Consider the following 922,746-nt stretch of genomic DNA (forward strand, 5'->3'; position numbering starts at 1 on the left):
ATTTATCACATTCGGGTTGCGCCGCTACAATTTCTATTTGGATGACGGCCCATCATAGTCGATCGCCTCGGCCGCCTTGCCCGAGAGGATGAAGCCGATCGGCCGCTCACTCTCTTCCTGCAGATGACCGATCAGGCTGGCGGTGCGCGCGAGCAGCGAAATCCCCTTGAGCGCGGCGAGCGGGAAGCCCGCATCGAGCATCACCGCCGGGATCGCACCATTGACGTTGATCGGCAGCGAGCGGCCGAGCACTGCCGGAATCGCCGCCTCGATCTCGCGGAGCTTCGCGATATGGGCACCCTCCATGCCCTGTTCCGCGGCGAGCGCGAGGAGCAGGTTGGCGCGCGGATCGCCACCCGAATGCTGGGGGTGACCAAAACCGGGGATCGGCTTGCGCTCCGCGCGCAGCGCGCGAACCCCCTCCTCCGCCGCCGTACCGTTCGCGACCAGTTCGGACAGGAGACGCCCCGCCACCTCGGCCGAACCCAGCACGACCGAACCACAGCCGAGCAAGCCCGCGGCGACCGCGCCATGGAATGCCTCAGGTGCGGCGGCATAGGTCATCCGCGCCGCGACCACGCTCGGTACCAGGCCATGCTCGGCGATCGCCACCAGCACGGCATTGGCGAGGAAGAGCTGCCTGTCGTCGGGCTCGACCCCGGTGACGAGCAGCCAGAAATAACGGGTGAAGTCGACCTTGCCGATCAGATCCCGACACAGATCGCGGCCGCGCACGGTGATCGTCTCGGCATCCGAGGTCGCAATCGCGGTGAACGGATTATCCTGCTTGCCGATACGCATCCTCGTCCTCCTCTGGTTCAGCATGGCCTAAGCCGCCACGCCACCCCTTCGCAAGACGAGCCCCGCCCGCTATCCCTGCGCCCAACGACAAACCGGAGAGGCAAGGAATGGCGAAGGTGCTGGAGGATGTGCGGGTGCTCGAGATGGGCACGTTCATCACCGGCCCGGCGGCCGGCATGCTGCTCGCCGACATGGGTGCCGATGTCGTCAAGATCGAGCATCCCGATGGCGATCCGTTCCGCGCGTTCCGCGGCGAACTCTATAGCCCGCATTTCCAGACCTATAATCGCAACAAGAAGAGCATCCGGCTCAACACCAAGCTGCCGGAAGATCTGGCGGCGTTCGATGCGCTGATCGCCGACGCCGACATCTTCATCCAGAATTTCCGCCCCGGCGTGGCCGACCGGCTTGGCGTCGACGCCAAGCGCCTGCGCGCGCTCAACCCGCGCCTGATCTACGTCTCGATCTCGGGCTTCGGCCCCGATGGGCCGGGCCGGGACCGCCCCGCCTTCGATACGGTCGCGCAGGCAGCGAGCGGTTTCCTGCGGCTCTTGGTCAATCCCGAACATCCCCGCGTCGTCGGCCCGGCCATCGCCGATGCGATGACGGGCTTCTACGCCGCTTATGGTGCGCTCGGTGCGCTCCATGAGCGCCACCGCAGCGGCAAGGGCCGGCTGGTCGAGGTGTCGATGCTGGAGGCGATGATGCACTTCAACCTCGACGATTTCACCCATTACCTCTCGGATGATCAGGTGATGGGGCCGTATAGCCGCCCGCACGTCTCCCAATCCTATGTCTTCCAATGTTCGGACGGCGGCTGGATCGCGCTGCATATGTCCTCCCCGGTCAAATTCTGGGAGAATCTGGCCGAGGCGGTCGGCCTGCCCGATATGCTGAGCCGGCCGCAATTCGCCGATCGCACCGCACGCATCGCCAATTACGATGCAGTCGTGGCGCTGCTGGCGCCGATCTTCGCGACCAAAAGCCGCGAGGAATGGCGCGAGCGATTGCTGGCGCTGGAGGTGCCGCATTCGCCGGTCCTGTCGTCGCAAGAGGCGCTGCAATCGGATCAGGCGCAGCATCTGCAGATGGAGGTCACCGCGCCGCACCCCAAGGGCGGCGAATGGCGCAGCGTGCGCTTCCCGGTGTCGTTCGACGGCGAACGCGCGCTCGACGTGACGGCGCCGCCGATCCTGGGCCAGGACGATGCCGAGATCCTCGGCCGCACCCATGGCTGACGCCCTCGTCGTCGGCGGCGGGCCGGTCGGATTCGTCACCGCGCTCGGGCTGGCGCGCGCGGGGCTCGAAGTCGAGCTGATCGAAGCCGAGCGCGATATCGGCGATTCGCCGCGCGCGGCGGTCTATCACTGGTCGGTGCTCGACGGGCTCGAACGGCTGGGCCTGCTCGACGATGGTCGCGAAGCGGGGCTGATCAAGCAGGATTATTGCTATCTCGTGCGATCGACCGGCGAGCGGATCCGCTACGATCTCTCGGTACTGGAGGGGCGCACGCGCCACCCGTACAACATTCATCTCGGCCAGCATCGCCTTGCCGAGATTGCGGCAAAGCATCTGGCTGCATACCCCAATGCGCGCGTCCGCTTCGGTACGCGGCTGGAACGGATCGAACAGGACGACACGGGCGTCACCGCTTATGTCGAAGGCGCCGACGAGCCGATCCGCGCGCGCTGGCTGGTCGGTGCGGATGGGGGCGGCAGCACCGTACGCAAGGCGGTGGGCCTGTCGTTCGATGGGATCACCTGGCCCGAACGCTTTATCGCCACCAATGTGTGGTTCGATTTCGAGGCGGCCGGCTATCCGCTGACGACGATGGTGATCGACGATCGCTTCGGCGCGGTGATCGTCAAGCTCGACGATACCGGCCTGTGGCGGTGCACCTTCATGGAGGATGCCAGCCTGCCCGAAGCGAACTATGCGAACCGCATCCCGGCGGCCTACCGCGAACTCCTGCCGTATGACGGCCCCTACCGGATCGACCGCGCCGCACCTTACCGGATGCACCAGCGCGCGGCGCCCAGCTTCCGCGCACGCCGGGTGGTGCTGGCGGGCGATGCCGCGCACGTGACCAATCCGACCGGCGGCCTTGGGCTGACCTCCGGGCTGTTCGATGCTTTCGCGCTGTATCCGTCGCTCGCCGCCGTCGCGAAAGGCGAAGCCGACGAAAGCCTGCTCGATGATTATGCGCGGAGCCGCCGCGATGTCTTCGTCGAGCGCACATCGCCGCAGGCGGTGCGCAACAAGGACCTGATCTTCCACGCCAATCGCACCCCCGATGCGCTCGAGGCGGCGCTCGGCGGGCTGCGGTTGATGGCGAGCGATCCCGCCGTCCGGCTCGAACGCTTGATGTTCACCAAGAGCCTCGAGACCCGATCGCCCGCCGAGAAGGAGCCCGCATGACCCGATCCTACCGCCCGCACGATCTCCATGCCGCCGGCACGGCGCCGCTGGTGCTCGCCGCGCAGGGCTTCTTCTGGGTCGGCGCCGAGCGGGTCGAGCTGTCTTCGGGGCCGACGCTGCGCGGCCAGACCTATGTCGAATATTGGATCCCGCAGGATCTGAAGCATCCCCTGCCGATCGTGATGATCCATGGCGGCGGCGGACAGGGCACCGACATGCTCGGCACCGCCGACGGGCGCGAAGGCTGGGCCAAATGGTTCGTGCGCGCAGGTTATGCGGTCTACGTGATCGACCGCCCCGGCCATGGCCGCGCGCCCTACCATCCCGACCTGCTCGGCCCGATGAACCCGGCAGGCGGCGCGACCTTTCTCGAAGAGATGTTCTGCAAGCCCGAGGAGCATCCCGAACGCTACCCCCAGGCGAAGCTGCACGACAAATGGCCGGGCCCGGGCAAGACCGGCGATCCGTATTTCGACCATTTCCTGTGCGGCACCGGCCCCGCCCCCGCCAACATGGCGCAGACCCATATCGACGCGCAGCGCGGCGGCGCGGCGTTGCTCGATGCGATCGGGCCGGCGATCCTGCTGTCGCATTCGGCCGGCGGACCGCCGGGCTGGCTGATCGCCGATGCGCGGCCCGATCTGGTGAAGGGCCTTATCGCGGTTGAACCGCTCGGCCCGCCGGCGCAGGCGCTGTCGGGGCCGTTGGCGTGGGGGATTACGGCGGCGCCTTTGACCTATGATCCGCCGGTCAGCGATCCGGCCGATCTGACCTTCGAGAAGCGGAAGGCGCCGCATCCCGATCTGGTCGACTGCTTCGTCCAGACCGAGCCGGCGCGACGCCTGCCGAACCTTGCACGCATGCCGATCGTGGTGGTGACGGCGGAAGCGTCATGGATGGCGGCCGACAATCACGGCATGGTCGATTATCTGGTGCAGGCCGGTGCCGAGGCCGAGCATCTGCGGCTCGAGGATCATGGGGTGCACGGCAATGGCCATGCGATGATGCTGGAGACGAATAGCGACGATGTGGTGGCGGTGATCGAGGGATGGATTGCGGCGAAGGGCTTGGGGTGACCGAAAAGCCCTCTCCCATTTTGGGAGAGGGTTGGGAGAGGGCCCGTCCGTCAGTACGAAATCTCGCGCTTTTACCGCTACTTCAGCCCCTCTCCCGAAATGGGAGAGGGAGTTCTTAGGCCAATTGCGAATGACGTTCGCTCAGCTCCAGCCCTGCCGCAATCGTCGGATCCACACCGGCCCAGCGTGACCCTTCCCGCAGCGTATCCCCGATCACCCGGAACGGGAAAAACATCATCAGCTTCGCCAGCTCGGGGTTGTCGATCATCGGCTTGACCCCCTCCATATCCTTGCGGCGCTGAAGGGGATCGCGTTCCTCCATCATCACCTTGTTGCGGATCGCACCGGGGTTGACGATGTCGAGGAAGATGCGGCGCCGCTCGTCCGACCAGCGATCGAGAATGGCCGCATCCTCGTCGCCCTTCAGCACCGCACCGAGCAGATCGGCCAGCACCACGCCGGTCCACATGCCCGACGTCAGGCCGAGCCCGCCGCACGGATTGGTCGTGTGCCCGGCATCGCCCGCGAGCAGGATGCGCCCCTTGCGCAGCGTCTCCGAGCAACGCTGGTGAAGCGCATAAGGCGATGACGAGGCGATCTCATATTTCATCCCTTTGGGGATGAAGCCGCGATAACGGCTGGGCAGGCGATCGCGATAGGTTTCGGGTTCGAGCCAGGCATCCTCCGAATAGGTCAGCCGCCACAGCCCCTCGGCATCGAGCTGCGCGACGACGCCGCCGCTGACCGGATCGCAGATGAAGTTGGCCTGCTGGTAACCGAGGCTCGCCATGTCGCAATAGACGTTGGTGGCGATGAAGTGATTGTCCCAGGTGAAGCCATCCCACGCGATCCCGGCCAGCCGGCGCACCGCGCTGCGCGCGCCATCGGCGCCGATCACCCAGCGCGCATCGATCTGCTGTACGCCCTCAGCCGTCTCGATCGTCGCGCGGACGAGTCCGCCATCGTCGTGCAGCCCCGTCAGGCGATGTCCGAACAACACCGGCATATCGCGCTGGCGCAGCCGATCGATCACGATGTCGCACAGGATGTGCTGCCCGACATGGAGCTGATAATCGTAGGTGATGCCCTTCATGCATTCCATCGAGATCAGGGCATGGAAATCATATTCGGGCACATGATGGCCGAACAGGCTGACATGGATGCCGCGTGCATCCACCTCGTCCAATATCCCCAATTCACGGAACACGATCAGGCTGGTCGCGAAATAGGAGGCGGCGCGCGGGGAATCGTTGGGCGCCGCATTGCCCTCGATCACCATCACCTTCGCACCGGCTTGCGCCAGTGTCAGCGCGGTCAGCAGCCCGACCGGGCCGGCACCGACAATAAGGACGTCACAATCCGCCAACACCCTCTCCCACTTATTCTTCGGCTTTTTATCGAACCGACTTGACGTCGAGACTAACGGGCTGGTCGCGCGAGGGCAATTGGCGGCAGCGCCTCAATCCTTGGCCGGCATCGTCAGCAGCCGATCGGCGGTTTCGCGGCGAAGATTTTCGAAGGTCAGCCGTGCTTCGCTGATCTCTTCATCCTGCCAGAACGAATCCTCGATCAGGCGATGGCGATCCTTCACCTCTTCGAGGAATTCGCGGTGGGTGAGGATGTGGAAGCGGTTTTCCTTGATGCACTGGACGACGCGGCGGCCAAGCTCGATCGGCTCCATCGCCGCTTGCAGCGCGACCCATAATTTGCGGGTGAAATCGTCGGGTGCCTCGTCGAGATTGTCGGGGATGTCGAGCAGGGCCGATCTGGTCGCGCCGGGATAGAGGCACGACACGCCGATCCCCTCAGGCGCGAGCTGCATGCGCAGCGATTCGGTGAGCCCGCGCACCGCATATTTGCCGGTCATATAAGCGCCCATGTCGGGCAGCGGCACCATGCCCGCCATCGACGAGGTGTTGACGACATGCCCACCCTCGCCATGCGCCTTGATCAGCGGCACGATGATCTTGGTGCCGTTGACCACGCCGCCAAGGTTGATCGAGAGCGCGCGATCCCATTCCTCGAAATCGGGATCGTCGAGATTGCCGCCACCGGCGACGCCGGCATTGTTGCACAGCACGTGGATGCGCCCGAACACGGATATCGCCTCGTCCGCTGCCGCGCGCAGCTGCGCGCGATCGGAGACGTCGACCTGCAGGAAATGGACCGCATTAGACCCCGCCAGCGCCTCGGCGGCGGCGGCAAGGTGCGCCGGATTATAATCCGCGATCACAACCTTCATGCCCTCCTCGAGGAAGGCACGCACCATGCCGAAACCGATTCCGCTCGCCCCACCGGTGACGAACGCGACTTTGCCCGCGAGATTGCGCATCCTCGATCCTTCCGCTGCGGCGGTCCGATCGAGGACCGCTCTTATGACTTTGCGTTCAAGACCGCATCGATATCGCTTGCCGAATGGCGCTCGGCAAGCTGAACATCGCCGAACGAGCGATTGACGATCCGCCCGCGCTGCACGCCCGGTCGCGCCTCGAGCAGGTCCATCCAGCGCTTCACATGTTTGTATTCGTGGACCGACAGGAATTCCTGCGCATTGTACGCGCTCGACATGATCGCGCCGTACCAGGTGTAGATCGCGATATCGGCGATCGTGTACTCGTCCCCGATCACATATTCGCGGTTCGCCAGATTGGTGTCGAGCACATGGAGCTGGCGCTTGGTCTCCATCGCATAGCGGTTGATCGGATATTCCATCTTGAACGGCGCGTAGGCGTAGAAATGACCGAAGCCGCCGCCGACGAACGGGGCCGAGCCCATCTGCCACATCAGCCAGTTCATCGTCTCGGCACGCTTGTAATGCTCGGTCGGATAGAAAGCGCCGAACTTTTCGCCGAGATAGACCAGCATCGATCCGCTTTCGAACAGGCGCGTCGGCGGATTGGTACTATGATCCATCATCGCCGGAATCTTCGAGTTGGGATTGATCGCGACGAAGCCGCTGCCGAACTGATCGCCCTTGCCGATATTGATCAGCCACGCGTCATATTCGGCGTCCGCATAGCCGGCCGCCAGCAGCTCCTCGAGCATGATGGTGACCTTCTGGCCGTTGGGCGTGCCGAGCGAATAGAGCTGAAACGGGTGCTGGCCGACCGGCAACTCCTTCTCGTGCGTCGCGCCCGAGACCGGCCGGTTAATGTTGGCGAACTGGCCGCCATTCTCCTTGTCCCATGCCCAAACCTTGGCGGGGATATAGCCTGCCGGCTGGTTGTTCGCGCCATCCTCTGCGTCGGCCATCACATCAGTCCTTCTCGTTCGGCATTTGAGCGATCGTCGAGGCGCCGCCTGATCGGCGGGATGCCTTGGCGCGGGGCGGCGTCAACGGCTTCCAGCGGCGCATCTCCCACCGTGATAACGTAAAGCCCCTCCCGGAAATCGGCCGTCAATGTTTCGGCTGCGCATGTTGGGTCGCCCGGGGCAAAGTCAACGGTACGATCGTCGCGCCGTTCAACGGTTTCGACCGAAAAACCACACTTCTTTGACGAGCGTCATGATTGCGCAAATTGCAATTGCAAGCCAGCCGCTTTTACGTTCGTTTCCCCTTCAGCAAGAGCGATGAGGCGGAGCGGGGCGACAGTCCCCGCCAGGCACGCCATCGGATCGGGCAAAAAGGGGATCCCTCGGGCATGCCGCTTGCAGCGGCGTTGGACAGCGGTGCGGCGCAATTACGCGCCGCGACGGACGGGGGCTGCCGGTTTGATTTCATGCGGTATTCTGCTTGATCGAGACGGCGCGACACTGGGTCGCGCGCGCCGGGCTGCAGCCTGAGCGTGGCCGATGCAGGATATCCATCGTGATCGACATGATCATCCGTCCGGCGCAGCGCGCCGAAATCCCCGCGATCGAGACGCTGATCGAGGCCTCGGCCCGCATCCTCAGCCGCGGCCATTATGACGAAAGCGAGATCGAGGCGGCGGTAGCGCACGTCTTCGGCGTCGATTCGGATCTGGTGGACGACGGTACCTATTTCGTCGCCGAGCGGCCGGGCGGCGCGATGATCGGCTGCGGCGGCTGGAGCCGGCGGCAGACCCTGTTCGGCGGCGATCAGGCCGGGCATCGCGACAGCAGCCTGCTCGATCCTGCCACCGATGCCGCGCGTATTCGCGCTTTCTTCACCGCACCCGGCTATGAGCGCCAGGGCGTCGCCAGCAGGCTGCTTGCGGCATGCGAGGACGCGGCAGCCGAGGCCGGCTTCCTGCGCACCGCCCTGATGGCCACCCTGCCGGGCCTGCCCTTCTACGCCGCCCATGGATATCGCGCCGACGAAGCGATCGAGCATCCCTGCGGCGACACGATGGTGTCCTTCGTCCCCATGGAGAAGGTCTTGTTGCAGAAATGATACATTTACCCATTATGAATAACGTTTCCTCGTACCGGAGCATGTAGGCACTTGCGTGGCGGCGTGACTGCCATAGCATCAGTAACGTCGCACTGATTCGATCGGATCTAGTGCGAAACGGGGCTTATTACCGGGGGTAGCATTGCATTTTTCGCGCGGATTATTTGTCCGAGTGGTGATTTATGCTTATTTTTGACCGTAGCGAAAGATAGCAAAAACGGAGAGGAAACCTGAAGCGCTTAAGAGCACTTGGGGGAGTCCTTAATGACACGTTTGAATATGGTTTCACGCGGCGCGCTGACGGTGGCGTTACTGGGTTCCGCATCGGCCTTGTGGGCGGCCGATCCGGCCCCGACACCGGCGGCTGCCGATCCAGCCGAAGCAGGCAGCGAGATCATCGTCACCGGCACGCGCGTTTCGGGATTCAAGGCGTCGGACAGCGCCGCCCCGATCCAGGTGCTCGGCAATGACGCGCTGAAGCGCGTCGGCCAGACCGATCTGGTCCAGGCATTGGCGCAGAATATCCCGTCGATCCAGGCGCAGGCATTCGGCAACGACCAGACCGCCTTCCACCCCTCGATCAAGCTGCGCGGCCTCAACCCCAACCACACTCTGATCATGATCGACGGCAAGCGCCGCCACGGCACCGCCAACGTCGTCGTCACCAACGCGATCTGGACCGGCGGTGCGGCGCCCGACATCGGCCTCATCCCCGAAGACGCGATCGATCATGTCGAAGTGCTGCAGGACGGCGCCGCCGCCCAATACGGCACCGATGCCATTGCCGGCGTCGTCAACTTCATCCTCAAGAAGGCCGATCATGGCGGCACGGTCAACGCCACCGTCGGCCAATATATCGACGGCGACGGCCTGACCTACGACATCATGGGCAATATCGGCCTCGCGCCGATCGAGGACATGTACCTCAACCTCACCGCCGAGCGAAAATTCCACGATTACAGCTTTCGCGGCGATGTCGATCCGCGCGTGGTCGATACCGGCCAGTCGGGTTCTGCCAACACCGGCAATAATGGCGGCCGCACGATCCTCGCGCGCTATCCCGGCGTGAAGACGATCGCGCACTATCCGTACGTCAACCAAATCTTCGGCGACGGCAAGATGACGCTGACGAACGGCATGTACAATTGGGGTTATAACGGCTTCAGCGGGCTCGAACTCTATTCGTTCGGCACCTACTCGCGCCGTATCGGCAGCACCTGGCAGAATTATCGTCTGCCCAACGTCGTCTACGGCAAGTCGGCGGCGGCGAGCGTCAACACCAACACCCCGACCGGCGACATTCCCTTCCCCAACGGCTTCACGCCACGCGAAGTGCTGCGCGAGACCGATTATGCCGCCACCGGCGGCGCCAAATACACGACCGGCGACTTCACGCTCGATGGCAGCCTGAGCTACGGCAAGGATCTCGATGCGGTCTATGTCGAGGATTCGGCCAACGCTGCATTGTATTACGACTCCTCGAGCTACGACCCGGTGACCGGGGCCTCGAAGGCGGGCTATTCGCCGAGCAACGTGCTCGACGGTACGTTCGTCAACACCCAGCTCGTCGCCAATCTGGATGCGACCTACAAGGTCAATCTGGGTCTGTACGAGCCGCTCAACATCGCGGCCGGCGTCGAGCACCGTCACGAAACCTATGAGCTGCGCGCCGGCGATCCGGCGTCCTATTATGTCGGCACGGGCTTCCTCGGCGGCGGTATCCAGTCCTTCTTCGGCTATGCGCCGGCCAATGCCAGCAAGAATTATCGCAACAACCTGTCCGAATATATCGATCTGTCGTTGAAGCCGATCGAGGGCTGGCTGATCGATGGCGCCGTCCGTCACGAACATTATAGCGATTTCGGCAATACCACGGTCTTCAAGCTGACCAGCCGTTACGACATCTCGCCGGCGATCGCGGTTCGCGGCACGGTCTCGACCGGTTTCCGCGCCCCCACCCTGGCAGAAGGTTTCTATTCGGGCATCAACGTAAGCGTCGCATCCTTGTCCGGCATCTTCGCGCCCAACTCGGCGGGCGCCAAGGCGCTCGGCCTCAGCGGCCTGAAGCCGGAAAAGTCCACCACCTTCAGCGGCGGCCTCGTCCTTCATCCAATCGATCGCATGACCGTGACGATCGACGCCTACCAGCTGAAGCTGCGCGACCGGATCGTGCAGTCGTCGGGCTTCACCGGCTATTCGAACAGCTGCAAATATCTGCCCAACGGATACACTGCCGGTATGGACGTTCAGGCGGCCTATGCCGCTTATAAGGGCAGCTGCGCCGGCGTGATCTCGCCTGCGGTGCTGACAGCGCTCGCCAATAACAGCGTGCCGATCGCATCGGTGGTGCAGACGATCAACGGCGGCGCATCCGGCTCGCTCTCGATCAACAGCTTCGTCAACGGCGTCGACTCGCGTACTCGCGGCATCGACTTCCTCGCCACCTACTGGACCCCGATCGGCAAGCTCGGCCGGATCGACTGGTCGCTGGCGGCGAACTACAACAAGACGGTTCTCACCAAGATCGGCGGACCACCGTCCAACATCAATCCGGCGCAGGGCGTGGTCGACAAATATGCCGCCTCGAACCTGACCGACACCACGCCGAAGATCCGTGCCACGCTGAGCGCGCTCTGGAGCATCGGCATATTCGAGGTGACCGCGCGCGAGTCCTTCTACGGCAAGAGCGGCTTCCTGACGACCTTCCCGGTGACCGCAACCGATTACTATATCAATGTCGGATCGGCCTTCATCACCGATCTCGAGGTTGCGGCCAAGATCGGCAAGGGCCTGCGCCTCTCGGCCGGCGCCAACAACCTCTTCAACAAATATCCGAACAAGTATCCGGCCGATTTCCGCACGGCGCAGTACAATAGCAGCTCGACGGCCTACATCACCAAATACCCTGTCACTTCGCCTTACGGCGTGATGGGCGGTTATTATTATGGCCGCGTGGGCCTGAAGTTCTAAACGACGCGACACACTTTCATACCGGGGAGGGGATGCCCGGCATCGGAAATCCGATGGCGGGCATTCCCCTTCCCGGCGTTGAAACGGGCTGGCGATCCGGCCCGAACCACAGCATGATCCCGACGACGCGGTGATATCAGGCCGCCGTCCGTAATTCTGGAGGAGCCCCAATGCGCAAGACCCTCGCCATCCTGTCGATCGCGGCCGCTGCCGCCCTTGCCATGCCGTCGCAGGCCGCCGAGATCACCCGGATCAAGGGGCCTGCCGGTGCGGTCATCCTCCAAGGCGCGCTGGTGCCCGCCAGTGCGGAGGTCTTCTACCTTTCCGGCCAGCTCGCCAGCCCGGTCGACCCGGCCAAGCCGACCGAGTGGGGCGATACCAAGACGCAGACGGTCAGCATCCTCACCAAGATCAAGGCCATCCTCGAGGCCAAAGGCTACAAGATGTCCGACATCTTCAAAATGACGATCTTCGCGGGCGGCGATCCCAAGCTCGGCGGCAAGATGGATTTCCCGAGCATCAACGAAGGCTTCAAGATGTTCTTCGGCACCGCCGAGAACCCCAACACCGTCGCACGCTCGACCGTTCAGGTCGCGGCACTGGCCAGCCCTTCCGCGTTGCTGGAAATCGAGGTCATCGCGGCCAAATAAGGTGGCAAAACGGACAGCCGGCGACGGGATCGATCGTCGCCGGCTTATCCTCGCCGGGGCCGCCGCCGGGCTGACCGGCACGGCGACGGCACCCGCCACATCGGGCCCAAAATCGGGCGGCGTCACGTCCGATCTGGTCGCGCAATGCGATCTTTTCGCCGGGCTCGAGTTTACCGGGCCGGAGCGCGAGCAGATGCTCGCCACCGTCGACGAGCAGCTCGATCGGCTGCGGATGCTGCGCGCCGTTCATTTCGAGAACGACCTCGGCCCCGCCGAAGTGTTCGATCCGCGCCTGCCCGGCTGGAAGCCGCGGCCTTTACCTCCGCCCGCCAAAGCGCCCACTGCTCCGTCCTTGCCGTCGAGCGGCGAGGATATCGCCTTCGCCCCGGCCTGGGCGCAGGCCGCGTGGATCGCGGCGGGCAAGCTCACCTCGCGGGCTTTGACCGATCTCTATCTCGATCGGATCGCCAAGCGCGCCGACCGGCTGCACTGCATCATCACCCTGCTGGCTGACTCCGCGCGCGCCGAAGCCGATGCGCGCGACAGGGAAGCCAAGGCCGGCAAATTGCGCGGGCCGCTCCACGGCCTTCCCTACGGGCTCAAGGACCTGTTCGATACCAAGGACGTGCGCACCACCTGGGGCGGCGAACCATGGCGCGATCGTATCGCCACCCGCGACGCGGCCGTGGTCGAACGGCTGCGCGCCGCCGGCGCAGTGCTGCTCGCCAAGACGAGCTGCGGCGCGATCGCTTATGGCGACATCTGGTTCGGCGGCCGCACGCGCAATCCGTGGAATATCGAGGAAGGATCGTCGGGCTCATCGGCCGGCAGCGCCGCGGCGGTGGCCGACGGACTCTGCTCGTTCGCGATCGGCACCGAGACGATGGGTTCGATCGTCTCGCCCTCGACCCGCTGCGGCACGGTCGGCCTTCGCCCGACCTTCGGCCGCGTATCGCGCACCGGGGCGATGGCCCTGTGCTGGTCGCTCGACAAGGTCGGCGCGATCGCCCGCTCGACGCGCGACACCGGGCTGGTGGTGCGCGCGATCCACGGCGCCGACGGCGTCGATCCCGGCGCGATCGACATGCCGTTCGCGCCGGCCGCGCGGATCGATCCCCAACATATCCGGCTCGGCTACCGGCCCGAATGGTTCGAGGGCGGCCCGCCGACCAACCGCGCCGCGCTCGATGCCGCGCGCGCCGCCGGCTTCCACATGGTCGAGATCACCCTGCCCGCGACCAAGCCGAGCCTGCTCGGGGCGATCGTCCAGGTCGAATCCGCCGCCGCCTTCGAAGACCTAACCCTCTCGGGCGCCGACGACACGCTGGCGTGGCAGGACGATGCCGCCTGGCCCAATGGCTGGCGCGCGACCCGGTTCGAACCGGCGATCGGCTATGTCCAGGCGCAGCGGCTGCGCCGCCGCCTGATGAACGAGTTCGCCCTGACGATGGCGGGCGTCGACGCGATCCTGCACCCCAACGATGCCGGCGGCCTGCTCGGCATCGGCAATCATTGCGGCTATCCGACCCTCGTCCTTCCTACCGGCCTCGTCCCGCAACCGTCTCGGGTTCGATCGGGCGCCTATGTCGACGTCGCCAAGCTTCCGGCTGGCACGACGACGCATCGCGTCCCCTTCGCAATCTCGGTCACCGGTCACTTATTCGACGAACCGCGCCTTCTCGCCATAGGCGAAACATTGGAGCGACATTTGCCCCTGCCCGGCCGCCCTCCGGCCTGACCCCTGCGACACTTGCCGCCCGATCTGCGCCGGTGCCGCAGGCGATCGGTTCAGCGCATTGAGCCTCCAAGACTTTGAAATGTCATCAAGCGCCGCTTTAGTTAAGACGGCGGTAAGGAATCCTGCTCGCCCCAACCGGAGTGCTCATGAAAATCCTCTCTGCCTTTTTCTCGACCCTGCTGCTCGCGTCCGCCGTGCCGGTGGATGCCGCGATCCTTCGTTATACGATCAGCGGGAACGGCACGCAGGTCAGCTTCGATCTGTCCGATCACCCCCCGCTCTTTGCGGCTTATTCCGATCCCGATTCCTTCGCGACGTTGAGCATCGTCAACGAGAACGGCCATGATGCCGGCCTGACCTTCTATGACGATATCGCGGGCGGCGGCCTGAGCTTTGTCGAATTGTGGAGCGTCGGGAATAGCTTCCACGCCAATGCGGCGATCGATCTCGCCGGGTCGGTGCTGTTCAGCGGCAGCCTGACCGCGCCCGTTTTGTACGCCTTCGGCCCAACCCAGTTTAGCGATTACGACGATCCGACCATCGGCTACACGGTTTCGGCGGTCACGCTGGCCGTTCCGGAACCGGCGAGTTGGGCACTGATGATCGGCGGGTTCGCGCTGACGGGGGTCGCCCTGCGCCGACGCAGGGCGGCAGTCGCAGCTATCTGAAAATGGCCAGAAGCGGAGGCTGGCACAAACGCAGCGGCGGCGTGCAGCCACCGCATTGGCCAGTGTCAGCCCTCGCCGGTCAACCGCTCCAGATAGGCGCACATCATATCCGCCAGCGCGTCGGCATAAGCTTCGATCTCGATGGCCGTGCGGGGGGTAGCCGAGAAGCTGCTGCCAACCGCGCTCAAGGTCGTTTTCATGAGATCGCCAGCGAGCGCGCGCTGCGCCGGACTGGTGCGCGGCGCGCTCTCCAGAAGGAAAGCCTCGACGATCCGGGTGCTTTCGGCGTGCGCCTCGGCGGCTTCGGGCGCGTCTCGGTAGAAAGGTGCCGCATCGTCCAGCGCCGTCCGGATCGTCGCTTCCTCGCACTCCGAGCGGATGAAGGCATGGATGAGCGCGCGCAGTCGCGCGACGGGCGGTGTGCCGCTTTCCTCGAGGATCGAGCGAAGCAGTGCCGAGGTACGTCGCCACTCGTCGCTTTGCAGCCGGAACAGGATCGCCGCCTTGTTGGGAAAATATTGGTAGAGCGACCCCACGCTGACTCCCGCCCGCTCGGCGACCCGCGCCGTGGTGAAACGCTGCGCCCCTTCGGCCTCCAGAACCTGAACGGCCGCTTCGAGCACGGCCGTGACGAGCTCCCCGGAACGCGCCTGCTGAGGCATCTTTCGTGAGGAAATTCCAATATTTCGCGGCATGATCGGCTGCGCTCTCGCCAATGCGAATAGGCGAACCTGACGAATTAGTCGTATTTCTCCCGCGAGGCAAACAAACCCGGAGAAACCTATGACCACGCTTACAGAAGCCCCCGTCGCACCGTTGCTCGATCGCCTGTTCTCGCAGGCAGACGCGGCAAAACCGATGGCCGATCCGGCGTTCGCGGCGATCACGCCCGAGGAGCGACTTCGGCTGATGCGCAGCAAGGCCGACTATCGCCACTTCTACGCGCAGTTGAAGGATTATGCGCTGCCGGTATCGCGCGATGCGGGCCGACTTCTCTATATGCTCGCCCGCACCAGCCGGGCCCGCACGATCGTCGAGTTCGGCACGTCGTTCGGGCTGTCGACGCTGCACCTGGCGGCGGCATTACGCGACAATGGCGGCGGGAAAGTGATCACGAGCGAGTTCGAGCCTTCGAAGATCGCCCGGGCGCGAGCGAATCTGGCGGAAGCCGGCCTCGCCGACCTGGTCGAGATCCGGGAGGGCGATGCGTTGGAGACGCTCGCATCGGACCTGCCCGAGCGGATCGACCTGCTGCTGCTCGACGGCGCCAAATCGCTGTATCGCGACATCCTCGGCCTCGTCGAAGGGCGCCTGCGGGCCGGCGCGGCGATCGTCGCCGACAACGCGGATCATTGCCCCGACTATCTGGAATATGTCGGCAACCCGGCGAACGGCTATCTTTCGATGCCGTTCACCGACGAGGTGGAATTGACCGTGCGGCTGGACGGCGCCGGCGAGCGGTGAACATGCTCAAATATCGAACCCTCACGCATGCCCGCTCGTCGAGGCCAAAAGCCGCACATCGATCCCCGCCGCCTTGAACGATTGCGGCCATCGCTTGCACACTTCGGTCTCGAACAGCAGTTCGTCGCGCGCCGCCACCGTGAACCAGCCGTGGCGGCGCATCTCCTCGTCGAGTTGGCCCTCGCCCCAGCCGGCATAGCCGAGCGCGATCAGCCAGCGATCCGGCCCCGCACCCGCCGCGATCGCGCGCAACACGTCCAACGTGGTCGTCAGCGCCAGATCGTCCGAGACGCCGACCGTATCCTCGCCCTTCCAGTCGGGCGAGTGGAGCACGAAACCGCGCTGCGGATCGACCGGCCCACCCTGGTGGATCGGCGCATCGGGCGCGGCGCCGGGCGTGATCTCGAGCTGGTGGAGCAAGGCGTGCAGGCCGACGCCGGGGATCACCCGATCGATCCCCACCCCCATCGCGCCGTCGGGCTCGTGGACGCACAGTGCGATCACCGCATGCTCGAAACGCGGATCGCCGATACCGGGCAGCGCCAGCAGCAGCTGGCCGGCAAGCGAATGAAAGCGGCCGTCCGACATGGCCGCCACTATAAAGGGCGCGCATCCGAGGTCCAGCGCGCGACGCATCCGGCGCGGCTATGTTACGCTTCCGGTCTGCCGGATCGGCTGTTAGGGGCTTGGGCATAGACCCCGCCTTTAGGAGGATGCCATGACGATCCAGGTCGGCGACAAACTGCCCAGCGTGAGCCTCACCAAGATGACCAACCACGGTCCGGAGAAGGTCGACCTTGCCGGCTATGTGGCCGGGCGGCGGATCGCGCTCTTCTCGGTGCCGGGCGCCTTCACGCCGACCTGCTCGGCCAAGCATCTGCCGGGCTTCGTCGAGAAGGCGGCCGAGCTCAAGGCCAAGGGCATCCAGGAGATTATCGGCACCGCGGTAAACGACGTGTTCGTGCTCAGCGCCTGGGCCAAGGCGGGCGGCGCCGAGGAGGCGGTGACGATGCTGGCCGACGGCAATGGCGAGTTCGTCAAGGCGATCGGGCTGACGCTCGACGGCAGCGCCTTCGGCCTCGGCACGCGCGGCCAGCGTTTCGCGATGGTGGTCAATGACGGCGTGGTCGAGAAATTGTTCGTCGAGGCGCCGGGCGAGTTCAAGGTGAGCTCGGCCGATTACATGCTCGGGCAGATCTGAGCCCTTATGCCCAGCGCCGCCAGCCTGGCCTATGTCGATGCTCTCGATGCGATCTATCGCGACTCGGTGTCGACGTTGCGCGGCGCCTTGTCGCGCTACATCGCCCACGGGGAGCAACCCGATCTCGCCGCCCGCGAGGCCGGGGCGTTCTGCTATCCCGAGCTGCGGCTGCGCTATGATGGGATCAAGACCAGTTCGGTCCAGGGGCGCGCATTCGGGCGGCTGCATACGGCGGGCGATTATGCGATCAGCGTCACCCAGCCCGAACTGTTCCGCGATTATATCGCCGAACAGCTCGATTATCTGATCGAGGATTATGGCGCGGCGATCAGCGTCGGCCGCAGCGCGCAGGAAATTCCCTATCCTTACGTGCTGGATGCCGAGATCGATCTGACCGGTGCGGCCGCGATCGAACTGGCGCGGATCTTCCCGTCGACCGAATTGCAGCATATCGGCGACGAGATCGCGGACGGCACCGCCGATTTCGGCCCGGGCGAACCGCGGCCTTTGGCCCTGTTCGAAGCGGCGCGGGTGGATTTCAGCCTCGCCCGGCTGCGCCATTATACCGGCACCCCGCCGGCCCATATCCAGAAGTATATCCTCTTCACCAATTATCATCGCTACGTCGACGAGTTCGTGCGCTGGGGCGTTTCCGAGCTTAATGCCGGCAAGGGCTACACGATGCTGTCGGGCGCGGGTGGACTCGAGATCCGGCCGGGCGATCCCGATCCGGATTCGGCCATCGCCGACAGCGCGTGGCGGCGGCACCAGATGCCGGCCTACCATCTGGTCGCGCCCAATGGAGCCGGGATTACCTTGGTCAATATCGGCGTCGGCCCGTCCAATGCCAAGACGATCACCGATCATCTGGCGGTGATGCGGCCCGAAGCGTGGGTGATGATCGGCCATTGCGGCGGGCTGCGGCCGAGCCAGCGCATCGGCGATTATGTGCTGGCGCACGCCTATCTGCGCGACGACCATGTTCTCGACGACGTATTGCCGCCCGAAATTCCCGTACCTGCGATCGCCGAGGTGCAACTGGCGCTGAGCCGCGCGGCCGAGCGCATTTCGGGCGAGACCAGCGATCAGCTCAAATCGCGCATGCGCACCGGCACCGTCGTCACCAGCGACGATCGCAATTGGGAGCTGCGTTACTCGCATTCGGCCTTGCGCTTCAGCCAGAGCCGCGCGGTCGCGATCGACATGGAATCGGCGACCCTGGCGGCCCAGGGCTTCCGCTTCCGCGTGCCCTACGGGACGTTGCTATGCGTATCGGACAAGCCGATCCATGGCGAGATCAAGCTGCCCGGCCAGGCCAACCGCTTCTACGAGCGCGCCATCGCCGAGCATCTGCGGATCGGGATCGCGGCAATGGACGAACTCAAGCTGGCGGGGGATCAACTCCACAGCCGCAAGATGCGGGCGTTCAACGAGCCGCCGTTCAGATAAGTGGCGCTGAGCCCTTTCCCGCTTCTCGCGGGAGAGGCTTCCACTCCCTACGACGCCACCACCACGCGATCGCGGCCTGTCTCCTTTGCCCGATACAAGGCCTCGTCGGCGCGCCGCACCACATCGGCAAGCTCGCCATCGCTATCGCGCAATTCCGCCACACCGAAGCTCGCCGTCACCTGCAACGGGGTGGCCAGATCGACCACCATCTCCGCCACTGCCGCGCGCAGCACCTCGGCCGCACACTCTGCCGCCTCGAGATCGACATCGGCCATGACCAACGCGAACTCCTCGCCGCCGATCCGCGCGAAGATGTCGCGCCGGCCGATCCCTTCCGCGATCGTGCCGCAGAGCTGGCACAACACCCGATCGCCCGCCGGATGCCCGAAGCGGTCGTTGACCTGCTTGAAGCGATCGACGTTGATCACCACCACCGCGACCGACCTTCCGTGACGCCGCGCGCTCGCGATCAGTGCGCGTGCGGCCTCCTCGAACCCGCGACGGTTGAGCAGGCCGGTCAGCATATCGGTCGCGGCGAGCCGACGCGCCTGATCCGCAAGATCGGCGGCGAGCAGGATGATCGTGAACAGCCCAATCCCGGTTACGATCCCCGGCATGAGCAGGATGGTGAGCATGCCGAGCCGGGTAAGATCGAACAGGGGCCGATCGAAGATCAGAGCGATCATACCGCTCAGGAAGGCGAGGTTGACCAGCGACAGGATCAGCAGGCCGATCTGCGCGGCACGCGCCGCCACCCGCTCCCCCTTACGGCGCCCCCCTTGAGAGCGCGCGCCGCGAACCAGAACATCGCCGCGTTGAGCAGGCCGAACGGCATCGCACGGATCGATGCCGGCGCCCCGATCGCGCCGAGCCCGATCACCAGCACCGCATTGACCAAAGCTGCGGCGACCAGCCCCGAGACATGGCCATGGATTCCGGCGCGTTGACGGAACCCGATCGTGTTGAGCATGGCCGCGATGCCCGCGATCGCCAGCATCGATCCGCCGATCGCGCCATCGTTCGGCCGCTCGATACGGCAGATCAGATCGACACCCCACATCACCGCCGAAAGCCCGAACGCCGCCGCCCAGGTGAAGGCATGCTTCGGCCGACCGAATTCGTGCCACGCCACCGTCAGCACCAACGCCACCGTCGCGCTGATCAGGATCAGCGCGATCGAGATGACCAGACTTGCCGCCACCGTCATGGCGCCGCAGGCGATGCGAGGGTCGATCGATCGCGCCCCTCGCGCTTCGAGCGGTAAAGAGCTTCGTCCGCCCGCTCGATCAGGCTGTCGAGTGCCTCGCCCGGCAGATGTTGCGCAATCCCGAAACTGGCGCGGACTTCCAGATCGGGCAGGTTGGGAATCGTCAGCGACGCCAGATCGGCGCGCATCGCCTCGATCCGCGCGAACGCCTGTGCCCCGTCGCTCCCCGGCAGCAGCACCGCGAATTCCTCACCGCCGAAGCGCCCGACGACCTCGTCGCGTTCGAGACTGCTGGCGAGGTAGCGGGCGAACCCTGCGAGCGCCTCATCGCCGGCGGCATGGCCGTGGCGATCATTGACCCCTTTGAAGCCGTCGAGATCGGACAGGGCGATCGACATCGGCCGCGGCCGCCGGCGACGATCCATCGCGACACGCGCGGCCTGTTTGAAACCCTGGCGATTGAGCACCCCGGTCAAGGGATCGGTGTTGATCAATCGTTGCTGCTCGGCCGAAAAATCGAACGCGATCAGGAGCAGGGTCGACATGCCCAGCGCTGCGCAGATCGGCTGCAGGGTCACAGCGAACAGGATCGCATAGGCGCCACGCGGGGGGACCAGCCCGGTCTGCTCGAGAATCGTGAGTGCCGCACCGCCAAGCTCGATCCCGGCCAGCAGCACGAGGATCAGCATCACCGTGAATTCGGTGAGCGATATGCGCCGGTCGCGCGGCGCGACCAAGGCGACCGTCCAGCAGATCAGCAACCCCGCCAGCAGCGGGATCAGGGTCGCCCGCATCGGCACGTTCGGCACAAAATAGGCGATCAGCTGGACCGGGATCGCGATCGCGGCCGCCGCGGGTACCACCCAGCGCATGCTCTTCGCGCGCGCGCGCATGCGGACGCCCTCCGCAAGCAGCAGGATCGGCACCACGCCGAGTGGGCTCACGCCCAGCCCGTCGCTGGGGAACTCGGCCGCCCCGGTGCCGAAGAGTCCGATGATCGCCCAGCGGATCGCGGTCGCAGCAAAGGCCGCCGACCAGATCAGCGCATGCGGCACGCGACTCAGGCTGCGATGGACGATGAAAAGCGCGATAGCCGCCATCGACGCAATCAGGCACGGGCCTGCTGCGATTATCGTTGAAATGGTTAACATGCCCCCGCGTCGACTGTCCCCCAAAACAGTGTCGGTCATCCAGCAAAGCGCGGATTGGGGGCGCGGTCAAGGTGGCTAGGTTAAGCTATCTTGTGATCAGACCACGAGAAAGTCTGCGATGGCCTTACCGAGATCGGGCTTGAGCACCGCGCTCATATGGTTACCGGGCACTTCGACCAGCGTTCCGTTCATTAACGAATTGGCAAGGGCTGCGGCGGAGCCGTTGTCGTGATCATCGACGCCCGACAATACCAACGTCGGCGTCGCGATGCCGGCGATTTCGGCTGCGCTCGACGAGACGAAACTGTCGAGCAAGGGCAGCATCGCCTGCGGATCGCCACCGGTGGTCTTGAGGAACGCGGCAGCCATCCACTCGGGCGAACCCTGCGGGTGATTTCCTATGCCTGTCAGTATTTTGCGAAAGTGATCGCTGCGCTGCCCGGTCGCCAGCAAGCCCTCGAGCCCCATCCCGGACAATATGGCACGACGCGGGCTGGCACCACGCACAAGCATCCGCGCAACCGTCCGCGCGCCAAGCGAATAGCCACCGAGATCATAATCGGAGAGACCGAGATGCTGCAGCAAGGCTTCCCCGTCGGCGGCCAGAATATCGGGCGGATAAGCGGCCGGATCGTGCGGCGCCGCGCTGTCGCCATGCCCGCGCAGATCGGGCATGATCACGCGGAAGCCGGCCTCGGCGATCCGCAAAGCATGTCCATAACGGATCCAGTTCGTCCAGCCATTCGAGAAGAGGCCATGGAGCAGGACCACGGGCCGCCCCTCGCCCATCTCGCGATAGGCCATGGTCAATCCGTCGGCGCCGGCGAAATGGCGGACGGGCAGGTCAGTCGGGGAGCTTGCCAAGGGTTTTCATCCAGCGATCGGCCACGGGGGCATGTTCATCGAGGCGCTTGCCGGGCAGGTGCGAGGTGTCGCTCCACTCCGGCAACATCGTCTCGATCGAGAAATGGGAGGTCGGGCGGAAATAGCCCGGATCGTCGAACGAACCCACCGTCAGATCCATGTTGGTCGCGTCGAGAAACTGGAAGCCGAGCGGGGTGCCGCAGGTCGAGCAGAAGGGCCGCTTGGCGATCGGCGAGGACTGGAAATAATCGGGCGGATCGCCGGTCCAGGTGACATCCGCCTGCGCGACATTGGTGAAAGCGATCGAGACGCCGCCGGTGGCGTGGCGGCAGTAATTGCAATGGCACAGATAGGCCTCGTCGCTGGCGATCCGCGCTTCGTAGCGGATGCGCCGGCACTGGCAGCCGCCGGTCATCATCTGGGTCATGGCATCGCTCATTCCATCAAAACGTCATCCCAGCGCAGGCTGGGATCTCTGGAGGATAGGAGCGCGCTCAAAACGCACGAGACCCCAGCCTGCGCCGGTGTGACGATAGGGGGAAGGCTTAGCCTTGTGTAGGTGCTCTTATAACGCGAGATACAGGAACTGGCTGAACGGGTTAGCCGCATAGTCGCCGAATGGGGAGCCGTTCACGAAACCGTGTGCACGATACAGGGCAAGCGCCGGCTCGAAGGCCGGGCCGCGGCCAGTCTCCAGATTCAAAGTGACGATGCCCTCGCCGCGCGCCTGGTCGATGATGCGGGCGAGCAATGTCCTCGCGACGCCCTTGCGCAGATGATCGGGATGGGTGCGCATCGATTTGATTTCGGCCTGCCGGTCGCCCAACCGCTTGAGCGCGCCGATCCCGGCGATGCTGTCGCCATCCCACGCCGACCAGACCGTGATCCCGGGCGCCTGCAGCCCGGAAACATCGAGCGCGAAGACGCTTTCCGGGGGCGAACTGGCGTGCATGCCGGCAAGGTGGATCGCCAGCAAGGCACGCGTCCGCGCGCCCGAAAGATCGTCTTCACGTATCTCGATCATCCGGCCCACCCCGTTCGCAAACCAGCTTGTGCAACCGGCACCATCCCTGTGCGGTGGGAACGATGCAACGGCAAAAGGCGGGCGGGGAGAGGATGGCGCTCGATCCCCCGGCGGAACGAGGATGGGCCGCGGCCGTTGGCCGGTAATGATCAAAACCATCGCCGTTGCAGCCCGCGATCGCGAACGGCTCGCCGAGGTCACCGGCGTGGCGGCGCGTTACGGGCTGGATGTCCTGCTCGCCCGGCTCGGTCTCGCCAATGGGAGCGAGGACGGCGCGCCGATCGATCTGCCGCGTCGCACGCGTGAGGCGATCGAGGCGCTGGGACCAACCTACGTCAAGCTCGGCCAGATCCTTTCGACCCGACGCGATCTGCTGCCCGACGAATGGATCGCCGAACTGGCGCACCTCCACAACAGGGCCGCCACCTTGCCGTTCGAGGCGTTGCGCGCGCAGGTCGAACAAGCGCTCGGCGAGCCGCCTGAAAGCGTCTTCGCCCGCTTCGATCCCGAACCGCTTGCCGCCGCATCGATCGCGCAAGTCCATCGCGCGACCACGCATGACGGCCGCGAGATCGTCCTCAAGATCCGCCGCCCCGGCATCCGCCGCCAGATGGAGGCCGATCTCCGCCTGATCAGCCACCTCGCCGAAATGGTCGAGGCGAGCAGCCGCGAGGCCCGACGCTTCCAGCCCAAGGCGCTCGTCCGGCAGCTGGCGCAGGAGCTGATCGACGAGCTCGACTTCATGGTCGAGGGCCGCAACGCCGATCGCCTGCGCGCCGATCTGGCGGGCGACGATCGCGTCGTCATCCCCGAAATCCACTGGCAGTGGACGTCCGAAGCGTTGCTGGCGATGGATTATGTCGAGGGCATCGCTCCGCGCAATGCCCAGACGCTGCGCGATGCCGGGATCGATCCGGCGGCGATCGCCGCGCTCGGCGCCGATCTCGTGCTCGACATGGTGCTCATCAACGGCCGCTTCCATGGCGACCCGCACCCCGGCAATCTGCTCTGCCTGCCCGGCAATCGGCTGGCCCTGCTCGATCTCGGGCTGACCGGCCACGTCAGCCCGCGCCGGCAGCAGGAATTCCTGCGCTTCATCCTGGCACTGCGGTCGGGCGATCCAAGCGCGCTCGCTGATACGCTGGCAGGGTGGAACCAGGGCGAGGACGTGCCTTACGACCGCATCCTCACCGCGTCCGAACGACTGGTCGCGCGCCACAGCGGCGGCCCGCTCGTGCTGAGCACGCTCACCGCCGATCTGTTCCCGCTGCTGCGCCGGGAGAGACTGGTGCTGCCGCCCGATCTGGTGCTGATCTTCAAGGCGATGATCACGATGGACGGCGTCCTGAGCGGCATCGAACCGGGCTTCGACCTGTCGTCGGCGCTCGACCGCGCCCGCGCGAAGTTGCTGGCGTCGCGGCTGATGCCCGCGCGCGGCGCCGAGCGTGCCGAAGCCATGCTGCTGGAAGTGGCGCGCCTCTATGACGACGCCCCGCGCCTGCTGCGCGCGCTGACAAGGCGCCTGGAGGCTGACCCTCCGGCGGCGCGCGAAGCGATTGCGCCCGCTATCGTCACCGCCGGCAAATGGATCGCGGGGGCGATCGTCCTGGCGGCGATAGTGCTCGGCGCGATACTGGCGATCCCCGGATAGTTCCTCCCGGAACGACAGGGTAATCGCGTCTGCTTTCTTCGTCATGCTGAACTTGCTTCAGCATCCACCAAGCCTCCGCACGGACAGTGCGGCACGCCCGGTGGACCCTGAAACGAGTTCAGGGTGACGGCCGCTTCGGGCTATGGGATCGCAAAATCCAACCCACAAAGTTCAAATGGAGCCCTGCCAGAATGGGAGGACTTATCAATCCGCCTTCTGCAGATGCCGCCGCCCCAGCAATTCCGCGATCTGCACCGCGTTCAGCGCCGCGCCCTTACGCAGATTGTCGCTGACGCACCACAGGCTGAGCCCGCTATCCACGGTCGGATCCTCGCGCACGCGGCTGATGAAGGTCGCGAATTCGCCGACGCATTCGATCGGGGTGATGTAGCCGCCATCCTCATGCTTATCGACGAGCATGATGCCCGGCGCCTCGCGCAGGATCGATTTCGCCTTGGCGGCCGAAATCTCATCGACGAACTCGATGTTGATCGCCTCGGAATGGCCGACGAACACCGGCACCCGCACGCAGGTGGCGCTCACCTTGATCTTGGGATCGAGGATCTTCTTGGTCTCGACCACCATCTTCCATTCCTCCTTGGTCGATCCGTCGTCGAGGAAGCTGTCGATATGGGGGATGACGTTGAAGGCGATCTGCTTGGTGAACTTCTTCGGCTCGGCGGGATCGCCGACGAAGATGTTGCGGCTCTGCTCGAACAATTCGTCCATGCCCGCCTTGCCGGCGCCCGAGACCGACTGATAGGTCGCGACCACGACCCGCTTGATCGTCGCGGCATCATGGAGCGGCTTCAGCGCAACCACCATCTGCGCGGTCGAGCAGTTCGGGTTGGCGATGATGTTGCGCTTGCGATAGCCGTTGATCGCCTCGGGGTTCACCTCGGGCACGATCAGCGGCACGTCGGGATCCATGCGATAGAGCGACGAATTGTCGATCACGACGCAGCCGGCGGCGGCGGCGATCGGAGCGTATTTCTTCGTCGCGTCCGATCCGATCGCGAACAGGGCGATGTCCCAGCCGGTCCAGTCGAAATGCTCGATATTCTTGACGGTGAGCTTCTTGCCGGTTTCGCCGAAATCGATCACGTCGCCGGCCGAACGCGACGACGCCAGAGCGGCGACCTCATCATAGGGAAATTCGCGCTCCGCCAGGATGTTCAGCATTTCGCGCCCGACATTGCCGGTCGCGCCTGCAACGACCACCCGATAACCCATTTCATATACTCCGGTTTGACGCGCCGCGATTTAGGCATAATGCGCGCCCTGTCCAGCCGCGCGGGAGAATGAATGGCCGATCTGGAAGCTGCGACCACCGAAGTGCCGGCCGGCGCGGGCGTGCCCCTACCGCGGCGCTACTGGGCGATCGCGGCGCTGTCGCTCGGCACGGTCCTGACCGTGATCGATGGCGCCATCGCCACGGTCGCGCTCCCCACCATCGCCAGCGATCTCAAGGTCGACGGATCGTCGGCAGTGCTGGTGGTGACGGTCTACCAGCTCGTGCTGGTGATGACCTTGCTGCCCTGTTCGGCGCTGGGGGATCTGATCGGGCTGAAGCGGGTCTATCAGGCCGGACAATTGCTGTTCACGATCGCGACCGCTCTATGTTTCTTCGCGCACAGCCTGCCCTTCCTCCTGGTCGTGCGTGCGCTGCAGGCGCTGGGGGGCGCGGCGGCGCTGTCGGTGATGCAGGCGATGATGCGCAGCATCTACCCCGCCAACCATCTCGGCCGCGGGCTCGCGCTGAACGGCGTGATCGTCTCGATCTCGGCCGCGCTGGCTCCCACGGCCGGCGGACTTATCCTTAGTGCCGCATCCTGGCCCTGGGTGTTCGCGGCAGCGGCGCCGTTCGGCATATTGTCGCTCCTGCTGGGCCGCTTCGCGATGCCCGACGTTCCGGCGCGCGGCGGCAGTTACGATCTGGCGGGCGCGGTGCTCAACATGGCGACCTTCGGCCTTACCTTCGCCGGGCTGGAAGCGTTGGTGCATGGCGGTTCGCCGGTCGTGGCGTCGGCGATCGTCGTGATCGGAATCGTGTTCGGCATCCTGCTGGTGCGCCATGCGCTCAAGGAGGCCAAGCCGATCCTGCCGGTCGATCTGCTCGCCCGGCCGGTGATCGCGCTGTCGACCGGCGGCGCCTTCTTCTGCTTCATCGCCAGCATGCTGCCGAGCCTGTCGCTGCCCTTCCGCCTGCAGCATGTCTACGGCTTCACCCCCCGCGAGATCGGCGCGATCATCGCGCCATGGCCGTTGACCCTGATGGTCGTGTCGCCGATCGCGGGCATCCTCAGCGATCGCTATCCGGCGGGCCTGCTCGGCGCGATCGGCATGGGAATCGCCGCCGTGGGGATGGTGTTCCTGGGCTTCCTGCCCGCGCATCTGACCTATCCCGCGATCCTGTGGCGGATGGTGATGTGCGGCACCGGCTTCGCCTTGTTCTTCGCCCCGAACATGCGGCTGGTGGTGGGTTCGGCACCGCGCGATCGCGCCGCGTCGGCGGGCGGGCTGATCTCGACCACGCGATTGACCGGGCAGACTCTGGGCGCAACCCTGGTGGCGGCGATGCTGGCGCTGGGAATGGAGGCGACGGCCATCCCGTGTCTGATCGGCGCCGGCATGCTGGTCGTTGCCGGCCTGTGCAGCGCGGCGCGCCTCCGCCCCGAGATACGCAATCCTGCCGGGGATGAAACGTCCGCGAGCCACGTCGGCGCCTGATTAATTCCTATCAATTCGGTATAAATTTATTTGACGAAACGAACAGCATGGTTGCAGCGGGTCCGTTCGCGCGCCTAGGAGCATCCGACCATGGCGCAATCTCCCTTCGCCTTTCGCGACTATCGCTTTCTGTGGGCGACGCGCTTCGGATCGAACATCGCGCAGAATTCGATGGTCGTCGTCATCGGGTGGCAGGTCTACGACATCGCTCGCCGGACGATGGCGCCCAAGGAAGCCGCCTTCCAGCTCGGCATGATCGGCATCGCGCAATTCCTGCCGCTCGCCTTGCTCACCCTAATCACCGGCTGGACCGCCGACCGAGTCGACCGCCGCTGGATCGGGCGGATCGTGCTGTTCGTCGAGGCGGGCTGCGCCGGGACGCTGGCGCTTTTGGCTTGGCACGGCACGACCACCTTACCTGCCATCTACGTCATCGCGGCACTGCTCGGAATGTGCCGCGCCTTCGCCCAGCCGGCGATCAGCGCGCTCGCCCCCAATCTGGTGCCGGCCGAGGTCCTGCCCGGCGCGATCGCGGCCAGTTCGATCGCGTGGCAGATCGGCTCGATCGGCGGCCCGGCACTGGGCGGCTATCTCTATGCCGGCGCGCACTGGCTGCCCTACACCGTCTCGGCCAGCCTGTTCCTGATGTCCGCGCTCTGCATGATGTTCATCCGGCCGGTGCCGCGCACCGTGCTCGATCGCGCACAGAATCCTTGGCGGCAGATGATCGACGGGCTGCATTATGTTCGCCGCAACCGGCTGGTGCTCGGCGCGATCAGCCTCGATCTGTTCGCGGTCCTGCTCGGCGGCGCGACCGCGATGCTGCCGATCTTCGCACGCGATATCCTGATGATCGGATCGGAAGGGCTTGGCCATCTCCGCGCCGCCCCGGCCGTGGGTGCGGCGCTCACCGCGATCATCCTTTCGTTCCGACCCCTCAAGCATAATGTCGGGGTGAAGATGCTGATCGCGGTCGGTATCTTCGGCGCTGCCACGGTCGTGTTCGGCTTTTCGCGCTGGCTGCCCTTGTCGCTCTTCTGCCTCGCTCTACTGGGCGCGGGCGACATGCTCTCGGTCTATGTCCGCCAGTCGCTGATCCAGATCTACACACCCAACGAGATGCGCGGCCGGGTCGGGGCGGTTGCGACTTTGTTCGTGTCGGGTTCGAACGAACTCGGCGAGGCGGAATCGGGGCTGATCGCCTCCTTGATCGGCCCGGTGCCGGCGGTGGTGCTCGGCGGAATTGGCGCAATCGGCGTAACAATATTGTGGGCGGTGATCTTCCCGGAGCTGCCGCGCGCGCGTACTTTCGATCCACCGAAGACGCTGGAAGATGTTCCAGGCGAGGAGATGGCGGTATGAAGGCGAATACGGTTCTCGAGACGATCGGCGGCACCCCCCACATCCGCATCCAGCGGCTGTTCGGCGACGCCGAGGTGTGGATCAAGTCGGAGCGATCCAACCCCGGCGGTTCGATCAAGGACCGCATCGCGCTGGCGATGATCGAGGCGGCCGAGAAATCGGGCGATCTCCAGCCCGGCGGCACGATCGTCGAGCCGACCAGCGGCAATACCGGCGTCGGCCTCGCGATGGTGGCGGCGGTGAAGGGCTACAAGCTCGTGCTGGTGATGCCCGAGAGCATGAGCCTCGAGCGGCGCCGGCTGATGCTGGCCTATGGCGCGAGCTTCGATCTTACCCCGCGCGAAAAGGGCATGAAGGGCGCGATCGAGCGCGGGCTCGAGATCGTCAATTCGACTCCCGGCGCCTGGATGCCGCAGCAATTCGAGAATCCGGCCAATATCGAGGTCCACCAGCGCACCACCGCGCAGGAGATCCTCGCCGATTTCGGCGATACGCCGCTCGATATCCTCATCACCGGCGTCGGCACCGGCGGGCACATCACCGGCACCGCCAATGTGCTGAAGAAGGCCTGGCCCAAGCTGCAGGTGTTCGCGGTCGAGCCGACCCTCTCGCCGGTCATCTCGGGCGGCCAGCCCGGGCCGCATCCGATCCAGGGCATCGGCGCGGGCTTCATCCCGGCCAACCTCCATACCGGCATCCTCGACGGTGTGATCCAGGTCGATCCGGGCGATGCGAAGGAATATGCGCGGCGCTCGGCGCGTGAGGAGGGACTGCTGGTGGGTATATCCTCGGGCGCGACGCTCGCGGCGATCGCACAGAAGCTGAAGGATGCGCCCGGCGCGAAGATCCTCGGGTTCAATTACGATACCGGCGAGCGCTATCTGTCCGTACCGGACTTTTTGCCGGAGTAATTCCCACCGTCGCCCCTGCGCAGCAGGGGCCCATCTCTCTATCCTCCAGGCCACCTTTCGTGGCGAGAGACATGGGCCCCTGCCTGCGCAGGGGCGACGGGTTCAGGTATTCACCGACAGCACCAGCTTCGGATCGGGAATATCATCCGCCTCGTGCCCCGCAATCGGCAGCACCGCGGTGCCGATCGCGAAGAATTCGATCACGTGGCTCGACCAATTGTGGCTGCCTTCGTGCAGGTCCGCGCCGACGACGCCTTCGGCACCCGCCTTGGTCGCCTCCAGCTGCATCCGCTCCATCGCGATCTCGCGCGCCTCGTACAGAGCGAGGCTGAAGTTGGAGAGCTCCACATTCTGGCCGATCGACCCGAGCGTCGAAAGCGGCCCGCGCCGCGCGACGTGATAGACGCAGCTTCCCATCACCATTTCGAGCGGGCGGTAGCCGGCCGACAGCAGGGTCCAGAAATCCTGCCCCGACAGGGCCGAAGTGAAGGGCTGACCGTTCGGCCCCTTGAAGCCCTCATGCCCCTTGGCGTGGACGATGCCGGTGCCGATCGCGACGAATTCCAGCACCTTGCTGTCCCATTCGAGCCGCTTCACCGTCAGCCGCACGCCGACGATGCCGTCCGCGCCCATATTGGCGGCTTCCAGGCGCATGCGCTCCATCGCCAGCGCGCGCGCCTCGTACATAGCGAGGCTCAGTTGCTCGAGCTCGACGTTCGATCCCCATCCGGCGAACTGGAAGCCGAGATGATAGATGCACGAGCCGACGCATAGCCCGACCGGCTCGAACCCCGCCTTGCGCACCAGCAGGAACTCGTTGACCGAGAAATCGGAAGTGAAGATGCCGCCCGGATGGCCCTGACTGCGCAGCCCCTTCAGCCGCTCCAGCGCGTGCTGCGTGATCATTTCGGCCATCAGATCGGCCCCTCCCCTTCACCTTCGGTTGGATAGACGCCGTGGCGGCTGCCGCCGCCATCGACGAACGGCGACAGGCCGTCGCGCATGTCGATCACCTGCTCGATCCCGTGCGGCACGTCCGCATTGCGCAGCGTATCGACGACGGTGCCGATCACGATATGCCGGCCGAGATAGGCCGGCGGCTGCTTGTCGCGTTCCTGGCGGATGATCTGGCCGAAATGGGTGTGCGCGAGCACGCCATTGCCCATCGTCGCGGCATGGCGGCGCAGATCGGCATGCGCATCGCGACGGATGCTCTCCCAGAACTGGCTGAGCTCGGTCATCGGCTGGTTGCCGGCGAAGACGCTGCTCTGCCATTGGGTGACTTGGCTGCCGCCGCGCCACTGATTGCCATAGCCGCCCCAGCCGCCACCGCCGAGCCATTCGAAGCGCGCGCCGATCGCGATGCCGGTCGGCACGATCCCCATTTCGAGCAGGCGCACGAATTCGAGCGCGGGGACGGTCGCGACCACCGGATCGGGGCTCGGCGGCAGGCCGTCGACCCGGATGGCGGTGCCGAGCAAAGTGAAATCCATGCTCGATCCGATGCGGTGGCGGATCGTACGCATGCGGACATCCACGATTGCGTTGGCGCCGGCGGCGAACGCCTCGCGCCGGATACGGATCAGCGCATTGGCCCAGCCCTCGGCATGGCCCTCGGTCCAACTGCGGCCGAACTGATACCAGCAGGTGCCGGTGACGGTCGCGACCGGGCGGACGCCGTGGCTGCGGGCGGTGAGCAATTCGGCCGGGGTCATGGTCGCGACCCATGGCACGCGCCCGGCGCGGGCATCGGCCAGTCGCTCCAGCACAGGATCGGGCAAGCTGTCGCGGGCGAGCGCCTCGCCCCAAGATCGCTCGCGCTCCTCGACCTCCGCGCTGGAGGTGAATGCGGCCTTCCTGCCGAACCAGCCCATCTCTCACCCCGACTCCGCGGATGGGGATAGCTAGGCCCGTCAGTGGAGCGTTACGAGCACAATTTCCGGTGGAACCCCGATGCGCATCGGTAGAACGCTGGTGCCGAGCCCGGCCGAAACGATCAGGTCATGGCCGTTTTCCACGACGTGCCCGTGGACATAGCGTTTGCCATAGACGGATGCGGTCAGGATCGGCCCGATCAACGGTGGAGCGATCTGCCCGCCGTGCGTGTGCCCGGCGAGCGTCAGCCCTACCCGGCTATCGACCCGGGGAAAGATATCGGGCGTGTGCGACAGCAGGATCGTCGGCCGGGCCGGATCGATCGCATAGAGCGCACGACGCAGATCCGGACGCCCGACATTCCAGTCGTCAATGCCGGCGATCATGACCGGGCCCACGCGCGTATGGTGGTTGTTCAGGAGGCGAACATGGGCGCGATCGAGCGCGGCCTTGATTTCACCGAACTGGAAAAGATGGTCGTGATTGCCCAGCACCGCGTAGACGCCCAGCCGCGCCTTCAGGCCCGCGAATGGGGCCACCGCCTGATCAGGCGGCAAGGGTTCGGTCCCGAGCACGCCGTCACCGGCATAATCCCCCGTCAGCACCACGATATCCGGCCGGAGCGCGTTGACCCTCCGCACCAGCGCCTGCAGCCGGCTCGCAGGCATGAAGCGCGTATTGGCGTGGCTATCGCTGAGCTGGACGATCCGCAGCGGCGGCACCCCCGCCGGCCAGTTGGGTAGGCGGATATCGTAGGATGCCAGCACCGGCGCCCGCACGGCACCCCATATCCCCGCACCGATCGCGAGGACGACGACGAGCAGGATCGTGAGCGAAACGCCGAGCCAGCGCGGAATCAGAAATCCCCGAGCATCTCGTGGAGCACGCCCAGACAATCCGCGCCCAGCCGAGCCGATCGCTCGGCCGACCAGCCGAACGCCGGATCGGGCAGATCGTCATTGTCCTTGAACGGCATTTCGAGCGTCATCGAGACCGCGCCGAAACGGTTGGCGAGCTGGTTGGTCGACATCGACAGATTGGCCTGCCCCGCGCTCGCCACCGCATAGCCGTGTTTCGCCTGGAAATCCGGCGAGCGCCGCGCGAGCGTGTCGCGGAACTGCGCGTAGAGCCTGCCCTGGCGTTCGGTCCATTTCGGGATGCCTTCGAAGCCGGCCAGGAAGACGTAGGGGATCGCCTCGTCGCCATGGACGTCCATCGCGAAATCGACCCCGGTCTCGTCCATGCGGTTGCGCACCGCCAGCACTTCCGGGCTGCGCTCGGGCGTCGGCTCGTGCCATTCGCGGTTGAGGTTCACGCCCGCTGCGTTGGTACGCAGGTGCCCGCGCTTCGATCCATCAGGGTTCATGTTCGGCACGACATGAAAGGTCGCCTCGCGCCGTAGCACGCGCGCAACCGGATCGTGCGGATCGGTCAGACGCTCGAGCGCGCCTTCCATCCACCATTCGGCCATCGATTCGCCAGGATGCTGGCGAGCGTATAGCCACACGGACAGCTTGCCTTCGCCGATCGTCAGACAATCCAGTTCCTGCCCGTCGAGCGTCCGCCCGAGCGAGCGATAGGTCACGCCCGGTCGCCCGGCGATGCGGGCGACCAGATTATGATGGCGCTCCATCGAATAAGGCGCGAAATAGGCGAACCAGAGATTGTCGCTCTCGCACGCATCGCGGATCGTCAGCACGCCCTCGGCATAATCGGTCTCCACTCGATGCCATGCCACACGATCCGCCGAACAGCGCGCTTTGTAGTTGGGCCAGCCCATCGGGTAGGCAGAGCTGCCGGCATTGACGATGCGCAACGTCACCGTGCGCCCCTTCGCGCCGGTCAGGCGGAAGTGGAACCATTGGTAGAAATCGGACTGGTGATCCTTGACGATCTCGAGATCGAAAGTGTCGCCATCCTGCGCGAGGACACGGATATTGCCGCTATCGAAGGCGGCCGAGATGTGGGCGGTCATTTCACCGTGATAGAGCGGCCGGACTCCCCGGGAAAGCCCTGGAACAACGCGCCGGCGAGCCGGGAGACCGCATCGGCGGGCTGCGATCCGGGTGCGCCGAAGCGCTGCGTCGTCTCGGCGCGGCCTTCCCATATCGTGCTACCGTCGGAACGGCGCTTGATCTGGACGATCAGGCGGGTCGCGACATTCTGGCTGGGCCGGCCGGCCACCGGCACGCTCACCCCACCGCCGAATCCGCCACGATAGCCGTAGCTGCCGCCCCCGATCCCGATCGAGAAAGCCGAACGCGGCGGCCCGTCGAAGAAGGCACGCTCGACCTGCACCACCGCCACCTGTTCGGACTTGGCGAGCCCGGGCGCTTCGGTGAAGCCGAGCTTCGCGAGCTGCGCGCCGACGATGCTGGCATAGGTCTGGAATTCGGGGCTGCCATGATCGGCCGGGTTCAGCGGTTCGACCGTGAGGCTGCCCGGCGCGATCGCCTGATCGAGGTGGAAGCGCGTGACCCGCGTCTCCGGCCCGGTGCTGCATCCCGCGAGCATCAGGCTGCCAATGGTCATGGCGAACAGGGTCTTGCGCATTTATAGTCCTCCCGGATGCGGGTTACGCCGATCGCAACGCCTCAGCAACGACTTGGCTGCATCGCGGGTGGTGTCTGTCGCAAACACGGCGTCACGCTGAACTCGTTTCAGGGTCCATCGTGCGCGCCGCACTGGCCAGAAGGATGCTTGGTGGATGCTGAATCGCGTTCAGCATGACGAAGAAGAGATGAGCGGTTCCCTAAAACCCGCTCCCAACCTTGACTCGGCCCGAGCCTTCGCATAGGCGAGCCCCCTCTTTCGACAACCCAATTCAAGCAGGCGTTTCCGGCCATGAAGATCCGCAATTCTTTGAAGTCGCTCAAGGACCGTCATCGCGACAATCGCGTGATCCGTCGCCGTGGCCGCACTTACGTCATCAACAAGACCAATCGTCGCTTCAAGGCCCGTCAGGGCTGAAGCTACGCCGGCGGGGCCTCGGCCCCGTTCGGGTCATTTCGAACGGCCGTGCATTGCGCGGCCGTTTTCGTTTGCGCGCCCGCCATTGGCCAAGCATGATTTCCCCTTCCCGACGGAAGGATTGAAATGCGCGCATTCGCCCTCGCCACCTTGTTGCTTGCCGGCACCGCGCATGCGGCGCCGCTGACTCCGTCGCAGACCGCCGCGATCGACGAGGCCGCCACCAGGGCGCTCGCCACGACCGGCGTGCCCGCTGCCTCGATCGCGGTCGTGCGCGATGGCGCGGTCGTCTATACGCATGCCTATGGCCAGCAGCGCGAGGGCCAGCCCGCGACGACCGAGGGCAAATACAAGATCGCCTCGATCTCCAAGCAATTCACGGCCGCCGCGATCCTGCTGCTTGCGGAGGACGGCAAGCTATCGCTCGACGATCCCGTCTCGAAATATCTGCCCGATCTCACCCGTGCGGGCGATGTGAAGGTGCGGCAGTTGCTGAGCCATACGTCGGGCTATCGCGATTTCTGGCCGCAGGATTTCGCCTTCGTCGATATGCAGACGCCCGCGACGCCGGCCCATATCCTCGACAAATGGGCGAAGTTGCCGCTCGATTTCGAGCCCGGATCGCGCTGGCAATATTCGAACACCGGTTATGTCGCCGCGGGCCTGATCGTCGAGAAAGTCTCGGGCCAGCCGCTGATGGCGTTCCTGAAGGCGCGCGTGTTCGATAGGCTGGGCATGCGCGCGGTCGACCAGGATACCGGCATGACCGCCGCCGACCCGCTCGGCTACCAGCGATTCGCGCTCGGCCCGGTGCGGGTCGAGCCGCAGCCGGGCGCGGGCTGGCTCTTCGCGGCGGGCGGCCTCGCCATGACCGCGTCCGATCTCGCGCGCTGGGACATTTCGGTGATCGACCAGAGCGTGATGCGGCCCACGTCCTACGCCGAACAGCAGCGCAGCGTGCTCCTGACCAACGGCACGAGCAGCAATTACGGTCTCGGCGTCGATGTGCAGAATGTTAAGGGTCATCGCCGTATCAGCCATGGCGGCGAGGCGGCGGGCTATCTCTCCGAGAATCGCATCTATCCGGACGAGAAGGCTGCGATCATCGTGCTCGACAATGCCGATTTCGGGAATGCGCAAACCGCCATTGCGGATGCGATCGAGAAGATCCTGTTCGCCGACAGCGGCGATACATCGCGTGCCTTGTCAGTCTATCGATCGTTGCGGGACGGGCGTATCGATCGCAGCGCGTTTACCGAGAACGGCAATTTCTACCTGACCGCACGCGCCGTGGCCGATTACCGGACCAGCCTGATGCCCCTGGGCGAACCAAAGAGCATCACGCGCGACAGCAGCGCGCTGCGCGGCGGGCTGACGGCGGAGAAATATACGCTCGATTTCGGCACCAGGAAGCTGACGATCGTGCTGCGGGCACAGCCCGGGCCGAACGGACGGATCGAACAGTTTTCGGTCTATCCGGCGAGCTGAATCCCGTCGCCCCTGCGCAGGCAGGGGCCCATGGCTCTCACGAGAAAACATCGCTCGTTGATCGAGAAATAGGCCCCTGCCTGTGCAGGGGCGACGGTGAATTTTACCCCTGATACCCCTCCAGCTCCTTGCCCGTCAGCCGCTGCACATGGAGCATGTTGGTCGAGCCTGGCTTGCCGAACGGAACGCCGGCCATGATCACGATGCGGTCGCTCGCGCGGGCGAGGTGGTGGCGCAGGACCATGCGCTTGGCCTTGGCGACCATTTCCTCGAAATTGGACACGTCGCGCGTGCGCACCGCGTGCACGCCCCACAGCAGGCCCAGCCGCCTGGCCGTCTCCAGCTTGGGCGTCAGCACCAGCAGGGGGACCGAAGGGCGATCGCGCGCGATGCGGCGCGCCGACGAGCCCGACAACGTGAAGCAGATGATCGCGGTGGCGCCGATCGTCCGGGCAATTTCCTTGGCCGCCTGGCTGAGCGCGTCGGCAGTGGTCGAATCGGGCAAGGTCTCGGTGAAATGGAGCCGCGCCGCGTAGCCGGGGTCCGCCTCCACCGCGACCGCGATATGGTCCATCATCGCCACCAATTCCTCGGGCCAGGCACCCGCCGCACTCTCGGCCGAAAGCATCACGGCATCGGCGCCGTCGTAGATCGCGGTTGCAACGTCGGAGACTTCGGCGCGGGTCGGCGTCGGCGAGACGATCATCGACTCGAGCATCTGGGTCGCGACGACGACCGGGCGGCCCATGCGGCGCGCGGTGGCGACCACATATTTCTGGACGATCGGCACGCGCTGCGGCGGCAGCTCGACGCCCAGATCGCCGCGCGCGACCATCACGCCATCGGCAAGCTCGAGAATCTCCTCGAGCCGCTCGACCGCCGCAGGCTTCTCGATCTTGGCGAGGATAGCCGCCTTGCCGCCGACCAGACGGCGCGCCTCGGCGACATCCTCGGGCCGCTGGACGAACGAGAGCGCGATCCAGTCGGCGCCCTGCTCCAGCGCGAACGACAGATCGGCGCGATCCTTCTCGGTCAAAGCCGCCATCGGCACGACCACGTCGGGGACGTTGAGTCCCTTGTTGTTGGACAGCACGCCGCCGACCTCGACCCGCGTCTCGACCTTGTCGGGCGCGACCGACAGCACGCGCAGCACCATCTTGCCGTCATCGAGCAGCAGCCGCGCGCCTACCTCCAGCGCGGCGAAAATCTCCTTGTGGGGCAATTCGACCCGGGTTGCGTCGCCAGGCTCCTTCGATCGATCGAGCGTGAAAGGCTGGCCGGTCTCCAGCATCACCTTGCCCTCGGCGAAGCGGCCGACGCGCAGCTTCGGGCCTTGCAGATCGAACAGGATCGTCGTGACGCGCCCAAGCTCCTTCTCCAGCGCGCGGATCGCCTGGACGAGGGGAATCTTGTCGGCGTGCGCGCCGTGGCTCATGTTGATGCGGAACGCGTCCGCACCCGCCAGGAACAATTTGCGGATCATCTCGGGCGAGCCCGATGCCGGGCCCAGTGTCGCGAGAACGCGCACCTTGCGGCTGCGTGGTCCAATCTGGGTCGACACTGATACCTCTTTCTACTGGAGGGGCGAGGCCCCCTAGCCGCTTGCCGCAGGTCAAGTCGAGCCGGGAGTTAGGCCCGGATCGGTCGTAGCGGCCCGTGCCCCCAGTGAACGCTGGGATCTCAGGAGGTTAGCAACGCTTCCGCTATTTGAAGACCGTCACCCCTGCGGAGGCAAGGGCGACGGTGAATGGCTTGGGAAACGCGCTTATTTCAGCCGCATGTCCAGATAATCGTCCACCGACTTCATCAGCTCCGGCATCTCGTTCTCGAAGAAATGGTTCGCGCCGGGGATGGTATCGTGGTGGATCGTGATGTGGCGCTGGGTGCGCAGCTTGTCGACCAGCTTCTGGGTCGCGGCGGGCGTCGCCACCTCGTCATTCTCGCCCTGGATGATGATGCCCGATGACGGGCACGGCGCCAGGAAGGTGAAGTCGTAGAGGTTGGCGGGCGGGGCGATCGAGATGAAACCCTTGATCTCGGGCCGGCGCATCAGCAACTGCATGCCGATCCACGCGCCGAACGAGAAGCCGGCGATCCAGGTGGTCTGCGCCTCGGGATGGATCGACTGAACCCAGTCGAGCGCCGAGGCGGCATCGGACAATTCGCCGATACCGTTATCGAACACGCCCTGGCTCTTGCCGACGCCGCGGAAGTTGAACCGCAGGGTGGCGAAGCCGCGCCGCACGAAGGTCTTGTAGAGCTCTTGCACGATGCGGTTGTTCATCGTGCCACCCGCCTGCGGGTGCGGATGAAGGATCATCGCGACAGGTGCGCGGGGACGGGGGCCGGGCTGAAAACGGCCTTCGAGGCGCCCCTCGGGGCCGGGAAAAATGACGTCTGGCATCGTGCTCGCTTGCAAATCGGGAGGCGCTTGGGACAGCGCGTGGCCCGCGCCTATATAGAAAGGGCCTGCCCCGGCGCAATCATGGAGACTCACCGCCTTGCAGGAACGCCTTTATCTGGATCATGCGGCCACCACGCCGATACTGCCGGCGGCACGCGACGCGATGATCGAGGGTTTCGCGCGCTGGGCCAATCCGTCATCGCCGCATGCCGAGGGGCGCGCGGCGAAAGCGGAACTGGAGCGCGCGCGCACCCGGATCAAAGCGGCTTTGGGGTGGGATCATCATGTGATCTTCACCGGGGGCGCCAGCGAGGCCGCGGCGCTCGCGCTCGGTCGAGCCAAAACCGCGCGGCGTTTCGTCTCGGCGGTGGAACATGACGTGGTGCGGCGCGAGGCCGGCGACGCCATCGTCCTGCCGGTCGACGCGGGCGGGATCGTCGATCCGGCAGCGATCGGCGAAGGCGCGCTGGTGGCGATCCAGTCGGTCAACAGCGAAACCGGCGTGATCCAGCCGGCCTCGCTGGCCGGGCTGATCCACGATCGGGGCGCGTTATGGCTTGCCGATTGCGCGCAATCGGCGGCGAAGATGCCCCTGCCCGACGCCGATCTCATCATCCTGTCGGCACATAAACTGGGCGGGCCGCCCGGCGTCGGCGCGCTGCTGGTGCGCGATCTCGCAATGCTGAAGCCGACCGGCGGGCAGGAGCAGGGCTATCGCGGCGGCACCGAGAATCTGCCCGCCGTCCTGGGCTTCGCCGCCGCGCTGGAGGCACGCGGCGCGCGCGACCATCTGCCGATGCTCAGGGCGATGCTGGACGAAGGTGCGCGCGGCATGGGCGGCCTGGTGGTGGCGGAGCCCAGCCCTCGCCTGCCTGAAATCGGCTCCTACCGCCTGCCCGGCGTTCCGGCGGCGGGGCAGTTGATCGAGCTCGATCTGGCGGGGATATCGGTATCGGCGGGAAGCGCCTGCTCATCGGGCAGCCTCAAGCCGAGCCCGGTGCTGATGGCGATGGGCTGGAACGACACCGAAGCGCGCGAGGTGATCCGGGTCAGCCTCGCGCCCGAGACGAGCAGGGACGATATCACCCGCTTCCTCGAAGCCTGGGCACGGCTCAAGGCGCGGCGGGCGGCGGCATGATCTATCTCGACTATCAGGCGACCACCCGCATCGCGCCCGAGGCGCGCGACGCGATGCAGCCATGGCTCGACGCGAAATATGGCAATCCGCATTCGCCGCATCGCATGGGGCGCGAGGCGGCGGCGGCGATCGCGGTGGCGCGCAGGCAGATCGTCGATCTGCTGATCGAAGGGCGCCCCGAAGCCGGGCAGCTCTATTTCACCAGCGGCGCGACCGAGGCGGCCAACTGGGCGATCAAGGGCACGTTTTCGCGGCTCACCCCCACGCGCAATCGCATCGTCACCGTCGCGACCGAACATGCCTGCGTGCTCGATAGCGTGCGCGCGCTCGAACGGTTCGGGGCGGATGTGGTGGTGCTGCCGGTCGGGGCCAACGGGCTGGTCGATCTCGATCGGGCGCACGCGGCGATCGACGAGCGCACGGCGCTGGTGGCGGCGATGCTGGTCAATAACGAGATCGGCACGATCGGCCCCATCGCGGCGCTCGGCGCGATCGCGCGCGCGGCCGGGGCGATGATGTTCTGCGATGCAGTCCAGGGCCTCGGCCGGGTGACCGTGCCTGTCGAGGCGTGCGACCTGATCGCGCTCACCGCGCACAAGATCCATGGTCCCAAGGGCATCGGGGCTCTGTGGATCCGCCACGGCTGCGAGCCCGAGCCTTTGCTTCACGGCGGTGGACAGGAGGGCGGGGTCAGGTCGGGCACCTTGAGCCCGGCGCTGTGCGTCGGATTCGGCACCGCCGCGACGATCGCGCAGGCTCGGCTCGCCGCGGACGCGACTTATGTTGATCGGTTGAATCGGCGATTTCGCGACGCGCTTGGCCCCGAATGGCGCGTCAACGGCAGTTTGGAACAACGTTATGCCGGCAATCTCAATCTGCGGCGCGAGGGGCTGGACGTGGGGCGGCTGATGTCGGAATTGCGTGACATCGCCTTTTCCGCCGGGTCGGCGTGCGCCAGTGGATCGGGACGGCCGAGTCACGTGCTGAAGGCGATCGGTCTGAGCGATACCGAAGCGCGATCGAGCATTCGGCTGGGCTTCGGCCGCTATACGACCGAAGCCGAGATCGACGAAGCGGCTGAACTGATCAACGCCGCCGTCGCGCGGCAATTGGAGTGGGCATGAGCGTGAAGGTCCGGTTCGTTTCGGCCGATGGCAACGAAGTCCGCGAGGTCGAGGCCAAGGCCGGCGATCGCCTGCTCGAGGTGGCGCAGGCCGATGGCCAGCCGCTGGAAGGCACATGCGAGGGGCAGATGGCCTGCTCGACCTGCCATGTCATCGTGGCGGCGGAGGATTTCGACCGACTGCCGCGTGCCAGCGTAGAAGAGGACGATCTGCTCGATCTGGCGACGCATGTGACGCGGACCAGCCGCTTGGCGTGTCAGATCCTGCTGACGGAGGATCTGGGGACGCTGACCGTGCGGATCCCGCCCGAAGCGCGGAACATGCAGGGGCGGTAATTCAGGCAGCCGCTTTCTTTTCCTTCGGCTTCTCTTCGCCACCACCGGCCGCCTCCAGCAGCAACCGTTCGAGCGTACGCAGCCGGCTCTGCGTCTCGATCTTGTCGCCGATCAGATCGGTCACGTAGAAGACGTCGACCGCGCGCTCGCCATAGGTGGCGATATGCGCCGAATGGATCGTCACCTTCGCTTGGAACAGCGCATAGGCCAGCGCGTGGAGCAAGGCCGGGCGATCGCCGGCATTGACCTCGACCACGGTGTAGCGGTTCGATGCGCGGTTATCGATCAGCACGTTGGGCGCGACATCGAAGGCATGCGCACGCGTGCGGGGCGGCGGCTTGGCGGCCAGCTTGGTGGCGAGCTGGTTGCGCGCGGACAGCGCATCCTCGATCCCCTGCGACAGGCGGCGCAACCGCATCGGATCGTCGAACGACTGGCCGAACGGATCCTGCACCAGCAGATTGTCGACCGCCATGCCGTCGCGCGTCGTGTGGATGCGTGCGTCGATGATGCTGCCACCGGCGAGGTGGATCGCACCCGCGATGCGGTAGAACAGGCCGGGATGGTCGCCGGCATAGATGGTGACGAGGGTCGCGCCGCGCTGCGGATCGGCCTGCGAGACGATCGAGAGCGGCTTGTGGCCGGCATCCGCCGCCGCGATCAGGCGGGCATTGCGTTCGAGGATATCAACCCCTTCCGCGACCCAGTAAGCGTCGGGGAACCGCCTGGCATATTCCTCGAAGCGTTCGGCATCCCAGCCCAGTTCCTCCGCCAGATCGGCCTTCTTGGCGGCGATGCGCTCGTTGCGGCCGCGCTGCTTGTGGCCCAGCCGGATCACCTCTTCGGCGGCATCGTAGAGATCGCCGAGCAACTGGCGCTTCCAGCCGTTCCACACGCCCGGGCCGACCGCGCGGATATCGACGATCGTCAGCACCAGCAGCATCCGCAGCCGCTCGGGGCTCTGCACGATCTCGGCGAAATCCAGCACGGTCTTGAAATCGGCAAGGTCGCGCTTGAACGCGGTGGCCGACATCAGCAGGTGATATTTGACCAGCCACGCCACCGTCTCGGTTTCGGCCGCCGTCAGGCCGAGCCGGGGGCCGAGCTTCAGCGCGACCTCGGCACCCAGGATGCTGTGATCGCCGCCACGCCCCTTGGCGATGTCGTGGAGCAACACCGCCACGTAGAGCGCACGCCGCAAGACAATCTGGCGGGTGAGGCGCACGGCAAGCGGATGATCGTCGTTGAGCTCGCCTTTCTCGATTCGTGCGAGCAGCCCGATGGCGTGGAGCGTATGCTCGTCCACCGTGTAATGATGGTACATGTCGAACTGCATCTGCGCGACGACACGGCCGAAATCGGGAATGAAGCGGCCGAAGATGCCCGCCTCGTTCATCCAGCGCAGCACCCGCTCCGGATCGCGCGGCGAGGACAGGATTTCGAGGAACGAGGCATTGGCTTGCCTGTCTTCGCGCACCTTGCCGTCGATCAGGCGGGCATCGCGCGATGCGGCGCGCATCGTGAGCGGATGGATTTCCAGCTCGAAGCGATCGGCGAGCGAGAACAGGCCGATCAGGCGCACCGGATCCTCGGCGAAGAAGGTGTCGTAGGGGATGCACAATCGCCCGCGATCGAGCTTGAAGCCATCGAGCTTGCGCGGGCGGCGGGTAAGATGGGGCAGGCCGAAACGCCGGCCGCGCGTGGCGAAAGCCTCGTCGAGGTGGGCGAGGAACACGCCGGTCAGGTCGCCCACTTCCTTCGCCGTCAGAAAGTAATGCCGCATGAAGCGCTCGACCGCGGTGCGTCCCGGGCGCTCGGCATAGCGCATCCGCACCGCAATCTCCGACTGGACGTCGAACGTCAGCCGATCCTCGGCGCGTCGCGTGAGGATATGGAGATGGCAACGCACCGCCCACAGGAAATTCTCGGCGCGGCGGAAACGGCGCAGCTCCTGCGCGGTCAGCAACCCCTTGTCGACCAGTTCGCCGACATGGCGGACCTTGTACGCATATTTGCCGATCCAGAAGAGCGTGTGGAGATCGCGCAGCCCCCCTTCCCTTCCTTGAGATTGGGTTCGACGACGTAGCGGCTGTCGCCCATCCGCTCGTGGCGGGCGTTACGCTCGGCCAGCTTCTCGGCGACGAACGCGCGCGCGGTGCCTGCCATCACACTGGCATCGAAGCGGCGCGCGGCATCGTCGTAAAGCGCCTGATCGCCCCACACATAGCGCGCCTCGAGCAAAGCGGTGCGGATCGTGAGATCGCTCTTCGCCATCCGCACCATATCGTCGAGCGAACGGCTCGAATGGCCGACCTTGAGGCCGAGGTCCCACAGCGAATAGAGCATCGATTCGATGACCTGCTCGCACCAGCCGGTCTGCTTCCACGGTGTCATGAAGGCGATGTCGACGTCCGAATGGAGCGCCATCTCGCCGCGTCCGTAGCCCCCGACGGCGATCAGGGTGATCCTTTCGCCCGCCGACGGATTGTTGTTCGGATAGAGGCGCTGGATCGTGAAATCATACACCGCCCGCACGATCTGATCGGTCAGGAAAGCGTAGGACGCGGCCGTCTCGATCCCATGGCTCGGGTTGGCGGCGAGGCGCCGGGCGATCTCATCGCGCCCTTTGTCGAGCGCTGCGCGGAGGATCGGAGTCGCCGCCCCCCGCAGAGTGGCGGGATCGCGCCCTTCCAGCGCCGCAAGCGCATCGGCAACGTCGCGTCGATCGACGATGGCGCGGCGGCTGGTCAGTGTTTCGAAACGCGTCGCCATGGACCGGCAGATAGGCGGAGACGACCGTAACGGAAAGGGCCGTGCGCATCTGCGCAGGCGCCGGCTGGTTTCGGCGCAAAGATCCCGCAGATCGGGCGATCGGAGGCCGTATAAACCATTCCGGATCGGTTTCGCCCATCGGTCACCGTAGTTTTCCGCAGGCGCGCGTGCCGCGACCCGATGATACCGACCCTTATCCCGTGTTTGGGGGAAAGGTGCGTGTGTCTTTGGCTGTGGAACCGATCTATCTGGTGATCCGCGACGCGGCGCTGCGCAGCACGCTCAGCGCGCGCCTCGGGCTTGCCGGGCATTCGATCGTCGCCCTCCAAGATTTGGACACGCTCATCGCCAGCCGCCCCGCTTCGAACGGGCTGTTCGTGATCGAAGGCGTGCTGCTGCCGACCGATCGTAGGGATTGGATCGACGTGCTCGATCCGGTGGCTCCGTCGGAGCGCTGCATCGTCCTCGCGACCGGCGAAGGCGGCCGGCAGGGGCCCTTCATGCAGATCGACCGGCGTGGCGCCCTGACCGCCATCCAGGATGCAATCGCCCGGATGGAAGCCACTCAACCCGACGGATAGAGCCCGGCGGCAAAGGCGACCCGCAGCGCCTCGGACAGGCTGCGCACTTCCAGCTTCTCCATCAGATGCGCACGGTAGATCTCGACCGTACGCGGGCTGATATCGAGGTGATGCGCGATTACCTTGTTGGCTTGGCCGTCGATCAGCCCCTTGAGCACATCGGTCTCACGACCCGAAAGGCGGGCGAGCTTGGCCCTGGCAGACTCGACTCGGGCGGCGTCGGCGCTGTCGGTCTCCAGCCGGGAAAAGGCGCCCTCCACCATCTGCAGCAACGCCAGATGTTCGTAGGGCTTTTCGACGAAATCGAGCGCGCCCGCTTTCATCGCGTCGACCGCAAGCGTGATATTACCCTGTCCGGTCAGCACGATCGAGGCAAATTGCCGAGAATCGGGCAAGGCACGCAGTACGTCGATGCCTGACGAGCCCGGCATATGAACGTCCAGCAAGAGCACGCCGCGATCCAGTTCCTTTACCTCCGCGAGGAAGGCGTCGCCCGAGCGGAAAGTGCGAACCAGCAGATTTGGCCGGGTCGCGAGCAGGCTTTGCAGGGAAGCCCGCACCGCATCGTCATCATCGACGATATAGATATTACGCATCCAGCTCCTCCCAATCCCGATCCTGCTCATCCATGCGCGGCACGGTGAAAAGGAAGCGCGCGCCGCCGCCTTCCACGTTCTCCGCGCGAAGCTCTCCACCATGCGCCTCGACGATCCGCTTGCAAATCGAAAGGCCCAACCCAAGCCCGCCGACGCCCTTGGTCGAGACGAAAGCGGTATAAAGGCGATCGATCACCGCTTGCGGCAGGCCCGGACCGGTATCGGTAATGCTGACCTCGATCTCGTCCAGTTCGGACAGACGCGTGGCGATGACGATTTCGCGCTGGTCGCGTGGCACCTGGCGCAACACTTCGATCGCGTTGCGCAGCAGATTGACCAGCACCTGCTGGATCTGGACGCGATCGGCCAGCATCTCGCTCGCTGCCGCGTCGAGATCGTAGCGCAGCCGAATATCGAACTGCCCAGATCCGACGAGCACGAGCGCCACCGCATCGTGGATCGCGGCCTCGACCGGTTCGATCCGCATCTCGACATCCCGCTTGGCGACGAATTCGCGCGAGCGGCGGATGATGTCGCCCGCCCGGATGACCTGCGAATTGGCCATCTGGAGCAATTCGGCGATACGGCTGGCGTCGGCGGTATCCTGCAAGATCAGCTCGGCCGCGCCGAGGAAATTGGCGGTCGCCGCAAGCGGCTGGTTCAGCTCGTGGGCGAGGCCGGCGGCCAGTTCGCCCATCGCGGTGGTGCGGCCGACATGGGCGAATTCGGCACTGAGATCGGCGAGGCGTTCCTCCGCCGCGAGCCGTTCCGAAATGTCCCGGATGAAGGCGGTGAAGAGTCGCTCCTGCCCGGTCCACGCCTCGCCGACGCTGAGCTCGATCGGGAATTCGTGGCCGTCGGCATGCCGCCCAGCCATCGGCGGCGGGACGCCGGGCGCGGCCGCCCGGCCGGTTGCGAAGAAGCTGCTGAGGAAGTCGTCGGTCGGCACGACATCGATGGGCGACAGGCGTGAGAGATTGTTGCCGCTGATGTCGTGCGCGGCATAGCCGAACAGACGTTCGGCGGCCGTGCTGAAGCTCAGCACGGTACCTGCCGCGTCCACCACGATCATGGCTGTCGGCACCGCCTCGAGGATGGAGCGCAACTGGGCTTCTCGCGCATAAAGCTCGGCCTCGCGCCGATTGCGCTCGGTCACGTCCTTGAGCACGCCGACGACGCGTGCCGCCGTGCGATGTTCGTCATAGATGATGTGCGCCGAGCCCTCGATCATGCGCAGCATGCCGTTGGGCGAGACCAGCCGGTATTTGAACTCGAAGCGCTCCTGGCGGCGTGCGGTCGCCTCGGCAAAGGATTTGAGCACCACCGCGCGATCCTCGGACAGGATGTTGCTGCGCCATTTTTCGATCGTGTCGATCGATCCAGTCTCCATCCCGAAGCGCTGCTCGGTGCCGGCCGACCAGGTCATCCGACCCGTGAGATAATCCGCCTCGAACACCGCGACTTCCTGCGCGTTCGCCGCGAGCGAAAGCCGCGCCTCGCCCTCGACCAGGGCGGCCTCGGCGGCCTTGCGCCCGCTGATGTCGAGCATCGACAGCACCAGCGGCGAATCGCGCCGCCGTCCGTCGAGCCGGTGGACCCGCTCGATCACTTCGATCCCGGTGCCGTCGCGGCGATATTCGCGCAACTCCTGGCCGCGCGCACGATCACCCGCCGATCGGCCGACCGCACCCGAAATGTCGCAGCTCGAACGCAGCAACGCATATTTGCCGCGGCCGACCGCTTCGTTGGCGCTCCAGCCATACATGCGCTCGCACCCCGCCGACCAGTGCATGATCGACCCATTGCTGTCGACGAGCGCGATCGCGACGGTATCGAGCGCGCGGGTGATGGCGAGCCGGGCCGCATGCTCGCGCGCCGCGTTCAGCATCGACAACCTCGACGCACCCGCCAGCGACGTGGCGATGATCAACGCCGAAAGCAGACCCGCGGGCAACGCCCCGATCCGGCCCTCCTGCACCCCGTAGAGCGACACCGGAATCGTTGCGACCGGGATAAGCAGCATGACGAACAGCATGATGCGGTCGATCGGCCGGGGATCGGGCACGCCGAACCCGTCCGACATGCTCTGGTTCACCATGCGCTGCCAGTCAGCCTTACCTTGCATGGCAGCCCTGATCTGCATCGCTCCCCTCGCCTTATGTCCTTGGTGGAATGGCACGAAAAGCCGCGCTGTCCGATCGATTTCGAAGCGGATAGCGCAAATTCCTTAAGCGAGATTGCACGGCCCGCCCGGGCGTGGGAGAGGCAGGCCCTCAGGGCAAGCGAGAGGGTTGGATGGCGGGCTGGACGATCGCGGCAAGGGCGCTGGCCATCCTTGCGCTGACGGGCTCTGCAGCCCCGGCGCTGGCGATGCAGCCCGCGTCCTGGGCCCAGGACCGCAGCGACATCAAGGCCAGCAAGGCCGTGCTGTTCGGCACGCTGCCCAACGGGATGCGCTACGCCGTCATGCGCGGCACCGTCCCGCCGGGCCGGGTCTCGCTGCGGTTGCGGATCGACGCCGGATCGATCGACGAAAGCGAGAATCAGCGCGGCCTCGCCCATTTTCTCGAACATATGGCCTTTCGCGGATCGAAACATGTCGAAAGCGGGGAGGCGTTGCGCATCCTCGAGCGGCTCGGGCTCGCGGTCGGCGCGGACGCGAATGCCTCCACCGATTTCACCCAGACCGTCTACAAATTCGACATTCCGTCGGCCGACAGCGCCAAGCTCGACACCGCTTTGATGCTGATGCGCGAGACGGCGAGCGAGCTGACCCTCACCGATTCCGCGTTCGAGGCGGAACGCCCGGTGGTTTTGTCCGAGGAGCGCGGCGGGGCAGGCCCCAATCGTGATCGCGCGCAAGCCGATCTCGATCTGCTGTTCCATGGCCAGCGCGCGGCCACGCGCCTGCCGATCGGAACGGTGGAGCTGCTGAGCAAGACCGGCCCCGAACCGCTGCGGAAATTCTACCGCGATTATTACCGACCCGAACGCGCCACCCTGATCGCGGTTGGCGATTTCGATCCGAAGGAGATCGAGACGAAGATCAAGGCGCGCTTCGCCGACTGGAAGAATACGGCGCCAGCCGGCGCCGATCCCGATTACGGCAAGCCGATCCAGAAAGGGCCGACCGTGCGGATCGTCACGGCGCCAGGCCTGTCCTCGCAGCTCAGCCTCGCCTGGACGCGCCCTTATGACGATTCACCACGCGACAAGGCGCGGTTGCGGCAGCGCGGTGCCGCGGCGCTGGCGATGAATATCCTCAGCCGCCGGCTCTACGCGCTCGCCTCCAGCGACAATTCGCCCTTTGCGTCGGCCGCCGCCGGCATCTCGAACCAGCTTCATTCGGCGCAGGTCACGACGATCGGCGCGCTGATCAAACCCGATCAATGGCAGCGCGCGCTGCAGGCGCTGGTCGTCGCCGAGCGCCAGATCACCGCTCCCTCGGGGGTCAGCCAGGCCGATCTCGATACCGCGATCGCCGCGAACCGCGCCAATCTGCAGACCCGCGCCGCCAGCGCCGCTTCACGGCCCAGCAACCAGCTTGCCGACGGACTGGTCGCATCGGTCAACGAGGATGACGTCTTCACCGCCGATACCGACGATCTCGTCCTGTTCGAGGAGATCATCAAGACGATCACGCCCGAGGATGTCGCCGCCGCGGCACGCGCCGCCTTTTCGGGCGACGGGCCGCTGATCATGCTCTCGGGCCCCGCCGCGACCGCGACCGAGGCCGACGTGAAGAAAGCGCTCGCCGAGGCGGAGACCGTCTCGACCTCGGCGATCCAGGTGACCGCAAAATCCTGGCCCTTCACCAATTTCGGCACCCCAGGGAAAATCGTCGATCGCAAATATGTCGGCGATCTCGATTTCACCGCGCTGCGCTTCGCCAACGGCGTCCGACTCAACGTCAAGCATACCGATCTGGTCAAGGATCAGGTGGTAATCAGCCTGCGCTTCGGCACCGGACGTGCGACGATGCCGAAGGACAAGGCCTCGATCGACTGGACGATCGGCACCTGGACCGCGGGCGGGCTCAAGGGGATCAGCCTGGCCGAGATGCAGCAGATCTTCGCCGGGAAGGTCCATGGCGAGAGTGCCACGACCGGCGACGACGCGTTCCTGGTGGCCGCGGCGACCCGGCCCGAGGATGCCGAGCTCGAACTGCAATTGCTCGCCGCCTACATGACCGCACCCGCATGGCGCGGCGACGCGTTCGATCGCGCGCGGACCGTATTGGCCGGCGTGATCCCGCAACTCGACACCTCGCCGGGCGGCGTTCTGCGCCGCGAACTCGGCCTGCTGCTCCATTCGGGCGATCGCCGCTGGCAGGCGCCGACCACCGCCGATGTTGCCGCAACCCATGTCGAGGATGCGCGCGCGCTGATCGATCCGCAGCTTGCCACCGGCGCGCTCGAAGTGACGATCGTCGGCGATATTACCAGCGAGCGCGCGACCGCTCTGGTGGCTTCGACGTTCGGCGCGCTGCCGCTGCGCCGGACCTACGCGCGGATTTCCGATCCGGTAGCCTTCCCGCGCCCGTCGCCCGATCCGGTGACTCTGCGCCATGGCGGCCGTCCCGATCAGGGGCTCGCGTTCGTGGCGTGGCCGATCCCCGATCTCTATTCGGACCCTCAACGCGCCCGCATTCTGGATCTGCTCGCGGCCGTCGTCAGCCAGCGCCTGTTCGATCAGGTGCGCGTGGCGCAGGGGGCGAGCTACAGCACCAAGGCGAACTCTGACCCGTCGGCGATCCATCCCGGCTATGGCTATTTCGCGGCTTATGCGGAGACCCCGCCCGACAAGGTGCAAAGCTTCTACGACACGCTCGACGGGATCATCGCCGATCTCAAGGCGAAGGAGGTGAGCGCCGACGAGTTCGCCCGCGCCCGCACCCCGATCCTCGAGCAGCTTGCCAGCGCCAAGCGCACCAACGCCTACTGGGCCGCGCGTCTCAGCGGATCCCAGGCCGAACCGCGTCAGCTCGAAGTGGCGCGGACGGGCGAGAACGGGATGAAGGCGGTTACCCCGGCGGATATCCGCAAGGCGGCGCAGGACTATCTGGACCCGGCGCATATCTGGCGCCTGCGCGTCCTGCCCAGAGCCCTGCCCGTAGCTCCGGCTCAGCCGAAATGACGACATACAGGGAGAGGATGGCATGACGATCGCGATATTGTGGCCGACCTTCGTGCTGGTCGCCCTGATCTACGGCGTCTGGTTCTTCATGTTCGTCAAACGCCTCGGCCATATCCGCCGCAATCCGCCGAGCGCGAACGACTTCGCCGATGGCGAATCCGCGATGCGTTACTTCCGCCCGGTCGAGATGCCGGCCAACAACCTGCGCAACCTGTTCGAGATGCCGGTGCTCTATTTCGCGCTGGTGCCTTTGCTGATGCTGACCCGCCATGCCGGCTACGTCGAGCTCACGCTCGCGTGGATCTATGTGGTGCTGCGCATCGTCCATAGCCTGATCCATGTCGGGCCGAACCAGGTGATGCCGCGCTTCATGGTCTATCTCGCCTCGTGCATCGTGCTGTCGGCGATGTGGATCGGCTTTGCGATCGATATGGCGAGCGTACCGGCAGTCTGACAGGACAAACCCGCTTGCGCTCGTCTCCCGATCGGGTGAGACGAGCGCGTCCAACCGAGGAGAGGGCGATGATCGGTTATACGCTTGTCGGCACCAACGATCTGGAGCGTGCCAAGACCTTTTACGATGCGTTGTTCAAGCCGATCGGCGCCACGCGGATGATGGATTTCGGGAAATCGGTGGTGTGGGGTGTCGGCCAGGACAAGCCCGGTTTCGGCGTCACCCTGCCCTATGACCAACAGGAAGCGACCCCCGGCAACGGCACGATGATCGGCCTGGTGCAGGACAGGCGCGCGAACGTCGATGCGCTGTACGCCGCAGCGATGGCGCAAGGCGGCATGGACGAGGGCGCGCCGGGGCTGCGCGGCGACGAAGGGCCTCATGCTTTCTACGCGGCCTATTTCCGCGATCTGGATGGCAACAAGCTCTGCGCCTACGCGGTCGGACCGGCCGACGCCTGATGGCATTCGATCTCGACCTTTATCTGGAGCGCATCCGCCTCGCTGAAAGACCGCAGGCGGATGCGGCCGGGCTGGTGGCGCTCCAGCGCGCGCACCGCCTGGCGATCCCGTTCGAGAATCTCGACGTGATCCTGGGGCGCGGTATCCAAGTCGATAGCGACAGCGTGTTCGCCAAGCTCGTGACCGCGCGGCGCGGCGGCTATTGCTTCGAGCATAACCGGCTGTTCCTCGATGCGCTCGACGCCCTCGGTTTCACCGCGCGGCCATTGCTGGCGCGGGTATGGCTGGGTGCAGAGCATGTGCCGCCGCTGACTCACGCGATCAGCCTGGTCACGATCGACGGACAGGACTGGATCGCCGACGCCGGCTTTGGCGGCAGTTATGTTCCGCCGATGCCGCTTGCCGACGGCGAGGTAGCGCTTGGCCCCGACGGCGCACGCTTCACGCTGAATCGCGATCCCCTCTACGGCTGGATGCTCGATCGGCATGGCGATCCCGCGGCGACCGATGGCCGGACCAGCTCTGCCGATCCGGAATTGTTCGCCGGCGCGCAGTACAGCTTCGGGCTCGAGGCGGTATATCCATCGGATTTCGCGCTCGGCAATCACTGGACCTCGACGGCATCGGGGACGCGTTTCACGACGCTGCGCCTGGTCAGCATCGTGCTCCCGACCGGCTTTGCCAGCCTCAACGACCGCGCCTATCGCCGCCGCAACGGCGACAATGACACCAGTGCCGAAATCACCGATCCGCGCGTCTATCGCATGCGCCTGAGCATGATGTTCGGGATCGATCTGACCGCGGACGAGGTGGCGCAGCTGGGGTTGTTCGGGGGGTGACCGCAGGCAGCCGCCCCCTCCCCCTGCGCTCGATCATCGGCGGCTCCGCCGGCAATCTCGTCGAATGGTTCGACTGGTACGTCTACTCGGCCTTCTCGCTCTATTTCGCCAAGGCCTTCTTCCCGCACAGCGACCAGACGGCGCAATTCCTCGCGACGAGCGGGATCTTCTGGGTCGGCTTCCTGATGCGCCCGATCGGCGGCTGGCTGCTCGGGCGGATCGGCGATCGCCGCGGGCGGCGGACCGCGCTGACATGGTCGGTAGCGATGATGGGTGGTGGCTCGCTCATGCTCGCGCTGACGCCCGGCTATGCCGAGATCGGGATTGCCGCGCCGATGCTGCTGATGGCGGCGCGCATCATCCAGGGATTGAGCCTCGGCGGCGAATATGGTGCGGCGGCAACCTATCTCAGCGAAATGTCGCCGCCGACACAGCGCGGTCTCTGGTCGAGCTTCCAATATGTGACGCTCTACGGCGGCCAATTGCTGGCGCTGCTGATGCTGATCGCCATGCAGACGGCGGGGCTCGGCGAGGCGGCGCTCGGCGCATGGGGCTGGCGCGTGGCGTTCGTTGCCGGTGCCGTGCTCGCGCTGACCGTGTTCTGGATTCGGCGGGGGATCGAGGAGACGCCCGAATTCGTCGCCGAGGGCACGCCCGGCAAGAAGCGGGGCGGGGTGGCGGAACTCTGGCGCAACCATCGCAAGCCGGTACTGATCGCCTTCGCGCTCGCGATGGGCAGCAATGTCGCCTTCTACACCTTCACCACCTACATGCAGAAATATCTCGTGGTGACATCCGGCTTCTCCAAGCCGACCGCGAGCCTGATCTGCGGCATCGCCATCCTGATTGCCTTGCTGATCCAGCCGGCGCTCGGCGCCTTGTCGGATCGGGTCGGACGCAAGCCCCTGCAATATGCGTTCGGGATCGGCGGAGTTGTCGGTACGGTGCCGCTGATGACCGCGATCGGCCATACGCATGATCCCATGACCGCGTTTCTGCTGATTCTGACGGCAATCGCGATCCTGAGCTGCGCGACGTCGACCAGCGCCGCGCTCAAGGCCGAGCTGTTCCCGGTTCATGTCCGCGCCTTGGGCGTCGGGCTGCCTTATGCACTGAGCCAGTCCCTGTTCGGCGGGTCGGCCGAGACGCTTGCGCTGTCGCTCAAGCAGGCCGGGCATGAAAGCCTGTATTTCTGGTATGTTAGCGCCATGATCGGAATCGCGTTGATCGCAACGCTGGCCATCCGTGAGACTGCCCCACGCAAGGACCGCGTCCGAAACGGATATGAACCGGCCGTTTCGGCCAGACGTTAACACTCCCGGACGGAAACAGGCTTATCCTGCATCCCGAGTCGGGTGGATCATATGCTTCTCGAGTTACAGAATCTGGTCCTCGAACTGATGGCGACCGGAGTTCCTCTGGCGCAGACGACGCGCACCCTGTGTGGGGAAGTGGAGCGGCTTGTCCCAGACGCTTTCTGTTCGGTCCTGACGATCGACAGCGAGGGCCGATTGCATACGATCGCAGCGCCGAGCCTGCCCGCCGATTTCTGCAGCGCGATAGAAGGTACGCCGATCGGCCCCGATACCGGCTCGTGCGGCACTGCGGCGTGGCGGGGTGAGCCCGTCGCGGTGCTCGATATCGCCACCGATCCCCTCTGGGCCGACTACCGGCATCTGGCGGCGCCGCACGGCATCCGCGCCTGCTGGTCGAGCCCGATCTGGGATCAACATGGCAAGGTCGTGGGCACATTCGCCTTCTATTATCGTCACCATCGCGGACCGACCGAGCTCGAGCGGAATATCGTGGCCGCCAGCGTCCACCTCTGTTCGCTCGCGATCGAACGCGACGATCAACTCAACGAGGCGCACCGCCTGATCTACACCGACGCGTTGACGGGCCTGGGCAATCGCGCCTGCTTCAACGATGTCGCGGCGCGCTACGATCCGCCTGATTCGGGCAGATGGGGCCTGCTGCTGATCGATGTCGACGGTCTCAAGGTGGTCAACGACACGTTCGGGCACCGTGCGGGCGATCGCCTGATCCGTATCGTCGCCGATCGGATCAGCGATGTCGCCGCCGGCATGCCGGTTTTCCGATTGGGCGGCGACGAGATCGCGGTGATGCTAAGCAGTGACGACCGCGCGCAGGCAGAGCAGACCGCGGTCGCGATTCTGCGCGCGCTGGAGGCGCCCGCGGAATGCGACGGACATATGCTCGCGCCGACCGCAACGATCGGCATAGCGGTGCGTGGCAGCCCGCACGAAAGCTCTGAGACCGTGCGCCAGAATGCCGACATGGCGCTCTACCATGCCAAGGAAACGCAGCGCGGCGGCTTCGTCCATCACGTCGACGGGCTGGGCACCGCGATCACGCGGCGGATGACCGCGATCCTCGACATGCGCGCGGCGCTCGACGAGGATAGGATCGTCCCATTCTACCAGCCGATGGTCGAACTGGTCAGCCAACGCGTCGTCGGGCTGGAGGCGCTTTATCGGATCCGGCGTTCCGACGGCAGCTTGGGGAGCGCCGGCGATTTCCAGGCCGCGACCGCCGATGCGCATGTCGCCAAGGCGCTGACCCGGCGCATGCTGGAACGCATCGCCGCCGATGCCCGCCGCTGGGCAGAACGCGGCGTCGATTTCCGGCTGATCAGCATCAATCTGCCACCCGCCGATTTCCATTCGGGCGGGATCGCCGATCGCGTCGCGCAAGCGTTCGACGCCGTCGGCGTGCCGCTCACCTCCGTCATGATCGAGGTGACCGAGTTGGTCTATCTCAGCCGGCGTGACGACATGGTGTCGCGCGAGATCGCGGCGCTACGCGATTATGGCATACGAATCGCGCTTGATGATTTCGGCACGGGCTATGCCTCGCTCAGCCATTTGCTGACCGTACCGATCGACGTGATCAAGATCGACCGGAGCTTCGTGGAGCAGCTCGATCATGATCGGGGCAGCGCCGCGATTATCAACGGCGTCGCGCGCATCGCCGAAAAACTGGGGCTCGACGTGGTTGCCGAGGGAGTCGAGACTGAGGAGCAATGCAAGATATTGCTCTCGCTCGGTTGCCATGTCGGCCAAGGCTTCCATCTCGCCGCGCCGATGGATCAGGCCGCAACGAAGTCATTCCTGACGGAACGGGCCGGCGCGCAAATGCCGATCGGGCCGCATCTGCGGGAAGAGAGATCGGTTTGGCCGATCAGATCCGTGATCTGAGTGCTACCGGTGAGGCTATAGCGCAACCGACGAGCTGACCGCGCGCGTCATAGTCCGCCGCGCGGCGTGGACGCGTGCGAGATCAGTAGAGCCGCGCGCTCGCAAGGCGCGCGCCCTCGGTCAGCGCCCCCAGCTTCGCCCATGCGATCTGCGGGTGACAGCGCAGGCCAAGCCCGCAATCGGTCGATGCGATCACATTCTCGCGGCCGACGAGGCGAGCGAACCGCTCGATCCGCTGCGCCACCAATTCGGGATGCTCGATCACCGTCGTCGCGTGGCTGACGACGCCGGGGGCCAGCAACCGGCCCTCGGGCAGCTTCACTTCTTCCCATATGCGATACTCATGCTCGTGCCGGGCATTGGCGGCCTCGAACAGATAGGCGCCCGCCTTGATCGCCAGCATCACCTCGACGATGTCGGCAAGCGGGATGTCGCGCGAATGCGGGCCGTGCCAGCTGCCCCAGCAGAGATGGTAGCGGATCTGCTCGACGGCCACGTTGCGCAGCGCATGGTTCAGCGCCTCGACCCTGAGCATGCAATATCGGCGATAGGCAGCGAGACCCATGCCGACGCCGATCCGATCCCACAATGCCGCCATCCACGCATCGTCGACCTGGACGAGGAAACCGGCCTGCGCGATCGCCTCGTATTCGATCCGCAAGGCCTCGGCGAGCGCGAACACGAACTCTTCCTCGCTCTTGTAGAACAGGTTGCGCCGGCCGACCTCGACGCTGGTCGGTGCGGTCGAGGTGAGGAAGGCATCGCCGACCGGGTGGTCGCCGAGCGCCTCGCGCAGCAAGGCGATCTCCCGCTCCAGCGCCGCGAGGCCGACATATTCGATCGGCCCGGTGCAGGCCCAGTCGCGCACGCCGCGCCGTTGCTCGGGCGCGGCGCGGGTCTGTTCGAACAGGGTCCCGCCTTCCATCGCGGCCTGGTAGAAATCGCCGAACGCCTGCCAGTCGGTGCTGGACGTCAGCAAGGTGGCGCTGTTGCCCTGCGCATCGGGTTCGAAACCCGACAGGCGGCTGTTGATGAAAGTGACCCAGTTACCGCCCTTGGTGAGTTCGCCCTCGTTGACGATATCGACACCGAGCTCGCGCTGGCGCGCCACCACCTCACCGACCGCGGCGCGCACCGTCTCCGGCTCCGCCTCGCCCTGCCACACCGCATGCGGCCCGGGCAGCGCGCCGACATGGGACGTGAGAATATGATCGCTGCTGCGCTTCATCGGTTCATCCTCTCTTTGTCGTTGCCCTCGGCGTGCCACGAGTTTTGGCAGGATGCCACACCATAAGATTCTCCCCGAAACGAGGAGGATTTGGTACGCCTGATAAGATCATGCGCCTCATCCTATACTTCTTTGCATCCCTCGCCGCCTTCCCCGCCCAAGCCGCCGACCCCATCCCCGCGTCGGTGCGCGTGACATTCGACCGCCGCGGCGTCACCTCCGCCGCCGCAGTCGGTCTTGCCGATCGCGCAGGCGGCCGCGCGGTGACCGCGGACTCCCCTGCCCGGATTGCATCGATCTCCAAGCTCGTCACCGCGATCGGCGTGATGCGGCTGGTCGAGGCAGGTCGGCTCGACCTCGATGCCGACGTTTCGGAGCTGCTCGGCTTCCCCGTCCGCAACCCAGCCTTCCCCGACACGCCGATCACATTACGGCTGCTGATGTCGCACCGTTCCTCGCTGACCGACGGCGCCGACTATGTGCTTCCGCTGGACGCCACGCTCCAGGCGACCCTTGCCGATCCGCGCGCGTGGGACAGCCAGCATGCGCCGGGCACGTGGTTCCAATATACCAACCTCAATTTCCCGATGGTCGCGGCAGTGATGGAGAGAGCGACCGGCGAACGGTTCGACCAGCTCATGCAGCGGCTGGTGTTTCAGCCGCTCAAACTCGACGCCTGCTTCAACTGGTCGGGCTGTTCGGACGCCGCGATCGCCAAAGCGGTGGTGCTTTATCGTTCGGACGGGCAGGTGGCGCGCGACGATCTCCACGGCGTCCGCCCGGCCTGCATAGCGACGCCAGCGCGCGACGGGAGCTGCGACCTTTCGATCTGGCGCGCAGGGGTCAATGGCGCGATCTTCTCACCGCAGGGGGGCGTGCGCATCTCGATGCGCGATCTCGCCACGATCGGGCGGCTGCTGCTCGATAAGGGTAAGATCGACGGCCAGCGGCTGCTGAGCGCCCGATCGATCCGCACCCTGCGGCGGATCGAATGGGCCAATGACGGCAAGAATGGCGAGAGCGATCGCGGCTTCTACTGCGCCTATGGCCTCGCAATGCAATTGCTGAGCGTGGGCACGCCCGGCTGCAACGGTAATCCATTCAACGACGGCCGCGCGCGCTTCGGCCATGCCGGCGACGCTTACGGCCTCAAATCAGGTCTGTGGATCGATCCGGCTCGCCATGAGGGCGTGGCCTATTTCACCACCGCGGTCGCGCCCGATGCGCCACGCGGCGTGACCGGCTATCCGGTCCCGGAGGAGGACATGGCGCAGGGCCGGCTTCCAAACGCCGCCAGCCCCGCGCCCTGATCCTACTTCAGCGACATCAGATAATCGGCGATCGCGGCCTGCTTCGCCGGATCCTTCTCGCCGGCATAGGTCATCTTGTTGCCGGGAATCTTCGCCTGCGGATTGGCGATGTACGAGATGATCTCGGCCTTCGACCACTTGATCTTCGCGGCCTTCATCGCCGGCGAATAGGTATAGCCCGCAAGCGTGCCCGAAACGCGGCCGCCGACGCCCCAGAGGTTCGGGCCGATCGCGGGCGCAGCGCCGGCCTCGACCTTGTGGCACACGCCGCACATCGCGAACGCCGCGGGCTTGGGCAACGGATCCGCGCCGGCCGCAGTGGCTCCAAGCGACAGCATGGCAATAACGACCGGCAGCTTCATCAACCCTGTTCCCTCTTCGTGACGCGAATACATGCAATTCCCCTGCCCCATTCAAGCTGAACGGATGGCGAACCACGGACTGACACTCGTCCTAGAAGAGCGAAAGCGCGGAAGAAAAGGGAAAACCCGCCGGGATCCCACCGGCGGGCATGGAAATCGGATCACGCCGTGGCGGCGCGGCGACGGTCGTACATCTTCTTGGCGGCATAAGCGCCGCCGAGCGCTAGACCGATCGGGCCCAGCCGCCGGGCGAGCGAGAAGCCAGCGGCGCCCAGAACGGCACCCTTCAGCCCGCTCTCCTGACGCCTCTTCTCGACTTCGGCCCCGATCAAGGCGCTCAATATCTTGCCGACCATATGATCCTCCATGTGCGTTCAACCATGGAAAGAGCGTCGGCGGCGGGCGTTGGTTCCGCGACCGATCGGACAGCAATCACTGTCCGTCGGCGTGCGCCGCGTGCACGAGATCAAAGTCTTCGACCGGAATCCAGCCGTTCACGTAGTTCGCATAATAGAGGCCGAACAGAACCAAAGCGACGACCGTCGTCCATTTGGCGGTACGGCCGAAGCTGAAGCTGGGCGGCGCGCTTTCGGCCTGCCCCCTGATGGGGCCCGAATTCCCGTCGCGTGACTGGAGACGGAAGGGCAGCACGAGAAAGAAGCTCAGCGCCCAGAAGAGCATGAAGATCGCACTGATCGAGGTGGGCTTCATATTCGGGTCCAGCTGGGCGGTTGTCGTGATCGCCTGTCTTACAAACGAATGATCGACACATCGACGATTGGCTTCTTGCCGGTCCAGTTCGTCGCCGCGCGGCGCACGGCGAGCCGGATCGCCTCGCGCAGCCCGGCTTCGTCCTTGCGATTGCCCTTGACCGCATCGGCGGCCGCATCGCGCGCTTCGTCGATGAAATCGTCGCGATCCTCCTCCACCGGAATGCCCTGCAGCATGATGGCGGCCTCGCCGCGCTGACGATTATTGTTGTCGAGCGCGACGGTCACTGAAATGATGCCGTAATTGGAAATGCGGCGACGCTCGTTCATCGTCGATCCGTCGGCGGGCAGGATCACGTCGCCATCGAGGATCAGGCGGCCGGCGCGCTCGTTGCCGATCTTGCGCGGCTCGCCCGGGGCAAGCCGGATCAGATCGCCATTCCCCTGGACGATACCCTTGGGCACGCCCAGCGACCGCGCGAAACGCTCCTGCTCGGCCATGTGGCGCATCTCGCCATGGACCGGCAGGATGATCTCGGGCCGGATCCACTTGTACATCAGCTCGAGTTCGGGCCGGCCGGGGTGACCCGAGACGTGAACATGTGCCTGCCGGTCGGTGACCATGATCACCCCCTTGGTGGCGAGCATGTTCTGGATGCGGCCGATCGCGACTTCGTTGCCGGGGATCTGCTTCGACGAGAAGACGACCGTATCGCCTTCCGAAAGCTTGATCTGGTGGCTGTCGAACGCGATGCGCGACAGTGCGGCACGGGCCTCGCCCTGGCCGCCGGTAGCGATGATCATTACCTCGTTGCGCGGCAGCTTCATCGCCGTCTCGAAATCGACGACCGGTGGGAAATCCAACAGGTAGCCGGCGCTTTTGGCGACGCGGATGATGCGATCGAGCGAGCGGCCGGCGACGCAGAGCTGGCGCCCGCAATCCGTGGCGACCTCGCCCAACGTCTGCAGCCGGGCGGCGTTCGAGGCGAAGGTCGTGACGAGCACGCGCCCCTTCACGTCCTTGATGACGCCATCCAGTCCTTCGCGCACCGCGGCTTCGGAACCCGAGGCCTTCTCATTGAAGACGTTGGTGCTGTCGCCGACGAGCGCGAGGATGCCCATGTCGCCGATCGCCTCCAGTTCGGCCGCGGTCGAAGCGTTGCCGACCACGGGCTCGTCGTCCAGCTTCCAGTCGCCGGTATGGAAGATGCGCCCGTACGGCGTCTCGATCAGCAGCGCATTGCCCTCGGGGATCGAGTGGGCAAGCGGCACATAGGTGAAGCCGAACGGGCCGAGCTGGAAGCTGCTGTCGCGTTCGATCTCGATCAGTTCGACCTGATCGGTGATGCCCTCTTCCTCGAGCTTGCCGCGGATCAGGCCAGCCGTGAAAGGGGTGGCGTAAAGCGGCACGCCGAGATCGGCGGCGAGATAGGGAATGGCGCCGATATGATCCTCATGGCCGTGCGTGAGGACGATGCCGAGCAGATCCTCACGATTGCGCTCGATGAAGTCGAGATCGGGCAGGATGAGATCGATGCCGGGATAGGTCGGGTCGGCGAAGGTGAGGCCGAGATCGACCATCACCCATTTGCCCTGCGTTCCATAGAGATTGACGTTCATGCCAATCTCCCCCGAACCGCCGAGGGCGAGGAAAAGAAGTTCGTCAGCAGGCGTTGTCACTAAAATTCCGATATTTGGGGGGCGGATATGCCGCCCTATGATTTTGGGCCGCGGCGAGGCCTGCGGCAGTCTCTGCCCATGTAGAGGTTGCGCGCGCTGTCGCAAGGCTTTCCGGTGGCGATTCGACGCTCCGGACGCCTGTCAGCCGTCATCTTCATCCTTCGGCTTGGTGGGCCGCGGGCAGCGGGTGGTGCGGGTCTGGCGCACGGCTTTGGTGGTCGCGAACTCGGCTGGGGTCAGCAGGCCGGTCTTCTCCTTGTCGGCGTCGTTGAAGCGCTCGATCGCCTTGGCGGCATATTCATCGAAGCTCAGCTTACCGTCGCCATCCTTGTCGAGCTTGGCGAAGTTGCGGCGGCGCGCGGCGAGGAATTCGTCGCGGCTGACCTTGCCGTCCTTGTCATGATCGATGCGCGAAAGGCGGCGCTGCTCGCGGGTCTTCTCGCTCGCCATCGGCGGTTCGGGCATGGCATCGTCGCCCGCCGCCGCCCCTGCGATAGCCTGCGGCGCATTGGGCAAGCCATGGCCCGCGATAGCCGTCGTCCGCCACCAAAGCACCCCGCCGGCCATCAGCACGACGCCAGCCGCCAGACCCACCAGATACCGCCACATGGCTTCCTCCCCGCGCCGTTCGACGCCCCACGCTATCGCCCGGTCAGGCGCAATGCCAGCATCCGCATGATCCGGCGCGGGCTGCCCTGCACACGCCGCGCATCGCTGGCGACGTCGCCGCGCGCGAGCGTGACCAGCATCGCGAGCGGGCGGGCGGCGCGGGGCCAGCGATGGCGCGGAAGCGCGTCCAGGATCGCGCGCCCACGCCGGCGGGCGGATGTCCGGACTTCGGGCGCGCTGTGGCGGTGCGCGAGATCGGCGAGTGCCCAGGCTTCGCCGGCGCCGGGCAGGCGGTCATCCTTGGTGCCCAGGATCGCCGCTGCTGCGATGAACAGCCAGCGGCCACGTTCGCGCCCGTGCCGCGCGACCTTGGGTTCTTCCGCGAGCAACGCGGCCCAGCCGTCCTCGATTGCGCCCAAAGTCGCACCGAGCACGCCATGCGGCAGGATATGGGTGGCGATGTCGCGCAGCAGCGGTTCGGCCGGCGCAGGTTCCTTGTCCAGCTTCTCGAGCGCCTCACGCCACCAGGCGAGGCGCATCAGGCCGATCATCGGTTCGGTGGTGGTCGCGACGATCGTGCCCATGCGTTCATCGAGCGCAAACAGGGCAGCGAGGGCCGGGCGAGCGGATGCGGGCGCGTACGCGATCGCAAGCGTGCGTTCCGGATCGGCAAGGTCCACTAAAATCCTCCCGGAGCGAAGAGGGGGACCATTTCGCAGATATGATGGAGGGGGCCCTCCACCATCGAGTCGCTTGCCGGGGGCCCCCTCCACCGCTGTTCGAGCGGTCCCCCTCCCCGTTCCGGGGAGGATCTTTGGCGCTTATCGGTAGCACACCTTCTTCGCCGCTTCGACGACCTGGTCGGCAGTAATGAGCGCCGCTTTCTCCAGGTTGGCGGCATAAGGCAGCGGCACGTCGACGTTGGTGACGCGCAGCACCGGCGCATCGAGATCGTCGAAGCCCTCTTCCATCACGAACGCGGCGATTTCCGAGGCGATCGAGCAGGTCGGCCAGCCTTCCTCGACCACGACGATACGGTTGGTCTTCTTGAGGCTCTCGAGCACCGTGCGCTTGTCGAGCGGACGGATCGTGCGCAGATCGACGACCTCCGCGTCGATGCCCTCTTCGGCCAGCAGCTTGGCGGCTTCGAGCGCGACGCCAACGCCGATCGTGTAACTGACGAGCGTCACGTCCTTGCCCGGCTTGACGACGCGCGCCTTGCCGATCGGCAGGACATAATCGTCGAGCTTCGGCACGTCGAACGACTGGCCGTAGAGCAGTTCGTTCTCGAGGAAGACGACCGGATCGTTCGACCGGATCGCCGCCTTGAGCAGACCCTTCGCGTCGGCCGCCGAATAAGGCGCGATCACGATCAGGCCGGGAACCGCCGCATACCAGGGCGCATAATTCTGCGAGTGCTGCGCGCCGACACGGGCCGCCGCACCATTGGGGCCGCGGAACACGATCGGGCAGCGCATCTGGCCGCCCGACATGTAATTGGTCTTGGCGGCCGAATTGATGATGTGGTCGATCGCCTGCATCGCGAAGTTGAAGGTCATGAACTCGACGATCGGGCGCAGGCCCGCCATCGCGGCGCCCGTACCGATGCCGGCAAAGCCATATTCGGTGATCGGCGTATCGATCACGCGTGCCGGGCCGAACTCGTCGAGCAGCCCCTGCGTGACCTTGTAGGCGCCCTGATATTCGGCGACTTCCTCACCCATCACGAAGACGAGTTCGTTGGCACGCATTTCCTCGGCCATCGCATCGCGCAGCGCATCGCGCACCGTCATGCGCACGACCTCGGTGCCTTCGGGCACCTCCGGATCGTCCCGCGTATCCGCGACATCGGCCACCAGCGCACGCGCGGCGGTCGGCATCTTCGGCTGGGCTGCACCGCCCTCGCCGCCGACTTCCGTCTTCTGGTCGGCAGGCTTTTCGACCGGTGCTTCGGCCTTGGCCGCGGCCGGCGCGGCGGCGGACGCATCCTCGCCTTCCTCGGCGATGAGCGCGATCACTTCGCCCACCTTCACGCCGTCGGTGCCTTCGGCGATGAGGATCTTCGCAATGGTCCCTTCGTCGACCGCCTCGAATTCCATCGTCGCCTTGTCGGTCTCGATCTCGGCGAGGACATCACCCGATTTGACGGTGTCGCCTTCCTTCACCAGCCATTTGGAAAGCGTGCCCTCTTCCATCGTCGGCGAGAGCGCGGGCATCTTGAGTTCAATGGGCATCGGTCTGGGCGCTCAATAGCTGTCGACGAGAACGTCGGTGTAAAGTTCGGACGCTTCGGGCTCCGGGCTCTCTTCGGCGAACGCGGCAGCGTCGGCGACGATCTTGCGGATATCCTTGTCGAGCGCCTTGAGCTGGTCCTCGCCGATCCCCTTTTCCGCCAGGATCTTGGCGAGGTGATCGATCGGATCGCTCTTGTCGCGCACCGCCTGCACTTCCTCGCGCGAGCGGTACTTGGCCGGATCGGACATCGAGTGGCCCCGATAGCGATAGGTCTTGAGCTCGAGCAGGACCGGGCCCTTGCCCGCCTGCACCCACTCCAGCGCGGTTTCGGCCGCACCGCGCACCGCAAGCACGTCCATGCCGTCGACCTGGATGCCGGGGATGCGGAAGCTTTCGCCGCGCTTGTAGAGCTGGTCTTCCGCGCTCGCGCGGTTGACGCTCGTGCCCATCGCGTATTGGTTGTTCTCGATCACGAAGATGACGGGCAGCTTCCACAGCTCCGCCATATTGAAGCTTTCGTAGACCTGGCCCTGGTTCGCGGCACCGTCACCGAAGTAGACCAGCGCGACGCCGCCATCCTTGGCATACTTATGCTTGAACGCGAGGCCGGCGCCGATCGACACCTGCGCGCCGACGATGCCGTGGCCGCCGTAAAAGCCATGCTCGACCGAGAACATGTGCATCGAGCCGCCCTTGCCCTTGGAAATGCCGGCGGCACGGCCGGTCAGTTCGGCCATGATGACGTTCGGATCGATGCCGTAGGCGAGCATGTGGCCATGGTCGCGATACCCGGTGACGACCGAATCGCGGCCCACGGTGAGCGCGGACTGGAGCCCGACGGCAACCGCTTCCTGGCCGATATAGAGGTGGCAGAAACCGCCGATCAGGCCGAGGCCGTACAGCTGGCCGGCGCGCTCTTCGAAGCGGCGGATCAACAGCATCTGACGGTAGAATTCGAGCAATTCCTCCTTGCTCGCGTCATAGAGCTTGGGCTCGGGCGGGCGCTCCCGGTTGGGGGCAGCGGGGGGTGCGCTCGCCTCTTCCTTGGGTTTCGCGGTACGTGGTGCTCTGGCCAAGGCGGCGATGCTCCTTTCGAGGCTGTCGGCGCCCCTATAGGCGCGGGAAAGCCGCTCCCGCAACGCCCACTTCCAGCAAGACACTCCTGCCACCGTCAGTTGGTGCCGGAACGCCTCACCCGCGCAAACTCAATTGGTTGGGACGATGACCTCGTCGGGACGCACCTGGCCGGTGTGGCGGCGCACCAGCTCATCGGCCAGATCGGGATCGACATGGCCCGGATCGAGCAGGGCGACACGGTGCGCAAGCTGATCGCGCTTGGCCTTGAGCTCGGCCAGCGAATCCATGTGCGCCGCGCGCTGGTGGCGATAGCCGGCAAGGCTCATCAGCCCGTTCGCGCCGAAGATCGCCGACCCCGCAAAATAGGCGATCACGAATAGCGCGATGGCAGGACCCATCGCCGAACGGATCAGGGTAAGGGACGAGCGACGCGACATAATGCGTCAAGAATCACGTTTGCCCAAAGGGTTCAAGCAAAAAGCCGCCGAACCGTGCGAAACCTGAGTCGGATAGACGGCGCCGCGCCGGCCGAGCCGTTCAGCCCCAGATACGACGGACCTCGCCCCCTCGCGGGGCTCCCGGCCGACCGCCTGCCTTCGTCTGGGTCGAAGGACGCGGCCGTGCGTCGAGCAGTCCTTCCAGCAGATCCTGCCCGTCACGCCAATCGGCGAGCCCCGAGGCCGCATTGATATGCCCCTCGCCCTCCAGCAGGACGAATTCGGCGCCCCAGCGCGCGGCCAGCTCCTCGGTGCGATCGGCCTCGCAATAGGGATCGTCGGTGCTGGCCACCACGATCGCCGGGAAGGGTAGAATGGCCTGCGGTGCCGGTGCAAATCGCCGGATGACGGGCAAGGCATCGTCGCGATCGACGTCCGGCGGCGCCACCAGCATCGCGCCGACGACGTTGCCGGGGACCGAATCCCCGAGGAGTCGCGTCCACCACAGCACCGCATGACAACCGAGGCTGTGCGCCACCACCACCACCGGCCCCTGCGCCGCGCGCACCGCCTGATCGATTCGACTGATCCAGACATTGCGCACAGGATCGTCCCACATACCCAACTGGACGCGCAGGCAATCGTGGCGCTGCTGCTCCCAGATCGTCTGCCAATGGCCCGAGCCCGAATTGCCGAGCCCCGGCACGATCAGGCACAGAGGCGAAAGGGAAAGCTCTCCGTCGGTCATTGGCTTCCTCCATTACAGTGCGTGGAGTCTATATCCTATCGATCAAGTGGGGAATAAGCTTTGACTTGGGCAGCGCCTAGCCTGGCTTGGAAAGCCCACGGCTTATCACAACGCGTAAACGAATGCCGTAGCCCCGGCGCAGGCAGGGACCCATCGCTCCAATAAACCAGGCTAGCGCGCGGTGGGCGCCATGGGGCCCTGCCTGCGCCGGGGCGACGACATCCAGGCTCTCAGGCCGGCGGGTTTTCCCGATAATGCGGGACGTCATCGTCCGCCAACGCGACCCACGGCTGCTTGCTCGACAACCAGATATGCGATTCGGGCTTGAACAAGCCGAGATCGTCGAGGCTGCCCATCGTCAGTCCCATCACGTTCGCAGCCGCCCGTTCCGAGAATAATGTCGTCCCGCATCGCATGCAGAAGCCGCGCCGTAGCGCTGGCGAGCTGTGATACCAGCCGACCGGCCCCGAATATGTCACCCGATCGAGCGGGACCGCGACGCGCGCATAAAACGGCGCGCCGGTCGCCTTCTGGCAGCGATGGCAGTGGCAGGCACGGACATTGATGGGCTCGGCGTCGGTCTCATACCGGCATTCGCCGTACAGACAGCCGCCCTGGATTGCGATCATTGCCTTACCCCCGCTCCCGACCCCGCAGTGGGTTGGACTGGCCTCAGTTCAATCGAACACCCGTCCCGCATAGCGGCCGATCGCGCCCAGCTCTTCCTCGATGCGGATGAGCTGGTTGTACTTGGCCAACCGGTCCGAACGCGCCAGGCTGCCCGTCTTGATCTGCCCGCAATTGGTGGCGACCGCGAGATCGGCGATGGTCGAATCCTCGGTCTCGCCCGAACGATGCGACATGACCGCCGTGTAGCCAGCGCGCTGCGCCATCGTCACGGCGGCGAGCGTTTCGGTCAGCGTGCCGATCTGGTTGACCTTCACCAGCAGCGAATTGGCGAGACCGGCGTCGATCCCCTGCGCCAGGATCTTCGGGTTGGTCACGAACAGGTCGTCGCCGACCAGCTGGACCTTGCCGCCGAGTTGATCGGTCAGGATCTTCCAGCCGTCCCAATCGTCCTCGGCCATGCCGTCCTCGATCGAGACGATCGGATATTTGGCGCAAAGCTCGGCCAGATAATCGGACATCTCGGCCGAGGAGAGCTTCCGCCCCTCGCCCGCCAGATCATAGACGCCGCCCTTGTAGAATTCGCTCGCCGCGCAATCGAGCGCGATCGCGACATCGTCGCCGGGCGTATAGCCGGCGGCCTCGATCGACGACATGATGAAGTCGAGCGCGGCCGCCGGGCTCGCAAGATTCGGCGCGAAGCCGCCCTCGTCGCCGACCGCGGTCGCCAGACCCTTGTCGTGCAGCTTCTTCTTGAGCGTGTGGAAGATCTCCGATCCGCAGCGCACCGCCTCGATCAGGCTCTCGGCGCCGACCGGCATGATCATGAATTCCTGGAAATCGATCGGATTGTCGGCATGCGCGCCGCCATTGATGATGTTCATCATCGGGGTGGGCAGCACATGCGCCGAAACCCCGCCGACATAGCGATAGAGCGGCAGGCCGCGCGATTCCGCCGCCGCCTTCGCGACCGCGAGGCTGACGCCGAGGATGCCATTGGCGCCGAGCCGGCTCTTGGTCTCCGTGCCATCGAGTTCGATCATGACCGCATCGATCTCGGACTGGTCTTCGGCCTCGAGCCCCTCGACCGCCTCGGCAATCTCGCCATTGACGGCATCGACCGCATCGTCGACGCCCTTGCCGAGCCAGCGGCTCTTGTCGCCGTCGCGCTTCTCGACCGCCTCGCGCGCGCCGGTCGACGCGCCCGAAGGTACGGCGGCGCGGCCGAAGCTGCCATCCTCGAGCGTCACGTCGACTTCGACCGTCGGGTTGCCCCGGCTATCGATCACGGTGCGGGCGTGGATATCGACGATCGCGGTCATGCAGGTTCCTTGTCGCTGGGATGCCACTGGCAGGCGGTAAAAGCTAATCGGGGCTCTATCGGCGCGGCCACGGATAGGCAATAATTCCGCAGCCGATATGGAACGTGTCGGCGTGCAGGGATGTTGATTGAGTGAACCGCAAATCGGAGATCGTTCATGCTACCCGATGACCAGCTTCCCGAAGGCACCGATCATATCGTCCAAGGTGCCGGCGTCTCGAGCGACGATGAGGAGCCCGGTCAGGCCCTTTCGAGCACCGAGACCAAGGATGCGCCCGCCGACGATGGCGCCAACGCCTTCTTCGGCCGCTTCGACGAACTGAAAGGTCAGGCGACCGACAGGGCACGTTCCTTTGCCGTTGCCGGCAAGGATCGCGCCACCGCCGCGCTCGACGATCTCGTCAGGATGATCGAGGATGCGGCCGGCGAGGTGGATGGCAAGCTGGGATCGCAATATGGCGATTATGCCCGGCGCGCCGCCGAAGGGATCGGCAGTTTCTCCGAGACCTTCAAGGACAAGGACGTCGACCAGATTTTCGACGAAGCGCGCGAACTGGTGAAGAAATCGCCGGCTGTCGCGATCGGCGTCGCCGCCGCGATCGGCTTCGTCGTCGCGCGGATCGCGCGATCGGGTCTGCCCGAAAAGACTGCGGCCAATGACGCCGATGCGCCGGCTGCCTGATCTTGAACGACGCCAAATTGGACAATGGGGGCGACCAGGAAGATCTTTCGCTGCGCGACCTGATCGCGCGGCTGATCGACAGCGCGAAGGCCTATTTGCGGGCCGAGGTGGCGCTGGTGAAGAAGACGGTCGAGGTTCGCCTCGATCAGGCCAAGCCCGCGGCAGTGTTCGCGATCGGCGCGGTCATGATCGTGCAGGCGGCTTTGGTGGTGCTGCTGGCGGCGCTCGGCATGGGATTGGCGACCTGGCTCGGCACCGCGGGTGGGCTCGCGGTGGCGGGGCTGGTTGGCTTGCTGGTCTCGGGCTTGCTGGTGTGGCTGGCGATCAGCCGGTTCACGGGATCGAAGGACACGGCCGGAGAATGAGTGACGAAAGGGATTTGGCGCAGGCCAGAGCCGACGCGGCCAGCGCCCGCGAGCGGCTGCTTGGCGCAGCGCAGGCAGTACAGGCGCGGCTCAAGCCCGCCTCGCTGGCCAGCGACGCATGGGAAACCGTGCGCGACAAGGGTGAAGTGGTCGCCGAAGGCGCGGCGCGCGCGGTGGCGAAGCGTCCGGCGGTCGCATCGGCGGCGGTGCTGGGTATCGTCGCCCTGCTGGCGCGCAAGCCGATCGCGCGGCTGTTCGGCCGCTTACGCAAAGATCCGAAAGATTGAAGGAGACTTCCGATGAGCAAGACCGATGGTCCACAGGAAATTGAGCAGGCCGGATTGAGCGACCGGGTGACCGCAGCCTATTCGGCAGCGCGCGACAAAGCGGGCGACGCCGCCGAGACGGTGGTATCCAATCCGCTCGCCGCTCTGCTCGGCGGGCTCGCGATCGGCGCGATCGCCGGTGCGTTGCTGCCGCGCCTCGCCAAGGAAAAAGAGCTGCTCGCTCCGCTCGGCGAGCGGATCAGCGAAGCGGCGCGCGCCGCGATCGAGGCCGGCAAGACGGCCGGCAAGGACGCGCTCGTCGAGAGCAACCTGTCCACCGATGCGCTCAAGGCGCAGGTCAACAAGCTGGTCGAGCAGGCGCTCGATGCCGCCAGCGCCGCCAGCACGGCAGCCGCCCAGGCCGCACGCGAGGCGGCCACGCGTTAAGCTGGACGACGTCACAGCGGAGACTGGGATCTCGGGAGGCTATCTCGTCTCTCCCGAAATCCACCCGTTGGAGCCTAATCGGCTCGACGGAGTTCAAAGCGCGTTCAGACGTGCCGCCGCATAGGCGAAGCAGCACGTCGTCCGACGAAGAAGGAAAGAGCATGAAGATGGTTCGTGGCGCCCTTGCGGCGCTGGCATTGGGCAGTGGAGCAATCCTCCTGCCCGCAATTACCGCACCCGCGCAGGCGACGGTCGATACTTCGGATCCCCAGAAGTTCGTCTCGACGCTGACCACCGACGGCTTTGCGGCGATGAAGACCGGCAGCCGCGAATCGGCCAAGGCCAAGTTCCGCGCCTTGCTGTCGCAGAATGTCGCCGTCGATATGATCGGCGATCGCCTGATCCGCCGCTGGGTTCCGACCATCAGCCCGGCTCAGCACGACACCTACAAGGCGACCTTGCCGACCTATATCGTCGGCACCTATGCCGACCGATTGTTCGAATATTCGGACGCGACCGTAAAGGTCGTTCGCACCACGCCGACCGCCGGCGGTGGCGCGGATGTCACCACCGAGGTCGTCAAGCCCGGCCGTCAGCCGATTCCGGCGGTCTGGTCGGTCGTTCAGGTGGGCGGCGTCTGGAAGGTGCTCAACCTGCGGGTCGCCGGCATCAACATTGCGATGGCACAGGCCGCGGACTTCGACTCGGTTATCCAGCGCCAGGGCTTCGACGCGCTGATCAAGCTGATGAAGGCACGCGGGTAAGACGCGAACGCCGGCCGTCAGCGAAAAGTTGAGGGCCGGCGGCACGCACGTCTGTTGCATTGCAGCGCAGGTCGCGGCAGGAAGGCCCGCATGAGTCTGCTGCACCTAGTTTTCGGCGGTCGGGTCAAGGACCCCCGCAACCTCGAGTTCGACGACCTGTCGAAACTCGACATCATTGGCTTCTTCCCGGACTATGCCAGCGCCGAACGCGCCTGGCGCGGTGCGGCGCAGCGCACGGTCGACGATGCCGAGATGCGCTATGTGATCGTGCATCTGCACAAGCTGCTCGAGCCGAAGTAATCCCAGATCCCTTCCGGCTTCGCCGCGAGGGAGGCCGCCACAGGATGTGGAGGGCGGCGGTGGCAGATCGCCGTCTTCGCTGGCGGCAACGGGCACGCCTTATACCGCCCCCGTCGAGAAATGCCGGGGAGGAATCTTCCTTCAGGCTTTTCTGTAGCGCCACCGCAGCAGCGGTCGTGCCAGCAGCAGTCCGGCGATGAACCCGCCGATATGCGCCGCCGCCGCGATCGCGATCCCCTGCGTCGCCGAGGCGAACCCCAATAGCAGCTGTACTGCGACCCACGCCGCCGCCAGCCACAAGATGTGCAGCCACCGTGCCGCTGCCGGGCTGAACCGCGACGGCTTCCGCTGACCATACAGGATGGAATAGGCCCCCACGAAGGCAGAGATCGCGCCGCTCGCGCCGATCACGGGCATCGTCGAATGCGGCCCGGCAATATATTGCGCCGCCGACGCGGCATAAGCGCCGATTACGAACAGCACGATCACGCCCGGCGCGCCGAGCGCGACCTCGTCCTCGCGCCCGCAATAGCCCAGCATCAGCAGGTTGAAGCCGAGATGCAACGCATTGGCATGAAGCAGAGCGCTGCTCAGCGGGGTCAGCCAGACCGGAAGGCCACCGACCACGATCAGGCCCGAAAAGCGCGCGGGGATGAAGCCGCCGATCACGGTCGCCACGTCGGTCTTACCGAGTGCCGCAATCAGCAGGAAGCTCGCCGCGATCACCGCGCCGAGCGTCATCGTCATGCGGGGCGGGGCTGTCTTCATCGCCCCATCATCGGCTGGAGCGCCCCGCGCAGCCCATCGTCAGATGAACTCGATGCGGGAGACCACATAATAACGGTCGCCCGACGGCACCGTCACTTCGACTTCTTCGTCAGCCTTGCGGCCGATCAGCGCGCGGCCGAGCGGCGAGGAATAGCTGATCTTGCCCGATTTGGCGTCCGCCTCGGTCTGGCCGACGATCTGGTACGTCACCGGCTTGTCGTCCTCGTCGATCAGGTGGACGGTCGCGCCGAACACCACCTTGTCGCCTGACAGGGTCGACGGATCGATCACGAGCGCGCGGGAAAGGCGATCCTCGATGTCGGCGATCATCGCCTCGACCTGGCCCTGCCGTTCCTTGGCGGCGTGATATTCCGCATTTTCCGAGAGGTCGCCGTGAGCCCGCGCTTCCTCGATAGCATCGATGATCTGCGGACGCTCCTGTTTGAGACGCGCGAGCTCGACGGTGAGCATATTATAGCCCTCCGCAAGCATCGGCAGCTTCTCTTCGGTCGCCATCACTCAAGCCCCTTCGTGAAAATCACCCCTTACGCCGCCTGACTGGCGGCGCCCGCATCTTCGCTGATGTCTGGGGTCGTCAGTCAGTTATGATAGGATTGGAGCGAGCGTACTTCAAGCGTTCGTCCTTTGAGCGCCGTAATCGCCTGGACGGCGGCCAAACCCGCCGCGGCCGTCGTGAAATAGGGAATGCGGCTGAGCATCGTGGATGCGCGGATCGACTTCGAATCCTGGAGCGATTGCCAGCCTTCGGTGGTGTTGAACACCAACTGGACGCCACCATCCTTCAGCCGATCGACGATGTGCGGGCGGCCCTGCGCCACCTTGTTGACGCGCTCCACATCGATCCCGTTCGCCTGGAGGAAGGCGGCGGTGCCGTCGGTCGCCACGATCGTGAAGCCGAGCTCGATCAGGCCACGCACGGCCGGCAGAATCACCGGCTTGTCGGTCTCCTTGACCGATACGAAGGCGGTCCCGCCCTGCGGCAGGACGTTCGACGCGCCGAGCTGGGCCTTGGCGAAGGCGGTGGCGAAATCGCGATCGATTCCCATCACTTCGCCGGTCGATTTCATCTCGGGCGACAAGACCGGATCGACGCCGGGGAAGCGCGCCCACGGGAAGACCGCTTCCTTGACCGCGACATGATCGATCGCGAGATCGATCGTCGGCAGGTCCTTCAATTTCTCCCCTGCCATCACGCGCGCGGCAATCTTGGCGATCGGTGCCCCGATCGCCTTGGCGACGAATGGCACGGTGCGGCTGGCGCGCGGATTGACCTCGATCAGGTAAACTTCGCCATCCTTGACCGCATATTGGACGTTCATCAGGCCGCGCACACCCAGCGCACGCGCGAGTGCATCGGTCTGGCGCTCGATTTCATGTACGATCGCAGGCGACAGGCTGTAGGGCGGGAGCGAGCAGGCGCTGTCGCCCGAATGGACCCCGGCCTCCTCGATATGCTGCATCACGCCGGCAATGACGACATCGTCGCCGTCACAGATCGCATCGACGTCAACCTCGATCGCGTCGCGCAGATAGCGATCGATCAGCACGGGCGAATCACCCGACACCTGCACTGCGGTCTGGATGTAATTGTCGAGCTGCGCCGGCGTATCGACTACCTCCATCGCGCGCCCACCAAGCACGTAGGACGGGCGGGTCAGGACAGGATAGCCGATTCGCTCCGCGACCGCGATCGCCTCGTCGCGGCTGCGGGCAATACCGTTGGCGGGTTGCTTGAGGCCGAGGCTGGAGACGAGCGCCGCAAAACGCTCGCGATCCTCGGCGAGGTCGATCGCGTCGGGCGAGGTGCCGAGGATCGGGATCCCGGCATTTTCCAGTTCCTGCGCCAGCTTGAGCGGGGTCTGGCCGCCGAACTGGACGATCACGCCGACGAGCGTGCCGTTCTGCTGCTCGACATGGAGGATCTCGAGCACATCCTCGGCGGTCAGCGGCTCGAAATAGAGGCGATCGGACGTGTCGTAGTCGGTGCTCACCGTCTCCGGATTGCAATTGACCATGATCGTCTCGAACCCGGCATCGGACAGCGCGAAGCAGGCGTGGCAGCAGCAATAATCGAATTCGATCCCCTGCCCGATCCGGTTGGGGCCGCCGCCGAGGATGACGATCTTCTTGCGATCGGAGGGCTGCGCCTCATTCTCGGGCTCACCGAAGATCGGGGCCTCGTAGGTCGAGTACATATAGGGCGTTTTCGCCTCGAACTCGGCCGCGCAGGTGTCGATCCGCTTGAAGACCGGCCGCACACCGAGCTTGTGGCGCAGCGCGCGAACCTGCGCTTCGTTGACGGCGCCGGTCATCGCCGTGATGGCATCATGCACCACGCCAGATCCCTTGGCCTGCGCCTGCTCCATACCGGCGAGGTTGGCCGAATTGAGCGCGAGCCAGGCGAGGCGCTTGTCCGAAAAGCCCATTGCCTTGAGCTTGCGCAGCCCCGCGGCATCGCGCGGCAGCCCTTCGCGGCAAACCTCTTCCTCGGCACGGACGATCTCGGCCAGCCGCTCGATGAACCAGGGATCGTATTTGGCGATCCGATGGACCTCGTCCACCGTAAAACCCTCGCGCAGCGCCTGTGCGGCGATCAGCAGCCGATCGGGAGTCGGCTCGGAGAGCGCGGCCTCGATTTCCTGGCGCGGCTTGCCCTTGAGGCGATCGACGATGTTGAGCCCGGCCAGCCCGGTCTCCAGCCCGCGCAACGCCTTCTGCAGGCTCTCGTGGAAGTTGCGGCCGATCGCCATCACCTCCCCGACCGACTTCATCGCGGTGGTGAGGTGATCGGAGGCACCCTTGAACTTCTCGAACGCAAAGCGCGGGATCTTGGTGACGACATAGTCGATCGTCGGCTCGAAGCTCGCCGGGGTCGCGCCGGTGATGTCGTTGTCGATCTCGTCGAGCGTATAGCCGACCGCGAGCTTGGCGGCGACCTTGGCGATCGGGAAGCCGGTCGCCTTCGACGCCAGCGCCGACGAGCGCGACACGCGCGGGTTCATCTCGATCACGACCAGCCGGCCGTCCTTCGGATTGACCGCGAACTGGACGTTGGAGCCGCCGGTCTCGACCCCGATCTCGCGCAGCACCGCGATGCTCGCGTTGCGCATGATCTGATATTCCTTGTCGGTCAGCGTCAGCGCGGGCGCGACGGTGATCGAGTCGCCGGTGTGGATGCCCATCGGATCGACATTCTCGATCGAGCAGATGATGATGCAATTGTCGTTGCGATCGCGCACGACCTCCATCTCATACTCTTTCCAGCCGAGGACCGATTCCTCGACCAGCACCTCGGTGGTCGGCGACAGATCGAGCCCGGAGGTGACGATCTCGATGAATTCCTGGCGGTTATAGGCGATCCCGCCGCCCTGCCCGCCCATCGTGAAGCTCGGCCGGATGATCGACGGCAGCTGGACGAACTCCAGCGCCTCCAGCGCCTCCTCGACCGTATGGGCGATGCGGCTGCGCGGGCTTTCGAGCCCGATCTTGTCCATCGCATCGCGGAACTTCAGCCGGTCCTCGGCCTTGTCGATCGCCTCGGCATCGGCGCCGATCATCTGGCAGCCATATTTTTCGAGCGTGCCGTCGTGCCACAGCGCGAGCGCGGTGTTGAGCGCGGTCTGCCCACCCATCGTCGGCAGCACCGCATCGGGGCGCTCCTTCTCGATGATCTTGGCCACGATTTCGGGCGTGATCGGCTCGATATAGGTGGCGTCGGCCATGTCGGGGTCGGTCATGATCGTCGCCGGGTTCGAATTGACCAGGACGATGCGATAGCCTTCCTCGCGCAGCGCCTTGCACGCCTGCGTCCCCGAATAATCGAACTCGCACGCCTGGCCGATGACGATCGGGCCCGCGCCGATGATGAGGATGGAGGAGATGTCGGTGCGCTTGGGCATTATTGCGCCTTCAAAGCTGGATAGGTGACAAAGGTGTTGAGCGAGCATCGCTCCGGACGCACGGCCGGCGTCCTCTTCATGCTTCCGCCTTCAACCGGCTGACGAACTGCTCGAACAAATAATGGCTGTCCTGCGGACCCGGGCTCGCCTCGGGGTGGTATTGCACCGAAAAAGCCGGCTTGTCGGTCAGACGCAGCCCGGCGAGCGAGCCGTCGAACAGCGAGATATGGGTCGCCTCGGCATTGGCCGGCAGCGTCGCGGTATCGACCGCGAAGCCATGGTTCATGCTGGTGATCTCGACCCGACCGTCATCGGTGCGCTTGACCGGATGGTTGGCGCCACGATGGCCCTGGTGCATCTTGAAGGTCTTCGCGCCGACCGCGAGGCCGAGCAACTGGTGGCCCAGGCAGATGCCGAAGATCGGCTTGCCGATCTCCAGCAGCTTCTGGATCACCGGCACGGCATAGCTGCCGGTCGCGGCCGGATCGCCCGGGCCGTTGGAGAGGAACACGCCGTCGGGGGCATGCGCCATCACCTCGTCGAAGGTCGCGGTTGCGGGCACCACCGTCACGTGCGCGCCGGCGGCGACCAGATTGCGCAGGATATTGCGCTTGAGGCCATAATCGATCGCGACGACGTGCGGGCCGTCGGGATTGGCCGAATGGGTCGCGTAGCCCTCGCCCAGCGTCCACAGCCCATCGTCCCATTTGTAGCTCTGGGTCGACGAAACTTCCTTGGCGAGGTCCATGCCCTCGAGCCCCGGCCATTCGCGCGCCTGCGCCTTCAGCGCCTCGAGATCGAACTCGCCCTTGGCATTGTGCGCGATCACGCCGTTGGGCGCGCCGCCGATGCGAATCGCCCGGGTCAGCGCGCGGGTATCGACGCCAGCCAGCCCGATGCGGCCATTGTTCCGCAGCCAGGTATCGAACGTCTGGGTCGAGCGGAAATTGCTCGGGTCGGTGACGTCCTCGCGCACGATGCAGCCGAGCGCGTGCGGGTTGATCCCCTCCACGTCCTCGGGGTTCGCGCCGACATTGCCGATATGCGGAAAGGTGAAGTTGATGATCTGCCCGGCATAAGAGGGATCGGTCATCACCTCCTGGTATCCGGTCATCGCGGTGTTGAAGCACACCTCGCCGACGGCAGCGCCTTCGGCACCGAAACCGCGGCCCCAGATCACGGTACCGTCACCCAGGACGAGCACAGCTGTCGCTGAATCTGGCGCGCGTGTGGGCTTGGCGTCGGCCATGGTTGGCGGGCACTCCTCTAGGTGGGGCTGGCGATGTCGCTAAGCGCCGTCCGCTAGACGCCACGGAGGGGTCGGTCAACTCTACCAAATTTGCGCGAACCGCACTATGGTGATCGTTTCCCGAAAGCCCGAGACCCCATGATACGAGACGAAATTAAAGCGGCGCAGATCGCCGCGATGAAGGCTCGCGACACCGTAACCGTCGCCGCCACCCGCCTGATCCAGGCCGCGATCAAGAATCGCGACATCGAATTGCGCACCTCCTCCGCCACCCCGGACGACGATCTGGTGGTGACCGAAGTGCTGCAGAAGATGATCAAGCAGCGCCGCGAATCGATTGAACTCTACAATAAAGGCGGCCGCCCCGAGCTGGCCGAGGCCGAAGCTGCCGAGGTGGCGGTGATCGAACGCTTCCTGCCGCAGCAGATGAGCGATAGCGACGCGACCTTGGCAATCGACGCGATCGCGAGCGAACTCGGCGCGACCAGCGTCAAGGATATGGGCCGCGTGATGGCGGCGGTGAAGGAACGCCATGCCGGCCAGCTCGACATGAGCAAGGCCAGTGCGCTGGTGAAGGCACGGTTGAGCTAGAATCTCCCCCTCCCGCTTGCGGGAGGGGTCGGTCGTGATAGTCTATTCCGTTCGTCCCGAGCGAAGTCGAGGGACGCTACGCTGGGAGCGGGAATGGCGTTTTGGGCTTATATCCTGCGCTGCGTCGATGGTCACTTCTATACGGGGCACACCGACAATCTCGAGTTGCGCGTCGCGCAGCACCAGTATGGCGGTTTTTGCGATTTCACGTCCAGGCGGCGGCCGGTTACGCTTGTTTGGAGCGAGACATTTCCGTCGCGGATCGAAGCGTTGGAGGCCGAGCGGCGTATCAAGCCTTGGTCTCGCGCCAAGAAACAGGCGTTGATCGATGGCGATTGGAAGCGTCTATCACATTTCGCCAAACCCCCATCGGAACGTCCCTCGACTTCGCTCGGGAAGAACGGCTCTTTTGATGACAAGGCCCCGTTCGTGTCGAGCGAAGTCGAGACACGTTACCCCACCCCATGAGCCTCTCCCCCAATTCCTCGACGAACTGCGCGCGCGGACCACTTTGTCCACGCTGATCGGCCGTTCGGTGAAGCTCCAGAAAGCGGGGCGGGAATATCGTGCCTGCTGCCCGTTCCACAACGAGAAGAGCCCGAGTTTCTACGTCAATGACGAGAAGGGTTTCTACCATTGCTTCGGCTGCTCGGCGCATGGCGACGCGATCAGCTTCCTGACCGATGCGCAGGGCATGGCGTTCATGGATGCCGTCAAGGAACTGGTGGCGGCGGCAGGGATGGAGATGCCCGCGCCCGATCCGCGATCGGCCGAGCGCGACCAGCGCAGCGTCGGGCTGATCGCTGCGACCGAAGCCGCGCAGAAATGGTTCGTCGAGCAGTTGCAGGGTATCGCCGGCGCCGAGGCACGCGCTTACCTCGCGCGGCGCGGCATACCCGACGAACTGGCGCGCGCATTCGGGATCGGCTTCGCCCCCGATGCGCGCGGCAAGCTCAAGAGCGCGCTGTCTTCCTTCGGCAACGATATGCTGATCGAGGCCGGCCTTCTCATCCAGGTCGAGGACAAGGAACCGTACGACCGCTTCCGCGGGCGGCTGATGATCCCGATCCGCGATCCGCGCGGCCGGACGATCGCGTTCGGCGGCCGCATCCTCGATTCAGGCGAGCCCAAATATCTGAACTCGCCCGACACCCCGCTCTTCGACAAGGGGCGCACGCTCTACAATCTCGATCGCGCCGGCGCGGCCAGCCGCAAGAGCGACCGGCTGATCGTGGTCGAAGGCTATATGGACGTGATCGCCCTCGCCAAAGCCGGGATTGGCGAGGCGGTGGCGCCCCTTGGTACCGCGCTCACCGAGCACCAGATCGAGCGGCTGTGGCGGCTCGTGCCGGTGCCGATCCTGTGTTTCGACGGCGACAGCGCCGGGGTGAAGGCGGCGGTGCGGGGCGCCTTGCGCGCTTTGCCGATGGTGGGGCCCGATCGTTCGCTCAGCTTCGTCACCTTGCCCGGCGGACAGGATCCGGACGACCTCGTGAAAAGCGGCGGCCGCCCGGCGGTCGAGTCGGCCTTCGCGCAGCCGGTGCCGCTGGTCGATCTGATCTGGCGCCACGAAACCGAAGCCGCGCCGCTCGACACGCCCGAGGCGCGCGCCTCGCTACGCAAGCGGCTGGGCGATCACGCCCGTACGATCGCCGACGGCCCGACGCGTGAACAATATTCGCTGGAATTCCGCCGCCGCTTCGACGCGCTGTTCGCCGCCCAGCCCGCCCAATCCCCGCGCCATGGCGAGCGCCGGCCGTGGCGTCCGGGCTTCGGCAAGCCCCCGCCCCGCCCCATTTCCGACAATGCTCGCGCCATCGGCAAAGGCGGAATCGATCGCACCATGGCGCGCGCCGTCGTCAGTGGCCTGTTGCTCCATCCGCAGCTGGTGGCGATCCACGCCGAAACCCTGCAAGACCTTGCCTTGGGCGATCCCTTGCTCGAACGCGTCCGCGACGTGCTGGTCGATGCCGCCTTTCAGGGCCAGCCGCTTGAAAGCGGGGGAGGTCCCTCCATATTGGCCGGGGCGGGACTTGGCAGCGCGGCGGACGCGTTGTGCAAGACGAACGGTCTTGCCTTTTCGTTCTTGCGCAGCGATGCGGACCCTTCGCGTGTTGCGCGTGATTTAGGGGAAGCCATCGAAGTGCTGGTGACGCGGCCTTTGATAGAACAGGCGCTGGCCGAGGCAACCGCCCGGTTCGGCGAAACGAATGATGAAGCGCTGTTCGTAGAACAGCAACGGCTGACACGCGAAAAACAGGACGTGGAACGCCGTTTGATGGATTTGATGCAGCCGGATGCCGGCTAAACAGTTGACGGGATCAAGAGGTAGCATGGCGAAGAGCACCACGGTGGCGGTTGCAAGCGGCGGGAACGGCGACGGCGAGGGCGGCGATTCGCCGCTCATCGATCTCAACGAAGCGTCGCTCAAGAAGCTGATCGCACGCGCCAAGAAGCGTGGCTACATCACGATCGACGAACTGAACGAAGCGATGCCGCAGGACCAGATGTCCACGGATCAGATCGAGGACGTCATGTCCTCTCTGAACGAGATGGGCGTCAACATCGTCGAGAACGAAGAAGCGAGCGAGGACGGCGAGCCTGCCCAGCAGCAGGAGGACGATCAGCCCGACGAGATCGACGGCGGCGATGAAGCCGTTCCGACCTTCACCCAGGTCGCGAAGAAGGAAACCGTCGATCGCACCGACGATCCGGTGCGCATGTATCTGCGCGAGATGGGCGCGGTCGAATTGCTCAGCCGCGAGGGCGAGATCGCCATCGCCAAGCGGATCGAGGCCGGCCGCGATACGATGATCCTGGGGCTGTGCGAAAGCCCGATCACCTTCAACGCCATCATCGACTGGTCGAACGCGCTCAACGAAGGCACGATGCAGCTGCGCGAGATCCTCGATCTCGAGGCGATGGTCTCGAAGGGACCGACGGCCGAGCAGGTCGCGGGTGCCGAAGACGATTCGGGCGAGATCAGCGAAACCTCTGCCGGGCCGTCCTTCAAGGAAGAGGAAGAACCCGAGGAGGCCCCCGCCGCCGACGAGGACGAGGATTCGATGGTCGAGCGGCGCACCCCGCGCCCGAGCGACGACGAGGAAGAGGACAACACCCTCAGCCTCGCCCAGATGGAAGAGCAGCTCAAGCCGCAGGCGCTCGAGAAGTTCGCCGCCATCACCGATCTCTACAAGACGTTCGCACAGCTCCAGGCGCGGCGCGTGATCGCACGCGGCATGGGTGACGATTTCCCCAAAGCCGACGAGACCCGCTATCAGGATCTGCGCGAACAGCTCACCGCCGAGGTGGAGAGCGTCAAGTTCCACGCCGCCAAGATCGAGCATCTCGTCGACCAGCTTTATTCGTACAACCGGCGGCTGACCGCGCTGGGTGGCCAGATGCTGCGTCTGGCCGAGCGTCACCGCGTGCCGCGCAAGGACTTCCTCGACCGCTATGTCGGGCAGGAAACGACTGAGGGCTGGCTTGGCAGCGTCGCCAAGCTCGATCGCAAGTGGGCGGCGTTCGCGGCCGAAGAGGCCGAGCCGGTCGAGCGCATCCGCGCCGAAATCGGTGAGATCGCGACGGCGACGGGCATATCGCTGAGCGAATTCCGCCGCATCGTGAACATGGTGCAGAAGGGCGAGCGCGAGGCGCGCATCGCCAAGAAGGAGATGGTGGAAGCGAACCTCCGCCTCGTCATCTCGATCGCCAAGAAATATACCAACCGCGGCCTGCAGTTCCTGGATCTGATCCAGGAGGGCAATATCGGCCTGATGAAGGCGGTCGATAAGTTCGAATATCGCCGCGGCTACAAGTTCAGCACCTACGCCACCTGGTGGATCCGGCAGGCGATCACGCGCTCGATCGCCGATCAGGCGCGCACGATCCGCATCCCGGTCCACATGATCGAGACGATCAACAAGCTGGTCCGCACGAGCCGCCAGTTCCTCCATGAGACCGGCCGCGAGCCGACCCCGGAAGAGCTGGCCGAGCGCCTTTCGATGCCGCTCGAGAAGGTTCGCAAGGTGATGAAGATCGCCAAGGAGCCCATCTCTCTCGAAACGCCGATCGGCGACGAGGAAGACAGCCATCTCGGCGATTTCATCGAGGACAAGAATGCGATCATCCCGGTGGATGCCGCGATCCAGGCCAACCTCAAGGAAACGGTCACCCGCGTTCTCGCCAGCCTCACCCCGCGCGAGGAGCGTGTGCTGCGCATGCGCTTCGGCATCGGCATGAACACCGATCATACGCTGGAAGAGGTCGGCCAGCAGTTCAGCGTGACGCGCGAGCGTATCCGGCAGATCGAAGCCAAGGCACTGCGCAAGCTCAAGCATCCGAGCCGCAGCCGCAAGATGCGCAGCTTCCTGGATCAGTAGGTCCGTCTGGACGCCACGAAGGCCCTCTCTCTTGAAGAGAGGGTGGCTGAGGGTGTCCGAGCCTTGCGGTGGTAAGATCTGACCGTGCCCTCGCCCCTCACCCCGACCCTCTCCCGAATGGGAGAGGGGAGCTTGGGTCGTTCCATTCAGCCGCGCGAAGCATAAGTTAAAAATAGCGTTAATTGTGCGCTAACCTGATCTTTACGTCCGGCCTTTATCTCCCGGTGGCAGGGGGAAGAAGGTAGGCGGGGCATGTGCTTCGCGGCCGGGAGCCTGACATGCCACTCGCTGTTGTTGAAAATACCGAAGACATGGGCGATCTGCTCATGGGGCTCGCAGCGACCGAGGGGAGCGCAAGTCATCCCTACACCCATTCGTTCGAACTGAACGCCGATCCGCTGGCGACGCGTAACCTGGCCGATGTCCTGCACCTCCTGTCGATGCTCCACGGTGCCCAGCCCGGGCTGATCGAGGCGTCGGCGATGCGCAATGTTGCGCCACAAGCGGACCAATGGTTCAAACGCGCAGTCAGGGGTTTTGCGGTCGAGCGCTCTTATATGGCCCAGTTGATCGTCGCCGCCGGCCCCACGCCCAGTACGCCGGGCGAGGCCGAGACCGGAGCCGCCGTCCTCGGTCAGCGCCACGCGCTCGACACGATCGCTGCATCGGACCAATTCGGCTGCGCGCTTGGCGCCGTCGCCGCCATGCTGTTCGACTGGCAATCGATTCGCTCGGTATTCGATACCGCTGCGGCGCGTATCGGGATCGACGTCCCCGCGTGCGAACTTCCCGAGGATGACGAGACCGCGTCGGTCCTCAACCGCCTGCCGATGCATCCCCGCCTCGATCGCGCCCTGGCGTTCGGCGCGCGCCAGTTGCTCGTCCAGCATCGCGGGCTTTGGGATTTGCTCGAGGCCCGTGCCAAGGCGCGGATGGGGTAACGCTTGAATTCCTTTCCGGAAGGGGAGGATTTTGCTGCACCGCACTAGGAATAAAGCGCCCTCTCGTGATAGGCGCGCTCCATGCTCAATCTGAATGGCATCACCGTGCGCCTTGGCGGGCGCACGATCCTTGACGGCGCAAGCGCGACGCTGCCGCCCAAATCGCGCGTCGGCCTGATCGGACGCAACGGGGCGGGCAAATCGACCCTGATGAAGGTGATGATCGGCCAGCTCGATCCCGACGACGGCAGCATGGAAATGCCGCGCGGCACCCGGATCGGGTATATCGCGCAGGAAGCGCCGAGCGGCACGACTACGCCGATCGAGGCGGTGCTCGCCGGCGATACCGAGCGTGCCGCATTGCTGGAGGAGGCCGAGACCTGCCACGATCCCGACCGTGTCGGCGAGATCCACGAGCGGCTGGGCGCGATCGACGCCTATACGGCACCTGCCCGCGCGGCGCGCATCCTGGTCGGCCTCGGCTTCGACGAGGAGATGCAGCAGCGTCCGCTCGACAGCTATTCGGGCGGCTGGAAGATGCGTGTCGCGCTCGCGTCCCTGCTCTTCTCCGAGCCCGATCTGCTGCTGCTCGACGAGCCATCGAACCACCTCGATCTCGAAGCGACATTGTGGCTGGAAAGCTTCCTCAAAAGCTACCCGGCGATGATGGTGGTGATCAGCCACGAGCGCGATCTGCTCAACAATGTGGTCGACAACATCCTGCATCTCGAGCGCGGCAAGGTCACGCTCTACTCGGGCGGTTATGATTCGTTCGAGCGCCAGCGCGCCGAACGCGCCGCCCAACTCGCCGCCGCGCGCGCCAATCAGGATGCCCAGCGCGCCAAGCTGCAGGATTATGTCGCGCGCAATTCGGCGCGCGCCTCGACCGCCAAGCAGGCGCAGTCGCGCGCCAAGATGCTCGCCAAGATGCAGCCGATCGCGGCGATGGCCGAGGATCCGACGCTGTCATTCGGCTTCCCCAATCCCGAGGAATTGCGGCCGCCGTTGATCACACTCGATCTCGCCTCGGTCGGCTATGCCGACAAGCCGATCCTGCAGCGGTTGAACCTGCGCATCGATCCAGACGATCGCATCGCGTTGCTCGGCCGCAACGGCAACGGCAAGACCACACTCGCCCGCCTGCTCGCGGCGCAACTGGCGCCGATGGACGGCGCGATGAATGCCAGCGGCAAGATGAAGGTCGGCTATTTCACCCAATATCAGGTGGAGGAGCTCGACGGTTCGGACACGGCATTGGCGCACATGACCCGGATCATGCCGGGCAAGACTCCGGCGGCGGTACGGGCTCAGCTCGGCCGCTTCGGTTTCTCGGGCGACAAGGCGGTGACCGAGGTGCGCAAGCTTTCGGGCGGCGAACGTGCGCGCCTGGCACTCGCGCTGATCACGCGCGAAGCCCCGCACCTGCTGATCCTCGACGAGCCGACGAACCACCTCGATGTCGATGCGCGTGAGGCGTTGGTCCAGGCACTCAACGAATATTCGGGCGCGGTCGTACTGGTCAGCCACGACCGTCACATGCTCGAACTGACTGCCGACCGGCTGGTGCTGGTCGACGGCGGCACGGCGCGCGAATTCGATGGCAGCATCGAGGATTATACCGCCTTCATCCTCTCCAAGGAGGGCTCGGGCCGCGCCGCCAAGGCCAACAAGAAGGAAGACCGCAAGGCCGCCGCGGCAGCACGCGAAAAGGCCCAGGCACTGCGCAAGGCGCTCAAGGGAATGGAAGCCGATGTCGTCCGCCTGACTGCCGAGCGGTCGAAGCTCGATCTGGCGATGTTCGATCCGTCGTCGGCCGATCCCTCGCTGACCAAGCTCAGCATGGGCGCGCTGATGAAGAAGCGCGCCGATGTGGCGGCGAGTCTCGAGGAGGCCGAGGCGCGCTGGCTGGAGGCTTCGGAAGCGCTGGACGGGGTCGAGGCTTAAGCTTCTCACCGTCCATCCCGAGCGAAATCGAGGAATTCGCAATTCCGAGCGCAGTCGCGGTGCGTCTTGTTCAAACGCCACCTTCAAACAATGGCATCCCGGCTTCGCTCCGGACGAACGGGTGTGAGCTAGGGCTGCGTTCCCTTCCGCCGATACTCTCCCGGCGGCACTCCTTCGATCCGCGCGAACCAGCGCGAGAAATAAGCCGGATCCGCAAAGCCCAGCGCATAGGCAATCGCACTGACCGGCGCGGTACCGTGGGTCAGCAGCCGCCGCGCTTCGATCATCGTGCGATCCTGCAACATGCGGATCGGCGCCTGGCCCGAAGCAGAAGCACAGGCCGTGCGTAACCGAGACACAGACACACCGAGCGCAAGCGCATGCTGCGCGACCGACCAGCCCTCACCCAATCGGGCCTCGATCTGCCTGCGGAAACGCGCCACCAGAGCGGCTTCGCGCCCGGGCACCGCACTTCGGCCCGCCTCCCCTGCCCCCAGCGCGCGGGCCGCCTCGACCAGCACCAAGCTCAGCAAAGCCTCGCCCGCCAGCAGACCGAGCGCGCCACCGGCGGTCAACTCCGTGCCCAACCGCGCCAGTTGCCGATCGATCGCCAGGGCAGCCTTCCCGATCGACGCCGCCCGCGCCGATGCGAGTTGCTCCGCGACGTCAGGATGCGCAAGCCGGTCGGCAAAGCTCAGGATGTGCCCGCGCGTGGCAGGGTCGAAGCGGTAACCGTGAACCAGTCCGGCGGGAGCGATGAGCAGGCTTGCCGGGCCGAAGCGCCATTGCTCGGCCTCGGCCTGCATCACACCGCCGCCATCGGCGATCAGCAGCAATTGGTGTAGATCGCGGTGCGCGTGGCTGCGGATCGTCCAATCGCGTGGCGCGCTGCGGCTGGCGATTGTCTCGACATGGATGAAGCGCGGATCCGCCGGGCGCACCGGTTCGTCATAGAGCGTATAGCGCGGGATCGGCTTCGCCTCGGCGGGCAGGCGGTGCGACGCGGCCATCCCGCCTCGTGCCACGCCCCAAGCGAAAAGTCCAAGGGACTGCGCGCTATCGCCAGTGATCGATCCGCCCGATCCGGTACATTTCCGGGCACGGGAGAGCGAAAATGCGCACACAGATCGGGATCATCGGGGCGGGGCCGGCTGGACTGCTGCTGTCACAATTATTGTGGAAGGCCGGAATCGATTGCGTGATCCTCGAGCAGCGCAGCCGCGATTATGTCGAGGCGCGGATCCGCGCCGGCGTGCTCGAACAAACCACGGTCGATCTGCTGCATGAGGTGGGCGTCAACCGGCGCCTGGATGCGGAGGGGCTGATCCATGACGGCTTCGCGCTCTCACCCGATGGCGATCCGTTCCGCATCGATCTGAAGGGCCTCACCGGCAAATCGGTCACCGTTTACGGCCAGACCGAAGTGACGCGCGATCTGATCGCCGCCGCGATCGAGCGCGGCGTGCCGATCCATTTCGAGGCCGAAGGCGTCGCGATCCACGATATCGAGGGTAACCCTGCCCTTACATGGAGCAAGGATGGCATCGCACATCGCCTCGATTGCGACTTCATCGCCGGCTGCGACGGCTATCACGGCCCGGCACGCCAGGCGATGCCGGCCGATGTGCTCAAGACGTTCGAGCGGGTCTATCCGTTCGGCTGGCTCGGTGTGCTCGCCGATGTACCGCCGTGCGATCACGAGCTCATCTATGCCAGCCACGGCCATGGTTTTGCGCTGGCGTCGATGCGCTCGCCGACCCGCAGCCGTTATTATATCCAGGTCGCCGAGGGCGAAAAGCTGGCGGACTGGTCCGACGAGCGCTTCTGGGACGAACTGAGCCTGCGGCTCGGCCCCGATGCCGGCGCGCGGGTGACCCGCGGCCCTTCGATCGAGAAATCGATCGCGCCGCTGCGTTCGTTCGTGGCCGAACCGATGCGCCATGGCCGCCTGTTCCTGGCGGGGGACGCTGCGCATATCGTGCCGCCGACCGGTGCCAAGGGACTCAACCTCGCCGCCTCCGACGTCTTCTATCTCGCCGAGGCGATGGTCGATCATTATGCCGGTTCGTCGGCGGGGATCGATCGTTATTCCGAGCGCGCACTGGCGCGCGTTTGGAAGGCGGTGCGCTTCTCGTGGTGGCTCACCACGCTGATGCATCGTTTCCCGGATACCGACGATTTCGCGCGGCGCATCCAGCTGACCGAGCTCGATTATGTCCGCGGCTCGCACAACGCACAGGCATCGATCGCCGAAAATTATGTGGGGCTGCCGCTGTAAACTTCTTCCGGATCGGCTGCCGCGCCGAACACGAGGCGTGCCCAGATCGCCTCCACGTATCATTCTCGATCGGCGCAGTCGGGCCGATTTGTTGCGTTCATCGTCGGAGCCGCTGCGCCCCAACCTGCTCCTCGCGGGCGGCTCGCCGGGATCGATCGCGAGCGCCGATGCCCCATGCGCGGGCCTGAATTAGATTAGCTTGCTAACCATGACAGGAATTGGTAGGGCGGCGATCATGGACGTCAAACCACTCGCGGCCTTCGGGGCCGAAATCACCGGCCTCGATCTCACCCGGCCGAGCCCCGCGCTCGCAGAGACCTGCTTCCGGCTGTTCGACACATATGGCGTGTGTGTCTTCCGCGACACCGGGCTCGACGATGCCGCCCATGTCGCCTTCAGCTACCAGTTCGGCCAGCTCGAACATGCCCCGCTGATCCACACGCGCGCCCATCGTCTGTCGCTGCCGGAACTGTTCGATGCCGGCAATCTCAACGCAGACGGCACGATCCGCAGCGACGAGCGCAGCCGCCTGTTCAGCAAGGGCAACCAGCTGTGGCATACCGACAGCTCGTTCCGGCCCGAGCGCTCATCCTATTCGATGCTGCTCGCCCACATCACCCCGCCCGAGGGTGGCGATACCGAGTTTGCGGACATGCGCGCGGCGTATCGCGCGCTGCCCGACGATATGAAGGCGCGGATCGAGGGGCTCGAGGCCGAGCATACGATCTGGCATTCGCGCAAGCTCGCCGGCTACCCGGACGCCAGTGAGCGCGAGACGACGATGATCCCCGGCGCCCGCCAGCCGCTCGTGCTGGTCCACCCCCGCACCGGCGAGAAGGCGCTCTATCTGGCCCGCCACATCGCGCGCATCATCGGCCTGCCCAAGGACGAGAGCGATGCGCTGATCGACGAGCTCATCGCCTTCGCGACGCAGCCGCAATTCGTCTATGTCCACCAGTGGCGCGTGGGCGACCTGCTGGTGTGGGACAATCTCTGCACGATGCATCGCGCGACGCCGTTCAATGATCTGGGTTATCCACGGGACATGCGGCGCACGACGGTGCGGGATCGGCCATTGGAGATCCCCGCCTAACACGCGGTTGGTTTGTGGTCGGGCCGGAGAAGCCTACTTCTCCCCGTCCCCAACCCCCTTGTCAAACCGCGCCAGCAGCCGCTCGGCAAAGCGATTGAAGTGGATGATGTCCTCCTCGTCGAACTCGTCGAGCAGCACCGCGCGCAGATCATTCGCAACCTGACTGGCCGCCTCCAGCGTGTTCTCGCCTTCGGGGGTCAAGCGGATCAGCTTGGCGCGGCGATCGAATGGATCGGGCAGGCGCTCGACCAGCTTTTCGGCCTCGAGCATGTCGAGCATGCGGGTCAAAGTCGGTTTCTCGATCCCCATGCGATTGGCGATCTCGACCTGCGCACTCAGCCAAGGGGCGCGATCGATCGTCGACAGTGCCTCCATCCGCGCCGCGCTCGTCCCGATCACGCGCAATTTTTCATCGAGCATCGATCGCCAGCGGCGCGCCGCCAACACGATCTGAACGGTGAGACGAAATTTGGGGTCGCGCAGCCGCGCTTCGATATTGTCGGTGCGCGGCGTATGAGCCTGACGACGTTCAGGTGCGCGTTCGGACTGCTTGGGTTTCACCAAAATCGATCTCTCCCCCATTTACAAAGCCCCCGTCCAAGCGACGGCCTCCCCTGTTTTGACGATCTGTCTAACCGAAAAGCCGACGTCTCACCATATTGCCCGAATTATGGTTCACACCGCGCTGCGACCATCGCGGCCCCGCTGTGGCTGAAATGGTGCGAGGTCGTATGCCGTGTCAGGATGGAGAGCGCTTTGGCCGCCCAGCCGCCCTTTCCGTTATGCTGCGCGATGCGACCCCGCGTTCCCATGGAGGATCGGGTCAGGCTTTGCTCACCACGGGCACGAACAGATAGCCTTCGTTGCGCACGGTGCGGATCAATTCGCCGCCATTCTGGCCATCGGCCAATTTACGCCGCAGGCGGCTGATCTGGACATCGATTGCGCGATCATAATGTTCGCTATCCTCGCCGCGCGCGAAATCGAGCAATTGATCGCGGGTGAGCACGCGGCGCGGACGTTCGACCAAGGCGCGCAACAGGCGGAATTCGCCGTCGGTGATGCTGATCACGCGGTCCTGAGGATCGTACAGCATGCGTGCATCGATATCGATCCGCCAGCCGGCGAAGCGGAGGCCGCGGCCATGCTCGCCATCGTTGGCGGCCACGAACGAAACCGGCGACATTTCCTCTTTCTGCCGGCGGCGCAACACTGTGCGGATACGCGCGAGCAGTTCGCGTGGATTGCACGGCTTGGCCAGATAATCCTCTGCCCCCATTTCGAGCCCGACGATGCGATCGACATCGGTCCCGACCGCAGAGAGCATGATCACCGGCGGGCTGTCGTCGCGCTGCAAAGAGCGCAGCGCCGAGAGGCCATCCTCCTTCGGCATCATCACATCGAGCACGATCAGATCGTAGCGCGCTTTGGCCAGCTTCTCGCGCATCTCGATCGGATTGCCGGCCGAATTGGTCTGAAAACCGTGCTTGTCGAGGAAGGACGCGATGAGGCGGCGAATGCCTGCATCGTCATCGACGATCAGGATGCGCGTTGCGTGGTCCATGATGGGCATGATGGCGTTCATTGCCGCCAATTGCCAGTGCCGCATTCCGCCTATGTTTCAGCTTCTTTGCAGAAACGCGTCGCCGCGCGCGATGCGCTGTTACATTTACGCGACCGCCTGGACATTCGGCGGCAACGGCATGCGCCGATTTTGGCGACATGATCGCGTCGATCGTCCGAAACGGGCGAAATGGGAAAATGACATGGGGAGCTTCGATCGGCCGCATCGCGCTGCCCGGCGGCATGCGTCCATCTGTCACGGCAGCGCGCGATGTGGCATAAGCTGCGCTCGATGACCCTGCCCTCCCGTCCCGCATGGCGCGGTCCGCCGCTTGCGCTGCAGATGACCGTCCTGCTGATGGGCGGGCTGGTGATCGCGCAGCTCGTCACCCTGTTTCTGACCCTCGTATTTCCGCCGGCGCCGGCGGCGCAATACGGGCTGGACGATATCGCCACCGCGCTGGCCGATCGGCGCGGCGACGAGCATCAAGGCCTGCGTCGGCTGGTCCAGGCCGGCCCGCCCGATGTCTCCGGGCCCGGTTGGCTCGTGTCCGAGAAATCGCGGCGCGAATTGGCGCGGCTGATGAATGTCGATCCAAGCCGCGTCAGCCTGGCCTTCTACACGCCGCTGCCGTTCGCCGGCACCACCGCCGCACGCAGCTATGCCATGGCGAATGACGGGCCGATGGCCACGCTCTCCAGCCTGCCCGGCCCGATGCATCCGGCGGCATATCTGACGCTTGCCCAATATACGCAGGGGCCGGGCGCACCGCAGATGGGGAACAGCCGCGAAGCCCTGCCGCCGCGCGACGCCTTTCCGCCAGGCATGTTCCCGGGCGGGGGGACCGGGGGATCGGGCCGGCCGGAACCCGGATCGCGCGCGGCGCCGATCGTGCCGCTCGATCGCATGCGTGGCGCGCTGCCCTTGATCAGCGTCGATCCGCGTTTCGCCGACCGGCCGCGCGGGATCTATATTCCGGGTGATGGTGGCGCGGCCGTGCCGCCCCTGCTGCGCGGCGAGGGCGCCGGATCGGTACCCGCAGGCGGCAAGACGACTAGCCTGCCCACCACCGGAACGGTCACCGCGCCAGGCGCGACCGGATCGACGCCGGCCAACCCGATCTATCCGCCGGGTGGTTTTGCACGCCAGCTACCGCGCTCATTCCTGCCCAACTCATCGGTCCTGATGCCATCGGTGTCGGCAGCGCCGACCACGCCGGGCCACGTCATCCCGCCCTTGCTGATGCCCGAGACGCAACAGCAGCCGGCGCCGGCGCCGCGCGCTGTGCCGGCCGAGCCCGTCCAGCCCCCCGTCCGTGCTCCGATCGCGACGCCCGTGCCCGACGCTCAGATCGGGGGGCGATCGTGCAGCCGCCGCTCAAGCTGACGCCGGGACCTTTGCCCGAGACGATCACGCCGCCGTCCGGCCCCCCGATCGCGATCAGCGCGCCATCGCGCGGCCTGTTCGGCCTTGCCCCCGCGCCGTTCGTAGAGGGCGATTTCGTCGCCGCGCTGCAGATGCCCGATGGCCGCTGGTCGGTGGTGCAGCCCGCGCCCGAGCCGTTCCCCAATAGCTGGCAGCAGCGCGTGCTGATGTGGTTCGCGATCAGCCTGGCGCTGGTGGCCCCGGTCGGCTGGCTGTTCGCGCGCCGGCTGGTCAAGCCGCTCGACCGCTTCGCCCGCGCCGCGGAGCAATTGGGCCGCGATCCCTCGGTCGCGATCGGTCCGCTCGATGGCCCCGCCGAGATCGGCCGCGCCGCGCACGCCTTCAACCTGATGCAGGGCCGGCTGCGTGCATTCGTCGACGATCGCACGGCGATGGTCGGCGCGATCAGCCACGACCTGCGCACTCCGCTGACCCGCATGCGTTTCCGAATCGAGGACGTGCCCGACGATGTGCGCGAGGGCCTGCTTGAAGAGGTCGACGAGATGGAGGCGATGATCGCGCAGGTCATCGACTATATCCGCGACGCCTCCACTCCCGGCGTGCGCGAGCGGCTCGATCTGGCGACGTTGGTCGAGGAAGCGGTCGAGGATGCACGCCTCGTCGGCGGCACGGTCGAGTTCGAGCATTCGGATCCGGTGCCGGTCGAGATCGACGTCCTCGGCGTGCGCCGCGTGCTCGACAATCTGCTCGAAAATGCGATCAAATATGGCGACCGCGCGCGGATCCGCCTGCGCACCGAAGCCGGCAGTGCGATCGCGGAGATCTACGATGAAGGCCCGGGCCTGCCCGAGGACGAGATGGAACGCGCGTTCGAGCCTTTCTATCGAAGCGAGGCGGCGCGATCGTCGGAGAAAGCGGGGAGCGGGCTGGGGCTGGCGGTATGCCGTTCGATCGCGCGCGCGCATGGCGGCGACGTGCAGCTCAAGCGATCGGGCGAAGGCTTCCTCGCGGAGATGCGCATGCCCTTGGCTTACGACGCGGAAAGACCTTTGGCTGCGTAGATCCTTTCCGTGCCGGGGAGGATTTACGAGGCGCATCTCGCGCCATAATCGGTTGTCATGCAGCTAGGCCAAGCCATCGACGAAACCGGCACCCTCACCCGCGACGGTGGCGCATTCTGGCTCCGGCGCGACGCCGGCGGACGTTTCCGGCTCGATCTGCGCCGTACGCCAGTCGACGAGGTCGAGAAGCGCGTGCGGGTGATCGGGATCTATGCGGGCGACGATGCGGTCGATGTCGATGGCGTCGCCTTGATCTGATGCCGTCGATCCTGTTCGTCTGCCTCGGCAATATCTGCCGCTCGCCCTTGGCCGAAGCCGCGCTGCGGGCGGAGGCGGCGCGGGGCGCGCTGGACATCGAGATCAATTCGGCCGGCACGGGCAGCTGGCACGTCGGCAATCCCCCCGACCGGCGCGCCCAGGCCGTCGCGCATAACCATGGCATCGACATTACGGGCTATCGCGCGCGGCAGGTTATACCGGCCGACTTTCGCCGCTTCACCCACATCTACGCGCTCGATCCCGACAATCTCGCGGGCCTCCGCCGCATCGCGCCGGCCGATGCGACGGCCGAGGTGCGATTGCTGATGGACATGGTGCCGGGCCGCGAGGGGACGGGCGTCACGGATCCTTATTATGGCAACGAGGCGGGGTTCGAGCTGACCTGGGCCGATGTGAGCGCGGCGGCGCAGGCGATCATGGCCTCGCTCGAACGCTGACGCCCTCGGATCGACGCCGGTCGGCAACCTCACTGCGGCGAAGGGCCGGCGGACCTGAAACAAGTTCGTCATGACGTGTGTTCTCAACGAACGATGGCGCATCCACCCCATCTCTTGCTACGATAGCCACCTGTTCGCTTGGGTAATGTATCGCTTTGACCGCCTCCGCTGACGAACCGCCGCGCTGGCGACGGCACCGCCGGACGGTCGGCCGGGCGACTGCGATCTTCCTCCTGCTGCTTCTGCTGGCGCTCTGGCTCGGGCGGCAGCGGATCGCGACGCATCTGGTCAACGAGCATCTCGCCAAGGCAGGCGTGCCGGCCGCCTACCGCATCACGAAGCTCACCCCTTTCAGCCAGCGGATCGAGGATTTGCGGCTGGGCGATCCGGCCCATCCCGATCTGGTCGCGCGGCGGGTCGATCTGGGCTGGCGCTATGGCCTGAATGGCCCGGTGCTGGCGTCGGTCGAGGCCGACGGGATTCGGCTGGTGGGGCGGATCCGGAATGGCCGGCTCTCGCTCGGCACGATCGACCGGCTACTGCCGCAATCCTCGTCGGGCGGGCCAAGCCTGCCCGATCTGAATGCGACGCTCAGCGACACCCATATCGCGCTGGCGACCCCCGCCGGCGCAATCGGCGCGTGGCTGACCGGAGCGGGCAACCTCGCGCGCAATTATCGGGGGCAGGCGATCATCGATGCCCCCTCGCTCGCTTCCGGCGGCTGCGCGATCGATCATGCCGCCGCCAAACTCGCGATCCGGATCGTCGATCGATCGCCGCATTTGCTCGGCCCCGTGACGATCGGCGGCGCGCATTGCCTGCCCCAGGCGCTCACGATCGGCGCCGGCACGCTCACGACCGACGTGGCGCTCACCCCCGAACTGGATGGCGCGGATGGCCGGGTCACGCTGGCGGGCTTTGCCGGCCGCGCCGGATCGATCCGCTTCGGCGCGGCCGCCGGGACGATCAGCCTCGCCGGCAAGGCGAAGGATGCCCACGGCCGGGCCAACCTCACGCTCGCCGGGCTGCAGACGTCGCTGGCACATGCCGACAGCTTTTCGATCGCAGGCGGCTGGCGCCTGACGGCGGCCGAGCGCCATTTCGACGGCGCCATCGGGATGCGCCGCCTCGTCGCGCGCCGCGACATCGTCGATTCGATCGGCAGCGGCGCGCGGGCGGTGGCGGGCACCCCGATCGGGCCGATCGCGGCGCGGATCGGCGCTTCGATCGCCAGGATCCTGACGCGGGCCGACGCCGAGGCGCAGTTGGCATATATGGGCAGCGGCGCGCGCCAATCGGTGCGAATCGATCAGGCCACCCTCACGGCGGGCCGCGATCAGGTAAGCTTTACCGGCAGCGGATCGCGCGAAGCGCGGGGCTGGACGTTCGACGGCCGTGCGGCCGGCAGCGCGCTTCCCGCTTTGGCGGTGCGCGGGGACCTGTCCGGCGGCAGCGTTACCGCACTGGTCCGGATCGAGCCTTATTCCGTCGGGTCTGCGCGGCTCGCGCTGGCGCCGGTCGAGATCACGGCCGGCAAAGGCACCACCCGTTTCGCAACCACCGCCACGATCAGCGGCCCGATCGGATCGGGATCGGTCGAGGGGCTGACGCTGCCGATCGCCGCCACATACGCGCGGTCGGGCGAACTGCGCGTCGGCGAGGGCTGCATCCCGATCGGCTTCGCCCGCGTAAGGGTGGCGGCGCTCACGCTCGATCCCGGTACCGTCCGGGTCTGCGGCCAGCCGCTCCTCGTCCGCCGCGCCGACGGCAGCATCGCCATCGCCGCCATCGCGCGCGACGTCACACTCGACGGCCGTACCGGCACCGCGCCGCTTACGCTCCACGCCGCGAGGCTGGGCCTGAGCGGCACCAGCCGCTTCACCGCGGAGCAGCTCGATATCGCCTTGGGCGCGGCCGATGACGATCCCACCCGCCTCGCCGTCGCGAAGCTCGACGGCCAGATCGGCGCGAACGGCCCCTCAGGCACCTTCGCCGATGCCGCCGGATCGATCCGTCATGTCCCGCTGGCGCTCTCCGGCGCGACCGGCACGTGGCGGCTGGAGCAAGGTGCGCTTCGCCTCGAAGGCGCGCTCGGCGTCGCCGATCGCGGCCCGAACGTGCGCTTCAACCCGCTCACCTCGGGCGACGTGAAGCTGGCCTTGGTCGATGGCCGCATCGATGCGAGCGCCAGCCTGCGCAGCCCGCGCTACGACAAGCCGGTCGCGAACATCACCCTCACCCACGATCTCGCCACCGGCAGCGGCGGTGCACGGATCGATGTGCCCGCGCTCACCTTCGCCAGAAACAGGTTCCAGCCCGAGATGCTGACTCCGCTGACCCTGGGCGTCATCGCCAACACGGTCGGCACGATCAGCGGCCGGGGGCGGATCGACTGGACCGCCGACGCCATCACCAGCAGCGGCGATTTCCACACCGACCGGACCGATCTCGCCGCCGCCTTCGGCCCGGTCAGCGGGATCGAGGGCGATATCCATTTCACCGATCTGCTCGGGATGGTCACCGCGCCGCATCAGGCGGTGCGCATCGCCGAGATCAACCCCGGCGTGAGTGTCGCCAACGGGGTCGCGCATTACCAGATGCTCGGGCCCGAGCAGGTAAAAGTGGAGGACGCCGTCTGGCCATTCGCGGGCGGCACCCTCTCGCTCGATCCGACCACGCTCGATTTCAGCGAGACCGGGCAGCGGCGACTGACCTTCCAGGTCGCGCAGCTCGACGCCGGCATCTTCATCCAGCAGCTCGATTTTCCGAACATCTCGGCCACCGGCACGTTCGACGGCAAATTGCCGATGATCTTCGATGCGACCGGCGGGCGGATCGAGGGCGGGTTGCTGCAATCGCGCGGCGGCGGCCAGCTCGCTTATATCGGCGAGCTTTCGAATGCGGAGCTTGGCACGATGGGCAAGATGGCGTTCGATGCGCTGAAGGCGATCCATTATTCGACGCTTGGCATCAGCCTCGACGGGAAGCTCGACGGCGAGATCGTCAGCCGGGTGCGCTTCCAGGGGGTGCGCGATGCGACGCCGAGCGCGTCGATCGCCGCGCGGCTGATCCGCAACCTGCCCTTCCGCTTCAATATCGAGATCCGCGCCCCCTTCCGCGGGCTGGTCGGATCGGCGCAGGCCTATATGAACCCCGAAACGCTGCTGCGCGACGCGATCAAGCCCGCCGAGGCCCAGGGCAATGGGCAGCCGCCTGCCATTCAGCCTGCCGACAGCGGACCCGTGCGATGAAAGGATGTCGCTTGACGATGAGTGGTTGTGATGCAAGCCCGTGGTCGATGATCTATCACATGCTCCCCTGCTTCCCGCTTTTGGTGCTGGGAGGGTGCGTGACGTTGAAGACCCCGGACAAGCCGATCGAGATCAATCTCAACATCACCGTCAAGCAGGAGGTCGTCGTCAGCCTGAAGAAGGATGCCGAGGACTTCATCACCAACAATCCGGATCTGTTTCCGAAATGATTGGTCCCCGGAACGCCAGGACAAAGACAATGATCAGGATGCCCCGCCTCGTCTCTTCCGCCGCCGCCGGCTTCGCGCTCATGCTCGCGGCCGTGCCCGCCGTCGCGCAGATGGATGCGCAGGTGGAGGCGGCGCTGAGCTCCGGCGCGATCGGCGAGCAGGCCGACGGCTATCTCGGTTTCGTCCGCGCGCCCGCGCCCGATCTGAAGGCCAAGGTCGACGCGATCAACATCAAGCGCCGCGAGGGCTACACCCAGGTCGCGCAGACCAAGAACGTCCCGATCGAGGCGTTCGCGGCATCGATCGGCTGCCATTCGCTGAGCGTGCTGCGCCCCGGCCGCGCCTACAGCGTGGCACGCGGCGTATGGGCGGTGAAGACCGACGCGCCGATCAAGCTCCCGCCCCAGTGCGGTAGCTGAGCCGCGAAATCCTCCCCGACAGATCTCGGGGAGGGCCTATGCCCGCCGGAACACCAGCGACAGGTTGTTAGCCGGCATCGCCACCACCTCCTCCAGCGCGAGTCCATGGGCCTCCGCCACGCTCGCCACGTCCGCCACATCGCGGATTCCCCACGCCGGATCGCGCCGCTTCAGATCCGCGTCGAAGGCCGCATTGCTCGGCGCGAACGGCACCCCGGATTGCCGATAGGGCCCGTAGAGATAGACCACCCCACCCGCCGGCAATATCCGCCCGGCCTGCGCCATCAGCCCCACGGTCGCCGCCCATGGGCTGATATGGACCATGTTGATGGCAAGGATCGCATCGGCCCGGTCCACCGGCCACGGCGCAGCCGCGGCGTCGAGATCGATCGGCGCACGCACGTTCGGCGCCCCGTCGCTCGCGATCCACGCCGCGATCGACGTACGCGCCTCGATCGAAGGATCGGACGGCTGCCACACGAGATCCGGTAGCGCCCGCGCGAAGTGTAGAACATGCTCCCCGCTCCCGCTCGCAATCTCGAGCACGAGCCCGCTCGGCGGGAGAACGCGGCGCAGCACCGCGAGGATCGGATCGCGGTTGCGGAGCGCCGAGGGCGAGGAGCGGCGTTGGTCGATGGCATCGGTCATCCCGCCCCCTTAGCCCAGCCGCGTCGCCAAAGCCCGCTCGCGGTGCCGGCGAGGGAGAAGACGGCCTCGTTATTAACCATACCTACGGACACAAAGCCGTCCACGGCCGTTGCCACTCCATGAATTCGGCAACGAAATGCGCAATTTAAGGTTAAAATCTGCAATCGCGGCGGGGCTGACACTCACCTCTGCCTGCGCCGGCCGGCCATGCCGCCCGCATGCCGCGCCCACGGTTTCGCCTGCCGCATCTGCCGAAGACGACGCCGCGCTCAAGGCGTGGGAAGCGCGCATGGTCCGCCCCTGCAAACGCGTCGCCCAACGGATGGTGTGCTGAAGGCCGCCCTTATTCGAACGTGCGCCGCTTGACCTTGTTGGGCAGGTCCTTCCCCTTCGTCCGGCGCGAAGGCAGCTGGACGGGATTCTTCTTCTTCCACTCGGCCCAGGTCATCGGGCCATCGGGCGTCTGGATGATCGTGTCGTCGGGGGAGTCGCTCATGCCGCCATCCTATCGGCAAAGGCGGGGCGCGTGAACCATGCGATGGCGCGTCGAGAGCGCGTCGCTTCCGAGCAGCATGCGATGCGGCTTAACTATATCTAGGTTGGTTAATAGATAAACGCCTTCCAATAGCTCGCAATATTAACCAATATAGATGATTAATACACCCCAGAAACAGACGATTGATAGTTAACGCCTGTTGCGGATGGGTTCGACTTTGGTATTCGCCGCTTCGCGACTGACGGGACGTCGCTCGAACAGGGGTTAATAACATGCAGATCAAGCGGCTGGCTCTTATCGGCGCATCGTTTCTGACCCTGGTTGCATCGGCAGCGCACGCCGGGACGGTCTATACGAATGGCGCGACCGACGGGACGGCTTCGGGCTGGACGATCAGCAGCGGCTATGCCGTGACGAATGCCTTCACCCTGAGCGCGGCCGCCACCATCACCGGCTTCAGCTTCGGCGGCTGGACCTACCCGGGCGACGCGATCGCGACGGTGGATTGGGGCATTTCCTCGGCGGCGGATTATGCCATCAGCGGCACGGCGAACGTGACCGAGGGTGTGGGCGGCCAGAACGGATATGGCTATTCGGTCCACGATTACAGCGCGTCGATCGCGCCGCTTTCGCTGTCGGCCGGCACCTATTATTTCGCGCTGCAGAACGCCACCACGACCGCCGGCAACAATGCCTATTGGGACATCAACAACGGCCCGTCGATCGCGTATGAGAATATGCTCGGCAACACCGCCAATTACCTCTTCCCGGGTACGAATTCCGCCGCCTTCACCCTGCAATCGGGCGGCGCCGTGCCCGAGCCGGCGAGCTGGGCGATGATGATCGGCGGCTTCGGCATGGTCGGCGCGACCCTGCGCCGCCGCCAGCGCACCACGGTTCGCTTCGCCTGAGGCCGATCGCGTTCGATCAGGGCGCAGGCGGCCGTCGCGCCCGCGCTAGCGGCCGCCCGCGCCATACCGATCGAACAGGGATTGCAGCTCCTCCCGGCTGCGTGGCGTTTGCAGCGCGAGCAGGAGGAGAATGCGCGCCTTCGCGGGCGGAAGTTCGCGCCCCGCGATCGTGCCCAGCGCCGCGTCGCTCATATCGCCCATCGACGGCGGGTTGAACCAGACGTCGCCCATGCCCTGCCGCCCGGTGCGGACGACGGGGATGCCGCGCGCCGTCAGCGCCTTCACCGCCTGCCGCGCGCCGGCCGAGAAGGACCCGGCCCCCACCCCCGCGATCACCAGCGCCTCCGCGCCGTTCGCCGCCGCGCGGACGTCGTCTCCCTGGAAACCGGCATAGGCATAGGCGATCGCGACACGCGGCCATGCCGGGCCGACGACGGGAAAGGCGGCGTCGTGCGGCGTCGCATCGGCGAAGAATCGCGGGCGACCGGTCAGGACATCGCCGATCGGCCCCCGGCTCGGCGCCGCGAACGCATTCACGCGCCGGACATCGACCTTGGTCACCATTTCCGGATCGAAGATCGTGTCGTTCATCACCACCATCGTGCCGCGGTCGCACGCCTCGTCCGCGCTGGCGACGCGGAGCGCATCGAGCAGGTTTTCGGGCCCGTCGGCGGACGTGGCCGTCCCCGGCCGCATCGATCCCACGACGACGACCGGCTTGGCCGAGGGCAGGACCAGGCTCAGGAAATAAGCGGTTTCCTCAAGCGTGTCGGTGCCGTGCGTGATCACGATGCCGGCAACCTCGGGGTCTGCCAGCGCAACGCGGATGCGGCCGAGCAAGGTCAGCCAGATCGACTGGTCGACATCCTCGCTGCCGACATTGGCGACCTGTTCCGCGCTGACCTTCGCGACCGCGTCCAGCCCCGGCACCGCGCGCAGGATCGCCCCGATCGGCACCACCCCGGCGCGATAGCTGACGCTCGATCCCTCGCCCGCGCCGGCGATCGTCCCGCCGGTGGCCAGGAGCCGGACGGTCTTGAGCGCCGCGTCGGCCCGGGTCCGCGCGCCGCCACTCGGGGCCAGGCGCCTCAGAAGAGTGAACAAGGTGGCCGGTTTGCGCATATTGCCCTCGAATCGAGCGGACGACCGTAACGCCAAAACGTCCAATCTTCGCATGGGATCGATCGCGGGAAATTGGCTGGCATCACTCGTCCGGGCAACGATCCACGATCGGGGAACGCGACCTATGGCATGCGCCGTCACGACCGCCACGTTGGCGCATCACCAGAAGCCGAACAGGCCCGGTGCGAGCGCGTTCCACCCTTCGCTGCGCGCGATGAACGGTTCGGCCGCATGCAGCGGGATCAGGATCAGCGCCGCGCCGATCGTGACGGGGTGGATCCGCCCGATGGTCCGCCGGTCATGCAGCGCGAGCGCGAACAGCAGCGCATCGGCCACCAGATTGGGGCTCATATCGACCCACGGAAAGGGCAGCGGCAGCCGCAGCATCCAGCGCGAGAAAGCCGGGCCGAACAGGTTGAGCGCGGCGACGAACATCAACCGGCGATGCCATTCGATCCGCCGCGTCGCCTCGTAGATGCCCCAGCCCATGGCGATGCCGAACACCACGATGTCGACCAGATTGTAGAGCGAAGTCTCGAACGGCCGATCGAAGCCCGCCGCCTGCCGCTCCGCCGCCGCACTCACCGCCTGCCACAGCCCGAGCGGCAGCATCGCGCCGGCCAGCGCCACCCCGGCCATCCCGAGCTCGCGATGCAGCCGCACGTTACCAGTGCGCACCAGCCGCGTCTGGACGACATAAAGCGCGATCCAGCCGAAGAAAGCGAGGCCGTGGAGGTGGCGGAGCAGGGTGAAGTGCTTGCTGCCAGTCGCGAGCGGAATGAAATAGGTCAGCGGAAAACTCAGCACCACCAGCCCGGCGATCAGGATCGCGCTAACGGCGAAGAAACGGCTGCCGCGCACGGCTGGGCGTTGATGTTTCACGATTGTTCCCCGCTTTTATCCGGCATGCCCCCGCCGGTCGGCGACAGCCTGAAGCATGTATCGGCGTCCGGCAATTTCGATCGTTACGCCAGCCAAATGTGATACGAACAAGCCCCCGATAAATCCGCGCCGAAGACGCGCAACGCAGGTCGGGAGAGGAGTGGGGTGGCCATGAAGAGATTGCTATCGCTGGGATTGCTGCTGTCGGCCTGCATGGCCTCTGCCCAGCAGGCACCGCAATATGGCGTCAAGCCGCCGCCGCTCGCCGCCACGCCCTATATCTTCGACACGGCCGAGCAGCACGGCATCAAGGTGTCGGTGCTCGTGAAAGGCTTCAAGCGCCCGTTCGGCATGGCGTTCCTGCCCGATGGCGATCTGCTGATCGCCGAGCGCGGCGGCGATCTGCGGATCGTGCGCAGGGCGACCTCGGCTCAGCCGATGCTCGATCCCGAACCGGTGCCCGGCATGCCCAAGACGGGTCGCGCCGGCCTGCACGACATCGCGCTCCATCCGGATTTCACGCATAATCACTGGCTCTATTTCACCTATCTCGAGGATGCCCCGGACGGGCCGCTGCTGGACGGGACGACCCACCGCTCCGCGCTCACGCTCAAGCGCGGCAAGTTCGAGGGCGGCCGCCTGACCAATGTGGAGACGCTCATCACCGCCGGATCCTCCTGGCCCACCGCCTCGCGCGTCCGGTTCGGCAAGGATGGCAAGGTATGGGTGACGTCCGGCGGGCCGTTCGACAATCAGTCGCAGGAGCTCGGCTCGCTCTATGGCAAGGTGCTGCGGCTCAACGACGACGGGTCGATCCCGCGCGACAATCCCTTCGTCGGCAAGAAGGGCGCCAATCCCGCCGTCTACAGCTATGGCCATCGCGACCAGCATGCCCTCGCCATCCATCCCGTCACCGGCCAGGTCTTCAGCGCCGAACATGGCCCCAATGGCGGCGACGAGCTGAACCTCATCAAGCCCGGCGCCAATTATGGCTGGCCGCACTACAGCTATGGTCGCAATTATGACGGCACCGAGATCAGCGCCGCGCCGCTCGCCCCGGGGATCGAGAAGCCGGTGGTGGTCTGGCTCCCCTCGATCGCGCCCGGGAGCATCCTGTTCTACGAAGGCGACGCATTCCCGGCGTGGAAAGGCAACCTCTTCGTCGCCAGCGCGCGGCGCGGGGAGATCAACGGCACCGGCGGGCTGGAGCGCGTGGTGTTCAACGATGCGTTCGGCGAGTTGCGGCGCGAGTCACTCCTGACCCAGCTCGGCAAGCGCGTGCGGGATGTGGTGCAGGGGCCGGATGGGAATATCTATATCGTGACCGATGGGGACGAGTTTGCGCTCATGCGGATCGAGCCTTCGGGGAGGTGAGCGCGGGCTCGTTGCACAATCTTCGGCCCGGTTCGCTCCAGCTGACGTTAGCGTGAAACCGCCGTCGGGCAACCGCTGCGCGTGATTGTCCAATCTCAGCGCCCTATCGCCGTAGGCTTTCTTGACTTACACTAGGCTGCCCTGCAGACAGCTAAAACGATCGGTACGAGGAAAAAAATGAGCCGCTACAGGCCCGGAGCGGGGCTTCACGCCATTGAGCAAGCTGTAGTTGGAATCCGTCTGTTCGGTAGCGCGGACGATGCGACTTTTAATTCGGCTGTCGCTAAAGCCGCTGAACTGGCAAGCGAATATCGGCTACCTGGGCGTGTACAGCTTGATCCGATGGCTCTTATGTTCGGTAAGCAGGTTATCTCCTTTGGCTACGCTATGAATGCGCCCTTGCAACCAGGGGTGATGTTCCAACGCGTAGCTCCAGACGGCAGCATGGCGGAGGAACTGACGATCGAGAGAAACGCTGTGACCTATAGGACGCAGAGTTACAGACGCTGGGCAGACGTGGCTGCACTCATTAACGGGATATTATGCCCAGTGGGAGAACTGCTCGCTAAAGGCGCCAGCGAGTCAGTATCTGTTGTCGAGCTTAGATGTATCGATCGATTTGTTTCTGAAGTGGGAGACACGCCGCCTCTAAGCGAACTCGTATCGCTCAACTCTCCTTACATTTCGCGTAACATAGTTGAAAAAACCGAGCTTTTACATATCCATTCAGGTTGGTTTCAAGATGTCTCCGCAGACGGAACCGCTCGTACCCTTACGAATCTAAACGTGGATGTGACTCAAAACGAATTCGGCCAGCGATCAGCTGCAATATTACAGGTTATATCGAGACAAGGCGCCGAACCCGCGGCAATAATTGAGAGTGGAGCTGATTTTAGCGCTTCCATTGCTAATATGTTTGAAATAATGCATGGTGGAGATAAAATCCTACTTCGCGGACTGTTAACGCCGGAAATTCAGGATCAGATAAATCTATTTCCGAGAGAGGAAATCGAACAATGATGGCTGAGGTGACCGAGAGGGCGGCCTATGTAATGGTAAGCTCGACTGCGCCGAACAGTTGGTTAGCCAGTTTGCCGGGTTTTAACTCGACGGTAGATCACCTAAAGCGCATGGCCCAGCTGCGTATCGCGTCTGCTTCTCCCACATATTCTATGGTAGGCATTCTAGCAAGTCCGACAAGCGCAGACTTGGGGAACCATCTTCTATCCATGTTTGAGAGTGTTAGCGAACCTGAGGCAATTCAGGAGCGCGCTGTTTGGTTGAAATTAGCAGAATCAGGCTTGGCACCACTCTCTACCCAAAAGATCGGTGTGTTAATTGATGAACTATCGGCTTGTTTTTACGAGGGCCGATTTAACGACGTTGATAAAGCATTAGATGGAGCCGAACCTCAGTTCATGAGCGTTGATGCTGTGGTTACGATATCCAGAATTACATATACGGCACGAACAAAACTTTCAAAGTGGACTTCATTTATTGAGCGAGCCAAGGAGGAAATGTCAAAGCGCGGAGAGTACGCTGTGATGGCGGGTATCGACTAATTGCTGGAGCCCACTGATACGGCTTCGTTGGAGAGCATGCTCAATATCTCGTTCGCGATTCGGGAAATAGCCCCGGGGCAGAGACATTGCGGTATCTTGTACCGACCGACGGGTGAAAACGTTCGCATGCTGCATCTACGTTGGCATTGCGATCTTGAGGACATAGCGTGTCCTGACAATTACCAATGGACGCGCGCCAGCCTTCCGACTCCGCTAGCCAAATTTATCGCAGCACTATGCACGAAGATCGCTCATGCGCAGCCTCCTATACCATACGGACTAAACGCAAAGGGCATTTCATTCGACGTCTTGACTGGCGAGATCAAAGCAACACCTCCGGCCGGCAAAGGCCTAACGTGTGCTACTTTCATTCTTGAGATACTGAAGACTTATGGTATCCAACTTTTAGCCGAAGATGAATGGCCCCCAAACGCCAATCGCGAGTGGCAAGACAGTATTCTCTTAGCGTTACGCAATCACTCCAGTGCGACGCGCGAACACTTAGAGGGCATCGAGAATGATATCGGCTGCCGGCGCTTTTCTCCCGAGGATGTAGTGGGGGCAAGCACTGCCTTAGAATGGCCCGTCGGCTACGCTCGGGCTACGTCACTAGCTTCTGAAGTGATAGCAGAACTGGCTCGCGCGTAACTTATCACGCTGAATTTAGGGAAGAGCTTATAGCGACGAACTGCATTTTTCTCAGATTGTCGCTATAACTCTTGATCTGGTGGCCCCGGAGGGACTCGAACCCCCGACCTCTCGTTTAGGAAACGCTTGCTCTATCCGGCTGAGCTACGGAGCCACTAACCAGCCTTTATCCGGAGCGAGGCAGCTGGCGCAAGCAGGCATCACCCCGACCGTATCAACCCCACCGCCGCATCCCGCTCAAACACATACAAACACGTCCGCGCCGCCTGCCCGCGCGCCGCCTCCAGCCCACCATCGCGATCGATCAACAGCCGCGCATCCTGCCCCGCCGTATCGATCAGCGCGCTCGCCTGCTCGGGGCTTGCCAGCCTGAACGCCGCCTCCCCCGATTGGCGCGTGCCCAGCAATTCGCCGCTGCCGCGCAGCCGCAGATCCTCCTCTGCGATCCGGAAGCCGTCATTGGTCTCACGCAACAAGGCCAGCCGCGCGCGCGCGGTTTCGCTCAGCATGCCGCCGCGCAGCAGCACGCAGGTCGATTTGCCCTCGCCGCGCCCCACGCGCCCGCGCAACTGGTGCAATTGCGCAAGGCCGAAGCGATCGGCGTGGTCGACGATCATCAGGGTCGCGTTGGGCACGTCGACGCCGACCTCGATCACCGTCGTCGCGACCAGCAGGCCGATCTCGCCCCGCTGGAAAGCGGCCATGACCGCATCCTTCTCCGGCCCCTTCATCCGCCCGTGGACCAGCCCCACCCGATCCGCCCCGAAGCGCGCGCGCAGCGCCGCCGCGCGGTCCTCGGCGGCGTTGAGATCGGAGACCTCGCTCTCCTCCACCAACGGGCACACCCAATAGGCCTGCCCGCCGGTGGCGAGATGGCGGCCGAGGCCGTCGACCAGCTCGATCAGCCGATCCTCGGAGATGACGCGGGTTTCGATCGGCTGGCGGCCGGGGGGCATTTCGTCGAGCCGGCTCACGTCCATCTCGCCATAATGGCTCAAGGTGAGCGTGCGCGGGATCGGGGTGGCGGTCATGGCGAGGAGGTGCGGGGGCGCGGCCGCCTTCTGCGTCAGCAGCATGCGCTGGGCGACGCCGAAGCGATGCTGTTCGTCGACCACCGCCAGCCCGAGCCTCTTATAGGTCACCGCATCCTGGAAGATGGCGTGCGTGCCGACGAGGATATCGATCGATCCGTCGGCCAGCCCCATCAGGGTCGCTTCCCTGCCCCGCCCCTTGTCGCGCCCGGTGAGGATGGCGAGGTTGACGCCGGTGCCCGCGATCAGGCGCGAGAGGCTCTCATAATGCTGGCGGGCGAGGATCTCGGTCGGCGCGAGCAAGGCGCCCTGCGCGCCGGCCTCGACCGCGACCAGTAGGGCCATCAGCGCGACGAGGGTCTTGCCCGCGCCGACATCGCCCTGGAGCAGGCGCAGCATCGGCGCGGCCTGCGCCATGTCGCCCTCGATCTCGGCGATGGAGCGCGATTGCGCGCCGGTCGGGCGGTAGGGCAGATGGAGTTTGTCGCGCAGGCGCCCGTCGCCGACGAGCGGCTGCCCCCGCCGCCGGCGCGACGAGGCGCGGACGAGCGCGAAGGCGAGCTGGTTGGCGAACAATTCGTCATAGGCGAGCCGCTCGCGCGCCTTGGCGTCGGCGGGGTCGGCGTGGACGCGGAGCAGCGCCTCGCGCCAGCCGGGCCATTGCTGGCGCGCGAGCAGGCTCGGCTCGATCCATTCGGGCAGATCGGGGACGCGTTCGAGTGCTTGCGCGATCAGCGCCTGGAGGCGTTTGAGGGTGAGGCCTTCGGAGAGCGGATAGACCGCCTCGCGCGGGGGCAGAGCCAGCCCCTCCTCGGGCGTCATCACATCGGGGTGAACGATCTGGAGCCACTGGTCGTATTGCTCGAGCTTGCCCGAGATGGCGCGCGGTTCGCCGAGCGGGAGGAGTTTCTTCGCGTACCCCGAATTGGTGCCGAAGAAGACCAAAGCGATCGAATTGCCCGCCTGATCGAGCGCCACCACGCGTGAGGGCGCGCGCGGCGACCGGCCGATGCGATATTCGGTGGGGGTGACGGTGACGGTGACGATCGCGCCGACATCAGCGGCGTCTAGCGCGGCCACGGCCTTGCGATCGATCCAGCCGGTGGGAAGGTGGAAGACGAGATCGATCGCGCGCTTGAGGTTCAGCTTGGCGAGCGGTTTCGCGAGCGTGGGGCCGACGCCTTTCAGGGCCTCCACTTCGGCGAACAGCGGGTTGAGGATATCGGGGCGCATGGCCGGCATGAGGTGTCGCAATGGGGGGCGGATCGCAAGGGGTGGGTTGCCGCGGATAGGCTCCCACGCTCGCCTCCCACCGCGTCACCCTGAACTTGTTTCAGGGTCCACCAAGCGTGCCGCACTGTCCGTGCCTGTGGCCCGGTGGATGCTGAAACAAGTTCAGCATGACGATTACATTGAGAATATCCGCCCGTATCCCTAGATGACCCTCTCACCCATCCCTTCACCGGCGCCGCAAATGCGGCGGCCGGCTATCGCCATTGGAGCCCCATGGACCGCGAGACCCGCCTCAAGCGCCTGCGTTTCCGCGCATGGCATCGCGGCACCAAGGAGGCCGATCTGATGGTCGGGGGCTATTTCGATGCGTGCGGGGCCGACTGGAGCGAGGCCGAGATCGACTGGTTCGAGGCGTTTCTGGAAGAACAGGATGTCGACATCATGGCCTGGGCGATGGGGGTCGTGGCGGTGCCCGCGCGGTGGCAGGGGCCGATGATCGAGCGGCTCAAGGTGCTGGATTATGTGAAGATCGAACGCTGATCCGTCGCCCCTGCGGAGGCAGGGGCCCATGTCTCTCCCGACGGGCGATGTGGCAGCGATGAGAGAGATAGGCCCCTGCCTCCGCAGGGGCGACGATGATTGGGTGTATGGCTGACCTTCAACGCATTCTGAAAGCGAGCGAGTCGCTCACGCTTGCCGGCGCACCCGCGGGCTTCCTGCCGTGGCTGCTCGCCGATCTCGCGCGCGCCGCCAAGGGCCGCGCCGTGTTCATCGCGCCCGACGAGGCCGCGATGCGCGCGCTGGCCGATACCGCGCGCTATTTCGCGCCCGAGCTCGAGATCGTCAGCTTTCCGGCCTGGGATTGCCTGCCCTACGATCGCGCCTCGCCCTCGCTGCGGTCGACCTCCGAGCGCCTCGCCGCGCTCCACACCCTGCAGGGCAAGAAAGCCAAGCCGCAGCTCGTCGTCACCACGCTCAACGCCGCGACCCAGCGCACGCTCACGCCGTTCCGGCTGCGCCAGCTTTCGGCGACATTGGCGCCGGGCGAGCGGATCGATCGCGATGCGCTGGCCGAACTGCTCCAGGCCAACGGCTATGTCCGCGCCGACACCGTGCACGAAGCGGGCGAATATGCGGTGCGCGGCGGATTGCTCGATCTGTTTCCCGCGGGCGAGCCGCTCGCGCTCCGGCTCGATTTCTTCGGCGACGAGATCGAGAGCGTGCGCCAGTTCGATCCAGCCGACCAGCGCACCACCGCGCGGCTCGACGGCTTCACCCTGCTGCCCGCGTCCGAGGCGTTGCTCGACAGCGAGGGGATCAAGCGTTTCCGCACGCGCTATCGCGAGAAGTTCGGCGCGACCGCGACCGGCGATCCGCTCTACCAGGCCCTGTCCGAAGGACGGCGGCTGGCCGGCATGGAGCATTGGCTGCCGCTGATCGAGGACAAGCTCTCCACTTTGTTCGATCATCTGGCGCCGGACGATCTGATCATCCGCGATGCCGGCGTCGACGGCGCGGCCGATGCGCGCTTCGATGCGATCGCCGACTATTTCGAGAACCGGAAGCGCGCGCAATCGAGCGATCCCGGCAGCTACCGCCCGCTCGCCCCCGACGCGCTCTATTTGACGCGCAAGGAGTGGAACGAGGCGGTCGCGGACCGGCCGATCCACGTCACCACCCCGTTCCACGAGCATGAGAGCGATCGCGTCATCGACTTCGGGGTCGAGGGGCCCCGCGATTTCGCGCCGGAGCGCGCGCAGAACGCCAATGTCTATGATGCGGTGGTGGCGCATGTCCGCTCGTTCGGGCTTTCGCGGCGCAAGGTGGTGCTGGCGAGCTACACGGTGGGTTCGCGCGAGCGGCTGAAGGGCTTGCTCGCCGATCACGGGCTCGACGGCGCGATGCTGGCCGATGACTGGCAGGATGCTCTGGGATCGGCCTTCCGCCCGGGCACGGTCGCGCTGGCGGTGCTGCCGCTCGATCACGGCTTCACCACGCCCGACGTGGTGTTGCTGACCGAGCAGGACATGCTCGGCGACCGGCTGATCCGGCGGCAGAAGCGCCGCAAATCGGCCGATGCCTTCCTGGCCGAACTGGCCTCGCTGTCCCCGGGCGATCTGGTCGTCCATGCCGATCATGGCATCGGCCGCTATGACGGGCTGACCCAGATCCCGGTGAGCAAGGTGCCGCACGATTGCGTCGCCCTGAGCTATGCCGGCGGCGACAAGCTCTACGTTCCGGTCGAGAATCTCGAAGTCCTCTCGCGCTACGGCAATGAGGAGGGCGCGAGCCTCGATCGGCTTGGCGGCGTTGCGTGGCAGCAGCGCAAGGCGCGGATGAAGGAGCGCATCCGCGAGATTGCGGGTGAGCTGATCGCGACCGCCGCGCTGCGCGCTTTGCGCCAGGCCGATGCGGCGCATACCGACAGCGCCTACAATGCCTTCGTCGATCGCTTTCCCTATGAAGAGACCGACGATCAGGATCGCGCGATCGGCGATACGCTCGACGATCTGGCGGCGGGCAAGCCGATGGACCGGCTGGTGGTGGGCGATGTCGGCTTCGGCAAGACCGAGGTGGCGCTGCGCGCGGCGTTCGTCGCGGCGATGGCGGGGATGCAGGTGGCGGTGGTGTGCCCGACAACCCTGCTCGCGCGCCAGCATTACACCAATTTCGTCGAGCGGATGCGCGGTTTCCCGATCGAGGTCGCCCGCCTGTCCCGATTGGTTCCCGCGGGCGAAGCGAAGAAGACCAAGGAGGGATTGGCGGCCGGCACGGTCGATATCGTCGTCGGCACGCATGCGGTGCTCGCCAAGGGGATCGAGTTCAAGCGGCTCGGCCTGGTGGTGGTCGACGAGGAACAGCGCTTCGGCGTCACCCACAAGGAACGGCTGAAACAGCTCAAGGCCGACGTCCATATGCTGACGCTGACCGCGACGCCAATCCCGCGCACCTTGCAGATGGCGATGTCGGGCCTGCGCGAATTGTCGGTGATCCAGACCCCGCCGGTCGATCGGCTGGCGGTGCGGACCTATGTGGCGCCGTGGGATCCGGTGGTGATCCGTGAGGCGCTGCTGCGCGAACATTATCGCGGCGGGCAGACCTTCTTCGTCGTGCCGCGGCTCAAGGACCTGCCCGATATCGAGGAATATCTGCGCAAGGAGGTTCCCGAGATCAAATATGTCGTGGCGCACGGCCAGATGAGCGCGACCGAGGTCGAGGAGCGCATGAGCGCCTTCTACGACAAGAAGTTCGATGTTTTGCTCTCGACGACGATCGTCGAGAGCGGGCTCGACATTCCCTCGGCCAACACGTTGATCGTCCACCGCGCCGATCGCTTCGGGCTGGCGCAGCTGTACCAGCTGCGCGGGCGCGTCGGGCGTGCCAAGACGCGCGCTTATGCCTATCTGACGACCGCGCCCAACCGCGTCGTCACCGAGACGGCGGAGAAGCGCCTCCACATCCTGTCCAACCTCGATACGCTCGGCGCAGGCTTCCAGCTCGCCAGCCACGATCTCGACATTCGCGGCGCGGGCAATCTGCTCGGCGACGAGCAGTCGGGGCACATCAAGGAGGTCGGCTTCGAACTCTACCAGTCGATGCTGGAGGATGCGATCCTCGACGCCAAGGCGGGCGGGCTGGTCGAGGAGCGCCGATCGCGGGACTTCTCGCCGCAGATCAGCGTCGATGCGCCGATCATGATTCCCGAGGAATATGTGCTCGATCTCGACCTGCGCATGGGGCTGTATCGCCGCATGAACGAGCTGGAGGACAAGCCGCAGATCGAGGCGTTCGCGGCCGAGCTGATCGACCGCTTCGGCCCATTGCCCGAGGCGACGCAGAATCTGCTGACGATCATCGAGATCAAGTTGAACGCCAAGAAGGCCTGCGTGTCGAAGGTGGACGTCGGACCCAAGGGCGCGTTGGTGACCTTCTTCGGCGATCAATTCCCCGACATTCCGGGGCTGCTCGCCTATGTCGAGCGGCTGAAGGGCACCGCCAAGTTGCGGCCCGACAGCAAGCTGGTGATCCAGCGCAACTGGCCCGATGCCGCGCAGCAGTTGAACGGCGCGTTGCAATTGTCGAAGGGGCTGGCGAAGATCCTCGTATAATGATCCGCGCCGCCGCTTTCGCTTTGTCCCTGTTCGCCGGAGTCGCCATGGCCGCGCCGATGACCTGGTCCGATCTCACCTCGCGGCCGCAGCCGAAGGCGAGTGCCGTGATCGCCTATGGGGCGGATCCGCTCCAGCATGTCGATCTGTGGCTTCCCAAGGGCGCGGGGCCGTTCCCGGTGGTGCTGATGGTGCATGGCGGCTGCTGGCAAACCGATGTCGCCAAGGCGGACCTGATGAACTGGATCGCCGACGACCTGATGAAGCGCGGCATCGCGGTGTGGAACATCGAATATCGCGGGATCGATCGGCCGGGCGGCGGCTATCCGGGGACGTTCCTCGATGCGGCGGCGGCAAGCGACAAGCTGCGTGCGGCGGCTGGGACGTATAAGCTCGATCTGAAGCGCGTGGTGGGCGTGGGCCATTCGGCCGGCGGGCATCTGGTGCTGTGGCTGGCGGCGCGAAAGGGCATCGCGGCCGGAAGCCCGCTCCATGCCCCCGATCCCCTCGCGCTGAAGGCAGCGATCAGCCTGGGCGGCCTGCCCGATCTGGAGGCGGCCAGCGTCGCCCCCGGCGATACGTGCGGGCCGGAAGCGGTGCCCGGGCTGGTCGGCAAGCCGAGTGCGGCGCATCCGGATGTCTATGCGGACACCTCGCCCGCCCGCCTGCCTGCGCCCGGCATTCCGGTAACCCTGGTCAACGCCACGCTCGACCGCATCGCCCCGCCTGCTTTTGCAGAGGCCTATGCGGCGCGGATGAAGGATGAGCCGAAGCGCGTGGTGGTGCCCGACGAAGGCCATGCCGAACTGATCGCACCCGAGACCAAAGCCTGGGCGGCAACGGTCAAAGCGATCGAGGCAGCGCTGCGCTAAGATCCTCCCCTGGCACGAGGAGGGTCTTTCAGGCCTTCCGCCGCATCACCAGGAACAGCAGCGCGCTTCCCACCAGCACGCCCACCAGCGCCCCGATCTCGACCCATTGCGCGATCGCCACCAGCACGACCATGCTGGCAATCCCGACCAAAGCCGCCACCGGCAGCGCCGGCAACGCCAGCGGCTTGCCGAGGATCGCGACCTGTCGCCGCCGCAGCACCACCGCGGCCGCGCACACCGACGCATACAGCGGCGCGATCGCGAGCGTCGAGAGCACCGCCAGCGCTTCATACGTCCCCGACAAGGCCAGCCCCGCCGCCAGCCCGGCATGGAGCAGGATCGCCACATGCGGCGTCTTCCAGCTCGGATGCAGCCGGCCGAGCGGCGCCGGCAGCAAGCGATCGCGCGCGAACGCGAACAGCACGCGCGGCGCGCCGAGCAGATCGCTGCCGAGCCAGAACAGCATCGAGAGGAACGCCCCCACCAGCAACGGCGCGCGCAGCCGCGGATCGAGCGTGCCGAGCGCATCCGCCAGCGGTGCCTTCGAGCCGATCAGCCCCGCGCCGAGCAACGCATCCGCCACCACCTGGATCGCGACATAAAGCAGCCCGATCGACCCCATCGCCAGCAGCAAGGCGCGCGGCACGTTGCGCGATGGGTTTTTCACCTCGCCCGACGCCGCCAGCGCGGTCTCCATTCCAGACAGTGCGAACATCGCGAGGATCGCCGCGCGGCCGATCCCCGCGGTCGGCGCGGTGCTGACCGGCGTGGCGGCATGCGTGCCCGTCGCCAGCGCAATACCGCCGACGATCAGGAAGAAGGCCAAGGGCAACAGCTTCACCAACGTCGCGAAGCTGATGAAGCGCGCGGCGATATCGACCCCGCGCAAATTGATCCACGCCATCGCGCCGAGGATCGCGATGATCACCAGCCCGTGCGGGATGACGCCCGCCAGCGCCGGCACGATCACGCCGGCGGTATCGGCCACCGCCGCCGCAATCCCGCCACAGGCGAGCACGCTCGACAGCCACACCAGCATGCCGGCGACGAAGCCGGGCATCGGCCCGAACGCCGCCTCGACATAGGCATAAGGCCCGCCGCTGGTCGGCACGCGGCTGCCCGCCTCGGCGAAGCAGAGCACGATCGCGCCCATCGCCACCAGGCAGGCGAGGTAGGCGTAGGGCGCTGCCGTGCCCGCCGCGGCCGCCATCGCTGCCGGATTGCGGTAGACGCCCGATCCGACCACCTCGTTGGTGATCGCCGCAGCGAAGCCGATCACGCCGATCGCGCGCACCAGGCCATGGTCGCGTCCGGCCTGTTCGCGTGCGATCTCAGCCGTTTCTACCATGCCTCTTCCCCTAAAAAGCGAACGCGTAGCTTGCCTGAGGCCGGCCGGGGCCGCAACAGGCGGACCCATGACGACGCTCGACGAGGTCCGCGGCTGGGATGCGGCCGATCCGCTCGGCGCTTTCCGCGCGCGCTTCCGCCTGCCCGAAGGGGTGATCTATCTCGACGGCAACTCGCTCGGCGCCCTACCCCACGCCACCGCCGCGCGCATGCGCGACGCGATCGAGCGCGAATGGGGCGACGCGCTGGTGCGCAGCTGGAACGACGCCGGCTGGGTCGAGGCCCCCGCGCGGGTCGGCGCCAAGATCGCGCGGCTGATCGGCGCCGAGGCGGACGAGGTGATCGTGGCCAATTCGACGACGGTCGATCTGTTCAAGCTCGCGATTGCCGCCGCCGGCCTGCGCGACGGCGCGATCGTGGCCGAGCGCGATAATTTTCCGACCGATAGCTATGTGGGATCTGCCGCCGCGGCGCTGATCGGCCGCGCATTCCGCGCGGTACCGGCAGGCGAATCGGCCCGAGCGCTGACCGCCGACGTGGCGGTCGCGATCCTGACGCACGTCGATTATCGCACCGCCGTGCGCCACGACATGGCCGCCCTCAACGGCGCCGCGCGCGCCAGCGACACCAAAATCGTCTGGGATCTGAGCCACAGCGTGGGCGCGGTCCCGCTCGATCTCCACCGCGACGGCGTCGAACTGGCGGTCGGCTGCGGCTACAAATATCTGAATGGCGGTCCGGGCGCGCCGGCATTTCTCTATGTCGCCCGCCACCTCCAGTCCCGGATCGCCTCGCCGATCGCGGGCTGGTGGAGCCATGCCGCCCCGTTCGATTTCGCCGCCGACTATCGCGCCGCTCCCGGCATCGCCCGCTTCGCCGCCGGCACCCCGCCGATGCTGGGGCTGCTCGCGCTGGAAAGCGGAGTCGATCTGATGCTGGAGGCCGATCCGCACATGCTGTGGGCGAAATCGATCCGCCTCTACGATCTGTTTGCCGAACGCCTCGCGCAGCGCTGCCCGGACCTCGCCATCGTCTCACCCGCCGATGCAGGCAGACGCGGCAGCCACATCTCGATCGCGCACCCGAATGCGCTCGCCATCGTCCGCGCGCTCACCGCACGCGGCGTGATCGGCGATTTCCGCACGCCCGATATCGCCCGCTTCGGGCTCACCCCGCTCTACCTGTCCTTCACCGACATCTGGAATGCGGTGGAAACCCTGGCGGACGTCATGGATCGTGCCGAATGGCGGGATCCGCGTTTTTCGCAGGGCGGCGTTGTCACCTGAGGTACGTTGCGTAGTTGCCCGCCGGCCTTTGCCATGGCAGGAGGCTGGCCAACGGAGGGAATGCGTGGAAACAGTGTATGATTGGGTGACGGTCGCGATCTTCGCGGGCCTCATCGTGCTGTTTCTGCAGCGCTCCTCGGCCGAAGGCGAGCCGCAGGATTCGATCTGGCAATATCTCGCCGCGTCGGTCGGCTGCGCGGTCGCCAATTATCTCGGCAATAATGCGGTCAAGAACGGCGCCATCCCGGGCGCCGGGGTCGACTACCTCAACCATGGCCTCGCCATCCTCGTGCTGATCGGCACGGGGGTCTATGTGTGGATCGTGCTCAAGCCGTTCGACCGTAAGGGTTGAATTCCGCTCTCCCCGAAAGGGAGGGATTGAGGGTGGGTTCGCGCGCCTGCGCACCTCCAAGATTCTTCCACCATCGCCAAACAGAAAAGCCGGGGGCATCGAGCCCCCGGCTTTTCTTTACCAACGCCTTGTCCCCTCCCTCGAAAGGGAGGGGAAACGAGAGGCTTACAGCTGCCCGTGGCAGTGCTTGTACTTGCGGCCCGATCCGCACGGACAAGGCGAATTGCGGCTGATCTTGCCTTCCCACTCGGCCGGGTCCTCACCCAGCTCGTCGGGCATCGCGGGCTGCACAATCTGCAAGGGTGGCAGGCGCGTGGTCACCAGCCCCAGGCTCGCCGCGTCGAAATCGTTGGTGTCGTCGCTGCCACTCAACGGATCGAAATGCGTCGTCGTGAAGATCGACGGCATCTGCGGCAGTTCGGGCGGCGGTGCGAAATTGAAGCGGATGTTGGCGAGCGTACGCGTCACATCCTCACGGATCGCCGAGAGCATGCGCTCGAACAAGGCGAATGCCTCGGTCTTATATTCGTTGATCGGGGTCTTCTGCGCGTAAGCGCGCAGGTGGATTACCTGACGCAGCGCATCGAGCGTCGAGAGATGCTCCTTCCAGTGATGGTCGAGCGTCTGCAGCAGCACGCTCTTCTCGATCCCCTTCCAACTATCGATCCCGATCTCTTCGGCGCGTTCCTTGATGGTCGCTTCGGCGGCTTCGGCGATGCGCGTCGCGAGGATTTCGGGCTCGAGCATTTCCTCCTTCATCCACTCGTCGAGCGGCGGCTCGATCGCGAGCACGTCGAGCGCGGCTGCCTTCAGCCCCTCGATATTCCATTGCTCGGGATAGGAGCCCGGCGGGCAGGCATCGCCGACGATCGTCGTCACCGTCTCGGCGCGCATATCGGCGACGACATCGTCGACCGCCTCGGCATCCATGATGTCGGCGCGCTGCTCGTACACCACCTTGCGCTGGTCGTTCATGACGTCGTCATATTCGACGACCTGCTTGCGGATGTCGTAGTTGCGCGCCTCCACCTTCTTCTGCGCGGTCTCGATCGCCTTGCTGATCCAGGGGCTGACGATCGCCTCGCCGTCGGCAAGGTTCTTGTTCATCATCTTGGCGAACATCGTCTGCGGGCCGAAGATGCGTAGCAGATCGTCGTCGAGGCTCAGATAGAAGCGCGATAGGCCCGGATCGCCCTGACGGCCCGAACGGCCGCGCAGCTGATTGTCGATACGGCGGCTCTCATGGCGTTCGGTACCGAGCACGAACAGCCCGCCGGCGGCGAGAACCCGCTCCTTCTCGGCCACGATCTCGGCGCGGACGCCGGCCGCGACCGCATCATATTCGGGCGTGCCGGCGACGAGATCGGGATGCTCGTCGAGCATGCGCATCTCGAGGTTGCCGCCGAGCTGGATGTCGGTGCCGCGGCCGGCCATGTTTGTGGCGATCGTGACCGCGCCCATGCGGCCGGCCTGCGCCACGATATGTGATTCCTGCTCGTGCAGGCGCGCGTTCAGCACCGCGTGCGGGACATTTTCCGCCTTGAGATATTCGGACAGCAATTCCGATTTCTCGATCGAGACGGTGCCGACCAGCACCGGCTGACCCGTCTTCTGCTTGTCGCGGATCGCCGCGGCAATCGCCGCGAACTTGTCCCCGATATTCTTGTAGAATTCGTCATCCTCGTCGATCCGCTGCACCGGCACGTTGGTCGGGATCGAGACGACGTTCATCTTGTAGATCTGGTAGAATTCGGGCGCCTCGGTCGCAGCCGTGCCGGTCATGCCGCCGATCTTGGGATACATGCGGAAATAATTCTGGAAGGTGATCGAGGCGAGCGTCTGGTTCTCGGGCTCGATATTGACGCCCTCCTTGGCCTCGACCGCCTGGTGCAGCCCGTCCGACCAGCGGCGCCCGTCCATCATGCGGCCGGTAAACTCATCGATGATGATGACCTTGCCGTCCTTGACGATGTAATCGGTGTCGCGGCGGAAGACGACATTGGCCTTGAGCGCCTGGTTGAGGTGGTGGACCACCTGGGTATTCTCGAAATCGTAGAGATTGTCGCCCTGAAGCAGCCCCGCTGCCTCCAGCGCGCGCTCGATCGCCTCGGTGCCGTCCTCGGTCAGGATGACCGAGCGCTGCTTCTCGTCATGCTCGTAATGCGACTTGTCGACCTGCTTCACGACCGCGTCGACGAGCTTGTACAGCTCGGACTTGTCCTCGGTCGGGCCCGAGATGATGAGCGGGGTGCGGGCTTCGTCGATCAGCACCGAATCGACTTCGTCGACGACGGCGTAGGCGAACGGCCGCTGCACCATCTGGTGGCGCTCATACTTCATGTTGTCGCGCAGATAATCGAAGCCGAATTCGTTGTTGGTGCCGTAAGTGATGTCGGACCAATAGGCTTCGCGCCGCTCATCGTCGGACAGGTTGGGCACGATCACGCCCACGGTCAGGCCGAGGAAGCGATAGACCTGGCCCATCCATTCGGCGTCGCGCCGGGCGAGGTAATCGTTGACGGTGACGACGTGGACGCCGAGCCCGGGAAGCGCGTTGAGATAGACCGCGAGCGTCGCGACCAAGGTCTTGCCTTCGCCGGTGCGCATCTCGGCGATCTCGCCGCGATGGAGCGTGATGCCGCCGATCATCTGCACATCGTAGTGGCGCTGGCCGAGCACGCGCTTGGCCGCCTCGCGCACCGTGGCGAATGCCTCGGGCAGCAGTTGATCGAGCGTCTCGCCGCCGGCGTAGCGCTCACGGAACCTGACCGTCTGCGCCGCCAGATCCTCGTCGGACAACGCCGAAACGGTGGGCTCGAACGACGCTATCTTGTTGACGATCGGCTGCATCGACTTGACGTAGCGATCGTTGGACGATCCGAAGATGGCCTTGGCAATGCCGGCGAACATATGGACTTCCCTGTTTTGAATGCGTTGCGCGCGACTGCACGGCCGCACGCTCTATGGACGATGATATGGAGGGCGGCCCAATCGGACCGGCCCGGAAACGAATGGCACAGCGCCTTACTGGCGCCGGCGTTCCCCGAAAAAGCGACCGGGCCGATAAACGACCATCGGCGCAGGCGCCCGCCACGCAAGCTGGGGCGCGAAAGCCGCCTGCATCGCCCGCACCGGCGCGAGGGCGACGCTGGCGATCCCGCCGGGCTTGGCCGCGCTGACGCTGACGCTCGCCTCGACCGGCTGGGCCGACGCGGCCGCCCCTCCGACCACGCCGGTAAGCGCGGTCAACAAGGCTGACAGGAGGAGAAGCAGACGCATCGCTGCGTCATGTAGGTGATGGTTTCGCCTACGTCCATGATTCAGAGCACGACGGCGTGGTCGAGGCTGGTCTCGCTCGAACCGCCCCGCTAAACGCGCCGCATGAAGATATCCCCGCTCGCCACGCCGTTCCCACAAATGCCGCCGATCGCGGGGGTACGCGTCGCCGTCGCCCGCGCGCACTACAAGACGTGGGACCGCTGCGACCTCACCTTCGCCGCGTTCGAACCGGGCACGGTGGTCGCGGGCGTCACGACGAAAAGCAAATGCCCTTCGCCCGAGGTCGAATGGTGCCGCAACGCGCTCCCGCTCGGGCAGGCGCGCGCGCTGGTGGTGAATGCCGGCAACTCCAACGCCTTCACCGGCAATCGCGGCCGCGCGGCGGTCGAAGCGATCGCGGCGCGGGTCGCGGGCGCGCTGCAATGCCAGCCTTCGGACGTGTTCGTCGCCTCGACCGGGGTGATCGGCGTGCCTTTGCCGATCGACAAGGCCGAGGCCGGCATCGACGCGGTGCTGCAGGCCGATGCGGCCGACTGGCGGCAGGCGACCGACGCGATCGGCACCACCGATACGTTCGCCAAAGGTGCATCGACCACGGCGACGATCGATGGTCGCACCATCACTTTGGTCGGCATCATCAAGGGTTCGGGCATGATCGCGCCCGATATGGCGACGATGCTCGGCTTCCTCTTCACCGATGCCGCAATCGAGCCGGCCCTGCTCCAGCAGATGATGGACCGCGCCAACGCCAGGACCTTCTCGTGCATCACGGTCGACGGCGACACCTCGACTTCGGACACAGTGCTCGCCTTCGCCACCGGCAAGGCGGGCAACGCACCGCTCGCGACGATCGAGGATGAGGGCGCCGAGGCGTTCGAGACCGCGCTGACCGATCTGTGCCGCCAGCTCGCGCAGCTCGTCGTGCGCGATGGCGAGGGCGCCACCAAGTTCGTCGCGATCACGGTTGAGGGGGCCGAAAGCGACAGATCGGCGCACCGCATCGCCATGTCGATCGCCAATTCGCCGCTGGTGAAGACCGCGATCGCGGGCGAGGACGCGAATTGGGGTCGAATCGTCATGGCGGTGGGCAAGGCGGGCGAGCCCGCCGAGCGCGACAAGCTTGCGATCAGCTTCGGCGCCACCCAGGTCGCGCGCGACGGGCTGGCGGTCGAGGGCTATGACGAGGCGCCGGTCGCGGCCCACCTCAAGGGGCAGGATATCGAAATCGGGGTCGATCTCGGCCTCGGCGAGGGCCGCGCGACCGTGTGGACCTGCGATCTCACCCACGGCTACATCTCGATCAACGCGGATTATCGCAGCTGATGGGCGAGGGCTGGACGGGCGGCTGCGCCTGCGGCGCGGTGCGCTACCGCCTCGCCTCCGCACCTTTCGATGCGGGCTGGTGCCATTGCCGGACGTGCCAGCGCAATTCGGGCAGCCCGGCGATGGCGTTCGCAAGCGTCCCGGTGACCGATTTCGCTTTCACCACCGGCGCGGAGACGGTCGGGCGCTTCGCCTCCAGCGAGACCGGGCACCGGTTCTTCTGCACGCGCTGCGGAACACCGCTGCTGATGCGGGATAATGAGGGTGCCGCGACGCTCGATTTCTCGCTCGCCACGCTCGACGAACCGGATCGCGCCGTGCCCGGGTTCCACATCTATTATGCCAGCCGCATCGCGTGGGCGCCCGCAGCGGACGCCATGCCCCGTCACGACCGCGGCCGTTCGGAAGGAACGACATCATGACACCGCACCCGCTCAACGACGCCGTCACCGCACTGATGCGCGACGTAGCGGCGCGCATCGTGATGCCACGCTTTCGCCAGCTCGCCCCATCCGAAATCATCGAGAAGGCGCCCGACGATCTCGTCACCATCGCCGATCGCGAGAGCGAGATTGCGTTGGGCGAAGGCCTGACCACACTCCTGCGGAACTCGCGCGTCGTCGGCGAGGAAGCCTGCGCCGCCGATCCGGCCATCATCGACACGATCGGCGCGGGCGCCGTATGGATCGTGGATCCGATCGACGGCACGCACAATTTCGCAAGCGGCCACCCCCCCTTCGCGATCATGATCGCGCTGGCCGAGGACGGCGAGACCCAGGCGTCGTGGATCCTCGATCCCGTGACCGATCAACTCTGCCACGCCAACAAGGGTGGCGGCGCATCGATCGATGGCGAACGGGTCATCGCGCGCGGCAGCGGTGGGGCGCTGCCGGTGGCGGGCCTGTCCTTCACCTATCTGCCCAAGGATATAGCCGCCGACATGCAGGCGCGTGCAGACGGCAAGCTGGAATGCGCGCCGATCCCACGCTGCGCCGGGGAGCAATATCCGCGCATCGTGCTGGGGGTGAACGACATATCGATGTTCTGGCGGACCTATGCCTGGGATCATGCCCCGGGCGCCCTGTTCGTCACCGAAGCGGGCGGCCGCGTCGCGCGCTTCGACGGCACGCCTTATGCGCCGACCCAGACCGGGACCGGGATGATCGCGGCGGCGACGCCCGAACTATGGGACCAGGCCGCCAGGATCTTGGTGGGATAAGCTGAACGCCCTCTCCCCTTGGGAGAGGGAGTCCGGCGTCGCCGCCACCAGGGCGGCCGTATAAGGATCGCGCGGTCGTTCCAGCACATCGCCGGCCGCGCCTTCTTCCACCACGCGGCCGCCCCGCATCACCAGCACGCGATCAGCAAAGCCGCGCACCAGCCGCAGATCGTGGCTGATGAAGAGGTAAGCGATTCCCAGATCCGCTTGCAGCCTGAGCAGCAACGCGACGATCTCCGCGCGCACCCCCATGTCGAGCGCGGTCAGCGCTTCGTCGAGGACCATGATCGCAGGCTTGAGGATCAGCGCGCGGGCGATGGCAATCCGCTGACGCTGGCCGCCGGAGAATTGCGAGGGCAGCCGATCGGCCGCGTCGGCGGGCAGGCCGACCTGCGCCAGAACCTCGGCGACCAGCGCTTCGCGCTCCGCCTGAGAGGGCCGATCGTCGCGGAGATGGAGCGGCTCGCTGACGATCCGGCGTACCGTCTGGCGCGGATCGAAGCTGGCAGCGGGATCCTGGAACACCGCCTGGATCTGGCGCCGCATCGCCCGCAACTGCGGGCCGCGCGCACCGAGCCATGGCTGCCCCGCGATGGTCACTATTCCCGCATCGGCGCGGTCGAGCCCGAGCACGAGTTGCGCCAGTGTCGATTTGCCCGATCCGGACTCGCCGATCACGCCCAGCGTCTCACCCCGCCGCAATGTCAGGTTTACCCCCGCCACGCCAATGCTGGCAGCACGGCGGAAACGGCCGGCACCGTAGAGGCGGGAGACCTGGCTTACCTGCAAGATCGGTTCGCCCTGCGGAGATGCCCGCGCGATCGATGCGGCCCGCAACGGATCGGTCATCGCGCGCAGCGCCGGCGATTGCGGCGCGCCCAGCAGCAAGCGCGCATCGCCTTGCTCGGCCACCGTACCACCATCTAACACCACCAGCCGGTCCGCAATGTCCGCAACGAGAGCCAGATCATGGCTCACCAATAGCAGCCCGACCTCGCGCTCGCGCACCAGCCCACCCAGCAGATCGACAATCCCCGCCTGTGCGATCGGATCGAGCGAAGCGGTCGGCTCGTCGGCAATCAGCAGTTCGGGCGCGGCGGCGATCGCAATGGCGATCGCGACCCGCTGGCGCTGACCGCCCGAGAGGCTGTGCGGGTAGCGTGACGGCGCCAGTTCGAGCCCAACCCGCGCGAGCAGCGCCACGACCTCGGCGGCGATCGCCGCTTTCGACAGATCGGTGTGGCGCGCCAGCACCTCGCCGATCTGGCGCCCGATCGACATAGCCGGGTTGAGCGCGGTCGCCGGCTCCTGGAACACCATCCCGATCCGCCGACCGCGCACATCGCGCAGAGCGGGTTCGTCGAGCACCGTCCCATCCAGCCGGATCGTGCCGCCGATGGCGGCCATATCGGGCAACAGGCCCGGAATGGCGTGAGCAAGCGTCGATTTGCCCGAACCGGAAGCGCCGACCAGGGCCACGACCTCGCCGCGCTCGACCGTCAGCGAGACGCCTTCGAGCGCGTGGATCGCGCCATAGCGCACCGCCAGATCATCGATCGCAAGCAGGCTCATGACCGTTCGATCCCCAGCCGTCCACGCAGCGCTTCGCCGGTCAGGTTGATGCCGAGCACGGTCAGCAGGATGGCGAGCCCCGGCAGCAGGACAAGGCGCGGGGCCACCCCGATCAAGGTCTGCCCGTCGGCGAGCATCCGTCCCCAGCTGGCATAAGGCGGCTGCGCACCCAGCCCGAGGAAGGACAGGCCGGCCTCGGCGATCAGCCCGAGCGAGAGCTGCACCGCCGCCTGCACCAGCAACGGCCCAGCGACATTGGGCAATACGTGCTCGATCGAGATACGCGCCGCCCCCTTCCCTGCCAGCCGCGCGGCGAGGATGAAATCGCGTGCCCAGATCGATCGTGCGGCGGCGCGGGTCAGGCGGGTGAAGACGGGTACGTTGAACAGGCCGATCGCGATGGCCGCATGGGTCGCGCCCGGCCCCGCGACCGCCACGATCAGCAACGCCAGCACCAACGCCGGAAAGGCGAACACGATATCGGCCAGGCGCGCGATCGTCTCGTCGATCCAGCCCGGTCGAGCCGCCGCGAGCAGGCCGAGCGGCACCCCGCCCGCCAGCCCGATCCCCACCGCGAGCAACGCCACGCCGAGCGAGGGCCGAGCGCCTGCCATCAGCATCGAGACGAGATCGCGGCCATATTGATCGGTGCCGAGCGGATGCGCCGCCGAACCGGGCGCGAGCCGGTGCGCGATATCGAGCGCACCGACATCGTAAGGCGTCCAGACGAAGGACAGCAGCGCCATCGCACTGATGAGGATCACGATGGCCGGGCCGACAATCCGCGTCATCACCGTCGCACCACCCGCGGATCGGTCAACATCTGCGCGACGTCGATCAGGAAGCTCGTCGCGACCGTCGCCAGCACGAGCAGCATCGCCACCGCCTGCACCGTGATCAGATCGCGCCCGCCGATCGCCTGCAGCACCAGCCGCCCGAGCCCGGGCAGATAGAAGACATTCTCGACGATCACCCCGCCCGCCAGCAGGAACGGGAATTGCAGGCCGATGATGGTCAGGATCGGGGCGGCGGCATTGGGCAGCACATGCCGCCACAGGATCGCGTTCGGCCCGATCCCCTTGGCGCGCGCGGTGCGGACATAATCGCGCGCCAGTTCCTCGCCGAGGCTGCCGCGCGCGACCCGCGCGATCACCGCCGCCTGCGGCAGAGCCAGCGCGACCGTCGGCAGTGTCAGCGCGGCGAGCGCTGGACCGATCCCGCCATCCCAACCAGGGAAGCCGCCTGCGCCGACCCAACGCAACCGTACCGCGAACAGGAGGAGAAGCAGCATCGCGAGCCAGAAGCCGGGCATCGCAAGCCCAAGCTGCGCGAGCGCCCCGACCAGCCGGTCGGCCCACCCGCCCGGCCGCCGGGCGGCAAGCAAGGCCGCCGGCAGGCCGGTCGCGACCGACAGCAGCATCGCGAGCCCCGCCAGTGGCAGCGACACCGCCAGCCGCGACGCCAGCAGATCGCTCACCGGAATGCGATAGGTGTAGCTCGATCCGAACGATCCGTGCGCCAGCCCGCCGATCCAGGCGGCATAGCGGTGCACGGCCGAGCCATCGAGCCCGAGTTCGGCACGCAGGCTCGCCACCGCACGCGGGCTCGCTTCCAGCCCCATCATGAACTGCGCGGGATCCCCCGGCGCGATCTGCAACACGAAGAACACGAACAGGCTCGCCCCCACCAGGGTCAGCGCAAGGACGCCGAGCCGCCGTACGAGCCAGCGCAACCCGGTCGCCCGCCCGATCGCCGCGAGCGCGATCAGACCGATTGCGGCAGCCGCCCAGCCCCATCCAGCACCCCGGCCACGCTCGTTTTCACCACCGGCATCGTCGCCGGCGAAGCGCGTGGTGGTAAAGTCGATCGCCTGCAGCGGCGTGTTGACCCACATATGAGTCAACCGCGCATCGGCGACGCTCAGATGCGGGAACTGGAACAGGAAGGCGTTGACCGCATCCTGCGCGATCCGTCGCTGGATATCGCCGAGCAATATGTGGCGCTCGCCAGCATCGGTCGACGCCTGCAGCTTCGCCAGCAACGCACGGATCGCGCTGCCGTCATAGCCGAAATAATAATTCGGACGGCCATAGATGGCATAATCGGCCGGCTCGGCATGGTTGACGATCGTCATGTCGAAATCGTGCCGCGCGAACACCGCGTCGAGCCATTGCGGCCATTCGACCGGAACGATCGCCGCCCTGATCCCGACCGCGCGGAGCTGCGCCGCAACGATCTCGCCCGATCGCCGCGCATAAGCGGGCGGTGGCAGCTTGAGGGTGATAGCGAAGCCGTGCGGATAGCCCGCCTCGGCCAGCAACGCTTTCGCGCGCGCGGGATCGTGCGGATAGAGCCCGGTGAGATCGACATAGTCGGGATTTTGCGGCGGAAAATGGCTGCCGATCGGCCGTCCATAGCCGAACATAGCGCCATCGATGATCGCCTGCCGGTCGATGGCCAGCGCGATCGCGCGCCGCACGCGCAGATCGTGGAGCGGCCCCGTCCGGTTGTTGAGCGCGAGGATGACCTCGCCCTCGGTCGGCGCGGTGGTGACGCGCAGCGTCGGATCGGCGCGGAACTGCGCCAATTGCTCGGGCGCGGGATAATCGGGGAAGAGATCGATCTCGTGCGTCTTCATCGCCGCAAAGGCGGCGGCGGGATCGGAGACGAAGCGGAATTCGACGTGCTTAAGGGCGGGTTCGGCGCCCCAATAATGATCGTTGCGAACCAGGATCAGCCGATCGCCGCGCCGCCAGCTTTCATAACGAAACGGGCCGGTGCCGATCGGGCCGGTTGCGAGCGCGTTGACCGATCCCGGCGCGACCATCGCGCAATCGCCCCATGCCAGCAGGGTCGCGAAACCGGCATCGGCCAGCTTGAGACGGATGCGGACGGTGAGCGGATCGACCCGATCGACGCCCGCGATATTGCCGAGCGCCTGCGCCTGCGCGTTGGTCGAATCGGGCCGGATCGCGCGCATGAGACTGAAGGCGACGATGGAGGCGTCGAACGGCGTACCGTCGCTGAAGCGCACGTTGGGACGGAGGTGGAAGACGTAGCTGCGCGCGTCGGGCGCCATCGTCCAGCTTGTCGCCAGCAGCGGCACCGGTTGGCCGGTGGCGTCGAGCGTGGTGAGGGTCTCGAAGATGGTGCGATAGGTGACCTCGTCGACGGCGGCCGCCGCGCCCGAGGTGGGATCGAGGGTCGGGGGTTCGAGCTGGAGCGCGACGACGATGCGGTCGCGGGCGAGGGCGGGAGCGGCGAGACAAAAGATCGCACAGAGGAAGAGACGCAACAGCGCCCCGACCACCCCTCCGTCATGCTGAACTTGTTTCAGCATCCACCCTTTATCCGCACTGTCCGCGCGTGGCGCATGGTGGATGCTGAAACGAGTTCAGCATGACGAGTTGGCCCATTTGCTCGCCTCGTCCCTAGAACCGATACCGGGCCTGCACGCCGTAGCTTGCCGGGCGGCCCGGCGCGGCGATGTCGATCCCGCCGATGAAGAAGTTGCGCGTCAGATCGTAATGCTGGTTGAAGATGTTGCGACCATAGACGCCAAGGCTCCAGCGCCCGTCGGCCGCGCCATAGCTCAGCGATCCGTTGACCAGCCAGTAGGAATGGACCTTGAAGGTCGGCCCGAGCAGCACGGGATCGAGCGTATCGCGATAGGAATAATCGGTCGCGATCGTCACGTTGCGCGCCGCCCCTGCCGGTAGGGTGAGGGTCGCCGAGCCATTGTAGCTCCAATGCGGGAAGCCCTCGTCCTGGCCGTGCCGATCGGTGTAGACCGCGTGGCCGGCCGCAACGCTGGCGTCGATGTCGAGCCCCTGATAGCGATCGAATACGCCCTTCTTCCACGCCACGCCCTGCGTGATCTCGAGCACGCGGATCGGGCGCCAGGTAAGTTCGGCCTCGGCGCCATAGATATGCGCCTTGGGGGCGTTGACGATCTTGCCGATCGGGCCATCGAACAGCACGAAGCCGCCGGGTGCGACGACGGTCGTGTAGATCGCCGACTGCACCTGCTGATTGCGATAATCATAATAGAAGCCGGCGGCATTCAGCCGCACGCGATTGTCGGCGAACTGGCTCTTGAAACCGGCCTCGTAGGCCCACAGGCTTTCGGGCTTGAACGCGGTGAGCTGGTCGGGCGTCACCGTATTGTAGGCGGTGAACCCGCCCGATTTGATGCCGCGGCTGGCACTCGCATAGACGAGCGTGCCCGGCGTCAGCTGATATTGCGCCTCGGCCTTGCCCGAGACCTTGGTATAGCTGGTCGAACGCCCGACCTTGTCCCCCCAGCCCGAACAAGGGCACGGTGGTGGTGCTGAAATCGAGCAGATCGCGCTTCTCATGCTCGACGCGCAAGCCGCCGGTCAGCGTCAATTGGCCGATCTTGTAATCCGCCTGCCCGAAGCCCGCGATCGTCTGCGCATGCTGGCGATAGGTGGTGAGCGCGATATAGCCGGGCAGATCGGTGATGAACGCCTCGTGCAGGCGCTCGTCCGAATAATAAGCCCCGGTCACCCAGCGCAGCGGGCCGGTGCCGGTCGATGCCAGCCGCACTTCCTGCGAGAAGACCCTGGCATTGCTGTCATAATAGGCGCCCGCCAACGCCTGCGAAGTCGCGTCCCAATCCTCATATTCGCGGCGGTGGTAGCGCTCGTAGGCGGTCAGGCTGGTGAGCTTGGCGCCGCCCAGATCGAGATCGATCCGCCCGCTGGCGCCATCGCTGACGACATCGCGGAACGGCTTTTGCGAGGTGCCGACGCCGGTTGCCGCCTGAAAGCTTGGCGAGCCGCCCCAGCCGGTCGCGAAGCGATCGGTATCGGCGGGCATCGTACCCAAGGGCTGGAACAGGTAGAGCGCGCTGCCGTCCGACGTATCGCGCCCGTGCTGCGCCTGGACCAGCACGTCGAGCGGGCCGGAAGTGTAGGCGATCTGCCCGCGCACCGCCCAGCGATCGGCGTCGCCAATCCCCTGCCCCGTGTCGCGATTGTGCTGGAAGCCCCCACCCTGCTCGGTCGCTGCCGAGACGCGCACCGCAAAGCCGCCGCCGATCGGGCCCGATACGAACGCCTCGCCGCGAAACAGCCCGAACCGCCCGTAATCGGCATCGACGCCGGCCGAGAGATGGTCGGTTGGCCGCGCGGTGACGATATTGATCGCGCCGCCGGTGGTATTGCGCCCGTAGAGCGTCCCCTGCGGCCCACGCAGCACCTCGACCCGATCAAGATCGAACAGCAGCCCCTGCGTCTGGATCGGCAGCGGCTTGGCAATATCGTCGACCGTGATCCCAACCGGCGAGGCATTGTTCGACGCGTAATCGTCGAAGCCGACCCCACGCAGACGGAATTGCGGCTGGCCGCTGCCGAAGGCGGGAACCGCCTCCAGCCCCGGGGTCTGATATTGAAGCTGGTTGACCCCGGTCACGCCGCGCTGCGCCAGCGTGTCGCCGCCCAGCACCGACAGGGCCACGCCGATCGATTGCGCCGGCGCGATCCGCCGCTCGGCGGTCACGACGATATCGGGCAGCGCATCGTCGGCAGTGGTCGCCGCCTGCGCATGGACCGGCGCAGCCAGCCCGAAAGTCAGAGATGCCAGCGAGCAGGCGGCGACGAGCAGCGATCTATTTTGCATGATGCAAAATAAATGCGCCTGTAACGGCTATGCTGCAAGCGCTAAATTCGCATATTGCAAATTAGCGAACGCAAGGTTGCGCTGCAACTCGCATGGTGGAAAGGCATGGCGCGTGACGCGAAGCAATCCCAAAAGGCCGATCGACCGGGGCGCCCCCGCGGCGATCGTCGCCGCAAAGTTCGGCGGCCTCACCCGCTTTTCCGCCGCGATCGGCAAGCCGCCCTCGACCGTCCATCGCTGGCTGGTGAAGGGATTCATCGACGGCACGCATTATGCGGAGATCATGGCCGCCGCGCGGGTGCCGGGCAATCTGGTCGCCGGTGCGCGGCTGGTTCCGCTCGACTTCATCGATACGCGCCGCCCCGACGATCGCGCTGCGCCGGCCGTACCCCGCACGGGCCGCCGTCGGGCGGCGGATCAGATGCCGATCGTCGGATGGAGCCACACCCATTTCACCCGTCCCGACTGGGCCCGGCTGCGATCGGCGGTGCCGCTGACGCTCGACGAGGGCGACTTGCTCAAATTGCGCGGCACCAACGAGCCGACCTCGCTCAAGGAGGTCGAGGACATCTATTTGCCGCTCACCCGGCTGATCAACCTCCACGTCAATGCCGCCCAGGGGCTGGCGCGGGTCACTGACGACTTCCTTGGCCGTCCGCCGGCCAAACGCCCCTATGTGGTGGCGATCGCGGGATCGGTCGCGGTGGGCAAGAGCACGACCGCACGCCTGCTGCGGGCCCTCTTGTCGCGCTGGCCGGATACGCCGCGGGTCGATCTGGTGACCACCGACGGCTTTCTCTACCCCAACGCCACGCTCGAGGAGCGCGGGCTGATGGAGCGCAAGGGCTTCCCCGAAAGCTACGATGTACGCCGCATGATCCAGTTCCTCGCCGACGTGCGATCGTCGGGACAGGCCGAAGCACCTGTTTACTCGCACCACGTCTATGACGTGATCCCGGGCGAGGTCCAGCGGATCGACGCGCCCGACATCTTGATCTTCGAGGGCCTCAACGTCCTCCAGATCGGTGCCGGCCCGGACGGCTTCCGCGCGCCGTTCACCGCCTCCGATTTCTTCGACCTCTCCATCTATATCGACGCCGAATCCGCCGACGCCGCACGCTGGTTCGAAGAGCGCTTCATGGTGCTGCGCGCCACCGCCTTCCAGGACCCGACCGCGTTCTTCCACCGGCTGGCGGTGCTGCCCGAGGATGAGGCGAAGGCGATTGCGCGGCGCATCTGGCGCGACGTCAACGAACGCAATCTGGTCGAGAATATCCTGCCGACCCGGCCGCGCGCGGACGTGATCATCCGCAAGAGTGCGAACCATTCGGTCGATAGTCTGTGGCTGCGGAAGCTATAATCCGTCATTCCCGCGAAGGCGGGAATTCATATTCTCGAAGGTTCAGAGTTTATGGATTCCCGCCTCCGCGGGAATGATGTTTTATTTGAATGAAGCCTCGTAAACCTCAGGCTTGAACCCGACGATCGTTCGATCGCCCAGATCCGCCACCGGGCGCTTGATCATCGACGGCTGCGCCAGCATCAGATCGATCGCCTTGCCCGCATCGAGATCGCTCCGCTCGCTCTCGGACAGCTTGCGAAAGGTCGTGCCGGCGCGGTTCAGCACCGTCTCCCAGCCATGCTCGCCGACCCAGCGCTCGAGCGAGGCACGGTCGATCCCGGCTTTCTTGTAATCGCGGAAATCATACGCGACCTCATGGCCATCGAGCCATGTACGCGCCTTCTTCACCGTGTCGCAGTTCGGGATTCCATACAAAGTCAGGCGCACCGCTCACTCCACGAAAAGCAAGGCCGGCGTTTCGACCAGCCGCTTCATCGCCTGCACAAAGCTCGCCGCATCATGCCCGTCAATCACGCGATGATCGCAGGAGATGGAGAGGTTCATCATCTTCGCGACGACGATCGCGCCGTCCTTCACCACCGGCCGCTCGACGACCTTGTTCGGCCCGAGGATCGCCACTTCGGGCCGGTTGATCACCGGCGTCGCGGCGATCCCGCCGAGCGGGCCGAGCGACGACAGGGTGAGGGTCGATCCCGATAGCTCCTCGCTCTTCGCCTTGCCGCTGCGCGCAGCCTCGGCGAGGCGTTTCACCTCGGCCGCAAGCTGCCAGACGTTGCGCGATTGCGCGTCGCGGATCACCGGCACCATCAGCCCGGCGTCGGTCTGCGTCGCGATGCCAAGATGGACCGCGCCGAAGCGGGTAACGACATTCGCCTCGTCGTCGTAGCGCGCATTGAGCATCGGGAAAGCGGGCAGCGCCTTGCACGCGGCGACGATCAGGAAGGGGAGGATCGTCAGCCGGTCCTTGGCGCCGCGCGTCTCATTGAGATCGGCGCGCAGGGCTTCCAGCTTGGTGACCTCGAATTCCTCGACATAGGCGAAGTGCGGAATATGTCGCTTCGACGCCGCCATATTCTCGGCGATGCGGCGGCGCAGGCCGACCACCTTGATCTGCTCGTCGGGCCGCGCAGTGGCGGAGGGGCGATAGCCACGATTGTAGATGATGAAGGCATCGAGATCGGCGTGCCGGATGCGATCGCCTTCGGTTTTGACCTGCGCGAGATCGATCCCGAGTTCTTTGGCGCGTTCACGCACCGCGGGTGAGGCGAGTATCCTCTTCTTATCCCCGTTCGTCCCGAGCGACGTCGAGGGACCGCCGGCATCGCGCGAAGTCGATATGGGATTGTTTGAAGGTGGCGTTTCAACAAGGCGTGCCTCGGCTGCGCTCGGCGCTGCGGGTGCCTCGACTTCACTCGGCACGAACGGTTCCTCGGGCAACGCTACGCCTGCCGCCTCGTTCGGCGCGACCTCCACCAGCGGCTCGGCCGCCGCCTCGCCTTCGGCTTCGAACACCGCCAGCACCGATCCGATCGCGATCTGGTCGCCGACCTCGCCCGCCACCGCGACGATCCGGCCCGCCACCGGTGCGGTCATCTCGACCGTCGCCTTGTCGGTCATCATGTCGCACAAGGGATCGTCTTCGGCGACGATATCGCCGACCTTGACGTGCCACGCCACGATCTCGGCCTCGGCAATGCCTTCGCCGATGTCGGGCAGCTTGAATTCGGTGCGTGCCATCAGCCCTCCAGCAGCTTGTCGAGCGCGCGCTTGAGCCGCACAGGCCCGGGAAAATAGGCCCATTCCAGGCTGTGCGGGTAAGGCGTGTCCCAACCCGTCACCCGCGCCACCGGCGCCTCGAGCGAATAGAAGCAGCGTTCCTGTACCAGTGCCGACAGTTCGGCGCCGAAGCCCGAGGTACGGGTCGCCTCGTGCACGACCAGACAGCGCCCGGTCTTGCGCACCGACGCTTCGATCGCGGCGATATCGAGCGGCACGAGCGTGCGCAGGTCGATGATCTCGGCGTCGATCCCGGTCTCCGCGGCGACGCCGACCGCGACATGGACCATCGTGCCGTAGCACAGGATCGTCACCGCCTCGCCCTCGCGCACGATCGCCGCTTCGCCCAGCGGCACGCGATAATAGCCTTCGGGCACCGCGCTCGCGGGATGCTTCGACCATGGCGTGACCGGTTTGTCGTAATGGCCGTCGAACGGGCCGTTGTAGATGCGCTTGGGTTCGAAGAAGATCGTCGGATCATTGTCCTCGATCGCCGCGATCAGCAGCCCCTTGGCGTCATAGGGGGTGGACGGGATCACCGTCTTCAGCCCCGAGACATGGGTGAAGATGCCCTCGGGGCTCTGGCTGTGCGTCTGTCCGCCGAAGATGCCGCCGCCAAAGGGCGAACGCACCGTCAGCGGCGCAATATATTCGCCCGCCGACCGATAACGCAGTCGCGCCGCCTCGCTCACCAGCTGATCGAAGGCGGGGTAGATGTAATCGGCGAACTGGATCTCGGGCACCGGGCGCAGCCCGTAGGCGCACATGCCGACCGCGACGCCGATGATGCCGAGCTCGGAGATCGGCGTGTCGAACACGCGGGTCTTGCCATATTTGCCCTGCAAGCCCTCGGTTGCCTTGAACACGCCGCCGAAGAAGCCGACATCCTCGCCCATCACGACGATCGCCGCGTCGCGCGCCATCATCACGTCGAGCGCGGAATTGATCGCCTGGATCATGTTCATCGGCCGGGTGGTTGGGGCCTCGGTCATACGCCCATGCCGTCATTCCCGCGCAGGGGTACCCCACAAAGTAGTACTTTGTGGGGACCCCGAAGGCGGGAATTCATATGCTCGAGGGTTCGGAGGTTATGGATCCCCGCCTTCGCGGGGATGACTGCATTAGCAGGGTAACTCACAGCCCCACATCCTTCGCTTCGTCCTGCATCTGCCGGCTCTGCTCGCGCAGATGCCAGGGCATCTCCTCAAACACATCCTCGAACATGGTCGAGAAAGGATGCTGCTTGAGCCCGTCGGAGAGCACGCCGATGCTCTCGGCTTCCCGTTGCGCGGCGCGGACCTCCTCGGCAACTTCGCGGTCCATCGCCGCCTGGCGCGCCTCATCCCATGCGCCGATGACGATCAGATGCTGTTTCAGCCGCGCGATCGGATCGCCGAGCGGCCATTTGGCATTCTCTTCGGCCGACCGGTATTTGGTCGGATCGTCCGAGGTCGAATGGCCCTCGGCACGGTAGGTGAAGAACTCGATCAGGCTCGGCCCGGCATTGGCGCGCGCACGCTCGGCCGCCCATTCGGTCGCGGCATAGACCGCCAGCGCATCGTTGCCGTCGACCCGCAAGCCGGCGATGCCATAGCCGATCGCACGCGCGGCGAAGGTCGTCGCCTCGGCACCGGCGAAGCCCGAAAAGGAGGAGATCGCCCACTGATTGTTGATCACGTTGAGGATCACCGGCGCGCGATAGACGCTGGCGAAGGTGGCGGCCGAGTGGAAATCGCCCTCGGCGGTCGATCCCTCGCCGCACCAGCCCGAAGCGATGCGGCTATCGCCCTTGGCCGCGCTCGCCATCGCGAATCCTACCGCCTGGGGCAGCTGCGTCGCGAGATTGCCCGAGATCGAGAAGAAGGCGGCCTCGCGCGACGAATACATGATCGGCATCTGCCGGCCCTTCAGCCGGTCGGCCCGGTTCGAATAGACCTGGCACATCATGTCGACGAGGCTCCAGCCGCGCGCGATCAATATGCCCTGCTGGCGGTAGGACGGGAACACCATGTCGTCGCGATCGAGCGCATAGGCCGCGCCGATGCTGCACGCCTCCTCGCCGGTGCACTTCATATAGAAGCTGGTCTTGCCCTGGCGCTGCGCGCGGTAGAGGCGATCGTCGAAGGCGCGGGTCAGCGCCATGTGACGCAGCATCCCGACGAGTCGCTCAGGCTCGATCCGGGGATCCCATGGGCCCACCGCATTGCCCGCATCGTCCAGCACGCGGATAAGGCTGTAAGCGAGATCGCGTATTCCCGATGGCTTGGCCGCAATGTCGGGCCGGGGAACCGCGCCCGCCTCGCCGCGATCGAAATCTGCATAGTCGACCGCATCGCCCGGCCGGAATTTGGGCTCGGGTATGTGGAGCTTGAGCGGCGGCAGGTTGCGCCCGCGCGGTGCGTCGGCCATCTCTCCCATCCTCTCGAAACGCGTCTAAGCGCGGCGTTGTTGCCTGGATTATTTTATTTCACAATCGCGCAAGAAAGCAAGCATCCTTATGGTGAAGCGGCCAAGCTGGACGCGTCGCCGATCGCCCTGACCAAGCCATTAAGACGCAACCGGATTTCCCGAACGGCGAGTATGCAGGCGCTGTCGGTCAACGGGCATCGCATGTTCGTTCCGACGGAAAAACAATACCGCCCGTCGCAGCGCCCGAAACCATTTCACACCCCGCGAATTGCTCCATATCGGATGTAACGGTTGCGGGGCGTATGAATCGGTATCTTCAGGTTGAGGCTGACCGCGCACGGCGGCTGGCGGAAACGTGCTATGGCAGTAAACTTGCGCGCGAGTTGAATGGTTATGCGGCGGAATTGGAACGGATGATCGCGCGGGAACAGCGCGAGGAAGAGTATCGGCATCGGGTGAATGTGTAAGCCTGGCCTGCCCTTTCTGAAGAGATGGGCGGGACGGATCAGGCAGCCAACGGCAATCTGAGCAAAGCTTCGAGCCCGCCATCGGGCCGATTGCGGAGAGTCAACCGCCCGCCATGATCCTCCGCCACCGAGCGGGCGATGGTCAGGCCAAGCCCGATCCCACCAGTCTCGCGATTGCGCGAAGGGTCGCCGCGCCAGAAAGGCTGGAACACACGCTCCAGCGTATCGACCGGTAGCCCAGGACCGCGATCGGCGACGCTCAGCCGCGCCTCGCCTTCGGCCCGGGTTAACGAGACCTCGACCGCGCCGGCGTAAGCGACGCCGTTGTCGATCAAATTCTGGATCAGCCGCTCGAGCGCGAGCGGATCGCCATGGACCCGCGCCGGCTCACTCGCGCGCAGGCTCACCGGCCGTTCCAGATCACCCTCCTGCTCGACGATCGCCGAGACCAGACCCGCCAGATTGATCGTCGCCCGCTCGCCGGGCGTGGCTGCGTTGCGGGTGAACGCCATCGTGGCGGAGATCATCGCCTGCATCTGCTTGACGTCGGCCAGCACCTTGTCGCGCACCGGATCGGGCGCCGCCTCGACCCGGAAGGCGATGCGCGCGAGCGGTGTGCGCAGATCGTGCGCGATCGCGCCGATCATCGCGGTGCGCTCGCTGAGATAATCGGCGAGCCGCTGCTGCATGCGGTTGAGCGCGCGCGCGGCAACCCGCAATTCGGTCGCCCCCTCTTCCTTGACCGCAGGCGCGTTGGGATCGGTGCCGAGCCGGTCGGCGGCGTCGGCGAAGCGGCGAATCTGGCGGCTGATGGCGCGCGCGAACGTCCAGGCGAGCGGGATCAGGGCCACGGCACCGGCGGCGAACCAGATCAGGATGCGCCGCTGCCATTCGGAAATGAAGGGCGCGGGCGGCGTTTCGGCAACGCGCCAGCCTATCGCGGTTTGATAAGCGGCGACGAGCCGGCCGAAGAAGATCGGTTCGCGCCTGCGGATCGGCACGCCGTGCAAGTGGCCGCGGCGCGAGAATAGATGCGGCTGCGCGTCGGGCTGATAATAGAGCCGGACCGCGTCGTCGGCCACACCCAGCCGTGCCGCCAGCGCGTGGGTGAAGACCGGCTCGCTCACCAATTTGGGTGGTGCCGCCGGCGGTGCGGGGCTCAACCGCACGCTCAGTGCCTGTTCGCGTTCCTCGCGCTCGGCCCGATCCAGCGGCGTGCCGGACAGCGATGCCGCGACATCGGACAAGCGGTTGAAGTCGGGCCGCGGCTGCGGCAGCACGAACAGCATGCCGACGCCGACCGCCTGCGCGATCATCAGCCCGAACAGCAACAGCCCCAGCGTCTGCCAGTAGACCGACCATTGCCCGGGCCGCACGCGCACGATCAGCCCTCGACCTTGAGCGTGAACATATAGCCTTCGTTACGCACGGTGCGGATCGGATCGTCGGGCGAGAGCTTCTTGCGCAATCGGCTGATCGTCACGTCGATCGCGCGATCGAACACGTCGCTGCCGAGCCCGCGCGCATGTTCGATCAGCTGATCGCGCGTCAGCACACGCTGCGGCCGATCGAGGAAGGCCGAAAGGGTACGGAATTCGGCGTCGGTAAGCGCCACCGAGACCCCGGTACGGGTGAGCTGGCGCTGGACGATATCGAGCGCCCAGCTGCCGAAGCGGCGGACCTTGCCCATCGGCCCAGCCTCGCTCCCACCTGCGCGCCGCCGCAACACGGCGCGGATCCGCGCCAGAAGTTCGCGCGGATTGCATGGCTTGGCGAGATAGTCGTCGGCGCCGACCTCGAGCCCGATGATGCGATCGGTGTCCTCGCCCATCGCGGAGAGCATGATGATCGCGGGGCCATTGGGCCCGCGCAGCCGGCGCAGGATCGACAGGCCGTCCTCGCCGGGCATCATCTGATCGAGCACGATCAGATCGAAGCGGCCCTGCTGGAGCAATTTGTCCATTGCCTCGCCATTGGAGGCGGCCTCCACCGAAAAGCCGCTCGCGCTCAGGAATTCGGCGATCAGCGTGCGCAGTTCGGCATCGTCGTCGACCACCAGCAGGCGCGGCGTCGTATCGTTCATTGCGAGCGTCCTCTTTGCTGATTTTCGTTTTCGCGCCGCTGGTCCTGTCGCGCGACCTTGCGCGGCACGCATGGTCCTTCCAGCGACATCTGCGCCGGGGTTTTGGGAAGATCGGCCAGTTTGAGCATGCCACGTCCGGCGGTGAGCGTATCGTAGCGGCGGCTGGCCGCGGCGGCGAACTCGGCCGCACTCACCAGACGATCGATGTCGGCGTCGGTCGCCGAGACCGGCTCCGGAATGTTGAGCCAGGTGAAGCGCCCTGCCCCCATCGGCCCGCCATAATCGCTGTCGTCATTCCTGCTGACGCGTTGCGGCACGACACCCAGCAGATCCGGCAAGGCATCTTCATGCGGCCGCTGGCCCTTCTCCCGCTCGCTCCCGAGAGGGGGCAGCCGCCGGCCGCGATACAAAGCGATTTCAGGCGCCACGTTGGATTCATAGGCGGCAATCTCTTCGGGCGTGAGGCGGCCGTCATGATCGGTGTCGAGCATGCGGAAGAAGCGCTGCGCATCGGCAAGGAATTCGGTGCGATCGATCGCACCGTCATGGTTGGTATCGGCCGCCGCCGCCCAGATCGCAGAGGGATAAGGCTGGCCTGCCGCCGCGCGGAACGGCTCACCCATCGGCGACACGAAGGTCTGCGGCGTACCCGGCAGGGCACAATAAGGGGCGTTGGGGGAAGCTTGGGCGACTTGGCCGCCATGAGCCCCCCCAAATCGGCAGAGGCAGCGCGATCAGCAGAAGAATGGTGGCGCGATGACGCCGCTTTATTTTCATTATGGCGGGCCTAGCATGCTGGGGTGACGACGGATTGCAATGCTGTAACAGCCCCGTGCGCCGGGATGCCAGTATGATATAGAGCGGCAATATTGGGGGCGGCGCCTGAAAATCCTCCGCCGGACGGGCGATTTCTGGTTAGAAAGCGCTCTCCAGCCTGCGGAATAGCGCCCTGGCCGGGCTCGCCATCGCGATCGGCGCTTCGATGCCATCGGCCAGGCGCCCGACCCGTTCGTACAAATCGATTCCGGTCAGGATCAGCTTACGCGCCGGTGACGGCAATCCGCCCAGGACCTCGGGCGCGCTGGGCGAGGCTTCGGTGAGGCGTCGCTCGGCCGCGCCGACCTGGGCTGCAGCCAATTCGCCATTATCGATCGCGCGCCGCGTCGCCAGCCACGCGATGACGTGCATCAACCGCGTCGTCGCTTTCAGCGATTCGCACGCAAATTGCACGCGCCCGTAAGGCGAGAGCTGATCGCGATCGGCGCACCCGTCGCGATCGAAATAGGCGCGCATTTCGTCGGCCAGCAGCAGAGCCTCGGTATATAGCGAATCCGCGAGTCTCGCGGCCATGCTCCCGCTACCGTTCATCCCAATGCTCCTGCCCCCCAAGGCTGCGTCATGCCACAGCGCAGGTTACGCCGAAATGGAGAAAGAAGGTTTACGAAAAGGGTCCGGATCGGCCATTGAAACGGCGCGCACATTTCCTAGCTATAGGACGGCCCCCGTCGCCAATCGGGGCGGGGCCATCGGCCCGGCGGCGAGAGCTGCGGGCCAATCAACGTCAATCGCTTGAGCGAGGATTGGAAACTATGCGTACCTTCGATTTCGCGCCTTTGCTGCGCACCTCCATCGGCTTCGAAAACCTCAACCGCCTGGTCGATTTCGCGACCCGCGGCGAGGGCGATGCCTATCCCCCTTACAATATCGAGAAGGTCGGCGAAGACGCCTACCGCATTTCGATGGCGACCGCCGGCTTCAGCCGTTCCGAGCTCGAGATTACCGCCCAGGACAATGTCCTGATCGTCACCGGCCGGGCCCAGGAAGGCACCGAAGCCGACAAGCGCGAATTCCTGCATCGCGGCATCGCCAAGCGCGCGTTCGAACGCCGCTTCCAGCTCGCCGACACGATCAAGGTGACCGGCGCTGCCTACAATGACGGCCTGCTCGACATCCAGCTCGTCCGCGAAGTGCCGGAGCACAAGAAGCCCCGCAACATCGCGATCGGCAGCGCGGTCGAACCGCAAACAATCGAAGCCGTGAACGACCGCCAGGCGGCGTAACGGCAATTACCCTCTCTCCCGCTTGCGGGAGAGGGCAGGGAGGAGGGGCCAAAGCAGCGGTAAGGACGCGACGCTTCGTCCTGACGCACGGCCCCTCCCCAACCCCTCCCAAGGACAGGACTTTTATCGACCCTCGTACCGGCTGACCTCCAGCCCTTGTCCCACCGGCAACAACACGCTCGTCATCCCCGGCATCGCCCGCACCGCACGGCCATATCGCGCGACCTCTTCGCCGCCCGGGAACAGCATATTGTCGGCTACGATGATCGCGCCCGGATTGAGCTTCGGATAGAAGGCCTCGAGGCAGGGCGTGTAGAGATCCTTCCAAAGATCGAGCAGGATGAAATCGATCCCTGCCGGCAGCCGTTCGATCAGCGTGAGTGCATCCCCCACCTGGAAATCGACATAGTCGGCGAGGCCCGCCTGCCCGGCCATCCCCTTCGCGTGCACCGATTTGTAGTCCTGCAACTCCAGCGTGATCAGCCGGCCACCGGCGGCGCGCGCCGCCTCGGCCAGCCAGATGCCGGAATATCCGTAGGAAGTGCCGATCTCGAGGATCGTCGGCGCTGCGAGGCTTCTGGCGAGGATGTTGATGAAACGCCCCGCGTCTTCCCCGACAGGCAGAAGCATGCGATCGCGCCAGTCGGCATCCTCGGGGCCGAGCCCGCCTTCCGCGCGCATCTGGGCATGATAGGTGTCGAGAACCGCCTGAACCTTGGCGTCCATCCTTGTCCTCCATCCCGCTTCCGCGCGGTCGATCTCGATCAGGCGATGATGTCGGGGATCAGCATGTCTTCGAGCGCGGCTATCTCGTCCTTCAGCTTGAGCTTGCGCTTCTTGAGTCGCGCGACCTGGAGCTGATCGCTGGCGGTGGCGAAGATCATCGCATCGATCGCCGCATCGAGATCGCGATGCTCCTGCCGCAGCAGCCCAACCTGCCGGATGATTTCGGCCTCATCCATCATTCAATCCCACCACTCGCGTGACGGCGCCCTAAGGCCTTGGCGCGCACCGCTCAAGCCCATCGGCGATTACGCTGAAATGGTACTGAATTGCGAGGTAACGATCAAAACCCCGGCGACAAAGCCTGCGGCTCATGATTTACTCGATGGTCCTGACAAAGGAAGAGGAGTGAGTCGATGACCAATTCCCATTCTACGGCTTTGATGGCCAAGCATGCGCGGATTGACGCTCAAATCACCAACGAGCGGAGCCGGCCATCCCCCGATGAAATGTTGGTCGCGATGCTCAAGAAACAAAAGCTCAGAATCAAGGAAGCGCTCGCAAACCTTCGCTAGCGCACAAAATTACCGGTTTATCGGGCATCGGCCGAGCGCCGAATGCTGCAACGCAACGTGAAACCCCTCCTCGTATGGGGAGGGGTTGGGATCGGGCTTAAGCCTTATCCGTTGCGTTGCGGGACGCATAACCAACGTCCCCATCGTCACCTCAGCGAAAGCCGGGCTGTTGCGAGAGACGAGGGAGTATTCAGATCCTCCTGAGATCCCAGCCTTCGCTGGGATGACGGTACGGGCGAACGTCAGTTCCGCAGTTTCCAGCCCCGCAGGATCAGCACGTAGCACAAGGCCCCCAGCGCGCCGTTGATCGCCAGCAGCAGGATCGCCCCCACCGTGATGTTCGAATCCGCGATCCCGAGGAAGCCGTAGCGGAAGCCCGAAATGACGTGGAAGATCGGGTTCATGTGGCTCAGCGTGCGAAACACGCCGTGGAGATTGTCGACCGAATAGAAGGTTCCCGACAGCAAGGAGGCCGGCTGGATGATGAAATTGGTCACCGCGGCATTGTGATCGAACTTCTCGGCCCAGATCGACGCCAATACGCCGATGAACGATAGCAAGGCCGCGCCATTGAGCCCGAACCAGAGCACCGCCCATGGATGCTGCGGAATATGGGTGATGCCGGGCCACAGCAGCATCGCAACCCAGATCGCGCCGCCGACCATGATCGCCCGCGTCATCGCTGCGCCGACCAGCCCGGCGAGCAATTCGGCAGCCGAGAGCGGCGGCATCAGATAATCCACGATCGTGCCCTGGATCTTGCCGACCAGCAGGGAAAAACTGGCATTGGCGAACGCGCTCTGCATCATGCCGGTCGAGACGATCAGGCCGGGCGCCACGAAATTAGCGAAGGACGTTCCCATCACTTCGCGCCCGCCACGGCCCAGAGCGACGGTGAAAATCACCAGATATAGCAGTGTTGTGATCGCCGGGGCCCAGATCGTTTGCAGATGCACCTTGAAGAACCGCCGCACCTCCTTGATATAGAGGGCACGCAGCCCCCCCAGTTGACCATCGGGATCACCGGTACGCCGGGGGCGGGACGCGTGTTTTTTAGCGGGGCCTCGATCATGCCTGCCGGGTAGTCGCCGGGCACGCGCACGACAAGCCTCGAAGACGCAGGGAATGGCCGAATGGCGTGGACGGACGAACGGATCGATCAGCTCAGGCAGATGTGGCAGAATGGCATGACCGCCAGCCAGATCGCCGAGCAACTGGGTGGCGTCAGCCGCAATGCCGTGATCGGCAAAGCGCACCGCCTGGGCCTACAGTCGCGTCCGTCGCCGGTGAGCCAGCGCGAGGCTGCGCCAGCTTCCGCGCCCGAGCCGACTGCAGTACCTGTTGCGGTTGCGGCCGAGCCCGCCGCACCAGCGCCCCAGGCGCCCGCGCCTGCACCGGCCCCCGCACCGGTGTCTGCCTCCCCGTTCGAAGCCGACGAAGCCGATTCGGACGACGAGCCCGTCGTCGAGGCGGCCCCTGCGGCGCCCGCACCGATCGTGCGCTCGATCGGGCCTGGCGGTTTCGCCCGCCAGAACCCGCATGAGCAGCAGGCCCCGATCCCCCCGGCGCCGCCGCGCCGTCTGGTGCCGGCCAAGCCTTCGGCCGAGATTGCCGGCAAGACCAGCCTGCTCGATCTGAACGATCGCATCTGCAAATGGCCGATCGGCCACCCGGGCGAGCCCGATTTCCACTTCTGCGGCGATCAGGTGAATCCCGGTTTCCCCTATTGTCTGAGCCACTGCTCACTGGCCTATCAGGCGCAGCTGCCGCGCCGTGACCGCCGCCCGCCGCCGCCGCTGCCTTATGGCGGCCCGCGGGTGCGCTGACCGAGACCCGTCATGCTGAACTTGGTTTGGCATGACGGTCGAATGACCGGCCCATAAATCTTTCGATCCGCCGCAAATCGGGGCGGATCATGCAGGGGGTGTCAGGCGTTCTCATAGCATGCGCCTTCCCCTGCTTACACTGTCCCTGCTTCTCGCCGCTCCGGCCGGCGCTACCGCCACCGATCTCCGCTCGGTTGCCGGCATGCAGTTCCACAATCGCGTGCTGCTCGTCTTCGCACCGTCGCTGAAGGATCCACGACTGGCGACGCAAAGTGCCGTGATGGCGAAGGCCGCGCTGGAGGCATCCAACCGCGATCTCGTCTTCGTTCAGGTTGCCGAAGGCCGCGTGCTCGGCGCGCATGACAAGGCCGACAGCCTGCAACGGCGCTATCATATCACCGCCCCCATCTATCGCGCCTTCCTGATCGGCAAGGACGGCAAGGTCGCGAGCGAGGCCAATGGCCCGGTCGATGCGACCACGCTCATGCGCAAGATCGACGCAATGCCGATGCGGCAGGAAGAACTCCGTCGCGCGCATGCCGGGCAGCGCAAGACCGATCGATAGTTCCGCACCCGCTGCGATGACGGTTTCCGTCCCGCCTTTGTTCCGTTAAGGTCGCGGCCAATGGCCGACGATCTCTTCGCTTCCCCTACGCCCAACACCCCGCAAAATTATGATGCCTCGTCGATCGAGGTGCTCGAGGAACTCGAGCCCGTCCGGCGCCGCCCGGGCATGTATATCGGCGGCATCGACGAGCGCGCGCTCCACCACCTCGCCGCCGAGGTCCTCGACAATGCGATGGACGAGGCGGTCGCAGGGCATGCGACCCGGATCGAGGTGACGCTGGCCGCCGGCAATCGGATCACAATCGTCGACAATGGCCGCGGCATGCCGGTCGATCCGCACCCGAAATTCCCGAAGAAATCGGCGCTGGAGGTGATCCTCACCATGCTCCATTCGGGCGGCAAGTTCAGCGGCAAGAATTACAATACGAGCGGCGGCCTCCACGGCGTCGGTATCAGCGTCGTCAACGCGCTCTCGTCCGATACGGTGATCGAGGTGGCGCGCGATCGCACGCTGTACCGCCAGACCTTCGCGCGGGGCCTGCCGACCTCGAAACTCGAAACGGTCGGCGCCGCCCCTAACCGGCGCGGCACGAGCGTCGCCTTCACCCCCGATACCGAGATTTTCGGCGAGGCGATGCGCTTCAAGCCCGCACGGCTTTACCGACTCGCGCGCTCGAAGGCCTACCTCTATGCGGGGGTCGAGATACGCTGGCGCTGCGATCCGTCGCTGATCGGCGACGACACGCCCGCCGAGGCGGTGTTCCAATTCCCCGGCGGCCTCGCCGATCACCTGCGCGAGCAATTGGGCGAACGCGCCTGTGCCACCGCCACGCCCTTCATCGGGCGGCAGGATTTCCCCGATGGGCAAGGCTCGGTCGAATGGGCAGTCGCCTGGCCACTCTATTCGGATGGATCGTACAGTTATTATTGCAACACCATTCCGACGCCCGACGGCGGCACGCACGAGCATGGCCTGCGCGCTGCCTTGATCAAGGGGCTGCGTGGCTTCGCCGAGTTGGTGAACAACAAGAAAGCCAAGGATCTCGCGCCCGAGGATGTCGTCGTCGATGTCGAACTGATGCTGTCGGTCTTCATCCGCGATCCGCAATTCCAGAGCCAGACCAAGGACCGTCTCACCAGCCCCGAAGCGGCGCGAATGGTGGAAAGCGCGGTGCGCGACCATTTCGATCATTTCCTGTCGGACAATATGGATCGCGGCCGCGCATTGCTGGGCTTCGTGCTCGATCGGATGGACGATCGGCTGAAGCGCAAGGCCGAGCGCGACGTGAAGCGCAAGACCGCGACCAGTGCGCGCAAGCTGCGCCTGCCCGGGAAGCTTACCGATTGCGCCAACGATGATCCCACCGGCACCGAATTGTTCATCGTCGAGGGCGACAGCGCCGGCGGATCGGCCAAGCAGGCGCGCGACCGCAAGACCCAGGCGATCCTGCCGATCCGCGGCAAGATATTGAACGTCGCCTCGGCGAGCGCCGACAAGATCCGCGCGAACAGCGAGATCGCCGATCTGACCCTGGCAATGGGTTGCGGCATCCGCGACAAATGCGATCCGTCGGCGCTGCGCTACGAGCGCATCGTCATCATGACCGACGCCGATGTCGACGGCGCGCATATCGCGACCCTGCTGATGACCTTCTTCTTTCAGGAGATGGCGGCGATCGTGAAGGACAGCCGGGTCTACCTCGCCCAGCCGCCGCTCTATCGCCTGACATCGGGGACCAAGAGCCTCTATGCGCGCGACAACGAGGATCGCGAACGGATCGAGGCGAAGGAATTCAAGGGCAAGAAGGTCGAGGTCGCGCGCTTCAAGGGTCTCGGTGAGATGAACCCGCAACAATTACGCGAAACCACCATGGATCCGAAATCCCGCACGCTGGTGCGCATCACCCTGCCGCAGGAATATGAGGAGCGGCAGGGGACGAAGGATCTGGTCGAACGGCTGATGGGCAAGAATCCCGAGCACCGTTTTGCCTTCATCCAGGCCAATGCCAGTGCGGTCGAGGAAGGCGCGATCGATATTTAGCCTCTCCGTCATGCTGAACTTGTTTCAGCATCCTCCAGGCAACTTGCACGGACAGTGCGGCACGTACGGTGGATGCTGAAACAAGTTCAGCATGACTGGAAAACAAAGGTGGTCCTCATCCTGATTGCGTAGCGCCCGTTGCTGCCGCAAGGCTTCTCCAACAGGGGAGGCAACGATCACCAAAACCCAAACTCTCGACCAGCGCACCTCCGCCGTGACCGAGGGCAGCCTGTGGCGATCGGTCGCGACGATCGCGGTGCCGGTGGTGCTGACCAACCTGCTCCAGGCGACCTACCAGTTCGTCAACGGTTACTTCCTCGGCCATGCCGGACGCGATGCGCTGGCGGCGGTGTCGGCGTCGGCGCCGATGTTCGGGGTGCTGCTGGCGCTCGGATTGGGCCTCGCGACCGCGGGATCGGTGTTCATCGCCCAATATGCCGGCGCGCGGCGGACCGAGATGGTCGATCATGTCGCGGCCCAGACGTTGCTTTCGGTCGGCGCGGTCGGGCTGGGCTTCATGGCGATCGGGCTGATCGGCAACGGCGCGCTGATCCGGCTGATCGGACTCGAGCCCGAAATCGGCCGGCTGACCCATGCCTATCTCTCGGTATCCTATCTCGGCATGGTGCCGATGTTCGGCTTCATGACTGCACAGGCGATGCTCCAATCGCTGGGCGACGCGCGCTACCCGTTGCGGGTGATGGTCGCGAGCGTTGTGCTCAACGCCGTGCTCGATCCGATCCTGATCTTCGGCTGGGGACCGATCCCCGCGCTCGGCGTGGTCGGCGCGGCGATCTCGACCGTTACCGCGCAGGTGATGACGTGCGTGCTTGGGCTAGCGCGCCTTGCCGGGGGCAGATCGGGCGTCAGCCTGCGCCTCCACCATTTTCGCCCCGATTTCCCCCATATCCGTCGCGCGATCGGCATCGGCATCCCCGCCTCGATCGAGCAGGCGACGCGCACCTTCGGCAGCCTCGTCCTGATGAGCCTCGCCGCACGCTTCGGTACCAACGCCCTCGCCATCTATGGGCTCGGCACGAGGATCATGATCTTCTTCTTCGTGCCGATGCTGGGCCTGTCGGTCGCGACCGCCGCGGTGGTCGGGCAGAATATCGGCGCGGGGCAGATGGCTCGCGCCGAAGCGGCGGCACGCGGCACGGCGCTGGCCGCATTCCTGATGCTGACTGCGATCGGGCTGCTGCTGGTGCCGGCGGCGCCTTATCTGATCGCGTTCATGGCGCCCGGGCAACCGACGATCCTCGTGGGCACGGTCCACTTCCTGCACATCTTCGGCCCCTCGCTTGGCATCATGGCGCTGCCGCAGGTGCTCAACGGCGCGTTCCGCGGTGCCGGGAGCACGCGGCAGGCGATGGGAATTTCGCTGGTGATGCAATGGCTGATGCAGATGCCGTGCGCGTTGGTGCTGGCCTTATGGACGCCGCTCGGGCTCGACGGCGTGATGTGGAGCTTCCCGATCGCCAATGTGCTGGCGAGCCTGCTCGCGATCGGCTGGCTGATCTGGGGGCCGTGGCGGCGGACTTTGATCGACCCGGCCGAGGTGCGCGATGCCGTCACCGCGCTCAGGACCGAGGTCGAGGAAGAGATTTTGCCGGGTTGAGTGCCGTTCAGGCCTCGTATCTTACCCCACCAAGGCCGCGACCAGCGCCTTGACCTTCTTCTGGCGCCATTGCGGCACAGGCGCGATCAGCCAATAGGCTTTTTCGCCCTCCTTCGCGGCCAGCGCCTTGACCCGGCCGGCGGCGATATCGGCCTCGGCTAGCAGGGCGGGTACGGTCGCCTGCCCCAGCCCGGCCGCTGCCGCATCGATCGCGAGCCCGGCATCGGCCACGGTGATCACCGGATCATTGTCGGTCTGCGGGCAGCCAGGCCAGCCGATCGCGCGATCGGGTGCGGCATCGATGCCGACCGTGACATAGCCCGTCCCGCCGACCATCACGCCCTCATGCTCGCCCTTGTCGGCGGACAGACAGATGGCGAGATCGAGATTGGCCTGGGTGAAATCGATCGCATCGTCGGCGGCGATGAGATGGAAGCCGAGTTCGTCGTCGGTCCGGCCATAGGCCGCCAGCCGTGCCGCGAGCCAGCGCGCGGTGAGATCGCGCGGGGCGGCGATGGTCAGCCGCTTCGACGATTGCTGCGATTGCATCGCGCGCACCGCTTCCTCGAATTCGAGGAAACCACGCCGCAAGGCGTCGAGCCCGGCCGCACCCTCGGGCGTCAACTCCAGTCCCTTGGCGGTGCGGCGGAACAGGACGACGCCCAGCACATCCTCGAGCGTGCGGATCTGCTGGCCGACCGCCGCCGGGGTCACCGCCAGTTCGTCCGCCGCGCGGGTGAAGGAGAGATAGCGCGCCGCCGCATCCAGCACGCGCAGGCCGTTCAGGGGAAGATGCGTCCGCTTCATTGGGTCACCGCCGGGCCTGCCAGCGGAAAACGCGGGATCGTGACGTCGAACATCCGTCCATCCGCATCGATCATCTGATAGCTGCCCTCCATCGATCCCGTCGGCGTGTCCAACGGACAACCGGAGACATAATCGTAGGAACTGCCCGGCTCGATCAGGGGCTGGACGCCGACGACGCCTTCGCCCGCCACGCGATGGCGCGCGCCGCGTCCGTCGGTGATCAGCCAGCGCCGGGTGAGCAATTGCACTTCCTGCTCGCCGGCATTCTCGATCCGGATATGATAAGCCCAGAACCAGCGGCCGCGGGCGGGTTCCGACTGATCGGCGAGGAAGCTCACCGCCACGCGTACCACGACGTCGTTCGTCTCCGCGCTGTACGGAAAGAAGAGGCCGAGGGTCGAGGTGGTCACAGTCCGACCGCCACCAGCGCCTGATCGAGATCCTCGATCACGTCCTGCGGATCCTCGAGCCCGACATTCAGCCGCAGCATCCCCTCGCCCACGCCCATCGCCGCGCGGGTCTCGGCCGAGAGGCCCGCATGGGTCGTGGAGGCAGGGTGGGTCATCAGCGAGCGTGAGTCGCCGATATTGTTGGAAATGTCGATCAGTTCGAGCGCGTCGAGCAAGCCGTGCGCCTGCGTTCGTCCGCCGTCGACATTGATCGCCAGGATCGTACCGCCCGCATCCATCTGGCGCATCGCCAGATTATGCTGCGGGTGGCTGGCGAGCCCCGGATAGAGCGTGGCGACGCGGCGATCGAGGAAGCTGGCCACCTTGAGCGCATTCTCGCTCTGGCGGCGGATGCGCAGATCGAGCGTCTCGAGCCCCTTCAACACCACCCAGGCATTGAACGGCGACAAGGTCGGCCCGGTATTGCGGGTAAAGCTCAGCAGGGTCTTCTCGATGAACTCCTCCTTGCCGACCACGGCACCGGCGAGCACACGGCCCTGCCCGTCCATCATCTTTGTGGCCGAGTAAGCGACGATATCGGCACCGAAATCCATCGGTCGCTGCAGGAGCGGGGTGGCAAAGGCGTTATCGACCACGCTCAGCAATCCGGCCTCCTTCGCGATGCCGCACACCGCCTCCAGATCGACGATATCGAGCGTCGGGTTGGCGGGCGTCTCGAAGAAGAAGAGCTTCGTATTCGGGCGGATCGCATCCTTCCACTGATCGGTATCACTGCCGTCGACGATGGTCGTTTCGATCCCGAATCGGGGAAGCAACGTATCGGTCAGCCAGCGGCACGACCCGAATGCCGCGCGGCCCGCCACCATGTGATCGCCCTGGCTGAGCTGGCAGAGCAGGACCGCGGTCATCGCCGCCATGCCGGTCGCCATCGTCCGGCAGGATTCCGCGCCCTCCATCAGGGCGATGCGCTTTTCCAGCATCTCGACCGTGGGGTTCTGCAGCCGGCTATAGGTCATGCCCTGCTGCTCGCCCGCGAAGCGCGCGGCGGCGTCGGACGCCTTGTCGTAGCTGTAGCCCGAGGTGAGGAAGAGCGCCTCGCTCGTCTCGCCCCATTCGGAGCGCGCGGTGCCGCCGCGCACGGCCTGCGTGGCGGGCCGCCACTTCGAGGTGATCGATCTGTCCTGTCCGGTGGTGCGCTTCATAATGGCCAAGCCTTTGCCCGGCGGTTGACGGGCGCGCAAGCGCGGCGGAGAGTCCCCGCGACAGGAGAGACGCCATGACCGCGATTCAGGATATCCCGCTCAAGACCATTTCAGGCGCCGACGACAGCCTTGCCCACCATGAAGGCAAGGTGCTGCTGGTGGTAAACGTCGCGTCGAAATGCGGGCTCACCCCGCAATATGACGGACTCGAGGCGCTCTATCGCACCTATCGCGGCAAGGGGTTTGAGGTGCTGGGCTTCCCCGCCAACGATTTCGGCGCGCAGGAGCCGGGTACGAACGAAGAGATCGCCAGTTTCTGCCGCACCAATTTCTCGGTCGATTTCCCGATGTTCGCCAAGATCAGCGTCAAGGAACCCGACCAGCATCCGCTCTACGCCGAACTGGTCAAGACCGAGCCGGCCGGGCCGATCGCGTGGAATTTCGAGAAATTCCTGATCGGGCGCGATGGCGCGGTGATCGGCCGGTTCGGGCCGCGGACGACGCCGGACGATCCGGCCTTGGTAGGGGCGATCGAGGAAGCGCTGGGCTAGAATCCTCCCCGGCACGGGGAGGGGGACCGCGACGCGCAGCGGCGTGGTGGAGGGGGCCCACCTCCACGCAAGCGCCAGTGAGGAGGTGGGCCCCCTCCACCATGCTACGCATGGTCCCCCTCCCCGTACCGGGGAGGATTTTCACGTTACAACGCCGTCAGCACCGCGGCGCCCATCTGGCTGGTCGTCACCGTCCCGCCCAGATCGGCCGAGCGTGCGCCGCTTGCCAGCGCCTTCGCCACTGCCGCCTCGATCCGGTCGGCCTCGGCCGCCATACCCAGCGAATACCGCAGCATCATCGCCGCCGAGAGGATCGTCGCAAGCGGATTGGCCTTGCCCTGCCCGGCAATGTCGGGGGCGGAGCCGTGGATTGGCTCGTACAGACCCTTCTGGTTGGCATCGAGCGAGGCCGAGGGCAGCATGCCGATCGAGCCGACGCACATACTTGCCTGATCGGACAGGATATCGCCGAACAGATTGCCCGTGACGATCACGTCGAACTGGCCCGGATCGCGCACCAGCTGCATCGCGGCATTGTCGACATACATGTGGCTGAGCGCGACATCGGGATAATCCGCCGACACCTCGATCACCACGTCGCGCCACAGCTGCGAGGTTTCGAGCACATTGGCCTTGTCGACCGAGCAGAGCTTTCGGCCGCGCGCGCGCGCGGTTTCGAAGCCGACGCGGGCGATGCGGGCCACCTCGTCCTCGTTATAGGACATGATGTCATAGCCTTCGCGGCGGCCGTCGGCGGTGGTGCGCATGCCCTTCTCGCCGAAATAGACGTCGCCATTGAGCTCGCGGATGATGACCAGATCGATCCGCGCCGCCACTTCGGGGCGCAACGCCGAGGCATCGGCCAGCTCGGGGAAGAGCTTGGCGGGGCGCAGGTTGGCGAACAAAGTCAGCTCCTTGCGCAGGCCGAGGATCGCCTGCTCGGGCCGGAACCGACGCTCGAGCTTGTCGCAATCCGGATCGCCCACCGCGCCGAACAGGATCGCATCGGCGCGCTTCGCCAGATCGAGCGTCTCGGGCGGCAGCGGATGCCCCTTGGCCTTGTACGCCGCGCCACCGACCAGCGCTTCCTCGAACGTCAGCCGATCGCCGCAGACCGCCTCGAGCACGGCGCGCGCCTGGGTGATGACTTCGGGACCGATCCCGTCTCCGGGCAAAAGGGCAATGAGCATGTTACTTCCTAAATCCTCCCCGGCGCGGGGAGGGGGACCATTTCGTAGAAATGGTGGAGGGAGCCCGCGACGAACGCTGCGCCCGGCCGAGTGCCCCCTCCACCACGCTTCGCGCGGTTCCCCTCCCCGTTCCGGGGAGGATTTTCAAGCCGAGACTCGCTTGAGCCGGTCGACCAGCCGCTCGCGGGCGGCGAGCACGTCCATCGCACGGCCATGAAGAAGATCGCGTTCGAGGAAGAAACCGGTCAGCTTCAGCCCGTCGAGCAATTCAGGCCACTCCCCTGCCCCGCCCTCGATTAGGAAGGCCGGCAAAGGCAGCAGCCGATCGCGATAGACCTCGCCCGCAGCCCGGCTGACCGCGGCACTGCTCTTGGGGCTGACATAAGCCAGATCGGTCAGCGCCCCGGTCGCCACGCAACCGGACAGATCGAGCCCGAATCCCAATTCGCTGAGCATCAGCAACTCATAACGCACCAATGCCGCCGCCCAATCGCGCGCTGCCGGTGCCGCGACGACTGCCGCGAGCACCCCATCCAGCGCCTGGTACAACGGCGGATAAGGCTGTCCCTCCGGCAGGGTCGCCGCGGCCAGTGCGGTCGCCCAGTCGATCGCGGCGGCCGGCAGGGGCTCGCCCAGCATCCCCGCCCGGCTTTCGACCAGTTCCACTGTCAGGGCCGGCAATTGCTCTTCGGTGCGCGCGCGATAATCGGCGCGGATCAGGTTCCCGGGGACCAGCACCGGCTTCAGGCGGCGCGATCGGCCGCCGCGCACATAGCCCGCGACCAGCCCATCGGCAGGGGTCAGGGCGCGTACGATTGCGCCATGCTCGCCATGCGGTCGCACCGCGCAGACGATCGCCTGGGCCTCGATATGCATAAGGGATGCGTTCTCTCTGCCGTCGTTCCCGCGGAGGCGGGAAGCCATATTCTCAAAGGACCAGAGGCCATGGATTCCCGTTTTCGCGGGAATGACGGGGAATAGCACGTTTTGGGAGAACGGATCAGAATCGACGTATGCGGAAGCCAAGCCACGCGAAACACGTGACGTCCCCGTCACATGAACCCTTCTAGCCAGCGAGCATGACAGATGCAGTAAACGACGTGGTTAAAATGCTCGTAACCCGTTCCAATCAACGCGGACGCTGCACCTTTCACCCCGACGGATTGAAGTGATCGAAGATCGCGCGCGCCATCGTCGCCGAGACGCCGGGGGCTTTCATCAGGTCCTCCAGCCCCGCGCCGCGCACCGCCTTGGCCGTGCCGAAATGCATCAGCAACGCCTTCTTCCGCGCCGGACCGACGCCAGGGACGTCGTCGAGCGGGCTGGTGGTCATGCTCGCGGCACGCTTGGTGCGGTGCGCGCCGATCGCAAAACGGTGCGCCTCGTCGCGCAACCGCTGGAGGTAGAACAGAACGGGCGAGTTCATCGGCAACATCGATTCGCGCCCGTCGGGCATGTGGAAATGCTCGCGGCCAGCGTTGCGATCGGGGCCCTTCGAGATCCCGACGATGGGGACATCGTGGACGCCCATCTCCTCCATCGTCTTGAATACCGCCGACACCTGCCCCTTGCCCCCGTCGATCAGCAGCAGATCGGGCCACTCGCCCGACTTGCGATCGGGATCCTCGCGCTCCAGCCGGGCGAAGCGGCGCTCGAGCACCTCGCGCATCATCGCGAAATCGTCGCCGGGGGCGGTTTCGGGACGCTTGATGTTGAATTTGCGATACTGGCCCTTGCGGAAGCCCTCGGGCCCGGCGACGACCATCGCGCCGACCATGTTGGTGCCCATGATGTGGCTGTTGTCGTAAATCTCGATGCGGTTGGGCACCGCCTCCAGCTCGAACAGATCGGCGACCTCGCGCAGCAGCTTCGACTGGGTCGCGCCTTCGGCCAGCCGGCGATCGAGCGCCTCCTCGGCGTTCCGGGTCGCCTGGGCCAGCAGCCGCTTCTGCTCGCCACGCTGCGGCACCTTGAGCACCACCTTGCGCTCGGCTTTCTCGGCCAAGGCCTCGGCGACGAGTTCGGCCTCGGGCAGGATCCGATCGGTCAGGATCAGGCGCGGCGGCGGGACCTCGTCGTAGAATTGCATCATGAAGGCGAGCAGCACCTCGTCCTCGGGCACGTCGGCGGTGTGGGTCGGGAAGAAGGCACGGTGGCCCCAATTCTGCCCGCCCCGGATGAAGAAGGCCTGGATCCCGATCTGGCCCGATTTGCAGGCGAGCGCGAACACGTCCGCGTCGTCGACACCCTCGGCGTTGATCGCCTGGGTGCCCTGGATGAAGGTGAGCGCCTTGAGCCGATCGCGCAGCAAGGCTGCCTGCTCGAAGTCCATCGCCTCGGCCGCGGCGGCCATCTGCGCACCGAGGCGCTTCTGGACCTGCGTGGATTTGCCGGCGAGGAACGCCTTCGCGTCGTCGACCAGCTCGGCATAATCCTCCTTGCCGATCCGATCGACGCACGGTGCCGAACAGCGCTTGATCTGGTAGAGCAGGCACGGCCGCGAGCGGTTCGAGAAGAAGCTGTCGGTGCAGGAGCGGAGCAGGAAGAGCTTTTGTAGCGAGGTAAGCGTCGTGCGCACCGCGCCTGCGCCCGCGAACGGCCCGAAATATTGCCCCTTCGCGCGCCGCGCGCCGCGATGGAGCTGTGCGCGCGGGAAGTCATGATCCTCGCGGAGCAGGATGAACGGGAAGCTTTTGTCGTCACGCAACAGTACGTTGTAGGCGGGCCGGAAACGCTTGATCAGCTGGGCTTCGAGCAACAGCGCCTCGGCCTCGGTATTGGTGGTGACCACCGTCATGCCGCGCGTCTGCGCAACCATGCGCGAGAGGCGGCGCGGCAGGCGCGAGACCTGGGTGTAATTGGACACCCGGTTCTTGAGCGAGCGCGCTTTGCCCACATACAGCACGTCGCCGCGCACATCGAGCATGCGATAGACACCGGGCCGCGCCGGCAAGGTCTTCAGCACGTTGCGGATCGCCGCGATTCCCGCCTCCAGATCGGGCGCGGCGCCTTCCCCGCGCACCGCATAGGTGGATTTCTCTTCGGAGAAACGATCTGGGCTGTCGGGACGATCACTCACTCGAGCGATTTAGGAGCGCCGGGGGCAGTACGCCAGATGGTCGTTTCAGCCCAGATTTGTAGTGTGCGGTCGGGCCATTCCGGGATAAACGGCTGGCATGAGCGAAGCACCCGAACTGCCCGATCTCGAAACGGTCGAGGTTCATGACAAACGCCTCAACCGCGTCGTCGCGACGACGGTGGTGATCCTCAGCGTCTCGATGGCGCTGGTGAACATCAAGGACGGCAATATCGTCCAGAATATGCAGCAGGCGCAGGCCATGCAGGTCGATACCTGGAACCAATATCAGGCGACGCGGCTCAAGCTCCATATGGAGGAAATTGCAGCTGCCAATGGCGGGCCAGCGGCGGCCAGGGCGGAGGGTCAGATCGCCAAATACACCAAGGAATTGGTGGAGCTGAAGGCCAAGGCTCAGCAGGCGCAGGCCGATTACGACCACAACAATTATCGCGACGACCAGTTCGACCTGTCGGACGGCCTCGCCTCGATCGCGCTGGCGACCACCGCGATCGCGGCATTGGTCGAGCTGTGGGGGCTGCTGTTCTTCGGCTGGGCAGCGGGTGCGCTGTCGATCCTGTTCGCGGTCGCGGGCTTCGCGCAGTTGCCGATCCATCCCGACGCGATCGTCGGGTTTCTGACATAAAAAAATTCTCCCTGAGCGGCGCTCGGGAGGGGACCGCCAGCCGCTGGCTGGGGGTGGCGGGGCAGCGGTGCACCGCCATCTGCGATGGCGGCCCCTTTCCATTTCCACGAAATGGTTCGTCCCCTGCAAAAGCAGGGGAGGATCCAGATCAGTTCAGCCGCAGGCCGGCGATGGTCTTGTCCACCAACGCCTTGTCGCTCTCGGCGCCATGCTTTTCCGCGATCAGCGTCGCAGCGGCAGCGGCGGCTGCACCTGCGGCCTTGGCGCGCACCTCGGCAATCGCGGCACGCTCGGCGGCGGCGATCTTGTCTTCGGCCATGCGCTGGCGGCGCTCGATCAACGTCTCCGTATCCGCCTTGGCCTTGGCCAGGATCGCCTGCGCCTCGACTTGCGCATGCTCGACGATCGCCTTGGCTTCGCCTTCCGCGGCAGCAGCCTTCGCCTGATATTCGGCCTTGAGCGCCTCGGCCTCCGCACGCAGCTTGGTCGCCTCGTCCAGCTGGGCGCGGATCGATGCGATCTTCTTGTCGAGCGAACTGCCGATGGCCTTGAAGCCACCCTTCCAGATCAGGAGGGCAATGACGACGATCATCGACAGCGCGACGAAGCCGCCGGGGTTCAACCCGAATGCGGTCGCTTCGGAATGTTCGATCATGCCGGGTTCGGCGAGGGTCGTGGCGTTGAGATGGGGTGCGGCGGACATGACTATCTTATCTCCGCTCAGATACGTGCCATGGCGTCGGCGACCGCAGCGGCGGCCTGACCGCGATCGACCGACAGGCCGGCGACCCGATCGACGATCTCCTGCGTGGCATCGATCGCGACCGCCTCGATCTCGGCGACCGCGGCGACCCGGGCCGAGGCCAGAGCCGCTTCCGCATGCGCGACATGCTGGGCGATTTCGACATCGGCCGCCTTGACGCGCGCCTCGCTCGCCGCCGTGGCCTGCGCCTTGGCGGCGGCAGCCGCCGCGGCTGCATCGTTGCGGCTCTTGGCCAGCCCGGATTGGTAGGCCTCGTCAGCCTGATCCGCCGCCGCGCGCGCAGCCTTGGCCGCAGCGAGATCGCCCGCAATCTTCGCGTCACGATCGTCGACCGTGCGCTGGATCTTGGGCAGCATCGCCTTGCCGATGCCGAAATAGAGCAGCGCGAACACCACGACCAGCCAGAACAGCTGAGAGGCGTAGATGGAGGCAATCTGATCTATCTGGGGCATCGGATTCCGGCGCGAAATTGAGGACGTGGAAGGTTCCGAAGAACCCTTACTTGACCACGAACAGGATCAGGATCGCGATGACGAATGCGATCAGGCCCAGAAGCTCGGCGGCGGCGAAGCCGATGAACAGGCGGCCCTGCTGGCCGTCGGCAGCGCCCGGGTTGCGCAGAGCGCCCTGGAGGAACGAGCCGAACACGTTGCCCACGCCGAGCGCGGCCATGCCAACGCCGATGGCAGCGAGGCCGGCACCGATCATCTTGGCGGAAGTGACGTCCATGAGTGTTTTCCCTTCGTTGAAGTCGTTGAACTTAGTGAAGATTGATCGCGTCGTTGAGATACAGCGACGTCAGCAGCGCGAACACATAGGCCTGGATCGCCGACACGAGCAGCTCGAGTGCCGAGACCCCGACGATCATGACGAAGCTCAGCGCCGACACGGTCCAGCCGAGCGGGCCGCCATGGATGCCCTGCACCACGAAGCTTGCGAACACGTCGAGCAGGATGTGGCCGGCGGTCATCGCGACGAACAGTCGCAGCCCGAGGCTGAACGGACGCACCAGGAAGCTCATGAACTCGATCGGCGCGACGAGGATGGCGATATACCACGGCGTCCCGTGCGGCACGAACAGCGAGAAGAAATGCAGCCCGTGGCGGGCGAAGCCGACCACCAGCACGATGCCGAAGCTGAAGAAGGCCAGGATCGCGGTGAGCGAGATGTGGCTGGTGATCGTGAAAGGATGCCAGCCAGGCACGATGCCGAGCGGAACCAGGCCGATCAGATTGGCGAACAGGATGAACATGAAGAGCGAGAAGACATAGGGCGTGAACTTGCGTCCTTCCGGCCCGATGTTGGTCTGCATCATGTTGGTGACGAAGCCGGTCATGCCTTCGACCGCGGCCTGCCAGCGACCGGGAACGAGCGCACGCTTCATCCCGCCATACATGAACACGCCCAGCACGATCAGCGTGATGAACATGAACAAAGCCGAATTGGTGAAGCTGATATCGTAGCCACCAATCACCAGCGGCCGGCCGAGCAAAGGCTCGACCAGGAACTGGTGCATGGGATCGATACCGGACCCTTCAGCCGCCACTCTTCTTCACCCCTGCTTATGCGGCAAGCGCCCGGATCACTCCGGACGCTCGCTCGAAATCCGATAAATGTTTCTGATGGCGACGGCGAACCCAAGGAACAGCAGCACCAACAGAAGCCAGGGCGTCGTGCCAAACCAGCGGTCCAAAAGCCAGCCGATCAGCGCGCCGCCAGCGGGACCCGCAACGAGCTCGGTCAGAACACGGCTGCCTTGCTTATAACCCTTGTCGGGCTTGCGCTGCACCGTTCCCGTCCGTGCCGCCTCGACGCCCGCCGCAGCCTTAAGCCGCGCATCCAGCGAAGAAAGCCGGATGTCCCCAGAGGGATTTTGGTCGTCGATCGGATCCTGCCCGGGTTCGTTCGCCGCCACGCCATCTCTCCTGTCGACCTTGTACCGGTCCACCGACGGCAGCGCCGGCGGGTGATCCCGTCAGGCGCGGACCCTTTAGGAAGGGGGGCCGCCCGAGTCAACCAAAGCGACATCTGCCATATGTCGGTGGTGAAACATTTGGCGCCCGCCCGGCGCCTGCGGTAGCCATTCATCATGAGCGACGCCGATCCCGCGACCGATGCCAGTGGCCACCGCGCCCGCCTGCGCAAGCGATTGATCGAAGGCGGCAGCGACGCTTTGCTCGATCACGAACTGATCGAATATCTCTTGGCGCTCGTCACGCCCCGGCAGGACACCAAGCCGCGCGCACGAGCCCTGCTGGCCGAATTCGGCAGCCTCGGCGCGGTGCTGACGGCGGACGCCGAATCGCTCACGCGCGCCGGCCTGTCCGAAACCGCGATCGCCGCGCTCAAGATCGCACAAGCGTCCGCGTTGCGCCTGTTGAAAAGCGAGGTTGCCGAACGTCCGGTGCTGGGCAGCTGGCCGGCGCTGATCGACTATCTCCACGCGACGATGGCGCACCGCCTGACCGAAAGCGCGCGCGTGCTGCATCTCAACACGCGCAACATGCTGATTCGCGACGAATTGGTATCGGAAGGCTCGATCGATCAAGCGGCCATCTATGTACGTGAGGTGGCGCGGCGTGCGCTCGAACTGGGATCGGCGGCGATCATCCTCGCCCACAACCACCCGAGCGGCGATCCTTCGCCGAGCCGCCAGGATATCGATCTCACGCGGACTATCGTGGCGGCATTGAAGCCATTGGGAATTCAGGTGCACGATCATGTGATCATCGGTGCGCGCGGGAATATAAGCTTAAGGAGCGAGGGGCTGATCTGAACTGTCCCCGCGCCGGGAGGATCTTTATTTGCCTCCTCCTCCAACGCTGCTACCCGCGCCTCGCATACCCACTTACCGAAAGCACGCCGATGATCCCCCGCTATTCGCGCCCCGAAATGGTTGCGCTCTGGGCGCCCGAAGCCCGCTTCCGCATCTGGTTCGAAATCGAGGCGCACGCCACCGAGGCGCTCGGCGAACTCGGCGTGGTCCCGAAATCCGCGGCCAAGGCGTTATGGGACTGGTGGGCGACCAACCCGGTGATCGACGTCGCCGCGATCGACGCGATCGAGGCGGTGACCAAGCATGACGTGATCGCCTTCCTTACCTGGGTGGCGGAAAATGTCGGCGACGAAGCGCGCTTCATGCACCAGGGCATGACATCGTCCGACGTGCTCGACACCTGCCTGGCCGTCCAATTGGCGCGCGCAAGCGATCTGCTGCTGGCCGATATCGACAAGTTGCTCGACGTGCTCAAGCGCCGCGCGTTCGAGCATAAGCTCACCCCGACGATCGGCCGCAGCCATGGCATCCATGCCGAGCCGGTGACGTTCGGGCTCAAGCTGGCCGAGGCCTATGCCGAGTTCAGCCGCAACAAGGCGCGGCTGCTGGCGGCGCGCGCCGACATCGCCACCTGCGCAATTTCGGGCGCGGTCGGCACCTTCGCGAATATCGATCCGCGGGTGGAGGAATATGTAGCGGGGAAGCTCGACCTCGCGGTCGAGCCGGTCTCGACCCAGGTGATTCCGCGCGATCGCCATGCGATATTCTTCGCCACTTTGGGCGTGATCGCCTCGTCGATCGAGCGGCTGGCGGTCGAGGTGCGCCACCTGCAGCGCACCGAAGTGCTGGAAGCGGAGGAATATTTCTCGCCCGGCCAGAAGGGCTCGTCGGCGATGCCGCACAAGCGCAATCCGGTGCTGACCGAGAATCTGACCGGTCTCGCCCGCATGGTGCGCGGCTATGTCACCCCGGCGCTGGAGAATGTCGCCCTGTGGCATGAGCGCGACATCAGTCACTCGTCGGTCGAACGCTACATCGGCCCCGACGCCACCATCACGCTGGATTTCGCACTCGCGCGGCTGACCGGAGTGATGGACAAACTGCTCGTCTATCCGGCGCGGATGCAGAAGAATCTCGATCGCATGGGCGGGCTGGTCCACTCGCAGCGCGTGCTTCTCGCGCTGACGCAGGCTGGGGTCAGCCGTGAGGATTCGTATCGGCTGGTCCAGCGCAACGCGATGAAGGTGTGGGAATCCGACGGCGAACTATCGCTGCTGGAGCTGCTCAAGGCCGATCCCGAGGTGCCCTTGTCCGATGCGGAACTCGAGGAGAAGTTCGACCTCGGATATCATTTCAAGCAGGTCGATACGATCTTCGAGCGGGTGTTCGGCGAGAGCTGAGAGCCCTCTCCCTCTGGGTGTGCGGTCGTTTCGGTGATCATTCGGGATGATCGTTCGACCGCACAGGCTGGGTGAGGGTGACAGGTCCAGTGGACTGGGCGTTCCGGCTCCGTGCCCTTGCCCCTCCCACCGCTTCCCTCTGCAGGAGAGGGAGTTAGTCCGGCTTATGCGCCGCTAATTCGTTCCCCGCAGGATCGCGGAAGTGGAAGCGCCGGCCGCCGGGGAAGCCGAAGATCGGTTTCGTGATCGCGCCACCCGCCTGCTCGACTGCCGCCAGCGCCGCCTCCAGATCGGGCACGTTGATCACCGGCAGCGGCGCCGCGCTCTTTTCAGGTCGATCGGCCTGCAATCCGATGTCGACGTCGCCCGTCAGCGTGCAGGCATAAGTCGGGCCGAAGGCGGTCATGTCCCAGCCGAACACACCTTCATAGAAGGCCTTGGCCGCATCGATATCGTCAACCGGCAGTTCGATGAAATCGGGGCGGCCCTTGCCGGCCATCAGTGATAGCGCCGCAACAGGCCGGCGAGCTTGCCCTGGATGCGCACCTGGTTCGGCTTGTAGCGCTGCGGATCGTAGGCACGGTTGGCCGGATCAAGGCGAATCATATTGCCTTCGTGGCGGAAATATTTGAGCGTCGCCTCGCTATCGTCGATCAGCGCCACCACGATATCGCCGTCGCGCGCGGTATCGGCCTTGCGGATCAGCGCGTAATCGCCGTCGAGAATGCCCGCCTCGACCATCGAATCGCCGGCGACCTCGAGCGCATAATGTTCGCCCGAGCCGAGCAGAGCTGCGGGCACCGAGAGCATGTTCTGCCCTTCCATCGCCTCGATCGGCATGCCGGCTGCGATGCGACCGTGCAGGGGCACCTCGATCACGTCGTTGGCGGCGATCGGCATCGGCTTCGGTGGCGCCTTGGCCAGGGTCGGCGCCACGGCCTTGACCGGCGGCTTCACCGCCGACTTGATCGCCTCGGGCAGGCGCAGGATCTCCAGCGCGCGAGCGCGGTTGGGCAGGCGGCGGATGAAGTTGCGTTCCTCCAGCGCCGAGATCAGCCGGTGGACGCCCGATTTAGACTTGAGATCGAGCGCTTCCTTCATCTCCTCGAACGAGGGCGACACGCCGGTTTCGGCGAGGCGATCGTTGATGAAAGTCAGCAGCTCATGTTGCTTGCGCGTCAGCATGGCGTTTCCCGCGTTTAGGAACGAATGCGGAACGTGTAGGAAACACTTTGAGAGGTGTCAAGCGATCCTCAGGATATCCACAATTTCACCCACAGGGGCCGCCGGCGCCTCGCCAGCGCGCACGATCAGAGCATCGGCGCGCGCCAGCATCGCGAGCGCCGCGCTGTCTTGCCCCGAGAGCGGCAGGATGCCCTCGGGCGTGATCAGCCCGCGCAGAAAATCGGTGCGCTCGGTCACCTTGGGGAGCGGGCCGGCGAGCGGCATTCGCTCGCCCTTTGGGAAAGGCGCAGTGTCGCCGACGAGGCGGCGCACCAGCGGGAGCAGAAACAGAAAGGCGGTGACGAAGGCCGAAACCGGATTGCCCGGCAGCCCGAGCACGATCGCATCCTGCAGCCGGCCAGCCATCAGCGGCTTGCCCGGCCGCATCCTGACCCGCCAGAAATCCATGTCGGCGCCCGCCGCCTTGAGCGCCGGGCGGACGAGATCGTGATCGCCGACCGAGGCACCGCCCGTGGTGACGATGATGTCCGCATCGCGCGCCGCGGCAGCAAATCCCTCGGTAAGCTCATCGAGCCGATCGGGCAGGATGCCGCCATCGCGCACCTCGGCCGGCAGGCCCGCCAGCATCGCGGCGAGCATCGGGCCATTCGAGGCGGGCAACGCCAAGCCACTGCCTGGCTGACCCGGCCTGATCAATTCGTCGCCGGTCGAAATGATGGTGATGCGGGGGCGCCGCGGAACCGGCACCGTGCCGTGCCCGCCCATGGCGGCGAGGGCGATCCGGGCGGGCGTAAGACGCTCACCCGCCGCGACAAGTATATCGCCCTGCGCGAAATCGGACCCGTGCGCGCGGACGTGATAGCCCTTCAAGGCAGGCCCTTCCCCGGACAGGCGGAGTACCTCGCCATCGCGCGTCGCCTCTTCCTGGACGAGAACCGTATCGGCGCCTGCGGGCAACGGCGCGCCAGTGAAGATCCGCGCCGCCTCGCCCGGCGCCAGCGCGTAATCGAGCCCGGCCCCCGCCCTGCTCTCGCCCACCACACGCCATGGCCCGGGCAATTCGGCGAAACGGATCGCATAGCCATCCATCGCCGACAGATCGGCAGCGGGCTGAGCACGGCCGGCGACGATATCCTCTGCCGCATGCCGCCCGATCGCTTCCACAAACGGAGCACGCTCGATCGGCAGGTCCCGCGCAAGCGCGAGCAGGCGCGCCTGCGCTTCCGCAACGGGGAGCAGGCTCATGGTGCGCGCCAGTCGCCCGAGCGGCCGCCCGACTTCGCGATGAGCCTGATCTCGCCGATCCGCATCGCCTTATCGATGGCTTTGGCCATGTCGTAGAGCGTCAGCAGCGCGACGGAGACCGCGGTCAACGCCTCCATCTCGATCCCGGTCTGGCCGCTGGTGGTGATCGTGGCAGTGCAATCGATCCCAGCCTCACCCAGCACCAGATCGACGCTCGCCGCGGCGATCGGCAAGGGGTGGCACAGCGGGATCAGCTCGGCGGTGCGCTTGGCCGCCATGATCCCGGCGACGCGCGCCACCGCCAGCGCATCGCCCTTGGCGAGCGTTCCGGCCCGGATCGCCGCCAGCGCATCGGCCGACATGGCGATATGGCCCGCCGCAGTGGCGGTACGCTTGGTCACCGCCTTGGCCGAAACGTCGACCATATGCGCCGCACCCGCCTCGTCGAGATGGGTGAGCTTGCTCATGCCGGTTCGAGCAGCGCGCGCGTGGCGGCGGTGACATCCGCCTGCCGCATCAGGCTCTCGCCCACGAGGAAAGCACGCACGCCATGCGCCGCCATCGCTTCGACATCGGCATGCGAGCCGATGCCGCTTTCGGCGACGAACAGACAATCGGCCGGCGCCCGCGCGACCAATTCGTAGGTGCGCGCGAAATCGACGGTGAAATCGCGCAGATCGCGATTGTTCGCCCCGATCAGGCGCGACTTGAGCCGCAGCGCGCGCTCCAGTTCGGCGGCGTCATGCACCTCGACCAGCACGTCCATGCTACGCTCGAGCGCCGCAGCCTCGATCTCTGCCATGACGCTGTCTTCCAGCGCCGCGACGATGATCAGGATCGCATCCGCCCCGAGCGCGCGCGCTTCCGCGACCTGCCACGGATCGACCATGAAATCCTTGCGCAGGCAGGGCAAAGCGCAGGCAGCGCGGGCAGCAACAAGGTAATCGTCGGAGCCCTGGAAGAAGGGCACGTCGGTAAGGACCGACAGGCAGGCGGCGCCACCGGCTTCGTAAGCGCGGGCATGGGCGGGCGGATCGAAATCGGCGCGGATCAGGCCCTTGGAGGGCGAGGCTTTCTTGATCTCGGCGATCAGCGCGTAGCCATCGCGGGATTTCGCTTCGAGCGCCGCGCGGAAGCCGCGTGGCGCCGTTTGCTTGGACGCAGCGGCGTCGAGATCGGCCACACTGCGCTGCACCTTGCCGGCGGCGACATGCTCGCGCTTGGCGGCTAGGATTTCGGTCAAGCGATTGCTCATGCCGCCCTCATAAAGCGCGTTTCCCGTGCGTCGAGGGATTCCCGTTTGTCCCGAGCGAAGTCGAGGGACGCTACGCAACGTATCTCGACTTCGCTCGATACGAACGGTGGCTAAAAGGCAATCCAGCAGTCGAGAAGCGCCTTGGCCAGCCCCTTGTCGATCGTTTCGGCGGCCTCTTCCGCACCTTCGCGCAGGGTCTCGGCCTCCCCGGCCACGACCAGCGCCGCACCGGCGTTGAGCAGCACCGCATCGCGATACGCACCCCGTTCGCCCTGCAGGAGCGCCCGCAGCGCCGCCGCATTATACGCCGCATCCCCGCCCCGGATCGCATCCAAGCCATGCCGTGTCAGCCCGGCATCCTCGGGCACGATCGTTCCCTGCAACCCGCACAGGCCCACCGCCATCGCGCGGCTCGGCCCGGCGATCGAAAGCTCGTCGAGGCTTTCCTCACCCGAGACGACCAACGCCGCCTCGATCCCGAGCAGCTCAAGCGCCTCGCTCACCGTCGGCAGAAAATCGACCCGCGCGACACCGACCAGTTGCCGCGACACCCGCGCCGGATTGGCGAGCGGGCCGATCAGGTTGAAGATCGTCCGCCGTCCGATCGCGCGCCGAATGGGCGCAAGCCGGCCGAGCACGGGATGGTGCTTCTGCGCGAACAGGAATGCGATGCCGAGATCGGCAAGGCTCTCCTCCGCGCGCGCCGAGGCACGATCGAGATCGAGCCCGAGCGCCTCGAGCGTATCCGCCGCCCCCGCCTTGGAGGAGGCCGCGCGATTGCCATGCTTGGCGACCGGCACGCCCGCAGCGGCGACCACGATCGCAACCGCAGTCGAGATGTTGAGGCTGTGCGCGCCGTCGCCGCCGGTGCCGCACACATCGATCGCGCCCGCCGGCGCGCGGACCTCGATCATCCGCGATCGCAACACGCGGGCCGCCGCGGCGATCTCGACGCTGGTTTCGTCGCGGATCGCCATCGTCGTCAGGAAGTTCGCGATCTCCTCGTCACCGACCCTGCCGTCGAGAATGTCGTCGAACGCCGTCTCCGCCGTCTCGAGATCGAGCGGGGTCGAGGCGTCGGGCAGCAAAGCGAGCGTGGTCATGCCCGTTCGGGGACGGGGATGCCGGCCAGCGCCATGAAGTTGGCGAGCAGATCATGGCCATGCTCGGTGGCAATACTCTCGGGATGGAATTGCACGCCATGGATCGGCAGGGTCGCATGGCGGAAGCCCATCACGGTGCCGTCGTCGGTCTTCGCATTGACGATCAGCGTATCGGGTGCGCCCTCCACCACCAGCGAATGGTAGCGCGTGGCGGTGAACGGGCTCGGAATGTTGGCGAATACGCCGGTGCCGTCGTGAATCACCGGCGAGGTCTTGCCGTGCATCAGCGCATGCGCGCGCACGACGCTGCCGCCGAAATGCTGGCCGATCGCCTGGTGGCCGAGGCAGACGCCGAGCAGGGGCCGTTTCTGGTCGGCGCACGCCTCGACCAGTTCGAGGCTGATCCCCGCTTCGTTGGGCGTGCAGGGCCCCGGCGAGATCAGGAAGGCCTGCGCGCCCGAGGACATCGCCTGGCCGACGCCGATCGCGTCGTTGCGCACAACCTCCACCTCGGTCCCCAATTCCTGGAGATAGTGGACGAGGTTCCAGGTGAAGCTGTCGTAATTGTCGATGACGAGGATCATGGGGCTGCTTTATCGCCTGTACGCGTCGGGCGGAAGATGCAGCTGCGGCGCCCCGATGGACGCAAGAAACGAAAAAGCCGCCGCCCCGGTCCGGAACGGCGGCTCTTGAGCGTCTGATCGCTTACTGCTGCTGGTCGGCGCGGCTCGCGCCGGCACCGTCGAGGTTCTGGGAGATGAAGTCCCAGTTGACGATATTGGCCAGCACCGTCTCGGCGAACTTCGGCCGGGCGTTGCGGTAATCGATGTAATAGGCATGCTCCCACACGTCGAGCGTGAAGAGCGGGGTCGCGCCATGCGCCACCGGCGTGTCGGCGTCGTGGAACGACGTGACCTTGAGCGCGTCGCCTTCCAGCACCAGCCAGGCCCAGCCGCTCGCGAAGTGATTGACCGCTTCGGTCGCGATCGCCTTCAGCAAAGCCTCCTGGCCGCCGAAGCCCTCGATCAGGCCGGCGAGCTTCTCGGACGGCTTGGTCGAGCCGGCAGGTGCCAGGCAGTTCCAGAAGAAGGTGTGGTTCCAGATCTGGGCGCTGTTGTTGAACAGGCCCTTGTCGCCGGTGGTCTTGGCCTTGTCGATCACCTGAAGGAGCGAAAGACCGGCGAGGCCCTTCTCGTCGATCCAGCCATTGGTCTTGTCGACATAGGCTTTGTGGTGCTTGCCATGGTGATATTCGAAGGTCTCGGCCGACATGTACGGGTCGAGTGCAGTCGGGGCGAAAGGCAGGGGGGAAGTTCGAAGGCCATTGGGGCTACTCCTCCGTCATTAACCAGCATGATTGGTCGGGAGCCCCTAACGCCCCAAATCGAGAAGCGTCACGCGAAAACGACTATTGCGAAACGTTCGCGATTTAGGAGGAGAGTTCCTCCCCGGACCGGGGAGGAAGACCGCGACGCGAAGCGGCGTGGTGGAGGGCCCCCATCTCGACCAAAGCACTTGATTGAAGGAGGGACCCCTCCACCATTTCTGCGAAATGGTCCTCTTCCCCGTTCCGGGGAGGATCTTAAAGCGCAGCCGTCGCTTCGATGATCGGCACGAACAGGGCCGCAGTCAGGCTCGCACCTCCGACGAGCGCGCCGTCCACATCCGCTACCGCCATCAGTTCGACGGCATTGTCGGGCTTGACCGAGCCGCCATAGAGGATGCGCACCCCCTGCCCCTCCTCGCCGAGCAGATCGATCAGCTTCGCTCGGATCAGAGCATGCATCTCGGCGACGTCGCCGGCGGACGGCGTGCGGCCGGTGCCGATCGCCCAGACCGGTTCATAGGCAACCACGAGGGTCGCGGCGGTGCCGGCAGGCGGCACCGAACCCTCGAGCTGGCCCGCGACGACAATGCCGGCCCTGCCTTCGTCGCGCTCGGCCTCGGTCTCGCCGACGCATACGATAGGCGTAAGGCCGGCGGCGATCGCCGCTTCGGCCTTGGCGCGAATCTCGGCGTCGGTCTCGTTATTGTCGCAGCGGCGCTCGCTGTGACCGACGATCACATAGGACGCGCCGACATCCTTGAGCATCGCCGCGGCGACGCAGCCCGTATGCGCCCCCTTGATGCCGGTGTGGCAATCCTGCCCGCCGATCGCGATCCCGTTGGCCTTGATCGCGGCCTCGGCCACCAGGGTGAACGGCGGACAGATCAGGACGTCCAGAGAAGGCGCTGCGGCGGCCGCCGACGCGATCGGCGCAAGCTCCGCCAGAGCCGCCCGCGTCCCGTTCATCTTCCAATTGCCCGCCACCAGCTTCCGCAACGCCATGCTCGTCCCTCCGAAGAAAATCGCCGGCCGGGTAGCAAGACCAGCCTGAATCGCCAAGCGGTGGCGGCGCTTGATGCGCGACAGTCCCGCCACTAATGCAACGTTCCTCTTTATCGATCAGGCTGTTTCAATGCTCGCCTTCTTCCGTCGTGTTCTGTCTTCCTGGGTGGCCGTGGCGCTGCTTGGCGTCATCATGATCGCCTTCATCGTCACCGGCGTCGGTACGCCCGGCGGCGGACTCGTGGGCGGCATGCAGGAGGATGCGATCGCGACGATCGACGGCAAGCCGATCACCACCGCCGAAGTCTCGTCGCGCGTGCAGGGTGCGCTCAACGAGCAGCGCCAGCAAAATCCGACGATTACGATGCCCGCCTTCATCGCCGCCATCGGCGGAGTCACCCCGTTCGTCGATCAGTTCATCGGTACGCGCGTGCTCTCCGCCTGGGCCGAGCGCCATGGCATCGTCGCAAGCGAGCGGTTGATCGGGGCCGATATCGCCGCGATCCCGGCGTTTGCAGGCCCGACCGGCCAGTTCGATCAGAATCGCATGAACGCTGTGCTGAGCCAGCAGCATATGAGCTTCGCCGCGCTCCATTCGGGCATCGCCGACGATATCGTCCGTCGGCTGCTGCTTACCCCGATCAGCACCGGCACGAGCGCACCCGCCGGTCTGGTCGCGCCTTATGCGACGCTCCTGATCGCACGGCGCGAAGGCGCGGCGGGCCTCGTGCCCGCGCGGACCGAGGGCCTGCCGCAGCCGACGGATCCAGAGATCGCGGCCTTCTACAAGGCCAATGTTGCCCGCTACTCGCTGCCGGAGCGCCGGATCGTCCGCTACGCGAATATCGGCCCGGAAACGGTGACGATCGCACCGCCGACCGACGCCGAGATCGCCGCCGCCTACAAGGCCGACGCCGCAAAATATGCGGCGAGCGAGACACGCGCAGTGTCGCAGGTGGTGTTGCCCGACGAGGCCAAGGCCAAGGCGTTCGCCGCCAAGGTCGGCGGCGGCATGCCGTTCGACAAGGCAGCGACCGAAGCCGGTTTCGCGCCGGCCGACATCTCGCTCGGCAATCTGACCAAGGCTGCGTTGACCACAGCCAGCTCGGCCGATGTCGCCAACGCGGCTTTCGCGCTCAAGGCAGGCGGCACGACCAGCCCGATCAAGACCGGGCTCGGCTGGGCGATCGTCCATGTCGAGGCGATCAAGAGCAACCCGGGCCGCTCGCTCGATCAGGTAAAGGCCGAGATCGCCACCGCGCTGACCAAGAAGAAGACCGACGAGGCGGTCGCCAAGCTGATCGGCACGATCGACGATGCGCTCAACGACCGGGCGAGCTTCGACGATATCGTGAAGAAGAACAAGCTCACCGCGATCACGACTCCACCGGTGATCGGCGACGGCACCGCACCGACCGATCCCAATTTCAAGCCGGACGCCACCTTGACCGCCTTGATGAAGGTAGCCGCGCAAATGGCGCCGGAGGATCAGCCCACGGTCGAGACGGTCGGCCCCGACCAGCATTCGGCCCTGGTGTCGGTGCCCAACATCGTCCCTGCCGCCCCGCTCCCGCTCGCGCAGGTCAAGCCGCAGATCGTCCAGGCGATGCTGGCGCAGCGCGCGGCCGATCAGGCGCGCAAGACCGCGCAGGCGATTCTCGCCAAGGTGAAGTCCGGACAGACGCTCGCTGCCGCCTTCGCCGCCGCGGGCCTGCCCGCCCCGCAGACGGTCGCCGCCACGCAGGTCGATGTATCGCGCCTCGGCCAGAACGTGCCGCCGGTGCTGCGCGTCGTCTTCCGTCTCCAGCCGGGCGGCACCGATATCGCACCGGGGCCGGGCGGGGGCTGGTTCGTCGCGCATCTCGACGAGATCGAGCCGGGTGATCCGAAGCTGCTGCCGCAGGTCGTGACCGCGACCCGCAGCGAGCTCTCGCAGAGCCTGGGCGAGGAATATGCGCGCCAATTCTCGAACGCCGCGCGTGCCGAGGTGAAGGTGAAGCGCAACGACGCTGCGCAGACCAAGCTCGAGCAGCAATTGCGCGGCAACGCGCCCGATAGCGGCCAGTGAGCGAGGCAGCAGGCGCGGCCGATGCCGCCGCGATCGCCAGCCTTGCCGCCGGCCGTCCGGCGCTGGTCTGGCGCCGCCAACTCGCCGATACGGAAACGCCGGTCGCAGCGGCGCTCAAGCTGATCGAGCCCGGGCGGGGCGATTTCCTGCTCGAATCGGTCGAGGATGGCGCGACGCGCGGCCGCTACAGCCTGCTCGGGCTGGCGCCCGATCTCGTCTTCCGCGCCGATGGTACCAAGGCCGAAATCAACCGTAACTGGCTGCACGATCGCGATGCCTTCGTCGCGTCGGACCACGATACGCTGGCGGCCCTGCGCGCGCTGGTGGCTGAATGCCGCGCCGAGGTGCCCGAAGGCTTGCCCCCGGCGCTCGCCTGTCTCGTGGGGTATTTTGCCTACGAGACGGTCGGGCTGGTCGAGAAATTGCCGCGCCCCGCACCCAATCCGCTCGGGCTCGACGACATGCTGTTCGTGCGGCCGACCGTGATCGTGGTGTTCGATCGACTGGCGGACGTGATGTTCCTGGTATCGCCGGCGTGGCCATCGAAGGTGGCGCCGGAGCAGGCGGTGGCGCGCGCGGTCGAACGGATCGAGGCGACCGCCGCACGACTGGCGGGGCCGTTGCCGGCAAATGCCCGCATAACCGAAGAGCTCGCCCTGCCCGCACCCTCGCCGCAGCTCGCGCCCGGCCGCTATGCCGAAATGGTGCTGCGCGCGAAGGAGTATATCGCCGCGGGCGACATCTTTCAGGTCGTGCTGGCGCAGCGTTTCACCTGCCCCTTCCCGCTCCCCCCGTTCGATCTCTATCGGGCGCTGCGGCGGATCAATCCCTCGCCCTTCCTGTACCATCTCGATCTGCCCGGGTTCGCGCTGACCGGTTCGAGCCCGGAGATTCTGGTGCGAGTGCGCGACGGCGAAGTCACGATCCGCCCGATCGCGGGTACCCGCCCGCGCGGCAAGACTGCGGCCGAGGATGCCGAGAACCGCGATTCGCTGCTCGCCGATCCCAAGGAGCGCGCCGAGCATCTGATGCTGCTCGATCTCGGCCGCAACGATGTCGGCCGCGTCGCCACCGGCGGCACGGTCAAGGTGACCGACAGCTACACAGTCGAGAAATACAGCCATGTGATGCACATCGTCTCAAACGTGGTCGGCCGGCTGGACGACTCGAAGGATGCGCTCGACGCCTTGTTCGCGGGCTTCCCGGCGGGCACCGTCTCGGGCGCGCCCAAAGTGCGCGCGTGCGAGATCATCGCCGAACTCGAACCCGAAACGCGCGGCGCCTATGCCGGCGGGGTCGGCTATTTCTCGCCCGACGGATCGATGGATTCGTGCATCGTGCTGCGCACTGCGGTGATCAAGGACGGGATGATGCACGTCCAGGCGGGTGCGGGCATCGTGGCGGACAGCGAGCCGGCCTACGAGCAGCGCGAGTGCGAGGCGAAGTCCGGCGCGCTCTTCGCGGCGGCGCGCGAAGCGGTAGCGCGAGCGGGCGAGGCCGGGTTCGGCCAATAGATCCGTTTCCCGTCGGGAGAGGGCTAAAAAGGGCTATGACAAATTGTCCCACCCCCCTTTAATTGCAGGAATTGCAACCGGAGCCCCTACCCTTCCGGCGGCCTAATCCCTATTTGCAACGCAGCGAAACGCGGAGCGGGTATCATGGAACAGATCGGACTCGGACAGGCAGTCGGTCGTGGCCTCAAGCGTCACTGCCCGCAATGCGATGCGCCGACCCTGTTCTCGGGCTACCTGAAGGTGAGCCCGATCTGCGGCAATTGCGGCGCGGACAATGGCCAGTATCGCGTCGACGACATCGCCTCCTATGTCACCGTGCTGCTGGTCGGCCACGTGATCGTGGCACCTTTGCTCGCCATTCCGGCCTTCTGGTACATGCCGCTGTGGGCATCGATGACGACGATCATGATGCTGGTGGGGCTCGCTACGCTGGCAGCTCTGCCTTTCATCAAGGGCGGCGTGATCGGCGCGTTGAAGACCGCGGCCAAGAAGAAAGCGGCCTGATCACTCCTCCGGGGGGATCTGTTCTTCCTTGAGGCCATCGGTCGCAAGGCCGTGCTTGATCAGCATCGGAATATTCGCCGCGGCGAACAGGATCGTCGCGGGCAGCGAACCCCATAATTTGTAGCTGAGCCAGAAGCTGGTCGAGCTGTTGCGCCAGACCAGTTCATTGGCAATCGCCATACCTGCGAAGAAGAGGGCCCAGTTGCGTGTCAGCAGCCGCCAGCCCTCGGCGTTAAGCCCCGGATAGGCCTGCCCCAGGACGGCCTGCAGCGTCGGCTTGCCGGTGAGCAAACCATAAGTGAGGATCAGGGTCAGCGTGACGTAGTAGATGGTCGGCTTGACCTTGATGATCCATTCCTGATGCAGGACGATGGTCAGCCCGCCGAGCACCAGCACCATCAACGCCGAAAAGCACTGGATCGCCGAGACCTTGCCGTAGCGCATCCACGACACGCCCATCGCCACGATCGTCGCGACCATGAACAGGCCGGTCGACAGGAAGATGTTGTGATGGCTGAACGAATAAGCCGCGAAATAGACGGCGAGCGGCCCGAGATCGAGCGCCAGGCGCATGCCCATACCGTCGGCCGAAGCGGGGGCGTTGCTCATCTGGTCTTCTCCGGTGCCAGCCGTTCGATGCCGGCGATGGCGCGCGCCACCTCCTTCGGATCGAACGGCCGCAAATCCTCGATGGTTTCGCCCACCCCGATCGCATGGATCGGGAGGCCGTATTTCTCCGCCGCTGCCACCAGCACGCCACCGCGCGCGGTGCCGTCGAGCTTGGTCATCACCAACCCGGTGACGCCGGCCTCCTTGCCGAACACCTCGATCTGCTGAAGCCCGTTCTGCCCGGTGGTCGCATCGAGCACGAGCACGACATCGTGCGGCGCCGCCGGATTGAGCCGGCCGAGCACGCGCCGGATCTTGGACAGTTCGTCCATCAGCCCGGCCTTGTTCTGGAGGCGTCCGGCGGTGTCGACGATCAGCACGTCGATACCCTCGGCGGTGCCGCGCTTGACGCCCTCGAACACGAGGCCGGCCGCATCGGCACCCTCGTTGCCCGAAATGACCGGCACCCCGATCCGATCGGCCCACACCTTGAGCTGGCCGATCGCGGCGGCGCGGAACGTATCGCCCGCCACCAGCATCACCGAATAATCCTGCTCGGTCAGCAGATGGGCGAGCTTGGCGATGGTGGTGGTCTTGCCCGATCCGTTGACCCCGATGACGAGGATCACCTGCGGGCGCGGGAAGGCCTCGATCTCGAGCGGCTTGGCGACGGGGGTGAGAATCTGCGCAATCTCCTCGGCCACGATCTCGCGCAGCCGGGCTTCGGTGAGGCCGAGCGCGAACCGCTCGCCGGTCAGCCGTTCGCGCACCCTGCCGGCGGTAGCGGGGCCGAGATCGGAGGCGATCAAGGCCTCCTCGATCTGATCGAGCGTGTCCGCATCGAGCGCGGCCTTGCCGAACAGCCCCGACAAATTCTCGCCGAGCTTGTCCGAGGTACGGCGGAAGCCGCCGAGCAGGCGATCGTGCCAGGCGGTGCTCATGCCGGCATCCCGACCAGAGCGTCGCCCTCCACGGCGGTCATGCGGACCGGCAGAATCGCGTTCTTCACCACGCCTGGCCCCTCGCCGAGGACGACCCGCGCGAAATTCTCGGCATGTCCGCTCACCCCGTCCAACTCCACCAACACGCTCGCCACCTTGCCCACCTGCTCCTTCAGCCATGCGGCCTTCGCCGCTGCCCCCGCTTCGCGCAGCCTGGCCGCGCGCTCCTTGATCACCGAACGCGCGACCTGCGGCATCCGCGCCGCGGGCGTGCCGGGGCGTGGCGAATAGGGGAAGATATGCGCGAAGACGATCGCGCATTCGCCGATCAGGCGCAGCGTGTTCGCGAACGCCGCCTCATCCTCGGTCGGGAAGCCGGCGATCAGATCGGCGCCGACCGCCAGATCCGGGCGCAGCGCCTTCAGCCGCGCGGCCAGATCGACCGCCTGCCCGCGCGAATGGCGGCGCTTCATCCGCTTGAGGATGAGGTCGTCGCCAGCCTGCAGCGACAGGTGAAGGTGGGGCATCAGCCGGGGCTCGTGCGCGATCAGATCGGCGAGGCGATCGTCGACCTCGCACGGATCGAGCGACGACAGGCGCAGGCGCTCGAGTGCGGGAACGTGGTGCAGGATGCGCTCGACCAGGGCACCCAACGTCGGTGCGCCGGGGAGATCGGCGCCGTAGGCGGTCAGATCGACCCCGGTGAGGACGACTTCCTTGGCGCCGGCATCCATGGCCGCGCGGATCTCGTCGATCACACCGCCGGCGGGGAGCGAGCGGCTTGGGCCGCGGCCGAACGGGATGATGCAGAAGGTGCAGCGGTGGTCGCAGCCGTTTTGGACGGGGAGGAATGCGCGAGCATGCATCCCGCCCTTGATCGTCACCCCAGCGAGGGTCCCAGCAAAGTCGTACTTTGCTGGGTGCCCGAAGGCTGGGGTCTCGTGCGTCTGGAGGGCGCTCATAGCCTCCTGAGATCCCAGCATGCGCTGGGATGACGATTGGGAGGTGTAGCGGCTCGCATCCAGCTTGGCGGTGTTGGGCACCACCTCGGCCATCCCCAGAAAGGTCTCCGGCTCGATCTCCGCCGCGCACCCGGTCACCACGATCCGCGCGTCGGGCCGCTCGCGCCGTGCGCGCCGCACCGCCTTGCGCGCGGTCGCCACCGCTTCGGCCGTCACGGCGCAGCTGTTGACGACGATCAGATCGTCCTGCCCCGCCAGCATCGCCCGGATCGCTTCGCTCTCGGCGATGTTGAGCCGGCAGCCGAGCGTGATCAGCTCGGGTCCGCTCAAAGCTCCGCCTCGCCGGAGAAGACGTGGGTGGCGGGTCCGCTCATCCGGATCGTACCGCCGGGCACCCATTCGATCACGAGATCGCCGCCGGGCAAGGATACCGTCACCGGGCTCGCCGCGCGGCCCGACCGGATCGCCGCGACTGCGGTCGCGCAGGCGCCGGTGCCGCAGGCGCGGGTCAGTCCGACGCCGCGCTCCCACACGCGCAAGGTGACCCGGCCGTCGTGCACGCTCGCGACATTGACGTTGACCCGTTCGGGAAAGAGCGGATCGCGCTCGATGATCGGCCCCAGCCGCTCCATATCGACCGCATAGGGATCGTCGACGAAGAAGATGACGTGCGGGTTGCCGACATTCACCGCGGCAGGATCGGCCAGTTCCTCCCACGCCACCGGCAACCGCGCGGTATCCATCGCATAAGCGAGCGGAATCTGGTCCCAGCCGAAGCGCGGCTTGTCGAGATCGACCGTCGCGCTGGCATCGTTGGCGGCGAGGCGGAGTACGCCGCCCAACGTCTCGATCTTGGACACGCCGCCCAGCAGCAAGGCCACGCAGCGCGAGGCATTGCCGCACGCCTCCACCTCGCTGCCGTCGGCATTCCAAATCCGCATGCGTGCGTCGGCGCTGCTCGACGGCTCGATCAGGATGAGCTGATCGCAGCCGATCCCCTCGCGCCGATCGGCGATGGCGCGCGCGCGCGCGGCATCGATCGCGAAGGGGGCGCCCCGCGCGTCGATCACCACGAAATCGTTGCCGAGCCCGTGCATCTTGTGAAAACGAAACGACATGGCGCGCGATCTAGGGATTGAAGGTGCCCAAGTCCATGACGAGGGCCAAAAGCGCCGACCAAAGCCGGGTTCCATTCCCCATCTCGGCGGTTGTGGCCTTATGACCAGACCTGTAGCGAGGCCGGCTTCCGCACCGGGCCGATCGATGTCCACCTCGATATACGGAAGGGCTGATCCATGATCGATCGACGCCATAGGCTCGCCTTCAACCTGACAGAGGCCTGATCCGCCTTGGGCAAGCTTGGAAAGGGCCACCTGCTCGGGGCATTGCTCGGCTTCGTCGCGAGCGCCTGTTCGCCGCTGACGCTGTTCGACGCGGTCGTCCCCAAGGACGATGGCGGCCAGATGATCCTCCGCGACGCGGCGTTCGGCCCCGATCCGCGCCAGCGCATCGACCTCTATGCGCCGCGCGGGGATAAAGCCGGGCACCTGCCGGTGATCGTCTTCATCTATGGCGGATCGTGGAGTTCGGGCACCAAGGACGGCTATGCCTTCGTCGGCCGGGCACTTGCGGCGCAGGGCTTCCTTGTCGCGATCCCCGATTACCGGCTGGTGCCGCAGATCCGCTACCCTGCCTTCCTCGAGGACAATGCCGCCGCGGTCCGCTGGGTGCGGATCCACGCCGCCGCGCATGGCGGCGATCCCGATCGGCTGATCCTGGCCGGCCATTCGGCGGGCGCCTACGACGCCGCGATGCTGGCGCTCGATCCGCGCTGGCTCGGGCCGGACCGCAAGGCCGTGCGCGGCCTGATCGGGCTGGCGGGGCCGTACGACTTCCTGCCCTTCGACGGCGCTGTGGTGGAGGCGGCGTTCGCCGGCGTGCGCGATCCGGCCTCCACCCAGCCGGTTAATTTCGTCTCCGCCGACGCCCCGCCCGCTTTCCTCGCGACCGGCGACAAGGACACGACCGTCCGCCCCCGCAACAGCGACGCGCTCGCCGCCCGCCTCGAGCACCAGGGCGTCGCGGTGACGCGCATGCGCTATCCGGATGTCGGCCATGTCGGGCTGGTTACGGCGCTCGCCAGGCCGCTCCGGGGCCGCGCGGCGGTACTCGACGACGCGGTCACCTTCGCCCGCAAGGTCTCTCGATAGGCCAATCGCGGACGCGGCCGAGCGCCGCGCCGTGCCCCCAAACCCTGTCCCAAACGATGTTCGCGGGGCGTCTTCGGCCCGCCGTTTTCCCTGTTACCGCACCAATAACAGGGAAATAACAGGGAAAATCGCAATTTTTCCGGCCGAGCGGGCCGCAACGGGCGCTGCATGCCGTTGGCGCGACGGGGAAATTCGGGTGACTTCCCTGTCGCGCGGAACAGGGAGTTCAATTTGCGAAAAATCGTCCAAACAGGGAAGTCCATCAGGCTGAACAGGGAGAGATCAGGGCGATACAGCGCACCTTGCGTGCGAGAAGATTGAGGCGTATTGAAAACACGGGCTAAAGTTGTGTCTTTTGACATGGTCAGCATTACTGCACGATACCATATCTCGACCCAATGCTTCGCGGCATCTCTGCCATACCTTCGCAACACTAACCTGCCTGATCGCGACCCTGAGGTTGAGCCTTGGCCCTGCCAGCCATGGTTTCCGGGAAGCAGCCGCCGTCATATCATGCCGATGCCCGCACGATCAGTTCGGGGTTGAGGATCACCGATCCGGCGGCCGTTCCATCGATGCGTTTGAGCAGGCAATCGACGAGTTGCAGCGCACCGGCGGGAATATCCTGCCGGATCGTGGTGAGCTGCGGGACCATCCCGCGCGCCAGCGGCAAATCGTCGTAACCGATCACGCGGATCTGATCGGGAACGCTGATCCCGCGACTGGTGAGGACGTGGATCGCCGAAATCGCGACCATGTCGGAGGCCGCGATGATACCGTCGGGCAGTCGATCGGCCTCGTCCAGGAATTGCGCGATTTCGCCGCCGCTGAGCTCGACCGCGAGATGCGTTGGCGTCTCGGCGAGTTCGACTGCGCCGTCCGTCTCCGCAACCGCGGCGCGCGCGCCTTCAAGCCGCTGGCGGATCTCGATCGCCTGCGCATTGCCGAAGAAAGCGAGGCGGCGGCATCCGGCTGTGATCAGATGCGACGCCGCGAGATTGCCACCGCGGAAATTGTCGGTTCCGATCGAACAGTGGATCTGGCCCTGGCTGAAGCCTCCCCAAACCACCATCGGCTTGTAATGCCGCGCCGCTCGGTCGAGCACCGCCGATTGATCCGATTGCCCGATGATTATCAACCCCTCGGCACGGTCCGATGCGATGATCTTCTCGAGCCAGTCGGGGCCATCGGGAATGACGCGCGACAGGATCAGATCGTAGCCGCGTTCGGTCAGTGCATCGGCGAGGCAGCCGATCATCGTCATGAAGAACGGATCGGAAATGTGCTGAGAGCGATCGTGGCCGAGCGGGATCACCACGCCGATCGCGCCGCGCTTTCGCGTGCGCAGGTTGCGCGCGACCGCACTCGGCCGGAAATCATGATCCTGCGCCAGCTTGCGAATACGTTCCGCCGTGTCGGCATTGACCACGTCCTTGCCGGCGAGCGCGCGCGAGACGGTCCCCGCCGACACGCCGGCCAGCGTCGCCAGATCGTAGATCGTCTTTACTTTTCGCGTCTGCAAAGTCTCTCCCGCCCGCACCGCGAACATGCGGCCCCGCTCAGGTGCCGATGATAACGATGTGGGGCGCGGGCGTCGATCCAATGTGCGATGGGACCGTTCCGGTCAGCCCGCCGCGGCATAATCGGCCGCGTTGCGTTTGCGGAGCCGGGCGGCGATCGGGTCGGCCAGCCAATTATACCCGCACAGCGCGGCGAGCAGCGTCGCGAACACCGTGCCGAGTATCATCGTGTAGACCGGATCGCCAAGATGATCGCTCAGAGCCCCCATCGCGAGCGGGGCCAGCACCGCGCTGACGCAGGTGAAGAACAGCAGGACACCCGCGATCGCGCCATGCTGCGCTTTGTCGAAGCAGCTGATCCCGGTCGAGTTGATTGTCGGATACAGCACCGACATGAACAGGCCGGTCGCCGGAATCGAGAACAGCGCAACCGAGCGCCCGAACACGACCGCCGCCCAGAAGCACAGTGCGATCGCGGCGCTGCACACGATCAGCACGGTCTGCCAGCGCAGCCGCGCGAGCAGCCAGGCGCCGAGAAAGCGGCCGAAGGCGCGCAGCACGAAGAAAACCGCAACGACGTAAGCCGCGAGCCATGCGCCTGGGCCGTCATAGCCCGAGAGATAGGTCGGCGCCCACACGTAGACCGCCGCCTCGGCGCCAACATACAGCATCAGCGCGATACCGAAGGCGAGCGCGTAGGGATCGCCCAGCAGCCGCAGCGCACCCTTACGATCGGCCGCCACCGGCGCCTGATGGTGCGTCACGGGAAAGCGCGCGACGAGACAGCCCGCGATCAGAACGAGGCAAAGCATCGCGGCGATCGTGTAGATCCATTTCCAGCTCGCCCCGCTCTGCAGCAGATGCGCCACCAGCGCGGGGCCGATGATCGCGCCGACCCCGAAGAAGCCTTCGATCAGGTTCATCGTCGCGGCATGTTCACGCGTCGAACGCGAAATATCGCCGATCAGCGCAAGAGCGCCTGCCTTGAAGATGCCGATGCCGAGGCCGGCAACGAACAACAGGATGATGAACACCAGGAAATCGTGCCCGAGCGCGAACAGGCCCGATGCGACGCAGAAGAGCGCCAGCCCGATGATGATCGATCCCTTGTGGCCGATGCGGTCGGCCAGCGAGCCCAGCGCGATCGCGGCAAGACCGATTCCCGACATCGACGCATATTGGAACGCACCACCCGCCGTCATCCCGAGGTGAAATTCCTCGATCACACGCGGGATGATCGTGCCGACCGAATCGGTCGTCATCGCGAAGGTGGCGAACATCAGCAGGATCAGCACCTTGATCAGGCGCGCTCCGCCTGCCGGCGGCTCTTTCATTCGCGCTGTCACGATGCTGCTCCTTCGATGGATGGCGCGCTTTGCCACCGCGGCAGCCTCGCTATTGCGCCGACCTAGTAGGCACGCCACGCGGCTGCAATCGTTTGTAGCCGCGGTTGTGCGCGCCTATTCGGGGCGATGTGCGGATCGCGGCACGTGAATCACGGGATGAGATGATGGACGAACAAACCGGTTCGATCGGACGGCGCCACCTGCTGGCCGGCGCGACGGCGTTGCTGCCGCTCGCGGCTGCGCCAGCGCGCGCGTTGACGCCGGTTCCCGCAGCATGGCGCGCGGCGGAGACGCTGCCGCTCTGGCCGAACGACCCGCCGGGGCATGGCTTTGCTCCCCGCGCGCTCCCGGCTGACTGGTCCGACGCGTTCGTGCGCAACGTCGCCCGGCCGGCGCTGCACGTCTTCCGGCCGGCGCGGCCGAACGGGCGCGCGCTGCTCGTGATCCCCGGCGGCAGCTATGTGTTCGTGTCGATCGGCAACGAAGGTGCCGATGTCGCGCGGGAGATGACCGAGCGCGGCTACACCGTCTTCGTTTTGACCTATCGTCTGCCGGGCGAAGGCTGGGCCGATCGCGCCGACGTGCCACTGCAGGATGCGCAGCGCGCGATGCGGATAATCCGCCAGCGCGCAGCGCACTATGCGTGCGATCCGGCCAAGCTGTTCGTGATCGGCTTCTCGGCGGGCGGGCATCTCGCCGCCACCCTCGTCACCGGCTTTGCCGATCCGGCCTATCGCCCGGTCGACGCCGCCGATGCGCTCGACGCACGGCCGCGCGCGGCGGCGCTGATCTATCCGGTGATCGCGATGACCGCACCGATCGGGCATGCCGATTCGACCGCTGCCCTGCTCGGGGCGGATCCGTCGGTCGCGGCGATCGCTCGGCGATCGCCGGCCGAACATGTCGGGGCAGCGACACCGCCGCTGTTCCTGGTGCATGCGCTCGACGACCCCGCGGTGTCGCCGCAGAACACGATACTCATGCTCGAAGCGATGCGCGGCGCGCACCGCCCGGTCGAATGCCATTTATTCCAGCAGGGCGGCCACGGCTTCGGTCTCGGCGCGGCCGGAACGCCGGCACGGCAATGGCCCGCGCTGTTGGACGCCTGGCTCGACGGGGTACCGTGAGCCTGATTGCGGCCGATTGCTTTGATTGCACAATCGATTGTAATGCCGGCAAGGCGCCTTTGCGCCGGATAAGCGAAGGAGAGGGCGATGGATTTCAACAGGCGTACGTTCGGCGTCGCGGCCGGCGCACTCGCACTGGCGCCGCTGTTGGCGCGCGATCTGGCGGCCGTGGCGGCAGCGCCCGCGGTGTCGGCGGACTCGCTGGCGCGGATCGATCCCGAGCTGCGCGCGATCGCGCGGCAGATGCTCGCCGCGCCCGGCCCCTCGCCGCTGACGCTGGCCAACTTGCCTGCGCTGCGCGCCGGCGGGGCGGCCTACGCACCGCCGCGGCTGCCCGACGTGCCGGTGCAGGAACGCCATATCGCAGGCGGCCGCGGGATGCCCGAGGTGACGGTCTATGTCGTCAACGCCGATCCCGCGCGGCGACGCCCCGGCATCCTCCACATGCACGGCGGCGGATTCATCGCTGGCGCCGCGAAGTGGGAGATCGGCTATCTCCAGGATCTTGCGCGCACGCTCGATTGCATGATCGTGACCGTCGAATATCGCCTCGCACCCGAGGCGAGCTATCGCGGATCGATCGAGGACAATTACACCGGACTGCGCTGGATGCACGCGCAGGCGGCCGAGCTCGGGCTCGATCCTGCGCGCATCGCCGTGATGGGTGAAAGCGCCGGCGGCGGCCATGCCGCACTCCTTGCGCTCGCCGCGCGCGATCGCGGCGAGGTGCCGCTGGTGCTGCAGGTGCTCGTCTACCCGATGCTCGACGATCGCACCGGCAGTTCCAGGACGCCGCCGCCGTTCATCGGCGCGGTCGGCTGGAGCGCACAATCCAACCAGTTCGGCTGGCGCGCCTTCCTCGGCCAGGCGCCGGGCGGCGCAAGCGCGCCGAAGGGCGCGGTTCCGGCGCGGGTAGAGGATCTGCGCGGCCTGCCGCCGGCGTTCATCGGCGTCGGTGGGGTCGATCTCTTCGTTGACGAGGACATCGCCTATGCCGGCCGGCTGATCCAGGCAGGCGTCGCGACCGAACTGCTCGTCGTCCCCGGCGCCTTCCACGGCTTCGATCGTATCGCCGAGAAGACCAGCGTTGCCAGCCGCTTCACACGCGCAAAGATCGACGCGATCCGCCGCGCATTCGCGCCGGTGGCAGCATGAGCGGCATCGCCAAGACGGCGCTCACGCGGCTCAGCCTGCTGATCGCTGGCCTGTGTCTCGCTGCGGTGCCGGCGCACGCCGCTGTCGATGGCCCGATCAAGGCGGGTGCAGCCAAGATCGACGTGACGCCCGGTCGGGCGAGCCTGCCCGAGGGCACCGACGGCGTTCACGATCCGGTGTTCGTCCGTGCGATCGTGGTCGACAACGGCGCGACCCGCGCCGCTTTGGTGTCGGTCGACACGATCGGGATTCCGACCGATGTGTGGGCGCGCGTCAGCCGAAGGATCGAGCAGCAGCTCGGTATTCCGGCGCGCAACCTGATGCTCGGCGCGACCCATACGCACAGTGCGTTCCTGCGCGGGGCACCGTTCGAGGACGGCGTGGTCCGCGCCGTTGCCGACGCGACGAAGCGGCTGCAACCGGCGACGATCGCCTATGGTACCGGCGTGTCGTACATCAACGTCAACCGCAACATGATCGATCCGGCAACGCACCGCTGGACCGAAGGGCCCAACTACGACGGGCCGTCGGACAAAACGGTTGCGGTTGTCCGCTTCAGCGACACCGCGGGCAAGCCAATCGCAGTCTACTACAATTATGCGGTTCACGCGGTGCTGTCGGGACAACTCGATCAGGTCAGCGCCGATATTCCCGGGGCAACGTCCGGTTATATCGAGGACTCGCTTGGCCCCGATACGGTCGCGGTGTGGTCAGAGGGCGCCGCAGGCGACCAGAATCCCATCTATTTCCAGCAGACCTACGATCTGCGCGAGTGGCGAATCCGCGACTACGCCAAGCGCGGGATCGACATCAGCAACACCATGTTGCCCGGCGGCAAGGGGCTGAACAAGCAGGATCCTGCGGTCGTAAGACTGATGAACCAGCAACGCCAGATGGTGGTCTCGATGGGGCAGATGCTCGGCGAGGAGGTGCTCCACGTGGTACGCACGACGCCCGATCGTCCGTTCGCCCGCGCTTCCATCGAGGGCGCGCAATCGACGATCACCTGCCCCGGTCGCACCCGCATCGACAGCGGCCGCGCGGGATCGCCGGGGCACTATGAGGATGCCGGCCCGGTCCCGATTCGACTCAGCATGGTCGCACTCGGCGACATCGTGATCGGCGGTGTCGATGCCGAATTGTTCACCACGATCGGGCAGCGCCTCAAGCAGGAGTCGCCGTTCAAGCGGACGATCCTCGCTACCCTCGCGAACGGAACGGCGCCGTCGGGCTACATCCCGAATGATGCCGCCTTCGGCTACGAAACGTTCGAGGTTCTCTCGTCGCAACTCAAGCCGGGCTGCGCGGAAACCGCGATCGTCGACGGGCTGGTCGCGCTCGCCGGGCGCCCGACCGAAACCCGGTAACGGTCAGACGGCGAGCCGCGCGGTCTCACCGTCGAGCCGGAGCGTGAGGAAGGGCGCAAAGGTGCCGCCGAACCTCTTTGGGGTGCATGCGGCGGCGTCAACACCCCATTGATCGACGAAGCTCGTCACCGACAGATCGGGCAGTACGAGCCAGCTATACGCCTGCGCGGGCGCCTCGGGCGGGTTGGCGAAAACGAGGCCGCTGCCGTTGAGCGGACGCCATCCGTCGAGCAGATCGTGCGAGACCATGCCGTAGAGCCCCGTCGGCCCGATCGGCCCCTGCGGGTCGAAGACATGCGCCTGGGTCGACCAGAACAGGTAATATAGTCGATCGTGATAGATCATGTGCGGCCGCTCGAGTTCGTTGTTGAGCAGATCCGCGCTGACGATCGGGGGCAGGATGCGCCATCCCGACGCCGCTGCGGGATCGATCTGCGCGGCGCCTACGACACCGTTGAAGGCCGAGGACGAGCCGGCGAGCGAGCCGGCGAACAGCAGATAGGCCATCCCACTCGCGGGATCGTGGAAATAGGCCGGATCCCGGAACGCCTTGATCGTGCCGATCGCGCCACCGCCGGCGGTATCCATGTAGAATGCCGGATCGCGCTCGACGATTTCCATGAGATCGCACCAGTCGGTGCAGGAAGGTCCGCCGGGGGTATCGCGCATGGTGCAGCGCGCCGCGAACAGCCGTTGCTCGAATGTCACCACCGGTTCGCCGCGCCGTCCGGCCGCCGTGAAATAGAGCGTCACCGTGCCGTCGTCATCGGCGACCGCCGAGCCCGACCATTCGCGGCTTCCCGGGGAAAAGCCGTCTGGCATCGCCGGGCCGATATGGCGCCATCCGCCGTCGTCGCGGTGGATCAAGTGAATGCGGGCCAGCGCGTGACGTTCGTCGGGATCAGGCGCGCGCGGCGCGCCCAGCGCCATCCACAGCGTCCCCCCATGCACGAGCCGCCGCGGCATGCCTGCCCGATCCTGCACGGGCCACGCGTCCCAGAAGGCCAGTCCATCGGCGTCCCGCACCGGCTCGGGGCGATCGATCAGCGGCGCGACGGCAATCGCCTGCGAGTCAATTCGGGCCAGCGCCTGGTGGCGCCACTGCGAAGCGTGCATGATCAAGGGTGGTCCAAGGTACAAGAAATTCGCCAGGCGACAGGCGCGCGGTCGGGAAGGCTTTTGACATGATGCACCGCTCGACCGCCCCTCTATGGCAGGCATGGATCGGCGCCCGGCGCGCTCGATTACAGCCCGATAGGCCAAATAAACAATCGATTGCAACGGTTGGAAGCGCGCGATAGTCTCTGCATGAGACAATTAGAAGGCGTGGGTGGAGGACGGCGCTCCGCGTTGCCGCCCCACGCCATGACGCGGAGAGGACTTGCCATGAGAAAGCACATGCTTTGCAGGGCATCTCAAGGCGCGCGGGCTGCCGTCGGCGCTCGTCACGCGCCGCGTGCATCGTGGGACGCCGTAGGGTTATGGCATCGATCCGGTGAACAAGACCGATATCAGCGGCATGCCCGCAATACCCAATTTTATGGAGCGCCCGCGACTATGGCGTGCGCGCGATCGTGAGGTTCTGAGGATGCGAACATGTCGCCGTTTGATGCTCCTGGCCGGTGCCGCGGCGCTGAGCCTCGCCGTGCCGGCGGCCGCGCAGGCGGCGGTCGGTGCAGCCGGATGCGCCGCGCTGGCGCAGCCCGGTGCAAGCCTGCCCGATCCCGGCGGGCGCATTGCCGGCGCGGTCTGGCATGGCGCCGGCCCCGTCGCGATGGCTTCGCCCCCGCCCGGGACGCCGCCGGCACCGCCGCTTGCGCTGCCCGCCCATTGCGAGGTGACCGGCGTGCTCCATGAGCGCATCGGGATCGACGGCCAGCATTACGCGATCCGCTTTCACCTGCGGATGCCGACCGAATGGAACGGCAAGTTCTTCATGCAAGGCGGCGGCGGCACCAATGGCGAGCTCGGCGATGCGATCGGCCGGCTGAGCGGCGGCGCGGCGCCCGCGCTGGTGCAGGGCTATGCCGTGATGTCGCAGGATTCGGGGCATGACAATGCGGTCAACAGCGTCGCCGCGCGCGGCGGGGCGTCTTCGTTCGGATTCGATCCGCAGGCGCGCGCCGATTATGGTGGGGCGTCGCTGCGGCCGTCGGTCGAGGCGGCCAAGGCGACGGTCAAGGCGTTCTACGGCAAGAGGCCGGGCACCAGCTATTTCGTCGGCTGCTCGAAGGGCGGGCAGGAAGGGATGATGCTGGCCCAGCGTTATCCCGATCTGTTCGACGGTATCGTCGCGGCGGCACCCGGCTTTGCACTGCCGCGCGCGGCGATCGAGGAAGCGTGGGACACGCAGGCGTTCGCGCAGGTCGTCACCGCATCGGGCCAACCGGTCACGCTTTCCACGCTTGGCCAAAGCCTGTCGGCCGCGGATTCGGCCCTGGTCGGCAAGGCGATCCTCGCCGCGTGCGACAAGGACGATGGCGCGGTCGACGGCATGGTCGGGGATTTCACACGCTGCACGTCGGCCAAGGTGCTGCCGGAACTGGCGCGAATCACCTGCGGGGGCGTCAAGCAGGACGGTTGCCTGTCGGCTGCGCAGGTTGCGGCGCTGCAAAAAGTGCAAGCCGGCGCGCGCAACCGCCGCGGCGAGCCGCTCTACGCCAGTTACTATTGGGACGCCGGCTGGGCCGATCCGGGCTGGCGTATCTGGAAGGTCGGCAACGCGCCGGTGCCGTCCATCAACGTGCTGATGGGATCGCCGTCGCTCGGCGCGGTGTTCACCACACCGCCGACGGCGATCGACGACGATCCCCAGGCGAAGCTGGCTTATCAGATCGGCTTCGATTTCGATCGCGACGCGGCGAAGATCTATGCGACCGATGCCCGCTTCGCTCGCTCCGCATGGCAGGATATCGCTGCGCGCTCGGACGATCTCGCCGCGTTCAATCGGCGTGGCGGCAAGCTGATCGTGCCGCACGGCGTCTCTGATCCGGTCTTCTCGCTGGCAGATACGGTCGCCTGGTACGGCGATGTCGACAAGCGCAATGGTGGCCGTGCCGCCAGTTTCGTCCGGCTGTTCCCGGTGCCGGGGATGGCGCATTGCCAGGGCGGACCCGCCACCGACGGGTTCGATTCCTTCGCCGCGCTGGTCAACTGGGTCGAGCGAGCGCGGGCGCCCGATCAGATGGTCGGCACTGCGGGCCCGATGTCGCCCTGGCCCGGCCGCACCCGTCCGCTCTGCGCCTATCCGAAGGTGGCGCGCTACAAGGGCGCGGGCAGCCTCGAGGATGCGGACAGCTTCGTCTGCTCCTGATCGTGAACGATCAGCGCGCTGCGCGCTGGGCGAGCAGCAACGCGCCGCGTAGCCCGGCATCGTCGCCCAGCCGCGGTGCGCGGATGATATCGGCGATCGCGGCCGCATCGATCAGGTAGCCGGCGCTGAATGCGGTGGCGGCGGCGCGCACCCCGGCCAGCAGCCCGGGCGCGTGCATCACGCCGCCGCCGAACACGATCCGCGCGGGAGAAAGTACCGCCATCAGCGTGCCGGCGAGGTGGCCGAGATACCAGGCGACGATGGCATGCGCCGGGTGATCGGTGGGTAGCTCCGACAGCGATCGGCCCCAGCGCGCGTGAATTGCCGGCCCGCTCGCCAGCCCTTCGAGGCACGCGCCGTGGAACGGACAGCAGCCGGGAAAGGCGGTGTCGTCGGGATGGCGCGGTGGAAAGATATGCCCCATTTCGGCGTGGCGCAGACCCGGAATCGTCGCGCCGTTCGACGCGAAGCCCCCGCCGATTCCGGTGCCGACGGTGATGTAGACGACGCCTTTCGCGCGTATGTCGTCGAGCTCGGCCTCGGCGAGCGCGGCGGCGTTGACGTCGGTCTCGAACCCGGCCGGAACCCCGAACGCAGCCTCGATCGGGCGGGCGAGCGGCGTGCCGCTCCAACCGGGCTTGGGCGTGTCGAGGATCGAGCCCCAGCGCGGCGACGACGGATCGAGTTCGACCGGACCGAAGCTGGCGATCCCGAAGCCGCGATACCCGGCCGGTGCCGCTTCGGTGCGCCCGAACCAGGCGAGCACGGCTGCCAGGGTCGCCTCGGGCGTCGTGGTTGGGATCCGCGCGCGTTCGAGCAGCGCCCCGCGACCGTCCGCGATCGCGCAGACGAATTTCGTCCCACCCGCCTCGATGCAGCCGTAGCGCGCTTCGTCTGTCATCCGGCCTCTCGTTGGTTGCGATATCCGGCGGCTCCAGGGTAGCGCTGCCAGCAATCGATTGCTTGATCGCCCCGTTTTAAGCGGCGCCAGCCGCGACGACAAGGATCGGAATCGTCACGCGGGCAGCGCGACGATTTAGCAACACTCCCGATCAAACCGTGTAAATCGAGGCTTAAGAGGCCCATCCGCTATCGCAAATGGACTTGACCCCGCCCGATCCGTGACAGAGTGACGATTGCAATCGATTGTATAAAACGGCGAGAGAGGACTGAGGGATGCGGCTGGAAATTGCGATGGCACGGTCTCGCGGCGCGCACTTCGCGCTCGATGCCACGGGCATCCGACTGAAGCTCCAGCACCCCTGAGGCGCCCAATAGCTGCACTCTGAAATCAGCAGGCCATACGCGTGAGCCGAACGCCGCGCAGGGCTGCCAATCCACGACAGGAGATCACGATGATGACATTCAAGGCGGCGATTGCGCGCATGTTGGGCGGAACGGCCCTCGCGTTGGCGGGTAGCCCGGCGCTGGCGCAGCAGGCGCCGCAGGATGGTGCCGCCAACACACCCGTCGCGGCGGCACAGCCGGGATCGGCCGCCGGCGTGGGTGGGACGAACCAGCCGACCGAGCCTTCGGAGATCATCGTCACCGCACAAAAGAGCAGCGAGCGGCTGAGCAAGTCGCCCGTCGCGGTCAGCGTCGTCGGCCAGGCCGCGCTCGATCGCCAGAACATCACCGCGGTCGCCAACATCATCACGACCGTTCCCAATCTGCAGCTCAGCCAGAACGGCTTCGCGATCCGCGGCATCGGCAGCAACAACAGCTATAGCGGCTATTCGACCGTCGCGACGCAGATCGACGGCATTTACGAGCCGTCGTCGCAGGTGCTGGCGCTCGGCCTGTTCGATACCAGCTCGATCGAAGTGCTGCGCGGCCCGCAGGGCACGGTCTATGGCCGCAACGCCACCGCCGGCGTGGTCAACATCAATACCGCCGATCCGCGCAACGAATTCGGCGTCAGCGGCGATGTGCAATATGCCAATTTCAACGAACTGCAGACGCGCGCGGCGGTCGATCTGCCCGTCGGCGGCGGGCTTGCATTGCGTGCATCCTTCTTCCGCGATGTCGATCGCGGCATCAATGCGCGCTATGCGGCCGACGAGCGCTTCGGCAAGACCGACCGCCTCGGCGCGCGCATCAACGGCAAGTGGAGCCTCACCGACAGCCTGACATGGCGCTTCTCGCTCAATTACGGCCAGAATCGCGGCACGACGCCGCTGATCTTCCTGAGTTCGTATAACGTCTATCCCAACGCCAATCTCACGACGGGCACGTTCGGCCCCGCCACCGTCATCAAGACCGATCAGATCAATCCCGGCATGGATCTGGTCACCGACAACAAGATGGACCTGAAATATTATGCCGCGCGCTCGCGGCTGGTGTGGAACGTCGCCGAAGGGCTGACCGCGACCTATCTGACCGGTTATTCGCGGATCAAGGACAACGGCATCGACGCGGCGACCGGCGTCTATTCGTCGCAGAGCATCGGCACCAAGACCGAAAGCTATTCGAACGAGCTCGACATCAATTTCGATCGCGGCCCGTTCGCACTGGTCGCCGGCGCTTACGCCTATCGCGACAAGGCCTCTTCAGGCGCGACTTTGATCCACGCCGGCAACACCGCGCCGTACCCCTTCAACCAGGTCTTCAATGCGGTCGGGGCGCTGGTGGCGGGCACCGGCAACCAGATCTCGACGATCAACGGCGTCGACGTCGTTACCACGCCGATCGACAATGGCAGCCGCTCGCGCGCGTTGTTCGGCCAGGGCACCTACCGCGTCACCGATACGCTGCGCCTGCGCGCCGGCGTGCGCGCGACGTGGGATACGGTGTTCGCGCGCCAATATTCGAATGTCTGCCTCGGCGGCACGGTAACGCTCGCCAACATCAGCACCAAGTCCTGCCCGACCTTCCAGCTCGCGCTGACTGACGATTCCCAGCGTCCCGGCAAGAAGTTCAGCAAGGTCAACTGGAAGGTGGGCGCGGACTATGATCTGACGCCCGAAACGATGCTCTATGGCACGATCAGCACCGGCTATCGCAGCGGCGGGCTGCAATCGAGCAGCAATCCCGAGCCGTTCACGAGCTACAAGCCCGAGACCGTCACCAATTACGAGGCGGGCGTCCGCAGCAGCCTGATGCACGGCGTGCTTTTCCTGTCGGGCACCGTGTTCAACATGAACTACAAGGATCTGCAGGTTTCGAGCATCATTCCGGTGCCCAACCAGGGACCGGTCGCGGTGACCACCAACGCGGCCAAGGCGCGGTTGCGCGGTGTCGAGCTGGAAGCGTCGTTCCGGCCGACCTCGGCCGATCGCATCACCGGCTTCGTGTCGTTCCTCGACGCCAAGCTGAGGTCGTTCCCGAACGCGCAGGACAACCTGCACACGCCCGACACCTTCTACAACATCTATGCACCGTCGTTCGGCTACGCCACCTTCGGCGCGGCGACCGCGGATTTCTCGGGCAACCGCACGCCGAATTCGCCCAAGTGGAGCGCGCGGGCCGGCTACGCGCACATCTTCACGCTCGCGCGCGGCACGATCACCCCGAGCGTCGATTTCTACGTGCAGTCCAAGACCTACGCCGACGCCGCCAATTATGCGCAGAGCCTGATCGGCAGCTACACCAAGACCGACCTCAACCTGCGCTACGACGACGCCGCGAACCGTTATTATCTCGATCTGTTCGTGAACAATGTCGAGAATGATCGGGTTGCCGACAATGTGGTGACGGTGTGGAGCAGCACGACCACCTCGTATCGCCGCCCGCGCACTTATGGTGTACGCGCGGGGTTCAACTTCCATTGATCTGACGGAGTCGGGATGGCCGGATCGGATGCGGCGCTGCTGAGCCGGCGGATGCTCGGGCGTGACGCGCTCGCGCTCGCCGGCGCTGCATTCGTCACGCGGGCGCTTCCGGCGGCGGTCGCGCCGCCGGTCGATCCGCTCGCGTTCGTCGACCCCGAGCTGCGGCCGACGGCGCGCGTGATCCTTGCGATGATGAACACCCCGCCGCGCGGCGCGACGCTACTGTCCGTCATGCGTGGGCTCGGCGGTCCCCCTCCCGCCCCGCTCGCCGATGTGCCCTGGGTCGAGAAGCGCGTGCCGGGGCTTGCGGGCGCGCCGGACGTGGTCGTCTACCTGATCAACGCGCGCGATGGCGCGACGCGCCCAGCGATTCTCCATACCCATGGCGGGGGATTCATCTCGGGCTCGGCCAAGGCCGAGATCCGTGCCAAGCAGGAACTCGCGCGGTCGCTCGACTGCGTCGTGGTGACGGTCGAGTATCGCCTTGCGCCCGAGACCCGCTACACCGGATCGGTCGCCGACAATTATGCCGCGCTGCACTGGGTTCACGCCAACGCGCCGGCGTTGCGGGTCGATCGATCGCGGATTGCCGTCATGGGCGAGAGCGCGGGCGGCGGCCATGCTGCGCTGCTGGCCCAGATGGCACGTGACCGCGGCGAAATCCCGCTCGCCTTGCAAGTTCTGATCTATCCGATGCTCGACGACCGCACGGGGATTGATCGGCCGGTTCCCCCGCAAATCGGCCGCATCGGCTGGGACCAGCGCGCAAACACCCTTGGCTGGGCATCGTTCCTCGGCGTGCCTCCGGGACGTCACGGGGTGCCACCAGCGGGCGTGCCGGCTCGCACGCCGCGACTCGCCGGGCTCGCGCCGGCTTTCATCGGAGTTGGATCGGTCGACCTCTTCGTCGAGGAGGATATTGCCTATGCACGACGCCTGACCGATCAGGGCGTCCCGACCGAGCTGGTGGTCGCGCCTGGCGCGTTCCACGGCTTCGATGGCGCGGCACCAGAAACCCAGATCGCCAGGCGGTTCACAGCGGCGAAGATCGCTGCCTTACGGCGAACGTTCGACCGCTAGCCGCGCGGTCCGGAAATCCGCCGGCCGATGGTGACGCGGCTATACCGCATGAACGATGATCGAAGTGCCGCGCGCGGCCCGTGCCACGTCCTCGGGAATCAGCGCGTCGATGTGGCGCCACGGGAACGGGTCGAGAGCATCCGCCCGCCGGAGGCGGCATGACATGTCCAACGTCACCGACGAGAGACAGCCCGCACCGGTCCCGTCAGCGTGAAGCCGCCGGCAGCGTCGGCAAGCGGGATCCGGACTCAAGCAACTACGTAGACGCGAGCTTGAATTGTTCGCGCAGCACGTTTTTCTGCACTTTGCCCATGGCATTCCTGGGCAAGCTTTCAACGAAGATTATACGCTTGGGAACCTTGAAGCGGGCAAGCCTCGTCGCGAGGGTGCGAAGTATTTGCTCGGCGTCGAGCGTGGCGTCGCGGTCGCGAACGACGGCGGCGGTGACCGCTTCGCCGAAATCGTCGTGCGGCACCCCGAACACCGCCAACTCCGCGACACCATCCAGCGCGTCCAGCTCCGTCTCGACCTCCTTGGGATAGACGTTGAGCCCACCCGTGATCACCAGGTCCTTGCCGCGCCCCACGATCTCCAGATAGCCGTCGTCGCTGAGCTGCCCCAGATCGCCGGTCGTGAAGAAGCCGTCGGGGTGGAGTTCCGCAGCCGTCTTCTCGGGCATGCGCCAATAGCCGGAGAAGACGTTGGGGCCGCGGACCTCGATCATGCCGATCTCGCCGACCGGAAGCGCAGTCCTGGAGGTCGCGTCGACGACGCGGACCGTCACGCCCGGTAGCGCCGGGCCAACCGTGCCGGGACGCCGCTCGCCATCATAGGGGTTGGACGTGATCATGTTGGTCTCGGTCATGCCGTAGCGTTCGAGAATTCGGTGTTCGGTGCGCTCCTCCCAGGCGCGATGCGTGTCGGCGAGCAGCGGCGCCGATCCGGACACGAACAGCCTGACACCGGCGGTGGCTTCCCGATCGAGGCGGGGATTCGCCAATAAGCGCGTGTAGAAGGTCGGCACCCCCATCATCACCGTCGCGGTCTCAAGCCCGCGCAGCACGGCTTCGGGCTCGAACCTGGGCAACATCCGGATCGTGGCGCCGGCGAGCAGGCTGACGTTGGTCGCAACGAAGAGACCGTGCGTGTGATAGATCGGCAGCGCGTGAAGAAGCTCGTCCGCGGCATCGAACCGCCATTCGCGGACCAGTGTCGCGGCGTTCGACGCGAGGTTGGCGTGGGTGAGCATCGCCCCCTTCGACCGTCCGGTCGTGCCTGACGTGTACAGGATGGCGGCGACGTCCGATCCGCTTCGCGGAACGTCGGCAAACAGCGGATCGATCCGATCCAGCCCATCGAGCAGGCTCCCCTCGCCCCTGCCACCGAGGGTGTCGATCGCGGCGCCGACCGAGGCGGCAAGATCGGTTGCGGCTGCCCTGTTGGCGGGATCAACGACAAGCAATCGTGGTTCGGCGTCACCAAGGAAGTAAGCGAGCTCGGCCGCGGTGTAATCGATATTGAGCGGCAGATAGATCGCGCCCGTCCGCAGGCAGGCGAGATAGAGGATGAGCGCCTCGACGCTCTTCTCGACCTGGACGGCGACACGGTCGCCGGGGCGCACGCCCCGCTCCACCAGCCGGTTTGCCATGCGTCCGCTGGCCGCAAACAGGTCGCCATACGTGAGGGCGCCGTCCCAACCGTTGATGATCGCGGTCGCACCGGCATCCTTCCCGGCGATGAGAATGGCGAAGAGGTTGTCGCTCATTTTTTCTCCATAAGCGCGAGCAGGCGCCGGGCAGAGCGCGATGCCGCATCGGAACGCGCGAGGCGGCGCAGGCGGCTGCTGGCGGCGATCCTGTTGTCTTCGGCGAAGGCCCGGCAATTCGCCTCGACATGGGCCGGATCGTACAGATAGTTGACCATCATGCCGAACGATTGCCTCAGCCCCTTCGGCGAGGTGTCGCCGAGCCAGTCGAGCTGCTCGATACGCGCGCCGTTTCCGAGGTGGAAGCGCGCGACCGGATCCGCAGCCCGCCCCTGCACCATCGTTAGATAACGAGCCGCGGCGCGCATCAGCAGCGGCCGGATCTCGGTCTGGGCGGCGGCATGCGCGTGCCAGCCCGGCGCGCCGAGCCGTTCGACAAGGCTGGCATCGGCGGAATGTGCGCGCGCTTCCTCGCGCAGCCATTTCGCGAAGCCGGGCATCGGAGACAGCGTTACGGCGTTGCGAAGCATCGGCAGCTCGCTGCGGAGCAATTCCATCACCTGCTTGATCAGCGGCCCGCCAAACGGGATGCCTCGCAAGCCATCCTGGCAATTGGAGATCGAATAGAAGACGGCGGTGTTGGCCGTCGCCGGATCGATGACGGGCCGGTCGGGCCGGAGGATGTCGGCGATGCTGACCGGGATCGAGGTGGTGAGAGCGACCTCGACGAAGATCAGCGGATCGCTGCGCATCGCGGGGTGGAAAAAGGCATAGCAGCGCCGGTCCGCCGGTGCGAGGCGCGCGCGCAGCGCATCCCAGCTTTCGATCGGATGCACGGCTTCATAGTGGATCAGCCGGCCGAGGATCTCACCCGAACTGCTCCAGTCCAGGTGATGCAGCTCCAGGAAGCCCCCGTTGAACCAGGAGGCGAACAGATGGACGAAATCGGCGTCCAACGCGGCCAGGCTGGGCTCGTCCCGGCCCAGGCGCAGCAGGGTGGAGCGCATCGCCAGCAACATGGCGGTGCCATTGGGTATTTCGTTCAGGCGGCGGAGGATTTGCTGGCGGCGGGGTTCGGACGCCGCGTGCAGCTCGGCTAACGACCGGGGATCGGGATCGAGGCGAAACGCATCGATCGCGGCGCGCAGCCGCCGTGGATCGGCGTCGTAGCGATTGGACAGCATGGCGAGGAAGTCGCGCTTCTCATCGTCATCGGCGGCGCTGAAGCGGGCATGTATCTCCGCCGCCGTGCGCGATTTCTCGCCGACCGAGACGGGCGCCAGCAATCGCTCGCACGATTGGTCCAAAGGCTCTTCCGGGCGAGCAAGCGCCGCGGCGGTCAGCGCCGCCCAGCAGCCGGACAGTTCCGACGTCCACTTCGCCAACATCGCCAAGCTCCCTTTGCCGCGCCCGAGGGTTCAGGCCGCGTTCCTGCCCGCCTCCGCCAATCCCCGTTCCGCCAGCCATCGCTCGGCTTCGAGCGCGGCCATGCAGCCCATCGCTGCCGAAGTGACAGCCTGACGGAATATCTTGTCGCGGACGTCGCCCGCCGCGAACACGCCGGGCACCGATGTCGCGGTGGAATCGGGCGCGGTGACGGCATAACCCTCGTCGTCGAGCGCGATCTGCCCGCGGAACAGCTCCGTTGCCGGATGATGCCCGATCGCGACGAACAATCCGTCGACCGGCACGCGGTTGATCGCACCGCTGGGAAGGTGGCGGATATCGATCGCGCCGACGACGCGCCCGCCGGCATCGCCAACCACCTCCGTTACCTCGCTGGCCCAGATCATCTCGATACGAGGGTTCGCGAACAGGCGGGCCTGGTTGGTGCGGTCGGCGCGCAGCGCAGCGCGGCGGTGGATCAGATACACTTTGGTGGCGAAGTTCGTGAGGAACAGTGCCTCTTCCACGGCGCTGTTGCCGCCGCCGACCACCGCCACCGTACGCCCCCGAAAGAAGAAGCCGTCGCAGGTCGCACAGGCAGAAACGCCCGAGCCGCGATAGCGCTGTTCGCTGTCGAGCCCCAGCCAGCGCGCCTGCGCGCCGGTCGCGATCACCAGCGTGTCGGCGCGATACGGGGCACCGCTCTCGCCTACCGCCACGAACGGGTGCTGCGACAGGTCGACCGATGCGATCATGTCGGTGACGACGTCGACACCGATATGTCGCGCCTGCGCCTCCATTCGCTCCATCAGCGCAGGCCCCAGCACGGTCACGTCGCCGGGCCAATTCTCCACATCGGTCGTAATCGTGAGCTGGCCGCCCGGCTGGAGGCCCTGGACAAGCACCGGATCGAGCGCGGCACGTGCGGCATAGATGCCGGCAGTATAGCCGGCCGGGCCCGATCCGATGATCAGAAGGCGCGTATGGCGCGTCGCCCCCGTCATGCCGCGGCGCCCGTGCGAAGGTAGCGGATCGCGGCATGGGCCGCAGCCGCGCCGTCGCCGGCGACGCTCGCGAGCAGGGCGGTGGCGCCGCTGCGCACGTCGCCTGCAACGAACAGGCCGGGGCTGGCGGTCTGGAAATCGGCGTCGGCGATGATCGCGCCCCTCGCATCGGTCTCTGCCAGGTCCAATGCGAGGTCGTTGTTGGGGTCGAGCCCAACATAGACGAACAGCCCGTCAGCCCGTTCGCCGCTGCGGCCGCCCGGTCCCGCGAGCGCGACGCGCTCGACCTGCCCCTCGCCCTCGACCGCCACGATCTCGGTCCGCCCGAGGATGCGGACGTTCGGCAGTGCCGTTACCCGCGCGATGGCGGCTTCCTGCGCGGCCGGTTTCTCCCGGTTGTGGACGAGCACGACCGCGGCGGCATGCTGCGCCAGGATCTCGGTCTCGTCGAACGCAGAATCTCCACCGCCGGCAACGATCACGGTCTTGCCGCGAAAGAAGGGACCATCGCACGACGCACAGTGCGAGACACCGCGCCCCTTCAGCGCCTGCTCGCCCGGGACATCCAGGGCACGACGCCGCGATCCCACGGCGAGGATCACCACACGGGCGCGCACGTCCTCGCCCGCGCAGCCAAGCAAGAAATCCTCTCCATCGCGCGCGATCCGCTCGACCGAATTGAACAGAAACTCCGCGCCCGCTTCCTCGGCCTGCTGGAGCAGAAGCGGACCGAGTTCATGGCCGCCAATGCCGTCGGGGAAGCCGGGGAAGTTGCGGATGCGTTCGACGGTCGCGACCTGGCCCCCGGGAGCGAGATGCTCGATCACCAGCACGTCGATGCCCCATGGTGCGGCTGCTGCGGCTGCGCTGAGCCCCGCAACGCCCGCGCCGACGATCGCAAGATCCACGGATCGCATCGATCAGCGCCAGTCGTCGATGCGCACCGAGGTGCGGTAGCCCGCCCCCATGATCTGCCAATAGCCGTTGGTTTCCCCGCCGACGACGACGACGTTGATCGTCTCGCGACGGAACATCGGTATCCACTCGTCGGGCGCGGCTTTGGCATAGGTGGCGAGCGGTTCGACGCCCAGCGTGGCGTTGGGGTAGATATAGTTCTGGACGAGCTGCAGATCCCAATAGCGCTCGGCCGGCATCCGCGCGCTGTCGTGCAGGAAGTCGATCAGCTTGTCCTTGGTGTCGAAGCCGCCACGATCGATGAACTGCCGTGCCGTGATCGGATCGAGCAGCAGGGTCGGCGGCCCGACCACATCGGTGCCGCGCAGCAGATCGGCGACATGCTCGCGCCAATGCCGCGCGCGCAGACCCAGGCTGAACGTGGTCGATCGGCAGCCATAGAAGATGCTGACGACGCTATCGTCGGCGTCGAAGCCCTTCTGAACATGGAGCGGCTCCCACGGGCTCCGCTCCTCGTTCTCGGCGAAGGTTACGCTGCTATAGGCATAGGCGTTGCCGAGCGAGCCCATGAAGGTCTCTCCCGGCACCGATCCGCCCTGCAGGTTCTGCGAGAGCAGACCGTAGGCGCGTCCGATCGTCGCATTGGCATGATTGTAGGGGCCCATCGCGCCGATGCCGGAATTCATACCGATCTCGTGGCGGATCGGACCGTTGACGACCACCATCGCCGCCCCGGAGCTCGATGTGCTGCCGCGCGCGGTGTTGCCCGACGCGGCCAGCGCCAGGATGACCGGGAAATATTCGGGCCTGGCACCGGCCATGACGGCGTTGACCGCCACCTTCTCGACCGTGAATTCCCACAGGCCGCGATTGGGCGTCGGCTGCAACCGACCGACGACCTCGTCGGGCCGGCGGCTGGTGCCGGCCAGCATCGCCGCCACGCGCTCTTCGGTCGGCAGCACGATCGGCAGCTTGTCGGTCCAGTTGTTGTGCAGGAACAGCTCGTGAAGCGCGTCTTCCGTGTCCGGCTCCACCAGACGCGGCGTGGTGCGGGGCAGCGGCGCAGACGATACCGGCTCGGGCAGGCCCTTGGTCAGCCCATCGATGATCTCTCCCATCACCGGCAAACCGGTCAGGGGATCGGGCCCATCGACATAAGCGCGCAGCTGATCGGCGGTGCGGCCCATCACGGGCTGCGGCACGAACACCGTCGCGGCGGCCGGGAGGCCCGCCATCCGCGTCACCGATCGCACGACCCGATCGAACTTGTCGGTGTGGATCGCGACCGTCGGGATGCCATATTTGGTTTCCAGCGTGACGGCGTGGGCCGAGACTGCCGGCGCGCAGGTGCTGCAATGCCCTACGCCCAGGATCGCCGCGTCGCCGTTGGCGCGGATCTCCTCCCACAGCTCCGGATCATCGCGCCCGTAATAGCCATTGAGCGACACGAGCTTCGCCGTCACCGACGGCATCTTCTCCTCGAACCAGGCGACGATCTGCTTGAGCAGCTCGGCCGAGTCGTCGAACCGGCTATCGACCAGATAGACGGTCTTGCCATCCAGACTCTCCAGACGGGGCGCGAGCTGCTTGGCGCTGACTTTCGGGGGATACCCCACGGGGTTGAGAACGCTCAGCTTGGCGGCGTCGCGGGGCGACTGCAAAGACACGGCGAGGTTCATTTGCTTCCTTTCAGCATGGCGATACGGCGTGCCAGCATTTGCGACATCAATACGTCTGTAATTAGATGATTTCAAGATAGATCATTTTGTAACTCTTGCCGTGGCGTGCGGGAGGCCTAGTAAGGTTCGCGAAGGAGTAGTTGATGACAGGCACGCCGGGCGCAGAAGAGACCGCTACCGAGGAGCATCCCCGCCGCTGGCTGAAGGCTGGCCTCATGGCGGATCGCCTCTCGTTCCGCGTCCGAAGCGTGATGGCCCTGCTCGGCGCGCGCGTGACCGAGGCATTCGCACCATATGGCCTGCGACCGGGCTCGTTCACCTCGATGGCGCTGATCTCCGCCAACCCCGGCTCTTCGCAAATCGAGCTTGCCCGCCTCGGCGGACTCGACAAGTCCTCGATCGTGCTCATCATCGATGACCTGGTCCAGCGGGGCTACGCGGTCCGCGCGAAATCGACTGAGGATCGTCGGCGCAGTTCGTTGTTCCTCACCCGCGCCGGCGAAGAGGTGATGGCGCAGATGTACACCGCCGCCATGGCGACCGAGACGTCGATCCGTGCGGAACTGGGCCCCGACGACATGCAGCAATTGTTCGGACTGCTCGATCGCGTCTACGCCATCCTCGAACGCGAAGACCCTCCGATCGACTGATCGGCCGTTCGAAGGACCTCGCAGGACCATCTGGGCACTCTTCAATAGCGTGCACGGATGCCGACCTGGAAACTCCGGCCGATCGTGTCGAAGAGCGTGGGATTGGTACCGGTGTTGCCCGGGGAAGGCGGCGGATCGCGATCGAAAAGATTGTTGATCGCCCCGTAGAATTCGACCTCGGCACGCGTTCCGGGCCGGACCAAATAGCGCAAGCCTAGATTGGTGTAGAAACGCGCGGCGATGCGGTTGCTGGCAATGCTGGTCGCCAGCGTATTGCTATAGCCAGGATCCTCCGGCCCGATCAGCGTCGAGTCATATTTTCCGCGCGGAATGTAGCGATTTTCCACTGTCGCCGAGAATTTGCCGAGTTGCAGCGTCGTCGTCGCGGTCAGGTTCCACTTGGGAACGCCGAGTGCGCCGAGATATTGCTGTCCGGTCTGGCCAGCCCGATCGACCGGGCCCACGGCATCCACCGTGATCAGGTCCTTCACGTAAGAGCCGAGCAGGTTGAAGTCGAGGCTTTTGCCGGCGCCGAGCGGCAGGCGGTAATCAAGCTCGGCATCCACACCGCGCGTGATGAGCCGATTGAGATTGAGCTGCAGCGCGCGAACCTCGGAGATGATGCCGTCGCTGCCCCGGGTGATCAGCGCGCAGAGGTCGGTCGCACCCGCGAAGCAGCGATCGACGATCTGCTGTGCGGCCAGTGCCGCGACAGCGCCCTTGATCGAAATGTCGTACCAGTCGACCGACAGCCGGAGCGGCCGCAGCCAGCCAGGGCCGCCCGGCGTGAGAACCACGCCGCCAGTCCAGGTCGTCGCGACCTCCGGGACCAGATTCGGATTGCCGCCGGTCCGCACCCGCACCGTCGCGTTGACGTTGGTCGTGCGATCGGTAACCCCGCCCGGGGTCGCGCCGCCGGGATTGTAGAGTTCCTGCGCGGTGGGCGCCCGGATATCGCGCGAGCGCGTTCCGCGGAAGCGAACGCCCGTAACCGGTTCGTAGACCAGACCGAGCTTCCATGTCGTCACTTGGCCGCTGGTGCTGTAGTCGGTGTGGCGTACCGCTCCATTGAGATCGAGCAGCTTGGCAAAGGACCAGTCGCGCGCGAGCGGCAAGGATGCCTCGCCGAATATCTCCTTGGTGGTGATCTTCCCGTGATACCGGCCGCCATTGTTATACTGCCAGCCGACCGCCTGTCCGATCGCGTCGGCATCAGCCCGGGTGATGTCCTGGCGGAATTCGAGCCCGGTCGCGACCGAGAGCGGCCCGGCCCACAGCTCGGCAAGGTTGCCGGTCACGCTGACCGCACCGACATGCTGGGTCAGATGCTGCTCGATCCGCGGGGTGCCGAACGCATAATTGCGCGCCGCCTCGCTGAACTGGCCGATGCCGAACAGGTTGAGCGGCTGGCAACCGTTGGTGGGATTGGTCAGGGTCGATCGGCAGATCGGTCCATTCGGCCCTTGCACGACGTCGATCGCAAGATTGAAGTTGGCGATGTTCTTTACATTGCGAACAAGGATCCGGTTATCGCTGCGGCCATATTGATAATAGGCGTCCCATTTCCAGCTGCCGCCCAATGAGCCGCTGAGGCCCGTGGCGATGCGGAACGACTGCGCCTTGCCGTCGGCGTTGGTCGGTTTAAGATCGCGCCCGTCGAGCGTGAAGTCGCCATATCGGCCGAAGGTGAAAGAGGTCGTTCCCGCCGGGATCTGCGCACGCAACGCCTGCGGGATGTAGGGATTGTCGGTGCGGATCGTGAGCGCGCGCTCGAAGAAGGCGGCGCCGCGATTCTGTGCCTTGCTCTGGCCGTACGATGCCGTGACGAACGCCTTGATGTCGTCGGTCAGGTCATAATCGAGATTGGAAAACAGGCTGTAGCGCTGGATCGGAATGCGTAGATAGGGAACCGCCAGCCGCCAGTTACTGCCATAGGTGCCACCCCCGACCATGAACTGGATGTCGGGGAAGGTGCCGTACTGAAAGCGCTGGCTGCCCAGCGATCCGTCGGGGTTGAACTGGAGGCCGCGCAGCGCTCCCGGCCCGTTGACGATGCCTGCAGCCGTCAGCGTCGCTGCGCGGACGTTGGGTGAAATGAAATTGGCGGCCTGGCCGTTGGTGCGGAAATCGGGGTTCTGCACCAGCCCATATTCCCTGGCGCACCAGTCGCGCGTGTAACAGCCCCCGACGGCTTTCTCGTTCGAATATTCGCCGCCGGCAACCAGATGGCCGCGCCCGCCGGCAAATTCGAAGCCGCCGGCAAGCGACACGAGCAGGCTCGATCCATCGCCCTGTTCGGTGATGCCGCGCTGGATCTGCGCCTTGATGCCCTTCAGTTCGCGGTCGAGCAGGATGTTGACCACGCCGGAGACGGCATCCGAACCGTAGGCAGCCGACGCGCCGCCGGTCACGATCTCGGTCCGCTTCACCAGGAGGGCGGGAATGAGGTTGGAATCGACCGCACCCAGGATCGAACTCGGCACGAAGCGCCGCCCCTCGACCAGCACGAGCGTGCGATTGGCACCCAGCCCGCGCAGATCGAGATAGCGCGCGCCAAGATTGCCGCCCGATCCGGTTGCCGCCAGTGCCGTCACCGGAGACGTCGTGTTCCGGAATGCAGGAAGTTTGACCAGCACATCGCCGAGGTTGGTGTTGGCTAGCGCGGTGATCCTTTGCTCTCCAACGACCGTAACGGGCGTCGGCGCGCTGAACCCGGTATTGGCGAGGCGACTGCCCGTCACCACGATCTCCGCCGCATCGGCCGCCGCGTCCGCAACTGGTGGCGATACCGCCGTCTGCTCGACGGTCGCCGCGCTAGGCGCGGAGGCGCGCGCGGCGGGCGCGGTCTGGGCCGGCGCCGCCTGCGCCAGCAGCGCCAACGCGATTGCCGAGGCGGGAGTTGCAGCGCGCAGGGCGCGCACGTCGCGCGTAGTATTCCTCTGTCGAGTCATGATCTCTCCCCTTCGTTCTGTTTGTCTTCGGAGGGATTTGACCGAGAGATCTCGAAGGCCAGGTCCCGTGCGGCGCGCAATCGCGCGCCGCGCCTTCAGGTGGTCGTCTGCTCGTCGAGCTGCCGGACAGCGGCGGCGTAGGGTTTCATCGCGAGCCAAGTGAGCAGGATGCCGATCGGACCGACCACGGCCGCGAACAGCGCCATGGCATAACGAAGCATGGCTTCGTCGTGGAATAGCTGATCGGTGATCAGCGCGATCGCGGTGGGGCCAAAGCCGCCGCCGATTACGCTGATACTGAACAGATAGATCGCGCTGACCTGGCCGCGCATCTCATTCGGCGTGATGATCTGGATGGCGGAATTCTGCCCGGGCGCGCTCATGCCGACCGCCGTCAGGGCGAGCAGACCCAGCGCGAAAGCGAGCCAAGGGTTGGGCATCAGCGGCATGGCGACCGCGAACGGCACCGCCAGGATGTGCGACACGAGGCAGACGCGCAGCATGGCATCGTCGCGCATCTCGCGCATGAAGCGCTCGGCCAACATTGCGCCGAGGAAGAGACCCAGCGGCGTCGAAATGAGCATCATCGCGCCCAGGAGCGGTCCGGCAATCTCCGGCCCCCAGCCATAGGTCCGCTCGAAGAAAGCGGGTCGCCACACGACCATGCCGAACAATTCGATCGAGGCAATGGCGATCCCGAGCAGCAGGGGCACATAGATCCGCCAGCGCGTGCCCACGAAGAGCGCCACCTCGCGGATCGGCGCCTGGCCCTGCACCCGGCGGCCGCGGCGCGCCGGCTCGCGTATCGTCAGCATCATGATCAACGCAAGCAGCAGGCCCGGCACGCCGCAAAGCAGGAAAACGACGTGCCAGCTCTTGATGATGACACCGTTGGCAAGCACGATCGGGGGCATGCCTGCGAGCAAGGCGATCAGCGCACCGCCGATGATGAGCGCACCGCCCTGCCCCGCATTGATACCGAGCTGGTAGATGGCGAAGGCACGCGGCAAACGCTCGCGCGGCACCAGATCCGAAATCATCGACATCGAACAGGGGCCCTTGACCAACTCACCGGCCCCCACGAGCCCGCGTGTTGCGAATAGCTGCCAGAAGGTCTGGGCGAGGCCGCACAGCGCCGTCGCGAAACTCCAGACTGCCAAGGCGGACGTCAGGATCAGCTTGCGGTTCCGGCCATCGGACACGCGCGACATCGGCAACCCGCAGATCATGTAGAAGAATGAGAAAGCAAAGCCGACGAGCAGGCTGACCTGGGTGTCGCTGAGCACCATGTCGCGCTTGATCGGCTGCACCAGCAGATTGATGATGCCGCGATCGATATTGGACATCATCGATACGAGCGCGATGATGATGATCGTGTACCAGGCCCGCAGCGGCGACGGCCATCCGCCCGCGTCCGCCCGCCCATCGGCCTCGTCCGGGGTGCTTTCACCTCGAGCGGTCTCGCCAGCCAGCAGCACGGCTGCCATCACACTCTCCCAATTTCGATCTATTTTAAGATCGTCTATAATTAGACCGAATATGAGCGAGCTGACTCCTTTTGCAACTGATTTTTTGCGCCCGTCCGGGATCTGCTGCGTAAGCGGCTGATAAGGCAGCCGCACTGCCCGCTGAAGGCGGTCTGGATCGTCGCGCGCCCGGCCACCGCATTCTCGTCGGGCGTGAGATAGCCGAGCCGAACCGAGGCATCGGGCGCGAACAGGGTGCCGATGCGTCGCGAGGCGCGCGCTTATTCGGAGCGTTTCGCCGCGCCGATCGCCGGCAGGCCTGGAAGCCTGATCAGATCCTCGATCGCAAGGTTTTGATTGGCGAGCAGGGCCTCGAGCATCGGCTTGAGCTGGCCTAAGGATTCATCCACCGCCTCGCGGACCGTATCGACCATGACCTGGGTGCCGCGCTCGATCTCGACGTTGAGCAGGTCACCCTCCTTCTTGGCGTCAAGCGTCGTCATGCGCCGCGTTTCGGGGATCAACCACACCTCGATCCAGCCCTCGGCGCGGTTCACCTCGGACACGGTCAGGCTGCAGCCGTTGATCGCGATATAGCCCTTGGGAAAGATGTAGCGGCGGAACGCCTCGGGAATGGCGATGCGGATCAATTTGTTGGCATCGGTCGCGGTGATGCTCGCGATCCGCGCGGCAAAATCGATATGCCCGGACAAAGGATGCCCGCCGATCTCGGCGCCCTCCTTGGCCGCGCGTTCGATATTGACCTCGCCGCGCGTGGGGATCCCGCCGAGCGTGGTCACGCGCAGGCTTTGCAGGATCACGTCGAAGCGCGCGCGCACCGGCGAGAGGATCTCGGTCACGGTCAGGCAGACGCCGTCGACCGCGACGCTGGCACCGATCGCCAGTTCCTCGGCGAAACCTTCCGGGAACAGCAATTGCAGCGTGCGCAGCTCGCCCTGATCGGCGATCTCCTCGATCGTGGCGGTGCCCTGAACGATTCCCGTGAACATTTCGATCTTTCCAAGCTGGGCGCACGTGCGCCAGCGCCCCTCTAGGTCGTTGTCCGCGCTTTCGCCAAGCGGTTCAGGCAACCGCGCGGCTGAATTGCGGGCCGGCAATCTCCCCCTCGCCATGCTCTTCCAGCAACGCGAGCAGGCGGCGGCGCATGATCAGGCCTGGGCGATCGGACGGCATGTGCATCTCGATCTTGCGGGCGATGTCGACCGTCGCATCGGGATCGGTCGATTCCAGCACGTCGCGATCCTCCTCGATCACCTCGGCATCCCAGTCGATCAGCTCCTGGGTGGTGCAATCCTCCTCGGTGTCGTTGCGGTAGAGCAATTGCGTCACCTGGATCGATCCGTCGTCGATCGGGGTCGCGCAATTGAAGATGATGTGGCGCAGCCCGCCCGGATATTCGATGTCGAGCCGGCGGCTGAACGGCATGTACCAGGCGTTGCGCAGAAGGCGCGTCGTCCAGGGCTCGCTCGATCCGGTGATGCGCGCCGCACGCGGCGGGTTCGCGATCTTGACGAGCGTGATCGCCTCGAACCCCTCGTCGGTTTCGTTGATCTCGAACTTTTCGGGGCGCGGCTGATCCTGGATGCCGAAGGTGTTGCGGTGGACGAAGGAGAAATGCGCCGCGTCGAACGAATTCTCCATCAGCCGCAGCGCGCCGCAATTCCACTTTTCGTAGAATTGGAAGATGCGGCGATAGCCGGGATCGAAATCCTCGGCGATGTGCGGGATATCGGCCAGCGGCTCATCGAGCGCTACCCAGACATAGCCATAACGTTCGGCGGCATGGAAGGCACGCGCCCGCGCATTGGGAAGCTGCTGCCCTTCCGCGAATTGCGGGATCGCGACCAGCTTGCCGCTGCCGTCATATTCCCAGCCATGATAGCCGCAGACGATGTTGCCGTTCCTGCACCAGCCCTTGGAGAGGCGTGCGGTGCGGTGGCAGCAGCGATCCTCCAGTGCGCGCGGCTGCCCCTCGCCATCGAGGAACAGGACGATCTTCTCCCCCAGCAAGGTGAAGGGCTTGGGCCCATCGGCCAGATCGGCGATCGGCATGATCGAATACCAGAAGCGGCGTAGCACCGGCTGCTTCGTCACGAGCATAAAAGGACCCCTACGAACGGATTGTCATGTGAAAGGTAAAAGGCGGCGGCCGCCGCTCAGCCCTGCATCGCGTTGGCGAGCATGGCGGAAACCTGGCGGCAATAATCGGCGTAGACGGCGGACTGGCGGAATTCGGGCGTGCGTGCGTGGCCCGCATCGACATCCATGACGTCGACGATCCGGCCCGGGCGCGGCGCCATCACCGCGATCCGGGTCGACAGGAACACGCTTTCGTAGACGCTGTGCGTCACGAACATCACCGTGCTGCGCGTGCGCTGCCATATCTCCAGCAGGTCGTTCGAGAGGCGGTTGCGCGTGATCTCGTCCAGTGCCGCAAACGGCTCGTCCATCAGCAGCAATTTGGGTTCGGTGACGAGCGCGCGCGCGATCGAGACGCGCATCTTCATGCCGCCCGACAATTGGCGCGGATAGGATTCGGCGAAGCCGTCGAGCCCGACCAGATCGAGCGCGGCGCGCACCTTGTCGGTGGTGTCGCGCTTGGTCAGCCCCTTGAGCTTGAGCGGCAGGCGCACATTCTCGAACACCGTCGCCCAGGGCATCAGGTGCGGATCCTGGAAGACGAACCCGATCTCGCGATCGGGCTCGCCGCGTGCGTCATGCTGCGCGATCGGCCAGTCGATCGTCCCGCCATTGTGCCCGCCGAGCCCGGCGATGATGCGCAAGGCGGTCGACTTGCCGCAGCCCGAGGGGCCGAGCAGGCTGACAAATTCGTTCTGCCCTACCTCCATGCTGAACTGGCGCAGCGCGATCGTGCCGGTCTCGTAGACCTTGTCGACGCCCGACAGGCTAACCAGCGGCTTCGTCTTCTTCATGGCGACCTCGGCAGGGCGATCGAGCGGGGGCAGATCGACGAAGGATCGGAAATCAGCGGGCTCCATCGTCAATTCTCCTGCCGCACGGCGCTTTCGTGCCAGGCGCCGAGGAGGAAATGCTGGATGAGCGCCACCGCGCCGTTCATCAGCAGGCCGAACACTGCCAGCACGATCAGGGCGGCGAACATCTGCGGGATATCGAGCATCGTGCCGCTCGACACGATCGTCCAGGCGAGCCCGGTCGCCGATCCCGATCCGGCGACGAATTCCGCCACTACCGCGCCGATCACCGACAGCCCGGCCGACACGCGCAGGCCCGCCAATATGTAAGGCAAGGCCGACGGCAACTCGAGATAGAGGAAGCGCTTGGTGCGCGACGCGCGATAGAGCGAGAACAGGTTGCGCAGGCCGTGGTCGGTCGATTTCATCCCCACCATCGTGTTCGACAGCACCGGGAAGAAGGCGACGATCCATGCCAGGATCATCAAGGCAAGCCAGGCATGATCGAGCCCGACCCAGATCACCACCAAAGGCGCGATCGCGACCATCGGCGTCACCTGCAGCGCGATCGCATAAGGCCACAGCATGCGCTCGACCCGCGCATTCTGGGTCAGCAAAACCCCCAGCAGCACGCCGCTGAGCGTGGCCAGCGCGAATGCCGCGAGCGTGATCGTGGCAGTAAAGGCCAGCGCGTACATGAGTTCGCCGAAACGCGCGACGAGCTGACCGATGATCAGCGAGGGCGGCGGGAGGATGAACTTGGATACATGAAGCAGCCGCACCGTCGCTTCCCACACGCCCAGCACGACCAGCCCGCCCGCGGCCGAGGCGAGGCCGTCGAACAGGCGCGCCTGCAACCGGGTGCGCGCCTTGCTCTCGCGCCGCGCGAGCCGCTCGTCCGAACCGATGCTGAGGCTTGCCGGCACGGTCATCGTCCGTTCTCCTGGTAAGCGAGCGTATAGCCCTGACGGTAATCGAGATCGGTCGGAAACAGTTTCGCCTCGACGCCGACATCGAACACGCTCTTCCAGCGGGCGTCGGTCATCGCGCCCAGCCCATGTGCCGCTGTGTCGGCATTTTCGACCAGCTTGCGCTCCTTCATGATGCGGTACGAATAGGCCATCAGATCGGGCGTATTCTCGGGCGCGGCGCGGGCGACGGCGGCAAAGCCAACCTTGGGATCCTTCAGATAATCCGCCCAGCCGCGGCGCGAGGCGTCGACCAGACAGCGCACCTGCGCGGGATGGCGATCGATCAGGCTCTGCGGCGCGGTCAGCACCCCGCCATATTGATCGTAGCCGAGATCGCTGAGCAGGAAGGAACGCACCTTGATGCCGGCTTCATGCTGCAGGACGTAGCCGCCGTTGGTGATGGCGTTCTGCATCACCGCCTGGCGGTCGGCGATGAAGGGCGCATGCTGGCCGGTGTAGGAGCGCAGTTGCGCATCGCTCAGGCCGTAGCGGCTCTTCAGGAACTGCCACCAGGTGTTGCGCGAGCTGTTGCTGATATAGACGGCGCTGTCGCGCATGCCCGCAACCGAGGTGATGCCGCTTTCCGCATGCGCATCGATGCCGAGCGGGCTATGCTGCAATCCGGCGAAAATCGCGCGCGATTTGAAACCGGCCTGGTTCATACGCAGCACGCCGTCGCTGGTGGCGATGATCGCGACGTCGACCGCGCCGGTCGGCAGCAATTGATCCGATGCGATGCCGTTGCCGCCCTGGCGGATCACCAGATTGACGCCGCAATCGCGGTAATAGCCCTTCTCGAGCGCCTCGTAGAAGCCGCCGGCCTCGGCCTGCGCACGCCAGCTCAATTGCAGCACGAGCTGGTCGGCCTTGCGGGTCGATGCGCCGCCGAAGCGCCACATGGCCAGCAGCACGCCGGCGAGCGCCATCGCCAGCACGACCAGAAAGGCTTCCTTGATGCGCAGCGTCAGTCTCCCTGTGCGCCCGTCCGTGCCCGCCATGTTACGGTCGAGCCACCTTCCGTCACCCCGTCCAGGAAGGCGGGCATCCGTCCCGCCTACCGGAGCGGCGATGCCCGCATGTGGATCGCCGTCCACTTGCTGCGCCCAAGACAATCACAGCCGGAGAGATCGGGAAAGCACCGAATGCGTTGCGGTGCGGTGCCTTTTTCGCATCGGTCACGCCGCGTACGCCGCACCGCGCTCTTGCAACCTGCTGACGGACACGACGGTCTGAGCGCCGACGGCTGGTGGATCAAAAAGGCATCACTGCGGGATAAAATCGGCGCTTCGGCGGCACCGCAGCCTATGCTTATCTCCCTCCAGCCCAACGCAAGCTCCCGCCATAGCGGTGAGTGCATTCAGTCAAAAAGACGGATGCTCCTCAATAATTGCGATAGCGAAAGAGAGGAAGAACATAGGGAAAGGGAACCCTCCGACATGCAACGTCGAGTTATGAACCATGTTCTTCTAGCGTCCTGTTCTTTCATGATGCTTGCAGCCGCGCCTGCTTTTGCCAAGGCCGATCCGACTCCCGCCGACGCACCTGCCGCCGCAGCCGATGCCACCGACGGCGGCCAGCTGGGCGAGATCACCGTCGTCGGCGAAAAGCGCGAGACGAAGCTGCAAAACGCACCGCTCGCCATCACCGCCATCGGCAGCGATGTGCTCCAGTCGCACAACATGAAGGAGCTCAACGATCTCAACGGCTATGTGCCCGGCCTGACGATCGCCAAGGAGGAGGGCGGGTTCCGCATCGTCTCGATCCGCGGCGTCGGCTACGAAACGCACCAGAATCCCAATTCGGCGCCCGGCGTCGCCTTCCACATCAACGGCGTCTACATCGCCCACCCGATGTCGCTCGCGCAGGATCTGCTCGACGTCGACCATGTGGAGGTGCTGCGTGGCCCCCAGGGCACCGTCTTCGGCCAGACGTCGACCGGTGGCGCGATCAACGTCATCACCAGGAAGCCGGTCATCGGCGACGACAGCGCATCGCTGACCGCCAGCTACGGCAATTACAATTACGTCAAGGCCGGCGCGACCGTGAACCTTGGCATCAACGACGTCCTTGCGGTGCGCGGCAGCGTCGAATATCTGCGCCATGACGGCTACGCCAAAGCGACCGCCGTTCCCAACATCGCCAAATATGCGCTGGACGACGCCAACGACATCGGCGCGCGCGCAGCCGTGCTGTTCAAGCCGACCGACCATTTCAGCGCGATCCTCTCCGCGCAGGTCTTCAGCGCCAACCATAATGCGGAAGAGCGCAAGAACATCAACGATCCCAATCCCGATCCGCGCGTCGTGACGCAGGATTATCCGGGCATCTTCGATATCAAGACCCGCATGGCGGACCTGCAGCTGTCGCAGGACATCGGCGATTTCGCGGTGCTGAAGTCGATCACCGCCCATCAATATCTCCATAAGAACCAGACCATCGACAATGACGGCCTCGCCAGTCCGACCTATTATTTCAATAATGTCCGCTGGATCGACCAGAGCAAGACCTGGACGCAGGAAGTGTCACTCGGATCGCAGCTGGGTGCGCCGGTCGAATGGACCACGGGCATGTTCTACATGTACCAGCGCGGGCTGAAGGACATCGTCGAGACGGCGTCGACTGGCACTGTCTCCAACGGCCAGTATAGCAACGTCGCCTTCGCCCAATACGGGCCGTTCCAGCATCGATCGATCGCGGGCTACGGCCAGGTGACGGCGAATTTGACCGAGGCGCTGAGCGCGATCGGCGGCATCCGCTACAGCTGGGACAAGATCTGGGCGCAGCCGATCACCAACTTCAACACGGCGGGCCAGGTCTCGCGCAGCGTCACCAGCGATGCCTGGACCGGCAAGGCCAGCCTCCAGTATAAATTGACGCCCGACAACATGGTCTATGTGCTGGGCTCGCGCGGCTACAAGCCGTCGGCGATCAACTTCAACACTGCGCCTGTCTTCGTACCGGGCTATGCCAAGCCGGAAACCGTCTGGTCGGCGGAGTTCGGCACCAAGAATGACTTTTTCAACAAGACGCTGCGCCTCAATGCATCGGCTTATTATTACTGGTATCACAATTTCCAGTATACCGAGGAGGATCCGCGGCCGTTCAACAGTGGCACGAGCAACATCCCCAACGTCCGCATCTACGGCGTCGAGTTCGAATCGTCGCTGCTGCCCGCCAAGGGGCTGCGCTTCGACGCGACCCTGTCGCTGGAGCATGGCCGCATGAAGGGTGATTATTTCGCGCTCGACGGGGCCAGCGCGATCGTGCTGCGCCAGCAGGCGTCGGTCGCGCTCGGCCTGCCGCAGCCCTACCAGTCGGGTTACCAATTCAACCCCGCGGTCATCGCCTATGTCGCGGCGCATACCGCCAACACCAACGGCAACAAGGTGCCCAAGCTGCCGTCGGTGCAGGGCAATTTCGCCGGCCAGTATGAGTTCGACCGCGGCCCCGGCAAATGGACCCTGCGCGCCGAACTGGTCTATCGCGGATCGTTCAACGCGCGCGTGTTCAACACGACCGCGCTCGATCGGGTGCCGGGCTACACCACCTACAATCTGTTCGTGACCTTCAAGCCCGAGGATTCGCGCTACAGCTTCAGCATCTCCGGCCTGAACGTGACCAACAAGGCGGGCATCAACTCGGTCTACACCGACTCCTACGGCGCCGGCACGACCACGCGGCAATATATCAACCCGCGTCAGGTGTTCGGCACGGTCAAGGTCGACTTCTGATCATGCTTACGACCCGTCAGCCCGTCCTCAGGAAATTCTGGTACGCAACCCTGCGGCTGGACGACCTGAAGGCCGGACCCAAGCCCTTCACGCTGATGGGCACCGAGATCGTCCTGTTCCTGGACGAGAATGAAGCACCGGTCGCATTGCGCGACCGGTGCTGCCACCGCACCGCCAAGCTCTCGATCGGCTGGTGCGAGCAGGGCCGCATCGTCTGCGGCTATCATGGCTGGACCTTCGACGGCACCGGCGCGCTGGTGCGCATTCCGCAATATCCCGACGACAAGCCGCTACCGCAGGTCGGCGTCGACGCCTTCCACTGCCAGGCGCGCTACGGCTATGCCTGGGTCTGCCTCGACGAACCGATCGCCGGCATTCCGGCCATAACCGAAGACGATGATCCAGGCTTCCGCCGGATCATGCAGATCCACGAAACCTGGCGAACATCGCCGATGCGGCTGATGGAGAACAGCTTCGACGCCGCCCATCCCGCCTTCGTCCATCGCAACACGTTCGGGCGGATCGAGGCACCGCGCCCGACCCGCGTGTCGCTGACCGAGACCGACGACGGCTTCTGGACCGAGGGCAAGACCGAGTTCAACAATCCCGCCAACGGCCACAGGGTCACCGGATCAACCGAGCCGACCGTGGTCCGCGATACGCGCACGACCTGGTATCTGCCCTTCTGCCGCAAGCTCGACATCAGCTATGACGGCCGCATCCGCCACATCATCTTCAACTGCGCGACCCCGGTCGACGACGAGCATATCGTCGTGGCGCAGATCCTGTTCCGCAACGACAGCGAGGCCGATTGTCCCGCCGAGGAACTGATCGCGTGGGACAGCGCGATCGTCGCCGAGGACAAGCTGGTGCTGGAGGCGACCGAATACGACGCGCCGCTCGACGCCAGCGACGGCGAGGAAGCGTCGATGATCTCCGACCGGCCCGGGCTGGTGATGCGCAAGCAGATGCTGGCGCTGCTGCGCGCGCATGGCGAGACCGAGGTTCGCCGCGAGGGCGAGCGGCCCTACGTCTTTCGCAAGGGCGCGCGGCCGATCGCATCGGCCGAACTGGCCGCCGAAGAGGCCGGCATCGGCTGAAGACGTTTTGACGTACAAGGATATCGAAGGAAATCTCGATGGAAGTCAGTGAGATCAAGGGCGGCTTCGGCTCGGAGGTCACCGGCATCGACGTCGCCACCGCGACCGATGCGGAATTGGCCGAACTCGCCGCACTCTACCGCAAGGGCAGCGTGATGGTGGTGCGCGGGCAGACGCTCGAACCCGATCAGCTCGTGCGCTTCGGCAAGGCCTTGGGCGCGCTCGAGGATCACACCCGCGAGCAATTCACCCTGCCCGGCTATCCCACCATCTACATCCTCTCGAACAAGGAAGTGGACGGCAAGCGCATCGGCGTCCACCGCGACGGAATGGGCTGGCACACTGACGGCTCCTATCTGCGCAAGCCGCTCGACACGACGGTGCTCTACGCGCTCGAAACCCCGCCCGAGGGTGCCGATACGTTGCTGGCGGACATGCACGCCGCCTACGAGGCGCTCGATCCCGCACTTCGCGACGAGGTCAGCCCCTATCAGGTGCTGCACAGCTTCGTGCACCTGATCGGCCAGCTCGATCCGGAGGCGCGCTCGGTCGTCACCGCCGAGCAGCGCGAGCGCGCGCCCGACGTAATCCATCCGCTCGTGCTGACGCGCGACGGCGGCAAGAAGAGCTTCTATCTCAGCAACGGCTCGACCAAGGCGATCCTCGGCATGCCCGAGGAGGAAGGTCGCGCGCTGGTGCGCGAGCTGATCAAGCACGCGACCGACGAGGCGCATGTCTATCGCCACAAATGGCAGCCGGGCGATCTGCTGGTGTGGAACAACCGATACACGATGCACCGCGCCACGCCTTATGACGATCAGCGCTACGAGCGGCTCGTCTACCGGCTGTGGATCCGCGGCGAGGAGGAACTGGCGGCATGATGCACCAGTGGCGCGATCTCGCCTGGCCCGATTTCACGACGATCGATTTCGACAAGGCGGTCGCGCTGATGCCGGTCGCTGCGATCGAGCAGCACGGGCCGCATCTGCCCGTCTCGGTCGATTCGGATATCAATGCCGGCGTGGTCGCCGCCGCGGCCGAATTCCTGCCCTCGGGCGTCGAGGTCTATGTCCTGCCGCAGCTTCCGATCGGCAAGAGCAACGAGCATTCGGCCTTTCCGGGCACGCTTTCGATCGGCGCCGAGACGCTGATGAAGATGTGGACCGATGTGGGCGAGAGCGTTGTCCGCGCCGGCTTCCGCAAGCTCGTCATCCTCAACTCGCATGGCGGCCAGCCGCAGATCGTCGAGATCGTCGCGCGTGAATTGCGTGTCCGCCATGGCGTGATGGCGGTTTCGGCCGCGACCTATGCGCTGCGCGCGGGCGACGATTTCGGCGCACATGAGGCACGCCACGGTATCCATGGTGGCGCGGTCGAGACGTCGATGATGATGCATCTGCGCCCGGGCATCGTCCGCGAGCAGGAATTGCGCAACTATCCGGCGCTCAGCGAGACGATCGATACGGATTACAGCCTGCTGCGGCTCGAAGGCGGCATCGGCATCGGCTGGATGACGCAGGACGTGAACCCGATGGGGGCGATCGGCGATGCCTCGCGCGCCGATCGGGAAATCGGGGCCGATATCGTGCGCGGATCGGGTCAGGGGCTCGCGACCTTGTTGGCGGAGGTCAGCCGCTATCCGCTCGGCAACATCCGCGATCGCGCCTGAGCGGGAAAGGAAACCGTCCAATGGAAGCCATGGTCGCGCGATCGGTGGACCAGGTCGAGGTGCGGCGCATCTCGCCCCGCGACACCAATTATTTCGCCTTGCTGTTCGATCCAGCGGGCGACGCGATCGAGCCGGTCTGCGTGGTCGAGATCTTCACGCAAGGGGGCGCCACCCCGCCCAACACGCACAGCCATGCCCATGAATTCTTCTACGTGCTGGCGGGCGAAGGCATCGCGCATTGCGGCGGCGTCTCGCGCCCCATCCGCAAGGGCGATGCGCTGATGCTGCGCCCGGGCACCGAGCATGTGATCGAGAATGTCGGCACGGGCAAACTCTACACGCTCACCTTCATGCAGCCGAACGAGGGCTTCGCCGAGCTGATCCGCGCGGGCGAACGGCTCGAACTGGACGATGAGGATCGTGCCGTCCTGCTCGCGGTGGAGGGCGTGCAATGATGGTCCCGCTCGGCCCCAACCCAGCCAATAGCTGGCGCGTCGACGAACGCCGCGCCGATCTGGTCCGCCCGGCTCAGGCCGCGCGGCCGCTGGCGCTTGCCGCGGCGCCACAGGACGTGACCTTCGATATCGGTCGCAGCGCGATCGTCGTGATCGATATGCAGAACGATTTCTGCCACTCCGACGGCTGGCTCGCCTCGATCGGGGTCGACATCGCGCCGGCGCGCGCGCCCATCGAACCGCTCGCCGCCTTGCTGCCACGGCTGCGCGCCGCCGGGGTCCCGGTCATCTGGGCCAATTGGGGCAACCGCCCCGATCGTGCCAATCTGAGCCCGTCGCTGCTGCACGTCTACAAACCCACCGGCACCGGCACCGGCCTCGGCGATCCTTTGCCCGACGGCAGCGCGGTGCTGGAGGCCGGGAGCTGGTCGGCCGGAATCGTCGACGGGCTCGCGGCCGAAGCGGGCGACATCCACGTCGCCAAATATCGCATGTCGGGCTTTTGGGACACGCCGCTCGACAGCATCCTGCGCAATCTGCGCGTCGACACGTTGCTGTTCGCCGGGGTCAACCTCGATCAATGCGTCGCCTGCACGCTCCAGGACGCCAATTTCCTGGGCTATGATTGCGTGCTGCTCGACGATTGCTGCGCGACCACCTCACCCGGTTTCTGTACCGAGGCAACACTGTACAACGTCAAGCAATGCTTCGGATTCGTCGCCTCGGGCGCGGCGCTGGCGGCGGCGCTGGGCTGAGAGGACACGATGGCGCGTTACCAGACCGATATGGCCGATCTGCCGCGGCTCGACGGCGCGGTCGTTCATATCCTCAGCAGCCGGATCCACTGGGACGCTGCGGTGCGCAACCTGACCGAAGCCTGCGCAGCTGCACTCGAGCGGCTTGGCGCGAAAACCGTTACCCACATCCTGCCTGGCAGCCTCGAATTGCCGCTCGCCGCGCAGGTCGTGGCCGATCGCTACCATCCAGATGCGATCGTCTGCCTGGGCGTGCTGGTGAAGGGCGAGACTTTCCATTTCGAGATGGTCTACGAGGAGGTCGGTCGGGGCTTGGGCGAAGTATCGCGCCGCTTCGGCATACCGATCCTGTCGGAAGTGCTGCCGGTCCTCCGGCTGGAGGATGCCGTCGCGCGGAGTGCGCCCGACGGCTTCAACAAAGGGCTCGAGGCGGCGTCCGCCGCGGCGCAGATGATCGGCTGGCTCAGAGGTTTGCCGGCTTAGGGCGTCGCGCGCAGAACATGTCCCGTTCGTCCCAGACGACGTCGAGGGACGTTCCGGGAGCCAACATGGCTCAACCTCGCTCGACACGCACGTACCGTTCGCGCCAGTTTTAGCGCGCCAAGCCCCCAAGAGGCCTCAGCCCAGCAAACCCTTGAGCGCGCCGCGCGTGATTTCGGCAAGCTTGCTGACCGCGGGCGGCAGCATACCACTCTTGCGATAGACCAGGCTCAAGGGCTGATCGCGGATCACCTCGTCGTGGATCGGCACGTGGACAAGCTCGCCGCGCAGCCATTCCTCGGCGATGTCGACGCGGGTCATGAATGTGATCCCTTCCTGCCGACGGGCGAGGCTCTTCATCAGCCCGACCGAGTTGGACAAGATCTGCGGGTGGAAGGGCAGATTGCCCTCGTCGAACGCCTCGCGGATGATCGCGTGGATCGTCATCGAATCGTCGCCGACGATCAATGGATAGGCCGCGCAATCGCTCAGCCGCACCGCGGCGCGCTGGGCGAGCGGGTGCTCCGTCGCCACGATAGCGCCCAATCGGGTGGGAAAGGTGGCCAGCGCTGAAATGCCCGGCGGCACGCCCAGATTGTAGCCGAGCCCGAGATCGTAATCGCCGGCACTAAGGCCCGCGATCAGTTGCGGGCCGTTGACCGCGCGGATGTGGACGCGCACGCGCGGATGATTGCTGCGGAACTCGGCGACGACCTGCGGCATCAGGTTGATCACCAGATTCTCGAACGCGGCGATCGTCACCGATCCGCCGTGCAGCCCGCGCAGGCCGGCTATCTGCTCGCGAACACGGGCATGTTCCTTGAGCGTCGTGCGGATGTGGCGCAGCAGCAACTCGCCCGCCGCGGTCGGCCGGACGCTGCGCGGCAGCCGCTCGAAGATCTTCGTCCCGATCGTCTCCTCATAAGCGATGATCTGACGGTTGATCGCGGTCGAGGAGATGTTGAGGTGCTGCGCGGCCTTGCGGATGCTGCCGCTGCGAGCGACCTCATCGATGTAGCGAAGCAGGCGGGCATGAAGCATGTATCAGCGGTCTTGTAAGGCAAGCGCGATACGTCGCGCTTTCATAGGGCGTGCCACGGGAGCGATTGCGGACAGATGAACCGGATGCGGGCCCCGATCAATCCGGTAATGTCGCTGAATGCTCTCACGGCCGATCGTAACCCTAAGGGGGACCAGCATGGCACCGAGCAGGGCCTGCCGCTTGAGGTTGGGAGTAAGCACGACGCAGCAGCGCATCGTCGCCCGACCAGCCAATGCCCTGGATGCCGAGCGGGAGCAGCTTAACGGCTGCGAGGCCCCACAATCCGCCGATCCGCCCGGCCTACCGCCCTCCAGCTCCCGACAGCGTTCCTCGGTCGTTTTTTTCGGCTCGTGTAGCGCCTGCCGGTAGGCTAGAGCGTCAGCCCTTAACCTGCTCCCATTTTTTAGAAGCCGAGAGAATATGCAGATCATCGTTCGCGATAACAACGTCGACCAAGCGCTGCGCGCGTTGAAGAAGAAGCTGCAGCGCGAGGGCGTCTACCGTGAAATGAAGCTGCGGCGCCACTACGAGAAACCCTCCGAGAAGCGCGCACGCGAGCATGCTGCCGCTGTCAGCCGTGCCCGGAAGGCCGATCGCAAGCGAGCAGAGCGGGATCGCTGACACTTCGGCGACCCACACGCGCATAGCTGCGAAGCGGGCCCTCAAGCGGCCCTTGGTTCCTGATTGCGTTCCGCGCTGTTTCAGCTTGGTTCCAACCAACGCTACCTAGGGTAGCGCAAACTGACCGGAATTCAGCGGATATGCGCGAGACCGACAACGCCACCCTCCCCTGGGGCTCAGCCTTCGCGCACGCGAGGGAGCCATCCTTCTTCACGCCTCCAGGGTCAGCATGTGCTTTGGCGGTGAGGCGCAGTACGCGCTGATATCCCGACATCGGACCTCAATCGTAGATCCGGCCTTGAGCATGCCCCTGGGAAAGGCCTTTATAGCATGATGCGGTAGGGGTTGGCGGTTGATTGGGTACGAGAAACGATTCTGGATCCTGGCGGCCGGTCTTGCGGCCGTGGCCGGCTATGTCGATGCGGTAGGCTTCAGCCAGCTCGGCGGTTTTTTCGTATCGTTCATGAGCGGCAACTCAACCCGGCTCGCCGTCGGAACGGTGACCGATCTGGCGGCGGCCAGGACCGCCGGCGGCCTGGTGGGGGCGTTCGTGATCGGCGTGATTGCCGGAAGCTTCGCCGCTGCGGCAGCCGGACGGCACCGCAAGCCCGTCATCCTTCTCCTCGTATCGCTTCTGCTGGCAGGCGCCGCACTGACGGACATGATCGTCGGCCGCTCCGCAGCGTTGTTCCTGGCGGCTGCGATGGGTGCGGAGAACGCGGTCTTCCAGCGCGATGGCGAGGTGAGCATCGGCGTGACCTATATGACCGGAACGCTCGTCAAGTTCGGCCAGCGCCTGGCGGCTGCGTTCATGGGCGGTCCGCGATGGAGCTGGGCGCCTTACCTGGCGCTATGGTGCTCGCTGACGCTCGGCGCGGTCATCGGAACCATCGTCTACGTGCGGTTCGGACTGGCTGCGATCTGGGCGCCGGCGGGCGTCACAGGCTTGCTCGCGGCCTATGCCGCGGTGATCGGACCGTCAGCGCACGCGCGGTGAGATTGGATTGTCCGCAATTGCCGTCCCGGTCTCCCGCATCACGTCGCCCCGCCAGATCGGCCCTCGGGCACCTGCATCGCGGCGATCAGGCGATTTTGGGAAAGCCCGACGACGCCGCGTCGCGTTCGAGCCGTAGGACGATTTCGTATTCGGCCTCCGTCAGGATCGCGAAGCCTTTGAGGCCCAGTACCCGACATGCCTCGGCCATCGCAGGATCGGCAACCGCGCGGTCGAGCGCCTTACGAAGCGTTGCAAGCTCGGCATCGCTCGCCGTGGCGCGCGTGATCAGCGGAAGACCGGGGTCTTGGGCGTTTCGCAGAGGATGCGCAGGGACTGCAGCCTCTCGGGCGCGTGGTGCGCGATATTGCCCCAGGTCACGCAGTCGATCGCGGCGACATCCGCGACGCCGGTCGTGACAGCAGTGAGGCTGGCGACATGGCCGCCCGTCTCGATCACGTCCGCGAAGAAATGTCCGCCCCGCGCATGCGGAGCCACGGTCGCGCGCAGCAGATTGTAGCCGGAATTGCTGCCGCGATCGTTGATGGCGGCGCGACGACCGAAAAGATCGGCGATCGATATGGCCGGTTCGTCCGCGCGTACGATGACGAAGCTCCCGCCCCACGCACCGTTGCAGCCGGGATGATCGTAGCAGGGCGTCGCAACCAGCCTTACCCTGCCCCGCAGCCGGGTGGCGAACGGATAGCCGCAGGTCTGGGCCAAGAGCAGGTTCGGGGCGAGCCACGCCGCATCATGGGCGATCGTCTCGTCGAGCGCGTCGGGAATGCCGGCGAGCCCGGCAGCGCGCAGGCTATCGCGCACATGGCTCCATAGCTGGCGGGTCGCGGCGCGGACGACCGGCGGATCGTTGTACATGGCGAGGCTCGCCAGCCGATCGGGCAGCTCAGGCGACACGCAGCGACCTGACATATTCCGCCGCCTCATGGGCATGGATATGGGTGTGGCGGATCAGGCCCTCGAAATGCGTGCGCATGGTGCGGATCGTCTCGACGCTGTTGAGCACCAGATACATCTGGCCGGCGAACACCGCGACACGGGTCGATCCGAAGATCGTGTAGGGAATCGAGAAACGCTCGCGCCCGTCGAACAGGAACAGGCGGAACGAGGGATAGAGCTCCTCGATCAAGGTCGCCATGTGATCGAGCTGCGCCGCGCGCACCTTCTTGGACAGCCCGTTCCAGATGCCCGAGCCTTCGGCGAACTGGAGCAGCGTCTGATAGGGCATGCACGATTCCATGTCGGTCCCCGGCGCGCGATTGTAATCGAGCCGGAAGACCGCCTCCTCCTCCTGCGCCTCGGCGCTCTGGTGGGCGGCGGACGTCTCGTACGCGATCACCTGCGAGGTGCGCAGCAGATCGGGGATGCGGGCCGGCACGTAGCGGATCTTGGTGCCCGCCGCCTCGGCATGCCAGCGCATGAGCAAGGTCGCGCCATCGTCCTCGGCGGTCTCGATCGCGCGGCTCGGCAGCATCGCGCCGGTGGTGCCTTCGTCCTCCGATATCCCGAGCAGCCAATCGAGCGTCACGGCATGGCGTTCGGCGATGTGGAGCAGAGTCTCGACGCGCGGCAGTCGCGCCGTCTTCGACGACAGCAGCAGCGACAGCGCCGAGCGATCGATTCCGATCGAATCCGCAAAGGCCGACTGGCTGCTGCGCGACCGCTCGAACAGCAACCCGAGCCGTTGGCTGAAGATATCGGCGAGATCGCGTTTATCCAAAGTCCACCTTTCGTGATAATAATCACCGATTGACTATAACGTCGTACATTGTCAACGAAATGTCTCCATTGCCGCGTTGATGCGGCGATCGATCGATGAGACCTTCCGGTCATGCACCAATCCCGCACTGCCGCGGCGCCCGCGGCCCAACTGGTCCGAACCTACGAAGCGATCGAGTGGCCGACCCTGGCGCTGATCGGCGCGTGCTATGCGGTCTGGCTCGGCGCTGGCCTGCTCTATGTGCACGCCCCGCTCGTCTCGATCCTGCTCCTGGCGCTGACGATCGTGCTGCACTCGTCACTGCAGCACGAGGCGATCCATCGCCATCCGACGGGCAGCGCCGGCCTCAACGAGGCGCTGGTCTGGCTACCGTTGGGGCTACTCGTGCCCTACCGGCGCTATCGCCAGCAGCATCTGCAGCATCATAACGACAGCCGGCTGACCGATCCCTACGACGATCCGGAAAGCTATTATCGCGCGCGCGCCGATTGGCAGCGTTTGCCGCGCGCGTGGCGAGCGGTGCTGACGTGGAACAACATGCTGCTGGTCCGCATGCTGATCGGCCCCGCGCTGACCACTATCGTCTTTCTCAAGACCGAGGCGAAGGCGCTGCTGCGGCCCGCCGACCACCATCGCGCGCGGCAGGTTCGGATGGCGTGGACGCTGCATGCGATCGGGCTGGTCGCGGTCGCGCTGATCGTGCGCTTCGGCTTCGCGATGCCGATCGGTGCCTATCTGCTTTCGGCCTATGCCGGGCTGTCGCTGCTCGCGCTCCGCTCCTTCTGCGAACATCGATGGGCCGAACAGCCCGAGGCGCGGACGGTGATCGTCGAGCGTTCGTTACTCGGCCCGCTGTTCCTCAACAACAATCTGCATCTGGTTCATCACACCCATCCGGGAATGCCGTGGTACGATCTGCCGGCCGCCTATCACGCGCGCCGCAGCGAATGGCGGGCGATCAACGATAATTATGTGTTCCGAGGTTATGGCGAGGTGCTGCGCAACTTCGGGTTACGCGCCAAGGAGCCGGTGCCGCATCCGGTGCGGGTGGATCGGTAAAGCGCTTCCCCGCACGGGAGGCGCTTGGGGTCACTCCCCCGAAAGCGGCTCGTCGATCCGCTGATGGTGGAAATGGCGGATGATCCAATCGCGCAGCAGCACGATCGCGGGATCCGCGAGATCCTCGACATTGGTCTTGAGATAGTATCCGAAACCGTCGGCCGAGGCGCGGTCATAGGGCATGACCAATCGCCCGGCCGCGATCTCCTGCGCAAAGATGTCGATATCGGCGAGGACCACCCCGGTCGCGACCTGCGCATAACGCACCGCCGTGATCGAGGTGTCGAAGGCCATGCCGCGCGACGTATCGAGATCGAGCCGCTGCTGATCGGCATAGGCCGTCCACAACAGCCCGCGCGGCTCGCCCTCCAGCCGGACATGCAGCAGATCATTCTCGCGCAGGAATTGTTCGAGCGATCGGCCCTCGGCGGCGGCCGCCGTCGCCGGCGAGCATAAAGGGGCGACGCGCACCAGCCGCAGCAGATCGGCGACCTTCTCGTCGACCTTCGGCCGATCGAACACGATCGCCATGTCGACGTCGGTGCGCGGCTCGCCGGTAGCGTTGGAGGTGACGACGTCGATCCGGATATCGGGATGCTCGCGGTGGAAATCGCGCAGCAGCGGCATGGCGCTCTGGTAGAGCAGGGTCGGCGGAATGTGCAGGCGCAGCGGGCGGCTTTCGATGCCGTCCTCGCGGATGCCGTTGAGTGCATATTCCATGCGATCGAGCGATTTGCTGACCACCGGGAGCAAGGTCTTTCCCGCCGTGGTGAGCTTGAGCCCGGCCGGATCGCGCTCGAACAAGGGTTTGCCGATCAGACCCTCGAGACTGCCGATATGCCGGCTCACCGCGCTCTGCGTCACGGTGAGCGCCTGCGCGCCCCCGGTGAAGCTCATGTGTCGGCCCACCGCGTCGAACGCACGCAGCGCGTTGAGGGGCAACCAGCGGCGATTGATCGGGCGATCGGACGAGATTTTCAGGCCTCCAGCACTTGGCCGTTCCTGCCGCTAGCGGGAAAGCCGGTCAACGCTTTCCAGGCCCTCACGCGTCGCCGATGGCACGCTTCTGGTCTTCGACGATCGTCCGGATCGCAAGGTAGTAGTGCAGGGCCGCCCAAAAGCCGGTCGGCGCCAGGATCAGCAGCGCGCTTCGCAGCGATGCCGCATCGGGGCCGCCGGGCCCGGCGAACCAGTCGCTGAGCAGTCCGACGCCCTGCGGCGCCACGATCAGGTTGAAGACGTTGGCGACGAGCAGGCCGACGACGCTGAACATCGCGCGCATTTTCGGCGGCGCGAGATTCTGTGTCAGCGCCCATTGCGGGCCGAGGATCAGATAGACCGCCGGGATGAACAGCCATAGCGAGATGGTGGCGGTCGAGAGCGAATGGGTCCAGTAGGCGATGATCGACGGGATCGTCGCCACGGCATTGACCACCGCGAGCAACACCAGAATCCGGCGCGGATCGACGAAATAGGGCTTGGCCAGCAGCCAGGCGGTGAAGAGCGAGATGCCGACGCCGGCGACGAGATAGATCTGCCCGACCATATCGCCCGCCTGCGCCACGTTGAGGTGGTATGTACGCTGAAGGAAGGTCGGCGTGAACCACATCAGCCCCCAGCCCCACAAAGTGGTGACGCCGTTGGCCATGAAGACGTGGATCACGGCGCGCTGGCCGCGGATGAAGCGCAATGTCTCCATCACCGTCGGCGTATCCTCCGACGCCGGCTTGTCGAGGCAGCCGCGTTTGGGTTCGCGGATCGTCAGCAGCACGATCAAGGCGAGGATCACGCCCGGAACGCCGAGCACGAGGAAGGCCCCGCGCCAGCCATAAGCATGCGCTGCGGCCCCCGCGACGCTGGCACCGAGCCAAGCGCCGAGCGGCGCGCCGAGGCAGAAGATCGTCAATGCCATCGGCCGCCGCGCGGCGGGGAAGTAATCGCAGACCAACGAGGTGCAGGCGGGCGATCCGCCGGCCTCGCCGATGCCCACGCCGATCCGCGCCAGCAAAAGCTGCGTATAGTTGCGCGCCAGCCCGCAGAAGGTCGTCATCGCCGACCAGACCGCGATCGAGACCATCAAAACGTTGCGGCGACTGTAGCGATCGGTGAGCCATGCGAGCGGGAAACCCATGCCGACATAGAAGAGCGCGAGCGACACGCCGGTCAGGAAGGCGATGCCGGCATCGCTCAGATGCAGTTCGAGCCGGATCTCCTCCAGCACGGTCGACATCACATACCGATCGGCGATGTTAATCGTGTAGGCCAGCATCATGATGAAGAGGACGTACCAGCGCAGGCCGGCCGAAGCGCTGATCTCGCTGGTCGGTGCAGACCCTGCGGTCCCGACGATCATCCCCGCCATCCGTCACCCCGCCCGATCGCGCCGGCCAAGCCCTGCGCCGATGACCGGAGCTTAGGTGAAGTATTTATGAAATCTACTGCCCCGATCCATTTTCCCGATAGCATTCCCGGCGTGTAAATTGGCGGATTTCCGCCGATTGCACGCGGTGGCTGAGGCCGGCCCGACATTTGGAGAATATGCTATGGGGTCATGACGAAATGCGATTGGCTGCCGCCCCCGGCTTCCTTCACCCAATAGCCGGTCACACAAAGCTTTTGGACATCCGATGATCGATCTCGAGCGGATAGGCGCCCTCGTGGCGGAGCGGCGGGAGGGGCATTGCCTCCCCCAGGGGCTGTATAACGATCCCGAAGCGTTCGAATTCGACATGAAGGCGATCTATGGCCGCAGCTGGCTCCTGATCGGCTTCGACTGCGAGCTGCCGAAGCCCGGCAGCTATATTTCGGAGATGGTGGGCAACTGGCCGATCCTGATCGTGCGCGGCCGCGACGGCGAGATCCGCGCTTTCCACAACAGCTGCCGCCATCGCGGATCGATCCTGTGCCAGCCCGGCACGGGCACCGCGCCCAAATTGGTCTGCCCCTATCATCGCTGGACCTACAATCTCGACGGGTCGCTGTTCACCGCGATGCGGATGGACGCAGACTTCGACAAGTCGGAGCATGGCCTGAAGCAGCTCCACCTCCGCATCGTCTCGCACGCGATCTTCGTCTGCTTCGCCGACGAGCCGCCGCCGTTCGACGACTTCGCCGAGAAGCTCGAAATCTATCTCGGGCCGCAGCGGATGGAGCATGCCAAGCTCGCGCATCACAGCGTCATTTCCGAACTGGCCAACTGGAAGCTGGTGATGGAGAATGGCCGCGAATGCTATCATTGCGCCTCGGGCCATCCCGAGCTTGCCCGCACCTTTCCCGTCGGCGTGAAGAAGCATTTCGACGCGGATGGCGACGAGCGGCTGCTCGCCTTCGCCGACACGATGGCGCAGCACGATCTGACCGCCGACGCGATCGAGGGGAGCTGGTGGCAGCTCGCCCGCTTCGCGCTCAACAAGGATGTCGTCACGCTCTCGATGACCGGCCAGCATGTCGTCAGGAAGCTGATGCTGGATCTCAACGACGGCTATGTCGGCTCGATGCGGCTTGCGGTCGATCCGCATTGCTTCATGCACGCCACCGCCGACCATGTCTTCATCTTCAGCGCGATGCCGATCTCGCCGACCGAGACGCATGTCTTCGGCAAATGGTATGTCCACAAGGATGCGATCGAAGGCGAAGACTATGAGGTCGATGCGCTGATCGATCTGTGGACGCGCACCAATCTGCAGGACAAGGAATTGGCCGAGAACAACCAGAAGGGCGTCAACAGCCCAGGCTTCATTCCCGGCCCTTATTCGGCCGAGGCGGAGAGCCTCGCACTGCGCTTCACCGATTGGTATTGCGCCACCGCGAAAGCGTATCTCGCCGATGTCGGTTAAATCGCCCGGCGATTTCCGGCCCGAGACCTTGGCCGTGGCCTATGGCTACGATCCGGCGCAGGCGCTCGGCGCGGTCAAGCCGCCGGTCTATCTGAGCTCGACCTTCATCTATCCCTCGGCGCAGCACGCCAAGGACGTGCATTGCGCTTATTTCGACAATGAAGGCCCGCTCGTCGGCGAAAGCAACCACATCTACGCGCGGCTCGGCCATCCCGGGCTCGATATCCTCGAGAGCCGGCTGGCGGCGATCGACGGCGCCGAAGCAGCGGCTGCCTTCGCCAGCGGCATGGCGGCGCATTCCTCGATCGCGCTCGCGTTCGTGCGGCCCGGCGACAGCGTGGTGCACGGCCGCCCGATCTATGGCGGCGTCGACATGCTCTACGGCACGGTGATGTCCGAGTTCGGCGCGGCGGTCGAAACCTATACCGACGGCACCGATCCCGCCAACGTCCGCGCCGCGGCCGCGGCAGCGATGGCCAAGGGATCGCTCGCGCTGATCGTCGCAGAGACGCCGGCCAACCCGACCGCCGCCTTGGTCGATCTCGATCTGATGGTGGCGATCGCCGACGAGGTGGCGGCGCAGCAGGGCCGCCGGCCGCTCGTCGTGGTCGACAATACGTTGCTCGGGCCGTTCGCGCAGCGGCCGATCGAGCATGGGGTCGATCTGTGCCTGACCTCACTCACCAAATATTGCGCGGGGCATAGCGATCTGCTCGCCGGCGGAATCAGCGGGCGTCTCGATCTGATCGCGCGGCTGCGGATGCTGCGCACGACGTGGGGCAATCATTGCGATCCCTTTACCGCATGGCTGGTCGTACGCTCGCTCGAATCCGCGAGCGTCCGCATCGAGCGCGCTATGAGCAATGCCCGGATCGTCGCCGAATTCCTCCGCGATCATCCCAAGGTCGCAGGTGTCACCTATCTCGGCTTCCTCGAACAGGGGACGCCCGCCCGCGCGGTCTATGATCGCCAGTGCAAGGGGGCAGGATCGACCTTCTCCTTCCACCTCCATGGCGGAGAGGCGGAATTGTTTCGCATGCTCGATCGGCTCAGGCTGGCCAAGCTCGCGGTCAGCCTCGGCGGATCGGAGACGTTGATCTGCCATTCGGCGACCACCACCCATTACGCCGTCCCGCGCGATCTTCGGATTGCGGGCGGCATCACCGACGGGACGATGCGCCTGTCGATCGGGCTCGAACATCCCGACGATCTGGTCGCGGATCTGGCCCAGGCACTCGAGGCAGTCTGACGATGGGCGATTCCCAAATCACCGATTCCCACGCGCTCAACGGCAAATTGCCTGCCCCCGCGGCGTGCTACGATGTCGTCGTCATCGGCGCGGGGCCGAGCGGGATCGAGACGGCGGTCGTGGCCGCGGGCGAGGGCAAATCGGTCCTGCTGGTCGACGAGAATCCGGTCGCGGGTGCCGCGATGGGCAATGACGTGCCGCTCTTCTTCGGCGGCCGCATGACCACCGCGACCTTGAATGCCGATCGCATGGTCGAGACGGTTTTCACGAGCGAGCCCGGGCTGGAGGCCGCGATGGAGGCGGGCGTCGAGCTTCTGCTCGGCACCTGCGCATGGGGCGTCTACCGCAACGGCCCCGCCTTCGGCACGCTGCCGAGCCAGGTCGTCGGGCTGGCCGATGCGACCCGCTCATGGCTGGTCGGGTTCGACCGGCTGGTGCTGGCGACCGGCGCGCGCGATCTCGCGATCGGTTTCCCGGGCTGGAACCAGCCGGGCGTGATGGGCGCGGCGGCGCTGACGATGCTGCTCTCGCGCTACGAGGCCTTCGCCGGCAAGCGCGTGCTGTTCGTCGGATCGCACGATCTCGCGCTGGAGACCGCCTTGCTTGCGCGCGAAAAGGGCGTCGCGGTCGCCGGGCTGGTCGAGGTGCGCGACGCGCCGCAGGGCCGTGCCGATCTGGTCGAGGCGGTGCGCGCCGCGCAGATCGCGATCCACACCGATGATGTCGTCGCGCGTGCCGAGGGCGGCATCGACGGCGTCGAGCGCGCGATCCTGCGCTCTGGTGCCGAAATCGAATGCGATACGATCTGTCTTGGCATCGGCCTCGTCCCCGCGATCGAACTGGTCGATGCGATGGGCGCGAAGCGGACGCTCGATCCGGTGCGCGGCGGCTATGTGCCCGCGCCCGATGACGGGATCGACTTTGTCGGTGACTGCGCCGGCCTGCCCGATACCGGCTTCGATCATGTCGCCTATCGGATGGAATGGGCGCGTGCGCTCGGCGCGGTCAGCGCGCCTGAGACGATCGTCTGCCAGTGCGAGGAGGTGACCCGCGGCGATCTGATCGGGGTGCAGCCGCCCAATTACCTGACGCGATCGCCGACGATGGAGGCGCGCTCGCTCGCGACTTTGCTCGACGACGGCCCGGCCAATCAGGACCAGATCAAGCGTCTGACCCGCGCGGGCATGGGCGTCTGCCAAGGCCGGCGCTGCCGCGATCAGGTGGCGATGATGCTCGCGATCGAGGCGGACCAGCCGTTCGGCACGATCCCGCTCGCCACGCATCGCGCGCCGGTGCGGCCGCTGCCGCTCCAGATCCTCGCCGACTGGAGCGAGAGCGAGGAAATGCGTTCCGGCTGGGACGTGTGGTTCGGCATCCCGACCGCATGGATCCCCTATCGCGATATCGGCACCGAAGCCGAAATTACCCATCAGCAGGCAAGGGTGTGGTCCGCATGAAGGTCGTGATCGTCGGCGGCGGGGTAACCGGGCTGAGTTCCGCCTGGTGGCTGGCGCGATCGGGCGTCGCGGTGACCGTGCTCGACAAGTTCATCGTCGGCTGGGAAGCGTCGGGCCGCAATGGCGGCGGCGCATCGCATTATGCGAGCCCGTTGTTCGACGAAGAGCAGCGCATGTGGCCGCAGATGGACGAGTTGCTCGGCTACCCGACCGAGTTCCAGTCCGAACGGATCATCATCGCGGTCAACGAACGCCAACTCGCGGCCTATCACTATCTCGCGAAGATGGTGATCGGCATGGGCTATAATGTCGATGTGTTCGACGCGGCCGAAGCGCGCGCGCGCGTGCCGCTGGCGGGCGACAATTGTGTCGGCGGCATCCAGTATCGCTTCGGCGGCCACGCCAATCCGCAGCGCACGGTGCAGGCCTATGCCTGGGCGGTGCAGGATCTGGGCGGGCGGATCGTCCAGCACAGCCCGGTGACCGGGTTCGAGACGCAGGGCGGCAAGGTCGTCGCGGTCGAAAGCGCGACCGGGCGCTACGAATGCGATGCGGTGGTGGTCGCGGCGGGCCCGCAGACTGGCATCCTGATGGCCAAGCTCGGGATCAACGTGCCGGTCGCGGCGGCGCGCGCCGAGATGATCGTGACCGAGCCGGCGCCCAAACTGCCGCTCGGCGGGGTCGACGGCAACGGCCTCTATGGCCGCCAGACCTTGCGCGGCAATCTCGCTTATGGCGGCGGCCCGCATGAGTGGATCGAGATCGGCGAGGCCAGCCCCGTCCGCCCGACCTCGCCGCTCACCCGCAACCTCGCGCGGCGTGTGGCCGAGCTGCTGCCGGGTGCGGCGCACCTCAACGTGATCCGCAGCTGGGCGGGCGTGATCGAGAATACGCCCGACGGCCGCCCGATCATCGATCGGATGACCGATCCCGAGAATGTCGTGGTGTGCAGCATGTCGAGCGTCGGCTTCGGCCTGTCGCCGGCATCGGGCCATGCCGTGCGCGATCTGGTGATCGAAGGCCATTGCACCTTCACCAATATCGACAAGATCGGCCTGTCGCGCTTCGACGATCTCGAACCCGACTGGATCGCGCAAAGAGGCTGGCAGCCGCTGGCATGAACCGTTACTCGGCGTTCGGCCTGATCCGCGGCGCGTTCGACGGGCAGAAGCATTGGCAGCCCGCCTGGCGCGATCCCGAGCCGCGCGCATCCTATGACATCATCGTCATCGGTGGTGGCGGACATGGGCTCGCCACCGCTTATTATCTCGCCAAGGTGCATGGCCTGCGCAACATCGCGGTGCTGGAGAAGAGCTGGATCGGCGGCGGCAATGTCGGCCGCAACACCACGCTCGTGCGCTCCAATTACCGGCTCAAACCGCTCCACGATTTCTTCGAATTTGGGCTCAAGCTGTGGGAGCATCTGAGCGACGAGCTCAACTACAATGTCATGTTCTCGCCGCGCGGATCCCTGATCCTCGGCCATTCGGACGCCGACATGGCGATCCTCGCGCAGCGCGGCGACGCGATGGCGTGCGACGGGATCGATGCCGAACTGCTCTCGCGCGACAAGGTCGCGAAGCTTGAGCCTTTGCTCGACATGTCGCGCAGCGCGCGCTTCCCGATCGATGGCGCGCTCATGCAATGGCGCGGCGGCACGGCGCGCCACGACGCGGTCGCCTGGGGCTATGCGCGCGCCGCCGATGCGCTGGGCGTCGACATCATCCAGAAATGCGAGGTGACCGGGTTCGTTCGTGACGGCGATGCGGTCGTCGGGGTTGAGACGACGCGGGGGCGGATCGATGCGGGACGGATCGGCATTTGTGTCGCGGGGCATAGCGGGCATGTCGCCGGCATGGCCGGGCTGCGGCTGCCGATCGAATCGCAGACCCTGCAGGCGCTGGTGACCGAAGGCGTGAAGCCGATGATCAACGGCGTGATCCAGTCCAACTCGCTCCATTGCTATATCAGCCAATCGGACAAAGGCGGGATTGTCATGGGCGGCGATCCCGACAATTGGCCGAGCTATGCCCGCCGCGGCCAGCCGACGATCATCGAGGGCGCGATCGCCAATGCCATCGCTCTGGTACCGGCGCTGTCGCGGCTGCGGATGTTGCGGACATGGTCGGGCGTGACCGACATGAGCTTCGACGGATCACCGATCATCGGCACGACGCCCTTGCCCAACCTCTTCCTCAATGCCGGCTGGTGCTATGGCGGCTTCAAGGCCACGCCGGCATCGGGCTGGACCTACGCCCACACGCTCGCGACCGGGAAACCGCATCCGCTCAACGCGCCGTTCACGCTCGATCGCTTCGAGCGGGGTGCGACGATCGACGAACCCGGCGTCGGCCCGCTGCCGAACCACCGCTGATATGTATCTGATCCCCTGCCCCCACTGCGGCCCGCGCGCGCAAGCCGAGTTCACCTATGAGCGCACGACCGACTCCGTCGTCGATCCGGCCGCACCGGCGGACGAGGCGATGCGCGCTTTGTTCACGCGCGCCAATCCGATGGGGGTCGATGACGAGATCTGGCGTCATACGTTCGGCTGCCGCGCGTGGATGATCCTGACGCGCCATCGCGTGACGCACGCGATCGAGGCGGTGCGGCCGATCGGCCCGGAGGCACTGCCATGACCGGCCCCACACGCATCGCCGGCGGCGACGAGACCGTTTCCTTCATCTTCGACGGCAAGACTTACAAGGCGCGGCCGGGCGATACGCTCGCCGCCGCTTTGCTCGCCAACGGGATCGGGCTGGTCGGGCGCAGCTTCAAATATCACCGCCCGCGCGGGATCATGGCAGCGGGCGTCGAGGAACCCAATGCGCTGGTCACGATCGGCACCGGCGGCCGCGCCGAGCCCAATACGCGCGCGACCGATCTGTTCGTCTATGACGGTCTTGTCGCCTCCAGCCAGAATTGCTGGCCGAGCCTCGCCTTCGATGCCGGGGCGATCTTCGGGCTCGGCTCGAAGGCGATGCCGGCCGGTTTCTACTACAAGACCTTCTTGGGTCCGGCGAAGCGCTGGCTGAAATATGAAGCCTTGATCCGCCGCGCGGCGGGCCTCGGCGATGCGCCGACCGAACGCGATCCCGACAGCTTCGCCCAGCGTGCCGCTTTCTGCGATGTGCTGGTGGTCGGCGCCGGTCCGGCGGGACTCGCGGCGGCGCTGGAGGCGGCCGAGCGCGGCGAACGGGTGATGCTGGTCGAACAGGACGCGATCCCCGGCGGCTCACTGCTCCGCGACGGCGGCGCGGAATTGATCGATGCGACGGTGGCTGCGATCCGTGCGAAGGGCGGTCGCATCCTTACCCGCACCACGGCGGCGGGCTATTGGGATCACAATTTCATCACCCTCGTCGAGCGGCTGTCCGAGCCCGGCGCGCTGCCGCCGCACGGTGTCGCGCAACGCCTCTGGCATGTCCGCGCGGGCAAGGTCGTGCTGGCGACGGGGATGATCGAGCGGCCGATCCCGTTCGCGAACAATGATCGCCCCGGCGTGATGCTGTCGCAGGCGGTGCGGACCTATATCCGTCGCTACGGCGTGCTACCCGGCCGCCGCGTCGTGATCGCCACCAACAATGACGACGCCTACCGGACCGCCGATGCACTGGCCGAGGCGGGGGCCGAGGTGGTCGCGATCCTCGATGCGCGCGCCACCGGCCCGGCATCGCCCTTCCCCACGCATTATGACGCCCGGCCCGAGACGGTCACCGGTGGGCGCCACAGCCTGAAGCAAGTCACCGCGCGGATCGGCGATGCCACAAAAAGCTGGGACGCCGATCTGCTCGCCGTGTCGGGCGGGTTCGTTCCGGTGGTCCATCTTCATATGCAGGCGGGCGGCAAGCTCGGCTGGGACGAGGCGGCGCAGGCCTTCATCCCCGGTGCGATCGCGCAGGATTGCGTCACGATCGGCGATGCCGCGCAGCCGCCCGCGGCGATGCCGTTTGCGCCCGCCGGGCCGGCCAAGAAGAGCTTCGTCGATTTCCAGAACGACGTGACCTTGGCCGATGTCGATCTCGCCTGGCAGGAGGGCTATCGCTCGGTCGAGCATCTCAAGCGCTACACGACGCTCGGCATGGCGACCGACCAGGGCAAGACCAGCAACATGGCCGCGCTCACCCGGCTGGCCGAGAAGCAGCATGTCGCGGTGCCCGAGGCCGGGCTGACCACGTTCCGGCCGCCTTATACGCCGGTGACGATGGGCGCGCTTGCCGGCGTCGCCGGGCGCGACGCGGGCGCGCATGTCCGCCGCCTGCCGCTCCACGACGAGCATGCCCGGCGCAACCCGATCTGGCAGCCGAGCGGCTATTGGTTCCGCCCGCGCACGTACCCGATCGGCGGCGAGACGTCCGCTGCGGCCGCCCTGCGCGAAGCCCGCACTGTGCGGCGCGCTGTCGGCCTCACCGATGTCTCGACCCTCGCCAAGTTCGAGGTGACGGGCCCCGACGCGGCGGCGTTGCTGGAGATCGTCTGTGCCACCCCGGTCGCAAAGCTGGCGAACGGGCGCGGGCGCTACACCTTCATGCTGCGCGAAGACGGCATGGTGTGCGACGACGGCACCGTCTGGCGCATCGCCGACAACCGCTTTCTGCTGACCAGCTCGACCGGCGGCGCCGACCGGATGGCGACGCAGATCTCGTACGTCCGCAACGTGCTGCGCCCCGGCCTGCGCGTCTCGGCAGTCAACGCGCAGGAGCATCACGCGGCCTTCGCGCTCGCCGGGCCGCGCGCCAGGGCAGTGTTGCAGGCGCTGATCGTTGCGGAGCCGCCGCGCCACATGGCGGCGGAGCGCGCGACCTTGGCCGGCCTGTCCGTGCTGGTGCTCGGCGCCAGCTATAGCGGCGAACGCGCGTTCGAAGTCTATGTCGAGGCGAGCCACGCTTTGCCCGTCTGGACCGCGCTCAAAGCCGGGATCGATAGCGAAGGCGGCTGCCTCTACGGGCTCGATGCGATGGACCTGCTGCGGATCGAAAAGGGCCACGTGCTCGTCGGTGGCGAGATCGACGGCCGAATGACCCCGCACGATCTCGGCCTCGACGCCATGCTCAACAAAGCGGGCGGTTTTATCGGTGCCGCCGGCCTCCAGCGGCCCGCGCTCGCCGAGAGCGGTCGGCTGCAACTGGTCGGCCTCGAAGCGCTCAACGGGGCGATCCCCGAAGGCGCGATGCTGATCCCGGCCCTGCACCGGCCGCCCCAAGGGCACATCACCGGCTCCGGTCGGCGCGTGCTGGGCGAAGGCGCGATCGCGCTCGGCCTCCTCGCGGACGGACGCGCCCGCATCGACGAGATCCTGCTGGCCTCATCACCGACCCGCGGCATCACGACCAGCGTGCGGGTGACGTCGCCCCATTTCTACGATCCGGCGGGGGCACTCTACCGTGACTGAGCCGACGATCTCGATCCTGCCGCCGACGCCGCTTCACGTGCTGGAGATTTGGAGCAACGCGCGTGATGTCGCCGCACGGTTCGATATCGTCCTGCCGCCGATGGGACGATCGACGTCGCACGAGGGCCTCATCCTGATCCGCTTCGAACCGACGGTCTGGTTGGTCGAGGGCGATCCCGCGCCGCTCGCCTCCCTCATCGGCGACGACGGCGCGCTGACCGCAATCGGCGGCGGCATCGCCCGCGTGCGCATCGCCGGCCCCGGCTGGCGCACGTTGCTGATGGAAGGCGGCCTGTTCGACGCCGAATCCCCGACCTTCGCCCCCGGCTGCGCCGCGGCGACGATCATCGATCATGTCGCGGTGCGGCTGTGGGTCGAAAGCGAGGATGCGTGCCTGGCCTATGTGCCGGCGAGCTATGCGGCCGGGCTGGTCCACTTCTGGGGGCAGGCTCTGCCTTCGCTGGCGGTGTAAATTCCCCCGTCATGCTGAACTCGTTTCAGCATCCACCGTGCGTGCCGCACTGTCCGTAAGGATGCCTGGTGGATGCTGAAACGAGTTCAGCATGACGGTATTTTCGGGGCGGCGGATCGCGAGATTCACTCCACCGCAATCGCCTTGTTCAACCCATGCCCATGCGGCCCGGACTCGCGCGCCCAAAGCGCCGCCGTCGCCGCAAAACTCACCGTCGCCAGCACCCCGAACATCCACAGCATCGGCGTGTACCCCGCCGGATGCGCCGGCCCGGCCTGATAGACATCGTTCAGCCACCCCGCCGCCAGATTGCAGACGGCCAGCCCTAAACTCTGCAGCACGTTGATGATGCCATAGGCCGTCCCCAGCCGCTTCGGCGCGACCAGCATCGCGGTGGCCGGCCAGATCACGGCCGGAACGACCGAGAAAGCCAGTCCCATCATCGCCGTCGAGATCCACAGGCTCCAGTGGGTCGCGCCCAACGTGAGGAAAGTCAGCGGCATCAGCCCGGCGCCGATCGTCAGCAGCATCGCGCGACGCCCGAAGCGATCGGCGATCATGCCGAAGATCGGGGTCGCGAAGATAGCGGTGAAGAACACCCAACTGTTGACCAGCCCGGCCGCCGCGAGGGTCAACCCCTTGGCGTCCTGGAAATAGACGATCGCGAACGTGCTGCGGAACGGGAAGAAGACCGAGGCGAACAGCACGTTCAGGATCAAAATGTACCAAAAGGAGCGATCGAACCCGCCGAACGCGAACATGCCCGACCAGCTATGCGTGCCGCCCGCCACCGGAGGCCCGCGCCGCACGTCGAGCGCCCAATACGCCAGCGCGCCGATCAGGCTGATGCCGGTCAGCCCGGCCGCCAACGCGAGCGGCGGCTGCCACCCGCCCGCATAGACGCCCGGCGCCCAATTGGGCGAGATGTCGGCCATGTAGGAGCCGACCCGCGCAAGGCTGAACAGCAAGGACATCGCCAAGGCCGCGCGCGCCGCATGAAACCAGATCGCGATGCCCGCCAGCAGGGCGATCAGCAACGTCTCCTGCCCGATCCCGAACAACAATCGGCCGAACACCATCAGTCCGAACGGCTCGCCGATCGCGGTCAGCACCGCGCCGACGAAGCAGAAGCCGGCAAACAGCACCGCCGCGCGCGAGGCGCCGAAGCGATCGATCAGCAGGCCTCCGACAAGCGACAGCGGGATATTGGGCAGGCCTATCATCGCATTGAGCAGCCCGATCTGCGACTGGCTGAGCCCGCGCTGGGTGCGCAGCATATCCGCCACCGGCGCGAGCGCGTCGAAGGCGTAATAATTGCCCGAAATGGCGATGGCGGCGAGCGCCAGCACCAGCCATTTCAGCCGCCCGTCCCGATGCGCGCTGTCCCCCACGGCGCCCATCCTAGTCGATCCGCGCGCCCTGTCGCCGCAATTCGGCCTGAACCCGCCCGATATCGAGCCGGTCGAACGGCTGCCCGCTCTTCACCGAAACCGCCGCGGCCGTTCCCGCCCCCTGCCCCGCGACCGCGCAGCACATCATGTTGCGTACTGCCGCATGGCTGATCCGGTCGCCCCCGATCGCGCGGCCTGCCACCAGCAGATTCTCGACCTTGCGCGGAAGCAGCGAACGATAGGGCACATGGAAATAGCGACCGGTGGTCGGCAGGATCAGGATGCCGTAGCCGTCGATGAATTCCGGAAAGATGCCGATACTGTCGTCGAACCGCGCCTGCTCGCGCACGTCGGTCTCGGTGAGGTTATAGACCGCGTCGATCTTGCGCGTGTCGCGCACCCCCAGCGTCATGCCGAAATTGCGCAATTTGGCGTCCTCGCAGCCGGGCATGAAGCGCTTGAGCGCCGCGACCGCCATCACCGCCTGCCAGCGCCCCTCCATCTCGCCGCGCGTCAGATCGTCGGGATCGGTGCCATCGATCCCCGCGATCGCGACGAGGTTGAGATAGGTGAGATCGCCCTGATCGGTGACCGTCCCCCATGTGCCCGCGATGGTCGAGAGGGTGGGCGGCAGCAGCCCTTCTTCGAGCGCCTTCTTGAACGGCTTGCGCAGGAAGGGCGAGAACATCGCATCCTCCTTGCCGTCGGTCTCGATATCCCATTCGCCATTGCCACCCCAATCGGCGTAAGTCTGCGGATCGGCCTTCACCTGTTCGATGAAGCGCGTCTTGTTGACCCCGCTCATCGAGAACATCACCGACGCCGCCATCATCTGCTCGCGCGGGGCCTTGTGGACCGGGGCGCCACAACGCGTGGCGATGTCAGCATCGCCGGTCGCGTCGATCACGCGGCGGGCGAGGATCGCCTCGCGCCCCGCCTTGCTCTCGACGATGATGCCCTTGATCGTATCGCCCTCCATGATCGGGGCGACGAACTGGCGATGGAGCATCGGGTGGATGCCCGCCTCCTGCACCAGCACGTCGGCGACATATTTGAACATCTCGGCATCGAGCGCGTGGCTGATCGACTGTGGCTCAGGCATGGCCGCGCCCATCGCGATCGCGCGCTGCTCGAATTCGGGGCCGATGCCTTCGCTGTCGATCGTGGTCGGATGGCGATACCAGGCGAGCCCCTCGACCCCGACCTGCGTCATATTCCCACCGAAGCAGCCATAGCGTTCGAGCAGGGTCGTCTCCACGCCTGCGCGCGCCGAGGCCAGCGCTGCCGCCAGCCCGCCCGGTCCGCTGCCGACGACCAGAACGTCGGTCTGGTGCACCACATCGATCTGGCGGCTGGGTTCGGTGATCTGCATCGGCGGCCTTCGTATCGGTTGAAGCGACCGTAGCTACGCCGGCTATGCGACACAAAAGCGTAAGCCGCATTCTAATGGTCGCCATCAGCAGGGCTGGTCTTAAAGGGCGATCTCCCACGATTTCCGAGGAAGCCGCCGGTGCCCCGATCCGCCCAGCCGAACATCCTGATCCTGATGGCGGACCAGATGGCGCCGCGTGCGCTGCCGGCCTACGGCCACGAACTCGTCCATGCGCCCAATATCGCCAGACTGGCGGCCGAAGGCGTCGTGTTCGACAGCGCTTATTGCAACAGCCCGCTCTGTGCGCCCTCGCGTTTCTCCTTCCTCTCCGGGCTGCTGCCGTCGCGGATCGGCGCTTACGACAATGCCTGCGAATTCCCCGCCGATCAGCCGACGATCGCGCACGACCTGCGCTATCGCGGCTATCGCACGATCCTGGCGGGCAAGATGCATTTCGTCGGACCCGATCAGCTCCACGGCTTCGAGGAGCGGCTGACCACCGATATCTACCCCGCCGATTTCGGCTGGACCCCCGACTGGAGCAACTTCGCCGATCGGCCGAGCTGGTATCATTCGATGGATTCGGTGCTGACCGCGGGCACCTGCGTGCGCACCAACCAGCTCGATTATGACGAGGAGGTCACCTTCGTCACGCGGCGCAAATTGTTCGAGATCGCGCGCGGGCGCGACGAGCGGCCCTTCTTCATGGTGATGTCGCTCACCCACCCGCACGATCCGTTCGCGATTCCCGAGCGCTACTGGAATCTCTACGAGGGCGCCGACATCGCCCTGCCGCGCATCCGCATCGCCAAGGAAGATCAGGATCCGCACTCGCTGCGGCTGCGTCATGTCTGCGGCAACGATCTGGACGACGTCACCGACGATCAGGTGCGCGCCGCACGGCGGGCTTATTATGGCGCGATCAGTTTCGTCGACGAGCAGATCGGCACCGTGCTCGATGCGCTCGAGCAGAGCGGCATGGCCGACGATACGATCATCCTGCTGATAGGCGATCATGGCGAGATGCTCGGCGAGCGCGACCTCTGGTACAAGATGAACTTCTTCGAAGGCGGCGCGCGCATCCCAATGATCGTCCACGCGCCGCAGCGCTTCGCACCGCATCGCGTGGCGGCGAGCGTGTCCCTGGTCGATCTGCTGCCGACCTTGGCTGAGCTGGCGGGCGGTGACATGCCAGCGGCGATCGTACCGCGCACCGACGGCACCAGCTTGCTGCCGCACCTGCTGGGCGAGGCCGGCAAGGACGAGGTGATCGGCGAATATCTTGGCGAAAGCGCAATCGCGCCCGTCGTGATGATCCGGCGGGGGCGTTTCAAGTTCATCCATTCACCGGCGGATCCGGATCAGTTGTTCGATCTTGAGGCCGATCCGGATGAGCTGGCCAACCTGGCCGGGCGGCCGGCTTTTGCCGACACGGTCGCCGCTTTCCGGGCAGAGGTGGGCGAACGCTGGGACCTCGAGTTGGTCGAAGCGCAGGTGCTGGCGAGCCAGCAGCGCCGCCGGCTGATCGCTGCGGCTTCAGCCAAGGGCGTGGCCAAATCGTGGGACTATCAGCCGTTCCGCGACGCTGCACAGGATTATGTGCGCGGGCATATGGATCTGGAGGAACTGGAAGCCTCGGCCCGCTTCCCGAGGGTGCGGGGGGAGTAGGCCTTAAAAATCCTCCCCGGAACGGGGAGGATTTTAGGCCGCAGCCCCAGCCGGGCTCAGCGCCTTCAACACATCCTGGCCGCCGCATACGCCGACCACCTGATCGCCATCGGTCAGCAACACCGGATGCTTCGACGCCGCGAGGATGCGGATCAACGTCTTCACCGAAATGCTCGCCGGGCACGCCACCACCCCGTCGGGAAAATCCGCATGGCCATCGGGATCCTCGATCCGGATCGCGCCGTGCGGCGTCCCTCCCAATTGCAGGCTATCCACCCGCGCATCGGGCGCGACGCAATAATAAGCGCTGTCGTCGAGCAGCAACCGACCATTCGCGCTGGTCTCGAACGTCGCGGTGTGGCGCATCACCGTCTCGCCGGTCATCACGTTGAGCGGGTTCATGTGGCGCACGAATTCGGCGACATAGGGCGTCGCGGGGCGCAGCACGATATCCTCGGCGGTGCCGCTCTGGATGATGCGGCCGCCTTCCAGCAACGTGACGCGATCACCGAGCTTGAGCGCCTCGTCGAGATCGTGGCTGACGAACAGGATCGTCTTCTGCACCTTCGCCTGCAGATCGAGCAGTTCGTCCTGCAGCTTCGAACGGATCAGCGGATCGAGCGCCGAGAAGGGCTCGTCCATCAGCAGGATGTCGGCGTCGGTGGCGAAAGCGCGGGCGAGGCCGACGCGCTGCTGCATGCCGCCCGAAAGCTCGCCGGCATAGCGATCGGCCCAGCTGTCGAGCCCGACCAAGGCCAGCCGCTCGTCGACCACCCGCCTGATCTCTGTGCGATCGGTGCCACGCAGTTCGAGCCCGAAGGCGACATTCTCGCGCACCGTGCGCCAGGGCAGCAGCCCGAATTGCTGGAACACCATCGCCACGCGGTGGCGGCGGATATGGCGCAGAACCGCATCGGTGCAGCCAGCAATATCCTTCGACCCCAGCCCGTCGCGCACCAGGACATGGCCGCGCGTCACCTTGTTGAGTCCGTTGGCGGCGCGCAGCAAGGTCGACTTGCCCGAACCCGACAGGCCCATCAGCACCGAGATCGTGCCCTGCTCCACCTCCAGATTGGCGCCGGTGACGCCCAGTACCACGCCGGTCTTGCTCGCGATCGTGGCGCGATCGGCGCCTGCGTCGAGCAGCACCTGCGCGGCGGCCAGATCGATAGTCCGCTTGCGCCCGGTGGTCGAGCAGAACAGGATGTCGACATCCCGGAATTCGAGCGCGATCGTCATGACCTGGCTTTCTTCGTGCTGCGCGTCATCCGATCCAAAATGATCGCGACCAGGACGATCGCGAACCCGGCCTCGAACCCCATGCCGACCTGCACGGTGTTGAGCGCGCGCACCACCGGCACGCCGAGCCCGCCCGCCCCGACCAAAGCCGCGATCACCACCATCGACAGGCTGAGCATGATGCACTGGGTGATCCCGGCAACGATCGACGGCGCGGCCGCGGGCAGCTCGACCTTGGTGAGCAATTGCCACGGCGTCGCCCCGAACGATTGGCCCGCCTCGATCAGCGGCTTGGGCACCGACAGGATGCCGAGCTGCGTCAATCGGATCGGCGCGGGCAACGCGAAGATGATGGTCGAGATCAGCCCGGGCACCACGCCCAGCCCGAACAAGACCAGAGTCGGGATCAGATAGACGAAGGTCGGCAGGGTCTGCATCAGGTCCAGCCCCGGCTGGATGAACTGGAAGGCCTGCGGCCGATGCCCCGCCCAGATGCCCACCGGCACACCGATCAGCGTCGATACGAACGCGGCGAACAACACGAGCGACAAAGTCTCCATCGTCGCTGCCCAATAGCCCTGGTTGATGATGAAGAGCTGGGCGAGCAGGACGAAGATCGCGAGCGGGATCGATCGGCGCAGATACCAGGCGAGCCCCGCGACCAGCACCACGAACAGCAAGGGCGGGATCGCCGATAGCACCCACGTCAGCCCGTTGATCGACGAGCCCAGCACCAGGGTCACGAAATCGAACAGGCCGTGATGCGCCTTGATGCCGTTGACGAGGCTGTTCATCCACGCACCCACGGGGATCTTGTGCTCGGTCAGGAAGCCGCTGCCCGCCGCTGGCTTCAGCGATTTCAGCACCGCCGCCTCGCCCGGCTTGCCATCGACCGTCTCGACGCCCGCCAGCCAGGCATGGAGCTTCCCGGGATGCGCGCGCAGCCATTTGGTCGCCGCGAGCGCGGGATCGCCGGTGGCGAGCACGCTCTCCATCAGCGCATTCTCGTCCGGCACCTCGAACACGAGATTGTGCAGCAGCCGCGCGATGTTGGGGCATTGCTGGAGATAGCCGGCGCGCACGTTGGTCGAGACGGTTGCGCTGCCATAATTGGGCCCGAACACGGTATCGCCGCCGGTGAGATAGCGCATTTGGAAACGATCGTTCATCGGATGCGGCTGCCAGCCGAGGAACACGATCGGCTGCTTGTCGCGCACCGCGCGCTCGACTTCGGCGAGCATCCCCTGCTCGCTGCTCTCGATCAGCTTGAAGTCGCCGAGCCCGAACGTGTTCTGCTTGATCATGCCGAGGACGAGGCGGTTGCCGTCATTGCCCGATTCGATGCCGTAGATCTTGTGGCCGAGCGGCCCGGCGAACTTCTGAATCGAGCTGAAATCGGTGAGGCCCTGATCGTAGAGATATTTGGGCACCGCGAGCGTGTAGCGCGCGCCGGTGAGGTTCGCGCGGACCACCTCGACCGAATGATCGTCGGTGAACGGTTTGCGATCGGCCGTCTGCTGCGGCATCCAGTTGCCGAGGAAGACATCGACATCCTTGCTGCGCATGCCGTTGAAGGTGACCGGCACCGACAGGACGGTGATTTTCGGCGTGTAGCCGAGCCCGGCAACAAGCCGCCCGGCAAGCCCGGTGGTGGCGGTCACGTCGGCCCAGCCGACATCCGAGAATTGCACGATCCGGCACGATGGCGGATCAACGGCAAAAGCGGCCGTGGCGACCAGGGACACCCATAGCAGTGCGATCCATCGCGCTACAAAATCCCTCGCGCTTCGACCACCCACTCGATCACGCCCCCATGCTCTATGTCATGGAATTGAATGCAAGCTCAATCACTATGCAAGGGCCAAATCGCGCGATCCGGGCCGAATCCGCTTTCAAAAGGCATAAGCTTGACTTATTCCATTGAACGAGCGTTCAGGAGACCAAGCTTGCGGCCGCCGACTGCTATATCATCAGCCAACGACGGGCGGGCCCGCCAGCTCGTCGAGGTGACGATCGACAGCCTCGCCGAAATGGGGTTCGTCGGCACGACGCTCGCACAGGTCGCCGGGCGCGCCGACGTGTCGCCCGGGCTGGTCGCGCATTATTTCGGCGACAAGGACGGGCTGCTCGAGGCCGCCTTCCGCTCGCTCGCGATGCGGGTTGGCATCAACCTGCTGGTGCGCCTCGCGGAGACCGAGGATGCGCGCGGGCGGCTGCAGGCGGTGATCGACGCCAATCTCGGCCCGCAGGAATTCGACCATCGCACCGCGAAGGTGTGGCTCGCTTTCTGGGGGCAGGTGCTGCAGGCGCCGCGGCTGCGGCGGATCCAACAGGTCTACCAGCGCCGCATGCTCTCCAATTTGCGCCACGCGCTGCGTCGGCTCGTGCCGGCGAGCGAAGTGGTGCCGCTGGCGGCGATGATCGCGGCGATGATTGACGGCGTGTGGCTGCGCGGCGCGCTGTCGGGCTGGATCGAGACCGATGGCGAGACAGCGCGGGCGATGCTCACCTCGTTCGTCGACAGGCATATCGCGAGCCTGCCCCAATCGGCGGCGACGCCCCCCGCCCGCCCGACGACGATCGATCCGGTCAATCCGGCGACGGGCGCGGTGATCGCCTCGCTTCCCGTCACCACTATGGGCGAACTGGAGGCGATGATCGCGCGCGCCAAGGCGGCGCAGAAGCAATGGGCAGCCTTGATGCCGGTCGAGCGCGGACGGGTGCTGCGGCGGACAGCCGACCTGCTGCGCGAGCGCAATGCCGAACTCGCGCGGCTCGAGACGCAGAATACCGGCAAGCCGATCCAGGAGACCGAGGCGGTCGACGTCCTCTCCGGCGCCGACTGCCTCGAATATTATGCCGGCGTCGCCGCCACCATTGCCGGCCAGCATCTCGATCTCGGCGCGGGCGCGTTCGGTTACACGCGGCGCGAACCGCTCGGCATCGTCGCCGGCATCGGCGCGTGGAATTATCCGCTCCAGATCGCCTGCTGGAAGGCGGCGCCCGCGCTCGCCTGCGGCAATGCGATGCTGTTCAAGCCGGCCGAGCAGACTCCGCTGACCGCCGCCGCGCTGGAAGGCATCTTCCGCGAGGCGGGGCTGCCCGACGGCGTGTTCCAGGTCGTGCAGGGCTATGGCGATCTCGGCCGCGCGATGATCGAGCATCGCGACATCGCCAAGGTGTCGCTGACCGGATCGGTGCCGACCGGCCGCGCGGTAATGGCGACCGCCGCGAAGGGACTTAAGACCGTCACCCTCGAGCTCGGCGGCAAATCGCCGCTGATCGTGTTCGGCGATGCCGATATCGACAATGCGGTTGCGGGCGCGATGCTCGCCAACTTCTATTCCACCGGACAGGTCTGCTCGAACGGCACGCGCGTGTTCGTCCAGCGCCCGATCCTTGATCTGTTCCTCGAAAAGCTGGTCGCGCGCACCGCCAGACTGCGCATCGGCGATCCGCTCGATCCCGCGACGCAAATCGGGCCGCTCGTCTCGGCGAGCCAGCTCGATCTCGTCCTCGGCCATATCGCCCGTGCCAAGCGCGAGGGGGTACGACTGGTGACCGGCGGCCGCCGGCTGGCCGAAGGCGCGCTCGCCAGCGGTTTCTATGTCGAGCCGACAATCTTCGTCAGCGGCGACGACAGCAACGCGATCGTGCGCGACGAGGTGTTCGGCCCGGTCATGACGATCCTCCCCTTCGACGACGAGGACGAGGTGATCGCGCGCGCCAACGAGACCGAATTCGGGCTCGCGGCGGGCGTGTTCACGCAGGATATCACCCGCGCGCATCGCGTGATCGCGCGGCTCGATGCCGGTACCTGCTGGATCAACCAGTATAATGTCACCCCGGTCGAGATGCCGTTCGGCGGGGTCAAATCGTCGGGCATCGGGCGCGAGAATGGGCTCGCCGCGATCGAACATTATACCCGTATCAAGAGCGTCTACGTGGCGATGGCGCCGATCGACTGCCCCTACTGACAGAGGCGCGCATGGCTGAGGATTACGACTATATCATCGTCGGCGCCGGATCGGCCGGCTGCGTGCTCGCCGATCGGCTGAGCGCGGACGGCAAGGCCCGCGTGCTGGTGCTCGAATATGGCGGATCGGATCGATCGGTCGTGATCCAGATGCCGAGCGCGCTCTCGATCCCGATGAACCGCGATCGCTATAACTGGCGCTACGAGACCGAGCCCGAGCCGCATCTCGGCGGGCGGCGGATGCACACGCCGCGCGGCAAGGTGCTCGGCGGCTCCTCGTCGATCAACGGCATGGTCTATGTGCGCGGCAATCCGATGGATTTCGAACGCTGGCAGGCGGAAGGTGCCACCGGCTGGTCCTATGCCGACGTGCTGCCCTACTTCCGCCGCGCCGAGACGCGCGAGGAAGGCGGGGATTCGTATCGCGGTGGCGAGGGCAAGCTCCACACCAAGTACGGCCCGCTCCGCAATCCGCTCCACGCCGCCTTCCTGAAGGCGGCCCAGCAGGCCGGCTATCCGCTGACCGACGATATCAATGGCGGTCAGCAGGAAGGCTTCGGCCGGATGGACATGACCGTCCACAAGGGCCGCCGCTGGAGCGCGGCCAACGCCTACCTCAAGCCGGCGATGGCGCGGCCGAACCTGCGCGTCGTCACCCACGCGCTCGCCAGCCGCATCCTGCTGGAGGGCAAGCGCGCGGTGGGCGTCGCCTACACGCGCGGCGGCACCGAGCATCGCGCGATGGCGCGGCGCGAGGTGATCGTCTCGGGTGGACCGATCAACTCGCCGCAATTGCTCAAGCTGTCGGGCATCGGCCCGGCGGCGGAATTGCGCGCGCTAGGCATCCCGGTGGTGCACGATCTGCCCGGCGTCGGCGAAAATCTGCAGGACCATCTCGAATTCTATTTCCAGATGGAATGCCTCCAGCCGGTCACGCTCTATTCGGTGATGAACCTGTTTTCGAAGGGGCTGATCGGCGCGCGCTGGCTGCTGACGAAGGACGGGCTGGGTGCGACCAACCATTTCGAAAGCTGCGGCTTCATCCGCAGCCGGCCGGGCATCGCCTATCCCGACATCCAGTTCCACTTCCTGCCGTTGGCGGTGGCCTATGACGGCAGCACGATGGCCGAGGGGCACGGTTTCCAGGCGCATGTCGGCCCGATGCGATCGAAGAGCCGCGGCCATGTGCGGCTCAAGAGCGCCGATCCGGCCGAGAAGCCGATCATCCGCTTCAACTATATGAGCCACCCCGACGATTGGGTGGAAATGCGCGCCTGCGTCCGCCTGACGCGCGAGATCTTCCGCCAGCAGGCGCTGGTGCCGTTTGCGGGCCGAGAACTCCAGCCCGGCGAGGACGTAGTGACCGACGAGGCGATCGACGCGTTCGTGCGCGATCATGTCGAGAGCGCCTATCACCCGTCCTGCACCTGCAAGATCGGCCCCGGCGGCGATCCGATGGCGGTGGTCGATGCGGAGTTGCGGGTGCACGGAATCGCCAATCTGCGCGTGGTCGATTCATCGGTGATGCCGTCGGTGACGACCGGCAACCTCAACGCGCCGACGATCATGATCGGCGAGAAAGCGGCGGATCATATCCTGGGCAAGGGCATGCTGGCGGCGTCGAACGCGCCTTATCATCGCGCCGGGGGGTGGGAGACGGCGCAGCGTTAAGACAGTTGCGTCAGGTAGCTTAACTCGCGGTCTTGTCATTCTCGCGGAGGTCGGAATCGATGATCTCCGATTCTCTGATGACATGGATTCCAAACATCTGCGCTAAATATTGTAAGAATAGAATGGGACAGAAAAATTCTGTCTTATGATGTTTTCATAACACAATCAGCTAGAGCGGGATGACGTTTGAATGAATCGGGGGATTCACACGGGTCTGATTTTCTGATTCAAGCTTCGTGCTGGGTTGGAGGCCAGCGACGATGAAACCCTATTCGATGGATTTGCGGGATCGCGCGATTGCGCGGGTGCTGGCGGGGGAGACGGTTCGATCGGTGGCGGAGGCGCTGAGTGTCAGCGCCGCGACAGTGGTGCGCTGGGCGCAGCGATATCGCGGATCGGGCAGCGTGGCTCCGGGCAAGGTGGGCGGCCACAAGATCGGCATATTGTCGGGCGGCAACCGCGACTGGTTGCTGGAGCGGGCAAAGACAGACTTCACCCTGCGCGGGCTGGTGGCCGAACTCGCCGAACGCGACGTCACGGTAGACTATGTGCAGGTCTGGCGTTTCGTCCATGCCGAGGGCCTGAGCTTTAAAAAAAAGCGTGCTCCCCGCCGAGCAGCTACGACCCGCAGTGGCACGGCGGCGCGAGCAGTGGAAGAAGTTCCAGAGCCGGCCTGATCCAGCGCGCCTCGTCTTCATCGACGAGACCTGGGCCAAGACCAACATGGCGCCTCTGCGTGGGTGGGCGCCGGTCGGCAAACGGCTCCATGCCAAGGTGCCTTACGGCCACTGGAAAACGATGACCGTCATCGCCGCCCTGCGCTCCGACCGGATCGATGCGCCGTTCGTGTTCGATCAGCCGATCAACGCCGCCAGCTTCACCGCGTGGGTCGAAACCCAGCTCTGCCCAACGCTGCGCGCAGGCGACATCGTCATCATGGACAACCTCTCCAGCCACAAGACACCCGCCGTCAGGGCCGCCATCCGCGCCAGAGGCGCTCGCCTTCTCTTCCTGCCGCCCTACAGCCCAGACCTCAATCCGATCGAGCAGGTCTTCGCCAAGCTCAAACACCTGCTCCGAAAGGCCGCAGAGCGAACGCACGACGCAACATGGCAGCGCGTCGGAGCGCTGCTGGATCGGTTCCCACCCGATGAATGCAGCAATTACCTGCGAAACTCAGGCTATGGTGCAACTTAACGTCATCAGACTCTAGAAATTAACATTTTACCGACTGATTACAATAAGGGTGGACTAGATCCCCGTTCGAAACGTCACCAGTGCCACCTTCGCGAACGGGTGTGACATGGTCGTAGGAGACTGATTTGGCGGGATCTAATAATCCGTGACATATGTTGCACTTAATCGCGGAGTCGAGAGCACGCTTTACAAAAAGCGCCGATTTAGTTTCATCTGAAAAAACAGTGTTATTCGCAGCAGTTGTAATATCTAAAATTCTCCCGCGCGCTCCCAAATGTTCAATTGCTTCTTCTACCTTTACTGTTTTATTATCGGCAAAATTTTCAATCAAAAATGAATATAGATCGCGCATTTTGCTCACGCGAGTTTGCTTACTCATATTCTGGAGTAATATCCCGATGAGCGACTTATTTTCAATCAGAAATTTTTCCATGCGCTCGCGCGCGAGCACAAACTTTCCAAAAAAACCTCCATCGTTATCTTTGATCTTTCGTGATATTAGCAAAACCATGCCAAGGAAGAGGAACCGGCTGTGCTTGCCCCGCTCGTTGTAGAAATAAACCGCAGGGTGAAGGCCCAAGCTACCGTTCGAGTTCCCGGTTATGCGCTTGGCAACTGAGAGAGCATTTTGAAGCACCGCCACTGTAGTAGAACCATCGGGATCGTCGTCATAACCAGCAATCCCTTTAGTCAATGTCTGCGTTGAGTCTGCGATGCTCAAAAACTCGATCAACAGAGACAGCGCGTCTAATGGCGAAACCGAGCCGCCTAGCGGTAGATCAAGAGTCTTAATCGGCTGCGACACTTCGGGATCGAACAAAACTTCAAAAAGCTGCCTTGCAGCCGCCTCTACAGATTTTTGAGCATCGGCAGAGAAGGAGGACCAATATTTATGCCCACCGCCAGCACGAAGGATCGCTCGCGCGCCTACAGCGATCGGTTTCTTTCGATTCCGAAGCAAAAGCTCTTCCGTATCGTCGAGAGGCGTACCCTGGGAGTTGATTTTGAAAAATGATGTTTCAGCTACTGAGGCCGTACCTTGAACCCACTGTAAATTAAGTCCACGAGTAAAAAGTAGGTGCGCGCGCTTCAGGTCCAGTTCTGATCCAGAGTTTGTTGAACCCACGATACTTTTTAGCTTTGAGAAGCGACCAATTCGCGCCTCAACCATTGCACGGGTCCGCTTAGCGAGGCGTTTTTGATCATCGGAAATCTCGCCGCCGTAAAATACCTGCGATATGGCGCCATCGCCATAGTCGTCTTCGATCCAGGCTCGAAGGGCGCTCAAGCGATGCCCCCCGTCAATTACAAATATGTAAGATGAAGATTTCCATAGAATTAGTGACGGAATAAGCTCATTATCTAGAAAACTGGCGATGAAGGTTGTGACCTGTGCTGGTGTCCAATGGTTGGTTTCTCTCTGGAAGTCCGGCTTGCGCATTAGCCCACGGACTGGTGATCCAGATTCAAGATTCGATACATTGAAATTTTGAAAAAGATCCATCGTGTACTCGCCATCTTCTGTTGCGAAATCGGCGCGCTGGATCATAGCATCTAGATTTACTCGAGTGCCCATATATTATTGCCCTCCCGGCATGGACCATAGAGCTGGTAAGGCGTTTTGCGAAGACACTTCTGTCTTAAGCGGCCCGAAGCAGAAACTCGTCATCACTGTTTGATCCTACCGACGTGGGTTAGCGCCGCCCCGCTCAGCGTTGCTTCTTCGCCGTGGTCGCGGTGAAATCGGGGTCCTTCTTCGCCACCCAATCGACGAATTTGCGCACATTGGGGTTATCCAGCAGGCCCGTCACATCCATCCCGTGGCGCTGCAGTTCGGAATTGGTGAAATTGGCGATCAAGGTTTGCTGGCAGATCGGGTGCATCGGCACGACATCGCGCCCGCCCCGGCTCTTGGGCACGGGATGGTGCCAGACGATCGTCTTGCCGGTCGGCCGTCCGCACAGCCAGCAGACGACCGGCGCCGCCGGCTCTTCCTCTTGCTCGCGATGCAAGTCCCCGTAAGGATCGTGTTTCGAATGCTTGCGGGCCATGCATCTGCCTGAATATCGTGAAGGTGCGCCACCCACCTAGGCCGGCGCAGTCGGCATTGCCACACAAGCCTCTTCCACCCCGAAGCCGCTATCGATCGGACGGCTTCGCTGATAGGGGGCCGAAATGATCGCCCTCACCTGCCTTTGCGGCCAAGTCCGCACCGAACTCGGCAAGCGCCCCGATTTCATCCACGCATGCAACTGCACCTTGTGCAGCAAGAGCGGCGCACACTGGGGATATTTCCATCCGTCCGAGGTCTGCGTCGAGGGCGATACGAAGGGCTATTGCCGGAGCGACAAGGAAGCGCCGTCGGCGGAAATCCACTTTTGCGAACAGTGCGGCTCGACGACACACTTCACCCTGACCGCGGATGCGGTGGCGAAGTTCGGCAACGTGATGATGGGCGTCAATATGCTCCTGGCGGACGAACGCGATCTCGCCGGAGTGGAAGTGCGCTTCCCCGACGGCCGCGCCTGGCCGGGCGCGGGCGAATTTACCTATGTTCGCGAGGCGCGCTTCATCGGGGAAGGGTAATCCGCGCCGGCCGGAGCGAGCCAACGGAAGTGACCGTCTAGTCCTTCGTCTCGCGCCCCAACACGACGTGCGTCGCAAGGTCGGTGGAAGTGGATTCGACCACGCGATAGCCGAGCGCCGGCAGATCCAGCCCCGCGAACATCGCCTCGCCCCGACCGAGCAGGACAGGCGAAATGGCGAAGTGCAGGTCGTCGATCAGCCCGGCCTGCAGATACTGGCGCACCGTCGAGACGCCGCCGCCGATCTTGACGTCGCGCTCTCCTGCCGCTTCACGCGCGCGTTCGAGCGCGGCGTGGATGCCGTCGGTGACGAAGTGGAACGTCGTGCCGCCCTCCATGACGAGCGGCGCGCGTGCATGGTTCGTCAGGATGAAGGTCGGCGCGTGATAAGGGGGATTGTCGCCCCACCAGCCCTTCCATTCTTCGTCCGGCCATTCGCCCCGCACCGGGCCGAACATGTTGCGGCCGAGGATGAAGGCGCCGAACCCGTCCATCGAGCGGTGAGCAAAGCTCTCGTCGACGCCCTCCGATCCGCCCTCGGCACCGAACATCGCCTTGAATGTCTTCGTGCCGAAGAACCAGCCGTGAAGCGTGCGCCCGTTCTTGCCGAGGGGATCCTGCAGGCTCTGCTCGGGGCCGGCGCCGTAGCCGTCCAGCGACAAGGAAAATCCCGCAACTTTGACACGTCCCAATGCTGGTCTCCTGACAGCGTTCCCGATGAAGTCGTTTAGGGTGTCGATCCCCGCCCGTTCGGCGGGATCGACCAAATACCGACACCTGTCGACGAATTGGTCGGTCCCGCTTCTACAAACGACCTCAAGCTCGCCAGATAGATGCCCCAGCGGGTCGTACGAAGGGCCTCGTCATCATCGGGTCGCGGCCTGCAAACTGTCGCCCTGCTCGACCGAAGGCGGCCCCGGCTAGACGCACTGCAAGGGCTGGTGTGGCAGGGCCGGCAGGCGGATCTCGATGCAGTCTCCCGGGCGCACGGTTCCACCTGCCTGGACCACTGCCATAATGCCGGTCTTTCGGATCAGTATATTGTCCGGACCCCGGTCGAGCACCGCCGCGAGCAAACCTGGCCGGAAGCGCTCGATCTGAGCGCAGGGGTTCCGCAGGCCGGTAACCCGCAGCACGGCCGTCCTGCCGACGTTGAGTAAGGTGCCCTGCGGAAATGCGAGCAAGTTGAGCCCCGAGGTCGTGATGTTTTCGCCAAAATCAGCGGGCGCGATTTCGAAACCCTTGGCAGCGAGCTCGGCAAATAGCTCCGAATGGATCAGGTGCACCTGGCGCAAATTGGGCTGCGTCGGATCGGCGGCGACACGCGAGCGGTGCCTCACAGTGACACCCTCGTGCGCATCACCTGCCACGCCAAGTCCGGCAATCAGCTCGATGTGCGGCGCGCATTGCTTGGAAAAATTGTGACTTTTGTCGCTGGCTACGGCGATTACCCGGCCCATGTCGTCCGCCCCCTCGGAGGAAGCATAGCGGAGCATTGAATGTCTGCAACCGGCGACAGGCGTCACACAGCGTTCCTTCACTCGAACAGCTTTGCTTATGGCGCGCAGAAGGATGGCGACACGCGCGCCCTTACCATCTTCCGCCCGCGATCTCACCATGCCATCCGTCCTGCGAGGCATATGTGACACCCACGGGCCGGAGATTGACCATGTGTTCTTCGAACGGCCCCATTCTCGCTCTGGCTCTGGCCTTCTCCGCTTTAGGGACCACCGCGCACGCCGCTGTCCGCGTCATCACCGGCCCCACGCCGATCCCGCATGGGCAGGCCGAAGCGAAGGGCGACATCACCCTCGTCAACGAACGCCTCGCCGTCGCGATCGCAGTCGAGACCGCGCCGCCCTGGGCGATCCCGCGCGGGGCTTTGATCGATGCGGCGCCGGTGGTGGGCGGGGTGATCGGGACGGATCGCGTCACCTTCGCCGATTTCCTGCCGAACAGCTGGAGCGCGTGGCCGAGCGACCACCAGCAAGTCCGCGTCGTCACCGATACGCCGGGCGAGGCGGTGGTCGAGGCGAAGCGCAACTGGGCCGATGTCGAGATCGTCACGCGCTATTCGCTCAAAAGCGGCGACGACAGCGTCCATATCGCGGTGCGCATGACCAATCGCGGCGCGAAGCCGGTCGAGAATGCGCTCTCCGGGTTCGTATTGTGGTCGATGGGCGGGCATTTCTTCGGGGTGCCGGGGCTGCCGCATCAGGTCGAAGGGCCGTCGACCGGGGCGATGGCCGATCAGATCGTCGCCTACGACAAGGATTGGGCGATCGCGATGCACATGCCGGGCTTCGATCGCTTCGGTTTCGAGCAGAAGGATCTGTACAAGCGCACCACGCTCGCGCCGGGCGAGAGTCGCAGCTTCGACGGCTGGCTCCAGATCGTGCCGCGCGGCGATCTCGCGCCGATCGTGGCGGCCGAGCTGGCGCGCGCGGGGGGCGGCGTGGCGCATATCGGCGGGCAGGTGACGCAGGCCGATCGCACGCCGGTCGCGGCGCCGGTGGTGGTGGTCGAGAAAGACGGGCGGCCCTTTGCATGGACGGTCGGCGAGCGCGGCCATTATACCTTCACCCTCGCGCCCGGCCATTACCGCTTCTACGCAACGGGCGAGGGCTATAGCGAGACGCCGAAAGTCGATGTCGATCTCGCCGCCGATGCCAGCCGGACGCAGGATTTCGCGGGGTTAGAGCCCGCCGGCCATCTGCGTCTCCATGTCCATGACGCCGCCAGCGGCAAGCCGGCCGATGCGCGGATCGCGATTCTGCAGGGGCAGGCGCCGGTGGTCGAATATCTCGGCCGGCACATCTTCTTCACCCGGCTCGATCGGGTTGGGCAGGCGACGCTCGATCTGGCTCCGGGGGCTTATGTGCTGTCGGTGCAATCGGGCGCGGGCTTCACCGCGCCGCCGGTGACCCTGCCGGTGACGATCGTACCCGGCCAGACGCATGACGCCGATGTCGCAATCGACCGGCTGTTCGCGCCCGCGAAGCAAGGCTGGTTCGCGGCCGACATGCACCACCATTCGAACCAGGCCGACGGCGTGACCCCGCCCGAGGACCTTGCCCGATCGCAGCTCGCCGCCGGGCTCGATCTGCTGTTCGTCAGCGATCACGACCTGACGACCAATCATGCGATCCTGCAGCGGATCGCGGCGCGTCGGGGGGTGCCGTTCATCCCCTCGGCCGAATTCTCGCCCTCATGGGGGCATTTCAACGCTTATCCCCTGAAGCTCAGCGCGCAGGTCAGGCTGGAGATGGCGACCGCCACCGCGAGCGAGGTGTACGCCGAGGCACATCGGCTGGGCGCGCGCGTGATCCAGGTGAATCATCCGTTGATGGCAGGCGAGGGCTATCTCACCAGCGTCGCTCTGGGCGTTGCCAAAGGCGGGCTCGATCCGGCGTTCGATCTGCTCGAGATCAACGGGGCGCAGCCGGGGGACGACGACAAGGTGCTGGCCCGCGCGTGGCAATCATGGGGCGGGGATCATCCGTATTTCCTCAGCGCGGGATCGGACACGCATGATGTGTGGAACGAGGTTTCGGGCGATGTGCGGCTCTATGCGCATGTCGCGGGCAAGTTGACGGCGGCCAGCTTCGTCGAAGCGGCACGACAGGGTCATTCCTATGTGACGCACGGGCCGCTGGTGTTTCCGGATCACATGTTTGGCAGCGTGGTGGGCGCGGGAGGGACGGTCGCGCTTGGGTTCGAGCTCGAAGCCGCGAACGGGCTGAAGCGGGTCACGGTGATCCATGACGGCGTGGTCGATCGGACCTTGTCCTATATGAAGGAACGGTCGGCGCATCTCGTCGTCAAGGCGAATAGCGAGAAGCGGGGCTGGTATGCGCTGACGGTCGAGGATGAAGAGGGGCACAAGGCCTATACGAACCCGATTTTCATGCGGCCGAGGCGGAAGTGAACTTCCATTTCCCGTCCCGATAAGACGTCATCCCAGCGAAGGCTGGGATCTCAGGAGGATATAAGCGCCCTCAACTCTCCTGAGACCCCAGCCTTCGCTGGGGTGACGGATAAGAGATAGCCGCTCGCGCTATCAGAGATCGCCTGCCGTCAGCGCGAGCGCACCGACCAGATGTTCGGCAAAGGAGCGCCAGGTTTCGACGCGGAAAGCCGTCTCGCCGGTGCGCCACAGGATGATCTCGATGCCTTCGTGCAACGTGCGCGTGACCTTGCCGACCGGGAAGGCTGCGAGCGCGAGATCGAGCGCGATGCCGCATTGGAGCAGACGTTCCGCCTGCGGGCCCTCGACCGTCAGGCTGATATTGCGATCGCTGATGTCGGTCAGCGCATACGGGCCTTCGGGTACCGACGTTCCTTCGGGCAGGATTACCAGCCATTCGTCCGGGCCGAGGCCAAGCGCATGGCCGCCCGCGAAGGGCGCGCTCGCGAGGATCTTCGGCAGGCTCTCGGGCGAGCGGGTGCGCAGGCTGTAGCGCACCGCTGCGGGCGCGGGGGCGATCGTCACGCCTTCGTGGATGGAATGGAGATCAGCCATCGAGGCGTTCGCCTTTCCGGTCGTAGAAGATGGGATCCACCACCGTCACACGGTGGGTCGTGCCGGGCATCGGCACGAACAGGGTCTTGCCCATCCTTGCGCGCCCTCCGACGACCACCGCCAAGGCGATCGAACGCCCCAGAGTGGCGCTGTGGTAGGAGGAGGTGACGTGGCCGATCATCGGCATCGGCAGAGGGGCGCCAGGATCGGCGACGATCTGCGCGCCCTCCTCCAGCACCAGTTGCGCGTCCTCGGTCAGCAGGCCGACCAATTGCTTGCGATCGGGCAGCGCCATGTCCGGCCGCGCCAGCGAGCGCTTACCGACGAAATCCGGCTTGGCCTTGCCGATCATCCAGCCGAGCCCGGCATCGTCGGGGGTCAGCGTGCCGTCGGTATCCTGCCCGACGATGATGAAGCCCTTTTCGGCGCGCAGGACGTGCATCGTCTCGGTGCCGTAGGCGACGGCATCATATTTGCGGCCCTCGTCCCACAAGGCTTCCCACACCGTCAGGCCATGGCCGGCGGGCACATTGACCTCGAAGCCGAGCTCGCCGGTGAAGCTCACCCGGAACAGCCGCATCGGCACGCCGCAGATCGTGCCGGTCGCGAACGCCATATGCGGCAGCGCCTCGGGCGAGAGATCCACGTCCTCCACGAACGGCGCGATCAGGTCGCGCGCACGCGGGCCCTGCACCGCGATCACGGCATATTGCTCGCTGGTCGAGGTCAGCCAGACGTCGAGATCGGGCCATTCGGTCTGGCGGTAATCCTCCATCATGTTGAGGACGCGCGCAGCCCCGCCGGTGGTGGTCGTGACGTGGAAACGATCGGGTGCGATCCGCGCGGCGACGCCGTCGTCGCGGATGAAGCCATCCTCGCCGAGCAGCAGCCCGTAGCGGCAGCGGCCGGGGGCCAGCGCCTTCCACGGGTTGGTGTACATGCGGTTGAGGAACTCGGCCGCGTCAGCGCCGACGACCTCGATCTTGCCGAGCGTGGAGGCGTCGAACAGCCCGACCCGCTCGCGCACACCACGACATTCGCGCGCGACCGCGGCATCCATATCCTCGCCGTCACGCGGAAAGTAGCGCGCGCGGCGCCATTGTGCGACATTCTCGAACACCGCGCCGTGCGCCTCGGCCCAGCCGTCGATCACGGTCTTGCGGACCGGCTGGAACAGGGCGTCCTTGGCGATGCCGGCAAGCGCGCCGAAGGTGGTCGGCGTATAAGGCGGGCGGAAGGTGGTGAGGCCGACCTGCGGCGCACTGTTGCCGAGCGCCCCGGCGGCGATCTGGAGCCCGTTCAGGTTGGAGGTCTTGCCCTGATCGGTCGCCATGCCGTTAGTGGTGTAGCGCTTGATATGCTCGATCGAGCGGAAGCCCTCACGCACCGCAAGCCGGATATCGCGCGCGGTGACGTCGTTCTGGAGATCGACGAACGCCTTGAAGGTGGTCGGATCGTGCGGGCTCCACAAAGCCTCGACATGCACGCCGTTGCCGGGATCGACCGCGCCGGCGCAGGCACCGGTGCAGGTGACGAACTCTATCTCGCCCTCGGGCACGAACGCCCCGAGCGCGGCATCCCAGCCGAGCTTGCCCTTGTTGTGGCTCCACAGATGCACCGTCGGGGTCCAGCCGCCCGCCATCAACAGCGCATCGCAGGCGATGCGGCGCTCGGCCTTGCTGCCGATCGCGGTAACGCTGATGCCGGTGAGCGCCTTGCTCCCCTGCGTACCCGAGACGACATGCTCCGTGAGGATGTCGATCCCAAGCGTCTTCGCCTTGGCGGCGAGCATCGGATCGACCGTGTCGCGGATATCGACGATCGCGGCGATCGCGACGCCCGCTTCGGCGAGATCGAAGATCGCCTGATAGCCACTGTCATGCGCCGCGAGCAGCGCCACCTTGCGCCCGACGGCGACGCCGTAGCGCTGGAGGTAGGTTCGCGCGGCGCTCGCCAGCATGATGCCAGGGCGATCATTGTCGGCGAAGACGAGCGGACGCTCGATCGCGCCGGTCGCGAGCACGACCCGGCCGGCGCGGATGCGATGCAACCGCTCGCGCGGCCCCGTGCTCTCGGCGGGTGGCAGATGATCGGTCAGGCGCTCGACCGCGCCGACGAAGCCGTCATGATAGAGGCCGATCGCAGTGGTGCGCGGCAGGCAGACCGCGCCCGCATCGCGCAGGCGGTCGAGCGCGCCGGCGAGCCATTCCCAGCGCGCGGGCTCGGCCAGCAGCTTGCCGCCGAGCTCGCTCTGCTCGTCGAGAAGCATCACCCGTTGGCCGCTGTCGACCGCCGCCAGCGCCGCCTCGATCCCGGCGCGCCCGGCGCCGACGACCAGCAGATCGACGAAATCGTAAGTGGCGGTATAGCGATCTGCGTCGATCGCATCGGGCGCCTTGCCGAGCCCGGCCATGCGCCGGATGGCGGGCTCGTAGAGCTTCTCCCACGCGGCGCGCGGCCACATGAAAGTCTTGTTGTAGAAGCCCGCCGGGAAGAGCGGCGACAAAGCGTTGGTCGCGGCGCCCAGATCGAAGCCGAGCGACGGCCAGCAATTCTGCGTTTCGACCTTGAGCCCGTCATGCAGCTCGATCGAGGTCGCGCGGACGTTGGGGGTGTAGCGCCCTGCCCCGCGATCGACCCCCATCAGCGCATTGGGCTCCTCGACGCCAGCGCCGAGCAGGCCGCGCGGCCGGTGATATTTGAACGAGCGGCCGACGAGCGAGGTGCCGCTCGCCAGCAGGGCCGATGCGAGCGTGTCGCCGGCGAGCCCGCGCATCGCCTTGCCGTCGAAGCTGAAGGACAAAGGTCGCGCCGGATCGACGCGACCGCGGCCGGGACAGCGATAGCCACTCACGAGATCGTGTCGCTTTTGCCGGTCCAGCTATCGGCCTCGCCGGGGCGCGCCTCACCGGCTTTGTAGGTGCGCTCGAAACGGTCGGTCACCGTATCGCGGATCGCGTTGAAGAAGCGGCCGCAGCCATGGTTGTGGCGCCAGCGCTCGAAATGGCGGCCGCGCGCATTGGTGCGCTGGAACAGGTAGGTCTCCCAATCGGCGTCGCTCATCGTCGAGGGATTGGCCGGGCGCGCGATATGCGCCTCGCCGGCATAGCCGAACTCGATCTCTGGGCGGCGCTCGTCGCAATACGGGCAGTGGATCAGCAGCATATCAGTGCGCCACCGCCGCGGCCGCCGCTTCGTCGATCAGCCGCCCGTTGCGGAAGCGATCGAGATTGAAGGGCGCGTTGATCGGGTGGGGTTCGTCCTTGGCGATCGTCCATGCGAGCAGATCGGCCGCGCCCGGGGTCGCCTTGAAGCCGCCAGTGCCCCAGCCGCAATTGACGTAGAGCCCCTTGACGGGGGTCTTTCCCAAAATGGGCGAACGATCGGGGGTGACGTCGACGATCCCGCCCCAGTTGCGCAGCATCCGCATGCGGCGCACGACCGGGAAGATCTCGCAGATCGCCGCCAAAGTATGCTCGACGATGTGGAGCGCGCCACGCTGCGAGTAGCTCACATAAGCATCCGTGCCCGCGCCGATCACGAGCTCGCCCTTGTCGGACTGGCTCATATAGGCATGGACCGTGTTCGACATGACGACGCACGGGAAGAAGGGCTTCACCGGCTCGGACACCAGAGCCTGCAGTGGGAAGCTTTCGAGCGGGAAACGGAGCCCCGCCATCTCCATCACCACCGACGTGTTACCGGCGGCCGAGACGCCGATCTTCTTCGTGGCAATGAAGCCGCGCTCGGTCTCGACCCCGGTGACCGCGCCGTCGGGCCCGCGGCGGATTCCGGTGACCGCGCAATTCTGGATGATGTCGACGCCGAGCGCTGCCGCGCCGCGGGCATAGCCCCACGCGACCGAGTCATGCCGCGCGGTGCCGCCGCGCCGCTGGAGCGCAGCGCCGAGGACGGGGTGGCGCGCGTTGGGATCGATCGAGAGCGGCGGGCAATAGGCCTGCGCCTCTTCCGCCGTCAGCCACTCGTTATCGACGCCGTTCAGCCGGTTCGAATATATGTGCCGCTTGAAGCTCTGCACGTCATGGACGTTGTGCGCGAGCATGAGGACGCCGCGCTTCGAATACATGACGTTGTAGTTGAGCTCCTGGCTGAGCCCGTCCCACAATTTCACCGCATGATCGTAGAGGTGTGCGCTCTCGTCATAGAGGTAGTTCGAGCGGATGATCGTCGTGTTGCGGCCGGTATTGCCGCCGCCGAGCCAGCCTTTCTCGATCACCGCGATATTGGTGAGGCCATGCTTCTTGGCGAGATAATAAGCCGCGCCGAGGCCGTGGCCGCCGGCGCCGACGATGACCGCATCATAGGCCGGCTTGGGCGCGGCATCGGGCCATTGCTCGGGCCAGCTCCTGTGATGGCCGATCGCCTTGGCGACGAGGGTGGGGAAAGAGAAGCGGGTCATCAGGCGTCGCTATAGACGACGAGCATCGTCGCGCCATCGCGGCTGCCGCCGCCATGCACGGCACCGGCGGCGCGGACGATGAAGGTGCCGGCCGGATGGATCGTGCCGTCGTCATCGTAAAGGCTGCCGTCGAGTATGTAGACCTGTTCGGTCTGGTCATGCGCGTGCGGCGCGGAGACCGTGCCCGGCTCGACCCGCATCAGCTGGGTCGACAGGCCCGGCGCCAACAGCAGCGCGCGAACCGACCAGCCGGGCGAGCCCGGCGACGGCGCCCAATCCCCGGCCGGCGGGGTCGCGCGTGATCCCGCAGCCGGGAGGCCCAGATCGGTCATCGGATTTCACCCGTCACCTGAAGAAGATGAGGCACGGCCTATTCCGCCTCCGCCAGCGCCTTGCGGGCATTGTCGGCGTAGAAATTCTTGAAATATTCGACCAGCTTTTCCTCAAGGCTGTACGGACCCGGACGATAGCCGTCGGTGACGATGCCGGCATGGTTGAGCGCCGAGAGATAGCCGTCCTGCCCGTTGGTCGCGCGCCACACCGCCGCGAGATTGGCGGGATCGTAATCCACGCCTTCCTCGGCATCCTCGCGCACCAGCCAGCTCGTCCGCAGCAAGGTCCGGTCCGGACTCAGCGGGGTCAGCGAGAAGGTGACGACATGGTCGCAGCAGAAATGGTGCCAGCTGTTGGGTTGGGTCCAGATCGACAGGCTCGACGTATCGGGTTCGGTGAACGGCCCGAGCAGCTTGGTCGAAGCGACCTTGCCGTCGAGCGTCTGGCTGACCGCGCCGTTGGCGAGCGGCAGGCGTGCGATGCGGTGCCACCAGTTGCCCGGAAACTCGATCAGATCGTGATAGATGCCGAGCCGTTTCCATTCCTCGCGCTGGGCGGCGATCGCCTCGGCCGTATCGTCGATCACGCCCGGTGCCACATCCTCGGGCAGGCCCTTGCCGAAACCCGAATTGCCGAGGCAGGCGAGCAGCTCAGGATGGTTGTTATCGCAATGATAACATTCGCGATTATTCTCCATCACGAGCTTCCAATTGGCATGCTCGATCAGATCGTCTTGCACCGCGACCTTGCATTTCTCGAGATCGTACATCGCGATCTGCGCTTCGATATCCGCCTTCACCCGATCGATCGGCGGCGGATCGTCGCTCATGCAGATGAAGATCAGCCCGCCGATGTTCTCGAGCGCGACCGGGGTCAGCGGAAAATCGGCCTTGTCGAAATCATCGGCCATGCCGCGCGCGGCGAGCAGGCGGCCGTCGAGGCCGTAGGTCCACTGATGATAGGGGCACATCAGGCGCGGCGCCCTGCCCTTCTGCGCCTCGCACAATTTGGCACCGCGGTGGCGGCAGCTATTGTAGAAGGCGCGCACCTGGCCATCGCGGCCGCGCACGATGATGATCGAGTTGTTGGCCAGCTCGAACAGGAACCAGTCGCCCGGTTTCTTGATGTGCGCGACGGTGCAGGCATAGAGCCACACCCGCTTGAGCATCACCTGCGTATCGAACGCATAGGCCTCCTCGCCGACATAGAGGTCGCGCGGCAAGGTGTAGCCCGGGCGGTCCTTCGCGAGCAGTTTCGCGATATTTTCGAAGCGCGCCATCTTCAGCCCTTCAAAACATCATTGGCCGGATCGTAAGGGGAATCGGCGATCACCGTCGCCTGATAGACCGTACCGAGAATGACGATCTCCAGCGCGGTACCGGCGACTGCGAGCGAAGGATCGACCATCGCCAGCGCGAGGCTCTTGCCGATGCGCCAGCCATAGCCGCCCGAGGTGGCGCGGCCGATCATTTCGCCATTCAGCAGGATCGGCTCGCCGCCGCGCGCATCGGCATCGGTGATACCATGCACTTCGAGCGTGACGAACGCATTCGCCTCGCCCTTCTCCTTGCGCGCAAGCAGCGCGTCGCGGCCGAGGAAGCCCGGTTTGCGCAGGCCGATGAAGCGGCCGAGCCCGCTCTCATAGGCCGAATATTCGACCGAGAGTTCGCGTGGGATGAGCTTGTAGCTCTTCTCCAGCCGCATCGAATCCATCGCGCGGATGCCGAACGGCTTGAGATCGTCGCCGCCCACCTCGAAAAATTTGTCGAAGATGTAATTCTGCATCTCGATCGGGTGATGGATTTCCCAGCCCGCCTCGCCGACGAAATTGACCCGCAGCGCTTCGACCTGCGCAGCGCCGATGCTGATCTTCTTGCCGGTCAGCCACGGGAAGACCGCGCTCGACAGATCGGTGCTGGTGAGCTTGCCCAGGATCTCGCGCGATTTCGGGCCGGCCAGCACCAGCACGCCCATCGCGGTGGTCAGTCGCTCGAAGCTGACCGATCCGTCCTTCGGCATCGCCTTGCGCAGATAATCCTGGTCATGCTTCTCGTAGGCGCCCGCCGAGACCAGATAGAAACGCTGCGGCCCGCTCTTGTAGACGGTGAATTCGGAGCGCACCCCGCCATTGGCGGTGAGCAGGTAAGACAGGGTCACCCGGCCGATTGTCTTCGGCACCGCATTGGTGAGCAGCCCGTCGAGCCACGCCTCGGCGCCCGGCCCCGAAATCTCGCACTTGGCGAATGCGCTCATGTCGAGCAGGCCGGCTTTGGCGGCGACATGGCGGCATTCGGCGCCGACATGCTCGAAATAGTTGGAGCGGCGGAATGACCATTTCTCCTGCACCGGCGCTTCGCCGTCGGGGGTCGGATAATTGTGGCTCAGCAGCACATCGCCGCTGCCCTTTTCGTCCTCGCTCAGTTCATAGCCCTCGGGTGCGAACCAGTTCGGGCGCTCCCAGCCGAACACGGTGCCGAACACCGCGCCCTTGGCCTTCATCCGATCGTAGCACGGCGTGCGGCGCAGCCCACGCGCCGCCTCGCGCTCCTCGTCGGGATAGTGGACGGTGAAGACCTTGGCATAGGCTTCCTCGGTCTTGGCGTGGAGGTAGCCGAAGCCGGCATAATCGCCGAAGCGGCGCGGATCGACGCCGGTCATGTCGATCGTCGGCTCGCCATCGACGATCCAGTGGGCCAGCTGCCAGCCGGCGCCGCCCGCGGCGGTGATGCCGAAGCTGTGGCCTTCGTTGAGCCAGAAATTCTTGAGACCCGCCGCCGGGCCGACGATCGGGCTGCCGTCGGGCGTATAGGCGATCGCGCCATTATAGACGCGCTTGATGCCGACCTCGGCAAAGGCCGGCACGCGCGCGATCGCGGCCTCGACATAAGGCAGCAGCCGATCGAGATCCTCGGGAAACAATTCATATTCCGAATTGGCCGACGGGCCGTTCGGGTAACAGATCGGCGCACCGATCTCGTACGGCCCGAGCAGCAGGCCACCGGCTTCCTCGCGCATATAATAGCTCGCGTCGGATTCGCGCAGCACGCCCATTTCGGGGAGCCCCTGGCGCTTGCGTTCCATGATCGCGGGATGCTGTTCGGTGACGATATATTGGTGCTCGACCGGGATGACCGGGATATCGAGCCCGACCATCGCGCCGGTCTGGCGGGCGAAACTCCCGGTCGCGGAAACGACATGCTCGCACAGCACATCGCCCTGATCCGTCGAGACGAGCCATTCGCCGTTCGGCTGCTGCGTGATCGCGGTGACGACGGTGTTGCGATGGATCGCCGCCCCCATCTGCCGCGCGCCGCGCGCGAACGCCTGGGTGAGATCGGCCGGCTGGATATAGCCATCGGCCGGATGCCGGATCGCCGCCAGTACGCCGGTCGTGTCGCACAAGGGCCAGATCGCCTTGAGCTCTTCGGGCGTGATCAGATCGACCTCGACCCCGATCGTGCGGGCGATGCCCATATAATATTTGTATTCGTCGAGCCGGTCCTGCGTGCAGGCCAAGCGGATGTTCGAGACGTTCGAGAAGCCGACATTGAGCCCGGTCTCGGCCTCCAGCGCCGGATAGAGACCCACCGAATATTGGTGCATCTTGCCGACCGAATAGCTCAGGTTGAACAAGGGCAGCAGGCCGGCCGCATGCCAGGTCGAGCCCGAAGTCAGTTCCTTGCGCTCGATCAGCATGACATCGGTCCAGCCGAGCTTGGCGAGATGGTAGAGCGTCGCCACGCCCACCACACCGCCGCCGATCACCACCACACGCGCGCTTGTCTTCAAGGGATCAGTCCACCGTTGCTGGAGATGGCCGCAATCGCCATGCTCGTCTGATATTCCTGGTGCCCCGATTGGCGATATTAAAGTTGCTTATCCGCAGGCGGTGACGGGATCGCGACCACGGCCGGTTTGTGCCCCCAGGCGGCAAGCGCGGCGACCAGATCGGCCCCGGCCAGGCCCAAAGTTGCCGTGTTGTGCAGGGGGTGGACATTGACCCGCTCAGCCTCCGCCACGACGGGGTCGAGCACCACCGAGATCATGCCCTCGCCGGCATTGATCGCCGCCAGCGGCGTCACCGCGCCGGGGGTGACGCCGAGCAGCCGCTCCATATCCTCGGCCTTGCCGAACGACACCTTGCCCGCCCCGATCGCCGCCGGCAGCGCCTTGAGATCGACCCGCGCATGCGCCTCGACCGTGACGAGGAAGAAGCGGCCATTCTTGTCCTTGAGGAACAGGTTCTTGGTGTGCACGCCGGGAATGGCGCGATGGAGGCTTTCGCTCTCCTCGACGGTGAACACCGCCGCATGCGGCACATTCTCATACGCGATGCCAAGCTGGTCGAGCGCCGCCAGCAAAGTCGCTTCGTCATGCATATTCTGCTCCTTCATCGAACGGCGCGCCGGATAGCGCGCGGAGGGCCATGGTGCGACCGGATAAGTAAATCTAATTGTAGGCTTGGCGAGGCCGCCGGGACTGCGCTAGCTCTTGTCCGGACTGCCCATGAGCAATGGGGCGATCACATTTGAACATGGGGCGGCTCTTGCGATCCCGCCGCCCCACGTGTTCGTCACCCTGAACTTGTTTCAGGGTCCACCGGGAGTGCCGCACTGTCCGTGCGGATGCCTGGTGGATGCTGAAACAAGTTCAGCATGACGAAGAAAACAAATGCGATCATCTTCTCGCCAGGGACGTAAAGCTCACGCACGAGGACTTCACGCCACATGAAGATGCCGCCGGGTTTCGATCTCAGTTCGCTCGAAGTGTTCGTCCTTACCGCCGAACTCGGCGGGATGACGCAAAGCGGTCAGCATCTCGGCATGACCCAGTCGGCGGTGTCGCAGACCATCCTGAAGATGGAAGCGGCGCTCGGCGTGAAGTTGTTCGATCGTACGATGCGACCGCTCGCGCTGACGCCGAGCGGCAAGCTGCTGTTGCAGGAGGGCACGCGCCTGCTCGCGGCGGCCCGCAACCTGACGATCGAGGTGCGTGAGGGCAGCCAGCGCCCGGTCGACAGCGTGACGATCGCGCTCGCCGAGAGCCTAGCCAATCACCTGACCGCGCCGCTTCTGCTCGAGCTCGGCGGGCGGGCGACGCGCTGGCAGCTGCGATCGGGCATCTCGTTGCTGCAGCATCATGAGTTCCTGACCCGCAAGATCGACATGCTCATCACCGGCAGCAGCCAGTTGCGCGATTCGGACGAGGTCGATCATTTTCCGCTGATGACCGAATATTTCATCCTGATCGCGCCGGCCGGCCATGAAGGGCCGCTGGATCCGCTGGATGAACTGGCGGGATTGCCATTCGTTCGCTTTTCGCTGCTGTCGGCGATGGGGCAGCGGATCGAGCGTCAGCTCGCGCGGCTTCGGCTCGCTTTGCCGAACGTCGTCGAAATCGACTCGACCGAGCAGCAGGTGTCGAGCGTCGCGGCGGGCTTCGGCTGGAGCATCACGACGCCGCTTTGCCTGGCGAGCCATATCGACATGCTGCCCCACCTTCGGGTCGCGCCACTCAAGCGCGCCCAGTTCCGCCGGACGATCCACCTGGTGGCACGCCGCGGCGAATTCGGGACCTTGCCGCGCGACATCGCGGCTGTTGCGGAGCGCAGCCTGCGCACCAGCCGTCTTGTTGCACTGGCGCAGGAACTGCCCTGGCTGGCCGACGTGATCGGCTGGCCGGGTATTACGAGCGAAGCGTAGAGGGTCGGGCGACGATATTCCCCAAATAGGTCGTCCCCGGCGAAAACTTGTATCTCGGGAGAATAGGAGCGCACTTAGTCTCTGCCGACGCTCCCGCCTTCGCCGCGGCGATAAAGCGGAAGATCACGCACATTGCAGGCAATATGTGTTCGACAAACAACAGAATTCGGCAATTTCCCGGCTTCCGGGACGCTCCATAGTTTTTTCTTATAGCTGCCATGATAGATAACGGCATCGCAGTGCAGCATGGACCTCGGGAATGCTGACAGGTAGCGTTAAGGAACAGTGACAGCCGCAAAGAGCGGACGAGTCGGCGGGGGAGCCGAGTGTTCTGATCAAGTGCGTTCGTTGATCTTGCCTTGGGGGGAAGAAAATGAAGTCGCGTTATCTGATATCCTGCGCCGCCGCCGCCATGATCAGCGGCGTTGCCCATGCAGAACCGCAGGCCGCCGGCGCGGCGCCAGCCGATACGACGCCCGGCGAGATCATTGTGACCGCCACGCGGCGCAACGAGAGCCTCCAGAAGGTTCCGCTGACCATCCAGGCGTTCACCGGCGACACGCTGTCCAAGCTCAACGTCGCCAACTTCAACGACCTGATGAAGTTCACGCCGAACGTCACCTTCGGCAATAACGGGCCGGGCGCCGGATCGATCTTCCTGCGCGGCCTGTCGAGCGGTTTCGCCGGCAGTCAGTCGGCTTCGACCACCGGCTACTTCCCGAACGTCGCGCTCTATCTCGACGATCAGTCGATGCAGTTCCCGGCGCGCAACGCCGACATCTATGTCGCCGACATGGAGCGGGTCGAGGTGCTCGAAGGCCCGCAGGGTACGCTCTTCGGCGGCGGTGCGGAGGCGGGCGCGGTGCGCTACATCACCAACAAGCCCAAGCTGGATGTGTTCGAGGGCCATTTCGAGGGCAGCGCCGGCGCCACGCGCGGCGGTGCGCCCAACGGATCGTTCAACGCCACCATCAACATTCCGATCGTGAAGGACAAGCTCGCGGTCCGCGCGGTGATCTATGACGATCATCATGGTGGCTATATCGACAACGTCTACGGCACCTATACCCGCACGTCGCACGATCCCTACGCCAACTATCTGCCCAATCCGACTTCGGCGAACCAGTCCAACGGCGGGCAATATAACAATACCTCGACCTCCAAGAAGGATTTCAACCCGGTCGACTATATCGGCGGCCGGATCGCGGCGAAGTGGCAGATCAGCGACGACTGGGATTTCCTGGTCTCGGAAATGTACCAGAAGCTCGATGCGCAGGGTACGTTCGCCGAAGAACCCTACAGCCCGGACAATGTGAAGCTCGGCCGCCTGCAGACGGTGACGTTCGAGCCGAGCTACAACAAGGACGATTTCTCGAACACCGCCTGGACGTTGAACGGCAAGCTCGGCGATTTCCATATCGTCTATACCGGCGCCTACATGGTCCGGCATATCGAGACGCAGCAGGATTATACCAACTACTCGCGTCGCTTCGGCTCTTATTATCAGTGCGTCGGCAGCGGCACCGGGATCGGCAACGGCGTCAACGGCCAGCCTTATTGCTACGATCCGTACAGCTACTGGCACGACAAGACGCGCAGCACCCACATGAGCCACGAACTGCGGCTCTCGAGCCCGGTCGAGAAGCGCCTGCGCTTCATCGTCGGTGGTTTCTACGAGAAGTTCCGCATCTACGACAATATGGACTTCGACTATAAGTCGACGCCGACCTGCACGAACGAATTGATCGCCGGCGGCACCGGCTGCCTTGGCCTGCTGCAGCCGCTTCCGGGTACGACCATGAACATTCCGGGCACGCGCGGGCCGAAGGTTGCGTTCGGCGAAGACACGCAGCGCGGCTATGATCAATATGCCGGCTTCGCGTCGGTCGATTTCGATATCTTCCCGAACCTGACGCTCAGCGGCGGCACGCGTTATTACCACTACAAGGAATTCGAGACCGGATCGCAATATGGCATGTTCCCGGTATCGAACTGCCTGAACGTGCTCGTCTGCAAGACGGGTGTGGGCGGTGACATGGTCAATATCGACGCCAATAACGACCATGTCGTCTACCACGGCTTCCGCAGCCGCGGCACGCTGACGTGGAAGCCGACCAATCTTCTCACGATCTACGGCACGTTCAGCCAGGGCTTCCGTCCGGGCGGGTTCAACCGGACCGCGAAGACTGTTCTGCCCGGCGCCAATGGCGTGAACCAGTATCTGATCCCGAACGGCTACGCGCCCGACAAGCTGACCAACTGGGAAGCCGGTATCAAGGCCGACATGCTGGACCACAAGCTCCAGGTGAACCTGTCCGGTTATTATATGGTCTGGAACAATATCCAGTTCGGTTTCTTCGATCCGGGCGACGGTTTCGGCAATACGACGTTCGTCGTCAACGGCGCCGATTATCATATCAAGGGCGGCGAAATTCAGCTGACCTACCGCCCGATCAGCGGCCTCTCGATCCAGGGATCGGCAACCTATAACGACAGCAAGCAGGTCTCGTCGCCCTGCCTCGTGTCCACCGTGCCCGGATCGTCGACCCTCGGCCAGTGCATCACGGAGCGGCTGAAGGGCGGCAAGATGGTCCCGATCCAGGCGCCGTTCGGCCTGGTCGGGTCATCGCTGCCGTTCGCGCCGCACTTCCAGGGCAATGCGCGGATCCGCTACGATTGGTCGGGCCCGGCCGCGCTGAAATATTGGGTTGGCGCCGGCGTCACCTATACCGGCTCGACCTACAACCAGCCGGCCAACTTCCCGGCAGGCGTCGAGGGCTCGACCATCTACAACAGCACGTTGCTGCGCTATCGTATGAAGGGCTACGCTCTCGCCGATGCCCAGGTTGGCCTGCGCAAGGACAATTGGTCGGCGTCGATCTTCGGCGACAATATCTTCAACAGCCACGCCAGCACCTTCACCTCGTCGGCGCAATATATCGAATCCCGGACGGTCGTCCGCCCGACGACCTATGGCGTCAAATTCACCTTCGATTTCTGATCGGATTGCCCTTCGGGCAGGCCTTTGCCGATGACGCTGGATTGTAGCGGACCGCTCCTCCATGGAGATGTCCGCTACTTTCCAGGCGGATCGCTATATTCATGAATACGCTTTCCCCGCCGATTTCGCTCGAACAGGAGCTCGCCCGGCTGCGGGCCGCCGCCGATGCCGGCCGCCATGGCGAGGCACTCGGGCAACTCCAGCCTTTGCTCGCCGCCTATCCGGAGAACCGCGATCTGCTGCTGCTCACGGCGATCTGCCAACGCTATCTCGGCCAGATCGATGCGGCGCTGGCGACGCTCGATCGGCTCGCTCTGCTCAAGCCGCAATTCAGCCTGATGCATCAGGAGCGCGGCCTGTGCCATGTCGTGCGCAAGGACGCGCCGGCTGCGATCGAGGCCCTGCTGACGGCGGTGAACATCAACCCGGCCTTGCCGATGAGCTGGCGGATGCTGGAAGGCGTCTACCGCCTGATCGGCGATCAGGAGAATTCGGCGCGCGCGGCCGGCCACCGCCAGATCCTCGCCGCCCAGCCGCCCGAAGTGGTGACCGCGACCGCGCTCTTTTCCGACGGCGATATCGCCCCGGCCGAGCAGATCATCCGCGCCTTCCTGCTGCGTCATGGCGATCATGCCGAGGCGATGCGCCTGCTCGCCAAGATCGGGATGGCGCACGACGTGCTCGACGATGCCGAGATGCTGCTGGCGGGCGTGATGCGGCTCGCCCCTGATCATCACCCCGCGCGCTACGATTATGCGCGCTGCCTCGTCTACCGCCACAAATATGCGGAGGCGCGGGCGCAGCTTAGTCAGTTGCTTGCGATCGATCCTCGCAATCCGGACTATCGGACGCTCGATGCGACCGCGGCGGTGGGCCTGGGCGATCACGATCACGCCATCGCGGTCTATCGCGAATTGCTGGCAGAGACGCCCGGTCATGCCGACGCGCACCTCTGGCTCGGCCACGGCCTCAAGACGATCGGACAACTGGCCGAAGCGGTCGAAGCCTATCGCGCGGCGGCGGCGGCCCGCCCCGCCTTCGGCGATGCTTACTGGAGCCTCGCCAACCTCAAGCGCTACCGCTTCGAGGATGGCGAGATCGCCCGGATGCGCACCGAGGAGGCCGCCGCAGGGATCGCCAGCCTCGACCGCATCCACCTCTGCTTCGCGCTCGGCAAGGCCTACGAGGACCGTGGCGACCATGCCAAATCCTGGGGTTATTACGAGCGCGGCAATGCCCTGCAGCGCGCGGAAATCCGCTACACGCCCGAGGCGTTCGAAACCAATACCCGCCTGCAGAAAGCGGTCTGCACCCCGGACTTCTTCCGGGCGCGCGAAGGCTGGGGCGCTCAGGATCGCGATCCGATCTTCGTGGTCGGTCTGCCCCGGGCGGGTTCGACCCTGATCGAGCAGATCCTGGCCTCGCACTCGCAGGTCGAGGGCACGCACGAACTCGCCGATATCCAACGCATCGTCCATGAATTGCAGGGCCGCGATCAGGATCCCGGCAATCCGCGCTATCCTGGGATCTTGAACAGCCCAGGTGCCGAGGATTTCGCGGCGCTCGGCCGGCGCTATATGACCGACACGCGCGCTTTCCGCACCGATCGCGCCTTCTTCATTGACAAGATGCCGAACAATTTCCGGCATATCGGGCTGATCAAATTGATGCTGCCCAACGCGAAGATCATCGATGCGCGGCGCGACCCGATGTCCTGCTGCTTCAGCAATCTGAAGCAGCTCTTCGCAAGCGGGCAGGAATTCGCTTATTCGATCGAGGATATCGCGCGTTACTACCGTACCTATCTCGATCTGATGCGCCATTGGGATGCGGCGCTGCCGGGCTATGTCCTGCGCGTGCAGCACGAGGATGTCGTCGACGATCTCGAGGGAAGCGTGCGCCGGATTCTCGATTATTGCGGGCTGGAGTTCGAACCTGCTTGCATCGAATTCCACCGCAACACCCGCAGCGTGCGTACGCCGAGCTCGGAACAGGTGCGCCAGCCAATCTTCCGCGAAGGGCTCGACCAGTGGCGTAACTACGCGCGCTGGCTCGAGCCGCTGCGCGAGGCGCTTGGGGACGCGATGGAGCTTTATCGCACGTAGGGGCAGAGCGACGTTGGATTAATCCGCCATCCCCGCGGAGGCGGGGATCCATAAACTCTAACGCAGGCAGTTATTCGCGAGCTTCAGAGAATATGGATTCCCGCCTTCGCGGGAATGACGGTGATGATTTGGTCTCATGTTGTTCTACACTTGGGAGCACGCAAGGGGGCAGCACGGATGGATGGACAGGTCACGCTCGACAAGTCGCTGAACGCTTTCCATTTGTGGGCGATTGCCGTCGGCCTCGTCATTTCGGGCGAATATTTCGGCTGGAGCTTCGGCTGGGCGCAGGCCGGCACGCTCGGCTTCCTGATCACCACCATCGTCATTGCGGTGATGTATCTCGCCTTCGTGTTCAGCTTCACCGAGCTGACCACCGCGATCCCACAGGCGGGCGGGCCGTTCGCCTATAGCCACCGCGCGTTCGGGCCGCTCGGCGGCATGATCGCGGGCTTCGCGACCCTGATCGAGTTCCTGTTCGCTCCGCCCGCCATCGCGCTGGCGATCGGCGCCTATCTCAACGTCCAGTTTCCCGGGCTCGATCCCAAGTTGGGTGCGCTCGGGGCCTACCTGCTGTTCATGGCGCTCAACATCGTCGGCGTGCGCATCGCCGCGACGTTCGAGATCGTCGTGACCCTGCTCGCTGTCGCCGAACTGCTTGTCTTCATGGGCGTGGTGGCGCCGGCGTTCGAATGGAGCAAATTCGCCGCCGGTGGCTGGGCCGGGTCCTCGACCTTCCACATCGGCGCGATCGGCGGGATGGTCGCCGCCGCCCCCTTCGCGATCTGGTTCTTCCTGGCAATCGAGGGGGTCGCGATGGCGGCCGAGGAGGCCCGCGATCCGCGCCGTACGATTCCGATCGCTTATGCCGGCGGCATCCTCACATTGGTCGCGCTCGCTTTCGGGGTAATGATCCTGAGCGGCGGCGCGGGCGACTGGCACGCTTTATCCTCGGTCAACGATCCGCTGCCGCAGGCGATGAAGAGCGTGGTCGGGGCATCGAGCGGCTGGCTGCACATGCTCGTCTGGCTCGGCCTGTTCGGGCTGGTGGCGTCGTTTCACGGCATCATCCTCGGCTATGCCCGCCAGATCTTCGCGCTTGCCCGCGCCGGTTACCTGCCCGCTGCCTGCGCGCGGCTCCATCCGCGATTCCAGACGCCGGATGTCGCGACGATCGTCGGCGGGGTGATCGGCATCGCCGCGATCTACAGCGACAATCTGATCGTGATCGCCGGGCAGACGCTCACCGCCAGCATCGTCACTTTGTCGGCCTTCGGCGCCTTGCTGATGTACGTCACGAGCATGGCGAGCCTGTTCCGCCTGCGTCGCATCGCGCCCGATCTCGACCGGCCCTGGCGCACGCCACTTTACCCATTGGCGCCCGCGGTGGCACTCGGCATCGCCGGCTTCGCGCTGCTGACGATGGCCTGGTACAATCCGCAGCTGTTCGCGATCTTCGTCGGGCTGATGGTGGTCACGGTCGGAATCGCCAGCCTCACCAGGCGGCGCCCTGCCTCTTGAACCGCGCGATCACATAATAAAGCGGGCTCACGACCAGCAGTCCCGCAATCCACGACAGGTCCGCGCCGTGCAACATCCGCGCGATCGGCCCCGAATAGAGCCCGTTCGCCACAAAGGGGATCTGCACGACGATACCCACCGCATAACAGAACAAGGCGACGCCGTTATAATGGCCATAGATCCCGCCATCCGCGCGCAGGAACGAGGCGACATTATAATCGCCATGCCGGATCAGATAATAATCGACGAGGTTGATCGCAGTCCACGGCACCATCACGTAAAGCAGAAGCAGCAGGAAGTTGGTGTAGGCCTCCATAAAATGGGGCCCGGCGAACAGGGCCATCACCACCGCGATCGCCGCCAATAGGAGCGACAGGATCGTTCGCGCCTTTGCCCGCGCCTGCCAGGCGGGCGCAAAGGTCTGGATGATCGCGATCGTCGCGAGCACCGCGCAATAGAGGCTGATTGCGCTCGCGGCGGCGATGCTGAGCGTCAGGATCGGAATCGCGACATAGCCAAGCGCTCCGGTGCCCGCGGCCAGCGCCTGCGACATGTCCAGCGCGGGAAACAGGCTGCCGAGCCACGCCCCCAGCAGCATCGGGATGATCGATCCGATCACGCAGCCCCAATAACTCGTCCAGAAAGCGGCGCGCTGGCCGGTCTCGGGCGGCAGGTAACGTGAATAATCGGAGACGTAGGGCGCGTAGGCGACCTGCCACAGCACCGAAGTCGAGATCGCGCCGAGCAAGCCCGCGATAGTCATCGGCTGCCCGGCGAACAGATCGGTGTGCGGGTAGCGCCACAGCAGGACGACGAAGCAGGCGAGCATCGCGATGCCCGCCAGCCAGACCATCGCGCGGGTGAAACGGTGGATCAGATCATGGCCGAAGATCGTCGCCGCCGTGCCGATCAGCGCGACCGCCGCGATCGAGATGCCAGGTGTCGCCGCCGGCAAAGCGAAGTGCAGCGATTGCGCACTGAGGACGAGGTTGGTCGCGAAGAAGCCGACATCCATCAGCGCGACGAACGCGATCACCGCCAGCGCCCCGCGCGCGCCGAACTGGCCGCGAGTCTGCACCATCTGCGGCACGCCGAGATGCGGCCCCTGCGCCGCATGCAGTGCCATGAAGATCGCGCCGAACAGATTGCCGAACACGATGGCGAAGATCGATGCCGCCAGCGAGAGATGGAAGATGGTGGTGCAAAGCGCGCCGGTCGCAATCGTCAGCGTCGTCAGGTTGGCGCCGAACCAGAGCGTGAAGAGGTCGCGCGGCCGCCCATGGCGCCGGTCGAGCGGGATCTGCTGGATCGTGCGATCCTCGAACGCCGGAGCAATCCCCTCCCCGTCATGCTGAACTTGTTTCAGCATCCACCAGGCCTCCGCACGGACAGTGCTGCACGCCCGGTGGACCCTGAAACAAGTTCAGGGTGACAAATGAATTGCTCGATGATCACCGCCCCCTAACCCAGAACGGAGAAGCTGCTCTCCGCGTGTACCGGCCGCTTGCGCGAGAAGAAGCTGAGGCTGAGGTCCCGGTCAATGTGCCTTAGGTGAAAAGTCAGCGGCTCGGCATCATGATCGCCGCCCTTCGCGCAATACTCGACCAGCTCCGCCATCATCTCGCCGACCACCGGGGCATTCTTGAACTGGTTGCCGCTGGTGCCGATCGCCATGAAATAGCCGTCGAGATCGGATCGGTCGTAGATCGGGATCCAGTCGCTGCTGACATCGTAGAGCGCCGCCAGCCCCTGCGCCTGGTTGGGGATGCCGAGCGTCGGGAAACGCTGGGCTGCGCGCCATAATTGGTTGGTCGATTGCTCGGTCAGCTCGGGCACGAACGTATCGGGATCGGCCCATTCGAGCGTGTCGCAGGCGGGCTCGAGCGAGCCGATCAGCATATGGTTGCCGGTCTCGGGCCGCATATAGACCCCGCTGTCGCCATCGGTCATCACGCTGCCGCGCGCGCCGAACGCGAAGCCGGCGGGCGCGGGCACATGGACCACCTCCTGCCGCATCGCGCCGGTCGCGATCGTCATGTCGGCTGCGACCCCGGCCATCGCGTTGATCTTCGACGAATGCGGGCCGGCGGCGTTGATCACCACCGGCGCCTCGATCCGCTCGCGATCGTCGAGGACCAGCCCGGTGACGCGACCGTCTACGCGGAGGATCTCCACCACCTCGCGGTTGAAGCGATAGGTTGCGCCGCGCGCGATGCTCGCCTGCGCCAGATTGTGGCAGGCCAGCTGAGGATCGTTGATATAGCCCCCGGTCGGGCAGAAGATCGCCCCACCCAAGGTGCCGCCATTGGGCAAGCCGAATTCGGGATCGTCGATCCGCTTGGGCGGCGCGAAGGATTGCAAGTCGATCGTCGGCGCGCGCCGGCGAAGCTCTTCGGGCTCGATCACGTCGAACGGCACGCCGACCGCACCGAGCGTGCGCTGCGTCGCCGCCAGCCGATCCTCGCCCGCGGACATCAGCACGAGACAACCGCACTGGATATATTGGGTGAGCCGTTCGGCCGGATCGAGCCCGAGGAAATCGGCCCACTCCTGCCAGTAGAAATGGCCTTCATAGGCGAGCGCGGTGCCCTCGACGGTCGAATAATAAGGCCGGATGATCGCCGCCGACGACGAGGTCGATCCATAGCCGGCGGCCGGCAACTTATCGATATTGAGCGTGCGATAGCCCTTGCGCGTGAGCGCGAGCGCGATCGAGCAGCCAATCACGCCGGCGCCGATGATGACGGCATCGAAGGAGGACGAATTGCTCACCGTTTGGCGGACTCCGTGGCGTTGAACCGGGCGAACAGGTCATAGCCGGATCCAAGGAAGGACTGGCGGACGGCGGTGATCGGATCGTCGCCGCGCCAGGTGCGCCGCTCGATCTGGAGCAAAGGCGCTCCGGGCTGCACCTGCAATAGCGCGGCGGTCCGGCTGTCCGCCGCTGATGCCGAGATGCGCGTTTCGGCCTCGGTCCAGGGAACATGGCGAAGCAGCCAGGTACCCGGCGGATCGCGATCGAAAGCCGCATCTTCGATCGAGGGCACGGATTCGAGGCTGACTTGCCGATGCTCGACCGCGAGCGGGCGACCGTCGGCGAGGTGGATACCCGAAACCTCGAGCACGCGGCCGGGCCCGACGTCGAACAATTTGTCCTGCGCGGGCTTCGATGGCTTCACCTTGCGGGTCAGGAGGCGATATTCGTAGCATTGCCCGCGCGCGAGCACCTCCTGCGGCAGATCGGGCACGTCGAGGATCATCGCGTGCAGCCGCGGATGCGCAACGAACGATCCCGCCCGCTTGCGCCGATCGATCAACCGCGCGGCGGCGAGCGAGGACAGGGCCTTGTTCACCGTCATGCGCGAGCAGCCATGCTCAGCCATCAGCGCATGCTCGGTCGGGATACGATCGCCCGGCGCAAGCGTACCGGAGAGGATCTGCCCCTCGATATCGGCGCGGATACGCTCGTGGAGCGGCAGGCTCATATCAGCATTTTCGCGAGCGCCGTCCGGTAGATCTGCGCGATACGATCACGCGCGATATGCCTTCCGCCGCTGACCACCTTGCGCCCGCGCCGCCAGACGCAATCCACCGCCGGCTGGCCCGCAGCGAATATCAGCCCGTCGATCAGTTGCGCGTTGCGGCGCTCCCATAAGGACGGATGCTCGGTATCGAGGCTGACGAGGTCCGCCGGCCGCCCGATCGCGATGCCCGCCTCATGATCGCCGAGCGCCTGCCCGCCCCCTTTCAGCGCACCGCGCCAGAGCGCCTCGCCGGTCGATGCGCCGACGCCGGCGGCGAGGACGTTGCGCTGCCGCAGCGAGAGCCGCTGGCCATATTCGAGCAGCCGCAATTCCTCGGTCGCGTCGATCCGCACGTTCGAGTCCGATCCGATTCCGTACCGGCCACCGGCGGCGAGGAAAGACGATGCCGGGAAGATGCCGTCGCCCAGGTTGGCCTCGGTGATCGGGCAGAGCCCGGCGACGGCGCCGCTGGTCGCCAATATCATCGTCTCGGCTTCGGTCATGTGGGTTGCATGGACGAGGCACCAATTCCGGTCCACCGCCGCATGTTCGAACAGCCATTCGACCGGACGCGCGCCCGACCATTGCAGGCAATCCTCCACCTCCCGCACCTGTTCGGCGATGTGGATGTGGATCGGTGCTTCACCCGCCAGATCCGACAAGGCCGAGAGTTCGTCAGCGGTCACCGCGCGCAAGCTATGCGGCGCGATGCCGACGATGCTGTCGGGCAGATAGGCTGCCGCCGCGCGGACACCCTCGAGCAGCCGCGCGAAATCGTCGAGGCCATGGATGAAGCGGCGCTGGCCCTCATGCGGCGCGAGGCCACCGAAGCCGGCATGCGCGTAGAAGACCGGGAGATGCGTCAGCGCGATCCCGCTCGCCTCGGCCGCAGCCATGATCGCCAGGCTCATCTCGGCCGGATCGCCGAAGGGCTGCCCGTCGCGATCATGATGGAGGTAATGGAATTCCCCGACGCGGGTGAAGCCGCTTTCGAGCATCTCGACATAGGCCAGGGCGGCAACCGCGGTCAGATCATCGGGCCCGATCCGGCCGACGAAGCGGTACATCGCCTCGCGCCACGTCCAGAAGCTGTCGGCGCCCGGCCCGCGCGTCTCGGCGAAACCCGCCATGCCGCGCTGGAAGGCATGGCTGTGCAAATTGGGCAGGCCGGGCAGCAGGACGGCATGCCGCTCGTCGCCCGGCTGAGGCAATGATTGCGGCACGATGCTGGTGATCGAGCCATCCTCGATGACTATGCGCACCTGCTTGCCCCAGCCATCGGGCAGCAAAACCTCACGGGCATGAAGGCAGAGCGTGTCGGTCAGGACGGCCTCGTCATGGTCGATTATGTCTATACATTATTGCCGAGCGCTGCCAAGCTATAAGCAGGCCAGTGGAGACCATCGTGCACTGTGACAGGCTATGGAGCGACGCCCGGCTCGCGACGATGGCCGGATCGGATCTGGGCATCGTCGATCATGGCGTGGTCGCGGCGCGCAATGGCCGGATCGTCTATGCCGGGCCGGCCGCCGACGCACCCACGCTCGCCGCCGACGAGACGATCGATTGTGCCGGCCGCTGGATCACGCCCGGCCTGATCGATTGCCACACCCATCTCGTCCACGCCGGCGATCGCGCGCACGAATTCGAGCTGCGGCTGGCGGGCGCATCCTATGAGGAGATTGCGCGCGCGGGCGGCGGCATCGCCTCGACGGTCACGGCCACCCGCGCTGCCACGGAAGACGAATTGGTCGCGTCCGCGCTGCCGCGCCTCGATGCCCTGATCGCCGAGGGGGTGACGATGATAGAGGTGAAATCCGGCTACGGCCTGTCGCTCGATGCCGAACGACGGATGCTTCGCGCGGCGCGCCGGCTTGGGAAACAGCGGCCCGTCGGCATCGCCACGACCTTTCTCGGTGCCCATGCGCTGCCGCCCGAATATACCGGGGAGCCTGATCGCTACATCGATCTCGTGACCGACACCATGATTCCGATGTTGGCGCATGAGGGGCTGGCCGATGCGGTCGACGCCTTCTGCGAGGGGATCGGCTTCACGCCTGCGCAGACGAGGCGCGTGTTCGACGCTGCAGCGTTGCACGGTCTGCCGGTCAAGCTCCACGCCGAGCAGCTTTCGAACCTGCACGGCGCGGCACTCGCCGCCGGATATGGCGCTTTGTCTGCCGATCATCTCGAATATCTCGACGACGCCGGGATCGCCGCCATGGCCAGGGCCGGGACGGTCGCCACGCTTCTCCCCGGCGCCTATTATTTCGTGCGCGAGACCAGGCTGCCGCCGATCGCGGGGCTGCGTGCGGCGGGCGTGCCGATCGCGCTGGCGACCGACTGCAATCCCGGCACATCGCCGCTGACCTCACTGCTGCTCGTGCTCAACATGGGCGCAACCCTGTTCCGCCTGACCGTCGAGGAATGCCTGCTCGGTATTACCCGCAACGCCGCTTACGCGCTCGGGCTGGGCGACGAGATCGGCACGCTCGAAGCCGGGAAACGCTGCGATCTCGCCATCTGGGACATCGAGCGGCCGGCCGAACTCGTCTATCGCATGGGGTATAACCCGCTCCATGCCCGTATCTGGAGCGGCCGATGCGCGTGATCCTTACCCCGGGCGAAGTGAGCCTCGCCGATTGGCGCGCCATCTATCACGGCGCACCCGCGCAGCTGGCGGAAACGGCGGGGCCACGCATCGCTGCGGCAGCGGCGGCGATCGAACGCATCCTCGCTCGGGGCCAACCGGTCTATGGCATCAACACCGGCTTCGGAAAGCTGGCCAGCGTGCGGATCGGCAATGACGATCTGGCCGCGCTCCAGCGCAACATCGTCCTGAGCCACGCCGCCGGCACCGGGGCGCCCTCCCCTATCCGGATCGTCAGGCTGATGATGGCACTGAAGCTCGCCAGCCTCGGGCACGGCGCGTCGGGGGTCAAACCTGCGACGGTCGCATTGCTCGAGGCGATGCTCGATCGCGGCCTGACGCCGGTCATCCCATGCCAGGGCTCGGTCGGCGCGAGCGGGGATCTGGCGCCGCTCGCCCATATGGCGGCCACCATGATCGGGGTCGGTGAGATCGATGCCGCCGGTCGGCGTCTGCCAGCCGCGGACGCCTTGACGGCAGCCGGTCTGGCACCGCTGGAGCTCGGCCCCAAGGAAGGGCTGGCCTTGCTCAACGGCACCCAATTCTCGACCGCCAATGCGCTCGCCGGACTGTTCGAGGCCGAAACGCTCTTCCAATCCGCACTCGTCACCGGCGCGCTTTCGACCGAGGCGGCCAAGGGCACCGATGCGCCGTTCGACCATCGCATCCATGCGTTGCGCCGCCATCCGGGCCAGCTTGCCGTTGGCGATGCCTTGCGCACGTTGATGGCGGGCTCGGCGATCCGCGCATCGCATCGCGACGATGACCCGCGCGTACAGGATCCCTATTGCCTGCGTTGCCAGCCGCAGGTGATGGGTGCCGCGCTCGATATCCTCAATCAGGCGGGCACCACGCTCGCGACCGAAGCCAATGGCGTTTCCGACAATCCGCTGATCTTTCCCGATACCGACGAGGCTCTCTCCGGCGGCAATTTCCATGCCGAGCCGGTGGCCTTCGCGGCGGACATCATCGCCATGGCGATCTGCGAGATCGGATCGATCGCCGAACGCCGGATCGCGATGCTGGTCGATCCGGCCCTGTCCGGCCTGCCCGCTTTCCTGACTCCGGTCCCCGGACTCCATTCGGGCTTCATGATCCCGCAGGTGACCGCCGCCGCGCTCGTGTCCGAGAACAAGCAGCGTGCTTATCCCGCCAGCGTCGACTCGATCCCGACCTCGGCCAATCAGGAGGATCATGTCTCGATGGCGGCGCACGGCGCGCGCCGGCTCGCGGAGATGGCGGCCAATGCGACCGCGGTGATCGGCATCGAACTGCTCGCCGCGTGCCAGGGCATCGACTTTCATGCGCCGCTGGCGTCCAGCGAAGCATTGGAAGCGGTGCGAACCTGCCTCCGCGCCGCGGTGCCGCACCTCGGCAATGACCGCTATTTCCATCCCGACATGGAAATAGCGAACCGCCTCGTCCGCGCGGGCGCAATTGTGACCGCGGCAGGCGTGACACTGCCCGGCATCGTATGACCGACTGGCTCGAGGTGGAGCGCGGCGACGCGCCGCTCGTCGTCGCTTTTCCCCATGGCGGCACGGACTTTCCGGCCGAACTGACCCAGGCCTTCGTCTCCCCTTGGCTGGCGCGCAAGGATGCCGATTGGTGGATCGACGATCTCTACCGTTTTGCGCGCGATCTCGGCGCCACCACCATCCGCATGCGCCTTTCGCGTAGCGTGATCGATTGCAATCGCGATCCCTCCGGCGTGTCGCTCTATCCGGGGCAGACCACGACCGGCCTGTGCCCGACCGAGACCTTCGACGGCGAGCCGCTCTATCCGTGTGGCGACCCCGACGATGCGGAGATCGCCCGCCGTCGCGCAGACTATTTCGATCCCTATCACAAGGCGCTCGCCCGTGAGCTTGCACGGCTTCGTGAACGATACGGCCAAGTCGTCCTCTACGACGCCCATTCGATCCGCAGCCACGTTCCGCGCCTGTTCGCGGGTGAACTGCCGCAGTTCAACATCGGCACCAACGGCCGCACCACCTGCGCGCCGGCGCTGGTCGACGCCGTGACCGCGATCTGCGCCGCGAGCGGCCACAGCCATATCCTCGACGGCCGCTTCCGCGGCGGCTGGACGACCCGCCATTATGGCCGCCCCGCCGACGGCATCCACGCCATCCAGATGGAGCTGGCGATGCGCGGCTACATGGCCGAGCCCGACCAGGCCGGCCCCGACAACTGGCCCAGCCCGATCGATACGCCACCCGCCATCCGCCCGATCCTCCACAAAATACTCGAAGCCTGCCTCGCCTTCGCGAAAGGGATGACATGACCCGCCTCGATAACAGCCGCGTGATCAAGCCCGCCACCGGCCCCGAATTGTCTGCGAAAAGCTGGCTGACCGAAGCGCCGCTGCGGATGCTGATGAACAATCTCCACCCCGATGTCGCCGAGCGGCCCGAGGAACTGGTCGTCTATGGCGGCATCGGCCGCGCCGCGCGCGATTGGGAGAGTTTCGACATGATCGTCGCGACCTTGCGCCGGCTGGAGGCCGACCAGACTTTGCTCGTCCAGTCGGGCAAGCCGGTCGGCGTGTTCCGCACCCACGCCGATGCGCCGCGCGTGCTGATCGCCAATTCCAATCTCGTCCCCAAATGGGCCAATTGGGAGCATTTCAGCGAGCTCGATAAGAAGGGCCTGGCGATGTACGGCCAGATGACCGCCGGCTCGTGGATCTATATCGGCACGCAGGGCATCGTGCAGGGCACCTACGAGACCTTCGTCGAGATGGGACGCCAGCATTATGACGGCGACCTGTCGGGACGCTGGCTGCTGACCGCCGGCCTCGGCGGGATGGGCGGCGCGCAGCCGCTCGCGGCGGTGATGGCGGGCGCGTCCTGTCTCGCGATCGAATGCCAGCCGAGCCGCATCGAAATGCGCCTGCGCACCGGCTATCTCGACCGTGCCACCGACGATATCGACGAGGCGGTCGAGATCGTGACCACGGCCAGGACGCCGGTCTCGGTTGGCCTGCTCGGCAATGCAGCCGAATTGTTGCCCGAATTGTTCGCGCGCGGCGTTCGCCCCGATCTGCTGACCGACCAGACCTCGGCGCACGATCCGGTCAACGGTTACCTCCCCGCCGGCTGGACCGTCGCCGAGTGGATCGAGCGGCGCGAACGCTCGCCCGAATTGGTGGCCAAAGCCGCCAAGGCATCGATGGCGACGCATGTCCGCGCGATGCTTGCCTTCCACGAAGCCGGCGTGCCGACCGTCGATTACGGCAACAATATCCGTCAGGTCGCCAAGGACGAGGGCGTCGAGAATGCGTTCGCCTTCCCCGGTTTCGTCCCGGCTTACATCCGCCCGCTCTTCTGTCGCGGCATCGGCCCCTTCCGCTGGGTGGCGCTCTCGGGCGATCCCGAGGATATCTACAGGACCGATGCCAAGGTGAAGGAATTGCTGCCCGACGTCACGCATCTCCACCGCTGGCTCGACATGGCGCGCGAGAAGATCAGCTTTCAGGGCCTACCGGCCCGGATCTGCTGGGTGGGACTGGGCGATCGCCACCGGCTCGGCCTCGCGTTCAACGAGATGGTGGCCAGCGGCGAGCTCAAGGCGCCGGTGGTGATCGGCCGCGACCATCTCGATTCGGGCTCGGTCGCGAGCCCGAACCGCGAGACCGAGGCGATGCGCGACGGCAGCGACGCCGTCTCCGACTGGCCCTTGCTCAACGCGCTATTGAATACCGCATCGGGCGCGACCTGGGTCTCGCTCCACCATGGCGGCGGAGTCGGCATGGGCTATTCGCAGCATGCGGGCATGGTGATCGTCGCCGACGGCACGCCCGAAGCCGCGAAGCGGCTCGAACGCGTGCTGTGGAACGATCCCGCCACCGGCGTGATGCGCCACGCCGATGCAGGGTACGAGATCGCACTGGATTGCGCGCGCGAGAAGGGGCTGGATCTGCCCGGCATTCTGACGTGAGGGGAAACGGCGCCGCCGGGATCGAACGGCAGTAACTTCCTCTTAAGAAAGGCAGATTATCCGCGGTGCGGGGGCCTTTCGCTTAATGTATCAATCGCTCGATATCTCGACGCTGCGCCTGTGCAGCACGCTGGCAAGTCTGGCATCCGGATTTGTCTTTTTGGGTCTCTGGCACCGCCAGCGCTCCTCGGCCTATCTGCTCTATTGGGCGGCCAGTTCGCTGATCTATGCGCTCGTGATCGTCGCGTTTCAGGCGTCCATGAGCGGTTCGCTATTGGTGTCGACCAGCATCTTCGTCGTCATGGGGTCGACCGACGTCCTGCTGATATCGGGCCTGCGTAGCCTCGATGGCCGGCGGCCCTTCGCTGCCTGGATGCTCGTTCCAGCACTGGCGGCAGCCGCCGGCAACGCCATTCCGCACCTGCTGGCGACGTATTGCGCGATCGGTGGGCCGCTCTCGATCGATCTGGGCGACATGCTGGGGCTTTCGGGCTCGGTCGGCCTGACCGGTGCAGCCATCCTGTTCGATCGCGACGGCAAACCGCTGACACGGGCGCGCTTTCTGGCCGGAATGGCGTTGCTCGCTTATTTGCCGGGCTATGCCGGTGCGATGGTAGTGCGGCTGGGATTCATTCCATCGCATGAGATGCTGGCGGTGTTGCCGATGCTATCGGACCAGCTGTTGCTCGGGGTGCTCAATCTGGCACTGCTGGCAATCCCGGTTGAGCGCGCGCATGCGCAGCTGCGCGACCTGGCATTGCGGGATCATCTTACCGGCGTGTGGAACCGGGCCGGGCTGGCCGCGCAGTTCGCGCGGTTCGGCAAGCATGGTGCAACCTTGATCGCGATCGACGTCGATCATTTCAAATCGGTCAACGATCAGCACGGTCACGCCGCCGGGGACGATATCCTGATCGCACTCGCCCGCCGCGCCAGCATGCTGGTCGCCGAGATGGGCGGCGAAGTTGCGCGCATCGGCGGCGACGAGTTCATCGCGATCCTGCCCAAGCCTGGCCTCGACGAAGCCCGGACCTTTGCGGCACGGCTTGGAGCCCATGGCGACGACAGCTGGAAGCTGCCGCGCTGGACGGTCAGCATCGGCTTGGCGGCGATCGAACCGGGCGCGACCGATATCGGTCCGGCTCTCAAACAAGCCGATATCTCGCTCTACCGCGCCAAGGCGCTCGGGCGCAATCGCGTCGCGGCCTGATCCGCCGTCGCACCTTTCAACCGCTTCGCACCATCGGCCCTCGCCAGCCGCCGCGATCCATGATCTACTCGAATCCACAACGACTCCGTGGAGAGGGTCATGCCGGACGAGAGCGAAACCGACTATCTGCTGCGCCGCGCGCGGGAGGAGACCTATCTCGCGCTGACCGCCGGGCAGCCCGAAGTGGCCAGCGCGCATCGCGGGCTCTCGATCCAATATTCGAACCGGGCGCGATCGGCCTTCCCGCAACTCGTGCCGGCCATTCCGTCCATTACCACGACGTAATCGATTGGATCGACGCTCTGCCGCCTCGCGTGACCCGGCGAACCTGTTACCTCACGTCGCAATCCGCCTGGCAAGGCGCATCTCCTGCCACGCGATCCGTGGGTGGCAGGAGTTTTTCAGGCGCGCTGATCGTTCTCGTTAATTCGATGGCGCAAGCTTGGTGTTGAGCACCCAGCCGACATTGTCATTCTCGTCGGCAACCTCCCACCACAGCCCGTTCTTGTTGCCGGTGGGATAGACGATCGAGCCGGGCGGCAGCGTGCGAACCGCGGCACCGGTCGCCAGCGGAGTCTTGTGCATCACGAGCGGCGCCGTGGCCGTGAACGTCTTGGACGGCGCCGCTTCGGCGGTTCCGGTCGCGCCGGGCTGGACCAGATTCAAGGATGTAACCATCTTCGAATAGGCCTGGATGAAGGACAAGGTGACCATGCGGCCGATATCGGTATTGTCGTAGCCACCGCCTACGGCTGCCGCACCGCCGCCGAAGAAGCCCACGCCGCCGCCGGCCACAAAGGCCATGTTCTTCTTGGCGGCATAGCCATCCTCGGTGGCGATGGTTTCGGTGGTGCGGACGTTCGTCAGCGACAGAATGGTGTTCGCTTCCATCTTCTTCGAGCGCAATCCCCCGGCCAACGCGCCAAGCGAACCGCCAAGAAGGGCACCCGCTGCAGCGCCTACGCCACCGCCACTGACGTTGGAGTTCGCCCCCTGAATCTCGGCCACGAGAACATAATCGGCAGCCTTGATCTGGCCCTGCCCGACGTTGGACCGGCGCTGCAGCCCCAGGTTGGAGCCGATCTCGCGCTCGCGCTCCGCCGCGTTGAGGCCGGTCCCGCGATCGACCAGGTTGAAGCAGCCCGATCGGGTGATCAGCACCTTGAGCAGCTTTGACGGCGGGGCGAGCTGATATTGGGTCCAGCGCGACGGATCGTCGCCATCAGCCACCGACACCGTGCCGAGCTTGCGCGTGCAGTGCGGGACGTCGTTCATCGTCTGCTCCTGCAGCTGCTGGCCGCTGGATGCCTTGGCCAATTTCGGTTCAGCCCCCGCAACCGTCGCGCCCGAAACAACGCTGATCGCGAACAGTGCCAGTCCGAACTTCATGTTAAACCCCCGGATAAAATACAGAGCGATTTGCTTAGCAGAACGTCGCCACAAGACAAAGAGTCGGGTCGACACTTGGCACGACAATCAGGCCCCGGCCAGAAGCCCGCCCGACCCCATGCCCATCCTATTGATTTAAGGAGTTTTTAAAAGGACTGGCCGCTCGACCGAAACGAATGATGGCATTCGATGTCTTGCTATGCCTTGAAGGCTGGCACGAGCCAGCGGCGCATTCGCCGATTGAAATGGCCGCCATTCGGCGTCACAGCGCCGGGCCATGACACAAAAGACGATCTTCGTGCTCAACGGGCCCAATCTAGATCATCTCGGCGTGCGCGAGCCCGAAATCTACGGCCGCGAGACTTTGGCCGACGTCGAGGCGATGTGCCGCGCCGAGGCGGATGCCGCCGGTTTCGCGCTGCGCTTCCACCAGACCAATGCCGAGCATGAGATGATAGGCTGGCTGCACGAGGCGCGGGTGGGTGCCGCCGGCGTGGTCATCAACCCGGCGGCTTTCTCTTATGCCGGCTATCCGATCCTCGATGCGATCAAGATGGTCGATAGCCCGGTATTCGAGGTCCATATCTCGAACACGCACCGTCGCGAGTTCGAATGGCGGGCGAATTCGATCATCACGCAGGTGGCGACGGGGATGATCACCGGGTTCGGCGTGCACGGCTATGTGCTGGCGGTGCGGCACATCGCGCACCTGCGGAAGTAGAAAATAAGCACGTCATCCCCGCGCAGGCGGGGATGACGCTTATCTTTTAGCGAGCGCCTTCACCTCGGCCCGGAACTTGTGGAGCAACGGCTCGGTATAGCCACTCGGCTGGTCCACCCCTTCGAACACCAAGGCCTTCGCCGCCTTCAGCGCCAGGCTATCCCCGATCAGCGGCCGATACAGCGGATCGCCGGCATTCTGCCCGTCCACCTTCGCCGCCATGCGCGCGAACGCCGCCTCGATCTCGTCCGCCGTGCACACGCCGTGGAGCAGCCAGTTCGCCAGATGCTGCGACGAGATGCGCAACGTCGCGCGGTCCTCCATCAGGCCGATATCGTGGATGTCCGGCACCTTCGAACAGCCGATCCCCTGATCGACCCAGCGCACGACATAGCCGAGGATACCCTGCGCATTGTTGTCGAGCTCGTCGCGTATGTCCTGCTCGCTCCAGTTCCGGCCCTGCGCGAGCGGGATGGCCAGCAGTCGATCGAGGCTGGCGATGGGCTCGGCACGACGCTCGGCCTGCCGCGCGAAGACGTCGACCGCGTGATAATGGGTCGCGTGCAGCACGGCCGCGGTGGGTGACGGCACCCAGGCGGTGTTGGCGCCCGTCCTGGGATGGCCGATCTTCTGATCGAGCATGTCGGCCATGCGATCGGGCGCGGCCCACATGCCCTTGCCGATCTGGCCATGGCCCGAAAGCCCGCAGGCGAGCCCGATCTGGACGTTGCGATCTTCGTATGCCGCGATCCACGGCAACGTCTTCATCTCGGCCTTGCGGACCATCGCGCCGGCCCGCATCGAGGTATGGATCTCGTCCCCGGTGCGATCGAGGAAGCCAGTGTTGATGAAGAAGATGCGATGGCGCACCGCATGGATGCAGGCGGCGAGATTGGCCGACGTGCGCCGCTCCTCGTCCATCACGCCGACCTTGATCGTGTGGCGATCGAGGCCGAGCAGATCCTCGACCGCGTCGAACAAGGCATCGGTCAAAGCGGCCTCGGCGGGACCGTGCATCTTCGGCTTGACGATGTAGATCGCGCCGGTTCCGCTGTTGCGGAACCGACCGAGCCCTTTCACATCATGCGCGCCGATCAGGCTGGTAACGATCGCATCGAGAATCCCTTCCGGCGCTTCCGATCCATCGGCAAGCAGCACGGCCGGCGTCGTCATCAGGTGGCCGACATTGCGGATCAGCAGAATCGAGCGCCCCGGCAGGGTCACGGTCGATCCGTCGGGCGCGGTGTAGGTGCGATCTTCCTCCAGCGCGCGGGTCAGCGTCTTGCCGCCCTTGTCGAAGCTGGCGGTGAGATCGCCGCGCAGTACGCCGAGCCAATTGGCATAGGCCGCGACCTTGTCCTCGGCATCGACCGCCGCGATCGAATCCTCCAGATCGCAGATCGTGGTCAGTGCCGCCTCGACGACGACATCGGCGATGCCCGAGGGATCGTCCTTGCCGATCGGATGATCGGCATCGAACACCACCTCGATATGGAGGCCGTTATGGCGGAACAGGCGCCCCTGGGTGCTCCGGCCGACATATTGGGTGGGATCGGCGAGGATGATCTCGCCACGACCCAGATCGGCCCATGAACCGCTTGCGAGCGGCACCGCCTTGTCGAGAAACGCCTTGGCCCAGGCGATGACCTTCGCCCCGCGATCGGGATCATAACCCCTGGCGATCGCGCCCGGAATCGCATCGGTGCCGTAGAGCGCGTCATACAGGCTGCCCCAGCGCGCATTGGCGGCGTTGAGCAGGAAGCGCGCGTTGAGGATCGGGACGACCAATTGGGGCCCGGCGAGCTTCGCCACCTCGTCATCGACGTCGGCCGTGTCGACCGAGAAGGCTTCGGGCTCGGTGACGAGATAGCCTATCTCGCGCAGGAAGACCTGATATTCGGTCTGGTCGATCGGCTTGCCGCCGCGCGCGCCATGCCACGCATCGATCGCCGCCTGCAGCCGATCGCGCTCGGCGAGCAGCAAGCGGTTTTCCGGCGTGAAGCGCGCGAAGATGTCCGACGCTCCGTGCCAGAAGGCTTCGGCCGCCACCCCGGTGCCGGGCAGCGCCTGATCTTCGATAAACGCCGCCAGCGCCGCCGCGACCTGAAGTCCGGCGCGTGTCACCCTCTCGACCATGGAAATGCTCAGCCCTTCGCCTTGAGGCCAGCTGCCTCGATGCCGGCCAGCCCGCACGCCTCGTCATTGTCGGACGTGTCGCCGGTGACACCGACTGCACCGATCGCGAACCCATCCTCGCCGACGACGATCACACCACCCGCAGCCGGCAGCAGGCCGAGCGGAGCAAGCGAGCCTAACGCGCCGAAGAAGGTCGGCCGCTCGAGCGCCATCTCGCCGATCTTGCGGCTCGACACGCCAAGGCTGAGCGCCCCGCTCGCTTTGCCGATCGCGATCTGCGCGCGCATGTTGGACGAGCCGTCCTGGCGCTGGAACGCGATGAGATGGCCGCCGGCATCGAGCACCGCCACCGACAAAGGCGCGAGCTTGAGTTCGCCGCCCTTGGCGAAGGCGGCAGCGATGATCGTGTTCGCCTGATCGATGCTGATACGGCTCATGATACCTCCTAAATGCGCGACGCGCGGGTTTCCTGGGCGGTGATGAATTCGAGCAAAGCAGGCTGACCGCGTTCGGTCGCCGCGATGCCGCGTCGGATCGCGGCGGCGATATCGCCGGGCTCGGTGATGCGCTCGCCATAGCCGCCGAGCGCCTTGGCGAATTCCGCATAATTGCCCGAAATGTCGGTCGAACGGAATTTCTCGGTCGCGACCGGCATGATGTTGAGCTCGATCGCCATCGCGCTGTTGTTGAGCAGGATCGACAGGATCGGCAGCCGCTCGCGCACCGCGGTCTCGAAATCCATGCCGGTGAAGCCGATCGCGGCATCGCCCCACACATTGATGCAGAGCTTGTCCGGGCAGGCGAGCTTGGCGCCCATGGCGAGCCCGAGGCCATAGCCGAGCTGGGTGGTCTTGCCCCAGCCGATATAAGAGAGCGGCGTGGTCGACTTCCAGTAAGGCGTCAGCTGATCGCGCGGGGATCCGGCGTCGTGCGTGATGATGACATTGTCCATGTCGACCACCTTCTGCAGCTCCCACAGCACGCGATACGGGCTGAGCGGCGCATCCTCGGAGGTGAGCAGCGGCATCCACTTGGCGAGCCATTCGGCCTCGACCTGCTTGATCTCCTCGACCACGGCCGACCGGTCGCGCGGGCCGTCGATCAGCGACTTGCACACCTCGATCAGGGCGGCGAGCGTCAGTTTCGCGTCGCCGATCAAAGCGTGCTGGCAGATCACGCTCTTGTTGATGTCGGCGGTATCGAGCGTGGCGTGGATCACCGTCTTGCCGGTCGGCATGCGGACGCCGAAGGCGGTCTCGGTCAGGCTTGCACCGATGGCGAAGATGACATCGGCATTGTCGAGGAAGTGGCGCAACTGGCCCGGGATCGCGGCACCGCCCGAACCGATGCTCAGTTCGTGCCTCTCGTTGAACGCGCTCTTGCCTTCCAGACTGGTCGAGCAGGGCGCGCCCAGCAGTTCGACCAGCTCCTTGAGCTCGTCATAGGCCTCGGCCCAGTGGACCCCCTGCCCGGCGTGGATCACCGGACGCTTGGCGGCGACCAGTATTTCGGCCGCGGCGCGCACCGCATCGGGATCGGGGCCGAATTTGGTGCGGACGACCGGCTTGTAATCGCCGATGTCGGCACTCTCTTCCATCACGTCCCATGGCAGCTCGACCAGACAGGGGCGCAGGCGGCCGTTGCGCAGGCCCGTGAAGGCGCGGCGGAAGACGGTGCCCGTCTCGCCGCCCGACGTCAGCGGCTCGCACAATTTGGTGATGTCACGCATCGATACAGACGCGTTGTAATTGTCGCGCATGAAGGCGACGCGGCGCGAATAACCCATCGGCAGGACCAGCACCGGTACGCTTTCCGCATAAGCCTGGGCGACGCCGCCATAAGCATTTTCGGTGCCCGGCCCATGCTGCATCGCGAACACGCCCATGTGCTTGCCACGCGTCATGCGCGACAACGCGTCGGCCATGTGCAGCCCGGTGCGTTCCTGGCGGACGATGATCGGGCGGATCCCGATCTCTGCGGCGGCTTCGAGCACCGCGTTGCGCGGATATCCGAAAATCACCTCGATACCCTCCTTGCGGAGTATCTCGGCTATAGCTGTAGGCACCTTCTTTTGTTCGGTCATCGCGCTCCCTCTCCGATCATCCCGGTGGTCCAGCGCTGGAGCGATTGCAATGGAGCGGCGGCGCAAAGCACTTTTGCCTATGGGGCGTTTCCAGCGGCGATCGCTCTCGTTTCCTCGTGAATTGTTCGGGCGATTGCGCTCGACAATCCGTATACCACTGGAATTATCCCAGCACCTGATCCCAATACGGCTCGGGCCCGTAAATCTCCGCCAGGTGATCGATGAAGGCCCGCACCTTGGGCGGCACCAGCCGACGGCTGGGATAGATCGCCCAGATCGCGACGCGCGACGACCCGGCATGATTGGGTAGCACGCGCTTGAGCTTCCCCGCCCGCAACTCCTCCGAAATGTCCCAAGTCGAGCGCAGGCCGATGCCGAGCCCGCTGACGATCCCCTCACGCACCACCTCGCTCGAATTGGTGAGCAGCAAGGACGCCGGGCGATAGACGATCGCGCCATCGGGCCCGTCGAGGTGCCATTCGGGCTGCGACATGGTCGTGAGCACCTGATGGCGATCGAGATCGGCCAGCGTCACGGGCTCGCCACGCTCCGCCAGATAATCGGGCGTCGCGACCAGCAACCTGCGGTTGGGCGCGAGCTTACGAGCGACCATGCTCGAATCCTCCAGCGATCCGATCCGCACGACGACGTCGAACCCGCCCGCGATCAGATCGACGTAATCGTCGGACAGGTCGAGCTCGAGTCTCACTTCGGGATAGGCCCGCAGGAACGGCTTGAGGCGCGGCGCGATATGAAGCCGGCCGAACCCCGTCGGCGCCGAAACCCGCAACAATCCACGGGGATCGCCGCTGCCCGAGATGAAGGCGTCGGCTTCTTCCAGCGCGGTCAGTACGCGCAGCACATGTTCGTGATAGCCCTCGCCCACTTCGGTGAGGGTGAGCTGGCGGGTGGTGCGCTGGATCAACCGCGCGCCCAATTGCTCCTCCAACCGGGTCAGCCGCTTCGAGACGACGGTCGGCGACAATTGCAGCTCGCGTCCCGCGGCGGACAGGCTGCCGCTTTCCACCACGCGCGCGAAGATCTTGAGGTCGAGCAGGTCAGCCATGGGTCATCCGATCGACGCGCAGCTATGCGTTGTGCGCGCGGCTTGGGCAACATGCGCGTCTCAGCGTGGATTACGGCGCCTGCATCGCTATGGTGAGCTTGAAAACCGAAGCGGTGGAGACGGAAGCCCATGATCACGGACGAACTGGAGCGCGATGCGTCCGCGATGGCGCGCACGATCGCAAGGCTGCAGGAAACGCTCGGGACGGACATCGTCCACGGCGCCGATCGTGCCGACTTTCCGCGCCACGACCATGATTTCACCAACACGATCCTGCCCGGCATGACGATGGCCGGCGTCGCCTATCCGCGCACGACCGAGCAGGTCTCGCAGATCATGGCGATCTGCCACGACGAGGGCCTGCCGGTCGTGCCGCAGGGCGGACTGACCGGGATGGCCGGGGGCGGCGTGCCGATCCTCCCCTCACTCATGCTGTCACTCGAGCGGATGCGCACGATAGAGGAGCTCGATCCGGTCGGCCGCACCCTCACGGTACAGGCGGGCGTGGTGCTGGAGGCAGTGCAGCAGGCGGCGGATGCCGCAGACCTGTTCTTCCCGCTCGATCTGGGCGGGCGCGGCACCGCGCAGGTGGGCGGCAACGCCTCGACCAACGCCGGCGGCAATCGCGTGCTGCGCTATGGCATGATGCGCGATCTGATCCTCGGCGTCGAAGCGGTGCTGGCCGACGGAACGGTGATCTCGTCGCTCAACCGCATGCTCAAGAACAATGCCGGCTATGATCTGAAGCACCTCTTCATCGGCAGCGAGGGCACGCTGGGCATCATCACCCGCCTCGTGCTGCGGCTCTTCCCCAAACCGCGCAGCGCCAGCACCGGGCTGGTTGCGGTCGCGGACTTTCCGTCGCTGCTGAAGCTGATGGGTGAAGCCAGCGCCTCGTTCGGTGCCACCCTGTCGGCCTTCGAGGTGATGTGGCCCGATTTCTACCGGCTCGCCACCGATGCGCTCGGCCGCGCTGCGCCGATCCCGCACGGCCATGGCATCTATGTGCTGATGGAGACGTTGGGCACCGATCAGGAGGCCGACGATGCGCGCTTCGAGGCGGTGTTCGCCCAATTCATCGAGAGCGGGCTGGCGCAGGATGCGGTGATCGCGGCGTCGGGCAAGCAGCGCACCGATCTCTGGTCGATCCGCGATTCACCGGGCGAATGGCCCAGGGTCCACTGGCCGCAGATCGGCTTCGACGTCAGCCTGCCTGCCGTGCGGATCGAGGATTTCATCGTCCACGCGACCAAGCTGCTGACCGATCGCTGGCCCGACATCATCGTCGTACCATTCGGCCATCTGGCCGATTCCAACCTCCACCTCTCGGTTCGCCTGCCGCGCGATGTCGTGCCGGTGCACGAGATCGAGGAGACGATCTACGCCGCGGTCGGCGAATGGGGCGGATCGATCTCGGCCGAGCATGGCATTGGCCAGTTGAAGCGCGATTTCCTCCATTTCTCGCGCACGGAGGAAGAGCTGGCGCTGATGCGGCTGCTCAAGCGATCGATGGACCCGAAGGGAATCCTCAATCCCGGCAAGGTGATTTGATTATCTTAAGCCCTTCCTGAAGCCCTCTCCCGCTTTCGCGGGAGAGGGAGTCCTATGTCACCGCAGACTAATCCACGTCGGCGCGTGATCGCTCGCTTTCTCTTTCCCGCGCGCATCCTTGTCGACGCCGGCATCGAGCAGCCGGTCGGCCGCAGCCGGGCTCAGCATCAGATGGTCGATGCGGAAGCCGGCGTCGCGCGCCCAGGCGTTCATCGTATAGTCCCAGAAGGTGTAGACCGGGCCGGTCGGATGGATCGCGCGGATCGCGTCGGTCCAGCCGGCATGTTTCAGCCGGGCGAAGCAGGCGCGGCTCTCCGGCTGGGTCAGGGCATCCTCGGCCATGCGCTTGGCCGAGAAGACATCGTCGGTGCTGTCGGTAGGGATGACGTTCCAGTCGCCGGCCAGGACCACGGGCGCCTCGGTTGCCCACAGATCGACGGCGTGCACCAGTAGCGCCTCGAACCAGGCGATCTTGTAGTCGAATTTGGGGCCGGGCACCGGATTGCCGTTGGGCAGGTAGATCGATGCGACGGTTATCCCGTCCACTTCGGCTTCGAGATAACGGCTATGGCTGGGATCGGGATCGTTCGGCAGGCCGCGGCGGGTCTCGTGGATGTCCATGCCGCGTGCGAGGATGGCGACGCCGTTCCAGCTCTTCTGGCCATGCCAGAGCGCATTATAGCCGAGCGCCTTGATCTCGAATTCGGGGAAGCGTTCGTCGGGCGCCTTCAATTCCTGGAGGCAAACGATGTCGGTCTGGGTCTCTTCGAGCCATTCGAGCAGGCGCGGCAGGCGCGCGCCGATGCCGTTGATGTTATAGGTCGCGATCTTCATGGGACGGGCTTAGCGGATCGCTTGCCCCGAAGTCACCCTCGCGCTTGCGCGATCAGATGGAGAAGCTGGTCCCGCAGCCGCAGCCCGAGGCGGCATTGGGGTTGGTCACGCGGAACGCCGCGCCGCCCAGGCTTTCGACATAATCGACGGCGCTGCCCCGCACGAGATCGAGGCTGATCGAATCGACGACCAGTTGGACGCCGTCACGCTCGGCCACGGCATCGTCGGCGTCGATCGCATCGGCGAGACCGAATTTATACTGAAAGCCGGCGCAGCCGCCGCCATCGACGGCAAGCCGCAGGATGGCGGGCTTGCCCTGCTTGCCCGCAATCGCCGCGACACGCGCGGCGGCGGAGGATGTGATGTCGATCTGCGCGGTGTCGCTCATGATGCGGAGATAGGGCGGCGGGGCCACCCTATCAACCGTCTCATTCGACGTCGTTGTTGGCGTCGTCGGGGCCGCCGAGTGCGACCGCGGCAGCGCGGGCCTCCATCGCGGTCACATAATCGGCCGACTGGAGGAACGGGATCGGGTTGACCGCGCGGCCGTCGATGCGGACCTCGTAATGAAGGTGGCTACCGGTCGAACGGCCGGTCGAGCCCATCAGCGCGATCAGCATGCCGCGCGTGACCTTCTCGCCATCATGGACGAGGATGCGGGAGAGGTGGCCGAAGCGGGTCTGCAGACCCTTGCCATGATCGATCTCGACCATGTTGCCGTAGCCGCCCGCCCATTCGGCCTTGTCGACCACACCGTCGGCGGTGGCATAGACCGGGGTGCCCATCGGCCCCGCCAGATCGATGCCGGCATGCATCGCGGCCGATCCGCGGAACGGATCCGAACGGACGCCATAGCCCGAGGTGAAGGTGGCGGTGTTGACCGGCTTGGACGAGGGCACCGCGATCGCGCTCTGCGCGCCGGTGCCGTCCAGCTTCTTCCATGACATGAACAGCGAATGGAACTCGCCATTGCCACGTACCGAGGCGTCTGGAGCCACCGGTGCGACGGCTGCGATATGATCGCCTTTCTGCAGCGTTGCCACGCCTTCGGCGGCGGCTGGCTGGACGGAAATCGACATGCACGAAGCGACGAGAGCGCAGCTACCCATGACCCGGGCAGCAATATTTCGAATAATCATTCAATCTCCGGCGTTGCGAGCACGGACCGGGCCCCCCGCCCAATCCGGTTACTTCACGCTGGCCGTCTCCGGAAAAGCCCCTCCCGCGACGACAGGAACTTTTCTGCTGCATGCGCGTAAGGGTCGGCAACAGCCGAATAGAAATCCGTCGTCAGACCGGCCGCTGCCCGCGCCGAGTCGTTGAACGGAGGTTTCAGGCTGCCGCGAAAATATTTCGAGACCAGCTTTCGCCAGGTTTCGGGCGGCGAATCGTTGCGCACGACGCATCCGTATCGAAACCATCTTACGCCCGCTGCAACATGGACGATCTCGTCGCGCATGATCCGGCGGAGCGGCTGCGCCGACGCAGGATCGCCGGCCGCTTCCAGGCGCGCGATCGTCTGCGGGGTTATGTCGAGCGCGCGCGCCTCGAGAATCATGGGAACGATCGCGATGCGGGCGAGCGCATCGTGCGCGGTGAGCTCCGCCGCCTCCCACAGGCCGTCGTGCGCGGGCAACGCGCCGTAGAACGAGCCGAGCTGGCGCAACCGCCGATCGAGAATGGCGAAGTGCATCGCCTCGTCGGCGCCGACCCTCATCCAGTCGTCGACGAACGCGCGCGGGAAGCGCGCGCCGAAGCGGCCGATCAGATCGAACGCCAGATCGATCGCGACGAATTCGATATGCGCGAGCGCGTGGAGCAGGGCGATCCGGCCGGCCGGGCCGCCGCCCTTGCGGCGCTTCGGCATATAGCGTGGTGCCAGCAGTTCGGGCCGATCGGGTCTCGCCGGGCGATCGGGCATCGTCGCATCGAACGCCCAGCCGAGGCGACCGAGCCGCCAATCGCGCGCAGCCTGGCGCGCGGCGCGGATTTTGGCGGCGGGATCGGCGGTCGAAAGAACGGTGAGGCAGGCGGTACCGGCAGTTGCCTGCATCATCCCTTGAGCGCGCGCGCCGCTGCCAGCACCTCCGCCGCATGGCCCGGCACCGATACCTTGCGCCACACCTTTGCGATCTTGCCGTCGCCGTCGATCAGAAAGGTCGCGCGTTCGATGCCCATATATTTGCGGCCATACATGCTCTTCTGCACCCAGGTGCCGAACCCCTCGGTCACGGTACCGTCGGCGTCGGTGGCGAGCGGCACGGTCAGATCATATTTGGCGGTGAATTTGGCGTGGTCCTTCGGCGAGTTCTTCGAAACGCCGAGCAGCGAAACCCCTTCCGCGGCGAACGCGCTGGCCAAAGCGGAGAAATCCTTCGCCTCGACGGTGCAGCCCGACGTATCGTCCTTGGGATAGAAATAGACGACCAGCGGCTTCTCGAGATCGGCCAGTCTGGCCATGCTGCTGTCGGCCATCTGGAGCGTGACGTCGGGTGCGGTGTCGCCTTCGGTAATCATCGGCCTGTCCTCAAAGCTGGGTCGGGCAAGTCTCTAGCCCAGCCCCGCCACCCGATGCCACTCCCCCGCGATCAGGGTACGCGCCTGCGCATAGGCCGCGAGCAAGGAGCGCCAGTCCGCCATCCGGCACGCCCGCGCGACCAGCGCCTGCGAGGCGAGCGGCGGCTCGTCCGATTTAGGGGCGGCAAGGCGCAGCGAGATCAACATGCGGGTGAGAAGCGCATGCGCCTCGCCGAAGCCGCGCGCTATCAAACCTGCCCGTTCCATCGTCGCGACAGCGACGGCGAGGTGTGGATCGAGCCCGATCCGTTCGCGCAACTGGAGCAGATGGACGGTGAATTCGGCATCGATCAGCCCGCCTTCGATCAGCTTGACGTCGAACGGGCCTGCCGGCGGCTTGTGGGTAGAGATATCCTGCCTCATCTTGGCGGCATCGGCCGTGAGGCTCGCGGGATCGCGCGGGCGGGCGAGAGTCGCGTCGATCACGTCCTGCACCTGCGCGCGCGCGGCGGCCGAGCCGAAGAGCGGCCGCGCCCGGGTGAGCGCCATGTGCTCCCACGTCCAGGCGCTTTCCTCCTCGTAGCGCGCGAAGCTGTCGACCGAGACCGCGAGCATCCCCTGATTGCCCGACGGGCGCAGCCGCGTATCGACCTCATAGAGCGGCCCGGCCGCAGTCGGCACCGACAAAGCGGTCGAGACGCGCTGGGCGAGGCGATTGAAATAGGTGCTCGCGCCCAGCGCCCGGCGACCATCGGATTCGCTCATGAAATCGCCGGTGAAGAGATAGATCAGGTCGAGATCGGAGGCGTGGGTCAGCACCCCGCCGCCGAGCCGGCCAAGGCCGAGGATGACGAGTTCGCCGCCCGGCACCTTGCCATGCGCTTCCTCGAACCCGGCGATCGCGGCGCGGCCGAGCGTCTCGATCGCGGCTTCGGCCACACGGCCATAGCCTTCGCCGACCGCGATCGGGTCGGCTGCTCCGCAGATCAGCTGGACGCCGAGCTGGAAGCGTCGTTCGGCGACCATGCGACGCACCCGATCGAGCATCGCCTGGTAGTCCTCACCGCGCTCGCCTCGCGCGAACGTGGCGGCGAGGGTCGCAACGTCGGGTGGGGCATCGAGCGCGCTCGCATCGATCAACCCGTCGAGCAGCCCGGCATTGCGCGAGAGCGCCTCCGCCAGAGTCGGCGCATGGCTCAATATGTCGGCAAGCTGGCCGATCAGCGCGGGGCGCGCCTCAAGCAGGCGGAACAGGTTGATCGCGCTGGGCAGCCGGGCGACGAGATTGTCGAATCGATCGAGCGCGCGATCGGGCGCCGGCGCGCGGGCGAGCGCGTCGACCAGAGCGGGCAACACCGCCTCCAGCGCGTCGCGCGCCGCCTGGCTGCGGGTGGTCCGGGTTCGCCCCTCGCGCCAGCCCTCGATCCGTGCACGCGCGGCGGCGGTGTCGGTGAATCCGGCCTGCGCGAGCCGATCCTCGAGACTGTCATGCGCTTGGGGCAGGCCCTCGCCCGCCCCCTGTTCGAGCCCGTCATACAAGCGACCGGCGATGGCGACGTGCGGCGCGAGCAACGCCACCAGCGCCTCGCCATTCTCAAGGCCGGCGAGGCCGGCGACCGCATCCATATCGGCTGCGTCGGTTGGCAGGCGATGGGTCTGGTGATCGTCGATCATCTGCAGCCGGTGCTCGACCGTCCGCAAGGTCCGATACGCGGCGGCAAGCGCGGCGGCATCCGCTGTGGGGATCAGACCCTCCCCCGCCAGTCCCGCCAGCGCATCGAGCGTCGCGGGCGCTCGAATGGCGGGGATACGCCCGCCGTGGATCAGCTGGTGGATCTGGGCGAAGAATTCGACCTCGCGAATACCACCGCGCCCGCGCTTGACGTCGTAGCCGGCCCCGAGGACCTGCCCCTGGGCATGATGGTCGCGAATCCGGTGCGAGAGCCCGCGTAGTTCGCGGATCGCGCCATAATCCAGCGCGCGGCGCCAGACGAACGGGCGCAGATGATCGAGAAACTCCTGCCCGAGCGCGATATCGCCCGCCGCCGCCCGCGCACGAATGAACGCAGCGCGCTCCCATGGCAAAGCGCTCGATTCATAATGGGCGATCGCCATGTCGATCGGCACGGCGAGCGGGGTCGCCTCCGACGCCGGACGCAGGCGCAGGTCGACGCGCAGGACGTAGCCCTCGGCGGTCCGCTCCTGTAGCAAGGCAACGATCCGGCGGGCATAGCGCACCGCCGCCTCGATGGGCTCCTCCTGTCGCCGATGCGGCAGCGTTTCCGGATCGAACAGCAGGATCGGATCGATATCCGACGAATAGTTGAGCTCGTGGCTGCCCTGCTTGCCAAGCGCGAGCGCGACCATCCCGGTCATTGGAGCGTCGGGCACGCGCTCCGCGATTGCGGCCCCGATCGCGCGATCGAGCGCGCGATCGGCGAAATCGCTGAGCGCGCGGGTGACGACCTCGAACGGTGCGCCGGCCAGATCGGCGAGCGCCACCGCGAGCGCCACCGCCTGGCGTTCGCGCCGGAGCGCGCGCGGCGTATCGGGATCGGCGCGGCTGGCTGCTTCGGCTTGCGCAAGCGCCGCGGCCAGGCCCTGACGCTCGACCAAATCGGCCACCTCGCGCCGCCGTGCGATCAACCCGCGCAGGAATGGTGAAAATGCTTCGGCGCGTGCGATCGAATCACCGATCGGCAGCGAGACAAGATCGATTTCGGTTTCTTCTTTCACATACAAAGTGGAGCATGGCGCGTCGCAGCCCGCAACTCTCGTCCTATTATAACGTTATCCATGCATGAGTTTCGTAGAGTCGCGTAACCCTTCGCCAATTGGCGAACGACGGAAGCCCGAAACGGTGACGATGCCGACGCCGCATGAGGGCGTGCGCCGTGCCTTGCTTGGCAGCTTCGGCGCGGTCCCGTCATTGCCCCGGGAATTCGCCCGACTGCTCGAACGGCTGCGATAACGCCCCCTACAGCCGTGCGGGGCGAGATCGACATGTCTTCCAACGGCATTTGCCCGGGGCTAACGGCACGGAGCGCTGCAATCAGCGATTGCGGCTAAGCTCGTCGACCTCACCCATGATCGCCTGCAGCGGGCTCGCAGCATCGGCCGGATCGTCGCGACGTGAAGGCAATTTGTCGCCAAGCATGAGCTGCTCCAGCGCAACCCGCCCGCGCGCAACGCGGCTCTTGATCGTGCCGACCGCGCAGCCACAAATCTCCGCCGCCTCCTCGTAAGCGAAGCCACCCGCACCGACGAGAATCAGCGCTTCGCGCTGCGGCTGCGGCAGATACATCAACGCACGCTGCAGATCGCCGAGATCGACATGCCGTTCCTGGCTGGCCGGAGCGGCGAGGATCTTGCTGGCGGTGACGTCGTCCCACTCGCCTTTGAAACGCGCACGACGCATCTGGCTCAGGAAAAGATTGCGCAGGATGATGAAGGTCCAGGCGCGCATGTTAGTGCCGGCCTGAAAGCGCTTGCGAGCGGCCCAGGCCTTCAGCAGCGTCTCCTGGACGAGATCGTCGGCAAGGTCGCGATTGCCCGAAAGCGATCGGCCGAATGCGCGAAGATGGGGGATCACGCGCGCCAGCTCGGTGCGGAACTCCTCGTCGGAAAGCGCGACATGCTCTGCGGGCTCCGGCATATCTTCCGGCAGATCGTCGTCCGCTTCGGCTTCGGTCATCAAGCTGGAATATCCCCTACACGCGCAAGCCAACGGCCCACCCAACATGGGGTGGTTGGCAGAATATGCAATTGATCGAGATTACCCGAACCTATCGCCACACCAACAGGATGACCACGAACAGGATCACCACCAGCGCCAACGAGATCGGCAGAACGTAACGCGTCACATGGTTCGATTGCCCGGCCCGCGCTTCGGTCCGTGTCAGATGGGTGTCTTCGTCGGCCATCATGCGTTCCCGCAAATCATTTCGTTACAGGCGGCCAACGGCCGCGCTGCGACCGAGTTCCATCAGTTTCACAGCCGAAATGACTATTCCGCCGGCACCGTCGACAGATCGAAGAACAAGGCCTGGCTGATGGCAGCCTTCACCGTCGAACGCTGGAACGGCTTGGTGATCAGGAAGGTCGGCTCGGGCCGCTCGCCGGTCAGCAGGCGCTCGGGGAAGGCGGTGATGAAGATCACCGGCACCGAGAATTCCGCGAGGATGTCCTTGACCGCGTCGATGCCGGAACTGTCGTCGGCCAGCTGGATGTCGGCCAGAACGAGGCCGGGGCGCTGCGCCAGCGCCTGCGCCACTGCCTCGTCGCGCGTTACGGCGACGCCGGTGACGTTATGGCCGAGATCGCGCACGATCGTTTCGAGATCCATCGCGATGATCGGCTCGTCCTCGATGATCAGCACGTCCGCCCGGGTCTGACGCTCGATCTCCTCGATCGCCTCGGCAACGAGCGACTCGACCTCCGCCTGGTCTGTCTCCATCAGGTAGGACGCGTCCTCGACCGTGAAGCCCTCGAGCTGCGTGAGGAGCAAAGCCTGGCGGGAGCGCGGGGTTATCTGCGAAAGGCGGGCATCGGCGATACTGCCGCCGTCACTCGGATCGGCATCGGGGCGATCGATATCGTTGGTCGAATGCCAGATGCGCTGGAAGGTGCGGTAGAGGCCGAGCCGAACATCGACGTCGCGCGGAAAATCCTGCGGTGCGGCGACGATCGCTTCGAGCGCCTGACGAACATAAGCGTCACCATGCTTCTGGGTGCCGGTCAGCGCGCGGGCATAGCGGCGCAGGAAGGGAAGATGCGGTGCGAGATCCTGGCCGAGCGACATGGCGATTTTATGCTCCTGGTATATTTGTCCTTGCGGGATAGCCATAACGCTGCTGCAACGAAAGCGATGCAGGCCAAAAAGCCCTTTTCACCCCCGGTGCAGGCAACACCCGACTTTTTGCCCGCACCCCGGAACAAACATGATGCACTTTTGTTTCCGGATGTAGCGGGACTTTCCGCAATGGATTGGATATCGCATGGCCGACTCCGTCCGGAGCGGCCATTTTCTGCATTCGGCTGCAATTCGGCGGCCACCGAGTAACGAGCGTGAGGCTTGAGACGAAAGTGCGGCTGGACGATGATCTACGGCGGGGAGCGTTCGGTTTGACGGCAGACAATTCAGATAAAAAGCCGAAATCGGCCGGAACGAAAGCGGCTGGAAAAGGGAAGCCAGGATCGAAGGGAAGCGCGCGCGGATCGGATCCGCATGTCGCCAACGCTCTGCGCACCGCTTATGAGGAAGCCGTCAAGGAAGATGTACCCGCGGAATTCCTCGACCTGCTCGGGAAACTCAGCTGACGGCGAACGATAGCCCGATGGCGTCATCGCTGCCTTCCACGCCTCCGTCCGAATCCCGCTCATTCTTCGCCGGCGTTTCGACCGGCGTGAAGATGCTGCTGATCCTCACCGGCGCCCTGTTGCCGCTGGGCCTGATCGCACTCCTGGCATCGATCCAATCGTCGCACGGCAAACGGCTGCAGCGCGAACAGGATGCCCGCATCATCGCGACCGCCGAGGCGCGCCAGATCGACATCGCGCTGCTCCGCGGCGCCAGCATCCTGCGCAGCTCGCTGACGAACGGCCCTACCGACCCCCGGCAATGCCGCGAAGCGATGCAGACCGATATGGGCGCGTTCGAGAGCCCGGTGCGCTTTGCGCTTTTCAACAGCGACGGAACCTTGCGCTGCGCCAGCCCAGGCTACGATATACGCGGCTTGTCGTCACCGCGCGGGCGCGCCACCCCCGAAGTGCTTCTTCTGCCCAGCCCCGGAGGCTTGCGGTTCACGATCGCCGGCGTCGACGGGCGCTATGCGGTAGGCGAATTGCCCCTCGCCTTGCTGGCCCGGCTCCTGCCGACCGGAGACAAGACGCAGGGGCTTCAGCTCAGCCAGGGCAAGACAGCGCTCACCATTTCCAGCACCTCCACCGCCTATCCACTGGGCGAGCGGCTGGGCGTATCCGCGCCGATCGCGGGCGGACAGGCACAGCTGGACCTGACGCTCACCACCAATCCCATCAGCGCGGTCGAAATCCTGCTGGTCTTGCTGCCGCTTCTGATGTGGGCGGCCGCCGCCGGCATCGGCTGGGTGGTGGTCGACCAGTTGTTGCTGCGTCCGCTGGCCCAGCTTCAGCGCGCGGTGACCGAATATCGCGGCGAGGGGCCGCTCGAACTGCCGCGACTCACGACCCCGAGCCACGAAATTCGCGCGCTCGGCGAAGCCTTCCAGCAGAGCGCCGCCTTGTTGATGAAGCGTGAGGACGAACTGGAAGCGGGCCTGCGCCACCAGGTACGGCTGACGCGCGAGGTGCATCATCGCGTCAAGAACAACCTTCAGGTCGTCGCCAGCCTGATCAACCTTCATTCGCGCGGCACCAAGGGTGAGGTCGCGGCGGCCTATGCCTCGATCCAGCGCCGGGTCGATGCGCTCGCCGTGGTCCATCGCAACCATTATGCCGAACTTGAGGAAAATCGCGGCGTCGCGCTGCGCTCGCTGATCGCCGAACTGACCGCCAACCTGCGCGGTACCGCGCCCGCCGCGGCGAGCCACATGACGATCACGCTCGACATGATCCCGGCTTACATCACCCAGGATGTGGCGGTGCCGATCGCCTTCCTCGTCACCGAAATCGTCGAGCTCGTGATGGAGAACGACCCGGCGGGCGGCGTGGCGATCGCGCTGACCCCCGGGCCGGCACGGGATCGCGCGACCCTTTCGATCGAGGCACCCGGTCTCGCCTCGTCGGACCGCCCGCACCATCCCGGCCTCGATCGTTTCGAACGAATCGTGCTCGGCCTTTCGCGTCAGCTGCGCTCCCCGCTCGACTATGACGGTGCGACCGGCCGCTACCGTATCGCGATCACGGTGGCCGAGCCTGAAATCGCCGACGCAGACGACAAATAATTCGCAATTATTTTTCGGCGGCACGGAACTGCGGTCCCTCAGAGCCGTTTTACACCCCGGATAGCGACCTTTTGCCCCCCCGCTCTCGCTGTCCAAAACAATGGGCCCGGACGCGCCGATCCTCCCCCCGGTGGCGCTTCCGGGCCCAAATTGTGTTTGGCGGCCTTCGTTGCCATGGCGGAACAATCGGGGGCGCCCTGCATTGATCCATCGGAGCCATCCTTAACGGACTTGGCCTACTCCAAGGGAGCAACATCATGACGATTCGCAAGGTTGTGGAATTCTCGCTCATTGCCGGCACGCTTCTCCTCGCGGCCTGCAACACGGTTTCCGGCGCCGGCAAGGACGTGTCGTCGGCCGGCAAGGCCGTCACCAATGCGGCCGACAGCTCGCACTGATCGCTGAGCCAGCCTCACTCCTGAGGGGTGCCAGGTTCAAATGAAGGCGCCGTCCCAAAAGGGCGGCGCCTTTTTCAGTCTCTGGTCGCGAGCGACGTACCAGGCTCGTCCTTCTTGCGTGCATCGCGCCGCTCGGTGAACCACATCGCCGCCAGCGCCACTTCGTAAAGCAGGATCAAAGGCACGCCGAGCAGGATCATCGATCCGATATCGGGCGGCGCCAGCACAGCGGCAATCGCGGTGTTGGCCACGATCGCATAGCGGCGGAAGCCGACCAGTTGCGTGCGGGTGACGATGCCCGCGCGCTCCAGCAGCATCAGCAGCACCGGCGTCAGGAACGCCAGCCCGAAGCCGAACATGAACTGCATGACGAGATCGAGGTAGCTGCCCACCGCCGGCAACGCTTCCTGCTGCACCCCGCCGAGATTGCCCTGGAAGCTCAGCAGGAAGTGCAACGCCATCGGTATCGCGACGAAGTAAGCGAGCGAGGCGCCGAGCAGGAACAGGATCGGAGTCGCAAAGAGGAAGGGCAGAAGCGCGTTCTTCTCTTTCTTGTAGAGGCCTGGCGCCACGAACTGCCAGATCTGGTTGGCGATCACCGGGAAGGCCAGCATGATCGCCGCGAAGAAGGCGACCTTTATCTCGACGAAGAAGGCCTCGAACATCTGCGTGTAGATAAGCTTGTTCTGCCCCGCGCGGACCAGAGGGTGGACCAGGACGGTGAAGATCGGCCGCGCGAAATAGAGGCAGATTCCGAAGGCGACGCCCAGCGCGACAAACGCCCGGATCAGCCGCGCGCGCAACTCGATCAGATGATCGATCAGCGGCGCGCGGCTGTCGTCGATCTCGTTATAATCGTCGCTCATGGTTTGGGCGTGTGCTCGGTCGAGGGCGCAGGCGTGATTGCAGGAGCGGACGGCGGCGTGCCGAACAGATCCATGTCCTCCGCTACCAACGGTGGCACCGGCGCCGCGTGCGGCGGCGTGGTGGCATCGCCTTCGGCAGACGCCTCCGCCGAAGGCGAAGGCAAGGGCGTCATGACATGGACGTCGTTCGGATAGGCGTACGCCGCGTCGTCAGCCTCTTCGGCCGGCGCCGGCATCGGATGTTCGGCCATGATGCGCGCATTCTCGGCCGCCCATTTCTTCTGCATTTCCTCCAGTTCGGACTGGCGGATGATCTCGTCGATCCCCATCCGGAAATGCCGCGCCATGCCGCGGGCACGACCGACCCACTGGCCGACGAAGCGCATCGCACGCGGCAAGTCCTTCGGCCCGATCACGACGAGCGCGACCGCACCGACCAGCATCAATTCCGAGGGAGCGATATCGAACATGCAGGGGAAGGCTCTAACGAATGCGTCGCCCCAGCGGAAGCTGAGGCCTCAGGAGACCGAGACGCGCCTTGGAGCATATCATCCCGGCCTCGGCCGGGATGATGCGATGGATCAGACGTGCGGCTGATCGTCCTTCATCGGCTGCAGATTATGGTCCGGATTGGGCTCCAGCGGCTGCTGCGCCTGCAGGCGCTGCGGCGGACGCGGAGCCGCATCGTCATCGTCGGTCAAGCCCTTCTTGAAGCTGCGCAGACCCTTGCCCGCATCGCCCATGAATTCGGACAGGCGTCCCTTGCCCAGGAATACCATCGCTACCACCGCCAGCAGCAGTAGATGCCAGATGCTGAAGCCACCCATGTCAAATCTCCTTGAACGCCCTATCTAGGGCTTATCGCGAGCTTTCGCCACCTCAAGCATGCCGAATGCGGCATCATGGGCTTGGGCTGCACGGTCTCACTCGTCCTGCGGCTGATCGGGCGAGAGCGCCAGCTCCATCGCCAGATCGATCGGATCGAGCAGGCCAGCGGCGCGCAGATCCTCGATTCCGGGCAGGTCCTTGCGCGAGGACAGACCGAAATGCTCGAGGAATTCGCGCGTCGTCGCATAGGTCAGCGGACGACCGGGCGTCTCGCGCCGTCCGGCCGGGCGGACCCAGCCCGCCTCGATCAGCGCATCCAGCGTGCCCTTGGAGATCTGGACCCCGCGGATCGCCTCGATCTCCGCGCGGCTGACCGGCTCGTGATAGGCGACGATCGCCAGTGTCTCGATGCCGGCACGGCTGAGCTTGCGGGGCTCTTCGCGCGTCCGCCGCAAGATGTGGGCAAGATCGGGCGCGGTCTGGAAATGCCAGCGCCCGCCACGCGCGACCAGTTCGATCCCGCGCCCCTCATAGGTCGCGGCTAGATCGGCCAGCAGAGCATCCGACGCAGCGATCCCGGTTGCCTCGGCCAGTTCGGCCGCGGTCATCGGCTCTTCGGCGGCAAACAAGGCCGCTTCGAGCGCGCGCAGTTCGGGCGCGATCATGCCGCCTTCACCATCAGGGGAGCGAACGCCGCCTCCTGCGTCATCTGCAGCCGCCCCTGCTTGGCAAGCTCAAGTGCGGCGACGAAGCTTGAGGCGATCGCCGAGCGTCGCAATTCGGGATCGAGCCCCTCCGGCAGGAAGCTTTCGAGGCTCGACCAATCGAGCCGTTGGCCGATGATCCGCGCCACCAGCGCCAGCGCCTCGTCGAGCGTCATCACCGCGCGGCGCTGGACGACGTGGAACGCCGGCTGGTTGCGCGCCTTGAGTGCGCCGTAAGCGGCGATCAAATCATACAGGCTCGCCTGCCAGGCGGGCTTCTTGACCAGCAGCAGGCCGTCGGGGCTGCCGCGCAGAAAGATGTCGCGCCCGATCCGGTCGCGCGCCATCAGGCGCGCACCCGCCTCGCGCATCGCATCGAGCCGCTGGAGACGCAGTTGCAGCCGCAGCGCGAGTTCCTCGGGCGAGGGCTCGACCTCGGGATCGCGCGGCAGCAGCAGCGCCGATTTGAGGTAAGCGAGCCATGCCGCCATCACCAGATAATCTGCCGCCAGTTCGAGCTTGAGCGCGCGCGCCTCGGCGATGAACTGAAGATATTGCTCGACCAAAGCCAGGATCGAGATCTGCTTGAGATCGACCTTCTGGGTGCGCGCGAGCGTAAGCAGCAGATCGAGCGGCCCTTCCCAGCCATCGATCGCGATCGTCAGCGCCGCCTCCTCGCCCGGCGCAGGCAAAGGTAGCTCGAACTCCTCTTCGTCCATGCGAAAAGACTAGCTCAAAGTGGCCCGGGGGCAATGGCAGGGTCGATCTATCCACAGATGATACACGTATCGGCCTCCCGCGGGGTTGCCTCGTGCGGATTCGATCCTGCAAAAGCCGGCACGATGACCACCCACATCGACATGGGCGCCGAACCGGACAAAACGCGCGCGCACCTCGATCTGGAGGAGCTGCTGGCGAGCCGTCTGCTCGTCCAGGGCAATTCGGGATCGGGGAAGTCGCATCTGCTGCGCCGCCTGCTGGAGCAGAGCGCCGGCTATGTGCAGCAGGTCATCATCGATCCCGAGGGCGATTTCGTCACGCTGGCCAAGGAATTCGGCCATCTCGTGATCGAAGCGGCGGATTATACCGAAGCCGAGACCGCGAGCATCGCCGCCCGCGTACGCCAGCACCGCATCTCGGTGATCTTGAATCTCGAGGGGCTGGAGGTCGACGCGCAGCTGCGCTGCGCCGGGGCCTTCCTGAACCGGCTGTTCGATGCGCCGCGCGATCAATGGTTTCCGGCTTTGGTGGTGGTCGATGAGGCGCAATTGTTCGCGCCGGCCGCCGCGGGCGATGTCGGCGAGGAGGCACGCCGCGTCTCGCTCGGCGCGATGACGAATTTGATGTGCCGTGGGCGCAAGCGCGGGCTGGCCGGCGTGATCGCGACGCAGCGGCTGGCCAAGCTCGCCAAGAATGTCGCGGCCGAAGCGTCGAACTTCCTGATGGGGCGCACCTTCCTCGATATCGACATGGCGCGCGCGGCCGATCTGCTCGGCATGGAGCGGCGCCAGGCCGAACAGATCCGCGATCTGGCACGCGGCCAGTTTCTCGCGCTCGGCCCGGCTCTCTCGCGCCGCCCCAGGCTGATCCATATCGGTGAGGTTCGAACGAGCGGCGCCGGCGGCGCGTTCGCGCTCGCCCCCCTGCCGAGCATGGGGACGGCCGAACGGCAGGGCCTGTTGTTCGATGCGCTCGAACCTGAAGCGCCCCCGCCCCCGCCGCCGCGCCCGGCCGAACCGGTCGAGCATCTGCTCGAACGGATCGAGGCCGATGTGCCGGCGCCCGAACCCGTCGCCTCGTTGTTCGAGGTCGCCGATATCGGCGAGCGGGTGGATGCCGTGCTGGCGGACATCGTCGCCGACCCCGACGATCAGCGCGCACCGGGTTCGCTCTATCAGGATTTCGCGATACGCTGCCGCATGCGCGGGCTGGCGCAATCGCCCTTGTCGCCGACCGCCTTCGTCCGTCGGCTGGCGCTGGCACGCGCGGGGCTGTTCTCGGCGGAATTGGCCGACGAAGGCTGGGCGATGGCGCTCCGGCTGGCGGATACCGTGCCCGAGGACATGCTGGGCGTCTTCATGACCCTGGCGCGCGCAGCACGCGAACAACTGCCCTGCCCGTCGGACGCCGAGATCGCGCGGGTCTACGGGACGCAGTCGCTCGGCCGGATCAAGCGCTTGCTCGCTTATATGGAGAGCAAGAATTACATCGTGCTGCGGATCGATCTACGCGGCCGGCGAACCGCGACGATCCCGCAACTCGGGTGGACGACCGAGCCCGAAGCCGCCAGCGCGGCGGCGTAACGCAACCGGACTCCCTCTCCCATTTTGGGAGAGGGTTGGGGTGAGGGGCGAGGGCGAAGCCCGAGCTGCCACCTCAAGATTGGTTACCCTCACCCAACCCTCTCCCAAAGGGAGAGGGCCTTAAGGTCGCCTTACAACCCGCGCCCCAACACCCGCGTCAGCCGTGCCGAAAACGCGCGCGGATCGACCGGCAGTTCGCCGTCCGCGATCCGGGCCTCGTCGAACAGCAGATGCGCCGCATCCTCGCGCAGCGCCTGATCGCCCTCGCCCGCCTCGCTCAGCTTCGCGATCAAGGCATGGCGCGGGTTGATCTCCAGCACCGGCTTGGCGGTCGCGTCCAGCCGCCCCGCGCCGGCCAGCAATTTCTCGAGCTGCCGATCCATCGCATGTTCGGGTGCCACCAGACACACCGCGCTCTCGGTCAGACGATCCGACACGCGCACATCCGACACCGCATCGCCGAGCGTCGTCTTCACGAAGGCGATGAAGCCGTTGACGGCATCCGACGCGTCCGCCGCCGGCGTCTCGCTTTCGGGCAGCGGGATCAGGCTCAGATCGGCCAGTCCCTGCGTCACCGATTTGAACGGCTTGCCCTCGTAATCCATGCCGGTAACCCAAAAGCTGTCGACCTGATCGGCGAGCAGCAGCACCTCGATCCCGCGCGCGCGGAAACCCTCGAGCTGCGGCGACGAGGCCAGCCGGCCGAGATCGGACCCGGTCGCATAATAGATCGCGGTCTGGTTCTCCTTCAGCCCGGCAGCATAATCCTTGAGCGAACGCCACGCATCGCCCGATGCGGTCGTCTTGAAGCGGGCGAGGCCGAGCAATTGCTCGCGGCGGGCATAATCCTCGTACAAGCCCTCCTTCAGCACCGCGCCGAAATTGTCCCAGATCTTGAGATAGCGTTCGCTATCGCTGGCCGAGAGCTTGTCGAGTTCGGACAGGATACGGTTGGACACGCCCTTCTGGATCGCCGCGAGGACCGGACTCTCCTGGATCATCTCGCGCGAAACGTTGAGCGGCAGATCGGCCGAATCGACCAGCCCGCGCACGAAGCGGAGGTAGCGCGGCAGGATCTGCGCCTCGTCGGTGATGAAGACGCGGCGGACGTAGAGCTTCATCCGGCCGGCGCGATCGGGATCGAACAGGTCGAACGGCTTGGTCTCGGGCACGAACGCCAGCACATTATATTCGTGCAGGCCTTCGGCGCGATAATGCAGGGTCAGCGCTGGCTCGTCATACTGGCCGGCGACGCTGCGATAGAAATCCTTATATTCTTCCGTCGTGATCTCGGCCTTGGGCCGCGTCCACAAAGCGGCGCCATCGGCGATCTGCTTGGGTTCGGCGTCGGGCTTTTCCTGGAGAAAGATCGGTACCGGTACGTGGCCGGACTGCGCCTTGATCGTGCGCTCGATCGTGAAACTCTCGGTATAGCTGGCGGCATCTTCCTTGAGATGGAGCAGCACGCGCGTGCCGCGCGCCGGTGCCTCGGCGAGGTTGGTGGGCTGGATCGTGTAAGTGCCGAGCCCATCGGACGACCAGATCGCGGCCGTATCCGCACCCGCGCGACGCGACACAACGTCGACCTTGTCCGCCACCATGAACGCCGAATAGAAACCGACCCCGAACTGGCCGATCAGCTGGCTGCCCTCGGCATCCTTGGCGCCGGCAATCCTGTCCATGAACGCCTTGGTGCCCGAGCGCGCGATCGTGCCGAGCGCCTCGCCCATCTCGGCCTCGCTCATGCCGATGCCATTATCCTCGATCGCGAGCTGGCGATTGTCGGGATCGAGGGTCACGGTGATGCGCGGCTGGCCGTCTTCGCCGAGCAAGGCAGGATCGCTGAGCCCCTCGTAGCGCAACTTCTCGCACGCATCGGCAGCGTTCGAGATGAGTTCGCGCAGGAAGACATCCTTGTCCGAATAGACCGAGTGCACCATCAGGTGCAGCAATTTGGCGACGTCGGCTTCGAACGAACGGGTTTCGGGCACGGCTTCGGTCGTCGTCATGATGTTTATAGAGTCCTCTCGATAGGTCCGCGCTGCAGATGGCGGCCGGAATTCGGGCTTTCAAGTCTTCTTCCGAGACAAGCTCGGAAAGGAGGCCGAAGGCTTTCCCATCACCGTTCCAGCAAAGGTGACAGCATGCGCGACCGAATGAAGCAACTCACCGAGATCGTGAAGGAGCGATGGCTGACCTATTCGGCCTTCATCATGTTCCCGGTGTCGCTGGCCGCCTTCTTCACAGCCCTATATTATATGTTCCACGACGTGATGTGATGCCGGGCGGTCAGGCATAAGCGAGCAAGGCATCGCGCTTCGCGATCAGATCCTCGAACGAGGCGCCGACCACCCCGCCCGCCATCGTCGCCATTGCCGCGTCGAGCCGCTCCTTCGCGCGCGGCGCGATCGTGCCGCAGCCTTCGGCGCAGGCACGCATCTCCGCCATGTCGCCCGAGCAATGCAGCGCGACGTCGCATCCCGCCGCGATCACCAGCGCCGCTCGCTCGCGGAAGCTGCCCTTGAGCGCGTGCATGCCGAGATCGTCGGACATGAGCAGGCCGTCGAAGCCGATCCGCTTGCGCATGATCTCCCCGATCACCACCGGCGACAGGCTGGCGCAGCGATCCGCATCCCATGCGGTGTAGACGACGTGTGCGGTCATCGCCATCGGCGCCCAGTTGAGCGTCGTGAACGGCGCGACATCGGATTCGAGTTCGGCTTCCGATGCGTCGACCACCGGCAGCTCGACATGGCTGTCCGCCATCGCGCGGCCGTGGCCCGGCATATGCTTGACCACGCCGACGACACCGCCGGCCCTTAGCCCTTCAAGCGTCGCGCGCCCGAGCGCCGCGACCCGCAGCGGCTCTTGCCCGAGCGCACGATCGCCGATGATGTCGTGCGCACCTGCCTGGCGGACGTCGAGCAGGGGCAGGCAATCGACCGTGACGCCCACCTCGCGCAGCATCAGGCCCAGCGCCTGGCTGTTGGCGCGGATCGCCTCGATCGCCGAGACCGGCGCGACGTCGTAAAGCCGGTCGAACGCCTCGCCGGTCGGGAATTCCGGCCATTCGGGCGGGCGCATCCGCGCGACACGGCCGCCCTCCTGATCGATCAGGATGGGGAGATCGTCGCGGCCGGACAAGGTGCGCAAATCGTCGGTCAGCGCCTTCATCTGCGCGCGATCGACGACGTTCCGCTTGAACAGGATATAGCCTGCCGGCTCGATCTGCCGGAAGAAGCTGCGCTCCTCGTCGGTCAGTCCGGCCCCCGAAAGGCCCAGGAACAAAGGCGTCACTGGCTCACCACGGCACAGACTTCGCCCGCGACCTTGAGCTTGGCGCAGACCGTGCGCGCGTCGCCGCCACTGGCACGCAGGCGATAGAGCGTATTGTCACCCACCTTCACCGGCGTGATCGACATGGTGAGCGGCGCGAGCGCCGGGAAGCGTCCCGACATTTCCTTCCACACCTGCTTGGCCTTGGCCTCGCTATTGAGCGCACCGAGCTGGATCGTGCCGCCTCCAGACAGGGAAACGGGCTTGTCGTCGACGGGCGTCGGTCTCGCAGGCAGAGGCGCCGGCTTGACGACGACCGGCGCGGGCGGCGTCGCCGACGCGACGACAGGCGGCGGCGCCTTGCCCGGCGCCGGCGCAGGCGGCGCAGGTACGACGCGCGGCTGGATGGGTGCGGCCGACCCTGCCTCGCTGCCGGGGCCGGTCACCGGCTTTTCAGGCAGAGCCGACAGGTCGATCGGCGCATCGATATCGTTGCCGGTTCCGGTATGCTCCGCGACCGCGCCGGTCGGATCGACCTTCAGGCCGCCGGGATTGACCGGTTTCACCTTATAGGGCGTATCCGGCGCGCGGATGATCTGGCCGAGATCGGCATGCGATGCGCTCCAGTGGCGGTAGAGCATGAAGGCGCCGATGCCGATGCCGACCAGCACGAGCGCCAGCAGCCCGAGCAGGGCCAGGCCACCGCCGCTGCGCGGCTCGGGCTCATATTCGTCCTCGACCGGCTCGAGCCAGGGCAGACGCTCGCCCCGGGGGTATCGTCACCGAAGCCGCGCCGAATCTCGACCATTAATGCATCTCCTCCGCAGCCGCGACGCCCATCACGGCAAGCCCGTTGCGGATGATCTGCCCGATCGCATCGGCCAATGCCAGCCGTGCCGCGGTCAAATCGGGGCGATCCGCCACGAGGAAACGGCGGGACGGATCGTCATTGCCGCGGTTCCACAGGGCGTGGAGCGTCGCGGCGAGATCGTAGAGGTAGAAGGCGACGCGATGCGGCTCATGCGCCGCCGCCGCACCCTCGATCACACGCGCGAATTGGGCAGCAAGCTTGATCAGTCCCAGTTCTTCGGCGTCGAGCAACGCAAGATCGGGCGCTGGCAGAACGATACCCTCCGCCGCCACCTTGCGGTGGAGCGAACGCACGCGGGCATGCGCATACTGGACGTAGAAGACCGGATTGTCCTTCGACGCCTCGACCACCTTGGCGAAGTCGAAATCCATCTGGGCGTCGGCCTTGCGGGTGAGCATGGTGAAGCGCACCACGTCCTTGCCGACCTCTTCGACCACGTCCGCCAGCGTGACGAAGCTGCCAGAGCGCTTCGACATCTTCACCGGCTCGCCATCGCGCAGCAACCGCACCATCTGGACGAGCTTCACGTCGAACGGCTTCTGGCCGTGGGTCAGCGCCTTGACCGCCGCCTGGATGCGCTTGACCGTTCCGGCATGATCGGCACCCCAGATGTCGATCAGCATATCGGCCTCTTCGGCCTTCTGCGCATGGTAAGCGAGATCGGTACCGAAATAGGTCAGCCCGCCATCGGACTTCATCACCGGGCGATCCTGATCGTCGCCGAACGCGGTCGAGCGGAACAGCGTCATCTCGGTCGGCTCCCAATCGTCGGGGAGTTCGCCCTTGGGCGGCTCGAGCGTGCCCTGATAGATCAGGCCTTCGGCGCGCAATTCGTCGAATGCCTTCTCGACGCGGCCGGCCTTCTGCACGGCGGCTTCGGAGGCGAATATCTCGTGATGGATGCCGAGCAAGGCCAGATCGGCCCGGATCATGTCCATCATCGCCGCGACCGTCTTCTCGCGGAACAGATCGAGCCACTCGCTTTCGGGCTTGCCGACATAGGCATCGCCGAACTCGGCGGCGAGCTTCTGGCCGATCGGAACCAGATAGTCGCCGGGATAGAAGCCCTCGGGAATCGAGATCGTCTCGCCCAGCGCCTCGCGGTAGCGCAGGTGCGCCGAGCGGGCGAGCGTCTGCACCTGGGCCCCGGCATCGTTGATATAATATTCGCGGGTGACCTTGTAGCCGGCATATTCCAGCAAAGCCGCCAGCGCATCGCCCACGACCGCGCCGCGGCAATGGCCCATATGCATCGGCCCGGTCGGGTTGGCGGAGACATATTCGACATTGACGCGCTTGCCGCCGCCGACGGTCGAGCGGCCGTAATCGGCGCCCTCGGCCAGGATCGTCGCCAGTTCGTCGCGCCAGGTCTCGTCGGTCAGCCGCACGTTGAGGAAGCCGGGGCCGGCGATTTCGGCCGAGACGATGTGCGGCAAGGCTGCCAGCCGTGGCTGGATCAATTGCGCCAGCGCGCGCGGATTGGTGCCCGCGGGCTTGGCCAGCACCATCGCCGCATTGGTCGCGAGATCGCCATGCGCGGGATCGCGCGGCGGCTCGACCGTCACGTTGCGTCGATCGAGCCCCGCCGGCAGCGCGCCTTCGGCCACCAAAGCATCCAATATGAGGGCGAGATCATCGGCGAAACGGGCGTGGAGCGTCGGCAAGTGGGGTCATCCATCGTTGGCGGAATCAAGGCCCCTTAGAGCATGTCGGCGACAAACGGCACCCTGAAAGCCGTCCCACCGCCTTGAAGCAACCGTCCTACTTATATAATACGCCTTTCAGAAGCGGGGGAATCGAGATGCACGAAGCAGGCCAGCCGGCATGGATACCTTTCATCCTTCCGGTCGTGATCGCCATCGTGCTGGCGCTGCGGCTGCGCGGGATGCGGCGTGCGCGGCGCCTGCGGCTCGAGACGCTGGCGATCGTGCCCGCCATCTACTTCGTGGTGTTCGCCGTATCGTTGTGGGAATATCCGCCGGTCGGGCTGCTCAACTGGCTGGAGCTAGGCGTGGCAACAGCCGTAGGCGGCGCGCTCGGCTGGCGGCGCGGCAAGCTGATGCGGATCACGGTCGACCCGGCCACACACGCGCTCAACCAGCAGAGTTCGCCGGCGGCTTTGCTCTTCATCGTGCTCCTGATCGTGGCGCGCTCGGGGCTTCGCTACGAGGGCGCGGCGATGGGGCTCAACGTGCTGCAGGTGACCGGCCTGCTGCTGGCATTCGGCCTCGGCCTGTTCACCGCCACCCGGATCGAGATGTTCCTGCGCGCGCGCCGGCTGCTGGAGGAAGCGCGCGCGGCCTGATCAGGCCAGGGCGAGCGCCGCCGGTTTCAGCGAAGCGTAACCGGGTGCTGCCGCCGCCTCGCCAATCAGCAGCAAGGTCGGATCGCTGTCGCTGATCGCGCGGACCAGAAAGGCCAGCGCCGAAAGCCGGCCGTGGATCAGCCGCTCGCTCGGCAGCGAGACATTCACCGCGATCATCACCGGCGTATCGGGCGACCGCCCGGCCGCGATCAGTTCGCGCGCGATATCGGCCGCCGCGGCGCGACCCATATAGATCGCCAGGGTCGCCTGATCGCTGGCGAGCGCGGGCCAATCGAGCTCCAGCCGCTCGCCCGCGCGCGCATGCGCCGTCACGAACGTGAGCTGGCGCGCCTGCCCCCGCAGGGTGAGCGAAAGTCCGGCACCGGCCGCCGCCGCGCTCGCGGCCGTTATGCCCGGGCAGATATGGGTGCGGACGCCCGCGGCGGCGAGATGGGCGATCTCCTCCATCGACCGACCGAAGATCGAGGGATCGCCGCCTTTGAGCCGGACGACGCGCCGTCCCGCGCGCGCCGCCGCCAGCAACAGATCGTTGATCGAGCCCTGCTCCTTCGAATGACGGCCCGATCTCTTGCCGACATTCACGCAGTCGGTGTCCGCCGGGATGAGCGCGAGGATATCGGGGCCCACCAGCGCATCCTGGAAGACGATGTCGGCCTGCCGCAGCAGGCGCTCCGCCTTGCGCGTCAGCAGATCGGGATCGCCCGGGCCGGCGCCGACCAGCCAGACGGTACCGGGCGCGAAATCATCGTCACGATGCGACATCGAATGTCTCCCTCGATTGGCTGAGCAGGCGCGCGAGCGCGGGGCGGCAGGAGCCGCAATTGGTGCCGGCCTGAAGCGCGCGGCCGATATCGGCGACGTCGACCAGATTCTGCCGGACGATCGCTTCGGCGATCGTGCGCGTGCCGACATCGAAGCAGACGCACAGGATCGCGCCGCGATCGGGCGCCGCGCCGGCTGCCCGACCCGCCAGGACGGCCGGGCCCGATTGAAGCGCGCCCAATTGTCCGATCAGCCAGTCGCGCGCGGGCAATTTGCCGGTGCGGGTGACGAACAGGCTCGCCGCCAGACGCCCCCGATCAAGGATGGCGGCCCGCAGCGATCCGCGCGCATCATCGCGCGCCTCGATCCGCTCGCCGGCCGGCAGCGACGCTTCGATCCGGGCCGGATCGCCCGTGCCGGCCAGTTCGTAGAGGACACCCCCGGCGACGGTGATGCGGCTGTACCAGAGGCATTCGGGCAGCACCTTCGGCGCGTCGCGGAGCAACAGGAAGCCGCGCCATTCGATCGCCACCCTGGCGATCCGCGCCGGGGTCGATTTGAAACCCGGCTGGCCCGAATGCGGATCGGCGAGCGGGCGCGGCAGCAGGCCGGAGCGCCCGCCGCTCGACTGGCGATCGGTCCAGTGGATCGGGGTGAAGATCTCGCCCGGGCGCTGGCCGGGGCTGATCTGCACGCGAAACAGGCTATCGCCCTGCGGCGTGCTGACGCGCGCAATATCGCCATCGGCCAGCGCCTGTGCCGCGGCATCGTCGGGATGCACCTCCACCAATGGTTCCTGACGATGCGCCGAGAGCCTGGGCGACAGCCCGGTTCGCGTCATCGTATGCCATTGATCGCGGTAACGCCCCGTATTGAGCGTCATCGGCCAGAGCGGCAGCGGATCGGCCAGCGGCGCCTGCCTCACCGCCACCAGCCGCGCTTTGCCGTCGGGCGTCGAATAACGCCCCTCGGCAAACGGCCGGCCACCCCAATGAAAGGGCGCCATCGCCTCATAAGCCGGATTGCCAATCGCTGCGTGCGATCGCAGATCGAACAGCCGCGCGCCGTCATTCTGGTAGGTCGACAGCCGCGCATGCTCGCGAAAGATCTCAGCCGGGCCATCATAGGCGAAAGCGGTGCGCCAGCCCATGCGGCGCCCCACCTCGCTCATGATCCACCAATCGGGCCTCGCCTCGCCCGGCAAGGGCAGGAACGGGCGCTGACGGCTGATGCAGCGTTCGGAATTAGTGACCGTGCCGTCCTTTTCGCCCCAGGCGGCGGCCGGCAGGCGGACATGCGCGAACCGGCCGGTGTCGGTATCGGCGATGACGTCGGACACGACCACGAACGGGCACGCCGCCAGCGCCTCGCGCACGCGGCCGGCATCGGGCATGCTGACCGCGGGGTTGGTGCCCATGATCCAGACCGCCTTGATCCGCCCCTCGCCGATGGCGCGGAACATATCGACCGCCTTCAGCCCGGCCTTATTGGCCATATTGGGTGCCGCCCAGAAGCGCCCGACCCGTGCGACATTATCGGCTGCGAAATCCATGTGCGCGGCAAGGGTCGAGGCTAGCCCGCCGACCTCGCGCCCACCCATCGCGTTGGGTTGGCCGGTGATCGAGAAAGGCGCCGCGCCGGGCTTGCCGATCCGCCCGGTCGCCAGGTGGAGGTTGATGATCGCGTTGACCTGATCGGTGCCGCGCAGCGACTGGTTGATCCCCTGGCTGAACATCGTGATCGTGCGCGGGTTGGCCGCGAACAATTCGTAGAAGCGGCGCAGGTCGGCCGGCTGCACGTCGCATGTTTTGGCGACCGACCAGAGGTCATGCCCCTCGCCGAGCGTCTCCCAAAAACCCTCGGGTGTTGCGACGTGTCCGTCCAGGTAAGCCTGATCGACCAGCCCTTCCGCCCGGCACCATGCAAGCAGCCCGTTCATCAGGGCGACGTCGCTGCCGGGCCGGATCGGGAGATGGAGATCGGCATCCTCGCACGTCTCGGTGCGGCGCGGATCGATCACGACCAGCTTCGCGCCGCGCGCCACGCGCGCCGGCTGCATGCGCTGGTAGACGACCGGATGGCACCAGGCGGTGTTCGATCCGACAAGGACGAACAGATCGGCCGCATCGAGATCGTCATAGCCTGCGGGCACGATATCCTCGCCGAACGCCCGCAGATGCCCGGCCACCGCGCTCGACATGCACAGCCGTGAATTGGTGTCGATATTGCCCGATCCGATGAAGCCCTTCATCAGCTTGTTGGCGACGTAATAATCCTCGGTCAGCAACTGGCCCGAGACGTAGAAGGCGACACTGTCCGGCCCATGCCGCGCGATCGTGTCGCGGAAGCGCCGCGCGACCAGTGCCAAAGCGCGATCCCACCGCGCGCGCCGCTGGCCGATCATCGGGTGGAGCAGGCGCCCCTCCAGTCCGATCGTCTCGCCGAGATGCGTCCCCTTCGAACAGAGCCGCCCGGCATTGGCGGGATGATCGGGATCGCCCTTGATCTCGACCGCACGCGCGCCCGTCGGCGTTGCGAGTATTCCGCAACCGACACCGCAATAGGCGCAGGTGGTGCGCGTTGTCATAAATCCTCCCCGGCACGGGGAGGGGGACCAGCCGCAGGCTGGTGGAGGGGGCCCCACACTTGCGCTGCGCCCAGCCAGGGGACCCCTCCACCACCGCCTTCGGCGGCGGTCCCCCTCCCCGTGCCGGGGAGGATTTCGGGACTTCCCCTCACGCCGCCGCCTTGAGCGTGCTGGCCCGGCAGATCAGGACCCGCCCGGAATCGACCCGCACCGGGATAGTGGGCGTGCAGCCCGCATCCTCGCCCAGCGCCTCGCCCGTGCTGAGCGAGATCCGCCAATTGTGGAGCGGGCAGGCAACCGCATGGCCATGGACGATGCCCTGGCTGAGCGGCCCTTTCTTGTGCGGGCAGGCATTGATCAGCGCGAACACCTTGTCGTCACCGGTGCGGAAGACGGCGATCTCGGCCCCCCCGCCACCGGCACGGTGCGCGCGCCGCGCACGGGGATGGCGGAGAGTTCGCCGACGTCGATCCAGTTTCCGGTCAGCATGCTGTTTACTCCGCGGCGATGGCATGGAGGGGGGCGCCCAGCGGGCGGAGCTCGCCCCAATGGGCGTGCTGTTCGCGCTCGGCGCCGGCGGCGCGTGCCGCCCAGGGATCCTCCTGGCTGAAGCTCTGGGCGAACAGGAAGCGGCTGGTCAGCGCCTCGCGCCCGACTTCGTCGTCGGCGATACGCGACCGAATATAGTCGACCCCCACCCGCTCGATCCACGGCGCGGTCCGCTCGAGATAGCGGGCTTCCTCGCGATAGAGCTGGATGAAGGCGGCGCAATAATCCATCGCCTGCCGCTCGGTCGCGACCTTGCAGAGCAGATCGGTGGCGCGGACCTTGATCCCGCCATTGCCGCCGACATGCAGTTCGTAGCCGCTGTCGACGCAGACCACGCCGAAATCCTTGATCGTCGCCTCGGCGCAATTGCGCGGGCAGCCCGAGACCGCGATCTTGAACTTGTGCGGCATCCACGAGCCCCACGACATCCGCTCGATCTTCACGCCGAGCCCGGTCGAATCCTGCGTCCCGAAGCGGCACCATTCGGATCCGACGCAGGTCTTCACCGTGCGCAGCGACTTGCCGTAGGCATGGCCCGAAACCATGCCTGCGGCGTTCAGATCGGCCCAGACGGCGGGCAGATCTTCCTTTTTTATCCCGAAGATATCGAGCCGCTGGCCGCCGGTGACCTTGACCATCGGTGCGTCGTATTTCTCGACAACGTCGGCGATCGCGCGCAATTCGCGCGGGTTGGTAAGCCCGCCCCACATGCGCGGGACGACCGAATAAGTGCCGTCCTTCTGGATGTTGGCGTGCATGCGCTCGTTGACGAAGCGACTCTGCTGATCGTCGACATAGTCGCCGGGCCAGGCGCAGAGCAGATAATAATTGAGCGCCGGGCGACAGGACGAGCAGCCGTCCGGGGTCGACCAGTGCAGCTTCTGCATCACCTCGGGGATCGATTTCATCCCCTGCGCGACGATCTCGCGGCGGACGTCGTCATGGCCGAAGCTGGTGCATTTGCAGACGGTCTTGACCGTGCGCTCGCCAGCATAATCCTCGCCCAGCGACAGGCTCAGCAAGATCTCGACCAGCCCGGTGCACGAGCCGCACGAGGCGGACGCCTTGCACGTCGCGCGCACCGCATCGAGCGTGGTGGCACCGCCATCGATGCAGGCGACGATCTTGCCCTTCGAGACGCCGTTGCAGCCGCAAATCTCGGCATCGGCCGAGAGCGCCGCAACGGCCGCCTTAGGGTCCGCCTGCCCTCCTCCGAGGGCGAAGGCCTGGCCGAAGATCAGCATGTCGCGAACCGCGGAGATATCCTCGCGCTTCTTCAGCAGATCGAAATACCAGCTGCCGTCGGCGGTATCGCCATAGAGCACCGCCCCGACGATGCGATCGTCGCGCACGACGACGCGCTTGTAGATGCCGCGCGAGGCATCGCGCAGCACGATATCCTCGGCCCCGTCGCCACCCGAGAAATCGCCCGCCGAAAAGACGTCGATCCCCGACACCTTGAGCTTGGTCGACGTGACCGAACCGCGATAGCCGCTGTGGCGGTCGACCAGTCCGTCGGCGAGCGCGCGGCACATATCCCAGAGCGGCGCGACCAGCCCGTAGACCATCCCGTCATGCTCGACGCACTCGCCGACCGCCAGGACGTGAGGGTCGGACGTGACCATATGATCGTCCACCTTGATCCCGCGCCCGATTTCGAGCCCGGCGGCGCGCGCCAGGGCCACGCTCGGGCGGATGCCGACCGCCATCACCACCAGGCTGGCGGGGATGAAGGTGCCGTCCTTGAGGCGGACACCCTCGACTGCGCCGTCGCCCACGATCTCGGCGGTGTCGGCGCCGGTCAGGATCGTCTGGCCGCGTGCTTCCAGCGCGGACTTGAGCAGCCAGCCGGCCGCCTCGTCCAGTTGGCGCTCCATCAGGGTCGGCATGATGTGGAGTACGGTGACCTTCATGCCGCGCAGCGACAGGCCGTGCGCCGCCTCCAGCCCAAGCAGCCCGCCGCCGATCACCACCGCCGCCCCGCCCCGGTCCGCCGCCGCCAGCATGCGATCGACATCGGCCATGTCGCGGAAGCTGATCACGCCATCGAGCTTGCTGCCGGGCACCGGGATGATGAAGGGATCGGATCCGGTCGCGATCAGCAGCCGGTCATAGCCGACCTCGATCCCGCTCGCCGAACGCACGATGCGAGCATCGCGATCGATCGCGACCACCGGATCGCCCGAGACCAGCCGGATCGCATTGTCGCGATACCAGGCATGATCGTTGATCACGATCTCGTCGAAGCTCTTCTCGCCCGCCAGCACAGGCGAGAGCATGATGCGGTTGTAATTCACCCGCGGCTCGGCGCCGAAGATGGTGATGGCGTAGCGGCCCGGAGCGCGCGCCAGCAACTCCTCCACCGCGCGGCAACCAGCCATGCCGTTGCCGATCACGACCAGCCGCTGCGCGGCGCCGGCTTCGATCTCCGCGCCCTGATCTGTCGAACCACCTTCGGTGAAGGTCATTGCCGTTGCTCCAAAACGAAAAAGGCCGCCATGCGGACGCTGGAAATCCAGCGCCTGCATGGCGGCCTTGCCATCATCGTAAACCGGACCGGGACGAACCCGGGCGGGGCGATGTGCCGACGGTGCCCATCATTGGACGCGCCAGCTATGTCGATTCCGGCAACGCTGCCGGAACGGTTGGATGATGCAGCGAAACGGGTGCTTGCTGCAAGTGCGAAATGATCAACTGGCCTGGAGCGCATCACAACGCCCAATCCAGCTGCAGCCACGCTTTCTTCGTATCGGTCATGAAGCTGCGCGCGCTGTAATCGGCATAGCGGGCAGACAGAGTTGTTCGGCCGAGCTTGGCGCTGGCGAGGAGATCCACCTCGTTGCCATAATGCTGGCCCAGCCGATCGCTGTCGAAGCGATGGAAGGTCGCCTGCACGGTCACCGCCTTGGCCCGGCCGAGCGTCTTCAGCGAATAGCCCAGGCTGCCATAGAGATCGCGCACGCCGTTGGGCGGCGTGGTCAGGAATTTGTCCGCCCAGCCCTGGAATTTGAACCCGGTGGCGAGCGGCGTCTGGAACGAGGTCAGCGCCGTGCCGCCATCGGCGCCGAGCACCTCATAGCCCGCCCCCAGCCGCAGCGCCCGCACATCGAGCGCACCATCGATCAGGTAATAATCGGCCGCATAGCTGTTGGGATTGCGATGGTAAGCCGACTGCCGCGCATAGCTCGCCTGCCAGGAGAGTTTGACGCCTTTCGCCAATGCGCGTGCACCGACGAGACGCCCGCCATAGGTTTGGCTCGACAGGCGATACTTCTGCACCGCCGCCTCGTCCTGATCGACCAGATAGGCGAAGCCGGTGAGCGTGCCTAACGGCGTCGCATAGCCGACATTGGCGAGGATGTTGTTGCCCGACACCGCCTGCTGGCGTGCGCCATTGCCGTCGATGCCCCAGATGGTGCGGACGCTCCACGCATAGCTGACATCGACCTTGAGCTTCGGGATCGCGGTCCATTCGGCACGCACCGCATCGAACGTCTGGCCATTGTCGCGGAAGCCGACCGCGCCGACGAAGCGTTCGTCGTCGAGCGCAATGCGCTGGCGTCCGGCAGTCAATGTGATCGCCTTGCTCTTATACTGGAGCTGCGCGCGGTAGAGCCCGATCGTCTGCGGATCGGCGACCAGAGGCCGGGTAGCGGCGCCGTTCAGCCCGTCATAATAATGGGCGATGGCGGCGAGCGTCCCCTCGCCCTCGACCAGCGCGCTCCATCCGCCATCGCTGGCAGCGAGCCCGCCGCGAAGGCGAAGCGTCAGCGCATCGGCTTTATCGGCGAGCCCGTCCTGATCGACATATTCGTAGCGCGCCCGCAGATCGGCGAGTGGCGTAAGCTTCACATCCTCGGCACAAGCCGGCCCTGCGGCGGCCAGTACGGCCACCGTTGCTATCAACGTCTTCATGAATTCCCCCTCGCGCAGGCGGGCGGCGCGTCGGCCGCCCGCCGCCAGCCTCAGATGCGCACGCCGTTGGCGGCAGCACCCCAGTTCATCCGCCACCCGCGCTTGACCACGGTCAGCAAGGCGAGCGCGACCAGCGCCAGCGCCGCGAAGATCAAGAAGCCCGGCTGGAAGCTGCCGGTCAGCTGCCGCGCAAAGCCGAGCGAGGAGGACAGGTAGAAGCCGCCGATGCCACCGGCCATGCCGACCAGCCCGGTCATCACGCCGATCTCTTCCCGGAAGCGCTGCGGCACGAGTTGGAACACCGCGCCATTGCCGGTGCCGAGCGCCAGCATCGCGACGACGAACAGCCCGAGCGCCATCGCCAGCGTCGGCGCGCTACTGACGCCGGCGAGTGCAAGCGCCGCGACGATGAACACGCCGGTCAACGTCTTCACGCCACCGATCGAATCGGCGAGCGCACCGCCCATCGGCCGCACCAGCGACCCGGCGAAGACGCACGCCGCCGTCGCATAGCCCGCCGCGACCGTCGTCAGCCCGAACTGATCGGTGAAATAGATCGAGAGCGACGAGGCCAGCCCCGAGAAGCCGCCGAACGTGACGAGATAGAAGGCCATCAGCCACCAGGCGTCGACGCTGCGGAGCGGCTGGAGGTAGGCAGTGATCGACTTGGGCGCCGGCGGATTGGGCGCGTCCTTGGCCATCGCCAGATAGACGACCAGCACGATCGTGAGCGGGATGCAGGCGAGGCCCAGCACCGCGTTCCAGCCAAACAATTTGGCCAAGGTCGGCGCAAACAGCGAGGCGAGAACAGTGCCCGAATTCCCCATGCCGGCCAGCCCCATCGCCTTGCCCTGATGCTCGGGTGGATACCAGCGGCTGGCCAGCGGCAGAGCGATCGCGAAGCTCGCCCCCGCGAGGCCGAGCAGGACGCCCAGCGCCAGCGTACCGGTGAAGCTGTTCACCCCGGCGGCCCATGCGGTCAGCAGGCCGGCGATCACCACGACTTGGCTGATCGCGCCAGCAAGCTTCGGCCCGATGCGATCCACCAGCAAGCCGATCACGAGCCGCAGGATCGCGCCGGCCAGTGTCGGCGTCGCCACCATAAGTCCCTTCTGGGCGGCGGTGAGGTGGAGCGTCTTGGCGATTTCGGGCGCGAGCGGCCCGAGCAACACCCACACCATGAAAGCGAGATCGAAATACAGGAAGGCGGCGATCAGGGTCGGGCGATGGCCCAGATGCCAAAAGCCGTTTCGATCCTTTACCCGCTTATCGTCCCAATATGCCGTTGCCATGTGAACCCCCAATCCGATGTGCCGCAGGCACGAAAAAGCCGCTCTCCGGACGCCCGCGTTTCCACGGGTCCGGACAGCGGCTTTGCTGTCTGTGATGGAGATCGCCCCGGCACTGGGGCTGCCTCCGCTGGACGCACATCATCGTGCGTTGCCCTAATGATTTACCAATTCGGTCTTGTTCGCAACTGCAAAAAACGAAAGCGTTACTTGGCAGCAAATCCAGCGAGATAGGATCGCAGATCCTCCGGATCGAACACGCGTCCGTCGAAAAAGCGGTCGGGGCCAAGCGTCAGCGGACCACGATGCGATCCCACGCCGAAGGGCGAGTCGAGCGCACCCTCGAGCTTCATGCTAGCCCCCGGCATCGGTTGCCCGGTCGCACCCAAAGCGCGGCGATAGACGTCCGATCGGAACACGTCCGCGGCGCGCCGTTCGAGCGTGCCGGTGGGCGAGAGCATCTTCCAGCGCTGCAGCTGCGAATAGATCCACAGCGCCTGGCTGCGCCACGGAAAGGCGGTCGCCTCGCGATAGAAAAGCAGGAAATCGGAGATCGCGATCGGCGCATCGCCAGGCCGCAGCACCAGCCTGCCGGTCAGCGCAGGCAGGATCGCCTCGGCCGGCTGCCCGACATAGTTGGGCCGCGCCAACAGATCGGCCAGTTCGCCATGATGGTCCGGATCGTCGCACCACGACGCGGCGTGCGACAAGGCCACCAGCAGCCGATCGACCGGTTCGGGATGGGTCTCCATCCAGTCGGCACGGAAGGCGAGCACCTTCTCGACTCCGCGTCGCCAGATACGCGCGCCGACTGCGACGATCTCGCCCAGCCCTTCCATCACCGCGACGCTGTTCCACGGTTCGCCCGCGGTGAAGCCGTCGATCTCGCCTGCGCGCAACGCCTCGACCATCAGCGACGGCGGCAGCACGCGGAGCGTCACATCGCGATCGGGATCGATCCCGGCATAGCCGAGCCAATACCGCAGCATCAGCGCGTGGCTGGAGAAGCGATGGACGATGCCGATGATCGGTTTGCGATGATGCAGCCCGATCGCCGCGGCGAAATCGTGCGCCGTGGCGACGGGATCGTCGATCCGCCGCGCCGGATCGGGATCGAGCGCCGCGGCGAAGCCGGTCGCCATCGTCAGCGCATTGCCATTGACGTTGAGCCGGAACGGCGCCGCCAAAGCGGCGGGATGCTGGCTGAGCCCGAGCGTCACGGCGATCGCCAGCGGCGCCAGCATATGCGCACCCTGCACCTGCCCGTAGACCAGGCGATCGCGCAACGTCGCCCAGGATGTCGTGCGGACCAGGCCGAGATCGATCCCTTCGGCGGCGGCGAAGCCCTTTTCACGGGCTGCAACGAGCACGGCGCTGTCGGTCAGCGGCAGGAAAGCGAGCGTCAATGGGGTCATGGCTGGCCTCCGAGCAGCGCGCTGGCAGTGATCAAGGCTTCGGCCACCTCCACGATCCGGCGGCCTTGGTTCATCGCGGTCGAGCGCAGCAGCGCATAAGCTTCGGCCTCTGGCAGGTTGCGGCTGGTCATCAGGATGGATTTGGCGCGATCGATCGTCTTGCGATCGGCCAACGCAGTGCGCGCCTCATCGAGCTCGGCCTGCATGCGCGCGAAGGCGTTGAAGCGGCGGATGGCGAGATCGAGCACCGGCTTGACCCGCTCCTTGCGCAGGCCATCGACGACATAGGCCGAAACCCCGGCATCGATCGCTGCGCCGATCATATGCTCGTCCGAATGATCGACGAACATCGCGATCGGCTTGGCGAGCGCACGGCTGACCGCCAGCATCTCCTCCAGCGTGTCGCGGCTCGGGCTGCCCAGATCCATCAGCACGACATCGGGCGCCATCCGCTCGATCCGCGCGACGAATCCCCCGCGCGGCGGCACGAGGTGGATATCGTCATAGCCCGCCTCCCGCAGCCCATCCTCGAGCACGGTGGCGCGCAGCCCGCTGTCATCGACGATTACGATCCGCAAATGCCCGCTTCCGTCCCTAATCGCGCAGGCGAGGTGCCGGCAGTTCGCATCCGAGGTCAATGGGCGATGCGGCGATCGGCAGCAATTCCAGCTGTGACAATTCGCGACGCCATCTCGATCAAGGCTGCCGCCGCCAGTTCGGACTAGGCAGAAGCGGCAAGAGGCGTAATCTCGACGCCCAAAAGAGAAGATTGAGGGGAACAGGTTCGATGCGCGTCGCGAAGCTCGCTGTGGCAGCAGCCCTGGTGGCTGCGCTCGGATCGCAGGCGGTGGCCGATGCGCCACGCGCCGCGGTCGACGGCAAGCGCATGCGCAACCCCGAAGCCGGGCAGTGGATGTCCTATGGCCGCACCTGGGACGAGCAACGCTTCAGCCCGTTGAAGCAGATCAACGACAAGAATGTCGGGACGCTCGGCCTCGCTTGGTATGCCGATCTCGATACCTATCGCGGGATCGAGAGCACCCCGCTGATGATCGATGGCGTGCTCTACAATGTCTCGGTCTTCAACGTCGTCACCGCCTATGATGCCAAGACCGGCAAGAAGCTCTGGACCTACGATCCCCACGTCGCGCGCGAATGGGCGCGGCTCGCCTGCTGCGGGCCGAGCGCGCGCGGGATCGCGGCGTGGAAGGGCAGGATCTATATCGGGGCGCTCGATGGCCGGCTGATCGCGGTCGATGCGAAGACGGGCAAGGAAGTCTGGTCGCAGCAGACCTTCGACAAGAACTGGGCTTATTCGATTACAGGGAGCCCACGCGTCTTCGACGGCAAGGTCGTGATCGGCAATGGCGGCGCCGATTATGGCGTGCGCGGCTTCGTCATCGCCTACGATGCCGAGACCGGCAAAAAGCTGTGGAAATTCTACACCGTCCCCGGCGATCCGGCGAAGGGCCCCGATCACGAAGCGTCGGATTCGGTGATGCCGATGGCCACCAAAACCTGGAACGGCGAATGGTGGAAATATGGCGGGGGCGGCACCGCCTGGGATTCGATCGTCTACGATCCGAAGCTTAACCTGGTCTATATCGGCACCGGCAATGGCGGGCCGCACGTCCAGCATTTCCGCAGCCCCAATGGCGGCGACAATCTGTTCCTCTGCTCGATCGTCGCAGTCAACGCGACCACCGGCAAATATGTCTGGCACTATCAAATGGTGCCCGACGAGGAGTGGGATTACACCTGCACCCAGCCGATGGTGTTGGCCGATCTCAAGATTGCCGGGCAGCAGCGTCAGGTGCTGATGCAGGCGCCCAAGAATGGCTTCTTCTACGTCCTCGATCGCAAGACCGGGAAGGTCATCTCAGGCAAATCCTACGTGCCGAATACATGGGCAAGCGGGCTCGATCCGAAGACCGGGCGGCCGATCGTCTATCCCGACGCGAAGATCACCGAGACGCCGCACCTGATGACACCAAGCTGGATGGCGGCGCACAGCTGGTATCCGATGTCGTACAGCCCGCTGACGGGGCTGGTCTACTTCCCGGCGCAGGAACAAGGCGACGTCTACGCTCGCCTTCCCGACGGCAAGTTCAAATGGGTGCCGTTCCGATCCAATTCGGGCCGCGATTTCGGCAGTCAGCCCGAGCTTCGCAAGAAATTGCTGGCCGAGGCGAATGCGAACGAGAAAGGCTATCTGCTCGCGCTCAACCCGGTGACGCAGAAGGAGGCGTTCCGCGTCCCCTACCCCTATCCGGGCTCGGGCGGCGTGCTGACGACGGCGGGCAATCTGCTGGTGGAGGGCACGATCGAGAAGAATCTCGCCATCTATCGCGCCGACAACGGCAAATTGCTGTGGCGAATGCCGGTCGACAATGTCCCACTGGCGGGGCCGATCACCTACACCGTCGACGGCGAGCAATATATCGCGGTCAATGTCGGCTGGACCGGATCGCCGGTCTATGGCCTCAGCAAGATCCCCGGTGGCTTCCGCACATCGACCTCGCGCCTGCTCGTGTTCAAGCTCGGCGGGACCGCCAAGCTACCGCCGATGCCGCCGCCATCGTCATTGCCCGCTCCGCCTTACCTCCGCGCCGGCGAGGCCGAGGTGAAGGAAGGTCAGGCGCTCTACGCCCAGACATGCCGCACCTGCCATGGCGAGGATGCGCGCGGGGGCGTCAAGGACCTGCGCTACATGACGCCTGACACGCACAAGCATTTCCTCGATATCGTGCTGGGCGGCGCGCGGGCCGACAAGGGCATGGCGAGCTTCAAGGATTTGCTCACGCCCTCGCAGGCCGAGGCGATCCATTCCTACCTGATCGCGCGGGCCAACGAGGATTGGCAGGACGATGCGGCGCATAAATGACGGCTTGGGAGAGCATAAAGTGAAATTGACCCACCCACCCGTCATTCCCGCGAAGGCGGGAATCCATAAACTCCGAACTTCAGAGAATATGGATCCCCGCCTTCGCGGGGATGACGGTTTGAGAGGTCTCGGCTTCAAAATTGCGGCGATGGCGATGGTGGGCATCGCGCTCGCCGGTGGCGCGCTCTCGCAAAGCAAGCCCGCCAACGTCGACGCGAAACGCCTCGTCAACGCCGCGGCCGAGCCTGACACCTGGCTCAGCGACGGGCGCACCTACAATGCGCAGCGCTTCAGCCCGCTTACGCAGATCAACGCCGGCAATGTCGATAAGATCGGTCTAGCCTGGTATGACGAGCTCGACACCTATCGCGGGGTCGAGGCGACGCCGCTCTACGCCGACGGCGTGCTCTACAATATCAGCGCGTGGAACATCGCCACCGCCTACGACGCGCGCACGGGTAAACGACTGTGGACCTACGATCCGGAAGTGCCGCGCGAGATGGGGCGCTATGCCTGTTGCGAGCCGGTCGCGCGCGGCATGGCGCTGTGGAAGGGCAAGGCGATCATCGCCACGCTCGACGGGCGGCTGATCGGGCTCGACGCCGCCACCGGCAAGCCGGTGTGGACCACCAAGACCTTCGATCCGAAGTCCGCCCCTTACACGATCACCGGGGCGCCGCGCGTGTTCAACGGGATGGTCGTGGTCGGAAATAGCGGCGGCGATTTCGGCATTCGCGGTTTCGTCTCGGCCTATGACGCCGATACCGGCAAGAAGCTCTGGAAATTCTACACCGCGCCGGGCGATCCTTCGAAGGGCCCGGATCACGAGGCCTCGGATTCGGTCATGGCAATGGCCGCCAAGACCTGGTCGGGCCAATATTGGAAGCTCGGCGGCGGCGCCAATCCGTGGGATTCGATCGCCTACGATCCGAAGACCGATCTGGTCTATGTTGGCACCGGCAACGGATCGCCACTGTCATGGCATTATCGCAGCGAGGGCAAGGGCGATAACCTCTTCATCTGCTCGATCGTCGCGCTTCATGCCAAGACCGGCACCTATGCCTGGCACTATCAGATGGTCCCGGGGGAGGACTGGGATTATACCTGCACCAGCTCGATCATCACCGCCGATTTGCCGATCAAGGGCCAGCAACGCCACGTGATCATGCAGGCTCCTAAAGATGGCTATTTCTACATCCTCGATGCCGCGACCGGGAAATTCCTCTCGGCCGAGCCGACGGTGAAGGTCAATTGGGCGACGATCGACAAGACCGGCAAGGTCCACCCCAACCCCGCGACCCATTATGGCGTCGATCCGGTGCTGGTCTATCCCGGGCCCGGCGGCGCGCATAACTGGTTCCCGATGGCCTATAGCCCGCGGACCAAGCTGGCCTATTTCCCGACCTATCAATCGGGCATGGTCTATGCGCTCGATCCGAATTTCCAGCCCAAGGAGTTCCGATCGAACAGCGGCTGGGGCGGCTATACCGGCGATGCGCTCAAGAAGCGGATCGCGCTGATGGCGGAGGCCAATGCGAACGAGAAGGCATGGCTGACCGCGTGGGATCCGGTGAAGCAGAAGCCCGCCTGGCAAGTGCCGCTGCCGCGCCACGGCAATGGCGGCGTGCTGGTGACCGCGAGCGATCTCGTGATCGAGGGTACCACCCGCCAGACGCTCGGCTTCTTCGACGCGAAGACCGGCAAGATATTGCGCGAGATCCCGGTGCAGAGCGCGCCGGTGGCAGGGCCGATAACCTACCGCCTCGACGGCGAGCAATATATCGCGGTCAATGCCGGCTGGGGCGGCGGCGCCGCGCAGGTCGAGCGCGGCCAGGGAACCGAATTGCCGCGTCCGTCGGCACGCTTGCTGGTGTTCAAGCTCGGCGGCACTCTGCAACTGCCGCCGCTCAAGGCCGCCGCCAGCATTCCCGAACCCCCACCGCTGACCGCCAACGAGGCGACCGTGCGGCGCGGCGCGGCTCTGTACGCGCAGACCTGCGCGGTCTGTCACGGCGCGGCTGCGGTCGGCGGGGTCAAGGATCTGCGCCACATGACGAAGGACACGCACGCAGCGTTCAACGCGATCGTGCTCAAGGGCATCTTCAAGACGAAGGGCATGGCGAGCTTCGCCGACATCTTGAAACAGGACGAGGCCGACGCGATCCACGCTTACCTGATCGCGCGCGCCAATGAGGATTGGGGCGGGGTGCAGACCCTGTCGTCGGGCTCGCCCGGGCCGCATTGACCTGACTCCCTCTCCCTCAAGGGAGAGGGTTTAGCTGCAAGTCGCGACCGGCGGCGCCTTATCCTTCCCCAGCGGCAACAACCCCGCCAACGGCGTCAGCAACAACCCCGCTTTGCCTTTGAGGCCGAGCTTGCGGGCATCGTGCCCCGGCAGCACGGTGATCACCGGCTTGAGCCACGGCCCGGCGATCTTTACCGGCGCCGCCACCTGGAACAGCCGTCGCTTGGCGGGCTGCCCCTGGACGACGAGCGCGATCTGCTCGGTTCCGAGATCGATCGAGCCGGTACCGCTGGCGGTGCCCAGCGATGTGCCAAGTGCCAGCCTCTGCACCTGCAGGACGCCGTCCTTTCCTTTGAAATCGGCCTTCGCGCATGACAGCGGGAGATCCTTGCCGCTGCCACCCAAGGCCGCGCGCAACAGATCGCCACCCAAAATCCATGCGGCCTTCTTCGGCACAACCGCGCCGGTGACATTCAGCGCCAGACTGCCCGTCGCGGTCGAGGCGGCTTCGTGGAGCGAATTCCCGGTGCCCGTCAGTTGGATCCGCATATCCAACCGTCCTGGCGGCGGCGATACCGGCTGGCCGATCTCCGCGAGCCGCGCGCCGACCAGATCGAGCCGGGCGCCGAGCACGGGGCGTGCCCTGGTGCCGTCGAAGCGGCCCGAGCCCGCCACCTTGCCCGAATAAAGCCGCGCATTGAAGAAGGGGAAATCGAGCAGCCCGTGATCGAGATCGATGCGGGTGAAGATATCGGTCAGCGGCAGGGCATAGCCGGTCAATGTCCCGATATGGACCTTGAAATCGAAATCGGCCCCGCGCAGGCGACGCAGGCTGATCGGGACATCGCTTAGAATATATTTGCTGGGCAGGCCCGGCCTGACCGCGCCCGATTGCATGCTCGCCACATTGCGTGGCGGCACCGAGGACAGCATCGCGTCGATATCCTGCCGCGCGAGCACCGGCGCATCGAATTCCGCCTGAAGCTGGCGGCGCGCGGTCGAGTGGTTGGACCAGATCCGGCCCTTGATGTGGCTCGCGCCCATATGCGCATCCAGAGCATCGAAACGCAGGTGCGCGCCGTCGGAAAAGGCACGCGTCGTCAGCGTATAAGGCGCCGAATTGGGGGTGATCAGGTTGAAGAGATAGCCGATATCGGCGAGGTTGGGCCCGTGCGCGGAAACCGCCAGCGCGTAGGTTCGCAAATCGAACGCATCGCCGCTGGTCCCCTCCGCGCGCAGGATCGTCTTGCCGTCGATCAGGTCCAACACGAACGGGTAAGGCTGGCCGACAACCTTGCCATGGATCTGTCCGCCGGCGGCACGGAAGCGGATGGGGCCGCCCTTAAGCATCCCCGACCCGGCCATCGTGAAAGGCAGCTGTCCGGTCGTGGCTTGCGCGAAGCTGCCTTCGACGATCAATTGGCGGGCATAATCGTGAAACGCGATGCGGCCGTTCGTGATCGAGACGATGCCGACGCCGCGGAGCGGTGCGAAGGCAGGCCCGTCCCCGCCATGGCCCATCGACCAGTTGTTCCGGCGCGGGCCGAAGCGGACGAGGCGCAGCATCGGCCGATCGATCGTCAGTGCGGTCACGTCGGCCCGGCCGAGCAGCATCGGCCAGAAGCGCAGATGCACCGTGAACGCGCCGACCTCGGCCAGATTGCCCTGCGGCAGCCAGGCGGGGTTGCCGATCGTCAGTCCCTCGATCCGGACGTCCGGCTCGCGCGCCAGCAAATGGGTCCGCAACGTTCGAAAGCGGATCGTCCGCCCCAGCTTGAACGAGGCGGTGCGTGCGATCGGACCATCGAGATAGCCGCGATCGATCAAGGCGAGCGTCGTGAGCAAAAGAACGAGGAGCAGCAGCAGAAGCGAAGCGACGATCACCGCGACGCGCCGGGCATGTCTGCGCGCCCGTGAAACCGGACCGCTCGCGGCGCCCAAGGCGTCGTCCCTCAATCGCAACCGACCCTCCGCGAATGGCGCGCACGCCGGCCCGCGCCGCCATGGACGGCACGGACATCCAGTTCCGGAGGCCCCCTTGTGGAAAATCTCCTTTCGCCCCAACGCCGGGCAGGATCCGTTCGATCCGCTAACGATCGCGATTCGGGACCGGACTGCGACAAAGGCAGTTTGGTGACGTCCTCACCAGGAAGGCCGATGGGAACGGCGGCGGCGAGGGAAGGTACCGGATTGAGTTTGACGATATTGGTCATTGCGACGTTGCTCGCCGGCGCGCCGCCGCCCGATGCGGCGCCAGCGCCGCCGCCCCCCGCCGCCGACGACGATATCATCGTGGTGGAGGCGCGGCCGCGCAGCCCGGCCGATCCGTTCGTGGCGGCCAACGCCCAATCCTTCGCGGTGACCCAGCAGGTCGACAAGGCGTTCGTCGGCCCGGTCTCGATCGCCTACAAGACCAAGATCCCCGAGCCGATCCGCAACGGCATCCGTAACTTCCTCAACAATACGCGCGAGCCGGTCATCTTCCTGAACTTCCTGCTCCAGTTCAAGCCGGGCAAGGCTGCCGAGACGTTCGGGCGCTTCGCGATCAACACGACGGTCGGCGCCGCCGGCCTGTTCGACATGGCCAAAAGGCGCCCGTTCAAACTGCCCCGACGGCCCAACGGCTTTGCCGACACGATGGGCTATTATGGGGTGAAGCCGGGGCCCTTCCTGTTCCTGCCGCTGATCGGGCCGACCACGGTGCGCGATGCGATCGGCGGCGGGCTCGACCGGCTGGTGCTGCCGTTCGCGTTCGGAGCACCCTTCACCGACTTCGCCTACGGCGCATCGACCGGGACGCTCAGCGGGCTCGAATATCGATCGAGCTTCGACGACCAGCTCCGCACGATCCGCGAGGAAAGCCGTGATCCCTACCGCACCCGGCGCGAGCTCTATCTGCGCAAGCGTCAGGCGGAGATCGACGATCTGCGCGGCCGGCCGAGCGAGCCCGCTCCGCCCGTCATCGCCGAGGCAAAGCTGCCCGGCTGATCAGACGCGGGTGGCGACGAAGAACAGGCGCGGGAACGGCAGCAGCACCGATCCATCATGGCGCGGCGGGAAGAGTGGGCTGATCGCCTCCAGATAGTGCGCCAGAAACGCCTGCTGCTCATCCGCATCGAGCGGCGCGAGGAAGGGGCGCAATGCGCTCCCCTTGAACCATTCGACGACCGCAGCGACATCGGGCATGACATGGTGGTAGATCGTCATCCACACATCCACCGTCGCCCCCGCTGCGCCGAGCACGTCATAATAATAGGCCGGCTCATGCTGACCGTCAGCCGGCCGCGCTGCCGCGGCGAGCCGGTCGCCCCACGGCCCATCGGCCGCAACGATGCGCATCGCCCGGTGCGCGGGCTCATCCAGGTTGTGCGGCATCTGCACTGCCAGCGCGCCGCCGGTCTTCAGCCGGCCCACCAGCGCGGGCAGCAGGCTCCCGTGATCGGGCACCCACTGGAGCGCCGCATTGGAGAGGATGACGTCGACCGCCCCCTCCGCCCTGCTCCACGCGGTGATATCGTGAAGTTCGAACGCCGTATCCGGCATACGCTTCCGCGCCGCCGCGATCATGTCCGCCGAATTGTCGATGCCGACCACTTGCGCCTCGGGAAAGCGCCCGAGCAGCAGTTCGGTGGAGTTGCCCGGGCCGCATCCCAGATCCACCGCGACGCCGGCTTCGCGGTTCGGGATGCGTGCGATCAGATCGCGAACCGGCCGGGTACGCTCATCCTCGAACTTCACATATTGGCGGGCGGACCAGCTCATCGTTCTTCCCCTGAGTAGGCCTCGCGTCAGGCCGAAGAGGGTTTCGGGAATTCAAACGACCTGAACGGTAAACGCGAACCAGCCATTCGTGCCATGATCATAGAACTGCACCACATCGCCAGCCACCCGCGCATCATAAAAGGTCGCAGAGCCGCGATCGTAGCCCCGCACCGCAGCGCCGTCGCGTTCCAGGGACACGAACGCCTTGTCGCCCTGATCGTAAAGATCGGGCAAGGTGCCGCCGAAATCGACCGAACGCTCGCCGTCGCGCGCCTGCAGCCAATCGCCGCGGCATTCGGCGGCGACCCGCAGATGCCGGTCGGCAGCATGATCATAGAGTCCGGCGACCTTGCGACCGGTGATGACCGCGTAAGCGGAGGCGGCGACGATGGCGCGGATATGGGGAAGCATGAAGCCCCCTGACATCGAAGGGCACGGGCAGCAAGCGGCACGCTCCTTTGCCCCTTCGTCCGCGTCCTCCGCGGGCACTTCGTCATCTATACCCTAAGGCTATAGTCGAGCGAAATCAAAGTTGCTTTGGGCTATTGACCGCTTGGCATCGGCCTGTAGCCTCCTGACCCGGAAATGAACGATCGGCAGTCACCGCAAAAAAACAAGGATGACGGAGCATGAAGCCATAGCGGCTTTTCCGGACAATCTGATGACGCAGCAGGGTGCGGTGGCCGATCGAAAGCCAAAAAAAGGGATTATCGCAATGACTATTTTCGGGCGCACGCATTCGCGAATCGGCCTTAGCGGACGGGCGGGACTCGCCATGACCGCGCTGGCGCTGGTCCATGCCGCACCAACCATGGCGCAGACGACGCCGACCGCGAGCGACGAGAAGGCCGCCGACGACATCGTCGTCACCGGCTCGCGCGTCGCCCGCCTGGGCTTCCAGGCACCGACTCCGCTCACCGTGATCACGACCGAGCAGATCCAGAACCAGTCGCCGACCAACAACATCGCCGACTTCCTGAACGAGCAACCGGCACTCGCCGGCTCGACGCGTCCGGCCAATTCGCGCCTCAACCTGAGCTCGGGCCAGGCCGGCATCAACGCGCTCAACCTGCGCAACCTCGGCGAGATCCGCACGCTGGTGCTGCTCGACGGGCACCGCTCGGTCGGCTCGACCGTCACCGGCCTGGTCGACATCAACACCATCCCGCAGGGGCTGATCAAGAACGTCGAGGTCGTCACCGGCGGCGCTTCGGCGGCCTACGGCTCGGACGCGGTCGCGGGTGTGGTCAATTTCGTCCTCGACAAGAAGTATGAGGGCATCAAGTTCTCGGCCGACCGCGGCATCACCACCTATGGCGATGGCGGCACCTACTCGGGCAGCTTCACTGCAGGCAAGTCCTTCGCCGGTGGCCGCGGCCATATCCTCTTCAATGCCGAGATCGCGCATCGCGACGGCATCTTCGAGGTCGACCGTCCCTGGAACGCGACCGGCTATGTCCGCATCCAGGATCCGAACTGGACCGCGACCAGCACCACCCCGCAATATCTGATCCGCACGCAGGTGGGTGCCGCCAACTCGACGCCGGGCGGCCTGATCACCGCGTCGGCTGGCGGCACCGCAAATTCGCTGCGCGGCCTCTATTTCGGCGCCAACGGCCAGGTGCTGCAGTATCAGTACGGGGCGCTGACCTTCCCCTCGCCGACCGGCAGTGCGGCCCCCTCGCTGACGCAGGGCGGCAGCTGGCAGGTCAATGATTCGGGCCGCCGCATCGGCCTCGACCCCAAGGATAATCGCTACGGTTTCTTCGGCCGGCTGAGCTACGACATCACCGACGGCATCTCGCTCTTCGGCGAAGCCTCGTACAATCGCGATCATATCATATTCAACGCCGGCCCCAACCTGCAGACCGGCATCGTCTACAAGCCCGACAACGCCTATCTGGTGAACGCGCTCGGCGCCGCCCGCCTCGCCGGCATCACCTCGGTGACGGTGGCGACGACGGCGGCCGACCTGCCCTTCCGCGGTGTCAACAACACCCGTGAGATCCAGCGCTACCTTGGCGGCGCCGAAGGCGAATTCACCTTGTTCGGCAAGCCCGCACACTGGGACGTCTACGGCCAATATGGCCGCTCGCGCCTGGTCGAGCAGCTCACGAACATCATGAACGTCACGAAGATGGCCAATGCCACCGACGCGGTGGTCGCGCAGGCGGGCAATGCGGGTGGCTATGCGGCGGGCTCGATCCAGTGCCGCATCAATGTGGACGCCAGCACCACCAACGACGACAAGGCCTGCGTGCCGCTCAACCGGCTCGGCCTCGGCGTCGCCAATCCTGCGGCGATCGCCTATGTGCTCGGCAGCCCCTATCGTATCGAGATCGCCAAGCAGACCGCCGCCGGCGCCAATTTGCGCACCACCCCGTTCGCGACATGGGCCGGCGACGTCAGCGTGGCGATCGGCGGCGAATGGCGCAAGGAGCAGATCGCGGGATCGGTGCCGACCCAGTTCCAGCCGGTCGTGACGACCACAGCGACGACCAACGCCTGGTCGGTCGGCAACTATTTGCCGACCAACGGCTCGTACAACGTGAAGGAAGGCTATTTCGAAACCGTGGTCCCGCTCGGTCTCGGGCTGGAATTCAACGGTGCGGTGCGCGCGACCGATTATTCGACCGCGGGCTATGTCACGACCTGGAAGCTGGGCGGGACCTGGCAGCCGATCCGCGACATCCGTTTCCGCGTGGTGCGTTCGCGCGATATCCGCGCGCCAAACCTCAACGACCTGTACCAGGCGGGTTCGTCGAACAGCGACGCGGTGCGTAACCCGCTCTATGACAAGAACGATGCGTCAAAGGGCCCGGCGACCTATTCCTACTCGGCGGTGGTTACCGGCAACCCCAATTTGAAGCCCGAGATCGGCAATAACTGGACGATCGGCGCGGTGGTGTCGCCGCGCTTCGTGCCGGGCCTGAACGTGTCGGTCGACTATTGGCGCATCAAGATGACCAATGCGATCAGCAGCTTCGGCGCGCAGGACATCATCAACCTCTGCTCGCTCGGGCAGCAGCAATATTGCGCAGCCTACACAACCGATCCGACCCGCTCGGCGCCGGGCCAGCCTTACCTGCTATTCCGCACCCAGCCGTTCAACGCGGCCAGCCAGCTCGTGCGCGGCATCGACTTCGACGTCTCCTACCGGACGCGCATCACCAACTCGAGCATGCTCACCTGGCGCGGCAATGCAACGCGCTACATCGACAATATCCTGAACACCGGCGTCACGTCGGCGGTGGTCTACAATTCGGTCGGGCTCGACGGCAGCCAGGGCGGCACGCCCAAGTGGATCTTCAACACCAGCCTGACCTACGACCTCAAGAATACCTCGCTCACCCTGGTCGGGCGCGGCGTTAGTTCGGGCCGATATGCCGCAACCGGCATCGAGTGCCAGACCAACTGCCCCCTCTCGACCACCAACTACCCGACCTACGAATATAACCACGTGAAGGGCACCTTCTACGTCGACTTCAACATCACGCAGAAGATCGCGGTCGACAGCCGGTCCAACGCGGAGCTGTTCGCGAACATCACCAACCTGTTCAACCGCGGACCGATGCTGGTGCCCGAGACCGGCCTCGCCGCGAACAGCACCTATTCGGATCTGCTCGGCCGCGTCTTCCGCGTGGGCGTGCGGTTCGAGATGAAGTAAGGGGAAACCCCGCCAAGGAGAGGATTGCCATGACCGCCCAAGTGAAGATCATGGCAATCCTCACCGCGCTCCCCGGCAAGGCTGCGGAATTGCGGGCATTGCTCGACGGCATGGCGGCGGCCAGTCGCACCGAGCCGGGCAATCTGCGCTACGATATCTGGCGCGATCGATCGCTGCCCGATCGCGTCATCCTCGACGAACTCTACACAGACGAAGCGGCCGTGGCGGCGCATCGCGCGAGCGCCTATTTCGCCGACTATCTCGGCCGCATCAACGATCTCGCCGAGCGCACCGCGGTGACGCTCGATGCGGTGGACGTGGCTTGACGCAAGGTATCTGAAGCGAGCGGCCAATTCATCCGCCCACACTGAGCCTTCACATTCTAAACAGTTGTTTTGCTGTGGTAGCCCCACCGCTGCCGCGCCACATTCCGGCGATTAGTTGTTCACTTTGCCGAACCGCGCATTGATCCAGCCCGCCATCTGCTCGAGCGCCACGGGTGCCACGGTTTCTTCGATTTCCGCATACTCGCCCACCGCACCGGTCTTCGCCGTCTGGAACAGGTGGTTGAGGCCAGGAATCTCGACGACCGTGGCATCCTTGTTATCCTTTAGCGCCGCCCTGATCGCCGGGAGATTCTCCTTGGCCGGCACTTGCCGGTCGAGGCTGCCATTGAGTGCCAGCACCGGTACCTTGATGGCGCGCAGATTGGGCGCGGGGTCATATTTGAAGAAGTATCGAAACCAGGGCGTTGCCATCGGGGCAAGGATGAGTTGCGGGTTGCTGTTCGCCGGCATGCCGATCGCCGTGATTGCCTCGGGCGTCAGCACCGCGCGCGCGGCCGCGATCCCGTCTTCGTAGGTCGTGCCAGCGCCGATGGCCTTGTACAATGCGGCCCAAACCGGCGCGGCTTTGTCGATCGCCGCCTCGCTCTGCCCCATGCTCGCGGCGATCAGGCGGCGCTGGGACAGCATCAATTGATCGAGCGCGGTGCCCGGTCCCGCCATCATCACGAGAAATGCCACGTCCTTGTTGGTCGCCATGGCGATCGGGCCGATCATCCCGCCCTCGCTATGGCCGACGAAGCCGATGGCCCTGGGCTTGATGTCCCGGCGCGTCCGCAGATAAGCGAAGGCGGCATTGCTGTCGGTGGCGAAGTCCGCCGAGGTTGCCTTGGCCACGTCCCCGGTCGACTTGCCCGTGCCACGATCGTCGATGCGCAACACGGCGATGCCCCGGCGCGAGAGATAATCCGCGATGACCCAGAAAGGCTTATGACCGAGCAAGGTCTCGTCGCGGTCCTGCTGGCCCGAACCGGTGATCATGATCGCGGCGGGGAACGGCCCCCTGCCCTGCGGCAGCGTCAGCGTGCCGGCGAGATGGACACCGCTCTCGGTCGGGTTATCGAATGCCACGTCTTCGGCCGTGTAGGGGAAGGGCGGTTGCGGCGTCTGCGGACGCTTGAGCGGGCCGTTGGCGGCAGCCGCTGCCCCGCGGGCGAAGACGATCTGCGCCGCGGGCTGGCTTGGCACGGTCCAGCTGCCGCTTAGCCGCTGCTGATCGTCGGAAAGCGTGCCCTCATAGCTTGCCCCGACCATCTTCAGCTTGAAACGCACTTTCTGTCCGTCACGCATGAAATCCTGCACCGGCAACCCGTTGGCGAGCTGGTCGGGAGAATTGAGCGAGACGGTCGTCCCACGGGCGCCGGTTGCGATGCGCAGGATCAGGCGCAGGTCGATGCCGTTGCGTGTGATCTTACCCGACCACACGCCGTCCATTCCGTCGATCGCCGGCTTGGGCGGTGGCAGCCCCCTGGTGAGCTTGAGCGGCAAGTCGCTGCCCTGCGTGAAGGTACCTTTCCAGGCTTGCTCGGCGGCAACCCAGTTGCCCTTGAACGAAGCGCTGATCGGCACGAGCGTGAAAGAGAGCCGTTCGCCCTCGGTCTGGATGCTGGTCGCCGGGAGCTTACCCGCTCCCTGGTCCGGGCTTTCCAGGTCAGCCTTGAGCGTGCCGTCCGGCGCGCGGCTGACCGAGATGATCAGGGTTAGCCCGCCGCGTGGCGTTTCGAGCACGCCATGCCAGTTACCGACCGGATCGGGCGCAGCCTGCGCGAACGCGGCTCCATCGATGGCCACTCCCGCGAGGAGCGACAATGCCAGCAATAGGGATCTGAAGGTCAATCGCATGAAGTCCTCCTCGAGAAGCAGAGACATCGACGAAACAGCATGTACAGCACCGGGCACCGCGACCGCTGGACGGTTCAGTGCTCCCCGGTCAGCGCGTCGATTTCGTCGATGCGGCGTTGCAGTTTCCGCGCCACCCTCTGGTTGAGCCACCAAACGCCGGTAAACGCCGCCACAATGAAACCCAGCGCCATCCATCGCTGCCAGATGGGCACATGCCGGGACAGCTCGGGGTCCTGCCCGTTTCCGATCAGGACGAGCGCGAGGCCCGGGATAAACGGCAGGATGTAACCCCAGAAGATGTTTCGCAGCAGATCGCGCTGGCGGACCAGCTGCGTGCGGGCAAAGATATAAATTGGCATATCGACTGCCTTTTCCGGCGCCACGGCGGAGCCTCGCCGATGAAGCTGCCAGGCGACATAGAATGCCGCCGCCACAATCCAGGCCGAACCGATCTTCTGCAGGATATGCGGCAGCACGAAGGCGTTACGACTACAGGCAATTACCACGAAAACGCAGGCGGCATATTCCATCAGATTGCGGCGCCGCACCTGGCGATAGAATTTATCGGCCTTGGCCCGAACCTCGGCGAGCGCGGGTACGTCATGTGCTTCTCCGGAGGTCTGCCAAGCGTGCTTGGGATCGAGCGTCATGCCTGCTTCTCCTCGGCGTTGTAGGGTTGCGCCAACAAGGCCTTGAGACGGTGGATGCGCACCGCGATGGCGCCGGCGGTTAGACCGGTCACCTCGCCGATCTCGGCCGCGGTGAGGTCTTCCAGGTAGAGTAGCATCACCTGCCGGTCCGCGGGCTTCAACCGGTGGATCGCCGCCAGCAGGCGGTTCGCCAGGCCACGCACCCCGGTTTCCCGTTCGGTATCGTTATCGGCCGACAGTTCCGTTATCTCATCCAGCCCGACAAGCGCCAGTTTCCGGCCGCGCCGACCCGCCATCATGTGCGTAACCGCGACGTTGTGGGCGATCCGGTGGACCCAGCTGCGTTCCGCACATTGCCCTTCATAAATCGCGAAACTGCGCCACAGCGCCGCATGGATTTCCTGCACCAGGTCGCGGCGCATCTCCGGGTTGGCTTCATATCCGCGCGCCAGCCGCTCGATCATGGCGCCATGCTCGCGGGCAGCCGCGAAATATTGCGCGTCCTGTGCCCCGGTACCCAAACTTGTCACCCTCCCGATCGCCTGTGATGGTTAGTCAGCGCACAGAGAAAAGTCTTACAGGTCGGGCGAAATTTCTGCGTCCCCGCCGACTGGGCCGGCGGCACCACGACAGACTGCCAAAAAATTTCCGCCGCGGACTCGGGTGAAGCCGTGATCGTGCCGTCCTCTGGCCATCGAGGAGGGCACGCATGCACCATGCCGCCATACGTTCGCTTATCCAGGATCGTTACGCCACTGCCCATGACGCGTCCCCAGCCGGCGCTTATCCCAGCTATCTGACGATCGGCTCGCCCGAGAAGCCCCAGGCCGTCCTCGGTTTTCGGTCTGCCGGAGCGGAGCCCCTGTTCCTGGAGCGATATCTCGATCAGCCGATCGAAGAGGTGCTGACCGCGCGGCTCGCGCGGCCCGTACCGCGTGGCCGGATCGTCGAGCTCGGCGATCATGCGTCGCATCGCCCCGGTGCGACGATCGCCTTGTGGCGCGAGGCCGCGGTCACTCTGGCAAGCCAGGCCGATATCGCCGTCGCCGTCCTGACCCGTCCGATGCGAACGATGTTCCAACGCCTGGATCTGGAGCTTGTCGAGCTCGCGCCGGCGCGGATCGAAGCGATGGGCGACGCGGCCCGGCATTGGGGGCGCTATTACGAAACGGACCCGCTGCTGTGCGCAGGCGACATCGCCCGTTGCAGGGCCGCGCTCGAACGCGCGATCCGGCGTGGGGGGCAGGCATGACCCTGCTGCTCGACGCGATCCGCGCACACGCGGCCGACCGCCCCGACGCCATCGCGCTCGACGGTGCGACGCCGCTGACATGGGCGACGCTGGCGCGGTTGATACCACCGCTGGCTGAGGACCTTCGTGGACGGCTTTCGCCCGATCGCCCGATCGCGACGCGCATCGACCATGGGGTGGCGGAGTGCGTGCTCGATCTCGCTTTGGTCGAGGCGGGCCTGCCGACCATTCCGCTGCCGCGCTTCTTCAATGCCCAGCAGATCGCCGCCTCGCTGGCAAACGCCGGTGCATCGGCGGTGATCGAGGGGGCGGTCGGGATCGCGGACGGCGCTTCGCCGACATTCGCCCTATCGATTACGCCGACCGGTCATCCGACGGCCGCGCTCCCGCGGGGCACCGCGCGCATAACCTTCACCTCGGGATCGACCGGCGATCCTAAGGGCATCTGCCTGTCGCTCGACCATATGGGCGCGGTCGCAGGCGCGGTTGTGGCGTATCTGGGCGTGCAGCATGCCGGGCGCCATCTGCCGCTGTTGCCACCGGGTATCCTGCTCGAAAATGTCGCCGGCTTTTACGCGACCTTGCTGGCGGGCGGCACCTATGTGGCGCTGCCGCAGGCCGGGGTAGGGATGGCCAATCCGTTTCGCCCCGACATGATGGCCATTCTGCGCACGATCGATGCGCATGCGATCACCTCGCTGATCCTGGTGCCCGAATATCTCGCCGGGCTGATCGCTGCGATGCGCGCGTCGGGGGCGACATTGCCCCGGCTGACGCTGGTCGCAGTCGGTGGCGCGCGTGTCGCCCCCGCCCTGCTCGACGCCGCAGCCGCGCTCGGTCTGCCGGTGCGGCAGGGCTACGGCCTGACCGAATGCGCATCGGTGGTCGCGCTGGACGACGGCGCGACGGACTCGCGGGGCAGCGTCGGCAAGAGTATCGGCGTGAACACCATCCGTCTCGCCGCCGATGGCGAGATCATGATCGATGGGCCGTCCTATCTTGGCACGCCGGGCACACCGCGCGCCGCCGGTCCGCTGGCCACGGGGGACCTCGGGCGTCTCGATGCCCAAGGCAACTTCTGGATCGAAGGCCGCAAGTCGGCGCTGATCATCACCAGCCACGGCCGCAATATCTCGCCCGAATGGATCGAGGGCCTGCTGACCGCGGAGCCGGAGATCGCGCAGGCGATGGTGCGCGGCGACGGGCGTGCCGCGCTCGACGCGCTGATCGTGCCGGCTAGGCCCGACGCCGACATCGCCGGAGCGATCGCGGCGGCCAATGCCGCCTTGCCCGCTTATGCGCAGGTTGCCGAATGGCAGATCGTGCCGCCGTTCACGCCCGGACTCGGCCTGCTCACCGGCAATGGCCGTTTGCGGCGAAGCGCGATCGACGCCGCTTTTCCGTTCCAGAAACCGGGACCCGATCGCCCGTTCTTCGAACGCCTCGTGGCGGAAACGCGCGAGGCGCAGGCCCGCTTCTCGGTGACGCCGCAGCTGGTGGCAGGGCTGACCGGGCGTATCTCGATCGCCGACTATATCGCCTACCTTACGCAGGCATTTCATCACGTGCGCCACACCGTACCGCTGATGCAGGAGGCGCGGAAGCGGCTGGGCCATCGCCCCACGCTCGTCCGGGCGCTCGACGACTATATCGTCGAGGAGACGGGGCACGAGCACTGGATCCTCGACGACATCGCGGCAGCCGGCGGAGACCGTGCGGCGGCCGCGGCAAGCAGCCCTGCCCCCTCGACGAAGGCGATGGTCGATCATGCCTATCGCACGGTACGCGAGGGCAATCCGGCGGCGTTCTTCGGCATGGTCTACGTGCTCGAAGGGACGAGCATCGTCATGGCAAGCCACGGGGCCGGCGCCGTCCGGGCATCGCTCGGCCTGCCCGAAACCGCGTTCCGCTACCTCACCTCGCACGGCGCGCTGGATCAGGACCATATGGTCTTCTTCGAGAATTTGATGAACCGGATCGAGGAGCCGGAGGACCAGGCTGCCATCATCGCCATGGCGGAAGCGATGTTCGGCCTGTTCGGCGGCGTCTTCGCGGGCATCGAGCTGGAGGCGATGCGTGTCGCGGCTTGACGGATGCCGGGTGGTCATGACCGGCCCGGCCGGCGGGATCGGCTCGCTTGTGGCCCAGCGCCTGCGGGCCCGCCGCGCGCATGTTACCGGCGTAGTCCGCGCGGCGTGCGCCTGGTGCGACGAAAGCCTGATCACCGATCTCGGCGATCAGGAAGCGCTGGCTGCACTGGCGCAGTCGCTCGCCGCGCGTCAGGTGGACATCCTCGTCAATCTCGCCGGCCTCCAATATTTCGGACCGATCGAGGATCAGAGCGCGGATCGGATCGCGCTCGGCTATACGGTCAATCTCGTCGCGCCGGCGATCCTCGCCAGCGCCGTCGTTCCGCAGATGATCGCCCGACGGGACGGCCAGATCGTCAACATCGGATCGGTGATGGGTGCCATTCCCTATCCCTATTTCACCGCTTACTCGAGCGCCAAGGCCGGCCTCAAGGCGCTGAGCCAGGCCCTGCGCCGCGAGTTGAGCGGACGCGGCATCACCGTGACCCACATTGCGCCGCGGGCCGTGAAGACCGCCGCCATCGCCGGCGCGATCGAACGCTTCATGACGCTTGCGAAGATGCAGGCCGATCGCGCCGACATCGTCGCGGATCGGATCGTCGATGCGATCGAGGCGCGTGCTAGCGACGTATCGATCGGCTTGCCCGAACGCATTTTCACCCAATTGAACGCGACATGGCCCGCGGCCGTCGATCGCGGGCTTGCCCGCCAGATCGCGACCGCCCGCAGCATGTTCGCGGGATAGGCCGAAGGAGAGACGGATGATTGGTTTTCGCTTTGCCGCAACGATCGCGATGGCGCTCGCCATCCCTGCCGCGGCGTTCGCGAGCAACGACCCGCAGATGGATGCCGCGGTCCAGCGGATCAACGACCAGTGGGCGCATATCCGCTACCAGGTTGCCGACCGTAACCAGCAATATACCGAGCTCAACGCGCTCGCCGACCAGGCCGCGCAAGTGGTCGCGCGCTATCCCGGCCGTGCCGAGCCGCTGCTGTGGCAGGGTATCGTCACGAGCGAGGAAGCGGCCCGGGCCAACGTGCTGAAGCAATTGATGCTGGCCCGTGCGGCACGCGAGATACTGGAACGGGCGCAGGCGATCGATGCCAATGCCGCCGACGGCGGGGTCAAGATGAGCCTGGGGGTTCTCTATTATCGCGTTCCCGGCTTTCCGATCGGCTTCGGCAGCACCGCCAAGGCGCGCAGCCTGCTGGAAGGCGCGCTGAAGCAGGATCCGCGGGGCCTGGACAACAACTTCTTCTACGCCGACTTCCTCAATGACGAGGGGCATCCGGCCGAAGCCAAGACTTACGTGCTGCGCGGATTGCAGGCGCCGGTCAATACTGCCCGGCCGGTATGGGATGCGGGGCGGCGGGCCGAAATGCGGGCGCTGCTCGCCAAGATCAACGCCAAGCTCAACCAGCGATGAATCGCGTCTCGGCGGCGCTCGGCCGCCAGCTCGCGCATCCCCACGGCCCGGGCGGCCGCATCGTCTCGCAGGTGATGCGGCTCGCCAACCGGCGTCCGACCAGGCTCGCCATCGCAGCGCTGGGCATCTGCCCGACCGATAGCGTGCTCGATCTGGGGTGCGGCCCGGGCGACGCCGTTCCGCTATTGCTTGCCGCCGCACCTGACGGCACGGTCCATGGGCTGGATCATGCGCCCGAAATGCTCATCACAGCAAGGCAGCGTTACCCGACGGCGACCTTCCATCAAGGATCGTTCACGGCTCTGCCCTTTGCCGCGCAAAGCTTCGATCGCGTGCTCGCGACCAACGTCGCCTATTTCTGGCGGGATCATGAGACCGTGCTGGACGAGCTTCGACGCATCCTGCGCCCGGGCGGGCGGCTCGTCGTCTATGTGTCCGAGCAGGCGATGCTGCGCCGTATCGGTCTGGCCACCACCGGCACGCACCGCCTCTTCACGCGCAACCAGTTTCGCGAAATGTTTGGCCCGGCTGCAAATATCATAGATGTTCGCGCCGGCCCCGGAGTCAAAGGCATGATTGGTACGATTGATCTATGATGTTTGTCCGATAGTAAGCGAAAGCTATCGAATCAGATTCTCGAAAATACGAACGACGCCGATCGTACTATTGAGAATTAATATCAAGATCTTTCGTAGGGCTGAACTGATATGATGTTGCGTAGCGCTGTCTTCTTGGCTTCCTGCTTGGCCAGTTTGCTCAGCACTGCAGTACCGGCCCGGCCCGCAGCTCCTGCCGCGGACGAGGCGCAGGGGGCCGAACAGGCGCTTGCCACGCCGCCGGAATATCGCAGCAAGGATGGTCAGCTCTTCGTCACCATGGAGGCGCGTGCCACCAAGGTCAGGCTCGGAACGCGCGAAGTCGAAGGTTCGACCTTCAACGGCATCTATGGCGGCCCGGTGCTGCGCCTCAAGCAGGGCGACACGCTGCATCTCCGCCTCGTCAATCATCTCGCGCAGATCACGAACGTCCACTTCCACGGGCTGGCGGTCTCACCCGAGGGCCATAGCGATGATTCGATGCGCATGATCGCGCCCGGCCAGACGTGGGACTATGTCATCCAAATCCCCGCCGACCATCCACCCGGCGTCTACTGGTTCCACACCCACGGCCACGATTTCGCCGAACGGCAGCTGATGGGCGGCCTGAGCGGAACGCTTATCATCGAGGGATTCCAGCAGGAGGTGCCCGCCACCCTGCCGCTGATCGAGCGGCTGATGGTGCTCAAGGAATTCTCGCCAAGCGGCAAGGGCGGCCTCAACAACGTGCCCAAGCCGGTCAACGGCACCGTCAAGTCGATCAACGGCCAGATCGGCGCCTCGATCGCAATGCAGCCGGGCGAAACGCAACTCTGGCGCTTCACCGATCAGACCGCGAACACCTATTTCCGGCTGCGTCTGGAAGGCACCCCGATGACGGTGATCGGGCGCGACGCCAGGCCGATCCTGCATCCGGAAACCGTGCCGGAAATGATGATCGGCCCGGCCGAGCGGGTCGACGTTCTGGTGACCGTGCCCGCCGCCGGACGCTATCGCCTGCTATCCGAGCCCACAGCGACGGGCCCCGCCGGCGACATGTTCCCGCCGCAAATGCTGGCGACGGTGATATCCGCACCCGATCCATCGAGGCCGCCGCCGGCACCGCTCGGCACGCTGACCGTAAACGCTCCGAAGCAGCAGCCGATACCCGGCGACCATATCGATGCGCACCGGCTGGTCTCCTTTTCGGAAGATCCCGTGACGGGACTGTTCTTCATCAACCACCAGACCTTCGATCCGAAGCGGGTCGACGTGAAGGTGCCGCTCGGATCGATCGAGGAATGGGAGATCCGCAATGCATCGGAAGAGCTGCACGTCTTCCACATCCACCAGCTTGCCTTCCAGGTGCTGAGCGTGAACGGCAAGGCGCAGCCGTTCCAGGGATTGCAGGATACGATCGACGTGCCGATCCACGGATCGGTCAGGATCCGCATGGCCTTCACCGATCCGATCATCGTCGGCCGCTTCATGTTCCACTGCCACATCCTCGAGCATGAGGACAAAGGCATGATGGCGCAGATCGAAGTCTACGATCCCAAGACCGGCCCGATGAAGGACATGGACATGTCGGGCGGCATGACGACGCCGGGCAAGGATGAACACCCTGGCGCGAAGGGCTGATCCGATGCGGTTTGTCCCGACGCTCGCCGCGCTTGCGAGCCTGATCTGTACTGCATCGGCCAACGCGCAGTCGACCGGCAACGAACCCTCTTCAGGAGGAGTCCAGAAGGCCGCGTCGACCATGGCCGATGGCGACGCCCAGCCGATCGGCGATTTTCCCAAGTTGAGCTTCGACACGCTCTTCAATTTCGAGCTTGCCGGCATGTCGGCCTCGGCCGGGCCCAGCCGCCACTTCATGCCGAGCCTGCGGTTCGATTCCACCTTGCTGGTAGACCTCACCGATCAGCTTTCACTCGACGGTTTGTTCCAGTTCAAGCCGCGCCAGCCGCTATCGGCGAGCGATCCGAATCAGAACCTCTTCATCAACCAGGGTGCCGGCCGGCGCGAGGGCGGCAAGATGAAGGAGCTTTACCTGCGCTACGGCAACTTCCGGGTCGGCAAGTTCGTCCAGGATTTCGGCCGCGCCTATGCGCTTCTTCCCGGCCCCTATGCCGCCGACTTCATCGAAGAGCCCGAGCAAGGCTATGAACCGAGCGACATGATCGGCGGCGAATGGCTTCATGTCTTCGAAAGCGAATTGGGCGGATGGCGCCAGTTGACGGTGTCGGCCTTCATGGTCGACCGCACCTTCCTGCACGAGAGCTTCCCCTACAACGAGGGGATGATCCATTATAAGGATGGCGGGGTCGGCAACACACGCCTGCCCGAAAACATCATGGTGACGTTCGACAATCTGAACATGCCGATCGGCCATTGGGGCCAGCTGACCTGGCAGGCGAGCGTCATCCGCTGGGGCAAGACCTATGGCGCCGAACGCGGCGAGCGCTGGGCGACGTTGGGCGGCGATCTCGCCATTCCGCTCAGGCGTTCGGTCGCTTCGACGCTCCGCCAGGACTATTCGCAGATCCGGCTCTATGTCGAAGGCGCCATCCGTCACAATTTCAACGGCTTCGCCGACCGGCAGCGCGATTATTTGAGCGGATCGATCGAATATCTGAGCGGCCGCTGGCTGTTCGACGCGACGACGACGCAACGCTGGACGACCGATCCGATCCAGCCGTTGCAGAAGGACGAGCTCTATACCGGCACGATCGGCTTCAACCTGCCGTCGCAGACCACCATCTCAGCCAGCGTGGCGCGCGAATTGGTCGACCATCGCACGGGCGTCTATGCGGGCATCCGGCTGACGCGGACCTTGACCACGTGCAGCCGGTGCTTGCTGAAGGGGCGCGCCTACTGAGGCGCGCCCTCGCCTCAGCGTATTTCGGCGCAGGCGACGCGATCGCCGGCCCCGCCAATGGGTTGGGTCATATAATCGTCGGGCTTGGCGTGGATGACCACGGCCGATCCGTCGGCATCCAGCAGGTTGCCCCGCGACGTGCCGTCGCGCATCGCCACCAGGGGCGAGAACAGTTCGACCGTCCCCTTCCCGTCGGGGCCGACGTAGAGATTAGGCAGGTCGCCGAGATCGTTGCCCTGCGGATTGAGCAAGCCGTGGATCGCCGGGCTCATCATATGAACATGGGCGCCGGCCGACTTGAACATCGCATCCGAGCAATCCGCCTTTTCATGGAAGTGGAGGCCATGCCATCCGGGCGTGAGCCCCTGCGCCTCGACCCGCAGGATCACGCCGTTGGGTGCATCCGTCAGCGTCACTTGCCCCGCCGGAACCCCCGAAGCGCCTTTGAGGGCACTCGTACGGGTGATCGCGGCGGGCGCGGCCGCGACGATCGCGAAGGATGCGACAAGGAGGATCGATGATCGGTGCATGGCATATCTCCCACATGTGTGTTCAGGTCTGTCCATCCGCATAATGCGGCCTGCCGAGCCACATATACACGAATGGGAGCGACTGTGCTTCCGCTGCCGACAGGACGCCACGGAAGCTGGCGCGCCGCATCCCATCCGGCATCTTTTGGCGGCCGATAATGTTCGGGAATAGCCGGAACTGCGGTTGCCCATCGCGGGCGGCGTCGTGGGGCCGCCAGTGGCGCGCATGCTGCCGGTCCCAATCTCGGAGGGATATCCCTTGTTCTATCGTCGTGATCGATCCACGAGATCGCACGTTGCGGTCGGCCTGAAGCGCGTGACTGCTGGAGCGTGCCTGGTCCTTTGCGCGGCGACGGCCAGCGCGGCCGACTTCACCGTCGCTGCCAGCGGGGTCGTTCCCGGCCCGGGCGCGATACGCTTCGCTTTATACCGGGGGCCGGATGGTTTTCGCCACGAAGATCGGGCATACCGAATTCTCAGCGCTCCGGCCGACAAGGCGCTGGTGACGGTCCGGTTTCAGGACCTGCCGCCGGGCCGCTATGCGGTGATGGCCTATCACGACGCGAACGATAACAAGAAGCTGGATCTCCGGTTCGGCATGTTCCCGAAGGAAGGTTGGGGTTTGTCGAACAATCCCAAGATCATGGGGCCACCCAGCTTCGGACCCTCGGCCGTGACCGTAACGGAACCGACGACCACAACCGACATCGCCATTCATTATTGATCGTCGGTGCTTGAGCGTCGCCTGCCGGCACCGGCAGAGGCGGCCTCACAGCATCCTTTGCACGGTCCGATCGCGCACGACGAGAAGGTGATAAGCCGCGCCCAGAACGTGCAGCCCGATGACGACCAGCAAGACGATCGCCACCGTGCCGTGAACATCGCCCAGCGTATGGCCAAGCCGCGCGCCCGTCGCCATCAGCGGGGGCAGTGGGATCACCCCGAAAAGCGTGATCGGCCAACCACGCGACGAGGCGTTCGCCCAGCCCAAGAGCGGGAGCGCGACAAGCAAGGCGTAAAGGATCACATGCGTCGTTCGCGAAACCATGCGCAGCAGCGGTGACAGCGACGATGGCGGAGGCGGTTCACGATGAACCAGCCGCCACACCGCCCTCACCACCATGATCGCGAGAATAGCCGTGCCGATCGACAGATGCCAGGCGACCAGCCCGACCGGCTCGGTTCCCCGATGAATATCCGGCATGCTCCATGCCACCGCGAATTGCGCAACGACAAGCGCCACGATCGTCCAGTGCAGCAACCTGGCAAAGCCACTGTAGCGCTCGGTGCCAATAGCCATGGTCATGGATGATCTCCTCGATCTGCCGGGGCAGTGTTGCGCGCACAACAACGCGAAGGTCAATCCGTTGAAGTGATCCCGAACACAGTAATCCGACGGGAGTCAGGCGCGCACGAGCAAAGGCTGTCCCGCCCTGATCACGGCACCCGTCTCGATCCCCTCGGCCAACACAAACCCCGCAGGCACGAACATCACGATGGTCGAGCCATGCTCGAACCATCCCATCTCGTCCCCCTTCGCGACCGACGCAGACACCGGTATCGCCCCCGGCCCATGCTCGCGCAGTGTCTTGGCGGTGTCCAAGAACGTCAGTCGGATGCACGCCACCAGAATGGCCCCGACCGCCACCAGCAGGATCGGCTCCCCGCCGCACGCCAGCCGGCCGCGGATCGCGGCGCGCTCGTTCCTGCAGAAGAGCCGCTCGACCCGCTTGAGCGCGATCGGGTTCACGTTCCACGTGTCGCCCGACATATACGTCACCTGCTCGACCTCCATGTCGTGCGGCGCGTGGAAGCGATGATACATGCCGGCGGTCAGGCGCAGGGTCACATAGGTTCCGTCGCGGAACGGCGCCGCCTCGGCCGCATCGCCCAGCAGTTCGGACAGCTGATAGGGGAAGCCCTTGATCTGGTAGACCCGGCCGCCCTCGATCCGCCCGCACGCGCCGACGATCGCGTCGCATGGGCTCGCCAGCACGTCAGGATCGGGATCGGGGGTGCGCGCACCAGGCTTGAGCGCGCGAATGAAGGCGTCGTGAAGGCTGCTCCACTGCGTCTTGGCGGCATCCGCCAGATCGACGTCCGAGAAGAAGCGCCACAGCGCGATCGAGGGACCGCGCACGATCGGCAGCTCGATCTTGCTGAACCAGCCGATGAAATTGGTCGCCGCCCGTCGCGGCAGGCGATTGGTGAGGAGGAAGTTCAGATCCTCCTGCGCGACGATGCGCGCGATGGTGCTGCGGACTGTCATAAATGCGTTAGCGTCCATTGCTACCGATCGATGTCATGAAGATGACACTCGCCTTTCTCGGTCTTGCCGCCGCCGGCGCCGCCGCCACCAAGGGCCGCCAGCGGATCGGGCTCAGCCGCTCGAAGCATCCTTCGCTTGCCGGCCATGTACGCTGGGCGAAAAGGATCGCCGGGCAGATTCCCTTCTACGATTATGACGAGGATCGTTTCTTCCGCGCCGATGGCGCGCCCGACGATATCGCTGCAAAGCGCAAGGACGGCTTCGACCGCCTGACCGCGCTGTTCGCCGAACGTTATCCGAAAAGCCGCGCGCTCACCGCGGAGACGCGCAAGAGCCTGTCGGATCTGCAATTCACCGGCTCGTATCGCGTGCCGTTCCAGTTCAGCCGGATCGTGCGCGCCCATCTCGGCGTCGGCGCGTTCGTCCAGAGTTCGTCCGGGGTCACGATCACCGATCTCGACGACAACATCTTCTACGATCTCACCGGCTCCTACGGCGTCAATCTGCTCGGCAACGATTTCTACAAATCCTGCATGGCCGAAGCTGCCGAGATTGCCGGCCCGCTGGGCCCGGTACTCGGCCAATATCACCCCGTGGTGGCCGATAATGTCGCTCGGCTGACCGCGCTCTCCGGGCTCGACGAAGTGTCGTTCCACATGTCGGGCACCGAGGCGGTGATGCAGGCGGTGCGGCTCGCGCAATATCATACGCGTCGCAAGAAGATCGTCCGCTTCGCCGGTGCGTACAATGGCTGGTGGGGCGATGTGCAGCCAGGCATCGGCAATCCGGTTTCGGCCGACCGCACCTTCACGCTCGCCGAGATGTCCGAGAAGACGCTCGCCACCCTGCGCCGCCGTCGCGACATCGCGTGTGTGATCGTCAATCCGTTGCAGGCGCTCCACCCCAACCGGAGCGCGCCGTCGGACAACACACTGATCGACAGTTCGCGCAATGCCGGGGCCGATCGCGACGCCTATGGCGAATGGCTGCGCGCGCTTGCCGATGTCTGCCGCGAGAAGGGCATCGTCTTCATCCTCGACGAAGTGTTCACCGGCTTCCGCCTGTCGCGCGGCGGCGCGGCGGCGTATTTCGGGGTGAAGCCCGACATGATCACCTACGGCAAGACGCTGGGCGGCGGCTTCCCGGTCGGCGTCGTGGTCGGCCGCGCGGCGCTGATGAAGCGCTATCGCGACGACCGACCCGCCGACATCTGCTTCGCGCGCGGCACCTTCAACGCGCATCCTTATGTGATGGCGGCGATGAACGCCTTCCTGCGCCGCTTCGACGAAGCCGAGACGCGCGCGCTCTATGACGGGCTCGACGAGCGCTGGAACGACCGCGCCGCCTTCCTCAATCGCCGGCTGGAAGAGGCCGGGCTGCCGGTAAAGGTCGCTAATCTCTCCTCGATCTGGACGATCCTCTATACGCGGCCGTCGCGCTACAATTGGATGCTCCAATATTATTTGCGTGCCGAGGGACTGGCGTTGAGTTGGGTCGGCACCGGGCGGCTGATCTTCAGCCTCAACTATGACGACGCGGCGTTCCTGATGGTAGCGGACAAGTTCGTAGCCGCGGTGCGTACGATGGCCGACGACGGCTGGTGGTGGCAGGCGCCGGGCGTGACCAACCAGGATCTGCGCCGTGGCGTGTTGCGTGAGAGCCTGCGGAAGCGGCTGGGCCGCTAAGCTATTCCCCCGTCCGGAGGTTATGGGTCGACAGCGTTAACCTTATCCTGAATCCCATGCGCGTCCCCACTTTCAACACCCGATCGCTTCGCGCTTGGCGAGACCACGGGCGATGTTCATCGTGGCTTCGGCATGATCGGCGGCGCGGAAAGATGGTTGTCGCCTTCGCCTGCCCATCCTCCCGGACAGCAGAAAAGAGGCGCTCCCAGCTTCCGCCGATGAGCGCTTTTCCTTCCGAAATTGCCAGAGTCATCATTACTTGCACCGCTTCGGATCCTGCTAGATAGACTTTGTCAAAAATCATCAGGCTACGGGTTGAGAGAGGGCAGACATGGTGGAGGCTGGCCACGTTCTGATCGGTGCTGCCGGCGAGTTCCTCAGCATGGATGCTGCGTTCTGCGGCATCATGCGATTGCCCGAAGACGCGATGCGCGGGCGCTTCGTACTCGACGTGACAGCCCCCGCCGATCGCGCCGACTGCGCCATGGCAATCCAGCGGTTGCGTGAAACCGGAGAACCGTTCGAGATCGCCAAGCGTCTGATCCGCGACGATGGGTCTTTGGTTTGGGTGAAGAACAGCGTGTCGATCATGATCGGCGACGACGGGCCGGGCATGATCATGGCGACGATCGAACCAGTCGTCCCGCGCGAGGATCAAGACCCGGCTCGGCTGCTCGATGCAGCGCGTCTCCACATCGCCATCCGCAAGGATCGCGGATCGGTCTGCGATCCCGCGCTCCTCTCGGAAGCGGGCTGGGATGCGATACTCGCGATCTACGTGTCGGAGGCGGAAGGCCGATCGGTCGATGTCGCGCGTCTGGCCGAACTTATTGGCCAGAGGCTTAACCATACCGAACGCTGGGTGAAAGCCTTGCTGCATACGCAGATGATCGAAATCGAATATGCCAACCCGCAGGCCGAGACCGCCAAGAGTTATCGGCTGACAACCGACGCCCACCGGAAGCTGGAAGCGTTCCTCGCGCGCGATCATCGGGCGGCTTAACGCCCCTCACCCAAAGGACCCGAAGCACAACGGGTGTGCCGTCCTCCGCGGCCAGAAGGCCGCGACGCACTCCACGGCCGGTTGCTCAAATGGCCCGACCGCAATCTGGTCAGCGTAGGATCGCGCCATCTACCCGGATGAGCCAGCAAGCACCTTGCACCAACTCCGGTCGACGAACGTCTCTGTGAAGATGCGCCGTGCGACCGGCATCAGCCGCTGCCCGAGCGCCGCATCGGGTGCGACGAAGGCGACCTGATCGATGGTCATTCGCTTCTCCTAAAGCGTGCCGGCCCGGCGCGGAATGTCCGGCATATGGTGCGACGAGAATTCGCCGTGCTACGCCGTGTGCGGGCAGGACGGCAGGATCGGGTGTGCATTGGCAAGAAAGCAAGTCGATCCGGAGCGGCGCGCGGAGATCGGACGCGAGCGCCGGGCGCTGACGCGGGCGAAGATCGTTGCCGCCGCGTTCGACGTGTTCGGCGATGCGGATGGACTCTACGCGCCGATCGAGGCGGTTGCGGACCGGGCCGGCGTCACGCGCGCGACATTCTACAATCACTTCGCCGGCATGGCCGAGCTGCGCGCCGCGCTCACCTGGGAGGTGACGCACGATTTCCTGCTGGCGGTGACCGACGCGATCGCGCAAATGCCCGATGCGCGCGATCGATCGGCCTCGGCCGTGCGCTTCTATCTGCGCCGCACGCGGATCGATCGCCGGTGGGGCTGGTCGATGATCAATCTCAGCGCGGCGGGCCTCATTTTCGGCGCCGAGACATTCCGTCAGGCCGAGCAGACCGTGCGCGAGGGAGTCGAGGACGGCGTCTTTCCCCTGTCCTCCCCGAGCTGGGCCGCGATCTGCTACTGGGGACGACGCTGGCCGCGATGGGCGCGATCGTGCGCGGCGGCGCGGCCGAGGACTATCCCGAGACGGTCGCGTGCCACATTCTCTTCGCTCTAGGCGTGCCGCTGACGCAAGCGCGGGCCTCCGCGCACCAGCGCTTGCCGGCACTCGGCGCGTTCAATATTTGACAGATTGTCAAATTCGGATTAGCCCTCCCGTCCTAAAAGAATATTGCCGGCGATGATCGGCGGGGAGAGGCAAGATGCGCACGACGTCGGCGAGCATCGGTGATTTCGATGTCGCACTCGAAGCAATGCAGCGCGCGATTGGCGCCGACCATGTACTGACGCAGGATTTGGCCGATCATGGCGATCCGTTCGGCCCGCCCGGCGACTGGTATCGGCCGGGTGCCGTCCTTCTTCCCGGCAGCGTCGAGGAGGTGCAGGCGATCCTGCGCATCGCCAACGACCATCGCACCCCGATCTGGACGAGCAGCCAGGGTCGCAACAAGGGCTATGGCGGCGGCGCACCGCGCGTCTCGGGCAGCTTCACCGTCAGCCTGCGCCGGATGAACCGGGTGCTGGAGGTGGACGAAGAGAATTGCGTGGCGCTGGTCGAGCCCGGCGTGCGCTTCTTCGATCTCTACGATCATCTGCGCAGCATCGGTTCGAAACTGTGGATGTCGGTGCCCGATCTCGGCGGCGGCAGCGTGATCGGCAACGCGCTGGAACATGGCGTCGGCTACACCCCGATCGGCGACCATTTCGGCAACCATTGCGGGATGGAAATCGTCCTCGCCGATGGCGAGATTCTGCGCACGGGCATGGGCGGCATGGCCAATCCGCACAATTGGCTGATCTATCCGCATAGCTGCGGGCCGTCATGGGACGGCATGTTCAGCCAATCCAATTATGGCATCGTCACCAAGATGGGGGTCAGCCTGTTCCCCGCCCCCGAAATCTATACGCCAGGCTGGTTCATGCTCGACAATGAAGCGCATTTCGGGACGTTCCTCGAGGTGCTGCGCCCTTTGATGATCGACGGGACAATCCCCAACCAGCCGATGATCATCAACGCGACCTGCGCCGCGAGCGCGTTTTGGGAGCGCGATCATTGGTATCAGGGCGCGGACTCGATCCCTGAGGAGATACTCGACCGCATCGCCGCGACGCCGGGCTTCGGCCGCTGGGTGATGCGCTTCGCGCTCTATGGCGACGCGCCGGTGGTCGCGCACAATCGCGCGAAGATCGAGGCGGCGTTCGCGACCATCCCCGGCGGCACGGTGATGTTCGATGAGTTCGACGGACGCAACCTGCCCCAGTTCGACAATCCGCACCACCGGGTGCAGGCCGGCATCCCGTCGATGGCGCTCGACCAGATGACCCGCTGGTATGGCGGCGAGGAAGGCGGCCATATCGGCTTTTCCTGCGCGATGCCGATCGCGGGCAAGGACGGCATCGCGATACGCGATCTGACGCGCGGCATCTTGAACGAACGCGGGCTCGATTATTCGGCCGCGATCATCGTAGGCAAGCGCAGCATGATCCATGTCGCTCTGGTGGTCTTCGACACGAAGAACGAGCAGCAGACGCGCGATGCCTATGCCGCCACCAAGGCGATGCTCGAGCCCGCCGCGCGGCTCGGCTACGGCGAATATCGCAGCCACCTCGATTTCATGGACGAGGTCGCCGCACTCTACGACTTTAACGACAATGCGCAGCGCCGGTTCGCCGAGCGGATCAAGGATTGCCTCGATCCGAACGGCATCCTCTCGCCCGGCAAGCAGGGGATTTGGCCGGCCGGGTTTCGGAAAAGCTGCCGATAACCACCCCGCTCACCGGCTGACGTCGAGGCTGGCGCCCGCAGCGAAAGCGCCACCAGGGCCGGCGCCGACCGTGCTCACGCCGGCACCGGGAGTGCCGACGGTGACATTCAGGCCAGCCGCATTGTCGACGACCAGCTTGACCCACAAGGTGCCGCCCGCGTTGTAATAGGCCGTCTTCTCCGCTGCACGCAGCGCTGAGAGGCTGGCTTTCGACACGCCGCCTGCGGTGGTGCTGAAGCCGGGGAGCTCGAAGATGACCCACGAGCCATCGTCCATTTCCCGGAGCGACAAGGATAGCACCTTCCGGCTCGTCTCCACCCGCACCTCGGCGCCGCTGCGGATCGTGGTTTCGCCGGTATATTCGAACCGTCGGCCGTTGCGGCTGAGCATGACCGGATCGGTGATCGGCGCGCTGCCGAAGCCGAAATTGCCGCCGACGCCGAAGCGGCCGAAATCGCCCTTGCACACGGCGGCGCCCCAGGCGGGCTTGATCTGGCAGGCTTGCTCATCGTCGGCGATGCCGTTGTCGATCACGATATAGGCATTGGGCACGCCGCCGACCGAGCCGTCGAGATCGTGGATCGCCGCCCCCCGCCACGCATTGCTGCGCCCGAAATCGGACGACCATTTCCGCACCACCGGCGGGAAATCGACCCTTTGCGCGTTGACGAACTTCGCACCCTGGATGGCATTCTCGCTGCTCATCCCGAAGCTGGTATACATGAGATAGGAGATCGCCGCTGCGCGGCGCGTGGCATTGGGCTGGAAATTCACGAAGGTGGTGTTCACCACATCGTGGCGCAGATCGTAATATTCGTAACCGCGGATCGGAAAATCGGGGATATCGTTCGGCATGCTGCGGCCGTAGGCGATCTCCTGCGGCGTGGTGGGGGTGCCGATATTGTCGCTTTCGCCCACGAACAACGAATCGATCACCTTCGACGTATAAGCGGTGCGGCCGACAGCGGACGCCGCATGGGTAAAGCCGATCGCATTGTCGGCCACCCGCAAATTCTTGAACAGATGGAGTTCGCCGCGCCCCCAGACCGCGCCGTGGCGGTTCTTGTAGCTGGTGAAATTCTCGAAGACTGATCCCGCTGGCTGACTGCTCGTGTCCGCCGGATTGGCAAAGGCGAGGTGATAGTTGCTACCTCCGACCGTGAAGGTGCCGTCGGGCTTGGGGCCGCGATCGAACATGAAGCCGTCATAGTTGGAATGGGCGGAGTTGCCCTTGAACTCGAGCACCGCGGTTCGCCGCGGCCAGATATTCTCACTGCCTGGCTTGCCGAGGAAGGCGCCGGTCGGATGCTCGGGCAGTGCGAACCAGAAACCGGTCTGCTCGGATCCTGCCGCCACATTGTCGCGATAGATATTGTCCGGATTGGTGATCCAGAACATCGATGCCGTGTTGTCGGACGGGATCAGGACATCCTTGGCGCTCTGGCCCGCCGTGCCCGACGTCGCCCCGCCGGGGCCGAGGTTGGTCGGGACACAGGGTTTGCCGTCGGGGTGGCATTTGGTGAGGATGCCGAGATTGTGGACGAACTGGTTGCCGGTCTCGACCGCGTCCTCGAGGAAGAAGCAGTGGCCGACCGTGTTGAAGGTCACGTTGTTCTCGACCCGCACATTGTTGGTGCCGTGCACCGTCACGCAGCGGCTGTAGGTGTCGTGGATCGACGAGTTCTGGATATATTGCCCCTGGCCCTCGCCACCGATGTGCCAATGGATCGGGTAGCGGGCCAGATGCATGTTCTGCCCCATGCGATTCAACTCGACGCCGGAGACATACATTCTGGACCCGGCCATCGCCATGATATGGCCACCGAAATAGGACCTTTCTGCATCATCCGAAGCCTGGATACGGATGTTCCGCGTCAGCAGGCCGACCTCGCCACGTTCGTCGACCCCGAACGTGATCTTGCCGAAATGCATATATGCGAGCGGCCGATCGAGCCTGATCGTGTTGCCGCTGATGGCGGTGATGGTGCGTCGCTCCGCCTGCGCCGGGTCGAAGTCGGTCGACGCAAGGACGATCACGTCGCCCTTTCGCCAGCCGCTCGCATTCAGGACTTCGATGCTGGTGCTGCCGGCCTTGGCGGTGCCGGTGAGTTTGGTCCACGCATTCTGGCGGTCGCCATGCAGGCTCAAGATGCCCCGCATGAGCATGATCCCGCGGTCCCCCATCGTGTTCACATCTTCGTTGGGAATCTTGTCGGTCAGGGTAATCACCGCCTGGCGCGTGTGCGGATGCGCCTCGCTGCCGATGTCGAGCTCGCCGCCTGCCAGAAAAATCCACTCGCTTTTCAGCTCGATATCGCGATCGTTCGAAAAGCTGAGCTTGCCGTTGACCGTCAGGCTCCGCAGCGCCGGCGGGCTGACGTCGAGAACGATATCCCTGCCCCGCCCGATCGTCACCGCGTCGCCTTCGCGCGGCACGTTCCCGTCGGGCCAGGAGGCTGGATCGGACCAGCGAGAAGGGTGCGCCGCCGACGGCGATGCCTCCGCGGGCATGTCCATATGGGCATGCACGTCCTGCGCCTTGGCCGCAGCGCCTATGCCCAGCAACAACGACGCAAAAAAAGGCCAGGACATAAGGACCATGCGAGATGGCATGCGCATGACGTCGATCCCCTCCGTCGGGGACTGTCCGTCCCCGTTCCATGTTTGACATGGGTTTGCGACGGAAAGGGCAATTTGCCAAGCGGCCGTCACGCGCATGGTCTACGGGATGCGTTCCGCCCGGCAGCCTCAACGAACGATCGCCCCAACGCTTGGGGCGATCCAGAAACATGCCAGCCATGCCGGGCTAGCCCGGCATGGCGTAACGCACTCAGCGCGCTTCGATCATCCCGTCGACCCGCTCGCCCTTGAGCAGGCGGACCGGCGCATGGCGATATTGGCGGAAATCGTTGAACGGATCGGTGATGATCTTGGTCGCCCAGATCAGCCCCGTCGGAACATCGCGGATGAAAAAGAGCTGGACGGTGCGGAAGACCAGCCCGCCCGCACCGAGCGCCAGCCACATCATGCCGACGTGACGCAGGAAACCCATCGGCCCCGGGATCGGCGAGAGCAGGCCCCACAGGGTCGGGCTCACGAGCAGAAGCACCGGCATCAGCGCCCAGATCGACATGAAGACGACCTTGCGGAACAGATTATAGCCAACCTTGATCTCTTCCTTATAGGCTTGGCTGGCCTCGTTCGAATGATCGTAGCCCTTGGGCTCGAAGAAGAAGTGGCCCGCCTGACGGCTCGTCATCGCGACGCACCAGGCGAGCAGGCTCGCCATCGCCGGATCGTGGAACAGCAGCACATAAGCGACGAGAAAGGTCGATGCGCTCAGGAAGTGCAGGCTCTGGTTGATCAGGCTGTGATGATAATAGCGATGATCGTCCCAGCGCTGCTCGGCGAGTTGCTCGCGAAAGGCGGCAACCTTGCCGCGCTTTTCCGACGGCGTCGTCATTTCGTCGATCGTATTCATGTCCAGCATATTGCTCATGCCGCCACCTGCTGGCGCTTGCGAAAACGGACCAAAGCGAAATGCCCCAGCGGCGGGATCGGGCGGTTCTCGACCAGTTCGACCGTGCCGTTGGCGACCGCCCAGTTGGAATAACGCGACCAGGGGAATTCGGTGCGGAAGCCGAGCCGGCTGGTGATCGGCATCAGCGCCTTCTCGATCCCACCGCGCAGGCCCTTGCCGGCGCCCAGGCGGGTGGTGATCACGATCTCGCCGCCGGGGCGCACGACGCGCGCGAACTCGTCGAGCGCTTTCTCCGGATTGGGCACGGCGGTGATGACATATTGCGCGACGATCACGTCGAAGCTCGAATCCTCGAACGTGAGCGCCTCGGCGTCCATCACCTCGATTGCCTCGACATTGTTGAGGCTGTAGCGCTTCACCCGCTCACGCGCCTTGTCGAGGATCTTGTCCGAGATATCGATGCCGTAGAGGCTGGCGGCGCGCGCATAGCCAGGCAACGAGATGCCGGTGCCGACGCCGACTTCCAGGATGCGGCCGCCGATCTTGTTGGCCACCTGGATTGCATCGCTACGGCCTTCGCGAAAAACGCGGCCGAAAACCATGTCATAGATCGGTGCCCAGCGATCATAGGCCGCTGCCACCTTGTTCGTCTTCATGATTGCTGCTGCCACGTCGGCGCCTTCCTTGCACTGCCTCAGCCTCTCGTTATGCGAAGATTTTGCGACAGTAATATGAAATATCCCGAACGATTTTGTGACTATAGTGGTCAGCTATTGTGTCACGAAACCGACATGGAACTGCAATCGCCATGACTCCGTCCATCGATATTGGAGCGATCGACCCTGACTGAACCCCGGAGCGAGCGGTGGCGTCTCTGCCCGATCAATCGATTGTAGCACGACGGAATTCAGAAGGGCCGAGCGGTCCGCAGCAGCGCGGGCCGATCCTGCCCGATTGGCTGCGAGAGCCCGAACCCCGGTCACCCAAGGGCCCGCGCCTGAAATTCCGCACGGTCTGGATTTCGGACACACATCTCGGCACGCCCGGCTGCAATGCCGAACTGCTGCTCGATTTCCTGAAATCGGTCGAGTGCGAGACGCTCTATCTGGTCGGCGACATCATCGACGGCTGGCAGCTGCGCAAGGGCTGGTACTGGCCGCCCAGGCATAACGACATCGTCCGGTGCGTGATGAAGGCGGCCAAGCATGGCACGCATGTCGTGTACGTGCCGGGCAACCATGACGAACTGTTCCGCGATTATGTCGGGCTTCAGCTCGGCGATATCGAGATCCTGCCCGAAGCGATCCACGAAACCGCGGACGGCCGCCGCTTGCTCGTGCTCCACGGCGACATTTTCGACAGCATCGTGATGTATGCCCGCTGGCTCGCCTTCCTCGGCGACAGCGCGTACACGATGCTGCTCAAGGTCAACAAAGGCGTCAACGCGGTCCGCCGCCTGTTCGGCCTGCCTTATTGGAGCCTCGCCGCGCATCTCAAGAAGCGCGTCAAGAATGCGGTCCAATTCATCTCTCGCTATGAAGAGGTCGTGGCACATGCCGCGATCGAGCGCGGTCTGGACGGGGTCGTCTGCGGCCATATCCATTCGGCCGAGATCCGGCAGTTCGGCCCGGTCACATATTATAATGACGGCGACTGGGTCGAGAGCTGCACCGCGCTGGTTGAGCATGCCGACGGCCGGATGGAGGTGCTCGACTGGGCCGAACGCGTGCGCCATCAGATCGCCTCGGCCGATGCCGGCAAGCCGCGCAGGCCAGTGCTGGTCACGGCATGAGGATCGCGCTCGTCTCGGATGCGTGGACGCCCCAGGTCAACGGGGTGGTGCGCACGCTCCAGACGACTGTCGCGGAATTGCGACGGCGCGGGCATGAGGTGACACCGATCACCCCCGATCTGTTCGCCACCCTGCCCTGCCCATCCTATCCCGATATCCGTCTGGCGATCGGCTGCGGACCCGCGATGCGCCGCCGGCTCGATGCACTCGATGCCGACGCGATCCATATCGCCACAGAAGGCCCGCTCGGCTGGGCGGCGCGGCGCTGGTGCCTCAGCCATGGCCTGCCTTTCTCGACCTCGTTCCACACACGCTTCCCCGATTATCTGGCGGTGCGCACCGGGCTGTCGGCCGAGCTGTTCTGGCCGGTGCTGCGGCGCTTCCATGCTCCCGCCGGTAGCATCCTGACCGCGACCGACACGCTGGCGCAGGAACTGGCGGCACGCGGCTTGCCGCAGACGCGGCGCTGGTCGCGCGGCGTCGACCTCGACCTCTTCTCGCCCGACAATGCACCGCATCCGGCGCTTGCGAGTCTGCAGCGCCCGATTCAACTCTACGTCGGCCGGGTCGCGGTCGAGAAGAATATCGGTGCGTTTCTCGATACCAATGTGTCCGGCACCAAGGTCGTGGTCGGCGACGGTCCGGCACTGAAAATGCTGCGCCAGCGCTACCCGGATGCGCTCTTTCTCGGCGCTCTTCACGGAGCGCTACTCGCCGCCGCTTATGCCGGCGCCGACGTCCTCGTCTTCCCGAGCCTGACCGATACGTTCGGGCTGGTGATGGTCGAGGCACTCGCCAGCGGCACCCCGGTCGCCGGCTTTCCGGTGCGCGGACCGATCGACATCATCACTGGCGGCGGCCGCGGACCGGACGGGCGCGCAAGCGGGCGGATCGGGGCGCTGTCCGAAAATCTCGAGACGGCCATCGTCGATGCGCTTACCGCCGATCGGGCCGCCTGCGCGGCCGAGGGTGCGCGATACAGCTGGAGCGCGTGTACCGACCAGTTCCTCGCCGGGCTCTGCCTCGTCGGTCATGAGGCGCTCCGCAGCGCCGCATAGCGTTTGCCGGTACCGATGAAACGATGATGGTTTGCGCCGACCCGATTCAGCGCGTCCATAGGATGTCGATACAACTCCATCCAGCTTGGCACATTATCCCGGGAATCAGGCTGACCATCGCTAAACGATTGCACCTTGGCCCAGCGATTGCCACTATACTCGCGGCATCGAGATTTTTATGCCGAGTTACTTCGCGTCCCATAATATAAAATTAGTATAAACATATTTGTTAAACCGCGTTTACCCAATTCTCGGTTAACAATTAGTGAAATACTGGGACGATACGGTTCTTTAAGACCTCTCCTGCTATCGGTGATGGCTCTAATCAAGAGCGGTGTTGTTCCGCACTGCTGTTGCGAGGGCGTAATGACTGAAGTCGGAATCAACCTGGCACCCATCAATTACTGGTCGACGGAAGACCCGTTCATCGACCGGTTCAAGACGTCCGGCGCGTGGCAGGCAAGCAACGGCGCCACGATCGCACTTGATTCGAACGGCTATCCCGAAGGAATCCCGGCCGGCGCCAGCAACATCATGGCTGCCGTCAGCGTTGATTCGATCGACTCCGGAAACTCCAATATTTACACCATGACCTATGATGGTTCTGGCAACATAAATATTCTTGGATCAAAGATCCTATCTTCCGTTAATGGAACCATTACATTTCAGGCAACTTCATCGATCGTAGTCCTGCAGATATCATCGATGTCGGCGACCGATCCCGTTTCCGATATTCATATCGTTCGATCGGATCAGATGGATCTGTACAAATCTGGCGAGATCTTCAATCCGGCGTTTATCGATAAGATCTCCCAGCTCGATACGATCCGCTTCATGGATTGGGAAAATACCAACACGCTCGCGCCCGTCTCGTGGGACGATCGCACGCAAGTGAGCGATGCGAGCTGGAAGACCGCGCCGATCGAGACGATGGTCGCACTGGCGAACGAATCCCATACCAATATGTGGTTCAATATCCCGACCGAGGCAGACGATGCCTATGTCACCCAGGCGCTCACCTACATACGCGATCACCTGGACCCCTCCCTGAAAGTCCAGGTCGAATATTCCAACGAGGTCTGGAACTCCGCATTCGCGGCTCGTGGCTATGCGCAGGCGGAAGGCGAGCAAGTCCTTGGTGCCGACGCAAGCAACGCCGCAGCCCTGTATTACGGTTATCGATCGGCACAGATCGCCTCGATCGGCAAATCGGTATTCGGCGACAGCGCAGACGCCCGGCTCGACAATGTCGTCTCGGGCTTCGTCGGGAGCCCGTCGTGGAACGCGCAGGTCATGCTGGGTATCGAGAAAGCCAATCTCGGCTCCGCCAACAGCCTGTTCTCCGATTTCGCCATCGCCAATTATTTCGGCCTGTCGACCGGCAATGCGGCCGACCAGAACACGATCCTCGGCTGGGCACAGAGCGGCCAGGCGGGAATCGATGCAGCCTTCAACGAAATGCTCAACGGCGGCACTTTGAGCGGCGACCAGAGCCTTGCCGCACTCGCCAAGCTCTACGTCGCGCAGGAATCACTGGCGAACACCTACGGCCTCAATCTCGTTTCCTATGAGGGCGGTGTCTCGCTCACTTCCTATCAATTTTCCGCCAGTCAGCAGGCGACGGTCACGGCGTTCTTTCAGGAGCTTGCCAACGATCCTCGAATGGGGACGCTCTACACGAAACTGATCAACGATTTCGTCGCGGCAGGCGGCGATGCCATGAACGCCTATAACGACGCGGGCACCGGTGGCGTCTGGGGCCAATGGGGGACGCTGAACGATATCTACGATAGTGGCAGCGCGCGGTTCGACGCTCTCGTGGCGGCGAACGACCACACGGATACCAGAAGCAACGTAGTGCTTGCAGATGGTCCCTTGGCCGTCAACGGAACGAGCGGCAACGATACGTTTACGACGATCAACAATGCGATCATCAGCGGGGGGCGGGCAACGATACGTACTATATCAATAGTACGCTGACGAAGGTCGTCGAGGATGCGAACAACGGTTACGATCAGGTCATAACCACGCTGACGGACTATACCCTCGGTGCCAACATAGAACGACTGACTTATTCCGGCACCGCCAATTTCCACGGCGTCGGCAACGAGCTCGATAACAATCTATATGGATCGAGCGGCAACGACACGCTCGAGGGCGGCGCGGGGAACGACAATCTCTATGGCGGCGCCGGCAACGATATCCTGATCGGCGGCGCAGGCGCGGACAATCTCACCGGCGGCGCCGGAGCGGACACGTTCGTTTTCGCTACCCTCGCCGATATCTCAACCGTCAAATACAGCTATGACCGGATCCTCGATTTCAGCAGCGCCGAGGGTGACAAGATCGACCTGTCGGGCGTCGACGCCAACAGCCTGCTCGCGGGCAATCAGGCCTTCGTTTTCCTCGGCACCGGCGCCTTCACCAAACATGCCGGCGAACTCGATTACACCGTCAATGCCGCCGGCAATTACGTCACCGTCTCCGGCGACCTGAATGGTGACGGCGTCGCCGACTTCTCCTTCAACGTGATCGGCACCCAGTCGCTCAGCGCAAGCGACCTCATCGGTGTCACCACGCCCAGGACGATCCTCGGCTCGGCCGGCAACGACACCCTGTCGCTGGGAGGCGATTACGGGTCGATCTATGGCAATGCCGGAAATGACAAGCTTTATTCGGGATCGGCCACGATCGCGCTCTATGGCGGCACCGGCGACGACAGCTACTATGTCGAGGACGCAAACACGCAGGTGGTCGAACAGGCCAATGCCGGAACGGACTCGGTCTTTACGTCGACCCTGACCAGCTACACGCTCGGCGCCAATGTCGAGCAGCTGTTCTACCTCGGCACCGGCGATTTCCACGGCGTCGGCAACGAGCTCGACAATCGCATCGCCGGTGGTAGCGGCGACGATATCCTCGAAGGCGGCGCCGGTTCGGATTATATCACCGGCGGCGCCGGCAACGATACGTTGATCGGCGGCACCGGCGGAGACGAGCTCGCCGGTGGAGCGGGCGCGGACAAATTCGTCTTCTCATCGCTGTCCGATTTCGGCACGGCCAGCCGTCTCGACATCATCGATGACTTCAGCCGCGCGGAAGGCGACAAGATCGACTTCACCGGCATCGACGCCAATAGCGTAGCCGCAGGTTCCCAGGCCTTCTCGTTTCTAGGCACGGCCGCCTTCACCAAGCATGCCGGCGAACTGCGCTATACCTACGATGCCGCCAACGATCAGTCGCTCGTCTCCGGCGACATCGATGGGGACGGCGTCGCCGATTTCACCTTCCGGGTGAAGAATGTCTCGACCCTCTCCGCCAGCGACTTCATCAACGTCAACATTCCCAAGATCGTCAACGGCACCAGCGGCAATGACCGGATCGTCGCCGACGGCGACGTGACCGTCTACGCTGGCGCCGGCAACGACACGCTGGTCGAAGGGACGGGCATCGACACCTTCTACGGCGGAGCCGGCGACGACACCTACTATGTCGGCAGCAGCCGTACCCAAGTGTTCGAAGATGCGAACAGCGGTTACGATCAGGTCGTAACCACGCTGGCGAACTACACGCTCGGCGCGAATATCGAACGACTGAGCTATACCGGTACCGCCAACTTCCACGGCGTCGGCAACGAACTCGATAACACCCTGTTGGGATCGAGCGGCAACGACACGCTCGAGGGCGGTGCCGGCAACGACATTCTCTATGGCGGTGCCGGCAACGACATCCTGATCGGCGGCGCAGGTGCCGACAGCCTCACCGGCGGCGCCGGAGCGGACACGTTCGTTTTCACCAGCCTCGCCGATATCTCGACCGTCAAATACAGCTACGACCGGATCCTCGATTTCAGCAGCGCCGAGGGTGACAAGATCGACCTGTCGGGCGTCGACGCCAACAGCCTGCTTGCAGGAAACCAGGCCTTCGTCTTCCTCGGCGCCGGTGCCTTCACCAAACATGCCGGGGAACTCGATTACACCGTCAACGCCGCCGGCAATTACGTCACTGTCTCCGGCGACCTGAATGGTGACGGCGTCGCCGACTTCTCCTTCAACGTGATCGGCACCCAGTCGCTTAGCGCAAGCGACCTCATCGGTATCACCACGCCCAGGACACTCCTCGGCTCGGCCGGCAACGACACCCTGTCGTTGGGAGACGACTACGGATCGATCTATGGCAATGCCGGAAATGACAAGCTTTATTCGGGATCGGCCACGATCGCGCTCTATGGCGGCACCGGCGACGACAGCTACTATGTCGAGGACGCGAACACGCAGGTGGTCGAACAGGCGAATGCCGGAACGGATTCGGTCTTCACGTCGACCCTGACCAGCTACACGCTCGGTGCCAATGTCGAGAAGCTGTTCTACCTCGGCACCGGCAATTTCCATGGCGTCGGCAACGAGCTCGACAACCGCATCGCCGGTGGCAGCGGCGACGATATCCTCGAAGGCGGCGCCGGTTCGGACCTGTTAAGCGGTGGCGCCGGCAACGATACGTTGATCGGCGGCACCGGCGGCGACGAGCTCGCCGGTGGAGCGGGCGCGGACAAATTCGTCTTCGGTTCACTCGCCGATTTCGGCACGGCCGGCCGGCTCGACATCATCTACGATTTCAGCCGCGCGGAAGGCGACAAGATCGACTTCACCGGCATCGACGCCAATAGCGTGGCCGCCGGCTCCCAGGCCTTCTCGTTTCTAGGCACGGCCGCCTTCACCAAGCATGCCGGCGAACTCCGTTACATTTACGATACCACCAACAACCAGTCGCTCGTGCTCGGCGATACCAACGGTGACGGTGTCGCCGATTTCTCGTTCTGGGTGAAGAACGTCTCCACCCTTTCCGCCACCGACTTCATCAACGTCAACATTCCCAAGATCGTCAACGGCACCAGCGGCAATGATCGGATCGTCGCCGACGGCGACGCGACCGTCTATGCCGGCGCCGGCAACGACACGCTGGTCGAAGGGACGGGCATCGACACCTTCTACGGCGGTGCCGGCGACGACACCTACTATGTCAACAGCAGCCGGACCCAGGTGTTCGAAGATGCGAACAGCGGTTACGATCAGGTCATAACGACACTGACAAACTACACGCTCGGCGCGAATATCGAACGACTGACCTATACCGGCACCGCCAACTTCAATGGTGTCGGCAACGGGCTCGACAATAGCCTATACGGATCGAGCGGCAACGATACGCTCGAGGGCGGTGCCGGCAACGACTATCTCTACGGTGGCGCCGGCAACGACATCCTGATCGGCGGAGCAGGTGCCGACAGCCTCACCGGCGGCGCCGGAGCGGACACGTTCGTTTTCACCAGCCTCGCCGATATCTCGACCGTCAAATCCAGCTATGACCGGATCCTCGATTTCAGCAGCGCCCAAGGTGACAAGATCGACCTGTCGGGCGTCGACGCCAACAGCCTGCTCGCGGGCAGGCAGGCCTTCGTCTTCCTCGGCACCGGCGCGTTCGACAAACATGCCGGGGAGCTGAATTACACCTATAATTCGGGTGGCAATTATCTGGTCGTATCGGGCGATATCAATGGCGACGGCGTCGCCGACTTCTCGTTCAATCTGAATGGCGTCAGTTCGATCAGCCTCGATGATTTCATTGGCGTGAACCCCGCCGGTTCCAGCAGCACCGTCACCGTCGCCGCCAAGAGCCTCGCGCTTTACAGCAGCGTCGCAATCACCAGCGATTCCAGTACGACGGACAATAGCAACCCCGTCTATGGGACCTCCAGCACCGACAAATTGTACAGCGGCACCGGCGTAGCCACGCTGTACGGGGGGCGGGCGACGACACTTATTACATCGAGAGCAGCAGCGCGAAGATCGTCGAGCAGGCCAATGGCGGCACCAATTCGGTCATGACCTCGACCTTGAGCAGCTACACGCTCGGCGCCAATGTCGAGAAGCTGTTCTACCTCGGCACCGGCAAGTTCCACGGCATCGGCAACGACCTCGACAACCGCCTCGCCGGTGGCAGCGGCGACGATATCCTCGAAGGCGGCGCCGGTTCGGACATGATCAGCGGCGGCGCCGGCAACGATACGTTGATCGGAGGCACCGGCGGCGACGACCTTTACGGCGGCGCCGGCGCGGACAAGTTCGTCTTCACCTCGGTCGCCGATTTCGGCACGGCCGGCCGGCTCGATATCATCTATGATTTCAGCCGTGCGGAAGGCGACAAGATCGATCTCGGAGGGGTCGACGCCAATACCAACCTCGCAGGCGACCAGGCATTCTCCTTCCTGGGCACGAGCTCCTTTACCAAGCATGCCGGCGAACTGCGGTCCGCTTACGACGCGACCAATGACCAGTCGCTCGTGCTGGGCGACACCAATGGCGATGGCGTCGCCGACTTCTCGTTCTGGGTGAAACATGTCTCCAGCTTCGTCGCCAGCGATTTCAACCTCTGACGCGCGTGGCCCCTTTTTTTGTTGAGTATCAGGCAATGACCTTCTTCCCTTCGATTGCCGAACAATTGGCACAGGCTTTCCGCCTCTGCCGCAAGCATTTCGTCTACGCGGCCTTGTTCAGCGGGCTCATCAATCTGCTCTACATCGCCCCGACCCTTTACATGCTGCAGGTCTATGACCGGGTCGTTCCCACCAAGGGCCTGATGACCCTGCTCTTCCTGACGCTGATCCTGCTCGGCGCACTCGCGGTGATGTCGCTGCTCGATCGGATCCGCATGCGGCTGCTGCTGCGCGCCACGGTCCAGCTCGAACAGACCCTGACCCCGACGTTGCTCGATGCAACCTTGGGGCGGCCGGACCTGCCCGAGGCACCGATGGCGATGCGCGATCTCGACGCGGTCCGCCAGACGCTGACCAGCCCGGCCATGCTGGCTTTGTTCGATGCCCCATGGACGCCGATCTACCTGCTGGTGTGCTTCATGCTGCACCCGCTGATCGGCGCGCTCGCGCTCGCCGCGGGCATCCTCATGCCGCTGATCGCCTGGGCCAACGAAAAGGCAACCCGCACCAAGCTGGATGCTGCGCAAAAATATGCCACAACCGTCTATGCCAAGCACGATGCCTTGCTTTCGGGTGCGGAATCGGTGCGCGCGCTCGGCATGCGCGGTGCGATGGTCAACCGCCAGACGGCCGAACGCCGCTCGATCATGACGATGCAGGCCGATGCAGCCATTTCGGCGGGCAGCTTTTATGCGGCCAGCAAGTTCACCCGGCAGGCACTGCAATCGCTGGCGCTCGGGCTCGGGGCGCTGCTGGCGGTCGATGGCCGAATCTCAGCGGGCGCGATCTTCGCATCCTCCTTCCTGATCAATCGCGCCATCTCGCCGATCGAGCAGCTGGTTGGCACGTGGAAGACGATCGTGCGGGCGCGCAGCGGCGTCAATTCGCTCTCGCGCCTGCTGTCGGCGACCGCAATCGAACGCAGCCCGACCCGCCTCCCCGCCCCCAAAGGCGCGATCGAGCTCGATCAGGTGGTGGTGTTCAACCAGACGCGCGACGGCACGATCCTTGGGGGCGTCTCGTTCAGCGTCGAGGCCGGCCAGGTCGTCGCGATCGTCGGCCCGAGCGGCGCGGGCAAATCGACCCTGGCGCGCGTGCTGGCCGGCGCGCTGGCCTGCGATCGCGGCACGCTCCGTATCGACGGCGCCGACGTCGGCGATTGGGAGCCGGAACGGCTCGGCCGCCACATCGGCTTCCTGCCGCAGGATTCGCGCCTGTTCGCCGGCACGATCAAGGATAATATCTGCCGCTTCGATTCGGTGATCGACGACGATGCCGAGCGCGTCGACGCCGCCGTGATCGATGCCGCGGTCAAGACGAAAGCGCACGACCTGATCCTGCGGCTGGCGCAGGGCTACGACCATGTGATGAGCGCGAACGGCCAGGGCCTGTCGGCCGGCCAGGCGCAACGCATCGCACTTGCCCGCGCGGTCTATGGCTCGCCGGCCTTGCTCGTGCTCGACGAGCCCAATTCGCATCTCGACGGCGAGGGCGACGAGCATCTGCTCGCCGCGCTTTCGCAGCTCAAGGCGGATGGCAAGACCATCTTCGTCGTCTCGCACAACCGCAGCATATTGCCGGTCGTCGACAAGATCCTGTTGCTCCGCGACGGGCGGGTCGAGACGTTCGGCCCCCGCGATGAGGCACTCGCCCGCATGACCCCGCAATCGCTCCCCAACGTCGTCCGCCGGGTGGCCCAGGCATGAGCACGCTGACCCAATTGCTGCCGGTCAACGGTGCCCCGCTGCCGCCGGCCGTGATCGCCGATCCCCGCCGCGACATCCGCGCCGGCCTGATCATCGCCACCTTGTTCTTCGGGGTGTTCCTCGGCTGGGCCAGCCTTGCCCCACTCGACGCATCGGCGACCGCTTCGGGCACGCTCGAAGTGTCGGGCCAGCGCCAGACGGTGCAACATCGCGACGGTGGCGTGGTCGGACGGCTGTTCGTCCGCGAGGGCCAGCATGTCAAAAAGGGCGAGTTGCTGATCCGGCTCGCCGCTGCCGATGTCGAGGCGCAGGAACATGTGCTGGCCGGGCAGATGATGCGCCTGCTCGCCCAGCGCGCACGGCTGGAAGCCGAGCGGGCCGGGATGCGCACGATCACCGCGCCGATCGAATTCGCCTCGCTGTCGGCCGACGAGCGCGCCGAAGCGGCGGACATCCTGCGCCAGCAGCAGCGCGAACTCGACACGCGCGCCTCGGTGCTGGCCGGCCAGAAGAGCGTGATGGGGCAACGCGTGTCCGAAGTGACCGCACGCAGCCAGGGCTACCAGCAGCAGGCGTCATCGGCGAAAGAGCAGATTCGGCTGCTCGATCAGGAACTGAATGCCCTCGCCCCGGTCGCGGCGAAAGGATTCGTCTCGCAGAACCGGATGCGCGATCTCCAGCGCCAGCGCGCCGAGCTGGTCGGCCAGCAGGGGCAGGCCGCCGCTGGAGTCGACGAGAACCGCCAGAGCGCACGCGAGAATGCGATCAACGTGCTGCAGGCGCAGAGCAATTTCCAGCAACAGGTTGCCGCCGATCTGCGCGATGTCGAGACCCGGCTGAGCGACGTCCTGCCCAAGCTCGCCGCCGCGCGCGACCAACTGGCGCGCACCGAGATCCGCGCGCCTGCCACCGGCGTTGTGCTCGCCCTCACGGTCTTCACCCCCGGCGCGGTGATCACGCCGGGCCAGAAGGTGATGGATATCGTCCCCGATGCCGCCGAATTGCGCGTCAAGGTGCGGATCGCACCCGAGGATATCGACGATGTCATGCCGGGCCAGCAGGCCTTGATCAAATTCCCGGGCTTGCACGATCGCCGGCTGAAGGATCTGGAAGGCGTGGTCGATCGCGTCTCGGCCGACAACCTCACCGACCAGCGCACCGGCGCCTCCTACTTCGAAGGCGAGATCGTGATCCCGCCGGCGCAACTCGCGCTCATCGCCGAGGTGCGTGGCAATCAGGCCGCGCTTCGGGCCGGCATGCCCGCGCAGGCGCAGATCAAGCTGCACAAGCGCACCGCACTGCAATACGGGCTCGAGCCGCTGACCGACAGCCTATGGCATTCGTTCGGGGAGCATTGAGAAAACGCTGACTTCAAATTGATCGTCATTCCCGCGCAGGCGGGAATCCATATTCTCTAGCGTCCCGATTCATTCGTTTGGCTCAGAGATATGGATTCCCGCCTGCGCGGGAATGACGGCGATCGGTCTCATTTTGGTCTAACCTAAAGGCGCCATCGCCTCCTCCAGCACCTCGAACACGCGATCGTCGCCCATCATCGCCGCATTGAATCGCATATGATTGCCTGCCGTCTGGGCAACGCTGAAGACGTTGCCCGGCGCCAGCACGACATCGCGTTCGAACGCCCGCCGCGTCACCACCGCCGCATCCACCCCATCGGGCAGCCGCCCCCACAGGAAGATGCCCGCCTGCGGCTCGATCCACGGCGTGATACCGATCGCCTTGAGCCGTCGGATGGCCTTGGCCCGCGCCTGATCCAGCCGCCCCCGTACGCGCTCCATATGGCGGCGAAAGGCGCCGTCGGTCAGGATCGTCTGGACCAGTTCCATCGAGATCGGGCTGCCCGACATGCTGGTGGCGATGCGCAGATCGGTCAGCGCCGCGATCCAGTCCGCACGCGCCGCGATATGCCCGCATCGCACCGCGCTGGTGAGCGATTTGGAGAAACTGCCGACCCGTATCACCCGATCGAGCCCGTCGAACCCCGCCAGGCGCGGCGACGGTACATCCTCGAAATCGGCGAAGATATCGTCTTCGACGATCAGCAGGTCATGCGCCTCCGCGAGCTTGAGCAGGCGATAGGCGATCGGGGCCGCGAGCGATCCGCCGGTTGGATTATGGCAGGCCGAATTGGTGATGTAGAGGCGCGGGCGATGCGTTTCGAGCGCCTCGGCAAACGCCGCCATGTCGGGCCCGTGCGGCGTATAAGGGATGCCGATCGGCCGCGCGCGATGCGCGCGGAGCATCGCCTGGAAATTGAAATAGCCCGGATCGTCGATCAGCACGGCATCGCCCGGCTCGATCAGGAAGCGGCAGATCAGATCGATCGCATGCGTCCCTGAATCGGTAAGCAGGATCTGGTCGGGCGCGGCCTCGACCCCCTGCTCGCCCAGCCGCCGCGCGATCAGCCGCCGCAGCGGCTCGGGGCCCATCGCCGAGGCATAGCCGGTCAGCGTCGCCGACGGCGCCGAGCGCGCGATCGTGCGCAACCCCTTGCGCAGCATATCCTCTGGCAGCCACGCTTCGGGCAGCCAGCCGCAGCCGGGCTTGAGCGCGTGCGGTTTGGTCGCAAGCGATTGGTGGAGCATCCACAAGGGATCGATTTCGCGCTCCGGACGGCTGTCGACCCCGGCAATGGCCAACGGCGCGAGCGGGGCCGCAACATAGAAACCCGATCCCGGCCGCGCGCGGATCACGCCCTCCGCCACCAGCCGGTCATAGGCATCGACGACGGTCGATTTGGAGACTCCGCTGCTCTCCGCCATCGCCCGCACCGACGGCAGCCGCGCGCCCGGCACGAGCGCGCGGCGCTCGATCCGCTGCTGCACGAGCTGCATGACCTGTTCGACACGGCTGCGCTCCGGAAGCTCGCTGAGCATGATCGTACTGCCCTTCTAACCAGTACAGTTCGGATGAATTGTATTGGACTGTCCCTAGGCCAACGCAGCGCAAGCGACAAGAAGGGCGCCGACGAAACCAGGAGAAAGACCATGTCGATCATCGCCCGCTCATCCGCCGTTCTGCTCGCTTTCGCGATCGCGACGCCCGGGATCGCGCGCGATATCGCGAGCATCACCACGCAGGTCCGCGTCAAGCGCGTAGCGGATGGCGACAAAATGGAGCGCCGCCTGCAGGCCGCCGCAATGGAGGCGTGCGGCGCATCGGCCTTCAGCTTCGCCGAATATCGCGCGGCCGTCGCCAAATCGGATTGTTACAAGACGGCCTTGGCGAACGCGCACGATCGCCTCGCCAGCGCCGACAGCGTCACCGCGGGCATGAGCAGCGGGAGCCGATGATGCGGATGGAGATGCTGGCGGTCCTCGCCTCCTTCTGCATGGTCTCGACGATCACGCCGGGGCCGAACAATATGATGCTCCTCTCCTCCGGCGCGACCTTCGGGTTGCGCCGGACGGCACCGCATATCCTGGGCATTGCCGGTGGCTGCGCCCTGATGGTGCTCGTGCTCGGCTGGTCGGTGGCAGGACTCGCCGCGCGCGTGCCGGTCCTGTTCAGCGTGTTGCATGTCGTCTCGACCGCCTACCTGCTGTGGCTGGCATGGCGGATCGCGACTTCGGCCGGCCCGCACGAGACGACGTCGCGCGGCCGGCCGTTCAGCCTGTTCGACGCCGCCGCCTTCCAGTGGGTCAATCCCAAGGCCTGGGCGATGGTGCTCGGCGCGGTCGCAAGCTTCGCCCGACCGGATCACCTCGCGACCGACGTGCCCGTCATCGCCTTGGTGCTGGGGCTGATCGGCCTGCCCTGCATCACATTGTGGGCGGGATCGGGATCGATGCTGCGCGGCCTGCTTGCCGATCGACGGACGTTGCGCGCGTTCAATATCGGTATGGCGGCCTTGCTTGTCGCGTCGATCGCGCCAGGCGTGTGGCAGGCGGTCGCATGATAGGAGAAGGGGCTTGGTCCGAACAGGACCGGGCCCTATGCCGCCGTGACTGGAAAAGAGACAAAGCTTGGCCACCTGTGAAACCCCGGCGCGAAACATCGCCGACGCCTTGAGGGAACGGGGGTATATCCATGTCCCCGCCCCCGAATTCTGCGCGCTGCTGAAAGGTTCGGACCAGGATTGGGCGGCGTTTGCTGCATCGTGGGATCATTTGGGGCCAGATCGTTTCATGGCGGACGGCGGACGCTACCGCAGCCGCCGTTTCGCCGCGTTCGAAGCCTGCGACCAGATCGCAACGCGCAAGGCGCATCAGCCGCATTTCCAGAGCCGCGATTACAATCCGCTCAACGGCGACATCCAGCGCTGGTTCGATCCGATCGCGCCGGAGACGGTCGACAACCCGATCCTGCAAGACATCTTCCGCATCTTCACCCCGCTGTTCACCAGCCTCGACCAGCGCACGCCGACCACTCCATGGCATTGCGAAGTCCATCAATTCCGCATCGAAACCTCGCCGGCCGAACTCGGCCGCCCGACGCCCGAAGGGCTGCACCGCGACGGCGTCGATTGGGTGGTGGTGATGCTCGTCAACCGCCGCAATGTCGCCGAGGGTACCACCGAAATCGGCGCGCCGGACGGCCAGCCTCTCGGCCGCTTCACGCTCTGCGATCAGGGCGACGCTGTGGTGCTCGACGATCGTCGCGTGCGCCATGGGGTAACCCCCATCCGCCCGATTGCGAAGGGGTCACCCGCTTATCGCGACGCACTGGTCATCACCTGGAGCGCGGAGACCGACCGGCCCGATTGATTCAGAAGAGCGAGGTGATGCGAAGGTTGAAGCGGCTGGAGCCCGCCCTGGTGCGGCCGGCATTCGTCGCCGCCACAGCGACCTCGCCATTGAAGATCATGAAGCCGCACCGATAATCCGCCCCCGCCCCGAAGGCCGAAGCCACGGCCGAGGCCTCGCCATGCGCGGCACCGTAACCGGCGTCGGCGAGGAGATAAGGCGACAGGCGGCGCGCCATGCGGATCAGCCCCGGGGAAAGCCGCAGGGTCGTACGGCTGACGACACCCTGATCGAAGCTGCCGTCATCCAGCGTGTAGGCGCGCACCTGCGACGGGCCGCCGATCCCGATCGCCTCGGTCAACGGCAGCGTGCGCGGCGCGAACTGGCCGAACATATCCGATTGCAGCACCCAGCCATGGCCAAGCTGATGGACCAGCCCCGCCTGCCCGGTGACGAAGGCATAACGGGCATGATGCGGCACGCCGAAGGCGAAATCGGTCAGGCTGCGATCGTCGTTGCGTCCATCCAGCCCGCCCGGGCTCACCTTGACCGCCAGCTCCAGCGACAAATTGTCTCGCGGGCCGGTCGCTTCGAAATTGTAGGAGGCGCGCAGCTGGATGACGTCCTGGCTCGCCCGGAACGCCTCGAAATCGCCGAACAGGGTGCGGAGATACTGGCGCTTGAATTCGACCCCGAACGCGACCGAACCGACCGCACCGGGGACCAAGTTCGATGCTGCGCTGCGATAGAGCGCCGAGGTTTCGAGCGTCCATTGCCGGACGAGGAAATCCTCGACCGTCACATTGGTGTGGACATAGTCCGCGGCGAATTCGAACGCCTGCCGCGGCGCCGGCGACAGGCTCATCCGCGCGGCATGGCTGATATAGAGCGGATGCGAGGCATCGCTGAACGGATCGCCCGGTTTGGTGATGGCATCGCCCGAGACCGTCGTCTGATAGCTTATGGCGCCGTCGGGCAACCCCGGCAAAGCCGCCTGGAACCCCGCAAAGAAGCGCGACCGCCCGGTCTGCGGGGTTCCGCTATTGGCGTAGCCGGCATAGAACGACCAGGGTTTGGACGGCGCCACCTGCAGCGTCAGATCGGTGGTACCCGGATCGCTGCCGGGCGAGAGGGTCGACTCCACCTTGCGATACGGATTGCGGTTGAGCCAGGCGAGATCCTCGGCGATTTGCGGCGCCGACAGCATCTCACCCGGCTGCACGCGCACCGATCGGGCGACGCGATCGGCGTGGGCCGCGTCGGCCGGCGACACCGTCTTGCGGCCGAGATGGAAGACGACGACCCGCATCTGCAACACGCCAGCATCGATCGGCTGCGGCGGGGCGACGACGGTGAGGAAAGGATGGCCATGCGCGCGGTAGGCGAGCACGATCGTCTTGCGCAGATCGGACAGCAATGCGCGCGACAGCGGCTGCCCGAGCTGCGCGGCAAGGCGCGCGCGCAGCTTTGCGGCGGGCGCGTCCACGAGCCGCGACAGATCGACGCCCTCCGCTGCTCCCCTCACCAGCGGATCGCTCGCGCCCAGCAGCACCAGCGCGCGAACGGGCGGCCCGAGCGGGGTCTTGTCGCTGTCCGAAGCCCCGATCGGCGCCACGGGCGGCGCCGACGGCGTCAGCACCGGCGCGGGCGGCAGATTGCGCTCGATGCTCTGCGCATCGAGCGGGGCCGCCATCATGACCGTGCCGGCAAGGCCAAGCCAGTGGAGCCGGCTCAACGCACCAGCAGAACAGCTCACGGCATCGCGATGAGCGTCGGCCGGACGCCGAAGGACGAATTGGTCGACCGCCAGATCTTGGTGAAATCGAAGCTGGGATAGCTGCTGTTCGTATTGACCGGCTTGGTCGTGCCGGTCCCGATTGCCGTCACGCGAACGAGCGAACCATTGTTGAGCCCGGCAGCCACCGCCACCCCGGTCGTTCCCAGATCCCAGTAGAAATCGGTGATGGTCGCGCCCGTATCATTGAAGCCGACAACGCCGCCGATGCCGCTTGTGCCGGTCACCGCGCCCGACGCATAGCCACGGATCACCGATGCGGTGCTACCCGTATTCCAGCCGATGAGTCCACCGACCATTGCACCGCCACTGACCTTGCCGGTGGCATAGACATCGCTCACCGTACCGGTATTCTTGCCGATCAGGCCACCGGTAAGCTGGCCAATACTCTTGACTGCGCCACCCGCCCACGAGCGCATGACCGTGCCGTCATTCTCGCCCACCAGACCGCCGGTCCAGCGCGACCCTGTCACCGCACCCGTCGCCTGCGATCCGGCGATGACGGCACCGGATTCGTTCGCACCGGCGAGACCGCCGACCATATAATTGCCGGTGACCACACCTGACGCCGTCGTCCGGGTCAGGCTCCCCTGGTTCTTGCCCACCGCGCCACCCGCGAAATTGCCGGACGCCGTGACCTTGCCTGTGGCGCTGCTCCGGTCGATTACGCCCAGATTCTCTCCCACCAGCCCGCCAACATGCGCGCCCGCGCTGGTCACGCCGCTATCCGACGAGACGAGGAGCGAACCCCAATTCTGGCCGATCAGCCCGCCGATGATATCGGTGCCGGTCACCGTCATCGAGCTCGACACGCCCACGATCATACCCGCCACGTTCCAGCCGACGAGACCGCCCGAATCGAAGCGACCGCTGACCGTGCCGCCGACCAGCTTGATCCGCTCGATCGTCCCGCTCCGCAGGAAACCGAACAGGCCGACCAGGTCCATCGAAGGACGATTGATGACGAGATTCGAAATGCTGTGATTCTGACCGTCGAGCGAGATGGTCGATGGGGTCAACATCGTTCCGATCGGCACGAAGCCGGTCGAGGTGCGCCAGATATCCGAGGCATTGGTCACGACCGCGCCGTTGATATCGGCAGCGATCCGATACGATTTGCCGCTGCTTGCCGACAGGGTCAGCAATTGCAGCTGATGCAGATTGGTGATCCTGGAGTGTAGTTCCGACCGCAGCATCGGCCGCGTATCGCCGGGCAGGATCGCCCAATCGCCCGAGAAATTGAGCGCGGCGTAGGTGGCCTGGGCATAAGGATCGTGGCCGGAGGTGCCGCCGACGGCGATCAGATTGGACCGCGTGCCGCCGACGATCGCGCCGATCGCGGACGCCTGCCCAGTCGTGCCGCTATCCCAGTAAAGCTTGCTGATGCTCGTGCCGGCATCCTGCTCGCCGATCAGACCGCCGAGCGTGCCGGCACCGCTGACCGCACCCGACGCATAGCCCAGACTGACCGTACTGCCGGTCACGCTGACCTTGCCGATCAGCCCGCCCCCGATCGAGCCGCTGACCGCGCTGACGGCACCGGTCGAATAGACGTTGCTGACGGTACCGCCGGCGAGCCAGCCGAGGAGGCCGCCCGCATAATTGCCCGCCGACGTGCTGGTGACCGCGCCGCCGGCATAAGAATTGCTGACCGATCCGCCCAATTGATAACCGACAAGGCCACCGGCCCGGCCATTGACCCCGCCCGTGACCGCCGCGGTCGAGAACGAATCCGCAATCGTGCCCTCATTCCAGCCGACCAGTCCCCCAGCCTTGGCGCCCCGTACCACGCCCGATGACGAGCTGTTGGCTATCGTGCCGTAATTAGTGCCGACCAGCGCGCCGGCCGTCGTGGTGGTGCCATTTGCGTTGACGCCGACCAGATCGATCCCGTTGATCGAACCCGTCGCGCCGAGCACGCCGACCAATCCCACCGGACCGCCAGCGTTGCGGACGATCTTCATGCCCGAAATCACCGCCGATCCATCGGCCACGAGCGATCCCGTGAAGGGGCTCGCATCGGTGCCGATCGGCAGGAAGCCGGCCGCCGACCAGATACCCGAGGCGTTCGCGGTCTCGCTGAGATCGATCTCACCCTGAACAGTGTAAGCCACATTGGGCTGGAGCGCAGCGAGTTGGAGCGCGTGGCCGTTGGTGATCGTGTTCGAATATTCCATCGACAGGATCGGGCGGGTATCGCCCTCGAGGATGACCCAGTGGCCGGTGCCGGCGGTGAAATCGAACCCGCTATAGCTCGCCTGCTGATAACGTGCCGTGCCCGATAGCGGCGTCGCCCCGAGCGCTCCGCTGCCACTATAGATGGCCGCGCTGCTGCCGGTCGTCGTGGTATCCCAAAAGGACGACACGATCGTGCCGCTGTTGTAGGTGATCAGCCCCGCCGCATGCAGCCCGGTGACCAGGCCGGTGGCATAAGCCGAAGTGACCGTGGTGCGGTTGTCGATACCTGCGATCAGGCCGCCGGCATAGGGGGCCGTAACGGCGCCGGTCGCGTAGACATTGCTGATCGTTACAGTCCGGCTCCCGTCACTCGACGTTCCGATAAGGCCGCCCGCCCCGTAATCTGTGCTCGTGACCGCGCCGCTGGCATAGGAATCGGAAACGGTACCGCCGTCCTCGATCAATCCGATCAGACCGCCCACGCCCCCCGTCCAGGCGGACACCGCGCCGCTCGCAAAACTGTTGGTGACCGAGATTGCGTCGGCAGTGCCGACAAGCCCGCCCGTATTGTCGGTTCTACCCGTTACATTTCCCGTCGCCGAAGCGTGGTCGATCGAGGTTTGGGTGGCTGTGCCGATCAGGCCTGCAGTATCGTATATTCCGGAAACCGCTCCGCTCGCACCGGAATAGCTGATCGATCCGCCGGATTGGGCGCCGACCAAACCGCCCGAACTCTGGCCCCCTGTGACGTTGCCGCTGGCCGAACTGTGGGTTATCGTGCCACTCGATTCGCCGACCAATCCGCCTGCATAGGTCCCGACGATCACATCGCCGGAGGCGGTTGAATTGCTGATCGTCTTCCCGGCCGCAAGAAAGCCGACAAGGCCCCCGCCAGTTCGGTGCGTGCCCGACGTATAGGTCGGAATGATCACAAGGCCACTGGCAGATCCGTTCGAAACATTGCCTTCCGCATCGCCGACCAGGCCGCCGACATAGTTGCCGCCGGTGACGGCCGCGGTCGATGTGTTGGAATTGTTCACCCCGGACGAAAGACCGACGACCCCGCCGACAGCCGTATCGCCCAGGATCGTTCCGCCGACGGCGTTCCCGGTCAGATTGCCGCTGGCCTTGCCCGCGATTCCGCCGGTATTGGTACCGCCGGTGATGTTCGCGGCGATGAGCCTGGTATCCTGAACCGTCCCGGTGACCGACGCGAACAGGCCGGTATTGAGGCTGGTGGCCGGACGATTGATCGTCAGGCCGGTGATCGCGAAATTGTTGCCGAGATAAATGCCGCCGAAGTTGCTCGACGTGGTGTAGACGCCGGCCGTATCCCCGATCGGGATGAAGCCCTGGCCACCGTTGATCGTCGCGCTGGCCGACGCATCGATATTGGCGTTCTGATAATAGAAGGCGCCGGGATTGGTGCCGACCGCCTGAAGCTGCGCCAGATTGCTGACGAGGAAGTAAGCCGTCAGCTTCACCCCGCCGGCGAGATTGCCGCCGAAACTGGTCGGCGTGGCGTAGGATGTCGGGTGGTAATAGATCGTCATCGTGCCGGGGGTCGTCACCTTGACCCCCGATCCGAATGCGACCGTGCCGATGCCAGTGCCCTTGCCATCGGCGCGCAACACGACCTTGCCCGCGGCGCTATCGGTAATGCCGGCGTTGACGTTGATGTTGCGGTAGGCGCTCAGGACCAGAGATTGCGTGCTCGCCCAGCTGATCGGCGCGCTGATCGTAATATCTCCCACGCCGGTGGGGTTCTGGACGCCGGGGCCGCTCGCGCTGGTCGCCGTGGTCTTCAGCGTGACGTCGCTGGTGGCAAGCGCGGTGCTGATCGTCGATGCGGCGGCGCTGTCGATGGTGAGACTATACGGATCGATCAGCCAGTTTCCGCCGCCCGTATCGATCGACACACGCGTGAAATCGACATGATCGCCCGAGGTCTCGACGAAGCCGCCCGCCCCGCCCTTGGCGCGCGCCGAGAGCGTCCCTTCGGCGACCAGATCACCGCCCTCGGCGATAAGGTATAGCTTGCCGTCTTTCTCGCCGACGCCGGTCGCCTGGACCAGCCCGCCGGTATTGCCCGCGAGCGCGTACACATTACCGCCATTGGCACGCAATTCGGCCATCGCCGCCTTGATCGCACCACTGTTGGTGACCGATCCGCCGCTCGTGCCCACCCGCACCGCGAACTTGCCGGCGTCGGTGGCGGTGTCGCGCAGCAGAACCGTCGAACCCGACAATAGGCCCGCAGCGCCACCGGCTGTAATCGTGCCATCGTTGCTTACCGTTGCAGCGCTCAACACGACATCACCGCCGAGCGCGCCGATCTTGCCGAGATTGACGACTGAAGCGGTCGACGTGCTCGACAGGGACAGGTCGCCACCTGCCATGAAGCGATCATTGTCGATGCCAAGGGTCGAGGCGACGAAGCTGCCACCGACATCGACCACACCGCTTTTGCCGACGATGACACCATTGGGGTTGATCAGATAGACCGAACCGCTCGCCGACAGCAGGCCGTCGATCTGCGAAACGCCGCCGCCTTTGACGCGATTGAGCGTCGCGCCGCTCCCATTGTCGAACCGCACAATACCGCCGCTGCCGATCGAGAAACCCGACCAGTCGATGACCGCGCGCGTGCTGCTCTGGGTGACGGTGACCTGCTGCGGGCCGGTGCCGATATTGGCCGATCCGGCGCCGACAACTCCCCCATTAGGCAACACCGGATTCGCCAGCGCGACCGATGCCGCGAGTATCGAACCACCGAGGAGCAAGAGAGCATGGAGGCCCTTCGAGCCCGAAAAACGCGCACCCGCGCCGGCCAATCGAATCCCCGCATTGCGTCTTCCCCCGTAAACGCTGTCGGGTAGAATCTAGCACGTACCGACGCAAAGTACAGTGAGAAAGGCAGTAAACGAGTATATTAACCTGTTCGATAACGGTCACACCATCTCATCGCCCGAACACTTCGATCGACTATGGCAGAGGATCGAGCGTCGGCCGGACACCGTAGGACGAGTTGGTCGACCGCCAGATCGCGGTGAAATCTAAAGCAGGATAGCTGCTGTTCGTATCGGCGGGATATGATGTCCCGGCGCCGATCGCGGTCACGCCGGTGAGCGTGCCGGTATCGAGCCCGGCCGCCACCGCCACCCCGGTCGTGCCGAGATCCCAATAGACATCGGTGACGGTCGCCCCCGTATCGTTGAAACCGACCACGCCGCCGACCTGGCTGGTGCCGGTCACCACGCCCGCAGCGTAGCCGCGTATCACCGTTGCGGTACCCGCATTCCAGCCGATGAGCCCGCCGGTCGTGGTGCCGCCATTGACCTTGCCGGTCGCATAGACGTCGCTCACGGTGCCGCTATTCTTGCCGATCAGACCGCCGGTGAGCTGCCCGATGCTCTTGACTGCGCCGCCGGCCCACGAGCGCGCGATCGTGCCGTCATTGTTGCCTGCCAGACCGCCCGTCCAGCGCGCGCCCCGCACCGCGCCGGTCGCCTGCGATCCGGCGATCACGCCGCCGAGCGTATTGCTGCCGGTCAGGCCGCCGACCATGTAATTGCCGGTGACCGCGCCCGACGCGGTCGTCCGGGTCACGAGGCCCTGGTTCTTGCCGATCGCGCCGCCGGCGAAATTGCCGGCCGTGGTGACCGTGCCGGTGGCGCTGCTCCGATCGATCAAACCAAGATTGTCACCCGCCAGCCCGCCGACATGGCCGCCCCCGCTGGTCACACCGCTATCGGACGACGACTGGAGCGAACCCATATTCTCGCCGACCAGCCCGCCGACGAAATCGGTGCCGGTGACCGCCATCGAGCTGGACACGCTGACGACCATCCCGCTTGCGTTCAAGCCGATTAGCCCGCCGACATCGGTGCCGCCATTGACCGTCCCTCCAACCAGCCTGATCCGCTGGATCGTGCCGCTCCGGACGAAGCCGAACAGGCCGACATTATCGGCGGTCGGGCGGTTGATGACGAGGTTGGAGATGCTGTGATTCTGCCCGTCGAGCGAAATGGTCGAGAAGCCGGACAAAGATCCGATCGGCGCGAAGCCGGTGGAAGCCCGCCAGACATCCGAGGGATTGGTCACGGCGGATCCGTTGATATCCGCCGCGAGCTGGTACGACGCGCCTGAATCCGGCGCGACAGCCAGCATTTGCAGCTGGTGGGGTGTCGTTATCTTCGATTGCAGTTCGGACGACAGCATCGGCCGCGTGTCGCCCGACAGGATGACCCAGTAGCTTGCAAAATTGAGCGCGCGATAGGTCGCCTGCGCATAGGCATCGTTGCCCGATGTGCCGCCCACCGCGACCAGATTGGCCCGGGTACCGCCGACGATCGATCCGATGGCCGCCGCCTGCGCGGTCGTGCCGCTATCCCAGTAAAGATTGCTCAAGCTCGTGCTGGCATCCTGCTGGCCCACCAGCCCGCCGAGCGTACCGGCACCACTGACCTTGCCCGATGCGTAACCGAGTTTGAGCGTGCCGACCGCGCTGCCCGATGCGCTGATCCTGCCGACCAGACCGCCCCCGATCGAACCACTCGCCGCGGTGACCGCGCCGGTCGAATAAGCGTTGCTGATGGTGCCGCCGACGTCCCAGCCGACCAGACCGCCGGCGTAATTGCCGGCAGCCGTGCTGGTGACCGCGCCACCGGCATAGGCATCGGTGATCGATCCGGTCGCCGTTTGATAGCCGACAAGGCCGCCCACCCGGCCGTTGACGCCCGCGGTGACCGCCGCGATCGACGAGGATTTGGTGATGATACCATAATTCCAGCCGACGAGGCCGCCGGCCTTGGCGCCCTTCACCACGCCGGTCGACGCGCTGTCGGTGATCAAGCCGTGATTGATGCCGACAAGCGCGCCGACCGCATCGGTGCCAGTGATATTGGCGCCGACCAGCTGGATCCCGCTGATCACGCCGTGAGCCCCGAGTACGCCCACCAGCCCGACCGATCCGTACTGACGGCTCATGGCGAGGCCCGAAATCACCGCAGTCCCGCTCGCCTGAAGCAGTCCCGTGAACGGGTTCGTATCGTTGCCGATCGGAATGAAGCCCGCCGCGGCCCAGATGCCCGAGGGGTTGGCGGTTTCGCTGAGATCGATCTCGCCCTTCACCGTATAGTACGCATCGCTCCGCAGCGCGGCGAGCTGCAGCGCATGGCCGTTCGTGATGACGTTCGACGCTTCCATCTTGAGCAAGGGCCGCGTGCTGCCTTCGATCATCACCCAGTGGCCGCTGGCGGAGAAATCCAGCCCGCCATAGCTCGCCTTTTGATAGCGCGCCGCGCCGGTCAAGCCGGTCGCCCCGATCGGCGCTCCACCCGAGATACCGGCGGCGACGCTGCGCCCGCTGGTCGTGACATCCCAGTAAGATGACGAAACCGTGCCATAATTAGCCGAACAGGCCACCGCCTGCCGTCCCGGTGATCTTGCCGCTGGCATAGGACGCGCTGACGACGGTGTGGCCGTCGGCATTGCCGATCAGGCCGCCGGCATAGGGGCCCGTGCTCGAAGACGGGCCAGCGTAGGTCACCGAACCGGTGGCGGTGCCATTGGTGACATCTTTACTCGCCTGGCCGGCCAACCCGCCGACCGAGGTCGTTCCGCTGACGGCGGCGGTAGACATGTTGGAATCGTTGATGCCGGCGGACACGCCGACGACACCGCCGACCGATCCATTGCCCGACACCAGCCCGCCGACGAGGTTGCCGGTCAGCTTGCCGTTGGCATGACCGGCGATGCCGCCCGTCATATAACCGCCGGTGATATTCGCATTGACGAGCGTGACGTCCTGGACGCTGCCGTCCACGAAGGCGAACAGCCCGGTAAAATACGAGTTGCGCGGCCGGTTGATCGTCAGGCCGGTGATGGCGAAACCGTTGCCGAAATAATTGCCGCGGAACGAGCTTGCGGCGCCATAGCCGCCGGCGCTGTCGCCGATCGGCACGAAGCCCTCGCCCGCGTTCATGCCTGCGCTGGAGGACGCATCGATATTGGCATTCTGGAAATAATTGCCGTTGAGGGAGACGCCGATCGCCTGCAACTGCGCCAGATTGCTGATCAGATAATAGGTCGTGAGCCCCGCGCCACCGCCGAGGTGGCTGCTGAAATCGACCGGCGGGGCATAAGCATCCTGATGATAATAGATGCTCAAGGTACCGGGCGTCGTCACCTTGACGCCCGTTCCGAACGTGACCGTGCCGATCCCGGTGCCTGAATTGTCGGCGCGTAAAACGATCTTGCCCGCGCCGACATTGGACATGTTGCCGTTCACGTTGATGTCGCGATACGCGCTGAGCACCAGCGCGTGCGCGCTGTTCCAGGCGAGCGGTGCTGCGAGCGTGATGTCGCCCGAGCCAGCCGGGTTCTGCGCGCCGGGACCGCTGGCGCCCGTCTGCGTCGTCTTGATCGTCACGTCGCTGGTGAAAAGTGCGGTGCCGATTGTCGACGCGGCGGACGCATTGATAGTCAGGTCATAGGGATCGATCAGCCAGTTACCGCCGCCCGTATCGATCGTCGCACGCGTGAAATCGACATGATCGCCCGACGTCTCGATGAAGCCGCCCGCCCCGCCCTTGGCGCGCGCCGAAAGCGTGCTTTCGGCCACCAGATCGCCGCCCTCGGCGATGAGGTACAATTTGCCGTCCTTCGCGCCGACCCCGGTCGCCTGGGTCAGTCCGCCGGTATTGCCCGCGAGCGCGTAGACATTGCCGCCATTGGCGCGCAGTTCGGCCATCGCCGCCTTGATCGCACCACTGTTGGTGACCGATCCGCCGCTCGTGCCCACCCGCACCGCGAACTTGCCCGCGTCGGTGGCGATGTCGCGCAGCAGGACCGCCGAACCCGAAAGCAATCCCACCGCCCCGCTGGCCGCAATCGTGCCGTCATTGGTCACCGACGCCGCGCTCAGCACGATGTCGCCGCCGAGCGTGCCGATCCGGCCGAAGTTGACGACCGCAGCGTTCGACGTGCCCGACAGCGCCAGGTCGCCGCCCGCCATGAAGCGATCATTGTCGATGCCGAGTGTCGAGGCGACGAAGCTGCCGCCGACATCGACCACGCCGCTTTTGCCGACGACGACACCATTGGGGTTGATCAGATAGACCGAACCGCTCGCCGACAGCAGGCCGTCGATCTGCGACACGCCGCCGCCTTTGACGCGATTGAGCGTCGCGCCGCTCCCATTGTCGAACCGCACAATACCGCCACTGCCGATCGAGAAACCCGACCAGTCGATGACCGCGCGCGTGCTGCTCTGGGTGACGGTGACCTGCTGCGGACCGGTGCCGATATTGACCGATCCGGCGCCGACGACTCCCCCATTGGGCAACACCGGATTGGCCAGCGCGACCGATGCCGCCAGCATCGAACCGCCGAGGAGAAAGAGCGCCTGAAGGCCCTTCGAGCCCGAAAAACGCGCGGGCGCGGCGGCCGAATCAAATCGTCTCATGGCGTTTCCCCCGTAACGCTTGTCTGGCGCCATCTAGCACGGTTCGCCGCAACGTGCAGCGGGAAAGGCAGTAAATCATTTTATTAACCTGTTCAGAGGACAGGCATTCACATGTTCACAAAGGTTTAGCTCGGCATGTTTATCGTAACGCCAGCTTCTTTCCAGCTATTACGAACTGGCTAATCCTTGAGCGCAGCCTTCACAGCCGGCACCATTCGCCCGACGATGATCTGCACACCTTTGGGATTAGGGTGCAACCCGTCCGCCTGGATCAACGTGCGATTACCCGCCACGCCATCAAGGAAGAAGGGATAGAGCCGCGCACGATATTTGGCGGCGAGCGCCGGATACATGCCATCGAAGGCGCGGCGATAGTTCGGCCCGAGGTTCGGCGGCGCCTTCATGCCTGCGACCAGGGTACGGATGCCCCGTCGCTGCAACTCGGCGAGGATCGCGGCGAGATTGGCGCTGGCCTGAGCGGTGGGCAATCCGCGTAGCATGTCGTTGGCGCCGAGCTCGACGATCACGAGATCTGGCTTCACGCCCAGCCCACGCAACCCCCACAGCAAGCGGGCCCGTCCCTGCGCGCTGGTGTCCCCCGAAACCCCGCCATTCTTCACCGTCGCCGGTACGCCCGCCCGGCGCAGCCCGGCCTCGAGCTGATTGGTGAAGCCATCCTTCGGCAACAGGCCGTAACCCGCGGTGAGACTATCCCCCAACGCCCAGATCAGCGGGCCGCCAGCGTAGGCCGGCGCAGATATCAATGCTGCACCTGCAAACACGGCATGGACAAGCAGCCTGCCGACACCATATCGCGAACGCCGTGCCATCCTCAGCCTTTCCATCATCACCGCCTGCGGATAGCATCGCGATCGAGGCGCGCAATCTTGCGCTGTCGCTCGGCCGCCCGCCCGCCCGTGTCGATATCCTTCACGATCTCGATCTGATGGTAAGCACCGGCGACAGCGTCGCCCTGCTCGGACCATCGGGATCGGGCAAATCCTCGTTGATGTCCTTGCTTTCGGGGCTCGAACAGCCGACCGTTGGCAGCGTCCTCGTCGGCGGGCTCGATTTCGCGCGGCTCGACGAGGATGCGCTGGCGATCGCGCGGCGCGGGCGGATCGGGATCGTGCTCCAGGCCTTCCATTTGCTGCCGACGATGAGCGCGCTCGAGAATGTCGCGGTGCCGCTCGAACTGGCCGGCGAGCCGGACGCGTTCGATCGCGCGGCACGCGAGCTCGATGCGGTCGGGCTAGGCAAGAGACTGCGCCATTACCCCGCCCAGCTTTCGGGGGAGAACAGCAGCGCGTCGCGATCGCCCGCGCTTTGGTCGGCCGCCCGGGCCTGCTTTTCGCCGATGAACCGACCGGCAATCTCGACGCCGCGACCGGGGTTGCGATCATGGATCTGCTGTTCGAACGCCATCGTGAGACCGGGGCGACCTTGTTCGTCATCACGCACGACGCCCGGCTCGCCGAGCGCTGCGCGCGCGTGGTCGAGCTGGCCGACGGACGTATCGTCGCGGACCGGCGCAACCGGTGACGCTCGGCTGGCGGTTTGCGCTGCGCGACCTCCGCGCCGGCGGCCGCGGCCTGTGGCTGCTCGCTCTGTGCCTGTTCCTCGGCACGGCTGCGCTCAGCGGGATCGGCAGCCTCTCGGCCAGCATTCTCGGCGCGCTCCAGACGCAGAGCCGCTCGATTCTCGGCGGCGATCTGGAGATGCGCGTCTCGCAACGCCGCGCGACGGTCGAGGAAGGCGCCGCCTTCGCCGCGGCGGGCACGGTGTCCGAGATCATCCGTAGCCGGGCGATGGCGGAGCGGATCGACGGGCGCGGTTCGGTGCTGGTCGCCTTGAAGGCGGTCGACGATCGCTGGCCCTTGATCGGGCAATTGATGGTCAAGCCAAACGTCCGCCCGCACGGGTTGCAGGCGGTGATCGCGCCGGCGCTGGCCGATCGGCTCGGCCTGCATGTCGGCGATGCGGTAAGGATCGGGCTCGCGCGGATGCGGATCGTCGGGCTGCTCGCGACCGATCCCGACAGCCTTGGCGAGGGTTTCAATTTCGGGCCGACCGTGCTGATCGATCAGGCCGGGCTCGATGCCACCGGGGTGATCCAGCCGGGCAGCCTCTACGAGAGCCGCTATCGCATGCTGCTGCCGCGCGGCACCGATGCGAAGAAGCTCGGCGACCATTTCACGCATATGTTCCCCAGCGCCGGCTGGACCGCCCGCGCGCCCGATGAGGCGGCCGGCACCCTCAGACGGGGGATCGAGCAGCTCGGCCAGTTCCTGCTGCTGGTGGGGCTGGCAGCGCTGGCGATCGCCGGGATCGGGGTCGGCAGCGGGGTCAGTGCCTATCTCGCCGGCAAGACCCGTGCGATCGCGACCTTGAAGGTGCTCGGCGCCCACTCTCGCACGATCGCAACGATGTTCCTGATCCAGCTTGGACTGGTGGCGGGGGGCGGCATCGTCGCCGGACTCGCTGTCGGTGCCGCTTTGCCGTGGCTTGTGACCGAGGTGGCGGGCAGTGCGCTGCCGGTGACGCCGCAGCTCGGCCTCTATCCGGCGCCGCTGCTGGTCGCGACCGGGCTCGGCGTGCTTGTGGCCTTGCTGTTTGCGCTGCCGGCGCTGGCACGCGCCCGATCGGTGCCCGCCGCGACCCTGCTGCGCGACGCCCTCGCCTCCACCTACCGCCCGAGCCTGATCGTCGTCGCCGGCATGATCGCACTGTTGCTCGCCCTGATCGCACTGGCGGTGCTGACCGCGAGCGACCGGACGATCGCGCTCGGCTTCGTCGGTGCGACGATCCTGCTCGTGGCAGCCTTGTGGCTGCTCGGGCTGGTCTTGCGCTTCGTGCTTGCGCGGCTGCCGCGCCCGCGCCGTCCGCTCTTCCGGCTGGCGCTTGCCAATCTCCACCGGCCGGGCGCGCAGACCGATCGGCTGGTGGTGGCGCTGGGGCTCGGCTTCTCGCTGTTCGTGGCGCTGGCGGTGATCAACACCAGCCTGTCGAGCGAGATCGCCGCGGGCGCGCCCGCCAAGGCGCCGCGTTTCTTCATCATCGATCTCCAGCCCGAGGATGAGGCCCGCTTCCGCACACTGGTCAACGGCGCGGCCCCCGGTGCGACGATCGAGGCAGTGCCATCGCTGCGCGGCGCGATCGTCGCGCTCAACGGCCAGCGGGTCGCGGACATGAAGAGCCCGCCCGATTCCTGGCTGCTGCGCGGCGACCGCACCATCACCTGGTCGGCGCCCATCCCTCCGCGCAACCATGTGACGCAGGGCCAATGGTGGCCGGCAGATTATCACGGTGCCCCGCTCGTCTCGATGGAGGATGGCGCCGCGCAGACGCTCGGCCTCCATATCGGCGACACGATCACAGTGGCGGTACTGGGCGTCGAGGTTCCAGCGAAGATCGCGGCGTTGCGCAAGGTCGATTGGGGCGGGCTCGGGCTCAATTTCGCTTTGGTGTTCGCGCCCAGTTACATTCAGGAAGCCCCGCACAATCTGCTCGCGACCATCTACGCACCCCCTGCCCGCGACAATGCTATCGCGAGCGCGGTTGGCCGCGCTTTGCCGTCGGTGACGATGCTGCGCACCGGTGATGTGATCAGCCAGGTGAGCGATATCCTGGGCAAGATCGGCTTCGCGATCCGCGCGGCGGCAGCGGTGACGATCGCGGCAGGGATCATCGTGCTGATCGGCGCGGTGACCGCATCGGGGCAGGCGCGGCGTTATGACGTGATGATCCTGAAGCTGCTCGGCGGGAGCCGCCGTCAGGTGCTGCTGGGGCAGGCGATCGAATATCTTTTGTTGTCGGCCCTGCTCTCGCTGGTCGCGGTGGCGGTGGGTGTGCCGGCAGGCTGGTATGTGGTGGCCAAGGTGTTCGCCATCGCCTGGGCACCCGACCCTCGGGCAATTGCGTTCACGCTCGGAGCGTCGATCGCGATCACCCTGGCGGTGGGGATACTCGGCAGCCTGCCCGCGCTTCGGGCGAAGCCCGCGCAGGGATTGCGAGACCTCTAAGACCCTCCGTCACCCAAGCGAAAGCTGAGGTCTCCGGCGAGTCGAGGGCGCTCACTTCCTCCCTAAGATGCCAGTTTTCGCCGGGGTGACGGCTCTCGCCTCGTTTGCAGGCCAATCAATAGCCCACATATTATTTGCTTACCTAGCTATCTTTCCAAATGCGACAAACGGCGGCTCCACGTCGGACAACGCATTTCGTCGCCACTCGCTTAATCAAGCGTGCGAGGGTCGGCCCAACCGGCCCCGATAAAACACATAGGAGAGGGTATGGACCGGACCTGCGCACCGCGGCGAGCGCCGCGTTGGGATAATCGCGTCAGCACGACAGCATTGGCGCTCGGCCTGGCGGCTCTTGCCGTCCCGGCGCACGCGCAGGACGCCGGGAAGCCGTCCGAACCGGTGATCAACAGTCAGGCCAACGCCAACGCGGCCGAGAGTCAGCAGGACATCGTCGTCACCGGATCGCGCATCGTGCGGCGCGATTATGTCTCGAACACGCCGATCACGACGGTGCAGGATGCGGCGCTGGAAAATACAGGCAGCTTCGCGCTCGAAAGCAAGCTGCTCCAGCTTCCGCAATTCTCGGGCGCCGGCAACAGCCAGTTCGCGACCGGCTATTTCAACAGCGGCGCATCGACCCTGAACCTGCGCAATCTGGGCGAGAATCGCAATCTGGTGCTGCTCGACGGGCGGCGCATGCAGCCGGCGACGCGCGATACGCTGGCGGTGGACATCAACACCATCCCGTCGGCGCTGATCTCCAGCGTCGAGGTCATTACCGGCGGCGCATCGGCAGTCTATGGCGCGGACGCGGTGGCGGGCGTCACCAACTTCAAGCTCAAGCGCGATTTCACGGGCGTGGCGCTCGACGGCTATTTCGGGATCACCGATCGCGGCGACAACCGGATCGTCGATCTGTCAGCGACGATCGGCGGCAATTTCGCCGATCATCGCGGCAATGCCGTGCTGGCCTTGAGCTATTCGGATCGCGGGTCGGTCGACAATGCCGACATCCCGTTCCTGAAGGACGGCTTCCGCCGCGGCACCCTGCCCTCCTCGTCCAACTTCCTCGGCATGGGCGATTACAACCCGACCCAATCGACCAACCGCCCGAGCCAGGCGGCGCTCAACGCCTATTTCGGCCAGCCGCAGAATGGCGGCGCACCCGCGGGCGCTGTCAGCACGACATCGATCATCGGCTTCAACACCGACGGGTCGCTGTTCAACGATCAGGGCGCCGCGATCTACAATTACCGGGGCACGCTCTATCCGCGCTTCGCGATCGACACGACCACCACGCCCGGCACCGCGACGCTCAAGCAGAATTATCTGGCGGATACGCTCGCGTCGCTGCCGCTGAAGCGCTGGTCGGCATTCGGCACCAGCACCTACGAACTGACGCCGGACATCACCGCGTTCGGGCAATTGCTCTACACGCATTATGACAGCGTCACGATCGGCGGCCCCCCGACGGCAGCCAATAGCTGGCACGTCGACGTGCCGCGCGATGCCGCGCACCCGATCCCGGCGGCATTCGCGGCCTTGCTCGACTCCCGCGCCGACCCGAACGGTTCCTGGGGGCTCAACAAGACACTTTCGTTCTTGGGCCCCGGCATCGTCGACCATGCCAACGACGTCTATCAAGGCATGGTCGGGCTGCGCGGCAAGATCCCGGGCAGCGATCTCACCTGGGAAGTCTATGGCTCGCACGGCGAGACCCAACTCACCGATCATGGCCGCTCGGGTTTCGCATCGCTCACCCGCTACGCACAATTGATCCAGGCGCCGAATTATGGGGCCAATTTCAAGAACGCCAACGGCAGCTGCACCAGCGGCATCAATCCCTTCGGCGAGCAGACCGGGGTTGGGGTCCGCCCGATCGGCGACGCCAGCCTGCCGCAGGTGTCGGCCGACTGCATCCAGTTCGTCAACCCGTTCTGGACCAACCGCACCAAGATCAAGCAGGACATCGTCGAGGGCACGATCCAGGGCAAGGTGCTCAAGCTGCCGGCGGGCGACGTCCGCTTCGCCGCGGGCGCGAGCTATCGCAAGACCTCGCTGCGGTTCGATGCCGACAAGGCCTTCACCCCCGACCAGAATTACCGCTCCGATCTGGCCGGCCAGTTCGGCATCCAGTCGGTCAGCGGATCGGATGCGGCGCGCGAAGCCTATGCCGAATTGCTCGTGCCGTTGCTCGACGATCTGCCCTTCATCAAGCATCTCGAGGTCGATCTCGCTTACCGTTACTCGAACTATGTCCACGCGGGCGCGACCAACACCTACAAGGCGGACATCAGCTGGCAGGTCTTCGATGCCTTGCGGCTGCGTGGTGGTTACCAGCGCGCCGCGCGTGCGCCCAACGTCTACGAGCAGTTCGGCCCGCCGACCCTGGTGTTCGATGCCGCGACCGACGCCTGCCAGGCCAATGTCACCGCTTCCTATGCCAACATCCCGTCCAACCCGAACCGGGCGAAGGTGCAGCAGCTCTGCCGCACTTTGATGGGGACCGGCGCGCCGCCGATCCTCGATCCGGTCAACGATCCGCTGGGGCTCAACAATTATGTCGGCGGCGGCGTAACCTCGATCAGTTCCTATCCGCGCGGCAATCCGGATTTGAAGCCGGAGAAAGCGGATACGTTCACGGTGGGAGCGGTGTTCGCACCGCGCTGGAACCTGCCGGGGGATGCGCGGATCAATCTGTCGCTCGATTATTACAACATCACCGTGAAGGGCGCGATCGGCTATATCGGCGCGGACCTGAGCTACCAGCTCTGCTTCAATGCCAACGGCCAGAGCAACCCGACCTACGATCCCAACAATATCTATTGCAAGACGATCGGCCGCCAGAAGGAGGTGGGCACGGGCGCGCCGTCGGGCGTGTTCAGCCTTTATCTGAACCAGGGATCGATCAAGACCAGCGGTCTCGATTTCCAGAGCGACGTGCGCGTCCAGGTCGGCCCGGGCCGCGTGGGCCTGAACGGCATCGTCAACTATCTCGACAGCTTCAAACGCCAGGTCGGCCCCGGCGCGCCGACGCTCGATTATGCCGGCTATACCGGCGGTTACTTCCGCTGGAAGACCTACACGACCCTGTCCTACACCTTGGGCGGTGCGGAACTTGGCCTGCGCTGGAAATATCTGTCGTCGGCCAAGACGCAGGATTATATCGTCACCGCGTGCAAATCGACGGTCTGCTTCGCCGACACGCCGAGCTACAGCCTGTTCGATCTCTACGCGAAAGCCCGCCTGAACAAGGTCTTCACGCTGCGCGCCGGCGTCGACAATCTATTTGACAAGAACCCCCCGCGGGTGCGCGGTATCTATGGCAATACCGACGTCCAGAATTACGACATTCTGGGACGGCGTTATTACGGGGCGATTTCGGCGAAATTCTGAAACAATGTTCCCTCTCCCCTTCTGGGGGAGAGGGAACATTGGTCCCCTCGTTACAAGTGGTCAACCACCTGATCGTGGCGGAAAGCACCATCATTTGCTACAGTGAGCGGATGATCAGGTCCTCAGCCGAGTTTGTCCGCCTGAGAGACAGCGAACGCGCGGAAGAGTATCAGCGTGCCGCCAACGAAGAAGCGCCCGACGCTGTTTGGCTGGAAATTATTTCACGCTATCCGAGCATGCGCACGTGGGTCGCCCATAATAAAACGATTCCGCTGGATATTCTTCGCTTGCTTGCCACCGACAAGAGCCCAACGGTCCGAAGCGCAGTGGCCAGCAAACGGAAGCTGGATGCCAAACTGTTCGAACAATTAGCACATGATTCGGACGAAGGTGTTCGCGCGAGTGTGGCGAGCAACGCCAAAGCTCCACGGCACTTGCTGGAAGAGTTAAGTCGGGATTCGGTCTCCTTCGTTGCGGAGGCCGCTCGTCAAAGGCTCTGAAAACGCATCCCGCGTTTGCTTCCTCCTACTCCCCCGCATCCAGCTTCGTGCGATACAGCTGCCCATAAGGCTTCACCGCCAGCCAGATCAGCAGCACCGCGATCGGCCCGATCGCCAGCCGCACGCCCACCAGCACATAGCGCAGCTGCGATTCCGAGGTCGCGATATTGTCGGTGACGAGCGCCACCAACGTCGGCCCCAGCGCGCCGCCCAAGGCACTGATGATGAACAGATACATCGCGTTGATCTGGCCGCGCATCTCGTTGGGCGTGGCGATCTGGATGGCGGCATTGTAGCTCGGGCCGCCCATCACCCCGAGCGCGCCCGCGGCGCAGGTGCAGGCGAGCGCGAGCCAGGGGCTCGGCATCAGCGGGCCGATGATCCCGAACGGCAAGGCGGTAAGCTGCGCGATCATCAGCATGCGCAGATTGGCGTCGTCGTGGCGACGGCCGAGCCATTCGGCCAGCTTCGTGCCGAGCCACAGCCCGAACAGCGACGCGACCAAGGTGGTGGTGCCGATCAGCGGCCCGGTCTTGGCCGGGCCCCAACCGTAAGTGCGCTCGTAGAAGGCCGCATTCCACGCGCCGAGCCCGTAACTCTGGATCGACATCAGCAGGATGCCCGCCAGCAGCGGAAAATGCATCGCGCGTTGCTCGACGATGAAGGCCAGCACTTCGCGCAATTTGTAGCCGCCGGGCCGTTTTCCACCGCGGCGCACCGGTTCGGGCACGGTGAACATCACCAGGGCCGAGACGATCAGCCCGGGAATGCCGACCGCCATGAACACCAATTGCCAGTTGCGGATAGTGCCGCCGAACGGCAGCGGGATCGGCTTCACGTTGGCGAGCAGCCCGATCAGCACGCCGCCGACCACGAGCGAGAGCGCCATGCCGCCCATCACCCCGGCATTGAGGATCGCGAAGGCGCGCGGCAGGCGCTCACGCGGCACGGCATCGGCGATCATCGAGAGCGAGGCGGGGCCGTTGACGGACTCGCCGCCGCCGACCAGCGCGCGGCTGAAGAACAGGCTCCAGAAATTCTGCGCCAGCCCGCACAGAGCGGTCGCCACGCTCCACACGGCGAGACCGCCGGCGATCACCTTCTTGCGCGCGCTGCGATCGCCGACGCGCGACATGGGAGGCCCGACCGCGACGTAGAAGAAGGTGAAGGCGAAACCGATGAGGACGCTGACCTGCGTGTCGGTGAGGTGAAGGTCGCGTTTGATCGGCTGGACCAGCAGCGACATCACGCCGCGATCGATCTGTGCCAGCATCGAGATCACGGCGAGTACCCAGACGGTGTACCAAGCGCGCGGCGACGCGCCCGCAATCGTGCCGGCGCCCGGGGCCGCGGCGACAGGCGCCTCGCCCGCCACGCCCGGCCCGTGCGCGGATGCGGCGCCGGCGGCGCCCGCACCACCCGTATCGATCGCCTCGGCCTTCATCCTCGCTCTCCCGTCGCGCCTGTAGCGTGCACATGGGTCTTCGCCCAATCTGCCTGTGCTAAGCGGTGGAGAGGCCTACGTCCTTGACCGGTGTGGCGCGACCGTTTGACGCTGCTGGAAAGCTAAGCGCCCGCTCCCCTTCAGGGAGAGGCCTTTGGATTAGGCAAGCCCGTCGATCGCCATGCGGCCGAGACCGGGATCATCCGTAAAGAAGCCGTCGATCCCAGCCGCGAGGTACCGCAGCATCTCCGCCACGGAGCCTTCGGGATTGCGCGCGGCGTCGCCCGCGCCGTTGCGGAAATCGGCGGCGAGGAAGTAATTTTCCGGTCGGAAGGTATAGGGCATCACCAGCAGCCCCGCTTTATGCGCATCCGCCGTCACCGGGCTCGGCGCCGCGAGGCGCTTGTCGGGACCGAGCGGAATGATCGTGCGCGTATCGGGCGCGAAGATGTCGGCATAGGACGCCATTTCGGTCAGTCCCACCGGGGTGGTCATGCCGCCATAAGTGAGCTTGCCGCCCGCCTTGACCACATCGGCCGGCCGCAGGTCGGGCACGTCGCCCGAGGTGAGCTGCATCAATTGCAGCCCGTCGCGCCGGCCGAGCTTCGATCGGATATATCTGAGATTGGCGATCTCGAACGACTGGATGACCAGCGGGCAACGCTTCGTATAATCGTGCGCGGCGAGCGTCGCGAGGAAACGATCCTCGAGCGGCATGCCGATCGACTGGAAGTAGGTCGAGTGCTTGAGTTCGGGCACCAACCCGATCGTCCGCCCGCGCGCCAGCGATTCCGCTGCCGCGAAATCGATCATCTCGGGCCAGGTGACGAGATCGAAGCGCCCGTCGAGCGCAGCATTGTCTGGCCGGAGCTGGGGCAGGCGCTCGACCGCGCGCAGGGTCTTGAGTTCGGCCAGCGTGAAATCCTCGACGAACCAGCCGGTCTGGCGCTGGCCATCGATCACCTTTTCGGTCTTGCGATCGGAAAATTCAGGATGTTTCGCGATATCGGTGGTGCCGGCGATATTGTTCTCGTGGCGGATGATCAGCACGCCATCCTTGCTGATCACCAGATCGGGCTCGATGAAATCGGCCCCATCGGCCACCGCCTTGGCATAAGAGGCGAGCGTATGCTCGGGCCGCAAGGCCGAGGCGCCGCGATGGCCGAAGACGAGTGGCTTGCGGCGCGGCGGCGCGCCCATGCCCGCGCCCCAACCGGCCGAGATCAATCCGGTTGCTCCCAAGGCCTTCAATGCCTCCCTGCGCAACATGTCCATCACCCTTCTTCGAAAACCGGCCGATTGCGCCTTTGCGTGCGGGTGCGTTGCGATACCATGACAAAAGTCGACAAAAGCGAATTGGTTTGACGACGAACCATGGCCGTGGGAGTTCGCGGCACGGGGAGACAAGGCGAACCATGGCCGATCCGACCGAAATCGAACTCAAGCTGGATCTCGATCCCGCAGATCATGCGGCGATCGCGGCTGCGCTAGCGGCCGAGCCGGGCGTCGATGCGCATCTGGTTTCCACCTATTTCGACACGCCCACCCTCGCCCTGCGCGACAATGGCCTGACCCTGCGGGTCCGCAAGACCGACAAAGGAAATATCCAGACCGTCAAGGCCGCCGGCAGCGCCGCCGGGCTGTTCGCACGCCCCGAATGGGAGCGCGGCATCGACGGCGACCTGCCTGTCATCGATGCCGCCAGTGGCCCGCTGGCGAGTTTGCTGCAGGGCGAGCCCGTCGCGGAGCGCTTCACCAGTGATATCAACCGTACGATCTGGACGATCGCCCGCGACGGCGCGACGATCGAGATCGCGCTCGATCGCGGCGAGGTCCGCGCGGGGGAGCTGACGGCAAGCCTGTCCGAGCTTGAACTGGAACTCAAGGCCGGAAGCCCGCCGGTCTTGTTCGCGCTCGCCCGGACGTTGGCCAAATCGGCGAAGCTGCGGATCGGTGTGCTATCCAAATCCGAGCGCGGCTATGATTTGGTCGAGGGGCGCCAGCAGCGCGCATTCAAGGCCGAGCCGATCCTGCTCGATCGCCACGGCACGGTGGGCGAGGCATTCGGCGCGATCGCGCAATCGTGCATCCGTCAGTTCCGCCGCAACGAAGCCCTGCTGCTGGAGAGCGGCGATGCCGATGCAGTCCATCAGGCGCGGGTGGGCCTGCGGCGGCTGCGATCCGTTTTCTCCTTGTTCAAGCATCTCGTTCGCGACGATCCGATCGCCGACCGACTGCGTGAGGAGCTGAAATGGCTGGCCGGCAGTCTCGGCGATATCCGCAACCTCGATGTCCTGCTCAAACGTACGGATGGGACGGTGCACCGGCGGCTGGCGCGCGAACGGGCCAAAGCGCTGAAGCTGGCCAAGGCCGAGCTCACCTCCGATCGCGCGCTCGCGATTATGCTCGACCTCGCCGAATGGCTGGCCATCGGCGACTGGAGGGATCAGGAGGCGGCGACGGCGTCAATCGCCCCGGTGGCGGTAAGCCTGCTCGACCGCCATCGTCGCCGGCTCAGGAAGCGCGGCCGACATCTGGCGAAACTCGACGATGCGCATCGCCACCATGTGCGAATCGAGGCCAAGAAACTGCGCTACGCCGCCGAATTCTTCGCGTCCCTCTCACGGGGCAGGAAAGCATTGCGCAGACAGCGCGATTTCCTCGAAGCGATGGAGACGTTGCAAGACGAACTCGGCCTGCTCAACGATATCGCCACCGCGCCGGGGATTTTCGCACGCTACAAGCTTGGTGACCCGCCCGAGCCTAAGGATCTTGGCGCGTTGCTGAAGCGCGCCGAGAAGGCGCTCGAGACGCTGGTCGAGGCGAAAAGATTCTGGCGTTAGAAATTCCTCCGTTCCGGGGAGGGATTTATCGCGCATATTCCTTCCACTCTTCGTGCGTCCACGCGGCAACCCGCTTGGCCGCGTGTCTCAACCAGCCCGATTTCATCGCCGCAAGTTCGGTCTTCACCGCCAGCGCACCACCCTCCGCGACGTGAATCGAAGCGAGTTCGGCGCCCATGGCACTGAACAATTTGCCGCGGCGGGCCGCGTCGATCTTTTCGAAATCGAGCTTGCTGTTGTCGGGCGCGAGCCGACGCACGACATAACGATCCGCATAATGCAGGCGTGGATCGGGCGATCGATAAGCGCCATGCGCTGCGCGCTCGGCGAGCCCATCGATGCGTCCCGCCATCCAGACCGATGGCAACATTGCCTTGATCTCGGCGGCGACTGGACCGCCGCGTACATTGCCCAGCGCGACGAAGCGCGGGCGGCCGAGGCTGCCCGCGCCCGCCGAGCGACGCGCGATGCGAATGTCGACCACCGGCCCGAGCGCATTCAGCAGCGGCGCCTCGAACGACGCGGGATCGCAACCGGTCGGTTCCGCCTCCTCGCGTTTTTGCCAGAAGTCCTTTCGTTCGCGGTCGGTCGCGGCGAAGGCGTCGCGCAACCAGAGATGATCGCGCGCCAGCACGAATGGGCCAGGTTCGAGCAGCGCTTTCGCGTAGCCGTCGAGGATCTGATCCGCGACCTTGCCGGCATGATGGCCGTCGCCCGCGAGCACGAGGCTGACCGCGAGCCGCACCAGATCGAACGGCCAGGGCAGCATCGCTGCCTCGTCATAATCGTTCACGCCCCAGACGAGGCGGCCAAAGGTATCGCGCCACAATCCGAAGTTGCCCGCGTGCGCGTCGCCGACCGACGGCACGCAACGCGCATGCGCCAGATCGGGGCAGAGCGCGGCCGCATTGCCGGCCCAGCGGAAGCAGGTCGCACGGAGAAACAGGAACGCATCGCGCCGCATCTTGTCATGCTTCTCGACAAGATCCGCTTCGACGAAGGCGCTGCCAAACGCCGCGCGCAAGCTCGCCTCGTAACGGGCATTCGCTTCGGCAAAGCTGGTCGAGGTCATCGCGTCGGTCTCGCGCGACAAACGCGCGCTGCATAGAGGAATTCGGCAGATATCAGCGCGCGGAAATCGCCCCGCCGCCTATGCCGGCTCCGACGCGACGCACAAATAGCCGATTACCATGATAACCAGCCCGAGCCGCCGAAGGCATCGATTCCGCCGCCTGAGGAGCCAGCTTCGCATCCGACTAAAACCGGTCGAGCGCGACGCAAGCCGGCGCACGCGCGAGCAGCGCGCGCGATTTTGAATGTGTCATGGCTATTTTCCCCCGGTTCCCCTGGCGTCCCTTAGAGATCGGACGGGACAAACCGGTGACGTGCCCGTGACAGCTTCGTGAAGCCCCGACGCGCAAAAGGTGCGCAAGGTTTCAAGAAAGCGATGCGACAGCCTCGGATTCGCCCGCTACGATTCCTGTTTTCAAGCGCGACGAGGATCGAGACGTGCGTGTGCTGCTGATCGAGGACGACGCCGAGTTGGCCGATCATGTGAAGACGCGGCTCGAAAAACTCGGCCACCCGGTGGTGCTTGCGACCGATGGCGCCGATGGCGCGGCGCGCGCGATCGATGGGGATTTCGATATCGTGATCCTCGATCGAATGCTGCCGCGGCTGGATGGGGTCGCCGCGCTCCGCAAGATGCGCAGCGCCGGCGTCGGCGCGCCCGTGCTGATGCTCACCGCGCGCGGATCGATCGAGGATCGGGTCGAGGGGCTCGATGCCGGCGCCGACGATTATCTGGTCAAGCCGTTCGCGCTGGCCGAACTGGCCGCTCGGGTCAGCGCGCTCGGTCGGCGCGCCCGATCGCCCGACCATGACGGGATCGTGGCGATCGGGAGCATCCGGATCGACCGGGTCAACCGCAGCGTCACCCGCGCCGGACGAACGATCGTCCTGCATCCGCGCGAATTCCAGCTGCTCGATACCCTGATGCGGCATGGCGGACGCACGGTGACGCGCGCCATGCTGCTCAAGGCGATCTGGCGCTTCGATTTCGATCCGGAAACCAAGATCGTCGAAAGCCACATGAGCCGGCTGCGCGCCAAGCTGGATGCGGGCTTCTCGATCGGCGCGATCGAAACGGTGCGCGGCGAAGGCTATCGGGTGCGCGGCGATGCCTAGGCCGGCGACGCGGACCGCCTATCGCATCGCTGGCTTCTATGCGCTGAGCTTCGCAATCGCGTCACTGATACTGGGCGCTGCGATCTGGGCGTTCGCCAGCCATACCTTGCGCAGCGCGCTAGACGATCGGTTGCAAAGCGAATTGTCGACCCTGATGCGTGCCGGCGCACGCGAAGGCCGCGCCGCGCTGATTTCGGACATCATCGCGCGCGATCTGGTGCCGAGCGGCGGCGGCTATCTGCTGATCGATCGCGACGGCCATCGCATCGCCGGCAAGGTCGATACGACGATCCCGCGCCCGGGGCTGAGCGATGTGCAGCTGACACTCGGAAGCGGCGGCACGGAGCCCGGGCGCGCCGCCGCGGTCCACCTGGCCGATGGTGAGACATTGGCCGTGATCGGCGAAGCCGGAACGCTCGCGCGGATCGAGAAGACATTGCTCGCGATTTCGGGGCTCGGTTTCGGCCTGATGGTTGCGATCGGGGTCGGCGGCGGTTTCCTGATCGGCGCCTCGATCCACCGCCGGCTGGGCGCGGTGGACGATGCCGCGCGCGCGATCATCGACGGCAACCTCGCCCAGCGCATGCCGATCGGGCCGCGTGACGACGAATTCGATCGGCTGGCGGGCACGCTCAACCTGATGCTCGACCATATCGGGCAGCTGATGGACAGCCTGCGCCACGTCTCCGACGATATCGCCCATGATCTGCGCACGCCGCTCGCACGATTGCGGGCGATCCTGGAAGAGGCCAGCGATACCGCCGACGCGGAAACCCAGCGCAACCTTATCGACAAGGCGCTGGTCCGGATGGATTCGGTTATGGCGCTGTTCGGCACCATCCTGCGCATATCGGAGATCGAGCGCGGTGCCGTGCGGGGCCATTTCGCGCCGGTGCGGCTTGACTGGCTGGCCCAGGAGATGATCGAAAGCTACGGGCCGGCCGCGCAGGACGGCGGACGGTCGATCGTTGCCTCGATCGCCGAAGGCGTCGCCACGTCGGGCGACGAGGGACTGATCGGTCAGGCGATCGTCAACCTGATCGAAAATGCGATCAAGCATACCCCGCCCGGCACCTGCATCACGGTCACGGTGGCGAGACGAGACGGACATGCCGTGCTGACCGTCGCCGACGATGGCCCCGGCGTGCCGACCGGGGATCGCGCGCTGGTGCTGCGTCGGTTCGGGCGGGGCGAAACCAGCCGTTCGACAAGCGGGTACGGGCTCGGGCTGACGCTGGTCGCAGCCGTCGCCGCGACCCATCGCGCCGAGTTGATCCTCGACGATGCGTCGCCCGGGCTGGCGGTATCCCTGGTATTTCCACCGCCGGTTTGAAACTTTGCCACCTTCAGGCGGGGGCCTTGCCTTCGCCCCCCGAACGTCGCCAGTCGAGCTCGACAATCGGAGACCGGCTATGCGCACGCGCATCTTCACCCTTCTATCGGCCACGCTGATGGTGGCGACGCCCTTGTCCGCCGCGGTTGCGACCTATGCGGTAAGCGGCAGCATAGCCGGACCCGATGGCGGTTGGGACTATGCCAGCGTCGATCCGGCCACGCGCCGCCTCTATGTCGCACACGGCGCGGCCGTGACCGCAATCGATCTGGCAAGCGGCAAGGTGACCGCGGCGCTCGCGCCGGCTACCCGTCCGCACGCTGTACTCCCGATCCCCGGCACAACCTTATTGCTCGAGACTGACGGCGGCACGGGCGCGGTTCGTCTGGTCGACGGCATGAGCGGCGTGGAAAAGGCGCGAATCCCGGTCGGCGAAAATCCCGATGCCGCGATCTGGGATGCCAAACGGAAGCGCGCGGTCGTGATGAATGCCAAATCCGGCACGATCATGCTGATCGATCCGCTTGCCGCCAAGGTCACCGCGACCCTCGCCCTGGCGCCGGCGCTTGAATATGCCGCGTTCGACAAGTCCGGGCTCCTCTACGTCAACAATGAGGATCGCAACCAGATCGCGGTGGTCGATCCCGATCGGATGACCTTGCTCGGCTGGATCGCGCTGGCGGGATGCGACGGGCCGACCGGCATGGCCTATGCCCCGACCGCGGATCGTATTGTCACGGCCTGCGGCAATGGCGTCGTCGCGATCGTCGATCCGGCCACGCGCAAGATGGTCGCCAGCCTGCCGATCGGAAAGGGCGCCGATGCGGTCATTGCCGATCCGGCCCGCCGACGGTTGTTCGTGCCCTCGGGCTCGGGCACATTGGCCGTCCTGGCCGAGGCGCGCGGCAAGATCGGCCTGGTCGAGACGGTGACGACCGAACCATCCGCCCGCACCGGCGCGGTCGACCCGACGGACGGCAAGATCTATCTGCCGGCAGCCACCATGGCCCCCGCCGCAACGCCCGGCGCGCGGCGCCAGATGGTTCCCGGCAGCTTCCATCTGATCGTCGTATCGCCCCGATGAACCGAATGCGCGGGCGAATAGGGGCGGCGGCCCTGTGCGCGGGACTGGCCTCCTGCGCCACCTATCGCCCGGCCCCGTTCGCCCCCAACGCGATCGGGGCGGTGCGCGCGGAGCGGAGCCTGCCGGCGGGACAAAGCTGGACGACCGCCGCCCTTCTCACGCAAGCGCTCGATTGGGCGCCGTCGATCCGCGAAAGCGCGGCCAATTACCGCAGTCTCGCCGCCGCCGCCCACGCCGCGCGCGTGCCGCTCCCCGCCGCGCTGCAACTCACCGCCGAATATTCGCACGACGACAATCCCGACAAGCCGTGGCTGGGCAGCGGCACACTCGATCTGCCGCTCGATTTCGGGGGGCGGCGCAATGCGCGCGTCGACGCCGCCGATCTGGCGGTGGTCCAGGCACGCTACGATTATGGCGAGGCCGTATGGAGCACGCGATCCGCGATCCGCCGGGCGACGATCGACCGCCTGTTCGCCGATCGGCTGGCCCCCCTGGCAGCGCGCGTGCTGGCCCTGCGGCAGGATCGCCACGACAAACTCCAGGCGCGCGTCCGCGCCGGCGAGGAAGCCCGGCCGATCTCGATCGCCGCGCAGCTCGAACTGGCCATGGCCGAGCGGCGTATCAGGGATATCGCCGCGCGGCGGGCGCAGGCCGATGTCGCGCTCGCCAACGCGATTGGGGTCGATCCGGCGGCGGTGGCCGGCATTGCGCTGGCACCGCTCGATCCGGCGGTGCCGATCCTGCCGCCCGCCGATCTCGCGCGACTACGTGGCGAAGCATCGGCCGGCCGCCGCGACATCTTGCGCGCGATCATCGATTACGACCTTGCCGAAAATGCGGTGCGGCTGGAGATCGCCAGCCAATATCCCGCGATCCGCATCCAGCCGGGCTACACCTATGAGCGCGGGCTGGTGAAATTGCCATTCGGGGTCAACCTCCAGCTTCCGCCGATCGACTTCAACCGCGCCGCCATCGCCGCCGCCGAGGCGAAACGCGCGCAGGCCGGCGCCAAGCTCGAGACCCTGCAATCGACCGTGCTGGGGGACGTCGACAAGGCCGCCGCCGCGCTCGATGCGCAGGTCGCTGCCGAGCGGCTCAACGCGACGCGCGATCTGCCCGCCGCCCGCCACCTCGCCGATCGCGCCACTGCCAATCTGCGCGGAGGCGAAGGCGATCGGGTCGACGAGGATGCCGCGCGAGCCACCGCCGCCGAGGCCGAGTTCGCCTCGATCGAGGCATCGCGGCTGGCCTGGCTCGCTTTGGTCGATCTGGAGGATGCGCTGCGGCGCCCGACCGACCCGCGCGACGCCGCAATATTGGAAACCGCGATGAAGCGACTGGGAGAGACGAAGTGACGCGATGGCCGGCAGCCTTGCTGTGGTTCGGCATGGCGACCATGCTCGCCGCCGAGCCGCCCAAAGCGGTGTCGATCGATGCCGCGACGATGCGCAAGCTCTCGGTGACGACCGCGCCGGTCCAGGCCATGACCCGATCGGCGACGACGACCGGCTTTGCCCGCGTGCTCGATCCGATTCCGCTGGCACAGCTAGACGCCGATATCGCCGCGGCCGGCCCAGCCGCCTTCGCTTCCGCCGCGGAAGCCAAACGCAGCCGCGATCTGTTCGCCGCCGATGCGACCATATCGCGCAAGGCCGCCGAGACCGCGACGATGCAGGCGCGCGCCGACGGCGCCAAGCTCGCCTTGCTGCGAAGGCGGCTGGGCCTGGAGTGGGGGCCGGCAATCGCGCGGCTCGGCGATGCGCGGCGCGCAGCTCTGGTCGAGGCGCTATCGAGCGGACGCGCGGCTTTGGTGCGGATCGACAGCGCCAGCGGCACCGGGCAAGCCGGCCTGCACAGCGTGACGCTCGATCTGGGCGATCTCGGCACCGTCAATGCAACCATCCTCGGCCCCGCACGAGCAGCCGATCCCCGCCTCCAGTCGCCGGGCCTGATCGCACAGGTTGCGGGGCCGAAAGCCGGGCTGCTGTCAACCGGGCTTTCGGTGCCAGCCAAATTGTCGGGCATAGCGGTGAGCGGCAGCTTTGTTCCCGGCAGCGCGGTGCTTCGGCTCGATGGCGCAAGCTGGGTCTACCGCCAGACCGCGTCGGGCACCTTTGGCCGCATCCGCCTGCCGGGCGTGATTGCGGTTCCGGGCGGGCTGTTCGTCAGGGGCGGCATTCGCGCCGGCGACCGCATCGCCACCAGCGGCGCAGCCGCGCTCTATGCCGCCGAGCATGGCGGCCATCCGGTGGACGACTGAGCGCATGTTGACCGCCATCGTCCGCTGGTCGCTTTCGCGACCCTTGCTCGTCGCCGCGGGCGCATTGCTGCTGCTAGTCTACGGCGCAGTGGTGCTCCAACGCACCAAATTCGACGTCTTCCCGAATTTCGTGCCGAGCCAGGCCGAGATCCAGACCGAGGCGCCGGGCCTGTCACCCGATCAGGTCGAGCAGCTCGTCACCCGCCCGGTCGAGCAAGCAGTCAACGGCGCGGCGGGGGTCACCTCGGTCCGGTCGGAATCGATCCAGGGGCTGTCGATCGTTACCGTCATCTTCGCCGACGGGGTCGATCCCTATCGCGCGCGGCAAGTCGTAAGCGAGAGCCTGAGCGGCACCACTGGCACCTTGCCCAAAGGGGTCGATGCGCCGCAGGTCACGCCGCTGACATCGGCGACGATGGATCTGCTCGAGGTCGGCTTCACCAGCGACAGGCTCGATCCGGCGGCGCTGCGCGATCTCGTCCAGTGGCAAATCCGCCCGCGCCTGCTCGCCGTGCCCGGCGTAGCACGCGCGACCGTCTATGGTGGAACGGTACGGCGGATCGAGGTCCAGGTCCGCCCCGACGATCTTGCGGCGCGCGATCTGGCGATTGGCGATGTCGCGATCGCGGTCCAGCAATCGACCAGCGTGATCGGCGGCGGCTATATCGATACGCCGCAGCAGCGCCTGCCGGTCGAGCCGCGCGGCCAGGCGCGGACCGCGGCCGATATCGCGGCGGCGCCGTTGCCGGCGGCATCCGGAACGCAGGCTGCGATCGCGCATGTCGGCGACGTCGCGACCGTCACCGAAGGCCCCGCCCCCAACAACGGCGACGCGCTGATCATGGGTAAACCAGGCGTGCTGATCAGCCTGTCGAGCCAATATGGCGCCAACACGCTCGAGGTGACCCGCGCGGTCGAGGCCGCACTCGAGGAATTCAGGCCGGTGCTCGCCAAACAAGGCGTGACGATGAATGCCGGACTGCATCGGCCCGCCAATTTCATCGACACGGCCTTACGCGGAATCATGGAGGATCTCGTGATCGGCGCGGTGCTGATCGCGATCGTGCTGTTCCTGTTCATGCGCAACATTGCGGCGGTGTTGATCTCGTTCGTCAGCATCCCGCTGTCGCTGCTCACCGCCATCATCGTCTTCGATCGCTTCGGGGTGACGATCAACACCATGACCTTGGGCGGCATGGCGGTGGCGCTCGGCGTGGTGGTCGACGATGCGATCATCGATGTCGAGAATATCATCCGCCGGCTGCGCAGCGCGCCCGAGGGTGCGATGCCGCCTGCCACCATCCTCGCCGCATCGGTCGAGGTGCGTGCGCCGGTCATCTACGCCACCCTTGTGGTGGCGCTGGTGCTCGCGCCGGTGCTGATGCTGAGCGGCCTTCAAGGGGCTTTCTTCGCCCCGCTCGCGACTGCCTTCATCCTCGCGACTCTCGCCTCGCTCGGCGTCGCGGTGGTCGTCACGCCTGCGCTCAGCCTGATCCTGCTGCGCAACGCCCGCCTGCCCGAGGAGCCCGCCCCCTTGCGCTGGCTCAAGGCGCGGATCGGCGACTTCCTGCTGCGCTTCATCCACAGATCGCGGATCGTCATGATCGGCTCGATCGTCGCGGTGCTGATCGGCGCGGCGGCGACAGCGACCTTCACCACCGAATTGCTGCCTTCGTTCAAGGAAGGCCATTTCGTGCTCGGCGTCTCGGGCCCGCCGGGCACCTCGCTCGAGGTGATGCGCAATTATGGCGTGCATATCACGCATGACCTGCTCGCTATTCCCGGCATCCAGAGCGTCGAGCAGCAGATCGGCCGCGCGCAGGGCGGCGAGGATACGTGGGGCACCGAAAAATCCGAATTCCATGTCGAGCTCGCCCCCGGTCTATCGGGCGCGCGGCAGGACCAGATCCAGGACGCAATCCACACGGTGCTCGATGCCTATCCCGGGCTCACGACCGAAGTCCTGACCTTCCTGGGCGACCGTATCGGTGAATCGCTCTCGGGCGAGACCGCGTCGCTGGCGATCGGGATCTATGGGGCGGATTCCAACACGCTCGACCAGGTCGCCGATCGCGTCGCTGCGGTGGTGAAGACCGTGCCGGGATCGGTCGACGTCCAGCGCGCGACCCCGCCGCAAACCCCGGTCGTGCGCGTCACGGTCGATCTGCCGCGCGCCGCCGCGCGCGGCGTGAACCCGACGGAAATCGTCTCGGCCGTCCAGACCGCCTATCAGGGCAATCCCGCCGCACAGATCTTCCGCGAGGATCGCTCGATCGACGTCGCGCTGACCCTGCCACCCGATCTGCGCGACACACCCGAGGCGGTCGGCAATCTGCTCGTGCGATCGGCCGCGGGCGCGACGATGCCGCTCGATCAGGTGGCGACGGTCTCGCTCGACCAGAGCCGCACCGTGATCGCGCATGAAGGCGGCCGGGTGCGCGAGGTGGTCACCACCAACCCGCCGCCGCAGGAGGCCGGCACGGTCACCGCCGCAGTCCGGCAGGCGCTTGCGGCGCAGGCGAAATTGCCGCCGGGCGTCTATCTGGAGTATGAGGGGACCGCGGATGCCGCAGCGTCCGCCCGCAACGAATTGCTGCGCAACATCGGCTTCGCGATCGTCGGCATGATCGCCCTGCTCGCGATCGCGTTTGGCAGCGGGCGATCGGTGGCTTTGATCTTCGCATCGGCCCCGCTGGCGATGATCGGTGGCGTGGTCGCGGTGTTGTTGACCGGGCGGCTGCTGTCGCTGGGATCTTTGGTAGGCTTCGTCACCCTGTTCGGTGTCGCCGCGCGCAATTCGATCCTGCTGCTCTCACATGCCGAACATCTCGTCGCGAGCGAAGGGCGGAGCTGGTCGATCGAAACGCTTGTTCTCGCGACGCGCGAGCGGATGACCCCGATCCTGATGACGGCTTTGGTAACCGGCCTCGGCCTGCTCCCGCTCGCGATCGGCAGCGGTCAGGCGGGCCGCGAGATCCAGGGACCGATGGCGTTCGTCATCCTGGGCGGCCTGGTCAGCTCTACCGTGACGACCCTGATGATCATGCCGGTGCTGATCTGGCGTTATGCGCGGCCGACCGAGGCCTCTTGAGGATGTAATCGTACGGCAGCCTTGCCGCGACTGAGGATAGCGACGGGGTCGTTCGCCCCGTCGCTACCACCCATCAATACGCCGCCGACAGTGTCAGGAACCACTGGCGCGGTGCGATCGGATAGGCCGAATAATTGTTGGTGGCCGATCCGATCGAGATCGACGACCAGCCCTTCTTGTCGGTGAGGTTGGTGACGTTGAGCGCGATCTCCGCCTTGCGCAGCGGCAGGAGATTCTCCGGCACCTTCGCGGCAATGCGCAGCGAGGTCAGGAAATAGGACGGCACGCTCGCATCGTCGGTGAAGGTCGCAAAGCGACGGCCGACGAAATCGCCGATGCCCTGCACCTCGAACGGGCCGACCGACAGGGTCGCGACCGTCTTGTTCATCCACTTCGGCGTGCCCGGAAGCTGCTTGCCGCAGGTCGGCACGACGCCGCCGACGACGAGATAGCCGCCGATGCAGGTGCCGGTCGCGGCACCGATCCCGGTCGCGGTCGACGTGTAATCGCTCTGATACTTCGAGAGATTGTACGACGTCGCATTGTAGAGCGAGAAGGTGCGGCCGAAACGCAGGGTGAAGGCCGCATCGACCCCGTCGGTATGGACGTCGCCGACATTGACGAGGATCGAGGTACCGCCGGTGATGCTGCCACCGGCGATGCCACCGGGATTCGTCGAGATCGCCAGCAGGCGATTGTTGAACACGACGTGGTAGTAATTGATCTGTGCCTCGAACCCGACACCGTTTCCGAAATTGCGGTGCGAACGCAGGCCGCCTTCATAGGTCCAGCTGCTCTCGGGCTTGCCCTGATCGGCGAACGCATTGAACGCGCTCTGGCTGCCCGTGAACCATGGGCCGCCGCCGCCGGCCAGATAGGCCTGATACTGGCGCAAGTTCTTCTGGACGTTGAAATAGACCTGTTCGTTGCCGGTCACGTCATAGGTCGCGCCGACCGCCGGCAGGAACCAGCGCAGCGTATCGATCTTGCCCTGCGGCAGGCCGCCGGTGAGGCCCGAGAGCGAGCCGGCGACCGGCTGCACCGGGAACCAGCCATTGGCCCATTGCGCGCTGGTCTTGAAGCCCGCCTGGACGAGCAGGCGATCGAACGGCTGCCACGTATCCTGCAGGTGAAGCTGGAGTTCGTTGATCCGCGCCTCGCCCTGATATTGGGTGAAGAGCGGCTTCCCGACATCGAGCGGACGGATATAGGGCGTGCTCGACGACGGATTGTTGACGTCTACGGCATACCAGCGGCGCCATTGGGTCGTGCTGTTATGCTCGAACCAACCGCCGAGTTCGATCTTGTGGTGGCCAAGATCGAGGTTGAGCGCAGAGACCACGCCACCGCGATCGATGCGATATTCGGTCGTGCGCGTGATCAGCCCCGATCCGCCGGTCGCCGCGACCAGAGCCGCGCCGGCCGCCGCGCCCTGCGCCGCGGTAAGACCCGTGCAGGCCGCCGGCAGGATGCCGTTCGAATTGCCACCAAAGCGGCAATTGGTCGGAATGGTCGTATAATTGGGATCGAGATAGGGCTGCGCGGTCGTGATCGACTGGCCGAGCGGGCCGGCAACGACACCGGCGCCGTCATTGTGGTGATAATAGCCGGTCGTCGACCAGGTGACCTTGTCGCCGAAGCGCGCGTCATAGCGGGCGTAACCGAGATAATCGGTGCGCTGCGCATCCGAATAATAGTTGCGGTAATTGCCGCCGACCGACGACGGCGAATTGCCGAGCGCGCTCAGGTAGGATGTCCGGTAGGTGCTGAAGTCGGGATAATAGAATGGCTTGGTATAAGGCGTGTAGAGCTGGACCGCGCTCGCCGTGCCGCCGGCCGAGGGCTTGAAGAAAACGGTCGCGTCCTCGTTCGGCTGGGTCATGTCGTTATAGTCGAAATAGAGCGTGAGCTTGCCGAAGCCGCCGTCGTGGACGAACTTGGCGTTAGCCTGATAACCGCCCTGGATACCGTCGAAATCCCAGGCGCGGGCATGCTGGCGCGCCGCAGAGATATAGGCCGAATTCTCGCCACCGGGCCCGAACGCGCCGCTGTCGATGCGGACGAAGGTGCGCGACGTGCTGTAGCTGCCGAATGTCTGCCCCGCCTGGATGCTGAACTTGGCCAGCGGGTTCGACGAATAGGTCTCGACCGTGCCGCCGAGATTGCTATTCGATGCGGTGGCGAGATCGCCCGCCCCCGTCGCCACGACGACCCGGCCGACATTCTCCGAGATTACCGCGCGCTGCGGCGAGAGGCCGTTATAATTGCCGTAGCTCTGGTCCCCGAGCGGGATGCCGTCCATCGTGTAACCGAGCTGGTTGGCGGCGAAACCGTGGATGAAGATCTGCGCGTTCTGCTCGTTATAGCCCCACGGATCGGCGGTGATGTAGAGCACGCCCGGCAGCGTCTGGATCGCTTTGAGCGGCGAGACGCCGGGCAGGATCTTCTGGATCTCCGTCTGCGGGATGGCGGTGGCCGAGCGGGTCGATTTGACCGCGGTGACGGTGATCGTCGAGGCGTCGTCCAGGGCGGCGGGCGTCGCGTCCGCGGCAGGCGCCGGCGCCGGATCGGCGGCGATCGCCATGTCGGCGGCGAACAGCGCGCCGGCGAGCGCCAGCAGGCTCGTGGTGGATCGGATCATGGAAGGTCCCCTTCGATGCAGTCGTTGCTGCAGTGCAGAATAAGGGGCCCTGTGGCCGCGGATCGTGCCAATCTCGCGTCAGTTTGGTTTCAGGTACGTGACAACCCACCACCGTCATTCCCGCGCAGGCGGGAATCCATATTCTCTGGAACGCAAGAGTCAGATGGTTCGGAGGTTATGGATTCCCGCTTGCGCGGAAATGACGAGTTGGCCGTCTATTCGTGCCGCAACGCGTCGATCGGATTGAGCCCCGCCGCGCGCCGCGCGGGAAAATAGCCGAAGATCACCCCGATCATCGCCGAAATCGCGAATGCGATCAGGTTGATCTGCGCTTCCCACAGGAAGGGCACCTTCATCAGGAAGGACAGGCCGAAACAAGCAAGGAAGGCGAGCACCAGTCCGATCAGCCCTCCGAGCGAGGCCAGCACCACCGCCTCGACCAGAAACTGGAGCAACACCTCGCGCGCGACGGCGCCGATGGCAAGGCGGATGCCGATCTCGCGTGTGCGCTCGGTCACCGAGACCAGCATGATGTTCATGATCCCGATCCCCCCGACCACTAGCGAGATACCGGCCACGGCGGTGACCACAGCGGTTAGCTGTGAGGTGGCGTTGCCGAGCGCATCGGAGATTTGCTTGGTGTCGAGGATCGAGAAATCGTCGGCCTTGCTACCTGTGATGTTACGGCGCTGGCGCAGCAGCTGGCTGATCGAATCCTGGATCGTGCCGCTGTCGTAGCGCGGATCGACCGCGACCATGATCATCTGGACATTGTGATTGCCGGTGTAGCGCCGCTGGACGGTCTTGTACGGCATGATCACCGTATTGTCCTGATCGCCGCCGATCCCGCTCTGCCCGCGCACTGCGAGCAGGCCGATCACCTCGCAGCTGACATTGCCGACGCGTAATTGGGTGCCGATCGGCGCATCGTTGGGATAGAGATTGGTCTTGACCGTGTTGCCGATGATGCAGACCGATTTGCCGGCCTGTTCCTCGGCCGAGGTAAATGCGCGACCACCGGTCAGCGCCCATTGCTGGCCGGCAAGATAGTCGTCGGTGGTGCCGTTGATCGAGACCGACCAGTTGGCGGCGTTACGCACCGCGGTCTGCGACGACTGGACCTGTGGTGCCACCGCGGTGATCCCACCGATCTGGCCGCGGATCGCGTTCACATCTTCGATCTTGAACGGCTGCGGCTGAGCGCCGCCGCCGCGCCCGAAGCCCTGCCCCGGCAGGATCGTGACAAGGTTCGATCCCAACCCTGAAATCTGCGACTGCACCGAACGCGTGGTGGCATGGCCCAAGGTTACCATCGTCACCACCGCCGCGACGCCGATGACGATGCCGAGCACGGTCAGGAACGAGCGCAGCAAATGGCGGCGGATCTCGCGCAGCGACAGCATGATCGTGGTGAGCAGCATCAGGCCGGCACCGCGCCCACGCGATGCCCGGTATCGATCCGCTCGACCAGCCCATCCTTGAAATGGACGATGGTGCGCGCGAACGCCGCCATTTCGGGCTCGTGCGTCACCATCAGCACGGTGATGCCGCTGGTCCGGTTGAGATCGGTCAGCAGTTCCATGATCTCGATCGAGCGCTGGCTGTCGAGATTGCCGGTCGGCTCGTCGGCCAGCAGCACATCGGGATGGGTGACGATCGCGCGCGCGATCGCGACGCGCTGCTGCTGGCCGCCCGAAAGCTCCGCGGGAGTATGGTCGTGCCAGTCCGCCAGCCCGACCTTGTCGAGCGCCGCCATGGCGAGATCGTGGCGCACTTTCCGCGCCTCGCCCCGATAGATCAAAGGAAGCTCGACATTCTCGAGCGCGGTGGTGCGCGCGAGCAGGTTGAAGCCCTGGAAGACGAAGCCGAAATAGCGCCGCCGCAGCAGCGAGCGCTGGTCGCGATCGAGCCCCTCGACATGGACGCCCTTGAACAGGAAGGTCCCCGTGGTCGGCACGTCGAGACAGCCGAGGATGTTCATCGTCGTCGATTTGCCCGATCCCGACGGGCCCATGACGGCGACGAAATCGCCGCCCATGATGTCGAGATCGACACCTTTGAGCGCCTGGAACGCGGCCGTGCCCTCGCCATAGCGCTTGGTGACGCCCTTGAGCGAGATGAGCGGATCGACCATTATTGCGCGGCCGCCGCCGTCAATTGCCCGGTGATTACCTTGAGCCCGGGCTGGATACCCGCGCCGGAGATTTCAGTGAGCGAGCCATCGGTATCGCCGGTCGTCACCGGCATCGCCTTGGGCTTGCCGTCGGCGCCCACGGTCCAGATCTGCTGGCGGCTGCCGCGCCCAAAATCGGCGGTCTGCGATCCATTGTTGGCGCGCCTTATCGGCGGTGCCATGATGACGCCCTTCTGGGCGCCCCCCGACGCGGTCGGATTGAAGCGCAGCGCCGCATTGGGCACCAGCAGGACGTTCGTCTTGTGCGCGACCGTGATGGTCGCGGTGGCCGTCATGCCGGGCTTCAGCAGCAGATCCTGGTTCGATACCGACAACACCGCGGTATAGGCCACGACCGTGCTGGTGGCGGCGACCGTGGTTCCGGCGCTGTTGACCTGCGGCGTGGCGTTGGCGCCGAGATCGACCCGGGTAACCGTCGCCGGAAAGACCCGGCCGGGATAGGCATCGACCGTGAACGTCGCCAGCGCGCCCTCGCGCAGTTCGCCGACATCGGCCTCGTCGACCTTCACCTCCAGCTTCATATGCGCCAGGTCTTCCGCGATGGTGAAAAGCGTGGCGACGTTGAAGGTCGCCGCGACCGTCTGACCCGGCTCAACCTGTCGCGACAGCACCACCCCGGTAACCGGCGCATAGATCGTGCCCTTGGACAGGCTGGTCTGATTGGTCGATACCGTCGCGCGCTGGAGCGCAACCTGCGCCTCGGCCGCTGCGACGTTGGCAATCGCGCGCGCATAATCGGCACGTGCAGTATCCAGCTCGGTCTGCGACGGCACCTTGCCCCCCGACAGCTTGAACACCTGCTCCAGGCGCGCGAGATTGGCCTTGGTCTGCGCGACCGTCGCCCGATTCTGCGCCACGGTCGCGATCGCTGCCTGCAACGACGCCTGGCTCTGGACGAGCGCATCGTGCAGCCGTGAGAGATCGAGGCTGGAGAGCGGCTGGCCTTTGGTCACGCGATCATTGTTCTGGACATAGACCTTCTCGACCAGCCCCGATTCCTCCGAGCCGACATTGACCTGCTTGGTCGGCGCCAGATTGCCGGTGGCCGAAATGGTGACGGTCAGATCGCCTCTGGTGACGGGATTGGTCGCATAGGACGTCGGCTTGGCCGGCGCGAAGCAGCGCGACAGCAGCAGCAGCAACAATACGATGCCGACTGCGATCGCGCCCCATTTCAGTATGCGGCTCCGCATCGTCGTCGTCTTTGCCCCGAGGAATTCATCGATATCCGGTTCGCTCATGAAGGGGATCCGTTCGTTTCGGGCGATGCCGGCTGCCAGCCGCCGCCGAGCGCAAGATAGAGCTGCACCAGCGCGAGCGCCTGATCGGACTCGGCGCTGGCGAGGGCATCCCGGGCCGACAACAAAGTCTGCTCGCTCTGCAGCAAGGTGAGGAAATCGGTCAGTCCGGCGCGATACTGGCTGCGCGCGAGGATCGCGGCGTTGTTCGAGGCATCGACCGCGATCGCCAATTGGGTCTGCCTCTCGCGCGCGGCGTTGAGCGCCTGCGTGGCATTCTCGACATCCTCCAACCCGCTGAGGACGGTCTGCTTATACGTGGCGAAGGCGATATCGGCACCCGCCCTCGCCGAGCGGGCCTGCGAGCGCAGGCGACCGGCATCGAAGATCGTCTGGGTCAGCCCGGCGAACAGCGCACCAGTGACGATATCGGTGAGGCTGCCGACCCGGCTGGCGGCGGTGCTGAGGCTGCCGGTGATGTTGAGTGCAGGATAGAGCTGCGCCTTGGCAACCCCGATCTGGGCGGTGGCGGACGCAAGGCTGCGCTCGGCGGCGCGCACATCGGGGCGCTGGCGGAGCGTATCGGCGGGGATGCCGACCGCGACGCCGTCCGGCCCGTGGGGGATCGGGCCGAGCGCGGCGATCGTCTGCCGGAGCGAACCCGGCGCCTGCCCGGTCAGCACGCCGAGCCGGCTGGTGGCATTGACCAGGCTGTTCTGGAAGAGCGGGATCGAGGCGGCGGTTTGCGCGCGCTGCGCCCGCGCCTGCTCGACATCGACCGAGGAGACGAGGCCGGCTTTGACTCGCCAGCCGGCAATCTCGAGATTGTCGTCCTGCGTCTTCAGCGTATCGCGCGCGATCGCGAGACGGGCCTGCGCCAGCCGCGCGGTGATATAATTGGTCGCGACCTCCCCCGCGACCGAGGTCCGGATCGCCGCCAGATTGAACGCGGCATTGTCCGCATTGGCGCGCGCCGCTTCGATCGAGCGTCGCGTTCCGCCGAAAATATCGACCTGCCACGAGGCGTCGAGCCCGAGCGACAGCTGGGTCGTGGCCGAGTTGCCGCCCGTCTGGACGACCGTGCCGCCGACGTTGGTCGAGGTGAGCGGCGAATAGACCATATTGTGGGTGACGCCGGCCGATCCGGTCAGCGACGGGAACAGCGAAGCGCTCGCCTGGATGAGCGACTCGCGCGCCTGGATCAGGCGGCCTTGCGAAACCGCGATATCGAGATTGGCAGCGGTCGCGCGGCCGATCAGATCGGTCAGGAGCGGATCGTTGAACTGCCGCCACCAGAGCGAAAGATCGACCGGTGCGGCCGGCACGGTCTCCACGCTGTATGCCGCCGGCACGTTGAGCGATGCCGTTTGCGGCGGGCGATAATCGGGCCCAACCGCGCAACCGCCCAGCAAGGCGGTCACGACAAGAGCGAGGCGGGTTTTCGGCATGTTCATCCCCGCACGAACAAGGCGATCGCCTGCGCGACGATCGCATCGACCCGCTCGGGCGTGACCCGCCCGCCATCGGGTGCGAGCGCCGACGGGACCATCGGCAACGAGATCGACGCGAACATCATCCGTGCGAACAAGACAGGATCGGTCGCGTTGACCACACCGGCGCGGAAGGCTGCGGCGAAGATCGGCCGGCAGGCGTCACGGAAAGGGAGGATCAGCCGCTCGACCAGGATATCGAGCCGCTCGTTGGGCTGCCCCGATTCCTGCATGATGAAGGCCGGCACCTCGCGCCCGCGCGCGCTGACCTCGGCATAGAAACGGACGAAGCGTCGCATCGCCTCGGCGGGATCCTGCGCGGCGAACGCGGCGATTTCGGCCAGCTTGGCGCGCCCCTCCGCCTGCCGCTCCGCGAGGAAATCGACCACGGCGAGCCATAGATCGGCTTTCGATCCGAACAGGCGCGCGACCAGCGCCATATCGACCCCGGCATCGGCCGCGATCACGCGCAACGACGTCGCTTCGTAACCATTGCGTGCGAAAGCCGAGAGTGCGGCGGCGAGAAGCGCTTCGCGCCCGGAGACGGCGCCGGCCGGGCGGCGTCCGCGCGGCCGGGCAGGCACCGCCGTATCGACCGCGGGCTCAGCCCTTTCCTGTGCAGCAACGCGGGTCGACATCGACAGGCTGGCCTTAAATCATCACTAGATGACTTAGTGCGGCCTGACCGGGCCTTGAGTCAAGTGCAGTCTATCGCATCTCGTCACGCCACCGAAATGTTTTCGGCACGTGACGAGCAGGTTGGTATCAGCCGTAGATGCCGAGGGTGAAGCCGATGGCGCGGCCGAAGAAGACGACGAGCACCCAGAAGAAGAGGGAGAGGCTGGCGGCGATCTTGCCGCCGAGCGGGATCGCGCAATCGCTGTCCCACTGGGTGACGGTCTTCCAGGTCGAGCTGTGGAAGATCGCCATGTTGATGCCTGCGAACGCCATGCAGATCATCTTGGCGATGAAATAGGGGTTGTGCGCGTAGCTGGTCGCCTTGCTGACGAACAGGAGCGATCCGGTGATCGCCGCCAGCACGAACGCACCCCAGGTGAAGGGCAAGGTATCGCGCGACATCAACGTCACCGCCGTGTCGCGCGAGGCAGCACCGAGCAGGCGAAGGTCCATGACCGCGATCGTGCCGATCACGGTGACGAGCGCGATCACGTGGATCGACTCGATCGTCGGGAAGGCCCAGCTCAATTCGGCAATGTAGACGCCGACCGACGACGCCTCGAGCGACTGCCACAAACTCTGAAGGATCATCGTAAACCCCTAAACCGGCGCGTAGGCGATCCAGCGCCCGCAGAAAATGATGGCGAACCACAGCAGGATGACGAGCACCGCGCCGACCCGCACGGCGACGCGCCCGTCATGCGACATCTCCCAGCGCGCCATGTTGCGACGGACGCTGGAGTGGAAACCCGCGCTGACGAGAATGGCGAGGATCACCAGCCCCATCTTGATCCAGAAGATCGGATTGACCAGCTCGCGCACCGGCTCGCCGACGATCATCCCGATCCCCGAGACGATCAGCAGCAGCAGGCACCACCAGATCCACGGCATGTAGCGCCGGATCGTCTGGCTCATCGTGCGGCCCTTGCCCGTGAAACCCAGGATCCGCATGTCGATCATCAGCACCGATCCGAACGCCCCCGCGATCGACAGGATGTGGATGTTCTGCATGACCGGGATCGCCCAGAAATGCGACCCGATCCACAGGCTGGCCTTCGTTTCCGAAATCCAGAGCGAAAGATTGACGATCGGCGTCGTGCGCAGCCACTCGGTGAATGCGAACAACAGATCACTGATAGACATCAGACTGCGTCCCTATGCTTCATTAGATACGGCGAGAGGATCCCGTGCTTCGCGGTCCCGAGAAACCCGGGGAGGTCGAAGCGCGGATGATGTCATGTCGGCTGCCGCGTGGCGCCTTAAGCGCAGATGCACCGGGGGCCTGTCACGTTTCTTACGGTTCGCAGACGTTAAACACCGTTACAAAACATGTTTTAAGATGGATATATCAAATAGATATGGATTTTTTTGCGGCATTCGGCAGGTTCCATCCTGCACGCCTGAACGTCGCCGACCACGCCCGCGATACCGTAAACAACATTCACCCGCCGTCCGGCGATCGGCATAGGAAATGCGGTTCCGGGCAGCGTTCCTCCCGTTCGCTTCTCCCCGGTCCAGCGATCGCACGGTGACCCATCGCCGTGCGATTGCCCCTCCTCTTGAGCGTGGCCGCCGACGAAGTCGGGGCCACGCTTTTTTTGGCTTATTGCTTGATTGGGGTCGCGCCGGCCTGCGGCGGCAGCGGAAGCTGATCGGGGAAATGGCCGGGCGCAGCGCCGGGGCGCCAAAGGCGATCGAGCTTGAGCCGCCGCGCCAGCACCAGCCTGCTGCCAAGATTGAGCGTGCCCAAGGTGCGCACCTCGTACAGTGCCTCGAAATCGATGGCATTGCCGGTGCGCGCCGCGATCTGATCGAGCTGGCCCTTGTCGGCGGCGATCTCGCCCGCCTGCATCACCGCCGCGTCGCGCGTGCCCGAAATCACGATGATGCGATTGCCGAGCGGTCCCGGGAAGCTCGCCAGATAGGCGTAATCGCGCCGCGGCGCGCGATTGCCGTTCACCTGCTCCCAATCCGACACGTAATGCTTGCCGCTCTCGCGATCGATCAGTTCGTCATAGCTTTTGCCCACGGTGAAGCCCGACGCCTCGAACGTGCCGTCGCGGATCAGCCCGAGCCCGCTCAGAAAGCCGACGTAGACGATGTTGGAACCCTTCATCGCCTCGGGCGTGAGGCGCGACATCGATATCACCCACGGCCGCCCGACCGCCGCGTTGCGGGCGATCCCGTTCATCAACGGCAGCACTTCGCGCATCGCGTAGCCGGTGCTGACCGGCAGGTAATGCAGGTCCAGATCGACATAGCGGCCATTGTCGTTGGGGTGGACCATCAGATATTCGTCGAGATCCTCGCGCGAGTTGATCGAGAATTCACGAACGAGCCGCGTCACCTGGCTGGCGTTGGCCGCCTCGCCGAAAAGGTAATAATCGCCCGTGACGAGGAAGGTCATCCGCCGGCTGGCGGCGAGCGATTGCCACAGCGGCGTCTTCACCAGCGGATCCTGATCCACCGAGGCGCCGCGCAGCCCCCAGACGACCGGGCCGATCGCAATCCCGATCGCCAGCGCAAGCGCGAAGCCAAGAGGGATCGCCCACGACGGAAGCACGAAACGCCGCGGCGCCGGGGGTACCTCGATTAGCTCTGCGGGCGGTGTCTCTACCTTCACTCCGGCTTCGGGGTTCGGCCTTTCCACCACGATCCGATACTCACCGCGCGGAATGACGAGCCTGTCGCCGGCGGTGCCGGCATAGACCTCATCGAGCTTCTTGCGCAGCCGATGGATATGGACGCGTACCGACGCATCCTGCGCGACATCGAACTGAGAATCCTTGCCGAACACCTCCTGCGCGACCTCGATCTCCTTGGGCGAGCGGCCAGCGAGGCTTTGTCGGAGCAGGAATTCGAAAAGGCGATTGATGATATCAGAACGGCCGATATTGCCGCTGGCGCGCAATCGGTCGGCGAGCGCGGCTATCCCTCGCTGCTGATCGTCCGGGCCATCGTCCATCGGGCGGCTTTAGACAGGTTGTGAAGGGTCGCGAAGCGATATTCGCTCAGCCGCGCGAGCCTTGCGCAGGACGCAAATGCCGGGGCAGCGCTTCAGCCGACGAGGCGTTGGGGGACCGGCTGGCGGAGGGGAAGCATGCTGAACGGCTCCGGCCGGCGGCGCTCGGCCATGCCCGCGATCCGCGCGACCACATCCGCCGCACGTTCGGACGACGGCCGCTCGTCGAGATCGAAGCTGTAGCGGAACAATTGCTCCTGGATCGGCCGGAAGATCGTCCCCTGTTGCTTGCGTGCCCGCGCCAGCGCCTTGCCGAGATCGGCGACATCGTCGAACACCGGCCCCGCCGCCCAATGCGCATAATTGGGATCGCCCTGCCAGACCGTCCTGTGGGCATCGGCGAACACGCATGGACGAGGCCGCAGCAGGAACTCATACACCTGGCTGCTGACGTCGCCCAGATAGATGTCGGCACGGTTCGTATAGGCCATCGTCGTCGAGGCGCGGCTGCCGAGATCGACAAGGATGTTCGGCGAGGCGAGATGCCGCTTCTGCACCCCTCCGGGCCGGGCGAGGCGCAACTTGTCGATCGATACGACCAAAGGCCGCTCGAACAGCATCACATGGGGCGCAAAGATCAAACGATATTCGTCCTGATCGGCGAACCAGTCGAGGATCTGGCGACCCCATCTGTACCATGACGACAGATGCGGCGAGACGTGCGGATTGTAGAGCACGACCGGACGATCGTCGTCGGGAAAGCCAAGCCCGGGCATGTCGCCGTAAAGGTCGAACTTCGGATAGCCCACGATCGTGATCCGACGCGGATCGACCCCGGCATGGCGGACCAGCCGGTCGCGGACTTTCTCACCCGACACGAGCACATGATCGAAGCGCGCGCTTTCGGGATTGAAGCCGATCTCGCGATCGCCGGCGCCATGGCGGGTATGGATGATCTTGAGGTGATCGAGCCCATACCGGCTCTTGAGCACGAGCGAGGTCTTCTCCGCCACGACGAGCACGTCGAGTGAGCGGAAGAAATCCAGATTGTCCTTGTAGACAAGCAATTTGGCCGAAGGCGCGATCGCCCCGCTGACCCGCGCCAGCGCTTTGCTCAGCGGGCTGTTGAGCGTCAGCCGGCGATGCGAAACCGCCCCTGTCAGCCTGTCGCCGGCAAGCCTCGCCACCTCGGCCTCGAGCCGGTCGTTGGTGGTGGCCAATATGATCTCGGCGTCGGTCTGGGTCCGGGCAAGCGCCAGCGCGATGGGCAGGCTATGCGCCACCTGGTGGATCTGATCGTGATTGAAGAGGAAACCGATCCGCATATCCAATGGACGACACCGAAGCCGCGCACCTCAGTTCGATGGGGCGCTTGATCGACCCTGTTTCGTTGCGCCTCAGGCAGCTCGCGCGATATCGCGCTGCGCGCGCAGCTTTTCGGCATAGGCTGCGAACAGATTGTCGAAATGCGCATCCATGCTCTGGACGGACGAAGCGCCGAGCGCCGCGGCCGCGCGCTGCGCGGCGGGATCCTGGGCCACGAAGCGCCCGATCGCATCGGCCAGCGAAGCGCCGGAGCGCGCACGATATATCTGCCCCTGCCCGGCCACGAACTGATCGACCGCGCCGCCTTCATCGGGCACGATCAGCGGCAGCCCGCTTGCCTTGGCTTCGGCCGCCGCCATGCAGAAGGTTTCGGCTTCGCAGCCATGGATCAGTGCATCGGCGCTGGCGATGATGGTGGCGAGCGCAGGGCGATCGGTTACCGGTGCGCCCAGATGGACATGCGGATTGTTGCTGGCCTCACGGATCACACGCGCGCGATCGCGGCCATTTCCAAGGATCAGCAGCCCGACCGGATGATCGAAGCCGGCAGCCTTCACCGCATCGATCACCATCGGCCATCTCTTTTCGGCGCCGAGCCGGCCGAGGCCGAGTAGCAGGGTCGCGTTCGGACCGAGCCCGCATTGCGCGAGCATCTGCGCGCGCAGGCCCTCATCGCGCAAAGCCGGCGAAAAGATGCCGGGGGTCACGCCCATCGGAATGGTGACCGCCTTCTGCAGCCCCCCGGCGCTCAACCGCGTGGTGAGGCTGTTGCTGGCGCTGACGACCATATCGAACTGATCGTCGAGCCGACGCAGATGCCGCCAGAACCAGTCGAACCCGCGATCGATGACATGGCGCGGCGCCATGCCCCCGAACCAGCGATACGCATAAGCCGCCAACGGATCGGCATGCATCACCAACGAGCGCAACGCCGGCCCGCGCCAGCGCGCGACCATCGACGCGCTCGACCAGGGTGACGAGGCTTCGACCACATCGGGTCGCAGCCGATCGAGCAAGGCATGGAGTGCCGGCTCGTCATCGAAATAATGGTAGCGGCGATCGAGCGGGAAGCGCGGTGCCGCGACCGTCATGATGTCGCCACCCTCGCAGCGCGCGACCAGAGCATCGCCCTCGCCCGGCGCCACGACGATGATCTCATGCTCGCCCGGCCGCGCAGCACGCAGTTTACGCTCGATATAGGTTTTCACGCCACCGCCCTGGGGCGCGTAGAAAGCGCAGACATCGACGATCCGCATGGGCCTATTCTCCCAACGGCCTGAGCGAGAAGAGGCCATGCCGGTAATTCATGACAATCCGGATATAAGACGGTCCCAACCCGACCGTCGCGCTGGCGGCGCTCGCCATGGGTTTCGACCAGCCGATCTTCGGATTGCCGGCGAAACCGATCCCATCGACCGAGAGGCCGAATTTTCGGTTCGAATCGCGATCGTGAAGCAGGCTGAGGGCGAACGTGCCGGCCGAAGGCGCGCGGATGCACATGACGACGTCGCCGGTGCGCGGCGTCTCGATCTCGACGCGCGCGAACGGCTTGCCGGCCTGGACCAGCAGATTGTCGTCGGTCAGGAAATCATCGTCGTTCGCAGGATAGAGTTCCAGCTTCAGCCGGCCGCGGCGATCCTTGAGACCGGCGACCGAAACGATGAACGACGGCCCCTGCTCGCCGGGGCGACACTGGCCCGCAGCCTTGCCGAGATCGGGCGAGGACGCGATTGAGTGGGCCAGAAGAAGCGCCACCGCGATCATCTGTCGGCGGCGGGCTTGGCCAGTTCGGCCGCCCCGAGCAGGCCACCGACGACGAGGTGGGCCGCCAGGATCAACGATGCCATCAGGGTGACGGCCGATACGATCTCGACATCGGGGCCGACCAGGAAAGCGGCCATGCCCGCGAACACGACATCCTTGTTCGGCAGGAAGGGAAGGCGCGAAATGAGCTGACGAAACGTGCCGAGTAGCAGCCACCAGCTCAAGGCCACCGACGGCAGCAGCATGTGCCACATTACCGCCGCGAGCAGCAGCATCACGGTGATGCGGGCGGCATGGATCGCGGCGACCACCCACAATTCGCGCCGGGGCAAGGTGAACAGCCGCTTGCGCAGCACGAGCGCGCCGAGCGACGAAAGCAGGATGAAAAAGGTAGAAGCGACGAAAGCGCGCTTGTTCATGCCGAGCTGGAGCGCACCGAACAAAGGCGACGCGGCAACGACCAGCAACAAGGTGAAGACGTTGCCCATGATCGCGCTGAGCACCGCCACGTCCTTGATCGCGCCGAAGGGTGCGGTCGTGATCCGGGTACGGCGGCGCGCCCACGCGTAGAAATAGACCTCGCCGAGATAGCCGAGCAGGATTTCGTTGCTGACGATCTTGCGCATCAGCGCGCCGAAGCCTTCGAGCGGCAGCGCCCAGAGCCTGCGGAAGATGATCCACTCCGACACGGGCGCCGCGAAATAATAGGCCGCGAACACGATCCAGAAGGTGATTCCGGCCGGGATCAGGCCGAACAGATTGGCGAAATCGATGGTCCGCAATTCGTAGGCGACCATCATCAGGATCAGGATCGAAACGGCCGATCCGGCCCAGCGGGTCCAGTTGCGCCCCCCCTGAATCAGCGGCTCGAGTGAAACCGGTGGAGCGGGGATCCGATCGGGCTCGGCACCCTGCCCGACATTGGCCTTGAACGTAATGGCATCGACATTGGTCGACATAGGTAAACAATCTCCGATGCCTGTGTGACGCTCTCGACCCGCCGACGCCTCAGTTCGCAGGTGCGAAAATTTTCCCTTTTACGCTCATCCGACGGAGCTGTGACATTGTCGCGACATATAGTCCAGCCGCACGTTCAAGCGTGAATCGTTCGGCTTGGGCAAGGCTCAAATGGTCACACTGACAGCCTTTACCTGAACGGGCGATTGCTTGAGCGAACATCGTTTCGTCGCCGACGGCCACGAGTTCGCCGAGTTTACCACCTTTGAGCAACGCCTGCATGCTTCGACTGCAATCGGTGGCGATTATGCTCAACTTTGCTGCCAGTGCTTCGAGAACGACTGCCGGCACGCCTTCGTAGTTCGACGACAGCAAAAGCGTGTCGAACTCGTGCAGCAGACTCGCCGGATCGGGCATGTAACCGCGAAAGTCGATGCGATCCCGCAACCCCAGCCGTGCCGCCAGCGCCTCTAGTTTCGGCCGCTCGGGACCGTCCCCGATCAGGACGAGGCGATCGGCCTCCTGCGCGCCGCGTGCGAAAGCACGTAACATCATGGCGATATTCTTCTGGGGTGCGAGCCGCCCGACCGCGACGAAGCGACGCCCCGGCAGGCGATCCACTGGTGCGGACGGCCTGGCTCTGAGGCGGGCGATCAGCGCGGTGGTGAGCGCCGGATCGGGAATGGTGGTGATGCGCGTCAGCGGAATGCCGAGCCGATCGCGGATTTCCGCCACCATCGGATCGTCCATGCTGACGACATGATCGAACGCCTTGCCCTTCATCCGCAGCCAGAAATGATAGGAGGCACGGCCCGCTTTGGGCATGTCGCTGCGATCGAGATCGTTGCTGATCTTGGCGAGGATCGGCGGGCATTTCCGGCCGAGCAACAGCCTCATCGCGATCGCGACGATCGCATAGGTGTTGCCGGCGCAGAACAGGATATCGGGGCGCTGTTCGCGGATCGCCCGCGGCAGTGCCCGGATCATCCACAATGTCTCCCAGCGCGCTGAGCCGAAACGGGGTGGTGGGGGGCTGATGACGTCGAGCCCCGCGCCGACGTCGTGACGCATCGCGCCGTCGAGCCGCCCTATGAAGAGAGGCGCGTCGACCCCCAGTTCGCGCCAGCGCCGCACGAGCCGCAACGCGATCCGTTCGACGCCCCCGGGCTCGAAACTGTGCAGAAACGTCAGAACACGCAGACCATGGCCAGCCGGTTCGGGCGGTGAAAAATGTTGCACCATGGACCCCCAATGACGCGAAGACGTCCAGCGCCCGGCAAACCGCAGTCCGCCGCGTCATCGTCGAATCTGGAAATCCCCGCGGGGATCATGCCCTATGCGTGTTGCAGTACGGCGTCGGGGGTGGGGTCAAGCAAATCGGCATAGCGGCCGGCCCGATGTGTCTGCATCAGGCGCGCGACCGCCCGTCCGATGCTGGCGACCAGCACCGGGACGTGGATATCGCCGGGATGCACCCCCAACCGTGCCACCGGCAGCCGGCCCAGCAACAGCGGCAAAGCGCGCGCGGCCAGCAAAGACGAGGCGATGCGCGCGCGGCTGCGGCTGGCCCATGTCAGGACCGGGCCCTTGCACAGCACCTGTTGGGTAAGCGGGTTCCAGACCTTCATATGATCCTCCGCGAGCGCGAACCCGCATTGGGCCGCCGCCGCCAGCGCGCCAGGCCCGTAGAGCCAGGCCGGCGCGATGAAGCCGGTCGCGCTCCGCCCGATCACATCTTCGATCAGCGACCGGCCGGCACGCATGCGCTCGAGCGCGGTCGCGAAATCGAGCCCGAGAAACTCGCCCTCCCCTGCAGTCATATGACGCGCCTTGAACTGCGTGAGCGCACCCCGGTGCGGCGAACGATCGAGGTGGTAGAAACCATGGACGAAGATTTCGGCGCCCTGATCCGCCCAGTCGCGTAGCCGCGAAGCGAAGGGCGATCCGGGGATGATCGGGGCCTTGTCCCAATGGTTGGGCACGACCAGCAGGGCGATCCGGTCGACGGGTGCATACTCGCCGAGCAGATCGCGCAGGCGATCGACCTCGCTTTCGAAGCGCGGCCCGACATCGTGGATCGAGAGCAGCAATCTCTTCGTCGTCACCATGACAATCCTGCCGACAGCGTCAGCGTCCTTGGCCGCAGCGGTGTATATTGACGCCCTAGCATGATCGAGAAGGGATTGCCGAACGCGAAGCTATCGCCCTGAACATTCAGGATATTATCTAACTTTAGGCCCATCGTCAGGCGATTGCGGGTCGCGAAGATGCCGGCCGAATTGGTCACGTAATTGCCCATCTTGCGATCGAGATTGTCGTCGAGCGCCAGCCGCGCCGCGCCGATATAGTTGGCCTGCGCCGAAAGCTGCGTGACCCAATCGGCAAGCCGGAACCGATATTGGGCCGCTAGCCGTGCGGTAAGGTCGGGCGTCACCGGCAGGCGGCGGTCATGCAGCGCCACCCCGTCCTCGGTATCGGTCAGCTTGGCATCGACATAGGTGGCGCCGGCCGAAAGCTGGAAGCGTGCGATCGGGGTCCAGCGCCCCGACGCTTCGATTCCGTAGATCCGGCCATTGCCGGCGTTGCGGGTGGAGATCAGCCCGTTCGGCAGCAGATAATCCGACTGGATATGGTCCCAATCCGTATAGAAGATCGACGCGCTGTAGGTGAGCTTGTGGCTCGGCGTTTCGCTGCGGATGCCGAGATCGAAGGTGCCCAGATCGTCGGAATTGAACCGGCCCAACGCCTCCAGCCCGGTCGGCGCCAATCCGCCCGGGCGCACCGCGCGGGCATAGCGCAGGTAGACGATGGTCCGGGCATTGGCGGTCCATGACAAGGACAGGCTCGGCGAAAGGAGATTCTGCGTCACGCGCTGCGATCGGCCGCCGGCCTTTTCGTTTGCCTCGTCCTCGGCGATCGTGCGGAACAGCCGGGCACCGGCGGTCAGGTCGATCCTATGGAATAATGGCATGATCGTTTCGCCGAACACCGCCAGTTCGCGCACGCGGTGATCGATATTCTCGACTTCGATCGTGCCGTTGCCGGAGGTGATCGTAGCCAGGTTCAGGCTGGTCGTGTCGAGATAGGAGAGGCCCGCGAGCCAGTGGGACGAATCGAGCGGCGAGATGCGGATCTCGTAATTGGCGATCGTATATTTACGATCGTCGTAGAAGCGCGAATTGCCGGTCAGGCCGAACGACGCCGAGGCGTCGGACGAATCCAGCGTATAGTTGACGTCGTGGTCGACATAGCTTGCCGCCGCGAGCAGCTTGAGTCCGCCGAGCCGCCCCTGGATCGTCGCAGCCACGACCTTGAAATCGTTCTCGGCCGGCTCCGGAATCCGCGCCTGCCGTTTCACCGTGTCGGACGTCAGGACATATTGGCTGTCGTGCGAATTGACATCCTGAAGCGTGCCCGACAGGTCGATCGTCCAGCCCGGCGCAGGCGCCCAGCGCAGCGCCACTCGCCCACCCGCAGTGGTGGTGGCGTTGGCGTCGTCGTTGCGGCCGATATTGTCGATCCAGCCCGCATCGCTGCTGGCATAGCCGACCACGCGCAGCGCGAGCTTGTCCTTGACGACCGGCAGGTTGACGACCCCTTCCCCGCCACCGCCGTAACCGCCCTCGCCGACATCCTGCCCGCTGACGACGACGCTGCCGTCGAACGTGGTAAGATCGGGCTTGTGGGTGACGACATGGTAGATGCCGCCGAGCGCACCCGATCCGTGCAACGGCCCCTGCGGCCCCTTGAGGATCTCGACCCGCTCCATATCGACCAGGCGCAGATCGGGATCGGGCGCGTCGAAGGTGACGCGCGCCTCGTCGAGTTCGACCGTGACGGTCGATTGGCTCGGCCCGTTGAACGGGCTGTCGGCGACCCCGCGGATGAATTGCCGGTTCCGCCCCGGCCCGAGATTGGTCAGCGCGAGCCCCTCGACCGACAGCGAGATGTCGCGGCTGGTGGGCGGCGTGAGATTGCTCCGGAGATCGGCGAGGTTGACGATCGCCAGCGAGAGCGGAACGTCACCCACCGGCTGTGATCGCTTCTGTCCCGTGACGACGATCACGCTGGGCGGCAACTCGATCGGCGGCTCCGGCGCGGGCGCGATCGCCGGCTGCGGCCCGAGCTTGAGCGGCGTGCGCGCCGCCGGGGGGCGGCAAAACGGCAATCGGACGCTGGATGCGGTAAGCAGTCGGCCCGACGCGCACTGCCTGGTAGCCGCTGCCGGAGAGCATGCGGCGTAAAGCCTTGGCCGGCGTCATCGTCCCACTGAGGTGCTTGACCGGGAAAGCGGGCGCCCCGTTTTCCCAGCCGATCGAGATACCCGCGGCTTGCGCCATCGCGGCCAAAGCCGTTTCGGCGGGCCCCGCCGGAATATCGAACCGGACCTGGCTTTCGGGTGGAGCGACCGGCGCGGCGGTTAGTTCACCGGGCGCGAGCAGGAATAAGGCGCACGCCATGGCCGTCTGCCTCATAGGATACCCCCATGAGGTCAGAAACATTCTCGAACAAGCGCGAACCATCGCCAATAGTAAGCACCCCGGAGAATAAGCGGTCCTTGATCGCGCGATCGACGGTCACGCTCTTACCCGAGTAGCGCGCCAGATCGGCGGCGACCATGGTCAATGGCATATTGTCATAGACGAGCCGCCCCTGCCGCCAGCTCCCGACATCCCGGACGGCGACGGTAGAGACGCGGGTTGCGTGATCGGCGCCGCCGGCCATCAATTGCTGCCCGGCCGATACGCGCGTCGGCGTGCCGCCACCGGGGGTAACCGATAGATTGCCCTCGGACACCGCGACCGAGACCATCTCCTGCGCGAGGTTCACGCCGAATTTCGTGCCGATATCGCTGACCGCATAATCGCCGGCCTGAATCGACAGCTTCCGGTTAGGATCATGCTCGACCGCGAAATAGGCTTCGCCCTGCGCAAGACGCAGCTTCGCCGGATCGCCCCCGAGCGCAATCAGCTTCGTGCCCGGCGCGAGATCGACCGCCGTTCCGCCGCCGAGCGCGAGGTGGCGCGTCTGGCCGGTCGTCGTGATGTAGACCGTATCGGGTTGCTGCCACAGGACCGGCACCGCGGCCGCCACCGCGATGGCGGCCGCGATGGATCCATAGAGCCACGGCCGGCGCTCGCGGCGCACCGGCACGGGGGCCGGCGCAATCAGCGGGCGGAGATCGTCGGCACGTTCATCGACGACCCGGTCGAGCAAGGCGATCTCGTCGAACGCCTGCGCGTGGGCCGGATCGGCTTCGAGCCACGCCAGATAACCATCCCAATCGGCATCGTCATGGGCAAGCGCCTGCTGCCAGGCAATCGCCTGATCCAGCATCCGTTCATCGATGTCCGACCGCGCGCTCATGGCGACACTGTCCCTCGAACCATTCCCATCGCGGGGAGGACGTCAAGCACCATGAACAACCTCAGTCCAGCATCGCGCGGCGCAAATATTTCATCGCGACCGCCATGTGCTTTTCCACTCCGCTCTTCGAAATGCCGAGTCGTGCCGCGACTTCGGCGTGACTCAGGCCCTCGATCTTATGCAGCTCGAACGCGCGGCGTGCGCCCTCGGGCAAGGTCCGCAACGCCGACATGAGCAAAGCGGTTTCCTCGCGGTCGAGCATTTCCTCTTCGGCATTGGGCGATGGATCGACGGGCTCGACCGAATGATCGTGATGGCCATTGCCATCGGACCACAGCCGATCGCGCCGCATCCGCCGCTGCTTCTCGCGAAGTCGATCGACGACGAGGTTTTGCGCCATGCGATAGATGTAAGCACGCCCGTTCAGGATCGGCGTACCTGAAGGCTGGCGAAGCTTGAGCCAAAGCTCCTGCGCCAGATCCTCGGCATCGCCGGCACTCCCGGTACGCGCGACGAGAAACCGGAGCAGGTCCGCGCGCAGAACGCCGTAGAGGGCCTCGAGCGACTGCTCGTCTTGTCCGTCCTCAGCCATCTACCGCAACAATCGCCCGGCCTCGCTCATCGATACGCTGGCGCCCCTTAGCATGGCGTGGCGGTAAAGCGAGCCGGCCGCATTGCGGTTGGCGATTCATTCCCCAATTGTGCACCATCACGAAATCGTTTCGGAGCCCGCCTGTGCTGATCGACCTCACCGGAAAAACCGCCATCGTCACCGGCTCGACCGAGGGAATCGGGTTCGAGATTGCGCGGCAGTTCGCGCTCTCGGGTGCTGCCGTGATCGTCAACGGACGCACCGAAGCGAAGGTCGCCAAGACGGTCAAGCGGCTGCTCAGCCTCGGCACAGACCTGAAGGTGCGCGGCGTTGCCGCCGATGTCGGGAACGCGGAAGGGTGTGCGCAGCTCGTCGCGGCGGTTCCCGCTGCCGATATCCTCGTCAACAATGCGGGCATCTTCCAGCCGATCGACTTCTTCGACACCAGCGACGAGGTGTGGGATCGCCATTGGCAGGTCAACGTGATGTCGGGCGTGCGCCTGTCGCGCGCCTATCTGCCCGGCATGGAGAAGGCCGGCTGGGGCCGGGTGATCTTCCTCGCGTCGGAATCGGCCTTCAATATTCCGCCCGAGATGATCCACTATGGGGTCAGCAAGACCGCCGACGTCGCGGTCGCGCGCGGGCTCGCCAAACGGATGGCGGCAACCGGGGTAACGGTAAATTCGGTGCTGCCGGGCCCGACGTTGACCGAAGGCGTCGCCGGCATGCTGGAAGAGGCGCGCCAGAAGACGGGCAAGCCGCTGGAGGAGCTAGCGGCCGAATTCGTGCGCGAGCATCGCAGCAGTTCGATCCTCCAGCGTGCGGCCACGGTGGAGGAGGTGGCGAACATCGTCACCTACCTCGCTTCCCCGCTGGCCTCCGCCACGACCGGCGCGGCGGTGCGGGTCGATGGCGGCGTGATGGACACTTTGTGAGTTCGACGCCGGCGGCTCGGGAGGAGACCGCGCCGCGGACGGTTCGCCATCCCAACTGGACGATCGCGGCGACGATGCTGGCCTCCAGCCTCGCCTTCATCGACGGATCGGTGACCAATGTCGCTTTGTCGGCGATCGGCAAGGACATGCGCGGCGGCGCCGCCGAACTGCCGTGGGTGATCAACGCCTATCTGCTGCCCTTGTCCGCACTGCTGCTGATCGGTGGCGCGGCAGGCGACCATTATGGCCGGCGGCGGATGCTGACCTTCGGCACTTTGCTGTTCGCCGCGGCCTCGATCGGCTGCGCGCTGGCGCCCGATCTCAATGTCCTGCTCGCCGCGCGCGGCATCCAGGGGATCGGCGCGGCGATGCTGATGCCGAACAGCCTCGGCATCCTGGGCAGTTCATTCGAGGGCGAGGCGCGCGGCCGCGCTGTCGGGACCTGGGCGGCGGCCGGCGCGATCGCGAGCGCCGTCGGCCCGCCGCTCGGCGGCTGGCTGGTCGATACGGTCGGCTGGCGCGCGATCTTCTATCTCAACATTCCCGTCGCCGCGGCGGCGATCGCGATTGCCTGGCGCTATGTCGACGAAAGCGGCGGCGGCAGGGACCGGCTCGACTGGCGCGGCGCGCTGCTGGCGACCGCAGCCCTGGGCGCGCTCACCTGGGCGCTGACCCTGTGGTCGAGCCATCATGCCGCCACCCGCGGCAGCTGGATCGGCCTCGGCACGGGCATCGTCCTCGCCGTGGCGTTCGTGCTGACCGAACGTAAACTCGGCGAGCGCGCGATGATGCCGCTCTCCCTGTTCGGATCGCGCCCGTTCGTCGGGCTGACCGTGCTGACCTTCCTGCTCTATGGCGCACTCGGCGGGTTCATCGTGCTGCTGCCCTACCTGCTGATCGTCGGCGGCGGCTACACGCCGGTCCAGGCAGGCTTCTCGCTGCTGCCCTTCTCGATCGTCATCGGCATGGCGTCACGCCTGACGGGGCGCTTGACCGAAAAGGTCGGCCCGCGCTGGCCGCTCAGCATCGGGCCGATCGTCACCGGCCTCGGCTTCGCACTGATGGTGCGCGCCGATCCGCAGGCAAGCTACTGGACCGGCATCTTCCCGGGCATGGCGGTGATCGCGCTCGGCATGGCCGGCGCGGTGGCGCCGCTGACGACGGCCGTACTGTCCTCGGTCGATGGCCGGCACACCGGGACGGCGTCCGGCTTCAACAGCGCGGTGGCGCGCACGGGCGGCTTGATCGCCACGGCGCTTGCGGGTGCGGTGCTGGCCGAAAAGGGGGCCAGCCTGATCCAGGCCTTTCACGTCTCGGCCATCGTGACGGCGGTGCTGGCGGTGGCTGCCGGTCTTGCGGCCTTCGCTACGCTGGAGGCGCGTAAGGCCTGACGAGGTGGAAGGAACCCGGTGTCCAACGCCCCTCGCCGCCGCCTCGTGGCTAGAATTTACCCTCGAAACTCAGACCAAGGATGCGCGGTTCGGTGACGACGCCGCGGGTCCGGCCATCGAGATCGACGAAGCTCTGCGTCGCTTTCGTCACGTTGAAGATGTTGCTCGCAACGACGAAGGCGCCGAAATTCTTTCCCTGCCAGCCGATCTTCGCGTTCACCAGCGTACGCCCGTGGATGTCGCGGTAACTCTGATCGACGATATCCTGATAGAAAGCGCTGCGATAATTGGCGTTCAGATTGGCGAAGAAACCGGTCGGATGCTGCCATGTGGCCCCGCCCGACAGCGTCCAGTGCGGCGCGCTCGCGAATTCATTGCCGGGCACGAACTGGAACAGGGCGCCCGCCGACGACGACGGATTCTCGAACCGGGTGTTGCTGTAGCCGGCGCCCATGAACAGGTTGAGCCGGCGGGTGGGCCGGCCGCTAAGTTCGAGCTCGGCGCCATAGAGGCGCGACTTGCCGGCATTGATCACCTGCGTGTCGAACGCCGACCCGGGGGTCAGCTGGACCGAGACCTGCTGATCGCGCCAATCGATGTAATAGACGTTGGCATTCATCGTCAGCTTGCGATCCAGCCATTGCGATCGCAGCGCCAGTTCGTAGTTCCAGGTGTATTCCGGATTATATTCGTAATAGGCGCCGCGCTGCTGATTGAGCCCCGATCCGCCGGCACGATAGCCGCGTTGGGCGGTGAGACTCAGCGAGACGTCGCGCGCGACATCGTAGGTTACGCCCGCCTTGGGCAGCCATGCCTGATAGGTCACGGTGCGGACCGCCTGTGCGGTCGTCGCGGCGGCGGCCGTCGCCTCGAGCAAGGCGTTCAGCTGGGTCACGATCGGCCCGAGCGCTGTCGGCACGATGGCGGGATTGGGCAGCGGCGCGGCGATGACCACCGATTGGGTCGCGCCACGATTTTGGCTCTCATGATCGTAGCGCAGCCCGGCTGTGAGGCGCAGCCGGCTCGTGAGCGGAAAGGTGAGATCGGCAAAGCCGGCATAATTGGTGGTCAGTCGCGGCTGGGCCAGATTATTGCTGATCGGCACCGCGCCGCCATAGAGATTGAGGACGGCGTCGACGGCCGATTGCGGCAGCCCCATGCCGAGCAGCACCTGGTCCACGCCGAGCCGCCGCAGGCCCAGCAGCTGGCGTGCCTGGAAGAAATAGTCGCGATTGTCGTCACGCAGATAATAAGCACCGATCAGCCCCTGCACCCAGCTGCGCTTCACATTCAGCCGCAATTCCTGCTGGAAGGTCTTGCTGGGATCGACGATCCGGCCTTCCTGGCCCGGGGTCGCGTTGCGATCCTGATCGTATGTGTTGAGGCTGCCGATATCGCTGTAGTTGGTGACCGAACTTAGTGTCAGCCCGCGGCCGAGATCATAGCTCACATCCAGCGTGCCGATATTGCTCTTCACGGTCAGGACATCGGGCGCATCCTCGGTCGTGACGCGATCGCCGAGCGTGTAGCCGCCATCGAACTGGGTCCAGTTGGTGCCGCGCCGGTGCCGGTCGTGCATGTAAGTCGCCACGATCCGCAGGCCCGGCAGCGCATCGGGGGTCAGCAGCAGCTTGGCGCGGAGCGTCTCGGCGGCGCGGCGATCGGCATCCTCGTGGCGCGTCGCATTATAGACCAGACCATCGCTCCGCGCGATTTCGCCGGCGAGGCGAAAGGCGACCTGCCCGTCGACGATCGGGCCCCCGATCGCGACGCCCGCACGGCGCTGGCCATCCTTGTCGGTCATCAGGAGGCGCACGCGACCGGTCCAGTCGTAGCTCGGATCGGCGGTGCGGATGACCACCGCGCCGGCCAGCGCGTTGCGCCCCTGCACGGTCGATTGCGGCCCACGGAATACCTCGATCTGGGAAATATCGTAAAGATCGAGCGGCCCGGCCGAGAGTGCGGTGCGCGGCAATACTGCACCGTCCAGATACACACTGGCCAGCACGCCGTCGCCGCTTCCCGAGACGTTGAACGCGCCGATGCCGCGAATCGAAAAGGTCGTCCGGCTGCCGTTGACCGCCAGATTGGGTGTGCGTTCGAGCACGTCATAGGCGCTGAGCAAATTCTGCTCGGTGATCGTCTCGCTGGTCGTCACCGCCACACTGGCGGGCGTATTCTGCACGGTGCGGTTGGACTTTTCGCCGGTCACGATGATCTCGCCGACGTCCGATGGCTCGATAGGCGCGACGGGTTCCGCCGTCATCGCACGTACGCACGCTGGTGTTGTCGAAACGACGAGCGCAAGCGCGCCCAAACCCGGCCGAAAGATCATCATCATGTTCCCCAATTCGTCGTGCTGCCCGCTTTGGGCATTGTCATTGCGAGTCATTATCATTAATCAATCTGCCAAGATGATTATCGCGAGTCAATCGCAATAAGACTATTGCGCGTTTGGGGGACCGATGAGGATCAGACTGCCTGGCAAAGACACGACCGGGTCGAGCATATGACGCTCCTTGCTTTAGCCCCGAGCCTGCTCCTGGCAGGGGCTGGTGGCGGTGCGCTGCTGCGCCGCGCGTGGGCCGATCGCGATCGCCGGACCGATCTCCGGCTGGCAGGCTGGGCACTTCCGACAGCGGCATTGCTCCTGTCAGCGGTCCTGGCCGGCCCGGTGCGCGGCATCGCCGTCGCATTGGTGCTTCTGCCGATCGGAGCACTGGCTGTCGTCGCGAGCGGGATGACGCGCCGCGCCGTCCGCGCAGCCCGGCAGGCGCAGCTTGCGCCCGAGCCGCTGGATGGCGTGTCGCGCGCGTGGCGGGGCTGGCTCAAGGCGCTGCTTGCCGGTCCGCTCGGCATGTTTGCAGCGATGGGCGTCGCCTTCTGCTATGCATCATGGGCGCCCGGCGCCGTGCAGACGCGGCTGCTGATCGCGGCCTTGCTGGTGCCCGGGCTGTGGGGACTGGCCATGACCTGGACGTTGGCCGATCAGCGCATCCTGCGCGCGACCGCAGTGCTGGGCGGCACGATCGTCGGCGGCTTCGGCCTCGCTTTCCTGCGGGGGATCGCATGAGCCGTCCGATCGAGCAGCCGCGCCGCGGCCTGTGGCGTACCGAGATCGTGCGCGCGGTGCTGAGCGGACACTCCATCCTGGGCATCGCCTTTGCCGCGATGATCTATATCGTCTGTCTCAGCGGGACACTGAGCGTCTTCATGCGCGATTTCGAGCGTTGGGAGCAGCCCGACGTGCCGGTCATGCGCGCCGTATCCGATACGGCAACTGCACGCGCGATCGAGGCGATGGGCCGCAGAGCGGGCCCGGAAAAGTCCTTCTACGTCAGCCTGCCGAGCGCCGATCTGCCGCGGCTGATCCTCTCATCGGGCGGCGATGCGGACGATGAGACCTGGATCGCGGACAAGGATGGCCGTCTCGCCGTCGAACAGGAGGCACCCTGGACCGATTTCATCACCGAACTCCATGCGCAGCTCCACCTGGCCAAAGGCTGGGGTCGGTTCATCGTCGGCCTGACCGGCGTAGCCTTGCTGTCGTCGCTCATTTCGGGCGTACTCGCGCATCCGCGCATCCTGCGTGATGCCTTTCATCTCCGCCTGGGCGGATCGCGAAGGCTGGAGCAGGCCGACCTGCACAACCGGCTGGGCGTGTGGCCCCTGCCCTTCCACCTATTGGTGTCGCTGACCGGCGCCCTGCTGGGCTTGAGCACGATCATCGTCGGCGTGCTCGCGTTGCTGATGTTCCGCGGCGACACCAGCAAGGTTTATGCCTTGCTGTCGGCCGCGCCGGCGGCTGTCGATGCCCGTCCGGCACCCATGCCGAATGTGGCGATGCTGCTGGCAACGGTCCGCGAGCTCGCGCCGGAGGCTCGGGCAAAACAGATCTCGATCAGCCATTGGGGACGCCAGGACATGCGCTTCGAAGTGTCGGCGGCACGCCCCAGGCTGATCGCCGCGCAGGATAGCATGATCTTCGATGCGGCGGGCGATATCGTTGCCGAGAAGCATCCAGCCGGGCTCACCGTCGGCGAAAAGATCCTGGGGTCGCTTGGTCAATTGCATTTCGGCTGGTTCGGCGGTGTTCCCATCCGCATCGCTTACGGGCTGCTCGGCCTTGCGCTGTGCGTCGTCACATCGTCCGGCATCAGCATCTGGCTGGCGCGCCGGCGCGACAAAGGCAGGTCGGGACCGGGATGGGAGCGGCTATGGGCCGCGGTCAGCTGGGGCCAGCCGGTGGCGATCGCCGCCACCGCCACGATAGCGCTCATTCTGCCCGCACGCGTGTCGGCCAGCCTGCTGATCCCAGCCTGGGTGGCGCTGACATTGTTGCTGCCGATTGGTGCCGCGGCAGCGGTAACGACGACCGCGGCGGCGCTGGCCCGCTGGGCGCGGGTGGTGACTGGCCTCCTGCTTTGCACGATCGTCGCGGTGCATGGCGCAACCTGGCTCCAGAAGGCCAGAGATCCTGCGGGATTCGTCATCGATATCGTGGCGCTCGGCGCCGCGATTCTGCTCGTCAGGCCCCGACTTTTCAGGCGAACGGGCTGAGCCGCGCATAACCGCGCCTCACGGATTGGCGGTCGGGCGCTCCTCCGCCGACCCGCCGATCGCGCGCACGATATCCGCCGCCGTCAGCATCCGCCGCGTGCGCAGATCGAGCAATGCCCGCTCTGCATCGAGTGCGGCGGTCTGCGCCGTCACCACATCCAGATAGTCCGACGCGCCATCGCGATAGCGGGTGAGCGCCAGATCGCGGGTGCGTTCGGCCGCGGTGGCCGCGTCCTGCTGGTCGCGCTCCTGTTGGGCGAGGTAGCGCGACAGCGCCAGATCGTCCTCGACCTCGCGGAAGGCGGTCAGCACGGTCGAGCGATAATTGGCGGCGATCTCATCATATTCGGCACGCGCGATATGGACGCCGGCCCGACGCTTGCCGCCATCGAACACCGCCATGGCGGCGGAAAGCGGCCCGAGCGCCCAGAATCCGCTCGCCGCGCTCAGGATCGAGCTGGTGGTCGACTGAAAACCCGCACCGGCGCCCAGCGTGATATCCGGATACAAGGCCGCGCGGGCCACGCCGATGCGGGCATTGGCTGCGGCCACGCGCCGTTCGGCCGCAGCGATGTCGGGGCGCCGCTCGAGCAGGGTCGAAGGCACGCCGGCAGGAATGGCAGGCGGCTGGACGAGACCGTCGGACGCCGCGAGCCCAAAGCTCGACGGATTGGCGCCGATCAGCACCGCGATCGCATGTTCGGCCTTGGCGCGATCGGCTGCGACCGCGGACAATTCCGCCCGCGCGCTCGATAGCTGCGATTGCGAGCGGCTGACATCGATGCCCGATGCGATCCCGCCGCTATGCCGTGTATCGGTCAGGTCGAACGCGCGTTGATAGGCCGCGACCGTCTGGTTTAGCAAAGCCGTGCGCGCGTCCAGGCCGCGCAGATTGAAATAGGCCGAAGCGAGCGACGCCTGGAGGCCGAGACGGATCGCGGCGACATCGGCGGCACTCGCCTGCGCGTCGGCCGAGGCCGACGCGATCGAATTGCGCACCCGGCCGAACAGATCGATTTCGTACGACAGCGAGGGGCCGAGCGTCACGACATTGTAGCGTACCGCGTTGCCCGCGCTGAGCGGTCGATTGGCCGACACGCGTGCGCGTTCGCCCGCGGCACTGACGTCCACTTCGGGCAACAAGGCCGCGCCCGACTGGCGAAGCAACCCGGTCGCTTCCTGATAGCGCGCCGCTGCGGCGGCAAGGTTCGGATTGTCGGTCTCGATCCTGGTCTCGAGCGCGTTCAGCGTCTGGTCGCCAAACGCCTCCCACCATCTACCCGCCGGCAAGGGCGTCGCGGCCGCAGATTGCCACGGGCCGCTTTCCTTATAGGCCGCGGGCGGTGCAACCTGCGGCGGCGCGTAATGCGGCGCGAGCGAGCAGCCGGTCAGCGCCGTGCCGCACGCCAGCGCAATCAGTCTAGCTATGCGCATCCGCCGCTCCCTTGGTGTCGCCGGCGACATGGACGACATCGCCCGTCTGGAGCGAGTTGGGCGGACTGTTGATCACGCGATCGGCGGTGGTGACACCAGCGGTGACCTCGACGGTGTTGCCCATGTCGCGGCCGACGCGGACGGTACGCAGCTGCGCCTTGCCGTCGGGGCCGATAACCGCGACCTTGGTGCCGTCCGCGCCGACGATCAGCGCGCTCGCCGGTACGGTCACGCTGGTCGAGAGGCCGGCGAGCGGGAAGATCACCTGCGAATAAGCCCCCGGCTTGAGCGCGCGATCGCCGTTGGGCGCCTGCAGCTCGACCAGCATCGTGCCCGATTGCGGATCGACCGCGCCTGCCAGCCGGGTGAGGGTCGCGTCGAACTTGCGGCCAGGATATTCGGGTAGGGTCAGCGCGGCGTGCATGCCCTGATGGACCTGCGCCGAGTAGGATTGCGGCACGCGCACATAGATGCGCATGCGTGATACGTCCGCCACGGTGAACAAGGGCGGGGTCCCGGCGCTGCCGGCATTGACGAGCTGACCGACCTCGGCCGCGCGCGTCGTCACGACGCCCGAGAACGGGGCGACCAGCCGGGTGAAGCCCTGCGTCGCCTGAAGCCGCAGCAGGTTGGCGCTGGCGGCATTGGTGATCGCGGTCTTGGCGGCGAGATCGCCGGCTTTCTCGTCCGCCTCCTGCCGCGACACCGCGTCCTTGGCGAGCATGGTCGACCAGCGTGCCGCTGTCGATTTGGCGAGCGCCTGGTTGGCCCTGGCCGTCTGGAGATCGGCCCGCGCCGCCGAAACCTGCTGATCCACTTCGGGCGCATCGATGATGCCGAGCACCTGCCCGGCGCGGACGGGATCGCCGATGTCGACCAGCCATTTGCGGACATAGCCGTTGGTGCGTGGATAGATCGGGGCATTGTTCAGCGCGCGCAGATCGCCGGGAAGGGTCAGCGACTGGCCGCCCTGGATCGCCTGTGGCTTGACCACTGCGACCACGGTTGTCGCCTGCGCGTCGGTCCAGGTCGCGAGCTGATGCTCGTTGCGATAGCGGGTGCCGATGCCGATCGCGACGATCGCGACGGCACAGACGCCCGCGATCAGGCCGACCGTGCGGACCGGAAAGGTGGACGGGCTATCAGACATGGGCTTCCTCCAGTGCCGCCAGATCGGCGCGCACAGACTTGCGTTCCGCATCGCGCTTGTGCGCGAGGCTGAAGATCACGGGCACGAACATCAAAGTGGCGAAGGTGGCGACGATCAGCCCGCCGATGACGGCGCGGCCGAGCGGCGCATTCTGCTCGCCGCCCTCGCCGAAGCCCATCGCCATCGGCAGCATGCCGATGATCATTGCGAGCGCGGTCATCAGCACCGGGCGGAAGCGCGTCATGCCCGCCTCCAGCGCGGCCTTGGCCGCCTCGCCATGCGCGGCAAGCCGTTCGCGCGCAAAGCTGACCACGAGGATCGAGTTGGCGGTCGCCACGCCCATGCACATGATCGCCCCGGTCAGCGCCGGCACGGACAATGTCGTGCCGGTGATGAACAGCATCCAGATGATGCCGGCGACCGCGCCCGGCAGCGCGGTGATGATCACGAACGGATCCAGCCAGCTCTGGAAATTGACCACGATCAGCAGATAGATCAGCACGATCGCCGCGATCAGACCAAAGAAAAGCCCCGAGAAGGCGCTCTTCATCGTCACATACTGGCCCCGGAGCGTGATCGTGACGCCCTTGGGCGCATGCGCCTGCGCATCGGCCAGCACCTTCTTGATATCGCCCGCCACCGCGCCGAGATCGCGTTTGTTGGTGGTGGCGAAGATGTCGACCACCGGCGCGAGGTTGTAGTGCGAGGCGACCGCCGTGCTGTTGCCGCGCGTGATCGTGCTGAGCCCGCCGAGGATCTGCGGCGCCTGGCTGCCCGTGCCGCTCACCGGCGTGTTCGCGAGATCGCTGATCGAGCCGACGCGATATTCGGGCGTCTGCGCGACGAGCGTGTAGGACACGCCATTCTTCGGATCGAGATAATAGACCGGCGCGGTCTGGATGGTGCCGGCGAGCGAATTGCCGACCGCGTTGGTGACGTCGCGCTCGGTCAGCCCGAACTGGCCGATGCGGTTGCGGTCCACATCGACGTTGAGCTGCGGATAATGCGACGATTGCTGGATACGCGCATCGGCGACACCCGGAATCCGGGTGATCTGCCGCAGGATCTTGTGCGCGATCACGTCATTGGTCGCAGCGTCACGGCCAGCCACCTGGATATCGATCGGCGCAGGTGCGCCGAAGTTCAGGATCTGGCTGGTGATGTCGGCCGGCAGGAACGAAAAGGTCGTACCGGGGAACGCCTTGGGCAATTGTTCACGCAGCTTGCGTACATAATCGGCCGTCGGCGCATGATCCTCGGAGAGCTGGATCAGGATATCGCCGTCCTGCGGCCCGACCGTGCCCGAGTTGTTGTACACCGTGTTGATCGAGCTGACCGGAAGGCCGATATTGTCGACCACCGAGACGAGCTGATCGCGCGGGATGACCTGCCGGATCTTGCGTGCGATGCGATCGAACTCGGCCGACGTATCCTCGATCCGCGACCCGATCGGCGCGCGCACGTGCATCGTGATCTGGCCTGCATCGACCGCCGGGAAGAAATTCTCGCCGAGGAACGGCACGAGCAGGAAGGACAGCGCAACCACGGCGAGGAAGCCGAGGAGGAATGGCCGGCCGGCGGCAAGCGCGCGTGCGAGCAACGCGCCATAGCCGGTGCGGATCCGCTCGAAGCGATACTCGAACCCGCGCTGGAAGCGCACCAGCGGATTGCGCGACGCCGGCCGATCCAACTCGTGGGCATGACCGGCATGCGGCTTGAGCAGATACATCGCCATCGTCGGCACCAGCGTGCGCGACAGGATGAACGACGCGATCATCGCGAAGATGACGCTCATCGCCAGCGGCACGAACAGGAAGCCGGCAATGCCCGGCAGCGCGAACATTGGCACGAACACGATACAGATGCAGAGCAAGGAGACGAAGGCCGGGGTCACGATCTGCGCCGCGCCGTCCAGGATCGACTGGATCACGCCTTTGCCCTGCTCGAGATGCCAGTTGATGTTCTCGATCGTCACCGTCGCATCGTCGACGAGAATGCCGACGGCCAGGCTAAGCCCGCCCAACGTCATGATGTTGAGCGTGTTGCCGGTCGCGGACAGCGCCACGATCGCCGCCAGCACCGCCAGCGGGATCGAGATCGCAATGATCACGGTGGAGCGCCACGAGCCGAGAAAGAGAAGGATCATCAGGCTGGTGAGGATCGCGGCGATCGCGCCTTCCTTGACGACGCCTTCGACCGCCGCCTTCACGAACAGCGACTGATCGGCGAGCGGCACGATCTTGAGCGACGAAGGCAGCGACGCCTGGATCTTGGGCAGCGCATCCTTGACGTCCTGGACGATCGTGAGCGTCGAAGTCGCGCCATTCTTGAGCACGGTCAGCAGGGCCGAGCGCGAACCGTCGACGTGCACGACATTGAGCTGCGGCGCGGATCCGTCGCGGACGTGGGCCACGTCGCTGATCTTGATCGTGGCGCCGTTGACCACCTTGACCGGCAGGTTGTTGAGATCGTCGATCGAGCCCGGCGCGTTGTTGAGGCGGACATTGTATTGGAACGTGCCGATCTTGGCGAAGCCGGCCGGGTTGATCTGGGTCTGCGCGGCGATCACATTGCCGATATCCTGCGCCGACAGCCCCTTCGATTGGAGCGCCTGCGGATCGAGATCGATCTGGATCTGGCGCTGCCGCCCGCCGGAGGGATAGGGCACGGCCGCGCCGGGAACCGTCGTCAGCACCGGGCGGACCTGATTCTGCCCGAGATCGAAGATCTGCGCCTCGCTCAATCCCTTGCCGGACATGGCGAGCTGGATGATCGGCACGGTCGCAGCATTGTAGTTCAGGATCAGCGGCGGGGTGATGCCGGGCGGCAGCTGCTTGAGCACGGTCTGCGAGACCGAGGTGACCTGCGCGGTCGCGGTGCGGATGTCGGCACCGGGCTGGAAATAGATCTTCACGATGCCGATGCCAGGCAGCGACTGGCTCTCGACATGCTCGATATCGTTGACCGTGGTGGTCAGCACCTTCTCGTAGGGCGTGATGATGCGGCCGACCATGTCGTCGGGCGCAAGGCCCTGATATTGCCACGCGACCGCGATGACCGGCACGCCGATCTCGGGGAAGATATCGACCGGCGTTCGGATTGCCGCGAGCACGCCACCGATCAGGATCACGATCGCCATCACGATGAAGGTCAGGGGCCGCGCAAGCGCGATCCGAACGATGCCGATCATGCGTCAGATCTCCGGCAACTGCGAACGGTCGATTTGGGGGTGGCCGATAGCAGCTTCAGGTGTTGGTCGAGATAGAGGAACACAGGAAATATGGTGCCTGCCGGTCCTTTTGAGAGCGGGGCTGTTGCGCCGCAGCATCAATCCTGTCCAATATCATTTGCGGCACGATCGATAGCGATTAGGTATCAATCTATGGAATTGCGTCACCTCCGCTACTTCATCGGCGTTGCCGAGGAGCTCCATTTCGGCAAGGCGGCGGCACGGCTTGGTATCTCACAGCCTCCGCTGAGCCATCAGATCCACGCGCTCGAGGAGGAGTTGGGCGTTCGACTGTTCGATCGCAGCAGCCGCAACGTCACACTGACCGACGTCGGTATCCTGTTCCTGGCCGAGGCGCGCGCGACGGTGGCGCAGGCCGAGCGCGCGGTGACCGTGGCGCGCCGCGCCGCCCGCGGCGAGGTCGGCGAACTGGTGATCGGCTTCAACGCATCAGCGCCGTTCGTGTCGCGGGTCGCGCGCGCGATCTTCGATTTCCGCCAGGGCTGGCCGCACGTCCACCTGACCCTGTCCGAACTGCCGTGGGACGCGCAATTGCGCGCGCTCGCGGACGGCACGATCGACGTCGGCATCACGCGCAGCTTCTCCCGGCCTACCGTGACGCCGGAGATCCGGGCGATACCATTGCTGGAAGAGCGACTGGTGGTCGCTTTGCGCCCCGATCATCGGCTGGCTGAGCGCACCACCCTTTCGCTGACCGATCTGCGGCGCGAGCCATTGGTCTTCTACACACGCGATCTGGCCGGGGGGTTTACCGACGAGTTGTTCAAGCTGTTCCGCGCCGCCGGAGTCGAGCCCGAAGTTGCCCAGGACGTGCGCGAAGTCTCGACCTTGTTCGGGCTCGTCGCCGCCGGCGTGGGGCTCACGATCGTGGCGGAGTCGCTGTGCGCGCTGCAGGCGGCGAATCTGGTCTATCGGCCGCTTTCGGACGAGGGCGCCCGCAGCGCCTTGTGGCTGCTCCACCTCAAATCGGCGTCGAAGATACCGTGTCTGAATTTCCTCGACCTGATCCAGCGCGAGTGCGTGGCGGCGGTCGCTGCCTGAAAATCCTCCCCGAGAAATCCCGGGGAGGAAAAAGTCAGAAGCTCGCCCCGACCGAGAACACCACCTTGCTGCCGGCGATCGAAGATCCATTCTTCGTCGAACTAAAATTGGGCTGCAGATAGGCCGCCTCGCGCATCGTGATGTCGGTATCGACGTAAGCGACGCCCAGGGTCACCGGCCCGAGCACCAGATCAGCCCCCAGCATCCAATCGAAATACTCGCCCGTCGGCGCGACGCTGGTGCCGTTGGGGCCGAGCCCAGGATTGCCATGCGAATAGCCGATATGGGCCTTGGCGGTGAGCGGCGTGCCGGGAATGCCGGCGCTGGCATCGCTCCAGACGTAGAGATTGTCCTCCTTCTGCCCGCGGCTGTTGGGCAGCGCCGAATAGTTCCCGAGCGCCTGCTGCTTCGGCGCGTAGGCAACGCCGGCCAATACGCTGGCCGGACCGAAGGTTGCCGAATATTTGATATAGGGTTCGGCAAAATCGGTGTTCGAGGCGCCGCCCGGATACATGTACCAGGTCAGCCCGGCATCGAACGTGCCGCCGCCGATCGGCAATTTATAGCCGCCGACCAGATCGAGTTCCATGTTCGATCCGCCGAACGTGCCCCAGCCGGCAAGATTGGAGCCCCATACCGATGCGTACACGCCGCTCGAATGCGTGACGGTAAGACCGCCTTGGACCGCCATATGCTTGTCGCTCTGCGAGACGCCGCGGAAACGATAATCGGATACGAGCGCGGCCGAGCCCGAAACGGTGAACGGCTTCGGCGCGTCCTCGGCAGCCAATGCCGGCGTGGCCAGCAGAGCGGCGGCGAGGATCATGATCGGCTTTGGTGTCATGGAATATTCCCTTTGCGGTGAACATTCTCCCTGCGTCCGGATCGCCGTCTCTCTGCCCATCGGCGAAGGGGAAAGCCGATGGTGGAGACGGTCGATCCGGACGCGCTTTTGTGACGGGATCGCGCTGCGGAACGGTGTCCCGCACGTAAGGAAATGTTGCTGGGGAAAGCCCTCTCCCCTTCAGGGGAGAGGGCCGAAGTAGAGATAAGAGCGGGACATTTCGTCCGGACGCACGGCCCTCCCCCAACCCCTCCCCGAGGGGAGGGGCTTTTCGCGTTACGCCGCCAGCCCGCGCAGATGCTTCACGCCACCCGCCAGATCGACCCGGATACCGGTCGCGCGACGCCGCTGGAGCCAGTCGTTGAGCATTTCCGCACTGGTATGGTCGATCGCCTTGAGGCGGCCGACGTCCACCGTCACCGCCTTGCCGTGTGGGATCGAATCAAGCGCGTTGGTCAGCTTGGGCAGGGTGACGAAGGTCGCCGACCCATCGAGCGCGAGATGCGCCGCGTCGCCCTCGTTCCGGTGATTTACGCCAAGGCCAAGCCGGCGGATGTGCGGCACCAGTTCCAGCAGAGACAAGCCCAGCCCGACCAGCACGCCGGTCAACAGGTCCTCCACCACGACGGTGATCAGCGTCGCCGCCCAGATCAAAGCAGGCAAAACGCCATAGCGATGGAACAGGTGGGTGACATGCGTCAGGCTTACGAGCCGCCAACCGGTCACGACGAGGATGCCGGCCAGGGCCGCCATCGGAATCTCGCGCAGCAGCCACGGCAGCAATGCCACGAAGCCGAGAATCCACGCGCCGTGCAGGATCGTCGACAGGCGTGAGGTGGCGCCGGCCTGCACATTGGCCGACGAACGCACGATCACGCCGGTCATCGGCAGCGCACCGACCATGCCGCAGAGCAGGTTGCCGACGCCCTGCGCGCGCAATTCCTTGTCGTAATTGGTGCGGACCCCATCGTGCATGCGATCGACCGCGGCTGCCGACAGCAGGGTCTCGGCACTGGCGATGAAGGCGATCGCGAGCGCGGTGGCGTAGATCGACGGATCGAGTAGCTTGGCGACCAGCCCGCTGTCGGGCACGTCGATCGCGTTGAGGATGTTGCTCGGCACCATGACGCGGGCCACTTCCAGCCCGCCGAACGACGCCACCAAGGTCGCGGATACGACACCGACGAGCGCGCCGGGAACGAGCCGCAGCGAGGCCGGACGGAATTTCTCCCACACCAGCATTGCGCCGATGGTCAGCAGGCCAAGCGCCAGCGCGCGTTCGGCGCCCGAAAAGTCGCCGGGCGACAGGCCGAGCAGACGGCCGGGCATCGCCGACAGATTCTCAAGCCCGCTCGCGAGCGGCTTAGCGTCGAACAAGACGTGGAACTGGCCGACCACGATCAGCACACCGATGCCGGCGAGCATGCCGTGAACCACCGCCGGCGAGATGGCGCGGAACCAGCCGCCGAGCTTGAAGATGCCCGCCACGAACTGGATCAAACCGGCCAGGGCAAGAATCGGCCCGAGCGCCGAGGCGCCATGATCGCGCACGAGCTCGAACACGATCACCGCCAGGCCGGCGGCGGGGCCGCTGACCTGCAGCGGCGATCCGGCGAGCAGACCGACCACGAGGCCACCGATGATCCCGGTCACCAGCCCCTTTTCGGGGGGCACGCCGGACGCGATCGCGATGCCCATGCAGAGCGGCATCGCGACGAGGAAGACCACGATCGACGCAGTGAAATCGCGGATACCGCCTCCGCGCAGGCGTTCCAGCAACGCGCTACTCATCACTCGGCCGCCACGGCAAAGGAGAAATCGGCGGCGATGCGACGCTCGGCGGGCTGCGCGATGGGCAACTTCACGCCCTCCTGCACCGGCACGAATTGGCCGGTCTCGCCATCGAGCGCGAGGATCTGGCCCGCATGGATATCGACGAACCAGCCGTGGAGCGAGATCTCGCCCCGCGCGACGCCTGCCGCCACCGTCGGGTGGGTGCGCAGGTGCGACAACTGGGCGACGACATTCTCCATGCTGATCGCGCGCACCAGATCGCCATTGCCCAGATCGGGATAGGCATCGCGCACGACGCGATGCGCGGCGCTGGAATGGCGCAGCCAGGCGGCGACATTGGGCATGTCATGCACGCAATGCGGATCGGCGACCGCCTTCATCGCCCCGCAATCGGAATGCCCGCAGATGATGATGTCGCGCACGCCCAGCGCCGCGACGGCATATTCGACGGTCGACGATACACCGCCGTTCATCTGCGCGAAGGGCGGCACGATGTTGCCGGCGTTACGACAGACGAAAAGATCGCCTGGCTCGGCCTGCATCACATGCTCGGGCACGATCCGCGAATCCGCGCACGATATCATCAGCGCCTTGGGCGACTGGCCGCGGCTGGAAAGCTGGCCGTACAGCTCGCTGCGGGTGGAATAGACTTCCTTCTCGAACCGAAGGACGCGGCCGATCAGTTCGTTCATGGTAATACTCCTGACATACAGGTGCCAAACTGCACCCGATGCAGGACATAAGGATCGCGTTTTGCTGCGGCGCAGCGCTTCTGTAAGAAATGGTTGCTGGGGCGGGGCCCGACCGAGCTTACCTGACTACCTCTCTCATACGAGGGGGTTTTGGAGCGGCAACCTCAAATCAGCCCGCAGCCCGCCTTCGGGGCGGTTTGACAGCACGATCTCTCCCTCGTGCGCATCCGCCGTCCGCTGCACGATCGCCAGCCCCAGCCCGATCCCCTTCGTGTTGCGGCTCCGCGCCGGATCGAGCCGCGAGAAGGGATGGAGCACTTCCTCCAGCCGGTCCTCGGGAATGCCGGGGCCATCGTCGTCGACCCGGATGATCAGCCACGTACCATCGGCAAAGACCGACACCCGCGCGCGCTGGCCATAATGGAGCGCGTTCTCGATGAGGTTGCCGATCGCCCGCTTCACGCTGATCGGGCGGATCGAAGCCTCCAGATGATCGTCACCGACATAGGTGACCTCGCCGCCATGATCGGCAGCATTATCCACGATCGTGGCGGCCATCACGGCGACATCGCTTCGCACCAGCGGCTCGGGCTCCTCATCGCCCGCGAGATAGGACAGGACCGAACCGACCATTGCCTCCATCTCCGCCACGTCGGTCTCGAACGCCCTGCGCAGGCCATCGTCGGCGATCGCATCGGTCCGCAATTGCATGCGCGCCAACGGCGTGCGCAGATCATGGCCCACCGCCGCCAGCGCCTGCGTACGGTCGGCGATCAGCCGGTGGATGCGCGCCTGCATCGCGTTGAAAGCACGGATCAACCGCCGGACCTCGCCCGGCCCCGCTTCGGGCAGGGAGGGATCGCCCTTGCCCACCCGATCGGAGGCACGCACCAGCATCCGCATCGGCCGCAAGGTCCAGCCGAACAGCAGCGAACTCACCACCAGCAGCACCGCGGCCGGAAGCACCGCCAGCAGGATGCGGTGCCAGCCCGGCTGGCTTTCATAATAAGGCTCGATCGCGCGAAAGCGCAGCCAGGTGGAGTCTGGCAGCTTGAGCGCGCCGAACAATTGCGCCTGCCGCCCGACTGCAGTCAGCTGGACATGGAGATCGCTGTCGCGCAGGCTCGGCTCCCATTCCACCACGCGCTGCCACGCTTCATCCCTCGGCAGGCCCTGCAAAGGCCGCGGCGGGGTCGTCCCGGCCCAATGGATGTCGTAGCGATTGGTGGTGAGCCGGCTCGCCAGTGCCGGCCGCGCGGCCCAGGGCTGTTCCGATATCAGTTTGCGCGCGATGACGAGATGCTCCGCCAGCCGGTGCGCCTCGTCATCGCGGATCAGCGTACGGCTGGAGCGTTCGTAGAGGATCGTGCTGGCGAAGAATTCCAGCGCCAGCGTCAGCAGCAGGATCGCCAGCAACCGCCCGAACAGGCCGATCGACACGATGCCGCTTTGCCTCAACGTCGCGTCACCTCGGTATTCAGCATGTAGCCGACGCCGCGCACGGTGATGATCGGCGCTTCCTTGCCGGCGATCGAAAGCTTGCGACGCAGCCGGCTGACCAGCACGTCGACCGAACGATCCGAGCTGTCGCCCATGCGCGTGCGCGACAGCTCGATCAGCCGTTCGCGCGCGATCACGCGCTGGGCATTATCGATCATGGCGACCAGCAGATCGAGCTCCGCCCCCGTCAAATCGATCACCGCGCCGCCGGGCGAGACCAGTTCGCGCCGCGGCAGGCTCAGGGTAAAGCCATCGAACTCGACGATGCCTTGTCCCCGGCCGGCTTGCCGATTCTCGGCCCCGCCCCGCCGCAGCACCGCCCGCACCCGCGCGATCAGTTCCCGCGTGCCGAACGGCTTGGCAAGATAATCGTCGGCGCCCAGTTCGAGCCCGACCACGCGATCGGTCTCGCTGCCCTTGGCGCTGATGAAGATGATCGGGATCTCGCTCTCGCGCCGCAGGGCACGACACAGATCGATCCCGCTCGTGCCGGGCAGCATGATATCGAGCAGAACAAGATCGACGGGGCCGACCTCCAGCGCGCGCCACATTTCGGGTGCGGTCGCGCATGGGCGCACGACATAGCCATTTTCCTGCAGCGCGCGTGTGGTCAGCGTACGGAGCGCGGGGTCGTCCTCGACCAATACGATCAACGGCGCGGTCATCGTCGGCAATTCCTGATGGAAACGGGCATTGAAATCAGCATGTCCTCCTAGTGTCATGGGAACGCCATTTAGGCGATCCCGCTGCCGAATGCAGGCGAGGCGCCGGCCAGACACGATTTCTTACAATCCCGCGAAGCGCGAGCAACTCGACAATCATATTTCCGGTGTCGAGGCATCCCGCCTCATGGAGAGTAAGTTTCATGTCCCGCAGCCTCTTGATGGCCGCAGCGTCCCTCGCTTTGCTGCTGCCGGCCGCTGCCAGCGCCGCGCCGGGCGATACCCATGTCCGCGCCGAAGCCGGCGCGCTGGCCGGCCGCAGCCCGCATCAGGCCTTCCGCCCCATCGCCGCCACGCCCGCGACCTGCGGCAAGACAATGCACAGCATCCCTGCGGGTAAGCTGCCCAGCTACGGCACGCACGCTTTCCCCAAAGCCGATTGCACCGTGACCGAGGTCGCTGCCGCCAGCGGATCGGGCGCGATCCGGGCGTCGCGCTAGTGCACCCCACGCCCCCTTTTCCCGTCATCCCGGCGAAGACCGGGGTCTCGGGAGAGACGAGGGCGCTCACATCCTCCTGAGATCCCAGCTTTCGCTGGGATGACGTCCTGAGGCGAACGTTACCCGCCCTCGACGCTCTGAATCTCTGCTTCAAAGGATATCCGTATGCGTTCCCTTATTCTCGCCGCCTTGCTTTGCGCCGGCGTACCCGCCGTCGCTTCGGCCGACGTCTCGCTGCCCAAATCGCTGCTGACGATGTCGCCCGAAGCATTCCAGAAGAAGACGGTCGTCAAGGACGATCCGCTGGAGTTCAACGTCACTTTCTCGACCGAGAAGGCGCACCGCACCGGCTGGACCAGCCTCAAGAACCACACGCACGACAATTACCTGACCGCCACCCTCGATCGTCGCACCGGCGCGGCAAAGTTCGAGGTGCGCCAGGATCTGCGTTATATCGGCCAGCAGCGGCGCGATTACCGGCAGGTCCACTATTCGGCCGGCGGCGGGCTTCAGCAGGTCGATCTGGGCAGCGTGCGCCAGAGCACGCAGGCCTGCCCGCTGAGCGAGACCTACATCACCGAATGTATCCTCGGCGAGCATATGGCCTTCGAGCTCAACGAGAAGCAGGTTCGCGAGATCGCGGCACGCTATCGCCCGGGTGCGAACGAGAGCTGGGCCTTCAAGATGAAGGACGCGACTGGCCACGACATCACCTCCGCGATCACCGCGGCGGAAGCGGCCGGGCTCCTGCTGGCGATCGACGACCACCGTGCAGGCAAGTTCGCCGGGAGCCAGCTCGCAGCCCGATAGAGGTCACCCCAAGGTGAGAGGCCTGCCGCCCGCGTCACGGTTCGCACCGTAACGCGGGCGGATTTTTGTTTGGGGGCGCGTGTATCAGCCGTTCAGTGAATCGGTTCTGCCGCTGGATTCCAAACCCCGATGCCCATATGGGGCGCGCCGCATGACGGCGCGCACGGCTGGGATATAGAATGGACCCGGATGGCCTCGAGGCTGTCTTTCTGGCGCATCGCCCGCAGCTGCTGGGATTCCTGCGATCCCATGGCGCGGGCGAAGCGGCCGAAGACCTCCTCCAGGAATTGTGGATCAAGGTGCGCGATGCGCGAACCGGCCCGATCGCGCAGCCTTTGTCCTACCTCTATCGCGCCGCCAACAACCTGATGCTCGATCGTTATCGATCCGAACGGCAGGCCATTGCGCGCGACCGCAACTGGATCGAGGCGACCGGCGGAAGCACCGTTGATCGCTCGGACGACCCCGACAGCGAGCGCGTGCTGATCAGCCGCGAAACGCTCGGCAAAGTGCGCGCCGCGCTTGCCGCACTGGGCGCCCGCACCGAGACCATTTTCCGCCGTCACCGGCTCGACGGCATACCCCAGCGCGATGTCGCGCACGAACTCGGGGTCAGCCTCAGCACGGTCGAAAGCGATCTGCGCAAGGCCACGCGCGCCCTCACCGATCTGAGAAAGACGATCGATGAGGTTTGAATGAAACGTCTCCGTCTTGGGTGCGACGCTATGACCGACCATCGCCCATCCGACCCAATCCATGCCGAAGCCATCGGCTGGGTCGTACGCGTCAACGATCCCGCCTTCGGCGATTGGGACGAATTCACGCAGTGGCTGGATGCGAATCCCGCCCATGCCGATGCTTATCATGCAGCGGCGACGGCCGAGGCGGACGCAGTCGCGCTGCTGGCGTCGGCACCGTCCGAGATCGAGGCGCGACAAATCGTGGAAATGCCGTCGCGACCGCGCTGGCGCCCGTGGGTGGGCACGGCGATTGCTGCATCGCTGGTCGCCGTGATCGGCTTCCAAGTAATGGACCGCACGCCCGCGCCGCAGATCTACGAAACCGCGCCAGGCATTCGCCGGACGATTTCTCTCGCCGATGGCAGCGTCGTCATCCTCAATGGCGGCACGCGGCTGGCGGTTGACGGCAAAGACCCGCGATCGCTGACGCTGGAACGCGGCGAGGGGCTGTTCGCCGTCCGGCACGACGCATCGCATCCGTTCCGGGTCGCGGTCGGTGGCGCCACCGTCACCGATATCGGCACCGCCTTCGATATCGTCCGGGAGCCTGCATCGACGCGGGTCACCGTCGCCGAGGGCGAGGTCGAATGGGGGCGCAACGGCAATGCCGTCCGTTTGCTGCCGGGCGACCGGCTGGCGGTCGCCGACAATGCCGTTACCGTCGAGATTTCCAAGGTGATGCCCGACAGCGTCGGCGACTGGTCGCGCGGCCAACTCACCTTCGACGGCACGCCGCTCGCAAGCGCGGCAGCCGATCTCGGCCGAACTTTGGGCGTCACGATCGATGTCGCACCGAGCATCGCCAAGCGCCCGGTGCGTGGTGCGATCCGGCTTGACGGCGGGGCAGCCGCCGTATTGCCGCGCTTCGCCGCGCTGATGGGTCTGCACGCGCGGCAGGACGGGCAAGGCTGGCGGTTGACCACCTCGCCGTGATCCGCCCGGCCGTCGCCTGCGTCCTGTTCGCGTGCTTTTCGTCCGCGCCGGTTCTGGCGACGGCAACGAAAGCGCTCGACCTTCCGACGGGCCGGCTCGGCGATGTCGTGACGCGGCTCAGCCAGCAGGCAGGCATCAGTGTCGTCGTCGATAATTCGAGCCTGTGGCAGCGCCCTACCCCCGCGCTCAAGGGCCGCTTCACGGTCGAAGCTGCCTTGCAGCGGCTTCTTGCGGGCAGCGGTGCCGAGGCGGTGCGGGTCGCTGGCGACGGCTGGCGGATCCGCACGGCACCGCGTCGTATCGTCCACCCCGCGCCGCCCCCTAACCCGCCGATCGCGGAGACCGAGCCGGTGACGATCGTCGTCACCGCCAGCAAGCGCGATCTGCGACTCCGCGATTTCCCCGGCGCGGTCTCGGTGCTGAGCGGCGACGATCTCAAGCTGAGCGGGCCGCCCGACACCAACACGATCCTGTCGCGGCTCGCGACCGTCTCCTCGACCCATCTCGGCGCGGGGCGCAACAAGCTCTTCATCCGCGGCATCGCCAATTCGAGCTTCACCGGACCGACCCAGGCGACCGTCGGACAATATTTCGGCGATATCCGGCTCACCTATAACGCCCCCGATCCCGATCTGCGGCTCTACGATGTCGGTTCGGTCGAGGTGCTGGAGGGGCCGCAGGGTACGCTTTACGGCGCAGGATCGCTCGGCGGGATCATCCGCGTCGTGCCCAACACGCCGAGCTTGAGCCGGGCGAGCGGATCGATCGACGCCGGCGGCACGATCGTCGAACATGGCGCGGCCGGGGGCGATCTTTCCGCGATGCTCAACCTGCCGCTGATGGACGATCATATCGGCCTGCGCGTGGTCGGCTATGGTATCAGCGACGGGGGCTACATCGACAATCCGCTACGCGACAAAAAGAATATCAACCGCACCAACACCGCCGGCGGGCGCGCGACTTTGCGGATCGCGCCCGGCGACGGCTGGACGATCGACCTGACCGGCATCATCCAGAATACCGACGGGCTCGATAGCCAATATGCCGATCGCGACGCGCCCCGGCTGACCCGATCGAGCCCGATCGACGAGGATTTCAGCGCGGCCTATCGGCTGGGCGAGCTGGTCGTGTCGAAGGATTGGGACAGGCTCCATTTCCGATCGACCACCGGTTTCGTCGGACAGGATCTGGACGAGCGCTTCGATGCGACCCCGCCGGGCGGGGCGCCGCAGGTGTTCGTCCAGCATAACCGCACGCGGCTCTTCTCGAGCGAGGCACGGTTGTGGCAGCCGCTGGGCGACAGCTTCGGCTGGGTGATCGGCGGCAGCGTGCTGCACAACGAGACCACATTGAACCGCGCGCTTGGCACGGACGGAACGCCGGCACCGGTGACGGGAGTGGAGAATCGGGTCACCGAGCTTACGGCCTATGGCGAGGCGAGCGTCCGATTGGCGCCGTGGCTCTCGCTGTCGGGTGGCGCCCGGGTCTCGCATTCGGCGCTCTCCGGCGCGGCGAACGAGGCGGTCGTGCCCGCCTCGACCTTCGAAGCGGTTGCGCGCGCGAACGTCATCGCCTCGCGCGACACGACCAGCGTGCTACCTTCATTGGCGCTGGTCGCCACCGCAATGCCGGGCCTGACCTTCTATGCGCGCTACCAGCAGGGCTTCCGTCCCGGCGGGCTGGCGATCGATGCCGGCTTCGTGCGGCGGTTCGAGAACGACCAGGTCGCGACTGAGGAAGCCGGCTTCCGCTATGGCGTGCCCGGCCGTGACCGTTTCGATTTCGCGATGAGCGTGTCGCATACCTTGTGGCGCAACATCCAGGCCGACTTCCTCGACACGTCGGGCCTGCCCAGCACCGACAATATCGGCGACGGCCGCATCTGGTCGATTGCGGCGAGCGGCGGCTGGCAGCCGATCCACGGCCTGCGCTTCGACGCCTCGATCGCCTATAATGACGGCCGCGTGACCAGGCCGAGCGTCTCCTATCGGGCGCTGGCGGCAAGCTATGTCGCGCTGATCCCGCTCGACGGCACGGTGATTCCCGGCACGAGCGTAACCGCCGCGCAGATCCTCGCAACGGTCAACCGGATCCCCAACGTCGCCCGCTTCACCGGGCGCGTCGGCTTCGACTGGCAGCAGAAATTGACCGACCGGATCGGACTACGCCTCAACGGCTGGGGCCGCTACGTCGGCAAATCGCGGCTCGGTATCGGTCCGGTGCTGGGCGAGGCGCAGGGCGATTACACCGACAGCGCGCTCACGCTGAGGGTCGGCACGCCGGCAACGGGTGTGTCGCTCGGGGTGACCAACCTGACCGACAGCGTCGGCAACCGCTTCGCGCTCGGCACGCCCTTTACGATCGGGCGGGATCAGATCACGCCGTTGCGACCGAGGACCTTCCGGCTGGGCTTCGACGCGGCGTTCTAAAATCCTCCCCGCTGCGCGGGGAGGATCAAAAAAGGTTCCCCCCTACGTCTCCGTCATGCTGAGGAAATCAGGAGATATCCTCAGATGCAGCCATTTGTCGGAGCCGCGCAGCTTCGGGCGCGCGATGGAGCGCAGCCGCTTCCCTTCACCACGCGCACACCCGAAGCCCCGAGCAAGCCCGCCCCCCAGCAGGAGGCGCCCGCAAAGCGGTCCTTCCTCGCCGGCCTGTTGCGCCGGCCGCTTTTCCTCGCGCTCGTCCTGATCCCGAACCTGCTGTCGATCCTCTATTTCGGGCTGATCGCGGCGCCGGTCTACACCTCCAGCGCGTCGTTGATCGTGCTCAACCCCAAGCAGAACGGGCCGAGCCTGTCCTCCCTGCTGTCCGGCGCCTCGGGCGACAGTTCCGAGCAGGGCGGCTACATCCTCAAGAGCTATTTCGCCTCGTGGGATGCGTTCCGGAAGGTCGAGGCGCCGCTCAAACTCGCCAGCAATTTCCAGCAGGGTGATTTCGTCAGTCGCTTCGGCGGGCTCGCCACCTTCTTCCGGTCGAACGACGCCGCTCTGTGGCGCTATTTCCAGCGCAAGGTCGAAGTCACGGTCGACCAGAAGAGCGGGATCATCTCGCTCGATGTCGATGCCTATGATCCGGCCTATGCCGTGACGCTAACGCGCGCGCTGCTGGGCGATGCGATCCATCATATGGACGCGATGAACAATCAGCAGGTGCGCGATTTCATCGGCAGCGCGGTCGCGCGCAAGGCCAATGTCGAACGCGCGCTCAAGCAGGATCTGGCCGCGCTCGCCGCCTATCGCAGCCGCACCGGCACCTACGATCCCAAGGAACTCTACCTTTCCAACCTGTCCCTGATGAACAGCCTGGCGATGAAGGAGACCGAGCTCAAATCGCAGCGCGACGCCGTCGCCCGCGCAACCCCGGGCAATCCGCAGGCCGAGACACTCGGCACCGCGATCGCATCGGTGCGCGGCGACATGGCGAGCAAGCAGCGCGACTTCCCGGAGATCGCGCGCACCTCGTCCGAATATGAGAAACTGCTCGTCAGCCGCGACAACAACATCACGTTGCTCGGTCAGGCCAACCTGGCGCTGCAGGATGCGCAGGCCAATGCCGAGAAGAACCGTTATTATCTGAACGTCATCAGCACGCCCTCGTCGCCGAGCACGCCCGAAAGCCCGCGTCGTCTGCTGTGGATCGGGGGCGTCTTCTTCGTCAGCCTGATCTTCTGGGGGCTGCTGCGATGAGCCGCCATTTCCTTCTGGCCGCGCCCCTGTTGCTGGGCCTCGCCGGTTGCGCGGCATTGCCGGGCACCGGTCCCTCGGCATCGAGCATGCGCAAGGCGCCCGATGTTCAGGTGGTCGACATCACGCCCGACGTCGCCTCCGCGGCGCGCGAGGTGGCGCTGGCGCAAGGCAAGGCCTCGCTCGACCACGCGCTGGCCGCGTTGCGGGCGGCGCCGGCCGAGCCGGGGTTCCAGATCGCGCCGGGCGACGTGCTGGATGTGGCGATCTGGAGCTTTTCCCCTGGCCGGGCACCGGAAGCCCCCTGTCGGTCGCCAATCCGGGTACGATCCCGCTCGGCACCTTCCAGATCGGCGCCGATGGTGCGGTGCAACTGCCGTACGCGGGCCGCATCGATCTGGCGGGGCTGAGCCCCGATCAGGCGCAGGCCACCATCTCGCATCGCTATGCGGCGCTGCGCATCCTCCAGCGGCCGACCGCGACGGTGAAGGTCACCGCCTCGCCGCGCCATGACGTGCTCGTCACCGGTGCGATCGGCCAGCCGCGCACGATCCCCTGGACGCCCGCCGGGCTGACGCTCGCACAGGCGGTGACCCAGTCGCTCGGCGACGGCAATGCTTTGCTCGGGCAGGGCGAGCTTTCGAAGGATCGCTCGGCGGTGCGCGTCGCGGTACTGCGCGGAGAGCAGGCGCCGATCGAATTGCCGGTCGTTAACGCGCTGGAGGAGCAGATCCCGCTCCATGCCGCCGACCGCATCGTCGTCAGCAAGGCGCCGGCGGTGAAGATCACGATGATGGGTGGCGGCACGCGCCGCGACGGCGTGATCGGCTTCGCGCAGCAGCCGGTGCTGACCGAGGCTTTGGCCGAGGCATCGGGCCTCGACGGCAACAGCGCCAACGATCATGCCGTGTTCGTCCTGCGCCGCCAGAGCGGCAAGCGTCCGGTACTGTTCAACTTCGCGTGGAACCGCCCTGCCGGCATGATTGCCGCGCAGCAATTCCCTCTCGAGAATGGCGATCTGGTCTATGTTGCCGATGCCGCGATGGTCTCGGTCCAGAAGGTGATCGGGCTGCTGTTCCAGGTCACCCTGCCGGCGCAGGTGCTCCGCTAGACCATGGAGTTCTTCAATGCGTATCTTCGCCATCTTGGCCGCGGCATGGCTGGGCCGCAGCGGATTGCGAATTGGGCGGATCTTCGCGCCCGGCTCGATCGCGATGACCGACCCGGGGTGCAGCCGGCCCCTCACCGTATTTCGATTGCACCGCCTGTGTTGCGCCTGTCCTGGAAGGACAATCTGCGTGAGGCGGTGCAGGCCGGCGGCGGGAACGCCCCCCCTCCCCGCCGCCGGCCGGATGGCAGCGCGTCGTCGAATATCGCCAGCGCGTGACCCTGGTGCTGACCGTCGCGGCGACGGCCGGTATCCTCTACCTTTCGAACCTGCTGCTGGTGGCGCAGCAGATGCCCGATCTGACGCGCCATATCTATCTGGTCGTCTACGGCATCATGACCTTCTTCCTCGCCGGGAATTTCTTCAAGCTGGTGCTGGGCACGTGGCATATGCTGCGCGGGGCCGAGGGCAATCCGTGGCATCCCGCGCGCACCGCCTGCGATCCGCCGGCCGATACGAAGGTCGCGATCCTGTTTCCGGTCTATCATGAGGAGGTCGATCGCGTCGCCGCCGGCATTGCCGCGACATGGGAATCGATCGCGCAGAAGCACCCGCGTTTTGCGCAGCATTTCGACGTCTTCCTGCTCTCCGACAGCCGCCAGCCGGAATATCGGGTCGTCGAGGAGGCTGCGGTTCACGCCTTACGCGAACTCTTCCCCGACGCGCGCTTCTTCTATCGCTGGCGGCCGACCAACCAGAACGCCAAGATGGGCAATGTCGCCGATTTCTGCCGGCGCTGGGGCGGCGATTACGATTACATGCTGGTGATGGACGCCGACAGCGTGATGGACGGCGATGCCGTCGTTACGTTGCTGCGGATGATGGCGGGCAATGACCGCCTCGGCATCCTCCAGACCAATCCCAAGCCCGTACTGCGCACCAGCCTGTTCGGGCGGATGCAGCAATTCGGCGCGCGCCTCTATGGCTCGGTTTTCTCCTATGGCTTGCAGGCCATGTACATGGGGAATGCGAGCTATATCGGGCACAACGCCATCATCCGGATGGCGCCGTTCGTGCGCCATTGCATGCTGCCCGAACTGACCGGCCCCAAGCCGTGGGGCGGAAAACCGCTGAGCCACGACATCGTCGAATCCGCGATGATGGCGCGCGCGGGCTACGAAGTGTGGTTCCTCGCCGACATGGAGGGCAGCTATGAGGAGATGCCCGCCAACCTGCTCGCCTTCCTGATCCGCGAGCGGCGCTGGATGCAGGGCAATCTCCAGCATCTGCGCTTCGTCTTCCTGCGCGGGCTGAGATCGATCCACCGCGAGACCTTCATCAACGGATCGATGGGCTATTTCGCGGCGCCTCTATGGGCGGTGTTCCTGGTCGTATCGGCCTACGGGATGCTCCATTTCCTGCGCTACGGCGTGCTCGCGCTCGGCAGTTTGCGCACGATCGAGATGCCGATGCTGATGCTGCTCATCTCGAGCCTCGTCTTCCTGTTCATGCCGCGCGTGCTGGCGATCCTGATCCATATCCGCAGCGACAAGGCGCGCCTGTTCGGCGGCAAGGACAAGCTGATCTGGTCGGTGCTGCTGGAAACGCTCTTCTCGTTCTTCTTCTCACCGCTGATGATGGTCTACATCAGCCGCTTCCTGTGGATGTGGCTGAAGCGCAAGGGCATCAGCTGGGGCACGCAGCAGCGCGGCGACGAGCCTTTGCCGTGGGACCAGTGCGTGCGCCATTTCGGCTGGATCAGCGCGATCGGCGTGGCCTGCCTGCTGGGCATGATCTACCAGATCACGCAGGTGCCCTGGACGCAGCAGGTGTTACTCTCCGCCATGTCGGGCGGGATGGTGCGACCGACCGACCTGATCCTGTGGTTCGCGCCGATCATCGGCGGTTTCACCGCGAGCATCTGGATCGCGCGGGTGACGAGCCTGACCTTCCCGTCAGTGGCACGGCGCAACCTGTTCGCGATCCCGGAAGAGATCGAGACGCCCGACGTGGTGAAGGCGCTGACGATGTGGGATGAGCATTTCCGCGCGATGTTGCCCGATGTCACCGATCCAACGCGCGCGATCGCAGAGGTGTTGCGCGATCCGGGCTTCTACGTGCGCCACCGCCGCGAAACACGGGTGCGGCCGCGTGTGTGGGAGACGTTGGGGCGCAAGATCCAGACGGGGGTGCGACTGAAAGCAGCCGAGCTGCAACTGGCGCTGAGCGAACGGCGCTGTTTCGACGCGCTGCATGTGGCGAGTTTGGGAAAGATCTAAAACGACCCGTCATTCCCGCGAAGGCGGGAGACGCGGTCCAGCGAAGCTAATCCATATTCTCAAAGGTTCGGAGTTTATGGATCCCGCCTCCGCGGGGATGACGTAGGAAAATCAACCCGCCAACGCCTCTGGCCCGGACCGCGCCTGCGCCACCACGACCCGATCGCGCCCGGCGCGCTTGGCCTGGAGCAGGCACGCGTCGGCCGTCTGCACCAGCCGGTCGGAAGGGCAATGGTCCGGCGCGGTCGCAACTCCCAACGACGCCGCGACCGGCCCGAGCTCGCGCCCCTCGTGCCAGACCCGCAGGGCCGCAACACGCCGGCGGATCTCCTCGGCGCGATCGGCCGCATGCGCGGAATCGACCCCCGGCAACAGCACGAGGAACTCCTCGCCGCCGTGGCGGAAGGCGAGATCGCGATCGCGCACCAGTTGCTTGAGCACGGTCGCGACCGCCTGGATCACCTCGTCGCCGGCATCATGGCCATATTCGTCGTTGAAATGCTTGAAATGATCGATGTCGAGCATGATCGCGCTGATCGATGCACCATCGCGATCGGCTTCGGCCAGTTCGGCCTTGAGCACGCTCTCCAGCCGCCGGCGATTGGCGAGCGCGGTCAGTGGATCGGCCAATGCCTGCCCGCGCAACGCGTCGCGCAGTTGCAGATTGTCGAGCGCCAGCCCGACGTTCTCCGCCAGCGTGCGCAGATAAACTTCGGGCACGGGATCGGCGAGGCGACCGGCGAGACGCTCGAAATAGAGCAGGCCCAGCGTGCCATGCTGCGCAGCAAGCGGCATGCATATGCTGTCGGGCAAATCCGCGCCCTCGTGCACAATATGATCGCATGGGACATCGAGCCGGCTGCCCGCCGGACGATGCGGAATGCCCCGCCGCAGCCCCCAGCAGGCCAGAGGTGGGAATTCCGGTTTGGATGCGACCGGATCCAGCCAAGACGAGGCCTCGACCATCGCATTGCGGCTGCGATCGAACAGATAGAGCCGGCCGGCCAGCTGCGGCGCGATCTCGGGCACGAAGCGTTCGACCACATGGCGCAGATCGTCGGTCGTATCGCAGCTCTGCATCCGCTGCGTCATGCGCGAGAGCAGATCGCGCACCAGGCGATCGGCATCGCGCTCCTGTTCGAGCCGCTGACGCGCGAGGCCATTTTCGCGGAAGATGCGCAGCGCCTGCGACATGTCGCCGATCTCGTCGACCTGCTGGAGCATCGGCGGCTCGGCGGCATAATCCTGCGCTGCCAGCCGTGTCACCACATCGCTGAGCTTGATCACCGGGTGCAGCACGCGCCGACGGAACACGAAATAGAGCACGAACAGAAAGAGCAGCCCGGTCACGGCCAGCAACGTCTCCGAAGCCCCGCGCCACAGCCGCGACGTGCCGATCGCAGCGTTGAGCGCCGTATCGGTGCGCTGGTCGATCCGGTCCTGAAAGCGCTCGACGCTGCTCTGGATACGATCGAGTTCGCGTTCATATTCCGGTGAGAACAGGATCGCGAGCGCATCGCCACGTTTTCCCTGCTGGAGCGCCGCGAGTGCCGTCTGCTGCTCGTCGCGTAGCGCATCGGCCCAGCGCATCGTTTCGTGCAGCATGCGCAGCTCTTCGGGGCTGGCGCCGGCATCGCGGATACGCGCCGTGCGCGCCTCGATCGCGCCCAGCAGACGCGCTTCGCGCCGGTAGGCAGCTAGGTCGGCCGGATTGCCGCTGATCACATATTGCCGCGCCAGCCCGCTCAGCTGCGCGACATCCTCGTCGATGGTCGAGGTCGCATGATCCAGCGTCTGGCGCTCGACCGCTACAGCCCGCTCGCGCTCCTGCGCCGAAGAGGCGGCAAGCATGGTCGCACCCGACGCTAACGTAAGCGCGACAGTGATGCCATAAGCCCAGTTGGTGATCGTCGCCAAGCGCATGGCGGGCAGCATAGCGACCCAATCGATGCCTATTGGTTAAGACGCGCCGGAGACTTACGCGCCCAGCCGCGTTGATGCCCCTGAAATCATCAGGAGCAACACCATGGCCGATCAGACCGAACTCAAGCGCGACCTCTGGAAGCGGATGGCGAAGAGCCCCTTCCTGATGATCGGCCTCACCGAGGGCGGGCATAGCGAACCGTTGACCGCACAGCTCGACGAGGATCAGGTCGATACGATCTGGTTCTTCATCGGCAAGGATAATCGCCTCGCCAAGGGCGGCGCCGCGACAGCCGAATTCGTGTCCAAGGGCCACGATTATTTCGCGAGCCTGTCGGGCCGCGTACAGGTGCAGAACGACCGCGCGATGATCGACAAACTCTGGTCGCGCCCCGTCGAGGCATGGTTCCCGGGCGGCAAGGAGGACCCCAACCTCGCTCTGCTGCGCTTCGATATCGACGATGCCGAATTGTGGGAGGCGGACATGTCGATCGCCGGCAAGCTGAAGATGCTGTTCGGCGGGAAGATCGAACCGAGCGAGGAAGGCAGTCACGCGAAGGTCGCGACGACGGCGGGATAAAAACTCCCTCTCCCGCTTGCGGGAGAGGGTCGGGGAGAGGGGCCGAAGTAGCGGTAAAAACCGAACATTTCGTCGAGGCGCGCGGCCCCTCCCCCAACCCCTCCCTAAAGGGAGGGATTTAGATCAGCGCAGCTTCAACGTCATGCTCTGCTGCCGCCCGATGCCGTGCAATTCCACCCGATCGGCAAAGAAATCGAGCACGGCATAGGCCGTCTCTTCGGTATCCAGCATCGCCTTCAGATTTACATAGTGGATGCCGTCGCGCAGCCCGTAATTGCCCTCGTGATTATGCCCGTCGAGCCACACCTTCACCGACGGGTGCCGCTCGAGCAGCGCGATCACATCGGGCGCGTTCCACAGATTGTGCGGGTTTTCCGGCCAGAGCGGGAAGTGGCTGAACAGCATCACCTTGAGCCCGCGCCGATCCGCCTCGCTAAGCCGCGCGTCGATCCAGTCCATCTGCGCCTCATCGATCGCACCGTCCCAGAGAGGTTTATCGGGATAGTGCACAGCGTGCACCGCCATCGAATGCGCCAGCTCGGCGCTGCCCTGCGGCCAGGCGTAGGCGCTGAGCCCGTTGCCATCGGTGACGATGAACATCCAGCCATGGTTGACGAAGCGGTGATAGCGCGCCGGCATGCCGAGCCGGGCGGGCACCCTTGCCTTGTCGGCATCGTCGACCCCGAAATCATGATTGCCGAGCACGAACCGCCACGGGTGCCGCAGCTTGCCGGCGATCGGCAGCAGCGCATCATAGCTCTTCATATCCTTGTCGATGAAATCGCCGAGATGAACCGCGAAGGCGAGCTTGCGCCGGTTGAAATCCGCCACCGCTGCCGCGAGCTTGCCCGGCGCGGTATGGTAGAGCCGCGGCGGTGCGTCCGGCTCGTCAGCATATTGGCAATCGGCGATGGCGCCGATGCTGAACAAGGGTTGCTCCGCTAACGCGGGCACGGCGGCGAGGCCGGCGAAGGCCAGCAGCAGCTTCAGGATCGGGCGCATGAGCATCCTTCGGGTTCGAATCGCGCGCGCCTTCCCACCCGCCGCCCGGCTTGACCAGTGGCCGTGTCACAGCAGCTTCACATAGCGCCCCTACCCCGCAAAAAAATTTCCGAATCAGGGGACGAAGGGTGGCCGGCAACGGAACGCTGCGACAGGCGGCGGCCCTCGTGGTGCCGTCGCGATGACCGAATTTGCGCCGATCGTCGAGCGCCGCCGCATCGCGGCCGAGGACGCCGATCTGCGGCGCGCCTTGCAGCGCTTCGTCGAGGCGCGGCTGCGCGATCGCACCGACAGCGAGGATCTGGTGCAGGAGACCTACCTGCGCCTCTACGATTATCGCCGTACGCGATCGGTGGCGGATGTCGGCTCCTTCTGTTTCGCGATCGCGCGCAACCTGGTCCGCGATCATGTTCGTCGGCTGCGCGGCACGCCGGCGGCCGCGGAGCTATCGGAGGAGATCGTCTGCCCCGCCCCGCGCGCCGACGAGATCCTTGCCTATCGCGAACGCGTCGATGTGCTGACCCGCGCTCTGAAGGCGATGCCGGCGCTCCGGCGCGAGGTGTTCACCCGCCGCCGGCTCGACGGCATGCCGGTCGCGACGATCGCGGCGGATCTGGACCTGAGCGTCGCCGCGGTGGAAAAGCATGTGGTGCGCGCGCTCGCCGATCTGCGCGCCGCGCTCGATCGCCGCGGGCTCGCGCTGGGAGCATCGAATGACCGCTGAGCGCCCGATCGCCGCCGACGATGGCAAGGACCGCGATCCGCTGTTCGACGATCCGGCGCTGGCCGAAGCGCTCGCCGGCTGCGCGGCGGGTGGGCGGCTCAGCAACGGCGATATCCGTGCGATGCGGACCGCGCGACGGCGCGCGGTGGCTACCGCTGGCGCGACGACTTTGGCTTTGCTCGTCGGTACCGGGGCGTGGCTGGGCAGGTCCGCATGGGTTCCGACACCGCAGCCGATCGAATATGCGACCCAGCGAGGCGAGCAGCGCATCGTCACCCTTGCCGACGGATCGACCGTGCGCCTCAACGGCGCGACGCGGGTGGCAGTCCTGCTCGCGGGCGATCGGCGCGAAGTGCACCTGTCGCGCGGCGAGGCCTATTTCGATGTGACCCACGATGCCGCCCGGCCGTTCACGGTCCGCGCCGGCACATCGGACGCGCGCGTTCTCGGCACCGCCTTCGATCTCGAATTGCGGCGCGATCAGGTCGAACTCGCCGTCTATCGCGGCGCGGTCCGCTTCGGCCCGAGCATGGCGAAGGGGACGACGGTGGTGGTGAAGGCCGGCTGGCGTTCACGCTTCGCCGCCGGCTATGCAGCGGCCCCGCGCGCGTTCGACGTCGCGCAGCAGGATTGGCGCTCGGGCTGGCTCGATACCGACGACATGAAGCTCGGCGATCTGGTCGACGAGCTCAACCGGCAGGGCGGCCCGCTGGTGATCGCGCCTCCTGCGAAGCTGGCCGATATGCCGATCTCGGGCCGCTTCCGCCTCGACGATCCGGGGCAATTGCTCGACGCGATCGGCGCCGCTTATGGGTTCTCGGTCAAGCGCGAGGATGGGAAGCTGCGGCTGGTGCAGTCGTAATCGAGGCGCGAAGGCGCGTCGCTCCACCCGTCACCCTGAACTTGTTTCAGGGTCCACCGTACGTACCGCACTGTCTGTGTAAATTGCCTGGTGGATGCTGAAACAAGTTCAGCATGACGAAGAAGGCAGTCACCAAAATGACGCAAAAGTGTCTGTGAGATTTAACAAAATTCTTTTGTCCTGATCCCAGACGCGCCTCCGTCTTCCCCGGCATGGCTGCCTGTGCGGCCGAGCGGAGGGACATCATGAAGCGCTTTTACGGACTATCGTCGTTCAGCCTGGGGATGGCGCTGGCGGCCAGTGTCATGGCGGCCCCGGCCGGGGCACAGGCGCTCGATGCGCAGGCGAATTTCGCGATCGCAGCGGGCGATCTGCGCAGCGGCCTGTCGGATTATTCGCGTGCCAGCGGGGTCCAGGTGGTGGTGCCGCCCGCAGCCGTCGAGGGCAAACAAACGCAGGGCGTCTCCGGCAAGCATAGCGCGCGTGAGGCGCTCGCGATCCTGCTGCGCGGTACGGGCCTCGCGCCGTCGGTCACCGGCGGGGTCGTGGTGTTGAAGCCGGGCCCTACGCCGCGCCGCGCGCCCGTCGTGGCCGTGGCGCAGACCGCCGTCACCCCGGTCAGCCTTGATCAGGCGAGCAGCGACGCCGGCAACGAGCCCGAGATCGTCGTCACCGGCTATCGGGCGAGCCTTAAGGCAGCCGAGGATTACAAGCGCCGCGCGGTCGGATCCGAGGACGATATCCTCGCGCAGGACATCGCCGCTTTCCCCGATCTCAACCTCGCGGAATCGCTCCAACGCGTACCGGGCGTGACGATCACGCGCGATAGCGGCGAGGGCCGCCAGATCACGCTGCGCGGCCTCGGCCCCGATTTCACCCGTACCCAGCTCAACGGCATGGAGGTGCTGGGCAACACCGCGTCGGGCATGGACAATCGCGGGGGCGTCAGCCGATCGCGCTCGTTCGATTTCAGCCTGTTCGCGTCCGAATTGTTCAACCGCGTGACGGTCCAGAAATCCTATGCGGCCGATCAGGACGAAGGCGGCATCGCCGGCACCGTCCAGCTCCATACCGCGCGGCCGTTCGATTATAGCGGCTCGAAATTCGTGGTCTCCGCCAAGGGGCAGACCAACACCAATACCAGCGGCGTGACCCCACGCATGGTCGGCCTCGCATCGGGCCATTGGGGCGATTTCGGCGCGTTGGTCTCGGTCGCCTACAGCCAGATCCGGAGCAACGAATATGGCTATCGCAACTGGGGCTGGGGCCTCGTCAAATACAACCCCGGCAATATCGGCCCGAACATCAGCGCGGCCGACAGCGCCTTGCTCCAATCGGGCACGCTCTATGCCCCGCAGGCGGAATCGCCGTCGACCTGGTACACCGATCGCAAGCGGCTCGGCATCACATCCTCGTTGCAATATCACCCCGGCACGGCGTTCAAGCTCGACGTCGACATGCTGTATGGCCGGCTGTGGGATCATCGCGACGACTATGCGATCGCAAGCGCGGGCAGCAATGCGCTCACCGGCAGCCCGATCGGCGGCAAGCAGATCATCCAGTCGGCGGTCATCGACGGCAATACGCTCCGCGCGGCAAGCTACACGGGCATCGACCAGCGCTCCGAACATCATATCGTCGAGAACCACACCGATTTCTATCAGGGCGTGGCGAATGCGAGTTGGCAGGCGAGCGATCGCCTCAAGTTCACGGCTCTGGGCGGTTACGAGGAATCCGATTTCCGCCAGCCGGTGTTCGACAAGGTTTTCATGGAGGCCAAGAACATGGCTTTCAGCTTCGACGACCGGCCGACCATCCCGGTCAACACCTATGGCGTCGACCTGACCAACCCGAGCCTGTGGGCGCTCCAGCGGCTCGACACGCAGGAAAACGCGATCACCACCAAATATGCCAACGGCAAGCTGGACGCGACCTACACGCTGAACGAGGCCTCGGCGTTCAAGGTCGGCGGCAGCTACAAGCATTTCATCAACAGCGGCTATCAGTACAACAACAAGGTGTTCCACAATGTCCCCGCGGACGTCGCCATTCCCGATAATCTCAAGATGGTGATCGGGCGGGATTCATTGATCCCGTACGTCGTCGGCAATGTCGACGGGGTCTATTCCTACATCGGCGATCCGCGCAATCTGACGGTCGCCAATCTCCAGGCGGGCAGCGATTACAAGGTCGACGAGGCGACGTGGAGCGGCTTCGCGCAATATGATCTCGACACCTGGGTCGCGGGCATGCGGCTACGCGCCAATGCCGGCGTGCGTTATTATTCGACCGATCTGACCTCGTCGGGCCATCTCGCCACCGCCACGACCGGGCTGCAGCCGGTCGCGATCACCACCAACAGCCATGGCTGGCTGCCGACCTTCAACCTGGCACTCGATTTGACCAAGCAGATCGTCGCGCGGATCAGTGTCGATCGCAACGTCAACCGCCCGGCCTTGAGCGATCTGGCGGCGGCAGGATCGATCACGACGCGGCCGAACGGCGGCAGCGTCAGCTTCGGCAATCCTTTCCTGAAGCCGTACAAGGCGACGTCGGCCGAAGGGTCGATCGAATATTATATGGATCGCACCGGCTTCGCGTCGATCGGCCTGTTCTACAAGCATATGGACAGCTTCATCACGTCGTCGACCAAGCAGATGCCCTACAGCCAGACCGGCCTGCCGCTTTCGTTGCTGATCCAGGGCGAGGACGGCAACACCACCTTCGACGTGACCCAACCGATCAACGGTGCCGGCGCCGACATCAAGGGGGTCGAGGCCGCGTTCCAGCATGATTTCACCTTCCTGCCGGGGCCGCTCAAGCATCTCGGCATCGTCGCCAACGGCACGTGGTTCGACGGGCACCAGAAAGGCGTGATCAACGGCGTGACGGTGACCTTGCCTCTCTACAATCTCTCCAAATGGGCGGCCAACGCGACGCTTTATTATGAGAATCCGGTGTGGGGCGTGCGCGTCTCGACCGCCTATCGCAGCCAGTATCTCACCAGCCTGGGCAGCGGCGGCAATGTCGGTGACGGCATCCACGCGACCAACAACGTCGATTTCCAGGCGCACTGGAACGTGATCCCGCACGTCCGGCTGGTGGTGGAGGGGATCAACCTCACCAACCAGGCGATCCGCCAGTTTGCGGATCAGACCGCGGATCGGCCGGAAGTTTATACGACCAGCGGGCGGACGTTCACCTTCGGCGTGACCGCAGAATTTTGAGTTATAAGCCCCCGCTTCTTCGGAGGCGGGGGCTTAACCCGGATACTCGTCACCCCGGCTTTGAGCCGGGGTCCCGCTGCCTTTCGACGGACCGGAAAGAGCGGGAGCCCGGGTCAAGCCCGGGGTGACGATTTAATTTGGGCGGGAATGACCTCTTACCGCCCCCCGCTCGTCCGCCGGATGAACGCCGCCACATTCTGATGCAGCGCCTTCAGCGCCGGCAGGTTGGCGTAAACCATGTGGCCGGACTCGTAGTATCGATATTCGATATTGCCGGTCAGGTTCGCCGGGATCGGCAGATGGTGCATCTCGTACCAGCCCTCGAAATAAGGGGTCGACACGTCGAAATAGCCGCCATTGACCATCACCTTGAGCTCGGGATTCTGCTTCATCGCCGCGGCGAGATCGGGCAGCACGTTGGGCAGGGCGATGAGCGGCTTGTCGGCGCCGGGCGGCTGATGCTTGTAATCCCAGTCGCTGTAGAGCGGGGCCCCCGACTTGAACGCGATCTCCGGACTGTAGCGCAGCGTATCGCGCACATAGGCATTGAACGTCGCAACGTAGGCAGCGCCCAAGGCCGCGCTCTGCGGATCGTAGCCAGCGACCTTGCTCAGCGGATCGAGCGTCGCGCCGGCAAAGCGGGTGTCGAGCGTGCCGGTGGTCAGTTCCCGATCGGCCAGCAACTCCTTCTGGAAGGCACCATATTCGATCCGCAAATTGGTCTTCAGCAGATAGGAGACCGATAGCCCGGTGAAGCCCGCCAGTTTCCCGGCGATCGCCTGACGCTCGGCGGCGGGCAGATCGTTGCCCTTCATCAGCGCCAGCGCATAGTCGCTGGTGGCGAACGCCTCGACCCGATCGAGGAAGCCGCGCAGATCGGCCGGGCGATCGGCGATCCGGTTGTGGTACCAGGCGCTCGCGGCATAGGTGGGCAACGCGACGATATAGGGCAGGTCGACCGTCGGGTTCACCTGCGGATCGTCGGGCATCAGATCCCAGTTGAGGATGTTCGAGAGCAGGATCACGCCGTTGAGATCGACATCCTTCTTCTGCAGCGCGAGCGACAACCCCGCCGCGCGCATCGTGCCATAGCTTTCGCCGAACACATATTTGGGCGAGTTCCAGCGGCCGTATTTCGACAGGAACTGCGTCACGAACTGCGCGAAGGCGTCGATATCCTGATCGACGCCGTAAAAGGCCTTCTCCTTGTCCTTGCCGGCGACGCGGCTGAAGCCCGTGCCGGGCGCATCGATGAAGACGAGATCGCTCGCATCGAGCAGGCTCTCGTCATTGTTGACGACGGGATAGGGCGCGGCCGGCGTATGGCTGTGATCGGCGGTCTGGACGCGGACCGGGCCGAACGCGCCCATATGCAACCACACGCTGGGCGAGCCGGGGCCGCCGTTGAAGACGAAGGTGATCGGACGATCGGCCGCGCGCACACCGTCCTTGAGATAGGCGACGTAGAACATCGAGGCTTCGGCCTTGGCCTTGTCGTCGGCCTTGGCGGCATCGGCCTGCACCTCGACCGCGTCGGTATCCTCCCAGCCTTTGGCATGGATGACGAGGGTGCCGGTAGTCGCCTGATAGCCGATCCGCTGCCCCGCGACCGTGACCGACCCGCTCGACTTGACCTCGCTCGGCGTGAAGAGCGGCTTGAGCGGAGCGGGGTCCGCGGCCTGAAGCGCGGTGGAGGCAAGCAAAGCCGTCAGCATCGTCGCGGTCGTGGTTTTCATGAGGCGGCTTCCCCCTTTCGGCATGATTGCCCGGGATTGCAGCCGCCTCTTGCATGAGCAAGCGAAATGCTTGCCTCGCCGCACATGGGGGCTCAGGGGCAGGACGAGACTGGGGAGCGATATGGCGGGCGACGATCAGCGGGCATGGGCGGCAATGGCGCAGGCCGCGCGCCACGCGATCGACTATCGGCGCGGGATCGCCACCGCCGAAACGACGCCCGCTGCCAGCTATGCCGACATGCTCGCGGCCTTCGCCGGCCCTGTCCCTGAAAATCCCGGCGATCCCGAACGGATCATCGGCGAGCTGGTCGAGCGCGCCACGCCCGGCATCCGCGCCTCGACCGCTCCGCGCTTCTTCGGCTGGGTGATCGGAAGTTCGCATCCGACCGGCGTCGCGGCCGACTGGCTGGCATCGGCGTGGGGGCAGAATGCGGGCAATCTCGTCGCGGCGCCGGCCTCGTCGGCGATCGAGGCGGTCGCGGCCGGCTGGCTGCTCGATCTCCTCGGCCTGCCGGCCGAAGCTTCGGTCGGATATGTCACCGGCGCCACCGTCGCCAACTTCGTCTGTCTCGCCGCGGCCCGGAGCGAGATGCTGCGGCGGGTCGGCTGGGACGTCGAGGCGGATGGGATGTTCGGGGCGCCCCCGATCGAGATCCTGATCGGCGCCGACGCGCACGCGACCGTCTTTTCCGGCCTCAAATATCTCGGCTTCGGCGCGAAGCGGGTCACCACGATCGAGACCGACGCCATGGGCCGCATCATCCCTGCCTCGTTCGAACAAGCGGTGCGTGCCAATGCCGGCCCGAAGATCGCGATCCTGCAGGCCGGGCAGATCAACACCGGCGCCAGCGATCCGTTCGAGGAGATCGTACCCATCGCGCACGATGCAGGCGCGTGGTGCCATGTCGATGGCGCGTTCGGCCTGTGGGCGCAGGCGAGCACAGCTTATCGGGATCAGACGCGTGGCGTCGCGCTCGCGGATTCGTGGGGCACCGACGGCCACAAATGGCTCCAGACGCCGTACGATTGCGGCTTCGCGATCGTGCGCGATGCCGAGGCGCATGCCCGCGCGATGGCGATCTCGGCCAGCTATTTGCCGGGCTCCCAAGGCGCCGAGCGCGATCCCTCCGCTTACGTGCCCGAGCTCTCGCGCCGCGCGCGCGGCTTCGGCACCTGGGCGATGATCCGGCAATACGGACGCAGCGGCATCGCCGAGCTGGTCGAGCGCAATTGCGGCGTCGCGCGCTTCATGGGCGAGACTTTGGCGCTGGAGCCCGGGATCGACCTGGTCTGCCCGGTGGTGCTCAACCAGTTCATGCTGCGCTTCCATGCCGAGGGCCGCGATGTCGATGCGCTGACCAAAAAGGTGGTCGAGCAGGTGCAGGCCGACGCGGTGGCGTTCATCGGATCGTCGTTGTGGCGCGGCCAGTGGGTGATGCGCGTATCGGTATCGTCCGCGGCGACGACGTTCTCGGATGCCGAGGTGACGGTGGCGGCGGTGATCAATGCTTGGCGGAAAGTATCAGCCAACCCAGTCGCCCCTGCGTAGGCAGGGGCCCATCTCTCCAACCATTTAAGCCGCCTCTCGTGCCAAAAGACATGGGCCCCTGCCTGCGCAGGGGCGACGGGAGAGGTTAGCCGATCACCTTCGTATCGCCCCGCCACGCTAGTCGCGCGCCCGCACGATCCGCCCGCGCCGCCTGTTTCCTGCCCAACGCATCCTCCGCCTTCGCCCGGATCGCAAGCGCGACCGCATCGCGCGGGCGACGCTTCAACGATGCATCGGCCGCCGTGACCGCATCGCCCGCCTTGCCGCTTGCGAGCAAGGCGGCGGCGACGTCGCGGCGGACCGGATACCACCAGATCGGCGGATCGGTCGCATCGGCGAAGGTCTTTGATTCCTCGATCGACGCGGCCTTTGCGAAGAGCTTCGCGGCGTCGACCGGCTTGTTCTGCAGCATCGCCGCACGTCCCTCGAGCACCAGCTTGGCGAGCTTGAACAATTTGGGGGCGGCCCCGCCCGTCGGATCGGGGTCGAGCGTCTCCGGCATCGCCTTCGCCTCGGCCAGCACGCCAGCGACATTGCCGGCGCGCGCGAACATCTCGCCGCGCGCATAACGCCAGAAGGCCTGCGCCGGACCATTATCCTTGCCCGGATCGGGGATGGCGAGCATTTCTTCGGCCGGCGCGTAGCGCGCGATCGCGATATAGGCGTCGCCGACGGCATGCTGGCTGTAGCGGTCGATCCTGGGCGTGCGCTTCGCCATCGCCACCACCGGCCGCGCCAGCCCGAGCGCGGCATTGCCGTCATCGGCCATCAGCGCGCCGGCGATCCCGAATACGACGTTGTGCCCGTAATAAGAGAGCGTCCAGCGCCCGTCGGGCTCGGCCAGCTTGAGCCGCTTCGCATTGTCGTCGCCGATCGCGACCGCATGGATGTTGGCCGTCGCCGCATCCTCATAGCGCCCGATCCAGTAATAGGTATGCGAAGGCATGTGGACGAGGTGGCTCGCCGCCGGTGCGAGCGCCGCGAGCTTGTCCGCATAAGGCGTCGCGCGATCGGGATAGCCGCCCGCCTCGGTTGCATGGATGTAGAAATGGATCGCCGGCGTATAATCCGGATGACGCTTGAGCACGCCTTCGAGCAAAGCGACCGGGCGAAGCATGCTCGCCGGCTTGTAATCGCTGTCGATCATCAACGCGTCGGCGGCGACGACGGCGATCTCGTCATCACCGGGCGATGCCGTGGCCATCGCGTCCATCGCCTGCGCGAAGGCGTGATTGCCCTTGTCGTTGGTGTAACGCAGCCTGAGCGCGGCGATCAGAGCGCGCTCGTTCGGGGGTCCATCCTGCGCCAGTTTCTCGGCGGTGAGCGTGATCAGCGCGAGCTTCTCGCGGGCCTTGGCATCGATGCCGTAGTTGATCGTCGGCCCCGACGACCACGCTTCGCCCCACGCGCACATCGCGCAATCGGGATCGAGCCGGCGTGCCTGCTGGAACGCCTCGATCGCGGCCTTGTGCGCGAAGGCGTGGGCAAGCTGCATGCCGTTGTCGAAGAAGGCCTGCGCCGTCGGATTCTTTGTCCGGATCGCGAAGCCACCGCCGCCATAGCCGGCGAGGATGCGCGGACTGCTGCCGGTGTCGACCGGATCGCCGCACCAATGCGGTGTGGCCGGGACAGGCGCTGGCGGTGGGGGCGGGGGCGCGCTGCCGAACAGGATCAGCATGGCGGGAATCAACAGTTTGCGCACGGGCGCCGCTCCAGAATCCGGGACCATCCATCTGCTCGCACGATCGGACAGCGAATGCGACGGGAATGTGCTTCGGCTCGCTGGCGGAACGAGCAGGGCTGCTCTATGCCGGTCGTTTCCTGCCCGAACGAGACTAAATCCATGGCTTTGGTGAAGAAAACCGCGTTGGGAACCCGCAAGCGGGCCGTCGTCCCGGCCGAAGCGCCGGCAGCGGCCAAGCCGGCCCCGCGGCGCCCCGCCGCGGCGCCTGCGCGCGCGGCAACGGTGGTGCAGCGGATCGATCAGGCGACGCAGGAACTGGCGAGCGGGCTGGCCGAGGCGTCGGCAGCATCGACCGAGCTTCAGCAATCGATGGATCAGATCTCCAGCGGCGCGGAAGAAGCGGCGGGCGCCGCACAGGAATTGTTGGGCGCGATCGCGGCGCTCGGTGCCGCTTTCCAGAAAGCGCGCGAGCGCGCCGAGGAATCGCGCCGCCAGTCCGAAACCGTGCAGGTCGCCTTCCAGGAGGCAAGCGTCCAGATCGACACGTCGGTCGCGGCGATCGAGCTCAATGCGCGCCGGCAGCTCGCCACGGTCGAAACCATCGACGCGCTCGAGGCGGCGGCGTCCGATATCGGCGAGATCGGCCAGGCGGTGGCGGACCTGTCCGAGCAGACCAGCCTGCTCGCGCTCAACGCGGCGATCGAGGCGGCGCGCGCCGGCGACAGCGGCTCCGCCTTCGCGGTGGTCGCCGACGAGGTGCGGGCGCTGGCCGAGACTTCCGAGGGCAATGCCGGCGATATCCAGCGGCTGTCAGCCAGCATCGCCACCGAGGTTCGCGCCGTCGCCGATCGGGTGCGCGCGGCGGCGGCCACCGCCACGGCGGAGGCCGATGCCGGGCGCGGCGTCATCGCCCAGCTCGAGACCGGCCGCAGCGAACTCGCCGCGCTGGCGAGCGGCTCGCAGGAGATCCTGCTGACCGCGGTCGAGGCCGACGGCGCGGCGCGCGAGGCCCAGCGCGGCGCCGAGCAGGTGGCGAGCGCGGCGGAGGAGCAATCCGCCGCCGCGGCCGAGGCACAGCAGGCGATCACGCAGCAGAGCCTGTCGCTCGAGCAGAGCCAGCAGACCGCCGAGGAACTCGGCCGGCTGACCGGCGCGCTGGAGGACGAAGCCGCACGCCAGATGACCGCGCAGGAAGTGGCCGCGGCGGCCGAGGAATTGTCGGCGACCGTGCAGGAATTGTCGGGCGCTTCCAGCCAGATCCAAGTCGCGATCGAGCAGATCGGGCGCGGCGCCGAGATCCAGGCGGCCGCGACGCTCGAGGCGAACAGCGCGATGGCGCAGATCGAGAGGTCGGCGGCACTGGCGGAGGAACGGTCGAGCGAGGCGGCCGCGCGCATCGGGGGCGTCGTCGCCGGCGTGGCCGTCAGCCGTGAAACCGTGGGCCGGCTCGCCGCGGGGGTCGATACGGCTTTGGTCGAAACACGCGCCGTGCTCGGCCTGCTCGCCGGCCTCAACGAGACCGGACGGCGGATCGAGAAGATCACCGACGGCCTCGCCTCGATCGCGTTGCAGACCAACATGCTCGCAGTCAGCGGATCGGTCGAGGCGACACGCGCCGCCGAAGCCGGAGTCGGCTTCGCTACGGTGGCTGGCGATATCCGCAAGCTTTCGCGCGAAGCCGCGCTCAATGCCGAGCGCGCCAGGGATGTCATCCGCGCGATCCAGGATCAGGTGACCGCCGTCCGCCGCGATCTCGACCAGATCGTCGGCGCGGCCGAAGACGAGACCGCGCGCAACCGCGCGATGGTCGAGCGCTTCCGCATGATTGCGGCCGATCTCGACGCGGCGCAGGCGGCAAGCCGCGGTATTTCCGGCGATGCCGAGGCAATTCTGCGATCGGTGCGCGAGGTCAAGAGCGGGACCGAGCAGATCGCGACCGCCGCCGACATCGCCTCCAGCGCCGCGCGGGAGGCCGCCAGCGCCGCCCGCCAGCAGGCGCAGGGGACCGAATTGCTCGCCGCCGCGATCGAGGAGATCGCATCGCTCGCCGAAGCGCTGGCGACGCAGGCCGCCTGAGCATGGCACGCGCCGCCAAGCCCGATACGGAGCGCGTGCTCGCCTTCCGCGTGGGAGACGAGCGGTTCGGCTTGCCGGCCGCGATCGTGCGTGAAGTGGCGCGGATACCGCGCGTGACGCGGGTGCCGCATGCGCCCGCCAGCCTGATCGGGCTCGGCAATTTTCGCGGAGCGGTGCTGCCGATCGTGTCCTTCGCCAAGCTGGCCGATCGTACGGCGCACGACGAGCGGCGCGTGATCCTGCTCGACACGACCAGCCCGCTCGCGCTCGCCGTCGACGAGGTGACGGCACTTGGCGAGGACGAGCGGGTCCAGCGCATCGACATCGGCACGCTTACCGCGCGCGATTTCGCCGGCGGCAACCGCAAGGCGCGGGTCGCCGCCAAGAGCGTCGAGGCAGACGCGACGGAGGCCGAAGGCGTCGTCACGCTCGTCGCATTTGCCGTCGCCGGGCAAGATTATGCGCTACCGGTCACGGCGGTGCAGGAGGTGCTGCGGCTGCCCGCCGGTATCGCGTTGCTGCCACATGCCGATGCGGTCGTGGTGGGATCGGTCGCGGTGCGCGATGCACTGCTGCCGTTATTGTCGCTTCAGGCGCTGCTGGGGTTGCCGGGCGAGCACGATCACAGCCGCGCGCGGGTCGTGGTGGTGAAGATGGGCTCGCATCGTATCGGGCTGGTCGTCGATGCGATGCATGCGATCCTGCGTGTTTCCGAACACGATATCGATCCGGTGCCGGCGGTACTGGCACGCGGCACGGCCGAAGCGCGCGTGCAGGCGATCTGTCGGCTGGACGAGGGCCGGCGGCTCGTCTCTGTGCTCGCGATCGAGCATCTCGTCCGCGAAGATCTCACCCAGCGCCTGCTGCAAGGAACCGAGGAAGCGATGGCCGGGCAAGACGCAAGCGAGCCAACCGAGCAGTTCTTGCTCTTCCGCGTCGGCGAGGAGGAGTTCGGTCTGCCGATCGGCGCGGTGGTCGAGGTGGCGCGCCCGCCGGCCAAATTGACCAAATTGCCCAAAGCGCCGGCCTTCGTGCAGGGGATCATGAATTTGCGCGGTGCGGTGGTGCCGGTGATCGATCAGGCGCAACGCTTTGGCGCGGCGGCCGCAACCGGCGCGCGCCGACGAGTGATCGTCGTTCGCCTGGGTGCGTTACAGGCCGGGTTCGTGGTCGACTCGGTATCGGAGGTGATGCGGATTCCGGCGAGCGCACTCCGTCCGGCACCCGAGCTTGGCGGCGAGGAGACGCGGGTCTTCGATCGCGTCGCCAATCTGGAAGAGGCCGGGCGGATGGTGCTGATCGTCAGCCCGCAGGAACTGCTCGATCGCGCCGAGCGTGCAATGCTGGCGAAGCTCAGCGGAAAGCTGCCGGCCACCGCACCGTGATCCGCCTGCTTATCGTCGATGATTCGCCGCTGATGCGGAAGTTGCTGACCGATATCTTCGCCGCGGAAAGTGATTTCGAGGTGGGGGTGGCACGCAACGGGCCGGAGGCGCTTGCGGCTTTGCCGGTGTTCAAGCCCGATGTGATCACGCTCGATATCCATATGCCCGAGATGGACGGCCTTGCCTGCCTCGATCGGATCATGGTCGAGCGGCCCTGCCCGGTGGTGATGATCTCCTCGCTCACTGCAGAAGGGGCCGACGAGACGCTGGAGGCGATGGCGCTGGGCGCGGTCGATTTCGTCGCCAAGCCGCGCGGGCCGGTCTCGATCGAGATCGAGGCGATGACGTCCCTGCTGGTCGACAAGGTGCGTGCCGCCGCCCGCGCGCGGATATCGCGCGCGACGCGGCTGACCGAACGCGTCAGGTTGCGGACAACCAGGCCGCCCGCGCCGAAGCCGCGCCCGACCCGGCTTTCCCAGACGAACAAGCCCCGCGTTTCGGGCGGCGACGAGGGGCTGGTGCTGGTCGGCACCTCGACCGGCGGGCCGGCGGCACTGGACGTGCTGCTCGGCCAGATCCCGGCCGATTTTCCGTGGCCGATCGTGATTGCGCAGCACATGCCGGCCAGCTTCACCGGGGCGCTCGCCCGCCGGCTCGATCGCTTCTGCCCGCTCGTGATCGAGGAGGTGACCAGGCCCACACCCCTGATCGCCGGCCACGCCTATATCGGCCGCGGCGATGCCGACCTGCTGGTGACGCGGCGCAATGGCGCGCTTGCCGCTTTGCCGGCGCCGAGCGCACCCGAACTGCATTGGCATCCAAGCGTCGACCGGCTCGTGACCAGCGCGATGGATCATGTTGCACCCGAACGCCTGATCGGCGTGTTGATGACCGGCATGGGCGCGGACGGCGCCAAAGCGATGACGGCGCTGGCCGGTCGGGGAGGATTGACCATTGCGGAAGCTGAGGAAAGTGCGGTCGTGTGGGGCATGCCCGGATCGCTCGTCGCGATGGGCGGTGCCGATCATGTCGTGCCGCTCGACGCGATTGCGGGCCGTCTGATGAGCCTGATCCAACCGTGAGCGATGCGGGCGACGGCCCCAGAAGCGCGATACCCATATTGTCCGAAGACGAATTGGGCCGGGTTACCGAATTGATCTACCGCTGGACGGGGATGACCTTCGGCGAAACCAAGCGATATTATATCGAGCGGCGCGTTGCCGATCGCATCGCCGCCACGAAGACGGGCGATGCGCGCACCTATCTCGCCTACCTCGCCAGCCACGCCGCCGAGCGCGAGACGTTGATCAACGCCTTCACCGTCAACGAAACCTATTTCTATCGCGAGGACCATCAGCTCGCCGCGCTTTCGAAGGAGATCCTGCCGCAGATCGTCGCGGACAAGCGCCCCGGCGATCTCGTCCGCATCTGGTCGATGCCATGCTCGACCGGGGACGAAGCCTATTCGATCGCGATCTGGCTGCTCGAACATTGGCCGCTGGTCGATGCCTACAATGTCGAAATCATGGGATCGGATATCGACACCACCGCGATCGAACAGGCCAAGGCAGGGCGCTACGCCGCGCGCGCGCTGGCGCGGCTGCCGGCGGAGGTAGTCGAACGCTATTTCGAGGCGGAGCATCGTCATCGCCGCAAGATCATCGACGATCTGCGCGAATCGGTGCATTTCACGCCCGCCAACCTGTTCGATCGATCGACGTTGGTGCCGCTCGGCAAGTTCGATGTCATCCTTTGCCGCAATATGCTGATCTATTTCGACGATGCATCGCGCCTGATCGCGGCGGAGCATCTGTTCGATTGCCTGCGCCCGCGCGGTTTCCTGCTGCTGGGGCATAGCGAATTGATGGCGCGGATCACCGATCGTTTCACGATGGTTCGCCTCGAGGATGCAATCGTCTATCGTCGCCCCTGATGGACGAACTGCTCGAGCAATTCCTGATCGAAGGGCGCGACCTGGTGCTGCAAGGCCAGGCGGAGTTCGCCGTCCTGCTCGACGAACCGGCGAACGCACGCGCGATAGACGGTGCCTTCCGCGCAATCCACACCCTCAAGGGATCGGTCGGCATCTTCGACATGCGCGCCGCCGAGCGCGTGCTTCACGCCGCCGAGACCCTGCTCGATCGCGCGCGTAAGGACCCGGCCGGATTGCCTGCAGATGCGGTACCGCGGCTCGTCGAGAGCCTCGACCAGATCGATCGCTGGATCGACGAACTCGAACGGGACGGCGCGATCGGCGCAGGCGCCGACGCGATCGCCGATCGACTGCTGGGCGACGTCGCGGTTCTCGCCGAAGCACCCGCAGGCGAAGCCACTGCGGCAGAAGCGGTTCCGCAATGGGCCGCCGATCTGGTCGCGCACGAGATCGACACGCTGGCGGGTGCCGACGCTCCGCTCGTCGCCTTCCGCTACACCCCCGATACCGACGCCTTTTTCCGCGGCGACGATCCGATCACCCTGATCTCGCAGGTCCCCGCGATCGCGGCGCTCGCCGTTTTGCCGTCCGGCGGCGCATGGCCTGACTCGGCGATGTTCGATCCCTTCGCCTGCACGATGGTGATCGAGGGCCTGTCCGGCGCGCCGATCGACGATTTGCGCGCGATATTCCGGCTCGTGCCCGATCAGGTCTCCTTGCATGCGATCGAAGCAAGGAGCGTCGGCGTCGCGGACTCGGTGTCCACCAGCACGATCTTGCGGGTCGATGCCGCACGGGTGGACGCACTGGCGGATGAAGTGGGTGAATTGTCGGTCGCGGCGAATGCCTTCTCGGCCATCGCGGAGCGTGCGGCGCGGATCGATCCTGCCCTCGCGCTGGCGATCCGCGCCGCGCAGGCCGATCTCGATCGGTCGATCGGTGCGGTCCATCGGTCGGTCACGGCGGTGCGGCTGGTGCCGCTCGGGCCCGCGCTGGCGCGCCTGCCGCGCCAGGTGCGGGAGATCGCGGCCGGGCTCGGCAAGCCGGTCGAATTCACCGTCAGCGGCGATCAGATCGAAGTCGACAAGCAGATCGCCGATGGCCTGTTCGAGCCGTTGCTCCATCTCGTCCGCAACGCGATCGACCATGGTATCGAGCCGGCGGAGGCTCGCGCCGCGGCGGGCAAGGCGGCGACCGGGCAGTTGTCGCTCCGGATCGCACGCGACGGCGAGGACGTCGTCGTAACATTGGCCGACGACGGCGCCGGAATCGATCCGGCCCGCATCCGCGACGTCGCGATCCAACGGCGGCTGATCGATGCCGAGGCGGCGGCGCGACTGACCGACGCAGCGACGACCGCCCTGATCTTCGCGCCCGGTTTCTCGACCGCGGCGACGGTGAGCGGTGTATCCGGGCGCGGGGTCGGCATGGACGCGGTTCAGGCGGCGGTCGATCGCATGCGCGGCCGGATCGAAATCGATAGCCGGATCGGCGAGGGCACGCGGTTCGTGCTGCGGTTGCCCGCCAATGCGCTCACCACCCGGCTGCTGCTGGTCGAGATCGGGCAAGACCGCTACGCGGTGCCGTTCGATCAGATCGTCGAGACCGCCCGGGTGAGCCAGGACCGGCTGGTTCCGCTCGGCACCGGCACTGCCTGCGTGCTGCGCAATCGCACCGTGCCCGTGCTGAGCCTGGCCGAATTGCTCGGCGGGGCGGAGGCCCGATCCGATCCGGCACGGCTGCTCATCACCCACGCCAGCGGTGAGCCGGTAGCGCTGCGGGTCGACGGCTTCAGCGATCGGATCGATGCGATGGTGCGCCCGCCGACCGGCCTGCTCGCGGGCGTACCGAGCGTGGCCGGCACGACGCTGACGGGCGATGGCGGCGTGCTGATCGTGCTCGACCTGCTGGAGCTGGTCGGATGAGCGTGGAAGTGGTTGGCGGCACGATCCGGATCATCGGCAATGCCACCGTTGCGGATGCAGAGCCGCTGCTGGTGGCATTGCAAGGCGATCCGGCCCGGCATATTGATCTTGGCCAGGCGGTACATCTTCACAGCGCCGTAATCCAGATCCTGCTCGCGCTGCGCCCGCGCATCATCGGCAACCCGGCCTATCCATTCTTCAACGACTGTATTTTACCGCGCTTGATCGAAGCCAGTGTCCCGCATAGCCCGCCGGGCTAGATATATTGTTCGAGCGGCGCGAAGGCGTCCTGAAAACTTGTTTGGAGTTGCCGGATGGCGGTTACGGTTCTGATAGTCGACGATAGCAAGCTGGCACGCATCGTCGCCGGCAAGGCGCTGGCCGTCCTGCAACCCGAATGGCAGAAAGCCGAAGCCGGCAGCGCCGATCAGGCGATGGAGGTTCTTGCCGCGCAGGCGATCGATGTCGCCCTAATCGACTTCAACATGCCCGATCGCGACGGCCTCCAGCTTGCCGAGGAATTGCGCGCGCTTCGGCAGGATATGCCGATCGCGATCATCACCGCCAACATCCAGGACGAGGTTATCGCGCGCGCGCGCGCAGTCGGTGCCACCTTCGTCGCCAAACCGGTCACCGCGGATGGGCTGCATGGTTTTCTGTCGGGCGCAGCGCTGCGGCTGCGAGCCGTAAAGGGATGATTCCTGAGAGCATTGCGCTGGCCGAACTCGAGCGCGATGCGCTGACCGAGATCGTCAATATCGGCGTCAGCCGCGCCGCGTCCAACCTGCGCAAGATGATCGGCGGCGAGGTCTTGCTCTCGGTGCCGTCGATAGAGGTGGTGAGCCAGCGCCGCGCCGCGCGGCTGATCAGCGAACGAGAGGTGAGCGAGCTGATCGCCGTCCGTCAGAATTTCCAGGGCCCCTTCTCCGGCTGCGCGTTGCTGATCTTTCCCGAAACCAACAGCCTCGAACTGGTGCGCGCGGTGACGGGCGGCGAACTGAGCACGGCCGAACTGATCGAGATGGAGCATGAGGCGCTGGCGGAGACCGGGAATATCATCCTCAATTCGTGCCTCGCGACGATGGCGAACATGCTCAAGCGATCGCTGACGATGACCTTGCCAGAAGTCATTCGCGGATCCGGCTCGACCCTGTTCGACGTCAACGAGAGCACGACGGCGGACGGGCTCGTGCTGTTCCTCTATATCGATTTCGCCGTCCGCAAGCATGACATTCGTGGGTATATAGCGATGATCATGGACCTGCCCTCGCTCACCACGCTCAAGGAATTGCTGGGCGAATTCATCGAGCGCATCGTCGGCAGCGATGGCTGATCTCAGTCCGGCAAGCAGCAACGACCAGATCCGCGCGATCCTCGCGGCGGCAGGGGCGAGCGGCACCTGGGACTGGGATATCAAAAGCGGCACCGTCTGCGTCGATGCGCGCTTCGCCGACCTTTATGGCCTGGCCGAGGATGAGGCCGGCATCCCATTGCCGACGCGGACCTTTTTCAAGGCGATCCACCCCGACGATCAGGCGCGGATCCGGATCGCCGTCGCAGGCATGACTGCGGGCGCAGAGCACTTTTCCAAGGAATTCCGTGTGGTTACGTCCGAAGGCGTAATCCTGTGGGTCCACGGGCGGGGCCAGACCCATTTCGACGAGGCCGACCAGCCCGATCATTTCACCGGGCTGCTGGTCGACGTCACCGAACGTAAACGCACCGAGGAACGCCTGCGCATTGCGCAGAGCGCCGGCGGGGTCGGCACCTTCGAATATTCCGACGGCTTCGCCACGGCGACCGTCTCGTCAGAGTTCTGCCGGTTGCTCGGCCTGCACCCCGCCCGGATCCTGCCGGTCCGCACGATCAATGCGGTGCTGAAATCGGGCGAACAGGGCCTGTTGATTCCCGACTCGCACCGCGGGGATCCGCCCGCTACGCTCGACGCGACCTTTTGCGTCATGCGGAACGACGATGGCGCGCAACGCTGGATCGCACGGCGCGGCGAGATCATGCGCGATGGCGACGGCGGCTACCGCCTGATCGGCGTGATCTACGACGTTACGGCCTCCAAGGCGCAGGAAGCCGCTCTGGTCGAGCTCAACGAGACGCTCGAGACACGGATCGAAACCGCGATCGCCGATCGCCAGCAGGCGGAGGATGCGCTGCGTCAGGCGCAGAAGATGGAGGCGGTCGGCAACCTCACCGGCGGCATCGCACACGATTTCAACAATCTGCTGACGATCATCATCGGCAATATCGACACGGTCTCGCGCCGGCTGAGCGCCGATTCCGAAGCCGATCCCCGCGCGCGGCGCGCACTGGAAAATGCGCTGAAGGGTGCCGAGCGCGCCGCTGCGCTGACGCAGCGCCTCCTCGCTTTCTCGCGCCGCCAGCCGCTGGCACCCAAGGCGATCGACGTCGCGCGTTTGCTGGCGGGCATGTCCGATCTGCTGACCCGATCGATCACCGAGACGATCGCGATCCAGATGCTGGCGCCTTCGGATCTGTGGACGGTCGAAGCCGATCCCAACCAGCTCGAAAATGTCATCCTCAACCTCGCGGTGAATGCGAGGGACGCGATGCCCGACGGTGGACAGCTAACGATCGAGGCCAGGAACGTCACGATCGGTGCCGGCCAGCTCCGCGACGTGCCCGCCGGCGCCTATGTCGTCGTTTCAGTCTGCGACAACGGCATGGGGATGGCGCCCGAAACCGTCGCGAAGGTGTTCGATCCCTTCTTCACCACCAAGGAGGTTGGCAAAGGTACCGGGCTCGGACTGTCGATGGTCTATGGCTTCGCCAAGCAATCGGGCGGGCATATCCACATCGAGTCCGCACTGGGCGCCGGTACGACGATGTCGCTTTATCTGCCGCGCCAGCACGGCACCGAAGATCCGATCGAGCTGGAGACTGCTACGGCCGAGCCGGGGCATCATTCCGAAACGGTGCTGGTTGTCGAGGATGACGAGGACGTGCGCGCCTATACGGCCGGCATACTGCGCGAGCTCGGCTACCGCGTGATCGAGGCCTATGACGGCGCCTCGGCGCTTCGGACCCTGGAGCGTGCCGATCAGCCGATCCATCTGCTCCTGACCGACGTGGTGATGCCCAACATGTCGGGCAGCGAACTCGCCGATGCTGCCCGGCGCCTCCGATCCGACCTGAGGGTGCTCTTCATCTCCGGCTACACCCGCGACGCGATCGTCCGGGACGGCCGGCTGGAGCCCGGCGTCGATCTGCTCTCCAAGCCCTTCACCTACACGACATTGTCGAAGAAGTTGCGCGACGTGTTGGATCGAGAGACCGACTGATCCCACCGCCGGCCGCGCCATCGCCGGCCGCATCGCCCCGCAACAATGCTGTCATGCGATTCGCTTAACCAAAAGCGAAAGCGACATGACAGGGGCTGATTTAATGAACGCGACTATTGCCATGTCTCCGCGGGCGACCCGCCCGGAGATGGACAAGGGGTTGGGCAAGGCCGGAATGCTGGGCTTCGGCGCAGCGGTGATCGCGGCGATCCTGTACGTGGCGTACAGCGTCTATATCGATGCGAGCGCGGCCGGCGTGCATGCCTCGGCCTATCTGCCCTTCTTCCTGCTGTTCGTGGCGCTGCTGATCGCGCTCGGCTTCGAGTTCGTGAACGGCTTTCACGACACCGCCAATGCCGTCGCGACGGTGATCTACACCAACGCGCTGCCGGCCAATGTCGCGGTCGTGTGGTCGGGCTTCTTCAACTTCCTCGGCGTGCTGCTCTCCACTGGCGCGGTCGCGTTCGGCATCGTCTCGCTGCTGCCGGTCGAGCTGATCCTGCAGGTCGGCTCGCATGCCGGCTTCGCGATGGTGTTCGCCTTGCTGATCGCGGCGATCCTGTGGAACCTCGCCACCTGGTGGCTCGGTATCCCTTCCTCCAGCTCGCACACATTGATCGGGTCGATCATCGGTGTCGGCGTCGCCAACGCGCTGCTGCACGGCAAAAGCGGCACGGCGGGCGTCGACTGGGGCAAGGCCACCGAAATCGGCCAGGCGCTTCTGCTTTCCCCGCTCGTCGGCTTCGGCCTCGCCGCGCTCTTGTTCATCGCGATGAAACTGCTCGTCAAACGGCAGGACCTTTACAGCGAGCCCAAGGACGGCCTGCCCCCGCCGCTGTGGATCCGCGCTTTGCTGATCTTCACCTGCACCGGCGTGAGCTTCGCGCACGGATCGAACGACGGGCAGAAGGGCATGGGCCTGATCATGCTGATCCTGATCGGCACCGTGCCCACCGCTTATGCGCTCAACCGCGCCGTGCCCGAGAAATATGCCGTCGAATTCCACATGAATTCGGCCGCCGCCGCCAGCGCGCTGGGCCAGACTCCGCCCGCCGGCGAAACCGCCGCCGAGGCGCGCAGGCAGGTGACCACCTATATCGCCGACAAGCATTTCGCGCCGGCGACCCTCCCCGCATTGTCGGTGCTGATCGGCGACGTCGACAAGCAGGTGCGCGAATATGGCTCGCTCGCGAACGTTCCGCAGGCCGCGGTCAACAACATGCGCAACGACATGTATCTCGCCTCCGAGGCGATCAAGCGCCTGGGCAAGGACAAAGCCGCGAACCTGTCGGACGCGAGCATCAAGTCGCTCAATACCTACAAGAAGTCGCTCGATGCAGCGACGCGCTTCATCCCGACCTGGGTCAAGATCGCGGTCGCCTTCGCGCTCGGCCTCGGCACGATGGTCGGCTGGAAGCGGATCGTCGTCACCGTCGGCGAGAAGATCGGCAAGACCCACCTCACCTATGCGCAGGGCGTGTCGGCCGAGCTGGTGGCGATGGGCACGATCTTCGCTGCCGACAATCTCGGCCTGCCGGTCTCGACCACCCATGTGCTGTCGTCGGGTGTCGCGGGTACGATGGCCGCCAACGGTTCGGGGCTGCAGATGAGCACGTTGCGCAACATGCTGATGGCGTGGGTGCTGACCCTGCCCGTCTCGATCGTGCTGGCGGGCGTGCTTTACACGGTGTTCTCGCAAATCTTCTGAGCGAAGCCGCAACGTTAAAGTTCGGCCCCGCGCCCGAACCGGGCGCGGGGCCGAATTCATTTTGGCGCCACCGTCCCACCAAAGCGTCGCCCCTGCGAAGGCAGGGGCCCATGTCTCTCGTTACCAGCGGCATCGTCTGTGGATGGAGAGATCGGCCCCTGCCTTCGCAGGGGCGACGGACGAGGACTGGGGAGGACCGGTTTAGCCGCCGACTCGGCAGGCCCGGATCAATACCGATCGGGCACGTACATCTCGTCCGGCACCGGATGACGGATATAATCGTCGCGCCGTTCGCGATCGGGCAGGATCACCGCCGGCTTCGGAACCTCCTCATACGGAATCTGATCGAGCAGGTGGGCGATGCAATTCAGCCGCGCGCGCTTCTTGTCGACCGCCTCGACCAGCCACCACGGCGCCTCGGGGATGTGCGTGCGTTCCAGCATCGCTTCCTTGGCGCGAGTATAATCTTCCCAGCGGCGGCGCGATTCCACGTCCATCGGCGAGAGTTTCCACTGCTTGAGCGGATCGTGGATGCGCATGTTGAAGCGGAACTGCTGTTCCTCGTCGGTGATCGAGAACCAATATTTGATCAGGATGATGCCCGAGCGGACCAGCATCCGTTCGAACTCAGGCACCGAGCGGAAAAACTCCTCGACATCGTCGTCGTTGCAGAAGCCCATGACCCGCTCGACCCCGGCACGATTGTACCAGCTGCGATCGAACAGCACGATCTCGCCCGCCGCGGGCAGATGCGTGGCGTAACGCTGGAAATACCACTGAGTGCGCTCGCGCTCGTTGGGCGCGGGCAACGCCGCGACCCGGCAGACACGCGGGTTGAGCCGCTGGGTGATCCGCTTGATCGCGCCGCCCTTGCCGGCGGAATCGCGGCCTTCGAAGATCACGACGACCTTGAGGCCCTTGTGCTGGACCCAGTCCTGCAGCCGGACGAGCTCGTGCTGGAGGCGGAACAGCTCGCGGAAGTAGGTGCGGCGGGGAAGCTGGTCATGCTCCGGCTGATCGGCGAGGTCGCCCGCCAGTTCGTCGAGGCGGGCCTCGTCGAGTTCCATCTCGAGTTCCTCGTCGAAGCTGTCGGTGATCTCCTGCTTGATCCGGTCCATGTCGAATGCGGGGTGCGGCTCTAACGACAGGGTCATGGGCAATGCTTTCGGCTGATGGATAGGGTCAAGGCATCGCACCGGGCTGTGACACTATTCTGACGCATGGCCGCGGCGGCCGCGCTGTGGCAAAGGCGCGGCATGGAAGCGGTGCGGAAGCGGCAGCGTATGATCCCGGCGTGGAAACTGGCCGGAGGCATCTTCCTGCATTTGACCGTACCGGCCTATCTGCTGACGCTGGCGGTGGTGGGAACGTCGGCCGCACTGCACGGCCGGTCGCTCGCCGCCATGCTCGGCCAGATCGTCCATCTCTCGGGCTGGTTCCTGTTCGGCTATACGTTACTGGGCGTGGCGAGCGTCGCCGGCCTCGCGCTCGCCGAGCATGGGATCGGACGCTGGCGCGGCCGGCGCGAAACGCCGCCGACACCGCAAGCCCGACAGTCTGCCGCGCGCCTCGATCATGCCGTGGCGACCGGCCACCGCGTGCTCGCCCACGCCTCCGCGCCGGCCCTGCATGCCCTTAGCGAAACCGCTTGGGACCATGCCGATCCGCGCATTCAGGCGCTCACCGCCGATCTGGCCGAACTGTTGGATCGGACGGCAGTGGCGCTCGCCAGCGCACCGCGCGATCGTCGCGACGCAATCGCAAAACTTGGCTTGGAGTCGCTCGACCATATCGCCGCATCGTTCGCGGCACTTGCGGCAGAACGCAGCCGGCTCGACGAAGGCGATGTCCGCGTCATCGCGCGCTATGTCGAAGCCCGTTATGGCACTTCCGATTTCTCTAGCGACGGCTGATCGACAGGCGTAAATGGTGCGCGGGCACTCACGGGGTGCTTGTCTAAAGGTCCGAAGGACACCTTACCGAAAATGGATAACATGCTCGTGCTCGGCGCATCGGTCGCCGTGGCGTTTGTTGTTGTTTTTCTTTTCATTGCATCGCGCTGCGTGCGCTACGTCGGCAACAACCGCGTTGCCGTAGTTGAGAAGATGTGGAGTCGCGGCGGCTCCATTTCCGGCGGACTGATCGCGCTGAACCGCGAGGCCGGTTATCAGCCACAAGTCTTGCGCGGCGGCTACCATTTCTTCGTGCCGTTCCAGTATCGCGTGCATACCCAGCCGCTCGTCACGATCCGCCAGGGCCAGATCGGCTACATCTTCGCGCGTGACGGCGCGCCGCTCGGGCCGACCCAGACGCTGGCGAGCAATCTGCGCACCGCCGACTTCCTCGATGTCAGTGCCTTTCTGAACGCGGGCGGCCAGAAGGGCCCGCAGCGCACGATCCTGCGCGAGGGCACCTATGCCATCAACCTCGCCCAATTCGTGATCATCACGCGCGAGCATATCTATGGCCTGATGCTCGATCGCAACGACGAGCAGCTTTTCGCCGAGATGCAGAGCCTGATCGAGCAACGCGACGGCTTCGGCGCGGTCGTGATCAAGGATGCGTCGGATCAGATCGGCATCGTCACCGTCCATGATGGGCCGGCCTTGACCGCCGACCACATCATCGCGCCCGAAGTCGGTATAGACCAGGCGGATTCCGCGACCTTCCACAACAGTTTCCAAGATCCCGAGAAGTTCATCGCCGCTGGTGGCCGCCGCGGCCGCCAGCTCCAGGTGCTGGTCGAGGGCAGCTATTTCATCAACCGGCTGTTCGCGACGATCGAGATGGTCGCCAAGACGGTGATCGAGGTCGGCCATGTCGGCGTCGTCATCAGCTATACCGGCGAGGATAGCGCCGACACGTCAGGCGAGGATTATCGTCATGGCGAACTGGTGAAGCGCGGATCGCGCGGTGTGTGGAGCGAGCCGCTTTTGCCCGGCAAATATGCATTCAACACCTATGCCGGCAAGATCGTGATCGTGCCGACCACCAACTTCATCCTGAAGTGGGATCAGGACACGACCGGCCAGCACAAGCTCGACGAAAACCTGTCTGAAGTCTCGCTGATCACGCGCGACGCATTCGAGCCGACCCTGCCGCTCTCGGTGGTGGTGCATATCGACTATCGCAAGGCTCCTTTGGTGATCCAGCGTTTCGGCGACATCAAGAAACTGGTCGAACAGACGCTCGATCCGATGGTCTCGGCCTATTTCAAGAACGTCGCGCAGAAGAAGACCCTGATCGAGCTGCTGCAGGAGCGCTCCGACATCCAGGAGCAGGCCGGGCACGAGATGCGGAATAAGTTCAATCTCTACAATCTTGAGCTGCAGGAGGTGCTGATCGGCACGCCGCGCGCCGCCGTCGGCAACGACCAGATCGAGAAAGTGCTCCAGCAGTTGCGCGAACGGCAGGTCGCCGAGGAACAGGTGACGACCTACCAGAAACAGAAGATTGCGGCGGAGGGCGAGAAGGAGTTGCGCGAGGCGCAGGCGCGCGCACTCCAGCAAACCCACATAACCGAATCCGAACTGTCGATCATCGTGCAGGAGAATCAGGGCAAAGCGGCACTCAAGCGCGCCACCCAAGAAGCAGAGCAGACCCGCACGATCGCACGCGCCGAATCCGATCGCGTCCGGATCGTCGGCGAGGGAGAGGCCGCCAAGACGATTGCGCTGGCGGGCGCCGAGGCCGAACGCATCACCCGCACCGGCCTCGCCACTGCCGAGACGATCGAAAAGCAGGCTGCGGCATCGGGCGGCGCGCAATATCAGCTAACCCGCCAAGTCATCGAACGGCTGGCCGATGCGCTCGAAAAATCGGGGGTCGATATCGTGCCACGGGTGCAGATCAATACCGGTGGCGCAGCCGGCGAAGGCGGCGGCTCGCTGCAGGCGCTGATCGGGATGCTCCTGTCGGAGAAGGGCATGGGCCTGCTCAATGCGCCCGCAGCGCAGGACGAAAAGGTTGAGTAAGATTGCCGCCTCCCCGAGCTTGTCTCGGGGAGGAGACTTACTTCATCTCGAGCATATCGCCTTTCGCAAGCATCGCCCTCAACCCATCGGGGGTTGCCAGCCACGCCGCCGCCTGGCCATCGCCTAGTAAATTCGCGCGCCAGAACGCCGTCGTGGCGGCGATCGTGACCGCGCGGACATGCGGATCTGGCTTCATCCCATTGCGCAACGTGTCCTGCCCGTTGAACTGCATATGGTTCGCGCCATCCAGCACGAGCAGATATTTTCCGCCCGGCGGCATTGCGCGGTAGGGGCGCTGGCGATCGCCGGCACTAACCCTGCGCTGCACGGGTACCACGTCGGCAGTGCCCGTGACCGACATGAAGGGGATGCGGATGCTCCCGAACGAATCCTTGTCGTCGTTCATGGCCGCCGGCGAGGGGCTGAACGCGATCGACGCCCTGATCCGGGGATCGGCGAATTGGGGGAACAGACCGAACGGATAATGCTGGCCCGAAACCGCCTGCGTCGTCACCGCACCGAAGCTGTGACCCGACATGCCGATCCGGCCCCGATCGATCCGGCCGAGATCGCAGGCACCCTCGCGTGGCCGGCGGAAAACCTCGTCCAGCACGAACTTCACGTCACCGGCGCGGGCGGCGAGTTGCTCGGCATTCATCGCCCGCAGGAACTGCCCGTTGAAAACGACCCCGCGATCGCTCCCCGGATGATCGATATTGATGACCGCAAGGCCGGCATCGGCCCACGCCTCGGCCCAGTCGGTACCCGAATCCAGATTGCCGTCGAGCCCATGGCTGAACAGGACGAGCGGCACCTTGCCGTTGCCCGCAGGCATACGGATACGCACCGGCACGGGCCGATCGCCGCGCGCGGGATCGCTCCAGGTCGCATTGCAGATCTGGACCGGGGCGGCGGCGTGGACGGCCGCCGGAAACGCTAACGCAACAGCAATGATGACCGCTTTGATCATGGCCCCTCTCCTCAGGCCGGTGGGCCGAACGCGGCCGCGAGCCGGGCGCGGGCGCTTCTCGCTTGTTTGATCCGGTTCAAGGTCTTCGCCCACTCGCCGAATACGAGGCGAAGCGGATTGTTGGATGGCGTGCGGTCGACCAGCCCGTACCGGATCGGCTCGCCCGTCTCGTGCGCGAGGGTGCCGAACAGGCGGTCGAAGACGATCACCACCCCGCCATAATTGCGATCGAGATAGGCCGCATTGGAGGCATGGTGCAGCCGATGATGGTGCGGGGTGTTGAATATCCATTCGAGCGGACCTAGCTTTCCGATCGCTTCGGTGTGCAGGAAGAACTGGTAACGCAGGTCGAACGCCAGCAGGGCGATCACAAGCCGCGGATCGAACCCTGCCAGAACCAGCGGCAGATAGCAGAGCCAGCCGCCCGACAGCGTGGTCGTCCAGCCCAGCCGCAAGGAACTGAGCAGCGTCAATTGCTCGGCCGAATGGTGCACGGCGTGGGTCGCCCACATCCAAGCGACGCGATGGCTCGCGCGGTGGAACCAGTAATAAGCGAATTCGACGCAGACGAATCCTGCCGCCCAGGTGCGCCAATCGTGGAGCGGCCAGCGAACGGGGGCAAAATGCCACGCCAGCGCCATCGCCGATCCCACCACCAGCGCATTGATCGCCGCGCTGATGATGTTGCCGGCGGCGAGGCCGAGGGTGGTGAGCGCGGTGCAGCCGTCATAGCCACGCCCGCTCCGCAGCCGCCAGACGACCTCGATCAGCACCAGCGCCAGCACGATCGCGAGCCAGACCGGCGAATGAGGGATGCGTTCCATCGCTCAGCCCCCCGGCTTCATCTGCTGCATCATCGTGCGCAACTGGGCCAGTTCGGCCTTGTCGACGAAGTTGTCATGGTCGGCATCGGCGCGATCGAACAGCAACGGCGGCGCGGCGGCCAGCTCGGCCCTGGTGACCTTGCCGTCATGATCGCTGTCCATCGCCGCGATCATCGCGTCGATCCGGGCAGCGGCCTGCGGGCGGAACTTGAGGATCCGCGTGAAATCGAGGCGACTGATGACGCCATCGCCGTTGCGATCCAGGCGCGCAAAATCGGCGGCGCGGGCGGCGATGAACTCGGCGCGGCTGATCCGGCCGTCATGATCGGTATCGGCCTTGTCGAGCATCGCGGCGGGATCGCGACCCGGCATCCGCGCCGAGGCGGGGATCGCGACGAGCGTTGCGGCAGCGGTGGCTAGGAGAAAGGTACGCATGGATTGTCCTTGATATCGGGACCGCACGTCTGACCTTACCCGTCATCACCGCCTTCGCGGGAATGACGGGGTCGTTCAAGCGCGGTCGAGGGGCTTCATTGCGGGGCGCGGGTCACCACACCGCTGACGGTCGCGCTGCTGCCGTCGATCCGGTTGCGCGTGGTGGAGAAACTGGCGGTGCCGTCGCCATTGGCAGTCGCCGTGGTGGATCGGCCGAAGCTTTCGCCGTTGTTGAGCGTGTGGGTGGCACCACCGGTGTAAGTGCCGTCGGCGACACTGCCCGAACGGGTGCTGGTCACGCCGCGCCCCGAATTGGTCTGAAAGCTGCGATTGGCCGAAACGCTGCCGGGCTGGCGATCGACCGACCGCGCTGCGACATAACCGCGCCCGCCCGAACCCTGCACGCTGACCGCACGGCCGTGGAAGCGCGCCTCGGCGGGCATTGCCGCCCAGGCGATCGTTGCGACGACGGCGGACGCGGCAATGGTGGTGATGCGAAACATAAGCCAAACTCCTCTACGATTGCGGTGGAGGCTTTATGGCGGGGGCCGGTAAGCCGCTCTTCTCGGGGCGGTCACGAAACGTAACGAAGTGTAACAGGCCTGACCCCGCCTCTTTTCGAGCTGGCTGGCGTGGCGCAATATTCCCGCCATGAGCGCCAGCCTGATCGCCGTCGTCGAGGATGATAACGAGATAGGCTCACTCGTCACCGGACTGCTGACGCGCGAGGGGTTCGAAGCGGTCGGGTGCCGCACGGCCGAGGAATTCGATCGCGTCAACGAACGCCGCCGCGTCGATCTTGCCATCCTCGATGTGATGCTCCCGGGCGAGGACGGGCTCTCACTCTGCCGCCGGCTACGTGCGGTGGGTGACGTTCCGGTGCTGATGGTGACCGCCAAGGGCGAGGATGTCGATCGCATCGTCGGGCTCGAGATCGGCGCCGACGATTATCTGCCCAAGCCGTTCAACCCGCGCGAACTGATCGCGCGTATCCGTGCGATCCTGCGCCGCACGCGCGACCTGCATCGTGTCTCCGCCCCCCTGCCGAGCGAGCGCTATGCCTTCGCTGGCTGGACGCTCGATGCCACCGCCCGCACTTTACTCGATCCGGACGACCATGAGGTCGAATTGACCGGCGGCGAATATGAATTGCTGCTGAGCTTCCTCACCCACCCCCGCCGCCTGCTCAACCGCGACCAGCTGCTCGACTGGACCCGCGGCCGCAACGCCGCCCCATTCGATCGCAGCATCGACGTCCAGCTCTCGCGATTGCGCCAGAAGCTCGCCGCCCATCCCAGCGGCGGCGCGCTGATCAAGACCGTGCGTGGTGGCGGCTATATCCTCGCCGCGGCAGTCGAGCGGACATGATGGCGATCGGCGGCAATCTTGCGACGCGGATCACGGCTTTGCTGTTGATCGGCTTCGTACTCCTCCAGCTCGTCGTCTTCGCGCTGATGGCGCTGCCGAACCGAGGCACGAGCCTCCGGCCCTATAATCTTCCATCGCCGTCCCAGCTCGGCGCGATGGCCGATGCGATCGAGCGTGCACCCGCAGCCGAGCGGCCACCGTTGCTCGCCCTGTTCAACGGATCGCTCTCCACCGTCCGCCTGCTGCCCGCCGCTCCGCCACGCGAAAGCGAGCCCGAGGCGGACGATCTGCGCGCGCTGGAGCGGGCCTATCGGGCGGCGCTGCCCGGCCGCGCGATCATCGTCGAAGGCGGTACCGGCCGGCTCAACCGCGCGCTGCGCCACCGGCCCGGACCGATACGCTTTCTATCCCCGGTTCATCTGTTCGTCTCTTTGCAAGGCGGCGGTACGCTGGAGGTCGACAGCCGACCCTCGATGCTGGTGCGCAATTACCTGCGCCAGCGCGCCCTCCTCGGACTGATCGGCGGGCTGATGGTGCTCGCAGCACTCGCGTTCGGCATCCGCGCGACGACCCGCCCGCTCACGCGCATGAGCGCCGGTGTCCGTCGTTTCGCCACCGCGCTCGATGCGCCCGATCTGCCGGTCACGGGCGCGCGCGAGGTGCGCGAGCTTTCGAGCGCGTTCAACGAGATGAAGGCGCGGATCGGCGGATTGATCGGCGAGCGCACTCGCATGCTCGCGGCGATCGCGCACGACATGCGCACCTACCTCACCCGCCTGCGATTGCGCGCCGAATATATCGACGATGCCGAGCAGCGCACCAAGGCCGTGCAGGACCTGGACGAAATGGCGCTGCTGCTCGACGATACCTTGCTGTTCGCCAAAACCGACAATGGCGCCTCGTCCCATCCCGAGCCGATCCACATCGCGACCGAACTGGCGCGGATCGTCGCGCAAAGGATCGAGATGGGATGCGCGGTGACGCTGGAGGGCGATGCCGCCGGCACGGTCATGGCCGATCGGATCGCGCTGCATCGCATGCTTGCCAACCTGATCGACAACGGCTTGCGCTACGGCACGAAGGTGAAGCTGACCGTGCACGAGACCGACGAGATGACCCAGGTTGCCGTCGCCGATGATGGCCCGGGCGTCCCTGCCGACGCACTCACCCGGCTCGGCCAGCCCTATGCGCGGATCGATCCCTCGCGCGACCGCGCCAGCGGCGGCGCGGGGCTTGGCCTTGCGATCGTGCGCGCGCTGGCGGGCCAGATGGGGGCAAGGCTGACCCTGGCCAACCGGACGCCCCACGGCCTGCTGGCCACGCTGACATTCATGCGAGCGTGACGTTTCGCTGCCAGGTGATTCTCTATTTTCCTGCCTTATGAGACGTTTCGCAGGATCTCGCGAGCGCTTCCCCTCCTATCGCGCAAAGAAATATAAACGATCGTTAACCAGCTAAGTCTGCCATTTCGCCATTGTATCCTGCGAGAGGCCAATGCCTTCGAAACGCATCCCTTTGACATCGGTAAACGTAGTTTTTAGGCTTTTGCGCTGAGTGGTTCGCAAACCGCGAACATGTTCCCGGCGAGTATGCCAGTGCTGATCATTGCTGGCGTTCCCTTGGCTGTGGGACTGCTATTCTCGACCGCGATCCATATCGTCTGGCGACGACGCCGCGAGGCCCGCCATGCCCGCACCTGGAGCCTGGCTTTCGCCGTGATCGCGGCGGGCTGGGGGCTGACGATCATGACCGGATGGATCGCCGGCTCATCGCCCGTGCCCGGGATTGCAGCAAGCCTATCCTGGCTCGCGGCCGCCTTGCTGTTCGTCCACGGGCTGCGTCAGCGCGAGCGGCGGGCCGATCGCGGCGCGGTGCTTGCCGCGATCTGGGCTGCCATCGCAGTCTGCGACGGCCTGCTGATCGATATGAATCCGGGACGATTTCCGCTTCTGTCCGGCGGCGCACCCGTCCTCACGGCGATCGGGCTGCTGCTGGCGGCGATCGCGGTCGGCCCGCGCCTCCGCCGGAGCGGTTCGCTCGATTGGATCGCCGCCGCTTTGCTGCTGAGCTTCGCGACAGGCAATATCCTGCTCGACGCACTGATGATCGCGGATGGATCGGCCTTTCCGATGATCCTCATCGTGCCGCTGTTGAGTGTAATCATCTATGTCGGCCTCGGGCTGGCGGCGATGCTGCTGCTATCCGAAGATCTCACGATCGCGCTCGAGCGGGTCGCCCGCATCGATCCGCTGACCGGGCTATGGAACCGGCGCGCATTCAACGAAGCGGCCCCCCATATGCTCGAGCAGTTGGCATCGTCGCAGATGCCGTTGCAGGCTTCGGTGGCTTTGTCGGACATCGATGCGTTCAAGAGCATCAACGATCGCTTCGGACATAATGTCGGCGACGAGGTGCTGGCGGAATTTGCCCGGACGCTGAAAAACGAGATGGGCCACAACGACCTGCTCGCGAGGCTGGGAGGCGAGGAGTTCGTCTTGCTGGCGATCGGCCTCGACGGGCCGGCCCTGCTCGAGCGGGTCGAACTGCTGCGCAAGGCGATCGGCGTCCGGCATTATGCCGATGGCAGGCTGCCCCCGATCACGGCCAGCTTCGGCGTTGCGGAAATCTCGCCCTACACGCTCGGCCTGCGCGATGCGCTCGAGCGTGCCGACCGCGCACTCTACAGCGCCAAGGAGAATGGCCGCAATTGCTCGGTGCTCGATCCGACCCCCGACGGCGACGAGCCGAACACGTAGAAAATCCGCCTCAGCACCGGCAGGCGCATACCACATTTAAACGCGGATGCGCGACGGCTCGTCATGACTGCGTCAGGCGTTGGACGGGGATCCGTTCGGCATCGACATGCCGGTACCGATACGCGCAGTGCGGTCGGCGTCATCGATCGCGGCGAGCAACGTATCGAAGCTGGTGATCCGCTCGATCGGATAGACGCGGCGCAGCCCCTCGCCGAGGCCGCGCAAGTCCGCCTCGGTCAAGAAAGCCACGGCTACGATGCGATCATCTTGCCCCATATCACCCCAACGCGTCAGTCGCCGATCGGACCCATGACAAAGTGTTTTGATTGACCCCGGTTAAAGACACCGGAAGTGGCGCGTGAGACATTCTCGTCCTGATGGAATGGGACGACGGACATGGGCATGCAAAGCTCGACGGATCGGGATTATCTGCGCAAGCGCGAAGTCGAGGAGCGTGAGGCTGCGGCGAAAGCGGCGGATGGTGCCAGGCTGATCCACCTGGAACTCGCCAAGCTCTATGCCATGCGGCTGGAGCGTGACGATGACGGGCCGTTGCTGCGCGCTGTCGGCGGATCGAACGCCTGACATCGATAAATCGTTTTTTCCATGAACTCTGGCGCCCATAGCGGCGTTGTCGCGCCTCTATTCTCTCAACTCAGGTGATCGATGGTGGCGCAAGAGCTTCAGCCCGGCGACTTTCTCGATCCGGCTATCATCCTATCGGGGCCGGTCGACTATGACATGTATGCCTCGTTCCGCGAGCAACTGCGCCGTGCGCCGGATACGGGCCTCGTGGTAACGACGCTCGCGACGCTCGGTGGCGACCCCGAGGTGGCACGGGTCATGGGCGAGGATATCCGCTTCCACAGCGATCATGAGGCCGAGAAGCGCCGCTTCGTCTTTCTCGGCAAGGCAGCGATCTATTCGGCCGGCACGACCTTCATGAGCTTCTTCGCGCCGGAAAATCGCTATCTCACCCGCGGCACCCGGCTGATGGTTCACGAGCGCAAATTATCGAAGCAGCTTTCTATCGATGGCCCGCTGACGACCTGCATCGCCACCGTCCAGGCGCAGCTGAACGAGATCGAAGCATCGATCGCGATCCAGAACGAGGGGTTCGAAAACCTTATCCGCGGATCGCGGGTAACGATCGACGAGGTTCTCGAGAAGGCGCCAAACAACTGGTATATCGAGGCCAATGAAGCCCTGTCGCTCGGGCTGATCCACGCAGTCCTGTAAACCCCCTCCCCGCCGGGGAGAGGGAATCTTCTAGCCCTTGACTTTCACCGCTGACATCTTCGCTTGGGGCAACTTGCCGGCATCCGCCAGAGCCTTCAATTCGGCCTTGCGCGTGGCAAGCTCAGCGCCCAGCTTGTCCATGTCGAGATCGGTGTGGCTAGCCTGCGAAAACATGCCGCGCAGCCACTTCTCTTCCTCCTGGACATGGTGCCTTATCTCTTCTGAGAGAACCTTCACCTTGGCATCGTAATAGGGATCGGTCGGCTTCGCGGCCACGAGATCGTTGATCAGCACCTTGGCGCCATCATGCTCGACCACCCCTTCGTCGACGATATCGGCATCGATCTTCGGCCGTACGGCGGGATAGAAGATCTCTTCCTCGATGATCGTGTGGATCTTGAGTTCGTTGCAGATCTGCTCGACCAGCCGGGCTTTGGTATCCGAACGCCGGGCCTTGTCGAATTCTTCGAACAGGCCGTCCACGGCACGATGGTCGGCCTTGAGCAGGCTGATCGCGTCGATCGGCTTGGGCGGCGCCTTGGTCGATGCTTTAGCCATGATAGGTGTCTCCATTCGAGGCGTCGAACCAGAGGATCGCCCGGTATCGATCGAAACAGCGTGCGCCGCAGGTCAGGCGCATGAGCGCGCCTTCGGCGATCGCGGTCGCGCGGCGCGGATCCTCTCGCACCAGCGGTATCAGCGCCTCGCGGTTCCAGTCCTCGCTGTGCTTGACGTCGAGCACGGCATGGAGATCGAAATAGCGCCGTTCGCGATCGGACAGCCCGATGCGACGCAGCCCTGCCGCAACGCAGGCCGACCGTCCCGGTGCGGTCAATTCGATCACGCCGAGTGCGCCGACCGAATGCCAGGCATAACGCCGGCTCGTCGCCATGGCGGTCATCGCGTTTGCGAGCGCCAGGCTTTCCCACACGGTGTTCTCGATGACTGGCGTGACCGCGAGCGTTTCGACCAGCGTATCGAGCATCGGCCCGTGCATGCCCCTGGCATTGCCGCGGCCCATCTCATCCCAATAATTCCGCGCCAGTTCGAGCTTGGCCTGGACCGGTAATTTGACTTGCGTAAGCGCGACGAGATCGTCGAAGCCGGCTTCGCCGGCGGCCTCCTGTTCGAAGAACCAGCGCAGTTGATCACGATCGGCCTGCTCCGCGAGCCAGGGAAACAGAGCATCGCCTTGCCCCGGCCCAACTTGCTTTAAGTCCTCGAACCAGGAGACGAACGCCTCTGCCTCGGTCGGTGCCTCGGCCGCCTGATCGATCACGCTCACGCGCAATTCTTCGAGATAGGCACCTTCCAACCGTTGCATGCGCAGGTCGCGCTCCAGCGTCTTCTGCCAGCCGGTATCGGGGAAACCCGGTGCGAGCCGCTCGCGATTCCAATGTGCGAGCCCACGTTGGAAACTGTCGGTGAGAAATTGCGATCGGGCATGGCTTTGCCCGCGTGCATCGATGGAATGCAGCATCTTAGCTCCTGAACTGGTGAGGGGCCCGATTGCCGTTGACCCGGTCGAACATGAGGGAAGAACTGCCCACGGCGCCCGGAGTTGCCGAACATCTGCACAATTAACGAAGGTTAGGACGAATCATGCCTTGCCTTGGGCCCTAACGTCCGACGATTTTGACCGCCTCGGAAAAGGGAATGTTCGCGAGAATTGTCCCTTCGTCATCGACGATCTCGAGCCGGCCATCCAGGTTCAGTTCGCCCTCCAGCACCTCTGCGCTCAGAAAGGAGCGAATGCCTTCGAGGCCCGCTCGGCGCGCGGCTGCCAGATCGGCGAAATTCGCCCCTTCGGGGTCGAGCACAGCGCCTACGCTGTTATAAACGTTCAACCGCAGATGAGGCATGCGCCCAAAAATGCTTCTAACCCCGCGGAGTTTCACAATTAACCCGTGTTTGGTCGATTCTAAGCATCGGCCTTGCGAAGTTGCAGGTAGGCGGCATCGAATTCGCCGATCGTCGCGAGCCGATCGAAATCGCAGATCCGGACGCTATCGGCTTCCTTGGTCACGATCCCGTCCTCGCGCAACCGCTTGAGCACGCGGTTGAGGTGGATAGGGGTGAGGCCGACCGCATCGGCCAGATTGATCTGGGTAATCGCGAACGGGAAGCAGCCGTCCTCGCCAAGCCCGATCGCACGATAGCGCAGGCTCATTTCGCAAAGCAGATGTGCGACCCGCGCCGCCGCATCCTTGCGCGCGATATTGACGTTCCATTGCGCCATCACATTGCCGTCGACGACGCAATCGCGCCAGAAAGCGAGCGCGATCGCGGGGAAGCGAACGGTCAGATCGGTGAGCGCGGCGTGGGGCACGCGCAGGATCGTGGTCGGCACGACGGCATGCAACGCCCAGGTCACGTTGGGCATCACGACAGAATGGAGATCGGCCATATCGCCCGGGATGTGGAAGGCGACGAAACCACGGGTGCCGTTTCTGATCTGCGCGAAACGCGCAACCAAACCGTCGACGATCAGGCAGGCATGTTTGATCTTGTCGCCGATGCGGACGAAATCATGTTGCACGTCGACAATGCTGGCGGATGCCGGCAATCTGAGGATCGCCTGCTTCTCCTCATCGGACAGAACCGATCGCACGAGCAATCGATCGAGATACAGGGCCAGCGCCTGCTCAACAGTTCGTATCATTGATGCCTCCGCCGCGCATATCGAAACAGCGCGGCGAGAGTTCCGTCCAATGAGTGTCAGGCCAGTTCGGCGATCATGCTTTTCGCGCGGGCGACGGCCGCATCGCGCTGCTCGTCACCAAGCTTCACGCCTTCGGCGACGACAACCTCCAGATCGGTGACGCCGAACGTGGCGAACACCGTGCGCAGCCAGGTTTCGGCATGCTCGGCATCGCGCCCGGGCGTGCCCGGCGCATAGATCCCACCGCGCGCAATCGCGAGGATCACCTTCTTGCTCCCGGCCAGGCCCTCCGGGCCCGCGGCGGTATAGCGAAAGGTCTTTCCCGGCACGAACAGCCGGTCGACCCACGCCTTGAGCTGGGTCGGTACGGTGAAATTATAGAGCGCGACGCCGATCACGACCGTGTCGGCGGCAAGGAATTCATCGAGCGCATCTGCATCCTGCGCATGCGCCTGCCCGGCCATCAACGCGGCGATCCCCTCGCCGCTCAGGTGCGCCAGCGGATCGGCAGCGAGATCGCGATAGGTGACCGTCGCATCGGGATGAACCGCGCTCAACCGCGCCACCGCTGCCGCGGACAGATCACGGCTGATCGAATGGGGCCCGAGGATACTCGAATTGATATGGAGGATCTGCATGGTCGTGCTCCGGTCTGGAATTGTGACCTGGACCACATATGTGACTCTGCGTGCCTGCCAAGGAGGCATATTTCGAGGACCTGGTCATATGGATGCGACCCGCATCGCGCAGCACGATAGCAACGATTGCCGGAAGGTCAGCCGCGTGCTCGCCCGCGTCGGCGAGAAATGGACCGTGCTCGTGGTGATGCTGCTGCGCACCGGTCCGCGCCGCTTCAACGAGATCAAGCGCATGATCGGCGGCATCAGCCAGCAGATGTTGACCCGCACGCTGAAGGGGCTCGAACGCGACGGCATGGTCACCCGCACCGTCCACCCGACGGTGCCGCCGCAGGTCGAATATGCGCTGACGGCGCTCGGCCATTCGCTGAGCGAGCCGGTCAAGGCGCTGGGCGAATGGGCGACCACGAACATGGCGGTGATCGAGGAAGCACGCGGCAGGTACGATGAGAGGGTGGACCTGTAAGACCCTCCCCGACTTCGTCAGGGAGGATTTTAACCCTTACTTCGCCGGCGGCAGTGTCATCGGATCCCAATGCTCGTCGGCCTTGCCATCGACGAAGCGCCACATATCGAACCAGGTGGTGGTATAGGATTTGCTCGGATCCTTGGGATCCTTCATCTCGCGCACATAGCTAACCGTTACATAATCGCCCTCGGCCTGCACCGCGACGACCTTGGTCTGCATCTTCGCCGGGATCGGCTTCGGCTGGACCTTGGCGATATCGACGAAATAATGGACGACCGCATCCAGCCCCGAGGCCGCGACCGGATTATGCTGGATATAGGCCTTGGTCAGATATTGGGGCGCCATATCCCAATGTCCGGCCTCGAGCAGATCGCGCACGATCTTCAGCGCCACCTGCTTGTTGGCGTTCAACTTCGGATCGGGGCTGGTGAAGAGCGCCTCAGGGTTGGCGCTGGCGACGACCGGCGCGCTGAGCACCTGGGCATGCGCCATGCCGCTATCGAGCAGCAGGGCGGCGGCGAGAATCCAGATCGGGCGTTTCATGTGGCGTATCCCCTCTTGCATAGCGAGCCATCGACGCGACCCGCCCGTTGCGCGCCGCCTTATGCCCATGTCGCGCGCCATTCGCCAAGATGCGAATGACCGCGCTACAATTCCATCGTTCCGATGAAATGCGCGATGCAGAATGGGGATTGCCTGCCAAGCGCTCGACATTGCCAGTTGCGCAGACGCGCGAAGCCATCAGCATAGTTTCGAGCCTGCCAGCTGGCGCTTCCGGCTCCCGACAGGTCGGTACCTGGGGCACAATCCGCGTCACCCCGGCCACGGCGGGAGATGACGATTCAATTTGGACGAACAAGCCCAAGAAAAAGGGCCGGACAGGCGGCAACCAGTGCCCACCCGCCCGGCCCCAAAATTCTTTCCGGCGAACGATGTTCGCTTGGAGATCAATCGACCTTGATCTTCAGGCGCGTGCGCTTCGGCGCCGCAGGCGGCGGAGCGGGCTCGGCCTTCTTCCGGCCGAGACCGATCGCCTTGGCGAGCGTGCGGCGCTTCTCGCTATAGGCAGGGGCGGTCATCGGATAATCGGCGGGCAGATCGAACGCCTGACGATAGCTTTGCGGAGTATAACCCTGGCCTTTGATGTGGCGCGCGAGCATCGCATAGGGCTTGCCGTCGATCATGCTGATGATGTGCGCCGGGTTCGCCAGCGACTTGCGGGCCGTCACGGCGCCCTGCGGCTTGGTCTCGGCCGGCTTTGCGACAGCCGCACCACTGAGGCCGCCGAGCGCACGGTGCACCGAGGTGATCAGCGTGGACACATCACCGGTCGCAACGCTGTTGTTGCTCACATAGGCGGCAACGATTTCCGCAGTCATGGTCAGCATATCGTTCGGTAGTTCTTCACTCATATCTTACTCCAAAGCACAATTTCCTTGAATCCTCCGCTGCGCGCGTCCGGCGCGTTGGTCAAGTACGTATATTTAGCACGATCGACTTTTGTTTGGACTTTGTTCACAAATCGAGGCGAAGTGAAGGGGCGCCGTATCGCCCATGGCCCAGCTTGCGATCGAAAAAGCACCCGATCGTTGCCCGGTCGACACTGCAGCCGCTGGGACAGCCTGAAAAAGTCGCCGCACCCATTTCTCCCCGGAGATGAAGCACATCCTCGATCATTTCGAGCCGACCCGCCCGGGAGAACGTTGAATCCGCAATATTCTATCCTTCCCGACTGTCGCGCTCCGGCCAATCTGTACTCGCCCAGGCTTACGGAAACACTTCGACTATTGGACTCTGGTACAGAAACGGATGCCCGCCTTGCGCGATCAACTGGGGCCCGCAGGGAGGCGGCAGGAATACGGGTTTCACACGAAACGAGCTTCAGCCGGAATGAGAACGGCGATTATTCGTCGATTTGCGCCGAAGTAGCGTTAACGCTGACGATGCGAATTTGTCGAACTCATCTACGCCATTCCCAGCGTGATCGCGTATGAATGGTCGAAGCATGGCACCTGTTTCGGGCCTCACGCCGACCGATTACTTCATGCTCTCGAAATCAGGCGCCGCCGTCGTCGTCGTGCCATCCGTCTACCCATGGAAATCATGCTGCGCGCCAACGAGGGCAAGACCATCGTGCATGCGTTCCGCGTGCGCTCGAGCAATTACGCGACGGTCCGTGGAACCGGGAGTATCTCCGTAGGCGGCTCCTCCCCAAAAACGCTCCGCCCGCCATATTCATGCGAGCGCTGGCGCTCCTCCGCCATGAACGCCTGGAATGAGGGCCCGCGCGCATCCCGCTCCAGCCGCCGTGCCTGCGCGTCGAGCCGCTGGATCGCGCCGATCTTCTCGTCATTGCCGAGCTTCGCCTGCGACACCGCGTCCTTCAGCACCGCAATCGTCTTGTCATAGACCTTGATCGGAACGGGATAAGGATGGCGATCCTTGCCGCCGTGGGCGAGGCTGAAGCGCGCCGGATCGGCGAAGCGACAGGGGGCGCCGTGGATCACCTCCGCCACCAGAGCCAGCGACTTGACCGTGCGCGCGCCGACACCGGGCACGAGCAGCAGTTCGGCAAAATCCTGCGGGCCACGCTCCGCCGCCGCAGCGAGCGCACCGTGGAGACGGCGCAGGATCACATCGTCGGGCCGGACATCATGATGGTGGGGCAGGTTGAGATGCGGCAACAGCGGCTCGGCCGCCACCACCGGCTTGCGCTCCAACACCGCCACCTCACGCGCGAGCCGATCGGGGCCGAACTCTTCGAGCAGGCTCAGTTGCGCCTGCCGTGCCGGCGCGGCACGGCGATCGGCGAGGTTGACGATATTGCCCTGCCCGCGCCCCTCGATCGCGGCGTGCGGCGCATCGACGAAGCTCTCCAGTCCCTCGGACAGCCAGTGGTAGCGGCGTGCGACATGGGTCGCATCGTTCATGCCCTGCTGCACGACGGTCCACTGGCCGTCATCGGTGACGACGAAGCCGTGCAGGTAGAGATCGAACCCGTCCTGCACCGCCGCGCTATCGACCTTGGCGACGAGCCGGCTGACCCGCGACAAGGCCGTGCCGTCGATCCCGATCCGATCGCCGATCGCCACCAGCTCGGCCGGCGTCTGGCGCGAATGCCTGCCGCGGCCGCCGCAGACGTGCAGCCCCAGTTCGCCCGCCATCGGATTGAGTCCGCGCTTGAGCGCGCCGAGCACGCTGGTAGTGATGCCCGACGAATGCCAGTCCATCCCCATCACCGCGCCGAACGACTGGAACCAGAAGGGATGCGCGAGCCGCCGCAGGAATTCCTCGCGGCCATAATGGTGGACGATCGCCTCCGCCATCACCGCCCCCAGCCGCGCCATGCGCTGCCCGAGCCACGCCGGCACCCGGCCATGATGGAGCGGCAGATCGGCGCTGCCGGAGCGCTGGGCCATGCGGGTACTCCTGCGAACGTATCAGGAACATTTTAGCAGGATTTCAGCTGATGGATAGCGGCAACCGGCCTCCATCAAGGGACAGGGCTTTTATTCGCTGCCGGCGCATCCGGCGGTGTCTGATAACCGTTCCGGTCCAGCCGCAGATCCGGCCGGATCTCGCACGGCGCGCAGCTCTGCTGGTAATGCTCGGGCACGCGGCCGCTCACCGGGTTGGTGTAGTTGAACCACATCGGCATGATCGACGGCCATTGCAGCGGCGTGCCGGTGCCACCCTGGAAATGCTCCTCGCGCTTGCCAAGGTCCTTCAGCGGGATATCGGGCGGAAAATTGCCGCTGAGGAAGCTTCGCGGCGCCTTGGGTTCTGGATCCTTGGCCTTGGCCCAGAGGCCGTCGACCCATGCGGCAGGCGTGATGTAGGGCTCGTCGAGGGTCAGGTCCCAGATCCGCCAGATCCCGTCTTCCAGCACATATTGATCATTGTAGATGCCGCCCCAGAAGGAGGCGCCGTAGAAGGCGCCGGCCGCGCCGGGGGTCTTGCCGGTGCGCGGCTGGAACAGGCGAAAATGGCCGGTGGCGGAGCGGCCGTCGTCCGAGACGAGCACCACCGGCTGCACCAGCCAGTGGTAGGACAGGCCCGGGCGGATCTCGGGCGGCTTGCCGCTGACGCGCGCTTTGATGTTGCGCTCGCGGGTGATGTAATAGCCGGCGAAAGGCGTCTCCTTGAAGCCTTTGGCGGCGATCACGCCGGTGAAGCCCGCGGCGATGCCGTCATCGGCATAGAAGCCATAAGCCGCCGAGACATTGGCGACGCCATCCCACGCCGCCGATCGCGCCAGGCGGCGCTTGGCTTCGGCCAGTGGGACGGGGGTGCGCTTGCCGGGTGCAATCGGCCCGGTCAGTGCGTTGGCGGCGACAACTTTGGCGTCTCCCGCCGCCACTATCGGTTTCCTGGTGACCGGATGAGCGCCGAGAAACGCCGGCATAGCCAGCCCCACTGCCGCGCGATCGGCCGCCGGAAGCGCCTTGCCGGGCGCATTGGGGCCCGTCGGCACCGGATCGGCAATGCGGCTCCTGCCCCAGCCTTGGAAGATATCGGTCTTCATCAAGGGAAAGCGCCGCAGCTCGCGGATCTTCCAGACGCCATTGTCCTTCACGAAGCGGTTGCGGAAGGTGGCGACCTCCCACCAGCCTTTCTCCCGATCGGCCTCGCCGAGCATGCCGAGCTCGATCCCGCGCGCCCACGCCTCGTTGCCGCCCGGCGCGATCTCCACCGTCACGTCGAACTGGTCGCGATCGTTGAGCTGCCCATGGGTGAGCCCGGCCGGGCCGATGCTTTCGAGCCAGTGGCGCACGCCCGCCGGCCCCTGCCAGATACCCTGCCCGCCAATCTCGACCACGCCATCCTGCGCGAACAGATCGACGACATCGTCCCACATCTTGCGATCGGCATAATAGCCGTACATCGCCTGGAGATTGCGGATGCGGTCCTCGTCGTTGAGCGCATCGACCCGCTTCTGGAGCGCGGCGAGCGTCGCCTTCGCTGCCGGTGCCGGTCCGGTCGCCGGGAGGATCGGGGTACCGGCCGCCTCGGTATCGAAATGATAGGGGGGCATCGGCAGATCGCCCCCACCCCAATTGGTCCAGCCTTCCTTATACGGGCCGTCATATTGCGGGTAATAATGGACCGTCGCGATCCTCCAGACGCCGCGATCGCGCACATACTCATTCTCGAACACGCCGCCTTCGATGCGCGCCTCACCCTTGTGGCCATGGAAGATCAAAGCTTCCCAGCGCGTCTTGGCACTGTTGCGGTCGGCAGAGAGGTTCAGCACCGGCGCTTCGATCATCATCGTCGACAGGCCGTCGGCGGTAAGGCCCTCGCGGCCACCGCCATAGCGCGTGCGCAGGAAGGCGGCGACGGCAGCGGGCCCTCTGGCTGTCTGTGCCTTCTTGATCTGCCCGTCGAAGATCAGCTGCCCGTCGGGGGCGAACAAGGCGCCGACCGCGTTCCACAATCCGAACTGCGCATATTGGGCGTAGGAGCGCTGCAACGTCTCGACCGCGCGCACGCTTTCGGTGCGATCAAGATCACGCGCGAAGGTATCGATCGACGGATCGGCCTGAGCCGGCACCGCGCAGAGCAAGGCGAGCATCGGGCCAATCTGGGCGAATGGGCGCAGCATCGTCTCTCTCCTCGGCGCACGTCCTCTGTCGGTGGGTCCGATCCGGATCGCCGGGCATGTCTAGCGCACGCGCGGAGCCGGGCAACGATCCGACCACGCCCCTTCAGGATTGCGCAAATGTTTGCGCCGTTACGAACATGTCGACGCGAGCCGGGCTGGGCCGGGTCGACCGCAAGCGCACTGTTAAACGGGCAGGCGCTGCGCCGCGAATACGACGACGATCGGGGATTGCGTCGAGATGCAGGCAAAGGTCGAGGTTTCGATCAGGATGCCGCCGATCCGGCATGCGCCGCTAGCCCGGCTTGATCAGCCACGGTCCGCGCCAGGCTGCAGCATGAGAATCTGCGCCTGAATGATATCGATGGCATGCTGGATGTGAAGGTCCGCAAAGCCCTTGACGCTATGCTCGTCGATCAGGGCGAGCGCGCGTCCGAGCGCTTCCTCAACCTGCAACAAGACGTTCAGCGTGCTCTTGCCCATGCGCGTAATGCCCTCTTTCCCCGGCGTGCGCAGCATGTCTACACTATTGTCTGCAAAGCCCAAGATTATCCTGACCTCGGATCGTCGCAAAAGCCGCCCGATTGTCCGGCACGCGCAATAATGTTGTCGATCGTCAATCGACGCTTCATGCGAAATGCGGCTGCCGAGTCCAGGGACTCGGCAGCCAAACGATCAAAGCTTGTCTTTGATCGCCTTGATCTTGTCGAGATGGGTCTGGACCTTCGGCATGATCTCGCCCGCCGCCGCTTTAAGTGAGGGGACATCGCCCTTGTCGGCATAGACCGTCATCAGCGACAAAGCGGTCTCATGCGCGCTGACCTGCTGGCTCGCATATTCCTTGTCGAAATCGGCGCCCGAAAGCTTGCCGAGATCGGCAAGCTTCGAATTCTGATCGTCGGTCAAGGTCGCATCGGGCGTGAGCGCGGGGCTCGCCTTGGCGGCGGCGCTCTTGATCTTGGCGGTGGAGCCGGTGTGATCCTCAACCATCATCGCCGCGAAGGACTTGAGGTCCGGGGACGTGGCCTTCTCCTTGGCCAGCTTGGCCGAGGCGATCTCGAACGCGTCGCTCTTGGCGGCCTTGTCGACGAACTCCTGCGCCGTCGGCGTCGGCGTCACCGCTTCCTTCACGTCGCCAGCGGCGTTCGAGATGGCGCTCCCGGCATCGTCGGCTGCGTTGCCAACGCTATTTTCGGTCGCTGCTGCGGTGTCGCTGGTCTTGGTGCCGCAGGCAGCAAGCGCCAGAGCAAGCGCCAAAGGCGCCGTGACAATCATCAGTTTCCGCATAGAGTCTCTCCTGTTGAGTGCGCGTAACGTATTGAGATACGAAGCCGTTCCCACGCTGCTCGACAGGTGGCGCAATCATTTTCGGAAACCTCTCCCTGCGCTTCTCGTTATCCCCTGCAGTCACAGGAGATACGACATGAGGAAATTCACTCTCGCAGCGATGGCGATCATGGTCGCCGCTCCTGCTGTTCTTCCCGCCCCGTCTTTCGCGCAGGATCGCGCCTATCGGGATCGCGATTATCGCGGGCAGGACCGCTCATATTACAATGAGCGCTGCAAAAAGAGCAGCGGCACGACCGGCGCGGTTGCCGGCGGTGTCGGCGGTGCGGTGGTCGGCAATGCGCTGGGCGGCGGCCTGCTCGGCACGCTCGCCGGTGCGGGCGGTGGCGCCCTGCTGGGCCGTCACCTCGACAAGAAGCATGACGCCGCGCAGAACCGCAAGAACGGCTGCTGATCAGCCGGACCGCCCCCGCGCCGACACCGGCCAGAAGCCGATCACATCCTCGCCGTCGCAGACGGCATAGCGATCGTAGAGGTTGACGGTCGGGTCGCAATGGGGCGTCAGCAGGGTCACCCGCGCGTCCAGTTCCGGATCGGGGGCGGCGGGTGGAGTGACGAGCATGCCCTGCTCGTCGCCCATGAAGCGATAGAGGCTGGCGGGGTCGGCGCCATCGAGTACTACCGGCGGCCCCGCTTCTGTCGCCATCGCCTTGATGCCGGCGTCGATCGTCACGCACCCCGGCGTATTGGCGCTGATAACGCGCGTATCGATCGCGAGGGATGCCTCGAATTGCGGCCCGGCAAACTCGCAATCGCGATACTCGCGGTCCATGAAGATATAGGAACCGGGCTGGAGCTCGTTCAGAATCCCCAATTCCGCGTCGATGACGAAGGTGCCGCTTCCCCCGCCGGTGACGATTTCGGGTGCCAGCCCGGCATCGCGCAGCCGCGTGATGATCGCAGCAAGATATAAGGAGCGTTCAGCGAGCTTCTCGCGCCGCTCGGCCACAGTCGTCACGTGCTGCAGATTGCCGCAGTAAAATTGGACGCCGCGATAGTCCAAGGTGCCGGCCGCGCGGATTTGCCCGGCCAAAGCGATTGCAGCGTCGGCGGAGGTGACCCCGGTACGGTGCATGCCCGGATCGATGTCGACGAGAACATCGATCGTCTGGCCCGCCATTCCGGCGACGAGCCGATCGACCTGTTGGGGATGATCGACCACGATCGCCAGCGTCGCGATCCGGCGCCGCAAATCGGCCAGCCGCGCGATCGCCTGCGCCGAGGCGATCGGCGAGGTAATCAGGATATCCTCGATCCCCTCGGCCGCCAGCGCCTCCGCTTCGCCGAGCTTGGCGCAGCAGATGCCGACCGCGCCGGCCGCGATCTGGCGGCGCGCAACCTCGCTGCTCTTGTGGGTCTTGGCATGCGGGCGGATCGTAATTCCCCGCTCCGCGGCCCACGCCGCCATCGTCGCGATATTCCGATCGAGCGCGGCCAGCTGCACGATCAGCGCGGGCGTCGGCAGGTCATCGCGCGTCATGGGTGCGGCCGCAGCGTGATGCGGAAACGGTTCATCGCATAGGCCGTCGCCAGCAGCCCCACCGCGCAGGTGGCATAAGCCACGACACACATGAAGTTGGTCCAGCGCAGCGTAAGATGCCCGAAGTTGCGGACCAGCAGCAGCCCGACGCTGCCGCAATAGCCGCTCGCGTCCGCGACGTAGATCAGGAAGCCCGCATTGCCGGCAAAGGCGGTCGCCGCGATCAGCCGATCGAACAGCAAGGCGTTGAACGGCGTGTAGCCGAGATACAGCCCCGCCCCGATGATGATCATCCATGCCGCCGGCCCCAGCCAGCCGAGCTGGAACAAGGCGGTCGAAATCCCCAGCGACGCCAGCCCAATTCCGATCAGCACGAGGTTCCACATCACGGCACGCACATTGTCGCGCACCCGGATGAGCATGCCCAGCGCGACCAGCGACACCGCCGCGACCGGGATCTCCGACCAGGTGAAGATGCTGGCCTCGCCTCCGTAACCGAGCTCGCCCCAGATCTCGGCTGCGAAATTGTCGCGGAAATCGCGGAGCGCGGTCAGCAGAACGTAGGTCGCGATCAGCGCGATCAGGGCGGGCGCATGCGCCCGGAAGAGCGCACGGCGCTGCGCGGCATCCATCGGCACGCGCGGCGAGCGCTCTTTCTCGTCCTGCGCGCTCGGCGGGGGCAATTGCGCGAGCGCCCAGACGGAGACCAGCAGCAAGGGTGCGAACAGCAGCCCGGTCGCGGCGGGCATCCAGCGCTCGCCCGCCCAGCCGCCGACGAGAAGCGCCTCGCCCGCCGATTTCACGATGCCCGACGACAGGATGAAGCTCGCGCACAGGATCGCGCCGAGGATCTCGGTCAGCTGCCGTCCCTCGAGGAAGCCGACCACCAGCCCCCAGATCATGCCGAGCGCGAGCCCGTTGAAGAACAGCATCGCCACCCCGACCAAGGGCGGTGCCACCGCGAACACCACCAACGCGAGTTCGGCCAGGCCGATCAGCAGCAGGATCGCGATCGATCGGTAGGCCGGCGGCATCTCCGACACGACCTTGATGCCGATGATCTTGGACAAGGCATAGCCCACGACCTGCGCGATCACGAGCAGGATCTTGAAATCGATCGCGAAATGCCAGCCGGCGACATGCGCATAGCTCGCCGCCGAGAAAGGCTTGCGATAGGCGTACATGGCAAAATAGGTGCTGAAGGCGGCGAGCCCGCCATAGAGCGCGAACACCGCCGACGGCGCGGTTCGCAGCCAGCGGGTGACGGCGCCCTCGTTGGCCACCGGCAGATCGCCCAGCGCAAGGCTCGCGCCGGTCACAGGCCCGGCCTTTCGCCGGCAGCGATCCGGGCCCCGATGGTTTCGAGCACCGGCCAGAGATCCGCGACGCTATCGATCACATAATCGGCGCCGGCCGCGCGCAGATCGGCGGCAGCGGCATCGATCCGCCTCCGCCGCTCCTGCTCCGGCAAAGCAAACAGAGCATCATGATCGAGCCCGACGCCGTTGCCCGACGCCGCGAGACCGACCGTCCATGCACCGGCCGATTTGCCCTCGCCCATGCCGACCGGCGCATCGTCGACCTTCACGCACGCCCAGGCGGGCCACGCCCCGATCTCGACCAGCGCCTTCCACAGCATCAGCGGCGACGGGCGACCCTCGATCGTCTCGCCCGAACAGACCACCACGTCGGGCGAATAGCCCTGTTCGGCGGCGAGCGGCAGGATGTCGGCCATCATCGGGCGCGTATAGCCGGTGCACGACGCGATCTGCACGCCCTCTGCACGCAGTTTCGCCGCAAGATCGGCCGCCCCCGGAATGAGCCTGGCACAATCCCTGGCCGCGCCGCGCATCATCGGCTCGACCTCGTCATGCAGCCCGGTCACATCGTCCTCGGACGGGGCGGCATCATGTGTTTCGGCCCACGCGGCGGCGACCCGCGGCTTGGCGAGGATGGCGCGGATATGGTCGCGCTTGGCGCGGCCCATATCTTCGCGCGCCTCCGCTTCGCTGATCGGCACGCCCGCCTGCTCGAACACGCGCTCGAGCGCCACGACTGGCGCGCAGCAGCCGTGATCGATCATCGTCCCCGCCCAATCGAGGATGACGGCCTTGATCGGAAAGGTCATGCGAGTGCTCCCACATCGGCACGGATCATATCGGCGATCACTTCTTCTGCCAGCGCGAAGCTGGTCGAGGCGCCGGTCCCGCCGGTGACCACGACGAGGCGGACGCCCTCCATCGAGGTCTCGACGATGCTATGCCCGGCGGCCGAGGCATAGGTGCCGGTCCAGCGTTCGAGCACCGCGGGCACCTTGCCGAAGACGGCGCGGAATTCCTCGAGGATCAGCCGATCGACCTCGTCCGACGAGAAGGGATCGGGGGTGGGCGCATAATGATGACTGTCGCCGACGACGAGGCTGCCATCGGCGCTTTGCGCCACGATCAGATGGATGCCGTTGGCCAGATGATCGCCCTGCTCGGCCAGCAGCCGCTGCCTGAGCGGCCCGGCCTCGGACAAGGCCGCATAACCCTGATAGCGGACCAGCCCGAGATCGGACATCACCGTGCCCGGCAGGCGGTAACCGGGCGAGGCGAGCCGCAACATCTGCAGCTTGCACCGCGTGATGCCGGCATGGGCCAGCGCATCGGGAAAGAGCGTCGCCAGATCGTCGCCCGGGCAAACGACGATCGTATCGGCACGAACCATGCCTTCGGCGGTTTCGAGCGCGCCGCTCTCCACGCGGTGGACCGCGACGCCGCGTCGGATCGTGACGCCATGATACGTCTCCAGCCACGCGGCCAGCGCCGGAATGGCAGTACGCGATTCGACGCGGAGATCGATCGCGCTGGTCAGCACGCCTTCGAGCCGATCGGGCACCATCGGCCCCAGCCTTGCCCGCGCCGCCGCTCCGTCGAGCCACGCGCAACCCTCGGCCATGTCGGTCTTGAGGAAAGCCTCGCAGACCGCGCGCGCCTCGGGCCGTTGCGCCACCATCACAAGCCCGGCCTGTTCGATCTGGATGCCGGCCGGCCCGGCCACTTCGGCCCAAAGGTCGCGCGATCGGCGGGCAAGGCGCCAGACTCTCCCCTGCTCCTGCCCCGTCACGGTGACGAAGCCGAAATTGCGGATCGAGGCACCGTTGGCCTGGGTGTCGCGATCGATCACGATCACCTTCATGCCCTGACGCACCGCCGCGAGCGCGTGGGCGAGGCCGACGATGCCGGCGCCGACGATGGCGATGTCGAACCTGTCCTGCGGCAAAGGGCCTGTTCCTTTATTCAACCGGGGTGACGAAAGGGGTGGTCATCCCCCTAAACCTCATGCCGGGCGAGCGCGGTGGCGCGCATCGCCGGATCGGAGATCGAGTCCCGCCCGGTTTCGAGCCGCCCGGCGAGCCGACGAAGGTAGCGCTCGTCCCCAGTCACCCGCACCGCGAGATCGTACCAGCCCGATGTCTCGGCCAACGACCAGGTCACCGCCGTCGACTGGCCCGGCGGAAGCGCGAAATGCTTCGCCGCGATCATGCCGCCATAGGCCATCGGGCTGATCTCGACCTGCCGCGCCGTCGCGGCCGGGTTCGTGACGGTCAGCGCGATCGTCGACTTTGCCGGATCCGATCGCATCGTAACCTGCAGGGCATCGGCCTGCCCCGCGCCGATGAAATGCCGATGAAAACCGTTGGGGCCCAGTACCCACAGATCGTACACCTCGCCGGCCCAGTTCCCCCGCAAACTCTCGCTGGCGCCGACCGTGTAGCGGCGCGGCACGGCATCGCGGTGCAGCCGATCGTAAACGTGGAAGACCGCTGCCACCTGACCGCGATTGTCGAAGGTCAGTTCGATGCCGTTGGCGGTCACCGCCCCTTGGACTTCCAGCACATAAGGCAACGCGCGCGACGGGCGTACACCCGTCGCCTGCGCCGGCATCGTCACCGCCATCGGCGGAACGGCAGGAATGGTCTTCGTCAGCGTGCCGGCACGCCGCGCGGTCGCCGCGGTCTCGGGCAGCCGCGGCCAGTTGCGCGCTTCGTTCGGCCGCTTGAAATCGAACGCCGAGGTGAGATCCCCGCACACCGCGCGCCGCCACGGCGAGATGTTGGGTTCGTGCACCCCGAATTGCTGCTCGAGGAAGCGGATCACCGAAGTGTGGTCGAACACCTGGCTGTCGACCCAACCGCCCCGGCTCCACGGCGAGACGACATACATCGGCACGCGCGGACCGAGCCCGTAAGGCCGCCCCATCAGTTCGGGTCGCTCGGCCGCCTTGTCCCCGGCCGAGGGAACGAGATGATATTCGCCCGCGGTCGACACGGTCGAGGCACCAGCCAGGCCGTGGGGCGCCCCCGCATCGCGCGAGGGCGCGGCCGGTGGCGGGACATGATCAAAGAAGCCATCATTCTCGTCGAACATCACGAGCAGGACGGTGCGACTCCACACCGCCGGATTGGCGGTGAGCGCATCGATCACGCGCGCGGTATAATCCGCACCCTGCGCCGGGCTCGACGCCGCCGGATGCTCGGAGCTCGCCGCATCGGTGACGATGTAGGAGATTTGCGGCAAGGTGCCGGCGAGCGCATCGGCGGCGAAGCGATCGAGCTTCTGCGTCGTCATGCCGCGCGCGATGAGCTCATGATCGGCACCGGCCGGGCCGACATCATGTGCGTCGCGGAAGCGCTGGAAGCCCACCAGCGGATTGTCGGTGAAGTTGTCCGCCATATCCTCGTAGATGCGCCAGTCGATCCCGGCGGCCTGGAGGCGCTCGACATAGGTCGTCCAGCGATAGCCCTCTGCGAAGCCGCCATCCTTGACGAGGCTGTCGTGCGAATTGCCGATCGCGGGGCCGCCTTGCCTGCCCCCGGATCGTTGGTCCCGCTCCACAGCATCAGCCGGTTGCTGTTGGTCCCGGTCTGCAACGCGCAATGATAGGCGTCGCAGAGGGTGAAGGCCTCGGCCAGCGCGAACTGGAAGGGCAGATCGTCGCGCTTGTAATGGCCCATCGATCGTTCGGTCTTGGCCTCGGGCCAATGGCTCATCCGGCCCTCGTCCCACGCCGCCTGCGCGTCGGGCCAGCTATGCGGGGTGCCCTCGGCGCGCATCAGCGCGAAGGTACCGGTCGTGTCGAGATGGAAGGGGGCGATCTGCTTGGGCTCGGCGGACGGGCGATGCTGGGTCCATACCGTCGCCCGCTCCTCTCCCTCTGCCGACGGGATCGGCAGGCGATCGCCGAAGCCGCGTACCCCCGCGAGCGATCCGAAATAGTGATCGAAGCTGCGATTCTCCTGCATCAGGATCACGACATGCTGGACGTCCATGATCGATCCGTGGCGCACATCGGCATCGATCGCGGCGGCACGGCTGACCGAGGCGAGCAGCCCGGCGGCTGCGGTGGCGAGCAGCCCGCGCCGATCGAGCTCAAGCGTCATGGTAACGCACCATCGCATCGCCGAGCGCGGCCTGGAGCGGGCCGAGCCAGGGTTCGTACGCCTTCCACTGATCGAGCCCGTCGCGGAAGATCGGGCGGCGCACCTGTTCGGAGCTGGGCGTGCGCACGTTGCGCCGGTTCTTGTGGAATTCGATGCAGCCGGGCTCGAAGGCCAGCCCGCAATGATCGAGGATGCGCCGCACACTGCCCTCCAGATCGTCGATCACATCCTCATGCTGGATGCGCAGCACGCGGCCCGGCAGCGCATCGTCCCAATGCGCCATCAGATCGAGATAGGTGCGGTAGTAACGCGCAATATCGTCGATGCTGTAGGAAAATTCCTGCCCCTGCGCGAACAGCTGCTTGAGGTTGCTGAAGCAGCACGACATCGGATCGCGCCGCGCGTCGATGATCTTGGCGTTGGGCAGCATCAGATGGATCAGCCCGATATGCCGGAAGTTGTTCGGCATCTTGTCGATGAAGAAAGCTTTGCCGGTGCGGTAGGCGCGGGTGTCGTCGATATAACGCTGGCCAAGTGCTTCGACATGCTCGCGCGCCAGATCTTGCAGCATCGTCGGGTAGCGCGGATCGTTCAGGTCGGGATCGCGCCCCTGCAGTTCGAGCACGATGCGCTGGATGTCCGCCAGTTCCTGCGTGCCCTCGACCTGCGAATGCGAGGCGAGGATCTGCTCGATCAAGGTCGATCCGGAGCGCGGCAGGCCGACGATGAAGATCGGATCGGGATCGGACACGCCCCAGCCCTTGCGCCCCGCGAAGAAAGCAGGCGTGCAGACCGCGCTCTGCTGGCGCGTGTTGGTTTCGAGGATTTCGGGCCGATAGCGGCTCTCTGCCCTCTGGAGCGCATTACCGCGCTCGTAATAGCGCCACGAGTCCGCAATCTCGCCGCGATCCTCCAGCGCCTTGCCGAGCGCGAAGCAGAGATGGATGCGATCGACGGTGGCGGTGCCGGCCGCGGTTTCGGCCGCGCGCATCGCTGCGATCTCGGCCTCTTCGAAGCGATAGGTCTTCAGGTTGGCGAGGCTCCAATAAGCATCGCCGAAATCGGGACGCGCCGCAGCGGCCGCGCGATAGGATGCCACCGCATCGGGCACGTCACCGACCGTCTTCAGAGCATGCCCCAGCCAGAGGTGCGCATCGGGCGAGTCCGGCTGGGCCGCGAGCAAGGTGCGGTACAATTCGATCGAGCGCTCATTCTCGCCGAGCCCCACCGCCGCGGTCGCGGCGAGCGCCAGATAGTCCGCATTGCGCGGATCGAGCGCCATCAGCCCATCAAGCTGAGTGCGCGCCTCGGCATATTTGTGCCGTTGGACGAGGCATTGCGCATATTCGAGCCGCGCCGCGCGATGGTCGGGCACCATCGCCAGCACCGCTTCGAGCAGCAATTCGGCATCGTCGAGCACGTCACGCGCCATGCCGATCTTGGCGAGCAGCCGCATCGCCTCGGGATGATCGCCATGTTCGATCAGGTAAGCGCGGATGATCTGCTCGGCCGGCGCCAGATCGCCGTCGAAGAAGAAGGTCGTCGCGGTCACGATCTCGGAGGGTAGGTCCCTCAGTGTCGCCGAATGCGCCGCCGCGGTGGCGGCATTGGCGGCATCGCCGGTGAGGCGATAAACGCCCTCCAGCATCCGCCAGCTCATCGGCAGCGCCGGATTGATATTGACCGCGCGGAGCAGCGCATCGATCGCGGGGCCCGCTTCCTTGCGCGCGACATGGCACAGGCCGCGTTCCTGCAGCGCCCGGCTGTAGCGCGGATGGTGGCGATCGAGTTGGTCGAGCATCGCCAGCGCCTCGCCAATGCGGCTCATGCTGCGCAGGCTCGACGCCGCGATCATCAGGAGATCGCGATTTTCCGGCAGATCGACGAGCAACGCCTGGGCGCCCTCCAGCGCCGCCGCATGCTCGCCCTCCTGCTGCCGCCGCCGCAGCCGCGCCACCGCATGTTCGATCGGCAAAGGCGCGGTATCGGCCTCATTTTCCGTCATGGTGCGATACTCGCGGCGGGACACAATATTCCGATTATACAAGACCCGTCATTCCCGCGCAGGCGGGAATCCATATTCCCAAAGGCTGCGTTCTTGCACGCTGGTCCGGATGATATGGATTCCCGCCTACGCGGGAATGACGATCCAATCAGAAATCGTAGCCCATACGCAGGCCATAGACCCGCGGACGGATCGGCACCTCGGCCTTGATGAACTCGGTCGACGAGGTGAACGTGCTCGCATGCGAGTTCGTCAGGTTGGTGACGTAGAGTTGCGCATTCCAGCGATCGTGCGCCACGCCCATCGACGCATCGACCGTCGCATAACCCGGCTGCTTGTAGCGCAGGAAGGTCGTAGCCGGGACGACCACGCCTTCGCCCGACAGGTAGGTTGCGGGCTGGTTATACATCGTGCCGGTATAGTTCACGCCGGCCTGCACGAACGGCTTATACTCGCCCTGCTCCCAATCGTAGCGGATATGCCCGCTGCCCTGGAACTTGGGCGAGAAGGCCGCGACCGATCCGACTTCGCCGAACGGGTTCTGGAAGGCCGCACCCTTCACCTGCGTGATGCACTTGCCGAAGGTCGGCGAGGCGGCGATGTTGCTGACGAGGCAGGGCGAGTTGGTCTGCTTGTTCTTGTTGTAGGTCGCAGTGCCCTGCAGGGTGAGGCCACGCGTCGGCCGCGCGGTCATCTGCAGTTCGACGCCTTTGATATTGTAGTTGGGGCCGTTGACGCCGAACGTCGTGTTGCCGAGCTGGGCCGGATTGTAGAACAGGAACTGCACGTTCTTCCAGTTCATGTTGTAGGCCGACAGGTTGATCATCAGGCGATGGTCGAACAACGCCGTCTTCAAACCCGCCTCGAAATTGTCGAGCGAGTCCGGCGCATAGCCGTTGGGCGTCAGATATTGCGCGGTGCCGCCATTCGCCGCCGTGCCGGGACCGACCGCGACCGACCGCTGCGTGCGGCTGAAGCCGCCCGGGCGGAAGCCCTGCGAGAAGGTGAAATAGGCCATCGTCGTCGGGTCGATCTTCCAGTTGATGCTCGCCCGGCTCTTGAAGCCATGATAGGTCACATGATCGCCGTGCGTGCCGATATCGAACGTGCCGCTGTTGGGCGCGCACTGGCCGTTGGGCACGTTCAGGCAGCTCGGCGTACGCACCGCATATTGCGCGCCGACCTCATATTCCTTGTAATTGTAGTAACGCGTGCCGCCAGTGATCGTCAGGACATCGGGAATGATGTCGAAATCGACCGAGCCGAAGAAGGCGAACTGCCGGTAGCCGCGCTTCACGTCTTCGCCGAAGCCGGTATTGTCGCCGCGCACGCCCGGATCGTTGACGTCGGCACCCGCGATGGTGCGGATGTTGGCAGCGCAGACCTGCCCGCCGGCGAGTGCGATCGCGAGGTTCTGCGCGTTGCACGACGGGATCGTCTTATACTCGAAGTTCATCACGTCTTCGACTTTGAACTTCTCGTGGAATGCGCCGGCGATCACGCGGATGCGTCCGGTATCGGGCGTGCTGACGCGGAATTCGTTGGTGAGGTGGGTGTTCCTGACCTTGTCGTGCCAATAGGTCGCGGGCGAGAAGCAGGTCGCGGCACCCGAACCCCAGCCGGTCGCGCCGCCCGAGCAGGTATAATAGACGCCGTACGCGGTACGCGAATAGTTGGTGTAGTCGACCTGGTTGTCGATATGCCGGGTGAGGTAGGAGCCGGTATAGACCGCGCTCAACGGCCCGATCTTGCCATGGACGGTCCAGGCCGTGCTCTCGAACTTGTCATGATCGTAGCTCGGCACGAAGGTCGTGACCTGGAGCGGCTTCAGCGGCTGGAAATCCGATCCGGTCGGATAGGATGACGATACGCCGAGCACGTCGAGATGCTGGACGCTCTCGGTCACCAGCACGTTCCAGTCGCTGTTGATATCCCACAGCGCCTCGATCCGGCCGCCGGTGTACGTGACCGGGTTGAAGTCCTTCTCGGCGGTGGTGCTGTTGTTGATCTGGGCGCCCGGGCCGGTGACGGTGCAGAAGCCGGTCGTGGTGCCGAGGCCGTTGGGACATTTGCCCGCGGTCGGCTTGATGTTCAGGTAGTAGGCGCCCGGATCGTCGTTCGAGCGGGTGAAAGTGCTCGGCACGTTATCGATATAGCCGCCGCGGCGCTCGTTATAGATCGTCGCGCGGATGCCGAGCTTGTCCTTGATGATCGGCACGTTGAGCGTGACGACCTCGGAGTTGTTGGCGGCACCGCCCGAGGTGAAGCCGTACATCGCCTCGGCATGGCCGCCGAACGCGTCGAGCTTGGGCTTGTTGGTGATGTAGCGCACCGCGCCCGCCTCGGCGCCGCCGCCGAAGAGCGTGCCCTGCGGGCCTTCGAGCACCTCGACCCGCTCGAGATCGGCGGCATAGACGTCGATGTTGCGCGCCGGGAACTGCATCGACTGATCGTCGAGATAGAGCGCGACGTTGGGGAAGTTGGCGATCGTCGCGCTCGACTGGCCGCCCGCGAAACCGGCGCTCAGGCCGCGCATGAAGATCGCGCCCTGCCCCGGGCCATTATTGCCGAAGGTGATGTTGGGGACGTACTTGATGAGGTCGTCGAACGACTTGATGTTGAGCTGCGACAGGGTCTGGCCGGTCAGTGCCTGGATCGTGATCGGCACCTTCTGGATGCCTTCGTCGCGGCGCTGCGCGGTGACGATGATCTCGCCTTCCACCGGCGCGGTGGCGGCGTCGGGCGCGGGATCGGCGGGTGCGGCGTAGGCGTGGCCGCCCAGCAGCGCGGCCATGGCGCAGGTCATCAGATAGCGCGTCTTCATCTCTGTACCCCTGAGATAGGTGATGGCGCACCCGGGCCCCCGCCCAAGGTGTCTCCCCGATGCGGGCCGATTCGTGCCGGCCCGTCGCGCCGCTCCTTTCGTCCCGAAGCCCGCATCGCCGCCAAGTCATTGGCTGGATGGCGCGCATAGGCGGCGCCTATGGGAAAGCCGCCAAACTGTCACAAATCCGTCGCGCACGCGGCCTAGCCGGGGCCGGTCATGGCCGCCAACCATCAGCATCTGCGGGCTTTTCACGCGATCGCCGTGGAGGGCGGCGTATCGCGTGCGGCGCGGCGGCTGAACGTTTCGCAACCGACATTGTCACAACAGCTCAAGTCGCTCGAGGCACGCCATGGCGTGACCCTGTTCGAGAGCCGCAAGACCCCGCTGCGCCTCACCGCCGCCGGGCGCGACCTGTTCGCGCTGACCCAGAAGCTGTTCGCCACCGCGGGCGATATCGACGCCCTGCTCGGCGAGAGCGCCGGGGTCGCCGGCGGCACGCTGCGGCTCGGATCGGATCACCCGCACTATGCCGCCAGGCTGGTGCAGATGGTCCACCGCGACCACCCGCTCGCCGACGTGCAGGTGCGGATGGGCAATGCGCGCGACGTGATGCGCTGGCTCGGAGACGCCCAGATCGACGCCGCCATCGCGAGCGACCCGCCCGGCGACGGCAGCTTCAGCTACGAGCCGCTCGCCAGCGACGGACTGTCCTGCGCGCTGCCGCACGACCATCCGCTCGCCGCGCACGCCACCGTGCCGATCCAGGCGATCGCCGCCGAGACGCTCCTGCTGCGCGAGACCGGCTCCAAGACGCGCACCTTCACCGAGCGCGCGATGGCCGATGCCGACGTCGCCCCGCGCTGGTCGATCGAGCTGCAGAGCCGCGAGACGATCCGCGAGGGGATCGCGCTGGGGCTGGGCGTCAGCGTCTTCTTCACCTCCGAATGCCCGCCCGATCCGCGCATCGCCTATCGCCCGCTCGACACCGGCGAGCTTGCCTATGCGCTCCAGACCTACCTCGTCTGCCAGACCGAACGCCGGCGCAGCCCGCTGATGCGCGCGCTCCAGGCGATCGCCGCCGAAATCCGCGCGCCACAGGGCTGAATCCGCACGGATACTCTTGCCCGGCGCGCGGGTTCGGCGCAGGGCGCGCGCCGGTGAGTCATGCCCGCGAGGTGCCGGATGGTTCGTTGGTTGAGTGCGTCGATCGTCACACCCGCCCTGCTCGCGCTCGCCGCGCCGGCGCTCGCGGCCACCTGCCAGGTCGGCAAGGTCGCCGAAATCCCCCTGACGATGACCGGCCGCCGCGCGGTGGTGACCGCGCAGATCAACGGCCGCGACGCGCGCTTCATCCTCGACAGCGGCGCCTTCTACAGCACGATCGCGCAGGCCAATGCGCAGGAATATGGGCTGAAGCTGGAAAGCCTGAACGGGGCGATGCTGAGCGGCATCGGCGGATCGACCTCGCTCTGGGCAACCACGGTCAAGGACTTCCGCATCGCCGGGCAGACGGTGCCCCGCGTCGAGTTCGGGGTGGGCGGCAGCGACACCGGTTTTGCCGGGCTGCTCGGCCAGAACTTCCTGGGGCTGGCCGACGCCGAATATGATCTGCCGCACGGCTTCGTCCGGCTGATGCACGCCCAGGGCTGCCACAATGCCAACCTGGCCTATTGGGCCGGCGCCAAGCCCGTCGCGCTGGTCGAAATCATGCCGATGGACACCCGCAACCGCCACACGATCGGCACCGTCACCGTCAACGGCGTCAAGCTGAAGGCGATGTTCGATACCGGCGCCACCTCCTCGATGATCACGCTCGCCGCCGCCAAGCGCGCCGGCATCACCCCGGACAGCCCGGGCGTGACCTCGACCGGCTTCGCCTACGGCGTCGGGACGAAGCGGGTCGCCGCCTGGCGCGCGCGCTTCACATCGATCGAGATCGGCGGCGAGACGATCAACCGCCCCTGGATCGATATCGGCGATCAGCTCCTGCCCGACGCCGACATGCTGATCGGCATCGACTTCTTCCTGACCCACCGCATCTATGTCGACAACAAGAGCCAGCACATGTTCGTCACCTACGAGGGCGGCCCGGTGTTCGGGCTCGATCCCAAGGGCGCGGTCGACGAGCATGGCGCCGCGCTCGACCTGACCGACAAGACCGGCGAGCCGACCGGCGCCGCCGGCTACGCCACGCGCGGCGCGGTCCTCGCCTCGAAGCACGATCTCGATGCCGCGCTCGCCGATTTCGACAAGGCGGTGAGCATGGCGCCGAACGAGGCGCATTACGTCTGGCAGCGCGCGATGGTGCATCTCGCCAAGGGCCAGCCCCTGCTCGCCGCGGCCGACATCGACAAGACGATCGCGCTCGCCCCGAACGATCCCGATCCGCGCCTGGCGCGGGCGCGGATGCGGCTCGCCGCGCGCGATCCGGCCGGCGCGCTGGAGGATCTCAAGGCCGCCGACGCAGCACTCGCCCCCTCCGCCGACGCGCGCCTGCGACTGGCCGCTATGTACGACAGCGCCGAAGCCTATGCCCCGGCGCTCGCCAGCTACGACCAGTGGCTGCGCAGCCACCCCGAGGATCACAGCCGCGCGCCCGCCTTCAACGGCCGCTGCTGGGCGCGCGCGCTGATGAACCAGGAGCTCGACAAGGCGCTGTCCGATTGCGACGCGGCGTTGCGGCTGCGCCCGGGCGAGACCGCCTATCTCGACAGCCGCGCGCTCGTGCACATGCGGCGCGGCGAGTATGACAAGGCGATCGCCGATTACGACGCCGCCATCGCCGCCAAGCCGCGCGAGGCTTGGTCGCTCTACGCCCGCGCCATCGCCGAACGCCACGCCGGCAAGGCCGCCCAGGCCGACACCGACCGCACCGCCGCACTGGCGATCAACCCCCGCGTCGCCGACCGCGCCAAGCGCTTCCACCTCGACGACTGAGCCCGCGCCGCCGCGATTTTCCCTGTTATCGACCCCATAACAGGGAAAATCGGCACTTTTCGCCGGGGGCGGCGCCGTCCGCGGCCGGGCTATCCCGCTGACCGCAAAGCGAAAATCGGGGCGCTTTCCCTGCCCGCCGGAACAGGGAGCGTCATTCCGGAAAAACCGCAGCAACAGGACAGTCGATCCGCCGCAACAGCGAATGGAACGTCCGATAAATCCGCGTTGTCCGCGGGAAGACGGAAGCGTATAAAAGGAAATCCTCAAAGCTGTGTCCCCCGAGCAGCCGGCGCCGCGCATTATAGCATTGTCGACCATCAAAGATCCTCCCCGACACGGGGAGAGGGGCCAGGCGCAGCAGGGTGGAGGGGTTCACCACGAGCGATCTACTTTGGTCATTTGAAAAAATAAGTGACCCATGCAGAGGCGTGAAGCCGCGGAGGGATGCGTGGTTTGCCACTTTACCGCCCACCGGCGACACGCTTGCTTCCGACGAAGCGCCCTCTCCTAGCCGAACAAGCGCGCTCCCCCCGTCGAGCGAGGGGTGACGGTGGGAGCATGAGGCGAGCCCGCTGTTTGGCGGGGGAGACTGAACGGCCGCAACTGGGGGAAGGCTGCCGATCAACGCGCTTGTAGGAAGCCGAATGCGATAGCCGAATCGTAGCTTACGTCGCTGAAGCCGGGGTTGATTGAGATGAAGAGCGCGCGAGCTTTGTTGTAGCTCCATCGCAGCGAAGCCCGGCGTCACCAACCGCATAGGCGTCATTCCGCATTTTCAGCGATCTATGATGCCACTCTTCCAACTCTGCCGGCGAGCCCTTCATCCACAGGTCCGTAAGGGGAATGCTATAACCGGTTCGATCCCGAGATCGATGCCGAGGCTCGCGAGGTCGGAGAGTAGCGCGCAATCGAACATCTCGCCCCGTTCTCCGACCGTCCATGTGATGAAGAGGTTGAGCGAGGCTCCAGTCGCCCTCAGGCCACGAAAGAAATCCTGCTTGAGAAGGAGCGCAGCAACCACGACCCGAAGCCGCTCGGCCAACTCCCGATCGTCACCGGCCCCGAGATCAAAAGCGCAATATGTCGTGTCATAGCGCCCCGCCAATGCGGTGCCGCGTGGCGTTGAGCGAGATTCGCCCATCTTCCAGCTTCGCTTCGCTGGCAGACCTAGGCCGCGAGCGATGTCGTTCGGATCGGCAACCGGGTGACGCACCTGAAGCGATATGCCGTAGCTGGAGCTCATCGGGGAGGTAGACGCGATTTGGTCGATGTCCGCAATTGGCAACACAGAGTGTCTGCATGCGGGGCGGGTCGCGACGGGCAGCTTTTTAGGTCCGTGACCAATCCGGTAGCTTTGGGCAGCGCGCTCCTAGGCGGCGCATCGACGGGCTTGTAACGCGAAGCGTCGTATCATGGGTGGTTTGGCGACAGGTGGCTGGCAGGAACAGCCGCTATTGGCCGATCAATACGGCCTCGTCGGCTTCGTGATTCATCAGGCGTGCGATGCTGACGCGAAAGGTCTCGATCTCCGGGTAGTTAGTCAGGAAGGACCCACGCACTCGATTGCGCGGAACGAAATCGTCGGCGACTTCGAAGCGGATGGAAAGATTGCCCCGCTTGTCGGCTGGTGCGATTTCAAGGCGTAAGATGAGGTCGTCGCCTTCCTGCATACCAAAGCCCCATTGGGCAATGATCGGGGAGCCGTCGCGAATCGGATAGGCGCTTAGCGCATCGCAGAACTCCCTCACGTCCTGCCATTGAACCCAGAATCCCCCGGCGCCCGAGAACTGGCCCGTAGTCACTGATAACGACAAACGTCCAAAGTCATCTCGCGGTAGCTTCGGATCAAAGAAGCTCGCGTCATATTCGTAGCCGAGGGTGAGCTTACTCATCGCGACCATTTTGCAGCTTAACGCAATGCCCGCAATCGGGCGACCGCAGGGCCACGGGAAGACCGACTTTGGGAGCGACGGTCAGCTTAACGCCCACATCCGGCACGGCTGATTTTGAGCAAGACGCAAGCTCCGGCGACACATCGAGCGGCAGAAAGTGGTAGTGAAGCGACGGCCGGCTTTTCGGTGATTATAAAGGCAAGCTGTCGACGTTCAAAAGGACCGAGTCCTGAGCGGCGGTGTTCCTACGCGCTCGCACGCGCCTTCATCCAACGTGAGGGATACGCCTTGAGCTATCGCGCAAACCGTGTCTCCGACACGGCAATTCAGACCTGCGCGTAATACCTCTTTTGTGCCATCAAGGCCGTCGGGCGTCCGGGCTTCCACGACCAACTGGTCGGTGTTCCACTTGGCAGAAGGGTGCGGCCGGATATCGACAACGACGGCCCACACGTCCCGCTTCGGCTGTTCGGAGCAAGCCGTCATTGCGGACGCCGCCGTCAGCACGCGCAGTAGACCCTTCCTCATCGCCTCATGTTGCCCACGTTCGGGGGCCACCGCAACTCGGCGCACAGCAATGCTACCGGACTGGCAACAATTGGGCGGATTGCCGACAGGCAGCTCACGCCCACGGCCCCGTGAAAGAGGTCCCCACCCATGACCCCCACCCCCGCCTACGAGGTCGGCCACTGCCGCCCGCCGGTCGAGACCCGCTTCCAGCCCGGTCGATCGGGCAATCCGCGCGGCCGCCCGCGCAAGCCCAGACGCGATTATCGCGGCACCTATGGCGCGGCGTGGCTCGACGATGTCGTGCTCGACGAGGTCTATCGCCATGTGCCGATCGAGGAGGACGGCCGCACCTTCTACCTCACCACGCTCCAGGCGGCGGTCCGCGCGATCGGCGCCGCGGCGGCGAAGGGGAGCCGGCTCCACGCGCGCCTCCTGTTCGAGTTGACCGACCGGATCGAGACCCGCCGCGCCGCGCAACGCACCGCGATCCTCGACGAGGCGCTCCACGCCAAGACCGGCTGGGCCGAGCTACGCGCGCTGGCCGAGCAGCAGGCCCAACCCCTCCCCGATCCGCCCCACCCCCACCCCGACACGCTCCGCATCGACCCGCGCACCGGCCTGGTCGCGACCGACGACGCGCTGTGGGACGGCGCGCCGCCCGTGGCCGACCACGCAGACCCGGCCCAACCCCACGCCGAGCCCGCCGCCCCGCCGGCGGTCGCCCCCACCCCGGCCGAAGCCACCACCGACACACTGGCGGAACCCGTAGCCCAAGCCGGGGCACCGAGCGTCGAATGCATCCCGTTCGCCCCGAGCGAAGCCGAAGCCCCCCCACAACCGGCGCCGACGCCGCCCAGCCTGAAAGGATGGCGGGCGCCGAATGCGGCACCCCGAGCGCCGGCGAAGCCACGTCCAACGCGCCCGACGCAGCACCCCCGCCGGCCCCTGCCGCCGGCGCGGCGGACCCCATCGACACCGAAGCCCCGCCCGCCCGAACCCTCCCGCCCGGCGTCGCCTTCGCCACGCTGCGCACTGTGCTCGCCCACAACCGCCGCTGGTACCGCGCAACCGCCGAACGCCTCGCCCATATCGAACCCGAACCGCCGCCACCCCCGCCGCAGGAGAGGCCATGGTCCGACTATAGCGAGGAGGAAAAGGCGGAGGTCATGCGCAAGCTGGACGAGATGTATTGAGGCGGACGGTCGCGCCGGCGCTCCGCGTGCGTGTGTCGATCAGCGCCCGGCTTTGGCGGCGCTCCTCATGCGGACCGAGCCTAAGCAGCGCTCGGCTTGGGTCGCGGGCGCCCGAGAGCGTCTAGTCGTGAACCCATAAAATAAGCGATGTGACCGAACGGCTGGAAGTGGTGGTAAAGCGGTCTTTCAGCGCCGCCCTAGGGTCTGGCTATACGAACGGAGAACACGGGTAGCGCCGAGATATATCCCGCTGCCGACAATGACGAAGATCGCGGTTATGACGGCCAAGGTCGCGTTGCTTCCAGTCCGTTCGGAAGGCAAGGACAAGAAATTGCTCGCAGCTATCAGCACTGAACCTAAGGCAAATACTATGCCGAAAATCCGGAAGCTCCAGATCAGAACGAGGTGGTAGCGCTGTATCGCAGTGAGTTGCTTTGTTTCATCGCCCACGCCGAATGTCCCTATCCGCCCGCATTACCTCGGACCTCATACATCTCCCAGGTAACGGCAGCAAAGGGGCGGGCGCGGTCGGTCCTTTTTTGAGATCGGCCGTGCTCGCTGCGAGCGGCCGAAACTGGTGGATAAGCGACCGTCCGCTAACAGGCAGCTTAGAATGGAAAATGGAAAGCGGGCTTACTTTTCGGTAGAAGCAGCGGATGGCCGATGCTCGACAGTTCAACATCCGTGACGATCAGGGCAAGCTGCTGTGCCCAGCCTGCGGTTTCCCTGAATATGTGGTGACGGACGCTTACGATCAAGCTGGCGGTATTTCTTTGGGCATCTGCCCATGCTGCCTTTGGGAGCCGGGATTTGATGATAATCCAGCTGCGTCGTCTCGTGCGGAGGAAACCATCCTCGGCTCGCTACAAGCCTACCGAGCGGAGTGGAACGCCGCCCCGGGGTGGAGGGGACCTGGCAACTTGAAGCCTCCGCTATGGAACCCCTCGGCACAGATGATGCACCTCCTAAAAGCTGCGCCTTACGTCCGCTAACAGGCTATGAAAGACGGATCGCGAACGGCAAAAACTGGGGCGGCTGCCGACGGGCAGCTTTCACGTCCATAACCGGACCGTCAGCTTTCGAGCAACACGCGAGCCCCGACGACACATGGGGCGGCAAGACGTGGTGGTTAGCTGCCGTTCCTTCGGAGCGGTCCCGGCTCTTCCGTCATCGCGTAGGGGACATGCTCAAAGTCAATGAGGGATGTATCCTCGGGACCAACGGCATATCCCTCAAGCAAGTCGGCGCGACCCTCTTTTAAGTGAAGGATCATCCCCAGTCCGAAATTCAACCCGTCGATGCTGATCCATACATTCTGTCCCAGCGGCGCGGTCTTTTTACCCAAGCTGTCCGCCGTTGAACCGACTTCCAGTTCAGTGACGAAGCCTCCACCGGTATTTTCACGCGAACGGACCTTGGCTTGGAGCATCTGCTGTTCGAGTAACGCGCGCTGCTCCCCCATTTCCTCGAGGATGGCGGCAATGGCTGCGCGTTCGAGAGAGGAGAGCTCGCCCATGCGAGCGTTATGTCGGAGATGACCTATGTCCGCAAATGGGGCGAGAGCCGACAGTCAGCTTTATGGGTCTACGACCTAGCATTGTCACGCGCCGGCCGGGTATGCCCGCATATCCGTTGTGGAGCAACGGCCGTCTTGGCCCGCAACCGTCACCGTGAAGCGCCGGTTCAACCCGTCAGACCAGAACCGTGCCTTCGCTTCTGCGAACTCGGCCACGGACCCGCCGGCCTTCGAACACAGGCTCGCCAAGGCATCCCGGTAAAGCGACACGGATGCCACGAGCGAGGCGGAAGCTGCGAAGGCTCCGACCGTCATCAATGTCCGATCGTGGGTCAAGCATGACGGTCATTCGCGCGATCGGTCATAGGCGACGGCAGCGGCCGCCAACGCTTGCTCGTAATTCAGCGCCCAAGAGCAGAGCGCCTCGAATGGTTCGCGAAGCGAATGGCCGAGCGACGTGATCGTATATTCGACGCCGATCGGGCTGGTCGGAAGCACGGTACGGGTAATCAGCCCGTGGCGCTCCAGGCGCTTCAACGCGTCGGCAAGCGACTTGTGGGTTATGCCATCCAGGCGACGTTTGATCTCGTTGAAGCGCGCCGGCTGAGGACACAACACGGTCAGGATCATGATCGTCCATTTGTCCGCGATCTTGTCCAGCACGGGGCGGATGCGGGGCACATCCATCATCGCCTTGCACGACAGCGCCTCCAGGTCGGTATCGCTGGCCATATCTACTCTACTCCAGGTGCGTTCTTGATAGCAGATATGCTTCATATATCTGATCAGCCGTCTCGAATGGAAGGACGGACGATGGCAAGAATGGCAGGCAAGGTCGCAGTGGTGGTCGGCGGAGCGAAGGGGATCGGCCTCGCGACTGCCCGTGCGCTCGCGGAGGAAGGGGCTTGCGTGATGCTGACCGGCCGCAGGCAGCACGAGGTCACCGCTGCGGCTGAACGTATCGGTCCGTCGGCGCAGGGCATCGAAGCCGATGCGGCCTCCCAGGCCGATCTGGAACGGGTCGTGCGTGAGGCCCGGCGGCTGCACGGCCGCATCGACGCGCTCGTGCTGAACGCCGGATTGTCCGAGCCCGCGACCCTCCCGGAGGAGACGGCCGAGCATTTCGACCGGCACTTCGCGGTCAACGTGCGCGGTGCGCTGTTCGGCATCCAGGCGGCACTGCCCGTGCTGAGCGAGGGGGCATCGGTCGTGCTTATCGGCTCGATCGCCGATGGTATGGGCGTGACGCCATTCAGCACCTATGCCGCGACCAAGGCGGCGCTGCGCTCCTATGCGCGCAGCTGGGCGGCCGAACTCGCGCCCCGGCATATCCGGGTCAACGTCGTCGCGCCGGGACCGACGGACACGGACATGATGGCCGCCGTATCCGACGAGATGCGGCAGATGCTGATTGCCCCCATTCCCCTCGGTCGCATGGCGCGTGCCGACGAGGTCGCGGCCGCCGCGGTGTTTCTCCTCAGCGATGCCGCCAGCTTCGTGACGGGGGCCGAGCTTTGCGTCGATGGCGGCATGCGGCAGGTGTAGCGGGACGCGACGATGGGGTTGCCAGATGGCGTACAGGTCAGAGCCACGCCCTTAGAGCGCGCCTTCGCGCGCCAATTGGTCGGCGACGTCGCGAACGGCATCGGCCGTGATCTCGACGATGCGATCGGCCTCCGCGGACGTCAACACGAGCGGCGGCGCAAAGCCCAGGATATCGCCGTGGGGCATGGCGCGCGTGATCAGGCCGCGCGCGCGGGCCGCGGCGGACAGGCGGGCACCCACCTTCAGCGCGGGATCGAAGCGGCGCTTCGCCGCGCGATCGGCGACGAACTCGACCGCCGCCAGCATGCCGACACCCCGTACCTCGCCGACGATCTCATGCTGCGCAAGCGCCTGCGACAGCCCGGCGAGCAGATGGCCGCCGACCCGCGCGGCGTTGCCCGCCAGATCCTCCCGCTCGACGATGTCGAGACAGGCATTGGCGGCGGCAGCGCCGAGCGGATGGCCGCTATAGGTGTAACCGTGACTGAATGCGCCGGCCCGTTCGGCGCCGTCGCGCACGACGTTCCACACCTTCTCGCCGATCAGCACCGCCGACATCGGCACATAGGCGCTGGTCAGGCCCTTGGCGCAGGTGATCAGATCCGGCGTCATGCCGTACAGATCGCTGCCGAACGGCGTACCGATGCGCCCGAAGCCGGTGATGACCTCGTCCGCGATGAGCAGGACGTCATGCTTGCGCAGCACCGGCTGGATCGCATCCCAATAGCCGGCGGGGGGCGGGATGATCCCGCCCGTGCCCAGCACCGGCTCGGCGATGAACGCACCGACCGTATCGGGACCCTCCTGTTCGATCAGCGCGTCCAGCTCGGCAGCCCGGCGGGCCGAAAAGGCCTGCTCGCTCTCGCCTTCGGCCGCGCCCCAATAATGGTGGGGCACGCCCGTACGCAGGATGATCGGAAGCGGCAGGTCCATCAGGTCATGGTAGAAGCTGAGGCCGGTCATCGAGCCCGAGATGACCGAGCTGCCATGATAGCCGCGTTCGCGGGCGATGATCTTCTTCTTGGCCGGCTTTCCGCGCAGATTGTTGTAATACCAAACCAGTTTCGCCTGGGTCTCGTTCGCATCGGATCCCGACAGGCCGTAGAACACCTTGGCCATGCCGGCCGGCGCCATGCGGATCAGCCGGTCCGAGAGGCGCGCCAGCGGCTCGGTCGTGTGGCCGGCATAGGAATGGTAATAAGCAAGCTGCCGCGCTTGTTGGTGAATGGCGTCCGCCACCTCGGCCCGGCCATAGCCGACATTGACGCAATAGAGCCCGCCGAACCCGTCGATCAGGTCCTGCCCGTCGGCGGTGCGGATCCGGGCGCCGCTGCCGCTTTCCACGACGACCGGATCGATCTTGCCCGACGCATAGTCGGCCGCCTGCGTGAAAGGGTGGAGGACTGCCGCGCGATCCATGTCCTTGATTCTATCCAGCATCGGGCCCCGCCTTGAATGTCGTCGGGAGCTTAGCGGTCGCGCACGAGGGTTTTTCTCGTCTTTGCATCCGGAGCGATAATTTCTATCGATGTGCGCTGTGGCTTCGCCCGACGATCTTGATTCCTTCGATCTTCGCCTCCTGGCACTGATGCAGGACGATGCCCGGGCCAGCGCTGCGGCGCTGTCGGAAGCGGTCGGGTTGTCTGTGCCAGCCTGCTATCGGCGGATCCAGCGGCTGCGCCGTATCGGTGCGATCAAGCGCGACGTATCGATCGTCGATCCGGTCACGATGGGCTGGCCGCTGACGATCATCGTCCTGGTGACGCTGGATCGCGAAAGCGAGCGCATCCTTGAGGATTTCCGTCGCGCGATCGCCCGGGTGCCGGAGGTCATCGAGGCCTGGTATGTGACCGGCGAGCATGACTTCGTGCTGCGCATGGTTGCGCGCGACATGTCGAGCTTCGACAAGCAGATCAGCGATTTGCTCTATTCGAAGCCATTCATTCGCAGCTTCAAGACCTTGGTGACGTTTCGCAACCTCAAACCGTTGAGCGGCATACCCTCGACCCGCCCGATTGCCGATACGTGAGCGGCCTGTAGGCCATCGCGTTGGTCAGGGGGGACCGCAGCGACCGCGCGACGCCGAAAGCGGTCGATCGCCAGCCGACGCGCTGCAGATCAAGGGAGAGCAGCGGACGCCGCATTCACGCCCTGGTCCATGTGCTACTGGCACCGGCATGAAATACATCCTGCTCATCGTGGCCATCGTCGCGGAGGTCATAGGAACCTCCGCCATGAAGCAGTCGGACGGCTTCACGCGGCTCCCCTGGGTGGCGGCAACCGTCGTCGGCTACGGCGTGGCCTTCTACTGCCTGTCGCTGGTGCTCAAGACGATGCCGACGGGCATCGCCTATGCGATCTGGTCAGGGCTCGGCATCGTCCTGATCTCCGCCGTCGCGTGGCTGTTCCAGGACCAGAAGCTCGACGCGGCCGCCGTCGTGGGAATGGCGCTCATCATCGGCGGCGTCATCGTCATGAACCTGTTTTCGAAGGCTTCGGTTCACTGACGGGCCGCGACGGCTCTCGACCGTCGCGGGACATCCGGGCGGCGCCGGCAGACCGCGCCCGCGCCGCCGGCGGCCGCCATCAGGCGGTGCGCAGCGCGCTCGTCTTGCGGCGACGGATCGAGCTGCCGACGAAGCCGAAGCCGGCCAGCATCATCGCCCAGCTGGCCGGCTCGGGCACGGCGGCGACGGTGCTGTTGATGAGCTGAACTTCGGTACCTGTGCCCTTGCCGGTGTAGAGGCCGACGGTGTGGTTGTCCAATTCATAGCCGCCGCCGTAGGTGGGCTTCTCGGCGAATTCGATCTTGTCGAAGGTCAGGCCGTTATTGGCGAAGAAATCGAGGAAGATATAGGGCTCGCCGGGATTGGCGCGATCCCAGCGCGTCGCGCCGGTGCCGGGCTTGCCGTAATAATCGTCCTTGTTGGCCGACGGCGCGGTATCGACCGCGTGCAGCGCGTCGGCGGCGTCGAACGTGAAGAGCTTGGTGCCGTGGCTGTAGAAGGTCACCGTGTTGCCCGCGTCGAGCGCGGACAGCCAATAGCCGAAATAGGTGACGCCCTGGTCGAGCGTGAGGCTGTACGGGGTCGAGTTGAACGCGACGGCATATTTGCCGCTGTTGCCCGCGCCACCATATTGATCCGAACCGTTGATCTGGACGTAATTGCCATTGGCCGACGAATAGGTTCCGGTGAAGGGGCTGCCGCCGAAGTTGGTGGCGAAGGATGCCGTGCTGCTCTTGCCGTCGAAGGTCTCGACGCCGACCTTGCTGAAGGTCGCCGAAGTGTTGGTCATGCCCGCCAGTTCGGATTCGTAGCGCACGTCGAACGGGACGGCCGCGTTCGCGCCGGAGGCCGCGATGACCATGCCGAGGACGGAACAGGCAAGAGCGAAGCGATTACCATAATAACTACCCCCAATTACAGCGCATCGCTTAGTCGAGCGGCGCTCCGAATGACTGAGGCGCAAATAATCGGGGGGTGGGCGTCGGATATATTCAGGAATTTTACGGATGGGTGTACTTCAATGGTTAATGGCGGAAGTGACTGGCGGGAGCGGTCAAGGTCGCCGCGCGGGACAAGATCCGGTCGTATCAAGCATTCCGTGCGGCCCCACGCCAGCGGACGGGAGGCAGGCGCCCGCCCCTGGCCGTCGGGCCGGAACGGGAGCCGATCGCGGTCAGTACGGATCGTCGGGATAGCGCGCAGCCCAATCGTCGGCATAGGGCGCGTGCCAGCTCGGCCCCCGCACCCATGCGGTGTGGCGCGGCGCCCAGCTTTCCTCGATCGTGCCGACGCGCTTCATCGCATCGCGCGCGGCATCCTCGCGGCACGAACTGCCCGAGAGGCTCGATCGGTCGTCGGGCTCGCCGAGGCGATCGCACAGATAGCGCGCGACGAGATTGATGCGGTGCTTCAGTTCATGCCGGCCCCAGCCGGTGCTCAGATCCAGATCGGCGTACGAGATCGACTGGCTCGCGCTCTGCACGTCGTCGGGCAATTGGCGGCGGCTCCACCGCCCCGTGACGATGATCTCGTCGGGCGCGTCGCTTTGCGCGATGCCGGGCGCGGCCGGCAGCACCATGGCGCTAGCGAGGCACAGGCCCGGCAGCGCGGCGGTCAACAGCAGTTTTCTCATGTCCATTGCGGCTCTCCTCATCGGGCCCCCGCAGGGACGGTCAATGTCGAAGCGGCCGCCCCGTTCCCACCGTTACGCGAGAGGCACGATCGGGGCAGGCACGATATGACCGCAATTACGCGCACCGCGCTTTCGAAAGCGCTGGTTTCAAACAGTTAAATTTTGGTAACCAAGAAACGAAATCCGCCTCCCGTCATTAATGCGTCGGTCCCGAGACTATCTCCGGATGCCGCCAAGGGGAGTGTATACCTGATGAGAAACAATCGCATGCGCGCGTGGCTGAAGGCTTCGATCGCGCTTCCGGCCGGGCTTTTGCTCGCCTCGCAGGCCGGCGCCGTCGCCCTGGTGCTGTCGGGCACCAGCGCCAACGGATCGAACACCACCTTCACCTATGGCGGCAGCTTCGCGGTCGATCCGTCCAACCCCGGCGGCGATCCGATCGAGGGCCTGGTCACCGGTTCGCGGCTGATCATCTATGATTTCAAGGGCTATGTCGCCGGATCGGTGTTCAGCCCCTACGCCAACGTGCTGGCGACCTCCCAGCTGGTCAGCGATGCGACCCTGCTGCCGCCGGCCACCACCGACGATCCCACGATCGCCAACCTCGTCTTCACCTATACCGGCCCCGACGTGACGCCGCCGGCCGGCTTCGCGTTCACCGGCTTCAGCGCGGATTCCATCTTCTCGCTGGTCGATCCCGCCGGTTCGGCCTTCGGCACGCAGACCTTGAAGGTGACCAACAACACGCCCTTCTACGTGCAGGGCTTCGTCGCCGCACCGGGTGCGGGCGCGGTGCCCGAGCCGGCGAGCTGGGCGATGATGCTCGGCGGCTTCGGCATGATCGGCGGGGCGCTACGCGCTCAGCGGCGTCGCACCAAAGTCAAATTCGCCTGACACAGGGGACGGCGGCATCCCGGCCAGCCCGGGATGCCGCTGGTTTTGCACGGCCGGGGCAGGCTGACCGAGACGGTCATTCCCGCCGCGCCCGGCGTAGCCACGACGCGGCCGCCATGCGCGCCGGCGATCGCCTCGACCAGCCGCAGGCCCAGCCCTTCGCGCTCGCGCGATGCCTCGGTCCGGGGCGTCGGTGCCCGGGCCGCTCCATCATCCGCAACGATGATCCTCGTTTCCGCTGCGTCCGCTTCGAGCCGCATCGTCACCACCGTCCCGACCGGCGTGTGCGTCGCCGCATTGTCGAGCAGGTTGACGATCAATTGCGTCAGCATGCCGCGGTTGCCCCCGACGATCACGTCCGCCGCGATCTCCGTGCGGAGCGTGCGCCCGCCGGCCTCCATCGCCTCGGCGAAACTTTCGGCGAGATCGCCCATCAGCGTGGAGAGCGAGAAAGGCGCCGCGTGACGGCCGATGCCGAACGCCTCGATCTCGCCGATGGCGAGGATCGCTTCGTAGATTTCGAGGATCTCGTCGCACCGCGCGATCGCGCTGCGCAGATCGAGCACGCACCGCTGCGTATCGCCGCAGTCTTCGCCACTGCGCGCCAGATCCTCGCGCAGCCGTACGAGCGGCGCACGCAGATCGTGCGCGATATAGCCGGTGATCCGCCGGACATGCCCGATCGCCTCGTCGCGGCCGTCGAGCATCGTGTTGAGCACGGCGCAGACCGCGTCGAATTCGTCCCCGTGCCCACTCAATTTGATCCGGCTCGCGGTCTCGCCCGCGATAATCGATCGGGCGGTGCCGGTGATCGTGTCGAGCCGCCGGCGCACGATGCGTTCGAGCGAAAGCGCGCCGATCAGCGCTGCCCCGAACAGCAGCCCGAATGCGGCGAGCAGGAAAGCGAAGAAGGCGCCGTCGAACTGATCGACGATATCGCCGTCGGCGATGATCGACAGTCGCGATCCGTCGGGCAGCCGCCGGGTCAGCACGCGCGCATCGTCGAGCCGGTCGTCATCCAGATCCGGCAGGGACAGGGTCGACCAGCCGATCGGCTGATGCGCCGCCTCCGCCACGCCCATCACCAGATATCCCTGCGCATCGACCAGGGTGTAAGCGAAGGTGCGCGTTCCCCGCTGGGTCAGCCGAAGGGCCAGCGCCATGACGTCGACCTTGCCGCCGCGTGCGAAGGCATGCTCCAGCGACAGCGCGCGCCGCTCCATGCGCGCATTGAGCTGGCCGGACATGGTGTGGCGGCTATAGGCATAGGCCCCGCACGCCAGCAGCACTGTCGTCAGCCCGAACAGCACCATCCACCGAAAAACCAGCGTGCGGACGGTGCGGGTGGACCAGCTAGACATCGGTGCGGAATTGATAGCCGACGCCGCGGATCGTCTCGATCGGATCGGGCAGGCCATGCTCGGTCAGTTTGTCGCGCAGGTGGCTCATCTGCGATTCGATCAGCTTGGTGCGCGGATTGAAGTTGAGGTGCCACACGGCACTCAGCAGATGCGCGCGCGTCACGATCTCGCCCGCGCCCAGCATGAGTTCCTCGAGCAACCGCATCTCGCGCGGCTTGAGGATCAGCCGGCGCCCGTTGCGCGAGGCTTCGCGACGCAACCGATCGATCGCGACCGTGCCGCAGGTCAGGCGGCTGGCATCCGCACCGCCATCGCTGCGGCGGCGCCGCCGCAGCGCGCGCAGCCGCGCCTCCAGTTCGGCATTGTCGACCGGCTTGATGATATAATCGTCCGCCCCCGCATCGAGCCCCTCGATCCGGCTCGACACCCCGCTGAGCGCGGTGAGGAGGATGACGGGGGTATCGAAGCCGGCCCGCCGCCAGCGCCGCAGCAGATCCACTCCGTCGCCGTCGGGCAGGCGGCGGTCGAGGATGACGGCATCATAATCGCCGCCCTTGGCCAGGCCCGCGTCGGCCGTCGCCCCCAGGCGCGTGATCGCGTGACCGAACGCGCGAAGATCGCGATCGATCTGACCAGCCGCATCGTCATCGTCTTCGACGAGTAGGATTTTCATTCCGTTCATCCAACATACTCTATGCTACGATACAATATGGAGAACCCCGTAAAACCGCACGGCTGAACGAATGCTTAGTGCGAGCCTGAAGGTTGCAAATAATCAACCTTCGTTGTAAAGCAGCAACATATCGGAACTGAGGCACGGCAGTTCGGGTTCGTTCTTCGTCTGAGCAAATCGAGGAGCGATTACATGGCCGAATATAGTTACAATGATCGCCCTGCCCGCCGCACCAACACCGTCGTGATCGTCGGCGTGGTCGTCCTGCTGCTCATCGTCGCGGCGATCGTGTTCCAGCTCGTCAGCGTCCGCCAGACCCAGTCGGCCGAACTGCCGACCGTGCGGGTCGAGGGCGGACAGGCGCCGGCGTTCAAGGTCAAGACCGCCGACGTCGATGTTGGATCGAAATCCGTCGCGGTCGACGTGCCGAAGGTTTCCGTCGATACCACCACGACCAAGGTGAGCGTCCCTACCGTTCACGTGAAGAAGCCCGGCGAGTGACCGGGGCGGCACGGCCGCGCGTTCTGATCGTCGAGGATAATTTCCTCGTTAACGAGACGATCGTGGAGGCGTGCCGGGAATGGGGCCATGAGGCGGTGGGGGTGCTCGACGCCGCCGCCGCCGCGGCGCACGTGGAGGGAGACGCTTTCGGTCTGCTGATCGTCGACCACGGGCTTCCCGGCGGCGAATCGGGCGAGGAAGTTCTGCGGCACTATCGGTCCCGCAATCCGAGTGGCGCGGCGCTGGTCATCTCGGGCATGCCGGCACCGTCGGATTTGCCCGCTCGCTCCGTCCGCTTCCTGCAGAAGCCGTTCACGGTCACGCAACTCGGCCATGCGCTGTCGTTGCTGGATCTGGCACCGGCCCCGCGCGCGGTGGCCTGACCGGGCAGGCGAAGCATTCGCGCTCGGCGGGGGCGTTGCGCAAACCGCACGCGCATCGCATGAAGGCGCGATGACAGGGACTATCGCAACTTTGCTGCGCTGGGGTGCCGCGCTGTGGGCGTGCGCATCCGCAGCCCTCGCCGTGCAGTGCGTGACGAAATGCCGCGCCGATTTGCATCACGGGCCGGGCATGCAATGCTGGTTCAGCGAGCATACCGGCCTGCCCTGCGACACCGGGACGCTGATCCTGCTGGTGTTGTCGGTGGTCGCGGGCCTGTGGATCGCGGTGTTCGGCAGCGTCGTCGCCGATCTGTCCCGACCGCATTGACCGCCACCGATGGCCCGCCGGCGCGTTAAACCGACGGGCCATCCGCAAACCGCTGAGAGCGATCGCGTGAAGACGCCGTTCCGGGGGTACGGGGCGTCTTGCCGCGAGAAAGCGCTGGGCGCGTGATTCGCGCTATGATCGAAATTAAATAGTTGGCGTCTTTCAACTATTTGGATGCCATTCTGGGCGGCGGGCTTCCAACAAGCTTTCAGTCACGCTGGACCCGAGGTCATCGAGCGGCGCGCCTGCGGGCGGCAAATAACCCTGGCCGAGCTCCAGCCTGAAAATTCCCCGGTCCTCAGGCTGAACCGAGCTCCTTGATCGGACTGTGCGGCCCTCGCGGGCAGCCCGCCGTGGCAATGCCCGGCACCGACACCTTCCCGCCAAGACGGCGGACGGAGGGAGGCAGGCTGGCCCATACGTCGCGAGAAATTGACGCCAGATGTGGCGCAGTAAGATGAACTTAACGGTTCCATGGCATCACCCGACACTACGGGCGTGAAAAGAAACCAAAGGTACCGAGAGTGCATGATCGCGCCGCCTCCCTTCTTGCGCAAGACCGCGCCGAGAAGATGCTGGTGAGCTCCGCTACGGCCGCGATCTGCGCCGGACCGGATAATCTCATCGTTTCTTGGAACAGCGCGGCAGAGATCTTGTTCGGCTACGCCGCCGACCAGGCGATCGGTATGCCGCTCTCGATCATCGTTCCCGAGCGGCACCGCGCCGCGCATCGCGCGGGCCTCGCCCGGGCCGTCAAGACAGGTCGTGCCCGCCTCGCCGGGCAGGCGGTCGAGATGCTGGCGCTGCACGCGGACGGGCACGAGATCCCGGTCGATCTGTCGCTGTCGATGTGGAGCGAGGCCGGACGGCCGATGTTCGGCGCGCTTCTTCGCGACGTGAGCGACCGTCGCCGGGCGCAACGCCGGCTCGAACATCTCGCACATTGCGACACGCTGACGTCGCTGCCCAATCGCAACGCATTGCAGGTCCGCCTGACGGACGCGATGGCGGCAGGCCCGTGTGCATTGCTGCTGTTGGATCTGGACGGTTTCAAGGACGTAAACGACAGCCTCGGCCATTCGGTCGGCGACACGCTTCTAGCCGCGGTGGCCGGGCGCCTGAACGATGCGGCAGGCGAAGCGGGCTTCGTCGCACGCCTGGGCGGCGACGAGTTCGCGATCTTGCTGGCCGGCTGCGCCGACCCCGCGCTGATCGACCGGCTGGCCGACCGGGTCTTTGCGAGCTTGCAATCGCCGTTCGAGCTGGCCGGGCAATCGATCTTCATCGGCACAAGCATCGGCATAGCCCTGTCGCCCAACGATGCGACCAGCGCCGAGCAATTGCTGTCGAACGCAGATCTCGCGCTCTACAACGCCAAGGGAGATGGGGGCGGCACGCGCACCTTCTTCGTGCGCGCGATGCAGAACCGCTCCGAACAGCGCCTCCGATTGGGGGTCGAGCTCCGCGCGGCATGGGCGAAGGGCGAATTCGAGCTTTGGTATCAGCCGCAGGTATCGCTTCCCGCGCGCAACCTCACCGGCGTCGAAGCCCTGCTGCGCTGGCGCCACCCCGTTCACGGCCTGATGCAGCCCAGAGCCTTCCTCGACATTCTCGAACGCAGCACCGTTGCCGAGTGCGTCGGAGACTGGATCATCCAGGAGGCGTGTTCGGCCGCGGCGGAGTGGAGGCGTGGCGGGCTCGGCAAGTTCAGGGTGGGCGTGAACCTGTTCCCCGCCCAGCTCCGGTCCGATCGCCTGTTCCAGGTCGTTTCGGCCGCGCTGGCCCACCATGGCCTCGACCCCGACCAGCTCGAACTGGAGATTACCGAGAACACCGTGCTGCGGCATAGCAAGCAATCGACCCGGGCGCTGCGCAAGCTGAACGCGCGGGGCGTCGGGGTGGCGTTCGACGATTTCGGAACCGGCTTCGCATCATTGGGCCTGCTCCAGAAATATCCGCTCACGCGATTGAAGATCGATCGGAGCTTCGTCGTGAAAATCGACCGCAGGACCGGCGATGCCGCCATCGTCGGCGCCGTCGTCGGCATGGCGAGACGCCTGGGCCTGACCGTCATCGCGGAAGGGGTCGAAACGTCCGGGCAGGAGGAGGCGCTGATCGCACTCGGCTGCAACGAGGCGCAGGGTTATCGGTACGGACGTCCGATGTCGCCCGCGGACGTCACGCGGCGGCACCTGCGCATCGGGACTTCACAGGCCGTCAGCACGCTCTGATGCGCACGGGCATGGGGCTGGCCACAGGTGGCAGCGCACGCCGGGTTCCGAGCCTTCGCTGCGGCGAAGCTGCTGGCCGACGAGGAGTGTGTCATGCCTAGACGCGTCAATTCGGCGATCATGCATTTTCTCCCGCACATCGAACTCAAGAACGACCGCGACCTGACACATTATGTTCTGCGCACGACGCTCTTGTGCGCCTCCATTGCGCTTGCCGTCGATGTGGCGAACCAGCTCTTCTTTTTCACCAACTGGCCGAACGCCCTGCGGTCGTGGATCATCACCATCGTCGTCGTTGTCGGCATCGCCGTGCCCGTCTCCCGCAAGATCGGCAGTGCGCAGCTGGCGCTCTATCGCGCCGGCACGACCGATGAGCTCACGGGCCTGCTGAACAGGCGGGCCTTTCTGGAAGGCGTCGACGACAGCACCTTCCTCGCGCTGATCATCGTCGACGTGGACGACTTCAAACATGTGAACGACGAGCACGGCCACTGGATCGGCGACCAGGTGCTCCGCGCGACGGGGGCGATGATGGAGCAATTGCTTGGCGACCTCGGGCGCGTGGGACGGCTCGGCGGAGAAGAGTTCGCGCTGCTGGCCTATTGCGACGACCATGCCGGGATGCTCAGGCAGATCGAGGCGTTTCGCCGGACCGTCTGCGCGACACCCATCATAACCGACACGATCGCCGTCTCGATCACGATCTCTGCCGGCGTCGCGACGCGCCGCGACGAGCAGACCTTCCAGGAGCTGTTCGTTCGAGCGGATCGGGCTCTTTATGAGGCGAAGGCGCGCGGTCGGAACCGGATCGTGCTCGCCGAGGATATCGAGGCGGATGGCGCGGGCAATGCCGGCCGCCCCGGGCAGCGAGCGGACAGGCGGTGGCCGAGGCATTGACGTACCGGAGAGCCCTGATGCGATGCTTGCCCGGGATCATCGGCTACTCGACGAGACACTGCTGTCGGCAAGCGGCCGATCCTCATGCCGCACTCGCCTGCCAACGCATTCGCTGGGAACGTTGGCGCGGTTCAAGGGGTTTCCTACGCCCAACGGGGATTTTACGTCTCCACGGAGGCGTAATGAAGCAGCGTGACGATTGGCACCTTACCGAAGCGCTCGACTATCAACATGGTCGGGCGGACCCTTTTGCGGCAGCCGTGCGGGCTACGCGCATGCCGATGGTGATCACCGACCCGAACCAGCCGGACAATCCCATCGTCTTCTGCAACGAGGCTTTTCAGAGCCTCACCCACTACGCGCGCGACGAAATCATCGGCCGGAATTGCCGCTTCCTGCAGGGACCGGATACCGATCGGGCTATGGTGGCGAAGGTGCGCGAAGCGATCGAGGCGGGTACGGATATTTCCGTCGATCTTCTCAACTACCGCAAGGACGGCACCACCTTCTGGAACGCGCTCTATCTCAGCCCGGTGCGCAACGATGCCGGCGAGGTGGTGTTTTTCTTCGCCTCGCAACTCGATGTGACCGATCGGGTGATGGCGCAGAGCGTGATCGCCGAGCAGAAGCTCGCGGTCGAGCGCGAGGTGGCTGCGCGGACGGCGGACCTGCAGGCCGCCCTGGAAGCCAAGACCCTGTTGCTTCACGAGGTCGATCATCGCGTCAAAAATAATCTGACGATGATCGGCTCGCTGCTCCGCCTCCAGGCCCGCACCATCGCCGATCCAGCGATCGGCTCCAAGCTGGAGGCCATGCTCGAGCGGGTCGACGCGCTCGCGACCGTCCATCGCCAGCTCTACCAATCGGACGACGTGACGCGGTTCGATGTGGGCGCCTTCGCGGAGAATCTCATCGGCGACGTGATCGGCGCGAGCGGGCGGAGCAATATCGCCCTGGAGAAGGCCGTCGAACCCGTCGAGGTTTCCTCGGCCAGGGCCGCGGCACTGGGCCTCATCCTCAACGAGGTGGCGACCAACGCGATCAAGCATGCCTTTCGGGACGGACGGCCCGGCACGATCAAGCTGCGTGCGATCCGGCGGGATGACGAGGCCTCGATCGAGATCATCGACGATGGCCCCGGGTTCGACAGTGCGAGCGCCGTTGGCGACGGTCTTGGACGCGTGCTGATCGGCCGCCTCTCGAGACAAATCGGCGCGAAGGCATCCTGGACCGACGAGGCGCCGGGCACCCGTTTCACTCTGACATTTCCGGTGAACCACTGATGACACGCCGCCCTTGTGCCCCACTCAGCGTCCTCATCGTCGAGGACGAGGCGCTGCTCGCGATGGACATCGAAGCCATGGTCGAGGATGCCGGCCACAGGGTGGTGGGGGAGGCAGCGTCGCTGTTCGAGGTCGAGAAACTCGGAGACGATCTGTCCCCCGACCTCGCATTCGTCGATCTGCAGCTCGCCCAGAACACCAATGGACTCGATGTCTGTGCGCTGATCCGAAAGCGATGGCAGAATGCGCTGGTCGTATTCGTCACCGCCAACCCCCTGAAGTTGCCGAGCGACTTCGCGGGAGGTCATGGCGTCATTCCCAAGCCCTTCTCCCGCAGCGGGCTCCTTTCGGCGATGCGCTACATCGAGGAGGGGGTATGCGACCCTCCGCCCGTATCCCCTCAGCCCGCCAGCTTTCTCGCGGCACCTTCCTTTGCGGCGATGTGGCGCTGACGGCCGGACGTCCGCTTCCGGTGAGCACCGCTGCCCCGAATGGGCGGATCTGGGCCCTCCAGGGCGGCTAGCGCAGGGTCGCGCCCGCCCGCCGCGCCGTCGCCGAAAGCGTGGTCTGCGCCGCGTTCAGGCCGAGCAGGAAATCCTTGTCGCCATAGGTGGCGTAGAGGTCTGTCGGCTGGTGCCATTGCGGGTCCCAGCCGCTGCCGACCTGGGCCCCGCGGTCGTTCTCGCGCAGGCTGACGGCCGGTGCCAGGTCCATGAAAGCCGTGGAATCGGTATTGGTCATGTGGCGTCCGACCGCGGCCGGATAGTCGGTGGCGTAACGCTCGTTCGCCGCCTGCAGCGCCCAGGCCAACTCCTGCGACTGGGCGGCGAGCTTCGACGCGGACTGGAATTCGATGTTCACGTCCGCCTCGGGACGCTGCACCGGGCTCAGGCTGCCGTCGGCCCGCGGCATGCCGTGATCGAACAGCATCATGTCGTGCTGCATGACGCCGAGCCACCTGGGCTCGGGGTATCGACCCGATCCCGCGGGCGACTCCCTGCCCTGCAGCGCCGCCCGCTGCTCGACATAGGCCTTGGCGCCGTTCAGCCCGGTCTCCTCGTTGTTCCACAGGATGAAGCGGATCGAACGGTCGGTCTGCACGTCGGGGCTGCTGAACACGCGCGCCAGCTCCATCACCAACGCCGTCCCCGAACCGTCGTCATTGGCCGCCTCGCCGAAGCCGATGCCGTCCATATGCGCGCTGACGATATACATCTCGCCCGGGTGGCCGGTCCCGATCTTGGTGCAATAGACCTCCTCACGCGGCCCCGGGACGGCGGGCGGAGTGTCCAGCGCCCTGATCCGGGCGTCGGGCTGGGCGTTGGGATCGCCGTTCACGCCGGTCGGGCGCGTGAAGCCGCGCGAGCGGCCGCCGCCGACCGACAGGCCGGGCTCCTCCGATCCGGGTGCGACCGCCGCCTTGGCCGGCGCGACGCTGTGCACGGGCTCCTCGCCGAACGTGTATGTCAGGCGCTCGGTGTTGGTGCAGCCGTAGCTCTTGAGTTGCGCTTCGATCCAGTCGACCGCGGCCCGGTTGCGGGCGGTGCCCTGGCGGCGATCGCCGAATTGGGTGAGGCTTTTGATCGTCGCCTTGTACCGCTCCAGATCAAGCCGCTTCACCAGCACGCGGACGGGATCGACCGCCGGCGGCGCCGGCTGCGCGAGGGCCGACGAGGCCAGGACGAGGGCCATCACCCCGGAAATGGCCCGAAGGACGCGCCCCGCCTTCGGATCGGCCTGCATGTCGCTCATCGGGTCCCCTTCCACTGCAACGACCGCTAGGGATCGGCAAACTCCTGGCCCTCGTAGCCGAGGACCGGCCAGGGGCGATACCCGAAATGGCGCTGCCGAGGCCCGGGAGCTGCCGTTCATGCCGTCGACCAAAGCCGGCGCAGCACGCGCCGCCTCGGCATGATCCGCGTCACGTTTGCCGGTCGTCGAACCGCGCCCGCGCGTCCTCGACGCGGGTGAGATTGTCCTCCGCCCATATCCATACGCCGCAAAAGGCGGCCCCCAGGCTCGCACCGAGATCCGTCAGCCGGTATTCGACCCGCGGCGGCACGACCGGGTGGACGGTTCGCGTCACCATGCCGTCGCGCTCCATGTGGCGGAGCGTCTGCGTCAGCATCTTCTGGCTGACGCCACGGACCAGCCGGAAGAGTTGGGTGAAGCGCAGTTCGCCGCGCTGGGCCAGCACCTCGAGGACGATCATCGTCCACTTGTCGGCGACGCGGCCGATCAGGTCGTTGACGAGCGCTTCCACCCTGGGATCGCATTCCTCGGGCGGCGGGGTCTCGGCGATGCGGCGGGTCTGGCGGATGGTCGCATCGCTGAACGGCAGACTGGGCAAGGGTCACTCTCCTTTTGGTAAGTATGGATATTTCCGGTGCCTTCTTTCCGATCGAACGTAGAACCTTAGATCGATGGCTCCAAGCTGGAGGAGCAAATCTCGTGAAGACAAGCGGCAACACCATCCTCATCACCGGCGGCGGCTCGGGCATCGGCGAGGCGCTGGCGCACCGGCTCCACGATGCGGGCAACACCGTGATCCTGGCCGGACGCCGGCAAAGTGCGCTCGAGCGGGCGATCGCCGGGCGCGCGAACATGCATGCGATCGCGCTCGACGTGGACAGCGCGGACGGCATCGCCGACTTCGCGCGCCGGTTGCTGGCCGCGCACCCCACCCTCAACGTTCTGATCAACAATGCCGGGATAATGCGGTTCGAAGCGCTGGATCGCTCGCGCGACCTGGCCGACGCGGAAGCGACGATCGCCACCAATCTGCTCGGCCCGATCCGGCTGACCAACGCCCTGATCGACCACCTCGTGCAACAGCCCGACGCGGCGATCGTGAACGTCACGTCCGGACTGGCCTTCGTCCCGCTGGTCGCGACGCCCACCTACAACGCCACGAAGGCGGCGATGCATTCCTACACGATCGCCATGCGCGAGGCGCTCAAGGGCCGGGTGGAGGTGATCGAGCTTGCGCCGCCGGCGGTGCAGACGGGGCTTACGCCGGGCCAGCAGAGCCGCCCCGGCTACCAGCCGCTCGACGCGTTCGCGGACGAGGTGATGGCACTGCTGGCGCAAGTGCCGACGCCGCCCGAGATCCTGGTGGAGCGCGTCGGCTTTCTCCGCCGCGCCGAGGCCGAGGGCCGGTTCGACCGGACGCTGGCCCAACTCAACGATTTCGCGACCCAGGCGCGCGGCGACTGACGCCGGCCCTGCCATTTGCAACGGAGAGCCATCATGCCTTTCGCCAACATCAAAGTCCCGCAGGCGGCACTGTCCAGTGCGCAAAAGGCGGACATCATCCACCGGCTGACCGACCTTCTCGTGGAATATATGAGCGAAGCCGCGCGTCCGCACACGATGGTGCTGATCGAGGAGGTGCCGGACGGCGGCTATGGCCGAGCCGACGAAGTCTTCGTCATCCCGGATGCGTACCGGGCAACCGGCTGAGTTACAGGCCTGGCGGGGCAGCGCCGGTTGCGCGCAGCCCCGGTTTGTTCATCGGCGAACGGCCACCCGCGGCGCGAGCGGCCGTTCGCTCGGCCAGGCCGTGATCATCCGGCCTCGGCCATCCACTGGACCGCGTCCTCGCCCGCCGCGATCCGGAGCGGCGCGTTCGGATCGGTGGCGGCCTGCCAGACCGCCGCGGCGACATCGGCCGCATGGGTCACAGGGCCGCCCGCCTCCCGGAAGCCGGCGATCATGCGCTCGATCATCGGCTTGTAATCCGGGTCATCGAGCCCACGCAGATGCGGCATCGCGTTGCTGCCGAATTGTGTCTCGGGCGAGCGTCCGGGGAGGACGATGTGCACGCGCACGCCGAACGGCTCCATTTCGACCGCGAGGCTCTCGGTGAGCGCGTTCACGGCCGCCTTGCTTGCGCGATAGACGCCGACCAGCGGCAGCGGCTTGAGCGTCACCGTCGACGTGACGTTGACGATGGTGCCGCGGCGACGCGTACGGAACCCGGGCAGCACCGCCTGCACCATCGCCAGCGTGCCGAGCATGTTGGTCTCGAACAGCAGGCGCGCCGTATCCCGCTCGGTCAACTCGATCGGCACGGCGGCGCCGACCCCGGCATTGTTGACCAGCACGTCGATATCGCCCGCCTGCGCGATCATCGTAGCGATACTGTCCGGATCGGTGACGTCGAGCGGCAGGACGGTGAGACGATCGGACGCGGGCAGGATGTCGGCGTTGGGCTGGCGCATCGTGGCGACGACGTTCCAGCCCCTTTCGAGGAACAGCTCCGCGGTCGCGAGACCGAAGCCTGAGGAACAGCCGGTGATGAGGATCGTGGGCATGAAAGCGCTCCGGGATTGTTGTGGTCGTCCCGGATATGGCCTTGGATCGAAAGACCTTCTATGCTCGACGGTCTCGAATCCATTTGCGATAGTCCTGTCATGACCGTTGATCCGTTGGCCGAGATCGTGACCCTGCTCCAGCCCTCAGCCAGCTATTCCAAGCTCGTCGAATATGCCGGGCGGTGGCGCATCCGCCGCGATATCGAGGGCAAGCCGGTCTTTTTCGCCGTCCTGGAGGGCGAGTGCCGGGTGATCTCGTCGGGTCGGCCGCCGATCATCGTGCGCAAGGGCGATTTCGTGCTGTCCCCCTCGACCAACGATCAGGTCGTCGAGAGCATCGATGCGCCGGCGCACGGGATCGCGCTGGCGCCGACGGATATCGGCGAGGGACGGTTTCGGGTCGGGCGCCCGGGCGAGCCGGTCAATCTCAGGATGCAGGTCGGCCTCTGCAGCTTCGCGTCGCCCGATGCCGCCCTGCTCGTCTCGCTGTTGCCGGCAATGATCGTGGCCCGCGGCGAGCCCCGGCTCGCGCTGCTGCTTCAGCTGGTGGGCGACGAGACGCGCCACGCCCGGCCCGGGCGGGAGCTCGTCCTGGAACGCCTGCTCGAGGTGCTGCTCATCGAGGCGCTGCGGTGCGGCGCCGACGTCACGTCGGCGCCGAGCGTCGCGCGCGGCCTGTCGGATGACCGTCTGGTCTCCGCCTGCGCGCCATGCACGCGCGCCCCGCGCATGGCTGGACCGTTGCCGATCTTGCCGCCCAGGCCGCGATGTCGCGTTCGGCTTTCTTCGCGCGGTTCGGCCGCATCGTCGGGCTGCCGCCGATGGAATATCTGCTCGCATGGCGCATGGCCCTCGCCAAGCGGCTGCTGCGCACGCGCGAGCTGGCGATCGAGCATGTGGCCGCGCAGGTCGGCTATGGCTCGGCCAGCACCTTCAGCACCGCCTTCGCCCGCCACGTCGGGATGCCGCCGATGCGATACGCCCGGACGGCGGCGGTGGCTTAGCGACGACGGTCGCTTGCGCCGAAGCTGCCGCTCGTCATCCCAAGCTCCTAACCACTCCCTCATATGGCATTGCTGCAAACGGAGCACGTTTGGCCAGCGAAGCGAATAGATGGCTTAAAACGTTAGCCATTTACCGCGGAAAGACGTCGCGAACGGCTGGGAATAGAGAGTACTGCTCGCCACTCTCAGGGGCGCAGCACTTCGAAGTGGCGCTCGTCCTCGCTCACCTCCACCTTCACGGCCAGGGGCCAGAGATCGAAGAGCCTCAGCGCGCGATCGCGCGCGGCCGCATCGTCGGCGCAGATGTCGATGTGCACCGCCGGACCGGGGCCGCCGGCGCGGATGCACTTGAAGGTGTAGCGTTTCATGCTCTTCGGATAGCGCCGCGATCGACCGTTCGGAAGCCCCGCGCGCAGCCGATCGACGATGCCCACGTTCCTGCGTGCTTTGCGCGCATCCACGCTGAAGCATCCTCATGGATTTTTAAGTATAAGCGGCTAAGCCGTTTGGATGAATATGCCAAATATTTGCGGGGGTTGCCGTGACGGCACCGGTTTCGATCTGCCATTCCAGATGGCGTTCCAGCCGATCGTGGACACCTCGACCGGACGCCCTTTCGCCTACGAGGCGCTGGTCCGCGGCATGGACGGGGCAGGTGCCGCTTCGATCCTGTCCCGGATCACGGACGAGAACCGCTATGCGTTCGACCAGGCCTGCCGCGTAAAGGCGATCGAGACCGCGCTGGCGGCCGGACTGCTCGAGAGCGACGCGCGCCTCTCGATCAACTTCCTCCCCAATGCCGTCTACTCGCCGATGGCCTGCATCCAGCTGACCCTGGCGACCGCGCAGGCGACGGGCCTGCCGATCGATCGGCTGATCTTCGAATTCACCGAGAACGAGCAGATGGGCTCGCCCGAGCATGTTGCGTCGATCATCGACACCTACAAGCGCATCGGTTTCTCGGTGGCGATCGACGATTTCGGCGCCGGCCATTCCGGGCTCGACATGTTCGCCCGGTTCGCGCCCGACGAAATCAAGCTCGACATGGAGCTGGTGAGGTCCATCGACAACGATGCGCGCCGACGCGCGATCGTCCGCGGGGTGGTTCAAATGTGCCGCGAGCTCGACACCCTCGTCATCGCCGAAGGCGTCGAGACGGCCGCGGAAGCCGAGACGCTTCGCGATCTGGGCGTCCGCTACCATCAGGGCTTCTGGTACGCCCGTCCCGCGGTCGGGGAGCTGCCGCAACTGGTGTAGCCCTTCGTAGCCTCTACGCCTGCAAAAGCCCTGCGCCGTGCCGCCGCGATGAAGTACCGTCCGGTTTGAGAAGCGCACCGATCGCACCGGGGTTCAATATTGGCGTCCGCAAAGCTGCCGGTCTGCTAGCGGCCACTATAGGTCATTCGGTCGAGGCAAAACGGCCTCACGAGCGAGCCGCTCCATCTCGCCCGATCGAAAGCCCCATTGGCCGTCAATGCGCGGTCCCTTAATCACGACCGTGTATAGGCCGCGCTTCTCATTCCGCTCGGCTGCCGAAGCGTGGTTAATCGTCACTTGATGACCGGCAACGGCCTTGAGATCAGCTTCGGATAGGTTGGCGATGACGCTGGGAGTTAGGCGTCGCCCGTTCATCAACTGTCCTACCACAGCGAAGACCGACTTCATGTGATCTGGCCAATCCGCAAGGGAACGCTCATTCATGTTTAAAGAAAGACATCCGAGAGCGGATCAGTCAACGTCCGCTCCCCACCCACTTTTCGCCGTTCCGGCGCGATCCGATCATTTTAGCCGCCTGAAAGCGGCCCTACCGCTTTGGCGTTGAAAACCGGCCTGTCGGCAATCGCCCATAGCGGACATTTGGTCACGACCTTCTGCCATTGACGGTCAATAGCGAAAGCTAAGCCTCCTCACGCTTCCATTCACGGTACGCGCGCAGAGAAAAGACGACTGCCATGAAAAACATGGGCGCCGCGAATGCCGTGTCACCGCGCAAGACCGCAAAAATAGCAGACAAGCCAACTATGGCCCCGATCAATACAAGTGACTTAGATTTGTCCATACTGCCTCCCTCGCGGCATCGGCATAGCCAGCACCACTGAATGGCATGCCGATCGCCAAAGGCCAAGCGTCCGCTTTCCACCAGCTATTGCCGTTCTCGGTCTGCTGAACACGCTTACCAATACGCCCCAATTGCGGACGTTCAACAAAAGCGCAAACTCGCGCCATGACCGGCGCGACACCTATGACCCCGTGCTGCTTCTGCGGCAATCCCGACTATTCGGGGGTTGATCCGACCTACCTGACAATTGGCACCCGCTCGGAGGTCACGAAAACGTGGTGGTGCCACCTCGCTTGTTTCGAAGCGAAGCTGCCCGCTCTGCCCGAGCCTTGGAACAGCTACTCTTATGAGGAAGATGGCGGTCGGCCTTTCGCATAAACCGAACGTCCGCTTCCCACCATTTCCGCCATTCCATACACCGCTCGGCTTCCCGATCCGCCCCAAAGCGGCCGGGCCGCTCACGGACGTCAAATATCGGCGTGGGCGCTGCTGCTGCGACGAAACTCATCCGACGTCTCGTCGAGGAAGACATACAGCGCGGCGATGCGGCCGTCGCGCACGATGATGACGTCCCACCCGGTATAGGCGATCGGCTCGCCGGGGCGCCCGGATCCCCAGGCGAGGCGCCCGGCGTCGTGGAGCACCTGCGGGCGGCCCTGGGGCGAGTAGACGAATTCCGGGTGCGTCGCACGCAGATCGCCGGCGAAGCGATCGATCGCGTCATGGCCGACAATCGCACCGGGCGGCGCGTACAGCACCCCGTCCTCGGCCCAGAGCGCCGCGATCGCGGCCCGGCGGCGCGCGGCGTCGTTCTCGCCGAAGACCTCCTGGAGGTTGCGGTCGAGCAGTTCGCGAATGCGGTCTGCGGATTCGTTGGTCTGTAACATTTCAGGTCTCCTGGTGTGGGCTGGCCGGGCCTTGGGCGGCATTAGCAGCCCGCCGCCCGGCGCGAGCGGTCAGATCTGCGCCTGGCCGCCGTCGACGAACAGCTCGATGCCGTTGATATAGGAGGCATCGTCCGAGGCGAGGAACATCACCGCCCTGGCGATCTCCTCGGGCTGGCCGATGCGGCCGGCGGGAATCTGGCCGATCAGATAATCCTTGGTACCCTGCGCCTGCTCGCCGCCGCCGAACAGATCGTTCAGTCCGGCCGTCTCGGTGAGGCCGGGGCTCACCGCATTCACCCGGATGCGGCGATCCTTGAGATCGAGGATCCAGCTGCGGGCGAAGTTGCGGATCGCCGCCTTGGTCGCCGAATAGACGCTGAACGCCCCCGTGCCCTTGATGCTGGTGGTCGACGCGGTCAGGATCACCGAGCCGCCGTCGCGCAGCAGCGGCAACGCCTTCTGCACGGTGAAGAGGACGCCCTTCACGTTGCTGTCGAACGTCTTCTCGTAATGCTCTTCGGTGATCGCGCCGAGCGGGGCGAGCTCGCCGCCGCCGGCATTGGCGAAGACGATGTCGATCTGCGCATGCTTCGCCTGAACGGCATCATAAAGCCGGTCGATGTCCGCAAGCACCGCCATGTCGCCGCGTACGCCGGTCACCCGGCCGCCGATCTGCTTGAGCGCGGCGTCGAGCGCATCCTGGCGGCGCCCGGTGACGAACACCGAAGCGCCCTCCTGCGCAAACGCCCTGGCGGTGGCGAGGCCGATGCCGCTCGTGCCGCCCGTGACCACCACCACCTTGTTGTCGAACCGTTTCGTCATCGTCCGTCTCCTGCGAATGCCGGCGAAGCGCCGCTGCCCCCGCTAGATGCGATGAGACCGATGATGCCACTAGCCGGCAAATATGGCACTCAGCGTTCCACAGGAGGAACGCTGGTGCGGATCGATCTCAACGATTATGCCTATTTCGCCGAGGTCGTCGCGCATGGCGGCTTCGCCGCCGCGGGCCGGGCGTTGCGCGAGCCCAAGTCGAAATTGAGCCGCCGCATCGCCGGGCTCGAGGATCGCCTCGGCCTGCGCCTGATCGAGCGATCGAGCCGGCGCTTTCGCGTCACCGACACCGGGCAGGCCTTTTACGAGCGGTGCCGGGCGATGCTGGCGGAGGCCGAACAGGCCGAGGCGCTCGTCGTCCAGGCGCAGGCCGAGCCGCATGGTCGGATCCGCTTCAGCTGCCCCGTCGGCATGCTCCAGCCGATCGCCGGGCTGATCTCCGCCTTCCTCGCGCGCTACCCCAAGGTGCGGTTGCAACTGGTGGCGACCGATCGTGCGGTCGACCTGATCGGCGAGCGGATCGATCTGGCGCTCAGGGTCCGCGTCGACCTCACCAGCGACGCCGCGCTCACGATGCGATCGCTCGGCACATCGACGCGCATCCTGGTCGCAAGCCCCCCGATCGCGAGCCGGATCGGCAGCATCGACCAGCTCGCCGCCTTCCCCGCGCTTGCGACCAACGACGCCGCCGACGATCTCGAATGGCATCTGGAGACGGACGACGGGCGCAAGCACGTCCTGCGGGTCGAACCGCGGCTGGGCTGCGAGGACATGGCGGCGGTGCGCGATGCCGCCGTGGACGGGCTCGGCATCGCGATCCTTCCCGACCATGTCTGCCGGCAGGCGATGGCGACGGGCGGCCTCGTCCGCGTGCTGCCGGCGTGGCGGGGTTTGCAGGGCATCGTGCATCTCGTCTTCACGACGCGACGCGGCCTGCCCCCCGCCGTCCGCGCGCTCATCGATCATCTCGCCGCCAACTTTCCGCGCGATATAGCGGGCGGCGGCACGAGCGCCGCGCGCTAGCGGGTGCGCGAAGCCGGTAATGGTGGGCGTGGGGCTGGACTGCCGTCGGGCCGGCGGTATTCATCGGCAAACCGGCTCCGATGGTAAGGGGTGTCGCATGTCCAACAAACCGTGGTTCCATGATCCCCGAGCCGGCATTCTCCCGATGCCCATATCGATCGAAGGGTGGATCTCGCTTGCGGCTTTCGTGGCGCTGCTGCTCGCGACCGGGCTTTCCCACTCCGCCCTCATGTGGCCGCTACGGATCGCGCTTGGGGGCGGCTACTTCGTGCTGAGCCTGGCCAAATCCGATCGCGCCCGCTGAACGGCCGTTACGCAGCGGACGCGCCAGCCTTGCGGTCCATAAGCCGTCCGCTCCTGAGTGCTTACCCGCCATTCGCTATTGGTCGGTTCACCCACGTCTGAACAGTAGCGGTCGCCTTTTCGAGGAGAATGGGAAGCGCGTCAGTTGGTCCCTCCCAGCGTTCGTCAAACTCGCTTTCGTCATCGGTATCGACGGATCGAGCCGATACGGCAACACGACCGGCAAGGGGCGGGTCTATCGAGATTTGAAAGCACTCGAACGGCCGTAGCCCCGGCAGATAAGCGAACCTCGCAGGCTGATCAGCACGTTCGGTAAAGAGCTTTTTGACCGTCGCTAGCGCCCAAGCGTCGATGGCCGGATCAACTTCTGCATAGGCTGTCATCGCTGGAGTTTGGTTCGACCGCCGAATGTCCGCAAGTGGGGCGATTGTGTTGAAAAAGGCGGGCTTGAAGTAATCGTTGGCGGCTGATTCAATGTTCCCACGAAAGCGGGAGATCGGCCGATGATGGGCGAGCGGACGGTAGCGCAGGAAGCGTTGTTCTACAGCTTCAACCTGGAGCGGCACGTGCCGGTTGATCATATTCTGCGATCGATCGACCGTTTTGTGGACCTGTCGAGCATCCGCGAGCAGTTGAAGCCGTTCTACAGCGAGATGGGCCGGCCCTCGATTGACCCGGAACTGATGATCCGGATGCTGGTCATCGGCTACTGCATGGGCATTCGGTCCGAGCGGCGTTTGTGCGACGAGGTGCACCTCAACCTGGCGTACCGCTGGTTCTGCCGGCTGGGGCTGGAGGGCGACGTGCCCGACCACTCTACCTTCTCGAAGAACCGGCACGGCCGCTTCCGCGACAGCGACTTGTTGCGTCGGCTGTTCGAGATGACGGTGGCGCGCTGCATGGCGGAGGGGCTGGTCGGAGGCGAGGGCTTCGCGGTCGATGCCAGCCTGATCCGAGCCGATGCCAGCCGCCAGAGCGGTGGGCCGGGCAGCGAAGGCTTGGCGCCCGACGCCGACAACCGTGCCGTTCGCGAGTATCTCGCCGTGCTCGACGACGCCGCATTCGGAGGCGCGACGCCGGTGGTGCCGAAGCTCCTGGCGCCGGCCGATCCCGCCTCGCGCTGGACCAGCGCACATCGCGGGCCAGCCTTCTATGCCTACTCGACCAACTACCTGATCGATCTCGACAACGCCGTCATCATGGATGTGGAGGCGAGCACGGCGGTGCGTCAGGCCGAGCTCACCGCTTGCAAGCGGATGATCGAACGAGTGCAGGATCGGCTTGATGTCTGGCCCGAACGGCTGGTGGCGGACACCGCCTACGGCTCGGCCGAGATGCTCGCCTGGCTGGTCCACGAACGCGGCATCAGCCCGCACATCCCCGTGTTCGACAAGTCAGCCCGGCGCGATGGCACGTTCGATCGCGATGCCTTTACCTATGACCACGGCGATGACAGCTACGTCTGCCCTGGCGGCAAGCGCCTGCGGCCGAGGAACCGCGACTTCGCCCAAACGCGAAGCGACGTCGGCCAGGACGGCTTCATTCGCTACCGCGCCCGTCAGAAGGACTGCACCGGCTGCGCGCTCCGGCAACGCTGCACGCCCAACATGCCCGCGCGCAAGGTCACCCGTTCGATCCACGAGGGCGCCCGCGACATGGCCCGCGACATCGCCGGCACCGACGCTTACGTCACCTCCCGCCGCGAGCGGAAGAAGGTCGAGATGCTGTTCGCGCACCTCAAACGCATCCTGAAGCTCGACCGCTTGCGTCTGCGAGGCCCCAACGGTGCGAAGGACGAGTTCCTCCTCGCCGCCACCGCCCAGAACCTCCGCAAGCTTGCCAGGCTGATCCCGATGCCGGTCGCGGCACTGCCCATCTGAGCAGGACCAGGCAGCTCAGCCCGATCGAGCCAGCCCCACGTTCCCGGCTAATCACGACTTCTTCAACACAATCGGGGCGGTTGCCGACGGGCAGCTTTCACGTCCATAACCGGACCGTCAGCTCTCGAGCAACACGCGAGCCCCGACGACACATGGGGCGGCAAGACGTGGTGGAAAGCGGTCTAATGCCTTTGGGGGAGGTCGCTCTAATTTGGGCGCTTCCGCATAAGTCTGCGCACGCCCCATAGCTGCGCCTGTTGCGCAACAAGCATTACAGTCGAAAGACACGCCAAAGCAAACGTCGGCGGCGTGCGGAATTCTGAAGCGTCACCATCGATAGCCGCCTTCATAATTATGAAAGTCAAGACGGCCAAATAAAGCAGTGGGGTCTGTAGGATGACAAAAATTCGATTTGTATTTGGTTTATCAGTTCGCCCCATAGGTAATTGGCCTGATGGTAGGGTTGCGTTCGCTCGCCAAGCTACAGCGCCCATCAGAGCAAGAGTTCCTACAACGATCGATAAAATGACAATCATCGCGAAACGTCCTGTTTGGTCTCGGGATTCATAGCAGGTTTCGGGAGCGGTCCGTAGAGAGACAACGGCAACAATTGGGCGATTACCGACGGGCAGCTTGCATGCCCACAACGGCCGGGCAGCTTTCGGGCAAAGCGCGAGCCCGGGCAACACGTCGAACGGTGAAAAGCGGTGGCGAGCGGTCATTCACCGCTCATCAGCTCCGGGAAAGTTGCTAGCGCAGAATTCGAGCGTCACTTTTCCAGTTTTTCGGTTGAACGATCCCATCGCCATTTTTATCGGCGTGTCATCTATTGAGCGCGTTGATCCGGGAAAGTCCGTCTGACGCCCAGATTTTATGCCGAGCCGGCCGGCAAGCATGAGCTTGAAATCGATCTGGGATTCATCGACTTTTCGCGTCGGTAGCCCGTAGGTATACAGGCGCTTCCAACGCGATAGGTTGCCAATACAAGGAATAGCTTGGAGCTTAAGTTCAACTTGGTCGAGCAAGGCGTCCGGTGGTTTTGGATAGGCTTCAAGCTGTCGAATAAATTGACTCAGGGTTTCAGACGGTTCGTGCTTGGGTTGCCCGGCATGACAGCCCACAAGAGCAAGCATCAGGGGAAAAGTAGTCCTCATGATGCTTCGATAGCCTGCCGCGGCACCGGCCGCTATTGGGTACGGCGCGGACACTGCGCTTACTCGTAGATGGATGCTGCCGTCAGAACGTCGGCGGTATGTCGCCACGGATTATTCTGTGCCGGTTCTTTCCAATCACGCGCCCAAGCCTCCATACCTTCGAGGAAGTCGGCGAGAGTGACGTTTTCCCACTTGGCGGCAAGCACTGGATCTTTCAGTTCGGTCCGCAGGCGGCGAATGAAGTCCGCAAATGAACTTTGGTCATGAACTTTATTGTGTTCCATCTCGACAGATTGTCAGCTTCTCCCACAGTCCGCAATTGGGGGGGCAGCCGACCGGCAGGTTTGTTTCTCGATAGCGGACCGGCAGCTTTCAGGCGCCACCGCTCGAATTGGGAGCGGAACGCCGAAAAGTGGTGGTTAGCGGACACTCGAAGAGGCTGATATGCGGTCTCGATGAGCGAGGACTACTACCCAGCTTCCGACTTCCTGAACGCGATCATAGGCGGGGATGTAGCTCTTACGGGAAACGCCTTTGCCGATGAAAACCTGCGACACTTGATCAGAATGACCAAGGACGATGAGCCGACCAACCGTGATTGGGCGACGTTGCTTCTCTCGCAACAGGAAGTCGACACGCCTGAGGTCCGCGAGGCCTTGCTGAACGCCCTCTCGGACCCAGAGGAGATCGTGAGAGCCGAGGCCCTGTTGGGTCTTGCTCAACGCGATACCAAGCTCGCACTTCCTTACGCGATTTCGGCACTATCAAGCGACTGCGTGAGCGTTCCGGTGTTCGAAGCCGCTGCCCTTATTGCAGATGCTGCTCTCGTTGAGCATGTTCGCCCATGGGCTGAAGCGTCCGGCGACGCTTGGATTGACAAGCTGGCGCAGGAAGCACTGCAAGCTTGCGTTTCGGGCATACCCAAACCGTAGCCAGCCCCACGTTCCCGGCTAATCCCGACTTCTTCAACAAAATCGGGCGAAAGCGGACATGCGTCTTCCAAGCAGGTTGTTGCGAAGTCATAACCGCCGGGACGCTAAGCCTCGTCCTTGCCACCTATGTCCCTCAGGCCGGCCGCTTTCGTGAGCGCCGGAGCGAACCATGCCAGCAGTTCGCGGCTGAGCGGCAACTTGGGCGCAACCTGTGGGTCGGCCAGCGCCTCGCGGTACGCTGCGGCATATTTCGCGCTGATATCCCGGTTGCCGCCACTCACGGCCTCGGACAGGCTAAGCCAGCGACAGGCCAGATCGAGCACCGTATCGGATGCCGCATCGGCGCCGGCGGCGTAGAGTTCGCGTGCCTCCCGGAACAAAATTCCCCATCGACCGCCTCTCTCTTCCCGCGATAAATGCCGTTCGTAGAAGGGACGCACCACGTCCGGCCAAGAGGTTTCGCCCGCATCGCCGACCGGCTTGTCTGGCGCGCCCGCTTGCTTGATCTTTGCGGAAAGAGTGTTCCAATCTGCCGCGCCAAACGCCTTGGCAGTTATCTCTAGACTATCGGAGCGCGAAAGCTGCACGCCTCTCGTGGCAAGCTCTGCCCGGAAAGTCGTAGCCACCGCTTTGGCATTGATGAAAGTTCGCATTGTGCAGGCCTCGATCTTGCGCGAACAATGGAGATCAGAGCTTGCATTGCTGAACCGTTCGCGCAATTTCGCCGAGGACGGTCGTTCGACACATTCACCATACCCTTTCGGGCGCAAGCGGCAGGTTGTGTCGCACCTTAGGCGCAGGATGGCTCGGGCAGTATCGACTGTCAATATTCGACGCTGTCGCGGTACGCATGCCTGATGTCTGCTAATGGGGGGGAGTGCCGTCAGGCAGGTTTCCCGGTCAACAGCGGTCTGACAGGTTTCGGCGCGGCGGCTCCCGTCTGGCACGGAACCGCAAAGTGTTGGGAAGCGGACAGGCAGTTTTCGGGATGGCGCGGGCAATAGCTGCCGTCCCGAAAACGATCGAATTTCGGGAACGGTCGTGCGCTATGCCGAAACAGCCTGCCTCGCGACGCCATCGATCCTTAATGCAACCCGCTGCCAAACGCCGGCCGGCAAGTCATGCCCCATGCCATCGATCAGCATAAGCGCAGCTCCTGGGATCGACGCAGCGGTGTCCTCGCCGCAGGCGCGCGGAAACAGCGGATCGTCGCATCCGTGAATGACCAGGGTGGGCGCGGTTATGGCTGACAGCCGGTCCCGTCGATCCCCGGCCACCGCAATAGCAGCAATCTGCCGTGCGGTTCCTGCCGGGTCATAGGCGCGGCGCACCTCTTCCGAAATCAGCGCGCGATGCGCTTCCTCATCAAACGGATAGCCCGTTCCGGCGATCCGGCGCGCGAAGCTGGAACTCCGCGACAGGAAGTCCGCGCGATCTCGAAGGGGATCCGGCATGGGCTGCATCATCATCGCCATGGCGTCGGGTGCGGCCTGTGGCAGCGCCGGATTGCCAGTGCTCGACATAATCGAGGTGAGGGAGAGAATGCGAGCGCCGTGCGCACTCGCCATGATCTGTGCGATCATGCCGCCCATCGATCGTCCGACGACGTGCGCTTGCCGGATTCCCAGCGCGTCGAGCAGTCCGATCGCGTCACCCGCCATGTCGAACAGCGTGTACGGCACCTCCGGTCTGCGCCCTGCCTGAAGGGCAGAGGCCAGTGCGCCGAAATCTGGTGGAGGGCACGCGTGGAGGTGCGTCGAACAGCCGGTGTCGCGGTTGTCGAAGCGGATCACCCGGTAGCCAAGGGCCGCCAGTTCCTCGCAGAATGGCGAAGACCAGCGGATCATCTGGGTGCCGAGACCGGCGATCAGGAGGATTACGTCTCCATCGGGACCGCCGAAACTCTCCCACGCCAGACCAATTTCGTTCACTTCAGTAACGTTCACAATGGGCGCTTTCTCTCGATCGGTCAGGAAAGCTACACGACCACCTTCACCATGTGGATCGCCACGCCTCCGTTGAGAGCTTCCTCCCTTTCGACCTCATATCCGAGCGAGGCATAGAGGCGCAGGTTCTCCTGAAACATCTGGTTCGTGTAGAGGCGAACGGTGGTCAATCCGGCGTCGCGCGCCAGTTGCTCGGCATACGCGACCATCCTTCGACCGTAACCGCGTTTTTGAAAGCTCGGATCGACAGCCACGTTCTCTATAAGCACGTCGTCGTCGCGCTCGATAGTTTCGACGAGCGCCGCCAACTCTTCTCCGACGAACAGGAGATCAGCGCGATGATCCCGAATATGTGCGGCATGATCCACCCTCATCGGTAGCGGCTCGCGACCGATGACCGAAACCCATTTGGAATAGGCCGACCGTGTGAGGGCAGTAACAGCCGCAGCATCATCAATAGTGGCTAACCGGATCATCTCGCTCATGCGCAGACTATGACGGAGTGCGGGCAGGATCGGAAGGGCGCCGGCTTTCCCGATTGCTCTTTCCCGAAATAGCGCCTCGGGCATGAGAAATCGGGACTGATCCCGCTCAGCAATCGGCAGCTTGCGGGATCGCGATCCTATGGCCTGAACGGCCGAATTGGGGCGGTTGCCGACGGGCAGCTTCACGCCCACAACCCGCACGGCTGATCTTGGGCAGGGCGCAAGCTCCGGCGACACATCGAGCGGCGGAAGTGGCAACAGCTGCAGCGCCGCGTTGGAGCCGCGCCGCGCCCGCAATGTGCCGGATTGACGCAGGTTGGCGCGATTGCCGTCTCTTCGTCCCGCCGGCGTGGAACCACTCGATCGCTCCGGCATTGGCCGGCCAAAGGAATTGCGATGGCCGAGGAAGAGGATACCGTCCACTATGATGGCGCGGAAGGCGGCTGGGGCTCGCTGCGCGGCATCGTCCAGACCGCGCTGAGGGAGCGGCCATCGCCCGCGGCGCTCAACACGCTCAGGCGCCAGAACAAGGTCGGCGGGTTCATGTGCGTGTCGTGCGCCTGGGCCAAGCCGGCCCAGCCGCACGCGCTCGAATTCTGCGAGAACGGCGCCAAGGCGACCTTATGGGAGATGACCTCGCGCCGCTGCACGCCGGACTTCTTCGCCGAGCATAGCGTCACCGAACTCAGGGGCTGGAAGGATTATGACCTCGAGCAGCAGGGCCGGCTGACGCACCCGCTCCGTTACGACGCGGCGAGCGACAAATATGTGCCGTGCGGATGGGACGAGGCGTTCCAGGCGATCGGCGCGGAATTGAAGGCGCTCGATCCCAAGTCGACCGTCTTCTACGCATCGGGCCGCGCGAGCCTGGAAACGAGCTATCTCTACGCCCTGTTCGGCCGGGCCTATGGGCATAACAATCTGCCCGACAGTTCGAACATGTGCCACGAGACGACCTCGGTCGCGCTCAAGAAGGTGATCGGGTCGCCGGTCGGCACCTGCGTGCTCGCCGATTTCGAATTGTGCGACGCGATCTTCTTCTTCGGCCAGAATACCGGATCGAATTCGCCGCGCCTGCTCCATCCGCTGCAGGAAGCGGTCAAGCGCGGCGTCAAGATCGTCACCTTCAATCCGATCCGCGAAAAGGGTCTCGAGGTCTTCAAGAACCCGCAGAGCCCGACCGAGATGCTGACGCCGGCGGAGACGCAGATCTCGACGCTCTACCTGCAGGTCAAGACGGGCGGCGACATCGCCGCCATCATGGGACTGATCAAGCACGTCCTCGCCGCAGAGGAGAAGAAGTGGGCGGAGCAGAAGCAGCATGTGCTCGACGTCGATTTCATCGCGCAGCACACCACCGGCTTCGAGGAGATCAAGGCCAAGGCCGATGCGACCAGCTGGGAAGAGATCGAGCGCGAGAGCGGCCTGTCGCGCGACGATCTCGCCCAGGCGGCGCAGATCTATATCGAGGCGCATCGCTCGATCGTGATGTACGGCATGGGCCTGACCCAGCATGTCCACGGCTCGCAGAGCCTGGAGATGATCACCAATCTGTGGCTGCTCAAGGGGAATGTCGGCCGCGACGGCACCGGCATCTCGCCGGTGCGCGGCCATTCCAACGTGCAGGGCCAGCGCACCGTCGGGATATCCGAGAAGCCGTCGCTGGTGCCGCTCGACAAGATCGCCCAGCTGTTCGGGTTCGATCCGCCGCGCGACGAGGGGCTGAACACGGTCAAGGCCTGCGAGAAGATCCTGACGGGCGAGGTGAAGGCCTTCATCGGCCTCGGCGGCAATTTCGTCCGGGCCATTCCCGAGCGCGAGAAGATGGAAGCGGCCTGGCAGAAGATGCGCCTGACAGTGCAGATCGCCACCAAGCTCAACCGCAGCCACCTGATCAATGGCGAGATCGCCTATCTGCTGCCCTGCCTCGGCCGATCGGAAGAGGATATGCAGGCGGGCGGGCCGCAGAAGGTGACGATGGAGGATTCGCTCTCCTGCATCCACGGCTCGTTCGGCAAGAACAAGCCGGCCAGCACGGACTTGAAGTCCGAAGTGGCGATCGTCGCGGGGCTGGCCAGGGCGACCCTGCCCCCCAATCCCAGGATGAAATGGGACGAATGGACCGGCAATTACGAGCTTATCCGCGACCTGATCGAGCAGACCTACCCGGAGCAGTTCCACGATTTCAACGCGCGCGTCTTCACGCCGGGCGGCTTCTATCGCGGCAATTCGGCGCGGGAGCGCGTGTGGAAGACCGAGAGCGGCAAGGCGCAGTTCACCCCACCGAAGACGATGAGCGCGCTCGGCGTCGACGACGCACCGGGCCGTTTCCGGCTGATGACGTTGCGCTCGAACGATCAGTTCAACACGACCATCTACGGCTATTCCGATCGTCTGCGCGGCATCGAGGGCACGCGCGACGTGCTGCTGATGAACCCCGAGGATATCGCCGCGGCCGGCCTCAGCGAGGGCCAGGTCGTCGGTCTCGCGTCCGATGCGGGCGATGGCGTGGAACGCAGGGTCGGCGGCCTGACCGTGACCCCCTTCCTGCTGCCGAACGGCTGCCTCGGCGCCTATTACCCCGAAATGAACCCGCTGATCCCCTTATGGTATCATGACGAGGAGTCGAAAACGCCGGCCGCCAAGGGCGTCCCGGTCCGCATCGAGATATGATCGCGGCGCGGGCGCGCGACCACCGCTCCGCAAGCCCATGCGCGATAGTCCGGGCCTTGCATCAAGGTGTCCCGGATCAAGCTGGTTTCTCTCTGAGGTGCGCCGGTATCGTGGGTGCCGATACGAGCCATCCGACGAACGATGTGCACCCGAAAGTGGCCAATCGATACGATCAATCTTGGATCATGACCTTGCGTCGCGCCCCGCCGCTGCGATGCGCGGAAGAAGCATCTTTACCCTTCAACACGTGCCCGCAAGCATGTCCGCTGGCCGGCAAAGGATCGCACCGCGATAGGCGCTCGGGGTGACGCCGTACTGCTCGAGGAAACGGCGGGCAAAGTAGGAGGAATCGGAAAAGCCCCAGCCGTGCGCAAGCTGGGTGATGGAGAGCACTCTTCCATCCGTCCGGACAAGCCGCGCGGCGCACTCCTCGAGACGGCGGCGCAGGATATAGCGGCGCAGCGTCTCGCCCTCTCCATCGGTTCCGGCGCCGCGCGCGAAGATGAGCCGCAGGTAGCGCGGCGAGATCCCGAAATGGCGCGCGATCGAAGCGGGCGTGAGCTCGCAATCGTCGAGCCGCATCTCGACATAAGCGCGAACCTTGCCTGCCCAGCGCGTCATCGTCCCCAGATTGTCGTCGCACGGCTCGTCTTCGTCGGTGATCGCCGACATAAGCTCGATCAGGCCGCCGAACAGCGCGGGCGGGAAGCGGCGAACGCCTTGATCGACGAACATGCCCGCGATGCTGCGCAGCGTGGCCGCAAGAACCTGGCTCGTACCCGCGCCGGTATCGATCGATCGCATCGCGATCTCCCGATAGAAAGGCAACCGCGCCGCGAGCAACGAAGAGGGCAGCCCGACCGAAAGGATCCGCCCGCCGGTGCGCAGATGGTAGCGATAGGGCGTCTCCTCATCGAACAGGATCATGCTTCCCGGCGCAGTGCGCATCGTTCGGCCGATCGACACCAACTCTCCCTCGCCTTCGAGCTGGAGGTAGAGGAAGCTGGAGCCGCCCGGCGTACCGCCATGCTGTCGCCCACGCGATGCGCGAACCTCGGACGTCACGACGTGCGACACGCTGAACCGATCGAACACGGCGCGGGTCAGCGCACAGTGGAGCGTTTCCGGGTTGCGATCGTCGAACGTCGCCGGGGACGATGTGCGCGCCACGATCTCGCGCCAGTAGCCGAGCCGCGCCTCGGGAGGGACCTGGCGGGTATCGTATCTCTCCGTTGCCGCTGCGAGCATGGGCTATTCCGCTCCATTCTTATCGTTGCGAGGGGAGCATGCACCGAAGCGGCGAAGCCCGCAACACGGTCGCGACCGTGGCCTTCCCGGATCCCAGGCCGGCGGGACACCGCGATCGGCCGAGCTTCACCGCGGGCCCGGCGCGCGGGTCGTGGCCTCATTCAGCGCCACGCGTCCACCCTGGCACGGCCATCTGGCCATCGTAGATCGGGTTGTGCAGCAGCGTGCCGAACGTACGGATCACATCGGCCCGTGCCGTGTCGATCGGCTCGTCGGGGATCGCACGGAGCAAGGCGTCGTTGCGCGCCTTTATCCCTTCGCGGAACTCGGGATGGGTGATGATGTAGAGATCGCCGCGCTCCATCCCCCGCAACACGCGGTCGCCCACCTCTTCCTTGCTCATGAAGACGGATGCGTCGAATTCGGGCGGCGAGAGCGGATCGAACCCCGCCGCCTCATTGCGCAGGTGCGCCGGCCTGACCTGGTCGGTAGTCGCGCCGAGATTGGTATTCACCGGCCCGGGAATGAAGACGGATGCACCGATATTGGTGCCCTGGAGTTCGCTCGCGAGCGTCTCCATCAGGCCCGTGACCGCATATTTTGCCGCGCAGTACATGCCCGCCCCGGCGACGGCCGCGATCCCGGCGGTCGACGACGTGGCGAGGACATGACCGCCCTCGCCATGCGCCTTGATCCGCGGAAGCATCGCCGTCACGCCATTGACGACCCCGCCCAGATTGACCCCCAGGCTGAAGTCCCAATCCTTGTAGGTCATCGCATCGAGCATGCCGGTCAGGCCGACGCCGGCATTGTTCACCAGCACATGGATGTTGCCGAACATCGCCTCGGCCTTCTCCGCCGCCTCGATCCAGCCGGCGCGATCGGTGACGTCGAGTTGCACGGCACCGACCGCGAGATTGGTTGTGCCGAACATCTTCATGGCGTCGTCGAGCGCATCCTGCCGGATATCGGCCATGACGACACGCATCCCCGCATTGGCGAAGCTCTGCGCCATGCCAAGCCCCATGCCGCTCGCGCCGCCGGTGATGAAGGCGGTCTTGCCGGTGAATTTGCCCATCATCGCGGACCTTCTTGCAGCGCCCGGAACGGTACCGACCCCTTGCGCAGCATCTTAGAAGCCGATGCTGGCGCGGACGCCGATCCGCCTGCGATCCCCGGTCACGCCCGTATTGTAGGCGAGGCCGGGCGGGAGCGCGGCGCCCAGGATCGATTTGTCGAAATAGGTCACGTAATATTTCTCGTTGAACAGGTTGGTGCTGAACACCGCCAGTTCGAGCCGGTTGATCTTGTAGGCGATCGACGCGTTCGTGATGTAATAAGGCGCAAGAAAGGTCGGCGCGACCTGCGAGTAGCTGAAGCCCGGCCGCCGCCCCTTGCCCGACACATTGGCATCGAACGAAACGACCCCGCGGCCCACATGCACGTCCTGCGTGGCGCCCGCGTTGAACGTCCAATCCGCGGTGTAGAGAATCTTGTCGGTCGGCAATCTGAAACCGGTCACGGCAATGAAGCCGCTCATATCGGTGGTGCGGGCGTGGAGCAGGCCCAGATTGCCGTAGAGGCGGAAGTTGGGGGTGACACGAAACGTCGCCTCGACTTCCGCGCCATAGCTCCGCACCGTCCCGGTGTTCAGATTGACCGCGATGGCGGCGGCACTCGCGGTCGACGGCACGATCGCGTTGACGCCGATATAGTTTGAATAATCATTGTAGAACACGTCGGCGGCGACGGTCAGGCGCCGATCGAGCGCCGAGAATTTCGTGCCGACTTCGTAGGTCCACACCGAGTCGTTGCGATAGATGAGGTTGGGCGAACCGGGCGGGTTCTGGCCACCGCCACGCACGCCCCGCGCTACCGACGCATAGCTCATGAAATCGGAGGTCCAGTGCAACGTCGCCGTCGCGCGCGGCTGCAATTCTTTGGCCTTGTAGGCGGCGCTGGTGAACGCCTGCGACGATTTCAGGCTTTGGTCGTCATAGCGTGCGCCGAGCGCGAGTTCGAGCAGCCGGCTCGGCTTCCAGAAGACTGTCGCGAACACCGCCTCGTTGCGGTTGGAGGTATGCGCCACCGCCGGCGACAGGAGATTGGCAGGGACGACAAAGGTGTTGGTCTCGCTCCGGTCGCGATATTGCGAGTAGAACAGCCCGACGAGCGACGATATCGTGTCGCTCCATTGCGTTTCGAACCGACCCTCGAAATTGATGGTCCGCAGCCGGCCGAAATCGTGCGAGCGCAGGAAATCGGTCGGCCCCAGATCGACGTCCCAATTCACCTCGCGCTTGCGCAGATTGTAGGAGGCGATCAGCGTCATCTTGGTCTTGAGCGGGGTCAGATCGAATTCTCCCTTGGCGTTCAAACCGTAATAGCGATCCTCGCCGATGCTGTTGACGTTCTGCGCGCCGGCATATTGATAATCTTCGGGGCCGGCGACCTGATTGTAGGGGAAGAAACCGCCCCTCACCTTGTCGTAATTGGCGTTGATGGTTATCGTAGCGCCCGTGGCAGGCAGGATGCGCAGCGTACCCTTGAGCGATTCCTGCGTCGCGGGATTGAGATTGCCGCCGATCAGCGAGTTTTTGATGAAGCCGTCCTGATGGTGATAGGCGCCACCGATCCGGAACTGCACCACATCCGAGACGATCGGGCCCGAGATCGATCCCGACAGCGATCGGAAATCGTCCTGCGGCGCATAGCTGCCGTCGATGCGGCCGGTCAGGTCGTTGGTCGGCTGGCGCGTCACGATGTTGATCGCTCCGCCCAGCGTGTTGTTGCCGAACAGCGTCCCCTGCGGCCCGCGCAGCACCTCGACCCGCTCGACATCCACCAGCGGGCTGTTGAAGAACGAGGTTGCCGGCTCGTAGATGCCGTCGACGAAGATGCCGACGCCCGGCTGCACCGAATCCGAGAGCGTGGTGCCGATGCCGCGGATCGAGATGAAGGCGCGCGTCGGGGAATCGGAATCGATGTTCAGGCTGGGCGTGATCCTGGCGACGTCGCGCACATTGTTCGCCTGCTGGTCGCGCAGCGCATCGCCGCTGACCGCCGTGACCGAGATCGGCACATCGCTGAGCCGTTCCTCCTTGCGCCGGGCGGTGACGATGATGTCGCCACTCGACGACGAACCATCGGCTTGGGTCGCGCCATTGCCTTGTGTCGCCGGGGCCGCGCCGCCGGCGGATTGCGCCGCCGCCGTCTGATGGAAGCCGATGATGGCGATGCCCGACATGATGTGCCGCAGACAGTGACGACGCCGCATTTTGCCCTCTCCCGTTATTTCATGAGCCTTTTCCGGTTCGGCGCCTCCACCACGGCGTCCTCACCAAGCTCTTCAGCGTCCAATTGGAGCGAGGTTGCTGCAATAGATAGGACGCAACGGAAGCGCCAAGACCGCCAAAGCGGCAATGCCCGCACTACCGGTCCGGCGGATTTCGATGTGCCGCTTGATCCATGCACGCGGGCGGATCGGGGGCTTTAGCCGTGCGGACGAAAGATGGCGGCGCATCGACGCTCAGCCATCCCCCGCACGCAGGAAGAGGCGAGGATCATGGCGAAAGACAATCACATCACCCTGTTCGATCTGCAGTTCGAATCCGGCTGCACGACCAGTCCCTACGTATGGCGCACCCGCTACGCGCTGGCGCACAAAGGATTCGAGGTCGATCTGGTGCCCGGCGGCTTCGTCGGAATTCTCGAACGCACCGGCGGTCGATCGGATCGGCTGCCCGTCATCGTCGATGACGATCGCTGGGTGCTCGACAGCACGGTGATCGCCGAATATCTCGACGCCGAATATCCGGATCGGCCGATGCTGTTTCCGTACCCGGCCTACAAACCGGCCTTGCGCTTCATCGACACCTGGCTGTGGAACACGGTGATCGAGGCCTATTTCGAGAATTACATCGCGGACTATTACGAACTCTCGCTCGCCGCGGACAAGCCGTACGTACGCGAAACGCGCGAGAAGTTCGTCGGCGGACGCCGCCTGGAGGATGTTCAGGCCGGGCGCGAGGATCGCCTGCCGCTGATGCCGCGGCGGCTCGAACCGCTGCGCAAGCTGCTCACCGAAACGCGCTGGATCGGGGGCGAGAAGCCCGATTTCGCCGATTACTCGGCCTTGGCGATCTTCCTGTGGCTGGCCTCCATCGCCACAACGCCGCCGCTGACCGATGACGATCCGCTGCGCGACTGGCTGGAACGGGGTTTCGACCTGTTCGGTGGATTGGGGCGCCATCCGGCGATGCACAACCTGTTCGGGCTGCAATTGCGTGAGGGCGATCCCGAACCGTTCGAGCGCGGCGCGCTGGCGCAGGAGATCACGCCGACCAACCAGGGGCCGGGCGCGCCCGTCGCCCCCCGCGCCTGAGCGACCGCGATCCAGGCCGGCGCGGGCGCATCATTTGACGTGGCCCGATCGTCAGGCAAGGCGGAAGCCCGCGCTCCGGAGAGACTGAATGGCACGACCGCGTTACGAGTTCAGGCTGCTCATTCTCCTGAGCATCACCAATGGCGTGGTCGCGCTGGAGCGGCTCAGCGCAAATTTCCTGTCGCCCTATCTCGTGGCCGATCTGGGGCTCACCAACACCCAGCTCGGGATGCTCGCGGGTGCGCTGTCCGGCACGGTGGCGATCGGCGCAACCTTGTTCGGGCGTCTTGCCGATTCCACCGGCAGCCGGAAGACGATCCTGCTGGTCGCCACGCTTTGCTTTTCGCTGGTCGCGGGCCTGCCGGGGCTGATCAGCGGTTTCGGCGGGCTCTTGCTGGCGCGCATGGTCCTGGGCTTTGCCGAAGGGCCGGTGGTCCCCTTGTCCCAGTCGCTGATGTCGGACGTGTCCGATCCGGCGCGACGCGGCCTCAACATGGGTATTCTCCAGATGGCGGGCGCCTTCCTGATCGGCGGCACTGCGGGCCCGGTGATCGCGACGATGGTGGCCGACGCTTATGGATGGCGCGCGGCCTTCTCGCTGTCGGTGATCCCGGGGCTCATCGTCGTTCTGGCGCTGTGGCTGTTCGTGCGTCCCGATCCGGCGGCGGGTGTGTCAAGACCGGAGGACCATACCCAATCGTCGGCGGTGGGATCGTTCGTGCGGCTGTGGAAGGTGCGCAACGTGCGCCTGTCGATCCTCATTTCCGGCGTTTTCGCGGCCTGGGCCATGATCCAGAACGTGTTTTTGCCGGTCTACCTCACCCAGGTCCGCGGCATCGCGCCCGCCACGATGGGCTGGATCGTGGGCGCGGGCGGGGTTGCCGGGCTCGTCGGCGGCATGGGTGTCCCGGCGCTCTCGGATTTGGTCGGGCGCCGGCCGGTTCTGATCGCCTGTGGTTTCCTCGGCATCTTCGCGCCGGCCGCCATCCTGATGCTGCCGAACGATCCCGTCTTGCTCGGAATGGCTGTCATGCTCGGATGGATGGTGGTGGGCATCTCGCCGTTGTCGATCGGCGTCATCCCGGCGGAAAGCGCGCCGGCGGGCCTCATTGCCAGTGCGATCGGGCTTACGACCGCTGCGGGCGAACTGTTCGGCGGGGTCATCGCGCCGTCGGTTGCGGGCCGGCTTGCGGACTCGTTCGGCCTCGCTACGCCATTCTACCTCTGCATCGGTCTGGCCGTCATCTGCGGGGCGGTGGCGCTGCTCCTGCAGGAGAGCCGCGGCGGGGACCGGCGGAAGCGACGAAGCGATCGATAGCGGGCACACCAGCTGAATTTCCAACCGTTTGCATTCGCGTATTGCCGCTCCCTTCCCTCACCCCGCCAACACAAGCCGCAACGCCTCCGACAACCGCATCGCCAGCGCGTGCGCCTGCTTGAGCTCCGGCCGGATCAGCGGCACCAGCCGAAACCGGGTCGTATCCAGCGGGCGGGTATACAGACGCGGCATCACCCTCGCCGCCAGCCCGCCCAGCACCTGCGCCACCGCGGAAGGCAGGCCGATCCGCGCGAGCGGACCGAAGAAGCGCGACCGGCGCAAAGATGTGTCGCCGTCAGCGATGGTCGAAATACGGGCTCGACCGAACCCGCTCGGCCTTTGCCGCCCGCCTAGTCGCGAACGGCGGATCGGTGTAGCTGCGAGCCAAGGGTTTCCAGGGTCGGGCGTTTTGCTCAAGCCGGCCCCTTCCGGAGCAACCGACATACCACGCAAACCGAATTACGACTTCGAGCGCCGCGAGCGCGAACGGACCAAGGCAGCGGAGTCCGCGAAGAAGGCGCAAGCCAAGGCGGACAAAAGGGTTACCGGGCAGGAAGCGCCGGACGCGGTTGAACCAGGCGGTCCGCCGGTAGATTGAGGCGACGATGGGAACGTCCGGCCTTACTCTCACACAGCTCGGCTGGAAGTCGTTCTTCAGCGAGCAGGTCTCGGCCGGGGAGCGCCTCATATGCCAGCCCGTCCGCGTCCTGTCGGTGCATCGCGGAAGGGTGACCGTTTCGGGCGAAGGATTCGAGGACTCGATCTCCTCCAGCTTGCCCACGCAAGGCGGCGCGGAAGACCGGCCTACCGTCGGAGACTGGTTGCTGATCGACCGGACCACCCGCAGTTTGATGCGCATTCTCGACCGGACGAGCCTGTTCAAGCGGCCCGCCCCGGGCGATGACCGCCGGACCCAGCTCATCGCCGCGAATGTCGACACGCTGTTCATCGTCACGTCCTGTAACGAGGACTTCAATGTCGCGCGTATCGAACGCTATCTCGTGCTCGCGCGCGAGGTGGGGGTGCGTCCGGTCGTCGTCCTCACGAAGGCCGACCTGTCGCCGACGCCCGGGCGCCTGGTCGACGCAGCGCGCGCGCTTCAGTCGGGTTTGCTGGTGGAAATGGTGGACGGGCGCGATCCGACGAGCGCCGCCCGCCTCGCACGACATTGCGGCCCGGGCGAAACCGTCGCGCTGGTGGGATCGTCCGGCGTCGGCAAATCGACGCTCGTCAACAGGCTGACGGGATCGGACAAGATCGCGACACAGGCCGTGCGCGAGGACGACGGCAAGGGCCGGCATACGACCACCGTCCGGGAGATGCATCGCCTCGCTGGTGGCGCGGACGGGGGCGGCTGGCTGGTCGATACGCCGGGCATGCGCGAGCTCCAGATGTCCGACGTGGCCACCGGCGTGACCGAGGTCTTCGACGACGTCACGGCCGTGACGCTGGACTGCCGGTTCTCGAACTGCAGCCATCTCGACGAGCCCGGATGCGCCATCCAGGCCGCGATGACGGACGGGAATCTCGATCCCGCGCGGGTCGAGCGTTGGCGCAAGCTCGCCCGGGAGGATGCGGCGAGTAACCGCGCCGCGACGGTTCGCCGCTCCCGCCCCGGAAAAGCCGGAAAGAGACGATGATGAACGGGTCGATCTCAATCCGTTCGGCGCGGAATCCGATACCGGCCCCGGCCGGGAACCAACGGTCGGATCCACGCGCTCCGCGCACAGGCATACCGAGGGCTGGCAATGAACGACTTTGAGCGCATGATGGGTATGGAGGGGGTACGTCCGCTTGGGCAGCCGAAGGAAAAGCCCCATCGTCGCCCGGCGAAGGCGTCGCCGCAGGTCCACAGCTCAAATCCCGTGGCAGCGCCGGAGCCAGAGTCCTTTGCCCACGCGTGGGTGTCCGGTCAGCGCGCGCGCACCGCGCTTGAAACCGCGCTCGAGCGTCTCGCCGTCGAGATCCGCAACGGGCGAAGCGGCTGGGCCAGCGGCATTCGCCAGGACGGCACTATGGTCAAGCTGCCGACCTCATCGGGCGCGGCATCCTTGCTCGGCACCGCCGACCGCCAGTCGCTGCGCCTCATGATCATCGGGGGCGACGGCTGGACCTTCGTCATGCATCCGCTGATGGGCGTCGCGACGCTCGACGAGGATCCGGCTACGGCGGCTGCTTAGGTTTTCACGCTTTCCGCGCAGAAGGCAGCGCTCGATGGCTGTCCTCATCCCGCCAACACAAGCCGCAGCGCCTCCGACAACCGCATCGCCAGCGCATGCGCCCGTGCATGCTCCTGCCTGAGCTCCGGCCGGAACAGCAGTTTCAACCGCCGCCGCACCGTCGGCCGGATCAGCGGCACCAGCCGCAGCCGGGTCGTATCGAGCGGGCGCGTATAGAGCCGCGGCATCACCCCAACCGCCAGCCCGCCCAGCACCAGCCCGTAGAGCGAATCCACCTGGTCCACCGAATAGCGCAGCGACGGCGCCACGCCGTTCTGCTGGAGCGCCGCCGCGCTCAGTTCGCCGATGCTGCCGCCGGCGAAGTGGACCACCTCCTCGCCCGCCAGCGCGCGCCAGGGCAGGCGCGGTTCGCCGGCCAGCGGGTGATCGGCGCGGACCAGCAGCAGCATCTCGTCCTCGGCGATCGCGATCGTCTCGAATTCGGGATCGGCGTTGGTGGCGATGGTGACGAGCAGGTCGTAGGCGCCGGTGCGCAGGCCGCGGATCAGATCGTCGCTCTTGCCGTCGCCGAGATGCGCGATCACGCCCGGCACCGCCTGCTCGCAGCCGGGCAGCACCTGCGCCACCGCCGCCACCGCCGAGGGCACCGCGCCGATGCGGACGGTCGAGGCGGCGAGGCTCGCGACCTCGCGCATGTCGGCGAAAGCGTTTTCGGCGGTGGTGAGCAGGCGCAAGGCGTGCGGCAACAAGGTCTCGCCCGCGGCGGTGAGCGCCACTCTATGCGTGGTGCGGTCGAACAATCTGAGGCCGAGCTGCGACTCGATATGGCGGATCGCCGCACTCAGCGCGGGCTGCGAGATGGCGACGCTGTCGGCGGCGCGGCCGAAATGGCCGATCCGGGCGAGCGCGACGAAGAAGCGCAGCTGGCGCAGCGAGATCGCCTGGACCGAGGCCGGTGCCCTGTCATACTCCGCCGCCATGCCCCGCAGTTATAACCAGAACCTATCAAACGATAAAAACAAAAACTTTCCGTTGTCGCGCCACCCGGCATAGCTTGCGATTGTGACACGATCGCAAAGATCGGGGCAGCGGGACGGACGGCCATCACAGAGCCGCCGCCCAACAGGCAGGAACAGACGACCGGGAGACTGGGGAAGCAATCCCCGCCCCGCCTTACCAGGAGAGCGTGCTGGCCCGAAGGGCTTCACGTCGACCAAAGGGGGTCACATGTCTGCCAAGTTTCCCGCGCGCGCCATCCTGCGACTCACCGCGTCCGTCCTCGCCGCCGCTGCTGCCCATATGGCATGCGCGCCCGCGCTGGCCGAGACCGCACCCCCGGCCGATAGCCCCCTTCGGCCGGGGGCGATGCCCTCCCCGACACGATCGTCGTGACGGGTTCGCGCATCGCCACCCCCAACAACACCAGCGTCAGCCCGATCACCACCGTCTCGGGCGCCGATCTCTCCGCGCGCGGCGCGACCCGGATCGAGGATCTGATCAACACTTTGCCGCAGGCCTATGCCGATCAGGGCGGCAACAATCGCGGCGGCACGGTCGGCGCATCGGGCACCGCGACGATCAACCTGCGTAATCTCGGCAACCAGCGCACGCTGGTGCTGATCGACGGGCGCCGGCTGATGCAGGGCGATCCCGATCGCGTCGCTGCCCAGGCGCCCGACATCAACAATGTGCCGGCGGCCCTGGTCGAGCGGATCGACGTCGTCACCGGCGGCGCATCGGCGGTCTATGGATCGGATGCGCTCGCGGGCGTCGTCAATTTCGTCCTCAAGAAGAATTTCGAGGGGCTCCAGCTCGACACGACCGGCGGGCTCTATTCGCACACCAACGGCAATGCGATCCGATCGGTCGCGGCGGCGGCTGGCCAGCGTTACGCGCAGGGCACCGATTATGACGGCGGGCAGCAGAACATCTCGCTGACCGCGGGCAAGAATTTCGGTGACGGGCGCGGCAACATCACCGCCTTCGTCGGCTATCGCCATATCGACGGGGTCGGCACGTCGGAGCGCGATTTCACCACCTGCAACCTCGGCACGAGCGCGGCGGGCTATACCTGCTCGCTCTCCAGCGCGACCAACCCGGCGCAGTTCCAGCCACTCAACCCCGCCACCGGCGTGTCGCGCGGCAGCTATGCGATCGATGCTACGACCGGCAATACTTTGCGCACCTACAAGAGCAGCGACGGCTTCAACAACGGCAACACCTATGATCTGCAGTCGCCCGACAGCCGCTGGAACGCCGACGTTTTCGCGCATTACGATTTCTCGAAATCGGCCAAGCTCTACGGCGAATTCATGTTCATGCAGGACAAGGCCGATATCCGCATCTCGCCGACTGCGGTGTTCACGGTGGCCGAGACGATCAATTGCGCCAACCCCTATCTCTCGGCACAGGAGGTCAACCTCTTCTGCACCTCGGTCGGGCTGACCTCGGCGCAGAACACGCAGGTCGCGGTGTCGCAGCGCAACGCGCAGGGCGGCTCACGCCACGATTACACCACCCACACCGCGTATCGCGGCGTGCTCGGGATGAAGGGCGATATCGGCAGCGACTGGCAGTATGACGTCTACGGCCAATATGGCCGCACCGATTACAAATCGCGGCTGACGGGCGACATCAGCCTCGCGCGCTTCGCCGATGCGCTGCAGGCGGTGAACTCGGGCGGCCAGATCGTCTGCAAATCGGGCAATGCCGGCTGCGTGCCGATCAACATCTTCGCGATCGGCGGGATCACCCAGCAGGCATTGGGCTACGTCTCGATCCCCTTCTACCGGACCGGGCATACCGAGGAGAAGGTGGTCTCGGCCTCGCTCACCGGCAGCGTGCCGGTGCAGAGCCCGTTCGCCGATCACAAGGTCGGCGTCGCGATCGGTGCCGAATATCGCGACGAAGGTTTGGCCCTCGTGCCGGACTCGCATTATTCGTCGAAGGACGTTGCGGGCAATTCGGGCGGCGAATTCCCGATCTCGGGTTCGTATAACGTCAAGGAGGTGTTCGGCGAGCTGACCGCGCCGATCGCCGAGGACAAGCCGTTCATGCGGCTGCTGAGCCTCAATGCCGGCGTGCGCTACTCGCATTATTCGACCGCGGGCGACACGGTCGCGTGGAAGGGCGGCGCCGAATGGGCGCCGGTCCCGGCGATCCGGCTGCGCGCGAGCTACCAGCGTGCGGTGCGCGCGCCCAATCTGGTCGAGCTGTTCGGCCCGCAGCAGGGCACGACCGCCAACCTGACCGATCCGTGCGAGGGCACGAAGCCGACCGCGACCGCCGCGCAATGCGCCGCATCGGGCGTCACCGCCGCGCAATATGGCAACATCGCCCCGGCGGCCGGCCAGAAGTCGGGCGCGCTGATCGGCGGCAACCCGAACCTCAAGCCCGAAACATCGAACACCATCTCGTTCGGCGGGCAGGTCACCCCGCCCTTCCTGCGCGGCGTGACCTTCGGCGCCGATTATTTCGACATCAAGGTCAAGAAACTGATCTCGACCGTGCCCGCCACGGTCGAACTGACCCAGTGCATCGCCACCGGGCAATTCTGTAACCTGATCCTGCGCAACCCGACGACCGGATCGCTCGTCACCGGCGGCAACGTCGTCACGACCAGCATCAATGCCGGTTACCTCAAGACCTCCGGCATCGACTTCACGCTGACCGCCAACCAGCGGCTCGACGATCTGTTCGGCGGGCGTTCGCTTGGCCGGGTGGGGCTCAACTTCGCCGGCACCAAGACCAACAAGTACGAGGTGCAGGTGCTGCCCGGCACGCCGGCGTACCGCTGCGATGGCTATTTCGGCGTGACCTGCGGCATTCCGATCCCGCATTGGCGCCACCGCCTGATGGCGAACTGGACCTCGCCGGGCGGGCTGATGCTGTCGGGCACGTGGCGCTACATCGGCGCGACCCACAACGATAAGTCGTCGAGCGCGCAATATCTGACCGGCACCTACTTCGCCTATGACCGCCGCCTGCCGGCCGTCAGCTATTTCGACTTCGCCATCGCCAAGACGATCGCCGAGAAGTTCACCCTGCGCGCGGGCGTGAACAATGCGTTCGACAAGGATCCGCCGCTCACCGCGTCGGTCGGCGGCCAGGTGTCGAACGGCGATTTCTTCGGAGGCATGTACGATGCGCTCGGCCGCTATATGTTCGTGGGTGTGACGGCCAAGTTCTGAGTGAGGCGGCCGGGATGAGACGCGCTCACTCCACTCCGTCATCCCAGCGCAGGCTGGGATCTCGGGAGGATGTGAGCGCCCTCGTCTCGCCTGAGACCCCAGCCTGCGCTGGGGTGACGATGTGAGGGGGACACGGCGGATGAAGCTCAAGCACCTGATAGCGGCGGCACTGGTCTGCACCGCAGCCGTTACCCACGCCGCCCCGGCCCCCGTCAGCGTCTATTTCGACAACGACTTTCTCGGGCCCGGCCAGAGCAACATCCAGGCGCTGATCCCGCTAATCCGCGATCCCCGGGTGAAGGTTCTGGGCGTCGGCGTCGTCACCGGCGACGCCTGGCTCGAGGAGGAGACGCAGCACACGCTCCGCTTCCTCGAGATCGCCGGGCGCAGCGACATTCCCGTCGCGCGCGGCGCCGAAATGCCGCTGCTCCGCACGCAGGCGGAGATGAAGACCTGGGAAGCCCGCTTCGGCGTCGTCCCGTGGAAGGGCGCGTGGAATGCGCCGCGGCCCGGGCGCGACTATCATCCCGACGAACCCGGCCTCGTGCCGCCGATGCCGGAAGGCAAGCCCACCACCCATGCCTCGGCCGAGGATGCGGCGCATATGCTGATCCGGCTGGTGCGCGCGCATCCGGGCGAGATCATGGTCGTCACCGCCGGCCCGCTCACCAATATCGCGCTGGCACTTCGGCTCGCGCCCGATCTGCCGAAGCTGGCGAAGGAGATCGTGATCGAGGGCGGCGGGATCGATCTCCAGCGCGCGCGCGTCGTCGGCAACGCCGATTACGCGACCGACTTCAACTTCCTGTTCGATCCCGAGGCGGCACATATCGTGCTAACCGCGCTGTGGCAGCGCATCACCGTGCTGAGCAACGTCACCGGATCGACCAAGATGACCGATGCGCTGCGAACCAAGATCGCCGCGTCGGGCACGCCGGTCGCGCGCTATGTCGGCGCGTACGGCAAGGTCGGCCAGCCGCTCTGGGACGAGCTGACGACGGCGGTCGCGATCGATCGATCGCTCATCACCAGGGAGCTGACCGCGAAGATGGACGTCGATCTGGCGTTCGGCCCGGCCTACGGCACTGCGCAGATCTGGAAGGACGAGATGGCGCCGCATCTGGGCGAGCAGACCGTCCATATCGTCGAGGCGGTCGACATCGATCGCTTCGTCGCAGGCTTCGCGGCCCAGGCGGCGCAATGATCGCCGCGCTCGACCGCTGGTTCCACCTCGACGCGCGCGGCACGACCACCGCGCGCGAATGCCTCGCCGGGCTGACCAGCTTCATGGCGGCGGCCTATCTGATCGTGGTGATCCCGGGCCTGCTGTCGAGCGGCGGGATGGATCGCGCCGCCGCCACCACCGCGACGATCGCGATGCTGACCCTGGGCAGCCTGGCGATGGGGCTCTACACCAACCTGCCCTTCATCGTCGGCCCGGGGCTGGGCGGATCGGCGATCCTCGGTGTCACGCTGGCGCAGGTCGAGCATGTGCCGTGGCAGGCCGGGCTCGGCATCGCGATGCTCTCGGGCATCCTGTTCCTCGCGCTCACCCTCACCGGCGCGCGCGGGCTGGTGATGCGGCTGGTGCCGGTGCAGATCAAGCTCGGGCTCGGCGCCTCGCTCGGCCTTTATATCGCTCTGCTCGGCTGCCGCGATGCCGGGATGGTCGCGCTCAATGCGAAGTCCAACGCCTTCGCGCTCGGCAATTTCGCGGCGTCCGGCCCCATCGCAGCCTTGGTCGGCCTCGCCGTCGCCGTCGCTTTGCAGGCGCGGCGCATCCCCGGCGCGGTGCTGGCGGGGATCGTCGCGGCGGCACTGGTCGGCATCCCGCTCGGCCTGACCAAGCTCGGCGGCGCGCCGGTCGACTTGCCGCACGGGCTCGGCCCGATCGCGCTGCGGGCCGATCTCCCTGCTGCAATCGCGCTCGCCTCCCTGCCCTATCTGTTCGCCTTCTTCGCGGGCGAATTCTTCTCGACACTCGGCACCACGCTCGCGGTTGGCGCCAAGGCCGGGCTGACCGACAGCCACGGCGACCTCCCCGGGATCGAGCGCCCCTTCCTGGTGGATTCGATCGCCGCCACGTTGGGGCCGCTGATCGGCGTCCCCGCCGGCACCGCGCTCGTCGAATCCGCCGCCGGCGTCGAGGCGGGCGGGCGCACCGGGCTGACCGCGGTCGCCGCCGCGATCCTGTTCCTGCTGACCCTGTTGCTCACCCCGCTGGCGATGGCGATCCCGAAGCAGGCGACCGCGCCGGCTCTGATCCTGATCGGCATCGCGATGCTCGGCACGATCCGCAACGCCGCGGGCGAACGGACCGAGGATCTGCTTCCGGCGATGGTGATGCTGCTCGTCACCCTGATCGCCAACAGCTTCGGCACCGGCATCGCCGCGGGCATCTTCGTCCATGTGCTGGTGCAGATCCTCGCGGGGCGCTGGCGCGAGTTGCCGATCGGGCTGGTGATCCTCGCCATTCCGCTCGGCTATTATTTCGTCACCGCGGCCACGGGCCACCACTGAGGCCTTATGCCGATCTCGATTGCCGATACGCTCCAGGCGCTGCCGCCTGCCCGGACCGGGCGCCTCGTGACGCCCGCGCAACGCGCTTTCTTCCACGCGATCCCCAAGGTGGAACTGCATTGCCACCTGCTCGGCGCGGTGCGGCACGAGACTTTCGCCGCACTCGCCGCGAAGCATGACGCGCCTTATTCGCGCGAGGATATCGACGGCTTCTACCGGCGCGGCACCAAGCCGGTCGGCGTGCTCCATACGTTGCGCGCGCTCGAGCAGCATCTGCTGCTGGACCCCGACGATTTCCGCCGCATCGCCTACGAATATCTCGAAGATGCGGCGCGCGAAAATGTCCGCCACGCCGAATTCTTCTGGAACCCGACCGCGACCTTGCGTGACATCGGCCTGCCCTATGGCGAGGTACAGGCCGCGATCGTCGAGGGCATCGCCGCGGCCGAACGCGATCATGGCATCTCGGCCTTGCTGATCCCGGCGATCGATCGCGAGGCGGCGCCCGAGGAAGCAACGACCTTCGTCGCGGCGATGCTGACCCACCGCCATGCCAAAGTGGCGGGCATCGGCATCGACTATCGCGAGGTCGATCGGCCGCCCGAACTGTTCGCCGAGGCGTATCGCATGGCGCGCGACGGCGGCCTGCGCACGACCGCGCACGCCGGCGAGTTCGGGATGCCGTGGACCAATGTCGCTACCGCGATCGAGACGCTCGGCGTCGACCGGATCGACCATGGCTACACCATCGTCGACAATCCCGAACTGGCGGCACGCTACGCCGAGCGCGGGCTGCTGTTCACGATCGTGCCGACCAACTCTTATTATCTGCGCACGCTCGCGCCCGATCGCTGGGCGGCCGATCATCCGATCCGGCGCATGGCCGAGCTCGGCCTCGCGCTTCATCCCAACACCGACGATCCGACCTTGCACCATGTCAGCCCGGCGGGGGCCTGGGAGCTGATGTACAGCCATCTCGGGTTCGACGTGGCCGCGCTGCGGCGGATGATGTTCGCGGGGATCGCAGGAAGCTGGGCGAGCGATGCGCAGAAAGCGGCGTGGGTGATCGACTGGCCCGAAGAGTTCGATGCGGCGGCCGAGGGGATCGTGTGGGAGGATTCCCGACTTTGACCCACCCACATCGTCACCCTGAACTCGTTTCAGGGTCCACCGTGCGGGCCGCACCGTCCACGAGGATGCCTGGTGGATGCTGAAACGAGTTCAGCATGACGGAGAAGGGGCGACCGCGGCAGTCGTGCGCCTGAGCCGTGCCGCGGCGCGCGACATCCCTGCCGAAACCCTGGCCGTCGCCAAACTCTGCATCGCCGATTTCATCGCCCTGGCGCTCGCCGGCAGCCGCGAGCCGGTCGCCCGCATCCTCCACGCCGCCGCGCTGGCCGAAGGCGCCCACCCCACCGCGACCGCGCTCGGCCATGGCCGCCATTTCAGCCTGCGCCAGGCGGCGCTGATCAACGGCGCCGCCGGCCACGCGCTCGACTATGACGATGTCGCATTGGCGATGCACGTCCACCCGACCACCGTTCTCCTCCCGCCCCTCCTCGCGCTCGCCGAAGCGCGGCGCGCGAGCGGGCGCCAGCTCATCGCCGCCTTCGTCGCGGCTTATGAGGCGGCCGGGATGATCGGCGCGTGGCTCGGCGCCGCGCCCTATGAGCGCGGCTTCCACATGACCGGCACGGTCGGCGCGATCGGCGCCGCGATGGGGGCGGCATACCTGATCGGGCTCGACGAGCGCGCGACCGCCCGCGCGCTCGGCCTCGCCGCCACCCAAGCGGCAGGGCTCAAGGCGCAGTTCGGCACGATGGCCAAACCGCTCCACGCGGGCCGCGCCGCCGAGACGGGCCTGCTCGCCGCGCTCTGGGCCGAAGCCGGCCTGACCGGGCGCGCCGACATGCTCGAAGCGCGCCAGGGCTTCGCCGAGACCCAGTCACATCTCCCCGATCGCGCGATCGTGTGGGACGGCTACCAGCTCGACCATAACAGCTTCAAATTCCACGCCGCCTGCTTCGGCGTGCAGGGCACGATCGAGGCGATCGCAGCCCTGCGCCGCGCCGGCCTGCGCGCAGACGCGGTCGCCGCGATCCGCCTGACGGTCAACCGCGCCGCCGACCGGATGTGCAACATCCCCGCGCCCGTGAACGGCGCCGAGGCCAAGTTCAGCCTCCGCTTCGCCGCCGCCCTCGCGCTGGCCGGCCGCGACACCGCCGATCCGGCGACGTTCATCGATACGGTGGTGGCCGATCCCGAACTGGATCGCATCCGTGCGCTCACCAACGTCACACTGGGGCCAGCGGATTGGCCCGACGAGGTGACCGAAGTGACGATCGAGACGATCGACGGACGGGTGCTGACGCAGCGCCACGACATGGAAATCCGCCCGACGATGGATCAGGCCGTGCCGGCGTTGCGGCGCAAATTCGACGCGCTGTTGCGGCCGTTGATGGGCACCGATCGGATCGCTCGTCTTGCCGACGAAATCACTATGCTGGAACAGGCCGGCGACATCAGCGGATTGCCCGCCGCGCTGCCACATCTTGGCGCCAGCCGGGATGGCGCTTAGACCAGCACCATAACCCACGTCAGGATCCAGCCCTTACTCCTTTCCCGTCATTCCCGCGAAGGCGGGAATCCATAACCTCCAACCCTTGAGAATATGGATTCCCGCCTTCGCGGGAATGACGGAAACATAAGTCCCTCCCCGTCTCCCCACGGAGTTGCCCATGCGCCTGGCCCTCGTCCCGCTTACCCTCCTCCTCGCCACCGCCGCCGTCGCCGCCGACGAGCCCGCCGACAGGAAGAAGGCGCCTGACGCCGCCGCCATCGAAGCGGCTACCGCGCGCGCGCCGATTGAGGAGCAGGCCAAGGTCACCGCACACAGCATCGTCGTGAACGGCCGCCCGCTTGCCTATCACGCCACCGCCGGCACGGTCACGATCCGCGACACCAACGGCAAGCCGACCGGCAGCGTCTTCTACGTCGCCTACACCGCCGACGGCGTGCGCGACGTGAAGCGTCGCCCGGTCACTTTCTTCTACAATGGCGGCCCCGGATCGGCCTCGTTGTGGCTGCACATGGGTTCGCTCGGCCCGATGCGGATTCAGACCGCCAACCCCGAATATATCAAGCCCGCGCCCTATGAGTTCGGGCCCAATCCGGACACGTTGCTCGACACCAGCGACCTCGTCTTCATCGATGCGATGGGCACCGGCTATTCGCGCCCGCTGGGCGACGCCAAGAACAGCGATTTCTGGGGGGTCGATCAGGATGCGGATACGTTCGCCAAGGCGATCACGCGCTACCTCACGATCAACGCGCGGTGGAACAGCCCCAAATTCCTGTTCGGCGAAAGCTACGGCACCACCCGCAGCGGCGCGCTCGCCTACCAGCTCGAGGATCGCGGGGTCGCGCTCAACGGCGTCGTGATCCTCTCGTCGATCCTCAACTACGGCATCCGCCAGCCGGGCTACGACCAGACCTATATCGGTTACCTGCCGAGCTATGCCGCGGTCGCCTGGTATCATAACCGCGTGCCCAACCGCCCCGCCGATCTGGCTAGCTTTATCCAGCAGGCGCGCGACTTCGCGGTCGGGCCTTATGCCTCGGCGCTCGCCAAGGGGTCGATGATCACGCCCGCCGAGGAAGACGCGATCGCGCAGAAATTGAGCTATTTCACCGGACTCTCGGCGGCCTACATCAAGTCGTCCGACCTGCGCGTCCCGCTCAACCGCTTCCGCAAGGAATTGCTGCGCGATCGCCGGTTGACGGTCGGCCGCTACGATGCGCGCTACACCGGCATCGATGCCGATGCCGCGGGCGAAGGCCCCGAATTCGATGCGTCGGACACCGCGATCTCGGGCGCGTTCATCGCCACCCTCTCCGATTATCTGGTGCGCGATCTCGGCTACAAGACCGACATGCCCTATCGCCAGAGCGCCAGCGAAGTGCCCGGCTATAAGTGGGATTTCACCCACCACGCCCCTGGCGCGCGCCAGCCGCAGGCCGCACCCGACGTCGCGGTCGATCTGTCGGCGGCGATGCGGATCAATCCCTATCTCAGGCTGATGTCGGCCAACGGCTATTATGACATGGCCACGCCCTTCTTCTCGACCGAATATGACCTCAGCCACATGCTGCTGGGCGCGGACCTTCAGAAGAATATCGAGTTCCGTTATTACCCCTCAGGCCACATGGTCTATCTCAACCCGGATGCGCTGCATTCGCTGAAGCGCGATACGGCGGATTTCATCAATCGCGCGGTCGCGTCGGCGCAGAGCGCGACGCCGCCGGCGCGGCCGACAATCGCGGAGGGGAAGGCGGGCAAGACGCCGAACTGATAAGCTGCCCCATCGCCCGGCGGCCACTTGCCCGAACGGATCGCCCTACCGTATCATGGCCACACGGAAGCGGATCGGATGCAGCCGATCGATCGGAGGGGAGATGCGACCCGCGCCAATCCTGTGGTTCGAACGCCTCATGCTGCTCGCACTGGCAATCGACCTGCTCAACAATCTCGCCGCCTGGCATGGCTTTGCCGCCGGGCTGGCGGCGCGTGGCCTGACGCCCAACCCGATCGTCGTCTTCCTGCTCTGCATCGCATCGCCTGCGCTGGGCCTGGTCCTGTGGTATTTCGTCACGCGCAGGGCGAGCGTCGTCGCGCGCTGGATCGTCACGATCCTCGTCCTGCTCGGCACGCTCGGGTTTATCGCGACCGCCCTGCGCAACCCTGGCGCCTTCGGTCAGACGACGTTCCTGGTCGCAGCTCTTGCCGAATTGCTCAAGCTGGCCGCCATTGCGTGCCTGTTTCAGCCCGCAGCCGCCGGCTGGTTCGCACGTAGGGGACCGCCAGCGACACGCTCGTGATGCTGCCGCCTTTCGGCGTGCCTTGCCCTAACGCAGGATATTCGTCTTTCCGAGCTCGAGCACTTCGTCACCGCGTCCCGAGATGATCGCCTTCAGCATATAAAGGCTGAATCCCTTGGCCTGCTCCAGGCCGATGGCGGGCGGCATGGAAAGCTCCTGGGTTGCCGTCACCACATCGACCAAAGCCGGCCCGGGATGGGCGAAGGCCTCCCGCAAGGCGCCCTCGAGAGCGTCCGAACTTTCGACGCGGATGCCCTTGAAGCCGGCTACCGCCGCCAGATCGGCGAAGTTCGGGTTCTTCAGATCGACATTGGTGTCGACATAGCCGCCCGCCTTCATCTCCATCGCGACATAGCCGAGCGTGCCGTTGTTGAGCACGACGATCTTGATCGGAAGATCGAGCTGCACCGCCGACAGCATGTCCCCCATCAGCATCGTGAAGCCGCCATCGCCCGACAACGAAACGACCTGCCGGCCGGGGTAGGCTGCCTGCGCGCCGAGCGCCTGCGGCATCGCGTTGGCCATCGAGCCATGGTTGAACGAGCCGATGATCCGGCGCCTGCCGTTGGTGATGATGTAGCGCGCCGTCCAGATCGAAGGCGTGCCGACGTCGGCGGTGAAGATGGCATCGTCCGCAGCCACGTCGTTGAGCATGCGCGCCACGAACTGCGGGTGCAGCGGGATTCCGGCCGGCCGGGGAGTCGCGAGATGATCGAGATCGGCCCGGGTCCTGGCATAATGCTTGCGCGCGGCATCGAGGAACTTGCGCGACCGCTCCCCCGCCAGCAGCGGCAGCAACGCGGCGATCGTCTCGTCCACGTCGCCCAGAATGCCGAGATCGATCGGAATGCGCCGCCCGAGCGAGTTGGGATCGCGGTCCACCTGCGCGACCTTGGCGCCGTCGGGATAGAAGTTGCGATAGGGGAAGTCGGTCCCCAGCATCAGCAACGTGTCGCATTCCTTCAGGGCATGATAGCCCGACGCGAAACCGAGAAAGCCGGTCATCCCGACATCGAACGGATTGTCCCATTCGAGATGCTCCTTGCCGCGGAAGGCATGGACGATCGGCGCCTGGAGCGCATCGGCGAGCGCGACGACCGCGTCATGCGCGCCGGCACAGCCCGAGCCGCACAGCATCGTGATCGTGCCCGACGCGTTGAGCAGTTCGGCCAGCTTCGCGACCTCTGCGGCGGCCGGGACGAGGCGCGCGGGGGCCGGCATCGCGAAATGGGTTGGTGTGCCCTTCGGCACCTCCAGCAGCGAAACGTCGCCGGGTATGACGAGCACCGCCACGCCGCTCTTGCCGATTGCCGTCCGCATCGCGCGGTGGAGCAGTTCGGGCATCTGCGCCGGGCTGGTCACCATCTCGCAGAAGTGGCTGCACTCGCGGAACAGTTCGGTCGGGTGCGTTTCCTGGAAGTAGCTCAGGCCGATTTCGGAGGACGGGATGTGGCTGGCGATCGCCAGCACCGGCACGCGATTGCGCTGGCAATCGAACAGGCCGTTGATGAGGTGGAGATTGCCGGGCCCGCAACTGCCCGCGCACACCGCCAGCCTGCCCGTCGCGGCGGCTTCGGCGCCGGCCGCGAACGCCCCGGCCTCCTCATGGCGGACATGCATCCACGCGATCGTGCCGAGCCTGCGCAGGCTGTCGTTGATCGCGTTGAGGCTGTCGCCCGTGACCCCCCATATCCGCTCGACACCGGCATCGGCGAGGGTTGCGGTGATGAGGTCGGCGATCGTTCCTGCCATGAGACGGTCCTTTGCTGGCGCGCGGAGGGTGGCGATACAAGGTGCGCAGGGCTGCGCGATAGGGCAATGCGCTATCGGGCCGCCGGTCGGATTCCGGGGTGAAAATATAAGGCTGACGGTCAGCGCGCCAGTTGCGGTCGCCGAGTATATGACCCACCATGGGCGGATGCAGACGCTTCGCTCACGGCTCGATCATCTCGGCAACATCTATCACCTGCAAGTGGGACCGCTGGTGCTGGTGCTCGGTTCGGGCCTGCACAGTTCCCGGTTGCTCGCCTGGACGGGCGGGGTGCTGCTGGGCCTGGCCAGCTTGAACAAGCTTCACATGCTGTTCGTGCGACATAAGGCTCCTGAGCGCGCTTGTCAGACGGAACGAACAAGCTCGTAGCGGCGACAGGGTGGGGCAAAGCAGGTCGTCAGGCCGCGAAAGCTCTCAGGAACAACGCTAAGGCGCGGCCGGCCTCGACGCCCTGATCTCCGACCACGGCATCGCCACTCCACAACAGGCGCTGGTGCGACCCGCCCAGGCACAAGCTGATGAGCATTTGCGCGGCCTCGGCGGGGTCGCCGGCGCGCAGCGTGCCGCTGTCCATGTGTATCGCCATGAACCGGATGAGGCGCTGCTCGACCATGCCCGGCCCGCGCGCGAAGAAAATCCTGCCAAGCTCGGGAAAGCGGCCCGTCTCGCCCACGATCAGTCGATGAAGCGCGATGACATCGGGCGAGGTGACGATCTCGATGAAGCGGCGGCAGAAAGCTTCCAGGGTTGTGACGAGGCCGTGCGAGCCATCCAGCAGCCCGATCATTTCGGTGCTGTATCCCGCCGTCTCGGCTTCGACCACCGCGGCGAAAAGATCCTCCTTGGTGGTGAAATGGCGCCATAGCGTCTCTTTCGATCCGCCCAGTGCCGCTGCGACGGCCGACATCGTCGTGCCGGCAAAGCCGTCCCGCAGAAAGACGGCGCGCGCGACTTCGACGATCGAACGCCGGCGCGCCTGACGGTTCGCATCGCGCTTGCCCTCGGCTGGTAGCGGCGGCGGTGTCATAAATAACGTACTATCGAGTTCGGTAATTGTTGACAAGTGCCGAGGCGCCCCGTATCGCGAATCCGTACCATTTAGTACGGTAATAATCATGGCCGATTCGAAACTTTCCTTTTCCCACGGCGGCGTCACCGCACTGCTTCTGCTGGCGGGATGCGCCAGTCCTCCCGATCTGGGGCCGCCCCCCCTGCCACGCTCGGCGAGTTCCTACGCTGCGAATATGCTCGATGGCGGCACGTCGAACGCGTGGCCGGCCACGGACTGGTGGCGCGCCTATCGTGACCCCGAACTCACCCGGCTCATAGAATTGGGACTGGCGGGGGCTCCGGATCTGGCCGCTGCCGCGGCGCGGTTGCGCCAGGCGCAGGGTTATGGGCGCCAGGCCGGTGCGGCCCTGCTGCCGCGCGTCGATGCCGATGCTTCTGCCGGCGGCGCCAAGCAGAGCTACAATAATGGCATTCCCGCCGCGTTCGTTCCCAAGGGCTGGCAGGACACCGCGACCATTGACGGCGCGGTGAGCCTCGATCTCGATCTATGGGGGCGCAACCGCGCCGCCTTGCGCGCCGCACGACGCGAGACCGACGCCGCCGCGCTGGAGCTGGCGCAGGCGCGCCTTGTCCTCTCCACGAGCATCGCCGACGCCTACGCCGATCTCGCGCGGCTATACGCCGAACGCGCGGTTCAAGTGCGCGCCCGCGATATCCGCATCGCCACGCAGGCGCTGGTCGCGCGTCGGGTGAAGGACGGGCTCGATACGCGCGCAGAGCAGCGCCAGGCGGACGCGGCCGTGCCGCAAAGCGCGGGCGATATCGCGGCGACCGACGAGACGATCGCCCTGACGCGCAATCGCATCGCCGCTTTGCTCGGGCTCGGGCCGGACGCCGGTTGCGCGATCGTCCCGCCCGCCGTCGCGCCCGCCGCCCAGATGCTCCCCGCCGACGTGACGACCGATCTGATAGGCCGGCGTCCGGATGTCGCGGCGGCGCGCGCGCGGGCAGACGCCGCTTCGCAGCGGGTCAAATCGGCACGAGCCGCTTTCTACCCCGATATCAGCATCAAGGCGCTGGTCGGCGTCCAGTCGCTCGGCCTCGATACCTTGCTGAAGAGCGGATCGGGCTACGGCAATGCAGGCGCAGCCATGAGCCTGCCGATCTTCCACGGCGGGGAACTGGCGGGCAGCTATACCAATGCGCGCGGCCGCTTCGACGAAGCGGTCGCGACCTATGACGGCACGGTCGCAACCGCCTTTCGCGAGGTGGCCGACGCGGTCGCCAGCCGCGACGCGCTCGCCGTCCGGCTCGACCAGGGCCGCCGTGCGCTCGTGGCATCGCGCGACGGCTACGGCATCGCCGAACGACGCTACGCCGGCGGCCTGTCGACCTATCTCGACGTCCTGAGCGCGCAGAGCCGCATGCTGCAGGACGAACGCACGCTCGCCGATCTGCAGGCGCGCGCCTTCACGCTCGATGTCGCGCTGATCCGCGCGCTCGGCGGCGGCTTCCACGCAGGCGATACGGCCGCGAGGCTCCCCAACGGCAAGGATATTTTCCATGGTTGAGACATCCTCTCCGCCGCACGAGGCGGCCGAGCCCGCATCCGCCGACGCCACACCCGCCATCCCGGGCAGCCGGCGCAAATTGCTGTTCGGCGGCATCGCCGCGGCGGTTGCGCTCGGCGCAATCGGCTATGGCGGATGGTATGAACTGGTCGGAAAGAGATCGGTTTCGACCGACAATGCCTATGTCGGCGCTTATACCGCATCGGTCACGCCGATGGTCTCCGGTCAGGTGGCGGAGGTTCTTGCCGAAGATACGCGCACCGTGCGCCGCGGCGATATCCTCGTTCGGCTCGATCCGCGCGATGCCCGGATCGCCCTTGCGCAGGCGCAGGCCGAGCTGATCCGCGCCCAACGGCAGTTCGGGCAGGGAACCGCCACGGGCCAGGCGCTGAACGCGCAGGTCGATGCCCGCGCCGCGGACATCGCGCGGGCACGGTCCGAGCTGGTTTCCGCGCAGGCCGATGCCGACAAGGCCAGGGTCGATCTCGCCCGGCGCGAGTCGCTCGCGCCCGGCGGCGGCGTCTCGGGCGATGAGCTGACCGCGGCACGCCGCACCTTCGCGACGGCGCAGGCGGCACTGGCGGCGGCACGCGCCGGCCTCGTCCAGGCGAGCTCGACCCGCAGCGCGGCGGCGAGCGACTATGCCGCGAACACCGCGCTGGTCGGGCGGACGATGGCGTCGAGCCCGGACGTGCTGGCGGCGCAGGCGCGGCTGGACAAGGCCCGCCTCGATCTCGATCGTACCGTGATCCGCGCGCCGATCGACGGAATCGTCACGCGTCGCGCCGTCCAGGTCGGGCAGCAGGTCGCACCCGGTACGACCGTGATGATGGTCGTGCCGACCGCGCGCCTTTACGTCGACGCGAATTTCAAGGAGGGCCAGCTGGCACGGGTACGCCCCGGCCAGACGGCGACGCTGACGTCCGATCTATATGGTGGCGATGTGATCTTCCATGGTCGCGTGGTCGGCTTCTCGGGCGGCACCGGCGCATCGTTCGCGTTGATCCCGGCGCAGAATGCCACCGGCAACTGGATCAAGGTGGTGCAGCGCCTGCCGGTACGGATCGCGCTCGATCCCGGCGAACTAGCACGCCATCCGCTGCGCGTCGGGCTGTCGATGGACGCCGATGTCGACGTCGCGAACGGGAACTGAGCGATGGCCGACGACGCATCCGAAGGCATGCTGCGCGGCGGCCGGCTCCTGATTGCCGGGTTTGCGCTTGCCGTCGCGAACTTCATGGTGGTGCTCGATACCACGATCGCCAACGTATCGGTGCCGCATATCTCGGGATCGCTCGGGATCGCCGGTTCGCAGGGCACGTGGGTCATCACGTCATACGCCGTCGCCGAGGCGATCTGCGTACCGCTGACCGGGTGGCTGACCAACCGGTTCGGATCGGTTCGCGTGTTCTTCTTCAGCACGGCCGGCTTCGCCATCTTTTCGCTGCTCTGCGGGCTTTCCGGCAGCCTTGCGATGCTCGTCGTCTGCCGGATCGGGCAGGGCTTCTGCGGCGGCCCGATCATGCCGCTGACGCAGACGCTGATGCTGCGCATCTTCCCGCCCAAAAGCCGGGCGCAGGCATCGGGCCTGTGGGCGATGACGACGGTCGTGGGGCCGGTGCTCGGGCCGGTCCTCGGCGGACTGATCAGCGACAATTGGTCGTGGAACTGGATCTTCTTCATCAACCTGCCGGTGGCGGCGCTGTGCCTTACGGCCACCTGGAAACTGCTGCGCAACGTCGAGACCGCGACGCGCAAGCTCCCGATCGACACGGTCGGGCTTGCCTTGCTGGTCGTGTGGATCGGTGCGCTGCAGGTGATGCTCGATCTCGGCCGCGACCACGATTGGTTTGCCGATGGGTTCATCGTCAAGCTCGGGCTGGTTGCCGTCATCGGTTTCGCCGCGTTCCTGGCATGGGAGCTTACCCAACCCAACCCGATCGTCGATCTGCGCGTGTTCAGGCATCGGGGGTTCACCGTGTCGGTAATCTCCCTCTCGGTGAGTTTTGCGGTGTTCTTCAGCGTGACGGTGCTGGTGCCGCAGATCCTCCAGAATAATTTCCGATATACCGCGACGTGGGCCGGTTACGCGTCGGCGCCGCTCGGGATAGCGGCGATCATCCTCTCGCCGGTGGTGGCGATGCTGACGACCAAGGTCGATTCGCGCGCGCTGGTCTGCTTCGGGATCGTGTGGATGGGGATGACGTGCTGGATGCGATCGCGCTGGAACACCGACGCCGATTTCTGGACGCTCGCGCTCCCCCAGCTCGTCCAGGGCGTCGGTATTCCCTTCTTCTTCGTCCCGGTCACCGCGATCGCGCTTGCGGCGGTCGATCCCGCGGAAACCGCGGGCGCCGCCGGGCTGATGAACTTCCTGCGGACGATGTCGGGAGCGATCGCGACGTCGCTCATCACCAGCATGACCGACGATCAAACCCGGATCGCGCGCACCGAGCTCGTCGGCACGCTCAATTCCGGGCCCACCGTCGCCGCGTTGAGCGCGGACGGCAGCCCGCTCGATCAGGCCCGCGCGATGATCGACACCGTGGTAGACGGGCAGGCGGCGATGCTCGCGAGCAACCATATCTTCCTGCTGTCGGCCGTCCTGATGGCGGGATCCGCGCTGGTCATCTGGGGTGCCCCCAGGCCGCGGCGCACGATCGAGCCCGGCAGTGCGCATTGATCGATCGCCCGGCCCCGCTTGTCGGAAGCTGCCGGGCGGGGCTGCGCTTGGACGCCCCCGCGCCCAGCCTGAACCGGAATGAACGCTGCTACCGCCCCGCAAGCGCCACGGCGGCATGGTCCTCCGCCGCCGGAACGGCGATCCCCGCCGCCTTCCGCTCCGAATAGCGATCGACGAGTTGCGCGGCGTGCGGGCGCATCAGCACGGTCATGCGCACCAGTTCCTCCATCACGTCGACGATGCGGTCGTAATACGCCGATGGCCGCATGCGATCGTCCTCGCCGAACTCCTTGTAGGCCATCGCCACCGACGATTGGTTGGGGATGGTGAACATCCGCATCCAGCGGCCGAGCAGGCGCAAAGTATTGACGCTGTTGAACGATTGCGATCCCGCCGACACCTGCATCACCGCGAGCGTGCGCCCCTGGGTGGGCCGCATCCCGCCGATCGCCAGCGGCAGATGATCGATCTGCGCCTTCATGACGCCGGTGATCTGGCCGTGGCGTTCGGGGCTGCACCAGACCTGCCCTTCCGACCAGATCGACAGCGCGCGCAGTTCGTGGACCGCCGGATGGTCGTCGCCCGCGGCCTGATCGGGCAGCGGCAGATCGGACGGATCGAAGATGCGCGTCTCCGCGCCGAACCGTCGCAGCAACCGCGCCGCCTCCTCGACGCACAGCCGCGAGAAGGAGCGCTGGCGCAGCGATCCGTAGAGCAACAGGATGCGCGGCGGCGGCCGATCGTCGCCCAGCCCCATCGCCGGCCGCTCGATCACGAAGGCGGGATCGAGCGCAGGCAGATGATCGGGATCGGGCAGGTGGCGGACGCGGCTCATGCGGGCTCCTTGACGAACGGGCCGCGCTGCGGATCGGGGAGGATCTCCAGCACTGTCTCGGACGAACGGCAGGTGAGTTCGGCCAACAACGGCTCGCACAATTCGGGGCGCCCCTGGCAGCAATCCTTCGCCAGGAACGTCATCAGCGCGCGCAGCGTATCGATCTCCGCGCGCTGGATCTGCTGGCGCCCGCTCTTCTGCGCGGTCACCAGCCCGGCTTTGGCGAGCACCGCGAGATGCGTCGAGAAGGTGCTCTGCGTCAGCCCGCTCGCCGCGACCAGAGCGCCGGTGGGCAGCCCGTCGGGCTCGTGCCGGACGAGCAGGCGGAACGCATCGAGGCGGGTGGGATGCGCGAGCGCGGCGAGTGCCGCAAGGGCGTGGAGCTGGTCCATACATCGGGTTTAACCGATGCGTTTGGGTTGCGCAAGGCCGGGGCCATGCACTCGCCTTTCCTCCTCTTCGTCATGCTGAACTCGGTTCAGCATCCACCAAGCCTCCGCACGGACAGTGCGGCACGCACGGTGGACCCTGAACCGATTCAGGGTGACGGGTGGTGGGCCCGCCAGCTCCCCTTACCCTGGCGTGCGATCCGTATTCTGGAGCACCAGGATCCGCCACTGGCCGGCGCGGCGGACGAGCACCTCGGTCGTCGACGTCTCGGTGACCGCCTGCCCCGCCACCTTGCGGGTCGAGGCGACCAGAACCGCCAGATCGCCACTGACCCGGCACAGGAGCGGCGTGCGATCATACGCGTCGATATGGTAGGATCGGAAGCGGTCGATCAGGCCCGCTTTGTCCTGAATGCCGCCATGATTGCCATGGATGATCTTCGCATCATCGGCGACGATCCGATCGAGCGCCTTGGCATCGCCATGGATCATCGCCGCCCGGAACTGCGCGTCGACGGCGCGAACACGCGCATCGCATGGAGGCGCTGCGTGCGCCGCCGATGCCAGCAGCAACGGCGCGATCGCCAGCACGGTCTTCCCGCCGCGCATATCAGCCCCTTCGTTCGGATGAGCCGCCGCTCAAGCCGGCTGCGCCTGTTTGAGCGCGCGGATCTCCTGGAACATCTGGCCGTACCGCTTGAACACGCCATCGGTATAATAAGCGAGCAGCGGCAGCGACGCCGGATCGGTGCCGTTCTTCTGCGCGAAGCGCGCGATCAGATCGTCGGTGCCGGTTTCCAGTTCGCCCGGCACAAGCTCGGCCGCCGGAAAGCTCGGCGTCTTGCCGGCGGCTTCCATGCGCGCCCGCAAAGCCTGATGGGTCTCGTCGCCGTCGTCGAACACGACATAGTCGAAGCCGTCCTCCAACCCCGCCTCGGTCAGGAAGATGCGCAGCTTCAGGCAGAAGGGGCAGAAACGCTTGAGATACAGCGTCGGCGTGATGGCATTCTCCATGGCTCGGCACTCCTTCGATGGTCCGATTGCGATTGTCGTTTCTGGCGGACATCGGAGGATTTCGTCAACGGCATCCCGGTTTGGCGCCGGATAGAGCATCTTGGTTGCTTTCGCCCCCCGCCGCGGCAAACGAGGCTCGACCCGCAACCGGAAGGCCCGATATGTCGCAGAGCAATTCCCTCGTCCTAACCGACGAACTCAAGACCCTGGTCAACAATGCGCTCGCCGATGGATCGCCACTGCTGCTCGCGGCGGTGAACCCCGAGGGCAAGCCGGTTCTGTCGTTCCGCGGTTCGGTGCAGACGCATGGCGACGGCGCGCTCGGCCTGTGGGTGCGCAACGGCCAGGGCGGCACGCTGGAGGCGATCCGCGCCAATCCGCATGTCGCCTTGGTCTATCGATCGGCGACGACCCCGGTGCTGCAATTCCATGGGCTTGCCCGGATCGCCGACGACGCGGCCGAGCGCGCGGCAGTGTTCGACAGCGCGCCCGAGCGCGAACGCGCTTCCGATCCCGAGCGCAAGGGCATCGCGGTGGTCGTCGATCTGGAGAGCGTACAGGGCGTGCTGCGCTTCGGCCCCGAGGGCCCGGTGTTCGTCAAGCTGGCGCGCTGAGGGCGTCGTTCCGCCTATATCGGAAGCTTATTAATCGGGCACGCCAGCGTCAAAGCCGAACGGCGAAAAGTGGGTGGTAAGCGGACGTTGATCGGTTAGCGCAACGGCTTAGGGTTCGGCAATGCGAACGCCCGTCTCAGCTACGCCTTTCCTGCTTCTCCTCTCTGCATGTTCTGGTCCGCTGTGTAGCTGAGGTAGCCCCCGAAATCGCCTGACAGGTCCTCGCTCTTAGATAAGAGTGAGCCGTATGACCGACGATATGCCTAGGCGCTACGAGCGCGTGGAGGTTCTGTCCGGTGTCCAGCGCCGGAGGCGCTGGACACCGGAAGAGAAGATTCGAATGGTCGAGGAGACCTATCTGCCGGGGATGAGCGTCTCGCTCGTGGCCCGCCAGCATGGTGTCGGCGCCAATCAGCTATTCACCTGGCGACGCCTGATGAGCCAGGGAGCGCTGACAGCCGCGACCGCCGGCGAGGAAGTCGTGCCAGCCTCCGACTATCGCGCGCTGGAGGCGCAGGTGGCCGAGCTTCAGCGTCTGCTCGGCAAGAAAACCATGGAGAACGAGATCCTCCGGGAAGCCGTCTCCCAGGCCGCAGGCCCAAAAAACTTCTGTTGCGCTCGACCTCGTTGCCGAAGGGTGGCCAGTGAGCGCGGTGGCGGAGGCGGTCCGTATCTCGCGACCTCATCTCTCCACCATGCGCCATCGCGGACCAGTACGCCGCCGGGGGCGACCGCCGCTTCCCGACGGTGATCTCGTCGCCGATATTCGTGCGCTGATCGTCGATCTGCCGACCTACGGCTATCGTCGCGTTCATGCGCTGCTTCGTCGCCAGGCCGAACGGCATGGACGACAACCGCCGAATGCCAAGCGGATCTACCGAGTCATGAAGCTCCATGGCCTGCTGCTGCAGCGACACAGCGGATGTGGCGAGGAACGTCGGCACGATGGCAGGGTTGCGGTCGATACCCGCAACAGCCGTTGGTGCTCCGATGGGCTTGAGATCGCTTGCGACAATGGCGAAAAAGTCCGCGTCGCCTTCGCTCTCGATTGCTGCGACCGGGAAGCCATGGGGTTCGTCGCGACCACGGGCGGAATTTCCGCCGGCGATGTCCGCGACCTCATGGTCGCCACTGTCGAGCATCGCTTCGGAAGCATCAACAGGCTGCCCCACGCCATCGAATGGCTGACTGACAACGGCAGCTGCTACACCGCACACGACACCCGGCGTTTCGCGCGAGACATCGGCCTCGTCCCGCGCACCACGCCTGTCGAGAGCCCGCAAAGCAACGGCATGGCGGAAGCCTTCGTCCGAACCCTCAAGCGCGATTATGCACGCGTCAGCGCCAAGCCCGATGCGCAGTCCGTGATCGACCAGCTCCCGATCTGGCTCGATCACTATAATGAGGTGCATCCGCACCGCGCGCTCGGCTACAGATCACCCCGCGAATTTATCGCAATCTCCAACCGCGAGAATCCGTCAGGCCTTTAGGGGGCAACAACAGTAGCAACCAAACCGTTCAATCGCTCCGCTCGCCGAATGGTGACCATCGAGCGATCATGTTTATGCGTGAGTGCGGCGCGACGACGGACTTCACAACGCAAGTGTCGGTTGATCCTTGGTTTTGGCAGTGGATTGGAAACGCCTTCGTCGCGGACGGCTACAATGGTGGCACGCGCGGGGCTTGGGGCGGTCCATGGGCTGATATGGCGTGGACGGGCCCTAACGACCTGCTCGTTACCTACGATAAACAGGCTCGCATCTTCGACCGCAACAATGTCGTTGGCGGCGTTCGCATAACCTACAGACCTGTCGCCCGTTAGGTCCGCTTCTGGGGCGCTTGCCGACAGGCAGCTCTTCCAATCAAGCTGCCGTGTTTTGAGCCACAGGAGAGGCGGGGGGCTCATGGAACGGCGAAACTCGTGGTTTGTAGACATTCCTCTCGCCTCTAAGATGGCGGCATGACCGACGATGTAATGGCAGCCGTGCGCAAACTTCTTATCAAGGTTCAGGGCGTGCCCGAAGCCGAAGTGACACCCCACGCTCGCTTGTTGCATGACCTTGGCGTGGATGGGGAAGACGCAGGAGAGATATTTCAGGCGCTGCACGAACAGTTCGGCACCGACTTCACAGAACTAAATCACCAGTGGCGCATCTTCTTCAATACAGAAGGCAGCAATCCGAAAGCGATCCTGTTTGGCATCCCTGCCATCATGGTCTGTGGTGGTGTCGCCGGCGCGTTGGTGGCCACGCTCCATTGGCCAAGGTTCCTGACCGTGGTTTTTGCGCTTGGGCTGTTCGTAAGCGGTAGTTGGTTGATTGGTCGCTGGTTCGGCCGAGAACTGCACCCCCTCACGGTCGGCGGTCTTGCAGAGATTGTTCGGGTGGGGCGCTGGCCAGCCAACCCAAACGATGTCGGCTAATCGGCGCTTGCTGCCTATCTGATCGTAGCGACCGCTTTGCCGATTGGGAACGGCACGACGTGGTGGAAAGCCGAAAGGCAGCTCTTGGCAGGAGATTAGCACCAAGCCGCCGCAATCGATTTGATGCGCTTCACTATTTGCGGAGACATTCCATTTCGGTGGAAGCAGTTGGCCCCCACGAGAGTTTGGAACGCGGCGGAATATCGCCCGGTGAAGAGCGGTCCAAAACGAAGCGCCTGCCGCCATCGAGCTCCAGTATGAGGTGGCCGTCTTTATCTTGTGATTGGGAGCTTATGCGACCGGCGACCTTTGGGCCTTTAAATATCATACGGTTCAAATCGAACGTGAAACGCCTCCCGCGATACGCATGGCCCTCCAGGCAGATACCGTCGTCGCCGCAAGCCATTCCTCCGATCGCCACGCATCTGATTATGTTTCGTGGCTTATCTGCCGACACAGCTGTCCCGTTCAGCAGTACCGCCAATGCAAACCCAAGAAACCGATTACAAAACATCTTTCCCGCCTCCCATTGGCGATCGCATCGTGACGGGAAGTGTCCGCAATCAGGATGGCCGTGCTATGGTCTGTTCGGCAGGGTTGGGCAACGCACGAGCTGGGCAACACGTCGAACGGCGAAATGTGGTGGTTTAGCGACGGTCGGCCCCCGGCGAACCGTCTTGTTGAGGGAGGTTTCCGGCCCTGCCGCCTTCCGGCTTGCTCGAATTTCCGAGAACATCCATAGTTCGTCCTCGGGGAGACAAATATGCTGCCGATGTTTTCGCTACTAACCGCATCAGCGGCCTTGGCCCACGGCATGACGTTATGGCCGCCGCTACAAATGTATCCTGCGAAGGCGTTGGCCAACCGCCTTCAGGGGCAAACGGTGGTCCGTATTATCAGCGACGCGAATGCAGCTAGGACCTGCTCCATATCGTCTAATTCATCGTCATCCGAGCTCGATGCAGCCGCCTGCGCGATTATACTGCCGCAAATAAGCGTCGTGACGATCAGTTCGGTTAAACCCACGAAGATTAAAGTTCGCTGGTACATTCCCACCGGAGCTACCTCTGAATTTGATGGTGCAATTCCATTCGACCCGCCATCTTGGGTTACGCCTGACGATATTCCCCTTCGGGACTATCCATCGCATGGCACAGGAAGAACGGAGATCGGTTTCGATGTAGCGACCGATGGATCGGTAACTGCTTGCGGCGTAACAGCATCGAGTGGGACGCCAGAACTTGATCAACGTCTGTGCACCCTAATCTCGAAGAGAGGAGCGTTCCTCCCGGCGATCGACGCGACTGGATCAGCGCGAGTGGCTCATGCGAGAACAGCCTTTACGTGGTTTATCATGCCATAGACATTAGACTAAACGTCTGATTACAGCATCACGATGCCTTCACTATGACTGCAATTGGGCGATTGCTGGCCGTCCGCTTATGAGCCGCCAGCCAATTTCACCCACTCAGATCATCCGCAAGCCAGCCGGTGCGGTGGAGGGATCGTCCGACAAAGCATGCTCGATCGCCTGCTTGAACGCCTGCACCGCTTCCTCCTCGAAGAACATCGTCTCCATGCCGAAGATGGTGTTGAGGCCGAGGATGCTGTGCGCGAGCAGGCCGTAGAGCCAGACGAAGGCGAAGGTCACGCGTTCCTGCTGGAGTTCGCTCAGCGGCGCGCCGCGATCCGCCTCGACCGCGGCGCGGAACTGGACGATGGCGTAGCGGCCCATCGCGCTCACCCGATCCCATTTCAAATCGCCCTCGAGATGCTTCTTGATGACCGAGCGCAGCAGGCCCGCATGCGCCCGGTGGTTTTCGAGCGCGCCCCGCGCCAGCGCTTCGGGCAGGCGATCGATCGGATTGTCGCGCAGCGTTTGCGCCACGCCGATCTTGCGGCGTTCGACCATGTCTTCGATCAGCAGATCGAAGAAGGCCTCCTTGGTGCCGAAGCGATAATAGAAGCTGCCGATCGAGCACTGCCCGGCCGCCGCCAGATCGCGGATCGAGATGGCATCGAAATTGCGGTCCGACGTGAGCCGCCGCGCCGCCGCCATCATCCGCTCATAGGCGGCCTGGCTGCGGCGCTGCTGGGGGCTGCGGTGCGCCGCGACGGCGCCGGCACCGTGCCCCTCGTTCGCGCGCGATAGCTCCATCATCGATACGGATGGGCCATCGCCGCGCGCCGCGTCAAGACCGATTCAGACTTGAACTATGGTTCTAGTTCGATAATCTCGCCAACCGACAAGCCGCGACAGGCGAGCAACGGGAGGTACAGGGATGACGGGCGCAACCACCGGGAAAGTCAGGAAGATCGCCACCGAGGAGGCGTTCTCGATTCCCGAGGTGGCCGAAGCGCTCAAGGATGTGGTGCGCGGCCCGAGTCTCAGCCTCGATAAATTGCTGGTCGGCGGCATCTACGATTCCAAGCCCACCGACGAGGGCTATGCGAAGATGAGCTTCCTCGACGGGCTGCTCGACGTCGAGGATCGCCGCCTCAAGGAAATGGACCGGTTCGGCGTCGACATGCACATCCTGTCGCTGACCGCGCCGGGCGTGCAGATGTTCGATGCCGACACCGCGACCGATCTGGCGGCACTCGCCAACGATCGCCTCGCCGAGATCTGCCAGCGCCATCCCACCCGCTTCGCCGGGCTTGCCAGCTTCGCGCCGCACAGCCCCAAGCGTGCCGCCAAGGAGATGGAGCGCGTGATCGTCGATCTGAAGCTCAACGGCTTCATCCTCAACAGCCACACCTACGACGAATATCTGGACGACCAGAAATTCTGGCCGGCACTGGAGGCCGCCGAGGCGTTGGGCGCGTGCATCTATATCCATCCGCGCGCCGCATCCTACGGGCTCAAGGGCCCGCTCCAGGATTACGGCATGGACTCGGCGATGTGGGGTTATGGCGTCGAGGTCGGCACGCACGCGGTGAAGATGATGGCGGCGGGCGTGTTCGATCGCTTCCCCAAGCTCACCATCTGCATCGGCCATATGGGCGAGGCGATCCCGTTCTGGCTGTGGCGCATCAATTTCATGAACAGCCGGGCGCAGGTGATCGGCCGCGCGCCCAAGACCGAGCTTTCGATCGCCGAATATTTCCAGCGCAATTTCGTCATCACCACCAGCGGCGTCGAGGATCCGCTCGCGCTGCGTTACTCGATCGACAAGCTCGGCGCCGATCGGGTGATGTGGGCGATCGACTATCCCTACCAGCCGACCGAGCCGGCGGTGCAGTTCATCGACGCGGCGCCGCTTTCCGATCAGGAGCGCGCGCTCGTCTGCCACCAGAATGCCGAGCGCATCTTCCGGATCGCGCCCGCCGCCTGACCTGAATCCAGCCGACCGGCGCAAAGCCGGCGAAGTCATAACGAAGTGAGGGGAAATGCTATGACACAGGGAAATCTGGCCCGCCTTGCGGGCCGGGGCACAGTCGCGCTTGGCCTCGTTCTGGCGGCGACCGCAGCCTCCGCACAATCCACGCAGGCGGCTCAGCCTGCTGGCGATCCGGCGCCCGCCGCCGCCGACAGTGGCAAGACCGAGGAAATCGTCGTCACCGCCCAGTTCCGATCGCAGCGGTTGCAGGATACCCCGCTCGCTATCACCGCGGTCAACGCCGCGATGCTGGAAGCGCGGAGCCAGGTGAATGTCAGCCAGATCGCCGCCCAGGCGCCGTCGGTGACGTTGAAGCCGAACTCGGCCTCCTACGGCCCGTCGCTTGCCGCCAATATCCGCGGCGTCGGCCAGTTCGATTTCCACCCCGCTTTGGAGCCGGGCGTCGGCATCTATGTCGACGACGTCTATTATTCGACGCTGACCGGATCGGTGCTCGACCTGCTGGACGTCGACCGGGTCGAGGTACTGCGCGGGCCGCAGGGGACGCTTGCCGGCAAGAATTCGATCGGCGGCGCGGTCAAGATCTATTCGAAGAAGCCCGAGGGCACGAATAAAGGCTATATCAGCGCGACCGGCGGCAGCCGCAGCCGTTACGATTTCCGCGGCGCGTTCGATCTGGGCATCACCCAAGGGCTCTCGGCGCGCTTCTCGGGCGTGGCGCGCCATCAGGACGGCTATGTCGACCGGCTCGATTATGGCTGCGTCCATCCGGGCGAGGGTATTCCGGCGATCCGCGACACAGGCCATTGCCTCCTCTCGAAGCAAGGCGAGGTCAATTATCAGGCGGTTCGCGGCCAGCTCCGCTGGGAGGCGAACGACAAGATCGAGGTCAACCTCAATGCCGACGCGACCCGCGAGAAGCACGAAATCGCCGCATCGGTGCTGACCTATGCCAACTATAACGGTGCCGCGAACATCAACCCGTTCCCGACCCCGCAGCCCTATAATTCGCGCTTCATCTGCGGCAAATTCTGCAACTACGCGACCTACGACTCGCCCGCCTTCGGCAATTATTCCGAGAGCACCATCCCCGGGCAGGTCGATTACAAGAGCTACGATCTGGCCGGCACGATCGACTGGCGCATTACCGATCATCTCAAGGCGACGTCGATCACCGCCTACCGCCATTATCTCTCGATCTTCTCGAACGAAGACGATCTCTCGCCGCTCGCGCATGGTCTCGGCGGCCCGAACAGCCTGAAATTCCATGCGTTCACGCAGGAACTGCGCCTGAACGGCGACATCGCCGACAAGAAGATCGAATATACGATCGGTGGGTATTACCTGCACCAATACAGCTTCTATACGTCGCGGCAGGACCTGCGTTACCTGGCCGGCGGCCTCGTCTTCGTCAGCGGCGATCCTGTGCCGGCCTTCACCAAGGCGGTATTCGGCAACGCGACCTGGAACATCCTGCCCGGGCTCAGCGCCACCGGCGGCATCCGCTATAATAACGAAGGCAAGGATTACACCTACCGCAGGCGCGACAAGAACGGCAATCTGCTGTCCGGGCAGAACGCGCTGCTCGACGGTCAGTCGGGCAGCTATCGCGGCAGCCATGTCGATTATCGCGGCGCGCTCCAGTATCGCTGGAACGAAGACCTTCTGACCTATGTTCAATATTCGACCGGCTTCAAGGGTGGCGGCGTCAACCCGCGGCCCTTCTCGGTCCAGCAGGTCCAGCCGTTCGGGCCCGAGACGCTCAAGACGTTCGAAGTCGGCGCGAAGAGCGACCTCTTCGATCGTCATCTACGCCTGAACGTCGCGGCCTATACCAGCCGCTATAACGGCATCCAGTTGACCTTGAGCAGCTGTCCGCAATTCAACCCGACGGGCGTGCCCGTCACCGCGGTTTTCCCGTGCGGCCTGCCCGCCAATGTCGGCAAGGCCGATATCAAGGGCTTCGAGGTGGAAACGACTTTGCGACCCGTCGAAGGTGCGATCATCGACGGATCGGTCAGCTATACCGATTTCCAGTATAAGAGCATCTCGCCGCAGGCCGGCGGCCCGACCAATCTTGCCGGTGTGCAGGATTATATGAAACCGCCCTACACGCCCAAGTGGAAGTGGGCCATCGGCGCGCAATATGCGTTCCCGCTCGGGCGTCTGGGATCGATCACCCCGCGCGTCGATGCGTCGTACCAGTCGAAGATCTGGGGTGCGGCGGTCAATTCGGATCGCACGCTCATCAAGGCCTACACCGTCGCCAATGCGCGCCTGACCTATCAGAACCGGAAGCAGGATTTCGAACTGTCGTTCGAGGTCAGCAACTTCACGAACAAATATTATTACCTCACGGCGGCGGAAATCTCGGCGGCCGCCGGGGTCGCCAACGCCCAGCCGGGCCGGCCGCGCGAATGGGCGCTTACGGCCAAGAAGAAGTTCTGAGAGGCTGGGTGTATGGCCTAAACACAGCCCGCTCATCCTGAGGAGCCGTCGAGCCCGCCCAGGATGAGCGGATGTGGACTGGATTGAAGTGAACTAGCCCGTCCCACGGAGGCTGCATGCAACCCACGACACCCCCGCCCGCCAACATGGACCCCGCCGAATGGCAGGTCCGCTGCGATCTCGCCGCGCTGTACCGGCTGGCGGATCGCTACGGCATGTCCGACCTCATCTACACCCATATCAGCGCGCGGGTGCCGGGGACGCACGACTTCCTGATCAACCCGCTCGGCACCCTGTTCGGCGACATGACCGCGAGCGCCTTGGTGCGGATCGATCTCGACGGGGTGATCGTCGATCCGGCCTTGCGCGATACGGTGCGGGTCAATGCCGCGGGCTTCAACATCCATTCGGCGGTGCATCGCGCGCGCGCCGATATCGCCTGCGTGATCCATTCGCACACGGTGGCCGGCATGGCGCTGTCGGCGCAGACGCGGGGGCTGTTGCCGCTGACCCAGCATGCGATGATGTTCCACGACGGCATCGCGTTCCACGATTATGAGAGCTTCGCCACGAAGGAGGACGAGCGCGAGCGCATCGCCGCCGATCTGGGCGACAAGGACATCATGATCCTGCGCAACCACGGCATGCTCGTCGGCGGGCGATCGATCGGCGAGGCATTCCACAGCGCCTACCATCTCGAGCGCGCGACCCAGGCGCAATTGATGGCGACCGCCGGCGGGGCCGAGCTCAACATGCCCAACCAGGGCGTGCCCGAGGCGACCGCCACCCGCATGCGGGCGATCACGCAGGCGCATTACGCCTTCTTCTTCGAATCCTGCCTCGCTCTGCTGGCCGGCGACCGCACCGACTGGCGCCGATGAGCGGCACCACGATCGACATCCAGGCGGTGATCGACCGCCAGCCGAGCATCCGCCGCCAGATCCCGTTGCTGGTGGTGATGACGTTGGTGATGTTCATCGACGGCTATGACGTGTTCATGCTCGGTCGGATCGCGCCGGCCATCGCCGACGAATTCGGCGAGCCCGCAACCCGGCTGACGCTCGTCTTCGTGCTCCAGCAGGTCGGCCTCGCGGTCGGATCGTTCGTGATCGGGCCTTTGTCCGATCGCTATGGACGCAAGAGCATGCTGATGCTTTCCAGCGCGGTGTTCGGCGTGCTCACCTTGGGCGTGCTCTACTGCCACACCCTCACCGAGGTCGCGATTCTGCGCGGCAGCGCCGGCTTCTTTCTGGCGGGCGTGATCCCCAACGCGACCGCTTTGCTGACCGAATTCACCCCGCCCGGCCGGCGCGCCTCGTTCGTGTCGATCGCATTCACCGGCTATACGGCCGGCGGCGCCGCAGCATCGTTCGCGGCCTTGAGCCTGCTCAAGCATTTCGGCTGGCGCAGCACCTTCTGGCTGGGCGGGCTCATCCCACTGCTGCTGGTGCCGTTGGTGGCGATCGTCGTACGCGAATCGCTCCAGTTCCGGTTCCGCCGCAACCCGGCCGATCGCCGCATCGCGCGCGATCTCGTCGCGATCGAGCCGGACCTGGTCATCGCCGATACGAGCGACTTCACCATCGCCCGTCCCGACAATCGCCCCGAGGCAAGCGGACTCACCGCCTTGTTCCGCGGGGGACGTGCGCCGGTCACGCTTCTGCTCTGGGCCGCTTACTTCATCGCGCTGGGCATGATCGCCCTGCTCGCATCGTGGAGCGCCACCTTCTTCCTGAAGCTGGATGGCGTGCCGCTCGACGTCTCTGCCGCCTACAGCCTGCTGAGCTTCATCGCTGGGGTCGGCGGGACCACCACGGTCGGATTGGTGATGGACCGGCTGGGCCGTGCGCGCGTCCTGACGATCCTGTTCGTGATCGATGCGGTGTCGATCGGGCTGATGGGGCTGGTGCCGTATGGCGGCTGGGCGTTCGTCGTGCTGACCATCACCTGGGGCTATGCCCAGGCCGGCGCCCAAGGAGGGCTCAACGCGCTCTGCGCGCAGGCTTACCCCAGCGCCGTGCGCAGCACCGGCATCGGCTGGGCGTTCGGGCTCGGCCGCCTCGGCGGGGTGGCGCTGCCCGCGCTCGGCGGCTGGGCGCTCGCCAACCACCTGCCGATCGGGACGAGCTTCATGCTGGCCGGCGCCTTGCCGCTATTGGTCGCGTTGACGCTGGTGGGCCTCGGCCGCCTCGACGCACGCGGCCGCTTCGCGCAATGAATCGGCTTCACATCGTCACTCCCCAGGCCGACGCGATCGCCTCCGCGATGCGCGGTCGGACGGATGCATTCGAGATCGTGGCGGCCCCGTCCTTCGCGGCGTTGGGCGATACGGTCGCGCAGATCGAGGCGCTGGTCGCCTTCCCGTTCCATCTCGATCCCGCGCTCGCCGCCCGGATGCCCCGGCTGCGCTGGCTGCAGGTGCTGACCGCCGGCGTCGACGCGCTCACCGGGATCGATCTGCATGGCGCGGTGGTGAGCACGGTCAGCGGCATCCACGGCCCGCAAATGTCCGAGCACGCCTTCATGCTGCTGCTGGCGCTGCGCCGCGACCTGCCCCTGCTGCTCGATCAGCAGAAAGCGCGCGTCTGGCAGGCGCCCCGCCCGCCTTTGCTCGCCGGCAGCCGGCTGCTGATCGTCGGCGTCGGGCAGATTGCCGAGGCGGTCGCGCGGCGCGCGCAGGCGTTCGACATGCACGTCACGGGCGTAAGCGGTTCGCGCCGCGAGGCGCCGGGCTTCGACCGGATCGTGCCGACATCGGACCTGATCGAGGCCGCCGCCACCGCCGATCACCTGATCGTGCTGACACCGTATTCGGAGCGCACCCACCATCTCATTTCACGCGCGGTGATCGCGGCACTGCCGCCCCACGCCGTCCTGATCAACATCGCCCGCGGCGCGGTGGTGGACGAAGCGGCGCTGACCGAGGCGCTGGCGCACAGGCGCATCGCCGGCGCCGGCCTCGACGTGTTCGAACGCGAACCGCTGCCCGCCGGCAGCGCCTTGTGGGGGCTGCCCAACGTGATCGTGACCCCGCATATGGGCGGCTGGAGCAACGCCTTCGCTACACAGGTCGCGCCGATCGTCGCCACCAACGCGACCCGCTGGTTCGCGGGCCGGCGGCCGCTGGTGAACGAACTGGGCTGAGCGGAAGAAAATGCTCCGGCGGCGGTCTCGTCGCGTCAACGAATCCGCGCCTAGGCCCCGCCCGGCATCGTTCGGGCTCGCATCCGAGGCGAAGAAGCGCCTAGAGATACGCCATGGGTATGCCCTCGATCGATTATGCGTCGCATATCGTCCAGCTCGCGCTGACGCCGATCTTCCTGCTGACCGGCGTGGCCCAGCTGCTCAACGTCTGCACGACCCGCCTGGGGCGCGTCGCCGATCGCGTCGATCTCCTGACTCGCGACCCCGGCGGCCACGGGCGCCAGCTGAAGCGGCTGAGGCTTCGCTCGCGCATTCTCGACGTGGCGGTGCTGTTCGCGGCGCTGGCGGGCGCGCTGACCTGCTGCGCCGCCTTTACCTTGTTCTTCGCGGCTTTGCGCAATGCCGAGGGCGGATCGATCCTGCTCGGCCTGTTCGGATCCGCGCTGGCGTGCTCGATCGGCGCGCTCGCGGCCTTCTCCTTCGAAACCATCCTGTCGGGGCGATCGATCCGCGAACAGGCCGTTACCGGGTCCACCGGCGATACCGCGCCATCCGACGACAAAGGATGATGCAAACCGAACGCTGGAACGCTGCGCCCCTTGAGGACCGCACGCGGCCTACCTACTTATATGGGTAATACACCTGCTACGGGGATGACCGTGTCCATTCGTCGTTTCGCCCACCATTCCATCCTTGCCGTATCGATCTTCGCAGCGCTCGCGGCGGTGCCGGCAGATGCACGTCGCGGTGGCAGCTTCGGCAGCCGCGGTTCGCACACCTTCTCGGCGCCCCGTTCGACGCGGCTGACGCCCGGCTACGTGCCGCCGGTCTCGCGCACGATGACCGATCGGTCGGCCGCCAGCGCGCCGCAATATGCGCCGTCCTATCAATCGAGCGGCTATCCGCAGCAGCGCCCCGGCTTGTTCCGCGGCTTCGGCGGCGGGCTGGTGACCGGGCTTCTGGCCGGCGGCCTGATCGGGCATTTCTTCGGCCACGGTGCCGGCTACGGCTGGGGGGAGCCCCGGGCGGCGGGCTGCTTGCGATCCTGTTCCAGATCGCGCTGTTCGGCGGGCTGCTGTGGCTCGTGATGCGGCTGTTCCGATCGCGTTCGACCAGTCCGTCGTTCGGCGCCGATCGCGCTTATGCGCAGGAAGTTTCCGCGCCGCCGGGTGGATATGCGCCCGCCGCGCCGATGACAGGCCTGGCGCTGACCCCATCCGACCAGAGTGCGTTCGAGCGGCTCCTCGGCGAATTGCAGGATGCGTTCGGCCACGAGGATTATGCGCGCCTGCGCGCGATCACGACGCCCGAGGTGATGTCGTACCTCGCCGAGGAACTCAGCGACAACGCAACCCACGGCCGCCGCAACGAGGTGACCGGCACGCGCCTGCTCGACGGCGAGATTTCGGAAGCATGGCAGGAGGACGGGCAGGATTATGCGACCGTGGCCATGCACTACGAGAGCGTCGACGTGATGCGCGATCGCGCCACCGGGGCGGTGTTGGCCGGGTCCACCCACGAGCCCACCATGACAACCGAGTTGTGGACGTTCGTGCGGCCATCCGGCAGCTGGGGCAGCTGGAAGGTCTCGGCCATTCAGGAGGCGTGAGGCTGCGCCGCCCGCGAGGGCGGCCGGCACCGACATCGGCAGCCTCGCTTCGCATGCTCGGGTCTGCCGTCACCTTTTGACGTCCGGTGTTCCGCCCGCGTACCCGCGCACGATCCTGAGGGCGGATCGGCTCCACATTTGTCTGAAACCGCCCATATTCTTTTTCCCGCCAGATCGGCTCTCGATCTTCCCGCCATGGTGGGCAAGAACGTGCCTGCGCGGCAGGTGACGGGGCGAATGGCGATCAGACCAAATCTTCAGGCGGCAGGAGTGCTGCTGGCGGCGATGACGACGCTTCCGGCCTCGGCGCGCCTCGTATCGATCCATGTCGATGCCACGCAAACCCTGTCCGGCCCGATCCCCTATCGCATCCTGCGCGGGCATTTCGAAGGCGCGCTCGATCCGGCGATGCCGGGCAACGCGATCATAACCGATCTGGCAGCCGCGCCGCGCGATGGCCGCGGGCGCGTGGCCTATGGCGCGACGTTCGAGATCGCGCTGCCGCTGGACCCCGCACAGGCCAGCGGACTCCTGTTCTACGATGTCCCCAATCGCGGCAACGGCAAGGCACAACCCGATCCTGCCGGCCACATCCGGGTGGTGAGCGGCTGGCAGGGGGACATCGATCCCGCGCCGGGGTTGCAGACGGCTACCGTGCCGATCGCCAAGGGCGCGAACGGCGCATCGCTGACGGCGCCAGCGATGGCGCGCTTCATCGACATGCCCGCGGGCGCCACCACGCAGCCGATTACGGGCGGCATCGGCCGCCCTGCAGCACGGCCGCTGCCGGCTTCGCTCGACCCGCGGCGCGCGCGGCTGTTCCGCCAGGCCGGCGACACCGATCCCGGAGAGGCCATCGCGCCGGCCGATTGGGCCTTCGCCGATTGTCGCACGGTACCGTTTCCGGGCACGCCCGATCCGACCAGTCTGTGCCTGCGCGCCGGCTTCGATCCGCACTTCGCTTATACCCTCGTCTATCAGGGGCGCGATCCCAAGGTCCTCGGCATCGGCTTCGCTGCGACGCGCGATCTGGTGAGCTTCCTGCGCCATGCGAAGGCCGACGATGCCGGAACCCCCAATCCCGTCGCCGAGATGGTGCGCTGGACGGTGGCGAGCGGCACATCGCAATCGGGCAATTACCTCAAGAGCTTCATCAACCTCGGCTTCAACGCCGACGAGGGCGGCGCGATCGTCTTCGACGGGGTGAATCCCAACATCGCCGCACGCCAGGTGCCGCTCAACATCCGCTTCGGCGTACCGGGCGGGGCGGCCACCCTCTACGAGCCGGGCAGCGAGGGCACATTGTGGTGGGGCCGCTACGACGACAAGGTGCGTGGCAGGGGCGTGTCCAGCCTGCTCGATCGCTGCACCGCCAGCCGCACCTGCCCGAAGATCGTCGAGACCTTCGGATCGACCGAATTGTGGGGCCTGCGCATGGCGCCCGGCCTGATCGGCACCGATGCCAGGGCCGATCTGCCGCTGCCGGCCAATGTGCGGCGTTACTATTTCCCCGGCGTGACGCACGGCGGATCGTCGGCCGGCGGCATCTCGCTCGATGGCGACAAGCCCTGGCCGGGGGCGCCGCAATGCAGCCTGGCGTGGAACCCCAATCCCTCCGCGCCGACCCTGCGTGCGCTGCAGGCTGCGCTGATCGCATGGGTCGAGACCGGCAAGGCACCGCCGCCGAGCCGCTATCCCACCATCGCCGCGGGTGAACTGGTGCCGGCCGACGCGAAGCATATGGGCTGGCCCGCCATCCCCGGCGCGCCGACGCCCGACGGCAAGCTCAACGTCTTCCTCGATTACGATTTCGGGCCAGGCTTCCACTATGCCGATTTGAGCGGGGTGCTCTCGCGCCTGCCGCCGGGCATCCGCCGCACCATTCCGGCGCTTGTCCCGCGCGTCGATGCCGACGGGAACGAGACCGCCGGCGTGCCATCGGTCCAGCATCTCGTGCCGCTCGGCACCTATCTCGGCTGGAACGTGCTCGCACAGGGTTACGGCACAGGCGGGCCGTGCAGCTTCGTCGGCGGCTTCATCCCTTTCGCGCACAGCAGGGCCGAGCGCGAACGAACCGGCGATCCGCGTCCCTCGCTCGAGGAACGTTACCGCGATCATGCCGGCTTCGTCGCCAGGGTACGGGCGGTCGCCGATCGGCAGGTCGCGGCGGGCTGGCTGCTGTCCGACGATGCGGCGCGGATCGTCGCCGATGCCGAGGCGAGCGCGGTGCTGAAGCCCTGACGCTTTAGAGGATCGTCCCTGTAACCCCGTTCGTCCGGAGGATGGCGGGGAAGGCATGAACCTTCCGGGCCCTCCACCACAGCTCGAGCGGTTGTCCGCAGATATGCTCCCGAGCGCTTTCGATAGCTTCGACGTCGTTAGCGGCTTCGATCGGCTTGAAATCCTCGATGTGGCGGCCATTAACCGTCATAAAATAGAGTCGGTAGTGGTTCATATTTGCCGCCTCCATTGAAGATACATCGTATATTTTGCCGCTAACAAGTCTGTATACACGCGTTTCTCTAAGATTCAATCTCGAGTAAAAATCGATAATTGGCGCATATCTGTCCATTATTCTCAACTAAGTCCATTATCGATGTATTTTATGAAACATTAACCTATGATAGTATTTCGACATTTATATTCAGTAAGACTTTCGGCGGATCTTGGAGCTGAAAGTGCCGATTTATCATTTTAATGTCGCGGACGGGAAAGATTATCCCGACCTGGAAGGAAGTGATTATCCGGACCTCGATAGTGCGCGAACCGAGGCCGTCAAACGAAGCGGGGAACTCCTGCGCGATAATGCGCAATCCTTCTGGGGCGGTCACGGCTGGAAATTGACCGTTACCGACGCCGGAGGAATGGTGTTGTTCACGCTGCATTTCATGGCAGTCTCTTCGCCTGCCACCGAACGGTATGGGGCACGAGCGAGTGCGTCCGATCCGCCTTCCACGAGCTAGGCGGGCGGCCCCATCAACCGGCGCGTTCCAGACAGGCCGCGTCGATCACGAGCCGACCCGGCCGGCAGCGCCGCGAGCCTGGCCAGCCGAATATGCGCTGCGTCATCCGAAGCGGAAGGCCGAGACGTCCGCATACATCACATTGTCCTTGAACGCGCGGGTGCCGGCGGATTCGCCGCCCGCGCCGGCCGCCACCATCAGCGGCAGCAAATGCTCCTCGCGCGGATGCGACAGCCGCCCGGCGGGCGCCTCGGCCCAGCGCGCGAGCGCCTGCCAGCGCGCCGAAGGATCGGCCTCGATCGCCTGCGTCAGCCACTGATCGAACACCGCCGAAGGCTGGGTCGCGGCCGGCCGGAAGAAGGCGCCCATATTGTGGAAGCTCATCCCCGATCCGACGATCAGGATGCCCTCGTCGCGCAGCGCCGCCAGCGCGCGCCCGGCCGCGAGATGCTCCTCCGGATTGAGATCCGATTTGAGCGAGAGCGGGACGATCGGGATGCTCGCATCGGGCGCGATCAGCAGGAAGGGGATGAAGACGCCATGGTCGAAGCCGCGGCTGGGATCGGTGCGTGCCGGCAGCCCGGCGGCGGTGAGCAGTTCGACCACGCGCTCGGCCAGCGCCGGGGCGCCGGGCGCGGGATATTGGAGGTGATAGGTGTGCGGGGGGAAGCCGTTATAGTCGTAGATCATCCCCGGCGCGGTCGCGGTCGAGGCGGTGAAGGCCTTTTCTTCCCAATGGCCCGAGATCACGACGATGCCTTTCGGCTGTTCGGGCAGCGAGGCGAGCAGCCCGCGCAGCCAGGCCTCGGTGCGGTTCCAGGTATCGGCCGGCCCGCCCATCAGGGTCCAGTCCATGAAGAAGCAGGGGCCGCCGCCATGCGGGATGAAGAAGGTGGGCATCGTGGGGGACGGTTCGGAATTCATCGCAAGCGCTCCATGGGAGCCCGCCCGTCTAGGGCAGGCGGGGCCTGATAGTCTTGTCCGCCCCACCCGCTTAGTTTGATCGGCGCGCCCGGGGCTTCTTGATCGAGCGCGCCTTCAAATTTGGCCCGCGGCCGTTCGGGCGATTACGGGCTTCCCGCCGGCCCCGCGATGGCGTTTATTGCACCGCACAAATGACGGGCCTTTACTTATGAGCGAGAGAGCCGGACGCCACGGTGCGGCAGGCGTCGCGATCGCCGCGACGATCGGCAACATGGTGGGCATCACGCCCGCGATCAGCGCGACCTTCGGCGTGTTCCTGATCCCGATCGCAAGCGACTTCCACTGGCCGCGCGCCTGGGTCTCGGGCGTGCTCGGGCTGATCTCGCTCGTCAGCGCCTTCATCTATCCGGTCGTCGGGCGGATGATGGATCGCTACGGACCACGCCGGATGCTGATTGCCGGCAATCTGGCCTTCGCGGCGACGGTCGCGCTGCTGGCGACCTCGACCCCCAACGTCTATCAATTCTATTTCCTGTTCGCGCTCGTCGGCATCGCGGGGTGCGTCCCCTCGACCGCGATGTTCTGCAAGGTCGTCTCCAACTGGTTCGACGAAAAGCGCGGGCTGATGCTGGGCGTGACGGCGGGCGTCGGCAATGGCGTCGGATCGACCGCGCTCCCGATCCTCGCCGGCCTGCTTCTGACCGCGCTCGGCTGGCGGATGAGCTTCGCGGCGATCGGCGGGATCGTCGCGCTGGTCGGCTTCCCGACCCTGATTCTCCTGCTGCGCGACGCGCCTTCGGCCAGGGCCGGAACCGCCGACGTGCCGGCCGAACTGCTCGAAGGGCTGAGCCTTTCGCAGGCCGTGCGCACGCACGTCTTCTGGCTGATGCTGCTCGCGATCGCGGCGGGCGCGGGCGGCATGATGGCGGTGTTCACCCATGTCGTGCCGATGCTCACCGATCGCGGCTTCGCGCTGGGCGCGGCAACCGGGGTCGTCGCGCTGTTCGCGATGGTCGCCGCGGGATGGCAGGTCGTGACCGGCTTCATGCTCGACAAACTGCGCAGCCCGCGCGTGATAGTGCCGATGTATGCGTCGGCGATATTGGGCCTGCTGCTGCTGGAATTCGGACATGGCACGCCGACGATCATGCTGGCGGGCGTGCTGCTGGGCATCGGGCTCGGTGCGGAATTCGGCGCGCTGCCCTACTTCATCTCGCGGTACTTCGGGCTGCGCTGCTACGGCAGCATCACCGGCGTGCTCTATGCGGTGGTGATCCTGCTCCAGGGCGTGGCACCGGCGCTGATGGATTTCAGCTATGACAATCTGCACGATTATGTGCTGGCATCTTTGATCATCGTCGGCGCGCTCGGGTGCGGCATCGTGCTGCTGGCGATGCTGCCGAAACTCGATATGCTGGTGCCGGCGGAAGAGAAAAGAGGGACTGGTTCTGGCGTGAGCGTTACCGTCTTCGGCAGCATCAACATGGATGTGGTGCTGCGCGTCGCGCATTTGCCGGTGCCGGGCGAGACGCTCGCGGCGCGATCGATCGATTACCTGCCGGGCGGCAAGGGCGCCAACCAGGCGGTGGCCAGCGCGCGCTACGGCGTGGCGACGCGGATGATCGGCGCGATCGGCGACGATGCGCATGGCACGACGCTGCGCGACTTCCTGAGCGGCACCGGCGTCGACGTCCGACGGATCGCCCAGGTCGCCGGGCCGACCGGCACCGCCTTCGTCTCGGTGGCGGATTCGGGCGAGAACCAGATCGTCATCGTCGCCGGCGCCAATGCGCTCGCCGAAACCGCCCTCCCGGCCGGCGAGGACGTCGCGCTGGCGCAGCTCGAACTGCCGCTGGATGCCGTCACGGCCTTCATGGCGACGGCGCGCGATGCCGGGCTGTTCACCATGCTCAATGCCGCGCCGGCCGTGGCGGGGGCGGAGGCGATGTTCGCCGATCTCGATCTGCTGGTCGTAAACGAGACCGAGCTTGGTTTCTATATCGGCCGCACCTTGCCCGACGATCCGGCCGAAATCGCCGCCGCGGCGCGCGGCCTGCTGTCACGCGAGGGCCAGCATATCGTCGTGACGCTGGGGGCCGCGGGTTCGCTGTGCGTCGGCGCGGATCGGGTGCTGGCGGTCCCGGCCGAGCGGGTGCCGGCCGTGGTCGATACGACCGGCGCGGGCGACTGCTTCTGCGGCGTGCTGGCGGCGTGTCTGGCGGAGGGCGTGGCGCTGGACGAGGCGCTGCGGGTGGCGACCAAGGCCGCGGCGATTTCGGTCCAGCGCGTGGGGGCGGCTGCGTCGATGCCGACGCGCGCGGAGATCCTGGCTTAGCTCGGGCGACCGATCGAATAAACAGCCCGTCACCCTGACCTTGTTTCAGGGTCCACCAGGCGTACCGCACCGTCCGTGCGGATGCCTGGTGGATGCTGAAACAAGTTCAGCATGACGGGGAAATTCCGACGCGGTAGATCTTTACTTCGGATCCTTCGCCACGCCCTTGCCGGCAAACATCCCGCGCTCGATCCGCGCGTGCACGCCGAGTGTGCCGTCGACCACCTGGGTCACGCCGAAATCGGCCGCGACACTCATCAGCGAATAGCCGTCGTTGCAACTCAATCCCTGATGCTCCTCCAGCAGATGGAGCATGTCGAGCGAGGCGTTCTTCATCGCCTGGTCGAGCGTGTCGCCGAAGCCGTGGACGATCCAGTTCTGCGGGGTCTCGAGCAGGGGCGAGGGGAAGCTGAAATCCTTGCGCAGGATGATCTGGAACAGGCAGTTCAAGGAGGACTCGATCGCAGTGCCCGAAATCTCGCCATCGCCCTGGCTGACGTGCGGATCGCCGATCGAGAACAGCCCGCCCTCGACCTGGACCTTGTAATACATGGTCGCACCGGCGCCGATCCGCCAATTGTCGATATTGCCGCCATGCAGGCCCGGCGGGATCGTGCTGACCGGCTCGTGTACCGCGGGTGCCACGCCGGCGGTGCCGAGGTGCGGCCGCGCCGGGATGGTGATGCCGGCCAGCGCGGGCTGGCGATCGCACACCGGGCAGTTGGTGATCGTGCCGGGAACCAGATATTTGCCCGGAAAGTCGTAGGCGTAGAGCGCCTGCGCAGTATTGGCGTTGGGATCGAGCTCGTAGATCGTGACCCGCTCGGTCTCGCCGAACTCTTGGTAGAGGTGGCCCCAGTTGGCGGCGAGGTTCGATCCGTAATTGTTGCGCGGGACCATCTGCAGGTAGCGCACCTCCAGCATGTCGCCGGGTTCGGCCCCCTCGACATAGATCGGGCCGGTCATGATGTGGACGCCGGGTGCGCGGGTCGACGGATCGATCTCGGTGAAGATCCGCTCGACCCCTTCGTCGAACATCAGTTCGGGCGCGTCGCCGGCATGGTGGGTGATCGCTTCGGCGGCGACCAGATCGCCGCTCCTGATCGTCAGCGCGGGCGAGATGTCGGGCGAGAAATAGCCCCAGTGCACCGTCTCCGGCGTCGCCTTCAGATAATGGATGGCGCCCGGCTTCGTATCGTTGCGTGCTTCACCCTTGTTACAAACCAGCGCCATCATTCCCGCCCCGTATATTGGTCAGAGCCAAAACCTTCGGCGCAAGCCGGCCGCCGGTCTTGCCGGCACGCGTACAAGGACTTGGCGCCCCCGGAGTGCGGTCAACAATCGGAGCGTGCACGATCAAGCGGTCACGGCGGACAAGTCGCTAGGCCTCCGATCCGGAAAAGGAGACCATCCCATGGCAACGCCCAACACCCTGATCTTCGTCGATATGCCGAGCGACGATCCCGCCGCCGCGGGCCGCTTCTATGCCGAAGTGTTCGGCTGGCAGAACGATGCCAGGCCCGAGGGCGTCTATCACCGCATGGTGCCGGGCGGGCAGTTCCCCAACCCGGACGGCACGCCGAGCGCGATCGGGAACCTCCATCTCGGCATCTTCGACGCCGCCAATGCGCGGCCGCATCCGGACCCCGAGGGCGTCGCGCCGCGCACCATCGCCGGCGAGGGCCGCAAGCCGCGCATCTGGATCCTGATCGGGGACGACGATTCGGCCGACCGCATCCTGGGCGCGGCCGAGGAGCGCGGCGCCACGATCCTGTGGCGCGATCATTACTGGGCGACCTTCAACGGCTACAACCACGCCTTCCGCGACCCATGGGGGACGGAGATCCTGCTGTGGGGCAAGGCGGGTGCCGAGCCGCAGCTGCCCGAAAGCTTCACCCGCGAATAACGTCGCGCCAAGAATGCCGGGCGCGGGACACAAGACGCGCCCGGCCGGCCATTATAGGTTATGCACTCCATTGGCTCACGAGGGATTGTCGCCATGCCCACGAACCTGCTGTCCGACAGCTTCTTCGAATCGCTCGCGGCATCGACCTGCGATCTCGCCGAAGCGGTCACCCTGCCGCCGGCCTGCTACACCAGCGCCGAATTCTACGAGTTCGAGAAGGAAGCGCTCTACGCGCACGAATGGCTGTGCGTCGGCCGCGAATCGTTCGTCGCCAGGCCCGGCGACTTTTTCACCACCCGGATCATCGGCGAGCCGATCATCGTCTCGCGCACGCTGACCGGCGAGATCAAGGCGATGTCGGCGGTGTGCCAGCATCGCGCGATGCTGGTGGCCGAAGGGCATGGCAATGCGCGCGGCTTCGTCTGCCCCTATCATCACTGGAGCTACGCGCTCGACGGCAAGCTCGTCGGCGCGCCGGCGATGAACAAGACCTGCGATTTCGACAAGGCGGCGAACAGCCTGCCCGCCTTCGCGGTCGAGCTGTGGAACGGCTTCATCTTCATCAATTTCGATGTGGACGCGGCCCCGCTCGCGCCGCGCCTCGCCAAGGTGGCCGAGGCGATCGCCGGCTACGATCTCGCCAATGCCGAAGGGCCCCGCCCCGATCCCGCGCCGACCCTTCCGTGGAACTGGAAGGTGATGTTCGAGAATAACAATGACGGCTACCATGCCAGCCGGCTCCACCAGGGGCCGCTGCACGATTTCGTGCCGTCGGGCCGCGCCGAATTCCCGCCGTCGCTGCCCGAAGAGGCGGGCTTTCTCCGCTTCAACGGCACGCTCCATGCCGATGCGAGCTTCAACGCCACCCAGCGCGCGGTGCTGCCGATCTTCCCCGGTCTGTCGGACGAAGCGCGCAACCGCATGACCTTCGCCAACGTGCCGCCGACGCTCAGCCTGGTGATGACGAGCGACATGGTGATCTATCTGATCCTGCGCCCGAACGGCCCGGAATCGCTCGAGATGGACACGGGCCTGCTGTTCGCACCGGGCGCGATGAAGGATCCGGCATTCGAGCATAAGCTCGATATGAACATGCGCGCGACCGCGCATATCATCGCGCAGGACATGCACGTCGACGAATGCGTCCAGGTCGGCCTGCGCTCGCGCTTCGCCCCGCGTGGCCGCTATTCGTGGCAGGAAGGCGCGCAGGGCCAGTTCAATGCCTGGCTGGTGCACCGTTACCTCGCGACGCATCAGGGCCCGAGCGAGGCGCTGCGTTTCGCCGCGGAGTGATCGTGGGCGGAGATTGACCGGCCGTTCCGGCTCGGTCACATTCGCATCGCCCGGGGCGCATTTCCTTGCCCCGGCGGATAGCGATCGATGAGCGGCGTATCTTTCACCACCAATGCCTATCCGCGTGAAAAGCGGCTGGATGCGTGGCGTTTCGCGCTGCAGCGCGCCTCGTTCGAGCTCATTTCCTCGACCGACGAGCCCTATGGCGAGCTGTTCACCTTCGCCAGCGGGCAGCGCATCCAGTTCGCGCGCGTCGCGGGCACGGCACAGTCGATCGCGCTGGATCTGCGGCAGGGCGAGGCCTGCTTCTGGCTGGTCCTGCTGCTCGAAGGATCGATGACCGCCACCAGCGGCAAATCCGTCCTCGCCGTGACCGAGGGCGACATGGTCTATGGCGGCAGCGGTGCGCGGACCGTGCTGGACTTGCCGGGCGATCATCGCCTGCTGGCGGTGCGCGTGCCGCTCAGCCTCTCCGCGCTCAAATCGCGTTCGCCGCTGCCGCGCGAGATCGCCGCGCTCCATGCCGATACCGGCACCGGGCGCATGCTGTCGGGGCTGCTGCGATCGGTCGCCGACACGATCATCGACGTGACCGACGATCAGATCCGCCCGGTCGAGCTGGCCCTGCCCGAATTCGTCGCCGCGACCCTGCTGGTCAAGGCGCCGACCAAGGCGTTGGGTGGCGCCGCCGGCGGGCGCGCCGCGATCCTGGAGCGCGTGTTCCAGTCGATCGAGATGCGCCTGTCCGATCCCGATCTGTCGCTCCACCAGATCGCCGCCGAGCATGGCATTTCGGCGCGTTACCTGCAGAAGATGTTCGAGACCTATGGCGAAAGTTTCGGCCAGTTCCTGAAGCTGCGCCGGCTCGAACGCTGCCGGCTCGATCTCGGCAGCCCGCTCCATTCGCAGCGCTCGATCTCCGAAATCCTGTTCCAGTGGGGCTTCAACGACAGCGCCTCGTTCAGCCGCGCGTTCCGCGAGCGGTATGGGGTAAGCCCGCGCGAATATCGCAAGGCGCCCGATCTGGGCGAGCAGCCGATCGAGGCGCCGCGCCGCGGCCGGCCCGAGACCGTGCGCGACGTCAAGCCGCGCGACGGCGAGGAACCGCTGGGCGGGGCGGCGCCCGACGCCGAGCGCGAGGCGCCGCGCGAAGTCCGCCACCATCACCTGCCGGTGCGGCCCGACACGATCCACTGGGGCTATTTCAGCCGCGCGCTCAAGCCGGTGCTGGAGGTGCGATCGGGCGATTATGCGACGGTCGAGACGCTGACCCACCACGCCAACGACGATGCCGAGCGCATGGTCGAGGGCGATCCCGGGGCCGAGAGCGTCTATCACTGGACGGCCGAAGGCAAAGCGGTCGAGCGGCGCGGCGCGGGGCCGTTCGACGCTTCTGCGCTGGGGCGCGGGCCGGGCGAGGGCTTCGGCGTCCATATCTGCACCGGCCCGATCGCGATCGAAGGCGCGAAGCCGGGCGATGTGGTCGAGGTGCGCATCCTCGACATCGCGACGCGGCCGAGCGGCAATCCGCGTTATGCGGGGCGCTCGTTCGGCAGCAACGCCGCGGCCTATTGGGGCTTCCACTATAACGACCTGCTGACCGAGCCGAAGCAGCGCGAGGTGGTCACGATCTTCGAGGTCGAGCGCGAAGCAGGGCGCTCATCGGCGCACGCGGTCTACAATTATCGCTGGACCCCGCAGACCGATCCCTCGGGCGTCGTGCACGAACGGATCGACTATCCCGGCATTCCGGTCGACCCGGCGACGATCATCAAGAATTTCAATGTGCTGCGCGATATCGAGATTCCGGTGCGGCCGCATTTCGGAGTGGTCGCGCTGGCGCCAGCGCATTCGGAGCTGGTCGATTCGGTGCCGCCGGGCAATTTCGGCGGCAATATCGACAATTGGCGGCTCGGCCCGGGCGCCAGCGTCTATCTGCCGGTCGCAGTGCCGGGGGCGTTGCTGTCGTTGGGCGATCCGCATGCCAGCCAGGGCGATTCCGAAGTGTGCGGCACCGCGATCGAATGTTCGATGACGGCGATGATCCAGATCATCCTCCATCCGGCCAAGACCAGCCTGCCCCATATCCGCGATCTCGATTATCCGGTGATCGAGACGCGCGACGAATGGGTCATCCTGGGCTTCAGCCACCCCGATTATCTGAAGGAATTGGGGCCGACGGCGCAGAGCGAGATCTACAAGCGCTCCTCGCTCGATCTCGCGATGCGCGATGCGTTCAGGAAGGCGCGGCGCTTCCTGATGACGATCCGCCAATTGAGCGAGGACGAGGCGATTTCGCTGCTGTCGGTGGGCGTCGATTTCGGGGTGAGCCAGGTCGCCAACGGCAATTGGGGTGTCCATGCCGTGATCAAGAAGTCGTTGTTTTCGGCTTAGAGCCTTCGGCGAGAGATTAGATCCAAATTCGATCAAGACCGCACATTCACAACGACACGTCACCCCGGCCTTGAGCCGGGGTCCCGCTACCCTTTTCAAAGAAGCAAATAAGCGGGACCCCGGCTCAAGGCCGGGGTGACGATCCAATTGGTCGAACGTGTCTTAATCCACTGCCGCCACCGACAGTGTCAGGTCCTGCCAGCGCGCCATCTCCTCGCCCAGCGCGGCAAATTCATATTCCGCATATTTGAGCGCATCGGCGCCCAGCAGCAGCAGGAGGGGCGGCGTTTCCGCACCGATCGCAGCGATGATCGCACGCGCGGCGAGGCGGGGATCGCTCGGTTCCTTGCCCTTGTAGCCGAGCAGGATCTTGCGCGCCTGGTGCGCGGTCTCGGCATAATCGGCGATATGCGCTTCCGCATCGCCGAGCGACGCGCCGGCGAATTCGGAGCGGAAGCCGCCCGGCGCGACGTTGGTGACCTTGATGCCCAGCGGCGCAACCTCCTGCGCCAGCGTGCGGCCGATACATTCCATCGCGAACTTGCTCGCGCCGTAGATCCCGGTGCCGTGCCAGGCCGCCAGCCCGGAGACCGATGTGATGTTGACGATGTGGCCCCGCTTGCGTGCGCGCAGATAGGGCAGCGCCGCGCGGATGACGGCGAGCGGGCCGAGCACATTGACCTCGAACAAGGCCCGCACCTGATCGAGGCCGGTTTCCTCGATCGCACCGGTCAGGCCCTGCCCGGCATTGTTGACCACCACGTCCAGCCCGCCGGTGATCGCCTCCGCTTCGGCCAGGGCGGCCGCGACGGCGGCTTCGTCGGTCACGTCCATGCGCACGACGTGCATCCGCCCCGGCGCCAGCCCCTCGAGCGCCGCCGCGCGATCGAGCCCGCGCATCGTGCCGACGACGCGATGCCCGTCGGCAAGCAGGGCTTCGGCCAGGGCACGGCCGAGCCCGGAGGAGACGCCGGTGATGAACCAATTGGTCATGATATTGTCCTAGGCCTTACGCTGAAGATGGTGCGTCGGCGCTAGGATCCGCCGAATCGGCATTCTTTGCGCGCAGCGTCGCATTTGTTGGCGCAACGGCCGCGCCGCGCTTCCCGGGACTGCCCTCGCCGGCCCCGGCCACGCCTCCGCGCAACCCCGGATTGTTCACAAAGCCTCTTCTCGTGCGATGGTGCGGGACGGATCGATGCTGCACCGCAACTATATGGGCGCTGCCCGCCAAGAAAGCCGGGCGGCCATGCGTAAGCTGATGTTGCGGGAATAAGACAAAGCTCGCCAACCAGAACCGGATCGCGCTGTGCGGAGGCAGGCACCGGAAAAAAGGAGAGACAATCAGGCACAAAGGGGCGGGCTATGAAGTCGGAATTCTTGAGCGGCACATTTCTGAGTGGGATGATGGTGGCGGCCCTGTTCGCGGCGAGCCCGGTTGCGGCCGAGACCGCGCCGGCGGATGCGCCGGCGGCAGCGGACCCTGCAGCCGAGGAGCAGACGATCACCGTCACCGGCGCGCGCGATCTGGGCGGCGTGCTGCAGAAGGCCGAGAGCAACACCCTGTTCGGGCTCGACAAGCCGCTGGTGGATACGCCGCGCTCGATCACCGATATCTCGGACAAGCTGCTGTCGCGCTACAACATCAAGACGGTCTACGATTTCACCGCCGTGGCCGCGGGCACCTATACCGGCAGCTTCTTCGGCGTGCCGGGCGCGATCGCGATCCGCGGTTCGGTGGCCGACAATTATTTCAACGGCTTCCAGGGCATCACCAATTTCGCCAACTTCCCGACGCCGGTCGATGCCAGCTCGGACATCGAGATCGTCCGCGGCCCGCCATCGCCGATCTTCGGATCGGGCCAGGTCGGCGGCTTCCTCAACTTCGTTCCCAAGAGCGCACGCGGCGACAAGACGAAGTATGTCAGCCGGATCACCGGCGACGCATCGGTCACGCTCGGCAGCTACGGCCAGCATGAGGGCACCGCCAACCTCGCCATCCCGGTCACGATCGGCAGCATGCAGGGCGGCCTCGCGCTCTATGGCAAGATCGAGGATTCGGACAGCTTCTACCGCGGCATGCACCCCAAGTCGCAGATCGGCCAGGGCACCTACTCGACCGACATAAACAGCCATCTGTCGCTGAGCCTGACCTATCAGTACCTCCATTCAGACGGCTATCTGAAGAATATCGGCTGGAACCGGGTCACGCAGGACCTGATCGACAACCAGAATTACATCTCGGGCCGCCCCAGCGCGACGATCGTCGCGGCGGGCGCGCCGTTCATCACCAAGGCGCAGTTCTTTACGGCGACGGGCGGCAGCCCGATCATCCTCTACGCGCCGGGGATCGGCCTGAAGGTCACCCCCAACCAGTACACCACGCTCGATCCGGCGACGATCAAGACGGTGAAATTGTCGCCCCGCACGACCTTCCTCGATCCCGCGCTCGACATCAACGAGGCCTATACCCACACTGGCTATGGCGGGCTGACCTACACGTTCGACAATGACAGCCAGCTCAAGTTCGAAAGCTTCCTCAACACGCTGAGGAGCCGCAACTATCAGAGCTATGGCTTCGCCACCCAGTTCGACGCGACCGTCACCGAGCAGCGCCTGTCCTACAAGTTCAAGCTCGATCTGGGCAGCCTCAAGATCCAGACGATCGCGGGCGGCACCTATCGCCATTCGCGCTCGCACGATCTGGGCAGCCTCAACGATTTCGCTCTGTCCGAGGATCGGCGCGATCTCTCGGTCGGCCCGACCCCGGACGACCGCTTCAACGATCCGTTCCTGAGCGGGCCCAATTATGCGTGGGCGACATCGATCTACAGCCGCATCAACGATCTGGCAGGCTTCTTCGTGACCGATGCCACGCTGGGCCCGGTCAGCCTGACGCTCGGTGGGCGCGTCGACGGCTATGACGTCAGCGCGATCAACCGCGGTGCGGAAGTGAAGGGCGTCTATGTCCGCCAGAGCGACAAATCGACGCCGTTCAACTACAATGCGAGCCTGAGCTACAAGTTCGACTGGGCGACCTTCTACGGCACCTATGCCAAGGCCAAGTCGCTCCAGCTGAGCCAGGGCGGCGCGGTCAACCCGACCCTGATCCCGACCGGCGCCTATCTCGGCAAGTCCGATCTCAAGGAGGTCGGCGTCAAGAGCTCGCAGATGGGCGGCCGCTTCTACGTCGCGTTCGATGCCTATGAGCAGAAGCGCTCCTATCTCTCGACGCCGGCGACCGGCGTCGCGACGGTGGCGGCGATCCGCACGCGCGGCATCGAAGGCGAATTACGCTGGCTCATGACCCCGGCGTTCGGCCTGACCGCGACCGGCGCCTACCAGCGCACCAAGCAATTGCCGACCGCGGGCTCGGGCACCTTCATCACGATGCCGTCGTGCCTCACCAACGTCCCCTGCACGTCGGGCTATGGCGGCTATGTCTACTCGCTGACCAACTATCTGGGGCTGACCAACGGTTATTATATCCACAGCAGCCCCAAATATAGCGGCAGCGTCTTCGCGACCTATGACGCAAAGGGGCGCTGGGGCCTCACCGGCGGCGTGACCTATGCCAGCAAGACCGGCGGGTTCCTGCCAGGCGCGATCCAGCTGCCCAGCTATGCCCTGCTCAAGCTCGGCGCCTACGTGCTGGTGGCAAAGAAGGTGCGGGTCGATCTGAACGTCGATAACGTGACCGACAAGCTCTACTTCATCGCCAACAGCGATACCGACGCCAATGCCAACGTGTTGCCCGGCATCGGCCGTACCTTCCACGTCAAAATGTCCTACGCGTTCTGATGCGCGGCGGGCGGGAGATCGACCGGCCTTCCGCCCGCCGGGCTATCCTGGTGGCGGCGACCGTCGGCGACGCGGTCAGCGCCACGCCGGCCTTCTTCAGCGTCTTCGGATTGCTGCTGGTGCCGATCGCGACCGATTTCGGGTGGCCGCGCGCGGTCGTCGCCGGCGTGATGGCGCTCGTCGGGCCGGTGCTGGCGGTGTTGGGAATGGTGGCCGGCTATTCGGTCGACCGCTTCGGCGTGCGACGGATCGTATTATGCGGCAACCTGTCCTTCGGGCTGATGATCGTCGCGCTGGCATTCACCCCGGCGTCTCCGGCCGCCTTCTATACCCTCTTCATCCTGTGCGCGGTCTGCTCGGCCTTCGCCTCGCCGACCCTGTACGGCAAGGCGGTCGCGGGCTGGTTCGACAAGCAGCGCGGACAGGCGCTCGGCTTCGTCGCCGGCGTGGGCAACGGCGTCGGATCGACCCTGATGCCCGCGCTCGGCGGGCTGCTGCTCGCTTATTGGGGATGGCGCACCGCGCTGGCGGGGGTCGGCCTTACGATCGCCGGCATCGGGTTTCCCGTTCTCTTCTTCCTGCTGCGCGATCCGCCCCGGCGGGTCAGGCCGGCGCAAGACGACGTCCCGCTCGAGGGCGTGAGCCTCACCCAGGCGCTGCGATCGCCCATCATTTGGGTGATGCTCTTCTCGATCTGCGTCTGCGCGGCCTGCATGACCGCGACCTTCACCCAGGTCTCGCCGATCCTGACCGAGCGCGGCATTCCGCTGCGCCGCGTGATCCCGGTTATCTCCGCCTTCGCTCTCGTCACGGCCGGCTGGCAATGGCTGTTCGGAGCTCTGATCGATCGCGTCGGGCGCCCGGCGGTGATGCTGCCTTTCTACCTGCTGAGCGTGGCGGGGCTGCTGCTGCTCCAACAGGCGACCACCGATATCGGCCTGCTGTGCGGCGGGGCGCTAATGGGGCTGGGGCTGGGCACCGAATATAGCGGGCTGACCCTGCTCGCATCGCGTTACTTTGGCGTGCGGCATTTCGGTGCCATAGTCGGGCTGATGTACGCGGTCATAAACCTGCTCAAGGGCGCGATCACCGTCGGGCTGAACGTCTGGTTCGACGCGGTCGGCTCCTACGGCCCGGCACTGGTGGTGGTCGAGGTGGTGATGGTCGCCTCGGCGTTGCTGCTGCTGCTCCTGCCCAATTTCCACAAGCGCGGGCAGCCGCAGCCGGACGGCCTTCCCGCCCCCGCCTTATGAGCGAGACCGCCTGGAGCTTCTCCACGCGCGATCTGCCGCCGGACGAGCGCACCCCCGCCTGGACCGACGCGATGCGCCGGCTGCGCATGCCGCTGGTGACCCCGCGCGGGGCCGGGCCGGTCGACGGCAAGGTCGTCGTCGCGATCTCGCCGATGGGGCTGCAATTCGCGCGGGTCGAGGCTGACGCGCAGGACATAGCGGGGCGCTCGGACGATCAGATCGAAGGCATGTGGCTGAGCCTCCTTCTCGAGGGCAAGGGCCGGCTGAGCGCCCCCGATCTCGAAGCGTCGATCGAGCCGGGCATGATCCTGTGCGGCATCACGCGCCAGCCGATCGCGCTGGCCCTGACCGAACGCCACCGGCAATTGTTCGTGCGCCTGCCGCAGGTGGCGATCGCGCCGCGGTTGCTTGCCGGACTGGGCCTGCCGGTGATGCTGATCGACGCGCGCGCGGGCATGGCCGCCATCTTCGGCGGCCTGCTGTGCGCGACCGCGACCGAACTGGAGCGGCTCGGGCCCGATCAGCTCCGCCCGGTCGAACTGGCGGTGATCGAATTCCTGGTGGCAAGCATCGCCGAGGCCGGCGGCACCCGCGCCCGCGGGGGCGCCGATGGCGCGCGCGCGGCCTTGCTCCACCGCATCCTCCAGCGGATGGAGACGATGCTCGGCGATCCCGATCTGTCGATCGATACGCTGGCGCGCGATCAGGGCATATCGACGCGCTATCTGCGGCGGCTGTTCGCGGCCGAAGACCTGAATTTCACCGCGGTGGTCAAGGCGCGCCGGCTCGATCGCTGCTATGCCGATCTGATGAGCCCGCTCCACGCGCAGCTCGGCATTTCGGAGATCGCCTTTCGCTGGGGGTTCAACGATGCGGCGCATTTCAGCCGCTCGTTCCGGGATCGCTTCGGCACGTCGGCGCGCGATCATCGCCGGCAGGCCTTGCCCGCCTGACGCGATCCAACAAAGCGAGCACCTGCCGACAAGATTGGACACGGCCGCCGCTCTAATCGCCCTTCATCGCACGCAGAGGGGACACAGAATGGGCATCGCCACATCATATCCGCGCCGCCGGCTCGGCCGCACCGACATGGAGATCACGCGCGTCGGCTTCGGCGCCTGGGCGATCGGCGGCCCCGACTGGGCGGTCGGCTGGGGCGCGCAGGACGATGATATGTCGGTGCGTGCGATCCGGCATGCAGTCGATCGCGGGATCAACTGGATCGATACCGCCGCCATCTACGGCCTCGGCCATTCGGAGGAGATGGTGGGCGCGGCGCTGGCCGAAATGCCCGCGGCCGACCGGCCTTATATCTTCACCAAATGCGGGCAGGTATGGGATCCCGACGATCGCATGAGCAAGGTCCGCGTCGGCCGCCCCGACAGTATCCGCCAGGAGTGCGAGGATTCGCTGCGCCGCCTGCGCGTCGAGGTGATCGATCTCTACCAGATGCACTGGCCAGCCGAGGACGGCACCCCGCTCGAGGACTATTGGGGCGCGCTGCTCGACCTCAAGCAGGCAGGGAAGGTCCGCGCGGTCGGTCTCTCCAACCACAATGTCGTGCAGGTCGAGGCGGCCGAGGCGATCGGCCATGTCGATACGCTCCAGCCGCCATTGTCGGCGGTGCGGCGCGAGGCGACACGCGAGCTGCCCTTGTGTCTCGCCAACGGCACCGGGGTGATCGTCTACAGCCCGATGCAGTCGGGATTGCTGTCGGGCGGATTCTCGGCCGAGCGGGTGGCGAGCCTGCCGAGCGACGACTGGCGCTCGCGCCATCCCGACTTCACCGGCGAAGCGCTTCACCGCAACCTTGCGGTGGCCGCGGCGATGAAGCCCATCGCCGCGCGGCACGGCGTCAGCCAGGCGGCGGTCGCCATCGCCTGGACGCTGGCCTGGCCGGGGGTGACCGGCGCGATCGTCGGCGCGCGCAGCCCCGAACAGGTCGATGGCTGGATCGCCGCGGCGGCGCTGGAGCTCACCGCCGAGGATATGGACGCGATCGCCGTGGCGATCGAGACGAGCGCCGCGGGCAGCGGCCCGGCGCGGCCCTGACAGGCGCAGGGGCGGGGCGCTCTCCGGAACGCCCTGCCCTTTTGGTTCAGGCCTTAGCCCCGCCCAACGACCATTCGCGCAGGCCCACGATCACGCCGAGCAGGCACACGCCGCCGCCGATATAATGATAGGCGTGAAGCCGTTCGCCTAGGATCAGCCAGGCGAGCAGCGCGACCACGACCGGCAATATGTTGATCGTGAGCGACGCCCGCGTCGCGCCCAGGCGACTGATCCCGCGCATCCACAGGAAGGGCGCCAGCAGCGAGGTTGGGATCGCTGCATAGAGGATGAGCGGTAGATTCCCCGCGGTGATCGGCGAGATCGGGCCGAGCAGCCAGAGCGGAAGGAGGATGATCGTGGCGAAGACGATTTGCCAGAACAATTGCTGCCAGAGCGGCAGCGTCATCGCCCAGCGCTTGAGCAGGACGCCGTAGAGCGAGTTCGACAGGACCGCGAGGAGCATCAGCCCGTCGCCGGGATGGACGCCGCCCCGCGCCAGGCTGGACGGATCGCCGTGCGCGAGGAGGTAGACGAGCCCCGCGATCGAGAGGATCGCCCCCACGGTACCGGCGACCGTCAGCCGCTCGCCGGCGAACAGGCTGGCCAAAAGGCTCGAGCAGAGCGGCATCAAGGCGATGATGATGCCCATGTTCGCGGCCGTCGTGGTCTGCGCCGCGACATAAGCGAGCGACTGATAGATCACCATGCCCAGCAGGCTCAGCGCCAGCAGCTGCTTCCACACCGCGGCAGCCGCCGCGCGATTGTGCCACGCGGCCGGCGCGACGAAGGGCGAGAAGATCAGCAAGGCGATCGCCCAGCGATAGAAAGCGATCGATCCCGGCGCGATCACGCCCGACGCCGCCTTGGTCACGACCGTATTGCCGGACCAGATCAGAACGGCGCCCAGCGGCGCGAGCATCGCCCAGGCCATGGGCGAAGCGGAAGAGCGTGCACCCGCCATCTTGAGAATCATGGTCCTTTGCGCTCGGAACCGGACCAGGCCGCGACGGACCGATCCTGCCTGGTTTACGGGCGCTGGAGCAGGTCGATCAGGCTCGACGTGTCCCAGCGTCGGCCGCCGCGGGCCTCGACCTGCGCATAATAGCCATCGATGATCCCTGTCACGGGCAATGTGGCGCCGAGCCTCGCGCCCTCGGCAAGGCAGAAGCCGAGATCCTTGCGCATCCATTCGACGGCGAAGCCGAAATCGAACCGGCCGTCGACCATCGTTGCGGCGCGATTGGCCATCTGCCACGATCCGGCCGCGCCGCCGCTCATCACTTCGGCCGCCTGCTTGGCATCGATCCCGGCCCGGATCGCGAAATCCAGGGCCTCGGACAGGCTCTGCACGATACCCGCGATGCAGATCTGGTTCGCCATCTTGGTGAGCTGACCGGCACCGGCCGGGCCCATCAGGCTGATCGAACGACCATAGGCCGCCATGATCGGCTGCGCGCGATCGAACGCCGCCCGATCGCCGCCGACCATGATCGTCAGCACGCCGTTCTGCGCACCCGCCTGGCCGCCCGATACCGGCGCGTCGAGGAACCGAAGACCTTGGCCGGCCGCCAGACCGGCTATCTCGCGGGCAAGATCGGCCGAGGCGGTGGTGTGATCGACCAGGAGCGTGCCCGGCGCCATCGTCTCGAAGACACCGTCGGGGCCAGTGACCACCGCACGAACATCGTCATCCCCGCCGACGCAGACGAACACGATGTCGGCGTCCTCGGCCGCCCTGGCAGGCGTATCCGCCGTGACGCCGCCATATTCGGCGGCCCACGCCGCCGCCCTGGCGGGGGTGCGGTTATAGACCGTGACCGCGTGGCCGGCACGGGTGAGGTGCCCGGCCATGGGATAGCCCATCACGCCGAGGCCGATGAAGGCGAGTTTCAATGATCGGCTCCCTGTACGCGCAACGACGGGCCGTGCTCGCGCGCGGCCCGTTCATCGCAAACCGTCGATAATCCGACGGACGATCTCAATAAGGCTTGTCGCCGCGCACCCACAGGCGATGCGCCTCACGGACATACCGGTTCTCGTCGAACGGCGTGCCGGTGTGGAGCGTGCAGCGATTGTCCCACATCAGGATATCGCCGACCTGCCATTTGTGGCGATAGACGAACCTGTCCTGCGTCGCGAACGCGACCAGTTCGTCGAGCAGCGAGAGATCGGTCGGGTCTTCCTGGCCGACCACCGCCTTGACCGTGCCGGTGCTGACCCACAGCGCCTTGCGGCCGTCGGCGGGATGGGTGCGGATCAGCGGATGGATCACATCCGGATTCTCCGCGCGCAGTTCGTCGGTGATGACCATCCGGGTGCCGCCCTCGCGGCTCTCCATGAAATGGACCCAGCTATGGTGCAGCCGGAGCGCCTGCAGCGCTTCCTGCCGCTCGGGCGGGAGCGCGTTGTAAGCCGCCACGCCGTCGGCCAGCAGCGTATCCGATCCCTCGGGCGGGACCTGCACGGCGTAGAGCATCGTGCTCATCACCGGCTCTTCCTTGTAGCTGTAATCGGTGTGCCAGCCCTGGCCATCGCGATGCGAACCCAGCGGCTTGCCGTTCACCAGCTTGTTGCTGAGCATGTAGATCTTCGGGAAGCCCGGCATGCGGAAATTGAAGTTGGTGTGATCCTCGGGTTCGCCGAACAGCGAGACGAAATCGATCAGGTCCTGCGGGGCCATGTCCTGCCCGCGCAGCACGATCGCGCCCGAACGATGGAATTCGTCGACCACCGCCTGCAGCGTATCGCGATCGGCGGTCCGCAGATCGACGTCGTGAATCTCCGAGCCGAAGTTGGTGTCCGCACGTAGCGGGGTGGTGAGTAAACGGGTCAGGACGGTCATCGCGCGCTCCAGGCATCGGGTGGTGCCGCGCTTATAGCGCGGTTCGGCGGCGCCCTCTTGTACGGCCGGACATCAGGTCTTGCTCAAGACCGAAGCTTGCCGCCTCACCAGTGGAGCTGAACCCTCCCGTTGGCGGGCACGTCGAACAGGATCGCCCCATCCTTCCTGCGCCCGCTGCGCGGCGCCGCGCCATCGACCGCCGCGCGGACCGCGGGCAAGCGCTTTCGCGGCTGGCCGATGATCCGCACGGTGGCCTGGCTGGCGCCGTCGCCGGCGAGCTGGAACGACAGCGACCGATCGCTCGTCCGTTCGCTCGCCATCAGGAAGTGATCGCAGAACAACGCGAACGGCGCGCCATCGATATGGTGGAAGCAGCGCGACGCGAACACGAACGCCGCGCCCGCGCCATAGATTTCCTGGCCGACCTGGCCGGCCGTGTCCCCGCCGACATAGAGGTCTTCGAGCGGGAAGGAGAGCGACGTGTCGATATGACCGTTGCGCGGTTCCGCACACAGCAGATCCTTCGGCAGCGCGTCCGGATAATAATACCAGGCCCGATCGAGCGCGAAACGGCAATATTCGCTGACCAGCAGGCGGGCGGCGGGATCGAGATCGGGGCCGCCGTCCTGAAGGTACCGCTCGAACGCGGCGAAGCTGTCGAAACATTCGTAGAGCGCCATGTAGGGTCCGTCGTGCAGGCACGAGGCGCCGAGGAAGGTGTGGTAATGCCGCGCCGCGCCGATGTTCGATTCCCAGATGACGCAATTGTGGAGGAAGCTCGCCAGATAGACGTAGCTCTGGTCGAGATAGCGGCCTTGGTTGGTGATCCGCCACAGACGCATGCACGCCGCAGCCCCCCATGCCGTCAGATTGGCCTGATAATTGAGGTCGAACCGCATGCCCTCGGCCGCGTCGATCGCCTTTCTCGCTTCGGCCAGAAAGCGCGGGTCGTCGGTCAGCTCGAACGCGACGAGCATGACATAGGCATAGAGGCCGCCGACATCGGTCTGGCCGAGATCGGTGTTGCCGCGCGATTGCGTGATGACGCTGAAGTCGGTGACCTTGTACTGGATCGGCCACTTATATTTGAAATGATGCGCGGCCTCGATCGCGAAATCGATCGAGCCCTCGAACAGTCGCCGCGCCCGACCGTCGCCGTTGAGCGCCAGCCGGCCGAGGCCGAGTAGCGGATGGTAAAGATACCAGCTGTCGACCGCGTCCTTGTCCTTGTCCTCGCCGACATTGGGCAGATAGCGGCGGATGCTGCCGAGCTTCGGGTCGAAGAAGCGATCGAGCCCGGCGCCGAGCGCCTGTTCCATCGGCTGGGCCCGGTCGAGCCAGCGGCCATATTCGTGGATCGCCGACAGCAAGGTCACCTGCACCATCGAATCCGGATATTCGGCCGCGGTGTAAGGATGGGCGTAGGTGTGGCCGTAGTGGCGGATCGTCGCGTCGGGCGCTTCGCCGAGATCGCGCAGCGTTCGCTCGGCGCGATCGGGCCAGTCGTGAAATTCCAGTGGCGGCTTGTCGAGCAGGCGATAGGCGCTTCCCAGCATCTGCAGGAACAGGCGCGCCGAATGCGCTTCGCTTTCAGGTGCATCCCGATGGAAGACGATCAAAGCATCCGAAAGCGTGACGGCCTTGCCCTTGGGCAGCGGGTTGACCGGCGGCGTGCCGCTCTGCGGCGGGGTCGGCGGGAGATAGCCGAGTTCGGGCCATTCGCCGCCGACGGCACCGTCGGGCTTGGTGTGGGTCGCGTTGTAGTAATCGTTCAGCGCGGTGAGATTCTGCAGGTAGAGCAGGCTCCCCGGCGTGTCGCCATCGAGCCGCCAATAGAGCATGCCGGCGTTGAGGCCGCGCTGCGCCGCCTCGACATTGCCGCACGCGTCCAACGGATCGTCGTTGGCGCCGAGCGGATAGAGATCGCGCGGGAGGTGCGTCACCAGCAGATCTTCCGCCGGCGTCAAGACGGTGGTGACGCGAAGCAGAGGCAGCCCCTCGGTCGCCGCGGCGAAGGTGACGACATGCTCGCCGATCGCGCTCGTCAGGCGCACGCGCAGGGCCTCGCCCTTGCCCGCCCGGACCTTGCGCGCCTTGAGCCCGCCGGGCGCATAAGCGGCCCTGACCGCGAGCCGTGCCGCATCCCGCCGCGAAATCGCCCAGAGCGAGTTGTGGCCCAGGGCGACCGTGATCGAACGGCCGTCGAGGTCGAACACCCCGATCGTGCGCATGCTCTTGTCGGTCAATTCGGCGCGCAGGCCGAGCACGCACAGGCTGGCTCCGGACATGGCGTTGTGGCTCGACGGCGGCTTCGATACGGTCATGCGATCCCCTGAACAACGAACCAACGTGCCATCCCGAAGCGGGGTTCCTGTGCCGTGGAACTATGCCGGCCGCGGTGCTTTTCGGCGTTCCTACAAGGAGATCGTGATGGCGTGGAAAGCCGAAACCTCTGCCGGGCGACCGTCGCTCTCGACGACGCCGTGCAAGCGGCCGAAGGGATGAAATTCCCCGTCGACACACTCATCCTGGTACCGGACGATATCGATCTGGCCCGATCCCCCCTCGCCGGGCATCTGGGCGTCGAAACCTATTGCCTCGGCGCGTTCAACCCGGCTTTGACCCGTCTCCCCAACGGCAACCTGTTGATGATGGTGCGCGTGGCCGAGGCGCTGCGCACGCCGATCTTCGACGGCAAGGTCCACAATATCCGCTGGGACGACGGGCGCTATCTGCTCGATGCCTGGCCGCTCGAACTCGCCAACACCGCCGATCCGCGCAAGTTCATGCTTCAGGGCGGCGGCTGGAAGGTGATGGCGCTCACCTCGCTCGCCTGGCTGCTGCCGGTCGAACTGAGCCCCGACGGGCTGGAGGTCGTGAAGCATCATTACGACAAGGCGATCACGCCGCAGTCCAGCCTGCAGATGTACGGGCTGGAGGATGCGCGCATCAGCAAGGTGGGGAATCGCTGGCTGATGACGACCTGCTCGGTCAGCCCCGAACGCCATTCGACCACGCTCTACAGTTCGGAAAACGGGCTCGACTGGACGTTCGAGGACATCGTGCTCGATCACCAGAACAAGGACATGCTGATCTTCGAAGGGTTGATCGACGGCCACTATTGGGCGCAGACCCGGCCCTTGGGCGATCTCTACTTTGCTTACCCGCCGGGCAGCGAATGGCGCGCAGGACCGGCGATCAACCTCGCCACCTCGCCCGATGCGTTGCACTGGAAGCCGCACCGCAATCCCGGCATCCGCCCGCATTCGTCGACCGTCGCGACCGCGCGCATGGGCGGGGGACGCCGCCGATCCTCAACGATCGCGGCTGGCTCAGCCTGTGGCATGGCGTGGAACCGAAGGAGATGGTCGGCATCTACCGCACCTATTGGTCGATCCTCGACGCCGACGATCCGAGCAAGGTTCTCGCCACCAGCACGGCCCCGCTGCTCGAAGCCAGCCCCGAACTCACCCGGCCGATCGACCATCAGATGTATCTGCGTGATATCGTGTTCACCACCGGCATCGCGGAGGCCGGCGATCATTATGTGGTCGCATCGGGCGAGGCCGATCTGGCGTGCCGGATCACGCACATTCCCAAGAGCATTTTCGCGCAAGCCTAGCGGCGGTCATGGAGGAAAAAAGTGCCCCGTGAAATCCAGGATGAACCGAGCGAGATCGCAGCCGAGGAAGGCGCCGTCATCGTCGATGGGCCCGACGGCGTCGCGGTCACGCTGACCGCCGAAGCAGCCGCGGAAACCGGCAACCGGCTGCAGGACAGCGCGGCGGAAGCGCGCGGCCAGCGGGACATGAAGGCGCTGCGCGACGAACCCGCACCGGACCGCCCGGCGTGATCAGGCGATAGCGGCCAGCTCCGCCGGGCGAAGTTCATGGATCAACTGGTCCATCGTGCATTGCGACGGCGCCTTGTCCGGCCGCCAGCGCAGGATCCGGGTGCCGTGGCGGAAACGATCGCCGGTCACCTGATCGTACAGCACTTCAATGACGCATGTGGGCTTCAACGGCTCCCATTCGCTTTCCTTGCCGTCGTTCCAGCGGCTCGGCCCGCCCGGCGCTTTGCCGGTAAAGCCCGGCGCCGCGATCAAGGGCTCAAGCTTCGCCGCCAGCGCGATCCGATCGTCCGCGGACATGCCCGAAGTGAAGCCGACATGGTTCAGGCGCCCCGCTTCGTCGTAGAGGCCGAGCAGCAGCGACCCCACGCCCCCACGATCCTTCGCGCGGCGAAAGCCCCCGACGACGCAGTCGGCCGAGCGATGCTGCTTGACCTTGAGCATCGCCCGTTCGCCCGGCCGATGAGGCTCGTCGATCCGCTTGGCGACGACCCCGTCGAGCGCGCCGCCGCTGCGCTCCAGCCAGCCGCGTGCGTCCGCCGCATCGGCGCTATAAGGCGACAGCAGCACCGCCGGACCACCGTGCCGCCCGAAGAAACCCTCCAGCGCCGCGCGCCGGGCAGAAAGGGACGCTGACAGCAGATCGTCGCCGCCGACCCGCAAACAATCGAACAGCATCAGCTGTGCCGGCGTCTCGCGCGCCAGCCGGGCGATGCGGCTCGCCGCCGGATGCAACCGGGCCTGGAGCGCATCGAACGAGAGCACATCGCCTACCGGCAGGATCAGTTCGCCGTCGAGGATGAAATGCGGTTCGCCGATGGCGGCGATCGCAGCGACGATCTCGGGAAAATAGCGCGCGAGCGATTTGCCCGACTTGGACAGGATTTCCACCGTCGCGCCGTCACGGAAGACGAGCGCGCGGAAGCCGTCCCATTTGGGTTCGAACTGCCACCCGGGCTCGTCCGGCAGCGCGGCGACGAGTTTGGCCTCCATGGGAGCGAGCGCATGAGCTGTCATGCGGCACCAACGCGGCGGGCAAGGCCGCGTTCATCGGGTGAACCAAAACCCGCAATCGCCGTTCGAACATCATGGCGACCGCACCTTTTCGCGACGCGCAACGTGACGGCGGCGCGCTGCTGATCATCGACATGATCACCAACATGGATTTCGAAGGCGCGAAGGCCATGCTCGACCAAGCCGAGGCGGCGGCCGCCGCCATCCTCCGCCTGCGCGATGCCGCGGACGAGGCGGGACTTCCGGTGATCTACGTCAACGACAATTTCGGCGAATGGCATTCCGAGCGCTCGCAGTTCGTCGAAAAGGCGCGCCAGACCAAAGGCGGAGCCGCCCGGCTCGTCGCAAGGCTGCAGCCACGCGAGAACGATTATTTCATCATCAAGCCGCAATTCTCCGGCTTCTACGCCACCAACCTGCCGGTGCTGCTGCCCAAGCTGGGGGTCGATCGCCTGATCCTGACGGGCATGGCAGCCGATATCTGCGTGCTCTTCACCGCCGGCGACGCGCATATGCGCGATTATGGCTTGTGGGTGCCCGAGGATGCCGTCGCCGCCGAAACGCCCGAGCGGAAACGATGGGCGCTGGAAATTATGCGGAGCGCCATGGCTGCCGAAACCCGCTCCACCGGCGAGCGCTCATTAGACGATTGGCTTGCGGCGGGGTCCTGACCGCAATGCATGACATCGCGCGATCAACTTTTTAGCATTTTGCCGCGGACGCACAAGCATGGTGATGAATGTCATCGCCCACAGCGCGTGAAAGGGCGCGCTAAATCGCCTTGGCAACACCAAGTCCAACTCGTTGATAAGCGTGCCCTATCGGCGTTATAGACTTAGAGCCCGATATCAGGGACAAGCTCGCACAGGGTAAACTTGGGCGGTGTTTTTGATCCATGCTTGGAGGCTATCGGGGCATCACCCTTGCGACTGCCGCTGCGCTAATCTTCTGCGCTTTGATCGGATGGGTATTACAACCCAAACGACCAGACCTCACCGGTGATCGCAGCTATCAGGAAGAGGCCGCTGGCTATCGCGCGGGCGGGTCCAATTGCCAACCAACCGCGATTTATGCCCTTTCCGGGCGGAAGCGCGCACGCCAGGCCGATGCCTGCGCCGAGGCTAAAGAACAGCATCGCGAAGCCATCAACCAACTCGCAGAGGCTCGACGTTCTGCGGACGCCGCTGACGCACAGGCCATCGCCTCAAACAGTCAGTCTCGGATTGCCGCTTGGGGGCTCGCTCTAAGTATTGCTACGCTTATCGCCGCCATTGGGGCGGCCAAATATGCGCGAGACGCTGCTCGTCACACCAAGCGAGCTGCCGACGCCGCGAACGCTGCCAACGCGATCTCCGCTCAAAATGGCCAAGCTCAAACGCGCGCTTATCTGTCTATCGCAAATCCGATTCTTAGTTTCGACGAGTGGGGTATCGCCGAAGTTGCCCTCGAAATCGTTAACAGCGGGCAGTCTCCCGCCCGTAATGTCGGGTGGCGCTTTGAACTGAGTTTGGCGCTACTCGTCGGCGAGTGGTGGCCTGTTGGCGGGCGTTCGACGGTTACCGCGGCTATCGGCAACCTCAGCGCGGGCGGTCGGATACCCGTCAAACTAGACACCGCCGTTATAATAAACGGCGATCGGAAAATGGGCTCCATACCTCAAGACTGTCTCCAGCGTTTTTTCGAACAGACCTACATGCCGAAGGTAACCGTCGTAATCACCGCTACTGACGTCTTTGATCTTCTGATCTCGGAGACTATCGATGTTTTCGGAAAAGGTAGCCCCAGTCAGCCCATCCAGCTGACCGGTATCGGACATTCCGTCCAAGAAGTATGACTCTCTGCCAACAGTCATCAAACACCGTAAAGGAAAGGGCGCACGCCCTCAGCTCGATGCGCTTGCTTCATGAAACCGGAGGCTCGTGTAGCCCCGCTTCGGATCGGCGGGGCTACTAAGGGGATCGTCAGTTGTCGGCCGAGCCCGGCTCGGCCATCTTGCGATGCTGCTCGGCCAGCACCGATCCGGGCGTCACGTTGGCGAGCACGCCCTGCAGCTTGGTCTTCCAGCCCGAGAAGATCGACGCCTTGCCGCCCATGACGGCATCCCAGCCGTCCTGCGCGACATCGACCGGATCGCTCTTGTTGTCGCTCGCCCCGACCGACGTATCGAGCATGTCGCCGCGCGCGAAGAATTCGGTCTCGACCGGGCCGGGCATCAAGGTCGTGAGCGTGACGCCATCGCTGTCCTTGATCTCGTTGCGCAGCGCCTCGGTGAAGCTGTCGATGAACGCCTTGGTACCGTTATAGACCGCCTGGAAGGCGCCCGGAATGTAGCCCGCGATCGATCCGGTCACGAGAATCTTGCCGTCGTTGCGCGCGACCATCTCCTTCAGCACCTTCTGGATCAGGTAGATCGTGCCGGTGATGTTGGTATCGACCACGAACCGCCAGTCGGCGGGCTGCTGATCGATGAAGGCGTGGCCCAGGCCATGCCCGGCATTGGCGCACAGCAGATCGACCCGCCGCCCGTTGGCGGCGGCGAGCAGGCGATCGACGCCGTCGAACGTCGACAGATCGGCCTCGATCGAGGTCACCTCGGTGCCGAATTGCTTGAAATCGGTCGCCGCCGCATCGATCAAAGGCTCGTTGGCGACGACGAGAATGTCGTAGCCGTTCTTCGCCGCGAGCGTTGCCAGTTCGAAGCCGATGCCGGTCGAGGCACCGGTGATGATCGCGAATTTATCAGCCATCGAAACGTCTCCTTCAGGCCGTGAAGCCGGGTTTGAGGACGACCTTGGTCACCTCATTCTGGTTATCGTGGAACATCTTGTAGCCGTCGGGCGCCTGCTCGAGATCGAGCCGGTGCGAGATCAGGAAGGTCGTGTCGATCTTGTCTTCCATGATCGCGTTGAGCAGCGCGGGCATGTAATGCTGGACGTGGGTCTGGCCGGTCTTGAGGGTCAGGCCCTTCTCCATGAAGGCGCCGAGCGGGAATTTATCGACGAAGCCGCCATAGACGGCCGGCATCGAGACGCGGCCGCCCTTGCGGCAGGCGATGATCGCCTGGCGGATCGAATGGGTGCGATCGGTGCCGAGGAAGGTCGATTTCTTGATCTGGTCGATCACGTTATCGACGAAGAAGCCGTGCGCTTCGAGCCCGACGCTGTCGATCACCGCGTCGGGCCCGATCCCGCCGGTCATCGTCATCAGCGCCTCATAGACCGCGCTTTCCTCGAAATTGATCGTCTCGGCGCCGAACTTTCTGGCGAGTTCGAGCCGATGCGGGAAATGGTCGATCGCGATCACCCGCTCGGCCCCCATCAGGAAGGCCGATTGCACCGCGAACAGCCCGACCGGGCCGCAGCCCCACACCGCGACGATGTCGCCCGGCTCGATCTGGGCATTCTCCGCCGCCATCCAGCCGGTCGGCAGGATATCCGACAGGAACAGCACCTTCTCGTCCTCGACGCCGTCGGGGATCACGATCGGGCCGACATCGGAGAAGGGCACGCGCACATATTCGGCCTGGCCGCCGGCATAGCCGCCGGTCATGTGGCTATAGCCGAACAGCCCGCTCATCGGCTGGCCGTAAAGCTCCTGCGCGATATCCTGATTGTCGGCGGGCAGGCCGTTGTCGCACGCCGAATATTGGTGCTTGCCGCAATGATAGCAGCTGCCGCACGCGATCGTGAACGGCACCACCACCTTCTGGCCCTTCTCGAGCGTCGACTTGGGGCCGGTTTCGACCACCTCGCCCATGAATTCGTGGCCGAGGATGTCGCCCGCCTTCATCGTCGGGATATAGCCGTCGTAAAGGTGAAGGTCGGAACCGCAGATCGCGGTGGCGGTCACCTTGATGATCGCATCGCGCGGGTTGAGGATTTCGGGATCGTCGAACGTATCGACGCGAACGTCGTGCCGACCGTGCCAGGCGAGTGCGCGCATGTTTAGTCCTTCTCTTCGGCGAGTTGCGCCCGGGTGCGGGAGGAGGTGGCGATCTCGCCGGTCTCCATCAGCTGCTTGAAGCGGCGCAGATCGCGCCGCGCCTGGATGGCGGGCTCGCGCTGGAACATCTTGGCGATCAACTTGCCGATCGCGCCGGCGGGCGGATCGTAGAGGATCGTGGCGATGACGACGGTACCGCGGGCGCCGGCGTCGCGGAACTCGACGCGGCCGCTGTTCGGCACGTCGGCGCCCTCTTCGGACGCCCAGGCGATCAGTTCGCCCTCGCGCTCTTCGGTGATCGACGCGTCCCATTCGACGATGCGGCCGGCCGGCGCCTTGACCACCCAATGCGACCTCTTGTCGTCGATCGGCGTGACCGAAACGACATTGTCCATGAAAGTGGCGAGGTTGGTGAGGTCACGCCAGTAAGCGTAAAGCTCGCCGGCCGGGCGGTTGATGGTGACTGCGCGGCCGACCAGATTGTCGCCTCTGGCTTCGATCAAGGTCTCGGTCGCATCGGAAACGGCATCGCTTCGTTTCGATGCGCTTAGCGGGGCATCGTCCCGGCGTTCGAGCGTATCGGGCATATCGGCCTCCGTAGATGGGAATGCCATGCTCAATGGCCGGAACGCAGCCATGTTCCCCTCATTCTCCCTGCGAAACCAATATCTTAATCCATGTTAGCGCACCGGGAGACGCAGGCGCGACCGGCCTGCGCTGCCCGACGGGGGAACGCCACGGGCCGCCGCCCGCAACGGTTCCGGCAGAATGGCGTTTGCCCCCTATGGAAATCGTCTGGTGGTTCATTGGCTCAGATGACGGAGCTACCGTCATGCGCACCGATCGGGCCGCGACGCTCATGCACTAGGATGGCACGCCAGCAGAAACTCAAGGTCTTCCGGACGCCGATCGGCTTCCACGATGCCTATGTCGCGGCGCCGAGCCAGAAAGCAGCGCTCGAAGCCTGGGGCAGCGACGCCGACCTGTTCGCGCGCGGAATCGCCGAGGTGGTGACCGATGAGGATCTGACGCATGAGCCGCTCGAACATCCCGGCGAGGTGATCCGGCGGCTGCGGGGATCGGCGGCTGAACAATTTGCGGCACTCCCGCCCGATCGACCCCGCACGACCAAGGCTAAAGCCGCACCGGCGGCCAGCCGGAAGCCCGCTCCCAAGAAACCGCCCAAGCCGCGCCCCGACCGCGCTGCGCTCGATCGAGCCGAACGGGATCTCGACGATCTCCTCGATCGGCAGAAGAGCGAGGACGACGCGCTCCGCGCGCGCGAGCAGGCGATCGCCCGCGAGCGGCGCGATCTCGACCGGGCGCACGAAAGCGCGCGTCGCGAGGCCGAACGCACGGTGGACGAAGCCCGCGAGAAGCATTCGCGCGCGCTCGATCGCTGGATCGAGGATCAGGGCTGAAGGCGGAGGAGCGCGCGCCCTTGGGCCGATGGGCTGCGGAACGTGATCGAGTAACGCGTCCGATCGATCGCGGCGATGCTGTGCTCCCAATCGTGGCGCACCTCGCCCGACAGATGGTAAGCGGCGCGCGGCTCCAGCAGCAGCGACGCGCGGCGCCAGCGGTCGGCCTCCTTGCGCCGGAAGCGCATCGTCGCCGGTGCGCCGAGCGAGAGACCCAGCACATGATCGTAGACCGGCCGATCGCGGTGCCAGCCGATGCCGGCGCCGGGATCGTAGCGGATCAGCAAGGCCTGGATCAGATCGTCGCGATCGAGCCCCGCCATTGCCGCCATCCGCGCCTGTACGTCGTACAGCCAGGCGGGGATCGGCTCGGCCCGGTTCAATTCGCCCGCCTGAAAATCATAGGCCCAGCCGAAGCTGTGGGTCAGGCGCTTGCCGGTCCATTGCTGGAACCGGAACGGTGTGAGCGCCTGCGCGTCGATCGCCGCGATCAACGCCGCCTCCTCCTCGGCCGAGATCAGATCGGCGCGGACGGCGAGGCCCGGAACGATCGGCGTGTCGAACAGATCAGGCATCAGGATGGCTTGGCCCGCCCGCGTCGGGGCTTGTCGCCAAGCTCGATCCAGACGGGGGCATGATCGCTCGTCTTCTCCCAGCCGCGGACATGCGCATCGACCTGCGCGTCGACCAGGCGATCGGCGAGTGTCGGGCTCAGCAGCAGATGGTCGATCCGCAGCCCGGCGTTGCGGGCATAGGCATTCCGGAAATAATCCCAGAAGGTGTAAATCGTCTCGTCGGGGTGCTTGGCGCGCAGCGCATCGGTCCAGCCCTGTTCGACCAGCCGGAACCACGCCGCCCGCACTTCGGGCGCGAACAGGGCATCGTCCAGCCAGCGTTCGGGCTTGTAGACGTCCCGATCGGTCGGCATGACGTTGAAATCGCCGGCGATGACCACCGGCAGCCCGCTGCCGAGCAGATCGGCGGCATGCGCGATCAGGCGTTCGAACCAGGCGAGCTTGTAATCGAATTTCGGCCCGGGCCGGGGATTGCCGTTGGGCAGATAGAGACCGGCGATCAGGATGCCGTTGACCGCCGCCTCGATATAGCGGCTTTGCGTGCCGTCGGGATCGCCGGGCAATCCGCGCCGCGTTTCGTGGATCGGGCCGACGCGGCTCAGCATGGCCACGCCGTTCCAGCTTTTCTGGCCGTGCCAGATCGCGTCATAGCCCAGAGCGCGGATCGCCGCTTCCGGGAACTTCTCCTGCGGTGCCTTCAACTCCTGCAGGCAGACGATGTCCGGTCGTTCTTCGCCGAGCCATCGCAGCAGCACGGGCAAGCGGCCATTGACCCCGTTCACGTTGTAGGTGGCGATCTTCACCGGCGCGGACCCTGGACCATTGCTGCCAAACTCGCTGCGGGCAAGCCGGTTCCGACATGCGCCGCCCAACCCGAAACAAAAGCGCGCCTGGATTATTGTACGGCCCCAAAGGGGAAGAGATGGAAAATCATCCAGGCGCGGCCGAGATTTTCATCGGCACGGAGGGCGTCAGCGGCCTGATGCGCGCGCTCGACTGGTCCGCGACCTCGCTCGGGCCGGTCGCGCAATGGCCGACGAGCCTGCGCTCGATCGTCCGCATGATGCTGACCTCACGCTACCAGATGTGGATGGCGTGGGGGCCGGAGCTCACCTTCTTCTGCAACGACGCCTACAGCCCGACGCTCGGCGTCAAGTTCCCGTGGGCGCTGGGGCAACCGGCGCAATCGGTATGGGCGGAGATCTGGCCCGAGATCGGCCCGATGATCGACCATGTCATGCGGACCGGCGAGGCGACCTATTCGGAGGGCATGCTGCTCTTCCTCGAGCGCAGCGGCTTCCGCGAGGAGACGTATCACACCTTCTCCTACAGCCCCTTGTTCGACGATGCGGGCGCGATCGTCGGCATGTTCTGCGTCGTGGTGGAGGAGACCGATCGCGTCCTGAACGAGCGGCGGCTCGGCACGGTGCGCGAATTCGCCTCGGCCGCCGCGGTGACGACCGGCGAAGCGGCTCTGTTCGGGGCGATCGGCGAACAGCTGGGGCACAACCTCGCCGATCTACCCTTCACCCTCACCTATCTGCACGGGGCCGATGGCGATCGGCTGGCCGCGCGATCGGGTATCGGACCGATCGACGTGGCTTGGCCGGTGGCGTCGCTCGGCCCCGAGAGCGGACCGATCGAGATCGACGATCTGGCCCGCTGGATCGACGAACCGCCCGCCGGGCACTGGGACAAGCCCGCCGAACGCGGGCTGATCGTGCCGATCACGCAGGGCGCCGGCGGCGGGCTCGCCGGGTATCTGGTGGTCGGCCTCAACCCCTATCGGCCGCTCGACGCAGCCTATCGCGATTTTCTGGTCCTGCTCGCCAACCAGCTCGGCGCGGCGCTTGCTGCCGCGCGGGCGTACGAGGAGGAAAGGCAACGCGCCGAGGCGTTGGCCGAGATCGATCGCGCCAAGACCGCTTTCTTCTCCAACGTCAGCCACGAATTCCGCACGCCGCTGACGCTGATGCTCGGTCCGCTCGAGGAGGTGATGGCGACCCCGGTCGGCCGCGATCCCACCACTGCGCGCCATCAGGTCGAACTGGCGCACCGCAACGGCATCCGCCTGCTGCGCCTCGTCAACAGCCTGCTCGATTTCTCCCGGATCGAGGCTGGTCGGGTCGAGGCGCGGCGCGAGCCGACCGATCTGGCCGCCTTCAGCACCGACATCGCCTCCAGCTTCCGATCGGCGATGGAGAAAGCCGGGCTCGATTTCCGCGTCGAAAGCCGCCCTTTGCCGCATCCCGTCGCGCTCGATCGCGACATGTGGGAGAAGGTGCTGCTCAACCTGCTGTCGAACGCGTTCAAGTTCACGCTCGAGGGCGGCGTGACCGTCACGATCGCGCCCGCGGCCGATCGCGCGCAGGCGGAGGTCCGCGTCGCCGACACCGGCATCGGCGTCGCGGAAGAAGAGATGCCGCGCCTGTTCGAACGCTTCCACCGCATCGAGGGCGCCGCGGGCCGCACCTATGAGGGCAGCGGTATCGGCCTCGCCTTGGTGCAGGAGCTGGTCCGGCTCCATGGCGGCACGATCGAGGCGACGAGCGTGCCCGGCAAAGGCACCACCTTCATCGTGCGGCTGCCTTATGCGCCCGACGCGGCGATCGGGACGGTCGATCCGCGGCCGAGCAACGCCGCCGCCTTCGTCGAAGAGGCGATGCGCTGGCTGCCCGAACCGCGCGACCTGATCGACGATAGCGGTGCTGCCCCGCCCGGCCTGCCCACGCATGCCGAAGGGGCCGGCAAGCGCGTCCTGCTCGCCGACGACAATGCCGACATGCGCGATTATATCGAGCGCCTGCTGATCGGGCACGGCTATCGGGTCGAGACGGTCGGCGATGGCGCGGCCGCGATCGCCGCGCTCCGGCGCGAACCGCCCGATCTGATCCTGTCCGACGTGATGATGCCGCGGCTCGACGGCTTCGGCCTGCTCGATGCGGTGCGCGGCGATCAGGCGACCGCGAGCATCCCGGTCATCCTGCTCTCGGCCCGCGCGGGCGAGGAGGCGAAGATCGAGGGACTGGACGCCGGTGCCGACGATTATCTGACCAAACCGTTCGCGGCGCGCGAATTGCTGGCGCGCGTCGCCGCCAATATCGAGCTCGCGCAGATCCGCCGTAACGCCGCGCGCGCGGTGATGCGCAGCGAGCAGAAGGCGATCCTGAGCGAGGAGCGGCTGGCGGTGGCGCTCCGCACCGGCGGCATCGCGGTCTTCGAATATGAGGCGGGCCAGGAGGAGGCGACCGTGCTCGGCCCGCTCGCTGCCCTGTTCGGCGTGCCGGAACAGGATGCGGCGCAGGGCGTGCCGCTCGCGCGCTTCATCGCGGGGATCGTACCCGATGACCGGGCGGAAGTGGCGGCCCGGATCGAGCGATCGCTTGCCACCGGCGCGCCCTACGAAGTCGAATATCGCGTGTCGGGCGGGGGCGAAGTCCGCCGCATTCTGGCACGCGGCAGCGTCCAGCCGACCGACGAAGGCAAAAGGCGGCTCGTCGGTGCGCTGATCGACGTCAGCGGCGAGAAAGCGGCGCAGGATGCGTTGCGCGCCAAGTCCGCCGCGCTCGAGATCGTCAACCAGGCCGGCGCCGCCGTTGCCGCCAATCTCGATCTCGAGCAGATCGTGCAGACCGTCACCGATGCCGGCGTGGCGCTGACCGCCGCCGAATTCGGCGCCTTCTTCTACAACGTCCTCGACAAGGAGGGCGAGAGCTACATGCTCTATGCGCTCTCGGGCGCACCGCGATCGGTGTTCGATGGCTTTCCGATGCCCCGCAACACCGCGGTGTTCGCGCCGACCTTCGGCGGTGAGGGCGTCGTCCGGTCGGACGACATCACGCAGGATCCGCGCTACGGCCTGAACAGCCCGCGGCGCGGCATGCCCGACGGGCATCTGCCCGTGCGCTCCTATCTGGCGGTTCCGGTTCGTTCGCGCGGTGGCGACGTGCTCGGCGGCCTCTTCTTCGGCCATTCGCGACCGGCGCAATTCAGTCCGCAGTCCGAAGAGATTCTCGAAGGGCTGGCGGCGCAGGCGGCGGTCGCGATCGACAACGCCCATCTGTTCCGCGCCACCCAGGCCGAGATCGAGCGCCGGCGCCAGACGGAGGCGGAACTCCAGGCGCTCAACGCCAGCCTGGGCGAACGCGTCGATCACGAGGTGGCCGAGCGGCTGCGGATGGAGGAGGCGCTGCGCCAGGCGCAGAAGATGGAGACGATCGGCCAGCTCACCGGTGGTGTGGCGCACGATTTCAACAATCTGCTGACGATCATCATCGGCGGGCTCGACACGATCCGCCGCTCGGGCCCGAACGACGATGCGCGCCGCGCACGCGCGCTGGAGATGGCGACGCAGGGCGCCCAGCGCGCCGCCACCCTCACGTCGCGGCTGCTCGCCTTCGCGCGCCGCCAGCCGCTCGAACCCAAGCCGATCGACCTGAACCTGGTCGTGCGCAACTCGACCGAATTGCTCCACCGCACATTGGGCGAGCAGATCGAGCTCGAAGGCGTGCTGAGCCCGCGGCTATGGCCGGTCGAGGTCGACCAGAACCAGCTGGAAACCGCGATCCTCAACCTCGCGGTCAATGCGCGCGATGCGATGCCCGAAGGCGGCACGCTGACGATCGAAACCGCCAATGCGATGCTCGACGAAGCCTATGCCCAGACCGACAGGGAGGTGCGGCCCGGCCAATATGTCGTCATCTCGATCAGCGACAACGGCACCGGCATGGACAAGGCCACGCTGGCCAAGGTGTTCGAACCCTTCTTCACCACCAAGGAGGTCGGGCGCGGCACGGGGCTCGGCCTGTCGATGGTCTACGGCTTCGCGAAGCAATCGGGCGGGCATGTCGGCATCTATTCGGAGCCCGGCGAGGGCACGACCGTGAAGCTCTATTTCCCGCGCTATCGCGGCGAGATCGTCAGGACGGACGCGGCCGAGCGCGCGGCCGCGCCGCTCGGCTATCGCGAGGAGATCGTTCTCGTCGTCGAGGACAGTGACGATGTCCGCGAGTATAGCGTCATGATCCTGAGCGAGCTCGGTTATACCGTGCTGGAGGCGCACGATGGCCCCTCGGCGCTCGTGATCCTGCGCGAGGATCGCCGGATCGACCTGCTCTTCACCGATGTCGTGCTGCCGGGCATGACCGGCCGCGCGCTCGCCGACGAGGCGCTTGCCCTGCGCCCCGAGCTGCGCATCCTGTTCACGACGGGCTATTCGCGCAACGCGATCATCCATCAGGGGCGGCTGGACGCGGGGGTGAACCTGCTCACCAAGCCGTTCACATTCGACCAGCTCGCCGAGCGTGTCCGCGATGTTCTGGATCGGTGAGCGCGTCGCCCCGCGTCAGTCAGCTATTGATCGCGTCGGTACGATCTCGGCGCACTCGAATGTCCTGGCATGCAGCCGCCAATGCGACACGTTCTCGAGTTGCTCGAACCGGCCGATCGCATTGGCGATGGCCTGGCCTTCATCGGTCGCGTCCGCGATCTCGATCGTTCGCTGACAGACATGATGGTCATGTCCGCGCGAGTCCGGAATGTCGTTGAAGAAGCAAATCCTGTAAGCGGCCATATTGCCCTCCATCGCGACCGAGATAGCGCATGGAGCCATGCGCCTCGTTACGTAATGTTCACAGGGCGACCCGGACATCCCGCGCATGCGCTCCGGGGACGCGATGCCGCGCGCTTCACTTGGCCGCCTTCGTTTCGCGCTCGATCGAGGAAGCATAATGTTGATCGAGCTTCCGGAGAAGCCGCAGAAAGCGGCGCTCCCGCACATCCTTCTCCCGTTCCTCCAGCTTCCGGAAACGGGCGATGCTATCGCTGAGCGCGGCTTTCAACATCTTATACATGGCGCAGTCACATCCATAATAGCCGCTGGAAAGTATCCGCATATGTTGCCGGCCGAATATGCGGGGGTTTACCTAAGCTCCGCCGCGGCGCGGATTTCTGGGCATCGTGCCATGGCCGATGGCGGTCGGTCAGACGTTCGCGAGGCGGAGATTGACGCCGACGAAGATCATCATGACCCCCTGGAAGATGAGATCGATGACGAGCAGGAAGCCCAGCAGCCAGAGCGCATTGAACGGCCAGCCCATGGCTATGATGACGGCCGCCAGGATGCTTGCCAGCCCGGATGCAAGCATCCACCCCCACCCAGCCTTGTGACGCCCGAGCGCGAACACCACGCGCGCAATGCCTGAGCCGCCGAGCACGGCGGCCAGCAGCAAGACGATCATCCCGGCCGCAAACCGCGGATCGTAAATCGTCAAGGCGCCGGCCGCGAGATAGAGCAGCCCAGAAACGATGAGGAATGCCATGCGGCCCCAGCTTCGCATGGCGAAAGCATGGATCAGCTGGAATATCGCGGCGACGAACATCATCGCACCGATCGTGTAAGTTACGGCGATCGTCGCAAACAGCAGATTGACGGACGCGACCAGTCCGAGAAGCGCCAGCACCAGCCCGATCCCGATGAACCACGGCCCTGCGCGAGTCCCGTCGCCCGGCGGCACGACACCTTGTCCTATGATCCATGCAACCATCGCTCGACCCCTTCCGTGCAGTCGTTCGTCGCGACGCTAAAGCAGGAATTGGAGCGGCGATGTCCGTGAATCTACGCATTTCCCGAGCGTTCGACGGGCCGCACAACCATGGCTGCAAGCCCGCTGCGGGCGATGTGCGGAGATCCGAGATGACATCGCAGGCAACCGACCGCCGCCGCCTCGGGCAACGCGCACTGCGATCATTTCCCCGAACTTGCCGGCGATCGTCGCAGTTTCCGCCGGCGAGCCCTGCGTCGACCCGACGCCCCCCCCCGAGTGAAGGAGATGCTACGTGACCAAAACTGACGGACAATTGCAGCGCGACGTAATGGAGGAGCTCGAATGGGAGCCGAGCATCGACCACGCCGATATCGGAGTAGCGGCGAATGACGGGGTCGTAACCCTGTCCGGCTTCGTGAAATCCTATCCGGAAAAACTGGCGGCCGAACAGGCTGCGCGCCGCGTGGCCGGAGTCAAGGCGATCGCCGAGGAGATCAAGGTGCGTTTCGCCTCCGATCCCAAGACCGCCGATCACGAAATCGCCCGCCGCATCCTCGATATACTGGCCTGGGACGTGCTCGTGCCCGACGATCGCATCACGGTGAAGGTCGAGCATGGCTGGGTGACGCTGAACGGCGACGTCGAGTGGAACTACCAGAGCAACGAGGCGCGCAAGGTTGCCGGTCGCATCACCGGCGTGCTCGGCGTCACCAACCTGATCAAGGTCAAGACTCTTCCCGCGGCGTTCGACATCAAGGAGCGGATCGTCGCGGCGTTCAAGCGCCAGGCCAATTTCGACGCAGGGTCGGTCACCGTTGCCACCGAAGGCGGGACCGTCAAGCTCGGCGGCAGGGTCAAGGCGTGGCACGAGCGCGGCGTCGCCGAGCGCGCGGCCTGGGCGGCCCCCGGCGTGACGAAAGTCGAAGACAACATCGTCGTCGCCCTCTGATCGTTGCGCACGGCTATCAACGGCCACCCGTTTGCCCGGGTGGCCGTTTTCGCATCCGTAACTTCACGCATATCGATGCCATCCTCCACGCAATATTCAAACAATGAATTGAGGAGGCCGAGATGAAGAATATTCTTTTGCTCATCCATGACGATGTCGGACAAGATTCGCGGTTACAGGCGGCGATTGACTTGACGCGCGCGCTCGATGCCCATTTGAGTTGTATCGATATCTCGATCCTGCCGACCTTCCTCGGCGATTATTGCGATGCGGGGGCGGGCGTCGCGATGGTGCTCGAAGAGGAGTGCAAGCGCGAGAGCAAGAACAAGCCCGCGGTCGAGCGGCGGCTTTTGCAGGAAGGCCTGTCCTGGGACTGGATCGATTTTACGGGCACGCTGGCAGAGGGCGTGCAGGAGGCTGCCACGCTGGCGGATCTGATCGTGCTCAATCGCGCGCTCGACGAATTTCCCTATCCCGATATGCGCGATGTCGCGAGCCGCATCCTGATGCATACGCATAAGCCCATCGTCGCCGTGCCGGATGCGCTCGAGCATTTCGCATTGGATCGCGCCTTGATCGCCTGGGACGGGCATCGTTCGACCGCCGCCGCGATGCAGGCCAGCGTTCCCTTGCTTGCGCTTGCGAAGGAGGTTGAGATCTTCATGGTCCGCGACGGCGCGGAGGAAATCGCGCCCGAGAACGCCGCCGAATATCTCGCGCGCTATGGCATCTCCGCGAGCGTCAAGGTCATCGACGATGGCCTTCACCCGGCCGATGATCTTATCGCCAGCGAGTCCGCCCGCTGGCGCGCGGACTATATCGTGATGGGCGCTTACGGCCATGGCAGGCTGGTGGAAACGTTCGGCGGCGTTACGAAGCGCATGCTGGCGCAAAGCAAGCTGCCGCTCGTCCTCGCCCACTGACGGATCGGCCACGGCCGCGCGCGACTGGCACGACGCCCTGCCCAGGCGAGCAGGGCGTCGTGCCAGTGCGCATGCCCCCCAATGCCACCATCGTCGGCTGTTCGCCGTACCGGCGCAGTGCAAGCCACGCTTCCGGGCGGTTTACGAACCAGCCGACAACCTCGGTTATCGATAGGACGCCCAGCGCGCGTCGCGGCCATAAATGTCGCGATAGGTCTCGATCTTGCCGTCCTCGCTCGTCCCCGCCGTGAAGTAGACGACATAGACGGGCAATGCCGTCGCCAGCGGGAGCGTCCGCGTGGTGCCGGTGATCAGCAAGGTGTCGACCTCGATCGCGCGCGACGGACCCAGCAATGTCCGGGCGAGTTCCTCCGGCTCCTCGGTGCGGATGCAGCCGTGGGAAAACGCCCGGGCGTCCTTGGCGAAGAGCGATCGCGCCGGTGTGTCGTGAATATAGACGCCGTATGGATTGGGCATTTCCAGCTTGATCCGGCCGAGCGCATTGTCTGGGCCGGGACGCTGCCGCACGACGAGCTGCCCTTTTGCATCGACGCTCGAGACGAAGCCGCGCCGCGCCGCTTCCTGCGGCCTTTGGCGAACCAGCTTGCCGATGCTTTCGTCGACGATGCTGCATGGCACGTTCCACCACGGATTGACCGTGATCGCCTTGACCACCGCCTGAAACGCCGGCGTGCGTGTTCCCGGTTTGCCGACGATCACCTTGCGGCTCGCGACGATGCGTCCATCCTCGATCAGGTCGAGCCGATAGGCGGGCACGTTCACCCACAGATAGCGTTGCCCAAGATCGCGCGGCAACCAGCGCCAGCGATCCAGGTTGGCAGCGATCGTCTGGCAAGTGGCAGGTGACGCCGGGCAGCGCGCGAGACTGGCCTTGAGCTGGAGATAGGCCGGGCTTGTGGGCAATAATCGCGCAAAGCTTGCCCGCACGCTGTGGCGGGCCAAAACCTGATCGAGCCACGCGCCGTAATCGAACTTCTCCCGCGCGATGTGCCAATCGGTCCGCACCGCGGCCGGAGCCGCCCCCTCGTAGAAATCGTGCGCCAGCTTGAGCGCGATCTTGTCGGCCAGTGCATCGAGATCGGCCGCCTGCGCGTCGCGTGCCTGGGCGAGACCGGCCGCGTCGTAATCCTTGGGATCCAGCCCTTCTTCAGCGCTTGCGGCGACCGTGGTGAGCAACGCCTCGACGTCGGACTCCGCCCACCGTGGCGCGGCATCGGCCCGTGCCGCCGTCAGCGCCCAGAAAATCGCGCCGACGGCTGCGAGCCGGGTAAGATCTTTCATCGACGGATCAATGCGCGAGGAAGACGGGAACGGGGCTTCCGCTCAGCATCGCGCGCGATACGCCGCCGAACAATGCCTCGGTGAGGCGACCATGGCCGAAGCCGCCCATGACGACATAATCGGCCTTGAGAAGGTGAATGGCGTCGAAGATCAGCGCGGCGGCCTTCCCGTGCGCCGCCGTCTCCCTGCGGATTACGGCGGAAATGCCGTGCCGCGAAAGATAACTGGCCGCGTCTTCGGGCGGGGTTGCGATCGATCCGTCGTCGACGGTGTTCAGCGTGACCGTCTCGGCGAACCGCAGAAGGGGTATGGCGGCCTGCAATGCGGCATCGCACGCCGGCGAGCCGTCCCAGCAGATCAGCGCCGTCCCCGACAGATTGATGCCGCGCGACAGGTCCGGAACCGCCAGGATCGGCTTGCCCGCCTTGACCGCCACCTCCGACGTCGCCGCCAGCATGTCCGGCAAGGGAGCGGCGTCGAGCTTCCGGTTGACGACGATCAGATCGGCCAGCCCCGCCTGATCGACCAGGGACGGTGCGATCGCGCCGGTGGTTTCGATCCAGTTCCAGCTGATCTGCTCGTGCGCGAGCCGCGCCTCGATGGCGGCACGGTTGTCGCTCTCGCGCGTCCGCTCGTCCTCCAACAGCATGGCTTCGCCTGCGCCGCTGTAAAAGTCGCCCATCAGGATCGGCATGATAGCGACGTCCACGCAGGTCAGGTGACCCTCGAGCGCACGGGTCACGTCGAGCGCCGCCTGCAGGCGCGCCTCCTGTCCCGGATCATCATGCATCAAAACGAGGATATTCTTCATGACGGCCTCCATGCCCTTGCAGCGGGCTCGACCTGATTAGGCAGGCCGCGTGACGGCCCATATGCGGGACTTTACGGATGAGGCCGGCAACGGCGTCGGGACGTCGCCTAAAGGCGCGTTGCGCGGGCTTCGGCCTGCGGGATGAGCGGCGTGAGATCGAAGCCGCACGCGAAACCGCCTTTCAGCATTTCGGATGCGGAAAGCCGCCCCGCCTGCGAGAGCGCCCATAAGGAGACGGCCCGCCTGCCGGTCGCGCAGAATGCGAGCGCTGTACCTCCGCTCTCGTGGAGGGCGTGACCGAAAGCCCGGATCGCCGCCTCGTCATATTGCCCGGGCGATACCGGGACATGGTAATAAAGCAGCCCTGCGGCGCGCGCGGAATTGGCCAGTTGCGCGCTGCTCGGCTGGCCCGGTTCCTCGCCATCCGGGCGGGCATTGATGATCGCGACAAACCCGGCATCCCTGGCCGGCTGCATGTCGCTCGACGCCAACTGCGAGGCGACAGCCACGTCGGGCGCGAGACTCTTGTAATTCACTCCACGGACTCCCCAGTACGTATGTTCCGTGCCCGCTTATGATGTCCGCGGTTCAGGCGTCGGACTGCTGGCGTTGCTTCAACGACAGTCCGCGCTCCGCCGCCACGTCCGCATCGACATCGGCGCACACCTTGCGCGCCAGATCCTGCACCTGCGCCAGAAGCGGATCGAGATAGTCCTCGCTCAGGCCTTCGACCGTTTCGCCGAAATGAAGATTCTCGACGGATTTCATGCCGAGCCCATGCGCCAGATAGCGCTCGAACACGTTGCGCAGCGCCTCGATCTGGCCTTGCTGGTTGAGCCACGCCTTGCTGGCGCCGGACGAGGTGATGCTGACGAGCCGCTTGTCCTTGAGCAAAGCCGTGCCGACGCCGCCCTGCATGTCCTTGGCGGTCACACCGCTTCCCAGGACGCGGTCGACATAACCCTTCATCATCGCGGGCGGCATGCCGAACCAGATCGGGTAGACCAGGACGAACACGTCGCTGCCACGGATAGCCGCATGCTCGAACTTCACGTCGGGCATCACCGACGTGCCTCCCTCGTGCGGCCGTTCGCTATCCTTGAGCAGAGGATCGAAGCCGATGGCGTACAGATCGCGCACGATCGGTTCCTGCCCGCATTGCCGCACGGCTTCGCAATAGGCATTCGCGACGAGCCCGTTGAAGCTTCTCGAGCTGGGATGGGCGAGGACGACGACGTGCCGGGGGCGAAAGAATGCGGGTTGATCGGACATGGCGTTTCTCCTTTGCGCGACCTCCTATCCGGCCCACCGCGAGCCGACTGTTGGTAATGCTACGTACCTGCGCGCAAAGGGATCGTGCCCGTCATGCTACCGTGACATCAGAACGGGCACGCGCGGGTTGTCGACGAGCGACCGCGTAACGCCGCCGAGCAGGATCTCCCGGATGCGCGAATGGCCGAAGCCGCCGACCGCCAGCACATCGGCTTGGGCGGCCAGCGCGAAATTCTGGAGTTGCTCATCCTCGCCGCGCTCGTTTTCGATCCAGTGGCAGCTCGTGTCCAGGCCGTGACCAGCAAGATAGTCCGCCATCGGGCATCGTTCGGCGGTGTTTCCCGTATCACGCTCGGGATCGACCCCCACGGTGACCACGTCCACCGTCGCCCTGGGTTCGGCCAAGGCGACCAGATCGTGCGCGACACGCACCGCCTCGGCCGAGGGAAGCCAGCCCAGCGTGGCACGACGGATCGGCGCCAGTTCCCCATCGTCGGGAAGCAGGAGCAGCGGCGTCCCTCCGGCCAGCAACAGGGTTTCGATCGCGCGCCGGCGCAGCCAGTGGACGCGCCAGGTCGAGGGCGCCCCGAACACGATCAGGTCCGCGATCACGTCGTTTCTGCGCAGATCGTGCGCGAGCCACGATATGTCGCCGTAGATACTGGAGAGCGTGACCCGCTCATCGTCGCCAGCCAGCAGCGTCCTGACCTGTTGCGCGTCCTGCGCCGCATCGGCGCGGAGGTCGCTCTCGGGCAGGAACAAACCACCCATCGGCGCAAGCGCGGTCGAGATCATCGGTGCGGGCGTGAAAATGGTCACGCTCAGGTCGGCATTCATCGCGCGCGATCGCGCAGCAAGCCTCTTGAGAAAAACTTCGCTCCCGACCGGATCATCGATGAATGTTGCGATGCTTTTGATCATGCCGGTCTCTCCCAATTCCGGCCGATAGGACCGCAATCCTGGTCGATCCGCATCTGGTAAAACTACGTACGGCTGGAAGGCAGAGCACGCAATGGCGCCGGATCCCGATCGGGAACCAGGGTCTTCATGGCTTCGAGGACCAGCAGGAGCGTCAGCCGGCTGAGCGCCTCCGCGGCACTGAGCCCGGCCGCCTCCGGCACGGGAGCAGTCACGATCGATCTCCCGCGATGAACGGCATATAAGCGTGGCGCACCAGAATGCGGGCGCAGACGGTGAGCGGCGCTGCCAGCAGCACGCCCAACGCCCCGAACAGCACGCCCATCGCGAACAATGCGAACAGTGTGAGCGCAGGCGGCAATTCGACTGCGCGACGCTGGATCAGCGGGGTCAGGACATATCCCTCGAGCTGCTGTACGACGACGAGCAGCAAGACCGTCATCCCGGCGGCGTCGACGCTCACCGCGAGCCCCAACAAAAGCGCGGGAACGGCCGTCAGAATAGGCCCGACATAGGGGATGAACTCCAGGATGGCTGCGATCAATCCCAGCGCGGCGGCCGCGGGCAGACCGATCGCGAGGCCCCCCAGCCCCATCAGCAGGCCGACGATCGCCATCGTGACGAGCTGTCCGACGAGCCAATGCCTGAGATCGTGGGCCATTTCGTCGAGCGCCATGGACACCGGCTTCGCGGCTCGGGGCGGGACAAGCGCCAACAAGCCGCTTCGATACAGATCGGGCTGAAGAGCAAGATAGGCTCCGCCGACCAGAGCGAGCAGCAGGCTGCCGACCGCGCTCGCAGCGCTGCCGGCAAGCTGGGTCACGACGCTCAGGCTCCCGCCGTCGGCGACCCGGCGCACGGCCCAGGCGAACACCGGATCAGGCAGGCCGATATCGCGGAGCCTGGCCTCGACCCATCGCCAAGACGCCGGCAGTTCCACTGCGATGCGTTGAACCTGCCCGATCATGGGCTTGCCGAAAAGTAGGACAAGCCCGGCGGCTGTCGCGATCAGCAATGCGATAGCGAGCAGGAGGCTCCAGCTCCTGCTCAGGCGCGTGACCGCCGCGACGCAATCGGCGATCGCGACGAGCAGGACGGCGAACAGCACCGCGGCGAATACCAGCAACAGCAGATCGATGAGTTGAAAGAGCGCGATCGCCAGAACGACCGCTGCCAACGCGATCAGGATGCGTTGGACATAGTCGCGCGTGGCGAGCGAACGCCGCCCGGGCGCTTCCACCGGCTCACTGGGAGATGATGATGGTTTTGGCACGTCCCTCTTTTCGCGCGGGGTGAATTCTCGACCGAAGCCTGCGATCCGATGTCGGATCTGCACCGCGCGGGCGCCCGGCTGCATCGGCCGTGCATGCTATCGATCGCGTCGCACGACGGCTCTTGGTAATGCTACGTAACGGGTGCGCGCTATCCGCCATCGGCCGGCGTGGTGGCGTAACTCCATGCCCAGTCGCGGATCTCGGGCATGTCCTCGCCATGCTCGCAAACATAGTGATGATGTTCGAGCAGCTTTCTCCGAAAATCCTGGCACGCCTGCGCGGCACGGTCGATCAGGCCCGGCACGCGATTGATCACGTCGATGGCAAGGTGGAAGCGATCGAGATCGTTGCGCACCACCATATCGAACGGGGTGGTCGTCGTGCCCTCTTCCTTGAAGCCGCGGACGTGGAAATTGTCGTGGTTGGTCCGCCGATAGGTCAGGCGGTGGATCAGATAGGGATAGCCGTGGAAGGCGAACACCACCGGCCGGTCGGTCGTGAACAATGCGTCGAATTCGGCGTCGCTGAGCCCGTGCGGATGTTCGCTTTTGGGTTCGAGGCAGAGGAGATCAACCACGTTGACCACCCTGATCTTCAGGCCGGGTATGTGGCGGCGCAAAAGATCGACGGCGGCGAGCGTCTCCAACGTGGGGACGTCGCCGGCGCAGGCCATGACGACGTCGGGGGGCGTGCCATCGCGATCGGTGCCCGCCCATTCCCAGATGCCGGCGCCTGCCGCGCAATGGTCCTCGGCTTCGGCGGCCGTCAGCCATTGGGGCGCGGGTTGCTTGCCCGCGACGATGACGTTGATACGATCATAGGTGCCGAGGCAGTGATCGAGCGTGCGGAGCAGGCAATTGGCATCCGGCGGCAGATAGATGCGCACGACGTCGGCCTTCTTGTTGACGACGAGATCGAGGAATCCCGGATCCTGGTGGCTGAAGCCGTTATGATCCTGGCGCCAGACGTGCGAACTCAACAGATAATTGAACGACGGTATCGGCTTTCGCCAGTCGAGTTCCCGCGCCACCTTCAGCCATTTGGCATGCTGGTTGAACATCGAATCGACGATGTGGATGAACGCCTCGTAGCAGTTGAACAGGCCGTGCCGGCCGGTGAGGGTATAACCCTCCAGCCAGCCCTGGCAGAGATGCTCGGAGAGCACTTCCATCACCCGCCCGCCCTGACCCAATTTCTCGTCATAGGGCTCGACCGGCTCCATCCACGCCCGGATCGTGGCATCGAACACGGCGCCGAGACGGTTCGAGTTGGTCTCGTCCGGGCCCATGATGCGGAAATTCCGCGCCTCGGCGCTCAACCGCAGCACTTCTGCCAGATAGCTGCCCGCCGGACGGGTATTTTCCGCAACCGTTGCGCCGGGGCGCGGGACCGGCAAGGCGAACTCCCGCCAGTCGGGTCTGGCGAGGCGCCGGGCCAGCCCACCGTTGTTGGCATAAGGAGTTGCGCCCATCCGCTTCGCGCCGTCCGGCGCAAGCGCGCGCAGGTCCGGCAGGAGGCGCCCGTCATTGTCGAATAGCTCGTCGATCCGGTAGCCGCGCATCCAGTCTTCGAGCAGCTTGCGATGCGCTGCATTCTCCCGCACCTCGGCAACCGGAACCTGGTGCGCCCGCCAGAAGCCTTCGACCTTCTTGCCGTCCACGACCTTGGGTCCGGTCCATCCCTTCGGGCTGCGCAGGACGATCATCGGCCAGCGCGGCATGCCGATCATGACCCTGGCGCGCGAAGCGGTCTGGATATGGCCGATCTGCTCGAACGCGCGATCCATCGCCGCCGCCATCGCGCGATGCATCGGCGCGGGACTGTCGCCGTCCACGAAGATCGGATCGTAGCCGAACCCTTCGAACATGTTCCGCAGCGTCCCGTCGGTCATGCGGCCGAATATGGTGGGACCGGCGATCTTGTAGCCGTTCAGATGGAGGATCGGCAGCACCGCGCCGTCGTGAACCGGATCGAGAAACTTGTTGCCGTGCCACGAGGCCGCGAGCGGCCCGGTTTCCGCCTCGCCGTCGCCGATGACGCAGGCGACGATCAGGTCGGGATTGTCGAACGCGGCACCGAAGGCATGGCTGAGCGAGTAACCCAGTTCGCCGCCTTCGTGGATCGAGCCGGGCGTGTCGGGCGAGGCATGGCTGGGGATTCCGCCCGGGAACGAGAATTGCCGGAACAGGCGGCGCATGCCGGCTTCGTCCTGGCTCACCTGATGATAGATTTCGCTGTAGCTGCCTTCCAGCCACGTATTGGCGACCATGCCGGGCCCGCCATGGCCCGGGCCGCAGACGTAGAGGACATCGCTGTCGCGCGCGCGGATGATCCGGTTCAGATGGGCATAGATGAAATTCAGGCCGGGCGTGGTGCCCCAATGCCCCAGCAGGCGCGGCTTGATATGCTTGGGCTGCAGCGGCTCCTTGAGCAACGGATTGTCGAGCAGATAGATCTGCCCCACCGACAGATAGTTGGCAGCGCGCCAGTAGCGGTCGATCAGTTCGACCTCGGCATCGCTCAGTGCGGCCGACGCCGTCGCTCCGTCGTGCCCACGCTCGCGCTTCGCCGTCAGCGCCATGTCCGTCGGTTGCATGATCGAATCCCGTCCAGTGTGCCGACGAGAAGAGCGGAACGGGCATCCGGACTTTATGCGTATAGGTACGGATGCCGAGATGGCGAGCGCGGCCCTATCGCGACGGCATGAGCGAGATTCCGATCGTGACATGGCTGTCCGAAGTGGTGCGACCGCAACCGAGCCGGGTCGTGCTCCGTCCCTTCACGCCCGCCGACGATCCGACCGCCGATGCACCGGGCGGCCGTGGACGAACCGGACGCGTGATCGACCGCGTGCTTGCGATCGGTCCCGCGGACCTGAAGACGGAGTTGGACGATGTCCTGGCGAGCCTGCGCGATCGGCACGACGATATCGAGCCTGTCCTCCTCCGCCGCTTTCGCGAGGTCGTTCCCCCGAGCTTCGTCGGCCCGACGATTTCGCACGAGGGGTCACTGCTGATCGGAGCCTATTTCAGCGAGGAATATTCCTTTGAGGCGGCCGCCCTCTTCAATCCGAGTATCGTCCCCCACCCCGATCAATCGGGCGTACAGCCAGGCGCCGTTCGGTTCGTCATGTCGCTGCGCGGCGTCGGCGAAGGCCATATCTCGTCGATCACGTTCCGCACGGGAACGTTCGACGGTCGCAGCCTCGTCATCGACCCGCCTCTCGCGCACGCAATATCCCCATCGATCGAGGAGATCCCGGGGGGCGCGGAGGATGATCCGGGCGTGCGGCTGTTCTGCGGCGCAGGTCGCGACCTGTCGGCGATCGTGATCTTTCCCGTAACCTTGCGCCAGCGCCACGGTATCGAGGATCTTCGCCTTACCCGCTTCACCGAAGATGACGGGCGCCACTCCTATATCGGCACATATACGGCGTTCAGCGGCGAAGCGGTTCGAGAGGAATTGCTCCGAACCGAAGATTTTACGAGCTTCGAGCTGTCCGCGATGCGCGGGGCGGTTGCCGGGACGAAAGGCATGGCCCTGTTTCCGCGTCGCATCGGCGGACATTTCGCCATGCTCGCGCGCCAGGATCATGAAAGCATATGGTTCCTGCGCTCGAACGACCTCTACGAATGGGGCGATGGGCGAAAGATCGTGAGTCCGCGATTTCCCTGGGAGCTGATCCAGATCGGCAATTGCGGCGCACCGGTGGAAATCGACGAGGGGTGGCTGGTGCTGATCCATGGGGTCGGCCCCGTGCGTAACTACAGCCTCGGGGCCTGTCTGCTCGACAAGAACGACCCCACCCGCCTCCTCGCCCGCACGACCGAGCCGCTCATCGGCAGCAATCCTACCGATCGGGACGGCTATGTACCCAACGTCGTCTATAGCTGCGGCGCGATGTTGCACGGGCGGACATTGCTCCTGCCTTATGGCGTCGCCGATTCCTTCACCGCGTTTGCCACGATATCGGTCGACGCCCTGCTGCGCGCGATGCGATAGCGCGCCGCGCCCGGATCGACATCCGTACATACACGGAATGCCTCGTCTCCCGGCAACTCCTAGTCCGAAGCGACAGGAGGCATCGACCATGAAGACATTGAGACTAGCGGCAGGCGTCGCTGCGTTGGCAGCGGCTTTCTCTTTCTCCTCGGCAGCGCCGTGCGCGGAAACCCCATGGGCCTGGGCAGTGCGGGTGCTGGACAGCCAGGATCTGGCGACGCTCCATCCGCTCATCCAGGAGCTTTTGCAGGTCCATACCGTCGGCACCGCGTTGGCGTGGAAGTCTCCCTCCGGAAAAAGCGGCTTCGTCCATCTCGACAGCGGAGGCGATCAAGCGGGCTCGGCCGACGGAACGGTGCGGATCACCAAGGGGACCGCCGGGCACGAAAAGCAATTGTTCGTCTTTCGGTACCACAAGGATCCGGAAATGGGTTGGGCAATCGTCGGCTGATCGGCGAGGCTCCATTGCGAGGGCGCGGCACCGGACCACTAAGTCCGCGCTTACGTAGCCTTCCTAATAGGGCGCCCGCGCCCCGGAGCTTACGCCTTCATCGCCGTCGCGGCTCGCGCCGGACCGCACGATGTGGAGGACGTTATGGAAATCCGGGAAATTCTGGTCTTGCTCCGCCCCGAGGGGCCGAATGACGCCATGCTGGCCGCCGCAACCGGCATCGCGGCTGAAACGCGCGGCTTCGTCCATGGCCTTTGCATCTACGCCGTTCCCGCACCGACCACCGCCGAATGCTTTGCGCTCGGCGAGGTCGCGGTCGACGCGGTGGTCGATCATATCCAGGTGGAAACCGAAGAGCTGGTCGCGCCGTTGCACCGCATCTTCCAGGAGCGTCTGGCGACCGCCGGGGTCGATGGCGACTGGACCGCGCTCGATACGTTTTCGGCGAACGCGGCGATCGTCGCGCGCGCACGGCTGGTCGACCTGGTCGTCATGCCACGCCCCGAACAGCATGAAACCGAGTGCCGTCACGTCGCCGACACGCTCCTCGCCGACAGCGGGACGCCCTGCCTGTTCGTGCCGGCCGACTTCAAATATGACGGCATCCGGCGGATCGTGATCGCCTGGAACGGGACGCGCGAGGCGACGCGGGCGATCGACGAAGCGATGCCGCTGCTGCAAAAGGCGGAAGCGGTCGAAGTGGTGGTGGTCGGCGATGTCGAACACATGCCGACACCCGCCGGCATCGAGGCCCTGGAACGGCACCTTGCCCGGCATGGGATCGTGATCGGCACCACCCAGGCGACCAACAGCCGCGACACCGCCGAGATCATCCTCGATTGCTGCCAGATCTTCCGCGCCGATCTGCTGGTGATGGGCGCTTACGGGCATGCCCGTATGGCCGAGACCATCCTCGGCGGGGTGTCGCGGTCGATCCTGCTGCACGCACCCTTGCCCGTCCTGATGGTGCATTGACCGCCGCCGCATAGCCCTTGTCTAAGCCCGGCGTCCGCGTCCGCGCCGGCTGAACACGAACCCGCGAAACAGGACCAGGCCGGGTATCAGCGGTAGCCACAGGGTCAGGCTCCGCAGCAACAGCGTGCCGGCAAACGCGACCGCCAGCGGGACGCCAAGGAGCGAAAGCATGCCGGTGCAGCTTGCCTCGAAACTACCGAGACCGAGCGGCAGCGGCGCGAGCGTGACGGCGATCGAGGCCGATATCACGGCGACGAACATGGTGGAGAGCGGCACCGGGTGTCCCAGCGCCTTCAGGCAGAATCCCAATGTCGCCGCGTCGGCCAGGAAAACGAGACCGTTGAACAAGGCTGCCTGGGCGATCAGGCCGGGGCGACCGATCAGATCGCGTGGCGCCTCGCCGATGACATGCACCAATCGTGCGATCGCGCCGATGCGCTCGAGACGCCGCGGCAACGGCCTGCTGCCTTTGCTCCGCAGCCACAGTGCGGCGCCCGGCAGGATAAGCGCGACGACCAGAAATATCAAAACCAGCACCGCCAGCACTGGCGTCGCCTTATGGCGCAGCGCCAACACCAGCAGCATGATCAAAGCGAGCAGGGCATAAGCCGCATAATAGCCCACCATCGAGACCAGCAGTGCCGCCATGGCCGCGCCGCGTGGGCAGCCAAGCGCGGTCAATCGGTCGACCAGGACGATATTTCCGCCCATGCCCGCGCCCGGCAGGACCTGGTCGGCGAACAGCTTCGAGAGGGCGATCCTGATCAGGCCCGCGAAAGGCAGGCTGACGCCCGCCGCGCGCAACACCGCCCGCCAGCCCATCGCAACATTGCAATAGGTCGTGATCTGCAGCGCGAGCGCAGCGACGAACCATGCCGGCTGCGCCCGGCGGATCGTGCGAATGAATCCCTCGAAGTCGGCCGCGCGCAGGACGACGACCACCAGGCCCACGAGGGTTAGGAACATGAGGAGCGGGCTGATCCAACGCCCTCTGCTGCCGGACCGTGTCGTTTCGCTGGCCATCCTCGCCGCTCTAGCCGGCCCGCCCTCGCCGGCGATTGGATAAGTTACGTAGGTTTCCGGATTCGTCCGACCCCGAACAGCGATCAGCGTGCCCCTGATCGCAAGGAGGCGTCATGTCGCAGATTGCCCATCGACGGCACCTTATGGTCCCGTCACGCTTGCGAAACCTGCTTCGTGGCGCGCCACCCCCCGACAGCGGGCCGCCGCCAAACGCCGCGACGATCAATTTCTGGCAATCACCCGCGGCACAGCTGCTGCACGACCTCGATGCGCGGCCCGAAGGCTTGACGGAACAGGAGGCGGCAGCGCGGCTGATCCGGTTCGGGCCGAACGAGATCGTGGCGGTCAGGCATCGTCGATTCATCGTCGACGTGCTGCGCCGCCTCGCCAACCCGCTGATCGCCATCCTGCTGTTCGCGTCGGCCGTTGCCGGCGCCACGGGAGACGTTGCGAGCTTCGTGATCATCGTCTCGATGGTGTTGCTGTCGACCTTTCTCGACATCGTCCAGGAACGCCGGGCCGAGGCCACCGCCGCCGCGCTCAAACAGTCGATCGCGCTGACCACGCGCGTCCTTCGCGGTGGCGGCAGCCGCGAGATCGCGGTGCGCGAGATCGTCCCGGGGGATGTCGTGCTGCTGACCGCGGGCGATCTGGTTCCGGCCGACGGTCTGGTCCTTGCGGCCAACGCTGCGCAGGTCAATCAGGCGATGCTCACGGGCGAGGCATATCCCGTCGAGAAGAGCGCCGCTCCCAACCCGCAATCGACCATCGCAGATGCACCCAATGCCTTGCTGCACGGGAGTTCGATGGTCGGGGGCGCGGCGACGATGCTGGTGGTCGAAACGGGTTCACGGACGCGCTTCGGGGCGATCGCGAAGTCGCTCAGCAAGGCGCCCCCTCCCACCGCCTTCGAGCGCGGCATCCACAAGCTGGGCATCCTGATCGTACGGCTGACGATCTTCCTCGTGCTGTTCGTGCTCCTCACGCACATCGCGCTCGGCCGGCCGGCGCTGCAATCCTTCCTCTTCGCGATGGCGCTGGCCGTCGGCCTGACCCCCGAGCTGCTGCCGATGATCGTGACGATCGCACTCGCGCGGGGTGCCCGCCGGATGGCGGCAGGTCAGGTCGTGGTGAAGCGCCTTTCGGCCATTCATGACTTTGGCCAGATGGACGTATTGTGCACCGACAAGACGGGTACGCTGACCGAAGCGCGCATCGTCATGGTCGCCCATCCCGGGATCGGCGGTGCCGACAACGAGCGGGTAGCGGAACTGGCCGCGGTCAATGCCAGGTTCGAGACCGGGCTCAAGAGCCCGCTGGACGATGCGCTTCTGCTTCACGGCGCAGCGCATTCGCTCGACGGGTGGAGCAAGCTCGACGAGCGTCCGTTCGATTTCGAGCGCCGTCGGGTCTCCGTGCTCGCGCAAAATGCGGGCCGCCGCATCGAAATCGTCAAGGGCGCGCCCGAGACGATCCTGGCGCTGTCCACACAGGCCGAGATGGACGACGGGACGTTGGTACCGCTGGATCGGCCGCTCCGCGACAGGATGGAAGTGCTTTACGGCAAGTATGCCGCCCAAGGCCTGCGGCTGCTCGGCGTCGCCTGGAAAGCCGCCGAGGGACGGGACAAGATCGAAGAGGATGACGATACCGGGCTGGTCTTTGCCGGCTATTGCGTCTTCATCGACCCGCCCAAGGCAAGCGCCTCGCAGGCGGTCGCCCGACTGGAGGCGGCGGGCGTCAGCATCAAGGTGATCTCGGGCGACGCGGCGATCGTCATCGAGCATGTCGTCAAGGCGCTGAACATCCCGGTAACGGGCGTACTCACCGGAGAGGAGCTCGAGGGCCTGAGCGACATCGCTCTCGCGGCGAAGATCGAAGGCGTCGATATTTTCGCCAGGGTGACGCCGGACCAGAAAATGCGGATCGTACGGGCGCTCCAGACGCGCGGTCATACGGTCGGCTTCATGGGCGACGGCATCAACGACGCCCCGGCGATCCACGCTGCCGACGTGGGCCTGTCGGTCGACGGCGCGACCGATGTCGCACGCGAGGCGGCGGACATCATCCTGCTCGCCCCCGATCTCGGCGTGCTGGCCGACGGCGTCGCGGAGGGGCGGCGGACTTACGCGAACATCATGAAATATATCCGCATGGGCACGAGCTCCAACTTCGGAAACATGCTCAGCATGGCGCTCGCCTCGCTCGTTCTTCCGTTCCTGCCGCTCACCGCCGTGCAGGTGCTGCTCAACAACCTCCTGTACGATCTCTCCCAGATCGGTATCCCGCTCGACACCGCCGATCCGGCCGACGTCTGCCGGCCGCGCACCTGGGATATGCGCGCGCTCGTCCGCTTCACCGCGATCATGGGTCCGCTCTCGTCGGTCTTCGACATCGCCACCTTCGCGCTCCTGCTGAAGGTCTTCCATGTCGGCGTGGCGGAATTTCGGGCAGCATGGTTCATCGAATCGATGGCGACGCAGATCCTCGTCATCTTCTCGATCCGGACCGCGGGCCCCTTCTGGAAGATCAGACCGCATCCAGCGCTGATCGTTTCCGCGCTGGTCTGTCTGGGAATCGCGCTGGTCATCCCGTTCCTGCCATTTGCGGCGATCTTCGGATTTGCGGCGCCTTCCCCGATGGTGATGGGCGCGATCACCCTTCTCGTCATCGTCTACCTTGCTCTGGCAGAAGTGCTGAAGGGCGTTGCGATACCCGAACGCAAGAACGCGGCAGCGTCGCTCGTCCGGCAATGAAGATCGCCGGGGACATGGTTGCAAGGGCGGGCAGCCGCCCGATGCCTTCAGGCCTGGGCGGCCCCCCCGCCGCCCTGCTCAGAATTGCACGGTGATATTGTCTTCGACCTTGGTGACGCCAGGCGCCGCCCACGCGGCGCGCTCGGCGACATCGCGCTCATGCCAGGCGTTGACGCGGCCGCCGAGCATGACCTTGCTTCCATCGGTCAACACGGTGATCGTGCTGGCATCGACATCGACCGAGCGCTTGAGCGCAGCGACGATGCGATCCTTCACATCGTTGGCGACAGGCCCCTGCCGCACTTCGATGAGGTTGGTGACGCCGACGACGCCGCGGATCCTTGCGGCCGCCCCGCGCGCCGCATCGCTCTGGTAGCGCCACGGGACCACGCCGGAAAGCGTGACCCAGCCATGCTCGACTTCGACCTTGATCGACGAGGCGGGAATGGCCACCGTCCAATCGAGGACATCGACGATGCGCCGCGCGATCTCGGGATCGGCGGTGCTGGCGACCGAATCGGACCGCACCGTCAGGTCTTCGGCGATCGCCTGGACGCCGGCGACGCGGCGCGCGGCCCGCTCGGCGGCAAGCTTCTCGACATAGGATGAGACGACGCCCGAAAGGGTGACCACACCGTTCGCCACGCCGACGCCGATACCGGCGTGATCGAGGCTTGGTTCGAACTCCAGCTCCGCCATGACGTCATGCTGCAATTGACTGTCGCTCTTCACGGGGCATCTCCTTCCTGGGGGATAGGCACCGCCTCGACGCAGCACCGGCTTCATCGGCAACGAGGGTGAGGGCCGTCGGCAGCTTTAGGCAGACCACGGTACCGTGGCCCGGGCGGCTGCTAATATGGAAACGGCCGGCGGCGTCCTGGCTGAAGCGGCGAATGCGTCCGATTCCCGTGCCGTGCGCCGCGGGCGACTTGGCAGCGAGACAATCGCGCAAAGCCGCGCTGTCCATGCCATGCCCGTTATCGACGACGAAGAGCCAGAGCCGATGCCGCACGAAACGCGTACGGATCGTCACCGTGTCGCCGGGCGCGCAGGCCGCCTTGGCGTTGGTGACGAGTTCCAGCACCGCCGCCTCAATCGCATCGGGATCGAGTTTCATCGCGATCGGGCGCGCGGCCAGATCGAGGCGGATGACGATATCGCGGCCGCCTATCGCCCGCAGCATCGACTCCAGCGAGCGCAGATGATCGTTGATGTCGAACAGCTGTTCGATCCCGCCGGTCGCGGCCAGCAACTGGGTGGTGAGGTGTCCGCCCCGCAACGCCGCGCCTGCGATCGCGTCGAGCAATTGGGCCCTGCGCTCGTCCGAAGGATCGTCGCCGAGCAGATTGGATGCCGATGCGATGATCCCGAACAGGTTGCGCAGGTCGTGGATCGACTGTCGCGCGACCGGGCTTATCTTCGTTACTGCGATCGATGTTCGGCACATGGCGGGGCTCCCCTGCTCAGGCTTTCGTGCCGCAGTCGCGCCAGCGTTCTTATCCGCAATTACCCGTAGGGCCCGTTATCCGTAGAAAGACGGAATGCGCCGGCACTCAGCCGCGCTAGAAGCGGCGCAACGATGGCCATGTCGGAGGTGGTGCGATGGAAATTGACGGTTCGTCCACGCCATGGCGCGGCATGGAGATCGAGAGCGCCGGAACCCCGCTGCGACCGTTCGCGCGGGCGCTGCCCTCGCCCGGGCCGAACGAGCTCCTCATCGCGGTCAGCGCGTGCGGGGTCTGCCGGACCGACCTCCACGTGCTCGATGGCGAGATCCCTGCCCATTATCCGATCGTGCCGGGGCACGAAGTCGTGGGCCACGTGATCGCTCTGGGCGATGACGTCACCGGCTTCACGATCGGGGAGAGGGTGGGCGTCCCCTGGTTGGGGCATACGTGCGGGACCTGCCCCTATTGCCGGAGCCAGCGCGAGAATCTGTGCGACACGCCCGAATTCACCGGGTGCACGCGCGATGGCGGTTATGCGACCCACATCGTCGCCGACGCTCATTATTGCTTTCTCATTCCCGACATCTTTTCCGACGTCGAGGCGGCACCGCTGCTATGCGCGGGCCTGATCGGATGGCGGGCACTCCGCCTGGCGGGTGATGGACACACGATCGGTCTCTATGGATTCGGTGCCGCCGCGCACATCATCGCGCAGGTCGCGATCTGGCAGGGCCGCACCGTATTCGCCTTCACCCGCGACGGCGATACCGAGAGCCAGGATTTCGCGCGCTCGCTCGGCTGTGCATGGGCTGGCTCATCGGAGGACGCGCCGCCCGAACCGCTGGATGCCGCGCTGCTATTCGCGCCTGTCGGCGCGCTCGTCCCATTGGCGCTGAAGGCAACGCGCAAGGGCGGCCGCGTCGTCTGCGCGGGCATCCACATGAGCGATATCCCGAGCTTCCCCTATGCCGATCTGTGGGGCGAGCGGCACATCCTTTCCGTCGCGAACCTGACCCGGGAGGATGGCACCTCCTTCCTCGACATCGCCGCGCGTGCGGCCATCCGGACCGTCACGCAGACTTTCCGGCTCGATCGCGCCAATGAGGCCCTGGCCTGTCTTCGCGCCGGGGCCTTGAACGGCGCTGCCGTGCTCGTTCCGAACCAAGAGGCCGGCTGAGACATGGCAAAGCGCCTCGGTTCCGGCAGCGAGACGGCAAGCGCGCAAGCCGACGCGGTGGCGTTTCTGGCCTCGGGCGCTGCGTTCAAATCGGGACCGCCGCGCCGGATCGATACCCACGCCGCGATGGTCTTCCTCACGGCGGACCGCGCATGGAAGATGAAGCGCGCGGTACGCTTTCCCTATCTCGACTTTTCGACCGCGGACCGCCGAAAATCCGCGCTGGAGGCCGAACTCGTCCTCAACCGGCGCACCGCGCCCAGCCTCTACCTCGGACTCCACTCCATCAACCGCGTTTCCGAGGGGAAGCTCGCCATCGATGGCCCAGGCGAGCCGATCGACTGGCTGCTGGAAATGAAACGCTTCCCGGACGAGGCGCTGCTGGCTTCGATCGTCGCGAATGGCGGGCTTGACGACCCGATGGCGATGCGGCTGGCGGATCGGATCGCCTGCTTCCACGCGAGTGCGGCGCCCGTCCCGACCGCGGGCGGAGCCGATGCGATCCGCGCCATCGTCGCGGGCAATCGCGAAAGCATGGCGCGCTATCCTCGCATTCTTCCGCCGGCCGAGGTCGAGGCGCTCCGGATTGCAGCGTTGGACGCAATCCACGATGCGGCGGCATTGCTGGATGCGCGTGCCAAAGCGGGGCGGGTGCGCCATTGTCATGGCGATCTCCATCTCGCCAATATCGTGATGCTGGGCGACGAGCCGACCTTGTTCGACTGCCTCGAATTCGACGCTGCGCTTGCGACGATCGACGTTCTCTACGATCTCGCCTTCCTGCTCATGGATCTGTGGGTGGGCGGGTGGCGCCGGCCCGCCAACGTCGTGTTCAATCGCTATCTGGACGTCTCGCCCGACGACGAAGCGGGCGCCGCGCTGTTGCCCTTGTTCATGTCGATCCGCGCCGCCGTGCGAGCCCACGTCCACGCGGCGATGGCGGAGAACCCCGAAGACCAACCGGCGCAGCGCGCGCGCTTCTACCTGCGCTGCGCATTGGACCTGATGGAGCCCGGGGCAGCCCGGCTGATCGCCATCGGCGGGTTATCGGGCAGCGGCAAGTCGACGCTCGCCCGGGCATTGGGCGGCTCGATCGGCGCGCCGCCGGGCGCGCGGATCCTGCGGACCGATGTCCTGCGCAAGCAGATCGCAGGCGTCACGCCGGAAACGCCACTTCCCGGCGCAAGCTATACGGCGGCGGCAAGCCGCGCGGTCTATCGCAGGCTGGAAGACGAAGCCGCCGCGATGCTCGCGTCGGGCAGGAGCGTCATCGCCGACGGGGTGTTCGCCGATCGCGCCGAGCGCGATGCGATCGAAGGCGTGGCAACAGCAGCCGGCGCACCCTTCGATGGACTGTGGCTGGCAGCCGCCACCGAAACCCGCGCCGGGCGGATCGCGCAGCGGACCGCCGACGCATCGGATGCCAATGTCGAGATCGCCCGCCGCCAGGCGACCCTGGCGACCGATCAATTGGGGCGATGGCACTGCATCGATGCCGGCGACGGACCGGCAGCCACCGCCACTGCCGCCTCGGCCATGCTCGGTGGGAGCGAATGCAGCCGACCTTAGGACGGCAGGCGATCGCTGCGCATTCATGCCCTGCCCGCTCGCGATACCCTCACCCGTTGGCTGCAAGCCCTGACACTGGCCATGCCGGCCTGACACGCATCGGTCCCAAGAGCAGTATGGCGGCCTCGCCCGCCGTGCACGGCTTGGAAAACAAATAACCCTGCATCTCCGTACATCCCAACGCCGTAACGATTGCCGCTTGCTGAACCGTTTCGACGCCTTCCGCGGTCGTCACCATATGAAACGCCTTTGCCAAGCCCGTCACGGCGCGCACGATGGCCGTCGATTCCTCCGCATCGGACAGATCCTTGATGAAGGATTGGTCGATCTTGATTTTGTCGAAAGGAAATTTATTCAGGTAATTGAGGGACGAGTAGCCGGTACCAAAATCATCCATAGCAATACGGACGCCTATTCTCCGAAGCCTGTGCAGCGTGGTGAGGGTCTCATCCGTATAGTCAAGCAAAACGGACTCTGTGATTTCCACTTCGAGGCGCTCAGCCGCAAGCCCGGACTCCGCAAGCGCATTTATAACGATATCGACAAATTTATCATTGCGTAATTGTGTCGGCGAGACGTTTACCGCAACGGCGATGTCGTCCGGCCAAGTCATCGCTTCGCGACATGCGGTGCGGATAACCCATTCGCCGATATGCCCAAGAATGCCGATTTCCTCGGCGGCCGCGATGAACGACCCAGGGGCAATGATACCCCGCTCGGGATGTCGCCATCTCAGCAGGGCTTCGAAACTTTGGATAGTCGAGAATTCAACATTTATAATTGGCTGGTAGTAAATCTCGAATTCACCGGCTTTCAGAGCTTGGCGCAGCTCGATTTCGAGTTTGCGCCTTTCCTTCATGCGCTCATCCATCGCGCGCTCGAAGAAGCGATATACGCCTCGCCCGCTCGATTTCGCGCCGTATAGCGCGATCTCGGCATTTCGGAGGAGCTGATCCCCCGACGCTCCATCATCGGGAGCGAGCGCGATGCCGATACTCGTATCGATCGTTACATGGTGACCGCTGTCCAGGACATACGGCTTCGTCAGCGCTTCCCGGATGTGGGCCGCGAGCCCCGCGGCCTGACCGGGTCGCTCGACCTGCGTCTGAATGACGACAAACTCGTCGCCACCCAGTCGAGCACCGATATCGGTGCTTTCGATGCAAGCGCGGAGGCGGCCGGCTACTGCCCGTATGAGCTCATCACCGATAGAATATCCCAAATTATCATTTATGTTCTTGAAGTTGTCGATATCCAGAAACAAGACGGCGACCTGACGATCGCGCATTGCCATTTGCAGCGCCTGATCGAGCCGGACCTTGAACAAGGTGCGGTTCGGCAGATCGGTCAGGGCGTCATAATGCGCAAGATGTTCGATCCAGGCCTCCGCGGCCTTTTGCTCGGTGACGTCCTCGTGCGTCGCGACCCATCCACCGGACGGGATTGGCTGGTTAAAGATGTGTATCGTGCGCCGATCCGCCGTCTCGATATACTGGCTGGAAATATGTCCACGCCTAATAGCATCAATGATACTCGTGCGGTATTGCGCGACATCGCCCGCCAAAAGCCCAGCCCGTTCGCGGTGCTCGATCAATTCCTTAAGTGTACATCCCGGTCGAACAACGTCCGATGAAAGGCCATACATTTCGATATAGCGTTTATTGCTCACGACCAGCCGGCATGCCGCGTCAAACATGACAACGCCATGCGGCATGTTGTCCAGCGCCTCCCGGAGCAATTCGGCGCGACTTTCACCTTCGGAGCTGGCGAGGATCTGGTAATTAAGTTGGGTCGAAGTACCGTGTGCCAATGCGCCCCTCCGTGGGCAAAATTCGAACGTTTTGACCCCACTACGGCAATCATTCCTGCTTATACTGCATGATTTAAGTTCGTTACCATATCGATAATGCACGGTGGATAAACGACAAACTCGGATTGCAGGCCGCTTGCATCGGAGTGCGTAGCGAAACAAATGATCGTTGGAGTTCAGATCGAGATTTCGGCGGTCAAAGCTGGTGGATTCCGACGTCCTCCCGGCACAACGGCAGGACAGCGCGACTTTGCGTCGAAGCGGACTTGCCGACCGAGGAGCGAGGATTCCCGCCGCGTTCACGCGATCCAACTCCTTCCCGTAGAACGGTTATTCGGCTAATGCTGGTCGATGGTAGCGTCACAAATCCCACCATCGACGGACTTGGCGACGCTCGCGGCGCCCGAGCGCCTCCAGGTGCTGCTCGACGCCGTCAGGGATTATGCGATCTACCTGCTGGACCGGAACGGTTACGTCAGAAGCTGGAATACGGGCGCGGCCCGCTTCAAGGGCTACACCGCCGACGAAATCATCGGGCAGCACTTCTCGCGTTTCTACACCGAGCAGGACCGGGCGGCCGGCCTCCCGGAAAGGGCGCTTCGGATAGCCTCCGAGAAGGGAACGTTCGAGGCCGAGGGGTGGCGCGTCCGCAAGGACGGCACGCAGTTCTGGACCAGCGTCGTCATCGATCCGGTGCGCGACAGCGATGGCGCCGTCATCGGCTTCGCCAAGGTCACCCGCGACATCAGCCATCGCCTGGAAGCGGAAGCGAAGCTCCGCGAGAGCGAACAGCGCTTCCGGATGCTGGTCGAAAGCGTCCGCGATTACGCGATCTACATGCTCGACGTCGATGGGGTGGTCAGCAACTGGAATACGGGGGCGCAGGCTATCAAGGGCTATACCGCCGAGGAGATCGTCGGGCAGCACTTCTCGCGTTTCTACACCGAGGCCGACCGGGAGAAGGGGAACCCGCCCGTGCGCTCGCGATTGCCGCCCGGGACGGAAAGTTCGAGAATGAGGCGATCCGGGTCCGCAAGGACGGCACCCCATTTTGGGCGCACGTCGTCATCGATCCGATCTACGACCAGACCGGCGCGCTGACGGGCTTTGCGAAGATCACCCGTGACGTGACCGAGCGACGCCATGCCCAGGAGCAGATCGACGCCGGCAAGGAGGCGCTGGCGCAGAGCCAGAAGCTCGAGGCGATCGGGCGGCTGACCGGCGGCGTCGCCCACGACTTCAACAACCTGCTGACGGTGATCCGCGGATCCGCCGAGTTGCTGCAGCGGCCGGGTGTGACGGAGGAGAAGCGGCAGCGATACATCACCGCCATAGCCGAGACCGCTGACCGCGCCGCCGTCCTGACCGGGCAGCTGCTCGCCTTCGCCCGCCAGCAGCCCCTGCGCCCGCAGAAGTTCGACCTGGCGCTCCGTCTCGACGGTATGGAGCACCTTATCTCGACGACGATCGGCTCGACGATCCGCTACCAGGTCGAGATCGGCCCCGACGCCGGATCGATCGAGGCCGACCCCAGCCAGTTCGAGACCGCCATCCTGAACATGGTCGTCAACGCCCGCGACGCGATGCCGGCTGGCGGTGTCCTGACGATCGGGATCGAGCGCGTCGGGCACAAGCCGCCGATCCGGAATCACGCCGGGGCAGAGGGCGAGTTCGTCCGGATCTGGGTGCGTGACACCGGCACGGGCGTCGATCCCGAGAAGCTGCCGCGCATCTTCGAGCCGTTCTTCACGACGAAAGCCGTCGACAAGGGCACCGGCCTGGGCCTCAGCCAGGTGTACGGCTTCGCGAAGCAGTCGGGCGGCGACATCGCGGTGGAGAGCGAGCTCGGTCGCGGCACGACGTTCAGCCTCTATCTCGCCCATGCGGGATTGGGTGCCGAGCATGCGATCGCGCGGCAGCCGGTCGATCCCGACGCAATTCTCCTCGATCGGCGCATTCTGCTCGTCGAGGACAATGAGACGGTCGGACGGTTCGCGGTGAGCGCGCTCACCGAGCTGGGGCAGCAGGTGGTGTGGGCACAGCACGCTGCCGCCGCGCTCGAACGGCTCGAACGGGGGGAGCGCTTCGATCTGGTATTTTCCGATGTCGTGATGCCCGGCATGAGCGGGATCGAACTCGCACAGACCATCCGGGCCAAGTGGCCTGCGCTTCCCGTCATCCTGACGAGCGGATATAGCCACGTGCTGGCGGAGACGGGCGGCCAGGAGTTCGAACTGGTCCACAAACCCTATTCGATGGAAAGCCTCGCGGCGCTGGTATCCTGAAAGCGGGCGGCGAACGGCGGCCGCCGGATCCCAGGTGGCGCATGCGCCAATTTCCTGCGTCCAAGACGATCCAGGGTTCGTCATCTTCCCTCCGGGGAAGCGCCAAACGCTCTTGACGAACCGCCACGCCATTCCGAAATTTTCGCCCACGACGAAACGAAAGCGGCAGGAAAGGAGGTTCTGTCATGTCGCAGCCGGTCTCGCGTATTACCCACCCTCTTGATGGTTTTCATCGTCCAACCTTCGAGCCCGAGGTGAAGCGGGCCATCCTGGCGTCCTGGACCTCGGACGCATCGGCGGCCCCCGATCAGCCTGCACTGCGGCGACGCCAGGGCTCCCGGAACCCGGTTCCCATCGACGCGCTATTCCCGCGCTCCGCGTGCCCGACGGAACCATGGCATCGGCAACGCGTCGGCCGCACCAGCCCGGTGCGCTTGGGACGATAGGTTCGTGCGCAGTCCGTCACAGCGATGGCGCGAGCGCGGCAGCCGCCGAACTCATATCGCACTGGCGTTCGACGACATCATGGAGATCGCGCTCGCGCTGCTGGCGCTATCTCCAGCCGAGCTTGGGGCGCTGGGCTGGAGCTTCGCCGATCGCAAGCGGCTGCTCGATCATTTCCTGGCATCGGGCAAGGCGGCGCAGCGCGAGGATCCGGCGACACTTGGCCGAAGCCTGCTCGAGCTGACGTTGCCGTTGCGGGACATTCGGCGGCTGCGGACTTTCGTGCATCGCGAACTGCCGAAGGCGGCCAGCAATGCCGCATTGCTCCACCGGCTTGAGGCGGTTCTCGACGCCGTGCCCTGACACGCCGCCGGTTCAGTGCAGAAACGGCGCGCGCTCGAGGCCGTCGAAGACGAACTGGATCGCGAGCCCGGCGAGCAACACGCCCGATATGCGCCGGACCGCGTCGGCGCCGGTCGCCCCCAGCAATGCGACCAGCCGTTCTGCCGCGCGCATCGCGCCATAGGTGAGGCCGAGGCAGACCGCGATCATCGCGATCACGCCCAAGCCTTCGATCCAGCGCTCGGTCCGTCCCATCAGCAGGATCGCGGCGGACAGGCTGCCCGGTCCGGCGATGAGCGGGAAGGCCAGGGGAAAGACGGCGATGTCGCCGGGCCGCTCGGCATCGTGACGCTCGCCCTCGCTGATCGACGAAAGGCCCGGCCCCGAAAAGGTGAGGCTGAGCGCCTGAAGGAAGAGCAGCAGACCGCCGGCGACCCGAAAGGCAGGGAGCGAGATATGGAGCAGCCCGAGGGCGACGTTGCCGCCGACCGCGAACAGCAGCAGGACCAGCCCGGCGATCGCGGTCGATCGGATGGCGAGCCGCGTGCGTTCGCCACGATGGATCCCGGCGGTCAGGCTGGCGAACACGACGGCGGTCTCGACCGGACCGACCGTGACCAGCAGTGTGACGAAGCTCGAAAGAATGCTGGGGGCAGGATGCATGGCGCGTGCGGGCAAAGCGCGGAAGCGGCCCCGCAGGTCGCTTCCGCATCCACCTGAACGTTATTTCAAACGGTCGTTGCGTGCGAGCGATCGGCCGCTGCCATCGCTTCGGTCCTGGTCAGACCACCCGGTGCTGCCGGATGAACGGGCGCATCGAGCCCAGCCGGTGCCGTTGTCCGGTCCATCGGTTGGCAGTCACCCGAACTGCGCGAGACGACCTTGGCCCTCTGGTCCGGCCCATACGAGGTCACGACGCTGCGGTCGCATGTACCGCTCCCGTCGCTGGTCGAGACGAACCGATATTGCACGGTGCCCGGCGGCAATTTGCCGAGCGCCGCGAGATCGAGCCCACCGCTTCCGGGCAACGGCGCGGCCTGGAGCATATGCACCTCACGAAGCATCGCGTCGGTCTGCCGGTCCATCTCGGCGGCGATCCGATCGAACGCAGCCAGCGGCGCGCTGTCGAACAGGTCGAAGAGGCCGACCGGCATGACGGTTGAGGTCGGCGCGAGCGTCACCCTGGGCGCCACATCGCCCTGATATTCGATCCGGGCGACCAAGCCGTCCGGCAGGTCGAACTTCATGCTGTGCACGTCCCGACCGGCGGCAAGTCCGACGCCGGCGACCGCCAGCGCCGCGATACCAAGACGGCGGTACGAAATTTACGCATCAAACGTCCTTTCCTTGCTGTGCGAGGGGAATGCAACCCTTGTCCGCGGCGACGACACCGGCCCGATCGTCGCCGGCCTATTCGCCGGGACGATGTCAGGCCCGGGACCGAAGTCCCGGGCCAGGCCGTCATGCGGCGTTCGCATTGACCGGAATGCGGCGGACATTCTCGTTCGCCGCCTCGGTCTTGGGTAGCGTCACGGTGAGCACGCCGTTCCTGAACGTCGCGCTGGCCTTGTCGCGGTCGATACCCTTGGGCAGGCCGATGCGGCGCTCGAAGCGGCCGTAGCTGCGTTCCGAATAACCGCGGTCCTTGTCCTCGACGTCCGATCGCTTCTCGCCGCGCAGCGTCAACACGCCGTCCTCGAGAGAGATATCGACATCCTTCTCCTCGAGGCCGGGCAATTCCGCGGTGACGCGGATGTCCTTGTCGGTCTCGCCGAGCTCGACATGCGGCCATGCGATGGCGCGGTCGAACGCGCCGATGGCCGGCACGGCGAAGCCGCGGAAAACGTCGTCAACAGCCGGTTCACCTCGCGGTGGAGCGAGAGGATCGGATGCTCGTCGCGTTGATACGGCTCGGCGCTGACGGGCACGGGAAGCCGGTTCTCCTGCCGGCTCCAGGGGAGCAGATCACGCAGTGCCATGGGTCTTTCCTCCTTTCCGGGACGTGGGAGATCATGGCTCGCCGACCGCCATCGCGGAGGACGACGCCGGCGAGCCTATGGTTCTGGATCAGGCAGCCCGTTGGCTGTCGTCCTTCGGCGCCTCGATCCGATCGTTGGCGACATTGCCGCCGCCGATCTCGATCTTGCGCGGCTTCATCGCCTCGGGAACGACACGCTTCAGCTCGATGCTGAGCAGGCCATTCTCGAACCGGGCGTTGCCTGCCTCGATGAAGTCGGCAAGCTGGAAGCGCCGCTCGAACGGACGCGCGGCGATACCGCGGTGCAGATACTCGCCCTTGTCCTTATCCTCGGCGCGCTTGCCGGTGACGGTGAGCTGATTCTGCTGCGCCACCACCTCGATCTCGTCCGGGCGGAAGCCGGCGACCGCAAGCGTGATGCGGTAGCGGTCCTCGCCGTCGCGAAGGATGTTGAAGGGCGGAAATCCGTCGGCGGCATCCGTACGCTGGCCGGTCTCCAGCAGATCGAAAAGACGGTCGAAGCCGACCGTGGAACGCCGATACGGCGCGAAGTCGAAATTGGTCCTCATATCCAAATCCTCCATCGAAGCGATCTGGGCACGAGAAGCGCCGGAGGAGAGCCGACGCCCTCATTATCCCGCCAGGCCCTGAGCGGCACCCGGCAACCGAAAGCTAGGAACACGGATTTTCGGGTTCAAGATTCGCGCCGCAAAATTTTCGCGGCGGCGCCAGCGGCCCCCGCGCGGCGATCCTTTCGCTGGTCGTCACGCCGTCCGTGATCATCCAACCTCCCGCTTCAAATTTCCTGTTGGCACTCCAGGTTCGAGAGTGCTAAATATAGTGTGCGGCTGCCCGGAAGCGGATGTCCGTTCTCCCGAGGCCCGGCCGCAACTGTCGTCGCCCGGAGCGACGCCAGGTCACATCATCGCTGAAGCACCAGGAGGTTCATGCTTATGCATTTTCGTCCCCTTCACGACCGCGTCCTCGTCCGCCGCGTCGAGGCCGAGGAGAAGACGGCGGGCGGGATCATCATCCCGGACACCGCCAAGGAAAAGCCGCAGGAAGGCGAGGTCGTCGCCGTCGGCCCGGGCGCCCGCGACGACGCCGGTAAGCTCGCGGAGCTTTCGGTCAGGGCGGGCGACCGCGTGCTGTTCGGCAAATGGTCGGGCAGCGAAGTGCGCCTCGACGGCGAGGACCTGCTCATCATGAAAGAGAGCGACATTCTCGGCGTGATCGAAACCGTGGTCCCGCTCAAGCAGGCCGCCTGACCGGCATCCTGCAAGAATCACCAACTTCGAACTCATTCATCAGGAAGGACAGGAGACTATTCGATGGCTGCCAAGGACGTGAAGTTTGCGTCGGACGCGCGTGATCGCATGCTGCGCGGCGTGGATACACTGGCCAATGCAGTGAAGGTGACGCTGGGCCCGAAGGGCCGCAACGTCGTCATCGAGAAAAGCTTCGGCGCGCCGCGCATCACCAAGGACGGCGTTACCGTCGCCAAGGAGATCGAGCTGGCCGACAAATTCGAGAATATGGGCGCGCAGATGCTGCGCGAGGTTGCCAGCAAGCAGAACGACAAGGCCGGCGACGGCACCACCACCGCCACCGTGCTGGCCCAGGCGATCGTGCGCGAGGGCACGAAGGCGGTCGCCGCCGGCATGAACCCGATGGACCTGAAGCGCGGCATCGATCTCGCCGTGAATGCCGCGGTCAAGGATCTCGAAGCCCACGCCAGGAAGGTCAGCGCCAACAACGAGATCGCGCAGGTCGCGACCATCTCGGCCAATGGCGACGAGGAGGTCGGCCGCATCCTCGCGGAAGCGATGGAGAAGGTCGGCAACGAGGGCGTGATCACCGTCGAGGAGGCCAAGAGCCTCGCCACCGAGCTCGAGACGGTGGAGGGCATGCAGTTCGACCGCGGCTATCTCTCGCCTTACTTCGTCACCAATGCCGAGAAGCTCAAGGTGGAGCTCGATGACCCCTACATCCTGCTCCACGAGAAGAAGCTTTCCAACCTCCAGGCGCTGGTGCCGCTGCTCGAGAAGGTCGTGCAGTCGGGCCGGCCGCTGCTGATCATCGCCGAGGATGTCGAGGGCGAGGCGCTCGCGACGCTGGTCGTCAACAAGCTGCGCGGCGGCCTCAAGGTCGCGGCCGTCAAGGCGCCGGGCTTCGGCGATCGCCGCAAGGCGATGCTCGAGGATATCGCGATTCTGACGGGCGGCAATGTCGTCTCCGAGGAACTCGGCACCAAGCTCGAAAACGTCACCGTCAACATGCTCGGCCGCGCCAAGAAGGTCTCGATCGACAAGGACAATACGACGATCATCGACGGTGTCGGCGCGAAGAGCGATATCGACGGCCGCGTCGCCCAGATCCGCCAGCAGATCGAGACGACGACCAGCGACTATGACCGCGAGAAGCTGCAGGAGCGGCTCGCCAAGCTTGCCGGCGGCGTCGCGGTGATTCGGGTCGGTGGCGCCACCGAGATCGAGGTGAAGGAACGGAAGGACCGCGTCGACGATGCGCTCCACGCCACCCGCGCCGCGGTCGAGGAGGGCATCCTGCCCGGTGGCGGCATTCCGCTGCTGCGTGCGGTGAAAGCGCTCGACGGATTGAAGGCGGCGAATGACGATCAGCAATCGGGCATCGACATCGTGCGGCGTGCGCTGCGCGCGCCCGCCCGCCAGATCGCCGAGAATGCTGGCGAGGACGGCCCCTATATCGTCGGCAAGCTGCTCGAGAGCCAAGACTATAATTGGGGCTTCAACGCCGCGACCGGAGAATATCAGGATCTGGTCAAGGCCGGCGTGATCGATCCGGCGAAGGTGGTGCGTACCGCGCTGCAGGATGCGGCCTCCGTCGCCGCCCTGTTGATCACCACCGAAGCGCTCGTGGCGGAGGCGCCCAAGGAGGAGAAGGCCGCCGCACCGATGCCCGCAATGGACTATTGAGCGCGGGAGGACCGGGGCAGACGCCCCGGTCCGTTCGCAGGTTTTACACACCCGACGTTCCGTTGCCTGCCCGGGATGGAAACGGCCCCTCGCGCGGCGTATGGCGCTGCCGATCATGAGGATCGCGCAGGAGGCGGCATGTCCGACGACGAATATATCTATGACGAGGACAGCGGTGAGTGGGTGCCGGCAGCCGAACTGGCCGCGAAGCGCCAGGCCGCCACACAGGTGGAGGTGCGCGATGCAGTCGGCAATCTGCTGGCCGACGGCGACCAGGTCACGCTGATCAAGGATCTCGACGTCAAGGGGGCCGGCCAGACGCTGAAGCGCGGCACGCTCATCAAATCGATCCGGCTGACCGGGGACCCGCAGGAGATCGACTGCCGTTACGATGGCATCAAGGGCCTCGTGCTGCGCGCCGAGTTCGTCCGCAAGCGCTGATGGCACGCCCGCGGCCAGCCATGCCGTCCAGGGAGGCGATCCTGGCGCTGGCCGATGCCGATGGGCGGCTGGAGGTGCGCGTGTCGCCTGGCGCCTCCGCCGACGCGATAGCGCTTCCTGCATCCGGAGGCCCGATTGCCGTGCGGACCACTGCGCCGCCCGAGGATGGCAAGGCGAACGAGGCGGTCCTGCGGCTGCTCGCCAAGGCGCTCGATCGTCCCGGATCGTCGCTGGAGCTGGTGCGCGGCGCCACCAGCCGGAACAAGCTGATCCGGCTGCGGCCTTGACCGATTACCCGCCAGCTTAGCCGCCGCGATAGAGGCGTTGACGCCGGGCGATTAGGGCCGTCAGGAGGCCAGGCGCAAGCGGTTCATGCGCAGTGTCACGATCAGGCCGCTTTCATTCCAGTCATAGTCGATCGCGCCGCGAAGCTGGCCACCGACGGTGCGCCGAACGAGCTTGCTGCCGAAACCGGCGGCCTCGCCCGGCGATTTCACCTCCGGGCCGCCGCGCTCGAGCCATGTGAGCAGGACATCGTCGCCTTCCGCGCTACTCGAAATATCGAGCGTGCCGGTTGGGCTGGACAGCGCACCGTATTTCATCGAATTCGTCGCCAGTTCGTGAAGAACAAGCGCGAGACCGGTTGCCGATGCGTGTCCGACCCCCGTCCGCTCCACCGCGACGCGAAGCCGCCCCTTGAAGGCCCCGAGATCATCATATGGCGCGAGCAGGACGGCGATCAGATCGCCGAGCAAGGCCGCGTTGCCCTGGTCGTTCGGGATAGGCCGCACGACGTCGTGGGCGCGGCCGAGCGCGGACAGGCGATCGGTCAATTCCTTGACGAGGCCTTCGATGGTCGTGGCCGAGCGCGACGAGATGGTTGCCAGCCCCGACGCGATCGCGAGCAGGTTCTTGACGCGATGGCCCATCTCACCGGCGAGAAGTTCATGCCCTTCCTCGGCTTGCTTGCGGCCGGTGACATCCAGGAAGATTCCGAACATCGTGCGGCCGACGATACCGACGTCCGCGCCTTGTCCGCGCGCGGAAACCCACCGAATTTCGTCGCCGATCATGATGCGGAAATCGGTCTCGTAGGGCCCGAGCATCGCACGGGTCGCCTGAAATCCAGCCCGGACACGATCACGATCGGCGGGATGGATATGCGCAGACAGTTCCTCGAACGTGACGCTGTCGCGCCAGGGCAGGCCCCAGAGTTCGAAACCCTGCCGATCCATCGTGAAGCCGTCGCTGTCGACATTCCATGCCCACAGCGCCACGCCAGCCGCTGCTACCGCAAGCCGAAGATGGTCAGGCTGCCATTCATGGGCTTCGCGCATTCCGGCGGTCACTGACAGCGGCTCCTTGGTTCTGCAATGCGGACCGGTCGGCAGATCCTGTGCCGGCAAAGACGTTCGCGTTATCCCGTGGCCGATGAGCGAATGAGATGAGAGGCAAACGCACCGCTCGACCGGCGACGTCAGCCGGCCTGCCTTATGCTCGCGGCTTCAATTAGTCGTTAAGACCCCGCAGGGATAGACCGGCGATGCGGCCTCGCCGGTTGGTCACTGGAAGAGGGAAAATCGACCGGCACCTTCGGGGCTTGCTCTCGATGCCGTGGCAGAATCCGGAGCGCAGTGGTAGCGACGATATCGCCAACCTAGCTGGATCGCCGCCGACCGATGGATCTGCCGCCCTTTCTTCTCGATCAGTGGACGGCGCGGTTCGCCTCGGCCTCGCCGCCGATCGCGTGCAACCTCGCGTCGAGCACCGGGCCAGGCTGGACCCTGCGCGAACTGGCTGCGCTCGGCGACTCGCCACTCGATCTGACGGACACCCCGCTCGGCTATTCGTCCGCGGAAGGGAGCCGGGCGCTTCGCGCGGCGATCGCCGCCCTGCACGGAGCCGATCCCGACTGGGTGGTGGTGACCACGGGAGGCTCCGAGGCGCTCTCCCTCCTGTTTTGCGTGCTCGAGCAACCGGGCGCAAGCATCGCGCTCCCCGACCCGGGGTATCCCGCTTATGCCGCCATGGCGATGGCCTGGCGCCTCGACGCGCAGCCCTATCGCCTCGCGCGCGAGGCGGGCTACGTCCAGTCGGCCGATGCGGTGCTCTCGGCCGTAGGCGAGCGCACGGCGGCAGTGGTGGTCAACACGCCGCACAATCCGACCGGATCGGTGATGAAGCGGGACGAGCTTTCCCGCCTCGCAACCGAACTGAGCGGCCGAGGCATCCCGCTGATCGTCGACGAGGTGTTCCACCCGATCTATTTCGGATCGGCGCAACCCTCGGCCGCCGACATCGACAACGTGGTCGTCGTCGGTGACATGTCCAAGGCCTTGTCGCTGCCGGGGTTGCGGCTGGGCTGGATCATCGACCGCGACGCGGAAAGGCGTGCCCGCCTGATCGGCGCCCGGAGCTACTTCGCGATCAGCCATTCGCCGCTGCTGGAGCGGCTCGCCGCGCATGCGCTCGCCAACGCCCCCGCGATCCTCGGCCGCGCGCAGGCGGTGGCGGATGCCAACCTGGCCGCGCTGGAAGCGATGGTCGCACGATCCGAGGGGCGAATGGCCTGGGTGCGGCCGGCGGGCGGCACCACCGCCTTCCCGTGGTTCACGGACGGCCGGGACAGCCGGCGCCTCTGCGACGCCGCCGCACGACAGGGCGTGCTCGTCGTTCCGGGGGATTGTTTCGGGCGGCCCGATCATGTCCGCATCGGCTTCGCGAGCCAGGTTGGCGGTCTCGATCACGCACTCGAGATCGTCGGCTCGCTCGTCTGATGCAGGCTACACCAGTCTTCTGCGAGGTCCGGTACCGCCTCGATCCGAACAGGCTGAAGGAGTTCGAGGACTATGGACGCGCCTGGATCCGGCTGATCGAACGGCATGGCGGGGTTCACCACGGTTTCTTCATGCCGCGTAAGGCACCAAGCGACACGACCATCAGTTTTCCCGGCAAGGGCCATGCGGGTGCCGAGGACGTCGCGATCGCCCTTTACGGGTTTCCCGACGAGGAAACGTACAACAACTATCGCGTGCAGGTGGGACTCGACCCCGAAGCGGCCCCGATAATCGAGCGCTTTGCCGAGCCTCCTTTCCAGAGCTACGAGCGAATTTTCCTTTCGCCCTTATCGCCGCAGTCTTGAGGCGAGTATGTGGATAGACAGCGCGGCCACATACTCGGATGCGCGTCGTTGCCTTCACCGGGCCGCAGGGGCCGGGGTGGATGAAGGCCGGCCACAATGACACCACCGCCAACACGCTGGTGTGCCTGGACCGCGGCCGGCGCTGCGCGCTAATCCTGTCAAACGACGTTCGGAGCGAGCGAGCCTTCCCAGCTCTCGTTCGCGCTGCTCTTGGCGAAACGGGGCTCCCTATCGTTGGGAGTATCCGGGACTATCAAGCCACTGAGGAGGTTCAGGCGCAGGCTCGGCTGAGGATCCGCCAGCCTGTCAGATCGGTTCGCCACGCGGCCGCCGAAGGGTCCGGATTCATCACCGGGGCTGCAGGTCCAGGCCGGCGCCGCGCCGATAGAGGGGGGCCGCGCTATCGTCCGGCACCGCCGGATCCTGCGCCTCCACCGCCGCCATCGACGAAGGCAGTTCGAAGGGCAGCCGGCCGCGTGGCACGGCCCGGCCGCTCAGCACGTCGAGCAGCGCGCGGTCACTGGCACCGAAGGTGACCAGCAAGGCGGCCGCGCGCGGCTGGACATTGGTCAGGATTGCGGGACGATCCATGTTGACCGCTACGATCGTCGGCACCACCGCCGCGGCCCGCTTGATCGCCTCGTAATCGGCATCGCCGTCGCGGAAATCCAGCCGCCCTTCATTCTGCCGGCTGCCGAAGAAATGATAGGGATGAAGCTTGTCGGATGGCGTCGCCGCTCGCACGATCGCCAGTTGCGCCTCCGCAGGATCGTCGACCACCGTGAAACCGTAGGCCCGGGCCGTCGCCGGATCGACGCCGTGAAGCCACACGCGCTTGCCCGCGCCGGCCAGCGGGAGGATCGCGCCCTTATTTTCCAGCACGACCTGCGCGGCGCGTTGCGCGGCGTCGGCCTTGGCCTGTGCCTGCGGAGAGCCCACAACAATCGCGGCACGGGCAGGATCGACATAGGGATCGTCGAACAGGCCCTGCACGAATTTCTGCCGCAGGATGCGGCGGACCGATTGATCGATCCGCGCCACGGAAACCTTTCCGGCGCGTACCGCTTCCATCAAGGGCGTTGGATCGTCGACGCCGCCGAACTGATCGATGCCGGCCGCGACGCCCTTGGCGAAGCGTTCGGGCTTGCTCAGCGTCTCGACCCCCCAGGGCATGCCCATCGTCGCCACGGTCTGCGGTGCCTTGGCCGTTGGCGCGACGCACGGACCGGCGCAATCGTTGGTGATCGCCCAGTCGGAAACGACCATGCCGTCGAACCGCATTCGCCCGCGCAGCAGGTCGGTCAGCAATTGCCGGCTGAACCCCGCCGCGACCGGCTCGAGCGGCTTGCCGTCCAGCGTCACGCCCTGAAGGATGACATAGGTGGGCATGATCCCCGCCGTATGCGCCGCCAGCGCGCCGGAGAAGGCCGCCACATGTTCGGCAAAGCTCTTGTCGGTCAGCCGCGCGAACCGGCCATAGACGTTGTGGCCATCGAAGCCCTGCGGCTCGGCGCCGTAGCCTACCCAATGCTTCGCGACGGTCGCGACACCGTCGCGGACGAGACGATCCCCGCCCTGGAAGCCGCGGACATAGGCGCCCGCCATCGCCGACACTTTGGCGGGATCCGCACCGAACGTGGCGGTGACGCGCGGCCAGCGCGGTTCGCTTGCCAGGTCCACCTGCGGGGACAGGGCGACATGGATGCCGACCGCGCGATATTCCGCCCGCGCGATCGCGGCGAATTCGCGCGTTACCTTCGGATCGCCGATCGCCGCCAGCCCCAGCGTCTCGGGCCACAGCGAGAAACCGGCTGACGCGGTGCTGGCACCAAGCACCTCTTGGAAATGATTGCGCGGATCGGTGCTGATCGTGACCGGGATGCCGAGCCGGGTCTTTTCCGCGAGCCGCTGGATCGCGTTGTTGGCTGCCGCGAATTCCCGCGGCCGGGCGGTGAGGCGGGTGATGAAACTGTTGATCTTGTTGGTTTCGATCAAGCGTTCGCTGGCGACCAGATCATAGCCTTCGCTCGATCGTCCACTGTCGGCGCCCTTGGCCGGCAACGTGCCATGCATCATCGCGCCGACCTTTTCCGCGAGCGTCATGCGTCGCAGCAGATCGGCGACCCGCCGATCGACACCGAGCCGGCTGTCCTCGTAAGGATCGAGGCGGCCATTGTGGTTGAGGTCGCGCCAGGGCGCCGGTGCGGCATTGGCGACCGCGCCCGACAGGACGGCCAAGGACAGGACAAGCGACGTGCGCACGTCAGCTATCCTGGGTCGGGCAGCGCGCCACGCCGGCAGCCGCCTTAGACGCCCGCCGGCAATCCGTTCGCATCTTGTGCATCGGCGGACTTCCGAAAGGTAATCGACCGCGCTGTCAATATCGACGTGAGGCCTTTCGGGCTGCGACCTTCATCTGGCCGGCGGCCCTTGTCGAGGATCGCGCGGATTGCCGCCTGGCCGTAGCGCGCTCGCTGACGCCGATGGCCGATCGCACAGGCAGGCGGGATCGCTCACGGCCGCTGGTAGACGATCTTGCCGCCGACGATCGTCGTCATGACCTTGGTCGAAAGGATCTCGTCCTCGGGCACGGTCAACAGATCGTGGTCGAGAACGATCATGTCGGCGAACTTGCCCGGCTCGATCGAACCCTTCTTTTTCTCGTCCCAGGCGAGCCAGGCCGCATCCTGCGTGTAGAGCCGGATCGCCTCGGCGCGGCTGACCGCTTCCTCCGCGCCGAACACCTTGCCGTCCGGCCCCTTGCGGCTGACCGCCGCGTAGAAGCCGACGATCGGTCCGATCGGCAGATTGTCGCTGCCGAACGCGAGGTGGATACCATGCTTCAGCGGCGAGCTGAGCGGATTGATATGCTCCAGCCGGTAGCCGTCGAGCGTCTGTTCGTAGCGGCCTTCCAGATTGTAGAGGAAGTTGGGCTGCGCCGCCGCGGCGATGCCGTCCTTCGCCATCATATCCATCGTGGCCACCGACGGGATCATGGTGAAATGCGACAGGAACCAGCGGTGATCACGCTTCGGATGCTGCTTGAGCACCGAATCATAGGCGCCCGCGGTCGCCTCGATCGCCGCATCGCCGATCGCATGGATGCCGAGCTGCCAGCCGAGCGCGGCGGATGTTTCGACCATCGCGCGCGCGCTTTCGGGCGTCAGCATCGCGCGGCCGCGAAAGCCGGGCATGCCCTTATAGTCTTCCTTGGTGAAGGCGGTCGGCCCGGTGAAGCCGCCGTCGTAGGGCGTCTCGCCGATCGGGCCGAGCTTGATGCGATCGTCGCCATAGCCGGTATGGTAGGGGAAGGCCTTCAGCCGCTCCGCGCCGGGATAGCCGATATAGAGGGTGATGCGCGGCAGTTCGGCGCCATGCTCGGCATAGATCACCCTGAAATCATGCCAGCTATGGAGGCCGACCGGCGGCGACTTGGCGTCGTTCGGGCCGCGCCCGCCCTTGCCCACCGGCTCGTCGTCGATATTGGTGAAAGCTTCCATGAAGCTGGTGATGCCGAGCGGAAGCAGCGCCTTGAGGCTCGCGAGCCAGCTCGGCCGCATCTGTTCGGGCGTGTCGTTGGGGACCAGGTTCAGCAGCAGATCGGAGCGCTCGCGGATGACGCCGCTCGGCTCACGCTTCGCATCCCGCTCGATCAGGCCACGCTCCGGATCCGGTGTCTGCGCGGTGATGCCCGCCAGCTGGAACGCCTTGCTGTTGCCGACCACCGAATGCGATCCGGCGCGCGTCAGCACGACCGGATTGTCGGGCGCGGCCTCGTCCAGATCGGCGCGGCTCAGATTGCGGTGCTCGGCGAGCAACGCCTCGTCCCAGCCATAGCCGGTGATCCACTCGCCCGGCCCGAGGGCCTTGGCCTTGGCGGCGACCATCGCCTTGATCTCGGCGATCGACCTGGCCTTGTCGGGCTCGATGGCGCGGTGCGAAAGGCCGAAGAGATGGAGATGCGTGTCGATGAAGCCGGGCATGAGCATCCGCCCATGCAGGTCGATCGTCTGCGGCGCCCGGTATGTCTTCAGCAATTCCTTGCCGCCGACCGCCAGGATGCGCCCGTCCTTCACCGCTACCGCCGAGCGGATCGAATCGGCCTTGTCGACCGTCACGACCTTGCCGTTGAACAGGATCATGTCAGCCGGTGTCGCGGCCAGCGCCGGTGCGCCCATCAGGAGCGCGGTGGTCAGGGCAAATCGCTTGAGCATCATTTTCTCTTCCGATGGATCCAGGCGGCAAGCGCAACGATCAGCGCGAGCGCGATGCTGGTGACGAATTCCTGCTGGTGCGGGGGCTCGATCGCCATCGCGACGAGGACCGCGACGATCGCGACGATGGTTCCGATGCTGAGCCATGGATGCAGCCACATGCGAATGACGAGCCGATCGGGCGGGGTCTGCGCGCGGACGCGAAGCTGCGCGAAGCAGACGAGCAGATAGATGATCAGCATCGTCGCGCCCGAGGCGTTGACGAGGAAGCTGAACACCATTTCGGGCGAGAGCACCGACGCCGCCATGGCGAGATAGCCGAACAGGCTGGCGATCAGGATCGCGCGTGCGGGCACCCGGCGGGCGTTGACCGCGACCAGGGCGCGCGGCGCATCGCCCTTGTCGGACAAAGCGAACAGCACGCGCGAGGTGACGTAGAGCCCCGAATTGAGGCACGACAGGACCGCCACCAGCACCACCGCGCTCATCATCGTCGCCGCACCGGGGATGCCCATATGGGCGAGTGCGGCGGCGAAGGGCGATTTGCCGGGGACGATATCGGTCCACGGCAGCACGCTGACGATCAGCGCGATCGAGCAGAAATAGAAGAGCAGGATGCGCAAGGCGACGCTGCCGGTGATGCGGGCGATGGTGCGCGCCGGCTCATGCGATTCCGCCGCGGCGATGGTCGCGATCTCGGCCCCGCACAGCGCGAAGATCACGCTCGTCACGCCGCCGATCACCGCGCCCCAGCCCTGCGGCGCGAAGCCGCCATGCGCGGTGAGGTTGGCGAAAGTCGGGCCGCTCGGCGAGGTGATGCCGAACGCCCACAAGCCGGAAATGAGGATGAAGGCGACGATCGCCATCACCTTCATCAGCGACAGCCAGAACTCGAACTCGCCATAGGATCGCGTCGAGAGCAGGTTCACGCCGGTCATCACCGCCAGCAGGACGATGCCGATCAGCCAGACCGGCAAGGGGATCCAGGCCGAGACGATCACCGCGCCGGCGAGCGCCTCGATCGCGACCACCACCACCCAGAAATACCAGTAGAGCCAGCCGCAGACGAACCCGGCCCTGTCGCCGAGTCCGATCCGCACCAGCTCGGTGAAGGAGCCCGCGCCCGGATGGAGGCTGGCAAGTTCGCTCAGCATCCGCATGATCATCAGGATGACCAGGCCGGCGAGCGTATAGCTGACGATGACCGCCGGCCCGACCGCGTGGATCGACGTGCTCGATCCGACGAACAGGCCCGCCCCGATGATCCCGCCGATCGCGATCATCGACACGTGGCGCGACTTCAGCGAGTGGCTGAGCGCGGATTGGCCGGATTGACCCGATGGGGTCATGCCGCCGTGACCGCCGTGACGACCAGCTTCATGTTGAGATATTCGTCCATGCCGTAGCGCGATCCTTCACGGCCGAAGCCCGATTCCTTGATTCCGCCGAACGGCGCCACCTCGGTCGAGATGAGCCCGGTATTCATGCCGACCATGCCATATTCGAGTGCCTCGGCGACGCGATGGCTGCGCGACAGATCGCGGGTGAAGACATAGGCGGCGAGGCCGGCGGCAGTATCGTTGGCGAAGGCGATGGCTTCCGCCTCGCGCTCGAACCGCACGATGCCGGCGACTGGCGCGAACGTCTCCTCGCGGCAGAGCAGGGCGTCGGCCGGAACGTCGCGCAGGATCGTGGGCGCGAAGAAGTTGCCGGGCGACGGCAGCCGCTCGCCCCCGGCCAGCAACTTCGCGCCGCGCGCAACGGCATCGTCGACATGCGCCTGCGCCTTGGCGATCGCGCGATCGTCGATCAGCGGACCCATCGTCACACCGTCGGCAAGGCCGTCGCCTACCCGCATCGAGGCAACCCGCGCCTGCAGTCGCTCGACGAACGCATCGTGGATGCCGGCCTGCACATAGATGCGATTGGCGCAGACGCAGGTCTGGCCGGCATTGCGATATTTGGAGATGATCGCGCCATCGACCGCCACGTCGAGATCGGCATCGTCGAACACCAGCAACGGCGCATTGCCGCCAAGCTCCAGGCTGACCCGCTTGACCGTGGCCATGCAGCGCGCGGCCAGCATCTTGCCGACCGCGGTCGATCCGGTGAAGCTGAACTTGCGCACGCGGACATCGCCGGTCAGCACCGCGCCGATCTCCTGCGGGCGCCCGGTGACGACGTTGAGCACGCCCGCCGGCACGCCGGCTTCCTCGGCCAGCACCGCCAGCGCCAATGCCGAGAAAGGCGTCAGTTCAGACGGCTTGAGCACCATCGTGCAGCCGGCGGCGAGCGCCGGGCCGGCCTTGCGGGTGATCATCGCCAGCGGGAAATTCCATGGCGTGATCGCGGCGACGACGCCAACCGGCTCGCGCGTCACGGCCAGCCTCTTGTCGGCGGCATGACCGGGAATGATGTCGCCGTAGGATCGCCGCGCTTCCTCGGCGAACCAGCCGATGAAAGAGGCGGCGTAGGCGACCTCGCCGCGCGCCTCGGCGAGCGGCTTGCCCTGCTCGATCGTCATCAGCCGGGCGAGATCGTCGGCATGGGCCAGGATCAGGTCGTTCCAGCGGCGCAGGATCGCGGCGCGCGCGCCGGCAGGTTGCGCACGCCAGCCGGGCAGCGCCGCCTGCGCGGCGGCCACCGCCGCTTCCGCCTCGGCGGTGCCGAGATCGGGGATCGTGCCGATCGTCTCGCCGGTCGCCGGGTTGACGACGCCGAGCACGGCGTTTCCGGTCACCCATTCGCCGCCGACGAAGGCGCTTTCGCGGAACAGACCGGGCCGCGCCAGCGCGAGGCCCGGCCCACCATCACCCATCAGATCGCTCATTCCACCACCGACAAGGCTGCCTCGAGATAGTCCATGCCTTCGTCGATGATCGCATCGGTCGCCGTCAAGGGGACGAGCACGCGTATGCTCTCGCTCTGGGGGCCGCAGGTGAGCACGACCAGCCCCAGATCGAGCGCACGGCCGCACACCATTTTCGCCGCGCCCGGATCGGCCTCGGTCTCGCCACGCTGTTTGCGGATGTCGAAGCCGATCATCGCGCCGAGCCCGCGCGGCGGCGAGATCGGGAGCAGATCGTTACGCCGGCTCCAGCCGACGATACGCTCGTTCAGCCGTTCGCCGATCACGTTCGCGCGTTCGACCAGCCCTTCATCCGCCATCACGTCGAGTACCGCCAAGGCTGCGACACAGCCGATCGGCGATCCGCCATAGGTTCCGCCCATTCCGCCCGGATCGACCGCATCGAGCAGATCCGCACGCCCGATCAGCCCCGACAGCGGGAAACCGCCCGCCAGCGACTTCGCGATGCAGACCAGATCGGGCTCGACGCCCGAATGCTCGATCGCGAACATCCTTCCCGTCCGTGCGAAGCCCGACTGCACCTCGTCCGCCACGAGCATGATGCCATGCTCATCGCACAGCGCGCGCAGCGCCTTCAGCAGTGCGGTCGGCGCGACGTTGAACCCACCCTCCCCCTGCACCGGTTCGATGATGATCGCCGCCACGCTCTTCGGATGGATATCCGCCAGGAACAGGAAATCGAGCGCGCGCAGGCTGTCCTCGACCGAGATGCCCCGCTCCGCATTCGGGAAGGGCACGTGGAAGACGTCGGGCAGCGCCGATCCGAACTGGCGCTTGTAGGGATTGACCTTGCCGGTCATCGCCGAGGCAAGCGCGGTGCGGCCGTGGAAGCCGCCGACGAAGCTGATCACGCCCGGCCGACCGGTGGCGGCACGCGCCACCTTGACCGCATTCTCGGTGGCTTCCGCACCGGTGGTGAAGAGGATCGTCTTGGCCGGGCCCGAGAAAGGCGCGATGCTATTCAGCCGTTCGCACAAGGCGATGTAGCTGTCGTACGCCATCACCTGGAAGGCCGTGTGGGTAAAGCGATCGAGCTGATCGCGTACCGCCGCCATCACCCTGGGATGACGATGCCCGACATTGAGGACGGCGATGCCACCGGCAAAGTCGACATAGCGTTTGCCTTCGACGTCCCAGATTTCCGCATTTTCCGCCCGATCGGCGAAGACCGGCGTGGCGCTGGCGACACCGCGCGGCACGGCGGCGATACGACGTGCCAGATACTCTTCATTGTTGGTCACAGATCCACCGCTGATTTACCTGATTGGCCTCGATCGAACGCAATTTCCGGGGCGACCCGGGCATCGAGAGCCCGGATCGCCCGATATTGATCAGTAGCGATAGGATGCAGTCAGCCCCATCGTCCGTGGCCTGAAGCTATAGTCGGTCCAGATGGGCTGGTTCTTGGTATGCGTGTAACCAAGGTGCGGCGCCACGTTGAACAGGTTGTTGACGAAGAAGGACAGGTCGATCCCGGAGAAGCGCATACCGGCCCGTGCGTTGACCAATTGCGTCATCGGCAGAAGCGGAAGATTGAGATCGTAGTAGGTCGATGCCGGATCGGTCGCGCCGGTCCGCAGATAGTGGCTGGTATAGGTATAGTCGGCGTGAACGTAGGCGGTCTTGCTGTCGCCGACAGGATGTTCGTAATCGCCCGACACGACGACCGTCCACGGCGCGCCGAAACCGGTGATCGCCGATCCGCCGCTATAGAGCAGGATGCCGTTGCTGCGGATATCGTGATCGAACGTGGCCTTGTTGTAGCCGATGGAGGTCGACAGGTTCAGCCCCTTGAACGGGTTGAGCTGCGCCTGGAGGTCGAAGCCCTTGCTGGTAGCCGACCCAAGATTGGCGGTCAGGCTCTGCAGGCAGCTATTGACCGCCACATTCGACTGGATGTTCTTCCACTTGATCATGAAGGCGCTGGTGCTGATCTGCAGCGGCCCCAGCCGGTTCTTGGCGCCGATTTCGTAGGACCAGACCGTGTCCGACTTGTAGGTCTGCGGCGAAGAGGCATGACCATTGCCGTCGGTATAGCCGAGCGAGATCAGCTCGGCATTGCAGTTGGACGGCAGGGCCACCTGCGCGCCGCCCGGGCGGAAGCCCTTCGAGGCCGAGGCGTAGACCATGTTGCGCGGATCGATCTGCCACGACGCGCCGAACTTGGGCGTGACCGAGGTTTCCTTGATGCCCGAATTGCCCTGGATGTAGCTCGGCGCATAAGCACCCTGGCCGACGACGCAGGTCGTGCCGGTCGGGCAGGCCGCGCCATGCGGGGCGTTGAGATTGGCCGATGGCCCCGCATAATTGGCGAGGTAGGTTCCTTTATGCTTCGAGACGCGCAGGCCGCCGTTGAGCTTGACGCCGTCGAACAACTCGAACGAAACGTCGGCAAAGCCGGCAAGCTGCTTGTCGGTCGTATGGAGCTGGGCGAGGTAGGTCCCGACGCCGTCGATCGGCGCGACGCCATACCAGTTCACGAAGGCGCTGGTGCCCGCGCCGAACGGACCGCCATTCTGCGTCGCCGCGAACATCGTCGGCAGATAAGGCAGGAAGTTGGTGCTCGAATATTGCTGGAAATTCTGCTTGGCGCGCTGGTAGAAGCCGCCCGCCACCCAGGTTAGCCGCGATCCGGGCGTATTCGATTGCAGGCGCACTTCCTGGGTGAAGTTGCGCTGGCCGTTCCAATGCTCGGACAGTGCGACATCGCCCGGGGACGGGACTTTGCGCGATGCATAGGACACTTCGTAGATCGAGGTGTAATCGAGCAGCTCGTGCATGTCCCGCTTGAAGTAGGACGTGTCCGAAATCACCTCGAAGCCGGGCCCCTCCCACTCGACCTTCAGGCTCGGCAGCACGAACTTGTCCCGCTGCGGCTCGCCCGAGGGATCGTTGAGCGCAATATGGGTGGCGTCGACCGTCGGCACCCATTTGGGGGACTTGAAATCGCCCGACGAATAATCGGACAAGGTGCTCCAGAAGAAGCCGGTCGCATCCGGCGTATAGGTATGCTGGTAGGTGAGCGACGGCGTGATCGTCAGCGTCTCGGTCGGCTTGAAGCCGAGCGCCACGCGCGCCGAGAAGCTGTTCATCCAGTTGACGTCGGCCTTGTAGGTACCGGTCGGCTGGAAGGAGAGCGACGCCGCGCCCGCCGCACCGGTCGCGCTGAGAACGGTCGGATAGCCGGTGACCTTGTCGATAAAGCCGCCGTCATGTCGGAAATAGACGCTTGCGCGGAAGCCGATCTTGTCCTCCACGATCGGGCCGCCGATCGCGACGCCCGCTTCATGGCTCTCTGCGCCATTCTGCGTGGTGGCGACTTCGCCGCGCGCATAGGCGCTCCAGTCCTTGTAGCTGGGGCCGGGCTGGATGAAGCGGATCGTGCCGCCTTCGGATCCGGCACCGAACAGCGTGCCCTGCGGACCGCGCAGCACCTCGACACGCTCCAGATCGAACACCAGCGGATAGAAGGTGCTGGGCGAGGTGCCGAGATTGCGCGCCTGTACAGGTGAATCGTCGATATAGACGCCGATCGTCGAAGCGCCGGCACTCGAGGTGATGCCGCGGATCGACGCCCCGCCGACGCCGAGCGCGGAGCGGCGGAACGATACGCCAGGCGTCAGGCGGACGAGGTCGTCGATCTTGCGCACGCCCTGCGTATCGAGCTGCTTTTCGGAGAAGGCCGAGATGCTGATCGGCACCCTCGAGATGGCCTGCGACTGGCGGGTGGCCGTCACCACGATCTCGCCCGGCGCCGCATCGACGGGCGTACCGTCGGCGCCGGTGGCGACAGGTGCGGACTGCGCATAAGCAGCCTGGGCGAAAAGCGACCATAACGACGTGGCAGCAAGCACGCTGCTCCGGAGCGAGGGTTTGAACGACATGGATGTGCCCCTTTGTTCGATGGCTTCCGACCGGAAGCCCCGCAAAATCGACTATTGGATTATGTTTTGATGGCCGCTCCCTCGGCCTGACGTCGGGGTACGGAAGCGCCCTTGTGCCAACAAGGCGCTTTCTCGATCCGAACCGGTGCTTAAAAAGCACCAACGAAAGAAATACGACAGGCCGCATCGAAGGGAGCGGCGGAATGTTGCCAAGCAAACTGGTGACAGATAGGCTGACCTACCCAATTCTGTGAGGTTGCGCCTTGAAGATGGACGCTGTCCCCTCCTTCGCGATGCTGCGCGCGTTCGAGGCATTCGGACGAACCGGCGGCATCCGCAAAGCCGGCCAGGCGCTCAATGTCGACCATGCCGTGGTGAGCCGCCATCTGCGCGCGCTCGAGCAATTCGTCGGCACATCGCTGGTCGATCGCGAGAGCGGGACACGGCTGCTGACGAGCGATGGGGTCGAATATCACCGCCGGATTTCCGCGGCCTTCCAGGAGATTGCCGGCGCCACGCAGATGCTGCGCAAGCGGCACGATCAGAAACTGCTGATCTGGTGCAGCCCGGGCCTCGCCTATCACTGGCTGGCGCCGCGCCTGTCCGCGTTCGCGGGCGCGCATCCCGGGATAGAGGTCGCGTTGCGGCCGATCGATTATGGGCCGAACTTCGCGACCAATGAAGCCGATGCCGACATTCGCTATGTCCGGCTCGGCAGTTCCGATCTGCCGCCGGCCGGCACCCAGCGGGTCGAGCTTGTCCGCCCCCGGTTTTCCCGGTCGCGAGCCCGACCTATGCGGAATCGGTGGCCGGCCGCTTGCGCACGCCGGCCGATCTGCTCGATCTGCGGCTGCTGCACGAGGAGAATGATGCGGAATGGCGCGCCTGGTTCGGCGAGCAGGGCATCGCCCTCGACGCCGCCTCGCTCGCGGGTCCGCGGCTGTGGCATGCCCATGTGATGCTGGACGCGGCGCGCAGCGGCGAGGGCATCGCGCTCGCCAACCCTTTGCTGGTGGCCGATCATCTCGCCAGCGGCCTGCTCGTGCCGGTGACGTGCAGCGGCGGCGCGTTCAACCCGGTCGCGCTTGGCGGCTACAATTTCACCGCGCGCGACGATCGCTGGCGCGATCCGGCGCTGCAGCGCTTCCGGCTGTGGCTCCGCGACAATGCGAGCCTGCTGGAGCGCCGCAGCGACGGCACCGATCAGCCCTTGGTCGCGGCCCGATCGTAGACCAGCTTGCCGCCGATGAAGGTCATGTCGACCTTGCCGTGCAGGATTGCCTCGGGATCGGCCGTCATAGGATCGAACGGCAACACCACCATGTCGGCATATTTGCCGGGCTCGAGCGTGCCCTTCACCTTTTCCTCCCACGAGAGGTACGGACCATTGGCGGTATACATGCGGATCGCCTCGGCGCGTGAGACACCCTCTTCCGCCAGCCCATGGGCCTGTCCGCTCGGCCCCTTGCGGGTGATGGCGGCATAGAGGCCGACGAGCGGGTTGATCGGCAGATTGTCGCTGCCGAAGGCTACGAACAGGCCGAACTTGTGCGCCGGCGTCGCGACCGGATTGTTGTGCAGCAGGCGCCAGTCGTCGAGCGTCTGGATGTAGCGGTCCTCCAGATTGTAGAGGAAATTGGGCTGGGCCGCGACCATGATGTTGTCGCGCTTCATCGTCGCCATCGTCGCATCGGGCGGCATGATCGTGAAGTGATCGGTGAACCAGCGCCGATCGAGCTGGCTGTGATTCTGGCCCGGAATCTTGTTCAGGGCGATGTCATAGGCCTTGATCGTCTGCTCGATCGCGGCATCGCCGATGCAATGCAGCCCCATCTGCCAACCGAGCGAGGCGGCATCGTCGACCATCGCCTGCAATTCTTCGTCGCTGAAGCGCCCCTTGCCGCGGAAGCCGGGCTGCCCCTTGTAATCGGCAAGCAGCCAGGCGGTTGGCCCGGTGAAGCCGCCGTCGACCGCATTCTCGCCGATCGCGCCGATACGGACATGCTCGTCGCCGTAGCCGGTATGGTGGCCGAACGCTTTCAGCCGGTCATGGCCCGGATAGAGGATGTACATGGTGATGCGCGGCAGGCTGTCGCCCATCGTCGCATAGATTTCCCGTGCGCGCTTGAAGGTCAGGTCCGGCCCCGGATTGGGAATGCCGCCCTTGCCGACCGGTTCGTCGTCGATCTTGCCCGAGGCGTCGTGGATGCTGGTGAGGCCGAGCGAGAGCAGCCAGCGCAACTTATCGATATAGCCCTGCTTCACGTCCTCCCAGCGGTCCCTAGGGATATTCTTGCCGACGATATCGTAGCCTTCGCGGATGATGCCGTTGGGCTCGCCATCGGGGCCATGCTCGATCAGACCGCTCTTGGGATCGGGCGTATTGCGGTCGACCCCCCCGAGCTTGAGCGCCATCGAATTGCTGACCGAGGAATGGCCGCCGGCGCGTATCAGCATTACCGGGTTGTCGGGGGTCGCCACATCGAGATCCGCCCTGGAGAGATTGCGATCCTCGGCGAGATTGGACTCCTGCCAGCCGAAACCGGTGATCCATTCGCCCTTGCCGAGCTGCGCGGCCTTGGCGCGCAGCATCGCCTGCACCTCCGCGACTGACTTCGCTGAGGCGACGTCGATACTGCGCGGCGACACGGTCTGCGGGTGGATGTGCGTATCGGAAAAGCCGGGCAGCAAGGTACGACCGCCCAGATCGATCTCCTTGCCGGCCTTGTATTTGGTCCGCAGCTCGTCACCGCCGGTCTCGACGATCTTGCCCGCCTTGACCACCACTGCGGAGCGGACGTGGTCGCCCGGGTCCACCGTCAGGACGTTGCCATGGTAAAGGATCAGGTCGGCCGGAATCGGCGCGGCCCCCGCCGCCGTTGCCGCCGTGACCAAGGCCGATGCGAGCAGAGCGCGTCGCGCCGCCCGCACGAATTGCCCGTTACGAAATATCATGGATGCCTCCCGCTGCTTGATCCGAGCATCAGACGCCGTCCCCATCCCGCCGACAAGGGGCCTTAGGCTGCCGGAACGGTGACCGGACGGCACCGCTTCGATCGCAAGGCGGGGCTGATCCCGGCCGGGGCAACACCGATCGATCTACTACACGACTGCCGATCTGGAACCGGCTTATCGACTCAGGCCACTCGGGAAAACAGGCGATCGGCATTTCCCCACGCGATCGACTTCATGAAGCCGTCCACATAGTCGCCTGCCTTCGCACCGAAATCGAGCGCATAGGCATGCTCGTACATGTCGAGCGCCAGGATCGGCGTCGAGCCCGCGAGGGTCATCGTATGATCTGCCGCCCAGCTATTCACGAGGCGCTGGTCGCGGGGACTCCAGGCGAGCAGAACCCACCCCGATCCACCACCGAGCGCCTTGCCCATTCCGGTGAACTCGGCGGCCCATCTCTCATGGCTGCCGAAGTCGCGTTCGATCGCTTGCGACAGCCTGGAGCCCGGCCGGCCGGCCTGTCCGAGACCGGCAAAATAGAGTTCGTGCAGGATCATCGAGTTCCACGCGATCAGTTCCTCGCGTTTCAGACCATTGATCCGGTAGCCCGGAGCGGTCGCCGGATCGATCGAGGCAAATTCGCCGCGGATCTGGCCGAGCCGCTTCACCGCACCTGCATAATTGTTGTCGTGATGACTCACGATCAGCTTCTCGCTCAGCCAGCCGAGCGAAGCCGGATCGAACGGAAGCGGTGCCGCAGAGGGCAGGCCCGTCACGGGCCGCGCCGCCGCGCCTTCCGCCGCCTCGAGCGGCGCTGCGGTAGCGGCGGCAAGCACCGTTCCGGTCAGAAGGATCGTACGCCGGCTTACATCGTCCATGGTCCAAGCCCTATGATATAACCGTTGCGTCGATCTTGTACGATGATAGTTTTATATCATGGGACTTTCGCCAAGTAAATCAACCGAAGCCAATCGCTGGCTGGTGCTGATATATCAGCTACCGACCAAACCGGCCTATCTTCGAACCAAGATCTGGCGCCGATTGCAGGGGCTGGGCGCCGTGCTGGTGCGGGCATCGGCCTACGTGCTGCCGCTGACCGAGGAGGCGCGCGAGGACTTCTCCTGGCTGGCGCAGGAGATCGCCGATGGCGGCGGTGAAGCGGCCCTGTGCGAGGCACGGTTCGTCGACGGCTTGGGCGACGAGGAGGTCGAGGCTCAATTCAATGCCGCCCGCGACCAGGCCTATGCCGAGATCATCGACGAGGTGCAGGCGATGCTGGCCAGCGAGCCGCCGACCCCGGCCGCGGTCGCGCGGATGCGGCGGCGCTTCGAGGCGCAGGTCGCGCTCGACCATTTCGCGGCGCGCCGTCGGGAACTTGCTGAACGCTTCATCCTGCGTCTGGAAGAACGGATCGCCGGCAAGCCGACAGCGCCCGATGGCACGGAGCGCGAGGATCTGATCGGCCGGATGTGGGTGACCCGCGAACATATGTTCGTCGACCGTGTCGCCTGCGCCTGGGTGGTCCAGCGCTTCATCGACCCGGACGCCCGCTTCAAATTCGTTGCCGACCGCCGTTATCAGCCATTGCCCGGCGAACTGCGCTTCGACATGGTCGAGGGCGAGATCAGCCACGAGGGCGACAAATGCTCGATGGAGGTGCTGATCGACCGCGCCGGCCTGGCCGAGGATGCCGCTTTGCGCGCCATCGCCGAGATCGTCCACGATATCGACCTGAAGGACGAAAAGTTCGGCCGCGCCGAGACGATCGGCATCCTTCATCTTCTCAACGGCGTATGCGCCCCCGGCCGGCCCGACGAACAGCGCCTCGTCCGCGCGACCGCGATGTTCAACGATCTCTACGACAGCTACGAAAGGGAACCGCAATGACCGCTGCGGCCCCGCCCGCGACCCGGACGGTCCAAGGCGAGCCCCACGGCATTTCGTTCGGCCAGGCGGTGAAGGTCTGGACCCGCATCGCACTGCTGAGCTTCGGCGGGCCGGCCGGGCAGATCGCGGTCATGCACCGCATCCTGATCGACGAGAAGAAGTGGATCGGGGAAGAGCGTTTCCTTCATGCGCTCAACTTCTGCATGATGCTGCCCGGACCGGAAGCGCAGCAATTGGCGATCTATATCGGCTGGCTGCTGCACCGGGTGAAGGGTGGTCTGGTCGCCGGAACTTTGTTCGTGCTGCCCGGCGCGCTGGCAATCATGGCGCTTTCATGGGTGTATGTGCTGTTGGGGAACGTGGCGCCCGTCGCCGCCCTGTTCTTCGGGTTGAAGGCGGCGGTGGTCGCCATCGTTTTTCAGGCGGTGGTGCGGATCGGGTCGCGGGCATTGGGCAATGCCTCTCGATGGACGATCGCCGCACTGGCGTTTCTCGCGTTGTTCCTCCTCCATGTGCCGTTCCCAGTCGTCATCCTCGTCGCGGGCGCGATCGGCTGGATCGCCGGACGTCGCGGCGTCGCGGCCTTTCAGGGTGGTGGGCACGGGCAGGCCAAGGCGGGAGCGTTGCGCGACGAAGACAGCGCGCTCGGCGCCGATATTCCCGATCATGCGCGCGCCGGCCATGGGTCTATCGCCGGCGTCTGCCTCGCGCTCGTCGCCGCCTGGCTGCTCCCGTTGCTGCTGGTCGCCGCCGTCGCGCCGCCGGGCAGCGCCTTCGCGCCGATCGGCTTTTTCTTCTCCAAGATGGCGATGCTCACCTTCGGAGGGGCCTATGCGGTTCTGTCCTGGGTGGGGCAGGCTGCCGTCGAGCATTACCACTGGCTCACACCAACCGAGATGCTCGACGGTCTCGGCCTCGCCGAGAGCACGCCCGGCCCGCTCATCATGGTGTGCCAATATGTCGGCTTTCTCGGCGCCTATCGCCATCCGGGCGGCCTGTCGCCGCTGCTGGCGGGCACGCTCGGTGGCCTCTTGACCACTTGGGTGACCTTCGTGCCCTGCTTTCTGTGGATCTTCGCCGGTGCGCCGCTCGTCGAGCGCCTGCGGACCAACCGCGCGCTGTCGGCCGCGCTCTCCGCGATCACCGCGGCCGTCGTCGGCGTGATCCTCAATCTGGCCCTGTGGTTTGCGCTCCATTATTGGTTTGGCGGCGTCGGTGAGCGGGTCTTCGGCCCGGTATCGGTGCCGCTGCCCGATCCGGCCACGATCGACTGGGTAGCGGTACTGTTGTCGGCCGCCGCCCTGATCGCGATCTTCCGCTTCCGGCTCGGCACGTTCGCCATCCTCGGCCTGTGCTCGCTGATCGGCCTCGCACGGCTCGCCATCGCGTAGGAAGGACCGGATGCCCGCGAGCTCTGCGATCGCTCCCGGCGCCTCGCTGATGCTCCCCCTCGCATCCGACGCGTCGCCGCCAAGAGCCGACAAGAGCCGACAAGAAGCGATTGCCACACGCTGCGGTCACGTCCGCATTTCAAGAAGGGGGTGGCGCCCCGGACGGTGGGACCAAGAACCGGGGCGCCGCTGACGTCCTCCTCACCCGAGCGCGCCAGCCCCGTAAGGTTCGCACAGTCTCACCTGAGCTTCTACGGCAATTTGGAGTATAATTATCGTCTTTTGGCTTAGCGTGGATATTTCGAGGTACGTATTTTCACCTGACCCTATCCATCCGTATTATGTTGCACATTCCGAATGGTATTCCATGCGAGTGCGTTCCAACCAGATCGGATGATTGAGACGTTGACTCTGTCTACAAATTCGAACGAATAATTAGCCATCTTATTCACGTGGCGACCATCGTCGACCGGGGGATAACATGGGGATATATGCCGAACGAAAGATAGCGGATCTGAAGTCGATTCTCGCTAGCAAGACTGATCCGACGGAGATCCGTCGATTAAAGCGAGAGATCTTACTGCTGGAGGCCGAAATAAAGCTCGAGCACCGCCTGAAAATTAGGCAGTAGATTAGTACAGCATAGCCGCTTCGACCATATCGATAACTCCTAGAAATTTCTTCTTTGGCATCGATAAGGTAAATCAAATATAAGTACCCGATTTATAGCGAGACACGGTTTTGTCCGTCGCATCTCTGGTTTCGAACGGCTCGCCAGGCACGTTAAACCAAGCGGGCTGCCTCACCGCGCGACGATAAAAGCTAAGCCGTCGGAGACGCCGACTCATCTCCGGCGAGAGATTATAAGCGGACGATTTGCGCATAATAATAGATATTAAGCTCTGCCGCCCAATCGACAGTAGGGTTTTGTGGTCCTACTTCAGTCAGGTCGTATTTTAATGCCGTTCGTCGCGGTCGCAGAGGTTGGGCGAGCCGGCTCTCGGTTTCGGCAACCCCTATCCGCCGCGGGGCCGGACATTTACGTAATTCGCGCTCGATTGGCTCGCTGTAACGGGCAGGACGTTGCGGTTGGAAGGAGAAGCCGGTGGACGCGCTCACGAGAAGCAAGATCGTGCACTTGCTGGATACCCATCGCATCATGACCCTCGCGACGCTTCGCCCCGATGGCTGGCCGCAAGCGACCACGGTGGGTTACGTCAACGAGGGCCTGTCGATCTTCTTCCTGTGCGGCGCCGACAGCCAGAAGGCGGCCAATCTGTCCCGCGATGACCGGGTGTCGTTGACGATCAACGACGACACGTCGCAAATCATGGCGATCATGGGGCTATCGATGGCAGCGCACGCGCACCCCGTGATCGTGCCCGGCGAAGTCACGAAATTCCTGCACCTGCTCGCACAGCGTTATCCCGAGCAGCCGGCAATGCCCGCGCTACCCGACCCGCAAGCCGTTCGCGTCTTCCGTGTGATACCGACCCTGATCTCCGTCCTGGATTACACCAAGGGCTTTGGGCACACCGATCTGGCCGCCTGCCAGGCCGATGACCTCCTGGCAACCCGTTGAGCGCCAAGGTGGTTCGGACGGGTGTATAGCGTTGCCCTGCGGGGCGTCGCCCCAGCGCCTTTCTCGGAGGCGTCTGCTCACGTCTCCCGACACCGAATGATGGCAGGCCGTGCACACGATACAGTTGCATGAGGTTAAAAAGGCACAACCTTGCGCAATTATCGATCCTCCGGCGGAACGGTTGCTGCATGGATGAATTAGGATTTCATCGCTGTTGAGCCTGCCGGCGTGCCGGGGGCGCTGTCACGGGGAGGAATACCGATAACTGCGCGCGAAATTGAAAAGAGCTGAAGTTCTACCAGCCAGTGACCGATTTCATTTCTCCTAAATTCGCCCGGACATGGCATCATGATGGCTTCTGCGAGCGCCGAAGAGGCGTTCGACAGATTGGATTGTTGGTTGTTGCGTAGCTTCCCCCTGTGGAACCTCCCATCCATGATCCTGACCGGCACGCACGACCAAGGTCTCGTGATCGTATCTATCCTTATTGCCATCGCGGCCTCGTTTACCGCGTTGAGCCTGGCGGGCCGTCTGCGCGCATCGAACGGTTGGATGCGCCGGGTCTGGCTCGGCGCAGCGGCGATCGCCCTGGGCGGCGGCATCTGGTCCATGCATTTCGTCGCCATGCTCGCGTTCCGCATACCGGGCATGCAGATGAATTACAGTCTTTCGCTGACGCTGCTTTCGCTTGTGATCGCACTTGCCTTCACCGCAGGGGGCTTCGCGGTCATGAACTGGGAGAAGATTTCGCGCGGCCGGATCGCCGGCGCCGGCCTGCTGATGGGATCAGGCGTGGTCGCGATGCACTATCTCGGCATGACGGCGATGCGGATGCCGGCAAGATTGAGTTACGAACCCTTTTGGCTGGCAACCTCGGTCCTTATCGCGGTCGGAGCCGCCATCGTCGCTCTCTGGCTCGCAGCGCGCGATCAGACGCCCGGCGTCCGGTTGGTGGCCTCGGGCGTGATGGGGCTGGCGATCGCCGGAATGCACTATGCCGGTATGCGCGCCGCGATCTTCACGGCACTTGCCTCCGGAAGCATGCCGAGCACTCGCGCAAACGTCGGGCAAACCTCCCTTGCGGTTCTGATCAGCGTCGTAACCCTGATCATCCTGCTGATGGCGCTTGGCGCGGCGCGGCTGGAGCGGCTGTTCCGGGGGTTCGCGCGGCGCGAGCAGCGTATCGCACTGCGTCTCAAGATTGCCGACGTGCTGCGTGGGCGCCAAACTGACGAGGCACTGCAGGAGATTGCAGCCCTGATGGGCGCGCACTTCGCCGTTGCGCGAGCAGGTTATGGCCAGCTCGATCCCGCGGAAGATATTTTCGACTATGATGTCTGCTGGACCGACGGCAGCGTGCCGCCGCTCATCGGGCGCTTTCCTGCGGCGGCTTTTGGGGTGAAGATCGTCGCCGCCCTGAACGCGGGCGAAACCGTGGTGGTCGACGACCTGCTGGAATCGCAGCTCAGCGATGAGGCGCGAACCCGCGACACCGCTCGCGAAGTGGACACGCGGGCGATCCTGGTCGTGCCCTTCGTTCGCGACGGTCGTCTGCGGACGATCATATATCTCAACAATCGCGAGCCTCGCCACTGGGACCCCGAAGACGTGACGTTCATGGAGGAGATCGCCGAGCGTACGCGCCTCGTGATCGAGCGTGCCGCCGTCGAGGAGCAATTGCGCGATCTCAACAGTACGCTTGAATCGCGTGTCGAGGCCCGGACTATCGAGCTCCGCCAGGCCCAGGATGCCTTGTTTCAGAGCCAGAAGATGGAGGCCGTAGGTCAGCTCGTCGCGGGGCTGGCTCATGATTTCAACAACGTGCTTGGTGCCATCGTCGGGGCCTTCGATCTGATCGGGCGTCGCCCCGAGGACGCCGACCGTGTGCGCCGCTTCGCCGATGCCGGGCTGCAGGCCGCCGAACGTGGTGCCAAATTGACCGCGCAGTTGCTTGCCTTTTCACGGTCGCAGCGAATCCAGCTCCAGCCGCTCTACGTCTGCGACGTGATCGACGGTCTGCGCGACATGCTGGCGCGCATGCTGGGGCCGATGGTCGCGCTCGAATTTCAGCTCAATCCTGCTCCGGTCCCGGTTCGGGCGGATCCGACCCAGATCGAGATGATGGTGCTCAATCTCGCCATCAACGCGCGCGACGCGATGCCGGACGGGGGTAGAGTGCGAATAACGACCACCGCCATGCGCATTCGGGACGATCCCGAGCTGGATGATGGCGACTTTGTCGAGCTTGCAGTGAGCGACACGGGCATCGGCATGGATGCGGCGACACTCAGCCGGGCGATGGAGCCATTCTTCACCACCAAGCCGGTCGGCAAGGGCACCGGGCTAGGGCTTGCCCAGATTTATGGCAGCGTGCGCCAGGCGGGCGGCGCGGTTCGCATCGAGAGCCGTCTGGGCGAGGGCACGACCGTGAGGGTGCTATTGCCATGTACCGACGAGATGCCGGCCCCTCCCGAGCCGGCCGCGGCCCTGGTGGCGAATTCCCTGGGTTGGCGTCCAAAGGTCTTGCTCGTGGATGACGATCGGGACGTGCGAAGCATGCTCGCGAGCGCGCTCGATGCGCAAGGCTACCTGGTGGACGAAGCGGAGGATGGGGAGGCTGCGCTGAATGCCCTGGAAGCGCGCCTGCCCGATATCGCGGTGCTCGACTTCGCGATGCCCGGGATGAATGGTGCCGAACTCGCGCGGCGCATCGCAGAACGATGGCCCGCACTGCCCATCGTATTCGCCAGCGGTTTCGCCGATACCGACGCGATCCAAGCGGTGGCCGGCGCCGACGTAAGGATGTTGCGCAAACCCTTTCGCGTCAACGAGCTCTTCCGGACGTTGGAAAACGCTCTCGGAAAGGACGAAGAAAGCCACGACAGCGTGCGCGGCTGAACCGACCTCGTTTTCGTCGGGGGTGTGAGCAGTACCGTCCAACGTCAGGACCGCGCGATCGGCCAGGCGCCCGGTGACTTCGGATGCTGGGTGGGCCCGGCGCGGGCTCAGTCGCGCCAAATGGAGAGCAGGTCCTCGCGGCGAAGCCAGCCAGAATGGCCGTCGGCGTGGGTAAGGTGGACCCATCCGAGGAAAGTGCGGTCCACATAGCCGGCGGTGCCTGGGGCGAGCATGATCGCCGCCTCATTGCCGGGCATGTCGACCGGGAGGTCGCGTAACGGGGCCTGCCGCCACAGGATGGCGGCCTCCGCCATCGCCGGAGGGCCGTAGCCATCGACGCCGGAGAGCCCGGCCGCCGCCGCCACCACCCCCGCAAGCCCGGAGATGGCGGCGGGCAGGATCGGGCGTCGCGAAACATGGCCGAAACGGCGCAACAGCATCATCGCGACGGCGATGGCGGCGAGCGACAATCCCGCGAGCGCCATGACCTGCCATGCCAGCGGTGGCAGCAAACTTGCCCATCTTCCGCGCGTCTCCATGGGCAACGGCAGGCCGCCCGCCGAACGTCCGCCAAAACCCGCCTCGCGCGCGGCCAGCGTCCAGAGCGCCGTCGTCTCGGCCGAGCGCGGGTGCTGGACCCAGGCGATGCCCGCTTGTGCGGCCGCCGGGTTCCAGCGCTTTGCCGCAGCCTCGCGGCGCGCCAGATCATAATGGCCGATCCAGTCGCGCGGCATCACCGAGCCGTGCGGCGTTGGGTGGGCAGCGGGAAGCGGCGCAGGGCTCGCCACGAGAAGCGCGATCGCCAGCGCCACGGCGGGATAGAGATTGCGCATCGCGAAAACGGTTCGCACGTCGAAGCGCGCGGGCGCATCGTGCGCGGCCAACACCGTTGCGGCGCGCGCCTGCCAATCGGCCGGCAATGCCACGTTGCGCCCGTATAAATGGCGCTCCGCTTCGTCCCATAGAGACGCCCATTCGCGGTGGCCGAATGCGGCGGCAGACGGGGCGGCATGCTCGACCTTCAACAGCAAGCCCGCATCCCGCTGCCATGCGCGGAGCAGCCGGCGACGCTGCGCCGGATCGGGGCGGCCCCCAGCGCGTCGATCGTGCGGAGCAGCCGGGCATGCGCGCGGCGGGCGGTGCGCGCCGGATCGCTCCTGCGTGCCCGGTCGAAGGCAAGCCCCAGCCAGAGCAGACCGAGTGCGACGAACGGCAACGCCAGCCCCGCATGCCACATCCGACGGGAAAGGGGCGCCCACGCATGGCCGACGCCGGAAAGCGGCGGGGGCAGCACCTCGCCGGGGGGCGTCAAGTCCGGCTCGGCCTCGTAGGCGGGCGGCTGGCTGGCGGCGCCCCCCCGCTTGACATCGACCGCGATGGCCGGCGCCGAGATCTCGCGATATCGACCCGTGACCGGATCGAACACGGTCATGTCGACCGGCCCGAGCGAGAAGGCGCCGGGCCGGCGCGGCACGATCGTGATGCGTTCGGCGACCGATCGATCGAACAGGCTCGCGCTCTTCCCCTCGCTCTGGCCCGGCGTGCCGACCATATCGAAATCGCGCGGCAACTGGCGCGCCGGTACCCCGCCGAATGCCGACCAGTTGCCGGTGCCCGCGAGCGTCACCGTCCAGACGATCGGCTTGCCCACCTCGCCGCTTCTCCCGTCGAGGGTCGAGCGCAGCGTGAAATCACCGACCGCCCCGGAGAAGTCGGGCGGTGGGGGCGGCAACGGACGGACCATGAGGGTCGCGCCCGCGCTCCGCGCGGCGATCGGACCGATATTGGCGATCCTGATGCCCTCTTCCTCATAACCGCCGGTGACGATCTGCATTTGCTGGCGCGCGGGCTTCAACCGGATCGATCCGGGTTGAAGCGCCATCGCCCGGGTCGAAAACGACAGGCGGGCGATGCTTTTGCCGCTCGTCGACGTGGGCGGGGTCTGCGGATCGCGCGTCCAGCCCTCGGTCGCCAGCGGATCCGCGGTCCAGGCAAGATCGCCATCGAGATAGCGGAACAGATCCCAGTCGACCTGCCAGGCGAACTTCAGGTCGAACACCTCGCCGGCCCAGATGGGCCGATCCGGGAATGAAAAGCCGCCCGTGACCACGCCCGGCGGCGGGGCGGCGGGCGATGTCCCAGCCACCGGCGGCGCGGCGATCGCCAGCATCAGGGCCAGCAGTTTTCTCACCATGTCTGCTCGGTACGACGCGGCGGTACGGGCTCCTGGCGCTGCATCAGGCGGAAGAGATCGCCGGGTCGATCGGCGGCACGCAGCTTCTGCAGAACGTAGAGCGGCTTGACGAGCGACGGCACCTGCCATTCGGCCTGCACGGATCTGGAGCGCTTGGGCCCGCCGACGCTGCGCGTATCAGGCTGTGGTTTGGCGTCGGGCTTACTGCCGGCTTCGTCGGGCTTGGGCGTGTCGGGATCGACCGGATCCTTGGAGATCGCGCCGTCGCCTGCCTCGGGATCATCCGCCGTCCGCGGCGGCTTGAGCAGATCGACCAGCTTCGCGCGGAGCGGGCCCCACCCCGGCCGTCCCGGTTCGAGCGCCTGGCCGGTGTCGACCGCGGCCAAGCCGTCGCGCATCACGCCCTGCTGAAGCGGGTGGAGATGCTGGCGGCGATCCTCGGCATAGCGCACCGCCGCCTGCGCCAGCGCCATATAGTCGGCCGCTGTCGGCTGCCGTTCGGCCAGTGCCTGGCGCACGATGCTCTTCACGTGTGCCAGCGGATCGGGTTCGGCAGGCTTGAGCGCCCGCCCGCGCGGGCTGGTCGCCAGCATGGCGAGGATCGCCGCCGCCGCATAGGCCGCCGGTTTGGTCGCGCGGCGGCGCGCACGGAGCAGCCGCGGTATCGCAGGCCATTCGGCAAGCGCGCTCCACAAGAGCAACATCAGGGACGGAAGCAGGAACCAGCCGAACCGCTCCTCCCTGGCCGCGCCTGGGCGCGCGGTCCGCCGGCCCGACGCATGATCGGCGATCGCGCGGACGCGTGCGGCGAGCCCGGCCGAGCCGGCGGCCTCCAGATAGGTGCCTCCGCTCATGCTCGCGATCGCGCGCAGCGCATCCGGCTGCAGGCGCGACGTCACCACCGCGCCATCCGGAGCGACCAGGTCGCGGCCGCCGACGATGATCCGCGCGCCTGCGGCCGTGCCGATCCCCACCGCGACGACATGGATGTCGCGCGCGCGCAGAGCGGGCACGGCCTGCTGCCACGGCGTCGGCTCGGCCTCGCCGTCGGACAGCAGCACCAGCGTACGGCTTGCGGCTTTCGCATCGAAGGCACGGAGCGCGACATCGAGCATGCTCGCGAAGTTGCTGCCGGGCACGACCATCTGGTCCGGCGCGACCTGAGGCAGGAACGTGAGCAGCAGCGCCCGGTCCGCGCTTGGCGCGGCGAGCGGATAGGCCTGGCCGGCAAAGGCGATCAGGCCGATCTCGGCGGTGGGCGACTGCGCGACGAAGTGCTGCGCGATGGCCCGCGCGCGTTCGATCCGCGACGGCAGCGCATCGGCGGCGAGCATGCTGCGCGACAGATCGAGCGCGATGACCACCTGGTCGCGCTTGTTGCTTTCGTCGGGCTGCACCCCCCATTGCGGCCGGGCCAGCGCCAGGACCAGCAGCAGCACGGCGAGCCAGAAACGCCACGGCCAGCGCGGCGTGGCCGCCCCGATGCGCACATGCCCGCCGGCGGCGAACCCGCGCAGCACCGCGGGCAGGACATCGCGGTCGTCGCCGCCGCGTCTCGGCAGGTGCTGCAACAAAAGCGCGGCGAGCGGGATCAACGCCAGCACGAGCAGCCAGGGGGACGCGAAGCTCATGTCGGCTGCAAGCGCCGGAATGAGCGGCCCCGGCCGCGTACCAGCCCCGGCGCGGCGAAGATCAGCAGCGCCAGCGCGGGCCACGCGAACCAGGCGAACAACTCCCGCACGCGGACCACTCGCCGCACGTGGAACTCGGCCTTGCGCGCGTTGTCGATCGACCGGAAGGCTGCTTGCAGCGCCGCCGTATCGCCGGCCATGAAGAAACGACCCGATGTCTGCGCCGCCATGATCCGGAGCGCGTCGATGTCGAGCGCGGACGGCTGCTGGCTGGTCCCGACGCGCCTGCCCGCGCCGTCGAACACCGGGAAAGGCACCATGCCGTTGCGCCCGGTGCCGACGGCATAGACCGGAACCTTCCGATAATGCGCCAGCGCGGTCGCCTCTCCCGGGGTCAGATCGCCGCTATTGTTGCTGCCATCGGTCAGCAACACGACGAACGCACCAGCCGGGCCGCGCGGATCGTCCTGCGTCTCGTCGCGGCGCCCGGCCTCCAGATCGGCGAGTGCGATGCCGAGCCCGTCACCGATCGCGGTGCCGTCGTCCAACAGACCGGTGCGCAGCGCCGCCACCCGTTTGGCGAGCCAGGCATGATCGGTGGTGAGCGGGGCCAGGGTCATTGCCCGCCTGGCGAAGACGACGATGCCGATGCGATCATTGGCACGTCGCCGGATGAATTCCTGGATGACCGGGCGGATCGTCTCGAGACGGTTGATCCGGCCGTGCGGCCCTTCATAATCTTCGGACAGCATCGACGTGGACAGATCCACCGCGAGCATCAGGTCATAGCCATGCTGTTCGATCTTCTGCAGGCTATCGACATATTGCGGCCGCGCGAGCGCGATCGTGGCCAGCGCCAGCGCGCCGTAGAGGCCGGCAATCCACCAGCGCGATCGCTCGCCGGCGCTGGCCGACCACGCCGCCGCATAAGGCACCACCAGCAGCGGTGCCCGCCCGCGCCGCATCCGCCACAGGATCGCCGCCGGGATCAGCAGCAGACCCAGCAGCGCCAGCGGATGATCGAAGCGCAGTCCGTTCATCGATACGACCGGGTCGGACCGCTTTTCTCGCGGTTGCGCAGGAACAGACTAAGCGCCTCCAGCACATCCTGCTCGGGGCCGATGGTCAGCCGATCGGCCGGATCGGACCACCAGGCGCGCCATCGTGCCTCGCGCTGGTCGCGCCAGGCGGCATGGCGCGCGCGCGCTTCCGCATCGCCGCGCAATCGCACCACGCGGCCGGCAACCGGATCATAAGCGGTGAACGGCCCCGCCGCGGGGCCATCGCGCTCCCATTCGTCCTCCGCGCGCGCGCCCAGGACCTGATGGTGGCGGGTCCAGGCCCGCCATTCGATCGGCGGCGGATCGTCCGGCACTTCGCCGATCCACACGACCATGGCGCCGCGCGGAATATCGTGTCGCACCAGAGGCAAGGGGAGACGATCCACGCCAAGCGGATCGGGCGCCGCGCTTGCAAACAGCGCGCCCACGATAGCCAGGATCCGGTCGCGCCCGCGCGCCAGCGGATAGGCGTGCGTGCCGCCGGGCGTCTGGTGGATCAGCATCACCCGTTCGCGGTTCAGCGCGCCGAACAGCATTACCAGCGCGGCGAGCTCGAGCAGCAGATCGCGCTTGGTTCGCGTGCCCGATCCGAACTGAAGCGCGGGATGATCGGCGAAGACGACGACGACGCTGACTTCGCGATCCTCGACGAACATCTTGCGATAGACATCGCCGAGCCGCGCAGTCACGTTCCAGTCGACGTCGCGGATATCGTCACCGAATTCGAAGCGGACGACCTGGTCGAACTCCATCCCCCGTCCGCGGAAGACCGAGCGATGGTCACCGGTCAGCGTCGTTTCCACTCGCCGCCCGCGCATCCGCCATTCGAGCCGGCGCAGCGCCTTAAGCGCGCGTTCGGGAATGGCGGGCGGGCGGGCGGCCATTCGGGTCAGGAAGGAATTGCGACGGCCGCGAGGCAGTCCGCCACCACGGCATCGGGAGTCAGGCCCGACGCCTCGGCCTCGTAGGACAGGCCGATGCGATGGCGCATGACGTCGGGCGCGATCTCCTGCACGATCGTCGGCGAAAGATGTTCGTGCCCGCGCAGCAAGGCGAGGCCGCGGCCTGCCTGATACAAAGCGAGCGAGGCACGCGGCGAAGCGCCGAAGGCAAGGATGCGCATGCCACCGACCGCTTCCGCCGCGCGCCGCCGCGTCTCGCGGACGAGTGCTAGGATATAGGCCTCGATCTCGGGCGCGACATAGACGTCGTCCAGCGTCGCGCGGAGCGCCAGAAGTTCTCCGGGATCGGAGATCGGCGTGACTTCGGGCGTGCGCACCGCCGATCCCCAGCGTCGCAGCATTTCCAATTCGTCGGCATGATCGGGATAGTCGAGCAGCAGCTTGAACAGGAAACGGTCGGTCTGGGCCTCGGGCAGCGGATAGGTGCCCTCCTGCTCGACCGGATTTTGCGTCGCCATCACGAAGAACGGGACTGGCAACGCGTGAGTCACCCCGCCGATCGTCACCTGGCGCTCCTGCATCGCCTCCAGCAGCGCGCTCTGGACCTTGGCGGGCGAGCGGTTGATTTCATCCGCGAGCACGAGGTTGGCGAAGATCGGGCCGTGATGCGGCGTGAAGCTCCCGTCGCCGGGCGAATAGACCATCGTGCCGACCACGTCGCTCGGCAGCATGTCGGGCGTGAACTGGATGCGCTCGAACTCCAGCCCCAGCGCGGCACCGAACGATTTGACCAGCAACGTCTTGGCGAGACCAGGCATGCCCTCGAGCAGCAGATGGCCACCAACCAGCAGCGCCACCTGGATGCGTTCGACGATCGCGTGCTGGCCCAGCACCGCCTTGCCGATTTCGGCCGACAGCCCGGCCGCCCAGCGCCCCGCATCGGTTTTGGTCGAGACCTCATTGTTCAAGATTTCGCCCTTTCCAAAGGCCGCGTGCGGTTACGCAGCGGACCATGCGCGATACGCAGGATGCTCCGGCCGATGCGGGGCGACGCCGCCACGCTGCGGCGCGCGCAGATCGCACCGGATTGCCAGCCTTATGTTCCTGTGCCCCGATCATAGCCCTCGATCCAGCTCGAGCCGTGCAATGATCCTCCCCACTCCCGAGCCGGCCCGGTGGCGTCTTCCGGCCACCGGCCGTTTGTCTTCGGCAGATCACGGAAATTGACTGCGTGCCAACGGCGGCGTCAATGGCCTTGCCCCTAAAGAAGCTTTGGTCGCCCATAGCTCTTCGGCATGGCCGGTGGGAGACGGCAAGGGCGCACGACACCAAGGCGCATCGGCAGGCGCGCGATCCGCCTCCCAGCCCGCCGGTTCGACCGCGCCAGGAGGCCGATCTTGGAGGCGATCGGCGAATAATATACGTTTTTCCGTCACATCTTTGCGCTATGGGAGCGGCGCGACCCCGCTCGATCCGCGGTCACCACGCCCGGCCGCGCGGACGCGCGGCGCGTCGATCGCCGCGATATCCCCAGGGATCGCATCGCCGGCCATGCCTTTCAGCTATAGCCTCGCGAAGCATCTGCATGGATGCGCCGCACGCCTTAGCTTGACGCAAGCTGAACGCCTGATAGCCCTAGTGCCATAGGGGAAGCGATGGCTGGGCGATAGTCCAACGCGTCGAAGCGACGGCAAGCCCGAACGTTTCGTAAGGCAAAAATTGCCACGAACAAGAATGAGGGCAGCACAGGTTTCGGCACAAGGGGGATCTCTATGCGCGCCTTTGCTAAATCGATATTGTCCGGGCTCAGCTCCACCTCCGGGGCTGCGCCCATAAACGCCTGTCGGCTGATGTCATCGGCATCGCGAAACGCCCTGATCGGCGCGCTGCTGGTCAGCGGTGCGACGGCTGCTTATGCACAGGAGGCTTCCCCGAGCTTGCCAACGGCGCGTCGCCGTCGTCCCAGCCCGCGACCGCGGGGGCGCCCGAACCGGCGGACGGCGGCGAGATCACGGTCACCGGCTCGCGCATTTCCCGCAGCGGCTACGATACGCCGACGCCGGTGACCGTAATCGGCGCCGCCGACATCCAGGCGTCGGCGCCCGCCAACATCGCCGATTTCGTCAACCAGCTGCCGCAGGTGTCGGGCAGCGTGACGCCTGCGAACAGCCAGCGCTCGCTGAGCGCCGGGACGATCGGCGTCAATACGATCAACCTGCGCAACCTCGGCTCGTCGCGGACCCTCGTCCTGCTCGACGGTCACCGTTCGGTGGGGTCGGTTGCGACCGGCACGGTCGACGTCAACACTATTCCCCAGGGCCTGGTTAAGAGCGTCGAAGTCGTGACCGGCGGTGCCTCGTCGGTCTATGGTTCCGACGCCGTCGCCGGCGTCGTCAACTTCATCCTCGATCGCAAATTCACCGGCCTGAAGGGCGAAGTGAACTATGGCGAGACCCAGTATGACGACGACAAGACTTTCCGCGCGACGCTGACCGGCGGGTTCAATTTCGCCGGCGGCCGCGGTCACGTGATGGTCAGCGGGCAATATACCGATCGCAAGGGCGTGGTCGAAGGCGTGCCGCGCGACTGGGCCGCGAACGGCATGCACCTGATCCAGAATCCGGCCTACACGCCGACGAATGGCCTGCCCGAACTGATCGCGACCACCCGTTCGGGCCTCAACACCACCACCGGCGGCGGCATCATCACCAGCGGGCCGCTGAAGGGCACCTATTTCGGCCCGGGCGGCGTGATCAATCACTATAATTACGGCGAGAATTACAACACGACCACCAACAGCCCCTGGACGGTCGGCGGCGACTGGCAGCAGAGCCAGCAATATTATGCGACGTCGCTGCAGCCGGCCGAGAAGTTCTGGGGCGTGTTCGGCCGGGCAAGCTACGATCTTTTCGATAATTTCAACGTCTTCACCGAAGTCTCCTACAACAAGGCCAATTCGCTCAACTGGGGCGGCTACGGCACCGACAAGGCCAACGTCGTGATCCAGGCGGACAACGCCTTCATCCCGGCATCGATCAAGTCGCAGATGGCGGCGCTCGGTCTCAAGAGCTTCACCATGGGTACGTGGAATGCCGATCAGCCGGCGCGTATCAGCGACATCGATCGCAAGGTGCAGCGCTATCTCGGCGGTTTCGAAACGTCGTTCCCGCTGCTCGGCACCGACTGGAAGGCCGACGGCTATTACCAGATCGGCATCACCGACGCACACGAGACGGTGCTTTCGGCGCAACGCCAGAAGCTCACCTACGCGCAGGATGCGGTGTTCAACAGCGCCGGCCAGATCGTCTGCCGCGTGACGCTGCAGGGCAGCACCGATCCGCTGGCACAGGGCTGCGTTCCTTATAACCGCCTGGGAACCGGGGTCACGTCGCAGGACGCGATCAACTATGTGTTCGGCGTGCCGTATCGCGACGAGCGCTTCAAGCAACAGGTCGGCGCGCTGAACTTCAGCACCAACATCCACAATCCCTGGCTGAAGCCGATCGGCATCGCCTTCGGCGCCGAGCACCGCAAGGAATTGATCAGCGGCGCCGTGCCCGTCCAATATCAAAGCGGTTGGATCTCGGGCAACTTCCTGCCGACCGTGGGCTCCTACAACGTGACCGAAGAATATTTCGAAGTGCGCGTACCGCTGCCGTGGAAGTTCGATTTCGACGGTGCGGTCCGCCACACCGACTATAGCGCGTCGGGCAACGTGGTAACGTGGAAGGCCGGCCTGGTCTGGGAGCCGGTCAGCGACCTGCGCCTGCGCGTCACCCGGTCGCGCGACATCCGCGCGCCCAACCTGAGCGAATTGTACGCGGCCGGCACCCGCAACACCAACTCGGTCAGCGATCCCTGGCAGACGGGCAAGCCTGCCGTCCGCTATACGCAGACCGTCGCCGGAAATCTCGCGCTCAAGCCCGAAAAGGCCGATACGTGGGGCTTTGGCGGCGTCTATCGCCCGCACTTCCTGCCCGGCTTCGGGCTCTCGGTCGATTATTACGACATCAAGATCAAGGGCGCGATCGGCACGCTCGGGCCGCAGCAGATCGTCGATCGCTGTCACGATGGCTCCGTCGATCTCTGCTCGCGACTGGTCGCCACCGTCAACGGCGTGAACGTGCCCTTCGGCAGCGGCGGCTTCACCCAGGCGAGCGGCCCGGGCACCGGCGTGACCGAATATCTGATCGCCAACAGCCCGTACAACTTCCTGGTCGATCGCTCGCGCGGCATCGACTTCGAGGCGAGCTACCTGTTCAACCTCGCGGACGTCATCCCGGGCGCGGCGGGCAAGATCACGTTCCGCGGCCTCGCCACGCGTTATCTGGAAGCCTCCGAATCGAACGGCGTCGACAAGCCGACCGACTCGGTGGGCGAGAATGCGGGCAGCGGTCCGCCCAAATGGACCTATCGCGCGACGATCGGCTACGATTCCGACAAGATCACCGCTCAGTTGGTCGGCCGTGGTTTGAGCGCAGGCGTGTATAGCAACCAGTACGTCGAGTGCCAGACGGGTTGCCCGGCGACGAATTCGATCAATCGCACGATCTACAGCAACCACATCGACGGCGCCTTCTACCTCGACACCTACTTCGCCTATAAAATTCCGGTCCATGGCGGCGCGACCGAGCTCTATTTCCGCATCGCGAACCTGCTGAACAAGGATCCCGCGAAGGTCGGCAAGGGGCCCTCTGACAATTCGAACGTCGACGTGGGTATCAACCAGACGCTGTACGACTTCCTCGGCCGTCGTTTCACCGTCGGCGCCCGCTTCGCCTTCTGATGACTGGATGACGACCTTGCTCGCTGGAGGACCGACGATATGAAGACATTTCGACCGGCTGGTTCTTCGGCGAGCAAGCATTGCCTGTATCTGGCGGCGGGCCTCATCGCGCTCTGTGCCCCCCTCGCCGCTACGAACGCCCAGCGGGCGGCGGTCAGTATCGAGCCCGTGCCGACGACACCGATCGCCGACGGCTTCACCTTCGCCGCGGTCGGCGACTTCATCTACCTCCGGCCGATGCTGGCGACCGTCGAGAAGCAATCGCCCGATATGCTCGCGATCCTGCGCGGCGCCAACGTAGCCTTCGCCAATTTCGAGAGCAGTTCGTTCAACCTCAACAACTTCAAGGGATCCCCCCAGGCGGAATCGGGCGGAACCTGGATGCTCGGCGAGCCCCGCATCATCACCGACGCGGTCAAGATGGGCATCGACATCGTCGGCCGCGCCAACAACCATGCCACCGATTGGGGCGTGGAAGGCCTGCTCGCCACCGACGCCCATCTCGACGAGGCCGGGCTGGTCCATTCGGGTACCGGCCCCAACCTCTCCGCCGCGCGCGCGCCGGCCTATCTGGATACCCCGCAGGGCCGCGTCGGCATCGTTTCGGCCAGCTCGACCTTCACGCCGATGTCGCGCGCCGCCGATCCCGCGACAGGCGTGGCCGGACGGGGCGGCGTGAATTACATCCGCACCGAGAAGATCGGGCTGGTGTCGCCGACCGACCTCGCGATCCTGGCCCGCCTTGCCGGCAGCAAGGGTGGCAACACGGTGCGTTTCAATGGCATGGCCTATCGCGCCGCGACCGCACCGCTGCCTGCGGGCACGCAGATGGTCACCCATTTCGAGATCAATCGCGCCGACGAGAAAGCGAACCTCCTTGCCGTCCAGCAGGCCAAGGAGAATGGCAACTTCGTCGTCTTTTCCCTGCACAATCATGAAAATGGCGGCACCGCGACGATCCCCGCCGATTTTGCGCCGGAAATCGCCCACAAGCTCATCGATGCCGGTGCCGACGTCTTCGTCGGGCATGGTCCGCACGTTCTGCGCGGGATCGAGATCTACAAGGGAAAGCCGATCTTCTATTCGCTCGGCAACTTCGCGATGATGAACAACTCGCTCGATGTCATTCCCGGCGAGATGTACGAGGATTATGGCATCGCCCCCGGCTCCGCGACGGTGCCGGGCCTGCTGCAGGCGCGCAATGCGCAGTCGTTCGCCGACAATGTGATCTTCGAAGCGGTGATCGCCGTCAGCCGCTTCGTCGGCGGCAACGTGCAGGAGATCCGCCTCTACCCGCTCGATCTCGGCACCGCGCTGAAGGGCGCGGGGCGCGGCGTACCGCGGCTGGCCGATGCCGTCGTCGGCCGCCGCATCCTGGAACGCTTGCAGACGCTCTCGGCGCCATATGGCACCACGATCACGATCGAGAAGAACGTCGGCATCATCCGCGTGGGCATGGCGCACTAGGGAGGAGTGGACCCCGCGCACCACATCATGCAGGTGGTGCGATCGGCGCGGTATCGCATCAAGGGCGGGAACCGGATGCGGCTGTGGCTTCTGTGTCGCACTCGCCGAGTGAATCTGCATCGCCCCGATAAGCTTGTTGGCAGGCCCCGGCTCGCTGTTAACCTTCGCTGAAGAAAAGTGTTTCGGAGGGGGAGTAAGCGGGCGCTCGCGAGGGGACACGGAATGAATCTCAGGCAGATCGAGGTATTCCACGCAGTATATTCCGTCGGCTCGGTGAGCGGCGCGTCGCGGCTGCTCAACGTATCGCAGCCCTCGGTCAGCAAGATCATCAAGCATGCGGAATCGCGACTCGGCTTCTCCCTGTTCAAGCTGGTCAGGGGGCGCCTTCTGCCGACGGACGAAGCGCATGTCCTCTTCCGCGAGGTGGACGATCTCCATGCCCGCATCGACGTGTTCCAGCGCACGGCAAAGAACCTGCGCTCGACTTCCGATGGACAGATACGGATGGGGGTGATCCCCTCCCTGGCGATGTCGATCACGCCCGCGGTGATCGCCCGCTATCGCAAACGCTATCCACGGGTCACCTTCGAGGTGACGGCCATCCATCACGACAATTTCCGCGACAGCCTGGTGTCGCGCGCGTGCGACTTCGTGATCGGGCATCATCTTCTCCATGATCCGGAGATTGCCAGCACCTCGTTGGGCCTCGGCCGGGTCGGCGCATTGTTCCGGCGCGGCTTGCTTCCTCCGGACGAAGAGCGGGTCGATCTGGCGACGCTGCAGAAGCACGAAGTGATCGGCTTCTCCCCCAGCGTTGCGATCGGCGGCCTGGTCGGCCCGGCCGGGCGTATGGCGGAGATGGGCGGGCCGCCCTCGATCGTGGTGCGTTCGGTGTATATCGCCGCGGCACTCGCACGGCAGGGCGCGGGGATCGCGTTGGTGGACGAGTTCACCGCGCACGGATTCCTGTCCGACGAGCTCGACTTCCGCCTCATCGAACCGGCGGTAACGTTCGAGCTGAAGGCGCTGCATCTCGCCGACCATCCGTTGTCGCGGCTTGCACGCAATTTCCTCGATCTCAAGCGCAGCATGATCGCGGAGCGAGCGGCGATGTCGCCCTCCAAGCCTTACCTAGAGGCTATAGGCTCAAGCCTGAACTGAATAGGTCCGCTGCTTGCCCAACGCGGGCAGTTCGTGGACTATACTCGCCGTGACAATGATCGTGGCGGCAGCATGACTGAATCGGCGACCTCGGAGACGTCCATCGCTGGCGCTGTATATTTTGCTTTCCCGATCTTCCGGTCGACTTCGTCCGATGGCGGCAGGAGGATTTTGAGGAACCCGAAACCGACATCGTGTTCCGATGAATTTGCGTCGCACAAACCCCACCAGCCGATGATCGGCGAGCGGACGCGTCCGTTCGGCGGTAGCAACCGCGGGCGTGCCGCGTAAAAGCACGCTCGATAATCAGGAGTCGTACAATGCATCTCGCGCGCTTTCCGCGGCGGCGCTACACGCCGCACGCCACCGCCATCGAACCGATGCCCCATCTGTCGGCGGCGCTCGGCGGCGCGCGGCTGTTCATCAAGCGCGACGACCAGCTCGGCCTGACCGCGGGCGGCAACAAGACGCGCAAGCTCGAATTCCTCGTTGCCGATGCGCTTGCGCAAGGCGCCGACACGCTCATCACGGTGGGCGCGGTACAATCCAATCATTGTCGCCTGACGCTGGCCGCGGCGGTGCGCGAAGGTCTAAAATGCCGCCTGGTGCTCGAGCAGCGCGTGCCCGGCAGCTACGATCCGGCCGCGTCCGGCAACAATTTCCTGTTCGATCTGCTCGGCGTGGAGCAGGTCAAGGTCGTCAATGCGGGCGACGACCTCGCCGCCGCGATGGCCGAGGTCAAGGCCGAACTCGCGGCCGAAGGGCGGCGCGGCTACATCATCCCAGGCGGCGGCTCCAACCCGCTCGGCGCATTGGGCTACGTATCCTGCGCCGAGGAGATCCTGCAGCAGACCTTCGATACGGGCCTGCAGCTGGACCGCATCGTCGTCGCCAGCGGCAGCGCGGGCACCCATGCCGGGATCGTCGCCGGCCTGATCGGCAACAGCGCGGGCATCCCGGTGACCGGGATCAACGTCCGGCGCGGACGCGCCGAGCAGGAGGCCAACGTCTTCAAGCTCGCGGTCGAAACCGCCGCCTTTGCCGGCGTCGTGCCGGAGATCGCGCGCGACGCGATCGTCTGCCGTGATGAATGGGTCGGCCCGGGCTATTCGCTGCCCACGCCGGAAATGATCGAGGCGGTGCGCCTGTTCGCCAGCACCGAAGGCGTGCTGCTGGATCCGGTCTATACCGGCAAGGCCGCCGCTGGCCTGATCGGGCTGGTCCGCTCGGGCGAGATCGCGCGCGACGAGACGGTGCTGTTCGTCCACACCGGCGGCTCGCCCGCGCTCTACGCCTATCAGCCGATCCTGGGCGCTGCCGCGGCATGACCGATGCGCGCCGGGCCGTCGGCGTGCTCGGCGGAATGGGGCCGGCGGCGACGATCGATTTCATGGCCAAGGTGCTGCTGCACTCGCAAGCGGCGCAGGGGGATGCCGGCCGCGAGCAGGATAATGTGCGCCTGATCGTCGACAGCAATCCCGCCGTGCCCGATCGCAACGCCGCGGTCGCCGGCACCGGCCCCTCCCCGGGGCCGGCGCTGGCCGCGATGGCGCAGGGGCTGGCGCGCGCCGGCGCCACCTTCCTCGTCATGCCATGCAATGCCGCGCATGCGTTTGCGGCAGATGTGATCGCGGCGACGCCGCTGCCGTTCGTCCACCTCATCGAGGAGACGGTGCACGCGGTGCGCCGCGATCATGCGCATGTCCGCCGGGTGGGCGTGCTGGCCGTCGCCGCCACCGCCGATGCCCGTCTTTACGAACGCGCGCTGGAGCCGCTGGACTTCACCGCGATCGTGCCGACAGGCGCGGCACGCGAGCGTTTCATGGAGGGTGTCTGGGCGATCAAGGCGGGCCGGCTCGATAGCGGGCGCGCCATCGTGGCGGAGAGTGCCCGGGCGTTGGTGGCAGCCGGGGCGGATCTGGTTATCGCCGGCTGCACCGAGGTACCGCTGGTGCTCGATTCGGACGATCTGTCCGTCCCGCTGATCGACGCGACCGACGTGCTGGCCCGTCGTACCGTCGCCTATGCGCGCGGCGAGGCGCTGCCGCAGCGATGACGCTGGCGCGCCTCACACGGCACCATCGCTAGCAGTCCATAGCCTTGCGCTATGGCGGCGAAAAACCTTCGAATGAGTGCAATGCACAATGCGCGCTCGCTTCGTCCGGCCTATAGGTTAGTCTCCACGCGTCGGGAGGGTCTCCCGTCGAATAAGGTGAGCGGTGCCACCGATGCGGCTCCGATGCCGAACAGGGCGTAGAACCCGCGACATTCGGAGCGGAAGGCGCCAGTCAAAAAGGGGGTCCGATTTTGCGAGTCCTGGTTCGTTCTTCATTTTGCCGTTCCGCGCGATACGCTGCCATGTTGTGCACCGCAGCGTCGATCGTGCTGGGTAGCCCTGCCCTCGCCGCGCCCAGCTACGACGCGCAGGCCAAGGCGTTGCTCGGCAGTGCCAAGTACAAGACCGCCAAGGCGAAGATCGCGGCGGACTATGACCGCATCATCGCCGACATCATCAAGCTCACGGAAACCGAGTCGCCGCCGTTCAAGGAAAAGACGCGCGGCGCGCTGTACAAGGAGATGCTCGCCGCCGAGGGGCTGGCCGACGTCACCACCGACGAAGAGGGCAACGTCTACGGCACGCTGAAGGGATCGGGCGCGCCCGGCCCGGTATTCGTCGTCACCGCGCATCTCGACACCGTCTTTCCCGCCGGCACCAACGTGAAGGTGAAGCGCGAGGGCAACCGGCTGGCAGCGCCGGGCATCGGCGACGACACGTCGAGCCTGCCGGTCCTGCTGGCCTTCATCCGTGCGATCAAGGCGGCTGGCTTCACGCCGGCGACCGATATCGTCTTCATGGGCAATGTCGGCGAAGAGGGCCCGGGCGACCTGCGCGGCATGCGCTACCTCTTCAACAAGGGCCCGCTGAAGGACCGGATCAAATATTTCATCTCGTTCGAGCCTGGCCGCGCGGACCGGATCACCAATGCCGGTGCCGGCTCCAAACGCTACAAGGTGACCTTCACCGGCCCGGGCGGACACAGCATGGGCGATTTCGGGATCGTCAGCCCGGCTTATGCGCTGGGCGACGCGATCAAGCAGTTCGGCGAGATGAAGGTGCCGGCCAAGCCCAAGACGGTGTTCAACGTCGGCATCGTCGAGGGCGGCACCTCGGTCAACTCGATCCCGTTCGCCATGGCGATGACCATCGACATGCGCTCGGAAGGCAAAACCGAGCTCGATGCCGAGGAAAAGGAATTCCTCGCCATCCCGCCGCGCGCGGCGGCGGCCGAGAATGCGGCGCGCTCCACCGCGAAGGGCAAGGTCGGCTACGACATCAAGCTGATCGGCGACCGGCCCGTCGGGGCGGTGGCGATGGATGCCGAAATCCTGCAGAAAGCGGTGTCCGTCCGCAACGCCGCCGGGATCAAGACCAGCTTCGGCACGGGCTCCAGCGACAGCAACATACCCTGGAGCATGGGCCGTCCGGCGATCACGCTGGGATCCGGCTTCGAGACGCACGGCGCCCATTCGCTCGATGAGGACATGATCCTCGATAAGCCGACGGACATCGAAAACATGGCGATCGGGCTGGCGACCGTGCTGCTGATCGCGGACGCGAAATGAGCTTGGTTCAGGATTGATGGGGCTCGGCCGCCGCGCGCGGCCGAACGAAGGGAGATTCCAATGCGCGCTTTTCTGCTCGCCACGACAATGCTCGGTTTCGCCTTCGCGGGTGCCATGCCCGCCGCAGCGCAGCTGGCTCCGCCGACGCAGGCCAAGATCACCGATCCGGAAACCATGCTGAAGGTAAAGCCGGGCTCCGATTACTACCTTGCCAACTACACCCAGATTTCCGCCTGGCTGAAGCAGATCGCCGGCGAAAGCGACCGCATGAAGCTGGTTAGCATCGGCAAGACCGCCGAGGGCCGCGACCAATATATGGCGGTCATCTCCTCGCCCGAGAACATGAAGAATCTGGAGCATTACCGCCAGATCGCGCAGAAGCTCGCGCTGGCGAAGGGCCTGACCGACGAGCAGGCGCACGCGCTCGCCGCCGAGGGCAAGGCGATGGTGTGGATCGACGCGGGCCTGCACGCGACGGAGGTCACCAACGCGCAGACCCACATCCAGATCATTCACGAGATGGTGACGCGCAACGATCCCGAGACGCTGCGCCTGCTCAACGACGACATCATGCTGTTCGTGTTCGCCAATCCGGACGGACTGGAACTCGTCGCCAACTGGTACATGCGCGATCCGCACAAGGTGACGACCGAATCGATCCCGGTGCTGTACCAGAAGTATATCGGCCACGACGACAATCGCGACAGCTTCGCCTCGAACCAGGCCGAGACGACCAACATGAACCGCGCGGGCTATCGCGAATGGTTCCCCCAGATCCTCTACAACGAGCACCAGACCGGCCCGGAAGGCGCGGTGGTGTTCATCCCGCCGTTCCGCGATCCCTATAACTTCTTCAACGAGCCGCTCGTCATCAACCAGACCGACGTGGTCGGCGAGATGATGCATGCGCGCCTGGTCAGCCAGGGCAAGGCCGGATCGGTGATGCGTTCGGGCGCGCCTTATTCCACCTGGTTCAACGGCGGCATCCGCACGATCGGCTATTTCCACAACCAGATCGGCATCCTGACCGAGATCATCGGCAATCCGACGCCGATGGAAATCCCGCTGGTGCTCGACAAGCAGCTGCCGCGCGAGGACGAGGTGATGCCGATCGCCCCGCAGAAATGGCATTTCCAGCAGTCGCTCGAATACATCAAGGAAATGGACCGCGCCGTCCTGGACTATGCCTCGCGCTACCGCGAGATCCTTCTCTACAACCGCTACGTCATGGGCCGGAATCAGGTCCAGAAGGGTAGCCAGGACAGCTGGGTCACGACGCCCAAGGGCCTGAACGCCGTCCGCGAGGCCGCCGCGAAGATGGAAGGCGGCAACAAGGCGGCACAGGATGCCGGGCCCGCCGTGATCGGCCGCGGCGACCGGCCGGTGCCGTCCGCGCTGTACGATCAGGTGCTGCACGATCCCGCCAAGCGCATGCCGCGCGCCTACATCATGTCGAGCGCCGACCAGCCCGATCTGCCGACCACGGTCAAGTTCCTGAACTCGCTGATCAAGGCGGGCATCGAGGTCGAGCAGGCGCCGGCGGCGTTCAGCTTCGGCGGGAAGAGCTATCCGGCCGGCAGCTTCATCGTCCGCGCCGATCAGGCGTTCCGCCCGCACGTGCTCGACATGTTCGAGCCGCAGGACCACCCGCAGGACTTCGCCTATCCCGGCGGTCCGCCGATCCGGCCCTACGATATCACCGGCTACACGCTCGCGCTGCAGATGAACGTCAAGTTCGATCGCATGCTCGACGGCGCGCCCGATCACTTCCCGCTGGTGCCGGACGTGATGGCCCAGCCGCCCGCGGGCAAGGTGGTCGGGACGGGGAGCGCCGGCTATCTGGTGAGCCACGCTACCAACAACAGCTTCATCCTGTCCAACCGGCTGCTGAAGGCGCACCTTCCCGTCTACTGGCTCAAGGATCAGACGAGCGCGGAGGGCCAGACGATGGCGCCCGGCGCATTGTGGATCCCGGCCAGCGCCAAGGCGAAGGCGATCGTCACGGCCAGCGCCGCCACGCTCGGCATCGATGCCTATGCGGTCGGTGCCAAGCCCACCGGGGCAATGATGGCCGTCAAGCCGGCGCGGATCGGCCTGGTCGATCTCTACGGCGGCTCGATGGCGTCGGGCTGGACACGCTGGATCTTCGAGCAGTTCGAATTCCCATACACGAAGGTCTTCCCGCAGGAGCTCGACAAGGGCGACCTCAACAAGAAATACGACGTGCTTGTCTTCCAGAGCGACGTGCTGGGCCGCGGCGAAGAGGGCGGTAACCGCCGTCAGCCCAAGGCCGAGGACCTTCCCGCCGAATACCGGCCCTGGCTCGGTGCCATCACCAAGGACAAGACCTACCCGATGATCGCGGCCTTCGCGAAGGCGGGCGGCACCGTGATCGCGATCGGCAACGCCACCGCGATGGGGCCGGCGCTGGGCGTGCCGGTGACCAACATGCTCGTGACGACCGGCGCCGACGGCAAGGAACGGCCGGTTCCGTCGAACAAGTTCTACATTCCGGGCTCGATCGTCACCGCCAAGGTGAACATCAACGATCCACTCGCTTATGGCGTGCCCGAGACGGTGAACATGTTCTACTATAACAACCCGGTCTTCTCGGGCGCGGGCGACAGCCCGGCAGCGAAGAAGGTCAGCTGGTTCTACAATGACGATCCGCTCGTCGCCGGCTGGGCATGGGGCCAGAAGATGCTGAACGGCGCCACCAGCATCGTCGATGCCAGCCTGGGCAAGGGCCACGTCCTGCTGCTCGGGCCGGAGGTGACGCAGCGCGGCCAGCCCTATCCGACCTTCAAGTTTCTCTTCAACGGCATCTTCTACGGGAAGAGCGCGTCGGGCACCGCCACCGCGGCGGCCGACACGCCCGGCGAGAAACGAGCGGACTGACCGCTCGTGGCGGGAGGCGCGTGTTCCCCTCATGCACGCGCCTCCCGGTTCCAGTTGACGGCCGCCCGAGGGCGTGGCGGCGATGCAGACAGCCAGCACGGCCCACCCACCCCATGATCGGAAAGGAGCGGGCATGATTTGGAACAATTTCGGATCGCTCCGGACCGATCCGGCGCGCTCTCCTTCGGCCGCCGCCGTCGGCAACGTCACCGCGGCGGACCTCTACGGCGATCTCGAGCCGGCGCCGAAGGTCCGCGGGCGCGACAATCTCCGCGGCGTCGCCGTCGCCTGCGCGGCGACCCTCGCCGCGGCCTTCCTGGCCGACCATTATGGCGCGCCGCTCACCCTGATGGGGCTGCTCGTCGGCCTCGCGCTCAACTTCCTCAGCAGCGACCAGCGATTGGCGCCCGGTCTCGCGCTCACCTCGCGGACCTTGCTGCGCTGGGGCATCGTGCTCGTCGGCGCGCGCGTAACGCTCGGCGATATCGCTCATCTCGGGCCGCTTACCCTGCTCGCGGTGGTGGCGATCCTGTCCATCACCCTGGCCAGCGGCGTGTTCGCGGCACGGCTGCTCGGCTTTTCGACCGCCTTCGGCCTGCTCTGCGGCGGCGCGGTCGCGATCTGCGGCGCGTCGGCGGCGATGGCGTTCGCCACATTGCTCGGCGACAGGCGCGACGGGCAGGCGCAACTCGCGCTTGTGCTCGTCGGCATCTCGGCGATGAGCGCGACGGCGATGATGCTCTATCCGGTGCTCGCGCATCAGCTGGGTTTCGATCACCGTCAGGCCGGCTTCCTCTTCGGCGCGGCGATCCACGACGTCGCCCAGTCGCTGGGTGCCGGCTATTCCTTCTCGCCGCAGGCGGCGCAGACCGCCGCGATCGTCAAGCTCACCCGCGTCGCCCTGCTTGCGCCGACATTGGCCGTCGTCGCGATGCTGATGCGGACCGGAAGCGGCGGCGGCAAGGTACCTCGCCTGCCCTGGTTCATCGTCGGCTTCTTCCTGCTTGCCGCGATCAACTCCGCCGGCTTCCTGCCGCATGTCGCCGCGGATCACGCTCAGCAGCTGGCGACCGCCCTGCTGGCTTGCGCGGTGACGGCGACCGGCATCCGCTCGCCGATGCAGTCGCTGCTCGAACATGGGCCGAAGCCGCTGCTCGTCATCCTGGCGGCGACCCTGGTGGCGCTCGGCCTGTCGTTGCTCGCGGCGCGGTTCATCGTGGCATGACGGCGGAGACAGGGCTGATTTCGACCGGTGGGGCGGAGCGATCGGCAATGATCGCGGCCGCATGCCGGGATGAAGGGCATTAACGGGAGACTATAGGTGGACGATCGGCGCGATCACGCAGCATCCCGCAGGATGCCTGCACCAAGCAAGGCAGCGGCGTTGGGGATCGCCTCGTTGGGGGCGATGGCCTGGCTGTTGGGAAGCGCCGCCATCGGCGCGGAGCCGGCGGCCGACGTCGTGATCCGCGGCGGCACGATCTACGACGGCTCGGCTGCCATGAAGCCTTATGTCGGCGACGTCGCGATCAGCGGCGAACGGATCGTCTACGTCGGGCCGCACGCCACGATGGAGGCGAAGCGGGTGATCGACGCCGCCGGCATGGTCGTATCGCCCGGCTTCCTCGATCCCCACACCCATCCCGATCGCTTCTACAAGTCCACCGATCCGGCGATGCGCCAGGTGCCGGCCTGGATCGCGCAGGGCGTGAGCACCATCTTCGTCGGCGTCGACGGCGCCGGATCGCCCGACGTCGCCGATACCTTCGCGAGGGTCAGCAACGGCGGCACCGGCGTGAACGTGATCTCCTATGTCGGCTTCGGCCCGATCCGCACGCGCGTGATCGGCGAAGTCGATCGCGCCCCGAACCCGGCCGAGCTGGAGAAGGAGAAGGCGCTGGTCGCCAAGGGCATGTGCGAAGGCGCGATCGGTTTCTCGACCGGCCTGTTCTACGTGCCGCAGAGCTATTCGAAGACCGACGAGGTCATCGCACTCGGCAAGGTGGCGGCGAAATATGGCGCGATCTACGACACCCACACCCGCGACTATTCGGACTTCACCGTCGGCGCGATCAAGTCATACCAGGAGGCGCTCGACATCGGCAAGGCGACCGGCATGCCGGTCCACCTCAGCCACATCAAGATCATCGGGCCGAAGATCTGGGGCAAGTCGGCCGAGGTCGTGAAGATGGTCGACGCGGCCCGTGCCGCCGGCCAGAGCGTGACCTCGAGCCAATATCCCTATTCGGCCAACGGCACGAGCATCTCGGCGATCATCATGCCCAACTGGGCGCTGGACGGCGGGCGCGAGGCTTTGCTCAAGAGGATGGACAATCCCGAGACGCTCGATCGCCTCAAGAAGGACATGACCGCGAACCTGGAGCGCACCGGCGGCGCCAACAAGCTGCTGCTCGCCGGAACCTGGTCGTCGGCGGATGGCAAGGAGGCGCCATATTCGGGCAAGTTCCTCGACGTCGTCGCCCGCGAATGGGGCCTGACGCCGGTCGATGCCGCGCTGAAGATCGTCAAGCAGGGCGGCAACCAGTCGATGATCGGCTTCGTCATGGGCGAGCAGGACATCGAGAATTTCATGAAGCAATCGTGGAACTTCACCGATTCCGATGGCTCCGATGGCCATCCGCGCGAATATGGCACTTATCCGACCAAATACCGGAAATATGTGGTGGAGCAGAAAGCGATCAGCTTGCCCTTCTTCATCCGCAGCTCGACCGGTGCGCCGGCGGACTTCTTCGGGGTCAAGGAGCGCGGCTATCTGAAGCCGGGTTACTTCGCCGACGTACTGGTGTTCGATCCGAAGACCTACGCGCCCAAGAGCGACTTCAGCCACTGGAACCTGTTGCCGACGGGCGTGATCGACCTGTTCGTCAACGGCAAGGCGGCAATCGACGGCGGCAGGATGACGGCGGTCCTGTCGGGCCGGACGCTGCCGCACGCCTCGCCCGCAGGGACGTGCGGCTGACGGGTGCGGCGCTCCGGCCCGACCATGACGAAAGCGAGTTTCGATAGAATTTCCGGCGCAGCAAGAGAGGTTTCGATGGCACACAAAAGGGCATGGACGATCGCGTCGCTGGCGGCTTTATCCTGGGCGTTGGGCAGCGGCGCGATGAGCGCGGAGCCGGCCGCAGACGTCGTGATCCGTGGCGGCACGATCTATGACGGCTCGGCGGCGATGAAACCCTATGTCGGCGATGTCGCCATCAGCGGCGATCGGATCGTCTATGTCGGCCCGCACGCGACGATGGAGGCGAAGCGCGTTGTCGATGCTGCCGGGATGATCGTCTCGCCCGGCTTCATCGATCCGCACACCCATCCCGATCCCATGATCAACTCGGACGATCCACAGAAGCGCCAGGTGCCGGCCTGGCTTGCCCAGGGCGTATCCACCATCTTCATCGGCGTCGACGGCAACGGCGCACCAGAAATCGCGGACAAGTTCGCCAAGTACAAGGCGCAGGGCCTGGGTGTGAACCTCGTCTCCTATGTCGGCTTCGGCCCGATCCGCACGCGTGTGGTCGGCGAAAGCGATCGTGCGCCGACGGCGGAGGAGCTGGAGAAGGAGAAGGCGCTGGTCGCCAAGGGCATGTGCGAAGGCGCGATCGGCTTCTCGACCGGCCTGTTCTACGTGCCGCAGAGCTATTCCAAGACCGACGAAGTCATCGCGCTCGGCAAGGAGGCCGGCAAGCGCGGCGGCATCTACGACACCCACACGCGCGATTATTCGGACTTCACCGTCGGCGCGATCAAGGCCTATCAGGAGGCACTCGACGTCGGCAAGGCGGCCGGGATGCCGGTCCATCTCAGCCACATCAAGATCATCGGGCCCAAGGTCTGGGGCAAGTCGGTCGAGGTCGTGAAGATGGTCGATGCCGCCCGTGCGGCGGGGCAGAACGTCACGGCCAGCCAATATCCCTATACCGGCAACGGCACGAGCATCTCGGCGATGCTCATGCCGAACTGGGCACTCGACGGCGGCCGCGCGGCCTTGCTCAAGCGGATGGACAATCCCGAGACGCTCGATCGCCTCAAGAAGGACATGGCGACCAATCTCGAGCGCACCGGCGGCCCGAACAAGTTCCTGTTCCGCGGCCGCGGGGAAGCCTGGTCGGGCAAGTTCCTCGACGTCGTCGCCAAGGAATGGGGCATGACCCCGGTGGATGCCGCGCTCAAGATCGTCAAGCAGGGCGGCAGCCAGTCGATGATCGGCTTCGTCATGGGCGAGGAGGACATCGCCAATTTCATGAAGCAGAGCTGGACCTTCACCGATTCGGACGGCGGCGAAGGCCATCCGCGCGAATACGGTACCTTTCCGCTGAAATATCAGAAATATGTGCTTGAGCGGAAGGTCATCTCGCTGCCCTTCTTCATCCGCAATTCGTCCGGTGCGACCGCCGATTTCTTCGGCCTCAAGGATCGCGGCTATCTGAAGGCGGGTTACTTCGCCGACGTGCTGGTGTTCGATCCGAAGCGCTATGCGCCCAAGAACGATTTCTCCCACTACGACGTGCTCGCCGAGGGCGTCACCGACCTGTTCGTCAACGGCAAGGCCGCGATCGACGGTGGTAAGATGACGGCCGTCCTCTCCGGCCGGCCGCTGCCGCACACCCCGACCCCGGGAACGTGCAGCTAGCCTCCGATCGATCACGGAAGAGGACGAAATCGTGGTAGGCGCGATGCGGAAGAATTTGACGTGGCAGATCGTCGCGGCGTGCCTGCTCGGCGCGATTTTCGGTCTCGCCTGCCACGCGCTGATCACGGATGCGGCGCACATCGCGACGATTGCGGCCATCTGCGATTTCACGACCAGCTTCTTCTTGCGTTCGATCAAGATGCTGATCGCGCCTCTGGTGTTTGCCTCGCTCCTCAGCGGGATCGGACGAATGGAGGAAACGGAAGCGGTCGGCCGCATCGCATTGCGGGCGATGGCATGGTTCGTCATCGCCGCGTTCGTCGCGATGGCGATCGGCTTCGCGGTGGTGGAGTGGGTGGCCCCCGGCAACGGCCTTCATCTGCGCGCCTCCGCGGCGGCAAGTGGAATGAAGGCGCCGCCGTTCGATGCCGCCGCATTCCTGCTCAACATCGTGCCGACCTCGATCGCCGATGTCATGGCGCGCAACGACGTGCTGCCGATCGTATTCTTCGCGATCGTCGCGGGGCTCGCGCTCCCCCGGATCGGCCAGACCGGCGCGGACGTGCTGCGGCTCGCCGACGGCATTTTGCGGCTGATGCTGCAGATGGCCGGCTTCGTGATGCGGTTCGCGCCGCTCGCGGTGTTCGCGGCGGTGGCGACGGCGCTGACGCGCTACGGCGCAGGCGTCATCGCCACCTACGCCTCCTTCATCGGCGGCTATTATCTCGCGCTGGCGTTGCTCTGGGTGGTCATGATCGCTGCGGGCGGAATGCTGCTGGGCGCACGCACGCAGCGCGCCTTGCTGGTCCAGGTGCGCCAGCCCGCGCTGATCGCGCTAGCCACCACCAGTTCGGAGGCCGCCTATCCTTCGCTGTTGCAAAAGCTCGAGGCCTTCGGCGTGCCGAACCGGATCGCCGGGTTCGTCCTGCCGCTCGGCTACGCGTTCAACCTCGTCGGATCGATGTGCTATTGCACCTTTGCCGTGCTCTTCATCGCACAGGCCTACGACGTGCCGCTCACGTCTGCGCAAATCGCCCAGCTCCTGCTGATGCTGTTCGTCACGAGCAAGGGCATCGCCAACATGCCGCGTGCCTCGATCATGGTCGTGGCGGCGACAGCGCCCTACTTCTCGCTGCCCGAAGCGGGCGTGGTATTCGTCCTCGCGATCGATCACTTCCTCGACATGGGCCGTACCGCGACCAACGTTGTCGCCAACGCCATCGTCGCGGCCTGTGTCGCGAAGTGGGAACCGCGCGAAATGCGTCTCACCCCAATTATCGCTTGAAGGAATCGACAGCATCGTTGCGGGCTTGCCGGACGTTCCCAGCCCGCGTGGCTCGGCGGCCGCAATCTCACCGAAGGCCCTGGGCCGGAGCGATGACAAGTCGCAATTTGTGTTGAGAAATCATCAACCCTCGTCCACAGAGAGGGTGAGAGCGCGCGTTGCTCGGGCGCGGCCTGCGGTGCAGCGGGTTAGGCACAGGAGTGACGGTGAATGCGGACGGGCCAGGACGAGCAATTGCTGTCGGCGGGCTATAGCCGCACCTTCATCGTCACGAGCCTGCTGATCGCGACGTTCAATTTCGCAGATCGTTCGGTCTTCGCGGTGACGGCGCAGCAGATCAAGGGCGACCTCGGCCTGTCGGATTTCCAGCTCGGTATCCTGCAAGGCGTCGCCTTCGCGCTCCTCTATGCCGTGCTGGGCGTACCGATCGGGCGGTTGGCCGAGCGCGTGTCGCGCGTGAAGATCATCGCCGCTGCGATCCTGTTCTGGTCCGCCATGACGATGGCGTGTGCGGCGGCGGGCAGCTTCGTGCAGCTTCTGTTGTGTCGCGTCGGTGTCGGGATGGGCGAGGCGGGCTCGCAACCCGCGACATCGTCGCTCGTCGGTGATCTGTTCCAACGCCATCGCCGCGCTTCGGTGATGGGGCTCATTCTGTTGGGCTCGCCGCTCGGCACCTTCATCGGCGCATCGGTGGGCGGGTGGGTCGCTGGCCATTGGGGGTGGCGCGCGGCGTTCATCGCGATGGGGCTCCCGGGCGCATTGATCGGGCTGCTCACGCTGCTGGTGCTGCGGGAACCGCGCCGCGGTCTGGCGGACAATTTGCCGCCGACACGCACGCCCGCGCCGAACTTCAGAGCGTTCCTCAAGGTTATGGCCAGCAAGCCCGCGCTGATGTTCGTAATCGGTGGCGGCGCGCTCGCCGGCTTCGGGATGAGCTCGGTCTCGCAATTTCTGGCCGTGTTCCTGGCGCGCGTCTATGATTTGCCCGCGCGCTCCGCAGGCGCCCTCTACGGCACGATCTCGGCGCTGGCACTCGCCAGCGGGCTGCTGATCGGATCCTTCGGGACCGACTGGCTGGCACGGCGCGGCGACGGGCGCTGGCCGGCCTGGGGCGCCGCGATCGGCCTGTCCATTGCGCCGTTTTCCTATTGGATCGCGTTCAACGCGGCCTCGCCGACGACCGGAACCATACTGCTGATCGTCTCCGGCTGCTTCCTGCTGCTTTATTACGGGCCGACGATCGGCATGATCCAGAACCTGCTCGAACCGCGCATGCGCGCAACCGGCGCGGCGGTGTTCGGGATGCTCTACACTTTGGTGGGCTATGGCGGCGGGCCGACCTTCGTCGGCTGGATGAGCGACCGCTTCGCCACGACCGCCTTCGACGGCGGCGACTATCTCGTGCGGTGCCGGACGATCAAGACGACGCTGCAGGCGGCGGGAGGCCTGCAGCATGCCTGCGCAGCGGCAGCGGCAACGGGCGTCCGATCCGCGCTGATGTGCGCGGTCTGCGTCTTCTTCCTCGCAGCGGCGATGTTCCTGCTCGCGGCACGGACATTACGGCGCGATTATTACCGGGCGGGGCAAGCCGCATGAGCAGCATCGCATTGCGAGCGTGGTTCGAAGCCTATGTCGATGCGTTCAATCGCAACGATTTCGACGGCTTCGGTGCCTATTATGCGCCTGACGTGATCTTCCAGGGGCAGGCGGCCCAGGTGGTCGGGCGCGACGCGGTTCTGGCCTTCTACCGTACGGTCAAAGCCAGGCTCGACGAGACGCTCGACCTTCTGACCTTCGTCGGCGCCCCCGCGGGCGACCGGATCGTGGTGGAGATGCGCACGCGCCTCCACGCGCGTGAGGACTGGCCCGAAATGCCGACCGGTCCGATGCGCCGGGGCGACCGGCGCGAGAGCGTGAGTTTCATCATCTACGACGTCGCGCACGAACGCTTCACGCGCGTGCGTTCGGCGCGCTTCACGCAGCCGGCGGTCCGCGCATGAGCCCCGAAGATCGCTTCCGCGCCTATATCGATGCGTTCAATCGCAGCGATTACGAGGCATTGTGCCGCCATTATGCGCCCGATGTGCGGCTGGTGATCGGCAACGGGACGGAATTGATCGGGCGCGACGCGATCGTCGATTTCTACAGGCCGGTGAAGGCGGCGACGCGGCGCACGATCGAGGTTCTGCAATGCTTCCACGACGGCAACGTGCTCGCCGCCGAGCTGGAATCGGAATTCCTGGCGCTCGAGGATCTTCCGGCATTCGTGGCCGGGCCGATGAACAAGGGCGATCGGCGCTACCTCAACAGCCTCGTCCTCTACGATTTCGAAGGCGAGCATTATACGCGTATCCGCGCCGCGATCCTGAAGCGCGAATATCGACCGGTCGACGCGACCGCCTGATCGCGTCGCCGCGCCTTACGGCGCGCGTTTGGCCCCTGCCTTCGAGCCCGGCCATGGATAGGCATCGTCGGGCTCCGTGCGGATCGTGCCGGGCGAAAACGAGCGCGGATCGTTGACGTCGCCGCCGCGATACCGCGTGGGGGTCGGATAAGCGTAGAGCGGCCGGCGCCGCACGGCGCCGTCGGCCAGGCGCGCGGCCGCCAGGACGCTTTCGGGCGCGACCCCGCGTTCGACCCAATCGACCATCGCGCCGAGGAAATCCATGTCATAGGGCACGTAGCCACCCCGGCAATGATAGCCGCCGGGCACGGGGAACATCCGGGCGAAACGCCGCGTCGCCTCCAGCCCGCCCATATGTTCGCGCACCGCCTGATAATAATCGAGCATCCCGCGTGCGCCCGCCGCATTGTCCGCCATTCCCTGCCACAGGATCAGCTTGCCCCCGCGATCCCGGAACGCGGCGAGATCGGGGTCGGCTGGATCGAACTGGGCACCTGCCACCATCAGGCGATCGAACATGGCGCGGGTGAAGCGCCAGTCGCGCCACCCGAAGCTTTCCGGCAATTCGCCGGGAAGCAGCACGAGCTTGATGAAGGATTCGGCGGCAAGCTTGCCGGTCTGCGTCGCGGCACCCGGCCCGACCCAGCCCAGCTCCGAGCCGTATGGCGCTCCGCCCGGAAAGAGCGGCGTGCCGTCCTCGCTGGTCGGCCCCCGAAAATAAGCGCGCGCCGCCTCCACCTGCCCCGGCGTGAGACAGTTCGACCGGGGCCGGGCATCGGCCGGGCAGAGCAACGCGGCGGGATCGTAGTGGCACCGGCGCGGATCGTCGATCTGGCCGTCGGGAATTCCATCGAGGCGATCGCAGGCCGCGAGCACCGCACGATGGAGCGTCGCGACGGCGGCGGGCGTGAAGATCTCGCGGCCCTCGGCATCGAGCCCCTTCTGCGCTTCCCACAGGAACAGCTGCATCGCGGCCGGCATCGATACCGACGAACCCGCCACCACGCCGTCGAAATCCGCTGGATGACGTTGCGTCTCCATCAGCGCCTCGCGACCCCCACCCGAGCAGCCGACGAAATAGCTGTTCTCGGGGGCCTGTCCGTAGAAGCGGGCGATGATGGCCTTGGAGACGAGCGCGGTCGCATGCGTCGCCTTGTGCGCGAACTGCATCCGGAGTTCGGGATCGACCGCCCAAGTCCCGTCGCCGATCCCCGCCGAGAAATGGCCGCCGTCATTGTAGGCAACGGCGAAGGCACCGCTGGCGAGATGCGCGTTGCTGCACAGCGGCACGATCGAATCCGAGATCACGCCGCACATCCCGCCGCAGCCACCCTGCAGGAAACGTCCGGTATAACCGGCGAGCGGCAGGCGAAGCTCGAACTGCGTCTGCGGCGCGGCATAGCCCTTGACCACGCAGGTGGCGACCGCGTCCGCGCGCGCCGGCGCCTCGGTTGCGGAGAGGATGCGGTAGCCGGTCCCGCCGGCATAAACGGTCGCCGGCGTCGCCAGCGCCGCGCAAGCCATTACGGGCGCGATCGTCGGCCGTGCCGGCAGGGCGATCAGTGGAGCATGCGAATCCGGCGGTGCATCCGCCGCCGATGATCGACCGGCCGCGCTCAACAAGCCGAGAAGCAGGACGAAGACCAGCGGGACGAGCCGGAGGGGCCTGCGCCACAGGCGTGCCGCGGCGATCATGCCGCCGCCTCGATCAGCGCCTGTTCGGCGCGAAGCGGGTCGGTGCGAACGATCGGCCGGTTGTCGAACACCATCGTCGCGCGTTCAGGCAGCGTGTAGCGTGGCCAATGCGGCACGCCCGGGCCGTTCGGATCGCCGGCGCGTGCGAAATTGGTCCAGGCCGCACTCATCGTGTCGGCAAGGTGCTGCGCCTCGGCCACGCCGTCGCCGATCGTGCCGGCGGCGTTGCCGACAGTATCGAACACCAACGGCAGTTCCAGCCCGTGCGGGCTGCGCAGCTTGCCGCCCTGCACCGGTGTGCGCCATTCGAGCAGATAGGCGAATACGGGCGCCCGGTTCAGCCCGGCATGCTTGTCGGCGGCGATACGCGCGTTGCGTCCCATGCCGATTTCGGTCGTGATCCTGAAATAGAGATCGCTTGCGCTGGCGGCGGGATGGAGTTTGCGAAAACCTGCGATCAGTGCGCCGGGATCGCGCGATTTGGGGGCGAGCGCCGCCGCCAGATCCGTCCAGCCCAGCGTGAACGCGTTGGGCGGCGGGAACAGGACGGTGGTCTCGGTCGCCGTATGTCCGACGATCAGCGGAATGTGGGGCGAGATCGGCGGGGCGCCGGGCCCGAACGGCGTGTGCGGGACCACCGTCCCGTCGGCGACGATGCCCGGCCCCTGCGTCGGATCGCCCCCGGTCACGCGCTGCAGGGCCGCCAGCATCCTGTCCGGCGGCACAGCCCGTAGCCCGTCGATGTCCCCGCGCGCGACATCAAGCGCCTTACAAAGCGCCAGCGTGATACGCAGCGCGTCGTCACGCGGCAGCGTATAGGTACCGAACCCGCTTTCAAGCGCGGCACGGTGGAACAGCCCGCGCGCAGACGGCATCGCGAGCAGTGCCGCGACCTTCGATCCGCCCCCCGATTGGCCGAAGACCATGACGTTGCCCGGATCGCCGCCGAAGGCAGCGATATTGTCGCGGACCCACTGCAGCGCCGCGACGATATCGAGCTGGCCGACATTGGACACCGCCCGATCGGCTTTGACGGTATCGCCGAAATGCAGATAGCCGAACGCGTTGAGGCGATGGTTGATCGCGACCAGCACGACATCGCGCCGGCTGCACAACCGCACGCCGTCATTGACCGGGCTGTCGCCCGCCCCCAGCGCGAAGCCGCCCCCATGGACCCACAGCATGACCGGCCGCTTGCGCCCGTCGTTCAGTCCGGGCGTCCAGACGTTGAGCACCAGGCAGTCTTCGCTGCGCGCCGGTGTCGGCGCGGCCGGCGCGCCGGGCGGCGCGAGCTGCGGGCATTCGGCTCCGAAGACGGTGGCCTCGCGCACGCCGGTCCACGGCTCGGGCGGTACGGGCGGCAGGAACCGGCGCATCCCGCCGGTCGGCGCGCCATAGGGAATACCCCGGAACACATGCACACCATTCTCGATCGTGCCGCGAAGCGCGCCGGAGCGGGTGTTCACCACCGGCGGCGTGGCGCGTGCGGCACCAGGCGTGAGCAGCAAGGTCCCGGCAGCCGCACCCTCGGCCAGAAAGGCGCGGCGGCTGCGACAGCCCTGGTGATCAGCATCCCGATTGGCGGGCATATCGCATCTCCTGGTTCGAGAAGATCGAAAGATCCGGCTCCGGCGCATCATATCGCCGGAGCCGGCCGGGGATCAGAAGTCGTACCGCAGACCCATCCGGTAGCGGCGACCGATCACGTCGTAATAGACCGAGTTGTTATTGCCGTTCCACAGCGGCGGCGGCATCACATCGAACAGGTTGTTGACGTTGCCATAGATCTTCAGCGTCCGCTTGCCCGTTTTCAGCAGATCGAAGCTGGCGCCGATATTGGTGTAGAAGCGCGCAGGCACACGGTTCGTGTTGATGCTGCTCGGCGAGAGCACCGAGTAGCCCGCATCCTCGGGACCGATCAGCGAGGCATCATATTTGCCCGCCGAGATGAAGTGGCCCTGCGCGGTGAGCGTCAGCCGGCGGATGTTGAGCGTCGCAAAGCCGTCGGCCACCCAGGACGGAACCCCGTTCAAGCCGTCGTCGCCGGCGCGGTTGACGTTCGGCAGCGAACTGTTGGTGAGCGAGATGTTGTGCGTTGCGAGCCCGCGCAGATCGAGCGAGGTGCCCGTTCCCAGCGGAAGGCGGTAGCTCGCTTCGAAATCGAGGCCCTTCAGGTCCTGCCGGTTGAGGTTGAGGTAGAGGACCGAAACGCTCTGCAGGATATTGCTCGAATTGCGGGTGACCAGCCCGCAAATGTCGGCCGCACCGGTAGTGTTGCACGTGTTCACGATCACCTGTGCGCCCAGCGTCGCGATCGCATCGCGGATGCGGATCTTGTAATAGTCGACCGCGATTTTCAGACCTCGCAAGCTCCCTTGGGGCTGCAGCGTCACGCCCGCGGTGAATGTACGCGCCTTCTCCGGCTTCAGGTTGATGTTACCGCCGGTATAGACGTTGGCGAACACCTGCGTGCCGGTCTTGGTGTCGGTGAGCGCGGCCACGCTGGTCACAGGCGTGGTGAACAATTCGGATGTGTTGGGTGCCCGGATATCCTGCAATTCGGTGACGCGCAGCAGCACGCCGTCGATCGGGCTATAGGTGCCGCCGATCTTCCAGGTGGTCGTGTCGAAGCTGTTCGAGACGGTCTGGTTGGCGGTCTTGTAGTGGGTGCGGCGGATCGCGCCGTTCAGATCGAGGCTGCGGCCGAGCGCGCTGTCACGCAGCAGCGGCACGCCGGCCTCGGCATAGCCTTCCACCACGCTGACGTGGCCGCTCGCGGGCGTCGCGTTGAAGATGTAGAAGCCGTTCACGGCCGAGATCGGATCGACCGAAATCTGCAGGCTGTCGCGCCGCGTTTCCGCGCCGGTCGCGACCGTAACCGGCCCTGCCCAGGTGTTGAACAGGTTACCGTGCACGTTGGCGGCTGCCGCCACCTGCGTGAAGTTGGTGTTCTGCTGGGTCGTGCCGAACGCATAATTCTTGGCGGCCTGCGAATATTGCCCCTGTCCAAGGATGTTGAGCGGGACGCAGGCGGTCGCCGGGTTGGTCAGCGCGATCCGGCAGATGGGGCGGCCGCTGACGGGATCGGCGACGGCATCGATCGCGTTGGCGAAATTGGCCGTGATGCGATCATTGACCGTCGACTGACGATAATCGGTCGTGCCGTATTGGGCATACCCATCCCACGACCACGATCCGCCGAGCTTGCCGCTGCCGCCGCCGACGATGCGATAATTGTTGCGCTTGGACACGCTGTCCATCTTGCCCAGATCGGTGCCGAGCTTGCCGATGACCAGGCCGGTGATGCCGTTGGCCGCCATCGTCGTCTTCAGTGAAGCGGGCAGGAACGGGTTGTCGATCTTGATCAGGTCGCCGTTTCCGGGGAACCCGCCGTCGCGGATTTCCGGGCCAGCCGTATAGCCGACGACATGGCCGTAGCTCACGTCGATGAACGGCGTGAACGCATCCGCTACCTCATATTCGAAATGGCCGTAGCCATTATAGCGTGTAACGGGGATCGACAGCGCCGGATCGCCGAAGAAGGCATTGAGCCCTGTACCCGTTCCGCCCTCCATGAACAGCGCGCCGCCATTCTGGCCGTAGGTGAAGGCGGTGGGGGCCCCGCTCGCGTCGAACTGGAGGCCGCCCAGCACGCCGCCCCGGGCGGCGGTGCGTACACCCGCCGCATTGACCGTGGCGGTAATCAAGCCGCCGGGCGTCAGCGTTGCGGTATGGACATTGTAGGCGATGTTGTTGGCGGGGCGACCGTTGACGCCGGCCGCTTGTGTCAGATTGCCGACTTCGTTCGAACAATAGGTCCGCGTGTAGCAGTTGCCGACGCCTTTATCCTTGTCATATTCGAGCCCGAACACGACATGGCCGCGGCCTCCGTCGAACGCCGTTCCCGCGGCGATCTGCGCGACATATTCCTTGCCGTCGCCGCGATCACTGATGCCGAACTCGAGGTTGCTCTTCACCCCTTCCAGGTGCTTCGAGAGGATGATGTTGATGACGCCCGATACGGCATCCGATCCGTAGGCGGCAGACGCACCGCCCGTGACCACGTCGGCGCGCTCGATCAGGAGCGTCGGGATCAGGTTGAGATCGACGGTCCCGGTCGACGTGCTCGGCGCGAAGCGGCGGCTGTCCACCAGCACCAGCGTACGCGTGGTACCCAGCCCGCGCAGATCGGCGATGCGGGCACCGGCGTTGCCCGGGCTGATATTCGAGCCGACCGTGGTGTTGGTGGGCGAGGAGGAGGCACGGAACGACGGCAACGATGCGAGCGCTTCGCCGATGTTGGTCGAGCCCATCTTCTGCAGGCGATCGGTGCCGAGCGTGGTGACCGGCGTCGGCGTATTGAAGCCCGCGCTGGCGATGCGCGAGCCGGTGACGACGATCTCCTGCGGCTGATCGTTGCTCGCAGCCGGTGCGGTCTGGCCTGCGGCAGCAGCGGGCGTGAGCCCGCTCGCGACGATCGCCAGCGCCACGGTCGCCATCAGCGAGCGCTTCAACGGCGGATGTGTCTCGCCCGGCATCGCGCGGATCCCCAACTGTCTTCCCTTCATCTTCTTCCCCTCCTCTTGATGCTCTGATGCGGATGGCCGTGGACCACGGGCAATGTGGCGCTTCATCCTCGTGCTGGAATGAGCGGGACCAGCAGGTGCGAATCGTGCTCGGGGCCGATGTGGACGATATGGCGGCCCGCGTTGCGCGTGCGCTGGTGCCGCGCGAACGGCAGGAACGGCAGGCCTTCGGCGTAGATATCGCTGCCCTTCACCACCACGCGCAGCGTCTCGCCGGCATGGAACAGCGTCGACGACGGCCACAACTCGATGTCCACCGGGACGATCTCGCCGGGCGCGAGCAGCTCTTCCCGCGCGTGCGTGTGAAACGGCTGAAGCGCGCTGCTCCTGGCCGGATCGATCGCGCGATGGCTGACGCGCAGCCAGCCGAGCGCGACCGGTCCGTCCTCGAAAAAGGCGTAGAAGGTTTGCCCCACCACAACACCGGCCGCGTCGAGCTTCTGGAGCGCGACGAACAAGTCGATGTCGTCCGATCCGTCGGCCTCCACCCACAGGCGCAGCTTGGCGTGCCCGGTCAGTTCGGCTTCGCGCGCGAAGCGATGATCGAATGCGATCTCCCCGGCATGGGCATCGTAAGCGACACTGGCCGCCCCCGCCGGGCGGTCTGCCGTCATCGTGCCGTCGCCGTCGAGCCAGAGCGGCGTGGGGGCGGTTCGCGCCAGCGGCCATTCCTGCTCATGGCGTATGGTCGCCGCGCCGTGCCGCTCGCGTACCTCGATGCACACCGGCGGCCATGCGGCGAGAAGCGTGTCGCGCTTCTTCAGGAAATGGTCGAAGAAGGTTTCACGCCTCGCCTGGTTTTCCGGCAGATAATAATGCGCCCACTTTTTCTGGCCGTGCACATCCAGCCATTTCTGCGGGCTCGACATCGTCTTGAAGCCCTCCAGCGTGCCGCGCGTGTGCAGCCCCTGATCGGACCAGCTCGCCACCACCCAGGCCGGCGTGCGGATCGCCGCGAGATCGATCTCCTTCGAATGCCAGAAGGCATCCATCAGCGGATGGGCCTGCGCATTGGCCCAGCTGTCCTCCGTCCGATGCAGCGAATAGGCTACGCTGTCCGACGCACGCGGGAGGAAGCCCGTCTCGAGGATGCCGCCATGATAGGCGAACTCGCGATACCAGTTGGTGAACCCCTCCCAGGGATTGATCGCGGCAAGCTCGGGCGGATTGAGCGCCGCCACCCAGAACTGGATCGCGGCGAGGTAGGAGACCCCGGTCATCCCCACCTTCCCGTTCGACCACGCCTGATCGGCCAGCCAGCGGATCGCATCCGCGCAATCCTGCGCCTCGATCGCGCCGTTGTGATGGAAATCGCCCTCGGACAGCCACGCGCCGCGCGGATCGACCACCGCGACGGCATAGCCGCGCACCCCCCAACGGACCGGATCGGCCCCCTCGAACGGGGTCAGCGGCGAAAGCCAATCGGGGTTCACCCCGGATCGCGGCCAGAAGACGTTGTTCGATTGCGCATGCTTGCCGTATGGGCTCCACGACAGGAGCGTCGGCAGATCCGACGTGCCGCGCGCGCCTTCGGGGCGATAGAGATCGGCATAGATGCGCACGCCGTCGCGCAACGGTATCGCGATGTTGCGCTCGATGACGAGGCCTGCCTCGTGGCGCAGGGCATAGTCGATCGGCGGCAGCGGCGGCTTGTTGGGCGCGCTGCGCGGATCGACGCCGGGACGCATGATCGGCGAGGCTGGGCCCGCGGCCACGATCACAGCACCACGAAATAATGGATGCGATTGGCGTTGGGAATTTTCTCCGCAACGCCGACGAACAGATGCTGGCTCATCCACTCGTGCGGACCGGCAGGCGCATCGAAACTCGGTGCGACCCGCATGTAATAATCGTCGGCACCGACCGGTTCGTTGCGCGCCATGCGCTCGGCGATCTCCGCGCTGCGCGCCCACCGATAGCCGCGATTCTGCATGTAGATCACCGCGCCATCGTCCGCCTCCAGCAGATAGCGCGCATCGAAATCGATCACGCCGTTGGGGCGCTGCAGCGGAAAGTCTCCGCCCGACATCGGAATGACCCTGCCGTTTAGCCGCGGCCCCTCGACCGTGCCGCTGGCAGCATAGACCGCTGCGCGCGTATCACCCCGGGCCGAGGGGCGGACCCAGCGCAGCCCCGCAAGCTCGATCGAAATCGTGAACGCATATTCCTGGCGTGGCGCAAAGGGGTGCGGTGCAGTCATGCCATCCTCTTCAGCGAGTTGTTGATTTCTCACTATCTTGAGTTGTTGATATGTCCACAACCTTGGCGTGGCAAGAGCGTTTGTGATGCGCTAGGAAGCCGTCATGGAAACCTGCGACGTCCCGGACGACAATCCCGCCCTGACCGCGTCGGAGCGGCGATGGACCCTCTTTGGCCGCAGCCACCTGCCCTACCGCATCCTTCTACTGGCCAAGATGATCGATCGCGTCACTTCGCAGGACGTGCGGGAAAAAGCCGCGATGTCGCTCGCGGAATGGCGGGTGATGTCGCACCTCGAGTTGATGGGCGGCTGTAGCGCGAGCGAGATTGCCGGCGCGGCATTCGTCGACCGATCCGAAGTCAGCCGCGCGGTCGCGGTCCTGGAAAAGCGCGGACTGATCAGGCGCGATCCCAATCCGCGCAACCGCAAGAGCAGCCTGATCTCGCTCACCGAGGCTGGCCGGCGACTCTATGTGGGCGTGCGCGGCGAGCGCAGCCAGGTTTTCAAGGATTGGATGGCCGACCTATCCGATCAGGAGAGGATCGATCTCGACGACAAGCTCCGCAAGATGATGCGACGGGTCGTGCTGAGCAACCCGGACGCCTTCCTGGGATAAACCAGCCGCCGGCCGGCTTTGCAGGGCGAAGTCGGTGTCATCGGACCCATGCAGGATCAGATGCCGCTTCCGCTCTTCTCGCTCGCAGACGCACAGGGCGCCGCTCGCCCGAACCTCGCGTAGAGCGTTGGAAGCACGAACAGTGTCAGCAGGGTCGCCGAGATCAGCCCGCCGATGACCACGGTCGCAAGGGGTTTCTGGACCTCCGCACCGGCGCCGTGCCCGAGCGCCATCGGCAGAAAACCGAAACTGGCGACCAGGGCGGTCATCGCCACCGGCCTGAGACGGGCGACCGCGCCCGCGCGCGCCGCATGGGCCCGATCCAATCCGCGACCCAGCAGGTCACGGATCGACGACACCATCACCAGCCCATTCAGCACCGCCACGCCCGAGAGGGCGATGAAGCCGACCGCCGCCGAGACGGAGAACGGCATCCCGCGCAGCCAGAGCGCGAGGACGCCGCCGACGAGCGCAAGCGGCACGCCGGTGAAGACGATCAGCGCATCCCTGACCGAGCCGAGCGCGCCGTAGAGCAGCAGCATGATCACCGCGAAACAGACGGGCACGACGATCGCCAGCCGCTGTCGCGCGGTTGCGAGATTCTCGAATTGGCCGCCCCACTGCAGATACGTGCCGGGGGATAGCTGCACCTGCGCGTCGATGGCCGCCTGGGCGTCGGCGACGACGCCCGCCACGTCACGCCCGCGCACGTTGGCCTGCACGACGACGCGGCGCTTGCCATTCTCGCGGCTGATCTGGTTCGGCCCGTTGCCGATCGCGATGTCGGCGACGCTTGCCAGGGGCACGAACGAGCCGCCCGCGGTCGGCACCGGCAGTTGACCCAGCGTCTGCATGTCGGAGCGGGACGATTGCGCGAGCCGGATCACAATGGGAAAGCGCCGGTCGCCCTCGAAGATCACGCCGGCCTGCTTGCCGCCGACGGTTGCTGATACGAGATCCTGTACGTCGCCGGCGGTCACGCCGACCCGCGCCATGGCGTCACGGTTGGGCCTGATGTCGAGCAGCGGCAGGCCTTCGGTCTGCTCCACGCGCACATCGGCCGCGCCACGCACCTTGCGGAGCACCTCGGCGATGTGGGCTGCGGTCGCGTTCATGCTGCCGAAGTCGTCGCCGAACACCTTGACCGCGATGTCGCCCCGCACGCCGGCGATCAGCTCGTTGAACCGCATCTGGATCGGCTGCGTGATCTCGTAGCTGTTGCCCGGGATCGTCGAGATCCTCTTCTGGATTCGCTCGACCAGTTCGGCCTTGGGCAGACCGGGATCGGGCCATTCCTTGCGCGGCTTCAGCATGACGAAAGTGTCGGTGGCGTTGGGCGGCATCGGGTCCGAGGCGATCTCGGACGTCCCGGTGCGCGAGAAGGCGTAGCGCACCTCCGGCTCGCGACCGATCGCTGTCTCGACCGCGAACTGCATGCGCTGGCTCTGATCCACCGACGTGCCGGGCGCACGCCACGCCTGGACGAGGATGTCACCCTCGTCGAGCTGCGGAAGGAATTCCTGTCCGAGCGTGGTGAAGGCCAGCGCCGCCAACGCGATGCCGGCGATGGCGCCGCCGATCATGACGCCCGGCCGGCGCATCGCAGCTTCCAGCCGGGGCTCGTATCGGTCTTTGAGCCAGCGCACGATCGGGCTTTCCTTCTCCTCGACGCGGCCAACGAGGAAGGCTCCCACCGCAGCGGGGACGAAGGTCACCGAGAGAACGAAGGCGAAGAGCAGCGCGATGATGACGGTGAGCGCCATCGGTTCGAACATCTTGCCCTCGACGCCCGAGAAGGTGAGCAGCGGCGTGTAGACGAGGATGATGATGGCCTGACCGTAGAGCGAAGGCCGGATCATCTCGCGAGCGGACGCAGCCACGACAGCGAGCCGATCCTTCAGCGACAGCGGCCCATCGGCCTCATGCTGACGCTCGCCCAGCCGCCGCAAGGCGTTCTCGACGATGATGACGGCGCCATCGACGATCAACCCGAAGTCGAGCGCGCCGAGGCTCATCAGGTTGGCCGAGACGCCGGCGCGCAGCATGCCCGTCGCGGTGAGCAGCATGGTGATGGGGATGACCAGCGCTGCGATCAGCGCCGCGCGGAAGTTGCCGAGCAAGGCGAAGAGCACGACGATGACGAGCACCGCGCCTTCGGCCAGATTGCGCGCGACGGTCGCGATCGTCGAGTTTACCAGTTCGGTGCGGTCGAGGACCGGCTTGGCCACCACGTCCGCCGGCAGCGACTTGCCGATGACCTTCAGGCGATCCGCGACCGCGGTGGCGACGGTGCGGCTGTTTTCGCCGATACGCATGACGGCGGTCCCGACCACGACCTCATGGCCGTTCTCGGACGCCGAGCCCGTGCGAATGCCTTGGCCCGCACGCACGGTCGCAACCTGGCTGAGCTGGACGGGCACGCCTTCGCGTGTGGCGACGATGGTGCGGGCGAGTTCGTCGGCCGTGCGAACACGTGCGTCGGATCGGACGAACAGGCCGGCTCCGTTGAGATCGACCGTGCCGGCCCCGACGCTGGTGTTGCTGCGCTCGAGCGCCGTGGCAAGGTCCTGGATCGTGATCCGCATCGACGCGAGCCGCTGCATATCGGGTACGACCAGATATTCGCGGTCGTAGCCCCCGAGCGAGTTGACGCCAGCGACGCCCTCGGTGCCGCGCAACTGCGGCGAAACGATCCATTCCTGGACCGTGTGCAGGTAGGTCGCCTTATCCGCTTCGCTGACGAGGTGCTCGCCCTCCGGCGTTATGTAGCTGCCGTCGCGCTGGAGGCCGGGCTCGCCGTCCCGGTGCCTGACCTGGTCCAGCTCGCGGAACTCCACCGTCCACATGAAGATGTCGCCGAGCCCCGTGGCAATGGGGCCCATCTCGGGCATGATCCCCGCCGGCAGCCGCTCCTCCGCCATGCGCATCCGCTCGGCGACCTGCTGGCGCGCGAAATAAATGTCGGTGCTGTTGGAGAAAACTGCCGTGATCTGGGCGAAACCGTTCCGGTTTAGCGACCGGGTGAACTGCAGGCCGGGTATGCCGGCGAGCGAGGTCTCGATCGTGAAGGAGACCTGCCGCTCGATCTGGTCGGGCGACAAGGACGGGGCGAGGACGTTTACCTGCACCTGATTGTTGGTGATGTCGGGCACGGCATCGATCGGGAGGCGCTGCAGGGCGAAGATGCCCAGCAAGGCGGCGGTGGTCGTGAGCAGCAGGACGAGCCAGCGGCGCTCCACCGAGAGGGTGACGAGGCGAGCGATCATGATCTCAGTCCATGTCCATTTCGCCGCCCTTGCCGAGTTCGGCCTTGAGCGTGAACGAGTTGGTGGTGGCGACGCGCTCGGCGCCGTCGAGGCCTGAGAGGATGGTCACCTGGTCGCCGTTGCGCCGTCCGGTCGCGACCGGCACGGCGCGGAAACCGGCGGGCGTCCGCACGAAGACCACGGTCCTGTCGTCGACCCACTGCACGGCGGTGGACGGCACAGCTATGCTGCGGTCGCCCGTGGAGGGCAGTATGATCGCGGTCGTGACGGGTTCTCCGACGCGCCAGGTTCCGCCGCTATTGTCCAGCGTGGCAATGAGCTGGACCAGCCGGGTGTCGTCGTCGAGCACGGGCGAGACGAAGGTGACGCGCCCGTCCTGCTTGCGGCCCGCAGCCGACACCTCGACCCGCATCCCGGGCCGGACGCGACCCGCGTCGGCTGGAGGAAGCGAGACCTGGACCGTGACCTGCTTAAGGTTCGCGACGCGGTAGAGTTCGGCATTGGCGTCGACCGTCTGGCCGAGCACCGCAGGACGGGCGATGACTGTGCCGGAGATCGGCGAGCGCATCGCGATGCGGTTGAGCGCCCCACCACCGCCGCCCGTGGCGCCAAGCTGCTGCTGAGCGAGGCGCAGCGCGATGCTCGCCTCGGTCGCGGCGGTGCGTGCCGCCACCAGATCCTGTTCGGGCGAGACGCGCTCGGCGAACAGGCGCTGCTCCCGCCGGAGGTTCGACTGCGCGAGCGCGGCTCTTGCGCGCGCGGCTTCGACCTCGGCCTTCAGCGACGCCGCCTCGCGGCTTTCGATGATCGCCAGCGCATCGCCCTGGCGGACGGTCTGCCCCAGATTGCGGCTGAGCGAGACCAGGCGCCCGCCGATGGTTGCGGAGACCACCTGCACGCCTTGGGGGTCGCCCTGCACGAGGCCAGGGAGCTCGATGGCGCCGGCTGCGCCGCCGACGGTCGGCCGCGCCGTCTCGATGCCGGCGTCCGCGATCTGCTGGGCGGAAAGGATGACCACATCCTTATCGGCCGTCTTCCGGCCGTCCTTGGACGCCGCCATGCCGGCCAGGTCATCCGCCTTCTTCTCGGACTTTCCGCACGCCGCGAGCGCTAACGGGAGGAACGCGAACAGGAAAATCCGTCTGGTCATCGTCTTCATCGTACGTCCCTCGCGTCGGTGGCCGCCTCGGCGGTGAGCCGTTCGAGGCGGGCCTGTGCGTCATGGTAGGTGGCGAGCGCGTCGATCGCGGCCGCGTGGGTTTCGGCGAGCGTGCGTTCGGCCTCGAGAAGGTCGAGCTGGCCGAACTTGCCCTCGCGGTATCCGATGCGCGCGATGCGCGCGGCCTCGCGCGCGGCGGCGAGGGTCGGCCCCGTGGCGTTGCGGGCGGTCGTGGCCGCATTCTCCGCCTCGGCAGTCGCCGATGCGATCGCCTGCTCGACGTCGAGGAGAGCCATACGGCGCTGCGCGTCGGCCTGCTGACGCTGGGCTGAGGCGAGATCCACGGCTGCCCGCCCGTCGTTGAACAGAGGAAGCGGCACGGAGAGGCTGAACACCCCTGCCATGTCGTTGCTGGCCTCGAGCCTCCGTGCCGCTACGCCGACGGTCACGGTCGGCACCCGTTGGCTGCGCGCGAGCCGGACCTGCGCCGTAGCCGTGGTCAGGTCGGCCTGTGCGGCAGCTCCGGCAAGCGTGTCCTGCGCGGCCAGGCGCCGGCGCGGACCCATATTCTCGATCCGAGTAAACCAGGCGGCATCGAGCCTTGTTGCCCCGCGACCGATGAGCCGAACGAGGTTGGCCATTGCGACGGACGCGGAGCGTTCGGCACGCTCGGCGGCACCCTGCGCGTTGAGCCTGGCGATGTCGGCGCGCTGCTCCTCCAATGGAGAGGCACGGCCGGCGGACACCCGCACTCTGGCGCCGCGCAGCACCTCGTCTGCGATAGCGACCTGCTCCCGGGCGTTCACGAGCCGGCGCTCGGCGGCTGCGGCGTCGTTATAGGCCTGCGTCACACGCAGGCGGAGGTCCGCCTGCGTCATGGCTGCATACAGCGTGGCGCGGTCGAGCTGCGCATTGGCCACCGCGACGCGGGCACCGCGCTTGTTGCCGAGCTCGAGGGGAATCGAGAGGCCGACCGTCGTTTCCGTCGAACGCAGGCCATTGTAGACGCCCGTGCCCGCGATGTTCTCGCTCATGGCGTCGAGCGACGGATTCGGACGGAGCCCGGCGATGGTGCGCTGAGCCTGGGCGGCGGTGACGCCGGACCGGGCTGCCTCTACTGCAGGCGAGGTGGCACCGGCTGCCGCCAAAGCCGCGTCGAGAGTCAGAACGGGGTCCGCCGGAGACGGCGGGTTGATCTGCGCCTGCAGCGACGAGGCGCAGGCGCTTGCGGCCAGGACAGCCGCCAATATGCGATGCATGAAATAGCTCCTGACGTGTGCGGTGCGGGCGCGGAGGCGCGCCCGGCGGCGACGTCAGGCCTGGGGTGGACGGAGGGCCGGGTCGACCCGGCGCGCGGTCAGCGTGAACCGCTTAGCCGGAGCGTAGTCGCGGAAGCCGTCGGAGATCGGCACGATGGTTCGGAACGGCACAGGGGCCGCGACGTGCTGGCCGTGGCAGCCGGTGTGGCAGTGGGGGTAATTCTTGTCGGCGTCCGCCGGAACCTCGTCACAGTCGCCCGCGATGTGGACGGCCACTTCGCCGACGGTCTCGCTGCACCCCATCCCCGCGGCCTGGGCAGCGCCGCCCGACGCCGTCAGGACGAGCATCAGGCAAGCAAGAATGGCGAGCAGGGAGCGCATCTATCGGCCCCATATCACGCCCCGGCGAGATCGTAACCCTGGATCGAACGCGGACGAGTTTCGTCGTCTACTGGCGCTTCCGGTTTACTCGCAACGCGTTGGTGGTGCGCGGCACCTATCTGCGGATAGGTCTTCCCGCCATGGGCGTCTTCTAGCGCCCGAGGCTGGAAGTTCCGGGCAGGCGGTGGGTCGCGGCCGGACCATAGGGGAGATGCAGGATGATCGGGATCGAGAAGCTCTTCGCCGTTGCTGGCCAGGCGGTGGTAGTGACCGGCGGCGCAAGCGGGATCGGGCTGGGCTATGCCGAGGCGCTGGCGGCGAACGGCGCGCGCGTGACCCTGCTTGACATGGATGCCGGCCGGATCGCGGCCGAAGTCGCGCGCCTGGTTGCGGCGGGCTACGATGTCCGTGGTGCCTCGGTCGACGTGACCGATCGCGCGGCACTGGACCGGGCGATCGACGACGCCGCCGGCGCCTATGGCCGGCTAGACACCATCTTCGCCAATGCCGGGATCAATTCGGGGGTAGGCTATCTCGGCGGCTGGGTAGGCGCGGAACGGCCGCGGATTACCGAAGGCGCGCTCGAGAATTACGACGACGCGCGCTGGGACCGGATCATCGATATCAGCCTGAACGCGGTGTTCGCGACGTTGCGCGCGGCGGCCCGGCACATGCGGCCGCAGCGGTCCGGGCGGATGATCGTCACCACCTCCGCCGCCGCGATCCGCTGCGAGCCGGCGATCGGGATGGCCTATATGGCGGCCAAGGCCGGAGCGGCGCATCTCGTCCGCAACGTAGCGCTCGAGCTTGCCGCCGACGGGATCACGGTCAACGCGATCGCGCCCGGCATGTTCGCCACCAATATCGGCGGCGGCGCGCTCAGGCAGGCCGAGGTTCAGGCGGCCGTGGCGCGGGGCATCCCCGCCCACCGTGTCGGCACCCCCGCCGACATGTACGGGCTGGCGCTCTTCCTCGCCTCACCCGCCTCCTCCTATGTGACGGGGCAGCAGATCGTGATCGACGGCGGGTTCAGTCTCGGCCAGGCCGACTGAGGCCCGCGCGCCGGGCGCCTAAAGGACCGCTGAAATCGCGATGTCGGACAGGCGCTGGAACCGGTCGTAATTGTCCCATTCCGGCACCAGCCTCGTGGTCAGGCAGGCGAACGTCATATCGAGCTCGGGCGAGACCCAGAACAACGTGCTGCCGGCGCCGAAATTGCCGAACGTCCGCGCGGTCGCCAGCGTGCCGAACTGGGTGTGGCAGATCGCATCGCCGCGCAGCGCGAAGCCCAGGCCGATATAGGCCGGCCATGGCTGCCAACCGCGCGCCAGCGCCATGCCGCGATAGAGCGTGTTGGGCATGTCGCCGGTGCGGTTGAGCGTTGCCACGTCGAGCGTCCGCGGCGACAGGATGCGCTGTCCGTCGAGTTCGCCGCCGCGGCGCAGCATTTCCGCGAACCGCCAGATATCCCGGACGGTGGAGACGCCGCCGACCCACGGCATCTCGGCGTCCGGATCCTCGAACGCGCCGTGCGGTCCGGCGACCGTGCTCGACGGGTGGGTCGCGGCGAACGCCGTCGGGATCTCCGGCACCGCATGCCGGTCCTTCAGGTCCGCGCGCACGCCGATCGCCGTGTCCAGCATTCCGAGCGGCGCCAGCAGGTCCTCAGCGACGATATCGCGGTAGCGTCGGCCCGCCGGGTCGGTACGCTGCAGGATCTCGCCCATCAGCGCGTGCGCGACCATCGGCGCATAGGCGACCGAACTGCCCGGCGCCTCGCTGCCGTGGACGCCGTCGAAGATCGCCTGAATCACGACGTCGAGCCGGTCGATCGGCAGGCCGGCGCGGGGCGTGAACACCGGTGGCAGGCCGGACGTGTGGGTCAACAGATGGTCGATGCGGATGGTGTTACGCGGACTGCCGGCGAATTCCGGCAACAGGTCGACGACGCGGGTGGTGAGTGCGAATCGGCCGAGCTCGATCGCCCGCAGGATGAGGACGTTGGTGAACGCCTTGGTGAGCGAGAACAGGCTGATCACCGTATCCAGTGCCAGCGGGCGCGGATCGTCGCTGCGCCAGGTGCCGAGCGCCTCCGACAGCGCGAGCTCGCCGTGGCGGCCGACCATGATCGCCGCGCCGCTGTAGCGGCCCGACGCGATATCCGCCTCGATCACTGACTTCAGGTACTGCAGCCGGTCTTCAGCCAGTCCCTTGCCGCGAAGCCCATGCGCCCCTTCCGTCATGCCCATCTCCCTGATCAACGTTCGTTGGCGCAAAGCTCCGCGCCCTTGCGCGCTCTCATCACCGCGGCCGCCCGTCTTGGAACCTATCGACGGGATAGGGGCCGTTGGTGGCGCCCGCGAAGTCCATAAAACAAAAGGATAGAATGAACATGGATCGAGCGACGCGCGCCGCCTACCTCGAAGATAGGTTTCGCCCGGCGCCAGGAAATCTAAACTCGCGGGCCTACGCGCCGGCGAGAATTGTTGGCGGGACCGGGCATGGTCGAAAGATATAGGGCGGTCGCCCAGGAGAGGATATGAGCATTCGCGCCGAATTGGCGAGCGCCTATAGCCGTACCAAGGTGCGCGTGCCGCTGCATTCGCTGATGAGCCGGCCGCGGCTGATGGCCCGGCTCCTGGATCCGCGCGACGCCCGGCTGTGGCTGGTCCAGGCGCCCGCTGGATACGGCAAGAGCAGTCTGATGCAGCAATGGGCGACCGCGCTTGCCGATGGCGGTGGCGACGTCGCCTGGCTGAGCCTCGATGCGTCCGATCGCGAACCGGAACTGTTCGCCAGCCACCTGCTGCGCTCGCTGGGGGAGGCCGGATGCCCGGTCGAGCAGCGCCTCTACCGCCTGCTGGAGATCGAGGGCGGCGCCTCGGCGCGCATGAGCATCATTGCGGCGATGAACATGCTGGTCGACCGGACGAAACCGCTCCACCTGTTCATCGACGACGCCCAGCATCTTACCCACACCCCTTCGGTTGCCTGCCTGGAACTGCTGCTGAACTCGGGGCCGCCGGGGCTGAAGCTGCTGGTGGCGACCCGCGAGGAACTGGGCCTGCACCTCGGGCGGCTGCGTGCGCACGGCCTGGCCGAGGAGATCCGCGCCGACGACCTTCGCTTCGACCTATCGGAGGCAACGGCGCTCCTCGCGCGGGACGGGCATGGCGATCTGCCGGGCGACGATCTGGTGCTCGCCCATCATCGTACCGAGGGTTGGGCGGTGGGGCTCAAGCTGTTCAGCATGGTCGTCCGCAACAAGCGCGATTATGCGCCGGCGCTGCGCGGCTTCTCCGGTGAATTGCGGCAGATCGCCGACTTCTTCGCCGAGGACGTCTTCTCCAGCCAGCCGCCCGAGCTGCAGGACTTCCTGCTGCGCACCTCCGTACTCGACTGGCTGTCGCCGGGACTCTGCGACAGCGTACTGCAGATCGACAACAGCCGCGCGCTGATCGATCGCTGCGAGGCCGCCGGGCTGTTCCTCGCGAGCCTCGACGACACGCGGTCGGCTTATGCCTACCACCAGCTCTTCGCCGAGCATCTACGCTGGCGGCTGTACGAGCGGTCGCCGGGCGAGGCCGAGCAGCTCTACCGCCGGGCGAGCGAATGGCTCTTCGCGCACGGCCGGCAGATCGAGGCGTTCGACTGCGCTCTGAAGGGGCGTGATCCGGTGCGCGCCGCCGAGATGCTCGATTCGAGCTGCGATTATCTCTGGGCGCACGGCCATCAGCATACGATCCAGCGCCTTGCCGCATCGATCCCGCCGCATGTCCAGGCGCTCTATCCCCGCGTCATGCTGACGCTCGCCTGGAGGCTGACGGCGCAGTGGAAGGTGGAGGAAGCCGGCAACCTGCTCACGGTCTCGCGCGCCCGCCTCGACGAGATGGAGCGCGCTGGCGCAGACCCGGCGTTCATCCGGCAGCAGCGGTGGATCGCACTCCACCGCGAATGCCAGATCGCGCAGACCCGCTACGATCTGCCGGCACTGGAGCGGCATGCCAAGGAACTGCTGGAGCAGAGCAACGTGACGGTGCCGCCCTACATCATGGCCAGCGTCTACAACTCGCTCCAATATGCGCGGCGCGAGCAGTTCAAGCTCGACGATATAGAGCGGCTCACCGCGCAAGGGCGCGAATGCTGCAACAAGACGGGCTCCAATCACAGCATGATCTTCGCCGGCGTGCATGCCGGGCCCTCCTATTGGCTGAAGGGCCAGTCCGACAAGGCAATCGAGGTGCTGACCCACGCGCTGGGCATCGCCACCGAATGGGCCGGTGCCGACGCGCCGATCGCTTCGTTGCCGGGCATGCCGCTGGCCGCGATCCGGTACGAGCGCAACGAGATCGTCGAGGCATCCGCGCTGATCGAGCAACATATGCCGGTCGCAACCGTCGCCGGCTTCGTCGATCAGCTGCTGGCGGGCTGGATCACCAAGTCGCGCCTGCTGCGGCTGCGCGGCGATCCGAATGGTGCCTGCGCGGCCCTGGTCGAGGCGGTGGAGTTCGGTGCCCGCAGCGATCTGGAGCGGCTGCGCATCGTCGCCACCGCCGAGCATGTCCGGCTGCTGCTGCGGATAGGGCGTCCCGATGAGGCGATGCGGCTGGCGCAGCGGCGGGGGATCCACGAACCCGCCAGCGCCGGTCGCTCGGGGCATCAGCGGTTCACGACGCTCGACGGTGCCGTCGCGCTCGCCTGGTGCCGGCTGGCGGCGGTCAGCGACCGGCTGCCCGAGGCGCTGCGGGTGGCGCGGCAGTGGCGCTCGTTCGTGGTCGCCGCGCAGGCGGTGCAGAGTGCGGTCGAATGGGACATTCTCTTGGCCGAACTGCTGCTGGCGTCCGGCGAGAAGCTGGCGGCGCGGCGGACGATAGCGCAGGCCGTCGCCCGCGCCGCGCCGGGCCGTGCGATCCGCCCGTTCCTGGATCAGGGCGAACCCGTCGCGATGCTGCTCGGCCAGCTGGACAGCGATATGCGCGGCGGACGCGATCCTGGCGACGCTTTCTTGGCGGTGCTGATAGGCCACGCCCGGGCGGAGGGGCTGGCGCCGCAACTGACGGAGCGGGGGCGCAGCGAAGATGAGGATGAGGAGGATGACGCGCTGATGGGCCAGATCAGCAGCCGCGAGATCCAGATCCTCGGTCTCGCCGGCGCAGGCGCGCTCAACCGCGAGATCGGCGAGCGGCTCGGTCTGACCGAGGGTACCGTCAAATGGTACCTCCAGCAGGTGTTCGACAAGGTCGGGATCCGGGACCGGGTTCGCGCCGCCCAGAAGCTGCGCCGGCTGGGGATGATGCAGTAGGCCCCTGGGGCTGGCGGTCAGTCCCCCGCGTTCCGCTTGAGCTCGGTGATGAAGTTCCGCCGCGTCATCTCGAACTCGGCGCGGCGCGGGTCCATTGGCAGGTCGTCGCGGATCGCGTCCATCAGCTCGTCGTGCAGCTCCTTCATCTCTTCGCGGAACTCGGGGTGGGCGATGATGAACGGCTTGTTGTCGCGCACCGCGTCCAGCACGGCGCGGCCCAGGTCGAGCGGATCCATCGCGTAGCGGTGGGCCTCGGCGAAACCCAAGCTTAGCTCGTCGTCCTCGCCCTCCGGCAAGCTCTCCATGATGCGGGAACGGGTGAGGCCGGGAAAGAGCGTCGACACGCCGACGCCGTGCGGCGCGAGCGCCAACCTGAGCGATTCCGATATCCCGCGCACCGCGAACTTGCTGCCGCTGTAGATGCCGCCATTGTCCGGCAGCGGCAGGATACCGGCAATCGAGGCGGTGTTGACGATATGGCCGCCTTCACCGTGCGCGCGGATGCGCGGCACAAAGGTGACGATGCCGTTGATGACACCGCCGACGTTGATCGCGAACATCTTGTCCCACGACCCATAGCCCGCGGTCGTCATCGGCTCGGCATAGCCGATGCCGGCATTGTTGCAGAGCAGGTGGACCGCGCCGAATAGCTGCTCGGCCTCATCGGCGGCGGCGGCCATCGCCTCCCGGTCGGTCACGTCGAGCCGCATGAAGTGGTAGGCCTGGTTGCTGCCCTCCAGCTGACGGGCTGCATCGGCCAGGTTCGCCTCGGATATGTCGGCCATGACCACCTTCATGCCGGCCGCCAGGAACGTGCGGGCCATGCCGAAGCCGATGCCGCTCGCCCCGCCGGTGATGAACGCGACCTTGCCTTCCACGTCTCGCATTGACTGCACTCCTCTCATGGCGTCCGATTATCCTGTCCGATCCCTATGACGGGCCGGGGCCACATCCTCCTACCTATCTTCACCCGGCGATAGGTAGGTGACGCGGAGCGGTGGTTCGTGCTCGTTGGCGGTAATAACGGGACGGGCGCAGGAGGCGAAATGCTGGCGAGCGAGATGTTCGACGTGGGCGGCCACGGCATCGTGGTGACGGGCGGCGCCAGCGGCATCGGCCTGGCGATCACCGAGGTGCTCAGCGAGAACGGCGCCCAAGTCGCCATGTTCGACATGAACCAGGATCGACTCGCTGCCGAGGGCGCGCGGCTGCGCGGGCTGGGCCGCCGGGTAGTGGAGGTACGCGTCGACCTGACCGACACCGCGGCGGTCGACCGCGCCTTCGACGAGACCGTCGAGACCTTCGGCCGGCTGGACTCCGTCTTCGCCAATGCCGGCATCGATCCCGGCGCCGGCCTGCTGGGCCCCGACGGCGCCAGGGATCCCGCGGGCGCCATCGAGAATTGCGACGACGCGCGCTGGCTGCGGCTGATGGACGCCAATCTTCATTCGGTGATGCGCACCGCGCGATCGGCGGCGCGCCACATGAAGCAGCGCGGTAGCGGGCGGATCATCCTGACGACTTCGGTGGCCTCGGTGCGGATCACGCCCGTGGCGCCTGCCTATTCCGTCGCCAAGGCGGGGGTGGCGCACCTGATGCGCAGCCTGGCGCTGGAACTCGCGCGCTACGGCATCCTGGTCAACGCCATCGCGCCCGGGCCGTTCGTGACCAATATCGGCGGCGGCCTGGTCCAGCAACCCGAGGTGCAGGACTTCATGGCCCGCATCATTCCCCTGCACCGCGTCGGCCGGCCGGAGGAGATGCAGGGCCTGGCGCTGTTCCTCGCTTCGCCCGCGTCGAGCTTCATGACCGGTGCGCACATCTTCAACGACGGCGGCATGTCGATCGGCCCGCCGATCGATTGAGCCCCCTATCGGGGAAGGTAGGTGCGCTGCGCCGCCGCGCACGCAAGATCGCGACAAACCGGAATATCCCGGAACGCGGAGAGCCTGCCCGATGAAAGCCCACGCTCAGCCTGCCGTTCCACCCGCGATCCGACGCGGCTACGAGAACCGCATGGTCGCCGTCACCAGCGTCGTGGTCGGCGTGGTGGCGATGGACCGGCTCGCCGTCGGCCTGATCGCGCCCTATCTCACCCAAGCGTTTTCGCTCAGCAATACCCAGCTAGGCGCGCTCTATGCGGTGCAGGCGTTGGCTGCCGCGGTGGGCGGCTTCGCGGCGGCGCGGGTTTCGGATGCGACCGGCTGGCGCAAGCAGATCATCGTGCTGTTCCTTTGCCTGGCGGCGGTGTTCGCGACGACCTCGGCGATCGCCAGCGGCTTCCTGGTCCTGCTGGGCGTGCGCCTGCTGCTGGGCGCGAGCGAGGGGCCGGTGGCGGCGCTCTGCCAGTCGGTGACCAGCCTGCAATCCTCCGCGAACCGACGCGGCCTGAACCTGGGCGTGCTGACACTGGCGATGATCTTCGTCAGCCAGGTGTTCGGCCCGATCCTCCTGACCCGGCTCGCCGATCATTGGAGCTGGCGCGCGGCCTTTTTCGCGCCCGTGCTGCCGATGCTGCTGATGGGGGGCGTGGCGGCGCTGGTCCTGCGCAACGTTGCCGGCGATACGGTGCCCCGCCCCGCCCCGGGTATCGTCGAGGAGGCCCCGGCCCCGCCGCCTGCGCTCGCGCGCAATGCCTGGATCTGCGGGCTCATCTCGATGGTGTTCATGTCCTGGCTGGTCGTTCACAGCACTTTCCTGCCGCTCTACCTGGTCAAGGAACGCGGCCTTTCGCCCGGCGCCATGGCCATGGTGATGAGCGTGGTCGGGGTATCGGGCTGTATCGGCGGGCTTCTTTTGCCGGCTCTGTCGGATCGATGGGGACGGCGGCGGACGATGGTCGCCGCGATGCTCGTCGCCGCGGTGGTGCCGATCGCCATCCTGAGCTTCCATGGCTCGGCCGTCGTGCTGGCCGCGATCCTGTTCGTCGGGTGGCTCGGGGTCGGCGCGCTGCCGATCTACACCGCCGTCATTCCCGGTGAATCCGTCGCCCCGGGCCGGGCGGCGACAGTGATCGCGGCGATCATGGCCGCCGGCGAACTGGTCGGCGGCGTCGCCGGGCCGCTGGTGGCGGGATCGGTCGCCGACCGCTTCGGGCTGGTCACGCCTTTCTGGTTCACCGCCGGTGCCGCCCTGCTTTGCTGCCTGCTCGCCCTGACGCTGACGGAAACGCGCATGCGGCAGCGGTCCGCGGCCTGACGACGCCACGCGCAATACACTTTCTGCCGATATTGGATGGAGTTGAACGATGGTGGAATTGAACGAGACGGTGGATGCGCGGGGGACGAGCTTCCCCGTCCGCGGCCGATATGACGGGCGGTTCCGCCCGGTCGTGGAGGCGTTCAAGGCGAATTTCGCGCGCGAGGACGAGATCGGGGCGGCTTGCTCGATCGTCGTCGACGGCGAGACGCTCGTCGATATCTGGGGCGGCTATCGCGACGGTGCCCGCAGCGGCGAATGGGATGCGGGCACGACGGTCTGCATGATGTCGGTCGCCAAGGGCGTGTCGGGCGTATGCTTCAACATCGCCGTCGATCGCGGGCTGATCGACATCGACAGGCCCGTCGCCGCCTATTGGCCCGAATTCGCCCAGAACGGGAAGGCGGAGATACCGGTCCGCTGGATCCTCGACCATCGGGCGGCGATCCCGGTGTTGACGACCGATCCGATGTGGCCGGGCGGCATGTTCGACCGGGAGGCCTATGTGCGCGCGCTGGCGGTCCAGGAGCCCCTGTGGCAGCCGGGAACCCGCGCCGCCTACCACGTCCACAACCAGGGCTTCCTGATGGGCGAGATCCTGCGCCGCGCGACCGGCAAGACGATCGGGCCGTTCCTGCGATCGGACGTCGCCGGGCCGCTGCACGCCGAATATCATATCGGCGGCATGAGCGAGGAGGAGCAGGGCCACGTCGCCGAGGTGATGCCCAACATGGGCGCGCGGCTGTTCGCGGCGAAGGACGTCGATGTCCCCGAGGACGGGGTATGGGACGGGGCGACGCTGCGCCCGCTCGCTTTCCGCCAGAACCCGGACGAGCCCTGGCACACGACGCTCAACTCCCGCGTCTGGCGCGAGGTCGAGATCGCGAGCGGCAACGGCCACGGCAATGCGCGCGGTGTCGCGCGGATCTACGGCGCTACGGTCGGCAAGGTCGATGGCATTTCCCTTCTGTCCCGCGACGGGCTGGAGGCGATGATCGTCGAACAGCACAACCAGGTCGAGTTGCTGCAGGAGCGGCCCTATCATCAGGCGCTGGGCGTCCTGCTCAATACGCCCGAAGCGGTCTATATGGGGCCGAACCCCCGGTCGTTCGGCCATCACGGCATCGGCGGCTCGCTCGGCTTCGGCGATCCCGATCGCAAGGTCGGCTTTTCCTACGCCTGCAACAAGATGCACGCCGTCGGCGACAATGGCCCGCGCGCGCGCCGGCTGATCGATGCCGCCTACGAGGTCATCGGCTAACGAGGGAGAGGGCGCCTTCACGCCCTCCGACCCGATCCGCTAGCAGGGGCGATCGATGCTGTATCCGATGGACCTGCGTTCCCGCCCGGAGTCCCCAAGGCTGCCGGTGCGGGCCTCGGGGAAGTGGCTGCCGATGACGCGGACGCCCTAATTCGACCAGCGTTCGGCGAACGCCATGCCAGTGACGGCACCGGTCTCCTCGTCCATGTCGAATAAAGGCTCTGCGATCGGCCAGCAGGCATTGCGCCGGGCGATGCGTTAGATCCCGTAAAAAATCACCCTCCGCGCCGCACCGGAACAAGCATGTTCAGAACTTCTTGCTGATCGAGAAGAACCACTCCCGCGGCCGCGAAGGCACGCCGGAGATCGCGAGACCATTCTGGGTGAATTTGTTGTAGAAGAAATATTTGTCGAACATGTTGGTGACGGCGAGCGATACCGACCAGTCGTTGGCGGGCAGCGCGTAGGTCAGCCGGCCGTTGAACGTGCTGCGCCCGTCCGCGGTGACCAACGGGGTCGCCGGCGCGCCGAGGTTGGCGGTAAAGGTCATCTTGCTCTGGTAGAGCCAGTCGATCCGCGGCGTCAGCGTGCCGCCGATCGGCAGATCGGCCGTATATTCGGCGCCGGCGCTGGCGTTCCATGCGGGCTGGAACAGGTTGCTCGGGTCGCGATAATTGGGGGCGCTGCGATCCTTCACCAGACTCTCGCCATGGTTCCAGCCGACCGAAGCGTTCAGGTTGAGCCCGGCGACCGGGCGCAAGGTCAGCTCGGCCTCCGCGCCATAGATCCGCGCCTTGTCGTTGAAGTAGAAGAACCAGGGAGCCGACGCGCCGGCGCAGCTTGCCGGGGTGAAGGCGGGCGCCTTGGAGTCGAGGCATTCGAAGATCGTGCTCGAGCTCAGGTGGCTCTTATAGTCGCTGTAGAAGCCGGCCAGGTTCACGGTTGCCTTGCGGTCCAGCAGGCGCATCTTCACGCCGCCTTCATAGGAGATCAGGTTCTCGCCCTTGAACGGCACGAGCTGGTCGGGGATCACAAGCGGGCGGGGGTTGACGCCGCCCGGGCGAAAGCCGGTCGCTGCCTGGGCGTAGACGTTCAGGTCGGGACTGAATTCGTAATTTACGTTGGCCAGCCAGTCGACCCGCTTGGCCTTGGCCACGTTGCGGAAACTGTCGTCGGTGATGCCCGGGTGATGGAAGACGAAACTCTTCTTGACGTAGGAATAGCGGCCGCCGCCAGTGATGCTCAGCTTGTCGGTAAAATGATAGATGGCGTGGAGAAATCCGGAGCCGTCCGTCTCGCCGTAGCGATCGTCCTGGTCGAAGTTGAGCGTACTGTAGATGATGTGCCCGCCGAGATGCGTCGTGCCGCGAAAGTAATAGCCGCCCGCCGTCCATTCCAGCGCCTTGTCGAGTAACGTCCCACTCAGCTGCAGCTCGGTGCTGAACTGTCGATGGGTCGTCGGATTCGAATTCTCGCCGAATCCATAAGGCGAGGCATCAGGATTATAGGAGAAGTCCGAATTTGCGCGACGATAGGCCACGATCAGCTTGGCCTGCATGTCATCGGAGATATGATAGGTCGGCGCCAGCGATACGCCCCATTCGTGGTTGTACGATTTGTTGCCGGTCGTGATGTTCGCGAAGGATTCATAGCGTTTCGTCGGTACGAAGCGCGCGTCGTAGACCGGCGTCGGCCCGTTCGCGATATTGCCGTTCCACGGCGCGACACTGGGCACGAGCGGCGGCAACTGGTCGGCCGGCACGACGCCGATCAGGACGTCCGGGTTCGCGTCGCGATCGTCGCGGGTAATGTCGGCGATCAGGTTGACCTCGAGCTCGGGCGAGGCGACCCAGCGCAGGAAGACGCGGCCGGCTTTCAGGTCTTGGCCACCCTCCCGACCGACCTTGCAGCTCGAGCCGAGCTTGTCGTTCGCGACGATGCCTGCCGGGATCAGGTTCGGGGTACCGTTCTTCACCATCCGACAGCCGAAATCGATCAGGTCGACATAGCCTCTCTCATGCTTGGCGACGCCCGACACACGCACGAACAGCTTGTCGGCGAGGATCGGCGTGTCGAAGCCGGCCTTCAGTTCGTAATGGCTGAAATTGCCATAGCCGCCTTCGACATAGCCGGTATTCCCGCCGCTCGGCGCCTTGGAGAAGAGCCGGATCGCGCCGCCCATGCTGTTCTTGCCGAACAACGTGCCCTGCGGGCCGCGCAGCACTTCGACCCGATCGAGGTCGACCAGGTCGAGATCCGATCCGGTGAGCGTCGAATGATAGACGTCGTCGATATAGACGCCCCCGCCCGGCTCGAACGCGTAGTTGAAGTCGGACTGGTAGATGCCGCGCATGCTGATCAGCGGTGCCGGCCCTGCCGCCCCGGTCGGCGGGGCGATGAACGCGTTGGGAACGGCAGAACCCAGATTCTCGACGCTGGTGATGTTGCGACTGCCCAGCGTCGCGCCCGACAGCGCGGTGATCGCCACCGGAGCGTTCTGCACGCTTTCCGAGCGGAAGCGTGCGGTCACGACGATGTCGGACAGGTCCTGCACGGCGGTCGCCGCCTGGGACTGGCCGGGGGGCTGGGCCTGCGCCCGGGCAGGCGCGGGCATGGCCATGATGGCCATGGATGCCGACGCTCCGAGGAGCAGTGCGTGCCTGCGGGCGCGGTGGCCTGAAGAACCGCTCATCTCATTCTCTCCCCTTGCTTATCCTCTGCTGGATCGCAGCGATAATGGCGGGAGAATGGGAGGCACCTACCGCCGAGATAGGTCAGCCGATGGCCGGATGGGCGGATGAACCCGATCTCTGGACTTGGAGGTCAGGATGGAATTCTCGCGCAGGGAAGCGAAGGCGTGGGCCCGATCCAGCTATATCGGCCTCGAGGGAGCGCTGATGCCGTCCTTCACCCCGGACATGGAGCGTCTGGACGAGGATGGCATCCGCCACGACGTCGATCATTATATCCGCCACGGTATGTTCTCGATCCTGGCGGCGGTCGAATCGACCGCGATGACGATGACGGAGCGGTGCGAATTCCTGCGCATCGTCTGCGACGAGGCGCGCGGGCGGATTCTGGTGTCGGCGCCCACGCTGCTCGACACCTTCGCGCAGGATGTCGAGATGCTCCGCTATTTCGCCTCCGTCGGCGGGGACCACGTCCTGCTCGGCTGCCCGGTGCAATATCGGCCGGACAGCGAGGAGGAGATGTTCGAGACGATGCGGGCAGTGAGCGAGGCGACCGATCTCGCGATCGACATCTATCCCGCCGCGCGGTTCGACATGAGCCGCTTCGGCAAGGGCACGCTTTCGGTCGAGACGCTCAAGCGGCTCGCCGATCTCGACACCGTCGTCGGAGTGAAGGTCGGCAACCTCAACCCGCCGAATTATTTCGCGCACGTCTATGCGGCAGTGGGCGATCGGCTGCTGGTGCAGGATCCGCTCGACAGCGCCTGGGCATTCTGCACGCGGCTGGGCCAGCAATGGGCCGGCGCGATGGGCTACGACATGTGGCAGACGCCAGACGACCAGCGCGTCGTCCGCATGTTCGACCTGTTCCGAGCGGACCAGCTGGACGAGGCGATGGAACTCTACTGGGCGATCGAGCCGGTCCGCGCGGCATCGTGGGCGGTCCATGCCCGCCTGTCGAGCGCCGGACTCTACCCGTTCCTGCTGTTCAAATATCAGCAGTGGCTGGTCGGCGGAAATGGAGGCATGCTCCGCCAACCGATCCACCGGCCGCTGCAGGCGGATCTGGACATGCTGCGCGACGGGCTCGCCGCCTCGGGCATCACGCCCTATGTCGGCCCGCTCGAAGAATTCTTCGTCGGCCGCGCCGCCTATGCGCGCGGCGCCCGCCTGCCGCGCGGCGCAGCCGCGATCCGTTCAGCCACCACCGCCAAGGGGAAGAGCGATGCCCAGCGCTGCCACTGACGCCGAACAGGTCGTCGACGATTTCTTCGCCGCTATGGGGGGCGGCAACTTCGACCGTGCCCGCGAAATCCTGCACCCCGATGCGGCATGGAAGGTGATGGTGACGGGCGTGCCGGGGGAAGGCGTGCACCGCGGCCCGGATGCCATCTTCGCCTTCATCACACCGATCCGCGCCTTGTTCGAACCGGGAGACCCGCGGGTCGAGCTGCGCGCCAAGGCAGCGAACGGTCCGCTGGTGATCCTGGAAATGGAGGGGACCGGCCGCTTCCGGGACGGCCGCCCTTATCGCAACAATTATGTGATGGCGATCGAGGTGCGCGACGGCCGGATCGTCGAACTGCGCGAATATATGGATAGCTATTATGTCCATCAGCTCGCGCTGGGCTGACCGGCCGACATTCCCCGTCACAATGGGCCGCGCAAGGAGCCGCCAATCATGCAAGATCTTCGGAACAGCACGGCCTTCGTCACCGGCGGAGCCAGCGGCATTGGGCTGGGCATGGTCCGCGCCTTCCTGGACTCGGGAATGCGGGTCGTCGTCGCCGATGTCCGCCCCGACCATCTCGATGCGGCGGCGGAGGCGCTCGACGCGGGCGACAAATGCCTGTTCGTGGAACTGGACGTGACCGACCGCGCCGGCATGGGGCGTGCCGCCGACGCCGCCGAAGAGGCGTTCGGGCCTGTCCACATCCTCTGCAACAATGCGGGGATCGGCATGCTCGGGGACATTCGGCTGGTCGGCTACGACGATTGGGACTGGTGCCTGGGCGTGAACCTCGGCGGCGTGGTGAACGGCATTCAAACCTTCCTGCCGAGGATGCTGGCGCACGGGCGGCCCGCGCATATCGTCAACACCTCTTCGATCGGCGCTATCTGCCCTGGCCCCAACGGAGTGCCCTACCTGACCGCCAAGGCGGCGGTCATCGCGCTTTCCGACACGCTGCGGGCGGACCTGGCGGGATCGAACGTCGGTGTCACCACGCTCATTCCGGGCCCGACGGCGACGCGCATCCACGAAGTCGCGGCGCTGCGGCCCGAGCGCTTCGCCCGGACCGGCTTGAAGCCGATCGAAGACCGCCTGGCGGCGGGCCCGATCTTCACCGGCGGGATCCCGCCCGAGACGGTCGGCACCATGGTGCGCGATGCGATCGTCGCAGAGCGCCCCTATGTCGTCACCCACGGTGCCTTCCGTCCGTTCGTGGAGGCGCATTTCGCGCAGATTCTGGATGCGATCCCGCCGGCGACCGAGCAGGAGGCAGCGGCGCTGGCGGCGATGATGGCCGGCTCGCTTGCCGACCTCGCCGGCACGGCATCGTGAAGTAAAGGAGAGCGTCGTCGCGCGCTGCACAATCACGAGCTGACGATCGAAACTGCGCCGGGCAGCATGGCGTTGGCTGATGTCTGGGAGGATCGCGCGCCCGTGCATCGCTGATGGCCATTTGGTCGCCTTCCCCGAAGACTGGATCGTGCCCGAGGATTGCTTCCCCCTCTATCCGCTTCGCCCCACCCCACCGGGAGCGAGCCTCGCTAGCGACTGTCAGGGCCGGATCAGCCGAAGTCGTTCAGGCCGGCTGCTCGACGAGGAGCCGGCGCGCCTCGGCTTCCGGATCGTCCTCCATCCGGCAGCGATCGTCGAAAACCATTGTCCGGTTGCGCTCGGCATCGCTGGACTCCCACCGCAGGCCCGGCTGGCTGGGATTGCCGGTGCGCGCGAATGCAGCCCAAGCGCCCGCCATGTTCGACGCCAACGCGCGCGCCTCGGGCGTATCGCCGGTCCCCTGCTCGCAGCGCTGCGTATTGTCGAAGCAGAAGGCGAGATCCGCCGTGTGCCATGCGCCGGGCTGCCGATCGAGTTGCGGGGTCTGCCAGCTGAAATAATATTGATAGACGGGTGCTGCGCGCTGCGCGGCCTTCATCGCCACCATATTCACGACATGATTGCGCACGTGCAGCCCGTCCACACCGTAAGAGAGGGTGCGCACCGATTTTTCCGGATGGGCCTTCTTCATCGCCGCGATCAGCGCATCCGCCTTCGCGGAGCCGAATGACTTGACCAGGCTGGTCCGCCACTGCGTTTCATCGGGATTGTTCCGAAACGTCATGCCCTCTTCGCTGACGCTGCCGATGATGACGGGGACCTCTTTCGAAACCTCCGGTGCCTTGTCGAAATAGGATCTGACGTCGATGAGAGTGCCGTCGAGTGTGGGGGTCCAGCCGACGAGCGGTCTCGCGTAGGGCGACACGATCGAACGGAAGCTGAACTCGGTCGGGCCGTTGACCGCGGCGGCGGCGCGGTTGCCGGCGAACAGGGTCGCCCAATCCATCTTTTGCAGCGCGCCAAGATCCTTCGTGCCGATGCCGAGAAGTTTGATCGTCTGGCGGGCGAACTCGCGCGAATGTTCCGCATCCGGGATGTTTCCGCCGCCGCCCGACTGGACGATGGCGCGCTGGATCGAGCCCTTTGCGGAGGGCATGCCGAGCAGGGTCGTCACTTTCGCGCCGCCGCCCGACTGACCGTAGATGAGGATATTGTCGGGATTGCCCCCGAAATTATGGATATTCTCGCGCACCCATTGCAGCGCGGCGACGAGATCGGTCATGGAGACGTTGACCGAGCCTTCGTAGGCCGCGCCGCCGACGTCGCGCAGATCGAGAAAACCCAGCACATTGAGGCGGTGATTGACCGAGACCTGCACGACATCGTGCCGTCGTGCCATCTGCGCGCCGTCGTGTGAGGCCAGTTCGTAGGATGAGCCGAAACTGTACCCGCCGCCGTGGAAATAAACCATGACCGGGCGATTGCCGGCGAGCGATGGCGTCCAGACGTTCAGCTTCAGCATGTCCTCGCCCATGAAGCCGTCGTCCCATTGCTGCAGGAACGTCTGCTCGATCGCGCGGAAATCATGTGTGGTCTGCGGGCAATTGGCGCCATAGGCCAGCGCCGGGTAGTCGTCGGTCCAGGGCCTAGGTGGCTTGGCGGGCAGCCAGCGGTTTTCCCCGCCCGTATCGGCGCCATAGGGAATGCTCTTGAAGGTCAACACGTCGCCGGCGACATAGCCGCGAACTCGGCCGTAGCGCGTTCTCGCGATCGCAGAATGCGGCGTCGAGCAGCCGCGCGGCCCGGCGCGATCGCCATTCTCGACCGGGTAGGCTGAGGCGGGGCCGGCCGCGAGGCCCGCGCCGAGCAACACCGGCGCGACGAGCGCGTCGCGCCGGCTCAGTGGAATTCCTTTGCGAGCCCCGCCTTCCATCGCGTCCTCCCCACCGGCAGCTATTATCCTCAGCGTGAGCCAGCATCCGCTTCCTGCGCACGCTGGAGCGCATCCAGCTTTTCGCGCAACGGATCGGTCCCATTCTGCATGATCCCCGCCTCGCCGAACAGGGCGATCTGCGAGCCGGCGCTGTGAAAGGCCGGCCAGGCTGGAAGACTGCCGCCGTTAGGATCGCCCGTCTTGATGAAGTCAACGAGATAGGCATTGGCGATCCGCGCCACGGCGCGATCCGCCGGCGTCAGCTGCGCACCATATTTTGCCGCGACCGTATCGAAGAAATAGGGGATGTCGCTGGCATGCGGCGCGCCGCTCCACTCGCCGCGCTTCGCTGCCGCGACATAGCCGAAGCGGTACAGCCAGGTCGGTGCCCCGGCTTTGTCGATCTGCCCGGCGATGAAGCGCGACGGCTCGATCATCCACAAGCCGCCCGAAATCTCGCCCTTCAGCGTCTCGAAATCGCGCGTGCCGTCCGGATCGAAGGCCTGGCGCACCGCTGGTGCCGCGGCGCCCAACTGGCCGAACAGATCCTGCTTGTCGCGTGCCGTCACAAACCCGACATCGGCGCTGGTCGCCCCTATGATCGTCGGCACCCAGTTGACGCGGCCGGCGGCGAAAGAGCGCTCGATCGTCGCCGGTACGATCGTGCCGTCGACGATCGGGCCGTTGACCCACGAGGGCGGCCCGCTCGCCGTCAGGGTCGAGAGGCTCATGCCCTTCGTCAGCACTTCGGCGGGGAGCGCGCGCAGACGCTCCAGCGCCGCGGCCCCGTCGCCTGCGATGTCCAGGCTGCGCGCAAAGGCGCTCCCGATCCGTTCGGCATCGTTCGGGCCGCCGCCGTGGAGCGGCCAGGTCGCCAGCATGCGGCGTCCGCCGCCGGACATGACCAAAGCGCGATCGAAAAGGCCCTTGCCGAGCGGCGATGCCATCAGTTCCAGGATCGATACGCCGCCAGCGGATTCGCCCATCACCGTCACCCGCGCCGGATCGCCGCCGAACGCCGCGATGTTGCGCCTGACCCAGCGCAAGGCCGCCATCTGGTCGAGCAGCCCGTAATTGCCGAGCGGCCCGTCTGCCGCAGCCGAGAGCGCAGGGTGCGCGAAGAAGCCGAAGCGTCCCAGCCGATAGTTGAGGCTGACGAAGATGACGCCCTGCCGCGCGAAGGCGGAACCGTCATAGATGGCCGGCGACGTTCCGCCGATCACGAAGCCGCCGCCGAAGATCCAGACCGCCACCGGGTATTTGCCCGGTTCGGCGGGCGTCCACACGTTCAGATACAGGCAATCCTCGGACGGCCGGGTGCGGATCGGCGCGTCGTCGCCGAGCACCGGCGCCTGCATGCAGTCGGGCGCATAAGCGACTGCGGGGCGTAGGGTTTTCCAGCGTTGCACGGGCTGTGGTGGCCGCCACCGCAGCGGTCCGATCGGGGGCGCCGCAAAGGGTATTCCCTTGAAGGCGACGATGTTGCCGGTCCGATCGCCGGCGATGCGCCCGCCTTCGACCGCGACGACCGGCGCCGCGAAGCCGACTGCGGGCAGGAGCAGGGTCGCAAGCAACAGGATCAGCCGCATCGTCGCCTTCCGGATGACGGATTGTGTCACGCAGCGCCCGGCCGCGCATAGGCCCGGCCGGGCTTTGTACTTCAGAAGCGGCGCTTGACGGTGACGGCCCATTCGCGCGGGCGGGCGACCACGCCCGTATCGACGCCGAAATTGCCGGCATTGTCGTTCTTGGCGAGATAATAGAACTTGTTGGTGAGGTTCGTCACGGCGGCGCTGATGCTCCAGTCGTGATTGGCGGTCTCGTACGTCAGCCGTGCATTGAGCAGGCTGCGGCCGTCGATACGGTTCAACGGGCCGTTGACGGCATTGTAGTAGAAGCTCGATTGATAGGTCCAGTCGAGCCGCGGGGTGAGCTTACCCGAGGCGAAGTCGGCTGCATATTCGATGCCGGCCGACGCCTGCCATTTGTTGTTGAACGGCGCCACCATGCCGAGCGCCACGCCGGTCGCGGCCTCGACGCGCGTATATTTGAAATCGAGATAGCCGACCGATCCGTCGATCGTCAGCCCCTGCACCGGATGCAGCGAACCCTCGAACTCGGCGCCCTTGACGTGGGCATCGCCTGCGTTGGCCGGCGCGCCGCAAGGATTGGGCGTGGCGCTGAAGGCGCAGGTGTAGAGGGTGAGCTGAATGTCGCGATAGACGTTGTAGAATACCGCGCCGTTCAGCCGCAGCACGCGATCGAACAGATCGCTCTTGAAGCCGGCTTCCCATGTGGTCAGCTTCTCCGGCCCGAACGGTATCACCTGATCCTTGACGTAGGGCGTCGGGTTGACGCCGCCGCCCTTGTAGCCGGTCGAGACCTGCGCGTAGGTCATCAGTTCCGGGCTCCAGCGATAATTCAGGCCGATACGGTAATCGAGATGGCCCTTGTCGTACGTCCCCGTGAGCCCGTCGAGCCCGAACGCCGCGAAGTTGGTCGTGAACAGCGCACCAGAGATGGGCGATCCGTCGGCGTTGCGCCGGCTGAAGGTGTAGACCTTCTTGTCGTGCGTGTAGCGGATACCGCCGATCAGGTTCAGCGAGTCCGACAGATGCACCTCGGCATGGGCGAAGCCCGAGATGCTCCGGTTGGAGACGGGATCGTTGCTCAGGAAATCGAACAGCACGGTCGGGATGAAGATGCGGTTCTGGATCCGGTCGTTGGCCTTATAATAGAAGCCGCCGACCGTATAATCGATCAGCGAACCCATGCGGCCGGTGAGGCGCAGTTCCTGCGTGAACTGGCTGTGCTTCAGGAAGAAATATTCGGTCAGGATGTCGAGCGGTGAACCGTCCGGATCGAGCCCGTAATGCCCGGTAACGCGGCGATAGGCGGTGATCGACTTGAGCTTCACGTCGTCGGTCAGGGCATAATCGATCGTGCCCGATACGCCATAGCCTCTCGCGGTGCTGTCGGGTGCGACCGAGAAGGTGCCCGGCAAAACCTGATTGGGGATGCCGAATGAGGTGGTGTAGTTTCCGCCCGCGCTGAAGGTGGCATAGCTGGTATAGCTGTGCGGGGCGGTCAGGAAGCGGCTGTCGAATGGAATGCCGCCCTGAATATTGCTCGCATCGTAGCTGCGGACGTTGGGGTTGTTCGCGTAGATCAGCTTGGTCGCGACCGCGTCGGAATTGTCGATCGAAACGTCGCCCGCCAGGTTGATCTCCAGCTTCGAACCGTCCGGTGCGTAGCGCAGCGCCAGCCGCCCGGCCTTCACGTCCGTTCCGCCCTCGCTGCCGATCTTGCAGCTATGGCTGGAATTGGGCGAGGCGGCGATGCCCTTGCCCGGATTGACGCAGCCATAATCAAGGTCGGTGAAATAGGCGCCGTCATGCTTCGATACGCCGGAAATGCGCGCATAGAGGCCGTCCCCGATCTTGAAATCGGCGCTGGCGCGCACGTCGAGCCGGTTGAAGCGCCCGTAGGTCGCTTCGACGAAACCGCCGCCTTGGCCGTCGGGCTTCTTGGTGAAGAGCTTGATCGCGCCGCCGAGCGAATTCTTGCCGGCGAGCGTCCCCTGCGGGCCGCGCAGCACCTCGACCCGGTCGAGATCGGTCAGGTCGAACATGGCGCCGAAGGTCGTGCCGTAATAGACGTCGTCGATATACATGCCGACGCCGGGCTCGTAGGCGAAGTTCGAACTCGTCTGGCCGATGCCCCGGATGAAGGCGACGAGCGCATTGCCCGATATCGACGATGCGGGCGTGAGATTCACGTTCGGCGAATAGCCGCCCAGATCGACCACGCTGGTCTGGCTGCGCGCCTCGAGCGTGGAGGCGTTGACGGCGGTGATCGCGAGCGGCGTGTCCTGTAGCCGCTGGCCGCGGAACTGGGCGGTGACGACGATGTCGGCGGTCTGATCCGCGTGCGGCGTCGCCTCGACACCCGCTTGCGCCTGCGTCTGGCCCGGTGCGGTCACCGGTGCGCCGGCCGCTTGCGCATCCGCCGGAGCGGTGACCAGCGCCACGGCGAGCGCCGCCGTGCCGGCTGCCATGCGCGCGGAGGTGATCTGAACCCTTATCATCGTCATCCTCTCTCAAGTTTGGATAGGCGCGACCTTGGATCTCGCGAAGGCGCGCCGATATGCCTTGGTCAAAGGCCAAGTAATTCCCGTTCATCGGGTGACTTTCCGGATCTTATGCCCGGCTACATAATCAATGGCACGACAATATAAGGGGCCCGTCAAAGATGGGCCGCCGAATCATCCCCAATCGAGCCGCATTGGCGACTATCGATATCAGGCCGAATGTGCGATTTAGCTCTTGACGCTACTCATCCGTCCTTCCTCCCGATCATAAGCTCGACCTCCGCACTGCAAGTGGGCGCAGTTCAGCGAGTCGGCTCTATTTGTAGATCGCGATTGTAACGAGCGTTATGAATTCTTCAACGGGAATTTGCGTGCAAGATGCTTGACACATCGCAAATCGGTGTCGATCCTATCGATCGTTATGATTGAGCGGGGGTTGGGTCAACCGCCAGACCCCTTCCTGGAACGCCCGCTTATGTCCTGCGACGCCCATGGCGGCGGACGATGCGCGAGGGGAGGACTGCCCATGTCTTTGTTCGACGGCCTGGATGTGGCGCCCGATGCGCCCGCGCTCGAACTGGTGATGGAGGTGCGGTTGCGCTTCAGCCCGTTGCCGCGCCTGAAGAATCTCGCCGGCGGCAGCGACAAGGGCATGGTGGTGGTGGAGGATGGTGCGTTCCGAGGCCCCACGCTCAGCGGCACGGTCCTTCCCGCCAGCGGCGGCGACTATGCGACCTTTCGCGGTGACGGCGTCGTCCAGCTCGATGCCCGCTACCTGCTTCAGGAAGCGGACGGCACGCCGATCATGCTGCACAATCGCGGGTTCATCTGGGGACGATCGCCCGAGGTGATGGCGCGCTTCAGCCGGATCGCCAACGGGCTGAGCGACGAGAGCGTAGACCCGTCCGAATATTATTTCCGCACCCTGACCTCGTTCGACGTGCCCGCTGGGAAGCATGACTGGCTGGGACGGCACGCCTTCGTCGGCGCTGGCGCGCGCCTGAGGGACGGCAATCTGGTTCGCTATTACAAATTGCTTTGAGCATGGCGCCGCGACGCATTCAGGCGTTCCGGACGGCGCCTCTGCTTCGCGGACTCGCGGTCTCGACGGGGCGGGTATGCTCCATGAACAGCGAGCGCCCTTGCTCGTCCTCTGCTTCAAGCGCCTGCGTCAGCTTGCCGATCATCGTGCTGAACTGCTGCAATTCGTCCGGATCCAGCGCAGATACGAAGTAATTCGCGACCTTCTCGGTCTGCGGCTGCATCACGTCGTATAATTTCCGCCCCTTATCGGATAACATGATCGTCTTGCGCCGGCGATTTGCATTGTCCCGGACCACCACCACCCGGCCATGCTTCACCAGCGCGGCCACGGCACGGGACACGCTCATCGGATTGACGCCGGTCATATCGGCAAGTTCGTGACTGGCCAGTGCCGGAAATCGACCGATCAGCATCAGCAGCCGAAATTCATTCAGGCTGATCTTGTGTTGCCTTTCAAGATAGGTCGAAAAAGGTGCGATCAGCTTGTTCGAAAGCTTGAGCACCTCTTGCAAGACCCTCGTCGCGCTAACGTCGGTCGCTTCCGTATCGCTCTTCATGGGATAGGTCTTCACGGAGGATATCGGGATCACCCCTCCCGATCATGGCAGTAGATACAGCCGGCACCCCTCGCGTCAACCGTGGGGGCCACATGCAAAATGGCTGCGGCCGACACCGACTCAAGCGCGCCCACTGACCGGATTGCGGTAGTGAAACGGCGGCACGAAATGCTGGGGAAATACCGGATACTCTTGCGTGAGCTCGTCCGGTGGAAAATCGTCGAACGCGGTCATCAGCGGGAGAACTTCCTTGTTCCAACCTTTGTCGAACGGCGTGTAGAAGGTCTGGTAGGCACGGAGCGTCGCGATTTTCCAGACGCCGTCCTCCCGCACATAGTCATTCTCGTAGATCGCTTCGCCCCACAAGGCTTCGCCGTTCAGCCGGCCGACCTGCATCATGGCGCGGCAGCGGCAATGCGCGGTTTGCCCGTCCGGCGCGACGTGCACCACCGGCTGGAGCTGGATGTGGTTCATGAGCACGCCGTCCTGCGCGGGGCCGAAATGGTGCATATAGTCGCGGATACGATCCTGCCCGAAGAAGCGTCCGCGCGCATTGATTTCGAGCGTCGCATCGCGTGCGAAGAGGTCGGCAACCTGGTCCCACTGGCTTTTGTCGACATAGAAGCCGTAGCTGTTCTGCAGGTCGACGATCGCGTTGTGATCCTCCGCGGCCTGCGCTTTGCGCTCCACCTGCGCCAGCTTTTCGCGGAGCGTTCGAACCTCATCCTCCAGGCTCATTTTCATTCCTTCCAGCGAGAGGGCCTCTTGGCGCGCTGCCTGGGCCATGTTGGTCGTCGCGTCCGATTTCAGTCCATGCCGCGCCCGCTGGCGGTATGTGCGGGGATCTTCTGGGCGACATCCCAATGCTCGACGATGATGCCGTCTTCCATGCGAAAGAAGTTCATCAGCGCGTGCCCCGGATCCTCGGGGCCCTGGCGCCCGACCAGATGAACGGCGGCGTAGTCGCCATCGACGATCACGCGCCGCACGTCCATCGACGCGGTCGAGCGGGCGAGCAGCCCCTCGAGATGCGCTATCGCGGCTTCGCGACCGTCCACCACCGCCGGATTATGCTGCATATAGCCGGGGGACACGTAGAGTTCGAACGCCTCGCGGATCTTCCTCCCGTAATAATAAAGCCGCACGAATTCCAGAAACGCCGTACGATTACGCGCGGTGGTGGCAATATAATCCGGCTGGGCCGCACGTTCGACCGAAGTACCGCGGTCCGTCATGGTTCGATTGCTCCTCTTCCTGGTCAGGCGGCGTTGCGCGCGATGCGGTTGTCGCGCAGCGTGCGCAGCACATGGTCCGCGCCCTTGTCGCCGATCATGATCGCGGTGGCATTGGTGTTGCCGGCGGGAAGCGACGGCATCACGGACGCATCGGCGACCCACAGCCGATCGATACCGCGGACGCGCAGATCCGGATCGAGCACCGCCATTTCGTCATCGGCGCGGCCGATCTTGCATGTCCCGACCGGGTGGTAGAGCGGGATCGCCGCCATCTTCACATAGTCGCGGAGCGCGGCCGCATCCTGCAATACGGCGCCGGGCCGCACTTCGCCGGTGACGTAGCGCGCGATCTGCGGCTGGGCCATGATCTTGCGGGCGATGCCGATGCCGGCGACGATCTGGTCGATATCCTCGTCGCTGCCCAGCAACCTGTGACGGATCACCGGCGGCGCGAGCGGGTCGGCCGAGCGCAACGTGATCGAACCGCGATGCGAGGTCCGCATGAGACCGATCAGCGTCGACACCGACGGCTTGTCGCGCAAGACCAGCCGGCCCTGCGCATCGAGATCGAAGGCAAAGGCGGCGAAGGCGATCTGGAGGTTCGGCGCGGGATAGTGCGGGTCGCTGCGCACGAACGCATGGGCATGCGCGATCGAGGTGGTGAGAATGCCGCGGCGGCTGAGCGCGAAGCGCGCAACCTGTATCGCGCCGCGCAAGCCCTTGACGTCGGCATTGAGCGTCGCGGCATCGACCTCGTTGACCAAATGGGTGCCGACATGATCCTGCAGGTTGCGTCCGACGCCCGGCAGATCGTGGACCAGCGGGATGCCGACTTCGGCCAGATGCGCGGCCGGGCCGATCCCCGACAGCATCAGCATGCGGGGGCTGTTCATCGCGCCCGCGCACAGCACGACGCCGCCTGTGGCACGGACGGTCCGTTGCTGGCCATTCTGGCTGAAGACGACGCCGGTCGCACGGCCGTCTTCGACGAGGATCTTCAGGACCTGCGCTTCGAGGGCAACTTCGAGCCGCTGCCGGTGCGGCGAATTGTGGATATAGGCTGCGGCCGAGGACCAGCGCAGGCCGGCCCGCTGCGAAGTCTGGACATAATCGACGCCCTCGGCGGAGCGGCCGTTCAGATCGGGGGACCGCTCGATGCCGGCCGACACGGCGGCATCGATCCAGGCATCGGTGATCGGATAGCGCGCGCGCCCTTCGGACACGGATAGCGGTCCGCCGGTGCCGCGCCACGCGTCGGACCCGCGCTCATTGTCTTCCATGCGCCGGAAGTAGGGAAGCACCGACGCATGATCCCAGCCGTCCGCCCCCAGCTCGGCCCAATGATCGTAGTCCCAGGCATGGCCGCGAATGAACATCATGCCGTTGATGGCGCTGCCGCCGCCCAGCCGCTTGCCCGCCGGCCATACGTCCGATCGGCCGCCCAATGATTCATCGGGTTCGGTCGTGTAGCACCAGTCGAAATCGGGGTGCTGGACGACGGCACTGGTGAGCGCCGGGATGCGCGAGCGGTAGTGGCGGTCGGTGGCGCCCGCCTCCACCAGTAGGACGCGATGGATGCCGCCCTCGGCCAACCGGCCGGCCATGGCACAGCCGGCGGAGCCGCCGCCGACCACGATGAGATCAAATTCGTCGGCCATGCCGCTCCTCGCTGCGATACAATCTTATGCTGCCACCAAGCACGACCTGGGCCTGCAACCGCGTCATGCCTCTGCAGGGTGCCGCAAGGGCGGCGGCGTGCGTCCGTCCGCGGGCCGGCGGACATAGGGCACGAGCAGGACGCCGGCGGCGCAGGCGAGCACCGGCACGACGACGGTGGCCAGGAACGTGGCCGGCGCGACGTCGCTCTTGATCAGCAATCCGCCCAGCAGCGGCCCGGCGATCGCGCCGACCCGCGCCACGGCAACCGCAAAGCCGATCGCGGAAGACAGGATCTGCGGCGGATAGAAGCTCGTCCCGACCGCCATCATCGCCAAGTGGACGCCCGACACGCCGCCGCCGGCGACCAGCAGGAGGAAACCCCATCCGATCAGCGTCTTCGGAATCACGCCGAACGCGAGCAGCGCCGCCGCGACGGCCAGATAGGCGCACACGAGGGTCAGCGTCGTCCTGCCACGATCGAGAAAGGACGAGAGCAGCAGCCCGGTCACGAGCCCGCCGGCCTGCACCAGCGAGGTCAGCCGTGCCGCCTGATCGACGGCGAAGCCTGCCCGCGGCAGGACTGTCGGCAGCCAGCTGACCAGCATGTAGAGCGAGGTTGCGTTCAGCGTATAGATGCCGACGAAGACGAAGGTGGCGAAGCGATAGTCGCGGGCGAGTGGGGCCAGCATCGACGGTTTTGCCGGCGCTGCCGCAGGAGCCTGCCAGCGTGCGGCACTCCCCAGCCCCAATCGGAGGCTCAGTGCCGACAGTGCGTCGCGCCTGCCCGAGGCCAGCAGCAGCTTGGGCGATTCAGGCAGCAGCAGGAACAAGGCGAGGGCGAGCAGCGCCGTCAGGCAACCGGGAACGATGAAGATCATCGGCCAGCCGCCGGCGGCGAGCGGCGGAACCACGAAACCGGCCGCCACACCGCCGGCCGAAACCCCGCACGAGACGACGGTCAGCAGACCCACACGCCGCCGCCTGGGTGCGAGCTCGGCCACCAGCGCGGTCGCATTGGGAAGGCAGGCGCCCAGAAAGGTGCCGGTCAGGAGCCGCCACACCGCGAAGCCCGTCGCCGACCCTGCACTCGCCGTTCCGATCGTCGCGACCGCGATCAGCAGCACGGTGATCGTGAGTAGTGGCCGTCGGCCGAAGCGATCGCCCAGCGGTGCGAGCAGGATCGCGCCGAGCCCCAATCCTGCGAGAACGGCCGAAAGCGCGATGCTGAAGCTGCTCGGCTCGCCCCCCAGTCGCGGACCACGTGGGGAACGGCCAAGGGCATGGCCGCAAGATCGTAGCCGTCGACCAGCATGACGAGGCCGCACAGGATGAAGCTTACCAGGCGTGTGCGCCCGATCGGGCGCGTGTCGATCGCTTCGTCGAGCGTCGCGCAGTCGCCGCTGCTGCGCGGGGCTCGCGCTGCGGTCATGACCGGCTGCGCCCGCGGGGCCGTCATTCTGCGTCGACCACAATGGCCGGCATCTTCGACGGCAGGGGAACATGCACGCTCTCGTAATGCTCGCGAAGATGCAACGGATCACGAGGCAGCTTATTGAATACGACGAGCTTATGCATCACGGTTTCCCTTGCGATGATCAGGCCCAGGCATCCCAGGGCGACGGCATATGGTAGGGCACGCCGATGAAGTTCGCCTCGATCTGCTCGATAGCTCCGTCCCGCAGCTTGAACAGCTCCGCCAGATAGAAGGAGTGCGGGCGGCGGATCGGGGAACTCACCCTGGAGCCATCGGTCAGCTGATATTCGCCGAGCTTGCCGCAATGATCGATGAAGGCATAGGCCAGCACGAGCCCGCGCTCCTCGTCGACGAGCGGATAGCGCCGGCCGCGCAGGCGATCGTCATAGCGATAATTGCCGAGCCGGAACTGCTCCTCGCAGGGCAGGCGCGCCACTTCGACCAGGTGAAAACCCGCATTGTTGGTGGTCTGCACGCCGTTTTCCACCCGGTTGCAATCGGGGTGGAAACGGGTGAGGATCGTGCCGTCGTTTCGCTCCAGCGTGCTGAAATAGCCGTTCGACAAGGCCACCATCCGCTCGCGCGACAGCCGCTCGGCGGCGGGCACGATTTCCTCGAGCATCGGCTTGCGCTCGAACTTCGGATCCGGGAATTTGAGGCCGGAATCGGACTGGCGCACGACGATGATCTCGATTTCGGCGATCGCGCCTTCTTCGATGCCAAGGCGGATCATGCAGGCGGATTCCTCGTGGGTCTCCTGCACCGTCGTGAACAGCCCGACCTGCCCGGTCAGGGGATCGGCGAAGCGCAGATCATAGGGGCCGCACGCCGTGATCGTCTGCCACAGGCCGTCGCCGATCATCAGCGCGACGTTGTTCTCCGTGAAGCGCACCCGCTTCGCCCACCGCACGCTGCTCGGATCCTGGGCGAGCAAGCCCGCCATGAACATGTCGAGGGCTGCGTAAAGATCGTCGCGCGACGCGAGCGCCGGTCGGGCATTGGCCATTGCTGTCATCGTGTCTTCCCGGAAACAGGATTCGGATAATGGAAGGGCGGAATGAAGGCTGACGGGAACGCTTCGTAATGCACGGAGGCCGGCTCGTCCGGCTCGATGCCGTCGGTCGAACGCAGCAGCTTCACGCCCCCTTTGTTCCAGCCCTGATCGAAATCGGTGTAATAGGTGACGAAGGCGTGCAGCATCGCGATCTGCCAGATGCCGTCGTCGTTGCGGCGATATTCGTTCTCGTAGATCGCCTCGCCCCAGCGTGCTTCCGCACCGACGAAACCCAGCTGGATGAACGCGCGCCAACGTGCCTTCGCGCGGTCACCATCGACATGGATCACCGGCTGCAGCTGCATGTGGTTATAGAGCACGCCGTCACCATAAGCGGGCAGCTGATGCAGGTAGGCGCGCACACGCTCTCGCCCCGTGTAGACGCCGCGCCCGGCGATCTCGAGCGTGCCGTCCGCCGCGAAGAGATCCGCCGCCTCGTCCCACAGCCCCTTGTCGACATAATAGCCGTAGATGCGCTGCAGGTTGCTGAGCGCGATATAGTCGCTTGCTGCCTGTGCCTGCACGCGCAGGTCCGCGACTTCGCGGCGCAGCGCTGCCACTTCGCCTTCCAGATCCACCTCGATCTCCCCGCTGCGCGTTTCGCCGACCCGCTCGCCACCTAAACAATAACGATCGTTAGGATGATTACAAGTGTCGAGCCCAAGGCACCGTGAGACTACGTATCTCCGACGTGACGGCGCGATCGTAAACGATCGAATAGGAACGGTTGGGCACTTCGGAGCGCGCCATGGCTCGGCAGCCGCACCGTGGTGACGGGTACAAGCCATTCTGGATGTGATGAAAGACTGGGGTCAGGCGATGAATGACACTTTTGCGGATGACCTGCCACGATTCATGGTCAGGCCCACCCGCTTTCTGTTCTTCACGGGCAAGGGAGGCGTAGGCAAGACCTCCGTCGCCTGCGCGGCCGCCCTGTCGCTTGCCGAGCGCGGCAAGTCGGTCCTGCTGGTCAGCACCGATCCGGCATCCAATCTCGACGAGATACTGGACGTACCTCTATCGAACCACCCGGTCGCGGTGCCTAACGCTACCCGTCTGGATGTCCTGAATATCGATCCAACCGCCGCAGCGGAGGCTTATCGCGCGCGGGTACTGGCGCAGATGGACACCAAGGCAAGCGCGCAGGAAACCGACACCGTTCGCGAACAACTTTCGGGAGCGTGCACCACCGAGATCGCTGCGTTCGACGAATTTGTCGGACACCTCGCCGACCGAGATGGCGTCTATGACCACATCGTCTTCGACACCGCGCCGACAGGGCATACCCTGAGACTGCTCAGCCTGCCCAAGGCATGGAGCGGTTTCCTGGCGGACAACGACCAGGGTGCGTCGTGCTTGGGGCCACATTCGGGACTTAAGACACAGGAGCAGCGCTTCCGATTGGCAATGGCGGCTCTGTGCGATCCGGCGTTCACAACCGTCATCCTCGTGACTCGGCCGGAACGCGGGGCGATTGCCGAGGCGGACCGGACCTCGAGCGAATTGCGCGCGCTTGGACTGGGCAATCAGCACCTGGTGGTGAACGGCATATTCCACGCCAGCGACCCGACAGATCCAACCGCCACATCATTGGAAGCGCAGGGACAACAGGCGCTGGCCGAAATGCCGGCGGCGCTAAGAGCGCTGCCGCGCGACGATATCCCACTACGCCCCTTCGAGATGATGGGCCTGGATGCGCTGCGCTCGCTGCTGCGGTCTGGCCGATCGTCCGCGAGTTATGCCGGACCAGCTGTTGCGGCGATCTGGGCCGACGATCTGCCCGGCCTAGATCGCCTTATCGATCTGCTCGCGGCGGATGGCAAAGGACTGATCATGGTCATGGGAAAGGGCGGCGTGGGCAAGACCACCATTGCCGCCGCAATCGCGCTCGGGTTAGTCGAACGTGGCCACGACGTTCATCTCAGTACCACCGATCCCGCCGCTCACCTGAAGATGACGATGGCCGGGAATGTCCCGGGCCTCCTTGTAGACCGCATCGATCCCAAGGCCGAAACCGAACGATACATCGCCAAGATCATGGATCAGCGCGGCAGCACGCTCGATGCTCAGGGGAAAGCGCTGCTGCGCGAGGATCTGGCCTCGCCCTGCACGGAGGAGGTCGCCGTATTCCACGCGTTTTCGCACATCGTCTCCGAGGCGCGCAGCGCGTTCGTCGTGCTGGACACGGCACCCACCGGACACAGTCTGCTGCTGATGGACGCGACCGGCGCCTATCACCGACAGATGACGCGCCAATCGGGTTTATACGCTCCTGCCGGCCGCATCACCACACCGCTGATGCGTCTCCAGGACCCTGGCTATACGCGGATCCTGCTGGTCACCCTTGCCGAAACCACGCCGGTGTCGCAGGCCAGCGCGCTGCAGGACGATCTGCGGCGCGCGCAGATCGAACCCTATGCCTGGATCATCAACAAGAGCCTGCTGGCGGCCGGCTCGAACGACGCACTGCTGCGCGAGCGGCTCGAGGGGGAGCGAAAACAGATCGACCGCATACGTGGAGCAATGGCGAAGCGACTCTTCTTCGTGCCGTGGCAGGCGATGCCCCCGATCGGCGTCACCGCACTCCAAGGGCTCGCCCATGGCCGCCCCACCCACAACGACCAGCCACCGCAAATTTCCGAGGGCGTTTAGCAGAGGAATTCTATTCGATGTCGGCCAGCCAGAGGAAGCCGGCCGGAACTGAGCGCCGCCTGCGCCACCGTCCGCTCACCCATCATCGGCTCGTCTCCGCCACCCGCAAGGACCGAATCACCACGCCGCCGCCACTTCAAGCCCGCCTTTTATCGATGATTGCGGCCTTGCGGGTCGCCGGGAACGTGTCCTCGTCGAAAAAGGCTTCCACGGCGGCCCCGATCCGTGCGCGCGCTCGATGATCTGGGCCGCCGTGGCGATGTGGAGATCAGTCATGAGGCAATCACTTTCGGTTTCTCCTGCAGGTTGGCGGCGCGGGTGGATGCCAGCCCCGGATGCCGACGGCATGCTTCGCGCCGCGGGCACCGCTATCTTCTCACCCGTTTACCGAGAGACGATGCGATGCCGTTCAACGATCCAGCCAGCGTCGGCGATGTTGCTCATGCAATTGCCGTGACCAGCCAGGCCTTGCCCTGGGCAGCGATCCCAGCAGGGGTCTCAAACGGCTTGTAAAGGGCGATCAGTTCCTCCCGGATCGCACGGAGCGTTTCAGGCGGAATCGACTCCTTGTCGTCCGCGAAGGGGAATGTCCCCAGCAGGAAGTCCACAGCCGTCTCGGCACTGCTCTGGTCGCCACCGACCATCACCGACCCTACCCACGGAGTGAATGTGATTTCACGAAAGCCTGCCTGTTCGAGCAAGGCCGCGAAGCGCTTCGGGTCCGCCAGGGAAAAAGGGCCGGGTGCCAGCGGGTCTGGCGGAGGCATGGGAATATGCGCCGCAACGATTCCGAGCACGCCACCGATCCAGACATTGTCCTGCGGCGGCGCCCAGACCGCCATGTCGGCGGAACCGCCCTTGGCCATCAGGCTGTGCAGATTCGCAAAGGCCGCTGCCGGATCAGCAAAGAACATGATGCCAAGGCGCGACATGAGTTGGTCGAACGGTGTGCCTTCCGGCTCGAGTTCGGCGGCATCGCCGGCCTCGAACCACACATTGCGTAATCCGGCATCGGTGGCGCGCCGCGCCGCTTCCTTCACCAGTGCTGCGGAAATATCGACGCCGCATACACGGCCGCCGGCCCCTACTCGAAGCGCCGCTTCACGAGAGGTCCAACCGCCGCCACAACCGACGTCCAGGATATTTTCCCCCGCCTGCAGCTTGGCATGGTCGAGCAGGGCAAGCCCAAGCGGCCGAAGCATTTGTTCGAAGCGGTCGACCTGCGCCAGCCAGCGATCGCCCATCTCTCCAGCCCAATCTTCACCGCCGGGATTTTGTGCGTCTGTCATCTTGCCCTCTCCTCCAAGTCCGGCGAGCGCGATCATTGCGTCGGCGCTTCGCCACCAGCTTCGGCGGTGAACTGGTCGAACGCTTCCACCGCTTGCGCCGCATACATCAGGCTTGGTCCCGCTCCCATGTAGAGCGCCATTCCCATCGTCTCCAGGATTTCGTCGCGGGTCGCGCCCCGCTTGACCGCAGCCTGCGAATGGAAGGCGACGCAACCGTCGCAACAGATCGCAACCGAGATGGCGAGCGCAATCAGCTCCTTCGTCTTGGTATCGAGCACGCCCGCCTGTGTGGCGGCGCGCGCCATCGCCGAGAAGGCTTTCATCACCTCCGGGCTGCCGAGCCTCACTTCCTTGATCGCGCCGGTCAGTTCGGCGGCTATGGCTGGCCAGTCCTTGTGCATCATGCTTCTCCTTGTCGTTCAGGGGCGGCCGAGCAGGGCCGCGAGCCGATAGGCAGCCACGATGCGGTCGGTGCCGGCGCGAATGGATCCCGCCTCGGCGGCGATCGCCTCGCGCTCGGCATCGAGCAGGTCGATCTGGGGCTTCATGCCGACCCGCACCTCATGGCGGACGCTTTCGAGCGCCTGCGCTGCGGAGGCGGCCTGGTCGCTCGCGGCCTGCTCGACGAGTTGCGCGGTGCGCACGTCCTGGAAGGCGGAAATGACCTTTTCCCCGATCTGCATGTTGGCGGCGCGCATCCGCGCATCGGCGGCGCGGACCTCGCTGCTCGCTTCCGAAACCTTGCCCGACACGCGGCCACCGCTGAAAAATTCCCAGCGAGCCCGGATGCCTACGGTCGCGCTGTCCGCGCGATAGTCGGGGAAAAACTGGTCCCGCACCGTGCCGGCTTCGGCAAAGGCGCCGAGAGTAGGCAATCGTTCGGCGCGCGCGCCGCGTGCTGCTGCCTGCGCTGCGCGCAAGCCAGCCCGGGCCTGGGCCACCAGGGGGTTGCTGCGCATCGCCTCATCCATAGCCTCGTCGAGTGTTCCCGGCAGGGGCGGATTTGCGGGCAAGCGCTGGAGATCGATGGGTTCAAATCCGGTCAGGTTGGCGAAATGGGCGCGAGCCGAGACCTGCATGCCCTCCGCTCGAGCCAGCCCCGCGCGAGCCTCAGCCAGACGCGCGCCGGCCTGCGCGACATCGGTGCTCGGGCTCTCCCCTGCCCGATAGCGCAACCGTGCCTGGCGCTCGATCTCAGTGGTTTCGGTGAGCAGCCGTTCGTAGAGGGTCAGCATGCGCGCCGCTGTCAGCACGTCGCCATAGGCCTGTGTCACGGCCATAGCGAGTTGCGCGCGTGCGCCGCTCTGCCCCGCCTCTGCGCCTGCAATTCCCGCGCGCGCGCGATCAATGCCGGCGCCGACCCGGCCGCCGGTGAAAAGCGGCTGCTCGACCGTCACCTGCGCGGCGCGCGGGGTCACATCGGCGGCGCGCAGACCAAAGAAGTTCTGGGGATCGAGCCGGCCATAGCCGATCGTCCCGCTCAGCGTGGCGGTCGGAAGCCGGCCCGACCGCGCCTGCTCGAGGCGTGCCTTGGCCGCATCGGTCTCCGCGTCCGCGACGGCAATCTCGGGCGCATGACGCATCGCCGCCGCAATCGCTTCCTCAAGCGTCGTAGCGTTGGCCGTGCTCGCCGCCAGCGAAGCGGCAAGCCCCACCGACAGGCAAACGAGCCGGCGGGATCGGTTCATTTGAAGGCAGTCCCCGGGCGGACGCCCATTGCCTTGAAGACGATCGCGGCGGGGCAGAAGCCGGTGAAGCCGGCCTGGATCATGTTGAGGCCCGCAAAAACCGTGAGCGCGATCCACCAGGGATGGATCGTGAGAGACAGGACGACGCCCAGGAGGACGACACATCCGGCGAAGATCATGACGGCGCGATCGAGAGTCATTGTCGCATTCCTTTCCTGGTCGACAGTGGGGTCACATCCGCAGCTTGCGGATGCCCATGACGTGGAGAGCGAGCTTCTCGTAGAAAGGCTCGCTCTCGCCCTTGCGCACTTTGCGCAGGAAATATTTCTCGAAGCCGATCTTGGCGAGATGGACCCACTTGCCGCTCGCCGCCCAGTTGACGTTGCGCGGCGGGATCTGCGGCTGCGCGACGAAGGCGACGCCACCATCGCCGAAATCGGCCAGGCAGACGGCGTTCCAGGTCGCCTCCGCGGTCGGCTCCTTGCCATCCAGGATCATGTCGAGGTTCGCGGCAATCGCGGTGACCATGCTTTCGATCATGAATCCGGTCTTGGGCACGCCGACCGGCACCGGCGTCGGACCGGTGGGCGGGATGGCGACGCAGACGCCGAGCGCGAAGATTTCGGGGAAGGCTGGATTGCGCTGGTGCTTGTCGACCAGGATGAACCCACGCGGATTGGTGAGCCCGGCAATGTCGCGAACGGCGGGAACACCCCGGAATGCGGGGAGCATCATCGAGAAAGCAAACGGCAGATCGTGGGTCTTGGCGACCGCGCCGCCCTCGGCGATTTCCTCGACATGCATCATGCCGGCGTCGACCTTGGCGACGCGCGCATTGGTGATCCATTTGATGTGCCGCTCGCGCATGACGCTTTCGAGCAGGGACTTGGTGTCGCCGACCCCATCGAGACCGAGATGGCCGATATAGGGCTCCGCGGTCACGAAGGTCATCGGCACCTTGTCGCGGATCTTGCGGCGACGCAGCTCGGTGTCGAGGATCAGGGCGAACTCGTAGGCGGGGCCGTAGCAGGAGGCGCCCTGAACGGCCCCGACCACGATCGGCCCCGGATTTTCGACGAAGCGATCGAACGCCTCTGCCGCAGCGGAGGCATGGGGGGTCTGGCAGATCGAAACGGTGTGCCCGCCATGCGGCCCCAGCCCTTCAATTTCGTCGAATGCCAAATCTGGCCCTGTAGCAATTACAAGATAATCGTAATTTAACGACGTACCGTCATTGAGTTCCAGCCGCTTTTCCGAAGCGTGGAGGCGCTTTGCACCCGAGGCCGTGAAGCCGATCTTCTTCTTCGCGAAGATCGGCGGCAGATGCACCTGAATGGCCTCGGGCTCACGCCACCGGATCGCGACCCAGGGATTGGAAGGCACGAAGGAATAGGTCTCCGAATCGGAGACCATCATCACTTCGGCTCGCCCCTTCACGGCGGCGTTGATTTCATAGGCGGCGATAGTTCCGCCCAGCCCGGCACCCAGCACCACGATTTTCGGCTTGTCCATGACGCCCTCTCGCACTTCTCAAAAACTGGCTTGACGGAATATGACGATTACATGATATATGCAATAAGGAAATTAAAGGAACATCTCATGTTTGGTTTCGGAAAGGCCAAGTCCCATCGCGAACTTCGACCCTTGGAGCTCAAGGGCATGCTCGCGGACGGTTCCGCGCTGCTGATCGACGTGCGCGAGCCGGACGAATTCGCGGCGGGCCACATCGCCGGCGCAGTGAACATGCCTTTGTCGACCTTTTCACCACGTAATGTCCCGGATGCAGCGGGGCGCACGGTCGTGCTTCAATGCGCGGGCGGTAAGCGCTCCGGCATGGCGCTGGACCGTTGTGCTCAGGCGCAAGCGCCGATCGATACGCATCTGGGGGGCGGCATCGGCGCATGGAAGGAAGCGGGCCTGCCAATCGTCAGCGGCAAATAGGAGCGAAAGGGTTGGGGATGCGCAGCAGCACAAAATGGGCCTGGCTTGCGAGCGCATCGCTCGCCTTGTCATCCTGCAGCGGCAAGGAAGCGGCCGAACGGGCCTCCGCGACCCTCCCCGCCGGCGAGTCGCTGAAGCTCGCAGCAAGCGACATCGCCGACATGAAGGCGGTCGGCGCAGAGATTACGACGCGCGATTCCGCCGAAGCGCTCGCGCGGATACCGGGCACGCTTGTCAGCCTTTCGGTCCGCGAAGGCGATACGGTCAAAAAGGGCCAGCGCATCGGCACGGTCGTCGATGCACGTCTCGGCTACGAGACCAGCGTTTATGGTGCCCAGGTCGCAGCCGCACAGGCAGAGGCTGCGCGCGCGCGCAGCGACCTCGCCCGCATCCAGGATCTCTATAACAACAAGGTCTATGCCAGGGCGCGCCTCGACCAGGCCGTCGCCATGTCGCGCGCGGCGGATGCGCAGGTTGCGGCGGCACGCGCACAGCAAGGCGCAAGCGCCAGCGTCGCCGGTCAAGGTGCGATCCTCGCACCAGCCAGCGGCCGGGTGCTGCGTGCGGACATTCCGGCCGGATCGGTCGTCACGGCGGGCATGTCGGTGGCGACGATCACTGCCGGCCCTCCCCTGCTGCGGCTCGAACTACCGGAATCGCTTGCCGGACAAGTGCGTAACGGCGCGCAGATATTGGTGGCTGAAGGCGATCTGCCCGACGGGTCGCGTCAGGGCCGAGTGACGCAGGTTTATCCCGCCGTCACCGGGGGCCGGGTGCGTGTCGACGCGACCGCGCCCGGCCTTTCGACGCAGTTCGTGGGACGCCGCGTCGGCGTCTCGATCGAGGTGGGCCGGCGCCGTGCCCTGGTCGTGCCGCGACGCTTCGTCTCGACCCGCTACGGTATCGACCAGGTCGACGTGGTGACGGCCGACCGCCGCGTAAGCGCCGTGCCCGTCCAGGTGGCACCCACCGCCGACCCCGACAAGATCGAGATATTGAGCGGTGTCGCCGCAGGCGACACGCTCTTCCGGGCGGGCTCGCGCAAATGAACCTCGGCATCTCCGGGCGGCTGACCCGCGCGACCATCATGTCTCCGCTGACGCCGCTGTTCCTGATGGCGGCAATCGCGGTCGGGCTTCTCGCGCTCTTCTCGATTCCCCGCGAGGAGGAGCCGCAGATCAGCGTCCCGATGGTCGACATCCAGGTGATGGCGCCCGGTCTCGCCGCTGCCGACGCCGTCGAGTTGGTCGGGATTCCGCTCGAGACCATCGTCAAGAGCGTCGATGGCGTCGAACATGTCTATACCCAGGCCGAAGATGACGGCGTGATGGTGACCGCGCGCTTCGTGGTGGGATCGAATCCCGAGGCTGCCGCGACCCGCATCGACGAGAAGCTGCGCGCCAATTGGGACCGGATTCCGGTTGGAATCCCCGATCCCAAGGTCACCGTACGCGGAATCAACGACGTGCCCGCGATCGTGCTGACGCTCACGCCCAAGCCCGGCGCCGCTGGACGATGGAGCGATCAGGCGCTCTACGATCTTGCCACCAAGCTGCGCACCGAGATCGCCAAGGTCGACAATGTCGGCCTGACCTTCCTGACCGGCGGCCGCCCCGACGAGATCCGGATCGCGCCCGACCCGGCCAAGCTCAACCAATATGGCGTGCCGCTCGGCAGCGTCATCGAGGCGGCCGGCCAGGCCAATCGCAGTTTTCCGGCAGGCAGCATTCGGGAGGGCGGCCAAGCGGTCTCCGTTACGGCCGGCCGCACTTTGTCCTCGGCACAGGAAGTGGGCATGCTCACCGTCCGTTCGGCACGCGGCGCACCGGTCTACCTGCGCGACGTTGCCGCCGTCAGCCAGGGACCACGTGAGGATCAGTCCCGCGCGTGGCGCTGGGCGCGGGCGGGCAACCAATGGTCGAGCGCGCCCGCCGTCAGCATCGCCATCGCCAAGCGGTCGGGCGCCAATGCGGTTGTCGTCTCCGACGCCGTGCTGTCCAGGATCGAAAGCCTCAAGGGCAAGCTTATCCCTGACGGGATCGATGTCGCGGTCACGCGCAACTATGGCGCGACGGCGAACGAGAAGGCCAATGAGCTGCTATTCCATCTGGCGCTCGCGACCGTCTCGATCGTCGTCCTGATCGGCTTTGCCATTGGCTGGCGCGAGGCTGGCGTGACCGCAGTCGTCATCCCTACGACGATCCTGCTCACCATGTTCGCCTCGAACCTCATGGGCTACACGATCAACCGGGTCAGCCTGTTCGCGCTGATCTTCTCGATCGGCATCCTGGTCGACGACGCCATCGTCATGATCGAGAATATCGCGCGCCACTGGGCGATGCCGGACGATCGAACCCGAACGCAGGCCGCGATCGAGGCCGTGGCCGAGGTCGGCAACCCGACCGTGGTGGCAACCCTCACCGTGGTTGCCGCCTTGCTGCCGATGCTGTTCGTCTCCGGCCTCATGGGTCCCTACATGGCGCCCATTCCGGTCAACGCCTCGGCAGCGATGGTCTTTTCCTTCTTCGTCGCGGTCGTGATCGCGCCCTGGCTGATGGTTCGCTTCGCGCGCAAGGCACTGGCGGACGGAACGGCGCATGCCGGCCACCCACATGACGAAAGCGGCGGCAGGCTCGGCCGGCTCTATGCCCGCGTCGCGCACCGCATCATCGACAGCCGTACGTCGGCGCGCAATTTCCTGATCGCAGTCGGCATCGCCACGCTGCTCGCCTGCTCGATGTTTTATTTCAAGGCCGTGACGGTGAAGCTGCTACCCTTCGACAACAAGTCGGAGCTGCAGGTGGTGGTCGACATGCCCGAAGGCACCAGCCTGGAGGCCACCGGCCGGACGCTTGAGGATGTGGCGACCGTGGCGCGCAGTCTACCCGAGGCGACCGCGATGGAAGCCTACGTCGGCACGTCCGCGCCGTTCAACTTCAATGGCCTCGTTCGCCACTATTTCCTGCGCAACAAGCCGGAGATGGGCGACGTGATGGTCGCCTTGTTGCCCAAGGGCGAGCGCGACCGTTCGAGCCACCAGATCGCCCTTGCCCTGCGCGAACAGCTCAAGGTGCTGAAACTGCCCAAGGGGGCCTCGATCAAGGTCGTCGAGACACCGCCGGGGCCGCCCGTGCTCGCGACCCTGCTGGCCGAGGTCTACGGTCCAGATGCGCAGACCCGGCAGCGCACCGCCACCGAGCTGGAAAAGATCTTTCGTTCGGTCCCCTATATCGTCGATGTCGACGACAGCTTCGGCCAGCCTCGGCCCAAATTGCGCCTGATCCCGCAGCGCGACCGCATCGATTATTACGGGCTTTCGGAACGTCAGGTCGCCGACAGCATCAGCGCGCTGTTGGGCAGTCAGACGGTCGGCTATGCGCCGCGCGGCCAGGGCCGCACGCCATTGCCGATCACCATCGCCCTGCCGCAATCGGCACGGGGATGGTCGCAGACGCTGGCCAGCACGCCGGTTGCGGCAACGCCAGGCGGCCAATTGATCGAACTGGGCGCGGTCGTGGACGCGCGCAACGAACAAGGCAGCCCCGCGATCTTCCGCCGCGACGGCCGCTTCGCCGACATGGTCACGGCCGAGCTCGCTGGCGAATATGAAGCGCCTATCTATGGCATGCTGGCGGTCGACAGGGCGGTCGACCGCCATGACTGGGCATCCAGGGGCCTGGCCAAGCCGATCATCCGCCTCAACGGCCAGCCCACCGATGAGTCCGTCACCTCGCTGCTGTGGGATGGCGAGTGGGAGATCACCTGGGTCACCTTCCGCGACATGGGGGCAGCGTTCATGGTCGCGCTGCTCGGCATCTACATCCTGGTCGTGGCGCAATTCCGCAACTTCAAGCTGCCGCTGGTGATCCTGACTCCGGTCCCGCTGACGCTGGTCGGCATCGTCATCGGGCACATGCTGTTCTCGGCCCCGTTCACGGCCACCTCGATGATCGGCTTCATCGCGCTCGCCGGCATCATCGTGCGCAACTCGATCCTGCTCGTCGATTTCATCCGCCGCACCTCGACACCGGGCAAGCCGCTGCGCGATGTGCTGATCGAGGCCGGCACCATCCGGTTCAAGCCGATCGTGCTGACGGCCGCGGCGGCGATGATCGGCGCGGCCGTCATCCTGACCGATCCGATCTTTCAGGGTCTTGCAATCTCACTGCTTTTCGGCCTTGCTTCTTCAACCCTGCTCACCGTTCTCGTCATTCCGGCGATCTATGTCGTGCTGCGGGATGACGGGAAAAGCGCGTCACGATGATGGCCTCGACTGGCGCTGCCGCCGAAATGCTTTGCGAGCGTGCGACAGAAGTCGCCGGCTTGCTCAAGCTGGTGGCCAATGAGCAAAGGTTGCTGCTGTTGTGCCGTCTGCGCGAGGGCGAGGCGCCGGTTGGCGCGCTGGTGGAATCGTGCGGCCTCTCCCAATCCAGCGTCTCCCAGCATCTGGGCAAGATGCGCGAAGGCGGCCTGGTGCGGAACCGCAGGGAAGGCACCACCATCTATTACAGCATCGCCAACCCGGACGTGGATGCCCTGATGGGATTTCTCTGCGACAATTTCAGCGAAAGATAGAACGGGTGATGTTCAAGGGAACTGCGATAGCCTTGGCTGCCATGCCCCGGGCACCCCGGCGACCGATTTCTCGCATCGTTCCAGTGTTGACGCGACCGTCGATGATCCGGGCAACGAACCCATATGGTCTTCTCCGAATTCGACTGGTCGATCCCACGGGCGGCAATCGCCTTCGCTGCCCGGCGAGGCGTATCCTGGCATCAACGCTTCATCGAAACAACGTCGATGATGGCAGACTGACTCGCGGTCAGGAACGTCGCTGGCACTTGCCCGTCTCGCGACCCGTTACAACGTCACGTCTTCTCCGGGATCAGAACGAAACTCGTGCCAGAGCCCGTTCAGGACCCCGAAGGCGACAGCCAGACCAAGACCCAATATCCAAGTAAAATACCACATGGTCGATGTCCTCCAGATCAGTAGAAGTCCGGGTTGATGCCGACGTCATTGAGCGTGATCCGTCCGAACAGCACCTTATAGACCCAGGCGGTGTAGAGCAGCACGATCGGCAAGAAAATCAGCGTCACCAGCAGCATGACGAACAACGTCAAATGGCTGGAGGACGCGTTCCAGACGGTCAGGCTGGAGGCCGGGTCGATCGAACTGGGCAGGATGAAAGGGAACATCGATAGGCCCACCGTGGCGATGATGCCGAGCGTGCCGAACGACGAACCGCCGAACGCCAGCGCTTCGCGGCCGGTCCGGATCCCAGCGAGCGCAATCAGCGGGCCTGCAAAACCAAGCACCGGCGCGACCAGCATCCAGGGATGGAGCGCATAATTGCTCATCCACGCGCCGGGCGCAGCGATCATGGACATCAGATGTGGATTGGATGGCCCCATCGGATCGACGATACCCGTCATGCGGAACCCCATGCCGCCGCGCGCCACGATCAGGCCGCCGATGGCGAAAAGCAGGATCGAAAGGGTTGCAGCAGACTGCCCGAAACGCCGGGCGCGATCACGAACCGCGCCGCGTTCGATCTTGATCGCCAGCCAGCTTGCGCCGTGCAGGACCAGCATCGCGACCGACAACAGACCGGCCAGCAGCGAGAAGGGATGGAACAGGCCGAGCAGGCTGCCCTCGTAAAAGGAGCGCAGGTCGCCATCCAAGCGGAAGGGAATACCGGTCAGCACATTGCCGACCGCCACGCCGAACACCAAAGCCGGTACGAACCCGCCGACGAACAACGCCCAGTCCCAGCGGCTGCGCCAGGCGGGATCGGGCTTCTTGGAGCGATATTTGAAACCAACGGGGCGCAGGATCAGTGCGGCGAGCACTAGGAACATGGCGAGATAGAAACCGGAGAAGCTCACCGCATAGACGAACGGCCAGGCCGCAAAGATCGCGCCGCCGCCTAGGATGAACCAGACCTGGTTTCCTTCCCAAGTGGCGCCGATCGAATTGATCACCATCCGCCGCTCAGCGTCAGTCTTCGCGACGAAGGGCAACAAGGCGGCCACGCCGAGATCGAACCCGTCGGTCAGCGCGAACCCGATGAGCAAGATGCCCATCAGGCCCCACCAGATCAGGCGAAGGGTCTCATAGTCGATGGGAGGCACCATGATCGCTCTCCTTATTCGGCGGGCAGCGGCGTATAGCCGTGCCCCGCTACAGCCGCATCCGACGGCTCATCGGTGTGTTCCAGCGGTCCCTTGCGGATGGCCGCCAGCATGAGCCGCACCTCGATCACCGCCAGCGTGCCATAGAGCAGCGTAAATCCGATGATCGTCGTCCAGAGCTGGCCAACCGTGAGGCTGGAAGCGCCCAGGAAGGTCGGCAGGACGCCCTCGATCGCCCAGGGCTGGCGTCCGATCTCGGCAAGCACCCAGCCGAACTCGGCAGCGAGCCACGGGAGCGGAATGATCCAGACCGCAGCCCGCATGAACAGGCGACAGACGCCGTTGACGCAGCCAAAACGCCGGATCGAGGCGATGTAGAAAGCAGCGCCGAAGAAGGCGATGAAGAAGAAACCAAGCCCCGCCATCACCCGGAACACCCAGAACATGACCGGCACGTTCGGCACCGTGGACCATGCGGCCTGGATGAGCTGGTCCGGCGTAGCTTTCCGCGGATCGGCCACATAGCGCTTGAGCAGCATGGCATAGCCCAGATCGAGCTTGTGCCGCTCGAACTGTTCGCGCGCGACCATGTCGGTGCGATTGACCTTGAGCTTCTCGACCGCGTCATAGGCCTGGATGCCGTTTTCAATCCGGCCTTGCGCCTTGGCGACGAGTTCGGTGATACCCTCGACCTGGCCGGTCAGGCTGCGCGTCGAGATCAAGCCCAGCACATAGGGGATCTTGATTTCATAGCGCGTATCGCGCCCTTCGAGACTGGGGATACCAAAGATGGCAATGCCGGCAGGCGCGGGTTCGGTGTGCCACATAGCCTCCAGCGAGGCCAATTTCATCTTCTGGTTGTCGGTGAGGGCATATCCGCTCTCGTCGCCCAGCACGACGACCGAGAGCGACGACGCAAGCCCGAAAGCGGCGGCGACGGTGAAGGAGCGCTTGGCCACCGCCACCCATTTGCCCTTGAGCAGATACCAGGCCGAGACACCGAGCACGAAGACCGAGGCGGTCACATAGCCGGCGCTGACGGTATGGACGAACTTCGCCTGCGCGACCGGATTGAACAGCACCGCCGTGAAATCGGTCACTTCCATCCGCATCGTATCCGGATTGAAGCGCGACCCCACCGGGTGCTGCATCCAGCCATTGGCAACGAGAATCCACAGCGCGGAAAGATTGGAGCCGAGCGCCACCATGAAGGTGGTGAAGAGATGCTGTCGCGTCGAGAGCTTGTCCCAACCGAAGAACATGAGGCCGACGAAGGTCGCTTCGAGGAAGAAGGCCATCAGTCCTTCGATGGCCAGCGGCGCGCCGAAGATGTCGCCGACATAATGCGAGAAATAGGACCAGTTCGTGCCGAATTCGAATTCCATGGTGAGCCCCGTGGCCACGCCGAGCACGAAGTTGATTCCGAAGAGCTTCGACCAGAAACGGGTAACCGTCCGCCAGATCGGCCGGCCCGTCATCACATAGATGCTTTCCATGATGACAAGCATGAACGACAGGCCAAGCGTGAGTGGCACGAACAGGAAGTGATAGAGAGCAGTCAACGCGAACTGGAGGCGCGAGAGCTCGATTACAGCCATATCCATCTTGGCAACACCTCCGGACGGAAACTGGCGGCTCGATCGGTCGGTCGAGTCGATTTCGTTTAGCCACTAGACGTAATTATGTATATGAGCAAGCAGCCATTGACCAGATGATGCCCGCGACACCCCCTTCCCTCCTCTGGCTTGCCGACGGTGCCGGCGCCATCGCGATGGCCGCCGGCCTCGCCTGCGCCGCGCATTTTAGCCTCGCTGCGTCCAGCCGCGAGGGACTGCTGACGTCGCTGGCGGGGCTGACGATCGCAGCGGCATTGCGTGCGAGCGTCCAGATGGCGGCGACAGGGTCGGGCCAGAAGACGGCGGTGGCAGCCAAGCATAGCTGGCGGCTGCGCGCCTTTGCCGCGATCCTGACCGCCTCTGCTGGTTCGCGGACCATGCTCGGCGAACAAGTCGCCGACGCCACGGACCGGATCGAGGATCTGGATGGCTATCATGCCCGCTTTCTGCCGCTGCGATTTGCCGCGGCGACGACGCCTCTCCTCATCGCCGCGGCGGCAGCGGCAGCGAGTTGGGTGGCGGCCGCGATCCTGCTTGCGACGCTCGTGCCTTTCGCCTTGGGAATGATCCTGGCGGGCACGGCCGCGAGCAGGGCGGCTGCCCGGCAACTCGACATACTCGGCCGTCTGTCCGGCCTTTTCATCGACCGGGTCAGGGCGCTGCCGGTCATCATCAGCTTCGGGGCGCAGGAAAGGATCGGCCGGCACTTGGCCGGGACGACCCGGGAGGTTGCAGAGCGCACCCTGACCGTGCTGCGCGTCGCCTTTCTGTCGAGCGCAGTCCTTGAATTCTTCGCAGCCCTGTCGGTTGCCCTGGTGGCGGTCTATTGCGGCTTCAACCTGCTCGGACTGCTACCTTTTCCGACGCCCGAGACGCTCGATCTGGACCGGGCGCTCTTCGTGCTGGTGCTCGCGCCGGAATTCTACCTGCCCATGCGGCGCCTGGCGGCGGCCTATCACGACAAACAGATCGGCGAAGCGGCGATGGAGCGACTTGCGGCGCTGCCGCCGGCTTCGCCCGATCTGGCGCCCGCGCCTTTGTGGCACGCGCCGGCGATCGCGATCGCTGCGCTGATCGTCGATTATGGCGATCGGCGCGTGGGGCCTTTCACGCTGGACATCCCCGCCGGCCGCATGACGGTGCTGTCCGGACCGACCGGAAGCGGCAAGTCCAGCCTGCTGAACGCCCTGATGGGCCTTGCGCCGGCGACGGGCGACATACTCATCGACCACAGGCCGCTGGCGATGCGCGGGCTGCATGGCCAGGTCAGCTGGGCAGGCCAGACGACTGCACTTCTGCCTGGCACGATCGCCGACAATATCCGGCTGGCGCGGCCTGGCGCACCGGATGCGGAGGTTGAGGATGTCGCTCGCCGCGCGGGGCTGCTCGCCTTGGTTGCAGGACGCGCCGAAGGCCTCGCCACGCGGCTGGATACGCGCGGTTCGGGTCTGTCGGGCGGCGAGCGCCGGCGGATCGGCATCGCCCGCGCTCTGCTGCGCGACGCGCCCCTGTGGTTGCTCGATGAACCGACAGCCGATCTGGACCGCCAGTCTGCCGATGCGATAATGCAGGAAATCCGCCAAGCGGCCGCGGGGCGCACCGTACTGCTCGTGACCCACGATCCGCGGATCGCGGCAATCGCTGACCAGCATGTGATCCTCGCATGACGAGGAACGATCTCCAGGGATTGCTGTCGAGCGCGAGCCGCGCGCAGCGCAGCGCGATGCGCCTCGCGATCCTCTATGCGATCATGGCGGCCGTCAGCGCCGTGGCGTTGCTGGGACTGTCGGGCTGGTTCATCACCGGCGCCGCGCTGGCGGGCATCGCGGGCATCGCCACAGTCCAGGCGTTCAACTATCTCCTGCCGAGCGCCGCCATCCGCCTGCTCGCGATCGTGCGGACCCTCTCGCGCTATGGCGAGCGCCTTCAGGGCCACAGAGCGGCGCTCCAAACGCTCGCCACCCTGCGAGCGGATCTCTTTCAACGCTTCGTCGCGGCGCCTGACCTGGCCAGCGCCTCTGGCGACGTGGCTGCGACCCTGCTGCAGGATGTCGAGGCGCTTGAAGACAGCTTCGTCCGCACGCCCGGCCTGCTCGGGTCAATCGCAGGCGCGGGTGCCGCGCTCCTGCTCTGCGCAGCGGCGGGCTGGGGCGCTGCAATGGCGCTCCTCACCATCATGATCGTGACCTTGGGGACATCATGGCTGCTAGCCAGGCGGCTGCTCCCCGTCCCGGCGCGCGAAATCCAGGACGCGATCGCCCGGCTCAAGCATGATGTCGTCGAATATGCGGCCTGCTCGGCAGAGATCGTCGCTTATGCGATGCGCGAAGCGGTTGAAGGTGAGCTGCAAAGTCCCGCGGCGGACCTTGACCGGGCCCGGCTCGTGTTCGCACGTGCCGAAGCGATGCTGGCGGCAATCGTAACGCTGACGGGCGGCATCGCGATGGCCACGGTCATCGGCCTGTCCAGCGCATCGCTTCCCGTGACGATGCTGGCCGGGCTTGCGGCCGCCGGTGCGATCGAGGCAATAGGCGCGGCGGTGCGCTCCATCGGGCGCGACGCAACGGTCGCTGCGGGGCTCCAAAGGCTCTCCGGTCTGGTCGCCCGAACGCAACGGCCTCCCCTGGCGGTACCAAGCCTGCCGGGGATGCGGATCACGATCGGAACAGGTGCCGACGCGATCACGATGCACCCCGGCGACAGGCTCGCGATCACCGGGCCGTCCGGCTGTGGAAAGACCGGCCTTCTCGCCTGCCTCGCCGGCCTGCGTGACAATTGCGGGTTGCCGGTGACCATCGACGACCTTCCGGTGACCGATTGCCCAACGTCGGGTCGTCGACCGCTGTTCGCGCTGTCCCCCAAGACGCGCAGATGATTGCCGGGACGATCGCCGACAATCTCCGGCTTGCGCGCTCCGGCTTGTCCGGCGCGGCGCTCTGGAATGCCCTAGCGACCTCCTGCCTTGCCGATGAGGTCCGCGCCATGCCGCATGGACTGATGACCTGGATCGGCGACGGCGGAACGCGTCTTTCGGGCGGCCAGCGCAAGCGGCTGTCTATTGCCCGGGCACTGCTCGCCGGCCGTCCCTGGCTATTGCTGGACGAACCCAGCGAAGGCCTGGACGTGGCGACCGAGCAGCAGTTGAAGTCTAATCTCGACGCCTGGCTGGACAGGACACAGTCCGGGCTGATCGTCGTCACGCATCGCCCGGCCATGCTTGCGCTGGCAGGCCGGCAGTTGAGGATGGATGTCTGAGCGGGCCTCGGCACTGAGGTTCGCGGGGATTTAGAGAATCTTGGCGAACATCGCCGCGGACCCACGCGCACGTCGGGTCGTCGGGTGGTTGATCTGGCTGCCCGCCTCGGTAGGTGGCAGATTGGCCAGCCCGCCCAGAAAGCGAGCGACCGTTTCCAGAGCCTCCGCCGCGACACTGTAATAGACCTGCTTTGCGGCGCGTCGCGTCGTTACAAGCTCCGCCTTGCGCAGGATTGCGAGCTGTTGCGAGAGCCCGGGTTGACCGATGCCTGTCAGGGCCTCAAGTTCGCCAACCGATTTCTCGCCTTCCGAGTGGATCGTATCGACCAGGCGCAGCCGGGTTTCATGGCCGAGTGCGCGCATTGCCTCTGCAATGGCCTCGATTTGCGTGTCGGACAGACGTTCGGGCATGGGATCAACCCGCCTTTCGATCGGGCTGGGTCCTGTGGAACCAGCGAGGATCATCGATTTCCTTAAGGAGCGCAGCCTGGTCCTGATGCGGCGGCAGGAGGACGTCCTCACCCGGCTGCCAGCCTTCGGGCGTCACGACATTGTCGGCGTCGACCCGTTGCAATGCGGCGAGCACCCGCAGCATTTCCTCGACCGAGCGGCCGATGGTGGCGGGATAGCAGATCATCGCACGGATGATCCCTTCCGGATCGATGAAATAGGTCGAACGCATCGTCGCCGCATCCGGCGACCGGTCGGAAATCATGCCATAGGCGCGCCCGATGATGAGCGAGGGATCTTCGACGATCGGGAAGCTGACGGTCACATCGAAGGCATCGCGAATGGCCTTGATCCAGCCAAGATGAGAATAAAGGCTGTCAACGGACACGGCCAACAACGCGCAGTCCAGCGACTTGAAACGATCAGAGGCTCGCGATAATGCGACGAACTCGCTGGTGCATACCGGCGTAAAATCCGCCGGGTGCGAAAACAGGATGAGCCAGCGCCCGCGAAAATCGGAGAGGTTCATTACCCCCATCGTGGTGCGCGCCTGGAAATTAGGCGCCGGATCCCCGATCTGGAGCATTTCGGCGGTACCAGCGATAGGAACCGTCATGTCGTTCATTGCAACCTTTCTATCCACATGCCGGCTTGGGCCGGCCGGTCTTACACGATTACACAAGAACTGTAATCGATATATTGATGGGAGTAAAGTCCATTTTGCCCGACCGTCCGGCCCTCCAGCAAGACGGCAGCCCACGCGCTGAACTGACCGGTGTTCAGTCAGGATTGCGGCGAGCGGCTCGATGGGGACGCCCGGACCATCATCCTCGACTGCGATCTCAACCTCGCCTTCAGACCAAGCCGCGCTGATCGTGACGCACGTTCCGTAGCGAAGGCCGTGTCGATGAGGTGGTCGGAATCCTGCGGAGCGACAATCGAGTGGCACGGATGCGCAGATCCTCGGGAACGCGCTCCAGCAGGACGGCGTCTCCCAACGCCTTCCGCACTTCGACAATCGCTGCCAGTCGCTAGCGAGGTGGTACGCTCCATCGAAGCCTGTCCTGATGACCAGCACGCTGCCGTCGCGTAGCGCGGCTGAAACCACAATCGGGGAAGAAGCGCGCATGACGCGGGTTCGTGCCGATCATTCGCCGCGGCCACGCTGGCGATCGCCGGTCAGCGTTATCTCCTCGCGAGCCTGAAGCTGGCCGACCCGCGTGTGAAGGCGGCGATCGCGCTGGGCCCACAGCCAGCGATGATGGAGGCCGACTCGGTTGCGTTCAGACCAATCGCCGTGCCTTTCTTCTCGATCACCGGCACCGAGGATGGAACTCAAGCACTTCGCATCTTCATTGCCGAAAACCGACAGGTTCGAACGTCGCCAGCCGGCGACGGCGAAGGCTTCGATGTCGCTTTGCTGCGACCACCCGTTTTCAAAGATTCGCTGCGGTTCGTGTTTGCCGGGAAGTGGTCCCACGGTAAGAATGCCAACAGGCCACGTTGATCGAAATCAGCGAGCGATCATCGCGCATTCTCGTCGGGTGCCCAGATGCTGTGCGAGTCGATCTGGAGCTTCAGCAAGGCGCGGGCGGCTTCGGAGCGCGCTTCGATTTCCGAGCGTCGACTGTCCTTGGCCTGCCGCCGGGCATAGAGCATGTCGGCCAGATCGATCTCGCCGAGCTGGTAACCCCGCTCGGTCCTTCCGGCCGCCTGCGCTGCACTTTGTGCCGACTCCTGCGCACTCCGCCACGCCTCCAGCCGGGTGCGTGCGTTGGACAGGTCGGCATCGGCAATCGCGGCGACCGCTCGCCGGACATTGGCAAATTCGAAATTGGCGGCATGCGCCTGGGCTGAGGCCTGATCTGCCGCCGCCCGGCGATAACCACCGCCCAGGGGGATGGAAGCGACCACGCCGACGCCCCGTTCCATGCCGCTGCGCTCGCTGAACAGGCGGAACCCGAAGGACGGATCGGCGATCCGATCCGCCCGGATCCGTTGCGCGACCACCCCGAGCCGCTGCGCCTCGCGGTCTGCGGCACGAATCTCGTGGCTGCGCTCGATCACCAGCGCCCGCATGGCCTCGAGATCCTGGGGCGGTAGTTCTGGCAAGGCCAACTCTGGCGGTTCGGGCGGAAGGGGTATCTCCGGAAACGTGGCGGCGAGCATCGCGCGCGCCTGCTCGCGCGTCGAGCGCGACGCAGCGGCCAGCGCCTTCGCCTGCGCAAGAGCCGCCGACGCCTGATCGAGATCGAGCGCCGAGGCATCGCGCAACTGGACACGGCGGCGCAGCGCCGCCAGCGCAGCTTCGAGCGAATGCACTGTCTCGAGATCGTTGCGGTGAAGGCTGCCGGCGGCGAGCCAGTCATGCCAGAGGCCGGAGAACATCAAGGCCGCCTGATGGCGAGCATCCTCCATCTGGTTCTCCGCCACCTCGAGTCCGAGCGCACCCGACTTGCGGTCGAGCGCAGCCTTGCCGGGTAGGCGGAACGGTCGGGTAATGGTGGTGTCGAACTCGTCATAGCCACCCTCGCGATCGACACTGCGGCGAATATAGCTGCCGCTGACCAGAACTTCATGACTGCCCCTGCGCAACATCTCGTTCTGGGATCGAGCGGCTTCGACCCGCGCCGCAGCGGCGGCAACTGTCGGATGGTTGTCGAGCGCTTCATTGATCTTCTCGACCGGGGGAGGTCCGCGCGCTGGGCCTGGAGCGTGCCGGCGGCCAGCGACAGGAGCCCGGTCAAGGCAAGGAAGGATGGCCTCATGCGATCCTCCCCCGGTGGACCACCGACAGGGCGTGCCATCGCACCGGCTGTTCGTGCCGAGAGTCCGTTACCGCGCGGACGACCTCGTCCAGAGTGGCATCGGCGACGATGAGCTCGATCGCGCTGCGCCGAAGATTGCCCGTCACCTGCTCGGCCGTTCGCGCGTCGCTGAAATCCCTGCCCCGCACGGCTTCTTCGCGTATGTGGATCGGCGCGTGGGAGACGGAGCGCAGTGCGTCCACGACCGCCTCCACGTCCCGGATCGCGCAATGGAAGGTCAGAAGCAGGTCAGGCATTTTCGGTTTCCTCGGCGCGCTCGCCGAAGCGCTCGAACAGGATCGGCAGCAGGACGAGCGTCAGCAGCGTGGAGGTGATGAGCCCGCCGATGACGACGATCGCGAGCGGGCGCTGGATTTCCGATCCCGGACCGCTGGCGAACAACAGGGGCACGAGGCCGAAGGCGGTGATGCTGGCGGTCATCAGCACCGGGCGGAGCCGGCGCTCCGCGCCCTGACGGACCGCTTCGGCCATGTCGCAGCCCTCGGCCAGAAGCTGGCGGAAATAAGCCACGAGCACGAGCCCGTTCAGCACCGCGATCCCGAGCAGAGCGATGAAGCCGACCGAGGCGGGCACCGAAAGATACTCGCCCGATGCCCAAAGCGAAACCACGCCGCCCACCATCGCGAAGGGGATGTTGAGCAGGATGAGGATCGCGGCGCGCAGCGACCGAAGCGTCGCCAGCAGCACGAAGAAGATCAGCAACAGCGCCACCGGGATGACAAGCATCAGCCGGGCCGAGGCGCGCTGCTGGTTCTCGAACTGGCCACCCCAGACGATGCGGTAGCCCGCGGGCAGCTTCACCTTAGTCGCCACTGCCGCCTTGGCCTCATCGACATACCCCACCAGGTCACGCCCCGAAACGAAGGCCTGCACCAGCGCGAAGCGGGAACCATTCTCATGATCGAGCTTGACCGGCCCTTCAGTCCTCTCGACCCGAGCCATGTCGCTGACGCGCGCCAACACGCCGTCCGGTGTCTTCAGTTGCAGGTCTGCGAACCGGACCGGATCGGAGCGCAGGCTCGCATCCCCCCGGATGACGATCGGCACGCGCTTCTGCCCCTCGGCGACAATGCCCGCCCGGACGCCTTCCACCTGCGCGCGCAGAGCATCCTGCATCTGGTCGATCGGCATGCCGAACCGCCCGGCCGCAGTGCGGTCGATGCCGAGCTGGAGATAATCGACACGGTCATTGGCGACGGTCAGCACTTCCGAGGCGCCGCGAATCCCAAGCAGCGCATGCTGTACCTGTCCGGCGAGATCGCCGAGTGTTGCCAGGTCCGGGCCGAAGATCTTGACTGCAAGGTCGCCGCGCGCGCCAGTCAGCATTTCGGAGACGCGCATCTCGATCGGCTGGGTGAAGCTTGGCTGGATGCCGGGCAATCCCTCGATCGCCGTGCGCATCTCGCCGACGACGAAATCCTTGTCGCCGCGCCATTCGGATTGCGGCTTCAGGCGCACGAAGCTGTCGGTCTCGTTCGGTCCCATCGGATCGAGACCGATCTCGTCGGCGCCGACGCGGGCGATCACGTCCTGCACCTCCGGGACGGTTCGAAGCGCCCGCTGCACCGCAAGATCGCCCTTCAGCGACTGGTCGAGGCTGATCGAAGGCAGTTTGGTCAGCTGGACGATCACCGACCCCTCGTCCATCGTCGGCATGAAGGTCTTGCCGACAGCCTCATAGGCCACGCCCGCGATCACCAGTCCCGCCGCCGCGAGGCCGTAAACGACCCACTTATGGACGAAGGCGGCCTCCAGCAGCGCATGATAACGCGGTGAGATCTGACGCATGATCCAAGGCTCGCCATGATGACCGCTCTTGAGGCCGAATGAAGACAGGACCGGAACCAGCGTCAGGGCCAGCAGCAGCGATCCGGCGAGCGCGAAGACGATGGTGAGCGCGACCGGTGCGAACAGCTTGCCCTCGAGCCCCTGGAGCGCGAGCAGCGGCAGGAAGACCAGCGCGATGATGACGATGCCGGCCGAGACCGGCACGATGACCTCGCTTGACGCCTGGAAGACCTGATTGAGACGTGGCTGCCCCTCCTCACGCGCTCGCCCGAGGCGCTCGACGATATTCTCGACGACCACCACCGCGCCATCGACCAGCATGCCGATCGCGATGGCGAGGCCGCCCAGGCTCATCAAATTGGCGGACAAGCCCATACCGCGCATGAATAGAAAGGTGATGAGCGCTGCCATCGGCAGAGTCGCCGCCACGATCGCGGCTGCGCGCCAATCCCCCAGGAACAGGATGAGCAGGACGACGACGAGGATCGTGGCTTCGAGCAGCGCCTCCTCGACCGTGCCGACGGCGCGGCCGATGAGATCGGATCGATCGTAGAAGACATCGATATGAGTGCCGGCCGGCAGGGTTTTCTCAAGCTCCGCCAGCCGAACGCGCAGGCCGTCGACGACCTGGCGGGCGTCTGCTCCGCGCAAGGCAATCACCAGCCCCTCGACGGCCTCCCCCTCGCCGTTCCTGGTGACCGCACCGTAGCGGGTGAGGCTGCCGGTGCCGACGGAGGCGACATCGCCCAAGCGGATGATGCGACCGTCTCGGCTGGCGATCACGAGCGACTGGAGATCCTCGACCGTGCGGATCGCGCCGACCGCGCGCACGATCAACGATTCCTCGCCGCTGGCGAGCCGTCCCGCGCCGTCGTTGCGGTTGCCGCTCTCGATCGCGCCGCGCAAGTCGGCGATCGAAAGCTTCGCACTCGCCAGCGCGACCGGATCCGGTCTGACCTCGAAGGTCCGCACATAGCCGCCGAGCGCGTTGACATCGGCGACGCCGGGCACGGTCCGCAGTGCGGGCCGGATCGTCCAGTCGAGCAACTCGCGCTTCTGCTGGAGGCTGAGCGGCCCCTCGATCGTGAACATGTAGACGTCGGAGAGCGGCGTCGAAATCGGAGCGAGGCCACCGCTGACCGACGCCGGCAGATCGGCCATCACGCCCGACAGGCGCTCGGCGACCTGCTGACGCGCCCAGTAGATATCGGTGCCATCGGTGAAGTCGATCGTGATGTCGGCAATGGCATATTTGGCTGTCGAACGCAGGATCGCCTGGTTGGGAATGCCGAGCATCTCCATCTCGATCGGCGTGATGACGCGGCTCTCAACCTCCTCCGGGGTCATCCCCGGCGCCTTGAGGATCATCTTGACCTGGGTCTGGGCGATGTTGGGATAAGCATCGACCGGCAGGTTCATAAATGCCCATGCGCCCAGCCCCGCAACCGTCACGGCGAGCGCAAGGACGAGTAGGCGATAGGACAGAGCCGTGGCGACCAGCGAGCGCAGCATCGGCCGATTACCGCGACAAAGCGAGCGCCTTGAGCGCGCTCGTGCCGGCCATGACGACCTGCTCGCCAGGCTTCACGCCAGACAACAAGACGGCCTGGCCTCCATTTGCTCCGCCGCTTTTCACGTCGCGCACCCCGAAGCCGCCTTTGGTGGCGACGAAGACGACAGTCCGGCCACCTAACGCTGCCACGGCGGCGGCAGGCACACTGACCGCGCCCGCGGGCGCCGGGCCGGAAATCAGCAGATTGGTCGCCCGCCCCGCCACGATACCCGGACCGGCCGCGATCTCGGCCTTCACGCTGGCAGAACGGGTCGCCGGATCGATCGTAGCCCCCACCGCCGTGACGCGGCCCCGTATGTCCGGATCGATCCACACCGACATGCCCGGGTGGACCAGCCCGACCAGCCGCTCGGGTAGCTGACCGAGCACTTCGTAGCGGTTCGCTGCATCGATCACGTAAGGCGCGGTCGTGCCGTCCACCGAATTTCCCGTCTGGATGCTGGCAGTGGTGATGCGGCCCGCTATCGGCGCCGTCAGCGTATAGCGGCCGCTCGCGCCATGGCCGTTGACCATGCGCAGAATACGTGCCTTTTCGGACACGTCGGCGCTGGTTTCCACGGCCATCGCACCGGCCTCGTCGGCACGCGCACCGGCGATGATGCCCTCGCGGCTGAGTTGGGAGAGCCGAGCGGCGTTCGATCGAGCGACACCCAGTCGTGCGTTCGCGCGCGTCAGATCCGCGCCCATCATCAGCACCTCTCGGCTGGATATGACGGCCAGTGGCTGCCCCTGCCGCACCGTGTCGCCCTCGACGACCAAGGTGCGCATCACCACACCCGGGAACGTGGCCGCCACGGCCACGCGCGCATTCGCGGGAGGCTGGATCACTGCCGGCACCGTCGCGAGGGGGGCCTCTTCCGCAGCGACCGCTGGAGCCAGCCGGATGCCAAGCTGGGCCGCCTGCTTGCTGCCGACCTTGAGTTCTCCGGAGACGGCTCCCGCATTCGTTACAACCGTCGCCGGACGCGCCGCAGGGGGGGCTGGCGCGTTCGGGTCAGCCGTGAACCACCAAAGGCCGGACACGATGCCGGCCACCATCACGGCGCCAAGGGAGAGATAGGCTCGGCTGTTCATGCCTCTCGGCTAGAGGAGCAAGCTGACCGCTCCCTGACGGCGAGAGGATTTAGCTGTTGTCCGGGAAGCGCAGCGACAATTCGCGCATGTCGGGGTCGGTCGTCAGCGTGCCGCCATGCGCGGCCATGATCCGCTCGACGATGGCAAGGCCCAGACCGGCGCCATCCTTGCTGGCATGGTCGGCGCGGCTATGACGCCGAACTAGATCCTGCAGGCGGTCGGGGGAAAGGCCAGGTCCTTCGTCTCTCACCCGGATGGAGCGACCAGGACCGACATGGACCTGGACGACGCCACTGGCCGGCGTCGCGCGGACTGCATTTTCTATGAGGTTGCGCAGCGCCGCGGCAATTGCCTCGCGCCGGCCGCGTACGACCGGAGCTTCCGTTTCGGCTTCCAACATGATCGTCCGACCGGCCGCGATCACGCCGGGCGCCAACAGGCTGACGACGTCCGTCGCCACGTCGGCGAGCGGCACAGTCTCGGGCGCTATTTGCGCCGCAGTCGCGGCGTCGATCTGGGCGAGCAACATCAGCTGGTCGATGAGCCGCCGCATCGCCGCCACATCGCCCTTCAGGCGGCTGGCGTCGGTATGGTCCAGCCGGTCCAATTCCAGCGAGAGGACAGCAAGCGGCGTGCGCAACTCGTGCGCGACGTCGGCGGCAAATGCCTCCTGCCGGGCGGCCGCATCGTCGAGGCGTGCGAGGAGATCGTTGACGGCACCCGTGAACGGCAACGCTTCCGCAGGAATCCGCGACGTATCGATCCGAAAGCCGCGTTCATGTCCGCGGGCAGCTTCGATTTGCCGGGCGGCTTCCTCCATCGGCACGAATGCCTGGCGAATGACCCGGAGGCTGACGAACGCCATTGGCACCATCAGCACCAGCAGCGGCAGTGCGACATGCTCCGACATCTCGCGGATCGCGCGCGCAGTGGCTTCCCGCGCGCTGAGGTCCTCGAAGGAAAGGCGATAGAAGAACACGACAGCACCCAGCAGCAGCACCGTCCCGATCAGGCTGACCCCGCCGAGTCCACGTATCAGGCGCCGGGCGACGGACCTGCGACGAGTCATATCGCGGTGTCCCGCAGCATGTAGCCGATGCCGCGGATCGTGTGCAGGCTCTCGCTCGCACCGACCTCATCGAGCTTGCGCCGCAATCGCGACATCGCCGCTTCCACGGCGTTGGGCGTGACCGGCTCGTTGAAGCTATAGAGGGCATCCTCGATGGTACCGCGTGGCACCACGGTCCCGGCCCGGCGCATCAGCAACTCCAGCAAGTCCGCCTCGCGCCGCGACAGCTCGATCGCTCTGCCGCCATAACGCGCGCTACGCCTGGCAGCATCGAACGCCAAGTCACCGACCTCCAATACGGACTGCATGCGAGGGCCGGGCCGTCGCAGCAACGCGCGAATCCGCGCGGCAAGTTCATCAATCTCGACTGGCTTGACCACATAGTCGTCCGCGCCGGCATCCAGACCGGTCACGCGGTCCTCCAGAGCGCCGCGCGCGGTCTGGATGATAGCTGGCGGAACCTGGCCGCACCGGCGCCTGGCGGCCAGCCAGTCGATCCCGTCGCCGTCGGGCAGACCAAGGTCCAGCACGATGGCGTCATAAACCGCGCCGTCCATGGCGTTGTCGGCATCGGCCAGGTTGCCGGCGATATCGCACGAGAAACCCCGGCGTTGCAGACCTTCGGCGATCAGTGTTGCCAGCCGGTCATTATCCTCGACGACAAGCAGACGCACGACGCATCATTCTCCTGGTCCCGCCGCTGTGCTCGACACGCTATGTGCGCCTACGAACGCCGCACCCTGTGGCGGTCGTCGCGAGGATCGAGCATGAATGCAATGATCAATCCTTGTCGGTGCCTTCGGCCACCGCACTGAATGGACGATCACCGCCATGGCGCATGCCATGCTCGGCCTCGAGCCTCGGCCCGAAAGCGGTGGCGTCGAACCGGGCATGCTCGCCACCGATGGACCCCCAAACGAGGCGGAAGACGACAAGCACCACGACGGTCCAGCCCGCCGCGATATGCCAGCCGGCGATCGGGCTATCCCCTTCCGAGGAAAGGAACGCGATCGCAATTGCCACAACAAGGAGCCAGTGAAAAAGCCTGAGCGGCACGTCCCAGACCTTCAGCGTATCCTCGCGAACATGTCTCCCTGTGACCATCGCCTTCTCCTTCAGCAGGAGATTAGCGGTGGCGACTGACGGCAGTCTGACGGCGATGGCCACACGTCAGCCGAGCGATGTTCCGACAATTCAACCCGCTCCATATGTCACCCCGGCCGCAGCCAGACGGATCAGGAGTTTATTGTCCGGGAGGCTCCACGGCTTGGCCGCTTTGAGGCGCTAGACCAATGATCCAAACTGCTCATCAGCCAGGCCCGACGGACCGCCAGCCGCCTTCAATGGGCCGTGCTCACCGGAGCGACCAGTTTACCTCCTGAGAGGGCAAGCCGGCGCCCCTCATTCTCTCCGTCATGTCGTCATCCTAATGTCGCGCAGGCATGGTCTAGACCATCGGACCTATAAATGGGCGGGGTCGCAGGATGTGGAAAACACCAGTCATGCTCGTCGCTGGCCTCATGCTGTCGGCCGGCGCGCAGGAGACGGGCTCGCGATGCGATGTGGCGACCATGCGGGACTGCGAACAGGCGCGAATGGACCGGACTCTGAAGCTCAACGACCTGCTGACCGTCGGCACGCACAACAGCTACAAGGCAGCAATACCCGGCGCCGTCCTTGCGCTCGTGCGCGCGGGCGATCCCGATCATGCCGACGAGATCGACTATCGCCACCGGCCGCTGTCCGAGCAGCTGGACGCAGGGGCACGACAGCTCGAGATCGACATCTATAACGATCCCGAAGGCGGCCGCTTCCTCGATCCGGTCGGGCTGCGCGTCGCCGGCGTGGCGCTCGATCCGGCCCGGCGGGCCGCGCTCGCGGAGCCGGGATTCAAGGTGATGCACATCCAGGATGTCGATGTCCTGAGCTCCTGCATCACCCTGCGCGCTTGCCTCGGCATCGTGCGACGCTGGTTGCTCGCCCATCCCGACCATGCGCCGATCATGCTGATGTTCAACGCCAAGACGGATAATTCGCCGGTGCCGGGCGGAACCACCGCGCTGCCGTTCGATGCCGCCGCGTTCGATGCGCTGGATCGCGAGGTCCGCGCGGTGTTTCCGCCGCAGGAATTGATCACGCCCGACGACGTCCAGGGCACCTGGCCGACGCTGCGCGAGGCGGTTTTGCATGATGCCTGGCCGACGCTGGGCCAAGCCCGCGGTAAAATTCTTTTCGCGCTCGACGAGGGGCCGGACAAGGTCGCTCTCTATCGCGGCAAGAGACGATCGCTGGAGGGGAGGGTGTTCTTCGTCAACACTGACGAAGCCTCCCCGGCGGCGGCCTATCTGACGCTCAACGATCCGATCGCCGAGGGGGATCGCATTCGCAAGGCGGTGGCGGCGGGCTTCATCGTGCGCACCCGCGCCGACGCCGGCACGATCGAGGCGCGGCAAAACGACACGCGGAGGCGCGATGCGGCATTGGCGTCGGGCGCGCAGTTCGTATCGACCGATTACCTCTGGCCGGAACCGCGGTTGGACAACGCCTATCGGGTGCGGCTGCCGGGTGGTGCTGCGGCGGTGTGCAATCCGGTCCGTACCGCCGGCCGGTGCAAGGGGCTCGCAATCGAAACGGCGGGCGCGGCGAGCAACGATTATCTGTCGCCGGAGGCGATGCCCGACGGCGTCCGCATCCTGCCGCCGCCCCCGGCCGCGGGCAGTCCTAGGCAGACGGCGGACCATCAGGTGTTCGCCGCGACGCGGCGGCTTCAGGGTACGCCGCGCTGGGCGGTGGCAATTTCCGACGTTCACACCGGGGCGTTCGAGCATTTCGCCTGCGCGCTCGGCGTCACACTGACCCCGCGGACGGCACCGGCGCTGGCGCACCTGCTCGATCGAGCCGGGACCGTCGGCATCGTCGATCCCGTGAAGCAATATTATCATGTGCGGCGGCCCTATCTCGGCACGAAGGCGCCGATCTGCGAACCGAAGACGGCCCATCTCGCCGGCAATGGCGACTTTCCGTCCGGCCATGCCGCTGGCGGCTGGATGGAGGCATTGATCCTGGCGGAACTCGCGCCCGATCGTGCCACCGAGATCCTCGCGCGCGGCCGTGCCTTTGGCGAGAGCCGGCTGATCTGCGGCGCACACAGCTTGAGCGCGGTCGAGGCCGGATGGCTGGCGGGCGCGGCCTCGACCGCCGCTTTGCATGGCTCCCCCGCCTTCCGCGCGGACATGGAGGCCGCGCGCACCGAATTGGCAATGGTCCGTGCGAACGCTCCGGCACCGGATTCCAAGGCCTGCCGCGCTGAGGCAGCCGCATTGGCGAAGCCGGCTTACTGAACCGATCGGGGGCGCGGCGCAGCCTTCCGTCGTGATTCGCCACCCCGGGCGACCGACCGGAAGCAATTTACCGATTGGTATAGTCCAATTTAGCGTTGCTGCAGAGGGCAAGCGGGCAGGCGGGTGATGTCGACGCCATTTCCGTTGCAAATCCGGCCAAGTCTAATCGCTCGGCTCTGCCTCAGGCCGCTCGAAGCGAGCAGCCCTCTTCGGCCTCATCTCGAATCGTTTCGCCATTGTCACGGAGGTGTCTCCGGAAGCTGCTTATGGGGTCTGGTTCATACCAGTGGGGTCGGGAACCATCATGACGTATTATTCGGCTCGGGCGACACGCCTGAGCGTCAAGAGCCTTTTGCTTGCCTCCGTCGCGGCGATCGTCGCCGGCGCCAGTCCGGGCATCGCGTTCGCGCAGGAGGCTGCACGACCGGTTGAAACGCAAGATTCCACGGCCCAGGACGTCACCGCCGAGCGATACTCCGCGAAGAAGCCGGCACCCAGCGCGTCGGACCAGGAAATCGTCGTCGTCGGCACCTACGGCAAGTCGCTCAGCGAGGCGCGCAAGATCAAGAAGGACTCGGTGATCCAGAAGGACGCCATCGTCGCCGAGGACATCGCCAAATTCCCCGAGCTCAACCTCGCCGAATCGCTGCAGCGCGTGCCGGGCGTCCAGATCACGCGTGAGGCGGGCGAGGGCCGGCGCATCTCGCTGCGCGGCCTCGGCCCGGATTTCGCCCGCGTCCAGCTCAACGGCATGGAAGTGCTCGGCAACGTCAATTCGGCGCAGGACAGCCGCGGCCAACGCAGCCGCGATCGCGCCTTCGACTTCAACATCTTCGCCTCTGAACTGTTCTCCAAGGTCGAGGTCGAGAAGACCTATGAGGCGGCGCAGAACGAGGGCGGCATGGCCGGCACCGTCGGCCTCTTCACCGGCAAACCATTCGATTACAAGGACGGCTGGAAGGGCGCTATCGTCGCGAAGGGCGGCAGCAACCAATATACCAAGGATTTCCAGCCGCGCGTCGCCGCCTTGCTCAGCCGGAACTGGGACGACAAGTTCGGCATTCTCGTCTCGGTCGCCTACAGCAAGCGCAAGACCACCGAACAAGGCCATGACGACTATAATTACGATAAGCTGAGCGCGTCGAATGCCGCGAAACTGGTTGGCCAGGGGCTGGACATCTCACATCTGAGCGCCGCGCAGCAGACCAAATTCCTGTCGGGCACCCTGCTGTTTCCGGATGGCGACCGTCTGTCCTCCTTCGACGCGCGGCAGAAGCGGCTCGGCATCACGGCGGCGATGCAATACCGGCCGGCGGACAATCTGCTGTTCACGCTCGACGCGTTGCACGGGGAGTTCACCACCCATCGCGACGAATATCATCTGGCGACGCGGCCGATCGCGAGCGGCACCGCCTCGTTTGCGTTCGACGGGCCGGCCGGATCGGCGTGGCCGGCTTTGTTCAAGACACCGTCGACCATCAACGACATCCAGTGGGACGCCAACAATTACGTCACCAAGACCGACGTTACCGGCACGACCTTCGGCAGCGAGCATCGCCGCGAGCTGAACAAGAACCGGTTCAACCAGATCGCCCTGACCGTGAAGTGGGACGTCAACGATCGCTTCACGATCGACGGCCATGGCGGCTACGAGAAGTCGAAATATGACACGCCCTATGACGACAAGCTCTACATGCGCGCAAAGGGCAATCAGATCGCCGATTATGGCGCTGACGGCCGCTCGGTCTCGTTCCAGTATCCGAATTCGGATCTGACCAACCCGAACAATTACACGATGGACGATTTCTACTATCGCGCCTTCAACAATCACTCGGAACTGCGCGAGGGCGTCCTCAACCTGCGCTACAAGCTCAACGACGTCCTGACCTTCCGCGCCGGCGCGGCCTATCACCGGTTCGAGCAGGGTGGCGCGAGCTACTTCTATGACGGCGGCGTCAACGGCACCAACGCGGAAACGCGCGGGACCTCGGTTGCCGACATCACCTCGGTATTCAAGAACAGCTTCGGTTCGTGGCTGGTCGGCGATTTCTCGAAGGCGTTTGCGAAATACCACGAATATCACCGCCTCGGGCCCAAGCCCGACGGCACCGGCGGCACGATCCAGGACATCGAGAATGTCTACGACACGTCGGAAGAAACGATCGACGGCTATGCCCAGATGGACTGGGATACCGAGCTGTTCGGTCTGCGCTTCCGCGGCAATGCCGGCGTGCGCGGCTATCGCACCAACACCCACAGCATCGGCTGGATCCAGGGCAGCAGCTATGCCTATCTCGGCTCGGCCGATGTGAAGGGCCATTATTCGGGCGTGCTGCCGGCGCTCAACACCGTGCTCGAACTCAACCCCGAGGTGCTGGTGCGCTTCTCCGCGACGCAGAACCTCAATCGCCCGACCCTGAGCTCGATGGCGGCGCAGGGCACGGCCAGCGTCGGAGACGACGGCTCGATCACCGCGTCGCGCGGCAATCCGGGCCTCAAGCCGTTCAAGGACACGACGGTGGACGTCGCGGCCGAATATTATTTCGGCAAGGTCGGCCTGCTGTCGGCGGCGGTGTTCCACAAGTGGATCAAGGACTTCATCGGCTCGCAGACGCTGACCAACGTTCCGTTCAGCCAGACGGGCGTGCCCTCCAGCGTCATTCCGGGTGCGACCGACAGCACGATCGTCAAGGAATTCGACGTGCCGATCAACGTGCCCGGCACGAAGACGCTGACCGGCGTCGAGGTGGCCGCGCAGGCGCAAATGACCTTCCTGCCCGCCCCTTTCAACAATCTCGGCGTGGTGGCGAACTTCACCTATGTCGATCCAGACAAGGCGCTGACCGGTATATCAAAGACCAGCTACAATTTGACCGTCTATTACGAGACCAAACGCTGGGGCGCGCGCGCGTCACTCAGCCATCGCAGCCTCTATTATACCGGCCGCGCCAGCGATGGCGCGCCCCCGACCGACGCCTCGACGCGTGGCTTCGAGCCAACCACCTATGTCGATGCGGCGGCCTTCTTCAACATCACCGATCGGCTGCAGCTCACCGCCGACGCGATCAATCTGACCAACCAGAAGGATACGCAATTCTGGGGCACGCCCCGCTATCTCTACAACCAGACCCAGAGCGGGACGACCTATATGGGCGGCTTCAGCTACAAATTCTGAGCCGCTCTTTCTCCAAGCATCGCGCGCCCTCTTCGGAGGGCGCGCTTTTTGGCTATCTCACACCATGATCGTCTCGCATCGCCATCGCTTCATGTTCGCCGCCGTGCCCAAGACAGGCACGCACAGCGTGCGCCAGGCGCTGCGCGAGCAGATGGGCGAAGAGGATATCGAACAGGTAGGGCTGTTCGTGAACCGGCGCTTCCCGTGGGCGGAGCTGGCGGCGATCCAGCACGGCCATCTCTCGCTCAGGCAAGTGCGCCCGTATCTCGGCGAGGAGGCGTTCGCCGGCTATCTGAAGTTCGCGTTCGTGCGCAATCCGTTCGATCGGTTCGTGTCCTACTGCGCCTTCATGCTGCGCGGCGGCACCGTCTTCCAGCAGCGCCCGCGCGACGCGATGGCCCATTTCCTGTTCCGCGAGCCTCCCGAGGGGCACATCCTGTTCCAGCCGCAATCCTCGCTGCTGGTCGACGATGACGGCCGGACGCTGCTGACCGACCTCATTGGACGGGTCGAGGAGATGCAGGCGTCCTACGATGCGATCTGCGCGCGGATCGGCATAACATCGCGCGCGCTCGACCGCGTCAACGGCACCAGCCACGGCGACTATCGTCGCTATTACGACCAGCGCCTGATCGAGGGCGTCGCCGCGCGCTACGCCCGCGATCTCGATCTGTTCGGCTATACGTTCGAAGGCATCGGATGAGCCCCGTCCTCGCCGCGAATCCGCGCAAGACTAACGGCGTCCGCGCGCTCGGCCCGGTCGACGTGGCAGAACTGCGCGCAGCGGTCCTGGCGATCCCGGAGGCCGAATGGGAGGCTGAGAATGCCGCCAAGCCGAACCGGTTCGAGGTGCTGGACGCGACCCGGCACATCGTCTTCCGATTCATAGACGGCCCGCGCGATTGGCGATGCTCGCACGATCGCGCCAGCTGGCCGCAATGGCGCACCCTGCTGGAGCCGGTGATGGTGCAAGCGGTGCGCGGCTACGGCTATGCGCGCGGCATCTTCCCGCGCGTCATGCTGGCGCGGATGGCAGCCGGCGGCGTGATCCACCCGCATGTCGATGCGGGCCCCGCGGCGAAATGGCCGCACAAAATCCATGTGCCGCTGACCACGAATGATAACGTACTATCCTGCTTCGGCGGGCGCGAACTTCACTTCCCGGTGGGCCAGGCGGTGGAGGTGGACAATCTCGGCCCGCACTGGGTGCGCAACGGCGGCGAGAGTGATCGCATCCACCTGATCTTCGAATATTACGATGGCGACCAGCCCGATCCGGCGTGGCTCGAGCCGTTCCTGCGCGCGGAGGCCGCACGATGAGCACGGATCGCGACGCGCTGTTGCAGGCAGCGAAGGAGCTGCGTGCGAACCGGCGCGTGCCCGAGGCGCTGGCGGCGCTCGACCGGCTGGAAGCGCTGCATCCCGGGTTCAGCCGCCTGTATCAGGAGCGCGGCCACTGCCACATCCTGCATCGCGATACGCCGGCTGCGATCGCGGCGCTCGGCGAGGCGGTACGCCTCAACCCGACGCTGCCGGCGAGTTGGGACATGCTGGAGCAACTCCATCGCCTGACGGGCGATGCCGCCCGCGCGGCGGCGGCCGCGCGCAATCTCGCCATGCTGCGCCAGCTCCCGCAGGAAATTGTGATCGCGAACTGCCTCTATACCGACGGCGATCTGGGCCCGGCGGAAGAGGTGCTTCGCGATTATCTACGCAAGGATCCGGGCAATGTCGGCGCGTTGCGACTGCTCGCGCGTATTCACACTGACGGAGACGCGCTCGACGAGGCCGAAAATCTGCTGGCCACCGCAATCGCGCATGCGCCGGATTATCACGAGGCGCGGCTCGATTATGCGATCGTGCTGCTTCAGCGGCAGAAACCCCTGCAGGCGCGGCAGCAGGCCGAGCATCTGCTGATGCACGAGCCCGACAATCCCGAATATCTCAAGCAATATGGTGCCGCCTGCATCGCGCTCGGCGATCACGAGCCGATCGTCGATCTCTACGAACGGCTGCTGACCGACGAGCGAGCCGAGGCGGAGATCGGCGACTTGCGGTTGTGGCGCGCCAACGCGCTCAAGATCACCGGACGGCAGCAGGAAGCGATCGCCGACTTCCGCGCTGCCTTGAATGTGCGGTCGGATCAGGGCGTCGCATGGTTCGGCCTCGCCAACCTCAAGACCTATCGCTTCACCGACGAGGACATCGCACGCATGGCCGCAGCGGAAGCGGTGCCCGGCTCGCAGGATGTGGATCGCACCTATCTCTGCTTCGCGCTCGGCAAGGCGTTGGAGGATCGCCGCGACTATCGGTCCTCATGGCTGTATTACGAGCGCGGCAATGCCCTTCGCCACGCCACCAGCCGCTATCGGCCCGAGGTCGCGACGGAAGCCGCACTTCGGATCAAGCGCGCCTTCTCAGCCGAATTCTTCGCCGCCCGCGCCGGCTGGGGCGCGGCGGATTGCGCGCCGATCTTCGTTGTCGGGCTGCCGCGCTCGGGCTCGACCCTGATCGAGCAGATATTGGCCTCGCATTCCGCGGTCGAGGGTACCCACGAGCTGACCGAAATCGGGCGCCAGGCTGCCGAGCTCTGCGGCGCCGATCCGGACTGTGGCCTGCCGCTCCATCCCGAAGCGCTCGGGCAACTCACCGCCGCCGACGCCCGCATGCTCGGCGAGCGTTTTCTGGCCGAGACGCGCGTCTATCGCGGGCTCGGCCGGCCCTTCTTCGTCGATAAGATGCCGAACAATTTCTGGCATATCGGCCTGATCCACCTGATTTTGCCGGAAGCGACGATCATCGACATACGCCGCGCACCGATGGCCTGCGGCTTCAGCAATCTCAAACAGCTGTTCGGCACCACCAACCAGGAGTTCAGCTACCGCATCACCGATGTCGCGCATCATTATCGTACCTATGTCGATATCATGCGGCATTGGGATGCGGTGCTGCCCGGGCGAGTGCTGCGGGTGCATTACGAGAACGTGGTCGATGATCTCGAAGCGAGCGTGCGTGCGATGCTCGATCGCATCGGGCTGCCGTTCGAACCGGCGTGCCTGACCTTCCACGAGACCAGGCGCAGCGTGCGCACGCCCAGTTCCGAGCAGGTCCGTCAGCCGATCGGGCGGGATGGCCTCGATCAATGGCGGCATTACGAAGAATGGCTCGCCCCGCTGCGCAACGCACTGGGCGATGCGCTGACGGGCTATCGGGACTGACCGATGCGGTTGTCGCGTCCCTTCTTCCAGCTCCCCTTGCTCGTCGAGGCCGGGCGCTTGCAGGCCGAGGTCGCGGCATTGCCGGCGGAAGCTTGGGTGCCGCACCCGGACGGCGTGCCCGGCAACAGCGCCGCGCGGCTGATCAGTGTCGAGGGCGGCGAGACCGACGATCATCACGGCCAGATGCTGCCGACCCGCTGGCTCGCGGAAATGCCCTATCTGCGCCAGGTGCTTGCCGGGTTCGGCGTGGTGTGGAGCCGATCGCGGCTGATGCGCCTCGCGCCCCGCGCGGAAGTGCCCGAGCACGCCGATATCAATTACCACTGGCACAGCCGGGTGCGGCTGCACATTCCGGTCTTCACCCGGCCCGAAGTAAGCTTCCACTGCGACGGACGATCGGTGCACATGGCGGCCGGCGAGGCATGGATCTTCGACAATTGGCGCCGGCATCATGTCGAGAACCGATCGGATGTGGAGCGCATCCACTTGGTCGCGGACACGACCGGGACCGCATCCTTCTGGCGGTTCGCATGCGGGGAGGCGCCGCCGCGCGCGGCGTGGCGGACGCTCGCGTGGAACCCGCACGCCGCAGCCCCCCTGCTCACCGAACGCTACCAGCGCGCGTTGGTGATGCCCGCCGCCGAGGTGCAGCTCCTCGTCGATGACCTGCGCACCGAGCTGGTGCCCGCCACCGATACCCCCGAAGCGCGGACGCGCGCGGCGCGCTTCGCCGAGGCGCTGGAGAATTTCGTGTTCGACTGGCGCCAGCTCTGCGCGCTGCACGGGATAGACGGGCGGGCTCGGCTGGACTTCCTGCGGCTGATCGAGACGGTGCGCGCGGCGACGCGACCGCTCGGCGACGGGCTCGTCATGCGCACCAACCGGATTGGCGCGTCGCTGGTGCTGGAAAAGCGCGTCCTGGAGCACCTCATCGTCGGCTAAGGCGCCGCTTGGCTCCCCACGCGAACGTCGACATGGATGCGGATCGCGTCATGCCGCCAATATTCCTCGTCATATTCCACCACCCGGCCCGCAGCATCGAAGCTCGTCCGGACCACCAGCAGGCCAGGCGTTCCCGGCTTGACGTTGAGCGCGTCTGCAGCCGAGTTGGTCAGCGCGCACGGCCGCATGTCGATCCGGTTGCGCGCGACCACCAAACCATAGTCGCCGGTCAGGATGCGGGTGAGCGATCCGTCCAACGAGTGCCGGAGAAGATCGGGCGCGAGCGCCGGCTCGACCGTGATCTTCTCGACCAACACCGGCCGCCCGTCGATCGAGCGGCGGCGGGTGATGACGAACAGCGGCGTGCCGGGCGCTACGCGGAAAATGTCCGCCACCGTCGTTGGCGCGGGCACCGTCTCCTTCGCGAGCGCCTCGGTGCGCGGGATGCGGCCCTGCTCGGCTACGTAAGTCATGAACCCAGCCCAGCGGGTCGGATCGTAGGTCACGGCCGGCGGCGACACATACCAGCCGCTGCGGTCGCGCCGGTAGATGAGCCCCTCAGCCTCGAGCTGGAACAATGCTTCCCGCACCGTGCCGCGTGCCGAGCCGCTGCCGATCTGCAACTGTCGTTCCGAAGGCAGGCGCGCACCGGGGGCGAGCTGCCCCGTCTCGATACCGAGCGCGATCTGATCGCGCAGAGCAAGATATTGCGGGCCGGCGGCGATGCCGGCTTTCGCGAAGAGCGTCCGGTCGATCTCTGATCTCGGCGGCATTCCCCGGCTCTGACAGCAGGCCATCAAAGCGGTCAAGGGCTAGCCCCCGGATACGCAGATCCGCTCCAGCAGTGGGCGATAGGAGGCGAGGTCCGGTACGATCCAGTCGTGGCGCTTGGCGGCGTCGTCGCATTCCCGCAGCAATATGGCACCGGCGAACGCCGGCAGCGCGCGGAACGCCTGCATCTCGGCCTCGTCCATCGGGCCACCCTGCAGGCGCAGACTCAGCCGCGACGAGTCGCTCAGCAGCGCGGCATAATCGGGACGCGCGGCGCAGAGATAGCGCTTGGCATCGACATGGTAGCGGATCGGGTCCGTTACCGATCGCGGAAAATTGGGGCCCAGCAGCGCCTCGGCGAGAATCTCGTGCCGCGCATCGACGCCGTGCCGCTCCGCCATGCTGCCGGCATCGTCGATGAGCTGGCCGATATCGTGGAGCAAGGCCGCGACGATCATCGCGTCCGAGCCATCTTGCTGGCGGGCGAGTTCGGCGCATTGCAGCGCATGCTCCAACTGGGTGACGTCTTCGCCATAATGCTTGGAACCATGTTTTTCGAAGCGAGCAATCAACTGGTCAACGATATCCGACATTCTGGTTCCTGATGGCTGAGGCGGTTGAATATGGACGACCCGCCAACATCGCCGCCGGCCGGGCCATCCATTGTCGCGATTCTGTAGCAACTGGACTATACCAATATATGACAGTCCCTGGCGGTTTCAGCAGGAAAAGGCAAAACGGTGGCAGCGACGCGACGCGATGTTCTCCGCATGGCCGCGGGCGCGGCGATCGCCCCGGGCCTCATCGATCGCGCACTGGCGATCGCGCCTGCCGGCGGCACGGGCTCGATCCGCGACGTCGAGCATATCGTCGTGTTCATGCAGGAGAACCGTTCGTTCGATCACTATTTTGGCATGCTCAACGGGGTGCGCGGCTTCGGCGATCCCCGCCCCCTGCGCCTGCCCGGCGGCCGCCCGGTCTGGTCGCAACCGAGCCGCGAGCATCCGGACGGCTACGTCATGCCCTACCATGGCGATTCGAAGGTCAGCCGCTCGTTCCACGTCGATGGCGCCGGCCAGTCGCATCAGGACAATCTCGGCATCTTCGATTTCGGCCGCTATCACGGCTGGGGGCAGACCGGCGAGCTCCACAAGAGGATGCTCCATTACACAGCCGGCGACCTGCCATTCTACTATGCGCTGGCCGATGCCTTCACGATCTGCGACGCCTATCATTGCTCGACGCTGACGCAGACCTATCCCAACCGGCTTCACCTCTTTACCGGCTGCAACGGCGGCGGCACCGTCGGCGGCGATCCCCAGATGAGCAATTACGGCGAGGACGAGACGCCAAGCGCCGACATGGCGGAGGATCGGCCGCTCGATCCCGAAGCCTATCGGTGGACGACCTATGCCGAGCGGCTCGAAAAGGCAGGTGTGAGCTGGAAAGTCTATCAGGAGTATGACAATTTCGGCGACAATCTGCTCTCGGTTTTCCCCGCCTTCCGGCCCTGCGCAAAGGATTTGTCGCTCTACGCGCGGGGCCGCTCCTGGGTCAGCGAGACGGCGCTGGGCCTCGACCGTAAACGTTCGGACGGCGAACAGCTCGTCGCCGCCTTCCGCAAGGATCTCGCTGAGAGGACGCTGCCGCAAATCTCGTGGATCGTCACCGCGGCCGATCTCTCTGAGCATCCGCAAGCCGAGCCGTCGAAGGGGGAGCATGTCTGCGCCGGGCTGATCGCCGCGCTGGTGGATAATCCGGAGGTCTTCGCTCGCACGGTCTTCATCCTCAACTATGACGAAGCGGGCGGCTTCTTCGATCATATGCCGCCGCCGGTGCCGCCGATCGCGGGCTATTCGGGGCACAGCACGGTGCCGCTCGACGGCGAGACCAAGGATTATGCCGGCTATCACGGCGACGACAAGGTCCGCTATCCGGGGCGTCACCCGATCGGGCTCGGCATCCGCACGCCGACGATCATCGTGTCACCGTGGAGCCGGGGTGGCTTCGTCTGTTCGGAGCTGTTCGACCACACCTCGGTCATCCGCTTCATGGAGCAGCGCTTCGGCGTCCGCGAGCCCAATATCAGTCCCTGGCGCCGCGCCGTTTGCGGCGACCTGACATCGGCGTTCGATTTCACTGCGGACAGGGGCGAGCGAACGCGGCCACTGCCCGACACCGCAGACTTCCGGGCGCGTGTGGCGCAGTCGCTGGCGGGCACTGAAAATGCCATACCCGCCGAACAGCGGCCGACGGTTCAGATGGCGGGGCAACGTCCGCATCGTCCGCTCGGCTATAATCTGGATGTCATCGGCGAGGTCACGCCTGCCGGCCGCCTGCGGATCGAGATGGTCAACCGCGGGCGCCTCGGCGCCACGTTCACCGTACACGACAATACCGATCGCATGGCTCCCTGGCACTACACGATCGGCGCCGGGCAGGCGTTCGCCAGCGAGCAATGGCACGACACCGGCGCAGTGCGCGACACCTACGATCTGTCGTTGCGAGGACCCAACGGGCTCTATCGCCGCTATGCTGGATCGCTGGCGTCGGATCCTCGCGTAGAAGTCCTGCTTACGCCCATCGTGGAGACAGGCGACGTCGAATTGGCGCTCATCAATCGCGCCCATGGCGATGCCATATTCGTAATTGCCGCCGACGTCCGCTACCCTGCCGTCGGGCAGCGTCAGCGACGCGTGAGCGTCGCGCCGGGCGGGACGGTGCGCGACAGGTGGAACCTGCAAGCGAGCGCCCATTGGTATGATCTGGCCATACGAGTTGAGGGCGTACCCGCATTTTGCCGACGCTTCGCAGGAAAGACCGAAACCGGCAGGCGTGGACTTACCGATCCAGGAATTTCCTCGATGGTGTGGTCGAGTGAAGAGATCCCAGTCTGAAGTCTTCCCGAAGATCTGCCGCTCGGTGTCGAACGGATCGACCTTGGCGAAGAGCGCCTGACCATTACGATCCGGCGGACATTGCTCAACGCGTGCGGTTTCGCGGTCGGTCAAGCTGCTTGCGGAAGCGTTCCGGGCGCGGAAGCTGGTGCTTGGCTCTCCAGCCGAGTCGTTCAACCGCATCGCCAACGATACCGGACGCTTTCGAGTTCGCCTCTCGCGTCTGTTCGGGCGGAGCCATCTCGCGCCCGAGTTCGTGGTCGCCATCCTTGAAGGGCGCCCGCCTGCGTCGCTCACGCCAGGCGAGCTGCTCGCAACCGATCTGCCGATCGATTGGGCCAAGCAGCGGCAGGCCCCCGCCGCCGCCCGACCGACTGAAATCAAAATTTTCAACCAGAGACGGGCGCCGGAAACGGTACCCACTTTCGTCGCTGATGCGCGTCTCCCGGCTTCAGGTCAGGGAGCCGCCCTCAGGAATGGCGCAGTTCTGCAGGTTTTTGCCTAGTCCCGGAATGGCCGCTAAAACCCTCGGCTCATTCCGGACTGTATGGTGCGGTCGAGAAGACTCGAACTTCCACGTCCTTTCGGACACAACGACCTCAACGTTGCGCGTCTACCAATTCCGCCACGACCGCACATCGGGAAGTCCCCGGAAAGGCCCGGGGCGTTGGTAAGGCGCGCCCACTAGCAGAGGGTTTTGGGGGCTGCAACCATTCTGCCCGATTCATTTTTGCGCGGTCAGTTCCCGTCGGTGCCGGCGAAGCTCACGCTGATATTGGCCGATGCTGGCGGCACATCGACCGCAGCACCGTCGAACAGCGCCGACTGGCCCGGGGCCAGCCGCGGTACCGGACGCGTGATCGTCCAGCTATAGAGGCTGTGGCCCTGCCGATCCTTGAGTTCGGCGCGGATATCGGGAACCACCTGTTCCTGCCCGGTCGGGTTCCAGATGCGACCCGATACCGCGAACAATTGGCCACCCCCACCGATCTGACGCCAGTCGGGCTGGCGCGTGATCGCTATCCCCAGCGGCACGCGATTCCCGGCGAGGCCGAGCCGCGAGGCGACCTGCTGCGAACCGAATGCGAGCACGGCCGCCGCCACGCCCAGCGCGACCGCCAGCACGACCAGAGCCAGCAGCAACCACGGGCCGCGCCGTCGCCGGTGCGCAGGCACATCGTCTTCGGGCACGCGTTCCGCTTTGATCGGCTCCGGGATCGTCGGCGGCGGCTGAAGTGGCGGAGGCGGCGTCACCGCGCTGCGCGGTGGCTCCTGCCAGCTCGTCTCGCACGCGCGGCAGCGTATCTTGCGGCCGTTGGGACCGATCGCATTATCGGGGACGTCATAGGTGGCGGCGCACTTGGGACAGGTAAGCAGCATGCGCCGGAGCCTAGCGCCCTGCCGCCACGCCCCGCAAGCCGCCGCATATGCGGCGCGCGAAGCTTTACCTGCCGCCCACCGTCGTGCGATGGCGCAGACGGGTTTTACGGGGCTGGAGCGGGCGCACACGGGCATGGCCGGCATCGTACATTTCGAGAATGTCGGGCTGCGCTACGGCACGGGGGCGGAAACGCTGTCCGATCTGTCTTTCACGATTCCGAAGGGCAGCTTCCACCTGCTTACGGGGCCCTCGGGTGCGGGCAAGACATCGTTGCTGAGCCTGATCACGCTCGCCCAGCGGCCAAGTCGCGGCATTGTCCAGTTATTCGGCGAAGATGTCGGCGCGCTGTCGCGTCGGCATCTGCCCGGCTTGCGGCGCCGGATCGGGGTGGTGTTCCAGGATTTTCGGCTGGTGCCCTCGCTGAGCGCTTACGACAATGTCGCCTTGCCCTTGCGGATCGCCGGAATGACCGAGCGCGAGATCGGGCCGCGCGTGGCCGAATTGCTCGACTGGGTCGGGCTGGCGCCGCGCGCCGCAGCCCGCCCCGCGACATTGTCGGGGGGCGAGCAACAGCGCGTCGCGATCGCGCGCGCGGTGATCACCGCCCCCGACCTGATCGTCGCCGACGAGCCGACCGGCAATGTGGATCCGGACATGGCCGGGCGCGTGTTCCACTTGCTCGAATCGCTCAATCGCAACGGCACGACCGTGCTGGTGGCGACGCATGATATCCACCTGCTGCGGCGCGCGCCCGCAGGCGTGATCATGCACCTGACAAGGGGACGCATCGCCGATCCGGCCGGCGAGCTGCGCAATCCGCCGGTCCGCACGGCCGTCAACGCGTGATGACCACTCCGCCGCTCATCAAACCGCGCCGCCGGCCCGGCGCCACGAGCGGGCTGATAGCGGCGGCCTGCCTGATGATGACGCTCGCTGCGGTCGCGGTGCTGGCGCTCGGGCAGGCCGCACGCGGACTGGAACAGGCGGTCGCCAGCCGGGTGATCGTTCAGGTCATCGAACCCGATCGCCCCCGCCGCGAGGCGCTCGCGGCCGAAGCGATGGCCACCTTGCAGGCGCGACACGACGTCGTCGCGCTTCGCCAGCTCGATCCGGCCGAGATTGCGCGGCTGATCGGGCCGTATCTGGGCACCGCCGGCCTCGACGAACTGCCCGCCCCGGCGATGATCGATCTGACCGTCGCGCCCGGCGCGAATCTCCGCGCCATCGCCACCGCGCTTGCGCAGATCGGCCCAATCACCGCCGAACCCGCCGGTGCCGGACTGACACCACTCGTCGACCTGATCGGCACTTTGCGCGGTATCGCTTTCGCCTTCGCCGGGATCGCGGCGGCGGCAACGGCCCTGATCGCGATCGTCGCGGCGCGCGCGGCCTTCGCCGCCGAAGGATCGACCGTCGCGATCCTCCACGGCCTCGGTGCGACCGACCGGCAGGTCGCCAACGTCATCACCGGCCAGATCGCACGCGATGCGGCCGGTGGCGCGGTGATCGGCGGCGTGCTGGCCCTGGCCGCAATGGCGCTGCTGAAACACCGCGTGGCGGCGCTCGGTATCGATGCCGTCGCCCTCGGCGGGGCCGGGTGGATCATCCTCCCGGCGTTGCTGCTGGGCCTGATCCTGTTGGCCGCCGGGGCGGCGCACGCGTCACTGCTGATGCGGCTCGGCCGCGCGCCATGATCCGGCGGTTCTTCGCAGCTCTGGTCCTGCTGTGGGCGCTCGGCTTCGCCTTGTTCGCGGTGAGCCTACCCGGCCCGGCCGGCGACGAGGCGACCGACGGGATCGTGGTGCTGACCGGCGGCCCCGGCCGCGTTGCGCGCGGGCTCAAACTGCTGTCGCGGGGCAGAGCGAAGCGCATGCTGGTCTCGGGGGTCGATCGCCGCGTCCGCGCTGCCGACCTCGCCGCGACCTACGATATTCCCGCGGGCCTGCTGACGCAGATCGATCTCGGCAGCTCGGCCGTCGACACGCGATCGAACGCCCACGAGACCGCGCGCTGGATCGCCGATCACCATTACCGATCGATCCGGCTGGTGACGACCGACTGGCATATGCGCCGCGCACGCTACGAACTGCGTCAGGTGCTGAGCGGGGTCCACGTCGTGCGCGACAGCGTGCCGAGCGAACCCACCCTCACCACCTTGCTGCGCGAGTATAACAAGTATCTGTTGCGGCGGGGGGCAGGGTTGATCGGCCGGTAGCCCAGCTATTCGTGCGTGCGGCCGAAATCGGGCGCGGCATCATCCTGCCCCTGTTCGATGATCGACCTCCGCACCGCGCGCGTGCGGGTGAACAGATCGAACAGGGCATCGCCGTCGCCCCAGCGGATCGCGCGCTGGAGCATCGTCAGATCCTCGGTGAAGCGCTGGAGCATCTCCAGCGCGGCATCCTTGTTGGCGAGGAACACATCGCGCCACATGGTCGGATCGGAGGCGGCGATGCGGGTGAAATCGCGGAAGCCGCCCGCCGAATATTTGATCACCTCGCTCTGGGTGACCTCCTCCATGTCGGACGCGGTGCCGACGATCGTATAGGCGATCAGGTGGGGCAAATGGCTGGTCACCGCGAGCACCAGATCGTGATGGCGCGCATCCATGATCTCGATATTGGCGCCCAGCCGCTCCCAGAAGGCGGACACGCGCATCACTGCCGCCGGATCGGCGTCGCCCGGTGGCGTCAGGATGCACCAGCGCCCCTTGAACAGGGTCGCGAACCCGGCTTCCGGCCCGCTATACTCGGTGCCGGCGACCGGGTGCGCCGGCACGATCTGACGCGCGGGAAAATGCTCGGCCATCGCCGCCAGCACGCTCGCCTTGCACGATCCGACATCGCTCAGGATCGCGTCGGCGGGCAGATCGTGCTTGAGCTCGGCGGCGACTGCACCGATCGCGCCGACCGGCACGCACAGGATCACGAGATCGGCATCGGTGACGGCGGCGCCGAGCGTGTCGGTGATATCGTCGCAGAAACCGAGCTGATCCGCGCGACCGCGGACATCGGGATCGGCATCATGCCCGACCAAAGCCACCGTCGGCATCGTCGCCCGCACGGCGCGCGCCACCGATGAGCCGATCAGCCCCAGCCCGATGATCGAAACGCGTGCGAACGGCAGCATCAGCCTGCCTGCCCGATCATCTCGCGCAAGCCCGCGACGACGCCCTGCATCGCCTCACCACTGCCGATCGTGATGCGCAGCCCGTGCGGCAAACCCTGGCCGGGCAGCCAGCGCGTGGCGTAACCGCGCTCCATCAGGCCCTTGTAGGCAGTCTCGGCGGTCAGCGCGCCTTCGAACAGGACGAGGATGAAATTGGCCTTGCTCGGCACCGCGCGCAGCCCGGCATTGCCGAGCGCCGCGATCTCGCCCGCAAACCAGGCGCGCCATTCGTCATTGTGCGCCTTGCTCGCGACGAGGAAATCCTGGTCCTGAAGCGCGGCGACCGCGGCATCGAGCCCGGCGGTGGCGACGTTGAACGGCGCGCGGATGCGCTGCATCGCGTCGATCACCGGCATCGCACCATAGCCCCAGCCGATCCGCCCAGCCGCAAGCCCGAATATCTTCGAGAAGGTGCGCGTGATGAGCACATTGGGCTTGGTCCGCGCCAGTTCGAGCGCCCCATCCTCGTCTTCGGCATCGAGATATTCGGTGTAGGCCTGATCGACCACCAAGAGGCAATCCTCGGGCAGCCCGGCATGGAGCCGCGCAATCTCCGTCTTGGTCGAGTAGGTGCCGGTGGGATTGTTCGGATTGGCGATGAACACCACCCGGGTCCGCTCGGTCACCGCCGCGAGCAATTTGTCGATATCGCTCGCATAATCGGTATCGGGCGCCTCGATCGGGACCGCGCCCACCCGGCGCGCCGCGATCGGGTAGACCGAGAAGCCGTAGCGGACGAACAGCACCTCGTCGCCGAGCCCCGCAAACGCGCCGGTGGCAAGGTGGAGCACCTCGTCCGATCCGGTGCCATGGACGATCCGTTCGGGCTCGAGCCCATAATGCGCGCCGATCGCCTCGCGCAGCGCGATCGCGGCGCCATCGGGATACATTTCCAACGCCGAAGCCGCATTGACGAAGGCCGCACGCGCCAGCGGGCTGGTGCCGAGCGGGTTCTCGTTCGACGAAAGCTTGTGGAGCTTACGACCATCGTCGGCCGTCGATCGACCGGGCACGTAGGGCGAGATCGCTTGGATCCAGGGCTTGGGCGTGGGAGCGTTCATGCGCGCGGCTCTAGCGAAGCGGAGCCGCCGGGTGAAGGGCACGCCGGAAGGTCAGGTTGAAGCGAAACGCCCCGGTCAGGGGATGATCGTCAGCGGCCAGCGTATCGATACCGTGGAAGGTCATCCGCGCAGGGCCGCCCCAGACGAGGACGTCGCCATGGTGCAAGGTGTGACGCCGCAGCCGATCGCCGCGCGCCTGCCCGCCCCACAGGAAGGTCGCCGAGATACCGAGCGAGACCGAGACGATCGGCGCTTCGAACATGGCCTCGTCGCGATCCTGATGCAGGGTCAGCCGTGATCCCGGCGCGTAGCGATTGATCAGGCAGGCATCGGGCGCGAAGCCGGGGAAACCCGCGGACTCCGCAGCCTCGGCCGCCAGCACGTGGAACTGAGGCGGCATGGCGGGCCATGGATCCCCGGACAGCGGATCGCGCGGACCATAGCGATAGCCGCCGCGATCGCTGACCCAGCCGGCTGTTCCGCAATTGGTCATCGCCACCGACATGCGCCTCCCGCCGGGGGTTTCGAGGTGGCGGAACGGCGCCGCCGCCGAAATCGCCGCAATCGCGTCGAGCAATTCCCCCGCCCGATCCAACGCGAAACCCCCGAACAGCCACGCGCCGGGATCGAGCGCGATGCGGTGGCGATCGGCCGCGAACAGATCGGCGGTCACGCGGCGTCGTGGAAGATGATGCCGAGCGTATGCCGCTCGCCCGCAGCGATCGTACTCACGCCATGGCGCATGATGACGCGATGATCGCCGCGCGGGCCGGCCTGCGGTCGCGCGCTGACCGCGAACAGGACCGCGTCGCCCTGGGCAAGCGGCACCACCTGGGCACGCGATTGCATCCGCGCACGCTGCTCGGTCAGCACCAATTCGCCCCCTGAAAAATCGGTTTTCGGGTCCGACAGCAGGATCACCGCCTGGATCGGTAAGACATGCTCGCCATACAGATCCTGATGGAGCCGGTTATAATCGCCAGCACGATAGCGCAGCAGCAACGGCGTCGGCTTGCGCTGCCCGGCATCATGACAGCACGCGATGAACGCGTCATGCTCGTCGGGAAAGCGCCGAGCGAACTCCATCCGCGCGTGCCACTGGTTGGCGACGGGTGCGAGGTGCGGGTAAAGCGCGGTGCGCAAGGCCGCGACCAGAGGCGGGAGCGGATAAGCGAAATAGCGATACTCGCCCTGCCCGTAGCCATGATTCTGCATCACGACATGCTTGCGGAAGCCATTCGACGCCGAAACGAAGTGGCCGCCTCCGCGCACTCCACAGGCGTCAGCAGGCCCGGAATGCGTGCCCAGCCTTCCCCGTCCAGGTGCTGCGTCAGACCGACCCAGTCGAGCCGGTCGATCCGTGGTGCGATCACGTCCGTCATGCCGCTTCAATGGCATAGGCCGGCGCCTCGATCATCCCGAACCTTGCGCCCAAACTATCCCACGAAAGCCATCCCAATTTCCGCCCAACGCTGCCCACCGTTGACAAGCGGCCATGGCCGACCATAGCCCGGCCTCCCCATGGCTAGTCTCGCTTTTTCGGATGACCGGCGCTTCGGGCTCGCGCGGCATGTGACGCTGCCCGGGCCGTTCGCGCTGGACGGCGGATCGACCCTGGCGCGGGTCGAGATCGCCTACGAGACCTATGGGCATCTCAACGCCGACGGCAGCAACGCCATCCTGATCTGCCATGCACTCACCGGCGACCAGCATGTCGCGTCCGCCCACCCGATTACCGGCAAGCCCGGATGGTGGACGCGGATGGTGGGCGCGGGCAAGCCGATCGATCCGGCGCGGCACTTCATCGTTTGCGCCAACGTGCTGGGATCGTGCATGGGGTCGTCCGGCCCGGGCTCGATCGATCCGGCCACGGGCGCCCCCTATGCGATGCATTTCCCGGTCATCACGATCCGCGACATGGTGCGCACGCAGGCGCTCTTGCTCGATCATCTCGGCGTGCGCACCCTGGAAGCCGCGATCGGCGGATCGATGGGCGGCATGCAGGTGCTCGAATGGTGCACCACTTTCCCCGATCGCGTGCGCGCCGCGGTGGTGATCGCATCGGCCCCACGCCACACCGCGCAGAATATCGCCTTCCACGAGGTCGGGCGCCAGGCGATCATGGCCGATCCGCGCTGGCGTGGCGGCGACTATTACGGCACCGACGATCCGCCCTCGGCCGGCCTCGCGGTCGCGCGGATGGCGGCGCATATCACCTATCTGTCCGAAGCCGGGCTGCACGAGAAATTCGGGCGGCGGCTGCAGAACAGGGGCCAGGTCGGCTTCGGCTTCGATGCCGATTTCCAGGTGGAGAGCTATCTGCGCCATCAGGGCATCAGCTTCGTCGATCGCTACGACGCCAACTCCTACCTCTACATCACGCGGGCGACCGACTATTTCGATCTGGCCGAAGAGAATGGCGGGCTGCTTGCCAACGCCTTCAAGGGCAGCCGCGCGCGTTTCTGCCTGGTGAGCTTCGATACCGACTGGCTCTATCCGACCTCCGAATCGCGCACGATCGTCCATGCGCTCAACGCCGCCGGGGCGGCTGCGAGCTTCGTCGAGCTGTCCTCGCCGTTCGGGCATGACGCCTTTCTGCTCGACGTGCCGCAACTGAACGCGGTGGTGGACGGCTTTCTGCGGGCGGGCGAGGCATGAGCGAGCTGGTGCTTTCGGACGCTCGGTCCTTGCTTGACGTGACGCGCATCCATCGCTGGCTCGCGTCGAGCTACTGGTCGCCGGGGATCGCGCGCGAAACGGTGGAACAAGCGATGGCGGCGTCGCACTGCCTTGGCGCCTATCGCGACGGCGTCCAGATCGGCTTCGCGCGGACGGTGACCGATCATACGACCTTCGCCTGGCTGGCGGATGTCTTCGTCGACGAGACCGCGCGCGGGCAAGGAATCGGGCGGGCGATGGTCGGCTGGTTCGTCGAACATCCGCGCTTTGCCAGCATCCGGCGCTTCGCGCTGGTCACCAAGGATGCGCATGGGGTTTATGCCGGCGTGGGGTTTCACCCGCTGCTGAAGCCCGAGCGGTATATGGAACGGCTGTCGCCGGAGTTTGCCGCTCTCCTTGGGGCGCAGCCATGAACCTCCGCCCCGATCTTGCGATCATCGCCGCGAACGTCGCGCCGGGCAGCCGCGCGCTCGACGTCGGCTGCGGCGATGGCGAGCTGATGGCGAATCTCCGCGATACCAAGCAGGTCGACGTGCGCGGGCTCGAGATCGATCCGGCCAATGTCAGCATCGCCGTCGCGCGCGGGCTTTCGGTGGTGCAGGGCGATGCCGACACCGATCTGGTCTATTATCCCGACGACGCGTTCGATTATGCGATCCTCAGCCAGACGCTGCAGACCGCGCGCAAGCCCGATCGTGTGCTGAGCGACCTGCTGCGGATCGGCCAGCGTGCCTTCGTCTCCTTCCCCAATTTCGCCTATTGGCGCGTGCGCTGGGGGCTGATGTGGGGCGGGCGGATGCCGGTGACTCCGGCCTTGCCGGTATCGTGGCACGAAACCGAGAATATCCACCAGCTCACCATCGACGACTTCCGCGCCTTCGTCGCCGAGCGCGGGATCGTCGTCGAGGATGCCTGGTTCCTGACCGGCAATCGCCGTACCAGCAGCGCGGCAGCGAATTTGCGCGCCGAGCATGCGGTGTTCCTGCTCCGCCGATAAGCGCGACAACGCCGCGGGATTCGAAGACCCGGCGGCGTCATCCCCGGAATACGACCCGGGTACGCTTGTTAGCGCTGCGGCCCCTGCGCCTGGACCTGGCCCGAACCGTTGCCGCTGGCCGAGGCCGAGCTGCCCGTCACCGACCCGGCGAGATCGCCTGAAGCGCTGCCCGAGGCCGAGCCTGCGGTATTGCGCGCCCGGCCCACTGCATCCCCCGCCTGACTGCGGATCGTGCCGGCGGTCGAGGCAACCTTGGAGCGGGCCGCACCGACCGCGTCGGTCGCGGTGCTGCGCGTCCGGCTCACCGCGCCGGTCGCCGCGGTACGGACCGAGCCGGCGGCGCCTTTCACGTCGTTGGTGCCGACCAGATCGGCGCTGGTGCCGACATTTCTGCTGACGCTGGTCGTGCCCGAATTGCTGATATTGCCGGCGAGGCCGCTGCCATTGGCACCGTTCGCGCCCAGCGCCGCATCGGTGCTGCGGCTGACCGTGCCTGCCAGCCCCGCATTGGCACCGACCTGACCGGTCTTGCTGTTGATCGACTTGCTGCCCGTCACCGAGCCGGCACCGTTCATACTATTCGAAACGCTGCCGGTGGCCGATCCAAGCGTGCCGCCGACGCTACCCGCGCCGCCGAGCGTGTTGGAGACGGTGCCGGTGAGACCGCCGGCGCCACCGAGCGCGCCGCTGACGACACCACCAGCATGACCGCCGCCCAAAAGCTGGGCGCTGACAGGTGCGGTGGCGACGCCAGCCATGATGATCGCTGCAAAAAACAGACGGGTGTGCGTGCTATTCTTCATCGCTCTTCTCCCAAATCTACCAGCCGGACATTGTCTGGCTTCAGAAGAGCAACGACGGCACTTTCGACTTTAATCCCGACATCCGAAATTATTTTGCGCCGACTTTCTGGGGCGCGGTTCCGCAATCCCCGCAGACGATCCCGCGCCCGATCCGGCCGCGCCCCGGTCGGGCGGTCGCGGCAAGGCGGTCGACGCTGCCGAGCCGGGCGAGGCTCGCCGTGACCAAAGGCGCCGCAAAGGATGTGCCGCGCACCCTTTCCCAACCGCCGCCGGGCACCGCACCGACCATGTCCGCCCCCGGTGCCGCGAAATCGAGGTGGAGCGGTTTGCCCGCCTCGATCAGCGCCTGGCCTTTCGCATCAACCCCGGTCACCGCGATCACGCCGGGATAGGAGGCGGGATATTGCGGCGGGGCCGCCGGCCCGTCATTGCCGACCGCCGCGACGACCAGGATCCCTTTCGCCTGCAGCGCCTTGATCCCCGCCTCCAGCAGCGGATTGGGCGGCCCGACCAGGCTGATATTGACGACCCGTACCCGGCGTTCCGCCAGCCAGCCCATTGCGCGCACGATCGCCACTGCCGATCCATTGCTGGCGGATCCGCCATAGACATCGGCAGCCAACAGGGACGCCCCCGGCAAGACGCCGTGGAAGGCTCCAACGTCTCCCACCATCAATGACGCGACCGCGGTGCCATGACCGCTCGGCTTGGGGTCGCCGGCGAATCCGCGCTGCTCGATATGGGCATTGGCGAAGGCCGGATGATTGCCGATGCCGCCGTCGATCAGCCCGATCGCAACCCCCGCGCCCGCATCGCCGCCGCCCACGGCTGGCCCCGCGATTGGCGCGAGCGGTGCGCGGGCAGGCTCATAGACATAATCGAGAGTGTAGCTGCCTGCGGGATCCAGCCTGCGCAGCGCCTCGATCGCCTTGCGCGCGGCTTTGCCCTTGGGAGGCGCCAAGACACTGAGGGTCAGGCCGAAATTGTCGACAGTCTCGGTCCGGGCCAGCGTAAAGCCGGCCGACTTCGCCTTCGCCAGCGCCTCAGGGGTGAGGCCAAGGCCGACAATTTCGTCACGGCGGATCGGCGCCCCGGCATCGTCCGCATCGAGCACGCGGCGATTGTCCTGCACCAGCGCCCGCAACCGCTCGCGCCGCAGCGACAGCAGATCCCCTGGTGCAGTGGAGGATAGCATGCCGCCGAGATTGTCGAGCGGGGTAACGATCGCACGCGTCAACGGCCCGTTGCCCACACCCTGCCCGGTCAGCCCGCCGGCAAGCCCACTCGTGAGCCCGCCCACGGCGTTGCCGATCCGACCGCCGCCACCGCCGAGCAATTGCGCCATCGCCGGGCTGGCCAATATGATCGTGGTGGCAATTGCCCATCGGCGGATCCATCGGGGCGCTGTCCCAGGCATGCTCTTTCCTTTTTCCGTCTGCCAAGGGATGAAACGTCGTAGCGCGGTCGTTTAATCCGCATGAGCGAGAGGAATCCGATTGGACGAGGTCGAAGACCAACTGGCAAGCCTGCTGCCACGGCTGCGGCGCTTCGCTCATGGTCTGGCGCGCGATGCGGCGGATGCCGACGATCTGCTGCAGGCGACCGCCGAGCGGATCCTGAAGTCACGCGGGGGCTGGCAGCCGGGCACCAACTTTGCCGCCTGGGGCTATCGCGTGATGCGCAACATGTGGATCGATATGGCGCGCAGCCGCCAACGCCGCGATCGCGGCCGCGCGGCGGAGGAGGAAGGGCTTTCGGTCGGGATCGACGGCGATGCCGAAGCGAAGGTGGAACTGGGTTATCTGATGCGCGCCATGAGCCAATTACCCGACGAGCAGCGCGAGGCGGTGGCGCTGGTGATGATCGAGGAGCTATCCTACGCCGAAGCGGCGAAGGTGCTCGAAATACCGCTCGGCACGCTCACCAGCCGCATCGTGCGCGGCCGGCAGGCGCTGCTGGCGATATTGGAGGATTGACCCATGGCTGAAACGATCGAGGAAGCCCGGGTCATCGCCTGGCTCGACGGCGAATTGAGTGACGACGAAGCCGTGTGGATGGCGCGCGCGGTCGCGGCCGATCCCGCACTGGCAGCGATAGCGGAGCGTCATCGCCGGATGAAGGCGCGCTTCGCCGCCGCCTTCGGTCCGATCGCGGAGGTGCCGGCACCCGAGCAGGATCTGGAGCGCGAGCCGGCGCCGGTCATCTCGCTCGCCGCGGTCCGTGCTGAGCGCGCAGCGAAGGCGAAGGCCCGCGCCAAGGCCGCTGCGGCACCCGCGGAGGTCAGCCGCTGGACGATCCCCGCAATGGTCGCAGCGAGCCTGATCGTGGGCGTACTGTCGGGCTACGGCATGAGCAGCCCGTCAGGCGTCGCCGATCGCCCCGACGCGCTAGCGGTCTCGCCCAAGATTGCGAGCGCCCTCGATAGCCAGCTTTCGGGCGATGCCGGCACGATCCGCGTGGCGCTGACCTTCCGCGACTCCGCGGGCAATCTTTGCCGCCGCTTCGCCGCGACCCATTTGTCGGGCATCGCCTGTCGAAGTCGAGGCGCGTGGCAATTGCGCTATGCTTCGGCCGGCGGCAGCGCCGGGCAAGGCGATTACCGCATGGCCGGCGCCGACGAGGCCGCCGCCCAGATCGTCGCCGCGATGATCGCGGGCGAGCCGCTCGATCGCCGCGCCGAGACGGCCGCGCGGGAGAAGGGCTGGAAATAGTCCGTTGGTGCTGAGGAAGCCCTTTCAAATGGATGCATTGAGCCGGACGGTGAATTCGGTGCTGCAATAGTATCCGGGCGCGGGATACCTCCTCGCTCCGGCGCGTTTTTGCGATGTACCGGCGCTTCTCCTACCAGATTGCTTCGATTACGCGCTTGTGCGTGTAACCCGGGGTAGCCATTTAAGGGACGCATATCGTGCGTCCGATCCCCACCGAGCCCGCCCGGGCAAGGGTACCCAAGAAAGTTTTTCTCATTTCCGCAGAGACAGACGACCGCTGCGCCAATGCAGCGGCTCCACGTGCCGACGGGCACGGTTCGACACCCCACGCCAGTGCGATTGTCGATGCAAAGGCGCTGGCAAAGACATTGGCGCGCTTCCGCGGCGCGGATACGAAGCGCGCGCTGATCGAACTGGCAGTGACGGCGATTCCGTTCGTGACGCTGTGGGTGGCAGCCATGCTGCTCGTCCGTGCCGAAATATGGGCCGGGCTGCTGTTGGCGATTCCGGCGGGCGCATTCCTGCTCCGGCTTTTCCTGATCCAGCATGATTGCGGGCATGGTTCCTTTTTTCGCCGCCGTACCGCCAACGGCTGGGTCGGCCGGATCATCGGCATGGTCACGCTGACGCCCTATGAATTCTGGCGGCGCAGCCATGCGCATCACCATGCGGGCACCGGCAATCTCGATCGCCGCGGGCTGGGCGACATCGATACGCTTACCGTGGCCGAATATCGCGGGCTCGATCGGTGGAAGCGATGGGGCTACCGCCTGTACCGTCACCCCGCGATCCTGTTCGGCGTAGGGCCGGCCTATCAGTTTCTGCTCTGCCATCGCCTGCCCGCCGCGTCGACGCGACGAAGCTGGCGCCCCTGGGCCAGCACCATGGGTACCAACCTCGCGGTTCTGGGGCTCGTAGGCGTGCTGATGTGGCTGTGCGGCGTGCGCACCGTCCTGCTCGTCCAATTGCCGATCACGTTGGTCGCGGCATCGATCGGGATGTGGTTGTTCTACGTCCAGCATCAGTTCGAGCGTACCAGCTGGGACAGAAACGAAGACTGGAATTTCCAGCGTGCCGCGTTGCACGGCAGTTCCTATTACGATCTGCCGCACATCCTGCGCTGGTTCAGCGCGAATATCGGCGTCCACCATGTCCACCACCTCTGCAGCGCAATCCCCTTCTATCGCATGCCCGAAGTGCTGCGCGCCTGCCCGGAATTGAAGACGGTGGGGCGGCTCGGGTTGCGCGATAGCCTGGCCGTGACGGCATTGGCGCTGTGGGACGAGAAGGCTCGACGCATGGTTTCGTTTCGAGATGCGCGGGCAACGTGATCGCCGCATCGAGAACGCGTCTCTACGGCAGCAATAAACTCGCATCGCCATAAGAATAGAAGCGGTACCCCCCCGCGATCGCATGGGCATAGGCCGCCTGCATCCGATCCAGCCCCATCAGCGCGCTGACCAGCATGAACAGGGTCGAGCGTGGCAAATGGAAGTTGGTGAGCAGGCCGTCGATGCCGCGGAAGCGGTATCCCGGGGTGATGAAGATCGCGGTGTCGCCTTCGAACGGGCGAATGAGGCCGTCTTCATCGGCCGCGCTCTCGATCAGGCGCAGGCTGGTCGTGCCGACGGCGATCAGGCGGCCGCCGTTTTGCCGCACGGCATTGAGCCGATCGGCCGTGGCGGCATCGATCCGGCCCCATTCGGCATGCATGCGATGCTCGGCGGTGTCGTCGGCCTTGACCGGCAGGAAGGTGCCCGCGCCGACATGGAGAGTGAGCGTAGCGTGACCGATGCCGCGGGCGTCCAGCGCCGCAATCAGATCGGGGGTGAAGTGGAGCGCGGCGGTGGGCGCGGCGACGGCACCCTTCTCGCGCGCGAACATCGTCTGGTAATCGTCCCGATCGCGCGCATCGGCCGGGCGCTTGCCGGCGATGTAGGGCGGCAACGGCATGCGACCGGCGCGTTCGAGCAATAGTTCGACCGGCTCGTCGCCCTCGAACGAGAGCAGGATCGATCCGTCATCGTGGCGCGCGGCGGCGGTAGCGCCGACACCCTCGCCGAAATCGATCCGATCGCCGATCCGCACGCGTTTGGCATTACGGACGAAAGCGATCCAGTCGCGCGGTCCCTCGCGCTTATGGAGTGTCGCACCGATCTTCGCATCGCCGCGCCGGCCTTCCAGCTGGGCGGGGATAACGCGCGTATCGTTGAAGACGAGGCAATCGCCCGCCCGCAGCAGATCAGGCAATTCGCTCACGATATGGTCTTCGATGCGGTCGCCCGCGAGCAGAAGCAGCCGCGCGCTATCGCGCGGGCTCGCGGGGCGGAGCGCGATGCGGTCCGCCGGGAGATCGAAATCGAACAGGTCTACGCGCATGGGCCGACTTAAAGGCCCCTCCCCAGGGGAGAGGGACCCGTCTTACTTCTTTTTCTTCTTCTGCGCCTGCTTGGCGGCAGCCGCGGCATCGTTCGCTGCGCTTGCGGCACCTTGCGCCGTGGCGCTGGCCGCCTGCGCGCGATCGGCAGCCATATTGGCATCGCCCTTCTGCGCCGCCTTCGCGGCATCGGCGGCAATGATCGATGCCTGCGCCGCCAGCCCGGCCGCACGGTTGGCCGCAGCCGAAGTCGCCGCATCCGCCACCGGCGGTGTTGCCGCATCGGCCGGGGGTGCGCCGATCCAGGCGCGAACGATACGGGTCGGGTGGACCGGCGGCTCGCCCTTCTCGATCAGATCGACGTAGGCCATGCCCGCGATGACGCGCCCGACCACCGTGTAACGCTCGTCGAGCGTCAGATTGGGCGAGAGCATGATGTAGAACTGGCTGTTGGCACTGTTGACGTCGCCGGCGCGCGCCATCGCCATCGCGCCGCGCACGTGGGGCAGGTCGTTGAATTCGGACTTGAGGTTGGGCAGATCGGAGCCGCCCTCGCCCGTGCCTTTGGGATCCCCGCCCTGCGCCATGAAATCGTCGATGACGCGATGAAAGATCGTGCCGTCGTAGAAATGGCGGCCGGCGAGCGTCTTGACCCGTTCGGTCGCGAGCGGCGCCTTGTCGGGCCGCAGCAGGATCGAGACCACCCCGCCGGTCGAGAGCTGGATATTGAAGATGTTGGCGGGATCGGCTTTGGGCGCGCCCGGTTTGGCAGGCACACTCGCCTCGCCATCATGCCCGCGATAGCGCGGCTCGGCGAGACCCGACGGGCCGGTTTCCTGCGCCATGGCAGGCGCGGTGACGGCGAAGCCGATCAGACAGGCGACGAACAACTTCAGGGACAAGGGACGCTCCGTTCTATTCGGTCTTCAGCGCAGGCGCGCGTAAATGTCGGCGGCAACGGCGGGGGGCACGAAATGCTCGACCACGCCATGCCCGCGCGCCACTTCCTTGACGAGCGAGGATGCGATCGAGCGCAGGCCCGGCGCCGCCACCAGGAAGATGGTCTCGATATCGGGCGCCATGGTCGCGTTCATCGCCGCCATCTGATCTTCATAATCGAAGTCTGCCCCGCTTCGCAGCCCACGCACGATGATATGCGCGCCCACGGATGAAGCGAAGCTGACTGCCAGGCCATCGAACTGACGGACCTCGATCTCGCCCGGAAGTGCGGCAACCTCGCGGCGCACCACCGCCAGGCGCTCCTCAGGGGAGAAGAGCGGCGATTTGGACGACTGGGTCGGCAGCCCGATGACGAGCTTGTCGACCAGCGCGATCGCGCGCCGGATGATATCGAGATGGCCAAGCGTCAGCGGATCAAAGGTGCCGGTATAGACCGCCACCCGTTTCACCGATCGCGCTCCACCACATAACGCGCGATGGCACGCAGCAGATCGGCTTCGGCACCGAAGCTGGCGAGATGGCCAATCGCCTGATCGACCAATATTCGGGCCTGCTGGCGCGCACGCTCGACCCCGAGCAGCGAAACGAAGGTCTCCTTACCCGCGGCAGCGTCCTTGCCGACCGCCTTGCCGGTATTCTCCTCGGCGCCCTCGACGTCGAGCAGGTCGTCGGCGATCTGGAAGGCGAGGCCGAGATCACGGGCGTAAGCGCGGAGCGGCTTGCGGCCCTCGGGCGCAACGCGGCCGAGGATCGCACCTGCCTCAAGGCAGAAGCCGATCAGCGCGCCGGTCTTCAGCTGCTGCAACCGGGTGACCGCGGCGAGATCGAATTCGGACGCCTCGGCCTCCAGATCCATCATCTGGCCGCCCGCCATGCCAGCCGGGCCGGCTGCCTTCGCGAGCTCGCCTAGCAATTCGACGCGAATGAACGGATCGGGATGGGTCTCGGGATCGGCCAGCACCTCGAACGCCAGCGCGTGAAGCGAATCGCCGGCCAACACCGCGGTCGCCTCGTCGAACGCCTTGTGAACCGTGGGCTTGCCGCGGCGCAGATCGTCATCGTCCATGCATGGCATGTCGTCATGCACGAGGCTGTAGACGTGAATGCACTCGATCGCGATGCCCGCACGAAGCGCCGGCACCCGATCGACATGGAACAGATCGGACGCCGCGCGCACCAGCAGCGGGCGCAGCCTTTTGCCGCCGCCGATCGCAGCATGGCGCATCGCCTCGTACAGCCGCCGGCGCGGATCATCCGGGATCGCGAGCAGCAGATCGAATGCCGCGTCGATATCCGCGGAAACGCGGTCCATCGCCGATTTCAACGCCATTCCGACGACCGCCATATCCGCCTCAACCGGCATCGAAGGTTTGTACGCCGCCCGGGCGCCCATCGGAGCCGAGCGTGATCTTCTCAATTCGCGCCTGCGCCGCCTGGAGCCGCGCCTCGCACTGCTTGCGCAGGCGATCGCCCTCTCCATAAAGCTCGATCGATTCCTCGAGACTGGCCTCGCCGCTTTCGAGGCGGTGAACGATCGCCTCGAGGCGCTTCAGCGCATCCTCGAACGAGAGTTGTGCGATTTGGGGGTCGTCGCTCATAAGCGGGCACGCTTCTGAGGCTGCGGGGGGCGCCGGTCAAGCAGCACGAAATCGTATCCGATGAACGGAACGGGCCGCGTCAGTTCCGCTTGCCGAACAGAGCATCGACGTCCGACAACAGCCGCGAATCCGCAGGCGCCGCCGCCGCCGTCCCCGTCGGGGCAACATGCGTCCCGTGCTCGCGCTCGTGGCGCAGCTGCGAGATCAACGCCTCGCGATCGCCCTCGAGCCGCGTATCGACGGGCGCCTCGATACCTGCGGCCTTGGCCGCCTTGGCGACGATGGCGTCAAGCTCGCGCTGCGAGGTCAGGCCGAGCGTTACCGGATCCTTCGGGGTGATGTTGGCGATGTTCCAGTGGGTGCGATCGCGAATCGCGGCGATGGTGGTGCGGGTGGTGCCGATCAGCTGGCTGATCTGCCCATCCGAAACCTCGGGGTGGTTGCGGATGATCCAGGCGATGCCGTCGGGCTTGTCCTGCCGCTTCGAGACCGGGGTATAGCGCGGCCCCTTGGTACGGCGGACCGGCTCGGGCCCCTTCGAGATGACCAGCTTGTAGTTCGGGTCCTTCTGGCCCTTCTCGATTTCCTCGAGCGTGATCTCGTGCGCGCGCACCGGATCGCGCCCGGTCAGCTTGGTCGCGGCGGTGTCGTCGGCGATCGCCTGGATTTCCAGAATGTGCAGCCCGCAGAAATCCGCGATTTGCTGGAATGAGAGCGAGGTGTTGTCGACCAGCCAAGATGCGGTCGCGTGGGGCATGAGCGGCTGGGCCACTGAAAGTCTCCGGATAATAAAAGGGCCGCCCCTGCACGGAGCGGCCGTCACGTATGATGCGGATTTAGAACGGCCCGGGCCAAGGGGCAAGCACTGGATTCGGCCGCGGCGGCCGCATTCGAATCAGCCCAATGTTCGCGGTACGGGAGGGAGCGCCATGCGTGGCCATGCATGAGCGCCCTCCGCCACGCCGCTACGCGGCGCGGTCCCCCTCCCCGTACCGGGGAGGATTTTCCACGGAATCGATGAACTCCCTCATATGCGCCCGCGCGTAAGGCGCCAGATGCAGCAGTTTCTGCCGCCGGTCGCGTGTATCGGGCTCCTCCAGCACCAACCCCTGCTCCTTGAGCAGAGCGAGCCAGCGCAAGGCCGTCGTCGGCGGCACCATCGCGGCGACGCAACAGCTGGTGACCGACATTTGGCGCCCTTCCTCCGCCGCTACGAACAGATCGAGCAGCATGTCACGCGCCGGATCGGCGAACAGGCCGGGAAAATGTTGCTCCATCTTCCGACGCGATGCCAGCATCGCGCGTGCTGCCGCAGCATAATTGGCGGCTTCCTTCATCTCAGTCCCCCAGTTGATGGTTTACGCATTGCCTCACGCGATCGATCGAGGGGCACGACTTCGCCTAACCTGTTCTTCACTAAAGGCAGATCGACCGACCGCATCCCGGCAGACCAGGCCGGGTCGCTGCCCCGTGTCGCCAATCGGCGCCGATGACGCGCAGTGCCGATCGCCAGCACTATCAGGATCGGATAACTCCAGATCGAAAGGCCGATCGCATAGCCGAGCGGCAGGATATCCGGCCGGATCAGCTTGCAGAGGTGGATAATCACCGCGTCCGCCTGCAGCCCCGCGACGAGCAGGGGCCAGAAACGATCCGCGAACAAGGCCACCGTGAAGAAAGCGGCCAGCGCCAGCCCGTCCACGATCAGCGTGCCCACCTCGGCATCCTGATAGACGATCGCCGATCGGGACAGCGCGAAGACGGACAGGATCGTAGCGAGCAGCGCCACGGCAGCACACCAGCGTTCCGGCGCCCCTCCACGTAGCAACGCGTACGGGACGCACGTCACGAGCAGCGCGTTGTAGAGGATGGTGTGCCACGCCATAGGACAGGTCTATCCGATCATGGTCTGCTCAGGCCATCCCCGGCGTCATGCGACGATCCGGAGCGGTGGCTCTCCGGTCGCGGGCTTGCCGGCTTCCAAAGTCCACGGGCATTCGTCGCCGAACGCGACGCAGTCGAGCCCGAGATCGGCGCGATGCGCGGCAAGCTCCTGGTGGCAGATGGCGAGCTGTTCCATCGCCTGGGCCATCAGGTTGGTCGCGGCGGCGGCGCGCGCGACGGCCCCGGCCGAATAGGTCGGCGGCAATTTGAGCGCACGGCGCGCCTCGATGATCTCGCTGATCAGCTGGACGCTATCCTCGAGCGCCGCCGCCCCGCGCAGTTCCGCCTTGTTGATGCCCCGTGCTACCGTCCTGGCCTGACCGATACGATCCTGAAGCATGTCTCGTCCCTTTCGCGGCCACCACGAAAGGGCCGCTGCTAGATTGAAGTCCGGTCGTCAGTCCGCAGGCTGCGCCCATAGCGGCCCGTCTCCGTCAGGGTCGCCATCAGCATCGAGAAGAGCAGAAGCCCCAGGATCATCACGGCGAACATGAACGCGACACGCTGCCAGGGCGAAAGCCGGTTCCTGGCTCCCCTGCCACCCAGGCGATCCGCAATCTGGACGACGAGATGGCCGATGGATGGTTCGTCGATCGAGCCATTGTCCGCCGTACCCTCGCCACCTTCATCCGGCGTCTGGTGAGTTTCAGAAGCATCGAGCGGCGCGATCGGTACAACCTGACCAATCGGTGCTGTCCGATTCAGGTAGGGTGGCCAGCCCTCCTCCGCGAGTAGCAGGCGCGCCGCATCATGTCGCCCGACGACCCCGAGCTTCTTGGCGGCGGAGGCAAAACGCAGTTTCACTGCGGAATCGGAAATGCCGAGTTCGCCGGCGATAGCGGTGATCGTGCCGTGCGTGGGCACCAGACGAAGCGCCTCGCGCTCCTTTTCGGTCAATCGTTCGAGCCGGTCGCTGGTCATGCGATCGCTTACGCCCCCCGGCTCCAAATCATCCACCCCAATTCTGCGGTGGGGTGCCTTAGTGATGCAAGCCTCTTAGACGCATTATTCGGATTGGCGATGACCCACCCGCGGCATCGCGCAAGGAAGGCCCTGATCCGATCAAGCCGGATCAGGGCGAAAGACACTTATTCGGCCGCGACCGGGGCCTCGGCTACGCGCTCGATCAGCATCGTCTTGGTTTCGAGATAGGGGGCAAGCCCCTCAATCCCCCCCTCGCGGCCGACACCGGACTGCTTGAAGCCGCCAAAAGGCAGCGAGAAATCAGCCTTCATGCCGTTATGGCCGACATTGCCGGCGCGGATCCGGCGGCCGACACGATAGGCCGCCGCGGGATCGTTGGTCAGGACCGCCGAGTTGAGCCCGAAATCGGTATCGTTGGCGATCTCGATCGCATGCTCCTCGTCACGCGCGGGGATAAGCGCCAGAACGGGCCCGAAAATTTCCTCCTGCGCGATCGTCATGCCGTTATCGACGTTCGAGAAAAGCGTCGGCTCGAAATAATAACCGCTGTTGAGATGCGCCGGGCGGACGCCACCGACGACGAGGGTCGCGCCCTCTTCCTTGCCCTTCTCGACATAGGCTTCGATCCGCTCGAGCTGCCGCTTCATCGCAATTGGCCCCATCTCGCTCGTCGGGTCGGTCGGCGTGCCGACCTTGACGGTGCGCATCTCGGTCGCGATCGCCTCCGCGATCTCGTCGTGGCGGGCGGCAGGCACGATCGCGCGGCTCAGCATTGCGCAGACCTGGCCCGACAGGATGGTGATGGTGCGCGCGAGGATCTTGGCGGCGGCGTCGGTCGGGAAATCGTCGAGCACGATCGCCGGCGATTTGCCGCCCAACTCGAGCGTGACGCGGGCGATACGCTCGCCCGCCACCGAGGCGATGCGGCGACCCGCGGCGGTCGACCCGGTGAAGGAGATCTTGTCGACGCCCTTGTGGCGGACGAGATGATCGGCCGCGTCGCGATGCGACGGCACGAGATTGATGACGCCGGCCGGGATCCCGGCCGCCTCGGCGGCTTCCGCGATCAGATACGCCTCGAGCGGCGTCTCGGGCGATGGCTTCATGATCACGGTGCAGCCCGCGATCAGGGCCGGCGCAACCTTCTGCGCCATGATCGCATAGGGCATGTTCCACGGCACGATCGCGGCGACCACGCCGACCGCCTCGCGAATCACGAGCGCGTCGTGGCCGGGAATCATCGTGCTCGGGCCGCGCTTCACCCATTCGTAGGACTCGCCGATATCGGCGTAGGTCATGAAGGTGCCGGTGCCGGTCATCGACGCGACCGGCGCGAAGCTGGCGAGCGCGCCGATCTCGGCGATGAAAGCCGCCTCGATCTCGCTCGCGCGGGTCCCGAGATGTGCTGCCATCTTGCGCAGATAATCGGCGCGTTCGGCTGGCTCCATCGTCGGCCAGGGGCCGGTATCGAATGCCTTGCGTGCGGCGGCAACCGCCTTGTCCATGTCCGCTTCGCGCGCCTCGGCGACGACCGCGGCGACCTGCTCGGTATGCGGCGAGACCACTTCGATCGTGCCGCCATCGACCGGCGCGATCCATTCGCCGCCGATATAGAGCTTGTCGGGGTGCGCAATGTTGACGCCTTCGGGCAGAATGCTCGCCATCCTCAGTCTCCTTTATGATCGATTGATTGTAACAGATGTTGCAATTCGGGCAAAGCCGCGACGCCAAGATTAATCGCACGGGGTGACACATATTCTGTGCGCCCGGACGCGCGGACGGGTGATAATCAACCGGCGAAGGACAAGGAGAGAGCATATGAAGATCGCATTGATCGGGGCCAGCGGGAATGTCGGGCAGCGGGTGACGGCGGAAGCCACATCGCGCGGGCACGAGGTGATCGCGATCGCCCGCAACACCGCCTCGATCGAAGCCAAGCCGGGCGTGACGCCGGTGGCGGCCGACCTGACCGACGAAGCGCAGATCCTAGATGCGGTAAAAGGCGCCGACGTCGTCGTGCTGTCGGTGCGCTTCCAGGATCTCGATTTCGAGAAGGTGCTGGCGACGCTCAAGAAGGTGGGCAAGCGCGTGCTGATCGTCGGCGGTGCCGCGAGCCTCGAGGTCGCGCCGGGCAAGCAATTGATCGATACCGAGGGCTTCCCCGATTTCATCAAGGTCGAGGCCGAACCCGCCCGCCAGGCGCTCAAGCGCCTGCAGAGCGACAGCGAACTCGACTGGACCTTCCTGTCGCCGTCGGTCTTCTTCGGCCCGGGCGAGCGGACCGGCGCCTTCCGTCTCGGCAAGGACGAACTCCTCACCGCCGCGGATGGCAAGAGCCACATCTCCTACGAAGATTACTCGATCGCCCTGCTCGATGAGATCGAGAGCCCCAAGCATAAGGGCGAGCGGTTCACGGTCGGATATTGATCTAACAGGCTGCGGAAAAACTCTTTCCGGGATGCGTCGGTCGTGATTCAAGTGTCGCGGTGAGTTTTGGGGTGCGGCATGCGCGGCGAGGACGTTCGGACGGATAGCCTGTTTTCCTATGTGAGTTGCGAGGCGCGGGTTCCCCTGGGTCATCCGCTTCGTCCGATCCGCGCTATGGTCGACGAAGTGCTTGAGGTTCTGTCGGGCGATTTCGAGGGGATGTACGCGAAGACGGGTCGCCCCTCGATCGCGCCCGAGAAGCTGCTTCGCGCGCTTCTACTGCAGGTCTTTTATTCGATCCGTTCCGAGCGTCAGCTGATGGAGCAGTTGGACTACAACCTGCTGTTCCGCTGGTTCGTCGGCCTGTCGATGGATGCGACAGTCTGGGACGCCACGGTGTTCACCAAGAACCGCGACCGGCTCCTGGAAGGCGATGTCGCGACCCGGTTCCTGGCTGCGGTGGTGGCGCAGGCCCGAAGCCGCGACTTGCTTTCGGATGATCACTTCTCGGTGGATGGCACGCTGATCGACGCCTGGGCGTCGATGAAGAGCTTCCGTCGCAAGGATGATGGCGATGGACCGCCGGGGCCGGGACGCAATGCCGAGCGCGACTTTCGCGGCGAGAAGCGATCGAACCAGACCCATACCTCGACCACCGATCCCGAGGCGAAGCTCTACCGCAAGGCCAACGGCCAGTCGTCACGCATGGCGTTCATGGGGCATGTGTTGATGGAGAACCGCAATGGCCTGGTAGTCGGTGCCACCCTCACGCAGGCGACGGGCACCGCGGAACGCGAGGCCGCGCTGGCGCTGGTCGATGCGCTGGGAGCCAGCGGCCGTATAACCTTGGGCGCCGACAAGGCCTATGATGCGCGCGAGTTCGTTCGCGAACTGCGCGCCCGCAAAGTCTCACCGCACATCGCCCGCAACGAGCAGATCACGCCCGCCGGCGACCGACGGCGCAGGAGCGCCATCGACGGCCGCACAACCCGCCATCCCGGCTATGCCATCAGCCTGCGCGTCCGAAAGCGCATCGAAGAGGTGTTCGGCTGGACCAAGACCACCGGCGGACTGCGCAAGACCCGCCACAGGGGCACCGATCGCGTCGGATGGGCCTTCATCTTGACCACCGCCGCCTACAACCTCATCCGGATACCCAAGCTGATCGCGGCTGCCTGACCATGCTCGGACTCCGCCTCAAATCGGCGCAGTCCGAGCAAAATGGCCAAAATGGACGCCCGTAACCCCGCGCCGAGGCCCGTCCAAGCCCTCAATCCAATGGACAAAACGGCCGGTTACGCGCGTTTTTCCGCAGCCTGCTAAATAACCGTCGCCCCCGCACAGGCGAGGCCCATCGCTCCATCGACGCCAGACAGCGTTCGGAATGAGAGACATGGGCCCCTGCCTGCGCAGGGGCGACGGTGAATTAAACCCGCTTCGCCGCCAGATCCGCGCCCTGGCGCAGCGATGTGAGCTTCTTCCACGTCACCGCCGGATCGATCTTGCCGTAACCGGCGAAGGTCCCGAACCCGCAATCGGTGCTCGCGATCACCCGATCCGCGCCGACGATGCGTGCGAAGCGCTCGATCCGCTGGGCGATCAGCTCGGGGTGCTCGACATAGTTGGAGCAGGTGTCGATCAGCCCGGGCGCGAGGATCTTGTCGTCGGGCACGGCCGCGTCGCGCCAGACGATCCATTCATGCTCGTGGCGCGGATTGGCGCCTTCGAACAGCAATTGCGACGGGCGCAGCTTCAGGATGATGTCGATCACGCGTTCGAGCGGAATATCCTGATCGTGCGGCCCTTCATAATTGCCCCAGCAGATGTGGACGCGCATCCGCTCGGGCGGGATGTTGGCGGTGGCGGCGTTGAGCGCCTCGACATTCTGGGCGGCGCGTTCGAGGAACTCAGCCTCGCTCAGATGCTGGTAGCCGGTGTGGCGCGACATGGCGAGATCGGGCGCATCGAGCTGGAGATCGAAGCCGGCGGCGATGATCGCCTCATATTCCGGCCGCATCGCATCGACCACGTCGGCCAGATAGGCTTCGTGGCTCGGATAATATTGGTTGGGCTGGAAGGCGGTGATGAGACCGGGCGAGGCGGCATTCATGAACCCGCGCACGCCAGTGCCCTTGCGCTCCATCGCGAGCTTGAAGCGGCGGATATCGTCGTGTGCAGGCTCCAGATTCACCAGTTTAACCGGCCCGATGCAGGACGCACGGACGAATTCCTGCGAACCCATGATCGCCGTGAGCTTGCGGCGCAATTCGGGCAGATCGGCCAGATCCTTGGCCGGCGTGCGATCGACATGCCCGCCGAAGCCCGACAGGCGCTCGGTCACATAGGTCGAATAGCCGACCTTGCCGAGTTCGCCGTCGCTCACGATCGACACGCCGGCCTTCACCTGCGCCTCGATCGCATCCTCGATCTCGCTCTGGACGAGCGCGTCGAACTTGGCAGGATCGACCGGCTCGCCGCGATCGCGTGCGATCAGCAGCATCGCCAAGGCATCGGCGCGCGGCAGGCTGCCGACATGGGTCGTTTCGATAAAGGCCATGGGGTCTCCGAAAATTCAGTCGAGCTTGAGGTCGAGAAAGCCTTCGCGCACCGCGAAGCGCCAGCCATCGGCGGTCTTCACCACCCGATCGCGGAAGCCACCGAGCAGAGCGGGCTTGTTGGCGTCGGCGGGCAGGCCTCCCGGCGGCGCCGTGTAGAGCACGATCGTGCTGCGCACATTCGCTTCGTCTTCGGTTGCGAGATCGACGACGATATTGGTGATCAGGTGGCGCGAGATGCGCGGCGCGCGGCCTTCGTAGGAGGCCCGAATCGCATCGCGGCCGACGATCGGATCGCCCCCCGAGGGGCGAACGAAGCTGGCATCATCGGTGAACAACGCCGCCACCGCGTCATAATCGCCGTCGTCATTATACATGGCGTAGCGGGTGACGAGATCGGCGATCTGGTGCTCGGCAAAGAGGCGATCGAGCGGCGTCATCGTATATCCTTGATCGAAGTGGGCAATTGCCCACTTGAGGTGGGCGCATATTGCGCGCACGGCCCCAAGTCCAGCATAGCCGCACTGCTTGACAGAAACGTGAAGCTTCACGCATCTGAAGCGCGTGAACATGCGCGGAGATATGTCGGTCAAATCCGCGAGCCGCACGATCGACCTGATCGAGCATGTCGCGCACGCTCGTCAGCCGCTGACCGCACAGCAATTGTCCGACGCGCTCGGCATACCCGGCAGCAGCCTGTCCTATCTGCTCTCGACTTTGGTGGCCCGCGGCTGGCTGGTGATGGGCGAGCGCCGAACCTATCGCATCGGCCCCGGCCTGAGCGGGCTGCTCGCCGCCGACGAACGCCCGCCGGTCGAACGCGCGGCGCCGATCGTGCGCTGGTTGCGCACCCAGCTCAACGAGACGTGCGGCTATTTCGAGGCGCATGGCGACGAATTGCTGGCGCAGGTTTCGGACATGTCCAACCAGGCGCTCAACTATTCGATGGCGGTCGGCGCACGCGGTCCCCTGCATGCCTTCGCCGCCGGCAAGGTGCTGCTCGCCTACCGATCGAAGGAAGAGCAGGAAACCTATCTCGCCCAGCGCGAATTGCGCACCTTCACCGATTACACGCTCACCTCGCGATCGAAGCTGCGCAAGGATTTGGCGCTGATCCGCCAGCGCGGTTATGCCCTCTCCGAACACGAGCATACTTTGGGACTGATCAGCGTGGCGGTGCCGGTGGGGAACGACGGCGGGCAGCCGGTCGGCGCGATCAGCGTCGCAGTGCCGTCGGTGCGGTTCGACGAGACGTTCAAGGAGCGTGCGCTGGGGCTGCTCAAGATAGCGCAGCGGCGGTTTTTGTCGGGGGTCGACGAGGTTTAAAAAGCCCCCATCAGGCAGGATGGCACTCAGCCCCTCGCCAACCGCACCAGCGCCTGATCGAGCGCTTGCAGGAAGCGGGAGCGATCCTGTTTTGCGAACGGCGCCGGCCCGCCCAATTGCTCCCCACCCGCGCGCAGGTCTGCCATGATCGCACGCGTCGCGACGGCCGCACCGATCGAGCCCGTGGTGAAAGGCTTGCCGGTCGGCGACAGCACTGACGCGCCGGCCTTCAGACACCGATCCGCCAGCAGGATATCCGCCGTCACAACCACGCTTTTCGCATCGGCCGTCTCGGCGATCCAGTCGTCCGCCGCGTCGAAGCCGTCGCTCACCACCACCCGCTGGATCAGCGGATGCGCCGGCACGCGCAGGTATGAATTGCTGACGACCGTGACCGGGGTCTCGCGACGATACGCAACCTTGTAGATCTCGTCCTTTACCGGGCAGGCGTCGCCATCCACCAGGATGCGGACGACGTCACCACTCACCGCGGACGCGGCCCCGCGCGATGAGCCACCGGCTTGCCCCGCGGCGGACCGTTCGGCCGACGTCCGGCGGGTGCGCCCCGCATAGCCGGTTCGGGCCCGCGATCGGACTGTTCGATCAGGACGTTGGCACCATCGTCGTGCGCGCTGCCGGTGCGCACCACCGCCGCCGCAAACTTCGCAGCGATCGCACGAGGCACCTGAAAGAAGGTTTCGGTCGGCGCGATCCGGATCGCGCCGATCTCGCCCTTGGTGATATGCCCGCGGCGGCACAGCAGAGGCAGGATCCAGCGCGGATCGGCATTCTGGCGGCGGCCGATATCCATGCGGAACCACACCACGTCATCGAAACCCGGACGGTGGCGATCCTGCTGCGCCGCGCGCTGCGCCTCGGGCGTTGCGTCGATCAGTTCCTCGGGCTGGGGCAGCGAAGCGCGGTGCTGGCGGACCAGCATGGCCGCGATATCCTCGGGGCTCTTCTGCGCGAGCAAAGTCGCGCCGAGCGCCCGATCGTCATCGTCCAGTTCGATCGGCTCGAGCAGGGCCGTGAGCAAACGTTCACGATCCTTGGCGCGAATGTCGTCCGGCGTCGGCGCGGTCATCCATTCGGCGTTGATGTTCGCGCCCTTGAGCACGCCCTCGACCCGGCGTCGGCGGGGATAGGGCACGATCAGCACCGCGGTGCCCTTCTTGCCCGCACGCCCGGTACGACCCGAGCGATGCTGCAAGGCTTCGGCGTCGCGCGGCAACTCGACATGGACGACCAGGCTCAGGCTCGGCAGATCGATGCCGCGCGCGGCGACGTCGGTGGCGACACAGACGCGGGCGCGACGATCGCGCAACGCCTGCAGCGCGGCATTGCGCTCGTTCTGGCTATGCTCGCCCGACAAAGCGACGGCGGCGAAGCCGCGCTCGAGCAGGCTGGCGTGGAGATGCCGCACATTGTCGCGCGTCGCGCAGAACAGCATCGCGGTCTCGGCCTCGTGCAGGCGAAGCAGGTTGATCACGGCATGTTCGATGTCCGACGGGGCAACCAGCACGCACTGATAAGCGATGTCGCCATGACCGCGATTCTCGCCAACGGTCGAGATGCGCAGCGCATCGCGCTGGTAGCGCTTGGCCAGCGCCACGATCGGCTTGGGCATCGTCGCCGAGAACATGAGCGTGCGGCGCTCGGACGGGGTCGCGTCGAGGATCTCTTCGAGATCCTCGCGGAAGCCCATGTCGAGCATCTCGTCGGCCTCGTCCAGCACCGCCACGCGCAATGCCGAAAGGTCGAGCGCGCCGCGTTCGAGGTGATCGCGCAGGCGGCCGGGCGTGCCGACCACGATATGCGTGCCGTGCGACAGCGCGCGGCGCTCACGCGAGGCATCCATGCCGCCGACGCAGGTGGCGATGCGCGCGCCGGCATCCTTGTAGAGCCAGACCAGCTCGCGGCTGACCTGCAGCGCCAGTTCGCGCGTCGGCGCGATGATCAGCGCAAGCGGCTTCTGCGGGGCCGGCAGGCGATCGCCTTCGATCAACTGGGCCGCCATGGCGAGGCCGAAGGCGACGGTCTTGCCCGATCCGGTCTGCGCCGAGACGATCATGTCGCGGCCTTCGGTTTCGGCCTCGAGTACCGCGGCCTGAACAGGGGTGGGAGCGGTATAGCCGTGCTCGGCAAGCGCTCCGGCGAGGAGCGGGGGAAGATTCTGAAAGTCCATGAACGTCTCAAGATGGGAGGCCGGGGCGGCGCTACAAGGAGCGCATCGCTTGCAAAGAAGGCGCCCTAGCAGAGTTTGCAGGGTTTGGCACCCTCCGTGATATTCGCGAGACGATGTGCGGCGAAAAGCAACACCGCCGCCCCTGCACAGGCAGGGCCCCATCGCTCTATCAATTCAAGGTGTCGCCGGTGGCGAGAGACATGGGCCCCTCCCTGCGCAGGGGCGACGGACAAATTACGCCGCCTCGGCTACGGTCTCGACCTTACCCTTGGGGCGGAACACGACGTGGCCGACCGCGGTGTTCGAGGCGGGCACGTGATAGAAGCGATGAAGCTGCTCGACCTCGGCGCCCAAGGCAGCGCGCATGATCAGCCACATGATCAGCTCGATCCCCTCGGAACCCGATTCGCGCAGATATTCGAGGCGCGTGATCTTGCGCAGTTCGTCGGTGCCGTCGATCAGCCCGTCGAGGAAGGCATTGTCGAATTCGGGATTGATCAAGCCGGCGCGCGGCCCCTGGAGCTGGTGGCTCATGCCGCCGGTGCCCCAGATCTGGACGTTCAGATCCTCGGGGTAGCTTTCGACCGCATGGCCGATCGCCTCGCCGAGCATCCAGCAGCGATTGCCCGAGGGCGTTGGAAACTGCGTGACGTTGACCGCAAGCGGGATGACCTTGACCGGCCATTCATCGACCTGACCGAACATCAGCGACAGCGGCACGGTCAGGCCATGATCCACATCCATGTGGTTCATGATCGTGAGATCGAATTCGTCGAGAACGAGCTGCTCGGCCAGATGCGACGCGAATTCGGGATGGCCGATCACCGTCGGCACCGGGCGCGCGCCCCAGCCTTCGTCGGCCGGCGCGAACTCTTCTGCACAGCCGAGCGCGAAGGTCGGCACCACATCGAGCATCAGGCTGGTGGCGTGATCGTTATAGCACAGGATGATGACGTCGGGCTTTTCCTCCGCCTCCCACGCCTTGACCCAGTCGTAACCGGCGAAGACCGGCGCCCAATAAGGCTCCGCGGTGCGGCCATGATCCAGCGCCGCGCCGATCGCAGGGACGTGGCTGGTCGCGACGCCGGCGGTAATGCGAGCCATCAGTTGCCCTCGCGGATCGAACGGTTACCCTCGGGGGAGCGGCCGCCATTGCGCATCATCGCCGCATATTCGTCGGCCGTCATGCCGGACATCGATCCGACCGCCTTCTGCACGCTCCAGCCATCGGTGTTCGACAGCTTGACGAGGAAATAGATATTGCCGCCCAGATCGATCAGCCGGTTGAAATCGCGGTCGAGCACCGCCTGCTTCTGCGCCTCGCTCATCCGGTAGCGATCGAGGTAAGCGCGCTCGTCCGCCTTGAACGCCTCACGGTTGGGCGCTTCCATCAGCGACATGCAAAATTTGTGGAGATGGTAGGCCTCGCGCGAACGCATCGCAGTGAACACCGTCGTGCCCGGAATATCTTCCAGTTCTTCGAGGGCATAGGGACGGGTTCGCATCAGCTGACCTTTCGATCGCGCGGGGGTTGGCCGGATATAAGAAGGGCGTCCCACCGTTGCCAGTGGGACGCCCTCCTATTTCATTGTGCGACTGCGAAAGCAATAGGGGTTTCTACGAAGGAAACCCTATCTATGCTGCAATTGCGAAGTTACTTCGCCTTGGTGCGCCAGCTATCGGCGTACAGGGTGCGAGCAACCTCAGCATAAGGCGCTGCGGCAACCATCGCGCGCAGTTCGACCTGCTTGTGCGGCTCGACGGTCGGCTTCTTCGAGCCGCCGTTCTCCTCGCCCCACACGAAGGTGACTTCGGTGCCGGGCTCGGCATACTCGTTGTCGAGGATCGCGAGCGTCAGGAACTTGCGCTCGTTCGAGCTGTAGCCGATCCAGGTCGACACGCCGATGGTCTTGCCGTCCTTCATGACCTTGTCGAACGGGTGCATCGAGTAGACCGCGCTCGGGAACTCCATGAACTTGGCCGGCAGCTCGTCCTTCTGGAGGTACGACGCGAACACCTTGCTCTCGAGGTCTTCTTCGTTGAGGACGAGGGTCACCTTCTTGCGCTTCGGGCCTTCGGCGGCGATCTTCTCGAGCGCTTCGCGGCCGATGAAGTCATGGTCGAACTTGACGATGATGCCGTAGCCGATGTCCCACGGGGTCAGGTAATAATCTTCGATATTGTCGCTGTAGAACGAACCGCCGAGCGAAGCCTTCGCCTCGTAGCTGTTCTCGCCCAGCCACTCGCGGAACGGCTTCATCTTCTCGCCCGAGAAGACGGCCGGCAGCGGCGACGGGACCCAAGCGGACTCGAGCGTGTTCGACGAATAGGCACGGCCGCCCGACAGGCGCAGGCCGAATTCCTTGCCCGCCTCGACCAAAGCCGAGTGGACCGCGTCATAATCTTCCCACGGGCCGTACAACTCGTAGCCCGGCTGGCCGGCCATGCCGTGGCGGAGCGCGCCGACGGTCTTCCCGGCGATCACGACGTCGGCCATGTTGAAGAACTTCAGGTCGGGCACGTTGCCGCCCATCGCCTTGTCCATCACCTTGAACGCGTTCGGGCCCTGGACCTGGAAGCGATAGTTCAGGCGCTTGCCGTCGGTGCGCAGCGCCCAGCGCTGATCGAGCGTCACCTTGACGTCGTAATTGCCGGTCTCGGCATGGAAGGTCACCCACTCGAGCACGGGCGCGCGGCCGACGAGGTTGAACTTGTTCTCGGCCAGATAGAACAGGATCACGTCGCCGATGACGTAGCCGTCATAGTTGACCGGCACGAACTGCTTCGCCTTGTTGACGGTGAAGCCCTTCATGCTGTTGATGCCGAGGTAGGACAGCAGCTTGAGCGCGTCCGGGCCTTCGACCAGCAGATCGGCCATGTGGTACGACTGGTTGAAGAGGATGGCGGTGTTCTGCCAGGCCCACTGCTCGTCACGCCAGTTGGTATATTCCGGCTGCACGCCCGGATAGACGTTCGGGCCGGCCTGGGAGTTGCGGAGCATCTCCACCGCACCGCCCTTTTCGGCGAGGATTTGCTCGAGATTCTGTGCCATCAGACTTTTCTTCCCTAGATGCGCCCGTCGGCGAACACCGGCGAAGCGTTGAAGATCGATCGAGAGTCGCGCGGGCTTGCGCCGGCCGTCCTCTCCACCCAAGCGACCGCCCTTTGACAGGCGCGCCGATTGCGTGGGCCACGCCATAACGTCGCATAGTCGCTTCGTATACAGGAAGTTTCCGCCGGCTGAACCGATTAACCGAATTTCAGGGCGGGTGGCAGGAGACGAAAAAGCGGCGCCCGAAGCGATCGGACGCCGTGAAATGCGCTGAGTTGGCTCCCTCTCCCCGGCGGGGAGAGGGAGCAGAAGATCAGAACCTCTTCTTGATCGAGAGCTCCCACTCGCGCGGGCGACCGACCTGCTGGTAGGCCGTGCCCGAGAAGGAATAGACCGCCGAGAAGATCGCGTTGTAATAATATTTGTTGAACAAATTGGTCACCGCGCCCGAAATCTCCAGATCCTCCTTGGCATTGCGCCATGTCAGATGCGCATTGGCGAGTGCATAACGCGGAAGATAGTAAGCATAGCCCAGCGCACGGCCGGTGAATTGTTCGTCATTGTAGATGAAGTCCAACCGCGGCGTCAGGCTGCCGGCATTGCCGCCGAGCGGGGCCTTGTACTGGATGCCGCCGCTCGCCTGCCACTTGGGCGAGAAGGTCGCCGGGTCGGTCGAGACATAGTTTGCGCCGAGTGCCGCCGAGAGTTTGGTGAACTTCGAGTCGATATAGCTGGCCGAACCATCGATCTGCAGGCCAGCGACCGGCTGCGCATTGATCTCGACCTCGACGCCCTTGTTACGCGCATCGCCGGCGTTGGCGACCACGCCGCAAGGCCCGCCGCCATAAGCGGTGCAATCTGCCAGGGGGAGCTGGATGTTCTTGTAATTGTCGAGATAGGCCGAGACATTGATACGCAGCTTGCGATCGAACAGATCCGTCTTGGCGCCGATTTCGTAGTTGGTCAGCGTTTCGGGCTTGAACGTGCCCTGCAGCGCCTGCTGCGCCGAGAAAGGCCGCGCCGAGGTGCCACCGCCCTTGAAGCCGGTCGAGACCGTCGCATAGACCAGAACCGCCGGTGAGAAGCGATAATCGACCGAGGCGCGGTAATCGACGCGATCGCCATCGTAGTTCGATGTCAGGCCGTCGAGCGCGGCGAGACCGAACGCGGCAGCGAGACCGCCGAGCGGCGTGCCATCCTGGTTCGTGCGGTGGAACGTATAGTCCTTATGTTCCTTGGTGTAGCGCAGGCCGCCGGTGAGCGTCAGGCCCTCGATGCCCGGATGCGCGATCACGGTGCCGAATACCGCCTTGCTGTTGGCGTTGACCGGATCGTTGCCGACGAAGTTCAGATACGCGCCCGGCACGATATAGCCGATGTCCTGGACGGTATAGTACGTCGTCTTCTGCGACGAATAATAGCCGCCGATCGTATATTCGAACATCTTGTCGAGGATGTCGCCGTTCAGGCGGACTTCCTGGCTGACGAAGTGATGCTGTAGCCGGTCGTAACCGCCGGCTTCGAGCCGGGGACCGGTACCGCCCGAGCGCACGCCGGGCGAAAAATCGTCATCGGTGCCGAAGATCGCGGTATAGCTGCGATAGGCGGTGATCGAGTTCAGCGCGAGGTGATCGGTGAATTTATAGGTGCCGTTGAGCGAGACGCCGCCACCCTTGTAACTGGTCGTGTTCTGGAATTTATTATTGGCCGTGCTGAAATCGGCATACGTGCATTTCTTGCCGCAAATATAGTTCGGATCGGTCGAGTAGGTAAGAACTTCCGGCGAATTGTTCTGGTTCTGATAGGTGTAATCGCCGATCAGGGTCACATCGAACTTGTCCGACGGATTGTAACGCAACTGGCCGCGCACGCCCTTGAAATCGGTATCGCCGAGCTTGGCGGATTCGCAATTGCCGCTCGCGCGGGTGGCGGCGATGCCCTCGACGTTGCCTGGATGGGCGCAGCCATAATCCTGCAGCGAGATATAGCCGTCCTGGCGCTTGAAGACGCCGGCGATGCGGCCATAGAGCCCGTCCGCGATCACGAAATCGGCGCCGGCGCGCACGCTCACCTCATGGCGCGAACCATAGCTGGCATCGACATAGCCGCCCTCGGTGGCATCGGCCTTCTTCGAGAACAGCTTGATCGCGCCGCCTTCGGAGTTGCGGCCGGCGAGCGTACCTTGCGGACCACGCTGCAGTTCGACCCGATCGAGATCGAGCAGATCGAAGAGGCCGCCGGTCAAGGTCGCATAATAGACGTCGTCGATATAGAGGCCGACGCCGGGCTCGTAAGCGGGGTTGAAGTCGAACTGGCCGACGCCGCGGATCGACGCACCGATCGACGGGCCGAACGCGCCGCCGCCGGGGATGATGACGACGCTGGGCGCCTGCTTGGCGACTTCGGCGATATTGGTTTGGCTGCGCGCCTCGAGCATAGCCGAATTCACCGCGGTGATGGCGAGCGGCACATCCTGCAACCGCTGCGAGCGGAACTGCGCGGTGACGACGATCTCGCCCGTATTCGCGGCGGTAGCAGCGGCACCGGCGGTATCGGACGCGGCCGCCTGCTGCGGGGTGCCGGGATTGGTGGCGGACTGGGTTTCGGGCGCTTGGGCATAGCCCGTGCCCGATATGATCAATGCCGCGATCGATGCACCGAGTGCGATCGAAACGTGCAAGACCGGCTTCCTCTGACGATTATAAAACACTCTGGGCTCCTCTTCCCTGAGGGGATTTATGTCCACCTACGCACCCGAGAATGAGTAGGACGCGTTTGCTGCCGGATGAACGATCGGACAGTGTTGTGGATATTGAGCAACACTTGGCCGAGATTCTCTCGCTTATACTTTTGGAGCCGGATCATCTTTATTCGATCCGTTGCCCGCAGTCATGGTTTACAGGCGAACGACTTCATCCCGCGCCGCACGATCGCGCAGCGCATTGGAGCGACATATTGATTCATCAATAGATCAGGGCAGGATGGTGCCGGGCCGCGCCACGTTCACCACGGATGGGTACGCCTTCACTCCTCTTCCAAGACGCTATCTTTTGTTATCGTTCCAGCAAGCGGTCATGGCGCGTCGGGTCAAGGGGTAGAATTTATGATAGGATAGTCAGGCCCGTCTATCCACCGGATCCAATCGGTAAGATCCTGATCCGCGCCGGTTTTCTCGCCGCCTCATACGTCTTTCCATACCATCATGCCAAAAACGCATGCTCCTTGCGGGAGACCCAAAACGGGGCCACCTTCGTTCTACAACAGGATCGATCGGAGAGCGCGATGGAGGTGACGCACCTGCGCGGGCAGGAGGAGCCGGCGACGGCCCAAGCCCCTTATCCTCCCGCGGGGCAGGCCTGGTATTGCGTCGCCATCCTCGCCCTGGCGACGGCGACGAACTTCCTCGATCGCGGCATCCTCAACCTGCTGGTCGAACCGATAAAGCACGACCTGCACCTCACCGACGTCCAGATGAGCCTGGTGATGGGGTTCGCCTTCACCTTCTTCTATGCGGCGTTCGGGCTGCCGGTGGCGCGGCTGATCGATCGCAAGAGCCGCCGCCTGATCCTCGCGGTCGGCTATTATATCTTCGGCGTCATGACGATGGCGTGCGGGCTCGCCACCAGCTTCACCCACCTGTTCCTCGCGCGGATGGGGTTGGGCGTCGGCGAGACGACGAGTGGGCCGGGCGCTTATTCGTTGCTTTCGGATTATTTCCCGCCGCACCGCCTGCCGCGCGCCATCACGGTGATGCAGATCGGCTTCGTTCTCGGCAGCGGTGGCGCGCTCGTACTCGGCGCGGCGGTGATCGACTTCGTCGCGCATCATCCGGCCATGCGCCTGCCGTTGTTCGGCCAGCTCCACGGCTGGCAGATGGTGCTGATGCTGATTTCGCTCCCCGGGCTGGCGGTCGCAACCTTGCTGCTCACGATGCGCGAGCCGCCCCGCCGCCATGGCCCTTCCAAGGTTGGCGTGACGGCCGATGCCGCTCCGATCGGCGCGGTGTTCGGGCTGATATGGCGGCATCGCTGGGTCTACGTCCCCCTCTTCATCGGCATGGGGCTCCGATCGGCGCAGAGCTTCGGCACGCAGGGGTGGAGTGCGGCCTTCTTCAGCCGCAGCTTCGGCTGGGCGCCGCAGCAATATGGCTATGTCGGCGGCCTCGCCATCTTCATCGCGATGCCGATCGGGCTGTTCCTGGGCAACTGGCTGGCCGAACATTATTGGAAGCGCGGGCGGCACGACGCCAACGTCCGCGTAGTGGTGATCACCACCGCCATCTCGGTCCCGTTCGGCATCGCCTTTCCGCTCATGCCCAATCCCATCCTCGCGGTGATCTGCATGCTGGTGTCGCAGGCGACTTCGATCGCGGCCGCCGCGCCTGAAAATGCCGCGGTTCAGAGCGTCACCCCCAACCGCCTGCGCGGGCAGGTGACATTCCTGTTCCTCTTTCTCATGAACGTGGTCGGCATGGGGCTCGGCCCCTATCTCGTCGCCGCGATCACCCAATATGGCTTTGGGGAGGCCGGTTTGCGCTATTCGCTGGCGCTCGTCGCGGTTATCGGAGGGGTCCCGGCCCTGATCAGCTTCAGGATCGGGCAGAAACCTTATGCCGCGGTGATCGAAACCGGCAAGCCATTGGAGTCCGGCCTGTGAGCCCCTTCTTTTCGCGCCCCTACCGCATCACCTGGGGCGAGTGCGATCCGGCCGGCATCGTCTATGCGCCGCGCTATCTCGACATGTTCGGCGAGAATACGATCCTGCTGTTCGAATTTGCCGGCCTGCCGAAGAAGCGCGAGATGCTCGCCGAACTCGGCGTCGCGGGCTTCCCAATGGTCGAGGTCTCGGCGCGCTATTTCCGCCCGACCGCTTATGGCGACGACGTGACGATCGACACCGCCGCACCCGAATTCGGCGGGAGCAGCTTCGTCATCCAGCATCGGCTGATGCATGACGGGATGGTATGCGTCGAGTGCACCGAGAAGCGGGTATGGACCGTGCCCGATGCGACGCGGCCGGGCGGGCTGCGGGCGGAGCGGGTGCCGGAAACTATCCGGGCGTTGTTCACAAAGGGGCTGGCCTGACTCTCGTAGCTGCCGGGCGAAGCCGCATCAGGCGACTTCGCTATCTTCTTCCGCCCCAATCCGCGCCAGGATCGCCACCGTCTCCGCATCCATCGGCGCGAACAGCATCAGCCGCTGGCTCGGCTCCTGTTCGACCGCATAGGAGGTATGCTGGAAGCTGACCTGGCCAAGGCCGGGCAGGATGCGCGTATTGGGGCCCTCCATATGCGCCATGATGTCGCCGTTGAGCCAGAAATGGCGGAACAGCTCGGATCGATCCATCATCTCCGCGATCAGCGCGTCGAACACATCGACCCGGATCGCGCGGCTATAATCCCATTTGAGCCGCGCGGTCAGGCGCTGGACCATGTCGCGATACTCGTCTTCCTGCGCTTTGTAGCTTTCGCCCTGCAACAGAATCTTGAAGAGGTTGCGATCCTCCGGCGCCATCGCACCATAATCGCGGAAGACGCGCGCGACGAAACGGTTCCAGGCGATCACCGTCCATTCTTCGGTCAGCACCAGCGCCGGGACATTGAGGCTGTCCAGCATGTGCCGGACGCTCGGCGCGACCGTGCGGCTGCTGCTGTCGATGAGCGGTGGCGGGCGGTGCTGCGCGAGGGCGAAGAGGAATTCGCGCTCGCGCGGGCTGAACCTGAGCGCCGTGCTGAGCCGTTCGAGCGTGGGCGCCGACAATTGCACGTCGCGGCCCTGCTCGAACCAGGTGTACCAGGTCACGCTCATGCCCGCGAGCATCGCCACCTCGTCGCGGCTCAATCCCTTCTCGCGCCGGCGGTCGCGCGGCGGCAGGCCGACCTCGGCCGGGCTGATCCGCCCGCGCGATGCCTTCAGGAACCGTATCAGTTCCTCGCGTTGTCCCATCACATCTTCCTGTTAGCGCCACTGATGGGATAAACATTTCCCTTCTCGTGCGGAAGCGCATCTGCAACGGGCCACGGCCAGCCGCACGAAACGCGACATTGAGGAGGGGCAATTGGCCGACAAGGTTTTCATCACATGCGCTGTCACCGGGTCTTCGCCGGTGCCGGATCATCCCAACTTCCCCAAATCGTGCGAGCATGTCGCCGCCGAAGCGCTGGCCGCGGCCGAGGCGGGCGCGTCGATCATCCACATCCATGTGCGCGAGGATAATGGCGACCAGAGCACCGAGCTCGATCATTATCGCCGCGTCGTGAACGCGATCCGCGCCAAGAACACCGACGTCATCCTGAACGTCACCACCGGCCCCGGCTGCACCTGGAAGCAGAGCGACGAGGATCCGTCGGTGTGCGGGCCGGGCACTTTGATGTTCACCGCCGAGAAACGGCTCGAGCATATCCTCGATCTCAAGCCCGACATGTGCACGCTCGACATCTGCACGATGCAATTGTGGGGCGGGGTCGCGATCAACCTCGATCCGATGATCACCAAGATGGGTCACATGATCCAGGACGCGGGCGTGCTGCCCGAGATCGAGTGTTTCGAGGCGGGCGATTTCGTGTTCGCCGACGATCTGATCGCCAAGGGCGCGATCCCCGCGAACGTGCCTTTCTCGTTCGTGCTCGGCACCAAATACGGCCTGCCCGCGACGACCGAGGCGATGATCTATTCGAAGAACCAAATCCCGCGCGGCGCCAAGTGGACCGGATTCGGCGTCAGCCGCCACAGCTTTCCGATGGCGGCGCAGGCAGTGCTGCTCGGCGGCAACATGCGCGTCGGCTTCGAAGACACGATCTATCTGCGCCGCGGCCGCAAGGCGGCGGACAATTCGGAGCTGGTGCGCTGGGGGGTGGAGATCATCGACCATCTCGGCCGCGATGTGGCGACGCCGGGCGAGACGCGGCAGATGCTGGGGTTGCGGGAGTAACGGAAAAATCCTCCCCTGCTTTTGCAGGGGAGGGGGACCAGCCGCAGGCTGGTGGAGGGGCCGCCGTCGAAGACGGCGGTCTGCGACCGCCACCCCTCCACCACGCCGCTACGCGGCGCGGTCCCCCTCCCCGTTCCGGGGAGGAATTTACTCCGGATTCTCCAGACTGAAGCGGTCGCTGTCTTCATCATAGGTGAAGACCTCCGCATAGCGCCCCCACAGGGTCACCGTACGCAACGTCTCGTCCGCATAATCGGGCGACATATAATCCTCGAGCTCGTCGCGGAAGCGCCGCGCTGGCGCGACGTGGCTCGCGCGTTCGTCGAGGATGCGGCGGATATGCTGGGCGAGCGGCACGTGCGCGAGCAGCGCCTGCGCGAACAAGGCCTTGCGCTGGTCGACATCGGCCTGGGCATAACGGCGCGCGGCGGGGGTGAGCAGCATGTCCGCCCCCTGCAATTCGGCGAAGCGGAGCAACTGCAGCGTTTCTGCCATCGGAAACAATTCGTCGACCTCGAGCTGGAGCGTATCCGCCAGCTCGGCCATGCTCGCACGCCCGTCGAACGGCGCGGCGTCCACCTCCTCGATCAAGCCCGCGAGGCTGTTGGTCGAAACGCGCGGCAGTACCATCGTGATGCCGCTCCCCGGGAAATTGCCGTCGCGCGCCGGAGCCGTCGCCGGCGCTCGCGCGGTCATGCGTGCGTAGATATCGTCGACCAGGGCCCGGAACGGCGGATCGAGCCGGTCGCGCGGCTGCGGCAGATCGACCTTGATTTCGGCCACGACCCGGCCGGGGTTCGACGAGAAGACGAGGATGCGATCGCACATCAGCACCGCCTCCTCGATATTGTGGGTGACGATCAGGATCGATTTGATCGGCATCCGCCCTTCGGACCACAGATCGAGCAGATCGGTGCGCAACGTCTCGGCGGTGAGCACGTCGAGCGCGGAGAAAGGCTCGTCCATCAGCAGCAGCGACGGATTGACCACCAACGCACGCGCCAGTCCGACCCGCTGTCGCATCCCACCCGAAAGCTCCTTGGGATAGGCATTCTCGAACCCGTCGAGGCCGATCAGATCGATCGCGGCGAGCGCGCGGGTGCGGCGCTCCTCGGCGGGCACCTTCTGCGCCTCCAGCCCGAGCTCCACATTCTGGAGCACGGTCAGCCACGGGAAGAGCGCGAAGGTCTGGAACACCATCGCCACGCTCGGTTTGACCTGATCGGCATCGGGCACGAGGCGGACATCGCCCTCGCGCGGATGGATCAGCCCGGCGATCGAGCGTAGCAGGGTCGACTTGCCCGATCCAGAGCGGCCGAGCAGGCCGACCACCTCATTCTCTCGCAGCGTCAGGTTGACGTCGTCGAGCACGAGATGGCCACCCGGCGGCGGCCCGTAGAAATGGCGCAATCCGCTGACTTGGACGAGCGGTTCGGCGGCGGGGATCGTGGCCATCGGCAAACTCCCTTCAGGCGAGACGGAGGCGGCGTTCGGCGAAGGCGTACATCGGACGCCACACCAGCCGATTGAAGCCGAGCACGAACAGGGACATCACCGCGATGCCGAGCGCGACCCGCGGATAATCGCCTGCAGTCGTCGCCTTCGCGATATAGGTGCCGAGGCCATGCGCCTCGAGATGACGGTTGCCCCACGACACCGCCTCGGCGACGATCGAGGCATTCCACGATCCTCCGCTCGCGGTGAGCGCGCCGGTGACATAATATGGAAAGACCCCGGGCAGCGCGACCTGCCGCCACCATTGCCAGCCCTTCACCCCGAACATGCCGGCCGCCTCGCGCAGATCGTTGGGGATCGCGCTCGCGCCGGCGATGACGTTGAACAATATGTACCATTGGGTGCCGAGGATCATCAGCGGCGACAGCCAGATATCGGGGCTGAGGTCCCAGCGCACGATTACGATCACCGCGAACGGGAAGAGCACGTTGGCGGGAAACGCCGCGAGGAATTGCGCGACCGGCTGAAGCCGCTGCGCCCAGACCGGATTGAGCCCGATCCACACCCCGATCGGCACCCACACCAGGCTGGCGAGCGCGATCAGCACGACGACGCGGACGAGCGTCAGCATGGCGAGCGCGAACACCTCACCGATATCGCCCAGTCCCAGCGTCGCGAAAATATAGCGTGCGGAAAGCCAGAGCGTGGCGACGACGGCCAGCAGCAGCACCGCTTGCCATAAGCGCTCGATCCACGGATTGGCGGGCCGCTCCTGCGCCCGGCGCGGCGCCCGGATCCCGGGATCGAGCGCCAGCAGCAATCGGCCGATCGCGCCGACGGGCGCGAACAGGACGGGCAGGAGCCGGGTACGCCGGAGCAGATCGTAGGCCCACGATGCCGGCCGCTCGTTGCTCGCGGTTTGCTCGAACCGGAAGCGATCCGCCCAGGCGACGACCGGGCGGAAGAAGAGTTGGTCATAGAGAATGATGACGATCCCCATCATCCCCACCGCCAGCGCAATCGCGCCGAAATCCTTACGGTCGATCGCCAGCGCCAGCCACGATCCGATCCCCGGCAAGGTGACGGTGGTGTTGCCGACCGTGATTGCCTCGGACGCGACGACGAAGAACCAGCCGCCCGACATCGACATCATCGCGTTCCACACGAGCGCCGGTGTCGCGAACGGCAGATCGAGCCGAAGAAAGCGGCGGATCGGCGAGAGCGCGAACCCCTGCGTCACCTCCTCCAGATCGGCCGGGACCGAGCGCAGCGACTGGTAGAAACTGAACGCCATGTTCCACGCCTGGCTGGTGAAGATCGCGAACACCGCCGCCAGCTCGACGCCCAGGATATTGCCCGGCACCAGCCCCATGAAGAAGGTGACGGTAAAGGTCAGGAAGCCGAGGATCGGCACCGACTGAAGGATATCGAGCGCGGGCACGATGATCTGCCCCGCCCGCCGGCTGCGCGCCGCGAGCGTCGCCACGATCAAAGTGAAGATGGTCGAGGCGAACAAAGCCGCGAACATGCGCAGCACGGTGCGCAGCGCATAATAAGGCAGATAGGCCGGATCGAGCACGACCGGCTCGACATGCAGGGTCGACAGCGGCTGAACCGCACCCTCGGCGCCGCGAAACACAAGCAGAGCGAGCCCGGCGAGAATGACGAACGCGATCGCATCGGCGCGATTCGGCGTTGTGAGCGAGAGCATCCGCGAGAAGGGCCGCAAGACGCGAACGGGCTGCTTCTCCGGGCTCATCGGGCACCTCGGCGATTGGGAACAGAGCGGTTAGAGGATGGCGGGTTTTTATGACCATTAAGGGCATGCCCGTAAGGTCAACAAAATCCGCCATGCAGCCGGAACGGTCCCATGCCTAGCTATTGTGCGACGAGTTGAGGGGGCGCCAAATTTCGAGAGCACGTTTGTCGATAGCTGAGACAATCAGGGGTTCGCGCAGAGGCGCGGAGGCGCGGAGGCGCGGAGAATTTTTTACGTCATTCCAGCGCAGGCGGAAATCCATAAACGCAGATCCCTTGATAATCTGGATCCCCGCCTGCGCGGGATGACGAGTAGACAAGATCCTGCCGCCTTCTTTTTTCGTCTCCGCGCCATCGCGCGAACCACCAATTGAATCTTCCTGTAACTGCCCCCCGGATCCAACCGCTGCAGATATTTCTGCGACCGATCCGCATCATTTGCCGAAGCCCGCGGCTCGCCCGCAGCCGCGAACGAGGTTGCCCCGCATCCGGCAACGAACGTCTTCCTGCCGGTCATCAACCGGATGGGGGCCGACGTTGGAGGCGCGGCTGATTCGCCACGGTTTTCTACCCGAGCGGCGGCGGCCGGATCGAGGTGGACATCACGCCCGTCCCCTTGCACCCGATCGATTGTGTCGAGTGCGACGCGTTTCTTGCGCACACCGCGTGCGCGATATTTGGGGCGCAGGCGTTCGAGCGCTTCTTCGGCATGACGGCGCCGGCCGGGCTGGCCGATCTGCGAACTCTGACGCTGGGCGATTTCGCGGTGGTCACGCGGCAGCGGCGTTTCGCTACGGCGCTCGACGGCGCGGCTTTGGTCGGGGACCCGCAGGCCGGGGCGAGCTATGCGTCGTTGCCCGAGGTAGAACGCGCGTTGCGCGGGCTACCGGCGACGATGCTGCGCCGGAACCGGGATTATCACCGTACCCTGCCGATCGAATGGCTCAGCCGATCAGCCAACCTGCGCATGCACCATGCCCGCCCGATCGTCATAGGCGGCAAGGTGGTCGGCGTGCTGCTGCTCGCGCGCAGCCCGCCGCCGCTCTACATGGGGCTGTATCGCGATGCCGGGAAAAATAGCCGTCAGGCGGGCGGAAGCCACTGCGCGATCGAGGTCCGGGTGACGGACAAGATCGCGCAAATCCTGGTCACCGACGACGGCCCCGGTATTGCCGCCGCCGATCGGGAGCGGCTGTTCGAGCCTTTTTTCACTACCCGCCGCGCCAAGGGTGGAACGGGGCTAGGCCTGCCGATTGCGCGGTCGCTGCTCGACGCATGTGGTGGGTCAATCCGCCTGGTCGAATCCACCGCTGGCTGCACGATCGCGATCGGGGTGCCTATCTTCCAAGCTCGATTGTTGGTGTAGGGTAGGCTGAAAGTCACAGGCAGGGCCATGCTATCACGCCGCCTCATTGTAGCGAGCCTCGTGCTCCTCGGCGTCGCAGTTACCTGCATTGCCGTATCGGATATCGCCGAATCTCGAGGATCATCGCTGCCGTCCGTGTCTCTTCCCGCACCAAACTTCGACGTCCGAATGTTTGGTTACGCGTCGGTTTCGGGAGATTACGAACTGCAGGTCGAACTTCCCGCGCTGAGTTCAGCGTTCGATCGGGTACCAGCATTCAACGATCGTCCGCTGCCATGCACCATAAGCATTTCAACGTTTACCAAAGATGGTCGGATCGAAAAAGCGCGTTCAACTCTCGTCCCGATGGGGAGTTACGCGGCCGGCCACGTGCTGCTCTACCGTTCCGCCAGCTTCCAATTACGGCGAGGGGAGTTCTCAATCGAAATTCGCAATGAGGGATGCACCCCGCCTTATCAGTTTCAAGGCGGGATGGCCTATCTGGACCATCCGAAGCCAGTAACCATCAGCCTGTTCTTTGTTGTAAGGCTTCTTGGCTATGCATCTGGGTTTCTCGCTTTACTGCTGCTGGCTTATGCAACGACTGCCAATCTGCTGAGAAAAAAAGGGCCATAGCCGCCTTTCTTTCGCGCAAACGCGATCCCTGGAAAGCGCTGGCGATCCTGACATGGTCATAAGGCTATCACGCCGGCCAGACCGACACCGCCTGCGCATTCATCCGCGTTGCGCCGTAAGCCGTGAGGAACGCCACATCGGCCGCGTCTCGCCCGACCCCGATCTTGGCCATCCCGCCCTGCGTCGCCATCCCCGTCGCATCGACCAGATGCCACGCGCCGTCGAGGAACACCTCCGCCACGGCATGGAAGTCTTGCGGTTCGACGCCGAGCGCATAGACGCTCGCGATCCGCGCCGGAATGCCTGAGGCGCGCACCAACGTGATGATCACATGGGCATAATCGCGGCACACGCCCTGGCGCTTCACGAACGTATCGAGCGCGGTCGTGTCCCCCGAGCTCGATCCCGGGACGTAGGAGAAACTGCGCTCCACCCAATCGCGCAAGGCCGCCACGCGTTGGCCGCCCTGCAGGTTGCCGAATTCGGCATCGACGAAGGTCTGGAACTGATCGGAGGGGCAGTAACGCGATGGCATCAGATATTGGACCGTCTCGCCCGGCAGCTGGTGCGGCGGCACCATCGGCAGGATGCTTACATCGGCCAGCACGCGATCGATCGTGACGGTCGCGCGATAATCGACCACCAGCCGCCCCTGGATCCGCACCCACAGCCGATCCCCGATCGAATCATGCGCGGGGACCCGCGCAAAATGTTCCCCCTGCGTGATGTCGATATAGCCGTCGACGATCTGTTCGGGGATCATCGCCGCTTCGACCTGAAGCAGCACGTCGGTCGGGTGATCGAATTCGTAGTCGAGCCAGGATTCGATGCGAATTCTCATGGGCTGGCACTTCCGCTGACGTATCGGAGGATCGAGCGCACCGAATACGCGGTGGGCCAGAGCGATGTTTTGAGATCTTGATCCGTGGAGCCGAATCGAGCCCCGCGGTTATGCCCCAGGTGTGGGCAAGCGGCAAATCCGTGCAGCGGATCGGAATCGCGACGCCTTGGCTTTTTTCGGCCCGGAAATGGCTTCATGGTTGCTCGCAACGCCTGCCGAGCGACTCCAGACGCGCGACGCGCGCGATGCAGCCAGCTGGCGGGAACATTTGCATACGACAGGCGGGCGGCGCCCGCCGGGCCGAACAATCGGGCTTCGCGCATCTTACTGGAATCCCGTGCGTTCGACCTGATCGTCAATCGATCAGCGGAGTTTGATCATGGGCATTTTCGAGAGCATCAAGCACGCCATCTTCGGCGATCACGTCGAGCCTGCGCCGGCACCGGCACCACAACCGGCAGCGGCGAAACCCGCCATGCCGATGGCCCCTCAGGCTGCGCCCGCCGCGCCGCAACCGGCGGCGGCCCAGCCGGTCGATGTCGATGCGATCCTCACGCAGAAGGCCGCAGCCGCCGGACGACCGAGCAATTGGCGCACCTCGATCGTCGATCTGCTGCAATTGCTCGGGCTCGATTCCAGCCTCGCGGCGCGCAAGGAACTGGCGAACGAACTCAACATCCATGTCGGCGCCGACGGCACCGCTGAAGAAAATATCGCACTGCACAAGGCGGTGATGCAGAAGCTCGCCGCGAATGGCGGCAAAGTGCCGGCCGAACTGATGAACTGATCGACTTCCAAGCCTCCTTCCTTCCGAGGAAGGGGGCTCACAGGGATTCAGGCACACGGGTGGGAAATGACCGCACGACATTTTGCGCGATCCCTGCTACACTTCGCACAGCCTATTCCGGCTTGCGCGGCTGAAGAACGCGCAGGAGACCGCCCCATGTCACGCGCGCTGAACCTCGATGCCCCCAAGGAGCATGTCCTTGCCACCTGCGCGAAGAACAAGGCCGGTATCACCCAGATCGAGTCGCTCGTATCGGGCGGCACCCGTGTCGTGTTCAAGAATGCCGACGACGCCGCGGTGATCGGCCGCGCCTACAAGGGCAAGATTATCGACGGCCCGATCGTCCGCACGCCGACCCGCACCGTTCACGCCTGATCCGGTCGCGGAAGCGCGGGACCGCACTCTTACAATTCACGACAGGGGGACTACATTCGGTAGCGTTCGTTGCCGGGCACGGAGCCGTGTCCGGCGCAGATCAGGTTACGCGGCATTCGGCAATCCACCCAGTTCAGACGTCCTCTCGTCACCGCGTCAGGAAATCCGCCATGAGTGAAGTACAATTTTACCGCACGCGCGCCGCACAATGTCGCGCCGAAGCCGAGGCCGCCACGCTGGACAATGTCCGTGAGCGCTGCCTGCGCGCCGAAGCCGCCTGGGTCGCGATGGCGGAGCGCGGCGAACGCACCGATCAGATGCGCGCCGATCGCGATGCCGCGAAGGCGGCGATGACGGGCTGACATCGCTCGCAATTCAAGGTGAATTGCGCGAAATCGGCGCAAGCCCCTTTACGAATCGCGCAGAAATCCTACATGGCGTATCGATCGGTAGCGGGCCTCTTGCGAGTCTGCCGCCACCGTCCCGCCCCGGGACACAGGCTCGAGTTGCGCACGGGCCTGCGACGAATTGGGGTGCGGCACGGTATCTCCAGACGCTGCAGTGCGGATCCGATGGCCCGGACCCGCACTTTTTTGCGTTGGATTTCCAGCGCTTACTGGCTGAGCTCCCGCCGCGATGCGGGAATTTTTATGATCCGTTCCTGAGGGATAATCGATGGCGACCCAGGCAGTTCCAGCCCCCCAATCCTTGTACGGCGCAGCGAAGAAGCGCATCCGCAAGGTCTTCGGCAACATCCACGAAGTGGTGCAAATGCCGAACCTGATCGAGGTGCAGCGCGAAAGCTACGAGCAGTTCCTGCGCTCCGATCCCTCGATCGGTTATGTTTCGGGCCTCGAAAAGACCCTGCGCTCGGTTTTCCCAATTCGCGATTTCGCCGGCACAGCCGAGCTCGATTTCGTGAATTACGAGCTGGAAGACCCCAAGTACGATATCGAGGAATGCCGCCAGCGCGGCATCACCTATGCCGCGCCGATGCGCGTGACCCTGCGCCTGATCGTGTTCGAGGTCGATGCCGATACCGACACCCGTTCGGTGCTCGATATCAAGGAGCAGGACGTCTACATGGGCGACATGCCGCTCATGACCTGGAACGGCACGTTCATCATCAACGGCACCGAGCGCGTCATCGTCAGCCAGATGCATCGCAGCCCCGGCGTCCTGTTCGATCATGACCGCGGCAAGACCCACGCTTCGGGCAAATATCTCTTCGCCGCCCGCGTGATCCCCTATCGCGGCTCTTGGCTCGATTTCGAGTTCGACGCCAAGGACATCGTCAACGTCCGCATCGACCGCAAGCGCAAGCTGCCGGTCACGACGTTGCTCTATGCGCTCGGCATGAATGGCGAGGAAATCCTCAACCATTTCTACAAGACGCAGACCTATGTCCGCGGCGAGGGCGGCTGGAAGGTGCCCTTCCTGGTCGAGAATTGGCGCGGTCAGAAGCCGAACTTCGATGTCGTCAACGGCGACACCGGCGAAATCGTGTTCCCGGCGGGCACCAAGATCTCGCCGCGCGCCGCCAACAAGGCCGGCAAGGACGGGCTCAAGAACCTGCTGATCCCGACCGAGGAGATCTATGGCCGCTACAGCGCCTTCGATCTGATCGACGAGAGCACCGGCCGCATTTACATCGAAGCGGGCGACGAAGTGACTCCGGAGAATCTGGAGTTGCTCGACGGTGCCGGCATCGACCATGTCGACCTGCTCGACATCGATCACATCTCGACCGGTGCCTGGATGCGCAACACGCTGAAGGCCGACAAGGTCGAAGAGCGCGATCATGCGCTCTCCGAAATCTACCGCGTCATGCGCCCCGGCGAGCCGCCGACGAAGGAGACCGCGGAGTCGCTCTTCTCCGGCCTGTTCTTCGATCCGGATCGCTACGACCTTTCGGCGGTCGGCCGCGTGAAGCTCAACATGCGCCTCGAGCTCGACGCCGAGGATACCGTCACGACGCTCCGCACCGAGGACATCCTCGCGGTCGTGAAGACCCTGGTCGATCTGAAGGACGGCAAGGGCGAGATCGACGACATCGACAATCTCGGCAACCGCCGCGTGCGTTCGGTCGGCGAGCTGCTCGAGAACCAGTATCGCGTCGGCCTGCTCCGCATGGAGCGCGCCGTGAAGGAGCGCATGTCCTCGGTCGACGTGTCGACCGTCATGCCGAACGACCTGATCAACGCCAAGCCGGCGGTGGCCGCGGTGCGCGAATTCTTCGGCTCCTCGCAGCTGTCGCAGTTCATGGATCAGACCAACCCGCTCTCCGAAGTGACGCATAAGCGTCGTGTTTCGGCGCTCGGGCCGGGCGGTCTCACACGTGAGCGTGCAGGCTTCGAAGTCCGCGACGTCCACCCGACCCACTATGGCCGCATCTGCCCGATCGAGACGCCGGAAGGCCCGAACATCGGCCTGATCAACAGCCTCGCCTCGTTCAGCCGCGTCAACAAGTACGGCTTCATCGAGACGCCGTATCGCAAGGTCATCGACCACAAGGTCACCGACGAGGTCGTGTACCTCTCGGCGATGGAAGAGGCCAAGCACACGATCGCGCAGGCGAACGCCGATATCGCGGCCGACGGCACCTTCTCCGAGGATCTGATCTCGGCGCGTGAAGCGGGCGAGTTCCTGATGGCGCCGCGCGATCACATCACCTTGATGGACGTCAGCCCCAAGCAGCTCGTGTCGGTCGCGGCATCGCTCATTCCGTTCCTGGAAAACGATGACGCCAACCGCGCGCTGATGGGCTCGAACATGCAGCGTCAGGCCGTGCCGCTGGTCCGCGCCGAGGCGCCGTTCGTCGGCACCGGCATGGAAGGCACCGTCGCACGCGATTCGGGTGCGGCGATCGGCGCGCGGCGCGCGGGCATCGTCGACCAGGTCGACGCGGCGCGTATCGTCATCCGCGCCACCGGCGAGGTCGATGCCGGCAAGTCGGGCGTCGACATCTACACGCTCATGAAGTTCCAGCGTTCGAACCAGTCGACCTGCATCAACCAGCGTCCGCTGGTGAAGGTGGGCGACGTGATCGAGGCCGGCGACATCATCGCCGACGGTCCGTCGACCGAGTTCGGCGAACTGGCGCTCGGCCGCAACGCGCTCGTCGCGTTCATGCCGTGGAATGGCTATAACTACGAGGACTCGATCCTCATCTCCGAGCGGATCGTGAAGGACGACGTGTTCACGTCGATCCACATCGACGAGTTCGAGGTGATGGCCCGCGACACCAAGCTCGGGCCCGAGGACATCACTCGCGACATCCCGAACGTCGGCGAGGAAGCTCTGCGCAACCTCGACGAGGCCGGCATCGTCTACATCGGCGCCGAAGTGGAGCCAGGCGACATTCTGGTCGGCAAGATCACCCCGAAGGGCGAAAGCCCGATGACGCCGGAGGAGAAGCTGCTCCGCGCCATCTTTGGTGAAAAGGCCTCCGACGTGCGCGACACGTCGCTGCGCCTGCCGCCGGGCGTTTCGGGCACCATCGTCGACGTGCGCGTGTTCAACCGCCACGGCATCGACAAGGACGAGCGCGCTCTCGCGATCGAACGCGAGGAGATCGACCGGCTGTCGAAGGACCGTGAGGACGAGCGCGCGATCGTCAACCGGGCATCGTGGTCGCGTCTCAGGGAGATGCTGCTCGGCCAGACCGTCGCTTCGGGCCCGAAGGGCGTCCGCAAGGGTGCGATCATCGACGATGCGATGCTCGAGGAAGTCGAGCGTCGCGAGTGGTGGAAGTTTGCCGTTGCCGACGATGCGCGCCAGAGCGATCTGGAAGCGGTCAAGGCGCAGTATGACGAAGCCGTCGGCGCCATCGTCCGCAAGTTCGACGATCGCGTCGAGAAGCTGCAGCGCGGTGACGAGCTGCCGCCGGGCGTGCTGAAGATGGTCAAGGTGTTCGTCGCGGTGAAGCGCAAGCTGCAGCCGGGCGACAAGATGGCCGGCCGTCACGGCAACAAGGGCGTCATCAGCCGGATCCTGCCGGCCGAGGACATGCCGTTCCTAGCGGACGGTACGCCTGTCGATCTGGTGCTCAACCCGCTCGGCGTGCCGTCGCGCATGAATGTTGGCCAGATTTTCGAGACCCACCTTGGCTGGGCCGCACGCGGCCTGGGCAAGCAGGTGACCGAGGCGCTGGAGGCATGGCGCGAAGCCAATCCCGATGGCGTCGAGGGCGGCACGCCTCCGGCGGCCGTCGTCGAGCGGCTGAAGGACATCTATGGCGAGCAATATCACGAGGAAATCGACGCGCGTACGTCGGCCGATATCGTCGAGATGGCGGGCCTTCTGAAGAACGGCATTCCGATGGCGACTCCGGTGTTCGACGGCGCGCGTGAGGCTGACGTCTCGGCGATGCTGACCAAGGCCGGCCTGCACACGTCGGGCCAGTCGGAGCTGTTCGACGGCCGCACCGGCGAGGCGTTCGACCGCAAGGTGACCGTGGGCTACATCTACATGCTGAAGCTTCACCACCTTGTGGACGACAAGATCCACGCGCGTTCGATCGGGCCCTACAGCCTCGTCACCCAGCAGCCGCTGGGCGGCAAGGCCCAGTTCGGCGGCCAGCGTTTCGGGGAAATGGAGGTGTGGGCGCTCCAGGCCTATGGCGCCGCCTACACGCTGCAGGAAATGCTGACGGTGAAGTCCGACGACGTGGTCGGCCGCACCAAGGTCTACGAGGCGATCGTCAAGGGCGACGACACGTTCGAGGCCGGCATTCCCGAAAGCTTCAACGTGCTGGTCAAGGAAATGCGCTCGCTGGGCCTCAACATCGATTTGAACTCGATCGAGGACACCGAAAGCGCCGAAGCGGCGGAGTGACCGGAAGGGCGCTGTCTCCCGAAGACAGCGCCCTTCCCCTCGCCCGGTATTTTCCCTCCAAGTGAGGATTTGAGATGAACGAACTGACCAACTTCGCCAATCCGGTCGCCAAGCCGGAAACGTTCGACCAGATCAAGATCGGCATCGCATCGCCCGATCGGATTCGCTCCTGGTCGTTCGGCGAGATCAAGAAGCCCGAGACGATCAACTATCGCACGTTCAAGCCCGAGCGTGACGGCCTGTTCTGCGCACGCATCTTCGGTCCGATCAAGGATTACGAGTGCCTGTGCGGCAAGTACAAGCGCATGAAGTATAAGGGCATCGTCTGCGAAAAGTGCGGCGTCGAAGTGACCGTCGCCAAGGTTCGCCGCGAGCGCATGGGCCATATCGAGCTCGCCGCCCCGGTCGCGCACATCTGGTTCCTGAAGTCGTTGCCGAGCCGCATCGGCCTGCTGCTCGACATGCAGCTGAAGCAGCTCGAGCGCATCCTGTACTTCGAATCCTATGTCGTGATCGAGCCGGGCCTCACCAGCCTGGAGAAGTATCAGCTCCTCAACGAGGACGAGCTGCTCGCCGCGCAGGACGAATATGGCGAGGACGCCTTCTCCGCCGGGATCGGCGCCGAGGCGGTCAAGCAGATGCTGATGGACCTCGATCTCGAGGGCGAGCGCAAGGACCTCATGGAGGAACTCGCGGTCACCAAGTCCGAGCTCAAGCCCAAGAAGATCATCAAGCGCTTGAAGGTCGTCGAGAGCTTCATCGATTCGGGCAACCGCCCGGAGTGGATGATCCTCGACGTCGTTCCGGTCATCCCGCCGGAACTGCGCCCGCTCGTCCCGCTCGACGGCGGCCGCTTCGCGACGTCGGATCTCAACGATCTGTATCGCCGCGTGATCAACCGCAACAACCGCCTCAAGCGGCTGATGGAGCTGCGCGCACCGGACATCATCGTCCGCAACGAAAAGCGCATGCTGCAGGAGTCGGTCGACGCGCTGTTCGATAACGGCCGCCGCGGCCGCACGATCACGGGTGCCAACAAGCGTCCGCTGAAGTCGCTGTCCGACATGCTCAAGGGCAAGCAGGGCCGCTTCCGTCAGAACCTGCTCGGCAAGCGCGTCGATTATTCGGGCCGTTCGGTCATCGTGACCGGCCCGGAACTCAAGCTGCACCAGTGCGGCCTGCCCAAGAAGATGGCGCTCGAGCTGTTCAAGCCGTTCATCTACGCCCGTCTCGATGCCAAGGGTCTCTCCATGACCCTCAAGCAGGCGAAGAAGTGGGTCGAGAAGGAGCGCAAGGAAGTCTGGGACATCCTCGACGAGGTGATCCGCGAGCATCCCGTGCTGCTGAACCGTGCCCCGACGCTTCACCGCCTGGGCATCCAGGCGTTCGAGCCCGTGCTGATCGAGGGCAAGGCGATCCAGCTGCACCCGCTGGTCTGCTCGGCCTTCAACGCCGACTTCGACGGCGATCAGATGGCCGTCCACGTTCCGCTGAGCCTCGAGGCCCAGCTGGAAGCGCGCGTGCTGATGATGTCGACCAACAACATCCTGTCGCCCGCGAACGGCAAGCCGATCATCGTGCCGTCGCAGGACATGGTGCTGGGTCTCTATTACCTGTCGATGATGAAGGAAGACGAGCCCGGCCAGGGCATGCTCATCTCCGACATGATGGAGGTGCACCAGGCGCTCAACGCCAAGGCCGTGACGCTTCACACGAAGATCACGACCCGCGTTCCGCAGACCGACGAAGCCGGCAAGACCTACATGAAGCGGGTCGAGACCACGCCCGGCCGCATGCTGATCGCCGAGACCCTGCCGAAGAGCCACAAGGTTCCGTTCGAAACGGTCAACCGCCTGCTGACCAAGAAGGAGATCGGCGACGTCATCGACATCGTCTATCGCCACACCGGCCAGAAGGAGACGGTGCTGTTCGCCGACGGCATCATGAGCCTCGGCTTCCGTCACGCCTTCCAGGCCGGCATCTCGTTCGGCAAGGATGACATGGTCATCCCGGCCGAGAAGGAGCCTTTGGTCGAAGAGACGAAGCTGCTCGTGAAGGATTACGAGCAGCAGTATCAGGACGGCCTGATCACCCAGCAGGAAAAGTACAACAAGGTGATCGACGCCTGGTCGCGTTGCGGCGATCGCGTGGCCGCTGAGATGATGAAGGAGATCCAGGCGGTCAAGAAGAACCCTGACGGCCGGGAAGCGGACATCAACTCGATCTACATGATGGCGCATTCCGGTGCGCGTGGTTCGCAGGCGCAGATCAAGCAGCTTGCCGGCATGCGCGGCCTGATGGCCAAGCCGTCGGGCGAGATCATCGAGACGCCGATCATCTCGAACTTCAAGGAAGGCCTGACCGTCCTTGAATATTTCAACTCCACCCACGGCGCTCGTAAGGGCCTCGCGGATACGGCGTTGAAGACCGCGAACTCGGGTTACCTCACCCGCCGTCTGGTCGACGTGTCGCAGGATTGCGTCGTCGTCGAACTGGATTGCGGCACCGAGCGGGCGCTGGAAATGCGCGCGATCGTGCAGGGCGGCTCGACCATCGCGTCGCTCGGCGAGCGCATCCTCGGCCGCACCACGGCGGAGGATATCATCGACAGCAAGACGGGCGAGGTCGTCCTTCCCGAGGGCACGTTGCTCGACGAGGCGATGATCCTGCAGATCGAGGCGGTCGCGCCGCAGGCGGTCAAGATCCGCAGCCCGCTGGTCTGCGAGTCCAAGGGTGGCGTCTGCGCCGCCTGCTACGGCCGCGATCTGGCGCGCGGTACGCCGGTCAATATCGGCGAGGCGGTCGGCGTCATCGCCGCCCAGTCGATCGGCGAACCGGGCACGCAGCTCACCATGCGTACCTTCCACATCGGTGGTGCGGCACAGCTCAACGAGCAGTCGAACCTCGAGGCGGTCAGCGACGGCACGATCCAGTATCGTGACGTGCCGACGATCGTGAACCCGCGGGGCCAGCGCATCACGCTGAGCCGTTCGGGCGAAATCGCGATCATGGACATGGACGGCCGCGAGCGGGCGACCCATCGCCTGCCTTACGGTGCGCAGATCCTGTTCGAAGACGGCCATGTCGTCTCGAAGGGCGATCGCATCGCGCAGTGGGATCCGGCCTATATGCCGGTGATCACCGACAAGAAGGGCATGGTCCGCTTCCAGGATCTGATCGAGAACCGCACGGTGCGCGAGGAATCGGACGAAACGACCGGCCTCACCCAGCGCGTCGTGCTCGAGGATCAGGGCCGTTCGAAGAAGGACGACCTGCGCCCGCGCATCACCCTGCTGGACGAAGCTTCGGGCGAGACCGGCGTCAGCCGCCTCGCACCGGGCGCGGTCATCGCGGTCGAGGACGGCCAGATGGTCCAGGTCGGCGAAGTGCTGGCGCGCGTTCCGCGTGAAGCGGCGCGTACCCGCGATATCACCGGCGGTCTGCCGCGCGTCGCCGAGCTCTTCGAGGCGCGCAAGCCCAAGGAGAATGCGATCATCGCCAAGATCTCCGGGCGCGTCGAATTCGGCAAGGATTACAAGGCCAAGCGCAAGGTCATCATCCGTCCGGATGATGGTTCGGAGCCGGTCGAGTACCTGGTGCCGAAGTCGAAGGCGATCGACGCGCAGGAAGGCGATTACGTCAAGCGCGGCGACAATCTGATCGGCGGCTCGCCCGATCCGCACGATATTCTCGAGGTGCTCGGCATCGAGCCGCTCGCCGAATATCTCGTGTCGGAAATCCAGGAGGTCTATCGTCTGCAGGGCGTGAAGATCAACGACAAGCACATCGAGACGATCGTTCGTCAGATGCTGCAGAAGGTCGAGATCACCGCGGCCGGCGACACGACCCTCCTGCCGGGCGAACAGGTCGATCGCGAGGAAATGGACGAGATCAACGCGAAGCTCGACGCCGGCCTGGCGCCGGCCGAGGGCAAGCCGATCCTGCTCGGGATCACCAAGGCCTCGCTGCAGACGCGTTCGTTCATCTCGGCGGCGTCGTTCCAGGAGACCACCCGCGTTCTCACCGAGGCTTCGGTGCAGGGCAAGGTGGATAGCCTGACCGGCCTCAAGGAGAATGTGATCGTCGGCCGTCTCATCCCCGCCGGCACCGGCGCGGGCATGAACCGCCTGCGCGTCACCGCCTCCAGCCGCGATGCCGCACTCCGTGCCTCGCAGCGCACCGTCGCCGCCGCAATCACGGCGCCGAAGAATGCCGCTGAAGAGCATGCCGCCGAACTCGCGCGTACCACGCGCGATTCGACCGGCACCGGCAGCGATCCGCTCGGCGAAGTCGTGGGCCAGACCCATGGCAGCGACGCGGACGCGGGCGATTACCTGAACAAGTAATCGCCTGGGCCCAGGCCTGAAGAAGATCGGCGCCGTCGTCCCCCGGGACGGCGGCGCTTTTCTTTTGGTCTGATCCCCCAAGTCCCGGGATCGCGCGCCCACTCGATCTCAAATATCGCGACGCGCTGATGCAGGTCAGCCTCTGACGGGCGCCAATTCTGCGGATGCGACGACACCCCGGAACTAACCTGGATCAAGTCTGTTCGGAAAGATCGGGCGAGGATGGGAGCGAACTCGCTGGAAACATGACGTCTCGCTCCATCGGGGATCGTGCGCGTGCTGACCGGCTTGGCTATTTTGATCGCAGAGGATCAGGTGTTGCTCGCGCTCGACCTCGCCGCCGCCGTGGAAGAGCAAGGCGGCGTGGTTATCGGGCCGGTGGCGAACGTCGCCGAGGCCCTTGTTCTGGCCGAAACGGGGCCGATAGCCGCCGCCATACTCGACGCCAATCTTCTCGATCGCGACGTGACGCCGTTGGCGTTGCATTTGATCGAGCGCGGCATTCCGCTGGTCATTCACACCGGCACCGGCCTTCCGGACGCGCTCGCGCGGGCGCATCCCGATCTTGCGGTGGTGATGAAACCCGTGCCCCCTGAACTCGTGCTGGAGGCGCTCGATCGGGAGATCGCGCGGAAGGCGGGCGGGGGATCGTTTATCGAAGCGCAGACGATCCGGCTGGATATGCCGGGCCCGGGGGACGCCACCTGACGGCGGATGTCAAACGAGCACGTCGAAAACGTGGATCGCCAGCCCGACCAGGCCGCCCACCAAAGTCCCGTTGATACGGATATATTGCAGATCGCGGCCGACCGCATTTTCGAGCCGGCCGGTGACCGTCCGAGCGTCCCAGCCGCGCACGGTTTCGGACACGAGCCTGACGATACCGTCGCCATAAGATGCGACCACACCGCCCGCCGCGCGTCGCGCGAAGCGATTGACCGCGAGCCGTACGCGGTCATCCTCCTGCAGGCTCTGCCCCATCTGGCGCATCGCTTCGCCGAACTTGCCGGCCGCCACCGCCTCGGGATCGCGCGCGGCGCGCAGCATCGCGGCGCGGGCGCTCTGCCACAGGCCATCGAGCCAGGCTCCGACCGCCGGATTGGCCAAAGCGGCATCGCGCCACGCGGCCACCCTGGCCTGCAATTCGGGATCGTGCTGAAGACGCTCGGCCAGGCTCGTGAGCCCCTCTTCGGTCTTGGCACGAAGCGGATGATCCGGATCTTCGGCCATGTCGCCGAGCAGGCGGAAGATGCCGTCGAGGATCTTGCTCGAAAGCGTCTCGTCGAGTCCGGTCCAGCGCAGGATCGATCCCGCACGATCATGGATCATCTTGCGGAACAACGCCTCGTTGGCGTCGAGCGTGCGGCCGACCCACAGGATCGCCGTGTTGATCATCGGCCGATGGCGCCCCTCGGCGATCGCAGCGGTCAATAGCTGACCAGCCAAGGGTGCGAGATCGAGCGAACGCAGTCGCTGCGCGGTCGCGCTTTTGAAGAGTTGGCCGAGTCGCTCGTCGCCAAGACTTTCGAGCAGGGTCACTGCCAGCTTGCCCGCGCCGGCCCGCATCGGCCCCTCGCGCGGCGGCGAAGCGAGCACACGGCCGATCGCGCCGGCCACATCCAGCCGCGCCATGCGGCGCGCGACGATCCGCGGCACGAGGAAATTGGAGCGCAGGAAGGCGGCAAGGCTGTCGCCGATCCGATCCTTGTTGCGCGGGATGATCGCGGTGTGCGGGATCGGCAGTCCGAGCGGGTGGCGGAACAACGCAGTGACGGCGAACCAGTCGGCCAGCCCACCCACCATCGCCGCCTCGGCAAAAGCCCGAACGAAGCCCCACGCGGGGTGCACCGGCTCCAGCAGCCGCGCCGTCACATAGAGCGCGGCCATCGCCACCAGCAGCCCGGTCGCGACGATGCGCATCTGCCGGACGCCGTTGGGGGCGGAACGGGCGGGCGCGAGGCTCACAGGCGGATCGGGCGACACGGCATATCTATCAAGCACAATAACCGTAGCGCCCGAAGGTTCACTCTGCCGGCTGGGGAACTCCGTGGCCGGATGCCTTCTCCCCTTCGTGTGCGAGTACGCGGCCGAAGCGCGGCGCGAGCCAGCTTTCCAGCCCATCGGCCAGACTGAAGCCCGCCGGCACGATCAGCAGGGTGAGCAGGGTCGAAAGCAAAAGGCCGCCGATGACGGTCACCGCCATCGGCTGGTTGAACGATCCGTCGCTGCCGATCGACAGAGCGGTCGGCAACATCCCCGCGATCATCGCCACCGTCGTCATGACGATCGGCTGCGCGCGCTTGTGGCCGGCATCGAGGATCGATTCCAGAAGGGTCCGGCCCTGGCGCATCTCTTCGATCGCGAAATCGATCAGCAGGATCGAATTCTTGGCGACGATGCCGAACAGCATGAGCAGACCGATCATCACCGGCAGCGAGATCGGCAGGCCAGCCACCACCAGAGCAAGCAGACCACCGAGCGGCGCCAGCAGCAGCGAGCCCATGTTGACGAAGGGCGGCATGAAGCGGCGATAAAGCAGGACCAGCACCGCGAAGACGAGCAGGATGCCAGCGACCAGGGCGATGACGAAGTTGGTCATCAGTTCCGCCTGCCACTTGGCTTCGCCGGCGGCGGCATAATGCACCCCCATTGGCAGATTCTTCATGACCGGAAGATCCATGATCTTGGCGCGTTGGTCGCCGCTGACCGCGCCGGGGGCGAGATCGGCGCTGATTACGATGCGGCGTTCCTGATTGTAGCGCTGGATCTGCGACGGGCTCGCGCCGAAGCCGATATCGGCCACCACCTTCAGCGGCACGCTGCCGCCGCGCGAGAGCTGCACCGGCAGATTCTGGATCGTCGACAGGCTGCGGCGGCTATTCTCGTCGAGCATCACCCGGATCGGGATCTGGCGATCGGACAGCGAGAATTTGGCGGCATTCTGGTCGATATCGCCCAGTGTGGCGATACGGATCGTCTGGCTGAGCGCCTGCGTGGTGACGCCCAGATCGGCGGCGAGATCCATGCGTGGCTTGATCGTGATCTCGGGGCGCGGAAGATCGCCTTCGATCCGCGGTGCGCGGATACCGGGCAGGCCCTTCATTTCCTCGATCAGCTTTTGCGCCGATCCATTGAGCTGAATGGGATCGTCGCCCGCCAGCATGATCGACACGTCGCGCGAACTGCCGCCACCGCCATTCTGCGACTGGAAATTGATCCGCGCGTCGGGAATCTTGCCCAGCAGCGGCGCCACTTCGCGCTCGAACTCGTAGCTCTTGCGCTTGCGATCGTCCTTCAGCGTCATCGCGATCGTGGCGCTGCCGACGCTGACATAGTCGACCGCGGTCTCGACCTCGGGCTGGGTCTTGAGGATCGCCACCGCGCGCTCGGCCACCTGGCGGGTCTGCTCCAGCGTCGTGCCGGGGGCGAGCGTGACCTCGACGCGGCTCGTGTCGCTGTCCTGTGGTGGTTGGAACGTCTTGGGCAAGGCCACGAACAGGCCGATCGTGATGAGGAAGGCGACGAGCCCGATGCCCATCGTCCACCAGCGATGATCGCGCAACGGCGCCAGCCGCCGCGTCCAGCCGCCTTCGGCGCGGGCGCGCTCCATGCCCGACTGGTCGATCGTCCAGCGCAGGATGCGCATATAGGCATCCATCATCCAGCCTTCGCCATGCTTGGCTTCGCCGTGCGATTTCAGGAAATAGGCGGCGATCATCGGTGTAATCAGGCGCGCGACGAGCAGGCTCATCAGCACCGCCACGACGACCGTGATACCGAAATTCTTGAAGAACTGGCCGGCGATGCCGGGCATCAGGCCGACAGGCAGGAACACCGCGACGATCGAAAACGTGGTGCCGACCACCGCGAGACCGATCTCGTCGGCGGCATCGATCGAGGCCTGATAGGCGGTCTTGCCCATGCGCATATGGCGGACGATATTCTCGATCTCGACGATCGCGTCATCGACCAGCACGCCAGCCACGAGACTGAGCGCGAGCAGGGTCATGAAGTTGAGCGTGAAGCCCAGCATGCTCATCACCCAGAAGGTCGGGATCGCCGACAAGGGGATCGCCAGTGCCGAGATCACGGTCGCACGCTTGTCGCGCAGGAACAGGAACACCACGACGACGGCGAGGATCGCGCCTTCGATCATCGCGCGCATCGCGCCTTTGTAATTCTGCTTGGTATATTTGGTGGAGTTGAAGCGCCGCACGAAGTGGATCTTCGGATTCTCCTTCTCCAGCTGGGCGAGAACCTTGAGCGCCTCGTCGTAGATCGCGACCTCCGATGCGCCGCGCGCGCGCAGCAGGCCGAAGCTCACCACCGGCTTGCCGTTGAGGATCGCGAGATCGCGCCGCTCGCCATACGCATCGCGCACGTCGGCAATGTCGGCCAGGCGGACCGAGCGGCCATTGCCGAGCTGGATCTGCGTCTGGCCCAGCGTATAGGCATCGTCGGCATTGCCGAGCACGCGCACCGCCTGTTCGGCGCCTGCAATCTCGGCGCGGCCGCCGGCGGCGTTCACGTTGGTCGCGCGCAGCTGGGTATTGACCTGGCTCGCGGTGACGCCCTGCGACTGCATCTTGGCCGGATCGAGGATCACGCGGATCTCGCGGCTGACCGCGCCAGCCACATTGATGCTCTGCATGCCCTCGATCGCCAGCAATCGGCGCGTGACGATATTCTGGACGTACCATGACAATTGCTCGAGCGTCATGTCATTGGCTTCGACCGAGAAATTGGCGAGCGCGCCGCCATTGACCTTGGCGCGGATGATCTGCGGCTCGAGAATGCCGTCGGGCAATTGGCCGCGGATCTGCGAGATCGCATCGCGCACGTCGGTGGTCGCGCGATCGACCGGCGTCTCCATCGTGAACTGGACGAAGGTTTCCGAGTTTCCTTCGGTCAGGGTCGAATTGATCTCGTCGACGCCCTCCAGATTACGCACCGCCGCCTCGACGCGCTGGGTGATCTGGTTTTCGAGCTCGGTCGGCGCCGCACCCGGCTGGGAGATGCTCACCACCACGCCCGGGAAGGTGATTTCCGGGCTCTGGTTGATGCTCATCCGCGTGAACGAGACGAGGCCCGCGAGGGTCAGCGCCGCGAACAGCACGATCGACGGCACCGGATTGCGGATCGACCAAGCCGAGATGTTCCGGAAATTCATGGGCTCGATCGATCCTCAGCGAGGCGACGGGGCGAGGTGCGGCTTCACCTTGTCGCCCGGGTTCAGGAAGGCGCCGGCCGACGCGACGACCTGCTCACGCCCGGTTAGGCCGGAGATGATGCTGACACCGCGATCGTCGACGTCGCCGACCTTCACCTCGCGGCGGACCGCGCGATTGTCGGGCCCGATCAGATAGACGTAATTGCCCTTCTGATCGCTCAGCACCGCGCTTTCGGGCAGCAACGGCACGTCGCCGACCCCGCCGCCGATCTCGGCTGCGGCAAAGCCGCCCGGGCGCAGCGCCTTGTTGAAGGGCAAGGCGATCCGCACCGTACCCTGGCGGGTATTGGTGTCGATCACAGGCGAGATCTGCCAGACCTCGCCCGCAACCTTCATCGTGGTGCCGACCGGCGTCACGAAGGCGGGCGAGCCGACATGGATGCGCGCCAGATCGGCCTCCGAAAGATGCGCCTGCAATTCCATCTTGCCGCCCTCGGCGACGCGGAACAGGGCCTGCGACTGGACGCCGACCGTCTGCCCGGCCTCGACCGCGCGCGTCAGCACCAGTCCTGCGGTCGGCGAGCGGATGTCGAGCCGGCCGATCATCGCCTGCTGCTGCTTGTACTGCGCCTGCGCGACCGCAACCCGAGCATTGGCCGAATCGAGCGTCGCTTCCTTCTGCTCGATATCGGCCTTCGAGACGAAGCCGTTGCTGACGAGCTTGCGCGCGCGCTCCAGCTGGGATCTGGCGAGATCGGCATCGGCCTGGGCCTGGCGGATCGAGGCGGCGAGGCTCGCGGCCTGCTGGACCTGGACCGAGCGATCGATCACCGCCAGCGACTGGCCGGCCTTCACCCAGTCGCCCGGCTCGACCAGTACGCGCACGACCGTGCCGCCCTCGCCGGCGACGCCGACCGGCATATCGCGCCGCGCGCTGATATTGCCGACCGCGGGAATCTCGGTGGTCACCGAATGGCGCCCCGGAACGATCACGGTGATACCCGGTGCGGTATCGGTGACGGGAGCGGCGGGTTTGCGGAAGACGCGCAGCGCGACGACGCCGGCAACGACCAGCACCAACGCCATGATCGAGGCGACGATGATCATCCGCCGACGGCGGGCATTGCCTTCGTCCAGCTCGGTATAATCCGAGGACCCGATGCCCGCTTCCATGTTCATCACGCCTGCCCGTCCCTCCAGCGCGCGCAACCATCCCCAGGCGGCGCATCACTGTATTAGCTTAGTATGTCACTTGGCTCAAGCGTCGTTTACGATGCCTGAACGAGCCCCAGGATCGACCAATCCCCTTGGTCGATCCGCTCGGCGAGGACAGCCCCTCGCGCCTGATAGGCTTTTAACACATCGTCCGCCTGCGAAGCCAGCAGTCCGGCCAGCAGGATGTGACCTTTTGGTGCCACAACGGCACTAAAATCCGGGGCGAGCGCGATCAGCGGACCGGCGAGGATATTGGCAATCAGCAGATCGAACGGCGCGGCCGCGGCGAGCGCGGGATCGTCCATACCATCGGCCGCGACCAGGGCGATCGCGGCAGGATCGATCCCGTTGATCTCCATATTCTCGGCCGTGACCTCGATCGCAACCGGATCGATGTCCGATGCGATCACATCGGCGTCGGGCCACAGCGCATGCGCCGCAAAGGCGAGCAGACCGGTGCCCGTGCCGATATCGGCGATGCGACCGAATTGCTTTCCAGCCTCCGCCCAGCGATCGAGCATCGCAAGGCAGCCTGCCGTCGTCTCGTGATGCCCGGTACCGAAGGCACGACTCGCCTCGATGCGGAAGGCGGTCACGCCAGCGGGTACCGTGTCAGCATAAGCGGCGGTGTGGACGAAGAAGCGCCCGGCGCGGATCGGTTCGAGCCAGCGCTGGCTGATCGTCACCCAATCCTCGTCGCCGATCCGCTCGATCCGCGCCTCGACGCCCTCAGCACTCGGCACGAGCGCCCGCACCGCCGCGATCAGGGCGGCATCGGGCTCCTGCCCGAAATAGGCGTCGAGTTGCCATTCTTCAGGACGATACTGGTCGGGTTCGCTCGTCATCAGCACGGGCGGCGGATCGACGCCCTCGAACTCGGGCTCCTCCACCGCGAGCGCCTCCGCCTCCGCTTTGGTGCAGGGCAAGGTGAGCTTCCAGCTCTCGGCACTCTGCACCTGCCATTCATCGGACATAGGAGGCTCCATTGATGTCGAGCACGGCGCCGGTCATCGATGCCGGCGCTTCGAGCGCGAGGAAACGGACGGTGGTCGCGACCTCGGCCGGATCGGCGACGCGGCCGAGCGGAATATCGGCCAGCAATTTGTCGCCGCCGCGCTTCGAGAGATATTCCTCGGCCATGCCCGTCATGGTGAAACCGGGGCAGACCGCGAAGGCCAGGATGCCCTCGGCAGCATAACCGCGCGCGATCGTCTTGGTCATCGCGACCATTCCCGCCTTCGACGCTGCATAGTGCCAGTGCGCCGGGCTATCGCCGCGATACGCCGCCCGGCTGGCGAGATTGACGATCCGGCCCTCGGTACCGCGCATCTGCCAGTGGCGCACGGCGAGACGGCACAGTTCGGCCGAGGCGGTAAGGTTGATCCGCATCGTCCGCTCCCAGCCGGCAAGCCAGTCCTCGTCCGGGGAGTCGAGCGGCGTCGCTTCGAAGATTCCGGCATTGTTGATCAGCACGTCGATCCGCCCATCGAACCGCGCCAGCGCCTCCGCCCACAAAGCCGGCGCGGCGCCGGGCTCGTCGAGATCGGCGGGAATCGTGCCCGCCTCGTCGGCGCGCGTGGCGTGGCCGATCAGACGGACGTCATCGGAATCGAAGGCAGCCGCGATCGCACGGCCGATGCCCCGGCTGGTGCCGGTAGCGAGAATGTTGAGCGTCATGCGCCCGCGGTAGCCGCTTTTTGGGAGACTGCGACAACTTTTCCCCGCCCGTGCAGAGCGGGGAGACAAGGTCAGGCCACGCCGTGCGCCTTGAAGAAGGCCAGCGCGCGCGCCCAGCCGTCCTTGGCGTCGGCCTCGTTATAGGATGCACGATAATCCGCATGGAAACCGTGGGCGGCATCGGGATAGACCTTGATCTCGTCATCCTTGCCCGCCGCCTTGAGCGCCGCGCGCATCGCATCGACGTCGGCCGCCGTGATGCCGGTATCGAGCCCGCCATAGAGGCCGAGCACCGGGGCCTTGAGTTCGCCGGCACGCGCGATCAGCGGCTTCAGCGGACCGTACCAGGCGACACCTGCCTTGAAATCGGGATTGACCATGGCGCTCCGCCACACGACACCGCCGCCCCAGCAGAAGCCGGTGATCCCGATCTTGTCGGGCTTGGTGAATTTCTGCGTCTTGAGCCAAGCGGTGGTGGCGGCGACATCGCCGTCGACCTGGACATCGCTTGCCTGGCGGACGATCGCAATAATCTGCTGGAGATCGCTCATCGCGGGCAGATTGGCGCCGGAGCGATAGAAAAAATCGGGTGCCACCGCGACATAGCCGAGCTTCGCGAAGCGGCGGCAGATATCCTTGATATAATCGTGGATGCCGAACACCTCATTGATGACCACGATCGTCGGATGCCGCCCCGAACCCTTGGGTCGCGCGACATAGGCCGGCAGCGGATTGGGCGCGCCGTTGGGGATCATCGCCTTCTCGATCACCAGCCCGTCTTCGGGCGTCGTGATCGGTGCGGCTTCGGCCGAGAAGGCGGCGACCGCATAGCCGGTGAAGAACAAGCCGGCGACCGCACGACGGCTGATATGGAAATCCTCGGGTTCGGATCCATCGGGGCGAGTCAGGTTGAGCATGCCGCATCCTCTCCGGCTTGGGGTATCCGGAAACTATCCTGCCGCACGCGCGGCGGCAATCCGCGTCCTATTGGCGGCGGCGAGGCCACAGTACCGCATTAAATCGCCCTGAGTTGGGCTGCAGCGGGCTTGATTGCGACAAAGTCAACGATGGCAGCTGCATTTGGCGAAGGAGCTTCGCTATGGGAGCGCCATGCCTGCCGCCCTTCCCCCGACTCCGCCCATCGAAATCACCGTCACTGGCCGGGGCCTCGCCGCCGCCGAGGGCGATGCCGCCTACGACGTCGTCACGATCGATCGCGATCGGTTGAGCACCACCGCGAGCGGGCGGCTGGAGGATGTGCTGCGCGATGTCGCCGGCTTCGCCCAATATCGCAGGTCGGACGCGCGCTCGGCGCATCCCACCAGCCAGGGCGCGACCCTGCGCGGACTCGGCGGCAATGCCTCGTCGCGCGCGCTCGTCGTGCTGGACGGCGTCCCGCAAGTCGATCCGTTCGGCGGTTGGGTCACCTTCACCGCCTTCGATCCCTCACGTCTGGGCCAGGTGCGCGTGACGCGCGGCGGCGGCAGCGGCGTATACGGGCCGGGGGCTCTCGCCGGTACGATCGAGCTTTCCAGCGCGAGCCCCGAGGAGCTGGCGCCGGTCGAGGCGTCCATCCTCTACGGCAGCCGCAATTCGGTCGATGCCGATGCGGCGCTGTCGGGCAAGCTCGGCGCGGGTTTCGCCACCCTCTCGGGATCCTATTCCCGCGGGGACGGCTTCATCCCGATCGTGGCGAACCAGCGCGGGCCGGTCGACAAGGCCGCCCCCTATCGCCAGGGCAGCATCGACGGGCGCGTCGTCTTCCCGGTCGCCCCCGATACCGAATTGCAGGCCAACATGCTCATGTTGCGCGACGAGCGCACGCGCGGGCTCGATGGCACCGCCAACACCTCGTCGGGCGCCGATGCGAGCGTGCGGCTCGTCGGCCATGGCCGCTGGGGCTTCGAGGCGCTGGCCTACCTGCAGGAGCGCAAATTCACCTCGGGCTTCGCCAGTGCGAACGCGACCCGAACGGTGGTCACCCCGTCACTCAACCAATATGACGTGCCGGCAAGCGGCGTCGGCGGTCGCATCGAAATTCGCCCCCCGCTCGGCAAGATCGAGCTCCGGCTCGGCGTCGATGGGCGCCACACGGTCGGCGAGACCGACGAATTCTACACCTATGTGGCCGGCCAGCCGACCCGACAGCGCGATGCGGGCGGCGCGACCGCCACCACCGGCGCCTTCGCCGAACTGAGCGTGCCGTTGCTGGGCGATGCCATCATCCTCACCGGCGGCGGACGGATCGATCGCTGGTGGATCACCAACGGGCATCTGCGCGAGCAGACGATCAGCACGTCCGCTTTCCTCACCAACACCAATTATGCCGATCGACACGGCACCGAGGGGACCGGACGCGGCGGGCTCGCGTGGAAGGTTACCGACGCTGTGCGCTTACGCACCGCCGCCTATCTCGGCTGGCGTCTGCCGACGTTGAACGAGCTCTATCGCCCCTTCCGTGCGGGCCCCGACGCCACGGCGGCCAATCCGGCGCTGAAGCCCGAGCGCGTGAAGGGCCTGGACGGAGGGATCGACTGGACCCCGCTGCCCAATATCAAATTCTCGGCGACCGCATTCCACAACATCCTCGACGATGCGATCGGCAATATCACGCTCGGCGCGGGCCCGGGTACCTTTCCGGGCGTCGGCTTCGTCGCCGCCGGCGGCGTGTTCCGCCAGCGCGGCAATCTCGATGCGATCCGATCGAACGGCGCCGAGCTGGAGGGCAGCTTCACCGACGGCGCATGGCGGCTGAGCGCCTCCTATGCCTATGTCGATGCACGTGTGCGGGGATCGGGCGTATCGGCGCCGCTCAACGGCCTGCGCCCGGCGCAGACACCCAAGCAACAAGTATCCGCCACGATCGGGCGCGAGGAGGCCTCAGGCCTCTCGGCTGCCGCGACCGTCCGCTACATTTCGGGTCAGTTCGAGGACGACCAGAACAGCCGGATCGACAAGGCTGCGACCACGCTCGACCTGACCGCGGCACTGCCGCTGGGCAAGGGCTTCTCGATCCAGGCGCGGGCGGAGAATGTGACGAATACTTTGGTCGAGGCAACCGTCGCGTCGGACGGCACGATCGAGCGGGCGAGCCCGCGGACATTGTGGATCGGAATCAAGTATCGCGGCTAGGCAGGCGCCCCTCTTCGGAGGAGGATCGAGTCAGGATTGTCCCAATACGGCGGCTATCGCCCGATGACTCTCGGTTGCCAGCACCTTGCGATCCAACATCCTGGCATCGAGCGGTTCGAGGAAATGCAAGGTCACCCGCACCGGCGCGGGGCGGCCGATCATGCGCCTGCCCTCGGTCGCGAAACCGGTGCCGTCCGGCCATGCGATTTCGGCTGAGCGATCGCCATAATCGATTGCCACCGGCTGGACCATGACACCCGCCTCCACCGCTGCCGCGAACAGCGCCGGACGAAACGGATCGAGGGTCACCCCATCACCGGTACCGCCTTCCGCGAACAGCCCGACGGGATGGCCGCTCTTCAGCGCATCGACCACCGCATTAGCCTGCGACCGCGTCGAGCTGCGGCGTTCGCGGGCAACGAACACGCTGCCGCCGATCTTGGCCAGCCACCCGACTACGGGCCAGCCGGCAATCTCCGACTTGGCGATGAATTGCGTATGGCGCGCGCCGCCGAGCGCAAGGATATCGAGCCAGGTAATGTGGTTGGCCACATAGAGAACATTGCGGCGGACCGGCGTGCCGACAATTCGCACCCGTAGCCCCAGCAGCCAGCCGACCCGGCCGAGGAAGAAGCACACCATCCCGGTGCCGTCACCGAACAGCCGGAGAACGGCCCAGATCGGCAGGCAGATCGCCAGCAGGAGCGCGATGCTCGCCACCCGCACCGCGATGCGTATCATCATGGCGCTATGCTCAATCCTTGCGGGCGAGCGAGACGCCGTAAAGCTCCATGCGGTGATCGACCAGACGGAAGCCGAGCTTCTCGGCAATGCGCTTCTGCAATGCCTCCAGCTCGGCATCGACGAACTCGATCACCTTGCCGGTCTCGACATCGATCAGATGATCGTGATGCGTCTCCGCCGCCGCCTCGTAGCGCGCGCGGCCGTCGCCGAAATCGTGGCGTTCGAGGATGCCGGCATCCTCGAACAGGCGCACGGTGCGATAGACGGTGGCAATCGAGATGCCCGGATCGATCGCCGATGCACGCACGTGCAACGCCTCGACATCGGGATGGTCCTCCGCCTCGGACAGCACGCGCGCGATTACGCGCCGCTGCTCGGTGATGCGCAGACCCTTATCGGCGCACAGCGTCTCTACGTCGATCTTGCGAGTCATGGCCTCAACCTAGAAACTTTTTCGAAAGGAAGGAAGGCCGTCAACCGATCGGCCGCGCCAGCGTCAGTGCATCATGGGTCGAGCCATCGCCACCGCGATAATAATCCCGACGCCGCCCGATCTGGCCGAAACCCTGGCGCTGGTAAAGACACAATGCCTGATTGCCGTCGCGCACCTCGAGCAGCAGCCGGTGCGCGCCGCGTGCGGCGGCATTCATCGCCGTGCGATCGATCAGCGCACTGGCAACCCCGCGCTGGCGCCAATCGGGATCGACGGCGAGCAACAGCAATTCGGCCTCGTCCATCAGCAACCGGCTGAGCGCGAAGCCGACTGGCTGGGATACCCCATCCTCCGTCGCTTCGGCAAAGCTCAGCCACACATCGGGCAGCGACATGATGCCGAGGCACTGGCCGCGGTTCCAGGCTTCCCCAAAGGCGGGATCGAACGCCCGCACCATCACGCGCATCAGCGCTCCGATATCGTCGGAGCCGCCTTCACGGAGGTGGATCGGCGTGGTCATCCCGGCAGCTTCGCGTCGGGCGCGCGGCCGTAAATCGGGATCGGCGGGAGCGCGACAAGCGCATCGGGCAGCAGGCCGGCATCGGCGGCATCCGGAAAACGCTCTTCAGCGAAGCCGAAGCCGCGCGCGGCGACCAAAGGCGCTGCGCCCGAACCCAACACCAGTGCATCGGGTATCACGGTAGCCGCATCGGCCGGGGCCAGCGAACGCAGATCGGAGAGAGGCGCGACGGGCAAGCGCGCATAACGCTGTACGAACAATTCGCCATGGCCGCCGGTGATCGCCACCGCCACGCTCTCCTCATCGCTCCCCTGCGCCGCCGCGATCAGCGCCAGCGCGCTATAGCCGCGGACCGGCACGCCCCACGCATAGCCGAGCGCGCGCGCCGCCGCGAGACCGACACGAATACCCGTAAAGCTGCCCGGCCCGCAATCGACCAGGATCAGGTCGGCGCGCTCGACGCCGGCGGCGGCCAAAACCTCGCCGATCATCGGCACCAGCCGCTCGGCATGGCCGCGCCCGACCAGTTCATGCGCGCTGGCCAGCCGCACGCGGCCCGCCAGCAGCGCCACCGAACAGGCCGCCGTCGCAGTCTCGATGACGAGCGCCGCCACAGGATCAGAGGATGGTATTGGCTTCCTCGAAATCGAGGCGCGGCAGCCGGCCGAAGATGCTTTCCGGATCGCCATGGCCCAAGGTCGAGATGAAGTTCACCTTGTAGGTGGTGCCGGCGAAGAAGGCTTCGTTCACCTTGGCCGGATCGAAGCCCGACATCGGCCCGGTATCGAGGCCCAGCATGCGCGCGGCGACGATGAAATAGGCGCCCTGCAGGGTCGAATTGCGGAACGCCGATTCGTGGATCAGCGCGTCGTTGCCGATGAACCACGGGCGCGCGTCGGTATGCGGGAAGAGCTTGGGCAGCTTTTCGTAGAATTCCATGTCCATGCCGATCACCGCCGCGACCGGCGCTTTCGCGATCTTGGCGGCATTCGTGGCGGACGCACAGGCCGCGAGCTTGTCCTTCGCCTCCTGGCTCACGCACCAGACGATGCGCGCAGGCTCCTGGTTGGCCGAGGTCGGCCCCCATTTCATCAGATCCCAGATAGCGCGGAGCTGCGCCTCGCCGACGGGCTCGTCGGTAAAGCCATTATAGGTCCGCGCAGTGCGGAAGATACGATCGAGCGCGTCGTCGTTGAGTGATTCGGCCATGAGATCCCCGTCTGGATGGATGGTCGGTCAGGCGGCGCGGACTTCGGTCACTTCCGGCACATAATGCTTCAGCAGCTGCTCGATGCCGTTCTTGAGAGTGGCCGATGACGACGGGCAACCCGAACAGGCGCCGTGCATCGCCAGATAGACAGTGCCGCGATCGAAGCCCCGGTAGACGATATCGCCGCCGTCGCGCGCCACCGCCGGGCGCACGCGCAGCTCGATCAATTCCTTGATCTGTGCGACGATATCGGCGTCGGCCGGGTCTTCGGCGAAGTCGCCATCCTCGGCGACATCGATATCGCCCGCCGTGCCCGCGCGGAAAAGCGGCGCATGGCTGGAGAAATGATCCAGCAGCACGCTCAATACCTGGGGCTTGAGCGACCGCCATTCAGCACCTTCGCCGGCGGTGACCGAAACGAAATCCTTGCCGAAGAAGACGCCCGAGACATCGCCGAGATCGAACAGCGCCTCGGCAAGCGGTGAAGCCGTGGCCTCCTCCGCATCGGCAAAATCGCGCGTGCCCGCCGTCATCACCGCCTGACCCGGAAGGAATTTCAGCGTGGCCGGATTCGGCGTCGTTTCGGTCTCGATCAGCATGGTCCCCATGTGGGCCGGAGCCGGCACCGGATCAAGCCCGGCGCACGCAACCGATCGTTTTGCGAGACACAGCGAAAATTGCCGCTAAAGGAACTTAGCGTACAGCGGACGGTTCGCCGCGCAACAGGAACAAGAGACTCGAGTGGCTTTCAAGATACCCGATTTCAAAGAACGCACTGCCATGGCCAAGGAGGCGCGGCAGAAAGCGCTCGAAAAGATGAAAGACCGGCCGGTGCCCGATGCCGCGCTGATGGCGGAGCGTGCCGCAGCGCGCGAAGCCAAGGAAGCGGCCGAGGCCGAGAAGCGCGCGGCCAAGCGCGAAGCCGAGCAACAGGCGAAGGAAGCCAAGCGCGCTGCCGCCGAGGCCGCCCGCCTGGCCGAGGAAGAGGCCAAGGCCAAGCTGGTCAAGCCAGCCAAGACCGAAGCCGAACTCAAGGCGGCGCGCGACGCGCGCTACGCGGCCCGCAAGAAGCGCAAGGGCTGATCGCCCGCTTCCCGCCCATAAGGACACAGCCTTATGACGCCGCGTGAACTGATCGACACGGCGCAGATCCCGGGCGGCGATGAACTGCGCCTGTTCCGGCGTGGCGGCGATTTCATGATCGTGCTCGACCGTAACGAGCTGATGAACAGCCGGATGAGCGGATCGGAAGAGGCGCTCGCGACGATGGCGTGCGAGCGTATCGCCGGCCGCCCGGCGCCGCATCTGCTGATTGGCGGGTACGGCATGGGCTTCACCTTGCGCGCGGCGCTCGCGGTGCTGGGCGCCGATGCCCGGCTGACCGTCGCCGAACTGGTGCCCGAGATCATCGCCTGGGCGCGCGGGCCGATGCAGGCGTTGATGGCGGGCTGCCTCGACGATCCGCGCGTGACCGTGGTGGAAGGCGATGTCGCCGCGCTGATCGCGGCCGGCCGATCGACCTATGACGCAATCCTGCTCGACGTAGACAACGGCCCCGATGGCCTCACCCGCGCCGGCAATGACGGCCTCTACTCGGCGCGCGGGCTCGCCGCGCTCAAGGCTGCGCTGAAACCTGGCGGCATCGCCGCGATCTGGTCGGCGGCACCGGACAATGCCTTCGCCCGGCGCATGGCAAGCGCGGGCTTCCTTATCGATGAGGTGGCCGTGCGTGCGCGCCAGAACGGCAAGGGGCCCCGGCACGTCATCTGGTTCGGTACGCCGCGCTAAGATCCTTCCGTTTCGGGAGGGATGGCCGGATCACGGCTTCAATCGCGCCGAGGCGATATTGGCCGCCCCCCACAGGATCTCGCTTTCCGCATCGGGCCCGACGCCGATACGATAGCTGCCGGGCGTGATCCGCCAGCCATGCTGGGCGGTATCGAACGATGCCAGCAGCCTCGGATCCGCCGTAACCGTGACCCGCCGCGTCTCGCCGGGGGCGAGCGCCACCTTTTCGAACCCGATCAGGCGCCGCATCTTTCGCCCCGCCGCAATCGTCAGATAGACTTGCGGTACGTCCTTGCCCGCGATCGCGCCGCTATTGGTGACGTCGAAGCTCGCGACGATCGTCTTGCCGCCCTTCACCGCCAGGTTGGCGTAGCGGAAGCTGGTGTAGCTCAGCCCATAGCCGAACGGGTAAAGCGGCTTGATGTTCTGGCGGGCGAACCAGCGATAACCGACATCCGAGCCCTCGATCGTATAGTCCACCTTCACCGGCGCACCGGCTGGCCCGCCCCAGCCGGGAATGGTGGGCCGCGGAAGCTGGCTCTCGTCGACCGGCCAGCTGATCGGCAGGCGGCCCGAAGGATTGACCTCTCCGAACAAAATCCGCGCGATTGCCTCGCCACCTTTGGCGCCCGAATACCAGGCCTGGACCACGCCCGCGACCTTGCCCGCCCATGGCATGCGTACCGGATTGCCGGTCTCGAGCACGACGATCGTATTGGGATTGGCCGCCGCGACCGCCTCGATCAGCGCATCCTGCCCGAACGGCAGCGCCATGCTCGGCACGTCGTCGCCCTCGGTCGAAGGCTGATAGACGAAGACGATCGCGACATCGGCCTGCTTCGCGGCGGCGGCAGCGGTTTCCGGATAGATGCCGGTGTCGAAACTGACCGGCGCCGTTTTTGCCCGTGCCCGGATCGCCATGAGGGGTGACGAGGGATCGAAGACGACATTCTGCATCAGCGCCATCATCCCCTCGCCCCCGATCGGCACCATGCGCGGCGCGATCGGCCCCTGGTGATAAGGGTTGGCGACTTGCGACGATCCGCCGCCCGACGGCACGCCGCTCTCGGCATGCCCGCCGATCACCGCGATCCGCTTCGCGCCGGCGACGAGCGGCAGCAGCCCCTTGCGATTGTCGAGCAGGACGATCCCGCCTTCGGCTTCGTCCTGGGCCACCTTGGCGTGCGCGGCGAAATCGATCGGCGCCTTGACGGGGGGATTGTCGACCAGCCCGTGCGCGAACATCGCGCGCAGAATGCGCAACGCCGCATCGTCGACGCGTGCCTGCGGCACCGTCCCCGCCGTCACGGCCTCCTTCAGTGGCTGACCAAACCAGATCTGCTTGTCGAGCTGCTCGCCCGATTGCTGATCGAGCCCGGCCACAAACGCATCGACCGTGTGGACCGCCCCCCAATCGGACATGACGAAACCGCGATAGCCCCAGTCGCGCTTGAGTACCTGGTTCAGCGTCCAGTCGTTCTGGCAGCCATAGATACCGTTCACCAGATTGTACGAGCACATCACCGACCCGGGCTGGCCGCGCTCGATCGCGATCTCGAAGGCGAGCAGATCGGATTCGCGCGCCGCCGCCTCGCCGATCACCGAATCGGCGGTCATGCGCTCATGCTCCTGCCCGTTGAGCGCAAAATGCTTCACCGTGGAGAGGATGCCGAGGCTCTGGATGCCGCGGATCGATTCCCCCGCCATGATCCCGGCAAGCAAGGGATCCTCGCCGACATATTCGAAATTGCGGCCGCCGCGCGGATCGCGCGTCAGGTTGACGCCGCCGGCGAGCAGCACGTTGAGTCCTTTGGCACGCGCCTCGCTGGCAATCATCGCACCGCCCGCGAAGGCGATGGCGGGATCGAAGGTCGCGGCCAGCGCCATGCTCGACGGCAAGGGCGTCGACATGTCGCCGGGGCCGCGGATCAGCATGGGATTGGCGATGCCGAGGCTCGCGTCGGTTTCCTGCAAAGCCGGAATGCCGAGCCGGTCGTTGCCCGGAACATAGCCTGCCGATCCGATCGCCCCTTCGGGCACGACCATGCCGGGAATCCACGGCACCGCCATCGGCCCATGGAAGAGCGCGATCTTCTCGTCGAGCGTCATCGCGTCGAGCAGCAGCCGGGCGCGATCGTCCGACGGCAGTTTGGTGTTGCGCCATGGCTGGGCGGCGATAGCCCCGCCGACGATCGTTGCCGCCAGCATCAGGGCGACACGCGACAGGCGCTTCATCATGATCTCCGGTTAGGGGCGCGCAGGCGGGTTTGCCGCATCGATATCGGCACCCCATGTATCCTTGCCCGGCACGGCGTCACCGCTCGCCGCGAAATCCATGATCGTGTCGCTGGCGGCGGCATAATGTGCCCATTGGGGCAATCCGGCGCCGTTGGGATCGCCGGTCTTTGCGAAATTGACGATATAGGCACTGATCATCCGTCCTACGCCCTGATCGCGCGGCGTGGTCTTGTCGCCATATTTGATCGTCTCGGTGTGGAAGAAGAAGGGGATGTCGCTGGCATGGCCCGCCCCCGCCGTCTGCGGCGTGCGGGCCGAGTCCGCGACATAGGAGAAGCGATATTCGTAGACCGGGACGCCCTTGCTCGCGATCGTGGCCGATGCGCTGCGCGCACCTGCGACCATCATGCCGGTCTTGCCTCCGATATCGGCGCTGGTCGCCCCGATCATGATCGGGACATGCGCGAAATCGCCCGATCGATAGGCCTGCCCCGCATCGACCGCGAGCTTCCCATCGACGAACGGCGAAGCGAAGGTGCGCGGGCCGCTGGGAGCGAACAAGGCCATCATGTTGAGCCCGCTGGTCACATCCTCGGCCGAAAGCGCGCGCAATCTGGCGAGCGCCTGCGGATCGTCGGGGGCGATGCCCTTCGATTGGGCGAAGGCGACGCCGATCGTCTCGGCCACGGCAAGGCCATCGCTGCCCATCGCCTGACCGTTGCCGCCCGACATCACCACGGCCTTGGCGAACAGCCCTTTGGCAAGCGGCGAGGTGACGAGCGCATGGACGGACATGCCGCCCGCACTCTCGCCGATGATCGTCACGTTGCGCGGATCGCCACCGAACCTGGCGATGTTCGTCCGGACCCACTTCAGCGCGGCGATCTGGTCCATATAGCCGTAATTGCCGAGCAGCCCGCCGTCGGCATCCTCCCTGGTGAGCTGCGGGTGCGCGAAGGTGCCGAAGCGGCCGACGCGATAGTTGAAGCTGACGAACATCACGCCCTGCTTGGCAATATTGGCGCCCGAATAGGTCGGCGGCGAGGCGCCGCCGTTCACGAAGCCGCCGCCATAGATCCACACGATCACGGGGAGCCTGGCCGTGACGCCGGCCGGACGCCAGACGTTGAGATAAAGACAATCCTCGGCCGGCGGCGTACCGAGTGGGGCGGCATCGCTCGGGAAGGGCACCTGCATGCAGTCATGGCCGTAATCGGTGGCATCGCGGGTGCCGCGCCACACTGCCGCCGGCTGCGGCGCACGCCAGCGCAGCGCGCCGACCGGCGGGGCGGCGAAGGGAATGCCCTTCCAGCTCGCCACACCCTCGGCCGTGACGCCCCGCACCGGACCGGACGCGGTCGTGACGACGGGCATGCCCTGCGCGATCGCGGCAGTGGGCAGTGCAATTGCGGCCAATAGCCCGATCCGGATCTTACGCATGCCGCCCCGCCTTCAGTTGATGACTGTAATCGTTTACATCGCGTATTTTACTACATAGGCCTCTCCACACGCGTCAATGCCCGGTAACGGAGCGGAAGGGAGGTGTTGCATGGCCACCATCCAGGATGTCGCGCGATACGCGGCGGTATCGACGGCCACCGTCTCGCGCGTGCTGAGCCAGCCCGGCCTGGTCGCAACGGCGACACGCACGCGGGTGCTGCAGGCGGTCGAGCGGCTCGGCTATGAGCCCAATCGGATGGCGCGCAATCTACGCCAGGCACGCGCGTCGAAGATTTTGCTGACCGTGCCGGTCATCTCCAATCCGGTGTTCGGCGACATGATCCAGGGTGTCGAGCGGGTCGCGCGGGAGGCGGGCTATGCGGTGATCCTCGGCGAGACTTTGCAAAACCCCGGGCAGCAGGATGTCTATTCGATGATGCTCGCCAGCCGCGAGGTCGACGGGATCATCTTCACCAGCCCGATCGTGCCGCCCTCTTTGGCACAGGCGATCGCAAAACAGGGTGGGCGCGCGCCGATCGTCAACGCATTCGAACACAGCGCCGATTTCGGCGTCTCGAGCGTCCATATCGACGATGGAGGTGCGGCCGAACTGGCGGTGACGCACCTTATCGAACTGGGGCACCGCCGGATCGGGGCGATCCCGGGCGTCATGGAGGCGATGACCAGCCGCGATCGGCTGCGCGGCGTGCGGATGGCGATGACACGGCACGGGCTGGCCGACGAACTGCGGATCCGCCATGGCGACTTCACGATCGAAAGCGGGCTCGTCGCGGCCAGCGCGCTGATGGCGGACGGCGTGACGGGCCTGTTCTGCTTCAGTGACGAGATGGCGATCGGCGCGCTGGCAGCGGTCCGGCAAGCCGGCCTCGGCTGCCCGAGCGATATTTCGGTCATCGGCTTCGACGGCATCCGCTTCGGCCGCTATTGCGATCCGCCGCTGACGACGATCGCCCAGCCCGCCGAGGATGTCGGCAGCCGCGCCGCGCGCATCCTTCTCGAAACGATCGCCGGCACCCAGACCGAATTGCTGGACGTGATCCTGCCGCACGAACTGGTCGTGCGCGGCAGCACGGGGCCGGCACCCGGCAGATAGAACAGCTGCTTCCTTTCGGGAGAAGATCGTCCCGTACAAGCAGGGCATCCCATCGGGGAGAGGAACCCCCATGATGACACAACAGCCGACGGTCGACGGCATCCACCATCTCAAATTCGCGGTGACCGATTGCGACGCCTCGCTCGCATTCTATGAGAAAGTGTTCGGCGCACGGCGGCTGCCACAAGCGGATCATCGCGACGCCGCAGGCAACATCTACGCCTATATCTGCGACATGCCCGGCTGGGGCACATTGCTCGATCTGCGGCTGAGCGCGCGGCACGGCGGTGCGGCCCGTCATTTCGATCCGATCACGCTGACCATCCAGGGGCGCGCCGAACTGGCGCAATGGGCGGCGCATTGCGATGCACTCGGCGTGCCGCATTCGGGCGAGATCGTCACCGTCCTGGCTTTCATGCTGGTGATCGAGGATCCGGACGGTCGCCGCATCCGGCTCTACACGCGCGAGAAGCATGGGCCTGAACTGGCTGGTCAGCGCGATCATCCGTGGATGCAATTATAGCGGGTCAACGCGCCTTTCCTGCTGCGATTGTGGCGTTAAACTGCAGTTCGAAGCGCGGGGTTGGGCGATGGGTTTCGAAGAGCGGCTGTTCGATGACACCGGCTTGTGGCTGGCGGCATCCATCCTGTTCTTCCTGCTGGCCTCCGCAGCCGAGATGGGAGCCTTGCTGCGGACCCGGCTCGGCCGCGATACGGTCGAGCGGAGTGATGGCGAAGGCTATCTGCTCTCGGCCATTCTGGCCCTGCTCGGCCTGCTGATTGCCTTCACTTTTTCGCTGGCGATCACGCGCTTCGACGCGCGGCGCGCTTTGGTCGTCAACGAGGGCAATGCGATCGGCACGGCCTGGCTACGCGCCGGCCTTGCTGGCGGTGGCACCGGCGTACAACTCCAGCACGCCATCGCCGATTATACCGACGTGCGGCTCGGCCTGTCGCGCGGCACGGACCCCGCCCGGATCGAAGCTGCAACCGGCGTCTCTCAGGCGATCGTCTGGAAAGACCTGCAGGGCGCGATAGCCGCGACCCCGCCGCCGATCGCCGCCACGATCGTCACCGCCGTCAACGAGATGTTCGACGCGGCATCGTCGCGCAAGGCCGAGCGCGCCGCGCGCATCCCGACACAGGTGTTGCTCGTGCTGGTCCTCTATGCCGTCGCGGCGGCGACGATCGTCGGCTACGTGATGCGCGCGGCCGGACGACGCCATCGCGCGGTCACCCTGATCCTGTTCCTCCTGCTGACGCTGGCGCTTGCCCTGATCCTTGATCTCGATCGGCCGACCAGCGGCGCGATTACCGTATCGCAGCAGCCGATGCTCGATGCGCGCATGGCGATGCGCTGACGCTGGTACTACGCGACCGGCTATCACCGGGCGACCGAACGATGCTGCTCTCAAAGAGGCGCATTAGCTCAGGCCAAGCTTGCCTAGCGGATTGCCGATCGTGCCGCTCACCAGGGCTGCCTGGATCCATGTGGCGGGCCACAGCCGCGACAGCGGCCCGACAAGGCGATCGCGCACGAACGGCAGCATGCGACCGTCCGATTGGTAAACCGGCGTGAACAGGGCCGTCAGCGCCTGATAGAGATGGATATGCGATCGGCTCATCTTCACCGCCGCCGCCAAAGCCGAAGATATCTCGTCATGTGCCTTCAGCCCTCGCATCAGCGCATAGGCATCAAGCAGCGCCATGTTCGCGCCTTGCCCGAGTTGCGGGCTGGCCGAATGCCATGCATCACCGATGTGGATCATCCCTGTTTCGGCAGGTGTGCGGAGCGTACGGTGCGCGTAACGGGCGAAGGTGAGTTGATCGGACGCGACAAGCTGATCGAGCAAGGGCTGCGTGGCGGGCCACAGAGCCGCGACCTCGTCTTTCCACGCCGCCAGCCCCGCGTCGTACCACCCCTGCAGGCGATCGGCGCGCAGCGACCAGAACAAGGCCGCCTTGCCGTGCCCGAGCGGCAATACGCCCGCCATGACGCTCGCGCGGCGATAACGCTGCTCGAGCGCGTGGCCGTCGAACCCCGCCCCGTCCGGCCAGTCGAGCGAGCCCCACAGCGCACCATAAGCCAGCGCATGGCCGGTCGGCGGCGCGAGCGTGCTGCGGGTGCCGAGCGCGTCGACGATCAGGTCGAACGGCCCCGCCGATCGACCGTCGGCAAAGTCCAGCCGCCGCCGGCCGTTGGCGATTATCGTGCTGCCGACGATCGCGCGTGCGCCCTCGATTGTCAGACCCGCCGCGATCACCGCATCATGCAGGATCGCGAACAGGGTTGCGCGATGGACGCCGATACCGAAAGCCTGGCCCCGCAGCGCCGAATAATGGACGTCGAGCACGATCCGGCGCGGATCGGTCGTCTCGCCGCGCAGCCGATCGATGCGGGCACCACCGGCCAGCAACCTGTCGCCGAGGCCAAGAGCGCGCAGTACCGCCAGGCCGGTGGGCTGGATCATCAGCCCCGATCCGATCGGCTGTGGCGCGGCGAAGCGCTCGAAGAGGGTCACGCGGTGCCCGAGCCGGTGGAGCAGCAATGCCGCCGCCAGCCCCGCCGGGCCGCAGCCCGCAACCGCAATGTCCCTTGGCGTGCGGATTATTTGCTCCGGCTCATCCGGCTCCAGCGGCTCATCAGAAGCGCGCTGCGCTTGGCCTGACGGGGAATACTGGAGAGATCGGCGGTCTCACCGGCGGCATGTGCGCCCGCACCGACGATGCCGGTGCCGACCAGCCCGCTCACATAGGGCGCGACGAAGGCGATATCGCCGGCGCCGCGCTTCATCGGATCGAGCTCGGCCATCGCGGGCAGGCCGAGATCGGCATTCGCCGCGTTCAGATCCTTGAGCAACGCGCGGCTCCCCTCGGTCGGCGCCATCGCCGGATAGGATTCGCGAAACGTGATTTCCGCTTTGGTGCCGGGCAAATTCTTGCCCACGATCGCGCGCATCTCCTCCTCGATCCGCCTGGCCTGCTCGTTCGAGAGCGCGCGGATATCGCCGGTGGCGATCGCCTTGGCCGCAACGATATTGGGCTTGCCGCTGGCGGTGCCGGCTATCACTTCGGCTGTTGTCGGCGCGACTTCGACCCCACCGAGCATCAACCCGATATTGTAGGTGAGGTTGGGCTCGCGCAATTCGCGGCGGAAGGTGTCGACGATCCGAGCCAGTTCGTAATTGGCGCCGAAGCCCACCCCCTCGCCGAACACGCCCGCCGAATGTGCGGTGCGGCCGGTGGCGGTGACGACCCAGCTGATCGATCCGCGCCGCGAGATCGATCCCACATCCTTGCCGTCTTCAGTGGCAAGGCTTTCATATTCCATCGCCGCATCGGCCCATTTACCCGCCTCGACCATGTCGGCGCGCGCGAGGTCGACCGGCGTGCCGGCACTTTCCTCGTCGCCCGACAGCACGATGCGGATATCGGCATATTCGAGCGTGCCGGCCTGCTTCATCGCGCGCAACGCCGCGACCATCACGACGAGCCCACCCTTCATGTCGTCGACGCCCGGCCCCTCGACCGTATCGCCGCGGCGGACCAGTTTCTGGAACGGGCTGTCCTTTTCGAACACCGTATCCATGTGACCGATCAGCAGGATGTGCCGGCCTTTGCCATCGCCCTTATGCTCTGCGAGCAGATGGCCGGCGCGCTGGGTCTTCGCTTCCATGTCGACCCATCGGACGGTGAAGCCGAGCGGCTCGAGTTCGGCCTTCATCATGTCCGCGACAGCGCGCACGCCGGCGAGGTTGCGGGTGCCGCTATTCTGATCGACCAGTTTCCGGAGCAGCGTGAAATCGCGATCGCGCTCGGCGTCGATCGTGGCGACCATCTTCGCCTCCGGCGCGGTCAGCGCCGCGAATGCAGGTGAGGACAAAGCGACGAGGAGAAGAAGAGCGCGTTTCATGGAGGGCATCTTAGCGCGCAACCCGGCATGGAGATCAACTTTCCTCGATATGCCGTTCGTCTTCGCTGCTGAGCGCGACTTCGTGGAAATCGAGCTCTTCCTGCAGCACCAGGAAGGCGTCGGCACCGACCCTCTGCTCCAGCCGCAATTGCTCCAGTCGCTTGCGCTGCTTGCGCATCGCGGAGAGGCCGATCGCACGCTTCCGTTCGAGCGGGGCGACGTCCTCGGGCGGGACGACGGCCGCGCGTGCCGCCTCGAAGCCGAAGCGCCAATGCTCGACTGCCGGTCCCTGTTTGCCATCGAGGCTGGCCAGCGCGGACGCCGCGAGATCGGCGCGGGCCTCGGCCAATTCCTTTTCCAGCCCGTCATCTCCGTCGAGCCCGAGCAAGCGCACGACCGGCCCGAGCGTGAGCCCTTGCACCACCAAGGTCGCCAGCACGACCGCGAAGGCGGTGAGCACGATCAGATCGCGCTGCGGGAAATCGGCCGGGAGCGCGAAGGCGGTGGCGAGCGTGACGAGGCCGCGCATCCCGCACCAGCCGATCAGCACGCCTTGGCGCAGGCTCGCCGGCTCGGCATCGCCGCGCAGGGCTTTGAAATGGCGCGCGAGGCGATTGTAGACCAGAACCCACGCCAGCCGCACCACGATCAGGCATAATATAACGGCAAGCGCGAACCAGCCCGCCTCGTGCAAGCGGGCGGATGTCATGCCGCCGACGATCGTCCGCACCTGCAATCCCATCAGCAGGAAAGCGAGCACGTTGAGCAGGAACACGACCGACTCCCACACCGCGAAACTGTGGATTCGCATGCGCGGCGGGTTGGTGAGCCCGGCACTGCGCGCCGTGGTCATCGCGAACGCCACGAGACACAGGACCGGCGAGAGACCGATGCGTTCGGCGATGATCCACACGCCGAAGGTGGTGACGAATTCGAGCAGGTTGCTGCCGAGCGTGCCCCGGACGATCGGCTGAATTTTCTTGAGGACCCACGCGAGCGCGATGCCGAACAGGATGCCACCCGGTGCGGCCAGCCCGAGGCGCAGCGCGATCGGCCCGTCGATCCCGCCATGGCTCTGCACCTGCGTCGCCGCGCTGAACAGCAGCAGTGCCGACGCGTCGTTGAGCAGGCTCTCACCCTTCAGCACCGCGACCGAGCGGCGCGGCATGCTGATGCTGCCCATGACCGCGGTCGCGGCCGCGGCATCGGGCGGCGCCACGATCGCGCCCAGCGCAAGCGCGGCGTAGAAAGGCAGCCCCGCATAAGCTACCCCGAGCCACGCCACCGCGCCCGCACTCACGGCAACCGCCACCACGGCCAAGGCGAACAAGGGGCGCCACAACCGCCATACCGCGCCGATCGGAAAGTCGAACGCCGCATCCACCAGAGCGGGCGCGATGAACAAGGCCAGGGCCATATGGGGATCGAGCGCGATCTTGGGTGCGCCGGGGATCATCGCCAGCCCGACGCCGGCAGCTGCGAGCATCGTGGGATAGGGAATGGCGAGCCGCCGCGAGACCTGCAGCAACAGGATCGCGGCAAACACCAGCGCAACCAGGCTTTCGAAGAAACTCACCGGCCCCTTAGGAGCCGTTTAGGAAGGTTTTTCAATCGCCCACCGTACCACTTGCATTTTTCCCGAAAATAGGCGATATAAAGGACAGCGCCGGTGCCCTATGCGGCATTGCAGCAAACAGCGTGGAATTCCCGCTCCTCAACGGGTCGTGTTTGCAGGACAGGCGTGTAGCCCAGGGCTCCCCTTTCACGCGGGTCGTCTCATGAACCCGCTTGCTGTCGTTCGGACCAGGAGTCCGCGCGGCTGTTCGCGCACTGAAAGTGCATCAATGACAAAATTTTCCGACCTCGGCCTCTCCGCGCCGCTCCAGCAGGCGCTTGCCGCCAAGGGATACGAGAACCCGACCCCAATTCAGGCGCAGGCCATTCCGGCCCTGCTCGAAGGCCGCGATCTGTGCGGTATCGCGCAGACCGGCACAGGCAAGACCGCAGCCTTCGCCCTCCCCTCGCTCGACTACATGGCGAACAACCCCAAGCCGCGCCCGCTCAAGGGCTGCCGCATGCTGGTGCTGGCGCCGACGCGTGAGCTCGCCAGCCAGATTGCCGAGAGCTTCACCGCTTACGGCAAGTTCATGAAGCTGAGCGTCATGACCGTGTTCGGTGGCGTGCCGATCCCGCGCCAGATCCGTGGCCTCGCCGCCGGCGTCGACGTGCTCGTCGCGACCCCGGGCCGCCTGCTCGACCTGATCGACCAGCGCGCGCTGACCTTGCGCGACGTCGAGATCTTCGTGCTCGACGAAGCCGATCAGATGCTCGACCTCGGCTTCATCCATGCGCTCAAGCGGATCCACAATCTGCTGCCGAAGAAGCGCCAGTCGCTCTTCTTCTCGGCGACCATGCCGAAGACTATCTCGGATCTGGGCGACAGCTTCCTGACCAACCCGGTCAAGGTTTCGGTCGCGCCGCCGTCGACCACCGCCGAGCGGGTCGAGCAGCAGGTGATCTTCGTCAACCAGGCCGAGAAGCAATCCTTGCTGACCTTGACCTTGCGCGCGACCCAGATCGAGCGGGCCCTGGTGTTCACCCGCACCAAGCATGGCGCCGATCGCGTCGTGAAGCATCTCGTCGCGGCCGGAATCATGGCCAATGCGATCCACGGCAACAAGAGCCAGCCGCAGCGCGAGCGGGCTTTGGCCGAGTTCAAGTCGGGCCACGCACCGATCCTGGTCGCAACCGACATCGCCGCGCGCGGGATCGACGTGTCGGGCATCAGCCACGTCTTCAACTTCGAGCTGCCCAACGTGCCCGAGCAATATGTCCACCGCATCGGCCGGACGGCGCGCGCGGGTGCTACCGGTATCGCCATTTCTTTCGTGGCGGATGACGAGCGGCCTTATCTTCGCGCGATCGAAAAGCTGACGCGCGCCAAGCCGTCGATCATGCCGCTGCCGGCGAACTTCCTCGACGAAGGCGCGCGCCTGCCGAAGCCTGCCAAGGGCGACGAGCGCCCCGAGCGCCCGCACGGCCAGCGTCGTCCCGATCAGCGCCGCCACGATGGCGAACGGCCGGCCGGGGCGCCCAAGCGCAATTACGGGCCCCGCAAGGGTGCGCCGGGCGCGCATCGCAGTGCGGTCCGCAAGACCAGCGGGCGGTAAGTGTTCGATCCTCCCCGGCCTTGCCGGGGAGGATATTTAGCGACTCTGTCTGATCTTGTGCCAGACGAACCAGACGGCCCCTACGATCACCACACCCGCCACTGCAAAATCCGCGCGGTGCAGGATCGCCCCCAACCGCGGATCGGTGCGCCACGCGACGCCGAGCTTCATGCCGACCCAGGCCAAAGCGAAGCACCACGGCCACGAGCCGACGAACGTATAGATGTGGAAGCGGACCAGCGGCATGCGTGCGACACCCGCCGGGAAGGCGATGAACGAGCGCACCACCGGCAGCAGCCGGCAGAGCAGCACGGTGATGCTGCCCCAGCGCTGGAAGAAATATTCCGCGCGATCGAGATCATGCATGTCGAGCAGGACATAACGCCCCCAGCGCGCCACGAACGGCCGCCCGCCGCGCTTGCCCGCCTCATAGGCGATGATCGACCCCAGATTGCAGCCGAGCGCACCCGCGGTCGCGACCAGCAGCAGATCGAACCGGCCGGTCGAGACAAGATAGCCGGCAAACGGCATGATGATTTCGGACGGCAGTGGGATGCACGCGCTCTCGATCGCCATCAGCAGCGCGACGCCGAGATAGCCCGAGGCCGAGATCACCGCGATGATCCATGCAGCGACGGGAGCAATGATCTTCTCGGTCAACGACATCAGCGCAGGGCCTCCAGGGATTCGACAGCCCGGGTCCTGGCCGCCGTGCGCAGATAGAGCAATCCGACAATCAATGCGCCTATTCCCGCGGAGGCACCGACGCCCATCGCCCAGCGCGGGCCGAAATGATCGGCGATCCAGCCGACGATCGGGCTGCCGAGCGGGGTGCCGCCGAGCGAGATCGCCATCAGCAACGCCATCACCCGCCCGCGCATCAGCGGATCGGAGCCAAGCTGGACAAGCCCGACGATCGAGGTGGTGACGGTCTGCGAGGCGATACCGACGATCGCGAGGATCAGCCCGTAGAGCAAATAATTGTTGCTGATCGCAGCCAGCCCACAGCCGACGCCGAACACCCCCAGCCCCAGCATCACGAAATTCCATTGCGGTCTGTCGCGCCCCGCCGACAACAAGGCGCCGATGATCGATCCGACCGCCATGACCGAGGTCAGGAAACCATAGCCGTCAGCGCCGCGATGGAAGATCTTGAGCGACATGGTCGAGATATAGATGGCGAAATTGAAGCCGAACGTACCGATCAGGAACATGATCACCATCGACGCCACGAGATCGGGGCGGCCGATCACATAACGCCAGCCGTCCGCGATCCCGCCCCGCGCACCGCTGCCGCGATCAGTCGCGCGGATTTCCGTACGGCGGATCAGCATGAGCGATCCGATGACCGCAACATAGGATGCCGCGTTGATCAGGAACACGGGGCCGGACCCGACCGCCGCGATCAATATCCCGGCCACCGCCGGGCCGATCAGGCGCCCGGCATTGAACGACGTGGAATTGAGCGCGACCGCATTCCCCAGATCCTCCTCATGCACCAGTTCGGATACGAAGGTTTGGCGTGCGGGCGCGTCGAACGCAGCGGCACAGCCGAGCAGGAATGCAAAGACATCGACGATCCACAACCGGACCGCGCCGGTAACCACCAGCAGCCCAAGCCCGAGCGCCAGCAGGCCCATCGCGACTTGCGTCACCAGCAGGAGCTTGCGCCGATCGAAATTATCGGCGGCGTAACCGGTAAAGGGCAGCAGCAGGAGTTGCGGCGCGAACTGGAGCCCAATGACAATACCGACGGCGCTGGCCTTGTGATTGGTCAGTTCGGCCAGCACCAGCCAATCCTGCGCGGTACGCTGCATCCAGGTACCGACATTCGACACGATCGCGCCCGCCGCCCAGACGCGATAATTGTGATGTCGCAGCGATCGGAACGTACCGCTCATGGGGTGGCGATCACCACACTCGGCTGGTCGATCGTCGGCACGCGCACCACACTCCGGCTATGAAATATGGGAAGCGTTGGCACGGGCGCGTGCCGATCGGCAACTTAAACCCGGTCAGAGCACATATTTACTGAGATCGGTGTTCCGCGCGACGGCCGCGAGCTGCAATTCCACATAGGCCGCGTCGATCGTGAGTGCAGTACCGGTGCGGTCCTCTGCGTGGAAACTCACATCCTCCAGCAACTTCTCCATCACCGTCTGGAGGCGGCGGGCGCCGATATTCTCGATGCTCTCGTTCACCTGTGCCGCGATCTTCGCGATCGCGGCAATGCCTTCGTCGGTGAATTCGATCGTCACCTGCTCGGTTGCGATCAAGGCGCGATATTGTTCGGTCAGGCTGGCGCGCGTGTCCGAGAGGATGCGCACGAAATCCGCTTCGGTCAGCGGTTTCAGCTCGACCCGGATGGGCAGGCGGCCCTGCAATTCGGGCAGTAGATCGCTCGGCTTGGCGACGTGGAACGCGCCCGAGGCTATGAAGAGGATATGGTCGGTCTTCATCGGCCCATATTTGGTCGCGACGGTGGTACCCTCGATCAGCGGCAACAGATCGCGCTGGACACCTTCGCGGCTGACCGACCCGCCGCGCACATCGCTGACCGCGATCTTGTCGATCTCGTCCAGGAAGACGATCCCGTTGGCTTCGGCATCGGCCAAGGCGGCGCGGCTGACCTCATCCTGATCGAGCCGTTTGTCTGCTTCCTCGTCGACCAGCTTGGTCCAGGCCGCACTCACCGTCAGCTTGCGCCGCTTCATGCGAGCGCCGCCCAATTTGCCCATGATGTCGGACAGGTTGATCATGCCGACCTGACCACCCATGCCGGGTATCTCCATCGGCGCGCCCCCGGTCTCCTCCAGTTCGATCTCGATTTCCTTGTCGGCGAGGTGACCGTCGGCGAAACGCTGGCGGAAGGCGGTACGCGTCGCTTCCGACGCATCCTTGCCGACCAAGGCATCGAGCAGGCGCGCCATCGCCGCCTCTTCGGCCTTGTCCTTGACCGCGGCGCGGCGACGCTCCTTCTCGAGCCGGACGGCCTCCTCGACCAGATCGCGCGCGATCTGCTCGACGTCGCGACCGACGTAACCGACTTCGGTGAACTTGGTCGCCTCCACCTTTACGAACGGCGCATCGGCGAGACGCGCAAGACGCCGGCTGATCTCGGTCTTGCCGCAGCCGGTGGGCCCGATCATCAGGATATTCTTGGGGCTGACTTCGTCGCGCAATTCGGGCGCGAGTTTCTGGCGGCGCCAGCGATTGCGCAGCGCAACCGCCACTGCGCGCTTCGCATCGTCCTGCCCGACGATATGCTGATCGAGCGCAGCGACGATGGCTTTGGGAGTAAGGGCGTCGTTCATCGTGAAAATATGTCCGGGATATTGAATAAGGAGAGTCGATCCGGCGCCGCTTTTCAGGCCGCGTCGTCAATCGTCTCGATCGTGACATTGCCGTTGGTGAAAACGCAGACATCGGCAGCGATCCGCATCGCGTGCCGCGCGATCTTCTCGGCATCGTCTTCATAATCGACCAAGGCGCGCGCCGCGGCGAGCGCGTAATTGCCGCCCGATCCGATCGCGGCGATCCCGGCCTCCGGCTCGAGCACGTCGCCGTTGCCGGTCAGGATCAGGGTCACGTGCTTGTCGGCGACGATCATCATCGCTTCCAGATTGCGTAAATATTTGTCGGTGCGCCAATCTTTCGCCAGTTCGACCGCCGCGCGCAACAATTGCCCGCGATGCTGTTCGAGCTTGCGCTCGAGACGCTCGAACAACGTGAAGGCATCCGCAGTCGCGCCGGCAAATCCGCCGATCACCGATCCGTCGCCCAGCCTGCGCACCTTCTTCGCATTGGGTTTGATCACGGTATTGCCGAGGCTGACCTGTCCGTCGCCTGCAACCACCACCTTGCCGCCTCTGCGCACGGACAGGATTGTCGTTCCGTGCCAGCCAATCTTATCTTCGTTCATCCGGTCCTCATCATTCGTCCGCGATATGGGGACGGCATCGGAGGTACGCAACGCGCATCCATCGCGCCATATCATCACAGAAATATGGCCGGTGCGGACCGAAAAACACAGTTAAGTAAACAAAAATGCTGGCCATACACCAAAACGGTTATATATGCCGTCCCCCCTCAGGAGTATAAGACGTGGCATCTGACAATCAGGAACTTATCACCTTAACTGCCGACATTGTAGCCGCGCATGTCAGCAACAACAGCGTCCCTACCGCCGAAGTCGCTACGCTGATTCAGAGCGTCTATAGCGCGCTTCAGTCGGTCGGTGGCGCAGCCCCCGAACCGCAGCCGGAAAAGCCCCGTGGCGCTGTTTCGGCACGTGCTTCGATCAAGCCCGATTATCTGGTGAGCATGATCGACGGCAAGCAGTACAAGATGCTGCGTCGTCATATCTCGCAGCACGGCTATACGCCGGAAACCTATCGCGAAACATTCGGCTTGCCGCGCGATTATCCAATGGTCGCAGCTAATTATGCCGAGCAGCGTCGCGCACTCGCGCACAAGATCGGCCTCGGCCGCAAGCCGCGCGTGGCGGCGCCCGAACCGAAGCCCCGTGGCCGCAAGCCGCGCGCGACGGCCGAAGCGTAAGCTGAAAAATGTGGCCGCGGGTCTGCAGCCCGCGGCTGCAAAACTCTTGCTGCGGCGCAACATAACCGCCATATCAGCGGGATGCGAGCGTCTGTACTTTCTTCCCGCGCGGAATCCCGCGTGAGCGATGCGCCACCCCGCGAGCCCGGCAGTGCCGATCCCGGATTGAGCTTCCACGGCTTCGTCGCGCTGATTGCGGCGATCATGGCTTGCCAGGCGCTCGGCATCGATACGATGCTGCCGGCGCTGGCGCAGATCGGCCAAGCGCTTTCGGTGGCGAGCGAGAATGATCGCCAGTGGATCGTGGCGCTCTACATGTTCGGCTTCGGCGCGGCACAGCTTGTCTACGGCCCGCTCGCCGATCGCTACGGCCGCCGCCCGATCCTGATCGTCAGCCTAAGCCTGTTCGCGATCACCAGCATCGCCGCCGGCCTCGCCACCAGTTTCACCGGCCTGCTTGTCTATCGCTTTCTGCAGGGCGTCGTGGGTGCGGCCGGACGCGTGCTGGCGGTATCGGTGGTGCGCGATTGCTATCAGGGGCGGCAGATGGCGCGCGTCATGTCGCTGTCGTTCATCGTCTTCCTGGCCGTGCCGGCGCTGGCGCCCAGCATCGGCCAGATCATCATGCTGGTGGCCGACTGGCGCGGCATCTTCTTCTTCCTCGCCGCTTTCTCGGCGATGGTGGCCTTGATCGGCGGGCTCAAGCTCAACGAGACCTTGCATCCCGATCATCGCCAGCCGATTTCGGTCGGCGGCATCACTTCTGCCATCGGCCGGACTTTGCTCGAGCGCAACGCGATCGGCTACACCCTGGCGATGACTGCGGTGTTCGGCGCACTGATGGGCTTCATCAATTCGGTGCAACAGATCTTCGCCGACATCTTCCATGCGCCGAACAAGTTTCCGCTGATGTTCGCTTGCATCGCCGGCGCGATGGGAACCGCCGCCTTCATCAATTCGCGCATCGTCGAACGGTTCGGCACGCGCGTCGTCAGCCACAGCGCACTGCTGGGCTTCATCGGTGCGTCGTCGATCCATCTGGTGGTCGCGGTGACAGGATACGAGACGATGGCGACCTTCATCGCCCTGCAGTGCCTGACCATGTTCTGCTTCGGCATGATGGGATCGAACTTCGGATCGATGGCGATGGAATCGATGGGCGAGATCGCCGGCACCGCCTCATCGGTGCAGGGCTTTATTTCCACCGTCGGCGGATCGATCATCGGCATCATCGTCGGGCAATCGTTCAACGGGACGACGGTGCCGATGGTGCTGGGCTTCGTCAGCGTTGGCGTCGCAGCGCTGGTGCTGGTGCTCGCCACCGAGCGCTGGAAGCTGTTCCGTCCGCATCACGCGGCGTAACCCGTCGCCTCTGCGCAAGCCGGGGCCCATCTCTCAAGCATAAACTGCCCTATCGGTGAGCCAACTTGCTCTCCATGGGCTTCTATTGGGTCGATAGACATGGCCCCTGCCTGCGCAGGGACGACGAAGCTCAATAATCCTTCGAAATCTTGAAGTTGGCGCTCTGGCGGCCGATCGTACTGACCGTCGCCAGCACCGACAGCCAGCGCGTGATCCGGTATTCGACGCTGGTGGCCGAATAGCCCTGTCCGTCGGTGATCACCTCGACATAGGTGCGCCGCCCGATATTCTTGCCGGCAGCGACTGCGGTCTTTTGGCCCGTCGTCACATCGGCCGGCAGGATGCGCAGCCGATCGAGCCGCACCGCCTTGCGCACCGCATTGATCGGATCGAGGTTGAAACCGCCGCCCGATCCGCCGCGCAGGCTCGCCACCGCCGCTGCCAGTTGCAGCGCCTCCGGCGCCGACAGATTGGTGATCGAGGTGCCGAACAAAAGCCGCGACAGCACCTCGTCCTCGGGCAAGGCCGGCACGCTGACGAAGCTGATATCGGGATGGAGGCCGGTGCCGGTGACATGGATCGTCGCGCTGATCCCCTGCAGATTGGCGAGCGCGGTGATGTCGAGCACGGGATCGGGCGGCGCCTCGCCGGTGAAGCGGATCGTGCCGCGATCAAGATCGAAGCGGCGCCCCGCAAACTGATAGCCGCCACGGATCAGATCGACCCGTCCGCCGATCGCGGGATTGTTGATCGCACCCTTGATCGTAAGATCGGCGCGCCATTCGCTGTCGAGGCCGAGCCCGGTCACCATCAACTGGCTCTTCGCTTTCGCCTTGATGTCGAGCGTCCACGGCAACGGCGGCGTATCGGTCACTTCGCCCTCGTCGGGGCGGTTGATTTCTTTCGCGGCAAGCTGCGGGACCTGCGCGGCGGCCGCGCTTCCAAGCTTGAAGCGCCCCTTGAGGATCGTGATGTCGCCGCCGACCGTGCCGCCACGGCCGTTCGACTTCATCGTGATCGGCCCGGTGACGGTCGCGCCGATATCGTCGCGGTTGAGCAGGACCGCATTCTGCGCCTGAAGCTGGAGGTCCATCCCCAGCCCTTTGCCCGCGCCGAATTCGAAGCTGCCACGCCCGCTGACGGTGCCGCTGCCGGCATTGCCGGTCATGCTCGTCAGGTTGAGGCGGGATCCGTCGAAGGTCCCCGCGGCCTTCATGTTGGTGATGATCGTGCCGGTGGTGGTGCTTTCGAGGCGCGCGCCATCGCTCGAGACGCTGCCGCGTATGCTGGGATTGGCGGGCGTTCCACCGATATCGGCCGAGACATTGAGCGGTCCCGAGAGATCGATCGTCTCGACCCCGATCAGCCGCCACAACGTATCCGCCGGACCTGCATAACGCAGCTGGGCAAACAACGGCGCGTTGATCAGGCGGCTGACGATGTCGTCACCCGGCACCAGCGGCCCGATCTTGGCCTGCGCGCGGCCGATCGTCTTGCCGCCGCTCACCACAACCGCCCGCCCCGCCGCACCATTGGCGGTCAGCACGGCGGCCAGCCCGAGATCGACCGGCGCCGAACTCAGCACCAGTCCCGACCGCGTCATGCCGCGCACCGCGACGTCGATCCGCCCCGAAGGCGCGCTGCCGAGGACATGGTGGAACGACAATTTGCCGCTCGCATAGCCGCCCAACCCCAGCGACGGGTTGAAGATGTCGAGCACGCCCAGCGGCATATGATCGAGCGAGGCCTCGAAGCTTCGCGACGTGCGCGCGAATGCGCCGGTCAGGGTCGCCGCACCGCCGGCATATTCCAGCCGCACCGGTGCCAGTTGCCACAGATTGTCGTCCATCGTGAGCACGGCGGGCGCGGTGATCCGGATCGGGCGGCCCTCGACCACACCTTGTCCGGTCACCGCGATGCGGCCGGGATCGATATCGGCGACGGCATTGATGTCGAACGCGCGTCCCCCGCTGCCGGCGACCCTGACGGTAACCTTGCCGCGGCCGCCCTTGAGATGAGCTTCCACGTTCGCGCGGGCGATGCTCATGCTGCCGCGCGTGAGGCCGGTGCCCGACGCGGTGCCATCGACCGACACGCCGGCCGGATCGAGCAGGACCGCGCCATCCGCCCGTCCGCGCCGCACGAACGTGGGGTTGATTCCCGCCAGGGTGGCATCGGTGAAGGTCAGGTGCGGCTCGATCCGCTGGATCGGTCCTTGCGGCGCGAACTGGATCGCGCCGGCGATGCCGCCGCCTGCCAGATCGAGCCGGCCGACGAAACCGCCCGGCCCCGAACGCAGCATGCCTTTGGCGTGGGTGCCGGTTACGGCGAGATCGGCGACCTCGATCATCGTCGCCATGCCCGGCGGCGTGCGGATCGTGCCGTGCGCGTTGAACGGCCCGACCATCGATCCGCCTTTGGCGCGGAAGGTAAAGCCATCGGCGAGGGGATCGAGATCGAGCGACACCTTGGACAGCCCGAGCGCATCGACCGGATGTTCGAAGACCAGCCGGATCGTCGGATGATCGATCATCCCGTCGAGCGTTAGCTGGAACGGTCCATAGACCGCCTGCGTGCCCGATCCGCTGAACTGGAAGCTGCCGTCGCGACGCCTGAGCCCCGTGCCGGTGATACGCACCAACGGGCCGGTCAGGACGATGTCCGAAAAGTGCATGATACCGTCCGGGGACCGGACCAGCCTGGTGTCGAGCCTTGGCTCGCCACCCGCCAGGCTGCGCAGGAAGGCATTGTCGAAGCGTTGGACGACCGCCTGGCCGGTGCCGCTGACGATCGTGCCGATATTGTTCGGCCCCGGCAGCACGTTGAGCTTGGTATTGACGTCGACAATGCCGAGCCCGGGGATGAGATACCGCGTGAGACCGCCCGTCAGCGCGACGTCGTAGCGGCCGCTGACCAGATCGAGCCGCAGCAGCAACTTGCCCTTGAGCTTGTCCGACGCGAGCGCGAGATCGTCGCCGACGATCGTCTTGCCGTCGATCCGCAGCGTTCCCGCCACATCGAGATTGGCGAGGATCCCGCCCGCGACGTCCCCGATCCCGGTCACCCGCGCGGCATGCAGGCGGATCGGCAGCAGGAAAGGCGTTCTGGAGATATGCCCCGCGCCAGCGGCGCGAACGTCATCGAACCCGGTCGTGTCGAACGCGAAATGCGGGCTGGTCAGCGCGTAGCGGAAGGCCGCGGTCCGGAACGCTCCGTCGAGTTCGGCCTGGAGGCGGATGTCGTTCCCGCTCATGTTCGGAAACAAGGCCGCCGGTCGCAGCAATTGCGCGTCGACCCTCACCCCGGCGAAGGCGTTCGCGGCCAGATCGACCGTGCCGTGCGTGGCGAAGCGCAGCGACGGGCTGGCCAGGCTGAGCTTACCTGCCAGCTTGCGATCGGCGAGCGTCGCTTCGCCTGCAATCCGGATGCGCGGCTCGGTCAGGCGCTGCAGCTTGCCCGACAGGAAGGGCGACGGCGCCATCATCCCGGACAGCGAATAGCGGCCGTCCCGGACGCCGAGCGCCAGATCGGTAACGGGCTTGCCTGCCAGCGTGCCATGCGCGCGGCCGTTCCAGACCTGCCAGCCCCCCCGCCCGCTGACATCCAGCGCGACCGGATCGTGCATGCCGATCATTCCGGCGATCGTGCCGCCCCGCGGCCCGTAGATCTGCGCGGCGAGCTTGAAGCGATCGCCATCGGGTTCGGCATCCAGATCGAGCAGCACGCGATCGCCGGCATTGCTGCGCGCACGCAGCCCGATCATCGCGCGCTTGTCGTGAATGTCGGCCTTCGCGGCGATGCTCGCGACATAGGATCGGCCGGCAATGGCGCTACCCAGCCGGAGCCGATCGATGCGCAGCGCGCCGACGCGGATATCGAAGCCCGGCAGGATCGGGGCGTTCGGCTTCGCCTTGAGTTTGGGAACCCGATCGAGGATGACGAGCGGCGCCGAAAGACGATTGATGTCGAGCCGGTTGTGCAGCCAGCGCAGGGGCCGCCAGTCGATCGCGATCTCCGGCGCCTCGAAGAAGCGACCCTTGAGATCGTAGAGACGCACGTTGCGCAAGGTCGCGCGGTGCCAGATCGATCCGTCGATCCGCCCGATCTTGATGCGCAATCCGGTCGAGGGCCTGAGGCCGGCGATGCGATCGACGATCAGCCGATGACCCGGCCCGGTATCGATCGCCCAAAGCCCGATCAGCATCCAGGCGAGAATGGTGACCGCCAACAGCCCGATCGCGCGAAGGGTGCGCCATCCCCAACCTCGGGACGGCGGCCGCGCGATGACCTCGCTTTCGTCCATCAGAAGGCCTGACCCAGCGATACGTAGACCGCGACCCGCGATTCGCCTGGGCGGCGATCGAGCGGGGTGCCGACATCGACCCGGATCGGCCCAAAGCTGGAATAATAACGCACGCCAAGCCCGGTGCCGAAACGAAGCTGCTGGAATTTGGGCACCGAGCCCGCATAAAGATTGCCGCCGTCGAGAAAGGGCACGATCCCGAACGTGCCGAAGCGGATCCGCGCCTCGGCCCCGAATTCGGTCAACGCCTTGCCGCCGATCGGATCGCCGTTCACGTCGACCGGGCCGATCTTCTGATAGCCATAGCCGCGCACCGATCCGCCGCCGCCCGAATAGAAACGCCGCGAGGGTGCGATCGAATCGCGCGCCACCCCGTCGATCGAGCCGAGCCTGAGCCGGCCGGCCAGCACGACCCGATCGCCGATCGGCTGATAGCCGCTCGCATCGATCTGGAGCCGCACATAGACGTGTGCGCCCAACTGGAGGGAGAGTTCGGGCGAGAAGCGGCCCGACAGGCGGAAACCGCGCGTCGGATTGAGCAGATCGTCCGATCCGTCATAGGACAGGCCGGTCGGGATGGCCGCGACGAGGAAGGTGCGGCGCCGCGGTGCGCCGGTCGCCTCGATCGTGTCGCGTTCGTCCGACGCCACGAATTCCGCGCCGACGCTCCACGTCCATTTCTTCTGCCAGATGATGTTGGTCTGGCGCTCGATCGTACCGAGAATGGTGAAGGTGCGCGCGTCATAGGCGTCGAAATTGGTGTGACTGGCGACGATCTGCGCGGTGAGGACGCGATCGCGCGCCTGGACGTTGCTCATCCGCAAGGTCGCCCCGAGCGATTGCTCGCTGGTGCCGGCGACCCCGCGAAAGGTCACCGCCCCTTCGGGCGGCAGCAGATTGCGATGCTGCCAGGAAATCTCGGCGCGCGCGCCTTCGCCCGTCCCGTAACCAAGCTCGCCGGCGATGGTGCGCGGCGGGGCGCGATCGATCTTGACCGCGATATCGACCACGCCCGGATCGGCCGTCGGGGTGGGCGTAATCGTGGCGAGCGAGACGAGCCCGGTCGCGATCAGGGCGCGCCGAAAATCGTCGAGCAGCGCCGCATCATATTCGTCGCCGGTGCGGAAGCGCGCGATCCGGGCGAGATGCTGGGCGGTGAAGATCGGATGCGCGCCGACCGCGGTCACATGCCCGAATTTGGCGCGCGCGCCCGGATCGACCGCCAAGGCCAGCACCGCCTTCCGGGTGGCGTGATCCACCGTGATGTCGGGATCGGTCACCCTGGCAAAGGGATAGCCGTCGCGACCCAGCGACACTTTGAACGCCGCAATCGCCGCGTTGACCGTCGCCGCATCGACGGCATCGCCTGCCTTCACCGCGAAGGCATCGCGCAACGTCTTCGCCCGCGGCCCCGCCGCATCGAGGCCGGGAAGCGTCACCTCGCCGAAATGATAGGTTTCGCCCGGCGTCACCGACAGACGGACGATCGTCTCGCCGCCGTCCGGCCCGACCGAGACGTTGCTGACAACCCTGCCGTCATACCGACCGGCCGCTCGCAGCAGTTCGGCGATCAGTGCCTCGTCGTCACGGGCGCGGCGATCGATCTGGGCGGCATTGGCAGGCTTGCCTTCATTGGCGACGAGGGCAGACAGTTGCTTGAAGCTTGCGGCGAACGTATCGCCCACGCTCTCGGCCCCCTCCACCACCACGTGATAGCGCTGGAGCCGGTCCGCGGTCACACCCTTGTTAGCGCCGCCCTGGACATCGCCCGGCCGCGCCGCATCGATCCGTGCGGGATCGGGCCAGTCGACACCCAGATCGGGCAACGGCGCCAAACCACTATTGGGATCGGGCGACGGCCCGGCATCCACGCCGGGCGCCGCAGTCTGACCGTGCGCCAAAGCCGGCGGCAGGAGCAGGAGGGCAGCCGCGACGATACTAAGCGCGGCCGGCCGCTGGGAACCCGGTACCATGCCGCACGTCCTAGAGCGTGAATTCCCGCCCCGCCAGCGCGTAAAACGCTGCAGGCGCGGCAAAAGCTGGCGCGGGTCCGATGAAGTGTGGCAAACGGCGCCATGGCCCGACCCAATCCCAGCGCCGCCGGCGCGCCGCTCGCCCTCCTCATCGTCGCAGGCGCGATCATCGGCGGAATGCTCCACCAGCCGCTGCTCGGCGCGGTGATCGGCGCTGCGGCCGGGATCATGATCGCGGTCGTCGTGTGGCTGCGGGACCGCAGCAAGATCGGCCATTGAGCGGATAGAACTTCCGCTCGTCCCGCGCGAAGTCGAGGGATGTTCCGCGCTGACGTGACTCGACTTCACTCGACACGGACGGATGATATTTCGCGCGCGGGAAAGTTAACCGGGGCGTCGCCCGCGACGATGCGCGGAACGAAGCGCGGGCGGGCCACGTTCACCACGCATGGCCGAAACGAAATTGCACCATGTCGACGACAGCAAACCGGGCATCGTCCGTAAAAAAGCCGGGCATGGCTGGGGCTATTATCACCCTGACGGCAGCCGCATCAAAGATCGCGACGAGATCGATCGCCTGAACGCGATCGCGCTACCGCCCGCTTACCGGCAGGCCTGGTTCTGCCCCGACCCCAGGGGCCATATCCAGGCGACCGGCATCGACGATCGCGGCCGCAAGCAATATCGCTATCATCCCCAGTTCCGCGCGCAGCGGGACGCCGACAAATATGAGCGCTGCGCCGATTTCGGCCGCGCGCTGCCGAAACTGCGCGCGCGGGTGAACGCCGATCTGGCGCAGCGCTCACTCGGCCGCGAGACCGTCATCGCGGCGGTTGTGCGCCTGCTCGATCTGGGCCATATCCGCATCGGCAACGAAAGCTACGCCAAGGATAACAAGAGCTTCGGCGCGACGACCCTGCGCAACCGCCATGCCCGGATAAGCGGCGCGCGCCTGCGCCTCGAATATATGGGCAAATCGGGCAAGAAGCAGCGGCTGACGATCGAGGATCGCCGGCTGGCGCAGATCGTGCGGCGCACGCAAGACCTGCCCGGCCAGCATCTGTTCGAATATCTGGATGGCGAGGGCAATCCCCACCCGGTGGGTTCCGACGACGTCAACGCCTATATCCGCGAGGCGGCCGGCGGCGATTTCACGGCCAAGCATTTCCGCACCTGGGGCGCGACCCTCCTGGCGTTCGAACATATCCTGGACGTCGCCAAGGACGGCAAAGTCGGGCTGAAGCCGATGCTCGAGGCGGTCGCCGCCGCGCTTGGCAACACGCCGGCGATCAGCCGCAAATCCTACATCCATCCCGCGTTGATCGAATTGTGCCGCACGGGCGATCCGGCCGGGCTGTGCGCGCTCAAGCTGCCGCGCTCCACGCGCTGGCTGGCCGCACGCGAGCGCGCGTTGATCGCTTTCCTTGACGAGATCGCGCTCCTCAACAAGAGCCGCGCCGAAGCCGCTTGAGATAGATCATGCCCACCAACGCCTCCGTTACGATGCCGCTGCGCGTGTCGCGCATGTCGCTACAGATGCTGATCGACCAGAGTTGGGATTGGCTCCTCGGCCATTATCTCCAGATCGTGATCGCCGGCGCGGCGGGCACGGCGTTGATCATGGTCATGATCGGCATTCGCGTCCTCGGCACGCGATTGTGCAGGCGGCGCGATGTGGTCACCCACTGGCCCGTGACGATCGGCCGGGTGTTCGTGGCCACGCGCTTCTGGTTCATGATCGCATTCGCCGCCAAGCTGGTGGACGGCTACGCCGATCCGCCGCCGCTGCTGGCGCAGACGGTCGGGGTACTGTTCACGATCGCATCCGCGCTGCAGGGCGCCTTGTGGGTGCGCGAATTCATCCTCGGGATCGTCGAGAATTGCGCGGGCGGCGAGGATCCGGGTAGCCTGGGCTCGGCGGTCGGGATCGTCCGCCTGCTGGTGACGGTCGCGATCTTCACGATCGCCTTCGTGCTGATCCTCGACAATCTCGGCGTGAACGTCACCGGTCTGGTCGCGGGCCTCGGCATCGGCGGTATCGCCATCGGTCTCGCCGCCAAGGGGATCTTCGACGACCTGTTTTCGGCGCTGTCGATTATCTTCGATCGCCCGTTCCAGCGCGGTGAGGTGATCAAATGGGACAAGACGGTCGGCACGGTCGAGGAGATCGGGCTCAAGACCACGCGCATCCGGGCGACCACCGGCGAAGAGGTGGTGATCTCCAACACCAATTTGCTCAACAAGGAATTGCACAATCTCGCCCGGCTGTCGCGGCGGCGCTCGGAGTTCACGCTTCACCTGATCTATCACACGCCATCGGCGGTGCTGGCACGCGTGCCCGATCTCGTGAAGAAGGTGATCGAGGCGCAGGAGCATTGTCACCTCGTTCAGTGCGGTATCGTCGACCTCAGCGGGCCCTCGATCGACGTGCAGGTCCAGTTCGACGTCATGTCGCGCTCGGCGAACGAAGCGTTCCAGACCAAACATGCGATCGCGCTCGGCATCCTGGCATCGCTCGAGAAGGAGGGAATCGAATTTGCCGGCCCGGACGGCAAGTCGATCTCGCTGCCCGCAGTCCAGCCCCCGCCGGGCGCAGCGGGCGGCCCGCCGCTAGAAACCGAGGACTAATCCCCCTTTTCGTCGGGCCGAAGCGCCTTGCCGTCCGGAGCGCTATCCACCGCCCGCGCCTGTGCCTTGCGCCGCCGCAGATTCGCCCTGAGCGCCTCCGCCAACCGTTCCGCGCGATCGGAATTGTCTTTAACCATGGATGCTTCCTTGACGTCGGGCAACGGCTTGTCCATAGGCGCGCCTCCCCGACAGGGGCAGCACGCTGGTGCCAAGCTGCCGTAGCTCAGTGGTAGAGCGCATCCTTGGTAAGGCTGAGGTCGTGAGTTCAATCCTCACCGGCAGCACCAGCATCCCGGCTTGATCCCTCCGGCGGAGGGATCAGCCGTGGATGACTGCAAATCACATCGACGACGCATCTTTCCCGCCCGCCTCGACGATTTTCGTTTTTCGATCACCGTCGAACGCATGCCGATGCAAGGGGCCGGGCAGACCGCAAACCGGCGTTGCCGAAATCCCCGGAGGTGCTACGGGAGCCTGATTCCGCAGGGAGATATGCGTGCCGATATCAATCGGAAAACGGCTAGACGATCTTAAGGGAATCGGCCCCGGTTTCGATCATCTTCGCGTCGGCTTGGCGCTGAGCATTCTGACCTGGCACAGCTTCAGCATCAGCTACGGCCAAGACTATGGCAGCACGCTAGCCCAATTTCCGGTACCGGTACTGTTGGCAATGCTCTTACCCATGTTCTTTGGGCTGAGCGGCTTCCTTGTGATGGGAAGCGCCCTTCGTACGGGCGAACTCAAGACTTTCATCACATTTCGCGTGCTCCGTATTCTGCCGGCGCTTCTTACCGAAATCACCATATCCGCTCTGGTTCTCGGCCCGCTGCTGACGGCCCTTCCTTTGCGCCAATATTTTACCAGCCCGATGTTTTTCGAATATTTCGGATCTCTCATCGGACGCGTCAGGTTTTCTTTGCCTGGGTTGTTTCTGGATAACCCCGCACCCCAACTCGTAAATTTCGCGCTCTGGACGGTCGGCCCGGAAATTCTTTGCTACATCATAATGTCGTTACTGCTTCTCACGGGCGCCTACCGGCGCGTGAAAGCGATGACCATAATCACTATTGTCTACGCTCTGGCGACCCTGGCGATTGGCTGGATATTTCCCACGCACGGCTCCATCGAAGTCTTGCCCGCGAAACTTCTGATCTACTGCTTTTTGATCGGTAATCTCGTATTTCTGTACCGGGATCGCCTGCCGTTTGATTGGCGAATTGCTGCCGCTCTTTTCTTTGCGGCGATGGGTCTCATCTACCTCACACAGGCGGCGCAGATGCAGGCGCTGGCCTATCTTGCGGTGCCCGGCCTGATTTATACCGTTGCCGTCGTGGGCCTTAGCCGTCTTCCCAAACTTCCATTCTTCAACCGCGGCGATTACAGTTACGGCATCTATATTTACGGATTTCCGATCCAACAATCGATCACCCATTTTCTGCCGGCGTATCGGACCTGGTATGTCAATCTGGCGCTTGCCCTGCCAATAACGTTGCTTTTCGCAGTTGCGTCCTGGCATCTCATCGAACGGCCCGTACTTGGGCTCCGCAAGCGCATTCTCGCGACAGGAATGAAGGAGCCGGTAAAGCCTTCTGGCCGCTTCACGCTCAAGAAGACGCTCCTTTTCGGCGGGCTCGTCGCTTATGGAATTTTCGTGATCGACGCCGCGACCGTGTTACCGCTTCGGCCTGGCGTAAAAATGATCCTCTATGGTTTCGGCCTCTATCAATATAAAGCCAACGACGTGCGGCCGTGGACGCCGCTAACGGTCGTGCCCGGAGCACCGAGCAGGTAAGCCCGCGGCCTGCAAGATTATGCGGGCTTCACGAAGGGCGCGCTCGCGCCGCCAATCGGGCGCCTGGGGCCACGGCACGATCAGCGTGACCTTGGCACGCTCGCCCGCGACGACCATCGGCATCGTGCAATACGCTGGGTGAAGTTCGTACAGTGCAATGGCCGCACGCTCGATCGCCTGTTCGTCCAATCGCCTACTCCTAGACTTTTATTTTGGCGATCGATCTAGGCTGCGCTCGGCGGCGGCACAACTCGATAATGGCGGTTCACCATCGCCAGCGAAGGGTCGAACATAATCACCCACGCGTCTCCGAACGGCCCATTTCAAGTGCATTTTCCGGCGAAGCGTTAACGTGCCTCTGTGCGCCACTGGCCTCATGATCGACGATCCGATCGAGCAATTCAGCGGCGAGGACGAGGATCGCTCGCTCGGCGGGCGTGAGTTGCTTCGTCATCGCGTCGGCGAGCCACTCGCTCTGGCGCCGCGCATCGGTGTGGATAAGCTCGAGGCCCGCAGGCGACATCGCTATATCGAGTTGGCGGCGATCCTGCGCGTTCTGCGTGCGGACGATGAAGCCGTTCTCATCGAGATCCGCGATGATGCGCGTGAGCGATTGCGGCTGGAGACGCTCCAGCGCGGCGAGCTCGGTGGCGGTGAGCGGACGGCCGGCGCGCGCGAGCCGGCCGAGGACGCTGAGCTTCGAGGCGCTGACGCCATGATCCTCGCGCATGCCGCGCATCCGCCGAGCGAAATCCGCCAGACTGCGGCGGATGAGATTGGCGGTGGCGAGCGGCCCGGGGGGCAGGAAATCGGTCATTGGCCGTACCGCTTCAGTCCAGGCCAGGCGGCGGCGAGCCCGCCTTTCAGATCGCGGCAGACGAAGATCGGGCGATCGCGCTCGAACGGCATGGCCAGCGGTACGCCGAAGCGGCCCGCGAGCGTGACGCTGCCGCACCGGCTCCGCCAGTCGTCGGGATTGCCGTTGATATGGATGATCACGCTGCCGTCATAGCCGCGCGGGCCCCAGAGCCAATATTGATTGTCACCGCTGATCGCGGGCGGCAGGCCGTCCTTGGGCCCGTAAATGTCGATCGCGGCCGCCTCGCCATAATTGCGCGCGAGGATCGCGGCGCGTGCGAGATCGGCCGGTGGCAGCGCCCGATAGACATTAGCGGCCTGCCCCTCGAGCTCGCGCCAGCCCATTTCCTCCGAGAAAATCTGCGTCAGCGGCGCGCCGATCGCGGCTTTCTCGTCGGGCGCTGGGCGCAGATGGCTATGTTCGAGCAAGCCGAACAGGCGCCAGGGCGGCAGCAGCGGGAACAGCACCGGCGCGATCAGCATGAAATTGGCGACGCAGGCCGCAAGCCATAGTCCGATCGCCCAGCGCCACAACCGCGCGACGACGACCGCACCGATCGCGAACATCGCCGGGTAGGCGCCGAACAGATAATAGTCCTTGCCGTGCGTCAGCCATGTCAGCGCGGCCGCGCCCATGAACGCGATCGCGAGAAAACGCACCGGCTTCAGGCGATCGACTACGAACGGCGCGATTGCGCCCGCGATCCACAGCGGCGCGAGCAGCAGATTCATCGCAGTAATCTGGCCGAGCGCGAACCGCAGCGCCCCGCCGGTGAAATTACCGGGCGTGTGATTGGCAATGATTTCGAGGAAGGGCCAGCCGTTCAACGCCTGCCAGATCAGGCTTGGCGCTGCGATCACGGTGGCGATGGCGACGCCGATCCGCGTCTCCCGCCGCGCCAGGAGCGCGCGGCCGGCGGCAGTGGCGGCGAGCCCGAGCGTCATCGGCACCAGCCAGAGAATGATTCCGTATTTGGCCTCCAGCGCGAGGCCGGCGACCAGCCCGGCCCATATCGGCGCGCGGCGATCGCCAAGGAGGATCGCGCGTGCCATCAGCCAGGCGACGAGCGCCCAGGCGATCGGTTCGAACGTCGCGGTGGTCAAAGTGGTCGTGACCGCCGCAGTGCCGAGCGCGGTTGCGGCAGCGACCGCAGCAACGATCGCGCCCGCACGTCCACCGCCGAGCGTGCGCGCCAACGCAGCAGTCACGGGCACCAGCGCCGTGGCGGCGATCACCGCGGGCAAACGCATCAGCCAGACGCTCTCGCCAAACATCTGCGTGGCGGCGGCAATCAGCGGGACGAGCGGCGGCTGATCGGCATAGCCGAACGCCGGATGCCGCCCGCAGGCGAGGAAATAAAGTTCGTTGCGCATCAGATCGTATCGCCCCGCCACCGCCAGACGGAGCGCGGCGGTGGCGGCGGCGATCGCGAGGATGATCCACTGGTCGACGGAGAGGCGGAGGCGATTCGATAAGCTCATGCTTACTATTTAGCATTGCGTTCGAACGGCAGAAACCCTCTCCCGCTTTTCGCAGAGAGAATTGAGCAAGAGCCCCGCCGTCGGCGATGCGCCTATGAGAATTTCAAACCTTCCGCGATGGCGAGAGTGCCCCCACTCTCACCAAGAGCAGGAATTTTATAAGCTATGGCTTAGAAAAATCGCGGGATTGGCCTTGGATGCGGGGTCTTGCGGTTGGACAGGTCGAACGCGACCTCGTCGACATAGCACCAGCCCCAGCCTTCGGGCGGGTCATAGCCTTCGATGATCGGGTGCGTGGTCGCGTGATAATGCTTGGTGGCGTGCTTGTTGGGCGAATCGTCGCAGCAGCCGACATGGCCGCAGGTGCGGCACAGCCGCAGATGCACCCACCAGGACCCGGTCTTGAGGCATTCCTCGCATCCGTCGGCGCTCGGGGTGACATCGTGGATCGTGTCGAGGTGGGTGCAATCGGCCATGTCGCTATTTCCCCGTGTGGCTGAGCGTCCAGACATAGGCCGCCAGCGCGCCGATGTCGGCGGGCTTCAACTCGGCGCCCCCCATCGGCGGCATCGCGCCGCTGAAATGTTTGGGCTTGGGCACGCCCGCGACGATCGTCCTGCGGATCGCGGCGACGCTGCCGTCGCCCCATTGCCATTGGCCCGAAGCGAGGCTCGGCCCGATCGGGCCGCCCTTGCCGTCCGGACCATGGCAGCCGGCGCAGGTGCTGTTGTGGAAGAGCGTATCGCCCGCCGCGACCTGCGCGGCACTCGATCCGGGCGGAATGGTCGCTGCAACAGCCGGCGCCGAGGATGCACTCGATGCAAAGACAGGCTTCGGCGCCGCCATCACCTTCGCACCGGTCGGCCCGCTATAGGTCACCTTCCATATGCGCCCGCGCACGTCGTCGGCGATGTAAAGCGCGCCATCCGGGCCCATGGCGAGACCGCCCGGCCGATACATGGCACCGCCCGGATCCTTGCGCGCGCCGGCAAAGCCGTCGGCGAACACGGTGTACGCGCCCGCCGCCTTGCCATTCGCCATCGGCTGAAACACGATGTTGTAGCCCTGCTGCGGCGCCGGGGCGCGGTTCCACGATCCATGGAAGGCGATGAAGGCACCCCCGCGATAGGCGGCCGGGAACATCTTGCCGTTGTAGAAGAGCAGATCGTTCGGCGCCCAATGGCCGGGGAAAGCGGCCACCGGCGGTGTCTTACCGGCGCAAAGCCCAACCTTCTTACCGTCGCCGCCATATTCCGGCGCGAGCATCAGCTTCTTCTGAAACTGGTCATAATAACAATAAGGCCAGCCATAATCGCCCCCGGCACGGAGCTCGACGAACTGCTCGGCGGGCAATTCCTCGCCCTGCTTGGCGGTATAGAATTTGGGCCAATTCTGCGAAAGCTGGTCGCGCCCATGCTGGGTCACGAACAGGCGTCCGGCCGCATCGAAGGCCAATCCCTCGCCGTTGCGAATACCGGTCGCATAGCGGCTGCTGGCCGAGAAGACCTGGCCGGTCTGGTTGGCATCGAAGCGCCACGTGCCGCCACGGGTGAGCAATTCGGTGCAGGGCATCACGCCCGGCACGCCCGGCTGGCGATCCTTCGCCTGGCAGGCGTTGGTGGCCGAGCCCGAATCCATGAAGAGCTGTCCCTTTGGATCGATCACGAACGGGTGCATATTGTGGTTGCCGTCGGTCGGGAGGCCGGAGACGACCGTCTCGGGCTCACCCAGCGCCATCCCGTCCGGCTTGAGCGGATAGCGCAGGATCCTGCTGCCCTCCTCGGCATAGAGGAAGCCCTTGTAGAGCGCGATACCCGAACCGCCGGTAGCGCCCTCGGCGTCGGTCTGCCCGAGACGGACGATCTTATCGGCCTTGCCGTCCTTGTCGGTGTCGCGCAGCGCGACGATGAAGCCGCCGGCGGGCGCCTTGGGCGCGCCCTGAAAATATTGCCCGCTCCAGTCGTTCACATAGAGCGTGCCGTCGGGCGCCATCGCCATATGGCGGGCATGGCCAATATTGTCGGCGAACACGGTCGCGCAGAAGCCGCGCGGCAGCGTGATGCCGGTCCCAGCGTTGCAGCTCTTGGGCGCCGCCGCCTCGGCCTTGCGATCGGGCGCTGCTCCGGCCCATCCCGCCGCGATGGCCAGGGCGGAAATGCCGATGGAGACCGCGCCATAACCCTGCCAGCCCGCTTTCATAGCATTCTCCCGATCTCGTTCTCGCAACCGCTATAGCGGCCACGTTTCGAAGCTGAAATACGCACGCGAAACAAGCGACACATCGGCGTGACCAGCCCGGCCAATAGGAATGGCCGAGGAGGACTGGCTTATGATTCACGAAGAGCTTCCCGGCTGCAGCTTCGGCCGCCACCGCGCCCGGCGCGTGCGGCTGGTCTACCAGGACGGCAAGATCCACTCGAAGTGCCGCGATTGCGGCTGCGAACTGGTCCGCACGCAGGCGACCAGGCAATGGTATTATTCGGGTCCGCTGGGGGTCGAGTAAGCGGATAGCTCCCTCTCCCACAGGGAAGAGGGTTGGGGCGAGGGCGAGGCCCGAGCTTGCAATCTCCCGGTTCCGACACCCTCACCCAACCTGTGTAGTCGAGCGATCATCCCCCGGACGATCGCCGAAACGACCGCACACCCAAAGGGAGAGGCTTTAGAACAGGCCCTCGTTCACGGTGCCCAGTGGATATCGATCGGCTGCTCGATCTCGGCCAGGACGCGGCCGATCGGGAGCTTCGATCCCGCCCCATCCTCGATCGCCTGCTCGACGAGCGCGCGCTTGGCATCGCCCGTCAGCGCCAGCATCAGCGCGCGTGCCTGCAGGATAGCGGCACGCGTCATCGTCACGCGCGCTACCGGGGCTTCCTTGGGCAGCGGATCGGGAGTGACGCCGATCGCGCGGCGGGTCTTGGGCGCGGTCAAGGCCGCCTCCATGTCGGGCCCGGGCAGGATCGACGCGGTATGGCCATCGCCGCCGACGCCGAGCAGCACCAGATCGGGCGGCCACTTGAGATCCTGCAGCCGTGCGTCGGCGGCATTGCCCGCCTGCACGACATCCTTGTTCTCCGCCCCGAGCGGCACGACGCGCGCACCCTTGGGAATGAAGATCTTCGCGAGCATGCCGACATTGGACAAGGCATCGGTCACCGGCACCAGCCGATCGTCGACCGGCACGATCGTCACGCGCTTCCAGTCGAACTTCATCGCCGCGAGCTTCTCGTAAGCGGCGATCGGCGTCTTGCCGCCGGACAAGGCCAGCAGGCAGGCCGCCCGCGCATCCAGCGCGCTTTCGACGATGAAGCCGATGTCGCCGGCTACCGCCTCCGCGAGCGCCGCCGCGTCATCATGCTCCCACCATTCGGCTTCAATCATGCCAGCTCACTCCATCTCTCTCCGTCAACGCGATAGCCGCCGCCGGGCCCCATGTGCCCGCCGGATAATTTTTGGGGACCATGCCGTTATCGGCCCAGCCGGCGCGGATCGCATCGATCCAGTCCCACTGGGCCTCGACCTCGTCCCGACGCACGAACAAGGTCGGGTCGCCCTCGATCAGATCGAGCAGCAGCCGCTCGTAGGCAATGCGGCGCCGCACATCGGCAAAGGCGTTCGGCAGGCCGATGTCCAGCGGAACTTCGCGCAGGCGAATGCCGCCGCGATCGAGCCCCGGCTGCTTGGCCATGATCGAGAAACGGATATTCTCATCGGGCTGGATCGTGATCACCAAGCGGTTGGGATGCAGGATCGCACCGCGCCCCGAGAACATCGAATGCGGCACCGGTTTGAACTGAATCACGATCTCGGACTTGCGCGAGGGCAGGCGCTTGCCGGTGCGCAGGTAGAAGGGCACGCCATGCCAGCGCCAATTGTCGACATGCGCCTTCAGCGCGACGAACGTCTCGGTGGCGGAAGGATCGCCCAGTTCGTCGATATAGCCCGGCACCGGCTGCCCCGCGACCGCGCCGGCCGTATATTGCCCGATCACGCTTTCACGCGCGGCATCGAGCTTGCGCAGCGACCGCAGCACCTTGACCTTCTCGTCGCGGACCGCGGTGGCGGTGAATTGCGCAGGCGCTTCCATCGCCACCAGCGCGAGCAGCTGGAGCATATGGTTCTGCACCATATCGCGCAGGCTGCCCATGCCGTCGAAATAGCTCGTCCGCCCTTCAAGACCGACCGTTTCGCCGACCGTGATCTGGACATGGTCGATCGCGCTCGCATTCCACAACGGCTCGAACAATATGTTCCCGAAGCGCAAGGCGAGCAGGTTCTGCACCGTCTCCTTGCCGAGATAGTGATCGATCCGGAAGGTCCGTTTCTCCGGGAAGACGCGGGCGACCGCATCGTTGATCTCACGGCTCGATTCGAGATCCTGACCGAGCGGCTTCTCCAGCGCGAGCCGGGTGCCCTCGCCCGCCAGCCCGGCCATCTCGAGCCCGGCAATCGTTTTTTCGAACAGCGAAGGCGCGGTGGACAGGAAGATCGCAAGACGCCCGGCATTGGGCCGCACCGCATCGCCGATCGCGCCCAGCGTCTCGGGCACCGACGCATCGGCCGCCACATAATGCAGCCGGTTGAGGAAGCGCTCCTGCACCGAGGGGTCCAGCTTGCGCTCGGCTACGATCCCGGCGAGTGCCTTGGCGGCGGTCTCGCGGAAGCCGTCATCGCCGAGCTCGCCGCGCGCGGTACCGTAGATGACGAGGTCGGCAGGCAGCAGGCCATCGGCATCCAGCCCGAACAGGCTAGGCAGAAGCATGCGCCGCGACAGATCGCCGGTGGCGCCGAACAGCAGCAAGGTCTGGGCAGGACTGGTCATGGCGTTATTCCCCGCGGGTCAACAGGCGTCGCCCCGCCTTTGCGCGCGACGCGGGCCCTGTCCAGCCTTCAAAGGCTCGCTTCAGCCGCCGCCGAGCACGTTGATCGTGAAAGCGATGATACCGAGGTTGAACACGAACGCTGCGAGGCAATGGAACATCACCACGCGACGGATGCGGCGGCTGGTGATGTTCATGTCGGAGACCTGGAAGGTCATGCTCAGGCAGGTCGAGAAATAGAGGAAATCCCAATAATCCGGCTCCTTGGTCGCCGGGAAATCGACGCCGCCCAGATCCTTGCCCTGATCGTCGGCGTAGAAAAGATGGGCATAATGGAGCGCGTAGATCAGGCTGCTGAACAGCCAGCACAGAGCCAGCGTGCCGATGATCATGAAAATCATCGGCGGTTTCGGCGTACCCTTCTGCATCAATTCGGATGCGACCGCCGCGAGCACGATGAACGAGACGAGGCAGGTGATCGCGAGCAGCAGGGCGCGATTGGCGTCGTTGCTCTTGGCCGACTGGCGCATCTCGTTCGCTTCGTCATTGAACAGAGGCGTGATGCTGATGAAGAAGACCATCGCGGCGATATCGAACGCCGCCATCGATCCGATCGCCCAGCCGAAATTGGGGATGCCGACGCCCATGCCGATGGCGATCAGCAGGATGAAGGTGAGGAAACGGGGGGGCGCGATGCGCCGTCCGAGATTGAACCTGGCGATGGCCATCTACCCCTTAAGCCCGGCGACCAGCCGGCGCGCGGCTTCGTCGAGTGTTTCATCGCTCTTGGCGAAGCACAGCCTAACGAGATGATCGACCGGCTGTTCCGCATAGAAAGGTGACAGCGGGATGGAGGCGACCTTATGCTCGTCGACCAGCCGCTTGCAGAACATACGATCGGGCTCGTCGATGCCCGACGCGCGCAGATCGACGTTAAGGAAATAGGTGCCGTCGGCGGGCAGCACCGCATAACCGCCGGCGGCAAGCGCGCCGGCAAGGCGATCGCGCGAAACCTGATAGCGCCCGCGCATGGCGGCGAAATGCGCGGCGTCCTTCGCCAGGCCGAACGCGACTGCGGCCTGCAAGGCGGGTGGGGTGGTGAAGGTGAGGAACTGGTGCGCCCGCGCGATCACCGCATGGAGGTCGGGCGCGGCGACGACGAAGCCGACCTTCCAGCCGGTCATCGAGAAGATCTTGCCCGCTGATCCGATCTTGACCGTGCGATCGGCCATGCCGGGCAACGCGATCAGCGGGATGTGAGCGCGACCATCGAACAGCACATGCTCCCACACCTCGTCGCAGATCGCGATCAGATCATGCTCGATGCAGATCCGGGCAAGCGTCTCCAACTCTTCCCGATCGAAGGCCCGTGCGGCCGGATTAAGCGGATTGTTCAGCAGCACGATCCGCGTCGCCGGCGTGATCGCGCTTTCGATCGCCGCGCGCGTCAGCCGCCAGCCCGGCGGATCGAGCCGCGCGAAGCGGGCGACGCCGCCCGCGCGTTCGACCAAGGGCCGATAGGCATCGTACATCGGCTGGATCAGCAACACCTCGTCGCCCGGGCTGATCAGCGCCAGCAGCGACGCCGCAATCGCCTCGGTTGCGCCCGAAGTGACGAGGACATGTTCGGGGCCGGCCTCGAGCCCGTGGAAACGGCGATAATGAGCCGCCACCGCCTGCCGAAGCTCGGGCAGGCCCAGCATCGGCGGATATTGGTTCGATCGCGTGAGAAGGGCGTCCGCCGCCGCCTGGCGGATATCGAGCGGACCATCCTCGTCGGGAAACCCCTGCCCCAGATTGATCGCGCCGGTGGTGCGCGCCGCATGGCTCATCTCCTCGAAGATCGAGGTTCCCATCGCGGCATAGATCGGATTGGCCATGCCGCTTCTCAGCACGCTCTTGGTGCGGGCGCCAGCGTATCGTGCCACGAACGGGGCTCCGCGGGGCTCAAACGACAGCAGACCGCATCGAAAGCCGGGTTGCCAGCCACACGGCAATCGCGCCGAGCGACCAGCCGATCCCGAGCAACATCGCGAACGGTGTCCAGTCGTTCTGCGTCGCGAACCCGAGCCAGATCGGCGGATTGACGAAGGTGGCGAGTGCCGCCGCCTGGTTGAGCAGGGCCGCCGCCGCGCCGCGGCGCTCGAGCTCCGCCACCAGCGGCAGGGTCGCCATCAGGGTCGCGACCGCGGCACCGCTCGCCATGAACCAGCAGGCCAGCGCGGCGTAACGCGACGGCAGCGCCAGCACCGGCACGAAGCATAAGGTGCCGACGACGAAGCCGACCACCGCGATTACTGCGAAGAAGGCGGTCGGTTTCATCCCGCGCGACAAGGCGAAGCCCGCCAGCAAAGATCCCGGCACCATGATCAATGTGGTGGCCGCGACCATCGACGAAGCCTGCCCCATCGACAGGCCTAGCACGCGCGAAAAATATTGCGGAAAGGCGAGATTGGCACCCAGCCCGACGCTGATCATCAGGAAGAAGGCGAACGCGAGCAGCAGCAAGGTCGGGCGGGAGTAAGCGAACCGCAGTTCCAGCAACTGGCCGCCGAGCGTGCGGCGCATCCGCACGGCATTGGGATCGATCTTCGGCAGCATCAGCCCGATCGCCGCCGCGGCCAGGAACAGCGCGCCATGGCCGTAGAAAAGCGTGTGCCATGCCGGGCCGCCCGCAAAAGCGCCGGCGAAGGCGAAGCTGATCGACGTGCCGACCGGCATATAGGTGGTCCATACCGAGAGGGCCGCGGTGCGGCGCTTGCCCTCGGTCATGCCCATCAGCATCGCTGGGCCGGCGGTATAGATGTGGACGATCGCCCCGCCCTCGATCAGCCGGGCGATCTGCAGCATCGGCACCGACGTGGCGAGGATGTAGAGCAGGTTGGCGAAGGCTGCCACGCACGCGCCGCCGATCAGCACCTTGCGCGGTCCGAACCGGTCGACGACGACCCCGCTCGGGATGGCGAGCAAGGCGGCGGGGATCGCGATCACCGAGACGAGCCAGCCGAACCCAGCCGGGCCCATGCCGAATACGCGGGCGAAATCGCCGCTCAAGGGAATGAGTTTCGGAACGGTCGCGCCGGCGGCGATCGCAAAGAGATAGACGCCCAGGATTGCGGGCCAGCTGCCAGGCTTCATTCTCCATCTCCCCTTTTTGGGGGATCGTAACCGGATGGGGCGGCGGTGGCTATCGGATTGTATCGTTCGTTATGGTTCGTCGGGTTTTAGCTGCCCAGATACCGCACTGGCAGCGGCACCTCGTCATAGCCCGTCGCGGTGCGGGTCAGCTTGAACGCCGCCGCGGTCTTCCGGCTCGACACCAGCTCGACCAACTGCGTCCCCCGATACAGCCCCGCGACGTCATTCTCCAACGCCAACCCAGGGCTGTCGAGCGAGCCGTCGGCGATGAACTTGCGATACTGGCTCTTGCGGTCGGGCCGGACATTGTAATGCGGCGTGACCGATCCGGGCAGGAAGCCGGTCGCCTTCACCGGCGCCAGCACCTTGGGGAACGAATTGGTCAGGCCCGATTGGTACCAGCAGATCTGGCCGGCGCTGCTGCCCGCCATCACCACGCCGTTCTGCCATGCGGTGTGGAGCGCCTTGTCGAACCCCCATTCGCGCCACAGGGCCATGAGGTTCTTGGTCGATCCGCCGCCGACGAAGACGATGTCCATCCCCATCAGATAATCGACGAAATCCAGCGTCTCGGGATCGTAGATGCTGAAATGCTTGACCTGCGCCGGATAAGGCGACCAGCCCATAACGAACTGGTTGAAACTGTTGGCGCTTTCGCCGGAAGCTGGCCCAAGCCAACAAATCTTGGGGTTCTTCGCCGGGGTGAGCGCCATCAGATATTCGGGCATCAGCGATTGGGTTTCCCATGGCTGCGGAAAGAATCCGCCGCCGCCGATCGCGAGAATGGTTGGCTGTTTCTCGCCGGCCGGCTGCGCCGTGACGGCGGAAGCTCCGCCTGTCAAAGTGGCCGCAGCGGCCGCGACCGCGCCCGCGTTCATGAATGCGCGGCGACTGATTTCCCCTTCGTCATGTGCCATGGACCTGCCCCCATTTGTGCAATGCACAATGCTGGGCTCGCCCCGTGGCGCCTGTCAATCGCCGGGGCGGTAGCGACGCTCGACATGCCCCTTGAGATCGTCCGGATAGAAATAGACCGGCCGCAGATCGCCGGAGGCATAACGCTCCACCTCGTCCTTGAAGTGCGGCGATTGCGGATGCCCGCTTTCGCCCCCGGCGGTCACCGCCCAGGCGCGAACCTTCGGCCCGAACTCGACCACCGCGACAAAGCTGTTGCCGCTCGTGCCATACCAGCGCTTCGTCCCCGGATAGGCCTTAGCACCGAACGAGGCGAGGCTGCCCCATAAAGCCGAGGTGAAGGGTACCGGCGTGCTCGCCTTGGCATCGTCGAAGGTCTGCCGGATTGCGGCATCGTTGCGCTGGAAGCGATTGATCTCGCCCCACGGCACCTGCCAGCGGCCGAAATCCTGCGTGAGCCTGTCGACCGCGCGATCGAACGCACCGAGCACGACATCATCAGGCTGAGCTGCCATCCGATCCCAGCGCGAATCATATCTGTCGGGCGTAGTCGGGTCGTTCGGCGGGGTCCTGCCCCACAGATCGGTACCCCAGAACACCGCGAGCGAGGTTGCGGTGCTGGCCGCCGACCAGCGTTTGTCCCACGCCTTGAGCGAGGCGACCGGATCGGCAAGCCTGTCCTTGCGCGTACCGGCCGGCATCTTCTCCCACGCCTTGGCGAGCCTGGGCACCATCACGGCGAAGGTCGGCATCCAGCTATCATACGCGATCCGCCGCAGGCCGTCGGGGGTCAGTCCGTGCGCGGCCGGCAACAAGGTGGTGGCATGATCGCCGCGCGCATTGGGGCCCACCTGATCCATGTAGCGCGGAAAGGCGGCCTGGCGCGGGCTATCCGCCCCGGCCGCACGCCATGGCGCATCGTTCGAATTGTAGAGCCAGCCGCCCTTGGGATCGATGACCGTCGGCAATTGCGCAAGCGGGGTCAGGCCGTGCCAATCCGTCTTCGGATCGGCGCCGTCGACCGGCAGCCGATAATCGAAGCGATCTTCGCGCACCGGCACGAATTGCGGGTGGAGGTAAGCGATATGCCCCTGCGCGTCGGCGTAGATCGTGTCGTTGGACGAATTGGCCTGCAACGCTGCGACCTTGCGATAGGCGGCGAAATCGGTGGCCTTGGTCCGCAGCCAGCTTTGCTCGAGCGCCGGGATCGGTTTGTTCATCAGCGCGGTCGCGATCCACTTGCCGTCCTTTGTGGCGACGATCGGGCCATGGTGGGTGCTGAAGGTCGGAAAGGTGCGCGAAGCGATCCCGCCATCGGCGGTGCGATAGCGGATCGTGATCGGCGTAGTCGTGACCGGCCGGAGCGCGCGGCCGTACCGGTAGAATATCTTGGGGCCCCGGGTGACGATCGTCTCGGCGAAATCGTCGATCGAATCGACCCCGCTCGACGTGTGCATCCAGCCGAGATGCGCGTTGAACCCCTGATAGAGGAAGAACTGCCCCCAGGTGGACGCGCCATAAGCGTGCAGCCCGGCGTCGCTGCGCATGCCGAGTTCGGAGCGGAAGAAGAAGCTGGTGTGCGGGTTGATAAGCAGCATCGCATGGCCGTCGCGGCTCAGCTTCGGCCCGATCGCGATACCGTTCGATCCGCGCGGCTCGCCATCGGGCGGGGCCAGTTGCGAAACTTTGATCGGCTCATGATTCTTGCCGTAGAAATCGGCGAGGCGGCTGAGATCCACATGCTCGATATCGCCGCCGATGCTGCCCTCGGTGAAGCTCAGCGCCATCCAGGGCTCGAAATGCGTCAGCACCTTCGGTTTCGTTTCGGAATGCGTGGCGAGGTAGAAATTGAGCCCGTCCGCCCACGCATCCATCAGCGCGCGCAGCCATAGTGGGCTCCGGCGATACTGGGCCTGAAGATCGACCGGATCGATCCACAGCCGCTGGCGCAGATCCTGCCAGATCGCGCCCTCGCCCTCCGCCTCGGCCGTGCGGCCGAGCGCGGTGAGGTAATTGGCCTCGATGCGAGGGAAATCGTCCTCGGCCTGCGCATAGATCGCGCCGAACACCGCGTCGGCGTCGCTCTTGCCGTGCACATGCGCGATGCCCCAATCGTCGCGCGTGATGTCGACATGGGCGGCCTCGGCTTTCCAGCGGGCTTGCTCGGCTGGGTTGGCGGCGAATACTGGGGTGGCAAGAAGCGTCGTCAACAGCAAGATCGTGCGCTTCACGTCGGTCTTCCCCTTACCGTCGTCCCTGCGAAGGCAGGGACCCATGTCTCTCGCCTCTTGGCGCAGCATGCGCGATGAGAGACATGGGCTCCAGCCTACGCTGGGGCGACGGTGCAGGAAAAGGGGCGATCGATGCGACTGGGATTGAGCTTGCTGGCGCTGATCTGGAGCAGCACCGCGCTTGCCGCCCCGCAAATCCTGCTCAAGCCCGATCGCGTCTTCGACGGCCAAGCCGTCCACGCCGGCTGGCAAGTTCTCGTCGAGGGCGACAAGATCATCGCCGCCGGCCCCAATCTGAATGCCCCCGCCGACGCGCAGGTGATCGATCTGCCCGGCGACACCCTGATCCCCGGAATGATCGAGGGCCACGGCCACCTCTTCCTCCATCCCTATAATGAGACGAGCTGGGACGATCAGGTCCTGCACGAAAGCCTCGCCCTGCGCACGGCGCGCGCAGTCGCGCAGGCGAAGGCGACCTTGCTCGCGGGTTTCACCACTGAACGCGATCTCGGCACCGAGGGCGCGGGTTATGCCGATGTCGGCTTGCGCGACGCGATCGCGCAGAAGATCGTGCCCGGCCCGCGTATCCTGGCGGCGACCCGCGCGATCGTCGCGGAGGGCGCCTACGGGCCCAAGGGGTTCGAACCGGGGCTGAAGGTGCCGCAAGGCGCGCAGGAGGTGAATGGGGTCGACGATATCGTCCGCGCGGTGCGCGATCAGATCGCCGCTGGCGCCGACGTCGTGAAGCTCTATGCCGATTATCATTATCAGGGGGGCGAAGGCAGCCGGCCGACCTTGAGCGCAGCGGAGATCATGGCCGCCACCGCCGCCGCGCACGACGCCGGCCGCATCGTCGCGGTCCACACGGTCACGCCCGAGGGGATGATGCGGTCGATCGCCGCACATGTCGATACGATCGAGCATGGCGACGGCGGCACAGCCGCCATCTTCAAGGCGATGCGCGAAGCGGGGATCGCTTATTGTCCGACGCTCGCGGCATCGGACGCGATCGCGCGCTATCGTGGCTGGAACGGCGCGGCGCCCTTGCCCCCGCGCATCGTCGAAACGCGCGCAGCCTTCCGCATGGCGCGTGCCGCCGGGGTCGCGATCTGCATGGGCGGCGATGTCGGGGTCTTCACGCACGGCACCAATGCGCGCGAGATGGAGCAGATGCAGGCGGCCGGCATGCCCGCGATCGAGGTGCTGGCGGCCGCCACCACGGTCAACGCCCGCGCCTTCCATATCGACGACAAGGTCGGCGCGATCCGGCCCGGCCTGCTCGCCGACCTGGTTGCGGTCGCCGGCGATCCGACCCGCGACATCTCCGCGGTGCGCCAGATCAGGCTGGTGATGAAGGGTGGCGTAGTCTTCCGCTGACCGTACCGGTCGAGGGCGGCCAACCTGGCAATATGTCGCCGCCGTTGACGAAACTATAGACGTCCAGGAAAAACATAGCGTCGTCAAAACGTTGGCGGTCGATCGAATAGGCAAGACGTCGCTCGACCGCCCGTAGTGCGAAGCGTTCGAACATATCGCTCAGCCATTCGGCTTCGATCAGTGCGGCCAGTGCCCTAAAGTCTTTGCCCATCTCATTTTGCTCCGTCGCGAACCGCAACGCGCCAAGGAAAAAAAAGATTATTCCGTAATGCGTGATTCGTCCATTTTTTGAAGTTCTGATTGGCAGAATTTAGCGAATACGCCCGTCTAGAGTCTGATGACGTTAAGTTGCACCATAGCCTGAGTTTCGCAGGTAATTGCTGCATTCATCGGGTGGGAACCGATCCAGCAGCGCTCCGACGCGCTGCCATGTTGCGTCGTGCGTTCGCTCTGCGGCCTTTCGGAGCAGGTGTTTGAGCTTGGCGAAGACCTGCTCGATCGGATTGAGGTCTGGGCTGTAGGGCGGCAGGAAGAGAAGGCGAGCGCCTCTGGCGCGGATGGCGGCCCTGACGGCGGGTGTCTTGTGGCTGGAGAGGTTGTCCATGATGACGATGTCGCCTGCGCGCAGCGTTGGGCAGAGCTGGGTTTCGACCCACGCGGTGAAGCTGGCGGCGTTGATCGGCTGATCGAACACGAACGGCGCATCGATCCGGTCGGAGCGCAGGGCGGCGATGACGGTCATCGTTTTCCAGTGGCCGTAAGGCACCTTGGCATGGAGCCGTTTGCCGACCGGCGCCCACCCACGCAGAGGCGCCATGTTGGTCTTGGCCCAGGTCTCGTCGATGAAGACGAGGCGCGCTGGATCAGGCCGGCTCTGGAACTTCTTCCACTGCTCGCGCCGCCGTGCCACTGCGGGTCGTAGCTGCTCGGCGGGGAGCACGCTTTTTTTTAAAGCTCAGGCCCTCGGCATGGACGAAACGCCAGACCTGCACATAGTC

General features: G+C 65.5%; 788 protein-coding genes, 3 tRNA genes and 16 pseudogenes (1 of these 807 cut by a window edge). 370 read left to right on the plus strand and 437 right to left on the minus strand.

What is annotated here, in order from left to right:
• Positions 1-33: 33 nt before the first annotated feature.
• Positions 34-801, minus strand: a complete 768-nt coding sequence (locus tag AB4Z44_RS11590; RefSeq protein WP_404714181.1) for a citryl-CoA lyase — start codon at positions 799-801, stop codon at positions 34-36.
• Positions 802-908: 107 nt separating this feature from the next.
• Here AB4Z44_RS11590 and AB4Z44_RS11595 point away from each other — a divergent pair, with 107 nt between their 5' ends.
• From AB4Z44_RS11595 to AB4Z44_RS11605, 3 genes are read left to right on the plus strand one after another with little or no spacing between them, the layout of a single operon-like run.
• A complete protein-coding gene (locus AB4Z44_RS11595; RefSeq protein ID WP_404714182.1) occupies positions 909-2,039 on the plus strand; it encodes a CaiB/BaiF CoA transferase family protein in 1,131 nt (376 codons plus the stop codon).
• Positions 2,032-3,219, plus strand: a complete 1,188-nt coding sequence (locus AB4Z44_RS11600) for an FAD-dependent oxidoreductase (protein WP_404714183.1) — start codon at positions 2,032-2,034, stop codon at positions 3,217-3,219. Before AB4Z44_RS11595 ends, AB4Z44_RS11600 begins: the two co-directional genes overlap by 8 nt.
• Complete coding sequence (locus AB4Z44_RS11605) at positions 3,216-4,295, plus strand: alpha/beta hydrolase (protein ID WP_404714184.1); 1,080 nt, start codon at positions 3,216-3,218, stop codon at positions 4,293-4,295. The genes AB4Z44_RS11600 and AB4Z44_RS11605 overlap by 4 nt, the downstream gene beginning before the upstream one ends.
• A 115-nt stretch (positions 4,296-4,410) precedes the next feature.
• Here the strand turns inward: AB4Z44_RS11605 and AB4Z44_RS11610 are convergent, their stop codons facing one another.
• The 3 genes from AB4Z44_RS11610 to yghU all read right to left on the minus strand — a co-directional run bounded on the left by AB4Z44_RS11610 (position 4,411) and on the right by yghU (position 7,547).
• Complete coding sequence (locus AB4Z44_RS11610) at positions 4,411-5,661, minus strand: FAD-dependent oxidoreductase (RefSeq protein ID WP_404714185.1); 1,251 nt, start codon at positions 5,659-5,661, stop codon at positions 4,411-4,413.
• A 93-nt stretch (positions 5,662-5,754) separates the two neighbouring features.
• Positions 5,755-6,627, minus strand: coding sequence for an SDR family oxidoreductase (locus tag AB4Z44_RS11615; RefSeq protein WP_404714186.1), 873 nt, complete (start codon positions 6,625-6,627; stop codon positions 5,755-5,757).
• Positions 6,628-6,668: 41 nt separating this feature from the next.
• Positions 6,669-7,547, minus strand: coding sequence for a glutathione-dependent disulfide-bond oxidoreductase (gene yghU, locus AB4Z44_RS11620; protein ID WP_404714187.1), 879 nt, complete (start codon positions 7,545-7,547; stop codon positions 6,669-6,671).
• Positions 7,548-8,112: 565 nt separating this feature from the next.
• On the opposite strand from yghU, the gene AB4Z44_RS11625 reads away from it, so the two are divergent.
• From AB4Z44_RS11625 to AB4Z44_RS11645, 5 genes and pseudogenes are all read left to right on the plus strand, one after another.
• Positions 8,113-8,649: a GNAT family N-acetyltransferase gene (locus AB4Z44_RS11625; protein ID WP_404714218.1), complete on the plus strand. Its 537-nt coding sequence runs from the start codon at positions 8,113-8,115 to the stop codon at positions 8,647-8,649.
• Positions 8,650-8,913: 264 nt separating this feature from the next.
• Positions 8,914-11,619 (plus strand): TonB-dependent receptor plug domain-containing protein, encoded by a 2,706-nt coding sequence (locus AB4Z44_RS11630; RefSeq protein WP_404714188.1) that lies wholly within the window; start codon positions 8,914-8,916, stop codon positions 11,617-11,619.
• Between the two features lie 170 nt (positions 11,620-11,789).
• On the plus strand, positions 11,790-12,269 hold the full coding sequence (locus AB4Z44_RS11635; RefSeq protein WP_404714189.1) for a Rid family hydrolase: 480 nt from the start codon (positions 11,790-11,792) through the stop codon (positions 12,267-12,269).
• Position 12,270: 1 nt separating this feature from the next.
• Positions 12,271-14,007 carry an amidase gene (locus AB4Z44_RS11640; RefSeq protein ID WP_404714190.1) on the plus strand — a complete coding sequence of 579 codons (1,737 nt, stop codon included), beginning with the start codon at positions 12,271-12,273 and terminating at the stop codon, positions 14,005-14,007.
• A 560-nt stretch (positions 14,008-14,567) separates the two neighbouring features.
• A pseudogene (locus AB4Z44_RS11645) lies at positions 14,568-14,675 on the plus strand (PEPxxWA-CTERM sorting domain-containing protein); the annotation flags it as partial.
• 65 nt (positions 14,676-14,740) lie between these two features.
• On the opposite strand, the gene AB4Z44_RS11650 reads toward AB4Z44_RS11645, so the two are convergent.
• Positions 14,741-15,298: a TetR family transcriptional regulator gene (locus AB4Z44_RS11650; protein ID WP_404709870.1), complete on the minus strand. Its 558-nt coding sequence runs from the start codon at positions 15,296-15,298 to the stop codon at positions 14,741-14,743.
• 160 nt (positions 15,299-15,458) lie between these two features.
• Between AB4Z44_RS11650 and AB4Z44_RS11655 the strand changes: the two genes are divergently transcribed.
• A complete protein-coding gene (locus AB4Z44_RS11655) occupies positions 15,459-16,139 on the plus strand; it encodes an O-methyltransferase (protein ID WP_404709871.1) in 681 nt (226 codons plus the stop codon).
• A 21-nt stretch (positions 16,140-16,160) separates the two neighbouring features.
• On the opposite strand, the gene AB4Z44_RS11660 is transcribed toward AB4Z44_RS11655, so the two are convergent.
• Positions 16,161-16,727, minus strand: coding sequence for a YqgE/AlgH family protein (locus AB4Z44_RS11660; protein WP_404709872.1), 567 nt, complete (start codon positions 16,725-16,727; stop codon positions 16,161-16,163).
• A 130-nt stretch (positions 16,728-16,857) separates the two neighbouring features.
• On the opposite strand from AB4Z44_RS11660, the gene AB4Z44_RS11665 reads away from it, so the two are divergent.
• On the plus strand, positions 16,858-17,340 hold the full coding sequence (locus tag AB4Z44_RS11665; protein ID WP_404709873.1) for a peroxiredoxin: 483 nt from the start codon (positions 16,858-16,860) through the stop codon (positions 17,338-17,340).
• A 6-nt stretch (positions 17,341-17,346) separates the two neighbouring features.
• Entirely contained in the window at positions 17,347-18,789 is a 1,443-nt protein-coding gene (locus AB4Z44_RS11670; protein ID WP_404709874.1) for an AMP nucleosidase, read from the plus strand.
• Between the two features lie 47 nt (positions 18,790-18,836).
• Here AB4Z44_RS11670 and AB4Z44_RS11675 read toward each other — a convergent pair whose 3' ends face one another.
• The 6 genes from AB4Z44_RS11675 to AB4Z44_RS11700 all read right to left on the minus strand — a co-directional run bounded on the left by AB4Z44_RS11675 (position 18,837) and on the right by AB4Z44_RS11700 (position 23,035).
• Complete coding sequence (locus AB4Z44_RS11675) at positions 18,837-19,544, minus strand: GGDEF domain-containing protein (RefSeq protein ID WP_404709875.1); 708 nt, start codon at positions 19,542-19,544, stop codon at positions 18,837-18,839.
• Positions 19,511-19,990, minus strand: a complete 480-nt coding sequence (locus tag AB4Z44_RS11680; protein WP_404709876.1) for a hypothetical protein — start codon at positions 19,988-19,990, stop codon at positions 19,511-19,513. The genes AB4Z44_RS11675 and AB4Z44_RS11680 overlap by 34 nt, the downstream gene beginning before the upstream one ends.
• A 2-nt stretch (positions 19,991-19,992) precedes the next feature.
• Entirely contained in the window at positions 19,993-21,096 is a 1,104-nt protein-coding gene (locus AB4Z44_RS11685; RefSeq protein ID WP_404709877.1) for a diguanylate cyclase, read from the minus strand.
• A 147-nt stretch (positions 21,097-21,243) separates the two neighbouring features.
• Positions 21,244-22,011: an alpha/beta fold hydrolase gene (locus tag AB4Z44_RS11690; RefSeq protein ID WP_404709878.1), complete on the minus strand. Its 768-nt coding sequence runs from the start codon at positions 22,009-22,011 to the stop codon at positions 21,244-21,246.
• Complete coding sequence (locus tag AB4Z44_RS11695; protein WP_404709879.1) at positions 21,992-22,438, minus strand: GFA family protein; 447 nt, start codon at positions 22,436-22,438, stop codon at positions 21,992-21,994. Before AB4Z44_RS11695 ends, AB4Z44_RS11690 begins: the two co-directional genes overlap by 20 nt.
• Positions 22,439-22,576: 138 nt before the next feature.
• Positions 22,577-23,035 (minus strand): GNAT family N-acetyltransferase, encoded by a 459-nt coding sequence (locus tag AB4Z44_RS11700; RefSeq protein WP_404709880.1) that lies wholly within the window; start codon positions 23,033-23,035, stop codon positions 22,577-22,579.
• A gap of 145 nt (positions 23,036-23,180) precedes the next feature.
• Between AB4Z44_RS11700 and AB4Z44_RS11705 the strand changes: the two genes are divergently transcribed.
• Positions 23,181-24,686: an ABC1 kinase family protein gene (locus tag AB4Z44_RS11705; RefSeq protein WP_404709881.1), complete on the plus strand. Its 1,506-nt coding sequence runs from the start codon at positions 23,181-23,183 to the stop codon at positions 24,684-24,686.
• Positions 24,687-24,890: 204 nt separating this feature from the next.
• Here AB4Z44_RS11705 and AB4Z44_RS11710 read toward each other — a convergent pair whose 3' ends face one another.
• On the minus strand, positions 24,891-25,919 hold the full coding sequence (locus AB4Z44_RS11710) for an aspartate-semialdehyde dehydrogenase (protein ID WP_404709882.1): 1,029 nt from the start codon (positions 25,917-25,919) through the stop codon (positions 24,891-24,893).
• A gap of 72 nt (positions 25,920-25,991) precedes the next feature.
• On the opposite strand from AB4Z44_RS11710, the gene AB4Z44_RS11715 reads away from it, so the two are divergent.
• The 3 genes from AB4Z44_RS11715 to cysK all read left to right on the plus strand — a co-directional run bounded on the left by AB4Z44_RS11715 (position 25,992) and on the right by cysK (position 29,689).
• Entirely contained in the window at positions 25,992-27,416 is a 1,425-nt protein-coding gene (locus AB4Z44_RS11715; protein WP_404709883.1) for an MFS transporter, read from the plus strand.
• Between the two features lie 90 nt (positions 27,417-27,506).
• Complete coding sequence (locus tag AB4Z44_RS11720) at positions 27,507-28,778, plus strand: MFS transporter (protein WP_404709884.1); 1,272 nt, start codon at positions 27,507-27,509, stop codon at positions 28,776-28,778.
• On the plus strand, positions 28,775-29,689 hold the full coding sequence (gene cysK / locus AB4Z44_RS11725; RefSeq protein ID WP_404709885.1) for a cysteine synthase A: 915 nt from the start codon (positions 28,775-28,777) through the stop codon (positions 29,687-29,689). Before AB4Z44_RS11720 ends, cysK begins: the two co-directional genes overlap by 4 nt.
• A gap of 102 nt (positions 29,690-29,791) precedes the next feature.
• On the opposite strand, the gene AB4Z44_RS11730 is transcribed toward cysK, so the two are convergent.
• The 5 genes from AB4Z44_RS11730 to AB4Z44_RS11750 are packed head-to-tail and all read right to left on the minus strand — an operon-like array spanning position 29,792 to position 34,117.
• Positions 29,792-30,604: a heavy metal-binding domain-containing protein gene (locus AB4Z44_RS11730; RefSeq protein ID WP_404709886.1), complete on the minus strand. Its 813-nt coding sequence runs from the start codon at positions 30,602-30,604 to the stop codon at positions 29,792-29,794.
• Complete coding sequence (locus tag AB4Z44_RS11735) at positions 30,604-31,563, minus strand: hypothetical protein (protein ID WP_404709887.1); 960 nt, start codon at positions 31,561-31,563, stop codon at positions 30,604-30,606. The genes AB4Z44_RS11730 and AB4Z44_RS11735 overlap by 1 nt, the downstream gene beginning before the upstream one ends.
• Positions 31,564-31,602: 39 nt before the next feature.
• Entirely contained in the window at positions 31,603-32,460 is an 858-nt protein-coding gene (locus AB4Z44_RS11740) for a metallophosphoesterase (RefSeq protein ID WP_404709888.1), read from the minus strand.
• Positions 32,421-33,539: a M14-type cytosolic carboxypeptidase gene (locus AB4Z44_RS11745; protein WP_404709889.1), complete on the minus strand. Its 1,119-nt coding sequence runs from the start codon at positions 33,537-33,539 to the stop codon at positions 32,421-32,423. The genes AB4Z44_RS11740 and AB4Z44_RS11745 overlap by 40 nt, the downstream gene beginning before the upstream one ends.
• Positions 33,536-34,117, minus strand: coding sequence for a DUF4136 domain-containing protein (locus AB4Z44_RS11750; RefSeq protein WP_404709890.1), 582 nt, complete (start codon positions 34,115-34,117; stop codon positions 33,536-33,538). Before AB4Z44_RS11750 ends, AB4Z44_RS11745 begins: the two co-directional genes overlap by 4 nt.
• A 291-nt stretch (positions 34,118-34,408) precedes the next feature.
• On the opposite strand from AB4Z44_RS11750, the gene ykgO reads away from it, so the two are divergent.
• Positions 34,409-34,534 (plus strand): type B 50S ribosomal protein L36, encoded by a 126-nt coding sequence (gene ykgO / locus AB4Z44_RS11755; protein ID WP_003046794.1) that lies wholly within the window; start codon positions 34,409-34,411, stop codon positions 34,532-34,534.
• A 126-nt stretch (positions 34,535-34,660) separates the two neighbouring features.
• Positions 34,661-36,022 (plus strand): serine hydrolase domain-containing protein, encoded by a 1,362-nt coding sequence (locus tag AB4Z44_RS11760; RefSeq protein WP_404709891.1) that lies wholly within the window; start codon positions 34,661-34,663, stop codon positions 36,020-36,022.
• Between the two features lie 103 nt (positions 36,023-36,125).
• Here AB4Z44_RS11760 and pyk read toward each other — a convergent pair whose 3' ends face one another.
• Together pyk and AB4Z44_RS11770 are read right to left on the minus strand one after the other, a co-directional pair.
• A complete protein-coding gene (pyk, locus tag AB4Z44_RS11765) occupies positions 36,126-37,583 on the minus strand; it encodes a pyruvate kinase (protein ID WP_404709892.1) in 1,458 nt (485 codons plus the stop codon).
• A 204-nt stretch (positions 37,584-37,787) separates the two neighbouring features.
• Entirely contained in the window at positions 37,788-38,426 is a 639-nt protein-coding gene (locus tag AB4Z44_RS11770; protein WP_404709893.1) for an alpha/beta hydrolase, read from the minus strand.
• 97 nt (positions 38,427-38,523) lie between these two features.
• Between AB4Z44_RS11770 and AB4Z44_RS11775 the strand changes: the two genes are divergently transcribed.
• The 3 genes from AB4Z44_RS11775 to AB4Z44_RS11785 are packed head-to-tail and all read left to right on the plus strand — an operon-like array spanning position 38,524 to position 41,023.
• On the plus strand, positions 38,524-39,564 hold the full coding sequence (locus tag AB4Z44_RS11775) for a cysteine desulfurase family protein (protein ID WP_404709894.1): 1,041 nt from the start codon (positions 38,524-38,526) through the stop codon (positions 39,562-39,564).
• The gene (locus tag AB4Z44_RS11780) at positions 39,561-40,688 is read left to right on the plus strand and encodes a cysteine desulfurase family protein (protein ID WP_404709895.1); all 1,128 of its coding nucleotides are present in this window, start codon (positions 39,561-39,563) and stop codon (positions 40,686-40,688) included. Before AB4Z44_RS11775 ends, AB4Z44_RS11780 begins: the two co-directional genes overlap by 4 nt.
• Positions 40,685-41,023 carry a 2Fe-2S iron-sulfur cluster-binding protein gene (locus AB4Z44_RS11785; RefSeq protein ID WP_404709896.1) on the plus strand — a complete coding sequence of 113 codons (339 nt, stop codon included), beginning with the start codon at positions 40,685-40,687 and terminating at the stop codon, positions 41,021-41,023. The genes AB4Z44_RS11780 and AB4Z44_RS11785 overlap by 4 nt, the downstream gene beginning before the upstream one ends.
• A 1-nt stretch (position 41,024) precedes the next feature.
• On the opposite strand, the pseudogene AB4Z44_RS11790 reads toward AB4Z44_RS11785, so the two are convergent.
• A pseudogene (locus tag AB4Z44_RS11790) lies at positions 41,025-43,795 on the minus strand ([protein-PII] uridylyltransferase).
• A gap of 221 nt (positions 43,796-44,016) precedes the next feature.
• On the opposite strand from AB4Z44_RS11790, the gene AB4Z44_RS11795 reads away from it, so the two are divergent.
• Positions 44,017-44,376: a hypothetical protein gene (locus tag AB4Z44_RS11795; RefSeq protein WP_404709897.1), complete on the plus strand. Its 360-nt coding sequence runs from the start codon at positions 44,017-44,019 to the stop codon at positions 44,374-44,376.
• On the opposite strand, the gene AB4Z44_RS11800 is transcribed toward AB4Z44_RS11795, so the two are convergent.
• Both AB4Z44_RS11800 and AB4Z44_RS11805 read right to left on the minus strand, forming a co-directional pair.
• Entirely contained in the window at positions 44,361-44,972 is a 612-nt protein-coding gene (locus AB4Z44_RS11800) for a response regulator transcription factor (protein WP_404709898.1), read from the minus strand. The two genes, AB4Z44_RS11795 and AB4Z44_RS11800, sit on opposite strands and share 16 nt — an antisense overlap.
• Positions 44,965-47,115, minus strand: coding sequence for a PAS domain S-box protein (locus AB4Z44_RS11805; protein WP_404709899.1), 2,151 nt, complete (start codon positions 47,113-47,115; stop codon positions 44,965-44,967). The genes AB4Z44_RS11800 and AB4Z44_RS11805 overlap by 8 nt, the downstream gene beginning before the upstream one ends.
• 152 nt (positions 47,116-47,267) lie before the next feature.
• Between AB4Z44_RS11805 and AB4Z44_RS11810 the strand changes: the two genes are divergently transcribed.
• The 6 genes from AB4Z44_RS11810 to AB4Z44_RS11835 all read left to right on the plus strand — a co-directional run bounded on the left by AB4Z44_RS11810 (position 47,268) and on the right by AB4Z44_RS11835 (position 55,080).
• On the plus strand, positions 47,268-50,108 hold the full coding sequence (locus AB4Z44_RS11810; protein ID WP_404709900.1) for a M16 family metallopeptidase: 2,841 nt from the start codon (positions 47,268-47,270) through the stop codon (positions 50,106-50,108).
• Between the two features lie 22 nt (positions 50,109-50,130).
• Complete coding sequence (locus tag AB4Z44_RS11815; protein ID WP_404709901.1) at positions 50,131-50,562, plus strand: MAPEG family protein; 432 nt, start codon at positions 50,131-50,133, stop codon at positions 50,560-50,562.
• Positions 50,563-50,630: 68 nt separating this feature from the next.
• Positions 50,631-51,023: a VOC family protein gene (locus AB4Z44_RS11820; protein ID WP_404709902.1), complete on the plus strand. Its 393-nt coding sequence runs from the start codon at positions 50,631-50,633 to the stop codon at positions 51,021-51,023.
• A complete protein-coding gene (locus AB4Z44_RS11825; RefSeq protein WP_404709903.1) occupies positions 51,023-51,862 on the plus strand; it encodes an arylamine N-acetyltransferase in 840 nt (279 codons plus the stop codon). The genes AB4Z44_RS11820 and AB4Z44_RS11825 overlap by 1 nt, the downstream gene beginning before the upstream one ends.
• Positions 51,859-53,175, plus strand: a complete 1,317-nt coding sequence (locus AB4Z44_RS11830) for an MFS transporter (protein WP_404709904.1) — start codon at positions 51,859-51,861, stop codon at positions 53,173-53,175. Before AB4Z44_RS11825 ends, AB4Z44_RS11830 begins: the two co-directional genes overlap by 4 nt.
• A 51-nt stretch (positions 53,176-53,226) precedes the next feature.
• Positions 53,227-55,080, plus strand: a complete 1,854-nt coding sequence (locus tag AB4Z44_RS11835; RefSeq protein WP_404709905.1) for a putative bifunctional diguanylate cyclase/phosphodiesterase — start codon at positions 53,227-53,229, stop codon at positions 55,078-55,080.
• Positions 55,081-55,162: 82 nt separating this feature from the next.
• On the opposite strand, the gene AB4Z44_RS11840 is transcribed toward AB4Z44_RS11835, so the two are convergent.
• Complete coding sequence (locus AB4Z44_RS11840) at positions 55,163-56,308, minus strand: epoxyalkane--coenzyme M transferase (RefSeq protein ID WP_404709906.1); 1,146 nt, start codon at positions 56,306-56,308, stop codon at positions 55,163-55,165.
• A 110-nt stretch (positions 56,309-56,418) separates the two neighbouring features.
• Between AB4Z44_RS11840 and AB4Z44_RS11845 the strand changes: the two genes are divergently transcribed.
• Positions 56,419-57,618 carry a serine hydrolase domain-containing protein gene (locus AB4Z44_RS11845; RefSeq protein WP_404709907.1) on the plus strand — a complete coding sequence of 400 codons (1,200 nt, stop codon included), beginning with the start codon at positions 56,419-56,421 and terminating at the stop codon, positions 57,616-57,618.
• Positions 57,619-57,620: 2 nt separating this feature from the next.
• Here the strand turns inward: AB4Z44_RS11845 and AB4Z44_RS11850 are convergent, their stop codons facing one another.
• From AB4Z44_RS11850 to eno, 12 genes are all read right to left on the minus strand, one after another.
• Complete coding sequence (locus AB4Z44_RS11850; RefSeq protein ID WP_404709908.1) at positions 57,621-58,013, minus strand: c-type cytochrome; 393 nt, start codon at positions 58,011-58,013, stop codon at positions 57,621-57,623.
• 128 nt (positions 58,014-58,141) lie between these two features.
• On the minus strand, positions 58,142-58,336 hold the full coding sequence (locus AB4Z44_RS11855) for a hypothetical protein (protein ID WP_404709909.1): 195 nt from the start codon (positions 58,334-58,336) through the stop codon (positions 58,142-58,144).
• A gap of 76 nt (positions 58,337-58,412) precedes the next feature.
• Positions 58,413-58,691: a DUF1467 family protein gene (locus AB4Z44_RS11860; RefSeq protein WP_404709910.1), complete on the minus strand. Its 279-nt coding sequence runs from the start codon at positions 58,689-58,691 to the stop codon at positions 58,413-58,415.
• Positions 58,692-58,729: 38 nt separating this feature from the next.
• Positions 58,730-60,310: a ribonuclease J gene (locus AB4Z44_RS11865; protein ID WP_404709911.1), complete on the minus strand. Its 1,581-nt coding sequence runs from the start codon at positions 60,308-60,310 to the stop codon at positions 58,730-58,732.
• Positions 60,311-60,511: 201 nt separating this feature from the next.
• Positions 60,512-60,979, minus strand: a complete 468-nt coding sequence (locus AB4Z44_RS11870) for an EF-hand domain-containing protein (protein WP_404709912.1) — start codon at positions 60,977-60,979, stop codon at positions 60,512-60,514.
• Positions 60,980-61,011: 32 nt separating this feature from the next.
• A complete protein-coding gene (locus AB4Z44_RS11875; protein WP_404709913.1) occupies positions 61,012-61,659 on the minus strand; it encodes a squalene/phytoene synthase family protein in 648 nt (215 codons plus the stop codon).
• 141 nt (positions 61,660-61,800) lie between these two features.
• Positions 61,801-63,213, minus strand: a complete 1,413-nt coding sequence (locus AB4Z44_RS11880) for a pyruvate dehydrogenase complex E1 component subunit beta (RefSeq protein ID WP_404709914.1) — start codon at positions 63,211-63,213, stop codon at positions 61,801-61,803.
• 12 nt (positions 63,214-63,225) lie between these two features.
• Positions 63,226-64,290 carry a pyruvate dehydrogenase (acetyl-transferring) E1 component subunit alpha gene (gene pdhA, locus AB4Z44_RS11885; protein WP_404709915.1) on the minus strand — a complete coding sequence of 355 codons (1,065 nt, stop codon included), beginning with the start codon at positions 64,288-64,290 and terminating at the stop codon, positions 63,226-63,228.
• A 129-nt stretch (positions 64,291-64,419) separates the two neighbouring features.
• Positions 64,420-64,689 (minus strand): septum formation initiator family protein, encoded by a 270-nt coding sequence (locus AB4Z44_RS11890; RefSeq protein WP_404709916.1) that lies wholly within the window; start codon positions 64,687-64,689, stop codon positions 64,420-64,422.
• A 139-nt stretch (positions 64,690-64,828) separates the two neighbouring features.
• Entirely contained in the window at positions 64,829-65,476 is a 648-nt protein-coding gene (locus AB4Z44_RS11895; protein WP_404709917.1) for an RBBP9/YdeN family alpha/beta hydrolase, read from the minus strand.
• A 230-nt stretch (positions 65,477-65,706) separates the two neighbouring features.
• Positions 65,707-66,105, minus strand: a complete 399-nt coding sequence (locus AB4Z44_RS11900; protein WP_404709918.1) for a GFA family protein — start codon at positions 66,103-66,105, stop codon at positions 65,707-65,709.
• 48 nt (positions 66,106-66,153) lie between these two features.
• On the minus strand, positions 66,154-67,425 hold the full coding sequence (gene eno / locus AB4Z44_RS11905; protein ID WP_404709919.1) for a phosphopyruvate hydratase: 1,272 nt from the start codon (positions 67,423-67,425) through the stop codon (positions 66,154-66,156).
• 156 nt (positions 67,426-67,581) lie between these two features.
• On the opposite strand from eno, the gene AB4Z44_RS11910 reads away from it, so the two are divergent.
• The 6 genes from AB4Z44_RS11910 to AB4Z44_RS11935 all read left to right on the plus strand — a co-directional run bounded on the left by AB4Z44_RS11910 (position 67,582) and on the right by AB4Z44_RS11935 (position 70,248).
• Positions 67,582-68,106 carry a hypothetical protein gene (locus tag AB4Z44_RS11910; RefSeq protein WP_404709920.1) on the plus strand — a complete coding sequence of 175 codons (525 nt, stop codon included), beginning with the start codon at positions 67,582-67,584 and terminating at the stop codon, positions 68,104-68,106.
• Positions 68,107-68,108: 2 nt separating this feature from the next.
• A complete protein-coding gene (locus tag AB4Z44_RS11915; protein ID WP_404709921.1) occupies positions 68,109-68,471 on the plus strand; it encodes a phage holin family protein in 363 nt (120 codons plus the stop codon).
• Positions 68,468-68,758, plus strand: a complete 291-nt coding sequence (locus AB4Z44_RS11920) for a hypothetical protein (RefSeq protein WP_404709922.1) — start codon at positions 68,468-68,470, stop codon at positions 68,756-68,758. Before AB4Z44_RS11915 ends, AB4Z44_RS11920 begins: the two co-directional genes overlap by 4 nt.
• 12 nt (positions 68,759-68,770) lie before the next feature.
• Complete coding sequence (locus AB4Z44_RS11925) at positions 68,771-69,184, plus strand: hypothetical protein (protein ID WP_404709923.1); 414 nt, start codon at positions 68,771-68,773, stop codon at positions 69,182-69,184.
• A 161-nt stretch (positions 69,185-69,345) separates the two neighbouring features.
• Positions 69,346-69,948, plus strand: a complete 603-nt coding sequence (locus AB4Z44_RS11930) for a phospholipid-binding protein MlaC (protein WP_404709924.1) — start codon at positions 69,346-69,348, stop codon at positions 69,946-69,948.
• 90 nt (positions 69,949-70,038) lie between these two features.
• Positions 70,039-70,248: a DUF4170 domain-containing protein gene (locus tag AB4Z44_RS11935; protein ID WP_404709925.1), complete on the plus strand. Its 210-nt coding sequence runs from the start codon at positions 70,039-70,041 to the stop codon at positions 70,246-70,248.
• A gap of 141 nt (positions 70,249-70,389) precedes the next feature.
• On the opposite strand, the gene AB4Z44_RS11940 is transcribed toward AB4Z44_RS11935, so the two are convergent.
• The 4 genes from AB4Z44_RS11940 to carA form a co-directional block, all read right to left on the minus strand.
• On the minus strand, positions 70,390-71,016 hold the full coding sequence (locus AB4Z44_RS11940) for a rhomboid family intramembrane serine protease (RefSeq protein ID WP_404709926.1): 627 nt from the start codon (positions 71,014-71,016) through the stop codon (positions 70,390-70,392).
• Positions 71,017-71,055: 39 nt separating this feature from the next.
• The gene (gene greA / locus AB4Z44_RS11945; RefSeq protein ID WP_404709927.1) at positions 71,056-71,532 is read right to left on the minus strand and encodes a transcription elongation factor GreA; all 477 of its coding nucleotides are present in this window, start codon (positions 71,530-71,532) and stop codon (positions 71,056-71,058) included.
• Positions 71,533-71,615: 83 nt separating this feature from the next.
• Positions 71,616-74,936 (minus strand): carbamoyl-phosphate synthase large subunit, encoded by a 3,321-nt coding sequence (carB, locus tag AB4Z44_RS11950; RefSeq protein WP_404709928.1) that lies wholly within the window; start codon positions 74,934-74,936, stop codon positions 71,616-71,618.
• A 76-nt stretch (positions 74,937-75,012) separates the two neighbouring features.
• The gene (gene carA, locus AB4Z44_RS11955) at positions 75,013-76,185 is read right to left on the minus strand and encodes a glutamine-hydrolyzing carbamoyl-phosphate synthase small subunit (protein ID WP_404709929.1); all 1,173 of its coding nucleotides are present in this window, start codon (positions 76,183-76,185) and stop codon (positions 75,013-75,015) included.
• A gap of 138 nt (positions 76,186-76,323) precedes the next feature.
• Between carA and AB4Z44_RS11960 the strand changes: the two genes are divergently transcribed.
• The 6 genes and pseudogenes from AB4Z44_RS11960 (at position 76,324) to AB4Z44_RS11985 (ending at position 84,043) form a co-directional block, all read left to right on the plus strand.
• The gene (locus tag AB4Z44_RS11960) at positions 76,324-76,776 is read left to right on the plus strand and encodes a GatB/YqeY domain-containing protein (protein ID WP_404709930.1); all 453 of its coding nucleotides are present in this window, start codon (positions 76,324-76,326) and stop codon (positions 76,774-76,776) included.
• Positions 76,777-76,869: 93 nt separating this feature from the next.
• Entirely contained in the window at positions 76,870-77,244 is a 375-nt protein-coding gene (locus AB4Z44_RS11965; protein WP_404709931.1) for a GIY-YIG nuclease family protein, read from the plus strand.
• Between the two features lie 7 nt (positions 77,245-77,251).
• A pseudogene (dnaG, locus tag AB4Z44_RS11970) lies at positions 77,252-79,084 on the plus strand (DNA primase); the annotation flags it as partial.
• A 25-nt stretch (positions 79,085-79,109) separates the two neighbouring features.
• Positions 79,110-81,158, plus strand: coding sequence for an RNA polymerase sigma factor RpoD (gene rpoD / locus AB4Z44_RS11975; protein ID WP_404709932.1), 2,049 nt, complete (start codon positions 79,110-79,112; stop codon positions 81,156-81,158).
• Positions 81,159-81,436: 278 nt separating this feature from the next.
• Positions 81,437-82,099 (plus strand): DUF6975 family protein, encoded by a 663-nt coding sequence (locus AB4Z44_RS11980; protein ID WP_404709933.1) that lies wholly within the window; start codon positions 81,437-81,439, stop codon positions 82,097-82,099.
• An 81-nt stretch (positions 82,100-82,180) separates the two neighbouring features.
• Positions 82,181-84,043: an ABC-F family ATP-binding cassette domain-containing protein gene (locus AB4Z44_RS11985; RefSeq protein ID WP_404709934.1), complete on the plus strand. Its 1,863-nt coding sequence runs from the start codon at positions 82,181-82,183 to the stop codon at positions 84,041-84,043.
• Between the two features lie 128 nt (positions 84,044-84,171).
• Here the strand turns inward: AB4Z44_RS11985 and AB4Z44_RS11990 are convergent, their stop codons facing one another.
• Positions 84,172-85,053, minus strand: coding sequence for a helix-turn-helix domain-containing protein (locus AB4Z44_RS11990; RefSeq protein ID WP_404709935.1), 882 nt, complete (start codon positions 85,051-85,053; stop codon positions 84,172-84,174).
• Positions 85,054-85,157: 104 nt separating this feature from the next.
• Here AB4Z44_RS11990 and pobA point away from each other — a divergent pair, with 104 nt between their 5' ends.
• Both pobA and AB4Z44_RS12000 read left to right on the plus strand, forming a co-directional pair.
• Positions 85,158-86,321 (plus strand): 4-hydroxybenzoate 3-monooxygenase, encoded by a 1,164-nt coding sequence (gene pobA / locus AB4Z44_RS11995; protein ID WP_404709936.1) that lies wholly within the window; start codon positions 85,158-85,160, stop codon positions 86,319-86,321.
• A 235-nt stretch (positions 86,322-86,556) separates the two neighbouring features.
• Positions 86,557-87,414, plus strand: a complete 858-nt coding sequence (locus tag AB4Z44_RS12000; RefSeq protein ID WP_404709937.1) for a TauD/TfdA dioxygenase family protein — start codon at positions 86,557-86,559, stop codon at positions 87,412-87,414.
• Between the two features lie 33 nt (positions 87,415-87,447).
• Here AB4Z44_RS12000 and AB4Z44_RS12005 read toward each other — a convergent pair whose 3' ends face one another.
• Complete coding sequence (locus AB4Z44_RS12005) at positions 87,448-87,975, minus strand: MarR family winged helix-turn-helix transcriptional regulator (protein WP_404714219.1); 528 nt, start codon at positions 87,973-87,975, stop codon at positions 87,448-87,450.
• 262 nt (positions 87,976-88,237) lie between these two features.
• Positions 88,238-88,978 (minus strand): response regulator, encoded by a 741-nt coding sequence (locus tag AB4Z44_RS12010; protein WP_404714220.1) that lies wholly within the window; start codon positions 88,976-88,978, stop codon positions 88,238-88,240.
• 291 nt (positions 88,979-89,269) lie between these two features.
• Here AB4Z44_RS12010 and AB4Z44_RS12015 point away from each other — a divergent pair, with 291 nt between their 5' ends.
• The 7 genes from AB4Z44_RS12015 to AB4Z44_RS12045 all read left to right on the plus strand — a co-directional run bounded on the left by AB4Z44_RS12015 (position 89,270) and on the right by AB4Z44_RS12045 (position 96,041).
• Positions 89,270-90,364 carry a hypothetical protein gene (locus AB4Z44_RS12015; RefSeq protein ID WP_404709938.1) on the plus strand — a complete coding sequence of 365 codons (1,095 nt, stop codon included), beginning with the start codon at positions 89,270-89,272 and terminating at the stop codon, positions 90,362-90,364.
• Positions 90,343-91,425: an ATP-binding protein gene (locus tag AB4Z44_RS12020; protein WP_404709939.1), complete on the plus strand. Its 1,083-nt coding sequence runs from the start codon at positions 90,343-90,345 to the stop codon at positions 91,423-91,425. Before AB4Z44_RS12015 ends, AB4Z44_RS12020 begins: the two co-directional genes overlap by 22 nt.
• Before the next feature lie 57 nt (positions 91,426-91,482).
• Positions 91,483-91,683: a DUF5818 domain-containing protein gene (locus AB4Z44_RS12025; RefSeq protein ID WP_404709940.1), complete on the plus strand. Its 201-nt coding sequence runs from the start codon at positions 91,483-91,485 to the stop codon at positions 91,681-91,683.
• Entirely contained in the window at positions 91,683-92,141 is a 459-nt protein-coding gene (locus AB4Z44_RS12030) for a low molecular weight protein-tyrosine-phosphatase (RefSeq protein WP_404709941.1), read from the plus strand. Before AB4Z44_RS12025 ends, AB4Z44_RS12030 begins: the two co-directional genes overlap by 1 nt.
• Positions 92,142-92,296: 155 nt before the next feature.
• Positions 92,297-95,392 carry a YdbH domain-containing protein gene (locus tag AB4Z44_RS12035; RefSeq protein ID WP_404709942.1) on the plus strand — a complete coding sequence of 1,032 codons (3,096 nt, stop codon included), beginning with the start codon at positions 92,297-92,299 and terminating at the stop codon, positions 95,390-95,392.
• A gap of 47 nt (positions 95,393-95,439) precedes the next feature.
• Entirely contained in the window at positions 95,440-95,622 is a 183-nt protein-coding gene (locus tag AB4Z44_RS12040; protein WP_404714221.1) for a YnbE family lipoprotein, read from the plus strand.
• A gap of 29 nt (positions 95,623-95,651) precedes the next feature.
• Entirely contained in the window at positions 95,652-96,041 is a 390-nt protein-coding gene (locus tag AB4Z44_RS12045; protein WP_404709943.1) for a YdbL family protein, read from the plus strand.
• Positions 96,042-96,077: 36 nt separating this feature from the next.
• Here AB4Z44_RS12045 and AB4Z44_RS12050 read toward each other — a convergent pair whose 3' ends face one another.
• Positions 96,078-96,689, minus strand: a complete 612-nt coding sequence (locus AB4Z44_RS12050) for a DUF938 domain-containing protein (protein ID WP_404709944.1) — start codon at positions 96,687-96,689, stop codon at positions 96,078-96,080.
• A 343-nt stretch (positions 96,690-97,032) separates the two neighbouring features.
• Entirely contained in the window at positions 97,033-97,185 is a 153-nt protein-coding gene (locus tag AB4Z44_RS12055) for a hypothetical protein (RefSeq protein WP_404709945.1), read from the minus strand.
• A 272-nt stretch (positions 97,186-97,457) separates the two neighbouring features.
• Here AB4Z44_RS12055 and AB4Z44_RS12060 point away from each other — a divergent pair, with 272 nt between their 5' ends.
• Complete coding sequence (locus tag AB4Z44_RS12060) at positions 97,458-98,096, plus strand: PEPxxWA-CTERM sorting domain-containing protein (RefSeq protein ID WP_404709946.1); 639 nt, start codon at positions 97,458-97,460, stop codon at positions 98,094-98,096.
• 45 nt (positions 98,097-98,141) lie between these two features.
• Here AB4Z44_RS12060 and AB4Z44_RS12065 read toward each other — a convergent pair whose 3' ends face one another.
• Complete coding sequence (locus tag AB4Z44_RS12065; protein WP_404709947.1) at positions 98,142-99,218, minus strand: asparaginase; 1,077 nt, start codon at positions 99,216-99,218, stop codon at positions 98,142-98,144.
• Positions 99,219-99,377: 159 nt separating this feature from the next.
• A complete protein-coding gene (locus AB4Z44_RS12070; RefSeq protein WP_404709948.1) occupies positions 99,378-100,100 on the minus strand; it encodes a hypothetical protein in 723 nt (240 codons plus the stop codon).
• A 171-nt stretch (positions 100,101-100,271) separates the two neighbouring features.
• Here AB4Z44_RS12070 and AB4Z44_RS12075 point away from each other — a divergent pair, with 171 nt between their 5' ends.
• The 3 genes from AB4Z44_RS12075 (at position 100,272) to AB4Z44_RS12085 (ending at position 103,036) form a co-directional block, all read left to right on the plus strand.
• Complete coding sequence (locus AB4Z44_RS12075) at positions 100,272-101,474, plus strand: PQQ-dependent sugar dehydrogenase (protein ID WP_404709949.1); 1,203 nt, start codon at positions 100,272-100,274, stop codon at positions 101,472-101,474.
• Between the two features lie 177 nt (positions 101,475-101,651).
• Positions 101,652-102,494, plus strand: coding sequence for a TIGR04255 family protein (locus tag AB4Z44_RS12080; RefSeq protein WP_404709950.1), 843 nt, complete (start codon positions 101,652-101,654; stop codon positions 102,492-102,494).
• Complete coding sequence (locus AB4Z44_RS12085; protein ID WP_404709951.1) at positions 102,491-103,036, plus strand: hypothetical protein; 546 nt, start codon at positions 102,491-102,493, stop codon at positions 103,034-103,036. The genes AB4Z44_RS12080 and AB4Z44_RS12085 overlap by 4 nt, the downstream gene beginning before the upstream one ends.
• 725 nt (positions 103,037-103,761) lie before the next feature.
• Here AB4Z44_RS12085 and AB4Z44_RS12090 read toward each other — a convergent pair.
• Together AB4Z44_RS12090 and recG are read right to left on the minus strand one after the other, a co-directional pair.
• Positions 103,762-103,838: transfer RNA gene (locus tag AB4Z44_RS12090), tRNA-Arg, on the minus strand.
• 46 nt (positions 103,839-103,884) lie between these two features.
• On the minus strand, positions 103,885-105,948 hold the full coding sequence (gene recG / locus AB4Z44_RS12095; protein ID WP_404714222.1) for an ATP-dependent DNA helicase RecG: 2,064 nt from the start codon (positions 105,946-105,948) through the stop codon (positions 103,885-103,887).
• A 273-nt stretch (positions 105,949-106,221) separates the two neighbouring features.
• Between recG and AB4Z44_RS12100 the strand changes: the two genes are divergently transcribed.
• From AB4Z44_RS12100 to AB4Z44_RS12110, 3 genes are all read left to right on the plus strand, one after another.
• Positions 106,222-106,488, plus strand: a complete 267-nt coding sequence (locus AB4Z44_RS12100; RefSeq protein WP_404709952.1) for a succinate dehydrogenase assembly factor 2 — start codon at positions 106,222-106,224, stop codon at positions 106,486-106,488.
• Between the two features lie 107 nt (positions 106,489-106,595).
• A complete protein-coding gene (mfd, locus tag AB4Z44_RS12105) occupies positions 106,596-110,057 on the plus strand; it encodes a transcription-repair coupling factor (RefSeq protein WP_404709953.1) in 3,462 nt (1,153 codons plus the stop codon).
• Positions 110,057-110,929, plus strand: coding sequence for an alpha/beta hydrolase family protein (locus AB4Z44_RS12110; protein WP_404709954.1), 873 nt, complete (start codon positions 110,057-110,059; stop codon positions 110,927-110,929). Before mfd ends, AB4Z44_RS12110 begins: the two co-directional genes overlap by 1 nt.
• Before the next feature lie 28 nt (positions 110,930-110,957).
• Here the strand turns inward: AB4Z44_RS12110 and AB4Z44_RS12115 are convergent, their stop codons facing one another.
• A complete protein-coding gene (locus tag AB4Z44_RS12115; protein ID WP_404709955.1) occupies positions 110,958-112,277 on the minus strand; it encodes an APC family permease in 1,320 nt (439 codons plus the stop codon).
• Positions 112,278-112,344: 67 nt separating this feature from the next.
• On the opposite strand from AB4Z44_RS12115, the gene kynU reads away from it, so the two are divergent.
• Both kynU and AB4Z44_RS12125 read left to right on the plus strand, forming a co-directional pair.
• Positions 112,345-113,562, plus strand: a complete 1,218-nt coding sequence (gene kynU / locus AB4Z44_RS12120; protein ID WP_404709956.1) for a kynureninase — start codon at positions 112,345-112,347, stop codon at positions 113,560-113,562.
• Positions 113,563-113,626: 64 nt separating this feature from the next.
• Positions 113,627-113,914, plus strand: a complete 288-nt coding sequence (locus AB4Z44_RS12125; RefSeq protein WP_404709957.1) for an XrtV sorting system accessory protein — start codon at positions 113,627-113,629, stop codon at positions 113,912-113,914.
• Positions 113,915-114,079: 165 nt separating this feature from the next.
• Here the strand turns inward: AB4Z44_RS12125 and secA are convergent, their stop codons facing one another.
• Complete coding sequence (gene secA / locus AB4Z44_RS12130; RefSeq protein ID WP_404709958.1) at positions 114,080-116,824, minus strand: preprotein translocase subunit SecA; 2,745 nt, start codon at positions 116,822-116,824, stop codon at positions 114,080-114,082.
• A 114-nt stretch (positions 116,825-116,938) separates the two neighbouring features.
• Positions 116,939-117,193: a hypothetical protein gene (locus tag AB4Z44_RS12135; protein ID WP_404709959.1), complete on the minus strand. Its 255-nt coding sequence runs from the start codon at positions 117,191-117,193 to the stop codon at positions 116,939-116,941.
• A gap of 102 nt (positions 117,194-117,295) precedes the next feature.
• Between AB4Z44_RS12135 and argJ the strand changes: the two genes are divergently transcribed.
• Genes argJ through AB4Z44_RS12150 form a run of 3 tightly spaced genes read left to right on the plus strand, consistent with a single transcriptional unit; the run spans position 117,296 to position 119,735 of the window.
• Complete coding sequence (gene argJ, locus AB4Z44_RS12140; RefSeq protein WP_404709960.1) at positions 117,296-118,516, plus strand: bifunctional glutamate N-acetyltransferase/amino-acid acetyltransferase ArgJ; 1,221 nt, start codon at positions 117,296-117,298, stop codon at positions 118,514-118,516.
• A complete protein-coding gene (locus tag AB4Z44_RS12145) occupies positions 118,516-118,938 on the plus strand; it encodes a GFA family protein (protein WP_404709961.1) in 423 nt (140 codons plus the stop codon). The genes argJ and AB4Z44_RS12145 overlap by 1 nt, the downstream gene beginning before the upstream one ends.
• Entirely contained in the window at positions 118,935-119,735 is an 801-nt protein-coding gene (locus AB4Z44_RS12150) for an inositol monophosphatase family protein (RefSeq protein WP_404709962.1), read from the plus strand. Before AB4Z44_RS12145 ends, AB4Z44_RS12150 begins: the two co-directional genes overlap by 4 nt.
• Here the strand turns inward: AB4Z44_RS12150 and AB4Z44_RS12155 are convergent.
• The 5 genes and pseudogenes from AB4Z44_RS12155 to AB4Z44_RS12175 all read right to left on the minus strand — a co-directional run.
• Positions 119,700-121,307: a dipeptide ABC transporter ATP-binding protein gene (locus AB4Z44_RS12155; RefSeq protein WP_404709963.1), complete on the minus strand. Its 1,608-nt coding sequence runs from the start codon at positions 121,305-121,307 to the stop codon at positions 119,700-119,702. The genes AB4Z44_RS12150 and AB4Z44_RS12155 overlap by 36 nt on opposite strands.
• A complete protein-coding gene (locus AB4Z44_RS12160; RefSeq protein ID WP_404709964.1) occupies positions 121,304-122,098 on the minus strand; it encodes an ABC transporter permease in 795 nt (264 codons plus the stop codon). The genes AB4Z44_RS12155 and AB4Z44_RS12160 overlap by 4 nt, the downstream gene beginning before the upstream one ends.
• Positions 122,098-124,647 (minus strand): ABC transporter substrate-binding protein, encoded by a 2,550-nt coding sequence (locus tag AB4Z44_RS12165; protein ID WP_404709965.1) that lies wholly within the window; start codon positions 124,645-124,647, stop codon positions 122,098-122,100. Before AB4Z44_RS12165 ends, AB4Z44_RS12160 begins: the two co-directional genes overlap by 1 nt.
• Before the next feature lie 91 nt (positions 124,648-124,738).
• Positions 124,739-125,665: a TonB-dependent receptor domain-containing protein gene (locus AB4Z44_RS12170; RefSeq protein WP_404709966.1), complete on the minus strand. Its 927-nt coding sequence runs from the start codon at positions 125,663-125,665 to the stop codon at positions 124,739-124,741.
• 871 nt (positions 125,666-126,536) lie between these two features.
• A pseudogene (locus AB4Z44_RS12175) lies at positions 126,537-126,950 on the minus strand (TonB-dependent receptor); the annotation flags it as partial.
• A 112-nt stretch (positions 126,951-127,062) separates the two neighbouring features.
• Between AB4Z44_RS12175 and coaA the strand changes: the two are divergent.
• Complete coding sequence (coaA, locus tag AB4Z44_RS12180) at positions 127,063-128,310, plus strand: type I pantothenate kinase (RefSeq protein WP_404709967.1); 1,248 nt, start codon at positions 127,063-127,065, stop codon at positions 128,308-128,310.
• Positions 128,311-128,391: 81 nt separating this feature from the next.
• Here the strand turns inward: coaA and AB4Z44_RS12185 are convergent, their stop codons facing one another.
• From AB4Z44_RS12185 to AB4Z44_RS12220, 8 genes are all read right to left on the minus strand, one after another.
• Positions 128,392-128,739, minus strand: a complete 348-nt coding sequence (locus tag AB4Z44_RS12185) for an ArsC family reductase (protein WP_404709968.1) — start codon at positions 128,737-128,739, stop codon at positions 128,392-128,394.
• A gap of 3 nt (positions 128,740-128,742) precedes the next feature.
• Complete coding sequence (locus AB4Z44_RS12190) at positions 128,743-130,050, minus strand: dihydrolipoamide acetyltransferase family protein (RefSeq protein WP_404709969.1); 1,308 nt, start codon at positions 130,048-130,050, stop codon at positions 128,743-128,745.
• Positions 130,050-131,054 (minus strand): alpha-ketoacid dehydrogenase subunit beta, encoded by a 1,005-nt coding sequence (locus AB4Z44_RS12195; RefSeq protein WP_404714223.1) that lies wholly within the window; start codon positions 131,052-131,054, stop codon positions 130,050-130,052. Before AB4Z44_RS12195 ends, AB4Z44_RS12190 begins: the two co-directional genes overlap by 1 nt.
• 169 nt (positions 131,055-131,223) lie before the next feature.
• Entirely contained in the window at positions 131,224-132,498 is a 1,275-nt protein-coding gene (locus AB4Z44_RS12200; RefSeq protein WP_404709970.1) for a 3-methyl-2-oxobutanoate dehydrogenase (2-methylpropanoyl-transferring) subunit alpha, read from the minus strand.
• 505 nt (positions 132,499-133,003) lie between these two features.
• Positions 133,004-134,347 (minus strand): sensor histidine kinase, encoded by a 1,344-nt coding sequence (locus AB4Z44_RS12205; protein WP_404709971.1) that lies wholly within the window; start codon positions 134,345-134,347, stop codon positions 133,004-133,006.
• Between the two features lie 2 nt (positions 134,348-134,349).
• Positions 134,350-135,048: a response regulator gene (locus tag AB4Z44_RS12210; RefSeq protein ID WP_404709972.1), complete on the minus strand. Its 699-nt coding sequence runs from the start codon at positions 135,046-135,048 to the stop codon at positions 134,350-134,352.
• Positions 135,045-135,671: a hypothetical protein gene (locus AB4Z44_RS12215; protein ID WP_404714224.1), complete on the minus strand. Its 627-nt coding sequence runs from the start codon at positions 135,669-135,671 to the stop codon at positions 135,045-135,047. The genes AB4Z44_RS12210 and AB4Z44_RS12215 overlap by 4 nt, the downstream gene beginning before the upstream one ends.
• A 292-nt stretch (positions 135,672-135,963) precedes the next feature.
• Positions 135,964-136,398 (minus strand): DUF1465 family protein, encoded by a 435-nt coding sequence (locus tag AB4Z44_RS12220; RefSeq protein WP_404709973.1) that lies wholly within the window; start codon positions 136,396-136,398, stop codon positions 135,964-135,966.
• Positions 136,399-136,637: 239 nt separating this feature from the next.
• Between AB4Z44_RS12220 and AB4Z44_RS12225 the strand changes: the two genes are divergently transcribed.
• A complete protein-coding gene (locus AB4Z44_RS12225) occupies positions 136,638-137,108 on the plus strand; it encodes an Hsp20 family protein (protein WP_404709974.1) in 471 nt (156 codons plus the stop codon).
• 123 nt (positions 137,109-137,231) lie between these two features.
• On the opposite strand, the gene AB4Z44_RS12230 is transcribed toward AB4Z44_RS12225, so the two are convergent.
• Both AB4Z44_RS12230 and AB4Z44_RS12235 read right to left on the minus strand, forming a co-directional pair.
• Positions 137,232-137,834: an O-methyltransferase gene (locus tag AB4Z44_RS12230; protein WP_404709975.1), complete on the minus strand. Its 603-nt coding sequence runs from the start codon at positions 137,832-137,834 to the stop codon at positions 137,232-137,234.
• Between the two features lie 38 nt (positions 137,835-137,872).
• Positions 137,873-138,070 (minus strand): YdcH family protein, encoded by a 198-nt coding sequence (locus AB4Z44_RS12235; RefSeq protein ID WP_404714225.1) that lies wholly within the window; start codon positions 138,068-138,070, stop codon positions 137,873-137,875.
• Positions 138,071-138,247: 177 nt separating this feature from the next.
• On the opposite strand from AB4Z44_RS12235, the gene AB4Z44_RS12240 reads away from it, so the two are divergent.
• Positions 138,248-138,406: a YdcH family protein gene (locus AB4Z44_RS12240; RefSeq protein ID WP_404709976.1), complete on the plus strand. Its 159-nt coding sequence runs from the start codon at positions 138,248-138,250 to the stop codon at positions 138,404-138,406.
• A 242-nt stretch (positions 138,407-138,648) separates the two neighbouring features.
• On the opposite strand, the pseudogene AB4Z44_RS12245 reads toward AB4Z44_RS12240, so the two are convergent.
• A pseudogene (locus AB4Z44_RS12245) lies at positions 138,649-139,478 on the minus strand (ABC transporter permease).
• Positions 139,479-139,539: 61 nt separating this feature from the next.
• On the opposite strand from AB4Z44_RS12245, the gene AB4Z44_RS12250 reads away from it, so the two are divergent.
• The 4 genes from AB4Z44_RS12250 (at position 139,540) to AB4Z44_RS12265 (ending at position 144,458) form a co-directional block, all read left to right on the plus strand.
• On the plus strand, positions 139,540-140,232 hold the full coding sequence (locus tag AB4Z44_RS12250) for a GcrA family cell cycle regulator (RefSeq protein WP_404709977.1): 693 nt from the start codon (positions 139,540-139,542) through the stop codon (positions 140,230-140,232).
• Between the two features lie 118 nt (positions 140,233-140,350).
• A complete protein-coding gene (locus AB4Z44_RS12255; RefSeq protein WP_404709978.1) occupies positions 140,351-140,797 on the plus strand; it encodes a DUF4174 domain-containing protein in 447 nt (148 codons plus the stop codon).
• Positions 140,798-140,857: 60 nt separating this feature from the next.
• Complete coding sequence (parE, locus tag AB4Z44_RS12260) at positions 140,858-142,840, plus strand: DNA topoisomerase IV subunit B (RefSeq protein WP_404709979.1); 1,983 nt, start codon at positions 140,858-140,860, stop codon at positions 142,838-142,840.
• Between the two features lie 214 nt (positions 142,841-143,054).
• Positions 143,055-144,458 carry an MATE family efflux transporter gene (locus AB4Z44_RS12265; RefSeq protein WP_404709980.1) on the plus strand — a complete coding sequence of 468 codons (1,404 nt, stop codon included), beginning with the start codon at positions 143,055-143,057 and terminating at the stop codon, positions 144,456-144,458.
• Between the two features lie 21 nt (positions 144,459-144,479).
• On the opposite strand, the gene AB4Z44_RS12270 is transcribed toward AB4Z44_RS12265, so the two are convergent.
• Genes AB4Z44_RS12270 through metZ form a run of 3 tightly spaced genes read right to left on the minus strand, consistent with a single transcriptional unit; the run spans position 144,480 to position 146,877 of the window.
• Positions 144,480-145,265: a LysR family transcriptional regulator gene (locus tag AB4Z44_RS12270; RefSeq protein WP_404709981.1), complete on the minus strand. Its 786-nt coding sequence runs from the start codon at positions 145,263-145,265 to the stop codon at positions 144,480-144,482.
• The gene (gene apaG, locus AB4Z44_RS12275) at positions 145,262-145,675 is read right to left on the minus strand and encodes a Co2+/Mg2+ efflux protein ApaG (protein ID WP_404709982.1); all 414 of its coding nucleotides are present in this window, start codon (positions 145,673-145,675) and stop codon (positions 145,262-145,264) included. The genes AB4Z44_RS12270 and apaG overlap by 4 nt, the downstream gene beginning before the upstream one ends.
• Complete coding sequence (gene metZ, locus AB4Z44_RS12280) at positions 145,672-146,877, minus strand: O-succinylhomoserine sulfhydrylase (RefSeq protein WP_404709983.1); 1,206 nt, start codon at positions 146,875-146,877, stop codon at positions 145,672-145,674. Before metZ ends, apaG begins: the two co-directional genes overlap by 4 nt.
• A 74-nt stretch (positions 146,878-146,951) precedes the next feature.
• Between metZ and AB4Z44_RS12285 the strand changes: the two genes are divergently transcribed.
• Positions 146,952-147,428 carry a glutathione peroxidase gene (locus AB4Z44_RS12285; protein ID WP_404709984.1) on the plus strand — a complete coding sequence of 159 codons (477 nt, stop codon included), beginning with the start codon at positions 146,952-146,954 and terminating at the stop codon, positions 147,426-147,428.
• A gap of 146 nt (positions 147,429-147,574) precedes the next feature.
• Here AB4Z44_RS12285 and leuB read toward each other — a convergent pair whose 3' ends face one another.
• The 3 genes from leuB to uvrC form a co-directional block, all read right to left on the minus strand.
• A complete protein-coding gene (gene leuB, locus AB4Z44_RS12290) occupies positions 147,575-148,618 on the minus strand; it encodes a 3-isopropylmalate dehydrogenase (RefSeq protein WP_404709985.1) in 1,044 nt (347 codons plus the stop codon).
• A gap of 144 nt (positions 148,619-148,762) precedes the next feature.
• Positions 148,763-149,494 carry a DNA repair protein RecO gene (gene recO, locus AB4Z44_RS12295; protein ID WP_404709986.1) on the minus strand — a complete coding sequence of 244 codons (732 nt, stop codon included), beginning with the start codon at positions 149,492-149,494 and terminating at the stop codon, positions 148,763-148,765.
• A gap of 274 nt (positions 149,495-149,768) precedes the next feature.
• Positions 149,769-151,697, minus strand: a complete 1,929-nt coding sequence (gene uvrC / locus AB4Z44_RS12300; protein ID WP_404709987.1) for an excinuclease ABC subunit UvrC — start codon at positions 151,695-151,697, stop codon at positions 149,769-149,771.
• A gap of 97 nt (positions 151,698-151,794) precedes the next feature.
• Here uvrC and AB4Z44_RS12305 point away from each other — a divergent pair, with 97 nt between their 5' ends.
• Entirely contained in the window at positions 151,795-152,340 is a 546-nt protein-coding gene (locus AB4Z44_RS12305; RefSeq protein ID WP_404709988.1) for a DUF4337 family protein, read from the plus strand.
• Positions 152,341-152,488: 148 nt separating this feature from the next.
• Here the strand turns inward: AB4Z44_RS12305 and AB4Z44_RS12310 are convergent, their stop codons facing one another.
• The 5 genes from AB4Z44_RS12310 to AB4Z44_RS12330 are packed head-to-tail and all read right to left on the minus strand — an operon-like array spanning position 152,489 to position 155,018.
• A complete protein-coding gene (locus AB4Z44_RS12310; RefSeq protein ID WP_404709989.1) occupies positions 152,489-153,043 on the minus strand; it encodes a hypothetical protein in 555 nt (184 codons plus the stop codon).
• Between the two features lie 17 nt (positions 153,044-153,060).
• The gene (locus AB4Z44_RS12315) at positions 153,061-153,555 is read right to left on the minus strand and encodes an ATPase (protein ID WP_404709990.1); all 495 of its coding nucleotides are present in this window, start codon (positions 153,553-153,555) and stop codon (positions 153,061-153,063) included.
• 46 nt (positions 153,556-153,601) lie between these two features.
• Positions 153,602-153,832 carry a F0F1 ATP synthase subunit C gene (locus tag AB4Z44_RS12320; RefSeq protein ID WP_404709991.1) on the minus strand — a complete coding sequence of 77 codons (231 nt, stop codon included), beginning with the start codon at positions 153,830-153,832 and terminating at the stop codon, positions 153,602-153,604.
• A gap of 31 nt (positions 153,833-153,863) precedes the next feature.
• Positions 153,864-154,649 carry a F0F1 ATP synthase subunit A gene (locus AB4Z44_RS12325; RefSeq protein WP_404709992.1) on the minus strand — a complete coding sequence of 262 codons (786 nt, stop codon included), beginning with the start codon at positions 154,647-154,649 and terminating at the stop codon, positions 153,864-153,866.
• Between the two features lie 36 nt (positions 154,650-154,685).
• Positions 154,686-155,018 (minus strand): AtpZ/AtpI family protein, encoded by a 333-nt coding sequence (locus AB4Z44_RS12330; RefSeq protein ID WP_404709993.1) that lies wholly within the window; start codon positions 155,016-155,018, stop codon positions 154,686-154,688.
• Between the two features lie 174 nt (positions 155,019-155,192).
• On the opposite strand from AB4Z44_RS12330, the gene radC reads away from it, so the two are divergent.
• The gene (gene radC, locus AB4Z44_RS12335) at positions 155,193-155,879 is read left to right on the plus strand and encodes a DNA repair protein RadC (protein ID WP_404709994.1); all 687 of its coding nucleotides are present in this window, start codon (positions 155,193-155,195) and stop codon (positions 155,877-155,879) included.
• Between the two features lie 89 nt (positions 155,880-155,968).
• A complete protein-coding gene (purB, locus tag AB4Z44_RS12340) occupies positions 155,969-157,279 on the plus strand; it encodes an adenylosuccinate lyase (protein WP_404709995.1) in 1,311 nt (436 codons plus the stop codon).
• A 154-nt stretch (positions 157,280-157,433) separates the two neighbouring features.
• On the opposite strand, the gene AB4Z44_RS12345 is transcribed toward purB, so the two are convergent.
• From AB4Z44_RS12345 to tpiA, 9 genes and pseudogenes are all read right to left on the minus strand, one after another.
• Positions 157,434-157,778 carry a VOC family protein gene (locus AB4Z44_RS12345; RefSeq protein ID WP_404709996.1) on the minus strand — a complete coding sequence of 115 codons (345 nt, stop codon included), beginning with the start codon at positions 157,776-157,778 and terminating at the stop codon, positions 157,434-157,436.
• On the minus strand, positions 157,778-158,464 hold the full coding sequence (lexA, locus tag AB4Z44_RS12350) for a transcriptional repressor LexA (RefSeq protein WP_404709997.1): 687 nt from the start codon (positions 158,462-158,464) through the stop codon (positions 157,778-157,780). Before lexA ends, AB4Z44_RS12345 begins: the two co-directional genes overlap by 1 nt.
• A gap of 57 nt (positions 158,465-158,521) precedes the next feature.
• A complete protein-coding gene (gene glp, locus AB4Z44_RS12355) occupies positions 158,522-159,709 on the minus strand; it encodes a gephyrin-like molybdotransferase Glp (RefSeq protein ID WP_404709998.1) in 1,188 nt (395 codons plus the stop codon).
• A complete protein-coding gene (gene moaC / locus AB4Z44_RS12360; RefSeq protein WP_404709999.1) occupies positions 159,706-160,176 on the minus strand; it encodes a cyclic pyranopterin monophosphate synthase MoaC in 471 nt (156 codons plus the stop codon). Before moaC ends, glp begins: the two co-directional genes overlap by 4 nt.
• Positions 160,173-160,964 (minus strand): indole-3-glycerol phosphate synthase TrpC, encoded by a 792-nt coding sequence (gene trpC / locus AB4Z44_RS12365; protein ID WP_404710000.1) that lies wholly within the window; start codon positions 160,962-160,964, stop codon positions 160,173-160,175. The genes moaC and trpC overlap by 4 nt, the downstream gene beginning before the upstream one ends.
• Before the next feature lie 110 nt (positions 160,965-161,074).
• Positions 161,075-162,067: an anthranilate phosphoribosyltransferase gene (gene trpD, locus AB4Z44_RS12370; protein ID WP_404710001.1), complete on the minus strand. Its 993-nt coding sequence runs from the start codon at positions 162,065-162,067 to the stop codon at positions 161,075-161,077.
• Positions 162,064-162,651: an anthranilate synthase component II gene (locus AB4Z44_RS12375; RefSeq protein ID WP_404710002.1), complete on the minus strand. Its 588-nt coding sequence runs from the start codon at positions 162,649-162,651 to the stop codon at positions 162,064-162,066. The genes trpD and AB4Z44_RS12375 overlap by 4 nt, the downstream gene beginning before the upstream one ends.
• 121 nt (positions 162,652-162,772) lie before the next feature.
• Positions 162,773-163,392: pseudogene (locus AB4Z44_RS12380) on the minus strand (superoxide dismutase).
• A gap of 257 nt (positions 163,393-163,649) precedes the next feature.
• On the minus strand, positions 163,650-164,396 hold the full coding sequence (gene tpiA / locus AB4Z44_RS12385) for a triose-phosphate isomerase (RefSeq protein WP_404710003.1): 747 nt from the start codon (positions 164,394-164,396) through the stop codon (positions 163,650-163,652).
• Between the two features lie 73 nt (positions 164,397-164,469).
• On the opposite strand from tpiA, the gene AB4Z44_RS12390 reads away from it, so the two are divergent.
• The 3 genes from AB4Z44_RS12390 (at position 164,470) to AB4Z44_RS12400 (ending at position 168,482) form a co-directional block, all read left to right on the plus strand.
• Positions 164,470-166,464, plus strand: a complete 1,995-nt coding sequence (locus AB4Z44_RS12390) for a SurA N-terminal domain-containing protein (protein ID WP_404710004.1) — start codon at positions 164,470-164,472, stop codon at positions 166,462-166,464.
• A complete protein-coding gene (trpE, locus tag AB4Z44_RS12395; RefSeq protein ID WP_404710005.1) occupies positions 166,461-167,978 on the plus strand; it encodes an anthranilate synthase component I in 1,518 nt (505 codons plus the stop codon). Before AB4Z44_RS12390 ends, trpE begins: the two co-directional genes overlap by 4 nt.
• 144 nt (positions 167,979-168,122) lie before the next feature.
• Positions 168,123-168,482 carry a DUF983 domain-containing protein gene (locus AB4Z44_RS12400; RefSeq protein WP_404710006.1) on the plus strand — a complete coding sequence of 120 codons (360 nt, stop codon included), beginning with the start codon at positions 168,123-168,125 and terminating at the stop codon, positions 168,480-168,482.
• Here AB4Z44_RS12400 and AB4Z44_RS12405 read toward each other — a convergent pair whose 3' ends face one another.
• From AB4Z44_RS12405 to dapF, 4 genes are read right to left on the minus strand one after another with little or no spacing between them, the layout of a single operon-like run.
• Positions 168,483-169,091, minus strand: coding sequence for an inner membrane-spanning protein YciB (locus AB4Z44_RS12405; RefSeq protein WP_404710007.1), 609 nt, complete (start codon positions 169,089-169,091; stop codon positions 168,483-168,485).
• Positions 169,088-170,032 (minus strand): signal recognition particle-docking protein FtsY, encoded by a 945-nt coding sequence (gene ftsY, locus AB4Z44_RS12410; RefSeq protein ID WP_404710008.1) that lies wholly within the window; start codon positions 170,030-170,032, stop codon positions 169,088-169,090. The genes AB4Z44_RS12405 and ftsY overlap by 4 nt, the downstream gene beginning before the upstream one ends.
• Positions 170,029-171,324: a tRNA (N(6)-L-threonylcarbamoyladenosine(37)-C(2))-methylthiotransferase MtaB gene (mtaB, locus tag AB4Z44_RS12415; protein ID WP_404710009.1), complete on the minus strand. Its 1,296-nt coding sequence runs from the start codon at positions 171,322-171,324 to the stop codon at positions 170,029-170,031. The genes ftsY and mtaB overlap by 4 nt, the downstream gene beginning before the upstream one ends.
• Positions 171,321-172,112: a diaminopimelate epimerase gene (dapF, locus tag AB4Z44_RS12420; protein ID WP_404710010.1), complete on the minus strand. Its 792-nt coding sequence runs from the start codon at positions 172,110-172,112 to the stop codon at positions 171,321-171,323. The genes mtaB and dapF overlap by 4 nt, the downstream gene beginning before the upstream one ends.
• A 231-nt stretch (positions 172,113-172,343) precedes the next feature.
• Here dapF and AB4Z44_RS12425 point away from each other — a divergent pair, with 231 nt between their 5' ends.
• The gene (locus tag AB4Z44_RS12425; protein ID WP_404710011.1) at positions 172,344-173,204 is read left to right on the plus strand and encodes an alpha/beta hydrolase; all 861 of its coding nucleotides are present in this window, start codon (positions 172,344-172,346) and stop codon (positions 173,202-173,204) included.
• A gap of 511 nt (positions 173,205-173,715) precedes the next feature.
• Here AB4Z44_RS12425 and AB4Z44_RS12430 read toward each other — a convergent pair.
• A complete protein-coding gene (locus tag AB4Z44_RS12430) occupies positions 173,716-174,726 on the minus strand; it encodes a LacI family DNA-binding transcriptional regulator (protein WP_404710012.1) in 1,011 nt (336 codons plus the stop codon).
• Positions 174,727-174,828: 102 nt separating this feature from the next.
• Positions 174,829-176,070 carry an MFS transporter gene (locus tag AB4Z44_RS12435; RefSeq protein ID WP_404710013.1) on the minus strand — a complete coding sequence of 414 codons (1,242 nt, stop codon included), beginning with the start codon at positions 176,068-176,070 and terminating at the stop codon, positions 174,829-174,831.
• 161 nt (positions 176,071-176,231) lie between these two features.
• Here AB4Z44_RS12435 and AB4Z44_RS12440 point away from each other — a divergent pair, with 161 nt between their 5' ends.
• From AB4Z44_RS12440 to AB4Z44_RS12450, 3 genes are all read left to right on the plus strand, one after another.
• Entirely contained in the window at positions 176,232-177,197 is a 966-nt protein-coding gene (locus AB4Z44_RS12440) for an alpha/beta hydrolase (RefSeq protein ID WP_404710014.1), read from the plus strand.
• Between the two features lie 87 nt (positions 177,198-177,284).
• Positions 177,285-178,352, plus strand: coding sequence for an alpha/beta hydrolase (locus AB4Z44_RS12445; RefSeq protein ID WP_404710015.1), 1,068 nt, complete (start codon positions 177,285-177,287; stop codon positions 178,350-178,352).
• The gene (locus AB4Z44_RS12450; RefSeq protein WP_404710016.1) at positions 178,349-179,719 is read left to right on the plus strand and encodes a hypothetical protein; all 1,371 of its coding nucleotides are present in this window, start codon (positions 178,349-178,351) and stop codon (positions 179,717-179,719) included. Before AB4Z44_RS12445 ends, AB4Z44_RS12450 begins: the two co-directional genes overlap by 4 nt.
• A 3-nt stretch (positions 179,720-179,722) precedes the next feature.
• Here AB4Z44_RS12450 and AB4Z44_RS12455 read toward each other — a convergent pair whose 3' ends face one another.
• Complete coding sequence (locus AB4Z44_RS12455) at positions 179,723-180,835, minus strand: glycoside hydrolase family 68 protein (protein WP_404710017.1); 1,113 nt, start codon at positions 180,833-180,835, stop codon at positions 179,723-179,725.
• A gap of 493 nt (positions 180,836-181,328) precedes the next feature.
• On the opposite strand from AB4Z44_RS12455, the gene AB4Z44_RS12460 reads away from it, so the two are divergent.
• Positions 181,329-183,032, plus strand: coding sequence for a tannase/feruloyl esterase family alpha/beta hydrolase (locus AB4Z44_RS12460; RefSeq protein ID WP_404710018.1), 1,704 nt, complete (start codon positions 181,329-181,331; stop codon positions 183,030-183,032).
• Positions 183,033-183,042: 10 nt separating this feature from the next.
• On the opposite strand, the gene AB4Z44_RS12465 is transcribed toward AB4Z44_RS12460, so the two are convergent.
• Positions 183,043-183,933: an ROK family protein gene (locus AB4Z44_RS12465; protein ID WP_404710019.1), complete on the minus strand. Its 891-nt coding sequence runs from the start codon at positions 183,931-183,933 to the stop codon at positions 183,043-183,045.
• 454 nt (positions 183,934-184,387) lie between these two features.
• On the opposite strand from AB4Z44_RS12465, the gene AB4Z44_RS12470 reads away from it, so the two are divergent.
• The gene (locus tag AB4Z44_RS12470; protein ID WP_404710020.1) at positions 184,388-186,802 is read left to right on the plus strand and encodes a TonB-dependent receptor; all 2,415 of its coding nucleotides are present in this window, start codon (positions 184,388-184,390) and stop codon (positions 186,800-186,802) included.
• Between the two features lie 15 nt (positions 186,803-186,817).
• Complete coding sequence (locus tag AB4Z44_RS12475) at positions 186,818-187,882, plus strand: alpha/beta hydrolase fold domain-containing protein (protein WP_404710021.1); 1,065 nt, start codon at positions 186,818-186,820, stop codon at positions 187,880-187,882.
• 256 nt (positions 187,883-188,138) lie between these two features.
• On the opposite strand, the gene AB4Z44_RS12480 is transcribed toward AB4Z44_RS12475, so the two are convergent.
• From AB4Z44_RS12480 to AB4Z44_RS12500, 5 genes are read right to left on the minus strand one after another with little or no spacing between them, the layout of a single operon-like run.
• On the minus strand, positions 188,139-189,647 hold the full coding sequence (locus AB4Z44_RS12480; protein ID WP_404710022.1) for a malonyl-CoA synthase: 1,509 nt from the start codon (positions 189,645-189,647) through the stop codon (positions 188,139-188,141).
• Complete coding sequence (locus tag AB4Z44_RS12485; RefSeq protein WP_404710023.1) at positions 189,644-190,975, minus strand: malonyl-CoA decarboxylase; 1,332 nt, start codon at positions 190,973-190,975, stop codon at positions 189,644-189,646. Before AB4Z44_RS12485 ends, AB4Z44_RS12480 begins: the two co-directional genes overlap by 4 nt.
• A 30-nt stretch (positions 190,976-191,005) precedes the next feature.
• Positions 191,006-191,977, minus strand: a complete 972-nt coding sequence (gene trxB, locus AB4Z44_RS12490) for a thioredoxin-disulfide reductase (RefSeq protein WP_404710024.1) — start codon at positions 191,975-191,977, stop codon at positions 191,006-191,008.
• On the minus strand, positions 191,974-192,894 hold the full coding sequence (locus AB4Z44_RS12495; protein ID WP_404710025.1) for an NAD(P)/FAD-dependent oxidoreductase: 921 nt from the start codon (positions 192,892-192,894) through the stop codon (positions 191,974-191,976). Before AB4Z44_RS12495 ends, trxB begins: the two co-directional genes overlap by 4 nt.
• A gap of 3 nt (positions 192,895-192,897) precedes the next feature.
• Complete coding sequence (locus AB4Z44_RS12500) at positions 192,898-194,571, minus strand: UGSC family (seleno)protein (RefSeq protein ID WP_404710026.1); 1,674 nt, start codon at positions 194,569-194,571, stop codon at positions 192,898-192,900.
• A gap of 143 nt (positions 194,572-194,714) precedes the next feature.
• Between AB4Z44_RS12500 and AB4Z44_RS12505 the strand changes: the two genes are divergently transcribed.
• Positions 194,715-195,221, plus strand: a complete 507-nt coding sequence (locus tag AB4Z44_RS12505; RefSeq protein ID WP_404710027.1) for a MarR family winged helix-turn-helix transcriptional regulator — start codon at positions 194,715-194,717, stop codon at positions 195,219-195,221.
• Between the two features lie 41 nt (positions 195,222-195,262).
• On the opposite strand, the gene AB4Z44_RS12510 is transcribed toward AB4Z44_RS12505, so the two are convergent.
• The 7 genes from AB4Z44_RS12510 to AB4Z44_RS12540 all read right to left on the minus strand — a co-directional run bounded on the left by AB4Z44_RS12510 (position 195,263) and on the right by AB4Z44_RS12540 (position 204,561).
• Positions 195,263-198,172: a TonB-dependent receptor domain-containing protein gene (locus tag AB4Z44_RS12510; RefSeq protein WP_404710028.1), complete on the minus strand. Its 2,910-nt coding sequence runs from the start codon at positions 198,170-198,172 to the stop codon at positions 195,263-195,265.
• 95 nt (positions 198,173-198,267) lie between these two features.
• The gene (locus tag AB4Z44_RS12515) at positions 198,268-199,659 is read right to left on the minus strand and encodes an MFS transporter (protein WP_404710029.1); all 1,392 of its coding nucleotides are present in this window, start codon (positions 199,657-199,659) and stop codon (positions 198,268-198,270) included.
• A 260-nt stretch (positions 199,660-199,919) separates the two neighbouring features.
• Entirely contained in the window at positions 199,920-200,648 is a 729-nt protein-coding gene (locus AB4Z44_RS12520) for a riboflavin synthase subunit alpha (RefSeq protein WP_404710030.1), read from the minus strand.
• 73 nt (positions 200,649-200,721) lie between these two features.
• On the minus strand, positions 200,722-201,759 hold the full coding sequence (locus AB4Z44_RS12525; RefSeq protein ID WP_404710031.1) for a Rieske 2Fe-2S domain-containing protein: 1,038 nt from the start codon (positions 201,757-201,759) through the stop codon (positions 200,722-200,724).
• A gap of 56 nt (positions 201,760-201,815) precedes the next feature.
• The gene (locus AB4Z44_RS12530; protein WP_404710032.1) at positions 201,816-202,658 is read right to left on the minus strand and encodes an ABC transporter ATP-binding protein; all 843 of its coding nucleotides are present in this window, start codon (positions 202,656-202,658) and stop codon (positions 201,816-201,818) included.
• 2 nt (positions 202,659-202,660) lie between these two features.
• Positions 202,661-203,524: an ABC transporter permease gene (locus AB4Z44_RS12535; protein WP_404710033.1), complete on the minus strand. Its 864-nt coding sequence runs from the start codon at positions 203,522-203,524 to the stop codon at positions 202,661-202,663.
• Positions 203,521-204,561 carry an ABC transporter substrate-binding protein gene (locus AB4Z44_RS12540; RefSeq protein WP_404710034.1) on the minus strand — a complete coding sequence of 347 codons (1,041 nt, stop codon included), beginning with the start codon at positions 204,559-204,561 and terminating at the stop codon, positions 203,521-203,523. The genes AB4Z44_RS12535 and AB4Z44_RS12540 overlap by 4 nt, the downstream gene beginning before the upstream one ends.
• 486 nt (positions 204,562-205,047) lie before the next feature.
• Here AB4Z44_RS12540 and AB4Z44_RS12545 point away from each other — a divergent pair, with 486 nt between their 5' ends.
• The 7 genes from AB4Z44_RS12545 to AB4Z44_RS12575 are packed head-to-tail and all read left to right on the plus strand — an operon-like array spanning position 205,048 to position 211,756.
• The gene (locus AB4Z44_RS12545) at positions 205,048-207,294 is read left to right on the plus strand and encodes a TonB-dependent receptor (protein ID WP_404710035.1); all 2,247 of its coding nucleotides are present in this window, start codon (positions 205,048-205,050) and stop codon (positions 207,292-207,294) included.
• 2 nt (positions 207,295-207,296) lie between these two features.
• Positions 207,297-208,394, plus strand: a complete 1,098-nt coding sequence (locus AB4Z44_RS12550; protein ID WP_404710036.1) for a Rieske 2Fe-2S domain-containing protein — start codon at positions 207,297-207,299, stop codon at positions 208,392-208,394.
• A gap of 38 nt (positions 208,395-208,432) precedes the next feature.
• On the plus strand, positions 208,433-209,275 hold the full coding sequence (locus AB4Z44_RS12555) for a TauD/TfdA dioxygenase family protein (RefSeq protein WP_404710037.1): 843 nt from the start codon (positions 208,433-208,435) through the stop codon (positions 209,273-209,275).
• On the plus strand, positions 209,272-210,063 hold the full coding sequence (locus AB4Z44_RS12560; protein WP_404710038.1) for a creatininase family protein: 792 nt from the start codon (positions 209,272-209,274) through the stop codon (positions 210,061-210,063). The genes AB4Z44_RS12555 and AB4Z44_RS12560 overlap by 4 nt, the downstream gene beginning before the upstream one ends.
• Before the next feature lie 20 nt (positions 210,064-210,083).
• Positions 210,084-210,518 (plus strand): cupin domain-containing protein, encoded by a 435-nt coding sequence (locus AB4Z44_RS12565; RefSeq protein ID WP_404710039.1) that lies wholly within the window; start codon positions 210,084-210,086, stop codon positions 210,516-210,518.
• Positions 210,515-211,273: a cysteine hydrolase family protein gene (locus AB4Z44_RS12570; RefSeq protein ID WP_404710040.1), complete on the plus strand. Its 759-nt coding sequence runs from the start codon at positions 210,515-210,517 to the stop codon at positions 211,271-211,273. Before AB4Z44_RS12565 ends, AB4Z44_RS12570 begins: the two co-directional genes overlap by 4 nt.
• A 9-nt stretch (positions 211,274-211,282) precedes the next feature.
• On the plus strand, positions 211,283-211,756 hold the full coding sequence (locus AB4Z44_RS12575) for a 6,7-dimethyl-8-ribityllumazine synthase (RefSeq protein ID WP_404710041.1): 474 nt from the start codon (positions 211,283-211,285) through the stop codon (positions 211,754-211,756).
• A 135-nt stretch (positions 211,757-211,891) separates the two neighbouring features.
• Here AB4Z44_RS12575 and AB4Z44_RS12580 read toward each other — a convergent pair whose 3' ends face one another.
• Positions 211,892-212,794: a LysR family transcriptional regulator gene (locus AB4Z44_RS12580; protein WP_404710042.1), complete on the minus strand. Its 903-nt coding sequence runs from the start codon at positions 212,792-212,794 to the stop codon at positions 211,892-211,894.
• Positions 212,795-213,215: 421 nt separating this feature from the next.
• Between AB4Z44_RS12580 and rpsU the strand changes: the two genes are divergently transcribed.
• Positions 213,216-213,416, plus strand: coding sequence for a 30S ribosomal protein S21 (gene rpsU / locus AB4Z44_RS12585; protein ID WP_037535892.1), 201 nt, complete (start codon positions 213,216-213,218; stop codon positions 213,414-213,416).
• A 352-nt stretch (positions 213,417-213,768) separates the two neighbouring features.
• Positions 213,769-214,413, plus strand: a complete 645-nt coding sequence (locus AB4Z44_RS12590) for a YoaK family protein (RefSeq protein ID WP_404710043.1) — start codon at positions 213,769-213,771, stop codon at positions 214,411-214,413.
• An 85-nt stretch (positions 214,414-214,498) separates the two neighbouring features.
• On the opposite strand, the gene AB4Z44_RS12595 is transcribed toward AB4Z44_RS12590, so the two are convergent.
• The 3 genes from AB4Z44_RS12595 to AB4Z44_RS12605 form a co-directional block, all read right to left on the minus strand.
• A complete protein-coding gene (locus tag AB4Z44_RS12595) occupies positions 214,499-214,621 on the minus strand; it encodes a hypothetical protein (RefSeq protein WP_404710044.1) in 123 nt (40 codons plus the stop codon).
• Between the two features lie 77 nt (positions 214,622-214,698).
• Positions 214,699-215,340: a phosphate/phosphite/phosphonate ABC transporter substrate-binding protein gene (locus AB4Z44_RS12600; RefSeq protein WP_404710045.1), complete on the minus strand. Its 642-nt coding sequence runs from the start codon at positions 215,338-215,340 to the stop codon at positions 214,699-214,701.
• Positions 215,315-216,148 (minus strand): hypothetical protein, encoded by an 834-nt coding sequence (locus AB4Z44_RS12605; RefSeq protein ID WP_404710046.1) that lies wholly within the window; start codon positions 216,146-216,148, stop codon positions 215,315-215,317. The genes AB4Z44_RS12600 and AB4Z44_RS12605 overlap by 26 nt, the downstream gene beginning before the upstream one ends.
• A 111-nt stretch (positions 216,149-216,259) precedes the next feature.
• On the opposite strand from AB4Z44_RS12605, the gene AB4Z44_RS12610 reads away from it, so the two are divergent.
• Positions 216,260-217,207 carry a fatty acid desaturase gene (locus tag AB4Z44_RS12610; RefSeq protein WP_404710047.1) on the plus strand — a complete coding sequence of 316 codons (948 nt, stop codon included), beginning with the start codon at positions 216,260-216,262 and terminating at the stop codon, positions 217,205-217,207.
• Positions 217,208-217,237: 30 nt separating this feature from the next.
• On the opposite strand, the gene AB4Z44_RS12615 is transcribed toward AB4Z44_RS12610, so the two are convergent.
• Both AB4Z44_RS12615 and AB4Z44_RS12620 read right to left on the minus strand, forming a co-directional pair.
• Complete coding sequence (locus AB4Z44_RS12615; protein WP_404710048.1) at positions 217,238-218,104, minus strand: LysR substrate-binding domain-containing protein; 867 nt, start codon at positions 218,102-218,104, stop codon at positions 217,238-217,240.
• Between the two features lie 145 nt (positions 218,105-218,249).
• The gene (locus tag AB4Z44_RS12620; protein WP_404710049.1) at positions 218,250-219,560 is read right to left on the minus strand and encodes a spinster family MFS transporter; all 1,311 of its coding nucleotides are present in this window, start codon (positions 219,558-219,560) and stop codon (positions 218,250-218,252) included.
• 274 nt (positions 219,561-219,834) lie between these two features.
• Here AB4Z44_RS12620 and AB4Z44_RS12625 point away from each other — a divergent pair, with 274 nt between their 5' ends.
• From AB4Z44_RS12625 to AB4Z44_RS12660, 8 genes are read left to right on the plus strand one after another with little or no spacing between them, the layout of a single operon-like run.
• A complete protein-coding gene (locus AB4Z44_RS12625; protein WP_404710050.1) occupies positions 219,835-221,043 on the plus strand; it encodes an aromatic ring-hydroxylating dioxygenase subunit alpha in 1,209 nt (402 codons plus the stop codon).
• Positions 221,033-222,292 carry a cystathionine gamma-synthase family protein gene (locus AB4Z44_RS12630; RefSeq protein WP_404710051.1) on the plus strand — a complete coding sequence of 420 codons (1,260 nt, stop codon included), beginning with the start codon at positions 221,033-221,035 and terminating at the stop codon, positions 222,290-222,292. Before AB4Z44_RS12625 ends, AB4Z44_RS12630 begins: the two co-directional genes overlap by 11 nt.
• A gap of 2 nt (positions 222,293-222,294) precedes the next feature.
• Positions 222,295-223,749: an FAD-dependent oxidoreductase gene (locus tag AB4Z44_RS12635; protein WP_404710052.1), complete on the plus strand. Its 1,455-nt coding sequence runs from the start codon at positions 222,295-222,297 to the stop codon at positions 223,747-223,749.
• Positions 223,746-224,870, plus strand: coding sequence for an NAD(P)/FAD-dependent oxidoreductase (locus tag AB4Z44_RS12640; protein ID WP_404710053.1), 1,125 nt, complete (start codon positions 223,746-223,748; stop codon positions 224,868-224,870). The genes AB4Z44_RS12635 and AB4Z44_RS12640 overlap by 4 nt, the downstream gene beginning before the upstream one ends.
• Positions 224,867-226,123: a sarcosine oxidase subunit beta family protein gene (locus tag AB4Z44_RS12645; RefSeq protein WP_404710054.1), complete on the plus strand. Its 1,257-nt coding sequence runs from the start codon at positions 224,867-224,869 to the stop codon at positions 226,121-226,123. Before AB4Z44_RS12640 ends, AB4Z44_RS12645 begins: the two co-directional genes overlap by 4 nt.
• Before the next feature lies 1 nt (position 226,124).
• Entirely contained in the window at positions 226,125-226,388 is a 264-nt protein-coding gene (locus AB4Z44_RS12650; RefSeq protein WP_404710055.1) for a sarcosine oxidase subunit delta, read from the plus strand.
• Positions 226,385-229,141: an FAD-dependent oxidoreductase gene (locus tag AB4Z44_RS12655; protein ID WP_404710056.1), complete on the plus strand. Its 2,757-nt coding sequence runs from the start codon at positions 226,385-226,387 to the stop codon at positions 229,139-229,141. The genes AB4Z44_RS12650 and AB4Z44_RS12655 overlap by 4 nt, the downstream gene beginning before the upstream one ends.
• Positions 229,134-229,613 carry a sarcosine oxidase subunit gamma gene (locus AB4Z44_RS12660; protein ID WP_404710057.1) on the plus strand — a complete coding sequence of 160 codons (480 nt, stop codon included), beginning with the start codon at positions 229,134-229,136 and terminating at the stop codon, positions 229,611-229,613. Before AB4Z44_RS12655 ends, AB4Z44_RS12660 begins: the two co-directional genes overlap by 8 nt.
• Before the next feature lie 125 nt (positions 229,614-229,738).
• Here the strand turns inward: AB4Z44_RS12660 and AB4Z44_RS12665 are convergent, their stop codons facing one another.
• Both AB4Z44_RS12665 and AB4Z44_RS12670 read right to left on the minus strand, forming a co-directional pair.
• Positions 229,739-231,013, minus strand: coding sequence for an MFS transporter (locus tag AB4Z44_RS12665; RefSeq protein ID WP_404710058.1), 1,275 nt, complete (start codon positions 231,011-231,013; stop codon positions 229,739-229,741).
• A gap of 1 nt (position 231,014) precedes the next feature.
• A complete protein-coding gene (locus AB4Z44_RS12670) occupies positions 231,015-232,376 on the minus strand; it encodes an FAD-dependent oxidoreductase (protein WP_404710059.1) in 1,362 nt (453 codons plus the stop codon).
• Between the two features lie 138 nt (positions 232,377-232,514).
• Here AB4Z44_RS12670 and betC point away from each other — a divergent pair, with 138 nt between their 5' ends.
• Entirely contained in the window at positions 232,515-234,044 is a 1,530-nt protein-coding gene (gene betC, locus AB4Z44_RS12675; protein WP_404710060.1) for a choline-sulfatase, read from the plus strand.
• A gap of 33 nt (positions 234,045-234,077) precedes the next feature.
• Here the strand turns inward: betC and choV are convergent, their stop codons facing one another.
• The gene (choV, locus tag AB4Z44_RS12680) at positions 234,078-235,283 is read right to left on the minus strand and encodes a choline ABC transporter ATP-binding protein (protein WP_404710061.1); all 1,206 of its coding nucleotides are present in this window, start codon (positions 235,281-235,283) and stop codon (positions 234,078-234,080) included.
• Positions 235,280-237,028 (minus strand): choline ABC transporter permease subunit, encoded by a 1,749-nt coding sequence (gene choW / locus AB4Z44_RS12685; protein WP_404710062.1) that lies wholly within the window; start codon positions 237,026-237,028, stop codon positions 235,280-235,282. Before choW ends, choV begins: the two co-directional genes overlap by 4 nt.
• A 201-nt stretch (positions 237,029-237,229) precedes the next feature.
• On the opposite strand from choW, the gene betB reads away from it, so the two are divergent.
• The 3 genes from betB (at position 237,230) to AB4Z44_RS12700 (ending at position 242,127) form a co-directional block, all read left to right on the plus strand.
• On the plus strand, positions 237,230-239,260 hold the full coding sequence (gene betB, locus AB4Z44_RS12690; protein WP_404710063.1) for a betaine-aldehyde dehydrogenase: 2,031 nt from the start codon (positions 237,230-237,232) through the stop codon (positions 239,258-239,260).
• 11 nt (positions 239,261-239,271) lie between these two features.
• Complete coding sequence (betA, locus tag AB4Z44_RS12695; RefSeq protein WP_404710064.1) at positions 239,272-240,930, plus strand: choline dehydrogenase; 1,659 nt, start codon at positions 239,272-239,274, stop codon at positions 240,928-240,930.
• Positions 240,931-241,190: 260 nt separating this feature from the next.
• Positions 241,191-242,127, plus strand: a protein-coding gene (locus tag AB4Z44_RS12700) for an IS630 family transposase (protein ID WP_404710065.1) whose coding sequence is annotated in 2 segments (ribosomal slippage) — positions 241,191-241,520 and positions 241,522-242,127 — 936 coding nt in all. Because the reading frame shifts where the segments join, the coding sequence is not laid out codon by codon here.
• A 19-nt stretch (positions 242,128-242,146) separates the two neighbouring features.
• Here the strand turns inward: AB4Z44_RS12700 and AB4Z44_RS12705 are convergent.
• Together AB4Z44_RS12705 and AB4Z44_RS12710 are read right to left on the minus strand one after the other, a co-directional pair.
• Positions 242,147-243,676 (minus strand): HNH endonuclease family protein, encoded by a 1,530-nt coding sequence (locus AB4Z44_RS12705; RefSeq protein WP_404710066.1) that lies wholly within the window; start codon positions 243,674-243,676, stop codon positions 242,147-242,149.
• Between the two features lie 160 nt (positions 243,677-243,836).
• Positions 243,837-244,178, minus strand: a complete 342-nt coding sequence (locus tag AB4Z44_RS12710; RefSeq protein ID WP_404710067.1) for a hypothetical protein — start codon at positions 244,176-244,178, stop codon at positions 243,837-243,839.
• 124 nt (positions 244,179-244,302) lie between these two features.
• Between AB4Z44_RS12710 and AB4Z44_RS12715 the strand changes: the two genes are divergently transcribed.
• A complete protein-coding gene (locus AB4Z44_RS12715; RefSeq protein WP_404710068.1) occupies positions 244,303-244,713 on the plus strand; it encodes a GFA family protein in 411 nt (136 codons plus the stop codon).
• 37 nt (positions 244,714-244,750) lie between these two features.
• Here the strand turns inward: AB4Z44_RS12715 and AB4Z44_RS12720 are convergent, their stop codons facing one another.
• A complete protein-coding gene (locus tag AB4Z44_RS12720) occupies positions 244,751-245,404 on the minus strand; it encodes a dihydrofolate reductase family protein (protein ID WP_404710069.1) in 654 nt (217 codons plus the stop codon).
• A 228-nt stretch (positions 245,405-245,632) separates the two neighbouring features.
• Positions 245,633-246,208, minus strand: coding sequence for an MOSC domain-containing protein (locus AB4Z44_RS12725; RefSeq protein WP_404710070.1), 576 nt, complete (start codon positions 246,206-246,208; stop codon positions 245,633-245,635).
• A gap of 173 nt (positions 246,209-246,381) precedes the next feature.
• Here AB4Z44_RS12725 and AB4Z44_RS12730 point away from each other — a divergent pair, with 173 nt between their 5' ends.
• Positions 246,382-248,640: a CehA/McbA family metallohydrolase gene (locus tag AB4Z44_RS12730; protein ID WP_404710071.1), complete on the plus strand. Its 2,259-nt coding sequence runs from the start codon at positions 246,382-246,384 to the stop codon at positions 248,638-248,640.
• 132 nt (positions 248,641-248,772) lie between these two features.
• Here the strand turns inward: AB4Z44_RS12730 and AB4Z44_RS12735 are convergent, their stop codons facing one another.
• The 8 genes from AB4Z44_RS12735 to AB4Z44_RS12770 form a co-directional block, all read right to left on the minus strand.
• Positions 248,773-249,234, minus strand: a complete 462-nt coding sequence (locus AB4Z44_RS12735; protein WP_404710072.1) for a sarcosine oxidase subunit gamma — start codon at positions 249,232-249,234, stop codon at positions 248,773-248,775.
• Positions 249,227-252,088 (minus strand): 2Fe-2S iron-sulfur cluster-binding protein, encoded by a 2,862-nt coding sequence (locus AB4Z44_RS12740; protein ID WP_404710073.1) that lies wholly within the window; start codon positions 252,086-252,088, stop codon positions 249,227-249,229. Before AB4Z44_RS12740 ends, AB4Z44_RS12735 begins: the two co-directional genes overlap by 8 nt.
• Positions 252,085-252,399 carry a sarcosine oxidase subunit delta gene (locus AB4Z44_RS12745; protein ID WP_404710074.1) on the minus strand — a complete coding sequence of 105 codons (315 nt, stop codon included), beginning with the start codon at positions 252,397-252,399 and terminating at the stop codon, positions 252,085-252,087. Before AB4Z44_RS12745 ends, AB4Z44_RS12740 begins: the two co-directional genes overlap by 4 nt.
• Before the next feature lies 1 nt (position 252,400).
• Positions 252,401-253,654, minus strand: a complete 1,254-nt coding sequence (locus AB4Z44_RS12750) for a sarcosine oxidase subunit beta family protein (RefSeq protein WP_404710075.1) — start codon at positions 253,652-253,654, stop codon at positions 252,401-252,403.
• Positions 253,654-253,986, minus strand: coding sequence for a cupin domain-containing protein (locus tag AB4Z44_RS12755; protein WP_404710076.1), 333 nt, complete (start codon positions 253,984-253,986; stop codon positions 253,654-253,656). The genes AB4Z44_RS12750 and AB4Z44_RS12755 overlap by 1 nt, the downstream gene beginning before the upstream one ends.
• A gap of 38 nt (positions 253,987-254,024) precedes the next feature.
• On the minus strand, positions 254,025-255,266 hold the full coding sequence (locus AB4Z44_RS12760) for an aromatic ring-hydroxylating dioxygenase subunit alpha (RefSeq protein ID WP_404710077.1): 1,242 nt from the start codon (positions 255,264-255,266) through the stop codon (positions 254,025-254,027).
• 2 nt (positions 255,267-255,268) lie between these two features.
• Positions 255,269-257,776 carry an FAD-dependent oxidoreductase gene (locus tag AB4Z44_RS12765; protein ID WP_404710078.1) on the minus strand — a complete coding sequence of 836 codons (2,508 nt, stop codon included), beginning with the start codon at positions 257,774-257,776 and terminating at the stop codon, positions 255,269-255,271.
• A 77-nt stretch (positions 257,777-257,853) separates the two neighbouring features.
• Positions 257,854-258,366 (minus strand): prolyl-tRNA synthetase associated domain-containing protein, encoded by a 513-nt coding sequence (locus AB4Z44_RS12770; protein ID WP_404710079.1) that lies wholly within the window; start codon positions 258,364-258,366, stop codon positions 257,854-257,856.
• A gap of 348 nt (positions 258,367-258,714) precedes the next feature.
• Here AB4Z44_RS12770 and AB4Z44_RS12775 point away from each other — a divergent pair, with 348 nt between their 5' ends.
• The 4 genes from AB4Z44_RS12775 (at position 258,715) to eat (ending at position 266,316) form a co-directional block, all read left to right on the plus strand.
• On the plus strand, positions 258,715-259,689 hold the full coding sequence (locus AB4Z44_RS12775; RefSeq protein ID WP_404710080.1) for a LysR family transcriptional regulator: 975 nt from the start codon (positions 258,715-258,717) through the stop codon (positions 259,687-259,689).
• Positions 259,690-260,062: 373 nt separating this feature from the next.
• Positions 260,063-262,690 (plus strand): TonB-dependent receptor, encoded by a 2,628-nt coding sequence (locus AB4Z44_RS12780; protein WP_404710081.1) that lies wholly within the window; start codon positions 260,063-260,065, stop codon positions 262,688-262,690.
• A gap of 101 nt (positions 262,691-262,791) precedes the next feature.
• Positions 262,792-264,795 carry a sulfotransferase gene (locus AB4Z44_RS12785; RefSeq protein WP_404710082.1) on the plus strand — a complete coding sequence of 668 codons (2,004 nt, stop codon included), beginning with the start codon at positions 262,792-262,794 and terminating at the stop codon, positions 264,793-264,795.
• Positions 264,796-264,972: 177 nt separating this feature from the next.
• Complete coding sequence (gene eat, locus AB4Z44_RS12790; protein WP_404710083.1) at positions 264,973-266,316, plus strand: ethanolamine permease; 1,344 nt, start codon at positions 264,973-264,975, stop codon at positions 266,314-266,316.
• Here the strand turns inward: eat and AB4Z44_RS12795 are convergent.
• The 4 genes from AB4Z44_RS12795 to AB4Z44_RS12810 form a co-directional block, all read right to left on the minus strand.
• Complete coding sequence (locus tag AB4Z44_RS12795) at positions 266,291-267,685, minus strand: purine-cytosine permease family protein (protein WP_404710084.1); 1,395 nt, start codon at positions 267,683-267,685, stop codon at positions 266,291-266,293. The two genes, eat and AB4Z44_RS12795, sit on opposite strands and share 26 nt — an antisense overlap.
• A 92-nt stretch (positions 267,686-267,777) precedes the next feature.
• Positions 267,778-269,088: an NAD(P)/FAD-dependent oxidoreductase gene (locus AB4Z44_RS12800; RefSeq protein ID WP_404710085.1), complete on the minus strand. Its 1,311-nt coding sequence runs from the start codon at positions 269,086-269,088 to the stop codon at positions 267,778-267,780.
• On the minus strand, positions 269,085-269,801 hold the full coding sequence (locus AB4Z44_RS12805) for a UTRA domain-containing protein (protein ID WP_404710086.1): 717 nt from the start codon (positions 269,799-269,801) through the stop codon (positions 269,085-269,087). Before AB4Z44_RS12805 ends, AB4Z44_RS12800 begins: the two co-directional genes overlap by 4 nt.
• The gene (locus tag AB4Z44_RS12810) at positions 269,798-271,165 is read right to left on the minus strand and encodes a formimidoylglutamate deiminase (RefSeq protein ID WP_404714226.1); all 1,368 of its coding nucleotides are present in this window, start codon (positions 271,163-271,165) and stop codon (positions 269,798-269,800) included. The genes AB4Z44_RS12805 and AB4Z44_RS12810 overlap by 4 nt, the downstream gene beginning before the upstream one ends.
• A gap of 80 nt (positions 271,166-271,245) precedes the next feature.
• On the opposite strand from AB4Z44_RS12810, the gene hutI reads away from it, so the two are divergent.
• From hutI to AB4Z44_RS12840, 6 genes are all read left to right on the plus strand, one after another.
• Entirely contained in the window at positions 271,246-272,451 is a 1,206-nt protein-coding gene (hutI, locus tag AB4Z44_RS12815; protein ID WP_404710087.1) for an imidazolonepropionase, read from the plus strand.
• Positions 272,442-273,968, plus strand: coding sequence for a histidine ammonia-lyase (gene hutH, locus AB4Z44_RS12820; RefSeq protein ID WP_404710088.1), 1,527 nt, complete (start codon positions 272,442-272,444; stop codon positions 273,966-273,968). The genes hutI and hutH overlap by 10 nt, the downstream gene beginning before the upstream one ends.
• Positions 273,965-274,774 (plus strand): N-formylglutamate deformylase, encoded by an 810-nt coding sequence (hutG, locus tag AB4Z44_RS12825; RefSeq protein WP_404710089.1) that lies wholly within the window; start codon positions 273,965-273,967, stop codon positions 274,772-274,774. Before hutH ends, hutG begins: the two co-directional genes overlap by 4 nt.
• Positions 274,771-276,429, plus strand: a complete 1,659-nt coding sequence (gene hutU, locus AB4Z44_RS12830; protein WP_404710090.1) for a urocanate hydratase — start codon at positions 274,771-274,773, stop codon at positions 276,427-276,429. The genes hutG and hutU overlap by 4 nt, the downstream gene beginning before the upstream one ends.
• 85 nt (positions 276,430-276,514) lie before the next feature.
• Positions 276,515-277,639, plus strand: coding sequence for a diguanylate cyclase (locus AB4Z44_RS12835; RefSeq protein WP_404710091.1), 1,125 nt, complete (start codon positions 276,515-276,517; stop codon positions 277,637-277,639).
• 99 nt (positions 277,640-277,738) lie between these two features.
• Positions 277,739-277,924 (plus strand): hypothetical protein, encoded by a 186-nt coding sequence (locus AB4Z44_RS12840; protein WP_404710092.1) that lies wholly within the window; start codon positions 277,739-277,741, stop codon positions 277,922-277,924.
• A gap of 138 nt (positions 277,925-278,062) precedes the next feature.
• Here AB4Z44_RS12840 and AB4Z44_RS12845 read toward each other — a convergent pair whose 3' ends face one another.
• On the minus strand, positions 278,063-279,028 hold the full coding sequence (locus tag AB4Z44_RS12845) for a CsgG/HfaB family protein (protein ID WP_404710093.1): 966 nt from the start codon (positions 279,026-279,028) through the stop codon (positions 278,063-278,065).
• Positions 279,029-279,305: 277 nt separating this feature from the next.
• On the opposite strand from AB4Z44_RS12845, the gene AB4Z44_RS12850 reads away from it, so the two are divergent.
• On the plus strand, positions 279,306-279,749 hold the full coding sequence (locus AB4Z44_RS12850) for a type II 3-dehydroquinate dehydratase (protein ID WP_404710094.1): 444 nt from the start codon (positions 279,306-279,308) through the stop codon (positions 279,747-279,749).
• 39 nt (positions 279,750-279,788) lie between these two features.
• Here AB4Z44_RS12850 and AB4Z44_RS12855 read toward each other — a convergent pair whose 3' ends face one another.
• From AB4Z44_RS12855 to AB4Z44_RS12870, 4 genes are all read right to left on the minus strand, one after another.
• Positions 279,789-281,885 (minus strand): malate synthase G, encoded by a 2,097-nt coding sequence (locus AB4Z44_RS12855; protein WP_404710095.1) that lies wholly within the window; start codon positions 281,883-281,885, stop codon positions 279,789-279,791.
• A gap of 8 nt (positions 281,886-281,893) precedes the next feature.
• Positions 281,894-282,322, minus strand: coding sequence for a heme-binding protein (locus AB4Z44_RS12860; protein WP_404710096.1), 429 nt, complete (start codon positions 282,320-282,322; stop codon positions 281,894-281,896).
• 8 nt (positions 282,323-282,330) lie between these two features.
• A complete protein-coding gene (locus AB4Z44_RS12865; protein WP_404710097.1) occupies positions 282,331-283,968 on the minus strand; it encodes a thiamine pyrophosphate-requiring protein in 1,638 nt (545 codons plus the stop codon).
• A 163-nt stretch (positions 283,969-284,131) separates the two neighbouring features.
• Positions 284,132-285,034 carry a LysR family transcriptional regulator gene (locus AB4Z44_RS12870; protein ID WP_404710098.1) on the minus strand — a complete coding sequence of 301 codons (903 nt, stop codon included), beginning with the start codon at positions 285,032-285,034 and terminating at the stop codon, positions 284,132-284,134.
• A 129-nt stretch (positions 285,035-285,163) separates the two neighbouring features.
• On the opposite strand from AB4Z44_RS12870, the gene AB4Z44_RS12875 reads away from it, so the two are divergent.
• On the plus strand, positions 285,164-286,585 hold the full coding sequence (locus AB4Z44_RS12875; RefSeq protein WP_404710099.1) for an FAD-binding oxidoreductase: 1,422 nt from the start codon (positions 285,164-285,166) through the stop codon (positions 286,583-286,585).
• A gap of 57 nt (positions 286,586-286,642) precedes the next feature.
• Here AB4Z44_RS12875 and AB4Z44_RS12880 read toward each other — a convergent pair whose 3' ends face one another.
• From AB4Z44_RS12880 to AB4Z44_RS12920, 9 genes are all read right to left on the minus strand, one after another.
• On the minus strand, positions 286,643-287,419 hold the full coding sequence (locus tag AB4Z44_RS12880) for an exodeoxyribonuclease III (RefSeq protein ID WP_404710100.1): 777 nt from the start codon (positions 287,417-287,419) through the stop codon (positions 286,643-286,645).
• A gap of 52 nt (positions 287,420-287,471) precedes the next feature.
• Positions 287,472-287,807: an iron-sulfur cluster insertion protein ErpA gene (gene erpA / locus AB4Z44_RS12885; RefSeq protein ID WP_404714227.1), complete on the minus strand. Its 336-nt coding sequence runs from the start codon at positions 287,805-287,807 to the stop codon at positions 287,472-287,474.
• A gap of 40 nt (positions 287,808-287,847) precedes the next feature.
• A complete protein-coding gene (locus AB4Z44_RS12890) occupies positions 287,848-288,498 on the minus strand; it encodes a M23 family metallopeptidase (RefSeq protein ID WP_404710101.1) in 651 nt (216 codons plus the stop codon).
• A gap of 113 nt (positions 288,499-288,611) precedes the next feature.
• Entirely contained in the window at positions 288,612-289,472 is an 861-nt protein-coding gene (locus AB4Z44_RS12895) for a ferritin-like domain-containing protein (RefSeq protein WP_404714228.1), read from the minus strand.
• Positions 289,472-289,936 carry a peroxiredoxin gene (locus AB4Z44_RS12900; RefSeq protein WP_404710102.1) on the minus strand — a complete coding sequence of 155 codons (465 nt, stop codon included), beginning with the start codon at positions 289,934-289,936 and terminating at the stop codon, positions 289,472-289,474. Before AB4Z44_RS12900 ends, AB4Z44_RS12895 begins: the two co-directional genes overlap by 1 nt.
• A 33-nt stretch (positions 289,937-289,969) precedes the next feature.
• Positions 289,970-292,672, minus strand: a complete 2,703-nt coding sequence (locus AB4Z44_RS12905) for a bifunctional [glutamine synthetase] adenylyltransferase/[glutamine synthetase]-adenylyl-L-tyrosine phosphorylase (protein WP_404710103.1) — start codon at positions 292,670-292,672, stop codon at positions 289,970-289,972.
• A 316-nt stretch (positions 292,673-292,988) separates the two neighbouring features.
• Positions 292,989-293,630, minus strand: coding sequence for a sigma-70 family RNA polymerase sigma factor (locus tag AB4Z44_RS12910; RefSeq protein WP_404710104.1), 642 nt, complete (start codon positions 293,628-293,630; stop codon positions 292,989-292,991).
• A 91-nt stretch (positions 293,631-293,721) separates the two neighbouring features.
• On the minus strand, positions 293,722-293,859 hold the full coding sequence (locus tag AB4Z44_RS12915; RefSeq protein ID WP_404710105.1) for a hypothetical protein: 138 nt from the start codon (positions 293,857-293,859) through the stop codon (positions 293,722-293,724).
• 83 nt (positions 293,860-293,942) lie between these two features.
• Complete coding sequence (locus AB4Z44_RS12920) at positions 293,943-294,737, minus strand: response regulator (protein WP_404710106.1); 795 nt, start codon at positions 294,735-294,737, stop codon at positions 293,943-293,945.
• 284 nt (positions 294,738-295,021) lie between these two features.
• Between AB4Z44_RS12920 and AB4Z44_RS12925 the strand changes: the two genes are divergently transcribed.
• The 3 genes from AB4Z44_RS12925 to AB4Z44_RS12935 all read left to right on the plus strand — a co-directional run bounded on the left by AB4Z44_RS12925 (position 295,022) and on the right by AB4Z44_RS12935 (position 297,257).
• On the plus strand, positions 295,022-295,255 hold the full coding sequence (locus AB4Z44_RS12925) for a NepR family anti-sigma factor (RefSeq protein ID WP_404710107.1): 234 nt from the start codon (positions 295,022-295,024) through the stop codon (positions 295,253-295,255).
• A 17-nt stretch (positions 295,256-295,272) separates the two neighbouring features.
• Positions 295,273-296,859 (plus strand): sensor histidine kinase, encoded by a 1,587-nt coding sequence (locus AB4Z44_RS12930; protein WP_404710108.1) that lies wholly within the window; start codon positions 295,273-295,275, stop codon positions 296,857-296,859.
• Between the two features lie 257 nt (positions 296,860-297,116).
• A complete protein-coding gene (locus tag AB4Z44_RS12935) occupies positions 297,117-297,257 on the plus strand; it encodes an entericidin A/B family lipoprotein (protein ID WP_404710109.1) in 141 nt (46 codons plus the stop codon).
• Between the two features lie 74 nt (positions 297,258-297,331).
• Here the strand turns inward: AB4Z44_RS12935 and tatC are convergent, their stop codons facing one another.
• The 5 genes from tatC to AB4Z44_RS12960 form a co-directional block, all read right to left on the minus strand.
• On the minus strand, positions 297,332-298,123 hold the full coding sequence (tatC, locus tag AB4Z44_RS12940) for a twin-arginine translocase subunit TatC (RefSeq protein ID WP_404710110.1): 792 nt from the start codon (positions 298,121-298,123) through the stop codon (positions 297,332-297,334).
• Positions 298,120-298,593 carry a Sec-independent protein translocase protein TatB gene (tatB, locus tag AB4Z44_RS12945; protein ID WP_404710111.1) on the minus strand — a complete coding sequence of 158 codons (474 nt, stop codon included), beginning with the start codon at positions 298,591-298,593 and terminating at the stop codon, positions 298,120-298,122. The genes tatC and tatB overlap by 4 nt, the downstream gene beginning before the upstream one ends.
• Before the next feature lie 111 nt (positions 298,594-298,704).
• A complete protein-coding gene (locus AB4Z44_RS12950) occupies positions 298,705-298,950 on the minus strand; it encodes a Sec-independent protein translocase subunit TatA (RefSeq protein ID WP_404710112.1) in 246 nt (81 codons plus the stop codon).
• 96 nt (positions 298,951-299,046) lie between these two features.
• Positions 299,047-299,616: an SMC-Scp complex subunit ScpB gene (gene scpB / locus AB4Z44_RS12955; RefSeq protein ID WP_404710113.1), complete on the minus strand. Its 570-nt coding sequence runs from the start codon at positions 299,614-299,616 to the stop codon at positions 299,047-299,049.
• Positions 299,613-300,374, minus strand: a complete 762-nt coding sequence (locus AB4Z44_RS12960; protein ID WP_404710114.1) for a segregation and condensation protein A — start codon at positions 300,372-300,374, stop codon at positions 299,613-299,615. Before AB4Z44_RS12960 ends, scpB begins: the two co-directional genes overlap by 4 nt.
• A 123-nt stretch (positions 300,375-300,497) precedes the next feature.
• On the opposite strand from AB4Z44_RS12960, the gene AB4Z44_RS12965 reads away from it, so the two are divergent.
• Positions 300,498-301,958 carry a helicase HerA domain-containing protein gene (locus AB4Z44_RS12965; RefSeq protein WP_404710115.1) on the plus strand — a complete coding sequence of 487 codons (1,461 nt, stop codon included), beginning with the start codon at positions 300,498-300,500 and terminating at the stop codon, positions 301,956-301,958.
• Between the two features lie 131 nt (positions 301,959-302,089).
• On the opposite strand, the gene htpG is transcribed toward AB4Z44_RS12965, so the two are convergent.
• The gene (gene htpG / locus AB4Z44_RS12970; protein WP_404710116.1) at positions 302,090-303,967 is read right to left on the minus strand and encodes a molecular chaperone HtpG; all 1,878 of its coding nucleotides are present in this window, start codon (positions 303,965-303,967) and stop codon (positions 302,090-302,092) included.
• Between the two features lie 135 nt (positions 303,968-304,102).
• Here htpG and AB4Z44_RS12975 point away from each other — a divergent pair, with 135 nt between their 5' ends.
• Entirely contained in the window at positions 304,103-304,237 is a 135-nt protein-coding gene (locus AB4Z44_RS12975; RefSeq protein ID WP_404710117.1) for a hypothetical protein, read from the plus strand.
• A 10-nt stretch (positions 304,238-304,247) separates the two neighbouring features.
• Here AB4Z44_RS12975 and nagZ read toward each other — a convergent pair whose 3' ends face one another.
• From nagZ to argS, 3 genes are all read right to left on the minus strand, one after another.
• Positions 304,248-305,255, minus strand: a complete 1,008-nt coding sequence (nagZ, locus tag AB4Z44_RS12980; protein WP_404710118.1) for a beta-N-acetylhexosaminidase — start codon at positions 305,253-305,255, stop codon at positions 304,248-304,250.
• The gene (locus tag AB4Z44_RS12985; protein ID WP_404710119.1) at positions 305,252-305,905 is read right to left on the minus strand and encodes an SPOR domain-containing protein; all 654 of its coding nucleotides are present in this window, start codon (positions 305,903-305,905) and stop codon (positions 305,252-305,254) included. The genes nagZ and AB4Z44_RS12985 overlap by 4 nt, the downstream gene beginning before the upstream one ends.
• 136 nt (positions 305,906-306,041) lie before the next feature.
• Entirely contained in the window at positions 306,042-307,769 is a 1,728-nt protein-coding gene (argS, locus tag AB4Z44_RS12990; RefSeq protein WP_404710120.1) for an arginine--tRNA ligase, read from the minus strand.
• 137 nt (positions 307,770-307,906) lie between these two features.
• On the opposite strand from argS, the gene AB4Z44_RS12995 reads away from it, so the two are divergent.
• On the plus strand, positions 307,907-308,410 hold the full coding sequence (locus tag AB4Z44_RS12995) for a hypothetical protein (protein ID WP_404710121.1): 504 nt from the start codon (positions 307,907-307,909) through the stop codon (positions 308,408-308,410).
• On the opposite strand, the gene cobA is transcribed toward AB4Z44_RS12995, so the two are convergent.
• From cobA to AB4Z44_RS13035, 8 genes and pseudogenes are all read right to left on the minus strand, one after another.
• On the minus strand, positions 308,411-309,193 hold the full coding sequence (cobA, locus tag AB4Z44_RS13000) for a uroporphyrinogen-III C-methyltransferase (RefSeq protein WP_404710122.1): 783 nt from the start codon (positions 309,191-309,193) through the stop codon (positions 308,411-308,413). It abuts the gene before it with no gap.
• Complete coding sequence (locus AB4Z44_RS13005; RefSeq protein ID WP_404710123.1) at positions 309,180-311,780, minus strand: molybdopterin-dependent oxidoreductase; 2,601 nt, start codon at positions 311,778-311,780, stop codon at positions 309,180-309,182. Before AB4Z44_RS13005 ends, cobA begins: the two co-directional genes overlap by 14 nt.
• A 148-nt stretch (positions 311,781-311,928) precedes the next feature.
• Positions 311,929-312,269 (minus strand): annotated as a pseudogene (gene nirD, locus AB4Z44_RS13010) (nitrite reductase small subunit NirD).
• Positions 312,270-312,274: 5 nt separating this feature from the next.
• The gene (nirB, locus tag AB4Z44_RS13015; RefSeq protein ID WP_404710124.1) at positions 312,275-314,797 is read right to left on the minus strand and encodes a nitrite reductase large subunit NirB; all 2,523 of its coding nucleotides are present in this window, start codon (positions 314,795-314,797) and stop codon (positions 312,275-312,277) included.
• 241 nt (positions 314,798-315,038) lie between these two features.
• Positions 315,039-316,244, minus strand: coding sequence for an alginate export family protein (locus tag AB4Z44_RS13020; protein ID WP_404710125.1), 1,206 nt, complete (start codon positions 316,242-316,244; stop codon positions 315,039-315,041).
• Between the two features lie 50 nt (positions 316,245-316,294).
• Positions 316,295-317,536, minus strand: a complete 1,242-nt coding sequence (locus AB4Z44_RS13025) for a nitrate/nitrite transporter (RefSeq protein WP_404710126.1) — start codon at positions 317,534-317,536, stop codon at positions 316,295-316,297.
• Between the two features lie 203 nt (positions 317,537-317,739).
• Positions 317,740-318,948: a CmpA/NrtA family ABC transporter substrate-binding protein gene (locus tag AB4Z44_RS13030; RefSeq protein ID WP_404710127.1), complete on the minus strand. Its 1,209-nt coding sequence runs from the start codon at positions 318,946-318,948 to the stop codon at positions 317,740-317,742.
• A complete protein-coding gene (locus AB4Z44_RS13035; RefSeq protein ID WP_404710128.1) occupies positions 318,945-319,526 on the minus strand; it encodes an ANTAR domain-containing response regulator in 582 nt (193 codons plus the stop codon). Before AB4Z44_RS13035 ends, AB4Z44_RS13030 begins: the two co-directional genes overlap by 4 nt.
• A 209-nt stretch (positions 319,527-319,735) precedes the next feature.
• Between AB4Z44_RS13035 and AB4Z44_RS13040 the strand changes: the two genes are divergently transcribed.
• Entirely contained in the window at positions 319,736-321,832 is a 2,097-nt protein-coding gene (locus tag AB4Z44_RS13040) for a PQQ-dependent dehydrogenase, methanol/ethanol family (protein WP_404710129.1), read from the plus strand.
• A gap of 148 nt (positions 321,833-321,980) precedes the next feature.
• Positions 321,981-324,077, plus strand: coding sequence for a PQQ-dependent dehydrogenase, methanol/ethanol family (locus AB4Z44_RS13045; RefSeq protein WP_404710130.1), 2,097 nt, complete (start codon positions 321,981-321,983; stop codon positions 324,075-324,077).
• Between the two features lie 30 nt (positions 324,078-324,107).
• On the opposite strand, the gene AB4Z44_RS13050 is transcribed toward AB4Z44_RS13045, so the two are convergent.
• Complete coding sequence (locus tag AB4Z44_RS13050; protein ID WP_404710131.1) at positions 324,108-325,961, minus strand: AsmA family protein; 1,854 nt, start codon at positions 325,959-325,961, stop codon at positions 324,108-324,110.
• A gap of 306 nt (positions 325,962-326,267) precedes the next feature.
• Between AB4Z44_RS13050 and AB4Z44_RS13055 the strand changes: the two genes are divergently transcribed.
• Positions 326,268-327,065, plus strand: coding sequence for a VacJ family lipoprotein (locus tag AB4Z44_RS13055; RefSeq protein ID WP_404710132.1), 798 nt, complete (start codon positions 326,268-326,270; stop codon positions 327,063-327,065).
• On the opposite strand, the gene tam is transcribed toward AB4Z44_RS13055, so the two are convergent.
• Together tam and AB4Z44_RS13065 are read right to left on the minus strand one after the other, a co-directional pair.
• On the minus strand, positions 327,066-327,839 hold the full coding sequence (tam, locus tag AB4Z44_RS13060) for a trans-aconitate 2-methyltransferase (RefSeq protein ID WP_404710133.1): 774 nt from the start codon (positions 327,837-327,839) through the stop codon (positions 327,066-327,068).
• A 51-nt stretch (positions 327,840-327,890) separates the two neighbouring features.
• Positions 327,891-328,250: a hypothetical protein gene (locus tag AB4Z44_RS13065; protein WP_404710134.1), complete on the minus strand. Its 360-nt coding sequence runs from the start codon at positions 328,248-328,250 to the stop codon at positions 327,891-327,893.
• Positions 328,251-328,554: 304 nt separating this feature from the next.
• Here AB4Z44_RS13065 and AB4Z44_RS13070 point away from each other — a divergent pair, with 304 nt between their 5' ends.
• On the plus strand, positions 328,555-331,506 hold the full coding sequence (locus tag AB4Z44_RS13070) for a TonB-dependent receptor plug domain-containing protein (RefSeq protein WP_404710135.1): 2,952 nt from the start codon (positions 328,555-328,557) through the stop codon (positions 331,504-331,506).
• Between the two features lie 29 nt (positions 331,507-331,535).
• Positions 331,536-331,832 carry a putative quinol monooxygenase gene (locus AB4Z44_RS13075; RefSeq protein WP_404710136.1) on the plus strand — a complete coding sequence of 99 codons (297 nt, stop codon included), beginning with the start codon at positions 331,536-331,538 and terminating at the stop codon, positions 331,830-331,832.
• Between the two features lie 111 nt (positions 331,833-331,943).
• Here the strand turns inward: AB4Z44_RS13075 and AB4Z44_RS13080 are convergent, their stop codons facing one another.
• From AB4Z44_RS13080 to AB4Z44_RS13090, 3 genes are all read right to left on the minus strand, one after another.
• On the minus strand, positions 331,944-333,692 hold the full coding sequence (locus AB4Z44_RS13080; RefSeq protein ID WP_404710137.1) for an alpha/beta hydrolase family protein: 1,749 nt from the start codon (positions 333,690-333,692) through the stop codon (positions 331,944-331,946).
• A 74-nt stretch (positions 333,693-333,766) separates the two neighbouring features.
• Positions 333,767-334,342, minus strand: a complete 576-nt coding sequence (locus tag AB4Z44_RS13085) for a hypothetical protein (protein WP_404710138.1) — start codon at positions 334,340-334,342, stop codon at positions 333,767-333,769.
• Positions 334,339-334,806 (minus strand): RNA polymerase sigma factor, encoded by a 468-nt coding sequence (locus AB4Z44_RS13090; RefSeq protein ID WP_404710139.1) that lies wholly within the window; start codon positions 334,804-334,806, stop codon positions 334,339-334,341. Before AB4Z44_RS13090 ends, AB4Z44_RS13085 begins: the two co-directional genes overlap by 4 nt.
• 245 nt (positions 334,807-335,051) lie before the next feature.
• Here AB4Z44_RS13090 and AB4Z44_RS13095 point away from each other — a divergent pair, with 245 nt between their 5' ends.
• From AB4Z44_RS13095 to AB4Z44_RS13125, 7 genes are all read left to right on the plus strand, one after another.
• Positions 335,052-335,594: a thermostable hemolysin gene (locus AB4Z44_RS13095; RefSeq protein WP_404710140.1), complete on the plus strand. Its 543-nt coding sequence runs from the start codon at positions 335,052-335,054 to the stop codon at positions 335,592-335,594.
• Entirely contained in the window at positions 335,591-337,684 is a 2,094-nt protein-coding gene (locus AB4Z44_RS13100; RefSeq protein WP_404710141.1) for an AMP-binding protein, read from the plus strand. The genes AB4Z44_RS13095 and AB4Z44_RS13100 overlap by 4 nt, the downstream gene beginning before the upstream one ends.
• Positions 337,671-338,429 (plus strand): SDR family NAD(P)-dependent oxidoreductase, encoded by a 759-nt coding sequence (locus AB4Z44_RS13105; RefSeq protein ID WP_404710142.1) that lies wholly within the window; start codon positions 337,671-337,673, stop codon positions 338,427-338,429. Before AB4Z44_RS13100 ends, AB4Z44_RS13105 begins: the two co-directional genes overlap by 14 nt.
• A gap of 16 nt (positions 338,430-338,445) precedes the next feature.
• Positions 338,446-339,111: a hypothetical protein gene (locus AB4Z44_RS13110; RefSeq protein ID WP_404710143.1), complete on the plus strand. Its 666-nt coding sequence runs from the start codon at positions 338,446-338,448 to the stop codon at positions 339,109-339,111.
• The gene (locus AB4Z44_RS13115) at positions 339,108-339,707 is read left to right on the plus strand and encodes a class I SAM-dependent methyltransferase (RefSeq protein WP_404710144.1); all 600 of its coding nucleotides are present in this window, start codon (positions 339,108-339,110) and stop codon (positions 339,705-339,707) included. The genes AB4Z44_RS13110 and AB4Z44_RS13115 overlap by 4 nt, the downstream gene beginning before the upstream one ends.
• Positions 339,708-339,854: 147 nt before the next feature.
• Positions 339,855-341,327, plus strand: a complete 1,473-nt coding sequence (locus AB4Z44_RS13120) for a multicopper oxidase family protein (RefSeq protein ID WP_404710145.1) — start codon at positions 339,855-339,857, stop codon at positions 341,325-341,327.
• Positions 341,328-341,331: 4 nt separating this feature from the next.
• A complete protein-coding gene (locus tag AB4Z44_RS13125) occupies positions 341,332-342,567 on the plus strand; it encodes a hypothetical protein (RefSeq protein ID WP_404710146.1) in 1,236 nt (411 codons plus the stop codon).
• Positions 342,568-342,581: 14 nt separating this feature from the next.
• Here AB4Z44_RS13125 and sodC read toward each other — a convergent pair whose 3' ends face one another.
• The gene (sodC, locus tag AB4Z44_RS13130; RefSeq protein ID WP_404710147.1) at positions 342,582-343,097 is read right to left on the minus strand and encodes a superoxide dismutase[Cu-Zn]; all 516 of its coding nucleotides are present in this window, start codon (positions 343,095-343,097) and stop codon (positions 342,582-342,584) included.
• 226 nt (positions 343,098-343,323) lie between these two features.
• Between sodC and AB4Z44_RS13135 the strand changes: the two genes are divergently transcribed.
• Complete coding sequence (locus tag AB4Z44_RS13135; RefSeq protein ID WP_404714229.1) at positions 343,324-343,821, plus strand: DUF2141 domain-containing protein; 498 nt, start codon at positions 343,324-343,326, stop codon at positions 343,819-343,821.
• A gap of 45 nt (positions 343,822-343,866) precedes the next feature.
• Here AB4Z44_RS13135 and AB4Z44_RS13140 read toward each other — a convergent pair whose 3' ends face one another.
• Entirely contained in the window at positions 343,867-344,403 is a 537-nt protein-coding gene (locus tag AB4Z44_RS13140; protein WP_404710148.1) for a cytochrome b, read from the minus strand.
• Between the two features lie 96 nt (positions 344,404-344,499).
• Positions 344,500-345,366 (minus strand): archaetidylserine decarboxylase, encoded by an 867-nt coding sequence (asd, locus tag AB4Z44_RS13145; RefSeq protein WP_404710149.1) that lies wholly within the window; start codon positions 345,364-345,366, stop codon positions 344,500-344,502.
• Between the two features lie 35 nt (positions 345,367-345,401).
• Between asd and AB4Z44_RS13150 the strand changes: the two genes are divergently transcribed.
• Positions 345,402-347,051 carry an aminotransferase class III-fold pyridoxal phosphate-dependent enzyme gene (locus AB4Z44_RS13150; protein ID WP_404710150.1) on the plus strand — a complete coding sequence of 550 codons (1,650 nt, stop codon included), beginning with the start codon at positions 345,402-345,404 and terminating at the stop codon, positions 347,049-347,051.
• A gap of 331 nt (positions 347,052-347,382) precedes the next feature.
• Positions 347,383-348,054 carry a PAS domain-containing protein gene (locus tag AB4Z44_RS13155; RefSeq protein ID WP_404710151.1) on the plus strand — a complete coding sequence of 224 codons (672 nt, stop codon included), beginning with the start codon at positions 347,383-347,385 and terminating at the stop codon, positions 348,052-348,054.
• 129 nt (positions 348,055-348,183) lie between these two features.
• On the opposite strand, the gene AB4Z44_RS13160 is transcribed toward AB4Z44_RS13155, so the two are convergent.
• Entirely contained in the window at positions 348,184-348,321 is a 138-nt protein-coding gene (locus AB4Z44_RS13160) for a hypothetical protein (protein ID WP_404710152.1), read from the minus strand.
• Positions 348,322-348,430: 109 nt separating this feature from the next.
• On the opposite strand from AB4Z44_RS13160, the gene AB4Z44_RS13165 reads away from it, so the two are divergent.
• Both AB4Z44_RS13165 and AB4Z44_RS13170 read left to right on the plus strand, forming a co-directional pair.
• Positions 348,431-349,012, plus strand: a complete 582-nt coding sequence (locus AB4Z44_RS13165; RefSeq protein WP_404710153.1) for a TetR/AcrR family transcriptional regulator — start codon at positions 348,431-348,433, stop codon at positions 349,010-349,012.
• 145 nt (positions 349,013-349,157) lie between these two features.
• Entirely contained in the window at positions 349,158-350,720 is a 1,563-nt protein-coding gene (locus tag AB4Z44_RS13170; protein ID WP_404710154.1) for an FAD-binding oxidoreductase, read from the plus strand.
• A gap of 9 nt (positions 350,721-350,729) precedes the next feature.
• On the opposite strand, the gene AB4Z44_RS13175 is transcribed toward AB4Z44_RS13170, so the two are convergent.
• From AB4Z44_RS13175 to AB4Z44_RS13185, 3 genes are all read right to left on the minus strand, one after another.
• Positions 350,730-353,312, minus strand: a complete 2,583-nt coding sequence (locus tag AB4Z44_RS13175; protein ID WP_404710155.1) for a G8 domain-containing protein — start codon at positions 353,310-353,312, stop codon at positions 350,730-350,732.
• A 238-nt stretch (positions 353,313-353,550) separates the two neighbouring features.
• A complete protein-coding gene (locus AB4Z44_RS13180) occupies positions 353,551-354,219 on the minus strand; it encodes a hypothetical protein (RefSeq protein WP_404710156.1) in 669 nt (222 codons plus the stop codon).
• The gene (locus AB4Z44_RS13185) at positions 354,216-354,857 is read right to left on the minus strand and encodes a methyltransferase domain-containing protein (protein ID WP_404710157.1); all 642 of its coding nucleotides are present in this window, start codon (positions 354,855-354,857) and stop codon (positions 354,216-354,218) included. Before AB4Z44_RS13185 ends, AB4Z44_RS13180 begins: the two co-directional genes overlap by 4 nt.
• Before the next feature lie 233 nt (positions 354,858-355,090).
• Between AB4Z44_RS13185 and AB4Z44_RS13190 the strand changes: the two genes are divergently transcribed.
• The 4 genes and pseudogenes from AB4Z44_RS13190 to AB4Z44_RS13205 all read left to right on the plus strand — a co-directional run.
• Positions 355,091-355,993, plus strand: a complete 903-nt coding sequence (locus AB4Z44_RS13190; RefSeq protein ID WP_404714230.1) for a UDP-2,3-diacylglucosamine diphosphatase — start codon at positions 355,091-355,093, stop codon at positions 355,991-355,993.
• Entirely contained in the window at positions 355,990-357,051 is a 1,062-nt protein-coding gene (locus AB4Z44_RS13195) for a glycosyltransferase family 4 protein (protein ID WP_404710158.1), read from the plus strand. Before AB4Z44_RS13190 ends, AB4Z44_RS13195 begins: the two co-directional genes overlap by 4 nt.
• A 366-nt stretch (positions 357,052-357,417) precedes the next feature.
• Positions 357,418-359,031: a hypothetical protein gene (locus tag AB4Z44_RS13200; protein WP_404710159.1), complete on the plus strand. Its 1,614-nt coding sequence runs from the start codon at positions 357,418-357,420 to the stop codon at positions 359,029-359,031.
• Between the two features lie 86 nt (positions 359,032-359,117).
• Positions 359,118-359,276, plus strand: a pseudogene (locus tag AB4Z44_RS13205) (calcium-binding protein); the annotation flags it as partial.
• A gap of 60 nt (positions 359,277-359,336) precedes the next feature.
• Here the strand turns inward: AB4Z44_RS13205 and AB4Z44_RS13210 are convergent.
• Positions 359,337-359,483, minus strand: coding sequence for a hypothetical protein (locus tag AB4Z44_RS13210; protein WP_404710160.1), 147 nt, complete (start codon positions 359,481-359,483; stop codon positions 359,337-359,339).
• Positions 359,484-359,579: 96 nt separating this feature from the next.
• Here AB4Z44_RS13210 and AB4Z44_RS13215 point away from each other — a divergent pair, with 96 nt between their 5' ends.
• Genes AB4Z44_RS13215 through AB4Z44_RS13230 form a run of 4 tightly spaced genes read left to right on the plus strand, consistent with a single transcriptional unit; the run spans position 359,580 to position 366,605 of the window.
• On the plus strand, positions 359,580-362,933 hold the full coding sequence (locus tag AB4Z44_RS13215; protein ID WP_404710161.1) for a hypothetical protein: 3,354 nt from the start codon (positions 359,580-359,582) through the stop codon (positions 362,931-362,933).
• Positions 362,930-363,481 (plus strand): M10 family metallopeptidase C-terminal domain-containing protein, encoded by a 552-nt coding sequence (locus AB4Z44_RS13220; RefSeq protein WP_404710162.1) that lies wholly within the window; start codon positions 362,930-362,932, stop codon positions 363,479-363,481. Before AB4Z44_RS13215 ends, AB4Z44_RS13220 begins: the two co-directional genes overlap by 4 nt.
• Before the next feature lie 35 nt (positions 363,482-363,516).
• Positions 363,517-365,247 carry a type I secretion system permease/ATPase gene (locus AB4Z44_RS13225; protein WP_404710163.1) on the plus strand — a complete coding sequence of 577 codons (1,731 nt, stop codon included), beginning with the start codon at positions 363,517-363,519 and terminating at the stop codon, positions 365,245-365,247.
• Positions 365,244-366,605, plus strand: coding sequence for an HlyD family type I secretion periplasmic adaptor subunit (locus AB4Z44_RS13230; RefSeq protein WP_404710164.1), 1,362 nt, complete (start codon positions 365,244-365,246; stop codon positions 366,603-366,605). Before AB4Z44_RS13225 ends, AB4Z44_RS13230 begins: the two co-directional genes overlap by 4 nt.
• Before the next feature lie 138 nt (positions 366,606-366,743).
• Here AB4Z44_RS13230 and AB4Z44_RS13235 read toward each other — a convergent pair whose 3' ends face one another.
• The gene (locus AB4Z44_RS13235; protein WP_404710165.1) at positions 366,744-368,144 is read right to left on the minus strand and encodes a PLP-dependent aminotransferase family protein; all 1,401 of its coding nucleotides are present in this window, start codon (positions 368,142-368,144) and stop codon (positions 366,744-366,746) included.
• 111 nt (positions 368,145-368,255) lie between these two features.
• Between AB4Z44_RS13235 and AB4Z44_RS13240 the strand changes: the two genes are divergently transcribed.
• The 3 genes from AB4Z44_RS13240 to AB4Z44_RS13250 all read left to right on the plus strand — a co-directional run bounded on the left by AB4Z44_RS13240 (position 368,256) and on the right by AB4Z44_RS13250 (position 369,974).
• Positions 368,256-368,561 (plus strand): hypothetical protein, encoded by a 306-nt coding sequence (locus AB4Z44_RS13240; RefSeq protein WP_404710166.1) that lies wholly within the window; start codon positions 368,256-368,258, stop codon positions 368,559-368,561.
• Positions 368,558-369,166, plus strand: coding sequence for a LysE family translocator (locus AB4Z44_RS13245; RefSeq protein WP_404710167.1), 609 nt, complete (start codon positions 368,558-368,560; stop codon positions 369,164-369,166). The genes AB4Z44_RS13240 and AB4Z44_RS13245 overlap by 4 nt, the downstream gene beginning before the upstream one ends.
• Positions 369,167-369,233: 67 nt before the next feature.
• Positions 369,234-369,974, plus strand: a complete 741-nt coding sequence (locus AB4Z44_RS13250; protein WP_404710168.1) for a 2OG-Fe dioxygenase family protein — start codon at positions 369,234-369,236, stop codon at positions 369,972-369,974.
• A 1-nt stretch (position 369,975) separates the two neighbouring features.
• On the opposite strand, the gene AB4Z44_RS13255 is transcribed toward AB4Z44_RS13250, so the two are convergent.
• The 5 genes from AB4Z44_RS13255 to AB4Z44_RS13275 all read right to left on the minus strand — a co-directional run bounded on the left by AB4Z44_RS13255 (position 369,976) and on the right by AB4Z44_RS13275 (position 382,224).
• Positions 369,976-371,709 (minus strand): ShlB/FhaC/HecB family hemolysin secretion/activation protein, encoded by a 1,734-nt coding sequence (locus AB4Z44_RS13255; RefSeq protein ID WP_404710169.1) that lies wholly within the window; start codon positions 371,707-371,709, stop codon positions 369,976-369,978.
• On the minus strand, positions 371,706-376,760 hold the full coding sequence (locus tag AB4Z44_RS13260) for a beta strand repeat-containing protein (RefSeq protein ID WP_404710170.1): 5,055 nt from the start codon (positions 376,758-376,760) through the stop codon (positions 371,706-371,708). The genes AB4Z44_RS13255 and AB4Z44_RS13260 overlap by 4 nt, the downstream gene beginning before the upstream one ends.
• A 151-nt stretch (positions 376,761-376,911) precedes the next feature.
• Positions 376,912-379,353 (minus strand): beta strand repeat-containing protein, encoded by a 2,442-nt coding sequence (locus tag AB4Z44_RS13265; RefSeq protein WP_404710171.1) that lies wholly within the window; start codon positions 379,351-379,353, stop codon positions 376,912-376,914.
• Positions 379,337-381,394 carry a filamentous hemagglutinin N-terminal domain-containing protein gene (locus tag AB4Z44_RS13270; RefSeq protein WP_404710172.1) on the minus strand — a complete coding sequence of 686 codons (2,058 nt, stop codon included), beginning with the start codon at positions 381,392-381,394 and terminating at the stop codon, positions 379,337-379,339. Before AB4Z44_RS13270 ends, AB4Z44_RS13265 begins: the two co-directional genes overlap by 17 nt.
• Positions 381,395-381,573: 179 nt before the next feature.
• Complete coding sequence (locus tag AB4Z44_RS13275) at positions 381,574-382,224, minus strand: arylesterase (RefSeq protein ID WP_404710173.1); 651 nt, start codon at positions 382,222-382,224, stop codon at positions 381,574-381,576.
• A gap of 35 nt (positions 382,225-382,259) precedes the next feature.
• Here AB4Z44_RS13275 and AB4Z44_RS13280 point away from each other — a divergent pair.
• From AB4Z44_RS13280 to AB4Z44_RS13295, 4 genes and pseudogenes are all read left to right on the plus strand, one after another.
• A pseudogene (locus tag AB4Z44_RS13280) lies at positions 382,260-382,936 on the plus strand (ABC transporter ATP-binding protein).
• Positions 382,933-385,416 carry an ABC transporter permease gene (locus tag AB4Z44_RS13285; RefSeq protein ID WP_404710174.1) on the plus strand — a complete coding sequence of 828 codons (2,484 nt, stop codon included), beginning with the start codon at positions 382,933-382,935 and terminating at the stop codon, positions 385,414-385,416. Before AB4Z44_RS13280 ends, AB4Z44_RS13285 begins: the two are co-directional and overlap by 4 nt.
• A gap of 267 nt (positions 385,417-385,683) precedes the next feature.
• On the plus strand, positions 385,684-388,812 hold the full coding sequence (locus AB4Z44_RS13290) for a TonB-dependent receptor domain-containing protein (protein WP_404710175.1): 3,129 nt from the start codon (positions 385,684-385,686) through the stop codon (positions 388,810-388,812).
• A 38-nt stretch (positions 388,813-388,850) separates the two neighbouring features.
• Positions 388,851-389,312 carry a hypothetical protein gene (locus AB4Z44_RS13295; RefSeq protein WP_404710176.1) on the plus strand — a complete coding sequence of 154 codons (462 nt, stop codon included), beginning with the start codon at positions 388,851-388,853 and terminating at the stop codon, positions 389,310-389,312.
• Between the two features lie 25 nt (positions 389,313-389,337).
• Here the strand turns inward: AB4Z44_RS13295 and AB4Z44_RS13300 are convergent, their stop codons facing one another.
• Both AB4Z44_RS13300 and AB4Z44_RS13305 read right to left on the minus strand, forming a co-directional pair.
• Positions 389,338-390,756 (minus strand): spinster family MFS transporter, encoded by a 1,419-nt coding sequence (locus AB4Z44_RS13300; RefSeq protein ID WP_404710177.1) that lies wholly within the window; start codon positions 390,754-390,756, stop codon positions 389,338-389,340.
• 159 nt (positions 390,757-390,915) lie between these two features.
• Positions 390,916-392,025, minus strand: a complete 1,110-nt coding sequence (locus AB4Z44_RS13305; protein ID WP_404710178.1) for a glycerophosphodiester phosphodiesterase — start codon at positions 392,023-392,025, stop codon at positions 390,916-390,918.
• Between AB4Z44_RS13305 and AB4Z44_RS13310 the strand changes: the two genes are divergently transcribed.
• On the plus strand, positions 392,007-393,599 hold the full coding sequence (locus AB4Z44_RS13310; protein WP_404710179.1) for a CHAD domain-containing protein: 1,593 nt from the start codon (positions 392,007-392,009) through the stop codon (positions 393,597-393,599). The two genes, AB4Z44_RS13305 and AB4Z44_RS13310, sit on opposite strands and share 19 nt — an antisense overlap.
• 25 nt (positions 393,600-393,624) lie before the next feature.
• On the opposite strand, the gene AB4Z44_RS13315 is transcribed toward AB4Z44_RS13310, so the two are convergent.
• On the minus strand, positions 393,625-394,692 hold the full coding sequence (locus tag AB4Z44_RS13315) for a DUF2252 family protein (RefSeq protein WP_404710180.1): 1,068 nt from the start codon (positions 394,690-394,692) through the stop codon (positions 393,625-393,627).
• A 416-nt stretch (positions 394,693-395,108) separates the two neighbouring features.
• On the opposite strand from AB4Z44_RS13315, the gene AB4Z44_RS13320 reads away from it, so the two are divergent.
• The 6 genes from AB4Z44_RS13320 to AB4Z44_RS13345 all read left to right on the plus strand — a co-directional run bounded on the left by AB4Z44_RS13320 (position 395,109) and on the right by AB4Z44_RS13345 (position 403,554).
• Entirely contained in the window at positions 395,109-395,786 is a 678-nt protein-coding gene (locus tag AB4Z44_RS13320; protein WP_404710181.1) for a response regulator transcription factor, read from the plus strand.
• Positions 395,779-397,119, plus strand: coding sequence for a sensor histidine kinase (locus AB4Z44_RS13325; RefSeq protein WP_404710182.1), 1,341 nt, complete (start codon positions 395,779-395,781; stop codon positions 397,117-397,119). The genes AB4Z44_RS13320 and AB4Z44_RS13325 overlap by 8 nt, the downstream gene beginning before the upstream one ends.
• A gap of 79 nt (positions 397,120-397,198) precedes the next feature.
• Positions 397,199-398,203 (plus strand): YncE family protein, encoded by a 1,005-nt coding sequence (locus AB4Z44_RS13330; RefSeq protein WP_404710183.1) that lies wholly within the window; start codon positions 397,199-397,201, stop codon positions 398,201-398,203.
• A gap of 5 nt (positions 398,204-398,208) precedes the next feature.
• Positions 398,209-399,558: a TolC family protein gene (locus AB4Z44_RS13335; RefSeq protein WP_404710184.1), complete on the plus strand. Its 1,350-nt coding sequence runs from the start codon at positions 398,209-398,211 to the stop codon at positions 399,556-399,558.
• Positions 399,555-400,463 (plus strand): hypothetical protein, encoded by a 909-nt coding sequence (locus tag AB4Z44_RS13340; RefSeq protein ID WP_404710185.1) that lies wholly within the window; start codon positions 399,555-399,557, stop codon positions 400,461-400,463. Before AB4Z44_RS13335 ends, AB4Z44_RS13340 begins: the two co-directional genes overlap by 4 nt.
• Before the next feature lie 4 nt (positions 400,464-400,467).
• Positions 400,468-403,554, plus strand: coding sequence for an efflux RND transporter permease subunit (locus AB4Z44_RS13345; RefSeq protein WP_404710186.1), 3,087 nt, complete (start codon positions 400,468-400,470; stop codon positions 403,552-403,554).
• Positions 403,555-403,627: 73 nt separating this feature from the next.
• On the opposite strand, the gene AB4Z44_RS13350 is transcribed toward AB4Z44_RS13345, so the two are convergent.
• The 19 genes from AB4Z44_RS13350 to AB4Z44_RS13440 form a co-directional block, all read right to left on the minus strand.
• Complete coding sequence (locus tag AB4Z44_RS13350; protein WP_404710187.1) at positions 403,628-406,195, minus strand: TonB-dependent receptor; 2,568 nt, start codon at positions 406,193-406,195, stop codon at positions 403,628-403,630.
• A gap of 215 nt (positions 406,196-406,410) precedes the next feature.
• Positions 406,411-407,616 (minus strand): ABC transporter permease, encoded by a 1,206-nt coding sequence (locus tag AB4Z44_RS13355; RefSeq protein ID WP_404710188.1) that lies wholly within the window; start codon positions 407,614-407,616, stop codon positions 406,411-406,413.
• Positions 407,616-408,329: an ABC transporter ATP-binding protein gene (locus AB4Z44_RS13360; RefSeq protein WP_404710189.1), complete on the minus strand. Its 714-nt coding sequence runs from the start codon at positions 408,327-408,329 to the stop codon at positions 407,616-407,618. The genes AB4Z44_RS13355 and AB4Z44_RS13360 overlap by 1 nt, the downstream gene beginning before the upstream one ends.
• Positions 408,329-409,630 (minus strand): efflux RND transporter periplasmic adaptor subunit, encoded by a 1,302-nt coding sequence (locus AB4Z44_RS13365; protein WP_404710190.1) that lies wholly within the window; start codon positions 409,628-409,630, stop codon positions 408,329-408,331. Before AB4Z44_RS13365 ends, AB4Z44_RS13360 begins: the two co-directional genes overlap by 1 nt.
• A complete protein-coding gene (locus AB4Z44_RS13370) occupies positions 409,627-411,075 on the minus strand; it encodes an efflux transporter outer membrane subunit (protein WP_404710191.1) in 1,449 nt (482 codons plus the stop codon). Before AB4Z44_RS13370 ends, AB4Z44_RS13365 begins: the two co-directional genes overlap by 4 nt.
• A 2-nt stretch (positions 411,076-411,077) precedes the next feature.
• Positions 411,078-411,755, minus strand: coding sequence for a TetR/AcrR family transcriptional regulator (locus AB4Z44_RS13375; RefSeq protein WP_404710192.1), 678 nt, complete (start codon positions 411,753-411,755; stop codon positions 411,078-411,080).
• Positions 411,756-411,882: 127 nt separating this feature from the next.
• On the minus strand, positions 411,883-412,386 hold the full coding sequence (locus AB4Z44_RS13380; protein ID WP_404710193.1) for a DUF6644 family protein: 504 nt from the start codon (positions 412,384-412,386) through the stop codon (positions 411,883-411,885).
• Between the two features lie 9 nt (positions 412,387-412,395).
• Positions 412,396-412,938, minus strand: a complete 543-nt coding sequence (locus AB4Z44_RS13385; RefSeq protein ID WP_404710194.1) for a DUF6644 family protein — start codon at positions 412,936-412,938, stop codon at positions 412,396-412,398.
• 460 nt (positions 412,939-413,398) lie between these two features.
• On the minus strand, positions 413,399-414,760 hold the full coding sequence (locus AB4Z44_RS13390) for a helix-turn-helix domain-containing protein (RefSeq protein WP_404710195.1): 1,362 nt from the start codon (positions 414,758-414,760) through the stop codon (positions 413,399-413,401).
• A 92-nt stretch (positions 414,761-414,852) separates the two neighbouring features.
• On the minus strand, positions 414,853-416,082 hold the full coding sequence (locus AB4Z44_RS13395; RefSeq protein ID WP_404714231.1) for a hypothetical protein: 1,230 nt from the start codon (positions 416,080-416,082) through the stop codon (positions 414,853-414,855).
• Positions 416,083-416,154: 72 nt separating this feature from the next.
• Entirely contained in the window at positions 416,155-417,339 is a 1,185-nt protein-coding gene (locus AB4Z44_RS13400; protein WP_404710196.1) for a glycosyltransferase, read from the minus strand.
• Between the two features lie 4 nt (positions 417,340-417,343).
• The gene (locus AB4Z44_RS13405) at positions 417,344-417,847 is read right to left on the minus strand and encodes a DUF2141 domain-containing protein (RefSeq protein ID WP_404710197.1); all 504 of its coding nucleotides are present in this window, start codon (positions 417,845-417,847) and stop codon (positions 417,344-417,346) included.
• Complete coding sequence (locus AB4Z44_RS13410) at positions 417,844-418,806, minus strand: hypothetical protein (protein ID WP_404710198.1); 963 nt, start codon at positions 418,804-418,806, stop codon at positions 417,844-417,846. Before AB4Z44_RS13410 ends, AB4Z44_RS13405 begins: the two co-directional genes overlap by 4 nt.
• Positions 418,807-418,855: 49 nt before the next feature.
• Positions 418,856-420,046, minus strand: a complete 1,191-nt coding sequence (locus tag AB4Z44_RS13415; RefSeq protein ID WP_404710199.1) for a glycosyltransferase — start codon at positions 420,044-420,046, stop codon at positions 418,856-418,858.
• Positions 420,047-420,138: 92 nt separating this feature from the next.
• Positions 420,139-420,912, minus strand: coding sequence for a DUF2334 domain-containing protein (locus AB4Z44_RS13420; RefSeq protein ID WP_404710200.1), 774 nt, complete (start codon positions 420,910-420,912; stop codon positions 420,139-420,141).
• Entirely contained in the window at positions 420,906-422,834 is a 1,929-nt protein-coding gene (locus AB4Z44_RS13425) for a TonB-dependent receptor (RefSeq protein ID WP_404710201.1), read from the minus strand. Before AB4Z44_RS13425 ends, AB4Z44_RS13420 begins: the two co-directional genes overlap by 7 nt.
• Positions 422,827-423,264: an STN domain-containing protein gene (locus AB4Z44_RS13430; protein ID WP_404710202.1), complete on the minus strand. Its 438-nt coding sequence runs from the start codon at positions 423,262-423,264 to the stop codon at positions 422,827-422,829. Before AB4Z44_RS13430 ends, AB4Z44_RS13425 begins: the two co-directional genes overlap by 8 nt.
• Positions 423,230-424,171 carry a FecR family protein gene (locus AB4Z44_RS13435; protein ID WP_404710203.1) on the minus strand — a complete coding sequence of 314 codons (942 nt, stop codon included), beginning with the start codon at positions 424,169-424,171 and terminating at the stop codon, positions 423,230-423,232. Before AB4Z44_RS13435 ends, AB4Z44_RS13430 begins: the two co-directional genes overlap by 35 nt.
• Positions 424,172-424,232: 61 nt before the next feature.
• Positions 424,233-424,763, minus strand: a complete 531-nt coding sequence (locus AB4Z44_RS13440; protein WP_404710204.1) for an RNA polymerase sigma factor — start codon at positions 424,761-424,763, stop codon at positions 424,233-424,235.
• Positions 424,764-424,906: 143 nt separating this feature from the next.
• Between AB4Z44_RS13440 and AB4Z44_RS13445 the strand changes: the two genes are divergently transcribed.
• On the plus strand, positions 424,907-425,698 hold the full coding sequence (locus tag AB4Z44_RS13445; protein WP_404710205.1) for an SDR family NAD(P)-dependent oxidoreductase: 792 nt from the start codon (positions 424,907-424,909) through the stop codon (positions 425,696-425,698).
• Complete coding sequence (locus tag AB4Z44_RS13450; RefSeq protein WP_404710206.1) at positions 425,695-427,089, plus strand: MFS transporter; 1,395 nt, start codon at positions 425,695-425,697, stop codon at positions 427,087-427,089. The genes AB4Z44_RS13445 and AB4Z44_RS13450 overlap by 4 nt, the downstream gene beginning before the upstream one ends.
• A gap of 49 nt (positions 427,090-427,138) precedes the next feature.
• Here the strand turns inward: AB4Z44_RS13450 and AB4Z44_RS13455 are convergent, their stop codons facing one another.
• Entirely contained in the window at positions 427,139-429,355 is a 2,217-nt protein-coding gene (locus AB4Z44_RS13455) for a TonB-dependent receptor (protein ID WP_404710207.1), read from the minus strand.
• 243 nt (positions 429,356-429,598) lie between these two features.
• Here AB4Z44_RS13455 and AB4Z44_RS13460 point away from each other — a divergent pair, with 243 nt between their 5' ends.
• Together AB4Z44_RS13460 and AB4Z44_RS13465 are read left to right on the plus strand one after the other, a co-directional pair.
• On the plus strand, positions 429,599-430,162 hold the full coding sequence (locus AB4Z44_RS13460; RefSeq protein WP_404710208.1) for a hypothetical protein: 564 nt from the start codon (positions 429,599-429,601) through the stop codon (positions 430,160-430,162).
• Entirely contained in the window at positions 430,159-431,649 is a 1,491-nt protein-coding gene (locus AB4Z44_RS13465) for a PepSY-associated TM helix domain-containing protein (RefSeq protein WP_404710209.1), read from the plus strand. Before AB4Z44_RS13460 ends, AB4Z44_RS13465 begins: the two co-directional genes overlap by 4 nt.
• 18 nt (positions 431,650-431,667) lie before the next feature.
• On the opposite strand, the gene AB4Z44_RS13470 is transcribed toward AB4Z44_RS13465, so the two are convergent.
• Genes AB4Z44_RS13470 through AB4Z44_RS13480 form a run of 3 tightly spaced genes read right to left on the minus strand, consistent with a single transcriptional unit; the run spans position 431,668 to position 437,423 of the window.
• On the minus strand, positions 431,668-433,083 hold the full coding sequence (locus tag AB4Z44_RS13470) for an efflux transporter outer membrane subunit (RefSeq protein WP_404710210.1): 1,416 nt from the start codon (positions 433,081-433,083) through the stop codon (positions 431,668-431,670).
• On the minus strand, positions 433,070-434,233 hold the full coding sequence (locus AB4Z44_RS13475) for an efflux RND transporter periplasmic adaptor subunit (RefSeq protein ID WP_404710211.1): 1,164 nt from the start codon (positions 434,231-434,233) through the stop codon (positions 433,070-433,072). The genes AB4Z44_RS13470 and AB4Z44_RS13475 overlap by 14 nt, the downstream gene beginning before the upstream one ends.
• Positions 434,226-437,423 carry an efflux RND transporter permease subunit gene (locus AB4Z44_RS13480; RefSeq protein WP_404710212.1) on the minus strand — a complete coding sequence of 1,066 codons (3,198 nt, stop codon included), beginning with the start codon at positions 437,421-437,423 and terminating at the stop codon, positions 434,226-434,228. Before AB4Z44_RS13480 ends, AB4Z44_RS13475 begins: the two co-directional genes overlap by 8 nt.
• Positions 437,424-437,615: 192 nt before the next feature.
• On the opposite strand from AB4Z44_RS13480, the gene AB4Z44_RS13485 reads away from it, so the two are divergent.
• Positions 437,616-438,524, plus strand: a complete 909-nt coding sequence (locus AB4Z44_RS13485; protein WP_404710213.1) for a LysR substrate-binding domain-containing protein — start codon at positions 437,616-437,618, stop codon at positions 438,522-438,524.
• Positions 438,525-438,558: 34 nt separating this feature from the next.
• Here the strand turns inward: AB4Z44_RS13485 and AB4Z44_RS13490 are convergent, their stop codons facing one another.
• From AB4Z44_RS13490 to AB4Z44_RS13510, 5 genes are all read right to left on the minus strand, one after another.
• Positions 438,559-439,368 carry a TorF family putative porin gene (locus tag AB4Z44_RS13490; protein WP_404710214.1) on the minus strand — a complete coding sequence of 270 codons (810 nt, stop codon included), beginning with the start codon at positions 439,366-439,368 and terminating at the stop codon, positions 438,559-438,561.
• A gap of 276 nt (positions 439,369-439,644) precedes the next feature.
• Entirely contained in the window at positions 439,645-441,147 is a 1,503-nt protein-coding gene (locus AB4Z44_RS13495) for a SulP family inorganic anion transporter (RefSeq protein WP_404714232.1), read from the minus strand.
• 11 nt (positions 441,148-441,158) lie between these two features.
• Positions 441,159-441,854 (minus strand): carbonic anhydrase, encoded by a 696-nt coding sequence (locus tag AB4Z44_RS13500; protein ID WP_404710215.1) that lies wholly within the window; start codon positions 441,852-441,854, stop codon positions 441,159-441,161.
• A gap of 135 nt (positions 441,855-441,989) precedes the next feature.
• Complete coding sequence (locus tag AB4Z44_RS13505; RefSeq protein WP_404710216.1) at positions 441,990-443,312, minus strand: ATP-binding protein; 1,323 nt, start codon at positions 443,310-443,312, stop codon at positions 441,990-441,992.
• Positions 443,309-444,019 (minus strand): response regulator, encoded by a 711-nt coding sequence (locus AB4Z44_RS13510; RefSeq protein ID WP_404710217.1) that lies wholly within the window; start codon positions 444,017-444,019, stop codon positions 443,309-443,311. The genes AB4Z44_RS13505 and AB4Z44_RS13510 overlap by 4 nt, the downstream gene beginning before the upstream one ends.
• A gap of 200 nt (positions 444,020-444,219) precedes the next feature.
• Here AB4Z44_RS13510 and AB4Z44_RS13515 point away from each other — a divergent pair, with 200 nt between their 5' ends.
• The 9 genes from AB4Z44_RS13515 (at position 444,220) to mdoH (ending at position 454,072) form a co-directional block, all read left to right on the plus strand.
• Complete coding sequence (locus AB4Z44_RS13515) at positions 444,220-444,516, plus strand: hypothetical protein (protein WP_404710218.1); 297 nt, start codon at positions 444,220-444,222, stop codon at positions 444,514-444,516.
• 165 nt (positions 444,517-444,681) lie between these two features.
• Positions 444,682-445,326, plus strand: a complete 645-nt coding sequence (locus AB4Z44_RS13520) for a hypothetical protein (protein ID WP_404710219.1) — start codon at positions 444,682-444,684, stop codon at positions 445,324-445,326.
• Between the two features lie 179 nt (positions 445,327-445,505).
• Positions 445,506-446,021, plus strand: a complete 516-nt coding sequence (locus AB4Z44_RS13525) for an RNA polymerase sigma factor (protein ID WP_404710220.1) — start codon at positions 445,506-445,508, stop codon at positions 446,019-446,021.
• A 30-nt stretch (positions 446,022-446,051) separates the two neighbouring features.
• Complete coding sequence (locus tag AB4Z44_RS13530) at positions 446,052-446,999, plus strand: FecR family protein (protein WP_404710221.1); 948 nt, start codon at positions 446,052-446,054, stop codon at positions 446,997-446,999.
• A complete protein-coding gene (locus tag AB4Z44_RS13535) occupies positions 446,996-449,428 on the plus strand; it encodes a TonB-dependent receptor domain-containing protein (RefSeq protein WP_404710222.1) in 2,433 nt (810 codons plus the stop codon). Before AB4Z44_RS13530 ends, AB4Z44_RS13535 begins: the two co-directional genes overlap by 4 nt.
• Positions 449,429-449,512: 84 nt before the next feature.
• Positions 449,513-450,688 carry a hypothetical protein gene (locus AB4Z44_RS13540; RefSeq protein ID WP_404710223.1) on the plus strand — a complete coding sequence of 392 codons (1,176 nt, stop codon included), beginning with the start codon at positions 449,513-449,515 and terminating at the stop codon, positions 450,686-450,688.
• A complete protein-coding gene (locus tag AB4Z44_RS13545) occupies positions 450,685-451,095 on the plus strand; it encodes a hypothetical protein (protein WP_404710224.1) in 411 nt (136 codons plus the stop codon). The genes AB4Z44_RS13540 and AB4Z44_RS13545 overlap by 4 nt, the downstream gene beginning before the upstream one ends.
• Positions 451,053-451,796 (plus strand): polysaccharide biosynthesis/export family protein, encoded by a 744-nt coding sequence (locus AB4Z44_RS13550; RefSeq protein WP_404710225.1) that lies wholly within the window; start codon positions 451,053-451,055, stop codon positions 451,794-451,796. The genes AB4Z44_RS13545 and AB4Z44_RS13550 overlap by 43 nt, the downstream gene beginning before the upstream one ends.
• A 272-nt stretch (positions 451,797-452,068) precedes the next feature.
• Positions 452,069-454,072 carry a glucans biosynthesis glucosyltransferase MdoH gene (gene mdoH / locus AB4Z44_RS13555; RefSeq protein ID WP_404710226.1) on the plus strand — a complete coding sequence of 668 codons (2,004 nt, stop codon included), beginning with the start codon at positions 452,069-452,071 and terminating at the stop codon, positions 454,070-454,072.
• 111 nt (positions 454,073-454,183) lie between these two features.
• Here the strand turns inward: mdoH and AB4Z44_RS13560 are convergent, their stop codons facing one another.
• Positions 454,184-455,995, minus strand: coding sequence for a diguanylate cyclase (locus AB4Z44_RS13560; protein WP_404710227.1), 1,812 nt, complete (start codon positions 455,993-455,995; stop codon positions 454,184-454,186).
• 103 nt (positions 455,996-456,098) lie between these two features.
• Between AB4Z44_RS13560 and AB4Z44_RS13565 the strand changes: the two genes are divergently transcribed.
• Positions 456,099-456,575, plus strand: coding sequence for a pyridoxamine 5'-phosphate oxidase family protein (locus AB4Z44_RS13565; protein WP_404710228.1), 477 nt, complete (start codon positions 456,099-456,101; stop codon positions 456,573-456,575).
• A 123-nt stretch (positions 456,576-456,698) separates the two neighbouring features.
• Here the strand turns inward: AB4Z44_RS13565 and AB4Z44_RS13570 are convergent, their stop codons facing one another.
• Complete coding sequence (locus AB4Z44_RS13570; RefSeq protein WP_404710229.1) at positions 456,699-457,577, minus strand: metallophosphoesterase; 879 nt, start codon at positions 457,575-457,577, stop codon at positions 456,699-456,701.
• 181 nt (positions 457,578-457,758) lie between these two features.
• Here AB4Z44_RS13570 and AB4Z44_RS13575 point away from each other — a divergent pair, with 181 nt between their 5' ends.
• The 3 genes from AB4Z44_RS13575 (at position 457,759) to AB4Z44_RS13585 (ending at position 462,390) form a co-directional block, all read left to right on the plus strand.
• Entirely contained in the window at positions 457,759-458,301 is a 543-nt protein-coding gene (locus tag AB4Z44_RS13575) for an RNA polymerase sigma factor (RefSeq protein ID WP_404710230.1), read from the plus strand.
• Complete coding sequence (locus AB4Z44_RS13580; protein ID WP_404710231.1) at positions 458,291-459,163, plus strand: FecR family protein; 873 nt, start codon at positions 458,291-458,293, stop codon at positions 459,161-459,163. The genes AB4Z44_RS13575 and AB4Z44_RS13580 overlap by 11 nt, the downstream gene beginning before the upstream one ends.
• Positions 459,164-459,408: 245 nt before the next feature.
• Positions 459,409-462,390: a TonB-dependent receptor gene (locus AB4Z44_RS13585; RefSeq protein ID WP_404710232.1), complete on the plus strand. Its 2,982-nt coding sequence runs from the start codon at positions 459,409-459,411 to the stop codon at positions 462,388-462,390.
• Between the two features lie 155 nt (positions 462,391-462,545).
• Here AB4Z44_RS13585 and AB4Z44_RS13590 read toward each other — a convergent pair whose 3' ends face one another.
• Complete coding sequence (locus AB4Z44_RS13590; protein ID WP_404710233.1) at positions 462,546-464,126, minus strand: S10 family peptidase; 1,581 nt, start codon at positions 464,124-464,126, stop codon at positions 462,546-462,548.
• A gap of 121 nt (positions 464,127-464,247) precedes the next feature.
• Here AB4Z44_RS13590 and AB4Z44_RS13595 point away from each other — a divergent pair, with 121 nt between their 5' ends.
• Entirely contained in the window at positions 464,248-465,675 is a 1,428-nt protein-coding gene (locus AB4Z44_RS13595; protein WP_404710234.1) for a pyridoxal phosphate-dependent decarboxylase family protein, read from the plus strand.
• Between the two features lie 85 nt (positions 465,676-465,760).
• On the opposite strand, the gene AB4Z44_RS13600 is transcribed toward AB4Z44_RS13595, so the two are convergent.
• Positions 465,761-467,377, minus strand: coding sequence for a tetratricopeptide repeat protein (locus AB4Z44_RS13600; protein ID WP_404710235.1), 1,617 nt, complete (start codon positions 467,375-467,377; stop codon positions 465,761-465,763).
• Positions 467,378-467,518: 141 nt separating this feature from the next.
• Here AB4Z44_RS13600 and AB4Z44_RS13605 point away from each other — a divergent pair, with 141 nt between their 5' ends.
• The 10 genes from AB4Z44_RS13605 to AB4Z44_RS13650 all read left to right on the plus strand — a co-directional run bounded on the left by AB4Z44_RS13605 (position 467,519) and on the right by AB4Z44_RS13650 (position 479,700).
• Entirely contained in the window at positions 467,519-469,435 is a 1,917-nt protein-coding gene (locus tag AB4Z44_RS13605; protein WP_404710236.1) for a methyl-accepting chemotaxis protein, read from the plus strand.
• 2 nt (positions 469,436-469,437) lie between these two features.
• A complete protein-coding gene (locus AB4Z44_RS13610) occupies positions 469,438-470,820 on the plus strand; it encodes a chemotaxis protein CheW (RefSeq protein WP_404710237.1) in 1,383 nt (460 codons plus the stop codon).
• On the plus strand, positions 470,817-471,902 hold the full coding sequence (gene cheB, locus AB4Z44_RS13615; protein ID WP_404710238.1) for a chemotaxis-specific protein-glutamate methyltransferase CheB: 1,086 nt from the start codon (positions 470,817-470,819) through the stop codon (positions 471,900-471,902). Before AB4Z44_RS13610 ends, cheB begins: the two co-directional genes overlap by 4 nt.
• Positions 471,899-472,753, plus strand: coding sequence for a CheR family methyltransferase (locus AB4Z44_RS13620; RefSeq protein WP_404710239.1), 855 nt, complete (start codon positions 471,899-471,901; stop codon positions 472,751-472,753). Before cheB ends, AB4Z44_RS13620 begins: the two co-directional genes overlap by 4 nt.
• Positions 472,753-474,678, plus strand: coding sequence for a chemotaxis protein CheA (locus AB4Z44_RS13625; protein ID WP_404710240.1), 1,926 nt, complete (start codon positions 472,753-472,755; stop codon positions 474,676-474,678). The genes AB4Z44_RS13620 and AB4Z44_RS13625 overlap by 1 nt, the downstream gene beginning before the upstream one ends.
• Positions 474,675-474,938: a hypothetical protein gene (locus AB4Z44_RS13630; RefSeq protein ID WP_404710241.1), complete on the plus strand. Its 264-nt coding sequence runs from the start codon at positions 474,675-474,677 to the stop codon at positions 474,936-474,938. The genes AB4Z44_RS13625 and AB4Z44_RS13630 overlap by 4 nt, the downstream gene beginning before the upstream one ends.
• Before the next feature lie 54 nt (positions 474,939-474,992).
• Positions 474,993-475,376: a response regulator gene (locus tag AB4Z44_RS13635; protein ID WP_404710242.1), complete on the plus strand. Its 384-nt coding sequence runs from the start codon at positions 474,993-474,995 to the stop codon at positions 475,374-475,376.
• Positions 475,373-476,011: a chemotaxis protein CheX gene (locus tag AB4Z44_RS13640; RefSeq protein WP_404710243.1), complete on the plus strand. Its 639-nt coding sequence runs from the start codon at positions 475,373-475,375 to the stop codon at positions 476,009-476,011. Before AB4Z44_RS13635 ends, AB4Z44_RS13640 begins: the two co-directional genes overlap by 4 nt.
• Entirely contained in the window at positions 476,004-477,992 is a 1,989-nt protein-coding gene (locus AB4Z44_RS13645; RefSeq protein WP_404710244.1) for an ATP-binding protein, read from the plus strand. The genes AB4Z44_RS13640 and AB4Z44_RS13645 overlap by 8 nt, the downstream gene beginning before the upstream one ends.
• A 103-nt stretch (positions 477,993-478,095) precedes the next feature.
• Positions 478,096-479,700, plus strand: coding sequence for an inorganic phosphate transporter (locus AB4Z44_RS13650; protein ID WP_404710245.1), 1,605 nt, complete (start codon positions 478,096-478,098; stop codon positions 479,698-479,700).
• Between the two features lie 227 nt (positions 479,701-479,927).
• Here AB4Z44_RS13650 and ppk2 read toward each other — a convergent pair whose 3' ends face one another.
• A complete protein-coding gene (gene ppk2, locus AB4Z44_RS13655) occupies positions 479,928-480,854 on the minus strand; it encodes a polyphosphate kinase 2 (RefSeq protein WP_404710246.1) in 927 nt (308 codons plus the stop codon).
• Between the two features lie 66 nt (positions 480,855-480,920).
• Between ppk2 and AB4Z44_RS13660 the strand changes: the two genes are divergently transcribed.
• Entirely contained in the window at positions 480,921-481,613 is a 693-nt protein-coding gene (locus AB4Z44_RS13660) for a hypothetical protein (protein ID WP_404710247.1), read from the plus strand.
• A gap of 72 nt (positions 481,614-481,685) precedes the next feature.
• Entirely contained in the window at positions 481,686-483,674 is a 1,989-nt protein-coding gene (locus AB4Z44_RS13665) for an SPFH domain-containing protein (RefSeq protein ID WP_404710248.1), read from the plus strand.
• A gap of 37 nt (positions 483,675-483,711) precedes the next feature.
• Here AB4Z44_RS13665 and AB4Z44_RS13670 read toward each other — a convergent pair whose 3' ends face one another.
• From AB4Z44_RS13670 to AB4Z44_RS13685, 4 genes are all read right to left on the minus strand, one after another.
• Positions 483,712-484,644: an alpha/beta hydrolase family protein gene (locus AB4Z44_RS13670; protein ID WP_404710249.1), complete on the minus strand. Its 933-nt coding sequence runs from the start codon at positions 484,642-484,644 to the stop codon at positions 483,712-483,714.
• 11 nt (positions 484,645-484,655) lie between these two features.
• Complete coding sequence (locus AB4Z44_RS13675; RefSeq protein WP_404710250.1) at positions 484,656-485,468, minus strand: sterol desaturase family protein; 813 nt, start codon at positions 485,466-485,468, stop codon at positions 484,656-484,658.
• Between the two features lie 3 nt (positions 485,469-485,471).
• Positions 485,472-485,903 carry an EF-hand domain-containing protein gene (locus AB4Z44_RS13680; protein ID WP_404710251.1) on the minus strand — a complete coding sequence of 144 codons (432 nt, stop codon included), beginning with the start codon at positions 485,901-485,903 and terminating at the stop codon, positions 485,472-485,474.
• Positions 485,904-485,998: 95 nt separating this feature from the next.
• A complete protein-coding gene (locus AB4Z44_RS13685; RefSeq protein ID WP_404710252.1) occupies positions 485,999-486,406 on the minus strand; it encodes a hypothetical protein in 408 nt (135 codons plus the stop codon).
• 148 nt (positions 486,407-486,554) lie between these two features.
• Between AB4Z44_RS13685 and AB4Z44_RS13690 the strand changes: the two genes are divergently transcribed.
• From AB4Z44_RS13690 to AB4Z44_RS13700, 3 genes are all read left to right on the plus strand, one after another.
• The gene (locus tag AB4Z44_RS13690; protein ID WP_404710253.1) at positions 486,555-487,271 is read left to right on the plus strand and encodes a response regulator; all 717 of its coding nucleotides are present in this window, start codon (positions 486,555-486,557) and stop codon (positions 487,269-487,271) included.
• Positions 487,268-488,614: an ATP-binding protein gene (locus AB4Z44_RS13695; RefSeq protein WP_404710254.1), complete on the plus strand. Its 1,347-nt coding sequence runs from the start codon at positions 487,268-487,270 to the stop codon at positions 488,612-488,614. The genes AB4Z44_RS13690 and AB4Z44_RS13695 overlap by 4 nt, the downstream gene beginning before the upstream one ends.
• A gap of 252 nt (positions 488,615-488,866) precedes the next feature.
• On the plus strand, positions 488,867-490,027 hold the full coding sequence (locus AB4Z44_RS13700; protein ID WP_404710255.1) for a diguanylate cyclase: 1,161 nt from the start codon (positions 488,867-488,869) through the stop codon (positions 490,025-490,027).
• A gap of 72 nt (positions 490,028-490,099) precedes the next feature.
• Here AB4Z44_RS13700 and AB4Z44_RS13705 read toward each other — a convergent pair whose 3' ends face one another.
• A complete protein-coding gene (locus AB4Z44_RS13705) occupies positions 490,100-490,276 on the minus strand; it encodes a hypothetical protein (protein ID WP_404710256.1) in 177 nt (58 codons plus the stop codon).
• A gap of 153 nt (positions 490,277-490,429) precedes the next feature.
• Between AB4Z44_RS13705 and AB4Z44_RS13710 the strand changes: the two genes are divergently transcribed.
• Positions 490,430-490,612 (plus strand): hypothetical protein, encoded by a 183-nt coding sequence (locus AB4Z44_RS13710; RefSeq protein ID WP_404710257.1) that lies wholly within the window; start codon positions 490,430-490,432, stop codon positions 490,610-490,612.
• A gap of 81 nt (positions 490,613-490,693) precedes the next feature.
• Positions 490,694-491,266, plus strand: coding sequence for a peptidase S14 (locus tag AB4Z44_RS13715; RefSeq protein ID WP_404710258.1), 573 nt, complete (start codon positions 490,694-490,696; stop codon positions 491,264-491,266).
• A 30-nt stretch (positions 491,267-491,296) separates the two neighbouring features.
• On the opposite strand, the gene AB4Z44_RS13720 is transcribed toward AB4Z44_RS13715, so the two are convergent.
• The 5 genes from AB4Z44_RS13720 to AB4Z44_RS13740 all read right to left on the minus strand — a co-directional run bounded on the left by AB4Z44_RS13720 (position 491,297) and on the right by AB4Z44_RS13740 (position 494,566).
• Positions 491,297-491,824, minus strand: coding sequence for a hemerythrin domain-containing protein (locus tag AB4Z44_RS13720; RefSeq protein ID WP_404710259.1), 528 nt, complete (start codon positions 491,822-491,824; stop codon positions 491,297-491,299).
• A complete protein-coding gene (locus AB4Z44_RS13725) occupies positions 491,817-492,746 on the minus strand; it encodes an iron-containing redox enzyme family protein (RefSeq protein WP_404710260.1) in 930 nt (309 codons plus the stop codon). The genes AB4Z44_RS13720 and AB4Z44_RS13725 overlap by 8 nt, the downstream gene beginning before the upstream one ends.
• 139 nt (positions 492,747-492,885) lie before the next feature.
• The gene (locus AB4Z44_RS13730) at positions 492,886-493,086 is read right to left on the minus strand and encodes a DUF6894 family protein (RefSeq protein ID WP_404710261.1); all 201 of its coding nucleotides are present in this window, start codon (positions 493,084-493,086) and stop codon (positions 492,886-492,888) included.
• A gap of 101 nt (positions 493,087-493,187) precedes the next feature.
• On the minus strand, positions 493,188-493,928 hold the full coding sequence (locus tag AB4Z44_RS13735; RefSeq protein ID WP_404710262.1) for a Crp/Fnr family transcriptional regulator: 741 nt from the start codon (positions 493,926-493,928) through the stop codon (positions 493,188-493,190).
• Positions 493,929-493,984: 56 nt separating this feature from the next.
• Positions 493,985-494,566 carry an FMN-dependent NADH-azoreductase gene (locus AB4Z44_RS13740; RefSeq protein WP_404710263.1) on the minus strand — a complete coding sequence of 194 codons (582 nt, stop codon included), beginning with the start codon at positions 494,564-494,566 and terminating at the stop codon, positions 493,985-493,987.
• 88 nt (positions 494,567-494,654) lie between these two features.
• On the opposite strand from AB4Z44_RS13740, the gene AB4Z44_RS13745 reads away from it, so the two are divergent.
• A complete protein-coding gene (locus AB4Z44_RS13745) occupies positions 494,655-495,032 on the plus strand; it encodes a winged helix-turn-helix transcriptional regulator (protein ID WP_404710264.1) in 378 nt (125 codons plus the stop codon).
• A gap of 36 nt (positions 495,033-495,068) precedes the next feature.
• On the opposite strand, the gene AB4Z44_RS13750 is transcribed toward AB4Z44_RS13745, so the two are convergent.
• The 6 genes from AB4Z44_RS13750 to AB4Z44_RS13775 form a co-directional block, all read right to left on the minus strand.
• Positions 495,069-495,578: a nuclear transport factor 2 family protein gene (locus tag AB4Z44_RS13750; protein WP_404710265.1), complete on the minus strand. Its 510-nt coding sequence runs from the start codon at positions 495,576-495,578 to the stop codon at positions 495,069-495,071.
• A gap of 404 nt (positions 495,579-495,982) precedes the next feature.
• On the minus strand, positions 495,983-496,447 hold the full coding sequence (locus tag AB4Z44_RS13755; RefSeq protein ID WP_404710266.1) for a MucR family transcriptional regulator: 465 nt from the start codon (positions 496,445-496,447) through the stop codon (positions 495,983-495,985).
• Positions 496,448-497,197: 750 nt separating this feature from the next.
• Positions 497,198-498,454, minus strand: coding sequence for a DUF763 domain-containing protein (locus AB4Z44_RS13760; RefSeq protein ID WP_404710267.1), 1,257 nt, complete (start codon positions 498,452-498,454; stop codon positions 497,198-497,200).
• Positions 498,455-498,528: 74 nt separating this feature from the next.
• Positions 498,529-500,640, minus strand: coding sequence for a nuclear transport factor 2 family protein (locus AB4Z44_RS13765; RefSeq protein ID WP_404710268.1), 2,112 nt, complete (start codon positions 500,638-500,640; stop codon positions 498,529-498,531).
• A 306-nt stretch (positions 500,641-500,946) separates the two neighbouring features.
• Entirely contained in the window at positions 500,947-501,156 is a 210-nt protein-coding gene (locus AB4Z44_RS13770) for a hypothetical protein (RefSeq protein ID WP_404710269.1), read from the minus strand.
• 156 nt (positions 501,157-501,312) lie between these two features.
• Positions 501,313-501,924, minus strand: coding sequence for a DUF4142 domain-containing protein (locus tag AB4Z44_RS13775; protein ID WP_404710270.1), 612 nt, complete (start codon positions 501,922-501,924; stop codon positions 501,313-501,315).
• Between the two features lie 136 nt (positions 501,925-502,060).
• Here AB4Z44_RS13775 and AB4Z44_RS13780 point away from each other — a divergent pair, with 136 nt between their 5' ends.
• The gene (locus tag AB4Z44_RS13780) at positions 502,061-502,378 is read left to right on the plus strand and encodes a hypothetical protein (protein WP_404710271.1); all 318 of its coding nucleotides are present in this window, start codon (positions 502,061-502,063) and stop codon (positions 502,376-502,378) included.
• On the opposite strand, the gene AB4Z44_RS13785 is transcribed toward AB4Z44_RS13780, so the two are convergent.
• From AB4Z44_RS13785 to AB4Z44_RS13815, 7 genes and pseudogenes are all read right to left on the minus strand, one after another.
• On the minus strand, positions 502,379-503,464 hold the full coding sequence (locus AB4Z44_RS13785; protein ID WP_404710272.1) for a DSD1 family PLP-dependent enzyme: 1,086 nt from the start codon (positions 503,462-503,464) through the stop codon (positions 502,379-502,381). It lies immediately after the preceding gene.
• The gene (locus tag AB4Z44_RS13790; protein WP_404710273.1) at positions 503,461-504,783 is read right to left on the minus strand and encodes a DUF5690 family protein; all 1,323 of its coding nucleotides are present in this window, start codon (positions 504,781-504,783) and stop codon (positions 503,461-503,463) included. The genes AB4Z44_RS13785 and AB4Z44_RS13790 overlap by 4 nt, the downstream gene beginning before the upstream one ends.
• Positions 504,780-505,592 carry a phosphonoacetaldehyde hydrolase gene (gene phnX, locus AB4Z44_RS13795; RefSeq protein ID WP_404710274.1) on the minus strand — a complete coding sequence of 271 codons (813 nt, stop codon included), beginning with the start codon at positions 505,590-505,592 and terminating at the stop codon, positions 504,780-504,782. The genes AB4Z44_RS13790 and phnX overlap by 4 nt, the downstream gene beginning before the upstream one ends.
• Positions 505,589-506,728, minus strand: coding sequence for a TIGR03364 family FAD-dependent oxidoreductase (locus AB4Z44_RS13800; protein ID WP_404710275.1), 1,140 nt, complete (start codon positions 506,726-506,728; stop codon positions 505,589-505,591). The genes phnX and AB4Z44_RS13800 overlap by 4 nt, the downstream gene beginning before the upstream one ends.
• A gap of 50 nt (positions 506,729-506,778) precedes the next feature.
• Positions 506,779-508,907, minus strand: a pseudogene (locus AB4Z44_RS13805) (phosphocholine-specific phospholipase C).
• Complete coding sequence (locus AB4Z44_RS13810) at positions 508,879-510,894, minus strand: tetratricopeptide repeat-containing sulfotransferase family protein (RefSeq protein ID WP_404710276.1); 2,016 nt, start codon at positions 510,892-510,894, stop codon at positions 508,879-508,881. The pseudogene AB4Z44_RS13805 and the gene AB4Z44_RS13810 overlap by 29 nt, the downstream one beginning before the upstream one ends.
• Before the next feature lie 148 nt (positions 510,895-511,042).
• Positions 511,043-513,718: a TonB-dependent receptor gene (locus AB4Z44_RS13815; protein WP_404710277.1), complete on the minus strand. Its 2,676-nt coding sequence runs from the start codon at positions 513,716-513,718 to the stop codon at positions 511,043-511,045.
• A gap of 219 nt (positions 513,719-513,937) precedes the next feature.
• Here AB4Z44_RS13815 and AB4Z44_RS13820 point away from each other — a divergent pair, with 219 nt between their 5' ends.
• Together AB4Z44_RS13820 and AB4Z44_RS13825 are read left to right on the plus strand one after the other, a co-directional pair.
• The gene (locus AB4Z44_RS13820; RefSeq protein ID WP_404710278.1) at positions 513,938-514,825 is read left to right on the plus strand and encodes a LysR substrate-binding domain-containing protein; all 888 of its coding nucleotides are present in this window, start codon (positions 513,938-513,940) and stop codon (positions 514,823-514,825) included.
• A 78-nt stretch (positions 514,826-514,903) separates the two neighbouring features.
• Positions 514,904-516,658: an aspartyl protease family protein gene (locus AB4Z44_RS13825; protein ID WP_404710279.1), complete on the plus strand. Its 1,755-nt coding sequence runs from the start codon at positions 514,904-514,906 to the stop codon at positions 516,656-516,658.
• A gap of 820 nt (positions 516,659-517,478) precedes the next feature.
• Here the strand turns inward: AB4Z44_RS13825 and AB4Z44_RS13830 are convergent.
• Both AB4Z44_RS13830 and AB4Z44_RS13835 read right to left on the minus strand, forming a co-directional pair.
• Positions 517,479-517,901 carry a hypothetical protein gene (locus AB4Z44_RS13830; protein WP_404710280.1) on the minus strand — a complete coding sequence of 141 codons (423 nt, stop codon included), beginning with the start codon at positions 517,899-517,901 and terminating at the stop codon, positions 517,479-517,481.
• Positions 517,902-518,109: 208 nt separating this feature from the next.
• Positions 518,110-518,550, minus strand: coding sequence for a hypothetical protein (locus AB4Z44_RS13835; protein WP_404710281.1), 441 nt, complete (start codon positions 518,548-518,550; stop codon positions 518,110-518,112).
• Positions 518,551-519,207: 657 nt separating this feature from the next.
• On the opposite strand from AB4Z44_RS13835, the gene AB4Z44_RS13840 reads away from it, so the two are divergent.
• Positions 519,208-520,392, plus strand: coding sequence for a DUF5681 domain-containing protein (locus AB4Z44_RS13840; protein ID WP_404710282.1), 1,185 nt, complete (start codon positions 519,208-519,210; stop codon positions 520,390-520,392).
• A 990-nt stretch (positions 520,393-521,382) separates the two neighbouring features.
• Here AB4Z44_RS13840 and AB4Z44_RS13845 read toward each other — a convergent pair.
• Entirely contained in the window at positions 521,383-521,769 is a 387-nt protein-coding gene (locus AB4Z44_RS13845) for a hypothetical protein (protein WP_404710283.1), read from the minus strand.
• Positions 521,770-522,114: 345 nt separating this feature from the next.
• Positions 522,115-522,546: a winged helix-turn-helix transcriptional regulator gene (locus AB4Z44_RS13850; protein ID WP_404710284.1), complete on the minus strand. Its 432-nt coding sequence runs from the start codon at positions 522,544-522,546 to the stop codon at positions 522,115-522,117.
• A 45-nt stretch (positions 522,547-522,591) separates the two neighbouring features.
• On the opposite strand from AB4Z44_RS13850, the gene AB4Z44_RS13855 reads away from it, so the two are divergent.
• On the plus strand, positions 522,592-523,314 hold the full coding sequence (locus AB4Z44_RS13855; protein WP_404710285.1) for an SDR family NAD(P)-dependent oxidoreductase: 723 nt from the start codon (positions 522,592-522,594) through the stop codon (positions 523,312-523,314).
• A gap of 51 nt (positions 523,315-523,365) precedes the next feature.
• On the opposite strand, the gene AB4Z44_RS13860 is transcribed toward AB4Z44_RS13855, so the two are convergent.
• Positions 523,366-524,754 carry an aminotransferase gene (locus tag AB4Z44_RS13860; RefSeq protein WP_404710286.1) on the minus strand — a complete coding sequence of 463 codons (1,389 nt, stop codon included), beginning with the start codon at positions 524,752-524,754 and terminating at the stop codon, positions 523,366-523,368.
• Positions 524,755-524,842: 88 nt separating this feature from the next.
• Here AB4Z44_RS13860 and AB4Z44_RS13865 point away from each other — a divergent pair, with 88 nt between their 5' ends.
• Together AB4Z44_RS13865 and AB4Z44_RS13870 are read left to right on the plus strand one after the other, a co-directional pair.
• Positions 524,843-525,343, plus strand: coding sequence for an Lrp/AsnC family transcriptional regulator (locus tag AB4Z44_RS13865; protein WP_404710287.1), 501 nt, complete (start codon positions 524,843-524,845; stop codon positions 525,341-525,343).
• Positions 525,344-525,491: 148 nt separating this feature from the next.
• A complete protein-coding gene (locus AB4Z44_RS13870) occupies positions 525,492-525,821 on the plus strand; it encodes a DMT family transporter (RefSeq protein WP_404710288.1) in 330 nt (109 codons plus the stop codon).
• A 79-nt stretch (positions 525,822-525,900) separates the two neighbouring features.
• On the opposite strand, the gene AB4Z44_RS13875 is transcribed toward AB4Z44_RS13870, so the two are convergent.
• Together AB4Z44_RS13875 and AB4Z44_RS13880 are read right to left on the minus strand one after the other, a co-directional pair.
• Positions 525,901-526,683 carry a PEPxxWA-CTERM sorting domain-containing protein gene (locus AB4Z44_RS13875; protein WP_404710289.1) on the minus strand — a complete coding sequence of 261 codons (783 nt, stop codon included), beginning with the start codon at positions 526,681-526,683 and terminating at the stop codon, positions 525,901-525,903.
• A 312-nt stretch (positions 526,684-526,995) separates the two neighbouring features.
• Positions 526,996-527,460 carry a UrcA family protein gene (locus tag AB4Z44_RS13880; protein WP_404710290.1) on the minus strand — a complete coding sequence of 155 codons (465 nt, stop codon included), beginning with the start codon at positions 527,458-527,460 and terminating at the stop codon, positions 526,996-526,998.
• A gap of 246 nt (positions 527,461-527,706) precedes the next feature.
• On the opposite strand from AB4Z44_RS13880, the gene AB4Z44_RS13885 reads away from it, so the two are divergent.
• The gene (locus AB4Z44_RS13885; RefSeq protein ID WP_404710291.1) at positions 527,707-528,348 is read left to right on the plus strand and encodes a PEPxxWA-CTERM sorting domain-containing protein; all 642 of its coding nucleotides are present in this window, start codon (positions 527,707-527,709) and stop codon (positions 528,346-528,348) included.
• Here AB4Z44_RS13885 and AB4Z44_RS13890 read toward each other — a convergent pair.
• Together AB4Z44_RS13890 and AB4Z44_RS13895 are read right to left on the minus strand one after the other, a co-directional pair.
• Positions 528,315-529,709, minus strand: coding sequence for a sensor histidine kinase (locus tag AB4Z44_RS13890; RefSeq protein ID WP_404710292.1), 1,395 nt, complete (start codon positions 529,707-529,709; stop codon positions 528,315-528,317). The two genes, AB4Z44_RS13885 and AB4Z44_RS13890, sit on opposite strands and share 34 nt — an antisense overlap.
• A complete protein-coding gene (locus tag AB4Z44_RS13895; RefSeq protein ID WP_404710293.1) occupies positions 529,702-530,382 on the minus strand; it encodes a response regulator transcription factor in 681 nt (226 codons plus the stop codon). Before AB4Z44_RS13895 ends, AB4Z44_RS13890 begins: the two co-directional genes overlap by 8 nt.
• Before the next feature lie 192 nt (positions 530,383-530,574).
• Here AB4Z44_RS13895 and AB4Z44_RS13900 point away from each other — a divergent pair, with 192 nt between their 5' ends.
• From AB4Z44_RS13900 to AB4Z44_RS13930, 7 genes are all read left to right on the plus strand, one after another.
• The gene (locus AB4Z44_RS13900) at positions 530,575-530,883 is read left to right on the plus strand and encodes a hypothetical protein (RefSeq protein ID WP_404710294.1); all 309 of its coding nucleotides are present in this window, start codon (positions 530,575-530,577) and stop codon (positions 530,881-530,883) included.
• Positions 530,880-531,266 (plus strand): response regulator, encoded by a 387-nt coding sequence (locus tag AB4Z44_RS13905; RefSeq protein ID WP_404710295.1) that lies wholly within the window; start codon positions 530,880-530,882, stop codon positions 531,264-531,266. The genes AB4Z44_RS13900 and AB4Z44_RS13905 overlap by 4 nt, the downstream gene beginning before the upstream one ends.
• A 70-nt stretch (positions 531,267-531,336) precedes the next feature.
• A complete protein-coding gene (locus AB4Z44_RS13910; RefSeq protein WP_404710296.1) occupies positions 531,337-531,594 on the plus strand; it encodes a hypothetical protein in 258 nt (85 codons plus the stop codon).
• Between the two features lie 578 nt (positions 531,595-532,172).
• On the plus strand, positions 532,173-533,825 hold the full coding sequence (locus AB4Z44_RS13915) for a putative bifunctional diguanylate cyclase/phosphodiesterase (protein WP_404710297.1): 1,653 nt from the start codon (positions 532,173-532,175) through the stop codon (positions 533,823-533,825).
• A 27-nt stretch (positions 533,826-533,852) separates the two neighbouring features.
• Complete coding sequence (locus AB4Z44_RS13920; RefSeq protein ID WP_404710298.1) at positions 533,853-534,722, plus strand: GGDEF domain-containing protein; 870 nt, start codon at positions 533,853-533,855, stop codon at positions 534,720-534,722.
• A complete protein-coding gene (locus tag AB4Z44_RS13925; RefSeq protein WP_404710299.1) occupies positions 534,707-536,005 on the plus strand; it encodes a histidine kinase dimerization/phosphoacceptor domain -containing protein in 1,299 nt (432 codons plus the stop codon). The genes AB4Z44_RS13920 and AB4Z44_RS13925 overlap by 16 nt, the downstream gene beginning before the upstream one ends.
• The gene (locus tag AB4Z44_RS13930) at positions 536,005-536,457 is read left to right on the plus strand and encodes a response regulator (RefSeq protein WP_404710300.1); all 453 of its coding nucleotides are present in this window, start codon (positions 536,005-536,007) and stop codon (positions 536,455-536,457) included. The genes AB4Z44_RS13925 and AB4Z44_RS13930 overlap by 1 nt, the downstream gene beginning before the upstream one ends.
• Positions 536,458-536,524: 67 nt before the next feature.
• On the opposite strand, the gene AB4Z44_RS13935 is transcribed toward AB4Z44_RS13930, so the two are convergent.
• On the minus strand, positions 536,525-537,757 hold the full coding sequence (locus AB4Z44_RS13935; RefSeq protein ID WP_404710301.1) for a M20/M25/M40 family metallo-hydrolase: 1,233 nt from the start codon (positions 537,755-537,757) through the stop codon (positions 536,525-536,527).
• A gap of 169 nt (positions 537,758-537,926) precedes the next feature.
• Entirely contained in the window at positions 537,927-538,325 is a 399-nt protein-coding gene (locus AB4Z44_RS13940; protein ID WP_404714233.1) for a winged helix-turn-helix transcriptional regulator, read from the minus strand.
• Positions 538,326-538,456: 131 nt separating this feature from the next.
• On the opposite strand from AB4Z44_RS13940, the gene AB4Z44_RS13945 reads away from it, so the two are divergent.
• Both AB4Z44_RS13945 and AB4Z44_RS13950 read left to right on the plus strand, forming a co-directional pair.
• Positions 538,457-539,221, plus strand: a complete 765-nt coding sequence (locus AB4Z44_RS13945; protein ID WP_404710302.1) for an SDR family oxidoreductase — start codon at positions 538,457-538,459, stop codon at positions 539,219-539,221.
• A gap of 33 nt (positions 539,222-539,254) precedes the next feature.
• Complete coding sequence (locus AB4Z44_RS13950; RefSeq protein WP_404710303.1) at positions 539,255-539,467, plus strand: 4-oxalocrotonate tautomerase family protein; 213 nt, start codon at positions 539,255-539,257, stop codon at positions 539,465-539,467.
• Positions 539,468-539,571: 104 nt separating this feature from the next.
• Here the strand turns inward: AB4Z44_RS13950 and AB4Z44_RS13955 are convergent, their stop codons facing one another.
• The gene (locus tag AB4Z44_RS13955) at positions 539,572-540,321 is read right to left on the minus strand and encodes an SDR family oxidoreductase (RefSeq protein ID WP_404710304.1); all 750 of its coding nucleotides are present in this window, start codon (positions 540,319-540,321) and stop codon (positions 539,572-539,574) included.
• A 99-nt stretch (positions 540,322-540,420) separates the two neighbouring features.
• On the opposite strand from AB4Z44_RS13955, the pseudogene AB4Z44_RS13960 reads away from it, so the two are divergent.
• Together AB4Z44_RS13960 and AB4Z44_RS13965 are read left to right on the plus strand one after the other, a co-directional pair.
• Positions 540,421-540,897 (plus strand): annotated as a pseudogene (locus AB4Z44_RS13960) (cupin domain-containing protein); the annotation flags it as partial.
• 134 nt (positions 540,898-541,031) lie between these two features.
• Positions 541,032-541,325: a helix-turn-helix transcriptional regulator gene (locus AB4Z44_RS13965; protein ID WP_404710305.1), complete on the plus strand. Its 294-nt coding sequence runs from the start codon at positions 541,032-541,034 to the stop codon at positions 541,323-541,325.
• A 185-nt stretch (positions 541,326-541,510) separates the two neighbouring features.
• Here the strand turns inward: AB4Z44_RS13965 and AB4Z44_RS13970 are convergent, their stop codons facing one another.
• Positions 541,511-541,786: a hypothetical protein gene (locus tag AB4Z44_RS13970; protein ID WP_404710306.1), complete on the minus strand. Its 276-nt coding sequence runs from the start codon at positions 541,784-541,786 to the stop codon at positions 541,511-541,513.
• Positions 541,787-541,841: 55 nt separating this feature from the next.
• On the opposite strand from AB4Z44_RS13970, the gene AB4Z44_RS13975 reads away from it, so the two are divergent.
• Positions 541,842-542,582, plus strand: a complete 741-nt coding sequence (locus AB4Z44_RS13975) for an EAL domain-containing protein (RefSeq protein ID WP_404714234.1) — start codon at positions 541,842-541,844, stop codon at positions 542,580-542,582.
• Positions 542,583-543,851: 1,269 nt separating this feature from the next.
• Here the strand turns inward: AB4Z44_RS13975 and AB4Z44_RS13980 are convergent.
• Positions 543,852-544,271: a nuclear transport factor 2 family protein gene (locus tag AB4Z44_RS13980; RefSeq protein WP_404710307.1), complete on the minus strand. Its 420-nt coding sequence runs from the start codon at positions 544,269-544,271 to the stop codon at positions 543,852-543,854.
• A gap of 69 nt (positions 544,272-544,340) precedes the next feature.
• On the minus strand, positions 544,341-545,093 hold the full coding sequence (locus AB4Z44_RS13985) for an SDR family NAD(P)-dependent oxidoreductase (RefSeq protein ID WP_404710308.1): 753 nt from the start codon (positions 545,091-545,093) through the stop codon (positions 544,341-544,343).
• 114 nt (positions 545,094-545,207) lie between these two features.
• Here AB4Z44_RS13985 and AB4Z44_RS13990 point away from each other — a divergent pair, with 114 nt between their 5' ends.
• Both AB4Z44_RS13990 and AB4Z44_RS13995 read left to right on the plus strand, forming a co-directional pair.
• Entirely contained in the window at positions 545,208-546,125 is a 918-nt protein-coding gene (locus AB4Z44_RS13990; protein ID WP_404710309.1) for a LysR substrate-binding domain-containing protein, read from the plus strand.
• 97 nt (positions 546,126-546,222) lie between these two features.
• Complete coding sequence (locus tag AB4Z44_RS13995) at positions 546,223-546,429, plus strand: hypothetical protein (RefSeq protein ID WP_404710310.1); 207 nt, start codon at positions 546,223-546,225, stop codon at positions 546,427-546,429.
• A 61-nt stretch (positions 546,430-546,490) separates the two neighbouring features.
• Here the strand turns inward: AB4Z44_RS13995 and AB4Z44_RS14000 are convergent, their stop codons facing one another.
• Positions 546,491-546,811: a hypothetical protein gene (locus AB4Z44_RS14000; protein WP_404710311.1), complete on the minus strand. Its 321-nt coding sequence runs from the start codon at positions 546,809-546,811 to the stop codon at positions 546,491-546,493.
• A gap of 120 nt (positions 546,812-546,931) precedes the next feature.
• On the opposite strand from AB4Z44_RS14000, the gene AB4Z44_RS14005 reads away from it, so the two are divergent.
• Entirely contained in the window at positions 546,932-548,308 is a 1,377-nt protein-coding gene (locus AB4Z44_RS14005; protein ID WP_404710312.1) for a transposase, read from the plus strand.
• Positions 548,309-549,030: 722 nt separating this feature from the next.
• On the opposite strand, the gene AB4Z44_RS14010 is transcribed toward AB4Z44_RS14005, so the two are convergent.
• Positions 549,031-549,462, minus strand: a complete 432-nt coding sequence (locus tag AB4Z44_RS14010; RefSeq protein ID WP_404710313.1) for a hypothetical protein — start codon at positions 549,460-549,462, stop codon at positions 549,031-549,033.
• Positions 549,463-549,521: 59 nt separating this feature from the next.
• Positions 549,522-549,746, minus strand: a complete 225-nt coding sequence (locus tag AB4Z44_RS14015) for a hypothetical protein (protein WP_404710314.1) — start codon at positions 549,744-549,746, stop codon at positions 549,522-549,524.
• 171 nt (positions 549,747-549,917) lie between these two features.
• On the opposite strand from AB4Z44_RS14015, the gene AB4Z44_RS14020 reads away from it, so the two are divergent.
• Positions 549,918-550,394, plus strand: coding sequence for a HEAT repeat domain-containing protein (locus AB4Z44_RS14020; RefSeq protein ID WP_404710315.1), 477 nt, complete (start codon positions 549,918-549,920; stop codon positions 550,392-550,394).
• A gap of 104 nt (positions 550,395-550,498) precedes the next feature.
• Here the strand turns inward: AB4Z44_RS14020 and AB4Z44_RS14025 are convergent, their stop codons facing one another.
• The 3 genes from AB4Z44_RS14025 to AB4Z44_RS14035 form a co-directional block, all read right to left on the minus strand.
• On the minus strand, positions 550,499-551,113 hold the full coding sequence (locus AB4Z44_RS14025; RefSeq protein WP_404710316.1) for a glyoxalase superfamily protein: 615 nt from the start codon (positions 551,111-551,113) through the stop codon (positions 550,499-550,501).
• Positions 551,114-551,440: 327 nt separating this feature from the next.
• Positions 551,441-552,340 carry an alpha/beta fold hydrolase gene (locus AB4Z44_RS14030; RefSeq protein WP_404710317.1) on the minus strand — a complete coding sequence of 300 codons (900 nt, stop codon included), beginning with the start codon at positions 552,338-552,340 and terminating at the stop codon, positions 551,441-551,443.
• A gap of 32 nt (positions 552,341-552,372) precedes the next feature.
• Positions 552,373-553,248, minus strand: a complete 876-nt coding sequence (locus AB4Z44_RS14035; RefSeq protein ID WP_404710318.1) for a GNAT family N-acetyltransferase — start codon at positions 553,246-553,248, stop codon at positions 552,373-552,375.
• On the opposite strand from AB4Z44_RS14035, the gene AB4Z44_RS14040 reads away from it, so the two are divergent.
• Positions 553,222-555,498 (plus strand): FdhF/YdeP family oxidoreductase, encoded by a 2,277-nt coding sequence (locus AB4Z44_RS14040; RefSeq protein WP_404710319.1) that lies wholly within the window; start codon positions 553,222-553,224, stop codon positions 555,496-555,498. The two genes, AB4Z44_RS14035 and AB4Z44_RS14040, sit on opposite strands and share 27 nt — an antisense overlap.
• Positions 555,499-555,738: 240 nt before the next feature.
• Here the strand turns inward: AB4Z44_RS14040 and AB4Z44_RS14045 are convergent, their stop codons facing one another.
• The 3 genes from AB4Z44_RS14045 to AB4Z44_RS14055 form a co-directional block, all read right to left on the minus strand.
• Positions 555,739-556,746 (minus strand): helix-turn-helix domain-containing protein, encoded by a 1,008-nt coding sequence (locus tag AB4Z44_RS14045; RefSeq protein ID WP_404710320.1) that lies wholly within the window; start codon positions 556,744-556,746, stop codon positions 555,739-555,741.
• A 157-nt stretch (positions 556,747-556,903) separates the two neighbouring features.
• The gene (locus AB4Z44_RS14050; protein ID WP_404710321.1) at positions 556,904-557,827 is read right to left on the minus strand and encodes an SDR family oxidoreductase; all 924 of its coding nucleotides are present in this window, start codon (positions 557,825-557,827) and stop codon (positions 556,904-556,906) included.
• 51 nt (positions 557,828-557,878) lie between these two features.
• Complete coding sequence (locus tag AB4Z44_RS14055; RefSeq protein WP_404710322.1) at positions 557,879-560,023, minus strand: TonB-dependent receptor; 2,145 nt, start codon at positions 560,021-560,023, stop codon at positions 557,879-557,881.
• Positions 560,024-560,311: 288 nt separating this feature from the next.
• Between AB4Z44_RS14055 and AB4Z44_RS14060 the strand changes: the two genes are divergently transcribed.
• A complete protein-coding gene (locus tag AB4Z44_RS14060; RefSeq protein ID WP_404710323.1) occupies positions 560,312-561,130 on the plus strand; it encodes a glutathione S-transferase N-terminal domain-containing protein in 819 nt (272 codons plus the stop codon).
• 88 nt (positions 561,131-561,218) lie between these two features.
• Positions 561,219-562,448 carry an MFS transporter gene (locus AB4Z44_RS14065; RefSeq protein WP_404710324.1) on the plus strand — a complete coding sequence of 410 codons (1,230 nt, stop codon included), beginning with the start codon at positions 561,219-561,221 and terminating at the stop codon, positions 562,446-562,448.
• Between the two features lie 57 nt (positions 562,449-562,505).
• On the opposite strand, the gene AB4Z44_RS14070 is transcribed toward AB4Z44_RS14065, so the two are convergent.
• Positions 562,506-562,730: a hypothetical protein gene (locus AB4Z44_RS14070; protein WP_404710325.1), complete on the minus strand. Its 225-nt coding sequence runs from the start codon at positions 562,728-562,730 to the stop codon at positions 562,506-562,508.
• A 323-nt stretch (positions 562,731-563,053) separates the two neighbouring features.
• Between AB4Z44_RS14070 and rsgA the strand changes: the two genes are divergently transcribed.
• Both rsgA and AB4Z44_RS14080 read left to right on the plus strand, forming a co-directional pair.
• Positions 563,054-564,088 (plus strand): ribosome small subunit-dependent GTPase A, encoded by a 1,035-nt coding sequence (gene rsgA, locus AB4Z44_RS14075; protein WP_404710326.1) that lies wholly within the window; start codon positions 563,054-563,056, stop codon positions 564,086-564,088.
• 108 nt (positions 564,089-564,196) lie between these two features.
• Positions 564,197-564,628: a hypothetical protein gene (locus tag AB4Z44_RS14080; protein ID WP_404710327.1), complete on the plus strand. Its 432-nt coding sequence runs from the start codon at positions 564,197-564,199 to the stop codon at positions 564,626-564,628.
• Between the two features lie 44 nt (positions 564,629-564,672).
• Here the strand turns inward: AB4Z44_RS14080 and AB4Z44_RS14085 are convergent, their stop codons facing one another.
• Complete coding sequence (locus tag AB4Z44_RS14085; RefSeq protein WP_404710328.1) at positions 564,673-565,608, minus strand: LysR family transcriptional regulator; 936 nt, start codon at positions 565,606-565,608, stop codon at positions 564,673-564,675.
• Positions 565,609-566,016: 408 nt separating this feature from the next.
• Here AB4Z44_RS14085 and AB4Z44_RS14090 point away from each other — a divergent pair, with 408 nt between their 5' ends.
• From AB4Z44_RS14090 to AB4Z44_RS14120, 7 genes are all read left to right on the plus strand, one after another.
• Positions 566,017-568,818: a TonB-dependent receptor domain-containing protein gene (locus AB4Z44_RS14090; protein WP_404710329.1), complete on the plus strand. Its 2,802-nt coding sequence runs from the start codon at positions 566,017-566,019 to the stop codon at positions 568,816-568,818.
• 139 nt (positions 568,819-568,957) lie between these two features.
• Positions 568,958-570,022 (plus strand): nucleoside hydrolase, encoded by a 1,065-nt coding sequence (locus AB4Z44_RS14095; protein ID WP_404710330.1) that lies wholly within the window; start codon positions 568,958-568,960, stop codon positions 570,020-570,022.
• A complete protein-coding gene (locus tag AB4Z44_RS14100) occupies positions 570,019-571,338 on the plus strand; it encodes an NCS2 family permease (RefSeq protein ID WP_404710331.1) in 1,320 nt (439 codons plus the stop codon). Before AB4Z44_RS14095 ends, AB4Z44_RS14100 begins: the two co-directional genes overlap by 4 nt.
• Positions 571,339-571,344: 6 nt before the next feature.
• Positions 571,345-572,469: an adenosine deaminase gene (gene add / locus AB4Z44_RS14105; RefSeq protein ID WP_404710332.1), complete on the plus strand. Its 1,125-nt coding sequence runs from the start codon at positions 571,345-571,347 to the stop codon at positions 572,467-572,469.
• A 76-nt stretch (positions 572,470-572,545) separates the two neighbouring features.
• A complete protein-coding gene (locus tag AB4Z44_RS14110) occupies positions 572,546-573,916 on the plus strand; it encodes an MmgE/PrpD family protein (protein ID WP_404710333.1) in 1,371 nt (456 codons plus the stop codon).
• Positions 573,917-574,076: 160 nt separating this feature from the next.
• On the plus strand, positions 574,077-575,690 hold the full coding sequence (locus AB4Z44_RS14115) for a S10 family peptidase (protein WP_404710334.1): 1,614 nt from the start codon (positions 574,077-574,079) through the stop codon (positions 575,688-575,690).
• Between the two features lie 103 nt (positions 575,691-575,793).
• Entirely contained in the window at positions 575,794-576,216 is a 423-nt protein-coding gene (locus AB4Z44_RS14120) for a hypothetical protein (protein WP_404710335.1), read from the plus strand.
• A 27-nt stretch (positions 576,217-576,243) separates the two neighbouring features.
• Here the strand turns inward: AB4Z44_RS14120 and poxB are convergent, their stop codons facing one another.
• On the minus strand, positions 576,244-577,968 hold the full coding sequence (gene poxB / locus AB4Z44_RS14125; protein ID WP_404710336.1) for a ubiquinone-dependent pyruvate dehydrogenase: 1,725 nt from the start codon (positions 577,966-577,968) through the stop codon (positions 576,244-576,246).
• A 166-nt stretch (positions 577,969-578,134) separates the two neighbouring features.
• Here poxB and AB4Z44_RS14130 point away from each other — a divergent pair, with 166 nt between their 5' ends.
• Positions 578,135-578,356 carry a hypothetical protein gene (locus tag AB4Z44_RS14130; RefSeq protein WP_404710337.1) on the plus strand — a complete coding sequence of 74 codons (222 nt, stop codon included), beginning with the start codon at positions 578,135-578,137 and terminating at the stop codon, positions 578,354-578,356.
• Positions 578,357-578,384: 28 nt separating this feature from the next.
• On the opposite strand, the gene AB4Z44_RS14135 is transcribed toward AB4Z44_RS14130, so the two are convergent.
• Positions 578,385-579,104, minus strand: coding sequence for a TetR/AcrR family transcriptional regulator (locus AB4Z44_RS14135; RefSeq protein WP_404710338.1), 720 nt, complete (start codon positions 579,102-579,104; stop codon positions 578,385-578,387).
• Here AB4Z44_RS14135 and AB4Z44_RS14140 point away from each other — a divergent pair.
• The 3 genes from AB4Z44_RS14140 to AB4Z44_RS14150 are packed head-to-tail and all read left to right on the plus strand — an operon-like array spanning position 579,103 to position 583,252.
• Entirely contained in the window at positions 579,103-580,569 is a 1,467-nt protein-coding gene (locus AB4Z44_RS14140; protein WP_404710339.1) for an efflux transporter outer membrane subunit, read from the plus strand. The genes AB4Z44_RS14135 and AB4Z44_RS14140 overlap by 2 nt on opposite strands.
• Positions 580,562-581,722: an HlyD family efflux transporter periplasmic adaptor subunit gene (locus tag AB4Z44_RS14145; RefSeq protein ID WP_404710340.1), complete on the plus strand. Its 1,161-nt coding sequence runs from the start codon at positions 580,562-580,564 to the stop codon at positions 581,720-581,722. The genes AB4Z44_RS14140 and AB4Z44_RS14145 overlap by 8 nt, the downstream gene beginning before the upstream one ends.
• 3 nt (positions 581,723-581,725) lie before the next feature.
• Positions 581,726-583,252 carry a DHA2 family efflux MFS transporter permease subunit gene (locus AB4Z44_RS14150; RefSeq protein WP_404710341.1) on the plus strand — a complete coding sequence of 509 codons (1,527 nt, stop codon included), beginning with the start codon at positions 581,726-581,728 and terminating at the stop codon, positions 583,250-583,252.
• Positions 583,253-583,340: 88 nt separating this feature from the next.
• Here the strand turns inward: AB4Z44_RS14150 and arsH are convergent, their stop codons facing one another.
• From arsH to AB4Z44_RS14170, 4 genes and pseudogenes are all read right to left on the minus strand, one after another.
• Positions 583,341-584,087 (minus strand): arsenical resistance protein ArsH, encoded by a 747-nt coding sequence (arsH, locus tag AB4Z44_RS14155; protein WP_404710342.1) that lies wholly within the window; start codon positions 584,085-584,087, stop codon positions 583,341-583,343.
• 68 nt (positions 584,088-584,155) lie between these two features.
• Positions 584,156-584,479: pseudogene (locus AB4Z44_RS14160) on the minus strand (ArsR/SmtB family transcription factor); the annotation flags it as partial.
• Between the two features lie 180 nt (positions 584,480-584,659).
• Positions 584,660-585,085 (minus strand): nuclear transport factor 2 family protein, encoded by a 426-nt coding sequence (locus tag AB4Z44_RS14165; protein WP_404710343.1) that lies wholly within the window; start codon positions 585,083-585,085, stop codon positions 584,660-584,662.
• 30 nt (positions 585,086-585,115) lie between these two features.
• Positions 585,116-585,490: a glutathione S-transferase N-terminal domain-containing protein gene (locus AB4Z44_RS14170; protein WP_404710344.1), complete on the minus strand. Its 375-nt coding sequence runs from the start codon at positions 585,488-585,490 to the stop codon at positions 585,116-585,118.
• A 161-nt stretch (positions 585,491-585,651) separates the two neighbouring features.
• Here AB4Z44_RS14170 and AB4Z44_RS14175 point away from each other — a divergent pair, with 161 nt between their 5' ends.
• The 3 genes from AB4Z44_RS14175 (at position 585,652) to AB4Z44_RS14185 (ending at position 588,526) form a co-directional block, all read left to right on the plus strand.
• Positions 585,652-586,104 (plus strand): pyridoxamine 5'-phosphate oxidase family protein, encoded by a 453-nt coding sequence (locus tag AB4Z44_RS14175; RefSeq protein ID WP_404710345.1) that lies wholly within the window; start codon positions 585,652-585,654, stop codon positions 586,102-586,104.
• 259 nt (positions 586,105-586,363) lie between these two features.
• Positions 586,364-587,594, plus strand: a protein-coding gene (locus AB4Z44_RS14180) for an IS3 family transposase (protein WP_404714235.1) whose coding sequence is annotated in 2 segments (ribosomal slippage) — positions 586,364-586,696 and positions 586,698-587,594 — 1,230 coding nt in all. Because the reading frame shifts where the segments join, the coding sequence is not laid out codon by codon here.
• 470 nt (positions 587,595-588,064) lie between these two features.
• Positions 588,065-588,526: an acyl carrier protein gene (locus AB4Z44_RS14185; RefSeq protein WP_404710346.1), complete on the plus strand. Its 462-nt coding sequence runs from the start codon at positions 588,065-588,067 to the stop codon at positions 588,524-588,526.
• 1,468 nt (positions 588,527-589,994) lie between these two features.
• Here AB4Z44_RS14185 and AB4Z44_RS14190 read toward each other — a convergent pair.
• Complete coding sequence (locus AB4Z44_RS14190) at positions 589,995-590,687, minus strand: TetR/AcrR family transcriptional regulator (protein ID WP_404710347.1); 693 nt, start codon at positions 590,685-590,687, stop codon at positions 589,995-589,997.
• Between the two features lie 121 nt (positions 590,688-590,808).
• On the opposite strand from AB4Z44_RS14190, the gene AB4Z44_RS14195 reads away from it, so the two are divergent.
• The 10 genes from AB4Z44_RS14195 (at position 590,809) to AB4Z44_RS14240 (ending at position 602,031) form a co-directional block, all read left to right on the plus strand.
• Positions 590,809-591,861, plus strand: a complete 1,053-nt coding sequence (locus AB4Z44_RS14195) for an amidohydrolase family protein (protein ID WP_404710348.1) — start codon at positions 590,809-590,811, stop codon at positions 591,859-591,861.
• Positions 591,862-591,921: 60 nt separating this feature from the next.
• The gene (locus AB4Z44_RS14200; protein WP_404710349.1) at positions 591,922-594,315 is read left to right on the plus strand and encodes a TonB-dependent receptor; all 2,394 of its coding nucleotides are present in this window, start codon (positions 591,922-591,924) and stop codon (positions 594,313-594,315) included.
• A 116-nt stretch (positions 594,316-594,431) separates the two neighbouring features.
• Positions 594,432-595,196 carry a class II aldolase/adducin family protein gene (locus AB4Z44_RS14205; RefSeq protein ID WP_404710350.1) on the plus strand — a complete coding sequence of 255 codons (765 nt, stop codon included), beginning with the start codon at positions 594,432-594,434 and terminating at the stop codon, positions 595,194-595,196.
• Positions 595,193-596,533 (plus strand): MFS transporter, encoded by a 1,341-nt coding sequence (locus AB4Z44_RS14210; RefSeq protein ID WP_404710351.1) that lies wholly within the window; start codon positions 595,193-595,195, stop codon positions 596,531-596,533. Before AB4Z44_RS14205 ends, AB4Z44_RS14210 begins: the two co-directional genes overlap by 4 nt.
• Positions 596,530-597,459: a D-2-hydroxyacid dehydrogenase gene (locus AB4Z44_RS14215; protein WP_404710352.1), complete on the plus strand. Its 930-nt coding sequence runs from the start codon at positions 596,530-596,532 to the stop codon at positions 597,457-597,459. The genes AB4Z44_RS14210 and AB4Z44_RS14215 overlap by 4 nt, the downstream gene beginning before the upstream one ends.
• Before the next feature lie 113 nt (positions 597,460-597,572).
• Positions 597,573-598,028 carry a DUF2721 domain-containing protein gene (locus tag AB4Z44_RS14220; RefSeq protein WP_404710353.1) on the plus strand — a complete coding sequence of 152 codons (456 nt, stop codon included), beginning with the start codon at positions 597,573-597,575 and terminating at the stop codon, positions 598,026-598,028.
• A gap of 90 nt (positions 598,029-598,118) precedes the next feature.
• Entirely contained in the window at positions 598,119-598,547 is a 429-nt protein-coding gene (locus AB4Z44_RS14225; protein WP_404710354.1) for a hypothetical protein, read from the plus strand.
• On the plus strand, positions 598,547-599,068 hold the full coding sequence (locus AB4Z44_RS14230) for a Tim44 domain-containing protein (protein WP_404714236.1): 522 nt from the start codon (positions 598,547-598,549) through the stop codon (positions 599,066-599,068). Before AB4Z44_RS14225 ends, AB4Z44_RS14230 begins: the two co-directional genes overlap by 1 nt.
• Before the next feature lie 237 nt (positions 599,069-599,305).
• Positions 599,306-601,309: an alpha/beta hydrolase domain-containing protein gene (locus AB4Z44_RS14235; protein ID WP_404710355.1), complete on the plus strand. Its 2,004-nt coding sequence runs from the start codon at positions 599,306-599,308 to the stop codon at positions 601,307-601,309.
• 437 nt (positions 601,310-601,746) lie between these two features.
• Entirely contained in the window at positions 601,747-602,031 is a 285-nt protein-coding gene (locus AB4Z44_RS14240) for a DUF6894 family protein (RefSeq protein ID WP_404710356.1), read from the plus strand.
• 102 nt (positions 602,032-602,133) lie between these two features.
• Here the strand turns inward: AB4Z44_RS14240 and AB4Z44_RS14245 are convergent, their stop codons facing one another.
• A complete protein-coding gene (locus AB4Z44_RS14245) occupies positions 602,134-602,955 on the minus strand; it encodes a DODA-type extradiol aromatic ring-opening family dioxygenase (RefSeq protein ID WP_404710357.1) in 822 nt (273 codons plus the stop codon).
• A gap of 208 nt (positions 602,956-603,163) precedes the next feature.
• Between AB4Z44_RS14245 and AB4Z44_RS14250 the strand changes: the two genes are divergently transcribed.
• On the plus strand, positions 603,164-605,290 hold the full coding sequence (locus AB4Z44_RS14250; RefSeq protein ID WP_404710358.1) for a PfkB family carbohydrate kinase: 2,127 nt from the start codon (positions 603,164-603,166) through the stop codon (positions 605,288-605,290).
• Positions 605,291-605,431: 141 nt separating this feature from the next.
• On the opposite strand, the gene AB4Z44_RS14255 is transcribed toward AB4Z44_RS14250, so the two are convergent.
• On the minus strand, positions 605,432-606,523 hold the full coding sequence (locus tag AB4Z44_RS14255; protein ID WP_404714237.1) for an acetamidase/formamidase family protein: 1,092 nt from the start codon (positions 606,521-606,523) through the stop codon (positions 605,432-605,434).
• 181 nt (positions 606,524-606,704) lie between these two features.
• Between AB4Z44_RS14255 and AB4Z44_RS14260 the strand changes: the two genes are divergently transcribed.
• From AB4Z44_RS14260 to AB4Z44_RS14270, 3 genes are all read left to right on the plus strand, one after another.
• A complete protein-coding gene (locus tag AB4Z44_RS14260) occupies positions 606,705-607,196 on the plus strand; it encodes a VOC family protein (RefSeq protein ID WP_404710359.1) in 492 nt (163 codons plus the stop codon).
• A 93-nt stretch (positions 607,197-607,289) separates the two neighbouring features.
• Positions 607,290-608,489 (plus strand): aromatic ring-hydroxylating dioxygenase subunit alpha, encoded by a 1,200-nt coding sequence (locus AB4Z44_RS14265; protein WP_404710360.1) that lies wholly within the window; start codon positions 607,290-607,292, stop codon positions 608,487-608,489.
• Between the two features lie 87 nt (positions 608,490-608,576).
• Complete coding sequence (locus tag AB4Z44_RS14270) at positions 608,577-610,883, plus strand: acetamidase/formamidase family protein (protein WP_404710361.1); 2,307 nt, start codon at positions 608,577-608,579, stop codon at positions 610,881-610,883.
• Between the two features lie 162 nt (positions 610,884-611,045).
• Here the strand turns inward: AB4Z44_RS14270 and AB4Z44_RS14275 are convergent, their stop codons facing one another.
• Positions 611,046-611,876 (minus strand): oxidoreductase, encoded by an 831-nt coding sequence (locus tag AB4Z44_RS14275; RefSeq protein ID WP_404710362.1) that lies wholly within the window; start codon positions 611,874-611,876, stop codon positions 611,046-611,048.
• 372 nt (positions 611,877-612,248) lie between these two features.
• On the opposite strand from AB4Z44_RS14275, the gene AB4Z44_RS14280 reads away from it, so the two are divergent.
• From AB4Z44_RS14280 to AB4Z44_RS14295, 4 genes are all read left to right on the plus strand, one after another.
• On the plus strand, positions 612,249-614,684 hold the full coding sequence (locus tag AB4Z44_RS14280; RefSeq protein WP_404710363.1) for a TonB-dependent siderophore receptor: 2,436 nt from the start codon (positions 612,249-612,251) through the stop codon (positions 614,682-614,684).
• A gap of 50 nt (positions 614,685-614,734) precedes the next feature.
• Positions 614,735-615,937, plus strand: coding sequence for an MFS transporter (locus AB4Z44_RS14285; protein WP_404710364.1), 1,203 nt, complete (start codon positions 614,735-614,737; stop codon positions 615,935-615,937).
• Complete coding sequence (locus AB4Z44_RS14290; RefSeq protein ID WP_404710365.1) at positions 615,934-616,890, plus strand: helix-turn-helix domain-containing protein; 957 nt, start codon at positions 615,934-615,936, stop codon at positions 616,888-616,890. Before AB4Z44_RS14285 ends, AB4Z44_RS14290 begins: the two co-directional genes overlap by 4 nt.
• Positions 616,891-616,978: 88 nt before the next feature.
• Positions 616,979-617,989: an aldo/keto reductase gene (locus AB4Z44_RS14295; RefSeq protein WP_404710366.1), complete on the plus strand. Its 1,011-nt coding sequence runs from the start codon at positions 616,979-616,981 to the stop codon at positions 617,987-617,989.
• Between the two features lie 46 nt (positions 617,990-618,035).
• Here AB4Z44_RS14295 and AB4Z44_RS14300 read toward each other — a convergent pair whose 3' ends face one another.
• From AB4Z44_RS14300 to AB4Z44_RS14315, 4 genes are all read right to left on the minus strand, one after another.
• Positions 618,036-618,950 (minus strand): DMT family transporter, encoded by a 915-nt coding sequence (locus tag AB4Z44_RS14300; protein ID WP_404710367.1) that lies wholly within the window; start codon positions 618,948-618,950, stop codon positions 618,036-618,038.
• A gap of 65 nt (positions 618,951-619,015) precedes the next feature.
• Entirely contained in the window at positions 619,016-619,852 is an 837-nt protein-coding gene (locus tag AB4Z44_RS14305) for an NAD(P)-dependent oxidoreductase (RefSeq protein ID WP_404714238.1), read from the minus strand.
• A gap of 115 nt (positions 619,853-619,967) precedes the next feature.
• Positions 619,968-620,831 carry a TauD/TfdA dioxygenase family protein gene (locus AB4Z44_RS14310; RefSeq protein WP_404710368.1) on the minus strand — a complete coding sequence of 288 codons (864 nt, stop codon included), beginning with the start codon at positions 620,829-620,831 and terminating at the stop codon, positions 619,968-619,970.
• A 104-nt stretch (positions 620,832-620,935) separates the two neighbouring features.
• On the minus strand, positions 620,936-623,155 hold the full coding sequence (locus tag AB4Z44_RS14315) for a hypothetical protein (RefSeq protein ID WP_404710369.1): 2,220 nt from the start codon (positions 623,153-623,155) through the stop codon (positions 620,936-620,938).
• Positions 623,156-623,332: 177 nt separating this feature from the next.
• On the opposite strand from AB4Z44_RS14315, the pseudogene AB4Z44_RS14320 reads away from it, so the two are divergent.
• Together AB4Z44_RS14320 and AB4Z44_RS14325 are read left to right on the plus strand one after the other, a co-directional pair.
• Positions 623,333-624,453 (plus strand): annotated as a pseudogene (locus tag AB4Z44_RS14320) (glycosidase).
• A gap of 21 nt (positions 624,454-624,474) precedes the next feature.
• Positions 624,475-624,684: a hypothetical protein gene (locus tag AB4Z44_RS14325; RefSeq protein ID WP_404710370.1), complete on the plus strand. Its 210-nt coding sequence runs from the start codon at positions 624,475-624,477 to the stop codon at positions 624,682-624,684.
• Here the strand turns inward: AB4Z44_RS14325 and AB4Z44_RS14330 are convergent, their stop codons facing one another.
• A complete protein-coding gene (locus AB4Z44_RS14330; protein WP_404710371.1) occupies positions 624,685-625,674 on the minus strand; it encodes an ATP-dependent DNA ligase in 990 nt (329 codons plus the stop codon). It abuts the gene before it with no gap.
• Positions 625,675-625,769: 95 nt separating this feature from the next.
• Here AB4Z44_RS14330 and AB4Z44_RS14335 point away from each other — a divergent pair, with 95 nt between their 5' ends.
• Positions 625,770-626,366 carry a cysteine hydrolase family protein gene (locus tag AB4Z44_RS14335; RefSeq protein ID WP_404710372.1) on the plus strand — a complete coding sequence of 199 codons (597 nt, stop codon included), beginning with the start codon at positions 625,770-625,772 and terminating at the stop codon, positions 626,364-626,366.
• Positions 626,367-626,590: 224 nt separating this feature from the next.
• Complete coding sequence (locus AB4Z44_RS14340) at positions 626,591-627,529, plus strand: hypothetical protein (RefSeq protein WP_404710373.1); 939 nt, start codon at positions 626,591-626,593, stop codon at positions 627,527-627,529.
• Between the two features lie 127 nt (positions 627,530-627,656).
• Here the strand turns inward: AB4Z44_RS14340 and AB4Z44_RS14345 are convergent, their stop codons facing one another.
• From AB4Z44_RS14345 to AB4Z44_RS14355, 3 genes are read right to left on the minus strand one after another with little or no spacing between them, the layout of a single operon-like run.
• Positions 627,657-628,442, minus strand: a complete 786-nt coding sequence (locus AB4Z44_RS14345) for an SDR family NAD(P)-dependent oxidoreductase (protein WP_404710374.1) — start codon at positions 628,440-628,442, stop codon at positions 627,657-627,659.
• Between the two features lie 13 nt (positions 628,443-628,455).
• On the minus strand, positions 628,456-629,637 hold the full coding sequence (locus tag AB4Z44_RS14350) for a zinc-dependent alcohol dehydrogenase (RefSeq protein WP_404710375.1): 1,182 nt from the start codon (positions 629,635-629,637) through the stop codon (positions 628,456-628,458).
• Positions 629,638-629,639: 2 nt separating this feature from the next.
• Positions 629,640-630,224 carry an SRPBCC family protein gene (locus tag AB4Z44_RS14355; protein ID WP_404710376.1) on the minus strand — a complete coding sequence of 195 codons (585 nt, stop codon included), beginning with the start codon at positions 630,222-630,224 and terminating at the stop codon, positions 629,640-629,642.
• Positions 630,225-630,506: 282 nt separating this feature from the next.
• Between AB4Z44_RS14355 and AB4Z44_RS14360 the strand changes: the two genes are divergently transcribed.
• Positions 630,507-631,058: a hypothetical protein gene (locus AB4Z44_RS14360; protein WP_404710377.1), complete on the plus strand. Its 552-nt coding sequence runs from the start codon at positions 630,507-630,509 to the stop codon at positions 631,056-631,058.
• Here the strand turns inward: AB4Z44_RS14360 and AB4Z44_RS14365 are convergent.
• Positions 631,049-631,633: an alpha-ketoglutarate-dependent dioxygenase AlkB gene (locus AB4Z44_RS14365; RefSeq protein ID WP_404710378.1), complete on the minus strand. Its 585-nt coding sequence runs from the start codon at positions 631,631-631,633 to the stop codon at positions 631,049-631,051. The two genes, AB4Z44_RS14360 and AB4Z44_RS14365, sit on opposite strands and share 10 nt — an antisense overlap.
• The gene (gene xth, locus AB4Z44_RS14370; RefSeq protein WP_404710379.1) at positions 631,633-632,436 is read right to left on the minus strand and encodes an exodeoxyribonuclease III; all 804 of its coding nucleotides are present in this window, start codon (positions 632,434-632,436) and stop codon (positions 631,633-631,635) included. The genes AB4Z44_RS14365 and xth overlap by 1 nt, the downstream gene beginning before the upstream one ends.
• A 119-nt stretch (positions 632,437-632,555) precedes the next feature.
• On the opposite strand from xth, the gene AB4Z44_RS14375 reads away from it, so the two are divergent.
• A complete protein-coding gene (locus AB4Z44_RS14375) occupies positions 632,556-636,962 on the plus strand; it encodes an ATP-binding protein (protein WP_404710380.1) in 4,407 nt (1,468 codons plus the stop codon).
• Between the two features lie 15 nt (positions 636,963-636,977).
• On the opposite strand, the gene AB4Z44_RS14380 is transcribed toward AB4Z44_RS14375, so the two are convergent.
• The 3 genes from AB4Z44_RS14380 to AB4Z44_RS14390 form a co-directional block, all read right to left on the minus strand.
• Positions 636,978-637,205: a hypothetical protein gene (locus tag AB4Z44_RS14380; RefSeq protein ID WP_404710381.1), complete on the minus strand. Its 228-nt coding sequence runs from the start codon at positions 637,203-637,205 to the stop codon at positions 636,978-636,980.
• Between the two features lie 115 nt (positions 637,206-637,320).
• Positions 637,321-637,476: a hypothetical protein gene (locus AB4Z44_RS14385; protein ID WP_404710382.1), complete on the minus strand. Its 156-nt coding sequence runs from the start codon at positions 637,474-637,476 to the stop codon at positions 637,321-637,323.
• Between the two features lie 138 nt (positions 637,477-637,614).
• Positions 637,615-638,178: an HdeD family acid-resistance protein gene (locus AB4Z44_RS14390; RefSeq protein WP_404710383.1), complete on the minus strand. Its 564-nt coding sequence runs from the start codon at positions 638,176-638,178 to the stop codon at positions 637,615-637,617.
• Positions 638,179-638,470: 292 nt separating this feature from the next.
• Between AB4Z44_RS14390 and AB4Z44_RS14395 the strand changes: the two genes are divergently transcribed.
• Together AB4Z44_RS14395 and AB4Z44_RS14400 are read left to right on the plus strand one after the other, a co-directional pair.
• Positions 638,471-639,127: a BON domain-containing protein gene (locus tag AB4Z44_RS14395; RefSeq protein ID WP_404710384.1), complete on the plus strand. Its 657-nt coding sequence runs from the start codon at positions 638,471-638,473 to the stop codon at positions 639,125-639,127.
• Positions 639,128-639,249: 122 nt separating this feature from the next.
• Complete coding sequence (locus AB4Z44_RS14400) at positions 639,250-640,050, plus strand: universal stress protein (protein ID WP_404710385.1); 801 nt, start codon at positions 639,250-639,252, stop codon at positions 640,048-640,050.
• A 165-nt stretch (positions 640,051-640,215) separates the two neighbouring features.
• Here AB4Z44_RS14400 and AB4Z44_RS14405 read toward each other — a convergent pair whose 3' ends face one another.
• The 8 genes from AB4Z44_RS14405 to AB4Z44_RS14440 form a co-directional block, all read right to left on the minus strand.
• Positions 640,216-641,352 (minus strand): L,D-transpeptidase family protein, encoded by a 1,137-nt coding sequence (locus AB4Z44_RS14405; RefSeq protein ID WP_404710386.1) that lies wholly within the window; start codon positions 641,350-641,352, stop codon positions 640,216-640,218.
• A 7-nt stretch (positions 641,353-641,359) separates the two neighbouring features.
• Positions 641,360-642,163: a universal stress protein gene (locus tag AB4Z44_RS14410; RefSeq protein ID WP_404710387.1), complete on the minus strand. Its 804-nt coding sequence runs from the start codon at positions 642,161-642,163 to the stop codon at positions 641,360-641,362.
• Positions 642,164-642,270: 107 nt separating this feature from the next.
• The gene (locus tag AB4Z44_RS14415) at positions 642,271-642,699 is read right to left on the minus strand and encodes a TIGR01244 family sulfur transferase (RefSeq protein WP_404710388.1); all 429 of its coding nucleotides are present in this window, start codon (positions 642,697-642,699) and stop codon (positions 642,271-642,273) included.
• Between the two features lie 52 nt (positions 642,700-642,751).
• Positions 642,752-643,435 (minus strand): NAD(P)H-dependent oxidoreductase, encoded by a 684-nt coding sequence (locus AB4Z44_RS14420; RefSeq protein ID WP_404710389.1) that lies wholly within the window; start codon positions 643,433-643,435, stop codon positions 642,752-642,754.
• Between the two features lie 96 nt (positions 643,436-643,531).
• Positions 643,532-644,356, minus strand: a complete 825-nt coding sequence (locus tag AB4Z44_RS14425) for a universal stress protein (RefSeq protein WP_404710390.1) — start codon at positions 644,354-644,356, stop codon at positions 643,532-643,534.
• Between the two features lie 62 nt (positions 644,357-644,418).
• Entirely contained in the window at positions 644,419-644,568 is a 150-nt protein-coding gene (locus AB4Z44_RS14430; RefSeq protein ID WP_404710391.1) for a hypothetical protein, read from the minus strand.
• A complete protein-coding gene (locus tag AB4Z44_RS14435) occupies positions 644,565-645,626 on the minus strand; it encodes an AI-2E family transporter (protein WP_404710392.1) in 1,062 nt (353 codons plus the stop codon). Before AB4Z44_RS14435 ends, AB4Z44_RS14430 begins: the two co-directional genes overlap by 4 nt.
• A 149-nt stretch (positions 645,627-645,775) precedes the next feature.
• Positions 645,776-648,223 (minus strand): phosphoketolase, encoded by a 2,448-nt coding sequence (locus AB4Z44_RS14440; protein ID WP_404710393.1) that lies wholly within the window; start codon positions 648,221-648,223, stop codon positions 645,776-645,778.
• A 107-nt stretch (positions 648,224-648,330) separates the two neighbouring features.
• Here AB4Z44_RS14440 and AB4Z44_RS14445 point away from each other — a divergent pair, with 107 nt between their 5' ends.
• From AB4Z44_RS14445 to AB4Z44_RS14455, 3 genes are all read left to right on the plus strand, one after another.
• Positions 648,331-649,629 carry a glycoside hydrolase family 130 protein gene (locus AB4Z44_RS14445; protein WP_404710394.1) on the plus strand — a complete coding sequence of 433 codons (1,299 nt, stop codon included), beginning with the start codon at positions 648,331-648,333 and terminating at the stop codon, positions 649,627-649,629.
• Between the two features lie 88 nt (positions 649,630-649,717).
• Positions 649,718-650,080, plus strand: a complete 363-nt coding sequence (locus AB4Z44_RS14450; protein ID WP_404710395.1) for a hypothetical protein — start codon at positions 649,718-649,720, stop codon at positions 650,078-650,080.
• Between the two features lie 144 nt (positions 650,081-650,224).
• A complete protein-coding gene (locus tag AB4Z44_RS14455; protein ID WP_404710396.1) occupies positions 650,225-651,055 on the plus strand; it encodes a universal stress protein in 831 nt (276 codons plus the stop codon).
• 21 nt (positions 651,056-651,076) lie between these two features.
• On the opposite strand, the gene AB4Z44_RS14460 is transcribed toward AB4Z44_RS14455, so the two are convergent.
• The gene (locus tag AB4Z44_RS14460) at positions 651,077-652,021 is read right to left on the minus strand and encodes a YbhN family protein (protein ID WP_404710397.1); all 945 of its coding nucleotides are present in this window, start codon (positions 652,019-652,021) and stop codon (positions 651,077-651,079) included.
• 170 nt (positions 652,022-652,191) lie between these two features.
• On the opposite strand from AB4Z44_RS14460, the gene mgtA reads away from it, so the two are divergent.
• Entirely contained in the window at positions 652,192-654,834 is a 2,643-nt protein-coding gene (gene mgtA / locus AB4Z44_RS14465) for a magnesium-translocating P-type ATPase (protein ID WP_404710398.1), read from the plus strand.
• A gap of 78 nt (positions 654,835-654,912) precedes the next feature.
• Here mgtA and AB4Z44_RS14470 read toward each other — a convergent pair whose 3' ends face one another.
• Together AB4Z44_RS14470 and AB4Z44_RS14475 are read right to left on the minus strand one after the other, a co-directional pair.
• A complete protein-coding gene (locus AB4Z44_RS14470) occupies positions 654,913-655,566 on the minus strand; it encodes a BON domain-containing protein (RefSeq protein WP_404710399.1) in 654 nt (217 codons plus the stop codon).
• Positions 655,538-656,281: an ATP-binding protein gene (locus AB4Z44_RS14475; protein WP_404710400.1), complete on the minus strand. Its 744-nt coding sequence runs from the start codon at positions 656,279-656,281 to the stop codon at positions 655,538-655,540. Before AB4Z44_RS14475 ends, AB4Z44_RS14470 begins: the two co-directional genes overlap by 29 nt.
• Before the next feature lie 155 nt (positions 656,282-656,436).
• Here AB4Z44_RS14475 and AB4Z44_RS14480 point away from each other — a divergent pair, with 155 nt between their 5' ends.
• Both AB4Z44_RS14480 and AB4Z44_RS14485 read left to right on the plus strand, forming a co-directional pair.
• Entirely contained in the window at positions 656,437-657,459 is a 1,023-nt protein-coding gene (locus AB4Z44_RS14480) for a zinc-dependent alcohol dehydrogenase family protein (protein WP_404710401.1), read from the plus strand.
• 3 nt (positions 657,460-657,462) lie between these two features.
• Complete coding sequence (locus tag AB4Z44_RS14485; protein ID WP_404710402.1) at positions 657,463-659,028, plus strand: AAA family ATPase; 1,566 nt, start codon at positions 657,463-657,465, stop codon at positions 659,026-659,028.
• Positions 659,029-659,077: 49 nt separating this feature from the next.
• Here the strand turns inward: AB4Z44_RS14485 and AB4Z44_RS14490 are convergent, their stop codons facing one another.
• The gene (locus tag AB4Z44_RS14490) at positions 659,078-660,838 is read right to left on the minus strand and encodes a putative bifunctional diguanylate cyclase/phosphodiesterase (RefSeq protein WP_404710403.1); all 1,761 of its coding nucleotides are present in this window, start codon (positions 660,836-660,838) and stop codon (positions 659,078-659,080) included.
• A 384-nt stretch (positions 660,839-661,222) separates the two neighbouring features.
• On the opposite strand from AB4Z44_RS14490, the gene AB4Z44_RS14495 reads away from it, so the two are divergent.
• From AB4Z44_RS14495 to AB4Z44_RS14505, 3 genes are all read left to right on the plus strand, one after another.
• Positions 661,223-661,939, plus strand: coding sequence for a PAS domain-containing protein (locus tag AB4Z44_RS14495; protein ID WP_404710404.1), 717 nt, complete (start codon positions 661,223-661,225; stop codon positions 661,937-661,939).
• On the plus strand, positions 661,861-663,123 hold the full coding sequence (locus AB4Z44_RS14500; protein ID WP_404714239.1) for an ATP-binding protein: 1,263 nt from the start codon (positions 661,861-661,863) through the stop codon (positions 663,121-663,123). The genes AB4Z44_RS14495 and AB4Z44_RS14500 overlap by 79 nt, the downstream gene beginning before the upstream one ends.
• 450 nt (positions 663,124-663,573) lie before the next feature.
• A complete protein-coding gene (locus AB4Z44_RS14505; RefSeq protein WP_404710405.1) occupies positions 663,574-663,930 on the plus strand; it encodes a hypothetical protein in 357 nt (118 codons plus the stop codon).
• A gap of 12 nt (positions 663,931-663,942) precedes the next feature.
• Here AB4Z44_RS14505 and AB4Z44_RS14510 read toward each other — a convergent pair whose 3' ends face one another.
• The 4 genes and pseudogenes from AB4Z44_RS14510 to AB4Z44_RS14525 all read right to left on the minus strand — a co-directional run bounded on the left by AB4Z44_RS14510 (position 663,943) and on the right by AB4Z44_RS14525 (position 666,456).
• Positions 663,943-664,572 carry a MarC family protein gene (locus AB4Z44_RS14510; protein ID WP_404710406.1) on the minus strand — a complete coding sequence of 210 codons (630 nt, stop codon included), beginning with the start codon at positions 664,570-664,572 and terminating at the stop codon, positions 663,943-663,945.
• Positions 664,573-664,637: 65 nt separating this feature from the next.
• On the minus strand, positions 664,638-665,156 hold the full coding sequence (locus tag AB4Z44_RS14515; protein ID WP_404710407.1) for a hypothetical protein: 519 nt from the start codon (positions 665,154-665,156) through the stop codon (positions 664,638-664,640).
• Between the two features lie 214 nt (positions 665,157-665,370).
• Positions 665,371-665,888, minus strand: a pseudogene (locus AB4Z44_RS14520) (Hsp20/alpha crystallin family protein).
• Between the two features lie 88 nt (positions 665,889-665,976).
• A complete protein-coding gene (locus tag AB4Z44_RS14525) occupies positions 665,977-666,456 on the minus strand; it encodes an Hsp20 family protein (RefSeq protein ID WP_404710408.1) in 480 nt (159 codons plus the stop codon).
• Between the two features lie 384 nt (positions 666,457-666,840).
• Between AB4Z44_RS14525 and groES the strand changes: the two genes are divergently transcribed.
• The 4 genes from groES to AB4Z44_RS14545 all read left to right on the plus strand — a co-directional run bounded on the left by groES (position 666,841) and on the right by AB4Z44_RS14545 (position 669,569).
• Positions 666,841-667,155 (plus strand): co-chaperone GroES, encoded by a 315-nt coding sequence (gene groES / locus AB4Z44_RS14530; protein WP_404710409.1) that lies wholly within the window; start codon positions 666,841-666,843, stop codon positions 667,153-667,155.
• 63 nt (positions 667,156-667,218) lie between these two features.
• The gene (groL, locus tag AB4Z44_RS14535) at positions 667,219-668,841 is read left to right on the plus strand and encodes a chaperonin GroEL (RefSeq protein ID WP_404710410.1); all 1,623 of its coding nucleotides are present in this window, start codon (positions 667,219-667,221) and stop codon (positions 668,839-668,841) included.
• Between the two features lie 138 nt (positions 668,842-668,979).
• Positions 668,980-669,282: an alkylphosphonate utilization protein gene (locus tag AB4Z44_RS14540; RefSeq protein WP_404710411.1), complete on the plus strand. Its 303-nt coding sequence runs from the start codon at positions 668,980-668,982 to the stop codon at positions 669,280-669,282.
• Positions 669,283-669,302: 20 nt separating this feature from the next.
• Complete coding sequence (locus AB4Z44_RS14545) at positions 669,303-669,569, plus strand: DUF167 domain-containing protein (RefSeq protein WP_404710412.1); 267 nt, start codon at positions 669,303-669,305, stop codon at positions 669,567-669,569.
• A gap of 60 nt (positions 669,570-669,629) precedes the next feature.
• Here AB4Z44_RS14545 and AB4Z44_RS14550 read toward each other — a convergent pair whose 3' ends face one another.
• Positions 669,630-670,631 carry a sensor histidine kinase gene (locus tag AB4Z44_RS14550; RefSeq protein WP_404710413.1) on the minus strand — a complete coding sequence of 334 codons (1,002 nt, stop codon included), beginning with the start codon at positions 670,629-670,631 and terminating at the stop codon, positions 669,630-669,632.
• A gap of 330 nt (positions 670,632-670,961) precedes the next feature.
• Between AB4Z44_RS14550 and AB4Z44_RS14555 the strand changes: the two genes are divergently transcribed.
• Both AB4Z44_RS14555 and AB4Z44_RS14560 read left to right on the plus strand, forming a co-directional pair.
• The gene (locus AB4Z44_RS14555) at positions 670,962-672,059 is read left to right on the plus strand and encodes a pyridoxal phosphate-dependent aminotransferase (RefSeq protein ID WP_404710414.1); all 1,098 of its coding nucleotides are present in this window, start codon (positions 670,962-670,964) and stop codon (positions 672,057-672,059) included.
• On the plus strand, positions 672,059-672,424 hold the full coding sequence (locus AB4Z44_RS14560) for an NIPSNAP family protein (RefSeq protein ID WP_404710415.1): 366 nt from the start codon (positions 672,059-672,061) through the stop codon (positions 672,422-672,424). The genes AB4Z44_RS14555 and AB4Z44_RS14560 overlap by 1 nt, the downstream gene beginning before the upstream one ends.
• Before the next feature lie 348 nt (positions 672,425-672,772).
• Here AB4Z44_RS14560 and AB4Z44_RS14565 read toward each other — a convergent pair whose 3' ends face one another.
• From AB4Z44_RS14565 to AB4Z44_RS14590, 6 genes are all read right to left on the minus strand, one after another.
• Positions 672,773-674,686, minus strand: coding sequence for a glycoside hydrolase family 3 protein (locus AB4Z44_RS14565; protein ID WP_404710416.1), 1,914 nt, complete (start codon positions 674,684-674,686; stop codon positions 672,773-672,775).
• A gap of 251 nt (positions 674,687-674,937) precedes the next feature.
• Positions 674,938-676,641: an amidohydrolase gene (locus tag AB4Z44_RS14570; RefSeq protein WP_404710417.1), complete on the minus strand. Its 1,704-nt coding sequence runs from the start codon at positions 676,639-676,641 to the stop codon at positions 674,938-674,940.
• Positions 676,638-677,987, minus strand: coding sequence for an amino acid permease (locus tag AB4Z44_RS14575; RefSeq protein ID WP_404710418.1), 1,350 nt, complete (start codon positions 677,985-677,987; stop codon positions 676,638-676,640). The genes AB4Z44_RS14570 and AB4Z44_RS14575 overlap by 4 nt, the downstream gene beginning before the upstream one ends.
• The gene (locus tag AB4Z44_RS14580; RefSeq protein ID WP_404710419.1) at positions 677,984-679,468 is read right to left on the minus strand and encodes an NAD-dependent succinate-semialdehyde dehydrogenase; all 1,485 of its coding nucleotides are present in this window, start codon (positions 679,466-679,468) and stop codon (positions 677,984-677,986) included. The genes AB4Z44_RS14575 and AB4Z44_RS14580 overlap by 4 nt, the downstream gene beginning before the upstream one ends.
• Positions 679,465-680,748 carry a 4-aminobutyrate--2-oxoglutarate transaminase gene (gabT, locus tag AB4Z44_RS14585; protein ID WP_404710420.1) on the minus strand — a complete coding sequence of 428 codons (1,284 nt, stop codon included), beginning with the start codon at positions 680,746-680,748 and terminating at the stop codon, positions 679,465-679,467. Before gabT ends, AB4Z44_RS14580 begins: the two co-directional genes overlap by 4 nt.
• Before the next feature lie 90 nt (positions 680,749-680,838).
• Positions 680,839-683,391 carry a TonB-dependent receptor gene (locus tag AB4Z44_RS14590; RefSeq protein WP_404710421.1) on the minus strand — a complete coding sequence of 851 codons (2,553 nt, stop codon included), beginning with the start codon at positions 683,389-683,391 and terminating at the stop codon, positions 680,839-680,841.
• 293 nt (positions 683,392-683,684) lie between these two features.
• On the opposite strand from AB4Z44_RS14590, the pseudogene AB4Z44_RS14595 reads away from it, so the two are divergent.
• Positions 683,685-683,795, plus strand: a pseudogene (locus AB4Z44_RS14595) (LysR family transcriptional regulator); the annotation flags it as partial.
• A gap of 401 nt (positions 683,796-684,196) precedes the next feature.
• Entirely contained in the window at positions 684,197-684,622 is a 426-nt protein-coding gene (locus AB4Z44_RS14600) for a LysR substrate-binding domain-containing protein (RefSeq protein WP_404710422.1), read from the plus strand.
• Here AB4Z44_RS14600 and AB4Z44_RS14605 read toward each other — a convergent pair.
• Both AB4Z44_RS14605 and AB4Z44_RS14610 read right to left on the minus strand, forming a co-directional pair.
• The gene (locus tag AB4Z44_RS14605; protein WP_404710423.1) at positions 684,595-686,346 is read right to left on the minus strand and encodes an amidohydrolase; all 1,752 of its coding nucleotides are present in this window, start codon (positions 686,344-686,346) and stop codon (positions 684,595-684,597) included. The genes AB4Z44_RS14600 and AB4Z44_RS14605 overlap by 28 nt on opposite strands.
• A 182-nt stretch (positions 686,347-686,528) precedes the next feature.
• Entirely contained in the window at positions 686,529-687,224 is a 696-nt protein-coding gene (locus tag AB4Z44_RS14610) for a superoxide dismutase (protein ID WP_404710424.1), read from the minus strand.
• Between the two features lie 58 nt (positions 687,225-687,282).
• Between AB4Z44_RS14610 and AB4Z44_RS14615 the strand changes: the two genes are divergently transcribed.
• From AB4Z44_RS14615 to AB4Z44_RS14630, 4 genes are all read left to right on the plus strand, one after another.
• A complete protein-coding gene (locus tag AB4Z44_RS14615) occupies positions 687,283-688,233 on the plus strand; it encodes a chromate resistance protein ChrB domain-containing protein (RefSeq protein ID WP_404710425.1) in 951 nt (316 codons plus the stop codon).
• Entirely contained in the window at positions 688,230-689,624 is a 1,395-nt protein-coding gene (gene chrA, locus AB4Z44_RS14620) for a chromate efflux transporter (protein WP_404710426.1), read from the plus strand. Before AB4Z44_RS14615 ends, chrA begins: the two co-directional genes overlap by 4 nt.
• Positions 689,625-690,729: 1,105 nt before the next feature.
• Positions 690,730-691,206 carry a pyridoxamine 5'-phosphate oxidase family protein gene (locus AB4Z44_RS14625; protein WP_404710427.1) on the plus strand — a complete coding sequence of 159 codons (477 nt, stop codon included), beginning with the start codon at positions 690,730-690,732 and terminating at the stop codon, positions 691,204-691,206.
• A 348-nt stretch (positions 691,207-691,554) separates the two neighbouring features.
• Positions 691,555-694,104, plus strand: coding sequence for an MHYT domain-containing protein (locus AB4Z44_RS14630; RefSeq protein ID WP_404710428.1), 2,550 nt, complete (start codon positions 691,555-691,557; stop codon positions 694,102-694,104).
• A gap of 107 nt (positions 694,105-694,211) precedes the next feature.
• Here the strand turns inward: AB4Z44_RS14630 and AB4Z44_RS14635 are convergent, their stop codons facing one another.
• The 6 genes from AB4Z44_RS14635 to AB4Z44_RS14660 are packed head-to-tail and all read right to left on the minus strand — an operon-like array spanning position 694,212 to position 700,860.
• On the minus strand, positions 694,212-695,135 hold the full coding sequence (locus AB4Z44_RS14635) for a hypothetical protein (protein WP_404710429.1): 924 nt from the start codon (positions 695,133-695,135) through the stop codon (positions 694,212-694,214).
• On the minus strand, positions 695,126-696,298 hold the full coding sequence (locus AB4Z44_RS14640) for a hypothetical protein (RefSeq protein WP_404710430.1): 1,173 nt from the start codon (positions 696,296-696,298) through the stop codon (positions 695,126-695,128). The genes AB4Z44_RS14635 and AB4Z44_RS14640 overlap by 10 nt, the downstream gene beginning before the upstream one ends.
• Positions 696,292-697,929 (minus strand): VWA domain-containing protein, encoded by a 1,638-nt coding sequence (locus AB4Z44_RS14645; RefSeq protein WP_404710431.1) that lies wholly within the window; start codon positions 697,927-697,929, stop codon positions 696,292-696,294. Before AB4Z44_RS14645 ends, AB4Z44_RS14640 begins: the two co-directional genes overlap by 7 nt.
• Positions 697,926-698,969, minus strand: a complete 1,044-nt coding sequence (locus AB4Z44_RS14650) for a VWA domain-containing protein (RefSeq protein ID WP_404710432.1) — start codon at positions 698,967-698,969, stop codon at positions 697,926-697,928. Before AB4Z44_RS14650 ends, AB4Z44_RS14645 begins: the two co-directional genes overlap by 4 nt.
• On the minus strand, positions 698,966-699,874 hold the full coding sequence (locus AB4Z44_RS14655; RefSeq protein WP_404710433.1) for a DUF58 domain-containing protein: 909 nt from the start codon (positions 699,872-699,874) through the stop codon (positions 698,966-698,968). Before AB4Z44_RS14655 ends, AB4Z44_RS14650 begins: the two co-directional genes overlap by 4 nt.
• Before the next feature lie 5 nt (positions 699,875-699,879).
• Complete coding sequence (locus AB4Z44_RS14660; protein WP_404710434.1) at positions 699,880-700,860, minus strand: AAA family ATPase; 981 nt, start codon at positions 700,858-700,860, stop codon at positions 699,880-699,882.
• 1,094 nt (positions 700,861-701,954) lie between these two features.
• On the opposite strand from AB4Z44_RS14660, the gene AB4Z44_RS14665 reads away from it, so the two are divergent.
• The 14 genes from AB4Z44_RS14665 to AB4Z44_RS14730 all read left to right on the plus strand — a co-directional run bounded on the left by AB4Z44_RS14665 (position 701,955) and on the right by AB4Z44_RS14730 (position 722,165).
• Positions 701,955-704,678 (plus strand): TonB-dependent receptor domain-containing protein, encoded by a 2,724-nt coding sequence (locus AB4Z44_RS14665; protein ID WP_404710435.1) that lies wholly within the window; start codon positions 701,955-701,957, stop codon positions 704,676-704,678.
• 39 nt (positions 704,679-704,717) lie between these two features.
• Positions 704,718-706,145 carry a CapA family protein gene (locus AB4Z44_RS14670; protein ID WP_404710436.1) on the plus strand — a complete coding sequence of 476 codons (1,428 nt, stop codon included), beginning with the start codon at positions 704,718-704,720 and terminating at the stop codon, positions 706,143-706,145.
• Between the two features lie 177 nt (positions 706,146-706,322).
• Positions 706,323-707,306 carry a LysR family transcriptional regulator gene (locus tag AB4Z44_RS14675; RefSeq protein ID WP_404710437.1) on the plus strand — a complete coding sequence of 328 codons (984 nt, stop codon included), beginning with the start codon at positions 706,323-706,325 and terminating at the stop codon, positions 707,304-707,306.
• A 320-nt stretch (positions 707,307-707,626) separates the two neighbouring features.
• Positions 707,627-708,634: a D-cysteine desulfhydrase gene (locus tag AB4Z44_RS14680; RefSeq protein WP_404710438.1), complete on the plus strand. Its 1,008-nt coding sequence runs from the start codon at positions 707,627-707,629 to the stop codon at positions 708,632-708,634.
• Positions 708,631-709,362, plus strand: coding sequence for an aspartate/glutamate racemase family protein (locus AB4Z44_RS14685; RefSeq protein WP_404710439.1), 732 nt, complete (start codon positions 708,631-708,633; stop codon positions 709,360-709,362). Before AB4Z44_RS14680 ends, AB4Z44_RS14685 begins: the two co-directional genes overlap by 4 nt.
• A gap of 302 nt (positions 709,363-709,664) precedes the next feature.
• Positions 709,665-710,930, plus strand: a complete 1,266-nt coding sequence (locus tag AB4Z44_RS14690) for a M20/M25/M40 family metallo-hydrolase (protein WP_404710440.1) — start codon at positions 709,665-709,667, stop codon at positions 710,928-710,930.
• A gap of 60 nt (positions 710,931-710,990) precedes the next feature.
• A complete protein-coding gene (locus tag AB4Z44_RS14695) occupies positions 710,991-713,828 on the plus strand; it encodes a M14 metallopeptidase family protein (RefSeq protein WP_404710441.1) in 2,838 nt (945 codons plus the stop codon).
• A gap of 133 nt (positions 713,829-713,961) precedes the next feature.
• Positions 713,962-715,053, plus strand: coding sequence for a YeiH family protein (locus AB4Z44_RS14700; protein ID WP_404710442.1), 1,092 nt, complete (start codon positions 713,962-713,964; stop codon positions 715,051-715,053).
• A gap of 132 nt (positions 715,054-715,185) precedes the next feature.
• Positions 715,186-716,808, plus strand: coding sequence for an amidohydrolase family protein (locus tag AB4Z44_RS14705; protein ID WP_404710443.1), 1,623 nt, complete (start codon positions 715,186-715,188; stop codon positions 716,806-716,808).
• 75 nt (positions 716,809-716,883) lie between these two features.
• Positions 716,884-718,476 (plus strand): amidohydrolase family protein, encoded by a 1,593-nt coding sequence (locus AB4Z44_RS14710; protein ID WP_404710444.1) that lies wholly within the window; start codon positions 716,884-716,886, stop codon positions 718,474-718,476.
• 43 nt (positions 718,477-718,519) lie between these two features.
• Positions 718,520-719,761, plus strand: a complete 1,242-nt coding sequence (locus AB4Z44_RS14715; protein ID WP_404710445.1) for a dicarboxylate/amino acid:cation symporter — start codon at positions 718,520-718,522, stop codon at positions 719,759-719,761.
• Between the two features lie 210 nt (positions 719,762-719,971).
• Positions 719,972-721,357, plus strand: a complete 1,386-nt coding sequence (locus tag AB4Z44_RS14720) for a spinster family MFS transporter (protein WP_404710446.1) — start codon at positions 719,972-719,974, stop codon at positions 721,355-721,357.
• Positions 721,354-721,761 carry a YybH family protein gene (locus tag AB4Z44_RS14725; RefSeq protein ID WP_404710447.1) on the plus strand — a complete coding sequence of 136 codons (408 nt, stop codon included), beginning with the start codon at positions 721,354-721,356 and terminating at the stop codon, positions 721,759-721,761. Before AB4Z44_RS14720 ends, AB4Z44_RS14725 begins: the two co-directional genes overlap by 4 nt.
• On the plus strand, positions 721,758-722,165 hold the full coding sequence (locus AB4Z44_RS14730; protein ID WP_404710448.1) for a nuclear transport factor 2 family protein: 408 nt from the start codon (positions 721,758-721,760) through the stop codon (positions 722,163-722,165). The genes AB4Z44_RS14725 and AB4Z44_RS14730 overlap by 4 nt, the downstream gene beginning before the upstream one ends.
• A gap of 15 nt (positions 722,166-722,180) precedes the next feature.
• On the opposite strand, the gene AB4Z44_RS14735 is transcribed toward AB4Z44_RS14730, so the two are convergent.
• The 5 genes from AB4Z44_RS14735 to AB4Z44_RS14755 form a co-directional block, all read right to left on the minus strand.
• On the minus strand, positions 722,181-723,860 hold the full coding sequence (locus AB4Z44_RS14735) for a tannase/feruloyl esterase family alpha/beta hydrolase (protein WP_404710449.1): 1,680 nt from the start codon (positions 723,858-723,860) through the stop codon (positions 722,181-722,183).
• Complete coding sequence (locus AB4Z44_RS14740; RefSeq protein WP_404710450.1) at positions 723,857-725,449, minus strand: carboxylesterase/lipase family protein; 1,593 nt, start codon at positions 725,447-725,449, stop codon at positions 723,857-723,859. Before AB4Z44_RS14740 ends, AB4Z44_RS14735 begins: the two co-directional genes overlap by 4 nt.
• Positions 725,450-725,521: 72 nt before the next feature.
• Positions 725,522-728,428: a TonB-dependent receptor domain-containing protein gene (locus tag AB4Z44_RS14745; RefSeq protein WP_404710451.1), complete on the minus strand. Its 2,907-nt coding sequence runs from the start codon at positions 728,426-728,428 to the stop codon at positions 725,522-725,524.
• A 62-nt stretch (positions 728,429-728,490) separates the two neighbouring features.
• Positions 728,491-730,161 (minus strand): CocE/NonD family hydrolase, encoded by a 1,671-nt coding sequence (locus tag AB4Z44_RS14750; protein WP_404710452.1) that lies wholly within the window; start codon positions 730,159-730,161, stop codon positions 728,491-728,493.
• Positions 730,162-730,163: 2 nt separating this feature from the next.
• Positions 730,164-730,646 carry a DUF3237 family protein gene (locus AB4Z44_RS14755; RefSeq protein WP_404710453.1) on the minus strand — a complete coding sequence of 161 codons (483 nt, stop codon included), beginning with the start codon at positions 730,644-730,646 and terminating at the stop codon, positions 730,164-730,166.
• 103 nt (positions 730,647-730,749) lie between these two features.
• Here AB4Z44_RS14755 and AB4Z44_RS14760 point away from each other — a divergent pair, with 103 nt between their 5' ends.
• A complete protein-coding gene (locus tag AB4Z44_RS14760; RefSeq protein WP_404710454.1) occupies positions 730,750-731,262 on the plus strand; it encodes a MarR family winged helix-turn-helix transcriptional regulator in 513 nt (170 codons plus the stop codon).
• 56 nt (positions 731,263-731,318) lie between these two features.
• On the opposite strand, the gene AB4Z44_RS14765 is transcribed toward AB4Z44_RS14760, so the two are convergent.
• Genes AB4Z44_RS14765 through AB4Z44_RS14780 form a run of 4 tightly spaced genes read right to left on the minus strand, consistent with a single transcriptional unit; the run spans position 731,319 to position 737,327 of the window.
• A complete protein-coding gene (locus AB4Z44_RS14765; RefSeq protein ID WP_404710455.1) occupies positions 731,319-734,528 on the minus strand; it encodes an efflux RND transporter permease subunit in 3,210 nt (1,069 codons plus the stop codon).
• 4 nt (positions 734,529-734,532) lie between these two features.
• A complete protein-coding gene (locus AB4Z44_RS14770) occupies positions 734,533-735,678 on the minus strand; it encodes an efflux RND transporter periplasmic adaptor subunit (RefSeq protein ID WP_404714240.1) in 1,146 nt (381 codons plus the stop codon).
• Positions 735,679-735,683: 5 nt separating this feature from the next.
• Positions 735,684-736,946 carry a TolC family protein gene (locus AB4Z44_RS14775; protein ID WP_404710456.1) on the minus strand — a complete coding sequence of 421 codons (1,263 nt, stop codon included), beginning with the start codon at positions 736,944-736,946 and terminating at the stop codon, positions 735,684-735,686.
• A gap of 54 nt (positions 736,947-737,000) precedes the next feature.
• The gene (locus AB4Z44_RS14780) at positions 737,001-737,327 is read right to left on the minus strand and encodes a hypothetical protein (RefSeq protein ID WP_404710457.1); all 327 of its coding nucleotides are present in this window, start codon (positions 737,325-737,327) and stop codon (positions 737,001-737,003) included.
• A gap of 218 nt (positions 737,328-737,545) precedes the next feature.
• On the opposite strand from AB4Z44_RS14780, the gene AB4Z44_RS14785 reads away from it, so the two are divergent.
• A complete protein-coding gene (locus AB4Z44_RS14785; protein WP_404710458.1) occupies positions 737,546-738,379 on the plus strand; it encodes an SDR family NAD(P)-dependent oxidoreductase in 834 nt (277 codons plus the stop codon).
• Positions 738,380-738,397: 18 nt separating this feature from the next.
• Here AB4Z44_RS14785 and AB4Z44_RS14790 read toward each other — a convergent pair whose 3' ends face one another.
• On the minus strand, positions 738,398-739,570 hold the full coding sequence (locus AB4Z44_RS14790; RefSeq protein ID WP_404710459.1) for a serine hydrolase domain-containing protein: 1,173 nt from the start codon (positions 739,568-739,570) through the stop codon (positions 738,398-738,400).
• Between the two features lie 296 nt (positions 739,571-739,866).
• Here AB4Z44_RS14790 and AB4Z44_RS14795 point away from each other — a divergent pair, with 296 nt between their 5' ends.
• Complete coding sequence (locus AB4Z44_RS14795; protein ID WP_404710460.1) at positions 739,867-742,629, plus strand: LuxR C-terminal-related transcriptional regulator; 2,763 nt, start codon at positions 739,867-739,869, stop codon at positions 742,627-742,629.
• A gap of 17 nt (positions 742,630-742,646) precedes the next feature.
• Here AB4Z44_RS14795 and AB4Z44_RS14800 read toward each other — a convergent pair whose 3' ends face one another.
• On the minus strand, positions 742,647-743,516 hold the full coding sequence (locus AB4Z44_RS14800; RefSeq protein ID WP_404710461.1) for an SDR family oxidoreductase: 870 nt from the start codon (positions 743,514-743,516) through the stop codon (positions 742,647-742,649).
• A gap of 159 nt (positions 743,517-743,675) precedes the next feature.
• Between AB4Z44_RS14800 and AB4Z44_RS14805 the strand changes: the two genes are divergently transcribed.
• The 3 genes from AB4Z44_RS14805 to AB4Z44_RS14815 all read left to right on the plus strand — a co-directional run bounded on the left by AB4Z44_RS14805 (position 743,676) and on the right by AB4Z44_RS14815 (position 747,088).
• Positions 743,676-744,494 (plus strand): SDR family NAD(P)-dependent oxidoreductase, encoded by an 819-nt coding sequence (locus AB4Z44_RS14805; RefSeq protein ID WP_404710462.1) that lies wholly within the window; start codon positions 743,676-743,678, stop codon positions 744,492-744,494.
• Positions 744,495-744,585: 91 nt separating this feature from the next.
• A complete protein-coding gene (locus AB4Z44_RS14810; RefSeq protein WP_404710463.1) occupies positions 744,586-745,827 on the plus strand; it encodes an MFS transporter in 1,242 nt (413 codons plus the stop codon).
• A 49-nt stretch (positions 745,828-745,876) separates the two neighbouring features.
• Positions 745,877-747,088, plus strand: coding sequence for a serine hydrolase domain-containing protein (locus AB4Z44_RS14815; protein ID WP_404710464.1), 1,212 nt, complete (start codon positions 745,877-745,879; stop codon positions 747,086-747,088).
• Positions 747,089-747,395: 307 nt separating this feature from the next.
• Here the strand turns inward: AB4Z44_RS14815 and AB4Z44_RS14820 are convergent, their stop codons facing one another.
• A complete protein-coding gene (locus AB4Z44_RS14820) occupies positions 747,396-749,717 on the minus strand; it encodes a TonB-dependent receptor (RefSeq protein WP_404710465.1) in 2,322 nt (773 codons plus the stop codon).
• Positions 749,718-749,916: 199 nt separating this feature from the next.
• On the opposite strand from AB4Z44_RS14820, the gene AB4Z44_RS14825 reads away from it, so the two are divergent.
• From AB4Z44_RS14825 to AB4Z44_RS14835, 3 genes are read left to right on the plus strand one after another with little or no spacing between them, the layout of a single operon-like run.
• Complete coding sequence (locus tag AB4Z44_RS14825; protein ID WP_404710466.1) at positions 749,917-751,023, plus strand: dihydrodipicolinate synthase family protein; 1,107 nt, start codon at positions 749,917-749,919, stop codon at positions 751,021-751,023.
• Positions 751,004-751,411, plus strand: a complete 408-nt coding sequence (locus AB4Z44_RS14830; RefSeq protein ID WP_404710467.1) for a nuclear transport factor 2 family protein — start codon at positions 751,004-751,006, stop codon at positions 751,409-751,411. Before AB4Z44_RS14825 ends, AB4Z44_RS14830 begins: the two co-directional genes overlap by 20 nt.
• Before the next feature lie 48 nt (positions 751,412-751,459).
• A complete protein-coding gene (locus AB4Z44_RS14835) occupies positions 751,460-752,341 on the plus strand; it encodes an SDR family NAD(P)-dependent oxidoreductase (protein ID WP_404710468.1) in 882 nt (293 codons plus the stop codon).
• 244 nt (positions 752,342-752,585) lie between these two features.
• On the opposite strand, the gene AB4Z44_RS14840 is transcribed toward AB4Z44_RS14835, so the two are convergent.
• Genes AB4Z44_RS14840 through AB4Z44_RS14850 form a run of 3 tightly spaced genes read right to left on the minus strand, consistent with a single transcriptional unit; the run spans position 752,586 to position 758,361 of the window.
• Complete coding sequence (locus tag AB4Z44_RS14840; protein ID WP_404710469.1) at positions 752,586-754,274, minus strand: carboxylesterase/lipase family protein; 1,689 nt, start codon at positions 754,272-754,274, stop codon at positions 752,586-752,588.
• 29 nt (positions 754,275-754,303) lie between these two features.
• A complete protein-coding gene (locus AB4Z44_RS14845; RefSeq protein WP_404710470.1) occupies positions 754,304-755,893 on the minus strand; it encodes a carboxylesterase/lipase family protein in 1,590 nt (529 codons plus the stop codon).
• 41 nt (positions 755,894-755,934) lie between these two features.
• Positions 755,935-758,361 (minus strand): TonB-dependent receptor, encoded by a 2,427-nt coding sequence (locus tag AB4Z44_RS14850; RefSeq protein WP_404710471.1) that lies wholly within the window; start codon positions 758,359-758,361, stop codon positions 755,935-755,937.
• A 529-nt stretch (positions 758,362-758,890) separates the two neighbouring features.
• Between AB4Z44_RS14850 and AB4Z44_RS14855 the strand changes: the two genes are divergently transcribed.
• On the plus strand, positions 758,891-759,406 hold the full coding sequence (locus AB4Z44_RS14855; RefSeq protein WP_404710472.1) for a DUF3237 domain-containing protein: 516 nt from the start codon (positions 758,891-758,893) through the stop codon (positions 759,404-759,406).
• A 19-nt stretch (positions 759,407-759,425) separates the two neighbouring features.
• Here the strand turns inward: AB4Z44_RS14855 and AB4Z44_RS14860 are convergent, their stop codons facing one another.
• The 9 genes from AB4Z44_RS14860 to AB4Z44_RS14900 form a co-directional block, all read right to left on the minus strand.
• Positions 759,426-759,965 carry a MarR family winged helix-turn-helix transcriptional regulator gene (locus AB4Z44_RS14860; RefSeq protein WP_404710473.1) on the minus strand — a complete coding sequence of 180 codons (540 nt, stop codon included), beginning with the start codon at positions 759,963-759,965 and terminating at the stop codon, positions 759,426-759,428.
• A gap of 120 nt (positions 759,966-760,085) precedes the next feature.
• Positions 760,086-760,703, minus strand: coding sequence for a nuclear transport factor 2 family protein (locus AB4Z44_RS14865; protein WP_404710474.1), 618 nt, complete (start codon positions 760,701-760,703; stop codon positions 760,086-760,088).
• A 68-nt stretch (positions 760,704-760,771) separates the two neighbouring features.
• Positions 760,772-761,200 (minus strand): nuclear transport factor 2 family protein, encoded by a 429-nt coding sequence (locus AB4Z44_RS14870; RefSeq protein ID WP_404710475.1) that lies wholly within the window; start codon positions 761,198-761,200, stop codon positions 760,772-760,774.
• A 23-nt stretch (positions 761,201-761,223) separates the two neighbouring features.
• Positions 761,224-762,858 carry a GMC family oxidoreductase gene (locus AB4Z44_RS14875; protein ID WP_404710476.1) on the minus strand — a complete coding sequence of 545 codons (1,635 nt, stop codon included), beginning with the start codon at positions 762,856-762,858 and terminating at the stop codon, positions 761,224-761,226.
• A gap of 63 nt (positions 762,859-762,921) precedes the next feature.
• Positions 762,922-764,055 carry an MFS transporter gene (locus tag AB4Z44_RS14880; protein WP_404710477.1) on the minus strand — a complete coding sequence of 378 codons (1,134 nt, stop codon included), beginning with the start codon at positions 764,053-764,055 and terminating at the stop codon, positions 762,922-762,924.
• Positions 763,974-764,288 (minus strand): hypothetical protein, encoded by a 315-nt coding sequence (locus AB4Z44_RS14885; protein ID WP_404710478.1) that lies wholly within the window; start codon positions 764,286-764,288, stop codon positions 763,974-763,976. Before AB4Z44_RS14885 ends, AB4Z44_RS14880 begins: the two co-directional genes overlap by 82 nt.
• 23 nt (positions 764,289-764,311) lie before the next feature.
• A complete protein-coding gene (locus AB4Z44_RS14890; protein WP_404710479.1) occupies positions 764,312-764,434 on the minus strand; it encodes a hypothetical protein in 123 nt (40 codons plus the stop codon).
• A 20-nt stretch (positions 764,435-764,454) separates the two neighbouring features.
• Entirely contained in the window at positions 764,455-765,348 is an 894-nt protein-coding gene (locus tag AB4Z44_RS14895) for a hypothetical protein (protein WP_404710480.1), read from the minus strand.
• The gene (locus AB4Z44_RS14900; RefSeq protein WP_404710481.1) at positions 765,345-765,965 is read right to left on the minus strand and encodes a nuclear transport factor 2 family protein; all 621 of its coding nucleotides are present in this window, start codon (positions 765,963-765,965) and stop codon (positions 765,345-765,347) included. The genes AB4Z44_RS14895 and AB4Z44_RS14900 overlap by 4 nt, the downstream gene beginning before the upstream one ends.
• Positions 765,966-766,206: 241 nt before the next feature.
• On the opposite strand from AB4Z44_RS14900, the gene arsA reads away from it, so the two are divergent.
• Positions 766,207-768,039 carry an arsenical pump-driving ATPase gene (arsA, locus tag AB4Z44_RS14905; RefSeq protein WP_404710482.1) on the plus strand — a complete coding sequence of 611 codons (1,833 nt, stop codon included), beginning with the start codon at positions 766,207-766,209 and terminating at the stop codon, positions 768,037-768,039.
• Between the two features lie 440 nt (positions 768,040-768,479).
• On the opposite strand, the gene AB4Z44_RS14910 is transcribed toward arsA, so the two are convergent.
• The 5 genes from AB4Z44_RS14910 to AB4Z44_RS14930 are packed head-to-tail and all read right to left on the minus strand — an operon-like array spanning position 768,480 to position 772,528.
• Positions 768,480-769,328: a class I SAM-dependent methyltransferase gene (locus tag AB4Z44_RS14910; RefSeq protein ID WP_404710483.1), complete on the minus strand. Its 849-nt coding sequence runs from the start codon at positions 769,326-769,328 to the stop codon at positions 768,480-768,482.
• A 32-nt stretch (positions 769,329-769,360) separates the two neighbouring features.
• Complete coding sequence (locus AB4Z44_RS14915; RefSeq protein WP_404710484.1) at positions 769,361-769,732, minus strand: carboxymuconolactone decarboxylase family protein; 372 nt, start codon at positions 769,730-769,732, stop codon at positions 769,361-769,363.
• Between the two features lie 15 nt (positions 769,733-769,747).
• The gene (locus tag AB4Z44_RS14920; RefSeq protein WP_404710485.1) at positions 769,748-771,016 is read right to left on the minus strand and encodes a TolC family protein; all 1,269 of its coding nucleotides are present in this window, start codon (positions 771,014-771,016) and stop codon (positions 769,748-769,750) included.
• Positions 771,013-771,216 (minus strand): DUF2892 domain-containing protein, encoded by a 204-nt coding sequence (locus tag AB4Z44_RS14925; RefSeq protein WP_404710486.1) that lies wholly within the window; start codon positions 771,214-771,216, stop codon positions 771,013-771,015. Before AB4Z44_RS14925 ends, AB4Z44_RS14920 begins: the two co-directional genes overlap by 4 nt.
• A 31-nt stretch (positions 771,217-771,247) precedes the next feature.
• On the minus strand, positions 771,248-772,528 hold the full coding sequence (locus AB4Z44_RS14930; RefSeq protein ID WP_404710487.1) for an NAD(P)/FAD-dependent oxidoreductase: 1,281 nt from the start codon (positions 772,526-772,528) through the stop codon (positions 771,248-771,250).
• 87 nt (positions 772,529-772,615) lie between these two features.
• Between AB4Z44_RS14930 and AB4Z44_RS14935 the strand changes: the two genes are divergently transcribed.
• The 4 genes from AB4Z44_RS14935 to AB4Z44_RS14950 are packed head-to-tail and all read left to right on the plus strand — an operon-like array spanning position 772,616 to position 777,532.
• Positions 772,616-772,957 carry a rhodanese-like domain-containing protein gene (locus AB4Z44_RS14935; RefSeq protein WP_404710488.1) on the plus strand — a complete coding sequence of 114 codons (342 nt, stop codon included), beginning with the start codon at positions 772,616-772,618 and terminating at the stop codon, positions 772,955-772,957.
• A 17-nt stretch (positions 772,958-772,974) separates the two neighbouring features.
• On the plus strand, positions 772,975-774,006 hold the full coding sequence (locus tag AB4Z44_RS14940) for an efflux RND transporter periplasmic adaptor subunit (protein ID WP_404710489.1): 1,032 nt from the start codon (positions 772,975-772,977) through the stop codon (positions 774,004-774,006).
• Entirely contained in the window at positions 774,003-777,221 is a 3,219-nt protein-coding gene (locus AB4Z44_RS14945; RefSeq protein ID WP_404710490.1) for an efflux RND transporter permease subunit, read from the plus strand. The genes AB4Z44_RS14940 and AB4Z44_RS14945 overlap by 4 nt, the downstream gene beginning before the upstream one ends.
• The gene (locus AB4Z44_RS14950) at positions 777,221-777,532 is read left to right on the plus strand and encodes an ArsR/SmtB family transcription factor (RefSeq protein WP_404714241.1); all 312 of its coding nucleotides are present in this window, start codon (positions 777,221-777,223) and stop codon (positions 777,530-777,532) included. The genes AB4Z44_RS14945 and AB4Z44_RS14950 overlap by 1 nt, the downstream gene beginning before the upstream one ends.
• Positions 777,533-777,817: 285 nt before the next feature.
• Here AB4Z44_RS14950 and cydX read toward each other — a convergent pair whose 3' ends face one another.
• From cydX to AB4Z44_RS14965, 3 genes are read right to left on the minus strand one after another with little or no spacing between them, the layout of a single operon-like run.
• Positions 777,818-777,928 carry a cytochrome bd-I oxidase subunit CydX gene (cydX, locus tag AB4Z44_RS14955; RefSeq protein ID WP_404710491.1) on the minus strand — a complete coding sequence of 37 codons (111 nt, stop codon included), beginning with the start codon at positions 777,926-777,928 and terminating at the stop codon, positions 777,818-777,820.
• Between the two features lie 17 nt (positions 777,929-777,945).
• A complete protein-coding gene (gene cydB / locus AB4Z44_RS14960) occupies positions 777,946-779,094 on the minus strand; it encodes a cytochrome d ubiquinol oxidase subunit II (protein ID WP_404710492.1) in 1,149 nt (382 codons plus the stop codon).
• A gap of 11 nt (positions 779,095-779,105) precedes the next feature.
• Positions 779,106-780,695 (minus strand): cytochrome ubiquinol oxidase subunit I, encoded by a 1,590-nt coding sequence (locus AB4Z44_RS14965; RefSeq protein ID WP_404710493.1) that lies wholly within the window; start codon positions 780,693-780,695, stop codon positions 779,106-779,108.
• Positions 780,696-780,802: 107 nt separating this feature from the next.
• Here AB4Z44_RS14965 and cydD point away from each other — a divergent pair, with 107 nt between their 5' ends.
• The 3 genes from cydD to AB4Z44_RS14980 are packed head-to-tail and all read left to right on the plus strand — an operon-like array spanning position 780,803 to position 783,962.
• Positions 780,803-782,374: a thiol reductant ABC exporter subunit CydD gene (gene cydD, locus AB4Z44_RS14970; RefSeq protein WP_404710494.1), complete on the plus strand. Its 1,572-nt coding sequence runs from the start codon at positions 780,803-780,805 to the stop codon at positions 782,372-782,374.
• On the plus strand, positions 782,371-783,582 hold the full coding sequence (locus AB4Z44_RS14975; protein ID WP_404710495.1) for an ATP-binding cassette domain-containing protein: 1,212 nt from the start codon (positions 782,371-782,373) through the stop codon (positions 783,580-783,582). The genes cydD and AB4Z44_RS14975 overlap by 4 nt, the downstream gene beginning before the upstream one ends.
• Positions 783,579-783,962, plus strand: coding sequence for an ATP-binding cassette domain-containing protein (locus AB4Z44_RS14980; protein ID WP_404710496.1), 384 nt, complete (start codon positions 783,579-783,581; stop codon positions 783,960-783,962). The genes AB4Z44_RS14975 and AB4Z44_RS14980 overlap by 4 nt, the downstream gene beginning before the upstream one ends.
• Before the next feature lie 30 nt (positions 783,963-783,992).
• Here the strand turns inward: AB4Z44_RS14980 and AB4Z44_RS14985 are convergent, their stop codons facing one another.
• The 10 genes and pseudogenes from AB4Z44_RS14985 to AB4Z44_RS15030 all read right to left on the minus strand — a co-directional run bounded on the left by AB4Z44_RS14985 (position 783,993) and on the right by AB4Z44_RS15030 (position 793,911).
• The gene (locus AB4Z44_RS14985; RefSeq protein ID WP_404710497.1) at positions 783,993-784,373 is read right to left on the minus strand and encodes an ArsR/SmtB family transcription factor; all 381 of its coding nucleotides are present in this window, start codon (positions 784,371-784,373) and stop codon (positions 783,993-783,995) included.
• A 4-nt stretch (positions 784,374-784,377) separates the two neighbouring features.
• Positions 784,378-785,037, minus strand: a complete 660-nt coding sequence (locus tag AB4Z44_RS14990; protein ID WP_404710498.1) for a peroxiredoxin — start codon at positions 785,035-785,037, stop codon at positions 784,378-784,380.
• 522 nt (positions 785,038-785,559) lie between these two features.
• Entirely contained in the window at positions 785,560-785,892 is a 333-nt protein-coding gene (locus tag AB4Z44_RS14995) for a hypothetical protein (protein ID WP_404710499.1), read from the minus strand.
• A 44-nt stretch (positions 785,893-785,936) separates the two neighbouring features.
• Positions 785,937-787,180: pseudogene (locus AB4Z44_RS15000) on the minus strand (TolC family protein).
• A complete protein-coding gene (locus AB4Z44_RS15005) occupies positions 787,177-787,476 on the minus strand; it encodes a DUF3240 family protein (RefSeq protein WP_404710500.1) in 300 nt (99 codons plus the stop codon). Before AB4Z44_RS15005 ends, AB4Z44_RS15000 begins: the two are co-directional and overlap by 4 nt.
• Positions 787,469-790,540 carry an efflux RND transporter permease subunit gene (locus AB4Z44_RS15010; protein ID WP_404710501.1) on the minus strand — a complete coding sequence of 1,024 codons (3,072 nt, stop codon included), beginning with the start codon at positions 790,538-790,540 and terminating at the stop codon, positions 787,469-787,471. Before AB4Z44_RS15010 ends, AB4Z44_RS15005 begins: the two co-directional genes overlap by 8 nt.
• Positions 790,541-790,547: 7 nt before the next feature.
• A complete protein-coding gene (locus AB4Z44_RS15015) occupies positions 790,548-791,675 on the minus strand; it encodes an efflux RND transporter periplasmic adaptor subunit (RefSeq protein WP_404710502.1) in 1,128 nt (375 codons plus the stop codon).
• Positions 791,676-791,724: 49 nt separating this feature from the next.
• A complete protein-coding gene (locus AB4Z44_RS15020; protein ID WP_404710503.1) occupies positions 791,725-792,744 on the minus strand; it encodes a sensor histidine kinase in 1,020 nt (339 codons plus the stop codon).
• A complete protein-coding gene (locus AB4Z44_RS15025) occupies positions 792,741-793,418 on the minus strand; it encodes a response regulator (protein ID WP_404710504.1) in 678 nt (225 codons plus the stop codon). Before AB4Z44_RS15025 ends, AB4Z44_RS15020 begins: the two co-directional genes overlap by 4 nt.
• 106 nt (positions 793,419-793,524) lie before the next feature.
• The gene (locus tag AB4Z44_RS15030) at positions 793,525-793,911 is read right to left on the minus strand and encodes a cytochrome b/b6 domain-containing protein (RefSeq protein ID WP_404710505.1); all 387 of its coding nucleotides are present in this window, start codon (positions 793,909-793,911) and stop codon (positions 793,525-793,527) included.
• Between the two features lie 428 nt (positions 793,912-794,339).
• Here AB4Z44_RS15030 and AB4Z44_RS15035 point away from each other — a divergent pair, with 428 nt between their 5' ends.
• The 6 genes from AB4Z44_RS15035 (at position 794,340) to AB4Z44_RS15060 (ending at position 803,420) form a co-directional block, all read left to right on the plus strand.
• Positions 794,340-796,085 (plus strand): Ca2+-dependent phosphoinositide-specific phospholipase C, encoded by a 1,746-nt coding sequence (locus tag AB4Z44_RS15035; protein WP_404710506.1) that lies wholly within the window; start codon positions 794,340-794,342, stop codon positions 796,083-796,085.
• Between the two features lie 304 nt (positions 796,086-796,389).
• A complete protein-coding gene (locus AB4Z44_RS15040; RefSeq protein ID WP_404710507.1) occupies positions 796,390-799,260 on the plus strand; it encodes a TonB-dependent receptor in 2,871 nt (956 codons plus the stop codon).
• 64 nt (positions 799,261-799,324) lie between these two features.
• Positions 799,325-799,963 carry a sulfotransferase family 2 domain-containing protein gene (locus tag AB4Z44_RS15045; RefSeq protein ID WP_404710508.1) on the plus strand — a complete coding sequence of 213 codons (639 nt, stop codon included), beginning with the start codon at positions 799,325-799,327 and terminating at the stop codon, positions 799,961-799,963.
• On the plus strand, positions 799,960-800,580 hold the full coding sequence (locus tag AB4Z44_RS15050) for an aspartyl/asparaginyl beta-hydroxylase domain-containing protein (protein WP_404710509.1): 621 nt from the start codon (positions 799,960-799,962) through the stop codon (positions 800,578-800,580). Before AB4Z44_RS15045 ends, AB4Z44_RS15050 begins: the two co-directional genes overlap by 4 nt.
• The gene (locus AB4Z44_RS15055; protein ID WP_404710510.1) at positions 800,577-802,478 is read left to right on the plus strand and encodes a sulfotransferase; all 1,902 of its coding nucleotides are present in this window, start codon (positions 800,577-800,579) and stop codon (positions 802,476-802,478) included. The genes AB4Z44_RS15050 and AB4Z44_RS15055 overlap by 4 nt, the downstream gene beginning before the upstream one ends.
• 3 nt (positions 802,479-802,481) lie before the next feature.
• Positions 802,482-803,420 (plus strand): aspartyl/asparaginyl beta-hydroxylase domain-containing protein, encoded by a 939-nt coding sequence (locus AB4Z44_RS15060; protein ID WP_404710511.1) that lies wholly within the window; start codon positions 802,482-802,484, stop codon positions 803,418-803,420.
• Here AB4Z44_RS15060 and AB4Z44_RS15065 read toward each other — a convergent pair.
• The gene (locus AB4Z44_RS15065; protein WP_404710512.1) at positions 803,417-804,193 is read right to left on the minus strand and encodes a UTRA domain-containing protein; all 777 of its coding nucleotides are present in this window, start codon (positions 804,191-804,193) and stop codon (positions 803,417-803,419) included. The genes AB4Z44_RS15060 and AB4Z44_RS15065 overlap by 4 nt on opposite strands.
• A 39-nt stretch (positions 804,194-804,232) precedes the next feature.
• The gene (locus tag AB4Z44_RS15070; protein WP_404710513.1) at positions 804,233-804,784 is read right to left on the minus strand and encodes an HD domain-containing protein; all 552 of its coding nucleotides are present in this window, start codon (positions 804,782-804,784) and stop codon (positions 804,233-804,235) included.
• Between the two features lie 147 nt (positions 804,785-804,931).
• On the opposite strand from AB4Z44_RS15070, the gene AB4Z44_RS15075 reads away from it, so the two are divergent.
• Together AB4Z44_RS15075 and AB4Z44_RS15080 are read left to right on the plus strand one after the other, a co-directional pair.
• Positions 804,932-807,088, plus strand: coding sequence for a phosphocholine-specific phospholipase C (locus tag AB4Z44_RS15075; RefSeq protein WP_404710514.1), 2,157 nt, complete (start codon positions 804,932-804,934; stop codon positions 807,086-807,088).
• Between the two features lie 148 nt (positions 807,089-807,236).
• The gene (locus AB4Z44_RS15080) at positions 807,237-807,593 is read left to right on the plus strand and encodes a hypothetical protein (protein ID WP_404710515.1); all 357 of its coding nucleotides are present in this window, start codon (positions 807,237-807,239) and stop codon (positions 807,591-807,593) included.
• Positions 807,594-807,636: 43 nt separating this feature from the next.
• Here AB4Z44_RS15080 and AB4Z44_RS15085 read toward each other — a convergent pair.
• Positions 807,637-807,723, minus strand: a tRNA-Leu gene (locus AB4Z44_RS15085).
• A 103-nt stretch (positions 807,724-807,826) separates the two neighbouring features.
• A complete protein-coding gene (locus tag AB4Z44_RS15090; protein WP_404710516.1) occupies positions 807,827-808,468 on the minus strand; it encodes a zinc-ribbon domain-containing protein in 642 nt (213 codons plus the stop codon).
• A gap of 133 nt (positions 808,469-808,601) precedes the next feature.
• Here AB4Z44_RS15090 and ftsE point away from each other — a divergent pair, with 133 nt between their 5' ends.
• Genes ftsE through AB4Z44_RS15105 form a run of 3 tightly spaced genes read left to right on the plus strand, consistent with a single transcriptional unit; the run spans position 808,602 to position 810,684 of the window.
• Positions 808,602-809,315 (plus strand): cell division ATP-binding protein FtsE, encoded by a 714-nt coding sequence (gene ftsE / locus AB4Z44_RS15095; protein ID WP_404710517.1) that lies wholly within the window; start codon positions 808,602-808,604, stop codon positions 809,313-809,315.
• Complete coding sequence (locus AB4Z44_RS15100) at positions 809,312-810,163, plus strand: hypothetical protein (RefSeq protein ID WP_404710518.1); 852 nt, start codon at positions 809,312-809,314, stop codon at positions 810,161-810,163. The genes ftsE and AB4Z44_RS15100 overlap by 4 nt, the downstream gene beginning before the upstream one ends.
• Positions 810,160-810,684 (plus strand): YdcF family protein, encoded by a 525-nt coding sequence (locus AB4Z44_RS15105; RefSeq protein WP_404710519.1) that lies wholly within the window; start codon positions 810,160-810,162, stop codon positions 810,682-810,684. The genes AB4Z44_RS15100 and AB4Z44_RS15105 overlap by 4 nt, the downstream gene beginning before the upstream one ends.
• Positions 810,685-810,689: 5 nt before the next feature.
• Here AB4Z44_RS15105 and AB4Z44_RS15110 read toward each other — a convergent pair whose 3' ends face one another.
• From AB4Z44_RS15110 to AB4Z44_RS15130, 5 genes are read right to left on the minus strand one after another with little or no spacing between them, the layout of a single operon-like run.
• Complete coding sequence (locus AB4Z44_RS15110; RefSeq protein WP_404710520.1) at positions 810,690-811,598, minus strand: prephenate/arogenate dehydrogenase family protein; 909 nt, start codon at positions 811,596-811,598, stop codon at positions 810,690-810,692.
• Positions 811,598-812,698, minus strand: a complete 1,101-nt coding sequence (locus tag AB4Z44_RS15115; protein WP_404710521.1) for a pyridoxal phosphate-dependent aminotransferase — start codon at positions 812,696-812,698, stop codon at positions 811,598-811,600. Before AB4Z44_RS15115 ends, AB4Z44_RS15110 begins: the two co-directional genes overlap by 1 nt.
• Before the next feature lie 10 nt (positions 812,699-812,708).
• Complete coding sequence (gene alkB / locus AB4Z44_RS15120) at positions 812,709-813,371, minus strand: DNA oxidative demethylase AlkB (RefSeq protein ID WP_404710522.1); 663 nt, start codon at positions 813,369-813,371, stop codon at positions 812,709-812,711.
• Positions 813,368-813,913, minus strand: a complete 546-nt coding sequence (locus AB4Z44_RS15125) for a 2OG-Fe(II) oxygenase (RefSeq protein WP_404710523.1) — start codon at positions 813,911-813,913, stop codon at positions 813,368-813,370. Before AB4Z44_RS15125 ends, alkB begins: the two co-directional genes overlap by 4 nt.
• The gene (locus tag AB4Z44_RS15130; protein WP_404710524.1) at positions 813,913-814,080 is read right to left on the minus strand and encodes a hypothetical protein; all 168 of its coding nucleotides are present in this window, start codon (positions 814,078-814,080) and stop codon (positions 813,913-813,915) included. The genes AB4Z44_RS15125 and AB4Z44_RS15130 overlap by 1 nt, the downstream gene beginning before the upstream one ends.
• 139 nt (positions 814,081-814,219) lie before the next feature.
• Between AB4Z44_RS15130 and AB4Z44_RS15135 the strand changes: the two genes are divergently transcribed.
• The 3 genes from AB4Z44_RS15135 to metW are packed head-to-tail and all read left to right on the plus strand — an operon-like array spanning position 814,220 to position 816,374.
• Entirely contained in the window at positions 814,220-815,356 is a 1,137-nt protein-coding gene (locus AB4Z44_RS15135; RefSeq protein ID WP_404710525.1) for a homoserine O-acetyltransferase, read from the plus strand.
• Complete coding sequence (locus AB4Z44_RS15140) at positions 815,353-815,790, plus strand: GNAT family N-acetyltransferase (RefSeq protein ID WP_404710526.1); 438 nt, start codon at positions 815,353-815,355, stop codon at positions 815,788-815,790. Before AB4Z44_RS15135 ends, AB4Z44_RS15140 begins: the two co-directional genes overlap by 4 nt.
• Complete coding sequence (gene metW, locus AB4Z44_RS15145) at positions 815,787-816,374, plus strand: methionine biosynthesis protein MetW (RefSeq protein ID WP_404710527.1); 588 nt, start codon at positions 815,787-815,789, stop codon at positions 816,372-816,374. The genes AB4Z44_RS15140 and metW overlap by 4 nt, the downstream gene beginning before the upstream one ends.
• Positions 816,375-816,442: 68 nt before the next feature.
• Here the strand turns inward: metW and AB4Z44_RS15150 are convergent, their stop codons facing one another.
• Positions 816,443-817,177 (minus strand): hypothetical protein, encoded by a 735-nt coding sequence (locus AB4Z44_RS15150; RefSeq protein ID WP_404710528.1) that lies wholly within the window; start codon positions 817,175-817,177, stop codon positions 816,443-816,445.
• A gap of 88 nt (positions 817,178-817,265) precedes the next feature.
• Entirely contained in the window at positions 817,266-818,594 is a 1,329-nt protein-coding gene (locus tag AB4Z44_RS15155) for a S8 family serine peptidase (RefSeq protein ID WP_404710529.1), read from the minus strand.
• 79 nt (positions 818,595-818,673) lie between these two features.
• On the opposite strand from AB4Z44_RS15155, the gene AB4Z44_RS15160 reads away from it, so the two are divergent.
• The 3 genes from AB4Z44_RS15160 (at position 818,674) to AB4Z44_RS15170 (ending at position 821,219) form a co-directional block, all read left to right on the plus strand.
• Positions 818,674-819,153, plus strand: a complete 480-nt coding sequence (locus AB4Z44_RS15160; RefSeq protein WP_404710530.1) for an RNA polymerase sigma factor — start codon at positions 818,674-818,676, stop codon at positions 819,151-819,153.
• A 3-nt stretch (positions 819,154-819,156) separates the two neighbouring features.
• Positions 819,157-819,888: a hypothetical protein gene (locus tag AB4Z44_RS15165; RefSeq protein WP_404710531.1), complete on the plus strand. Its 732-nt coding sequence runs from the start codon at positions 819,157-819,159 to the stop codon at positions 819,886-819,888.
• A 368-nt stretch (positions 819,889-820,256) separates the two neighbouring features.
• Complete coding sequence (locus AB4Z44_RS15170) at positions 820,257-821,219, plus strand: fatty acid desaturase (protein ID WP_404710532.1); 963 nt, start codon at positions 820,257-820,259, stop codon at positions 821,217-821,219.
• Positions 821,220-821,241: 22 nt separating this feature from the next.
• Here the strand turns inward: AB4Z44_RS15170 and queA are convergent, their stop codons facing one another.
• The 11 genes from queA to AB4Z44_RS15225 form a co-directional block, all read right to left on the minus strand.
• On the minus strand, positions 821,242-822,267 hold the full coding sequence (gene queA, locus AB4Z44_RS15175) for a tRNA preQ1(34) S-adenosylmethionine ribosyltransferase-isomerase QueA (protein ID WP_404710533.1): 1,026 nt from the start codon (positions 822,265-822,267) through the stop codon (positions 821,242-821,244).
• A 42-nt stretch (positions 822,268-822,309) separates the two neighbouring features.
• Positions 822,310-823,167: a peptidylprolyl isomerase gene (locus tag AB4Z44_RS15180; RefSeq protein ID WP_404710534.1), complete on the minus strand. Its 858-nt coding sequence runs from the start codon at positions 823,165-823,167 to the stop codon at positions 822,310-822,312.
• A 24-nt stretch (positions 823,168-823,191) separates the two neighbouring features.
• On the minus strand, positions 823,192-823,674 hold the full coding sequence (gene coaD / locus AB4Z44_RS15185) for a pantetheine-phosphate adenylyltransferase (RefSeq protein WP_404710535.1): 483 nt from the start codon (positions 823,672-823,674) through the stop codon (positions 823,192-823,194).
• Complete coding sequence (locus AB4Z44_RS15190) at positions 823,671-824,570, minus strand: polyprenyl synthetase family protein (RefSeq protein ID WP_404710536.1); 900 nt, start codon at positions 824,568-824,570, stop codon at positions 823,671-823,673. The genes coaD and AB4Z44_RS15190 overlap by 4 nt, the downstream gene beginning before the upstream one ends.
• Positions 824,571-824,577: 7 nt before the next feature.
• Positions 824,578-824,823 carry an exodeoxyribonuclease VII small subunit gene (locus AB4Z44_RS15195; RefSeq protein WP_404710537.1) on the minus strand — a complete coding sequence of 82 codons (246 nt, stop codon included), beginning with the start codon at positions 824,821-824,823 and terminating at the stop codon, positions 824,578-824,580.
• A 79-nt stretch (positions 824,824-824,902) separates the two neighbouring features.
• Positions 824,903-825,580, minus strand: coding sequence for a cell cycle transcriptional regulator TrcR (locus tag AB4Z44_RS15200; protein ID WP_404714242.1), 678 nt, complete (start codon positions 825,578-825,580; stop codon positions 824,903-824,905).
• Between the two features lie 208 nt (positions 825,581-825,788).
• On the minus strand, positions 825,789-826,160 hold the full coding sequence (locus tag AB4Z44_RS15205; protein WP_404710538.1) for a hypothetical protein: 372 nt from the start codon (positions 826,158-826,160) through the stop codon (positions 825,789-825,791).
• Positions 826,157-826,708, minus strand: a complete 552-nt coding sequence (locus tag AB4Z44_RS15210; RefSeq protein WP_404710539.1) for a hypothetical protein — start codon at positions 826,706-826,708, stop codon at positions 826,157-826,159. The genes AB4Z44_RS15205 and AB4Z44_RS15210 overlap by 4 nt, the downstream gene beginning before the upstream one ends.
• Before the next feature lie 45 nt (positions 826,709-826,753).
• A complete protein-coding gene (locus AB4Z44_RS15215) occupies positions 826,754-827,107 on the minus strand; it encodes a hypothetical protein (RefSeq protein WP_404710540.1) in 354 nt (117 codons plus the stop codon).
• A gap of 38 nt (positions 827,108-827,145) precedes the next feature.
• Complete coding sequence (locus tag AB4Z44_RS15220; protein ID WP_404710541.1) at positions 827,146-827,688, minus strand: LuxR C-terminal-related transcriptional regulator; 543 nt, start codon at positions 827,686-827,688, stop codon at positions 827,146-827,148.
• A gap of 167 nt (positions 827,689-827,855) precedes the next feature.
• Positions 827,856-829,355, minus strand: a complete 1,500-nt coding sequence (locus AB4Z44_RS15225) for an aldehyde dehydrogenase (RefSeq protein ID WP_404710542.1) — start codon at positions 829,353-829,355, stop codon at positions 827,856-827,858.
• Positions 829,356-829,509: 154 nt separating this feature from the next.
• Between AB4Z44_RS15225 and AB4Z44_RS15230 the strand changes: the two genes are divergently transcribed.
• Complete coding sequence (locus AB4Z44_RS15230; protein WP_404710543.1) at positions 829,510-830,118, plus strand: NAD(P)-dependent oxidoreductase; 609 nt, start codon at positions 829,510-829,512, stop codon at positions 830,116-830,118.
• Positions 830,119-830,196: 78 nt separating this feature from the next.
• Positions 830,197-831,297 (plus strand): IS5 family transposase, encoded by a 1,101-nt coding sequence (locus tag AB4Z44_RS15235; RefSeq protein ID WP_404710544.1) that lies wholly within the window; start codon positions 830,197-830,199, stop codon positions 831,295-831,297.
• 247 nt (positions 831,298-831,544) lie between these two features.
• Here AB4Z44_RS15235 and AB4Z44_RS15240 read toward each other — a convergent pair whose 3' ends face one another.
• A complete protein-coding gene (locus AB4Z44_RS15240) occupies positions 831,545-832,675 on the minus strand; it encodes a cobalamin-independent methionine synthase II family protein (RefSeq protein ID WP_404710545.1) in 1,131 nt (376 codons plus the stop codon).
• A gap of 15 nt (positions 832,676-832,690) precedes the next feature.
• Positions 832,691-833,113, minus strand: coding sequence for a nuclear transport factor 2 family protein (locus AB4Z44_RS15245; protein ID WP_404710546.1), 423 nt, complete (start codon positions 833,111-833,113; stop codon positions 832,691-832,693).
• A 142-nt stretch (positions 833,114-833,255) separates the two neighbouring features.
• Between AB4Z44_RS15245 and AB4Z44_RS15250 the strand changes: the two genes are divergently transcribed.
• Positions 833,256-833,999 carry an IclR family transcriptional regulator gene (locus tag AB4Z44_RS15250; protein WP_404710547.1) on the plus strand — a complete coding sequence of 248 codons (744 nt, stop codon included), beginning with the start codon at positions 833,256-833,258 and terminating at the stop codon, positions 833,997-833,999.
• 26 nt (positions 834,000-834,025) lie between these two features.
• Here AB4Z44_RS15250 and AB4Z44_RS15255 read toward each other — a convergent pair whose 3' ends face one another.
• The 6 genes from AB4Z44_RS15255 to AB4Z44_RS15280 form a co-directional block, all read right to left on the minus strand.
• On the minus strand, positions 834,026-834,487 hold the full coding sequence (locus AB4Z44_RS15255) for a YaiI/YqxD family protein (protein WP_404710548.1): 462 nt from the start codon (positions 834,485-834,487) through the stop codon (positions 834,026-834,028).
• Positions 834,484-836,187 carry a DEAD/DEAH box helicase gene (locus tag AB4Z44_RS15260; protein ID WP_404710549.1) on the minus strand — a complete coding sequence of 568 codons (1,704 nt, stop codon included), beginning with the start codon at positions 836,185-836,187 and terminating at the stop codon, positions 834,484-834,486. Before AB4Z44_RS15260 ends, AB4Z44_RS15255 begins: the two co-directional genes overlap by 4 nt.
• Positions 836,188-836,421: 234 nt before the next feature.
• Positions 836,422-837,291: a class III extradiol dioxygenase subunit beta gene (locus AB4Z44_RS15265; RefSeq protein ID WP_404710550.1), complete on the minus strand. Its 870-nt coding sequence runs from the start codon at positions 837,289-837,291 to the stop codon at positions 836,422-836,424.
• Positions 837,291-837,692: a protocatechuate 4,5-dioxygenase subunit alpha gene (gene ligA / locus AB4Z44_RS15270; protein ID WP_404710551.1), complete on the minus strand. Its 402-nt coding sequence runs from the start codon at positions 837,690-837,692 to the stop codon at positions 837,291-837,293. The genes AB4Z44_RS15265 and ligA overlap by 1 nt, the downstream gene beginning before the upstream one ends.
• Before the next feature lie 149 nt (positions 837,693-837,841).
• Positions 837,842-839,239, minus strand: a complete 1,398-nt coding sequence (desA, locus tag AB4Z44_RS15275; RefSeq protein ID WP_404710552.1) for a syringate O-demethylase — start codon at positions 839,237-839,239, stop codon at positions 837,842-837,844.
• 313 nt (positions 839,240-839,552) lie between these two features.
• Positions 839,553-841,919 (minus strand): TonB-dependent receptor, encoded by a 2,367-nt coding sequence (locus AB4Z44_RS15280; RefSeq protein WP_404710553.1) that lies wholly within the window; start codon positions 841,917-841,919, stop codon positions 839,553-839,555.
• Positions 841,920-842,521: 602 nt separating this feature from the next.
• On the opposite strand from AB4Z44_RS15280, the gene AB4Z44_RS15285 reads away from it, so the two are divergent.
• Positions 842,522-843,895 (plus strand): MFS transporter, encoded by a 1,374-nt coding sequence (locus tag AB4Z44_RS15285; RefSeq protein ID WP_404710554.1) that lies wholly within the window; start codon positions 842,522-842,524, stop codon positions 843,893-843,895.
• Entirely contained in the window at positions 843,892-844,323 is a 432-nt protein-coding gene (locus AB4Z44_RS15290; RefSeq protein ID WP_404710555.1) for an acyl-CoA thioesterase, read from the plus strand. Before AB4Z44_RS15285 ends, AB4Z44_RS15290 begins: the two co-directional genes overlap by 4 nt.
• Before the next feature lie 27 nt (positions 844,324-844,350).
• Here the strand turns inward: AB4Z44_RS15290 and AB4Z44_RS15295 are convergent, their stop codons facing one another.
• Complete coding sequence (locus AB4Z44_RS15295) at positions 844,351-845,184, minus strand: helix-turn-helix transcriptional regulator (protein ID WP_404710556.1); 834 nt, start codon at positions 845,182-845,184, stop codon at positions 844,351-844,353.
• Between the two features lie 112 nt (positions 845,185-845,296).
• Here AB4Z44_RS15295 and AB4Z44_RS15300 point away from each other — a divergent pair, with 112 nt between their 5' ends.
• Positions 845,297-846,169: a 3-keto-5-aminohexanoate cleavage protein gene (locus tag AB4Z44_RS15300; protein WP_404710557.1), complete on the plus strand. Its 873-nt coding sequence runs from the start codon at positions 845,297-845,299 to the stop codon at positions 846,167-846,169.
• A 147-nt stretch (positions 846,170-846,316) separates the two neighbouring features.
• Here the strand turns inward: AB4Z44_RS15300 and AB4Z44_RS15305 are convergent, their stop codons facing one another.
• Both AB4Z44_RS15305 and AB4Z44_RS15310 read right to left on the minus strand, forming a co-directional pair.
• Positions 846,317-847,624: an AAA-associated domain-containing protein gene (locus AB4Z44_RS15305; RefSeq protein WP_404710558.1), complete on the minus strand. Its 1,308-nt coding sequence runs from the start codon at positions 847,622-847,624 to the stop codon at positions 846,317-846,319.
• A 13-nt stretch (positions 847,625-847,637) separates the two neighbouring features.
• The gene (locus tag AB4Z44_RS15310; RefSeq protein ID WP_404710559.1) at positions 847,638-849,383 is read right to left on the minus strand and encodes an ABC transporter permease; all 1,746 of its coding nucleotides are present in this window, start codon (positions 849,381-849,383) and stop codon (positions 847,638-847,640) included.
• 594 nt (positions 849,384-849,977) lie between these two features.
• Between AB4Z44_RS15310 and AB4Z44_RS15315 the strand changes: the two genes are divergently transcribed.
• Together AB4Z44_RS15315 and AB4Z44_RS15320 are read left to right on the plus strand one after the other, a co-directional pair.
• Complete coding sequence (locus AB4Z44_RS15315; RefSeq protein WP_404710560.1) at positions 849,978-850,748, plus strand: ATP-binding protein; 771 nt, start codon at positions 849,978-849,980, stop codon at positions 850,746-850,748.
• A 27-nt stretch (positions 850,749-850,775) separates the two neighbouring features.
• Positions 850,776-851,363, plus strand: a complete 588-nt coding sequence (locus tag AB4Z44_RS15320) for a hypothetical protein (RefSeq protein ID WP_404710561.1) — start codon at positions 850,776-850,778, stop codon at positions 851,361-851,363.
• 67 nt (positions 851,364-851,430) lie between these two features.
• On the opposite strand, the gene AB4Z44_RS15325 is transcribed toward AB4Z44_RS15320, so the two are convergent.
• Entirely contained in the window at positions 851,431-852,204 is a 774-nt protein-coding gene (locus tag AB4Z44_RS15325; RefSeq protein ID WP_404710562.1) for a transglutaminase family protein, read from the minus strand.
• Positions 852,205-852,583: 379 nt separating this feature from the next.
• Between AB4Z44_RS15325 and AB4Z44_RS15330 the strand changes: the two genes are divergently transcribed.
• From AB4Z44_RS15330 to AB4Z44_RS15355, 6 genes are all read left to right on the plus strand, one after another.
• The gene (locus AB4Z44_RS15330) at positions 852,584-852,991 is read left to right on the plus strand and encodes a DUF3597 domain-containing protein (RefSeq protein ID WP_404710563.1); all 408 of its coding nucleotides are present in this window, start codon (positions 852,584-852,586) and stop codon (positions 852,989-852,991) included.
• 156 nt (positions 852,992-853,147) lie between these two features.
• The gene (locus AB4Z44_RS15335) at positions 853,148-853,366 is read left to right on the plus strand and encodes a hypothetical protein (RefSeq protein WP_404710564.1); all 219 of its coding nucleotides are present in this window, start codon (positions 853,148-853,150) and stop codon (positions 853,364-853,366) included.
• Between the two features lie 170 nt (positions 853,367-853,536).
• Complete coding sequence (locus AB4Z44_RS15340) at positions 853,537-853,728, plus strand: hypothetical protein (protein WP_404710565.1); 192 nt, start codon at positions 853,537-853,539, stop codon at positions 853,726-853,728.
• 313 nt (positions 853,729-854,041) lie between these two features.
• On the plus strand, positions 854,042-858,202 hold the full coding sequence (gene rpoB / locus AB4Z44_RS15345; protein WP_404710566.1) for a DNA-directed RNA polymerase subunit beta: 4,161 nt from the start codon (positions 854,042-854,044) through the stop codon (positions 858,200-858,202).
• 74 nt (positions 858,203-858,276) lie between these two features.
• Positions 858,277-862,548 (plus strand): DNA-directed RNA polymerase subunit beta', encoded by a 4,272-nt coding sequence (rpoC, locus tag AB4Z44_RS15350; RefSeq protein WP_404710567.1) that lies wholly within the window; start codon positions 858,277-858,279, stop codon positions 862,546-862,548.
• 270 nt (positions 862,549-862,818) lie between these two features.
• Positions 862,819-863,256 carry a response regulator gene (locus AB4Z44_RS15355; protein ID WP_404710568.1) on the plus strand — a complete coding sequence of 146 codons (438 nt, stop codon included), beginning with the start codon at positions 862,819-862,821 and terminating at the stop codon, positions 863,254-863,256.
• A gap of 9 nt (positions 863,257-863,265) precedes the next feature.
• Here AB4Z44_RS15355 and AB4Z44_RS15360 read toward each other — a convergent pair whose 3' ends face one another.
• From AB4Z44_RS15360 to AB4Z44_RS15385, 6 genes are all read right to left on the minus strand, one after another.
• Positions 863,266-864,468, minus strand: a complete 1,203-nt coding sequence (locus tag AB4Z44_RS15360) for a DUF445 domain-containing protein (RefSeq protein WP_404714243.1) — start codon at positions 864,466-864,468, stop codon at positions 863,266-863,268.
• 103 nt (positions 864,469-864,571) lie between these two features.
• Positions 864,572-867,718 carry an efflux RND transporter permease subunit gene (locus AB4Z44_RS15365; protein WP_404710569.1) on the minus strand — a complete coding sequence of 1,049 codons (3,147 nt, stop codon included), beginning with the start codon at positions 867,716-867,718 and terminating at the stop codon, positions 864,572-864,574.
• Between the two features lie 15 nt (positions 867,719-867,733).
• Positions 867,734-868,897, minus strand: coding sequence for an efflux RND transporter periplasmic adaptor subunit (locus tag AB4Z44_RS15370; protein ID WP_404710570.1), 1,164 nt, complete (start codon positions 868,895-868,897; stop codon positions 867,734-867,736).
• Between the two features lie 89 nt (positions 868,898-868,986).
• Positions 868,987-869,907 (minus strand): 50S ribosomal protein L11 methyltransferase, encoded by a 921-nt coding sequence (locus tag AB4Z44_RS15375; RefSeq protein WP_404710571.1) that lies wholly within the window; start codon positions 869,905-869,907, stop codon positions 868,987-868,989.
• A complete protein-coding gene (locus AB4Z44_RS15380; protein WP_404710572.1) occupies positions 869,897-870,610 on the minus strand; it encodes an SDR family NAD(P)-dependent oxidoreductase in 714 nt (237 codons plus the stop codon). Before AB4Z44_RS15380 ends, AB4Z44_RS15375 begins: the two co-directional genes overlap by 11 nt.
• A 71-nt stretch (positions 870,611-870,681) precedes the next feature.
• Positions 870,682-871,527 carry a dienelactone hydrolase family protein gene (locus AB4Z44_RS15385; RefSeq protein ID WP_404710573.1) on the minus strand — a complete coding sequence of 282 codons (846 nt, stop codon included), beginning with the start codon at positions 871,525-871,527 and terminating at the stop codon, positions 870,682-870,684.
• 193 nt (positions 871,528-871,720) lie between these two features.
• Between AB4Z44_RS15385 and AB4Z44_RS15390 the strand changes: the two genes are divergently transcribed.
• Positions 871,721-873,742 (plus strand): TonB-dependent receptor, encoded by a 2,022-nt coding sequence (locus AB4Z44_RS15390; RefSeq protein ID WP_404710574.1) that lies wholly within the window; start codon positions 871,721-871,723, stop codon positions 873,740-873,742.
• Between the two features lie 30 nt (positions 873,743-873,772).
• Here AB4Z44_RS15390 and AB4Z44_RS15395 read toward each other — a convergent pair whose 3' ends face one another.
• Genes AB4Z44_RS15395 through AB4Z44_RS15420 form a run of 6 tightly spaced genes read right to left on the minus strand, consistent with a single transcriptional unit; the run spans position 873,773 to position 877,248 of the window.
• Entirely contained in the window at positions 873,773-874,486 is a 714-nt protein-coding gene (locus tag AB4Z44_RS15395) for a lysophospholipid acyltransferase family protein (protein ID WP_404710575.1), read from the minus strand.
• 10 nt (positions 874,487-874,496) lie between these two features.
• Complete coding sequence (locus AB4Z44_RS15400) at positions 874,497-874,919, minus strand: Fur family transcriptional regulator (protein WP_404710576.1); 423 nt, start codon at positions 874,917-874,919, stop codon at positions 874,497-874,499.
• A gap of 40 nt (positions 874,920-874,959) precedes the next feature.
• On the minus strand, positions 874,960-875,439 hold the full coding sequence (locus AB4Z44_RS15405) for a GNAT family N-acetyltransferase (protein WP_404710577.1): 480 nt from the start codon (positions 875,437-875,439) through the stop codon (positions 874,960-874,962).
• Positions 875,436-876,053 carry a tRNA (adenosine(37)-N6)-threonylcarbamoyltransferase complex dimerization subunit type 1 TsaB gene (gene tsaB, locus AB4Z44_RS15410; RefSeq protein WP_404710578.1) on the minus strand — a complete coding sequence of 206 codons (618 nt, stop codon included), beginning with the start codon at positions 876,051-876,053 and terminating at the stop codon, positions 875,436-875,438. Before tsaB ends, AB4Z44_RS15405 begins: the two co-directional genes overlap by 4 nt.
• Positions 876,054-876,057: 4 nt before the next feature.
• The gene (locus AB4Z44_RS15415) at positions 876,058-876,648 is read right to left on the minus strand and encodes a malonic semialdehyde reductase (protein WP_404710579.1); all 591 of its coding nucleotides are present in this window, start codon (positions 876,646-876,648) and stop codon (positions 876,058-876,060) included.
• Positions 876,649-876,675: 27 nt separating this feature from the next.
• Entirely contained in the window at positions 876,676-877,248 is a 573-nt protein-coding gene (locus tag AB4Z44_RS15420) for a NifU family protein (protein WP_404710580.1), read from the minus strand.
• A 142-nt stretch (positions 877,249-877,390) separates the two neighbouring features.
• On the opposite strand from AB4Z44_RS15420, the gene AB4Z44_RS15425 reads away from it, so the two are divergent.
• Positions 877,391-877,732, plus strand: coding sequence for a DUF6481 family protein (locus tag AB4Z44_RS15425; RefSeq protein WP_404710581.1), 342 nt, complete (start codon positions 877,391-877,393; stop codon positions 877,730-877,732).
• 33 nt (positions 877,733-877,765) lie between these two features.
• The gene (locus tag AB4Z44_RS15430) at positions 877,766-878,437 is read left to right on the plus strand and encodes a spermidine synthase (RefSeq protein WP_404710582.1); all 672 of its coding nucleotides are present in this window, start codon (positions 877,766-877,768) and stop codon (positions 878,435-878,437) included.
• Positions 878,438-878,467: 30 nt separating this feature from the next.
• On the opposite strand, the gene AB4Z44_RS15435 is transcribed toward AB4Z44_RS15430, so the two are convergent.
• Both AB4Z44_RS15435 and AB4Z44_RS15440 read right to left on the minus strand, forming a co-directional pair.
• On the minus strand, positions 878,468-880,675 hold the full coding sequence (locus tag AB4Z44_RS15435; protein ID WP_404710583.1) for a beta-glucosidase: 2,208 nt from the start codon (positions 880,673-880,675) through the stop codon (positions 878,468-878,470).
• A gap of 9 nt (positions 880,676-880,684) precedes the next feature.
• Entirely contained in the window at positions 880,685-882,115 is a 1,431-nt protein-coding gene (locus AB4Z44_RS15440) for a carboxylesterase/lipase family protein (protein WP_404710584.1), read from the minus strand.
• Positions 882,116-882,224: 109 nt separating this feature from the next.
• Here AB4Z44_RS15440 and AB4Z44_RS15445 point away from each other — a divergent pair, with 109 nt between their 5' ends.
• From AB4Z44_RS15445 to AB4Z44_RS15455, 3 genes are all read left to right on the plus strand, one after another.
• Positions 882,225-883,229, plus strand: a complete 1,005-nt coding sequence (locus AB4Z44_RS15445) for a LacI family DNA-binding transcriptional regulator (RefSeq protein ID WP_404710585.1) — start codon at positions 882,225-882,227, stop codon at positions 883,227-883,229.
• Between the two features lie 70 nt (positions 883,230-883,299).
• Positions 883,300-883,752 (plus strand): VOC family protein, encoded by a 453-nt coding sequence (locus AB4Z44_RS15450; RefSeq protein ID WP_404710586.1) that lies wholly within the window; start codon positions 883,300-883,302, stop codon positions 883,750-883,752.
• 67 nt (positions 883,753-883,819) lie between these two features.
• Positions 883,820-884,590 carry a hypothetical protein gene (locus AB4Z44_RS15455; RefSeq protein ID WP_404710587.1) on the plus strand — a complete coding sequence of 257 codons (771 nt, stop codon included), beginning with the start codon at positions 883,820-883,822 and terminating at the stop codon, positions 884,588-884,590.
• Between the two features lie 63 nt (positions 884,591-884,653).
• Here AB4Z44_RS15455 and AB4Z44_RS15460 read toward each other — a convergent pair whose 3' ends face one another.
• From AB4Z44_RS15460 to AB4Z44_RS15470, 3 genes are read right to left on the minus strand one after another with little or no spacing between them, the layout of a single operon-like run.
• Positions 884,654-885,778, minus strand: a complete 1,125-nt coding sequence (locus tag AB4Z44_RS15460) for an FAD-dependent oxidoreductase (RefSeq protein ID WP_404710588.1) — start codon at positions 885,776-885,778, stop codon at positions 884,654-884,656.
• A gap of 59 nt (positions 885,779-885,837) precedes the next feature.
• Complete coding sequence (locus AB4Z44_RS15465; protein WP_404710589.1) at positions 885,838-887,142, minus strand: M20/M25/M40 family metallo-hydrolase; 1,305 nt, start codon at positions 887,140-887,142, stop codon at positions 885,838-885,840.
• 34 nt (positions 887,143-887,176) lie between these two features.
• Positions 887,177-888,718: a cation:proton antiporter gene (locus tag AB4Z44_RS15470; RefSeq protein WP_404710590.1), complete on the minus strand. Its 1,542-nt coding sequence runs from the start codon at positions 888,716-888,718 to the stop codon at positions 887,177-887,179.
• Between the two features lie 268 nt (positions 888,719-888,986).
• Here AB4Z44_RS15470 and AB4Z44_RS15475 point away from each other — a divergent pair, with 268 nt between their 5' ends.
• Complete coding sequence (locus AB4Z44_RS15475) at positions 888,987-890,312, plus strand: DEAD/DEAH box helicase (RefSeq protein ID WP_404710591.1); 1,326 nt, start codon at positions 888,987-888,989, stop codon at positions 890,310-890,312.
• Between the two features lie 36 nt (positions 890,313-890,348).
• On the opposite strand, the gene AB4Z44_RS15480 is transcribed toward AB4Z44_RS15475, so the two are convergent.
• The 4 genes from AB4Z44_RS15480 to hslV all read right to left on the minus strand — a co-directional run bounded on the left by AB4Z44_RS15480 (position 890,349) and on the right by hslV (position 894,234).
• Complete coding sequence (locus AB4Z44_RS15480) at positions 890,349-890,972, minus strand: DedA family protein (protein ID WP_404714244.1); 624 nt, start codon at positions 890,970-890,972, stop codon at positions 890,349-890,351.
• A gap of 5 nt (positions 890,973-890,977) precedes the next feature.
• The gene (locus AB4Z44_RS15485) at positions 890,978-892,213 is read right to left on the minus strand and encodes an MFS transporter (protein WP_404710592.1); all 1,236 of its coding nucleotides are present in this window, start codon (positions 892,211-892,213) and stop codon (positions 890,978-890,980) included.
• Between the two features lie 114 nt (positions 892,214-892,327).
• A complete protein-coding gene (hslU, locus tag AB4Z44_RS15490; protein WP_404710593.1) occupies positions 892,328-893,626 on the minus strand; it encodes an ATP-dependent protease ATPase subunit HslU in 1,299 nt (432 codons plus the stop codon).
• A gap of 53 nt (positions 893,627-893,679) precedes the next feature.
• Positions 893,680-894,234, minus strand: coding sequence for an ATP-dependent protease subunit HslV (hslV, locus tag AB4Z44_RS15495; protein WP_404710594.1), 555 nt, complete (start codon positions 894,232-894,234; stop codon positions 893,680-893,682).
• 182 nt (positions 894,235-894,416) lie between these two features.
• Between hslV and AB4Z44_RS15500 the strand changes: the two genes are divergently transcribed.
• Positions 894,417-894,872 (plus strand): MucR family transcriptional regulator, encoded by a 456-nt coding sequence (locus AB4Z44_RS15500; RefSeq protein WP_404710595.1) that lies wholly within the window; start codon positions 894,417-894,419, stop codon positions 894,870-894,872.
• Positions 894,873-894,992: 120 nt separating this feature from the next.
• Positions 894,993-896,234: a multidrug effflux MFS transporter gene (locus AB4Z44_RS15505; RefSeq protein WP_404710596.1), complete on the plus strand. Its 1,242-nt coding sequence runs from the start codon at positions 894,993-894,995 to the stop codon at positions 896,232-896,234.
• Positions 896,235-896,364: 130 nt separating this feature from the next.
• Here the strand turns inward: AB4Z44_RS15505 and AB4Z44_RS15510 are convergent, their stop codons facing one another.
• Together AB4Z44_RS15510 and AB4Z44_RS15515 are read right to left on the minus strand one after the other, a co-directional pair.
• A complete protein-coding gene (locus tag AB4Z44_RS15510; protein ID WP_404710597.1) occupies positions 896,365-900,537 on the minus strand; it encodes a translocation/assembly module TamB domain-containing protein in 4,173 nt (1,390 codons plus the stop codon).
• Entirely contained in the window at positions 900,537-902,510 is a 1,974-nt protein-coding gene (locus AB4Z44_RS15515; RefSeq protein ID WP_404710598.1) for an autotransporter assembly complex family protein, read from the minus strand. The genes AB4Z44_RS15510 and AB4Z44_RS15515 overlap by 1 nt, the downstream gene beginning before the upstream one ends.
• Positions 902,511-902,612: 102 nt before the next feature.
• Between AB4Z44_RS15515 and AB4Z44_RS15520 the strand changes: the two genes are divergently transcribed.
• The 3 genes from AB4Z44_RS15520 to AB4Z44_RS15530 all read left to right on the plus strand — a co-directional run bounded on the left by AB4Z44_RS15520 (position 902,613) and on the right by AB4Z44_RS15530 (position 905,138).
• Positions 902,613-902,789: a hypothetical protein gene (locus AB4Z44_RS15520; protein ID WP_404710599.1), complete on the plus strand. Its 177-nt coding sequence runs from the start codon at positions 902,613-902,615 to the stop codon at positions 902,787-902,789.
• A 169-nt stretch (positions 902,790-902,958) separates the two neighbouring features.
• The gene (locus AB4Z44_RS15525) at positions 902,959-903,981 is read left to right on the plus strand and encodes a DNA topoisomerase IB (RefSeq protein WP_404710600.1); all 1,023 of its coding nucleotides are present in this window, start codon (positions 902,959-902,961) and stop codon (positions 903,979-903,981) included.
• A gap of 8 nt (positions 903,982-903,989) precedes the next feature.
• Complete coding sequence (locus tag AB4Z44_RS15530) at positions 903,990-905,138, plus strand: mechanosensitive ion channel family protein (RefSeq protein ID WP_404710601.1); 1,149 nt, start codon at positions 903,990-903,992, stop codon at positions 905,136-905,138.
• Here the strand turns inward: AB4Z44_RS15530 and AB4Z44_RS15535 are convergent.
• Entirely contained in the window at positions 905,135-905,311 is a 177-nt protein-coding gene (locus tag AB4Z44_RS15535) for a hypothetical protein (RefSeq protein WP_404710602.1), read from the minus strand. The genes AB4Z44_RS15530 and AB4Z44_RS15535 overlap by 4 nt on opposite strands.
• A gap of 39 nt (positions 905,312-905,350) precedes the next feature.
• On the opposite strand from AB4Z44_RS15535, the gene AB4Z44_RS15540 reads away from it, so the two are divergent.
• Both AB4Z44_RS15540 and AB4Z44_RS15545 read left to right on the plus strand, forming a co-directional pair.
• Positions 905,351-905,425, plus strand: a tRNA-Thr gene (locus AB4Z44_RS15540).
• Positions 905,426-905,634: 209 nt separating this feature from the next.
• Positions 905,635-906,930 (plus strand): acyltransferase family protein, encoded by a 1,296-nt coding sequence (locus tag AB4Z44_RS15545; protein WP_404710603.1) that lies wholly within the window; start codon positions 905,635-905,637, stop codon positions 906,928-906,930.
• Positions 906,931-907,225: 295 nt separating this feature from the next.
• Here AB4Z44_RS15545 and AB4Z44_RS15550 read toward each other — a convergent pair whose 3' ends face one another.
• From AB4Z44_RS15550 to AB4Z44_RS15565, 4 genes are all read right to left on the minus strand, one after another.
• On the minus strand, positions 907,226-907,747 hold the full coding sequence (locus AB4Z44_RS15550) for a MarR family winged helix-turn-helix transcriptional regulator (RefSeq protein ID WP_404710604.1): 522 nt from the start codon (positions 907,745-907,747) through the stop codon (positions 907,226-907,228).
• Entirely contained in the window at positions 907,744-909,270 is a 1,527-nt protein-coding gene (locus tag AB4Z44_RS15555) for a glycosyltransferase family 39 protein (protein WP_404710605.1), read from the minus strand. The genes AB4Z44_RS15550 and AB4Z44_RS15555 overlap by 4 nt, the downstream gene beginning before the upstream one ends.
• A gap of 170 nt (positions 909,271-909,440) precedes the next feature.
• The gene (locus tag AB4Z44_RS15560) at positions 909,441-909,746 is read right to left on the minus strand and encodes a UBP-type zinc finger domain-containing protein (protein ID WP_404710606.1); all 306 of its coding nucleotides are present in this window, start codon (positions 909,744-909,746) and stop codon (positions 909,441-909,443) included.
• Positions 909,747-909,750: 4 nt separating this feature from the next.
• Positions 909,751-911,469 (minus strand): c-type cytochrome, encoded by a 1,719-nt coding sequence (locus AB4Z44_RS15565; protein WP_404710607.1) that lies wholly within the window; start codon positions 911,467-911,469, stop codon positions 909,751-909,753.
• 130 nt (positions 911,470-911,599) lie between these two features.
• Between AB4Z44_RS15565 and AB4Z44_RS15570 the strand changes: the two genes are divergently transcribed.
• Positions 911,600-911,773, plus strand: a complete 174-nt coding sequence (locus AB4Z44_RS15570; RefSeq protein ID WP_404710608.1) for a hypothetical protein — start codon at positions 911,600-911,602, stop codon at positions 911,771-911,773.
• Positions 911,774-911,946: 173 nt separating this feature from the next.
• On the opposite strand, the gene pgl is transcribed toward AB4Z44_RS15570, so the two are convergent.
• The 7 genes from pgl to AB4Z44_RS15605 all read right to left on the minus strand — a co-directional run bounded on the left by pgl (position 911,947) and on the right by AB4Z44_RS15605 (position 920,371).
• Positions 911,947-912,648 (minus strand): 6-phosphogluconolactonase, encoded by a 702-nt coding sequence (gene pgl, locus AB4Z44_RS15575; RefSeq protein WP_404710609.1) that lies wholly within the window; start codon positions 912,646-912,648, stop codon positions 911,947-911,949.
• Positions 912,641-914,089 carry a glucose-6-phosphate dehydrogenase gene (gene zwf, locus AB4Z44_RS15580; protein WP_404710610.1) on the minus strand — a complete coding sequence of 483 codons (1,449 nt, stop codon included), beginning with the start codon at positions 914,087-914,089 and terminating at the stop codon, positions 912,641-912,643. The genes pgl and zwf overlap by 8 nt, the downstream gene beginning before the upstream one ends.
• 81 nt (positions 914,090-914,170) lie before the next feature.
• Complete coding sequence (locus tag AB4Z44_RS15585) at positions 914,171-914,815, minus strand: DUF1345 domain-containing protein (RefSeq protein ID WP_404710611.1); 645 nt, start codon at positions 914,813-914,815, stop codon at positions 914,171-914,173.
• Complete coding sequence (locus AB4Z44_RS15590) at positions 914,816-915,967, minus strand: aminotransferase (RefSeq protein WP_404714245.1); 1,152 nt, start codon at positions 915,965-915,967, stop codon at positions 914,816-914,818.
• 67 nt (positions 915,968-916,034) lie between these two features.
• Positions 916,035-917,225 (minus strand): MFS transporter, encoded by a 1,191-nt coding sequence (locus AB4Z44_RS15595; protein ID WP_404710612.1) that lies wholly within the window; start codon positions 917,223-917,225, stop codon positions 916,035-916,037.
• A gap of 86 nt (positions 917,226-917,311) precedes the next feature.
• On the minus strand, positions 917,312-918,142 hold the full coding sequence (locus AB4Z44_RS15600) for a Type 1 glutamine amidotransferase-like domain-containing protein (protein WP_404710613.1): 831 nt from the start codon (positions 918,140-918,142) through the stop codon (positions 917,312-917,314).
• A 54-nt stretch (positions 918,143-918,196) separates the two neighbouring features.
• Entirely contained in the window at positions 918,197-920,371 is a 2,175-nt protein-coding gene (locus AB4Z44_RS15605; protein WP_404710614.1) for a penicillin acylase family protein, read from the minus strand.
• A gap of 132 nt (positions 920,372-920,503) precedes the next feature.
• On the opposite strand from AB4Z44_RS15605, the gene AB4Z44_RS15610 reads away from it, so the two are divergent.
• On the plus strand, positions 920,504-921,748 hold the full coding sequence (locus AB4Z44_RS15610) for an amidohydrolase family protein (protein ID WP_404710615.1): 1,245 nt from the start codon (positions 920,504-920,506) through the stop codon (positions 921,746-921,748).
• Here AB4Z44_RS15610 and AB4Z44_RS15615 read toward each other — a convergent pair.
• Both AB4Z44_RS15615 and AB4Z44_RS15620 read right to left on the minus strand, forming a co-directional pair.
• Complete coding sequence (locus AB4Z44_RS15615) at positions 921,711-921,959, minus strand: hypothetical protein (protein ID WP_404710616.1); 249 nt, start codon at positions 921,957-921,959, stop codon at positions 921,711-921,713. The genes AB4Z44_RS15610 and AB4Z44_RS15615 overlap by 38 nt on opposite strands.
• Positions 921,960-922,091: 132 nt before the next feature.
• Positions 922,092-922,746 (minus strand): IS630 family transposase gene (locus AB4Z44_RS15620; RefSeq protein WP_404710065.1). Its coding sequence is split into 2 segments (ribosomal slippage): positions 922,092-922,697 and positions 922,699-922,746, totalling 936 coding nucleotides (it continues 282 nt past the right edge of the window); the frame shifts between segments, so codons are not numbered across the junction.

The organism is Sphingomonas sp. MMS24-J13 (assembly GCF_044905095.1).
Lineage (GTDB): Bacteria > Pseudomonadota > Alphaproteobacteria > Sphingomonadales > Sphingomonadaceae > Sphingomonas_I.

Excerpts from the sequence above, each read along its gene's own strand:
- AB4Z44_RS11590 (WP_404714181.1), bottom strand. The coding sequence starts at position 801 with ATGCGTATCGGCAAGCAGGATAATCCGTTCACCGCGATTGCGACCTCG.
- AB4Z44_RS11595 (WP_404714182.1), top strand. The coding sequence starts at position 909 with ATGGCGAAGGTGCTGGAGGATGTGCGGGTGCTCGAGATGGGCACGTTC.
- AB4Z44_RS11600 (WP_404714183.1), top strand. The coding sequence starts at position 2,032 with ATGGCTGACGCCCTCGTCGTCGGCGGCGGGCCGGTCGGATTCGTCACC.
- AB4Z44_RS11605 (WP_404714184.1), top strand. The coding sequence starts at position 3,216 with ATGACCCGATCCTACCGCCCGCACGATCTCCATGCCGCCGGCACGGCG.
- AB4Z44_RS11615 (WP_404714186.1), bottom strand. The coding sequence starts at position 6,627 with ATGCGCAATCTCGCGGGCAAAGTCGCGTTCGTCACCGGTGGGGCGAGC.
- yghU (WP_404714187.1), bottom strand. The coding sequence starts at position 7,547 with ATGGCCGACGCAGAGGATGGCGCGAACAACCAGCCGGCAGGCTATATC.
- AB4Z44_RS11625 (WP_404714218.1), top strand. The coding sequence starts at position 8,113 with ATGATCATCCGTCCGGCGCAGCGCGCCGAAATCCCCGCGATCGAGACG.
- AB4Z44_RS11630 (WP_404714188.1), top strand. The coding sequence starts at position 8,914 with ATGACACGTTTGAATATGGTTTCACGCGGCGCGCTGACGGTGGCGTTA.
- AB4Z44_RS11635 (WP_404714189.1), top strand. The coding sequence starts at position 11,790 with ATGCGCAAGACCCTCGCCATCCTGTCGATCGCGGCCGCTGCCGCCCTT.
- AB4Z44_RS11655 (WP_404709871.1), top strand. The coding sequence starts at position 15,459 with ATGACCACGCTTACAGAAGCCCCCGTCGCACCGTTGCTCGATCGCCTG.
- AB4Z44_RS11660 (WP_404709872.1), bottom strand. The coding sequence starts at position 16,727 with ATGTCGGACGGCCGCTTTCATTCGCTTGCCGGCCAGCTGCTGCTGGCG.
- AB4Z44_RS11665 (WP_404709873.1), top strand. The coding sequence starts at position 16,858 with ATGACGATCCAGGTCGGCGACAAACTGCCCAGCGTGAGCCTCACCAAG.
- AB4Z44_RS11670 (WP_404709874.1), top strand. The coding sequence starts at position 17,347 with ATGCCCAGCGCCGCCAGCCTGGCCTATGTCGATGCTCTCGATGCGATC.
- AB4Z44_RS11685 (WP_404709877.1), bottom strand. The coding sequence starts at position 21,096 with ATGGCGGCTATCGCGCTTTTCATCGTCCATCGCAGCCTGAGTCGCGTG.
- AB4Z44_RS11695 (WP_404709879.1), bottom strand. The coding sequence starts at position 22,438 with ATGACCCAGATGATGACCGGCGGCTGCCAGTGCCGGCGCATCCGCTAC.
- AB4Z44_RS11700 (WP_404709880.1), bottom strand. The coding sequence starts at position 23,035 with ATGATCGAGATACGTGAAGACGATCTTTCGGGCGCGCGGACGCGTGCC.
- AB4Z44_RS11705 (WP_404709881.1), top strand. The coding sequence starts at position 23,181 with ATGATCAAAACCATCGCCGTTGCAGCCCGCGATCGCGAACGGCTCGCC.
- AB4Z44_RS11710 (WP_404709882.1), bottom strand. The coding sequence starts at position 25,919 with ATGGGTTATCGGGTGGTCGTTGCAGGCGCGACCGGCAATGTCGGGCGC.
- AB4Z44_RS11715 (WP_404709883.1), top strand. The coding sequence starts at position 25,992 with ATGGCCGATCTGGAAGCTGCGACCACCGAAGTGCCGGCCGGCGCGGGC.
- AB4Z44_RS11720 (WP_404709884.1), top strand. The coding sequence starts at position 27,507 with ATGGCGCAATCTCCCTTCGCCTTTCGCGACTATCGCTTTCTGTGGGCG.
- cysK (WP_404709885.1), top strand. The coding sequence starts at position 28,775 with ATGAAGGCGAATACGGTTCTCGAGACGATCGGCGGCACCCCCCACATC.
- AB4Z44_RS11730 (WP_404709886.1), bottom strand. The coding sequence starts at position 30,604 with ATGGCCGAAATGATCACGCAGCACGCGCTGGAGCGGCTGAAGGGGCTG.
- AB4Z44_RS11735 (WP_404709887.1), bottom strand. The coding sequence starts at position 31,563 with ATGGGCTGGTTCGGCAGGAAGGCCGCATTCACCTCCAGCGCGGAGGTC.
- AB4Z44_RS11745 (WP_404709889.1), bottom strand. The coding sequence starts at position 33,539 with ATGACCGCCCACATCTCGGCCGCCTTCGATAGCGGCAATATCCGTGTC.
- AB4Z44_RS11750 (WP_404709890.1), bottom strand. The coding sequence starts at position 34,117 with ATGCGCAAGACCCTGTTCGCCATGACCATTGGCAGCCTGATGCTCGCG.
- ykgO (WP_003046794.1), top strand. The coding sequence starts at position 34,409 with ATGAAGATCCGCAATTCTTTGAAGTCGCTCAAGGACCGTCATCGCGAC.
- AB4Z44_RS11760 (WP_404709891.1), top strand. The coding sequence starts at position 34,661 with ATGCGCGCATTCGCCCTCGCCACCTTGTTGCTTGCCGGCACCGCGCAT.
- AB4Z44_RS11770 (WP_404709893.1), bottom strand. The coding sequence starts at position 38,426 with ATGCCAGACGTCATTTTTCCCGGCCCCGAGGGGCGCCTCGAAGGCCGT.
- AB4Z44_RS11780 (WP_404709895.1), top strand. The coding sequence starts at position 39,561 with ATGATCTATCTCGACTATCAGGCGACCACCCGCATCGCGCCCGAGGCG.
- AB4Z44_RS11785 (WP_404709896.1), top strand. The coding sequence starts at position 40,685 with ATGAGCGTGAAGGTCCGGTTCGTTTCGGCCGATGGCAACGAAGTCCGC.
- AB4Z44_RS11800 (WP_404709898.1), bottom strand. The coding sequence starts at position 44,972 with ATGCGTAATATCTATATCGTCGATGATGACGATGCGGTGCGGGCTTCC.
- AB4Z44_RS11805 (WP_404709899.1), bottom strand. The coding sequence starts at position 47,115 with ATGCAGATCAGGGCTGCCATGCAAGGTAAGGCTGACTGGCAGCGCATG.
- AB4Z44_RS11810 (WP_404709900.1), top strand. The coding sequence starts at position 47,268 with ATGGCGGGCTGGACGATCGCGGCAAGGGCGCTGGCCATCCTTGCGCTG.
- AB4Z44_RS11815 (WP_404709901.1), top strand. The coding sequence starts at position 50,131 with ATGACGATCGCGATATTGTGGCCGACCTTCGTGCTGGTCGCCCTGATC.
- AB4Z44_RS11820 (WP_404709902.1), top strand. The coding sequence starts at position 50,631 with ATGATCGGTTATACGCTTGTCGGCACCAACGATCTGGAGCGTGCCAAG.
- AB4Z44_RS11825 (WP_404709903.1), top strand. The coding sequence starts at position 51,023 with ATGGCATTCGATCTCGACCTTTATCTGGAGCGCATCCGCCTCGCTGAA.
- AB4Z44_RS11835 (WP_404709905.1), top strand. The coding sequence starts at position 53,227 with ATGCTTCTCGAGTTACAGAATCTGGTCCTCGAACTGATGGCGACCGGA.
- AB4Z44_RS11840 (WP_404709906.1), bottom strand. The coding sequence starts at position 56,308 with ATGAAGCGCAGCAGCGATCATATTCTCACGTCCCATGTCGGCGCGCTG.
- AB4Z44_RS11845 (WP_404709907.1), top strand. The coding sequence starts at position 56,419 with ATGCGCCTCATCCTATACTTCTTTGCATCCCTCGCCGCCTTCCCCGCC.
- AB4Z44_RS11850 (WP_404709908.1), bottom strand. The coding sequence starts at position 58,013 with ATGTATTCGCGTCACGAAGAGGGAACAGGGTTGATGAAGCTGCCGGTC.
- AB4Z44_RS11855 (WP_404709909.1), bottom strand. The coding sequence starts at position 58,336 with ATGGTCGGCAAGATATTGAGCGCCTTGATCGGGGCCGAAGTCGAGAAG.
- AB4Z44_RS11860 (WP_404709910.1), bottom strand. The coding sequence starts at position 58,691 with ATGAAGCCCACCTCGATCAGTGCGATCTTCATGCTCTTCTGGGCGCTG.
- AB4Z44_RS11865 (WP_404709911.1), bottom strand. The coding sequence starts at position 60,310 with ATGAACGTCAATCTCTATGGAACGCAGGGCAAATGGGTGATGGTCGAT.
- AB4Z44_RS11870 (WP_404709912.1), bottom strand. The coding sequence starts at position 60,979 with ATGTGGCGGTATCTGGTGGGTCTGGCGGCTGGCGTCGTGCTGATGGCC.
- AB4Z44_RS11880 (WP_404709914.1), bottom strand. The coding sequence starts at position 63,213 with ATGCCCATTGAACTCAAGATGCCCGCGCTCTCGCCGACGATGGAAGAG.
- AB4Z44_RS11890 (WP_404709916.1), bottom strand. The coding sequence starts at position 64,689 with ATGGGTCCTGCCATCGCGCTATTCGTGATCGCCTATTTTGCGGGGTCG.
- AB4Z44_RS11895 (WP_404709917.1), bottom strand. The coding sequence starts at position 65,476 with ATGACCGACGGAGAGCTTTCCCTTTCGCCTCTGTGCCTGATCGTGCCG.
- AB4Z44_RS11900 (WP_404709918.1), bottom strand. The coding sequence starts at position 66,105 with ATGATCGCAATCCAGGGCGGCTGTCTGTACGGCGAATGCCGGTATGAG.
- eno (WP_404709919.1), bottom strand. The coding sequence starts at position 67,425 with ATGACCGCGATCGTCGATATCCACGCCCGCACCGTGATCGATAGCCGG.
- AB4Z44_RS11910 (WP_404709920.1), top strand. The coding sequence starts at position 67,582 with ATGCTACCCGATGACCAGCTTCCCGAAGGCACCGATCATATCGTCCAA.
- AB4Z44_RS11920 (WP_404709922.1), top strand. The coding sequence starts at position 68,468 with ATGAGTGACGAAAGGGATTTGGCGCAGGCCAGAGCCGACGCGGCCAGC.
- AB4Z44_RS11925 (WP_404709923.1), top strand. The coding sequence starts at position 68,771 with ATGAGCAAGACCGATGGTCCACAGGAAATTGAGCAGGCCGGATTGAGC.
- AB4Z44_RS11930 (WP_404709924.1), top strand. The coding sequence starts at position 69,346 with ATGAAGATGGTTCGTGGCGCCCTTGCGGCGCTGGCATTGGGCAGTGGA.
- AB4Z44_RS11935 (WP_404709925.1), top strand. The coding sequence starts at position 70,039 with ATGAGTCTGCTGCACCTAGTTTTCGGCGGTCGGGTCAAGGACCCCCGC.
- AB4Z44_RS11940 (WP_404709926.1), bottom strand. The coding sequence starts at position 71,016 with ATGAAGACAGCCCCGCCCCGCATGACGATGACGCTCGGCGCGGTGATC.
- greA (WP_404709927.1), bottom strand. The coding sequence starts at position 71,532 with ATGGCGACCGAAGAGAAGCTGCCGATGCTTGCGGAGGGCTATAATATG.
- carB (WP_404709928.1), bottom strand. The coding sequence starts at position 74,936 with ATGCCCAAGCGCACCGACATCTCCTCCATCCTCATCATCGGCGCGGGC.
- carA (WP_404709929.1), bottom strand. The coding sequence starts at position 76,185 with ATGGCCGACGCCAAGCCCACACGCGCGCCAGATTCAGCGACAGCTGTG.
- AB4Z44_RS11960 (WP_404709930.1), top strand. The coding sequence starts at position 76,324 with ATGATACGAGACGAAATTAAAGCGGCGCAGATCGCCGCGATGAAGGCT.
- AB4Z44_RS11965 (WP_404709931.1), top strand. The coding sequence starts at position 76,870 with ATGGCGTTTTGGGCTTATATCCTGCGCTGCGTCGATGGTCACTTCTAT.
- rpoD (WP_404709932.1), top strand. The coding sequence starts at position 79,110 with ATGGCGAAGAGCACCACGGTGGCGGTTGCAAGCGGCGGGAACGGCGAC.
- AB4Z44_RS11980 (WP_404709933.1), top strand. The coding sequence starts at position 81,437 with ATGCCACTCGCTGTTGTTGAAAATACCGAAGACATGGGCGATCTGCTC.
- AB4Z44_RS11985 (WP_404709934.1), top strand. The coding sequence starts at position 82,181 with ATGCTCAATCTGAATGGCATCACCGTGCGCCTTGGCGGGCGCACGATC.
- AB4Z44_RS11990 (WP_404709935.1), bottom strand. The coding sequence starts at position 85,053 with ATGGCCGCGTCGCACCGCCTGCCCGCCGAGGCGAAGCCGATCCCGCGC.
- pobA (WP_404709936.1), top strand. The coding sequence starts at position 85,158 with ATGCGCACACAGATCGGGATCATCGGGGCGGGGCCGGCTGGACTGCTG.
- AB4Z44_RS12000 (WP_404709937.1), top strand. The coding sequence starts at position 86,557 with ATGGACGTCAAACCACTCGCGGCCTTCGGGGCCGAAATCACCGGCCTC.
- AB4Z44_RS12010 (WP_404714220.1), bottom strand. The coding sequence starts at position 88,978 with ATGGACCACGCAACGCGCATCCTGATCGTCGATGACGATGCAGGCATT.
- AB4Z44_RS12015 (WP_404709938.1), top strand. The coding sequence starts at position 89,270 with ATGACCCTGCCCTCCCGTCCCGCATGGCGCGGTCCGCCGCTTGCGCTG.
- AB4Z44_RS12025 (WP_404709940.1), top strand. The coding sequence starts at position 91,483 with ATGCAGCTAGGCCAAGCCATCGACGAAACCGGCACCCTCACCCGCGAC.
- AB4Z44_RS12030 (WP_404709941.1), top strand. The coding sequence starts at position 91,683 with ATGCCGTCGATCCTGTTCGTCTGCCTCGGCAATATCTGCCGCTCGCCC.
- AB4Z44_RS12040 (WP_404714221.1), top strand. The coding sequence starts at position 95,440 with ATGATCTATCACATGCTCCCCTGCTTCCCGCTTTTGGTGCTGGGAGGG.
- AB4Z44_RS12045 (WP_404709943.1), top strand. The coding sequence starts at position 95,652 with ATGATCAGGATGCCCCGCCTCGTCTCTTCCGCCGCCGCCGGCTTCGCG.
- AB4Z44_RS12050 (WP_404709944.1), bottom strand. The coding sequence starts at position 96,689 with ATGACCGATGCCATCGACCAACGCCGCTCCTCGCCCTCGGCGCTCCGC.
- AB4Z44_RS12055 (WP_404709945.1), bottom strand. The coding sequence starts at position 97,185 with ATGAGCGACTCCCCCGACGACACGATCATCCAGACGCCCGATGGCCCG.
- AB4Z44_RS12060 (WP_404709946.1), top strand. The coding sequence starts at position 97,458 with ATGCAGATCAAGCGGCTGGCTCTTATCGGCGCATCGTTTCTGACCCTG.
- AB4Z44_RS12065 (WP_404709947.1), bottom strand. The coding sequence starts at position 99,218 with ATGCGCAAACCGGCCACCTTGTTCACTCTTCTGAGGCGCCTGGCCCCG.
- AB4Z44_RS12075 (WP_404709949.1), top strand. The coding sequence starts at position 100,272 with ATGAAGAGATTGCTATCGCTGGGATTGCTGCTGTCGGCCTGCATGGCC.
- AB4Z44_RS12080 (WP_404709950.1), top strand. The coding sequence starts at position 101,652 with ATGAGCCGCTACAGGCCCGGAGCGGGGCTTCACGCCATTGAGCAAGCT.
- AB4Z44_RS12085 (WP_404709951.1), top strand. The coding sequence starts at position 102,491 with ATGATGGCTGAGGTGACCGAGAGGGCGGCCTATGTAATGGTAAGCTCG.
- recG (WP_404714222.1), bottom strand. The coding sequence starts at position 105,948 with ATGCGCCCCGATATCCTCAACCCGCTGTTCGCCGAAGTGGAGGCCCTG.
- AB4Z44_RS12100 (WP_404709952.1), top strand. The coding sequence starts at position 106,222 with ATGGACCGCGAGACCCGCCTCAAGCGCCTGCGTTTCCGCGCATGGCAT.
- mfd (WP_404709953.1), top strand. The coding sequence starts at position 106,596 with ATGGCTGACCTTCAACGCATTCTGAAAGCGAGCGAGTCGCTCACGCTT.
- AB4Z44_RS12110 (WP_404709954.1), top strand. The coding sequence starts at position 110,057 with ATGATCCGCGCCGCCGCTTTCGCTTTGTCCCTGTTCGCCGGAGTCGCC.
- AB4Z44_RS12115 (WP_404709955.1), bottom strand. The coding sequence starts at position 112,277 with ATGGTAGAAACGGCTGAGATCGCACGCGAACAGGCCGGACGCGACCAT.
- kynU (WP_404709956.1), top strand. The coding sequence starts at position 112,345 with ATGACGACGCTCGACGAGGTCCGCGGCTGGGATGCGGCCGATCCGCTC.
- secA (WP_404709958.1), bottom strand. The coding sequence starts at position 116,824 with ATGTTCGCCGGCATTGCCAAGGCCATCTTCGGATCGTCCAACGATCGC.
- AB4Z44_RS12135 (WP_404709959.1), bottom strand. The coding sequence starts at position 117,193 with ATGCGTCTGCTTCTCCTCCTGTCAGCCTTGTTGACCGCGCTTACCGGC.
- argJ (WP_404709960.1), top strand. The coding sequence starts at position 117,296 with ATGAAGATATCCCCGCTCGCCACGCCGTTCCCACAAATGCCGCCGATC.
- AB4Z44_RS12145 (WP_404709961.1), top strand. The coding sequence starts at position 118,516 with ATGGGCGAGGGCTGGACGGGCGGCTGCGCCTGCGGCGCGGTGCGCTAC.
- AB4Z44_RS12150 (WP_404709962.1), top strand. The coding sequence starts at position 118,935 with ATGACACCGCACCCGCTCAACGACGCCGTCACCGCACTGATGCGCGAC.
- AB4Z44_RS12155 (WP_404709963.1), bottom strand. The coding sequence starts at position 121,307 with ATGAGCCTGCTTGCGATCGATGATCTGGCGGTGCGCTATGGCGCGATC.
- AB4Z44_RS12160 (WP_404709964.1), bottom strand. The coding sequence starts at position 122,098 with ATGACGCGGATTGTCGGCCCGGCCATCGTGATCCTCATCAGTGCGATG.
- AB4Z44_RS12165 (WP_404709965.1), bottom strand. The coding sequence starts at position 124,647 with ATGCTGAAACAAGTTCAGCATGACGGAGGGGTGGTCGGGGCGCTGTTG.
- AB4Z44_RS12170 (WP_404709966.1), bottom strand. The coding sequence starts at position 125,665 with ATGAGAAGCGCGATCTGCTCGATTTCAGCACCACCACCGTGCCCTTGT.
- AB4Z44_RS12190 (WP_404709969.1), bottom strand. The coding sequence starts at position 130,050 with ATGGCACGCACCGAATTCAAGCTGCCCGACATCGGCGAAGGCATTGCC.
- AB4Z44_RS12195 (WP_404714223.1), bottom strand. The coding sequence starts at position 131,054 with ATGAACATGATCCAGGCGATCAATTCCGCGCTCGACGTGATGATGGCG.
- AB4Z44_RS12200 (WP_404709970.1), bottom strand. The coding sequence starts at position 132,498 with ATGGCCGACGCACCGCGCGGGCGCAACCTGCCGCCGCTCAAGCTCCAC.
- AB4Z44_RS12210 (WP_404709972.1), bottom strand. The coding sequence starts at position 135,048 with ATGAACGATACGACGCCGCGCCTGCTGGTGGTCGACGACGATGCCGAA.
- AB4Z44_RS12215 (WP_404714224.1), bottom strand. The coding sequence starts at position 135,671 with ATGGGTGAGCCGTTCCGCGCGGCGGCAGGCCAGCCTTATCCCTCTGCG.
- AB4Z44_RS12220 (WP_404709973.1), bottom strand. The coding sequence starts at position 136,398 with ATGGCCGCGAGACTCGCGGATTCGCTATATACCGAGGCTCTGCTGCTG.
- AB4Z44_RS12225 (WP_404709974.1), top strand. The coding sequence starts at position 136,638 with ATGCGTACCTTCGATTTCGCGCCTTTGCTGCGCACCTCCATCGGCTTC.
- AB4Z44_RS12230 (WP_404709975.1), bottom strand. The coding sequence starts at position 137,834 with ATGGACGCCAAGGTTCAGGCGGTTCTCGACACCTATCATGCCCAGATG.
- AB4Z44_RS12235 (WP_404714225.1), bottom strand. The coding sequence starts at position 138,070 with ATGGATGAGGCCGAAATCATCCGGCAGGTTGGGCTGCTGCGGCAGGAG.
- AB4Z44_RS12240 (WP_404709976.1), top strand. The coding sequence starts at position 138,248 with ATGACCAATTCCCATTCTACGGCTTTGATGGCCAAGCATGCGCGGATT.
- AB4Z44_RS12250 (WP_404709977.1), top strand. The coding sequence starts at position 139,540 with ATGGCGTGGACGGACGAACGGATCGATCAGCTCAGGCAGATGTGGCAG.
- AB4Z44_RS12255 (WP_404709978.1), top strand. The coding sequence starts at position 140,351 with ATGCGCCTTCCCCTGCTTACACTGTCCCTGCTTCTCGCCGCTCCGGCC.
- parE (WP_404709979.1), top strand. The coding sequence starts at position 140,858 with ATGGCCGACGATCTCTTCGCTTCCCCTACGCCCAACACCCCGCAAAAT.
- AB4Z44_RS12270 (WP_404709981.1), bottom strand. The coding sequence starts at position 145,265 with ATGAAGCGGACGCATCTTCCCCTGAACGGCCTGCGCGTGCTGGATGCG.
- metZ (WP_404709983.1), bottom strand. The coding sequence starts at position 146,877 with ATGAAGCGCACCACCGGACAGGACAGATCGATCACCTCGAAGTGGCGG.
- AB4Z44_RS12285 (WP_404709984.1), top strand. The coding sequence starts at position 146,952 with ATGACCGCGATTCAGGATATCCCGCTCAAGACCATTTCAGGCGCCGAC.
- leuB (WP_404709985.1), bottom strand. The coding sequence starts at position 148,618 with ATGCTCATTGCCCTTTTGCCCGGAGACGGGATCGGTCCCGAAGTCATC.
- recO (WP_404709986.1), bottom strand. The coding sequence starts at position 149,494 with ATGCATATCGAGGCCCAGGCGATCGTCTGCGCGGTGCGACCGCATGGC.
- AB4Z44_RS12305 (WP_404709988.1), top strand. The coding sequence starts at position 151,795 with ATGAGCGAAGCACCCGAACTGCCCGATCTCGAAACGGTCGAGGTTCAT.
- AB4Z44_RS12310 (WP_404709989.1), bottom strand. The coding sequence starts at position 153,043 with ATGTCCGCCGCACCCCATCTCAACGCCACGACCCTCGCCGAACCCGGC.
- AB4Z44_RS12315 (WP_404709990.1), bottom strand. The coding sequence starts at position 153,555 with ATGCCCCAGATAGATCAGATTGCCTCCATCTACGCCTCTCAGCTGTTC.
- AB4Z44_RS12320 (WP_404709991.1), bottom strand. The coding sequence starts at position 153,832 with ATGGACGTCACTTCCGCCAAGATGATCGGTGCCGGCCTCGCTGCCATC.
- radC (WP_404709994.1), top strand. The coding sequence starts at position 155,193 with ATGAGCGACGCCGATCCCGCGACCGATGCCAGTGGCCACCGCGCCCGC.
- purB (WP_404709995.1), top strand. The coding sequence starts at position 155,969 with ATGATCCCCCGCTATTCGCGCCCCGAAATGGTTGCGCTCTGGGCGCCC.
- AB4Z44_RS12345 (WP_404709996.1), bottom strand. The coding sequence starts at position 157,778 with ATGGCCGGCAAGGGCCGCCCCGATTTCATCGAACTGCCGGTTGACGAT.
- lexA (WP_404709997.1), bottom strand. The coding sequence starts at position 158,464 with ATGCTGACGCGCAAGCAACATGAGCTGCTGACTTTCATCAACGATCGC.
- glp (WP_404709998.1), bottom strand. The coding sequence starts at position 159,709 with ATGAGCCTGCTCCCCGTTGCGGAAGCGCAGGCGCGCCTGCTCGCGCTT.
- moaC (WP_404709999.1), bottom strand. The coding sequence starts at position 160,176 with ATGAGCAAGCTCACCCATCTCGACGAGGCGGGTGCGGCGCATATGGTC.
- trpC (WP_404710000.1), bottom strand. The coding sequence starts at position 160,964 with ATGAGCAATCGCTTGACCGAAATCCTAGCCGCCAAGCGCGAGCATGTC.
- trpD (WP_404710001.1), bottom strand. The coding sequence starts at position 162,067 with ATGACCACGCTCGCTTTGCTGCCCGACGCCTCGACCCCGCTCGATCTC.
- AB4Z44_RS12375 (WP_404710002.1), bottom strand. The coding sequence starts at position 162,651 with ATGATCCTCGTCATCGACAATTACGACAGCTTCACCTGGAACCTCGTC.
- tpiA (WP_404710003.1), bottom strand. The coding sequence starts at position 164,396 with ATGGCGTTGCGGAAGCTGGTGGCGGGCAATTGGAAGATGAACGGGACG.
- AB4Z44_RS12390 (WP_404710004.1), top strand. The coding sequence starts at position 164,470 with ATGCGCGACAGTCCCGCCACTAATGCAACGTTCCTCTTTATCGATCAG.
- AB4Z44_RS12400 (WP_404710006.1), top strand. The coding sequence starts at position 168,123 with ATGGAACAGATCGGACTCGGACAGGCAGTCGGTCGTGGCCTCAAGCGT.
- AB4Z44_RS12405 (WP_404710007.1), bottom strand. The coding sequence starts at position 169,091 with ATGAGCAACGCCCCCGCTTCGGCCGACGGTATGGGCATGCGCCTGGCG.
- ftsY (WP_404710008.1), bottom strand. The coding sequence starts at position 170,032 with ATGAGCACCGCCTGGCACGATCGCCTGCTCGGCGGCTTCCGCCGTACC.
- dapF (WP_404710010.1), bottom strand. The coding sequence starts at position 172,112 with ATGTCGTTTCGTTTTCACAAGATGCACGGGCTCGGCAACGATTTCGTG.
- AB4Z44_RS12440 (WP_404710014.1), top strand. The coding sequence starts at position 176,232 with ATGATGGACGAACAAACCGGTTCGATCGGACGGCGCCACCTGCTGGCC.
- AB4Z44_RS12445 (WP_404710015.1), top strand. The coding sequence starts at position 177,285 with ATGGATTTCAACAGGCGTACGTTCGGCGTCGCGGCCGGCGCACTCGCA.
- AB4Z44_RS12450 (WP_404710016.1), top strand. The coding sequence starts at position 178,349 with ATGAGCGGCATCGCCAAGACGGCGCTCACGCGGCTCAGCCTGCTGATC.
- AB4Z44_RS12455 (WP_404710017.1), bottom strand. The coding sequence starts at position 180,835 with ATGCACGCTTCGCAGTGGCGCCACCAGGCGCTGGCCCGAATTGACTCG.
- AB4Z44_RS12460 (WP_404710018.1), top strand. The coding sequence starts at position 181,329 with ATGCTCCTGGCCGGTGCCGCGGCGCTGAGCCTCGCCGTGCCGGCGGCC.
- AB4Z44_RS12465 (WP_404710019.1), bottom strand. The coding sequence starts at position 183,933 with ATGACAGACGAAGCGCGCTACGGCTGCATCGAGGCGGGTGGGACGAAA.
- AB4Z44_RS12470 (WP_404710020.1), top strand. The coding sequence starts at position 184,388 with ATGATGACATTCAAGGCGGCGATTGCGCGCATGTTGGGCGGAACGGCC.
- AB4Z44_RS12475 (WP_404710021.1), top strand. The coding sequence starts at position 186,818 with ATGGCCGGATCGGATGCGGCGCTGCTGAGCCGGCGGATGCTCGGGCGT.
- AB4Z44_RS12480 (WP_404710022.1), bottom strand. The coding sequence starts at position 189,647 with ATGAGCGACAACCTCTTCGCCATTCTCATCGCCGGGAAGGATGCCGGT.
- AB4Z44_RS12485 (WP_404710023.1), bottom strand. The coding sequence starts at position 190,975 with ATGTTGGCGAAGTGGACGTCGGAACTGTCCGGCTGCTGGGCGGCGCTG.
- trxB (WP_404710024.1), bottom strand. The coding sequence starts at position 191,977 with ATGACGGGGGCGACGCGCCATACGCGCCTTCTGATCATCGGATCGGGC.
- AB4Z44_RS12495 (WP_404710025.1), bottom strand. The coding sequence starts at position 192,894 with ATGCGATCCGTGGATCTTGCGATCGTCGGCGCGGGCGTTGCGGGGCTC.
- AB4Z44_RS12500 (WP_404710026.1), bottom strand. The coding sequence starts at position 194,571 with ATGAACCTCGCCGTGTCTTTGCAGTCGCCCCGCGACGCCGCCAAGCTG.
- AB4Z44_RS12505 (WP_404710027.1), top strand. The coding sequence starts at position 194,715 with ATGACAGGCACGCCGGGCGCAGAAGAGACCGCTACCGAGGAGCATCCC.
- AB4Z44_RS12510 (WP_404710028.1), bottom strand. The coding sequence starts at position 198,172 with ATGACTCGACAGAGGAATACTACGCGCGACGTGCGCGCCCTGCGCGCT.
- AB4Z44_RS12515 (WP_404710029.1), bottom strand. The coding sequence starts at position 199,659 with ATGGCAGCCGTGCTGCTGGCTGGCGAGACCGCTCGAGGTGAAAGCACC.
- AB4Z44_RS12520 (WP_404710030.1), bottom strand. The coding sequence starts at position 200,648 with ATGTTCACGGGAATCGTTCAGGGCACCGCCACGATCGAGGAGATCGCC.
- AB4Z44_RS12525 (WP_404710031.1), bottom strand. The coding sequence starts at position 201,759 with ATGCTCGTGACGAAGCAGCCGGTGCTACGCCGCTTCTGGTATTCGATC.
- AB4Z44_RS12530 (WP_404710032.1), bottom strand. The coding sequence starts at position 202,658 with ATGGAGCCCGCTGATTTCCGATCCTTCGTCGATCTGCCCCCGCTCGAT.
- AB4Z44_RS12535 (WP_404710033.1), bottom strand. The coding sequence starts at position 203,524 with ATGACCGTGCCGGCAAGCCTCAGCATCGGTTCGGACGAGCGGCTCGCG.
- AB4Z44_RS12540 (WP_404710034.1), bottom strand. The coding sequence starts at position 204,561 with ATGGCGGGCACGGACGGGCGCACAGGGAGACTGACGCTGCGCATCAAG.
- AB4Z44_RS12545 (WP_404710035.1), top strand. The coding sequence starts at position 205,048 with ATGATGCTTGCAGCCGCGCCTGCTTTTGCCAAGGCCGATCCGACTCCC.
- AB4Z44_RS12550 (WP_404710036.1), top strand. The coding sequence starts at position 207,297 with ATGCTTACGACCCGTCAGCCCGTCCTCAGGAAATTCTGGTACGCAACC.
- AB4Z44_RS12555 (WP_404710037.1), top strand. The coding sequence starts at position 208,433 with ATGGAAGTCAGTGAGATCAAGGGCGGCTTCGGCTCGGAGGTCACCGGC.
- AB4Z44_RS12560 (WP_404710038.1), top strand. The coding sequence starts at position 209,272 with ATGATGCACCAGTGGCGCGATCTCGCCTGGCCCGATTTCACGACGATC.
- AB4Z44_RS12565 (WP_404710039.1), top strand. The coding sequence starts at position 210,084 with ATGGAAGCCATGGTCGCGCGATCGGTGGACCAGGTCGAGGTGCGGCGC.
- AB4Z44_RS12570 (WP_404710040.1), top strand. The coding sequence starts at position 210,515 with ATGATGGTCCCGCTCGGCCCCAACCCAGCCAATAGCTGGCGCGTCGAC.
- AB4Z44_RS12575 (WP_404710041.1), top strand. The coding sequence starts at position 211,283 with ATGGCGCGTTACCAGACCGATATGGCCGATCTGCCGCGGCTCGACGGC.
- AB4Z44_RS12580 (WP_404710042.1), bottom strand. The coding sequence starts at position 212,794 with ATGCTTCATGCCCGCCTGCTTCGCTACATCGATGAGGTCGCTCGCAGC.
- rpsU (WP_037535892.1), top strand. The coding sequence starts at position 213,216 with ATGCAGATCATCGTTCGCGATAACAACGTCGACCAAGCGCTGCGCGCG.
- AB4Z44_RS12595 (WP_404710044.1), bottom strand. The coding sequence starts at position 214,621 with ATGGCCGAGGCATGTCGGGTACTGGGCCTCAAAGGCTTCGCGATCCTG.
- AB4Z44_RS12600 (WP_404710045.1), bottom strand. The coding sequence starts at position 215,340 with ATGTCAGGTCGCTGCGTGTCGCCTGAGCTGCCCGATCGGCTGGCGAGC.
- AB4Z44_RS12610 (WP_404710047.1), top strand. The coding sequence starts at position 216,260 with ATGCACCAATCCCGCACTGCCGCGGCGCCCGCGGCCCAACTGGTCCGA.
- AB4Z44_RS12615 (WP_404710048.1), bottom strand. The coding sequence starts at position 218,104 with ATGAGCTTCACCGGGGGCGCGCAGGCGCTCACCGTGACGCAGAGCGCG.
- AB4Z44_RS12620 (WP_404710049.1), bottom strand. The coding sequence starts at position 219,560 with ATGATCGTCGGGACCGCAGGGTCTGCACCGACCAGCGAGATCAGCGCT.
- AB4Z44_RS12625 (WP_404710050.1), top strand. The coding sequence starts at position 219,835 with ATGATCGATCTCGAGCGGATAGGCGCCCTCGTGGCGGAGCGGCGGGAG.
- AB4Z44_RS12630 (WP_404710051.1), top strand. The coding sequence starts at position 221,033 with ATGTCGGTTAAATCGCCCGGCGATTTCCGGCCCGAGACCTTGGCCGTG.
- AB4Z44_RS12635 (WP_404710052.1), top strand. The coding sequence starts at position 222,295 with ATGGGCGATTCCCAAATCACCGATTCCCACGCGCTCAACGGCAAATTG.
- AB4Z44_RS12640 (WP_404710053.1), top strand. The coding sequence starts at position 223,746 with ATGAAGGTCGTGATCGTCGGCGGCGGGGTAACCGGGCTGAGTTCCGCC.
- AB4Z44_RS12645 (WP_404710054.1), top strand. The coding sequence starts at position 224,867 with ATGAACCGTTACTCGGCGTTCGGCCTGATCCGCGGCGCGTTCGACGGG.
- AB4Z44_RS12650 (WP_404710055.1), top strand. The coding sequence starts at position 226,125 with ATGTATCTGATCCCCTGCCCCCACTGCGGCCCGCGCGCGCAAGCCGAG.
- AB4Z44_RS12655 (WP_404710056.1), top strand. The coding sequence starts at position 226,385 with ATGACCGGCCCCACACGCATCGCCGGCGGCGACGAGACCGTTTCCTTC.
- AB4Z44_RS12665 (WP_404710058.1), bottom strand. The coding sequence starts at position 231,013 with ATGGGCGCCGTGGGGGACAGCGCGCATCGGGACGGGCGGCTGAAATGG.
- AB4Z44_RS12670 (WP_404710059.1), bottom strand. The coding sequence starts at position 232,376 with ATGCAGATCACCGAACCCAGCCGCCAGATCGATGTGGTGCACCAGACC.
- choV (WP_404710061.1), bottom strand. The coding sequence starts at position 235,283 with ATGACGATCGCGCTCGAATTCCGGGATGTCGACATCCTGTTCTGCTCG.
- betA (WP_404710064.1), top strand. The coding sequence starts at position 239,272 with ATGGCTGAGGATTACGACTATATCATCGTCGGCGCCGGATCGGCCGGC.
- AB4Z44_RS12705 (WP_404710066.1), bottom strand. The coding sequence starts at position 243,676 with ATGATCCAGCGCGCCGATTTCGCAACAGAAGATGGCGAGTACACGATG.
- AB4Z44_RS12710 (WP_404710067.1), bottom strand. The coding sequence starts at position 244,178 with ATGGCCCGCAAGCATTCGAAACACGATCCTTACGGGGACTTGCATCGC.
- AB4Z44_RS12715 (WP_404710068.1), top strand. The coding sequence starts at position 244,303 with ATGATCGCCCTCACCTGCCTTTGCGGCCAAGTCCGCACCGAACTCGGC.
- AB4Z44_RS12725 (WP_404710070.1), bottom strand. The coding sequence starts at position 246,208 with ATGCTCCGCTATGCTTCCTCCGAGGGGGCGGACGACATGGGCCGGGTA.
- AB4Z44_RS12730 (WP_404710071.1), top strand. The coding sequence starts at position 246,382 with ATGTGTTCTTCGAACGGCCCCATTCTCGCTCTGGCTCTGGCCTTCTCC.
- AB4Z44_RS12735 (WP_404710072.1), bottom strand. The coding sequence starts at position 249,234 with ATGGCTGATCTCCATTCCATCCACGAAGGCGTGACGATCGCCCCCGCG.
- AB4Z44_RS12745 (WP_404710074.1), bottom strand. The coding sequence starts at position 252,399 with ATGCTGCTGATCCACTGCCCGTATTGCGACGAGCGCCGCCCAGAGATC.
- AB4Z44_RS12750 (WP_404710075.1), bottom strand. The coding sequence starts at position 253,654 with ATGACCCGCTTCTCTTTCCCCACCCTCGTCGCCAAGGCGATCGGCCAT.
- AB4Z44_RS12755 (WP_404710076.1), bottom strand. The coding sequence starts at position 253,986 with ATGACCGATCTGGGCCTCCCGGCTGCGGGATCACGCGCGACCCCGCCG.
- AB4Z44_RS12760 (WP_404710077.1), bottom strand. The coding sequence starts at position 255,266 with ATGGCGCGCTTCGAAAATATCGCGAAACTGCTCGCGAAGGACCGCCCG.
- AB4Z44_RS12770 (WP_404710079.1), bottom strand. The coding sequence starts at position 258,366 with ATGCATGACGAAGCGACTTTGCTGGCGGCGCTCGACCAGCTTGGCATC.
- AB4Z44_RS12775 (WP_404710080.1), top strand. The coding sequence starts at position 258,715 with ATGAAGATGCCGCCGGGTTTCGATCTCAGTTCGCTCGAAGTGTTCGTC.
- AB4Z44_RS12780 (WP_404710081.1), top strand. The coding sequence starts at position 260,063 with ATGAAGTCGCGTTATCTGATATCCTGCGCCGCCGCCGCCATGATCAGC.
- AB4Z44_RS12785 (WP_404710082.1), top strand. The coding sequence starts at position 262,792 with ATGAATACGCTTTCCCCGCCGATTTCGCTCGAACAGGAGCTCGCCCGG.
- eat (WP_404710083.1), top strand. The coding sequence starts at position 264,973 with ATGGATGGACAGGTCACGCTCGACAAGTCGCTGAACGCTTTCCATTTG.
- AB4Z44_RS12795 (WP_404710084.1), bottom strand. The coding sequence starts at position 267,685 with ATGCTGAAACAAGTTCAGCATGACGGGGAGGGGATTGCTCCGGCGTTC.
- AB4Z44_RS12805 (WP_404710086.1), bottom strand. The coding sequence starts at position 269,801 with ATGAGCCTGCCGCTCCACGAGCGTATCCGCGCCGATATCGAGGGGCAG.
- hutH (WP_404710088.1), top strand. The coding sequence starts at position 272,442 with ATGCGCGTGATCCTTACCCCGGGCGAAGTGAGCCTCGCCGATTGGCGC.
- hutG (WP_404710089.1), top strand. The coding sequence starts at position 273,965 with ATGACCGACTGGCTCGAGGTGGAGCGCGGCGACGCGCCGCTCGTCGTC.
- hutU (WP_404710090.1), top strand. The coding sequence starts at position 274,771 with ATGACCCGCCTCGATAACAGCCGCGTGATCAAGCCCGCCACCGGCCCC.
- AB4Z44_RS12835 (WP_404710091.1), top strand. The coding sequence starts at position 276,515 with ATGTATCAATCGCTCGATATCTCGACGCTGCGCCTGTGCAGCACGCTG.
- AB4Z44_RS12840 (WP_404710092.1), top strand. The coding sequence starts at position 277,739 with ATGCCGGACGAGAGCGAAACCGACTATCTGCTGCGCCGCGCGCGGGAG.
- AB4Z44_RS12845 (WP_404710093.1), bottom strand. The coding sequence starts at position 279,028 with ATGAAGTTCGGACTGGCACTGTTCGCGATCAGCGTTGTTTCGGGCGCG.
- AB4Z44_RS12850 (WP_404710094.1), top strand. The coding sequence starts at position 279,306 with ATGACACAAAAGACGATCTTCGTGCTCAACGGGCCCAATCTAGATCAT.
- AB4Z44_RS12855 (WP_404710095.1), bottom strand. The coding sequence starts at position 281,885 with ATGGTCGAGAGGGTGACACGCGCCGGACTTCAGGTCGCGGCGGCGCTG.
- AB4Z44_RS12860 (WP_404710096.1), bottom strand. The coding sequence starts at position 282,322 with ATGAGCCGTATCAGCATCGATCAGGCGAACACGATCATCGCTGCCGCC.
- AB4Z44_RS12865 (WP_404710097.1), bottom strand. The coding sequence starts at position 283,968 with ATGACCGAACAAAAGAAGGTGCCTACAGCTATAGCCGAGATACTCCGC.
- AB4Z44_RS12870 (WP_404710098.1), bottom strand. The coding sequence starts at position 285,034 with ATGGCTGACCTGCTCGACCTCAAGATCTTCGCGCGCGTGGTGGAAAGC.
- AB4Z44_RS12875 (WP_404710099.1), top strand. The coding sequence starts at position 285,164 with ATGATCACGGACGAACTGGAGCGCGATGCGTCCGCGATGGCGCGCACG.
- AB4Z44_RS12880 (WP_404710100.1), bottom strand. The coding sequence starts at position 287,419 with ATGAAGATCGCGACCTATAACATCAACGGCATCGGCGCGCGCCTGCCG.
- erpA (WP_404714227.1), bottom strand. The coding sequence starts at position 287,807 with ATGAGCGACACCGCGCAGATCGACATCACATCCTCCGCCGCCGCGCGT.
- AB4Z44_RS12890 (WP_404710101.1), bottom strand. The coding sequence starts at position 288,498 with ATGTCGATTTCCGTCCAGCCAGCCGCCGCCGAAGGCGTGGCAACGCTG.
- AB4Z44_RS12895 (WP_404714228.1), bottom strand. The coding sequence starts at position 289,472 with ATGCAGGCAACTGCCGGTACCGCCTGCCTCACCGTTCTTTCGACCGCC.
- AB4Z44_RS12900 (WP_404710102.1), bottom strand. The coding sequence starts at position 289,936 with ATGATTACCGAAGGCGACACCGCACCCGACGTCACGCTCCAGATGGCC.
- AB4Z44_RS12910 (WP_404710104.1), bottom strand. The coding sequence starts at position 293,630 with ATGACCGAAGCCGAAGCGGACGACGATCTGCCGGAAGATATGCCGGAG.
- AB4Z44_RS12915 (WP_404710105.1), bottom strand. The coding sequence starts at position 293,859 with ATGGCCGACGAAGACACCCATCTGACACGGACCGAAGCGCGGGCCGGG.
- AB4Z44_RS12920 (WP_404710106.1), bottom strand. The coding sequence starts at position 294,737 with ATGTCGCTCGGCCAGGATCTCGCACCGCATCTTCCCTTCCTGCGCCGC.
- AB4Z44_RS12930 (WP_404710108.1), top strand. The coding sequence starts at position 295,273 with ATGGCGTCATCGCTGCCTTCCACGCCTCCGTCCGAATCCCGCTCATTC.
- AB4Z44_RS12935 (WP_404710109.1), top strand. The coding sequence starts at position 297,117 with ATGACGATTCGCAAGGTTGTGGAATTCTCGCTCATTGCCGGCACGCTT.
- tatC (WP_404710110.1), bottom strand. The coding sequence starts at position 298,123 with ATGAGCGACGATTATAACGAGATCGACGACAGCCGCGCGCCGCTGATC.
- tatB (WP_404710111.1), bottom strand. The coding sequence starts at position 298,593 with ATGTTCGATATCGCTCCCTCGGAATTGATGCTGGTCGGTGCGGTCGCG.
- AB4Z44_RS12950 (WP_404710112.1), bottom strand. The coding sequence starts at position 298,950 with ATGGGTGGCTTCAGCATCTGGCATCTACTGCTGCTGGCGGTGGTAGCG.
- scpB (WP_404710113.1), bottom strand. The coding sequence starts at position 299,616 with ATGATCGCGCCCGAACTGCGCGCGCTCGAAGCGGCCTTGTTTGCCGCC.
- AB4Z44_RS12960 (WP_404710114.1), bottom strand. The coding sequence starts at position 300,374 with ATGGACGAAGAGGAGTTCGAGCTACCTTTGCCTGCGCCGGGCGAGGAG.
- AB4Z44_RS12965 (WP_404710115.1), top strand. The coding sequence starts at position 300,498 with ATGACCACCCACATCGACATGGGCGCCGAACCGGACAAAACGCGCGCG.
- htpG (WP_404710116.1), bottom strand. The coding sequence starts at position 303,967 with ATGACGACGACCGAAGCCGTGCCCGAAACCCGTTCGTTCGAAGCCGAC.
- AB4Z44_RS12975 (WP_404710117.1), top strand. The coding sequence starts at position 304,103 with ATGCGCGACCGAATGAAGCAACTCACCGAGATCGTGAAGGAGCGATGG.
- AB4Z44_RS12995 (WP_404710121.1), top strand. The coding sequence starts at position 307,907 with ATGCACGAAGCAGGCCAGCCGGCATGGATACCTTTCATCCTTCCGGTC.
- cobA (WP_404710122.1), bottom strand. The coding sequence starts at position 309,193 with ATGTCGCATCGTGACGATGATTTCGCGCCCGGTACCGTCTGGCTGGTC.
- AB4Z44_RS13005 (WP_404710123.1), bottom strand. The coding sequence starts at position 311,780 with ATGACAACGCGCACCACCTGCGCCTATTGCGGTGTCGGTTGCGGAATA.
- nirB (WP_404710124.1), bottom strand. The coding sequence starts at position 314,797 with ATGACCTTCACCGAAGGTGGTTCGACAGATCAGGGCGCGGAGATCGAA.
- AB4Z44_RS13020 (WP_404710125.1), bottom strand. The coding sequence starts at position 316,244 with ATGAAGACGTTGATAGCAACGGTGGCCGTACTGGCCGCCGCAGGGCCG.
- AB4Z44_RS13025 (WP_404710126.1), bottom strand. The coding sequence starts at position 317,536 with ATGGCAACGGCATATTGGGACGATAAGCGGGTAAAGGATCGAAACGGC.
- AB4Z44_RS13030 (WP_404710127.1), bottom strand. The coding sequence starts at position 318,948 with ATGACCCCATTGACGCTCGCTTTCCTGCCGCTGACCGACAGCGCCGTG.
- AB4Z44_RS13040 (WP_404710129.1), top strand. The coding sequence starts at position 319,736 with ATGCGCGTCGCGAAGCTCGCTGTGGCAGCAGCCCTGGTGGCTGCGCTC.
- AB4Z44_RS13045 (WP_404710130.1), top strand. The coding sequence starts at position 321,981 with ATGGCGATGGTGGGCATCGCGCTCGCCGGTGGCGCGCTCTCGCAAAGC.
- tam (WP_404710133.1), bottom strand. The coding sequence starts at position 327,839 with ATGAGCTGGTCCGCCCGCCAATATGTGAAGTTCGAGGATGAGCGTACC.
- AB4Z44_RS13065 (WP_404710134.1), bottom strand. The coding sequence starts at position 328,250 with ATGCTTCCCCATATCCGCGCCATCGTCGCCGCCTCCGCTTACGCGGTC.
- AB4Z44_RS13070 (WP_404710135.1), top strand. The coding sequence starts at position 328,555 with ATGACTATTTTCGGGCGCACGCATTCGCGAATCGGCCTTAGCGGACGG.
- AB4Z44_RS13075 (WP_404710136.1), top strand. The coding sequence starts at position 331,536 with ATGACCGCCCAAGTGAAGATCATGGCAATCCTCACCGCGCTCCCCGGC.
- AB4Z44_RS13080 (WP_404710137.1), bottom strand. The coding sequence starts at position 333,692 with ATGCGATTGACCTTCAGATCCCTATTGCTGGCATTGTCGCTCCTCGCG.
- AB4Z44_RS13085 (WP_404710138.1), bottom strand. The coding sequence starts at position 334,342 with ATGACGCTCGATCCCAAGCACGCTTGGCAGACCTCCGGAGAAGCACAT.
- AB4Z44_RS13090 (WP_404710139.1), bottom strand. The coding sequence starts at position 334,806 with ATGATCGAGCGGCTGGCGCGCGGATATGAAGCCAACCCGGAGATGCGC.
- AB4Z44_RS13095 (WP_404710140.1), top strand. The coding sequence starts at position 335,052 with ATGCACCATGCCGCCATACGTTCGCTTATCCAGGATCGTTACGCCACT.
- AB4Z44_RS13100 (WP_404710141.1), top strand. The coding sequence starts at position 335,591 with ATGACCCTGCTGCTCGACGCGATCCGCGCACACGCGGCCGACCGCCCC.
- AB4Z44_RS13110 (WP_404710143.1), top strand. The coding sequence starts at position 338,446 with ATGATTGGTTTTCGCTTTGCCGCAACGATCGCGATGGCGCTCGCCATC.
- AB4Z44_RS13115 (WP_404710144.1), top strand. The coding sequence starts at position 339,108 with ATGAATCGCGTCTCGGCGGCGCTCGGCCGCCAGCTCGCGCATCCCCAC.
- AB4Z44_RS13125 (WP_404710146.1), top strand. The coding sequence starts at position 341,332 with ATGCGGTTTGTCCCGACGCTCGCCGCGCTTGCGAGCCTGATCTGTACT.
- sodC (WP_404710147.1), bottom strand. The coding sequence starts at position 343,097 with ATGCACCGATCATCGATCCTCCTTGTCGCATCCTTCGCGATCGTCGCG.
- AB4Z44_RS13135 (WP_404714229.1), top strand. The coding sequence starts at position 343,324 with ATGCTGCCGGTCCCAATCTCGGAGGGATATCCCTTGTTCTATCGTCGT.
- AB4Z44_RS13140 (WP_404710148.1), bottom strand. The coding sequence starts at position 344,403 with ATGACCATGGCTATTGGCACCGAGCGCTACAGTGGCTTTGCCAGGTTG.
- asd (WP_404710149.1), bottom strand. The coding sequence starts at position 345,366 with ATGACAGTCCGCAGCACCATCGCGCGCATCGTCGCGCAGGAGGATCTG.
- AB4Z44_RS13150 (WP_404710150.1), top strand. The coding sequence starts at position 345,402 with ATGAAGATGACACTCGCCTTTCTCGGTCTTGCCGCCGCCGGCGCCGCC.
- AB4Z44_RS13155 (WP_404710151.1), top strand. The coding sequence starts at position 347,383 with ATGGTGGAGGCTGGCCACGTTCTGATCGGTGCTGCCGGCGAGTTCCTC.
- AB4Z44_RS13160 (WP_404710152.1), bottom strand. The coding sequence starts at position 348,321 with ATGACCATCGATCAGGTCGCCTTCGTCGCACCCGATGCGGCGCTCGGG.
- AB4Z44_RS13170 (WP_404710154.1), top strand. The coding sequence starts at position 349,158 with ATGCGCACGACGTCGGCGAGCATCGGTGATTTCGATGTCGCACTCGAA.
- AB4Z44_RS13175 (WP_404710155.1), bottom strand. The coding sequence starts at position 353,312 with ATGTCCTGGCCTTTTTTTGCGTCGTTGTTGCTGGGCATAGGCGCTGCG.
- AB4Z44_RS13180 (WP_404710156.1), bottom strand. The coding sequence starts at position 354,219 with ATGAGCAATATGCTGGACATGAATACGATCGACGAAATGACGACGCCG.
- AB4Z44_RS13185 (WP_404710157.1), bottom strand. The coding sequence starts at position 354,857 with ATGAAGACGAACAAGGTGGCAGCGGCCTATGATCGCTGGGCACCGATC.
- AB4Z44_RS13195 (WP_404710158.1), top strand. The coding sequence starts at position 355,990 with ATGAGGATCGCGCTCGTCTCGGATGCGTGGACGCCCCAGGTCAACGGG.
- AB4Z44_RS13200 (WP_404710159.1), top strand. The coding sequence starts at position 357,418 with ATGACTGAAGTCGGAATCAACCTGGCACCCATCAATTACTGGTCGACG.
- AB4Z44_RS13210 (WP_404710160.1), bottom strand. The coding sequence starts at position 359,483 with ATGTTTGGTGAAGGCGCCGGTGCCGAGGAAAACGAAGGCCTGATTGCC.
- AB4Z44_RS13220 (WP_404710162.1), top strand. The coding sequence starts at position 362,930 with ATGACCTCGACCTTGAGCAGCTACACGCTCGGCGCCAATGTCGAGAAG.
- AB4Z44_RS13225 (WP_404710163.1), top strand. The coding sequence starts at position 363,517 with ATGACCTTCTTCCCTTCGATTGCCGAACAATTGGCACAGGCTTTCCGC.
- AB4Z44_RS13230 (WP_404710164.1), top strand. The coding sequence starts at position 365,244 with ATGAGCACGCTGACCCAATTGCTGCCGGTCAACGGTGCCCCGCTGCCG.
- AB4Z44_RS13235 (WP_404710165.1), bottom strand. The coding sequence starts at position 368,144 with ATGCTCAGCGAGCTTCCGGAGCGCAGCCGTGTCGAACAGGTCATGCAG.
- AB4Z44_RS13240 (WP_404710166.1), top strand. The coding sequence starts at position 368,256 with ATGTCGATCATCGCCCGCTCATCCGCCGTTCTGCTCGCTTTCGCGATC.
- AB4Z44_RS13245 (WP_404710167.1), top strand. The coding sequence starts at position 368,558 with ATGATGCGGATGGAGATGCTGGCGGTCCTCGCCTCCTTCTGCATGGTC.
- AB4Z44_RS13270 (WP_404710172.1), bottom strand. The coding sequence starts at position 381,394 with ATGAGACGATTTGATTCGGCCGCCGCGCCCGCGCGTTTTTCGGGCTCG.
- AB4Z44_RS13275 (WP_404710173.1), bottom strand. The coding sequence starts at position 382,224 with ATGGCACGGCGTTCGCGATATGGTGTCGGCAGGCTGCTTGTCCATGCC.
- AB4Z44_RS13290 (WP_404710175.1), top strand. The coding sequence starts at position 385,684 with ATGGACCGGACCTGCGCACCGCGGCGAGCGCCGCGTTGGGATAATCGC.
- AB4Z44_RS13300 (WP_404710177.1), bottom strand. The coding sequence starts at position 390,756 with ATGAAGGCCGAGGCGATCGATACGGGTGGTGCGGGCGCCGCCGGCGCC.
- AB4Z44_RS13310 (WP_404710179.1), top strand. The coding sequence starts at position 392,007 with ATGCCTCCCTGCGCAACATGTCCATCACCCTTCTTCGAAAACCGGCCG.
- AB4Z44_RS13305 (WP_404710178.1), bottom strand. The coding sequence starts at position 392,025 with ATGTTGCGCAGGGAGGCATTGAAGGCCTTGGGAGCAACCGGATTGATC.
- AB4Z44_RS13325 (WP_404710182.1), top strand. The coding sequence starts at position 395,779 with ATGCCTAGGCCGGCGACGCGGACCGCCTATCGCATCGCTGGCTTCTAT.
- AB4Z44_RS13330 (WP_404710183.1), top strand. The coding sequence starts at position 397,199 with ATGCGCACGCGCATCTTCACCCTTCTATCGGCCACGCTGATGGTGGCG.
- AB4Z44_RS13335 (WP_404710184.1), top strand. The coding sequence starts at position 398,209 with ATGCGCGGGCGAATAGGGGCGGCGGCCCTGTGCGCGGGACTGGCCTCC.
- AB4Z44_RS13345 (WP_404710186.1), top strand. The coding sequence starts at position 400,468 with ATGTTGACCGCCATCGTCCGCTGGTCGCTTTCGCGACCCTTGCTCGTC.
- AB4Z44_RS13350 (WP_404710187.1), bottom strand. The coding sequence starts at position 406,195 with ATGATCCGATCCACCACGAGCCTGCTGGCGCTCGCCGGCGCGCTGTTC.
- AB4Z44_RS13355 (WP_404710188.1), bottom strand. The coding sequence starts at position 407,616 with ATGCTGCTCACCACGATCATGCTGTCGCTGCGCGAGATCCGCCGCCAT.
- AB4Z44_RS13360 (WP_404710189.1), bottom strand. The coding sequence starts at position 408,329 with ATGGTCGATCCGCTCATCTCGCTCAAGGGCGTCACCAAGCGCTATGGC.
- AB4Z44_RS13365 (WP_404710190.1), bottom strand. The coding sequence starts at position 409,630 with ATGAGCGAACCGGATATCGATGAATTCCTCGGGGCAAAGACGACGACG.
- AB4Z44_RS13370 (WP_404710191.1), bottom strand. The coding sequence starts at position 411,075 with ATGCCGAAAACCCGCCTCGCTCTTGTCGTGACCGCCTTGCTGGGCGGT.
- AB4Z44_RS13375 (WP_404710192.1), bottom strand. The coding sequence starts at position 411,755 with ATGTCGACCCGCGTTGCTGCACAGGAAAGGGCTGAGCCCGCGGTCGAT.
- AB4Z44_RS13380 (WP_404710193.1), bottom strand. The coding sequence starts at position 412,386 with ATGATCCTTCAGAGTTTGTGGCAGTCGCTCGAGGCGTCGTCGGTCGGC.
- AB4Z44_RS13385 (WP_404710194.1), bottom strand. The coding sequence starts at position 412,938 with ATGTCTATCAGTGATCTGTTGTTCGCATTCACCGAGTGGCTGCGCACG.
- AB4Z44_RS13390 (WP_404710195.1), bottom strand. The coding sequence starts at position 414,760 with ATGGACGATGGCCCGGACGATCAGCAGCGAGGGATAGCCGCGCTCGCC.
- AB4Z44_RS13395 (WP_404714231.1), bottom strand. The coding sequence starts at position 416,082 with ATGCGGATCGGTTTCCTCTTCAATCACGATCAGATCCACCAGGTGGCG.
- AB4Z44_RS13400 (WP_404710196.1), bottom strand. The coding sequence starts at position 417,339 with ATGCGGATCGTCGATGTCTGCGCTTTCTACGCGCCCCAGGGCGGTGGC.
- AB4Z44_RS13405 (WP_404710197.1), bottom strand. The coding sequence starts at position 417,847 with ATGATCGCGGTGGCGCTTCTTCTGGCCCACTCAATCGCGTCCTCGCCC.
- AB4Z44_RS13410 (WP_404710198.1), bottom strand. The coding sequence starts at position 418,806 with ATGTCGACCAATGTCGATGCCATTACGTTCAAGGCCAATGTCGGGCAG.
- AB4Z44_RS13415 (WP_404710199.1), bottom strand. The coding sequence starts at position 420,046 with ATGGTGCAACATTTTTCACCGCCCGAACCGGCTGGCCATGGTCTGCGT.
- AB4Z44_RS13420 (WP_404710200.1), bottom strand. The coding sequence starts at position 420,912 with ATGGTGACGACGAAGAGATTGCTGCTCTCGATCCACGATGTCGGGCCG.
- AB4Z44_RS13430 (WP_404710202.1), bottom strand. The coding sequence starts at position 423,264 with ATGGCGTGCGCCTTATTCCTGCTCGCGCCCGGTGAACTAACCGCCGCG.
- AB4Z44_RS13435 (WP_404710203.1), bottom strand. The coding sequence starts at position 424,171 with ATGAGCGCGCGGTCGGACATCGATGAACGGATGCTGGATCAGGCGATT.
- AB4Z44_RS13440 (WP_404710204.1), bottom strand. The coding sequence starts at position 424,763 with ATGGCTGAGGACGGACAAGACGAGCAGTCGCTCGAGGCCCTCTACGGC.
- AB4Z44_RS13455 (WP_404710207.1), bottom strand. The coding sequence starts at position 429,355 with ATGACGGCGGAACCCGTCGCGCCTATCGAGCCATCGGACGTCGGCGAG.
- AB4Z44_RS13460 (WP_404710208.1), top strand. The coding sequence starts at position 429,599 with ATGACGCTCCTTGCTTTAGCCCCGAGCCTGCTCCTGGCAGGGGCTGGT.
- AB4Z44_RS13465 (WP_404710209.1), top strand. The coding sequence starts at position 430,159 with ATGAGCCGTCCGATCGAGCAGCCGCGCCGCGGCCTGTGGCGTACCGAG.
- AB4Z44_RS13470 (WP_404710210.1), bottom strand. The coding sequence starts at position 433,083 with ATGCGCATAGCTAGACTGATTGCGCTGGCGTGCGGCACGGCGCTGACC.
- AB4Z44_RS13475 (WP_404710211.1), bottom strand. The coding sequence starts at position 434,233 with ATGTCTGATAGCCCGTCCACCTTTCCGGTCCGCACGGTCGGCCTGATC.
- AB4Z44_RS13480 (WP_404710212.1), bottom strand. The coding sequence starts at position 437,423 with ATGATCGGCATCGTTCGGATCGCGCTTGCGCGGCCCCTGACCTTCATC.
- AB4Z44_RS13485 (WP_404710213.1), top strand. The coding sequence starts at position 437,616 with ATGGAATTGCGTCACCTCCGCTACTTCATCGGCGTTGCCGAGGAGCTC.
- AB4Z44_RS13490 (WP_404710214.1), bottom strand. The coding sequence starts at position 439,368 with ATGACACCAAAGCCGATCATGATCCTCGCCGCCGCTCTGCTGGCCACG.
- AB4Z44_RS13500 (WP_404710215.1), bottom strand. The coding sequence starts at position 441,854 with ATGAACGAACTGATCGGCCGCGTCCTTCGGTTCGAGAAGGAAGTCTAT.
- AB4Z44_RS13510 (WP_404710217.1), bottom strand. The coding sequence starts at position 444,019 with ATGACCGCGCCGTTGATCGTATTGGTCGAGGACGACCCCGCGCTCCGT.
- AB4Z44_RS13515 (WP_404710218.1), top strand. The coding sequence starts at position 444,220 with ATGTCCCGCAGCCTCTTGATGGCCGCAGCGTCCCTCGCTTTGCTGCTG.
- AB4Z44_RS13520 (WP_404710219.1), top strand. The coding sequence starts at position 444,682 with ATGCGTTCCCTTATTCTCGCCGCCTTGCTTTGCGCCGGCGTACCCGCC.
- AB4Z44_RS13525 (WP_404710220.1), top strand. The coding sequence starts at position 445,506 with ATGGACCCGGATGGCCTCGAGGCTGTCTTTCTGGCGCATCGCCCGCAG.
- AB4Z44_RS13530 (WP_404710221.1), top strand. The coding sequence starts at position 446,052 with ATGACCGACCATCGCCCATCCGACCCAATCCATGCCGAAGCCATCGGC.
- AB4Z44_RS13540 (WP_404710223.1), top strand. The coding sequence starts at position 449,513 with ATGCAGCCATTTGTCGGAGCCGCGCAGCTTCGGGCGCGCGATGGAGCG.
- AB4Z44_RS13545 (WP_404710224.1), top strand. The coding sequence starts at position 450,685 with ATGAGCCGCCATTTCCTTCTGGCCGCGCCCCTGTTGCTGGGCCTCGCC.
- AB4Z44_RS13560 (WP_404710227.1), bottom strand. The coding sequence starts at position 455,995 with ATGCGCTTGGCGACGATCACCAACTGGGCTTATGGCATCACTGTCGCG.
- AB4Z44_RS13565 (WP_404710228.1), top strand. The coding sequence starts at position 456,099 with ATGGCCGATCAGACCGAACTCAAGCGCGACCTCTGGAAGCGGATGGCG.
- AB4Z44_RS13570 (WP_404710229.1), bottom strand. The coding sequence starts at position 457,577 with ATGCGCCCGATCCTGAAGCTGCTGCTGGCCTTCGCCGGCCTCGCCGCC.
- AB4Z44_RS13575 (WP_404710230.1), top strand. The coding sequence starts at position 457,759 with ATGACCGAATTTGCGCCGATCGTCGAGCGCCGCCGCATCGCGGCCGAG.
- AB4Z44_RS13580 (WP_404710231.1), top strand. The coding sequence starts at position 458,291 with ATGACCGCTGAGCGCCCGATCGCCGCCGACGATGGCAAGGACCGCGAT.
- AB4Z44_RS13585 (WP_404710232.1), top strand. The coding sequence starts at position 459,409 with ATGAAGCGCTTTTACGGACTATCGTCGTTCAGCCTGGGGATGGCGCTG.
- AB4Z44_RS13590 (WP_404710233.1), bottom strand. The coding sequence starts at position 464,126 with ATGAAAACCACGACCGCGACGATGCTGACGGCTTTGCTTGCCTCCACC.
- AB4Z44_RS13595 (WP_404710234.1), top strand. The coding sequence starts at position 464,248 with ATGGCGGGCGACGATCAGCGGGCATGGGCGGCAATGGCGCAGGCCGCG.
- AB4Z44_RS13605 (WP_404710236.1), top strand. The coding sequence starts at position 467,519 with ATGGCTTTGGTGAAGAAAACCGCGTTGGGAACCCGCAAGCGGGCCGTC.
- AB4Z44_RS13610 (WP_404710237.1), top strand. The coding sequence starts at position 469,438 with ATGGCACGCGCCGCCAAGCCCGATACGGAGCGCGTGCTCGCCTTCCGC.
- AB4Z44_RS13625 (WP_404710240.1), top strand. The coding sequence starts at position 472,753 with ATGGACGAACTGCTCGAGCAATTCCTGATCGAAGGGCGCGACCTGGTG.
- AB4Z44_RS13630 (WP_404710241.1), top strand. The coding sequence starts at position 474,675 with ATGAGCGTGGAAGTGGTTGGCGGCACGATCCGGATCATCGGCAATGCC.
- AB4Z44_RS13635 (WP_404710242.1), top strand. The coding sequence starts at position 474,993 with ATGGCGGTTACGGTTCTGATAGTCGACGATAGCAAGCTGGCACGCATC.
- AB4Z44_RS13640 (WP_404710243.1), top strand. The coding sequence starts at position 475,373 with ATGATTCCTGAGAGCATTGCGCTGGCCGAACTCGAGCGCGATGCGCTG.
- AB4Z44_RS13645 (WP_404710244.1), top strand. The coding sequence starts at position 476,004 with ATGGCTGATCTCAGTCCGGCAAGCAGCAACGACCAGATCCGCGCGATC.
- AB4Z44_RS13650 (WP_404710245.1), top strand. The coding sequence starts at position 478,096 with ATGAACGCGACTATTGCCATGTCTCCGCGGGCGACCCGCCCGGAGATG.
- ppk2 (WP_404710246.1), bottom strand. The coding sequence starts at position 480,854 with ATGACCCTGTCGTTAGAGCCGCACCCCGCATTCGACATGGACCGGATC.
- AB4Z44_RS13660 (WP_404710247.1), top strand. The coding sequence starts at position 480,921 with ATGGCCGCGGCGGCCGCGCTGTGGCAAAGGCGCGGCATGGAAGCGGTG.
- AB4Z44_RS13665 (WP_404710248.1), top strand. The coding sequence starts at position 481,686 with ATGGATAACATGCTCGTGCTCGGCGCATCGGTCGCCGTGGCGTTTGTT.
- AB4Z44_RS13670 (WP_404710249.1), bottom strand. The coding sequence starts at position 484,644 with ATGATCAAAGCGGTCATCATTGCTGTTGCGTTAGCGTTTCCGGCGGCC.
- AB4Z44_RS13675 (WP_404710250.1), bottom strand. The coding sequence starts at position 485,468 with ATGGAACGCATCCCTCATTCGCCGGTCTGGCTCGCGATCGTGCTGGCG.
- AB4Z44_RS13680 (WP_404710251.1), bottom strand. The coding sequence starts at position 485,903 with ATGCGTACCTTTCTCCTAGCCACCGCTGCCGCAACGCTCGTCGCGATC.
- AB4Z44_RS13685 (WP_404710252.1), bottom strand. The coding sequence starts at position 486,406 with ATGTTTCGCATCACCACCATTGCCGCGTCCGCCGTCGTCGCAACGATC.
- AB4Z44_RS13690 (WP_404710253.1), top strand. The coding sequence starts at position 486,555 with ATGAGCGCCAGCCTGATCGCCGTCGTCGAGGATGATAACGAGATAGGC.
- AB4Z44_RS13695 (WP_404710254.1), top strand. The coding sequence starts at position 487,268 with ATGATGGCGATCGGCGGCAATCTTGCGACGCGGATCACGGCTTTGCTG.
- AB4Z44_RS13710 (WP_404710257.1), top strand. The coding sequence starts at position 490,430 with ATGCAAAGCTCGACGGATCGGGATTATCTGCGCAAGCGCGAAGTCGAG.
- AB4Z44_RS13715 (WP_404710258.1), top strand. The coding sequence starts at position 490,694 with ATGGTGGCGCAAGAGCTTCAGCCCGGCGACTTTCTCGATCCGGCTATC.
- AB4Z44_RS13720 (WP_404710259.1), bottom strand. The coding sequence starts at position 491,824 with ATGGCTAAAGCATCGACCAAGGCGCCGCCCAAGCCGATCGACGCGATC.
- AB4Z44_RS13725 (WP_404710260.1), bottom strand. The coding sequence starts at position 492,746 with ATGCTGCATTCCATCGATGCACGCGGGCAAAGCCATGCCCGATCGCAA.
- AB4Z44_RS13735 (WP_404710262.1), bottom strand. The coding sequence starts at position 493,928 with ATGATACGAACTGTTGAGCAGGCGCTGGCCCTGTATCTCGATCGATTG.
- AB4Z44_RS13740 (WP_404710263.1), bottom strand. The coding sequence starts at position 494,566 with ATGCAGATCCTCCATATCAATTCGAGTATCCTCGGGCCCCATTCGATC.
- AB4Z44_RS13745 (WP_404710264.1), top strand. The coding sequence starts at position 494,655 with ATGGATGCGACCCGCATCGCGCAGCACGATAGCAACGATTGCCGGAAG.
- AB4Z44_RS13750 (WP_404710265.1), bottom strand. The coding sequence starts at position 495,578 with ATGAAACGCCCGATCTGGATTCTCGCCGCCGCCCTGCTGCTCGATAGC.
- AB4Z44_RS13755 (WP_404710266.1), bottom strand. The coding sequence starts at position 496,447 with ATGAGTGAAGAACTACCGAACGATATGCTGACCATGACTGCGGAAATC.
- AB4Z44_RS13760 (WP_404710267.1), bottom strand. The coding sequence starts at position 498,454 with ATGGCCCAGCGCTCCGGCAGCGCCGATCTGCCGCTCCATCATGGCCGG.
- AB4Z44_RS13765 (WP_404710268.1), bottom strand. The coding sequence starts at position 500,640 with ATGCTGCGCCCATTCGCCCAGATTGGCCCGATGCTCGCCTTGCTCTGC.
- AB4Z44_RS13770 (WP_404710269.1), bottom strand. The coding sequence starts at position 501,156 with ATGCTGCGCACGCCGGGGAAAGAGGGCATTACGCGCATGGGCAAGAGC.
- AB4Z44_RS13775 (WP_404710270.1), bottom strand. The coding sequence starts at position 501,924 with ATGCGGAAACTGATGATTGTCACGGCGCCTTTGGCGCTTGCTCTGGCG.
- AB4Z44_RS13780 (WP_404710271.1), top strand. The coding sequence starts at position 502,061 with ATGAGGAAATTCACTCTCGCAGCGATGGCGATCATGGTCGCCGCTCCT.
- AB4Z44_RS13785 (WP_404710272.1), bottom strand. The coding sequence starts at position 503,464 with ATGACGCGCGATGACCTGCCGACGCCCGCGCTGATCGTGCAGCTGGCC.
- phnX (WP_404710274.1), bottom strand. The coding sequence starts at position 505,592 with ATGACCTTTCCGATCAAGGCCGTCATCCTCGATTGGGCGGGGACGATG.
- AB4Z44_RS13810 (WP_404710276.1), bottom strand. The coding sequence starts at position 510,894 with ATGACGGAAAATGAGGCCGATACCGCGCCTTTGCCGATCGAACATGCG.
- AB4Z44_RS13815 (WP_404710277.1), bottom strand. The coding sequence starts at position 513,718 with ATGAAGACGCGCTATCTGATGACCTGCGCCATGGCCGCGCTGCTGGGC.
- AB4Z44_RS13820 (WP_404710278.1), top strand. The coding sequence starts at position 513,938 with ATGGCCGCCAACCATCAGCATCTGCGGGCTTTTCACGCGATCGCCGTG.
- AB4Z44_RS13825 (WP_404710279.1), top strand. The coding sequence starts at position 514,904 with ATGGTTCGTTGGTTGAGTGCGTCGATCGTCACACCCGCCCTGCTCGCG.
- AB4Z44_RS13830 (WP_404710280.1), bottom strand. The coding sequence starts at position 517,901 with ATGAGCTCCAGCTACGGCATATCGCTTCAGGTGCGTCACCCGGTTGCC.
- AB4Z44_RS13835 (WP_404710281.1), bottom strand. The coding sequence starts at position 518,550 with ATGAGTAAGCTCACCCTCGGCTACGAATATGACGCGAGCTTCTTTGAT.
- AB4Z44_RS13840 (WP_404710282.1), top strand. The coding sequence starts at position 519,208 with ATGACCCCCACCCCCGCCTACGAGGTCGGCCACTGCCGCCCGCCGGTC.
- AB4Z44_RS13845 (WP_404710283.1), bottom strand. The coding sequence starts at position 521,769 with ATGGGCGAGCTCTCCTCTCTCGAACGCGCAGCCATTGCCGCCATCCTC.
- AB4Z44_RS13850 (WP_404710284.1), bottom strand. The coding sequence starts at position 522,546 with ATGAAGCATATCTGCTATCAAGAACGCACCTGGAGTAGAGTAGATATG.
- AB4Z44_RS13855 (WP_404710285.1), top strand. The coding sequence starts at position 522,592 with ATGGCAGGCAAGGTCGCAGTGGTGGTCGGCGGAGCGAAGGGGATCGGC.
- AB4Z44_RS13860 (WP_404710286.1), bottom strand. The coding sequence starts at position 524,754 with ATGCTGGATAGAATCAAGGACATGGATCGCGCGGCAGTCCTCCACCCT.
- AB4Z44_RS13865 (WP_404710287.1), top strand. The coding sequence starts at position 524,843 with ATGTGCGCTGTGGCTTCGCCCGACGATCTTGATTCCTTCGATCTTCGC.
- AB4Z44_RS13870 (WP_404710288.1), top strand. The coding sequence starts at position 525,492 with ATGAAATACATCCTGCTCATCGTGGCCATCGTCGCGGAGGTCATAGGA.
- AB4Z44_RS13875 (WP_404710289.1), bottom strand. The coding sequence starts at position 526,683 with ATGGTCATCGCGGCCTCCGGCGCGAACGCGGCCGTCCCGTTCGACGTG.
- AB4Z44_RS13880 (WP_404710290.1), bottom strand. The coding sequence starts at position 527,460 with ATGGACATGAGAAAACTGCTGTTGACCGCCGCGCTGCCGGGCCTGTGC.
- AB4Z44_RS13885 (WP_404710291.1), top strand. The coding sequence starts at position 527,707 with ATGAGAAACAATCGCATGCGCGCGTGGCTGAAGGCTTCGATCGCGCTT.
- AB4Z44_RS13890 (WP_404710292.1), bottom strand. The coding sequence starts at position 529,709 with ATGTCTAGCTGGTCCACCCGCACCGTCCGCACGCTGGTTTTTCGGTGG.
- AB4Z44_RS13895 (WP_404710293.1), bottom strand. The coding sequence starts at position 530,382 with ATGAAAATCCTACTCGTCGAAGACGATGACGATGCGGCTGGTCAGATC.
- AB4Z44_RS13900 (WP_404710294.1), top strand. The coding sequence starts at position 530,575 with ATGGCCGAATATAGTTACAATGATCGCCCTGCCCGCCGCACCAACACC.
- AB4Z44_RS13910 (WP_404710296.1), top strand. The coding sequence starts at position 531,337 with ATGACAGGGACTATCGCAACTTTGCTGCGCTGGGGTGCCGCGCTGTGG.
- AB4Z44_RS13930 (WP_404710300.1), top strand. The coding sequence starts at position 536,005 with ATGACACGCCGCCCTTGTGCCCCACTCAGCGTCCTCATCGTCGAGGAC.
- AB4Z44_RS13935 (WP_404710301.1), bottom strand. The coding sequence starts at position 537,757 with ATGAGCGACATGCAGGCCGATCCGAAGGCGGGGCGCGTCCTTCGGGCC.
- AB4Z44_RS13950 (WP_404710303.1), top strand. The coding sequence starts at position 539,255 with ATGCCTTTCGCCAACATCAAAGTCCCGCAGGCGGCACTGTCCAGTGCG.
- AB4Z44_RS13955 (WP_404710304.1), bottom strand. The coding sequence starts at position 540,321 with ATGCCCACGATCCTCATCACCGGCTGTTCCTCAGGCTTCGGTCTCGCG.
- AB4Z44_RS13965 (WP_404710305.1), top strand. The coding sequence starts at position 541,032 with ATGCACGCGCGCCCCGCGCATGGCTGGACCGTTGCCGATCTTGCCGCC.
- AB4Z44_RS13975 (WP_404714234.1), top strand. The coding sequence starts at position 541,842 with ATGCCAAATATTTGCGGGGGTTGCCGTGACGGCACCGGTTTCGATCTG.
- AB4Z44_RS13980 (WP_404710307.1), bottom strand. The coding sequence starts at position 544,271 with ATGTTACAGACCAACGAATCCGCAGACCGCATTCGCGAACTGCTCGAC.
- AB4Z44_RS13985 (WP_404710308.1), bottom strand. The coding sequence starts at position 545,093 with ATGACGAAACGGTTCGACAACAAGGTGGTGGTGGTCACGGGCGGCACG.
- AB4Z44_RS13995 (WP_404710310.1), top strand. The coding sequence starts at position 546,223 with ATGTCCAACAAACCGTGGTTCCATGATCCCCGAGCCGGCATTCTCCCG.
- AB4Z44_RS14000 (WP_404710311.1), bottom strand. The coding sequence starts at position 546,811 with ATGACAGCCTATGCAGAAGTTGATCCGGCCATCGACGCTTGGGCGCTA.
- AB4Z44_RS14005 (WP_404710312.1), top strand. The coding sequence starts at position 546,932 with ATGATGGGCGAGCGGACGGTAGCGCAGGAAGCGTTGTTCTACAGCTTC.
- AB4Z44_RS14010 (WP_404710313.1), bottom strand. The coding sequence starts at position 549,462 with ATGAGGACTACTTTTCCCCTGATGCTTGCTCTTGTGGGCTGTCATGCC.
- AB4Z44_RS14015 (WP_404710314.1), bottom strand. The coding sequence starts at position 549,746 with ATGGAACACAATAAAGTTCATGACCAAAGTTCATTTGCGGACTTCATT.
- AB4Z44_RS14020 (WP_404710315.1), top strand. The coding sequence starts at position 549,918 with ATGAGCGAGGACTACTACCCAGCTTCCGACTTCCTGAACGCGATCATA.
- AB4Z44_RS14040 (WP_404710319.1), top strand. The coding sequence starts at position 553,222 with ATGGCCGAGGAAGAGGATACCGTCCACTATGATGGCGCGGAAGGCGGC.
- AB4Z44_RS14045 (WP_404710320.1), bottom strand. The coding sequence starts at position 556,746 with ATGCTCGCAGCGGCAACGGAGAGATACGATACCCGCCAGGTCCCTCCC.
- AB4Z44_RS14050 (WP_404710321.1), bottom strand. The coding sequence starts at position 557,827 with ATGATGGGCAAATTCACCGGCAAGACCGCCTTCATCACCGGCGGCGCG.
- AB4Z44_RS14055 (WP_404710322.1), bottom strand. The coding sequence starts at position 560,023 with ATGCGGCGTCGTCACTGTCTGCGGCACATCATGTCGGGCATCGCCATC.
- AB4Z44_RS14060 (WP_404710323.1), top strand. The coding sequence starts at position 560,312 with ATGGCGAAAGACAATCACATCACCCTGTTCGATCTGCAGTTCGAATCC.
- AB4Z44_RS14065 (WP_404710324.1), top strand. The coding sequence starts at position 561,219 with ATGGCACGACCGCGTTACGAGTTCAGGCTGCTCATTCTCCTGAGCATC.
- rsgA (WP_404710326.1), top strand. The coding sequence starts at position 563,054 with ATGGGAACGTCCGGCCTTACTCTCACACAGCTCGGCTGGAAGTCGTTC.
- AB4Z44_RS14080 (WP_404710327.1), top strand. The coding sequence starts at position 564,197 with ATGAACGACTTTGAGCGCATGATGGGTATGGAGGGGGTACGTCCGCTT.
- AB4Z44_RS14085 (WP_404710328.1), bottom strand. The coding sequence starts at position 565,608 with ATGGCGGCGGAGTATGACAGGGCACCGGCCTCGGTCCAGGCGATCTCG.
- AB4Z44_RS14095 (WP_404710330.1), top strand. The coding sequence starts at position 568,958 with ATGAAGCTCAAGCACCTGATAGCGGCGGCACTGGTCTGCACCGCAGCC.
- AB4Z44_RS14100 (WP_404710331.1), top strand. The coding sequence starts at position 570,019 with ATGATCGCCGCGCTCGACCGCTGGTTCCACCTCGACGCGCGCGGCACG.
- add (WP_404710332.1), top strand. The coding sequence starts at position 571,345 with ATGCCGATCTCGATTGCCGATACGCTCCAGGCGCTGCCGCCTGCCCGG.
- AB4Z44_RS14110 (WP_404710333.1), top strand. The coding sequence starts at position 572,546 with ATGCTGAAACGAGTTCAGCATGACGGAGAAGGGGCGACCGCGGCAGTC.
- AB4Z44_RS14115 (WP_404710334.1), top strand. The coding sequence starts at position 574,077 with ATGCGCCTGGCCCTCGTCCCGCTTACCCTCCTCCTCGCCACCGCCGCC.
- AB4Z44_RS14120 (WP_404710335.1), top strand. The coding sequence starts at position 575,794 with ATGCGACCCGCGCCAATCCTGTGGTTCGAACGCCTCATGCTGCTCGCA.
- poxB (WP_404710336.1), bottom strand. The coding sequence starts at position 577,968 with ATGGCAGGAACGATCGCCGACCTCATCACCGCAACCCTCGCCGATGCC.
- AB4Z44_RS14130 (WP_404710337.1), top strand. The coding sequence starts at position 578,135 with ATGCAGACGCTTCGCTCACGGCTCGATCATCTCGGCAACATCTATCAC.
- AB4Z44_RS14140 (WP_404710339.1), top strand. The coding sequence starts at position 579,103 with ATGGCCGATTCGAAACTTTCCTTTTCCCACGGCGGCGTCACCGCACTG.
- AB4Z44_RS14135 (WP_404710338.1), bottom strand. The coding sequence starts at position 579,104 with ATGATTATTACCGTACTAAATGGTACGGATTCGCGATACGGGGCGCCT.
- AB4Z44_RS14145 (WP_404710340.1), top strand. The coding sequence starts at position 580,562 with ATGGTTGAGACATCCTCTCCGCCGCACGAGGCGGCCGAGCCCGCATCC.
- AB4Z44_RS14150 (WP_404710341.1), top strand. The coding sequence starts at position 581,726 with ATGGCCGACGACGCATCCGAAGGCATGCTGCGCGGCGGCCGGCTCCTG.
- arsH (WP_404710342.1), bottom strand. The coding sequence starts at position 584,087 with ATGAGCCGCGTCCGCCACCTGCCCGATCCCGATCATCTGCCTGCGCTC.
- AB4Z44_RS14165 (WP_404710343.1), bottom strand. The coding sequence starts at position 585,085 with ATGCGCGGCGGGAAGACCGTGCTGGCGATCGCGCCGTTGCTGCTGGCA.
- AB4Z44_RS14170 (WP_404710344.1), bottom strand. The coding sequence starts at position 585,490 with ATGGAGAATGCCATCACGCCGACGCTGTATCTCAAGCGTTTCTGCCCC.
- AB4Z44_RS14175 (WP_404710345.1), top strand. The coding sequence starts at position 585,652 with ATGTCGCAGAGCAATTCCCTCGTCCTAACCGACGAACTCAAGACCCTG.
- AB4Z44_RS14185 (WP_404710346.1), top strand. The coding sequence starts at position 588,065 with ATGACCGACGATGTAATGGCAGCCGTGCGCAAACTTCTTATCAAGGTT.
- AB4Z44_RS14190 (WP_404710347.1), bottom strand. The coding sequence starts at position 590,687 with ATGATGGAGCTATCGCGCGCGAACGAGGGGCACGGTGCCGGCGCCGTC.
- AB4Z44_RS14195 (WP_404710348.1), top strand. The coding sequence starts at position 590,809 with ATGACGGGCGCAACCACCGGGAAAGTCAGGAAGATCGCCACCGAGGAG.
- AB4Z44_RS14200 (WP_404710349.1), top strand. The coding sequence starts at position 591,922 with ATGACACAGGGAAATCTGGCCCGCCTTGCGGGCCGGGGCACAGTCGCG.
- AB4Z44_RS14205 (WP_404710350.1), top strand. The coding sequence starts at position 594,432 with ATGCAACCCACGACACCCCCGCCCGCCAACATGGACCCCGCCGAATGG.
- AB4Z44_RS14210 (WP_404710351.1), top strand. The coding sequence starts at position 595,193 with ATGAGCGGCACCACGATCGACATCCAGGCGGTGATCGACCGCCAGCCG.
- AB4Z44_RS14215 (WP_404710352.1), top strand. The coding sequence starts at position 596,530 with ATGAATCGGCTTCACATCGTCACTCCCCAGGCCGACGCGATCGCCTCC.
- AB4Z44_RS14220 (WP_404710353.1), top strand. The coding sequence starts at position 597,573 with ATGGGTATGCCCTCGATCGATTATGCGTCGCATATCGTCCAGCTCGCG.
- AB4Z44_RS14230 (WP_404714236.1), top strand. The coding sequence starts at position 598,547 with ATGCGGCTGTTCCGATCGCGTTCGACCAGTCCGTCGTTCGGCGCCGAT.
- AB4Z44_RS14235 (WP_404710355.1), top strand. The coding sequence starts at position 599,306 with ATGGCGATCAGACCAAATCTTCAGGCGGCAGGAGTGCTGCTGGCGGCG.
- AB4Z44_RS14245 (WP_404710357.1), bottom strand. The coding sequence starts at position 602,955 with ATGAATTCCGAACCGTCCCCCACGATGCCCACCTTCTTCATCCCGCAT.
- AB4Z44_RS14250 (WP_404710358.1), top strand. The coding sequence starts at position 603,164 with ATGAGCGAGAGAGCCGGACGCCACGGTGCGGCAGGCGTCGCGATCGCC.
- AB4Z44_RS14255 (WP_404714237.1), bottom strand. The coding sequence starts at position 606,523 with ATGGCGCTGGTTTGTAACAAGGGTGAAGCACGCAACGATACGAAGCCG.
- AB4Z44_RS14260 (WP_404710359.1), top strand. The coding sequence starts at position 606,705 with ATGGCAACGCCCAACACCCTGATCTTCGTCGATATGCCGAGCGACGAT.
- AB4Z44_RS14265 (WP_404710360.1), top strand. The coding sequence starts at position 607,290 with ATGCCCACGAACCTGCTGTCCGACAGCTTCTTCGAATCGCTCGCGGCA.
- AB4Z44_RS14270 (WP_404710361.1), top strand. The coding sequence starts at position 608,577 with ATGAGCGGCGTATCTTTCACCACCAATGCCTATCCGCGTGAAAAGCGG.
- AB4Z44_RS14275 (WP_404710362.1), bottom strand. The coding sequence starts at position 611,876 with ATGACCAATTGGTTCATCACCGGCGTCTCCTCCGGGCTCGGCCGTGCC.
- AB4Z44_RS14280 (WP_404710363.1), top strand. The coding sequence starts at position 612,249 with ATGAAGTCGGAATTCTTGAGCGGCACATTTCTGAGTGGGATGATGGTG.
- AB4Z44_RS14290 (WP_404710365.1), top strand. The coding sequence starts at position 615,934 with ATGAGCGAGACCGCCTGGAGCTTCTCCACGCGCGATCTGCCGCCGGAC.
- AB4Z44_RS14295 (WP_404710366.1), top strand. The coding sequence starts at position 616,979 with ATGGGCATCGCCACATCATATCCGCGCCGCCGGCTCGGCCGCACCGAC.
- AB4Z44_RS14300 (WP_404710367.1), bottom strand. The coding sequence starts at position 618,950 with ATGGCGGGTGCACGCTCTTCCGCTTCGCCCATGGCCTGGGCGATGCTC.
- AB4Z44_RS14305 (WP_404714238.1), bottom strand. The coding sequence starts at position 619,852 with ATGGGCTATCCCATGGCCGGGCACCTCACCCGTGCCGGCCACGCGGTC.
- AB4Z44_RS14310 (WP_404710368.1), bottom strand. The coding sequence starts at position 620,831 with ATGACCGTCCTGACCCGTTTACTCACCACCCCGCTACGTGCGGACACC.
- AB4Z44_RS14315 (WP_404710369.1), bottom strand. The coding sequence starts at position 623,155 with ATGACCGTATCGAAGCCGCCGTCGAGCCACAACGCCATGTCCGGAGCC.
- AB4Z44_RS14330 (WP_404710371.1), bottom strand. The coding sequence starts at position 625,674 with ATGGAGGCCAAACTCGTCGCCGCGCTGCCGGACGAGCCCGGGTGGCAG.
- AB4Z44_RS14335 (WP_404710372.1), top strand. The coding sequence starts at position 625,770 with ATGGCGACCGCACCTTTTCGCGACGCGCAACGTGACGGCGGCGCGCTG.
- AB4Z44_RS14340 (WP_404710373.1), top strand. The coding sequence starts at position 626,591 with ATGCTTGGAGGCTATCGGGGCATCACCCTTGCGACTGCCGCTGCGCTA.
- AB4Z44_RS14345 (WP_404710374.1), bottom strand. The coding sequence starts at position 628,442 with ATGGCTGATAAATTCGCGATCATCACCGGTGCCTCGACCGGCATCGGC.
- AB4Z44_RS14350 (WP_404710375.1), bottom strand. The coding sequence starts at position 629,637 with ATGCGCGCACTCGCCTGGCACGGTCGGCACGACGTTCGCGTCGATACG.
- AB4Z44_RS14355 (WP_404710376.1), bottom strand. The coding sequence starts at position 630,224 with ATGCCCGATACGCTCGAACGCCGGGACGATGCCCCGCTAAGCGCATCG.
- AB4Z44_RS14360 (WP_404710377.1), top strand. The coding sequence starts at position 630,507 with ATGGCACGCCAGCAGAAACTCAAGGTCTTCCGGACGCCGATCGGCTTC.
- AB4Z44_RS14365 (WP_404710378.1), bottom strand. The coding sequence starts at position 631,633 with ATGCCTGATCTGTTCGACACGCCGATCGTTCCGGGCCTCGCCGTCCGC.
- AB4Z44_RS14375 (WP_404710380.1), top strand. The coding sequence starts at position 632,556 with ATGGAAAATCATCCAGGCGCGGCCGAGATTTTCATCGGCACGGAGGGC.
- AB4Z44_RS14380 (WP_404710381.1), bottom strand. The coding sequence starts at position 637,205 with ATGGCCGCTTACAGGATTTGCTTCTTCAACGACATTCCGGACTCGCGC.
- AB4Z44_RS14385 (WP_404710382.1), bottom strand. The coding sequence starts at position 637,476 with ATGTTGAAAGCCGCGCTCAGCGATAGCATCGCCCGTTTCCGGAAGCTG.
- AB4Z44_RS14390 (WP_404710383.1), bottom strand. The coding sequence starts at position 638,178 with ATGGTTGCATGGATCATAGGACAAGGTGTCGTGCCGCCGGGCGACGGG.
- AB4Z44_RS14400 (WP_404710385.1), top strand. The coding sequence starts at position 639,250 with ATGAAGAATATTCTTTTGCTCATCCATGACGATGTCGGACAAGATTCG.
- AB4Z44_RS14405 (WP_404710386.1), bottom strand. The coding sequence starts at position 641,352 with ATGAAAGATCTTACCCGGCTCGCAGCCGTCGGCGCGATTTTCTGGGCG.
- AB4Z44_RS14410 (WP_404710387.1), bottom strand. The coding sequence starts at position 642,163 with ATGAAGAATATCCTCGTTTTGATGCATGATGATCCGGGACAGGAGGCG.
- AB4Z44_RS14420 (WP_404710389.1), bottom strand. The coding sequence starts at position 643,435 with ATGTCCGATCAACCCGCATTCTTTCGCCCCCGGCACGTCGTCGTCCTC.
- AB4Z44_RS14425 (WP_404710390.1), bottom strand. The coding sequence starts at position 644,356 with ATGATCAAAAGCATCGCAACATTCATCGATGATCCGGTCGGGAGCGAA.
- AB4Z44_RS14440 (WP_404710393.1), bottom strand. The coding sequence starts at position 648,223 with ATGCAACCGACGGACATGGCGCTGACGGCGAAGCGCGAGCGTGGGCAC.
- AB4Z44_RS14445 (WP_404710394.1), top strand. The coding sequence starts at position 648,331 with ATGAGCGAGATTCCGATCGTGACATGGCTGTCCGAAGTGGTGCGACCG.
- AB4Z44_RS14450 (WP_404710395.1), top strand. The coding sequence starts at position 649,718 with ATGAAGACATTGAGACTAGCGGCAGGCGTCGCTGCGTTGGCAGCGGCT.
- AB4Z44_RS14455 (WP_404710396.1), top strand. The coding sequence starts at position 650,225 with ATGGAAATCCGGGAAATTCTGGTCTTGCTCCGCCCCGAGGGGCCGAAT.
- AB4Z44_RS14460 (WP_404710397.1), bottom strand. The coding sequence starts at position 652,021 with ATGTTCCTAACCCTCGTGGGCCTGGTGGTCGTCGTCCTGCGCGCGGCC.
- mgtA (WP_404710398.1), top strand. The coding sequence starts at position 652,192 with ATGTCGCAGATTGCCCATCGACGGCACCTTATGGTCCCGTCACGCTTG.
- AB4Z44_RS14475 (WP_404710400.1), bottom strand. The coding sequence starts at position 656,281 with ATGTGCCGAACATCGATCGCAGTAACGAAGATAAGCCCGGTCGCGCGA.
- AB4Z44_RS14480 (WP_404710401.1), top strand. The coding sequence starts at position 656,437 with ATGGAAATTGACGGTTCGTCCACGCCATGGCGCGGCATGGAGATCGAG.
- AB4Z44_RS14485 (WP_404710402.1), top strand. The coding sequence starts at position 657,463 with ATGGCAAAGCGCCTCGGTTCCGGCAGCGAGACGGCAAGCGCGCAAGCC.
- AB4Z44_RS14510 (WP_404710406.1), bottom strand. The coding sequence starts at position 664,572 with ATGCATCCTGCCCCCAGCATTCTTTCGAGCTTCGTCACACTGCTGGTC.
- AB4Z44_RS14515 (WP_404710407.1), bottom strand. The coding sequence starts at position 665,156 with ATGAAGTTCGACCTGCCGGACGGCTTGGTCGCCCGGATCGAATATCAG.
- AB4Z44_RS14525 (WP_404710408.1), bottom strand. The coding sequence starts at position 666,456 with ATGAGGACCAATTTCGACTTCGCGCCGTATCGGCGTTCCACGGTCGGC.
- groES (WP_404710409.1), top strand. The coding sequence starts at position 666,841 with ATGCATTTTCGTCCCCTTCACGACCGCGTCCTCGTCCGCCGCGTCGAG.
- groL (WP_404710410.1), top strand. The coding sequence starts at position 667,219 with ATGGCTGCCAAGGACGTGAAGTTTGCGTCGGACGCGCGTGATCGCATG.
- AB4Z44_RS14540 (WP_404710411.1), top strand. The coding sequence starts at position 668,980 with ATGTCCGACGACGAATATATCTATGACGAGGACAGCGGTGAGTGGGTG.
- AB4Z44_RS14545 (WP_404710412.1), top strand. The coding sequence starts at position 669,303 with ATGCCGTCCAGGGAGGCGATCCTGGCGCTGGCCGATGCCGATGGGCGG.
- AB4Z44_RS14555 (WP_404710414.1), top strand. The coding sequence starts at position 670,962 with ATGGATCTGCCGCCCTTTCTTCTCGATCAGTGGACGGCGCGGTTCGCC.
- AB4Z44_RS14560 (WP_404710415.1), top strand. The coding sequence starts at position 672,059 with ATGCAGGCTACACCAGTCTTCTGCGAGGTCCGGTACCGCCTCGATCCG.
- AB4Z44_RS14570 (WP_404710417.1), bottom strand. The coding sequence starts at position 676,641 with ATGATGCTCAAGCGATTTGCCCTGACCACCGCGCTCCTGATGGGCGCA.
- AB4Z44_RS14575 (WP_404710418.1), bottom strand. The coding sequence starts at position 677,987 with ATGACCCCATCGGGTCAATCCGGCCAATCCGCGCTCAGCCACTCGCTG.
- AB4Z44_RS14580 (WP_404710419.1), bottom strand. The coding sequence starts at position 679,468 with ATGAGCGATCTGATGGGTGATGGTGGGCCGGGCCTCGCGCTGGCGCGG.
- AB4Z44_RS14590 (WP_404710421.1), bottom strand. The coding sequence starts at position 683,391 with ATGTCGTTCAAACCCTCGCTCCGGAGCAGCGTGCTTGCTGCCACGTCG.
- AB4Z44_RS14605 (WP_404710423.1), bottom strand. The coding sequence starts at position 686,346 with ATGATATTTCGTAACGGGCAATTCGTGCGGGCGGCGCGACGCGCTCTG.
- AB4Z44_RS14610 (WP_404710424.1), bottom strand. The coding sequence starts at position 687,224 with ATGGACGATGTAAGCCGGCGTACGATCCTTCTGACCGGAACGGTGCTT.
- AB4Z44_RS14615 (WP_404710425.1), top strand. The coding sequence starts at position 687,283 with ATGGGACTTTCGCCAAGTAAATCAACCGAAGCCAATCGCTGGCTGGTG.
- chrA (WP_404710426.1), top strand. The coding sequence starts at position 688,230 with ATGACCGCTGCGGCCCCGCCCGCGACCCGGACGGTCCAAGGCGAGCCC.
- AB4Z44_RS14630 (WP_404710428.1), top strand. The coding sequence starts at position 691,555 with ATGATGGCTTCTGCGAGCGCCGAAGAGGCGTTCGACAGATTGGATTGT.
- AB4Z44_RS14640 (WP_404710430.1), bottom strand. The coding sequence starts at position 696,298 with ATGGTGAGAAAACTGCTGGCCCTGATGCTGGCGATCGCCGCGCCGCCG.
- AB4Z44_RS14645 (WP_404710431.1), bottom strand. The coding sequence starts at position 697,929 with ATGAGCTTCGCGTCCCCCTGGCTGCTCGTGCTGGCGTTGATCCCGCTC.
- AB4Z44_RS14650 (WP_404710432.1), bottom strand. The coding sequence starts at position 698,969 with ATGAACGGACTGCGCTTCGATCATCCGCTGGCGCTGCTGGGTCTGCTG.
- AB4Z44_RS14655 (WP_404710433.1), bottom strand. The coding sequence starts at position 699,874 with ATGGCCGCCCGCCCGCCCGCCATTCCCGAACGCGCGCTTAAGGCGCTG.
- AB4Z44_RS14670 (WP_404710436.1), top strand. The coding sequence starts at position 704,718 with ATGAAGACATTTCGACCGGCTGGTTCTTCGGCGAGCAAGCATTGCCTG.
- AB4Z44_RS14680 (WP_404710438.1), top strand. The coding sequence starts at position 707,627 with ATGCATCTCGCGCGCTTTCCGCGGCGGCGCTACACGCCGCACGCCACC.
- AB4Z44_RS14685 (WP_404710439.1), top strand. The coding sequence starts at position 708,631 with ATGACCGATGCGCGCCGGGCCGTCGGCGTGCTCGGCGGAATGGGGCCG.
- AB4Z44_RS14690 (WP_404710440.1), top strand. The coding sequence starts at position 709,665 with ATGTTGTGCACCGCAGCGTCGATCGTGCTGGGTAGCCCTGCCCTCGCC.
- AB4Z44_RS14695 (WP_404710441.1), top strand. The coding sequence starts at position 710,991 with ATGCGCGCTTTTCTGCTCGCCACGACAATGCTCGGTTTCGCCTTCGCG.
- AB4Z44_RS14700 (WP_404710442.1), top strand. The coding sequence starts at position 713,962 with ATGATTTGGAACAATTTCGGATCGCTCCGGACCGATCCGGCGCGCTCT.
- AB4Z44_RS14705 (WP_404710443.1), top strand. The coding sequence starts at position 715,186 with ATGCCTGCACCAAGCAAGGCAGCGGCGTTGGGGATCGCCTCGTTGGGG.
- AB4Z44_RS14710 (WP_404710444.1), top strand. The coding sequence starts at position 716,884 with ATGGCACACAAAAGGGCATGGACGATCGCGTCGCTGGCGGCTTTATCC.
- AB4Z44_RS14715 (WP_404710445.1), top strand. The coding sequence starts at position 718,520 with ATGCGGAAGAATTTGACGTGGCAGATCGTCGCGGCGTGCCTGCTCGGC.
- AB4Z44_RS14720 (WP_404710446.1), top strand. The coding sequence starts at position 719,972 with ATGCGGACGGGCCAGGACGAGCAATTGCTGTCGGCGGGCTATAGCCGC.
- AB4Z44_RS14725 (WP_404710447.1), top strand. The coding sequence starts at position 721,354 with ATGAGCAGCATCGCATTGCGAGCGTGGTTCGAAGCCTATGTCGATGCG.
- AB4Z44_RS14730 (WP_404710448.1), top strand. The coding sequence starts at position 721,758 with ATGAGCCCCGAAGATCGCTTCCGCGCCTATATCGATGCGTTCAATCGC.
- AB4Z44_RS14735 (WP_404710449.1), bottom strand. The coding sequence starts at position 723,860 with ATGATCGCCGCGGCACGCCTGTGGCGCAGGCCCCTCCGGCTCGTCCCG.
- AB4Z44_RS14740 (WP_404710450.1), bottom strand. The coding sequence starts at position 725,449 with ATGCCCGCCAATCGGGATGCTGATCACCAGGGCTGTCGCAGCCGCCGC.
- AB4Z44_RS14745 (WP_404710451.1), bottom strand. The coding sequence starts at position 728,428 with ATGAAGGGAAGACAGTTGGGGATCCGCGCGATGCCGGGCGAGACACAT.
- AB4Z44_RS14755 (WP_404710453.1), bottom strand. The coding sequence starts at position 730,646 with ATGACTGCACCGCACCCCTTTGCGCCACGCCAGGAATATGCGTTCACG.
- AB4Z44_RS14760 (WP_404710454.1), top strand. The coding sequence starts at position 730,750 with ATGGAAACCTGCGACGTCCCGGACGACAATCCCGCCCTGACCGCGTCG.
- AB4Z44_RS14765 (WP_404710455.1), bottom strand. The coding sequence starts at position 734,528 with ATGATCGCTCGCCTCGTCACCCTCTCGGTGGAGCGCCGCTGGCTCGTC.
- AB4Z44_RS14770 (WP_404714240.1), bottom strand. The coding sequence starts at position 735,678 with ATGACCAGACGGATTTTCCTGTTCGCGTTCCTCCCGTTAGCGCTCGCG.
- AB4Z44_RS14775 (WP_404710456.1), bottom strand. The coding sequence starts at position 736,946 with ATGCATCGCATATTGGCGGCTGTCCTGGCCGCAAGCGCCTGCGCCTCG.
- AB4Z44_RS14780 (WP_404710457.1), bottom strand. The coding sequence starts at position 737,327 with ATGCGCTCCCTGCTCGCCATTCTTGCTTGCCTGATGCTCGTCCTGACG.
- AB4Z44_RS14785 (WP_404710458.1), top strand. The coding sequence starts at position 737,546 with ATGATCGGGATCGAGAAGCTCTTCGCCGTTGCTGGCCAGGCGGTGGTA.
- AB4Z44_RS14790 (WP_404710459.1), bottom strand. The coding sequence starts at position 739,570 with ATGACGGAAGGGGCGCATGGGCTTCGCGGCAAGGGACTGGCTGAAGAC.
- AB4Z44_RS14795 (WP_404710460.1), top strand. The coding sequence starts at position 739,867 with ATGAGCATTCGCGCCGAATTGGCGAGCGCCTATAGCCGTACCAAGGTG.
- AB4Z44_RS14800 (WP_404710461.1), bottom strand. The coding sequence starts at position 743,516 with ATGCGAGACGTGGAAGGCAAGGTCGCGTTCATCACCGGCGGGGCGAGC.
- AB4Z44_RS14805 (WP_404710462.1), top strand. The coding sequence starts at position 743,676 with ATGCTGGCGAGCGAGATGTTCGACGTGGGCGGCCACGGCATCGTGGTG.
- AB4Z44_RS14810 (WP_404710463.1), top strand. The coding sequence starts at position 744,586 with ATGAAAGCCCACGCTCAGCCTGCCGTTCCACCCGCGATCCGACGCGGC.
- AB4Z44_RS14815 (WP_404710464.1), top strand. The coding sequence starts at position 745,877 with ATGGTGGAATTGAACGAGACGGTGGATGCGCGGGGGACGAGCTTCCCC.
- AB4Z44_RS14820 (WP_404710465.1), bottom strand. The coding sequence starts at position 749,717 with ATGGCCATCATGGCCATGCCCGCGCCTGCCCGGGCGCAGGCCCAGCCC.
- AB4Z44_RS14825 (WP_404710466.1), top strand. The coding sequence starts at position 749,917 with ATGGAATTCTCGCGCAGGGAAGCGAAGGCGTGGGCCCGATCCAGCTAT.
- AB4Z44_RS14830 (WP_404710467.1), top strand. The coding sequence starts at position 751,004 with ATGCCCAGCGCTGCCACTGACGCCGAACAGGTCGTCGACGATTTCTTC.
- AB4Z44_RS14835 (WP_404710468.1), top strand. The coding sequence starts at position 751,460 with ATGCAAGATCTTCGGAACAGCACGGCCTTCGTCACCGGCGGAGCCAGC.
- AB4Z44_RS14840 (WP_404710469.1), bottom strand. The coding sequence starts at position 754,274 with ATGGAAGGCGGGGCTCGCAAAGGAATTCCACTGAGCCGGCGCGACGCG.
- AB4Z44_RS14850 (WP_404710471.1), bottom strand. The coding sequence starts at position 758,361 with ATGATAAGGGTTCAGATCACCTCCGCGCGCATGGCAGCCGGCACGGCG.
- AB4Z44_RS14855 (WP_404710472.1), top strand. The coding sequence starts at position 758,891 with ATGTCTTTGTTCGACGGCCTGGATGTGGCGCCCGATGCGCCCGCGCTC.
- AB4Z44_RS14860 (WP_404710473.1), bottom strand. The coding sequence starts at position 759,965 with ATGAAGAGCGATACGGAAGCGACCGACGTTAGCGCGACGAGGGTCTTG.
- AB4Z44_RS14865 (WP_404710474.1), bottom strand. The coding sequence starts at position 760,703 with ATGAGCCTGGAGGATGAGGTTCGAACGCTCCGCGAAAAGCTGGCGCAG.
- AB4Z44_RS14870 (WP_404710475.1), bottom strand. The coding sequence starts at position 761,200 with ATGACGGACCGCGGTACTTCGGTCGAACGTGCGGCCCAGCCGGATTAT.
- AB4Z44_RS14875 (WP_404710476.1), bottom strand. The coding sequence starts at position 762,858 with ATGGCCGACGAATTTGATCTCATCGTGGTCGGCGGCGGCTCCGCCGGC.
- AB4Z44_RS14885 (WP_404710478.1), bottom strand. The coding sequence starts at position 764,288 with ATGACCGCAGCGCGAGCCCCGCGCAGCAGCGGCGACTGCGCGACGCTC.
- AB4Z44_RS14890 (WP_404710479.1), bottom strand. The coding sequence starts at position 764,434 with ATGCATAAGCTCGTCGTATTCAATAAGCTGCCTCGTGATCCGTTGCAT.
- AB4Z44_RS14895 (WP_404710480.1), bottom strand. The coding sequence starts at position 765,348 with ATGACAGCAATGGCCAATGCCCGACCGGCGCTCGCGTCGCGCGACGAT.
- arsA (WP_404710482.1), top strand. The coding sequence starts at position 766,207 with ATGAATGACACTTTTGCGGATGACCTGCCACGATTCATGGTCAGGCCC.
- AB4Z44_RS14910 (WP_404710483.1), bottom strand. The coding sequence starts at position 769,328 with ATGACAGACGCACAAAATCCCGGCGGTGAAGATTGGGCTGGAGAGATG.
- AB4Z44_RS14915 (WP_404710484.1), bottom strand. The coding sequence starts at position 769,732 with ATGATGCACAAGGACTGGCCAGCCATAGCCGCCGAACTGACCGGCGCG.
- AB4Z44_RS14920 (WP_404710485.1), bottom strand. The coding sequence starts at position 771,016 with ATGAACCGATCCCGCCGGCTCGTTTGCCTGTCGGTGGGGCTTGCCGCT.
- AB4Z44_RS14925 (WP_404710486.1), bottom strand. The coding sequence starts at position 771,216 with ATGACTCTCGATCGCGCCGTCATGATCTTCGCCGGATGTGTCGTCCTC.
- AB4Z44_RS14930 (WP_404710487.1), bottom strand. The coding sequence starts at position 772,528 with ATGGACAAGCCGAAAATCGTGGTGCTGGGTGCCGGGCTGGGCGGAACT.
- AB4Z44_RS14935 (WP_404710488.1), top strand. The coding sequence starts at position 772,616 with ATGTTTGGTTTCGGAAAGGCCAAGTCCCATCGCGAACTTCGACCCTTG.
- AB4Z44_RS14940 (WP_404710489.1), top strand. The coding sequence starts at position 772,975 with ATGCGCAGCAGCACAAAATGGGCCTGGCTTGCGAGCGCATCGCTCGCC.
- AB4Z44_RS14945 (WP_404710490.1), top strand. The coding sequence starts at position 774,003 with ATGAACCTCGGCATCTCCGGGCGGCTGACCCGCGCGACCATCATGTCT.
- AB4Z44_RS14950 (WP_404714241.1), top strand. The coding sequence starts at position 777,221 with ATGGCCTCGACTGGCGCTGCCGCCGAAATGCTTTGCGAGCGTGCGACA.
- cydX (WP_404710491.1), bottom strand. The coding sequence starts at position 777,928 with ATGTGGTATTTTACTTGGATATTGGGTCTTGGTCTGGCTGTCGCCTTC.
- cydB (WP_404710492.1), bottom strand. The coding sequence starts at position 779,094 with ATGGTGCCTCCCATCGACTATGAGACCCTTCGCCTGATCTGGTGGGGC.
- AB4Z44_RS14965 (WP_404710493.1), bottom strand. The coding sequence starts at position 780,695 with ATGGATATGGCTGTAATCGAGCTCTCGCGCCTCCAGTTCGCGTTGACT.
- cydD (WP_404710494.1), top strand. The coding sequence starts at position 780,803 with ATGATGCCCGCGACACCCCCTTCCCTCCTCTGGCTTGCCGACGGTGCC.
- AB4Z44_RS14975 (WP_404710495.1), top strand. The coding sequence starts at position 782,371 with ATGACGAGGAACGATCTCCAGGGATTGCTGTCGAGCGCGAGCCGCGCG.
- AB4Z44_RS14980 (WP_404710496.1), top strand. The coding sequence starts at position 783,579 with ATGATTGCCGGGACGATCGCCGACAATCTCCGGCTTGCGCGCTCCGGC.
- AB4Z44_RS14985 (WP_404710497.1), bottom strand. The coding sequence starts at position 784,373 with ATGCCCGAACGTCTGTCCGACACGCAAATCGAGGCCATTGCAGAGGCA.
- AB4Z44_RS14990 (WP_404710498.1), bottom strand. The coding sequence starts at position 785,037 with ATGAACGACATGACGGTTCCTATCGCTGGTACCGCCGAAATGCTCCAG.
- AB4Z44_RS15005 (WP_404710500.1), bottom strand. The coding sequence starts at position 787,476 with ATGCCTGACCTGCTTCTGACCTTCCATTGCGCGATCCGGGACGTGGAG.
- AB4Z44_RS15010 (WP_404710501.1), bottom strand. The coding sequence starts at position 790,540 with ATGCTGCGCTCGCTGGTCGCCACGGCTCTGTCCTATCGCCTACTCGTC.
- AB4Z44_RS15015 (WP_404710502.1), bottom strand. The coding sequence starts at position 791,675 with ATGAACAGCCGAGCCTATCTCTCCCTTGGCGCCGTGATGGTGGCCGGC.
- AB4Z44_RS15020 (WP_404710503.1), bottom strand. The coding sequence starts at position 792,744 with ATGACTCGTCGCAGGTCCGTCGCCCGGCGCCTGATACGTGGACTCGGC.
- AB4Z44_RS15035 (WP_404710506.1), top strand. The coding sequence starts at position 794,340 with ATGGACCGGACTCTGAAGCTCAACGACCTGCTGACCGTCGGCACGCAC.
- AB4Z44_RS15040 (WP_404710507.1), top strand. The coding sequence starts at position 796,390 with ATGACGTATTATTCGGCTCGGGCGACACGCCTGAGCGTCAAGAGCCTT.
- AB4Z44_RS15045 (WP_404710508.1), top strand. The coding sequence starts at position 799,325 with ATGATCGTCTCGCATCGCCATCGCTTCATGTTCGCCGCCGTGCCCAAG.
- AB4Z44_RS15050 (WP_404710509.1), top strand. The coding sequence starts at position 799,960 with ATGAGCCCCGTCCTCGCCGCGAATCCGCGCAAGACTAACGGCGTCCGC.
- AB4Z44_RS15055 (WP_404710510.1), top strand. The coding sequence starts at position 800,577 with ATGAGCACGGATCGCGACGCGCTGTTGCAGGCAGCGAAGGAGCTGCGT.
- AB4Z44_RS15060 (WP_404710511.1), top strand. The coding sequence starts at position 802,482 with ATGCGGTTGTCGCGTCCCTTCTTCCAGCTCCCCTTGCTCGTCGAGGCC.
- AB4Z44_RS15065 (WP_404710512.1), bottom strand. The coding sequence starts at position 804,193 with ATGCCGCCGAGATCAGAGATCGACCGGACGCTCTTCGCGAAAGCCGGC.
- AB4Z44_RS15070 (WP_404710513.1), bottom strand. The coding sequence starts at position 804,784 with ATGTCGGATATCGTTGACCAGTTGATTGCTCGCTTCGAAAAACATGGT.
- AB4Z44_RS15090 (WP_404710516.1), bottom strand. The coding sequence starts at position 808,468 with ATGCTGCTTACCTGTCCCAAGTGCGCCGCCACCTATGACGTCCCCGAT.
- ftsE (WP_404710517.1), top strand. The coding sequence starts at position 808,602 with ATGGCCGGCATCGTACATTTCGAGAATGTCGGGCTGCGCTACGGCACG.
- AB4Z44_RS15105 (WP_404710519.1), top strand. The coding sequence starts at position 810,160 with ATGATCCGGCGGTTCTTCGCAGCTCTGGTCCTGCTGTGGGCGCTCGGC.
- AB4Z44_RS15110 (WP_404710520.1), bottom strand. The coding sequence starts at position 811,598 with ATGCTGCCGTTCGCACGCGTTTCGATCATCGGGCTGGGGCTGATCGGC.
- AB4Z44_RS15115 (WP_404710521.1), bottom strand. The coding sequence starts at position 812,698 with ATGAACGCTCCCACGCCCAAGCCCTGGATCCAAGCGATCTCGCCCTAC.
- AB4Z44_RS15125 (WP_404710523.1), bottom strand. The coding sequence starts at position 813,913 with ATGCAGAATCATGGCTACGGGCAGGGCGAGTATCGCTATTTCGCTTAT.
- AB4Z44_RS15130 (WP_404710524.1), bottom strand. The coding sequence starts at position 814,080 with ATGACGGACGTGATCGCACCACGGATCGACCGGCTCGACTGGGTCGGT.
- AB4Z44_RS15135 (WP_404710525.1), top strand. The coding sequence starts at position 814,220 with ATGGCTAGTCTCGCTTTTTCGGATGACCGGCGCTTCGGGCTCGCGCGG.
- AB4Z44_RS15140 (WP_404710526.1), top strand. The coding sequence starts at position 815,353 with ATGAGCGAGCTGGTGCTTTCGGACGCTCGGTCCTTGCTTGACGTGACG.
- metW (WP_404710527.1), top strand. The coding sequence starts at position 815,787 with ATGAACCTCCGCCCCGATCTTGCGATCATCGCCGCGAACGTCGCGCCG.
- AB4Z44_RS15150 (WP_404710528.1), bottom strand. The coding sequence starts at position 817,177 with ATGAAGAATAGCACGCACACCCGTCTGTTTTTTGCAGCGATCATCATG.
- AB4Z44_RS15155 (WP_404710529.1), bottom strand. The coding sequence starts at position 818,594 with ATGCCTGGGACAGCGCCCCGATGGATCCGCCGATGGGCAATTGCCACC.
- AB4Z44_RS15165 (WP_404710531.1), top strand. The coding sequence starts at position 819,157 with ATGGCTGAAACGATCGAGGAAGCCCGGGTCATCGCCTGGCTCGACGGC.
- queA (WP_404710533.1), bottom strand. The coding sequence starts at position 822,267 with ATGCGCGTAGACCTGTTCGATTTCGATCTCCCGGCGGACCGCATCGCG.
- AB4Z44_RS15190 (WP_404710536.1), bottom strand. The coding sequence starts at position 824,570 with ATGGCGGTCGTCGGAATGGCGTTGAAATCGGCGATGGACCGCGTTTCC.
- AB4Z44_RS15195 (WP_404710537.1), bottom strand. The coding sequence starts at position 824,823 with ATGAGCGACGACCCCCAAATCGCACAACTCTCGTTCGAGGATGCGCTG.
- AB4Z44_RS15200 (WP_404714242.1), bottom strand. The coding sequence starts at position 825,580 with ATGCCCCACGCGACCGCATCTTGGCTGGTCGACAACACCTCGCTCTCA.
- AB4Z44_RS15205 (WP_404710538.1), bottom strand. The coding sequence starts at position 826,160 with ATGAAGGAAGCCGCCAATTATGCTGCGGCAGCACGCGCGATGCTGGCA.
- AB4Z44_RS15210 (WP_404710539.1), bottom strand. The coding sequence starts at position 826,708 with ATGGCGTGGCACACCATCCTCTACAACGCGCTGCTCGTGACGTGCGTC.
- AB4Z44_RS15215 (WP_404710540.1), bottom strand. The coding sequence starts at position 827,107 with ATGCTTCAGGATCGTATCGGTCAGGCCAGGACGGTAGCACGGGGCATC.
- AB4Z44_RS15220 (WP_404710541.1), bottom strand. The coding sequence starts at position 827,688 with ATGACCAGCGACCGGCTCGAACGATTGACCGAAAAGGAGCGCGAGGCG.
- AB4Z44_RS15225 (WP_404710542.1), bottom strand. The coding sequence starts at position 829,355 with ATGGCGAGCATTCTGCCCGAAGGCGTCAACATTGCGCACCCCGACAAG.
- AB4Z44_RS15230 (WP_404710543.1), top strand. The coding sequence starts at position 829,510 with ATGAAGATCGCATTGATCGGGGCCAGCGGGAATGTCGGGCAGCGGGTG.
- AB4Z44_RS15235 (WP_404710544.1), top strand. The coding sequence starts at position 830,197 with ATGCGCGGCGAGGACGTTCGGACGGATAGCCTGTTTTCCTATGTGAGT.
- AB4Z44_RS15240 (WP_404710545.1), bottom strand. The coding sequence starts at position 832,675 with ATGGCCTTTATCGAAACGACCCATGTCGGCAGCCTGCCGCGCGCCGAT.
- AB4Z44_RS15245 (WP_404710546.1), bottom strand. The coding sequence starts at position 833,113 with ATGACGCCGCTCGATCGCCTCTTTGCCGAGCACCAGATCGCCGATCTC.
- AB4Z44_RS15250 (WP_404710547.1), top strand. The coding sequence starts at position 833,256 with ATGTCGGTCAAATCCGCGAGCCGCACGATCGACCTGATCGAGCATGTC.
- AB4Z44_RS15260 (WP_404710549.1), bottom strand. The coding sequence starts at position 836,187 with ATGGACTTTCAGAATCTTCCCCCGCTCCTCGCCGGAGCGCTTGCCGAG.
- AB4Z44_RS15265 (WP_404710550.1), bottom strand. The coding sequence starts at position 837,291 with ATGGCTCGCATTACCGCCGGCGTCGCGACCAGCCACGTCCCTGCGATC.
- ligA (WP_404710551.1), bottom strand. The coding sequence starts at position 837,692 with ATGCGAACCCGTCCCTATGCCCTCGAAGAACTGGAAGATATTCCGGGC.
- desA (WP_404710552.1), bottom strand. The coding sequence starts at position 839,239 with ATGGCACAGAATCTCGAGCAAATCCTCGCCGAAAAGGGCGGTGCGGTG.
- AB4Z44_RS15285 (WP_404710554.1), top strand. The coding sequence starts at position 842,522 with ATGGAGGTGACGCACCTGCGCGGGCAGGAGGAGCCGGCGACGGCCCAA.
- AB4Z44_RS15295 (WP_404710556.1), bottom strand. The coding sequence starts at position 845,184 with ATGGGACAACGCGAGGAACTGATACGGTTCCTGAAGGCATCGCGCGGG.
- AB4Z44_RS15305 (WP_404710558.1), bottom strand. The coding sequence starts at position 847,624 with ATGGCCACGATCCCCGCCGCCGAACCGCTCGTCCAAGTCAGCGGATTG.
- AB4Z44_RS15310 (WP_404710559.1), bottom strand. The coding sequence starts at position 849,383 with ATGAGCCCGGAGAAGCAGCCCGTTCGCGTCTTGCGGCCCTTCTCGCGG.
- AB4Z44_RS15320 (WP_404710561.1), top strand. The coding sequence starts at position 850,776 with ATGCTATCACGCCGCCTCATTGTAGCGAGCCTCGTGCTCCTCGGCGTC.
- AB4Z44_RS15325 (WP_404710562.1), bottom strand. The coding sequence starts at position 852,204 with ATGAGAATTCGCATCGAATCCTGGCTCGACTACGAATTCGATCACCCG.
- AB4Z44_RS15330 (WP_404710563.1), top strand. The coding sequence starts at position 852,584 with ATGGGCATTTTCGAGAGCATCAAGCACGCCATCTTCGGCGATCACGTC.
- AB4Z44_RS15335 (WP_404710564.1), top strand. The coding sequence starts at position 853,148 with ATGTCACGCGCGCTGAACCTCGATGCCCCCAAGGAGCATGTCCTTGCC.
- AB4Z44_RS15340 (WP_404710565.1), top strand. The coding sequence starts at position 853,537 with ATGAGTGAAGTACAATTTTACCGCACGCGCGCCGCACAATGTCGCGCC.
- rpoB (WP_404710566.1), top strand. The coding sequence starts at position 854,042 with ATGGCGACCCAGGCAGTTCCAGCCCCCCAATCCTTGTACGGCGCAGCG.
- rpoC (WP_404710567.1), top strand. The coding sequence starts at position 858,277 with ATGAACGAACTGACCAACTTCGCCAATCCGGTCGCCAAGCCGGAAACG.
- AB4Z44_RS15360 (WP_404714243.1), bottom strand. The coding sequence starts at position 864,468 with ATGCGCATCGTCGCGACCGGGCTGCTGGTGGCGATGGCCGCGCTCTAT.
- AB4Z44_RS15365 (WP_404710569.1), bottom strand. The coding sequence starts at position 867,718 with ATGAATTTCCGGAACATCTCGGCTTGGTCGATCCGCAATCCGGTGCCG.
- AB4Z44_RS15370 (WP_404710570.1), bottom strand. The coding sequence starts at position 868,897 with ATGAACATGGAAGCGGGCATCGGGTCCTCGGATTATACCGAGCTGGAC.
- AB4Z44_RS15375 (WP_404710571.1), bottom strand. The coding sequence starts at position 869,907 with ATGTCCGATGAATGGCAGGTGCAGAGTGCCGAGAGCTGGAAGCTCACC.
- AB4Z44_RS15380 (WP_404710572.1), bottom strand. The coding sequence starts at position 870,610 with ATGACGCTCAACATTCTCGCTACCGGCACCAGCCGGGGCATCGGCCGT.
- AB4Z44_RS15385 (WP_404710573.1), bottom strand. The coding sequence starts at position 871,527 with ATGCTCAACCTGACTCGCCCCGATGGATCCGAACCCGAGGATTTCCAT.
- AB4Z44_RS15390 (WP_404710574.1), top strand. The coding sequence starts at position 871,721 with ATGCCTGCCGCCCTTCCCCCGACTCCGCCCATCGAAATCACCGTCACT.
- AB4Z44_RS15395 (WP_404710575.1), bottom strand. The coding sequence starts at position 874,486 with ATGATGATACGCATCGCGGTGCGGGTGGCGAGCATCGCGCTCCTGCTG.
- AB4Z44_RS15400 (WP_404710576.1), bottom strand. The coding sequence starts at position 874,919 with ATGACTCGCAAGATCGACGTAGAGACGCTGTGCGCCGATAAGGGTCTG.
- AB4Z44_RS15405 (WP_404710577.1), bottom strand. The coding sequence starts at position 875,439 with ATGACCACGCCGATCCACCTCCGTGAAGGCGGCTCCGACGATATCGGA.
- AB4Z44_RS15415 (WP_404710579.1), bottom strand. The coding sequence starts at position 876,648 with ATGGCCGAATCACTCAACGACGACGCGCTCGATCGTATCTTCCGCACT.
- AB4Z44_RS15420 (WP_404710580.1), bottom strand. The coding sequence starts at position 877,248 with ATGCTGATCGAGACCGAAACGACGCCGAATCCGGCCACGCTGAAATTC.
- AB4Z44_RS15430 (WP_404710582.1), top strand. The coding sequence starts at position 877,766 with ATGACGCCGCGTGAACTGATCGACACGGCGCAGATCCCGGGCGGCGAT.
- AB4Z44_RS15435 (WP_404710583.1), bottom strand. The coding sequence starts at position 880,675 with ATGATGAAGCGCCTGTCGCGTGTCGCCCTGATGCTGGCGGCAACGATC.
- AB4Z44_RS15440 (WP_404710584.1), bottom strand. The coding sequence starts at position 882,115 with ATGCGTAAGATCCGGATCGGGCTATTGGCCGCAATTGCACTGCCCACT.
- AB4Z44_RS15445 (WP_404710585.1), top strand. The coding sequence starts at position 882,225 with ATGGCCACCATCCAGGATGTCGCGCGATACGCGGCGGTATCGACGGCC.
- AB4Z44_RS15450 (WP_404710586.1), top strand. The coding sequence starts at position 883,300 with ATGATGACACAACAGCCGACGGTCGACGGCATCCACCATCTCAAATTC.
- AB4Z44_RS15455 (WP_404710587.1), top strand. The coding sequence starts at position 883,820 with ATGGGTTTCGAAGAGCGGCTGTTCGATGACACCGGCTTGTGGCTGGCG.
- AB4Z44_RS15465 (WP_404710589.1), bottom strand. The coding sequence starts at position 887,142 with ATGAAACGCGCTCTTCTTCTCCTCGTCGCTTTGTCCTCACCTGCATTC.
- AB4Z44_RS15475 (WP_404710591.1), top strand. The coding sequence starts at position 888,987 with ATGACAAAATTTTCCGACCTCGGCCTCTCCGCGCCGCTCCAGCAGGCG.
- AB4Z44_RS15485 (WP_404710592.1), bottom strand. The coding sequence starts at position 892,213 with ATGAGCGGTACGTTCCGATCGCTGCGACATCACAATTATCGCGTCTGG.
- hslU (WP_404710593.1), bottom strand. The coding sequence starts at position 893,626 with ATGAACGACGCCCTTACTCCCAAAGCCATCGTCGCTGCGCTCGATCAG.
- hslV (WP_404710594.1), bottom strand. The coding sequence starts at position 894,234 with ATGAACGAAGATAAGATTGGCTGGCACGGAACGACAATCCTGTCCGTG.
- AB4Z44_RS15510 (WP_404710597.1), bottom strand. The coding sequence starts at position 900,537 with ATGGACGAAAGCGAGGTCATCGCGCGGCCGCCGTCCCGAGGTTGGGGA.
- AB4Z44_RS15515 (WP_404710598.1), bottom strand. The coding sequence starts at position 902,510 with ATGGTACCGGGTTCCCAGCGGCCGGCCGCGCTTAGTATCGTCGCGGCT.
- AB4Z44_RS15520 (WP_404710599.1), top strand. The coding sequence starts at position 902,613 with ATGGCCCGACCCAATCCCAGCGCCGCCGGCGCGCCGCTCGCCCTCCTC.
- AB4Z44_RS15525 (WP_404710600.1), top strand. The coding sequence starts at position 902,959 with ATGGCCGAAACGAAATTGCACCATGTCGACGACAGCAAACCGGGCATC.
- AB4Z44_RS15530 (WP_404710601.1), top strand. The coding sequence starts at position 903,990 with ATGCCCACCAACGCCTCCGTTACGATGCCGCTGCGCGTGTCGCGCATG.
- AB4Z44_RS15535 (WP_404710602.1), bottom strand. The coding sequence starts at position 905,311 with ATGGACAAGCCGTTGCCCGACGTCAAGGAAGCATCCATGGTTAAAGAC.
- AB4Z44_RS15550 (WP_404710604.1), bottom strand. The coding sequence starts at position 907,747 with ATGACCGATTTCCTGCCCCCCGGGCCGCTCGCCACCGCCAATCTCATC.
- AB4Z44_RS15555 (WP_404710605.1), bottom strand. The coding sequence starts at position 909,270 with ATGAGCTTATCGAATCGCCTCCGCCTCTCCGTCGACCAGTGGATCATC.
- AB4Z44_RS15560 (WP_404710606.1), bottom strand. The coding sequence starts at position 909,746 with ATGGCCGATTGCACCCACCTCGACACGATCCACGATGTCACCCCGAGC.
- AB4Z44_RS15565 (WP_404710607.1), bottom strand. The coding sequence starts at position 911,469 with ATGAAAGCGGGCTGGCAGGGTTATGGCGCGGTCTCCATCGGCATTTCC.
- AB4Z44_RS15570 (WP_404710608.1), top strand. The coding sequence starts at position 911,600 with ATGATTCACGAAGAGCTTCCCGGCTGCAGCTTCGGCCGCCACCGCGCC.
- pgl (WP_404710609.1), bottom strand. The coding sequence starts at position 912,648 with ATGATTGAAGCCGAATGGTGGGAGCATGATGACGCGGCGGCGCTCGCG.
- zwf (WP_404710610.1), bottom strand. The coding sequence starts at position 914,089 with ATGACCAGTCCTGCCCAGACCTTGCTGCTGTTCGGCGCCACCGGCGAT.
- AB4Z44_RS15585 (WP_404710611.1), bottom strand. The coding sequence starts at position 914,815 with ATGGCCATCGCCAGGTTCAATCTCGGACGGCGCATCGCGCCCCCCCGT.
- AB4Z44_RS15590 (WP_404714245.1), bottom strand. The coding sequence starts at position 915,967 with ATGGCCAATCCGATCTATGCCGCGATGGGAACCTCGATCTTCGAGGAG.
- AB4Z44_RS15595 (WP_404710612.1), bottom strand. The coding sequence starts at position 917,225 with ATGAAGCCTGGCAGCTGGCCCGCAATCCTGGGCGTCTATCTCTTTGCG.
- AB4Z44_RS15600 (WP_404710613.1), bottom strand. The coding sequence starts at position 918,142 with ATGGCACATGACGAAGGGGAAATCAGTCGCCGCGCATTCATGAACGCG.
- AB4Z44_RS15610 (WP_404710615.1), top strand. The coding sequence starts at position 920,504 with ATGCGACTGGGATTGAGCTTGCTGGCGCTGATCTGGAGCAGCACCGCG.
- AB4Z44_RS15615 (WP_404710616.1), bottom strand. The coding sequence starts at position 921,959 with ATGGGCAAAGACTTTAGGGCACTGGCCGCACTGATCGAAGCCGAATGG.